The organism is Oleiharenicola lentus (assembly GCF_051660365.1).
GTDB lineage: Bacteria > Verrucomicrobiota > Verrucomicrobiia > Opitutales > Opitutaceae > Lacunisphaera > Lacunisphaera lenta_A.
In genome coordinates this window covers 115344-1038089 of record NZ_JBOZXB010000001.1, presented here as the reverse complement: position 1 = coordinate 1038089, position 922746 = coordinate 115344, and the positions used below count along the sequence as shown (strand labels likewise).

The window sequence follows — 922746 nt, the reverse complement described above, 5'->3', positions numbered from 1 at the left end:
CGATGATGACATCGGGGTGCGCGGCCAGCACTGCGCGCAAGTCGCGTCGCGCGTTGGCTTCGTCGTCGATGATCAGGGCCCGTGGCATCGCACGAAGGTTAGCAAAAATCTGGCCATATCTGCCAGCGCAAAGCCTGTCACAACGTAAACGCGCCCGCGCGAAATGGTGGGCGACTGGTGATGCGGCCCTCTAAAATTCAACCAGTGGTTAAATTTCCCGCGCCGCCCGATTCAGTCGCAACGTAAACGTCACCCAGCCGTCACGCGGCAAAGCATGGAATTCATGCGCGTGCGGATAGTAACGCTGCAACCGTTCGCGCAGATTCTCCAAACCGATGCCGAGCGAGGGAACGATGCCGCGACGGCCGGGCTCGACCCAGTCGCCAGTGTTGGCGATGACGATTTCCAGCGCGCCTTGAGGATCGCGACGCGCGTGCAACTGGATTTGCAGCGGCCCTTGCGAAGTGAGGCGGCCGTATTTCAACGCATTTTCCACGAGCGGCAGTAGTAGTAACGGTGGGATTTTTTCGCCGGCTGCATCCGGGGCGACGGTGAGTTCCACGCTGAGCAATTCGCCCCAACGCGTCTGTTCGATGTCGAGGTAAGCTTTCAGCATTTTCATTTCCTGCGCCACCGTCGGATTGTCGCCGCCGGCGGGACGGAAAAGCGTGAGCTGACAAAAATCCACAAGCTGCTCCACGATCTCGCGTGCCTTCGCGAGTCCGGGCGGCAAGTGCGAGCAGACCGAGGTGAGCGCGTTGAAAAGAAAATGCGGGTTGAGTTGGTAACGCAGCACTTCGAGTCGCGCTTTTTCTTCGCCGAGTTTCGCGGCGATTTTTTCATCGAGCTCGAGTTGGTTCAAGCGAGTCAGTTCCGCGTTGCTGCGACGCAACTCCTCGGTGCGATGAGCGACGGTTGCTTCCAGCGCGGCCGCTTGTTGCCGCAGGGCGCGCGTGCGCCAGCGCACCAGCGCCACCATTAGTCCTGCGGCGATCACGACGTAGATCGTCCACGCCCACGGGCTGAACCACCACGGCGGTTGCAGGTGGAAGTGAAGGACAAGTGGTGGCGACCACGTCCCGCCTTCGGTGCGCGCGCGGAACTGGAGTTGATAATCCCCCGCGCCGAGTCCGGTGAACGTGCGCTGCGCGAGCGCGGCGGTTTGCACGAGCGGTTGGCCGGCACCGGACAAAATGGTTTCGAAGATCACGTTCGCGCCCGCCGGCGCGGCGAAAGTGAAAGTCAGCGTGCGTTGCGCGAAAGGCAGCTCCCAACCGCCGGTGAGATCGAGCCGCGCGCCGTCGTTCGTGGTGATTTCGCGAATGACCACGTCCGGTGCCGAGGCGGTGCCGGCTCGTCGCCACGCGCCCAGATCCACGCGAATCAACCCGCTGTGGCCGCTGATCCAGAGCAGGTCTTCGCGCGTCGCGCCGTCGCCGGGCTCAAGTTTCATTCCGTCGATGTCATTGAGTTGTTCGACGGGCGGAAGCACCAACGGGTGCCAACTCGTAGCGTCGGCCAAGCCGATTTCGGTGGCGCTGGAGATTTCCGCTTCGCCCACGCGCTTCGCGGCAACCCACGCGCCGCCTCGCGGATCGGGCGTGAGCGAGCGCGGCGTCCAGGTGCCTTCGGTGAATCGGGGGCCGAGTTCCGTCGTGGGTTCGACGCGATCGGTCGCGGGATTTAAGCGAAAGAGTCCGAGCTCGCATTGAAACAGCACGCGGTCGCCGACTGGCGAGACGCGCACCCAGCCAAAGCCGGCGGGCAGGCCGGCGTTTTCGGCGAAGCGCTCGATGACGGGCTTGCCGGGCGAAGTCGCGGAAGGGTGCGGGAACTTCACGCGCAGCGCGCCGCCTTGCGCGGAGCCGAACCACCACGTGCCGTCGTCCTGCTCGAACAAGCCGCCGAGGTTGTGCAGGCCGGGCACGGTGCCTTCCTCGATCCACGTCGCGCCTTCGCGCCGGTAAGTGTAGAGGTTGCCGTCGGCGATGGCGAACCAGCGAGCGGGCTGGCGGCGTGACGCGACAAAGTTATCCACGTTAAACGATTTGCCCGGCAAGGTGACGCTGGGCTGGCCCGGTCGCCACGAGAACACGCCCTGCACGCCGAACGCGATGAGTTTGTCGTCGGCGACGACGAGATGATTCAGAAAATCCGTGAACCCTTCCACGGCTTCGAGGCGCGCCGGTTTGAGTCCGGCGGCGGGCGCCAGTTTTAATAAACCCGCGCCGCTTGCGACGTAGAGTTGGTTTTCAAAACGCACCGGCGTGCTCAGCGAACTCCGCGGCGCGCCGTTGGCGGGGGAAAACCACGTCAACCATGGGCGCGCATCGATCCGCACCAGGCCCTGATCGAGACACAGCCACGCGCTGCCGCTGCGATCGACGAATACATTAATGACGGTGTTGCTCGGCAGACCGCTCGATTGATTCAGGTGCGCGAGCAGCCGGCCTTGGGCGTCACAGACGTAAGCGCCATCTTGCAACGTCGTCAGAATCAGTCGCCCGTCGGAGAGCCGCGCGCCACCGTAGAGAAGGTGTTTCGCCAGCTCCGCACTGAGCGAGGGCACGAAGAGTTGTGCGTTTTCGCCGATCCACGAAATGATTCCGGTGCGCGCCGAGCCGAGGAGGGTTTCGCCGGGCGCGTGGCCGTGGATCGAAAAAGTGAGGCCGCGCTTTTTAAGGGCGTCTGGTTGGTGAGTCGGCGAAATGGCGAGCGTCGTGCCGTCATCAGAAAAGAGAAAGAGTCCTTGCTGCGCTTGATTGAGCAGCACGCGGTCCTGCACTTGGATCATTTGCCACGAACTCGCCTCGGGCAGTTTAAGCGTGGCGAATTTCGTGCCGTCCCATCGCATGAGCCACGTGCTCGTCTGGAAAAGCGGCCCGTGCGGCGTGAGGAATACTTTCCAGATTTCACCGCAGGCGCGCGCGGCTTCTGGCAGTTTTTCCTTGAGCGAAACAAACGTGCGCAGTCCGGTCGCATCGGTTTTCGCGTAGCCGAGTTCGTCGACCGCGCCGAGCCACAGCGTATCGGTTTCGTCGAGGGCGAGGGCGCGGACGTAGGTTGCACCGGGCACCGGCAGTTGCGTCCAGCGTGCGCCATCGTAAACCAGCACGCGGCCGTAGTTGCCGAAGTAGAGCAGCCCCGCGCGATCCTGCCCGCCTGCCCACACTTGACCGTGGCCGTGATAATCGCGCGGACGGAAAACTTCGAAAAAAGGCAGGCCTAGCTCGCGCGTGTCCGGCGCTTCAGCGCGCGCCAGACTGGCGGCCAAAGCGAACCACAAAACCAAGGGATAAATCCGGAGGAATTTCACGTGTGCGTTGCCCACGAAACTAAACCAGGCCCCAACCGCGAGCCTGATTCGTGCGCGTGGTTATTCTCCAGGAAGGACACGGATTCGCAGGCGTGCACGCACTTGGCGGTGGACGATTAGGTGCGCGTTCGTTTTATCGCCGGGGACTCCATTCCGCCTATTATGATACGTGCGTTGATTATCGATGATGAAGCCCCTGCGCGGCAGGATTTGCACGGACGCTTGGCCGCGCATCCGCACCTGACCGTGGTAGGCGAAGCGATGACGATTAAAGCCGCGCGGGCACTTTTGGAAGCGGGCGGCTATGATTTGGTTTTTCTCGATGTGCAGTTAATCGGTGGAAGTGGATTCGATCTCGTGCCGTCAGTAAAAGCCGGAGCGCGCATTATTTTTGTGACGGGATTTAGCGAATACGCGGTGCGTGCGTTCGAGGTGAACGCGATCGATTATCTGGTGAAGCCGGTGAAACCGGAGCGACTGGCGGAGGCGCTGGTGCGCGTCAATCAGCCGCTGGAAATGAATGAGAATTCGCCGGTAAGCGGAACGGGAAACCGGGCGTTAAACGCTGAAGATTTATTGCATCTCAATGCGGGCACGGTGGCGCGGTTTGCGCCGGTGGCGGACGTCGCGTTTATCGTGTCAGACGAAAATTACTCACGCGTGTGGCTGGTGGACGGCACCAGTGTCTTGGTGCGACGCACCTTGAAATCATGGGAAGAGCGGTTGGCGGCGGCGGGGTTTCAACGCGTGCATCGCGCGGCGATCGTGAACCTCGCCAAATTGAAAGGTTATCGGCGCGATGCGCAGGGTGCCATTGCCCTGGAGTTACACGGCGTCACGGAAGTCGTGCCGGTCGGTCGCAACTATTGGCCGGAATTGAAAAGCCGGTTGCCCGACGAAGTGACTTCAGTGGGCTGAGCGAACGCAGGTGCAGATTCGCTGCCGACGACGGCGGTAAATGCTGAAGCCAAGCGCGAGCCCACCGAACACCGCGGCGTAGGTGCTGGGCTCAGGGATGGCCGAGGCCGCGGCGCTGATGGTGAGGTTTCCGGTGCCGGGCGCGAAAGTGAAGTCGAGGCTGCCAGTCGTCCCTGACCACACGCTGCTCCCATAGACGAGGCTCGTGTTGTATTGGCCCGTCAAATAAATCGAGCTGTAGTTGCCGGTGGTAGTGCCGGCCCCTTGGAAGAGATTGTAAACGGAGGCGATCGCGGGCGCGCCGAAATCGAGCGTCAGCACGCCGCCATAGGTGAGGGTGCCATACGCCGCAGCATTGATTCCGTCGTATGTGGTGCCGCGCATCGTGCCGTTGATGGCGAGAGTGGTGGTGCCCGCGAGTGTGAGGTTATTGGTAAAGGTCAATACGCCCGGGCCGGCTCCGGTGCCGGGTGAGAGCGTGCCGTTGATGATGGTGTTACCCTGGACAGTGCCGTGGCCGCGCAGCGTCTGGCTTGCTCCGACGGTGAACGTCCGGCCCTCGTAAGCGAGGGGCTGGGTGTTGAAGATCACGCCGGACCCTTGGCTCGTGCCGACGGTGATCACGCTGCTGTGATCGATGGCTCCTGTTCCGGTTAAGGCGAATCGTCCCGCGGAGATCGTCGTCGCGCCGGTGTAGCTGGTCGGGCCGCTGATGAGGAGCGTGCCGGTTCCCGTCTTGTTGAAACCGCCGGCGCCGGAAATATCTCCGGAAAGTGTGAGCGAGTTCAAACTGTCGCTTTCGAACGTCGAAGTGGTTCCGGACGCGAGCGTCAGCGGCGCGGTAATCGTCATACTGTTGGCCGCGTTGCGTAGGGTGCCGCCAGCCAGATTGAGATTCGCGGTGGCGCCCTCGTTAACTGTGATACTGTCGCCGAGGATGAGCGTGCCGCCCGTGTTCAGGATGAGCGTGCCGGTGCCTTGGCTGTTATTGCCGACGATGATGCCGCTGGAGGCTTCGACAATGCCGCTGCCGGAAATCGTGAGAGTCGCGTCGCCGCCGTTCGAAAGGTAGAAACTTCCGTTGGCGGTGAGGGTGCCGCCGGAAACGGCGACGACTGAGGTCGAACCACCAGAATCGTCCGAGAGGTTGACCGCACCAGTAACGTTGAGCGAGCCGCCGGTGAGCGTGAGTGTGCTCTGCGCACCGAATTGACCGAGCGTGAGGGTATTCACATTGACGGTGCCTCCGGAGATTGACGCGTTCGCGGCGCTGCCGAAGTCGAAGACACCGAGGGTAAGGTTTTGTGTGGTCAAGGAACCGGAAGACATCGCGAGCGAACCCGCGCGGAGCTCGAACGTGTCACCCGCATCCCACGTGCCGCCGGTGATGGTGGCGGTGCTTGGATTGTAGTTAAAGCCGATCAAGGTGTAGGTTGTCGTGAGCGTCGCGGAACCGCTAAGCGTCACGCTGTTTCCGCTGCTGCTGGTGCCCAATTTGAGATCATAAATAGTGGCTGAACTGGTGTCGCCGAGTGTGAAGGTGCCCTTGGAGATTTGGCCCACGGTCAGTGAATCCACTTCGAGTTGGGCGGCTCCGGTAAGGGCCAATGTGCCCGTGCCACCGCCGCCCACCGTCAGGTGTTCGGCGCTGAGTTGTCCGCCGGCGACGTTCACAGAGCCGGCTCTTCCTTCGGAACCGATGAATGATCCATGGTCGGAATCGCCAGTGACGGTGAGCTGGCCACCCGAGTTAATGTTCAGGGTGGCGGTGCCGGCCGTAGAGAAGAAGCCGACGGTAAATTGTTTGATCGTGGTCGCGGATGAGAGATTCGCGGTGCGGCCTCCGCCGATTCGCGCGGATGATTCGTCGTCATTGGTGGGCACGCCGGCAGACCAGTTCGCCGCATCGGTGAAACTGCCGTTGGTCGCGGTAAAGAGGGTCGTCTGCGCGAACAGCGCGGAGTTCGTTGCCAGGCAAAGCAACACGGCGAAAATGCGGAAAGAAAAACGTGAGGACATAATGATCGGTTGGCGAATCGCGCGGGTGCGTGCGCGAGCGAATGGCAGATGCGATTTCTCCCGCAGGCGACGAGCGTGGTGTGACGAACAACGGGCCCGCGTGACGAACAACCGATGACTCGGATAGGTTTTTCGTTAGCGTCGAAATTTTGCTTTAAGCCAGCGTGCGAGGAGAGCTCTCGAACTACATCAGAGCCGGTTGCTCGGGCAGATAGTTGACGCCTATGTGCGGTTGGGGAAGATGGCGCGCACACCCCACATGACTCCACCCGCTTCGTCCGGTTTAGTGTCTTCGAATCGCGCGCGCAATCTGGCGCTGTTGGCCGCCTTCCTTGGCTGGATGTTCGATGGACTTGAAATGGGAATCTTCCCGCTTATCGCACGCCCGGCGCTCTCGCAAATGCAGGCGCAAGCCGGCATCGTCGACGCGGGGTATGTCGGTTACTGGATCGGTAACATCAACGCGTTTTTCCTCGTGGGTGCGGCGCTGGGCGGTCTCGTGTTTGGCTGGCTCGGTGATCGGGTGGGTCGCGTGCGAGCGTTGAGTTTGAGCATCCTGTGTTACTCGGTGTTTTCGGCGCTCGGGTATTTTGCGCAGACACCGATGCATCTCGGCATTTTGCGTTTTCTCGCGGCGCTCGGCATGGGCGGTGAATGGTCGCTCGGCGTGGCGCTCGTGATGGAAGTGTGGCCGGAGAAACACCGGCCGATGCTCGCGGGCGTGATTGGCGCCGCGGGCAATCTCGGGTTCGCGCTCATCGCGTTTGTCGGCATGTCGTTTGCCGTCACGCAAGACACGTGGCGCTACGTGCTGCTGGTGGGCCTCACGCCCGCGTTGCTCACGCTCGTGATTAGGCTGTTCGTGCCGGAATCCGAGAAATGGAAACACGCCACGGCGGCGAGCCCAACAAGGAAACCGGTGAAGGAAATTTTCGCGCCGCCGCTGCTTAAATACACGCTCATCGGAGCTTTGCTCGCGGGCGTCATGCTCATTGGCACATGGGGTTCCGTGCAATGGCTGCCGAGCTGGGCGGATCAAATGGCCGGCCCCGGCAACCCGATGGCGAAAGCGCACACGCAGGCGACTTCGGCCATCGGCGCAATTTTCGGGTGCCTCGCGGGCGCGTGGCTCGGCGGGAAAGTCGGACGGCGGCCCGCGTATTTTATTTTGTGCCTCGGTTCGCTGCTGAGTTGTGCGTGGTTATTTCGCGGCGTCGATGTTTACGGCACGCAATTCTTGATGCTCGTGTTTTTGGTCGGTGCACTGACGGCATCGTTCTTCGGCTGGATGCCGCTTTATTTGCCAGAGCTTTTCCCCACGCGCGTCCGCGCCACGGGGCAGGGCTTTGCTTACAACGCCGGACGTTTGCTCGCCGCCGTAGGTGCGCTTTACGCAGGGCAACTCATTCAAGTCTTCGAGGGAAGTTTCGCGAAGACCGGCGCGGCGATTTCGCTGATCTATGCGCTCGGGTTGATTGTTATTTGGATCGCACCGGAAACGAAGGGCCGGCCGTTGCCGGAATAGCGCGGGGCCGGCCGGTTGAAATTTCACTGAGTTTCGAGTCGTCGCGGGCGCGCAAGGGCGTTCTCGTAGGGAGATGAGGAGTTTACTTTTTTTGGTCGGATTTTTGTGCGCGGGTTTCGCGATGGCAGCGACGGAAACTAAAAAGCCATTTTCCGACGAATTGCTCGCGCGGGCCGTGCAGGAAAAAGCGCCGCGCTGGAAAGGCACGCCCGGCCAGCGTTACCGCGAGATGCCGGAAACGTTCGCTCTGCACCTCACGGCGCTTGCCGCGCACGTGGAGCCTGATCGAAAAATTGCCGGCACTACGCTCGCCGCGAGCACGGCAGAAAAGATTTTATCATTCCTGCGTTCGAACGGCCCCGATGCGGATGGTTTTACACGCGAGCCGGAAGCTTACGGCGGACTCGGTGGCTGGTCGCATAATGCCGCGGCGCAAACGCTGTTGCTCGCGAAGCGCACGCCGGCGATTTGGGGAAAATTCACCGCCGACGATCGGCATCGCGCGGATTTGGTGATGCGCGCGCTCGCGGTGGCGGGGCATTTTGGTTTCGACGACGAAAACGATTATCCGGTGCTGCTCGACGGTGTTTCGATTAGCTACAAAAGCTGGAATCCGAATATCACCGAAGGCTACGTGGACATCCTGGTTGCCGCGTCGCTTTATTTTGGGGCGGACGAACTCAATGCCTTTTTTGCGACGTTCGATTTCGATCGATTTGTCGGGGAATTGAAGGCCGCGAATTTTCTCAACATCGTGCGCGGGTGGACACACACGCCGGCGATCCGCGAACTCTTGATGAAGGGCGGACAATTCACCGCGCCGGGCGGGCCGCCGCCGTTGAAATTCGGCGGCACGATCGGTTACGGCGCGGGCGTGCGCCGGCCGTTCACGTATCGCGGCTGGCCGTTGAGCGCGCCGTGGGAAATTTACCGGCTGCAAGCGAACGTGATGTTTTCGAAAACGGTGCGCACGCAGATCACGATTAACGGCGAAAATCGTTCCCGCCTTTTGCAGCATCAAACGAAAGCCGTGCTCTCGCCGTGGGAAGGGCGCATGGGCATGTGTTATGAATTCGAGACGACGGATTGGGACGGTCTGCGCACGAGCCTGACTTACGCTTACGAAGGCGTGATGGTGCACCTCGGCACGGCGGCGACGCTGCGCGTGCTCGGCGAGTGGCGCGACGATGCAGCGGGCCGCGACATCGAGCGGCGCATGGCGGTAGGCGTGGCGGATTTAATTTTTAAAGCGAAAGAAGGTTACCGCGGCTGGTCGCAAGGCCGCGAGCGACTCAACTGGCTCGAACAGGATCTTCAGCCGATGGGCTCGGATTATATTTTCCCGCTCTGGAGCGAACTGTTCCCGCCCGCGCCGGAGCCGTCGGTGAAGTGAGAAAGTTTTGGAATGTGGAAATCAGGAAGGCTGGAAAAAACAGAAGGCGACTGCTCCGTTCCTGATTTTCTGAGTTCCAGATAAGAATCTCTGTCGCTACGCTTGGTTTCCTGAATGATTTATCTGGAAATCAGGAACTCAGGAAAAACAGATTTACCCGGTTCAAGTTACGGCACGGGCGTGGCAGCGGAATCGGGAAGCGTTATGCGTTTTTTCCAGCGGCGCTGGAGGGCGCGGCCGCCGGTTTTTACACCGCCGTGGTAGAGCGTGATAAAAAAGAGCATGCCGAGGAGCGCGTAGATGAGGCCTTCAAGTGTCGTCGGCACGGCGGGCTGAAAGACGTGCCACGTGCCGCTCGCGATTTCGGAGTCGAGGTTGCGGATGAAGACCCACGGTTTTTCCAGGATCGAGGCGTTAAGCAGCGCATCGTGTGCTTGCTGCAAGTCGGCGACGCGCGTGACGTTTTCACTCATGACGCCGCCTAGTTTGGCGACGGCCGCGTCGCTGTTGGCGTTGGTCTGCGCGATCAGGCGGTCGAGCGTGAGGCCGGATTGTTTCGCGACATTTTCAAACTGGGCGAGCTGGCGGCGCGCTTCGTCGAGGTGGCCGCCGAGGCGTTGCAGGTATTGCTGCATGAACGTCGGGATCTGCGAAAACGCCACCGCGCCCGCGACGCACAGCAAGCGGTCGAAGAGTCCTTCCGTGGCGGAGAAACAGCGTTGGCCAAAAGACATGGTGAAAAACGTGGCAGGTTTTTCGACCATGTCGAAGGCGATTGGTTGCACGTGGTTCGGCGCGATCTGGTTTGGAGTCAACTGACCCGAAAACGACGCGCACTTCTCCAAAATCAGGGAGCAAGTCGGGTGATTTGCAGTCATACGCCTGATGCGGCGTCTCCGTTCACTTGTTGGCTTGTTTGGAATTGCGATTGGATTGGCCGGCGCTGCGCAGGAACCTTCTCCCATGATTCATCCCACCAGCTTGATTCATATCTCGATCCGGAAACCCATCGAAGAAATCTATAACTTCATCTCGAACCCGCGAAACATGTCCGAATGGGCCGCTGGGTTGAGCGGCTCCCCGCTCACTCCCGACGGCGACCAGTGGCTCGCGGATTCGCCGATGGGGAAAGTGAAGATCAAATTCGCCCCGAAAAATGATTTCGGGATCGCCGACCACGATGTGACGCTGCCCAACGGCCAGGTGGTGCACAATCCGCTGCGCGTGCAAAAAAACGGCGATGGCGCTGAAGTGATCTTTACGCTGTATCGGTTGCCCGGGGTTTCCGAAAAAGATTTCCAAGCCGATGCCGCCAAAGTCCGCGCCGACCTGGCGAAACTCAAAGCCTTGCTTGAGTCTGACTCGCGCGGGTGATGAACGCGTTTGATAAACGCGCGCCGGTGAGCAGGCTGTGGAGACATGAAAGCCATTCGCATTGCTGAATTTGGTGGGGCCGAAAAATTGCAGTTCGAAGACGTCGCGTTGCCGGAGCCAAAAGCCGGGCAGGTGCGCATCAAGGTCGCAGCGGCGGGCCTCAATTACATCGATGTGTATCAGCGCACCGGGCTTTACGCGCAGCCGCTGCCGTTCACGCCCGGGCTTGAAGTCGCGGGCGACATCACGGCGGTGGGCGAGGGCGTCACGGAGTTTAAAATCGGCGACCGGGTGGGCACGGCGTCGGCGATCGGCGGATATGCCCAAGAAGCGCTCGCGCCGGTGGGTAAGCTCGTGCGGATTCCGGAAGGCGTGTCGACGGAAATCACGGCAGCGTTGTTGTTGCAAGGGTTCACGGCGCACTACCTCGCGGTGGACACGTTTCCGCTGAAGGCGGGTGATACGGCGTTGATTCACGCGGCGGCCGGCGGCGTAGGGTTGTTGCTGGTGCAGATTGCGAAGATGCGCGGCGCGCGCGTGCTGGCGACGGCGGGCAGCGCGGAAAAGCTCGCGCTCGCGCGCGGGGCAGGCGCCGATGAAGTGGTTAATTATGCAGCGGAAGATTTCGCGGTAGCGGCGAAAAAATTCTCGGGCGGCCGGGGTGTCGACGTGGTTTACGATTCGGTGGGTGCGTCGACGTTTGAGGGGAGTCTAAACAGCCTGCGCCCGCGCGGGATGCTGGTGACGTTTGGCAATGCGAGCGGGCCGGTGCCGCCGTTTGCGCCGCGCATTCTTTCGGACAAGGGTTCGTTGTTTATCACGCGACCGACGATGCATGCCTACACGCAAACGCCGGAGGAAATCCAAAGGCGCGCGGATGATCTTTTCAGCTTGGTGAAATCCGGAAAATTATCGGTGCGCATCGGCGCGAAATTTTCGCTCGCGGCTGCCGCCGATGCTCATCGGGCGCTGGAAGGACGCCAGACCACAGGAAAGGTGCTACTGATTCCGTAAGCGCGCCACCTGTGGCGATCTAAATCGTTCTCTTTCTCTTACTCTTTCTCGTTCGGCAGGTTTTTTAACCACGAATTTCACGGATGGATAAACCTGATGAATCTGGAACTCAGGAAATCAGGAAGTTGGATCAAGCCAGGGGGAAGGCTAGAAGCGCTTTGTGATCTACTCTCGGGGAATTTTTCCTGATTTCCTGAGTTCCAGATTAATTGTCTGAATCGATGCTCTTTAAGAGTGGTCGATTTTTCAAGGCACGCCGCCGTGGAGCACGAGCCACTTTCCCTGCCGGCCGGTTTTCATCAGGTTGAGCAGATCGAGCACCTGTTTAACTTGGTCGGCGGTGCTGGAATTTTTCACCATGTAGGCATCGGCGCCGTGTTGCTTCGCGAGGTCGACATCCTGCGGAAGGTCGGAGGTCGAGAACATCACGACGGGCGTCACGTCAAACGCCGGGCGTTCGCGCACCCATTTGAGCACGTCGATGCCGTCGGCTTGCGGCATTTTTTTGTCGAGCAGGATCAGTCCCGGCAACGCCTGCGGGTTGGCGACGAGCTGCTCGTTCAAATAGGCGATCGCTTCCCAGCCGTTTGCGGCGCGAACCAGCGGCCAATGCACCGCCGTGCGCCGGATAGCGCGCTGCACGAGTTCGATATCGAGTTCGGAATCGTCTGCGTAGAGCAGGGAGGAGTGGGTGAGCATTACAAGTTGCGGTTGAAAACCGCTCGGCACTCAAACGCACTTCCAACGCTGAGCCAGAGAATTTCGATCTGGGCTCCTCACTTTAGGAAAATCTCCCATGCGGAGATTTTTATTTTAGGTGGAAATCAGGGAATCAGGAAAAGGCTGATCAAAGCGACGACACGAATTTCACGAATCACCACGAGTGAAACCACGTGAAGATTCTGACTATGATTTTCACCACGAAGGACCCGAAGCTCACGAAGTTTGCAGGTCGTGAGCGGTGTGACTCGTTGATTTAAAACTTCAGAATCCCTTTCCCTGACGCTTCCGATACACGGCGAGGCCGAGTGCGAGTGCGCCGAAGATTATTGCGTAGGTGGAAGGTTCTGGGATGGCGGAGAGAGTGAGATAGGATGCGACCGTGCCGGCCGGCACGGAGAAATCGGGGATGAAGCCAGGGGAGGGAACTTGCCAGGCAGAGAGGCTGTAAAGCCCGTAAGGAAGGTTCGCGCTGGAAGAGTAGCTGGTGGCGTAGTTCAAATTGGAGAACCACACGACCGCGAGTTGGTCGCCGGTGCTGAGATTGGGAAATGGATTTTGTTGGAGCGGGATGTGGGCGGCTGAATCGATGAATGTGCCCGGGCCGTCCCAACTGGAGTCTATCTGGGCGCGCATGATGATTTGATAGAGGCCTCCGTTCAGGTAGTCGCCGACGTTTAAGTTGCCGGCGGTGAGGGTGCTAAAACCGGTGCCGGCGGTGTTGGCGGAACCGACGTTAGCGATGAGCAGGACGAGGCGACCGTCGACGAGCGGAACATTGGCGTGATCGCGTAACTCTGGACTCTGGAAATTGATGATTACTTCGTCCGCGGGGGACAAAACGACCGCCGTGAGGAATAGTAAGCTGGCGAGGATTTTCATAAAGGAAGGAGGAAAAGGTTATTGAAGGTAAACGGGTAAAGCGTCCCAAAGATCAGTGCGGATAGTCGCCGCCTGGCGTTTGCGGATGATGAAGCCTTCGCCTGGTTTTAAGGTGAAGCTAGTGTCGGGCACGGAGGCACCGACCTGATACCAACCGGCAATTTTTTGGGCATTACCGGCGAAGTAAAAATAAGGGGCGGACGGCGATTTATTTTTGGCCACCATGGCGTTGTTGAAAACATAGAGTTCGTCGGCCCGAGTCACGGCGCTGGTCGATACCGCGAAGGCTCCCGAGGCGACCAATCGCGAAGCGCTCAAGGTCATCGGCACGGCGCAAGGGAGGCCGAGAAAATGATCTTGGTCGGTGTCCGCGGCGAGCAAGGCGAGCGGCACGCGAAAGCCGGCCATTTGCACGGCACCGGCCACGGCTAGGGAGGTTTCCGTGGCGACGTTCTGACGGACAATGACATAGTTGTGCGGGTCGAGCCGCTGCGAACCTTTGAGACCGGTATTGTCGCCGACTTGATACCAGCCGGCCGGTTTGCTGGTGTTGCCCGAGAAGTAGAAAAACGCAGGGGACACCGAGCGGTTTTTGCCGGCGGTGGTATTGTTGTAGAAGAAAATTTCCGTGGCGCGCGTGAGCGCACTGGTGGAAATGTTCACGCCGCTGCCACCGGGAAACACGGTGTCGAGTGTCCAGTAAGGCACCACTGCGACGGTATCACCCAAAGCAGGGCCCTGAACGGTTTCGGTGTGCAACGCACTGAGATCGATCGCACCCGCGGCGATGGTGACTGTGCGTCCATTGACGTCGGTGATCGGGAGCACAGTGCCTTCGAGCGAGCCGTTCATCACCAGAACGAAGGCTCCTCCGACTGGCAGGGCCGGCACATCCACCGTGAGGGTAAAGGTGGAGCCGGTGCGGCTGGCAAGTGCGCCTTCCGCGAGGGCGGGCCGCAGCAGCGGCAGCGAAACAGTCGTGTCGGAGTTGCCCTGCAGGCGGAGTTTAAAGACCCCGACCGGATCGCTCGGCACGGCGAACGCCGCGAGCGGCCCGAGTGCGAGCGTGAGCAGAAGAAAACGAAGACGAGAGAGCTTCATGGGAAAAATAAGTTAGTTGTGATCGGCTTGATAGAAACGCCCGGCGCCGTCGCTCGGCGCGGTGGTGTCCTCGGCGGTGGCGAGGCCTTGAGCGTTGGTGGTGACGGTCGTGAGTGGCGTCCACGTGACGAGGTCAGTCGAAACCGAAATCACGTAGCTCGTGAAGGCGACACCCTTCAGCTGCAAGGCCGCGCCGCCGCCGGCGCGGTTGCTGACGGTGAGCGTAGGTGCGGTGGTTGGCGCGGTGGTCGCGACCGTCACGGTGACCGGCTCGCTCGCGAGGCCTTTGCTGTCGCGGACGGTGTAGGTAAACGTGTCGGTTCCGGTGATGGCGGCGTTTGGCGTGTAGGTGATCGTCGTGCCGGTGAGGACGACGGGGACGCCTTGAGCGCTCGTGCCGGAAACGGCGGTGATCGTGATGACGTCGCCGTCGGCATCGCTGTCGTTGCCGAGTAGCGTGGCGGCGGAAACGCTGAGTGCTTCGCCGGCGGCGCGGTTGACGCTGTCGGCTGCGCCGACCGGTGCGCGGTTGAGCAGCTTCACGGTCACCGTGCCGGTGACCGGTGTGGCCACGCGGCTGTCGGTGATCGTGTAGGTGAAGGTATCGTCGCCCACGATGGCCGTCGGCGAAGCCGCGGTGTAGGTGATGAGACCCGCGTTGACGCTGATCGTCGCCCCTTGCGCGCTGGTGGTGGCCGCGGCGACGAAGGTGAGCGGGTCGCTGTCCGGATCAGAGGCCGCGTTGATGAGTGCGGCGGTGGTGATCGTGGCCGGCTCGTCGTTGTGGCGTTGGATGATCGTAGCGCCCGCGAGAGGCGCGCGGTTGACGAGTTTGACCGTGACCGTGCCGGTGACCGGTGTCGCCACGCGGCTGTCGGTGATGGTGTAGGTGAACGTGTCGTCGCCGGTGATCGCGAGCGGGGCGGCGGTGTAGGTGACGACGCCGGCGCTGACGCTGATCGTGGCGTTTTGCGCACTCGTGGCGGAGGTGGCGACAAAGGTCACCGTGTCACCGTCGGCGTCGGTGGCGCTGCCCAGCAACGTGTCGACGTCGATCGTGCCCGGTTCGGTGTTGTAGCGGTTGATGACGTGGTTCGTGCCGGCGACCGGCGCGCGGTTGACCAGCTTCATCGTCACGGTGCCGGTGGCGATGGCGCCACGCGGATCTTTGACCGTGTAAGTGAACGTGTCCTCGACGTTGAGTGGCAGCGACGCCGGCGTGTAAACGACATCAGTGCCGACGACCGTTAGCGTTGCGCCCGCGGTGCTGAGGGCGCTGACGCTGTCAAACGTCACGAGGTCGAGATCGGCATCGGTCGCGCCCGCGACGAGGTTAGCAATCGGGATGATGCTCGCCGCGTCCGTGTTGAAACGGCCAACGTTGTGCGCCGCAGCGACGGGCGCGCGGTTGAGCAATTGCACCGTGATGATGCCGGTGGCGGTGCCGCCCTGAGCGTCTTGGATCGTGTAGAGGAAGTAATCCTCGTCGGCGATCGCGGTCTGCGAGGCGGCGGTGTAGGTGAGCGTGTCACCAGTCTTGGTGATCGTGGCCCCGAGGGCGCTGGTCGTTTCCACGCTCACGAAGCTGAGCGCATCGCCGTCGGGATCGTTCGAGGCGGCCAACAATGCCGTGGTCGTGACCGTCGCGATTTGATCGTTGGTGCGCGTCAGCGTCAGGTCGGTCGCGACCGGGGGACGATTGGCGATTTCCAGGAACACCGTGGCGGTCGACGTGGCGCCGCGGGAATCGGTGAGCGTGTAGCCGAAGCTGTCGGCCATCTGCGTGACCGTCGGCGGAGTGTAAGTGATGACGCCGCTGGTGAGCGTGACGGTGCCGCCGTGCGTGCTGGTGGCGGTGACCGCCGCGACTGACGTGAAATCGTTTTCGGCGTCGGTGTCGTTGGCGAGGAGGATGCCGGAGTTGATTTGCAACGGCAGGCCATACTCGCGTTCGAGCGTGTCGTCCTGCGCGACGGGCGCGGTGTTGTCGTAGAGGACCGTCACGGTGACAGTCTGCGTGCTCTGGCGCGCGTCGCTCAACGTGTAGGTGAACGAGTCGTCCGCGGTCGAGGCGCTGGCGGCGTAAGTGATCGTGCCGCCGGCGAGCGTGACAGCGATACCGTTGGCGCTGAGCGGGGACACGGCGGTGATGCTCAACGTGTCGCCGGCCGCCGTGTCGGCGTCGGTGTCGTTAGCGAGCAGGGAGGCGGTGGTGATGAACTTTGCGTTCGTGCCGCGCGTGGTTGTGTCCGCGACGCCGACGGGCGGAGTGTTCACGATGAGGCGCACGAAGCCGCCGTCGCCGCGACCGCCGGGCTCGGCCGCGCGGTAGAAGAAAGCGCCGGGGAGGCCTGCCTCGTTGGGGACGCCGTCCTCGCCTGTGAAGTCGGTCGGCGGCGTGTAGGTGAAGACCGGTCCGGTGCCGGTGAGCGCGCCTTGCAGGGTGGGCGAGATGAAGGTCGAGAACGTCAGGGGCGCGTTCTCGGCCTGGGTGACCGGCAGCGTGAAGGTGAGCGGTTGGTTCTTGTCCGTGTAGAAGGTGAAATCGCCACCGACCGGCGTGGAGCCGCCGTGGACGAAATTCACCGGCAGGTCGTAGCTACTGGTTTTCCCGAGCACGTCGCTCAACGTCACGACCACGTTAAAGTCACGGAAATCGCCGAGGTTGGGGACGAGGGTGTAGTCACCCAGCTGCGAGCCAATCGTCAGATCACGGAGGCGGGCAGTGACCTCCGCGAGCGTGCCGGCAGTCTGGATGGAGGTGGCCGCATAAGGATCTTCATCGTCCACACCGATCCAATCGGCCGCGTGATTGCCGAAACCAAACGAGCTGATCCGGTCTGCCGGCAGCGTGACGGTGACGGTGATCGTTTCCGCATGATCCGAATCGGTGACTTGCAGCGCGTTGAACGCGGAGTCTTCGGGATGCAGCGGATCGTAGACGGCGTAGCCGTAGCCTTCTCCAGCGCGATAGGTCACCCGGACCGGTGCCTGGCCACTGAGGACGGGGGCGGCATCGCCGGCGACATCGCCAACGAGGATCGTGACATGTCCGCGGTCGAAATTGTCGTAAGCATCGACGGCGAAATAATAGAATTCATCGGTGCCCGTGAAGCCCACCGGCGGCGTGTAGACCAGATTAGGCCCAGCGCCGGTGAGCGTGCCGTGGGTCGGCTGATCGGGCTCGTAGGTGAGAGCAACGCCGTAGGTCTGCACTGAACCCGTCAGCACGATCGGCGAGGAAACGTCGTTCTGCACAATGAACTTGAGATCCGCGGCATCCACAGAACCGCCGCGCACGTCGATTTCCACGTGACCGGTTGCGACGTAGTCGAGTTCGTCGGTCACCTGAAATTCAAAACTATCCGAGGACGCAAAATTGGCGTTCGGCGTGTAAGTCAGGTTGGGCGCCGTGCCGCTCAAGACGCCATGTTGCGGCGGCGTGGTGATGGTGTAGCTCAACACATTGTTAGCCGGCGCGATGACATCGAGGATGAGCGCGCGCGGGGTATTCACCGGAGTATCGAGGTATTGGGTCGTGGTCGTCGGGCCGTAATAATCATAGGTGCTCAACAGGACATCGCGTTCGAAGCGGTAATTGCCCTGCACCGCCGCGAGTTTAACCATTCCGCCCGCGCCGCCGGTGGTGGGTTCAACGCGCAACACCGGCGCGGCCATCGTTCCGGTCAGCGTAAACCAGCCCGACTCAAGCGAGCCGTCGACGTCGACCAGGATGGAATCCGGCGCGGAGCCGACCACCAGCGAGAGTTTATCCAGGCCGCTCACTTCCGTGTAAGCGATTGGCGCGATACTGACGACGCCAGGTCCGGAGACGGTGGAGAAATACGAGCGCACCGTCAGCGCGCCGTCGTTGATGAGCGAGGTCCCTAGTCCGGTGATATTGGCTTTGAAGAACGTGGCCATCATCGGGCCGTAGAGATCCTGCAAGTCGCCGTCGGCGACGAGGAACACTTCGGCGCCTTGCGCGGCGAGGTTGTTCGCAAAAGTGCTTTCCGGGTCGGCCACGTCGCCGTGGAAATAAAGCAGGCCGTTGTGATCGAAGATCGCGCCGCCGCGGCCCGTGCCGCCGGCGCCACCGAGGGCGGAGTTGTGCGTGAACACACATGCCTTGAGGCCGACGGAACCATTGTGGCTATAGATCGCCCCGCCTTCGCCATTCGCGCCGGTGCCACCGAGCGCGACGTGGTGATCGAACGTCACGCCGACGGCATCGAGTGACGCGGCGTAGTTGTCATCGCGATCCAGGTAAACCGCGCCGCCGCGGCCGGCTTGGCCGTCAGCGCCGGCCGCAAGGCCGTTGGCGAGCGTCAGGTTGCGCAACTTGAGATTGCCGGACGGACTGACGTAGAACAACCGCATTTCGGCGGCATCGTCGCCGCGACGAATCGTCAGACCGGGCGCATCCGTGCCATCGAGTTCGACATTGCCGTCGATGAAGAAGGCAGACGGACCGGCCGGCGTTTGTAGCGAAGCTTCGGGCAACTCGAGGGTTTTTCCAGCGAGCGAGGAATCGAACACCACGCGCCAGTCTTGTGTGTTGAGGCGCGGGGCGTGCGCGAGGACTTCGGCGAGCGAGCCCGGTCCGGTGGGTTCCGCGCTAGTGACGCGGCGTTCCGAACGGACATTGCGCAGGGTGATGCGTGCACTGGCGGCGAGGTTTTGCTCGGTGTTCGCGCGATAGATCAAGTAATCGACGCCTTCGTAACCCGGTTCCGGGGTATACATCAGGTTTGGCACCGTGCCAGAAATTGTGCCGTGCTCTGGTTGGGTGAGAATCTCGAAGGTGACTGGCGTCACGTAATCGTGAGTGCCAGTGAGGGTAAACAAGACCGCGTTGCCATCGATCGCATACACGTCCTGGTCGGCGACGGTCGGAGCGACAAACGGCGCGGTCAGGAAACCAACCGTGAACTGATTGGTGTAGGAGATGCCGTCGTCGATCGCGGTCAGCAGCACGTTGGTCACGCCGCCGGAATTGCCACCCGGGGTGAAACGCAGGGTGCGGGTCAGCCCTTCGGTGCCGATGATTTCCATCTGCGGAACGCCGGCGTCACCGCGATAAAACTCCGTGTCGGCGGTCGCGAACGACAGCGTGGCAGTCGGCGAATTGAGCGTGATTGTCTCGTCGTGGTTGCCGTTGATCTGGCCGACCGTCACGCGGGTGATCACCGGCGTGATATTCGGCAAGGGCGGCGAGTCGATGTTGCGATCGATGATCGCGACCGTGCCGGTCCCGATGCGGGCGACCGACAGGCTTTGGAACCGGGTGTTGGTCCAAGTCGAAACGACCGCGCCGTTATCGCCGACGAAGTGAGCCGCCGCGCCGGTGGTCGGCGCCTGGTTGCTGATCAGGCCGCTGTCGGTGAAGTCGACGGAGCCGTTGCGGAGGAAGAGTCCGCCACCGGAGCCATTGCCGGAATCGTCTTCGGCGTGATTGTCGATGAAGTCGACGTTGAGGAATGTGAGGGTGCCGCCCGCATTATAGAGCGCGCCACCTTCAGCGCCGGTGGTGGTGAGGCCGTGCGCGTAATGGTTACGCAGGATGACATTCTCGGAAGAAATCGTGCCTTCGTTGTAGATCGCCGCGCCGCGCGCCGGGAGGCTGGCGGATTCGCTGCGCACGAGACCATCGATGAGTTCGAGATTTTTCAAACGGAGCGAGCCCGTGCTCGTCACGCGGAAGAGGCGCAATTCAGCCGTGGAGGCGGCGCGCTTGATCTTCAAGCCGGCCGCAGCCGTGCCGTCGATTTCAAGGTCACCAGTAATGAGCGCGGCAGTCGGGCCGTGCGCGGTGTCGGTGGCGACGCTGAGTTCCAGCGTCTGGCCGGCGAGTGCGGAGTCGAACGCGATCCGACCGCTGCCGCCTTGCGTGACGATGGCGGCGAGCGCATTGGCCAGCGAACCGGGCCCCGAGGCATCGGTGGTGGAAACGGTTTCAATCGTGTCGCTGATCGAGAGCGCCACGCCCGCGCCGGCGGTGTTGCCGAACGCGTCAGCCGCCGTGAAGACAAAGGAATCGCTGCCGACGTAATCGTTGTTCGGCGTATAAATCACCGAACGGCCCGTGAGCGCCGCCGTGCCGTGGGCCGGTTGCTGGCTGATGGCAAACACCAGCGCTTCGCCTTCCGGGTGGGTCGCACTGAGAGTGAACGTGCGCGCGTGATTCTTGAACAACTTCACCGATTGCGCCTCGGCGGTCGGCCCGTCGATCACGCGGGAGATGGCGAGAGTGACGCGGCCCGACGGTGAGGTGGAAACGAAATCCACCGGCGCTACCTTGAATGAGTCGGTGCCGTAGTAGTGGCCGGTCGGCGTGTAGGTCAGCGTGAGCGGCTGTGCGTTATTGAGGTAGGTAAGCTTCTGCCCGAGCGTCACGGCGACACCGTTGGCTTTCAACGTGCCGTGGGTGGGCAGGCTGGTAATCACATAGCTGTCGACCGCGCGGACAAATCCCGTCGCCACGTTTTCCGTGGTCGAGCCGGTGAAATCCGCCTGCGTGAACGTGAGCGTGGTGGCCTCGGCCAGCGTCTTCGTGAAGCCGGCGAAATAATTTCCGGGCATCCAGAAATGCACGCGTGAGCCTTGCGGCAGCGCGACGTCGGCGGCGCCGTCGCCATTCAAGTCAGCGACCGCGACTTGTGCGGTGGCGGTAGCGCCGGTGGAAGTCCACGTAGCCGCGGCGGAACTGAACGACGCGTAGCCATTGTTGCTCCACACCGTGTCGACCGAGTTGCCGGTGATGGCGAGGAGATCGACTGTGCGGTTGCCGTCGAAGTCAGCGGCGGCAAGTTGGACGACCTTGCCGGCGGCGAAGGAGTAGCGGCGCACGAATTGGCCGGTCTTGTCGTTCGTGTAAATGTGGATCGTGTCGTTCGTCGTGCCGCCGGCGATCGCGAGATCGGGCCAGCCGTCGAGATTGAGGTCGGTGAAGACCATCGTCTGCGTGCCCGCGATCTTGAGCGTGGTGCCGGTCGTGAACTGGCCCGTGCCGTCGTTGATCCAGGAGTAGATATCGCCGCTGGTGCCGCGGACTTGGATGAAATCCAAATCGCCGTCGCGGTCAATGTCGCCGATGGCGGCTTCGCGCGTGGCGTCGCCCGCCGGCGCGAACGTTTGCGCCGTCGCGGTGAAGGTGCCGTCGCCGTTGTTGAGCAAAAGCGTTTCCGCACCGCCGAGGACGAGGAGATCTTGTTTGCCGTCGCCGTTGAAATCGCCCGGGAGCAAACGACGTCCGGAGTAAGCGAGTGACGCGGTGAGAATGTTCGTCGCGATGCCGCCGGCGGTGTCGATAGTTTCAATGGTGAGCGAGCTGTTGCCGCGCGAGCCGACGAAATCCGGGCGGCCGTCGCCGTTGAAGTCGGCGAGCGCGAAGGCGTTCCACTGGCCGGTGGCAGCGTATTGCAGGCGGGTGAAGTTGCCTTCGCCGTCGCCGAGATAAATCCAGGCGCCCTCGTCGCCGACGAACATCACGTCGTTGTTACCGTCGCCGTTGATGTCGCCCGCGGAAGCGCCAGTGATGTTGCCCGTGGTCGCGAGGCTGTCGCTGCGGCGGAATTTTCCGTTGCGGCTCACATTCGGTAGCGAGAAGCGCATCACGTAAGGTTTCGCGGTGCCGCCGAGTGCGGTGACGATGCCGGCGGTGGAAGTCGCGTCGACGATTTCACCCGGTTTGAAGGTGATGCCCGTGGTCAGGTTCGGTTGCAGCAGATCGTTGGAAACGGTGCCCCAGCGGCTGGAGAGCAAGCGGCCTTGCAGGAAACCGTGAACGATCCAGCTCGAATTATTAACGGCATTGTTGGCGAGCGCCTGATCGTAAGTGAAACTGAGGTTCGGCTTCGCGTTTGGCGCCATCGTGCCGGGGCCAGGGAAGCTCGCGGTGACGACGGCGTTGATCGAAGCGACGGTGCCGTAAGCGACGATATAGTTCGTCGACGTGTAATCGGTGCCGAGCAAACGGAGGCTCGCGCCTTCGTAGAGTTCCGGTGACCACGGCAGGCGCAAGGTGCGCAGCGTGCCGTTGGTGGTGTCGGCGCCGGACGGCACGACGACATTTTGCCAGCCGGTGCCGGTGTTGATCTGCCAGACGAGGCCCGCGTAGTTGCGCGTGTTGTCGTAGGTGATTTCCAAATAACCGCCGACGACGCGGCGGGAGAGCGCAAGGTCGAGCGTGACGGTGGTGGACGCGGTCGTGGGTTCGATGGCACCCAGGTCAACGAGGTCCTCACTGGTGCGTGCGGCGCCGAGCAAATCGGTTTCGCCGGTGAGGAGCACGGAGTTGTCGCCGACGTTGCGCGCCGGGGAATCCGTGCCGGGGAGCAAGCGGCCGGCAACGCCGATCAGGCGTGGGTTGTGACCGCTCAGGCCCGGGCCGGTGAACGTCGCGAGGCCGTCGATGAGCGTGTGATGGATCGTGAGCGTGGAGTTCGCGGTCTTCAGCTGGCGGTTTTCAACGGAGCCACCGATGGCGGTGTTGCCGAAGAGAATCGAGTTCGCGATCGTGCCTGTGCTGTTCGTCAGCACGATGCCGGCGGTTTCCTGCAGCGTGGCGGAATTGTTTACGAGCGTGACGCCGATGAAGGTCGCGGTGGAGTCTTCGATCGAAATCGTGCCCGCGCCCGCGGCGGAGAAGCTCGCGGAGGTCGTCTGGTTGTCGCCGAAGTAGGAATTGCGGACGGACACGGTCGCGCCGGCCTGCGCGCGCAGCACGGCGGCGCTGGCGATGGCGATGCCGGGGAGCGGCAGCGATTTATTATTGATGAACGCGCAACGATCGAAACGCGCGGTGGCGTTTTGGATATTGAGCAGGCCCGGGCCGTTCTGCGTGGTTTTGTTGCCGGAGAACGTGCAATCGAAGAAGTCGGAAACGCCGCCGGTGGAGAGATTGATCGCTGGGGAGAACGCGTTGGCGTTGAGGAACGACGTGCGCTTCACCACGAGGCCGGTGGCAATCGAACTCAGGAACTGCGTGCCGCCTGTCGGCGTGAAGGCCGAGGTGGTTTCGAATTTAGAATCTTCGATCAGCCAGCTGGAACCCATGAGCTGCAGGGCGCGCTGGTTGTTCGTGAAGGTCGTGCGGCGGATCGTGCCGCTGTCGGTCGCGAAAAACACCGGCGCGGCGTTGTTGGTGAACAAACAATCTTCGAGCAACAGGCTGCGCGCGTAGTTGGAGGAGAGGGTGGCGCCGTTTTCAAACTTCACGTTGCGGAACACCGTCGGGCGATGCTGCACGGTGATGGCGTTGGCGCGCATCGTGAGCGTATCGAACAGCGCGGTGTCGAGCGCGTTGGGAATGAGAAGGGTGTTCGCGATCGCCGTTTGCGTGCGGTCGGTCTGTCGGTTGTTGCGACTGGTTTCGTTGCCGCGGAAGCCGCCGTAGAAACGCAGGGCGCTCGGCAGCGTGATTTGCGTGGTGTCCGCGTAAGTGCCCTGCGCGATCCAGAGTTCGGTGTGGCTCGGCGAACCGGCGACGGCGTCGGCGATGGTGGTGAACGCGGTGGCCCAGGACTGGCCGTTGCCGCCAGCGGGGGCGTAGGCGTTGACGTAGCGCACATTGCTGCGCGCGGTGGTGACGGTGTAAGTTTCCGAAACGTAAGTGGAGCCGCCGAGCACACGGAAACGCACGTAACGGTCCGCGATGTCGTCGCTCGCGGGTGCGGCGACGGTGAGTGTGGACGTGGTGCCGGAATTAAACTGGCTGAAGTCGCCACCCGCCGGGAGAGCGACCCACTGGCCGTCGACCTGCGTTTCCCAGAGGATGCGACCGATGACGCTGTTGTCAGCGTTCACCGTGAAAGTGCCGGGCGCCGTGCTCCAGACCGGGATGAAGGCGCCGCTGCTGCTGGCGCTGATTTTAATCGGCGTGAGATCCGCGGTGCCGGTGAACTCACGCGCGCCGAGATCGACCGTCGTGCCCACGAGACGGTGGGCACCGGTGACGTCGGTGCCGTTGATCGCGATGGCGGTGTTGTCGCCGGCGTTGACCGCCGGGGAGAACGCGGAGAGGCGATATTCGTCGGGGAAATTTGGATCGAAGACCGGCGAGAAATCAAAGTTGTGGTCGCCGACGTAAAGCGAGAGGCCAGGGAGCAACGTGGAGGAAACCTGCACGACGCCCGTGCCCAGGTTTTGAAGATTCTGCTGCTCCACGCTCGTGTTGACGACGTTGTTGGCGACCGTGTTCGCCCAGAAAATGGAGTTGGTGACGGTGAGATTTCGCGAATTAACCAGCACGGAGCCCGCCGTATTCCACGCGGCGGCAGTGTTGCCGGCGAAGGTGACGTTGGTGAGCGAGAGCGTGCCATCGTTCGTGACGATCGTCGGATACCAGCCGCCGCGCACGGTTGCAGTGTTGCCGGCGATCACGGAATTTCGCACGGCAGCGGTGCCGGTCGAGAGGACGTAAAGCGCGGAGGCTTGGAAATTGGTGTTGGCGGTCCACGTGCAGCGGTCGAAATCAGCCGAGCCGTTGCGCACGGAAACGGCGGAGTGCGTGTTGCTGCGGAAGATCGTGTCGCGCACCGTCGTGATTTGTCCGGAGAGATTGCCGTCGATGCGAAGGGCGGAACCGATGTCGTTTTGGAATCGCGACCAGTTGTTTTCGAAACGGCAGGAAACGATTTCCGAAGCCGAAGCCGTGTCCCGGATCGCGCCGTCGGCGTTGCGGGTGAAAAGACAGTTCTCGAAGAGCGGCGAAGAGGACGTGTTATCGACTGCGGCCGAGTAGAAATTCGTGAACGTGCTGTTGCGCACCGTGAGGTTGGCGGCTTGCAGGATGAGGCCGCGCTCCTGGGCTTTCGCGCGGAAGGTGAAACCATCGATGAGCGTGTCGCGGGTCAGCGGATGGCCGGTTTGATCGACGAAGCACAGCTGGCTGATCGTCTCGGGTTCGAGCAACGTCTGGGCGAGCGCCGAGCGTTGTTCGAGGGCGTTTTCCGTGCCGGCAAAACCGCCGTAAAGTTTCATGCCGTCTTCGAGCACCATCGGCGTGGTGAGCCGGACGGTGGATTTGCGGCTGACCCAGATCTCGGCGCCGGGGCTCCAGTTGGCGAGCGCTTCGTTCATGTTGCGGAACGCGGTGGCCCAGGTGGTGCCGTTGATCGCGCCGGTCGCGCCGACGTCGACATAGATGACGCGCTTGCTGACGACGCTGAGGACGAATGGCGTGGAATTTACCGCGCCAAAGGTGTAGCGGAAACGCAGGCCGTGTTCTGCGGCGGTGGTCGGGGTGATCGTGAGCGTGCTGGTGTTGCCGTTTACCGTGATCGTGTAGATGCCGCCCGTGGTGAGGGTGCTCCACACGCCAGGCGCGGTCTCGACCTGCCAGACAAACGTGCCCGCAGTGGCGGACTCGGCGACGAACGTCGCGGTGCCGTTCACGGCGCTGTCGAGCGAAGTGGGCGAGCGCACAATGCGCAGCGGCGCATCGGGTGTGCCGTAGAATTCGTGGGCGCCCAGATCGGGCGCGGCGCCCCACGTGCGGGGATAGCCGCCCAGATCGTAACCGGTCTGTTGGGGGGACGGATTGCCCGCGTCGATTGCAGGCGAGATGCTGGAAAGCCGGAAGTCACCGGCGCTCGCATCGACAAAGAGCGGCGCATCGGCGAAATTGCCGGTGCCACCGAGGCTGGCGAACCCTTCGACGATCGAGGAAGTGAGTGAAACGGTTGCGGTGGATTGCGCATCCGACGGTGCGCGGTGCACTTGCTGTTGCTCGAGACTGAGGCCGGTGCGGCGGCTGCGGTTGTTCCAGAAGATGGAATTTTGCGCGACGAGCGCGCCGTCGTAAAGGTAGATGCCGCCGGTGCCGTTGGTGTTGTCGTTGCCGTAAACGGTGGACTGGAGAATTTCCACGGTGCCACGCGTTACAGAGCTCGCGCGACCGACGACGATGAGGCCCTGGTAGCTCGAATGATTGCCGCGGATGAGGGAGTTGCGGAAGGTGAGGGTGCCGGCGTAGGATTGGATGAGATCCGGGCCGGTGTTGTCGCGCACGGTGCTGAGATCGATGATGACTTCCGCCGCGGGGTTCTGGCTGACGAGCATCATGCCGTTGGCGGAACGGAAATCGTGGAAGAGCGAATTCGTGATCGTGAGCTTGCCGCCGGTGGAGTTGAAGGCGCGGCCCGTGCCGGTGAAATCACCGCGCGTGACGGTGGCGTCACCGTTGCTCATGGCGATGCTCGCCGGGCCGTTGTTGCGGAATTTGCAGTCTTCGAACAGCGGCGTCGCCGCATCGCTGATCAACACCGAGCCGCTGTAAGTCGAATCGCGGAACACGGAGCGGCGGATAATCGGCGAAGCGTTGCCGGAAAGCACGAGCCCGAACGTGGTGGAGGTGAACGTGACGCCGTCGACGAGCGTGTTGCGGTTGGCGTCGGCGGAGCGCACGCGCCCGGAGATGATCGTCAGCTCGCCGGTCAGATCGCGCTGGGTGAAGTCGGTCGCGTTGGTCGTGAAGCCACCGTAGAGTTCGACGCCGGGGCGAAGCACGAATTCAGTGCCGTAGGATTCGTAAGTGCCGGCTTTCACCCAGATCTCGGCGTTGTCCGGGGCGTATTTGTAAGCGTGGGAGAGATACCGTGAGGCGTTCGCCCACGTGGAGCCGTCGCCATTGGTGGCCGCGCTGGCGGCGTCGACATACACGCGCGGGCGCACGGTCGGCGTGAGATACGTGACCGGCGAGCGGAAGGCGGTGCCGGTGATGGTATAAACAAAACCCACGGTGTCGGTCGCCGCGATGTTGTTGAGCGTGAGCGTGGAACTCGTGGCGGTGTTCGTGATGACAAAGCGCGCATCGCTCGCGTCGAGCGGGATCGCGGCCGTGCCGGTCCAGCGGAACCAGTTCACCGTGGAACCGACGAGGCCGTTGACCGTGAGTGTGCCGGCGCTGCGGAGAAACACGGGCGTAGTTTTCGGCGTCGCCCCGAGGGAAATCGGCGCGAGATAAGTGCCGCCCGGGTAACCGGCGAAGGTGTAAGCGCCGAGGTGGAGGCCTTGGTTGATGGAGGCGGGGCGCGACGTGCCGGCGAGATCGTAGTCCGTGAGGTAGGCATACACGCCGTTGAACGTCGCAGGAGAATACGGATCGAGCCGGTAGTTGCCATTGTCCGCGTCGACGAACAGCGGGTTGACGCCGCGGTTTTGCGTGCCGCCCAAGGTGCTGTAGCCCTCGAGGATGCTGCCACGCAGATCGAGCGAACCGCCTGCGCGTTCGATTTGCTGGATTTCGATGCTGTTTCCTGAACCGAGGCTGCGGTTGTTCCAGAAGATGGAGCTGACGATTTGCAAGGCACCGCTGTGTTGGCGAATGAGCGGGACGGAACGCGGCGTGCCGGTGTTCGTGATTTGCTGGAGGACGGAGTTGTCCGCGATCGTGACGTGACGCAGGCTGAGATCGCCCGAAACTGTAATCGCCGGCCCGGTGTTGTGGTCGAAAAGCGAATCGGTGATCACCAGCGGGCCGCCCGCTTCGATCTGGTAGGTGCCGGAATTTTTCGTGAACTGGCTGCGCTGAATCAAGCTGCGGGGCGGCGGTTCGGTGCCGCCCGCGTTGCCGAGTTTGATCAGGTAACGGTCTTCGTAGATCTGCGTCGCAGCGTTGCCCACGCCGGCGGTGTTGTCCGTGAACGTCGTGTCTTCGATGATCGTGGAACCCATGAAGCCGACGTAGAGCCACGTGTTGAGATTGTTCCGCACCACGCTGCGCGAGACTTGGGCGTAGCCATATTGATCGAGCTTCAGCAAGATGCCGGCGTTGTTGCGGAACAAACAGTCTTCGAAAATGCCGCTGGCGCCGAAGTCGATGAGCACTGCGTTGCTCACGGAGGGGGACCCGAAATCTGCGAAGACGCAGTCGCGGAAAAGCACGATGGCGCTCTTGGTAATCCAAATGGAATTGGAACCCTGGGGCGTGAAAGTGAACCCTTCGAACCCGGTGCTGAAATCGAATTCCCCGCCCGAGCCGTCCGCGTAAACCATGTTGCCACCCGTGATGCGCGTGAGGTTGGTGTTCACATTACGCACATCACGCTGCGCGGCGGAACCGCTGTTGCCGTAACCGCCGCGGAAGAGAACGCCCGGCGTCAGCACCAACCGGGTCGGCGTGTAGAGACCGGCGGCGACGCGCACTTCGAGACCGGAGCCCGAGGCGAGCGCCGCGTCGAGCGTTTTGAACGCCGTGCCCCACGTCGCGCCGTTGCCGCCGCTGGCGGCCTTTTCGTCGACGTGAACGACGCGGCGGGTTTGCACATTCACGTTGAAGCCCGGTGCATAGAAACCGAGCGACGGGATGCGGTAACGATAATCGCCCGCCTTGTCTGCGCTGGTGTTGTTCACGTTCAGCGTGCTCGATGAATTAGTCGTGGTGATCGTGTAGCCGTTCCCGTTCGTGATGACGGTCCATGCCCCGTTGACGTAGCGTTCCCAGACCACGTTGTTGCCCAAGGCGGCATTGACGAAATTTTCTCCAGCGACGGTGAAGGTGAGATTGCTGCCGTTGTAGGTGGAGACCGGCGCCGGTGCGGAGGTGAGTTTGATAATATTGCTCACCGCCGCGGCCGACTCGAACGCGCCGAGGTCGAGCGTGCGCGTGACGCGACCCGGGTAGGCGATGACTGGCGCAAGGATGTCGAGAGCGCTCAGTTTGCCGGCGTCAATCGCCGGCGAGTTGGCGATCACTGCGAACGGTTGCGCGCCGCTGCCGACGAAGAGCGGATTGAACGGCTGATTGTTATTTCCGGCGAACGCCAGCAGGCCTTCGACAATGGAGTATTCGATCGCCAGGCTGCCGCCGCCGCTGGCGAATTGGTAACGCTCCATTGCGTTGGCGGTGCTCCGGCTCGCGACGGCGCCGCGATTGCCCCAGAAAATGGAATTCGCGACGTGAGCCTGGCCCCAATAATAGAGGCCGGCGCCTTCCTGCTTGGAGGTGCGATTGTTCGCGAACGTGCAGTTCACGAGCTCGAGGTTCGCCCCCGTGGCAATCGCGCCGCCCTGGTCGCCGGCGCGGTTGTTCGTGAAGAGGGTGTTGGTGATGGTGAGCGAACCGCCCGTCGCGTAAATGGCGCCGCCCTGACTGTAGGTGCGGTTGTTATCGAACGTGCAGCGATCGATAATCAGATCGGAGAAGGTCGCCGTGATCGCGCCGCCGTTCGCGCTGTTGTAGGAATTGATGAAACGGCTCGAACGGAAGACCGGCGCGCTGCGATCCATAGCCACCGCGGCGTTGGCCGGGCCGACAAAGGAGCAGTTTTCGAACGTCGGTTGGGCGCTTTGGATGATGACGGCGTTGCGCGTGTTCGCGCCGACGAAGTCGCAGTTGCGATACACGCCGCCGCCGCCGATGAGGTAGAGGCCGGCGGTGTTGGCGTTGGTCACGACCTGCACGCCATCGAGCACGACCTGACGACCGAGCACCAGGCTCGGGTAATAATTGCCCGCGATATTGTGGCCCTGACCGCTGGTGACCGTCACTTCGTTGAGGAAAGTGGTGTTGGCGGAAGTCAGTGACCGCTGGCTGAGCGACGTTTCCGTGCCGGCGAATCCACCGTAGATCGTCACGCCGGGGACGATGGGCTGATTCTTGAGGGTGTAGGTGCCTTTTTTGAACCAGAGTTCGACGTTGTCCGAAGGGAGTTTGTTGTAGGCTTCTTCGTAAGTGCGAAACGCGGTGGCCCAGGAGAGACCGTTGCCGCCGGTGGCCGCGTCGGCGTTCACATAACGGATCACCGGCGGGATCACTTTCAAGGTCACGACCGGTAGCGGCGTCAGCGCGCCGAACTGCACGGTCTGGAGGTTCGCCCGCACGCGGAACGACGGCAGGATGGCGCCGCCGGTATTGGTCACGACCAGCGTGCTCCCCGTCGCGGCGGTGGAAAGCGTGAACGGGAGCCCGGCGACATCCGCGCCGACAAAGCCGTTACCGCGATCGATTTCCCAATTGACGATATAGCCCGCGCCGGAAGGCCAGGTGTAGCTAAACGTTTTCGAGAAGAGACTCGTGCGCTCTTCGCTCGAAGCGGGCAGGGTCAGGAGATTGAACGTCGTTTTCGGTGTGCCGACAAACGGATAGGCGCCCGCCGAGAGCGCGATGGCGGGTGAGTTGGCGGAGAGCGTGTAGTTCTGCGTCAGCGGGTCGGTGAAAAGCGGGTGATAACCGAAGTTTCCGCCGGTGGTGAACGTGACGAGGCCTTCGATCAACGAGTGCGTGACCGTGAGCGTGGCGTTCTTCGATTTCAGCTGGGCTGGCTCAAGCGTGGCACCGAGTTCGGTGGCGTTGTCGCGATTGTTGAAAAGGATGCTGCGTTCGACCGTGACCGTGCCGCCGGTGATATCGACGCCGCCTGTGCGCAGGCTCGCGAAGTTGTCGGCGATCGTGGTTTTGGTCAGCGTGACATTGCCGCCCGAAACGGAGAGCGCGGCGCCTTCGCTGCCGGAATTTTGCGTGAAGAGGCTGGATTCGAACACCACATTTCCAGCGCTGACCTTGGCACCGCTGAGTTTGTTTTTGCGGAAAGTGACATTTTTAAACGTCGCCGGGCCGCCGATGAGCGCACCCGTGCCCTTTTCGTTTTCGATGATACAATTGCTGATCTTCGCGGGCAGCGCATTGCCCTGCGTGTTGATGGTGACCGCTTGATACAACGCGCTGCGCAGGGTGAAACCGTCGAGGACGGCGGACAACGGGATATACTCGTAAGTGGTGATCGACAGGAGGTAATTCGAGTAATCGTAGATTTCCTTCGCGCCCGGTTGGGCGCCGTCGAGGATCGTGGGATAGAGCGCAGGATTGCGCTGGCTCTGCGCGGTCTCGTCACCCTTGAAGCCGCCGTAAAGGACCATGCCGGAGTAAAGGGTGAACTGTTTTCCCGTGCCATTGCGGTTGGGAACGTAGGTGCCTTGGGCGACCCAGATCTGGCAGTAGTCGCTGGCGTTTACTCCGCTGTTGGCGGCGAGCGCTTCCTGCAACGTCTTGAACGCCGTGGCCCAGCTCTTACCGTTGCCGGACGCGGTGACGGCGCCGTTGACGTAGTAGCGCGAGTTCGCCGCGCCGGTGAGCGCTGCGGAAGCCACGGCCGTATTCGAGCCACCCACGGTGACGCGGAAGCTCCAGCCGTTCCATTCCCCGGGAGGTTGCGTCAGGACGAGCACGCTGCTGTTCGTGCCGGAGATGCGCGCATCCGTCGGCAATGCGACGAAGCCGCGGCCGTCGTTTTTGTTCACCATCCACGCGAACGTGGCGTCGGACGTGAGCGGATTTTCCGGGTGAAACGTGAAGCTGTAAACCGGGCCGTCGTCGGTGATCGTGCGCGTGGCGGTCACGATGCTGTAAACGGAATTGGTCGTGCCTTGGAATTCGTGGGCGCCTAGGTCGACCTTGGTGCCGACCTGACGCGGGAGATTATTCGCATCGAGAGAGAACCAGCCCATCGCCCGATTTTCGCCGCGGTTGATCGCAACCGAGCGCGAACCGAGACGCAGGTCGAGTTGCACGGCGTTCACGAAACCGGGATCGGTATCGAGACAGTTGTCGACATAGCTATTCGAGAGGCCGGGAATCTTGGCGTAGAAAGTGGAGGTGTAACCTTCGTCCTCGGCGCCTTCGCCATAGTCGTTGCGGTCATACGCCTTCGTGGAAATTTTCGTGAAGCCCGCCATGTAGTCGCCTTTCACGCGGACCGAACCGCCGCCGAACGAGGTGGTTTGCAGGCCTTCCACCAAGCTGTAGGCGAAGAAGAAACCCAACTGGTCTTCCGCGGTGATGTGGATGCTCGCCAGTTCCACCGGCAAGCCCGAGGCGGTAAACGCTGTCGAACCGTTGTTCGTCAAAATGGAGTTCTGCAAAATGCCGCTGACGCCGTCGAAATAAACGGCGCTACCGTAATGTTCCTGGTCGCGGTTTACGTAGCCGCTGTTCTGCGTGATCGTGCAGTTGCGGATTTCGTTCGAGAGCACGTTGACGTAGATCGCGCTGCCCGCGCCGGAGTTCGTCGAGGAATTCCGCGCGAAGACGGAGTTGTAGAAATTCGCTTTCTGGCCGGCGGCGTTCGACGCCATCGCGGCGACGGCGCCACCTTTCAAAGTCGAGCGATTGTCGGTGAACCGGCTGCGATCCATCAGGAGCGTCGTGACGCTGTAAAGCGCGCCGCCGGTGTTGGCGACGTTCGACTCGAACTTACAATCGGTGATGGATAAAATCCGTTCGCCGGCGGCGTAGATCGCGCCGCCCTCGTTGGTCGCGGTGCAATCGCGGAACGTCACGTTCGCAAACGCGAAGGCCGTGTTCCCGAGATACGCGCCGCCGCCTTGCGGCTCACCCGTGCCGTCCGCTTTGCCTTTGCGCACGATGAAACCGTCGAGCACGAGCGCACCTTCGGTGTTCTGCTGTTTGATGACGTGATAGCTTTGGCCGGCGGAAGCATTGCCGGGGACTTCCGAGAGCTGACCGGAGAGCGTGGCGAGGTTGTTCACGAGATCGCGGTCGGCGAACACCGTTTCCGTGCCGGCGAAGCCGCCGTAAACGCGCGTGCTTTTGCCGAGCGAGAAGGAGGCGAAACGATCGCCGGTTTTGCTCGGATAATACGTGCCGAGGGCGACCCAGACTTCGGCGCCGTCTTTCGCCATCATGGTTTTCAGGTCGTCGCTGGCGTTGGCCCAGTTGCGGCCGGTTTTGTCGCCCGCGCCGGTTGGCGTAACGAAATAACGACCGACCGATTCGGCGGTCGCGGAACCATCGGAAGCCGTGGGCGATTGCACGGCGCCCATGCTGATGGAATTCGCCGCGTAGGTGCGGGCAGCGCCGAGAAAATCGAGCTGTTCGGACAAGCCGCTGAACACGAGACCATAGGAATCCAGCGAGCCGCGGTTGATCACCGGCGAGGTCGGGCCCGGCAGCCAGCCATCGTGAAAGATCGGATCCACGGAAATGTTGCCGCGGTCATAGAGGTAACGGTTGCCGCTGCCGGTGAAGTAGAGTTCCAAGGCATCGTGCGCAGAATTGGCATCGGCGAACTGCCGGATTTGCGCGGCCGCTTCGAGTCCGCCGCTGAGCAAAACCGCTTTCGTGAAACCGATATCCACGAGGCCCCACGCATTTTCGAGCGTGCTCAGGCTCTCGATGTTACACCCGAAAATGTCCGTCGTGCCGACAAAAAGAAAACGATACTGGATGGCCTCGTCGTAACATTTGCGCACGTCCTTCGAGAGATTCTTCGGGAGGGAGGTGAAGATGTCCGCGCCGCCCTGCACGCTGCCGGTCGTGGGGTTGTGGTTTCCCCACAGCACGGAATTCGTGAGGTTGAGTTCGGCGCCGAGCTCGACGCCCACCGCGTAACCGCTGGCGGCGCCCGAGGTGTTGTCCACGATCGTGCAGTTCAGGATACGCGCGCGGGCGTTGCTCGCGAGCGAGATGGCGGAGTAGCCTTTCGCGCCGTTCGCGGAGAACACGGAATTAACGATCTGGGTTTTGTTGTAAGCGCGCTGGGCAATCGCGCCGCCGTCGCCCGCCGCGTCGTTTTCGGTGAAGAGGCAGCGTTCAGCGACGTAGTTTGCGTGCACCGCGAAAAGCGCGCCGCCGTCACCGTGGGCGATGTTATGATCGAAACGCACGCCGACGAAACGTGTCGGTCGACTCTTGTTGATGAACTCGCCGTAAGCGAACCGGACGTCGTTCTCGGCGATATCCTTGTTCATCTTCGCGTCGGAAAAATAGGTGTATTTGAGTTCGTCGATCCAGCCTTGCGGCGTGAACATCTTGCGCCACATCGGGGCGAATTCCTCGCTCCAGTATTTCGTGTAGGCGTTGTTGACGCCCTGATCCTGCAGCGCGAAGACGAGGATGTCGCTCGCGAGCACGGTGTAGGAAACGACATCGACGCCGATCATCGCATTGCTGACTGCAGTCGAGCCGAGGGCGTTGATCGCCGCATCCTGGGCGACACTGACGGCGACACCGATCAGGCGGCCGGTGCTGTCCTCAATGGAAAGCAGGCCGGATTGGGAGGTAATCGACGGGGCGATGTTGGCGCGGGAGATGTCGTCGTTCACTTTGTTGGCGCCATAGAAAATATCGTTACCGAAAAGAAAACGCGCGCGCGTGTCGGCCCAGTTGGCGAGCGGCATCGCCGTTTGATTAAGTTGCACCGCACCGCCGTTGCCGGAGACGTTGCGCAGCATGGCGCCGCCGTAAAAATTGCTGCTCTGCGCGCGGCCCCAGATGGCGCCACCGGCGTCCACGGCGCTGTTCGCCACGAACCAGGTCGAGCCGCACTCGATTTGCGCGCGGAGGATCGCGAGCGCGCCGCCGAAACCGAGCGCGTGATTTTGCACGAGGTAACAGCCGTCGATCGTCAGGTTGGTGCCGGTGGGCACGGTGTCGGATTCGATAAAGATGCCGCCGCCCGCCGCTTGGCGCCGCACTTTCATGTCGGAGCCGCCAAAGGTGTTCAGCGCGAGTTTATTGATCGGATCGCGCGGGTTCGGCTTGGCCATCGAGAGGACGTCGCCTTCGGGCGTCGTCTCGCGATGCACGGCGTAACCGCCGGTGATGATGAGACTTTGCAGCGTGACGCCGACGCTGTTGGTAATCGTGACGACGTTTGTGACGTTGTCTTGAAGCGTGGTGTTCTCCGGATCGAGTTGCACGGCCGCGAGCGCGGTGGCGCGGGTCGTCGGGGCGGTGGTGGCAGTGTAAGGCTGGCCAATGTCACCGCTCAACACGGTCATCGCCGAAGTATCGGAGAGCGTGCGCGCGCCGACGGAAGATTCGGGGGCGGTCGCGCTGAACGAGCCGATGAGTTTGACGTGGCTCGGAATGCTGAACGTGCCGAGACGCGGATCGGTTTCGAAGATAAAGTCGTCCGGATTGAGCGCAGGGGCGTCGGGTTTATAGGTGCCGGCGGTGATCCAGATTTCCACGGGATCGCCGGCGGTGGGATTCAAGGCTTTCGCGGCCGTCAACGCAGTGGAGAGATTGCCGTAAGCGGAAGCCCACGAGGAGCCGTTGCCGCTGGCGCCGGACTTTACGTAGACGATGCGCGCCGCGTGGGCGGAGGTCGCCGCGCATAACACTGTCAGCGCAAACGCGACGAGCGGGCGGGTGGCGCGGCGAGGGAGCGGGTGCGTGCACCAGGAGAGGAAGCGGGTGAAAAACAAAGCAAAATTTTGCATGGGCGCGACGGACGAAAGTGGGGGAGCAGGGAGATCGAAAAAAGAGGGAGGACGTGACCCTCATTTCGCCGGTGAAAGGCGCGCCGACACAACCGGTCAAACCTAGTAAATCTACGAGGTTTTGGGGTGAGCACGGGCTTGCAGTGGGCGAAACCGGCGGTGAACTCCGCGGGATGCTTTCTCCCCGACCAATTTCGTGGCCCATCGCGGGCTTACTGATGTTTGTCGCGGGAGCGTTGGGCTGGTTACTGTTAGGATTCGGCGGGCTGCCGGCGGGGGTTCGTCCGCTCGCCGATAACCCCACCGCGAGGATCGAATTTTTTGAAAACGTCCCCGACATGACGATCAACGATATCATCGCGCTGCCCAATGAAAGATGGGAGGTGCTGAAACCGGGCCGAAAGCTGATTTATTTCTATAGGCAACAGTCTATCTGGCTGAGGCTTACGTTGAAAAACGAGACGGATCACGCGCTTCACGGCGTGATGAGCCACGGGGATATTTTTCTGGACCAACTTGAGTCATGGTCGATCGACAGTGCGGATAAGGCCGAGCCGATCGATCGCTGGCGGCACGAAGTTTCGGGAGAGATTTACCCAATCACGGAGCGGGCGCTGTGGGGACGAGATATTGCGTTGCCGATCAGCGTGTTGGCTAGGGGAGAAACCACGGTATATGTGCGGGCATTCGATCATTTCGGACTGGGCCTCTTGCCGGTGTGGTGGCCTAACCAGACGGAATTTACGGGAGCTCAAGCCCGCTCCCTGTTGGCGGAAGGCGCCTATTTCGGCCTGCTGGTCGGTTTGCTGGGTTATAACCTGATGCTGTGGTTGCGGCTGCGGTTGCCGGATATTTTCTATTATTCTCTCTATCTCTTTTCGGTGGCGTGGTTTATGGCATTGGCGCGGGGCATGCCGTCGTTGCTGGGCTGGACGCTCGCTTCGCCGCCTTTGGAAGCTCTGATTGCGATGACGATGGTGCTGAGCGGCGTGTTTTTGGTGCAGTTCGCGCGCGTGTTTCTCGATTTCAAAACGCGCCAACCGCGAGTCGACCGGCTCGCCCGCGTGATGATGGCCGGCTTGCTCGTGATCGCGGCGTGTGCGCTAAGCGGTCTCTGGATTGCCGACGTGAGCTGGATGCGGACGGCGGTGCTGGGCGTGGGAGTCAGCCACGTCACGTTGTTGCTGCTTTCGTTGTGGGCGTGGCAACGCGGCATCCGGCAGGCGCGGTTTTTTTCCGCGGCGTTCGGCTGCTTGTTTGCCGCGACTATCCCGGTGGTGGTGCTCTGGTTGGGAAATAATTTCGTCGGGGCCAAAACGATGATGTTTTTGATGATCGGCTCGGCGCTGGAAATGTTGCTGCTGTCGCTCGCGACGGCGGATCGCTTTGCGCAGGCGCAGCGCGAAAAAGTCGACGCCCAGGAAAAACTCATCGAGGAAACCGAACAGCGCCGCGCGATCCAGGAAGCTTACGCGGACGAACTCGCCGTCGAAGTCCGCGAGCGCACGCGCGATCTCGAGGATGCGAACACCGACAAAGACCGCATGATCGCGGTCATCGGCCACGATCTGCGCAGCCCGCTCACGAGCCTCACGCAAACCGCCGAGCAACTCGCGCGCACCCCCGAGGACACGGCATCGCTTTTGAAATTTGCGCGCGATTCCGGGCAAGTCGGCCGACAGACATTATTGCTCATCGAGGATTTGGTGTTGTGGGCGCGCTTGCGCGCGGGGCTGCGGCAACCTTCGACGAAACATCCGGTGCGCGCACTCGTGGCGCCGGTCATTGCGCTGCATCGCGCGTTCGCCGGACAACGCGGCATTGAACTCGCGGTCGAGGGGCCCGAGACGTTGCGCATTTCCACCGACCTCGTGCTCGCGCAAACGTTGCTCCGCAACCTCGTGGCCAACGCGTTGAAGTTTGCGTGCAACCGCGTGCTCGTCAGCGCACGCCAGGAAGAGGGCGGCGTGCGCATTACGGTGAGCGACGACGGCACCGGGCTGCCCGCGAAAGTGCTCGCCGCGCTCACGAAAGAAAACGCGGCGATCGATAATTCCGAAAGCGGTCTCGGCCTGCGCCTCTGCATGGAAATCGCGCGCGTGCTGCAGACGAAACTCGTCGTGGTCGCCAGCACGCAGCAAGGCACGGAATTTCAATTCATATTGCCCGCCGCCGGGTCGGACAGTACGCCGCCGGTTTAAAAAAGATGACCAATTCAGCGCACACGTTTCACGTATTGCTCGTCGAGGACATGGGCATGTTTCGCGCGTTCATGGAAAAGTGGCTCGCGACCCTGCCGCGTTTTCAACTCGTGGGTTCGGCGGGCTCCGGCGAGGAAGCGATCCGTTTGATGGAAACCATCACGCCCGATGTGCTCGTGGTGGATCTGCAATTGCCCGGGATCGATGGATTGGAATTTGTCAGCATCGCGCGACAACTTCGTCCGCAAGTGCGCGCGCTCGTGCTCACGTCGCTGCTCGATCCGCTCACGCTCACGCGCGTGCGTGAGAGCGGGGTGGAAGGTTACGTGGAAAAAGACGCGCCACCGGAAGTGCTCGCGGTCGCTCTAGAAACCGTGGCCACGGGTCGCCAGTTTTATTCTGCGCGTTTCAGCGAAACGCTCGCGCTCGAAGGCCAGAAATCGACGGCCGTCGGTAAAATTTTATCGCGGCGCGAACAGGAAGTGCTGAGCCACGTGCTCCTCGGAAAAACCAGCCGTGAGATCAGCGAAGTCATCGGCCTCAGCGCGCGCACGGTGGAATTCCACCGCGCCAACATCATGACAAAACTGGGCGCGACCAACGTGACCGAACTCGTCGCGAACGCGAAACAGCGCGGGCTGAGCGCGTGAGTTGAGCGTAAAATCTTTCTCGTTCTCTTACTCTTACTCTTTCTTCCAGAGACGGGGAGACGCGTGAGTGAAAGTTTTCGATCGGAGAAAGAGAACGATAAGAGAAAGAGGAAAGATTATCGGCTCGGGCGTTTCTGGTCGATCGTGAGGCCGAGCGCCGGTCACGCTGGTTGGGAAGGGCTTTTTCCAGAGGAAATGACACGTATTACGTGTCATTCGGATCGGCGATCCTGCGCTGAAATCTACAGGTCCGGTAAAGTGGCGCGGTTTAAACCGCGTGTAATGAGAGCGAGATTTCCTCGGAGAAATTAAGCGGGAGGCGCGCTTGCACTTGCACACAGCCGTTGGGCGTTTGCACCGAGAGTCTGGCATGATCACCGCAAAGCAGCGACAGGCGGCGGCGCACGTTATTGAGGCCGATGCCGGTGGAGTCGGGCGCTTCGCCGGGAGTGCGGGCGATCCAGCGACCGGAATTTTCGACGGTGATGAGCAGCTCGTCGTTTTCCACCGTGGCGTTGACGCGCAATTGCAAGGGCGAGGGCGAGGTGCGAATGCCGTATTTAATCGCGTTCTCGATCAGGGGCTGGATGAGCGCGGTGGGCGCGAGCGCGACGCGGGCTTCGTCGGTGGCGTTGATCTCCCACACGAGGCGCTTCTCGCCGTAATTCGAGCGTTCGACATGCAAGTAGCTCGTCATCGCGGCGAGTTCGTTACCGAGCGGCGCGCGGTGCGAGCGCTGGCTCAGTGAATAGCGGAGATAGTCGGCGACGGCGTGCGTGGTTTCGATGACGGCGGCGGGATTATCAGCGGCTTCGCCGATGATGGAATTAAGCGCGTTGAAGATGAAATGCGGATTCATCTGCGCGCGGAGCAGCTGGAGCTCGGCTTCGCGGTTGGCGGCTTCGAGTCGCGCGAGGCGCAGCGCGGTGTCGTGCGCGGCAAGTTCCTGGCGGATGACAAAATACAGTGCGCTCCACGCCACGTAGATCGCTGTGCGCAGAAAGAGGGAGCCCACCAACGCGAGTTCCGGAAGCTCGGGTAACTTGACGAGATTACGCGCCATCTCCGCGAGAGCCACGTCGATGCCCGTGGCGACCAAACAACAGAGTGCGATCTGCCACGCGCGGCTGACGAAACTGAATTTATCGGACGGCCAGCGCTGATAGATTTTCCACAAGCCCAGCGTGAGGAAAAATCCAATTACCTGGCGCAGGATGCCGATGAAGATCGCGGTGTTGCGATCCTGAAAGACGATCATCACCGCAAACGTCAGGAACGGGATCACGAGGAGCCACCCGCCGATCTGCAGGCTCCAAAAAAGCCGGCTGCGCGAGCGTGGCGAAGAGAAAGTCACGCCCGGAGTTTCATGAGCGCCGGGCCGTAAAGCGATTTCAAAGACGAGGGAAAAATACCCAGCACTGACGCAATAAATTGGAAATTGAGAGTCCGGGCGCAGCGGGCTTCTTGTTCAGCTCAAGCCTTCAGGCTTGGCTGGTTGATGAATGCTCAAAGGCTAACCGCTTTGAGGCGAGAGAGGTTTGTCAGCGGTCGTAGGTTGGGTTTGATGCCAGACCTGCGGTCGTGCTGATGTCGGGTATAAAGCCCGACCTACAAACACGCCTTCGCGACGACACTGCGTGCAACGACAGCTCCGGGTGTGAACGCTTTGGATTTTGAAGAAATTTCCTCAGCTCGCGAAACAGGCTTTGAAGCCTTCGGTGAGCGCGGCGCGGTCGAGATTTTTGCCGATGAAGACGAGCGTGTTGGTGCGGTTCTCGCCGTCCTTCCACTCGCGATCGAACTTCGCGTCAAAGAGCATGTGCACCCCTTGAAACACGAGGCGCTTCTTCGTGCCTTTGACGACGAGCACGCCTTTCATGCGGAAAATATCGCCGCCCTTTGTCTGCAGCAGTTTCGAGATCCATTCGTTGAGCACTTTGCCGTCGCACTCGCCTTCGAGTTGAATGCCAACCGAGGAAACTTCCTCGTCGTGCGAGTGCTCGTGGCGGAACGTCTTGTCCCAGCCGTAACGCACGACCGCGCCTTCGTGGTTGTGCAAATGCGTCGGCACATCGTGACCGGTGAACAGCACGTAAGCGCCGTCGGCCGGAATCGTGACGGGAAAGTGGCCTTCCTCGTTCTTCAATTTCAGGCGGTGCAATTTGCCATCGGCGATGATGCCTTCGCCGGGGAGCACAATTTTTTCCCAATCGGAAAAGGCGATGACGGTTTTCTTAATGACTGCATCGAGTTCAGGCTGCGCGTGACTCTTCACGGGCGCGACGACGACGTCGATGGAGTTGTGATCGTGGCCGCAGGCGTCGCCGCATTCGTGGTCATGATCGTGGTCATGGCCGGCGTGATTGTGCGCGCCGCCGATGCCGAGCTCGTAGTCGCCTGCAGCAAGTTGATACGCGCCGGCCCATTCGAACGGGTATTCGGTTTCGAGGAATTGCGGATCGACTTCGACCGCGCGGTCCAGGTTGAAACCGCCGATGCCGATGACTTTGTCGATCGGAACCGCGGCGTTGTTGGTGCGGTGGATTTTCGCGACGGCGTTGATCGTGCGCAGGCGTTTTTCGAGGGCGTCGAGTTCGGCGGGCGCGACGAGATCGGTTTTATTCAGCACGATCACGTCGGCGAAACCGATTTGTTTCACGGCCTCAGGCGAATCGTCGAGGTGGAGTAGGATGTGTTTCGCGTCGACGAGCGTGACGATGGCGTCGAGTTGGAATCGTTCCTTCATTTCCGGATCGCTGAAGAACGTCTGCGCGACCGGCGCGGGATTCGCGAGGCCGGTGGTCTCGATGAGAATGGCGTCGAGCTTGTCCTTGCGCTTCATGAGGCGCGTGAGGATGCGGATGAGGTCGCCGCGCACGGTGCAGCAGATGCAGCCGTTGTTCATCTCGAAAATCTCCTCGTCGGACTGGATGACGAGCTGATTGTCCACGCCGACCTCGCCGTATTCGTTTTCGATGACGGCGATCTTTTTGCCGTGCTGCTCGGTCAGGATGCGATTGAGCAATGTGGTTTTACCCGCGCCGAGGAAGCCGGTGAGGACAGTGACTGGAATGGGTGCGTCGGACATGAAAACGGGCGCGAGGAGCGCGAAGTTGGCAGATGGGAGTTCGGAGATGGAAAGTGAGGGGGAGATGAAAGCTGTCACGCGGCGCTTTGCAACTGCGCGAGTTTGACGGAGCAAGTGGCGCAAGCCACGGTCTGACCATCAATGAAAAATTTGCTTTCGCGGAGCGTGCTGGGAATGGGCGTCGTGCTGGCGTTCGCCGGTTGTGCGTCGATGGTGAACTCGGAGCAGGCACGCTTGAGCCTGATCAACGTCCGCCCCGCGGCGTCGACTGTGTTTGAAACGTCGGTCGAACTGACCCTGCGACTGACGAACGAAACGAATCAGACGCTCCAGCTCTCCGGCTCCTCGCATAAGCTCGAACTCAACGGCTCCAATGTCGGCCGTGGCGTGAGCAGCGAAAGTATCACGGTGCCGCCGCTTGGCACGACAACGGTAAACGTCACCATGTATTTGGAAAACCTCACGCTGCTCCGCAAATTCAGCGACGTGCAAAATCTTTCACAGGTGAGCTACCAGCTCGACAGTCGTTTGTTTTCAACCGGGGGCCGAACCTTGCCCGTGCGCACGGAAGGCACGTTTGATTTGCGGCCATTCACGCAGGGACTGAACCGACGCTGAATTTCAGGGGAGGGGCGGTTATCCTTAACCGCCCTTGATTCGACTGAACTTTAATTTACGCACATCGTGTATGCTGAAAGAGTCGTTCAGGATAACGGCCCCTACCTCAAAGACGGAGATACATTGGCCTACCCAGCTTGTCCGTCGAAGCTTTAGCTACGGCGGAAAGTCAGGCCTTGCGTCGCGGTTTAATTGCGAGCGCTGGAGGTATCGTCGCCGCTGACGACGATGCAAAGGGCGGCAAGAATGAGGGCGCAAATAATCATGGCGTCACTATACCCGCCGAAAGAATTTCCGCCATACGTGCAAACCCGTAGGTGCGTTAAGGGAAAGCAGTTCGGCCGGGACGGGGGATTCGCGCTTGCGGCAATCCGGCGAGTTGGTGGGTTACGGCGCATGCACGCATTACCGCCGTTGCCCGCTGAACCGAAACCGGGCCTTTATCGTCACTACAAAGGCCCGCATTACCGCGTGATCTGCCTCGCGCGGCATTCGGAGACGCAAGAAGTCGTGGTGGTTTACGACGCGCTTTATGGCGAACACGGTCGCTGGATTCGTCCGCAGGCGATGTTTATCGAGGCAATCGAGTTTGAAGGGAAACGGGTGCCCCGCTTCGAGCGCATCGGCGACTGAGCGGGTGGAATGCGCTGACTTCAGCGCGTTGTGTTCGCAGCGTGAGGAAAATCGTCCTGAGGTCAGGCCGGTCCACCTGATTTGAAACAGGTGATCGCGGTCTCCGCACCGACGATCACGCAAATCCCGTTTGTCATATATTATATGACAAACGGGATTTTATTCTTTGGTCGGTTCGTAACGTATTACGTTACATAAACTGCCGATGTAGTGCCCTGATAGCGGCGGCGCGGGATCGGCGTGAACTGTGAAATTCGTGACCACGATTCACTGCGCGCCTCCCTTAAAATAAACCACGCGGCTTGACGCGTCTGGTAAAAACAGTTCCGTCACACCCGATGCGCTTGCCCGACCTTCAACCGACCACGACTTGGCTCCAGCGTTTGCTGGCGGTCGTGTGTATTGGGTTGGTCGGATTTCTCGGGATCGCCGGATCGAGTGCGGAACTGCACGCGCGCATCCACGCGGATAACTCCGCGCATGCCGACGGCCATGAGGGCCAGCCGGCAAACTCGCACGAACAAGGGTGCGTGATCGATTTGTTTGCGCAGGGTGTTTCGTTTTCGATCGAAATGCCGCGCGTGGCGGTCGCCGGAGAAATCGGCGAGTCGCTGTTTCAAACCGTCGCCGAGCAAGCGGCGCCGACGAAACCGGCCGGCTGGTTGCCGCCGCCGTGTGGGCCGCCGTTGAAGTGAGTCAGTCGTAACGTCCGCCGCGCCGCCTCGGCGCGCGCGGATTTTCCTGTGCGAATGCGCCGTCGGCGCGTTCGTGCGAACTTTCACTTCAGTTTTCCGGTTCGTCATGTCCTCTCGTATTTCTTTTTCCGTTTGCTCGTTAATTGCCGCCGTTTCCCTCGGCGCCCAAACCGCGGATAAATCCGCTCCGCCGCACGGCGACGACACGCTGCACCTCGATCAGTTCGTCGTCACGGCGTCGCCCTTTCAACGCAACCAGGCCGACCTCGCGCAAGCCACGAGCGTGCTCGCCGGCCCCGCGCTCGCGCAACGCCAGCAAGCCACCATTGGCGAGACGCTCGCGGGCTTGCCCGGCGTCAGCTCCACGTATTTCGGCCCCGGCGCGAGCCGCCCGATCATTCGTGGCCTCGGCGGCGACCGCATCAAGATTCTGGAAAATGGCACCGGCACGATCGACGCCTCCGCGGTCAGTCCCGATCACGCGGTGAGCGTAGAACCGTTTCTCATCGACCGCATCGAAGTCGTGCGCGGCCCCGCGTCGTTGCTCTACGGCAGCTCGGCGGTCGGCGGCGCGGTGAACCTCATCACGCACCGCATCGAAACGGATTTGCCGGATCGTGCGGTCGACGGGCTCGTGGATTTTCGTGTGAATTCTGCCGCTAACGAACGCGCTTTCGGCGGCGTGGCCGACATCACACTCACATCCACGCCGCAGATAAACGCGGTCGTGCTGCACCTCGACGGTTTCCGTCGCAAATCCGACGACCTCGAAATCCCCGGCTTCGCCGAGAGTGCGGAAATTCGTGCCCACGAAACCGAGGAAGCGCTCGAAGCAGGCGAACCCGCGCCGGACTTCGCGCGCGACGTGCTGCCGAATTCCGCCGTCGATTCACGCGGTGGCTCGGCGGGCATTTCGCTTGTCGGCGCGGATTCGCATCTCGGGTTTGTTTACAGCGGGTTCGATTCGCTCTACGGCGTGCCCGGCCATGCGCATGACGGCGAAGAAGGCGTGCGCATCGACCTGCGTCAGCGCCGACTCGACGTGCAGGGCGAAACGACGCGCGCGTTCGGCATTTTCTCCGGCGCGCGGTTCAAGCTCGCGTCCGCCGATTACGAGCACCGTGAACTCGAAGGCGACGAAATCGGCACGGTGTTTAAAAACCGCGGCTACGACGGGCGCGTGGAAGTATTGCACCGCGACCTCGGCGGACTCGCTGGCACGTGGGGCGCGCAAGCCAGCCGCAACGAACTCGAAGCGGTCGGCGACGAAGCTTTTCTCCCGACCACGCGCACGCGCAACCGCGCGCTGTTCGCGTTCGAAGAATTTAAACTCGGGGCATTCACGCCGCAATTCGGCGCGCGCTTCGAGTCGCAAACCATTGCCGTGCGCGACGGCTCGAACCGCTCACGTGATGACGACGCGTTGAGCTTTTCCGCGGGAACCGTCTGGAATCCGGTGGAAGGCTGGGTGGTCGGGCTGTCGCTCACGCGCACGGTGCGCGCTCCCAACACGCAGGAGCTTTACGCCGACGGTCCGCACATCGGAACTAACGCCTACGAAATCGGCGACGCCACGCTCGCGCGCGAGAAATCGACCGGCGTCGAACTCAACGTGCGCCGCCGCATCGGCTTCGTGACCGGCGAAATCAGTGTATTCGCCAACCAATTCAGCGGCTACATCTACGAACAAGCCAGCGGCCAACTCGCGCTCGAAGGCGCGGGCGGTTTCGAGTTCTTCGCGCCCGAAGATCTCACGCACGACGAACTCCACGAAGCGCTCACCGTGTATAATTATGCCGCGACCGACGCCGACTTCTACGGCGCGGAAGGCGAGCTAACGTTTCACTTGAACGACGGCCCGCAACGCAGCCTCGACCTGCGCCTCGCCGCGGATTTCACGCGTGCCGAAGACGGCAACGGCGTGCCGCTGCCGCGCATCCCCGCCGCGCGTTACACCGTCGGCCTCGACTGGACACAAGGCACGTGGAGCGCCGGCACCGAGTATCAATTCACCGCCGAGCAAACCCGCGTCACGTCCGGTGAGTCCACTTCCACTGACTACGGCTTGTGGAATGTGTATGCTGCGTGGCGTCCGTCTGCCACGCGCCAATCATGGGAACTTTTCGTTCGCGCCACCAACCTCACCAACGAAGAAGCCCGCCCGCATACGTCATTCTTGAAAGACCTTGTCCCGCTCCCGGGCCGAAATTTTTCGACGGGTGTTCGGTGGGTGTTTTAAAATTTGCCGACATCTCAATGAGCCAATGTCGCCAAAAAGGCATTGGCTTAGATGCCTTATTCGACCTTCAGGCAACTACTCATAGATTTTTCCGTAATAGAGCATCTCTGCGAGCATCCGCCAACTCGGGCTGGCCTCCGGCTTATGGAAGGGCTTGGGAGTAAAATATTCCAGCGACGCGTAGAGGAACGTGGAGATATTTCCGTTCTGCCAATCATGCGCTCCTCCAAGCTTAAATCGCGTCGGTTCATTTTGCTCCAACTGCTCGGCTTCCGCTCGCTCCTCGGCCAGCGCTCTGACGAATTCGAGGAATGACTCGCGGTCGATAACGCGGTCGAGCAATTCTTCCGGAGATGCTTTGCGTAGGCGCGGCGTGGTTCCGCACTCAGGACACCAACCGCAGTCATCGGGGTTTTGTCGACCGCAAGTAAGACAAGTCTTCACGGCGTGATTATTGGTTGAGCAACTTTAGTAAGACGCAGTCAAAAGCCGAACTGAGAAGTGGTTCATAGCGGCAGAACAGCGAGCAAATCGCTGCTGCGCAACGGTGCAGATTTTAGTGCGGCTTTTGTGGAGTTGGGAATTTTTGAGGTAGGGGCGGTTATCCTTAACCGACCTTGATTGCGGCGTGTCGTAGCGTGGGAAGGGCGGTTAGGGATAACCGCCCCTACCAACGGATAATGTCAGTAGCTCAATGCCCGCAGGTGCAGGCATATTCCGCGTGCTGGCATTCGGAGTAGGTCGAAAGGTTTACGTTGAATTTTTCGATGACGGGCGCGGATTCGGGCGTGAGTTTGAGTTGGATTACGGCGGGGAGATTTTTGCCGGCGGGGAGGGCGGTGTCGGAGAGGAGCACGTTGCCCTGGCGGGTGAAGGTGAGTGTGACGGGGTTGGTGCGGTCGCCGGTGGTGACGGTCACGCTTTGCGCGCCGGGAGCGATGGCCTGGTTGTTTTCATCGAGGAATGTGAACTGAATTTTGCGTTCCGGCGTGACGAAAAATTCCACGTGCGGCGTGACGGATTCGAAAATGCGTCCGCCGTTGGGTCCGGCGACTTTTTTGTCGCCGTGTGCGAAAGCGGAAAACGCGAGGCTGATGAAGGAGAAGGCGAGGAGAATTTTTTTGATCATGTTGTTTTAGGTTAAAGAAAAAGTTGAGAACCACGAATGGACACGAATTTACACGAATGTCGGACAAAGATGAGCCTTTGATAAGCTGGGTCGAACGGGAGGTGTTGGATTCATCATTCGTGTGAATTCGTGTCCATTTGTGGTTAAAAATTAAGTGGCTTGGGTTAATGCGTGGCTGCGGCGTTTTGTTGGAGGGATTTTTCGGCGGCGCGGCGGCTGAAGTGGAAGAAGACCAGCGGACGCACGAGGAATTCGAGGAGGGTGGACGAGATCAGGCCGCCGACGATGACGACGGCGACGGGGTGGAGGATTTCCTTGCCGGGTTGGTCGGCGGCGAGGACGAGCGGCACGAGCGCGATGCCGGCGGCGAGCGCGGTCATGAGGACAGGTTGCAGGCGTTCGAGCGTGCCGCGTTCGACCATCGCGCGCGTGAAACCTTCGCCTTCATGTTTCATGAGGTGCAGGTAATGCGAGAGCATCATGATGCCGTTGCGCGCGGCGACGCCGCCTACCGCGATGAAACCCACGAGCGTGGCGATGCTGATGTTGTCGACCTTGAGCCACGTGTAAACGAGGCCGCCGATGAGCGAGAGTGGGATGCTCAACAACACCTGCAGCGCGAGCCAGACGCTCTGGAAGTAAGTCGTGAGCAGGAATACAATCACGAGAATCACGGCGGCGCTCGCGAGCGCGATGCGGCGCGTGGCGTCTTGCTGCGCCTGAAATTCGCCTTCGTAGGCAATGAAATAGCCTTCGGGGAACTTCACTTGCGCGGCCACTTTTTCCTGCAGCTCGGCGATGCGTGCGCCGACGTCTCGCACCGTTGGTTTGATGGCGATCGTAAAACGACGGGAACTGTTTTCGCGGAAGATCACATTGGGGCCTTTGGCTTCGCGCACGTCGGCGACGAGCGAGAGTGGCACGCGACGACCGCTGCTGGTTTCGATGGGGAGTTGCGCGATGCGCTCGGGGCTTTCGCGCCATTCGGCGGGGAGGCGAAGCACGAGATCTATGGCGCGCTGGCCTTCACGGAGTTCGGCGACTTCCTTGCCGCCGATGAGTGCGGCGAGCTGGTCGTTGATCGCGCCGGGCGTGATGCCGTAAGCGGCGGCGCGCTCGCGGTCGGCTTCGATGCGCAACTGCGGAATCGTCGCCTGCTGGTCGAGTTTGGCGTCGGCAAAACCGGAGACGGTTTGCGCGAGCGCCTGCACTTCGGTGCCGAGGCGGCGCAGCGTGTCGAGGTCGGGCCCGAAAATCTTGATGGCGACCGGCGCCGACACGCCGCTCAGCATGTGGCCGATGCGGTCGGCGAGCGGACCGCTGGTGACAGCGAAGATGCCGGGAATCGTGCGGAGGCGTTGCTGAATTTCAGCGAGAATCTCGTTCCGAGATCGGAGTTGGGAGTTGGGAGATGGGAGATCGGAGGTGCTGAGGAAATCGACGTCGAACTCCGCAGTGGAAACCGGCACGACGTGGTCGCCGCGTTCAGCGCGGCCAAGGCGGCGGCCGACTTGATGCACGCCGGCGACGGCGAGGATTTGTTGTTCGATGATGTCGGCGAGGCGGTTCATCTCCTGCAACGAAGTGCCCGGTGCGGCCGTGGTCGCGATCAGCGCGGTCTCTTCGCGAAATGCCGGCAGGAAATCCTTGCCCATTTTCGGGTAGAGGGAAAACGCCGCGACCATCACGATCGCGACACCGGCGAGCACGAGCCACGGGAAATCGAGCCCGACGCGAATGAGCGAGCCGCGCAACGCGCGTTTCAGGCCGCGCACGAAGCGACTGTCACCGTGGTGCACACCGGCTTTGGGCCGCAGCAGGAATGAACACAGCACGGGAATCAGTGTGAGTGACACGATGAACGACGCGCCCATACTGATGATCGTCGCGATGGCGATGGGCGCGAAGAGTTTTCCTTCCACGCCGCTCAGCCCGAGCAGCGGTAGGAAAACGAGCACGATGATAATGGTGGCGTAGAGGATGGAATTGCGCACTTCGCCGGAGGCGCTGGCGATGACGTCGAGGCGCGGGCGTGGCGTGGCGTGACTGGCGTTTTCGTTAAGACGGCGGAACACGTTTTCCACGTCGACGATGGCGTCGTCGACGACCATGCCGATGGCGACGGCGAGGCCGCCGAGCGTCATTGAATTCACGGTGATACCGAACCATTGAAAGACGAGCAGCGTGATCGCGAAGCTCATGGGCATCGCCATGAGCGTGATGAACGTCGTGCGTAAATTCAGCAGGAAGAGAAACAGCACAATCGTCACCATAATCGCGCCATCGCGAATCGCCTCCTTGAGGTTGCCGATGGCGTGATCGATGAAGTTTTTCTGTTGGAACAACTGCGTGGTTTCGACGCCGGGCGGGAACGACGATTTCAATTCTGCGAGCGCGGCGGAAATTTGTGCGGTGAGCGCGCGCGTGTCGAACCCCGGCGCTTTCGTGACGGACATGATGACGCCGTAGGTCGGGCTTTTTTCCGGCGCGATGCTGACGGTGGCGTCGCCGCGCATGGGCTCGATGCCCCAGGTGACGGTGGCGACGTCGCTGACGAGGATGGGACGTTGCTCGGCAACTTTGATGACGGTGCGCGCGATGGCGGCGAGGTCGGTGGTCATCGCGAGTTGGCGCACCATGATTTCGCGCGGGCCATTGGTGAGGAAACCACCGGTGGTGGTGCTGGCGGCTTGCACGACAGCGGCTTCGAGTTCCGCGAGCGTGACGCGATGCGCCTCGAGTTTATACGGATCGGGCTGAACTTCGACGCGCTTGATGCCGCCGCCCATGTTGAGGATCTCTGCGATGCCCGGGATGGATTGGAGCCGGCGGCGGATTGTCCAGTCGGCGATCGCGCGGACTTCGCTCGGCGGCAGGTAACCGGGCTTACCTTCCTTGATGGTGGAGCGCACGCCGACGAGAAGGATTTCGCCCATGAGCGACGCGACGGGCGTCATGAACGGTTGCACGCCGTCGGGGAGTTGCGCGCGCACCGTTTGGAGGCGTTCTTGCACGAGCACGCGGGCTTGTTGAAGGTCGGAGCCCCAGTCGAACTCCGCATAAACCAACGAAAGCGAAACGTCGGAGTTCGAGCGCAGGCGCGTGAGGCCGGCGACGCCCATGAGCGCGCTTTCCAGCGGTTGCGTGACGCGGGTTTCGACTTCCTCTGGCGCGAGGCCCGGCGCTTCCGTGAGGATGACCACAGTGGGCTTCGTGAGATCGGGCAGCACTTCGACCGGCAGGCGCAAGCCGACGTGCAGGCCGAAGGCAAGCGTCAGCAGCGAGAGCCCGAGCACGACGGCGCGGTTCGCGAGCGACCAGGCAATGAGACGGTTGAGCATGGTCAGTTTCTCCGGGCGGTCGTGGCTTTTTTCAGGCGCACGCTGACGATGATGAGTGCGATTAGCAGAACGCCGCTGACGATCATCCACAGCCGTTCGTGGGAATGGGCAGCATCTTCGCCGTGCGCGTGGCCGTGGTCGTCGGAATCGGCTGCGTTATTTTTTACCGCGCCGGATTTGATTTCGGATCCGTCGGCGTTGTGCGCGTGGCCGTGGGCCGAATCGAGCGCTTCTTTGAGCGAAAGATTGCCGCTGCCAGCGAACGCGAGCGAATACGCGCCGCGCGTGACGACTTCGTCGGCGGGGAAAAGTCCGCTGACGATTTCGGTGGAGCGGTCGTTGCTGCGGCCGATCACGACCGGCGTTTTCAGAAACGCGTTGGGTAGATCGAAATCTTTCACGTAAACGAAACGGCTGGCGCCTTCGCCTTGCACGGCGGTGCGCGGCACGCTGGTGACGGCGGAATGCTTTTCCGTGACGAGCACGAACTCCGCGCGCATGCCGGGGCGCAGTGCGAGGTCGCGATTTTTCACGCGGAAGGCGGCTTCGACGGTGCCGCTTTCGTGATCGGCGAGGACGCCGAGGTGTTCGAGCGTCGCCTCGAATGCCGGGCCGGCGACGGCGGGAGCGGTGATGCGAGCCGGCTGGCCTTTGCGGAGTTTGGCGGCGAGATGTTCGGGGACCCGCGCGAGCGCATAGACGTAGTCGAGGTCGAGAATTTCGATCAACACGTCGTTTGGCTCGATGGGTTGTCCTGGGACGACGTTCACCGCGCTCACCATGCCGCTGATGGGTGCGGCCAACTCGATGCGCGGAGGCGGCTCGCCGAACTGGCGGCTTTCGACGACGACGGCGATTTCGCCTTTTTCGATGTCGTGATCGTGCATGGCGCGGACTTCGGCGGCGCGCCCGGCGATGCGGCTGCTCACGACCGCGCGGCGTCCGGGCACCACATCGATGCGTCCGAGTGCGAAAATGGTTTCTTGAAAATCACCGGGCGAAACCACTTCGGTGAGGAGGCCGAGATTTTTAACCGCGGTGGCGTCGAGCACGACGAGACTGGCGCGACGGGTGGTTTCGGCTGCAGCGTCGGCGGAATCGGGAGACGGGGTCGCGGGTTGCGCGAGCAGCGGCAGGGTAGTGGCGAGCAAAAGGAGAGGGAAAAATTTCATGGCTGGGCGAGAAGCTGGCGGGTGGCGGGAAACGTGGGATTGGTGAGCGCTTCGAAGCGCACGAGCGCGTGGGCGTAGGCGGATTCCTGATCGAGGATTTCGCGGCGGAGGGCGACGAGTTCGCGTTGCGCATCGAACACGTCGATCAGCGGAAGATGGCCTTCGGTGTAAGCGCGACGCACCACGGCGAGCGCTTCTTCGGTGGCGGGTAGGGCATCGCGGCGCAGGCTTGTGATGGCACGGTGCGCGGCGGCGAGTTCCTGCCAGGCGGCGGTGGCGGCGATACGCAATTCGGTTTCGAGCGCGGTGGTGGTGAGTTCTGCGCTTGCGAGCGTTTCGCGCGCGGCGCGGATGTTACCCTGGTTTTTATGGCGCACGGGCAGCGGCACGGAAATCCCGGCGACGAGCGCGGCGTCGGAGGTTTCGCGGAGAAACCGCACGCCGCCGGCGACGCTCACATCCTGTGTGGACTGAGATTGCTCCAACTCGAGCGCGGCGCGGCGGTTCGCGACGAGCGCGCGTTGCCACTCGAGGCGCGGGTGCGTGGCGAGCTGGCTCGTGGCCGGGTCGAAGTGGGGTGGAGTCGGCTGAATCGTGAGTGGAGCGTGAAACGTGTTGACCTCGTTTGCGTCGCCGACCCAATGCGCGGCCAGCGCAGCGCGGGCGGTGGCGAGCGCGGTTTCGCGACGCGTGAACTCAGCTTGCGCGTTCACCCACGCGGCGCGGGCGCGGGCGGACTCCACCGGGGAGCCGACGCCGGCGCGTTCGCGCGACTCGATGGCCGCGAGAGTATCGCGCGCGAGTTGGAGCGGTGGTGCGGCGAGCGCGAGTCGTTGTTGCGCGACGACGGCGGTGACGTAAGCGCTGGCCGTGGCGGCGAGGGCGTCGGCGCGTTTCACCGCGAATTCGGCGAGCGCGACTTCGTGGGCGCGCGTGGCGAGCGCGGTGCGTTTTGAGCGCTTGCGGCCGCGTTCGAGCGTTTGGGAAATCTCGACGGTGCTCTCGAGCGAATCGACACCGCGTGCGGTGCCGGTGCCGGCGAAATTTTCGAGCGTGACGCCGAGGACGGGATTGGGACGCACGCCAGCTTGCTCGATGAGCGCGGCGGCGGCGCGTTCATTACCGGAGAGGGCGAGCAAGTGCGGGTTACGCGCGGCGGTGCGGGCGAGGGCGTCGTCGAATGACAACGCCTGGTCGTCGGACGGGAGCAACGGCGTCGCGAGTAAAAGGAAAAGTGGAAGCGATAAAAATTTCATGGCTGAACGGGTGGAACGAGAAACGCGGACACGAAGACGCGCCGGTGGACAAGCTTCCCGAGGGAAGCGGAGGTGTGCGCAAATCACCGGCTAAGCCGGCGTCGCGTTAGGCGTTCAGGCCAGGGGCGCGGGCAGGCAGCACCGCGCGCGTGAGAAATTGCCACCGCGCCGATAATTCAAGGGGCGGGGCAAAGCGTTCCGGGGAAAGACAGGACTCGGCGTCGTTGCCGGACAGAATCGTGAAAGCGGGCAGCAGGAGCAGGCACTCGTGCACGACGGGAGCCAGCACGGTTAAGTTCGCCGCGGATTCCTTGAGAATCGCGCCTTCGATCGTCGGGCAAATCGTGTCGTTGCACTCGTCAGTGGATTTTTCCGCAGTGTGCTCGGAGGCGCAGGCGGAAGATTCCATGAGTCCCGACGCTTCGAGCCGGCAATGCAACGTCGCCGGCAGCCAGAGGGCCACCAGCGCGAACAACATTACACGAGCGAAACGGGACATGGCCGGAGACAGTGCAAAAGATGCCGTGCGCGTCAAGTGAGGCGATGCTGCGATCGATTGCGCTGTGCAAGGGCGAAGAATTTTTTAACCACGGATTGCCGCGGATCTGACCGATGTGTGTCGGTGGTGGGCGAGCGCGCCGCGTTGCGAGCAAGCTCGCAACCTCCAGCGGAGTTACGCAAGCCGCGGGCGCGAAGAATGACACCCGCCTTTACGCGGCTTTCTTTTGGAGAAACGGCGCGATTTCCTGGCGGGCTTCTTCGAGGCGCAGGCGGAAATTTTTGTCCTTCAAGAGCGCGTTCGCGATGGCTTCGCCGAGGATGCGACCGGCTTCGACGTCGGTGGGGTAATGCGCGCCGGCGATCAAACGATACCAGCGGGTGTCGGCGGCGCGGGCGTGAAGGGCGGTTTTGTATTCGGGAAACAATTCCGAGAGCAGCACAGCCCACATGCTGCATTGGATGCCGTGGCCGCTCGGGTAGGAGGGCGAGTCAGAGAATTCCACGGCGGGTTTGATGCGCGGATCGACGAAGGGCGGGCGCGAGCGATTCCACAGGGCTTTCGAAGCGCGGTTGATGGCGTAGAAATCGTCGCCGGCTTCCTTGAAAAGCGCCGCGGTCTTCGGGAGGTTTTGCGGGGTGAACCACGGTCCGACGACTTCGCCGGTGAAGGTGAAAAGATTTTCCTCCTGGATGTGGAGGGCGCGTTTGATCTGCTCAGGGGTGCGATTTTGCTGCAGGGCGAACAGCACGCTGAGTTCGGATTGCTGCACGAGCGAGTCGCGGGCCGGCGGGGGCGGCAGGAGTTTGGCCACGTCGATCGCATCAGCCGGAAGGAAATGCGCCGCGTGAGCGGCCAGCGTTAACGCGGCAAACAGGATCAGGGTGAAAAATGACTTCATGCTCGGTGACGTGGGTGACGTGCAGGAGCTGCGATTGAAAATAATCCCCGCGCCTGATGCGAGCGCGATGTGGTCAGGGTTTCCCCTAGCGGGGTGAGTGGTGACTGCGCCGGATGAACGGTGCGACTAAACGGTTTGTCATTCTGAGCTGCGCGATGTCTAGCGCGCGGGCTGGCTCGACTCCCTCAGCGTTTGCGAGACTCTGCGGCGGAGCGCACTGAGGGATCCTTTGCGGTGCTCAGGATGACATCGAGGGTGGGCGCTTTCGCTGGAGCTAAAAGCAAGCCACCCTACTGCACCGTGCGGAGCTGGATGCTGTCCACGCGTTGGTCACTCGCGACCATGTCGGACACGATGACGAGTTTGTCACCGGGCACGATGCGTTTGTTGGCGCGCAACAGCTCGACGGCGCCGGTGATGGTCGCTTCCGGATCCGTGGAAAAATCCATCAAGTAGGGCTCGACTGAACGCACGAGACGGAGGTGGCGGAGCGTTTCCAATGAATCGGTGAACGCGATGATCGGTGCGCTCGGCGGACGATGGGCGGCGAGGCCGGCGGCGGTGATGCCGATGCGCGTGAACGCGATAATAGCGGCGCCTTTGATTTCGTTGGCCATGACAATCGCGGAGCGGAGCACTTTCATGCGTTCGGAAACGAACACCGTGGGCTCAGGGAAATCGGCGGAGAGTTCGTGTTCGATGCGGCGCGAAATCGTGTCGAGCACCTGCACGCATTCGAGCGGGTATTTGCCGACGGTGGTTTCTCCGGAGAGCATCACGCAGTCGGCTTGTTCGAAGACGGCGTTGGCGACGTCGGTGATTTCCGCGCGCGTCGGGACAGGCTGCGAAATCATCGATTCCAACATATGCGTCGCGACGATCACGGGGCGACCGATGGCGAGACAGGTGCGCACGGCGCGACGCTGGATGACGGGCAATTCTTCGAGCGGGACCTCGATGCCGAGATCGCCGCGGGCGATCATGAGCGCGTCGGTGGCGCGAATGATGTCGTCGAGATTATCGATCGCGGACTGGTCTTCGATCTTGGCGATGATGCGCGCGCGCGAGCCTTGTTTTTTAAGGAATTCGCGGAGCTGGAGCACGTCGTCCGCTTCGCGCACGAAGGACAACGCGACGAAATCGATGCCTTCCTCGAGGCCAACGAGCGTGTCGGCGCGGTCTTTTTCCGTGAAGGCCGGAAGGTTCACTTTTACGCCGGGGAGATTGATGTGCCGGCGCGACGAAAGGTGGCCGGGCGTGAGCACACGGCAGCGGATATGCGCCTGATCCTTCGAGAGAACTTCGAGCCGGATGAGGCCGTTGTCGACGAGGACGGTGTCGCCGACTTTGATGTCGTTGACGAGATTCTGGTAATTGACGTCGACGGAACGGATTTCCGCGCCGCGTTCCGGGTCGGGTTTGACGGTGAAATCGAAAATTTCTCCCGGTTGCAGTTCGATCGGCACGGTCAGATCGCCCGTGCGAATTTCCGGACCCTTGATGTCCATCATGACGGCGACTTCGCGGCCGATTTGTTGGGAAACCTGCCGGATGCGGCGAATGATGGTGCGCGTCCATTCATGTTTCGCGTGCGCCATGTTGAGGCGAATGACGTCGACGCCGCCGCGGATGAGTTTGGCAAGCATCTCCTCGCTTTCCGTGGCGGGCCCGAGCGTTGCGATGATCTTAGTGCGGCGAAACGTGGTCGGCGTAGACATGCGCCTTCAGTGGAGCATCAAGCGAGCCGCGCGGCAAAAAGAAACTCCGGCGACCCCCGTAAACTATGACGCTGAACCCCTCGGATGAGGGATGGCGGGCTTTTTTGAAGGCTCTGGTTTATGTAGGTGGCGGGCTTGCAGCCCACGTTGCGCGCGAGTGCGTAACCTACAAATTGCGGCGAGTATTTTGCCTGACGGGGCTGAGGGCCCCGCCTCCAAGTATCGATCGGGAATGCGGTTAAAATTCCAACAACTCGCTGCCGCCGCCGGCGGCGACGACGGAGAACTGGCACGTGAGTCGCGTGCGCAGCGGGGCGAGCGCGGTTTCGACCGCCGCATTGCTGTTACAGTCGCGGCTCAGATGCGTGAGGAACACGTGACGCCAGCGCGGATTCGTCACGTTCGCGAGCAATTCGCACATCCGTTGATTGGAAAGATGACCATGGCGGCCGCTGATGCGTTGCTTCGTGCTCCACGGGCGGCGCACGTCGGCTTCGAGCATCTGCGGGCAATGGTTTGCTTCAACGACGAGCACGTCGACGTCGCGGATGCGCTCGGGGATATGCGCGGGTGCGTGACCGAGATCGGTGAGCCACGCGATGCGGCGGCGGGGGGTGAAAAGGTCATCGTCGTGGCCGTGCGAAAACGTGAAACCCACCGGTTCTTGCGCGTCGTGTGGCACGTGAAAACTTTCCACTTCCAGATCGCGAAAGTGAAAACGCGAACCGGTCTGGAAAAGCTGCCACTCGGGGCGGAAGTCCAATTTGCTCTGCACGGCGGCGGCGGTGGCGGAGTTCGCGAAGAGCTTGATGTGCGGGAATTTTTTTAGCGCGTCGATGCCCGCCGCGTGATCGCCGTGTTCGTGCGTAAGGAAAATGGCGTCGATTTTTTCGAGCGCTTCGCCGGCGTCGTGGAGGAGTTGGCGGAGTTTACGTTGCGCGAAACCGACGTCGATGAGCACGCGCGAGCCTTCGCTGCACAGCACGGCGCAATTGCCGGAGCTGCCACTGCCAAGGATTTTCATACGCATCGCCATGGAGCTAACTCAGGTGCGCGGTTTCGTCGCCGCAATGTAAATCTCGGTCGGTTCGGGTTGCGCGGGCTTTTTTTGCAGGCCGATTTTTTGGCGGAAGCCCCAGTCAGGCAGCGTCCAGAACGGCGTAGACTTCGAAACATTTTCCGCGGTGAAAATAAATCCGGCGGCGCGCACCAACTGCTCGTATTCGCCGGCCGTGCGCTGCACGTGGTTCGGGTGGCGAAACAACAGGCGCACGGGCGCGGAGTGGATGAAGTCACGGCAGGACTCCGCGACCAGCAGTGTGCCGCCCGGCGCGAGCACCCGGTGAAATTCGCGCAGGATTTTTTCCTGGGCCACGACGTGGTGTAGCAATTGGTGGCACAGCAAAAGATTCACCGAGTTGTCGGGCAGCGCCAGCGAGGCGGCGTCGCCGCGGATAATTTCGACGCGGGCGCGACACTGCGCGGCCATGCGCTGCGAGCGCAGGATTTCCTTTGGATCGATGTCGAGGGCGATGATTTGCTCAGGCTGGAAAATGGTGTCGAGCAGCGGCAGCGACACGCCGGGGCCGCAGCCCGCATCGAGCACGATTTGCGGACGCGGCGCATCAACCGGCCGCAACGACGCGAGGTTGCGCAGGGCGACATCCACGACGTAACGGCTCCAGACATTCGTGCCGAGAAACCAGTGGCCGAAACGGGTTTCTTTGACCCAGCGGTAATGCTCGCCCTTGGAACTCGCGGCGGGATCGCCGCCCCGCAAGGCAGACGTGCCGGTGGCGGAAGTGGGGGAGGGCGCGGACATGGGGCTTTTACCAAGAGAATGAGCCCGAGGAGGGCAAGCCCGCACGCGAGTGCTTTTCGGGATACGTAGAAATGCGTATTTCGGCTGGCCAAAACGTTCCCCAGCAACCAAGCCATCACCGTGCATCCCCACCCGACTTTGACGGAGCGATATGCGTCTCCTGAGGCCAAGCCAGAATTCGTTGATCGCCTCTTTGATAAAGGAGCGCGTCATTACGACTCGGTGGTGGATTGGGGATTTTTACGCAGCGGTGCCGGTTATCGGAAATGGGTGCAACAACGCCACGGACTCAAGCCCGGCATGAAGCTGCTCGATGTCGCCTGCGGCACGGGTCTGGTGGCGGTCGAGTCGGCCAAGATTTTGGGCTCGGCGAAGGATATTACCTGCCTCGACCCAAGTTCCGGCATGCTGGAGGTGGCGAAAGGCAAACTGGATGCACACTTCGTCCAAGGTCGCGCCGAGGCCATGCCTTTGCCGGATAACACGTTCGATTTTCTCACCATGGGTTACGCGCTGCGTCATGTCAGCGATCTCGAAACGACGTTTGCCGAATATCGCCGTGTGCTGAAACCCGGCGGTAAACTCCTCATCCTCGAAGTCACTAAACCCGCAGGCGCGATCTCAGGGTTCTTTTTCCGCGTGTATTTCGGTCGGGTTTACCCGTTCCTCAGCGGACTTTTCACCCGCAGCCGCGATGCGAAGGACATGATGCGCTACTACTGGGAAACGATGGACGCCTGCGTGCCGCCCGAGCGAGTCGTGGAGGCTTTAAAGGCGGTCGGGCTTGTGCAAGTGGAGCGCAAAGGCATGATGGGCCTGTTCAGTGAATACACCGCAGTGAAGGCCGGTTGACGCGAACCGACTTTTATTTCCGGGCCGACCACCATGCAAACCCAAGCCAGTAACTCTCTCAACCCCGAGCGTGCGCCTGAAGCCGACCGTGACGAAGCGCTGCGGCATTTACCCGAGGCGGCGCAGCACGCGTTTAAAACGTTTCAACAAAGCGGCGACGTGCAGCAACTCGACCCCGTCATCGTTGCGATCCTCGAAGATTTTATCCCCAAGCAACACGCCAAGCCGCTCGCAGAAGTGCCCGGCGACTCGCGCTTGATGGAAGACCTCGGCTTCGATTCCCTCGCGATCACGGAAGTGGTTTTCTTTACGGAGGATTTGTTGGGCATCCGCATTGCGAACGAAGAAATCATCCAAGTGCGCACACTGGACGATTTGCGCGGCTTCGTGCGGCGCAAAGTGTCGGAGCGCGGCGCGACCTGAGTCACTGACGGCGATATGGCATTCCTGCCCGTAGTCACAGGCCTGGGATTTATCACCAGCATCGGCAACGATCGGGACGCGGTCCTGCGCAGTTTGAAAGAATTGCGCCATGGTTTCGAGCCGGTGGTGTTTCTCAATAATCCCACGCTGCCGGTGAAACTAGCGGGGACGATTAAAGATTTTTCCTTCCCGTCTGCGAGCTGGCGGGACTGGCGCTGGCCCTCGCGTTATGAAATCGATCGCGAACTCCTGCGCGGACTGCCGCCGCATGGCGTGTATGCTTATTGTGCGCTGGAGCAGGCGCTCGCGGATGCCGGTTTGCAGCGCGGTGATTTGACCGACGGCGCGACGGGGATTTTTTGCGCGTCGGCCGGCTCGCCGTTTTTGTTGGGAAACTTTCTCGAACAGATGCGCGCGTCGCGGGGCGAACGCGGTAATCCGATGGGGCTGGTTTCGTCGATCGCCGGCACCCTCAACTTCAACCTCGCGTCGCATTATAAAATCTCTGGCGCGGTGTGCGGTTTCGTCTCGGCGTGTGCCTCGTCGAGTCACGCGCTGGGCTACGCGATGGACGAGATTCGGCTCGGGCGTCAGCGTCGCATGATCGTCGTGGGCGCCGAGGATGTGACCGACGAGAGCATCCTGCCGTTCGCGAGCTTGCGCACGCTTTCCACGTCGGCAGAGCCGACGGAAGCGTCGCGTCCGTTCGATAAGAAGCGCAACGGCTTCGTGGGCACGGGCGGTGCCGTCGTGATGATCGTCGAGGAAGCCGGGCTCGCGCGCAGTCGCGGCGCCAAACGCTACGCCGAACTCGCCGGTTGGGGACAAGCCGGTGACGGCCACAGTGTCGCGATCTCGCATCCCGAAGGCGCCGGGCTGCGCGAAGCGATGACGCGGACATTGCGCGATGCCGGCATTTCGCCCGGCGAGGTTGATTATGTGAACGCGCACGCCACTTCGACCCTGGCCGGCGACCGTTCCGAAGCGCTCGCCTTGCAAGCGGTGTTCTCCACCGCCAACGCATTTCCCAAAATCAGCAGCACGAAAGCCCTGACCGGCCACGCGCTCTCGCAGGCAGGCGTGATGGAAGCGGCCTTCTGCGCGCTCGCGATTGCGGAAGGATTTATTCCGGGTGCGGCGCATCTCGAAGAGCCGGACGACGCGTGCGCGGGTTTGAATTTGCCGCGCACCTCGCTCGAAGAAGCGCCGCGCGTCGTGCTGAATAACAGCAGCGGTTTCGGCGGCAGCAACGTGTGCCACGTGCTGCGCAAACCGACGTAAACCATCTCAACGGGCCCCAACCAAAATCCAAATCCTGCACACATGAAACCCCTGCGTTTATTCGCCTCGTTACTGTTGGTAATCTCAGCCGCGTTCCTAAGCGGCTGCATCACTAAATTAAATTCGGAAATCTCCCCCGGAACCGATCTGGCGGCGATCAATAAGGTCTACGTCGTTCGACTTGAAAAAGACGAACGCGGAGTCGAAAAACTCATCGCTGATCGCCTGAGCTTACTGGGCAAGCAGGCGACCTCGGGCGAACGAGCCGGCATTCCTGCAGACGTGGATGCCATCGTCACGTATCAGGACAAATGGATGTGGGATATCACGATGTATATGATCGAACTGTATGTGCAGATTCGTAAGCCAAAGACCGAGATTGCGCTCGCCACCGGCCACTCCATGCGCACGTCGCTGGTGCGTAAATCGCCGCCTGAAATGGTGGATGAAGTGATCACGGACATTTTCAAAAAATCAAAATAAGCGCGCGCCATGTCTGCTTCATCATCTCAGATCTTACGTGTAGTTTGCAGTGCGGCGCTGGTCAGCGTGGTGGCACTTTTCAGTGGCTGCGCGACAGCTTCGCAATCGAGCGCTATGGCCGTGGTCGACGCGCCCGCTGCAATCACCAAGCATGTGCACACCGTCTCACTTCAAGTGACCGGTGGGGAAGAGACGTCGTCAATGGGCATGTCGAGTATCTCGAACACCGACTTCGCCGCAGCGATAAAGACCTCCATCGAGCAATCAGCGTTGTTTTCGAAAGTGAGCGAGGTTGGCGCCGCTTATCAGGTCTTTGCTCACATCGTGCGCTTGGATCGCCCTTCCTTTGGCGGGTCGTTCACCGTAAAAATGGAAGTCACGTGGCAATTGCGCCGACTCTCCGACCAGTCGCTCGTGTGGGAAAAGGCCATCATGAGCAGCCACACGGCAAAAATGAGTGACGCCTTTGTTGGCACCACCCGGCTGCGGCTGGCAAATGAAGGCGCGGCCCGTGCAAACATCAAAGATGCGATTGACCAGATGGGCTCCCTTACGTTGCCCTGACTCCTCATGCCTGATTCCCTCGCTGTTCGCCTTAAACAACTCGTGGTCTCGACGCTGAAGCTCGATGACCTGCGTCCGGAAGATATTCCGGATGATGAACCCTTGTTTGGGTCGCCGAAATTCGGCCTCGATTCCATCGATGCGCTCGAACTCGTGGTGCAGATTGAAAAAGAGTTTGGAGTGAAAATTGGCAGCAGTGAGGAATCTCGCAAAGCCCTTGCGAGCATCGCGACTTTGGCCGCGTATATCCGTTCGCAGAAGCCGGGCGCGTAGGCTTGCACGGCGGTGTCGCAAGGTCGGGGCGGTTATCCTTAATTGCCCTCGTGGATGGTAGCGCGGTCGAAGAAAGTGCGGTTAAGGATAACCGCCCCTACCTTTAATGCGCGGCCTGCCCGGAGGTCAGGCCTTACCACTTAGACCTACATCGGGGAATTTCCGGAAAATTTTTGGCTCCTTGCGCCGACGCGGCTTTTCGCGGCTAATGGCGCTTTTAATGACCCCGGTTGCCGAACAATTCCCCACTGGTATCGAAGCGTGCGATTGCCTCACGCCATTTGGAAGCGCGCAGGAAACGGCGGCGGCACTGGTAGCGGGGCGCCGGGCGTTGCAACTCACGCCCGTGTTAGGGCGCGACGGTGGAGATTTGGTGCCACTCGCACTTTTATCGGCAATGGACGAAGTTGTGCCGCCGCGTTGGATCACAGCATTAAACCCATTTTGCGCAAAGGTGCCGGCAGGCAATTGGGGCTCGGCGCGCGAGCCGGTCATTGTCACGAGCAGCAACTTCGGGGTGGGCAGCCTCTACGCGCACACGCGCGAAAAAGATGTTCGCCACCTCGAGCACGGCACGCCGTTCGCCGCGGTGAATTTGCTGCGGCGGGAATTCGGTTGGGGTGAAGAGGTGACGATTTTTTCGCACGCGTGCGTGACGGCGCATCTGGGGTTGCTCCACGCGGCGCGGTTGTTGAACGCCCGCCTGGCGGATCGAGTCTTGGTGTTTACGTTTGATTTCGTGAGCCCGTTTGTGGCGGGAGGATTTCATAGCCTGAAAATTCTCAACGGGCTGATGCCCGCGCCTTACCAAGTGCGCGACGCTGGCGCGATCGGCCTCGGCGACGGCGCGGCTTTCGCGGTGTTGTCGCGCGAGGCGGGGCCTTTCAAATTGAGCGGCCACGCCTTGCACAACGAGATGTATCACTTCACGAACAATCAGGCCGACGGCGCGGGATTTGCCGCGTGCGCGAGCGAAGTCGCCCGCACAGTCGCGGGTCGGCGGGTATGGGTGAAAGGGCACGGCACGGGCACGCTAGAATCGGGACGCCTGGAAGCGCAGGTGCTGGCGAAGCAATTTCCTGAAGCGCCCTTGGTTTCGTGGAAAGGAAGTTTGGGACACACGCTGGGAAGTTGCGGGCTCGTGGAACTCGCCGTCGCGATTGCGGCGTGGCGTGCCGGAAAAATTCCGGGCACGGTCGGCACAGAAGGACCTACGTTTACGACGCAGGTGCAGAAAGAAAATTTTGCGAGTGCTGGATTCGAAGGCGCCGTGCTCACGAGCAACGCGTTCGGCGGCGCGCACGCGGCGATGTTGTTAACGCATGAATAAGCAGGCCAACAGTTGTTTCGAGGTAGGGCTCGACCTCCGGGCGGGCCGTGAGGATTCGCGCGTGCTGACGGCCTGCCCGGAGGTCAGGCCCTACCGGTTTAAAGGAATTCGCACGCCATGATCACGCGCTACATTCACCACGTGAAAGTCGAACTGCCAGCGGCGACTGAAGGCGCAGCGGAAGCGCGCGGGCGCCTAGCGGATAAATTTCCGCGCGCTGCGCTGCGCCGGATGACGCATCTGGGAATGCTCGTTGGGGCGACCTTGGATGGCGTCGTGCTGAGTCCCGAAGCCGCCGTGGTGTATGCGACCACGTATGCGGAGACGCGGGCGCTGGAGGATTTTCTTACCAGTTTTCCGACGGCGAGTCCGTTGCTGTTCCAGACTTCGATTCATCCCGGCGGTATTCAACAGGTGTTGGTGGGCCGCCAGCAATCGATCGCGAGACTGTGGCCGATCGCGTCGAATCGGAATCTGCTGCGGCAGGCGCTGACGACGGCGTGGTTGGAAACTGCGCCGCAGATCGTGATCGTGGGCGGAGAAGAACGCGGCACGTGGATGCTCGAAGGGGCGATGGCGGCGGCGCATTCGTTTGCTTTTTCCGTGGTGATGAAATCCGCAGCTGAAGGTGCGATTGCGCAGATCACGTTTGCGCCGGAACCGCGCGAAGCCGCGACGGAAGTGACGACAGAGCAATTCGCGTTGGCCTTGGCGGAGCGTAAACCCATCTCGGTCGAGGGACCGAGCGGAAGCTGGCAACTGGAATGGCTGTGACGGAATTGAAAAAAGCGCCGCGTAATCCCGGTCCAGAATGGGGCTTTGGATTTTTGACCTGGGCCGACCGCTGGTGGCCGCGCCCGATGTTTCAACTGGGATTGATGATCGGGACGTGGGTGGGCCTGGCGCGCATGCCCGCGCAGCGTAAGCACTCGCGCGAGTATCTCACGTTGATGCTGGGGCGCCGGCCTCGAATCACTGAAATCTGGCGGCATTTTTTGGCGTTCGCGGAATCGCTCATGCAAATGTTGCGGGCCGGACGCGGGCAGGCTGTGCGATGCGAATTGAAGGGACCGCACGGTGATGAATTCGTGCGGCTCTCGCGCTCGAATCGTCCGGCGCTGTTTGGCACATTTCATTTTGGAGCGTCGGATTTGCTGGGTTATTTGCTCAGCGATTTTGGACGCAATATCTCCATCGTGCGCCTGCGGGTGGGAAACTCCGACGACACGCGCCTGCTGGGCGAACGCTTTTCGCAACGCGTGAGATTTTTGTGGGTCAACGATCCGCAGGCGCTCTTGTTCGAGCTCAAGGATGCGCTGCTCCAAGGGCTTTCGCTGGCGATGAAGTGTGATCGGGTTGAATTCAGCGCGCGGCCCGAACCGTTCGAGTTTCTCGGCGCGCGCCGGTTGTTTCCGTTTACGATTTATCATCTCGCGGTGATTTTCGACCGACCGGTGGTATTTTGCCATGCGTTGCCCACGGCGGATCCGGAGCGGATCGACGTGTATGCGTCGCGCGTGTTCGAGCCGGCGACGGGTGTGTCGCGCGAGGAAAATTTACAGCGCGCGCGGATGCATTATCAAGCGGTGCTCGCGGACTTGGAAACGTTGGTGCGAGCGCATCCGCTGCAGTGGTTTAATTTCATCCCGATGAATCCGGTCGTCGCGCAACCATGAGCGTGATGGGGAAAATTCTCCGTGCGCTGGGTTATTACCTGACGCTGGTATTCTTCGGGACGTTTGGCCTGGCGATCGGACTGATCGGCGTGCTGACCGTGTGGGTGCCGGGCTCCGCGCGGATGGAATCGTTTTTTCAGAACCTGATTCGTCTAAATTTTTCACTCTTCCTCTGGTGGGTGGATTTCGCGCACCTGTGGCATGTGCGCTTTCGTGGGCTTGAAAACGTGCCCGCCGGGGGCGTGGTGGTGATCGCGAACCACCCGAATCTCACCGACGCGTGTTACCTGCTCGCGAGACTGCGGCGCGCGGTGTGCGTGTTTAAACCCGGCATTCGACGTAATCCCGTGCTCGCGGTCGCGGCGTGGCGGGCGGGTTATCTGGCCAGCGATGGCGGGCCTGACTTGGTGCGCGCGGCGGCGGAAAAAGCGGCGGCGGGGCACGCGTTGATTTTGTTTCCAGAAGGCACGCGCACGCCTCCCGGGCAACCGACTGCAGAAATGAAACCCGGTTTCGTGCTGATCGCGCGGGCGGCGCGCGTGCCGATTCAACTGGTGCGCATCACGAGCGATTCGACGCTCCTCGCGAAAGGCGTGCCGTGGTGGCATTGCGCCGGACTGCCGGGCCACATCGAAGTATCGGCGGGGCCGCTGATCGCCGCGCCGGCGCATGGTTCGACTGCGGAGGTGATGCGGCAGATCGAAGCGTGGTATCGCGAGACGGATAGCGGTGACTTGCGCCGAGACGCGCGGTGAATCACGTTGAGCCCCCCATGGCGTTTTCGACCACGCATCTCGTAATCCTGCCCACCTATAACACCGGTGCGAAGCTGCGCGGCGTGGTGGCGGAAGTGTTGCGGCACTGGCAGCCGGTCATGGTGGTCGTTGATGGCAGCACGGATGACGGCGCGCGGGAAATGCGCGAACTTGCCACGACGGAGCCGCAACTTTCGGTAATCGTCCTGCCAAAAAATTCCGGGAAAGGCGCGGCGGTGCTTGTCGCGGCGGAGGCGGCGGTCGCACGCGGATTTAATCACGCATTGGTGATGGACGCAGACGGGCAACATCCGGCGGAGAGTATTGCGGAGTTTATGGCGGCGTCGCGACGGCACCCGGCGGCGGCGGTGTTGGGCGATCCGATCTTCGGGCCAGAAGTGCCGCGCGAGCGTTTGTATGGACGCAAGCTCAGCACCGGCATGACGCGGGTCGAAGTGCTCGGCGCGGGCGTGGACGACGCGCTGTTTGGCTTTCGCATCTATCCGCTGAAACCACTGCTTCAGGTCTTGGGCCCGCGTCGCAGCGGACGGCGCTACGATTTCGAAACGGAAGCGATGGTGCGCTTGATGTGGGCCGGCGTGCCCACGGTGAATCTGCGGGCACCGGTGCGTTATTTCACGCGAGCGCAAGGTGGCGTGTCGCATTTTCACTACCTCCGAGATAACGTGCTGCTGTTTCGCGTGCATTTCCGGCTGGTCGTCGAACTGATTTTTTTGCGCTGGCCGGCGATGCTCAGACACCGTCGACGCTGGCGTTGTGCGGAACGAGCGCGTAAACACGGAACCACTTTTACTGATGCGATTCTTGAGAAATAAATTGAGCCAAACCGGTGCCGCCGCGTGGCGGCAGTTGCGAGGGGGTGTTGCGGCGTTGCTCCTGCTGCCGATGGTCGGCCTGGCCCAAGCCCCGGAACCCGCGCCGGCCTTCGACGCGGCCGCGTGGAGCGATCTGGCGCAGGCGTTCGCCCAACGGCCGGACGTGATGGCAGGATTTACCGAGAGTCGCTATTTCCCGTTTAAAGAAAACCCGGCGGTGTTGCGCGGAGAAGTGAGGGTGTCGCGCGCGCGCGGACTCAGTTTGAATTATACCTCGCCCGAACAACGCACTGTGATCGTGGATGTGACCGGCGTGTTGCTGCGCGACAAAAAAAGCACCGTCGCCGCGCCGAACGATGTGCGTGCTGCCACGATCAATCGCGCGATGATGAATACGTTGAATCTCAACTTCGCCGCGCTCGCGGAAGATTTTGAACTCTCGGGCGAGCGGAAAGGTGCGGCGTGGACGTTGATGATGCGACCGCGCGATAAACAAGTGCAGCAAGCATTCCGTCAAATCACCGTAAGCGGACAGGGAACGGTCGTGGAGCGCATCGAATTGCGCCGCAGCCAGCGGCAATTCATCGAGATTGTGATGAATGACTCACGAGAAGTGGCCGCATTTTCGGCGGAAGACATCACTCGTTATTTTCGCTAATCGATGAATTTTCGCCGGAGGCAATGGACGGGCTGGTTGGTGATGGCCTGCGTGGCGCTGATCGGCGCCGGCTGGCTGCTGCAACTCGATTACGACCGGAAAATTTCCACCGACGTGCTCGATTTGTTGCCCGGCGGTCGCGACGAGCCGGAACTCGCGCTCGTCCGGCAACTCGCCAGTCAGGCCGAGGCGCGCACGATGCTGATGGTGCTCACGCAAGCGGATGGAACGCCGGCGCCGCAAGCAGCCGCGGTGAGATTCGCGACGGCGTTGGCGCGTGAGCCGGAGTTTGCGCAAGCGGTCGCGCTGGGCGACACCTCAGCGCGCGACGCGATGGGACGGAAATTATTTGAGCAACGGCTTCAATTGCTGTTCCCGCGCTGGCTGGCCGTCCAACAACGCGAGTTTGCCGCGACGGGCGAGCCGGCGTCCGAACTCGCTCGGTGGATCGCCCGTGCTTCAGTGCAGAAACTCGATGCGTTTCTCTCCACGCTCGAAGCGCAGGTGTTTCAGGATTTGGTGCCCAACGATCCGCTCCTGCTTTTGCCCGGAGCGGTCGATCGCCTGAAAAACGGGCTTTCGCTGGTGCAGCCAGCGACAAACTCGACGGACGCGCCCGCGCTCGTGTGGGCGGAGATGGTGGCGTCACCGCTCTCCGAAGCCGGCCAGGCGCCGGTTTTCGCGGCGATTGCGAAAGTCGAAGTGGCGATGCAGGTGGAATTTTCCGGACTTCAAGTCGCCTACACCGGCGTGAATCGGTTCGCGGCGGCGAGCCGTGACCGAATTGAGAAGGAAGTGAAATGGCTCAATGCCGCTTCATTGATCGCGGTGTTGGGTGTCGCGTTGTTGTTCATTAAAAAAGTCTATCGCGGCCTGCACTTGGTGCCGGTGGTGCTGCTTTCCACGCTCGGTGCGTGGGTAAGTGTCACGCTGGTGTTTGAGCGCGTGCACATCCTCGTGTTTGTGCTCGGTTCGCTGCTGGCGGGCGTCGCGATCGATTACGGATTTTATCTCTACATGCAGGCGCCCGAGCGAGCCGGGGAAGATTATTGGGAGAAGGTGCGCCGGCTCGCCAAGCCGTTGCTCGCGAGTTGTCTAACGACGGTGGCGGGCTTCGCGTTGTTGGTGTGGTCGGAGTTGCCGTTGATTCGCCAACTCGGCGTGTTCGTCGGTGCGGGGCTCGTGTGCGCGCTAGTGATGGCGGTGGTTTATTTTTCGACCGTCAAAAATTCATTTCTGGAAACGCGTTCGTTTCAAGGCGGTCGCGCCCTTTCAACGGGTGCGCGCCGGAAAATGCGCCTTGCGCTCGGCATTGCGTGGCTGTTCGCGTTGCCGGGTATCGCGATGCTGCACTGGCGCGACGACATTCGCGCGCTCGAGATTCCTTCGGCGGAGTTGAAACGCGCCGACGCGGCAATCCGCGCGCAATTCGGGCAGCAGGAGGAGCAGACCGTTTATCTGACGCAGGGCGACAGTCTCGCGCACGCGCGGGAATCAGTGCTCGCGCTGGGGGAGTGGTTGCGCCGCGAAGATCCGGAGCGCGAGGCCTTCACGCTCGCGGCGATTATTCCTACGCCCGCCGAATACGAAAGCGCGGTCACTTTTGTGCGCGAACAAAAGAATTTTCCGGCGCAGTTCCACACGGCGTTGCGTGAAGCGGGCTATGAGGTGGATGCGTTTGCCGGCTTTTTCGAGGCCTACGCCCAGTTCGCGGGAACCGCGCAGTTTGAGGGATTGGAAAAAACGGCGCGCAATTTCGTCGATGCCCTCTCCGGGCCGGCGGGGATGTTGGTGCACATCGGCGGAACAGGTGAGTTGAGTTGGTTCGTTACGCTCGCGAAAGGTGGCGTGGCGAAAGTGCCGCCGCCGGAAACTAATTCCGTTTCCGTGAATCAACTGGAGTCGCTCAACGGCGTTTTTGCGCGCTACCGGCAGTCGGCGTTATGGTTGAGTCTCGTGGGCCTCGCGATTGTCGGTGTCGGTGTGTTTTTGACTTATGGTCTGCGCGATGGCGTGCGAATCTTCGCGATTCCACTCGGGGCGTGTCTGGGCGTGTTTGGATTATTCGGATGGCTCGGGCAGCCGTTGAATCTTTTCCATCTGCTCGGCGCTTTCCTCGGGGTGTGTCTCACGCACAACTATTCGATTTTCTCGGCGACGTCGGCGTATCGCGCGGAAGGCCCGCCGGTGTCGGTGCGGATGTCGGCGCTGACCACGGCGGCGTCATTTGGCGTGTTAGCGATGAGTGCAATCCCGGTGGTGCGCGCGCTGGGGTTGACGGTGTCGCTGATGGTGATCGGGGCGCTGCTCTTGATCGAATTCGAGCATCTCGCCAAGCTTGGGAAGAAATGAAACGCGCGCTGCTGCAAGCTTGGGAAAAAACGTGCCGTCGCAAACGCGACGTGATCGTGCTGACGGAAGCGGCCGGCGGTGCGAAATTTTCCTGCGGTGAACTCGACTTGCGCAGTCGTGATTGGCTGGCATGTTGCGGTCAAACCGAGGAAACGCTCCGCGGCCGCGCGGTTGTTTTCGCGCAAGCGAACGGGGTCGTGTGGATGGAGCTGTTTCTCGGATTAATCCGAGCGGGCGCCGTGATCGTGCCACTCGATGCCGGCGAACCAGTGGCCGCCCAGCGTGAGATCGCTTTGCAGATTCGCGCGGGATTTTGGTGGAACGGTCGTGCGCTGGAGGCATTGCCGCGCGCGCGAAAATTTCCGGACACCACCGGCTTGATCAAAGTCACTTCGGGAAGCACCGGTCGGCCCAAGGCGCTTTTGTTTAGGGATGAGCAGATCCTCGCCGATGCGCGTTGCGTGACGGCGACGATGGGCATCACGGAGCACGATGTGAATTACGCGCTGATTCCGTTCGGACATTCTTACGGGCTCGGAAATTTGGTGGGTCCGCTCGTGTTGAAAGGAGTGCCGGCGGTGTGCGGTGCATCGCCCTTGCCGCACGGCATCGCGGGCGATTTTGAGCAATGGAGCCCGACGGTATTTCCCAGCGTGCCGGCGTTGTGGCGATCGCTGGCGTCGAGCGACGTGACGCTGCCGGGATTGCGACTGGCGATCTCGGCCGGTGCGGTGTTGCCGATTGAAGTGGCTGAGGCGTTTGCGCAGCGCTTCGACCAGCGTATTCATGGATTTTACGGTTCGAGTGAAACGGGCGGGATTGCCTACGATCGCACGGGTGAGGCCACGCTCGCCGGCAGCGTCGGCACGGCGATGCGCGGCGTGATTCTCACGGTGTTACGTGGGCAACGATTGCGCGTCTCGAGTCCTGCGGTGATAACGCACGGCAATCGTCAGCAAGGAAATCGTGAGCTGGGAGCGTTTGTCATGTCGGACCGCGCAGAGATCGATGCGGGTGGACGAATCACTTTACTCGGACGCCGCGGGCGCACGGTGAAAATTGCGGGACGCCGCGTGAATCTCGAAGAAGTGGCGGTGCGATTACGGGGCGTCGCTGGAGTGCGGGAAGCGTGGGCGGAGGCGACGGCGGAAGGCGTGCTCGGCGCGGCGGTGGTCTCTGACCTCACGGTGCACGATTTGCGGGCGGCGCTCCACGGCAAGGTGGCAGCATGGAAAATCCCCAAGCGCTTGATCGCGCTCAAAGAATTTCCACTGACGGAACGCGGGAAGACCGACACGCAGGCGCTACGCGTGCGCGTTTTCGGCGAGACTTAAAGTCCGACGAGCGTGGCTTCGATTTCGACGTTAAGCGCGGCGCGGCAGATGTCGGCCTCGACGTAGATGACGTGATCGCCAGTTTGAAAAATCTCCCCTTCGAAACGGGCGGCGACTTCATCGAGGTCGCTGGCGTGGCGGAGATAAATTTTGAAATGCCGCTGCCATGGGTCGCCTCGCCCAAGATTTTTACCTGTGCCAACGGTCTCGCTGATGAGGCGTAAATTATCGAAGGTGCAGTGAAGTTGTTCGCCTAATTTTCCCGGTGCGACAGTGACGTGGCCCTTAATTGCCGCAGTGCCGGAAATAAAAACAACTGGTTTTCCGGTGTGCGTAGTGGCGGTGGCGCGTGAAAAACTCGGAGCCTGCGGGCCGTGCTCGGGAGGATAATTGTAGGCGGCGATCTGCTGGGGATTTTCGAAATGATGCGGCGCGGTGCGTCCGGCAACGAAGATCAGTGAGAGCGAATCACCCGAGCAACCGACGGCGGAAGCGGACGGCAGCTTGGGCTTAAACTGATCGCCGAGAGCGGATGCGAAAGCGTGCGAACGGCCCGAGCAGAACGCGCGGTAGTTTTCCAAGTCATCGCTGTTCGCGTTGATCGCGGGCACGTAGTTCCAGATGCGATAGAGATGCCGTCCCGAGGTGACTGCAAAGAGGCGACGGTAAAGTTCGCGCGCGGCGGCTTCGTGATTGCCCTCGACGGGTTGCGTGGAGCTGCCGATCAACAAGTCGCCCGCTTCGTGTAACGTGAAACCGTGCGTGATTCCGAGAAAGCGAGTGGTCGTAAAAATCTCTTCCGAAACATCGCCCGCGAGCCAGCGCACCGGGATGTTTACAGTGCTCGCGTTCGCAGCTTCAGACGCGCCAAAGCTGACGGCGAAGGCGGAGCTTTTACCGGAGAAAAGGTTGATTGCGGGTGCGTGGGCCAAGGTCATGCCACGGCATCAGACCTTGGCCATGAGCGCAAGTTGCCGATTGAGCCGATGTTTCCGGCCGGCGTTCAGACGACTTTCTGACTTGGGGCGATGCGCGCGGTCGGGCGTTCGAAATGGGACTTGAGGCGAAGGAAGTGTTTTTCGAAGAGGTAAAACGAAGCGGTCGCCAGAACCACGCTGACGGAAATTTTTATGCTCAAGCGCGTGATCAACGAAGCGGTGGGCAGCAGGTGTTCGACGATGTAATACACCGGCAGGTGTAACAGGTAGAGGCCGTAGGAAATTTTTCCAATGAAGAGCAGGGGCGCCCAGGAAAGCGGGCGGGTGAAAAGCGAATAGCGGCTCGTGACCAAATCCGCGATGACGATCATCGAGGCGCTCGCCGCAATCACGTAACCATAGCGGCCCATCCATGGGCTATACCACGTGACGATGTTGGGGATTGCGAAGAGCACGATGAGCGCGGCTGGCGCGAGCGCGCGGCTGAGCCATTTGGCTGATGGCTCGGAAAGCGGGCCGTTGAGCGCGAGACTGCGCGCAAAGTAGGCGAGGGCGGCGCCGAACATCAGCGTGTCCATGCGCGTATCGATGCCGTAGTTGATCCGCTCGTCGGTGTAGATGCCGACCATGCCGGCGCGATAAATTGCGATGAGCAACGCACCGCAAATCAAAAGCAGGCCTTTGCGCACCGGGTCACGCACGCAGCGTTCGAGCAGCATGATCGTCCACGGCCAGATAAAATAAAACTGTTCCTCGATCGCGAGCGACCAGCAGTGCGTGAGCCATGACAGGTTGTAGTCGTAGAGCCCGCGAATCCAGTTGGCCGTGTAACTCAGCGCCGCGAGGATCGGCACGGCTGGCACGTTGCCGTTCAGCCAATAGTAAGTCGCCGCATAGAAGGCGCAGGTAAGAAACAAGCACGGCGCCAGTCGTAGCAAACGGCGCACGTAGAAATTGCGGTAACTAATCGAGGCATTGGCGGCCCACTCGGAAATTAAAATGTTCGTGATGAGAAATCCGCTGAGCACAAAAAAGATATCCACGCCGACCCCGCCACTGCGGAAATAAGAGACGCCCCCGTGGGCGGCGAGAACGATGCCGACCGCGATGGTGCGCAAGCCGTCGAGGCTGGGGTAATAATGGTGCTTCATGCCGGAAAGGTCGCGGCAACGTGGCATCTGCACCTCGCTTGGCAACGCCACAATGATTGAAATTTCATCGTTCTGTCGCCTTCGCGAAACAACTTTTTCAACCGAGATAAAAATGAATTTTCACAGCCCTTAAGCCGGTGCCGAAGATTGACGCCTCCGGGAAACTGGCTTCCCTTTGACCCTCGATGCCGAAGTCTCTCTCACCTCGCAAAAGCCCCGCGCGTTCCGCAGTCAAAGCTGCGCCCGCCTCCCAGGAAGCGGCCTCGGCGCAGCTGGCGGGCGAGGTATTTATCACGCGGCAGGTGCATTTTAATTCCGCGCATCGCCTCCACAATCCGACGAAGAGCGCCGAGTGGAATCGCGAGCAATACGGCATGTGCAACGCGGTGCATGGCCACAATTACGTGCTGGAGATCGTCGTGGCCGGTGTGCCTGATCCGGTCACGGGTTACGTAGTGGACCTGGGCGATCTAAAGAAAATCATGAACGATGCCGTCGCGGATCGTTGCGACCACCGCGATTTGGCCGAGGTGGAATTTTTGAAAGGGGTGCTCCTCTCCACGGAAAATCTCACGATCGCGTTCTGGCGTGAAATCGAGCCGCGCTTGCCCGCGGGTCGTTTGCATTGCGTGCGCCTCTACGAAACCCCGCGAAACTTTGCCGAATATTTCGGCCCCTCGGCCCGCTGAACCACCGCATTTGCGGTGGGAGAGACGGTTATCGTCACCCGTCGATCAGCCGGCCCAACCCAAAAACGAACATGAGTAAAAAGAAACCAATGTATCTCCACCGTTCGGTGGATGGCTCCGCTCCGCGCGTGAAGCGCGGCTACGATGCCAAGTTTAAATCCAGCACCGCTTATCGTGCCTCGTTGCCAGACATGATGGAAGCCGCGCACGACGCCATCCAGGGCGCGCACGTGCCGATCCAGCAGGTCGGCATCCACAATTTCAAACTGCCGCTCAAATACCGCACGAAGTCCGGCGCGACGCAGGTGCTGGAAACCCGCGTGACGGGCACCGTGTCGCTCGAAGCTGAGTTGAAGGGCATCAACATGAGCCGCATCATGCGCTCGTTCTACGACCACAAAGACGAAGTCACGACGGGCGAGTGGATGGGCAAAATTCTCCGCAGCTACCTGAAGAATGTGCAGAGCATGGACGCACGGCTGAAGATTTCGTTTTCCTACCCGATGCTCCGGACGAGCCTGCGCAGTGGGTTGGAAGGCTATCAGTTTTACGATGTCGCATTTGAAGGCGTGATGACGAGCGATGGACGTTATCGCCGCTTTATTCATTTTGATTTCGTTTATTCGTCGGCGTGTCCGTGCTCGGCGGAGTTAAACGAACACGCGCGCGATAAACGCGGAGCGTATGGCGTGCCGCATTCACAGCGCAGTAAAGCGCGGGTAACGATCGAGGAAGTCGAAGGCAAAAAAATCTGGATCGAGGATGTGCACGCGCTCTGTCTGCGCGCGCTGCAAACCGAGACGCAAGTCATGGTGAAGCGCGAAGACGAACAGGCGTTTGCCGAACTCAACGGCGCTTATCTGAAGTTCGTCGAGGACGCGGCGCGTTTGCTCTACCGCGAATTCGACGCCGACAAACGCATCAAGGATTTCCGCATCGCGTGTTCGCACTTGGAGTCGCTGCATTCGCACGACGCCGTAAGCGTGATCTGCAAAGGCGTGAAAGGCGGCTTTACGGCCGACTTCATGGATTTCGGTTCGTTGGTGTGCTGAGTTAAAATCGTTCTCGTTCTCTCAATCGTTCTCGTTCTCGATCCGGCGAATGAGAACGAGAACGAAGAAACAGAACGAGGTGACAGTGCTCATCACCGGTGCGTCGCAAGGCATCGGCGCGGCGATCGCCAAGGTGTTTGCGAAGGAAATTCGCGGCGTGAAACTTGCGCTCGTTGCACGTAACGAAAAAAATCTCCGCGCCGTGGCGCGAGCGTGCACGAAACTCGGTGCGAAGGCTGAAGTGTTTCTCGCCGATGTGGCGAATGCGGCATCGGTCGAACTGTTGGCGGTCGCAGTGAATGAACGCTTCGGCGCGGTGGATGTGTTGATCAATAACGCCGGGGTGTTCGAGGCCGCGCCATTTGCCGAAACGACGATCGATCAATTCGACCGCGTGGTTGCGGCGAATTTGCGCAGCGCATTTTTGGTGACGCAGGCATTTTTGCCCGCGATGCAGAAACAAAAGCGCGGCGATGTTTTTTTCATGAGTTCGATCGCCGGGCTGAGTGCCTACCCGAATGGCGCGGCGTATTGCGCGGCGAAGTTTGGGGTGAACGGCCTCGCGAAAGTGTTGCGCGCAGAAGCCAAAGGCCGCGGCGTGCGCGTGTGCTGCGTCTATCCCGGGGCCACCTGGTCGCCGTCGTGGGAAAAATCGGGGGTGCCGGCGGAGCGGATCATGCCAGCGGAGGATGTGGCGCGCGCGTTTTTGGATGTTTATCGCCTGAGCCGGCGCACGGTCGTGGAAGAAATCGTGCTGCGTCCGGAACAGGGCGACGTCTGAGCACTGAAACAATTTTCCGAGTCACCGGTTCGAAGCACCGGTGAAACTCCCGAAGCCTGCTGGGGGCGTTTTGTAAGTCGCGCTTGTTCAAAGAAGAACGACTTGTTCCCGGAGTGACGCACGCTTGTCGCAAAAATTTTGCCCAGTCGAACCTGACGGGAACACGTGTGTCAGAAGCGGCATGGTAAAAACAGCTCACGCCTTCGCCTTTGTGGCTCTCGGTTGGTGCATGCAAATGCTGCCGGCCCTGTTTCCCGACAAGTTCCCGTCTTCCTCATTGAGCGCGGAAAATACCAGTGCCCTGTGGATCAGGTTTATGGGCTTAGTTAACGTGACTTTTGGCACGCTGTTTATTTTGAATCTGCAAGTGCTGCCCTTCCTCGTCCGGGTGCTCGCGTGGCGTCCGCAGGCTATCCCGCAAGTGGTGCGTGCTTCGCAAGCGGCGCGGGCGGCGGCGGCCCGGATGCCGGCTACTATTTTGCGCCCCGCTTTGCGGTTGGAGGCTAAGGTCGCTGCTCGTCGGGCGCAACCGCAACCTGTGCCGGTGCGGGTGGATCAAGCCGCAGCGTAAAACGCGAATGCCGTTCTTATCTCATTATCAAAGCGGGTGTTTACCCGCTTTTTTTATGCCCGATGCGCGGACAACTTGGGCCAATTGGAAGTGGACTCGGCTCGGGAGAACTTGCAGCGTGCAGCTATGAAATTGCGCGAATTCGGCTTAGGTTTTGTGGCGGTGGGAGTTTTGAGCCTTTCGGTTTTTGCGCAAACCGACCCGGATGTGAAGGACGTCGGGATGGGCCGCCGCGCGACATATCTGCAAACGGGAGCGTCGACCGTTACGTTTCAGCATTACGACTTTAGCGTCGGCGTGGGTATCCGTCAGCCGGGTGGCGTGATCAATGGGGTGCAAGTGTTTGGCCCGGGATCGAGTGTCATTGGCAATGGGGTTACGGCGACAGGTTACTCGAGTGGCTTTGAATATCAGTCGGGCACCTATGCATCGTTGGGTGCGTTTAACACCGCTTTTCCGGTGGCTGGCTCTTATGTCGTAAATATCGATACCAGCATCGCGGGCACGCCTCCTGATTACGTGGTCGAATACCTCTGGCCGACGAATGCGACCTCGACGTTCCCGACCACGATGCCGGTGCTCACTTCGTTGGGTGGTTATTGGAGTGGAGGCTCGCTCTATCTCGATGTGACGCAGAATCAGTCGTTCACGTGGAGCTATGGTGACTATGGTTTGGGTAGCCCGACGGACGTGGACGGCATCACGCTCGAAATCGAGCTGAGCATGAGCGGTAACGTTTTTGATTACTCGTCAATCGGGTCGAATTCAACGGGCACGACGATGACCACCGCCCAGCATACCATGGTGGTGGGGCAGACCTATAACGCCAAGTTGTCGTTCGGGCGGATCGTAGACGATGGCCTGAATAATCCGAACAGTTCCCCGCAAAGCGGCATCGTCGGCGCCGAGAGCATCGCGTATTATTTAAACAGCACGAGTTTCACGATCGTCGCGATTCCCGAGCCGTCCACGTATGCCTTGATGGCGGTGGGGCTAGGTCTTGTGGCGTTGCCGTGGCTGCGCCGGCGTTTTTCGCGCCGTTGAGTGTAGTTTGATCGAGCGGTGTGTCCGGCCTGAACTTTTAATTCGGGTTAGACAGTGGCGGCGAGGAACGCCACGCTGCTGTCCGCATGAGAGCAGAAGCTTTATTCTTCAGCGTGCTGGGCTGTGCGGTCACAGCGTTAAGTCAGGTCACGGCGAGCAATGATGACGTGCGCCGTTACGGCGTGGGCAAAAGTGCGATCTATGTGCAGAGCTCTGCGGCGGCACCGGGATTGAACACTTATTCTTTCGAGGTGTTCGTGGATCAGAAAAACGGCGGCACGCTGACCGGAGGCAACGTGCAGGCGAATGACTTCACCTATTACTTCGCCGCCGATGATGGCAGCCTGCGTTACAGTGACCCGGACTCAGGTGCTGGGCGCACGAATCTCATCTCCAGCCAAGCGTCGCTCGATGCGCTTTATGGGAATGGCAATTACTCGTTCACGATTTTTGGCGGCACCGAGTCCACCTATAGCGCAGATTTGGATTTATTTGGTGACACGTATCCCGCGTCACTTCCGCAAATCACCAACACGAGCTGGAGCGGCGGGCGGCTGCTGTTGAACGCGAGCACGGCAAACACGTTTTCATTTACGTCGTTTGCGAACATGAATCAAACGGTGGCCCCGATCACCGAATTCACCGCGAGCGCGGCGCCGGCGATTATGGATGCGATCGTGCTCACGCTCGAAGGCACGTTCACGGGTGGCATCGTGGGCTACGAATACTTTACGCGCACGCCGACCAACAGCTTCACCTTGAACGACACGACCATGATCCCCGGCAATGTTTACACTGCGACCTTGGGTTTCTTGAAGATCGTCGATGGCTTCGAAGACACCGATGTGAACAGTCCGATTGCCGGTGCCCAAGGGCTCGCATTTTACTCGTTCCAAACACGATTCGAAGTGATGGCGATTCCTGAACCGTCGACGTATGCCTTGCTCGCTCTCGGGCTCGGCCTCGTGACGTTGCCGTGGCTACGCCGGCGTTTTGCGCGCTGAGTTCAGACGCGCGGCGCAGAGTCTTCAGGCGATTTTGCAGGAGCAATCGCAGGCGCGGGCGGCGGCGGGAGATCGGCATTGCCGGTCAGATTGAGCTGCGCGGCGAGTGAGATGGGACGTTCGTGGCGCGTGCGCTTGATCGCTTTTTGGAAAAACTGGTTATTGGGAATCTGCACCAGTCGCGAGTCGTGCGCGAGCAGCGTCGTGAAGAACATGTTCAAGTTCACGACCCGCCCTTGAATCGGCTCGCCAGCGAACTCGATGTCGTCGCCGATTTCGAACGGACGCATGATGAGGATGAACGCCGTCGACGATACATTGCTCAACAAACTCCACACCGCGACGAAGCCGATGGCGATGAGGCCGAGCACCGTAGAAATCATCGCCCACAAGCCGCCGATCTCAAAACCGAAGACGCCGAGAATCAAGACGAGCGCGATGAAATGCAGCATCCAGCGAATCATGCGCGTGAACGGCGCTACGCTCGCGGCGTCCAGCGAGGTCCGGCGCGCGATAAGGAGGATGCTGCGATTCACCGACAGACTGATCAGAATGGTGCAGAGAACGATGCCGGCGGCGACGGGCAGAGCTGCGACGATCTGAGGAATGTAACCGAGAATGATGTGGATGAGCTCTTGCAGGGTCATGGTGCGCGACGAAGTTTCGTTTCATTGGAAACGTCGTGCTGGAATTGTCCACTCTGCGTTCTCGCCGCGTGTGAGCGTTGCAACACTCGAGTTAAGCTTCGCCGAGGTTCTTCGGATCCACTTCGAGTTCCTGACACGCGCGCAAGAAGGACGCGGCCGACCATGCCTGGTAAGCTTTGCCCATGGGGCGACCGGTTTGGCCGTGCGCCCATTCGTTGAACTCCCATTCTTGGTCGCGGCCGAGTTTATTGAGTTCCGCGAGACGCACGAGTTCGCGACACGCAACTTCGTGAAAACCGAGACGATGAATGAAACGCACCCACATTCCGCCGACAAAGGGCCAGATGCCGCCGTTGTGGTAGTGATGTGGCAAGTTGAGCAAGTTCACCGTGTAGTAAGAGCGCCAGTCGGGATCGCCGGCTTGCACGACGGGATACAAATTCGACACGGGCCACGGCTGGTTCACACCCACGCCCCACATAAAACGAAACGCCGTGCGCGCGCGATCCGCGTCGAGCACATTCATCAGGAATGCGAGGATGTTGCCGTAGGTGTCGCAGCGCCAGTTGTAGGAGAACGGTGTGATCTCTGCTAACAGGTATTGTGTGTCGCCCATGCCGTGTTGGCGGTCGGCAAAACGATTTACGTTGGTCGTGGGACGGTTGAGATCGTCGCCCGGCTTTGTGGTCGGCCAGAAAATGTCGAGCAGGCGTCCGCGGATTTTTTGCGACCACCGCAGGTAATCGGCGGCTTTGTCGAAATTACCCATGAATTCCAGCATGCGCGCGTAACACACATTCGTCCGATACCAGAGCACTTCATCGTAAAGGACGTTGTAACTGCGACCGAATAAATCCGTCCAGTCCCCGGCTTCGGGAATTTCGAGCAAGCCGTCGTTGTTCGAATCCTGCGCGCTCAGCCAATTCATGATCGTTTGCAGGCGATCCGCGTGTTTGTAGAGCAACGAATGATCGCCGGTGTGCGCGGCGTAGTGGTAGATCGCGATGATGACCCACAATCCGCTGTCGATCGACGCGATGCTGCCCACGCCGGAATAATCCGGCACGCCGTCGTCGATGCGCACGTTGGCCGGAATCTGGCCGGTGGGCGTGGTGGCGTTGAGGAGGGTTTCGAGTGTCGCGAGTTGCGCGGTGCGCACCTCCTCGTCCTCGATGTGCAACGTATTCCAGACGGTGATCGCGCCGTCGCGCGCCCACACGCTACGGTAGTTTACGTCGGTGCCGGTCACGGTGTTGTCGGTGAGCGAGCACGCGGAAAATCCAAGCGGCGTGATGTTCTTCTTTAACGCGATGAGCGCTTTCTCATACGCCGTCGCTATAAACACTTTTTCCTTATCGTTGAGCGAGCCGAGCTTCGTCCCCGAAAAAAGCATCTTAAACTCCGGCGCGAGTTCGTCGCGTTTCGCGCGGGATTTTTGGATGCTCGGTAGCACGCACACCACGCCGTAGTGGCAAAGTCCGTCGAGCACGCCGTCCGCGAGAATCTGACGCGAGTTAAACGTCGGCAAATCCACCGTGTCCTCGAAGAGTTCGGGCAGCGCGTTTTCAACGATGATGCCGCGCACGCCGGGCAGGCGAAACATGCTGGTATCGTTGGCGGTGTCGCCGGCGACAACGACTTGTTCGAGCGGAATGGAAAGTCGGGCGCACAACCACGTCAGCGCGCCGCCTTTGGTGGCGTTACCGGGCAACACGTCCAGATCGCGACTGCTCGAGTAGACGATGTTGATGTCGAGGCCCGTGGCTTCGATTTGTTGCTTGAGCTGGCGGATGGCGCCGGGCGTGGCGCGATCGAGGAACCAGCTCGATTTAAACTCATTCTGGTGCTGGTCGCTTTGCGGACGAACGCCCGAAAAACGTGCGGTGATCTCGCGCACTTTGGTGAGATCCCAGCCGCTGCGCAGATAGTCGCTCAGCTCATCGAGCATCCGACCGGCTTTTGCGTCGAAGATCTGCGTGCCTACGCCGCCGATATAAAAATCTGGCTCTGGCAAAACTCCGTTCGCGACGAAACGCTTGATGTCGTCCACCAGACGCCCGCTGTTGTAGACGAGGAGTGGGCGCGCTTCGGGCGAGAGTTCCAGCCATGCGGTTTTAAAGCGTGATGCGGCTTCCGGGTTACCCAGCAACGTGCCGTCCAGATCGGAGCTGAACAAACGGACAAGGGCGGGCGCGTTGGGAGTGCTCATAGATAATGGGTGATAAGGGTGCGAGTAAGGGACACGGTGAATGGCGCAGTTGTTCGCGCTCCGGCGGATAACTTGCCAAAAAATCGTGATCAGCGGCTCAATCGCCGTCGTTCCACGGTTCGTCCCATTCGTTGTCGGTAAAAGCGAGCGCGGTGGCACGTTCCTCGATGAGGCTGATGAGCTGCTGCGCGATGCCCGTCCACGTGAAAAGGCTGCGCGCTTTGTGCGCACCCATGCGCGAGAGGCGATTCGCGAGCTTCGGGTGCTTCATCACTTTCGCGATCATGATGCCGAGATCTTCTTTATCGAAGGTGTCAGCGTAGAGCGCGTGACGGCCAAAGGTCACCGCACGAAACAATCCGCCGTGCGTCGTGATGACCGTCGGTGTGCCGCACGCCATCGCCTCGATGGCGGTCATGCCGAACGGTTCGTAACGGCTGCTCAACACGAACACATCGCCGGCGCGGTAATAGTCGGCGAGTTCGGCTTCGCTGACAAAACCGCCAAACTTCACGCGGTCGCCGAGATGGTATTTCGCGACAAGTTCTTTGAGCTCATCGAGGATCTTTTGCTCGTTGGCATTGAGTTCGGTTCCGCCGACGGCGAGGTAAAGCACTGCGTCTGGAATCCGCGCGGCCACCACCGAGAACGCGTCGACGAGTAAATCGTAGCCTTTGTTGCGCGCGAGACGGCCGATTGCGAGGACGACCTTTCCTTCGAAGCCGAGGCGCTGGCGAATCGCCGTGCGCGACGAGGCGCTAACAGGAAAGAAGCGGTTATCGTCGTAGCCTGGCGGGATCATGCTGACGTTCTTCTCTTCGACGCCGTAATCTTTCACGATCATGTCCAGCTGGTCGGGCGTGGTCGCGATGACTTGTTCGCAACGCCGGTAAAGCAGGGTCTCCTCGGTGATCCGTTGCGCGAAATTATATTTCTTATCGAAGTTAACCGCGTCGTCCGGAAAATCTTTTTCCATCAGCTGTTTTTTCCAGAGGCCGAGCGAGTGCGGCGTGTGCACGTGCGGCACATCGAGCGCTTCGGAAAGGCGTTGGGTCGCGTAGCCGGCATCCCAATAGTGGCTGTTGAAAAACTGGTATTTGAGCCCGTGCTTGTTGATGAAGCGCAGGGCGTTTTCCGACCATTCGGCGAGATCTTTGATCAAGTATTCTTTGCCGATGAATTTTTTTCCGCCGCAAGGCACGCGGATGACGCGGACGCGTTCGTTAATGATATCGATCTCGGGTTGATCATCGAAGCGGCGTGTCCAGATATCGACCTCGAAACCGAGTTGCGCGAGCTTCTTGGAAAGTTCGATGACATAGACGACCTGTCCACCGGTGTCGGCAGCTCCGAGCGGTGGCTCGGCGGCGACGTAACCGTGCGTGGAGACCATGCCGATGCGCGGCAATGAGGACTCAGGAATTTGTTCAGACATAGCTGTGTGTGTTTTCAACCGAGAGCTGAGTCGCTGACGGTTGGAGTTGTCATTAACACGGTCGAAACCGCGCGCCGCGGAAGAACCCGTGGCGTAGCACCGTCGACAAATTCGCGCCAAATGCAGCGGGGTGACCAACAAACGCTGCGAAGCGTGACGGTCTGAATACGGACACGTTCTCCGAGGGAAAGTGCCACGCATTTTGAGGAAAATACGTGCCGAACCGCAGGTGATTTATACCAACGGACGACCAAGCGCGGCGAGCCGGGCGGTGAGTTCGCTCCAGTGTTCGCGGCGAGCGCGGACAGGTTCAGGCGCGCCGGTGACGCGGAGTAACGTAATGCGATCGTCTTCGTGCGAGAAGCCTTCGATGCGCAGCAGGTTCACGATAACCTGCCGGTGCACGCGGAGAAAATGCGTCGCCGGCAAACGCGTTTCCCATGACGAAAGGGTTTCGCGCACGAGCAGGCTCGTGCCGTCGCCGAGGAGTAGCATCGAGTAATTATCTTCTGAAGTCAGCGTGACGATGTCGGCGAGGCGCACGAAGCGTGCGGCGGCGCGGCCGGTCTTTACGTGGATGACATCGTCTGCGCGCAGCACGGGGCGCGGTGAAGTTTCGTAGTGCGTTTCTTCGCGAGGGAGCGCAGTGGCGACGCGGCGCAGGGCTTCGTTGAGGCGTTCACGGCGGACAGGCTTGAGGAGGTAATCGAGCGCATTGACCTCAAATGCGCGCATCGCGTGTTGGTCATAGGCGGTGACAAAAATCACGCGCGCGTCGGGGAGGATCGCGGGCACGAGATCGAAGCCCGTGCCACCGACGAGCTGCACATCGAGAAAAACCAAATCATAGCCGCCTTCGGCGAGCTTGATCCGCGCGCTGGCGATCGAGCCCGCTTCACCGACGATAGTGACTTCGGGGTGGGCAGCGAGGAGCCGGCGCAAGTCTTCGCGTGCGGGCGCTTCGTCATCGATAAGCAGGACTTTAGGCATGTTCGGCCATGGGCTTGAAATTTTCGGTGGAGGAAATTTTGAGCGACACGCGCACCCAGCCGGCATCGGCATTGACGGCGAACTCGTGTGCGTTCGGGAAGTAGCGTTGCAGGCGCTCGCGGAGATTATCAAGTCCGATGCCCGTCGAAAATGGCGTGCGCGTGCCCGTCGGCTCGACCCAACGACCAGTGTTGGCCACTTCAAGATAGACGCCGCTGGTATCGAGCCGGCGGACAGTGATGACCACTTCCACGGTTTCGACACTCGTTCGCGTGCCGTATTTGATGGCGTTCTCGACCAGCGGGAGCAGGAGAAACGGCGGCACGCGTAGCGTGAGCGTGTCGGGTGCAGCATCGATGCGCGTTTTCAATAGTTCGCGCCAGCGGGTGCGCTCCATGTCGAGGTAGGAAGAAATCATCCGCAGCTCCGTGGCGAGCGTGCCGCCTTCGCCTTCGCCACGCGTGAGGGTCATGCGGCAAAAATCGGCGAGCTGCGTGGTCATTTCGTCGGCTTCGTCGGGGCGACTGTGGATGAGCGAACGAATCGAGCCGAGCGCGTTGTAGAGGAAATGCGGGTTGAGCTGGTAGCGCAGCATTTCGAGCTGGGCTTTTTCCTCGCCGAGGCGCGCGGCGGTTTTTTCGCTGAATTCAAGTTTGTGCAACCGGGCGAGTTCGCGGTTGCGGGTGGCGAGTTCTTCCGTGCGCGAATTGATGACCACGCTGAGTTCGGCGGCGCGCCGGGTGAGTGCGCGCGTGCGCAGTTTCACGATTCCGAAAAACCCTAACGCGCCGGTAAACGCGTAACCGATGACGGCGTAGTTGCTGAGCCACCATGGGGATTGAATCGTAAACTCCAGGGAAGTATCCGCGCTCACTCGCCCGGAAAGTTCGCGCGCCTGCACGTGGAAAACCAGGTTGCGATACGGCAAGTTGGTAAATTCGCGCGTGTGGTTCGTGCTCCACCCAGTCCAATCGTTATCGAGGCCTTCGAGCTGCGTGCGGTAAAGCGTGCCGGTGCGGCCGCGATAATCGATGGTTTGCGTGGGCGCGGCGAAGCTGAAGCGCAGCGCGTTGAGGCGGTGATCCAGCGCCGGTGGCAGGGGCGGTGCGGGATCGAGGCCGGAGTTGGCATACAGCGTTTCACCCGTTGGCGTGGAAATGCGCCGCACCATCGCGCGCAACGGCGGAGTCGTGCCCGAAGCGCGCCACCGGAGATCGACCGACACCAGTGCCCCTTGGCCGGAGATCCAGACGCTCTGCGTGACGTCGTCGTAGTAAATGCTGTTAGCGATCAGGTCGGTGATGGGCCCACCGGCAACGCGCGTGAGTTCGATTTTTCCATCCCGCACCGTAGCGCGTGCAAGTTGGGCTTCCGGTGAACCGAGAAACCACCACATGTCGCCGTCGGAGGAAGTCGCGATGGCGATCGGGCCGGTATTTCCCGGCGTGATCGGCATCGGCAAAAAACGCCCGGTCGCGACATCGTAGCGGTGCACCCATTGCCCGGTCGTCGCGAGCAGCTCGCCGCCCAGTTTGCAGAAACGAAGTTCGTCGCGGCGCCGCACGGTAGGCAGTCCTTGCGCTTCGCCAAAAAAGACCGCCTCGACATCGGGTTTGGGTTCGCGGCCAAAACGAAGCCGCCACGCGCCGCGACCGCTGTAGGGCGCGCACCAGACTTCGCCTTTTTCGTCGGCGTAAATGGAAGTGATGCCCTCGGGCACGGTGGAAATTTTCCCCACTTGATGCCAGTTCACGCCGTCAAAACGGAACAGCCAGAGTCCCGACGTGCTCCCGCCAATAAAAAAGCCCGGATGCGAGGGGAGGGCTTCGAGCGAGGTCAACACGTGCGACAGACGGCGCTGCACGGAGTTGTCGGGCATGATTTCGAAAATCGCGGTGCCTGTCGCGAAGAGCTTGTCCCCGACTTGCAGGAAAGTATTCAGCCCGGATTGCAGGCCGGTGAGTTCGTGAATCTGGCCGGTCGCGTCGTCGCGCCATGCGCCTCCTTCGTTGTGGGCGATGTAGAGACGGCTGCCCAAGCGATGCATCGAGCGCGGGCTGCCGGTGAGTCCTTGCGCGGTGTGGTGCACGACGATGCCATCGTCGACTTGTGCGCGCGTGATTCCGATGCGCTGCGCGATCCATAAGCCGCCTTCGGGGTCGGTGGCGATGTGTTCGAGCCGGTTGCTCGGTAAACCGTGGACCCGGGTGAGGCGCGAGATGAAATTACCTTCGCCGTCGAGAAACAGCAGCCCTTCATTTAGGAAACCGAAAGCGAGCCGTCCATCGGCAAGAAAGGTCGCGGTAATGGCCGAACTACCCGAAAAATTCGCAGCGGCAGACGGCGAGATTGGTTCGAGAGGATGGCCGCTGCCGCGCCAGCGATACGGCCCGCGCGCTGTCAGCAGCAACGTGCTGCCGTCCGCTTGATCGCGGGAAGCCAGCACCCGGAAGGCGGAAGCTGATTCAGAATCTTGGGCGGTGGGTTGCTTTTTAAGGATCGCGATTCCGGTGTCGGTTAATTGACCCAAGCTATCGACGCCTAAGCTGACGTGCAGCCGGTCTTGCTGCCACCACATGCCGTTGATCCGCAGATCGAGCGGCCAGGTTTTCACGGTGCCATCCGGACGAAAGAGCAGTAGCTTAATCGCACTAGCGAAATAAACCCCCTCGGGCGTCGCGAGGCAGTGGAGCAGCTGGCCGAAGGTGCGCTCTTTTTCGGGGAGGTTGCGGAGCGCGTCGATTGGGATGATTTCGCCCTTCGCGTTGGGTTGGAGCACGCAGACTTCATCGTAGCCGCCGACCCAGATTTCGCCGGCGTTGTTGATCGTCAGCGTGCGCGCCGGCCCTTCGGACGGCATGGAAATCAAACGCCACGCCGCACCGTCGAATTCGAGCACGCCAAAGTTGTTGGCGATGTAGATGAAACCACTGCGCGGGTGCCGGGCGACGCGCCAGTTCACCGGCGCGGCGCCGTAATCGTCGGCGTTCCACGCGCGAATAAACGGAGTGCCCGTAAATCGCGGGGCGGCCACCACCGCCGGATCAGCTGCGCAGAGCGGCGAAAGGCCCGCTTGCGCCAAAAGTCCGAGAATCCCTAAAAACAGAGCTGTGGTGTGCCGGTTTATACGCTGTCAGAAAAATAATCTTCACCGAGACCGCGAGAGTGAAAGCCCTGGGACTAGCACCTAAATGATCACGCACCCGTTTTCGGGTTCGGTGCCGAGATTAGTCCGTGTCGCCAGTTACGCCGTGCGCGATGAACGTCGGCACGCTTTCGACCAGTTTTTTCATGCGCGAAATCGAAGCTCTCAACCGCAGCTGGCGGCGCCACCACGTGCGATTGGCGCTATGGCTGCGAAAATCGGCCAGCGCCCATTTGAAATCGTGCGGCTTATGCATCACGGCCACATCGCTGATGAACTCATATTCCGGCAGAAAATAGCGGCGATTAAACAACAGCACGAGCGGAGCGATCACGCGAATGCGCAGTGGCAATGAACGAATCAGCACCACCCGCTCGAACTTTTCTCGAGGAATACCATGCTGCTCGCAAAAGAGTTCAGCAAACGTGATCATGGAACAGTCCGATTCCTGATCTTAGATGAAAAACGCGACCGCGATGATGACAGCCAGCAAGCCCGTTGCCTCGATCACCATGCGCTTCCAAGTGTAGCTCGAAACTTCTTCCGGTTGCACTGGGTTGGGAGTTACTTGATCGGTTTTCATGGTATGGAGTCGTGTGAAGGTGATGCGAAGGTCGTCGCGGTAGTTTTAAATTAAGCGTAATAAAATCAGCAGCTCGCGAGCCAACTGTGACCAACGTCGTCGATTTTGTGGTGAATGGCATCACTTGCTGAAGATGCTTAATGACTAAGCTATCAACGAGATGCGTATGAACTAGTGCAGAGAAAAGTTGTTTTAACGTTATTCCCCAAGCCTTTGCGAAAACTCAAACCGGGGGCGGACGCGGCTCATCGATTCAAAGCGCGCGCTTAAAATTCTCACGATTCGTCATTCCGCGCCTGTTCGTCGCAAGCGGCGCAGTTAGTATTCCAGATGGGCGCTTAATTCGGCTCTCAATAGTTCGATCAAAGCCGGATTCATGAAGGTGTAGTCATCAGGGATGCGGAGGATGATGAGCGTTTTTCCGGCGAGTTCTTCCGGAAAATTCTCGCGCAAGCGGTCGGCATGCTTGCGCTCCATGCAAAAAATCCAGTCGGCCCAGCCGAGATGACAGTCGGTGACTTTGATGCGCGCGCCGTTTTCCGTGCCGGCGCTGCGGGCGTCGTAACGCGGATGATTTTTAAACAACGCTTCCGCCGTGGGGCTGCGCCACCGATTCCGCGAACAGATAAAGAGGAGCTTCGTTTTCAATGCGCAGAGGCTAATCGAATCGGCTGCGACGGACCCGAGAAATAGGGTTGCCGGTGCAGCACGTAGAGGTCGAGCACCACGGCGAAGCGGGCGAGCACTTCGCGAATTTCGGTGCGGAGCGAGTTGCGGAGTTCCACATCGCGCGTGCAAAAACCCACGGCGTCGAGTCCGATGGCTTGGGAAATCTCAAGCGCGCGGGAGTTGTGATAACGCTGCGTGACAATCGTCACGCGTTTGAGCCCGAACACGGTCTGCGCGCGCATGACGGAATCGAGCGTGCGAAACCCCGCGAAGTCGCACGTGATTGCCGAAAGCGGCACGCCGCGCTGAATCAGCGCCGCGCGCATCATTTTCGGTTCATCATAATTAGCGGCGCGGTTGTCGCCGCTCACGAGCAGGTGGCGCACCTTTCCGGCGCGATACAGCGCCGCGGCGGCGTCCATGCGGCCTTCGAAGTGGGGGTTCGCGTTTTTCGATCTGGTGTAAGCGCTGGTGCCGAGGACGAGCGCGACGTCGTTGCGCGGGAGCGGTTCGATCTCGCTGTAGAGGCGCGCGCGGTTGTTCGTAATGACGTGGTAATTCGCGCCGGCAATGAGGAGGGCGACCAACACGAGGCCGAGTAGCGCGAGATAGAAAGCTCTTTTCAAAGGACGCAAAAAAGGCCGCTCCGAAAAGAGCGGCCCGTAAATTAGATCAAGCCGAGCTTCATTTTTCCTTCTTCGGAAATCATCGATTGATTCCAGGCCGGTTCCCACGTGATGCGCGCCTCGGCGTTGCTGACGCCGGGGACAAGCAGCACTTTGTTCTTCGCGTCTTCCGCGATGACCGGGCCCATGCCGCAACCCGGCGCGGTGAGCGTCATGGCGATGTCGACCTTGTAGCCGCCGTCGTCCTGCTTCGAGATTTCCATGTTATACACGAGACCGAGGTCGACAATGTTAACGGGGATTTCCGGATCGAACACCTGGCGGAGTTGCGCCCACACGGCTTCCGGATCGGGCGAACCATCGGCGAGCGTGTTGCCTTTTTTCACCGTCTGATCGACGACCGTTTCGCCGATAGCGTCGGCGTCTTTGCCGTCGAGGCGATAAAGGCCGGTGTCGGTTTGGACCGTGTAGCTACCGCCGAGCACTTGGTGAATGAACACCGTGGTGCCGGCATTGAGCGTATGTTTGTCGCCCGAGGGAATCTGCGAGGCGACAACGTCGCGGGAGAGGGTGCGGTCGCGTTTATCGGTGCTCATGGAATGATTTATATAGAACTCAGGAAATCAGGAATGGAGTTTTTTCCAGTTTTCCTGATTTCCACATTATTGATTAAACTTTTCGCGAATGATTGCGCTGAGGGAGTCATGCAGCTGCTCGTTCTCGATTTTGCCGAGGACTTCCTCGAAGAAACCGAACACCAGGAGTTCCTGCGCTTTCGCGGGCGAAATGCCGCGGGCTTTCAGGTAGAATTCCTGCTCGGCGTCGATGCGGGCGCTGGTGGCGCCGTGGGTGCAACGCACGTCGTTGGCTTGGATTTCGAGGCCAGGGAGCGAGTGGGCTTCGGCTTCGTCGGATAACATGAGGTTGCGGTTTGATTGATACGCGTCGGTTTTCTGCGCGTCGGGATCGACGACGATCAAGCCGGAGAAAATTGTCTTCGCCTGGTCCAGCAGCGCGTTTTTGTAGAGCAGATTCGAGCCCGTGTTCGGGGCTTGGTGAATCTGCAGCGTGCGTTGATCGAACTCTTGCGTGCCGTGTGCGACCGTGAGCGCGAGCATCTCGGAGTGCGCGCCGGGAGCTTGCAGTTGCGAGAAGGACTCGTGACGAGCCTGACGCGCGCCCGCGTGTAGATTCAGCGAAACGACTTTGGCGTCGCGGCGCGAGACGGTGGCATTGAATTGGAACGACAGCGTGTCGCGGCTCCAATCCTGCATCGCGATGTAAGTGATCTGCGCGCCGTGGTTGGCGTAGAGATCGTTACCGCCGCACGCGAATTGGGCTTTTCCGGTCGAGCGGAAAAAATCCGCGACGGTGACTTTTGCGTTCTCGTCGGCGACAACGAGCGTGTGCGGGAAAACGGCGGCGTTGTCGCCGGACGCGTGGTGAAACACGGCGAACGGCGCGGCGGCTTCGACATTCTTCGGCACGTAAATGAACGCGCCGTCTTCGAGAAACGCTTCGTGCAGCGCGGCGAATTTATCCGAGCCGAGCTTGGACGGCTGGGCGAGCAGGTGGCTCTTGATGAGATCGCCGTGCTTCAGCAGTGCGTTTTGGAGCGTGTCAAAAATCACGCCTTCGGGTGCTGCGCCCGAACGACCAACAGATTGATTGTTCAGGAACGTAAGCGAAGTGCTCGCTTGAAACGTTGGCGCGGGCAATGCTCTGGCGTCGGCACGCTCAAGCCTGAAGCCGTCGAGTGTGAGGTTCGCGTAGCTCGAGAAACGCCAGCCTTCGTTGGTGCGCTTCGGCATCGGAGCCGTGGTGAAACGTTCGTAAGCGGTGCGTTTGCGATCGAGCCACCACGCGGGCAAGTGTTTCACGCGCTCAAGGTGAGCGGCGAAGACTTCGCGGGTGAAACTGCCGACGAGAGTGGGAGGGGAAATTAAAGTAGACATGGTTTTTGTCACAGAGATCACGGAGGAGCCACAGAGAGGGAAGGAGGACTCAGTGAGCTCTGTGCGTCCTCTGTGTGCTCTGTGTCGTGATTATTTTAGCCGACCGAACCCTCCATTTCCAAATCGATGAGGCGTTTGAGTTCGACGGAGTATTCCATCGGGAATTGGCGGGCGAGTTCGTTGATGAAGCCGTTGACGGCGAGACTCATCGCCTGCGCTTCGGAGAGGCCGCGTTGCTGCATGTAGAAAATCATGTCCTCGGAAACTTTGGACACGCTGGCTTCGTGCTGCGTGGCGTTTTTGTCGCCGCGAACCGTGATCGCCGGATACGTGTCGGTGCGGCTGTTCGTGTTGATGAGCAGCGCGTCGCACTCGGTGTTGTTTTTGCAGCCCTTCAAGTGCTTCGGGATGTGCACTTGGCCGCGATACGTCGCGCGACCTTGGCCGACCGAGATGGATTTCGAGACGACGAGCGACGTGGTGTCGTCGGCGGCGTGAATCATTTTCGCGCCGGTGTCCTGGTGCTGGCCGTCGTTGGCGAGGGCGATCGAGATGACTTCGCCGCGGGCGCGTTTGCCTTTCAGCACGACGCCTGGGTATTTCATCGTGAGGCGGCTGCCGATGTTACAGTCGATCCACTTCACCTCGGCGTCTTCGTGCGCGATGGCGCGTTTGGTGACGAGGTTGAACACGTTGTTCGCCCAATTCTGGACGGTGATGTATTGAATCTTGGCGCCCTTGAGCGCGACGAGTTCCACGACCGCGCTGTGCAGCGTGGAGGTGGTGAACTTCGGCGCGGTGCAACCTTCCATGTAAACGACTTCGGAGCCTTCGTCGGCGATGATGAGCGTGCGCTCGAACTGGCCGAAGTTTTCCGCATTGATGCGGAAGTAGGCTTGGAGCGGCTGCGCGACTTTCACGCCGGGGGGCACGTAGATGAACGAGCCGCCGGAGAACACGGCGCTGTTGAGCGCGGAGAACTTGTTGTCACCGGTCGGGATGACTTTGCCGAAGAATTTTTTGAAAATCTCCGGGTGTTCGCGCAGGCCTTCGGTCGAGTTGCAGAAGATCACGCCTTGTTTGGCGACGATCTCCTTGATGTTCGAGTAGGCGGCTTCGGAGTCGAATTGCGCTTCGACGCCGGCGAGGAACTTGCGCTCCTGCTCGGGAATGCCGAGGCGTTCGAACGTGTTTTTGATGTCGTCCGGCACTTCGTCCCACGTGCGCTTCGGCGTCTGGCCTTGCGAGAGGTAGTAACGGATTTTGTTAAAATCGATGTTCTCAAGATCCTTCGTTGCCCAATGCGTCGGCATGGGTTTGTCGAAGAAAGTCTTCAACGCCTTCAGACGGAAATCGAGAATCCACGGCTCCTCTTTTTTAACGGAGCTGATGTAGCGAACAGTGTCCTCGGTCAGGCCAACGCCAGCGTCGAACGCGTAGTTGACGTTGTAGGAGAAATTGCCGGCGGACTGGTCGATGCCGACGGCCGGATTTTCAACCGGCGGGGATTCGAGTTCAGTGGGTGGTTTCACAGATGGTGAGAGTTGAGGGCTGAGAGTTGAGAGACTGATCAAGCGGTCACGGCAGCGGTCGCGGCGACTTCTTGTTTGATCCAATCGTAGCCCTTCGCCTCGAGTTCGAGGGCGAGGGTTTTGTCGCCGCTCTTCACGATGCGGCCGTCATACATGACGTGAACGAAATCCGGCACGATGTAGTCGAGCAGGCGTTGGTAGTGGGTGATGAGCAGCACGCCGAGCGGGCCGGTGCGGAGCGTGTTCACGCCGTCGGCGACGATGCGGAGCGCGTCGATATCGAGGCCGGAATCGGTTTCGTCCATGAGCGCGATCTTCGGTTCGAGCATCGCCATCTGGAGGATTTCGCAGCGCTTCTTTTCGCCGCCGGAGAAACCTTCATTAACCGAGCGCGAAGTGAACTTCCGGTCGATCTTGAGGAGATCCATCTTCGAGTAGAGACGCTTGTAGTAACCGGTCGCGTCGAGCTCTTCGCCTTCGGCCATGCGGGCTTGCACGGCGGCGCGGAGGAAGTTCGCGATGGAAACGCCGGGGATTTCGCTCGGGTATTGGAACGCGAGGAACAGGCCGGCGCGCGCGCGTTCATCAGGCTCCATTTCCAAAACCGATTTGCCGTCGAGCAACACTTCGCCGCTCGTGACCGTGTAATCCGGGTGGCCGGCGATGGCCTTAGCGAGCGTGCTCTTGCCGGTGCCGTTCGGCCCCATGATGGCGTGCACTTCGCCTTGCTTGATGGTCAGGTTCAGGCCCTTGACGATGGGCTTGTCGCCGATGCTGATGTGGAGGTCTTGGATGACGAGGGTGGACATGGTGTCGGTCTGGTAAGGTGTGGGTGGGTTACGGTCGTTTTTGAAAAGGATCAGTTGGCGCCGGGCTTGGCCGAGCCGCGGAAATTCAATTCGATGCTGCTTGCATCGAAACCGGCGGGCAGGACTTCGCGGAGGCGGGCCATAAAATCGGCGGGCAATTCCACATCGAGAATCTTGCCGGTCGTTTCGTCGTGGAAATGCGCGTGCTCTTCCAAGTTCGGGCAATAACGCGTCGGCGCGCGCTCGAAGTTCACCTGACGCACGAGGCCGCACTGCACGAGCGTATCAAGACAGTTATACACCGTCGCGAGCGAGATAGTCGGCATCTGCGATTTCACGCGGGCAAACACTTCGTCGGCGGTGGGATGATCGCGTTTATCGAGGATCACCTTGAGCACGACTTCGCGCTGCGGGGTGGGGCGAACATCGCAGGCCCGAAGCTTTTCGAGCAGTGCCGCGTGATCTTTGGGAGTGGTGGCCATGATTTGAAGGGGAGGGTCAAAGCAAACGATGCGCGAACAGGTTTCAAGTGATAATTAGAACTATTCTAAGTCATCGTGCAGGTGCATGGCTACGTGTTGTTTGCGTAGTAGTTAGGTGGCGCGATAGGAAGGTCCGTTCCACTCTCCGAGCAGACCCACGTAGTTTGGTGAATTGGGGTAGGGGCCGTTATCCTTAACGGCCCTTGGGATGTGATCTGCGAAAATCCAGCGTGCCACGCGAATCCTGAAGGGCGGTTAAGGATAACCGCCCCTACCTTTGTGCATCGTGGTAGGGCCTGACCTCCGGGCAGGCCGTGGGATTGCGCGAACGCTGAGCTATGCGGCCCGCCCGGAGGTCGGGCCCTACCAACGAGCCAGTTTCTCAACCGCTTACCGCCGCCAACACCAATGCCACGGCTCGTAACCGATGCCGTGCGCGTTGCCGCGGGGATACGATAAATGAAATCCGAAGCGCGCGGCGTTTTTCTTGAGCCAACGAAACTCCGGCGTCTTCGCGAAATCCTCGTCCAACTCGCAATGTTGCGGCGAACCGATGTCGAGCGCGCGACCGGTGTGATGCTCGCTACAACCCGGCGCGGCTACATAACGCAGCACTTCCTCGATAGTTTGCCCGGCGGCGAGCTTACGGCGGATGAGTTTTGTCTGACGTGCCGTGCTGCGATAACCGGAAAGCTGGAGCAATTTCACTCCATCGCCTGCGCCGGAAGTGCGCATGCGTTTCCACGCAGCGGCGGCGGCAGGTAGCATGCGCAGGATTTTTCCGTCATCGTCCGCGCGACCAATCGACACGAGCGTGCGCGCCTCGCGTTGAACCGGCATATGCCGCGTGCGCGGATAATCGGCGGGGATGCCGAGCTGCGCCCACACTTTACGGCGATCAAAACGACTGCGCTTACTGATCATAGCTGCGAGAGAAGGGCGCGAACGCTTGCGCGGTTTCGTTGGGCTCGCCGAGCCACGTGCGCAGCGTTTTCGGCCAATTGGCCTCGAGCGGCACGAGCGTGAATTGTCCGGCGATGTGCGTTTCTGGCGCAGCTTTGATAAATGTTTCCGGGCCGCCGCCTTTGTTGCCGGGACCGGAAATCACCGCGTTGTGACTCAGCAAAATGCCATTCGCGGTGCGCTCGACCGCCACGTCACTTGCGCGCGCGGGCAATAACGCGACGCCGGTGCCCTCGGTTTGGGTGAGAGTCGCGAGTTCGACGCCGCGACGATTGCCTTGGAAAGAGAGATCGTCGCGCGTCAGGTGGTAGCGGCCGAAACGATTGAGCGCATCCTTGCCCGGGTAACCCGCATAAGGTCCGTCGCCGATCCAGCGAAATTCCGTCGCCGTCGCGGGCAAACTCATCGCGAATCCCGCTTCGAGGATTTGCCCGGTCGCATTGGTCTCCGGCGAGAAATCGTAGATGACATTGAGAGAACCGTTGCGATCTACGCGAATGACATGCGTGCCAGCAATAATTTGCTCATTCGTCTCGCGAAGAGTGTAACGCCCTGTGATGTAAAGTGTGACTGTGTTGCGCTCCTCTTTCACGTCGATCGTCGGCGGTTCAACTGCGAGCATGGCTCCACTCCAGATTGATTCTTTTTGGCCGCGTAGGCGTTCGGCTTCCGTAAATTTGCGGCTCGCGTGAGGCAGAAATCCTGAAGCGATCACTGCATTGATATTGTTTAGAAGGGTGATTTCGCCGGTGCCGCGCGCAACGGAAAGCATGAAACGCGCATGCTTCACTTTAATCGAGTCAGCGGTGCTTTCGGTTTTCAGCCGAGAGTTGCGTAGGTCGCCCTGTAGATGATCTCCATAATTGATTTTGATTCCACTCGGTGGCGTCACCCGAAGACTCAGCTCGTGAATCGAAATGTTTTTTTCGTTCAAAATCCGAAGTTCGAGCCAATGAAACCCTGATTCGGGCTTCTTTGGCCATTTTAACGATATCGGAACGAGGTCAGTCGTTGACGCTTTGGCTTTCAGCGGCGCGAGACCGGTTTGTAGTTTGCTTCCGTTCTGAACAAATCTCCATTCGAGCGTAAATCCCTCCAAGGTGCGGAAGTCATAAAGATTTGCGATTTCGAGAACAGGGCCATCGGTATGATAAAGCAGTGGATGTTCTTCAGTCAGCAGTCCCTCAGATTTCCAAACTTTTACCGGCGCATACACGCTGCGCACTTGCCAGTAATCCACTGACGGCGTGCGGTCGGCGTAGGTGAGGCCGTCCATGCCGTCGAGGGTGTGCGTATCGTAGTAATGCGTGGGGTCGGTCCACACGTAAGGATTTGGCGCGAGGTCTTCGACGCGTTTGTCACTCCTGCGGAGAATGCCTTGGTCTTGAAACATCCACACGGCGCCGCCGGCGTGGTGCGGACTCGTTTGCATGATCGCCCATTCGTCTTGGATGCGATCCGTCGCGAGGCCGAGCGCGTGGGCGTATTCAGTGTGGATGATCGGGCGATCAAGTTTCGTCGCGTAGTCGCGCACGGTGGCGACGACGGGATAATGTGGCGCGTAGATGTCGACCCACTCGGGTAATTCCGAATAAGTCTTCGCGAAATACGAACCGACCTGCGGGAAGCAAATCGGTCGCGACGGATCGAGTTCCTTGACGTATTGGCCCGTGCGTAACGTGAGCGGCGTGTTCGGGTTTTCGTTGCCGATGCTCCACACGATTACGCTCGGATGATTTTCGTCGCGCCGCACGGTGGCGCGGGCGCGAGTGAACAACACGTCTTGGTAATCAGGTTTCGTGAGATGTTCGTCGCCGTAACCAAACGGCACTTCGTCCATTACGTAGAGGCCGAGTTCGTCGCAAAGCGCGATCAGGCGTTTGTCGGGCGGGTAGTGCGCGGTGCGCAAGAAATTGCAGTTCGCCGCGAGGATGAGCTCGAGGTCGCGACGCAGCTGTTCGATCGTCGCCGTGCGTCCGGTGTCGGGCCAGATGTCGTGGTGATTCACGCCGCGGAGTTTGATCGCGACGCCGTTGAGTTGAAGCACGCCGTCGACGATCCCGACTTCACGCAGGCCGATTTTTTCAGTGATGACCTGCGGTTTTTGGCCGGGTGATGAGAGCGTGAGTTCGAGCGTGTAGAGATTTGGCGTCTCGGCGGTCCAGAGCTTGGCGTCAGGGATTTCGAGCGCGGTTTCGCCTTTGGGTTCGAGCGGAAAAACAAATTCCTTCGCGACCGTTCCATCGGCCGCGAGCAGTCGACCGGTGAGCGTCGCGGCGCCGCTGGCTTCGGCTTTGAGTTCAAGCCACGCTTGGTTGTTTTCACCAAGCGTCGTGCGCGCGGTGTAGTGTTCGAGGTAGACCGGCGGCACCGCAAACAACGTCACGCCGCGATAAATGCCGCTGAGCGACCAGCAATCGTTGGTGTCGAACTCCCAGCCTTTCACGCGCGTGCTGACGCGCACGGTGAGGATGTTTTCCAGGTTGTCGCGCACGTGATCGGTGATGTCGAACGTCGCGGGATTGAACCCGCTCGCCCACGTGCCGACTGATTTTCCATTTACCCACACTTCGTAACCATAAAGCACACCCTCGAAGCGCAGCATGATGCGCTGGCCGTTCCATTCGGGCGGCACGCGAAATAGCTGGCGATAAAGACCGGTGCCTTCGACGAGATCGCGGCCGTATTTCGGCTCGGCGAAATCTTGAAGCTCCCAGTGCCCGGGCACGGTGATCGATTTCCATGTCGCAGTGTCGAAGAAGCCGGGCTGGTTGAACTTCGCGTCGGTCTCGCTGATTTTCGAACCTTCGTAATAACGAAATTGCCACTCGCCGTCGAGCGACTGCGTAGGCGTTGATGCCGTCGGCGCGTAAACGTTCTTCGGTTGTGCACGCAGCGCTGAATAAAAACCGGCAGAAATAAAAACGACTAACGCGGCGAAGCGAAAGCAGTGAAATCGGGGCATCATGGCAGGCAATAGACTGACCGCATCGGGGCAAGTTCGCCGCAGAAAAGTTATTCACGTAACGTCAGGTATCGCATTCCTTGAATTGGGGTAGGGCCGTCATCCCTAACGGCCCTTGGGGGGTGATTTGCGAATATCCTGCGTGCCGCGCGAATCCTGAAAGGGCGGTTAAGGATAACCGCCCCCTACCTAAAATGCCTGCGCGGCCCGCCCGGCTTGCCCGCCATAGCCTTGTGCGACGGCGGGAGGTCGGGCCCTTCCGCACATCTGCGAATGCACTAATCGTTACGCGGGCGAAAAATCTTTCGTGTGCAGCGTCTCTGCCTGCGCGAGTTCGGCGGTGGAATAGGGTGCGGCGTCGGACGCGCCGGCGCAGTCGAGGATTTCTTCGAGCTTTTTTGAACCGGAAAGCACGGTGGAAATATTCGGATTATCGAGCACCCAACGCATGGCCGCGGCGGCGAGCGAACGCACGTCGTTGCGCACGAGGAGCGCTTTATAGCGATCGGCCAGCTCCACGCGCTCGACGATTTCTTCGCGCGAGTAACGCGAGTTGAGCGAGCCGGCTGGAAATTGAATCTCTTTCGTGAACACGCCCGCGAGAAAACCGTTGGCGAGTGATTCGCGCGCGACGATGCCGACGCCTTGTCGGCCGAGGTCGGCGATGATCGGTTCCCATTCGCGATACGTGAGGCTGTAAGCGATCTGTGCGACATCGATGCGGCCTTGCACGGCCCAGGATTTCGACATTTCGCCGGTGTCTTTGATGAAACCGGTCGACGTGCCTACAAAGCGCACTTTGCCGCTGCGTTTTAACGCATCGAGCGCAGTCCACACATCGTCGCGGATTTTATCGGGGTGCGTCGGCGAATGGAAAAACAAGACATCGAGGCGATCTGTGCCGAGACGTTTCAAGCTTTGCTCGACCGACCACTTTACCGTTTCGCCATCGAACAATTCGTTCGTGTGCACGCGCGAGTGGTAGCGGCCGAATTTCGTGGCGATGGTGACCTTGTCGCGGTCGGCGCCGAGCGCTTTGCCCAACACTTCCTCGGCGATGCCGTCGGCTTCCTTGGTGCCGTAGAGCGGCGCGGTGTCGAAAAAGTTAATGCCCGCATCGAGTGCGCCGCGAATCGCGCGGTTGGCATCGCCAGAATCCACGGCCCCATAAATTGAAGGCGAGCCAAAGGCCCATGTGCCGAGGCTGACTTCGCTGACTTTAAGACCAGTGCGGCCGAGAGAACGGTATTTCATAGAGAGTGGCTGGCGGTGACTTGACACTTAATAGGTGTCAAAGGCCGAGCGCGTCGGCGATTTTTTGCTTCGCGGATTCGACGAATGCCTTCGTATAAACGCGGCCTTTTTCGGCGGATGATTCGCGCGGGTCGGGTCCCCACACGGCGTCATCGGCGAGCGTGGGCACGCGGTCTTTCGGCAAACGCGCGAGATCGATACACTGCGGGTGCGAGTTCATTAAAAACGAGACCTCGCCGAGCGCCGCGTGATTCACGATCACGATGTCTTTGGCGATGAGATCGGTTTCCGACGTGCAGATGATTTTCGTGGCGGTCTGCGCCGCGTTAAATTTCTGCGCCTCGTCTTGGAGAATATCGTAGTGGGGCTGGCCGACGTGGCCGGCGAGGAGGAAAACGACACGGAATTTCTCGTCGGCGAGTTGTTCGAGGTGTTCGCGCGCGAGGAGCCGCAGCGTTTCCTCTTTGAAGTTCAGCGAGTGGCGACGATGCGCGAGGTCTTTGACTTCCTTGATCGTGTTCGCGGCGACGTAAACTGGCGGCAGCACGAGGCCGCCGGCGACTTTCGCGAGTTCCACGCAGAGGCTGTGCGCCTTTAATCCATCGAGGCCGACCGCAGCGTGTTTGCCGTGATACTCGAGCGCGCCCCACGGCAAATAAGCCACGGGGGCGTGGGCGAAAATCGTTTCGATTTCGGTGGGCATCAACTGTTCGTAGAGACCCCAAGTCAGGGCGGAAGCGGCAGCGGTCATGGGATAGTTTTTGTGACGATGGAGGGCGCGGGCGCCGAGCGCCAAGATTTTTGCGGCTGAAATTTCATGCACTCAAAGTGGCAAAGCGGTTTGCGAATTTCCACGACGTCGGCTTTATGAGCGCACACGCGTTTCTCTTTTGCGACGCATCAACCTGAACCCCCGCTAAAATTATGTCCACTTACGTCCCTTTGATTAGTTCCGGCACCGTTGGCCCGCTCGGCGTGTTACACCTGCCGCGTTTCTGGCAAAAAGCGTCGCTCGAAGCGCGCGGTAAACTCGATTCGCGCTACCCGGGTTGCGGCAAGGGTTATGACCAGATGACGCTCGATGGTCTCGGCCTGAATCGCGAAGCGACGCTCACGTTCATCAAAGATAAACGCCCGAGCTACCCGCAATTCGAAGCGTGGATCAAAGCGCAACCGGGCGTGAAGCTCGACGCCCCGTCGGTCGAAAAACACAACGCTGCCGTCCGTGGCTACAATCACGCGGACAACGTGCGCACCGACATCCTAAGCGCCAACGGCATCCCTGATGACCGCACGATCCTCGATGCAATCCGCCTCAACGATCTCGACAGCTGGAATGAATTCCACGCTGACGTGCTGAAGTAAGCGCTACGCTTAACTTAAATTTCCAAAAACAAAGGCCGGCATTGCTGCCGGCCTTTTTCGTAAACTGAAATGAAGCGTGCGAACGTCGCGCGTGCTTAGGCGGACTCTTTCTCGGCGAGCCAACGCTCGGCTTCGATCGCGGCTTGGCAACCCATGCCGGCGGCGGTGATCGCTTGGCGGTAGTGGTGATCAGCACAATCACCCGCGACGTAGAGGCCGGCAGTTTTTGTTTTCACCTGACTGTGAGCGGTCGGGACGAAATAGCCTTCTTCGTCCGTGTCCGCAGCACTCTTGAACGGCGCCGTATTCGGAATGTGGCCGATGGCGACGAACACGCCTTTCACGGGCAGCACGCTTTCGGCGTTGGTTTTGAGATTCTTTACCTTGAGGCCAGACACCGAGTCTTCCGGCACGCCTTCCACGGACACCGGCACGCTGTCCCAGACCATTTGGATCTTTGGATGCGACGTGGCGCGGTCGGCCATGATTTTCGATGCGCGCAACGAATCGCGACGATGCACGAGGTAAACTTTACTCGCGAAACGCGTCAGGAACAAGGCCTCCTCCGCGGCACTGTCGCCGCCGCCGATGACCGCCACTTCCATATTGCGATAGAATGCGCCGTCGCACGTCGCGCAGGTGGTCACACCTTTGCCGCCGTAAAGTTCTTTTTCACCGGGGACGCCGGTGAGACGCGGCGAGGCGCCGGTCGCGACGATGATCGTCTTGGCTTTGATGGCGCGGTCGGCGAGTTGCAGGGTGTATGGCCAACTCGAGGTGTCGACGCCGACGACGCTGCCACTTTCGTAGCGCGTGCCGAATTTTTCGGCCTGCTTGCGCAGATTCTGCATCAATTGATAACCGTCGATGCCCTCGGGGAATCCAGGGAAATTCTCGACTTCGGACGTCGTGGTCAGCTGGCCACCGGGCATGACGCCTTCGAGCACAAGGGGGTTGAGGTTGGCGCGACCGGTATAAATGGCGGCGGTGAGGCCGGCGCAACCGGTGCCGACGATGACGACGTTTTCAACTTTATCAGACATGGGAAATAAGGCGTTCAACTGAGCCCACCTTTTCACGCGGTGCAACTCCGGAGATGCGTTTACGACGTAAGGACTAATCTGCAGGCACAGGTGCCTTCCCCCTTGCTCCGCTTCACGGTGCGACCTTGCCTGTTCGGATGTCTCGCGCATTGCACGAACGCCTTTTTACCATCGATACCCACATCGACACACCCACGGCGGCTTTGATGCGCGATGGCTGGGATTTTGCGGCGCGGCACGAACGTGCGCAAGACGGCACGCAATGCGACTTGCCGCGCATGATCGAGGGAGGCGTGGATGCGCTGGTGTTTGCGGTCTACACCACGCAAGCGGCGCGCACCGAGAGCGGGCTGGCCCGAGCGCATGCGACGGCGTTGAAGGTGTTCGCGCGGACGCATGAGGTGATCGCGAAGAATGCGGCAAAATGTGGCGTTGCGCTCACCGCGGACGAGGCGTTGCGGTTCAAAGTCGAGGGGAAGTGCGCGTTTTTTCTGAGTATCGAAAACGCCTACAGTCTCGGTCGCGACGCGGGCAACGTGCAGAAATTCTACGACCTCGGCGTGCGCATGCTCGGTTTCACGCACATGTTAAACAACGATGTCGCCGATTCTTCGACGGATCCGCGTGGCGCGGAGTGGGGTGGGTTGAGTCCGCTCGGTCGCGAGATGGTCGCGGAAGCTAACCGCCTCGGCATCGTGCTGGATGGTTCGCATGCGTCTGACGCGGCGACGTTGGAAATGATCTCCCTTTCGCGCGCGCCGATGGTGCTCTCGCACACGGGGTGCAAAGGGGTGTGCGATCATCTGCGCAACGTGGACGACGATCTGTTGCGCGCGCTCGCGGCGAAGGGCGGTGTGATCCAGATCAACGCGTTGCCCATTGCGCTCGTGAATGCGCCGAACAATGGCCAGACGGCCGCGATCGCGGAAGTGTTGCTCCAATTAAAAGACGCCGAGCTCACGCCGGAGAAACGCGCTGAAATGAGCGTGCTGTGGAAGAAGATCGACGCGCAGTATCCGAATCCGCAGGTGACGCTCGCTGACTACATCGCGCATGTGGAGCACGCTGTTTCCGTGGTGGGCATCGATCACGTCGGCATCGGTTGCGATCTCGATGGCGGCGGTGGCATTCCGAATGAAATGGATGACGTGAGCCAGTATCCGAATCTCACCGCAGCGCTCGTCGCACGCGGTTGGTCGGCAGAGTCTCTCGCGAAACTCTGGGGCGGCAACACGCTGCGGGTGTTTCGCGAGTGTGCGCGGCTGGCGCATTGAGGTAGGGGCCGATCTCCGAGTGGCCCTTCAACATCATCGCGCGCATTCGGCCCGCCCGGAGGTCGGGCCCTACCATTTTTGCAATGCGCAAAAATTCCGTGCTTCCCCTGATGGACGCTGGCACGCCAAGTGCGTTACACTGAGCGTTTATCGCCTCCGGTTCTCAACCCACTTATTATGAAACGATCCTGTTGTCCCTCCCTTGTGCGTCGCGTGTTGGTCAGTGTGTTCGGAGCCGCCGCGCTCGCGTGTGCATCGCTCCACGCCGCCGATGCTCCGAAAATCACGCCGCCGAAAACCATTCTCGGTTTTAATATCGGTGATGACTACAAGATGATGAACTACACGCAGATTTCTGCGTTGTGGCAAAAGTGGGCAACGGAATCGAACCGCATGAAGCTGGTGAACATCGGCCTCACCGCCGAAGGCCGCCCGCAATACATGGCGATCATCTCCTCGCCGGCGAATCTCGCGAAACTCGATCACTACCGCGACATCGCCAAGAAACTCGCGATGGCCGAAGGCTTGAACGACGAGTCCGCCCGCAAACTCGCCACCGAGGGCAAGGCAGTCGTCTGGATCGACGGCGGCATGCACGCCTCCGAATCGCAGCATTCGCAAGCGCTCTCCGATTTCGTGCATCACATGCTCACGAAGACCGACGTCGAAATGATGCGGTTTCTCGATGACGTGATTCTCCTCGCGGTTAACGCGAATCCCGACGGCGTCGAAGTTGTCGCGAACTGGTATATGCGCGAAGAAGACGACAAGGCGAAGACCTTCGTCGGTCTGCCGCGCATGTATCACAAATACATCGGTCACGATAACAACCGCGACTTCTTCATGTCGTCGATGCCGGAGACCACGAACATCAACCGCGTGCTCTATCGCGAGTGGTATCCGCAAATCATGGTGAACCACCACCAAACCGGCCCGGAAGGCCAGGTCGTGTTCATCCCGCCGTTCCGCGATCCGTTTAACTATAACCTCGATCCGATGGTCGTCATCGGCATCGAACGCCTCGGCTCCGCGATGCACGAGCGTTTGATTTCCGAAGGCAAGGGCGGTTCCTCGATGCGCTCGGGCGCGAATTACTCCACCTGGTGGAATGGCGGCGGTCGCACCACGCCGTATTTCCACAACCAAATCGGCATTCTCACCGAAATCATCGGCGCGCCGACGCCCACGCCGCTCGAGTTCGCTCCGGCGAAACAACTCCCGAAGAGCGACTGGCCTCTCCCCGCGAAGCCGCAGATGTGGCACTACCGTCAATCGATGGAGTATTCGCTCACGATGAATCGCGCGATCATGGACTACGCGTCGCGCAACCGCGAAAATCTTCTCTTTAACATCTATCGCATGGGCGCGAATTCCATCCAACGCGGCAGCGCCGACAACTGGACGACGACGCCGAAGCGCATCCAAGCCGTCGTCGAAGCCGCCGCAAAGCTCGGCGAGAAAGTCGATCTCTCCGTGCGTGGCGACATGAGCCCAGGTGGCCTCAGCGGTTCCACCGTGCCGATGGATCTCTACGAAAAAGTGCTGCAAGATCCGGCGAACCGCGACCCGCGCGGCTTCATCGTGCCGGCGAATCAGGCGGATTTCCCGACGGCGGTTAAATTCATCCACGCGCTCCAGAAAAACGGCGTCGCGATTCACAAAGCCACCGCTGAATTCACCGTCGCCGGCAAAAAATATCCGGCCGGCTCCTACATCGTGAAAACCGCGCAGGCCTATCGTCCGTTCGTCATGGATATGTTCGAGCCGCAAGATCACCCGAGCGACTTCGCTTATCCAGGCGGTCCGCCGATTCCTCCTTACGACACGGCCGGCTGGACGCTGCTCAACCAAATGGGCGTCACCGCCGATCGCGTTTACGAATCGTTCGACGGTCCTTTCGTGAAGGTGGAAACCGTGCTTGAACCCGCACCTGCTGCGAAAATCACAGGTGTTGCGAAGCCGGCTGGTTACTTGATCAGCCATAAGCTCAACGACTCCGCCATCGTCACCAACCGCCTGCTCAAAGCCGGCGCGGAAGTCTACTGGCTCAAGGAAGAGCAAACCGTCGACGGTGTCGCGCTCGGCACCGGCACGATTTGGGTGCCCGCTTCGGCCACGGCGCTGCCGATTCTCGAGAAAGCGGCGAAAGACCTCGGCGTCGGCGCCATCGGCGTTGCAACGAAGCCGGTTGGCGAATCGCTCAAACTCAAACCCATCCGCATCGGCCTCGTCGATCTTTACGGCGGCGTGATGCCTTCTGGTTGGGTGCGCTGGTTGCTCGAGCAATACGAGTTCAACTTCGAGATGGTTTATCCGCAGGTGCTCGACGCCGGTGATCTCAAGAAGAGCTTCGATGTGATCGTTTTCCCGAGCCAGACGTTCGCGCAAGGTTCGCGCGGCGGCGACATGAACCGCATCATGGCGCGTCTCAATAAATACGTCGGCATGGGCATGGCCGGTGGCGGTGGTGGCAGCTACAGCCCGCCGGCCGATCGCGTGCCGGAAGAATTCCGCAGCATGCTCGGCACCATTTCGCAGGCGAAGACCGTTCCTCCGCTCAAGACCTTCGTTGAACAAGGCGGCACGATTGTCGGTCTCGGATCGTCCGCAGTCATGGGTGACGCGATGGGCTTGCCGGTGAAAAACCAACTCGTCGAAAAGAACGACAACGGCGAGGAAGTGGCTCTGCCGCGCACGAAGTATTACATCCCCGGCGGCATCCTCCGCGCGGCGATCGACAATACCAACCCGGTCGCTTACGGCATGCCGAAAGACGGGATGATCTTCTTCGACAACAGCCCGGTGTTCAGCCTCGTCCCCGGCAGCAGCGTGAAGACGAATGCGTTCGTCACGTTCACTGAAGACAAGCCGCTCTACAGCGGCTGGGCCGTTGGCGAACAATATTTGAAGGGCGGCAGCGTCGCCACCGAAGCCAGCCTCGGCAACGGCAAGATCGTCTTGCTCGGCCTCGAAGCGACCTTCCGTGCGACGACGCACGGCACGTTCAAGTTGTTCTTCAACTCGCTCTACTACGGTTCGGCCACGAGCACGAAGTAATGCAAAGAAAGTAGGGGCGATTATCCTTAACTGCCCTTTCTGAATCTCAGCCGCCTCGGAGAAATCCAAGGCGGCTTTTTTTATGGAGGCCGGGCCATCAGCCCCGCGAGGCATGGGCTTCGCGAGCGATAACTCGCGGGGCTGGTGGCCCCGCCTCCAAATTGCCATCCTGTAGGTCGCGCGCGAACTCGCAACCTGCCAAAACTGTCGCGATTTCGTCTCGGCTAATTGGCGCGTAACTCAGCCGGGAAATTTTCATTTATTTTCAGAAGCTGCGGGCTTGCTCGCGGGCGGGGTGCATCCACCGTCGCGTCGTCGGGAAGAATAAACGCGAACCCCTCGCGCGGTTTCCGACGAAACTCTGCTTTCTATGGCTTCGAAGAAATGGCGCATCGCGGGAATCAATTTCGATTTTCGCCACATGGATCACTTGCTCGCGTATGCGCACCAGGCGCGCAACGCCGAGATCGTCGGCATCAGCCACCATGATCCGAAGGAAATGCAGCACGTGATCACTCACTGCGCAATTCCGCCGGAGCGCGTGTTCACCGACTGGCGCGCGTGTCTCGAACAGACGAAACCCGACGTCGTGATTCTGTGTCCGGCCAGCGGCGCGCACGCGGAGTGGGTGGAAAAAGTCGCGCCGTTTGGCGTGCACGTGCTGATTGAAAAACCGTTCGCCGGAAACCTCGCGCAAGCCGACCGCATGATCGCCGCGATGAAAAAAGCGCGCCGCCGGCTCGCGATCAACTGGCCACTCGCGTGGTATCCCTGTCACGTCACCGCGCACCGTTTGCTCAGTCAAGGTGTCATCGGCGAGTTGCAGGAAATTCATTTCTACGACGGCAACCGTTCGCCGATCCAGGATCGTTCGCAGCCGGGCCTGCCTTCACCGACGACCGCGCAGAAGAAAGCGAGTTGGTTCTACGATTCCAATGGCGGCGGTTCGCTCGTGGATTATCTCGGCTACGGCGTCACGCTCGGCACGTGGTTTTTCAACGGCAGGAAACCGACGGAAATCTCGACGCTGACCGCGACCGGTAAAGGCCTGCCCGTCGACGAACAAAGCATGACCATCGCGCGCTACGGCGACTGGCTGTCCACGTTTCACACGCGCTGGGGCACCTTTACCGATCCGTGGGAAAACCAACCGCAACCGAAATGCGGCTTCGTCCTCAAAGGCAGCGAAGGCACGATTGCGAACTACGATTACGAGCCGACGATCCGCTTGCAGACGCGCAAACATCCGGAAGGAAAAGTCGTCGCGGTCGATAAGCTCAAAAAACCGCACCTCAATCCGGTGCACTATTTTCTGCACTGCCTCGAAACCGGCGCGCCGATCGAAGGACCGATCTCCGTCGAGACGAGCCGCATCGGCCAGCAAATCGTCGATACCGCCGCTCGCAGCGCGAAGCTGCGCAAGCCGCTCAAATTAATTTCCTGAGTCACTCTTTCATTTTTTCATCCGTGTCCCCAACCACTGCGAAAGTAATGCGCGTCCCCAAGCTTGATTATCGTCCGCGCGGTCCGCGCCGTCCGCGTCAGCATAAATTCGGCATGATCGGCTGCGGCGCGATTTCCGCGTTTCATCTGACGGCAGCAAAATCGTTCGGCATCGAGATCGTCGCGTTGGCCGACATCGATCTCGAAGCTGCGAAAAAACGCCGCGATGAATTTGCGCCTAAGGCTGCGGTTTATGCCGACTACCGCGAACTGCTGGCGCGCGACGACATTACGATCGTCGACATCGCCACGCACACGGCGGTGCGCCAAGGCCAGATCGAAGACGCCCTCAGAGCGCGCAAACACACGCTCAGCCAAAAACCGTTCACCTTCGATATCGACGCCGGCAAACGCCTCGTGAAGTTGGCGAAGAAAAACCGCGTGCAACTCGGCGTGAATCAAAATGCGCGTTGGGCGCCGCACTTCTCCGCCTTGTTGGGCGCCGTGCGCGCGGGATTGCTGGGCGACATCCACACGTTGGACATGGCGATGCAGTGGGATCACACGTGGGTGCGCGGCTCGAAGTTTGCGGAATTGCATCACCTGATCCTGAGTGACTTCGCGATTCATTGGTTCGACATCGCGGCGCAGACTTTTGGCGACCGTCGTGCGCGCACAGTGTTCGCGAATTCGGTGAAAGCGCCGAATCAGGATTTGAAAATCCCGATGTTGTCGAATGTCGCGGTGAATTTCGGCGACGGCCTCGCGACGATCGCATTCAGCGCGTATAATACGCTCGATCCGCAATCGGAGTCGCTCTGCTGTGTCGGGTCGAAAGGTGTCCTCCGTGGCGCGGGTCCGCTCTACAGTTTGCCCGCACTCGATCTGATTACGAAGAAAGGCACCGTGAAAATACCGCTCGAAGGAAAGTGGTTTCCGGATGGCTTCCGCGGGACGCTCGGGGAGTTCCTGCGCGCGATCGAAGAAGACCGCGAATCCACGATCAACGCCGCGAATAATCTGCGCAGTCTCGAATTATGTTTCGCCGCCCTCGCGAGCGCCGACACCGGCCAACCGCAAGTCCCCGGGAAGGTGAAGATCGGCCGGCTGTGACGCAGGTAGGGCCCGACCTCCGGGCGGGTCGTGGGCATTCGCGAATTTAATCGGCCTGCCCGGAGGTCAGGCCCTACCGCGAAAAAATTTCAATCCGTTGCCTTGTCCGGTGCGGGCGCGCTGGCATGAAAATCGCGCTGCACGCGCGCAAGGTAGTCGGCCTGCAATTGCTCCACGCGGGCATGACTCGGCGAACGCCACACGAGAGCGACGTGATGGCGTTTGGGAATGCGCAACACGACTTCGGGCTCGGAAAACGAATTGAGATCGGGCCATTCCTGTCGTGCGAGTGACACGAGCAAGCCGGCGTAGTCTTTGCGATATTCCGGCACGCGATAGTAGTCCTCGCGGAGTTCCACTTTCGCCCACTCGCGCCAGAGGTTGAGTCCCGTCGCGGCTTCGATGAGGTCCATGATATTCGCACCGCCGACTCGCGCCGAGGTTTCGAGAAAATGAAAGGTTCCGTCATTCGCGCGAATGAACTCGGTGTGAGAAGCGCCGCGGAAATGGCCCATGGCTTTCAGCACGGCCGCGTTGGCCGCGACGAGCGCGCGTTCCTCGGCTGAGCCATATTCGCAGACCGCCGAGGAAAAAATCCCACCACCGTGCATGACTGCGAGCGGCGGAGCCCCATAGCGGCAGGCGATCGAAAACACGACTTCGCCGCGCGAGATGAGCGAGTCGACGTGATAAACGCGTCCGGGCACAAAGGTTTCCAGCAGGTGAAACGATTGCTGGTCGCCCAGCGCTTCAAGCGCCGGCCAGAGATTTTCCGAGCGCTCGATTTTTTTGATGCCCAGGGCCGAGGCGGAGAAACGCGGCTTGAGCAACCACGGGCCCGGTTTCTGCCGCATGAATTCGGCGACGAGTCCATGATTTACCACCGGCGCGAAATCAGGCACTGGCAGGCCGGCTTCGCGGGCTTTGAGGCGCATCGCGAGTTTGTCGCGAAAGTAGCGCGCGGTCGTGTCGCCCATGCCGGGCACGCGCAAATGCTCGCGGAGCGCGGCCGCAGTTTCGACATCGAAGTCATCAAGCGCGACGATGCGGTCGAGCTGGCGGTGGCGCGCGAGGTAGCTGACGCCTTTGATGACATCGTCGCGGTTCCACACCTTGCCGACGTCGGGCATATAGAAAATTTCGTCGACCTCTGCCGGCCAGTCCGAGCCTTCCAGCGATTTGGAGGTGAGCAGCAATACGTTCCAGCCCTCGGCTTTGGCAGCCTTCATGAATTCGTGGCCTTTATGAAAACTCGCGAGGCAAAGAATAGTGCGGGTGCTCATGCGCGAATCGAGCATGTGCAGGATGTATGCCCGTGCGCGAGCGGGTTTTGCGCACAAATCGCTCGCAGTGAGCACTTGGCGGTGGCGAGTGTGCGCGGGCTTGCACCTTCGGGCAGCTTGGTCAGCTTCCGCGCTGAAGATCCAGTGAACGAAAACACTTCCAGTCCGGCTGCCGCCAGCGGCACCAAAGTTTACTCGCACGAACCCGTGTGGGACGCGAAGCGCTGGCTGCCGACGACCGCGGACGAGATGAAGGCACGCGGCTGGGATTACGTGGATGCGATTATTGTGTCGGGTGACGCTTACGTGGATCACCCGGCGTTTGGCACCGCGGTCATCGGGCGCTTGCTTGAAGCGGAAGGGCTGCGCGTCGCCATCATCGCGCAACCGAACTGGCGCGACGACCTGCGCGATTTTAAAAAATTTGGCACGCCGCGCCTGTTTTTCGGCGTAACCGCCGGGTGCATGGATTCGATGGTGAATCGCTACACGGCGGCGAAAAAACTGCGTAGCGAGGATGCCTACACGCCGGGCGGTGAGCACGGTTTCCGACCGGATTACGCGACGACGGTTTACTGCCAGGTGTTGAAGAAAATTTATCCCGAGGTGCCGATCATGATTGGCGGCATCGAGGCGAGCCTGCGCCGCGTGACGCATTTCGATTACTGGTCGGATACGTTGAAGCCTTCGATTCTCGCCGACAGTGGCGCGGACTTGTTGGTGTATGGCATGGGTGAATTGCCGCTGAAGGAAGTGGTGCGCTTGCTGAAACGCGGCGTGCCGTTTGCGTCGCTTAAAACGGTTCCGCAGACCGCCGTGTTGTTGTCGGAAGAAACCAAAGTCCCGAAAAACGAAAACTGGGACGACTTCACGTTGCACACGCACGAGGAGTGTCTCGAAGACCGCGCGCTCTACGCGAAGAATTTCAAAGACATCGAAACGGAATCGAACCGCGTGAAAGCGCGCCGCCTGCTGCAGCCAACGAATGGCCGCATGCTCGTCGTGAATCCGCCATTCCCGACGATGACGGAGAAGGAAATCGATAAGGCGTTCGATCTGCCTTATACGCGGTTGCCGCATCCGAAGTATCGCAAGCGCGGACCGATCCCCGCCTACGAAATGATCAAGCACTCGATCAATATGCACCGCGGGTGCTTCGGCGGCTGCAGCTTTTGCACGATTTCGGCGCATCAAGGAAAGTTCGTCGCGTCGCGTTCGAAGGAATCGATTTTGCGCGAAGTTGAATCGATCAAACAGATGCCGGATTTCCGCGGCACGATTAGCGATCTCGGCGGTCCGTCGGGAAACATGTATAAGATGAAGGGCAAACAGCAGTGGATCTGCGACGAGTGCGTGCGCCCGAGCTGCATCTGGCCCGATGTGTGTCGCAATCTCGACACGGATCACACGGCGCTCCTCGATATCTACAAATCTGTGCGTGAAACCGAGGGCGTTAATCACGCTTATGTTTCGAGCGGGATCCGCTACGATCTTTTCCTGCACGACAAAGGCACGACGCCGGAGGTGAAGGAGAGTCACGAGCGCTACATCGAGGAACTCGCGGCGCACCACGTGCCCGGCCGCATCAAAGTCGCGCCGGAGCACACCAGCGATCACGTGCTGCGCATCATGCGCAAACCGACGTTCGATCTCTTCTACAAGTTCAAGGAGAAGTTCGACCGGGCCGCCGCCAAAGCTGGCAAGCCCGACACGCCGGTGATCCCGTATTTTATTTCGTCGCATCCAGGCTCGCGTCCGGAAGACATGGCCGAGCTCGCATTGAAGACGAAGGATCTCGGTTTCCGTCTTGAGCAAGTGCAGGACTTCACGCCGACGCCGATGACGGTTGCCACCGAAATCTACGCGACGGGCGTGCATCCTTACGATTCCAAGCCGGTGAGCGTGGCCCGCACGCCTGAGGAAAAACAGGAGCAACGCAGTTTCTTTTTTTGGTATAAACCCGAAATGAAGAATGCGCTGCGCAGTTCGATGCAGCGCCTCGGTCTTGGCGAAATGGCGAAGCGCTTGCTCGACGGAAAACAAAAAACGGTCGACGTCACGCCGCCGCCGCACATCACGCCCTGCGGCATGCAAGTGCCCGGCAAACGCCTCGCCGCCGCAACGCACAAGCCCGGCAAAGGCAACGCGGGTTCAGTGAAGACAGGTTTCGCGCACCTCGCGCAACCGCAGCCGCCCTGCGGCGGTGGGCAAGGGCAGGGTGGTGGGCACGCTTCGGCACCTGCGCCGAAACCGTCTAAGAAGTTTTTCGACAAACGGGATCGCTGAGCGGTGCTTGAAGGTGGAGCCCGCACTCCTTGCAGGCTAAACGACCTCTCAGATCACTTCTACGCGGTTCGACAACTCGTTCGCATCGTCGTCACGGCGTGGGAAATGCTCACCGAGTAACTTGCCCGCTTTCGCGATGCCGTGCACGAGGCCGTCATGGTATTTGCCGAGCTTGAAGTGCTCGCCGAGCACGTCGGCGAGCTCGCGCCAGAATGTGTCGCCGCATTTCGCGTGCACGCCGACATCGCCGATGACCGCGTAGGTTTGGGATTTCGGCGCGATGAAAATGAGCACGCTGTTGCGATCACGCGTCTCGTCCATATCGAGCCGATCGAACTCGGAGCGCGCGGCTGCGATCGCGTCGGGAGCGTCGCAATTGGCAACGACGACGCGTATCTCGCCGGACGTGTGCAGCTCCGCTTTGGTAATCGCGGCTTCGATTGATGAGTGGTCGAGCGCTTGGATGAAATCCGCTTTTTTCATGTTACCAACGTCCTCCCGCGCCACCGCCGCCAAAGCTGCCCCCGCCGCCGGAAAATCCGCCACCACCACCTCCGCTCCAGCCACCGCCCCCTTGGGGCGGACCCATCCAGAACCCGCCCGAGCTGCGGCGCCCGACGCGCGGCGAACCGAAGACAGTGTTGCGACGTGCGCCACGGAAAACCTGGCTGAGCAAGATCATGACTACGACCAGGCCGATGAATGCGCCCGAGGGCGCCACGCCACGATTGTTTCCACGCGAACGATCCGCCTGGGTGCGGCCCGTGCCCTGATATTCGCCCTTGGTTGCGGCGATCATCGCATCGACCGCTGCGCGCATTCCGCCATCGATATCGCCGCGCCGGAAGCGTGGCACGATTTCGTTTTCGATGATGCGTTTGGCGGTGGCGTCGGGCAGCACGCTTTCCAACCCGTAGCCGACTTGGATAAATACCTCGCGCTCCTTCATGAAGAGAAACAGCACTGCGCCGTTGTCGCGCTTTGCCTGGCCGACGCGCCACGCCTCGGCGACGCGCACGGTGTAATCTTGCACGGAGGAATCGCTCTCCATGCGCGGGAACAGGGCTACAAGTAACTGATTCGAGGTGGTCCGCTCGTATTGTTCGAGCTTCGTGTTGAGCGCGTTCGCGGTGTCGACCGAGACGACATTAGCATAGTCGTTGAAATACTTCGCCGGCGCCGGCGGGATGCGCTCGGCGGCGAAGCTCGCGCCTGCTGTGAGCAGTAACGCGGCTAGCGCGAGTAAGGGGGCGAAAAATTTCAAGGGAGTCTGCACGCGCGCTGGTTAAGGTTTTGCCGGCGCAGGCTTGGAGAAATCGCCGAACTCGACTGCTGGCGGACGCTCCGCGCCCGGCGTCGCAGTGAAATAAGCTTTTTCTTTGAAGCCGAACAGGCCGGCAAAGAACGCTGCGGGCACGCGTTTGATCGCGGCGTTGTAGTCACGGGCGAGTTCGTTGAAGCGACCACGCTCGACCGAGATGCGGTTCTCTGTGCCTTCGAGTTGCGCCTGGAGATCCTGAAAATTCGCCGTGGCTTTAAGCGACGGGTAATTTTCAGAGACGACGAGCAGGCGCGACAGCGCGGAGCTTAACTGGCCTTGCGCGCGATCGAATTCCGCGAGCTGTGCTGCATCGGTGGGCGCGCCGCTGGAGTTGATCTGCACCTTGCCGACGGAAGCGCGGGCGTTGGTGACTTCGGTGAGCGTCGATTTCTCGAAGTTCGCGGCGCCGCTCACAGTTGCGACGAGGTTGGGCACGAGGTCGGCGCGACGTTGGTAGACATTCTGCACTTGGGCCCACTGCGCGTCGACGGCTTGGGAGCGATCAACGAGTTTGTTGTAAACGCCGCTTACATACAGGGCGATGGCGACGGCGAATGCGACAAGGATGCCGATGACGATGAGGAATGTTTTCATGGATTACGCGGTGAGTGATGCGGGCATTTGTGCGACAGCGCAAGTGAGCGGGAGTTACACGCGGGAAGATAGTTTCGACCCGGCGGCGTTTCGCGGTGGATCTGCGAAAATCTGAACCTGAGGTAAACCGCCCAGCACAGTCACGCGGTGATTGTTGCGCGGCACTGTGCTGGCAGTGGGCGGCAATTTGGATTTGCACGGCCGCGGCGGATTTATCATCAACAGCGCACGTGAACTCCAACCGCTCCATCCGCGTAGCTTCCGCGACTGCCATTATGGCAGCCGGCAAACGCGTTTGGCTCCCTCTCAGGGCTCAGCGATTCAAGGTGCACTGCGCATAGCGCAACCGAAACAAAAACCACCTTCCAATCACCGCTGAGCCCGACTCCCAACCGAGTCGGGTTTTTTATTTTCCAAATTTCCTCCACCCACCGTCTCCGTTCACACCATGTCCCTCCTGACAGCACCTGCTCCTCGTTCCCAACTGGAACTGCCCGCCGTGTCGTTCTTCGGACGCACCTTTGAAGAATACACGCGGTTCTTCGATCTTAACCCCAACGCGCTTTACCGGCTCGCCGTGCTCGACGTCGCCGCCGGGCCGTCGTCGTTCGCCGCCGAAGCGCAGCGGCGCGGCATCGAGACCACCGCCGTCGATCCGCTCTACGCGGAGCCGCACCGCTCGCTCTCCGCGCGGGTGCGCACGGACTATGCAAAGATGTTTTCCCAGATGCGGGCGAAGCCGCGGCTGTTTAAATTGAAATCGTTTACGTCGATCGATGCAGCGGAGATCGACCGTCGCGCCGCGGCGCGGAGATTTCTCGCCGACTACGAGGGCAATGTCCGGCATGCGCGCTACGTGCGCGCGTCGTTGCCGTCGCTCCCGTTTCTCGATCAGAGCTTCTCGCTCGTGCTCTGTGCGCACTTGCTCTTCATCTACGCAGCACAGTTCGATTACGACTGGCACCTCGCGGCGTGCAAAGAACTCGTGCGCGTCGCCACGCGTGAAGTAAAAATCCATCCCGTGTGCGGCGCGGACGGAAAACCTTATCCGCAACTCGAGCGCCTGCGCGCGGATCTCGCAGTCGAAGGCATCTCGAGTGAAGTGGTGCGCGTGAATTACGAATTTTTCGCCGGCGGCCACAGCATGCTCGTGCTGCGTCGTGACCGGATGCTGAAGCGCTCGGTCGTGATGATTGCGGCCTGAGGACGAGTCTGCGCACACGCATTTTTGCCCTAGGGATTAGGCAGAGCTTCCGAGGAAAAACCGTGGTTTTGGTTTTTCCTGCGCGAGCAGCGCGCACTTCGTCGTTTTTCCTGAAAAAATCCCACGCGCGGGACGCGTGGATTGCGCTTCTGAAAAAATCCGTGCCGCGACGCGGATGCGTGAAATATTTCTAACGATTGGAGGTGAGTGAGTTGTGACTCGGTAGGGAAGTTGGCACGCGCAATGCAAAGTAAGCAGGCACACCACAACCAGCGGCTAGCAGAAAACCCTCGGGAAAATTTCCGAGGCCCCACAACCAAAACTACGAACCCAAAAATAATCCGCTCACGCGGAAATCCAAATCATGAAAACCAAGTCCATCCTCGTCGCCTCTGCCCTCCTCGCCGGTCTGTTCTCCGCTTCTGCTTTTGCCGCAGACGCCACCGCTGCCCACGTCACCACCTTCGAAGCGCCGGCTCCGTCCAAAGTCGTGGGCAACATCCAACTCCCGCAACGTCACGAAGGTTCTACCGTCACGCTCAGCATGACGGTCGATGCCAACGGCAAGGCCAGCAACGTGCGCGTTCTTTCCGAGAGCGACCAAACGCCTTACAAGAATCTGGTCGCGACGGTAAAGAAATGGGAATTCACGCCGGCGCGCAAAAACGGCAAGGCGATCTCGACCCGCGTCGAGCTCCCGCTCCAAGTCGTCGAAGCCAAGAACGGCTAAACTTTAGTTAGTGTGTGTGTCGCCTGAGTTGTGTCAGGCGGCGTGAAGAGCCCCGTGTCGCGTTCATCGCGAGGCGGGGCTTTTCATTTCCAGAAAGGATTACCGCTGAAATCCTGCTCACATCGGTTTTGGCGAGCGCGGCGGGCAGGTGGTGGCATTCGTGAGCGGGCAGGCGACGCGGATGCGCGCGAGCAGATCTTGGTAGAAATCGAAACTCGCATCGCCTGTCGTGCGGGAGAGCACGCGGTCGAGTTCTTTCGCGGTGGCGATCGCGCGGACTTGGGATTCTTCGCGGATTTTCACGCCGCGTTCGCGGTAGCCGGAATTGTCCACACCGGCGAACTCCGCGAGCATCGGCAGCCATTGATGCGCGTATTGGACGTGGGCGGTTTCATCGATGATATCAAACAGCATCATCTCGGCGGACTGCAGATCCTGGCCTTCTTTGAAGTCCACGTAGCCTTCGTTCTTCACGACGAAGTGGCCGGTCTCGGCGACGAGGCCGATCATGAACACATGTTCGTAGAGTTGTGCTTTCGTCGTGGGTTCGGCTTTGAACGGCGCGAGTAACTCCTGTTGGCGTGCGTAAGCTTCATCGACGGTGATGCCCATCTTCTCGGCGACTGCTTTCAACTCGGTATCGCGCGCGGCTTGATCGTAGCCGGAAAAACCGACGTCTTCGAGACTGATGCCGAAATCGCGCAGGCGTGAGTAGCCCGAATCGCCATGACGCGATTCATCCCACAGGTGACGCGAGATGATATGCTGCCACGCCCACGGCATGTAGTGGCCATAGTAGAGCCACGCGAGTTGGTCGTCGGGCAGATTTTTTTCGAGCATGTAACCGAAGGCCCAGAAGAGACGGCGCGCTTCGAGATTCGTCGCGAAATCCGCGCGGACATAATCCATGAACGGTTGTTTCGGGCGGATCGCGACGTTGCGCGCGCTGAAACGGCTCAAACGAAAATCAGTGTTCACGCCGGCAGGCTGCGCCTCCGCTCCTGCGGTGATGGGTAACGGTGCTCGGAAACTTCCGCACGCCTCCAACCGTGCCGTGACGCGCGCGCGATAGGCGGCGTCGGTCGTATGCGGCGTGAGACGGCGATAATTGCGATACCAGAGCCACTGCTGGCTTTTGATTTGGTTGATCTCATGCAGCAATGCGATCGTCGGTGCGTCGTGGATCGGGTGCACGTTGCCGATGTATTCGCCGTAAGCGGACACGAGCGTTTTTAGCAGTAGTTCGTAAATACCGTCGAGTGCGTCCTCGAGTGACGGTGCAAGCAGCACGGCGTTCGCGAGCGTTTCGAGTTGCGCGGAAACCGGCGCGTCGGGGCGGCCGCCGGGAAATTGTTCGATGCGTTCGCGCAAGCGGCGCACGCACTCGGCTTGATCCCAGATGTGACGGTGCAGCGCGCTCTTGTTATCCCACTCGGCGACGTCGCGGCCCCACGCGGCGAGCAGGCGATGGATGGCGCGCTCCACGTATTGCCAGTCGTTCATCAGCTCCACGTTGCGCGGACGCTGTTTGGTCGAAGGCTCGACGAGCACCATCGGCTTGAGGGGAAGGGGTGATTCCACAGCAGGCGAACTCATGCGATGACCTGACAAAACTTCCGCGCCGGACTCAAGTGCTATACCCGGAATTTGAGAGGAGAAATCGGTGAATATTCACGCGTTCCGCGATTGCGGCGGTGCCAAAAATCTCCACGAATTTTCCGCATGAGCTTACCCCGGCCGCTTACCCCTGAGCAGTGTGCGTTTTTTCGTGATGAGGGTTACCTTATCATTCCCGACGTGTTTGATCCGCAAGACCTCGAGCCTGTTCGCCAAGCGTTGCACCGCGAGATCGCGGCGAAAGCGCTCGAACTAAAAGCGCAGGGAAAACTCGAAAATCTCCACGAGGATCTTGCGTTCGATTACCGGCTCGCGGCGATTCAAAAAGATTCCGCAGAGAACAGCGTGGCGATCATGCGTCACCTCGAAGGGCTGCGCGGCGGCGGATTTCACGCGGTCGAATTGTTCGACCTCATCGCGCACAAAAAACTTTTAGCGAAAGTCGGTTCGCTGCTCGCGACCGAAGAAATCGTGGCGTCGTCGGTGTATCGTGTGCGCCCGAAGTTGCCGAACTCGGGTCGCGGCATCGTGCCATGGCACCAGGACAGCGGTTATTTTGCGGAGCACTGCGACACGCAGATGATAATCACGTGCTGGGTGCCGCTCGTGGACGCAACGGTCGAGAACGGTTGCATGCAGATTCTTCCCCGAGTGCACCGCGGTAAAGTGGCGAAGCACCACACCGGCGGCAACGCGGGCTTCCTTGTCATCAAAGACGAGGATTTGCCCGACGATCCGCAGAAAGCGATCACGGCGGCGTGTCCGCGCGGAGGCGTGGTGTTCATGACGAATCGCACGCCGCACTGCTCGACGCCCAATACGTCCGACCACATTCGCTGGAGCATGGATCTGCGTTTTCAGTCCGCCGAAACTCCGAGCAATGTCGGCTTGGAGCCGACGGCGCTGAACGAGCAAGGCGAAGCCGACGCCGCGTTCTACGATAAAGTCAGCATCGCATGTTATCCACCGGAAGCGGATTTTCTCGTCGCGAGTAAGCGCACGCCGGAGCTCGTGACTGATTACTCCAACTACGCCCGTCGCCGCGAACTCTACGACCGCACGAAATCTGATTTCTCCGCGTATCGCCGCTGGCGCCAAGAGGCCCCGGCGACGGTTTGAGTTTTTCTCGGGAGCGTTGTAGGGCGGAATCGATGATTCTTCCCTACAGGTCGGCTTTGTTCAGGCCGCATCGCCCTGTTCGGCGCCGGTTGAATCGAGTGACACGAATATCACCAGCGCTGCGAGAATAAGGATCACGGAAATCATGTTAATTTCTCCAGTGGGCGCTCGCCTCAAGTGTGAGCGCGGGCGTTGAAGCGGTGTGCGCAATCAGTTCTTGGATGCGCGCGGCGATGTTCATGGCGACGTCAGCGGCGACGGGATTGCCTTTGCGGTCGAGGAGGAACGCGAGGTCGCGCAACTCGTTTTGGAGTTGGTGCCACGGAGTTTGAGCGGGTGCAGCGAGTGAGTTCATCGGTGGGTGAGGGTGAACGTTTAGTTTGCGACGGGCACGGTGCCGTCGGTGGTGGAAATAATCGGCGTTTCTTCGGCGGTGCTGTAAGGCAGCTCGGGCCACCAGCGAGCGGTGGGAAGTTTGGCGGCAGGCTCGACGCTTTCGCCGGGACGTGGCGTGGCGATCGTAACGCCGGCTTTGGCTGCAGCGGTGACCGCGCGTTCGACCGGCTCGGTCCACGTGTGCGGTGCGAGTTGAAAGGTGCCCCAGTGAATCGGGATCATCACGGCGCCTTCGAGCAGGCGGTGCGCGGCGACAGCTTGTTCGGGCCCGCTGTGCCAGTCGCGCCAGTTGGCGTTGTATTCACCGACTTCCATCAGAGTGGCATCGAACGGTCCGAGACGGTCGGCGATTTTGGTGAACGCGGCTTGCATGCCGGTGTCGCCGGAGAAATAGACGCGGTGTTGCGGCCCGCGAATCGCGTAGCTCGACCACAACGTGAGGTCGCGGTCAAAAAGTCCGCGCGCAGAGGAGTGGCGGGCTGGCGTGCTCGTGATTTCGAGCGAACCGATTTTCGTGCTTTCCCACCAATCGAGTTCGACGATGCGTGCCGCGGGCACGCCCCAATATTCGAGGTGCGCACCAACGCCGAGCGGCACGATAAATTTCGTCGGGCGATCTTTTAGCGCGATGACCGTGGTGTGATCCAAGTGGTCGTAATGGTCGTGCGAAATCACGATCGCATCGACGTCCGGCAACTCCCCGAGCGGCAGCGGCGACGTGAACCAGCGTTTCACGCCCGTCCACGTCACGGGCGAAGCGCGCTCACCCCACACCGGATCGGTCAGCACGCGCAGGCCGTCGATTTCGATGAGCGTGGTCGAGTGACCCAGCCACGTGATGCGCAGCCCCGACGCTGGCGGAGTGGCAAAACGTTGTGCATCGACCAGCGCGGTGGGCACGGGTTGCGCCGCGCTCGGGCTGGCGTGTGGTGAGGGGCGCAACGCGGAAGTGATGGCTTTGACCATGTCGTTCCAGATTGGCTGCGGATTGCGGAACTTGCCGTCGCGCCACTGCGGCGAGCGTTCCATGCGCTTGCGGCGTTCGCCATCGGGGCGACGGCCGAAACCTACCCAGGCGTCGGCGAGGGTGGCGGTGAAAGCGACGAGCACGGCAGCGGCGATCGCTTGGGAGGCGCGTTTCAGCCAGTGGAGCGCGCCGCAACGAGGCTTGGATTCGGGCAGTGAGCTTGAAAGGACGGGAGCGAGGGAAGCCATGGCAAGATTGAGTTAGTTGGCGTTTTTTCGCAGAGCGGCATCGGCAGGCTTGCCCGGACGGGTGGGCGACTCGTAACGTGCCTGAAAACTACTCGCTGTGCTCATAACGCTTCGGATGACTTAATTGACAATATAGATATAAAGTGTAAAGTAAGCCTATCGTGTCAAACGCAAAATCAATTTCTTCTGTCGTGACCCCTGCCGATGAGGCGCGTCGGGCCGCGTTGCTGGACGCCGCCCTGGGCGTATTTGCCCGTTTCGGCTTTCGCAAAACGTCGATGGATGAGGTCGCCCGCGCCGCGCAGATTTCGCGGCAAGGCTTGTATCTTCACTTCACGAATAAGGATGAACTTTTCCGTGCGACGGTGACTTACACGATTGCGAGCTCGCTGGCCGACGCGAAACGCGCGTTGGAAGCGGAAAAAGGTTCAATCAACGAACGTTTGGTGAACGCCTTTGACGAGTGGGTTGGCCGTTACGTAGGTCGTTTCGCGGCGGACGCGGCCGACCTCATGCAAGCCGCCGAGGGGTTGCTGTGGACGACAATCGTGGAACACGAAAAAGCCTTTATCGAAGCGCTCACGGCGACGATTCGTGAATCCGGTTTGGTCGCGGAGTATAAGCCCGTTGGTGTCACGGCCCGCCAAATTGCGGAAACACTTTGTTCGGTGACGAAAGGCCTGAAGCACCGCGTTGAAACCCGTGAAGAGTTTCGTGAAGGCCTGACGGTTGCCGTGCGGATTATCTGCGCGCCGCTGGCGAAATAAGCCGGCGGCGCCGAAATTTAAGTGGCGAGGTCGACCGTTTTAGCCGCGAGCTTAAACAGTAGAGCGGATACGACGAACATCAGCACCCAGACGCCGTTTAGAAAAAAGATCATGAGGACGTTGACGTCGAAGTTTGGGCGCCAGGTGAGGAAGGCGATGAGGGGGACCAGGAATTGTGCGGCGGCAGTGACGTAGAGTGCGCGGGACATGCCGCTGGCTTCGAGGCGAACGAGTGCGGCGCTGAATGCGAGGACGGCGAGCACGCCGCCGTAAAGTAGGTTGGCGGGATTGTCTTCGTTGCCGATGAAACCAACGGCGAGGTTGACCCAGATCAGCGAGAGCCCGGCGAATACTGCGAGCGCCGCACCGAGGTGGTAGCTGAGGCGGCCGGCGGCTTTGATGGTCACGAGGCGATACGCAAAGACCGCGCCGACGAGCAGGAAGTAGGCGATGACATAGTCGGAGCCGCTCCAGCCCACGCCCTCCACTTTGGCCTGCATGGCGAAGAGCGGCAGCAGCAACGGAATCGCGGGAACGATGAAATAGGGGAGAAGGCTGCGGCGTTTGGTCATGGGTTCACGGTGACAGGGCTGTGTGAAAGCTTGATGAAGCGCCCGTGAAATCGAATGGGAATCAATGATCCCCTTGAGCGTGGCGTGGGGTTTTCGGTTGTAGGGTCAAAAGCGTCGTGGCAGTTACCCGAGCACAATAGCAGGTTCATCACTATGACTATTCTGAAATTCTTTCTTTTTATCGCAGTGGCTTTCGGGGTATTCACGCTATACGCCAAGTATCGTCAGACGCATCCTTCTGCTGAAAAATCTGCGACGGTAAACCTGAGTCCGGCCGGCTTTTTTTTAATCAATACCAACGACGCTCAAAATCAGCGTGTGTTGGTCGCCGCGCCGCCAAATTGTCCGAGCGCTGAAGCGGCCCGCGCCCGAGCGCTGGTAACCTCACTGAACGCGTCAGGCATTCCCGCGGAGATCACGAGTGGCTTCAGCATAAGCGCCAGCAGCCTCGCGGAGTCTAACCGCATCAATGGCTTGGTGAAAGCGGCGCCGGGGCCGATCGTGTTAGTGCGCGGTTGGGCCAAAGGAAATCCGTCGGTGCAGGACGTCATCGCGCAATACCGCGAGAAATAATTACAGAGGCGGCGGCCTGCCTTATTGAGAAGCTACGTGGATCCGAGTCATTTTTTTCGAGTCACTAATGACTTCATCATCTCGTCCATGGCCGCCTCAAGCGCCGCACGATTTTCCTCACTCGCCACGCCGTTGAGCGAAATTTCATAGGACGGGCCCAAGACAATAAGGTAGACAAAATTCACGTGGTTCTTGCCGCCAATGGGAAGAGTTCGGCCGATCTTGGCGAAAGAGCGTTGCCCGATGGTGCTCACCTCGCGGACAAAAACCTCGCCTGCGGGAAACGCGAAGCCCTTGGCCTTAAACGCGAGGGCCCAGCTGTAGTCTTTTTTGAACTTCTCCGGTGGCCAGTCGGCTCCGACTCCCGTGACGATCGCCAAGGCAATGCCGTTAGATCCGTCGTGGAGGGTTACAATTTCGTGGGTCGTGTTGCCTGGGGCGCCGTCGTAGCTTTTCGCCATCCGCCAGGCTCTTTGTGCATTGTTCGACGTAGGTAGCTTGATGTCCTGAACTGCAGGAAAGATCGACCAATTGGCAGGTATTTTTAAAGTAATACCGTAAAATCCGACCGAAGGATTTCGGATTTCTGAGTCGATAATAATACTTTTTGTGTAGGCGTGGCCTAAGTGGGCTGAGATCAACACGACAAGAACTGCAAAAAAATTTCTCATGATGATGTGGGGTTTTCGAGTGAAGTGCAGTGCTAGCTCACCACCCGTAACTCCGCTTGATGCGCAGTTCGTCGTAAAGGTGGCTCGGTAACTCCATTAAAAAGCGGGACGGTTGGAGCATCATGCCGCCGGGGCCGGCGCGGGTGGCGACTTTGGGGTAGCTGATGTAGAGCTCGTTTTTCGCGCGGGTGACGGCGACGTAGAAAAGGCGGCGTTCTTCCTCGACGTCGCCGGCTTCGATAGAGCGGTTCGTCGGGAACTGGCCGTCGGCGGCGCCGATCACGAAGACGACATCGTATTCCAACCCCTTCGATTGGTGCACGGTCGTGAGGCGGATCGCTTCGGATTCGGCTTCGACTTTTTTGTCGCCAGTCTCGCCATTGAGGAGCGCGACTTGTGTGAGGAAATCCGTCATGTTGGGCCATTGCTCGGCGAAGCCGACGAGGCCTTTCAATTCTTCGAGGCGGTCGATGTAGTCGGCGTATTCGCCTTTCATGTAGTCGCCATACCAGCCGTCGATCGCGACCTGGATGGCGTCGGCGGGACGACCGTTGTCCATCGCGTCGGCGACTTGCGCGAGCGAGGCGCAGAAGTTGGCCCAGTCGTCTTTCGCGTCCTTCGGGACTTTGCTTTTCACGTCGTCCGTCGCGAGGGCGTCGATAAAGTTTTTCTGCATCAGCTTCGCGTGATCGAGCGCGGCGGCGTAGATTTTTTGCGCGCCCTTGTCGCCGACTTTCGGGAGGAGCACGGCGACGCGTTGCCACGCGAGCGTGTTGGCCGGGTTGTAAACGAAGCTGACGACGCCGATGAGATCGCGCACGTGCTGGCGTTCGAAAAACTTCACGCCACTCGTGATGTGATACGGCATGCCGTAACGCGTGAGCGTGAGCTGCATCTCGAGTGCCAGGAAGTGCGAGCGGTAAAGGATGGCGATCTCGTTGGGCGAGACGCCGTCGTCGTCGACGAGCGAGCGGATGCGTTTGAGGATGAACTCGGCTTGTTCGCGGTCGTCCATGGCCTGGATGACGGAGGGTTTCGTCGAGTGCGCGCGGGCGGCGCGGAGTTCCTTGTCGAAGTGGCGGCCTTTCGGCTGGGCTTCGAGCACGCCGTTCGCGAACGCGAGAATCTCGGGCGTAGAGCGGTAATTCGTTTCGATGCGGTGGATGACCGTGTCGGGATGCCGTTCGGGGAACGACATGATGTTTTCGAAATTCGCGCCGCGCCACGAGTAGATGCACTGCGCGTCGTCGCCGACCGCCATCACGCGGTGGTGCGGCGCGAGTTTGTCGACGATCTGCGCCTGGATCGTGTTGGTGTCTTGATACTCGTCGACGAGCAGGTGGCGGAAACGCTGGCCGAAATAATTCGCGACTTCGGGCGCGTCGGTGAGGAGCTTCAGCCAAAGTTCGAGCAGATCGTCGTAGTCGACGACGTTTTGTTCGCGCTTGGATTTCGTGTAGGATTCGAGAAACGCGGGGAAGCGATGTTGAATATCCTGATACTGCGGAAAATATTTCTCCACGGTTTCGGCGAGCGAGAACTGCGTGTTGCGCGAGAGCGAGAGGACGTTGAAGAGCGGACCCGGACGTGGGTTGGTCTTGTCCTTGAAGAACAATTTATCGGCGGCTTCGGCGGTGTGTTTGAGGAGGGTCTCGGATTCGTCGGCGTCGAGAATGGTGAAGTTTTTCGGAATCTTGATCGCCTCGCCGTAGATGCGCAGTGCGCGGTTGCCGAGCGAGTGGAATGTGCCGCCCCAGAAGCGCGCGGGCTCGACGCCGGTCAACTCATGCACGCGGTGGAGCATTTCTTTCGCGGCCTTGTTGGTGAACGTGAGGAGGAGAATTTCGGAGGGTTTGACGCCTTTCGAGAGCAGGTAGGCGACGCGGTAGGTGAGCGTGCGGGTCTTGCCGGAACCAGCGCCGGCGAGCACGAGCATCGGGCCGGGCTCGGCGGTCACGGCGGTGAATTGCTCGTCGTTGAGCGCAGCGCGGAAATCGATCGGAGGGAAAGCCGCGGAGTTGGTTGGGAAATTACTGGGGAGCTCGAAATCCATTTGGGAAAAACGGATTCAGAATGCTGAGAGCAGAATGGGAAGGCAAAAGGCGCGCGGCGTTTTCAATTGGGGCATAAAGCTCCTCTTGCCAAATACCGACGGCCCGCCCGGAGGTCGGGCCCTACCACTTTGGCAAAAAAAAGGGCGGTTGAGGATAACCGCCCTGACCTGGCTTAAATTATGCCGCGTAGAGTTAGACCGTCAGGAGGTCTTTCTCTTTGTGGGCGACGTGGCTGTCGATTTCCTTGATGTTTTTATCGGTCAAGGCCTGCACGTCTTTCTCGGCACGCTTTTCGTCGTCTTCGGAAATCTTGCCGTCCTTGAGAAGCTTCTTGGTGGCTTCCATCGCATCGCGGCGGATATGGCGGACGGACACGCGGCCTTCTTCGGCGAGACGATGGGCGGTCTTGACGAATTCCTGGCGGCGTTCACGCGAGAGTTCGGGGAAGGGCAGGCGGATCAGATTACCGTCGACGACAGGATTCACGCCGATGTTGGCCATTTGAAGGGCTTTTTCGATGGCGCGGGTGATGCCTTTATCCCACGGCTGGATTTGAATCATGCGCGGGTCCGGCGTAGTGATGGCGGCGCAGGATTTCAACTGCTGCATGCCACCGTAGGCTTCGACCATGACGGATTCCACCATTGCGGGCGACGCCTTGCCGGTGTGAATCGTGCTGAATTCGTGGAGGGTGTGGTCGACCGCTTTTTTCATGCGGGCCGTCGTGTCGGTGATGATTGGTTGCGTGGACATGGGAAGAAAACTGGAGAGTCTGGGGTTTTAGGATTGGGCTCTAGGAATCGCGAAGCCGCTCAAAATCAGTTGTGCACCAGCGTGCCGATCTTCGCGCCTGTGACGGCTTTGTGGATGGCTTTGGAATCGTCGAGATTGAAGACGAGGATGGGCACGTTGTTGTCGAGACAGAGGGAGAACGCCGTGGAATCCATGACGTTGAGGCGTTGTTTGAGCGCGTCGATGAACGTGAGTTCCTCATATTTGACGGCGTCGGGGAATTTTTTCGGGTCCTTGTCGTAGATACCATCCACTTTGGTCGCCTTCATGATGATGTCGGCGTGCAGTTCGCTGGCGCGGAGGGCGGCGGTGGTGTCAGTCGAGAAATAGGGGTTGCCCGTGCCGGCGACGAAGATGACGACGCGGCCTTTTTCCAAGTGGCGCATTGCGCGGCGCATGATGAACGGCTCGGCGATCTGGTTCATCGGGATGGCGGACTGCACGCGGGTTTTGACACCCATTTTTTCAAGGCAGTCCATGATCGCGAGGCCGTTGATCACGGTGGCGAGCATGCCCATGTAGTCGCCCGTGGTGCGGTCGACGCCGCGCTTGGCGCCCTGCAGGCCACGGAAGATGTTACCGCCGCCGATGACAACGCAGACTTGCACGCCGAGGTCGTGAATGCCTTTGACCTGCTCGCACATGGATTCGAGCGTGGCGGCATCGATTGGCTCGGTGCCTTTACCACGGAGCACTTCGCCGCTGAGTTTCAGGACGATGCGCTTGTATTTGATGGAGGGTGTCGAAGCAGTGGGCTTGTTCGGCATGAAGCGTGATGAAACAACTGCCCAAAACCGGCGTCAATGCCCGAGATATTTTAGCCACGTGGCGGCTCTTGCGTGGCGACTCTCGCCGACTGAGATGCCCGCGGTAACTGATGCTCTCCCTCTACGTGCGCGGAGTCACTTCTTCGCGAACCGGCTCGCCGCGTTCGGCGCGGTTCGACACCCACAACATCGCGCCGATGCCGATGAGGATGAAAACGACGACGGCAATCGCGACGGAGAAGTTAACCTTCGTGGTGCGTTTGTGAACGTTGACGATTGGCTGGCTGGCATTTTGTGGATCGAAGCCCATGGGTAGAATTGGTTAACGTGATTCGACCCGCACGGCGCGCGGTTGTTTAATGCGTTGCGCCTTGTCGAGGCATGGGGGAATTTCCGGACGCGATGAAATTCGAGCACTTTGCCATCAACGTTCCGGATGCGCCGACGCATAGCCGTTGGTATGTCGAGCACCTTGGATTTCAAATTGTGCGCAACCTCACGGCGGCACCGTTCACGCATTTTCTGGCGGACGAAACCGGGCGCGTAATCGTGGAGCTGTATTCGAATCCGGCGGCGATTTATCCGGAGTATGCGGCGCAACATCACCTCGTGTTTCACTTCGCCGTGTTTTCGACCGATGCGGCTGCGGATGTTGCCCGTCTTGAGTCTGCGGGCGCGAAACTTTCGCACATCGACGAACTCGCCGATGGCAGCCGTCTCGCGATGATGCGCGATCCGTGGGGCGTGGCGCTGCAAGTCTGCCAGCGCGCGAAACCGTTTGCGGGTTTTTGATTTAGCGCGCGGCGGCGGCGGGAGCTGTTTGGAGCTGCGCAGGCGTCAAGGCCGTGCGGTGAAAACGCACTTCGCGCAGGCCGCCTTTGAACCAATATACCTTGTTTTGCCTTACGCCGAGTGAGACGAGGCCGGCACGGGTCGGGGGAAAAACAATTTCACCTTCGAGTTCTTTTTCGCCATTGATGAAGTGCGTCAGACGACCGTCCGCGTAAACGAGTGCCACCCAGGTCCAAGTGCCTGCGGGATGCGTTTTGGTGCGATCCAGCAACGCGAGTTTTTTGGTGGATTCGACTGAGTAGAGAAATGTATCGAGCGCCCATTTGCCGTCGGCCATGCGCGTTTCGAAAAGCACGCGGCTGCCGGCATCGTCTTGCAGGTGGAAGAAACGCTGCTCCGCCGGCCCGTCGCTGGCGGGTTTGAAAAGGATTTCGATGGTAAACTGCTCCGCGCCCGCCAGCGGGTTTTCGGGGACAAAAATCCCGTCGGTAACGCCGTTGAAGAACACCGCCGGGCCAGCGACCTCGGCCTGCGCGACCGGGGTGCCTAGCACCGCAGTCAGGTGATGGCCCACGCGAGTGGGACTATGCAACTGCCAGATGACAGGCGCTTTATCCGTCTCGACGGCTGTTGCCATGAGCACCAGCGAAACACCGGCCACCGTGCCGGCAAAGACGCGAAAGAAGCGTGACACGGTCGATGCGGCAGGGGCTTCCAATGGTTTTTTCGCGTGCAGAGATCCGTTCCGAAAAGTGGCTGCCCGACATGGATTCGAACCAATGACAAGGCCTTAGCTTTTTACACCAACTCACATTTAGACTCACAAGCTCTAACTGCGGCTTGCGCGATTATCGCGTTGGGGGGTGCCAAGTGAGCCAGCACACGATCCATGCGTTAGACGTAGTCTGGCAGACTGTCGTATTTCCTTATTTCGTCCTCATTTTCGGCGGCGTCTTCGGTTTCATGGCTGGTTACTTGCGTGGCTTCTATTCGAAGCAATGTCGTCACGAGTGGGATTTTCATGACGACGACGGCAAGGTTGAGATTTCCGAGTGCTCCAAATGCGGTAGAAAACGATTTTACCGTTATCAGAAGGGGGCTGGGGTGGAGGCCACCCCAGATAGCGCGGAGCGCGAGGCCCTCGGCGGTTTCTCCGACCGGAAGCCGGTCGGGCGGGATGTGCCATCGGAGGGCCGGACAAAATGAGCGCAATTGCCTCTATTACCCCCTCAAAAGCCGTTCGGGCGAGTAACTGGCAGTATCGCAAAAAGCTGCTGTCATCGGGTCACGACTACGTGCTGACGCCCTACCGTCCGCATAGCTGGTGGCATGAGCTAGGGCGCGGCAAAATGGTGAAGCGGCTACAGGCTCGCGGCTTTCCGCATCTGTTCGGCTGGCTGTTCGTTACGCTCACGGTTGACCCTGAGATGTTCGGATCCGAAACGGAAGCGTTTGAAAAAGGACGCGACCGCATACGCCGCGCCGTAGCGCGGCTGCGGGAGCGCCATGACATCAAACGCTACTTCGTTAAATTCGAGCTTACAGAGGCAGGCTGGCCCCATTGGCACCTCGGCCTTGACTGCAAAGAATTTATCGAAAACGAGCACCTAGAGGAGGTCTGGGGTTACGGCTTCACGAAAATCAAACGCGTCAGCAAGCCGCGCGATTTCAAATATCTCTTCAAATACGTCACGAAAGACGCGACCGGTGACGGCGTCCCTGACTGGGTTCTGGACTACCCGAAAACCATTCGTGTTTTCCAAACGTCCTCCGGTTTTTTCGGTGACACGAATCAAGCGAAGTCGCGAGTCGAACCCGAACAGCGCGAACGCACGAGTAACACGCTCCGCGCTAAATGGCTGGTATGGCTGAAACGCGGATTAATCCGAGGCCGCGCTGTCGGCACATACGGCGTTTCCGTGCACCTCGCCGACACGTTCACAGAAATTTTTTTCCGTCAGGTGGATTTAGGGCAACGCCCGATGGATCTCTATCACATGCCCGTATCAAAAGACGTAATACAACAAATCGTAATACAAAATGAGCACCGCAACCCAGACCAAAGCACCAACACAATCGGCTACTGTTTCTTCCGCGAAGATGGAAGATTCGAAAAAGTTCTCCCTCGGGCAGTTGCCTGACGGAATGTATCTCATTGCCCGTTGCATTGACGAAACCACGCGCCGTGAAGGCACGTTTCGCGACGATAAAACCGGCAAGGATGTGAAGCGTGTCACCTACGTAACGGGCTACCGTTGCGACGGTGCCACGTTCGAGCACACCTCCTACGGTGACCCTGACAGTGACAAACCCGTCACTGAACGCGGCGAACCGATCACGATCGTCCCATTCGGCGCTCGCGTGCTTTTTTCGAAGAGCACCTACGCCAAAGACGACAAAACGGGCCAAAAGCTGGTGCAACGCATCAGCGGGAAGGTGCTTGATGTCCAAGCGTAATACAGTCGAGGAAAGGCAGGAGCTTCACGACACGCAGACCGACTGCATGCAAGGGCTCCTTTTCACTCTGAAAGAGTTAGGCGAGCAATCTGCCTTTCTCCAGATGGAGTTCGATGGCGTCATGCATTTTTGCGTGGCGCGGAAAATCACGCAAACCGAGTTCGATGCACTGATGCAGTCAGTGTTCAGCAAAAATTAATGTGCGGGCGGATGCGCCGCGTCAGCGGCGCGCCGCCCGCCTTAACTTGATGAAAGAGACCTTAACTGTCCAAAACACCCAATGCCTCGCGGCCTTAGCCCGTGGTGAGAGTGAATTGGAATACTATCGCTGGCTCTTGGAGAGCGGCACGGATCAGCAGTTAGCTATTTTTGAATGCATCCGGGGTGCGCTTGTTCGTTGGGACGTTCTGCGTGCTCGTGCGCTTTATCCTGCCCGCGAGCCAACACGTTGGGAAATCCAGATAGCTGCGGAAAAAAGAGCCCAATGAAATCACTTCTCAAAATTACGTATCACGCCAGAATTCCTCGCGCCAAATTCCTCGCGGTAGCGCTATTGGTTTTTCTTTCTGCTTTCCTCGCCGTGCCGAAAGGCAAATCGGCGATAACGGTGTTAAATTCTACAACGTGGGGCGATCCTACGAGAGTCGGAGCTATTGAAAGCATCGATTGGGCTGGCCCGTATATTCCTGATCTGACCTCGGCATTAGAAATTTATGGCTATGGATCAGCAGTAATTCCCGCCGATTCTCCAAGTTCTCAATACTTCGTTTTTGTTGGTGGCCCTGACACGATTCATTTCGTCACGGTCGAAGATGGTGGCACGATAAATATAGTAGGTGTAACTACCGAAGAACTACCTGTTGTCACTGTCACTGCTCCGTCAGCGAGCACTCAAAATATTTTTGCCGTAACCGGAGCGTGTCTCGCTCTGGGAATTACATCAAGCGGCGCAATTTTCGCTTCTCGGTATCTCTGGCGCCTCTTTCAGAGGTTGTTAGGTGCGCCGACATGGAGCGAATAAAACCAAAAACAAAAAGGATAGGTTATGTTCAAAAAAATCGGTCAGTTCGTTCAGAAAATTGTCAGCGTTGCCGTGAAAGCGGTTGCTGCTTTCGCTGTCGTCACCGTGGCTTCTGCCGCGCTGTCGTCGACGTCTCACGCGGCCATTGTGCTCACTGACTTCACGACCGCGCTTGCGGAAGTTGGAACGGCGGTAACCGGCGCTCTCGGCGCTACGGTCACCGCTGGCCTCGCCATCGCCGGCGTCGTGATGGGTGGTCTCCTCCTGTGGCGCTTGTTCAAGCGGATCGCGAAAGCTTAACCCCGAAGTAAGCTCACCTCTGGCCCCGTAGGTAACGGGGCAACTAATTTTGAGTGGAAACAATCGATTACATTCTCGGGCTTTTGCTCGCTTGGTTTATTCTTTGGTGCGTCGCCAAAGCATACTCTTTGGGGGGAGAAAAATGAGGCGTCTTCTGCTCCCCGCTTTTCTATGGCTTGCATTTGCCGTTCTGGCTACTTGCACCGTGCGCGGACAAGGCTGGTCGCTATCGTCATCCGACGGAGGCTCAGCCGGCATCACTTTAGTCATTTCGGGAAAAACGGCTCTTGAAACTGGCGGCTGGCGTATCACGTTTTCGGCTACAGGTAGCGGCGGCAAAGTTGGCCGAGGCACAAACGCTAATCTTCCCGCGGCTGTCTATTTCCTCGGTGCTGCCCCTGCAATATTCACGGCTGACATCTCTGGCCCTGTGACATTTTGGGCGTGGGCGGGTGATGTAGCGCATGCTCAATATCGCACTTACGACCCCACTGTGGCTACGCAGCGAGTCCGCGTTGCTCTGCATAACAATTCGGACTTCCCCGTCACATATAAATTGATGCAGGATGGAGAGCAAATCGGCACTGTGACTTTGCAGTCTCGACAGGGCATTATTCAGGAATTTGACGCGCCATCTAGCAGTGAGGTTGTCGTCATGTCAGAGGTGGAGGGTATAGTGAAGGACGGCCCTATTTGGGTCGTCGAAGAAGGTGCTGTCACCGACTTAGGGCCCGTTAAGACTATTACGCCGCATGATGCTGATGGGCCTACTCCTGAGCCTACCGATGTTCCCGAACCTAACATTCCCCGTGACACTCCGTCCAACAATTCAGGCAAGGGGACTTGGACGGTTCCTTCTACTAACACCGACCCTGCCAATCAGACGGATCTGCTGACGAATAAAATCTATATGCAGGGTGCCGATAAAATTACGTCCGCCGTTTCCAAAATTTCTGACTCGCTGAGAGGTTCGTCCCCCGTTCTCAACTCCGAGGCCACGACAATTCAAACTGACCCTGTAGCGTTTCATTCGGTAACTGGGTCAGGTCTTATTCCCGCGAGTGCTCCCACGTTTTTCTCAGGTTCAATTCCTAGTGTCAGCGTCGTCAGTGCTACGCTACCCCAGTTTTCAGTATTGGGACAAACATGGCCTCAGAAAACGTGGTCGTTTGATTTGGCGTCATACTCTGCGTCCATCACTTGGTTTCGCGCAGTCTGCTCTGTGGCGCTTTGGCTCAGCTGGTGGCTATTGCTCGTGCGCACTGCACGTGGTGCAGCTGCCGACACCTGATTTCAATTATGATATCCGTCGCGCAAATTCTTACAACGTTCTTTAACTGGTGTTCTTCGAAGTGGTCGCCTGTCGCTTTGTTTATGGGTGCGCTTGCTGTCATGGCTGCGAATCTCATGGGCATATTCGAAAAAATTTCAGAACTCATTTCCCAATTCGATGAGATGGCGTCTCCGGAATTGGCCGGCGCGGCCCTTAACGTGTCGCCGTTTGGATTTCTCAACTACGTGCTGCCTCTGGATCTCGCCATCGCAATGTTTACGCTTTGGGTTCCGTTCTATTTGGCGTGCACGCTCTATCGTGTAATCAAGGCCCATGTGCCAACCGTCTCATGAATCCCTTATTTATCGCTACACAAACGCCGTTTGCTGACCGTCTTTTCAAGATGATGTGGCAGGCATACGGCCCGCTTATTAAAGCCGTCGCAATTGTTGCTCTCGTTGTCTTGGTAATTTTCCCGATTATCGGCTTTGTTAAACGTGTCTTCCGATGAGCGTTGAGGGGTCATCAACTATCATCACTGGCACGCTCGGTGGCGGAAAGTCCATGTGCGCTGTTGACATGGCCATGGAGCATTTGTCTCTCGGCGGCACTGTTGTAACCAACATTCCGATTTTTTCTGATAAAGTTGCGTCGTGGATGCTTGAAGAATTCGGACTGATATTTGACCCCACCCGTTTAATTCTTCTTAACCAAGCTAGCATTGCTGATTTCGAAAATCACGCTGTTCGCGGTAACCAAAAAATTGCCGCCATGATGGTACTGGATGAGGCCGCGCTAGACCTTAACGCGAAGGATCACGCGCAAGTTTCCCGTGAAACTTTTAATTTTGTCGTGCTCGTCCGTAAGCTTCGGATTCATCTCGTTTTCATCGCGCAAGACGCTAATGACGTCGCCAAGCAAATCCGTGGCAAGATGCAGAAGGAAATCCATTGCCGTTCGTTAATGAATTTCTGGGAAGGAATTCGAATCCCGCTTTTTGTCCGCGTTCCCTACACGTTAGAAGTAGGAAAAAAGCCATGGCGTCGCAAAGCTAAGTGGAGTTGGAAAGCCCGTTCGTGGGGGTTCTTTGACTCGCATGCGTTGCACGGCGCTAAGGCTACGATTTACGGCGCTCTACAAGAGGCTGCTTCTAGTGACCTGCAGCGTCGGCAATACGACGTGAAACCTTATTACGCCGCTTTAGCGACATCCTCGCTAGCTGCTGCCCTCATATGCCTCCTAGCAAGTTGATTGCCCTTCTGCTGCTTTGTAACGTCGTTTCTATTGGCATCGCTCTCGGTGTTAGGAAATTACTTTTTGCTGCGCCTGAGACGCCCCAAGTTGTCCAGGACAAACCTGCTGACGTCGTTCCCGTGGTTGCTGATAAATCGCCGACTGCGCAGTTGCGCGTCCCGTCACAAATCGCCACTGCTCGTGAAGAGGAAATTTTTGTCACTGGCATCCTCCTTAAGGCTGACCGCGTGATTCTGGTCATGTCAGACGGATCTACGCGAACGGAACAAGATAACACTGATTTGCGTAATCCCCGTCTAACTAAAGTTCGTCGTAATTTTGCAGACTTTGATGGCAAAAGATATTGGCTGAGGCCTTCGCGTTTGACGGCCATAAACTCCGCTTTTTCTCCGCAGCAAGTTGCCGTTCAATCACCGGTAACTCCTTCGGTCGACGAATCGCAAACGGACTCTGCGTGGCTTCCGCCTGACAAGTATGGCGTCAGAAAACTTCGCGAAAAACCAACCCTGTCATCTCCGGTATCGCAGCGTTAGAATTTTGGGACTTCCTTTCTTGCGGCCTCTCGCTCCGCCAGTGCTTTTCCCAAGAGGTTGCTTCCCTCTGGTGACAGAACCCACAAATTCATGAAAGCTACTGAGGCTCTATACCCGTTTGTTGATGAATAATGACCAATTGAGAACATCACCCCGCTTGGGTTGGCTTTCGAGGCCCAGTTTTCATCAAACGCTAAAAGGGCAGCTGAAACCTGCTCTTTTGTCCATTGGTGCGGGAGATGATAGGTAACCTGTATTAAGCTTAGCGACGGTTTCCGGAACACCGCAGTGACTCGCATTTTTCCGCTTTTGTATACTCGTTCCACGAATTCGCCTTTTACGTTCACCGTTTGCGATTCGGAAAACAATGTCACCGCTTTTGGATTGATCTCTCTTTCCGGCGCACCGTATCGGTCGTAAAAGTAAGCAGGGGTTTTATTTTGAGCCATTCCGCACAGCGATAATGTCACCGCCATAAAAAAGGCTGTTTGCCAGCGCGCTAACAAGTGTGAGATTTTCATTCGAGGGGGTTACCGTCCGGAAAATTAAGAAGCGCGGCGTGGAGCAACTTTCTCTGACTTTTTTCTTAATTCGGCTTCGTGGTTACTCACTGGCGGGCAACCTTGGGCGAACCACCACTTCACAATGTCGCCCGCGTATTCCGTCGATGACACTTCAAGCGGTTTCGAATATTTCTTAATCTCGTCCGTGATGTGCTCTGGCACAGTGATGGTTAAGCGCGGTTTCGGTAGCACAGTTTGAAAAAGTCACAAAAAAACCATGTTTGCTATTGCATACATGGCCAGCATATGCTGCTTTATGTGTGCACCCACAAACTAGTGATTGAATTTGTCTACAGGTCAGCACGTCGTGTTAAGGGCAAGCGCGTTAAGAGCCGCTTTTACTTAGGCCGTTATTCGCTGCGCAGTGGCGAAAAACCTGTGACCGTGGCTCTCTCTACGACTGACCGGCAAGTCGCCTTAAAACGTCTGCGCGATATTGTAGTCACTGCGCAAAAAGAGGCTGAGGGAATGATTCCTTCAACCGCCCTGCGGGATGCTGCTAAATCCCCGCTATTCGTATTACTGGCCGATTATCGCAACGATTTGGTGAGCCGTGGTCTCAAACCAAATCATGTTAAAGAGAGCGTTCGCAGAATCGAAATGGCTATGGAATTTTGCGGGTGGAAGAAACTCGCGGAGATTTCCCCTTCTTCATTCATTCGCTTTCGTGCTGATTTGTCGGGAGGCGCGAAAACCAAGAAAGAATACCAAACATCAGTGAACGCCTTTTTGAACTGGTGCGTTCGCACAGATCGCCTCGTGTCGAATCCGTTGCTGAAAGTGGATCGCATCGACATTCGTGGCAAAGCGGTGCGTCCAACGCGTTCTTTTACTGCGCACGAACTGCAATTGCTGTTTCAGAATTCCGCGCACGCGTTGTTTTATCAGTCGCTCCTGTATACCGGCCAACGTCGTGCTGAGGTCGCGTCATGGCAATGGGGTGATTTGGATTTGAATGACGTTTCTCCCTTCGTGCTGATTGGGGAAGGTGAGACTAAGGATAAAGAAAAGAGGGCAGTGCCGCTAAAGCATCAGCTGGCCTTCTTGCTTCGCACAGTTCGTCCTGCCGGTGCTCTTAACACTGACAGCGTGTTTCTGACTCCACCGTCCTACGAAGTCCTGCGTGCCGATTTCATCCGTGCTGGTGTGGATCATCGTGATGCACGTGGTCGCGTCGTTCACTTTCACGCTTTCAGAAAAACATTTCAGACTATGGGAGTGCGCGCCGGCGTTAACCAACGTTCCGCTCAAGCTCTTCTTGGCCATTCTGACCCTGCTTTGACCGCTAACGCCTACACAGATGTTCCGGCTTTAGAGCTACATAGCGAGGTGGCGAAACTCCCGTGGATTTCCGACTCACTCACCAACTCACACGAGAAAGTGAGTCCCCTTGTGAGTTCGCAGCGTTTCCGAGTTTTGTGCGAAGAGCTTGTTTCTCTTGCAAGTGCCGCTTTCCCAGTGGTTTCCGGTGAAAAATCCGGTGAAGAAAGTGGCTGCCCGACATGGATTCGAACCATGACTAGGTGAGTCAAAGTCACCTGTGCTACCATTACACCATCAGGCAAGGAGGGGCAAAGAAGCCTTCTGTTTCACGGCTGGTCAAGGGTGGAAATTTATCGAAGGCAGAATCGTGCCGGGCGTTTCGTCGCGCGGTTTCCGCGGGAGCGTAGCGGTCGCGGTTTACGGGATGGTGCCTGCTTCCGGGCTGAGACCGGTTTTCTGGTCGAACCGAAATGCCGCGATTCTCCCCGTGTGGTCGGATTTATTGATCACACTATCATGACCGATGAGAAACCGTCCTCGACCCAACGGGACGAGTCCGAGCGAGGCATCGAAAATCCATTTGTCAGTTAACTTGAAATTCCGATCCGCGCGCATGAGGTAGCGCGTGTCGCCGTAGGTGCCGAACCACCAGGCTCCCTCATAGAAGGCCGCGGTCTGGATGCCCTTGAAAGTGTAACCACTTGCGAGCACGTGCCGTTGGCGGAAACGGAAGTGCTCGTCGTATTCGTAGAGATAATTTTCGTTCACCCCTTTGGGCAGTCCGCCCACAACGATGAACGTGCCGTTGTGATAGGCGATGCCGCCGGCACCGTGCACGAGTTCGGGCACAGGGTGCTTTGCAATTTCAGCCAGCGTGTCGCCATCGTAAACATAGACCCAGGAATTTTCCTGTCCGGGTGGTTCGTTGAACTTCCCGAGGTTCACGGCGACGTAGACGCGGCCTTCGTGGTAGCAAAGATCGCCATGGTGGAACTCGACCGCGACTTTACGGAGAATTTTTCCGTGACGATCGGTTTTCACGAGTTGATCAGTCCAACTCCAATAAATCGTTTCACGCTCATCGGTGCAGACGCCCTGCAAATGTTGCGGATAAACGCCTTCGCAGTCGGTGGCCACGAAAGCGGAATTGGCCGAGGGCGCGGCGAATCCGTTGAGGGCGCAAATCAGGAAAACCAAAGCGGCGAACGTTTTCATGAGGATGCTTCACGTTGCGCCGGTCGCGTCGCGCCGTCGAGGTCTATGAATGGGGACAAATAAAAAGCCCCGCGGCTTTCGCGCGCGGGGCTTGAGAGTGAAACTGAGCTTACGCTTAGAGCTTCGTGGCTTCGCCGCTGCCGTAATACAGGCTGTTGAAGAACAGCTTGAAATTCGCGTGCGGCGTGGAGCGGAAGGTGGCTTCGAAGCCAATGATCACGACCTTGCCTTTGCCGATCGTGGCTTCGGAGGCGAGTTCGCCGCCATCGAGGTATTCCTGACCGACGGCCCAACCGCTGTGCAGCGGCTCTTTGCCTTCGAACCAGGCGATCTTGTTGGCGGTGACCTTCGTGTCCGTCGTGCGCTCGAACACTGGCGACGAATCGAAGAACACATACCCTTTCTCCGGCATGCCGTAGGCGATGGGGTTCTTGTTGTTGAACTTGGCGTTCAGCAGCGAGCCCGGGATGTAGAATTTATTCGAGGGCAGGGACTTTTCTTTTCCGTCTTTGTCGGTCTCGGTGAGGTGATCCTTGATCGGCAGGCCCATCGCTTCACCAATGGTGGCGGAGGAGCCGAGCGCGACGATGGAGCCGCCTTGTTCCACGAAGGTCTTCAACGGCGGGATGGTCTTGGTGACGGAAGTCGAACCGAGCATCGAGCGGAATTCCTCGGGGATCGTCTCCGGGTCAGGGCCGGCGCGTTCGCGACCGCCACGACCGCCACGCGCACCGGCGCGGAACGTGTCAGACGGGAAAACGATTACGTCGAAGCTGTCCTTGAGATTGCCGGCGTCGAGCACTTGCGGGAACACGACTTCGAAGGGGAATTCGAATTGTTCGAACATCCAGCGGATCCAGCCGCTCGGCATGCTGCCGCCGTAGATATCGACGAGGCCGATGCGCACGGGCTTCAGCTTGGTGGCTGCGCCGGTGGGCTTCGTCGCGACGCCGAAGACTTGCACGCCGAGGTCTTTCGCGCCGGCTTCGAGGATCGGGAGCGCTTTCGCCGAGGCGGGCACATACATCGTGCCGGTGCCGAGGCCGTGGCCGTTGACGGTTTGTTCGGCTTCGAGCCAGTAAACTTCTGCGCCGGCTTTGAGCAGGCGGTTCATGACGATGAACGAATCGTTGACGCGGTGGCTCAGGAGGTAGCCGACGGGATTCGCCGGGCCGGAGATGCTGACGGACATCGCTTTTTCCAGCGGAAGGTAAGGGAGCTTCGTGGCGCCGGCGGGGATATCAAACTTCTCGAAGAAACGGTCGTATTCCACGCCCATTTGCTCGGCGATCGTCCAGCCCGTGATGTCGTAAGGACGCTTCGGCGGGCCGCCTGGATAATCGAAGTCCATCGGGTGATCTTGCGATTCGAGGAAGTCGCGGACGATCGGGCGGAAGGCTTGAGCGGCGCTGATGATGAAAGAGCCGGCCGGATATTTTTTGCCAGAGATCGTGACTTCGCTCGTAGCCTTGTAGACATCGACGCCTTGCTTTTGGAGCACGTTGATGAATTTCACCGCGGTCGGGAAATCGTCATTAGCCGCGGGGGAAATCACGTAGCCGCGCGGATCGCGCATAGCGGGATCGTTGAGGACTTTGTCGTAGAGTTCCATCGCCACCGGTTTGCGCGCGAAACCGAGCGAAACCATCATGCGGGTCTGCTCGTCCATCTCGGGCTCAGGCGCTTTGTCGGCGGCGTCTTTCAACGCGTTGACGCGCTTCGGCGTGATCGTCCAAAAATCTTTGCTGCCGCGCTCGATGGAGCGTTTGCCCATGCCGTAGATATTAAAGAGCACGCGTTCGCGGTTACGGGACGCGTAGTCGACGGCGGCGCGTTCGACTTCGATCATGTAGTCGATGGCTTCGCGGTATTTGAAGACGCGCGGCTTGATCGGCAACGGGAGGTCGCCGGTCGGGAGCTGCATTTGCGGGAGCAGCGGAATCGTCATCGGTGTGGGCGTGCCGATGATTTCGGTGAGGATGCCGATTTGGTTGTGGAAATACGTCGCGGTGCGCATGCCGCCGTTCCACCACGTGGAGTAGGGGGCCGCTGAGCGCATCGCGGAGCCGCCCCAACCTTTCGAGACGAGACGTTCGTGCATGTGCGCGCCGACTTGCTCGATGCCGATCGGAATCATGGCGTCGAAGTTGTAGTTAAACGGATCGCGGAAGGGCGGGATGAAGATCACGGCGCCGGCGGGGCCGGTTTGGTGCACGTTGTGCATGATCTGCGGCATCCACTCGATGAAGAGCACGCGATTCTGATTCGTGGTCTCCTTCATGTTGTTCATCATCGAGTCGCGGTTGTTGTCGTGACCGATGTATTTGTGATAGAGGCGCGGGAGCGTCGCGTAAGTGCGCTTAGTGACGTCTGACTCGCGCATATACCAGTTCGCGACGAGCTCGACGCCGTCCGGATTCGGCACCGGCATGAGCAGGATCACATCGTCGAGGAAACGCATCGTCTCGTCGTCGGTGAGGCTCGCCATTTGATAAACCATTTCGGCGAGTGTCTGGCCGTTGACGGTTTCGGTGGCGTGCAAGCCGCCGTCGACCCAGACGACCGCTTTACCTTCCTTGGAAAGTTTTTTGGCGGTCGCTTCGTCCATCTCGGCGCGCGAGAGTTTCACGGAGATGTCGCGGTAGTATTCGAGTTTCTCGTGATTCTTCGGCGAGGTGATGATCGCCATGTATTGCGGGCGGCCTTCTTCCGTGGTGCCGATGCTGACGACTTTCACGCGGTCAGATTCCTCGTCCCATTTTTTCAGGAGTTGGGAAATCTGGGTGTAGCTCGCCATGTGGTAATCATCGCCGATGCTGAAGCCGATGATGTCCTTGGCGGGGGTGATTTTCGGCGCGGGGGCCGCATGAAGTCCGGCACAGGTGCCGGCCATGAGTAGAGTCAAGCCGAGTGGCTTGAGCAGGGACGGGATGGAACGCATAAATATCAGTGCTCTTGGGTGGTGGATGGGCAATGAGTTTCAGCGGCGCAGTTTTCAGAAAAACGAAACGCTGCTCGTCTAAAACACTTTGATTCGAGATGAATCATAGCGACTGCAAATTTGCACCAAACGTGCCGAAACACTAAGGGTAGGCCCTTAATTTTAATGCTTGGAGTCATCATGACAGGTGCTTGGCCTGACATTGGCCGAAACCATGCTTCTAATTTTTCGTCACTAGATATTCTTTCATCCGAATCCCTTCATTATGATTTCAGGACAAACTTGGGCCGCCTCGCTCCGCACCGAAATTGGGAAATCCATTCTCGGCCAACATGAAACCATCGAGCGGATGTTTCTCGCGCTGCTCACCGGCGGTCACGTGTTGCTCGAAGGCATGCCCGGCCTCGCAAAAACCCTGCTGATCAAATCGCTCGGCTCTGCGATGGGCGTCAAGGTCGACCGTATTCAATTCACGCCTGATCTGCTGCCGAGCGACGTCGTCGGCACGATGATCTTCCAGCCGAAGACCGGCGAGTTCTCTGCGCACAAAGGCCCGATCTTCGCCAACCTCGTGCTTGCCGACGAAATCAACCGTGCGCCGGCGAAGGTGCAATCCGCGCTGCTCGAAGCGATGCAGGAAAAACAAGTCACGATCGGCGGACAAACCTACGCGTTGCCGAAACCGTTCTTCGTAATGGCGACGCAGAATCCCGTTGAGCAAGACGGCACGTATCCGTTGCCCGAAGCGCAGATGGACCGGTTTTTATTCAAGCTCGTCGTGGATTATCCGTCGTTCGAAGACGAAACCACGATGATGGATCGCTGGGGTCAGATCACGGAACAGCCGGTGATTTCCGCCGTGTCGAGCGGTGAACAACTCCTCGAACTTCGCAAGATCGTGGACAAGGTTTACGTTTCGCCCGCGATCAAAGCTTACATTCTCACGCTCGTGCGCGCGACGCGCGACCTCGCGAAACCCGTGCCGGAAGGCCAGCTGCGTCCGCTGAATTTCGGCGCGTCGCCGCGCGCGTGTCTGGCGCTTTACCAAGCGGGCAAGGCGCTCGCGTGGTTGCGCGACATGGACCATGTTTCGCCCGAACATATTCAAGAAGTGTTCGTGGACGCGTTGCGCCACCGCATCGGCCTCACTTACGAAGCGGAGGCGGAAGAAGTGACCGCGGAGAAATTGTTACGTCAGATTTTGGAGAAACAACCGCTGCCCACCGGCGCCATCAAAGCGGCTTAATTTTCCGTGCCCATTTTTGCATCCAAAGAGCCTGCGGCAACGGCGGCTGCGCCCCGCAAGAAAAATTCCGTGGCCAGCGCGCTGGGCATGTTGCGCCGGCTCGAATGGAAAGTGCAGCACGCGGTGCAAAACACGTTGATCGGCGAATATCGCTCCGTGTTTCGCGGACGCGGCATGGAATTCGACCAGGTCGTGCGCTACGAATTCGGCGACGACATCCGCGACATTGACTGGAACGTCACCGCGAAACTCGGCGAGCCCTACCGGAAAAAATTCGTCGAGGAACGCGAACTCACGGTGCTGATTATTTTCGAAGATTCGCTCGCGCTGCAATTCGGCTCGGGCAATCGCACGAAGCGCGACGCGCTGATGGAAATCGCCGGCTTACTCATGATGCTCGCGTCGCAGAACCGCGACCACGTCGGCATCATCCACGCGCAGCCGGGCGGCTATAAATTATTTCATCCGGTGCGCGGGCATAAGTTGATCATGCAAACCGCCGCGGAGTTCATCGCGCGGCCCGCGCCGGCGCTCGACGACGACCGGCCGATTGCCGCGCCATGGAAGTTCGTTTCCCGCGCGGTGCCGGCGAACAGCATCCTCGTGTGGCTCGGCGATTTTCCGCCGCGCGAAAAAAATCCCGAAGGCTGGCTCGTCACTCGGCAACGTTATCAGCCGATCGGTTTCCGGGTCGAAGATCCGTGGGAACGCGCGTTGCCTGACGGCAAGCCACTCACGGTTTACGATCCGGCGAGCCAGCAACTCGTCGTGCTCGATCCGAAATCGCGCGCGCATCTCGACGGCCACGCGTCGTGGCGCGCGGAACGTGACGCGAGTTTCAAACGCCTTTTCCCGAGCCCGCTCAGCCGCATGGTGCTCACGCCGGACGAGCCCGCGCTCGATGCGCTCGCGCGTTTTTTCCACGGGCACATGCGCCTGCGCACCCGCTGAGCCATGAACGACTTTTCACTCCAGAGTCCGTGGTGGTTGCTGGCGGGGCTGCTCGTGCCGCTTGGGATTTGGCTGCGCTGGCGGCGGCGGTTGCCGGCGCTCGTCGTGCCTTACGCATCGGCGTGGTGGCGGCCCGTGCTCGTGCCGGCGTCGCGCGTGCCGGCGTTATTGATGGTGCTGGGCTTGTTGCTCCTCACGCTCGGGCTGGCGCGTCCGCAGAAAATGGAAATGCGCAACGAGACGCGGCAGGAAGGTTACGACATCATGCTGGCGATCGATTTGTCCGGCTCGATGCTCGCGGAAGATTTTGAACAAGACGGCGTGCGCCTGAATCGCCTGCAAGCGATCAAGCCGGTCATCAAAGCGTTTATTAATAATCGTCCGAGTGACCGCGTCGGCCTCGTGGTGTTTGCAGGCAAGGCTTACACGATTGCACCGCTGACGTTCGACCACGAGTGGCTCGCGAAGCTCACCGAGAAATTGAAAGTCGGCATCATGGAAGACGGCACCGCGATCGGTGACGGCTTGGGCGTGGCTCTGACGCGACTCGAGCGCAACCAAGCCGACCAAACCGGCAAACGCGAAAGCGCGTTCATCGTGCTCCTCACGGACGGCTCCAATAATAAAGGCACGTTGAAACCCGCGCAGGCGACGGAGATTGCCGAGACGCGCGGGATTCCCGTTTACACGATTGCGGCGGGCCGCGCGGGCACAGCGCCTTATCCGATTTTCGACGAGTCGGGAAAAATCAGCGGCTACCGTCGCATCCTCACCGATATCGACGAAGACGCGTTGAAAGAGATCGCGGAGCACACGGGCGGAAAATATTTTCGCGCGGACAACACCGAGACGATCGCCGAAGCATTTAAGTCCATCGACGGTGCGGAAAAACACGGTTTCCAAGTCCGGGTGATGCGCGCGCGGGATTTGTTTCCGTGGTTTTTGTGCGCCGGCTTCATTGCGCTTACGGCGTCCGGACTCGTCGCTTACACCCCGTGGAAAAAGGAGGCGTCTGCATGAACTTTGGCAATCCCTGGTTACTCTGCTTGCTCGTGATTCCGGCGCTGCTCGCGTTGGTGGACTTGTTTCGCCAAGGCACGATGGCGGCGATCTGGCCGCGGGTAAATCGCCTGTGGGCGAGTCGGCATGCGATCGATTTGCACACGCCGTCGGAGAAACCGCGCCCGCGTTGGTTTCTGTGGTCGGGGCTCGCGCTGTTGATTATCGCGTTCGCGCAACCGCGTTATGGCCCGGCGGACGTGCCGGTGGACCAGACGCCGCGCGAAGTGCTCATCGCCCTCGATCTTTCACGCAGCATGCTGGCGCGCGACGTGCGCCCATCACGCCTCGAGCACGCCAAACTCCTCACGCGCGGTTTGCTCGATAAGCTCGCGGGCGAACACGCCGGACTCGTGCTCTTCTCGAGCAGCGCCTACCTGCAGATTCCGCTGAGCGAGGATTACGAGACGATTTCCACGCTGCTTCCGGGATTATCGCCGACGGCGTTTCCGCGCAGCGGCAGCGATTTCGCCGCGATGCTGCGCACCGCGCTCGAATCGTTTTCGTCGCTCGACGGGGTGAACCGCTACCTCGTCGTGCTCAGCGATGGCGAAGCATTTAACGAAAACTGGAAACCGTTGCTCGCGCAGTATCGTGAGCGCGGCATTCGCATTGTGAGCGCGGGCATCGGCACCGTGACCGGCGCGGTGATTCCGGGCGCGGACGAACTCGCCATGCGCGATCCGGCGACGGGCCTGGAGGTGATCACGCGGTTTCGTTCCGCGACGTTGCAAACGATGGCGACGGAAACGAAAGGCCAATACCTCGAGGCAAACACCTGGCTCACTCTCACGGAAACCATTCGTCGCCTCGAACTCGGCGAGAAAAAGAAAACGGTGCTGCGCAAAGATGATCACCTGCTCGTCGAGCGTTTTCGTTGGACGCTGATTCCCGGCCTCGTGTTGCTATGGCTGAGTTTTTGTCGCGAACTTCCCGTGCGGCCTTCGCAACGCCGCATGGCGCGCCGTAATTTCGCGCCGTCGCTGGCGAACGTGGCCGGCGGTCGCGCCGCGGCGACCGCCCTTGCGCTGGTGATGACGGTCACGGTGTGTCAGCCCGTGTTATGGGCGCATGACCCCGAGCCGGTTTCGAGCGATCTGGCCGAGCAGGAGGCGCAGGATGACGATCCGGATAAGCCCACGCCGATGACGCGCATTGGCAGCATGGTCGGCCGGCGCATTACCGAAATTTTGGCGAACCCCAACGCCAGCAGCGACGACTATGCCGCGCTCGTGATCGATATGATGGCGTTCGCGGAGAATCATTTGAAGGCTCGGCAGCGTTTTCCGAATTCGGTGATCGAGGACGCGCTCGTCGCGGCCAATCGCGGAGAAAAAATCGCTCCCGAGGGCGGCGACTGGGCGCGGTTTCGCAAAGAGCTCAACGCGATGCGCGAAGCGAATTCAACGCCTTGGAAAACCGTCGTGGCCGACGCTGCCGGTAAGAGTGATCTCGCTACGGGGTTTGATCCCGACCACGACATGCAGACGAACGGCAAGGGCAGTGGCGGCGTGCCGAGCGATCCCGCCGCGCAGCAAGCGTTGGACGACTTGAAAAAGAAGATCGGCCAAAACGCCGCATTCGGGGCGATGGGCGAGGAGAAGAAAGCGACCACAGCGATGTTCGATGAGCCGCCGCCCCCGCCGGCGGATTCGCACGTGATCGGCGGGCATAATCACGAGGAAGAGCACGAGATCGAAGCGCACCCGGAACTCGTGTTGCCGCTGCAACGGCTCGCGCTGGTTCGTGCGCAGGACACGCCCGCGAAACTTTTCCAGATGTTGGAAGGCAACGACGCCAGTGCATTTCGTGAAGGTCCTGAGTGGTGATTCCCATGCGTAAACTTTTTTTCTTTTTCAGTCTTGGCGCCGCCAGCGTCGTGTTGGCCCAAGCCGCGCTGCCCACGAATCAGCCGCTCGTGACGCCTCAGACGGTCGACACCATTGCGCGTTCCATCGTCACGACCCCCGCGCGGAGCTACTGGCAGGGCGAAATCTTTCCGCTGACGCATACGATTACGGTCGATAAACGGTATTTCCAGGCGCTGACCGGGGCCTATGCGTGGCCGACCGGGCCAGTGAACGCCGAGGACTGGCCGCGCGCCACGTCCACCGAAGCGCAAGGCAAGTTTACGATTGTCCAGACGACGCGCGCGTATTCCACGCAAGCCGGCAGCGTGAAAATTCCCACTGGCACGCAGGGCGTCACGATGCTCTCGCGCATTAATGAGAGCACGTTCGGCAACCAGAATGAATGGGACACGTTTACGCTCAAAAGCGCGACGCCAACGCTGACCTTTCAACCGTTACCTGCGCCCGCGCCGACCGCGTTTGCGGGAGCGGTGGGCGAATTCACGCTCGTGTCGAAACTCGGCGCGACGTCCGGACGCGTCGGCGAAGCGGTGACGTGGACGGTGACGCTCTCCGGCACCGGCAACTGGCCGGAGATTCGTTCACTGCCGGGACGCGTGGTCTCGAAAGATTTTGATTACGTTAAGCCAACGCTGAAACAAACGCTGAAAGCCGGCCTTTTATTCGACGGCGAACTCACTGAAGAGCTGCTGCTCGTGCCGACGAAAACCGGCGCGTATCAACTGGGCCCGATTCGCTTTGTTTATTTCAACCCGAAGGAAGGCAAATTTCAGATGCTCACCTCGGAAACGCTCACGCTCAACGTCGCCCCGGCCGGCCCGGGTGGAGTCGTGGCCAACGCGGCCAACGGGAGTGCAACCACGGAGCGCGTGCGCGTGCCCAGTGCGCCGCCGCAACTCCCGCTCGATCCGCTCGCCGGCAGTGCCATGGGCGGCCAGCCTTGGTCGCAGAGAGCGTTGTTGATGAGCTGCCTCATCGCGCCGCTTCTATTTCTCGTTTACTGGTTTTCGCTGGCGGCGAAACGCCGTTGGTTGACCGACTCATTGCATGCACGGCGCGCGGCGCACAATAAAATCGGGGACGAAATCAGCGCGGTGGAAAAAGCCCCGGCAGCTTCGCCCGACACGTTGCGTTTTCATCTGCACGAATGGCAAAAAGCCGTAGCAAAACTTGGCGGCGTGACGACGGCGATGCCCACCCCCAAGCAAATCTCGCTCGCGATTCCCGAAGCCTGCTGGGGCGCGGATGGTGGCGCGTGGGCGCAGTTGTGGCGCGAGGCGAACCAGGTGATTTACGGACAGGCGACGGCGTTGCCCGCGACGTGGGTTCAGCGGGCGCGTGAGGCGGAGAAAGTGGCGAAACTGCCTGACGTGCCGCTGGCCGCGTTGTTCATGCGGAGGAATCTTTTTCCTGCGATCGCGCTCATTGCGTTGATGCTGGCACTGCCTGCATCAATGCGCGCCGATGCTGGCACTAATGCGTATCGCGCGGGGGATTTCGCGGCGGCGGAAAAAAACTGGAACACCGCCTCGGCGGCCCAACCGACGAATGCCGTGCTGCGCTACAATCTCGCGCTCGCGACCGCGCAACAAGATCGCTGGTCGGAGTCCGCCGCGCAGGCGCTGGCCGCGTTTGTCCTCGATCCGACGTCGCCGGCGATTCGCTGGCAGTTGCAACTCAGCATGGATCGCGCGGGCATTGATCATCCGTTTCTCGCTGAATTATCACACGGCACGGGCTCCGCGAAAATAGCCCGACTGTTTTCCCCGGCGGCGTGGGGTGGCGTGGCGCTGAGCGCGTCGGTAATTTTCGCGCTCGCGCTCGGAGTGGTCGCGTGGGCGGCGTTCGCGGGCAAAACGAAAGTGCTGCGTTGGAGCGGCGTAGCGGTGGCAGTGCTCGCGCTGGGGGGCGGCATTGCGGCGTGGGGCAGCCTGCGAATCTACGGTGAACTTGCGGATCGCGACATCGCCGTGATTTCTCAATCGACTTTGCTCGCCACGGTGCCGACCGAAGCCGATACGGGCCAGAAAACGTCGGCGTTGCCGGCGGGATCGCTGGCGAAAGTGGAGGGCCAGTTTCTGACGTGGAGTCGCTTGAAATTCTCCAACGGCCAGACGGGTTGGGTGCGCACTAAACTCATTACCTTTCTCTATCGCGGACCCGAAGCGACGGCGGAGTAATCGCGAAGTTCAGCGGCACTTGTCACCGAAGCTGCTGCGACATTCGTCGGCTTGCTGGCGATCCTTCGAGAGTTCGCGTTCCGCGCGGGTCCAGTGCTCGTGTTCCTTGTCGGCGGGACGCCCGCACGCTTCCCAGATATCGTAGGCACGTTTGGCGATTTCGTCGTGAGAGAGATTAGCTGAGAACGGAGTTGTGGAGTGGGAGTTCATGGCGATTTTGGGTTAGCCCCAATTAACCACGAGCCAGCGGGCGGCACAATAGAGCGACTTCCTTGTGCGACCATAGGAGGCATCCCCGATGTTAAGGCAGCCGCAGGAACGCGCCGTAAAGCTCCACCGCTTGCGCGAACGTTTTCCGGTCGAGCCACTCGTCGTGTGTGTGCGCCTGCGCGATGCTGCCGGGGCCGATCACGAGGACTTGCGCACCCGCGGCGGCGTAGTGACTGGCGTTGGTCGCGTAAGGCGCGCCGACTTGCGAAGCGTCGAGGCCGGCGGCCACCAGTGCAGGCGAAATGAATGCGTGGAGCCTTTCCGAATTCGCGGGCGGCAGCGGCGGAGCGAGGTATTCGCCGTCGTGTTCCACCGTGAGCCCGGCGAGCGCGGCGTCGCGTTCGGCGAGAACTTCCGTTGCCGTTTCGCCGGGCACGAGGCGGCGGTCACAGACGATTTCGCAATACTCGGGAATAATGTTCGCGGCCGCACCGCCGCGAATGACGTTGATGCTGGCGGCGGCTTTGCCGGTGAGGGGAAAGGGTTTATTCGCGAGCGGGATGAATTTCGACTCGAGCGCGTCGATCACGCGCACCATGGCGCTGATTGCAGATTTGCCTTTGGTTGGGTCAGCCGAGTGCGCGGCGACGCCGCGCGTGATCGTGCGCCAGCGCAACGCGCCGTTGTGTGCGACGACGGGACGCAAGAGTGTGGGTTCGCCCACGATGATGCCGCGCAGTTTCGGCAGAAATTCTTTGAGCTCGTTTTTGGCGAACGCCTGTGCGCCTTCCATGCGAGCTTCTTCGTCGATGGAGAACACGATGCCGACGTTGCGCGTGCCGCCGCCCGTGCGGGCGTATTCCTTGATCGCCCACAGCATCGACGCGCCGGTGCCTTTTGTGTCGCACGCGCCGCGCCCGTGGAGGCGGCCATCTTTGATCGTGAGTTCGAGCGGTGGCACGCTCATGCCATCGAGACTTACAGTATCGAGGTGACTTTCGAACAACAGCCATTCCGCTTCGGGCGAGACTTCGCACGTGACTAGCAGGTTGAATTCGCCATTCGCAACCGGACAGCGGCGCGCCTTCAAGCCCCAGTGGGCCGCGAGTTGTTCGATCTGCGCAGCGAGGCGTTGTTCTCCCCCGGCCGGCCCACCGAAGCTCTGGTTTACCGTCTCGAACGAGACAAGTTGAGCGAGGAGTGCTTCGGCAGTCTGGGGAATGGGCAACTCGGGCATGCCTTAACGGAGCCAGTGGTCGCGGTGTTGTGCAACAAAATCGTCGTCGATCAATTCCGGATAGGCGGCGCACACGCGGGTGAGTTCCTCGGCTTGACCGGGCGAGAGGACTTCGTGCGGATTTAGGCAGTAGTTCGTCTCGATCAAGCCCTGACGGCGCAACACCTCAAGAATGCCGGGGATGCAGCCGTGAAACTTGTTCGCGGAGTCGAAGAGCGCCGCGTTCATGTCCGTCACGGCGTTCGCGAGCGAGAACCACGAGGCGTCGACCGAGGATTTCTCGCGGGCGATTTTAATTCGTTGGAACAGGTTAACGGCCGCGTGCGTCCACACGCCCCAATGCCCGAGCAACCCGCCGATAATGCGGCGCGTGACGACGCGGCCATCCTGTGCGAACACAAACGGCGTGAGCAAATCAGTGACAATCGTGTCGTCGTTGCCCGTGTAGAGCGCGAGATCATCGCGGCCTGCCGCCGTGATGGCGCGCACGACGTCGATCGTCTGGTAGCGATTGAAGGGCGCGATCTTGATCGCGATGACTTCGGGAATTTCTGCGAACTGGCGCCAGAACGCGTAACTGAAAACGCGTCCGCCGACCGCGGGTTGCAGATAAAAGCCAACGACCGGAATGATCTGCCCGATGGCGCGGATGTGCGCGATGATCTCTGACTCTGGCTCAGTTTTAAACGCGGCCATGCTGACGAGTCCGGCGTGATAGCCGAATGATTTGGCGAGTTCCGCTTCGGCGGTGGCTTGCGGCGTCTTTCCGCAGATGCCGGCGATGAGCGCGACGTCGCGCGGCGAAGCGGCGAGCTCGACACGTGCGGTTTCGGCGGCGAGTTCGAGCACAGGGCGCAGGAGTCCGTGTTGCGGCTCGCGAATTTCGAACTGCGTGGAGTGCACTGCGACCGCAAGGCCCCCCACGCCGGAGGCGAGTTGGTAACGCGTGAGCGCGCGCTGGTGTTTTTCGGAGAACTTGCGGTTGCGATCGAGCGCCAGTGGATGCGCGGGCATCACCTGACCGGCGAGAAAATGTTGGCGGAGATTCATGGGAGGGGAGACGAATTTTTTAACCAGAGATGGACGCGGACAAACACAGATTAAACTACCTGCGCTTTAACCACGAATGAACACGAAGAGACACGAATGAAGGAGTGCTGTGGGTTGATCTGTGTTATCCGTGAAATCAGTGATTGAAAAATATTTCGATTAATTCGGGACGTCAGAATTTGCCGTCGCGGGCCTCGAAATGGGTGGGCTTGCCGAGGAGCGCGCCGCCGGAGCTGACGTGGGCGGCGACGAGGTCGATCATTTTAGCGAGCGGCATTTCGGGGGCGCCGAATAAATGCATCGATTCGCTCGCGTCCGAAAGCCACGCGGCTGGCGCTTCATTGCCCGTGATGATCGGCGTGCGTTGGAGGCGACGGCCGAATTCTTCGGCGAGCGCGCGGATGCTGAGTTTTTCTGGGCCGGTGATGTTGAGTAATTTCGGCGGGCTCGCGGTGTGTTCGAGGCATTGGATGGCGCGCGCGCAGGCGTCGCCTTGCCAGATGCAATTCAGGTAACCCATCGTCGCATCGACCGGCTCGCCGCGGAGGACTTTCGTCGCGATATCCACGAGCACACCGTAACGGAGTTCGACGGCGTAGTTGAGGCGATACATCAGTTGCGGCGTGCCGAACTCTTTCGAGAAATGCGTGAACACGCGTTCGCGCCCGACGCAGGTGCTGGCGTATTCGCCGAGAAAAGCGACGGGTTCGCTCTCGCTCGCGCCCGAACCGGTGACAGAAACAAACGGATAAACGCAGCCGGTGGAAAATACGACGATGCGCGAATCGCGGAAACGCTGCGCGACGAAGGCGGGCACGAGCGTGTTTTGAATCCAGGTGACTTCGGGCGCGCTGTCCGTGCCGAATTTCTGACCGGCAAGATAGAGCACGTTGGCCACGAGGGGCAGGGCGTTAACTTGGGCTTCGTTGGCCAAGTCACAGGAAAGGGTGCGCACGCCGAGCGCCTCAAGGTCGGCGCGGGCTTCGGCGCGGCTGAAGCGCGACACGCCGGTGACGACCGTATCTTTTTTTCCTGCGGCATCCAGGGCGCGACGCAGCATCACGGCGGTCGTCGTGCCCATCTTGCCGCCGACGCCGAGCACCATGCAATCGCCAGTGAGGCGGGCGACCGTTTCGATGGCCCCTTGGGTGGGCGTGGAAAGCAGCCATTCGATTTCGCGGTCAGTTTGAAGAGATGCGGTCATGAAATTTCAGCGGTTTTTGTGTTCACCTGCGGGTGCTTGTGCGAAGTATTCCGTCTGATGCGCGCACTTAAAGCCAAGCGCAAACCCTCTGAAATTTCATGCGAGTCATCGATGTTCACACTCACCCGATTCTGCGTCACGATAAACGCGGTCGCGCAGGAGCTGCGCAGCTGATTCAGCGCGCCCAAGACCGTGGCATCGTCCACGTGGTGGTGCTGGGTGACGTGCTGGCCTTTGGGAAATCGCCGCATGCGGCCGGGATTCGGAAAATCAACGACGAGACCGCGTGGTTGATGGGCGAGTATCCGGGTTACGTGACGGGTTTCTGTCATTTGAATCCGACGCTCGGTGATGCCGTGACGCGCGAGGAAATCGCGCGCTGTGCGGCAATGGGCTTTCGCGGTTTAAAATTGGAGATCGCGAACAACGCCGCCGATGACTGCATGCGTCCGTTGATGGAAGAAGCCGAAGCGCGCGACCTCGTGGTGCTGCAACACGCGTGGAGCATGACAAAGATCAACGAACGCAGCTTCCACACCGATCCCGAGGACGTCGCGACGCTCGCGAAACGGTTTCCAAACGTGCGCATCATCATGGCGCACCTCACGGGTTGCGGCGTGCGCGGGGTGCTTGCCGTGCGTGATTGTCCAAATGTGTGGGTCGACACCTCGGGCGCCGCGCCTGAGGCGGGTCTCGTTGAATATGCGGTCGAACAACTTGGCGTCGAGCGAGTGCTCTACGGTTCTGACGTGCCGATTCGCGATTTCGGCGTGGCGATTGCGCGGGTGACGGGTTCGCGGCTAAGTGCTGCCGATCAGAAAAAAATTCTTCACGACAACGCTCATTCGCTCCTGCGTTTGCCATGATTCAAGCAAAGCAGATTTTAACCACGGATGGCATGGATATGCCCGAACCGATGATTGGATCCGTGGCATCCGTGTAATCCGGGTCAAAAAAACCGCATTTAAAATGAACACTTTCGACGCCAACACTTGGATCGGACGCTGGCCGTTCGCGTTTTGCGACGCGCACTCGGCACGCTCGCTGAAAACCCATCTCACGAAACACGGTATCGCGCGCGCGCTCGTGTCGCCGCTCGATGCAGTCCTCGCGCCCGAGCCGGGGCCGGCGAATCGCGCGTTGCTCGCGACGACACTCGGGGTGAAAGGGCTAGAACCGGTGCCCGTGATTAATCCTTCCCTCGCGAATTGGTTCGATGAGGTGGCGATTTGTGCTTCCGACGAACGCGTGCGCGCGGTGCGCCTGCTGCCGAATTATCACAACTACGCGCTCTCGGCGAAGAGTGTGGACGAGTTGATCGAAGAGCTGGGCGTGCGCGGGTTGAAGCTGATTGTGCAAATGCGGTTGATTGACGACCGGCACGAATATCACGGGATGAATTTGAAGCCGGTGCCGGCCGATGATCTGGCCGCATTGTTGAAACGGCATCGCGGATTGCCCGTGCTCGCGAGTGGATTGATGCGTCCGGAGTTACTGAAACTCGCGCCGAAGTTCACGAATCTCCTGTGTGATCTCTCGTTTGCGGAGTGGCACGACACGATGGAGCACCTGCGGGCGAAAGTGTCAGTGCAGCAACTCGCGTTTGCCTCGCACACGCCGTTGTTAATCACGGCGGCGGCGCGAGCCAAAGTTGAGGCGTCGACGCTGACGGCCACACTCAAGGAAGCCGTCGCGGCACGGAATTTAGAACGCTGGCTGAGAAGCTAAAGGTAGAGGCGGTTATCATTAACCGCCCTGTTGAACGCGATGAGCCGAGGGCCGTTAAGGATAACGGCCCCTACCTGAAATTTACTTCGCGAAGTGGCGCGCGACTTTCGCGAGGGCTTCGGCGGTTTGATCGATGATTTCCTCCGTCATCTCAGGTTTGATCGTGAAGGTCACGCTGTCGGCGAGCACGGCTTCGGCGATGGGGCAGCTGACTTTGGTGTAGTCCATGGTGGTCAAGCCGGCGTCGCGCAGCGGCCATTGGCCGGCGAAGAAATTATGATTTTGAAACAGCGGATATTTATACACCGGACGCGGAATGTAGCCGGGCGACGCGGTGGCACCTTCCGCGACGAGCGCGGCGGTGAACTCGTCGCGCGTGCAGGTGAAACGGGCAGGGTCGAGGCGGATGAGGATGAACCAGAAACTGTGTTGATCGCGCGAATCGATTTCCGGCAGCGAGATTCCCGGGAGCGCGAGCGACTGCAGTTTTTTTAGAAAATGCGAACCGAGGCGCACGTGGTCGGAAATGATTTTCGGCAGTTTTACAAGCTGGCCGGCGGCGACGGCGGCTTGCGGTTCGCTCATGCGGTAATTCGGCGCGAGCGTGGTGGGGTTGCGGGCGTCGGCGGAAGAATTGCGGTCGTAGAATTTGTCGCCCCATTTCGCGAGGGTCGGGCCGAAGCGTTCGTCGTTGGTGGCGGCGATACCGCCGTCGCCGCAGCTAACGTGTTTAAATTCGTTGAAGGAATAGCACGCGAGGTGGCCGAAAGAGCCGACAGGTCTGCCGCGATACGTGGCGCCCCACGCCTGCGCGCAGTCTTCGATGACGATGAGATTATGTTCACGCGCGATGGCCATCGTGGCGTCCATGTCACTCGGGTTGCCGGTGAGGTGCACGGCCATGATGGCCCTGGTCTTGGGCGTGATACAGCGGCGGATGGCAGCGGGGTCGACGTTGTAGGTGTGGGGATTGATGTCGGCGAACACCGGCACGAGTTGCTGATAGAGGATACCGATGACCGAACCCATGTCTGTAATGGGCGACGTAATCACCTCTGAGCCGGGCGGCAATTGCAGCGAAGCGATCGCGACGTGGAGCGACGCGGTGCCGGACGAAGTGGGGAACGCCCACTTCAGCGGATAGGTTTTGCGAAACTCCTCGAGTAATCCGGCGCACTGTGGGCCTTTCGAGTAGAAGAGTGAGTTCTGATCCACCATCGCCGTGAGGCGGGTGAGTTCTTCCTGGCCCCAGCGGTGATGCACAGGACGCGTTGCGGTGACGGTTTTGGAGCCGCCGTGAAGGGCGAGTTTCGAAGTGCTCATTGGGAGAGAGTGGGTAAAGCTTTGAGAAAATCAGGCAGGTTAAACACGAAGCCAAATTCAACGGCGACGCGCCAGAGAGCTTGTTGTTTTTCGCGTTCCTCGCGGGCGGTCTCGCGGTTTTCGACGGCGGTGACGGCTTCGGCGATCGTCGAGCAGAGACAGCCGTGGCGCTTCAGGTCGACCATGCCGCCGGGTGACATCAGCAGGCACCAGTTGATTGCGAAGCCGACGTAGATGAGGTGATTGATACCGTGGGCGCGGCAGAGCGCGGCGAGTTGTTCGCCGTTTTCGGCGATGCCTTCGTGCGCGAGCGGACGGGCGTTAGGTGCGAAATCAAGGCGCGCGAAACCGGCGGTCGCGTCGGCGGCGTTGTGCGCGCCGGGGGTGGCGTGGTCATGCCGGAGTTGCTGGAGTGCGTGGTAAGCGGGGTCGGCGGCAACTTGCGGCAGCGGGGTCGGCTTCGTCGGCACGTAACCCGGCAGGTGCGAATAATAATCGCGTCCGCCGACGACGTGGAACACCGGCAGCGGCGAGTTGCGCACGGCAGACAGCAACGGTGGAAAAACGTCGCAGAGGATTTTCTCGGCGCGCGGCGTGTATTCGACGGCGCGGCGCCAACCGGGAAATTCGCCGGGCTGGCCGCTATCCCACGCGTGCATCACGACGAGGGCGGTGTGCGCAGGTGCGAGTTCAACTTCGACATCATGCCAACCGCCATAACCTTCGCCCGGCACGTCGCGCGAATAATCGGCGTCGAATTGACGGTAGAGTTGGGCAGGGAGTTTCATCGAGAAGCTAGACGGGTAGGGCCCGATCTCCGAGCGGGCAGGTTTGCGACGCGCGTTCGGCCCGCACGGAGGTCGGGCCCTACCTCGATGCGAGCGTTCATGTCGATTTCTGTTTCGCGGGTCGCGAGGCGCGCCAAAGCAGGCCGCCGATGACGAATAGGATCAGGCCGGCCACGATGTTGATCGCGGGCGGCGCGAGCGGTGAGGACGGGATAAACACGCACCCGATCAACACGGCACCGAGCAACACACTGACAAAGGAGAGCATCTGGAAATCGCGCAGGCCCCCGACGGGTTGATTCGGATCGATCGGCACCGGTGTGCGCAGGTCGGCGTCGAAGCGCTGGCACTCCGCGCTGCGGGGATCGTCTTTGCGGTAGAAGAACGCGGAGATCACAAACACGATGGTCGCGGCACTGATCGCGCTGACGATGTTGCGCTCGTAAACATTGTTCGGAAACGCGCCGGCGGCCATCAGGCTGAAGGCGGCGACGAAGGCGGCGATGCTCGAGGCCATGCCGGACCACCACGGCGTCTTCCGGTAAATCATGCCGAGCAGCACGGGCATCATGAATCCCGGCCCAGTGAGCGAATAATATTTCAAACCGAAATCGAACGCTCCGCCGGTTTTGGCGATGAAGAGCGCGGCCACGATCCCCAGCACGCCGACGACCAGCATGGTGATTTGCGCGACGCGCATTTGGTGTTGGTCGCTCGGTGCGGAGAGGCCGGCTTTTTTGCGCAGCGGCACGTAGATGTCGCGCGTGGTCGTGGCGGCGAGCCAGTTGAAACCGTCGCTGGCCTGGCCGAGCGTGGCGGAAAGAATCGCGGCGACGACAAAGCCGATCATGCCGTGCGGGAGCAGCATCAACGCGAGGCTTACAAACGACGCCTCTTCCGGCGCGGCGAATTGCGGCCAGATTTGACCGATGTTGGGGAAAATGATGCGCGCGCCCATCACGGGCAAAATCCAGAGCAGTGGTCCGACGAACGAGAGGCCCGCGCACAGCAGCGCCATTTTGCGCGCGCTGCGTTCGTCGGGCACGCTTTGGTAACGTTGCACCTGCCACCACGCGACGTTGTAGCCCAACATCGAATTTGCCGCGAAGCACGCGAGGAAAAGCACGGACGCGGTTGGGCCGTTGAGACCAAAGAAACCGGCGGGCGCCTCGTTCCACAGCCGCGTGAAGCCCGCGCCGATGCCATCGCCGTTGCCCAGGTAACGGAACGTCACTGGCATGATGAGCAACGAAGTCACGAGGATGATGACGCCTTGCACGGCGTCGCTAAGCACAGCGGCCCAGAGTCCACCGATAACGGTGTAGAGAATCATCACGATGCCGATGCCGATCATGGTCAGTTCCAGGCCGGTGAACGTCCACCCCAGGATCACGTGTTCCTCTTTCGCAAAGCCGAGTGCGGTGGCGACGAAGATACACAGAATGTAGAGACCCTGGCCGATGCCGATCACCTGCGGCACCACGGCGGTGACGGAATAAAAATAGGTCGTGGACGACGAATACCGGCGCGTAAGAAATTCGAGCGGTGAATTGATGCGCGCGCGCCGCCAGCGTGACGCGAAGTAAAACGCGCCGACGAGATACGCCCACGTCGCCATTGTGAATACCACCGCTGCGCCGAGCCCGTAGCGATACGTGAAGCCCGCGGCCGCGACGAACATGAACGCGGAAAACCCCGACACCCAGTTCGACACGCCCGCGAGGAACCACGGAATTTTTCCGCCACCTTTGAAGTAATCGTCGGTGTTTTTATTTTTCCGCGACGAATACCAGCCGACAAAAATGACGATGCCGAAGTAAAGCGCGATGAGTGCGTAGTCGGCGCTGTTAACGTGATTAAAGACGGGCATGAGCGAAGCCGCGTGGAACGCGGCGGAGATGGGAGATGGGAGTTGGAGATCGCGTCGCGCGGAAAAGCTTAGGCAGGGAGCGTCGTGTTGATCGTGCGGCCCAAATGGGAGCCGGAGATGTGCCAATCGTTGCCGCGTCGAGTGACGGTGAGTGCGCCGGCGGATTTATCGGCGGGTGCGGCCGTGCAGACGGTGAGCACTTCGTGCGACGTCGCGGATTCAGAAGTAACCTCGACGAACGGAAACACGCCTTCCGTGGCGGGCATCGCGAGCTGGCCGGTGGCGCAACGCACTCGGCCGCCGGCGGTGTGGACGGTCGCGTGCGTTTTGGCGAAGGGCCGCGCGATCGTAAACGCCGACGCTTGCACGGTGGAGTCCGCTTTGCCGTCTTCGTTGAACACTTGGAAACGCAACTGCACGGCTTGCGCGGTGGCGAGCGTCACGCGATCGCGGATCACGAGGACATCGGGCTTGAGAAACAGCAGCGTGCGTTCGACGCGTTGCACGCCCGGATTTACGAGTTGGTAGGCTTCGGTGGCGTCGCTGACCACGCGCATCCAGCCGTCGCCCGTTTTATAAGACGTGACGACCGCGAGCGACCACGAGGCGTTGGTGCCTTCGCGACCATCGTGGTATTGGTGGCCTTCGCCGTCGATAAGCACGGCGGTGTGCGCTTCGGTTTGGCGGAGCAACCAGCGCGGGATCTTCGGCGAGTAGCCGGCTTTGAACGGATCGTGAAACAGGCGATCCCCATACGCTTTGAAAATGACACTGTTGCGATCCGCGTGTTCGTGATTCGCCGGCCCGCCGCTGCGGAAAGCGACGACCGTGTCCTCGGGTTTCCAGCCGGTGCGCGAAATCACAAGGTCATTACTCAGGTGAACGTCGTGCAACTCGGGGCCGGGTGCTTTCGACGGGGCGGCGGGCTGATACCAGATCGCGCCCTGCCAGAGTTTGATCGAGCCGGTGTGTTGCGCGAGGTGGTGGCTGAGCGGATCGTTGAACACTTCGCCAGCCCAACTCGCGACGCTGACGTCCATCGTGGTGGAGGCATCGTTGAAATTCACCACATCCTGCGACGGCGTGTAATTAAACTTCGGCGTGAAGTTGTAAGGCGTGTTGAGTTGCGGATCGGCGATCGGTTCGCCGAGACACGGCATCGAGAACGCGAGCGCGTAACGCATCGTGCCTGGGTAATTGACGAGTTTGCGATCATCGATGCCGAGGCGGCGGTGGAGCGCTTCGGCGAACATCACCATGTGCGACGTCGTGTAACCCCAATACGCGACGCCTTCTTCATAGGCGCCGTCGAGGCCATACATTGTGGAAAACGCCTGCGCGCTTTGACGGGCAAGTTCGAGCCACTTCGGGGCTTCGAGATTGCGGCCTTCAAACCAGATGCCCGCAAGCCCGAGTGCGCAAAGCGGAATAACTTTCAGGTTCGTGGAGTTGAGAATGATCGGCCAGCGGCTGAGATCGAAGGTGAATTTCTGATCTTCCTCGGGATCAAAACCCCAGCCGCGCACGCGGTCGGGATATTTCATGCCGTAGAGCGTGCGGTAGCACGCCGGCGCGCCTTCGGTGAGGATTTTATTTTCGAGTTTGGCGACGAGTGCCGCCGGCACTTTTTCGCCGAGCCAGTCGAGGGCGAAGCAGGACGCGATCGTGGCTTCCGGGGCGCGTTGCATGCCGATGGTGTCTTTACCGGCTTCCAGAAAATAATCCCAACGCTCGTAAACGCAGAGTCGATCCATCGCGAGCAACGCGAGGTCGAGCTGGCGCTGGTCGCCCCAAAGCGTGTAGGCCAGCGAACGGTGCTCCACGTGGGCCCAGACGCGGCCAAAATCTTCGACGTGATTATGCAGGCGCAGCTTGTCGCGGAGGTAGGTGGTTTCCGTGGCAAAATCCACGGTCTCTAGTTTCGCGCGCATTTCCGCGAGACGTGGCAGTTCGAAGTTAGCGCGAATGCGTGCGAGGTCGGCTTGACCGAAAATCAATCCACGCGACTTGCCGGGTTTTGGTTCGGGTAAGGTGGGAGTAGCGCCGGCAGTAGATTGGGCGGCGGGCAAACGCACGAGCGGTAACGCGGCGAGGGTTGCGGAGATTTTAAGAAATGAGCGACGATCGGTGGGGTTCATGGGTGAGTGCGCGATTAAGTTTTAGAGGTCATTGTGAGGAGCTCGGCGGGCGACGCGGCAATCCGGAGCGGCAGGAGTGATATTCGTGTTCACTGGATTGCTATGTCGCGCTTCGCACTCCTCGCAATGACAGCAGCGGAAGAGAAAGCGTGCTGCGCGTCTTGGTTATTTGAGCTTGTAGCCTTCGAAGTGCTTCGGGTCTTCGGGGTCTTGGTAACGGGTCGTGTAAGTTTTTTTGCTCGCGGCGAGTTTGAGGAAGGCGTCGAGCGGGACGATTTCGATCGGGCCGTCGAGTTGTTTGGTGACTTCGATGAGGCTGTTCACGTCGTTCGATTCGCGGACGTGCACGAGCAGGAAGTAGGGGCGCTTCGCGTTGAGCGCGATGAGTTCGTTGAGATCGCCGGCGACTTCGCTGCGCGGACGGCGCGGGTCGATGTAGTAATCGTAGGAGATCATCGCGCGTGTGTCGCGCAGGTCGCGCGTGCGAGCCGGGCCGTAGCCGTTGATGAAACCGATGACGTTCGGGAACGCTTTATAGTAGGCGTCGACGGTTGCCTTCGTGAGGTCGGCATTGCCGACGTTTCCGTCAGCGGCGGAGTTGTCCATGATTTCGAGCGCGTGTTCGTCGAGCACGCCCATGAGATCGCTCGCTTCCTTCATCAGACCGGGGAATTTCGCCGCGGGAATGTGATTGGGATACATGTAACCCGGGCCGGAGAGACCGCCGATGAAGTAGTCGTTCGGCGTGGCGCTCTCGTGAAAATATTCAAGCGCGGCGGGCGAGAATTTTGTCCAGTTCATCGTGACCTGCCATGCAAAGGGAAGTTTGCCGCGCCCGGGTTTCGTCCAGACGCCGATGCCGATGGAGTCGGATTGGACGAAGGCGATGTAAACTTTCTGCTCGGCGGTGAGCTTCGCATCGAGCGCGACGTGGTGATTGTTCGTGAACTTGAATCCCGGCGTGAACGTGAACTGGCAGTTGAAGGAGAGGTTCGGGAGGTTGTGCAGCCCTTCCATTTTCAGGCCGTAGCTGGAGAGCAGCGTCGTCCATTGTTCTTCCGTGTCTTTCGCGTAGGAATGCCAGCCGAAGATCGTCGCACCGTTGTCGAGTTGCGCGAGGAGCTGCTGGGCGAGCGCGAGTTCTTCGGTGTGCTTCGGATTGCCGGAGAGATCGCTGAAAAACATTTTTTGGCGAACGCCCCAATCGGCCATGCCCGGCTGGCGCACGGCGCCCGCGTGGCCGCCCATCAACATGAACGCTTTGCGTGAGCAGCGCGCCCAGTATCGTTTTACAGCGTCGGTGTAGATTTGCGCGTCGGTCTGGCCGTCGTAGCGACCGCGGAGGTCATCGATCTTTTTCAAGCCATGTTTTTCCACAACGGCGACGAGTTCGGGCGTGACGACGAGCGCGTCTTCGAGACCGGCGATGGTGAAGGCGACGTTCATCGTCGCGGAAATTTTGGGATCCCAGACGACGTAGCCTTTGGCGGCTTGGCTGAACTTAGTCAGCGCTTCCTCGGCGGTTTTGATCTCGGAGAATTTCACGCCATGCTTGCGCTCATAGAACGAGAAAAGCGGTTCGGTGATTTCCCATTGATAATCGTGTGGGTGCACGATGTAGAGCTGGGGCGACCCGCGATTGGCGAGGCCTTGCAGGCTCAGGAGCATCGCCTTTTCGGGGAGCCCGCCGGCGACGTTCCAGTCGAGATTCCAGCGCATGTAGGAGGCAGATTTTGATGGAGGTCCGCCCGCCTTAGCTGGGGCTTCGGCTCGGCAAGGCGCAGTGCCGGCGAGAGCGAACGTGAGAAGTGCGATTAAAGAAATGAAACGGCGCATGACTTATTTCTCCGTGAAAATTTTGTTGAAGCGATAGACCAGAGGTTGCGGGCGCGAACTGTGCAGTTCGATTAGCACGAGGGATTTTTCGCCCTCGAGCACGCGATACTCAGAATAGATGCGCATCGTCGCTTCGCCTTGGGAAATTTCGATGGGGGTGTCGGCTTCGAGGCGAAGGGTGCGGCCATGATCCAGGAGCGAAGCGCGGGCGTTGGTCGTGCCGCCTTTCGCCGGGTAGAGTGCCATGTGGCGTTGCTCGACGCGGAAGAAATTTTTCAACGTGACTGGCGTGGCGGTGTCGACGGTGTTGGTCGCCGAATGTTTCGTGGTGCGCCACTGCATGTCGTGTTGCAGAATCACGCGGGAGCCTTCGGTGGTGATAACCAGATCCCATTGATTCCAGCCGTCGAGGGCGGTGCTGCGGGCAGGATCGAGTCGCCAACGGCCGTCGAGGGGCGAGGCGGCGAGGGCCGCGAGCGGGGCCAACAGGAAACTCAGGAGGAGGGTGATTCGCTTGAGGGATAGCATGATAAATTAGTTTTGGTCGCGGAAACGGAGTTTTTCGGCGTCGCGATCGTTGTAGGGAATACCGGATTTCAGCCATTCGGGCGCAGGAGCGCCTTTGAGAAAGTGATCGAAATATTGCTGCAGCCGCTTCGAATAATCTTCGAGGTCGGCGCGACGACGCAGGCCGTGGAGGCCGTTGTTGTAGTTGAAAAGATAGACTTCTTTGCCGAGGCGGCGCAGGGCGAGGAAGAACTCGATGCCTTGCTGCCACGGCACGGCGTCGTCCTGGTCGTTGTGCAAGAGCAGCAGTGGCGTGGTGACGCGATTCACGGAAAACAAAGGAGAGTTTTCGATGTAAAGGTGCGGGGCTTCGCTGAGCGAACGGCCGATGCGGCTCTGGGTTTTTTCGTATTGAAACTGGCGCGCGCGGCCGGAGCCCCAGCGGATGCCGGAGTAGGCGCTGGTCATGTTGGCGACGATGGCGCCAGCTTCCGCAGCCCGGAAACGATTCGTTTGTGTCACCATGTAGGCGATTTGGTAACCGCCCCATGAATGGCCTTGAATGCCGATGGCATTTTCGTCGACGCAGCCGCGCGCGACGAGCGCGTCGACGGCGGGCAAAATGCACTTCATCGCGCTCTGGCCCGGGTAGCCGATGGTGTAGGCGATGTCGGGCATGAGCACGAGGTAGCCGTTGCTGGTGTAAACCGCGGCGTTGATGTTTTGGCCGGGCGCGGGCGGCACGAAGCTGTGCACGTTTTGGGAGAAGCGCTCGTAGAGATAAACGATGACGGGATATTTTTTCTTCGGGTCGAAATTAGCCGGCTTGTAGAGCGCGGCGGCGAGTTCGACGCCGTCGGTGTTGCGAAAAGTCATGAGTTCGCCGCTGCCCCACGCAAAAGGCGCGAGCTGCGCGCCGCCCTGCGAAACCTTTACGAGCGTCTTGAACGCCGCGTTCGTGGTGAGCAGATCGGGGTATTCATCGAAGCGGGAGGCGGTCAACACAAGGGTGTCGGCGTCGCGCGCGCGGCTGAGGAAACGATAATTTTTGTCGGCCCACACGAGCCGTTCGGGCGCGGTGGAAGTGGTGAACGTCGTGCGGAAAAATCCACTGGCGCGAGTGACTTCGCTTTCACCACGGAGCACGAGCGGCTTCGCAGGATCGAGGCCGCGCGAGTCGTCTTCCGGTTCGTTTGGCTCGATGATCTGCACGCGGAGCTCGATTTTTTGCGCGCGGCCGTGGCCGGCGGTGAGATTTTTTGCGGCACGCCCGTCGGGAAAAACCTGCCAGACGTCGTAACGATCATAAATGATCAACGATTCGCCGTCCTGCGTCCAACCGACGCTGCCGTAGGAAGGGGCGTCCTGCGGGAGATCGTTCTCCTCATCGTGAAAGGCCACGGGCAATGATTTCGTGAGCGGAATGATGGCGGCGTTGGTGGCGTCGAGCGCGAACCATTGATTGTCGGCAAAGTAGGCGAGCCAGCGATTGTTGGGCGACCAGCGGAGGCCGGCGCGCTCGCCGAGTTCGCGAAGCGCCAGCCGGCGTTTACCGGTGGTGGCGTCGAGGAGATGGGCGTCTTGATAGCCGCCATCATAGTCGAGACGTTTGCGGTAGGCGCGGTCGTCGTAGCCGAAGGCGCGCGCGCCGTCATCGCTCAGCGTCACGCTCGCGAGGGATTCGTCGGCGAGCTGCGTGAATTTTTTTGAAGCGAGATCATAAACGCCGAGGTAGGCGCGTCTCTTTTCGCGGGCGGAACGAATTTTCTGCAGCGGCTGGATGGTGTCGTCGTTCCAATGCCAGAGGTCGGCGTTGACGCGCTCTTCGTCGAGTTGCTTTTCAATGCGCTCATCGACTTCGGGGGCGATCAGCGCGGTCGAGACAACGAGTTTGCCGCCGTTGAAGGAAAAAAAGAGCGCGGCATCAGCGCTGACCGAGGAGTTGACGGGCACGCCGGCGGTGCTGGCGTTGACGACTTCGGTGGCAGCACCGGAGCCGCGCGCCCAGTGATACGCAGCGAACTTCGGCGTCTTGGCGGCGCGATCGTTTTTATCGCTGATGAAGGCGAGCTGCGTCTGCGGACGATCCCAGGTGAGCTTCTGGTAGTTGCCAGAGCCGGTTAAAATCGCGACGGGCTCGGCCGCGTCGCCGGGCGTGACCGCGAAAACGCCGTCGGTCGCGCCGTCTTTGGTGGAGACGGTGAAGACGAGGGTGCGACCATCGCGGGCGAAGGAGTATTCGAGCACGTTCGCGAAGGTGCGATCGGTGCCGGACGCGAGATTGCGCAGCACGAGATCACTGCCGTTTTTCTTGTCTTTGTCTTTTTTGGCGGGCGTGGCTTCGGGCTTGGCGGTGACGTCTGTTTTAGCGGGCGACTCGGCAGGTTTTCCCGCGGGCTTTTCGGGCGCGGGATTTTTTAGGTAGGCGAGCCACGCGCTGCCTTTCGCGGGGACTTGGAAATTTTTAACATTGGCGACGCGGGTGGTTTCGCCGCTGGCGAGGTTGACCACGACGAGACCCTCTTTCGGGAGATCGTCGGCTTTCTTCTTGGCGCGTTTGGCGGCGAGCGTGTCGGCGAGATTCGGGAACGCGGTGGCGACGGCGAATTTGCCATCGCCGGTGAACGTGATGGTGGCTTCGCGCCGCAGGTTCGGGCGTTCGGGATTTTCCTCGGACGGGCCGGTGGGCGCGGGTGGGAGCGCGCCGATGGCGACGCGCAGTTCTTTTTGCGTGGCGAGTTCGCGGAGCACGATCTCACCGTCGCCCTCCTGCGGCATGTAGGAATACGCGAGCCACTTTCCGTCGCGCGTGAGAGTCGACGCCGCGATGCTTTTCCAACTGTCGTAGTCCGCGTGAGTGAGCGGTCGCTTCGCCGGTTCGCCGGCAAAGGCGACGAACGCGGCGAACGAGAGGCAACTGATCGAAAGGAGGCGACGAAACGAGCGAAGCATGAGCGATCTATTTTAGGGTTTCGCTACGCTCCGGTTCGAATCAGGGGTTTCGATCAATGGCAGCGTTGGGCGACTTGTAGTTAGTTTCGTAGGTCTTTTTGCTGGCCGCGAGTTTTAAGAACACATCCAGCGGCACGATTTCCACTTTTTCGCTGAGGCGACTGAAAATTTCAGAGACCTTCTCCACGGTGTTCGATTCGCGCACGTGCATCAGGAGGAAGTAGGGACGTTTCGGGTTGAGTTGGATGAGCTCATCCAGGTCGGCGGCGGCTTCTTCGACAGGGCGCTGCACGTCGAGGTAGTAATCGTAACTGAGAAACGGCTTGTCGTTGCGCAGATCGAACGTGCGCGCGGTGCCGTAGCCGTTGATGAAGCCGATGGCGTCGGGGAATTGCGCGTAGTAGCGGTCGACGACTTCCTTGGGCAGGTCGGTGTTGCCGAGGTGGCGGTTGCCCTCGGAGTAGTCCATGATTTCCATCACGCGGAGATCGAGCGTCTTCATTTCCTCGCGGGCGACGGCCATCAAGCCGGGGAATTTGTCCGCCGGAATCGACTTCGGATACATGTAGCCCGGGCCGGAGAGGCCACCGATGAAATAATCATTGGGCGACTTGTCCTCGTAGAAATATTGGAGGATCGGCGGGTTGAGCCACACCCAGTTCATGAGCACCTGCCACGCGTAGGGAATCTTGCCGCGGCCGGGTTTCGTCCATGCGCCGATGCCCATCGCGTCGGTGGCGGCGGCGGCGATGTAGATTTTGTCCTCGGCGACGACTTTTTCGTCGGCCTTCACGTTATGATTATTCTTAAACGTAAAATCCTTCGTGAACGGGATCTGCGAAGTGAAGGAAAGGTTGGGCAAATTATGCAGGCCTTCCATGAGCAAGCCGTAGCTGCCGGTGAGCGTGGTGTGCTGGCCTTCGGTGTCTTTGCCGTAGGAATGCCAGCCGAGGACGACGCTCGTGGGATTTTGCTGGCTGAGGATTTTGTTCAACAGCGCGAGTTCTTCGGGATGTTTCGGATTCGCGGAAAGATCGCTGAAGAAGGCGCGTTTCTGAATGCCGAAGTCGGCTACGCCCGGTTGCATCACGGGGCCGGCGTCGCCGCCGAGCACGATGTAGTAGTCGCGTGAGCAGCGGGCCCAATATTGATCGTAAGCCCATTGATAAATCTGCGCGTCGTTCTGGCCGGTGAATTTGCCGCGAAGGTCGACGACGGTTTTGAGGCCATGTTTTTGGGCGAGCGCGAGTTGGTCTTCGTTGACGACGACGAGGTCTTCGACGCCGGCGACGGTGAAGGCGACGATGAGCGAGGAGCGCACGGCTTTATCCCAGACGACGACGCCTTTGGCGGCTTTGGAAAAACGAGTGAGCGCAGCGTCGACGTCGTCGAGTTGCAGGCGTTCCCATTTCACGCCGTGGCGTTTTTCGAGGAAGGTAATGAGCGGGCGGACGAATTCCCACTGCCACGTCTTCGGGTATTCGAGGTAGAGTTGCGGCGTCGTGCGATTCGCGAGGCCTTGCAACGAGATGATCGTGGCGTGCACAGGGATGTCGCCATCCATGCGCCAGTTTTCGGAGAGCGGAATGATCGTGGCGCGGTCGGGGGCTTTCGCGGCTTGTTTCGGAGCGTCTTTGATCGTCGCCATGGTGGCGGATGCGGCGCTGGCAAGGGCGAGTGCGAGCGAAGCGCATGCCACGAAACTCAAGCGGCGGAGGAGAGAACGAGAAAGATTAAGAGAAAGAGAAAGATTATTCACGGCGGAGAGGGGGTTGGGGTTATTTTTTGGTGCGCGTGAACACGTAAACGGTCGGGCGGTTGCGCGTGCTGCGGAGTTCGGTGACGGTGAGCATCGTGCCGCTGGAGGAGACTTTGTAGTTGCTCAGGATATTGACGGCCCGGGCGCCTTGCTGGGTGTCGAGCACGAGGTCGCTGAAAATGCGGAGGACTTTTTTGTCGTCGAGCCATTCGGCGCGGACGGTCTTGGTGCGGTCGCCACCGATGTAGGCGCCGAGGTGGCGGTTGTCGGGCCACATTTCGACGGGGATTTTTTCGGCGCGGTCGGTGCGCACGATCATTTCGTCGGAAAATTCGCGGCGGCCCCAGGCGAGCCAGCGGTGAATTTTAATGGCGTCGCCGTCGACGGAGATGGTGAGCGTGTAATCTTTCCACGGGCTCAGCTCGGTGCTGTGGGCGAGATCGATGTGCCACGTGCCGGCGAGGAGGGTTTCCGCGGGCGCGGCGTGCGCGCGGGCGAAGAGGCTCCCGAGGAGGAGCGAAATTAGGATGAGGTAAGAACGCATGACGAGGGGTGGTTGAGGTGAGAATTGAGAGGTAAAAGCGGCGACCGCGAGGGCGGCCGCCGCTTTGGAAAACACGCGAGATCAGGCTCGCGCGGAGTAGTTCATTAGAAAGTCATCGTGGTGCTCAACGTCCAGTTGCGGCCGGGCGAGAGGACGAAGGAGCCTTCGGAATATTGTTTGTCGGTCAGGTTGTAGAGGCCGAGCGTCGTGCGCAGCTGGTAGCCGAACACTTCGAAGGGCAGGCCGACGGTGAAGTCATAGACGACATAGTTGCCGGCTTGGTAACCGCCGTTGAGCGGATTCCAGTCGACGTTTTGCGCGATGACCGTCTCAGACGAATAACGTCCACCGAGGCTGAGTGCGAGACCGCGACCGTATTCGCCGATGAAGTTATTGCTGAAGGTGTATTTGCCGAAGGCGTTCGCGCGATATTCCGGCACGTTCACGATGCGGCTCTTCCAGAGGATGTCGGCATCGCGTTTTTGCGTCGCGGTGAGCAGGTTGTAGGCAGCGGTGCCCGGCTCGGCGTAAACGGGGCGACCGTCCTGGACGACTTCCGCTTGCGGCAACCACGAGCCATTGATGATGGCTTGGAAGTTGCGGATCGGAGTCCAGATGAACTCGATTTCCGTGCCGGAGATGCGGACTTCGTTATCGTAGTTACGAATACGGAAGACGCGACCGGAGGAAGTGGCCGAGAAGCTGGTCGGTGAAGTGGCCCCGAGGAGGAGCGCGCGGTTGATGCCCGCGATGATGTTGGCATCGGAGCTCGAGTTGAGCGGCTCGTTGATGTTGAGCGTGGCGATCGTGTCGTCGGTCTTCTGGTTGCGGCGGTTGGCCGTGAAGATCGAGAACGTGCCGACGAACTTGCCGGCCGGGTCGCTGTATTTGAGACCCACTTCGTAATTCATGCCGTCCTCGTTCGGGATGGTCTTGTAGTAGTTCTGCGCGGTGAGGATGTCGGCGAATTGCTGCACCGAGGTGACCGTCGTGCCTTTGTAGTTAAAGCCGGCCTGACCGATGCTTTGATACTGGGCGATGAGGCCTTGCGCGTAGAGCAGTTCGTCGCCGGAGGCGAATCCACCGACGGTGCCGCTGTTGAATTTGAAGATCTTCGAAACCGACGCGTAAACCGAGAGGCTGTCCGTGAGCGCGAACGAAGCGCCGCCCATCCAGGAGTTACCCTTCGTCGTGAGGACGTTGGTTTTTTGGTAAGCTTTCGATTGGCCCCAGACGTCTTCCGGGTAAGCGTCAGGATTGGTGATCATGTCTTCCGTGTAAACGAACCACGGCGCGTTATTGATCGCGAACTGGCCGCGTTCCCAACGCTTCTCTTCGCGGAAACCGCCGAGGACGTTGAGGCGGTCGCTGAAGAACGAGCCCTGATAATTGATGTAGTTACCAAACAGCTTCGGGTTGTAGATATCGATGGTGTTGCGCTGAATATTTTTCCAGTAGGTGCCGATCTCCGGCGCGAGCACGCTGTGGCCCGGGTCGTAGTTGCTGTAGAGCTGGCGCACCGGAATGATCGCGCCCGTGCGATCGTAGAGCACCTGGTTCACCGGCACGGCGCCGGCGTTGTATTTGGCGACGTTCAAGCCGGCATAATCTGGATTGGAAACCGTGTTGCGCGCGCCCGGCAGGAAGGACCAGTTGTAGTCGCTCGCGGCGGCAGCAGCGGTGTATTGCTGCTCCCAATTCGCGTAGGAAATACCGGTCAGGAGCTTGTGGTTGCCGCCGAGGAAATTGTCTTTCTTGAAGACGATGTCCGTCGTGTGCGTGTCGGTGAAACGGTTGTAGCCCGCAGGCGCACCGAGCGCGATATTGTAGTGAACGCCATCCGCGTAAGGCGTCATGACCGGGCCACCACCGGTGTTGAGGTGCTTGGCTTCGTCGTGCGTGTAGCTGTAGCGCACGTCGGCCCACGAGACCGGCGTGATGTCGGCGGTGACGGAGAAGGTGTTGTTCTTCTCGTCGATGTAAGCGCCGGGGCTCGTCCAGTTGAACCCTTCATCGTGGATGAAGTTGCCGGAGGCATCGGTGTAGTAAGCGCCGCGTTCCACGCTCGTGTGAGCGGGGAGGTAAAGATCGCCGGTGGCGATGCGCTTGTTGTTAATGTAGGTCGCGTAGGCGAGCGTCGGCGTGGTCGTGTTCTGCACGACGTTGGCCGCGAGACCGTTCGCGGCGTTGGCGGCGATGGTCGTCGAGAGACGCGTGGTCGCGGAACCGTATTGGCCGGTCGCGGCGGCGTTTTTCCAGCCGGCGAAATCGCTGAAAATCCACTCGTAATCGTTGCGCGCGAATTTCTTTTCAGAGAACTCGGCTTCGGCGACGATCTTTACTTTGCCGCTCGTGAAAGGGATGAACGCGATCGACGGCGTGATGTTGACGTTCTTGGTGAATTCGCGGGAGCGTTCGCCGCCGGAATCTTCCCAGCCACCGACGACGCGAATCGCGGCCTTTTCGCCGAGCACGTTGTTGGTGTCGATGTTCACGCGCTGGATATTACCTTCGCCAGTGGCGTAAGTGACAGTGGTCGGAATCTCGGTGAACGAAGGACGCTTCGTGACGAAATTGATGACGCCGCCCGGGTAGCCCTGACCGAAGAAAACCGCGGCGGGACCTTTGACGACTTCGATGCGTTCCACGTTGTCGACGTTGTGCGAGATGTAGCGGAACACGCCGTTGCGCATGATGGTGTTGACCGTGAAACCGCGCATCGTGAAACCGCCTTGCGGGGTGGCTTCGTTGGCGGGCACGCGCATCGCGAAACGATTGTCGCCGGAGGACGCGGCGCTGTAACGGAAAAGATCCGTGAGGCTGCGCGCGTTGGTGTCGGTGAGAAATTCCTGCGAGAGCACCGAGATGTTCATCGGCACTTTCTGGATCTCCATGCCGATGCGGGTGGCGGTGGCGGCGTTGGTTTTCAGGTAACCGTAGTCGCGGTCGCCTTTCACTTCGAACGCGGACAGCATGAGTGTCTCGTTGTCGGCGGGCGTGCTGGTGGTGGCGACCGTCGGAGCCGGCTCGAAAGACGGAGTCGGGGCGGGAGCGACCGGCGCGGCGGGAGCAGTCGCAGGTGTGGAGGCGGGTTTAACTGCGAGTTGTGAACGCAGGGCGGCGACTTCCTCGCGGAGGGCGCGGATAACTTCGGCATCGGTGGGCTGTCCAACGACGGTCGAAGCGGCTAACAGCCCGATCAAACCAGTGGTCAGCCAGCGCCGACCCCTAGCCCGAGGGGAGTTTTTTACGTGTTTCATGGTGGTGTAGTTCTGCGCGTGATTTGTTTCACGAGGCAGAAGAGTCTCTTTGGGGCTAAGGGGTCACTAAAGGGGTAAGCAGGCGCGGGGAAATCGACACGCCGACGCGGCCGCAGGTGTCGGCTTTCTCGATTCGCCAGAGCAAGTGATCGACGACTTTGCGCACGAGCATCGGGAGGTTGATGTCGATCGTCGCCGGGGCGTGGTCGAGGTTTTGATAAATCGCGGGATTATGATTCCCGAGAATGGCGTCGAAATCGCGCCCCGGTTTTTTGCCGGCTTCGCGCAGGGTGCTGAAAAACGCGCCGCAGAAATGATCGGACGGCAAATAAATGCCCGTCGCTTTCGGAGTGCAGGCCAGCAGGCGCGTCGCGAGCGAGGCGATCTCGTGGGTGCGTGGCGCGATTTCCAAATAGTTCGCACGATGGGACTCGCCGAGAATGCTTTGCACCGTGAGGCCGGCGTTTTTCGCGTGCGCAATGAACGCGGCGGTGCGTTGAGCGATCGCGCTGTAGTCAGGATCGGTTGAGACCACCGCGACGGATTTGTGGCCGCAGGATTTGAGATAGTCGGCGGCGATGCGGCCGTTTTCCTCATTGTTTGGCTCGATATAATCGCCGGGAAATGCGCTGGATCGCCGCGTCATGAACCAGACGAGTGGCTTGCCGTTAAGCTGTTCGAAACATTCGGCGGAGGGTTCCATGCCCTGCACGATGACGCCATCCAGCTTTTCCGTGAGCAGCGTGCGCGGCAGTTCGGTGGCCGAACTGGTCATGATGCGCAAATCCATCCGATAGCGGGCGTCGCGCGATTGGATTTTCAGGAGTTGTTCGCTGAACCACGACAAGCTCGCGTGGTTGGCTTTGCTGCCGACGAACCACACGCCGATGCGGCGCGGAGTGCCCAAACGGGCTTTCGGGCCGCGCCGACGCTCGACAGGAAGTGGCACGTAGTTGAACTGTTTCATGACCGCCCGGATGCGAGCGAGGCGTTCCGGCGAAACGATTTGAGGCTGGTTGATCGCGCGCGAGACGGTCGCGGGTGAAACACAGGCTTCGCGGGCGATTTCAGTGATCAGCATGACTTTTCAGTGAAATTCATGAAAATTTATGAATGTAACACTGAAAAAATGTGACGCGGTCAAGGGGCTTTATTTGAAAGATCCCCGTGACACTCGCAATGGCTGCATCAGAATTGATTCTAATGACGCGAAGAATTCTTCGGAATCAGGGTTTCATGAAAATTAAAATATCCGGCTGAAAATAACTCCTACCATGATTCTCCAATGTGAGAATTCGGGCGGTCGAAAAGAGGCGTGCGGGCATAAAAAAGGGCGGTGGCTTTTGGCCACCGCCCTTGAAGAGAAACTGAGACGTTAGCTTAGAAGCTAAACGTGGTCTTCAAGAACCACGTGCGAGGATCGGAAGGAACCCAGGTGCCTTCGTAGTAGACCTTGTCGGTCACGTTCTGCACCGAGAGATCCGTCCGCAGCTGATAGCCGAAGAGTTCCCACGGATAGCTGATGTTCGCGTCGAACACCACATAGTCACCGGCTTGGAAGCCGCCTTTGAGCGGATTCCAGTCGAGATTTTGGGTGACGACTTCTTCGGAGGCGTAACGGGCGCCGGCACCGATGCCGAGACCGCGAACCAACGAATCCGTGAACGAGTATTTGCCCCAGACGCTGGCGCGGAACTCAGGAACGTTGACCAAACGGCTGTTGTAGAGGACGTCCGCATTGGCCTTTTGGGTGGCGGTGTAGGTGTTATAGGTGGTGCTGCCGGGGGGCGCGAAGGACGGGCTGGCGACCGTGTGAGCATCCCACATCCAGGCACCGTTGGCGATGATCTGGAGGTTACGGATAGGCGTCCACGTGAGGTCGAACTCAGTGCCTTCCACTTCATTCTTCACACCGACCGTGCGCCAGCGGAGAACGCGAGCGCCGGAACCGCTAGGATTGAACACGGTGCCGAGGGCGAAGACCGTGGAGGAGCTGTTGAGGGGCTCTTGCGCGGCGCTTTGCGCGATGGCGTCGTCGAGCTTCTGGTTCTTGCGCTCGCCTTTGAAGAAGGAGAGCGTGCCGACGAGCTTGTTGTCCCGCGTGGAGAGCTTGACGCCGATTTCGCGGTTCATGCCTTCCTCGTTAGGAACATTGTCCAAGACGCCTTCGGCCTGGAACGCATCCAAACCGCTTTGCACGGAGTTGATGAGGTGACCTTTCCACGTGTAACCGCCTGGGTTGTTGGCGATGATCGCGTTGATGATTTCCTCAGGCGTGCTGGCGATGGCGCTGAAATCACCCTTGCGTCCGGTGTTGATACGGAAGGTCGAGGAGACCGTCGCGTAGACCGAGATTTGCGGGGTGATGGCGTAGGACGCGCCAACCATGTAAGCGTCACCAGAGGTCTTCTGGTAATTGCTGGCTTGGTAAGCAGGGCTGTAGTTGTAGATCGCCGGCGGATAGGTGGTCGGGTTCAGATACGCATCTGGCGCAGGAATGAACCACGGAGCGTTGGCTTCCAGCCATTGACCACGATACTCGGCGTATTCTTTACGGTAACCCGCAAGAAACGTGAGTTTGTCGTCGAGGGCGGTGAGCTGCCAGTTGGCATACCACGCTTTGTTACGGTCATTGTAACCGTCTTTGATGTTACGCTCGATGCCGTAGACTTTGCTCGCCGGAGGATTCAGGAGGATGCCTGGGTCCCATTGGTTGTAGACCTGCTGGGGAGTCAGCAGCACGCCATTGCGGTTCACGAGGTATTGACCCATCGGAACTTGCGCGTTGTTCGGGCTGTTGACGTTGTTGCCGGCATTCACTGCGTAGCCAGGATTGATGGGGTTAACCACCAGGGCTTCGCCGTTCGGGCCGCGGGTCGTGCTGTAAACATATTGGCCAGCGCTGTTGATGTAGCCGGTGTTATAGCCGGGGACGCTGTTATACATTGCGCCTGCGGAAGCCATGTATTGCTGGATCGGTTTGTTATAAACCGCACCGAAGAGCAGCTTGTTCTTCACCTTCCAGAAATCGGCTTTCGCGACGAGATCGAGTTGATGGTTCTGGGCGCGGCGATAATAGCCGGCACCGTTACCGCCCGAGAGAGCGTTCCAGGTGATACCGTCGGCATTCGGGACGTTGCCGCCCGAGATGTTGTCGAAGCGGTTGTTGTCAGCGGTGAACGTGTAGCGACCACTGAGCCAGCTCACCGGTTCAAAGTCAACCGTGCCTTGGAAGGTCTTCACTTCGCTGTCGCTGTAAGCGCCAGAGTTGGTGAAGTTGAAATCCTTATCGACGACGCGATTGCCCGCCTTGTCCGTGATGGTGGCGTAAGGCTTGACGACGTCAGGCGTGTAGATGACAGCCGTCGGGTCGCCGATCGAATTGCGGTAATCCGTAATGTAATTGGCGAGGCTGCTGAAGATACGAGTGCGATACGCGGCGGCCGGATCAGGAGCACCGGTGATGCTCGCACCCGCAGCGTTCATGAGAGCGGCTGTGGGGGTCTTGTAAGCATCAAACCAACCTTGTGGGTAGGTCCAGGCGTTGTCATTATAGTTGAAGCGTTCCTTGAGGTATTCGAGCTCAAGGTTGATGCGCAATTTACCGCTCTTGAACGGATTGAGCGTCAGGCTCGGGGTGACGTTGAAGTTCTTGTTGAACTCGCCACGACGGTCGCCGTTACCTTCCGTCCAAGCACCGGTGACGCGGAAAGCCGCTTTCTCGGAGAACGCTTGGTTGGTGTCGATCAAGACCTTCTGATCGAGATTGCTGCCGATCTGATAGCTGATCGTGGTCGGGATCTTCGTGAAGGAAGGTTTCTTCGTGACGTAATTGATAACGCCGCCGGGATAACCTTGGCCGAAGAAGACAGCGGCCGGGCCTTTCACGACTTCGACGCGGTCAACGTTGTCCAAATTCCACGAGGTGTAACGGAACACACCGTTGCGGAGGAGGGTGTTGACGGTGAAACCGCGCATGGTGAACGCACCTTGCGGGGTCGCGCTGTTAGCCGGCACGCGCATGGCGAAACGACCGTCAGCCGCACCGGAAGAGGTGTAGCGGAAAATATCAGTGACGCGGGTCATGCCCGTGTCCTTGATGAACTCTTCGCTCATGACGTTGATGTTCATCGGGATATTCTGAATCTCCATGCCGATACGGGTGGCCGTGGCAGCGTTGGTCTTCAGGTATCCGTAGTCCTTGGAAGATTTAACTTCGAAAGGCGAAAGGATCAGGGTGTCCGGGTCGGAAGACTCGGAGGCAACCGTGCCGCTCGATTGGGTGACAACCGGGGCGGGCGTGGAAGTCGTGACGGGCTGCGCGGTGGGCGCGGGAGCCGAGCGACCTTGCATTTCGGCGAGTTGCCGACGGAGGGTGGCGTTCTCCTCCTGAAGACGACGCACTGAATCAGCGTCACTCGTTTGCGCGAACGCAGGAGTGGCCGTCAGCAACGCCGCCAGACCGATCGCCAGCATGTGCTTAGCGCGCTCTGCTGGGGTATTGGGGTGTAGTTTCATGCTTTTGGTTTGTTTGTAGTTTCCGACTGTTTGGACGCTGGGATGCGTTTCAAACGGAGCGAAAGAGGTGAAAAGTGGGGTGGGGGTAAAACGATTCGTGGGTCGCGGTTTACTTGGCTGGACTCGTGGCGGCGTCGGGCGTCATCAGACGCGGCGACACGGTAATGCCGATGCGGCCGGTGACATCGGGGTTCTCGATGCGCCAGACGAGGTGATCGACGACCTTGCGCACGAGCAGCGGCAGGTTGACGTCGATCGCGGCGGGCGAGTGATCGAGGTTGTGGTAGATAACCGGGTTATAGTTACCGAGGATGGCGTCGAAATCCTTGCCCGGCTTGCGACCGGCTTCGCGCAACGCACGGAAAAACGCGCCGCAAAAGTGATCCACGGGAAGATACAGGCCGGTGACCTTCGGGGTGCACTCGAGCAAGCGGCGCGCGAGGCTGTCGCTTTCACCGTGCAGCGGAGAAATCTCCAGATAACTCACGCCGGCGGGATTGGGCTGGCCGAGCACGGTGTGCACCGCGAGGCCGAGTTCGCGGGCGCGCTCAACAAAAGCCGTATTGCGCGCGACGATCGCGGAGTAGTCGGGATCGGTCGAGATGACGGCGACGGATTTGTGGCCGCGCTCTTTTAAATAATCGGCGGCCATGCGGCCGTTTTCCGCGTTGTTCGGCTCGACGTAATCGCCGGGGTAATCGGGCGAGCGGCGCGTCATGAACCACACGTGCGGAATCTCACGCAATTTCGCCAGACACTCGGGCGAAGGCTCCATGCCTTGCACGATGACGCCGTCGAGATTTTCATTCGCGATGTTACGCGGAAGCTCGGCGGGGTTATTGGAAAACAAAACGCGCAGGTCGACGCGATAACGCGGATCAGTGGACTGCACTTGCAGCAACTGATCTTGAAACCAGTTGAGCGAGGGATTGTTCATCTTCGCGCCGACGAACCACACGCCGATGCGGCGTTGCTCGGGTTGACGACTCTTCGGACCGCGCCGGCGGTTGAGCGGCGCAGGCACATAATTGTGCTGCTGCATCACCGCGCGGATTCGCGCAAGGCTCTCGCTGGCGACCAGCTGGGGCTGATTAATAGCACGCGAAACGGTCGCAGGGGACACGCGCGCTTGGTGGGCGATCTCGGTAATCAGCATGGGGTGGGTAAAATGCGCTGAATGAAAATTTCACTGAAATGAAATGAAAAACTATTCTGTGTGGTCAAGCGATTTTCAGTGACCATGTGCTTTTTCATAGGGAAATTTCCGATAATGCCGTTTTGTATGACACGGCCATCCGCAGGAGAAAACCGCGATTCATGTCGTAGCTGACGCCACTGAGGGAAATTTCAGTTTTCATGAAGTTTAATGAAAAAACATGAAAACTTTTGTTGAATTTACTAGAATGATTCACCTACTTTCAGGATTCACCCGCCTTTACCCCAAGGCTTCGCACCCCGAAAATGTCTGTTCTGCCTTTCATCCAACGTGCTTCCTGGATCTGGTCCAGCGAAGGCACTCACGCCATCCCGCCGGCCGGTCAGGCTTCGCCGTCGCATTACCAAGTGCGTTATTTCCGGCGCACGTTTGAGATCGCTGACCTCGCGAACGCTTCGCTGGTCATTCATTTATCCGCCGATAGCCGCTATGTCTTCTATTGTAACGGCGAGTTTGTCGGTCGCGGGCCGGCGAAAGGGGACATCAATCATCATTTCTACGACACCTTTGAACTGACGCCGCATTTGCGTGCCGGGAAAAACGTGCTCGCGGTCATCGTGCTCGACATGTCGCGCGTGGCGCATCGCCCGGCGCTGCTCGGCGCGCCGTGTTCCGTGATGACTTACACCGGGTGTTTTGTGCTCGAAGGCGCGGTGGAATCCGCGAAAGGCGAGACGCTCATCGATCTCCAAACCGATGCGCAGTGGCGCGTGGCGACGGACTATGGACATCGTTTTCAGAACGAAAACACGACCTTCGAAGGTTATCTCGGATATTTCGAGCACCGCCTGTCGTCGCTGATTCCGGCGGGCTGGAACTCAGTTTCATTCGACGATTCAAAATGGGCGTCCGCGCTCGTGTTGTTCAAAGCCGAGCGCATCGAAAACCGCCGCGACCCCGCGAGCCCGTATGGCCTCATGCCGCGCATGATTCCGATGCTCGAAGAAGGCGCGCCGCAAAACTTCCCCGACGCTTACGTGAACGGCGGCGGCGAAGTTTCTACCGAATGGAAAAAACTCCTCGCCGGTCACGGCGAAGTGACGCTTCAGCCGGGCGAGAAAATTGATCTCGTCCTCGACATGGGCGCGCTCACGACCGCGTTCCCGCGGATCTCCGCGAGCGGCGGTGCGGGTAGCACGGTGCGACTCACGTATTCCGAAGCACTGCGTTTGAAATGGGGCACACCGGGTGCGACGTTGATGGGCAAACAGCAATCGCTCGCGAATCTTGCGTCGCATTTCGCCGACGAGAGCACCAGTTGGACCTTTGATCGTCGCGGTAAAGTCACCGGTTGGTGCGACCTCTGGGAACCGGCGGGCCGCGAAGAAATTTTCGAGCCGCTCCACTGGCGCGCGTTTCGCTATGTCGGCCTGCAAATCACCGTCGGCAAAGATCCGCTCACGCTGAAAGCCGTGCAGCAACGTTTCACCGCGTATCCGTATCGCGTCGAAGCGACCTTCAAATCCTCCGACGCCGCGCTCGATAAAATCTGGGAAGTCGGCCTGCACACGATGCGCATGTGCTCGCACGAGACCTTCGAGGACTGCCCGCACTACGAGCAGATGCAGTATGCGGGCGACACGATGATTACGTCGAAACTCGCGATGTTTACGACCGGCGATTATCGCCTGAGCCGACAAGCGCTTTATCAATTCGATTGGTCGCGCATCTCCGACGGACTCACGCAGGCGCGTTTTCCATCGCGGCTGCTGCAGGTTATTCCCGCGTGGAGCATCCACTGGATCACGAACATCAAAGATTATTTCCAGTGCACTGGAGACCGCGAGACGTTGAAAGATTTGCTGCCTGGCGTGCGCGCCGTGCTCGATTGGTATCGCCGGCACACGAACGAAAACGGCCTGCCCGCAAAACTGCCGTTTTGGAACATCACCGATTGGTGCCCGTGGTGGCCGCGTGGCGTTGTGCCCGGTGCTGACACCGGCGCGACCGTGATTCATTCCGCGCAATATATCAACGCGCTCGACGAAACCGCGTGGATGCTGCGTCACCTCGGGCGCGAAGCGGAAGCCGCCGCGCTGGCGCAAGAAGCGTCCGAACTCCGCGCAAAAGCGCACGCGATCTTCTGGTCGGAAAGCGAAGGTCTCTATTTCGATCAACCCAACGGCCCCGAAGTCAGCCAATACGGCAACGCGTGGGCGATCGTCGCGGGCCTCGCGGGCGAACGCGAACGCGCGGTTATCATGAAACGTTTTCCGAATGACGCGAAACTCGCGCCGGGTTCCTATTTTTGGTGGCACACGGGTTTCACCGCGCTCGCGAAGAGCGGTCACTACGATGACATGCCGAAGCACCTCGGCCCGTGGCATGATTCGATCGGCTACGGTCTCTCGACGTTCGTGGAAGAAAACAGTTACTGGCGCTCGCTCTGTCATGCGTGGTCGGCGCATCCCGTGCTGGAATTTCAGCAACGCATCCTCGGCGTCAGCGCAGCGGAACCCGGCTTCGCGCGTGTCGCCATCAAGCCGCATGTGTGCGGACTCACGCACGCGACCGGCAGCGTTTGCACCCCGCGTGGCATGATCACCGTCGCGTGGCGGATCGAGAAGGGACGTTTTCATCTCGACGCTACCGTGCCCGCCGCCACGCCAGTCCAAATCGAATTGCCGGATGGCTGGAAACACGAGTCGGCTGGCGGCCGCGTTGAACTTTCCTGCGCGTTGTCATGAGCACCGGACTCGAACTAAAAACTGACGGCGACCGCGCCGTGGAAATTCACCGCGCGGGTGGCGGGCTGCTGCTGCGCTATGTGTATCGTCCCGAGACGGCGCCCAACGAATCGCCGCGTCCCTACGCGCATCCCGTGTGCACGCTGTCGGGCGAGACGCTCACGAATTTCCGCCCGAACGATCACCCGTGGCAACACGCGCTGAGTTTCACGATCAACTGTCTCTCCGGGCAGAATTTCTGGGGCGGCCCGAGTTATCGCGCGGACGACGGTTATAAATTTCGCGACGACCACGGCACGCAGCAGCATCTCGCGTGGTTGGAAAAAAGCGCCACGCGCCTTGAGCATTCGCTTGATTGGAAAGTAAACGCCACCAGCGAGGTTTTGCTGCACGAGGAGCGCGCGCTGAATTTCGCGATCATCTCGCCGCAAGCGTGGACGTTGCGTTGGACTTCCGCGTTGGCGAACGTCTCGAAACGCCCGCTGTCACTCGGTCAGTATCACTCGACGCACGGGCTCGCCGGTTCGCATTACAGCGGCCTGCAATTTCGCGGCGCGCGCGACCTGCTCGATGAGCACATGGATGACTCGATCAATATTTTCGCCGAGGGCGGCTTGGTCGGCGAGAAAGCGCTGCATGGCGCTTCCGCGCAATGGGTGGAATGGCGCGGACAAAAAGATACTTCGCTCCGCCGCGTAAACATCCGTTTCGCGAACAACCAAGGTCCGCTCAGCTGGTTTTTTCGCCGCAACAATCCGCTGCTGGCGATGCCGTTTCAATACAACCGCGACCTACAACTCGCGCCGGGCGCGACGCTGGCGATCGACCACACGCTGACTTTTACCGATGCATCATGAGCATTAATCGGAAAACTTTTATCCGTAATCTCGGCGCGGCCGGGTTGGTTGCCGCCGCAGGGTTGCCGGCACTGGCCGCGGCGAAGAAAGATAAAAACGCTTCACTCGTCTGGCCGCCAAAGAGCGCCGTGAACACGCCGGAATTCTGGCGCGAGGTGCGCGCGCAATATCCGATCCGATCCAAGCCGGTGTATCTGAATTGCGGCGGTCTCGGGCCTTCTCCGCAACCGGTGCTTAATGTTTTCGACGCGACTTCGCGCGAGTTGCAGGAGCACGTCGAGACGGGGCACTTCATGTTCGAGGAAGCCCGCACCGCGCTGGCCAAGTTTATCGGCGCGCCGGATCGCGCCGTGTGCTTCACGCGCAATGCCACCGAGGGTAACGGCATCATCGCCTCGGGCCTCGATCTGCGGAAGGGAGACGAAGTCATTTTCGAAACCCACGCGCATCCCGGCGGCTCTTTGCCGTGGCTCAATGAAGCGCGGCAGCGCGGCGTGGTGGTTAAAGTATTTCGTCCCGACGAAACGTCCGCCGCCGGCAATCTTGAGCGGATTAATGCGTTGATCTCACCGCGCACGAAGGTGATTCAAGTCAGCCACATCGTCGCGACCACTGGACTCATCATGCCGGTGAAAGAGATCGCAAAGCTGGCCCGCGAAAAAAATATCTGGTTCCACATCGATGCTGCGCAGTCCGTCGGGATGATCCCGGTGGATGTCGCGGACATCGGCTGTGATTCACTCGCCACGAGCGGTCATAAATGGCTCGGTGGCCCGCGCGAGACGGGTGTGTTGTATATTCGTGATTCGCGCGTGGCGGAAGTCGCGCCGCGTCATGTCGGGGCGTATTCGAGCGCGGATTTTGATTTTCAAGGCCAGCTCAACTACACCGACGGTGCGCGCCGTCACGAATATGGCACGCGGAGCGCCGCAGCAGTGGCGGCCCTCGCAGAGGCGACGAAGTTTCAAACCGCCATCGGCCGCGAAGCCATCGCCGCACACGGCGCGATGATGTCGCGTCTCATCCAGGACGGGCTCACCGGTGCGAAGAACGTGCAAGTGATCACGCCGGTGCTGCCGGAGCTGCGGTGTTCGATGGTGTCGTTTACCGTCACGGGGCAGGCGGCGGGAAAAATCTTCGGCTACCTTCTCGAGAAAAACAGCCTGCGTTGCCGGCCGGTGTCGGAGGCCGGGCTCGATGCCGTGCGGGTCTCCACGCACATCTTCAACGATCCGGCCGATTGCGAGCGGGTCGTGGACGCAGTCAAAAAATTCGCCGCTTCCGTCTGATCCGATGTCGCGCTCACTCGTGCAACTCCGCCACCAGCTCGACCTCCACCGGTGCGCCGGCGGGCAACGCGTTCACGCCGATGGCCGCGCGCGCGTGTTTCCCGTTTTCGCCAAACACCGCGACCAGCAAATCGGAAGCGCCGTTGATCACCTTCGGTTGCGTCGTAAAATCGTCGGTGCAGTTCACAAAACCGCCGACGCGCACGATGCGTTTCACCTTGGAAAGATCGCCGACCTCGCGCTTCAGCGCGGCGAGCAATTGCAACGCGCAGGTGCGCGCCGCCCCTACCGCCTGCTCCTCGGTGACGTCGCGGCCTACTTTGCCGGTGAGAAATTTCCCATCGGCGCCGCGCGCGATTTGTCCCGAGAGAAACACGAGGTTCCCGGTGCGGACGGCGGGAATGTAATTGGCGATGGCGGGCGTGGTCGCAGGCAGGGCGAGGCCAAGCGCCACAATTTTTTCCTCCGGTGTTTTGCTTTCTGCTGCGTGAGCGAAGGGGAGGAGGACAAGCGCGGCCAGAAGCGTGGTGATCAATTTCATCGTGCTTCGAGCCATGGCGAACGCCGCGCGGCGGCGCAACGTTAGAACATTTTATCCAGTCATGCTAAAAATAAAAACCTCGTTACTCGTGCTCGCGCTTTGCGCCGGAGCGTCGCTGCTGCCTGCCGCGCCGAAGCACGACTTGATCGTCTGGGCCCACGTCACGAATAATTTTATCGTGGGTTCGAAGCTGACTATTCCGAGCGGGATGTTTGTGCGCGACGCTGACGGCCAATATAAACATTCCGGCCTGAATTTTCCGTTCCTGTTCAACCACACCGTGGATCCGCGCGATCCTAACGTATTCTACGTCGCGTCGCTCAACGGCGTGCAGATCACTCGCGACGGCGGAAAAACCTGGCGCCAAGGCACGGGCTGGGACGCGACCGAACCCAAGGATGTATTCCTCGATCCAAACGCGCCGGACACCATTTACCTCGGCCTGCCCGACGGCATCATGGTGTCGCGCGACGCGGGCGCAACTTGGGTGCGCCAGGAAAACGGTCTGCCCGCACGTGGAAAATACACGCAGGTAATCAAAGTCGATCGCACTAAGGCCGGTCGCGTGCTCGCCGGTTGCGAAGCCGGGATTTATCTCACCACGGATGCCGCGAAATCGTGGAAACAAGTTTTTGCGGCCAAAACTACGATTACCGATCTCCGGCAATCGCCGCATGACGCGAACCATTGGATCGCCACGACGCAAGCCGACGGGGTCATCGAGTCACGCGACGGCGGTGTGAAGTGGACTAAGCTGGCCGGACTCCAAAGCGCTGACGCGTGGTATAACATCGCGTTCGACGCGGCGAACCCGCAACGCCTCGCGATCGCCAGTTGGACTTACGGAGCTTACGTGACGGAAGATGGCGGGAAGACCTGGTCCGCGCGCAACGACGGTTTGCCGGACGATCATTGCGTCTTTCGCGTGGGCATCGATCCCGACAGCGGTCGGCTTTATGCGTCGGTTTACAAAGACGCGGTGTATCGCTCCGACGATTTCGGGCGCACCTGGATCAAGGACGGCCTCGAAGGCTCGTTCGTCTACAATTTCGTGTTTCAACCCAAAGCGGCCAAGTAACTCCGTTTCCTCTCATGAAAGTTAAATTCTTTTCCGCTTGCTCGCTCGCCGCAGTTGTCGCGATTTCCGCGTTTGCGCAGCCATCTTATGAAGCCGCGCCGCCTTCGCGCTCGCCGGTGAAGGACGCTAATCTTCGCCTGCAACAGTATCACGCGCGCGTCGATGAAGTGATCCAGTGGCGTGCCGCCACCGGCGTGAAACCTGGCGAGTTGATCGGCGACATGTCGACCATCGGCGCAAAGCTCGTGCTTCGTCAGGACATCGATCTTGTGAATCGCAGCGTCATCACGTTGATGAAAGATCCGAGCGGCAGCGGCCCGTTCTGGATGTTCCCCGTCGTCAGTGTGGCGTATCTCGGGCAAGATCAATTGTCCGCCGAGGCGAAACAATCGATTCGCGACGCGTTGCGCACGGGCATCCAGATTCGCGGCGACACCGAAAATCACTGGGCGATGTATTACACCTCGCTCTATTTGCTCGCGCAGCTTTATCCGAACGAACCCGGCACTACGTGGTATAACGGCAAGAGTTCCGAGGAAAACTTGCAGGACGCGCGCGCGTATCTGCTGCAATGGATGGATTGGACGACGACGGTCGGGCAGGGCGAATTCAACTGCACGCACTACATCGGCGAATATGCGATTCCGATGCTGCAACTCGCCACGTGGGCCAAAGACCCCGCGATGCGCCAACGTGGCAAGATGATGCTCGATTGGATTTTCGCGGATTACATTTCGAATTCACTCAACGGCGTGTTGCGGGGCGCGAACGCGCGCACCGACGACAATTCGCTGATCGAGCGCTGGAATTCACTCTCGACGTTCTTCAATTGGCTGCTGGTCGGCAATGTCCCGCCGACGGCGAGTTACGGCAGCTGGGGAAACTATTTCGCGCTGATCGCGAAAAACTACGAGTTGCCCGAAGTGATTTATCTCATCGGGGTGGATCGCGGGGGCGACACCTTGCAGACCGCGCTCAAGCGTTCGCGTCGTCGCTGGCGCTTCAGCGACGTGTGGGCGATGCCGGTGTATAAGACGGATTACCTCCGCCAGGATTACGCGGTCGGCTCATTTCAAGGTGGCCTCGCCGATCCGATTCAGTCGCACGTGTGGGACGTGACGTGGGATGTCGCCGACCCGCGCGGCGCCCACAACACGATGTTCTCGATGCACCCGATTTCATCGGGGCAGGATATGCAGACGTATTTCACCGAGTTGCCTGACCAGATGATCAAGGGTGTCGCGAAGGAAGGTAAGCCATCCTACGATCAACCGGACAAACTGCTCGGTTCGTCGCGATTCGAACAGGTGTTCCAAGACCTCGATACGGTTGTCGCGCTCTACAATATTCCCGAGGGCACGCGCTTCCCGCACATCAACGGTTTCTTTTCGCGCCACCTCAAGAATCTCACTGTCGACAAGTCCGGCTGGATCTTCGCGCAAGGCGGCAACACCTACCTCGCGTATCGTCCGCTCGCGGCTTACACGCTGGAGCCGCTCGTGAAATACAAATCGATGTGGACCGGCGAGCGCGACACGTCCGTCGCCACCGACCAACGGTTGCTCAGCCCGCATTTGAAGAACGGCACGATCGTCCAAGCCGCCAGCGCGAGCGAGTTCAAGAGCTTCGACGAATTCAAAGCCGCCATCAACGCGTTGCCCCTTGAGTTCAAGCTCGAGCCGGTGCCCACGGTGAAATTCAAAACCTTGCGCGGCAAAACCGTCGTGTGCACCTATGGCGAAATTCCGAAAATCGACGGTAAGAAAGTCGACTACGCGAAGTGGAAACTTTTCGCAGGGCCTTACCTGAACGCGGAAAAAGATTCACGTAAACTCACCATCACGCACGGTAAACTCGAGCGCGTGCTGGATTTCAACACCGTGACGGTCACCGACCGGGTGAAGGAATGATGCGTTATGCCACTAGTCTGGTCTTTGTAGGGGGCGCGCTTGCGCCCCACGTTGCCCGAGAGCGGACAACCTACACGGACAACTTGCAAACCCGCGGGGCTGATCGCCCCGCCTCCACTTGAAACTGAACGCGTGAACGGGCCTACCTCACTTCCGTTGCCTCGCGTGACATTTGCGCGCGGCTTCCTTGCGGATCGTGCACGCCTCGTGCGCGACACGGTAATTCCCTACCAATGGGAAGCGCTCAACGACCGCGTGCCCGGTGCAGAACGCAGCGGCACGGTGAATAATTTCAAAGTTGCCGCGAAAGAGCTGGAGGGGAAATTCCACGGCCTGTGGTTTCAGGATTCTGATTTGGCCAAGTGGCTCGAAGCGGCGTCCTACAAGCTCGCGACGCACCCCGAGGCCAAGCTCGAAACCGATCTCGACGAAATGATCGCGACGATCGCCAAGGCGCAAGAAGCGGACGGTTACCTCGACACTTACATTCAACTCGTCGAGCCCGCGAAAAAGTGGGCCAACCTGCACGAGTATCACGAGCTCTACATTGCGGGGCATTTTATCGAGGCGGGGGTCGCACATTTCGAAGCGACCGGCAAACGCACGTTGCTCAAAGTTGTCTGCAAGCTCGCGGATATGATCGAGCGCACCTTCGGCACGGGCGAAGGGCAGATTCCCGCCTATTGCGGCCACGAGGAAATCGAACTCGCGTTGCTCAAACTCGCGCGCACGACTGGCGAGAAACGTTACGCCCAGCTCGCAGCGTATTTCATCAACCAGCGCGGCGCCTCGCCGAACTATTTCGAAGACGAAATCAAACGCCTCGATGAAAAGCTCGCGGTGTATTTCTACCACGATCGCTGGGCATTTTTGCAGGCGCACAAGCCGGTGCGCGAACAGCAGGAGCCGGTCGGGCATTCCGTGCGCGCGATGTATCTTTACACCGCGATGGCGGATCTGGCGCGTGAATCGAGAGATTCGACCCTCGCGAACGCGTGCCGGGTGCTGTGGAAGGAAATTGTTTCGCATCATCTCTACATCACCGGCGGCGTGGGATCCGAGTGGATGGGCGAAAAATTTTCCGAGCGCTACGATTTGCCGAATGACCGTGCCTACGCGGAAAGCTGCGCGGGCATCGGGCTGATGATGTTTGCGCGACGGATGCTCGATCTCGAATTGCGCGGCGAATACGGCGACATCATCGAGCGCACGCTCTACAACAATGTGCTCGCGGGGATGTCGCACGACGGCACGAAATTTTTCTACGTCAACCCACTCGAAGTCGTGCCCGCAGTCACCAAGCGGCGTTACGATTGTCACCATATTAAAACCGAGCGCGTGGGTTGGTTTGGCTGCGCGTGTTGTCCGCCAAATATCGCGCGGACGCTGGCGTCGCTGGCGAACTACGCTTATTCCAAGCAGCCAGACGGGCTGGCGATTCACTTATACGCCGACGGACGCGTCGCCCTCGACGACCTCCAACTCACGGTGCACACCGAGTATCCGTGGGACAGCCTGGTCGAGATCGCGATCACTGCGCCGACGCCCGTAACACGCACGTTGCGCTTCCGCATCCCTGCGTGGTGCCGCACGCCGTGGGCGAGCCTGAATGGAGTGCGCGTGGATTTGAGTCAGGTGACATCGGGTGGTTATTGGCATGTGAAACGCGATTGGAAAACGGGCGATGCGATCACCTTGGAGTTTCCGATGCCCATCGAGCGCGTGCGGGCGCACCCGCGTGTCAAATACAACGCCGGCTGCGTTGCGATTCAACGCGGCCCGATGGTTTACTGTGCCGAGCAGATCGATAACGGGGCAAACCTCGCGCTCGTGCGCCTGCCAAAAGGTGCACCGCTCCACGCGCGTTTTGAAAACGATTTTCTCGGGGGTGCGGTGACGATCGAAACACGGGCGGCGCGCGCCGAGGCTGACGACACGGCACTTTATTCGACCGCGCAACCCATCACACGGAACGCGCCGCTGCGGCTCGTGCCGTATTGCCTCTGGAACAACCGCGGAGAAGGAGAAATGCAAGTATGGCTAAGAGAATCCTGAATCTTTTATTCGCCTTGGCGTTGTCGCATGGCGCGCTCGTTGCGCAGTCGTTCGACGAATCGTCACGCGCTGCGCATGCGATGCTCACGCGCCTGTGCGACGACTTCGGCGGGCGCGTCACGGGAAGTGAACAAAATCGCCGCGCGCTCGAACAGCTCGCGACTGAATTGCGGGCGCTCGGCGTGGAGCCCGAAATTATTTCGTTCAAAATGCCCGGCTGGGAACGCCGCGTGGATAAGGCGGAGCTGGTCATGCCGTTCGCGCGGCCATTGCGCGGGGTGACGATTGCTTACACGCAGCCGCTCGCGAGCACCGAGGCCGACGTCGTCGATATTAAAGGCGGTCAGCCGGAAGACTACCCGGCAGATATGCGCGGCAAGATCGCGCTGCTCAGCCCGTCGACGACTCTCCAAACGCGCGACTTCGTGCGGATCGCCGCCGAAAAGGGCGCGAAAGCGATTTTGTTTATCAACCGCGAAGGCGGCGGGCAATTGCTGGCGCGCACCGGGAGTTTCATTGGCGAAGCGTTGCCGCTGCCCGTGTTCTCGATCGCGCAGGAAGAGGGAAATTGGATGAAGCGACTGCTCGAACGCGGCAAACCCGTGCGCGTGCGCCTCGAAGCGACCTCGCGCTGCCGCGAAGTGGACACGGCGAATTTGCGCGTCGTGTTCAAAGGCAAGTCGCCTGAACGCATCGTGGTCGGCGCGCACGTGGATAGTTGGGATCTCGGTCAGGGCGCGCTCGATAATGGCCTCGGCACCGCGCAACTTTTCGCGCTCGCGCATGCACTGCGCGGCCAGGAGCTCGCCCGGACGGTGGAGCTTCACTGGTATAACGGTGAAGAGCAGGGGCTCTGGGGCTCGCGTCATGCCGCCGCGCAGATCGGCGACTCGCCGATTGTGGCAATGATTAACCTCGATATGGTCGGCGTGCCGATTGGCGTGAATGCACTCGGCGACGATTCGTTGGTGCCGGCGCTGGAACGCTGGAATAAATCCCTCGCAACGCCGCTCCCGAAAGGGGTGGAGAACATCAATTGGTTCGGCAGTGACCACACGCCTTATCAACTCGCGGGTGTCCGCACGATTACCTTCAACGCGCCAATTCCACGTGAGTCAGTGCGCTACTATCACGATCTCGCGGACACCATCGACAAGCTGCCGGAAAAGATCGTCGTCGATTCGACCGCGACCATCGGCAGCGTGCTGCTGGCGCTGGTCAATGATCGCGAACTCTCGGCGATGCGGCGCACGCCGGCGGAGACCGAGAAAATTTTCACCACTTTTGGCATCGATCGCCGCATGCGCGCGATTGGCTACTGGCCTTTCAACTGATGTGGCTCGCGAATTCTTAAAAACTTTAAATCCTCGTCTCACCCCAACCCCTTAGCTCTATGCATTTCTTCGGCCTCCACTGGATCGACGGCGTCATCATCGTCACGTATATTTTAGGCATTCTGGCCATCGGCAAAAAATTGTCGCACGGCGTGAAGGACGAGAAAGATTTTTTCCTCGGCGGTCGCTCGCTGGGGAAATGGTTTCAATTTTTCCTCAGCTTCGGCTCGATGGCCGATCCCGGCCAGGCGACGACGACTTCCAGCTCGGTGTATCGCCAGGGCGCCGGTGGTGCGTGGCTGGCGCTGATCACGCTTTTTCTCACGCCGTATTATTGGTTTCTGAACTTCTGGTTCCGCCGCGTGCGGCTCACGACGACGGCAGACTTGTTCGAAGATCGTTTCGGCAACCGCTTCCTTGGTTCGTTTTACGCGGTCACGACGATTTTGATTATCATCGTGAGCATTGCCGGCGGTAACGTCGTGGCGTTGAAAACCCTGCAACCGCTCATGGCGAAGGATAAGTCCGTTTACACGCCGGCTGAGCAGCAGAAGGTGAGTGATTATTACGAGTTCGTCGAACTGCGCAAACAACGCGCCACATCGGAACTCCCCGCGGTCGCCGCCACGCGTTACGACCAGCTGAAAAATTATTACGATCTCGGCCAGCTGCAGCCCTACATTACGTATTTGAAGCCGGTCACGTTTTATCTGGTGTCATCGCTGCTGGTCGCGGTGTTTATCATGCTGGGCGGACTTAAATCCGCCGCGGTGGTCGATGCGGTGCAGGCGGTTCTCGTGATTGTAATCTCGGTCGTGCTGATCCCGTTTGGTCTGATGAAACTGGGAGGCGCGGATGGGCTCCACGAGAAAGTGCCTGCGGTAATGTTTAATCTCTTCGGCGGGGGAGGGCTTAGTGAATACACGTGGTATTCCATCGGAGCTCTGTTGCTCGTGCAGTTCGTCGGCATCGCTGGCTCGCAGGCCAACATGACCATCGCGGGTTCGGCGAAAAACGAATTTGCTGCGCGCATCGGTGCGGTGTCGGGCGGATTTAGCAAACGCTTCGTGACGATTGCGTGGGCGTATTGCGGATTGATCGCGATCGCGCTGTTCGGGCCGGGCTTGTCCGATCCGGATCAAGTGTGGGGCTTGCTCACGAGTTCGCTGCTGCCGGTTGGTTTGATTGGCGTCATGGTGATCGGTATTCTGGGCGGCAAGCTGGCGCTCCTCGGCGCGCAGTCCGTCGTCATGTCCGGCCTCGTCGTGAAAAATCTTTACGAACCTCTCTTCCCGGGGAAATCCCAGGCGCACTACATGTTGGTGGCGCGGTTAACGGTGCCGGTATCGCTCGGCCTCGGTATCGTCGTTGGCCTTTATCTAAATAGCGTCATCGCGCTGCTGAAATTCGCCATCGTGCTGCTCGTGGTGTGGGGTGTGCCGATTACGATGATTTTCCTGTGGCGTCGTCTCACGGAGATCGCCGTGCGCGTGCAGGTCGTGGCAACACTCGTGGTTATCGCAGTGATTCCGTGGACCGTGCCGAGCATTCCCGCGCTCGCGCGTTCGGAATCGCTAACCCGCATGACGCATGAACGCGTATTGACGCTGGAAGCGAAAGCGACCGCAGCGGATGTCGCGGCGGGTCGGGCAAGCGCCGAAGGTGAAATGATCACCACCACGCAACGCACCGAGCCCGTCTCCGTGTTTTTCGAAGAGGGCGTCGTGCGCGTCGATCCGAAGGATTTGAGTTCGCCCAAGACCGGGAAAGGGCTTTTCCGCACTGAAGTGTATTTGATTTCGCTGCTTGGGGTGGATGTGCAGCGATTTAATTCCGCCCAGCTCATGACGACACGGTTCCTCGTGGATGCGTTGTTACCGGTGCTGATTCTCATCGTGGTAAGTTTGCTGACTCAGCCGACCGCCCAAGCCCGCGTGGCGCGCTTCTATGTGCGCATGAAAACCCCCGTGAGTCCGACCTTGGACGAAGACGCGCTCGCCGTGGAAGCGAGTTATCAGAACCCGACGAAGTTCGATCACACGAAACTGTTTCCGCGCTCCAACTGGGAATTCACCAAATGGAACAAAGAGGATACGCTCGGCTTCCTCGGCTGTTGCGTGCTCGTGGGCTTCATCTTGGTGTTTTTCAAAGCCGTGCTGATGATCGGCAGTTAAGTGAAACTGAGTCGACCAACGCTGGTGCTGGATGAACCCTGCGCCAGTGTGAGCAGTTCGTTGGGCGAGTTCGCCGCGGTCTTCGTTTTTAGATCCAAGGCTGGTTTTCTTAGCTCGCCGGAGAAGCGGGCTGACGAGTTGCGCGACTGGCTCGAAAATCAAGGAATCGTGACGCCAATTGTTTTGGTGGCCGCGTCGTTCGGTGGCTTCATGGCATTGCATTTCGCAGATCGTTTTCCCGGGAGGATGGCGGGTTTGGTGCTCGTTGACTGCTCGCATCCCGAACAATCTGCGATGGCGTTGGCTGCGATTGCCGATTCGCCGGCTTTGCCGGCGGTTGAAAAGTTTCGCGACTACCTGCGCGGATTTGGGCCGGCGTGGGAAACGAGTTGTCGCGAAGTGGCAAGGTTACCCGCGCTCGGAAACTTGCCACTGATCGTGCTGGCGGCGGGACGTCCGGATATGCCCGAGGAAATGAGCGCCGAGGCGCGCGCCAAGTTGACTTCCGGATGGCTGGAGTTGCAGCGCCGGCACGCCGCGCGCTCGACCGTAGGCGAACTGCGCGTGATTGAGAACTGCGGACATAATCTGGTGCAGCACGCGTCGCAAGAAATCGTCCGCGCGATAGCGGACTTGAGGCAAGTGGTTCAAACACTGTAACGCCTCAACTACGCTATTCCGTTCCTGCTGATTTCCATCATGCAAAAAAAGGCCCGGCAAAGTGCCGGGCCTTCGAGTAAAATCTAAGCGCGCTTATTTCCGCGTGTAGGTCTGCTTGAAGCGCTGGCCGGGCTGGAGTTCGATCGATTCGTCTTTATTCGAGACGGTGAAACCGGCGTTTTTCAGGCTGGCGGTGTGCAGCATGATCTTGATCGGTTTGTCGCTGCGCGTGATCGGTTCGACGTTCAGCGTGGCAGTTTTGCCATCGGCGGAGACGGTGAGCGCGAGCGTCACGGTGCCGGCGCCGGTGCGGTATTTGTCCAAGCGATTGACCGAATTGGCCTTCAACCACTCTTGCGGCACGGCGCCGAGCAGGTGCACGGTGTTCACACGGTCGTAGGCGAGCATGGAGGCGGGCAGGTGCACCATCATCGTGGCGGCGAAGTTGTGCGGTTGATCGCCGGCGAGTTTGAGCGGATCGCCGACGAGCGATTGCTCTTCGACCCACGTGCCGACACGTGACGCGTGATTGGCGGCGGCGTAAAGAATGTCGGAGACTTTTTCCGGACGATTCAGAATGAGCGGTTGGAAGGCATACATCATGCCCATGCCGGCCCAGATACCGTTGGGCATCCACCCGAGGCTGACGGGGATGCCTTGCTTCTCCGTGGACTCGAGGAGCGCGAGCGAGCCTTGGACGATCTCGTGGTCGGACGTGAGCCAGCCTTCGCCGTTGAGGTGCGAATCCATGAACGCCCATTGCGTGAGTTGTGGGATCGGGTCTTCGCCTTTGAAGCCGACGCGCACGGGTAAATACAGATTGCCGTTTTTGTCGCGGCGTTGGTCGCGTTTGCGATTCTTTTCGAAGGCGGCGTGAAACTCGTCGGCCAGTTGGCGGAATTCCGCGGCTTCCTTGGCGTGACCGAGGCGGGCGGCGATACGTTCGGCCGCGTGCAGGCCGGTGATGGCGCAGTAAACGGACGAATATTCGGCACCGATGTCGAGAATGCCGCCGTCGCTGAAGCCCGGCGGGAACATGCCGTAATAAGGCGCGTCCGGAAACTTGAGTGTCTGATCGCGCAAGCCGCGAATGCCGGCGACGCCGAGCACGATTTGCTGCCATTTTTCTTTGGCGTAATCCCAATTGTTCGAGATCTGCGCATCGCGTTCCACACCCCAAATCACTTCCGCGGTGGTGCGGTAAATTTGCTGCGGGTGAAGTTCGTCGATGATGCCATTCGGGAGTTGGTGACTGAAAAGTGCGTCGAGCGTCTGGCGGCCGGATTTCGAATCGCCGAGGTGCGCCACGAGGTTGGTGATGTAAACGGCATCGCCCGCCCAGAGTCCGCGATAGAGCGAAAAGCTGGAGTTGAACTGCGTTTGGCCGGCGATCGTTTCGCGGGCTTGGTAAAGCGTGCGCAACGAGCTGACGATCATGCTTTGGATCGCGGGATCGGCGACGGTGACGCGATCGTAGGGAATGGCGTAGCTGTTCCAGCGTGCCGTGGTTTGCTTGACGGCGTCGGTTACGGAAAGTTTGCGGGCCTTGCGTGCGTCGCCGTCGTCGGATTTGCCGGAGAGCACCCACGCGGTGATTTCCTTCGTGCCGGCGGGGAAGCTCACTTTCCAGCCTTTGTCGGTCCGCGTGAGCGCGGTGGCTTGCGGCTGGGTGAGGAGGAACGGGCGGTTGTCTTCGGTGATCGTGCCGTCTTTCGCGAGCACGAGGGTGCGGAGGCTCTTAACGGCGAGTTCGGGCTGCGCGTTGCCGGAGTATTTGGCGTTGATGAGATCGGTGCGCGATTGCTGGCGCAGCACTTCGGTGCCGCAGGCAATGCGGAGTTCCGCGCGGTCTTTTTCCGCGAGCGAACCGGAGAGGAGTTCCGCGCGCGTCAGGGTGGTGCCGGCGGCGTAAACGGCGAGGGTGGCGAGCGTGGCGTTGGGGTCTTGGCCTTGCGGAGCGAAAACCTTGATGTTAATCCAGCCGTCACTGTCGGCGTCACGACCATCGAACAGGAATAGCTGCGCCTGGTTGTGCGGCGCGTTCAACGCGAGATCGACGATTTGATCGGGCGCGCCTTCCACCTGCATGTGCGCGGTGCGTTGGTAGAGATAATTTTTGTAGCTCTCGCAGAAACCGAGCATGATGCGCTTGGCGGCGCCGGAGCCGACTTTGACGCGGTAGTGAATCGGTCGCGTGATGCCCCAAGCGACGTTACGGAATTCCGGTGAAACTCCCGTCGCGGGCTTGGCCCAGTCGATCGCGCCGCTGATACCGTCGAGGCGTTCGTAGTCTTTCGTGCGCGCATCGGACGGCGACGCCTTCTCGGGTGCGATGGCGAGCGTGGTGACGTGGATCGAATCGCTGCCGCGTTTGAGCACCGTGCTCATGATGGGCACGCGCGGGCCTTCGAGGAAAAGTTGATGATCGTGGGTGAACGCTTCGCCCTCTGCCGCGGCTTCGACGACGGTCAGCCCTTGGACATACGGGCCGGGGCCAAAGTCGTAGAGCAGCGCGCCACGCTCGTTGGCCATCGGCTTGTGCCAGTCTTCCGGAACACCGAGCGGTTGGTGCCAGGTGGGAATTCCATAGCGGAAATCCACGACGCGGTCAGCGGCTTGGGCGAAGCCGGTTGCGAGAAGACATGCAGCCGCGATGCGGGCTGCCCGAAGCAAGGGGTAAACGGTAACCATGAGCGCTACCATTCTGCGAAATTTTCACATCACAAAATGAATGTTTATGAAAATTGGACGTGCGATTTCGGCTGGGAGCGGCGTTTTGCCGAGCCCGCTCGCGAAACGGGTGCGGGTTACGCGATGACGTCGTTCAGGGTGCGGCGGCGGTCGGCGAGGGAGGACGGTGACCACGCGAAGTGTAACGCGTTGGCGGGCTGGTCACCCGCCGCGAGGATGCGGGCAAGGGTGGCTTTAACGGTGGCGTTATCGTCGTCGAAATCGCCGTGATGGCGGGCGTTCGTGGCGTCGGGCGAACCTTCCGGTAATCCGTTCGGGGCGCGCACCCACCTGGCATTGGGGAGTCCGAGAATGGGCACGGCGGCGGGGTTGTTTTTTAGAACTGCGGCGCGATCGATGGCAAATTGCGGATCTTTGAACAGGAAGCGTTCCATGCCGAGCAGCGGGGTGCCGTCGACGAACGGGATCGGCCAGCTCGCCTCGCAGGCGCGCGAGACCAAATAGAGCAGCGATTTGTGGTAGATTTTGGCGCAGTTGTCGTCCTGTTCCGCGCCGTCCTTGAGCGTGAACAAAGTGAACTCTTTCACGGCGCCGCTATGGATAGCGGGCCGGTAGTAACGATTGAAAAGTTCGATCGTGCACGCGGGAGCCCAGAGTGAGCAGGTGCGGACGGAGGTGATGTCGGCGAGAGCGCCCAGCACGCGCGCCATGAAAATGGATCCCGCGCTGTGTCCGGCAATGTGGATTTCGATCGATGGATCGGTAGCGAGCAACGCCTTGAGATGCTGGCAAACGAGTTCGGCCCCGCCGCCGGAATCCATCGAAGCGAGGGCGTTTTCTTTCATTTCGCTCCAGACAGCTTCGCCCGGAATTTTTGCGACGAGTTCGAGCGTGTCGTCCAACCGATCGAGAAGAAAATCTTTGGTCGCATCGAGCAAGCCCTCGGGTTTCCGGGCGTGCAGCACGTCTTCCAACATGTTTTGGAGCGTGGACCACAGATCCGTTTTCCAGATGAAGGCCAGGGGGTAAACTTCAGCGTCGAGCAGGGCGCGGCGATAATCGGCGACGCGTTGGATCGCGCCTTTCTCGCCGACCAAGCCGCCGTGGGCGTAGAGGAGGATGCGTTTCTTGGCCCAATGCTGGGTGATACGCGGGAAATCCTCATTGAAAATCGTGGCCAGATCTTCGGGCTTGGTGCCAATTTCGCCGGTGCTGAGGAGACGTCCGTCGTTGCCAATGCCGACGATGTGCGGGCGCACGTCGCTGAAGGAATAGTTGAGGCGTGATGCTTGGGTCGCACTCGTCACGGTGACGAGTCCATCGCCGGAAAGCGCGACGGGCGCGCCCAGACGAGCCACCCAAACATCGGAACCGTGAGTGAGCCAGTCCGCGTAAGTGATGAGCGCAAACCCGGCGACGCCCCACGCCGTGCCCCACGAATTTTGCACCCAGAAGCCACGCGGGTCGTAACCGACGATGGCGAAAGCGTGGCCACCGAGGATGGCTTTTCCGTCGGGACCCGGGATCACTCCGTCGCTGTTAATCTGGTTCCAGCCTTCGTGGACGGTGCAGGTGGCATACAGGATGCCGACTTCCGCGAGCGCAGCATGCATCGCCACAAGATTACGATGATTGACTCGAAAATAGGCCCCGAGGGGACGCGCGGCGGCGTCTTGCGAGCGCTGATGCGTCAACACACCGGGGTCGGCCGGCACGTAGGGCCATGCGGCGGACGAGCACACGCCGTGTTTGTGCCAACCCTTCATCGCGCCGCGAGCACTGGAGCCCGAGTAGGCTTCGCCGGGCCATTCATCGTAGCGCCGGGCCATTTCGTAAAACATGCGCGGACTGATCGGGGTGGTGTCGGGTGCCACTGTGCGACGGCGGAGAAGGAAATGCGCAACGGCGGCGAGGCCGAAACCTGTGCACGCACCTTCGTTGAATTGATTCAGGATGGGCGGAGTGCCGTTGGCGTATTTGGCGCGATACTCCTCCAGGGTAATGTGCGGAGGAACCTCAACCAGCGTCGGCTCGAACATCAGATCGCGGAAATCGATCGGATCCGGCCGGGCGTTCAACTGGGACAAGTGCTGCGTGATTGTAGAGGGAGTGGGCGCACTCGGGGCGGCTTTTGATTTTTTCGAGGAGAGTGCGCGAGCTTTCGGACGGGATTTTTTTGCGGGAGTCATGGACGAGCGAGATTGGAACGTGGGTGCGCGCCCAGCTTACCAAAGCCGCGGTGAGGAGATCAGGGCGTCTCGGAAAACGGATCAGGAAAAAATCCTGACGCGCGCGTTAAAGTCGCCCGCCGCGCGATTCGGCGCGGATTCAGGGGCGCCCTTGAAAAACTTTGATCGGGGGGATGTTACCGCGCTGCGCCAAACTCGTAGCTCAACGTCCACGCGCGCAACTCGCCGGGCATGAGCACGAGCGTTTGATAGGGCTCGATGGAAAACGTGTTACTATTGCCCCAAATGACGCATTCGCTCGGGGCAAACGACGTTTCAAAAATCACGTGCGAGAGTTTTGGGTGACTCAGTTTGGCGCGAAGCGGCAAGGCGGCTGGCAGGCGCAGGAAATCCATGTGGCCATCTTTCTCGTGTTCGAAGCGGCGTTTTTGCGTGAGTGTGCGCGCGGCGAGGGCGAAGCCGGGATTTTCCACGAGCTGACTGCCCGCGGGCACTTCCATTTCGATGAGACGATCGGTGAGCGCAAAAAATGGGTGCGCAAACCATTCGAGCATCAACGGCGTTTCAGCGCGATTCGTGAGCTGAGAAATCGAACGCACGTTGCGTTGCGAAAGCGTGATCGTGCGCGTGATTGCGTAGTGAAAACCGGCAACATTTTGTTCGGTGGTGAACACAATTTCCTGAGACGAAGGCGTGATCTGCCACGTGCAGGGTTCAGTCACGTCGCTGCCGCTCGCATTGAGCGCGCCCGCTCCGAGCGCGACGCCGCCGTCGGCGTTCCACGTGTGGCGTCGACCGTCACGCGTCGAGTGGCGAAACGATTCGGGCAGTCCCTGTCCGTTGAAAGGTGCGGGGTCGGCTTTCGGCCATTCGGGGCCGGTGAGCAGCGTGCCTACTTTAGCGTCTGAGATTTGCCAGAGGTAGCCGCCCCAGCAAAACCGCGGGCCGAGTTTAGCGCGGTCCGCGACGGGATCGAGAATCTCGAGGCGCAGTTGGTCGTTGGCGAGGGTCAGCATGGATCGGAAATCTTTCTCTTTCTTCTTACTCTGAATCTTTCTCCCGGGTCGAAAGAAGATCGGTTGCGGCGACGAGGGCCAAAAAATCTGAGAGAAAGAGAATGATTAAGAGAAAGAGGAAAGATTAGGAATGGTCAGCGCAGGCGCATGACGCGCAACGTGGTGTTCACGCCTTCGACGACGAGGGCGAACTGGCCGTGCGGGCGGGCTTGGATCTCGATGTTTTTGCCGGGCAGTTCGTAGGTGATCGCCTGAAAGCCTTCCCACACCTGGCCGTTATCGAGCACGAAACGGTTGCCGCCATCCCACTTGACCACTTTCGCTTTCAGCGGAGGCATGGCGCGCCAATCGCTGTCGTTGAACACCGGAAGACCAAAACGTTCCATCCAGCCTTTTGGCGCCGTGGCCGCGCCGGGCGTGGAAGCCACGGCGACACTGTTTTGCTGCACGACGACTTGCGCCTGCTTGGCGGCGGCGAGGTCCGCTTGCAGCTGTGCGGTGGTGCGGCCGTTGTAACGAATGATCGCGGCATCGATCACGCCGAGTTCATCAGGCGTGAGGCGGTCGAGGCCGGCGCGCTGCCACTCGGCAGCCGTGAGCACATTTTTTAAACCGGGAAATGCTGGCTGGGCCAGGCCGAGCGAGGCGGAAAACAAAACGACGAACGCGAGCAGCGAGGTTTTCATAAGGGAGAACTTAGAGGTGAAGGAAATCGGTGCCAGTATTTTGCGCGGCTACCAGGCGGGCAAAGGCCCCGCCGCTGGCGGTGAGCGTTTTGAAATCGCCTTCTTCGCTGATGCGACCGCCGGCGAGCACGATGATGCGGTCGGCGTTGCGAATCGTGCTGAGGCGGTGCGCGATCGTGATGACCGTGCGACCTTCCGAGAGGCGATCGAGCGCTTCCTGAATCAAATGCTCGCTCTCGTAATCGAGCGCGGAGGTCGCTTCGTCGAGGATGAGCACGGGCGGGTTGCGCAAAATCGCGCGCGCGATCGCGAGGCGTTGCCGCTGGCCGCCGGAGAGCGTGGCGCCGCGTTCGCCGACGAGCGTGTTGTAACCTTCGGGCAGGCGGTTGACGAACTCTTCCGCGTTCGCTTGCTGCGCGGCGGTGCGGACTTCCGCGTCGGTCGCGTCGGCGCGGGCGAAGCGCAGGTTGTCCGCGATGGAACCAGAGAGGAGCAAACTATCTTGCAACACGACTGCGAGCTGGCGGCGCACCCAGCGCATGTCCCAGTCGGCTTGGGCGACACCGTCGATGAGGATGCGGCCTTCGCTCGGCGCGTAGAGTCCGAGGAGTAAGTTCGCGAGCGTGCTCTTGCCGGAGCCGGATGGGCCGACAAAGGCCACGTGTTCGCCCGCGCGGATCGAGAGCGTGATGTTGTGCAACACGCGGCGTTCGGGCGCGCTCGGGTAGGCGAAGGAGACGTCGTCGAACACTAGTTCGCCGTGCAGGCGATCGACGCGCTTGGTGCCGTTCCACGCTTCGACGTAGGCGGAATCGAGGAGTTCCTTGATGCTCGTGTAGCTCTCGCGACCGATGAAATATTGCTCGCTCAATCCGACGAACGCCTGGATCGGCCCAAGCACAATCGGCAGGCCGGCGACGAACGCGAACAGCGTGCCGTAGGAAATCGTGCCGCGAATCGCGAGCGCCGCACCGCCGGCCATTACGACGAGCGAGATGACTTGCGTGCTCACATACCAGAACGTGCCGAAGATGGCGTTGGTGTAACTTTGGCTGACGCGACTGCGCGCGAACGCCGTGCTCGAACGATCGAGGTCGGCCTCGGCTTGTTTTTCCTCGCCGAAGCTGCGCACGAGGCGGAGTGCGGAAATATATTCGCTGGCGGTGCCGGTGAGTTTTTCCTGCGCGAGGCGCGCTTCGTTGTTCGTGCGCTGGATGCTCGCGAAGAATTTATATTTCGCGAACGCGTAGGCCGGCATCACGAGCGCGAGCACGATGGCGAGCTGCCAGTTGAGAATCGCGAGGATGAAAAAAATGCAGGCGCCGTAGAGGACGTTCGGCAGGAATTGATTCAGGATGTTGTAGAGCAGCGCTTCGACTTTCTGAGTGTCGAACGCGTATTTCGAAAGCAGGCGGCCGGTCTTTTGCTGGTCGAGATAACCGAAGCTCAGGAACTGCAATTTGAAGAAAAGTCGCGAGCGCAGTTCGACCATCATCTGCGCCATGGCCTTCGCGATCACGTTCGAGCCCCACACGGAAAAGACGTAGTGCGCGCCGAGCAGGACGAGAAAGATCCCGCTGAGTTCGAGGATCTGCGTGATGTCGCGGTTCGGCACCGCGACATCGATCATGCGTTGGAAAAGCCACGGACACGGTGCGACGGCGAGAGAGCGCAACAACGCGAGCCCGAGGCCGCGCGAGAGCCGGGCGCGGCTGTTCCACAGGTAACCGGTCAGCGTGCGCGATGCGATGGCCTCGCGGATCATGCGGCGAAAAGCGCTTAGGCTTTGGCGCGACCTTTCCGCGGCGGCGCCATGTTGCCGTGCAACGCAGTGTAGAAAGGATCGCCGGGCTTGATCGAATTGCGTTTCACGATCTCGCCCGTGTAGGCGGATTTGTAGATCGCGGTGAGCAATTCGAGTGTGCGGTGCGATTCGACGCCGGAGGTGAGCGGCTGGCGGTTGGCGTCACGATCTGCGACGAGCGCCACGAGTTGCGCGCCGTGCGTGGAGCCGACGTCGGGCGGGAAACTTTGCCACGCTTGCATAAGACTATCGTCCTGCGCGGGCGGGACCGGCGTGAGTTTCCAGTTTTCCTTCGTGTAACCGTAAAGGTGCGTGAGCTCGACGGTGGCTTTTTGGTAGTCGAGCCGGATATAAGTTTCCTGACGCGGGCTGAGCGCGCTGTTGACGATGGACGCGTGCACGCCGTTGGCGAAGGTCACGATGGCCATCGAGATATCTTCGACTTCGATATCGCGATCAGAAGTGGCGGCGACGGCGCGGACTTCTTTCCAGTCACCGAGCATGTGCAGCAGATGATCCATCGCGTGAATGCCAAGACACATCGTGGAGCCGCCGAGGGCGTCTTTCCACGTGCTGCGCCATGGCACCGCATAGTAGGCTTCGTCGCGATACCAGAGCGTGTTACACACGGCGACGAGCGGTTTGCCGAGCTGGCCGCTGTCGGCGAGGCGACGCAGATGCGCGGTCGACGACGCAAAACGCATCTGGAAAATGCACGCCGTGTAATTGCCGGTGCGCTTTTCGGCATCCTGGATTTGCGCGAGTTCTTCGAGCGACCCGCACAAGGGTTTTTCGCAAAGCACCCACGCGCCGGCTTCCATGGCGGCGACGCTCATCGGCGTGTGTTGCGCGGGCGGAGTGGCGACGAGCACGAAGTCCGGTTTCAGCTCGCGCAGCATCTGCGTGTAATCGGTGTAAACGTGCGGGATGCCGTGGCGTTTGCCGAACGCTTCGACGCGACCGGCATCGATATCCACGGCGGCTTCGAGCGTTACGCGACCTTGCGTCGCTTCAACTGCGCGCACGTGCGCATCGCCAATGGAGCCAGTGCCGACGAGCGCGGCGCGATAAGTTTTTTGCATGAAAGACAGGAAGACCTTGAAACCGGTAAAGAGACCGGGGTGGGGCTAGTTACTGAAAGCGGAAATTTTCAGCCACGCCACAGGAAATATTATGAAACGGGCTGAAAATTACACGGCTGCACGGAACCCCATCTAGGTAGGGCAAAATTAGCGTGTTTCGGCAGGTTTGGCGACAGGTTCAGGCACGAGGGCGACGCGGAAACCGGTGTTGATTCCTTTGCTCGCGCTGCGGCCCCACAAGCGCACGCCGGAGCGGCAGCCACCGCGACCGCTCCCTACGGAACCTCCGCGAACGATCCGAAACTGTTCGATCACCGGACCGACTGGATCCGTGACGCTTCCGCCCGGGTAGGACTCGTAGTAATCGAGGCACCATTCGACCACGTTGCCGTGCATGTCGTAAAATCCCCACGCGTTGGGCAACTTTTGCGCCACCGGATGGAGTTGGCCTCCGCTATTTTCCCGGTGCCACGCCATCGCATCGGGATCGCCCGAGAAAGGGCCAGTGGTGCCGGCCCGACAGGCGTATTCCCACTGGGCCTCGGTGGGCAACGCGTAGTTATAGCCGGTCGGCAAACGGCCGGCGGCGCGTTCGCGGGCGGTCAGCAACTGGCAAAACCGCATGGCCGATTCCCATTGTAACTGATCGGCCGGGTAATGCGCGCCGCGCCGCGACACCAAGGCGACATCAGAGACGACTGCCAGCCATTGCTCCTCGGTGATCTCCGTTCGTGAGAGCCAGTAACCCCGTGAAAGCGTAACGAGCGTGTCATCCTCCTGGGCGAGCGGACTACTGGCGAGAAAGGTTCCGGGTTCGACCCAAATCATCGCGATATCCGGCGCAGCGACCTGGAAATTTGCTCCTGGCGACGGGGTTTTACCGCGTGGCGCCGGCGCGGCTTCGGTGGCGGGCAGCACCGACGCCGCGACCAACAAACCGATGAAACTAAGCGCGTGCCGGAGCATGATGGAGTGACGCTGCAAAGTTGGTGTGCCGGGGGCAATGGTGAGTTTAAGGAGAATTTTTTGCCGCATATCGGGAAAATAATCGCCTCGTGCCGTGCGTGCGAAAAGCTGTCGGCCACCATGTCCCCGATTTTCTCCGCCGCCGCGCGCTGGGTTTTTCCGGGCGCGCAATTCGCGCGGGTGACGGTCGTGATCCTGGCGGGATTACTCACTCAGCCCATTTCGCTTCGCGCGATCAGCAACGAACTCGGCCGGCCCATCGTGCGCGAGTTTACTCCCGGGAAATATCGGCTGCCGTATTGGTGTCCAACCGGAGTGCAGGATGCGGCGGGGTATGTTTATGTTGCGACTGGGGTGTATGCGTCGGTTTACGATGGCTCGGAGATGCGGATCATTGCTTTGCCGACCGACTCGGCCGGCATCCGGCAGTTTGCGCTCGGAAGCGACGGGCGGGTGTATGCAGCCGGACCGGGCGTGATCGGGTATTTCCGCGGGGCAGGTCCGACGGCGGAATTTGTGTCGCTCGCCAATTTGCTCCCGCCGGAAGCACGCAATTACGACGAACTCCAGGCGGCGGTGGCGGTGGGCGATGCGGTCTATTTTTCCGACGAGGAAAAAATTCTCGTGTGGCGCGCGGGCAAGTTCACCGCCGTGCCGTGTCCGACCCCGTCACGTTCGCGCGGGGCGCGGCTGCACCGCATCGGGGATGAGCTCTACCTGACGATTCCTGGGCAGCCGCTCAGCCGGTTGCGCGAGGGTCGCATCGAGCCGGTGTTGGATCACGCGATTTTTCGAGAGCAGACGGTCCGCCTCCTCGAACGTGACGCCACGGGTGCCTGGGTGATGCTCACGGCGGAACGCGGGACTTTCCGCGCCGGGCCGGACGGTCGGGTGGAGCCGCTGGCCGTGGAAGCCAACCGCTGGCTGGCGGGCAAAGTGGTGAACCACGCGTTGCGGCTGGGCGATGGGTCGCTCGTGGTCAGGTATGCATTTCGAAGCGGCGATGGGGGCGCGCGATTCGACGCCGCGGGGCGTTATCTCGGGCCGATCGATCATTCCAGCGGACTATATATGAAGACGCTGCGCGGATTTTTCACCGATCGCGAAGGTGGCCTGTGGATTGGCGCGGAAGCGGGGCTGTTTCGCGTTGAATGGCCGTCTGCGGTGACGTTGTTCGATGGCGTAAACGGCCTTGGTTCGCGTGGTGCGGCGGTATGCGTGCGGCACGGTGGCGCGTTGCACGTGGCGTCGGACGACGGCGTTTACCGTTTGGTGGCGAGCGATGAGACGAGTGGGCGCGCGGCTTACTTTGAGCGTTTGCTCGATGCGCGCGCTTACGATATGCGCTCGCAAGCCGATGCGTTGGTCGTGGCGGTGGAGGGCGCGTTGTTTGCTTCGGGTGCAAACGGCACGCTCGTGCGCGTGGCGGAACTTGCGCCTGGACGCACGCGCTTGCTCGCGGTGCCCGGCGATCCTGCCGCCGTGTGGGTGTCGACCTCGGCCGGGATTTATGCGGTGCGGCGACAGACTAACGGCAGCTGGCGCGACGAAGGCTTGCTGTCGGCGAAACAGGCGGCGCAGTTGCCGCAAGCGCAAGCGGAGGCGCGGCTGGCGCGCTGGTTACTGGACACCGCAGGCGTGAGGCGGGCGCCATCGGGAAAAACGGATGGAGCGTTGTTGCCGCGGCTCGTCACGAGTGTCACTGGCTCGCCATTGAGCGTGTTCGAGGAAATCGCGAGCGACGGAACGGAGATAGTGTGGGTGGCGGGATTGAAAGGGCTTGCGCGGGTGGAGACGGCGCGGGTGTTTCGCAAACCGACGCCGTTCGCGGTGCAATTGCGAGCCACCGGCGCGAACCCGGGTGAGCGGTTGCCGCGGCGACACGCAGCGATCGAGTTTAGTTTTGAAGCGCTGCGGCATCAGTTGGAAAACTCGGTAGTGTATCAAACCCGGCTGGCCGGTTACGAAAGCGAATGGTCCGAGTGGAGCCCGGTGCGCAAACGCGGCTTCGCGGCGCTGCCCGGCGGGAGTTACCGGTTCGAGGTGCGGGCGCGCGACGCGGACGGCAACCTCGCGCAGCCGGCGGTGTTTGCGCTGACGGTGGCGGAGGCGTGGTGGCGCACTGGCTGGGCGTGGGCGGGTTATCTTGTGGTGAGCGCCGCGGCAGTGGCGGGGCTCGTGCGATTCCGCACGCGGGCGTTGCGTCTGCGGGCGGCGCAGTTGGAGGCGGTCGTGGCGAAGCGCACGCTCGAACTCGCGCAGCGCACGGAAGAGCTGGCTCTGCGTAACGCCGAGCTTGTCCGTCTCAATCAACTCGAGCTCGACGAAAAAATCTCCGCGCGACTCGCCGAGGAAAAGGCGCGGCTCGAGGTGCTGCGTTACCAACTGAATCCGCATTTTCTCTTCAACACGCTCGCGTCGATCAGCGCGGCGTTGCCGTTGGATGAATCGCCCGCGCGCACGATGGTGGAGCGGCTCGCGGATTTTTGCCGGCTCACGCTGCACCGCGCCGACGAGCGCGACTGGACGACGCTCGGCGAGGAAATCGAATTGCTCCGCGCTTATCTCGAAATCGAAGAGTCGCGTTGGGGCGATTTGCTCGATGTCGAAATCACGAGCGATCCCGCTCTCGAGCACGAACGCCTGCCGCATTTTCTCCTGCTGCCGCTCGTGGAAAATGCGCTCAAATATGGGCGCGCCACCAGTCCCGACCGCGTCGGCATCAAGCTCGCCACGCATCGCGACACTGACGGTGCGCTCGTGTTGGAAGTCGCGAACACTGGCGCATGGATCGAGCCCGCTGAGGAGAAAACGGTCTCGTCGCTCGGCATCGGCCTGGAAAATTTGCGCGAGCGGCTTGGGCGGCACTACCCGCGCTCCCATTGGCTCGACATCGCCGCGGCTGACGGTTGGGTGAAAGTCACCTTGCGCGTGAAAACACCCCGCTTGCTCTGACTTATCCCATGTTGCGCGCTTTGCTCATCGAAGACGAAACCGCGTTGCGCGCCGATCTGCGCGCGAAACTCGGGCGACACGCCGCCGAGATCACGGTCGTCGGCGAGGCCGCGACGATTCGCGCGGCGCGCGCGCTGTTAGCAGCGCCGGATTACGATGTGGTGTTTCTCGACGTGCAACTGGTCGGTGGCAACTCGTTCGACCTCGTGCCTGAAGTGAAGCCCGGTGCACGCATTGTGTTCGTGACAGCCTACGAAGCGTATGCGGTGCGCGCGTTCGAAATCAACGCGCTCGATTACCTGCTTAAGCCCGTGACCTCGGCGCGGCTCGCGGTCGCGTTGCAACGCGTCGCCAGTGCGCCGCCCTTTTACCCCGCAGCTGATTCGACGCCACCGGTCGCAAGGCCCGGAAGTGAGGAAGAGGCTCTCGCCGGGCCGGCGTTGCGGATCGAAGACACGGTGTATTTGCGCACGGGATTGCACGCGCGGTTCGTGCCGGTCGCGCGGATCAGTTTGATTGTGTCGCGCGAAAATTATTCCGAGGTGCACCTCGCGGACGGGACACGGGTGTTTCTTCGCAAAAGTCTGAAGGCGTGGGAGGACACTTTGCCGGCCACGCATTTCATGCGCGTGCACCGCACGCAGATTGTGAATCTCGCGCGAGTCAAAAGCTACCAGCGCGATGGCGACGAGCACACGGTGCTCCTCGTGGATGGAGTGGCCGAGCCGGTGCCGGCGAGCCGCTATCGCTGGAGTGAATTGCGCGAGCGGCTCGCGGCGATTCGGCCCGCGCTCTAAGCGGAAAGGCGTGCGTTTTTTGCCGGGCTCAAACCCTGGTCGAAGCGTTGCCCGCGATTGGTCACGCGCGCTCCGCGATTCGTCACAGCTGCGTCGACGCACGGCCGAACGCTAATTTCCAATTTCGCTGCACAATGCGTGCGGGGAATTCCTGCCGCGAACACACACCGTCAACCTGCCGCTACCGCTTACCCATATCTTATGAAAATGTCATTGTCGTCGTTGATTCCCCTCCGCCCGGTCCATGTTCGGGCTGCGTTGATTGCCGCTCCTGCGTTTTTCTTTTTTTCGATCGCCAGCGCCCAGTCAATTTTTGTGGCGAACTGGGGCAACGGCACCAATGGCGCAGGCTCAATCAACACCTTTAATCTTAACGGCTCGGTGGCGACTACCGGGTTGATTACCGGGCTGACGCAGCCGAGCCAGATCGAGATTTCAGGGAACGATCTTTATGTCGTGAGCGTGAGCGGAAACTCGGTCGGGAAGTATGACCTGACCGGTGCGGGTGGAAACTTGCTGACGGGATTGACCTCGCCGACCTCGCTCGCGGTGTCCGGCGGCAACCTGTTTGTCTCCAGTGCCAACGGCACGATTTCCCGCTACAATACCGCGGGCACGTTTCTCGACTCGTTCAGCACAGGCTTCACGTATATCAGTAGTATCACGGTAGGCGGCAGCAGCCTCTATGTGGCGGGCACAAAATTTGATGGAATGAGCAATGCCGGCCAGCTGAGTTCTTTTTCCACTTCGGGTGGCAGCGAAGTGTCGATCCTCGACCACGTGGTTGGCGTCCAAGGGCTGTCTTTTTCCGGCAGCACGCTGAGCTACCTCACGCAGCCGGCCGGCTATTCGGTGTGGAGCTTCGATGGGAGTTCGCACGTTTCGCATGCTTCCGGGATTAATGGTGCGATCGACACGACGTTTTACGGCGACACGATTTATTTCACCTACCTTAACGGTAACACCGTCGATGGCCGCCTCGGTTCTTATTCGGCTGCGGACGGTTTGAATCTCTCCCTGGTGAGCGGTTTGAACGAACCTTACTCGGTCGCAATTGGCGGAAGCGCGATTCCTGAGCCGTCCACGTATGCGGCGATGGCGGGTGCGGCGGCGCTCGGCCTCGCGATGTGGCGTCGTCGGCAACAGAAGAATGGTGCGCGCGTGACCATGGTGTAAGTGCGGCAAGCGCGCTCCGAAAAACTTAAGGCCGCTCGAAAGAGCGGCCTTTTTTGCGAGCTGGTTTTGGCGGCGGGACCATGAGCCCCGCGAGGCATCGCGATCGAAAACACAAACTCGCGGGGCTGAGGGCCCCGCCTCCAATCAAAACTTAAACTACGCCGGCGAGTTTAAGGATTTTATTTCCGGTGAGGCGCTGCTCGGGCGAAAGCGCGTGCGGCGTGCGCATGCCGTAGACTTTCGCCGCTTCGGCGAAGTGGGCCTGCGTGGCTTTCACGAATTCCTCGGTGGGGCGCGTGTCGCCGCAGAGCTTCATGATTTCCGGCAGCCAGCGGTGGCCGTAGCGCACGTGGTTTTGTTCGTCGTTGCGGTCGAAGGCGAGGAGCGTGTCGGCCTCGAAATCGTTGAGCTCGCGAATGCGATCCATCACGAGGGCTTTCGTCGGGAAACTGCCGGCTTCGAATTCCATCGTCATCATCGCGTAGCGTTCATGCGGCGGCATCTGGACGAGAATGTTGTAGAGATCGAGCGAATGCTCGAGCGTCATGAGATCGACGCCGAGTTTCGGCAGCTGGCGGAAACCAAACTGACTGTGGCGCGATTCATCCCACAAGTGGCGTGCCATGTCGTGATGCATGTCGAACGGTGCTTCGGGCGTGTCGTAGAAAATCGTCGCGAGGTAATCGACCGCGTCCAATTCCATCATCAGCCAGACGTAAACCATGAGGCGGACGACGCGCGCGTCGGTCTTCGGATCAATCAACCAGGTGCGCACGATCGGCGTCTCGTCGGGGTTGTCGGGACTGAACGCGCTGGAACAAGTCGGGTAGATGCCGCGATTGCAGGTCGCCGGGTGCGTGTATTTCCGCGCCAGGGATTCCCATTTAAAGTCGGTCGGCAGTGGCACAACGGTGTTTTCGCCGACCAAACCACCGAGCGCGGCGACGGCGGCACTCAGATGAGCGAGCCACGCGGAATCGTTGCCTTTGGCGAGGTAGGGAAGGATCTCGCGCGCGTGGCGTTCTTCATCGGCGATGAATTCTTCGACCAATTTCTTGGAAGGCCAATCCGCGAGATGATCCGTGACTCGCAGGTAGTGGCGATACGCCGCGAGCAATGCCGGTTTGATTACGCGATAGAAACCCGCGAGCGCGACGTAGGCATCCGCTGGCATGACGGTCTCGTCGAAAAGCTGACGCACACTGGCGCGCACGCTCTCGCCGGTGCCGAAGCCACTGAGTTCACGGCCACGTTCACGGATGAAGCGCGCATGGCTGGAGGATTCCCAGATATGCTGGCAGAGCAGGTATTTCAGCTCTGGTTCGCCCACGCGATAAACGAGGGTCGTCGCGGTGCGGACGAACTCGCGCTCCACTTCGAACAGCAGGCGCTGGAGGCGCGCCATATCTTGGACGGCGGCCATGCGGCCCGTAGCGGACGTGGCGGAGACTGGTGCTTTGGAGGTGGGGGCGACCATGGAGGAAAGGCGAGGGACTGGCTGGAAATGAATAAGACCTATAGGACTTACGAGTCTTATAGGCCCTATAGGAGAAAGGCTAAAAAGGAACGACCGGAGCGCTCCTTAGCAAATCCGACCCTGCTTACCCGCGGTTGTGTGGCCCGGCGGATTGATACCGACCCAACGCTCGTCGATCGGTTCGCTGGCGCGTTGATAGCGGCAGTCCGAGGAAATGCGCAGGCGGTTTTCGCTGCGGTTATCGAGCGAGGCGTGCACGAGGAACATGCCGAAGGTGATGAAGTCACCGGCTTCAAATTCGGTGGTGAGCCAGCGCTTGCCGAATTTGTTGCGGATCGCGGGAGGGTTGTGCGAGAGCGTGCCGGAGAACGTCCATTTGCCGGTCTTTGCGGCTTCGACTTCCTTCGGTTTGTTTTCGCAGAAGGCGTCGACGTCGCGGTAAACGTAGTTCTCGAGGAGATCCATACGCTTGTGCGAACCTTCGAGGACCATCAGGCCGCCGAGGGTGAAGGAGATGTCACCGTAAGGCACCCAGCACGTCATGTGCTTGTGCGTGCCGCGGCCCATGTAAGGCAGATCGCAGTGCGGGTTCGTGCCTTTGCCCGGACCGATCGCGCGCAGCCAGGTGAAATCGTAGTGGCGGACTTCTTCACCGTAATATTTGCGGTAGAACTCGTGGAGATTGCCGCTGTAAAGGAGCTTCTGGATCGCCGGATTGTTGTTGGTCAACTCAGGCTTGAACACGTAGCCAGAGCCCGGTTTGCAAACGCCGTCGATGCGCGGAAAATTTTCGTCGAGCACGCCCGCGGCCGCGAGACCATCGGTGAGGCTGGCGCGTGCGGCCATGACTTCGTCTTTGTCGAGGCCGCCCTTGATGTAGAGATAACCGTCTTCGTCGAAGCGGCGGTGCAGTTCTTCGATGTCTTCCTTGGCGTCCGCGGAATTGCGCAGGAGACCGACCTTGTCGTCGTCCATCTCGAGCTCATGACCGAAAGAATAAAGCTGGGGTAAAGAGGTGGTAATGCTCATGGGGCTTAAAATACACTGGATCGGCTTTGCATAAAATGGTTGAAGTGGGAGAACTCATGTAAATTTTGGGTGGATGCCGCCCGCCGCAAAATACAAAGCCGAACCCTGGTTACAAAGCCCGTTGCGCACCCCGGTGGGAGAGATCGAGCTCGCCGGACTCTTGCGTAACGTCACGGGCATCGATCCGGCAAATATGCGGATTTTGAGACGGTTTACGTTGGTGCTGATGGTCGAGGGCAAAGGCTATTATCGCGACGCGCGCGGCACCAAACTCGACCTCGTGCCGGGCGATGTGCTGCTGATTTTTCCAGAGATCGCCCACGCCTACGGCCCGATGCCGGGCAGCGAGTGGACGCAAATCTACTTCGTGTTCGACGGGCCGCAGTTCCAGTTGTGGCGTGCGCAGGGCCTGCTGGCCCCGGAAAGACCGCTGCTGCGGCTAGGCGTGGCCGACCATTGGCGAAGGCGGTTGCACGAGGTGGTGAAGGCCGAGCCGTTGCACCGGGCCGGCGCGCCACTGCGTGCGATGGGGAAATTTCTCTACGTGCTGACTGACATGATCGCCGCGGACGCAGACGCCTCGCGCCCGCCGGGCCGGGATGCGTGGTTGGAAAAAAGCCTGCAACTGCTCGGGAAACGCGCGAACGAAGGCTGGCTCGCGCCGCAGGAAGTCGCGCCACAAGTGGGTTTAAGCTACGAAAATTTTAGAAAACGTTTCTCCGACCTCACCGGCGAAGCGCCCGCGCATTACCAAAAACGTCGCCGGCTCGAATGGGCGTGCGCCTCCATCTGCCACGGCGAATCCACGCTCAAGGAAATCGCCGACACGCTCGGCTTCTGCGACGTGTTTCACTTCTCGAAAGCCTTCAAACAACAGTTCGGCTTCACGCCGTCAGATTACCGCCGGCGCGTGCGCGGGCATTGAGTTTTAAATGGAGGCGGGGCCATCAGCCCCGCGAGTTATGATTTTCGTAGCACGAATGTAGGTGGCGCGCTCGCGCGCCACGTTGCCCGCGAGCGGGCAACCTACAAATGCGATGCGCTCATCATGCCTCGCGGGGCTGATGGCCCTGCCTCCAGTGAGTAAGCTGAACTTAAACAAAAAACGCCGCGCTCTTGCGAACGCGGCGTCGATGCCGACCTAACAATCAGCGTGACCGAAAATTATTTCACCGGTGCGGCGCTGGCCGACCAGCCTTTCGGCCACTCGGTGCCGGGGATCGCGCGCCAGTAGATATCGGCGTCGATGCGCGGTTTATGGTGCCGGTATTTTTCCGTGAGACGCAGCTTGGTCTTCAGATGGTCGACCAGATTTTCGCCGTAAAGGAACGTAGTTTCGCCGATGCCGGAGAGCACGAGCACTTCGGACTTCGTCGTCTCCAGCAATTCGATGAGGCCGCGCGTGTTGGTGAGTTCCAGGTCGATCGAGGCCTGCAGATTTTTTTCGAAGGTCGCTTTCTCGGCGTCGGTTTTGGCGCCAATGTAGCCGTAAACATTTTCGCACCACGAGCAGACCGTGCGCAGGCTCGTGACCCAGTGGAGATACGCCCGCACGCGGTCACGGAGATCGGTGAAGACGACAGACGCTTCGCCGTGGGTAGATTTCGCGAGCTGGTCGATCTGCTCAATGAGCGGACGCAAACGCGCGATGACGTGCTGGTCCATATCGGCGGCCATTTTTGTGCCGGACTGCTGCGTGACGAGGTCGAACAACACATCCTTGCCGAGATCGACGAGACCGGGATTGTTGTTTTGGAAGCAACCGTGGCGCTCGTAATATTCGCGCTCCGCCGCGGGCACCGCTTCGAGGTCGGGCACAATCGGGCGATCCCACGTGCGCTGCCAAACGAAGCCCATCGAGCCGAACAGAGGAACGAGCGGCTGCCACATGAGTGCTTCTTCGAAAGTTTTCCACGCGTTCGAGAGATCGGTCGCGTGTGCGCTGCCAACCAGCGAGGTCGCGTAGTCGGTGAGCACGTCCTCAATCGGCTTTTCCGGGAAGAACTGCGCTGCGCGAATCGCGATGGAGTTCGGCCAGTAAGGCGCTTGCGGTGAGTTCGCGAGTCCGCCCATGGCACTCGTGCGCGTGATGCCAGTTTCGCGCACCGCGAGTAGCTTTTGGTGGATCGAGCGCGGGAAGGGCAAGCCGAGGAGTGGCTCGTGATTTTGCACGCCGGTCGCCGCGTATGTGAGCACCGGTTCAGCACCCAGTTCGCGCGTGGCGGCCAGCGCAGCCCTTTCGTTAGCCTGATCCATCGTCGTGTGGAAAATGCTGCCGGCGACCGCTTGATTCTCCGGATAACGCGGATGCGAATACGGCACGTGGTAACCGCGCACGGTCAACGACGGCGCTTCCCACGTGATGTGTTTGCCCATGCCGGACTTGATGTGGTCTTGCTCCACCTTGAAGGGTTCGAGACGCAAAATGACATCGAAGTCCGGATTGATCTGCGCGGCGGCGCCTTGAAGATTTTTCAGGTAACGCAGGATGCTTTCGCCGGCGGCCTGCGCGATCTTGTCGTGGTTGCGCCACTCGCGAATCATGTATGGCCCGCCGTTGCGGCCGACGTAGAGCGACGAGGTGTGCTCGAAGCCGGAGCCGCTATCATTTGTCCACACTGACATGTAGCTGAGATCCGGCACGGAGCGCATGATCTTTTGCAACGCCTCGCGGTAGTGGCGCATCGTGATCGGGTGATCCTGCGCCATCGTGTAGCGCGGCAGACGGGAGCGGAACGGGTGATCGACGCGCGCGCCGCGCAACGTGGGATACTTCGTGAAAAAACGTTCCGGCAGCGTGCGCGGTTCAAACATGCACACGCCCGGTTTCAAACCGTAGGTGCGGCCGAGGTTGGCGAGTTTGACGAGGTTGTTGAGATTGGCGTCGAGATAATGCGCGGGCCACGTGCCCTTCGTGAGCTCGGTGTCGACGAAGTGATTGAAGCCCGGGACGTAGGTGTAGAACTGCGGATAATATTCGAAGGCGACGAAATCCTCCATCGGCATGTGCGCTTGCAGGCCGTTGACCTCACAGTGCGTGAAACCGGCCTCGGCGAGTGACGCGAGATAACGTGCCGGATCGAAGTTACGCGCGCTGCGCCAGTATTGCGTGAGGCAACCGTCAAAGAGGGGACGATGAAAACTAAACGTCGCGGGCAGATAAAGACCGGCGGCGAGTTTCTCGCGGGTGAAGTCACTCGTGCCCGTCGCGAGCAAACGCGCGGCGGCAAAAAGAAACGCGCCGTGCGTCGCCACAATTTCACCGGAGCCGTCTTCGCCAATGCGAATCCACGTCCAGGCGGACGCGTCTTTCGCTTTCGACGGAAGTTTCGCCGGCACGCCGCGCGAAGCGAGCGACACATTAACGACGGCGCCCGAAATCGGGCCGACAGCGACACGTGCGCCAGTAAACTTGGCGAGCTCCTGCGCGGCGGTGATTTCACCGGGCTCGGCAGAGGCGGGATACGACACAAACTTCAAAGACAAGGCAGGGGTGGAAGACATAAGAAGAATGAACTGCAGGCTTTGCCCACGGAGAAGCCGGCGCAAATGCAAAGCCGGCGATAGCTCCAAAGCACACCAAACATTTCCCAAAAAGTGCATCAGCGCTGACTCGGCGGATTTCCTACGGCGTGGTGGAATTTGTTTCCCGCAACTTTTCAGGTGTCGGTGTGCTCATACTCTTGGGGCAAGCTGACGCGCCTTGCGGAAACCCACTTTCCCAATGATCCAAGACCTGCTCGCTCTCTCCGATTACGAACCGCCGATGGGCGATTTGTTTACCAATCGTCGTCTCGACGCGGGTCGCGCAGTCTGGACCAAGCCTTTGCGAGGTGAGACTGACGTGCCCAAAAAACGCATCATTCATCAACGCATCGTGCGGCTCCACGGTGATGCCAAGTTGGCGCGCATCGGCATCCGGCGCGGGCAGGGTTATCATAAATGCGGCAGCCGCCAGGATCTGGATTGGGTGGCGGGATTTCGCGTGCTCGCGTGGCAGGGCGGAAAATGGCGCGTGATTTTGCAGCGCGATGGATTGCCGCCGGATGTGCCCGTCGCGGTGCGGTGGTTTAAGCTGCCGCGTGTCGTGACTTCGGGCGTGATTATCGAACTGCGTCGCTCGGGCATCGATGGCGGCTGGACGCCGTGGAATCTCGTGATGTCGGCGTTTATGCTCGAAGGCGAAGTGCTGGCGCCACTCGCACCGCGCAACGAAAAGTTGCTGACCAAGACGCGTGTGGATTTGGCCGGTGTCCCTGCGGGTGTGAAGGCTGAGTCGAGCAACGGCGAGGTGCGTTACCGCACGGCGGATTTCGAAGTGGGTTTTGCGCTGGGTCGTCCGGGGTTTTCGTTTCTCGGTCTGCATGTCGAAGATGCCGCGAATGTCGGAAAAAATTTACTCAACACGCGTCCGCCGCTTTTCAGCCAAGGGCCGCAATTGCATCCAGTCGGGCTGCCGCCGGTGATTGCGGCGTCGGTGCGCTGTGATTTGGAAGGTTCGGTCTCCGTCGACGGCGCGCGCGTGCGTTATGAATTTGCTGCCGCCGGCCAGCATTATCGGCTGACGTGGCAGGTCTCGGCGGACGGTTTGACGTTGCACGCGGAACGTCGGGCGAAGCGTGCGCAACTCGCGTGGCACAGCGCTGCGTGGACCTTGGGTATGCGCAACAGCGCCGCACCCTCGCATGTGCTGGGTCGCTTGCTTGAAACCGGCGAGTCAGGTGCCGTCGCGTTGCCGGCGCTCGTGACGTTTCCCGCGTTCGGAAGCTGGGAAATCGGCACGTCGGCGAAGTCGGCTGGCTGGGCGCGCAGTGATTGTTACCGTTCGCACGACCTCAACACATTCGAACTGAAAGTCGGCGAGGAGCGCACGCCGGAAGGAGTGTATCGTTTGAAAGCCGGCACGCATCGCGCCACGTTTACGTTTACGCCGCGCCGACCGGCGACGTTGTTGCGCGAGGAAACGCCGGCGGTGGTGAGTCGCGCGTTGGCGCGCACGCAGTTGACTGCGCTGACGTTTCGCGCGGACACCGCGACGCTCAGTAACAATGGCGCGTCGATGCATTGCCCCATCTGCATGGACACGTGGGCAGTCGTGGCGCGTCCGCAAGGCGAGATTCTTCCCGGCTTTTCCGCGATGGAATTGCTGCGTTATTCGATCGAGCGCTGGCTCACCGGCGGACCGGGCTACGCGGCGGGCCGGCTGTTGCAAGATGGCACGTCGCACGATGCGGATGACGAGTATTTGCAAACCGGCGCCTCGGCGTTGCGCGGGCTCGGCGAGTATTTGCGCCATGCGGCGACGCCGAAATGGTATCGCGAATTCCGCCCTTACATCCTGCAGAAACTCGAAGCCGCGCGCGACCGCGACCTCGATGGCGACGGCCTGATCGAGAGCATGCACCGCACTGGCGTGAGTGGCACGAAGCAATGGAGCACGTGCTGGTTCGACGTGATTTCGTTCGGTTGGAAAGATGCGTTTGCCAACGCGATTCTCTACGGCGCGTTGATCGAACTGGCGTCGGGCCTGCAACGTTTCGACGAAGATGCGGAAGCTGAAAAAATGGCGAAGTGGGCGGGGTGGCTGCGCGCGAATTATCGCGATACGTTTTTCAACCCCGCTACCGGCTGGATCGCGGGCTGGCGCTGTCGCGAGGACAAGTTGCACGACTACGCGTTTCTCGCCGTGAACGGCGCCGCGATCGCTGAAGGCCTGCTCTCGCCGGAGGAAAGCCGCACGATTTTGCGTCGGCTGCTCGGGGAGATGAAAAAAGTCGCGTTGCCTGATGCCACGTTTGGTTTGCCGGGTAATCTCTGGCATATTCCCGACTACGATTTGTCGGATATCATTCAGGGATATCCGCTCGGGTATTATCAGAATGGCGGTCGCACCCATTCGCAGACGCGGCATTTCGTGATGGCGCTTGCGCATTGCGGATTCGAACGCGAGGCGGATGAAATTCTGGAAAAACTTTGCATCGGTCTCGCGGAAGCGCGGGTGTTTGGCGGCAACCAAAGCGGCGTCGACTGGCGTTATTGGGACGATCGGCCCTGCGGTTACGAAGGACTGCTCACCGATCAGTTCGGCGTGCTCGAAGCGATTTTTTGGCGCTGGGGTCGCGCGGCAGAAGTGCCTTTGCGCGGTGCAGCCGGCTTGGTCTCGGCGCCACCGCGCCGCCACGCGAGCGGACTCGTGCGCTCGGCGGCTTTGAAGGCGCGATAAAATGTCGTGATGTCCTCGAAGCCGCATTCGTAACCGATCGAGAGCACCGAGCGGTCGCTCTCGCGCAGCAATCGGCGCGCGTGGGCGAGACGGTGTTTTTGTAGCGTTGCGAGCCACGATTCGCCGGTGACTTCGCGAAAAAGTTGCGTGAAATGGCGTCGGCTGAGTCCGAGTGAGGCGGCGGCGTTATCGACGGTGTGGCGGCGATAAAAGGTGTGTTGCAGCGTCTCCACGTAGGCCTCGATGCGTGCGCGCGTCGGTTGATCGGTGCGCGCGGTCGCGGGCTTTTTCTTTTCGTCGGCGGCCCGCGTGACGATGCCGAGCGCCTGAAACGCCAGGCCGACGCGCATGAGCTCGGAGCCGGTCCGTGCGAGCGTTTGTTCGTGAAGCAGATGTCGGATCAGGCTGCGCAATTCCGCGCTCCACACCGGCGAGGGAAAGTGACGATACGCGCGCAATGTTTCCGGCAAAAGGGTTTCCTGGGTGAGCGCTCTGGCGGAGACGCAGAGCGCATAGAGGGAGAGCGGCCGCGGGCCGTCGTCCTCAATGTGGTGTTGCTCGCCCGCTGGCACCATGACGACGTCGCTGGGGTGGAGCGGTTCGCGACGGCCGCTGCGCACGAGCCAGCCATGGCCGGAGAACGGTTGGATTAATTTCCAGAAATCATGCCTCACCGGCGACATCTGAAATCCACGCGCGTGGTGACTCTCGAGCACGAAAATCCCGCAGGCCGGAAACTTTACCTCGATGGGTTGCTGCGCGCGGGGGTCGAACATGCTGAAACTCGATTTCAACGAATCGCCCGATTTGCAAAGCCTAATTGCCCGAGCCGCCACGACGACGAGCGCCCAAACTGATACGTTGATCCACCCCTTATGATCCTTACCGAAGACGTCGTCTTTAACGCGCTGAAGCGCACGTGGCAGCCCGTGGCTAATTCCGAATCTCTCGAGGCCGGAAAGGTGATGGGCTACACGTTGCTCGAAACCGAACTTGTCATTGCCCGATTTGCGAACGGCGCTGTGCTCGCGGCTGATGTGGCGTGTCCGCACAAAGGCGCACGTTTGTCCGCCGGCTGCATTCGCGATGGCGAGTTGATGTGCCCGTATCATGGCTGGCGTTTCGACGAAAAAGGCGCGTGCCAGTCGATTCCGTCGCTGCTCGAGCCGAATCCGGACAAGCAGGCGCTCTCGCATTTGAAAACCTATGCGACCCAGGAGCGTTATGGTTTCATCTGGGTGAAACTTGACCCGTCTTTGCCCGCGAATGGCGAAGCGCACGAGTTGCCTGATATTCCGGAGTTCGAAGACGCGCGTTGGACATATCGCATGGGGCCGCCAATGAAATTTCAGGCCGGTTGGCGGCGCGAGGTGGAAAATTACTTGGACATGTCGCATTTCGCTTTCGCGCACAGCAGCACGCTCGGCGTTTCGGCCGATCCGCGCATCCGTGACATGACGATCACGGTGCAAGACGACGGCGGCTACCAGATGGACGCGCCGTTTCCCGCGTTGGACAACAACCACGAGATGCCGGGCAAACTCCAGAGTGCGCACCATCGGCGGCAGCGGAGTTATTTGCCGAATTTCACGACGATTCGTCAAAGTTTTCATGATGGCGATGAACGCGTGCTCGTGCACATTCCCTCGCCGAACACGCGCGAGAGTTGCACGTGTTTCTGGTCGCTTGCGATCTCGCCGGGGTTTCGCGGGCCGGCGCCGGAATCTCAAATCGAATTTGCGGTGAAGGTGCTCGACGAAGACCGCCAGATGTGTGAACTGCAGATGCCGCGTGAAGTGCCTATCAATCCGACGCGTGGCGGGTGGGGCGTCCTCGTGATGCCTGGCGACACCCTCGCCAACACTTTCCAAAAACAACTCCGACGCTGGCTCTCCGCGAGCGTCGAAACCAAAGTAACCCCAAACTAACATGTGTTCGCTCTGTTCTATTCCGTCTGACGTCGTTCATGCCCAGCCGGTGAAAAAATCCCGCGTGATCGCGGCCGCTGCTTCCGCCGCTCCGTCGGTGAAAGCCAAGAAGCCCGTGGTCGCCGGTATCCCGAAAGGCCCGCGCATTCTGACCACGACGGTCGGATCTTATCCGGTGCCTGAATGGCTCGCGGCGCTCCCGAGCGATCAAGGCGTCGTCGATGCGACGCGCGTGGTGTTCGACATCCAGCGCCAAGCCGGCATCGACCTGCCGACCGACGGCGAACTGTATCGCTTCGACGTCAATCATCCGGACACGAACGGCATGATCGAATATTTCATCCGCCCGATGGAAAATGTTTCTTCGATGATCGGTCGCTCGATCACGGAAGAATTCGCGCGGCACTCGCCGATGGGTTTCCGCCGCAAGCCGGCGGGCGTTGTCACCGGTGCGCTCGGTGAAGGTTCGCTCAACTTGCTCGCTGACTGCCAACGCGCCGCGTCGGTCTCCGGGGGCGCTTTCAAGTTCACCGTCACGAGCCCTTACATGCTTTCCCGCACGCTGCTCGATCACCACTACGGCAATTTCCGCGACCTCACCCTCGCGGTCGCCGATGTGATCGCCGCGCAAATGCCGGGCCTGCCTGCGGCGTGCATCCAAGTCGATGAAGCCAACATCCCCGGCAATCCGGAAGATGCGCCGCTCGCCGCTGAAGCGATGAACCGCGTGCTCGATGCGATCGATAAAGGCACCGAACGCGCCGTGCACTTCTGCTTCGGCAACTACGGCGGCCAGACGATTCAACCGGGCAAATGGTCCGCGCTCATCAAATTCCTCAACGCGCTCCACACCGATCACCTCGTGCTCGAACTCGCGCACCGTCCGGCTTCTGATCTCAACGCGCTCAAGCAGATCGATAAAAAGATCACGCTCGGCGTCGGTGTCGTCGACATCAAGGTCAACCACATCGAAACCGCCGACGAAATCGCCGCGCGCATCGCCGCCGTGGAAAAGAAAGTCGGCGAAGGCCGCGTGGGTTGGGTGCACCCCGATTGCGGTTTCTGGATGCTCAAACGCTCCGTCTCCGATCGTAAGATTGAAGCGCTCGTCAAAGGCCGTGATTTGTATCTTGGTCGCTAAGCGATCCACCCACTTCTTAAAACCAAAGCCCGTCTCACGACGGGCTTTTTTTGTTGGTGAGGCCTGACCTCCGGGGAGGCCAAGGTGGGGAGGGTTGTCCCTAACGGTCCTGCGAACGGGGCATGTCCTGCGAACGCAGAGCGGTTAAGGATAACCGCCCCTACCTTCAGAAGGTGGAGCGCGCTGACCTCAGCGTGTTTTCAGCATGTGCGCATTTATGTGCGCGTCGGCATCGGCCCGCCCGGAGGTCGGGCCCTACCTTTGTGCGATCGCGCGCGACACGCCGAACTGCAATCCGCGCAATTCCGCCAATCCGCGCATGCGACCGATCAGCGGATACCCGGGACACGTCGGCGCGGGGCGTTTGAAATCATCGAGCATCATGTGACCGTGATCAGGGCGCAGGGCGAGTTGCCAGTCGGCGCGACCGCTCGCGATGCGGGCGGCTTGCTCTTCAAGGAGCGCTTTTACCACGGCATACATGTCAGTGCTACCGCCGAGGTGGGTCGCTTCAAAAAATGTCCCGTCGGGACGACGCTCCACATTGCGCAAATGCACCGCGTGAATCCGCGCACCGAGTCGTTGCACGATGCCGGCAGTATCGTTGTCGCCGCGCGCGCCGAGCGAGCCGGTGCAGTAGCAAATCCCGTTCGCCGGACTGTCGTTCATTGCGATGATGTCGGCCAGATCCTGCTCGGTGGAAACAATGCGCGATAATCCGAGCACGGAAAACGGCGGATCATCGGGGTGAATCGCGAGGCCCACGCCGGCAGCCTCGGCGACCGGCGCGACTTCGCTCAAGAAAAGGCGCAGATTCTCTTTTAACTTCGTCGCGTCGAGCCCGGCGTATTTCGCGAGCATGGCGCGCAAGCCGTCGACGCTGACGTTGAGTTTTACGCCGGGAAACAGGTTGAGCGTTTGCAGCGTGAAGGCTTCGCGCGCGGCGTCGTTCAAGCCGGACCAGAATTTTTTGGCCCCGGCGATTTGCTCGGCGGTGAAATCGTTTTCCGCTCCGGGGCGTTGGAGGGCGAACATATCGAACGCCGCGAACAACGCGGGATCATAGTGCAGCGCTTCCGCGCCATCGGGCAGCTTGTAACTCAGATCGGTGCGCACCCAATCAAGCACCGGCATGAAATTATAAACGACGACAGGAATGCCGGCGGCACCGAGTCTCTCGAGCGAAATTTTGTAATTTTCGATGTGGCGCGCGTAGTCGCCGGTGCGTGTTTTAATCGCTTCGCTCACGGGAAGCGATTCGACCACGGCCCAGCGTAGGCCGGCGGCGGCAATCGTATCGCGATGATGCGTGATCGCGTCGAGCGGCCACACTTCGCCATACGGAATAGCGTGCAACGACGAGAAAATCGTCGTTGCGCCAGTCTGGCGGATTTCGGCGAGCGACACGGTGTCGTTTGGGCCGAACCAGCGCATGGATTCTGCCATCAGGTTTTGCATCGCGAAAAAATCAGACACCCGAATAGCAGGAGAAACCGCCGTCCACCGGAATCACGGTGCCGGTGACAAACGCGGACGCGTCGCTCAGGAGGAAGTGCAAAGCGCCATGCAGTTCGTGTGCTTCGCCGAAACGGTTGAAGGGGGTTTTCGTCAATACGGATTGGCCACGTGCCGTGGGCGTGCCGTCTTCGTTGAGCAGCAGGCGGCGGTTCTGGTCGGCGACGAAGAAGCCGGGAGCAATCGCGTTCACGCGCACGCCGGAGCCGAATTTTTTCGCCACTTCGACGGCGAGCCACTTGGTGAAATTATCCACCGCAGCCTTGGCGTTCGAGTAGCCGACTACGCGCGTGATCGCTTGCGAGGCCGCCATCGAGGAGAAGTTGATAATGTTGCCGCGCTTTTGCTCCGCGAAGGTCTTTGCGAACACGAGCGAAGGCACGACGGTGCCGTCAAGGTTGAGTCCGAGCACCTGGCGGTAAGCGCCGAGGTCGAGATCGAGAAAAGTTTTCTCGGGCGTGATGACGGCGCCGGGTTGATTGCCGCCCGCGGCGTTGACGAGCGCGTCGATTTTGCCGAAGCGTTGCACGACAGCATCGCGCACTTTTTCGAGGCCCGCGCGATCCAGCACGTCGCAGGAATAGCCGACCGTTTTGCCGGGCAAGTCTTGAGTGTCCGCGAGGGCGCGATCGAGTTTCGCCTGATCGCGCCCCAGAAATACGACAGTGGCGTCTTGCGCGGCGAAGTAGCGCGCGGCCGAGCCAGCGAGCACGCCCGTGGCGCCAGTGACGACAATTACGCGTCCGTTGAGATCGAAGAGTGAGGAGGAAAGGGAAGGAGACAACACGCTTGGGAACTTAGTTTGGAGGCGAAGTGCGGCAACGACTCTTTTTGTGAGTGGCGCGCTATTGATTGACCGGATTTGACGCCGCACGTGCGGACTGGTGGATTAAGCGCACCGATGCCGATCAAGCGAAAGCGCGCCTATGTTTATATCCTGCGATGTGCCGACGATACGCTCTACATCGGCACGGCGAAGGAATTGGAAAAGCGTCTCGCCACTCATAACTCCGCCAAAGGCGCGAAATACACCCGCGCGCGCCTGCCCGTAACGCTCACGTATCAAGAAGGCCCGATGAGCCTGACGAAAGCGCTGCGTCGCGAGCATCAGTTGAAGCAGTTGACGCGGACGCAAAAGCAGGCGGTCATCGCGGGCGAATTGCTCGTGCCGCACCGGCGCAAGCGCTGACTTTTACCGATGCTCATATTGAATAAATTGCTGCCTATTTTCGTGCTGCCGACGGGCATCGCGACACTTCTACTTTTATTTGCGATCTGGAAAAAGAAGCGCTGGCCCATCGTCGCCGCGCTGGCACTGATGTATGTGTGCAGCGCGCCACGGGTCGGCGAAAAATTGATTGGCTGGGTGGAAAACACCTATCCCGCAATCGCGGTCGACGCAGTGGAAAAAGCGGATGCGATTGTGGTGCTGGGTGGACTTTACGGACCGGCGATGCCCGACGGCTACGTGGCTAACTGGAGTGAAAGCGTGGAGCGCTTCGAAGCGGGTGTGCAGCTCATGCAGGCGAACAAAGCGCCGTTGCTGATCTTCACGGGCGCAAAATTGCCGTGGGAAAAACGCGACACAACCGAAGGAGCCGAGTTGCGGCTGGAAGCAATCAAGCGAGGCGTCGCGCCTGCAAAGGTGATCGTCACCGATTTCGTAGCCAATACCGCAGATGAAGCGCGCGTGGTGGCGGTCATGATGAAAGAGCGGGGGTGGAAGCGCGTGATCCTAATTACGACCGGTTGGCACATGCGACGCTCGGCCTATCAATTCACGCGCGCCGGGGTAAACTTTACGCCGTTCCCAGTGGATTTCCGTGCCGACCCGCAACGCGCGTGGGCGGCGATTGATTTTCTCCCGAAAGGAGACGCCCTCGCGCTCACCGAGACCGCGCTGCGCGAATGTTACGGCTACGCGTTTTACCGGCTTTTCCGCTGAGCTTTGGCCGGTTTCTTTTTCGCGGGCTTGGGTTCGACGAGGAAAGGAGTGAACAACGCGGCAGATTTGCGCGGAAAACGACCGGAGATGCGCACGCCCTCGTCGAGCGATTCCTGTTCCTTGATGCGGCCGGCGCCGTGTAGTTTCGCCACGACATCGTAGCGGCTGTGCGGGATGAGCAGTTCCACGGCTTGCTGGTCGTCGACGGCGAGTTCTTCGAAACGCGCGAGTAACTTGTCGAGGCCTTCGCCGGTGTGCACGCTGATGAAGAGCGCTTCGGGGTGCTGCGCGCGGAGGCGAGCGAGAGTCTTGGGTTCGATTGCGTCGGTTTTGTTGAACACCGTGAGGGTTGGCCGTTCAGCGGCGCCCAGTTCGCCGAGCACGGCAAGGGTCGTTTCGTGGTGGTGATCGACGTTGGGGTTCGAGCCATCGAGCAGGTGAATGAGGAAATCGGCGGCGACGACTTCTTCGAGCGTCGCTTTGAAAGCCTCAACTAATCGGTGCGGCAGGCGACGAATGAAGCCGACGGTATCGGTTAACAAAAGCGTGCGACCGTCAGGCAGGGCGAGTTGGCGCGTGGTCGGATCAAGCGTGGCGAATAATTTATCGGCGGCGAGCACCTGAGCGCCGGTGAGTTTGTTGAGTAGCGTGGATTTGCCGGCGTTGGTGTAGCCGACGATCGCCGCACCGGGCACAGGCGTGCGCTGACGTTTACGGCGTTGCGTGGCGCGTTGGGAAATAACCTGCACCAACTCTTCTTTGAGATGCGTGATGCGGTTGCGGACGAGACGGCGATCTTGCTCGAGCTGGGTTTCGCCTTCGCCGCCCATTTTGCCTTTGCCGCGTTGACGGGATAAGTGAGACCACGCGCGCGTAAGGCGCGGCAGCGAATACTCCATGCGCGCGAGCGCGACTTGAAGGACCGCCTCGCGGGTCTGCGCGCGGTCGGCAAAAATTTCCAGGATCACTTCCTGGCGGTCGATGACGGCGAGGCCGGACTCTTCTTCCCAATTACGCTGCTGAGCCGGCGAAAGCTCTTCGTCGATCACGATGACGTCGGCGCCATCTTCTTTCGCAATGGCGATGATCTCGGCGGTCTTGCCACTGCCGATGAGAAACTTCGGCTGGGCACGGTCGCGCAGGCTGATGAGTTGCGAGTGAGGCGAGATGCTGAGGCCGATATTTTCAACGAGTTCGTGCAGCTCGGAAAGGAGTTCCGCGCCTTCGCCTGAAGCCATGTCGGGGGTCTGCACGCCGATGAGCAATGCGCGGGTCGTTGGTTTTTTCGGATCGAGGAAATTCGCCATGAATAAAATGTAATTATCCGTGAGGACGGCAGAGTCAACTGGGCGCGTCGCGCTGCACTGTGAGTGGGCGCACTCGATCGCCATCGGAAAAATCCTGATGCGGCATGACACGGTCTCGCGAGGTTGCGGACTCGACAGCTGCAACGCGATTGCACAACGTGGCGGCGAATTTGTTCATTGCTTTAAGCAACCCCACTTTGCCCGCGGAGGGGGACGCGTCGAAAAGTTGCAGATGCATAGGGGATGTAGCTCACTTTTTCCGCGTCCGTTTCCGCGGGCATTTTTTTCTGCGCTTTCTGCCGTGACACACAATGGGCGGATTGACCCGCTGGTGTGCCAAGGTGCCAGCCCAACACTCGACGCGGACGAAGTCCCCGAGGGAAACCCGTGGTTCGCAACTGGAACGCCGCCTGCAAAAGCAGGGTCATACTATTTATGGATCTCCAAAAAATGACCGTCATGGCGCGCACCGCATTGCAGGAAGCGCAAAACGAGGCCCGGCGCCGCTCGCACAACGAAGTGGAAACGTGGCATCTGCTCGTGGCTTTGCTGGCTCAGGAAAACGGCATCGTGCCTTCACTGGTCGAGAAGCTCGGCCTGACCACCAGCGCCATGCAACTTGCGGCGGATCGCGAGCTCGAGCGCTCGCCGAAGGTTTCGGGCAGCGTGGATGTCTCGAAAATTTATGTCACGCAGTCGCTCAACGAAGTGCTCACACGCGCCGAAGAGGAGGCGCAGACGCTGCAAGATGATTTTGTCAGCGTGGAGCATTTGTTCCTCGCGATGATCCATGTCGGCAAACCGACGGGTATGAAGAAGTTTTTCGAAAGCTTTGGCCTCGATCGCAGCAAAGTGCTCGGCGAGCTGAAAAAGCTGCGCGGCAACCAGCGCGTGACGACCGACAATCCTGAGACCACTTACGATGCGCTCTCGAAATACGGCATCGATCTCGTCGCGCAGGCGCGCAAAGGAAAACTCGATCCTGTCATCGGCCGTGACGCGGAGATTCGGCGCGCCATTCGCATCCTCTCGCGGAAAACCAAAAATAATCCAGTGCTCATCGGTGAACCCGGCGTAGGCAAGACCGCGATCGTCGAAGGCTTGGCGCAGCGCATCGTGCGAGGCGACGTGCCGGAAGGGTTGAAAGATCGCACGGTGTTCGCGCTCGATATGGGGGCGCTCATCGCGGGCGCGAAATACCGCGGCGAATTCGAAGAGCGTCTCAAGGCCGTGCTCAACGAAGTGAAGCAAGCCGATGGCCGCATCATTCTCTTCATCGACGAACTGCACACGATCGTCGGCGCGGGCAAAACCGAAGGCGCAATGGACGCGGGCAATTTGCTCAAGCCGATGCTTGCGCGGGGTGAGTTGCATTGTATCGGCGCGACGACGCTCGATGAATACCGCAAATACATCGAAAAAGATCCGGCGCTCGAACGCCGTTTCCAACCGGTGGTCGTCGAAGAGCCGACGGTTGAAGATGCGATTTCCATTCTGCGCGGCCTGCGCGAACGCTATGAATTGCACCACGGTGTGCGCATTCAGGACAATGCGCTCGTCTCGGCCGCCGTGCTTTCGCACCGCTACATTTCCGATCGTTTCCTGCCCGACAAGGCGATCGACTTGGTCGACGAAGCATGTGCGATGATTCGCACGGAAATCGACTCCCTGCCGACGGAGTTGGACGAACTCCAACGTCGCGTCATGCAACTCGAGATTGAAGAGACCGCGTTGCAAAAGGAGAAAGACGATGCCTCGAAACGTCGCCTCGTGGCGTTGCGCAAGGAACTTGCCGACGTGAAAGAAAAGGCGACGGCAATGCGTGCAGTGTGGTCGAAGGAAAAGGAATCGCTCGGTCGCGTGCAAAAGATGCGCGAGGAACTCGAAGCCGCTCGCCTTGAAATGGCGAAGGCAGAGCGCAATTACGACCTTAACAAAATCGCCGAGCTAAAACACGGACGTATCCCCCAACTTGAGAAGGAGCTCGCGACCGCTGAGAAATCCGGTGCGCCAAAAACCACCCTCGTGAAAGAGGAAGTCTCCTCGGAAGAGATCGCTGAAATTATTTCGAAGTGGACGCATATCCCCGTGACGAAGCTCCTGGAAGGCGAGAAGGAGAAACTGCTCAAACTCGAAGACGAACTCCACACCCGCGTCATCGGTCAGGATGAAGGCGTGCGCTTGGTGAGCGAGGCAATCTTGCGGGCGCGCGCCGGGATTAAAGACCCGCGCCGGCCGATTGGTTCGTTCCTGTTTCTCGGCCCGACCGGTGTCGGTAAAACCGAACTCGCAAAGACGCTCGCGGAGCAACTCTTCGATTCGGAAACGAATCTTATCCGCCTCGACATGTCGGAATACATGGAGAAGCACAGCGTTGCCCGCATGATTGGCGCGCCCCCCGGCTACGTCGGTTACGACGAGGGCGGCCAGCTCTCCGAAGCGGTGCGTCGCAAACCGTATTCCGTCGTGCTGTTTGACGAGATCGAGAAAGCGCATCCGGACGTGTTTAACGTCCTGCTGCAAGTGCTCGACGACGGCCACATCACCGACTCTCAAGGTCGCGTCGTGAACTTCAAGAACACGGTCATCATCATGACCTCGAACATTGGCAGCCGCCATTTGCTCGAAGGCGTGAAGAGCGACGAGATCACCGAAAGTGTGCGCGAAAGCGTGATGGCCGATCTGCGTCAGTCCTTCCGACCGGAATTTTTAAACCGCATCGATGAGACGGTGTTGTTCAAGCCGCTCTCGCTGGAAGAAATTTCGCGCATCGTTGATTTGCTCATCACTGACGTGAACAAGCGTCTCGCGGAGCGTCGTATCATGGTGAAGCTTGAGCCTAAAGCGAAGGAATGGATCGCGGAAAAAGGCTACGATCCGGTCTTTGGCGCGCGTCCGCTGAAACGGTTTCTCCAGCGCCACCTCGAAACCCGTCTCGCCCGCGCGATCATCGCCGGGGAAGTGAACGAAGGCGCCACCGTGACGTTTGACGTCAAAGACGGCGAACTGGTGTTCGTTTAAAGGGGGGCGCGCGTCAGCAGGCGCGCAAACCAAGCCTCATAGTGGGGCAGCAACGCGCTGCGGGTGAATCGTTCGCCCGCGGCGCGCGATTTTTCGGAAGCGGCGGCGTAGTGCTCCTCGTCGGTGGCGAGGCGTTCGATTTCATCCGCCCAAGCGATGACGTTTTCATCGGCGATGGGTGCGTCGAGGGTCACGGCGGTTGAAATGGGAAAAATCCGCCCACCGTCGCCGCACGTTTCGGGAAGTCCGCCGCGATTCGACACGAGGCATGGCACGCCGTTGAGCTGCGCTTCGGCGACCACCCGGCCGGCGGCTTCATGAAGCGAAGGCACCAGCAGTGTGCGGGTGACGCGGAAAATGTCACGTGGCTGCGGCACCGCGGGCGAGATCATGAGATTGGAGAGCGTGCGCAGATCGAGGCCAGCGCGCCGGCCCGCGGCGACGAGATCGGCGGCGCCGGCGCGGCCTTCGATCACGAGCAAAGGCACTTGAGAATTGCGCGCGGAGAGTTCGCGCAAAATACCGAGGAAGACGGCGCGGCCTTTTTCCGGCGAAGGATTGACGAACGCCGTGAAGATGCGCTCGGGTGACTCGGCGATGGTTTCGGCGACATCGATGGGCGGCGGCAGCGCGTGAATATTTTCCACGCCTTTCGCGGCGTAGTGATGGGCGAGCCACTGGGACGGAGCGAGGATCGCAAGAGCAGACGAAAACATCGCGGGCTCGTGCGCGGCATTGTGCACGGCGTAGACGACGCGGGCCCCGTGGGCGCGCGCTTCGCTGCGGAGTTCGCGCCACAAGGTGTCGTCGCCGTAGGTAAGCACGATGTCGGGGCGGAGCGATTCGAGTGCGCGCCGGACGCCGCGCCCGAGTTGCGCGATCGCAGGCTCGTCGAGCGAAGCTCGGTTACTGCGGGCCGAGACCAAGGCGCGGTGTTGCACGCCGTGATCGTTAAATTTCACCCAGCCGTTTTGATCCTCCGGTGGACTGTGACCGATCAGCGCGGCGAGATTGGTTTGCGTGAGCCAGCGGCGGTTTTCGCAAAAGGCCGCAGTTACGCAGTGCACTTCCCAGCCGGCACTCGCGAGCCACTCGCCGATGATCCGCGTGGAACGGGCGGCGCCGCTGACGGGGTCATGCGCGCATTGCGGAAAGGCAATGAGCAACCGCGGCATCAGGTGGCGCGACGGCGGCGTTGGTAAATGACGAGACCAAGGCTCGCGCTGCCGATGATCAACGCCCATGTGGACGGCTCGGGAATAGCACTGGTGGTGTAGTAGGCGGAACGCGCGATGCTGAGGTCGATGGAGCTGGTCGGGACAAACACGCTGAAAGTGTCGGTGTCAGAATAGTTATATTGAAGGGTCGACGCGTAGGGCAGGATCACCAGGTAGGCCGACCACGCTTGATCAGTGAAGGTCGTCACGGTGTCGTTGCCGGTAATCGTATTCGAAGAGGTAGTCGTTCCAGTGACGTGAAAGGTGGTTTCTTCGCCGCTGACCGAGCCGGACCGCACAGTGTTGCGGCTGCCGTTGAATTCAAATTGGAGTTCCCAGTTCAAGCTCGTGGCGACGTTCGTGCGGTTGAGGGTGAAATCAAACGCAGCGGCGAGGTAGTCGCCCTGGAGATAATTATTCTCAGCGTCGTAGTAGTTTCCGATCAGTTCGCCGGAGAACGTGCCGTTCCATTTCAACGTGAGGCCGTCGCGGTAAAAAAGCGGTGAGCCATCGTAGGTGTGAAACGTGAGCGAGCCGCGCGTGCGATCGCCGCTGTCGCCCCAGAGTTTCACGCCGGCGCCGGCGTTGGTCGCCTGGCTGCCAATCGAGTTGCCGTAACTGCCGGCGTAATCCGGGATACCGGAGGTGCTGACTGCGAAACTGGAAGAGGTCGTCGTGAAATTCGTCACCTGAGCGACGACGGGCACGGAGCTGATGGGCGCGAGGACCAGTGCGCCGAGCAAGCCGGCGCGGGAGGAGAGGAGGGACTTGGCGCGTTCGAGGAGGGAAGGAGCAGACATGGCGTGGTGGATTAAATTCGTCCGTCACGTTTCGTTTGCGATGCGCGCGGGTCAAGCGACTCACTCTACGCGTTTCTGCGTAGGCGGGGCGCGTGAGCTGAAGTGTGGGCTGCGAAATTTCCCGACGCGCGCAGCGGGGATTTCTGCGTTTGCCTCGCGTGGGTTTCGGCCAAATCGTTTCGGTATGCCTACGTCTGAGCCCATTCGTTATTTCAATCGCGCAAAGCAAGTCGTCGAAACCGAGCAGGTTTACGGCGAAAAATGGCTGCGCTGGACTTACGAGAATGCGGTGGGGCAATTTTCTCTCTGGGCGCTGGTGAAACGCGCGTGGGTGTCGCGTTATTACGGTTGGAAAATGTCCAACTCGGCGAGCATGCGCAAAGTGCTGCCTTTCGTGATCGACTATAATCTCAACGAGGACGAGTTCGCGAAGAAGCCGATTTCATTTAAAAATTTTAACGAGTTCTTCTTTCGCGCGCTTAAGCCGGGCGCGCGGCCGATTGCGCCCGGTGAACGAGTCGCGGCGCTACCGGCGGATGGGCGTCATCTGGCGTTCCAGGATGTTGAGGCGGCCGATAGCTTTTATGCGAAGGGCCAGACTTTCTCGCTGGAGAAGTTTCTTGGAAGTGAAGCGCTGGCGAAGGAGTTTGCCGGTGGCTCGCTGCTGATCTCGCGCCTGTGCCCGGTAGATTATCACCGGTTTCATTTTCCGGTGGCGGGCATTGCGGGTGAGCCGCGGTTGATCAATGGCGCGCTGTTTTCCGTGTCGCCGATCGCGTTGCGACGAAATCTTGGCTACCTCTGGGAAAACAAACGCATGGTGACGATCGTGGAGTCGCCGGTGTTCGGCAAAGTCGCGGTCTGCGAAATCGGCGCGACGATGGTGGGCACGATTTTCCAGAGTTTCATCCCCGGCCGCGCCGTGGCGAAAGGGGAGGAGAAAGGTTTCTTTAAGTTTGGCGGCTCGTGCGTCGTCACGATTTTTGAGAAAGGCCGCATCAAGCTCGACGCAGATCTGGTTTCACAAAGCGCGAATGGCCTCGAGGTGTATGCAAAAATGGGTGAGCGGTTGGGCGAGGCGGTGTGAGGCGACTGGGGAAGAGGGCGTCGGTGCGGAGACCGGCGCCCACCTTGTTCACTTCACTTCGATCGCGATGCTCCCGGAGTGGCTGTTAAACTCCGGCGCATACATGCACTGGATTTCGGCGATGCCGGATTGGTAACGGCCTTTGAGTTGGATGCGCGTTGAGTATTCGAAGACGTAGGTGCCGGCGCGGAGGTAATCGATGAAGAAGTGCGAGGCGGTGTCGCGCGTGCTTTCGTAGTAGCCGAGCCCGTCTTGATATCGGTAACCGCTGAGCACGTTTACCGGCTCGGTGCCGCTGCCGCGCTGGTCTTTGAGGTGAACGTATTCCATGTCGCGGTCGGTGCGGAGTTCGAGGCGCACGACAAGTTCGTCGCCGACTTCGACTGGGCCGCTGACCGGTGTGAGCACAGGGCCTTGCTTCGTCGTGCGTTTCACGAAGAGCGCTTTCTTGAGGGTGAGAGGCGTGCCTTCGTGCGGCGTGACCTTGGCGATGTCTTCAAGGTATTGCCAATGCGCGCTGCCCCAGCTGACGCCTTGGTCGATTTTTTTCACGGTGACGCGGCCCATCTCAGGTTTGATTTCGTCGCGGATAAACTTCTGTTCGTAGAAACCGGTGCCGGGCTCGATGTTCTGCGGCTTGACGGGCGTGCCGCCGAGCGAGACTTCGACGAGCGCGTCGCTGCTCAGTAAATTTTTCCCCTGAAGCAGGAGCGCATAGGTGGCGTCAGCGGTGGCCTTGGTGGTTTTCCAATCCTGGGTTTGTTTTTGTTTCAACAACCACACTTTGCAGTCCTCGGCGGCTTGCGCGTCGCGGGCGACTTCGGCGAAAACTTCGATCATCACGGCCTGCGTTTCGATGGGCGCGTGATACCACCACCAACTTGGCTGCGCATCGCGCCAGAACATGCCGAACTCGGCGCTGTGCTGGCTGCGTTCGCGGAGCGATTTCACGATGGCTTGCGGCGTGGTGCGGTCGCCAAAGCGTTGCAGCGCGAGCGCGAGGTGCGCCTCGGATTGGCGGCTGTCGAGTTGCGTCCAAAATTTCCGGGACTGGGCGAGAAAGAAATCCACGGCGGGCTGATGCTCCGGCGCGATCGGCTGGTCTTTCAGGAAAAAGCTGCGGCCGTAGAGATAGAGCGCGTCGAGGTTGCCGGGGACGTATTTCTCGGGCTCCTTGGATTTTTGAATTTCCCTGTAGCGGCCTTGCATCCACGCATCGAGGCCGGCGAGTGACTTGATCGCGGCGCTCAGGTCGAGTTCGACGCCGAGATGGCGGAGGCGTCCGAGGCCGGTCGTGATGGTGAGGCTGATGTATTCGTTGGAGCGGCCGCCCGGAAACCATGCCCAGAGTCCGTCAGGGAGCTGGCGTTCGGCGAGTTGCTGGAGGATGCGGGCGCTTTCTTCGTCGAGGCGATTGGCGTCGAAGAGCAGGCCGACGCGGCGGCGCGATTCGCTTTCGCGCGTGGCTTGGCGGAGCCACGGGGTTTCTTCGAGCAACACGGATTTGAGGTCTTCGTTTTTCGTGAGCGGGCTGTCGAGCGCGGGCGTGTTTTTCCAGAGATCGAAAATGCGGCGGATTTTCGGATCGGAGTTGGCGACGTGGCGCGCGAGGGCGTTGGCGTAGAGGCGGCTGAAGAGTTGCTCGCTGCACTCGTGCGGAAATTCCATCAGGTAGGGCAGGGCGAGCACGGCATACCATGCGGGCTGCGAGACCATTTGCACGGTGAGTGACTGGTGGCGGAGCGTGTCGGACGAGGCGGACTCACGGAGTTTCGTGAAATCGAATTCCTGCGTCGCGGGTCCGCGGATCGGTAGCGGCAGCGATTCGGTGACGAGGATACGCCGGCTGAGGACGGGCAGGAAACCCTCCTCACCGTCGCTCGCGGTGGCGGTGGCGCCGACGGCTTTGTAGGTGAGGAAACCCATGCCGTCCGGCACGGCGATGCGCCATGAATAGGTGCGCGATTGTTTCGCGGGGACGTCGAATGCTTGCTCGGTTTTCAGATTGGCGAGCGCGTTATCGACGGCGGCGAGTGTGGCGGCGTCGGCGAACGTGAGTCGGACCTGGCCGGTTTGCGGCTGATCGGTTTGATTAGAAACCTTGACGGTGAATTCGATCGCGTCGCCTTCGCGCACGAAACGCGGCGGGTTCGGTTGCACCATCACGTCTTTCGCGGTGACGGTTTCGCCGGTGAGCAAGCCGGCGCGGAGATTTTTGTCGTGGGCGAAGCCGAGAAATTTCCACCGCGTGAGCGCCTCGGGCATCGTGAATTGGAGTTTCACGCGACCCTCTTTGTCGGCGAGGAGGTGCGGGAAGAAGAACGCGGTTTCGTTGAGGTTTTTGCGCGCGGTGACTTGGTCGAGGTTGGGTTTCTCCAGCGACGGAAGGCGACCTGCTAGCGCAGGTGTATCGGCGTCGTTAGCCTCGAACGTTTCGGCTGAGGGCAAGGCGACTTTGGCGTTGCGTGCCCCAACCATTGATGCGGCGCCCAAATATCCCCGACCGGGCGCGGCCGATACCGAAAAGGCTTCTAGCACGATCCGGTCATCCGAGCCGGGTGCGGCCAATCCTTCCGGGAAATGACGATATTCCCAATTCACCGCGAGCGACTCCGGTTGCCACGTCAGTTGGTAGGGATCGAGCGACACGAGCTGGTTTTGGAAGATCGGGTTGATCTGGAATGCTTCGCTGCGAAAGCCATCGAAGCGTGCCCAGAAATCGTGTGTGCGAAATTGATCGAGCGAGGCGTCGTAGAGCGTCGCGACCATTTCGGCGACGGAGCGGGTGGTGTCGTGGCCTTCGATGGTCGCAGTCCACGTTTCCTTTTGGCCGGGCAAAATTTTCGAGCGGAAGCTTTCCCATTTTACGGAGAGATCCTTGTTCGACCACGGCACGTCGATCACGTGATTGTTTAAATAAGCGCGGTTTTCGCGGATGAAGGTCGTGCGCAACGTCACGCCGCCGCGCATGCGTTCGGTGATGGGGAGTTCGATCAGCTGCTGGGTGCGTTTCGAGTCGGTCCAGTAGCTTTGCAGCACTTTGCCGTCGCACTCCAATTCAACGAAGGCGCGACCGGAATCGTAGCCGGTGCCCCAGAGCGCGGTGATTTTTTCGCCGGGTTCGACTGACGGAGATTTGATGGCGAACAACTCCGCTTTTTTCACGCTGTAGCGCGGATTGCTCGCGTCGATTACCTCAACGGTATGCTGGCTGGTGACGGGTTGGCCGAAGCGATCTTTTGTTTGCAGCGAGGCGCGGTAGATACCTGCTTTCAGGCGCACGCTCGGTTTTGCGCTGCCGCTGGCGTCGGTCGTGAACGGCACACTCGTAACCGCGCTGCCGAGTTCCCATGAATCGGGATTGGTCGGATCGACGGACGGCTCACCGCCTCGGGGCTGGAGCCCGCGGTAAAGTGGCCGCAACGGTTGGCGCGTCACCTTGGTGGGTTGCTTGAGCGCGTGAATGGTGAGGGTGCCGCTGGCGGTTTGAGGCGCGCCGTCGAGCGATTGCGTGGTGACGGCAAACTCGACGTCGCGGTCGGGTGTCTGCCACTCCGCGGTTCCCAGCGAGGCTTGCAGCGCGGTGTAGCCGGCGGCGACGGTGCGCTCGGCGGAACGCGTTTCGCCGGTTAGGTCCGTGACGTCGGCGTGGATCGTGTAGCGGAAAACCGGTTCTGTTTTGCGCGAGACGGATTGATCGGCGGTCGCGGTAAATTCGATTTTGAACGTGCCATCGTCTTCCGTGAGTGCGGTGCCGTGCGCGATGGCTTTCGTGGCGGGCGGTTGCCACCACCAGCACCAGCGCGGCAGTTGCACAGCGCGCTCGACGCGCCATTTCACTTTGGCTCCGCCGATGGCGGAGCCGGTGTAGGCGTTGGCTTTGCCAGTGAGGGTGACGGGCTGATCCAGTTTCGCGGCGGAAGCGGGCGCGGGGATTTCGACTTCGAACTTCGGGCGCTTGTATTCCTCGACGTTGAAACTCGTGTAGCCCTCGGGGCCGTTTTCAACTTTGAGCGACATGTTGCCGCTGAGGCCGGCACGCGGCGCGGTGAACGTGCCGCTGAATGAGCCGTAGTCATTCGTGACGTGCGAAGTGCGGGCGACTTCGCGGCCATTCGCGTCGAGGAACACGACGTCGGCTTTTTCGCGGGCGAGCGTGGCATAGTTTTGCCCCTTCTGATCCAGCCGGAAACTGATGCCCTTGTAGCTGATGATCTGGCCGGGACGATAGAGCGCGCGGTCGGTGAAAAACAGCGTGCGTTTCTGGACACGCTCTTCGCGCTCGCGCTGGTTTTGGTTGTAGAACGTGTAGATCGGCTGAGATGTGGAAACAGCGTGACCGTTGTGTTCTGCGAGTAACACCAACTGCCCCGATACAGACGGAAACGGGAAGCGGCCTTGCGCGTCGCTCTTCAGGGTAGCGCCGGAATTGTAGCGGCCGTTGCGGTCTTGCGTCCACACCCGGATCGAGGCGCCGCTGATCGGTTCGCCGCGGTCGGCTTGTAGGATGAAACCGGAGCCGGGTTTGCCGTCGTGGCGGGATTGGATCACCAACGCCAGATTGCTGACCCACACCGGAGTGGCGCTGAGTTGATTTACTGTTTCGGAAAAGTCCGCGCGATGGCTGGCGATGATCGCGTAGTAACCGGGCTTTAATGTGGTCGGCGCGGCCAGCGATTCGGTGCGCTCCTTGAAATCGGCAGTAGCCGGGAGATCGGCGTTCCAAGCCAGCGCGGGTTTGGTGGCGAGCAGGCGCGTCGCGGCTTCCTGATCCAGATAACGGTAATTGCGATGCGCTTCCTTGAGGGTGTCTTCGAAGGAAATGGCGAACGCGCGGAAATAAATTTTCGTGACGTTGCGATAGGTGACGTCGAGGGTGGGCCAAGGTGCGTTCCACACGAATTCGGTGTCGACGCGCGCGGACTTGGCTTCGATTTCCTGGACGAGGTTGAAGCACCGCGCACCGCCGGCGGTTTCGGGAAACGCTTTGTTAGCGCGGCGAGCGAGATCGTGAGCTTTGGTGGATTCGCCCTCGATGTGGAGTTGTTGCGCGAGCAGTGCGGTGGCGTGCGCGGAGAGTTCGTGTTTGGCGGCGCGCTTGATGAACGCTTCGAGCGCGGTTTTGTAGCGCGCGGCTTTTTCTTCGCCGACGGCGGAGTTGAAACCGAAGCTCAGGCGCGCGAGGTCGGCGTCGAGATAGGCGGAGCGGTCGGTGTCTTTTTGGTGAATGCGCAGCAGTTGTTGGTAGAGCGCGATGGCTTTGAGCAACGGCGACGAGTCGTCCGTGGTGGCCGGCTTCCATTGGAGGAATTCGGTCGCGGGAGAAAAAATCGGGCTGTCGGCGGTGAGCACGAAAGCGTCTTCGGTTTGCACGGCGCCTTGCTCGCCGGCCTGGTAAAAGCGGAGGGCTTCGTGGACGAGAAAATCGTAGAGCGTAGGGCGGTAAGTATCGGGCACGTTGCCGCGTTCCAAGAGTGCGTCCAGATCAGCGACTGGGGTTTTGCGCAGCGTCGCTTCGTCGGCGAGCGCGGCGGTGAAATGCCGATCAATCTCCGCGAGGATGCGCGGGAGATCCCAGGTCTTCAGGTCGGAGCCGGCGCCCGCGGCGCCTTGTGTGCGTTGGAGAAAGCGCCAGCGGTTTTGCTGAAAATAATTCCAATACCAATGCGCGAGCAGCGACTCCATCACCGGCTTCAGGGCAGCGGGAGCTTTGACGATCTCGGCTTCGAGCCGGACGATGCGTTCCTCGGCCTTGTCGCCTTGGATGCCGCCGGCCAACACGATGCGGCGGGCGATGGCTTTGGTGGCTTCCGCGTGCTGACCGTCGGCGAGGGCCGAGGCAGCGATCGCCTCAAGTTCGGTGATGGCGGTTTGAGGAAGTTTTTGCGCGACGGCCTCGTCGACTTTTTTCCACTGGGCGTCACGCGAGCCGGCGACGAGTTGAGTGATATACAGACAGCTGAGGAGAGTGCACAAACGGAGTTTCATACGAAAAAGAAGAAAGGTGCGCGTGGGGAGGAAGCGCGGGTATTTCAGGAGAACGTGGAGACAGGCGCGACCTTAGAAAGAGCCGCGAAAAAATTAAGTTCTTCCGCGCGCGGGATTACTGGCAAAAGTTGATTTGCCTAGCCGCTTTGGACGCACAGATTTCCACGAGAGACGAAGTGCGGGCGTCGAATCTATGAAATCAGAACGCGATTCTATTTTCCGGGCAAAAGCCGCCAAGCCGGAGCATCCGCTTGCCTGGCTGGCGGAGCCGTTGGCGGGCGAGCCCTCGTTTGTGCTCAAGTCGTGGTTTGGTGGCCGCACGATTATGTTGCACGGGAAACATTATCTTTTCCTGACGACGCAAGGCGAACCGTGGCAGGGCGTGTTGGTGTGCACTTTTCATGAGCACCAGCCAAGTTTGCGCGCGGAGTTCCCATCGCTGGCGCCGCACCCGGTGCTGGGGAAATGGCTGTATTTATCCGAAGACGCGGAGACGTTCGAGCGCGATGCGCGGGCGCTGGTGAAGCTGGTGAAGGCCGGCGATCCGCGGTTGGGCATTTCGCCGGCTCCGAAAAAGAAAAAGAAAATCCGCGAACGCATCCGGCCGGAGCGCAAGCGAGATAAGCGTTGAGGGTGGGTCGCGGCACGCGCGTGGTTGACAGCGACGCGGCGCGCGGGTTGAGCGGTGCGATGATTAAATATGTCGTCATGCTCTGCTTTGGAGCGGTCGTAATGATGGCTGCCGATGAAGCAGTGACAGGAACTCTCGATTACAAAGACGGCAATCGCGTGACGGGGAAACTAGTCGCGCCGGGAGTATTCATGTCCGATCGTTTCGGGCAGGTTTTGTTTGATGCGGAGAAGGTGGAGTTTGTGCCGGCGGAGACGGGAGTTTCCGCGGTGGAAGAAAGCAAAGTAAGGGCGGCGGCCGCGCAGGTGGCCGTGGCGAGCCCGAAGCCTGCCTCCGGACGCTGGTTGGAGCCATGGAAGTTTTCGTTGGCGGGATTTGTCGATCGAAGGCATGAAGGCGCGTCGCGGGAATCGACTTATGATTTTTCGTTTAAAGCGGAGCGGCCTCGGTTGGACGGCAATCGGGTCCTGACGAACTTCAGTTACCAATACGTGGACAAAGCCGATCGGATCGATAAGCGGCGCGCGACGCTCAAGGGCGAATGGGATCGCGACCTCAGTTCCCGCTGGTTGTTTTTGTATCGCCCGGAATTCGAATACGACGGGCAAAATTTGAACGCGGACGAATCAGCGGCGGTCGGCCGCTCGCGTTTGAATTACGGACTCATGCAGCAGCAGGCGGGTTTCGGCTACCGGGTGCTGGATACCGCGCGCTACAAGACGAATGTCTCGGTGAACTGGGTGTATCTTTACCTGCACGTGTTTCACTACGGTGATCTTGAATTCAACGCGCCGGTTTTGTTGGTGGAAAACGAGCTTCAACTACCTTGGAAACTTTCGCTCAAGCAGAGCGCGAAGGCTTATTTCTTCGAAGGAACGTTGGGCACCAGTTTCTCGAACGAAATGGAGCTGAAGAAGACGATTACCGATTTGTTCTACCTCGCGCTACGCCACGAATACCGCATCGATTTCGTGCAAGCGGCCAACGAACTCGATCGCGTCAGGTTTTTCTTTGGGCTGGATTTCTAATGCGTAAAGCGCGCAGGTGTCGGTGACTCGAACTAAGCGAGAACCGAGGCGGCAAGGGGTGGATCTTGCGATGGTGAAACCACGCTTGCCTAAAGCCGGAATCATCCCGAGATGGGGGCGCTGATGAGCAAGCTCGGGTGATGGAATGGCAGACATGCGGGTCTTAGAAGCCCGTGCCTGTTGGATAGGAGAAACGTTCTTTTTCATTTTAATTTCGGCAAGTGACATTGATTCCGGTGGAGAAATTTTCTTCGTCGCATTCCTTGTCTGAAAATCTAGGTTTTTGGCGTTTTTCGCTCGGGTGATGAAATGGCAGACATGCGAGTCTTAGAAGCTCGTGCAGCAATGCGTGTGGGTTCGAGTCCCACCCCGAGCACCAAAATGCCGCCGAGGTTTAAATGTAAAAATGAACTCCTCCTATACTCAAAAACTATACAGGCATGAAATTCGTATCCACGCAGGTCACCAACTTGGTGAAGGCGGTCGAAACTGGCCGCTATTATCTCCGCGCTCGCGTCAACCGTAAGCTCGTTTGGCGCACGTTAGACACTAACTCGTTCACCGTCGCGAAGCTTCGGCTTGCGGACAAGATGGCGGAGTTTCGCAAAGCGGCTCCACTCGCCAAGGCGTCGACCCTCCCGCCCACGCTGACTTTTGAACAGGCGGTCGCGATCTATAAGGCGGAAGTGGAATCCAATCCGCGACTGAAACCCGCCGCTAAAGATTTTCGGATGCGTCGCGAGCGGACGTTGCTGCGGACCTGGCCCGAGATTTTTGAAATGCAGCTGCGCCGGATTACCCCGGATGAAGTTCACCGCTTCATGCAGCGCTATGAAAACGGCGCATGCCGCTACACCTCCCCGCGTGCGAAGCGATTGACGGTGCCGGGCGATTCTCCGACCACGATCAATTCCCTCATCGCATTTTTCCGCCGGATTTTCGACATCGGCCTCAAAGCCGGCATTTGCTTTCACAACGCGGCGCGCGATCTCAAGCGCAAGCGGCCGACCAAAAAGCTCCTGCGCCTTCCGAACAAGTCGCAGTTCGCCGAAATGGTGTTCAACGTGCGCAGCGGTGCGGGCTGGGGGAGGCGGGCCGGCGATTTGGTCGAGGGTCTGGCGTATTCGGGCATGCGCCTCGGAGAATCGCGCAAGATGATTTTCTCCCACCTCGATTATGAGCGCGGCGTCTGCACGATTCTGGGCGACAAGACGGTGGCGAGCGAACGTATTGTCCCGATGACCGAGGCGTTTCGTGCACTCACGCTACGCATCAAGGAGCGTCGCAACGCGCAGCCTGGCGACCGGGTCTTCATTGCTGATGAATGCGCAGGTTCCCTCAAGCGGGCCTGCCAAGTGGTCGGCGTGCATCACATGACCCACCACGATCTCCGCCACCTCTTCGCCACCACCTGCATCGAATCGGGCGTGGATATTCCGACAGTCGCTCTTTGGTTGGGCCACGCTGACGGCGGCGTTCTCGCAATGGCGACCTACGGCCATATCCGCCCTTCTCATTCGGTTGAGGCGGTCAAGAAAGTGAAGTTCGCCTGAGGCGCTTGCGGCTACGTCGGCGTGGGCAAGCCTCCATTCGCCCGAGAAGCGATCTGGGTTTCACGCTTTTCGCTGGGTTTGCTCGAATGGCCAAGGCTTGGTGAGGACCTCCAGCGCCAAGTTGTCTTCGCCGATAGTCCCCGACGGATATTCCACGCGAATCAATCCACCCCGATTCTTGACTCCAAATTTAGTAACGATCGCCGGGTAGACGATGTGCGCGGAGTAATCGATAGGGTTGCGCATCGGTGCGACGCTTTTTTCCGCGACAATCAGTTTGCCCGGTCGATAAGACTCCGAGAAAAATGCGTGCCCGGTATCGGCAGCGCACGCTGTGAAGTGTGCGCCGCTTCGACGCTGGTTTACAGGAATGGAATCTCTTGATCCAAGTTTCGTTTCTAAGCGAAAAAAACGGACTATTAGCTAAAAGAAGTTCCAGCCAGTTGCTCTTCGATTCGCTCCAGCAACTGACGAAATGGGGTGGGTTCGATTTCGCCTTCCTCGCACATCTCAAGCGCTCTTTTCATTAGAGCCTTTTTTTGTGGGTAACGGTTGGGGTAGTGGCTACGAAACCACATTTCCACTTTCTTAGAAAATGCCGGGGTCTCACGATTCGGGGCGCCGCTTACCCATGCTTGAAAAGTTGCTACAGGATCGCCTTCAAATTGCACACCGGTAAGATCGCTGAGCGCACGGAGGTATCGGCTCGGTGGGACGAGATCTTCGAGTTCTTTTCCTTTTGGAAGATAAATGGTCGGCACCCCTTCCCGATCTAGTGGCTGTTTACCCGGAGGCCTTTTGTCACCGTCCAAGAATAAAATCGGGCGCGCGCCTTGATTGGCTGCAAGGCGGGCGAAATAATCTACACTATCACCATTCCCGTCGAGAAAGGTGCAGAGCCCCAGCAGCTTTCTGACATCTTTGCCGCCCAACGCGTCGAACCGAATCAGCTTTTCAAAAAATCTTGGAAAATTCCCCACTTCGGTCGAGCCTTCGCAGATCACCGTGACCGGCGCATACAGGAGCGAGTCGCTTGCCGCCAGGCCGAGGCTTGTTCGCAATTGCAGGAAGTTTTCTTCGTCTGCTCGCTTTACCTGCACTGTGGTAACCACACCGTCGACCCTTTCGCGGCGCAATAGGCGAAGTTGCTGACCGCGCAACGGATTGATCATGGAAGGCGAATGGGTTGCATAGACTACCTGGGTTCGCTTGTCGGCCGTAAGGGAAAAAAGAAACTCGCGCATCAGGTGCTGAGCGTCGGCATGCAGAGAGTTTTCAGGCTCATCTATGAGGATTATCTTGTGATGAGCCCCTTTGTGAAGTGTGAGGAGTTCGGCGAGAAGCGAAATGATGCGGCGTACGCCGGTGCCACGGTCGCCAAAAGGAGTTACTCCGTCGTGCTGGTCACGAAGGGTGACGCCGAGTTTGTCGCGGCTTCCCCCGAGGTCATGAGCCAGATCAAATTTCAGTCCGCCTTGCTTTGGCAGAAGTCTTCCAAGTTTTTCATTCAATAAGTCCGAGGCATTCGCTACCTGCCGACGCCAAGCAAGCGGAGTAGCCCCTGCTGCGTGACGTGCATTAAATTTTCCATCGAAGGCGAGCGCCAGAAGATTGCTATCTGCGGGCGATGGCTTGCTCAGGTCGATAGAATCATTGACGAGAAATTTTTCGCCAGCACTAGGCACCACTACTGCGGGCAACTTTGCATTAAAGCTATGTCCCGGCGGATATTTTTTGAGATGCGTTTCGCTGTCATTGCGCGCATTTTCGCGACTCAATGTTCGGCGAAAAATAATGAAATCATCTGATTCGATTCCTACATTTTGAGAGCCCTGAAGGTCAGATCCTTCATGAATTAAAAAATGAGCTTCCGACATGATTGAAGGATCGCTTTGTGCTGGGATTGCTGAACTCGCGTTTCGTTCGTGGTTCCCCCAACTGTCTTGCATCGGCTTGTCGGATGCTGCGAGTTCAATGCCTCGCAGGAGTGAACTTTTGCCAGCATCGTTAGCTCCGGTTAAGATGGTGACATCGGATTCCAGTTCGAAATCAAAAGTCCCGTGAAAGGCACCGAAATTCTGCAATTTAACGCGACGAAGCAACATGCCTTGCTCTTACCACACCGGACAATCAACGCCAGTGATTTTGATCTGACTATGCCATCAACAACTTCGCTCTACCTCAAATGCGTCGGCATTAGCTACTGAGGGAGGAAAAGATGGATCGCTTGAGTCTACTCGCGATCGGCGGAATGGCAAATTCCTCCGCCGCCCCAGCTGTCCCAATAGGGCCATCGGTCGACAAGGAACTTTTTTCGCACGGTTGAGAGGTAAGGATTGTTCGCCACAGCCTGGGTCTTGTCTCGGATGGTTTTCACTCCGTGTTCGAGGAATGGCCCCAGCTCAATGGTGGGTGGAACGGTCAGGGCGCGGTAACCCGCGGCATCCCGGGTTACGCAAAGATATTGCGCGGCATCGCGATTCGGACGAATTCGATCGTAAGTCATATACACCTCATCGGTTCGCTCCAGATGCTTTCGCTTTTTGTTAAATGCTTCAGTCAGGGTAGGGTCTTGTCTGCGACCGTAAACAAGAATGTATTTCTGGGAAAATTCGCGACTTCGCAGCCATTCTTGCGGAATGCCGTAGTCCTCCTTGAATTTCGCGGTGTTCAGCGGATCGCTGAACCAGCTCTTCCAGTCGGTGATTTGGTTGGTTGCCTGCGTGAATTCAGCAGAGGGTTGACCGCCAGCGGTCGCCCACGATTTTGAGGGGTGCTCGATTTCGACTAGCACGGTATAAACACACGCGCTATCGCGGGCGATATAAAGGAAGTCAGGCACCTTCTTGGCGAAACCGTGCAATACAGGTTGCGACACGACTGCACCAGGAAACGCACCATGCCCGCCGCCGGGGAAAAACCGGCCCATATCAGGCAAGCAGCAAGGATGTTGTTCGAAAAAAACCTGAAAGTCCCGTTCGGTGGTGTCAGTTCTAGCGAAGAGATCGCTCCACTCCCTTTTGATAATGGCCTCATAAGATTTCCAGGACATCGCCGGCTCTGGTGGGATGACGGTTTGGTAGGTGGTCGCCAAAATGTTCATGTTTGATTGTTCGTTGGCCTCGCTGCGTCTTTAGTTTTTATTCCGTTGTCGTGCGTCGAATTCGTCCGCCGCTGCGTGGAATTCTTCGAAGCTCTTAACGATTTTGGACACTTCTGCTTCCGCGATGCCCATGGCGCGCAGAGTATCCGCTGGTGTTACTCCGACTAGCTTCCACGAGGGAAGCACGACTCCCTTGTACTCGGCCGTTTCCCGGAACAACGCCTCGATTTTTCGAGGCGCTCGTTCCATCCGCAGTTGAATGGGGTCGCCCAGTTGCTTCAGAAAATCTTCTTCGTCCGGCTTGTCGCCCTTCCAAAGTTGGTGTTGGTGCCGACGAACGACAGTGGCATTCCCGTGCTGGCGCGGGGTCTGAATCGAGACTTTTCCCTCCCGAAGAAATTTCCCCAGCGCAGACGCATCGTAGGAATACAATTCGTGGTCTTTGAGGATTCGTCCTGTGCTCCAAGGCGCGGCGTAGAGGACGACCGCGACGATCCGATCCCACGCCGCCGTGTGGCCGAAATGCTGCTTCGCAACCTCGGGATTTTCTTCCAAAAACTCCTTGGTGCGAGCGGCCTGCTGTGCTGCGTAGAAGTACTCTTCTACGAAGTCGCTAAGGGACGGTAGATGGCCGAAGGCGAGGCTATGGTTCTTGCATTCGAAAACGAAGAGCGTTCGTCCCCACAGCACCCCCACGTCACAATCATACTGCACATCCTCGATTTTGTATTTAAAAGTCTTCGCAGGCACGCCCGCTTCCTCGAATTGTTTTTTCACAGCGGCCTCGAACCGTTTGCCCTTGTCCGCGAAGCCTACAGAAAAACGCCCGAGCCGGGACATGACGATTGTCGTTAACATCGGTGAGCGGAAAGCTGGAGCGAACATGAACAATCGATCATCGGAGAGGCGAACGAGCGGGTCGTCCATCAGATCCCGAGACTTTCGCCCGTAGGTGACGTGCCGAATAAACATGTTCGCCTCGGCATCCGTAAATCCGCACCGCATTAGGCCGGTCACAAGATCGAGCAGGGCGTAAAACTTTACGTCGACCGCCGGATTTCCTTCGTCGCGGCACAGTTCGGCTAGGTATGCGTAACCACGCAACCAGTGACGCAGGGACAGGCCGCCAGCGTGATCTTTATTTTCACGGACGGGAAGAAACATTACCTGCTCGAAGAAATAAAAGGCTATCAACTCGCCATGCGAAATGAACGCCCCCGGTCCAGGCAAACCGACCGCATTGTCGCTTAGTGATTTGATGGCCTCGTTTGCGTCGGTGTAAATCGCAAGATCCATGAGGTGCTGCATCAGATTCTGTTCGAGACGGCTGACCGCCACTGCATCGAATAGCTCCCATCGAGTGGGCATGCCGAATTCCAAGACGTCGACCTCGACCGGCCCCGGCCTGTTTTCAAACGGCAACGCTCGCCGCTCGCGCTTGACATCATTGTCGAACAAGCGAACCCGATCCCAGCCTGCAACAAGGTCCGTCCACGCCAGTTCCATGACAAAGAGCAGACCGGCCTGGCTAGCCAGATTATCATCGATCGCAACCGGCACGGGGATGACGAGTTCGCCCGTTTTAGTGTCGAACCATTTTTCACTGTAGCCCAACATCTGCAGGTTCTGCCCGAGTCCGCGTGTGAGGCTCCAAACGACGGCGTCGAGGCTGACGGTCCTTCCGTCACCGGCGTCGATAGATGGATTTTTGAGGATGGTGACGTCGCCCGTTTTTTGTTGTTCCTCGTGCAGCTGAATCGCTGCGTTCAGTTCGTCGGTCGCCATTTTGATGCAAGCCCACACCCGCTCAGGTGCCGGCTGCTTTGCGATCTCGAAAGAGTCGAGGGTGGCCACAATGTCGTGGAACGAGGTTTCAACCAGTCGCGCGTTCGCCACGTGTTCGTCGAACTTAGCGAGGACTTCAGCAGTTCCAGCTACGTAGGCGCGAACTTGCGCTACGAGCTTATCACGAGCTGCAAGCATTTTTTGGTCTGGTCTCCGCACAGCCGCACAGCCCGAGCGGATGAACGCATCGACCGCGCCCGCAGCGTGCTCCTCATCAGGTGCAACCGAGTCACCGAGCGTTGCTGCCGCACCGATGGCATCAAACGCCAAGCAGGACTGCCGGAAATCTTCTCGGCTGAAGTTAAGTTTCGACATGGGCCGGACTAATAATCAGGGAACGCGGTTACAGTTTCGGCCAATCGCTACGTATGGCAATCCCGCTGATTCGCCGAACGCATTTCCAGTCTTCAAATCGACAGGTATCTATTATCTGCATTTTCTCACGCCCTGATTTCTCGTTTTTTGCCTCGTTACCAGAATTTCGCTCACCCGGAATGCCCAGCCCTGTGCCTCTGTGGTCAAGATGGAGCGTAGCGATGCGAGTTGAGATCCAAGGCCGGTATTCGGCGCAATGGGCAGACATGCCGAACACCTCTAGTCTGACTTGGCTGAGTCACTGCGCTGACTTGCGCCAGTCGCTTCGGAAGCACTCACGCTCATTCGAACGGAGTATATCTCGACTATGGCTGGGTTCGGTCTTCCGCTGAAACGGTTCGGGATTTGGATGCGGCCCATTTTCGATGCATCCCACTTTACTCGCACCATTCGAGGGCGCTCTTGATCAAAAGCGTTCTGTTTCCATTGTTAGCACCGTCGGCAACACCCCGTTGTTGCCTCTGTATTTTTCTCGCGAGGGCCTGAAAATTTTCGCCAAGTGCGAATTCCTCAATCCCTCCGGCTCGGTCAAAGACCGCTTCGCGCGCTGCGTATTGGACGACGCTGAACGCCGCAACCTGCTGCATCCTGATTCGCACATCTTGGAATGCTCGTCCGGCAACACCGGCATCGCACTTTCCATGCAGGGTGCGGCGCGCGGGTATTCCGTGACCATCGTCATTTCTGAAAAGGCTTCTCGCGAACGCCGTCAACTCATTGAGCAATTCGGAGCCAAGGTGATTACCTTTCCGGGGGATGACTACTCCGTGGGCGTCGCGCTTACCCGGCAGATGGCCGCCGCTGATTCCCGCTATTTTCTCCCCAACCAGTTTGCGAACCCGCTTAATCTCCACGACCACGAAACGATCACCGGCCCGGAAATCATCGCGCAAGTGCCCGGTCGCATCGATGCGTTCCTCAACGGTTATGGCACCGGTGGAACACTGGTCGGCGTCTCCCGCGCGCTCCGCACCGTCAATCCCGCGACCAAGTCATTCGCCGTGGAACCGGCCGAAGCGGCGTTGCTCCTCGGTGAGCCGTCTGGAGCTCACCACATCGAAGGCATTGCGGATGGATTCATTCCGGATCTCCTGCGCGGCTTCGACCTCGATGGCGTGTTTAAAGTCACGAGCGACGACGCCATGAAGATGGCGCAGCGACTCGCGGCCGAATTCGGGCTGATTGTCGGCACCTCGTCCGGCGCCAACATTACCGCCGCGTTGGAAGCGGCCCGGTTACTCGGACCGACGGCGCGAGTCGTTACGCTTCTCTGTGACCGGGCGGATCGTTATTTTAGCACACCCCTTTTCCGGAAGAACGTCCGGCTGGCCGCGTCATCAGGTCGCGCCGAGTTTCATTCACTCGTCACCGTCCCATCGATTTAGAAACCTGCGCACACTTCAGCCCATTTAATTCTTCTCACTGTGTGCAGCAGAAGGTGGGGGAAATCTCCTACTCGTGCGTCTCTATTAGTGACCTGACATCCAGCTCCTTCGTTCCGGTGTTCTCCATTACCGGTAGTAGTCAGTTGTGTGTGTTAATGCGCCGCTGCCGGGATGATCGCTCCTGGCAGCGGCTGCATTGGGTCAACTCTTCCTCCCTTTGACTTCATTCCGCTCATGCGCCTGCGCGTCTTCACCACAAGTGGCACCATCGACAAAATTTATTGCGACACCCCGAGAGAATTCGGGGTGGGCAGTCCGCAGGCGGGCGCACTTTTATCGGGGGGCAATGTAGATTTCGTTTATTCGATCGAAGCGCTCTGCGCCAAAGATAGTCGCGAACTCGACGAAGCCGACCATCTGCTCTTGCGCGAGAAGATCGCGGCGGCGCCGGAGCAGTGCATTTTGGTGACGCATGGCACCGATACGATGACGCGGACGGGCGGATCGCTGCGTAGCCTGAAAGACAAAATTATCGTCATCACCGGCTCGATGGTGCCGGCGCGATTCCGCGAGAGCGACGCGCTGTTCAATTTCGGATCGGCAGTGGCCGCGTTCTCTTTCCTCAAGCCGGGCGTCTATATCGCCATGCACGGACGCGTGCGTCCCGCCAACACGCTCCGGAAGAACCGCGCCGCCGGCCGCTTCGAAGTCAAGGAAGCGCACAAACTCGAGTTGGTCTGAGCCGCATGCCTCTCGACGCCAAGCAACGTTTCGACACCCTGCTCAACAAAGGGGAACTGCGCAAACTCCCGAATGGAGGTGCGGTGCGAGGCGCCGCCGAATGGACCTACACGGCCTATTGCTTCGAATTCACCGGCGAATTCTTCCTCGTCGTAGAAAAAGGCTCAGTTCGGCATGTCCGTCGGATCTTCGATACCTCACCGGTGGGGAGCGCTAAGCATGAAGGCGGGAGTCCGCCTGACCTGGATTTTGCGCGCAAGGCCCGCCAACTCGTCCGCACGCAAACCTTACCCGAAGGCAGCGCCGTGAGTGATGGTCGTCGTCTGCTGTACTTCAAGCCCACCCCGCTTGCTCCCCTCAAGGTGATCCGTCCCCGCGGCTCAGGCCTGCCTCGACTCAACAAGCCCAAACCTCCGACTGACTCATGAGCCAAACGATGCGCGCAATTTTCAAACCGGAGGCCGGGCCGGGACTCCACATGACCCTCACGCCGATTCCCCGCCCCGGCGTCAACGATGTTCTCGTCACGAGGGCGGGACCGACCGGCTGCATGGCCATCGCGGTCGTGAAACACGCCGGTGCCCGCAAGATCGTCATCACCGAGATCAAGACGGTCGCCTAGCGCTCGCCATCGAACAATCTACCGAAGTGCACTCGGAACTTCGTCGCAATCCCATGAACATTCCTCCTGACCTCAAATACGCCCCCACCCATGAATGGAGCAAATTGAATCCGGATGGGACAGTGACCATCGGCATCACGGACTATGCCCAATCTTCACTGGGGGACATCACCTTTGTCCAATTGCCGAAAGCCGGCACAGTCCTGACTGCGAACCAACCCTTCGGGGTGATCGAGTCAGTCAAAGCCGCCTCCGACGTGTACGCCCCCATGACCGGGACGGTGGTCGCGGCGAACCCACTCGTGGAAGCCACCCCGGAAACGGTGAATCGTTCACCCTATGACGAGGGCTGGCTGCTCACTTTAAAAGTCAGCGACCCCCTTGCACTGCGCCGCCTGATGTCGGCCGAAGACTACTTCAACCAAGTGAGGTAACAATGTCCTCCCAAGTCGACGAACGCCCCGTGCCTCTGCTCACGCAACTTACCCCGGCGGAGCGGCTCGTCGCCGTGCACGTCGTCGAAGGTCTCTCCTGCAAGGAAATCGCCACTCTGCTCGGTAAATCCACTCCGACCATTAAGAATCAGATCAGTTCGATCCTCCAGCGCACGCACATCGACACCCGTTTCCGTTTCATCGCCGCCTACTACCGACAACTTTATGCTCCCTCCGCCGAATCTTCATTTGGATCAGCTCGCGGCCGCCAATCCTAATCACCACCTCTGGCTCAACAACGGCATCTGGTTTTGCCACTACACGCATTACCCGACGGAGCACACTAAAGAGCGCGTACGCGTGACGCTCAAAACCACTGACATTGTCCAAGCGAGAGTCTCGCGGGATGCATTACTTACCCGAGTAAACGCCGAGAAGAAACTTGCTCCCTTGTATTCTCATCGGCGCCGTGCCCGTGAAGTCCACCGAGGAGCGCTGGCGGTCGGGTAGTCCTGACGATTGCTAAAACCGGTGCCCGGAAAATCCGGACACCGCTCGAATGATCAATTTCGCGAGAATTCTTCTGGCAGGCTCCAGAGAGATTTTTTGAGCTTCTGGCTCTCGATAATACCCGAGACTGGCCGGGTGGAGTTCCGGACAAAGTGTTGCTCGAGCCCTTTAGGGATAAAACGGTGTAGCCGATCACCCCCTCGTGCTACGTCCTCCTGCACGACTTGAAGTCAAGGTGGGTCGGTCTTGGTCTCCATTGGAATCGGACTAGCAAACGTATGCGTAGGGCCGCGGTTGGCCATCCGACGTTCCACTAAATCTTATTTTCGATGGGCCACCCGCGACGAGGACTTCACCAGTTTCAAGCCTTGCTTGTCCTTCTTCACGGTCAGCACCTTCCCCAAGCGATGAGCCGCCACCCGGACCGCCGTGGCCGCCTTCAAATTTGCAACCCGTATGAAAGCTTTCTTTCCCTTTAGCACCTGCTCGGCCAGTTCACGATTGGAAACCACTTTCTTAACCGGCCGATGGGTCACCTTGGCCTTCGACTTCACGAGCTTGTAGCCGCCTTGCACTTCGGACACCGTAAGCACGCCGCCTAAGCGGTGGCCCGCCACCCGTACCGCCGTGGCTTGCTTCAGGTTCTTCACACGGACGTAGGATTTCTTACCTTTCAGGAGGAGTTCGGCGGTGGCTTTGTTACTCATGGGGTAGCCACGGTACCAGTTTAACGGTACATGTCAGCGCTTTTTTTCCCCGATTCACCCTGCGGGAAAACCCGCATTCAAAGCGAATACGAAGCCGTAATTCGCCGTTTTTTCCGAGAAAACTAAGACACCTTTCAGGGTTGCAGGCCTGCAAAAGCCCAACGATAGGGTAGGCGTCTGGCGCGAACTCGTGCGCGACCGGACACCTCCAGTCCAACCTCAGTTTAAGTATTCCAAGGCATGATCGCACCGCGACAAGCACTTCCGGTTTATCATCGGCGTTTCGCTCCCCTCGGGAGGCTAACCCCATGAAAACCATTCTCGATTTTTCCCGCGCCCGCCGCGAGGACCGGCCCATTGTCATGGTCACCGCCTACGATGCCCTCATGGCCCGGATCGTCGCCGTCTCCGAAGCAGACGCGATTCTCGTGGGCGACAGTGTGGCCATGGTGATGCACGGCTTCAGTTCCACGGTTGAGGCGACCCTCCCGATGATGGAACTCCACACCGCTTCCGTGCGGCGCGGTGCACCCGACACCTTGATCGTTGCGGACATGCCCTTCGGCACTTTCCGGCAGGGCAAGCACGTCGCCACCGAAGCGGCCAGCCGGCTCATGCAGGCAGGAGCCAACGCCATTAAGCTGGAAGGGGTCTCCGGTCACGAAGACGTGATCACGCACCTCGTCGAGGGCGGTATTCCGGTGATGGGTCACTTGGGCCTCACGCCGCAATCGGTGCACCAACTCGGAGGTTACCGCGTCCAGGGCCGATCCGAAGAAGCGGCCGATAAAATCCAAACCGATGCCCACCGTTTAGAATCCCTCGGTGCATTCGCGACCGTGCTGGAGTGCGTGCCGGCCGATGTCGCCAGTTCGATCACCACCCGCCTCACCATTCCCACGATCGGTATTGGCGCCGGCTCCGGCACCAGTGGCCAGATTCTCGTCCTGACCGATCTTCTCGGACTGGACGACCGCTTTCTCCCCAAGTTTGCCCGGCGTTATCTGGACGGGCACGGCGACATCCTCGCCGCACTCAACCGTTACGCCGAAGACGTGCGGACGCCCCGCTTTCCCACCGATGCCGAGGTGCTTGCATGACCATTCACCCTAATCTCGTCAGTTGGCAGGCCGCTCGCGCCAAATTTCCCAGCGTCTGGATTGGCTTCGTTCCCACGATGGGGGCCTTGCACGCCGGGCACCGCGCTTTGCTGGAGCGCGCGTGGGCGGAAAACGACCGCGTGGTCCTCAGTATCTTCGTCAATCCGACCCAATTTAACGACCAAAGCGATTTCGCACATTACCCGAAAACTCTCGAAGCCGATCTCCAACTCGCCGAAGGCCTGGTCACCGACGTCATCGTCCCCACTTACGATGAACTCTACCCCGACGGGTATCGCTACCGCGTCACCGAAAACCGTTTCTCTACGGAACTGGAAGGAGCGCATCGTCCAGGCCACTTCGACGGCGTACTTACTGTCGTCATGAAATTGCTCAACTTGGTGCAAGCCAATCGGGCCTACTTTGGCGAGAAGGACTGGCAGCAGTTAGCGCTGGTTCGCGACATGGCCGCCGCCTTTTTTCTCCCCACTGAAATCGTCGCTTGTCCCACGATCCGCGAACCCAGCGGACTTGCCTTGAGTTCCCGCAACGAACGGCTTTCCGCATCCGGGCGCGCCCACGCCGCAAACTTCTCCCGTATCCTTCGTGAATCGCCCGATGCCAACCACGCAGCATCCGCTCTGCAATCCACCGGCTTCGAAGTCGACTACGTGACCGACCGAGCCGGTATCCGGCTGGGGGCCATCAAATTCGAAGGCGTCCGCCTCATCGACAATGTCCGGCTCTAAAATTCTGTTCATTCTAACGGGCTCAATCGCCTGCTACAAAGCTTGTGACGCCATCTCTCGTTTGGTCCAAGCCGGCCACACGGTGCGCATCGTCGCCAGTGAAGCCGCCTTGCGCTTCGTGGGGGCCTCGACCTTGGAAGGACTCACGGGTTCACCCGTGCACACCGACCTCTGGGCTGCTGGCCAAGCTTTGGACCATATCCAACTCACGCGTTGGGCCGATCTCGTGATTGTCTGTCCTGCCACCGCGCATACGCTCAACCGACTCGCCGCTGGCGCTGCCGATGATCTGATTGGCGCCCTGTTTCTTGCCCACGATCGGAGCAAACCCTGGCTCATGGCTCCGGCGATGAATCCCGCCATGTGGTCGCATCCTGCGACCCAAGCTTCCGTTTCGAAACTAACCGAATGGGGCCTCCGCTTTATCAGTGTCGGCACCGGACGCACCGCCTGCGGGGAGAGTGGGGAAGGCCGCATGGCGGAACCCGCCGATGTCGTTGCCGCGCTCGAAGCTTCGGTCGCGAAGCCCACCCGCAAACTCCGCCTTCTCATCACCAGCGGCGGTACTTCCGAACCCATCGACGGTGTCCGCGTTCTCACCAACACCAGCACCGGCCGAACCGGCGTTCGCCTCGCCGAACATTTTCTCCGCTGCGGCCACGACGTCACGCTCGTCCGCTCCACCGATTCCGCCACCGCCAATCAGTCATGCCGGCAGGAAACGTACCTGACCTTCCGCGACCTCGAAGCGACGCTCAAAACCCTCCTCGCAGCCGAGTCCTTCGATGCGATCATCCACGCTTCCGCCGTCAGCGACTTCAGTGTCGCCTCCGTCGAACTCCACGGTGTGCCGACCGCTCGCCACCATAAACTCGATTCCTCCGCCCATCCCGTCATCCGCCTTAAGCCCAACTCCAAGATGATCGATTCCCTCCGTGGGTGGAGCCAACACCCGGAAATGAAAGTAGTGGCGTTCAAGCTCACGACCAATGCCTCCGAAAAGTCCGCGTCCACCGCCGTCGCCGACCTCTTCGAACACGCCCCGGTCGACTACGTCGTGCAAAACGATCTCTCCGAACGCCAGGACGCCGAGCTTTTCCCGGCAAAAATCTTTCGCGCTCCGCACACCCTCGTTTCGCGCTGCGCCACTCGCACCGCGCTCGCGCATGCGCTGGAACAACTCCTGACTACCCCGGCACCTCTCTCAACTGCGCCCTAATTTATGCTCCTCTGTCTCGACACCGGCAACACTCAGATTCACGGCGGCGTCTTCCAAAACGGCGATCTCCGGTTTCAATTCCGTAAATCCACACACCCCCTCGGCTCTTCCGACGAACTCGGCGTCTTCTTTACCGCCGTCCTCCGCGCCCAAGGCATCGAGCCCGCCGAGATCAAGCAGGTCGCCCTCTGCTCAGTGGTTCCCGCCGCACTCCACGCGCTCCGCAGCGCCTGCGAAAAATATTTCAATGGCGCGCCCTTCGTACTTCAGGCCGGAGTCAAAACCGGACTCAAAATCAAGTACCGCAATCCCCAGGAAGTCGGGAGCGACCGCATTGCCGGGGCCATCGGCGCTCGCTTCCTTCATCCTGACCGCGACTTGATTGTGGTCGATTGCGGTACCGCCACAACGTTCGATGTGATCACCGCTTCCGGCGATTACCTTGGCGGGGTCATCATGCCCGGCGTCGGCATCTCCGCAGAAATGCTTGCGAGCAAAACCGCCAAGTTACCCCGCGTGGAAATCACCCAACCCGAATCCGTCCTCGGCCGCAGCACGGCGGAAAGCATCCAATCCGGTCTGTACCACGGCCATGTTGGCGCAATCCGCAACCTGGTGCATTTGCTCACCACGGAAAATTTTCCCTCGAAACCCTACATTCTCGGCACCGGCGGTTTTGCCCGAATGTTTGCCGACGCAGGGTTATTCGAAGAAACCGTGCCGGAGTTAGTCCTGCTTGGTTTGGGCCGAGCTCATCAACTCAATACCGAAGAGACAGTTTAACCACATCCGATTTTTCCGCTAAATCATCACGCATGCGCTCACGTCCGTATCTTAGCAGACTGCTGCTAATGACGAATTCCGGTTTTTTTGCCTGGCGGCGGAGCGAGTCTAAAATGCTGTGTCCCGAAGGGATCAACTGAGAATGATAGCAAATTTTGCGCAGCTAATCGGAGATTGGTTAATCCGGACCAGATAACTGTGCAGGGCAGAAAGGGCCCCAAGTGAATGCCCTTAAATTGGTTTCTCCATGGGGGAATTGGACGCTTCCCACGTCTCTACTTATGGAGCCACGCCCAAATCTCGCGCCTACGCGAACTGGGTAGGGCACTCCTCCATCCATGTGCTCGAATCCCAAAGTCTCTTCGACGTGGCCCGACCGCTTCAGGCTCAGGCTAGGGAGCGTCCATCTCCCGTGAACGCGATCGCCGAAAGACTGCCAATCACCGGCACGAGCTTTGACCTGGTGCTGCGCGGTCAGCGTGAACCACTCCTGTTGTCCCGCGTCATCCGCATTTTCACGTGGCAAGGCGTAATGCCACAGGAACTGCTCTTTCGCCAGATCCCAGAGGAAGAACTCCAGATTCGCATTACCTTCCACACGGACGTTTGCGCGCGACCCGCATCCTCGTAAACCTCCGTAAAATCCACGGAGTCATTTCCGTCGAGGCTCAAGATAGCCGCCTCCAACCTGACTGACCACCACTCCCGGCCAAACGCTAACCCCGCCCAGCCTGCCGCCAACCAGAGCGCTATGCTGGCGGCAATCGCCAGGTGTTGAGCACTGAAGAGGGATTCTCTCGGGAGCAGTTGTGCGGGGTGATACCGGGGTAATGCGACTCTCCGTCCGAGCGCGTCTCGGGCGCTGATGACTTCGATGTTCGGCCGGGCCTCGCCGCTCAGGTGCGAATCAAGTCCACTCGCCGTGACCTCGTCTTCGCAGATGAGCAACAGGGGATCGTCCGGACTTTGGCGTGAGAGGGAATCAATCCATTGTCCCACTTCAGCGAACGTGGAATCACCCCGCCAACTCAGCACCGTTCTACCGGCATTCTGCGGATGATGATACGCGACCGCCGAATCCGGGCGCACTGCCACCAGTGCGACGGCGCCGGATTCAGACCATTCCTCCGGCAGCGCGTGCAGGAAGGTAAGCAGCGGCCACGCGGAATCCACCGCCAGTCCCAACCGGGCCAATTCTGCCGCCAACGTGATCAACGCAGGCTCGGTCTCGAAATGCAGAATTGTCGAAAACCCTTCGCCACTGGCGAGCACCGGCTCGTGACCCCACGCAAAATCCGGTTCTCGCAGCGCCGGGTATTCCCCGGCCAGCGCAAAGGCGAGCACCTTGCGGTTGCCCTGCGGACACGCCACGTGTACCCCCCGAAGCGAGTCGGGTTGGAAAATCAGCCGCAGTCGCACTGGTTTCGGTTCGTCCGCGTAGTGCTCAGCGAGCAGCGCCGCCGCCTGCTTCACCTGAGTGAAAGCCTCCGACGCTTCGCCCTTCGGTCTCCTGCGACGCTTCGGTGCGACCGCCGAGGACAAGTCCATCCGGGCATCGGTGCGGCGCAAAATGACGGACCAAATCGAGGCCTTCGTAGACGTGTCCTTCTCGAAAACGAATCGGGTAGGTTTTTCCGCCATTCACAATGCGATTACGGCGAATGCCTCGAGTCCGGTCAGCCCCTTTCTCAATAACAATGTGTCGGTCACCGTCCTAGTCACCCCGGAGAACTCTGCGCTATCCACTGCAGAATCGGAGAACCGATCCGCCACCTTGGGGGCCACCTTTGAGCTGCCATTCGATTGGAAGGGAGAAGCGGACTATACTTGGTCTGGCAGCGAAACCTATCAGTTTACCGAAGCAATTACGGTCGACGACACCGCGCTCGCCGCGGACTTAAACGCCGGCCGGATCAATCCCTTTGTGGATCAGTCACTTTATCCCTTGGACGTGCGAAAATACTACGTCCCGGATGCGGCTACGAGAGAAAGTGAGCTCCATGAAATTGCGTTCCGGGCGGCCGGCTCGCTCCCGCAGTTGCCGTGGGGGGCGCCCACCTTAACGCTTGGTTTGTCTCGACGAATCAGCAAGCGTCCTGAGTTTGTCGCGGAGCGCAGCTTTCCATTATCTCCCGTAAGCAACACCTTTACGGTGACGTTCGCTAATGAGCAAATTACGGACAGCCTTTACGCTGAAACCCGCGTGCCGCTGGTCAAGGAGGCCCGCTTTCCGCTCGTGCACTCGTTGGAAGCGGAACTCGCGGGACGCGTCGAACAGTTCGAAGTGGACGCCGGCACCACCAGTCAGACTTTTCGGCCAAATGCCGTCCCGCCAACGTCCTCCTATGTCGGGCCGACGCTCAATGGGGGGAGATACTATGCGACCGACAAGTATGACTCGAATAATTACTCGGCCGGCCTGAAATTCAATCCCATCAGGTCGATCGCGTTTCGAGTGTCCCGCGCGACGGCGTTCCTTCCGCCGACTCCCGCGCAGCTGATAAAGAACACGATTCCGAACCCGAATTTGATCACGATTACGGATCCCAAAAATAACAACCTTCGATATGCGGTTCCGCTGATCATTGGCGGAAACCCCGACTTGAAACCGCAAACGTCGGAAAGCTGGAATGCAGGGGTAATCTGGCAACCCACTGGTTTGCTAAAGGGCCTCCGGGTGAATCTTGAGTATTACCGGATTCAGCAGTTTGATGCGATCTCGACCCTGACCGCGCAGTTGCTGGTTACCAACGAAGGAACATTCCCTGATAGAATTACGCGGGACGCTGCTGGGCTGATCACGTTAATCGACAACAGTGCGATCAATCTCTTCGAGCGGGACACCCGAGGTTGGGACGCCACCATCGATTATCATTTTTCAACTCCACTTGGTAGCTTCGCTGTAAATGCCGGTCTAAGCTTTATTGAAAGTCTCACTCAACAGCTCGCCTTCAACGGGCCAAAATTTGAGTATGCTTCCTACGCGAACGAGGGCGGTGTTCCCGAGTTGAAGGGCTCTGCCGGTGTCGTTTGGCAACGCGGCCCATGGACGGTCGGCTGGAATTCGCAATATGTGGGCGAATACAACCAGTGGGGCATTGCCGGAGGCCCGGTCTTCGAACAGGCGCGCCTGACCAACCCGAATGCAGTTCCCCAGACGACCTATACCTTGCCACAAGGTTCAAAGACGGTTGATGCGCAGGTCTATCACGACGCGTTCGTGACGTATCGCCTTGGGGAATCTTTGCGGAAGCTGACAGATCGTTCCGGAGCAAGCGGGTTGGCTTTGAAAGCCGCAAGAGGCGTGTCCGTTCAGTTCGGCGTGCGAAACGTCTTCAACACTATTGCCCCTCTGGACACTTTCCAAGCGGAGACTTTTTACCTGAGTCCTTATGGTGACACGCGGCTGCGGAGCTACTGGGTGACGGTCAAGAAAGCATTTTGACCAGCGCTCCCATGCACTTCAATATCCCGTTCGTTCTGCGCGGTGCCATGCTGGGCGTCGCCCTTGCGCATCTCGGGTCGGCGGCACCCGCGGTTGCCCCCGATGACCTCTTCGCCGAACTGGTGAAAGCGGACCGGGCCACCTCTGCAGCCCGGCCTGCCGGCGTCGCGAGGGGGACGGCAGAGTTCGCCGCGTATTGGTCGAAGGAGCGGGCCCGCTTGCTGCTATTGATCGGCGACGCGATCAAGTTTTGGGAGGGCTATCCCAATCACCCCAGACGATGGGACGCGATTGCCCTCGGCTACAGTGCGGCGGATTGGCTCAGATACAGTGCCACGCACATCACGCCGGATGGCACATACAGAACGGACGATTCCGACGCCTTGGCGGTGCGGATGGGCTATCCCGGAACTGAGCCAGCCGCGGATCGCCTGGTACTGGAACGGATTGACGCCCTTGCGAATCTCGCCCTCACCGAAAGGGACATTCAGTTGGGTCCCTACGTCTCGATCGCCGCGAGGAAAATTGCGGTCCTCCAAGATACGGCGTATCCATCGGCCTACGATCTGCGCAAAGCAAGAGCGGCGGACCAGCTCACGACTGCCTGGATGAACACTCCTACCAAACTTATGTTGGGAATTGAGGAGCGCATGACAAAATATGATGTTGCGGAGAACCCGACGAGTGACGGGTTGTTCAATCCCCAGGCAGGCTTCGACGGGGCCGCTTGGCACTATGTCAAATTTAGCAGTCGTTTCGTGCCTGCAGCGGAGCATTCCCGGAACTACCTACGGTTTGAACCGGCGATGCAGAAAAAATACCCGGGACATCCCGGTATCAAACACGCGGTGCTGTTCGGGACGCCGACGACTTTCAACTTCACCACTGAGAACGGAACCAAGGTCAGCACCCAGGCATTCGTCGGCAGGCTTTGCCTCGTCACCTTTTGGAGCACTGATTCCAGCAGCAGCCTCGAAGCATTGAGGCGGGTGAAGCTCATCCGCGAGAAATACGGCGCGGATAGGATCGCTGCGGTCGGGGTGGTGATGAATCAGGTTCAACCCGGGGCAGTCGAACGCCTATGCAAAGAAGAAGGGGTTGATTGGCCCCAATATTCCAATCAGTGCGTCGGCGAGTCCAAGTATGAGCAGGTTTACGGCGTCAACGCATATCTCGGTGCGGTGAATGCCGCTCCCTTGGGCGCAACGATCGTGTTGGATCAAAAAGGTGTCTTGGTGAGTGCGAACCTAGCGGCGGCCGGATTTGAACGTGAGATCGAGCGCCATTTGGGTGGAGGGAGCTCGATGGGCCCCATCGTTCCGCCGGCCGATCCCGCCATCCTGGTCGCGACCGGTTCCGAGTGGGAATATTCGGACGCGCGCAGCCTGCCGGAAGGCGGTTGGATGACTCGGGAAGAAGCTAAACCTTCCCGTGTGAGGGGGGAGGGCAGACCTGCAATGTTCGGCTGGAAGCGCGGGATGGCGCCGTTGGGCTACGGCAGCTGGAAAAATGCGACCGTCGTTTCCTTCGGCCCCTATATGGGCAACAGACATATAGGCAGTTTCTACCGGCGAGTGTTCTCGGTGCCTGACCGATATGCACTCAAGCCTTTTCACCTCAATGTTCACGCGGTCGGCGGGGTATCTGTACACATCAACGGAGTGGAGGTGGCGCGCGATCAACTTCCCGCTGGAGTACTCACCGAGTATTCTAGGGGAACCTCGGCCAGCACGAAAGTTCGCACGGCTGAGTTTTTCGCACCGGCCCAAATTCTTCGGTCCGGCGAGAATGTGGTCGCCGTCACGCTGCACAATTCCGACGAGGAACGGGCACCGGTATTATTCGACTTGGAATTGCGCGCCTTGGAAATGGACGGGACGGAATCAGGGTCGGCGGACGAACTCGTGATAAAGAGGAAATCCCCGTGACCACGTCCGGAGAAAAGCTTCGCAGGCTTGGCCTGTGTCTATCGATCCTTTGCACCGTCCAGCAGGTAGGTGCGCGGATTTTCGATGGCCCCTACGTTCGGTACACTCAGGGAGGCGGACTCGTCAGCGAGTGGGCCGTTCCGTCTGACCAGGGATTGGGGAAGAAGTCAGTTCCGGTCGAAATTGGCGATGCCGTAGTTATCTCCAAGGTCGATGCAAGACCTTCATTCCAAGTGGTAATTCGGCGATCGAACGAGTGGGCGCCGGTTGGTGCACCGAACGGCAATCCTATTTTCGTCATGGCTGACACACACGGCGAATATGAAATCTGCACCGAATTGCTGATGAAACAGGGTGTAATTAGCGACTCGCTCGAATGGAAGTTCGGGAAGGGTCATCTCATCATCCTCGGTGACGTTTTTGACCGTGGATCCCGGCAAACGGAAATCATCTGGCTCATCTACAAGCTCGAGGCCGAAGCTGCCGCGGCCGGTGGACGAGTTCATTTCCTATTGGGCAATCACGAGAGTATGGTGCTCACGGGCGATGTCCGCTATCTGCATACGCGATACTACCAGACGGCGTCCGCCTTGGGGGTAACGAGCTACCAAGAGCTGTTCAGCAAAGACACTCTCCTTGGCCAATGGCTTCGCACTAAGGCCACCGTTCTGAAATTGGGGAATACGCTCTATCTCCATGGAGGAATATCCATCGGAGCTGTTGATCAAAATTACACCCTCGATGAGATAAACACCGCGGTGCTCTCATGGCTTAACGACGACCGCAGTAAGGATTCTGGGCGTCTGTCGTTTATAACGAATAATAACGGCCCGCTCTGGTATCGCGGGCTCGTCAAGCAGGATGCAAAACCAGAAGAAGTGGAGGCTATCAAAAAATTCTATGGCGTGGCGCGGATCGCAGTCGGACACACAGTGGTGGATACTGTAACGCCATCTTATAATGGCTCCGTGATCGCCGTCCAAGTTTATCCCAAGCAAGATCCGAACACAGGAAGAATGAAAATGGAAGGTGTCTTTATCGACGAAAACAGCATTTGGCACAAAGCAATGGTCGACGGCACTCGCGAAATCCTCCGAGACGACGCCGGCAATCCGATCAAGAATGGAGTAATCCCGCCAGCCGCTGACACGAAGGCAAATACCATGCCTACGGTTGAAGAAAAAGCTGAAGCGCCGGCATCAAAAAAAGCGGCGTGACTCCTAGCGCATTCGCTTGGCTTTGCTTTTTAAAAGTTCGCCTGTCGTCATTCCCCCATGAGGGGCGTCACGTTGAGTCGGTGTTTTTAGACGAGGGTTTTCCTAGACCGAAAAGTTCGCCAATCGGCGAACAGAGGAAACTCTTTCGAAGTCCCACCAGCAGGGCATCCGAGAGCTTGTTCATTGGCGAACTTGATCTTATGATTTCGCGCGAACGACATTTTTCTGCCTCTGCTGGCGCGTTCGAAAACAAAGCAGGGTTCGTGGCTCAGTCATGATGTCGTTTCGCTAGATATCGGTATGAGCACAGACATCTCCAATCCATGCGTCTGTGAGATTCGCTCTCACGTCCTAGATTTCGTCTCTCCCGTCCAAGCCAACCAAAATATTATTCTATATACTCCGTGGAAAAGACCGCGCCGGGCCAACGCGGTCTTTTTTTCCTCATGCCTCACCGCCTTCACCCCAATGATCCTAGACCCAACAGCATCGGAGGTTTTGAACTTCCGCGCTTCAACTCCGGCCTCGGGAGGGAACTCATCACCGGTCGTGGCGTCAGCGTTTATTTCGATCAGCAACCACCAAATGCCTGGACCGAGCATTTCCACGGAGTCGTCCAGATCCTAGTCGCGCTCGATTCGGTGGATGCGGTTGCGTCGTGGAATTTGAATGGGGAACAACGACGACACGGCGTCACCGGGCAATTCGTGTGGCTGTTACCCGCTGGAACACCGCATGCTTTGGAATGGCTTGGACACGCTGGTATGGTCGCTTTGTACGTGGAGACATCGTTTGTTAGGGAGGTCTGCGGTACTGATCTGACCAAAGCCGTAATTGACGACTTTTCTGCGTTAGCCAGATCCGACATTTTGGCGTGTCGACTCACCGGAGAATTTCGCGAGCTTTGCCGGCGGAGCAAAACCGCGGCTCCCGCGATCGTGGAATCAGCCGGTACACTCCTAGTCACACTGATTCTGCGCCACTTCGTTTTGCGGAAAACCAACTTGCGACTCCCTTCAGACTGCCTCCGCAAAGTTCTGGACAACATCGATGCGCATATCGGTGAAAAGATATTCCGAGAGTCATTGGCTAGAGTCGCCGGGATCAGTGTCCGAACGCTCAGCGATGGATTCAAAGATCAGACCGGTCTCACCTTGGTAGCCTACATCATGCAGCGCCGGACAATTCTCGCGATGGCGCAGGTGGACGCAGGTATTTTTACGAAGACCGCGATCGCGGCTGATTTCGGATTTTCAGATCAAAGTCACATGATGCGAAGGATCCGAAAGCTCAGAAAGGCAGAAGAGATCGCGGCCGCCAAGGCAGCTCAAGCGAGTACGGAACGACCTAAAGAGGGCAGCGCCGGTTAGAGGTCGGCCCGACGCATCAACTCCGCACCACTGGCACCCAAAGCGCGGCCGAGTCGAGCGACCGTGGCGACCGAAGCAAGTTTCTCGCCGCGTTCGATGCTGCCGACATAATTGAAATTCAAGTCGGCCTTCTCCGCGAGCGTGATCTGACTCCATTCTTTCTCGTCGCGGAGCTTTCGCACCACTCGGCCAAGGCGTTTGGCGATTTGACGATCATCGGGAGACATCCCGTTAGAATACCTACTATAGGCAACACTCTCTAACTACTATAGGCGGTATTGATTTGCCGGTGAAGTGAGCGAAGCTTCACACTTTGAGCGTCATCAAAATGAAGGATCTCGCTGCGCTCGTTGCCCATCATCCGAATCTTTCCGAAGCTTCGAGTGCTGCCTATGCACTCGGCTTGTTGCCGCTTCTTTACCCACGATCGGGAAGGGGGCAGCGCGAAGAGGAGTTCACCGCGATTTCCGACGAGGCGATTGCATTTCTCCACGCTCTACAAATCGACGCCCGTCTCGAATCCTACGGTCTCGACCTGGGACGCTTCGAAAAAGACCTTCTGAAAAAACCATCCACCGGGCAGGAGAGTCACCCTCTGATTTCCGTACCCAGCACGGCCTCCGTCGACTGGACCACCGGCAGTTTCCTGATCCGACCCCAGACGTTCATCGTCGCCTACGAACACGGCGCCCCGGTCTTCCTCACCCGCGAACCACACGCGCACGCCGTCACGAAACTCTCTCTGCATCAACTCCGCTTCCTCCACCGCACGTGGAGCACCTGGCCCGCCATTCTCCCCAGCATGCTGCTGACCGTCCTCTGGCACCGCCCTCTGAAAGAATAATCCATTCTTTCCCGTACATCCGAGTTCGCGACCCGCGCATCCTAGTCAGCGCGCGAGGAAATCGAGTAGGCTCGTGGCTCACCCAACGCGCGTCACCGCCCGTTTTTATCCAGCCGCCTCGCAACCCATGCCTCCGCTTCCTCCTCCCTGCCATGAAAGCTCGTCCACTCCGCCCGACGTCCGAGCCCATCCCGCTCATCGTTTTGCTGCCCCGTGAAGATCACCGCATCTATGCAGCCGCCCTCCGCGTCCTCCGCCGCCTGATGGGCAACCGGACGCCCTCCCTGGAAACCCTCCTCCTCCAAGACCTGCATGGTCGCGACGCCACCGGCATCGCCGACAACTACCTCGATGCCATCGCCTGGCCCCTCGAACGCGGCCGCGCCATCACCGTCCGGATTCAAGACCGGACCCGGCGCCAGGAAAGAATGATTTCCCGGTCACGCCGCGCCGTCCGCCGGATCGCCCGGCCGCTCGCAGACCCGACCAAAAACTAACGAACCAATTTCCGCGCATGTTGTGTGTGTGCGTGCGCGGAGGTGAGTGCGGATCCGGGCCGATTGCGTCACCACCCAGGTCGGGAGCAGTTTTAGTTCAGCTGCTTCCGGCCTGGGAACACTTTAGAAGTCGAGCAGCCCGTCACTCGATGGGTGCAGGCATACTCAAAAGAGCAGATCGGTAGACCCCCAAGCGCAGCGCGAGCGCGCACGGGGCTCACATGTAAGAAGGCTTCTGAACTCACAAAGACGCGGAACGCTTCGCTCCCTTGACTACTCAATTTCAGGAGCCAAGGCGGCTGCTAACGTAGCGCTGCGTGGAGAATTTCTATCGGATGTAAGGCGTGTCTCGCCGTGCCATCCTTGATCTGATGGCGGCAACTCGTACCGGGCGCGGCGATGAGGGTGTGCTCGCTGGCGGCACGCACTGCGGGAAACAACACGAGTTCGCCGATCTGCTGCGAGAGCGCGAAATGTTCGGCTTCATAGCCGAACGATCCCGCCATGCCACAGCACCCCGACGGGATCACCTGCACTTTGTGACCGGCCGGCAGCTCTAGCATTTTTAATGTCGGCGTGAGCGAGGAGAGCGCTTTTTGATGACAATGACCGTGCAACTTGATCGTCTGGTCGCGCGCGATGAAATCCTCGCGCCGGATGCGGCCGCCGTCGATTTCGCGCGCGATGAATTCATCGATCAGCAACGCGTTTTTCGCGAGAGTGGCGGCTGCCTGCGTCAACTCTGGCGGCATCAGGTCGGGATACTCGTCGCGGAAGGAAAGGATCGCCGACGGTTCGATCCCGATGAGCGGCGTCGCGGCGGACACGACATCCCTCAACAATTCCACGTTGCGGATCGCGAAGGTGCGCGCGTCGCGCACCAGCCCCTTGGAGAAATGAGCCCGACCGCTCTCGACATGCTTCGGGATAATCACTTCGTAGCCGAGCCTGTTCAGGAGTTCGACCGCTTTGATGCCGATCGCGGGGTCGTTGTAGTTAGTGAACTCATCACAGAAGAGATACACGCGGCCGTTCGGAAATTGCGGGCTGGCGGCGGGGGCGTGGGGAACCTGTGCTCCGATCGGTTTTCCAGGATGCGCGCATTCGGCTCCACCACCGGAATTTCCACCCGCCGGTCGGGCGCTTCCGGATCTATTCGCGTGTCGGGCGTGCCAGGCGGCGAGCGTGGTGGCGCCCAGTCGCGGCAGGCTGCGGCCGCGCGCGAAACCTGAAAAGTCCTTCAGCCAACGCGACAAATCGGGCGCAGTGACGATCCAGTTATAAGCCGTCGGCGCGAGTGAGGCCAGGCGCATAGTGCGGGTGAAGCCCGCGATGAGTCGCGAGCGGAACGGCACGCCGTTGGCGTCATGGTAATGCTGCTGCCACTCGGCCTTGAGGCGCGCGAGGTCGACATTCGACGGGCACTCTGATTTGCAGCCTTTGCACGAGAGGCAGAGGTCCATCACGCCTTTCACTTCCTCGCTGTCCCATGGGTTGGTGACGTCTCGCGGATGGGTGAGCATGTGGCGCAGCATGTTTGCGCGCGCGCGGGTCGTGTCCTTTTCGTTGCGTGTCGCCATGTAGCTCGGGCACATGGTGCCGCCCATGAGGTGGGTCTTGCGGCAGTCGCCGACGCCCGTGCATTTCTCGACGGCGCGGAGGATACCCTGCGTGGCGCTGAAATCGAAAATGGTTTTATACTCCGGATCGCCATCCTCTGGCGAGTGGCGCAACGAGGTATCCATCGGCGGCGTGTCGATAATCTTGCCCGGATTGAAAATCGTCAAGGGGTCGAACACCTCCTTCACGCGGCGCATCATTGCGTAGCAGTCCGCGCCAACCATGAACGGGATAAATTCCCCGCGCAGGCGTCCGTCGCCGTGTTCGCCGGAAAGGGACCCGCGGTATTTTTTCACGAGTGCTGCGACGTCGGTGGCGATGTCACGGAACATCTTCAGGCCTTCGGTCGTTTTGAGGTTAAAGAGCGGGCGCGTGTGCAGCTCGCCGGCGCCCGCGTGGGCGTAGTAGATGCAACTAAGGCCGTATTTGTCGCGCATGAGCGCGTCGAACTCGGCGATGTAGTCCGGCAGGTCTTCGACGGCGACGGCAGCATCCTCGACGATTTCGCGCGGCTTGGCGTCGCCGACAACGTTGTTGACGATGCCCTGACCGGCGCGGCGGAGCTCCCAGACGCGCAAGCAGTCATCGCCCCACACCACCGGGAAGGCGTACCCGAGACCGGCGGCCCGAAACTCCGCTTCCAATCCGCGCATCTCGGCCTCGAGGTGCGCCCGGTCGGCGTGGCGGAACTCGATCACGAGCACGGCGCCGGGATCGCCTTGGACAAAGAAACGGTTTTTAGCCTGCTCAAGATTCGTCTTGGTGCACTCAAGGATGTGGCGATCGATAAGTTCGCAGCCAAACGGCCGGTGCTGCATCGCGATCAGCGTGGCCTTGAGCGCATCCTGCACGCTGGCGAAATGCGCGCACATCAGCACGCCAGGTGGCGGCAGTGGTTCGCAGTTGAGCTCAAACTCGACGCCGAGAAACAACGTTCCCTCGGAACCCGCGAGGAGCTGGCAGAGGTTGAAGGGTTTTTCGGAGGCGGGATCGAAGACGTTGCACTCCATCAACCGGTCGAGCGCGTAGCCGGTATTGCGGCGCGTGACCGCGGGCTTCGGGTAACTATCACGAATGAGTTTTCGATTCGCGGGCTTTTCGAGCAGGTCGCGAACAAAACGATAAATGCGCGACTCGAGCGTGTCGGGGCCGTTGCATTTGGCCGCGAACTCCGTGCGGGTGAGCGGTCCGAAGGTGACGAGTGACCCGTCACTCAGGAACCCGCGCGTGGAAACGAGGTGTTCGCGCGTGGTGCCGTAGACGATGGAATTGGCACCGCAGGAATTGTTGCCCACCATGCCGCCGATCATCGCGCGATTGGCGGTGGAAGTTTCCGGCGTGAAGAACAAACCGTGCGGCTGCAGGAAGAGATTGAGCTCGTTGCGGACGACACCCGGCTGCACTCGCACGCGATGACGCACGGGATCGACACTGAGTATCTTGTTCAGGTGACGGCCCACATCCACGACCATCCCGGAGCCGACGACCTGGCCGGCGAGGGAAGTTCCGGCCGTACGTGGAATAAGGCCGATGCGGCGGTGGCGGGCGAAAGCGATGAGTTCGCGCAGGTCGGCTTCGGACTTGGGCAAGGCGACGGCGAGGGGCAGCTCCTGATACTCGGAGGCGTCGGTTGCGTAGAGCGCGCGCATCGTCCGGTCGAAGTGGAGCGGCCCCGCCAGTCGGTCGGCAAGGGCGGCAAGATCAGCACGATGATCAGGGCTGAGGGAGGAGCGCATGAGAAATGACGCCGGGTTCGGCGGGATGAGCGGTAAACCTTTGCAGGCGTTCGCAGACTTGCCGCGTCGCGATAAGCCGGGATGAGCTTTCGCTTGGAAGATTATCAATAGCCGTATTCCCAGTGGGGCTCGATTTCGGCGGCGATTGATTCCGAGACCCACACGTCGGTGCGCAAAGTTTGCAGGATCGACTCGGGGACGAGCGGCGTCACGGGACCATGGAGCACAAGGCGAGTGGTCAGACGCTGCCACGAGGCAAAGGAACCGCCGATGGTGATGGCATGCATGTCGATGCGATGCTTCGCACCGATTACCTCGGCCGGGCCGATCGTCGCCGCTTTCGGCGGAACGGCGCACAAATCACCGCTCATGCCGAAACACCCGTGCAGAGAGTTCTGTGCGATGGTGAAGGGACTGAGCGTGCAGATGCGCGGCCCCATTTTTTTCCATTCCTCCAGCGAGCCGGCGAATTCCGGGGCGTCGGGTTCGATGAAGGCGAGGTGACCGGTCCAGCCGGGGCCGCTGTAGCAGATATCAGCGCCGCCGAGGTCTGCGAGCATCCGGCCGTAAACGGGCAGGTTTTTGTCCGTAAAACCGTGGACTTGTTTCTCGGGCGGACGAAGCTTCGGATCCAATTCGGCCCAGAAATATTTTTTGAAGGCATGGCCGAAACCAAACTCCCATGATTCAGGTGCGATGCGGCCGTTTTCGTCCGCGTATTCGTCCATGTTGAACGTGTGCAGGTGACGGCAGTTCACGCGCGCGCGGTTCAGCATCCCGGCGAGCTTTGCGTAGCCCGGCCAGGGATTCGGCATGATCATCACGAGCGGCTTTTCCGCGGCCATCGCGCTTTGGATCCGGAAGAACATGTCGGAAATCCAGAGGAACTCGAAGTCCGCGGCCGGGACGATGCGGATGCGGAAATCGGGATTCCGGTGCTTGGTGATGTCGCGCCGACCGATCTTGCGGACGCGTTCGAGCACCTTGCGATCCTGGAACGGGATGAAGGTCGCCGGTGCGAAAGTAAATTGTGACGCTTTAGTTTTCATAAGTGAGTTGGCCCGCGACCCAGGTGCGGGCGGGACGAAGATCTTTCTCCCAAAGCACGAGGTCGGCATCGGCGCCGATCTCGATGCGACCTTTCCGGCCCAAGCTGAGCAACGTGGCGGGGTTGAGCGTGCCCATGGCCCAGACCTGTTCTCGGGGCAGGGGGAGCCAGCGAAGGAGATTAGCCATACCGCGATCCATCGTCAGTGCGCTGCCCGCGAGAGAATTGTTTTCAGCGTGGCGCGCTGCGGTTTCCGCGGACACGCGGATTTGGAATCCCCAAGGACTTTCGTGGAGCCCGGGCGGCAATCCGGCGCCGATATTGGAATCGGTGATCAGCAGGACACCGGCCCAGCCCTTCGCGGCCACCGCCGCACGAATGGCGGTGGGGTGCACGTGCACGCCGTCCGCAATGAAGTCCACCGTCGCGCGCGGGTCCGCCAAAATGGCTTCCACGCAACCGACCGGGCGCACGCCGGGATCGGTTTCGTGAGGCGGATAAAATACGTCGTAGAAATGGGTGGCGTGACGCGCGCCGGCTTCGAGCGCCGCTTCGGTCTGCTCGACGTCGGCCCGCGTGTGGGTGAGGAAAACGGGAATGTTCTTTTCCCGCAGTCGCTGGATCACGGGAAGGACGTGGGGTGCATCGGGGCTGAGTGACATCGCACTGAGGCGGTCGCCGGTCGCCGCCAGAATGCGTTCAAGCAGCGGGAGATCGCCGGACAACGTCGGACAGGCGGCACCGCCCACTGCCATGAACGGGCCCTCGATATGCAACCCAGGGATGTTGACCGATTTGATGCCCGGCAGCGCGGTGATGATTTCGCCGACCAGCTGGAACCACCCGTCCGTGAGTTTCGGAATGAGCGTGGGCAAAACGGTGGTGACCCCGTACTGGCCGAGGGAGTCTGCGGCGCTTTGGAGATCCGCGACGCCACGTTCGTAGAGACTGTGCTTGATGCCGTGGGTATGGATGTCGATCAGGCCGGGGGTGAGGAGCCGTCCGTTGCCTTCCACGACGGGCGTGCCGATCACGGCGTCTTTGTCCACGACGCCGAAGGCGGCGATGCGGCCGTCGCGCACGAGCAGGTCGCCCGGGGCAATTTTTTTCCCGGGCTCGACGATGCAGGCGTTGCGAATCAGGAGGGAACTCATGGTGGCCGCAGGCTGACCGGTTTATGCCTGTTGAATCAACTCGAACGCGGCGTCGACACTCAGGCCGTCATGCACGACCGCCATGAGGGCTTTGGTGATCGCGGCGGGTTTCGCATGCTGGATAATGTTGCGGCCGTAGACGATGCCGGCGACTCCCTGAGCGAGGAGATCATGCGTGCGCTGGAGGATTTCGCGGTCGCTCACTTTGCCGCCGCCGCGCACCAGCACCGGGACGCCGCTCGCGGCTTCGACGACTTTGTGATAGAGATTCACGTTGTCGGTCGGGTCGGCCTTGATCACGTCGGCCCCGAGTTCGGCGGCCTGGCGGACGAGTGGGATGATTTTTTTCTCATCGCCGTCGACCATGTAGCCGCCGGCCTTCTCGTTGGATTGAAAGACCAGCGGCTCGATCATCAGCGGCATGCCGTAGCGTTCGCACGCGGGCTTGAGGCGAAGGATATTTTCCACGCATTGCTCGCCGACTTCCGGTTCGCCAGGAATCTGGAAGAGGTTCACGCACATGCAGGCCGCATCGAGGCGGAGCGCCTGCTCAATGGGATCCTCGATCGTGCGGCTGTAGAGTTTGCGCGGAAGTTGTTTGCCGTAGACGTTGGCCACATCGATCCGCAGCACGAGCGATGGCTTGAAGCGACCGGGAATTTTCTGCAAGTGGCGCGCCTGGCCCACGCTCAGCTGGACGGCGTCGGGCGCGGCGCCCACAACCGAGGCGACCGACTTTTCGATGTTCTCGATGCCGGAGAGGAAGCTGAATTCGTTGAAAAATCCGTGATCGATTGCGACGTCGAAACAACGCCGTGATTTCGGGTTGAAGAGCCGGTTGAGACGATAGGTGGTCATGGGGTGGTCGCTTAGTAGCCGAGTTCCTTTGCGGTTTCGCCGATGGCTTCGTCGATGAGATCGAGGCCTTTCATGAGCGTGGCCTCGTCCATGACGATCGGCGGGCTCATGCGGAGAATGTGGCCCGCAGGAATCCATGCGAGACCCTTGCGGAAAGCTTTTTGGTACACGAGCGTGCCGGCCTGGTCGAAGGGTTCCTTGGTGATCCGATCTTTGACGAGCTCGATGCCCATCAGGCAGCCCTTGGCACGTACATCGCCGACGATCTTGTGCTGCGCCTTCATTTTTTCCATGCGGGCGAGTGCGATGTTTCCGAGGTGTGTCGCGTGTTCGAGGAGGTTTTCCTCTTCGATAACCTGCGTGGAGATGAGGGCCGCGGCGCACGCCATCGGGTTGCCGCCGTAGCTGGAGGAAGCGGAAATGCTCTCGAAGCTCTCCTTGTATTTTTCGCGCACCGCGACACAGGTGACCGGGAAGCCGTTGCCGAAGCCCTTGCCCATGGTCACGACGTCGGGGACGACGCCCCAGTGCTCCATGGCGAGGAACTTGCCGGTGCGGCCCCAACTCGTGAGCACCTCATCGGCCATAAGGAGGATTTTTCGGTCGTCGCAGAACTTGCGCAGCTTCGGGAAGAAATCATCGGGTGGCATGACGGAGCCGCCCCAGCCCTGAATGGGCTCGAGCACGAAACCGGCGACCGCGCCGATCGTGGCCTTGTCGAGGTATTCGCCGTAGAATTTGATGTAGGCGTCGGTGTCGATCGTGCCATCGGGCTTGATCCACACCGGACGATAGGCGTCGGGGCGCGGCACCATGTGCGAGCCGGGCGCGCGCGCGGCGCCGTAGACGTGGGAGCGGATGTGCCCGAGCGAGACAGCGCCGTAGGTTTTGCCGTGGAAATCGTTGAAGCAGGACACCGTCTCGTGCTTGCCGGAGGCGGCGCGCAGCACGCGGATACCCGCTTCGACGGCGGCGGTCCCGGAATCGTAAAGCTGGAAACCGGTGAGGTCACCCGGGAGGATCGAGGCGAGCTTTTCCATGAGCTCGGTCTTGATCGGGGTGGTGAAGTCGTGGGCGTTCATCAACTGCGAGGCGGCCTTCGCGATGCCTTCGGTGATCTTCGGGTGGCAGTGGCCGAGCGTGGTCACATAGATGCCGGAGGAGAAATCGATGTACTCGTTGCCGTCGACGTCTTTGAGCACGCAGCCTGCGCCGGACTCGAAGCTCACGGGAAACAGTTTCACCTGGCTGCTCAGTCCCTTGAAATATTTGGTGCAGCGTTCGTGCCAGTGCTTGGATTTCGGGCCCGGGGGCGGCACCGGGAGATGCGGCACGCGTTGAAGATCGACGTGGCCCCATTCCAGGGTGTCGAAGTGAGAAAGGGTGGAGGTGGTCATGATGTAGGAGAGGAAACTGTGATGATTTGGGGGCAAAGTTTGGCGAAGCGGCGCAGGGTGTCTGCGGGGATGCCCTTGGTGGTGATGAAGGTGTCGACGTCGGCGAGCGTGCCCGAGCAGGCGAGGGCCGTCTGGCCAACCTTGGTGTGGTCCGCGAGGATGCAGGAACGCTTGGCGACCTTGCGCATGAGTTTGTCGACGCGGGCCAGGCGCAGATCCGAGTTGTAGATTTTTCCATCGGCGCCAATGCCGTCGGCACCCTGGAAGGCGATGTCCGCTGAAAAAAGTTCCAAGCAGTGTTCGGTGGCCGGGCCGGTGAGATCGGGGCTGCCACGGCGGATCGTGCCCCCCAGCAGAATCACTTCGACGCCGGGCGCGTGCTGGAGTTCGGACGCCACCGCGAGACTGGGGGTGATGACCGTCAGGTTGACGCCGTCGCGCAGCAGGGTGGCCAACTCAAGAGTGGTGGTGCCGGTATCGAGGATGAGGCGGTCGCCGGGCGCCACCAACTTGCGGGCTTCCTCGGCGATGGCGCGCTTGTGCTCACGGTTGAGTTCGCGGCGATCACGGTAATCGAACTCGAGGATCATGCGCTCGGTCAGGACTGCCCCGCCATGGGTGCGCTGGATATGGGTCTCCTTTTCCAGCGAGGTAAGGTCGCGGCGAATCGTCATTTCGCTGACGTCGAATTCGCGGGCCAGCTCGGAGATGCTCACGCCGGGGTGGCTGGAAAAACGCTCGCGGATCTTGTTTTTCCGCGCGGCGGAGGGGAGGTTTTTCATGCGGGCTTGAATTCGGCGTTTGGGAGTATTTGTCAATTAAATACTCAAATGAACAAAAAATAACATTTACATTCCGGCGTTCATTTTCACGCTCCACCCGGATGACGACTTCTTCTTTCGCCGGACAGGTCCTGCAGGCCGGCGCCGCCACCGTAGACCTAACGCCCCAAGACAGCGTATTTCTTTTCGGCTATCCCCACGTCGAGCGCTTCAGCACGGGAGCGCACGACCGGCTGGAATCGGTCGCACTTTATCTGCGCGGGGAAAACGGGTGCGCGTTGTTCATTGCGAACGACCTGATCTTTGTGAGCAAGACGCTGGCGGCGGATGTACGCCGCCGCATCAGCATTAAGACGGGGATTCCCGTTAGCTCGATCGCGGTGACCGCGACGCACACGCATTCCGGCCCGATCACGGTCGATTATGTGAGCAATGGCGCCGATCCGGCGGTGCCCAAAGTGGATCCGGCGTACCTGGCCTTTGTGGCGGAGAGCATGATCCTGGCCGCCTGTTCGGCGGTGCGCACCGCGGTGCCGGCGGAAATTGGGTTGGCGGTGGCGCAGGCCGAAGGAGTTGGCTCCAATCGCCACGATCCGAAAGGCCCGGAGGATCGCGAAGTCCCGGTGCTGATGGTACGCTCACTGGCCGGCCAGGAACCGATTGCGTGCATGGTCGCCTATGGCATGCACCCGACGGTGCTGCATGAGGACTCGACTTTGATCAGCGCGGATTTCCCCCATTTTACGCGGCGCTACCTGCGCACCGCGGGTCTGCTGCCTGAAAACTGCTCGATTCTTTATCACAGCGGCGCGTGCGGCGATCAAAGTCCGCGGCACGTGGCGCGGGCCAATACCTTCGCCGAGGCTCAACGCCTTGGCGAAAACCTCGGCCGCTCGATTGCTGCGGCGATTCCCGCGATCAGCTTTCAGTCGCGCCTGCCGATCGAAACCCGCACGGCGTTCCTTCCGCTGGAGACCCGCGCGTTTCCGCCGGTTGAGCTGGCCTTGGAAAAGGCCCGGCGCGCGCGGGAGAAATTCGAGAAACTGCAGGAGGAAAAAGCAGCCCGGACCGCGGTGCGCACCGCCGAGTGCGACTGGTTCGGAGCGGAGGAGACGGTGGAGTTGGCGAGGGCCGCGAGCGATGGGCGCCTTTCGGCGGTCGTGCGCAACTGCCTGCCGGCGGAGATTCAGGTGATCATACTTGGGGAGTGGAAATTTGTGATGTGGCCCGGCGAGTTTTTTGTGGAATATGCGCTCGCAATCAAAGCCCGCAGCAAGAATTCCTTTGTGATCACCTTCGCCAATGGTGAACTGCAGGGCTATGTGGTCACTCCCGCGGCAGCAGCAGCGGAATTATACGAAGCCACCAACGCGGTGTTCTCCCCCGCCAACGGTCAACGGGTGGTGCAAGCGACGCTCGAACTTCTGAAATAATCCCGGTCCTCCATGGCGCTCTTTCTTGGCATCGATCTCGGTACCTCCTATTTTAAGATCGGGGTGTTTGACGCGACCGGGGCGCTGAAAGGATTGAGCCGAATTGGGGTGGAAGCGGTGACTTCTGCCGGAGGACGTCGCGAATTGCCCGTCGGCTGGTTCTGGCAGGCGCTGCGACGCGGGCTCGTGGAAGCCCTGGCCGAAGCCAAGGCTCAGCCCGCCGAGATTGCGGGTCTTTCCTACTCCTCCCAAGCGAATACTTTTTTGCTGCTTGATGAGAGCGATCAACCGCTGACACCCCTGATCCTGTGGACGGACCAGCGGGCCGCGGGGCAGGTCGGGCGGCTGGTGGCGTTGAGTGACACGCCTGGTTTTGGCCGGACTGTGGGCTTCGAAAAATTTTCGGAGGCGTTCGCCGTGGCGAAGTATCACTGGTTTCAGGCGCATGAGCCGGAGGTGTGGGCTAAAGCCCGCCGGATCATGACGATCTCAGATTACCTGACCTTTGCGCTGACCGGAAACACGGCGGGCGATGCCAGCACGGCGGCGCTCCTCGGCTTGTATGATCTCAAAGCGGAAAACTGGTGGCCGGCCGCGCTACAGGTTGCGGGCCTCGCTGCGCACCAGCTTTCGCAGCCGCTGCGCCCGGGCACCTGGGCGGGAACGACCGGCAGGAACGCGATGAATCTGCTCGGCCTGCCGCCCGGGGTGCCGTTTGCCGTGGGCGGATTGGATCACCATGTCGCGGCGTTGGGTTCGGGAATCGGCCGGCTGGCCACCGTCAGCATTTCCACCGGCACGGCGCTCGCGGCGATGAAGTTGGTGCCGGATATCATCCCGGGTGGAGGCTGTTTTCACGGTCCCCATTTTTCGCCCGGTGTTTTTTTCCGGCTGGCCTTCGACGCGAACGGAGCAGGGCAGCTCGAAGACTACCGGCGCGGATTTGCCGCATCGTACTCCATCGAGCAGCTGATCGCGCTGGCGAGCCATGCTGATGGCCTTGCGCCGGTTGAACCTCGGGATCGGGCGCACGGCCTCGCGATACGCCATTTGATGGAAGAGATTTCGCAGGCGCATCGACGGCTGGTCAGCCAGATCGCCGGCGAGGAAAAAATCGAGGCGATCGTTGCGACGGGGGGTGGTTCGCGGAGTCCCGTATGGCTCCAGATGATGGCGGATGTCATCGGGATTCCCATCGTGGCGCCCGCCAGTAGCGAGCGCGCGTGCCTGGGCGCGGCGATACTGGCCACGGTGGCGGCAGGGACCCATGCTTCGATCGACGAGGCCTCCAGCCAGATGGTGCATCGCTCGCGGGTGTTCACGCCCTCGGCGACTGGGGCTTGATCGCTGCGCCCGCGCGGCGGGCGCTTTACACGGGCGAAGAGAGACCTGGGTTTTAGTAGGGCTCCAACGGGCTGGCTGCCGTGCCATGCGCGTAGCCGGCATCGAGGAACGAACGCTCAATCCAGACTGAACCGACGACGCTGTTCATGAAGATGTCATCCGGCCCGCCATCGCCGTTGAGGTCGACCATGATGGTGGCGGGAACGGGAATGAACGGCAGGTCCGGATGACTCGTGAGGGTAAAGCTGCCCGCCCCGTCGCCGAGATAGAGTTCCACCCCGCCGGGATAATAGGGAGCGGCGGCTGCAGCCGCCGCGCTCGCCCCGGCGGATGCCGCGCTCACAACCACATCCAGTTTCCCGTCCCCGTTCCAGTCCGTGATGCCCACCTGCGCGAGTCGAAACCGCGGACCTTTGGGCGAGCGAGTCGGAAAATGCCTTCGGATGATCCAAGTCTCCCGTTCAAAGACCGGCGCGCCTTGGTGCCGCAGTCCGGTGCCCTTGAAATAGCGCACGTTGCCGAACGTGTCGCCCAGAATGAGATCCGGATGTTTGTCGCCATCGAAGTCGGCCGCGGCAATCACCGGGCGCGCGCCGGCGTCAGTGAGATCGAACGACTCGGCCCCGGTCAGATCCACGTCGATGACCGAAAGGTCGCGCCGCACACACGGAGCCCCGGCGGATTGGAACGCAAAGGGAGGAGAGGAGGCGGGGCCGGTGTTCCGATGAAACCACACGCGTCCATCCCAGTCGCCGAAAAGCAAATCCCGTTTGCCGTCGCCGTCCAGGTCGAGCAATCGGGAGGTCGTATTGGCCGTCAGGTTGCCCGGCGTGCCGAGGACGGGATTGGCCACCGAGGGATGAACGAAATCCGCCCGATCCACGCCGGTTTGGTACACGGAGGTGCGGGGTTCAAACGCGTAGGGGTTCGGAAAAAGTGCGCGATCTTTCATCAGTGAAAAATAGTGCGCAGAGTAGATGTCAGGCTGGCTGTCGCCATTCAGGTCCACGAGCTGCACGGGGTTGAGACCGTTCAGGCGGGCAGGCCCGCACGCGGTGGCAAGGTGCTCCGTTGTTCCTGTCCATCGGGGAGCCGAGGCCGTCCCGGTGTTCATGAAAATATAAATGTTCGGACCGGCTCCGACGACGAGGTCGAGCTTCCCGTCGCGGTTCATGTCCGCGAGACGTGGCGCGGCGATGGGGATCGGCGGAAAGGAGCCGGTGAAGTAACTACTGAAAGCGCCTTCCCGCAGGTCCGGTGTCGTGGCTGTTCCGTGATTGATAAAAATGCGCAGGAAAGGTGCATCACTTCCACTTTGTCCGTCCATCGGCCGCAGGCCGGTGATTAGATCCTTGAGTCCATCACCGTTGACATCCGCCACCGTCGGAGCCGCGTTCCAGTCGCCGACATGGTTGCCCGGCCGGAGGGTGCCGGTCGCGTCATTCAGCGGGATGCCCGCGTAGTGAGGCGCGACCGAGGAATCACCCGGCGCGACCAGCACCGGAACCGCGGCGTTCGTGGCGCTGCGGTTCCTATAGAAAAAAATCCGGCCGGTGACGACTCCACCGATGAGCAGGTCCTTCACCTTATCCCCGTTCCAATCGACGGCTTCCAGGGTCGGAAAATAATCGCGTCGGAAAAGAGTGTCCGATCCGGTGACGGGCAGCCAGGGAATCTCCAGCGGTAGGGATCCGATCTTGACCAAGCCTTCGTAGCGGAAACGCCGCTGCGAGTTGGTCAGGATGTTTTTAAAATAAGCGATGCGGTTGTAGTGGGTGCCCACCAGTAGGTCTTCGACGCCGTCTCCATCCCAATCGACGACCACGGGCATGGCTCCCGCTCCGATCGACAGCGGGTCGCCGTTTTCATTTCTGATGTAATCATGCGCCGGGAACTGCGGGTTCGCGGCGGTGCCGCGGTTGAGCATGACAAAAAGCAATCCGCCGCTTTCGCCGTAAACGATGTCCTGCAGGCCGTCGCCGTTCCAATCCGTGACGGCCACGTGGACATTGGTCGTCCCGATGGTCCGGGTCGTCGGACTGTCAAATCGCGTGGAGCCATCCCCGACCCAGCCCAAGGCCAGCACGTCTGGCGCGACGCGAGGCGAGCCAGACAGCTCGGTTTCAAAATGAATCTCATAGGTGCTGGTCGCGTCACCGGTTTGCGTGTGCAGCCAAGTCAGGGTGCCGATGCCGGAGTTGCCGAACACCGGGTAGATCATGCCGAGGTTGTGGCCTGCCTCCGTCACCAAAGTCGGCGGGAACTCATTGCTCGTGCGGTCGTGGCGGCCGAGATCCTCGTTGAAGTGTGCGGGAAAATCGGCGGGCGTGTCGTTGTCGTACCACCGGCATGGCGCCGCGGTGGAGGTGCCAGGGCGCGTTACGACCACGCTCGAGAGCTTCACCCGGCGCCCATAGTAACCGGCCTCAGCGAGGAGGCGCGGAAAATTGATGGCCATTTTTGCCGGCGCCTCGTCGAAGGTACGTCCACCGATTGGGCGCGGCGGAACCGTGACGGTGAATTTTCCCTTCGTCAGCTGATGGCGCGCCCCCTGGACCAGTTCTAGTTTTGTCACCAGTACGCCCGTTTGCTGGCTGGCGACGTCACCCACGGAGAATTCCAGTTCACTCAGAGCCTCGGTCGCGGGCAGGATCCCGGTTCGGAGATCCGCCACCGGCCGAGTGTCCCTGCGCGTGAGGGTCACGCCGTTGAGCCGGCCCTCGATCTCTCGGGTGTCAAAATCGAACCAGACGAGGAGCTCGTTCACCGCATTCAAGGTGACCGCTTGGTCGAACTGATAACCGGTTTCAGGCGTGGAGCTTTGATCGTGGAAAAAAAGCCGCGTGCCGTTTACCTGGAATTTCACCACGCCGGTGTTTTCGGTTCCGCGCAGACGAAAGGAAAACTGCGGCCGAACGTAGCTAAGCGGACTCGGAGCCGGATCTTCGATCGGGATGAAACAAATGCGAAGCCAGCCACGAACGAACGGCGTGGTCACCGCCGCCGGATTCCAGGCCGCACGAACAAAGGGCATGCTCGTGGCGTCGCGATCCTCCAGCAGCAAGGCCGACTGCTTTGCGTCAAGCAACGCGCCAAACCGGGCGTCCTTAAAATTAACCCCACCGATATTGGTGAGTCCAAGCTCAGCGGGGAGTGGATGCACGGCGCGGCCAAATCCAGCGGGCAAATTCCGCGGACCGGCAGCGACTGCGGGCACGCCGGAAAAATCTTCATCCATCAGCAGAACGTTGGCGGCGAACACGCCCGGGTGGATCAGCAGCAAACCTAGGATAGCGGAAAAAAGCCGGCGCGACAGGTGAATAGAATTTAGGGCGGTGAATCGAAGGGAGGTCTTCATGGATGCAAATAACCCACTGGCAACTCCCCAAACCTGAGCTGGCCGAAGGAACCCGCCAAGCGCGGAGGCGTGGTGATACCGAAGAACCAGTCTCGGCACCGGCCTGCTCGCAGACTTCCCGCCCGGTCGTGCAGGGAGTTGCGTGCGCGTCCTGGGACTCGGGCGATTGCCACGGATCGGCCGCCGGGCCGGTCATCAATTGTTACCAGAGGTTTGGCGTCGATGCAGGCACGCGTCCGGGTGGACTCGCGCTGACTGCGCAATTTGGCCGTCGCCGACCAAACCCGGTGCCTCCCGTGGGATCATCCTCATGGCTTGCGGCGGGTAAGCCAAGCGACGCGCGATGCGCAGGAATTTTTCAGAAAATTTTTCCTCCCATGATTTCCAGTTCCACCTTCACCGTAAACGGCCGTCGTTTCACTCCGCCTGCCCGCCCACTGGCTGTGATCTGCCTCGATGGCTCCGCGGACGAGTACCTCGATGCGGCAATGAGCCGGGGCTTGATGCCCAACCTGCTCAAGCTGTCGCTCAACGGCTGGCGTGGGCTGGCCCGAGCGGCGATGCCGACTTTCACCAACGTGAACAACACCTGCATCGTCACCGGCGTCCCGCCGTCCGTGCACGGCATTGGCGGCAACTTCTTTTTAAATCCGGAAAACGGCGAAGAGGTCATGATGAATTCGGCGCAGTTCCTGCGGGCCGAAACCATTTTCCCGCACGCGCAGCGCGCGGGTCGGAAGGTGGCCGTGGTGACCGCCAAGGAAAAATTGCGCGATATTTTTGCCAGCGGATTGATCGCGGAAGGCGGCATCGCGTTCTCGGCGGAGAAGGCGAGCGCGGCGCTGACGGCGACCCACGGGATCGACGATGTCGAATCGCTGGTCGGGCCCACGCCCGCAATCTACAGCGGCGACGCGAGCGTGTATGTGCTGAAGGCGGGCGTGGCGCTGCTGAAGGCCGGGCGCGCGGACTTTCTATACCTGTCCACCACGGACTACATCCAGCACAAGTACGAACCGGCGGCGGAAGGAGCCTTGGAGTTTTACGCCGCGATCGACGCTGAGATCGGCCGCCTGCTGGCGGCCGGGGCGGTGGTCGGCGTCACGGCGGATCACGGCATGAACGCCAAGCAGCTCGCGAACGGCCGGCCGAATGTGATTTTTCTCGAGACCGAGCTCACGCAACGTTTTGGCGGTGGCATCCGGGTGATTCTGCCGATCACCGATCCCTACGTGGCGCACCACGGGGCGCTGGGCTCATTTGCGCAGGTCCATCTGCCGGCCGGCTTGGACGTGGCGGCCGTCAAAGAATGGTTGCTGCAACGTTCCGGGATCACCGAGGTGCACGAACGGGCCACGGGTGCCCGACTGATGGAGTTGCCGGCCGATCGGATGGGCGACCTGGCGGTGGCCAGCGGACGTGACACCGTACTGGGCCGGACCCTGCAGTGGCACGATCTCCGCGCGGTCACGAATGGCCTGCGCTCGCACGGCGGCCGCTACGAGGAAATCGTCCCGTTCCTGCTCAGCGAACCCGTGAACCCCAACTACGCGGCGCGGGCTTCCGGGGATTTGCGGAACTTCGACATCTTCGAATTCACCTGCAACGGCGGCCCCGGTGGCCGGTAACCCCATGGCTACTCCACCGATTGCGGCCGCGCCGCCCGGATTTGCTTCAGCCTTCGCGGGTGCGCCGGATCTGTCCTTTCGCCGCGCCCAGCGCCGGATGCTCGGCGCGGTGATGTTCTGCTACCTGTTTTATTACACCGGCCGCCAGACCTTCGGATTTGCGATCCCAGGCATCCAACAGGAGCTGGGACTGAGCAAGCAGATGCTCGGGTGGGTGAGTGCGTGCATGTTGTGGGCGTACGCCGCCGGGCAGATGATCAACGGCAACCTCGGCGACAAATTTGGCGGGCGGCGCATGATGATGGCCGGGGCGGTGGCGTCGTTCGGGTTCAACTGGCTCACGAGTTTCGGCACCGGTTTCAAAAGCCTGCTGGGAGCGTGGGGCGCGAACGGCCTAGCGCAGAGCATGGGGTGGGCGCCGGGGAGCCGGCTCGTCGCAAACTGGTGGGGCGCGCACGAGCGGGGGCGGGCGTTTGGGTTCTTCGTGCTGGCCGCAGGGCTTTCCTCGGTGCTGTCGTACATCACCTCGCTGGTGGTGCTCGACGTCCTGCACCTGGAGTGGCGCTGGATTTTCCGGCTGCCCGTGGCGCTGATGTTGCTGGGAGGATTCGTCGTGTGGTTTTTTGCCCGGGACAAACCGGAGCACCTGGGATTCGCCGCGCTGCAGGACGAGAAACCGGCCGAGGCGCAAACGGCACCGTGTGCCGGTGAGACCGTGTGGCAGCGCTACCGCGCCGCCCTGGGTAACGGCCGGCTCATCCTTGCCGGCCTCGCCATTGGATTTCAGAACGCGGCGCGGTATGGATTGCTGGTGTGGGTGCCGGTGCATTTTCTGGGTTCGACAGTTTCCAGCGGATTTTTCGGCAAATGGATTAGCGTGGGGCTCCCGGTGGGAATGGCGCTGGGCGCTGTGACCAGCGGTTGGATTTCCGATCGCTTCTGCAAGGCGCGTCGTTCCGGGGTCATCGTGAGTTTCATGGCGCTGGCGGCGTTGTCGGCCGGGGCGATGTTCCTGCTGCCCAAGGGGCACTGGTTTGCTCTGCCGCTGCTTTTCCTGTGCGGATTTTTTGCCTACGGCCCGCAGTCCACTTTCTGGGCGCTGGCGCCCGATCTCCTCGGCCGCGCCCGCACCGGCACGGCGGTGGGCGTGATGAACTGTTTCGCCTACCTCATGGCGGGACTCGCGGAGCCGCTCATCGGGTGGACGATCCAGCATAATCCCTTCGGCGCGACCCCCGGGATGGAGAACACCGCCCTGGTGTTTCCGCTCGTCGCCTGCTTCGCGACGTGCAGCGCCGCCATCGCCTCCTTTATCCGCCGATGAGCCACGCACGGGTCCAACTCTTTCACGGTTCCGGCCAGCCCTTCGAGCTGCGTTCGATCCCTTTGCCTACGCGGCTCGGCCCGGATGAAGTCCTGGTGGAAATTTCCCTCGCCACTATTTGTGGTTCGGACCTCCACACGATCGAAGGCCGGCGCAGCGCCCCGACGCCGAGCGTGCTGGGCCATGAGGCGGTCGGGACGGTCGTGGCCAGTGCGCGCGCAGGCATCCTGCCCGGCCTGCGCGTCACCTGGACGCTGGCCGACAGCTGCGGATGTTGCCCGGCCTGCCGGGTGCATGCGTTGCCGCAGAAGTGCGACGAACTTTTCAAGTACGGCCATGCTTCGCTGCTCGACGGCTCAGGACTGAACGGGTGTTACGCGTCACACATCCTGCTGCGTCGCGGCACCGCCATCTTTGTGGTGCCGGAGGGACTGCCGGATGCGTGGGTGGCGCCGGCGAACTGTGCCCTGGCGACGGTCGTGAACGTGCTGAGCGAACTTCCCGCGCACTGCGAGACCGCGGTGGTGCAGGGCGCGGGCCTGCTCGGGATCTATGCCTGCGCGCTGCTGCAGCAACGGGGAGTGAAGCGGGTGTTTTGTACCGACCTCAGCGATCAACGGCTGGCGCTGGTGCGGGAGTTCGGGGGTATTCCGCTCCGCGCCGATCCGGCGAACTGGCCCGCGGCGGCCGAACAGGTGCGTACGGCGAGCGGCGGCGCGGGTGCCGACTTGGTGGTCGAGGTGGCGGGGTCGGCGGCGGTCATCCCCCAAGGGGTTGCGATGCTGCGTGCGGGTGGCTGCTATGTGTGGGCCGGCATGGTGCACCGCGAGACTACGCTGGCGCTAACCGGCGAGGCGGTGGTGAAAAAATGCCTCACGATCCGCGGCGTGCACAACTACGCGCCGCCGGATCTGGCGGCAGCCCTCGAATTCCTTGTCCGCACGGGCGACGCGTATCCCTACCACAAGCTGGTGAGCCCGCCGCTGCCGCTGGAAAAGCTCGCCGAAGCGGTTGCGCTCACCCAGCGCCGCGAATGGTTGCGGGTGGCCATCAAGGCGAATCTCTCATGTCCCTCGAACTAACCAGTTATCTCGCCGGCCAAGCGGTCCCGACCGGACCGCGCGTGATCGTGCGCAGTCCATGGAGCCAATCGGCTGTCGGTTCGGTCACGACGATTGACCGCCGCCAGCTCGAAACCGCGATCTGCGCACACCTCGCCGCCGGCCAACCGCTCGCCCGTTTCGAACGCGCGGCAATTCTGAGCCGGGCGCGCGAAGCGCTTGCCCAGCGCCGCGAGGAATTCGCGCGCATCATCACCAGCGAAGCCGGCCTGGCCTTGCGCGAGACCCGGTACGAGGTCGATCGCGCCTGTTCGGTCCTGTCGTTTTCCGCGGCGGAAGCGTTGCGGGACGACGGCCAGATCTTCTCCTGCGACATCGTGCCCGGGGGAAAGGCGCGAAAGATTTTCACCACGCGGGAGCCTCTGCCGCTGATGGCGGCGATCACGCCCTTCAATCATCCGCTCAACCAGGTGGCGCACAAACTCGGCCCCGCAGTGGCGGCGGGGGTGCCGGTGATCCTGAAGCCGTCGGACAAGACGCCGCTGACGGCGGTGAAGTTCGCCGAGTTGCTTTACGAGGCGGGCCTGCCGGGCTGGATGTTGAGCGTGGTGCTGGGCGGACTCGATGAAATCATCCGCCCGCTGATCCGCGACGAGCGGGTGGAACTGGTGAGTTTCACGGGCAGCGCCGCGATCGGGAAGGAAATCGCCGCGACGGCCGGCTATAAAAAACTCTGCCTGGAACTCGGCGGGCACTCGCCGCTGATCGTGCTGGAGGATGCGAACCTCGACCTCGCGGCGCAGTTGGCAGGCGAAGGCTGCTTTCGCAACAGCGGCCAGCGCTGCACCGCAGTGCGCCGGATCCTGGTGCATGAACGCATCGTGGGTGAGTTCACGGAGCGTTTTGTGGCCAAGGCTCGGGACTACCGCTGGGGCGATCCGGCGGACGAATCCACCGCGGTCGGCACGGTGATCGACGAAGCGTCGGCGATCGGACTGGAAGCAGCGGTGCGCGAAGCGGAGACCGCCGGCGCCCAAGTGCTGCTGGGCGGAAAGCGTCACGGCGCCTTGATGGAGCCCACGATTCTGGGGAACGTGCCGCGCACCGCAGGCCTCGCGACGCGGGAGTGCTTCGGACCGCTGGCCCCGATTTTTTCCATTCGCGATCTTGAGGATGCGATCACGCTGGCCAACGCCACCGCGTACGGGCTGTCCAGCGGGGTGGTCACCGAATCGTTGTCGGCGGCGACCCGGGTCATCAAAGGGCTCCGGGCGGGCACGGTGAACGTGAATGAAATCCCCGGCTTCCGGCTCGAGCTCTCGCCGTTCGGCGGCGTGAAGGATAGCGGCCTGGGCATCAAGGAAGGCGTGGCTGAAGCCATGAAGTTCATGACCACGGTGAAAACCTTTTCCCTGCCTTGGTAATTTCCACCGCAACTTTTTCCATGAAAATCCTGCCCAACTGCTGTCTCCGCTCCGCCGCGGCCGGTCTGATCTTGCTCGCGATGTCGGCCTCGCCCTTGAAACTATCCGCGGTCAATCGCGATGCCGTCGTGATTGTCGTCAGCATCGACGGCTTGCCGTCCGATTATTTCGAAGCGCCCTCGGTTGCCATGCCCACTTTGCGAGCCCTCGCCGCGCGCGGCGCGCGGGCCGAAGGCATGGTGTCGGTGTTTCCCACGGTGACGTGGCCGAACCACACGAGCATGGTGACGGGAGTGTCGCCCGCGAAGCACGGGGTGCTCGGGAATATTTACTACGACCGCGCGAAAAAAGCGGAGGTCAACTTCATCTGGGACCCGATCTTCGACAAAGAGGACATGGTGAAGGTGCCGACGGTGTACGATGTCGCGCATCTGGCCGGCCTGAAGACAGCGGGCATTGCCTGGCCGGGCAGCCGCAATGCCAAACACCTCGACTGGCAGGTGCCCTGCGTGATCGAGGCCGACCTGCTCGAGCGCTACACCACGCCTGAAGTGAAGGACCTGTTTCGCACGCTGGGAATCTCGCTGCAGCGTAAGACGGAATGGGGTGAAATCGACGTCGGGGGCAAGGCGTTGTGGGACTGGATGCACACCCAGGTGGCGAGCCAGCTGGTGCAGCGCCACCGTCCGAATTTGCTGCTGATCCACTTCGACATGGTGGACGCGCTGCAACACCGCAATGGCCGCAACCGGCCGGAAGCGGACTGGGCGGTTAATCTGGCGGATCACTATCTCCGCGAATTGGTGGCGGCGACCGAAGCGGCGGGGCTTGCGGAGCGCGCCACGTTCATCGTGGTGTCCGATCACGGTTTTTTTAACTATTCGAAACAGATCAACGGGAACGCGGTCCTCCGGGAAGCCGGCCTGATCAAGACCGCCGGCAATCGGATCGTGGAGAGCCGCGCCCACTTCCTTTCAATGACCGGCGGGGCGGCGATCTATATCACGGACGTCGAGCACCGTGAACAAATGGCGCGCGATCTCGCGGCCAGGTTCAAATCGATCGAGGGCGTCGCTGAAGTGCTCGACGCGGGTGCGATCAAAAAAATCGGCCTGGCGACCGCAGCGGAAGATGCTCGCGCCCCCGATCTCATGCTGTCCGCGGCGGAAGGGTATGGGTTTTCTCCGAGAATTCCGTCGCTGGAGATCATGGCCGAGATGAGCCAGGTCAAAGGCGCCCATGGCTATCTGCCCGACCAGCCAAAAATGTACGCGACCTTCGTCGCATCGGGTGCCGGCATTAAGGCGGGGGTGAAGCTCGGGAAAATTCGCAACGTGGATGTCGCCCCCACGATCGCCGCGCTGCTGGGGCTTGAGATGAAAAACGTCGAGGGGCGGGTGCTCCACGAAATCCTGAAGTAAGCCCGCGCGTTCACCGCCCGCTCAGCCGCAGTTGCGTGGGCGGGTCAGGATTTGCGTGAACCCGGCTTCAGTAAAAACAGGATCGCGAGCGATACGAAAAAACTGAGGCCGCCGAACTGGAATATTTTCACCACGCTCACGTTGGCGTCGCGGAGCAAGCCTCCGACATAGATGGTCGCCCCGCCGATGACGCAGGCGCAGAAATTGAGCAGCCCATACCCCGTGGCCCGGTAGCGCCGGTCGGCGACCAGGGTCAGGATTGGCATCATGTTGGCATCGGCAAACGCCTTGGTGAGGCCGAAGACCACCAGGCCCACAATCGCGACCGTGAGCGATTCGGTCACGGATACCACCAGAATGCTGGGCGCGGACAGGGCGAGGCCGATCATCACCACGTAGATGGGCCCGCGGGCGTCCTTTCGGCTCCAGCGATCCGCCCACGCGCCGCCCAGCAGCACCCCCGCCAGCGCGGCGGCTTGGAGGTAGCCGGTGGCGGATAATCCTGCTTGGCCCTGACTGAGATTGAACTGCTCGTTGAGGTAGGTGGGCATCCAGCCCACCACGGCCCACGCGCTCGCGCCCAACAGACCCCAGTAAACCAGTGCGAGCAGGAAATTGCGGTCCCCCAGCAAACTGCGCAGCGCTTCGGTTAACCTGACGGGTGAGGGGGTGGCCGTCGTCTCCTCGACCTCGGGACGATCCGCCCGGTCTTTGAGAAGAAAGATGAGCACGACCGCCAAGCCGATCCCCAGCTGGCCGAAGAGCGTGAACGCATGACTCCAGCCGTGCCGTTCGGCAATCCATCCACCGAGGCCGCCCAATCCGCTGCCCACCATCACGCCGCTCATGTGCACGCCGTTGGCGAATGACCGCGTGGTAGTGCGATGATAGTCGGCGATCAGCGCGAGAGCCGCGGGAATATAACAGGCCTCGCTGATTCCCATAAGCGCACGCGTGGCCAGCAGTTGTTCGAAGGTTTTGGCGTGGGCCGTCAGCCACGTGACCGCCGACCACGTCAGAAAACTGATGATGATCACGCGGCTGCGGTTGAAGCGGTCCGCCAGAAATCCGGCGAACGGGCTGAGTACGGCGTACACCAGCAGAAACACCGTGGTGAGCAGGCCGAACTGCGCGTCGGTCATCGGAATCTCCTTGAGAATCGAACCGCGCATCGTGGTGATCATGACGCGATCGAGGTAGTTGAGACAGCCCACCACCCACAGTAGTCCCACCGTCAGCCACGCCCGCGCCGCCAATGAAGAGGGGCCGCTCATGGGGAAGCCTGGGTCGTGACCGGGGCGAGCTCCTTCGGAATAGTCCACTCCCACGTGTTCGGGGTGCGGACGCCGGCCATGATTTCGCCGGAGACAATGGTCCAGGCGTCATTCCACCGGACCGCGGGAACCGTCACCACCGGATCAGGCCAGACGCCAGGCACGCGCTGCCATTGATGGCTGACGATATCGAAACAGAGGATCGAGTTGGGCAGTCGCGCGTCGCGTGGCAACTTGCCGACCTGACGTCCGTCGACGCCGCCTAAAACAAAAACCCGGGCGGGCGACGTTGTCGTCGGCGCAGGCGAGGGCGCGGCGACCACCGAGCACGGAAGCTCGGGCAGTTTTTCCCAACCGCTGCCGGGACGGTAGCGATAGGCATCGGTCAAATAGTGGGGTGCAGAACCCGCGGCACCGCTGCTTTTGAGTTCCAGACCGCTGATGAGGAACACGGAATCGTCGACCGCCGCCATCACGGCCTGCGCCCGCGTGGGGCCTGGCCAGGCAGGCAGCGGTTGCCAGCCGCTCTTTTCGGTCGAGAGGTCGAGCGAGAGAAACGTGGCGGTGCTTTCGCGCGGGGTGGCCGATCCGTAGCCCCCGGCCAGATAAACCTTTCCGGCCAGCACTTCGGCGACCGGACTCGTCAGCGGTGACGGGAGTTCGGCGGCGTGGTCGATGACAACGCGATCTCCAGTCCAACGCAAAAGCAGGCAATCCGAGAACGTGCGCGCGGCATTTTCGCCGCCGATGACCAGCACGCCCCTGGCGGTCGACACGACGGCAGAGTAGCCGCGCGCTTCCGGCAACCGGCCGGCGGGCTGCCACTCGCTCGCGCCCGGCCGCAGCACGGAGATGTCGTCATAATAGACTTTCTTGCCGCCTTCCCAAGGCGGTTTGCCAGGGAAATTGGCCCCGCCCGCGGCGATGAGCACTCCGCCATGTTGTCCGGCCAGAATTCCGGCGACCCCGAGCGGTTGCGAATAAGGCGGGAGTTGCCGCCATTGAGGTGAGGTCGAACTGGCGACGTTGTCTGGCATGGTAGGGGGACGGGAAGGAGAGACGGCTATGGCCGCAGCGAAGAGAGATCCGAGTAGGACTGCCCCGAGGAGCAGTTTGGTACAGAAGGAGCGAGGAAAATCGAGGTGCATCACGGGAGCGATTTGACGCGCGCCACAGAAGATTCTTTCGTGAAATCCGCCTCGTGAGCGACGGCGCGAAGCGCACCCTGCATGGAAGTGATCCAGAGTTCGCCGGGACGGCGTTCCAAGAGATAGGGATAGGAAATGCGCGCGCCGCGGGCGAGCGGGACGGGTGCCCCCCAAGTTTTGCCGTCGTCGTCGGAAAACGCGATATGGATGAGTTTTCGATTTCCGAAGATCGCGTTCCAGACCAGCACCTGGCGTCCGCTCTGGAGGCGTTTGATCAGACCCGGGGCGTGCGCAGCTTCAATCGGGGAGGGCTCCAAACCGGTCCAATCGAGCCCGTCGGTCGACCAGGCCTGCCAGAACACTTTTCTATTCGTACGGATCAGCAGGCGAAAGCGGTGATCCGTCTGTTCGATCACGGTGGGCTCGAATCCGCCGGAGTGGTCGCCGGGCGTATCCAGCACGTCCAGCACATTGCTGATTCTCCAGGTCCGGCCTTCATCGACGGAAACATGGGTGACAGTGGCATGGCGTGCGACGGCGGGCAGGAGCAGCTGGGAGGTGACGATGATGCGCCCGTCGGCGGCGACGATCATGTCGCGGATCGCCCCGCAGTAGCCGCGCTGGATCATTTGCAGGTCAATCCAGGTTTTACCACCGTCGACGCTCCGCACGGCCCAGACGTTGAGGGTGTTTTTCTGCAGCACATTCGGGTCGTCCTTCACCCACTGCCAAACGCGATCCTTATTGTCGATGAAGACCAGGACGAGGGTATTCTGCTTGGTCGAAACGAGCGCCCGCTCCGGCCTTAATTCAAGGTTGGCTTCCGCGGGAAAGAGCGGCACGGGGTTGGACCACGTCTGTCCGTCGTCGTGCGAGGTGCGCGTGGCATTGCCGTCCACGGCCAATACCCCGCCGTCCGGGAGATTGATAAACGGCCCCATCAGGTCGAAGCGGAGCGGAACGGCTTTGCCCAGCAGTTCGGTCTTCACCTTGGGCGCCGTTTTTTTGACGGGCGGCGGCTCGGCCGCAGGGACGAGGTTGGACGCAAGGCAGGTGAGGAGAATCAAAGCAGCGTGGCGGAGGATCATGGTGTGGAAGAGTGGTTCGGAGCAACGACGAGGGAGTGACGCCCGATTTCCCGCGCGAGGAGGCGGGCGACCAGGGCATGGCCTTCCTGATTGGGGTGCATGCCATCGAGGAGCAGCGGGGTGGCCGACGTCTTCGCGAAATCCCGGTGGGCGTGGTCGACGTCGATCAAAAGGACTCCAGACTCCCGGGCGATTTCCCGCACGGCTTCGGCGTAGGCGGAGAGAGTCGCATTGAACCCGTCGGGATCCTCGGGACGGTACGGCGCGTGGCCGTACTTGGCTTTCAGTCCTTCCGTCCATGCGAGCGGATTGGGTGTCATCAAGATCACGGGAACTTTTCTCTCCTGCAAGGCCGTGACGAAGCTGCGCAGGTTGTGGCGATACTGGGCCACCGGCACGCGCGAGGCGGCGGCGGGCGGTTTTTTCCATACGTCAACGGTGGAATCGTTGATGCCGAATTGAATCACGACCAGCGCGGGATTTTGAGCGAGTACGTCGCGTTGAAAGCGGGCGGCGGCCTTCTCGGTGGTGTTGCCGCCGACGCCGGCGTTGATCACCCGGATGGATCCGCCGTGGTGCTGGTTGAGGTCGGCTTCGAGCAGCGCGCCGTATTCAATCAGGTTTTTTCTGGGCGCGGTGGTCGAATCTCCGAATACCACGATCCGGATTTGCTCGGCAGGGGCCGCCGGGAGACGGAGGCAGCCGAGCAGGAGTCCGCAGGTTGCAATAATGTTCAGAAGCCGCATAGCATGGTTGAGCGTGGAGACAGGGGCCGCGCCGTGACGGACCGAGTGCCTACTACCGTGCAGGACTCGCCGGCCGTTTCAACGGACATTCACTGGTCATATTATATGTCCGGCACGACCGTCTGGACACGGGCGTGCGATTTTGGCGTATTGGAAAATCTCTTTGCAACAACCAGGTGACGGCGTTGCACCGGCTGCAATTTAGACTGGGATTTGCGACGATCGCGCAAACTGGTCATGTGCGTTTCCCACTTGTTTGGCATCGAAATCGAAAACCCGGAACGCACGATTATCGCCATGAGAAGTCATCCCAAGGTCACCTCCGGCGCGGTTTGCCCGGGACTGCGGATGGAGAGACCCAGTCGCTGGGTTCACCGACTCGTCGGGATCACTGCGGTGATGGGTTTAGCGACCCTGTTCGTAGCTTCCGCCGCTGGCGCGTGGGGGGCGGAAAAAAATCGCGAGGCGGAGGTGGCCGGACAAATTCCCGGGCCGCAGCTGCTGCGGAAAGTCCGGGGCTTCGCCCCGCTCGTGCTGCCGGACGGGACGGTCGAGCACTACTACATTGACGGGGCCCACGGAAAACAGACGGCGCTGAAGATTGTTTCCGGCGACGAGGGTGCGACTTGGTCGGAACCGCAGGTGGTGCTCTCCCTGCCGGCGGAAGGAAAATGGGCCGGCCGCAGTCCGCATGTGTTGCGAGACCGTTCGGGTAATTTTCATCTGTTCCTTTTGGACACCACGCCAGTGGGCCAGCAATTCTGGCACTCGGTGAAGAAGGCCGGCCAGGCCCGCTGGAGCCAGCCGGTCGTGGCCGGTGTCTCCTGTCCGCAGACTCCCCCCATTCAACTGCGCAGCGGCCGGATCGTGGTGCCGGTGGGTTATCTGGTTCCGGACGAACCTTGGGGCTCCCGGTGGGGTCGGCGAGTGTGTACGACCTATTATTCTGACGACGAAGGCGCGACCTGGCTGCAATCGCCGGCACGGTTGCGGGTGCGCAACCTCGCGGACCAGAGCAATTATGTGGGCGGATACGAGCCCGTCATCGTCGAGTTGAATGATGGACGGGTTTGGATGTTGATCCGCACGCAGAGCGGACGTCTCCACGAATCCTATTCGACGGACGGGGTGGCGTGGAGTGATCCGCAGCCCACGGATTTCCGCAGTTCCGATTCGCCGGCCAGTCTGGTCAAACTGCCCGGTGGGGAAATCGTGGTGTTTTGGAATAACTGCCGGGAAATCAATCCCGGGGACGGCAGCTGGCTCTACACGGGACGCGACGCACTGCATGCTGCGGTTTCGAAGGACGACGGTCTGACCTGGCGCGGGTTTCGGGAAGTGTACCTCGACGATCGCCGGAACGACACCCCGCCCAAGACGGGGGATCGCGGCTCCGCTTATGTGAACGCCTTTGCCGCACCGAACGGAAAAATATACTTCGCGGCGGGCCAGAGCGATAACCGGAAGCTGTTTCGCATGGATCCGGCCTGGCTGACCCAGATCGGAAGTTCGGATGACTTCGGTCGCGGATTGGAACAATGGAGCGTGTTCAAAAGTTTTGGGCCCGCCTTCGGCTATTGGCGCGATCGCAAGGCGGGGGCGCGCCTCATCCCGGACCCGTCCGGTGCGCCGCGCTCCGTCCTGCAGTTGCGTCGTCCGGATGCGGACATGGGCGATGGCGCGGTCTGGAACTTCACGGCCGGTACCTCAGGGGAGGTCAAATTCGAACTCCGGCTGGAGGCAGGTTTCCAAGGCGCGCAGATTTCGCTGGCCGACCTGCATCTTTATCCGGGTGACAACAATCCCGACACGACGGCCTTCACCTGGGGGATTGCGGCTTCCGGTGATCCCGGCACGGGTACACCCCTCGAAAAAAACCGCTGGTACTCCGTGGAACTGGCGTGGGCGACGGAGCCGCAGAGGCAGTCGGGGTCCCGCTGGCCCGGCGTCGCGACGGTGCGCATCGATGGTCGCGAGGTGCTCAAGCTGTCGCAGCTTCGCCGCGCGAAGGCGGGTCTTTCCTACCTTCGGCTCAGCGAGCCGGGCCCGGCAGTGTCAGCGACCGGATTTCTTGTCGGCAATTTTTCCGTGAAAACCACGTCGGTCCCTCCACAGGCGATCCCGGCAATTTCGAAGGAGTGATTTCGCTTCCCAGCGTTGGTCCACTCCCAGCACACCACCCGATCAGCTCAAAGCAAAATTCAGCATGACCTCACTTCAGCACACCCTCAGGGCCGCCCGATTCAGCAGCCTGTTGTTCGCCACTCTTTCGTTTTTTATTTCCATCGCGGCCGCCCAGGTGGCGGGAACAGGCACCATTGGCGGACGCGTGCTGAACTCCAGCAGCGGTGAATATGTGGGCAACGCCAGCGTGTCGGTCGAGGGCAGCGCCCAGACCACACTGACGGATGCCAATGGTGAATATCTGCTGGCGGGCGTGCCGGCTGGCGAAGCCCGGGTGGTCGCAAGATTTGCCGGCCTGGAGCCCGTGGGCCAGAGCGTGCTGGTGGTCGAGGGCGTGCGGGTCGCGCGGGATTTCTCGCTCGGCGCGACGACGTTGCGCGAACCGGAGGGGGAGACCGTTGTCTTGGACAAGTTCACTATCGTGGAGCGCGAGATGACCGCCCAACGCAAGACCCTGCAGGCCCAGAAAAACGCGCCCAATGTGATGAATGTCGTCGAATTCGACGAGTTTGCCAACATGGGTGACGGCGACCCCTCGCAGATGCTGAAGTATGTCCCGGGCGTCGCGATCTTCGGGGACCGCAGCTCCATTTCCGTCCGCGGGCTTTCCCAATATTCGACGCTCGTCACGGCCGACGGCGCGAACGTGGCCAGCGCTTTCGGCGATCGCGACGTCCGCCTCAGCGACATCCCTGTCGGCAATCTCCAACGGATCGAAGTCACCAAGGTGCCGACGCCCGACATGCCGGCCTCGGCGATCGGTGGTTCCGTCAACCTGGTCTATAAAACCGGCTTCAGCCGGAGCACGCCTTTGCTGACCTATAACGTTTTCGGAACGACAAGCACCATGGACGGATTCCGCGGGCTCGATCTGAGCATGAAGGAAAACACCGGCCGCACGCGCCACACCACGGCGAGTTCGCTGCAGCCCGGCGTGGAGTTGTCCTACATCCATCCAGTGAACAAAAAGCTCGCATTTACTTTCAACGCCAAGCGGGCGTCGCGTTTTCAGGAAGGCGACTATCCCCAGATCGCCCGCAACTACGTCACGGGCATCAATACCACCACGACGGTCAGTTCCTCCGACATCTACACGATCGACAGCATGGCCTCGCTGGGCGTCGACTGGAAGCCGGCCGAGAAACACCTCTTCCAATTCAACGTGCAGACCCAGGGTCGCGAGCTCTTCGTCTCGCGGGCCCGACTCATCCTCAATTATGGTGCCGGCGCCACGGGCGGCGAGGATTTCACGCAGGGCGCCGTTCCCGGCGCGGGCAACGCGCTGCAGTCCGACACCATGGATGCCGGGCGCAACCGCACGGGCCTGAGCGGGCAGGTGCGCTACACCTACACCGGAGACACCTGGAAAATCGCGGGCTCGGCCTCCTACGCGCGCAACCACCGCACTGTCGAGGACGTGAGCGGCGGGACCTTCGCCACCGTGGTGCTGAGCAACATTCCGCAGCTGGTGATTCGCGCGGATGACTTCGACCACATCGGCAACCGGCGGACCCCCACCTTCACGGTTGTGAACCGGAGCGGCGTCACGGTGGATCCCTTCCGGCTGACGACGAACACCATCAACAGCGTGACCAGCAACGAGTCGACCAACGTGGACGTGCGTGACGGGGGCAAGCTCGACTTCACCCGGAGCTTTAACACCACGATCCCGGTTTCCATGAAATTCGGTGGCCAGGTGGACCGGCAGCGGAATGACCGCAATGCCACCGGCCAGAGCTGGACCTTCACGCCGCCGGGCGGCGCCGCCGGCCGGATCATCAGTAACTTCGACGTGCTGGCCCGGGACTACGCGGCGCGGAAGGTTTACACCGATTCCTCCGGCCGGCAGTTCACGGTGGATACGGTGGACACCTCCAAGGTGTACGACCTTTACCGCGAGCACCCGGAGTATTTCATCCTCGACCAGAACGCCGCCTACATCGCCGCGGTCAACGGTTCCCGCTATCTCCAAGAAACGATTTCCGCGGCCTTCGTGCGGGCGGATGTGAAGCTGCTCGACAAGCGGTTGTGGCTGGTCGGCGGCGTGCGTTACGAGCGGACGGATGACGAGGGGCAGGGCCCGCTGGTGGATACCCGCGCGGCCACCGTGCAGACGCAATACACGGAACGGGGCTTCCTCGCGGACCGCAATTACGACGGTTTCTACCCGAGCTTGAACTCGACCTACGCGATCACGGACAACCTGCTCGTCCGGGCCGCGTACGCCCGCACCATCGGCCGTCCACGCCTCAGCGACATTCTGCCGGGCACCACGATCACCCGCGCGGACATTGCCGATCCGCTCATCACGATCGTCAACACGGGCCTGATCGCCCAGACGGCCGACAGCTACGACTTGTCACTCGAGCTGTATGAACTGAAGGGCGCTTCGATTTCCGTCGGTGCGTTCCGCAAGGACATTGTCAACTTCGTCTCCGACACCCGGGAGGACGCCACCCTCGAGCGCCTGCGCGAACTGGGCCTTTCCGAGGAATACGTGGGCTACGACATCGTCTCCAAGGCGAATGCCGGCGAGGCGGTCGTGACCGGCTATGAGTGGAGCTACCGGCAGACCTTCCCGTTCCTGCCGGGCTGGGCCCGCGGCTTCTCCGTGTTTGTCAACGCCACGCAGCTCAAGGTCACCGGGGCCAATGCGGATGATTTTGTCAGTTTCGCTCCCCGCCAGATCAATTACGGCGCGGGCTACGCGAACCGCAAATTCCTAGCCAAGCTCAATGTCGCCAACGACCGGGATGGTATGCGCACGTCCGGCTTGCTCGCGGCCTCCAACGCATCGCAGACGGCGGGCAGTTACACGCTGCAACTGCCGTCCCGTCAGGTTGACCTATCCCTAGAATACCGCTTCTCGAAGCGTTTCTCGGCTTACTGTTCCGTGCGCAACCTCCTCAACGATGAGATTGCCACCACCGGCCGCCGCGGACCGGGAATTCCCGAATATGCGGAACCGCTGAGCATCTTCACCACGGGTGGGGCGGACGTCACCTTCGGCCTCAAGGGAGAATTCTAATTGGAGATTGCGAGTGCACCCGGCCGGATTCCAGCGCAGTAAATCAGACAGGGATGCCGAGGAGCATAGTTCGATGCGTAGATTTCATATTATCATCAGCCACCACCAATGAAGGTCTCCTTTATTTTTCTCAGCACCATGGTTATGGTCGGCCTCGCAGTGCCCGGCCACGCGGGCGTGGAGCCGACCTCTCCCCAGCGTGTGCTGGCCAATGAATTCGGGATGCAATTGCGGCCGCCGCCGGCGCGGGCCGCCGACGCGTGGGCACCCGCGATCGTCCGGGAAGCGCCCTCCAATGAGTGTTCGCTGCTCGCCCGTCAGGACGGGGCACTCGAGATTTATTATATCACCAAGCCGGAGAGCGAAACCGTCTCGTTCCTGCGCTCGGAAGACGGCGGGTTGACCTGGAGTGAACCGCGGCTCGCCTTCAAGCTCCCGGGGCGAGCCTATTATGCGGTCAAGGTGCTGGAGGCCCCCGACGGCACGCTGCACGCGATCTTCCACGTGCATGGGAAGGGCGAGGGCGGGCATCGCGGGAACCTGTACGAAGTCTATCATGTACGCCGGGAACTGGGAGCGGCGGAGTGGACGCCCGCCCGGCGCTTCGTGCCGGGCTACGTGGGTTCGATCCGCGGCTTTGTCCAGCTGCCCGGCGGACGTCTCCTCGCGGGCGTGGCGCGGGCCATTCCCGCCCGCGGCCAGGCGCCGGCCAGCGGTCCTGATTTCGGCTGGCATGACACGTACGTGTACTGGTCGGGCGATCGCGGCGAGACCTGGCACGAATCCCCGGATCACCTCCGCATCGAGCTGACAACCAAAAACACCACCCGCTACGGTGCGATCGAGCCGGTGTTGTTGCCCCTGGCCGATGGGCGAGTCTGGATGCTGGTGCGCGACCGGCAGGGGCGTCTGTGGCAGTCATTCTCGAACGACCGGGGTGAACGCTGGAGCCCGGTGGTGCCGACCGATTTCATTTCCTCGGACTCGCCGGCGGAGTTGCTCCGTCTGCGGGACGGTGCGATCGTGCTTTTTTCCAATCCCTGCCAGAACTGGAGCAACCCCCGCAGTTACGCCATGGGTGGACGCGAAGTGCTGACCGCGGGTCTGAGTCAGGATGAAGGACTCACGTGGAAGGGATTCCGGGAGATCCTGCATGAGACCGCCGCGAAAGCCGGCGGTGATCGCGGCACGGCTTATGCCTCCGCCGTTGAAACACGCGACGGAAAAATCGCGGTCGTGAGCGGGCAGGGGCACGGCAAGCGCGCGATAGTACTCTTCGATCCGCGCTGGTTGCTGGAGCGCAAAGTGGCGGACGACCTCGGCGCGGGGCCAATCGGGTGGACCAGCTATGGCGGCAGCGAACTTCAGGTGGTCGGCGAAGGCGCGGAAGCCACGCTCTCGGTCGGCCTGAAAGATAAGGCGGGTGGCGCGCTCTGGAATTTTCCGGCTGCGAAAGGTGGGCTGGTGCAATTTCACCTGCAGGCGCCGGGGACCGTGCGATCCCTGACCATCAGCCTGACCGACCATTTCAACCGGCTCGACGATCGGCAGGCCGCGGAGCACGCGGTGGTGACGATTCCGGTGGACGTCTCCGCATTCTCAGCCGCACTCGGCCGCGGAATGGATGTGCGCATGAGCTGGCGGGACGCGGCTGGAAAGGGAACCGTGACCGTGGAAATTGATGGCAAGGTTTTGGGTGATTTCCCGCTCAAGCGCACGGCGGCACACGGAATCAATTACCTGCGGGTGGAGTTCAGCAGTGAGGTCGTTACGGATGCGGTGACCTTCTCGCGATTGTCGGCTGAGGTGCGTTGAGCGCCCACCGCGCCACCGGTGGGGACGTGCGCGGAATGCTGATTGGGCAAGTCGCTGCTGGCCCTCCGATCAGGCGAGTTGCTTGACCGTTCCTCCCGCGAAGAATTTAGGAAAAATAAGATTGGGCTTCGGCGAGAGCAGCCCGTTGTTCACAATCTGCAGGATCAAGCGCGACAGGCGGTGCGCGAAGGTGTCGTCCTGCAGCGTGTAGTGGGCGATGGGCGGGCTGACCCCTTCGAAGATGCGGTCATAGTCGCGGGCCATCAGCGAAACGGTATCGGGCACCGCAAGGCCCCGTTGCAGGAGATAGAGAATGACGATGAAGACGTATTGCGGTTTGGCGACGAGCAAGGCGGTCGGTGGCTGCGCCGAATTGAACAGCGCATCGAGGCGCCGGATGATGTTTTGTGCGGTTCCGTTGTGCCGGACAATGAGGGCGTGCGCTTCTGCCTGGTGGTTGGACTTAACGGATTCGCGGAATCCGACCTCGCTGGCGAGGTCCCCGGCGACGCCGGAGTTGGGCACCACGAACGCCATGTGCCGGTGGCCCTTGGATAAAAACACCCCGCCCGCGTGCCGGCAGACCGACCGGTAGTCGATATCGAGCGAAGGGAGGCTGAACTCCGCGTGGCAGGAACCCAGTACCAACGCCGGTACCGAGTGCGTGGAGAACCATTTCTGAACTTCCTTGCTCACCGAAAGCAGCGCACAGCAGTAGACGCGGTTGCGGGTGACGAACTCCTCCAGCTTGTGCCGTTGCATCCGCGGGCTGGCGGTCATGGGGCACACCAGCACTTCCGTGGTGAAGCCCTGATCGGCGAGGTGGGCCCGCATTTCGCTGATCACCTGGTAGGTCGCCAGCGTCATGTGGCTGAAGGGCTCATGGGTGACCAATCCGACCACCCGGCTTTGCGCCGACGGGGCCGATCCCGCGCGTTTCAGCAACCGGTTGCGCCGGCCATGGCGGATTTCGACGATCCCCTTTTTCGCGAGGATCCGCAGGGCGGTGCGCACCGTGGGCCGGCTGACCTTCAGCATCTCGCAAAGCCGTCTTTCACTCGGCAGGGAGTCCTGCCAAGTGCCGTTGTCGATGGCGTTGGCGATCAAATCCGCCGCTTGGGCGGACAAGGACAGTCGCGTGGGCAGGTGGAAAGGGAGGGCTGAGCTGTTCATAGTAAGTTACCAGTTCTTAAACCTCGTTCGATTGGTAAGGCTCCCGTTTATTTAGCGAGATGAAATCGTCCCATCCCGTGCAAATCTGGTCCGCCGTGCCGACTCCGCTCACGCCCGAATTTCGGGTGGACGAGATTTCCGTCGAAAAAATGGTACATGCGGCCATCGCGGACGGAATGCACGGACTGTTTCTGGCCGGAACCTGCGGGGAGGGGCCGTGGCTGCCCAACCGCGAGCGCCAGCGCCTGGTGAAGGCGGCGGTGAGGGCGGCAGGCGGCCGCTTGAAAATCGCCGCCCAGGTTTCGGACAACTCGGTGCCGCGCATCCTGGACAACGTGAAGGACGTGGCGGACGCGGGCGCCGACTATGGCATCGTGGCTTCCCCGGCCGCTTTCCTGAACGCCACTCCGCAGCGCATCGCGGCGTTGTTCACAGAGGCGGTGCAGGCGTCGCCGCTGCCGATGGGTGTTTACGACCTCGGCCGTCACCGCCCGGTCGTCATCCCCGAGTCCGAACTGAAGAAGATCTATCTCCTGCCCAATGTACATTTCGTGAAGGACAGCTCGGGCGCGCCTGAGCGTCGCGCCATCGCGCTGGCCGCGCGCACGGAAAAACCGGCGCTGCGTCTGTTCAACGGCGACGAGTTCCGCTGCCTTGAGTATTTGCAGGCCGGCTACGACAGCTGCATGTTCGGTGGGGCGGTCGCGGTGGGACCGCAGCTCAAGCAGCTGACGGCATTGTTCGCGGCCGGCCGCGTGGCTGAAGCGCAGACCGTGGAATCCGAAATGAGGCGCGTGCTCTACGGAATTTACGGGGGCGAATCGATCGCGTGCTGGCTCACCGGCTTGAAGCACTACCTGGTCGAGCGCGGGTTGTTCGGGACGGCGGCGAGCTTCCTTGAATATCCTTTGACCCCCGAGTGCCGTTCCTTTATCGAAAGCTATGTGGCGGGCGGCACTCCTCCGCCCAAGCTGAAGGCGCCGACCAACGGGAAATAACTCTGAACCTTCGTCTGTTTCAGCGCCAACGTGACCTCCATGCTCTCCGCCTCTCCTTTGCAGTCATCCCCGGTGGTTCCGGCCTTCAGCCGGATCTGTCTCGGCGGCGCGACTTTCGGACGGGAGATAGACCAAGTCGCCTCGTTCGCCTTGATGGATCATGGCGTGGCCAACGGCGTTACCCTCTTCGATACGGCGGCGAATTATTCCGCCGGCGAATCCGAGAGGATCATCGGCGCATGGCTGGCCGCCCGCCCGTCGGTCAAACGCCCCGGCATCGCGACCAAAATATATCCGCCGTACACCGAAGCCCAGGTGGTATCGGCGGTGGCCGCGAGCGCGGCGCGTCTGGGGATCGAAACGATCGACCTGCTGTATCTGCACAAATGGGATGAGACGGCGGACACCCCCGCGGTGCTGCGCGCGCTCGACCGTCTGGTGCGTGAAGGACGGGTGAGCCGGCTTGGCGCCAGCAACTATACCGCCGCCCAACTCAAGAGGGCCTTGGCGCTGCAAGGCCGTCTCGGGCTGAAGCCTTTCCAAGTGGTACAGAACAACCACAATCTCGCGGTGCGCACGGTTGACGACGAAATGCGGCAGCTGTGCGCGGCGCATGGGGTGGCCATCATCACCTACAGTCCCCTCGGTGCGGGCTACCTCACCGGGAAGCATCGCGGCGGCGTCGAGGCGGGTTCGCGCTTCGCGGTCATCCCGGGCCACCAGGACGTTTATTTCAATCCACTGGCGGAGCGCCGGCTCGCGCGGCTCCAAGAAGTCTCCGTGCGAAACGGTCTGGCCATGACGCATCTGGCGCTGGCCTGGGCCTTGCACCAGCGCGGCGTGGCCTCCGTCTTAATCGGCGGTCGCACGCCGGCCCATCTCGACCAGGCCTTTGCGGCGTCGCGGTATGACGATGCCGGCGTGTTCGCCGAACTGGAGGCATCCTGATTTTTTTCATTCTCCGATGAACCCGACTGCCCACTCCTCCCCGCGACTCATTTTTGCCTCTTCTCCTCCCGGTGTCACGGTGGAGACCAGCGAGATCCCAGTGCCCGGGCCCAACCAGTTGCTCGTGCGCAACGCCTGCACCCAGGTGAGCGCAGGCAGCGAATCCAATTTCCTGCGCCATGGTCCGCAATCCTATGGCCTGCCCGAGGGAGCCCAGCGGGCGAACATCGGCTACATGGCCGTTGGCCGGGTCGTCGCCGTGGGACGCGACGTCACCGGGTTTCGGGTGGGCGACCGGGTAACCGCTTCCGCGCCGCATGCGCTGCATGTGGTCGTCGACGTGAACCCGTCGGCGAGCATCGAACAAGTGCCCGAGGGTGTTACTGATGAGTCCGCTGGATTTGTGGCCCTGGGGGATGTGGCGCTGCACAGCGTGCGCCGCGCGGGCGTGCAGATCGACCAGTCAGTCGCGGTGTTCGGGCTCGGGATGGTCGGTCAGCTGGTACTGCAATTTGCCCGGATCTCCGGCGCGTATCCCCTCATCGCGATCGACCTGGAGGACGAGCGGCTGGAAATGGCGAAGCGCAGCGGCGCGACGCACTGCATCAACGCCTCGCGGGAAAACGTCGTCGAACGCATTCGGGAGATCACCCGGGGCGCGGGCGCCGAGGCGGTTTTCCACTGCGCCCAGGCCGCCTCGATTTTGCAGACCGCGATGGAGTGCGCCGCCGATCGCGGTTCCGTCGTATTGACCGGGAGTCCCCCCGGCAACGCGACCATTCGTTTGAAGGAAGAACTGTTGCGCAAGGAACTCACCGTCACCGGCACGTATGAGGCCGGCCTGACGGAAACCCACGCGTACTGGCGCTGGTCCCGCTCACGCAACCGCCGGGCCTGCCTGCGTTTGATGGCGACGGGTGAGTTGCGGCTGGATCATCTGCTCACACATGTCGTCCCCGTGGCGCAGGCACCGGCGATTTACCAGATGGTGCTCCAGGGCAGCAAGGGCTGGTTGGGCATAGTGTTCAAATGGGAATGAGCCGATGCGACCGCCGTTGAAACCGTCCCCGTCATTCCCTGCCGCCATCGAAACCGCCGGAGCCCTCGCGTCATGAGTAAACCCGGCGCGCCGGCGCTTCCGTACACGGATACGAAACCCCAGGGTTCGGCGGATTTTTATTACGCGATCAACGCGACATTCCGGTTTGTACTGCGACGCGAAGGCTACGAGGGCTGGCGTCACTACTTGGAGGAAATGGGCCGCGGGTATTTTGCACCGGTGAACGAACGCTGGCGGGTGATCGGCCTTCCGGCCGTCGCCCGGTATTGGCGCGACTTCTTCGCGGCTGAACCGGGTGCGACCGTGGAGGTAACGGAAAAACCTGACCGGGTGGAGGTGAACGTGCGGGAATGCCCGGCGATCCGGCACCTGCGCGCCGGCGGACGCGAGATCGTGCGCGAGTATTGCCAGCATTGCTACCTGCTAGGTTCCGCGCGCGCGGAGGCGGCGGGCCTGACCATGCGTTTGTCCGGCGGTAACGGCAGCTGCCGGCATTCCTACGCCACGCTTGAGACCAAGCTTCCCCCGCAAGACATGGGCGACATCAAGGAGGCCGGACCATGCTAGGCTGTTACGATTTTTGCGGACACTACGAATGGACGTTCGACTGGCTGGAAGGAAGGGGCGGCCACGCACTCGTGAAGGCCTACTGGAATGAAGCCATCAATCAGGACAGCCAGCGGCACGCCGTCGAACTGATCAAGCGGGAGGGCTTCGCCGGCATGGCCAAATATTGGGGACACACGCTGCTCGAGGAATCGCCCGACCTCGGGTTCACGATCACCCAATTGCCTGATCTGTTCCGGGTCGATATGCATGCCTGCCCCTCGAAGGGTTTTCTGCTGCGCAACGGGCTCGAGTCGTACCACGACTATTGCGATCACTGCCTCGGTTGGATCGGACCCCTGATGCAGGACGCGGGCTTTGTCATCGATCACGAGCACAACCATCAGGCGAAGTGCTGGTGGGAATTCCGCAAGCGCGGCGATCAGGCTCCGCCCGCGGCGCCGGGAGTCGTCGCCGGTGACAAGGACGTACGGTTGCTGGCCGATTGGGACTCAACCGGGGCGCACCTGGACCGCTATCGGCAGGCGATCGACTCCGATCAGAAGCTCCCGGATGTGCCCTTGCCGTGATAAGTCCAGCCATGCGGCCTGCCGCTCCGACGTTCAATTTGCCGGGATCTGATGGCCGGCGCGGAAAACGGCTTTCTCAGTTTATTTACCCTCCCGCTGGAAACTATGCCGACAACTCGATGGCTTCTCGCGTTTTCGAAAAAACATCTCCGCGATCCTTTGGCTTCCATCCGGCGGTTTCGGCCGCCGGCTTCAGCGGGCGTCATGGGTATTCGTGCCCTCCCTGAAAAACGGAGATCCGCGGAATGCAGGAGCGCAACGGCTGACGGTCGCTAACCACCATGCAAATATCAAAGATATCAATTGTCGGTGCGGGCACCATGGGGGCCAATATTGCCCTGAACTTCGCCGCGCATGGGCGGGAGGTCACGCTTCACGATTCGCAGGTTTCCCAGTTGGAGAAGGCGGTGCATCTTGCTCGCACCAATGCCGACCTGCTGCAGCGACACGGGCTGATCGCCGAGCCGATTGATGCAATCGTCGCCAGGATTATTTGCGAACCGGAGTTGGCCGCCGCCGTGGCGGAGGCTGACCTGGTGATTGAAGCGGTGGTCGAAAAACTTGAAGTCAAACGCCAGTTATTTCGGCACATGGACGGCCTGTGCCGCGTGGAAACCATCCTGGCGAGCAATACCTCCACGTTCGAACCGTCCCAGCTGGCCCTCGATTCGGTGGCTGATGAGCGCAGAAAACGTTTTCTGGTGATGCATTACTGGAACCCGGCGCACTTGATGCCACTGGTCGAACTTGTACCGCACCCTCATGTGCTCTCAGGCGTGATCGAGGACGTGAAGTCGCTCCTGAGAGATTGCGGGAAGACTCCCGTGGTGGTGCGCAAGGAGATCCCCGGGTTTATCGGCAACCGGCTGGCTTTTGCGCTCCAGCGGGAGGCCATGGATCTGGTCGGCAAGGGTGTCGCCTCCCCGGAGGACATCGATACCGTGGCCCGGATGGGGTTTGGCCGGCGTATTCCCGTCAGCGGGATATTTGGCACGGCCGATCTGGGGGGACTGGACGTGTACCTTGAGATTTCCCGGGGGCTTTTTCCGCAGCTCTGCAATGACTCCACCACACCGGCAGTTCTGGAACAACTGGTAGCCAAGGGCGATTTCGGAGTGAAGTCCGGGGCGGGATGGAAGCAATATTCAGCCGGGGAGATCGCAGCGCTTAGGGAAGCGGTCACGGCAGAGCTCATTCGCCAACTCAAGCGCGACCAGTTGAACAATGGAACTGCGGAAGGCCGTTAATCCGGGATGATTAATCCTCTTTTTTCCTCCATGGACGACGTTGTCATTCTCGAAGCGACCCGCACTCCCATTGGCGCATTCCAAGGCGTTTTCGCCGGCGTGCCCGCTTACAAGCTCGGAGCCGCCGCGATTCAAGGGGCGCTCGCAAAAGCCGGGGTCCCTGCCGCCTTGGTTACCGACTGCGTGATGGGCAACGTGCTTCAGGCCGGTCTTGGGCAGGCGCCCGCGCGGCAGGCTGCGCTGGGCGCTGGGCTGCCGTCGTCGGTGCGCTGCGTCACGCTCAACAAGGTCTGCGGTTCCGGCATGCAGGCGGTCATCGACGCGACGCATTGCCTCGCAGGCGGCATGGGGGAGATCACGGTTGCGGGTGGCATGGAGAACATGACGCTCGCGCCCTATTTACTGCCGAAGGCTCGTGACGGCTACCGGCTCGGCCACCAGCAGGTGATCGACTCGATGCTCTCCGACGGTCTTTGGAACCCCTCCGATAACTTGCACATGGGCAACTGCGCGGAGCAATGCGCCTTGAAATACAAGTTCACGCGCGAGCAGCAGGACGCCTACGCCATCGAATCCTTCCAGCGTGCCAACGCCGCGCAGAAGGCCGGCCAGTTTGCCTGCGAGATCACGCCGTTCGAGGTGAGGGACGCCCGGGGAAATGTCACCAGGGTCGAATTCGACGAAGGTCCGGCGCGGGTGAAGTACGACAAGATTGCGACCCTGAAGCCGGCGTTCCTAAAGGACGGCACGATCACGCCCGCCAACGCCTCTTCGCTGAACGACGGTGCCGCCGCGCTGGTGTTGACGACGGCCGCTTCGGCGAGGCTGAAAGGCTTGAAGCCCATCGCCCGGCTGGCCGGTTTCGGAGGCCACGCGCAGGAGCCGGTGTGGTTCACCACCGCCCCGGTGCGGGCGGCGCAAGCCGCCCTTGCTCGCGCCGGCTGGTCGGTAAAGGACGTCGACCTCTGGGAGGTGAACGAGGCCTTCGCCGTCGTCCCGATGGCCTTTATGCAGGAACTCGGGATACCGCACGACCAAGTGAACGTGCACGGCGGCGCGATCGCGCTGGGTCATCCCCTGGGGGCAAGCGGGGCCCGTGTCCTCGTGACCCTGATCGCGGCCCTCCGGGAGCGTGGGCTCAAGCGCGGCGTCGCCGCGGTGTGCATCGGCGGCGGCGAAGGGCTGGCCGCCTGCGTGGAATTGCTTTGATTCAGATTGGCAAGGATCTGCGGCCAGACCGTTTGATTTCGAATCCCCCGTTTCCCGTTTGAGGACAAAACCCTGTTTTAATTTATGAGCAAAGTCACCGCCAATGCCCAGGCCGCCCTCGCGGGCCGGCTTTACGATAACATGACCATCGCTGCGGGTGGTTTCGGTCTGTGCGGGATCCCGGAAAACCTCATCGCCACGTTGCGCGACAGCGGCGTGAAGGGCCTGACGATCATCGGTAACAACGCCGGCGTCGACGGCTTTGGCATGGGTGTCTTGCTCGCGACCCGGCAGGTGAAAAAAGTCATGGCCTCTTACGTGGGGGAGAACAAGGAGTTCGAGCGACAGGTTCTCGCTGGCGAACTCGAACTGGAACTGGTTCCGCAGGGTACCCTGGCCGAGCGGTTGCGGGCCGGTGGGGCGGGCATCCCCGGGTTCTATACGCGGACGGCGCTCGGCACGAGGCTGGCCGAAGGAAAGGAGATCAAAAACTTTCAGGGCCGGGACTACGTGCTGGAGTCCGGAATCACCGCCGACCTCTCGCTCGTGAAGGCCTGGAAAGGCGATCGGGCCGGCAACCTCGTGTTCCGGAAAACCGCGCGGAATTTCAACCCGATGATCGCGACATGCGGAAAAATTTGCATCGCCGAGGTCGAGGAACTCGTCGAAGTGGGCGAACTGGCCCCTGACGACGTCCACACGCCGGGGATCTACGTGGACCATATTTTTCAAGGCGTGAATTATGAGAAGCGCATCGAATTCCGCACGGTGCAAGGCGGTGTGGCTTCCAGGCGAGAGACGCCCAGCCGCGAGCTGATGGCCCGGCGCGCGGCGCAGGAATTGCGCGACGGCTACTATGTGAACCTTGGCATCGGCATCCCGACGCTCGTCGCCAATTTCATCCCCGAAGGCATGACGGTCACCTTGCAGTCCGAGAACGGCCTGCTGGGCATCGGGCCGTTTCCGGCCGATGAGCAGGTCGATCCGGACCTGATCAACGCCGGCAAACAGACGATCTCGACAATCCCCGGCTCGGCTTTTTTCTCCAGCGCCGAATCGTTTGCGATGATCCGGGGCGGGCACATCGACCTGTCAATTCTCGGGGCGCTCGAGGTCGCCGAGAACGGCGACATCGCGAACTGGATGGTGCCCGGTAAAATGGTCAAGGGCCCCGGCGGCGCGATGGACCTGGTCGCAGGCGTGAAGCGCGTGGTGGCTGTCATGGAGCACACCGCGAAGGATGGCAGTCCGAAGATCTTGAAGCAGTGCACCCTACCTCTCACCGGCAAGGGTGTGGTCAGCCTCATCATCACGGATCTCTGCGTGTTCGCAGTGCAGCCGGAGGTTGGCCTCGTCCTAATCGAACTGCATCCCGGCATCACCCTTGACGAGGTACGGGTAAAGACCGGCGCTTCATTTGTGATCGATTGTTAAAGAGGCGCGCCTTTCGGGGAATGGCGGCACACAAGGGCGCAGCCCCGGTGAGAAGTGAGTGGGCAAACCGCCGGCGATTGAAAGCAACGTTCGGACTGGATTCCTCGCGTCGCGGCTAGGGCGAAGCAATCGCGACGCAATCAGCCATCGACATGTGACCTCACTGTCTTGCCTTCGAAAAATTTGGGAAACAACAGGTTTGGCTCCGCGGGAATTGAACCTTGGTTCAACAGCTTGATCATCAGTCGGGAAAGGCGCTGGCCGAGCGAGTCGTCCTTGAATTGATAGTGCGAGATCGTGGGGTGTACCGTTTCGAACAGGTATTCGTGATCCCGGGCAATCAGTGAAATCTTGTCGGGCACCGACAGGCCTCGCTTGAGCAGGTAGATGATCACGGCGAAAACATGCCGGTGCTTGGCGACGAGCAGCGCGGTGGGCGGACGGTTCGATTTAAAGAGGGCGTCGAGCTTGGCGCTGATGTTGAGGGCGGTACCATTGTGCCGCACGATGATGGCTTCGGCATCTTTCCGATCCCCGCGACCGGCGACCGCTTCTTGAAATCCTTTTTCGCTGGCGATGTCTCCGGCGACGCCGGAGTTGGGCACGATGAGGGCGATCCGCCGGTGGCCTTTTTGCAGGAATATCCCGGCCGCGTGGCGGCAGACGGACCGGTAGTCGACATCCAGCGAAGGGAGAACCACGTCAGGGTGGCAGGAACCGAGCACGAGTGCCGGCAGCGACTGGCGGGCGAACCATTGTTGCAATTCGCGGCTCACGGAAAGCAACACGCAGCAAAACACGCGATTTTCCCGAATGAAGCTGTCCAGTTTTCGCTGCTGAGTCAGCGGACTGCGGGACTGGCAAACGAGGACTTCCGTGGCGAAGCCGTGTTCCGCAAGGTGCGTGCGCATGTCACCGATGCCTTGATAAGCCATCTGCGCGATGTGCGAGACCGGTTCGTGGGTGACCAGGACGACGAGCCGGCTGGGTTGGGGCGTGAAGTGTTCAGGCGCGGTGAGGAGGCGATTGCGCAGGCCGTGGCGGATTTCGATCAACCCTTCTTTCGCCAGCTGGCAAAGCGCGGTGCGAACGGTGGGTCGGCTGATCTGAAACATTTCGCAGAGGCGGCGTTCGCCGGGAAGATATTCGTCCCACACGCGCTCCGAGATCGCTTTGCGGATCGACGCGGCCGCCTGGGCCGGCAGGGAGAGGCGCTTGGGAATGTCAAAAGGAGGTGGCGAGCTGTTCATAATATCTTACCAGTAATTCGGACTAGTTCCGGTTTTGGCCGTTTGTTTTTTTGGGACGATGAAACTTTTGCCTGAGGTGCAACTCTGGTCTGCCGTGCCGACTCCCTTGACGGATGATTCTAAAGTCGACGTGGCGTCGGTGGAAAAAATGATCCGTCAGGCGGTGACTGATGGCATGCGGGGAGTGTTTCTCGCGGGCACCTGCGGCGAAGGTCCTTGGCTGCCGGATCGCGAGCGAAGGACGCTGGTTCAGGCCGCGGTGAAAGCGGCTTCGGGCCAGTTGAAGATCGCCGCGCAGGTGTCGGACAATTCCGTGCCGCGCATTCTCGACAATGTCAGCCTGGTGGCCGAGGTCGGTGCGGACTTCGGCATCGTCGCCGCGCCTGCAACAATGATGAATGCGACCCCGGATCGAATTGCGGCGCTGTTTGCCGAAGCGGTCTCCGCGAGTCCGCTGCGGATGGGGATCTATGATTTGGGACGGCATCGGCCGATCATGATTCCCGAAGACCGGCTCAAGGACCTGTATCTTTTGCCGAATGTGCACCTGGTGAAGGACAGTTCCGGTTCGCCTGAGCGTCGCGCGATCGCGTTGGCCGCGCAGAAGGAAAAACCGGCACTGACGCTTTTCAACGGTGATGAGTTCCGGTGTGTCGACTACCTTGAGGCGGGCTATGACGGCTGCATGTTTGGCGGGGCGGTGGCGGTGGCCCCGCAGCTGGCCAAAATCGTCGGGCTGTTCCGGGCGGGCCGGCGGGATGACGCGCGGAAGATCGAAAGGGAGATGCAAGCGGCGCTTTTCGGGATCTACGGAGGGCCCTCGATTGCCTGCTGGTTGACCGGCCTGAAGTATTACATGGTGCGCCGCGGGCTTTTCTCCACCGCTACCAGTTTTCTCGGCTATCCGCTGCATGACGACTGCCGCACGTTCATCGAGGACTACGCCACTTCGTCGCACGGTCACGCGATTACCTGAGAAAGGGAGGAGGGAGGTCATTGCGTCCGGAGGAAGTCTCTATGATGGCAGCCGTCAAAGAGCAGGAAAATCACCAAGTGCTGGTCAAATATTATTACCAGCCCATCAATTTTGAAGACAACTCGGACGAGTCCGCATAAACGCGCTGGCCAGTCCGCCGGACAGGAAAGTAAATACTCACTGGCGGCGATTTTCCGGCCCATTTCCAGATTATCCTCACTTTGACTATGTTTCCATTGTCCATCCCTGCCAATCGCCACCGCCGCCTGATGGCGAAGTCCTGCTTCATCGCTTTCGCCTTCTTCAGCGTAGTCGCCTTCGCGGCCTCCGTCCCGCCGATCGATGCAAGGGGCGCCCCCGGATACAGCTGTGTGATCGCGCCCGATGGCACCGCGGAGCACTATTTCACCGTCGATCTGCCAAGCTTTTCCCCGCCCGCGAAAAAAGGGGCTGTCGCAATCCCTGACAAGGAGGTCCGGCGCATAACATCCCGCGATGGCGGTCGGACGTGGGGCCTGCCCGAGAGCGTCGTGGCGCTCCCGCGCGGAATGAAGTGGTATGAAATGTCGCCGCATGCCCTTTACGATCAAAGCGGACAGCTGCACCTCTTCGCGCTGAACGTCGGCACTCCCGCACAGGAGTCCTGGCATGCGGCCAAACCAGCCGGCCAGAGCGAGTGGACGCAGTGGAAATTTCTGAGCGTATGCGGACCGCAGAACAATCCGATCCAGCTTAAAACGGGACGCATCGTGGTGCCCGTCGGCTACAATTTGCGGAGGGCAAAAAGCACGGAGGCACCGGCAGGTGCGATGGCCGTCGGATCCGAGCTGGTGAACAAGGAAGGCAAATCGGTCGAGGCGGCGTCGGCGATTCCGTGGGACGCCGCGCGCGGCGGTTGGGAGAACACCACCGTCTACTCCGACGATGGCGGTTCAACCTGGTTGCGTTCGCCCGCACGCCTGACCGTGCCCGTGCCAGCGGATTATCCCGGCGTCCATCCGGGCGGTTACGAGCCGGTGATCGTGGAACTGAATGACGGACGGGTCTGGATGCTCCTGCGCACGCAAACCGGCTACCTGTATGAATCGTTTTCAACCGACGGGGTGGAGTGGTCGGAGCCGCAGCCGACTCTTTTCCGGTCCTCGGATGCACCCGCGAGCCTGACCCGGTTGCCGAACGGCGACCTCGTAGTCGTCTGGAATAATACGGTGCTGACCCGGCCTCGCGACGGCGCATTTCTTTACACAGGGCGCGATGCCCTGCATGCCGCGGTTTCGTCGGATGACGGCAAGACCTGGAAGGGGTTCCGCGAGATTTATCGGGATCCAAAGCAAACCGATTCGGCCTTGGGCGTCGGTGACCGCGGCACCGCCTACCCGGCGGCGGTCGCAACGCCCGACGGCAATGTTTTGCTGGTTTCGGGGCAGGGGAAGGATCGCCGCCGGATCATCGTGATCGACCCGGCCTGGCTGCGTGAGCGTCGACATGAGGACGATTTTTCTGCGGGCATTGCGCAATGGAGCACTTTCAAGAGCTTCGGCCCGCCAAAAATGTGGGGCAGCGAGCGCAGCGCCGGAGCGGTTTGCATTCCTCATCCCACCCGGGCCGGCGCTCAAGTGATGCGAGTGGCGCGCCCCGACGGAAATGCAGGTGACGGTGCCGTGTGGAATTTCCCGGCGGGTCAAATCGGCAAGGTGAGCCTGCGGGTGATGCTGCGGGAGGGTTTCCAAGGCGGCCTCATCACGCTCACCGACCGGTTCTATTATCCTGACATCGTTGACGCCAATGCGGCGGGCTTCGAGCTGCCGATCAGCGCGGAGGGCCGGCTGGGCGAAGGGGTGGTTCTGGAAAAGAACCGCTGGCACGACATCACCCTGTCATGGCAAGTGGAGCAGCGCCCACCGCGTGATCGGTGGCCTGGTGTCTGCACGGTATCGATCGACGGGATCGACCGATTGTCGCTGCCTCAGTTGAACCGGGTGCCTGCGGGCGTCAGCTACCTGCGGTTGAATTCGACCGCAGCCCAGACCGACCCGGCTGGATTTATCGTTGAGCGCGTGGCGGCCGAAGTCCGGCTGAAGTAGCGCCCACGCGGGAAAATAGTCCGCGTTTGTTTCAAACGTGTGACGAAAAAACAAGGCGCGTCCCGACGAAGACGTTTGGCGACGCGTTGTTTTATCACGAGCCTCGCCGCATGACGATTCTCATGAAATCTCTCCCGTGTTTACCCCCTGGTTAAAATTTCTGACCAGTTTTTCTGCGTCGATGGCGGGAGACCGGCTCAACAGTTTTTGCCTGTCCTTCGGCAACCTTCCGGCACCCATCTCCAAATCATTCGTCATGAAAACCAGCTTGTTTCCCTGTCTCAGGCTATCGGCAATCGCGTTCCTCAATTTTTTCCTCCTCTCCTTAGCGTGGGGGCAAACCACCACCTTCGGCACGATTGAAGGCCGGGTGACCAACGACGTTACCAACCGCGCGCTCGAAAATTCGCGCGTGGTAATCGAAGGTTCCCTGCTCGAAATTTTTACCGACGCCACCGGCCATTACCGGTTCGTCAACGTGCCGGCCGGTGAAGTCAAAGTCTCCGTCCTGTATACCGGGTATCGGATCGAAACCAAGACCGTGAATGTGATGGCTGGGCAGTCGACGCAGCAGGATTACCGGATGGTGCTCGAGGGTGCCGCCGCGTCCGGCGGTTCGACGCAGGTGCTTCACCTGGAAAAATACACGGTGACCTCGGAAAAATTATCCAACGAAGCGGCGGCGCTCAACGAGCAGCGCGTAGCGGACAACATCAAGAATGTCGTGGTGTTCGAGGAATTCGGCAACATGGGCGAAGGCAATCCCGGTGAATTCCTGAAGTATGTGCCCGGCGTGTACGTGAACTATTCCGGCCCGATCGCAATCGATGTCAGCATTCGCGGGTTCCCCTCGGAAGGTACGCTATTCACCATTGATGGCAATCCGCTGGCTACCACCACGGGCACGCGCGCGTTCGAGCTCACCGGCGTGGGCACGGGTAACATCGATCGACTGGAAGTGACCAAGTCGCCCACACCCGACATGGCGGCGAATGCGGTCGGCGGTGGCGTCAATATCCGCACCAAGAGTGCGTTCATGGTGAAGGAGCCTTCCCTGAGCTACAGCGGCTACTTCAATTTCAACATCCTCAGCCCGGATTCGCCGGATGATGCGCCGCGCTTCAGCAAGCAGGTCGGGGTGCGTTCCGGTTCCACGAACGCCGCCATCCAGCCTGGCTTCGATCTCACGTACCTTCACCCGGTCAATGACAAGCTGGGTTTCACGGTCAGTCTCAGCTCGGCTAAGCGCTATTACATGTTGGATTTCGACCAGCTCTTCTGGGACCTGAACCGGGATGTGCTGACGCGGTACATCAAATTTTACTCCGTCCAGTTCTACGACAAGCAGCTGGGATCCGTGTCGCTCGACTGGAAAATTGGCAAACGCGGCGCGCTCCGACTCAGCACGCAATACGCCTCGGACGATCTGACCAATGCCGAGAATCGCATGGATTTCAGCTTTGCGACCAGCGGCACGGCGACCGGCACGCCCACCACTATCCAGAGCGCGACAAACGGCGGACGCGTCACGCCGGTTTCCAACGGCTCCAATTTCTACAAGAACACTTCGCAGAGCTCGCTGCGCTACACTTACGACGGTGATGTGTGGCAAGCCGAGCTGAATGCGGGCTATTCCCGCGCGCGGAGGCACCGGGACGATCAGGAGGACGGATTTTTCGGCACCCAGGCCGCGTTTCACGGACCGTTGACCATGCAGGCGGACGGGATTCAGGGCCTGTATAATGGCGAGAGCAACGCGTTGCCGGTGCTCGTCGCGAGAAACAACACCGGCGCCACGGTGAACGTTTATGATGCCGGGGCGGCACCGATCACCACGGCCACCTCGTTCGGGCTGCATGTCGACAACCAGATCAGCTCGGCCGATTTCAGCCTCAAGCGGGATTTCGATCCCGGTTTTCCTCTGACAGTGCGCGTGGGCGCGGCGATCAAGCAGGACGAAGTGGTGCAGGATTCGGCGTCCACCCGGATCTACACCTTCGCGCCGCCGGGTTCCACGGCGGCTTCCCGCACTGGCAATAACTACGGGCTCGTGGCCGAGGAATTCTCCGATCGGGTGAACTGGTATGACGTCACCGGCGCCCGTGTCCCGGTCAGGTTCCTGAGCAGCGAAAAACTTTTCGCGCTCTTCAAGGAGCACCCGGAATATTTCACGCTGAACGAGGCGAACGAATTCGTTTCCGCCGCCAACACCGCGAAAGCGATCACCGAGACCATCAACGCCGCCTTCATCCGTTTCGACGCCAAGCTGCTCAGCAACCGCCTGCGCGTGACCACCGGCGTGCGCTACGAAGAGACCAAGGACGATGCCCTCGGACCGCTGAACGACCTGAGCCGCACCTACCAGCGCGACGCGAACGGCAATCTCATCCGCAATGCGGCGGGCAACCCGATCAAGCTGCCAGGCACCGCGCTCGAACTGGCGAAACTCCAGTACACGCGCTACGGGCGTTCGACCCAGCGGCAATATGATGATTTTTATCCGAGCCTGAATGCGAGCTACACCCTGACCGACAACCTGCTGCTGCGTTTCGCCTATGCGCGCACCATCGCGCGGCCCTCGCTGGCGCAAATCACGCCCGGCGTCACGCTGCCGGACGTGACCACCTCCGCCTCGCGCATCATCACGGTCGTGAACGAAGGCCTGACGGCGGCGACTTCCAACAGCTACGATCTCACCCTCGAATATTACGGCAAAAAAGGCACGGTCGCCTCGGCCGGCGTCTTCTTCAAGGAAATGAAGAACTTTATCAGCCGGGTATCGATCCCGCTGACCCCCGACTTGGTGGATCTCTACGGCATCCCGGAGGACTACGCCACCGGCTACACCCTGAGCACCGCCCAGAATTTCGGTGGGGCAAATGTCAGCGGCGCGGAAGCGAGCGTGCGCCAGGCCCTGAATTTCCTGCCGGGCTGGGCGCGCGGTCTGAGCGTGTTCGCCAACGCCACGGTGCTCGAACGTTCCGGCACCAACGCCGAGGACCTCAACCAGTTCGCGGAATACAACTTCAACTACGGCGTGAGCCTCGCCCGCCCGCGCTTCCTGGTGAAGCTGAACGTGGCCATGACCGGCGAGATCCAGCAGTCCCGCGTCGCGACCAGCGCGCTGATTCCCGAGGACACGTTTGACTACAGCCCGCCCCGCACAATGGTGGATCTCTCGGCGGAGTATCGGATCGTGAAACAAGCTTCCCTGTTCCTCAGCGTGCGCAATCTTCTCCAGGCAAATAATGTCTACAACCGGGCGACGGCCACGACCCCGGACTTCTCGGAGCGGCTCGTGGTGCAACGCACCGGCGCGCTCATCAGCGTCGGCGTGAAGGGTTCTTTCTGATTAGAATCCGTGCCCGCACCCGCTTCGCCATGAAATCGATGATCACGGCGGCCTTGCTCGCCCTGCTGATGCCGGCGGCCGTGATCGCGGCCCCGCCGGCGGCCTTCACCAATTCGGTCGGGATTAAGATGATTCCGGTGGCGGCCGGCTCGTTCACGATGGGCGAGACCAACCGGACACCGGTCAAGCTGAACGGGCCGGGTTTTTCTCCGCAGGGCGACTGGGATGAACAAAACGTTCACCCAGTTCACCTCACGCAACCGTTCTTCATTTCCGAAATTCCCGTCACGCAAGCGGCGTTCCGGCAGTTCCGCGCGGAGGAGACGGCGGTCGATTTTTTTGCGCCTTACGTCGCCGGCGTCAGCTGGGACGACGCGATGGCGTTCTGCGCTTGGCTTAGCAAAAAAGAAGGCAAGACCTACCGGCTGCCCACCGAGGCAGAGTGGGAGTACGCCGCGCGCGGCGGTACGGCGTCACTGTTCTGGTCGGGAAAGCTTCCGCCAGCCCGCGATGCGGCCAATGCGTTTGGCCTGCGCGAGCTAGGCGCAGGCCTGCCGGAGTGGTGTCTGGACTGGCACGGGCAATATCCGTGGAGCGATCAGACGGACCCGGTCGGCCCCGCCAGCGGCGTCGGCCGGGTTGTACGGGGTGCCGGCATCGAACTGCGCGAGCCGCACAAGAAGCCCGAACTGGAGCGGCCGAGACTCGGCTTTACTCCCACTCACTGGCTGGCGCCCGGTGCCTATTACGCCCGTTCAGCCAATCGCGCCAGCATGCTGCCGCAGGCGCGCTCGAAGCCAGGGACGTTGAATCACTATATTGGCTTTCGTATCGTGCAGGCGGATCTGCCCGCCACTGCGCCCTTACCGACGGAGCCGACGTTTGCCTTTGAGGCAATCTTGCAGACGACGGACGCCGCACAACACGGACCACGTCCGGACCAACCCTATTTTCGCGCCCGGCCGATGCTCCCGATCCCGGCGGAGAACGACCTCAACGGCGGCGCGGCGTCGGCCGGCCTGCATCCCGGCGTGATGGCGCACGTCCACAGCGGCGGCATCGTGGTGATGCCGAATGGCGACGTGGTGCAGATCAGTTTCACCGCAAGCCGCCGCCTGACCGAGAATCAACCCAACACCCGGATGATCATCTCCCGATTGCGGCGGGGCACGGCGGAGTGGGACATGCCCGAACTTTTTTGCGACCTCGCGGATATACCCGAAATGGCCGCACTGCTTTGGAACGACGGGGGCCGCGTCTGGTTTATCGGCGGGGGCAGCTATAATTTTTACGGCGATCTCTGCTTCAAATATGCGACGACCACCGACAGCGGAGCGACGTGGAGCCCGCTGACGTTGCCGCACATCACGGCGAAGAATGCCTACATCGAAAACCAGCCGACGAACTCCATGTTCCGCGCCGGGCCGCGCGGAACCCTCTATTTCAGCAATGACGGCAAGGAGGCCTCGTCCATGCTCTGGGCGAGTGAGGATGAAGGGAAAACGTGGTTCGACACGGGCGGGCGCACCGCCGGCCGGCACACGACATTCGTCGAGTTGAAGGACGGCCGCATCCTCGGGATGGGCGGAAAGAGCTCCGACCTCGACGGCTTCATGCCGAAAGTCTTTTCCAGCGATGGAGGCAAAACGTGGAGTGCGCCCGTTAAGACGGTCTTCCCCGCGATGGGCGGCAACCAGCGGCCAGTCATCCTGCGACTGAAAAGCGGGCGTTTGTTTTTTGCCAGTGACTTCCAGCAGATCTTGAAACTCAACCCGCCGCCCGCAACCGTCACTCAACACGGCGCCTTCGTGGCCCTTTCTGACGACGAAGGGGAAACCTGGCACATCAAACGGCTCGACTTGGCGTTGCCGCACGAGGTGACCCGCATTCCCCAGGTCACCCGCGAATGGTCGGGAACGATCCCGGAAAATTTCCATGACCTCGGAACCATCGGCTACAGCGCCGCAGTCCAGGCGCCTAACGGCGTCATTCATCTGCTCACTTCGATGAATCATCCCAGCCAGCATTTCGAACTAAACGAGGCTTGGATTCTTTCCGATGTCACAGGCGAGCAAAATGCCCAGGTGACCGTGCCGGTGCCCGGCGGCGTGCAATCGCACCAGGAAAAATATTCGGACGGAAAAATCCGCGCCACGTGGGGCAGTTGTGTCGCGGCCAACGGCGATTTCGTACTGCATGGCCCGCGTGTGTCCTACTTTCCCAACGGTCGTAAACAATATGAAGCGACCTACGCCCTCGGCCACAAAGTTGGCGCGGAAACCTGGTGGCGGGAGGACGGCTCCGTGACGTGGACCCGCGAGCACCGTCCGGACGGAACCAGCACCTGGACGCAATTCTGGGAGAATGGCCGCAAACGGGCCGAATCCCACTGGAAAAAATTCGTGGCCGACGGCCCCGCCCAGCTTTGGTCGCCGAGCGGCGAGGTCAAAAGCTCGCGCGTGTTCAAAGACGGCACGCTCGTCGCGCCGTAACGACCGGCCGCCTCCGCGCGTCTCCCTCCTGACATGCTTCGTTTCTTTCGCATCTGTTGGGGACTGGCGATTGCGCTGCTCGGGGTGGCTTGCCGCGCGGATGTCACGATGGCACCGATCTTCGCCGACGGCATGGTACTGCAGCGCAATACCCAGCACCCCGTGTCGGGCCGCGCGGATCCTCAGGAGAAAATCGAGGTGGAATTCTCCAACCAGAGGAAAGAGACGAAGGCCGATGCGCACGGGCGATGGCAGGTCACGCTCGATCCGCTGCCGGCTTCAACCGTCCCAGCGACGCTGACAGTCACCGGGCGCAACCGCGTGCAGCTGCGCGACATCGTCGTGGGGGATGTCTGGCTGTGCTCCGGCCAGTCCAACATGGAGTGGGCCGTGGCGACCGCCGCGAATCCGCGGAAGGAGGCGGCGGGCGCAGATTATCCTTTTATCCGGCACTGCAAAATCGCGCGCGCCGCCGCAGATGCTCCGGCGGAAACCGTTGCCGCCGACTGGCAAACCTGCCGTCCGGACACGGTGCTGAAGTTTTCCGCCGTGGCTTATTTTTTTGCTCGCGACCAATGGCAGCACCGCGGTGTGCCGATCGGCATTGTGACCAGCGCGTGGGGCGGGACGCAGATTGAGGCCTGGACCAGTGCAGCCGCGCTCAAAAGCGATCCGGATTTTTCTCCGGTGTGGGCGCGCTGGCAAAAAGTGCTCGACGATTTTCCGGCGGCCGACGTGAACCAGAACGCTGCGATCGACGCCTGGAAGAGGGCTGCCGCCCAAGCGAAGGCTGCGGGCCAACCGTTCACGACCCGCCGGCCGTTGCGGTGGAAAGACCAGACGGCGCGGCTGCAGCCGGGCGGACTTTTTAACGGAATGATTCACCCGCTTGTGGGATTTCCGTTTCGCGGCGTGCTTTGGTTTCAGGGAGAGGCGAACGAATTTCGACCGGCTGAATACGGAAAGCTCTTCCGGGCGATGATCACCCAGTGGCGCAATGATTTCGCGCGACCGGAGCTGCCGTTTTATTTCGCCCAGCTGGCAAACTTCGCGACCGTGGGGGATGCGTCCGGTGAAACCCGGGCATGGCTCCGTGAAGCACAGGGCGAGGCGCTGCAACTCCCGCATACCGGCATGGTCGTCACGATCGATATTGGCGACGACGACGACATTCATTTCAAAAACAAACAAGAGGCAGGGCGTCGTTTCTCCGCGCTCGTGCGGGCCAATCTCGACCGGGAAACGGTTGCGACCTCCGGTCCGCGACTCTCGGCCATTAGGCCGGACGGCAAGGCTATCCGGGTTGAGTTTGCTCCCGGGGATCCGTTGGTAAGCCAGCATCAACCGCCAACCGGCTTCGAGGTGGCTGGCGAAGACCGGCGTTTTTATCCCGCAACGGCCGTGGTGACGGGTAATCACGTGATCGTCAGCGCGGACAGCGTGCCCGCTCCGGCTGCGGTACGCTACGCGTGGAAAAACACCCCGGAGATTTCGCTCTTCAATTCCGCCGGTCTGCCGGTTGCGCCGTTTCGATCCGACAACTGGCCGCAAAACCCGACACGCTGAACGATCGGTTAGTGATTCACTGACGAATATAACATGTCGCGGTATCGTCATCATTGGATCTTTCTGTGGTTTATTGCGGGGTGCTGGGGTGCAGAGGGAGCCGAAGCGTCCGGGGTGACTCCGGCCCGATTCGAGGCGATTCGTTATCGCGATGCCGAACTCACGGTCGATCTGGGTATCGGGCTTTGGGGCTGGCCTGTCCCCGCGGATCGCAATGGTGACGGGTTGCCGGATTTGATTTTGGTGGCGGCAAGCTCGACTTCGCAGGGCACGTATTATTTCGAGAATACCGGCCGGCGCGATATGGTGACCGGCACCGAGGTTTTCAAGCCGGGCGTGCGCCTGAGCCACGGGAAAGTCGATGTCACACCCTCTTACACGAAGCAGGGTTTGCGGGTACTATCGCCGGGATTTGAGCATCCGGATTTTCTCGCGCAGGGACTGAATCGTCGCGTCCCGTTGCCCGTGAAGGCAGACGCGGTGCACCAAACCAGCGGCAGGGTGCGCGGCAACCAATGGAGTTATGTGGATTACAATGGCGATGGCGTGCTGGATCTCGTCGTGGGAGTGGGCGATTGGACCGACTACGGCTGGGACAACGCGTACGATGACAACGGGCGGTGGTCGAATGGCCCGCTGCACGGTTTCGTCTATGTGCTGTTGAACCGCGGCACCGACGAATCGCCTGCTTATGATGCTGCCTTCCGGCTTGAGGCGGACAGCCGGGCGATCGACATGTACGGAATGCCGTCGCCGGTGTTTGCGGATTTTCTAGGCACCGGCAAACTCGACCTGATCTGCGGGGAATTTGTCGATGGATTGACGTTCTTCGAAAACATCGGCACCCGGGAACAACCGCGTTATGCGCCAGGCCGCCGGCTCGTCTTTGCCGGCCGGCCGCTCACGCTGCCCTTGGCGATGATTGTGGTGACGGCTTACGATTGGAATCAGGACGGGAAGCCGGATTTGGTCGTCGGCCAGGAGGACGGCACCGTGGCATGGCTGGAAAACACCGGGCGGGCGATCGTGAGTGAGCGGCGGGCCAACCTGCGCGAACCGCCGCCAGCGAGTCGTCAGCCCGCTTTTTTACCGCCGAGATTTTTCCGTCAGGAGGCGGATGCGGTGAAGTTCGGCGTGTTGACGACACCGGTCTCGGTGGACTGGGACGGAGACGGCCTGGCCGATCTCATCACGGGAAATACCGCAGGGCAGATCGCGTTCATCAAAAATCGCGGTGGGAATCCGCCGGTCTGGGCCGCGCCGGAACTGTTGAAAGCCGGCTGTGATCCGATTCGGATTCTCGCCGGGTACAACGGTTCGATCCAGGGGCCCGCCGAGGCGAAGTGGGGCTACAACAATCTCGGCGTTGCTGATTGGGATGGCGACGGGTTGCCTGACATCCTGGCCAACACGATGACCGGGGCCGTCGTCTGGTTCAGAAATATCGGCACCCGTACCTCACCCGAACTGGCCCTCCCGGAGCCGGTAAAGGTCGCGTGGAACGGGCCGCCGCTCAAGCCCGCTTGGAACTGGTGGAGTCCTGCACCGGGCGATCTCGTGGTGCCTTGGCGTTGCACGCCGTTCATCATCGATCTGGATCAGGACGGTCTGGCGGATCTGGTGACAGTCGATACAGAAGGGTATCTCGCGTTTTATCGGCGGGAGGTTCGTAACGGTGCGAGGATCTTGCTGCCGGGGGAGCGGATCTTCCACATGAAAGGTCCATCCAGTTTTAATCACATCCACCAGCCGACGGGCGCGCAAGACGGCCCGCTCCAACTCAACAGCGGGAAAGCCGGGACGAGTGGCCGTCGCACGTTCTGCTTCGTCGATTGGGATGACGACGGCAAAATCGATTTATTGGTCAATAGCGTGAACGTGAATTTTCTCCGAAATATTTCCACGCAGCCCGGAGAGTGGCTGTTTCAAGATCAAGGCCCGGTGGACGGCCGGAAACTCGCTGGACACAGCACTTCGCCGACGATTGTCGACTGGGACGGGGACGGTTGCCCGGATTTGCTGGCTGGAGCCGAGGACGGTCATTTTTATTTTCTCTCAAATCCCCATCGATCTACAGGGAGGAAATGATTTGCTCAGCAAACCGTCGTCATCGGCCGCATCGATCAACGAATAAATCAATTTCCCTTCGTTGGAAGTTAAGAGGGGATGAACCGCCATCGGATAAGATGCGTTAAAGTTAACCATGTTTTAAGGTGTGAGCCTTTCCATCGTTAGCCAGGAATCGGGGCAGAACGACATCGTCCGCCCGGTGACCGATTTCCTGCAGGAGCCCCATCACTTGACCGACTTGGCGCGAATCCGGGAGTCGGTGGAGGTGAGCCCAGTCCGCCACCTGTCGGCGGAGCGAGCGTTTCGGAGCGAGCAGGTTTCGGGTCTTAATTAAAATCGCAGACATGCCCCGATGAAAATCTCTGCGTAATTTCGCGCAAGCGACCCAGCGCGGTGTCGCCTGAATGTCACATCGATTGGACGCATCTTTGTTACAGTTGTGTGAACGCGAGCGGTAGTTTGAACGAACCTTACATGGCGACGTCTTTCTCGACGTGTAAGTTTGCTTGGTGTTAGGCAAAAGGCCGTCTCAGGGGTGAGGCGGCCTTTGTATTTTCTAATCTTCGCTCTGCTTAAGGAGAATCATAGCGATTTCCGCGTTTGGGTCAGGCCCTGGCTCGCGTTCGGCACGGTGAACGATGTGAACGGTAATTTGCGCAGGAGAGGACGGCCAATTGTCCGAGGATGTCTCACTACCGCCCGCCCATCACCCAACGCCAGGAATCGCGCGGGTTTAACCCAAGGTTCATCGACCGGCTGCCAGCTTCGGGATATCCTTCCACTGCTCACGCCACCGGAATACTTGCGAACTTCGCGCGCCCCCATTTTCTCCGCGAGAATCTTCGCCCCTTTTTCATCGGCAGCGCGAAAATGAATTTGCGTCCTGAGGTTCGCCATAAAGACGTCCGCCTTGGTCGGGGTTTCAAACGAGGCGTACAGGGATAACGGCGTCTGCGTTGCGGAAATCAAACACACGCCGGCCTCTCGCAATTCGTCGACGGTGGCATGGTCGGAAAAACCATCTTCAGAAACAAGCGTGGTTTTCTGGCCTTCATCCAAAACCAAGACGATTACGTTGCGCTGCCGCATCTCGGTTGGCTCCAGATCGAAACGGCGAAACGCATGCAGGAAAAACAACTGCTTGCAGAGAAGGTTAAGGTAGCGCCGTTCGACTTGGTAAGTCTGCGGAATTGATAAACAAATCAGCCGCCCCGCATCGACTTCCGACAGGGTGAAATTCGGATTCACCGCACACACCACCTCGCGGATATCCGGCGGCGTGTAAGGCCGGAGGTAGTTCGCGACCGTAAACACGGTCCCGCTTTTCTGCTCCGGTGGCTGCTCAGCAAAGTCTTTAAAATACTGCCGCTCCACCGCCGCCTCTGGGCCCGGCTGTGCACCCAGCCGCTCCAGCAAGAGTGCCGTCTCGGTGGAAATACAAATCGCATCGTGCACATTTGCGAGGGTCACCGGCAGACCAGCCAGCTCGAGCGCGCGCATGGCGTGCGTGATCACATCGCGGGCCGTCTCCTTGAAAAAACTCTGCCCTCCGCGCTGGCCGGCAGCGGTCGCCGTATCGACGACGATCTTCGCATAGGTGCTCCAGGGCACCGCTGAATCCCCCAGCAAGTTTACGCGGAGCGGGGGCGTCCATTTATCAGGAGGGATGTGCGTTGGCCGCACCCGGATGAGCCTGAGACTGTCCTCCTGGCCCAACGCCCGCGCCATTGACTCCAACGGTTTCCACAACGCGCCCTTTGAATCCACGGCGAGAATCCCGGTCTCGGGTAACGTTGTGCGGAGGCCGTGGACGATTGGCACCACCGCGCGGGCCGTCTTTCCGGTGCCGGTCGCCCCCGTCACGAAAAAATGGCAACACGCCTCGTCTCTCGTCCATTCAAGACCCCAGAGTTTGAGTACCACAGACTTTTGAGTGCGGGCATCTGTCGCGATCGCACCGTAGGCGAGCCACAGTCCCACTGTTTCCATAAGGATCACCACGCTGTAGCTGGGCACCGTGGAAGCAAATCCCCGCACGCAGGCCGCTCCCAAAAAACACAACGCACTCAACGCAACTGCACGGATCGTCACGCGAGAAGTACGATGACCGCCGATAACACGCCCAGCGTAAGACCCGTCAGGAACACCGCGAGTGACTGACGGCGCTGGCTGGTTTCGAAACTGCGCGCCACGGGTGCTAACGCCTTTTCAAAGGCGTGGAGACGTTCGAGTGCCGTCCTCACTGGTTTGCCCAACATCTCTTCCAATTGCTCACTCCACTGCGCTGGCTTTTCCTCCAGCGCCGCCTGCACACTGGCCAGCCCTTCGTTCACCCCGCTGATCGTTTCGGCCGTCTGGGCCAGACTGTTCACCCGCGCGTCCAGCATCGTCCTCATTTCAACAATGGCCGCCGCCAACGTATCCTCGGATTGCTTCACCCGGCGCCAATGCCAGGCGATGAGCAAATAGACCGGATCCGTTGGGTGCAGTTTATAGTGAGCCGGAACCCACGAAAGTTCATCGGGAAAAGCTGCCGGATCGAGAAACTCCTCCGCGGTCGCCACCGGCTTGGAAGCGGGAGCTTTCACGGCAGCAGCAGCTTTCCCGTTTTCGAAAATTCCACGCGCATCTGTTCGTGGAAGCGCGTGCACCGAGAACGATCGAGTAGGTGCAGTTTTTCAGCACTCCGGCCTCGCCCCACGGTGAGATTGGCCGCTTGCAGCCGGTTCCGGGTGACCTCGGTCAGACACGGAATATCAATCTCCGCCGCCTCCAAAGCTTCCAGACGTTTCCGCGCCTTGCTCTGATCAAAAATTTCCAAGCTTTCGCTGCCCCGCAAATTCTTCGCTACGATCCATTTCACCCGTTCGCCGTGCGAATCGAGTAACTCCACAATTTGCGAATGAGCGTCCTTGTCGTCAGTGGCAATGACCACGAACACCAAAGTGCAATCGAGTTCCGCCTGCATCTCGGGCAACTGGGCATCGTCCAAGTATTCCAGCACTTTGCTGCCGCCTGACGCCCGGTTGTCCACCAGCACCACATCCACCTCCGGCAGCACGTGCACAATCCGATCTAACACCCCAAGGCGGTCGCGATCTACGTCCGTGTTGATGAATTCCGCCTCCGGCACCAGCCGGCAAAACGTGGAATTCGCGTGGTCGAGATCGAACGCCTTTACCCGCAGACTGGCGTCGACGAGGTAGTCATGCAGCAAGGTCGCGACAAAACTTTTGCCGATTCCGCCTTTGTCTTGAGGGAATAAAATGATCCGTTTGCTCATAGGTTAATAGTCGTCGCGGGCAATTTTCGGACCGCGCTGTGCCACCCCGGGTGGTTGCGGGCTGGCTATCTTAGGAGTAGGCGAAATCGGCGTTTTGCCGCTGAGATGTTCCTGACGCATCCGTTCGATTTCCACTTTCGTAATCGCGCGCCGACAGTAAGCACCGACGCCCGCCGCCGATACCTTGATGCCGTGGCGGGTGAGGGCGGCGGCAATCTGCTCGTAGCTCATGAACTTGGCACGCCATAACACCAACACGTCACGGTAAGGACCGAGCAGGCCGCGGTGATGAACGGCGGGATCGTAGCTTCGGGCATCGGCCAGCAAACGGGCATGTAATTCAGTGGGTCCTGACATACCGACCGATCTTAATTATGTATGGGTTTTAGGCAACTGGCTCACTGGTATGTGCGGGCAGAAGGCACGAACCATCTCGCATCGACCGGCGCGAGGTTTCCTCACGGGAGCGCTACTGACCAGGGATCGTTCTCAGTCTTCGGCAAAGCCATCCTCGTAGGCTTCCTCGATCTGTCTAATTTCTTCGTCCGTGAGTTCAGCAAACTGCTTCCGCTTGTTGTTCGATAGTTTCCCTTGGCCGGCATCGAGCCATTTCATCAAAGAATTCAGGCGCTGGTCTGGGAGATCGACGATCCCGCGAATTTCAGCCCGGGCACGGTCGTAGTGCCTTAAATATCCCAATTCCTTCGGCAACACCTCGACTGCCCGTGCCATCACGGCGATCAGGTATTCGACTTGGCGAGTCAGATCAGGAAACCGCCACAGCGGCTCCACGTGTTCCGGATTAGTCAAAGTCACCTTCTTTGAATCGTCGAAGGTGTAAATCGACCGTTTCATACTTTGGAGGGAAAAATCTTCCAGCGCGTCGTCGTAAGCGTGCAGGTTGTCCAAAATCGCGGCGGAGATGGGTAAAGCGGCCCCACTGGCGGTCACTCCCCGCCGGGCGAGCACATCTTGAAATAAGAACCGGTGGAGTCGTCCGTTGCCGTCTTCAAACGGGTGGATGAATACAAACTGAAAGCCAAGCACGGCGGCCTGCACCAAGGCGGGGACTGATTCCATCCGGACGCCCGCCTGCGCGAGGCCCTCCATCAGTGAGGGCAGCAACTGAGGCGGCACAGTGATGTAGTGGATTTGTTCCCGCATCCCCGGTAAGGTTTCCCCGACGTAATTTTGGAGATCCCGGTAATTTTTTTCTGCATACCGGGGATCCACAATAGTGTTCTGTAAAGCGACCAATCGCTCTAACGAGAGGGCTTGTTCGATCGGCACCTTGCCCGCGTTCCGTAAGGCAGCGATGAAACGTTCTTCGCGCGCGCGGCCTGGTTCTTCGCGTTCGATCAGGTAAGAGGAGCGGGTCTCTTTCGCGTAAAGATAACTGAGCGCACGATGGAGGAGGGCGGGCGGCGTGTCGGCCAGGATGCCTTCGATCTGACCCTTCCAATCTCGAGACAGTCCGGCTTTAACCTCGGCGGTGAGACGGACGATCGGACTGAAGCGAGGTGTTCCCAAGAGGTTGTTTTCCACCCGCCACCGCGGATTTTTCACGGGTTCAGCGGTGACATAGTCGGTGGGATCGAGGGCGGGAATGTAATTTCCGACTAGCCCGTCCATCGGAAGATCGATCCCTGTCAGCAGTTCGTAGAAAAACCCAATCTGTTTGGCATATTTACCGGTGGGACTTTCAAGAATGTAAGCGGCCACTTGCTCGGGAGCTAGGCGTGAAAACACCTCGCGCAAAAACGCTAACTCGACTCCGTCGTATTTTAATCCAAACTCAAGATGGGCGAGCGGATCATCGTAAGGCTTTGGCGTGTATTGCCGGACATAGATTTCCGTTTTCCGACCATCTTTTTTATGGGTGAGCAAAGCGCGGCTCCCCAAATAAGATTCATGCTCCAGTTGGGAGTGTGACAGCTCGAATTTCTGTCTCAGCCAAGTATTCCCAACGGGATCCATGTCCGCATAAAATCATTTAAACTTAATTAAAACAATTAAAAATAGGTTTTTCTGATTTAATTTAATTAAGACGCCTCAATTAAAATGAATTAATTCGAAATAATTTCGATTAAAATTTCACGCATTTAATTAAAATCATTAAAAACCTCCTTGATGCGTCGTGTGATTTATTTATCACGCTCATTTTCAACTGGTTAAGTTATAATCGGTTGATTTGCCGAATTTTAAAGCTAATTCCGCACTGTGCCGAGAGGTTTAACCGAGGCTCATCCGTGCTCAGTCCGATCATTTAAGCAGCATTTGAGTAGTCGTGAAGTAGTGGTGAAGTGGTGGTGGCATTGACCTGTCCTAGCGCACGCTAGGGGTGGCGTGTTCCGACTGGGATAAGTAATAGTTCGGCTTTTGCCGTCAGGATTTCGTTTTTTCTGCGCACTGCTTGAGCCAATTCCATTGGTTGAATTTTGCGCGGAGGAAGTGCATCGCCTCCACATACCAGTGGCTGATTTGAAATTGTATGGGTTTTGAGAACATTCGGCCGGATGGTAAGATTCGATCAACCCTGCATTCTGGTGAGTGGTGCCGTGGAGTATTTCCGCGAGCACATGGCCGTGGGCGATTACCTGACTGAAGACGGCAAAGCGGAAATGACCTGGTTCGGTGCCGGCGCCGATCGACTCGCGTTGCAAGGCCGCTGCCAACTGGAGCACTTCGAAAATCTTTGCCACGGCCTTCACCCGGAGACCGGTGAAAAACTCATGGTCCGCGATAAGGGCGCTCATCGCCGCGTCTGTTTCTTCGGCCAGATTTCTCCGCCGAAAGACGTCTCCTTGCTCTACCTCGTCGGCGGGGATGCGCGGATCGCGGGTTGGTGGCAAGAAGCCGTCGCCGAAACCCTCCACGAAATCGAACTCACCACCGCGACCCGCGTCCGGCGCGACGGCGCCAATGAAGACCGTACGACCGGCAATTTGATCGCGGCCATCGTAACGCACGATGCCAGCCGGGCGTTGGATCCCCAACTGCACACGCACCTCTGCCTCATGAACCTGACTTTCGATCGGGAAGAGGGCCGATGGAAAAGCGTCCAGCCGCAGGCGTTCTTCCGGCATCAGGGTTATTTTCGAGAAGTCTGTTATGCTGCTCTCGCTCGTCGGATGACGGCCGCCGGCTACACCTTGGATTCCCTGCGGTTGCTCGGGTTCAATGTAGCCGGTGTGCCTGCGAGCTTGCGCGACCGTTTCAGCAAACGGCGGCGGAAGATTACCGAGGAGGCCGCGCTCCGTGGGATCACTTCCCAAGATGGATTGCAGGCGCTCACCGGCAGCAGCCGGGCCGCCAAGAGCGCCATCACCTCCGTCCAGTTGAGCGATCGCTGGAAACATGAAGCAGGCGCCGAGTTGGCCGACCTTCACGCCACCATCGCGCGCGCCTCGCACCGCGGGAAGGCTACGCGGGTCATCACCCCCGACGATGCACTCTTGTCCGCCGAGGCACATGTCTTTGAACGCAGGTCCGTCGTGCAAGATCGGCTGCTTTTGCGGGAGGCGCTCATCGCCGGACGTGGTTCGGTTCACGTGGCGGAATTAAAACGAGCGCTCGCCGCTCGCGAAAAGACAGGAGAATTACTTCGCGCCGAACATGAGATCGCCTCGCGCGCAGGGCTTGATGCTGAACAGGAATTTACCGGCTGGGCCAACGCCTCGAAAACGTCCCAGGCCCTCGGAAAAATGCCCGCGTTGGTCGGAATGGGTGACGACCAGAAAAAAGCCATCGCTGGAGTTTTAGCCACCCGGAACAGCGTTGTGATTTTACAGGGCGACGCGGGCACCGGCAAAACAAAGTGCCTGCAGGCCGTTGTCGCCGGCATCAAGCAAGGCGGCGGTCAGGTGTTCGGGTGCGCGCCTTCGTCCGGCGCGACCGACGTGCTACGCCACGAATTATCCGCTGACGCGGACACACTCCAAAAACTCCTCGCGAGCGATACCCTCCAGCGCGAGGTCCGCGGTCGGGTGCTGATCGTGGACGAAGCCAGCCTCATCTCCGTCCGCGAAATGCAGGCCCTCTGCCGCCTTGCTGCCCGCAATGACCATCGACTCATTTTGGTCGGCGATATCAAGCAGCACTATTCCGTAGAGGCTGGTGACGCCCTCCGCTGCCTTCAGGAGTACGCGCGCGTGCCAGTCTTCCGCCTCACTGAAATCCGCCGGCAACGAGCCCCCGCCTACCGTAAAGCCGTAGCCCGGCTCGCCGCTGGCGATGCCTTGGGCGCCTTCAACCGTTTCGAAAAACTCGGTGCCGTACACGAGATCCCCAATGGCACTGCGATGCTGACCGCCGCCGCGATTGACTATGTTCGTACGGTGCGGGCCGGAAAATCCTGCCTCGCGATTTCCCCAGTCTGGTCGGAAATCCATGACTTCAATCGCACCGTCCGCCAGCAACTCCGTGCGGCCGGACTCCTTGCCAAGCAAGGCAAAGCAGTGACCACCGTGCATTCGCTCAAGTGGACGCGGGAGGAGCGCCGTCGGCTCGCCTCTTACCAGCCCGGCGACGTGCTCACTTTCCACCGCGCCACCGATCGTTTTTCCAAGCACGACCGGCTGACGGTGGTGCGTCGGGAGACGCGCGAACTCGTGGTCCGCGATGGATTGGGACGCGAACACCGAATCGATCCGCGTCGCACCAGCGGTTTCGATGTGGGACTGGCCAAGGAAACCGAAATCGCCGTCGGCGATCGGTTGCTCCTCCGTGGCAATCTCCCGGCTGCCGCCCTTAAAAATGGTGACCTCGCCGAAATCAGCGGGTTTGGCCCGCAGGGTGAGGTTACGTTAAAAGACGGACGTTCGATTCCGGATTGGTTTCGGGAATTCACGCATGGCTACGCGACCACCTCCCACGCCGCCCAAGGCAAAACCATTGACCGCGGAATTCTGATCATGGGCGGGGATGGTATCACGACCGGCAACCTCAAACAAGCCTACGTCAGCAACAGCCGCTTTCGCGAAAGTCAGGGGATTTACACCACTGACAGGCAAGGGGCCCGAAATGCGATGATGCGTGCGTCGGATCGGAAACTTTCCTCCGAACTCATGCCGTCTCACGAAACGGTGAACCGCCCTTGGCGCAAACGTTGGGCTCGCCGGCTGGCGCCGTTACTTAAATCGCTTGCCGCATGACGCTCGACCTCGCGCCCGGCCAAAATTCGCCGATTCCAGAACCGCCACCGCCGTGGGGTGAAATCGTCCCGCCGGGCCAGACCTCGCTCGTTCTCCGCATCGTGTTAGCAGACCGTGCGATTTCCTATCCGACCCAAGAACTCCGCCGCTGGGAGCATCGTCAAGGCAACCCCGAGACACTCACGATTTCCGCGGGGCGAGAGGAGATTGCAGTGGAGGGCACCGAACTTGGTGCCTTACGCGCGGCACTCGATCTCGGCCGCGTCGCTGAACTCCGGACGATGTACCCGCGAGCGCGCATCCAACCCGGCCCGCAGATTCGCCGAATCACGATTGAACCTTTGTGACGCATGGCCGCAGTCGTCTTGATTGCTAGTGCGTTGTTCCGAGCGCCAATAAAACCAGACGGCTGCCGAGAAGCACAATGGCGACATGAAGCAGCAACCAGAACAAGCCGGTAGGGAGCCGGTTAATCCAGAGGTAGCGTCTGGCGTTTACTCTTCGCACCTCTTTTTGGTGCCCCACTAAATCGGAACAATCGGAATTGGTGGCCAACAACTTTTGAACGTAGGAATCTGCGAGTGATTTATAGTAATTAATTTTTTCATTCTGCCGCCAGGACAGGAGAACGCCAAAGAGTCCCAAGCCGACAATGGCATACCCAACCAAATCGCGGTGTGGAGAGCTATCGCTGGCGCCAAACGCCAGGATTCCCGCGACGACCGCCATGAGCACGGAACAAAATTGCGAGCGCTGTTCCTCCAGGTGGCGCAGGTGCGTGCTGGCTTCGTCGAGCAGATAGCGAATCATTTCTGGTTTGTTCATAGCGGTGGAAGTGTTCACCGACGCGGTCGGGGTAGCTTGGCCTTCGGTAGCACGTGCCCGAAGATGATCGGGGTAAACAGCGTGATGCAGAGTAGGAGCAACAGTGCATAATTTTGGAAGGGCTCATCCCGTTGGAAATACCGGGACGTGAGGCCGGGCTTGAACGCCTCCGCGCCCAACGGGAACAAGGCGACCACGCCCAATATGGCTTCGAGCTTGGCCGCGAGCCGCACCCAGAGCATGCCGGCGACGGAGGCGATCCCCGCGCCGTAAAGGATCAGGATCACCTGGCTCGCCCGTCGGGTGCTGTGGGCTTCGTATAGCTGAGGAGAGAAGCCTTCCCAAGCCATCCGCATCGGGAACCAAAGCGCGGCCAGCACCAGGCAGACCGTCAGCCAAGCCGCGGGTGTCCGGAGTTCGGCATTGGTAAATTGCTCGCGATGCAGCCCGACTGCGGTGGACGCCGTGACCAGAAAAAGAAAGACCAGAACGGTGGTGAGCAGCAGGAAGTTGCCGATGTAGCACCACCGGCTCCAAGAACGATGTTTGCCCCGCTCCACGATTTCCCGAAGATGATTTTCAAATTGCCACCGAGCGGCGATGGCGGTTGGCGTCTGCTCGACTGGCGGGGTAACGAAGTGGGTGGCTAGGGTAATTTCGTCGGGAATGGAGCTTGCGGCGACGGGCAGCGCGCGCGAGCCGGCGCGCGTTTTCAACTTGGTGTCTAACGTGCTCCGTTTAACTTCGAACACGGCGGGAGTGCCGGGAAGTTCGATCATCACTAACGCAATCAGCGCGATCAAGAAGGCGGCCGTCGCGGAGTAAATCATGGCTAAGCGCCCGTAGCGGCCGCTGCGATAAACGTACATCACCGGCAGTGTGGCGAGCGGGAGAATCGCCCAGCCAAAAAGCACTGGAAACAAATAAAAATGAGCCCACGTTTTGACGATAAGTGTAGTGAGCTCGTCGAATTCGAGCCAGAGCACGTAGAGGGGGATCACCCCCATGAGGAAAAAACCTGCGAAGGCGGCACTGAGCATGACGCGAAGAGGCGGCGTCTTCATGGTACAATTGGGTAAACGGAAGTGGTTGCGTGCATGATGGGCAACGCGTGGTGATGCGCGACTACCTGTAGAGAACCATTTTGACCAAGCACAGTGGAAAATCTGGGGAAAAAATCCTATCTTTTTTTCTAATTCTCCCAACATCGAGCATCAATTTCCCATCCTGATGCCGCGAAAATTCCGTTTCTGTTTCCGCCATTGGTCTGCATCAGTGCGTTGGCCGGACTATGTCTTGAAAAAGGCTTGTACGCGGGCCTTGCATCGACTTGTTTCATCGCACGGGCCAACGGGAGACGATTTTTATGTACACACTCGCACCTTGGATACGCGCGGCGCTACTCGTGCCGCTTTTGTCGGTTTCTTTGGTTCTCGGCTACGCCCAAGAACTCACTGTGAGGGTAGTCGATGTCGGCGCCGGAGAATGTGTGGTGGTCAAAGCCCCGGCCAAGGACGGCAAGCCCCGCTACATGGTTTATGATGCCGGCAATGGTAAAACCGCCTTCGATACCATTCAGGACATCATTCCATCGGGCTCGACGATCGAACTGCTGGTGCTTTCGCACTCCGATGCCGATCACCTCGGTGCGGTCCCGGAAATTCTCGATGATTACCGTGTCAAACGCATTATCCATTCGGGTTATCGTCGTACTACCGATACTTGGAAAGCTGCGAATCAAGCGATCCTCGACGAAGAGAAATACGACGGGGCAAAAAACATCGACCTGTCGCAAACCGAGCTCGTCCCCGGTTCTTCCTTCCGCATTGGCGATGCCACCGCCGTCATGGTGAGTGGCTTTCACAAGCCGCCGGCGGATTGGGACATTAAAACGCAAGGGGAGGAGCGGAACGCCGGCAGCGTCGTGGTTCGTCTGGTCTACGGGAAAAAATCCGTGCTGCTCTGCGGCGACGCGGTGGGCCGGCACATCGAGGACGCCGACGATGTCTGCCTCGCTGCGGAAAAATTCATGGTCGATAACGCAGAGGCCGTGACCATCGACAGTGATGTGATCGTAGCGCCGCATCACGGCGCCGACAACGGCAGCTCGACGCCGTTCATCGAAGCGGTTTCCCCAGAATACGTCATATTCCCGGCCGGTCACAAACACCAACATCCGACCAAAAGCGCTGCGCAACGCTACCTGGCCGCGAAAGTGTCGCTCCAAAAGATATTCCGCACGGATCGGGGTGACCATGAGAAGGGGCCATTCGAATGGGATCACCAGCGCAAGGACGGTGAGAGTGACCGTCCCGGCGACGACGATGTGGAGATCAAGATTACCGCGACCGGAGCCTTGGCCGTCAAATACCTCAACCCGTAGCTCGTTCAGTAGTCGGTAACGCCGGCGTGGTGATCCGCCTGATGCAGATTGCCGCGCCCGCTCCTGTGGTCTGGTCTCGTCTTCATGGCTTTGCCTTCTGATGGATTGTCGGGCATACAACTGCCAGAAACCGCTCGTTATAAGTTTAATGATAATCCGCTCGCTTCGGTTCGCCCGCGCATACCGAAGCGCGGGTTGAAATTCGCCGGTTTGAAAATAGTTGTAGCGGGATGCACCCCTTCGCTCACCTCACGCTATCGTCCGCGCTGCACATGTTTGCATCGTTGCGCAGTCATTAACCTTAAGTGAGCCACCTCCCGCTGATCCGCTTTGCTGGAGTATTTTCCTTTAACGGAGAGGCGCGTCACGTCACCCTCGAAGCAGTCTCCCTGGTCGAAGCTCGCTTGATCGCCGAACGATGGGCGGTGGGAATCACGGGAGAAGCACCGCCTCTGGCCGTCTCTGCCGCACGCACCCTCAGAAAGCACCCGCGCGAAGAAATAGACGATTTCCTGACTTACACTGTCCCCGAAATCGAAGCTGTGTTGAAAATAAGCCGACCGACCATCTACCGCCTGATTGCCCGCAAGATTTTCCGGCCTGTGCCCGGTATCCGACATAAGCTAATCCCACGCGATCAGGTGGTAAAGTTTGTGGCCGGCTCGGGGAAACATGGAAGAAATTAATGTCTTCGCATTTCCCTTGGCGCGTAATGGGATCACCTGCATTTCCCGGAAACCTCAGCTGGTCGGCAAAGCCAACTCCTCTGCTTCGGGTGGCCGTGACAGATCACGTCTAAACAACAGGTCGTTTTCCTTCGAGGCGTCCAGTTGCAAGACGACAAATTTCTTGATATTCACCTCGTCAGGAGGAGGCGTGGTGGTCGTCAAGATGTACTGGAATGGGCAACCGGTTTCGTCGCTCAAATCGACTTCCAGCCGAGCCACCAAGTTAATGAAATTGTGATAAAGCCGGATCGCAAGGTCGGCTTCACGGGGACTGTCATGGAGGAGGAAACTCGGCAGATGGGAGTCAGCGCTCAGGAGATTGAAAACAAGGCAGCTGAGATCCGCCAGCAACACCGCCAGCGTCTCCATCGCTTCGCCGTTCATGGTGCCGCCATGAGTGATCTGAAAGTTGAGTTCCCGATTCTCAAAATTGACGCGCCCGTCGTAGGCCGACGTCGGCAGAACCAGTCGGGCTGCCTGAGAGAATATTTTGCTGAGCAGATGCCGGTGGGAATCGTGATTCGCCAACAGCTGGTTGAGGTGGTTGCGTTCCGTCTCAATGACCGATTTGAGTGAGGCGATTTTATCTGCCGCGTCGCGGAGTTTGGTCAACTTTTCGGGCGCCTGGGTGCGCGCCCCCCATTCCGTGAGCTGAGTGAAGTCGTTTTCGAGCTGCTGCGTTGCATTGGTCAGGGTCTGCACGCGTTCGCTCAAACCGCGTTGCACGCCATTGAGCTGCTGGCGCGTGCGTTCGGCCGTCTCAAGTTTTGATTGCAGCTCGCTTTTCTGACGCGACAGCCGTTGTTGCGCGTTAGCCCGCTCAGCCTCCATTTGTTCAAGCGAGTGGGTGTCCCTTAATTCGTTGGGCAGAATCTGGCGTCGGCGTTCCCGGACGTAACTACATTCCCCGATGATCACATCTCCGAACGGGCAGAGCCTGGTTCTGTTTTCTTCGGTCTGATTGTCTAATTGGGAGGCCTGATTTAAACCGGACTGAATGGATCCGACGGCTTTGTGACCTAGGGCGAAAAGCGCTTCGATCTCGTTCACGTCGGCACGAGTTGCGGCAATCAGCTCATTGACGGCATCCAGTTTCTGCTGGATACCCTCCGCTTCTTCATGCAGCGAGTTGAGCGTTTCTTGGGTCAAAAACTTCGCTTTCTCCACGTACTTTTTCAAGTCGGGCAAGAGATCTCCCGACAGAACCGGGGTCTCACTGATGCCCTCGGCGTCCTCGGGAAGACGGGCTTTCAACGTGGCCCGGACGCGTTGATCGTAATGATTTCGCCAGAACTCGGGCTCGCGTTTTAACGATTCATAGTTCGCCTCAGTCTGCTCCAGTTTCCGCAAGTTGGCGGCCATCAGTTCCTCGGTGCCGAGTTCATCGGGAAGATACAGGCCAAGCACCACCCGCATAACGAACAGGGGATCGGCTTTGGGAAAGCGGAACGATGGCCACTCCGATTCGCTGCGGGGCGAGCGCCATTCATAGATATTTTGGAAGCGGGCTTCTTGATCCCGCGCGCACCAGGCCAGAATGTGCCCCCATTTAATCTCCTCCTGAGTTCGTACTACAGTGGCGGTCCTGAGTCCGTGGACGCGGCGCGCCAGCTGGATCTGGCTAGGATAGGAGTCCTGGTAAGCGGGTTCGCCCTTCTGGGTGGCGACCTGCTCGACGGTGCCGTCGCGCAAAATCCAAGAGTTCCGATTTTCACCGAGCGGACGAAGCACCGCCCACTGCACCCCTTCGATCATGATTTCGGCCGCGACGTAGCCATTGGGAAAAGACGCCTTGATCGCCTGCATGCCCGCGCGGTTCGAGTACGTTTTCTCCCCGAGCACGTAGCGGAGGAGCCGGCAAAAAGTGGTTTTGCCGGCGCTATGCCCGGCGATGTCGGTCTTGTCGGTGGTGGATTCCGGCTCTTCTGCCCAGATGATGTTCAAGCCACGACGAAGAGGAATGTCGCGAATGATATCCGGTTTCGGCTGCAAACGGCCAAAAATCACCAGCCGCTTGACCCAGACATCCGGAGTTTTTTTGATTGGGGTCTTGGGCAGCTGGTCGAGGAAAGACATTGGGGAGGGTTATGTCGCGACGTACCTCGTTCGGAGTTGTTCGAACGAGCGATTCGCAAAGGATTTTTCCGCCGTCGGCCCACGGCTCCATTTACTCTCTTTCATTACGTCGAAGACCGACAAGGCAAATAGTGCCATGGGCACGTAATTGACCGGAATCGAATCGCAAATCTTTTGGAATTCCGGGCCCTTTCTCACCATCTGCACGGTCTCGTGCATGGTGCACACGATCGCCCGGCGTTTTTCCAAATAACGCAGGCACTGTGTCCATCTCAGTCCGGTCTGCTCGATTAAATTGATATGACTGCTGATCCTTGAAAACATCTCGTCCAGTTTCCGGGTAGGTCTGGTGCCTGCCAGCGGGCGGGAAATGGCGGGATGAGTGGCGAGGATCAAGGTGTCGAGGAGGTCGGAACGGCTCATCGCTCCGCGGACATCGAGTAGATTGAGGGTGAGGGCCAGCACCATTTCATCGGCAGGATTGGCCGGAAACGCCTCGGCGAATGGCGCGTGCTCGTTGGGTTTTGGTTCAGGGATACTTGGACCTCCTCCAAAAAGACGCGGCGTGATCATCGATTGGAACGCGGGGGCGGTGAAATGAGGTACGCCGCCAAACTTGCCATCCAAGTAGCTTCGCCGGATATCGAGGTCATACCGAATGCCGCTGAATTCCGCTAGGCTGCGCATGGTGGAGGCACCCGATGCGTTTTTTTCCATGAACCAGATTTCGTCACGACGCAGCAGTTGCTGATCCAACAAGGTGACGTCATGCGTCGTGAATATCAGCTGGCTCCGGGCCTCCGCGTGCATCGCATTGAGATAGCCTTGTACAAGATGCTTGGCGAGTTGGGCGTGCAGGCTGCGATCGAGTTCATCGATGATAAAAACTTTCGGCCGGCCCGGCCTGACCATTTCGAAAAATGCCGGCAACAGGTCGAGGAACCTCTGCGTTCCTTCCGACTCATTCGTCAGCTCGAACCGCACCTTTTTACCGCTGCGTGACAAATGATGGGTGTGGATGCGCGAGACGCGGAGTTCGCCGTGATGGCGGGTGATGGAGAAGCGGCGGCCGTCAGGGGAGAGGACAAAAGTTGACTGCCGATCCGCCAAATTTTTCTGAATCTCTTCTTTCAGTTCCGCAGGGACGGGGAAATCCTCCCAGCTTACCCGTTCAAGCTGTACTTCCTCCACGCCCGTTCCCGCCGTGCGCAAGGTTTCGTTGCAAAATTCCAGCAGCCCAGTGGTGGTCGGAAGATTGAACTCAAGTTTGCGCAGGGTGGTTTCAGGCAGCATGAGGGCGAGTTGCTCGCTGAACCAGCCGCAGATGAGATCGATCACTGGAAGCTGCTTACCGCGCAATGCGCCTAGGAACAGTTGATTGGGCAGGGTATCCCGGGTTTTAAAGCCGATGAAATCGCGATCGTTCGCCCTAGTCCTGTCCTGAAGACCTTCGACGTCCCACTCCTGCATGGTACGAAGTGTCAGGCGGGAGTACAGCAACGTCGCCTGCTGGTTGCCGAGTTCCTCGAGCTTTTCTTCAATGATTCCGCGACGGGTGACGGCGATGGTGAGACGGTAAATGGTATCAGCGGGCAGAATTTCGATGACGAAACGGGAGGGTTTCCCTTCGCTTTCGCCATCATCGAGCTTGAACGGCTCTATCGGCAGCGCCTCGTCCGGAGATTGCGGAGACTGGAGAACCAATTTGCGGACGAGCAAGATTGCCCGATAGAAATTCGACTTTCCGGACGCATTTGCGCCAAGGATAGCCGCCGCCGGAACCAGTTTCGTTCCACTCGGCTGATGCGTAAAGACGCGGTGCCCGTGCTGCCTTTCTCGGGTTGCTCGGGTCGTGAAATCTACTGAGTCCTTGAAGGACAATAGATTAGAGACAGAAAAGGAAACCAGCATAGTTGAGGATTAATGGTAGCTTACCGATTTAACGGGGATTGTCGAGGTTCATCATTTGTGAGTGAGAAAAAATCTCGCTCGGGAAAAACGAAAAAGCCACTTGACTGGGGGATTTTCCGGGTTATCGCTAAGTGTGCTTACCGAGGTTGTCCGTCTTTATCCGGGCGCTCCTCGGTCTATTAATCATACTTTAACATGGCGAATCGAACTACAGCTTTATGTAGCCTGCTGCGCGGTCCTGACCTGACCGACCTGCAGATTCTTGCCGGCCATTCTCTGGCGCGGGAAAAGAAGAGCCCCTACAATCGTCGCCGATTATAGGGGCCTTTCTGTTGACAGCTTACTTTACGTCGGAAGAGCGCGCTAACGCCCTTGCGACTTTCGGCTCACATTGTTTGAGCCGGTTCAGCGAATCGTAATCAAGCGAGAAGTTGACCGGCCTGGGCGAGCGTGGGTTCCACGTCACCTTTCGATTTCCGTCCGCTGCCGCTTCGCAATCGGTGAGCACCGGCGCCTAATTTCTCTCGATTGCCCCATGCCAGGGGCGCGTTTGCCGCCTGCGCATCCGTTAGACCATCATGAATAAGATCACTGTTTATCCATTGGGTAATGCCGACACCTGTCTGCTCACCCTCGACCATAAATACATGCTTTGCGACTACGCCGCCAAGCGTAACCCGGACGACCCTGACGACCGACGCTGCAATCTGGCCGAGGATATTAAAGAAGACATTAACTATCCGTTGCGCGATCACATCGAGACCGTGGCGTTTACCCACCTCGATGACGACCACATCTGCGGGGCCAGCGAATTCTTCTTCCTGGAGCACGCCGAAAAGTACCAAGGCGAAGGCCGCGTGAAAATTGACGAACTGTGGGTGCCGGCCTCAGCCATCACCGAAGAGGGCGCCGAGGATGAAGCGCGCATTATTCGCCAGGAGGCCCGCCATCGTTTGAAGCAGGGTTGGGGCATTCGCGTCTTTTCTCGACCAGCCCATCTCAAAGCCTGGCTCGAGAAAGAGGGACTTTCGCTCGAGAGCCGCGCCCACCTCATTACCGACGCAGGGCGATTGGTGCCGGGCTGGTCGAAAGAAACCGACGGCGTCGAGTTCTTCGTGCACTCGCCGTTTGGCGAGCGCGACGGCACCGTCGTGCTGGATCGCAATGAACGTTCGCTGGTTTTCCAAGCGACCTTCCGCGCAGGCAATACCAAGTTTCTGATGGCCGCGGACACGCCTTGGGATATTTGGACAAAAATTGTCCGCATCACGCGGATGCATGGTAATGCCCATCGTCTGGCGTGGGACGTGTACAAGCTGCCTCACCATTGCAGTTACCTGACTCTTTCGCCCGAGAAAGGAACCACCGAAACCAAGCCTACCTCGGAAGTGCAATGGCTGCTCGACCAAGGCCAGCGCGGGGCGATCGTCATTTCGACCAGCAAGCCTATCGATGCCGTCGAGGACAAGCATCCGCCGCATTTTCAGGCCAAGAATTGCTACCTCACCAATCTCACTGCGAAAGCCGGGAAGTTTAAAGTGACCATGGAGCATCCCAACCGGGTTTCCCCGGCGCGGATGGTCATCAAGGTTACGGCCGCCGGTGCCAGCCTCGAAACGGCCGCCGGAATTGGTTCGGGGGTGTTGGTGGGTGCGGCGGCTCCCCGTGTCGGCTGACTCAGCGCATGAAAGCCAACGCTCTCTCGCGTTATTTCGATCATCCGCGCACGGCTGTCCGCGCGCGGATGATCTCCGGCTCTCGGAAAGGGGCGGATGAAATTTTTGTCATCGAGGTGGATGTCGATCTGCCCCAACGCCCTTTGTACAAGATCAACAAAACTGAACGCGTCGAAATCCGGATGCCGGACGACGATAGCATCCCGCGCGTTTATGCGTTACGCAAAACTTTGCCCGCGCTGCCCCATACTATGGCGGGTGAATCGCCTTATCCGCGACAACTCTGCCTGTACGAACGTCCTTGGTCCGAAGAACGCACCAACTGGTCGCCGCGGTCGTTTGTTGAAAGGGTTCGTCGTTGGTTTTCGGGGACCGCGGATGGAACCCTGCATCCGGATGACCAACCCCTCGAACCGGTCTTGCAGCATAGTCCGTTGAATATCGTGCTGCCGGCGATTCCCTTTGCGCCGGGAGTACGTTGCCGTCTCGAGCGGCTTTTCATTCTGGCTCGCCGCCGGGAATTTTTGGTTGCCCGCCGGGAGCGGCCGGAAGGACTGGCCGCAGACGTGAAGCCATTCCCCGTGGTGATTGTCCAGGCGCCGACGGTTCACCACGGACTTATGCACCGTTTACCGCTGACACTCGGTGACCTCGAATCGCTCCTGGCTGGAATGGGAGGGTCGTTAGTCCAGGCTATTGCGACTCAACTTGAAAAAATTCGTGATGAGGTAAAGGCGCTGCCCGAGCAGCCACTCTTGCTGGTCTTGGAGCTGCCGAAGACCCGCCAACCCGGCGGCCCCGTGGAAACTGTCGAACATCGGGCGTTTTTTGTCGGCAAAACGCTCGCAGAGGTGTTTGCCACCGAAACCGTTCAGGTGAAGGAGGGAGCCCTTTACGTGCCCAAAACAAAGGAATTGTTCATGGATCCAAGCCGACTGAAGACGGTGCAAATCCTACCGCTTTCGGTACGCTGGCACCTGAACCCCGAGTCGGCCGCGGCCATGAATGGCCATCGGTCTTCCTCCCTTAAAATCGTCTCGATTGGGGCCGGAGCGCTTGGTTCGCAAGTGAGCAATAATTTGTGGCGGGGCGGATTTGGCGAATGGACCATTGTCGACGATGACCACTACGAAGCGCACAATCCGGCCCGCCACTTGTTTAGTTCCGAGGCGGTCGGCCTTCCGAAAGCCGCGGTATTGGCCAAGACGATGGCGGCAGTCTTTCCGGATCGACCAGAACCTGGCCACTTGGTGTGCAACTACCTGTCTGCGGGGACTGAGGCGGGAAAGCTTTCGATGGCACTCAAGAGCGCTGAATTGATTCTCGATTTTTCGGCCTCCGTCACCGTGGAACGCCGACTCGCGGTTGACGAGCAAACCAATGCCCGTCGGGCATCGGTTTTTCTCAATCAACGGGGTGATGAATCGGTGTTGCTGATCGAGGACACGGAGCGACACCAGAATCTTTTCTGGTTAGAAGCTTTGTATTACCGGGCAGTGGCGTACGACCCGCACTTGCGTGGGCATTTTGACGATGCCGGGGCGGTGGCCCATCGTTATGGCAACGGTTGCCGTGAGATCAGCACCGTTGTGCCGCAGGACGGGGTGGCGTTGCACGCCGCGCAGCTTTCGCATGCGATCCGCAAGGCGTCCGCTGCGCGGCAAGCTGCCGTGGTCGTTTATCGATGGTCACGCGACACGGGCGCGACCACCGTAGTTTCCGTTCCGATGGCAAGCCCTTACGCGGTCACTTCCGCGGGTTGGCAAATCTTGCTGCATCCGGAGGTTGTCATCCGGCTTGCGGCCTTGCGTGGCGAAAACCTGCCTAATGAGACTGGCGGTGTGCTGATGGGCCTAGTCGATCGCACACATCGATCGATTGCGGTGGTCGGCCTAATGCCCGCGCCCTCGGACAGCATGGTCTGGCCGACTAGTTTCAGTCGTGGGAGCAACGGACTGTCCGCCGAAGTCGCTCGTCTTGGGAAACGTACACTTGGCAACCTGACTTATCTCGGGGAATGGCACAGCCATCCCGAGGGATGTGACTCGTCGCCCAGTGCGCAGGACGTGATCGCGGTCGCGATGTGCGCACCGAACACCCGCGCGGATGCTCTGCCCACCCTGATGATGATCGTCGCGGCGGACGACGTGAGCTTTGTACTCCAACCCACCGATGAAGATAAACTGTATCTCACCAAGATCCACCTGCCTCTGCCCAGCCTATGAAACGCGTATATTTTTTCCTCCTTGCCTGTCTCGCCCTCGAAACCTGGGGCGTCACGCTGGTTTTTTCCGGTCAAATCCCACCATGGCTGATCCCGTTTGAAGTGGGCTGCCTGTGCCTGCTCACCGCGGGTATTGGGGGAATCGTTTACTGCCTTCGCGGACTGTACGTTAACACCTGCGCCGGTGCGGGGTGGAACGAGCGTTGGATGTTGTGGTATTTTACGCGGCCGATCGTGAGTCTCGTCTGTGGGGCCGTTAGCTACTTACTCCTCAAGGCCGGCCTGTTGGTGCTGGATTCAGCACCGCGGGCGGAAAGCAACCACCTCGGCTTTTATGTCCTCGCCTTCATTGCCGGTCTCAATGTCGACAAGTTCCTGACTAAAATAGAAGAAGTCGCACAAACGACTTGGGGCATTGAGAAGTCTCGCTCGGCGCGGGTCCAGGATCTCGCCCCGGCCTCACCCGCGACGGGAACGCAAATGCCGGCACCCGCTAAGGAGGCCGTTTCCTAGTCACGTTATCACCCTCAGCTCGAAACGCTATTTCCTGTTATTCATTCAACCCTCCATCCATGCCTAAATTATTCATCAGTCACGCTACCGCCGATCGCGCCATTGTTAACCCGTTGCGCATCGCTTTGGGTCACTTCGGTGATCAAGTATTTATCGCCCCTGAAGGGATTGCGCCTGGGGAATCCGGCTGGCGCACCATTCTCACCGCGATCTCGGAATCCGAACTCTTTATTCTGGTGGCGACGCCTGCGGCGTGCGCTTCCGAATCGGTAAAGCGCGAAATTAACGAAGCGTTGCGTTTAGGAAAAAGGATCGTGCCGCTGCGTTGGGGCATGGCGCACAACCAATTGCCTCTGTCCGTACAAACGGCAGATTATCAATCGTTCGATTTACAGTCCGCCAACGAACGGGCGCGTTTATTTGACCACGTCGGTTTGCTGACGGGCAAAAGTCGGTTTTGGAAGGGAGTCCTCGCCGCAGTAGTGGTGATAGCGATTCTCTATCTGTTATTCCGTGAATGACGCGGTTCGCCAACCATGAGTAAAAAGAAGAAGATTCGCGAAGTGCAGAATCCTTGCCCCGTTTGTCAGGCGGAACGCTACACGAGGGTAATTGAGGTAGTCGATGCTCATTGCTGGCGCGAGCAATGCAGGGCTCCCATGAAAATGGCATTTGGCCACGAAGAGGGTATGGCGCTCGCTCCAGAAGATTTCACGACAGAGGAAATCAAGGCAGCTCGCGGGGCGGGAGCTAAACTAGAGATCCGGCATAGTAAGACGATGGGAGACTCCTACCTCCACAACGTATGCCCGAGTTGCGACGTGATTTCCGGCTCCTTTTACCTGCATGATTACTGGCACGAGGCGACGCCAGCATCACGAGTGTTTTCCCGACTGAGTTGCGCACGCTGTGAGGGAAGGGAGGATGACGAACCTCCGCATGCAGCACCTGTGATTCCTAAGAAACCAGCGAAAAAAAAGGAGCAAGTGCCGCCGAAGAAGTTAGTGACCACGCCGCTGCCAAAACCGGTATCCGTTTGGGGCAAGTGCGCGGAATGCGCGCAATCAGCCTGTCCGCGTCAATTGACGGAAGGCTCCTTTTTTTGTGCAGTGTGTAAGCGAAACACCCGCTTCATCCCTGATGTGGTAGCCTAGCATTCCTAATCGATTTTAATTATTTTATCCCACTAACAACCAATGATTTATTGTTATTTTAGTGAGATTTCTGTGTATCGCGGTTTGCTTCGGTTAAGCTTTTAATTATCCTAACTCAATGAAAACTAATGCTTTGTATAGAAATCGGTTTAATCGCAATAGATATTGACGAAAGAATAAATGCTCCACATAAACGCCTCGGGCGGCCAACTCATATGAGTTGGCCGCCCGAGGCGTTTATAGCGGCAAAACACTTTATGTTTCATGCTTTACTGATCATCCTTCATGGGCTAGCTCTTGCAAGAGCTAGCCCATGAAGGATGATCATGCATTTGAAAAAAGTGGCGACCGAAAGCGTTTCTTCGCGTATTTCACGCATCATTTTGCAACGGCCACAGTGGATCATCCTACCGTTCGATGCTGGTCTCTGCCGAGTCTTAAACGAGCGTTGAACGCGGCGCGATCCCACCTCCAGGAAACCAAGCAGATATCCAGTTCCTTCCCCCGTGGGAATGACCTTGTGACTTGGCTCGTCGAAATTGGGTTGGCCTATCGATTACCCTTGGTGCCAGCCCAGGCGGCCTCACCTCGCGCTGAATTCTATGTCCTTGAGTTAGGGGCCGGCCCCCAATCGACCGTCAGCGCTCATGAATTACTACAAGCAGCTGACCCGGAAGGAGTGATCTGCTTCTTTAGCGCACTGGTCTTTCACGAACTTACTACGCAGAGTGCTCCCTTTCATCATATCGCCAAGCTGATGGAAGGTCCATTGCCGCTGCGTCCCGAAATCAGGACGCCAACCTTGGTGAGCAGTTCGGCCGAAAAAGATCCCCGGAATCGCCTGGGGTCGCTCTTGTTTACTTATCAAGACGTTCTTTTTTTTACCACCAAGCGGCATGCTTATCTGGTCACAGGCGTGCAAACGCAGCTCCTCAATCCCCAGACATTGATTCGTTTTACGGTGCTGGAGCAAAGCCTGCTTGATACCTTGGTAAATCCCGAAGCCTGTGGGGGGCAATCCGTGGTGTTTGAAGCGTGGGAGCGCGGTTGGCCCAAAGCGAATTGGTCGACGGTAAGGGACATTTTGCGAGAGGCCGGTTTGCCCCTGACCCGCCGCTTCGCCGCGCTCAGCAAGATTCTCCAGTTGCCGTTAGCCCCGGAACTATCCCGTTACCTGCACGAGTGTCGCGTGGCCGCGGATTTTCGGGATGCGCCGCCCCTGCAACTGTTGCGGGGCGTCTCTGGGCAACAGATCGACTCGGAATGGAACGTACAGTTGCCGATCTGATATGGGCCCAAGAGAGCAAGAGCGCTGGAAAAATCACATCCTCAACGAGGTGTTCGAAGCGGTGGCGGCTTCGGACGCGCTGCGCGCGATTCTCGTGTTTAAGGGAGCGCGAGTTTTGAATCGCCGCCTCGATTCCAAGCGCGTGTCACTCGACCTCGATTCGGCGTTGAGCGCGGATTACGCGATGCAAGCGATCAACCTGACCGTTCAGGCACACTACATCGAAACGGAACTCCAGAAGGCCCTCGAAAATCATTTTAGCGCCCAATCACCGATTCGTTTTACCATCGAGCGGCTCAGTATTAAGACCTCGGAACATCCGCTGGGTTGGAATGCGCACACCGCCGTGATTCGGGTTCGCGATGCCCGCCATGCCACGGTGCTTGGTTTGCCGCCCGCTGAAATCGACATCAGTGCGCCGGAACTTCTTTCCGGCCACGCAGTGAGTGCGCTCAGCGTCGATCATCATCACGTCTACGCATACACCCTTGAGCGCATCGCCGGCGAAAAATTACGGGCTTTCCTCAGCACGCTGCCGGCGTATCGCGCGAAGGTCAAAAAGCCTGGTTTTGATATTCGGGTGAAGGATCTCTATGATTTAAGTCTGATCGAAGCGAAACACCCGCTGCGTGATCAGCATTTTTGGCTCAAAGCTGGCGAGGATTTTAAACTAGCCTGTGCGTCACGCTACATCGATTGCCAAGGGCTCGTCACCTTTCGGGAGAATTGGAATGCCACCCAAAAAGCCTACGAAAGCGATGCCACCTTGCCCAAAGATGTTTCGTTTGCCCGGGCCGCCGAAGTGCTGACGGGAATTGTCAGCTTTCTCGAATCGACGGGTTTGATTCCGTTTAGTCACCCGCTGCCAGCCAAATCAGGGGCCCACCGACCGGGCGGTGGTTAGTGGGCTTTAATTCATGGCGGCAGTGTTTGGTGCCATCGCTAAAGTGCTCGATCACGTGATTGGTGCGGTGGGAGTTATTTGGCTGACTTTGGCCTCCCTTAACTGCATCAACACCGTATCACGAAAACATTATGTCGTTTCTAGAAGAGTTAACTTTTAAATGTATTCTCTGCGATTCAAGTGTTCTCTCCGTAACATCGCATTATTTGGGAGAATATTATCAGTGGAAATGTGAAAACTGCGGGCCATGGGGTGCGCACTCGTCTTTGTACGGTGGCAAGCTGGGGCTGAAAATTTCTGCCACTGAGCGAAAGAAGCTAAAGTTTCTAGTTTACGAAAATCATCTCAAAAAAGCAAATTCTCCAGTTCCGACTTTTACACTGAAGCACGGTGAGGCGTCTGATTCGACGGATGATGTTTGGCTTATCAGTAAGGGCGAATTCCTTTCCCGTTATCCTAAAAAACCGCTCGAATATTTTGACCGCGCTTTAGAGAATATTGGTCGGTTGATTCCCGACCCCACGAGTTCAACCGACATCGGTCCAAAAATTCATCTGGCGCTTTTTAGTGAGAGTAACACTGAGGGGACCATGTTGAGACATTTATCGGAGTTGGGATACATTTCGATAGAAGATGCCGATACGCATGACACTTACGGAAAGATTTCGATACTGCCAAAAGGATGGGCCCGTCTGCAAGACATCGAGACTCCAGGAAAGAATTCGGTGCAAGCGTTCGTTGCTATGTGGTTCGACAAAAGCCAAGATGAGTTTTTCGAAAAGGGGTTGCGGCCGGCAATTGAAAAAGACGGAGGAATCACCGCTCACCGGATTGATCGAAAAGACCATAATAACAAAATTGACGATGAAATCGTAGCGGAGATCAAGAGAAGCAAATATCTGGTGGCAGACTTTACGGGTCACCGTGGTGGCGTCTATTTTGAAGCTGGTTTAGCCTTAGGTCTTGGACTCCCTGTTATTTGGTGTTGCCACGAAGATCACATCAAAGATGCGCATTTTGATACTCGGCAGTACAATCACATCACCTATAAAACTCCCGCTGAGCTGAAGACTAAATTGCTTAACCGAATCAGAGCGACGATCACGTAGCGTGGTGAACCTATCATGGAGTCACTTGGTTCAAGCCATTCTCAGCGCAGACGGGTCGATTGACCTGTTCGTACACTTCGCGATACTTGGGCGAGAAGGGCATAAGCACCAAGCAACGACGTTCGGAATCCATTGGATCATTGGGCGATGGTCCCTTGGTCCAGTTCAAGCTTCCGCCATAAATTCCATTTAGCCTAATGAGCGCCGAAGACTCTACGGAACTTTACCGCCGGACATTCTATTCTGCGGTTATCGACGACAAAAGAGCAGCTCACGTCATCCGGGTCCATCGCAGAGGGGCACCGAAATGGTTCTCCATTTTTCAGCGGGCAGAGCAATTGTTTCTCAACAAAAGCCTGCTTAAGCAAATTATGGAAGCCCAACACATCCGTGTTTTGCGGCCACGATCCTGGCCCTTTTCTGTCGGGAAAAGTTCCGGATGGTTTAAGATCGGTCATCCGATAAAACGAAACATGCGGGCCAACCCGTTCCATAATATCAAGAATACCGTCCGTGGTGGCCAATTTGACCGGAAAAAATTCCGGGTCTTCGAGTCGAAGTTCGAGCGCCGCGACATGGACGGCCAGTGCTTCAATGAATAACGGTTTGGCCTCCGAATCCGAAGTGTTTTGATTCAACAGGCCCGCGGCGACATCGTATGCTTTTTGAGCCATCTCCCGCGGAGAGGGAAAGCCAAGCACCGCGCACAGTTCGCGATAGTAACGCCTGATATCTTCAGGGTCGTATTTGACTATCGGCACGATCTGGAGTGCCGCCTGGCAGACGCGGATGAATGTCTCTCCCGGCAACTGGTCCTCTACTTGCCCAGATCGCGACTTTTCGACCGTCGGCGCATTAAAAAGAACGAACGGGTCGTACATGAGCGAGACATCCACGAGGATCTGAACGGTCAGGATCATGTTCGAGTGGTTGCAGGCACCGCTCCGCACCGCGTATTCCGTCGCTGCGCCGTATACGGCACCGTCCGGAACAATACTTTTCAAGGCCTCGGCCGAGGTGCTCCTGAACGCATTAATGACCGCGTTCATCTCATAGACAGCCGCATAGCTTTCCATTAGCGCTGCGGCATTCAACCGAACAGCGGACAACTTGCCGTCTTCGTTGAGGATGATGTTGGGCAGCTGGTGAATCTTGACCCCAATCGCGTCGAGTTCCGCGGCCGCCTTGGCACGGTCAGGGCGCTGGCCGTATGCAGCAATGTGGAAATAGGATGTCCACGGCTCGAGCACGATGCCATTGGGGTGCACCTCCAAAACAGTGCCCTCGGGGATCGGGAGTACAGCGACATCGAGTTGGGAAGCTGCTCCCAGGAAGCCCCCACCTTTGCGGAGCGCTTTTTTCCCAGATTTAGACAGGGGCTCAAAAAACCCCTGCCGTTCAAAAATCGACTTCAACAGTAGGTTTCGTGATTTGAGAAAAGCATCGATTTTTGTTTGACTCACTTTTCAGCGAAAAGGCGAAAAACGTCAAAAATCGAAGCAAACTTCTGAAAACTATACACCCCTCATACACGGACATCAAAAGTGGGGTTAATTGGGATAATTTGAGAGTTTCCCAATTTTCAAAACAGCGGTTTCTCCTCTGAAGATCATTTCTGATCACATGGGATTCACTTTTTTTCTTTGACTTAGAAGTCCAAGAATCCGTGCGGAAAGCATTTATAAGCAACATCGCTAAAACGAAAAACTATACTTTGATCTAAACTGGAAAATTCTGAAAACATGCTGGCTCGATTTTGAGCTTTTTTAATTTTGTGCCCGGGTGGTGGAATGGCAGACACGTCGGTCTTAGAAGCCGATTTCGTAAGAAGTGCAGGTTCGAGTCCTGTCCCGGGCACCATTTGTGCAACCATTGTATGCACGACTTGAAATTACGCTGGCCTGCCTAGCACATGGCGGACCGATGCTACTTTGGATAACCGCGGTGCGATACTTTATCGACTGGATAATGACGGAATTGGAGTCGCGTGATATCTCTTCAAGGACATTGTCCTAGCGAACGTCCTGGAACTTTGTTTTGCGATATTTCGTGCCAATACATCCAGAGCGTTTTGGTTACCAGTGTAACTTACGATGCATTTGCGGGCTTCATTTCGCGGAGCTTAGTGGAAATCCGTTACCTCACGGACGATCCCCTGCGTCCAAAACCCCACGCGCCCTCGGGCGTGCACGAAAACGAATAGCCGAATGAAAACTACCCTAAATAAATTCGGCGTGGGCTCGTCCCTCGCCTGTGCCTTCGTCCTATCGATCGGTCTCATCTCTTCGCCCACAGCCTCGGCCTTGGACGTGACCGTAAACCCCGGTGGCAACATCCAGGCTGCGCTTGACCAGGTGGGCAACGCGGGCGGCGGAACCGTCTTCGTAAATTCGGGAACATACAATGTTACCGCAAGCGTGCAGATCCCAAACAACACGACCCTTTGGGGCAAGGGATCGACGCGCCCGGTGATCCAACGGACCGGCAGCACCGACACCGACATTATCCGCAACAAATCGATTCCGTTCACCAACGTGAAAGTGGACTACATCGCGGTGAACGGCGGCTGCACGGACGCGCAGATGGACGGCGGCACCTATAAGGAAAGGAACGGAATGGATATCTCAGATCAGCACAATACGGTGGCGAACAACGGGGCCTACATCGTGAACTCCACCGTCACGCGCAGCTACCTTGGAATCAACGTGGGACGCACGACCAATGTTACGTTGAAAGGGACGACGTTGACAAACAACGGGGGCCTGCTCCTCGACGCCGGCGTGTGGAAAAAAGGATTTATCCATCACATTTACATTTCCAGCTGCGACAAAATTCTCGTCGAAAACGTCAATGGCTCGAACTGCCGTTCTGGAATGGGTCTGAAGATCACCGATTTCTACGGAAACCTGACCGAGACGAGTGTGGTCGTCCGCAACAACACGTTCGACAGCAACTACGATCGCGGCATCGCGGTCTACGATACGAATCCGTTAGTCATCGAAGGAAACAAGACCCGCAACAATCTGAAGTCGGGCATAAACCTCTTCCGCACGACTTCGGGTGGTCGCCTCGTGAACAACGTTGCGACGGGAAATGGAAATCAGCCAAACGTCGCCTACGACATCTGGCTGAACGCTTGCTCGGGCTTCACGATCAGCGTGAATACCTACGTCACCAAAAACGGTTTCTGATCTTTCGTATGCCTCCGCGCGTCGGAACGGCGCGCGGACGGCATCGATGCCAGAAATGAAACCAAGATTTCGTCTTCGGATCGCAGCTTTGCTAGTCTCAGCGGCATTGGCTGTTTCGGTCGCATTCTTTATCGGGAGCGATTCGAGAACTAGGCCGCACTCAGCCGCGTGGATTCCGGTTGGAGTCGCGACCGATGCCAACCGACGCGCTCAGCAGGATCACTCACAAGCGGCTCCGACGAGTTTGCCTTCCGCCGAAGCGCGCCTTGTCGGTTACCTGACCGAGATTCTTCGTGACTACGAGGCGTGCCGGGCGAAAGAGGACATCAAATGCGCCGACGCCTCAGAGGCGCGCTTCCGAGCGTTGCTAAACGATGACACCGCCGCGGCGATGATTCAGGTGATGCCGCCCGATTTTGCCGGCACGTTCTTCGGCGACCTCGCGCTGCGTTGGTGGGCGTCGAAGGATCGGGCAGCCGCGGCGGAGTGGATGGCCAGTCATCCGACTGATTCGCCGGTCGCTGCGGTTGCGCTCACGCACGACTGGGCGCTGCAGGATCCGAAGACGCTCAATGCATACGTCGACACTTTGCCTCCCGGCCCCTGGAAGCACAACCTGCTCAAGTCGGCAGGGGAGGAAACTCTCGTTGCCGACCGACTTGCTGAAACGCTCGCGTTCCTCGACAAGATTTCGGGAAACGATTCCCGGCGCGACGAACTCTACGAATGGACGGCGACGAAGTGGGCCATTAAGGACCCTACTGCGGCGACCGAGTGGGCCGCTAAAGCGGCGGACGGCGCACAACGCGAAAAGCTGCTGGCCGCAGTGGTCGTTGGTTACGCCAACAGCGAACCCGATGCCGCCGCGCAGCTGGCGATCAACATGATCGCCTCGAAGGAACAGCTCCTGCCGGCCGTCAATTCGGTCGGGCGTATCTGGGCTTCGCGCGATGCCCTTTCGGCGGGGAATTGGGTTCAGCAAATGGACGCTGGCGAGCCCCGTGCCAGCGCGATGCGTGGACTTCTGCAGATATGGGCGTTTTCCGACTTTGAACGCGCGCGCGCTTGGCAGGAGGGAATCGGCGACGCGCAACTTCGAGTCGAGGCTGCGGCAGTCCTAGCTCAGCTGAAGAGGCAGATCGACAGTGGAACTGGCCCCGCGCCTCTCGTCGGCCCATGACCCACACAGGAGCTGTGGACTAATGTCACTACGTCTTCGGCAACTGTCGAAGCGGCACGCTGGTCCCGTCGACCCAACGTCCTTCCACCAAAATGCGTCGGCAATATCGGGGGATTCCACGTTCGTTCTGATGGATCAAGCTTGCGAGCGTCCTGAGCGCGACAAGCCCAACCTCATAGGAATTCTGGTCCACGCCCGCGTCGAAGTTGCCGTCGAGCACACTGACAGTGGCCACCGCCAGGTCGTCCGGGACTTTGCAGCCGAGGCTTACGAGGTATTTCGCCAAGCTGCGGTCGCTTGCGATGACAGCATCGGGCCGGGCGGATTTCAGCCACAGGCGGAGCTGCCGGAGATTCTTCTGCGAATCCTCCTCCTCAAAAATGAGCGGATGAAGCTGTGCCCTCAATGGGACGAGCGCATCTTGCATGCTCAGGTAACCTGCGCGGAAGTTGCCGCCGGTGTTGCGGTCGAACGCGCGCGAGGTCACATAGCCGATCCGTGCGTAGCCGCGCTCGCGGAGACGTTCGAAAGCCAGCGAGGAGCAATTGATCTGGTCGCTGGTCACGACGTGGGCCCGCGGGTGCTTCACCGAGATGCCCAGTCGCACGATGGAGAATTGGCTCCAGTCGAATCCGGGCAGGTCGAGTCCCTTGAAGTGCGGCGGGATCAATATTCCCTGAATGCCTCTGGCAGAAAGTATTTTTTGGAGCCGATCACTGCTGAGGTCTGCGCCAATCTTGAATTCCTCCAACCGGTAACCGAGCTGAGCCGCGGCTTCGTTCGCGCCCCGCCAATAAGCCTCGAATTCCTGGAGCTTGTGGAGATCCTTTGGGTTCGTCCACTGGTTGAGCCACGCCAACGTCGACCTGACCACGGCCGGGGTCTTGGCCTGCCGGTAGGCCGAAAGAGATGAAAGCATCGGATCAGGCCGGTAGCCGAGGCGCTTGGCAGCGGCGGCGACCTCTTCTTTTCTGGGAGCGGAGATGCGCGGATCGCCACGAAGGGCGAGGGAAACCGTCACATGGGAGATGCCGAGCGAGACGGCGACGTCGCGCAGTGAAATGCGGGGAGTTGAGTCGCGGTTCGGCATGTCGCAGCCAGTAGACGCCGGTTGGATTACCAGTGTAAACCACGAACTGCTCGCGAAACTTTTCGCGCGACAAGACCTTGCATTGCCCCGCGGCCTCCAGTCGCATTCCCCAGCTTTCCGTCCCGTTCAATTATGATCAAAGGTGTGTTGTTTCTTTCCAGCGACGCCGTCGCCGCTTTCCCCGACGCGGTGATCGCGAAGATACGCGAACGCGTGCACCTCACTGCGATCATCTCGCCGTCCAGCAACTGGCAGCGATTCGCCGCAGAACTTCGGGAGGCTGAAGTCCTCATCACTGGGTGGGGCGCGCCGCGCATGGATCAGGAGTTCATGGACGCTGCCCCGAAGCTAAAAGCCGTATTTTATGCCGGCGGATCCGTGCGCTATTTCACTACCGACGCGTTTTGGAGCCGGGGTGTGCGCATCACCACTGCGCAGGCTGTGAATGCAATTCCCGTCAGCGAATATACCGTCGCAACGGCGCTTTTGGCGCTAAAAAGATTTTGGCACTACGCGCGCGTCACACGCGAACAACGAACGTTTCCTGCCGATCGCCCGGTTCCCGGAGCCTATCGGTCGGTGGTGGGATTGGTCTCATACGGCACCATCGCGCGCATGGTGCGCCAACGTCTCCAGCAGTTCGACGTCGACGTGGTGGTTTACGACCCGTTCTTGAGCGAGTCTGAAGCGAGTCGCCACAGAGTCGAAAGCGTCAGTCTCGCCGAGGTGTTCTCGCGATCGGACGTGGTATCGCTGCACGCCCCGCAGCTCCCCGAGACGCTAGGAATGATTCGAGGCGTCCACTTCGACGCCATGAAAACCGGCTCGACCTTCATCAACACTGCGCGCGGGGAGATCGTGAACGAGCCGGAGATGATTTCATGCCTCCAGCGGAGGCCCGATATTCAGGCGGTCCTGGATGTGACTGCTCCCGAGCCGCCGTTGACCAACTCGCTTCTTTACTCGCTGCGCAACGTAATCCTCACGCCACACATCGCAGGATCGCTCGGGCCTGAATGCGTTCGGATGAGCGAGTCGATGATCGAGGAACTCGAACGTTACCTCTCGGGGCAGCCGTTGCACTGGGAAATCGATTCGCAGCGCGCTGCTCTGTCGGCCTGAACCAGTCACGCGCATGATTTCCGGCTATGACTACCTGAACATCGGATTCTACTTCCTGTTCATCATCGGCGTGGGAGTCTACTTCTCGCGGAAAAGCGCGAATACTTCTGACTATTTTCGCGGCGGCGGCGTGATGCCTTGGTGGATCACGGGCGCGTCGGCTTGGATGGCGGGCTTCAGCGCGTGGACGTTCACCGGTGCCGCAGGGAAAATCTACGAGACCGGGCCTTACGTCCTCGTTCTCTACTACCAGAATATCGTGCCTCTTCTCGTTATCTTCTTCTTCACCTGCTACAGGTTCCGGAGATTGCGAGTGGTCACTCCGATGGAGGCGCTGCGGCTCAGGTTCGGTCCGGCGACTCAGCAGTTCTACACGTGGCTGCGCTTGCCGATCCAACTCATCTTCTCCGCGTTCTCGTTGAATGCGGTCAGTGTATTCATGTCGGCCCTCTTCGGAATCGACGTCACGACTACGCTCGTCGTGCTGGGCGTCGTCGTCACGGTTATCTCGCTGATGGGTGGCGCGCTCGGAGTCGCAGCTAGCGACTTCGTGCAGATGATCTTGATCGTTCTCGTCGCCGGATGCACCGGAGTGATGGCTTTGGCGCATCCTGATATCGGCGGCTTCACAGGCTTGATCGATAAGGTTCCGTCGGCCCATTTAGAGTGGGGAAAGATCGCTCGGGTGGAATTCATCGCCCTCTGGTTCGTTGCGCTCACGATGAACACGCTGTTCGCTCTCAACAGCCTCAGCGACGAGAAGGCGGGCAAATATATGATGGCCGCGAGCGACCGTCATGCGCGCAACAGCCTGATCATTCCGATCGTCGGCACGATCTTCGGAAGCATCGTGTGGATCCTGCCTCCCATGGCCGCCGCCGTCCTGCATCCGAACTTGGCGGCCGAGTTCCCTCAGCTGCGATTCCCGAACGAGGCGGCATTTCTCGCGATCGCGCGCGACGTCCTTCCCCTCGGAATGGTCGGGCTTTTGATCTGCTGCATATTCGCGGCTTCGCTCACCGATCTCGGCGGCATGCTTAATTGGGGATCAGGACTGCTCCTCCGGAACTTTTACATGCCGATCTTAAATCCGGATTGCCCGGAAAAGAAGCTCATGACGCTCAGCCGCTGGGCTGCGGTCATGCTGGGTGGGGTGCTGATAGCGTTCTCGCTCGCCCTGAGCCGCTACCGCTCGATGGGACTCTTCGACTTGCTCAACCAGTTCGGCACGAGCCTGCTCATGCCGCTCTCGATCCCGGCTTTTCTCGGCATGTTCTTCAAGCGCACGCCGCAGTGGTCAGCGTGGTCTACGGCTCTTATCGGACTGGGCATGGCGTATATTGCGAAATTTTATGTGACGCCGGAGATGTTCGCCGGAATTCCAGGAATCGGCGGTCCGTATCTTCCCGAAGAGCGCACTGCCTTTGGAATCATCGCGACGGCGGCGTTGGTGGCGCCGGTCTGCATTAGCTGGTTCTTCTTCTCCACGCTCTTCTATTCGCGCAGTTCCGACGCCCACAAGGCCGCGGTCGAGGATTTCTTCCTGCGGCTCCGCACTCCGCTTGAGGAATCGGAGACGGTGGTGCGAAGCGAAAACAAGGGATTCGCCGCGACCATCGGGCGCATGTGCCTCCTCTACGGCGGTTTTATTGCGGCGCTCGTCTTCATTCCCAACACGAACATGGGACGAATTTGTTACGCCGCGTGCGGCTCCGTGCTTTTCGGCGTCGGCCTTCTGGTCGCGTGGTTTTACCGCGAGAAAAACCTGCGCGGAACGAACGTCGCGTGAGTCCAGTTTTCCGCGGAAAACGGATTTTAGTTTCCAGTGTAAACTAGCAATCGATTGAAAAGAAAACGCAACGGCGCGAACAACGCAGCGCGCCGCTCGAGGATGTGCAGCGCTTAACCCCCGTCGGAACTCAACAGCCGATTTTCAACCCCATGAAGAATACACCTAGCTGCGGCTCTCGGCCGCATTCCCTCGTCCGCGCCTTCCTGACCATTTGCGCAGCGGCCTCTTTGTCGGTGTCTGCGCTCGCCCAGACACCCGCAATGCAAAGCCCCGCCGGCCCAGTCGCTCCCGTTGAAACAGAGAAAAACGACGACACGGTCGTGCTCTCTCCGTTCACCGTGACTTCGGAGCGTGACGTCGGCTTCGCCGCGGGCAGCACCTACGCAGGGGGGCGCCTCGCGACCGACCTCAAGGACACGCCGGTCGCTTACTCCGTCATCAACCAGGAATTCATCGAAGCCTTGGGGTTGACGGATCTCAGCTCCGCCGCGGAGTGGACCACGAACACGTTCAAATTTCCTGACGGCGCCGGCGGTGGCGATCTCTTCAATATCACCGTGCCGATCGCGGTGCGCGGCGCCCTTGGCGTCTCTGGTCTCCGTCAACGCAACTTCTTCATCTATTTTTCCGAGAACGACAGCTACAACATCGAGCGCTTCGACTTCGGCCGCGGACCGAATCAAGTGCTGTTCGGCAACGGAACTGTGGGCGGAACCCAAGTTTCGATGACGAAGCGCGCAAAATTCAACAAACCGTTCGAGACGCTCGAATTGGGTTATGGGTCGTGGGACAACAAGCGCCTCGTCGTCGACGTAAACGCGCCGCTCAATAAACGTTTCGCGCTGAGAACTTCATTGCTGCTTGCGGATCGCGACGGTTGGCGCGACGGCGAATCCGAAAACCGCAAAGCTGCGTTCCTGACTGGAACCTACAAGATCACCGACAAAACGGAACTGCGTCTCGAAGGTGAGGCGGGCCGGACCGAACGCCGCATTCCCGACGCAAAGCTCAACGATCGTTTAGGCGGCTGGAACGGAAGCTACTCCGGTGGCTACCTTACCACCGCGCAGTTCAATGCGCTGCCTAACGGGCCGCTTGGCATTAACCGCAACGGCGCAAATTATTTCGTCTACAATCCGGTGGGCGGATCCAACGCGGTCATGCATCTCACCGATTGGGTTATCACCAAAGGTTCAGGTGACGGAGCGACAACCCCTGCCGGCAACCTTTTGCAGGTCGGTCAGGTCAGTTGGAATCAGACTAACGCCACCATCCTCAACGCGCAGAATGTGGTGCCGAACCGATTCGACCGCGCCCTCGCCAATTCGAAATTCTTTATTCCGGATCGCGAGTTCAGCATCGCCCCGAACGTTCCGCTCATCACGTCAGACTTCCGCGACATCCAAGGTTCGCTGAGCCATCAGGTCGGCAGAAACCTTTTTCTGGAGATCGCGGGTGACGTCAACGAGGTCGAAAACGACATCAACCGAATCGAATCCAGCTCGATCAACACCTACGTCGACATCAATCCGACGCTGCCCGGTGGTCAGGCGAATCCCAACTATCTCCGTCCCTATGGTGACGGTCAGTTTACCTACTCGAACCAGACGCTCTCCGCGAAATCCGTGCGAGTGGCGGCGGCCTACATCCTGGATTTGGACAAGTGGGGCAACTACAGCTTCAATCTGATGGCTGGCCTGACTAACCAGCTCATCGCGCGTCGCAACCGCGTGCTCGCTTCCGGCTCGTCGATCGGACAGATGGCCGATCCTCGGCAGTGGGCGACGGACGCGAACGCGCTGCGCCAACGTTTCTATTGGGGAGACAATGGCACCTACAAGGAGCCGACCGGGCCGATCGCGTTCGTCGACAACCTCGGCAATGCCGGCACGGTCACGCCCACGTGGGTTCCATGGGCCGGCGGCGCGGACAGTTCGAACAACATCTCCGACAACGAAAACGACTACAACTACGCCTTGGCCGCGATGAACGCCAAATTCTTCGGCGGTCGACTCGTTTTGTTGGGAGCAGCGCGCTACGACGACTCCAAACAGCAGGTCCGCTATCTCAAGCGTATCGGCGACTTTCCGGACAATTGGGATCTCAGCACCCTCTACTGGCGTCCGGACGCGCCCTCCGATTGGGCCAGCTTGACTTACACTCCCATCGGCAGCGCGACCTCGACTCCGGCGATCACGCGTCCGCGCACCAATAATGCGAACGGCATCGCGGTTCCGACCGCGGGCTACTCTAACGTTCGCTTTGCCGACGACTTCAATCCTCCCGCTGTCATCGCCAAGGAATGGACGCCGTCCACGGGCGCCGTTTACCACATCACCAAGAATTTCTCGGTGTTCGGCAACTACGCGAAGGCCATTTCTTTCAACACGTCGGCTGCTCCCGATGTGAACGGTCGCCTGCTTCCCGCTGTCGAAGGGAAGGGTTGGGACGCCGGCGTGCGCCTCAACTTGTTCAACAACCGCATCAACCTCAGCGTGCAGACCTACAGCAACGAGGAATTCGGCAACTATATAGATCCGACGGCGGTGACTAATCAGATCAACACCCTCTATCAGGCGAACGCGTTGGGCGACACCACGACTGGCGGACGCAACACGCGCAATGCCGCTGACATCAACGGCCTCGTCCGCGACACTCGCACTCGCGTGACGGAGGGATACGAGCTTGAGCTAGTGGCTAACATGACTCGCAACTGGCGCGCCATTCTCAATGTCGGTCTTCCGGACAACACCGAAAGCGGCTATGCGCCCATGACTCGCGCCTACGTCGATTCGAACGGCGCTCTTTTCCGGCAGATCTTGGATGACGCGGGCGGCACGGTTGGCTCGGACGGTCTCGCTGTTCGCAAAGCCGGAGTCATTGATACAGGTGCAACGCCCGCCGAGAGTTTGGGCAACGAAGCTCAACGCGCGGTGAACGCCTACAATGCAATCTACGCGAACGTCGCAAACTTCGTCGTGAATTCGCGGCCGACGACCAGTGCGCCGGACAATGTGAACGTCTTCACCGACTACCGTTTTTCTAACGGAAAGCTTAAAGGTCTGAAGTTGGGTGCGGGCGTAAATTGGCGTGGATCCCGCGTAGTCGGTTATCGCGGCGGCGACAGCATCGTCAATCCCGCCAATCCGCTCCAGTCCATCGACGACACGAGCGTCGACGGCTACACGACGGTCGTGGCGCCTGGTGCTTCGCTCGTCACTGCAACGGTTGGCTATACGTGGAAACTAAAGGGAGGACGGCAGGTCGACCTGAACCTCCGCATTAGCAACCTTCTCGATGAGGACGATGTGATCTGGACCGACACGACGTCGCTCTTGCGGCCTAAAGGTGGCGACTTTGCCTCGCCAGCACGCGAGACGGTTTACAACGCCTACGCGTATCAGATTCCTCGGAGCTACTACCTCACGGCGAAGTTTACGTTCTAATTTTGATCGAAACGGGCGACTTCTAACAGTCGCCCTTTTTTTATTCCGACCGGACAGCTTCACCAAATGCGCTCCTCAGAGAGCGCGTTTGGATTGTCGCGTGTGCGAACGATTGCTGTCGCAGGTTTCCAGTGAAACCTTTTTTTCAATTCTCGCAGGGCAGAAAAGAAATAGGGTTATGTTTTCCGAACGCGCTGGTCCTCCGCCAAACTCACTTGAGGACTGACAGCTCAACCCCGCCGGCCGCCCTCGCATTTTTGTTATGACCATTTCCGTTGTCGATCTGAGCAGCGCACGCCGTCGGAGAAAACTTTTTCAATGAGACCTTCTCGCCCTATGATCGGAGTCTGGTTCGGTAATTTTTTTGAGCCTTTCTACAGCGACCGCGCGGCCGTCGAGCGCGGCATTGCTGAAGTCGCCGAACTCGGCTTCACAAGCCTCAACCTAGACTCGAAGCCGTGGGAGGATTTCTTCGCCCGTTATCGTGGGGAGCCCGCGAGCCAATATGTCGGCATGCAGGAGTTCATGATCCAGCAGGCGCGCTCACGCGGATTGGACTACACTCATCTCGCGCTCTATCTTTGCGGTGACAATCTTTACCCGACGATTCGCGACGTTCCTCCCGTGCGGGGCGAAGAGGCGATTCTGCCCGACGGCAAGCCGATGGGGACTTACAAATATTGGTCGCCTGCTGCGCAGAAGACGATGGTCGATCATGTCGCAGGGTTACTGAAGCTGTATGGAAACGGCATGTTTCGTCGATCAGACGACCGAATCGTGATGCAGACCATGTTCGATCCGATTCCGAAGCCCAGCTTCGACGAGGAAGGTCGATCGCGTTATCTTGCTTGGCTGGAGAAAAGATATTCAGGCGATGTTACGAAGCTAAACGAAATCTACGGAATCAAGGCATCGACATTCTATGCGCTGACGCCCGACCAATATTGGCTACGTCCAAAAGAGCTTAACTGGGTTGAATGCGCGGTGCCGAGCGCACAGGACTTCGAAGCCCGGACCGCCGACTTCCATCGCTGGATCGACAATCAGACATACCTCGCGAGCGAGATGGAGTCGTATTTCGCGACGATGAAAGAGAAATGGCGCGAGTTGGAGCCTAAGCTCTTCATCGAGCCCGTGCTTCATCAGTGGGGTTATTTTTTCAATCCGCCTGGTCAGACGATCTGGCCGACGGCGAAGCGGGCCCTCGATGTCTATCGACTCGCGCCGCACGTCGACGGCGTCCTTTACATTACCTCGCCGCTGAACGCCGAAAACCGCGCCGATGCAATGGCCGTCAGCGTCGAAGGATCGATCTTGCGCACCGCCAATCAAGGCCGCGAATTCACCGCGGGTCTTTACTTGGGCCGTCACGTGAACGGAGACATCTACAGTGTCGTCCCGCCATCCGAGGCGATCGCGACGCTCGTCGCTTCTGGAGCCGGTGCATTCCACATGTATGGATACAGCGGCCTTGACGACGGCGGCGTCCTCTTCCGCATGGATGGCGTCTTCAAAGAGTCGCTGAGCACCGGTAACCGTTGGGCCAAGGAAGTCATTCCGCTGATTGACGAAGCGCGCTCCAAGGAAGTGGCGATTCTCTTTCCGAGGGAAATGAGCCTCTATGAACCGCTAGAGCACGACGTAGGCGGCCGTCATCGCATGGATCTCCTGGGTTGGTATTCGCAATTCGTCGACCTTGGGTGGCATGTGGATATTTTGCATCCCGATCAAGTGGAGGCGGGAGGTCTTGCCGGATATGAGACATTGGTCGTTTCGCACAATTCTCTCTATGATCTCGGAGATAATTCTCGTCTGGAAATCGCGGTGAAGAGCTTCGTCGAAGCCGGCGGCACGCTGTTCCACGGACCGAAATGCGCGCTGGCGCGGCGTGCGTTCGGAATCGAGGAAACCACCACGGCTTTCGACTGCTTCGAGATGATTGAGGAAGTGATTCCTCACGGTTGGTCCACTGTTGAGTTCGCGAAAGGAAATCAGATCGCGAGATACCTTCGATCAGGACGCTCGGCCATCGCCGAAACGTCGCACGGCGCCGGGCGCGTAATCTCCTTTGGCTTCGAATACGGCTATGCCTACACCCGCACCACCATGCCGATCGTTCCTCCGGAATATGGAAAGCGGGAGATGCATCCCATCGTCTTGCTCAAGCAGACCCCCGTTGAACTCTTGGCTGGCGCGGCCCCGAAAGCTCTCTTCCGCCCGATCAAAGGTGTCGAATGTGCGCGTTTTGGTCGCCACGTCGTGATAGTCAATCATCGCTCGAGCCCCGTGAATCTCGGCGGCATCATTAAACCGCGAGCAATCCATCAAACGCCTTCTGCCGGCGGTTGGCTTGCGGCCCACTCAGCCTTATACCTAGACATTAATTCCTGATAGCCGGTCGCGCATTTTGAAACCAAATACCCCATGAACTCGCTCCGTCTCTCTTTCGTTTTCATTCTTTCATTGGCTAGCCTCTTGCAGGCCGCGCCCGTGGAGGTTTCAAGCATCGCAGAACTCGCGAGCGTTGCCGCCAAGGACGATCAGGAGATCAGAATGAAACCCGGCGTTTACCGCATGGCTGACTATTTGACGCCTGCAGTCCTCAAGGAGATCGAGGGTTACGTCGACCGTTCACTCCGCCGACCACCCGTCCCGATGTTGGTCTTTCGAGGAAGTAACAACGCCATCGACCTTCGTGGGGTTACCATCGAGATCGACACGTCGCTCTATCGCCTGCTGCCACAGCGCGGCTACACGAGGAGCGTCATCATCGACGGTAGCAGAAACAAGCTGGAAGGTCTCACCATCCGAAATACCGGTCCGCAACAGGGCAGTGGCGGAAACACTCTTTCTGTCGCGGGGACGGGTAACACGCTCACTGACGTCACGCTTCATGTTAGCGGATCGTTTCCTTATGGCTACGGCGACCTGCTCGGCAAAGGTGGGCCGAACCTCGTAAACCTGCAGAAGCAAAGCGGCATTCAGGTGCTTGGCACCGATACGACTTTACGTAGGTGCAAAGTTTTCAGTCGCGCGTTTGGACACTGCTTCTACATCCAGGCGGGCGAGAACATTCGCATCGAGGACTGCTATGCCGAAGGTGCGGTTCGTTCCACGACAGAAATGCTGCGGGATCTCTCCGGCCCTGCGTTCGATTTGGGCTTTCGCTCCGTATACAAAAATCGCGACGGCCGATTCGCGATTGCTCCGGGATATACGAAGAGCCTTTCCGAAGACGGCTTCAGAACTTACGGCGACGCGGGTAGCGTGACGCTGGTGAACTGCGTGTCGGTGAACACGCGCGCGGGTTTCGAGATCGGAGCGAAGGACGATGCCAAGACAAAAACCGTTATCGAGAATTGCGTGGCACGCGGCTGCGAACGCGCTTTCTTGATCGGCTCCCACACGATCGTCCGCGGCAGTCGCGGCGACATCGCGCACGGGCCGCTCCTCTATTTGCGCGGCGGACGGGAATCGGACGTTGAACTCGAACTGATCGGCGACCGTCCGGAAACCTTGGTGCATGTGATCGCTACGATTGCCGGTGAGAACCATCGAGTGCGATTGGACGCTCAGCGTGGGCTCGATACGATCCAGGCGCTGCCGATCCTCGTAGGTTTTGGCATGCCTTCACATGCGGAGATGGCTAGCAACGTTGCGACCGCACCCGCTCGGGGCATCGACTTCGTCAACCGCATCGGCTTCGCGACGGTCATCTCCAGCGACACCGTCGTCGAATCGAAGGTAGAAACCGTGGGGAGAAAATTTGCCGACGCAGACCTGCGCAAGGATCCCGGAGCTTGGGGTCTTCCTCCGGACGGTATCGCGAAGGGAAAGAACGAGAAAAAGTGAGCGCTATCCATCAGATCGAAAATCCTGTCATTCGCGGATTCAATCCTGACCCGTCAATTGTCCGCGTGGGCGATGACTACTACATCGCGAACAGCACGTTCGAGTGGTGGCCTGGAGTGGCACTGCATCATTCACGCGACCTCGTCCACTGGCGCTTAATTGGACACGCGCTAACCCGCGAATCGCAGCTTCGACTCCGGGGCATAGCGGATTCCGGGGGGGTGTGGGCGCCTTCGCTCAGCCACCACGACGGGCAGTTTTGGTTGATCTACACTAATGTCCGCACATGCGGAATGGGGCGACCATTTAAGGACGTCGGCATCTACCTCACCACCGCGCCGAGTATTTTGGGTCCGTGGTCAGAGCCCGTTGTGCTCAATACGATCGGCTTCGACCCATCGCTGTTCCACGACGAGGATGGGAAGAAATGGCTCGTGAACATGATCTGGGACTTTCGGAAGGGCCGAAACAAGTTCGGCGGGATTGTGGTGCAGGAATACGATCACGAACGACGCCAACTCGTCGGGCCGATCACTAACGTGCTTCAGAAGAAAGTCCTTACCGAAGGCCCGAACCTCTACCGTCGCGATGGATGGTATTACCTCATGCTTGCCGAAGGAGGCACCGGCTGGAATCACGGCATTTCGATGGCCCGCTCTCGGAGAATCACGGGACCTTACGAACTGGATCCGCAGGCTTCTGTCCTGACTTCGCGCGACAACGCCAGCCTAACGTTGCAAAAGGCTGGTCACGGAGAGCTCGTGCAGACGCCCGGTGGCGAATGGTATCTCGTGCATCTCGCGAGCCGTCCTTTGGGAACAGGCGAAAATCGTCGTTGCATTCTTGGCCGTGAAACCTGCCTGCAACGAGTTGAATGGAAGGAAGGATGGCTTCGTCTGGCGCAGGGCGGGACGGCCCCACTCGTCAACGTGGCAGCACCACTTGAGCTCGCTCCATCGCCGTGGCCGGCCGCACCCGTTCGCGACGATTTCGACGGGCCACCATTAGACGTCGGCTGGTCCAGCTTGCGCGGCCCCGCAGACGAAACGTGGGCGAGTCTCAGCGCGCGACCCGGCTGGCTCCGGCTCCGCGGCCGGGAAAGTCTGCACTCTCTTTATTTCCAAACCCTCGTCGCGCGACGCATCACGAGCGTGGTTTGCACTGCGGAGACAAAGATGAATTTCGCTCCCAAGCATTTCATGCACATGGCCGGTTTGGTTTGTTACTACGACACCAAGACGCAGTATTACCTGCGTGCGACGGTTGACGACGCGGGCCGCAAGGTGCTCGGCGTCGTGCTGAGCGACGATGGGCGATACGACGAACTCGAAGAGACTCAACAGGACGTCAGTGACTGGCCTGACATTTATCTCCGTGCCGAATTTGATCGCAGCAACCTGCAGTTTTCGGCTTCAAGCAATGGTCACGAATGGCAGAAGCTTGGACCAGTTCTCGACGCGACAAAGCTTTCCGACGACTACGGAACCGGACTGCATTTCACCGGCACGCTCGTGGGAATCTGCGTTCAGGATCTCGCCGAACATAAAGCGACCGCTGACTTCGACTACTTCGTCTTGTAGTCATTAAAGAGGACATTGGATCTGTGGTTCATCGAGAATTCCACGCGAGGAATTCCTTGACCGTGCAGAGACTTCCGAAGGAAAGGATGAAGCGACAATCGGTGATTATCTCGCTTTCATCGATCTCAACTCTTCGTCCTCCTTCCGGATGCGCTCTGCTGCCTCCTTATCGATGTTCTCGGCCAGCAGTCGACGGAAACCCTCAGGATTTTTGGTGCAGTGGTAGTGGTGATGCCGCATTTTGAGTTCCTCCTCTGACTTGGCCTGATCACTTACCGAAGGTTTCACATAGAAGCCCGTGCCGCAAGGCGTGCAGGTTCGATCCCTGTCCCGAGCACCAGTTTATGCGAACCATGGTATGCACGCCTCGCAACTACCCCGCGTGAGGCAGGTGATCGATGAGCTTATCGACTGTGATCGGATATTCACGCACGCGGACGCCGGTCGCATTGTAGATCGCATTGGCGATAGCGGCGGAGACGCCGCAGATGCCGAGTTCGCCGACGCCCCTGGCTTTCATCGGCGAAGAGGTTGCGTCGGTTTCGTCGAGAAAAACGACCTCTTGATGAGGAATGTCGGCATGCACGGGCACTTCGTATCCGGCGAGGTCATGGTTGACGAAATAGCCCAGACGTTTGTCCACCGCGAGGTCTTCCATCAAGGCCGCGCCGGCGCCCATGACCATCGCGCCGATCACCTGGCTGCGGGCGGACTTCGGGTTGAGAATGCGGCCGGCGGCGCACACCGCCAGCATGCGACGAATGCGCGTCTCGCCCGTCGCCGAGTGCACGGCGACTTCAACGAAGTGGGCGCCGAAACTGGTTTGCTGAAATTGCTTCGAAAGATCGCCGAACTCGATCGTGTCCTCTGCAACGAGTTCCTTGTCCTTCGCCGCGTCAGCGAGCGGCGCGTTGCGACCGCCCTGCCGAACTTGGCCATCAGCAAATTCCACTTCGCCGGGACCAAAGCCCAATTTCTGCGCCACGACTTCACGCAATTTCACACAAGCGGCGTAGACGCCCGAGGTCGAACTGTTCGCACCCCACTGGCCACCCGAGCCGGCAGACGCGGGGAAATCCGAATCGCCCAAACGCACCACCACCTTGCTGAGCGGCACGCCCATCATTTCGGCCGCGGTCTGCGCAATGATCGTGTAGCTGCCGGTGCCGATGTCGGTCATGTCGGTCTCGACGGTGACGACACCCTGTTGGTCGAGGCGGACGCGAGCGCCCGATTTCGCGACCGGGCTGTCGCGGAATGCGCCCGCGACCCCCAGACCGAGTAGCCAGTGGCCTTCCTTTTTTCCAGCCGGCTTCACACTGCGCTCATTCCAACCAAAACGCTCCGCTCCGGTGCGTAGGCATTCGACGAATTGGCGCTGCGAAAAAGGCTGCTGTGGATTTTCCGGGTCGACCTGCGTGTCGTTAATGATCCGGAGTTCGACCGGGTCGATGCCCAACTTTTCCGCGAGTTCATCCATCGCTATCTCCATCGCCATCGACCCCGGCGCGTCGCCTGGCGCGCGCATCGCGTTGCCTTCCGGCAAATCGAGCGTAGCGAGGCGGGTCATCCCGAGACGATTCGGACCGGCGTAACAGGTGCGGGTCGACTTGACGGCGCTCTCAGGTTTGCCTCCGGCCAGATCGCCCGACCAGCTTTCGTGACCGATGGCCGTGATCTTGCCGTCCGGCGTCGCGCCGATGCGCAAACGCTGGATCGTCGCGGGACGGTGCGTTGTATTGTTGATGATGAACGGACGCGGCAGCGCCACTTTCACGGGCCGCTTCGCCGCGCGAGCGCCGAGCGCCGCCATCAGCGCGTCGGAGCGCAGGAAGAGCTTTCCGCCGAACCCGCCGCCGATGTAAGGCGAGACGAGGCGGATGTTCTCGCGGGGGATTTTGAGGGTCGCCGCCATTTCGCCCACGCTCCACGCGATCATCTGGTTCGACGTCCATAGCGTGAGCTTGTCGCCGTTCCACGCCGCAATGGAAGCGTGCGGCTCCATCATCGCGTGCGAATGGTCGGGAGTCGTGTAAGTCTCGTCGATCTTCACTGGCGCAGCCGCATAGGCACCGTCGAAGTCGCCGATTTTCGTGTCGGGCGAACTTTTTGGCACCACGGCTGATCCGAGTGCTGCTTTCAAATCGAAACTTCCGGGCGACTTTTCATACGTCACGCGCACTAACTGCGCGGCGGCGCGTGCTTGCTCGAACGTTTCCGCCACAATGATCGCGACGGCCTGATGATAATGTTGAATCTCCGGACCACCGAGCAGGTGGGCGGTGTTGTATTGGCCTTTGCCCAATTCGCCCGCGCCACGCGCGGTGACGATGCTGATCACGCCGGGTGCGTTGCGCGCGTTCATCAACTCGATCGAGGTGATCCGTCCCTTGGCGATCGACGAACCCACGATGTAGCCGCACGCGGGATTTTCTGCGACGTCATGCCAGTCGTAGGCGTAATTCGCAGTGCCAGTGACCTTCAGCGGGCCCTCGATGCGATCGGTTGACTGGCCGACGACTTTTTGACGGTCGATGGGATTCTTGGTGGCAGGAGTATCGAATTTCATGATTGGACTCCTTTGGCCTGCGCCAGGACGGCGCCGAGTGTGCGCTCCACTAATGTGACTTTGAATTTATTGTCTTCGGTGGGCTTTGCGCCTGCGAGCAACCGCGCCACGACTGCCTTGGCTCCTTGCGGCAACGCTGATTCAGCCGACTCCATGCGCCACGGTTTATGCGCGACGCCGCCGAGTGCTACGCGCCCGGTGCCGTCTGGTTGCACGATTGCGCCGACCGAAATCAGAGCGAAGGCATAGGAAGCGCGGTCGCGCACCTTGTGATAAATATGCGTGCCACCGACCGGCTTCGGGAGAACAACCGCGGTGATGAACTCGCCTGCGGCCAGCGCGGTCTCCAGATGCGGCGTGGTGCCGGGAGCGCGGTAAAATTCAGCGATGGGAATCTGCCGCGTGGCGCCGTCAGGCCGAACCGTTTCGATCACCGCATCCAGCGCGCGCAACGCCACCGCCATGTCGCTCGGGTGAGTGGCGATGCAGGCCTCGCTGGAGCCGACAACCGCGAGTTGCCGGCTGAATCCGCCAAGCGCGGCGCAACCGCTTCCCGGCTTCCGTTTGTTGCACGCCTGGTTCGTGTCGTAGAAATACGGACAGCGCGTGCGCTGAAGAAGGTTTCCAGCCGTGGTCGCCTTGTTGCGCAACTGTCCCGACGCGCCGGCGAGTAGTGCCCGCGAGAGTAGCGCGTAGTCGCGGCGCACGTGTTCGTTCGCAGAGAGGTCGGCGTTGCGCACGAGCGCGCCGATTCGCAAACCGCCTTCCGGCGTCGCTTCGATCTTGTCGAGCCCTAGTCCGTTGACGTCCACCAAGTGCTGAGGCGTCTCGATCTCGAGCTTCATCAAGTCCAGCAGGTTAGTGCCGCCCGCGATGAATTTGACGCCGTCTTTTCTCGCGGCAATCGCCGCGGCTTGAGCGGGCGTCTTCGCACGTTCGTAGGTAAAAGATTTCATGCCTTTCCTCCCGCGACCTCGGTGATCGCTTCAACGATGTTCGAGTAGGCGCCGCAGCGACAAAGATTGCCGCTCATGCGTTCGCGGAATTCGGCCGCGGTGGGCTGAGGCGTCGCGAGAAGGTCCGCGGAGACGTGACTCGGCACGCCGGCCTTGATCTCCTGGAGCATTGCGACCGCCGAACAGATCTGTCCCGGCGTGCAGTAGCCGCATTGGAACCCGTCGCACTTCACGAACGCTGACTGCATCGGGTGAAGTTTCTCCGGAGTGCCCAATCCTTCGATTGTCGTGATCTGGTCGCCCTCGTGCATTACCGCGAGCGTAAGACACGAGTTGATGCGACGTCCGTTCACCATGACGGTGCAGGCGCCACACTGGCCGTGGTCGCAGCCCTTCTTGGTGCCGGTGAGTTTGACGTTTTCGCGCAAGGCATCGAGCAGCGTCGTGCGAGGATCGAGTTCCAGGTTGCGCGTCTGGCCATTTACCTCGAACGCCACTTTGGAGAGAGGCGCTTCGTTGGCGACGACTTGGGCTGCCTGCGCTTTCGCGGAAGACGGAATCATCGCGATCGCCGCGGTGGTAGTGCTGGCGATGAGGAACTCGCGTCGGGTGAGTCCGTGACTGTCTGGGTTTCGCATGGTGGGTGATTCCGGTTTTTTTTAGGATGTGCGCCGCCCAGATGGACTGCGGAAGACGAAACTTGTGCCGCAACAACTCTTCATCGCGGATGTGATCGCGAGTTGACCGAAGTTCCCGCACGCGCGCAAGCCGCCCGCGCACGCCCGCGGCAAATTGGCGTGTTATGTGAGTTCTTTGGCGTAATATGCTATTACGCATTCGCCGAATTGGAATTATACTCACCTCGCACCCGGCTGATCGCCGCACCACATCATGAAGGCAAAAAAAATCTCTCACTTCAAAGTAAGCGACAACGTCCAGGACCGTATGAAGGTTCCCAGCACGTTCTGGCTCCGGGTGAAGGCGATGGGCCTGAAACCCGCTGTGCTCCTTCGCCACAGCGGCCTGCCGGCCACGGTTTACAACGGTCAAAGTGTGATCACCACGGCGGAACTGTTCGCGCTGTGGCGAAGCATCCTGGAGTTGGGGAAAGATTCCACGCTGGGATGGAAAGGGATCCGTGATGTCGGCAGCGATAAATATCATCCGTCGCTCATCGCAGCACTCAACGCTCCCAACTATCGGGACTGTCTCGAGCGGCTCGCCCGCTACAAGCAGCTGTGCGGCGCGCAGGAATTTCGATTCACGGAATTGGACGACGAATTCACGGTTGAGATTTCATGGCCGTTCGCTGCCAAGGAAGAGCCGCCGGCACTTTTGCTCGATGCGATGTTGGCACTCATCGTGGAACTCGGTCGGCGTGGCACCAAGACGGCGCTCGCACCGAAGCGGGTGGAACTCACGCGGCAGAAGGAGCTGCAAGACGGCTTGGGCCACTACTTCGGTTGCCCGATCAAATACCGCTCTCGTCGCAACGCGCTGGTTTTGCGCGCGAGTGATATCGAACTGCCTTTCGTCGCGCACAACGAGGAACTCCTGCAGATGCTCGCTCCTCAGTTCGAGGAACAGTGGGCGGTCGGGCGAAAGAAGCAGGGCGCGGCCGGCAAGGTGAAGTGGGTGCTGAAACGCCTGCTTTCCGGCAGCCCTCCCGACGTGGCGGCGGTTGCGAAGGAGTTGGGCATGAGTGAACGCACTTTGCAGCGCAGGATTACCGAGGAGGGCCGGACCTTCCGGGAACTGCTCAACGAAACCCGCAAAGAGCTGATCCGGGAATATCTCAGCGACGATTCCATCACCGTTAGCGAGGCAGCTTTCCTGATCGGCTTCGAAAACACGAACTCCTTCTACCGCGCATTTCGGTCGTGGGAAGGCAAGACGCCCGCCGAATGGCGGGCCGAAGCTCGAGGCAAAAAATAAAAATCAGCGAATAACCACATGATGAAATCAACCCTTAGTTCGGTCGCGCTCGGCGCGGCAGTCGCCTTTTCCGGAGCACCAGTCAACGCGGCGGACGACAAAAAAATCCGTTCACGCTCACCTATGTTGGCGCGATCACCGAGAATGCTCTGGGCGAAGTCGCCGACCGCATGAACGAACTCCTCCAAAATAAAGGACTCACACAATGAAACCGATCCGCAGCTTAATCATGTCGCTCGCGCTCGCCGGAAGCGCGGCTGCTGAAGATATTATAGTGGTCAGTCCGATTCGACCACCACAAGCGCCGGCGGCGACTCCCAATTTCACGGGCCGAGTTCAGGTTCAGCGCCTCTTCGGCGCCGTAGAGCCTTCACGCGTCACAGGCGGATTGGTGATATTCGAAGCGGGCGCTAGGACGCACTGGCACACGCACGCGCTGGGTCAGACCTTGATCGTCACCGCCGGAGTCGGACGGGTTCAGCAATGGGGTGGGCCCATTCAGGAAATCAAGCCAGGCGACACCGTTCGGATCCCGGCCAACGTCAAGCATTGGCACGGCGCCTCCCCGAATTCGTCGATGTCACACGTCGCAATCGGCGAGCAGTTGGACGGTAAATCCGTCGAATGGTTGGAGAAAGTGGACGATGCGCAGTTCAACGTGGCGCTGCCGAATCAATCTGCGCCGACCGCGAGCGCCGGTCCATCGCGAGCCCGGCAGCTGGTGGGCAGCGTCGCTCCGAAATTGGCGCAACTCACAGATGATGTGCTGTTCGGCGATGTCTGGGCCCGACCGCAGCTTTCAAAACGCGATCGGAGCATCGCGACTGTGAGCGCACTGATCACGATGAATCGGCCCGAACAGCTTCGCTCCCATCTCGCGCTCGCTAAACAGAACGGCGCGACGGAGGAGGAGCTGTCGGAAGTGATTACGCACCTCGCGTTCTACGCCGGCTGGCCCAGCGCGATGAGCGCGGCGGGCGTCGCAAAGGAAGTCTTTCAGCAACCATGATCCATCGCTGCATCCCTCAAAAATGAGCTCCTCCAATTCCAATCCTGCAGGCACATCCCGGCGCCAATTTCTGATCGGCGCGACCGCGGCAGCGGCCGGCTCGTTGCTTTCCTCGAGTCTCCCCGCAGCCACCAGCGTGACCAACTCCTCCCAAACGACCGGCAAATTCGGCGCGACCTTGAGCCGTCGCAAGCTCGGTTCACTGGAGGTTTCCAGCGTGGGCTTGGGTGTGCAGAACATGAGCCGGACGTATCACACCACGATTCCGACGCGCTCCGAAATGCATCACATCATTCGGTCTGCGTTCGACCGCGGCGTCACGTTCTTCGATGCAGCCGAAGCATATGGTCCGCACGAGGTGGAGCGAATTTTGGGCGAGGCCGTCGCCCCGGTCCGCGATAAGGTCGTCATCGCATCGAAGTTCGGTTGGAACATCGATCTTGAAACAGGCGCGCGCGGGCCCGGCCTGACCAGCAAACCCGAGCGCATCAAGCTCGCCGTCGAGGGAATGCTGAAGCGTCTTCGCACGGATCGGCTCGACCTCGTGTATCAGCACCGTGTCGATCCGAAGGTCCCGATCGAAGATGTGGCGGGAGCGGTCCAGGAATTGATGAAGGAAGGCAAGGTGCTGCATTGGGGCCTGTGCGAAATGGGCCTCAAGACGCTGCGCCGCGCCCACGCGGCCTTGCCCGTCGCAGCGGTTCAAAGCGAGTATTCGATGCTGTGGCGCGGGCCGGAGCAGGAAGTGCTGTCGGTGTGCGAGGAACTCGGGATCGGCTTCGTTCCGTGGAGTCTGCTCGGCGTGGCTTTCCTGACAGGTTCGATCGACAGGAACACCCGATTCGCGCCAGGGGATATCCGCGGGAACGAGACGCGATTCGCCCCTGAAAACCTCCCGAACAATCTCGCGGTCGTGCAGCTTCTGAAGGAATGGGCCACACGGAAAAACGCGACGCGGGCACAGATCGCGCTGGCTTGGCTGATGGGGCAAAAACCGTGGATCGTGCCCATTCCCGGAACCACCCAGATGCCGCACATGCTTGAGAACATCGGTGCCGACGAAGTCCGGCTGACCTCTGCGGAGAACACAGAGCTCACGGCGCAGCTGTCGGCCATCGAAGTCAAAGGACTTCGCCTTCCACCCGCGGTGCTGCAGTTCTCCGATGTTGAAGCGCCTGAAAAAGCATAAGTCTGCCATTAAATCTCATTCTCAAAAAACCAATATTCATGAAAGCACTCCTCCTATCGCTGACATTGGCGCTGGTCAGCTCGCTGCCGCTCCAAGCTCAATCGTCCACCGTTCCGCCCTCAAACGACGAACAAGCTGTGCTCGATCTCTCCAAGTCGAAGTGGGCATGGATGGCCGACAAAGACCTCGCGAAGCTGGACGAGTTGTTCGCCGAAAAAGCGATGTTCGTCCACATGAGCGGGAAGTGGGACAAAGCCCGCGAGCTGGAGGTGATCAAAAGCGGACGGATCTGGTATAAGCAGGCCGAGGCCTACAGTGCGGTCGTGAATCTTTTTGGCGACACCGCTATTCTGCTGACGGAGATCGACCTGATCGCGGTGGTCGGCGGCAACGAGGTCGTCAACGCGTTCATGGTCACGGAGGTCTACATCAAGGAGAACTCGAAATGGAAAATGGGCTCTCTTTCATTCTCCACGCAACGCCGGCCTGTGAAGTTAAAGATCGAAGAAAAGGTCGAGTCGTCGAAGTGAAGGTCGCTGGAAAGTCGAAGTCACCACTCTCGAGCTTCGTGGCGATGAGAAGATTCGTGCTCTGTCTGAGTTTTCTGTTGCTCGGCTCGATGGTTGCGCCCGCAGCGATCACGACGCCCGAGTCGGAGAACGTGCTCATTGTTTATCTGTCGCGAACCAATAACACGAAGGTTCTCGCCGAGATCATCCACAGTCAAGTTGGCGGCGAATTAATCGCTTTGGAATTGAAAGAACCTTACCCGGAAAACTACGAACAGATCGTGAAGCAGGTCGCCCGCGAAAATGAGACCGGCTTTCTGCCGACGCTGAAGACCGAGATCGAAGACATCGCGAAATACGATGTAATCTTCATCGGGTTTCCGACGTGGGGAATGCAGCTTCCACCGCCCATCAAGAGTTTTTTGAAGCAACACGATTTTAGAGGAAAAGTTGTAGTGCCTTTCAATTCCAATGGTGGGTATGGGGCGGGAAGTTCATTTCAGACGGTGAGGGAAATGTGCCCGATGAGTAAGGTGCTGGAGGGATACTCGGTGAAGGGCGGGAATGAGAAAGATGGCGTTATGTTAGGCCTCCGAGACGCGAGGGCTGAACAGGCACGCGATGAGGTCAAGCGTTGGCTGGGGCGGTCTTTAATCACGAACTAAAGCTCGGGGTGTCTGCATCGGATTTCCGTTCGAACTCCCAAAGGAAAATGTAAAAGCGCGCTTCGGCTCTCTTGTTTGAGAACGCTTCTGTCTCCTCTAGGTCTTTTCGTTGAAAGAGCCAGAGAGCCCAAAACTCCTGCAGGTTAAAAATCGAGGCAGAGTGCAGAACTACACTCGAATTGGCTGCGCGAGCGCAGGCAGTAGTGCAGATAATTCGGTGGCGTTGTGATGGTTGATTCGACGCCGGAACGGGCCGTTCCCTTGACGGTGAGGCGTGGTTGGTGCGAAGTAGGGACGTGAGTGCGTCTTCAATTTCTGTCGGGAACGAAAAATCGCCGGTCGAGCGCACGGCGTTGAACGTGCTGTTGGCGCTGAGTTTTGCGCACATGCTCAATGACATCGTGCAGGCGTTGCTGCCGTCGATTTATCCGATGTTGAAGGAGACGTATCACCTGAGTTTTACGCAGATCGGATTGATCACGCTGGCGTATCAAATCACGGGTTCGTTGCTGCAACCGCTCGTGGGTTACTACACGGATCGACGGCCGAAACCATATTCGCTGGCGGTGGGCATGGGCATCACGGCGACCGGGCTCGTGCTGCTGGCGCACGCGAATTCGTTCCATTGGCTGGTGATCTCGGCGATGACGGTGGGCGTGGGGTCCTCGATTTTTCATCCGGAGGCGTCGCGCGTGGCGCGGATGGCGTCGGGTGGACGGCATGGGTTTGCGCAGTCGTTGTTTCAAGTGGGCGGGAATTTTGGCACGTCGCTCGGGCCGCTGCTTGCGGCGTGGATTATCATTCCGCGCGGGCAGGCGCACATCCTGTGGTTCACGGTGCTGGCGTTTATTGGGATGGCGGTGTTGGGAAAAGTGGGCGGCTGGTATTCGCGCCACATGAGTCGTTTGAAATCAAAAGCGGGGGCGCGGGGGGATTATGTGCCGGTTAAACTTTCACGCGGGAAGGTCGCGTGGGCGCTCTTCATTCTCGTGGCGCTGATTTTCTCGAAATATTTCTATCTGATCAGCCTGACCAATTATTATACGTTCTACCTCATCGATAAATTTCAGCTCTCGGTGCAACGCGCGCAGATTTCGCTGTTCGTATTTTTGTTCGCGGTGGCGGCGGGCACGATCATCGGTGGACCGGTGGGCGATCGAATCGGGCGCAAGCGCGTGATCTGGATTTCTATTCTCGGGGTAGCGCCTTTTTCACTGGTGCTGCCGCATATGGGGCTCGCGGGAACGTTGGTGCTGACGGTGTTTATCGGCGTGATTCTCGCCTCGGCGTTTTCGGCGATCCTTGTATATGCGCAGGAACTCGTGCCGGGTAACGTGGGTTTGATTGCCGGAATGTTTTTCGGATTGGCGTTTGGCGCGGCGGGGATCGGCTCGGCGTTGCTCGGCCGGCTCGCCGATCATACAAGCATTCGTGCGGTGTTTGATGTGGCGGCGTTTTTTCCGTTAATCGGTTTACTCACGGCATTTTTGCCGGAAGTCGAAGTGCGGCGCGCGCGCGGCTGACGCTCGGTAGTTTACTGTCCGCATTCGCAACTGTGTGGCGTGAACGGTTCGTGGCTTGATATATAGGGTAAATACTCGCATGTGACTTATCACATGCCACCCGGCGAAGATAAATTCCTGACCGGTGCCGGATCTTTCTTACAAATCCAAGAGGTCATCGAAGGAGCGCCGGATGCAATCAGTCTTTCGGATGCGAGCGGCCTGATTACTTACCAGAACCGCACACATCGCGATTGGTTCGGAGATTTGATGTTGAAGCCGGCATTCAAGACGGCCGAGGGCGATTCGATCTTCGTGAATAAAGTGGTCGAGCAATCGATAGACCTAGCGATTAGCGAGGAGCATTCGTGGAATATTGAGTCGGAAATGCGGTTAAGCGGCGGAAAGATTATCCCGTGCCTGCTGCGTATGGACCTTATCCGGAACACCGCCGGGGAAACCACCGGACGATTTGTGGTGCTGATCGATGTTACCGAGCGCCGGCAAACCCAGTTGGCTCAGGAAGAGCAGCGGCAGCGTTTGGAAGTGATGTTACAGTCGATTGGTGACGGGGTGGTGATGGTCGATGCGCACGGACGCGTGCAGCTGATGAATGCACTGGCGGAGCGTTACACCGGTTGCGGACGCGGGCGCGGTCTGGGCAAGCCCGTCGAGGAGGTGGTGACGTTCTTGGATAAAATCTCGGGCGAGCGGCGCAGCAGCAGTGCGTTGGGAGTGTTGCGGGATAAACGGGTTTCGCGTTCGGCTGATTCGTTTTTAGTCACGACCGCGGAAAGCGGGGATCGCATGATTTCGGAGCAGGTCACTTCCATCCGTTCGGAAACGGGGGAGATCTCTGGTGCGTTGATCGTATTACGCGACATCACCGAGGAACAGCGCCTGGCGGACGAAAAAGCACGGGTGGGCAAACTCGAGTCGATGGGCTTGCTCACCGGCACGATTGCGCACGATTTCAACAACCTATTGGCCACGGTGCAGGCGCATGTCGCGTTGGGGCGGTTGAGCCCGGCTGTGCCGGAGGAAGTAAAAGAGCGTTTCGATAAAATCGACCAGGTGGTGAATCGTGCGAGCGCGGTCATCCGCCGGCTGACTCTTTACCTGAGCGGAGGCGAAGGTCAGAAGCGGATGATCGACCTGTCTGCGTTGCTGCGCGAGGCGATGGATTTTGCGGTGCAGAATACGTCGGTTCGGATGGTGGTGGATATTGAAGAGCCGTTGTGGCTGGTCGACGGCTACGATACCCAGCTGCTGCAGGTGTTTAATAATCTCGCGGTGAATGCGGTGCAGGCGATGCCGGGCGGCGGCACGCTGACCCTGCGCGCGCGCAACGAATTGCACGCGGAATCCGCGGGTAAACCAGGAGAACACCGGTGGGTGCGGGTGACCGTGCAGGACACCGGGCGCGGGATTGCGCCGGAAAACTTAGGGAATATTTTCAAACCGTTTTTCACCACCAAGGCGAAAGGCTCGGGCCTCGGGCTCGCGGCGTGCCATACGGTGGTGACGCATCATGGCGGCCAGTTGCACGTGGACTCGTCGGTCGGCAAAGGGACCGTGTTTCAAGTGGTGTTGCCTGCAACCTTGGCGAGGCCGACTGATTCGAGGACGCCGTTTGCAAGGATCACGGTGAATCGCCGGGTGCTGTATCTCGACGGTGATCCGGTGGGACGTGGGGCCGTCACGCTGTTGCTGGCGGCGCTCAATTACGAGTGCGTCGAGGTGAACACGGAGCAGGAGGTCGTTGAAAAATTCAAATCAGCGCGCGATTGTGGGCGAGCGTTCCGGGCTTTGCTGGTGGATTCGATGATGCTGACGCCCGGAGAAGGCGGTCGCGTGCTGCGAAAATTGCAGGAGATCGATCCCGCGTTTCCCGTGGTCGCGCTGGGCGTGCCGGCGGCATCTGCAGGGGTGGAGTCGGCTGAGGAGGGTTTTGCGAAGGTGCTCACGAAGCCATTTAATCTCCACGAACTCGACGTGACGTTGCGCGATTTGGAGTTGGGCGCGGGATAAAACGGGCGCTGTAGTGCAGGTAATTGTCAGTGTTATGCTTAAAGAGGGAAGGGATGTGTAAAATCTTTGTTTGAAGTTTTAAGGGAGTGTTTTTTCAAAAGAAATTTATGGACGTAAAGTGCGAGTTCAGCTGAATCGCGCCCGACTGGCCAAAACCAATACTATTAATGAGTAACCCCTTGGTGATTACGGTCTATATAGCGGAGGATCATGTCTCCGTGCGCGAAATGCTCGTGGCTCACCTGAAGCTGCGGGCGAACTACGATGTGGTCGGCCAAGCCGCCAACGGCGTTCAAGTGCTCGCGGAGTGCAAGCAGTTGCGACCGCGCGTGCTGATCCTCGATATCTCTTTGCCGGGCATGAACGGACTCGAGGTCGCCCGGCTGATGCGGCAGGAAGCGCCGGAGGTGCAGGTTTTGATTTTTTCGTCGCGCTACGATGTCGCGACCGTGCGACAGGTAATCGAACTCGGTGCGCGCGGGATGGTCGCCAAGGTGGCGATGTTTACCACGCTCATCGAAGCGATTGATTCGGTGGCGGCGGGCCGGCCGTTTTTCAGTTCCGAAGTGATGCAGGTTTTTCAGAGTTCATTCTCGATTAAAGCGGAGCGTCCCCCGCTCGATTTAACTGAACGTGAATCCGAAATTATGCGGCTGGTCGCCGAGGGGCGCAGCAACAAGGAAGTGTCGCAACTCCTCGGTATCAGCGTGCGCACGGCGGAGAATCATCGCCACAATATCATGCAGAAATTGCATGCGCACAATGCCGCTGACCTCACGCGGCAGGCGTATCGCATGGGTTTATTACGAACAGATAATCTCGCGCCGGGAAGTTGATCCGCACGCGCAAGGCTGCGAACCTGCGCTATGCTCCGGTGGGGGCGCTCGTCTCGCGTTTGAGCAACCTCCACGGGAAAAAATACACCGCATACACGACGGCGTAGACAAGGAAGTGGTCGATTTTTCCAAAGCTCGCGAACGCGAAGAAAAAAATCAGCAAGTGCAACCGCACGACGTTTTTATACGGCGCCATCAGGTCAGGGGCATTGCCGGAACGCGAGGAGCGCGACGTATCAGTTGCCTTTTCTTCGGCAGCGGTGTGTTGAGCGAGGAAACGGGTTTTCTTGAACGCACCGCGTTCGGCAATCGCGGCGATGACGACAAACATCCAGTAGTTGCGGAACACCTCCAAATATAAACCGGCGTTGAGTAAACCGGGCGAAGCCGATGGGCTGATCGGAAAAAATGTGTTCAGGAAAACCGAGTGCACAAAATGAAACCCACCGAAGTGCACCGTGAAAAACGCCAGCATGAACACGCCGCCGGCGAGCGTGATTAAATTACCGCCAGAACCGTTGAAAATATTCCACGCGATCATCGCGTAGCCGACCACGAGACTTGAAAGCCAGAGGCTCCACACGAGGTCTTTCGTTTCCCACTCGCCGAACCACGCGAGCGCGAGTCCGCCGAGGAACGCCAGCGCATCCGGCCAAGCCTCGGCCCAAGCGGTGCGTCGCGCGGCGGTTTGCTCGCTCATCGATTAGTCGACGTTCGGTTAAGCCTTTTCGATCAACTCGATTTCGTAACCTTCCGGCGCGTCGATAAACGCGATGACGGAACCGCTGCCGGTTTTTGTCGGGCCGTCGCTCAACGCGAAGCCTTTCTTTTTCAGCTCATCGGAAAATTTTTCCAGGTCATCGACTGCGAATGCGAGATGCATGAGGTCAGGCTGCACTTGCACGGAGGGCGAACCAGGCGGCATCTGGCAAATTTCGATTTCTTCTTCGCTGTTCGGCGTGGCGAGAAATACCAACTGCGCGCCGCGCGGTGACGTGTGGCGGCGCGAAACTTTCAAGCCGAGCGCTTGCTCGTAAAATTTCACGGTCGTTTCGATATCGTTCACCCGCATGCGGGTGTGGAGAAGTTTTTTCACAGTCATGGTGTGGCGAAATTACGTCGCGCCTCCGAAAAGTAAACTGCGCGTTGAGCTTACAAACATGCGGAGCGCACCATGACGTGAACTACTCACGCGTTTTGAGTAATTGGAGTTATGTCAAAACGCTCCTGCTTTCAGCGATAATAAGCGCGTGAAAAACCATTCTACTTCAATCGGTAATAACTTCGTTCATAACTTTTTTCGCATCTCGGTCGCGACGATCGGACTACTGCTGGCAGGACAAATCTTCGGGCAGTCAAAAAACAGCAGCCCGCTCGATATCAAGCTGAAGGCGCAAACCGTCGAAGTGGCCGCAGACGGCAAAGAGTTGCTCAAAGACAACGCCTCGACTGCACCCGGTGGCGTCGTGCTCTACACCGCCACGTATCACAGCAACAGTCTCAAGCCGCTCGGCAACGTGCAGCCGATTTTGCCGATTCCCGAGGGCATGGAATACATCCCCGACACGGCGTCGCCGGCCCCGGCTTCGGCGAGCATCGACGGAAAAACGTTTGAACCCGTTCCGTTGACGCGCACCCGCAAACTGCCTTCCGGCGACGAAGTGGCTTACCGAGTGCCGATCTCGAGTTACCGCGCGCTGCGTTGGGACGCCGGCACGCTTTCGCCTGGCGCGAGCTTCGTCGTGACCGCACGCGCGCGCATCGCGAACCGCTGATCCATTTTAGGTCTCTAGGATTCGCAGAAATTAAACCCATAAATAATATGCATGCTTCAGGTCAGTTTAACCAATGCGCCCGCGGCAATCGCCCGTGGCATAGCTATGTTGCTTTTCTTCTCGCGTGGGCCCTCTTGATGAGCCCGCTCCAGGCCGTTCCTCCCGCCGCGGGCAGCACCATCGGTAACCAGGCCACGGCCACTTACACCGATTCGTCGAATACCGTGCGAACGGCTACGTCCAACGTGGTGCTTACCGTCGTGCAACAAGTCGCGAGCCTCACGCTCAACAGCAACCAGACGAGAGTGGAATCTCCCGGCGGACAAGTGGTGTTCGCACACAGCGTGACCAACACCGGTAACGGATCAGACACTTTCGGACTCACGATCGTGCAGCCGACTTCGGATGATTTTAATTTGAACAACGCCGCCATCTACGCGGACGCCAATCGCGACGGCTTGCCGGATAATTCCACGGTGATCAGTTCCACGGGCCTGCTCACGCTGGGCCAGACATTTTATTTTGTAGTCGTCGGCACCGTGCCCGGCACGCAAACGAGCGGGCAGGACGCGGATGTTACCGTCACGGCGACGAGCACCTTCACGCCGACCGTTACCGGGACGAACACCGACACAGTCACCGTGAGCAACAATGCCGTGATTCGCGTCACGCAATCGATGAGTGCCACCACGGGCGCGTCGCCGTCCGGGCCTTACACCGTCACGCTGACCTACACCAACACGGGCAATGTCACGGCGACCAACTTGACGCTGCGCGATTTGCTGCCGGCGGAATTTGGTTACGTCGTGGGTTCGGCGCGTTGGAGCGGCTCCGGCACCACGGCATTGACCGACGCCGCCGCCGGCGATCCGGCGGGCATCAGTTACGATTACAACATCACTACTCCAGGCGAAACCCGCGCGGTCATTGCTTCGATTGCGTCGGGCCAGTCAGGCACGCTCACCTTCCAAGTGACGGTCGACTCCGGCGTGGCGCCACAGGATTTGCCGAATACTGCGAATTACACTTACAACGACGGCGTGTCGGTCGTCGGTCCATTCAACAGCAACACGGTGCTCTTCACAGTGACCGCGACATCGACGGTGACGATTTCTCCCGGCACCACGATTGCGAGCGCGCCGCAAGGCGGCACGGTGAGCTTCCCGAGCACGGTGACCAACACTGGCACCGGCTCCGAGACGTTTGAACTCACGCTGACCGGCAGCACCTTCCCCGCCGGCACGACATTTACCATCGTGCGTTCCGATGGCACGACTGCGGTGCTCGATTCCAACGGCAACGGTATTCCGGACACCGGCCCGCTGCTGGCGAACGGCGCGATCACTTTTAATGTGCTCGCAACCCTGCCGCCGGGCGCGACCGGCGGGCCCTTTACGGTTAACGTGGTTGCCACTGCAGCGACCGATCCGGGCGTCTCCGCTACGGCGACGAATACGCTCACCGCGATTGCGTCGAGCAGCGTCGACCTCACCGCCAACGCCGCCGGCACACTCGGCACGGGCGCGGGCCCCGAAGCGTCACCACTCGTGACACTCAACGGCAATCCCGGCGACACGGTGCGCTTCACGCTCAACGTGAAAAACAATAGCACCAACGCCGACACCTTCGATCTCGCCGCGGGTGCGACGTCGACTTTGTCGAGCGCACTGCCGTCCGGCTGGAGCGTAGTGTTTAGAGATTCCAGCGAAGCCGTCATTACGCGCACGAACTTGCTCGCTGCCGCCGGCTCACAAGTGATTTTCGCGGACGTCACGATTCCCGGCAACGCGGGCGCCGCGACGCAACCGGTGTATTTCCGCGCGAAGTCGCCGACGACGAATGCGGAGGATACGGTTTACGACGCGGTCGCGACGAGTTCGGTGCGCAGCCTGTCGCTTACGCCGAATAATTCCGGCCAGGCGTTCCCGGGCGGCAGCACGGTTTACAGCCACACGCTCACCAACACCGGCAACGTGCTGGAAGGCGACAACGCGGCGAGCACCGTGAGCCTCGCGCTCGCGAATAATCTCACGAACTGGAGCGCCGTCGTTTACTACGACGCCAACGGCAACGGCGCACTCGAAGCGAGTGAGACCGCGATCACCGACTTGAGCTTCGTGAGCAACGGCGCCGCGGGTCTCGCCCCGGGCGAGAGCATTAAGTTGCTCGTCAAAGTAATCACTCCGCCGGAGTCGCCTTCGGGCGCGGTCAACACGACCACGCTCACGGCCACGACAGCGAACGGCACTTACACTTCGACGGTGCCGGCGGTCGTGTCGGTCACGGATAACACCACCGCAGTGTTCGGCGACATTCGCATCCTCAAAGAGCAAGCGCTCGATGCCAACGGTGATGGCACGCCCGACACGGCGTATTCCACCGCCAATATCTCCATCGGGGCGATTCCGGGCGCGTGCATCCGCTACCGCGTGACGATTACGAATGTCGGCTCGCAATCTGCGCTCGACGTCATCCTGAACGACGTCACGCCCACGTTCACCGTCTATCACGCGACGGTGCCGGCGGCGACTTCCGCTGGCGCGATCACGACATCCCCGACCGGTGGTGCGGCGGGTAGTTTCCGCGCGGAACTCGGCAATATCGCCGCCGGCGCGAGTGTGGTCTTCACGTTCGGCGTGCAAATCGTCCAGTAAACAACTTCACGCTGGAGCCGCGCTTCACCGCGGCTCCAGCTTTATTTTCAGCTGGTTCGGCCTCCGGACAAATGCGGCGTTTCCTCCTGCACATCCTTGGCGTGCTCTTCGTTTTCACCGCGGCTGCGTCTGCCGTGAAGGCGCAGGAGATCGTGTCTGACGCGGAGTTTGGATATATTCCATTCCCCGGCGCAGCGCGCGTGTTCGTGCGCTCGAATATGGTGCGGTTGAAGGAAAATGAGAAAGCCGTGTTCGAACTCCAAACCGACAACAGCGCCACCGTGCCGCCGGGCACGCTGCTTTATTTTCCGCACACGTTGACGAATATCAGTGACCGCTCACTGAGCTTCAAACTCGAGGTCGTGAATCAAATTAACGACCAGCTCGATCTCACGGAGACGGCCGTCATCATCGATAAAAATAAAAATCGCGCCAAAGATCTGGACGAGCTGCCGCTCTTGCCCGACGAAACCGTTACGCTGGCGCCCACCGAAAGCCTAGGCCTGCTGGTCGCTGGACGCTTTCCGATCGCCGCCAAGAAAGACCAGAAAAGCGTGATTACGCTCTCTGCGCGTGAGACCGGTTTGGGCAGCACCGCGGTTCGTTTCAACAACGTCACCGGGCTGATTGTGGAAGGCTCGGCGCTCTTCGTTGAGAAAATTGCTTCACGCCCGGAAGTGGAAGTGGGGGAGACCATCGATTATGTAGTGCGCGTGCGCAACGTAACCGACTACGCGCTCACGGACGCGCAGTTGGTCGACGATTTGCCGGTGGGCTTTACCTACGAACGCGGCAGCCTGCGCTTCGAGCGCACGCCGGCGCCCGATCCCTCCGCGCTCACCACGAAGCGCATTGTCGTGCCTTTACCGACACTCGGTGTCGGCGCGACCGTGATCCTGCGTTACCGTGCGCGCGTGGGAATTTCCGCGCTCCAAGGCGACGGCATTAATCGTGCCATCGCGAATGCCGCGGGTTTTACGAGTAATGTCGCCACCGCCAAAGTGAATATCCGGCCCGGCGTCTTCACCACAAAAGGCGTCATCATCGGACGCGTGTTTGTCGACAACGACGCCGACGGCCAACTCGGCGAAAACGATCTGCTCGTGCCGGGAGTGCGGATTTATCTCGAGGATGGGACTTACGCCATCACTGACATCGATGGCAAATACAGCTTCTACGGGCTGAATCCTTACACGCATGTGCTCAAGGTCGACCGCACGAGCCTGCCGCGTGATGCCAAGCTCACGATCATTTCGAATCACCAAGCCGGCGACACTTCCACGCGTTTCGTTCCGCTGAAAAATTCCGAGCTCCACCAAGCCAACTTCGCGCTCGCGCCAATTTCGCGCGCGGCGGAAAACGAAATCAAACTTCGCCAAACCCGTCTCGCCGGCACCTCGGTGGAAATCGCGCGTGAGTTGCAAGGCCGGCTCACGCCCGACGGCACGCCGTTGCCGATTGCCGATCCCAAGTCGCTGGCATCGTCCGGCATCGTGGTGCCGCAGTCTGACAACGTGCCCGGCCTCGAAACCGGCGTGTCCGCGCCGACGGGTAATTTGCTCACGCCGTCTATTCCTGTCGCCACCACGGCTACGATTCCTGAAAGCGTTTCGCAGAACTCGAGTCCTGTTCCGAAGGCCGACGTCGAAGCGGTGCTCGATCAGCTCGATAACACTCTCGGCTTCGGCGGCGTCACTGATGGGCAACGCTTGTCCGTGGCGCAAACGGATGTGTTGGTGAAAGGCCCGGCTGGCGTTCGCTTCACGCTCGCCGTGAACGGAGCCGTGATCGGCGACGACCGGGTCGGCACCAAGGCCACGATCGCCGCGCGCAGTCTCGAAGCGTGGCATTATGTCGGCGTGAATCTTCGCGCGGGAGAAAATCGCCTGCGGGCGACGATGTTCGACCTATTCGGCAACGAACGTGGCAACGTGACCATCACCGTGATCGCGCCCGGTGATCTCGCGAAGATTTCTCTTTCGCCTTTGGCGGAAAAATCCATCGCCGACGGCGTCACGCCGGCGCAGATCACAGTGGAGTTGAGCGACGCGCTCGGCACGCCCATCGCTGCGCGCACGCCAGTCACGTTGGCGGCGTCGATTGGGCAGTGGGTGCTTGAAGATTTGAATCCGACGTTGCCTGGCGTGCAGACTTTCATCGAAGGCGGCAAACAAGTCGTCGAATTGCTTCCCCCGCTCGAACCGGGCAACGCCATCTTGAGCGCCGCGAGCGGCACGTTGACCGCGGATGGCCAGATCATCTTCACGCCCAATCTGCGGCCAATGCTCGCGGTCGGCGTGATCGAAGGCGCAATCCATTTCAACTCGGCGCGCAACGGAAACATTCTCGCCGCCGGCCCGCGCGATGCGTTCGAAGCGGAACTTCGCGCGATCTCTGCGGAGTCAAACAACGGGCGACTCGGTGCCGGCGCGCGGGCGGCGTTTTTTCTCAAGGGAAAAATCAAAGGCGATGCGTTGCTCACCGCCGCGTTCGATTCCGACAAGGACACCAAGGATCGGCTCTTCCGCGATATTCAGCCCGGAGAATATTATCCGGTTTACGGCGACTCGTCGGTGCGCGGTTACGACGCGCAATCCACGAGCAAGCTCTACGTGCGCATCGACAAAAATCGCAGCTACTTGCTGTTCGGTGATTTCACGACGCAGCCGCTCTACGCCGGCCTCGACGAGCCGCGCGTGCTGGGAAATTATCAACGTAGCCTCACCGGCCTCAAGGAGCACTACGAGACCGACAAGATTCGTGCCAACCTCTGGGCGAGCCAGGATTCCACGCGGCAAGTCATTACCGAGATTCCTGCCAACGGCACGTCCGGCCCATATGTGTTCGCCGCATCCGACGGCCTCGCCAACAGCGAGCGCATCGAAATCCTCACGCGCGACCGTAACCAACCTTCGCTCATTCTCGAAACGCGCCCCATGACGCGGTTTTTCGATTACGAATTCGAACCGTTCACCGGTCGCCTGTTGTTCCGCGCACCGATTCCGAGCGTCGATTCAAATCTCAATCCCAACACGATTCGCATCACCTACGAAGTGGACCAGGGCGGCGATAAATTCTTTGTCTATGGCGCCGACGCGCAAGTGAAGGTCACTGAAAAACTCGAGGTTGGCGCCGCCTACGCGCGTGATGAAAAACCGGAAAACCAAGCCGAGCTTGCGAGTGCCAACGCGAGTTACTTGTTCGCTCAACGCACGAAGGTGGCCGTTGAAATGGCCGCGAGTCGCACGGAACTCGATGGCGTGGGTTACGCGGGGCGGGTGGATTTCAAACACCAAGACACCCGCAACGATATCCACGTTTACCTCGGGAAAACCGAAGTCGAATTCCAGAATCCTTCCGCGAGCCTGCTGCCCGGTCGCGTCGAAGGCGGTTTCAAATCCGTGCACAAGATCACCGATAAGACGTCGATCCTTACGCAAGGCCTCGTGACCGAAGATGTCGCGACTGGCGGACAATTAATGGGTGCGCGGGTGGATGTGGAGCGCGCGTTTGGCACGACGCGCGTGGCGGTCGGTGTGCGACACAGCCGCGAATCGTCGGCTCCGGCGGCCCCGAATCTCCGCGCCTCGAGCATCGGCGATGTCGACAGTGTGCGTGCGCGCGTGACGTTCGAAGTGCCGAAACTCAGCGGCGCGACGGCTTACGTGGAATACGAGCAAGATGTGAACGACTCTGAAAAACAGCTCGCGGCGTTCGGTCTCGATTACTCGTTCAAACAACGCGGAAGGCTGTATGCGCGTCACGAATTTATCTCCTCGCTGGGCGGGCCGTTCGAACTCAACAGCACGGAAACGAATCGTTCGACCATCGTTGGCTTCGAAGCGCCTTTCATGAAAGGCGGACAAACCTTCAATGAATACCGCGCGTCGAATGAAATTCTCGGCCGCGAAGCCGAAGCGGCGCTCGGCGTGCGCAACCTTTGGGAAATCACGAAAGGCGTGCGCGCGAGCACTTCGTTCGAGCGCATCGTGCCCATCGTCGGCGCAGCCCGCAACGAATCCACCGCCGTCACCGGCGCGATCGAATATGCGCGCAATCCGCTGTGGCGTGCCAATGGTCGCCTGGAACTCCGCAACAGCGAGAGCTCCGACAGTGTATTGAACACACTCGGCTACGCTCGGCAGTTGAGCCGGGATTGGACGCTGCTCGCGAAAAGCATCGTCTTGTTAACTCAACTCAAAGGCGCGAACGGCGGTGACACGGTGCAAAGTCGTCTGCAAACCGGCTTTGCGTGGCGCCCGGCGAAAAGCGATCGCTGGTCGGCGCTCGGCAAATACGAATACAAATACGAGTCCGACGACCGCCCGATCGCCGCGCTCTCGAAACGCCACGCCCACATCGTGGCGGGCGACGTTCATTATCTATCGAACACCGCGTGGACGCTGAGCACACACTACGCGGGCAAATGGGTGAACGAAGACAGCGCGACGGGCGCGAGCCGCTATTACGCCCATCTGGCGAGCAGCCGTTTTGGTTACGCGCTCAACCGGCGCTGGGACGTGGGCTTGAACGCCGCGCTACTCACCGATGGCAATTTTGAACAACTCCAGTATGCGCTCGGGCCGGACATCGGTTTTACGTTCCGCAAGAATTTCACCGTCGGGCTGGGTTACAACTTGATCGGTTTCCGCGAGGAGGATCTCGCGGCCGATCATTCAACCGAGCACGGCGTTTACCTTCGCCTGCGGATCAAGTTCGACGAAACCTCGCTGCCGTCCTTCGGCGGTGAAAAGGAAACTTCCCCATGATGCGCCTTCGCCCGCTGCTTCGTTCGCTCGCCCTTGTCACGGTGTTGGTGGCCGCGTTGGCGAGCGCGACGCGCTCGTCCGCGGGCTGCGTGAATCTCGCGTGCGTTTCGGCGAGCGGTCGGCTGGCCAATATTTCCACGGAACGCAGCGTTCTGCTCAATGCGTTGCTCGGCGGCATGCTCGGCACGAACGCGTCACTTGATTTCATCCAGTGGCAGCATCTGGCCGACTCGCACGTCAACCTGCTCAGTCTCCTGCAAGTCATCCAAACTGATTTTACCCTCGGAACGCCAGTGCAGGCGCTGGATGCCACGCTGACCATGGCTCAGATTTTTGATATCACCGCGCGTGCCCTTCAAGCGGATGGCGACACCGCGGGAGCCAACGTTTTGTCATCGCTCGCGCTCCAAGTGCAATCACTCGCCGGCACTTACAAGTTATCTGATTTATTACAGGTCTGCGTGTCGTGCGATAACTACGCCGACGTAAATCTGAACCTGCTCGATTTCGTCAGCGGGAACGCGGCGCTCTTTAATTACAGGCACTTGTTGCACACGCAGACTCCGATCACGATTAGCGGGGCGGCGCTGGGGTTGGGCAGCGTGCTCGGAAACATCCAGCTCTTCCTGCAGATCCTTCAGCCTCCGCGTATCATTTGCGGTCCGGCGGGTGCCGTGCAGTTCTACGGCGCGGCGATCCGGCTCAAGTTAAATGTCGATCTCGTGGACGTGGATTTAACCTCGACGCTCGCCACGCAGTTGAACTTGGACAACATCAACCTGGGATTGCTCGGCGGAACTGCGCTCAGCGCGAAGCTTGCGAATCTCACGCTCTACGTCGCCATCGCCCGCGTGCAAGGCACGATCCAAGCCGTCGATGCGCTCGCCAACGCAGTTTCCGTGCGCGCGATTCCCGGGCTGGTGGATATTTATTTGGGGCAATTTCCCGATGACGATGCATTCTTCACGGGAACGTCGATCAACAGTGCTGCGTTGACGCACGCGAACATCGGTTCGTTGAACGTCACGGTCGGCGTAACGGTTCTCGGCGTTCCGGTTTCCGTGCCCGTGACTGCAGAGATCGGCGCGAAAGCCCACGGCGTGGGGGCCTCGCCTTTTTATACCGACATGCTTTTCACGGGCCCGTATCCGCAGACCCAGAGCACTTCCAGCGGCACCACATTCGTCACCAACCTGACGACCACGTTGCTCAGTAGTCTGGACTTAACGATCACGGTCACAGGTCCACTTGCACCGATCCCAGTTGTGCAGACGGCGATCAATCTTTTGTTGAACACGATCAAGCCCTCCCTCGTGGAGGTTTACAAAGTCGCCCTCGCGACGCCGCTTAACCTAATCCTGCTTTCAGTCGTGAATCCGGCGCTCGGTCTGCTCGGCATCCGTATTGGTATCGCCGACATTACGGTGCTCGGCATGCGGCGCCGCTGCCGCAATACGCTTTCGGGATTTGGCTACCGAGACGCGAATCGCAACGGCTTGCGCGACGACGGTGAAGCGGGCACCGGGCTTACGCTTTACGCGAAACTCGTGCTCGAAAGCGCGCCGACTAATCCTGCCTCGCAGGTCGTGGCCATCGATCCGGGCACGGGCGCCTACAGTTTCACCGATGTTGCAGCGGGCACGTATCGCATCGTGATCGATGACAACGCGACCGATACCGACGTCACGCCGGCCACGCCGCCCGCGGGTTGGATTGTCACGGAGCAAAGCACGCTGGTGCGCACCAACGTCGTCGCAAACACGGACACGCCTAATCTCAATTTCGGTTTCGCCGCTGGCACTGTCGTGACGGGCCGGGTGTTTCGCGATTCGGGCACCGGCGCCGGCACGGCCAACGACGGCGTGCCGAACGGCACGGAAGCGGGCTCGCCCGGCGTCACGGTGCAACTGCGTGATGGAACGAATGCAATTTTGGAAACTGTCACCACGGGCGAGAATGGAGGGTTTTCGATCTTCATTCCTTCGACGGTCACGAACGGAAGTGGGCTCAAGCTCGTGGAATTGAATCTGCCGTCGCAGATTTCGACCGGCGCTCAAGTCGGCACGACTGGCGGAAGCTACGACCGTGCGACCGACACGATTACGTTTAATTTCACGACTGGCACGAGCTACAGTGGCGTGAATTTCGGCGATGTGCCCATGGCCCAATTAACAACCGATGGCCAGCAAAGTGGCGCGGCCGGCACCACGGTGTATTATCCGCATGAGTTTATCGCGGGCAGCGCGGGCACCGTGACATTTTCAACCACGCACGAGGTCTCGCCCGCCACGGAAGGGTGGACGGAAATTGTTTTTCGCGACGACAACTCGAACGGCATCCTCGACTCGGGCGAGAGTCCGGTGAGTCCCGGCCTCGCCATCACCGAAAACCAGCAGATCGCGCTGATCGTGAAAGTCACGATTCCCTCAACCGCGCCACAAGGCGCGACCAATAAAACCGAGCTGAAAGCCGAGGTTACTTACACGAACGCCAACCCTGCGCTGACGCAGACGATTACGCGCAACGATGTCACCACGGTCGGCGAAAGCAGCAACTCCGGCCTGCGACTCGTGAAAACGGTGAACAAACCAACCGTGCTGCCGGGCGAGGTGCTCAATTACACCATCACATTCACCAACATCACTACAGAGCCGCTCGCCAATGTGCGCATCACCGACAACACGCCGACATTTACGAAAGCGGTCTCGGCGGGCGTCGGCACGATTCCGACGAGCCTCGGCACGCCGACCACGGTCTCGCCGACGGCAGGCGCGACCGGGGCGATTCGTTGGACCTTTACCGGCACACTCGATCCTGGGGCGACGGGCACCGTGGTGTTTTCGGTGATCGTGGATCAGTGAATAAAACCGCCGACATTTAACTGGTAGGGCGAATCGTCCCGACGAGCCGCGGCTCCGCAAGGATGGTTCGCCCTATCACAACTTATTTTCCTAGCGTCCGCCGTGGCGGCGTTCCCAGGCGAAAAGATATTGCTGGGCAAGACCGGCCAACGGGCCGAAATGCGTGCGTCCGAAGTGGGCGACTTGCGCGGGCTTCCAATCATTGAGGCCGTAACGACGCGCGAGAGATTTCAACACCCACGTGTCGACGGGAAAGGCTTCGAGTTTTCCCGCGCCGAACAGCAGGACGCAGTCCGCAACTTTTTCACCAACACCGGGCAATTCCATCAACCGCGCCTTCGCGGCGAGGTAGGGCATCTGCTCCGTTTCTTCCAGCCAGCCGGGGCGCTGGGCGAGGAACAAAGCCGTTTGATGAATGTAGCGCGCGCGAAATCCCAGCAGGCATGCGCGCAGATCTTTTTCCGTAACCTCGGCAATTTCCGCCCATGTCGGCAGGCGAAAAGTATCGGGTGAAATCGGCGCACCGTGGTTTTTCGCGAGCAACGCGACCATCTGCTTGATTTGCACGATCTGTTTCGTGGCGCTGCACAGGAAGCCAAGCAGCGTTTCGCCGAACGGCTGGCGCAATAAACTGAGCCCGGGAAACGCCGCAATGCATTGCGCGAGGTGCGCGTCGCTCCGCCAGGGCAACGAGTCCGTCAGCGCCGGCCAATCGGTCTCGAGCGCGAGGTAGCGCGGCAGCGACGTGGCGACGTTTTTTTGCAGCGAGATCGGCGCGCGCCATTCGAGCAAGCCGCCGTGCAAGCGAAGTTCGACGAGACTCTCGGTCCACGTTCCGCTCCAGAGGTCTTCGCGCTGCTGCCAGCGGAAGCTTTGTCCGCCGTCGAGCGTTTCGGCGAGCGTAGCGGGCGTGAGCGCGACGCGGGTCGGGAGGGATTGCCAGTCGCTGAAACGTGTCGAATCGCCCTGGTTTCGTGGAGAACGGCTCACGAGATCGATAAGGAAAAACCTGCGCCGACGTTACTTCGCCGGCGGGTTGTTCCAGAGATAACTTTTTTCCGAAGCGATGAGGGCGCCGTCGCTGGCGAGCACATCGATTTTCCACGCCACCGGATTTGCTTTGCTGTCGGGCCAGTCGGTGCCAGTCAGGCCGAGATTGAGGATGTTCTTCTTCGGCTGCAGCGTCGTTTCAAACGTGTAAAGCTTCGGCTTCGCATCGATTGGTGTAACGAGATGCAGTTGGATCTTCACGGGCGTGACGCCGCCGGTGTTGGCGAGGCGCACGAGGAAATAATAGCCCGAACGTTCTTCGGCGTGCGTGCGGAGAATGGTGGAGTCACCGGGATTTTCTTTGCCGGTGAAATATTCGGAAACGCGGCGGAAAGACGAAGCATCGCGCCAGTTCGAGAGCACGCGGACAAACGTCACATCAGCAGCCGAAGCGGCCACCGCGAGAGTCAGGAAGCCGAGGATAAAGCGGAACGGGTTTCGCACGGGAAAAATCTTCGCCTCGAGAGAGACGCACGCAAGAATTGAATTTCCTGAAGCGGGCGTGGGGAAATGTTATTTGAACGACACTTTCTGAAAGCGTCGAAACACGAGCGGCGCGGGATCCCAGCCTTGGACGGCGGGATCGATCAAATAGGTCTGTGCGCCGTAGTGGAGCGGTGAAATGGGCGCTTCTTCGAGCAGTAACGCTTCGGATTTTTGGAGAAGTTCGTTGCGTGCGGCGGGGTCGCGAGCTTCGGCGGCTTGGTTGAGCAGTTGATCGAAGGCGGCATTCTTCCAACCGGTCCAGTTATAGGAACTGTCGCTGGCGAAGAGGCTGAGAAAATTAACGGCGTCGGGAAAATCCGCGGTCCACGCCGCGGTGGAAATGTCGTAGCTGAGCGACTGTTGATTCTGAACCCACACTTTTTGGTCAACTTGGATGATGCTCACGCGCACGCCAAGGTCGCGTTGCCACATCGCTTGCAAGGCTTCGGCGATGCGCGGCATGATTTCGTCGTTACGCGCTTGGAATTCGATCGCGGGAAGGTTCTGGCCGTTGGCGAAGCCGGCTTCAGCGAGAAGTTTTTTGGCCGCCTCGATGTTTGAAATCACGGCAGCGCGAGCAGTGTAGCTGCCGGTGTTGGGTGGCGTGAGCGCGGTGGCGGGTGCGCGGCTGGCTTGCAGGACGGTTTTGGCCAGCGCGTCGCGGTCGATGGCGAGCGAGAGCGCGCGGCGCACGCGCGCATCGTTGAAGGGCGGCTTCGTGGTGTTGAAGCGCAGGAAATTTGATTGGAGCGTCGGATCGATGCGCAGTTGGGCGGCGTCGCGTTCGCGCCAGCTGGAGATTTTGGTCACGGGAAGGTTGAAGGTGACGTGCAGCTGGCCGGCGCGGAAGGTGCGTTCTTCGTCGTCAGGTTTTTCGATGGGGAAGAAAATGACTTCGTTGAGCTGCGTGGTGGCGGCTTCGCGGTGCTGGGAATTTTTCGCCACGACGATGCGGGCGTTGGGATTCCATTCTTTTAAAGTGAAGGCACCGTTGCCGACGAAGTGTTCCGGGCGCGTCCACGTTTCTTCACGGGCTTCGAGCGCGTGAAATTTTTCCAGCAAGCGCGGATTGACTGGAAACCACGCAGGGAGCGACACGAGCGCGGGCAGGTAGGGCGTGGGGCGTTCGAGCGTGATCACGACCGTGCGGTCATCGGGCGCGGCGAGGCCGAGGGCGGAAGCGTCGGTGAGCTTGCCGGAATTGTAGGCTTCGGCGTTTTTGATGGCGTAAAGATACCACGCGTTTTCGGCGGCAACTTTGGGATGCAGCGCGCGTTTCCACGTCGCGATAAAGTCACCGGCGGTGAGCGGTTCGCCGTTTGACCAGCGCAAGTGGGCGCGGAGTTTGAATGTCCACGTGAGTCCGTCGGCGGAAGTGCTCCACGATTCGGCGCTGGCGGGTTGCGGCACGGTGGTGGGTTCGTCGAGGAGCGTGAGGCCTTCGAAGAGCGCGTTGACGATGATCTGATCCGTGAGGATCGACGCGAAATGCGGGTCGAGCGAGCCGGGTTCGGCACCGTTGCCGACGAGTAAAGTATTGGTGCGGAGGCCGGCTTCGACGGGCGTTTCGCGTTTGCCGCAGCCGGCCAGAAGTGCGCCGAGCGCTAATGCCGTTAAAGTGAAATTGAGTAACGGGCGTAAGATGTGGGCGCGTGACATGAAATTTAATTGCCGAGAGGAAACCTGACTGGCAACAGCTTGGTGATGGAATGGTTTTACGCAAATGGCGGAAATCGTGTGGGCCCGATCAATGCCAAGCAGTTCGAGTTGTTAATTCGGGATGCGGTCGTGAATGATGCGTCTCTGGTCTGGTCCAATGGGATGTCGGAATGGCAACCCTGGGCCCAAGTGGCGGGCAGCACCGCGGTGTGTGCGGCGTCGAATGGCCGCTACTGGCTGAAGGACATGGTGCCCTACGAAGGGAAATACATCAGCGCCGAGTGGAAAGGGGAGTATTTTCAAAAACTGCGCGAAGGCATCACGCCGACAGGGATGATGCACTTCGCAGGATTCTGGATCCGGTTTGTGGCAAAATTTATCGACGGCATTGTGACCGGCGTCGTCGGCATGGTGATCAATCTCGGGATCGCATTCCTGTTTTTCGGGGCGTTTAAATTCCAGCCGGATATAAACGACGCGCAGACGTTTGGCCGTTTCATGGCCTATCAAGGCGTAACGATGGCCATCGGCCTAGTTCTCGGCGTGTTGTATCAATGGTTTTTCCTTTCTCGATTTTCTGCGACGCCGGGAAAGATGGCGCTCGGCTTGAAGGTCGTGCGGGCTGACGGCTCGCCATTGACGACGGGCCGGATTATCGGGCGATATTTTTCCGAGCTTCTCAGCGGGCTGATTCTGTTGATCGGTTATATCATGGCCGGTTTTGACGAAGAGAAACGCGCGCTGCACGACCGGCTCTGCGATACCCGGGTGATCAAGGCTAAATGACGCTGACCAAGCTTGCGTGTCCGAAGTGCCGGCGACCGGTGCCGGAGGTGTATTGGCGGGGCGTGGATCGCGTGCGCTGTCCTTCGTGCGAGACGGAGTTTGAACAGATTCGTTTTCCTGCGATGGAAGCGCGACGCACCATCGACACCGCTGCGAGCATCCAGAGCGGCGAGGCGAACTGTTATTTCCATGCGCAAAATCGCGCCGAAGCCGCCTGCGATGGGTGCGGGCGTTACGTGTGCTCGGTGTGCCGCGTGCCGATGGGCGGGAAACAGCTTTGCCCGTCCTGCTTGGAAGCGAGCGGCGAGCGTCGGAAGCTCCCCGAAAACCAACGCGTGTTGCATGGGCACATCGCGATCGTGATCGCGATTCTGCCGATCATTATTTGGCCGCTCACGCTGGTCACGGCGTGGGTGGCGATTGGCTGGTGCATTTACGGGTGGAAAAAACCGGCTTCGATCACGAATAAGCACGGGCGGGGTGGCCGCTGGCGTTTCATCGTCGCCGGCTTGGCAGCGGCGATCCAGCTGACTGTGTGGGCGTTTGTCTTCACGCGGCTCTGGCTGAAATAACCATGACGAAAGCCGATTTCACTTACCGCAAGTTGACCCGCATGCGCCGGACGATCGGGATGATGGCGCAGTTATGGCTTGGGCCCGACCATCTGCTGCAAGTGCAGTCCACGGGTTACACGGAGAAATATCAGCGGTTTTACCTGCGCGATATCCAGTCGCTGCAAGTCGTGCACACTGCGCGCCGGCTCTACATTGCGTTAACGTTTGGCGCGATCGCGTTGATCGCGGTGTTGATCGCCATCGGCAACTATGCCCAGTGGCCAGTCTACGCGTGGATCGCCGGACTCATCGCGCCGTTTCTAGTCTGGAATCAGGTGCTCGGGCCATGTTGCCGCGTCGTGATTGTCACGGCAGTGCAGCAGGAAAAACTGCCTGCGCTCTCCCGGTTGGCAAAAACGCGGCGGGTGATCGCGGAGTTACAACCGTTGATCGAAGGGGCGCAGGCGGACCTGGTTGCGCCGGCGGCAACGCCTGTGTCGAACCCATCGCCCGAAGTGCCGCCGGTTTCCTTGTCGCCCCGCAATGAGCCACCGGCCCTGCCGCCGCCGTTGCCACTTCCATGAGTGTCGTCGCCGGGCGCAAATGTGTGCAGCACCCCGCCCGTGAAGCGGTGGCGCGTTGTCCGTCGTGCGCGGGAAATTTCTGTGCGGAATGCGTGGTCGAGCATGACGGGCGTCTGCTCTGCGTGCGGTGTCTCGAGCGCGAAAAAATCATCGCGGCGCCGGCGCGCAGCCAGCTCTGGCCGCGCGTTCGCGGAGGGGTTTCGACTGCCGCGTCGGTGATATTGTTGTGGGCGCTTTTTTATTTCATGGGATCCACGATCCGGTTGATTCCCTCGCGCGTGCACGATGGCACGGTGTGGCGCACGCTAACGGCCCCGACCCATGGCGAACCCTAAGCACAGGAGCGAGCCGCGCGCGGTGGAACTGCTTGAGGAAGCGGTGCATCTTTTGCGGAGAAATCCGTTGACGCTCGCGGTGTATTATCTCGGCGCGGCGCCGTTCGGCGTGGCTTTGCTGTATGCGTGGGCCCGCGTGACGTGGTTCGCGCCGGAGAACGGCGCGATCGCGCTGGGTGCGCTCGGCCTGGCGGGTTTGTTCGGGCTGATGAAAGTCGCGCAGCATCAGTTTGCACGCCGGCTGTTCGCGGCGCGTTCGGGCGGCGAGGGTGCGGCGTGGAAATGGCGCGAGTTGCCCGCGGCGCTTTCGGCGGAGTTTCGCTTGCAGGCGATTTCTATTTTGCTGTTACCGGTGTCGGCTTTGCTGACGGCGCCGTTTGGCTGGGCGTATGCGTATTTCCAGTCGGCGTCGGTCATTGGCGGCACCCCTGATAAACGCCGCGCGGAGGCGTGGGCCTCGGCGTTATTGTGGCCGAAGCAAAATCACGTCGCGTTACTGATGCTCTCCGGACTCTGGCTCATGGCGTTCATCAATATCGCCGTCGCGTTCTACGCGGTGCCGATGCTCGCGACAAAATTCCTCGGCTTGAAAACCATTTTCGCAATCAGCGGCTGGTCGTATTTCAACACGACGCTATGCGTGATGCTGATCGTGCTCACGCACCTCGTGATGGATCCGTTGATCAAAGCGTTTTATGTGCTGCGCATTTTCCACGGACGCGCGCGGCGCACCGGTGCGGATTTGCGGTTGGTGCTGAGCCGTGAAAAGCAACTGCGCGGCGCGGCGCAACGCGTGGCGCTGGTGATGTTCGCGCTCATTTTAAGCATGCCCGCGGGCTTCGCGGCCGTGGACACGCCCGCGAAAACCCCCGTGCCGGTCGTCACACTCAATCGTTCGATCGACGAGGTGCTGCAACGCCCGGAATATGCGTGGCGGCTGCGCCAGCCGGAGAAGCAACAGAAGTTGAAAGTGGACGGGCCGGTTAAAAGTTTTTTCCGGGCGACTGTCGAAACGGTTACCGAGATCGTGCGCTCCGTGGCGGATTGGTTTCGCAAGGCAAAGCGCTGGGTGGACGATTTGTTTCCCGGCAAGGATCGCGAGGCCGTCTCGGCGGAGCGCGAACGCGGCAGTCGCAGCGTCGATTGGATGGCTGCGCTCCAAGTCGTCGCCTACATCATGTTTTTCGTGGTGCTCGGCGTGTTGCTGCTCGTGGCGTGGCGCGTGTGGAAGCATAACCGCCAGCCCGCGCTGCCTCGATTGGCTTCCGCAACTCCCGCTGCTACGCCCGACTTGACGGACGAGACGGTGGAGGCGTCGCGTTTACCTACGGACGGCTGGCTGGATCTCGCGCGACAACAAATCGCGGCGGGCAACTGGCGGTTGGCGTTACGGGCTTTGTTTCTCGCGAGCTTGGCGCGATTGGCGGGCGAAGGCTTGGTCACGCTCAAGCGCTTCAAAACGAATCATGATTACGAACGCGAACTCCGACGGCGCGCGCGCGACCGCCTGGCGGTGTGCGACGAGTTCCAGCTGCGTCGCCGACAGTTCGAGGACACGTGGTATGGCGATCATCCCGTCGAAGCAGGTCAGGTTTCGGCATGGCTAACTCAATTGGAGGCGCGTCCGTGAGCCGCCTGCGTCAAAGCTTGCTGCTGGCGGCGGTGCTCGCGGCCTTGGTCGGTGGGGTGGCGTGGATTTTTCTGATGCGCGTGAGCGGCGGCGAAATGTGTCCGGCCTATTCGTCGCTGCGGGCGGATGCGCTGGGCTCGCGGGTGTTGCACGATGCGCTGCAGGAAATCCCCGGCGTGACGGTGGCGCGCGATTTCCGGCCGGTGGCGCGCTGGCGCGACTTGGGGCGCAGTGTCGTGATTATTTCCGGAGCCGAGTGGCAGCAGTGGGAATCGATTCCCGAAAACAAACTCAAGGCGCTCAATAAGGCTGCGGCGGACGGCGCGAGGATCGTGATCACGTTTCAAGCGAGTGAGCTCGCTAATGATGTCGATGGGCGTTCGAGCGAAGAAAAAGCCATCGACGAAAAAAATAAAAATGCGGAGGAGAAAAGAAAGCAGGCCGCGAAAAAGAAAAAATCTGCTCCCGGCAGGAGAGAAATCGCTTCCAAAAAGATTTCCGAAGAATGGGGCGTGACCTTTAAGCGACAGTTTCTGTTCGATAAAAAAGCACCGCTCGCTGCGAGCGATGACGCGGTGTTGTCGGCACCGGTCGGGCTGGGCTGGCGGAGCGATTTATATTTTTCGCTCCCCAAGGAATCGCCTTGGAAAACACTCTACACGCGCTCCGTGCTCCCGGTGCTGATTGAAAAGAAGGTCGGCACGGGCTCGCTCGTCATGATGGCGGAATCGTATCCGCTCAGTAACGAAGCGTTGCAGAACGACCGCGCGACCCAGCTGTTTGCGTGGATGCTCGGCGATTATCGCCGGGTGATCTTCGTCGAAAGCGAACTCGGCGTGCTCGAGGAAAACGGCGTCGGATCACTGGCGCGGCGCTACGGCTTGGGCGGGGCGCTGGCGGTGCTGCTTCTGCTCGCAGTGCTTTATGGGTGGCGGCGCCTGGTCGAATTTGTCCCGAGAAATCTCGAAGAACGCGCCGCCAACGAAATCGCCCTCGCGCACGAACCCACGGCGGGAATGACTTCGCTGCTGCGTCGCTCAATTAAACCGAAGCAACTGCTCGCGGCGTGCGTGGAAGAGTGGCGCAAATCCAAGCTCAAGGGCGGGCGTTTGCGCCCGGCGGATGAGCGCCTCGACGGGGCGTGGAGTGAAAATAATACCGCGGACCAAAAGAATCTCTCGACTGCTTACAATGCGCTCGTGAAGGCGCGCCAGCCCCGTTGAAAATTTTATGAACGACAGCCTCCAAAAAAACCTCGATTTGCTCACCGCCGCCCGCGCCGAAGTCGCGAAGGTCGTCATCGGCCACGACAAGGTGGTGGAACTGGCCCTTATCACGATTCTCACGCGGCAGCACGCGCTGCTCGAAGGTGTGCCCGGCGTCGCGAAGACGCTGCTCGTGCGCACGCTCGCGCATGTGCTGGGTGCGGAGTCGGGGCGCATCCAATTCACGCCCGACCTGATGCCGGCGGACATCACCGGCACAAATATTTTCAATTTGCAGAGCAACCAGTTCACGCTCGTGCGGGGGCCGGTGTTTACGACGTTCCTGCTGGCGGACGAAATCAACCGGGCGCCGGCGAAAACCCAGGCCGCGTTGCTGCAGGCGATGCAGGAACGCACGGTGACGATCGATCGCGAAACCCTGGCGCTCGACCCGAACTTCGCCGTGTTCGCGACGCAGAATCCCGCGGAATCCGAAGGCACCTATCCGCTGCCGGAGGCGCAGAAAGATCGCTTCATGTTTCGGATCAAAATGGAGTATCCAAACCGCGAAGATGAAATCATCCTCGGTAAACGCATGCTCGGCAATGAAGCGCCCGAGCGCGCGCTGGCCCGCGGGGTGGTGCAGTCGGTGCTGACGGCGGGACAACTCGTGTCGTTGCGTGAGTCGCTCGACACCATTTTGGTGCGCGATGAATTGATGGCTTACGTCGTCGATCTGGTCCGCGCCACACGCAGCGACGAGAGTGTGCTCGTCGGCGCCGGTCCGCGTGCCACGCAGGCGCTGCTCCTTGGCGGTCGCGCGAAAGCAGCGCTCGAAGGGCGTGACTACGTGACGCCGGACGATGTGCGCCAACTCGCCGCGCCGGTGCTCGCGCATCGCATCGTGCTGCGCCCGGAATTTGAAATCGAAGGCCTGTCCGTCGAGGAAGTGCTGACGCGCCTGCTCGAGCAGGTCGCAGTGCCGCGTTAAGATGATCCCGGTTCCCGCCCAACGTTTATTGTGGTCGGTAGGTGCGATTGTGCCAGTCGCGGCCGCGGCGGGAGCGTTGCCGGAATTGTGGCCGCTGTGCGTGATTATTCTCGGCGTGGTGGGAATCGTGGCGGCGCTGGATTTGTTGCTCACGTTGCGCGAAGGCCGCTTGCCGGTGGTCGAAGCGCCGGTGGTGTCGCGCTTGACGAAGGATCGCGAAGCGAAGCTCACCCTGGTCATCGTGAATAAAAGCGGCGGGCCGCAACGCGCGCGTTTCGCGTTGGCGTTGCCGGAATCGTTCGAGAGTGCGGAAAAAGAAATCGTCGTATCGTTGCCCGCCGACCGGCCGCGCGTGCTGGTCGAGTGGAAGTGCACGCCGAAACCGCGCGGGAATTTTACGGCGGGTCCGGCGTGTTTCGAATTGGATTCCGCGTGGGGATTTTGGCAGTTGCGCGCGCAGCAGCTGCTCAAGGCCGAGTTGCGCGTCTTTCCCAATCTCTTCAGCGAACGCCGGCAACTCGCGGCGCTGTTTCTCGAACGCGGCCAGGCGGGTGTGCGGCTCCGGCGGATGGTCGGGCGCGGGCGCGAGTTCGAGCGGTTGCGCGAATACCAGCCCGGCGACAGTTACGATGAAGTGCATTGGAAAGGCACTGCGAAGCGCGGCCGGCCGATCACGAAAGTTTTCCAAGTCGAGCGCACGCAGGAAATCTACGTGATCGTCGATGCGTCGCGGTTGAGCGCGCGACCGGTGCAGCACGACGGGAAAACCGTCACGACGCTGGAGCGCTACCTCACGGCGGCGCTGGTGTTGTTGATGGCCGCGAGCCGGCAGGGCGATCGATTTGGGCTCGTGGTGCACGACGCGCAGGTGCGCGCGTTTTTGCGCGCGGGAAATGGCGCGACGCATTACGGCGCGTGCCGTGAGGCGGTGCATGCGATGGAACCGAGCGAGACCACGCCGGATTTCGCCGAATTGTTTTCCACGCTGCGCACGCGGCTGCGGCGGCGCTCGTTGCTGGTTTTCCTGACTGACCTGACAGACCCGGTGCTGGCGGAGGAGTTTGCGCGGCATGTGCGCGTGATTTCGCGGCAACACCTGGTGTTGGTGAACCAAGTGCGGGCGCCGGGCGTCGAGCCCTTGTTCGATCGCGAAGTCGCGGGCGACGCAGAAATTTACGACCGACTGGCCGGCCATCTCGCGTGGCGCGAAGCCGGTGACGTGGCGGGCAAATTGCAGCCCGAGGGCGTGAAGGCGGCGATGCTGGAAAACGAGCGGCTCGCGGCGGATTTGGTCAGCCAGTATCTGCAGGTCAAACGGAGGCAGTTGCTGTGATTATCGACCTCAACCGGTTTGTCGCGCAGGAGGAACGTTATTGGAAACGGCTCGAAGAGATCCTCGCGCGCTCGAACGAAGATTCGTGGCGTGAAATGCCCGTCGCGGAAGTGAAGGAGCTGGATTATCTTTATCGGCGTGCGGCGGCGGACTTGGCACGCGTGACGAGTTTTTCGGCGGAGCCGGAGATGCGCCAGCGCTTGGAGCGGATCGTGGCGCGCGCTTATGCGGAAATCCACGGCGCCCGCACGCGGGGCGGTGAACGGATTCGTCCGTGGCGGTGGCTGGCAGTGACGTTGCCGCAAACCTTCCGGCGCAATCTGCGCGGTTACTGGTTTGCGTGCCTCGTGACGCTGGCGGGATTCGCGTTGGGCGGATTCGCGGTGGCGTTCGATCCTGACGCGAAGGAAGCAATTATGCCGTTTTCGCATTTGCTCGGCGATCCGAGCGAACGCGTCGCGGAAGAGGAAGCAGCGATGGAAGACCGGTTGTCGGAGAGAAAAGCGGCGTTTGCCGGTCACCTGATGGCGCACAACACCAAGGTCACGCTGTTCGCCCTCGCGCTTGGATTAACGTGGGGACTCGGGACCGTGATCATTGTTTTCTACAATGGCGTTATTCTCGGGGCTGTGGTCGTGGACTATTTGTTGGCCGGCGAGGCGACGTTCCTTTTCGGGTGGTTGTTGCCTCATGGCATCATCGAGATTCCGGCGATCCTCGTGGGTGCGCAGGCGGGTTTCGTGCTCGCGGGAGCGGTGTTGGGGCGCGACGACGGGCGGCCGATTGGCGCGCGGTTGCGGGCGGTGTCAGGCGATGTCACGACGCTCGCGGGCGGCGCGGCGTTGATGCTCGTGTGGGCCGGCGTGGTGGAGTCGTATTTGTCGCAGTATCACGAGCCGGCGATCCCGTATGCGTGGAAAATCGCCTTCGGCGTCGTGGAAGGCGGGTTGCTCGTGACGTATTATTTTTTCGTGGGACGGAAAGTAAAGGAGGTCGCCGATGAACGCTGACCAGGTGGAATTGCTGCGCGTGCGCACGCCGGAGGGCGTGAGTTTTTCGTTTATGCTCGCGAGCCCGATCCCGCGTTTCGCGGCGTGGATCGTGGATCAAGCGGCGATCTTGGCGGCGTGGTCGGTGCTTTCGACGCTGCTCGCGCTGATGGGCGCGCTGAGTTCGGATTTTGCGCAAGGCGCGATGTTTGTCGGATTTTTCGTGCTGACGACGGGCTACGCGATTGTGCTCGAGTGGAGTTGGAACGGCCAGACGGTGGGCAAACGGCTGCTGCGTCTGCGCGTGATGGATGAACGCGGGCTGCCGCTGCGTTTTTCGCAGGTGGTCGTGCGCAACCTGCTGCGGCCGGTCGACGCGCTGCCGTTTGGGTATTTAACCGGCGGCGTGGTGGCGCTGATTGGGAAAAAAGCGCAGCGACTCGGGGATGTCGCCGGGGCAACGGTGGTGGTGCATGAGCCATTGCCGGGAGGCGCCGGCATGGGCGGGCTGGCGGTTTCGAAATACAATTCGTTGCGCGGGCAGCGTCATCTCACGGCGCGCTTACGGGCGAACATCAGCCCCGCGCTCGCGCAGGCGGCGTTGCAGGCGTTGGTTCGGCGCGAGCAATTCGCGCCCGAAGCACGCCTGGAGTTGTTTGGCGAATTGGCGGCGTATTTCCGTTCGCTGTCTGCGATGCCGCCGGAGTTTTCCGAGGGGATTTCCGATGAACAACTCGTGCGCAACGTGGTGGAAGCAGTCTTTGATTTCCGCGAGACGAAGCTCTGATTTTGAACCACGAATGGACACGAATACTGAGGAATTTAAAATGCAGATAAACACAGATGGGTTTCTTCATTCGTGCGAATTCGTGTCCATTCGTGGTTAAATCGGATAAGTTTCCTAAGAAACGCCGGGGTGATGCGTAGAGGAGCAAGGTTGCTTGAATAACGAACCGAATAACGCCCATGCCAGTGACGAAACCAGCTCTTTTGTGCCGGCGGCAGTGTTGCGCCATCAGGCCGCGCTGCTGCGCTACGCGACGCGCCTCCTCAACGGCGATGTCGAGCGGGCGCGCGATGTCGTCCAGGACACGTTTGTGCGGCTCATGGCGCAACCGCGCGCGGAGGTCGAAGGGCATCTCGCGGAGTGGGTGTTCACCGTCTGCCGCAATCGGGTCCTCGACGTGTTGCGCAAGGAGGGTCGCGTGAAACGGTTTGAAGAAGGGCAGGTCGAGCGACTGACCGCGCCCGAGCCGCTGCCCGGCCGGACGATGGAGCGAACGGAACAACATGAAGCCGTGCTGCGCCTGATCGGCACGCTGCCGAAAAACCAACAAGAAGTCGTGCGGCTGAAATTCCAAAATGGATTCAGCTATCAGGAGATCAGCCGGATCACGTCACTGTCGGTGACGAATGTCGGCTTCATCCTGCACACGGCGATCAAGGCGCTGCGCTCCGCACTGGCAGCGCAACCGGAATGATACGTCCGCCTAGGCTGAAGCTACGGCGCGACAAACATAACACCACACCGAGACCCGAAACGAAATGAACTCTGAGAAAATTTTACCTGACGATCCGCGGCTTACCGCCTACGCGCTCGACGAGATGGGCGTGGGCGAGCGCGTGGAGTTTGAGCAGTTGCTCGCGCAGGACGAGGCCGCGCAGGCCGCCGTCGCGGAGATCCGCGAAGCAGGCGCGCTGTTGACGAACGCGTTGGTGGAGGAACCGGTGATTACGGGGGCGCCGGCGAAACCGGTTCACGATTACGAAAAGAAATTCGAAGGCTTCCCGTATTGGAAAGTGTCGGGCCTCGCGGCGGCATGTTTCGCGGTGGGCTTTGTGATCTGGCAGCAGAATTATGTGCCGCCGCTGCGCAAACAGTTGATCGAAGTGCCGCTTGGTTCGAATGAGAGTCATCAAAGTCCAGCCGCGGTCGCTCCGGCTCCAGTCGGCGCACCGTCTTCAGAATTCGAACAGTTTGAAATTCCGAAATCGATCAAGGAGGCCGCACGTCAGGCGAGTGCGGACTTTCGTGCCCGCGAGCCGAAGTCAGTGCGTATGACCAAGGCGACAAACGGCTATATGGGAAGCGCGGGTGGGAATGCGAGTCGCGTAACGTTTAAAGAATTTAGCAGTGTCTATGGGGGCATGACTCTTGCGGTGGGGCGTGATGTCGCGAACGCCGAAACTTATGCGCAGCGCACCGACAATGGCTACCAGCGCGTCGTGGATCAGCCGTTGTCGACGTTCTCGGTGGACGTGGACTCGGCGTCGTATGCGAATGTGCGGCGGATGCTGGTGGCGGGAAGTCGGCCACCGGCGGATGCGGTGCGCATCGAGGAAATGGTGAATTATTTTCCGTATGCGTCGTATCGTGCGCCGACGGATGGCGCGCCTTTTTCCACGAATCTCGAAGTGGCCGGCGCACCTTGGGCGCCGGAGCACCGGCTCGTGCGCATCGGCCTAAAGGGCCGCGAAATCACGGATGCAACGCGGCCGGCGGCGAATTTGGTTTTCCTACTCGATGTGTCGGGCTCGATGAACGCGGCGAACAAGCTGCCGCTGTTGCAAAAATCACTGCGGCTGCTCGTGGACAAATTACGCCCGGATGACCGCGTGGCGATTGCGGTGTATGCCGGATCGACGGGACTGGTGTTGCCATCCACGACGGTGCGCCAGAAGGCGGAAATTTTAGAGGCGATCACTCATCTCCGCGCGGGCGGTTCCACCAACGGCGGCATGGGCATCCACCTCGCTTACGATATTGCCAAGGCCAACTTCGTGACGGGCGGCGTGAACCGCGTGATCCTCGCGACAGACGGCGACTTCAATGTCGGCGTGACCGGTGAGGGCGAGTTGGTGCGCTTGATCGAAGAGAAGGCGAAGAGCGGTGTGTTTCTGAGCGTGTTGGGTTTTGGCGCGGGCAATTTGAAGGACGGCACGCTCGAGCAACTCGCGGACAAAGGAAACGGCAACTACGCCTACATCGATACGCTGCAGGAGGCGCGCAAGGCGCTGGTCGAGCAGGCAGGCGGCACGCTCGTGACCATCGCGAAAGACGTGAAGCTGCAGGTAGAATTTAACCCGGCGGTCGTGCAGGCCTACCGGCTCATCGGTTACGAAAACCGGTTGCTGGAGAAAGAAGATTTCAACAACGACGCGGTCGATGCCGGCGAAATCGGCGCGGGTCACACGGTGACGGCGCTCTACGAAGTCGTGCCGGTGGGCGTGACGATGCCCGGCGCGGTGCCGGCGGTGGATGGTTTGAAATACACGCCAGTCATCGCGCAAACCACGGCAGGCAGCGTGAGCGCGGAAATGTTGACGGTGAAAATCCGCTACAAGGAGCCGGCGGGCGACGTGAGCAACAAGCTTGAGTTCGCGTTGCGCGACACGGGAGCGGCGTTTGCCGAGGCGAGCGAGGATTTCAAATTCGCCGCGTCGGTGGCGGCATTTGGCATGGCGCTGCGGGATTCGCCGCATCGCGGCGCGCTGACGCTCGCGGAAGTATCGGCCTGGGCGCGCGAAGGAATCGGGAGCGACGCGGGAGGTTACCGCGCGGATTTCCTGTCGTTAGTCGAGCAGGCGAAGCGTTTCATGGAGTGAAGCGCGGGTGGGTTGGACGTTAGCGCGACGTGTCGGAGATAAACTCCGATCTACAATCCGATCAACTCGCGCGGCGGCGGCGCCAGACGGTGACGCCGATGAGGCCGAGGCCGAGCGCCATGAGCGCGTAGGTCGATGGCTCGGGGACGGGCGTGAACTCGAGTTTGAAGTTGTTGCCTTGCTGGAGAACGCTGAACGCCATTTCCACGCCGCCGGTGTCGAATTCGGTGAGGTCGAGGAGGAGATTCTGGCCGAGCACAAAGCTGCCGGCGACGCCGTTGGTGTAAGCAAAGTCGATGAAATAGGTGTGTCCGAGGAGGTAGCTGCCATCGAGTTCGCCGGGGGCTTCGTTGAAATTGAGAGAAATCAGTTTGAGGGTGAACGGATTCGCAGCGGTAGCGCTGATGGTAAAGGTGGCGGAGTTGTAGACTTCTACTTTGTCACTGTAGAATCCGCCTTCGGAGTCGTAGCGCACCTGCATCTCGAATTTGCCGCCGGGGCCAAAGGTGAGGTCTTCGAAGGTGAGGCTGGCAATCGCGTTGGAGCCGGATTCGCCGAAGCCTGGCGCAATCGTTACCCCTGAGCCGATGGTGGCGTCGTTGATGTAACCCTGGCCGGTGAGGCGGCTGCCGGAGTTGAGGGTGAGGGTGCTGGGCACGTTGGCGTAGTTGAGTTGCAGTGTCCCGCCGTTGTTGACCGTCACACCGCCGGAACCGAGTGGCGTGGTGCCATCGTTGTTGTAGGCGATGAGCGTGCCGCCGTTGATCGTGGTGCCGCCGGAGTATGTGTTGTCGCCGGACAGGTAGAGCGTGCCGCTGCCGGTTTTGACGATGCTGGCCGGGGCGGTTTGTTGGAGGACATCACTGTGCACGTGCACGATGGTGCCGGTCACGTCCACGGTGTGGGCACCCCCGGTGAGCAGGATGTCGAGCGTGCTGCTAAAATCGATCGAACTGCCGCCGTTGGGATTGCCGGCGTTGGCGGTGAGGTTGCCCGTTAAGGTTAACGTCGTGTTTGAGCCGGTGAAGGAATACTCGGGCCGTGCGTTGCCGTTAAAGGTGATGTTGTGAAATCCCGACGTGGGAATCTGGGCGACATTCTGAGTGCCGGTGATGTCACCGAAGACGAGGTCTTCCGCGCCGGTGCCGCTCGGCGCGGTGCCGCCTTGCCAGTTGGCGGGCGCGGCGGCGCTGCCGTTGACCGTGCTTTGGCCGCTCCAGATAAACGTTTGGGCCTCGAGGCCGACCACAGCGGCCAGGGTGAGCACGCAAGAAAGCAGGGAATTACGGGCGCGGTTCATGCGGATTATCTAGTGGGCCGAAATAAATCGGCTCAAGGCTTTTGTCGCAAAAGTCTGGCTTCATGCGACGACCCGTTCTTCGGGCGCGCTGTCCGGCAAACGGAATCGGCAGAGGGTGACTGGTGCATTGAAAGTGCCGGAGCTTACGCCTTGCCGAATCGCGGGCGGCGGCAATTCTGCGCGCATGGCTATCTTTGCTCCCTTCGCTCAACTGAGTGCCCAAGCTGCGAACGACCCGCGTTTTACGGCGGCGTTTGCCTATGTCCATGCGCTGCTTGCGCCGGGTAGCGAAGGCCGCGCGCGCATCGGCGCGATTGAGGTGGGTTCGTCCAAAAAAATCGATCTGGCGGGCGGAGCGTTTGCCATCGAACAGGTTTACAACACCAAGCAACGTCCGGACGGTTTCTTTGAATCCCACCGCAACTACATCGACGTGCAGGTGATCGTGGAAGGCGAGGAGCTGATGGAAGTGGAGGATATTGCGCGCCTCACGGTGACGCAGCCGTTTATCGAGGACCGTGATTTCATCAAATACGCGCACACCGATCTCGCCTCGGTGCTTAAAGTGCGGGCGGGCGACGCCACGATTTTCTTTCCGGAAGACGGCCACATGCCGAGCCTGCAATGGAAAGGCCCGGGAGTCGTGCGCAAGACCGTCGTGAAAGTGCCAGTGGCGTAAGGCGCGGCGCAGATGAATTACCGGCACCACTACCACGCGGGGAATTATGCGGACGTGTTCAAACACGTGCTGCTGCTCCAACTCATCCGCGCGATGCAACGCAAGGAAAAGGGTTTCTTGTATCTCGACACGCACGCGGGGCGCGGCGGCTATGATTTATCGGTGCCCTCGGTGTTGCCGGACGGCGGATCGCGGGAGCCGGAATTTCCGGCGGGGATCGGACGGTTTTGGGACCAGCGAGGGAGCGCGGAATTGCCGGCGGCGATCAATGATTACCTGCAACTCGTCCAGCGTTTCAACGACCGCAACGGCGTCGTAGACGGCGAGCTGAAATTTTATCCCGGATCCCCGTGGATCGCGAAGCTGCTGCTGCGTCCGCAGGATCGCATGGCGCTATGCGAGCTGCGGCCGGATGACGCGGAGGCGCTGGATTTCGAGTTTGCCCGCGAGACGCGCGTGAAAGTGGAAGCCATCGACGGCTACAACGGGTTGAAGGGAATGCTACCGCCGTTGGAAAAACGCGCGTTGGTGTTGATCGATCCGCCGTTTGAGACGAAGCGGGAATTTGTGGATGTGCTCGCGGCGGTGCTAGAAGCGTTGCGGCGCATGCCGTCGGCGGTGATTGCGATCTGGTATCCGATCACCGAGCGCGCCCGCACGGATCAGTTTCAACAGGGGTTGATGGCGATGGCCGCGCCGCCGCCGACGCTGTTCGCTGAATTGCACATCGTCGGAGATGAATCTGAACTGACGATGAAAGGGTGCGGCTTGCTCGTGTTGAATCCGCCCTGGCAAATCGACCAGGAGATTCGCGACGTGTTGCCCGCGATGAAAGCGCGGCTGCGCGTGGACGCGGGTGCAGCGTATCACAGCGGCTGGCTGGTGCGGGAGAAGTGAGGGTGGTCGTCGGTCTCCGCACCGGCGACGGTCCGCGCTCGTGAAATCATTTCTCGCTCCCACTGAGGCGTCGGTGCGGAGACGGACGCCCACCTTTTGAGCGTAAAAAAAGCCGCCTGAAGAGGCGGCTCGCGCTATGGCTGGCTGAATTTTTATTCGCGGGATGCCGAACGCTCGGTGACGCGTTGCGCCATGAAGGGCAATGGATCCGGTCGGAAGTTCGCGTTGAGCACATCCGGCGCTTTGAAGAGCGGGCGATTCCAGACGATATCGCGATTCAGGGCGTCACGGATCGGAGCGAGTGCGGAGGCGATCACGGCCATCGGGCGCTTACGGGGATTGGCGGGGAAGTGAGTCATGGCTTTGAGGGTGTTTGGGATTTTTTTAGTCGAGGCGGTTTGGTCAGAACGCGCACTCGTAGAGGGAGAACGCAGTAACGAATGAATTGTTCCAAAATATTCCAAATAATTCTGCGCGGTCACGAGATCGTCACACGGGAGCGTTCGCGCGGGCCACACGGTCGTTAATCGGAACGGGGTAATACTAACTTTTTTCGAGACGCTCGAAAATCGGGCAGGTTTCTTCTCAAGCACTCGGAAATTTCCCGTAGCGCGCGAGTCGCGGCGAATGTGCGGCGGATATTTGCGCGCGAAAACAAAACAGCCGGAACCCAAGATCAGGTTCCGGCTGCGTGCTCGGTTGAGAACCGCCCGGAAGCTATGCCACCTGGCGTTGACGAATTGGGAGACCGGCGAGGCCGGTTTCCTTTTTCGGCAACACGATGGTGAGCACGCCCCGGGTGACGGAGGCCTGCAGGGCTTCGAAATCGAAGCTAGCACCGAGCCGCAGCTTGAGCTGGTAATCGCGTTGCACCGTTTCGAGGTGCAGCGCTTGCCAGTTGGCGCGGATGTGGTGGGTTTTGCGGGCAGTCACAAAGAGGTCAGGACCATGCGTGGTGATGTCCACACCGCTCGCGTCGACGCCCGGCACGTAGAGGTCGAGTTTCAGGGCCTGCGGGAGATCCATGCACTCGTAATGCGGCGAGCGGAAAGCCTGTTTGCTTTCCGGCGTGCTGGCGGGGAAACGGCTGTGGTTGAGGCGATGGATGATGGTATGCATTGGAAAAATAGAAAATGGGTAAGCGTTCGTCGGTTTGGTGACCGCCGGGACTCCTGATTTTGCTTTTTTAAGACCTTGGAGGTCGAAATCAGCGCAGGCAGCCCGGTCGGGTCGGTTTTTTCAGCCAATTGGAGGAGCACTGGTCCATGCGCACGCAACCAATCGGCTGACCTGCCCAGATAATCTGGGTGCAGGCGGCCTGGTGGCGTTGCTGGTGTTGGACGTGGCTCATGGTCTGAAGCCCTGAAAATGCACGGCCTGTGCCAGCTCACAAATATTTTTTAGGATTATGACGGGTGTATCGTCGCGATTGCTGCCGCGCTGTGCCGGCCGGCGCGAAGCGGAGCGGGCTTGCCGGCGTGCGCAGCGTGCGGCTACCTAGCGCGCATGAATTCGATGACCGACGCGAAGACCACCGTGGCCGAACTGCGCGAACGCGTGCTGGCGTTCGCGCGCGAGCGCGACTGGGAGCAATTTCACTCGCCGAAAAATCTCAGCATGGCACTCGCCGCGGAGGCGGGCGAATTGATGGAGCCGTTTCTCTGGGCGGAGTCGAAAGACTCGCACGCCGTCGCGCGCGATCCGAAAAAACGTCCGGCGATCGAAGCCGAACTCGCCGACGTCGTCGTGTATGCGTTGGAGTTCGCCAATATCTGCGGCATCGATCTCGCCGCCGCCATCGAAACGAAGATGGCCGCGAACGCGCAAAAATATCCTGTCGAAAAAGCCAAGGGCCGCTCGGAGAAATACACCGAGTTGTAAGCGGGCAAGGGGGGCGCCGGTTCCGCGCCGACGACAAGTCGCGAGCGCGATCTTGTGAACGAGCGCGCTGAGGCGTCGGTGCGGAGACCGACGCCCACCTTCAGACTGACGGAATGCGTGGCCCGCGGTGGCACGCGCAGCCCGGAGCGCACGCTGCGGTTTTTGCGGCGGACGCGGCAGTCGGCGCCTTCGAAGACTTTTTCTCAACGACGCCCATCAATCCGAAACCGCCGCTGATGACGCGGCGCACCGCCTCACCCGTCTCCGGATCGGTTTTCAGGGGCGCGTCTTTCATGCTTTGCACCACTTCGAACCGGCGCGGCAGCTTGTCGGGCTGGCGGGGGATGGTTTCGTAAATGTAGGTGGCCATGCGGGGACTTGTTGGGAACGTAGATTTTCAGTTTTGGCAAGCGGTGAACTTTCCCGCAGACCCGTGGCGTGCCTGCCATAAAAACCAACGCCGCGCTCGAACGCTATTACGTGCTCCCGTGCTGTCTTTTACTGCTCAACTTGTGCAACGAGATCGTCGCCTACAAAGGCCGGCTCATCACCGACGGCTTGCTGCGCACGCTGTTCATCATGGGCATGGTGTTATTTGGCGGCTCGCTCGTGGCCTTTGCGATCGCGCCCGGCATCGGCTGGGTCGTGCAATCGCTCCGCAAAACCAGTCGCTCCAACGCGGGCGGCATGGGCGATGTGATTTTTCTGTTCATGCTCGGTGGCCTGGTGTTCTGGCTCTATTACCGAAACTACCTGCTCGGCACGGAATACATCGTGCCGAGTTTTATGAAAAATCCGGGAGACTGAGCGTTACCAACTCGCGCGAATCTCATTGGGCGTGCGGCGGTGCTCGCGCAGGGCGCGGAGTGACAGGGCGTCGTGGCGTTTGGCGAGGCGGACGCCGTTTTCGTCAGTGACGAGAGGGCAATGGTAGAACGCCGGCGCCGTGAGCTTGAGCGCGCGGGAGAGGAGGAGTTGGCGAAACGTGGACTTCAACAAATCGGCGCCGCGCACGACTTCGGTGATGCCCATCGCGGCGTCATCGACGACGCAGGCGAGTTGATAACTGGGCGCGTCATCCTTGCGCCACACGAGGAAATCGCCGAAATCGCGTCCGGCGACGGCCTGTTGTTCGCCGAAGTGGCCGTCGATGAATTGGAGTGTCTCGCCGTCGGGCACACGAAAGCGCCAGTTGCACGTGATGGGATTGGTGAGTGCAGGGAGCGAGGCGTCGACTGGCGGACGAAAGCTCGCGGGAAAAACCGGTTCGTTATTCTCATCGCCGTCGTGCGGAGCGCTGGCGGCGGCGAGGACGTCGCGGCGTGAGCGATGGCACGGATAAATAAAACCGCCCGCATGGAGCTGCGCGAGTGCCTCCCGATAAAGCGGGATGCGCGCGCTTTGGGCAATTATCGGCTCCACCCAACTCAGTCCAAACCAGCGCAAATCCTCGCGCATCGCCTCGACAAATTCCGGCCGGCAACGCGCGGTATCGAGGTCGTCGTTGCGCAACAAAAGTTTGCCGCCGGCTGCGCGGGCGCGTTCCTGCGCCATCCAGAACGTGCGCGCGTGGCCGAGGTGCATCAGCCCCGTGGGCGATGGGGCGAGGCGGCCGAGGTAGTCTGAAGAAGCGTTAACCACGAATGGACACGAATAGACACGAATAGGATGAGAACCACCTGAAAGTTTCGGAGGACGGGATTGAATTCGTGTGCCTTCGTGTCCATTCGTGGTTAAAAAATCCCATGCCTTCACTTTGTGTTTATTGCGCGTCGAGCGACCGACTGGATCAAAAATACTATGACCTCGCCACGCGCGTCGGCGCCGAGATGGCGAAGCGCCAGTGGACTCTCGTTTACGGCGGCGGCAAGACGGGCATGATGGGCTCGGTCGCACGCGGCGCGAAAACGGCGGGCGGGCGCGTGGTCGGCGTGATTCCCGAATTCATGAAAGTCCGCGAGCTGGAGTTTACCGAGGCGGACGAACTCATTTCGGTGATCACCATGCGCGAACGCAAAATGCTCATGGAGACGCGCGCCGATGCGTTCCTCGCGTTACCCGGTGGTTGGGGCACTCTCGAAGAGATTTTGGAAATCCTCACGCTCGCGCACCTGGAAGTGTTGAAGAAGCCGATCGTGTTGCTGAATCACGAAGGTTACTACGACGACCTCATCAAGCTTTTCGAAAAGATCGTCGAAGAGAAATTCATGCGCGAAACCATCCGCGGAAAATACGCGGTCGCGAATACGGTCGAAGACGTTTTTCCGTTGCTCGATAACTGGACTCATCAGCCCGGCGACGCGAAGTGGTATCAGACGAAATAGGTGGGAGCGCGGGTCGCAGGTGGCTCGCAAGCGAGCCACGTTGCGTGCAACCTACCGATACAGTCTCACCAAATCTTCCGTGCGAGCCCAGCCGCTTTGGCCGCCAGCGAAGTTCAGTTTCGTCCAGCCGAGGAAAGTTTTTTCAGCGACGGCGATCGAGCCGGGTGAGAGTGGGGAGGTTTTCTGCGTGGTGTCGGCTTCGGTGGGAATGCTGCGCAGCGTCGAGGCTTTCCAGACGAACACGGCCTGCGGATTCGCGAGGTCGCCGTAAGCGTGGAGGCTGAACGTCGCGGCGCTGGCGAGCACCACCGCGACGAGACATCCGATCAGCGAAGCGGGCAACGTCCAGGCGCCGACGCGTTTGAACCCTTTCAGCAGCATCACAGCCACGGTGGCGGCGAGCAGCAGCGCTGCAGCGACGAGGATGAGTTGCCACTCACCGGGGGTGGCGAGACGCACAATGGAAAAAAGTCCTTCGCCGTGCGACAGCTCGACCAAGGTCGGCGGAGCCATGCCGGAGCGCTGCAAGCCAAGCGAAAGGTCCCAGCGCGTGGTCTCGGAGCGCGAGTTAAGCAGAAACGCACTCGTCCAGTGTGCGGCGGCTTCGTTCCAGCGATCTTGCTGCGCGAGCGCGAGGCCGAGGTTGTGGCGCGCGGTCCAGTCGCGGGGCGAGGACGGCAGGGTCTTGGCCCAGTCAGTGGAGGCGGTGGCAAAGTCGCCTTTTTTGTAAGCGTCGGTGCCGGTGTCGGCGTGGCCAGTGAAGGGCGTCAGCGCGATCGCGAGCGCGAACAGAAATGGAAATAGATTCCGTGGCGCGAACAGCGAGAAAGGCGCCCACGCGGGCACGTTGACTTCTCGTGCGGCAGTCTCAGCGCGTGCGACCCAATCGCCCGGCAATGCCGTCGTGCGGCCGTGCAAGGCGCGTTCCGATTCGCTCCAGAGGGTCGTCCATTTTTCGGCGTCGCCGTGTTGGGCGGCGATGCGTTTTTTAAGCAAGGTTGTGCCCGGCGCGGCGTGCGGGATCGCCCAGACGCTGGCGGCGTGGTGCTGCCAGTTGCGCAACGCTTCGGGTTTTGCAGGGGCAGAGCCGTTGAGTTCGGTGAGCGCGGTGCGCAATTTTGCGAGGGCTTCGCGGCGGTGGCGTTGCGGGTCGCGCTGTTTGGAGCGCAACGCGGCGAGCACGAGCCACAAGATCAAGGGAACGAGGGTGGCGGCGAGCACGCACGCGATGACGAGTGGGCGCATCGCCATCGGCACAAAACCACGGCTCGAATCAGCGATGGGCTCACGCGGAAGATTTTCCGGTGCCACCGGTGCAACTGGCGTAGGCAGTTCTGGCGCGGACGCCGTATTGGTCGCAGGGGGAAGCGAGAATTGGATCGGCGCGTTGGAACTCGTGGCGGGCTGGGCGGCTTGCGCGGTGATGGTCACGGTGACGGGCGCGCTGGTGATCGTTTTGTAGGTCCCGGATTTGGTGTCGAAGTAAGTGAAGCGCACCGCTGCGAGTTGGTAAGTGCCGGCCCGGGTCGGCATCAGCACGACGTCCTCGGTGAGCGAGCCTTCGAATAGCGCGCCGTCTTTCATGGTGCGTCTCGACTTGGGCTGGACGACTTGGAAATCGTTGGAGGCTTCGCGCTGCGGCAGGCCGGTGATGTCGGGCCAGTTGCCGGTGCCGGTGAGTTCGAGCGTCCACGTGACGGGTTCGCCGACGGCCGCGGTGGTCGGGACGACTTTCGAAACGAAAGCGAAGTTGCCCACGGCTCCGGAAAAATCGGCAGGCGCGGCGGGAAGTGGCTTGATGGTGATGTCGATGGGTTTGGTATCGAGCTGGCGTTGTTCGACGGAGGCTTGGGCGAAAAAGCCGAAGCCACTCTGGCCGACCATGAGGTTCACCATCTGCGAGGCGGGCTTGAGCGTGAAGGTGCCCGGCTGTTTGGAGTAGGCGCGCGTAGTCTGATCGGAGACGACACGGCGCTCGCCTTTGATGAGCACTTCGTTGGGCTCCGGTTTATTCCAATCTTCCGCCACGAAGGGCGCGGGAGCCCACGTGACTTGGCTGGCGAGCGAGTGGTAGTAACGGCGAAGCACATTCAGCGAATAGTTCACTGGGAATACTTCTCCGGCCCAGAACGTTTGTTTCGGGGTCGCGAGACTGGCGGCGGCGATGTCGTCGATCGCGAGGCCGGAACTTCCGACGGGCGTATCGCCGACGGTAAAGTTGGCGGCAGGGACCCGAATGGCGCCCTTGTCGGTTTGGACTTCAAAAGACGGAATCGTGATCGCGGCGCGCGTGCCGGGGCGCACGGGGAAGATGAGCGAGAAGGAGCGCGTCATCTTGAAATTGACGATGCTCGTCTGCGAACTCTGCGAGGGACGGCCGACCGACAGGCCTGTGATTTGCGGGAGTCGCGGGTCGCCGTCGGGTTCGCAATCTTCAAAGGCGAGGGTGAGTTCGCTTACTTGATTAAAGCCGAGTTGGCCGCCGGGCGGGTTCCAGCGCACGGTTTGCGCGAGGAGTTTCTCCGAGAGAAAGAGAACGAGAAAGAGAACGAGAAAAGATTTCGCGGAACGCATACGGGTTACCAGTCCTTACCTTTTTGAGCGGGCTGCTTTTGCTGGCCCTGCATGATTTGTTGGAGCTTGGCGGGAGAGTCCTGATTGCGGACTTGTTCGAGTTTTTGCAGCGGGATCGCGAGGTTGGGATCCTGGAGTTCGCCTTCGGCTTTTTTGTCCTGCTGGCCACCGACTTTTTGCGTGCCGGATTGGGGCTGCGGCTGGGGCTTCTTTTCCTCGGACTGCTTTTGATTGGGATCATCCTTCATGTCGCCGAAGGCATCTTTGGAATCCTTGCCGTCTTTATCCTGCTGCTCGCCTGGTTGATTCTGTTGATCCTGTTTTTGTTGATCGGACTGCTGTTGGTCCTGGTTTTTTTCCTGATCCTTCTGCTGCTGTTGTTGATCCTTGTTCTGTTGATCCTGCTTTTGCTGATCCTGTTTCTGTTTTTCTTCGTCCTGCTTTTTTTCTTCTTCGGACTTTTCCTCTTTCTTCAGCAGCTCTTCCAATTCCTTGCGCACGCGCGGCCAGTCGGCCGCTTTGGCGTCGAGTTTTTCGCCGGCATCGACGCCTTGCAGGGCGTCGCGCACGACGGTTTCCGGCGTCGATTGCTGGCTGCCTTTGAGACGCTGAGCGTAGGTGAGCGTAGTCTGGGCTAACTCGGAATAATCCTTCGCGGTCACCTCACTCTTTTCGGAAAGACGGCTGACCACGGTCGTGAGAGGTTTGACGAGGGCATCGCCCGGTTCGTCGGCGGCTTCGATGCGAGGCGAAGCGCCGAACATCAGAAATCCAATGACTGCGGCACCACCGGCGCGCATCGCTTTCTTTGCGCCAGCAATCGGCAGCGCGCGTTCGCGCGGGCGCACGGGGAATTCCGTCCAGAAACTGGCAAACAACAGCAATAAGCCGGGGGCGAGAAACCATTGAAAGCGTTCGATCATCCGCGCGGTGTTTTTCTCGGAGAATTCACCTTTCTGGCCGGCCTCGACGGTTTTTTTGAGCAGTGCGGACAAGTCGATCCACGCGCTCGCGTCGGTGTAGGCGCCGCCGGTGAGTTGAGCGAGTTCTTGCAACGTGGCACTGCTCAAGCGCGACATCACCACGGCGCCGCGTTCGTCTTTCACGAAGCCACCGTTGCCGTCGGGAATGAACGAGCCTTGCGCGGTGCCGACGCCGAGTCCGATGACGCGAATCCCTTTCTGTTTCAACGAATCCGCGAGTGTCTTCCAATCGTCGGTGGTGCTTTCGCCGTCGCTCAAAATAATCAGGTAGCGATCCGCGGTCGATGTGCCGAAGGCTTGGATGGAAGTTTCCAGCATCGCTTTATAATTCGAGCCGCCCTCGGGAAGGTAGTCGGGATTCATCGACGGCAGAAACTCACGCAGGATTTCGTAGTCGGCGCTCAACGGGCTTTGCAGGAACGCCGTGCCGGCGAACATCAGCAAGCCCACGCGCTCGCCTTTGAGACCGTCGAGCAATGATTGAATCAACAATTTGCTGCGATCGAGACGCGAGGGTTTCACGTCTTGCGCGAGCATGGATTTTGAAAGATCTACGGCGATGAGGACTTCGCGCGATTGATCGAAGACTTGCTCCTGGATCACGCCCCATTGCGGCCGCGCGAGGGCGACGATGCAAAGCGCGAGTCCGAACCATAGCCAGATGCGCGGTTTCGTGTCGGCGGTGGTGTGGCGCGCTCCGAGCGAAACTTCAAAGGCGCCGGCCCACGCGCGTGGGATTTTCGGCCAGCTCGAAATCACGCGGGTGGTGTGGCGCGCGAGTTCCCACAGAAATAGGAATAGGAGAGGCACCGCGAACCAAAGGATGTGTATCGAATGAAAACTCATCGGGTTCGGGAAGGAAGGGGTGGTGCTTGCGAAGATTTGTTACGCAGCGGCGCGATCGATGGCGGCATGGCGAGCATCGCGCCCAGAAAAAGCAGCGCGGCGCCGGGGATGGCGACCCACGCAAAAAGTTCTGTCGTGAGCAGGTAGGATTTGGCCTGAAATTCGATTTTTTGCGCCTGGTCGATGGCGGCAAAGGCTTTGTCGATCGTGTCGCTGTCGAAGGCGCGGAAGAATTTTCCGCCGGTCACATCGGCGATGCGGCGAAGTTCGGTTTCGTCGAGGTCAGACATTGTGCGGCGGTAACCGACCTTGTTGCCTTTGTCGTCAAATACCGGCATCGGCACGAGGCCGTCGCGGCCGGCGCCGATGGTGTAAACAGGCAGGCCACGCGACTTGGCGATTTCCGTGGCTTGTTCGGGCGTGAGCACGCCGCGGTTACTGGCGCCGTCGGTGAGCAAGACCACGAAGGCGCCTTTGCGTTTGCCGCCGTCGTCATCCCGCGCGGCTTGTTCGAGACGCGTCAGCGCCACGCCGAGGCCGTCGCCGATGGCGGTGCCGTCTTCGATCATGCCGATTTTTAAACGCTCGATCTGACGCTCCAGCCAGTCGTGATCGAAGGTCAGCGGCGCGAGCGTGTAAGCGCGGCCCGAAAAAATCACCAAGCCGATGCGGTCGCTGCGGCGTTGTTTAATGAAAGCCTGAATGACGGGCTTGATGGCTTGGAGGCGATTGATGCGTTCGCCATTGAGTTCGTAATCTTCGGCCAGCATCGAGCCCGACAAGTCGATCGAGAGCATCAGATCGTAGCCTTGTTGTTTCACTTCGCGTTTGTCTTCGACGATCTGCGGACGGGCGAGCGCGACCACGAGCAAAACGATGCCCGTCACCGCGAGTGCCGACGGCCAGCGCGAGGAAGGAATCATCGAAGGACGATGCCACGACGCGGCAAACGGCACGATGAGCACCGGCGCGCCGCGACGCCCGCGCACCCACACCATCAACGGCAGGATAAGCAGCGCGAGCAACCACCACGGAGAATGCAGCGTGTAGTCGGTCATGACTCAGCGATGATGGCCCGCGAACATGCGGGCGTGGAAAAAGCGGACGAGGGCGTCGAGGCGATCCTCATCGGTGCGAACCACGAGACGGCTCAGGGGGTCGGCGAAGATTGCTTTGAAGGCGGCGTCGCGTTCCTGCACCCACGCGGCGTGGGCTGCGCGTTGCGAAGACGAGGCGCTGTTTAATGTCACCAAGCGACCGGCGACCGGGTCGTAAGTGGTGAGTGTGCGGTCGTGCGGGAGTTCGCGTTCCCACGGATCGTCGACGCGGAAGCCCATCGTCTGGTAGCGGCGCGAGAGCACGCTCCAACCCTCGGGCGCGATGCGCGGAGGGAAATCGCCGAGCCAGATCATGATGCTGTGACGCGGCGCGGCTTTCGCCAGCAAGCGCCAAGGCATGAAGTCGGCGCTAGGAGATGGAAGATGGGAGATGGAAGATTGGAGAGCCGGAGGCGGCTGGCCGAGGAGTTGGGCGGCGGCGTGGAGAATCTGGCCGCGACCACGCACGGGTTCTTTCAAGGTGTAACCGGCGGGTGAGGCGTAAAGAAAACCGACGCGGTCGCGATTCACGGCGCCAAGCATCATGAGGAGGCCGGCGAGTTCGAGCAGGGCTTCGCGTTTTGATTGGGCGCCGGAGCCGAATTGCAGGCTTACGCTGTCTTCGAAAACGAGGAGCAAGGAGACTTCGCGTTCTTCGACGAATTTTTTCCGGTAAGGCTCACCGAGGCGCGCAGTGACGTTCCAATCGATGTCGCGGATATCGTCGCCGAAAGTGTATTTGACGACCTGGTCGAACTCCATGCCGCGTCCGCGAAAGGCAGAACGGTATTCGCCGTTGAGCACATTTTCCACCGCATGACGCACCTTCCACTCGAGCTGTTTGAGCAGCGCGAGCTGGGAAGTGACGAGGGCGGCGTTGGCCTGAACGGGAGTGGGCATTAAAAAATCTTTCTCATTCTTCTTAATCTTTCTCTTTCTCCCTGCTGTTTTTCGTTTCGGGCGTCCTGAGACGAGAGAACGAGAAAGATTAAGAGAAAGAGGAAAGATTAATTAAACTTTCGCCGGCACCGGGGTGCGGACGAGGACTTGGTCGAGAATCTTGTCGGACGTGAGGCCTTCCGCTTCGGCTTCGTAGGTGAGGCCGACGCGATGGCGGAGAGCGTCGTGGAAAATTTCCTGGATGGTCGACGGCGACACGAAATCCGCGCCGCGCAGCCACGCGAGCGCGCGGCTGGCTTGGAAAAGGGCGAGCGACGCGCGTGGCGAGGCGCCGAAGTTTAGCAAACGCTTCGGGCCGCCCGCGGTGCCTTCCGATTGCGCGGCGAGTTCGCGTGAGCCGCGCACGAGCGCGAGGATATAGGCCTGCACGGCGGGCGAGACGTGGATTTCGTCGACCTGGGTGCGGAGCGAGAGGAGTTCTTCGCCGCTGGAAACGGCAGCGAGCGCGGGCTGTTTCGTGACCTGGCCCCATTTCAGCATCATCGAGGCTTCTTCTTCGGCCGAAGGATAATCGACGATCAGCTTGAACAGGAAACGATCGGTCTGCGCCTCGGGGAGCGGATAAGTGCCCTCTTGTTCGACCGGATTTTGCGTGGCCATCACGAAGAACGGCTTGGGCAACTGGTGCGAGCCGCCGCCGATGGTGACCTGGCGTTCCTGCATCGCTTCGAGCAGCGCGGACTGAACCTTGGCGGGCGCGCGGTTAATTTCGTCGGCAAGGACCAAGTTCGCGAAGATCGGGCCGCGATGCGTTTGGAAACCGCCGTCTTTGGGCGAGAAAATCATCGTGCCGACGACATCGCTCGGCAGCAGATCGGGTGTGAACTGCACGCGCTCAAACTGGACGCCCAGCGCCGTGCCCAAGGATTTAACAAGGAGCGTCTTGGCGAGGCCGGGCATGCCTTCGAGCAAGACGTGGCCGTTGGCGAGGAGGGCGACGAGGAGGCGTTCCACGACCGCTTCCTGGCCGATGACAGCTTTGCTGATTTCGTTGCGGAGTTTCTGGGACCAAGCGGGACCGTTAAGCATAGGGAAAATGAGAGCGTTTAAAGTAGAGTGGGCAAGAGCCTTGGAGCAAGCCGCATGCTGGGCGCGACGAAGAGCGTGAACTTGAGGTTGGTTTGACTGGGGCGTGGGCGGCAGGTTTCACTGGTCGCGGCTTATTTATGGCTGAATTTCCTGATATCGTAGAAGCGCCGCTGCGCGCGAAATTTGTCTCTTTGGGCGTAAAGCCCGACGAGATCGACGAACGGTTCGTGCGCGGTGCCGGCGCGGGTGGCCAGAAGATCAATAAAACCTCTTCGACGGTCTGGCTCCGGCACGGCCCGACGGGCGTCGAGGTGCGTTGCCAGCGGGAACGCAGCCAGACACTCAACCGGCTGATCGCGTGGCAGGAACTCGCGGAGAAGCTAGAGTGGCGAAAACAGGAGGCCGCGAATGCGGTCCGCAGTGCGCGGGAATTGGTGCGGCGGCAGAATCGGCCGAAATCACGCGGTCAGAAAAACCGGATGATTCAGGAGAAAAAACACCGCGCCGGCATCAAGAAGACGCGGAAAGGGAGCGGGGATTGGTGAGAGGATGTCTGCGTGGTTCGTGTAAGTGGCGTGCTTGCACGCCATGTTGTCCGCAAGCGGGCAACCTACAAAACTGCCCAGTTTAGTGGCGAAAGAAAGCGGCGACGATGATCGCCAGCCCGAGCAAGACGACGCCATTGGCGATCTTGGGAAGATGTTTTTCGACTGCGCTGGCACGGCGCGCGGTCTCGGCGTTGGCTTCGGCGAGCGAAGCGCGGTGCAGCGAATGTTGTTTGCGGTAGTCGAGTGTGCGCTGCGCACTGCGCGCGAAACTGCGCAGGATGATGCCAGCGAAGATCAGGCAGAATCCCACGGCGAGCAACGCGTCGCGGGAAAGGAGCGGGCGAACGGTTTCCACTTCGGCGATCATAGCGGCGTTGCGACATCGCAGACGTGGACGGTGCCGCGTTTCGTTTCGTGGATGAGATTTGCGCCGAAATTCACGTCGCTCGGGTCCTTTGGATCGCGCCGATACGTGGCGAGGGTCTTGAGCGGTTCCTTGCCGCGCTCGGCGGTGAGTTGATCGGTGGTCGTCACGATGCAACGCGCGCAGGGCCCGGAGTTGCGAAAAATGAGATCGCCGATGCGGACGTGCGGCCAGTTGTCCTCTTCGAAAGGTGTGCAGCCCTCGATGACGATGTTGGGCCGGAAACGATTCATCGGCAGCGCTTCCGAACCTTTCTCTAGGAGGCGGTCGTTTAAATCGTCGAGCGACGCCTGGCTGATGAGCAGAAACGGATGCGCGTCGGCGAACGTGACGATGTCGCCGGGCTTGGCTTCGCTCGGCTTGACGGGGCGGTGGAATTTTTCGCCGGCGCGCACGAGGCGCACGGAAAGTTTTAAGAAGTCGCTCAACCAATAGGCAACGGCGTCGCCGCAATCTTCGGCGAGGAGCCCTTCATTTTTCCACACGGTCACCGAACGAATCGGCGCGGAAGGATCGGAGGCGCGGGCGACGGCGATCTCCGGAAAACCTTGGGTGGAAAGAATGAGGTTTTCCGTCGTCAGGCGCGTAGCGATGAGCGCCATGTGCGGATGCGAGCGTTGCGTGAGAAACTTGCCCGTTTGATCCACGACGAGAAAGCGGCGGTCGCCCACGAAGCCGAGTGGATCGACTTCCGCCGTTGGCACCGAAAAACCGCGCAGTGCCTTGACGGGATAAATAAAAAGTCCGGTGACGCGAAACATGACGGCGGCTTAAATCCGGTGATAGTTCACGAGGTAACGCTGCTGGCCGACGCCGGTCGCGTAGCGCGTGGGCAGCACGCCGTCCAAACCGTAGCACACGGAAAGCATCTCGCCGTTGAATTTAAAAAGGGAGGGGATTTTTTTCCCGGCGTTGGGGCCGGTGACGCCGTGTAACGTCAGCGCTTCTGGCGTGACGGTGTAAGTGCCTTCGTCGCCGGTGACGCCGCCGAAGCGGACGAAATATTTTCCGGCACTCGTCAGTTCGAGCTCCATTTTATCGAGCGCCATCTTCGGGGCTTCTTCACCGTCGAATTCCGCGTAAGCCGGTCGCCAGAGGCCTTCGATTTTTTGTGCGTCGGTCATGAGAGGCGAGAATTATCCTTGGTAGGCGAGGTGAGTTCCGGCGCACTGAGTTGCTTCGGCAATTCTTCCACGAGGCGTGGTTCGCCCAGTTTCTTCTCGGTGCCCGCGCCGAGCTTCACGAGCTTGCGTCCGGTGACCAGCAAACGGCCTTCCACGGAAGTGACGGCGGAATTATAAGCCGTCACCGCTTGCGTGAGGCGCTGGCCGACGAGGTCGAAATTTTCAGCGAGCGTAGCGAGACGTTCGTGGAGTTCGAGACCGAGCTTGCGGATTTCCTCGGTGTTTTTGGAAAGCACTTCCTGTTTCCAGCCGTAAGCGGCCGCTTTGAGCACTGCGATGAGCGAAGCGGGTGAGGCGAGGATCACTCCGGCGTTGGCGCCCCGTTCAAAGAGGTCCGGTTCGTAGCGCAACGCAGCGCTGTAAAATGCTTCGCCGGGAATGAAGAGCACCACGAATTCCGGCGCCGGCTGAATCGCTTTCCAGTAACTTTTTGCGCCGAGTGCATCGATGTGGCCGCGAACGACGCGGGCGTGCTCGATAAACTTGGCCTTGCGCACATTTTCATCGGAGGCTTCGAGTGCTTCAAGGTAGGCCTGCATCGGGGCCTTGGCGTCGACGGCAATGGATTTTCCGCCGGGCAAACGCACCACCAAGTCAGGACGGAAATCGCCGACGCCTTCCTGTTGAATGAAATCGACGTTCTCCAGCATGCCCGCGAGTTCGACGACGCGTTGCAGCTGAATTTCGCCCCAGCGTCCGGCCGTTGAAGTGGAGCGGAGCGAGCGCGAGAGTTTGGTGGTTTCGGATTGAAGCGTGGCGTTGGTGGTGGCGAGGCCTTTGAGCTGTTCGGTGAGCGAACCGTAAGCGGTGGCGCGCGTTTTTTCCATCTCGCCAATTTTCGAATCCACTTTTTCGAGCGATTCTTTGAGCGGCTTGACCATCGCATCGATGGCGAGCTGGCGTTTGCCGAGTTCGTCGGCAGATTGTTGGTGGAGTTTGCCGAATGACTCGCGCGCGAGTTCGAGGAAAGACTGGTTGTTGGAACGCAGCGCGTCGGCGGAGAGGGCTTTGAAGGATTCGAGCAGTTTCGATTGGGCTTCTTTGAGTGCGCCGCGTTCGGTTTCGAGTTCAGTGGCGCGGGCGCGAAGCGTGAGCAGTTCGGCGTCGGTTTTCGCGAGTTGCTCGGTTGCGAGACGGGCGCGTTCGGCCAGAGTGGCGGAGCGCGATTGAGCGATGAACCAGCCCAAGGCGGCGCCGACGGCGAGGCAGAGAAGCGCGATCACGATTTCCATGTGGCGGGAAGTGAAGCGCGAATGCCGGCGCGAGCAAGCGGGGAACCGTAACCGATTCTCGCCCATTCGTTCTCATGCCCATACTCGTTCTCATTCTCTTACTCTTTCTCGTTCTCTCGTTTTTTGGAGAACGAGTAAGAGAATGAGAACGAGAACGATTCGCTACCGCAGCGGGCCGAACGAGATTTGGATGTCGGTGCCCTTGATGCCGGGACCGGCCTGGAGCGTGCCGCCGTGGAGGCGGAGAATTTCGCGGGCGAGGAAAACGGAGAGGCGACCTTGGTTAGGAGGCATCGCGGGGTCGGGGAAAGGCAGCGTGCCGTCGAGTTCGAGGCGTTTGCCTTCGATGGAAACGAGGGCGGTGCGGTTCGCGCCGGCCCCGACGTTGCGGAGCGTGAGGATTAAATTCTGCGTGCCTTCGTCGGGACGGTTCGCGGCGATGGCGTCGAAGATCGCGCCGAAGGCGAAGCGGAGGAGGTTGGAGTCAACGTGCAGCACGAGCGGCTCGTCCGAGATGCGCGTGGCGAGACTGCGCGCGGTGGCGAGTTCGGTGAGAAGAGCGTTGAGATCGGTGGCGCGGCCGACGGGCTGGGCGATTTCGCCGAGGACGGTGGCGTGGTCGGCGAGGCGTTGGAGTTTCTGAACTTCTGTTGAGAGCGAGACCTGGCTGGCAATCGACGCGGGTAAATTGGCGTGATTGATGCCCGTGCCATCGCCAGAACCGGGAAACGGCGGATTTGTGCCGTTGCGCAACAGCAACTGGGAAAACGTGACGAGCGAGACGAGTGGGTTGGAAAGTTCGTGGCTCAACGTGAGGCCGAGGTTGCGAAAGAGGTCGCGGCGGTATTGCTCGAAGTCGACGCGGATGCGTTCGATCTCGGGTGCGGAGTCTTCCCACATGACCCAGACGCCATCGATTTCGGGCGCGGGGCCGGCTTGCACGCGGTAGCGGTGCGGTGGGCGCGCGGGTTGGATGATCATCTTTTGCGCGTGCAGGGCTTCGCTGGCGACGGCGCGGACTTCGACGGGTAGATCGGTGCCGGAAAGTTCGGAGCGAGTGAGGACGCGGGTGCCGGGAAGATATTTTGCGCGGAGCGTGTTGCCCATCTCGACGCGGCTGAGTTCCTGCATCTGCGTGGAGCGCTCGAGGCAGCGTTCGAGCAGGCGTGCGTGGAGCACGGCGCGGAATTTATCGCTGTCGCGGTAGTTCGAGCCGTCGGCGCGTGGCCCGAGTGCCATCCAGCCGATGAGCAGGCCGTGGGCGTAAAGCGGGACGAGCAGGCGCGCGCCCCAGCTTTGCAATTGCTGGCGAATCGGTGCGTCGAGCGTGGGATCGTCGGTGCCAGTCCAGTGAGCGGCGTCGAGCGTGGCGGGGTGATCTTCGAGCCAGAGCGCGAGTGGATGGCCGGAACTGCAGCGATGTTGCTCGTCGTCGGAGACGAAGGCGTCGAACTGGCGAAAGAAGAAAAGAACTTTGCCGGATTTTAAAATGTAACGGCCGGCGCGGCGGAACTCGTCGAGGAGGCGCTTGCGGTCGTCGAGATTGGCGAGGGCGGATTCGAGGAAGTCCCATGATTCCACCGGCTCGGGCTGGGAGGGCACATGCTCGCGGAGAAATGGTGGTGAGCTGCGGCGGGTGCTTTCCAGCGCGGTTTGCAGCTGGGAGTTTTTATCGGCGATTTCTTCGAGCAGGCCGACCGCCTCGCCGAGGCGCGCGCGGCTGTCTTCGTAACTCATGAAAAGTCGCGCGGCGCGATTCTGGCGGGCTTGTTCGAAAGGCAGGCTGTGGGGCTGGCCCACGAGCACGACCAGGGTGCCGGCGCCGGTCGCGAGTTGGGTGCGGGAGTCGTTGATGTCGGTGATCCAGACGCGGGAACCGGGGCGCAGGAGTTCGCGTTGTAGGTCGGAGGGGCGGGCGAAACTGGCGGGTTCGCGCGGGAGAAGTCTTTTCCAAGCGGCCTCGAGTGCGGGATCGGGAGTCGTTAGGATGAGGGTGGCGGGCATGGAAGCGAGCAGGGCACGGCTCAGACCTTGGCGCTTTGCGCCGAAAAGTCAGCCGCTGATATCAGAAACTGGGAAATTTCTCCGTGCGAGGGAAACAGATCGATGAATCGATCCCGTTCCAATCGATTGATTTCCCGGGTGAGCAGGGCTTGGTTTACGCGGGGGCCTGCGGCCGGCCAGTGGATTGAGAATGTATTAAGGCCCTTTTTCAGCAGCCGTGCAGCCACCGGAATAGACAGCTTTTGCCACCGGCCGTTCAAGGTGAACGAGCGTAAGCGCCGGCCATTTAATTTCAGCGTGACCTCTTTGTTGGCGGTGTGGCCCAAGGGCAGCCGGCAACACAGGGCGATCCGCATCGGCGTCGCCCGAGATAACGGCAGGGTGAATTCCGACGTGGGATCCTTGGCAACATAGTGCGCAAGATTCAGCGGATTGCTCCGGAACAACAACGGGAAGTGGTGGACGGTGAAATGAAAGGGATCGTCGAGCAGATTGACTGCGGTCGAAGCGGCCGGCGCAGCTCGTTTGAGCAGAAGCGTGTCGAACCGTTTGCGTTGAGCCGCGCGGGGTAGGGTTTGACGGATCGCCAATACGAGGCGCAGCGGGACTTTTTTCTGGATGAATCGATCGAGATAAGGTTTGGCCTGAGCGACGGAGCAGAGGCGCTGGCAGGCGGCGTAGACCCAATCGGCACGCGGCGCGCTGCGAAACTCGACGAAATCGAACATCGATTCCACGATGGCCGGGTAAAGCGAGATGGCGCGCGTGCAATGATGTTGGAGCAGGCTTTGCGGCTGGCCCCAAAACGAATTATAAATCGCGGCGAGAAAATGGGCGATTGCCTCGGTGCGCGCAGCGATTGGTAGCGGCACACGTTGGAGCGAGGCGGCGGCGGTTTCGGGGCGAAGCACGGAAAGTTGCTGGGCGACTGCATGCACGACCACGCTGATGCCTTCAGCGGTCAGGTGGCAGTAATCCATGAAGAAGCGATTCCCGGGGACGCCGGCTTGCGCGGCAAAAAGCGCGGGCACATCAACGATCTGGACGCGCGCACTGGCGGCGGCCCGCCGGCGGATCGTATCCTGAATGATGCGCGGGCAGCGCGGGGAAAGAATGCGGTTGGAAGCGCCGAGCAACGCGACGTCGCGACCTTGCTCGAAAGCGGCGCGGGCGGGCTCGGTTTGTTGCCGGGCAAGGTGCAGCGCACCGCGCATTTGGGCGGTAGTCGGCGCGAGATTGTGATCGAGCTTTGCCAGCGCGTTGAGCGACGCTTGCGCGGCGGCGAGTTGGCCGGCAGCGAGTTGGGTTTCCGCACGGGCTTTCAAGGTGCGCCAACGGGTATCGATGTTTCCGGAGAAAATGGCAGGCGGCCAATCATCGCGCCAGTCGGCGAGGTTGAACTCGGGCACGACAATGATGGCGGGGATGCCGAGTTTTTCCGCGGTCGCGGTGATTTGACCGACCAAACGCTCCGCGAGATTTTGCAGGTGGCGGGAGAATTGGGCGATAAACTCTTCCGGTCGTTCGGGAAGGCATTCGCAGAGCTGCATCAATTCGGGAAACGAAAGGCTCGATCCTGAGCACCAGTTGTTGCCCGCGAAAACCACCAGCGCATCGGGCTGAAGCTCCGCGACGGTCGAAAGCAACTGGCTGAGTTCGCCGGGCTGGAGCCCGTTCTTCGCCAGATCGATCACTTCCGCGTCGTGCGCGTTCTGTTGCAAAACCGATTCCAAAAATTGCGCAGGAGTTGCCTCCGGGTCGAAAAAATAGCCGCGGGCGACGGATTCTCCGAGCCAGACGATTCGCTTGCGCGCGGACTTCGCCGGGATGCGTTCGATGTCGGCCCAGAAACACCAGTCAGCCGAGGCTTTGACCGAACGGATGAATTCGGTTCCAGAAGGGCCGGGCTTTTTCTCCCAGATACCGACGCGATCAACCGCGGGCGGCGCTGAAGGGGGCGGAGGGTTGGCGGCACCTTGGGCGAGCAGCTTGAGCAGTTGGAACTGCGCAAGCGCGATGCCGGCATCTTCGGAATTCAAGCGTCGGGCGAGGCGACGCACGACCGGTTTAAGCGGATCAAATTTACCGGGCATGACTCAGAAGAGGGTGTAGACACTGTTGCCCGGGCCGTCGGCCCGGACGGGTTGCCGGTTGCGAAACCAAGTGATCCAATGCTCGGGAAGATCGGCGCGGTCAATGATGTGGTCTTCGAGCACGAGCGTATCGATATCGGACGAAATGAAGCACAGCAATGCATCCTCCGGCGTGCATACGATCGGTTCACCGCGCACATTGAACGATGTGTTGAGCAGGATCGGGCAGCCCGTGATTTTCTGAAACGCCCTCAGTAATTTGGCAAAGCGCGGGCTTGAATCGTCATGCACCGTCTGCACGCGCGCGGAGCCGTCGACATGGGTGATGGCGGGCAGATCTAGGTGCGAAATGACCTGACATGTTTCGAGCATGAAGGGCGACGCGTGATCGAGGTCGAAATGCTTGGTAGCTTCGGAAGCAAGGACGGCGGGAGCGAAGGGGCGGAACCCTTCGCGCTTTTTGACCATCGCGTTGATCTTGTCGCGCATCTCCGGTTGGCGCGGGTCGGCGAGGATGGAACGCGCGCCGAGTGAGCGCGGCCCGAATTCCATGCGCCCGTGAAACCATCCGATGATTTTACCGTCGGCGAGGCGTTGCGCGGTGTCGCGGAGCAGGGCATTTTCGTTTTTTCCGTAAGCCTTGGTTTTCGGCAGCAAATCGGTGCACGCGGCGACCTCTTGAGTGGAATAACCGGGCCCAAAATAAACATGGCCCAGGCGCTCGCGTGGCAAATCCTCGCCAGCGAGTTTAACGTGACACAGCGCAGCGGCCCCGAGCGCGCAGCCGTCGTCACCCGCGGCGGGCTGGACGAAGAGCCGCTTGAACGGACCATCGCGGAGAATTTTTCCATTGGCCACGCAGTTGAGCGCGACGCCTCCTGCCATGCAGAGATTTTCACTGGGAGCGCGCTCGTAGAGATAGCGCGTCATTTTCAGCAGCGACTCTTCCAGCAGCACTTGCAGGCTGCGCGCGACATCCTGGGTGAATTGATCGAGTTCCGACTCGGGTTTGCGCGCAGGATGATTGAGCAGTGAGCACAGTTTTTCGGTGTGCATGCGGTCGCTGCGATTGAAATCGAAATAGTCCAGCTTCAGCGTGAGGTCGCCGGTGTCATTAATGCTGAGCAGATCGCGAAGTTGCTCGAGGTAGGTGGGTTTGCCGTAAGGCGCGAGTCCCATGACCTTGTATTCACCCTCGTTAACTTCAAACCCGAGATAGCCTGTCAGTGTGCTGTAGAGCAGGCCGAGCGAATGCGGGAAATGGGTCTCTTTGAAAATCTCCAGCGAAGCGCCCTTGGCTTTGCCATACGTGGTGCTCGCCCATTCGCCCACGCTATCGACAGTCAGTAACGCCGCGTCAGGAAACCCGGAGAAATAATAGGCGCTGGCTGCGTGGGAAGCGTGGTGGGAAAACCATTCGATCGGGCCATCGAATCCCAACACTTCGCGGATCTCTCGCTCCGGTCGGCTCGCGTCGAGTTTGAAGAGCGCGTTCTTTTGCATGGGCGGAGCTTCGGGCAGGCCCGCCCAAAGCTGACGCTCCAGTTTTTTCCGGGGATGTTCGTAGTAGGCGATGCAGTCGATGTCCGCCGGCGTCAGGCCCGCCGTGGCCAGGCAATATTGAAACGCCCGTTTGGGAATCGAGGAATCGTGCTTGATCCGGGTAAAACGCTCCTCCTCCGCCGCGGCGACGATTTTTCCATTTTGCAGCAGACAGCACGCGGAGTCGTGGAAATGCGAAGTGAGGCCGATGATGTTTAGGCTCATTAACGAGGAGGCGGAAAAAATTCTAAAGAAGACGGACTGTGTGATTAGGCGCCGACCTGCGGCGGTGGAGCTGGAAATGTGATACGAAATGTGGCGCCAGGGCGGCCGGTCTCGGGGACGATAATGGTTGCACGGTGTTCGTGCAAGATGTCCGAGCAGACGGCAAGACCGAGACCCATGCCGGTGGTCTTGGTCGACGCGAAAGGATGGAAGAGCTTGGCGCGCTGTTCGGGCGGGATGCCGGGGCCGTTGTCGCTGACTTCGAGGATGACGCTGCCGTTGGGCGAACTGCGGGAGCGGATTTCGATGCGGCGATCGGTGTCCTGGTGTTCGAGGGCCTGAATCGCGTTGATGAAAAGATTGATCAGCACCTGCCGGATCGCGCTGGCGTCGGCATGGATGGTGTCTTTGGCTGCGGTGAGCGTGGAGGAAATCGAGATGCGCGCTTCGGTGGCGCGCGTGAGCATCAGGTCGACCGTCTCGCGCACCGTGCTGTGCAGCGAAATGTGTTCCATCTGGTGCCGACGCGGGTTGGAAAGATCGAGCAACTGCTGCGTGAGGCTGTCGATGCGATCAACTTCGCCGGGAATGAGCAGATTGAAGCGGCGGCGGAATTCTGGATCGTCGAAACGCGTGGGCAGCAAGTGTGCGAAGGTTTTGATCGAAACGAGCGGGTTTCGAATTTCGTGAGCGAGACTCGCGCCGAGGAGGCCGATGGTCGCGAGTTGCTCGGACTGGCGCGCCTGCATGGTGAGGCGGGAACGTGCGAGGATGTTGTCCATGAACTCGGCGAGGTCCTGGAGTTGTTGGACTTCCGGATAAGTGAACGGGCGATGGTTTACTTTTGTGCCGAGCGCGATGAGCAACGAGGGCGAGGGACTGCCGCGTGGAGCGGTGACAATGAGAGCGAGAGAAGCGTCCGTGAGGAATTGCTTGAGATCGACGAGACCGGGCTCGGCGCGCTGGCGCTGGAGGCTTTCCGGGGTGCTCCAGCCATCTTTGCAAAGCGCGGCGTGGCCGGGGCGGTTTTTCGTGAATTCCAAATCGCCGGACACGTAGAGTTCGCCGCTATCGAACATCAGGCGCGCATAGCTGGTCTGTCCCCATTCGCGGAGTAGGGTTTCGAAGGAGACGACGAGTTTGTCGGGGCTCGGCTCACTCCGGGCCAGATCGATAATGGTGCGACGGGTGATATTAATTTTCTGGGCCAGACTGATGCCAAACCACTCGCTCGAGAGGCGTTGGAGCCAGAAAGCGATTGAGCTGAAAACCACGACGCTGATGAGCAAATCGAAGGGCGCGGGGATAAATTTGTGCAGAGCCCTGGTCAGGAAAAAAATGCCGAAGCACAGCGTTAACACAAAGGTGAGCCGCTGGACGACCGATAGAAAAACCTGACGCGCATCGAAGATACGGTGAACGCTCACCGCCCACGCGGTGAGAATATAAAAAATCAGGATGACCAGCGGGCTGAGCCGTGACAGAAACCGGTAGTCCGAATAGCTGCCCGCGGCGGTCAGGGCGATGACCAGCAGGCAGGTGAGGCCGCAGTTCAGGGTTAGAAACTGCATCTCGATTTTCCGCACGCCGGTCTCTTTGCGTAATTGCCGGTAGGCGAGGACCAAGAGCAGCACGTAGAGGATGAAGCTGCTGGCAGAATAGACCAGGTAGCCAATTCCTCTCCGTGGGTTTTCCGGAGTGGAATCCGCCGGGATGAAGTAATTTGTGAAGCAGAGGCCGGACAGAAGAACGGCAAAAATCAGCCAGGGAAATGACTTGGCGATGTTTTGACGCAGCGTCCGCCCGTGCGCCGTGATGGATTCTATCAGCAGCCACAGAATCCACGGGAAAGTGGCGCCTACACTTGAGGTTGCCCGAAGCCAGGGAATGGGGTCGGACGAGGGATCGACGGCATAACGCGCCCCTTCCCGCAGGGCCAAAAAGAAGAAAAACAGCCACAACGTGGTCGCCGTCGAAAGCAGCGCGAACACCTGGTTCACGGTGCGTTGTGGATTAACCCAAAAAACCGTCGCGCCGACGATGAGGGTTAATAGTGCCGAAAGGAAAATCAGTTCGGGCATTTTCTTTCCAGGACCAGGCTGGCATTGCTTCCGGCTAACCCGTGAGCGTTTACGACCGCAACATTTGAGGCGATTCTGCGTGAGTTCGCGGAAAGATTAAGTGGGCAGTTTGGATCTTGGTTTTCCCAATTCACCGTGGGCGGCAAAATACCGTGGATCAGACTTAGCACCACACTGGCGACTTGAATGGCGCCGGATGCCCCGAGGGGGGTGCCGATCGCTCCTTTCAAAGAAACCACGGGGATTTCTCTCAGCCCTTCACCAAACACCCGCTTCAGCGCAAATGATTCATTGGCGTCGATCAATCGGTGACCGGGGCCCCAAGCGTTAATATAGCTCACCTCCTGTTTTCGGCGGCGGGCGTTGGCGAGTGCGATTTCCAAGGCATCGGCAATTCCGGAGGCGGGACGATTGTCCGGATCGTTGGCGAATCCGTATCCCGATATCCACGCCATGGCCGGCCGCGGACTTTCCTCCGGTTCAAGAATCATGATGGCTGCGCCCTCTCCAATCACTCCGGTGGAGCGCCATAAATCGAAGGGCTTGCACGCTTTTTCCGGAAGCTCGTCACTGGTGGGGTTGAGTTCCGCGGTGTTAAATTCAAGGAGCGGGTGAAACGAAAGCGGTGATTCGCTGCCTCCCGTGACCGCGAGGTTGGTTTGACCGCTGGCCACCAGCTCCGCGGCCTGACCGATCGCGTCCAGGCCAGAGCAACACGAACTCTGCAGGGCAAACATCCTGGCGGGGACGCCGAGGTATTCCGCGATTTTCCCGGCAACATTGATCACGGACGTTTCGTAAATGGTGCTAGCCATCGAATAACGCGCCCCCTTTTTCGAAACAACTTCGACACCGCGGCTGATTTTACCGATGTCCATGACCGAGGTCCCAGTCACGATAATCGGATGCTGGCCGTGCAGGTCTTCCAATGAAATCCCGGCATCTCTTAACGCCAGAATCGCCCCAACCAGTCCAAACTGGGTGTGCCGGGAGAGTCGTTTGGGGTTTTCCTCGGGAGCAAATTTGGCGAGGTCGAAATTGTTAATTTCAGCCCCGATGAAATTTCCCATCGAAGGGTCGAAGCGATCAATGGCCTGCACCCGGCTGATCGATTCGTTGATGCCTTTGAAAAACTCTTCGCGACCGATGCCGGCGGGAGTGACAGGACCGATGCCGGTGATTTTAACGCGACGACGCATAAAAGAGCTGCCGAGCGTGGCCGATGGGACGAAAAAAATTCGCCGAAGTAAGGTTCAAAGCTAGTGGGTGCATGAACTGGATTGATGGCTAAATGCCCGCGCCGTCAGGTTGGGCATTTAGTTGGCGGACAAAGCCCTGCACGGCAAGCACGGTATCGTCAGCAAAGTGTTTAGTTTCACTGCGGGGCGGGCAAAAGAGATTTGCGCCGTCAAGGCGCCGCGTTCCCAATCTTTTGCATGACGTCCGTTGAATTCGAGTCGCGTGTGGTCGCGTGGGTGCGCCAACAGCCGGAGGTGGAAGCGTTGATCCAGATTGGTTCGCGGGTGCAATCCGGAGGGGTGGTGGACGCGTGGTCCGACTGGGATTATCAACTCGTGCTGAGTGACACCAAGCGGTTCTTGCACCGCGATTGGCTGAAAGAAATCGCGCCGGTGTGGTGTGCGCACTTGGAGCGCACGGAGCGTAAAGTGGTCAAATTGAGCGCGGTGTTCGCGGGCGGTTTCGAGGCGGATTTTGTGCTGTTACCCGCGTGGCAAATGAAACTCGCTTGCTGGGGCCTCAACCACCCGCAGTGGCAAAAATGGTTTCCGTCGATGCTGCGACGCGGAGTTTACAATCTCCAGTTGATCGGCGTGCCGGGCTACCGCGTAGTGTTGGGCGGACCTGAATGGGAAAAACGGCTGGCGGGTTTACGGGGGGACTGGAGCCCGCGAATCATGTCAGCGGAGGATTTCGATTTTCATGTGACGTCGTTTTGGCGCCACGCGGTGTGGGTTTTTAAGAAGACCATGCGCGGCGAGTTTCGGGCGGCGCAGCGCTGGCATGCGCGTGAAGTGCGCGAACACCTTTATGCTTTGTTGGAAGAAGAAGCGCGCGTGAGCGGGCTAAAGCCGCGACCGGAAGCGCGTCAGGCGGAACGCTGGCTCACGCCGGAGCGGCTCGCGCAGACTTCAGTTCAACTTACGCCACAACGAGCGGCACTCGCGCAGGCTTTGCTGGCGGAGGTGGCGCTCTTCCGCGAAGCGACGGCGAGCGTCGCGACGCTACGCGGGTTTAAACTCGGTGACTATTCGGCGCTCGAAAACTGGCTGCGCTCCGAACTGGGGAAACTTAGTTCCTGAAAACTTCCGCGGGATCAGGCCGCCGGAAATTCCCACGTAAACACGGTGCCGCCGCCCGGGCGGTTTTCCACGCGCACGACGGCTTGGTGGGCGGTCGCGACGTGTTTGCAAATCGTCAGGCCGAGGCCGGTGCCGTGGGCTTTAGTGGACTCGATGGGTTTTTTCAGAATCACCGCCATGGCTTCTTCCGGCAGGCCGGCTCCATTGTCGGCGATCGAAAGAATGACTTTACCCGGTTTCTTGCCGATCGAAACGACCACGCGACTCGCGCCGGCTTCGAGCGAGTTTTTCAGCAAATTCTGAAGCGCGCGGATGATTTCAAAACGGATGCCGATGACCGCGGCGTCGCGATCGCCTTCGATTTCAATGCGGGGAGAATCGAAAAACAAAACTGAGCGCGTTTCTTCTGCGGCGCTAAACAGCGTGAAGGTGTCGCCTTGGCCGGCGTGGCGCGTGGTTTGTCGCCACGATTCAGCGAGGTGCAGGCAAAACGAAGAACAGGCTTCGAGTTTTTCCGCGTATTGCACGATGCGATCCACGCTGCCGCCATCGGACGGCAGGCGGCGCGCTTCATCGAGCAACATGTTCGTGTAACCGATGGTGACCACGAGCGGATTACAAATGTCGTGAACCATCTCGGCGGCGGCCTGGCCGTAACCGACTTGAAGTTGGTTTTTTTTCTGCTCGAGCTTCACCGACTCATACATCTCGCCGAGTTGCTTGAGGAGCGCGGTGCGCTTCTTGCGCTCAAGGGCTTCTTTCGCGTGACGGCGCACGGCTTGTTGCAGCACGTCGACGTCGAAAGGTTTTTTAAGATACTCGTTTGCGCCCAGGCTGATGGCGGCTTGCGCGGAGGCGAGGGCCCCGTAACCGGTCATCATGATGACCGCGACATCGGTATCGATTTTGCGCAATTCTTCGAGGCCTTGGATGCCGTTTTTCTGCGGCATGCGAATGTCCATCACGACGACCGCGAAAGAGTCTTTTTGGATCAACTCCAAGCCGCGATCGACGCGGTCGACGGTCTGCACATCGAACTCGCTCTGTAGGAGGTAGCTGATGCTTTCGCGCGGGCCCAGCTCATCGTCGATGATCAAAATTTTTGGACGGGCCGAATTGACGGCGGACGGAATGGCAGGAACTTCGAGCATGATGGGTGACGCCCCAGCATTTGGACGCGCTTGCGTCATTTGGCAACTCGAAGCGTAACCGCCCGACATTTGCGCCTACTTGGCGGCCACTCCGCGCTGGAATAATTCGGAAATGATATCCTCCAGCGGCACGTCCTGGATGTTGATATCCTCGACGCCTGCGCCCGTGCCGAGAATTTCCTGGCACACGGTAACCACATGGTCGCTTGGCACGTGCACGGTGAACTCGCCATCTTCGCTGAGCTTGGCTGAGCCGTGGGACGGTTGCCAGTCGGCGGGAAAGGGCGCGGGGCCGCGGGCGCCCTCAAGCGCGGGGCGGGGTTTGAACTTAATGATTTTTTGCTTCGCGCCGGCACCGGCGATCAAGTCGAGATCGCCGTCGTAAATTTTTTTGCCGTGGTCGATCACGATGACGCGTTCGCACAACTGCGAGATGTCTGCCATGTAGTGGCTCGTGAGCAGGATCGTTGTTTTGTAGCGGCGGTTGTAAGTGCGCAGAAATTCGCGCACGGATTTCTGAGAGATGACGTCGAGACCGATGGTCGGCTCATCGAGAAACAACACGCGCGGGCGATGAAGGAGCGCGGCGATGAGCTCCATTTTCATGCGCTCGCCGAGCGAAAGTTCGCGCACCATCACATTTAATTTGTGCGAGACGCCGAGCAGCGTGACGAGTTCGTCGAGCGTCTCCTGATAAGCTTTTTGATCGAGACCGTAGATGGCTCGAAGCAGGTAAAAAGATTCCTGTGCCGGTAAATCCCACCACAGCTGGTTTTTCTGGCCAAGCACGATGGCGAAAAGGCGGCGGTAATCGTTTTCGCGTTTTGTGGGATCGAATCCCGCGACGCGCGCCTGGCCGCTCGTCGGGTAGATTAGGCCCGAAAGCATTTTGAGCGTCGTGGTTTTGCCCGCGCCGTTCGGGCCGAGAAAGCCGACGAACTCGCCTTCCTTGATTGAGAAGGTGATGTTATCGGCGGCGCGCGTTTCCTCGAATTCACGTTTGAACAGACCTTTCACGCCGCCCCAGAAGCCGGGCTTTTTTTTGTAGGTGCGGAAGACGCGGGTGAGGTTCTCGACTTCGATCATGGAAGATGGCGAAAGAACATGGTTTGGCGGCGAACGCAACCGCGTCCTAAAATTGCTTTCAGAATGCGCGTGCACGCTCGGGAAATATGCGGTTTCGTCTCGCATGAAAATTTCGGTCGCAGCGCTATGTTTGTTAATCGCGGGCACGGTCGGTCAGGCCCAGAATGTCGTGGTGAACCTGCTGGCGCCGGTCGAGGCCGCGAGCCCGGGTGGAGAGGTGCGGGTGGATCTCGTGATCCTCAACCCGACGGCGACGGAAGTCGTTTACGAAACTCCCCTTGTGCTGGCCGGGCGGCTGAGTTCAGAACGCAAGGGTTGGACGGTGGAATTGCGCGGGCAGGCGGGTGGCGGTGCGCAAATCTCGCCGCGCGGATTTTCGTATCGATCGTTTATTTTCACCGTGCCGTCAGATGCGAAAGGACGGTTGGTGCTGGAGTTGGATCGCCCAATGCCGGTGCGTGCGTTGATCGATGTGAAGAGTGTCGCGAACAAGGCCGACCCCGAGGCGCGTATCGTTTCGGCGCCGTTGAGCAACGTGCTGCCGAACCAACCGGCCGAGTCGGCGATTCAACGCACCTTTGCCGGACGATTCGCGCCGCATGAGCCGACGTATTTTATTTATGGAGCGGACGCGCCGGCGGCGAAATTCCAATTCAGTTTCAAATACCGCATCTTGGGCGATAAGGGCGGTTTAGGTGACAAGGTGCCGGCGCTACGCGGACTTTATGCGGGGTTCACCCAACGCTCGCTTTGGGATCTCGAGGCGGAATCGAGTCCGTTCTTCGACACAAGTTACATGCCAGAGATCATGTTTGAGTCACAGTCGGTGGTCGATCCGGGCGGCGAAGACGGGTTTCAAATTCTCGGTTACCAACTGGGCGCGAGGCATGAATCCAACGGTCGCGACGGCGCGGCATCGCGGAGTTTGAACATCCTCTATTTTCGTCCGGCCTTCGTCTTTGGCCGGCTCGACGGATGGAACCTGATCGTGCTGCCACGCGTGTTTGCCTACATCGCGGACGTCGACAATAACCCCGACATTCGAGAATATCGCGGTAACGCCGAACTCACGGCGGTCTTTGGCCGCAACGACCGGTTCGCACTTTCAATGACGGGCCGTCTTGGTTCGACGGGGAAAAAAGGCAGCATTCAGGCCGATCTCACGATCCCCGTGCGCTTCGACAAGCTGTTGGATTTCGCGACCTACGTGCTCATCCAATACTGGGACGGCTACGGCGAAAGCCTGCGCACGTATAACCAGCGCACCTCGGTTTTGCGTGCGGGTTTTTCGCTGGTGCGGTGACCAAGAGGCGCGACTGAGCGAAAGCTAAACTCACGGTAGAGCCCGACCTCCGGGCGGGCCGCTTAGATTTGTGAGTGACGAGGAAAAACACATTTGAACCCACGGCCTGCCCGGAGGTCAGGCCCTACCACGTTCGTTTAATTTCTGGTTTCGAGTGCGGCCAGTTCTTCGTTTGTGAGTTGCACCGGCAATGCCGCGATACTCTCGTCGAGTTGTGCGAGTGTGCGGCAGCCAATGATCGGATGCACGGGGAACCGGTGCGACCAAAGGTAGGCGAGAACGACGGCGCTTGGGGCGATGCCGCGTGTAGTCGCGATTTTCGCGACGACTCGGGCGATGGCGTGATTGGCCGGAGTGTCAAAATCGATTAACTCTGACGCTTTCGGCGCACGGCCGGTGGCGATTAATTTCGAAAAGAAACCGTTCGCTTGCGACGTGTAGGGAATGACCGGCAGTTGCGTTTCGCGGTGAAACTCGCGCATGACTGCGTCACAGCGCACGAGTGTCGGGTCCTTAGGCGGTTGCGCGGTGTCGCTCCCGAGACACCACAACGGCTGGTTGGCGCTAAAGCCGTGAAGGCCGCGCGAAGTGGCATAGGCGTTGGCGGCGCGGATGCGCGCCGTGCTCCAGTTTGAGGCACCGAATGCGCGGATTTTTCCTTCGCGGACAAAGGTGTTCAGCAGATCGATGAAATGGTCGACGGGCTGGCGCGGGTCGTCGCGGTGTAACCAATAGAAATCGACGACGTCGACACGCAGCGTGCGCAAACTGCCTTCGAGGTCGTCGCGAATTTCCGCAGCGGACGAGCGCGGCACGCCGAGCGACTCCATGAACGGATGTGCGCCTTTCGTCGCGATGACGAGGCGGTCGCGATTTTTGCGGGCGTGCAGCCAGTCGCCGAGGATGCGTTCGCTGCGGCGTTTTTCACCGACCACCCAATCGGAATAGATGCGCGCGGTGTCGAGAAAGTTGCCGCCGGTCTCAACATAGCGATTGAGGAGCGCGAATGAATCGCGCTCGTCGATCCTCGTGCCGAAAGGCGCTGTGCCGAGGCAGAGGCGTGACGCGGGGGTTCCGTCCGGCGCGGCGGGCAACGCGGGCATGGTTACGGATGCCCGAGTTTGCGGTAATCGAGCGTCGTGTGGCTGATGAAACCGGACTCGATGCACTTGATATCGGCGAGCGGTTCGGGCGGAGAAACATCTTCGCCATCGATCCAAATGAGTTTGTGGCGACCGTCATCGTCCGGCGGAGAAAATAATCCCGGCACGAAGAAGTGCGCGGGCACGGTGCGTTTTACTTCGGTCGTCGGCGTGCACGGAATCGGAAAATTCAGATTATGCACGATGAAGCTGCGATGCGGCGTTTTCGGTAAAAGTTCGCCGGCCATGCGCGCGGCGTGAGCGGCGGAAATCTTTAACGTCTCGAGCAATTCGCCCTCGGGTTTGCCCTCGTTCTCTTTGAGTTTGTAATACGTTTCCTCGGTGACGTCTTGCGAACACGCCATCGCGGGCAAGCCGTGCAACGCGCCTTCGAGGGCGGCAGAGACGGTGCCGCTCGCGATAATGAAACCGAGCGAGCAATTGAAGCCGACGTTGATACCGCTGACGACGGCATCGACTTTCGTGGGCAACAAATGCGCGATGGCGATGTTGACGCAATCGGAGGGCGTGCCGTCGACCGTCCACGTGGGCACGCCGAACCCTTGGTCGGCTTTCGTGGATTGCACGAGGCGGTGGCGGGTTTTCGAGGCGCCCGTCCAACTTTGCTCGGTGAGCGGGGCGACAACGTAAAGTTCGTGGCCGGCGCCCTTGAGCGCGTAAACCAACTCGTGGAGAAAGGGGGAATTGATTCCGTCGTCGTTCGTGACCAGCAGCTTCATGGTGCGGTCAGCATCCCGTGAATGCGGCGGCGCTGTCAGCTGCTTTTTTTCGCCGACGTTTTCTTCCGCTGAGCGAGCAGGTAAACCATGTAAGCGACGATCGCGAGATTCGCGATAAGCGCGCCGAATTTCAGCCAACTCGCGCGGTGGAAAATTTCGTAGAGCTCGATCGGCACATAAACCGCGCCGCTCAGCGCGGCGAGCCACTCGGCCCAACGGCGCGCGTGCCACAGCCCGTAAGCCTCGGCGAAACGAATGCTCGAATACAACGCGGCGAATCCGGCGAAGAGCCAGAGGCGCTGGTTGTCGACGTCGGTCATCAGCTGGATGAAAATGTGCGGGTAGTGACTTGCGGGATTCAGGTGGAGCCGGCTGATGAGGTGTTCCGCGAAATGTTCACCGCTGCGCCCGAGAAAACTCAACGAGCCGAAACCGATGAGGAGCACGACGGCGCCTTTGAGGGCTTCGAAAGCGGCGACGGCGCGGAGACCGGTGAGTTTTGCGCGGAGAGACACGAGGTGGGGAAGCAGACGCTAGACGCGAATGCGGTGGGGCAAAGAAAAAAGCCGCGACTTGCGTCGCGGCTTTGAAATGAGAGCGGTGAAAGGGCGGTTAGGGATAATCGCCCCTACCTCAAACTGCCTTATTGCTGCGCAGGAGCGTCAGCGGCCGGAGCGGCGGGAGCAGCTTCACCCGCGGGAGCGGCGGCTTGCTTCTGGGCTTCGAGGTCGGCGAGCGCGGCTTTGCGGCTGAGGCGAACCTTGCCGGAACGCTCGTCGATGCCGACGCACTTGACGGTGATGCTGTCGCCGACCTTGACGACGTCTTCGGTGCGGCGCACGCGGAAGTCGGCGAGTTCGGAGATGTGCACGAGGCCTTCTTTACCGGGCAAGCATTCGACGAAAGCGCCGAACTCTTTGGTGCCGGTGACGCGGCCGGTGTATATCTTGTTCACTTCGATCTGGGAACCGCCGCCGCAAAGGGCGTCGATTTCCTGCACGGCGCGGTTCATGGCGTCGGCGTTGTTCGAGTAGATGAAGACCTTGCCGGAATCGTCGTCGGAGATGTCGATCTGCGCGCCGGTCGTTTCCACGATGCGACGGATCGTCTTACCGCCAGGCCCGATGAGGAGACCGATCTTTTCCGGATCGATCTGGATCGTCTGGATACGCGGAGCGTATTGGGAGAGGTCTTTGCGGGGAGCCGGGAGCGAGGCGAGCATCGACTTGAGGATCTCGATGCGGGCGTCGCGGGCTTGATAGACCGCGGTCTTGGCGATCTCGAAGGGAAGACCGTTGATCTTCAAATCGAGTTGGAAACCAGTGATGCCCTTGGTCGTGCCGGCGATCTTGAAGTCCATGTCGCCGAAATGATCTTCTTCACCGAGGATGTCGGTGATGGTGGTCCATTTCGTGATCTGGCCGTCGACGTTTTCGGTCATCAAGCCGCAGCTGATACCGGCAACCGGCGCAATGATCGGCACGCCGGCGTCCATGAGAGCCAAGCAGCCGCCGCAGATGGAAGCCATCGAGGTCGAGCCGTTGGAGGCCATGATCTCGGAGACGACGCGGATGGAATAAGGGAACACATCCTCTGGCGGGAGAATCGGCACGAGCGAACGCTCGGCGAGCGCACCGTGACCGATTTCGCGACGACCCGGGCCGATGAAACGGCCGGCTTCACCGACGGAGAACGGCGGGAAGTTATAGTGGAGGATAAAGCTCTTCGACGTGGCACCGCCGGTGAGGCCGTCCATGTCTTGCGCTTCCTTCGTCGGCCCGAGGGTGACGATGGCGATATTCTGGGTGTCGCCGCGTTGGAACATGGCGGAACCGTGGACGCGCGGGAGCACGCCGACTTGCGAGGAGAGCGCGCGGAGCGATTTCGCATCGCGGTGATCCGAGCGCGTGCCCTTGGCGAGCACGGTGGAGCGGTAAGCTTTGTATTGGAGGTCTTCGAAGACGACGTTCAGGTCGACATCGGTGAACTTGCCTTCGCCGAGTTCGGCGAGGAGCGCGGCTTTCGCTTCTTCCTTGAGGACTTTGACGTTGGCCGAGCGGACATTCTTTTCGAAGCCGAAGATGGCGGCGGAAACGCGTTCAGCCGGGACGACGCGCTCAATGATCGCGCGGGCTTCCGGCGTGGCGCCGACGAGCTTGAACGTGGCCTTCGGTTTGCCGGCGACGGCGACGAGTTCCTTAATGGCCGTGATGATCGGCTGGATGGCCTTCTGGCCGAACTCGAGGGCTTCGACGAATTTCTCTTCGGAAATCTGGTCGGCGGAACCTTCGATCATCAACATGTCCTTGTCGTTACCGACGTAGATCAGGTCGAGGGCGGAGGAATACATCTGCTCGATCGTCGGGTTGGCGACGAACTGGTCGTCGATCAAAGCGACGCGCACACAGCCGATCGGGCCGGACCACGGAATGTCGGAGATCGCGAGGGCGGCGCTGGCGCCGTTGACCATGGCGATGTCGGAGTCGTTGATCAAATCGGCCGACATCAGCGTGCCGATGATCTGCACTTCATTGAGGAAACCCTCGGGGAAGAGCGGACGGCAGGGACGGTCGCAGAGGCGGGAAATGAGGATTTCGCGCTCGGAAGGACGGCCTTCGCGCTTGAAATAACCACCCGGGAAACGGCCGGCGGCGGCGTATTTGTCGCGGTAGTCGCAGGTCAGCGGGAAGAAATCTTGGCCCGGACGCATGGTGGTCGCGGCGCAGGCGGTGACGAGGACGTTGGTCTCGCCGACGTTGACGTTGACGGCGCCGCCCGCGAGCTGGGCGATGGAGCCGGTGGAGAAGGTGAGCCCGAGGCCGGGCACGGTGACATTATGTTTCTGATTCATGTTATCTAAGGTGAACCACGATGGGTTCGGGGGTAGGGAGTCGCAGCGGTCACACGGACCGGCGTCCCCAGGTTGGTGCTTTCGTCGCGTTCCTTTGAATGAGCGTCGAGAAATTTCGGATTACGGCTCCCGCACAGTGGGGAGAGGTAAACGGAAATGTCCCGGGCCGCTGATTCGTCGAAGGAGGCTAAAACGAAAGGCGGCCCGTCGGTGGGCCGCCTTTCGGGAAAACGGGTTATTTGCGGAGGCTGAGCTTCTGCAACAGTTCGTTGTATTTCGCCAAATCCTCGCCCTTGACGTAATCAAGGAGCTTGCGGCGGCGGGATGCCATCTGGAGAAGGCCGCGGCGGCTGTGGAAATCCTTACGATGCGTGCGCAAGTGCTCGGTCAAGTGATTGATACGAGCGGTGAGCAAGGCGATCTGGACGTCGGAGGAGCCGGTGTCTTTCTCGTGGGTTTTGTATTGGCTGATGACTTCTGACTTAACGGGTTGTGACATGGTTTATGTTGTTGATGACGCGGTCGGTTAGGGACTTTTGTCCATATCGCCCGCTTTTGGAGGGCCGGCGACATCGTTAGTGTCCGGTTACCCGGACTGACCGTGGTGAAGGCCTGCGACCAGCAAGCTTCCACTAACGCAAGCGGCCATTAACCAAATCGGCGAGGGTGCGCGCAAGCGAAAATTTGAGACTATGGCCGGTTCAAATCTCCCAATTCTCAACCCGCAGGCCTGCGATACGGTTAAACTCCCCCACATTACGAGTCACCACGGTGGCTCCGAGGCGCAATGCTTGGGCGACGATCAGTGTATCGAAGGGGCCGATGCCTTGCCCACGTGACTCGAGTTGGTGGCGGATTTTAGCGTAGTGGCTGGCGTCGGCGCGTGTGAACGGTTCGACGATCAATAATTGCTCCAGTGTTTGCAGTTTGCGGCGTTGAGCGGCGGTGCCGCCTTTGACTAAACCAAATTCACGCTCCGCCAGAACGATTACGGATAGCCGCAATTCCTCTTTCACGAATGCGGCTTGCATCTGAGCAACGAGTCCATCGTTGGTGCCTCGCATGTAGGCTGAGATCGCGTTAGTGTCGGGCAAGTAAAGCATGCGGCTCAGTCGCGGGCAATATCCTTGGCGGCGTGGAGTGGCACGTCCGAGAGTTCGGGACATGAGCCGGCGAGCGCGAAAAATTTCAAGCGACGCTCCTCGGCATCGGGCCGCAGGGGCTCCAGCAGGATGCCTTGGGGAGTCTTCGAAACCTTGACCTCGGCGCCCGGCATTCGAAACGCCTTGGGCAGACGCACGGCCTGCGAACCACCGTGTTGGAAGAGCTTAGCCCTGGTTGTGATCATAATATAGCTACGAGTAGCTACAATGGTGATCGGGTCAAGATTCGCCTCAGATTCAGCCAAGCATTCGTAGCAACTAGCCCGATCGCAGATTCAATCCCTTGATGTGCGCGCAGCCGGGGAGTTTTTGGAGTTTGGCGAGGATCGGGGCACGGTGCTGGAAAAGCTCGTTCCGGACGACGGCATGCGACGTGAGGACGAGGAGCAGGTTGCGCTCAACCGTGACGGGGTGCGAGTAGCTGGCGTTGGCGACCCCGACGAGTTCCGGCCACGCGGCGCGGATGCTGTGTTCGAGCGAGTCGTGGCTGATGCGGTATTTGACGAGGAGTTCGTCGATCACCGTGGTCAATTCGGAAGGCTTGCGGGATTTCGAGCGCGTGTTGTCGCCGGGTAAATCGCGAAAGCCTGCGATGAGGTTTTCGATGGCGCGGGAAAATTCTTTCGGCTCCTCAGGCATGGCGGACGGCGATCAGGCGCTGGTCGACTGGCGATCGTAGAGTGATTTGTAGAGTGCGTTGCCGGCGTAAAGGCTGGCGTGGTCGCCTTGCGCGACGATGCGGGCGCTGTCGAAAACCAAGATCATCGAAGCATCGCGAATCGTGCTGAAGCGGTGCGCGATGATGAGCACGGTTTTGCCGACGACGAGTTTGCGCAACGCGTCCTGCACGGCGGCTTCGCTATCGGTGTCGAGCGCGCTGGTGGCTTCGTCGAGGATGAGAATCGGCGCGTTGCGGAGAAAGGCGCGCGCGATGGCGATGCGTTGTTTCTGGCCGCCGGACAAACGTGCGCCGCGTTCGCCGACCATCGTTTCGTAGCCCTCAGGCTGCTCACGAATGAAATCGTCGGCGTGCGCCGCGCATGCCGCCGCGAGGATTTCGTCGTGCGTCGCGTCTTCGCGCCCGAGCCGGAGATTGTTGTAGATCGTGTCGTTGAAAAGGACTGGCTCTTGGGAAACGAGCGCGATGTTGCGGCGCAAATCCGCGAGGCGCATCGCGCGCACATCAATGCCATCGATGGTCACGCTCCCTTGCGCGACTTCGAAAAAGCGCGGCACGAGATTTGCAAACGTGCTCTTGCCCGCGCCGCTTGGGCCGACCAGCGCACAAACGGTTCCCTTGGGAATGACGACATTGACGTCGTTTAAAGCGACCGTTTCTCCGTAGGCAAAGTTGACCTGATTGAACGTGATTTCGCCCTGCAGGCGCGTCACGGGAGTGGGATTAACGGGATCGGCAATCGTGAGCGGTTCGTTCAGGACGCTTTCCAATCGATCCATCGAGGCGGTGCCCCGGTTCACTTCGGTGTTCAGATAACCGACTTTCTTAATCGGGTCGTAGCACAAATAGAGCGCGAGGATGATCGCGAGAAAAGTGTCCCAACTGACGTTCCCTTTGTAGGCGAAGATCAAAGTGGCTGCGATGCCGATGGCGGAGAGAAATTCGATCGCAGGCGTGAGCGCTTGCGCGTATTTCACGACCTTCATTTGCGCAGTGACCAATTTACTCGTCGCGAGGCCAAAGCGGTCGGACTCGCGCTTCTCCAAGCCGAACGCCCGCACCTCGCGCGCGGCGGAAAGATTTTCCACCAGATGAGAGGAGACGTCGCCGAGCTGGGCTTGCACCAGGGCGGCGCGCTTCACGATTTTTTTGCCCACGTAGTGCACCGGCAACACGGTGAGGGGCACAACGGCCAGACACACCAGCACCAGAAACGCGCCATCGGTGGCGAACGCTTGCCACGTGAGAAATCCGAGCGCGCCTAAAAGTTGCATGGGTTGCTTCACGCCGTCGTTGGCGATGAGTGAGAGCGTGAATTGCAACTGGGACGTGTCCGCGAGACCGCGTGAAACGAGATCTCCGCTCGATTGACGTTGGAGGTAGGAGAGCGGCAGGACCTGCAGTTTTTTGAAGTAGTCGAGTCGCACCGATTCCAACACGCGCATGCCGGTGAGTTGAACGTAGTAGCTGTTCAAAAACCCGCTGACTGCGCGCAGTAAAAACAAAACCGGCACACAGGCCGCGATTAACCACACCGTCGACTCTTCGAAGGGTGGCCCGGATCGGTCAAAAATCGGAGGAAACACGTATTTGATGAGCACCGGCAACCCGAGTCCGCTCGTGATACCGAACAGTAACCCGTAAAAAATCGCAGCCCAAAGTGTGCGCTTGGTGTCTCGGAAATAGCGGAAGTAAGGACTGATACGGCGAAGCATGAGCAGAGGCGGTTAATCTTTCGCCGAGCGCACGTCGAGCGCGTCACGCAGGCCATCGCCGAGGAAGTTGAGAGAGAAAAGCGTCAGCGAGAAAACGCCGCCGGGGAAGATCAGCAGCCACCAGTATTCTTCCATTTTTTCCGCGCCGTCTTTGATCAGCGTGCCCCAAGAACTCATCGGCGGTTGCACGCCGAGGCCGAGGAAACTCAAAAACGCCTCGAGCAACATCACGCCCGGAATCGTGAGTGTCGTGTAAACGATGATCGGCCCCATCGCATTAGGCAGCAGGTGGCGGAAAATAATCCGTGTGTTGCTGAAACCAAGCGCGCGCGCCGCCTCGATAAATTCCATTTTCTTCAACGCCATGATCTGGCTGCGCACGATGCGCGCCATCGTGAGCCACTCCACCGCGCCGATCGCGAGAAATAGCAGCACGATATTCCGACCGAGAAACACCATCAGCAGGATTACGAAAATCGTGAAAGGCAGCGCATACATGATGTCGACGAGGCGCATCATTGCCGCGTCGGTTTTGCCGCCGAGATAACCGGCAATCGCGCCGTAAACGACGCCGATGGTCAGCGCTACAAATGTGGCGCACAGGCCGACGCCGATCGAGATGCGCCCGCCGTAAAGGATGCGCACAAGCAAATCGCGACCGAGTTGATCGGTGCCGAGCCAATGCGCCGCGCCGGGGGGGGCGAAGGCGTTGGCGAGATTCTGTTCTTCGTAGCTGTAAGCGCTGAACCACGGACCGACCACGCAGAGCAAGCTGAGCGCGATCAGCGTCGCGCCGCCGAAAAGCGCGAGCCGGTTTTTCTTCAACCGATGCCACGCGTCGCGGCCGAGCGAAGACCCACGCTCCAATGTCGCCGGCAGAACTGTGGTCGCGCGCGTGCTCATTCGAATTTCAACTTCGGGTTGAGCCACACTTGGACGACGTCGACCACGAGATTCATGATGACGATCAAGCTCGCGTAAAGGATCACGGTGCCGAGCACGAGGAAGTAGTCGCGATTGCCCGCGCTTGTCACGAACTCGCGGCCAAGACCGGGGATTTGAAAAATGGTTTCGATGACAAAAGAGCCCGTGAGAATGCCGGCAATCGCCGGCCCGAGATACGAGACGACCGGTTGCAACCCGCCGCGCAGCGCGTGGCGAAACACGATGCGCGATTCCGAGGCGCCCTTGGCGCGCGCGGTGCGCACAAAATCCTGATTCAGCACTTCAAGCATGCCGCCGCGGGTGAGCCGCATGATCGACGCCGCGTAAACCAAACCGAGCGTGAGCGAGGGCAGCACGCGGTCTTCCCATACGAACCAGCCCGAGGCATTTACCCAGCCGAGGTGAATCGCGAACAGCAGCACGAGAATCGGCCCGAGGACAAACGTCGGCACGCAGATTCCCAATACGCCAATGGAACTGGCGAAATAATCGAGCCACGTGTTGCGCCGCACCGCCGCCAGCGTGCCGAGCGTGAGGCCAATCACCAACGCGATCAGCAGCGAGAGTCCGCCCAGTTCGAGCGACACGGGCAATTTTGCGCCGATGATTTCGGTGACGGTGCGGTTGGAATATTTAAACGACGGGCCGAAGTCGCCCGTGAAAATGTTACCCAGGTAGGTGACGTATTGTTTCCACAGTGGCTGATCCAAACCGTAGTGCGCCTCGATGTTGCGCATGATTTCCGGCGGGATGGCTTTCTCGCTTGTGAACGGCCCGCCGGGCATGAAATGCACCATAAAAAACGTCGCCGTGATAATCACGAAGAGCACAGGGATGACCTGCAGCAGGCGGCGGGCGATGAAACGAAACATGGTGAGGCGAACAGACTCCAGAATTCGCGGGAGGGAATCCAGACGGAAGTTTGGCGCTAGGTCGGGTTATTCACTATTAACCGCGAAGGCACAGAGACACCAAGATAACCAAAAGAGTTATCCACCACTTTGTCTCTCTGTGTCTCTGTGGTTCAAATTTACCTGAGGGCGCTCACTTCTTCAGCATCGCGTCGCGCTTCGGTTTGAACTCGTTGCCGGCGCGCCATTCGGGCCACGTGTCGCCGTTGGCGATTCGCAGACCGACTTTTAAGAGAAACTCTGTGTCTTGCGCGGCGCCTTCGAACGTCCAGTTGGGTTGCACTTCGTCGCCGGGTTTGTGGTAGCGGTTGGCGATGTATTCGGCGGCGTTCTTCTCGGCGAAATCGGCGGGCTGCCCGATGTAGGTCGTGCCGTTTTTCGGGTAATACGAAGGCACGCCGACTTTCGCGAACTCGAAGTGGTCGCTGCGGTAATACGAACCGCGCTCGGGATGCGGTTCGGGTTTCATCTCGCGGCCTTGTTCTTTAGCGACGGCGATGCCGATGTCGTCAATCGTCGACGCGCCAAACCCAATCGTCGCCATATCGCTGGTCGGACCGAACTGATTCGCACCGTCCATGTTGATGTTCGCGACGGTCTTTTCGAGCGGATAGAGCGGGTTGGTGGCGTAGTAGCGCGAGCCGAGCAGGCCTTTTTCTTCTGCGGTGACGGCGAGGAAAATGATGCTGCGCTTCGGACGTTGCTCGGCGGGCAAAGCGATGAAACCTTGCGCAAGTTCGAGCATCACGGCGACGCCGGCGGCGTTGTCGGCCGCGCCGTTGAAGATTTTGTCACCGGGCAAACGCGGGTCGATGCCGAGGTGATCCCAGTGCGCGGTGTAGATAAGATATTCGTTTTTCAGTTTCGGGTCCGAGCCGGGCAAGATGCCGATGACGTTTTTCGAGGCGACGTTGCGCAGTTCGTTTTCAACGGTGAACGTCGCTTTGGCGCCGAGCGCGATTGGCTTGAAGTCGCGCTTGAGCGCCGCGGCTTTGGCGAGGGCGAAATCTTTTCCCGAGGCGGCGAAGAGGCGGTGCGTGGCGTCAATGGTCAGCCAGCCCTGCATGGCGACGTTGCCGGCATTTTTGTCGAACGCGCTGACTTCGAAATTTTCGCGCGTCCAGCTGTTGACCACGACGGCGAACGGATACGCGGCCGGTGTGGTTTCGTGGACGATGAGGCAGGCAATCGCACCCTTCGCGGCGGCGATTTCGTATTTGTAAGTCCAGCGTCCGTAATAGGTCATCGCTTTACCGCCGAAAACTTTTGAATCGAGCGCGCCGCTGGCGTCGGTGATGGGGGGATCGTTGATCAGCATGACGACGGTCTTACCGCGCACATCGACGCCCTTGTAGTCATCCCAACCGAATTCCGGCGCGACGACGCCGTAGCCGACGAAAACCACGTCGGTATCCTTCCCGCCGACTTTTTCTTCGAGCCGACTCGATGGGGCGACGAAGTCGTTCACGTTTTCCATGGTGAGCGTGCGCCCGTCTAAAGTGAACGAAAGGGTCGGCGTCGATTGGATGCCGACGAGCGGCGCGTTCTGAATATAAGTGCCGTCGGGATTGCCGGGCAGCAGGCCGATTTTTTTGTATTCCTCGATCAGGTAGGCGACGGTTTTTTCTTCGCCGGGCGAACCGGGGGCGCGGCCTTCGAATTCATCGGAGGAGAGCACCTTCACGCGTTCGAGGATGCGCGCGGCGGAAAATTCTGGTTTGGACTCGGCGGCGAAAGCGAAGGTCGCGGTGCTGGCGAGTGCGAGGAGGGTAAGGAGGCGTGGCATGGTTTTAAAATTATTTGGTGGCCGATTTGTAGCCAGCGTCGCGGATGGCTTTAAACTCTGAACCGAGTTTCCATTCCGGCATCGTGTCGGCGTTGGCGATGCGCAAGCCGAGGGCGAAGAGGAAGCGGGCGTCGTGGGCTGCGCCTTCACACGTCCAGTCGGGGCGCACGTCGTCGGAGATTTTGTGATAATCGTTTTGCAGGTAGTTGAGGCGGCGCTGGCGTCCGGTTTCAGCAGGAGCGCCGATCACCTCGAGACCGGAACGCGCGAAAAATACCGGCACGCCGGCCTTGGCGAATTCGATATGGTCGCTGCGGTAATAATATCCCTTCTCGGCTTCGGAGTCGGCGCGCAGCACGCGGTCTTGTTGGTGCGCGATTTCAATGGCGTAGTCGTCGATCGTGGAGCGGTTGCGTCCGACGATTTCGAGGTCGCGCGTGGGCTCGTAAGCCGGTGCGGCATCGAGCGGCTCGAGGTTGATATTCGCGGCGGTGCGCTCGAGGGGATAGAGCGGATTTTCGGCGTAGAATTTTGAACCGAGAATTCCTTTCTCTTCATACGTCGGAGCAAAAAATAGCAGCGAGCGGCGCGGCGGGTGGGCGGCGGCGACTTCGGCGATGTCGAGCATCATGGCGATCGCGATGGCGTTGTCGGCGGCACCGTTGAGAATTTGATCGCCGCTGCGGGTCGGGTCGCGGCCGTAAGCGTCCCAGTGTGCGGAATAGACGACGTATTCGTCGCGCAATTTCGCATCGCTGCCCGGAAGCAAGCCGACGACGTTGCGCGAGACGACGTCACGGATCTTGTTTTCAACCGCATACTCTGCGCGGGCGCCGAGTGGCACGGGGCGAAAATCGCGTTGGGCGGCTGCGGTCTTCAACGCGGCGAAGTCGTGGCCAGCGGCGACAAATAATTGTTTCGCCGTATCGAGCGTCATCCAACCTTCGACCGCGACGCGTTGCTCGCTGCTGGCCGGCGTGCCGACGTCGAATGTCTCGCGGCCTGAGCCGGCGGCGATCACCGCGAACGGATAGCCCGCCGGGCCGGTTTCGTGGACGATCAACACGGCGGCGGCGCCGTGAGCGGAAGCGTTTTCAAATTTATACGTCCAACGACCGTAGTAAGTCATCGCGTGGCCGCCGAAAACCGCGTCGCTGAGCTTGCCGGTTTTCGCGTCGAGCACGGGCGGATCGTTGATGAGCATGACGACGGTTTTGCCGCGCACATCGACGTCCTTAAAATCATCCCAGCCAAACTCCGGCGCGGTCACGCCGTAGCCGACGAAGATCACCTCGTTGTCCTTCAATTCAATATGCTCCTGCCGTCGACGTGAGAGCGCGATAAAGTCGATGCCGACTTGAGGCGTGAGCGTTTGCGTGCCGACCTTAAATGTAAGTGAGGACTGCGAAGTGATGCCGGCGCTTTTGACTGCTTGCACGAAAGTCCCGTCGGGATTGCCGGGCTGGAGACCGATTTTTTTGAATTCCTCGGTGAGATACGCGATGGTCTTTTCCTCGCCAACCGTGCCGGGGGCGCGGCCTTCAAACTCGTCGGATGCGATAATCTTGGTGCGAGCGAGAATGCGCTGCGCAGAGATGTTCGCGGCGGGCTCGCTGGCAAAACCCGTCGCGCAAAGCGCGAGACCCAAGCACGAGACGATGATTTTTTTGCGCATGAGGAATAATTTACCCGTGACCAAAACTCCGCCGATGACAGGTCACCGGGCCTGTTACTTGAGCGAAACGTCCTGATAAAAGCGCGTCCACAAGCGGTCGGCGCGCCAGTTCTGAACGTTGGGCTGCACGAGGAAATTCTGCGTGTTGAAATAAAGCGGGATGACCGGCATATCGCCGAGCAGAAGTCGTTCGGCGGCTTGATACGTGGTCGTGCGTTTTACCGGAGCACTTTCGCGGGTGGCTTCGCTGACGAGGCGATCGTAGTCCGCATTGCTCCACCGGGGATAGTTGCCGTGATGGCCGGTTTTGAATTCGGAGAACAAGTTCGAGGCGCCGTCGTAATCCGGAATCGCGGTCATGAACGCCAGCGTGTAATCGCCGGCGGCGAGCGCCGCGAGGTGCGTGCTGGCTTCGCGTTGGGCGATCGTGACGGTGATTTTCAGTTCGCTCCACCACATCTGCTGAATCGCTTCGAGTTGCGCGGGCGCGACACCCCACGTGGTGAGTTCAAGTTTGGGGAAACCGCGGCCTTCCGGGAAACCCGCTTCGCGCAGCAGGCGGCGTGCGGTTTCGGTGTCTTCGGAGATTTTTTCCGAGGGCAGGTAACCGCCAAGGCCGTGGTGCACGAAGTTGAACGCGGGCTCTTGATTGCCTTGCAACACGTGCTCGACGAGCGCGCGGCGGTTCAGCGCCAGTGACAACGCGCGACGCACGCGGCGATCATCGAGCGGCGGCCGGCTGGTGTTGAGTGAAATGTAACGAATCTCGTGCAGCGGCACCGTGCGCAGTGGCGACGGTTCTTGCGCGCGGTAGGTGCTGATCTTGGCCGCAGGCGCGGCCATGGTGACATCGAGCTGGCCGCTGCGGAAGGCGCGCTCTTCGCTGTCGCCGTTATCGTAGGCGAGCAGGCGGATTTCTTCCAACTTCACGCGGGTCGCGCTGTGATATTTCGGATTTGGTTTGAGTTCGATGTCACGATTCGGCCGCCACGCGGAGAGTTTGAAGGCGCCGTTGCCGACAAAGTTTTCCGGCGCAGTCCAGCGTGTGCCGCGTTGATCCATGCGACCGGCATTTTCGATGGTGGCGGAGTGCACCGGAATCCACGGGCCGCTGGCGACGATGGCGGGGAAATCGGCGACAGGTTCGTTTAAAACAAATTCCAAAGTGCGGTCATTCAGCGCGTGGACACCGACGGCGGAAAAGTCGCGCATGCGTCCGGTGTAGAATGCCTCCGCGTTTTTGATGGGAAAGAAAAGCGACGCCTTCGGTGCGGCGAGTGACGGCGACAACGCGCGGTGCACGGAGTAAACGAAATCCCCGGCGGTAACGTGATCGCCGTTAGACCACGTGGCATCGGCGCGAAGTTTGAAGGTGTAGGTCAGGCCGTCAGCCGACGCGCTCCAGCTTTCCGCGACGGCGGGCACCGGTGCGCCGCCTTCAGGGGAAGGCGTAAGGAGGCCTTCGCTCAGTGCGCGGATGACGAAAAACTCGTCTGGCAAGGTAGCGAGGTGCGGGTCGAGCGAAGCCGGTTCGTTGCGCTGGGAGATGCGCAGGATTTGGGTGCCGGTGGAGTCGGCGCGCTTCGAGCAGCCTGAGAAGGCGAGGCTCGCGACGCAGAGCAAACACCAGAAGCTGCGCGTGAGTTGAGATTTTTTTGCGACGCGGAGGTGTTTGCTGCGGTTGAGCATAATCAAGGTTCCAGTGAAACGTGCCGGTAGTCGACGTGATCGCCGGGGCTGGGCATCCAGCCTTTGACGGACGGCTGCAGAAGATACACGTGGCTGTTGAAATAGACGGAGGCGATTGGGGCCCCGGCGATCATCAGCAGTTCGGCTTGCTGGAGAATTTTTGCGCGTGCGACGATGTCGCCGGTGGTTGCGGCGCGATTCATCAGCGCATCGTATTCTGGGCTGCCCCAGCCGGTGTAATTGTTACCCGAGTCGCTGCGCCAGAGATCGAGGAACGTCGTAGCGTCGAGATAGTCACCGATCCAATCGCCGAATAAAATCTGGTAGTTGCCCGCGCGGCGGTTGGCGAAGACGACTTTCTTTTCTAAATTCACGAGGCTGACATTTACGCCGAGATCGCGGCGCCACATTTCCTGCACGGACTCGGCGACGAGGCGGAGAATTTCGGAATTGTCCAAAGTGACTTCGAAAATCGGCAGGCCTTTGCCGTCGGCGTAACCGGCTTCCGCGAGCAGGCGTTTTGCGGTGTCGAGATCGCGCGGCGGGAGCTCTGGCGCGGTGTAATCAGGCATTTCCGGCGGCACGAAGGACGGCGCGGGGCGCTGGCCGCCTTTCAGGATTTTCTGGGTGATGCTGGCGCGGTCGATCGCGAGGGAGAGGGCGCGGCGCACGCGCGGGTCGTTGAGCGGCGCGGTGCGGGTGTTGAAGCGGAAGAAGTAGGTGTTGAGATACGCATCGATGCGGAGCGCGGCGGATTGGTCGCGACGGTAGCCGTCCACTTTCGAAAGCGAGAGGCTCCACGTGGCGTGCAATTGTCCGGCGCGAAATGCCTTTTCCTCGGAGTCCACGCTGTCGGTGGGATAAAACATGATGCCGTTGAGCTTCACGTTGTCGCGATCCCAGTAAGTGGCCGACTTCACCGTTTCGATGCGCTCGTGGAGCGACCATTTTTTCAGGTGAAAAGGCCCGCTGGTGACGATCGAGTGAGGCTTGGTCCAAGGCGTGCCGCGCACGTAAGCGTTGCCGATTTTTTCGATGGCGCGGACGTTGACCGGACGGAAAGGGGAGTTGAGTAAGATCTGCGGAAAATACGGCGCAGGGTTCGTGAGCGTAACGACAAAGGTGCGAGCGTCGGCGGCGGAAATTCCGACCGAGGCAAAATCCGTGGTCTGGCCTTTGTTGAACGCTTCGGCGCCGCGAATCACGTAAAACATATAAGCGTTATCCGCGCCGAGCGTCGGCGTGAGCACGCGACGCCACGCGTCAACGCAGTCCTGGGCGGTGATCGTTTCGTCATTCGACCACTTCGCGCCGGCGCGCAGGTGGAACGTGTAAGTCAGTCCATCCGGCGAAACGTCCCAGCGTTCCGCGAGCGCGGGCACGGGTTTCAAGGTCTTCGGATCGAAGTTTAACAGCGGCTCGAAAAGCGCGTGGATGATCTTGGCTTCGCCGATGCCATTGACGACATGCGGATCGAGATCGGAGGGTTCGGAGCCCACGCTGAAGTAGAAAATCCCTTCGCGATTGCCCTGCGACACCGGCGTCTCGCGTTTGCGGCAGCCCGCTTCGAAGAGGCTGAGAGAAATCAGGAAGCAGGCGGCAAACAGTTTGAGGCGCATGTAAACGGAGGCGGATTAAATTTTTTCGATGAGCGCGACGGCGTGAGCAGCAATAGCAAGGCCTCGGCCAATGTCGTCGGAGCCTTCGTTGGTGGTGGCTTTGAGGCCGATGGCACCGACGGGCAGGCCGGTGGATTTGGCGAGGGCGGCTTTCATATCGGCGAGACGCGGGGCGATTTTGGGTTTTTCCGCGATGAGCGAAGCGTCGATATTGGCAGGCGCCCAGCCGCGTTCGCGCAACGCGGCGACGACGCGCTGCAGCAGGAGCTGCGAATCGATATTTTTAAACTCGGGATCGGTGTTCGGGAAAAAATGTCCGATGTCGGGCAGGGCAGCCGCGCCGAGCAGCGCGTCGCAAATGGCATGGGTGAGCGCGTCGGCGTCCGAATGGCCATCGAGGCCGAAATCGCAATCGAACGTCACGCCGCCGAGCACGAGTTTGCGTCCGGGCACTGTGCGGTGAATGTCGTAACCGTGACCGATGCGGAAATTGGCCATGAGCGTGCGCGGAAAACTTTAAGCGTCAGACTGGTTGATCAGGAACTCCACGTAAGCGAGGTCGGCGGGCGTCGTGATTTTCGGATTTGGGTGCGAGTTTTCCAAAAGCGCGACGGGGTGTTTAAGCGCTTCGACGGCGGCGGCGTCGTCGGTGATGGCGAGTTTGCGCTCCGCGACGCGCGCGTAGGCGCGGCAAATCAGATCGCGCGAGAAAACCTGCGGAGTTTCCATCGCCCAGAGGTGTTTGCGGTCGAGATCGCGCAGGTGGCCTTCGCCGCGATGCTGTTTGATGGTGTCGGTGACGCGATGCGCGAGAACCGCGGCGTCTTCACGGCGGACAATTTTGTGCAGGCCGATGAGATGCTCAACGCGCACGAGCGGGCGTGCGCAGTCGTGAATGAACACGTAGGCGACATCGTCGGGAAGTTCGGCGAGCGCAGCGGCGACGGAGTGTTGACGTTCGCTGCCGCCGGGGACGAAAAGCGTCGGCGTCGGCGCGTAGGCGGAGAGTTCGACCATCTGGGCCTGGTCGCGGTAGGTGACAATGAACGTATCGATCACGCCGCTGCGAAGGAATGTCGCGGCGCTGTGCGCGAAGACCGGTTTGCCGGCGAGGGGAGCGAGGATTTTGTCGGTGACAAAGCCGCTCATGCGGCGGCTGCTGCCTGCGGCGAGAAGAATAGCGGCGGTGCGGGACATCGAGGCGAGTTGAGGGTTGAGGGCTGAGAGTTGAGAGCTCGATTGCTCAGGCCGATGAAAGCTCGGAAAGAATGGCGCGCGCGGCGGCGGCGGGGTCGGCGGCCTTTAAAATCGGACGACCGACGACGATGTAGGTGGAGCCGGCGCGCGCGGCGTCGCCGGGTGTCATGATGCGTTTCTGGTCGTCGCTGCCGGCTTCGCTCGCGGAGCGGATGCCCGGCGTGATGAGTTGGATTTCGGTCGGAAGTCCTTTGCGCAGTAATTCGACTTCGAGCGGCGAGCAGACGAGCCCGCGCACGCCGGACGCGGCGGCAAGTTTGCCGAGACGCACGACTTGCTCGGGCGACGTGGCGTTAACGCCGGTTTCGCGCAGGCCGGCGTCGTCGGTCGAGGTGAGCACGGTGACGCCGAGAATGAGAAGGTTCGGGTTGGTTTTCTTTTGCGCCGCCACGGCGGCACGCATCATTTCGCCACCGCCGCAGGTGTGGATGGTGAGCATCTGAATCGGCAGCGGGCCGAGCGACTCGACCGCTTTGGCGACAGTGTTGGGAATGTCGTGGAGTTTCAGATCCAAGAAAACGTTAAAGCCCAGGTCGGCGACTTCGCGCACATAGGCGGGGCCGTAAGCGGTGAAGAGTTGGAGTCCGATTTTCACCCAGCGGAGTTGGCCGCGTAACTGCTGGAGAATGGGCGCGGCTTCTTCGCGCGTGGGGACATCGAGGGCCAAAATTAAGTCGCAAGCCATGTTTCTAGAGGGATAACGTGAATGCAAATTTCCCTATCCGCCATGCTTTTTTCTGCCTCGTGAACCGCGCGATTGAATTTTCACCGGCCAAGCTGAACCTCTTTCTCGCCATCACTGGGCGGAGGGCGGATGGATTCCATGATTTGGTGTCGGTCGCGACGCGGTTGAGTTTCGGCGATGAACTCGTGGCGGAGGAAAACTCGGCGGGGAAATTCACGTTGGAGTGCAACGTCCCGGAAGTGCCGGTGGATGCGTCCAACTTGGTGTTGAAAGCAGCGTTGGCATTCGCCGCCGCGACGGGCTGGAAGGGCGGTGCGCATTTCAAGCTCACCAAGCGGACGCCGATGGGCGCGGGGCTCGGTGGCGGCAGCAGCAACGCGGTCGCGGCGTTGCGGGCGTTGAACCGGCTCGCGGAGCAACCGCTCGACGAGAATCAGCTGGCGGAGATCGCGGCCACGCTCGGATCGGACTGCGTGTTGTTCTTGAAGAATGCCCCGGTCGTCATGCGCGGGCGCGGCGAGCGGGTGGAAGTGTTGCCTGAACGCGCGTCGGTGCGTCTGCGTGGTCGGCGGGTGTTGGTGTTTAAACCGAGTTTGGGGATCAGCACGCCGTGGGCTTACAAGCGGATGATCGCCCGCGGCGCGGACTATTTGCCCGGAGCTGACGCCGAAGCGCGGCTCGCGACGTGGCTGGCCGGTGACGAACGGGCCGAAGCCTTGGTTTTCAATAACATGGAGCCGGCGGCGTTTGAGAAATACCTCGCGTTGCCGGTGACGTTGGAGGCGATGCGGCGCGAATTCGGCGTGGTGGCGCGGATGAGCGGGAGCGGCAGTGCGTGTTATGCATTGTTAGGTGACGATTTCGCGACGAAGCCGTTGGTCGCGTGGTTGCGGGAGCGTTGGGGAGACGCAATTTTCGTGCAGGAAGCGACGCTCGCCTAGTTCCGCATTGACCGCGTGACGTCGGGATTGATTAATCCGCATGCCCTTTCGGCCCATGGATTCACGCAATAAAAGCGAAATTATCATCCAGGGCATTGCTGCTTCCCGCGGCATCGCCTACGGGCAGGCCTTTCTCTATTTGCAGAGTGAGCTGGAAATTCCGCGTTACACGGTGGATCCGGATAAGCGCGTCGCGGAAATCGCGCGCTTCGAGCAGGCGCTCGTCGTAACGCGTCAGCAAATTTCGAAAATTCAGGCGCAGGTCACGCAGAACCTCGGCGAGGAAGAGGCGCTGATCTTCGATGCGCACCAGATGGTGCTCGAAGACCAGGCGCTCATCGGCGAGACGATCCGCGATTTTCAAAAATCGGGACTTAACATCGAGACGTGTTTCAACGCGGTCGCGGAGCGTTACATCCGGGCGTTTGCCGAGATCGACGACGAGTATTTACGCGAGCGCGCGGCGGATATCAAAGACGTCGCCAAGCGCGTGTTGCACGTGCTGCTCGGCCAGGCGGCGATGAGCCTGACGGAGTTGGTGGATAAGCGCATCATCGTCGCGCACGACGTTTCGCCTTCGGAAGCAGCCGGCATCGATCGCAGTGCGGCGCTGGCGATTGTGACCGATGCAGGCAGCCGCACCAGTCACGCGGTGATTGTGGCGCGGTCGATGAAGATTCCAGCGGTCGTCGGCACGCGCGATCTCACCAAAAAAATCAAGAATGGCGACTGGTTGATGGTCGATGGCTACGAAGGCATCATCATCGTCAACCCGAGCGAGCAGACGCTTTTCCGCTACGGCAAGATTCAGAAGGCGAAAAAGTCGTTCGAGTCGCGATTGATGTCGGTGAACGACATGGCCGCCGAGACGGCCGACGGCGTGAAAGTCACGCTCCGGGCAAACATCGAAAAGCCCGACGAAGTCGCGCTCGTGAAAGAATACCACGCGCAGGGCGTCGGTCTTTACCGCACCGAATTTCTTTTCCTCAGCTCCACGAAAATTCCGACCGAGGAACAGCAATACGCCGCTTACAAAGAGATCGTGGCCGGACTCGCGCCCGCGCCGGTGACGATCCGCACGCTCGACGTCGGCGGCGACAAACCGTTGCCGGGCGATCCGCATTTGATCGGGCCGGAGGCGAATCCGTTTCTTGGTTTCCGCGCGATTCGGATGTGTCTCGAAAATCCGGAGATGTTTAAAAATCAGTTACGCGCCATCCTGCGGGCGAGTGCGCATGGCAGCGTGGAACTGATGTATCCGATGATCAGCGGCGCGGATGAACTCGATCGCGCCAACGCGATGCTGGAGGAAGCAAAGGCAGATCTGAAGAAACGCGGGCAACCTTTCGACGAGAAGATGAAGGTCGGCACGATGATCGAAATTCCGAGTGCGGCGCTCGCGGGCGATGTGCTGGCCGAGAAATGCGATTTCTTCAGCATCGGCACGAACGATCTCATTCAATACTTGCTGGCGATCGACCGTGGTAACAACCGTATCGCGCATCTCTACGATCCCGCGCACCCGGCGGTGTTACGTGTGTTGAAACAAGTCGTCGAAACCGGTCATGCGCACGGTCGCAAGGTCAGCGTGTGCGGCGAGATGGCGGGCGATTCGGTTTACGTGCCGCTCTTGCTCGGGCTCGGGGTCGATGAACTCAGCATGACGCCGACGCTGTTGCCGGCCGTGAAGTTCCTGATCCGCGCGATGAAAATGAGCGACGCAAAGAAGCTCGCGGAGGAAGCGCTCAAGCAGACCGATCCGAAGAAAACTTTCGCGCTAATCGAAGCGTTCTACAACCAGCACGTGAAGTCGGAGTGAGCCTCGGTCAGCACGTGAAGGTGGCTTTCACCCGACGGGAAATGCAGAAGTAGGGAATCCAGATGAGCGCGGAGCCGGCGGCTTGCACAATGGTTTTAAAGCTTTCGGCGTCCGCAGCGGCTTCGGTCGGGACCTTGAGCAGTTGGACGAAGACTTCGTCGAAAGCGTAGATGAGAAAAGTGAGCGTGAGGTGCGCGATCATCATTTTCGGAAACGTGCGTTTGCGCCGGTAAAATAGAAATACGTTCGTGGAACTCAGGCCGATCATGCAGAGGTTACCGATCAGTTCGAAGGCGAGCAGGCCCACCATGGCGGGTTGGTAAGTTGTGTAGTCGCTGGAGCTGTAGGCGAGCCAGGTGCGATAATCGTAGAAATTCGCTGCGTTGGGGCTGAACGAGACGAGCAGGCGAAGCGGAGTGAGCGTAACGCCGATCGCGACAAAGATGAGCCACCCATTGATGCCTTCGAGCGAAGATTTTTCCAACGGCGGAGGTTGGAGCGCAGGGCGCTGATTGATCCAGATACCGAACCACAGCCACGCGCCCAAAACGATCACGGTGACCGTGACGATGATCCAACTGAGTTGGAATTCGTTCATCTGGCGAGTGACCTTTAAATTGCGAGTGAGGGTGTAGCCGACGGAGGCGCGGATTTTTTCGAGGTTCGCGACGTGCTCGCTGATTTTGTCGGCGGGCACGTGGTCGGAGAGCGACTGCCAGCGATAATACATTTCGAACGTGCGATCTTGGTAGTTCGTCCACGCGGTGAACTTATACCAAGGCGACTCGGTCGCATTTTTTTCGTTAGTGAGCAGCCAGTCGTCGGGAAATTTGACGAATGTGTGCACTGTGGTGTCGGTCGGATGAACGAGGGCGAGCGGAGAGTTGCGGGTCAGGCTCTCGGGTTGCACCACGCAACTGTTGATCGCCCACGGATAAAATTCGGCAACGATCACCTCGGGGTTGGACTGGGGTTTCCACAAGTTCCGGACTTCGGCGGTGTAGGTGAGCTCGATGCCGTTTTTTGTGGCGTCGTCTTTCCAGATTGGCGGGTTGGAAAAATTGGCGTCCGGGTGGCTGCGTCGCAAACTGTCGAGGTAATCGCGTTGAATCACATCGGGCGTCGAATTGGTGAGATAATAGCGCATGTTCTCGGCGGCGGAGCCGTGAAACTGATAGCGCGCGTCGAGAGCCACGGGTTTGGTGTAGTCGGAAATCGTGTAATTTTGCGTGAGGACAATCCGCGGTTGCGCAGCGGCGTGCGCGGGGATTTCGATCAAGTCGGTGGTGTTCGGCAGAATCGGCAGACCTTTCGTGAATTGGTCGGGTTCGCGCGACTCGAGGTTGCCGCGTTGGTAGCCGCGCGTGGGATCGACGATGTAGGTGCGTTTTCCGATGACGATGCCCGCGATGACGTGGTTGAACGCGTAGGGAGTGGGCTGACGCTGATCGATCGTGTGCACCTGATAGGAATTCACGAGAATCGGATGGGCGCTGATTCCGATGGCTTTGAGCAACGCGCAGAGGAGATAGACCTTGTCTTTGCAGTCACCGAAACGCTGGTCGAGGACTTCGGCCGGTAGATGCGGTTGATGGGAATTAGGCCCAAGTTCGATGCCGAGGTAACGCACTTCCTGTTGCACGAAATCGAGCACCGCCGCGGCGCGGGCGAGATCGCTTTTCAAGCCCTGGGTGATCTCGCGGGCTTTTTCTTCAATGGCTGGTGTCGCCGATTTTTCCAAATCGTAGAGCGGCAACGCCCACGTCACGACATCGGCCCAGTTCGCGAAGTCGCTCATCTCTAAATAGGGAAATTGCACAAACCAGGCGGGCGCGTCGGCGTCGTAACGGATGGGTTTGAGATCGCGGGCGTTCCACTCGAATTCGAGCGTGTTACCGGAGATCAATTGCTGGGTTTCTTTGAAATCGGTCGGGCTCTGCATCGTGAATGCAAAAGGACGGGAAGGTGTCGGCACGAGGAGACGCAGACGTTGCTGCTTGAGCGGCGAAGCCCAGCCCAGCGACTCGGTTTCGATAAAGCGGCCCGCGAAAACCGGATTGGCGCCGCGCGTAGTGGACGCGTATTCGACGATGTCGCCCACGCGCACGTCGCGAAGGAGGAGGAGCGCGGAGATTTTTCCGTTATAGAGTTGCCGGTCGGATTCGCGCTCTTGCTGGAGAAGTTTGAAGTCTTTCCGGATTAACCGGTCTTGCGAACGACCGTCACGCCACACTCGGATAAAATGGTAAGTGAGCGTTTCGTAGGAAGGATCGAAGAGCGCGGAAATCTCCGCCGCTTGTCCGAGACCGGCTTGCGCGGTGACGCGATACGCGATGTGTGACGTCGAGGAGTGACTGGCGACGTCGATCTGCCGGTCGAGGAGCAGGAAGGAAATCCCCGTAGGCGAAGAGGCGGGATCAACGGCGGTGCGGCTCGCGGTGGTGAGATCAAGCACCTCGGATTTGAACCAAGCGGGCGATTCGGCGATAAAGATATCGGGAGTTTCGTGAGCCGCCGCGAGGCGGAGCGCGCTCAGTAACAGGGGAAATAAAACCAAGAGCCGAAAAGCACGGAAGGTGGGAAGCGTCATGCAGCGCGCAGCAAACCATCGGGCGAGCGGGCGGCCTGCAATGCTTTTAGGGCGAGGGTGGCGCCGCGTTTGCTTCAAGCGATGAGTGATCGCGCCGGTCACGCGAATACTGACGGACAAGGAATAGCGTTTGCTACTTGTCGGGTTGTAATGCCCTTTCAAACCCACATGGCCACGGTTGCACTTCCTTCTCCGAAATTCGATGTGACGGTGCGCGTGGGCTGCAGCCTGACTTACGAGGTTTCGGGTTCGGCAATGCTTCTGCTGAACCTGCGCCCGCTCGCGAATCGCAACCACTCAGTCGTCTTCGAGGCGTTCTCGCTCGGGAATGGTCTGCAATCCGAGCTGTTCACCGACAGTCACGGGAATCAGGTGTATCGCGTGAAATTGCCGAAGGGCATGCACTCGTTTCGGCACGATGCAATTATCTCGGTGTCGTCGCAGCCGGATAATCACGACCTCGTCGATCGCTCAACGCACTTGCCGGCCGACCTGCCGCCCGCGGTGTTACGTTACACGTTGCCGAGCCGTTACTGCGATTCCGATAAGTTGATCAATTTTGCGTGGGAAAAGTTTGGCCAGGTCGAGCACGGCTGGCCGCGCGTGCAGGCGATCAGCAAATGGCTGCATGAGAACATCGAGTATCGTTACGGCTCGGGCGGCTCGGATTTGTCGGCGTGGGATGTGTTACAACGCGGTTATGGCGTCTGCCGTGATTTCGCGCATCTCGCCATCGCGCTGAATCGCACCTTCAACATTCCCGCCCGCTACGTCACGGGGCATTTGCCGGATATCGGTTTTCCTGACCCGGAGAATCACATGGATTTCCACGCGTATGCGGAGGTCTATCTAGGCAATGAGTGGTTCACGACCGACGCGCGCTTCCATGTGCCGCGCATCGGACGGATCAAGGTTTCGTGCGGCCAGGACGCGGTCGATGGGGCGTTTTCGACTATCTACGGCGGCGCGAATTTGTCGTATTTCCAAGTGTGGGCTTACCAAGTGCCGCGCGGCACGGTCGGCGTGGGCGATGTATTGGATTTTTCGCGGCGCATCGACAATCAGTGGACCGTGCAGACCGATCCGGCGCTTTGAGCTGACGCGATAATCGTTCGAAGCGAATGGCCCGCGAACGAGTTGGCCATTCAGCGTCCGTCAATCCGCGATATACGTCGTGTTACGCGGCAATCGTTTTTAAGCTGGAGATTCATGAGAGACGAATACCTGCAGGAAGCCCGCAAAGTCATCCCCGATCCTTACATTCTGGTGAATGTGATCTCTCGCCGGGTGAAACAGCTTCGCCGCGGCAGTCGTCCGCTGGTCGAGTCACTTGAAAAACTTTTGCCTGAAGACGTCGCGATGCGCGAAATCATCGAAGGCAAGATCAGCTACGAGTTGAGCGACGCCGAGAGATAAGTTGGACGGGTTGGCGGCATTAGGCTGCCTCTAGATTCCGGCTGGCTTGGATTTTGCTGAAGCAATTGGGCTTGAGCGGCGTCTTTTAATTTGCCGCGTTTATTTTCCGGCAATTCATGCGTCGCCTCTGGCAAACTCTCCGCGCCCGCTGGGCTTACACCACTGACGGATGGTCGTCCGTGCAACGGGAGCTGACGTTTATCGGAAGCGCCATGGTGATTTTGGGCGCGCTCGCGGCGGCGGGATATTTTTTCGCAATGCCGCAATGGCGTGCGTGGCAGCAACGGCGCGTGCTCGATCAAGTGCGGCTGCACGCGCAAAACGGCGATTACGCCGCCATGATGCTCGCCTTGCCGCTGGTCGTGAAACTCGCGCCGAATGATCCGGAAACGTGGCGTGCAGCTGCTCACTATTTAGCGATGACTGGATCGGCCGAAGTGATTCCCGTGCGCCAACAGTTATTGCGCGTCGCCCCGCATGATACGGTGGCGCGGCTCGCCCTTGCGCGCGATGCATTGGCATTGGGCCAGCCGACCGTGGCCGATGCGGCGTTGCGGGAATTGCCCGATGATGAGCGCAAGCAGATCGAATTTCACCGGCTCGCGGCGATGTTGGCCGCGGCGATGGGCCGCACGGACGAACTTGAAACGCATCTCGCGGCGGTGATTGCCGCCGTGCCCAGTGATGCGGATGCGCGATTTAATTACGCGATGAGCGGGCTGGGAAGTCCGGTCGCCACGACGCGCGAGCGGGCGCGGACGATGTTGGAGGCGCTGACCGCCGAGCGAAGATTCCGCGTGCGCGCGGCGATCGCGTTGCTCACGGATACGGCGGGGCAACGCGATGCGCGGCGCATGGAGGAATTGCTCACGTTTTTGCTCGGCCGATTTGCGCCGGGTGCGGTGGCGGATTTCAACAGCCCGGGCGTGCCGGGCTGGGAGGCTTTGATCACCGGGTTTAAAGAGAGGGCGGTTTCGCGCGAAGACGTAGCGCTGCTCGGGCGCTGGCTCGCGGATAGCGGCCGGCCGCGCGAAGTGATTGCTTGGCTGGAACAGTTGCCCGCGACCGTCGCGCGTGCGCCCGAGGTGATGGATTTGCGCGCGGAATTGTGCGCGAGCATCGACGATCTGGACCGATTGAAGGCGTTGCTGGCAGACAACGCGTGGGGCGAATGGCCTTTGCCGGCGCAGAAGTTGGCGATCGAATCGCGCACTTTGCACCTAGCCGGCCAGGAATCGCAGGCGCGCGCGACGTGGGTTCACGTCGAAGTGGCGGGTAATTATTCGCTGGCGACGCTGCGTTCGATGGCGCGATTGGCGACCGCTTGGCGTGATGTGGCGGGGGCCGAGCGTGCGTGGCGAAGCGTATTGGCGCGGCATCCGAATGCGATGGATGCCTATGTCGAACTGCGCGGGATTTATGAAAAACAGGATGACCTCGCGAAGCTGATCGCGCTTTACGAGGCGTGGTCGCGTCGCGTGCCGGGCGAGGCGACGGTGGAAGCGCAATGGATCGCGTTGAGTTGCCTGCGCAAGACCGTCGATGCCGCGATGGCGGCACGGGCGGAGAAATTGCTGGAGGAATCGCAGGGATATAAGCCCGCAGTCGTCGCGCTGGCGGCGGTGCGTTGGGAGCAGCGTCGTTTTGCGGAAGCGGATGCGTTGATGCGGGCGTTGAGCCCGAACGACCTTGCGAATCCCGCGATTGCATTCTGGCGGGCGTTGATTTCGGCGGATTTGGGGCGTCGGGAAGAGTTCTTAAGCGCAAAATCGGTGGCCCAACGCAGCATTTTGTTAAAGGAGCAGGCAAAATTGTTGCAAGACGCTGATTTTAAGTAATTTGAGATTAATTTTAGCATCGTGATAAAATTATTTGCCATTGGTGCAAATAATCCGAGGTTCTAGGGGTAAATACTCATATCGAGTAAATACCCAGTAAATGACACGCTTCTTAATCCACTGCCGAATTCTCGCCGCCTCTTTACTGGCGGTGGTGGCTGCGGCAATGGGTGGCGCACAGTCGGTGGTGCAATCGGTCAATACCGTCGATCAGCTGATGAGGAATTATAATCTCATCAGTTTCGGCAACGCGACCTTCACTCAATATGGCGACACGGAAGGCCCGATCGCGGTGAAGGGGAATCTGTATTTGGACGGCGGCACGATCGCGGCGCATCCAAACAAATACGGCGCGATGACCGATCCGTCTTTGTATGTGGGCGGGCAGCTCACGATGAGCAATTTCGTGCATTTGCAGAGTGGCTATGCGTCGACGCCGAACTTGACCGGTTCTTGGAATTGGGACGGCACGCAGGAACGACTGACGGGGGGAGGCGGCACGCTCAGCACGTCGAACACCAGCGATCCGTTGGGTGGTGTCGATCCGCGTAACAATCCCGCTCCCGCGAACTGGAATTGGACAACATTGCAGAATAACCTGACAACGGCCTCCCAGGTTTTTTCCAATGCCACCGCGACGGGCTTGATTGGCGTAAGTAACAACACACTCAACTTCAGCGCGGGCAACCAGACGAGTGGCGTGGTCGTATTCGACTTCAATATGAACCTGCTGAACGGCAACCAATACAATGGTCAGTCCTTCAGCAATATTGGCGTCAATGTCCCGGCGAACATGAATTTCATCATCAACGTGATCAACGCCGGCGGGCGCACGTTGTTTGGCACGGGCAGCGGCATCAATTTCAACACGCCTTCCGGTTACGAACGCTTGCTGTGGAATATCGAGGCGACCACCGGCCAGGTAAATATTGGCAACGGCGGGCAATTTTACGGCAGCATCCTCGCGCCCCAGGTCGACCTGAATAACGCGGGCAATACTGCGATCACCGGTCAGGTGGTGGCGAAGTCCTACGATCACGCGGGCGCAGAACTCCACTACGGGGGCTTCACGTCATCGGTGGTGCCGGAGCCTTCCACTTACGGACTGATTTTACTCGGCGCGGGTGGCGCGCTCGTCGGATTCGTGCGCTGGCGTCGTCGGAAAAACGAGACGTCGCGCGCGGCGTAATCGCTTGGCGATTTAGCGCGGTGCAGGCGTCACGACGCTAAACGGCACGCCTTTGCTGCTCAGCGCGAACAGGATGATTTTGCACGACTCCGTGCCTTTGTTGGTGCCGTTGTGGAGAATGTTTACCGCTTCCGCGATTGCCTGGCCGGCGGCGTATTCGTGCACCGTGCCATCTTCGAGTTCGACGGAAATTTTTCCGGCGGCGACATAACCGTAACAGGCGACGGGATGCTTGTGCCAACCGGTTTGTTTGCCGGCGGGAATCTCCACCATAACCGCGGTGACTTCAGGTGAGTCGCTCGTCGCGTAAACGATCGGTTGGCCCGCGCCGGTGGTCGTCGTCTTCATGAGCTGCGTGACTTTCACGCCTTCGCTGTAAGGTTTCGCCACGGGCTGCTGAGCGGTGCTGGTGAGCGCGAGGCCGAAAGTGAATGAGAGCGCGCAGAGGAAAAGACGGGAGGTAGTCATGGGATTAAATTTAACGCGCGGCTTTTACGCCGACTGCGAGCAAGGTTTCGAAATAGGGTTCGTTTTCTTCGCGAGAAACCGCGGTGACTTCGACTTTTTGGAAGCCAGCTTTTTTGAGAAAACCGTGCAGCGTGTTCTCGCTGAATCCCAGCCACAGGTCGCCGTAAATTTCGTGAGCTTTCTCGAAATTGTGATCCTTCAAATCGAGCACGAGTAACTGACCGCCCGGTTTGAGAATGCGAAACGCCTCGTCGACGGCCGCTTGGGGGTGGCTCGCGTGATGGAGCGCTTGCGAAAGAATTGCCAGGTCGACGGACTTTTCCGGCAACGGGACTTTTTCGATGTCGCCCAGTTTGTAGGTGAGATTCGCGAGCCCGTTTTTGCGGGCGAGCTCGGTGCCCACTTCGACCATGCGCTCGGAGTTGTCGATACACCAGACGCGCGCGGCGCGTTGTGCGAGGAGTTGCGAGAGGAGTCCTTCGCCGGCACCGAGATCGGCGACGGTGATGTCTGGCACGAGCCGCAACGCGAGATGACCGATGGCTTCCCACGAGCGGCCAGGGCAATAATTTTTCCCAAGCTTGCCGGCAATTAAGTTGAAATATTGTTCGGAAACGCGGCGGCGTTTTTGGAGGGCGCGATCGAGATTGTCGCGATCCTCGGAAGACTCGGGCAACTCAGCGACGGATTCGCACGCGGCTTTGAGTAGGGTGAGCAGGCGCGGACTGAGGTCGGCGCGCAGTGAGTAGAAAGCTTTTTTGCCGTCGCGGCGGTCGCTGACGAAGCCGGCTTGGCGGAGCAAGGCGAGTTGCGATGAGATGCGCGACTGCGCCATGCCGAGAATTTCCTGCAGTTCGGCTACAGACAGTTCTTCCTTCAAAACCAACGCGAGCAGCCGGAGGCGGGTCGGATCGGACAGGATTTTAAGAGTGTCCCAAGAGGAGTTCACGGCGGGCAGAGATCTAGGCGGCGCGAGGCCACAGCGCAAGCAACCGCTGCGAATCGAGCCAATCAAAGGAGAAACGAATCGCACGAATTCCACGAATGGGCGAGCCGCTCTCCTTCGCTTCGTGTTCGTGGAAATTGGTGTAATTCGTGTGCCGGCCTTTGCTGGGTTGCCGGTGGCCAATAAAAAAGCCGCGCATGGCTGCGCGGCTTTGAAAATGAACTTTCGGAGACGAAGCTTACTTCGCGTCGGCGTAGCGGTTGATACCCGCGAGTTGGTATTCGTGCTGCACGCCGGCGATCTTGAGCTTCACGTGTTCGCCGATTTTTTTGCCCATGAGCGCCTGGCCGAGTGGGGTCTTGTAGGCGATGCGGTGAGCTTCCGGATCGCTGTCCCACGCGCCGAGGACGGTGTAGCGAACGGCTTTGCCGGTGGCGACGTCGCGCAAATCGACGATGGTGCCGACGCTGACTTGTTCGGTCGTGGCTTCGGTGAAGTCGGTGATGCGGGCGCGGGCGAGATCGCGTTCGAGCTGGGCTTTCTGGCCCATGAGCACGGACTGATCTTGTTTCGCCATCTTGAACTCGGAGTTTTCCTTGAGATCGCCGTGTTCGCGAGCGACGGAGATCGCCTTGGAGTTGTCGGGGATGCGCTTCGAGACGATTTCTTCGTATTCGACGCGTTTCTTTTCGTAGCTGTCGCGCGAAACGAGGAACTGTTCGTCCTTCGTGTCGGACTCGCCGGAGACGAGCGACTGGAGCGACGGGAAAAGTTTAATGAAGCGGGCGAGGAGCGATTTTTTGGTGAGCTCTTCGAAGCCTTGGTTGAGCAGCAGGGCGTTGCCGAGATCGCGCGCGGTCTCGGTGTCGGCGGCGGCGAGCAAGTCGGAGATCAAATCGGCGTCGTCGCTGAGCGCTTCGCCGAGCGGGATGCGGCGGGTGCCGGCGGATTGCAGCGCTTCGTAATCGATCGCGAAGAAAATCGCGCCGAGGAGGCGAGGCGTGACGAGATCGTTGAGCAGCTTGCCGAATTTCTTCGAGTGGCGATTCTTGATGATCCAGAGGAGCACCGGCGCTCGCAGATTTTGTTCGCTCTTCCAGCGGTTGAGCGTGGCGGCGAGCTCGGCGGCCTCGCCGTTTTCCATGAGGAAATTAATGCACTCGGTCGTGAACTTGCCTTGGGAAGTCTTGAGGAGAGCGAAAACGATTTCGCGCCACTCGAGCGGGTGCGTCTCTTTGACGAGATCGAGAAACTTGGATTGGAAGTGAACCGGGATTTTCTCGGCGATGCCGGAGAGACCGCGGACTTCCTTGATGAGGTCGGACTGGCTCGGAGCGGACGGAGCGGCGTGGCCGAGGATCTTGGCGAGTTCGTCGCGGACGAAAGCTCCATACAGACGCTCGGAGGGGTCGATCTGATTGCTGTCGCGGACGGATTCCGTGATGCCGGCGAGGACTTGGCCGAGGGCTTGTTTCGATTCTTCCTTGATGGAAGCGGCGAGGAGATCTTCGGCGAGCGAGATGCGGCGGCGGGCTGAGCGCGTGTTGGAGAATTCCTCCATGATCTCGGTTTCAGCGGAAACCGGTTCGTCGCGGACGATGTAAGCTTCCGTCTTCTTGACCGGGACGCCGACGCGCGGGTCTTTGACCAGCAGTTTCTTAAGGCTGGAGAACCACTTCTTGAATTTTTCTTCGCCGACGACTTGGGCGAGGACGATTTCGAGCTCGATCGCGCTGGCGGCTTTGCCCGGGTAGGCGGAAAGGGTGTCGATGACGAGTTGCACCGGGTCGTTTTCGACGAGGTCGGCGACCTTGGCGGTGTCGGTTTCCTTGCGGGCGAGAATATGTTTGGCCGGGAGGACATCCATGCTGCCGACGCAGAACGCCGGATCCATGGAGTGACCTTTCTTGGTCTTGAAATCGATGATCAGCTTCTGGTTGGCCTCGTCGTAGCTCTTGATTTGGCCGAATCCCCAGCTGCGGTGGACGACGTAAGCACCCGGTTCCATGGCCTCTAACTTGGCTTTGGACGCTTTGAGGGCGGAGTGTTTGGCGAGGACCGCGGAGATAGCTTCAGAATTCATAATTGCGTAAAGAGTCGGTGAACCGATTAGTAGAGGGCACAATGCAGCACGATGTCAAACAGGGTTTAGAAACGGGCGGAGCCTCGCCAAAACACGCTTTCGGAGGCTGGGAAGCCGCCGTCGGTTTGGCGGAACGCTGGCTGGCCCGGGCCGAGCGCGTGGACGCTTTGCTGGAAGGACTTCCAAAAGGGCTCACGGGGCAGGAACGCGCACGCGCGCAGCAGCTTTTTTACGGTGTCGTGCGCTGGGCGACGCGCCTGGAATGGGCCTTGGCCGGCCTGATGTCGCGCCCGCCACGCACCAAGGTGAAAGCCGTGCTGATGATCGCTGGTTTCGAGCTGTTGGAAGGGGGCAAAGATTCCGTCGCCAAGGTCATCCATCATGCGGTCGAAAAAGCCAAAACCGTCGCCAGTGCCAAGGAAGCCGGGCTCGTGAACGCCGTGATGCGTAAAATGGCCGCCAAGCTCGCCGAGACGCCGCCGGATCTCGCGACGGAGTTTGCGCATCCAGAGTGGCTGGTCGCGCGCTGGAATCTGCAATTTGGCGCCGAAACGACGCGCAAGCTTCTCGAATGGAACCAGCAGCCCGCGCCCGTTTATGTGCGCTGGCGCAAGGTCGACGAAGCCGTGCCGGAGTTTCTAACGCCGACGCAATGGTCGTATTTTTACGAAGTCACGGCGGGCAAATGGGACGAAGTGCGCCGCCTCGCGGGCGAGGGCGCGCTCTATGTGCAGGATCCGTCGACGCGCTTGTGCATCGACTTGCTCGCGCCGCAACCGGGCGAAGTGATTCTCGATGCGTGCGCCGCGCCCGGTGGGAAAAGTTTGTTCATCGCTGATCGCATGCAGACCGGCCGCATCATTGCGCTCGATGAACCAGTGGCGCCCGGGAAAAGCGATATTCGCCTCGTGCGTTTGAAGGAAAATCTCGCGCGTGCTCCCGCAGGCGTGGACGTCGCGCTCGTGCAGGCTGACTTGCGCAAAGTGAACACGGTTTTCTATCGCAACTTGAATTTGCCCGAGAGTTACGACGCGGTGCTCGTCGACGCCCCCTGCTCGAACACCGGCGTGATGCGCCACCGCATTGATGTGAAATGGCGTCTGCAGGACGGCGATTTCGCGCGGCATGCCGAACAGCAACTCGAACTGCTCCACGCGGCGGCGCGACTGGTGCATCCGGGCGGTCGCCTTGTTTACAGCACGTGCAGCGTCGACGCGCAGGAAAACGAGCAGGTGCTCAAAGCCTTTTTCGACAGCCGCGCCGGTGGGCCGTTTGAATTGGAAAAAAGCGTTCAGGCCTACCCGTGGAAAGACGGCCACGACGGCGCAGGGGCGTTTTTGCTCAAGCGGAACGGGTGAGCGAGAATGTTGCTGAGTGGGGCCCGCTCTCCGAGCGGGCCGCTAGGGGTTGTTATCGCATCGGCCTGCCCGGAGGTCAGGCCCTACCTCTCTACCTCACGGCACCAACTCGAAGACTGGAATCTCGAGATCGGTTTCCTTCGCGCCGTTGACGAACGTGAAGGTGACTTTTGGCGCGGTCTTCAGCAACTCGGCGTAACGTTCGAACGTCCATTTCTCGACCAGTTCGCCGTTGATGCGCACGCAAAGATCGCCGGCGTGCACGGGGAGTTGGGCGGTCGGTGTATCGGGGATGACGCTCAACACGCGCCAATAAACATCGGCGCGGGAAAACGAGATGCCCGCACTGCGGCGTGGCTCCATCGTGATCGTGCCGTCGCCTGTGCGCGTGAAAGTGACCTGACGCCGCCGTTGGTCGAAGGTCACTGCGAAATGCCGGAGAAACTCGCCGCCGATCGACGAGAGTTGTTCGGTGAGATCGACGATCGGTTGGTCGACCGCATGCGTGCCGATGAGCACGGTTTGATTCAGGCGACCGGTGAGCTGGCGTTGGTTGCCGCGCAAAGAGGAAATCAAAGTGCCGACGCGCGGGCCGTTGGCGAATTGGGGATGCAGGCCGACGGGATTTAAATTCAGGCTGCCGTCGCTGCCGGAATCGATGAGGGCCATGAAAGATTCGTTGCCCATCTGCAGCGGGATCATCGGGCGGTTTTGCTCGTCGTTAAACGCGATTGTCGAGACCCGCGCGGTTTGCTTCGGCAACGGTGCGAATGCCGCAGGATAGGGCGCAAGGATGAGACGCTTGTTGGGATAATCGAGTGTGAGCAGCGAGTCGCGAAACAGCGGAAAGCCCAAAATGCCATCGATCGTTACGCCGAGATGATTGGAGACTTCTGAGCAGTCAAAAATCACCGCGGCGACTCGGTTGAAAGTCGAATCGCCCAGCCGCACGCGTCGCAACAAAACGGACTCCAGTTCGATGTCCTGACCGGCGGCGGAGCGCACGCGGATCTTGGCGGCGAGTTCACCTTTGCGCGGCTTCATGCCGAATTTTTTGGCGATTTCCGGCGAGACGAGCGAGGTGCTCGAACCGGTGTCGACGAGGAAACGATACGTGCGGCCGTCGTCCCATTTCGTTTCGATGAGGAAGAAGTTCGAAAGGATCTTCGCGGGAATCACCGTGCCGCTCGGTTCGATCAGGCCGCGATTCTGCGATTGAAACGGCGAACTGGAGCATCCGGAAATAAACAAAATCACCGCCAGCGCGACCAGCGTGAGGATGAAATCCTTGCGGAGCAGGATAGGGCGCGAAAGGGAGCGGTGGGAGTGTAGAGCGGACGAGTTCACTAAAGAGACTGCATTCAACGCTGATAGAACGCGACGTGGGCGCAAAGCCTCTTTCTCCTCAAATTTTTGAACGAAGTGCGGCCTGTGTTTTCTTGGGCAGCTTCGCAAAAACCAGATCGTAACTGCGCTGGATGCGCGCGTGCAGCAGTTTTTCAGAAAGCGCCTCCAGGTCGGCGACTTTTACCCAATGACGTTTCGCGAAATAAGGGGCCTGCGTGATGCCGTCGATCTCGGTGAGTTCATCAAATTCTTCCGGCGTGCATTTGACCACCACGCCGTCGATCACTTCGCCTTCGAGCGCGATGATCAGAAACATTTTGTCCGCGACTTTGTAGACGAGACATTCGCCCCACTGCTTCACCCAAGTCGTGTGAGTCAGGGAGAGGGCGAAGGATTTTAGTCGATCCAGACGCATGGTAGGGCCCGATCTCCGAGCGGGCCGGGTTTAAATATTCTAGGAAACGGCCCGCCCGGAGGTCGGGCCCTACCTTACAACGTATATGGAAGAGGAAACTTGCTCGTGAGCGCGACGACTTTTTGTTTCGTCGCCGCGAGCACGGCGGCTTCGTTTTCGGTGCCGATGGCAACGAGCACGCCGTCGATGAGTTCGGCGATGGTTTCCATCTCGGCTTCCTTGAAACCGCGTGTCGTCATCGCGGGCGTGCCGAGGCGAATGCCCGAGGCTTGGAACGGCGAACGCGTTTCGAACGGCACGGTGTTTTTATTGCACGTGATGTTGGCCTTATCGAGCGTCTCTTGGGCGACTTTGCCGGTGAGATTCGGGAGTTTGCCGCGGAGATCGACGAGCATCAGGTGATTGTCGGTGCCGCCGGAATTGATTTTGTAGCCGCGCTTGCTCATCGCCGCAGCGAGGGCGCGCGCGTTTTTGATGACCTGTTCGGAATAGTTTTTGAATTCCGGCTTCAAGCACTCGCCGAAGCACACCGCTTTCGCGGCAATGACGTGCATGAGCGGGCCGCCTTGGCCGCCAGGAAACACGGCGGAGTCGATGGCTTTGGCGTGCGCCGCTTTGCACATCGTGAGACCGCCACGCGGGCCGCGCAGTGTTTTGTGCGTCGTGGTCGTGACAAAATCCGCGTGCGGGAAAGGCGAGGGATGGTGGCCCGACGCGACGAGACCGGCGATGTGCGCGATGTCGGCAAACAGCAGCGCGCCAACCGAGCGGGCGATCTCGCCCATGCGCGCGAAATCGATCACGCGCGAATAAGCCGACGCACCGACCGTAATCATTTTCGGTTTTTCGCGTTCGGCGACGGCGGCGAGTTCGTCGTAGTCGATGAGGCCGTTGTCTTCGCGCACGCCGTATTGGACGAATTGATAGAGTTTGCCGGAGAAATTCGCCGGATTGCCGTGGGTCAGGTGACCGCCGTGGCTGAGGTTCATGCCGAGGATTTTGTCGCCCGGTTGGAGCACCGCGGTGTAAACGGCGAAGTTCGCTTGCGAGCCCGAGTGCGGTTGCACGTTGGCGTGCTCGGCATTGAAAAGCTGCTTCGCGCGCTCGATGGCGAGGTTTTCGACGACGTCGACGTATTCGCAGCCGCCATACCAGCGTTTCGCGGGATAACCTTCGGCGTATTTATTGGTCAGCACGCTGCCTTGCGCCGTCATCACGGCGGGATACGTGAAGTTTTCCGAAGCGATGAGCTCGATGTGGCTCTGTTGGCGGCCGAATTCGCTCGCGATGGCGGCGTAAACGGCGGGATCGAGTTGCTGGAGCGGCGTGGCGTTTAAGGACATATTAGCGTGGATGGGTTGCGCGAAGGAATGAGCGAAAAGTTGCCCCCAAGCCAGCCCTCTCACGGGCAATCCGCAACCCGAAATCCGCCGTGAGTGTGTCACGGCCCGGCACAGCGGCCTTACTTTACGTTTTTACGCAGGAAATCCATGATGCCGGGGATCGCCTCGACCATCTCATCACGGCAGGATTCGTAGAGTTTCAAGGGGCCACCGTAAGGATCGCTGATTTCATGCTCGAACGACGAGGGCAGGAACTCGCGGAAAAGATACAGATGTTTCGGGACCGGATTTGCCCGGGCTTGAATCATCGCGCGATGCGATTCGGTCATGCCGAATACTACCACGGCACCGTCGAGCATTTCTTGGGTGACGCCCCGGCTGCGGCTGGCGCTGATATCGATGCCGGTTTTCTTCAGCGCGATGACGGAGTTTTCGGAAACGCGATCACCGTCACGCGCGGCCACCCCGGCGGAAATGACTTGAAGCGATTTCAACGGCTCTGCTTGCGCCGAAAGGGCGTGGCGCAATAGGCCTTCCGCCATCGGACTGCGGCAGATGTTCGCGGTGCAAAGAATGAGAATGTGGCCGGGCTTGGGCATGAACGAGTGTTAAGCTGAAACCTTTATGCGCGAAGCGAAAGGCTGAAACACGCTGCGCGAAAAAGTTAATCGGTCAAATTACGGCGCGTGCGTCGCCGAAACCTTCAATCCTAGCGCAACGCACTTAGCGCGCGGTGCAGATGAATGGCGCGTTGCAGCACGCGATCCAGCTCGACGCTGACAGGTTTGGTTTCCTCTTTTTTCGCTTCGCTCGTTTTCGACTTGGTATCGGGCGCGGGCGGCGTGACCGGTTCGGCAGGGTCTTCGGCAATGTGGCCGGTTTTGAATTCCTGCACAAGCGTCGCTTCGTCGTAACGGACTTTATCGATTTTGCCGTTGATCAGTTTTTCGAGCGGGGTGCCGGTTTCAAATGCGTCATAGGCGGCGCGGTCGGCGGTGGCTTCAGTTTCGACCACGACTTTCGGCGAAGGCCGCGCCTTTTCGGTGCCGAGCGTGAGAACTTTTGCGGAAAGCGCTTCGATCGTTTTGGCGAGTGCGCGCGGGGTAGACGGGCTGACGAGGATAAAAATCTGGGCGCTAGTCGCGCGGCTTTCCAGCGCAGCAGCAAAAAGAACGACGGTTTCATCGCTGGCCGTGGCGTGACGAAGATCGATCACGATCGCTTTGGCCGTGGATGCGGTAAGCGCGGCGGTGTCGTCACCGAGCGAGTGAATCCGCACATAACCCAAGCCTTGCCCGAGATCGACCGGGGTTGCCGCACGGGCGAAGATGCCGAGGGTCGCGACGAAGACGAGGGCGAGCGCGCGGAGCTTTCTCATTGGCGATTGAACTGGCGGGCGCCGATGTCGCGGCGGAAATATTTTGAGTCGCACTTGATCGCGTCGCACGCCGCATACGCGGAATCGGCGGCCTCACGTAGCGTCGCGCCGAGCGCAGTGACACCGAGCACGCGGCCGCCGTTGGTCACGATTTGCCCGGCGCCGTTTTTCGCGGTGCCGGCGTGGATAATTGTCGTCGAGGACGGCAAGTGATCCGGGAAAACGATGACGTCACCCTTCGGATATTGCTCAGGATAACCTTTCGCGGCGACGACCACGCAGACGGCGTAATCGCGTTTGGTTTCGAGCCGGTATTCGCGCAGTTCGCCGCGGGCCGCTTTCCACAAAAGTTCGAGCACGTCAGAACCGATGCGCGGCAGCACCACTTGAGTTTCCGGATCGCCGAAGCGCGTGTTGTATTCGAGCACGCTCGGGCCGTCCGGCGTGAGCATGATGCCGATGAAAAGTGTGCCGCGAAACTCGATGCCTTCGTTCGCGATGGCGTCGACGGACGGTTTAACGATTTCGCGTTCGATGCGGGCGAGTAACGCGGGCGTGACGACTTCTGCGGGCGAGTAAGTGCCCATGCCGCCGGTGTTCGGGCCGGTGTCGCCGTCGCCAATGCGTTTGTGATCCTGTGACGTTGGCAAAATCACGTAGTCGCGACCCGACACGACGACGAGCAGCGAGGTTTCTTCGCCGACCAAACAGTCTTCGATGAGAATCTGGCTGCCGGCTTTGCCGAATTTATTTCCCGCGAGCATGTCGTGCACCGCGGCTTCAGCCTCGGCGAGATTTTGCGCGACCACGACGCCTTTGCCGGCGGCGAGACCGTCCGCTTTGATCACGATGGGCGCGCCGCGTTTGCGCAGATACTCGAGTGCAGGTGTGACTTCGGTGAAAATCCCCGTCGCGGCGGTCGGAATGTGGTGCTTCAGCAAAATCTGCTTCGTGAAAATCTTCGAGGCTTCAAGGCGCGCGCCGTCGGCTTTCGGGCCGTAGGCGGGAATGCGGATTTTGTTCAGCTTATCGACGAGCCCGAGCGACAATGGCACTTCGGGGCCGACAACGACGAAGTCTACGCGTTCCTGATCGGCGAGGGCGACCAGGCCGTTTACGTCATCGACCATCACGGGAAAACACTTCGCTTCCTGTGCGATGCCGGCGTTGCCCGGCGCGCAGAGGATGCGCGGCTTCACCGGCGAGAGCGCGAGCGATTTAACGAGGGCGTGTTCGCGTCCGCCGGAGCCGACAACGAGGACTGTTTTAGGAAGCGGAGAAGACACGAGTGAGCGAGAGATGAAGGCGCGTCAGCGCGGCGTAAAGCAGCGGTTACGACGCAAGCGTCATAATACCTGGAGGGTTTTCCGATAGAATTTGATGACTTCGTCCGGGTCGTCGGTGAAGAGGACGTAGTCGGCGATCCACGCGGGCGCGCGTTTGGTGGCGATCATCGTTTCGAGTTGAGCGCGAAGATGGCCCCAGAATTTCGAATTAAAAAACACATACGGCACCCGCGGACGGATACCGAGTTTCAGGTTGCACATCTCGATGCCGATTTCTTCGAGCGTGCCGACGCCGCCGACGTTGAAGATACAGAAATCCGCCGCCTCGAACCATTTTTGGCGGAAGTGACGCGATGATTCCTGGAAGGTGTTGAAAAAATCCACGCCGAGTTCGGGCGGTTGGGCTTCGAGTTCGAGGAAACACGCGCCGGTCAGCGCGCCTTTCGTGCGGGCTTGCTCGGTCGCGAGGCGCATGACGCCGCCGCCGCCGCCGGTCAGCACGCCCAGATTCGAGCCCATGAACGTCGTGAGTTTGTCCACGAGCGCGGAGATGCGATCGGTGTCCACTTGTTCGAGGCCGACCGCGGAACCGTAGAAAGCGAGGATAGTGGCTTCCTGGAATTTCCGCCCCATTTCCTCACGCACGAAAAAGCCGTGACCTTTTTTGTAGGTGTGGACGTAGAGATCTTTCGTGACCTCGTCATACCAATAGACTTTCACGCCGATGGAATTGAACGTGTCGAGGCGGGCGTGCGCGTTGCTGGAGAGAAAATAACCGTGCGTGCGCGACGCGGAGCGGAAAATAATCCGCTTGAGGCGGATGTCGCCAATGCGGGTGAGCAACTCGATGTGTTCGAGCAAGTCCGGAAAATAATCCACGATCAGCGTGTCGGCATCCGCCGGCGCCGACTCGAGCGCTTGAATCATCGTGCGGCTGCCGACGGGGCAGGATTCTTCGAGGAATTTGCGCAAGTCGTCGTTGGCGCGCACGAGCACGGCGCGATTTTCCATCGTCGCGCTCTGGCCGCGAACGATGATCTTTGTTTTCGGGTGCGGCTCGCTGGTTTCGACGGCGGGATTTTTATCGAGGCAGGTGAAGAGCGAACTCGCGGTCGCGAGGAGACGTTCGCGTTTGCGCGTGAGCGTTTTGAACTCCGGATCTTCAATTGGCGGCGCGCGGAAAATGTCGACCGACACCATTGGATTCACGACGGGCTGGTCGCCGGTGTTGTAGATTTCCAGCATGATATTCGTGCCGAAAGTCTTGATCGGATCGAGCAGGATGGCGCTCGTGTGCAGACCGAAATTGCCTTCGCCCTGATTGAGCACGACGAAGTGCTCTTTCAAATACATCGAGCAACTCGTCAGCACGCCCGAGCGCGGCGGGATGGTCAGCGGGGAGACATCGTGACGAACTTGCGCCTTGTCGATGAACGAGCGTCCCGCGTGGCCGCTGACGATGTGTTCGAAGTTTACGCGCGTGAGCCGGTGCGAAAGGGTGTAATTCACCTGGTGCGGCGTGAGAAATACGCGGCCGCGCGAATCAATGCTGATCGTGTTGGGGAGCTTGAGCGCGTTGCTCGTGATCGCCTCCCAGATTTCGCCAGTGGACAATTTCGCCGCGACGGGCGCGTAGAAAAGCCGGCCGACGGGTGTGCCGGGACGCAGGAGTTTTTTCCAATATGGCGCGTTCGGGAAATTCGCGTCGTAGATAAACGCCTCGACGTGAAGCACGAGACGATGGCCGTCGACGGTGGGTCCGCCTTTCAAAATCATTTCAATGCCGATGCGCGCGAGCGAACTGCGTTCGGTGAACTTCAGCTCGGCGAGGTGCGCTTTGAGAAACTCGAATTCAGCGGGATTACGCGGCCAGAAGGCAAGGGTGAGGGCGACATGGTCGCCGCCCGTGTTTTTGACCGTCAAAATCTGGCCGTCGGTGCTGTGCCAGAATTGGTTTTCATTCATGGGATTGGCGATGTTTAGGCAGCTTCCATCCGCTGACAAGCCCGCGCTTTTGGCCCCGTGAAGCGACCTTTCTCCGGCAAAGGGATTGATTTTTCGCCTGCGAAGGCCAACTTCCGGCGGTTTGTAACGGCACAACCGCCCGGGCCGTTTCTCAACCGGGCTTCCTCCCCCTCAATGAAATTCATGTCCAAAGTTGGTGCAGGCCTCGTTAGCATGAGCCTGCTGGTTGCCGCTTCCGCGCAGGAACCGGTCAAATTTAACGTCCCGGGTGTCACGGCTCCTGCAGCCGCTCCGGCTGCGACTCCTGCTCCGAAGCAAGCCAGCCAACCGGCGCAATCGGCTCCGGCTGCACAACCGGCCGCTGCTCCCGCCGCGCCGGCGCGCAAATTTTCCGATGCTCAAGTCGCCGAAGCTTACGGCTGGTATCTCGCCGCGCAGGTCGGTCTGCGTCAGCTCGATTTCTCCAAGGCCGAAGTGGAAGCCGTTGCTCGCGGCCTCGTCGCCTCGATGAGCGGCACGCCGACGTTTAATGAACAAGAAATGGGGCCGGAACTCGGTGCCTATCTCGGCAAGAAACAAGAAGCGTTCATGGTCAAGCTGCGCTACGCCAACTTGGGCGAAGGCCAGGCTTTCTTCACGAAGCTTAAAGAAAACAAGAGCGTCGTGGAACTGCCCAGCGGGCTCCGTTACGAAATCACGAAAGCGGGCTCCGGCGCATTGCCGAAAGCGGGTCAGGTCGTGACGTTGCATTTCACGGGTTCGCTCGTGAGCGGCCAGCCGTTTGGTTCTTCCCTGCAACCGCGCGAGGAAGGTGGCCCGGTTGAGCCCGTCGAAATCCTCCTCGATCCGCAACGCGCGTTGCCGGGCTTGGTCGAAGGTCTCCAAAAGGTCGCCATCGGCAGCAAGGCCAAGATCTACATTCCGCCGTCCCTCGCTTACGGCGATAGCGGCGACGGTCGTTCGATTCCTCCGGGTGCGACGCTCGTTTTCGACGTCGAACTGATCAGCGTAAAAGACGCTCCGAAAGAGCCCGCCAAGAAGTAAGTTTTAAGTTTTCGAACTCCTCGAAACTTTCGACGCCTCGCCGCAAGCGAGGCGTTTTTATTTGGCAGAATTGGAAAACACTGCGCGCGCGTCTGCGATGAATCGATCCACGGTCGCGGGTGAAGTTGCCCATGAGCACATCAAACGATAACCGTCGTCGCCAATGAACCGATAGAAATGCCAGCCGCGCGCCCACAGCGCTTCGGCGGCCGCTTTCGGCATCTCGACAAACACGCCGTTCACTTCGGGCTCCGTGATAAATTTTACCTGCGGAAACGTGCGCAACGCCGTCGCGACTCGCTGGGCTTGCGCGTTGGCGTGAGCCGCGTGACGCAGCCATGCGCCCGACTCCAGCGCACCGATCCACTGCGCGGCGGCGAAGCGCATTTTTGAGGAGAGTTGGGCAGTTTGCTTCACACGGTAGGCGAAATCTTGCGCGAGGGTTTTGTTAAAGAAAACCACGGCTTCAGTCGCGAACATGCCGTTTTTAGTGCCACCGAAACTCAGCACATCGACGCCGGCGCGCCACGTGAAATCGGCGGGTGTGGCGCCGCGCGAGGCGAGGGCGGCGGTCGCATTGGCGAAGCGTGCGCCATCCATTTGAACGAAGAGGCCGTGTTTTTTGGCAACGTCGCTCACTGGGCGGATTTCGGCGGGTGTGTAAACATTGCCCCACTCTGTGGATTGCGTGAGGGAAACCGCGCCGGCTTTTGAATAGTGAACGTCGGGACGTTTCAGAATCGCGCGTTCGAGCTCACCGGGCTGGAGCTTTCCACTGGCGTGCGAGATCGGGATTACTTTGGCGCCACCCGTGAAAAATTCCGGCGCGCCGCACTCATCATTGTCCACGTGCGCTGACGCGTGGCAGAAAATGCCGTGGTAACTCCGGCACGCGGCGGAAAGTGCGAGCGCATTGGCGGCGGTGCCGTTGAAGACGAAGAAGACGTCGCAATCGGTTTCGAACACGTCGCGGATCAGCTGTTTCGCGTGCGTGGTGAGGTCGTCGTTGCCATAGGAGGAAACGAAGCTCGCGTTGGCGGCGGTGATCGCGGCGAGCGATTCGGGTGTGATGCCGGCGGTGTTGTCGCTGGCGAAAGAGAAATCGTGCGGAGCGTCGGCGGGCATGCGGAGGCAGCGTGGATTTTTCGTGGAGGTTTGAACAGGGCGAAGTCGCAGGCTTGCGCCGGTGGCGCGCCGTGTGTTCGGTGGAGCGGCAATGAACTCGGTGGCGGTTAATCTTTATCTGGTCGGCTTCATGGGCACGGGCAAAAGCACCGTGGGACGGCTGCTGGCCAAGCAGATGGGCTGGCAGTTTCTGGACAGCGATCACGAGATTGAGCGCGTGCAAGGCAAGGCGGTGTCGAAGATTTTTGCCGAGGATGGCGAGCCGAAGTTTCGCGCGATGGAGCGCGAATTTATCGAGAACGGGCACCCGTTAAGCGGCTGCGTGGTGTCATGCGGTGGCGGCTTGGTGGTGCAGCCTGGAATGCTGGAACTGTTGCGCGGGCGAGGTGTGGTGATCTGCATGCACGCTCCGATCGAAACCGTGCTGCAACGCACGATGCACACGCATCACCGTCCGTTATTTGAAGTGGAAGATCGCGAGAAACGCGTGCGCGAACTCTATGCGCAACGCGAAGAACTTTACCGGCGCACGGGCACCCTGATTTTAACGGACAAGCGCCCGTTGCGTGAAATCGCTGCGCACGTGCTGCGCGTTTACCGGATGGAAGCAGCGGGTTTTAAGAAGTAACGCCGAACGCAACGCGCATTTTCTCGGCGAACAATGCGGGCGGGCGCACGGGTTCACCGGATTTGTTGATAAACGCGTGAATCGTGAAACCGCTGACGAGTTTTTCTTCGCCGCGAAACACTTCGTAATCGAGACGGACGCGCAGCAGCGGGCGCTCATGCAGGCGCGTGACAATCGTGACGGTGTCGTCGTAGAGCGCGGGCTTGAAGAATTTCGTGCCGAGTTCGATCACGGGCAGTTGATAACCGGAGGCTTCAAGTTCGCGGTAGGGTAGGCCCTGTTCCTTGAGCAGCGTGGTGCGACCGACTTCGAACCACGGAAGATAATTGCCGTGGTAAACGATGCCCATGGCGTCGGTCTCGGCGTAGCGAACGGTGATCTGGGTGCGCGATTCGATCATGACGGAGAAGGTGATTTCGTTTCGGGAAGATGTCCAAACAGGGCTCGCGCCGCCGCGATCCACGTGTGGCTGACGGCGCGCACGCGGCCGGCTGCGCCGAGTTGCCGGCTGAGCGCAGGATCGTCGAGTAATCGCGCGAAAGCCGCAGTGAGGGCGGATTGATCGCCAGGGGCGACAAGCAAGCCGGTTTCACCGTGCGCCACGGCTTCGGCGACGCCGCCGATATCGTGCGCGATCACCGGCAGGCCGTGCGCACCTGCTTCGAGATAAACGAGGCCGAAACCTTCCACGCTTTGCTTGTGCGGCATGCTGGTCATGGCGAAGAGATCGGCTTGAGCGTAGATGTCGCCCAGTTGGTCGTCAGGAATGTCGCCGAGGAATTTAACCGGAAAGTTGGCGCCTTGCGCGGCGGTTTGCAGGGCGACGTCGTAGTTGTCCTTGCTGTGGCTGCCGACGAGCCAGTATTCGAGCAACGCTTGTTGGGCGGTGGGAAGGCGTTTGAGGGCTTCGATGACTTGCAGCTGGCCTTTGCGCGGGTTGATCCGTGCGACGGTAAGGACGATTTTTTTGCGGCTCGGTTTCGAGGCGCGGGCCGTTTCAGGAATCGCGAGGTCAGTGCGCAGGGCGCCGGGTGTGACCACGATTTTGCCCGCGGAATCGGGGAAATGCTTTTCTAGGAGCGAACCAGCAAACTTACTGACGACCCCGATGCGGGCCGCTTTGTGGAGGATGTGCTTGGTGCTCCAGCGCAGAAAACGTCGGGCACTGAGGCGCTGAATCTCGGATCCGTGAAACGTGATGACCAAACTGGAAATATGCAGGCGGTCGAAAAACTGGAGTAGTAACAGCGCCAGCAACGGGCCGGGTTCCGGTATGTAGAGAATGGCCTCCTGTAGACGCGTGCGGTTTTTCCTTAAATGGCGCGCCATCCGCCATTGGCTCTGGAGGCTGTGATCTCCGGAAAGCGGCAGCCGCTTAATCCGAAATGACCATGCGGGCTCGACCACACCGGGAGGCAACGCAGGCGCCCATACTTCGACGTCGTGACCGCAGGCTTGAGCCGCTTTGGCCATTTCAGCGGCATACACCGCGATTCCGCCGCGATGCGGAAAAAATTCGTGGGTGACAAGAATCAGGGGCTTTAACGCAGGCTGATCGGAAATGGTCTGGTCGACGGCTGGCGGCATAACCCAAATGGGTGAGGAAAGCCGAGGGGCTTCACTTCGGAATGAAGAGGGGGATGTGGCCCTTTGGTCTCGTTCAAGTCAACCGCCTAGCTCGAATAGGGTCTCAAACCCGCAATTTTTGGGCAACTTTTTGGGGTTTACAGGTTCTTAAGCCTGACCTTACCTCATTCCAACAATGGCTCACTCAGCAAATACGTCGCCCGGTCTTCCGCTCAAGCCTTTCACGGCGGACGACGATGTTAACCTCCGCGAATCACTTAAGCGCTGCTCGGCAGCAACTTACGAAGCGGCTGCGCAATTTCGCAAGACGGGCAACACGGAACACTTGCCGGCCATCGTATTGGGAGTCCTAGAGCGCTACGTGGAGCCGGATCTTCGCGGTAAATTAAAAGACGCGGACGATGACCTGCGCGTCATTGAAGATCTGGGTATCGATTCGCTCACGATGATGGAAATCGTTATCCTCATCGAAGATGTGCTGCAGATGACGATTAATAACGAAGAACTCCGCCTGCTCCGCACGGTGGGTGACGTTAAGACATTCATCGAGTGCAAGGTGCGCGGCCTGCCGTTGCCGAAGCCGACCAAATTTATCCCGATCGAGCAGATCATGAGCGTAATGCCGATCCAGCCTCCGTTCCTTTTCTTGGGCGAAGCTGCGGTCAACGCCCATGGTGCGAGTGCGAAATACAAGATCAGCGGCCAGGAATTTTTCCTTCAAGGTCACTTCAAGGATAACCCCGTGTTGCCTGCGTCCATCATGCTGGAAGCGCTCGGCCAACTCGCGGTGTTGTTCCTGCTCGAAGGCCAAGTCGGGGAACCCGGCAAGACCGTCGATCACCGCACGATTTTCTTCACGTCCTGCGAAGGCGTGCGTTGCCACCGCGTATGCCGCCCGGGCGACGTGCTGAACATGTCCATCAAGCCGAAGCGCTTGAAATCCCCGCTCGCTACTTTTGAAGGCCAGATTCGCGTCGGTCAGGAAAAAGCCGCCATCGCCGAAGAAATCACGCTGACTTTCGCGTTTGCCGAGGAAGTGGCCAAGCCGGTCGAAGCTGAGAAGCCCGCGACTCCGGCGGTTGCCGCTAAATCGCAAGCCGCAGGTTAACACTGCGGCGGCGCGAAGTGATGCCGAGGGCCGTGTGCCGAGCTTGGTTGGCGCGTTGACCCGTCGGGAAAACAAGTCACTTTCGCCAAATCGACGTGTCTCAGCACGTTGCGACTCAGTTTTTATCTATGGGTAAAGTTTACATCACCGGCGTCGGTTTTATCACAAGCATTGGCAACCACGCCGCGGCAGTTTCCGAGAACCTGCGCGAGATGCGGCATGGCATCGTGCAATATGCTCCATTTCAAAAACCCGAAGTGCCGGTCAAAGTGGCCGCGCCGATCCGTGATTTTAACACCGAGAGTTTAGACGCGGAGGACTGGCTCTTTCCGGCGCGCTACAACATCCGCCGCGAATATTTGCGCGGCATGGCTCCTCACGGCGTCTATGCGTATTGCGCGATGCTGCAGGCGGTCGAAGACGCGAAGCTGACCGAAGCGGATTACTCAAACCCGTTGACCGGTCTTTACGCGGCGTCGGCTGGCTCGCCGTTTTTGCTGACCAATCACGTCGAAAAAATGCGGAAGCAGGGCGTGATGCGTTGCCCGCCGCTCGGGGTGGTCGCTTCGATTTCCGGCACGGTTAATTTCAACCTCGTCTCTCAATTCAAGATTAAGGGTGCCTCGACGGGTTTCTCGTCGGCATGCGCTTCGTCCGCGCATGCGTTGGGGTTTGCTTATGATGAGATCGCGCTCGGGCGTCAGCGCCGGATGTTTGTCGTCGGGGCCGAAGATGGTAACACGGAGAGTATCCTGCCGTTTGCGGGCATGCGCGCGTTGTCGTTGCAGACGGATCCGTCCATCGCGTCGCGTCCTTTTGATACCGCGCGCGACGGTTTCGTCGGCACGGGTGGCGCGACGGTGTTGGTTCTAGAAAGCGAAGAGGAAGTCGAACGCCGTGGAGCGAAAGTTTACTGCGAAGTCGCCGGTTGGGGCCAAGCGTCCGACGGGCACAATGTCGCCATCTCGCATCCCGAAGGCGCCGGTCTGCGCATGGCGATCGAGAACGCGTTAAAATATTCCGAGACCTCCGCTGAATCCATCGACTACGTCAACGCCCACGCGACCTCGACGCCCATCGGCGATTTGTCCGAGGCGCGTGCCTTGAAAGCGATCTTCGGCGACAACCCTACGCGCCCCGCCATCAGCAGCACGAAAGCGCTCACCGGCCACGGTTTGTCGCTCGCCGGCGCGATGGAGGCCGGCTTCTGCGCGCTCGCCATTAAGGAAGGTTTTATGCCCGGCTCTGCGCACATCACTAAACTCGACCCGGAATGCGAAGGCCTGAACATCATTCGTGCCACGTTGCCCAATCGCCCCAATGCGGTGTTGAGTAACAGCAGTGGTTTCGGCGGCGCCAATGTCTGCCTGGTGCTCAAGAGCACCTGACCTCGCGTTCAATCCCGCATGAGTGCCACCGCTTTCTCCGCCCGTTATCGCACCGCGTTTATCACCGGCGCCAGCACGGGACTCGGGAAGGCGTTTGTCGACATGCTGCTGCTCGAAGGGGTCGAAGTGTGGGGCACATCGCGCGATGCGAAGCGCTTGCCTGTCCGCGCAAACTTCCATCCGGTGACGCTTGAATTGGGCGACGGCGATCGCGCGGAAAAAGAATTTCTCAGCGCTGAAAAAGACGCCGGCGGTTTCGACATCGTGATCAACAACGCTGGCTTCGGCGCGTTTGGTGCGTTTGCGCACACGGAGTTCGCCGTGTGGGAAGAGCAGATGCGCGTTATGTTGATCAACACCGCGCGTCTCAGCCATGTCGCCTTGCGCCAAATGTTGCCGCGCGGTCGTGGTGCGCTCGTGAATATTTCCTCGATCGCCGGCGAATTTGGGATGCCTTACCAAGCCGCCTATAACACCGTGAAGGCCGGCCTCTCGATGCTCAATGAGAGCCTCATGTATGAGCTGAAAGACACCGGCGTGATCGTGATCGATTTTCGGCCCGGAGATTATCGCACCGATTTCGAAGCGTCAGTCCGCTTGCCGAAACAAAGCGCGGCGCTCGACGCGAATAACAAAACCCGCATGGCCCGCGTCTGGGCCGGCTTCGTGCAGCTCATGCAATCCGGGCCCTCCGCTGATCACGCGGCCGCGTCGCTCAAAAACGCGTTGCTGCGCGGGAAAAGCGGCACGGTGCGCACGGGGCGCTTTTTTCAAGCGGTAATTGGCCCGTTTCTCGCGCGCTTCGGATCGCTGGCGGTGCGCCGCCGCGCGCAGGAAAAATATTTCGGCCTGTGAGCAAAGCCCGCGTCCGCATCCTCGTTCTCACATCCAGCACCGGTGCCGGCCACGATGTGCGTGCGCAGGCGTTTGCGGAATGGTGTTTCGAGCTCTATCGCCACGACGTCGAGGTGCGCATCGAGCAGATGCTTGAGAACTCGTCCGGTTTCTTTTCTGCCGGCGTTAACTTCTACAACTGGATTCAGAAAAAATCCCCGTGGCTGCACAAAGCGTTTTACCTCTTCGTTGAGCTGCTGAGTTTTATCAACACGCGCTCCGTCAGCTTCGGTCGTGCCTATTACGAACAGGTGCTGCGCGAGTATCAACCGCATCTGGTGTTCAGTGTCCATGATTGTTTGAACCGCGGCTATTTCCAACTGGCCCGCGAAATTCTCGGAGAAGAGCAAGTGCGCTGCGCCACCTATTGCGGCGAATTCTCGGGTGGTTTCGGCTACAGTCGCAACTGGGTCGAGCCAACCGCCGATCTCTACATTTCACGCACGGAAACGGCGCGCGACTACGCGGTAAAACTCGGCATGCCTCGCGAACGCACCCGCGTGCGCGGGCACTTCATGCAGCCGCGCCAGTATCTCGAACTGCTCACCGAGCAGCAGCGCCGCGACTACATCATCACTCACCTCGAACTCTCCCCAGATCGGTTCACGGTATTTCTCGCGACGGGGGGCAATGGGGCGAACAATCACCTTGAACTGCTCCCAAAACTGCTGCACCACGCCGACAAATTGCAGGTGATCGTCGTGTGCGGTCGCAATCGCGAGACCTACAATCACATCATCCACTGGCGGACGGAGCACCCGGAGTTGGAGTGTTTTGTCGATGGATTTTCCGACGATGTTCACCTGCTGATGCAATGCAGCGACGCCGTTCTCACGCGCGGCGGCACGACCACGTGCGCCAAGGCCTTGCACTTTTGCTGCCCGATTATTTTCAACGCCATCGGCGGCATCATGCCGCAAGAGGAACTCACGGTTAAGTTTTTCCGCAACGGCGACGGCGCAGGTTTGGTGACTAACGCGGACGAATTTGGCCTGCTGATCGACAGCTGGATGGTTGATTACGCACGCTACGAAACGCTACGGAAAAATTTCCTCTCTTTGCGCTACGACGAAAATCCGACCTTCGTGATCGAAGAACTGGTTGACCTCGCACAACACGCCGCTGGCACCACGTTGCGCTCCGCCACGTTTCCGCCAACGGCGCGCGTGCGTCCGTCGATCGATACCGAGAAAAACGTTTGAGCGGTGCGTAAGGACGCGGGACGCGCTCGGTGATTTGCTTACGGTGCGTCCTTCCGCAACGAACCCGCTTCATGCGCCAGGAGGCATGCGCGGCAGATGCAGGACTTGTCTCTAAGCGAAGCGGGCACGCGCGCCCGCAGCTCGGGCGGAAACGTGTCCCGATGACACCAGCACTCCGGGTCAGCGTCCCGGCCGCACGCATTCGGCTGCTGGCACAGCGGGCAAATGTCTTCGGAGCAATCCATGCGACAGCTTATCTGCCGACGTGCTTGACGAGAAAATCTACAATCGGTTGCGGATCGCTCAAGCCGTGCGGATGATGCCCGACGCCGGGCTTCACGAGCACCTCGATGGTGCCGCCGAGTTCACGGTAACGTTTTTCAAAGAGGGAAGTGTTGTCCGCCATCGGCACGACTTTGTCGACATCACCGCACACGGAAATAATCGGAATCTTTGCTGCCGCAATTTTCTCCACGTGATCGAGCGGACTGACTTTCGCCGCAAAGATTTCCGACTCGGCCAGTCCGTAACTCTCAAGGCACTCCGCCCACAATGGATGCTTCACTCCCGGCCAGCTCGCTAGATTCAGCACGGGCGCGTCGAGATAGAGTGCGTTGACGTGCTCAGGATAGGTGACTGCGTAATTCACCGCATAGAGCCCGCCACGGCTCAGACCGACGAGCGCTGCTTTCGGTGCGAGTTTGAACCGTGAAGTTATCTCCGCGTGAAATTGCGCGAGCAACGCGATGGCCTTTGGCGCGCCATACATGTCGCTCACATTCATGTAAGCGACGTGCCAGCCGAGTTCGAGCAACGCCAAATCCGTGTCCGGTGCGTGCCCAAAAAATTCCATCCGCCACAGCCAGGGATTTCCTGCCGCCGCCTTTTTCGGCATCACCACCAGACACGGACGTCCGGCCACGATGAAATCCCGGCGCGCAAACCCGCGCCAATCCGAGTTCGTTTCGACCACTTTTTCCGCCGCGACCAGTTTCCCGCCAAACACGAATGTCGCGCACACCAGCATCGCCAAAAATTTCATCCCGACATCGCACCTTAATCTCACATTTAGGGCAACCTCGGTCTGGCCTTAAATTATTTCACGGAGCAATCCAGAGTCGGCACAGAGCGCGCAGGGGTTTTTGAAATAGCTCAGTGACTTCGGTGGTATCTCCTCGGCCTCTGTGTCGGGAAAATTCTGCATTTGAGTCTCTCATCAATCTTACTGTCCCGTAACTCCAAGCTTACCTCCCTCCGCCCAACACCTCCAGCTTCTCGCCATGCGTTTTGTTACCCCCGTCTGCCTCGCACTGCTTTGGCTCTCAACTCTCAGCCCTCAACTCTCAGCTGCGCCGGCGACGCTCACCGTTGATCTCACGGTTCCCGGCAAAAAAATCAGCCCGCATCTCTTCGGCATCTTTTTCGAAGATCTCAACTACGCCGCCGATGGCGGCCTCTACGCCGAGTTGATCCAGAATCGCTCCTTCGAATACACCGCCACCGCGCAGCCGACGTGGAATAACCTTACCGCGTGGGAACTGCGCGTGCCCGAAGGCGGCCGCGGCGGGCTCAAGCCGAGCAGCGCGTTTCCGCTCCACGCGAATAACCCGCACTACGCCGACTTCGCCAACGATTCCGCCACTGGCAGCGTGAGTCTCGTCAACGCCGGCTTCGACGGCATCCCGGTGCGTGCGGGCGAGAATTATTTGCTCAACTTCTTCGTCCGCCAAAACCATTTCGCGCGCCGCTGGGAGGACATCGGCAAACAAGGCCCGCTCCCGCTCACCGCGCGACTCGAATCGAAAGACGGCACAGTCCTCGCCGAAACCACGTTCACCGTCACTGAACGTGAATGGAAAAAATTCTCTGGCACGCTCACCGCAAAAGCCACCGACGCCACTGCGCGACTCGTGCTCACGCTCGGCGCGCGGGGCGGCGTTGCCCTCGACGAAGTATCGCTCTTTCCCGAAAAAACGTTTCGCAATCGCCCCAACGGCCTTCGCGCCGATCTCGCGCAAACCATCGCGGACTTGAAGCCGCGCTTCATCCGTTTCCCGGGCGGATGCCTCGTGCACGGCAACGGTCTCGGTAACATGTATCGCTGGAAAGACACCATCGGCCCGATCGAACAACGCCGCCAGCAGATGAACATGTGGGGCTATCACCAGACTGTCGGGCTCGGCTACTTCGAGTATTTCCAATTCTGCGAAGACATCGGCGCCGTGCCGCTGCCCGTCGTCCCCGCCGGCGTGTGTTGCCAAAATTCCGGCCAAGGCATCGGCCAAGCCGGCCTCCCGCTCGAAGAAATGGGCGCTTACATCCAGGATGTGCTCGACCTCATCGAATGGGCCAACGGCCCCGTCACTTCAAAGTGGGGCGCCCAACGCGCCGCCGCGGGCCACCCTGCGCCGTTCAACTTGAAATACCTCGGCGTGGGCAACGAAGACAAAATCACGCCCGTTTTCTACGAACGCTACCAACTCATTCAGGACGCCATTCGCGCGAAGTATCCGGAGATCGTGATCATCGGCACGAGCGGCCCGTTTCCTGACGGTGAGGATTTCGACGCTGGCTGGAAAATTGTGCGCGAACTTAACGTTCAGATGGTTGACGAACATTACTACAAATCGCCGCAATGGTTCTGGGATAACCTTACCCGTTACGATTCTTATGATCGCCAAGGCGCGCAGGTTTACGTGGGCGAATACGCCGCGCACGACGACAAGCGCCGCAACACCTTGCGCTCCGCGCTCGCCGAAGCCGCCATCCTCACGAGCCTCGAGCGCAACGGCGACATCGTGCACCTCGCGTCCTACGCGCCGCTTCTCGCGCGCCGCGGCCACACGCAATGGACGCCCGACCTGATCTACTTCAACGGCACCGACGTCTTCCCGACACTCAACTACACCGTGCAAAAACTCTTCGCCGAAAATCGCGGCGATACTTATCTCCCGACTAAACTCGACGCGCCCGCAAAACACCTTGCCGCCTCCACCGTCCGCGACAACGCCACCGGCGACACGATTATCAAGATCGTCAACGGCGCCAACGCGCCACAGTCTGTGCGCCTCGTGTTGAATGGACTGAAGGCGGAAAGCTCTACGCTTAAAGTCTCACCCATCACGTTCGCTGGCCCCGACGCCAACGTTGCCAATGAAGACGGCAAACTTGCGGTCGCCAGGCCGCAGCAATCATCGCTTCAACTTTCTGCCGACAGCATTTACGAGCTGCCGGCCAATTCACTCACGATCCTCCGGATAAGGTAGGACCGGATTTCCAAGCGGTAAGGGCGGTTATCCTTAACCGCTCTGGTTGGGTCTAACTATCCGTGTAATCCGTGGTCAAAAACCAGTCCGACCTCACGCCACGAACGGATAATTAAACACGAACTTGCCGGAGCCTTCAGGCAGAAGAAATTTCACGCGCTTCGTCTCAATGGGCTGCGCAGGCTGGATGAGTTGTGCAAGTTTTTCCACAGCGACGGCGATCGCGGCTTTCGGATCGCTGTCTCCTTCGGAGATGTAGTTCACCACGAAATTTCCCGGGCTCGTTTCGTGCAGACGATAGTGCAGCAAGCCCTCGCACCCGACGAAACACTGATCGGTGTCGCGCGTGGTGATGCGGCGGCCGTCGGGGGCGGGCAGCGTGTCGGGCGCGCGACCGTGGAGCGTGTAAGTCGTCACGCGGTCGCCATTCTCTCCTGCGACGATGCGGCGTTCGACGAGATCGCCGATGCGGTAGTTGAGCAGCGGCATGTAGTCGTTGCTGAGCGTCGACACGACCAATTCGCCGATACCGCGCGCGTCTTCGTTGATCACCTCGAGGTGCGCCACCGGCTTGCTCGCGACCATTTTCCCGTCGGTGCGCTCCATGATGAGATGGCCGGTCTCCGTGGAGCCGTAGAGATTGTAAACCGGGACGCCAAACACGCGCTCAAGGATCCGCTTATGCAGCACGCTCGTGTATTCGTAGCTCGTGATGATAAACTTCAGTTTCGGAAATTTCACTTTCTTCCGCTCACAGTGGAGCGCGAAGACCGTCGCGTAAACCGGATCAGTGTCGAAGAACACCGGATCCCAGTCGAGTGCTTCGGCGACCATCTGATCGAGGTCGGTCGTGCTCAGCAAAAATGGAAAACGTGACAGGCTGAGCACGCGCGTCTTGCCGAGCGTCCGGCGCTTGGCGGAAGGCGTGCCGTTATACGTGATGTCGCCGTTGCACGCGGGCGACGAAATCGTCACGCGATGCGCGTCGGGATTTTCCTTCAACACCTGGGCGACGTGCGCGTTAAGCGATAAGGCCCACTGCTCCTGGCGCGCCCACCAGCCGTATTCGAGGAGCAGGTCAGCGCGATTATCCGTCGTGCCCGCGGTGTGTTCGACCTCGACCAATTTCTTCGCGACGAGTTCATCGAGCGACTGGCCGTCGCGGAGGAAATTATTCGGGAAATCTTTTTTGATGTCCTGCTTGTCGATGAAGGGCAGAGAAGCGAGCGGACCTGATCCCGTGGCGCGCCCTCCATTTTTGGCCGCGGAGCGGTAAAGCGGCACTTCGCGCACATAGCGCTGCAGGATTTCGTCGGGGCTGTTCAACGCAGTCGGCTGAGAGGACATTTCGTTTACGATAAATTTTAGAAAATTAACTCACACCGCGACGGCCACGGACCTGGCCTTGAGCGCTCGCGCCAACGCGCGAGGAGAGGCCGCCGCCCGCAACTCGGCGACTACCCCCGGAAGATGACTCATTAAATAGGCGACGTCGGCTTCGGTGGTTTCGTAATCGAGGCTGAAGCGGATCGTGCTGCGTGCTTCCGCTGCATTCAGGCCCATCGCGGTCAACACATGCGACGGCGCGACCGAGCCGGTCGTGCACGCTGAGCCGCTCGATGCGTAGATGTTGAGTTGATCCAGCAACATCAACAGCGCCTCGGCTTCCACGCCGGCAAATGCGATACTCGTGGTGTTGGGCAGGCGTGGCGACTGCGCGCCGTTGCGCGTAGAGTTTGGAATCTTCGCGAAAATTTCGGCTTCGAGCTTGTCGCGGAGTGCGGCGAGTTTCTGTTTGGATTCGTCGGTGACCGCACGCGCCAGCTCTGCCGCGCGAGCGAAGGCCGCGATGTAGGGCACATTTTCCGTGCCGCCGCGGTTCCCTTCCTCCTGATGGCCGCCGATGATCAGCGCCTGGAACGGCGTGCCTTTGCGCACGTAGAGGAGGCCGACGCCTTTCGGGCCGTGGAGTTTGTGCGCGGAAAGCGACAGCAGGTCGACGCCGAGTGCGTTGACGTCGATCTTCAGTTTGCCGGGCGTTTGCACGGCGTCGGTGTGGATGAAAATTCCGCGCTGACGGCAAATCGCGGCGATCTTCGCGATGGGAAATAGCACGCCAGTTTCGTTATTCGCCCACATGATCGACACCACGGCGGTGTCGGCGCGGAGCGATTGCTCGAAGAGTGCGAGGTCGAGCGAGCCGTCGCGGTTCACCGGCAGATAAGTCACCTCGTAACCGCGCTCCTCCAACGCTGCGCAGCAATTTTTCGTGGCGGAATGCTCGACCGCGGTCGTGACGATGTGCCGCTTCTCCGGCTGCGTGTAGAGACAGCTCGTGATCGCGGTGTTGATGCTCTCGGTGCCGCAGCTCGTGAAAGTAATTTCTGCCGAGTCAGCGCCGATGAGCGCCGCCACGGATTCGCGCGCCCGCTCGATCGGTCCCACGAGCGTTTTGCCCAAGCGATATGGACTCGAAGGATTGCCCCACTGCTCGGTCAGATACGGCAGCATCGCTTGCACCACCTCAGGCGCGACACTCGTCGTCGCATTGCTATCAAAGTAATAAGATTTGGGCGCGGTCATGGCGAAGCGTGAGGGTCGATCGGGGAGGGAACTGGCGGGAAAGTGTGCAGTGAAACCATCGCACGCGAAAGATGCTTCGCCCTCCAAAACTGTCAAATGCCAGCCGGTTGATATGCATTGCTCGAACTGGTTTGGCCGCAAGAAAGCGCACACAGCGAAAAAAATCTGATGAGGGTAGGGCCCGATCTCCGAGCGGGCCGGTAGGGGCGGTTATCCCTAACCGCCCTTGAATTGCTTCAGCCTAAAGCCTACGGCCCACGCCTCGCATGCGCGCTGGAACCTTGCTCGTTCGTTGAGTTACTAAACGACCATGAGAAAACTTATCGCCATCACCCAACTCAGTCTCGACGGCGTCATGCAATCGCCCGGCGGGAAAGACGAAGATCCCAGCAACGGTTTCACGCAAGGCGGCTGGTTCATGAAATTTTCCGAGCCTCTGGTCCGCGCGGAAATTAACGAACTCATCGGTCGCGACTTCGATCTCCTGCTCGGCCGCCGCACTTACCAAATCTGGGAAAACTTCTGGCCGCACCACGACGACAACCCCATCGGCAAAGCCTTCAATCGCGCCACCAAGCACGTCGCCACGCATACGCTCACCGAACTCGCGTGGGCCAAGTCGCAGCGTATCGGTGGCGACAACATCGTGTCCGAACTCCGCGCCCTCAAAGCCACTCCCGGTCCCGAAATCCACCTCTGGGGCAGCAGCAATCTTCTCCAAACCCTGATCGCCGCCCACCTCATCGACGAACACCGCCTCTGGATCGCCCCTGTCGTCTTGGGCCACGGCAAACGCCTGTTTGAAACCGGTCTCTCGCCGCACGATCTCATCTTGGTCGAATGCCGAAGCACTCCCAGTGGCATCCTCATTAACACTTACCATCCGAAACGCTGAGGCGACGAACGGGTGCCGTAACCGGAGGGATTGCTCAGCCTTGGGGACACAGGCGGCCTGTTCGGGGGAAACGGTAGCTCGATCGGGGAACTGTGCAGCCGATGCGGGGAGGGCTGCAGCGCATGCGGGGAAGCTGTCAACGGGTGCGGGGGACGTGTCAGCGAGGTCGGGGAACGGTGCAGACGCCTCGGGGAGACGTGCAGACTGGGTGGGACGACGGTGAGACTGAGCGGGCCGCAGTGCAGCGCCATCGGGGAATCGATCAGCAGACGCGGGAGGCGTGTCAGATGCCTCCCCGGACTGTGCAGACGAGTCGGGGAGCGTGTCAGACCGCTTGGGGAAGCGAGCAGTTGATGCGGGGAACGTGGCAACGCTTCCCGAGAACCGTGCAGATCCTAATTTTTAACCTGCCAGATACTTCCACGCACTGCGCAGAGGGCCAGGGAGCCTCGCTGAGCCAGCCGCACCTTTTCCAAACCTTGATCATCACCAATCAGGGTTTTAACCGATAATTTGCCGCTACTGGTCAGGCTCTAAATCTCAGATGGAACTACGGAACCGTCTTTCATTTTAAGCACGCATTCGATGAACATGTGCGTGTGTAGTTTGAAATTTATTTCTGAACGGAGATCGCACAACTCAAGCACAGGGCTGAATTCGGTGATCGCATCCAAATAGGCCATCGTGTCACCAGCGAGAATGCGGCGAACGAGCGCAGTCATTTTTTCCCATTCGGCATGTTCGCTTGTCTAACCACCGCCAGCAGCGCACGACTATTCCTCGGCTCCCAGCCTAGCCTGCTCAAGTTCGTCTGTTCTCGCCTGAAGTTTTCGTTGCCGCCCAATGTCTCGTGCGATGCGCAGCTCTTCGCGGTCCTGTCGTTTTTTTGCTCGTTCAAATTCTCGCCGCTGCTTCTCGTATGAATACATGTGGGTTAACCGCCCCTACCACGGCCCGCTCGGAGATCGGGCCCTACCTCAACGGTGATTCATTTCGGTTCGAAGAGCTCGCCGGGGCGGAAGAGCCACTCGGCGGGTTCGGAGCCGTTGTCGGCAGCGAGGCGGGCCCAGCGTTTGGCGGTGGCTTTGTCTTCGGGGAGGAACGCTTCGCCGAGGAGGAGCTGCACGAAATTAAATTGCTGCGCATTCGTTGCGGTGGCGGCGGTGTGTTCGAGAATCGCCAAAGCGCGCTTCGCATCGGGCACGATGGGCGGCGCTTCGACAGTGAGCAGCCGAGCGGCGGCGACGGCCGAGCCCCAGTGGCCGGCGCGGGCGTTTTGTTCATAGACCAGCAGAGCACGGGCGTTGTCGGGAGCGGTGCCGAGGCCTTCTTCATAACAGCGTCCGAGGAGGAAGGTGCCTTCGCCGTCGCCGAGATCGGCGGCGCGCTGCGCGGCAGCGAAACCGGCTTTGGCATCGTGCCACGGGCCGGATTCATCGAGGCGCAAGGCAGCGAGGCGCACGAGCGCGCCGGGCACGGACGCGTTGGCGCCGTCGGTGTAAATCGTCAGCGCGAGTTCCGGATCGGCGGCGGTGCCGAAGCCGTCTTGATAAAACTGCGCGAGCGTGAGCCGCGCGCTGGTGTCACCGCTCTCGGCGGCGGCTTTGGCGTAACGAAACGCCTGCTCGCGGTCGCTTTCGTCCAGCGGTTCGTCGTCACTCCACGTGGCCGCCATTTCGGCGTAGGCGGCTTGCGCGGGCACGAAACCCTGGCGTGCGGGATACTCGAGGAGCGAGCGCGCTTCGCGCGGATTCTGAGCTACGCCGTAACCCGCGAGATAAATCGAAGCGAGCAGCACGCGGTGTCGATACAAGATCGCGGGTGGTTCGTCGGAGCTGCCGTGACTCTTTAACAACGCGATCGCGGCGGGAATATCGCGCGGCACGCCGAGGCCCAGCACGTGCAAGCGGGCGAGTTCGTAGCTGGCGGTGTGTTCGGCGCGGCTGGCGGCGAGTTGCGCGCGCAGGGCGGACACGGCGCGTTGGAGAATACGTTCCGCGCGCTCGGATTGGGCGGGCACACCCTGGCCACCGATGGCGAGAAACTGGCTGACGGCCAGCAACTGCGCGGGCGTCTCGGATTTTTTCTCAAGGTTATCCAAATAGAGGGCGACGCTGCCCTCGGCAAAAGTGTCGCCGTAGGCATTGGCCAATAATTCCGCGGTCGCGCGAATCCAGAGGACTTCTCGCGGCTGTTGTTCGCGCAATTTTTCCAGCACGGAGAAGGCGCCTTGACCGTGATGAGTCGGGCCGGGCAACAGGATCGCGGGCAAGTAAACCTTGGCGCGCTCGGGATCCATGCGGGCCAGACCCCGCAGCGCTTCCGCAGCTTTCATGGGATTGATCGGCGCATACGGTTTCGTTTCTGGATCGAGACCGAGATAGATGCGGACGAGGCGCTCGGCTTTTACGGGATCGAGGAGCGCGCTGAAATTGCTTTCGAGCGCCGTGAGGATTTCCGCGTGGTGCTCGGCCCAGCCGCCAGGGCTCGCGGTGAGGAGTTCGACCAGCGCATCTTCCTGCGCGTGTTCCAGCGAGCCGTTGCTCGTGAGCGTGCGCAAGTGACGAGCGACGGCGATGGCCTTCGCGGGGTCGGCCGGGCCGTGCACGCCGAGCGCGTAATCGTTGAAAAGGATGTCGCCGGCCTTGCGATTGTGCCAGCCGGAGTCGGAGCGCATCACTTCGTCCATGAGTGCGAGTCCGCGAGCGGGGTCGGGGGCGATCGCGGCTTTTTTGTCGCCGAAAATCCATTGGTGGGCCTGCGCGAACATCGCGTCGGGATTCCGGAGCGCCACGGCGGCTTGCAGGTATTTCGCGGCGCGCGCGGCATCGGGTTGGGCGCCACCGGGCGCGGCGATGCGAAAGAGTTGCCACGCGGCTTCGCCGGCCCGCGGGCTGCGTTTGAGAAACACAATCATCTCGAGGTGCGACACGGCCGCGACGGGCTCGTTGATCGACACGAGATAGAACGCGAGCTCCTCCTGCGCGGCGCGATCGCTTTGCTGGCGAACGCGGCTCTCGAGGTATTCGCGGTAGCTGACCGGCTTGGGAGGCGTGCGCTCAATCATGCGCTGGTGGCGTTCCCACGCTTCGTCTTCGTCGCGGGCGCGCTGTGCATCGGCGGCTTGGCGGCGTCGCAGCTCCTGCTGCTCGCGATACGAGGCGGGGGCAGGACTGTTGCCGAAGGACTGCCACCATTGGCCGGGACGTTCCGCGCGGGCGCGCTCACTTTGAATCGCGCGGATCGTGTTGTCGGAATTCGTCCACGGCGTGTTGTTTCCATACGCATCTTTCGCGCGCAGGCTGCCGGCCGCAGCCAGCAGACTGAAAGTAACACCGAGGCGAAAAAGGGAAGAGGGAAGTGGAGTGGCCAAGGGGACGACTCAGCACGGACGGATCGTGGTCGGCAAGCAGTCGTTGCTAACCAAAAGGCGGCAGCCTTGGGTGTAAGTGGATCTACGTATGGCCAAGGGCGCGTGAGCACCGTAGAGTTAGGCATGCGTTTATTTCGTTGCCTGAGTCTTGGATTGGCGGGGGCATTTTTTCTAAGCGGCGCGGTGTTGGCCCAAGGCACGTGGCCAGCGCCGATCCCACAAATCCAAGCGGATGCGCAGGCGGTGCTTTCGTCGCCGGCGACGGTTCAGCGTTTCCCACCGGCGAAAATGGAGTTCGCGAAAATGGATGCGTTGCCAGCGGAGATCGAAGTTTCGGACGAACAATTTTTCCGTGTCGTGCAGTATATCCGTGCGCAGGCAGTGGCGGGGCAGGGCTTCCGGCAGTTCGATACTTTTTTTCGGCACGTGATGAAGGACTCGAATATCTCCCTCGAGGAATCGATCATTGTGGAAGCTTTTGCGCGTAATGCGCCGATCACCGTTAAACTTATTCCGGCTTCGGATTTGCGTAAACCGGTTCCGCTCATCCCGAAACTCACCGACGCGGAGGTTGCCCAAATTCGCCAACTCCAAGCGGCGACGCCGATGCTCACGACTGTCCAGGTGCTGGCGGCTCGTTACCTTCGGCCTTCGGGAGCGTTTGAATGGATGAAGCTTTTTCGCGGAAGTCCCGAGGAACACGAAATCGCCACCGCGTTGCTGCGCTTGAATTTTCTGCGCTTTCAAAAGATTACCGATACGCAGGTTCACGGCATCTATCCCAACGAGGGGATGAAGGAATGGACGCGCAGCTTCGCGCCCTCGGACTTTCGTCAATTCTATGCAATGCTCGATGAGGACATGACGGCGATCAACGCCCGCTACACGCCGAAGCTTTTTCCGGATCACGCGCCGAAGAACTGAGTTTCGGGGCGCTGGCCGCTTTTAAAAATTCTGATCTGTGCCCCTTGGGTCTACGCGAGGTTAGCCGATCGCCGCGGATCAATCGTCGCCGGCCGCGATGCCATGTTGTTTCAGGTGCTCAAGGTGCTCGTGCATCATCTTGAGTTGCTCGGATGAGTGGCCGGTCCATTCGGTGACTTTGTAGAGGATGCGGAGCGGCGCATTTGAGCGGTAGGAGGGAGTCGGATTACCGGAAAAATCTTCGGGATAACCGATCACATTTGGTCAACGGCGGCGTCCCATGAGGAAAAGAGCACGATCGCAATTAGAATGAGCGTGTTGGATATCATTATGAAATCGTATGAGGGCGAAGCGAAGCGGCATGTGGCTCGCTTCGTGGTTGAGTTTGCGAAGAGCCGAGCAGGACGCGACGTTGCGAAATCAGTTACGCGTTTCCGTGGGGTCGCGATGAGCGGAGCGCCAGTCTGCAGGCGTGGTGCCTTCCCAGGAGCGGAAGGCGCGGTAGAAAGAATTAGGGTCGTCGTAGCCGAGGAGGTAGGCGGCTTCGGTGATTTCGATCGAAGGCTGCAGCAGGTATTCGCGCACGAGTTCCTTGCGGGCTTCGAGCAGGAGTTGCCGGAAGCTGAGCCCTTCGTCGGTGATTTTGCGCTGCAGCGTGCGGGTGCCCATGCCGAGTTCGCGCGCGACGGAGTCGATGTCGGGCCGGTTGCCGGCGAGCAGTCGCTTGAGAATCCATTTCACGCGGTCGCTGGTGCGCGTCTGGGTGGCGCGGTCTTGCAGCGCTTTTTCCCAGTGGCCGCTGAGCATTTCGAGCAGCTCGGCATTGTGCGTGATAAACCCGCGGTCGAGGTCGGTGCGGTGGAACACGATCGCATTGCGCGGGGCGCGGTGTTTGACCGGGCATTTGAAAAATTCCTCGTGCGTGCGCGACGCATCGATTTTGCGCATCAGCTCCACGCGCTTCGGGTTGATCGCGGTGCCGGTGCCGCCGCGTCCGAGTTGCGTGACGAGGGCGAAGGCGGCGTCGGTGAGCAGCTTGGGCTCGGCTTCGGTGGTCGACGTCCACACGAAGTCGATGACGCTTTCGTCCTTCGTTTCTGTGAGGCGCATTTCCTCGGGACTGCAGAACTGTTTGTAGCGCGCCATGCGTTGCAGGCAGTCGCGGTAGGTGCGCGAGTGTTGCGCGGCGACGAGCAGCGGGTGGTAACTGCCCGTGCCGGGGAAGCTGCCGATTTTCAGGCCGGCGGCCGCATCGGTGCTGAGTTCCTCCACGGCGCGCCAGAGCGCGAAAAATTGCTCCGTGGAAACCAGGGTTTTCTCCTCATCGAAAAGCGCCATCGGCAACCGGCTCTGCCGAAGCACGGCGGCGGGCGTCAGGCCCAGCGGAGCAAGTCCGTGCCAGAAAGCGTGGGCGACTTTAAACCGGTCGGGTGGTTGCGTGTTCATGAAGAGAAGTCGTGAAGGAACTCAGCGCGGCGATGGGCCATGGAAGTAGCGGTTAAGCCTGCGCCAGGGAATCCAAGACTGCGTGGCCGGTGGTCGAGACTTTCGCGTCGTCGAAATCGGTCGAGCGGATCAAGGCTTCCTGACGATTCAACTCGGCCAAACTTTCTTCGTAGCGCGAGCGGATGAATACCAAGGCGTCGCTGCCGAGCGGGAGACGCAGCGGCGGGTTGGCCTGTTCGGCGAGTTGCAAGATGACCGCGGCGCCTTTGCGTGGATCGCCCGGTTCCTGACCGGCGTGGGCGGTGAGATAATCACGAATGACGCCGACGGTGGCCGCGTAAGGAGCGGAGGGCGCGGGAGAGACTTTGGCGGCGTCGGCGAAGTCGGTGCGGAAACCGCCCGGCTCGATCAACGTGAGGTGAAGGCCGAGCGGTTTGATTTCTTGCGCGAGCGATTCACTGAAACCTTCGACGGCGAATTTCGCGGCGCTGTAGGCCGACATGCCCGGCACAGCGAGGCGGCCGGCGATCGACGAAGTTTGGACGATGTGGCCGTGACCTTGCTGGCGCAGCACGGGGAGGACAGCGCGCGTGACGTTGACGACGCCCCAGAAGTTGGTGTCGAGGTGCTGCGCGAAGGATTCCGGCGTGATGTCTTCGAAGGCGTCGGTGGAGCCGTAACCGGCGTTGTTCAGCACCACGTCGATGCGACCGAACGTTTGCACGGCGGCGTCGACCGCGCGTTGGACTTCGGCTGGCGCGGTGACGTCCATGGCCACCGGATGGATGCGGGCGCCGTAGCGCTGGACGAGGGAGTCGAGTTGTTCCGGGCGACGCGCGGTGGCGACGACCGAGTGACCGGCGGCAAGAACCGCTTCTGTGATCGCGCGACCGAAGCCACGCGCGCTGCCTGTGATGAACCAGATTTTTTTCATGGGAGTGAGAAATTGCGCCTCCGGGGAATTCCGTGGGCGACGTGCACACTCTAGCGGTTTGCAGGCGCCATGTGACTGGCCGAACACGACAATCGACTCGCAGATGATGACAAACGCGCGGAGGAGAGATGCGCGTAGCGAACATGGGTTAGCCAGAGGCGCTGAGGGTAGGGCCCGATCTCCGAACGGGCCGTGAGGGTTTACGCAAGCAACTCGGCCTGCCCGGAGGTCAGGCCCTACCTACGGATCATCCGCAATCGAGGGCGGTTAGGGATAACCGCCCCTACCGTTCAATCATCCACGGCGGCGATGCCTTGTTGTTTCAGGCGCTCGAGGTGGTCGTGCATGAGTTTGAGCTGCTCGGGCGAGTGACCGGTCCATGAGGGAACTTCGCCGAGGATGCGGAGCGGCTCTTTCGAGCGGTAGGACTTTGTGGGGTTGCCGGGAAATTTTTTGTCGGTGAGATTCGGGTCGTCGGTGTAAGGGCCGGTGGGCTCGACGAGGTAGATGCGTGGGCGGCCTTCGCCTTGCGCGAGTTCTGCACCCCAAGTGGCGGCTTCGAGCGTGGCGGCGAAGTAAACATGGTTCGCTTTCTTCCCGGTTCCGTAATTCGTCAGGTAACCGGCACCAATGAGATCACCGACTTTGAAGTCGATGCGCGTGCCGTGGTAATACGGCGGCGGGCTGGGGTATTTGGGGGAGAGTGATGAGTGATCAGTGATGAGTGCCATGGCGTGGGATTTGAGAGACCGGAAATAACCTGCCGGACATTTCAACGGCAGAGTTGGAAAATTTTCTGTTCGCGGGTCTGGACTCGCCAATCTGCGAATCGAGGCCATTGTCAGGGCAAAAGATCCGGTATGACGACAACTCATCACGGGCAAAAATCGCGGCTTCTCGCGGGAGGCGCGGATGAGAATCGAGCGACGAATTTCCCTGCCGACGCGTGCAATCGCACCGACGGCGCAACGCAAACGTCAGTTAAAAAAGTCACCCCATGAAAACTCGTGTCATGATGTTTCTTCTCGCGCTCGGTCTTGGCACCGCAGCGCATGCCGCTACGGATCATGCCCGGATCGCGTTTGTTAAACCCGGCGTCGCGAAAGGTGTCGTGATGGACTCGAGCCAATATGTGAAGCTCGTGATCGAAGGGCCGTTTGTGTCGCACGATAAAATTCCAGTTTCCGACGAAGGTCTCATCGACTACGTCGACAAGATTCTGAAATCAAGCGGCGCGACTTACCTCGCGATTTATGTGCGCGAAGGAATCAAGTTCGGTGATGTCGTGCGCACGCTCGATAGTCTCCGCAAAACTTCCGCGAAAGATATCGCCGTGAACACGGTGGAAATCGCGCTCGGTCGCGACTTGTGAGCTGTTGTTTTTGATTCAAGCCTCACGTCGGCCCTCGCGCTGGCGTGAGGCTTTTTATTTCGCGTAGAAGTTTCCGACAGCCGCTTTTGAAGCATAGCCGGTAAGCGACGCTCGCGTTATTTTTGCCGCTTCACCATCGCGTTAATCCAGATCGGGGCAAAGGGGGACGTGCAACCCTTCGAGCACGGATAGTCTCGGTAGACGCCGAGTTTTTCGCCGATGGCGAGGGCGCGTTTACGGTGCTCAGGATGATTGATGCCGATTTTTGCGAGGGTGGAATTCATCGTCCACTGCACCTCGGGCGCGGAAGTTTTCATTTCTTTTTCGATGCGCTTGAGCAGGGCGGAGAGGTCGAGGCCTTCCGGCTCATCGGCGACGCGGTCGCCCGTCAGGCCCCAGCCGGCGCGGGCGAGCCAGACGTTGTAGGAATTCATCCACGCTTCGCGCACGGATTCCTTTTCGGGGTGTTGGTCGACGATGTAGTTGTTGAGCCAGTCAGAAACCCACGACCAGCTCACCGTGCGCTCCAGGCTTTCGAGTTCCTTCGTGGAAAGTTTTTTGGGATCGAGGATGAGTGCGGCGAGGTGTTGCGCTTCGACGTTGCCGGTTTTCCAGAGTTCGAGACCGAGTTTGTGGTCGGTCTTGATCTTCTTTGCGAGCACGCGGATGTCGCCGTGTTTCACGCCGAACTGATTGTCGCCGGCGCCGCGTTTCTTGTTTTGCGCGCGGAGTTTTTCGTCACCGAGTTTCTGAAGTTGGGCGAGGGCTTCTTTGGCGGTCATAGCGTGAAGTAAACGACGTTAATTTTTCTGGTTCGACGGGAGTGTGAAGAGTCGTCCGACGACCACCGCCAGCGCGGTCATCGGCAGGTAGGCGAGAATGAGATCCGCTGCGATAAACCACTTGGGCGCGGGCATCATCGTGGTCGCGGCGATCCCTCCGCAGAGAAATAAAATCCCAATCACATACGCGAATACGGTTTTGCGGCTGCCCGCAGTGAGGAACGCGACGAGCGCGCCGACGAAGGTGCCCAGAGCGTGCGCTAGAAACGGGAAGAGAAAATGTTTCGCTTCGAGCAGCGGCATGGCGGCCTTCAAGCCTGCTGGCGTCGTCATGTCGAGTCCAGCGGGCGGCGGAAATACTTTGGGGCCCACGACGACGAGCGCCATGTTGACAAACGAGCCGAGCAAAAAACCGGCGATAACGGCGAGGACGTTGCGGAGCAGTGTGTTCATGGGCTTCGGAGAGTGCGCGAAAGCTTCGCCGAAGGAAGTTCGGAGGCAATCCGCTTTCATTCAGAAGCGGTGAGCCGGTGGGTGGAGCGGGTTGACTCAACACGCTTTTGCGACAGCGCAAAAAAACGCGCTGGGATCAGCGCGTTCCACCTGGGCGGGGTCACTGACCCCGCCTTAAAGTGATGCTCAGCGGTGCTCTTCGTAAGTGACTTCGATCTTGGCGGCGAAGGCTTGTTTCTTGGCGGTGCCTTGGAAACGGATGCTGTGGGTGCGTTCGTCGTAGATGTAACCGTTGTCCGCGTCGGCTTTCACTTCCTGGCCATCGACCAAAACACGGAGGCTGCGCTTCGAAAAGATTGCGCCGGTGCCGACGGGTTCGAGGGCGACGGCGACGGTGTCGGCGATGCGGTCGCCGAGCGCGGCGAGGGGCGCGGAGAAATCGCTTTCGATGTTCAGCGCGGTGCCGCCGGTCAGTTCGGCTGCGCGCCGATGCGAAATATTTTTCGGTGACACCACGGCGTGCATCTCGATTTTTCCGCGCTTGTTGCCTTTCACGACGATGAAGGGACGCAGCACCCAGTAGTTAATATAGCCGTCGAGCGTCTGGCGCTTGGCGGGATTGCGCGCGTTGTATTCGTTGAGAAGATCGGGGAGTTTGCCGTTTTCATTCCACTCGGCCTGACGCTCGCCGTTTTTTAGATCCTTCCACACGGCCATGCGGGTTTCCTCTTCGTCCATGAAATAGACGACGATCGTCGTGGCATCGGGGCGCAGGAGCGTGTGCTGCTTGCTTTGATAATTGGAGACGAAGTTATACACGGCGGTGAACGCGGTGCGGTTGCTGTCGCCGTTGGTGCCGACTTTCACGAGTTCGCCGAACACGCGGTCGGGCGTTTGCGGCGTGACCCACGGCTGCTCCATGACCGGGAGCGTGACGAGCGTGCCGTTGCTCGCGACTTGCTTGTTGGCCTGCTTCGGGCGTTGGCGGGAATCAAGCACGGGATTGCCGGTGCGGTCCAGTTGCACTGAACGCACGGTTTTGAAGTAACGCTGATCCGTGTTCACGAAATCCGTCGTCAGCACGCCGATGCGATAATCGAGTTTGCGCTCGTCAAAGAGCTGACGGAAGCGGCGCAGGTTGTCCGCGATGCGGGTTTGGTGCTGAGCCATCGAAGGCGAATTGTTGATGACAAACACGAGGTCCACTTCACGGCTCTTGGTGCGATCGGCAATGACCTGTTTGTAGTCGCGAACGGGCTCGATCTTTACGATGACGGTATTTTCCACGCCGAGATGCGTGTTGTTTTCGTCCACGGTGTAATAACGAAATTCGTCGTCGCCGATGAAACCCGGGTTCGGGGCGTAGGTGAGTTGACCGGTGTAGCGATCAAGTTTGGCCGTGCCGTTTTGTGGTTTGGATTTATCGACCAGCACATACGCGATCTTGGGATCAGTCACGTTGGCGCGATCCGCCTCGGCCATGAAATCGGTGTGGCTCGGGATTTTCTGAGTAATCGCGGTGTTGGGGCGCGTGGTGAGATTGACCGGGCGCGCATTGCGAGAGAGATCGCGGTCGCCGCTCACGACAAATTTATCCAACTCGATCGGAGCCGCCGGCTTCACCGTGACCACCACGGTGTTTTTGAAAACGAGGCCGCTGGTCTCGTTGCGCACCGTGTAGGTGAATGAATCTTCGCCGGTATAATCATCACGTGGTTGATAGGCGAAGTAGCCGAGGCGCGAGGTTTTGGTGGCGTAGAAATCAGCGCCTTCTTCGCCGCCGGCCAGACCCACTCGGCCGAACAATGGCTCGATCGTAATCGTGTAAATTAAGTCGCCGCTCGTGTCGGCGCTAACGATCTCCGGCGCGACGGCGAGGCGACCGTGAATGCCGGCGCCTTGCTCGGCCTCAAGTTTGGTGGGCGCGGGCGAAGTGATAAGGTCCGCCGCGTTGACGGACGCCGCCGGCGTGCCTGCGTTCTGACTTTGAGCGAGGGCAGTGAAGCCGGTGAAGGCGAGCGCGAGGCAGAGGTTGCGCATCCAAGCGCGGGTGTTGATTTTGAGCTTCATGGGTGTGGGTGCGAACGCCCTTAGTCTCCAAGAGCCAAGCTCAGGTTCCAACTTCTAAAGCCAAAATTCTCGGAACAAATTTGCACCCAAGTCCCCGAATTCAGGGTAGCCCTAGGATGCAAAGAATACGAAGTCCGAAGGTAGAGAGAGGTTCTCCTTCCTTCGCTAACTTCGTGTTCTTCGTGGTCTGAGCTCGAGCCTATCCGCTGCTCACAAGGTCGGCACCGTGGCGGGCTCGATGGGCACGAGCTGGATTTCCTGCGCGATCTGCGTGAGGAGTTTGTCGGCCTGGCCCTCCTGGTCGAGCGTGGCTTGGAGCAGGGCTGCGACTTTCTTTTCGCCGATGAGATCCGCGAGCGTGCGTGCGCAACCGTAGCCGGCGATTTCATAGTGCTCCACTTTTTGCGCAGCGGCGATGAGTCCGAGGTCTTTGATGTGCGGCAGCGCGTCCTCTTCGATCATCTCGGCACCTTCCTTAATGAGACCTTCCATCGCGGCGCAATGTTTGCCGCGCGGGCTGGCGGCGAGTTGATCCATGGCCGTTTCCAACCGAGCCACGTGATCATGGGTTTCGGAAAGGTGATTCGTGAAGGCGGCTTTCAATTCCACCGCGTGCGCGGCGCGCGCCATTTTTGGCAGTGCCCTGAGCAATTGTTTTTCCGCGCTGTAGAGATCTTTGAGTTCTTCGATCAGCAGGTCGCGCACGCTGGAAAGTTTCGCCGGCTTTTTGAGGCTGCGCGCCTTGGCGAGGATCTTCTTGCGCGAAGTGACTCGACCAAGGGATTTCTTGGCGGAGCGAATCGCGGCAGCGCCACCTGGCACCTTTTTGCCGGCGTAGGCGATTTCGTGGGGTTGGGAGGAAATGCGGGCACGATCGGAGGCGGTGGATTTTTTCATGGTGCTGTTTCCGACGCCGTCTCGGCGTGGGCGTTCCCGCTGCGGAAACCGAGTGTGGTATCGGGGAATTCCCCCAATCCAATGGCTTGCCTGCAGGTGATGATTGCTGAAATTAGCGGGAGTGCATCCGGCCGCCTCGCAAATCATTCCGCTCTACCAGCGCCATGCGGCGGCATTTGATCGTCTGCGCGCGAAACACGGTATGGAACGCGCGTGGCTGGAGCGTTTCCGAGAAATCGCCGGTGCAAATGCGAACGTCTTGGACTTGGGTTGCGGTTCGGGCGAGCCGATTGCGCGTTATCTCATCGAACGCGGCCACGCGGTGACCGGCGTGGATTCTGCGGCGGCGATGGTGAATTTCTGTCGGCAGCGATTTCCTGCGCAGCGGTGGATCGTGGGCGATATGCGCACGCTGTCGTTGCCTGAAAAATTTAGCGGCCTCGTCGCGTGGGATAGTTTTTTCCACCTGCCAGCTGCGGATCAGCGCAAAATGTTTGGAGTGTTTGCCGCGCACGCACAACCCAGCGCGGCGCTGATTTTCACCAGTGGCCCGCGTGACTGCGAAGCCATCGGCGAATTCGAAGGTGAGGTGCTTTACCACGCCAGCCTCGCGCCCGAGGAATATCGCACGCTGTTAAAAGAAAACGGATTCGCGGTGTTGGCTTATGTCGAAAACGACACCGCTTGCGGGAATCGCTCGGTCTGGCTCGCGCAAAGAGACAGGTAAGCGGCGGGCTTTACCCTGCAAGCGCGGTCGTTTTTCGGAGATCGATCCAGAAGCGACTGCCGCGATCGACTTCCGATTCAAACCCGAGATTTCCGCCCATGCGCTCGGCGGCTTTACGCGCGATGGTGAGGCCGATGCCGGTGCCTTCAAATTGCTCGGCCGGGTGGAGGCGGTCGAACATCCGGAAAACCCGGCCGCGGTCTTTCTCGGCGATACCAATCCCGTTATCCTCGATCCAGATTCGCACGGAATCGGGGTCGTGATCTTCGGCCCAAATCTTCACGGCAGGCTTTGTGCCCGGCCGGACAAACTTCACCGCATTGCTTAACACATTCGACAGGCATTGCGTGGCAAACGCGTCCTGTCCGAGCACCACTGGGAGTGTTCCGACGACACGGACTTCGGCCTTGGTGGAATGAAAATTGGGATAAGTGGCCAGGATGTCGCCGAGCAGTTTCCCCAAATCGACCGGTCGCAGCGCAGCTTCCGTGCGCATTACTTTGGCGTAATCCAGCACGTCGCGGATCAGCGCATCGAGCCGGTTTGCTGAACCGCTGATGCGCTGGAGATAATCACGACCGGTGTCGTCCAAGACGCCGGCATACTCCTCCGTGAGCAGCTGGGCAAAACTTTGCATGCCGCGCAGCGGGGCGCGCATGTCGTGCGCGATACTGTAGGAAAACCCTTCGAGCTCCTGGACGGTTTCACGGAGTCGGGCGGTGCGCTCGGCTACGATTTTTTCCAAGTCGTTGGCGTGTTCCGAAAGTTTTTGCTGCGCGAGTTGCAAACTTTCGCGTTGTTTCGCCAACTCGAAGAACACCCCGGTTTTGCTTTGGAGGATGTGCGCCTCGATCGGTTTGAAGAGAAAATCCACGGCGCCGAGCTCGTAGCCGCGAAAACGCCGTTGTGTGTCGACCGCGCCGGCGGTGAGAAAAATGATCGGGACGCGGCGTGTGCGCTCGGTGCCGCGCATCAGCTCCGCGAGTTCGAAACCATCCATGCCGGGCATTTGCACGTCGAGAATCGCCAGCGCGACTTCGTGGGTGAGGAGTAACTCCAGCGCAGCGTCGCCGGAGCGCGCGTGCAGGAGTTCGAGCCCTTCGCGTTGCAGGAGCGCGGACAGCGCAAGCAAGTTTGGCTCGAGATCGTCGACGAGGAGAAACTTGATTGGGCGGGGAGTGGACAAAGTGCTCACGACAAAGAAAGGGTTCCGGGCAGCACGGCGAGCACGCTGGCGATTTGGGGCAACTTGAGTGATTGGGCGGACGGGCATGCGTCGAGTGCGCTCTGCGGCATCATCGTCGCTTCGGCGGTGTCGGGGCGTTGCACGAAACCGAGTCCCCCTAAACGTTGCACCGTGCGCAGCCCGGCGGCGCCATCGCTGCTGGCGCCGGTGAGAATGACCGCGCGCAACGCGCTCCCATAAGCGTCGGCGGCAGATTCGAACAGGACATCGATCGCGGGCCGGGAAAAATAAATCGGCTCGTCGCTGGAGAGCGACAGCGTGTGATCCGCTTCCACCAGCAAGTGGTAATCGGGTGGAGCGAAATAAATGGTGCCGGCGATAATCGGTTCCTTGTCCTCGGCTTCTTTCACCGGGAGCGCACAGCGCTGGCTGAAAATCTCCGAGAGGAGACTGCGTTCGGTCGGTTGCAAGTGCACCACGACCAGCACGGGCAGGGGATAACCGCGCGGCAATGCCGGGAGAATTTTCATCAGCGCATCGATGGCACCGGCAGATCCGCCAATCACGACGCATTCCGCCGGCTCAGGTGACGCTTTGGACTGTTGCGCCGCCGCGGTCATGCGTCGCCTTTTTTTTGGTAGATGCGTTGATCAGACACGAACGGCGTAAAGGCACCGGAGTGAGCAGTGAAATGCAGGCTTTCCTTGAGGCCGACGCCGAGAAAACCACGCCGCACCAGCGAGTCTTTAAAAAGTCCCACGGCGCGATCCTGCAATTCCCGGTTGAAATAGATCAGCACGTTACGGCAGGTCACCAGTTGCATTTCGCCGAAGACGGAATCCGAGACCAGGCTGTGATCGGAGAAGACCGTGCGTTCTCGGAGGGTCTTGTCGAATTTTACGCCGCCGTAAGCGGCCGTGTAATAGTCGGACAACGAGGATTTCCCGCCCGCCTTGCGATGGTTCTCGGTGAAGAGTGAGACGCGATCGAGGTCGTAGATGCCGGCCTCGGCTTTTTTCAACGCTTCGGTGTTGATGTCGGTGGCGTAGAAAATCGTCCGGCTCTCGAGTCCTTCCTCGCGAAAAAGAATCGCGAGCGAATAAAGTTCCTCCCCCGCGCTACAACCGGCGACCCACACTTTAAGCGACGGATAAGTTTTCAGGTGCGGCACGACTTGCTCGCGCAGTGCGCGGTAGTAACCCGGGTCGCGAAACATCTCGCTCACTTGCACGGTGAGATAAGCCACCAGTTGGGGAAACAATCCCGGATCGTGCAGCAATTTCGCCTGTAGCGCGGAGATGTTGGCACATTTGAAATGCGTCAGCGCCTGCGTGACGCGGCGTTTGACCGAGGCCATGGAGTAGCCACGGAAATCGTAGTGGTATTGCTGGTAGAGTGCTTCCAGCAATAACTGCAGTTCGATCTCCTCGGTTTTGGCCGCGGCGCTTCTCATCGCGGCATCCAGACTCGCACGAGCGAGAGAAGTTTTTCCACGTCGATCGGTTTTGCCAGGTAGTCGTTCGCGCCGGCTTCGAGCGATTGCTCGCGGTCGTTGCGCATCGCTTTCGCGGTGAGGGCGATGATCGGGAGTTTTTTCCACTCGGGCCGTTTGCGGATTTCCCGCATGGCAGTCATGCCGTCCATTTCGGGCATCATCAAATCCATGAGGACAAGATCCACGCTCTCATTCTTGGCCAGGGACTCCAGCGCTTCGCGACCATTGCGCGCGATGGAGAGTTTTACCCCGTGCGGCTCGAAGAGGCTGGTTAAAGCGAAGACGTTGCGGACGTCGTCTTCGACCAAGAGAATGTGCCGTCCCGCAAGCATCTCGTCGCGCCCGCGCGCCTTGGCGAGGAGGTTCTGCTGTTCTGCGGGCAGATCAGATACGACCTGATGGAGGAAGAGGGTCACTTCATCGAGGAGTCGTTCCGGCGACTTCGCGCCCTTGATGATGATCGATTTCGAGTATTTGCGGAGCCGTTGCTCTTCCGGCTGGCTCAATTCGCGTGCGGTATAAACGATCACCGGCGGAAACGAGTAGCTGTCGTTGGCAGAGAGCGTTTCGAGTAGCGAGAAGCCCGATGCGTCCGGCAGCGTCAGGTCGAGCACCATGCAGTCGAAGGTGGTGGTCTTAAGTTGCTCGAGGCATTCTGCGGCGGTTTTGGCGCCGGCGGTTTCCACGCCGTTGGTGCCGAGGAGGCGTTGAAGGCTCTCCATCTGCACCTCGTTGTCTTCGACGATGAGCACGCGCTGGAGTTTTTGCGTGAGCCGGTTCTCGAGTTTTTCGAACGCTTCGGCGAGTTGCTCGCGCTTGACCGGTTTGAGCATGTAACCGATCGCGCCCATCGAGAGTGCTTTGTTGGTGTAGTCGCTGGCGGAGACGACGTGCACGGGGATGTGGCGCGTGCGGGCGTCCTGTTTTAAGCGCTCAAGCACGAAGAGGCCGGAGTTGTCTGGCAGACCGACATCCAACACCACGGCGCTCGGCAGATATTGCCGCGCTAGCGCCAGGGCTTCGTCCGCCGTCGTGGCGACGAGCGCCTGGAAGTGCAACTCGTGCGCGAGGTCGACGACGATCTGCACGAATGGCTCGTCGTCTTCCACGATCAGGATGACGCGGGCGTTGCCGCTGAGTCGTTCGCGGTCATCTGGAATGCGACGAATCGCGACGGCGGGTGCGGTGCGCGCTGGGGACGATGCGCCGGGTGTTTTCGGGGCGAAAGTGTCACTCGCGGATTCGTTGGCTTCCCTTGGCGCGGTGGGCCCGTCGTAAACTTCCGGAAGCAGAATCGTGAAGGTGCTGCCTTTGCCGGCGGAGCTGGTGAGTTGGATTTCGCCACCGAGCAGGCGCACCAATTCGCGCGAGATGGAAAGACCCAATCCGGTGCCGCCGTATTTGCGATTCGTGGTGCCGTCGCCCTGGCGGAACGGTTCAAAGATAATCTGCTGCTGCTCCGGGGGAATGCCGATACCGGTATCACGAACGGAGAAGGCGATGCGTCCATCGCGGGCGCGTTCGACCGTGAAAGCGACTTCGCCGCGTTCCGTAAATTTGAGCGCGTTGGACAAAAGATTTTTTAACACCTGCTCCAAGCGCTGCGCATCGGTGACGAGGGTGGACGGAACTTTTGGGCCAACTTCCAAGCGGAACGTCACGCCCTTTTGCGTGGCAGTCTGCTCGAATAGCGAGCGAAGGGTGTCGGTTAACCGTGCCACCGTGACGGCTTCGGGAATGATCTCGATGCGACCGGCCTCCACTTTGGAGAGATCGAGCACTTCGTTGATCAGGCCAAGTAAATCGTTGCCCGCCGCCTGGATCGTTTGCGCGTATTTGATCTGCTCAGGCGTGAGGTTGCCGCTCTTGTTGTCGGCGAGGAGCTTCGCGAGAATGAGTGAGGAATTCAGCGGCGTGCGCAGCTCGTGCGACATGTTGGCGAGGAACTCCGATTTGTAGCGGCTGGCTTGTTCGACGATGCGGGCCTGCTTTTCCAAGTTGGCCCCGGCTTGGTGGAGTTCTTCTTTCTGGTTTTCCAAAACGCGCGTCTGCTGTTCCAATTGCGCGTTGGTTTCTTCGAGCGTCGACTGCTGCTCTTCCAAGTTCGCCTGCGATTCTTTGAGGGCACGGGTTTGCTCTTCGAGCTCTTCGTTCGAGACGCGCAATTCTTCGGATTGAGCCTGCACTTCCTCCGCTTGGGTCTGCGTTTCTTCGAGAAGTTCCTGCACGCGCGCTCTTAAACGGGCGGAGCGCACGGCGACGCCAATCGTTTCGGCGACGCGTTCCAGCAGCTCAATCGCGTCGTCCGGAATCTGATGAAAGAAACCGAACTCCAGCACGGCGTTGACCGAGCCATCCACCGTAGCGGGAACAATCAACAAGTGGCGCGGCCGGTGGTGGCCCAACGCGGAACCGATGGCGAGATAGCCTTCAGGGACATCATGGACGGCCACCGGCTTGCCATCTTTCGCAACCTGTCCGACCAAACCTTCGCCCAAGGTGAGGCGCTCCGGAATCGCATTTCCAGTTGGCAGCGCGTAAATGGCGGCGCGTTGCAGGACGCGGCCTTCCTCGATATACATCGCGCCCGCCTGTGCGCCCAGATAATCGCTGAGAAAACGGAGCGAGTTGTCCGCAAGCTCCGCGACTTTTTGGTCGCCGACCATTTGCACGGCGAGACGCAGTTGTCCTGCTTGAATCCATTCCTGACGTTGTTTGGCAAGTTCGGCACGCCGCAGCAGCGAGGTGATGACGGCGGCGAGCACGAGCCCCACCAAGCTGACCGATACGGTGCTCCACACGGCGGTTTGAAACGCGACATTGGCTTCGGCCAACCGGCGCGCGCGCAGTGCTTCTTCAGTTCCCACCATGGCGGCCACGCTTTGGCGCAGTGCGTCCATCGTGACTTTACCGCGATCGGAAAGGACGATGGGCAAAACCGCTTGCAGCCCGCGGGTGCGGCGCACTTCGATGGTTTCGGCCAATTCGGCGCGCTTCGCGGCGAGATGGCGCTGAATCACCGGGACTCTGCCTGACTGCTCGGGATTGTCGGCCACCAAGCGCTCAAGTTGTTCGACCTGCGCATCGATTTTTCCCAAAGCCAACGTGTAAGGCTCCAGGTATTGCGCCTCGCCAGTGAGCAAAAAGCCGCGTTGGCCGGTCTCGGCATCGGTCGCCAGGAGAAGAATTTCCCCGAGTGTTTTGATCACCACGTGGGTGTGCGCGACCATTTGGGAATTATCCCGCAGCGTGCGGATCTTGGTGTAACCGACGAGGCTGCTCGTCACAAAGAACGCGATGACCACCGCCAACCCGATGAAAAGCGGGAGCAAGCTTCGGCCCTGACGCGAGGATTTGCGCAGGGTGGAAGCAGGCTTGGCGGCTGACGCAGGCTGGTTCGCAGAATTTCCTTCGCTCATAAAATCTAAAGCTCCGCTTCGTTAAGCTATTCGTGTCGCAGACCCGTGGAGATCAGGCCGCGTGAGGGGGTAAGTGTGAGGATCGGCTAAAAAGTTTTTAAGAGACACCACGAGCGCCGTGAGCAATTCGTTACTCGGCGGCTTTACCAGATAGCCGTTCGCGCCCAACGCGTAGGCTTGTTCGATGTCTCTCTGGTTTTCGGACGATGTGAGCATGACGACCGGGAGTTGCTGCGTCTCGGGATGGTTTCGCAGCACGGCCAGCACTTCGAATCCTGTTGCGAGTGGAAGTTTCAAATCCAGCACGACCAATGCGGGCACGGGATATTTCTCGCGATCGGTGAAGTCGCCTGCGCCGGTTAGAAAATTGATGGCCTGCCGGCCATCCGTTGCCGTGAACACGGGTTGGGTCAGGCCAGCTTTTTTAGAAGCTCGAATAAACAACAGCTGATCATTCGGGTCGTCCTCTACCAATAAGATGGTTTGTGCGGTCAGCATCGATGGTGCGCTTGGCCGAAATCAGCAATTTTTCCGCGTAACAAACCTGGTTACGCTCCCGCCAGCACCTTCGACACTATCACGAATGTGGGTCTCGAAAAAAAATCGCATTACGCATACTCCACCGACTGCGAAGGAGCGGTGCGATTAATTTCGTATCGGGGATTTTCCCATATCTTGAGTTTAAAAAATGGCATTAAGGGAACGTTTGCTACCCTCGGGGAAACGTTCGGCGGCATCATAAAAAAGCCCGCGTTGAAACGCGGGCTTGAGAAACAATCGTGAGCGCGAGTGAGGTTCGTTTAATTACCGCTCTGCTCTTTCGTGGCTTTCTTTAGCTCTTTTTGAGCGGCCTTGAATTCAGACTTTGAGAGCAGCCCGTCGCTATCGGTGTCAGACTTCGAGAAAATGGACGCCGCGAAGGCGTCGCTCTCGCTGTTGCTGACCTTGCCGTCGCCATCGGTGTCCATCATGCGGAGCTGGGCCGCAGTGTGGGCGGGATCCATTTTCTCGCCGGGCATCGACTTGGCGGCGGCGGCGTCCCATTCGGCGGCGGTCACATAACCATCGCTATTGCCATCAGCGAGTTTGCCGATGGAGCGAGAGAAGGTGAGGTGTTCTTCGCGCGAGACCTTGCCGTCGCTATTGGTGTCCATGGCTTTGAATTCATCGCCATGGTGTTCTCCGGCGTGCAACGAGGTGGACAATGCGAGCGCCAGGACACCCGCAGAAAGAAGCGTGAGGGATTTAGTTTTCATAGGTATCATGCGACTGTCTGCACTGAGATGAGTTCGTGGGGACAATCCCCGAGCGCTGCATGGGGCTGCAGTCGGATCTAAATCGATCAGTGGTTGTGCGTGCGAAGGATTGACCTGAGCGCAGCGCTGTCGCCTGACTGCTGCATGGAACTTTACTATGTGCGGCACGGCGAGACGGCGTGGTCACTCACGGGACAACACACGGGCAAGACAGACTTGCCGTTGACGCCACACGGCGAAGTCGAGGCGCGCACGCTGCACGGGTTGTTGGAAGGAGTGACGTTCGACCAAGTGTTCACGAGCCCGCGGCAACGCGCGCGGCGGACAGCTGAACTGGCAGGCTTTGACCACGCAGTAACCGAGCCCGATCTCGCGGAGTGGGATTATGGTGATTACGACGGTCTGCGCATGAGTGAAATTCGCGCCCAGCGACCGACGTGGGATATTTATGTGGATGGATGTCCGGGCGGTGAATCGCCGGAGCAGATCGTGGCGCGCGCGGATCGCTTGGTGGCGCGCTGGTCGAAATCTTCCGGGCGCATCGCCGCATTTTCCCACGGACATTTCGGACGCGTGCTGGCGGCGCGCTGGATCGGCTTGCCACTCAGTGCGGCGAAACACTTCGCGGTGAATACGGCCTCTTACGGCATCCTCGATCGCGATCCGAGCCGCGACGGGCGTGCGCGTATTGTGCAGTGGAACATCACCGCGAAACGCCCTTAATGTTTGGCGGGTTTCGTGGAGTAGCGCAGGAGCAGGGCGCCTTTCGCCAACGTCTTGGATGACTTGAGGAGAAAGGGCGTGGCTTTGCGCCGGGGGTGGTCGTTTTCCACATCGAAGAGCGTCGGCGTGCCGAGTGTGCCGTCGGCGAGCGGCATGAGGACGAGGTAGAGTTCGTCAATGAGTCCCGCTTTGAGAAACGAGCCGTTATTTTTGCCGCCGCCTTGAACGGAAAGGTGCCGGATGCCGAAAAGTTTTGCGAGTTTGCGGACGACGACATGCAGGTCGATGTCGCGTTTGCCGCCGATAATGTAAGAGACGTTTTTCGAACGCAGGTAATCGCGGTGCTCCGCCGTGGCGCGCTCGGTGAGCACGCTGATGATGTGCTCGGTGTCGGCGCGATTGGTTTTAAATTTTAGTTTGCCGTGCGCGTCGAGGCCGACGGCAAACGTCTTTGCTCCGTGGTCAGCGACGAAATCTCCCGGCGGCACCGTGAAGCGACCACGCCGCGCGGGACGCGGTTTCGTCTCAGTGAAACCTTGCATGGTCACACGACCGACGATCCATGCGTCCCACGGAATCGTTTTCGCGATCTCTTCGAAAAGATCCTCGTCCTCTGGCAGGCCCCAGGTGGCTTGTTTGATGCGTCCGTCGAGCGACGTGACCATGAGGCAGGAAATATGCGGTGGTTTCATTGCTGTTGGGAAACCGCGGGAAAGGAAAAGTTCGCCGCTAATAATTTCCGCAGGGCCAGCGCAGTTTTTCCGCGTGGCATCGAATCAACCCGGAACGAGGCCGAGGGTTTCCGTGGCGAGGAGCGCGGCGGCGATCCGGGTTTCCACGCCGACTTTGGGGAGGATGTTATAGACGTGTTTCTTCACGGTGTTTTCCGCCATGCCGAGGATGATGCCAATTTCCGAGTTGGTTTTGCCGTGGGCGACCCAGAATAAAATTTCCGCTTCGCGCGGCGTGAGGCCGAGTGGTTCGAGGCGTTGCGGAGTCGCCGGAGGCGGCGCGGCTTCGAGCATCCAGACGATTTCGTCAGTGTCGTCGCGCGAGGAACGTTGCACGCGAAGCCCCGGCGTAGCGTGGCCGGCCAGGAGGATAGCGGGCACGCAGCCGGGTGCGCAGTGCGGGAAGAAACTTTTCAAGAGGAGCGCGGCGCGGTCGCTGCAGAAGCGGATCGTGCCGTTGCGCGCGGCGACGAGCACGGCGCGATCCAGCGAGCGACGAATGGCGAGTTCGGTGGCGAGACGTCGCTGGATTTCGCGTTCGAGTTCCTCATTTTTTGCCTGCACGGCGGCTGCTTGCGCGGCGAGTTCGCGTTGCAGCGTGCGCAATCTCAGGTGAGTGGAGGCCCGCGCAAGCACTTCCTCGGTTTGAAACGGCTTAACAATGTAGTCCACGCCGCCGGCGATAAATCCGGTGAGGCGGTCAGACACTTCGTTGAGCGCGGTGATAAAAATCACCGGGGTGTCGCGCCAGGCGCTTTCGGTTTTCAAGTGTCGGCACACGGCAAAGCCGTCCATGCCCGGCATGGAGACATCGAGCAGAATCAAATCGGGCTGCACGGTGGAAAGGCGGGCGAGAGCGCTGGCGCCGCTCTGGGCTACAAAGACTTTGGCGCCGGCTTGCGTAAACACTTCGCCGAGCACGCCGAGGTTGGCCGGCACATCGTCGATCAGGAATACGCGGGCTCCGTGAATAGGGGAGGGATTCATGGTGAGCGGGGGTGTGCCGCGAGCAACTTTTCGGCGCGTTCAAGATCATAGGAAGCGGCGAGCACCACGAGTTGATCGAGGAGGACGCGATGTCCGGGCAACTGTTTTCTAAATTGATCCAGCGCGCGCGTGAATCCGGTGATGTCGCCTTGGGCGATCCAGCGGCGAAGTTCTTGCACGGCCGCGTCCGGGAGTGGATCGGAAGATGATTCCGTGACGGGATTGCCCGCGGAGTCGACACGCCGCCACGTGAGTTTGAGGGTTTCGCCGATGGCCGCCCACAGTTGCGGTTCGAGGATCGGCTTGGACAAAAAGCGATCGCAACCCGACTCCAACGCTTCGCGCTGCGTCGAGGGAAACGCGCTGGCAGAAACCGCGATAATGCGTGGCGCCGCGCCGCCGTAACGCGCGCGAATTTCCCGTGCGATCTCCCGCCCATCCGGGCCGCTTTGAAAACGCAGGTCGAGTAACACGAGATCTGCGGGCGAATCTGCGAGCGTCGCGAGTCCTTCCGGACCGTCGGACGCTTCAGCAACCGCGAACCCCACGGCGCTCAGCAGCGTCGAAAGCAACGCGCGATTGGTGGCGTCGTCATCGATGATCACGACGCGACGCACGGGGCCTTCGTAGCCGGCGATGTCGCCGCCCGGCAGCGCGGGCGCGACCGAGTTTTCCAGCGAAGCCAGCGGCAGCTTGAGCGTGAAGCGGCTGCCGTTGCCGGGTTCGCTTTGAACGGAAATTTTTCCGCCCAACAGTTCCGCGAAACGCTGACTGAGCGCGAGGCCGAGGCCGGTGCCTTGCGTCGCGGATTCGCTTGAAGCGAAGCGCTGGAAAAGTTGCGGCACGTGTTCGCGGGCGATGCCACGACCGGAATCCTCGACGGTAAAGGCGACGCGTTTCGGGCTCAGGCGCTTGACGAACAAATGCACGCCGCCGCGCTCGGTGAATTTCACGGCATTGCCGAGCAGGTTGAGCAGAATCTGGCGGAGTTTTTGCGGATCGGTTTTCACCGCGAGGGGAACGTCGGCATCGATCGTGGTGCTGAACCACAAATTTTTCGCGTCGGCACGGGGGCGGATCAAATTGACTGCGTCGGTGACGATGCGCCGCAGGTCGCAATCGGTTTCACGCAACGTGAGCTGACCGGCCTCGACTTTGGCGAGGTCGAGCACGTCGTTGATCAGGCCGAGTAAATATTCGCCGCTGTTCGCGATGATCGTCGCCGAGGCGCGCTGACGCTCCGGTAATTCATGATCGCGGCGGAGAATTTGCGCGTAGCCGAGGATGCCGTTCAACGGCGTGCGGAGCTCGTGGCTCATGTTGGCGAGAAACGCACTCTTCGCGCGGTTGGCGGCGTCGGCGGCGTCGCGGGCCTCGCTCAACTCCGTCGTGCGCTCCGTCACCATCGCGCTCAACTGGGCGTTGCGCCGACGCAAAGCCACGCTGCGCCAGTGAATGAAACCGAAGACCGCCGCTCCGAGCAGCACGCCGCCGATGAGTTGCGCGGCGAGGGTGCGCCACCACGGCAATTTAATTTCGAACGAAAACTCCGCCGCCGCGCCAGCCGGGCCATCGCCATCGGCAGCCCGCACCGCGAACGTGTAATTCCCCGCAGGCAGATTGGTGTAAACGCGCCGACGTTGTTCGCCAGCCTCGGTCCAGTCGGCATCGTAACCGAGCAATCGCGTTTGAATCCGGGCGGCTTTGCGCGTCGGTTGCGCGGTGAAATCGAACGCGAGATCATGGCGACCCGCCGCGAGAATATTTTTTTCCGGCCACGCTTGGCCGCTCAAGGGTGTCACCGCACTCACGAATGCGCGTGGAGCCGGAAACGCCTGCAAACGATCCAACCGCGTGCGCACGAGCTGCGTGCTCGCGCTCGTCCACAACACCTCATTTTCGTGCCAGTGCAGATCGTCGGCGGCTTCCAACGCTTGCAGCGAGCCAGGTTCGAACGCGGGCATTTTTACGGGAACCTCGCTGGCGCGGTCAAAACGCCAACGCGTATCGCCAATAAAAAAAATCGGTTCGCCGTGCCGCACGTCCACCCACAGCGGCCCCAGCGGACCGGGGAACGGATTATCGGCGCCGAACGACGTCACGTTTTTAACCGCTCGCGCCTGACCGGGGAGAGCCGCGGCAAATTGCACGCGCCACACGCCGCGCAACGAAGTCGCGGCCCACACGTCGCCCACGCTGTCTTCGCCGAGGCTGTGGAGATTTCCGCCGACGCCGCCGTAGAGTCCCTGCACTTGCCAGCGGTTGTCCGCGTGCGCGATGCGCACGAGCCCGCCGCCACTGCCGCGCGCGCCCCACACGACGCCAGGCTCAGCCTTGGAAACGGCGAGATCCAACACCGTCGGACCGGTGTCGATCACGGACGCTTGCGTGGCTGCATCCGGCAGCAGACTCAGTTGCGAATCGGCGCCGACCAGCAGGCCTTGCGGGGTGCTCGCGAGCGCGAAAGCCGGTGAAGATAACCCCGGCACCGATTCCAAATGCGCATTGGTGAGCGTGACGGGATTGGGTGGAATTAATTTCATGACGCCGCCGACGGTCGCGACGTGAATCTGTCCGCGGTGACGCACGATTTGCGTGATGAGCGCGCCTTCGTAACCGCGGCCGGTGCGGAATACTGTTTTTTCGCTGCCGAACGCCATGCGCACGATCCCATTATTAGTGCCGAGCCAGAGCGCGCCGGTCACGTCGAACGCTCCGAGGCGCGCTGCGCGGCTCGGCAGGCCGTCGGCGATATCGATGCGTCGAATGAATCGGCCGCGCGCGTCGAGTTGGATGAGACCGGCGTTGCGCGTCGCGAGAAGCAGGGAGTCGTCGGGTAAACGCAGCGCCTGTTGCACCGCTTCGCGGCGCAGGAATTCGTCCGCGTCGGTTTTCCACGGGGTGGCCCGGCCTTGCGGATCGATTTCCCAGAGCGCTTGATTGCGCGAGGCGTAGAGCAGGTTGCCGTTGGCCAGGCTGAGCAGGCCCATCAAGTGTTGCGGCACGAGTTGCGGATCCGCGCTGATGTCGGTGAGCACGCCGCCGTCGATACGTCGCAACGGCTGTCCGGCCGTGTGCAGGTAAATCGCGTCGCCGACTTTCGCGATCCGTTGAAACACTGTCGGGACGGGATCGCTCCAGACTTCGAAACGGCCCTCGTGCCAGCGGAAGAGCCGTTGACCGGCGGCGAAATAAACCCCGTCGCGATTCGCGAGCACCGTCCACACCGCGCCGAATTGGCGGTGCTCGGCGGGCAATTTTTCGCGGAGTGAAACAAAGGTTTTTTGGCCCAGCTGGCTCTCGTCGAGGTAGCCGAGTTCGTCGGTGCCGCCGACGTAGATGCGGCCGTCGGGAGCGAGCGTGAGGGCGCGAACGAAGGTGGTTTGCGCGATGGGAATGCGTTGCCAGTTCACGCCGTCGTGACTCAGGACGTAGCGGAAACTGCCGACGTGAATAATGCCGCGCGAGTCGGCGACGCTCATGAACGCTTGTTCATGGCTTTGGTAGTCTTCCGGCAAAAATACCTGCAGCGCCGGCGAGCCTGCTTCCGCGAGTTCCTGGTCGATCGAAAGCGAGGGAGGCGCCGCGTGAGCGCATAGCGCGGCGAAGAATAAGACGGCGACCATCAAGCCGGCAGGCTGGCGCGGCGCGCGAAGAAGTGGAGAGGCGGGAATCAAACGCACGAAAACCTCCCCGTAGGGAGGCGATGGCGCAATCGCTCAATCACGAACATGAGGACGATGACGCACTAAAAACATCAGTTGAAGCGAAAGGGTTAAACGAATGCTGCGCGAGGGGGTTGAATCCCTCGCGCAGGCTCACGCGCTTTGTTCTATTCCGGAACCATTACCGTAACCCGGAAAGAAAAGGAGAACGGTAAATTACTTGCCGGTGCGGACGAGGATGTCGGCGATTTGTTTCGCAGGGCCGGTGGCGCTGAAACCGACGTCGATCGACTTGCCGGGTTCGATGCGCTGGTTCCAGCTGGCGGCCGTGATCACGTAAGCGCCGTTGGAGGAAACGAGGCTGCCGTTCCACACGCTGCCGATTTTGAACGGGGCTTCGAAGGCCAGGGACCAGCCTTCGACGGCAGTTTTGCCGGTGTTGGTCAGGCGAAGCGTGCCGGTGAACCCCGAGCCCCAGACGGAATCGAATTTGAGTTCGGTTTTGAGCGTGGGGGAGGACGGCGGATTTTCGGGCACGACGACCGTGATGCCTTCGATGCCGAAATCGGTGGGCGCCGCAAGCGGGCCGGAGACCACAAAACCGAAACTCGCGCTCGCGCCGGGCGCGAGGTTCGGAGCCCAGGCGGGATGCGCGACGCTGTGGGCCGCGGCGGCGACGCACAGGTAACGTGCCTCCCAAATCGTGGTGACGATGAAGTTGCCTTTGAAATTCACCTTCCACTGCTCGAGCGGTTTGGTGCCGAGGTTGGTCACGGTGATCTTGGCGCGATAGCCGCCGGCCCAGGCTTCATCGGAGGAGAAATTGACGCGCACGTCGCCGACTTGGGCTTGGACGGGGCTCGGCGGGGTGTAAGTCACGTCGACCGGATCGACCGGATTCGGGGGCGACGGCGGCGTGTTGTCCGGCGTCGGCACGATTACGTTTTCCGTCACGGAACCATCGAACACGAGGTCGCTCGCGACGAAGAAGGCTTCGCCGACCGGATCGATGCGTTGCCACACCATCCACAAGACGTGTTTGCCCGTGCGCGGCGGGAGCGTGACGTTGATGCGCCAGTAATTGTAGGACTCTTTCCAATAGGGAACTTTCGAGCCGATCTTTTCCATGCGATCCCACGTGAGCGTTTGCGACGGATCGTAGTCGGCCTTCGTGATGTAGAGATCGATGAAGCTCGGCTCGTGCGGCGCGGTGGCGTTGAACAACAATTGGTAATTACCCGACGCGACCGGCGTGGCCGGCCAGTCGGGACGCACAAGATCGATGCCGAAATAAATCGGATTGCCGCCGCTCGCGAGGTGACCATCTGGCACCGCCTGGCGGTGGTTATAGCTTGGGATGTTTTGCGAGACTTGGTTCCAGGTATAGAAAGCGTTCTTGGTGCTGATGGCCAACGCGGCTTTCGCCCAAGGAGCGGTGGGATTTTCGACGTTGTGTTCGTAGATGCGATAAACGCGGCTTTTCGGGGCGATCAAGGTGCCGTGAGCCCAAACGGACTGGGGCGCGAGCACACCGAGCGCGAGCAACGCGGCGAAACCGCGCGTGCGAAGGAAGGGGAGGGAGCGATTCATAGGTAGGTTGTGAAGAGCGATCAACAATTGCGCCGGAGGGGAATTGGCCGACGTGAGGCCGCCACCGTGAGACGCGCGATCAGACCGGCAAGGCGCGAGCGAGGCATCTACTACCTGAGTAGTAGGCCCAGGCGCACGACTGAGCGGTGCTCCCTAGGAAAAGCTTGGGGTATTCCTGAAAGACCGACCGCGCCGTTAGTTTTCCGCCGAGGAACGAGCCTTTCGCTCAAGGCCATTCTCCAGGTAGAGTTTTTTAACGAGGCACATAATCACGACCGTCAGCGGACACCCGAAGATCAATCCGGGCAGGCCGAACAACGCGCCGGAAGCGGCGAGCGCGATCAAGCCGAGGGCCGGAGGAAGTTTGGCGGCCCATTTTTGCGCGAGCGGCAGGACGAGTTGTTCTTCGAGTTGCTGCACAATTAAAAACACGATGATCGCATAGAGCGCGACTTGCGGGCTTTCGCTGAGGGCAATCAACACAGTCGGCACGAACGAAATGATGAACCCGACGACTGGAACGAAAGTGAGCAGGCCGGCCAGAATGCCCAAGGCGAGAGGCACCGGGCAGCCGACCACCGCCAGGCCGAGCGTCGTAAGCGTGCCGATGGTGAGCATCGAGATGAGTTGCCCGAGCAGCCATTTTTGCAACGAATCGCCTGAAGCCTCGAAGGCGTCGTGAATTTTCTGGCGCTGCGTCAGGGGAAACAGCCGCGCGAAGCCGCTGACGTAAAGGCGCGGCGTGAGCGCGAGGTAGATGGCGACGACCAACATCAGCAACAGGTGGCCGAGCGATTCCAACGTCACCGCAGCGACTTTGCTCAGGTTGTCCATGTTGCTGGTGACTGCGTGTGAGCTGCGGATTTTTTCCATGACGAGCCGCCCGGCCGCATGTTGTTCCAGCCACGCCTTGGCGGCATTGATCGCCTCCGGCAGTCGATCCATGAAACCGCGCATCTGCTCGGCAATTTGGTGCCCGAAGAGCCAGAACAGCCCACTCAATCCAGCCAGCAGGGCAAGAATCGCTCCGAATACCGCGAGTTTTTCGCGTTCCGGGAAACGCTTGATGACGGGTTGGGCCACCGCGCGAATGATTGCGGCAAAGACAATCGCGCCAAAGGTCAGCAGCAGGATTTCGCGCAAGCCCCAGGCGAGGACAAATAAACTGCTGAGCGCCAGCGTCACCGCCACGTAAGCGACAAAGCGCGGCAATTCGGGCCAAGTGCGTGAGGTCGTAGTGGGCGATTTCATGACCGGAATCAGGCGCGCGTCGAATCATGCGCGTGCGTCCGGGCGCCGGGGGCGTAGACCGATGCGAGAAAAAGCACGGCTCCGATGACCATGAGGTTTTTCAAAATGAATTCACCCAGATCGGTGAAAACAAAAGGACCCGTGAAACACAGTTCGGTCGCGGTGAAGTAGGAGAGAAACGTGCCGGGCAGATGCAGGATGAGAAAAAGCAGTGCGATCCACACCGTGCGGGGAAACAGGAGCAGCACTGCAATCACGACTTCCCACGCACCGAGTGCCAGAATGACCGCGCCGCCCGGAAGGAAACTAAAGGTCTGCCGGATGAGCTCTTCCGCCGGACTTACGCCGAAAAGTTTGAGCAGTCCGAACCATCCGTAAATCAACGCAATCGCCAGTCGGGTGACGAGGGGTGCGAATCGATCGCAAAAAACCGCGAGAGTAGTGCGTTGCATGGCGTGTGATGCTCATGCGACGCGTGAACTCACCCGCCGTTCCGGTCAGAGTTCCTGAGGTTCGCTTCGGGAATTCTCCGACGATAAAAAAAGCGCGCCAGGCAGCGCGCTTTGCCGGAAGGAGGATATCCGCCGTTTTATGCGACGAGATAAGGGAGCTTCTTGGCGGTGTCCTTCACGGACGGAATGCCGTCGATGAGCTCGCCGATGGCGTCCCAGCGGCCGTTAACGAGAGCGTCGCGGGCGCTTTCGCGCTGCGCGATTTTCACGCTTTGGCCGGCGAAACGGACTTCGAGTTTTTCGAGGTCGAGGGTGATTTCCTGTTGCGGATTCGCGGTGGCAAAAGCGGCGATCTTGGCGATGTCTTCGCGGCTCGCGGTCACGCAAGGCATGCCGAGCGTGGTGGAGTTGCCGAAGAAAATCTCGGCGAAGTTTTCCGCGATGACGGCTTCGAAGCCGGCTTTCGAGATCGCTTGTGGCGCGTGTTCGCGGGAAGAGCCGCAGCCGAAGTTGGCGCCGGACAGGAGGATCGTTGCGCCCTTGTGTTCGGGGCGATCGATCGGGTGATCGATTTTTTTGCCCTGCGGATCGTGACGGACGTCGAAGAAAACGAATTCGCCGAGACCATCGAAGGTGACGCACTTCATGAAGCGCGCCGGGATGATGCGGTCGGTGTCGATGTCATTGCCGGGGACGTTGACCGCGCGGCCGGTGACGGAGGTGATTTTTGCGAGAGCCATGGAAATTTAAAGTTGAGGGCTGAAAGTTTGAAATCGTTCTCGTTCTCTTACTCCTTCTCGTTCTCTGGGATTAAAATTTGGAGAACGAGAAAGAGAACGAAGAACGAGAAAGATTAATTCACCGCGAAGACTTCGCGGGCGTCGGCGACGGAGCCGGTGACGGCGGCGGCGGCGACCATGACGGGGCTCATCAACACCGTGCGACCGGTGATGGAACCCTGGCGGCCTTTGAAATTACGATTGGAGGACGAGGCGCAGAGCTGGTCGCCGATGAGTTTGTCGGGATTCATCGCCAGACACATCGAGCAGCCCGCGGCGCGCCATTCAAAGCCCGCTTCGACGAGGACTTTGTCGATGCCTTCCTTTTCGCATTGGAGGGCGACGATCTGCGAACCGGGAACCGCGATGGCTTTGACGCCGGCGGCGACTTTTCTGCCCTTCACGTATTTGGCGACTTCGCGGAAATCCGAGAGTCGGCCGTTGGTGCAGGAGCCGAGGAAAGCGACGTTGATCTTGGTGCCCTTGATTGGCGCGCCGGCGGGAAGCTTCATGTATTCGAGCGCTTCGATGATGCCGGCTTTTTCGTCGGCGCTTTTCGCCGTGGTGGGATCAGGAATGTTCTCGGTGATCGAGATGCCCTGACCGGGATTGATGCCCCACGTGACGGTCGGCGCGATGTCGGCGGCGTCGATTTTCATGACGTCATCGTAATGGCAGCCCGCGTCGGACGCGTAAGATTTCCAGCGCGTCACGGCGGCGTCCCAGTCAGCGCCTTTCGGCGAGTAGGGGCGGCCTTTCAGGTAGGCGAAAGTGGTTTCGTCGGGATTGACGTAGCCCACGCGCGCGCCGCCCTCGATGGACATGTTACACACCGTCATGCGCTCCTCCATGGTGAAGCCGTCAAACACGGAGCCGGCATACTCGTAGGCGTAACCGGTGCCGCCGTTCACGCCGGTGAGACGGATGATATGGAGAATGACGTCCTTGGCGTAAACGCCGGCGCGCAGCTTGCCGTTCACTTCAATGCGACGAACTTTGAGCGCACCGAGGGCCATCGTTTGCGTGGCGAGCACGTCACGGACTTGCGAGGTGCCGATGCCGAACGCGATCGCGCCAAAGGCGCCGTGCGTGGACGTATGGGAGTCGCCGCACGCGATCGTGGTGCCGGGTTGGGTTATGCCTTGCTCGGGGCCGACGATGTGCACGACGCCTTGTTTGCCGCTGGCGCGGTCGAAGAAGGTGATGCCGAACTCCGCGCAGTTTTTGCGGATCTCGTCCATCATCGCCTGGGCGAGGCTGTCAGCGTAGGGCTCGGCCAGCTCGTTGGTCGGGATGATGTGATCGACCGTCGCGAAGGTGCGGTGCGGCATCAGCACGGGCAACTTGAGGTCGCGCAACATGCCGAACGCTTGCGGCGACGTGACCTCGTGGATGAGGTGCGTGCCGATGAGGAGTTGGGTCTGGCCGTTCGCCAGTTTTTTGACCGTGTGGTCGGCCCAGACTTTTTCGAAGAGAGATTTAGCCATGATCAAAATGGGAGATTGGAGAGGGGAGATGGAAGTTGGGAGAGGAAATCAGTGCGAGCCCGGCATGCGGTGATGCGCGGATTCGATTCGGAAGAGCGCTGAGAATACCAGACTCTGACCATAACGGGAAATACCTATTTATTACCCTGTGATGCCTTTTGGGCATCAAAATCAGTCGGTTTCGTTGGTGCGAACGGTCTTAGCGCAGCCGGATGTTTACGGCGTGGCGGACAGTTTTAGCTCGCGCACCCAGATATTTCGAAACGCCACGGGCTCGACGGAGTCGTTGCCATGTTCCTGAAGACGCAGTGGCAATTTGTCCGCGTGAGCGGTGTAAGCGGGCTTGCCGCGGTAGACGGTCGGCCCCGCCAGAATGGCGTCGGCCTGCACGAGCACGCCGTTAAAAAAGACGGTGAGGCGCGCCGGGCTCAGCAACCCGCCGTCTGCGCCAAACCGTGGCGCGATCCACACGATGTCGTAGGTCTGCCACTCGCCGGGCGCGCGGGCGGGGTTCACCAGGGGCGGATGCTGTTTGTAAATCGAACCGGCCTGGCCGTTGACGTAGGTCGCGTTTTCGTGGGAATCGAGCACTTGGACTTCGTAAAGTCCCATGAGAAACACGCCGCTGTTGCCGCGTCGCTGGCTTTTACCGCGGACATCTGGCGCGAAACGAAACTCCACGTGCAGCTGCACGTCGCCGAAGGCCGCCCGGCTGGCAATGTCGCCCGCTTTCGCCACGGGCGTGAGGGCACCATCGATGATTTTCCAAGCCGCCGGTTGAGCGGCGGCGTCAGCTTTCACCCAGGCATCGAGGTTTTTCCCGTCGAATAATACGACCGCGTCGGACGGCGGTTGGCCGGCGGGCGCGCTGACGACCGTCGGCACAGGGTTCCAGTATTCGGTTTCTTCCGGCGGAGGCAGCGCAGCGGGAGCCGCGGCATTTAAGTTAACGCTCAACAAGAATAGGGCGAGGGCGCTCGCACTGACCAACGGGGTAGACGCAGTCTTCATGCGGGAAACGAAAAACAAACCGGGGATGACGGCAATCTTCGGTTGCGTGGAGTTCGATCCGGTTTGGAAATTTGCCTGACGAGGTGCGCATTCTTGCCATAACCGAAAACCCCTGTTTCGTCGGTATTGATGCCTCGAGAGTATCAATACCCGTTTGAGCTCCGGCACCTCGTTTACTTCCGCGAGGTGGCGAAGCAGCTGCACTACCGGAAGGCCGCAGAGTCACTCGCGGTGGCGCAGCCGGCGCTTTCGCGGAGTATTGTGCAATTGGAAGAAGCGCTGGGCGTGGATCTTTTAAATCGCACGCGTCGGCGCGTAGAACTTACCTCGGCGGGAAAAGTGTTTCTCGAGCGCATCGAGCCCGTGTTGCGCGCGCTTGCCGCGGTGCAGGGCGATATTCAGGCGCTCGCGGCGGGACAAGCCGGCCAGGTGCGCGTCGCGTTCACGGGCCTGGCAATGGCCACGGTGTTGCCCGGGATTTTGCGCGAGTTCAACAGGCGCTATCCGGGGATCCGCGTGGAGTTGAACGAATCGCCGACGTCGGCGCAGCTCGAGTCGCTCAAGACGGGCGAGATCGTGTGCGGATTTTTTCACCCCGACGCCACGGTCCCGTCGGGCCTCGCGACGAAGCTGCTGTTGTTGGAAAAAAACGGTGTGCTGCTGCCCGCGGAGCATCCGCAGGCGCAGGCGAAAAAACTGCGACTGCGCGAGCTCGCAGACACGCCGTTCGTGATGTTTCCGCGCGCGCATAATCCCGGGTTTTACGACCGCGTGCTCTTTGCGTTTCAACAAGCCGGCATCACCCCGCGCATCGCCGACGAAGTGTGGCCGCGCGCGAATGCGATCGGCCTCGTGCGCGCGGGACTCGGCGCGACGTTCATGTGCCCGTCGGAAGCGCGCGAGTTGCCGGGTGAAGTTTCATTTCGTCCGCTTGAAGGCCCGGCGCCGGAGAGTCGACTCGTGCTGGGCTGGCGTAAAGACGCTGCGGCGGATCCGGCGCTCGCGGCGTTCCTGGTGGTGGCCGGCGCGGCGACAGCGTGACGGTGAGATTTTTATGTTATCCGCGTCACCTTCCTCGCTAGTCTGAATCACTTGTCCCGCGAACCGCACATCGCACTTTTCTTTACCACGTTTCCGAAGACCTCGGAGACATTCCTGCAACGCGACGTGCTCGCGCTACAAGCGAAGGGTTTGAAACTGAAACTCTATTCGCTCTGGGGCGGCGGGGGCGTGTTCAACGGACTGCCGGTGCACACGTTTCCGAAGTGGCGGTTAATCGGCGTGTTTCTCTGGCACATCCCGATGAACTGCGTGCGTCGTCCGCGATTGATGCGCGATTTGTTCGAGGGCGTGACGCAACGCGCGCCGCGCTCGTGGCTGAATTTTTGGGAAAATATGCTCGGGGCGGGCTTCGCGGGAAGTTACGCGAAACAGCTGAGCGAGGATCCGCCCGCGCTCGTGCATGGAGCGTGGGCGGGTGGGCCGACGACGGCGGCGTGGGTGCTGTGGCGGATGTTTGGCTGGCGTTACAGCTCCGGGGCGCACGCCTACGACATCTACGAACATGGTGGAGATTGGTGGCTCTTGGAAAAATTAGAGCACGCGCGTTTCATTCAAGCGTCGACGCAGATGGCGCGTGATGAACTCCTCGCGCGCGGTGTGCCGCCGGAAAAAATTGCGTGTATTCGCCGTGGGCTGCCGGCGTTTCCCACGCTGAAGACGATTCGCGCGGAACGAAAGCAAACGCTGCGCATCGTGTGCATCGCGCGACTTGTGCGGAAAAAAGGGTTCGATTACCAAATGCGCATTTACGCGGCGTTAAAAGCGGCGGGCGTGAATTTCGAAGCCCATATCGTCGGGGAAGGCCCGCTCTGGAGTGAACTCGAAGCGCTGGCGGCGAAACTTGGTGTCGCCGATCACGTGAAGTTTCTCGGACAACTGGCACAGCCGGAAGTCTGGCCACAACTCGCGTGGGCCGATGTGTTACTGCACACGGGCGTGATAGCGCCGAGCGGCGATCGCGATGGGTTGCCGAATGTAATTCCCGAGGCGATGGCGGCGGGCGTGTTGGTGGTGACGTCGCCCGTGTCGGCGACGACTGAGGCAATCACCCACGAACGCACCGGCTTGGTCGCGGAAGTCACGTTGCCGACGGCGTGGGTGGACGCGTTGCAGCGTCTGCGCGACGACGATGCGTTGGCGGAAAAATTGCAGCGTGGCGCACGGGCGTGGACGGAAGAAAATTACGATGCGCACAAAAACACCGCGCAACTCGTGGCGTGTTTCGAGCGCGCGATGCGCACGTGATGCGTGAGACAAAGTGATTTTTAACCACGGATTACCCGGATGAACACGGATCAAGGCACTAGGAAGCGACGGACGTTAAATCGGTTTTTATCCGTGCAATCCGTAGTCAAAAAAATGGCCGTATGATTTACTACGACATCACGAAGATGGGCACGGCGAAGCATCGCTCGGGGCTGATGCGGGTGAGTTCGCGGCTGCAGCAGAAGTTGGGCTCCCTCGTCACGAGCGTCACTTGGGATGGGGCCAAGCGGGGGTTCGTGACCGGTAAGGCGCGCGCCGAGGTGAAATTTGCCGCCAGCGATTGGTTGTTCACGGTGGAACTCTTCAGCGAAGCCGAGCGACCGGGATTTACAGAGTTTATCCAAAGTCGACGATGCCGCTTGGCGGCAATGTTTCACGATGCGATTCCGATTCGGTGGCCACACATCACATGGCCGCAGAGCGTGCAGCGGCACCCGGGTTACATGAAACTGCTGGCGAGTTTCGATCGCGTCTTTGCGATCTCGGAGGCGAGCCGGCGCGACCTGATTGAATTTTGGCGATGGCAGGGTGTGCAGCCACGCGCGGAGGTGGGTTTGATCGAACTCGGAGCGGATTTCGACAGTGGGGACCGCGCGATTCGTGATGCACGGATTGCGCGCAGTCGAGCACAGCTGCTCTGCGTGGGCATCATCGAGCCGCGAAAAAACCAAATGTTTTTATTGGACGTGGCCGAAGCGCTTTGGAGTGAAGGGGTGGATTTCGATCTCCATATCGTCGGTCGGGTGAATCCGCATTTTGGAAAACCGATTCTCAAGCGGATGCAGTCGCTGAAAAAAACGCAGCCTCGTTTTAAACTCCACGAAGCCGTCAGTGATGACGAATTGGGCCGGCTCTATTCGAAGGTGCGCGCCGTGGTGTTTCCGACGATTGCCGAGGGGTGTGGTTTGCCGTTGCTCGAATCGTTGTGGCGCGGCGTGCCGTGCGTGTGCAGCGATTTGCCGGTCTTGCGCGAAAACGCCGACGCGGGTGGCTGCGTCGTGGCCAAGCTGAACGATTTGGCGGACTGGAAAGAAAAATTGCGCGCCGTGCTGACTGACGCGGATTTTAATGTGCGCTTACAAGCAGGCGCGATGGCGCGCCCATTGACGCGCTGGGGCCAGACGGCGCAGGTAATTTTGAAAACGCTAAAGTGAGGCGCAGGTGCGCCCGGCTTACATCCGCTTGACGGCGTAGGCCATCGCGTCGGCGATCTTTTCGAGGTCTTCTTCGCTGTGCAGCGCGGAGACGGCGGTGCGAATCAAGTCCTTGCCGGGAGGCACGGCGGGCGCGATCGACATAACCGTAAACACGCCTTTTTCGAGGAGCGAATTCCAGAAGCGATAAACGAGTTCCTTCGAGCCGAGCACGATGGGCACGGCGGGTGTCTCGCTGCCCCACGTGTCGAGGCCGAGGCCTTTGAGCATCTCGCGATAACGCTTGGTGTTTTTCCAAAGGCGCTCGAGGTGCTCTGGTTCGCTTTGCATAATATCGAGCGAAGCGGAGGCAGCGGCAGCCATGCTCGGGCTGAGGGCCGCGCTGAAAAGCGTCTGTTTCGAATTAGTGCGCAGGTATTCGATGAGGTCGCGTGAGCCCGCCACAAAACCGCCGGTGCTCGCGAGCGACTTCGACATTGAACCGCAGATGAGGTCGACTTTGTCGTTCATCTTGAAGTGGTCGACGGTGCCGCGGCCCTGCCGGCCAAGCACGCCGAAGCCGTGCGCGTCATCGAGCACGGTGAAGCAGCCATTGTCTTCGCCGATCTGCGCGAGTTCAGGCAGGCAGCAGATGTGGCCCTCCATCGAATAAACGCCTTCGATGACGAGCATTTTCGGCGTAGCGGCCGGAGCGTCTTTAAGGACCTGGCGAAGGTCTTCCGGGTTATTGTGGGAGAAGCGTTCGACCGATGCCATGGACAGGCGAATGCCATCCCACAGACAGGAATGAATATTTTTATCGGCGAAAACCAAGTCGCCCTTTTGGGCAAAGCTCGCGACCGCGGAACAGCAGGAAACATAGCCGGCCACGCTGATGTGACAGGCTTCGCGACCGAGAAAAGCCGCCAGTTTCTCTTCAAGCGCGACGTGGTAGCCGCGCGAGCCGTTCGAGATCCGCGCGCCCGTCGTGCTGCTGCCCCATTGCTTCGCGCCTTCGCCGCACGCTTCGATGACCTTCGGATGAAATGAGAGCCCGAGGTAATCATTGCTCGAAAGCATGATCATTTTACGGCCCTGTAAATTGATGTGCGTGCCCGCCTGCGACTCCATCGCGTGGTAGTAGGGCTTGTATTTCAGCCGCATCTTCGTCGCGTAATCGTCGCGAGCGCGCTCGATGATCGCTTTCTTATGCTTGGAAGTAAAAAGGGACAGGGCCATGTGAAATCGAAGGGTGGACTACACGGCGTAAGGCGGCGCTTAGCAACCGCAAAGCCTTGGGCTCAATCGCGGCGCGGCAATGATTTCATCCACGCGCTCAAGTCGCTCGCGTAGTCGCTCCATGAGCGGAATTTACGCGCGAGCGCGACCCGAGCGAGAGCGGCTAATTCCTCGCGCCCCACGAGCAGTGGTTGAATCGCCGATTGCAGGGAGCGCGCATCGACCTCGGGCAAAGCAATGCAACCGCCGCCACGAGCGGATTCGCCGAGCGCGCCGCGAGCGGAACAGATGCACGGCTTTCCGTGCTGAAGGCTTTCGATCACCGGAAGGCCGAAGCCTTCGATCATCGACGGATAAACCGTGAAATCGCAGCGCGCGTAAGCCGCGTGCAATTCGGCATCCGTGGCCGCGCCCTCATAAAACAACGGGAGACCGGCGCGACGTAGCGACTCGATCTTTTGCAGCGCGGCCGCTGCCGTATCGGCACGTGCGAGGCCGAGCAGGTGGAGTTCAAATTGAAGCCCGGAATTCCACATGGTTTCGCATGCCTCGAGGAGCGCGAGGTGATTTTTTCGGCCTTCGATTGTGCCGACACACAGAATGCGTGGAGTCGGCTGCGCAGGAGCTGATGCGGTAGAAACAAACTTTGAAGCAACTGGATCGACTCCCAGAGGTATCGCCTGCACGGGAGGTGGGTGGGGAACGCCCAGCCAGTGCCAAAAATCGCGCAGGCTTTCCGCGGAGTCGGCGGATACCGCTGCGATCCCGTCAAACGCCAGCAACTCGCGCATATACGCCGGCAGGCGCGTCACTGTGCCCGCAGGCGTGAGTTCAGGGAGCTTCAAGCCAATCGCGTCATGAAAAATCGCAATGCGCGGGCCGTTGATCGCTTTAAAAAGCTCCGGCAAGTATGCGCCTACTTTTGGGGAAAAGAGTTCGGGACAAATTAAACCGTTCGCGGCAGGGAGTTCACTTTGTGTTCCGAGCAAGCGGCGGGCGTGTCCGGCGATTTTTGCGCTGAGCGGCCACTTGGCGCTGCGTGAGCTCGTGGTGGCTTGCCCGGGGCGAAGGTGGTCGCGTTCGCTCGCGTTGACCTCGCGCCAGGTTTTCTGAAACGGATCGTAGCAAACCGCGGCGACCGGCTCTTGTTTACCCAGTTCCATCAAGGCGGAGCGCACGACGCGTTGAATGCCAGTTTGGGCGCGAGTGTGACTGGTGTGCGTGACGTCGAAAAAAATCATGGCGTAGTGGGTGCGCCCACGGCATCACGCAGCGGTTTGAGCAGGCGTTCGAGTCCGTTTGTGTTGAGGTGATCGCCGTCGCTGAAATTTTCCGCGGTCATCTGGGCGACATGCGGCGAATATGAACCGATGAGTTGAATCCCGTGTTGTTCCGCGAAAGCCCGCGTGCGTTTTTCCACTTGGGCCAATTGGTTTTTCGGACTGCCAACAATATCAGAATAGATCGCCGGATGATACGGAGAGAGCACCAGATAAACCGGACCTTGCGACTGGCATTGCAGAATCCACTGCTCGAAATACGCCCACAGCGCTTCGTTGATGCTCTCATAATTACCGTAGCGATGGCGATCAGCGTTCGCGCGGTATTGATGCAACGCAAGGGAAGTGGCGGCCGGCTGGTCAAACGCCTGGCTTTTTGCCGAGGGCAAAAAAGCGCCTTCGGACGTGATGAGCACCGAATCAATGGCGCGATTGGGTGCGTAATGCACCGATACAAAAACGTGTTTTAGCAAGCGGTCGATCTCCTGCGAGATCGGGGCAAAGCTAAAGGCGTCGCTCCACGAAGCAGTTCCGGATGGGGCGAGGGTGGCTAATGCGGTGTGTCGCGCTTCCGGAATCGTTTCGCCCAAAGTTTCCAAAGTCGCCCGCAAGTCGTTCACGCGCGGACGCCAGTTTTTAAAATCGGCGCTGTGGTCGAACAGCCACCCGTCGACAAACACCACCGTAATTTTGGGCGGCAGGTCGCGATGACGCAGGATGCTCCACACCGTGAGATCGTCGAAGAGCGAGGCGCCGGACTGGGAGAAATTAACCACCCCGGGAATGCCGGCGAGATCGGCTGTCACCATGAGGCTGTGGCTTGAGCCAAAAATCGCGGCAGGCGGCGCGGTGCGCAGCAAGTCAGCCGTGGCCCAACGCAGCATCGGTTCATTGACCGCGCCCGCCTTGATGACGTCCTTTTTTTGGCCGAGGGCCGCCGCGATTTTTTTCTCCAAAACAAAATGGCGCGCTTCGTTTTTCGGCCCGGAGGGAATCAGCCGGGCGACACCATAAATAATCGCCGCCACCAGCAGGCTGGTGAAAAGGAAAGCTCCGAGATAGCGACGTGACGGCATGGGCTAAAACTGGAAATAGAGAAACGGTGCCGCGCGCGACAACCAGGCGGCAGCCAGTGCAAACATGGCACCCGCGAGCAAAGCCCGCGTCCAGCCCAAGGATTGGTTTGGGGCATTGAGTTCCCGGCTTTGCCACTCGTTCGCCGAGGAGACATCGTCGCGCGAAAGGCCGCACCACTGGAGCAAGCGAGGGCCGCGAAAACAGCAGAGAAATGCGCCCGCCAGCACCAGCAGGGCAAATGGACCGACCGGGATATTTGGCCAAAGCCCGCGCGCGCGCACCACGGGAGCCAGCGGTTCCACCACAGACATCCAGCCGATGGGCACGGAAATGCCATGCCAGCCGAAAAGACTTTGGCAGTAGTGCCACGCGCTGGACAGATCGGGCGCGCGAAAAAATACCCAACCGATAAACACCGTAAGCAGCGTGAGTAGGTGTCCCCACCGGGTCGCGTTTTCGCCGGGCGTGTTTCTTTTCCAGGCGTGATTGACGGCCAGCGCGAGTCCGTGCCAAGCGCCCCACACCACAAACGTCCATCCAGCACCGTGCCAAATTCCGCCAATAAGCATGGTTAAAAAGAGGTTGGTGAGGTGGCGCGGTGGCGAGACCCGGCTGCCGCCCAGCGGGATGTAAACGTAATCACGCAGAAACGCCGAAAGCGTGATGTGCCACCGCCGCCAAAATTCGGCGATGCTACCCGAGGTGTAGGGAGCGAGAAAATTGACCGGCAATTTTAACCCGAAGAGCAACGCCAGCCCCAGCGCCATGTGCGAATAGCCGCTGAAGTCATAGAATAGTTGCACCGAGTAAGCGATCAACCCGAGCCACGCTTCTTGAAAACGGAGCATGGTGCCGTTGGCCACATGGCCGAACGCGGCATCGGCGATGGGCGCGATGGTATCGGCGACAAAACTTTTTTGGAAAAGACCGGCGGCGAACACCGTCAGCCCAAGGGCGATCTGGCGCGCATCGAACCGTCCGAAGTTTTTTGCATGCAGTTGCGGGATGAAATCGCGGTGATGGACGATGGGTCCGGCGATGAGTTGCGGAAAAAAGAATACGAAGAGCGCGAATTCGGAAAACTTCAGCGACTTGATCTGGCCGCGACTGGCGTCCACCAAGAACGCAATTTTTTGAAACGTGAAGAACGAGATGCCCAGAGGGAGTGCGAGTTGCAGGATCTGGAAGGAGCCGCCGAGGGTGTTGGCGGTGGCGGCGAAGAAATTCCAATATTTGAAGAACCCGAGCAGGCCGAGATTCCAGACCAAGCCGATGACAAGCCAGCCGCGCTTCCGGTGGGCCATGAGTTGTCGGGCGAGGAGAAAATTGACGCCGAGCGATACCAGCAGGACAGGCACAAAACGCCAATCCCACCACGCGTAGAAGACCACCGATCCTATCGTCAGCCAAGCTGCGCCGGCCCGCGGGCCAAACTTCCGATTCAGCAAGATCCAGCCCGCCCAAACCACTGGTAGAAAACCAAAGATGAAGAGGTGAGACTTAAACAGCACGGTGAATTAGCGGGTGCTTATGCAACAGCATCGACTCCCGGTGGCAAGCAGGCGTGCGATTAGGCGGTTGATACCTAGGGTTCAGTTTCTTTGGCTGTTTCTTGATGTCATATCGATCGATCATGGGGCATATCAGCAAACGGAACTGGCAGGGCTGGATCGCAGCCTTGTTACTGGCTGGTTACGCCGTATTCGTCGGGATGAACCATGCGCCGGTGGCGGCGGGCGCTGACTCGGGCGGGTATCTGGGGAGCGCGAGGTTGCTGACCGAGGGACACTTTACGACGCCGATGCGCACCGTTCCGGAATTTCCGACCAAGGATCGGTGGGCGAACACCCCGCTGGGCTACGAGCGGATCGGTTCAGAGGATCGGCTCAAGCCGACCTATCCGATCGGGCTGCCGCTGCACTACGCCTTGGCGGGCGCGCTCGGGGGCTGGCATTGGGGAATTCTGTTCATGGGAGTCGGGGCAACCGTGGCCGGGGTGGTGGGTTGCTACGTGCTGTTGCGGCATTTCCACGTCGACCGTTGGCTCTCGGGCGTGGGGGCCGCGCTTCTGGCGATCTCGCCGATCTACCTCTTCGTGGCCTTTGTGCCGATGAGCGATGTTTACGCTACGGTCTGGTGCTTGGTGGCCTTTCTTTTGGCGCTCAAGTCGCGCGGGAGCGCTGCCTGCGCGGTAGCGGCGGGCGCGGCGTTTGCGATGGCGGTGTTGGTGCGACCGGCCAACGCAATTTTTTTCCCGGTGCTCGTGTTGCTGATTTGGAACTGGCGGGCGCTGCTACTCGCTTTACTGGGCGGCTTGCCGGGGGCGGTGTTGAACGGGCTTTATAATCGTGCGCTTTACGGCAGCCCGTTTGTGTCAGGCTACGGAGCTTCGATTTTCGACAACTTTCATTCGTCGTATGTGCAGGGCAGTCTGCAGAATTATCTGTCCACGCTGAAACTGGCGTTCCCGATCATCCTGTGCCTGCCGATTGGTTTGGCCTTTGCGCGGTGGCGTCGTGACTCGCGGGAATTGGCGGCATGCGTGATGTGGATCGTGATCTTTTTCGGGTTTTACGCGTTCTACCTGTTTACGCAGCAGACGTGGTGGTTTCTGCGTTTTGTGCTCCCCGCATTTCCTGCGGTGATCCTCATTACGATGGTGGGTGTGCACGCGCTCATCGAACGCGCGCCCGGTTCCTCTCGAAAATGGATTTCAGCGGTCGTGGGTGTGGCGCTGGTGGCCGTCTCGTTTTGGGGCGCGCGACGGATCGCGCTCGAGCATCACTTGATGCTGATGAAGCCCTACCAGCAGCCGTATGTCGCGGTGACCGATTGGGCGAAGAAAAACCTCCCTGCTAATGCGGTGATCGGCAGCATGCAGACCAGCAGTGCGTTTTATTTCTATACTGATTTTCCGATTCTAAGGTGGGACGTGATCGAACCGGCGGCGCACGCGGAATTCATCGAGGCTATCCGTCGCACCGGTCGCCCTTATTACGTGGTGCTTTTTCCCTTTGAAAAACCGGACGCATTCGACGGCGGGAAATTGCCCGGTCACTGGGACAAGATCGCTGAAGTCAAAGAGGTAGGGATCTGGAAATTCGACCCCTCCAAATAGGGTGAAATTCTAGCCTTAACCTGGCCCGAAACGCAGCGTCCACAATCCCCACGCACTCCAGGAGTCGTGGCGCGGGCGCCGATAACTGCGATTGTGCGTGGCATCCGGGAATTTCACTTCGATGGTGGCCGTGGGCTGGCTATTCCAGAGATCGCGGGGAACCAGCACGGGGTGATCAGCGCGTTCGCCGGCGGCGATGCGGGCAACTTCCTGGCCGTTGAAAAACACGATGCCGGTTTGATTGAGTGCACCACGATGGTCGCGTGCGGCGGTTTGCACATCGAAGGAGATGATTACGTCACGGCTGGCGGGAAGCGGCGTGAGCATGAGCACTAAGCGCGGCAACTCCGTCCATGCGTAGTCAAGATTACCGGCGGACACCCCGACCACGACATGGCGAAACGCGTTGTCCCGGCCGCGGAAACTGATCTCGCCGTCCTCAGGCGAAATTTCCCGTGGCTTTGTGTAGAGGCTGAGTTCGGAAGTCAGTGGAATCCCTTCTTCGGAGGGTCGAGCGAGCCACCACACTGAAAGCTGTTTTTCCGGCGAAGCATTGGTGTCGGCGATCGCGAGTTGGTGGCGTGCGCCAAACATGAAGCCCCACCAAGGGGCCATGTAATACGGAATGCCGCGCCGCTCGAGCATCAGCGCGACGCTGGAAACCTCGGGCCAGTCTGCGTGTTCGAACACCAATAGTTTTGGGCCGCGGGCGCTCTCCTGTGCCAACTGGCTGTCGAGCGTGTTCTTGATTGGCATGCCGGTCTCGTTGAAAGACAGACGCGGTAAACGAAAAGACCAGGTGGCGATGATGGCCGCGATGGCGCACAACGCTGCGGTAAAGCCGGGATTGAGTTTCCATTGAATCAGACGATCCAGCCAGAGAATCAGCAGAAGCAGCCCGAAGAAATAAATCGCGTAGTAAAAGTAGCTATTGAAATTGGTCATCGGGCCCGCCTGCGCCGTGCCCCAGACGATGCTGCCGATCAGAGCGGCTCCGAGGAAAAGATGAGCCGTCATGAGGAACCGCCGCTCTTGCACCTCGACGCGGCGAGGCGCGACGAATCGCAACAGAGGAGTGAGCAACAGCACGCTCGCCCAGAGCGACACGCTCACAGCGTGCTCCTTGAAAAACACGCCGACCTGCGGACCAAGCACAGTGAAAATGTCTTCCTGCGCACGGGAGGTCGTCGCATACGACCAGAAATAGAGAAACGACTGCAGGGCGGATTTGCTGTCACCGGTGTTCGCGTAGAAGAGGCCGAAAATCGTCGCGATATTGCTGCGTTTGCCACCGCTCAGCAGGTCGATGGCGATCGGGAGGAGAAACACAAAAATTATCCCACCACTCATCCACAGCCACCGCGCGTTGGCCCGCAGCAGTTGTTTCCAGGGAGTGCCGGGAGACGCCTGCTTGACGCGCCATGCGCCTAAAACGATCGCGAGGCCTCCGAGACTGCCCACAAACACAGGTTGCGCCACGTGACCATGGAATAGGAATCCTCCAGTCAGGATCGCCCACGGGAGATGATCAATCCGGCCGGTGGCCACCGAAACACACGATGCGAGCAGGCACAAAAACGGCATGAGCAACACGTGCGGTGGCCAAATGCTCATGAACGCATCGTGCAAAGCACCGAATTGCAGCATTGCGGCCAGCAGCGCAAACGGCAGCCAGCTGCGCCAAGGCAGATGCGTCGCAATCAAAACCAGTGCTAGCGAAAAAAACGCGCACTGCAGAAACATCGATGTCAGCAAATGCGCACTGCCCGGCGCCGGCACGACGTGCAGCCAGTCGAACAGCAGGACTTCGCCGGCGGCATACATGTAGAAAAATGCCGGGCCCGGGTGGTTGAATTCGAATCGGGAATAGTTGCCGTAGAGCTCCGCGAATTTTTTGGCGTGATCGACCTGCAGGGCATTCACGGCGATATCGCCGGTTTCCAACATGGGGATTTTGAAATATTGATCGAACCCGGAGGCACCCAAGGCCACCACCAACCCGAGGCAAATGGCCAGTGCGAGAGAGTAGGGGGTTTTTTGATTCGAGATGGCTGACATGCGCAAAGGGCGAAACTGCAATGCCCGCGAACACGGCACAATATTCTTTTTCCCGAGTTCCGGGGTCACCAGCCGGCGATGGCTTCGAGGCGACGGCGGTAGCGGGAACCGATGGTCGCGGGAGAAAATTGGGTTTCGATGGTGTGCCGGGCGGCGGCTCCGAGGCGGGCCGCTAACGCGCGGTCGGCATGGAGCGCGCGCATCCATTCGGCGGCATGGTCGATGTCGGGCGCGGCCCACGTCTGCCCTTTGGCATAAGGGCCATGATTGCGATCCAGAGTGATGAGTTCGCAGCGCACAGGGCAGCCGTTGGTCAGGTTAACGAATTCCGCCGTGGCCGACCAATCGGTGGAGATGACCGGCTTGCCGAGATACATGCATTCCGCGACGGCGAGGCCGAAACCTTCCGAGCGGTGTAAAGAGACGAAGCAATCGCAGGCGGATTCGAGTTCGTAGATTTCCTGACGCGACAAGGTCTGCGTGATCAGCGTGGTGTCGGGAAGCTCGGCCGCGGCGGCGCGGAGTTTTTCGAAATCAACCGGGTTGCCGGCTACGTTGTGCACCTTGATCACGAGGCTCGCGCCTTTGCCGGCGAGGCCGGAGCGGCGAAACGCTTCGAGGACGGCGGCAGGATTTTTCCGTTCCGAGTAGGAATTTAAATCGTAGAGGAAGAGGAACAGGAATTTGTCCGCCGGCAGGCCGTATTTCTTGCGAAAATAGCCCGTTGGGCGCGTAAACGAAATCGCGTGCGGCATTGTCAGCACGGGCACGGAGACTTTTTGCGCAATGGCGTCGGTGGCGAAGTGCGAGGGCGTCCAGACTTCGTCGCAGAAGCTGGAAAAATGAATCCATGCGTCCGGAAATTCCGGCAGCTCCCATGCCCAGTAACCGATGGTGTATTTTCCTTTTCGAAACGCGGCGCCGTGGTGGTGGTCTATGTCGCGCATCCCGGGCGGATCGACGTGAATGACATTCACGGGATACGGATTCTCCGCCTGCAGGCGTGGCGCGAACGACGAGTCGCCCAGGGAATTCTTACACGGAAGCTTGAGATCGACGAGGGCGGTAGGAATTTCTGCGGCGTCGGCGGCGCGCGCCATGCAGCGCACGGATTCGCCGATGCCGAGGTCGGCGCGGAAATAACCGGTGAGGTTGAAACCGATTTTGAGGAAGCGGCGCGCAAACGCGGCATTCCACGGGGCGGCGCGATTGGCGAAGTCGAACAGCACTTCGCCATCGGCTTCAATGCGCGCGATGCGCAAGCGGCGATTGCGCGCTTGCCGGCGCCACGGTTGCAAGGATTTGAGTCCAGTCACGCGACCGAGCCACGCACGGAAATTACTGTCGCCCACGCCGAGCAAATCCAAGGTCAGCAAATGCGCGGTGTGGTCGTCGCCCGGCGGCACGTTGATGCCGATTTGGAAAAGACCGGGTTTGATCACGGCCTTCTCGTCGAGGGTGTGTCCGTCTAAACTCATGCGCAGGCCGAGGTCGCCGGTCGCCGTCGGGTCTTGGGGATCAGGCGGCAGCAACTCGCCGATCACAGTGAGTTTTTTCACTCCGGCCAGAGGCGGCAATGTCAGCGTCCCTTGGTCGCGAATCCAGTAAGAATCCGTCACCGCTTCATCGTGGAACAGGCCGATGAATTTAGGACGACGTGGGGATGGCATGGTGGAAAGTGAACGCGGTTTATCGCGAACCGCGATTGGGTTGTAAACACGGATGTGGCCGCAGCCTTTTCGCTTCCCAAACCGAAGGGGCTGTCGATAGTGGGCGCTCGTTCCAAGATGCTGTATTACCTCACTGCTGCCGGGTTAGTCGCGCACACGATTTTCTGGGGTGCGGGGATGGCGTGGCTGGTCGTGCCGAAACATTGGCGGCGCTGGGCTTGGACGTTTGCGCCGAGTTGTGGGCTGGCGCTCCAGTCGGCGGTGGTGTGGGCGGGCGCGCACACTTCGCTCGCGGGCACGAACAGTTATGCGTGGGGGAGCGAACTACTGCCGCTCGCGCTGTTGGCGGTGGCGTGGAGGCAGGGTCGCGTGCGATGGTTTCCGAGCCAGCTGCGCGGCAGCTTGGTGGCGCTGGCATTGATGATTGTCGCGGGCTGGTTGCTGTTGTCGCCTCTCGCGGAGCGTGGGGCTTGGACGCTCACGACGTCGTCGCTGGGCAGTTGTGACCAGGCGGATTACGCGGCGGGGGCGCGGGTGTTTCAGGAGTTTTCCAAAAACGACCGCACCGGTTTCCTCGGTTTGCCGGAAGTGACGCGGGTGCGTTCGACGGATTATTTTTTTGAATATTTTGTTCAGCAAAATCACTTCACCCCTTCGGCGTTGATCGCACATCACGCGGCGATTTTCGGACTGCAGCCGTATCAATTGGTGAGCGTGACGGGCGTGGCGCTGCTGTTGTTGAATCTTCCGCTTGGGCTTTTTCTCGCGCGTGCACTCGTGGGAATGAAGGGAGTCTGGTTGTTTGCGGTCGGCGCGATTTTTTTGATTTCACCGCTGAATGCCTACGGCGTGCATCACGGAGCGTTGGGGCAATTACTGGCGATGAACGGGATCGCGCTGCTGACCGTGGCGGGGTTTGGCGCGAGGCGGATGGCCTCCAGGTGGGCGCGCGTGTGGGCGTTTGCGCCGCTGGTGGTGAGCGCGCTGTGGCTGCTCGCGGGCAGCTATAATTTTATTCTCGTGGTGGCGTTTGCGCCGCTGGGCACATGGCTGGTGCTGGATGCGATCCAGACGCGGCGACTCGTGCCGGCGGTGCGGGTGCTCAGCATGCTCGCGGCGAGCCTGGCGATTTGCGCGGCGATTTTCCCGGGAAGATTCGTGGGCCTGATCGAGCGATTTTCTTTGTTCGAAGAATACAGTTTTGGCTGGCCGGTGCCGTTGCTCACGCCGGAGGGTTGGCTGGGATTGGTGCGCGATACGAATCTGCACGCGTGGCCGGCGCCGTTGCGCGCCGCAGGAATAATCGTGGTGGCTGCGCTGTGGCTCGGGGCGTTAGTTCACGGGTGGACGGAAAAACGTCGTGGCTGGCTGGTCGCGACGGCGCTGGTGTTACCGGTGATTGGGGGGTGGGCGGTGTTGGTCTGGGAGAGCCGCGTGCGCGTGAATGCCAGTTACGACGCCTATAAAGTGCTCATGGTGTTTTACCCGGGATTGCTGGCAGGCCTGTTGGGCGGACTGAGCTTCGGGGTGATGCAGCGCGGGTGGTGGCGGCGATGCGCCGCGGTTGGGCTCGCGGGCGTGGTGGCGTTGAACCTCGTGGCCGCGTGGCAATTTCGCGCGGCGATGAAAGTGCCGCCGCTGCGCGTAGATCGAGCGCTGCTTGAATTGGCGCAACTGGAACGGGAGCTGCGCGTGGAATCGCTGAATTTGCGCGTCGATGATTTTTGGTCGCGCTTATGGGCGAACGCGCTGCTGCTGCGTAAGCCGCACTATTTTCCGTCGCACACTTACGAGGCGCGGCTGAATACGCCGCTGCGCGGCGCGTGGGATTTGAGCGACAGTCTGTTGCGCGTCGTGCCGCTCCGCGAAGAGGATCACCTGCCGATCAACGCGCGTTTTTTTGCGAATCGCGTGGGCGCGTTTGGAGCGATCGATGCGAAATTTGCGGACGGTTGGCATGCGGAGGAGCGCGTCGGCGCGGATCGCTGGCGTTGGGCGGCGGGCAGCAGCGCACAGGTGGAAATTCAAAATGCCGCTGCAGAACCGATTACAGCGCGCATTGCGGTGAAGGCGCGTTCGGTGGCGCGTGGCGTTCTCCGCTTGAGCGTCGGTTCGCGTCTGGCGGGCGAACACGTGATCGACGAGACGTTGCGCGAGTTGATGTTTACGGACGTCGTGCTGCCGCCCGGTATCACGGTGCTCACCTTGCAGAGCGACCAGCCGCCGGTGACCTTGCCCGGTGACGGTCGCGCGCTGACGTTTGCAGTTTACGGCTGGGAAATCCGCGCCGTTTCGCGCGAGACCGGCCAGCCGGCGACGAGCGCGGCGAAATAAACCGCGCCGCCGACCAGGCTCCAGAGCACCGACACGGCCCAGAAAGACAGGGCGAGCGGCGCCAAAGTTTCAGGCTGCGCCGCACCGACTCCGAGCAGCGCAAAAGTGCCGAGCAATGCGCCTTCGCGCACGCCGTGTCCTCCGATGCTGATCGGAAGTGCCGCGGCGACATACGCGGCGGCAGCGGCGACGGTCACGCTGAGCCAGCCCGCATCGAGTCCCACGCTGCGCGCGAGCAACCAAACGGAGATAAAATCGACGAGCCAGACGGCGATACTTAACGCCACGGCGCCAGTCATGATGGCCGGATGGCGGCCAAACCCGAGGATCGCGGTGCGCGTGGCGATGATTTTTTCCACGCTGAGCCAGCGCGCGAGCCAGCGTTCCCACCAACGCCCGCGGATGATCAACCACACTCCCGCCACGAGCACCACGAGGCTCCCGGCGCTCGCGAGAAACAAGGCCTGCAAGCCGGCCGCGCTCTGCGAAGAAACCCCGCTCAAATAAAATCCGAGCGCGAGCACGGCGAGCAGCAGCAACGCGGCAAAGCCCAGCACGCGATCTGCCATGACGCTCGCCGCTCCGGGAATTTTCGCCGTCGGTTGCCAGCGCCACAGGTAGTAAACGCGCACGGCGTCGCCGGCGACACCGCCTGGCAAAAACGAGTTGTAGAATTGCCCGATCCAGAAAATCCCATGCGTCCAGCGCGTCGACGGCGTGAGTTCCTGCGCGCGCAGCAATAGTTGCCAACGCCACGCCTGAAGCGGGTAGGCAATCCCGGCGAGCAGCGCGGCGGGACCGGCGAGCGTCCAATCCAAGCCGCCGAGCTGTTGGAAATTTCTCCAATCCACTTTCAAAGCCAGCCAGCCGAGCACGGCCAACGAGCACGCGTAACGCAGCACGGTGCCGACGGGGGAGGAAAGAAACGCGGTGAGCCGCATAGCCTTTCTCATGTCAGTGCGGGACGGTGTGGCAAGCCGTGTCCACGCCCGCCGATGACTTGCGCGCCGCGTGAGGTTTTTAAATCGCCAGCCGGCTTTTGGCGCGGCTACAAGAAGCGGCACATGCAATTGGACGAATACCGCAAGCTCGCGGAAGTGGAGGATCAGATGTGGTATTTTCGGGCGCTCAATCGCCGGTGTGCGTATTGGCTGAAACGTTTGCTGCCGCCCGGCGCCGCGCGCGTGCTGGATGCCGGTTGCGGCACGGGCGGCCTGTTGAAAGATTTCAAAAAAGCGGAGCCGGCGTGGCAATTGACGGGTTTGGATTTCATGCCGCTGGCGTGTGAGCTGGCCCGTGAGCGCACGGGAGTAAACGTGGTGCGAGGGTCGATCACGGAAATGCCGTTTTCAGCGGGCGCGTTCGATGCCGTGACGATGGTCGACGTGATTAGTCAGGTCGAAGAAAGCGCCTCTGCGCTGAAGGAAGCGGCGCGCTGCGTGCGGCCGGGCGGGGTCGTGTTGGTGAACGTCGCAGCTTACATGTGGCTATGGTCGTATCATGATGACACCTGCGAGACGAAGCATCGCTACACGCGCCCGGAGTTAGTGAATCTTTTTCAGGCGGCGGGCCTCACGGTCGAGTTCGCGACTTATGTTAACATGCTGCCACTGCCGTTGATTGTCGCCCGGCGTAAATTATTTCCGCCGACAAATCCCACGAGCGATGTGCAACTCTACCCGGCACCCATCGAAATCGGGTTTGGAGCCCTGGCAAAAATGGAGTTTGCCTGGACGCGCCACGGTTGGCCGTTGCCCGCGGGCACTTCGGTGTTTGTGGTGGGCCGCAAGTCCGAACGTTGACAGCGAAAGAGTGACTTGCAGGGTAACGCTTGCACACCGGTCGTCCTGAAATGTCATCCCCCGCGCTCAGTTTTGTCATTCCGCTTTATTACAGCGCCGAAACCATCTCGGCGTTGGTAAAGGAGATCGAGGCGCTCGACGTCGAAGGCGGCCACGAACTGATTTTGGTGAACGATGGCAGCCGCGACGCGACGGCGGGGATTTGCCGGGCGCTGCTGCGCGATGCAAAAATCCCGATCACGTTCGTAAATCACGCGCGCAATTTCGGTGAACACAATGCGGTGCTCAGCGGCTATCGTCATGCGCGCGGCGCGTATGTCGTGAACATTGATGACGACGGCCAGAACCCTCCGGCAGAAGCGATCCGCCTCTGGCAACACGCCCGACGCGAAGAACTTGATGTGGTTTACGGCCATTACGCTCAGAAGGAGCATTCGACGTTTCGCAATTTCGGCAGCTGGTTCACCAACCGCGTGACGGATTGGGTGCTCGATAAGCCGCAGGGATTTTACCTTTCGAGTTTCCGCTGCGTAAGCGCGTTCGCGGCCAAGGAAGTCGCGGCTCACAGCGGCCCGTATCCTTACATCGACGGGCTCTTACTCCAAGTGACTCAAAATGTCGGTTCGCTGGAAGTGCATCACGCGGAGCGCGCGGCCGGGGTCAGCGGCTACACGTTGCGGCGCTTGCTGCGTTTATGGGTGAGCACGTTTGTTAACTTTTCCGTGATGCCGCTGAGGTTGGCCACGCTGCTCGGATTACTTTTTGCCGCGGCCGGCCTCGGCGGGTTGATGCTGGTTTTCTACTGGTGGCGGACGGGCCAGGGGCCGGAAGCCGGCTGGGGTTTGCTCATGGGCGTGCTGCTGGTGTTTTCCGGCGCGCAGCTGGTGATGCTCGGGTTGATCGGCGAATATATCGGCCGGATGTTTCTGACGATCAACGGTCGTCCGCAATCCGTGGTGCGTTCGGTGGAACGCAGCCGTTAAATAACCAGAATTGGTTCCGCAGGTTTTGCGGGCGGTGGCGATGCGTGATCGAGGAGTTCACGCCAGCGCTGGATCTCGAGGTCGAACGCCACCGTGGTTTCGTCGATCACGCCGCGGGGTGCGGGCAAAAATGCCCAGTGTAACAGAGCGGCGTGGAGCAGCCGGTAGTCCATCACGTGTGACCGGTCGGCATGCTGCGCCATGAAATTAAACGCCCAGGCTTTGGTGGCCAACTGGATGATTTCCGATTTCCAGCGGACGGCTAGCCGGGCAGAGTTTTCCTCGTCGCGCAATTTGCGGCCGCTGGACTGGCTGATGTGGTGAAGCACGACGCTGTTGAGGGCGATTGCGTTGACCAAGCCGGCGTTGGCCGCCCGCAGGCAAAGATCGACATCCTCTCCGCCGTTGCGGAAACCCTCGTCAAAACCGCCGAGCTTTTGCCAGATGGTGCGGCGCACGGCAAAGCATGCGCCGGTGAGGGCGGGGACTTTGCGCAGTCGCGGACGTCCCAGCCATCGGGCCAGCAGTGCGTGATCGGTGCGATGGGCCGGTTTGCCTTGGTGCGTGAAATAAAGCCCCGCGTGATCGATGGAATGGGTCGCGGCATTGCGCTGGATGTTACCGATCAGCCCCGGTGAGGGGATTAGTTCAAACGCCTGAAGCATGGGCTCCAGCCAGCCTCGCTTCAGCACGAGATCGTTGTTCAGGAAAAAAATAAACTCACCGACGGCGCTGGCCGCACCGCGATTGCAAGAGCCGGCGAAGCCGAGGTTTTGCTCGTTAAGGAAAAAACGACACGGAGCGGCCAAAGTGCGCAGCCACTCACGTGTGCCGTCAGTGCTGCCGTCATCGACGAAAATGACTTCATGATCCAATCCCGCCGGCAGCGTCGCGCGCAGGCTCCCGAGCATCACCTGTGTGAGCGGCAGGCAATTGTAGAGCGGGATGATGAACGAAACCGTCATGTCCGGCGAATTCTAGCTTTGCCTACTGGGTTGGGCGAAATAATTCCAACGGACGCACACGCGCGGAGCGCGATGATGCCTACTCAGCGCAGAGACGTTTCAGGTATTCGCCGTAGGAGGACTTGCCGAGCTTCTTGATGTTGGCTTCGAGGCCCGCGCGGTCGATCCAACCTTGTTTGTAAGCGATCTCTTCGATGCACGCGATTTTGAGGCCGGTGCGGTTTTCGAGGACGTGCACGAATTGCGCGGCTTCGATCAGTGAGTCGTGCGTGCCGGTGTCGAGCCACGCAGTGCCGCGGCCAAACAACTCGACGTGGAGTTTGCCGCGTTCGAGGTAGAGACGGTTGAGATCGGTGATTTCCAACTCGCCGCGTTTGGAAGGTTTCAAACTGCGGGCGAGCGCGACCACTTCCTTGTCGTAAAAATAGAGACCGGGCACCGCGTAATTCGATTTTGGCTGCGCGGGCTTTTCTTCGAGCGAAACCACGCGACCGTCTTTCGCGAATTCGACGACACCATACGCGGTGGGATTAGCGACATGATAACCGAAGATCGTTGAGCCATCGGTGCGGGCGCCGGCTTCAACCAGCGATGCCACAAACTCCGCGCCGTAGAAAAGGTTGTCGCCGAGGACGAGGGCCGAAGGTTCGTTGCCGGTGAGAAATCCGGTGTCGCCGGCGATATGGAACGCTTGCGCGAGCCCGTCGGGGCTGGGTTGTTCCGCGTAGCTAAACTTCACGCCGAGATTGACGCCGTCGCCGAGGAGTTTTTTGAAAAGCGGAAGATCGGTGGGCGTCGAGATGATCAGGATCTCACGAATGCCGGCGAGCATCAGCACAGACAGCGGATAATAAATCATCGGCTTATCGTAAACCGGCATGAGCTGTTTCGAGACGGCGATCGTCAGCGGGTAGAGCCGTGTGCCGGAGCCGCCGGCGAGAATAATGCCTTTGCGATTCATGGAGTGATTAGATCTTAGTGCCGAGACGTTCGCGGGAGTATTTCTTTGCCGTGATGTCCTCGGCCCAGCTGCGGTTTTGCAGATACCAATCGACGGTTTTTTCGATGCCGGTGGCGAAGGTTTCGCGGGGTTGCCAGCCAAGTTCGGTGCCGATTTTCGTCGCGTTGATGGCGTAGCGGCGGTCGTGGCCGGGGCGGTCGGCGACGTTGGTGATTTGGGTCTCGTAGGATTTTCCGTCGGCGCGAGGGGATTTTTTGTTCAGCAGCGCGCAGATAGTCTTAACGATTTCGATGTTCGGTTTTTCGTTCAAGCCGCCGACGTTGTAAGTTTCACCGATGCGGCCTTTTTGCAGCACGGCCCAGATCGCAGTCGCGTGGTCTTCGACGTAGAGCCAATCGCGCACTTGCATGCCGTCGCCGTAAACGGGCAGCGGTTTGCCTTCGAGGGCGTTGAGAATCATGAGCGGGATCAACTTCTCGGGGAAGTGATACGGGCCGTAATTGTTCGAGCAGTTCGTTGTGAGCGTCGGGAAGTGATACGTGTGCTGAAACGAGCGGACGAGGTGATCACTCGAAGCTTTGGAAGCGGCGTAAGGCGAGTTGGGTGCGAACGGAGTTTCCTCGGTGAATGCGGGGTCGGTCGGTGAGAGCGTGCCGTAAACTTCGTCGGTGGAGACGTGGAGAAACCGAAAACCTTTTTTCTTCCGCTCGGGGAGTTGCGCCCAGTAAAGACGTGCGGTGTTCAATAGGCGAAGCGTGCCAACGACGTTGGTCTGGATGAATGGCTCGGGCGAATCGATGGAGCGGTCGACGTGTGATTCGGCGGCGAAGTTCACAATCGCGTCGATCTGATGATCGCTGAGTAATTTCGCCACGAGAGTAGTGTCACCGATATCGCCCCGCGCGAACACATAGCGCAGATCGTCCGCGAGGTCGGCCAAGTTGGCGGGGTTGCCGGCGTAGGTGAGGGCGTCGAGGTTGACGAGTTTCGTGAGCGCGGAGCCTGTTTCGGTGAGACGCTGACGAATGAAGTTGGAGCCGATGAATCCGCAGCCGCCGGTGACGAGAACGTTCATGAGAAGGTCGGGAAATTAAGACGCTTTTACCCAGCGGCGCAGGTCGCGTTCGACCGCTTCGTGGACTTCCGTCATCGCGATGCCGGTGGCCGCGAGTTTGGTGGAATTCATCACGCAATTGGAGCGGGGCGTTTTCGCAGCGCGGGCCATGAAGTCGGCTTCGTCTTTGAAGAAGACGAAATTTTTGTTGGAGACGCCGGTCTTCTTGATGAGTTCGACGACTTCGCGCGTGGTGATCTGGCCGGGGTTGGTGACGTTATAGATGCCGAAGGGGACGCGTTTTTCCCAGCAGGCGAACGTGGCGGCAACGAACTCTTCGAGTTGGGAAATCGAATTGGTGGCTTCGAGGAGATTTGGATAGCGCAGCAGTTTGGTGAGGTAGTTGCGCGGGTTGTCGATTTCGTTGAACGGAATGCGCAGGCGCCAGATGTAGACGTTGGGCCTTTCCGCGAGCACCTCTTCGCCCAGCGCTTTCGTGCCGGAGTAGAAACTGCAGTTGTTGGTGCGGAACGTGAAGTTGGGGGTATCGGTTTCGGTGAAACCGCTGCCGTCAGCCCGCGCGCCGGAGTAGATGCATCCCGAGGAAACATGGCCCCACGGCACGCCGGCGGCGGTGCAAGCGTTGGCGATGATGCCGGGCAAGACTCCGTTCCCCATCAGGCACTCGGATTTGTGTAGCTCGCAGGCATCGACGTTGGGCTTGCCGGTGTAGCCGGCGGCATTGATCAGGAACTCCGGCTTTTCATGTCGAAGTAAGTCCGTGAGTGCGGCTTCGTTAGTGTAGTCGAATTCTGAGCGCTTTATGTTGCGGAAAGCCAAGCCTTTGCGCTGAAGAAGCGCTTGGTAAGCTGAACCAACATAACCTGAGCCGCCGAGCAGATAAATCATGGGAAACGCAATGAATACGTCGGGCGGCTACGTGCAACAAGCTGTTTTTGCGCGGTGAAGAACGGACTATTTTTTTCGGTAATCGCCACGGCTAAAATACTTTTCCAACCACAAGTAGGCACAGATGAAAAAGTAGCGGCTACCCATTTCTTTGATCTTCAGCTTGGCTTCGCCGTATTTGCGATTTTGCCAGGTGATCGGAATGACCGTCCACGTGTAGCCTCGGATGATGGCTTTGAGCGGAATCTCTACCGTGAGATTAAAGTGCGGCGACAGAAACGGGCGGCAGCCATCGATTACCCCGCGACGGTAAGCTTTGAAGGCGTTCGTCGTATCGTTGAGGCGGATGTTAAAACCGATTCGCACGAGAAAGTTAGCGATGCGATTGACCAAGAGTTTTACGCGCGGGTAATCGATGACTTCGCCGCCCTTGATGAACCGACTGCCGAAGACGCAGTCCCATCCTTCATTCAGTGTCCGCCAATATTTCACAGCGTGTTCAGGCGAATCGGATGCATCTGCCATCATGATGGTGCAGGCATCACCTTTCATGTGATTGAGTCCAAAAATGACAGCGCGACCGAATCCGTGCAGGCCAAGATTCTGCACCGGGGCCAGCGTGGGAATCTCGGCTTTCAACGATTGCAGCACGGCCCACGTCTGGTCTTTGGAACCGTCATCGACGACCACGATTTCGTGCGGGACGTTTTCGCGAGTCATCACGGCGTAAATGTCGCGCACAGTCGGCGGCAGTGATTCCTCCTCGTTATGCGCAGGGATAACGATCGAGAAGAGAGTGAGGTTTTTGCCGGTCGACGCGGACATCGCGCCAGTGAGGGAAATTCCACTCATTTGGGCAAGCCTGTGCTAGCGCGGTGCAGACAGTTCCAGCCAGTGAGGATGCTGTTCCGCGTGCGCGGCGATTTCTTCGAGAATTTTCGTGGTGGGAATGGCGGGTTGCCAGTTCCAGAGGGTCGAGGCCTTGGCGTGGTCGAGCACGATCCACGCGATGTCGAACGGTCGCGGCGTGCCGTCCTGCACCACCTGGTGCGGGCCAAAACGTTCTTCGCACCAATCGCTCAGCTGTTTTAGGGACATGGCGGAGGCTGCACCGCCGGAGAAATTAGCGAGTCGATCTTCGACGCTGAGTTTCGGCGCGGTGAATTGTTTTTCCAATACGGACGTGAGATCACGTGGGTGAAGGCAATCGCGCACTTGGTAACCATGGCCACCGAAGCCCAGATATTTCAACGGACGTTTCCGCAGCCACGCGTTAATCCAGTAAGCGAAGATTCCCTGATCGGCGCGACCGAATTGACTCGCACCAGCGAGCACGCCGCAGCGATTGACGAAAACCGGGAACCCAAAGGTTTCGCCGTATTCGAGGGCCATGGCTTCCGAGGCGAGTTTGGTCGCGCCGTAGAGTGAAATCGGGGCCGACGTGGCAAAATTTTCAGTGAGCCCGGCAGCGGATAATCCAATCGGAAAAATCGAGCCGGGTGTGGGCGCCAAGGCGTCATTGATCGGCGTGACCTGGAGTTTTGTGAGCGGTGGAATTGAATAAACGCGACTCGTGGAAAGCAGGATGAAGCCCGCTTTGTGCGTTTTGCAGTATTCGAGAATGTTGATCGTGCCCGTGAGGTTATGATCTACCAACTCGCGTGAGCTCGTTTTGCCATCGATGCCAGCGAGCACGCTGGGGTTGGCGGCGGCATCGACTACGAAATCCGCAGCGGGCAGGGCGTCCATTTGCGCGGGGTTGCGCAAATCCGCCGTGATGATTTTCGCGCCGAGTTTTTCCAGCGGTGCGCGGTTGGTCTCACTACCAGGGCGAATAAAATTATCGAAACCGACCACGCTGTGCCCCGCGGCGATTAACGAGCGCGCGATCGTGCTGCCGACAAAACCGCAGATTCCAGTGATGAGAATACGCATGAAAAATAAAACGCGGGCGTTGGACTACAGTCGTTGAAAGCGGTATTTAGCCCATGCCCAGAGCCAGTTGGGCGGATCGCGAAACATGGAAACTTTTTTCCCTTCTTTGAAAGAGCGCGAAGTATATTTGATGGGCACTTCGATGGGCTTGTGACCCTTGCGAACCAGCTTGATCAGCAATTCCCAGTCGAAATCGAAACGGTTGCTTTCGAAGGTGAGGCCTTCGAGACACTCGCGACGAAACACTTTATACATGGTAAACGGATCGCGCAGCGTGAGGCCGAGCGAGATGTCCACCAGCCCAGTGAAAAACCAATGGCCGGCATTCAGCAGAAACGCATGAAACACCTGCTCGTCAAATTTCCGGATGAAGAGACTGTTTCCGTGCCGCGAGCCGAGCACGAAGGTGTGCGTGCCCGCTTGAATCGGGGCAAGCACTTTTTCGTAATCGGCCAGATCATATTCAAGATCGGCGTCTTGAATTAAAAATACATCGCCGGTCGCATAACCGAAACCGTTGCGCACGGCATGGCCTTTGCCGCGCGGGCGTTCTTCCAGGATCAACTTAACGTGCGGAAGTTGCGCGTATTTTTTGACGATATCGCGCGTGCCATCCGTGGAGTTGCTTTCGACGATGATGAACTCGATGTCCCAGCCTTCGATGCGTTTCGCGGTGATCGCATCAAGCGCATTCGTAGCGGTATTGCGTTCGTTGAACACCGGCACGACCACAGATAATTTGGGTCGGGCAGGCAGGGGCGGAATAGCGTGGGCCTTCATGTGACGGGCTGGAGGTTTCCGCCCGTCGGTGCCGAGCGCCACACGCAAATGAATCCGATGAGCAATATCACCGCACCCGCCGCGCACAGCCAGAGTGCCGCCGTGAAATGCTGGGGCCAGTAGGCGAAGGTGATTTCGTGGCGACCGGCAGAGTCGATCGCGACACCTTTAAACGCATGGTTCACGCGAAAGTAAGGCGCGGGCTTTCCGTTCACTGTGACTTGAAAATCTTCTGCATAATACGTCTCGGTGAGCACGGCCACGCCGGGGCCGGTGGTCTCGACGGTGAAGGTCGTGGTGTTCGCCGTCAGTCGATAGTCCTTCGCGGCGCGAACGGTGCGACCGGCGAACTCTTGGGGCAGATCGGGCGTATCGGATTGGCTGGTTTGAACCGAAGCGAAAGGCTTGCGGTCGCCCGTGAGCACTTGCTGTGCAAAATCGCGAGGCGTGTCGTAGGTGCCGAGCCGGTCGGTGAAGAATGCGCGCGGCCACGCGGTCGGGCTCGCATAGACATCGAGATCGAGTTGTTTGAGCAAAGTAAGCCCCGCATACTCACGCGGTGGATCCGAGCGGTCGGCGACATAGAGGGCGGCGTTGAGGACATCGTGCGCGGGCACGATCACCGGAGCCGCATCAGGATCGTTGCGCCAGTTCCAGTTCCACACGCGCTGCATACCGAACTCGACCGCGAATTCCTGATATTCTCGGCTGCGTAGCGCATCGACACCGTAGAGACCTTCCCAGCGCAGCGTCGTGTTGTAGGAGGGATAAAGTGCGTGCCCCCACGGGGCCACGCGGATTGGTTCGCGGCGTTGCTCGTTGACGAACTCGATGCCCGGCGAGCTGGCGTGGATGTCTGCCCGGAGAGCGGGCACAAACGCGTAGAAATTGAAAAGCGTGTCGCCGATCTGGCAATGCCGCCACAACAACAATGGCAAACCGAGCACCATCGCGACCCAAAGCAGACCTGGGCGAGCGAGCCGGAACGAAGCTCTGGCCGCGACGGGCAATGCGATCACCGCCAGCAAAAGTGCCGCTGCGTAACCCGCGAAGAACGGGCTCTTCACACCGGTTCGGGTCGCTACAAAGTAGACGCCGACCAGGCCGGCGAGTAGCAGAAATGTCGCTCCGAGATGTCGACCCCAGCCGTCGGTGCGTAGCCGTTCAAGCGCGTCACGCAGACCGCAGCCGGCCAACACGGTAACAATCACCAGCAAGATGCACGAGAAAGTGTTGCCCGTGTGGATGATGTTCGCGACGAACGGGATTTTCACGACGATGGATTCCGGCACGAGACCGAACGCGAACGCGAAAGGCGGAAGCGCCGCCAACAGCAGTGCAAGTCCCGCGCGGTCGCTGCGCCACAGACGCGGAGCGACCAGCCACCACAACACGCCGAGCAGCAGGAAAAAATTGTGCGCCGGCGCGACGATGATTTCATCCACCACGGTCTGGCGGTAAAAAATGTCGTCGAAAAATCCGATGACCTGCGAGAGTGGGAGTGGCACCGCACCGGGCTTGTCGTAGCCGGTCATGGAATGTTTCCACGCGACGAGAAATGACATCCAACCGGGTGCGGCTAAGAGCACGAAGCCGAATCCCGCGAGCGCGGCGAGACCGAGCGTGCGCAGTCTCCGACCGGCGGTGATTGGCAAGAGAAAGAGCAGCAGCACACCGGCGAAATTGAGGCCGGCCATGAGCATGTAGGCTTCCTTCATCGTGCCACTGGTCATGACGAACCAGTTGGCGGCGACGAGCGCGGCGAGCCATCCCGCGATGCGACGTGACGTGCCGGCATGCACCAGTCCGGTCCACGCCCAGAGAATTAGCGGCGCGACGCACACACTGAAGTTAGCGGGATGGACGAGCCGGAAAGTATAAAAACCGATGAACGCAGCGGTCGCGGTGATTAAAAGCGAAGCGGCGAGATGGCGAGTGAGTTGCCAGACGATTCCGCCGAGCGCGGCTGCAAAAATCCACCGCACAATCAAGAAGCGTAAATCCCACGCCCACGCCGCGCCATCGGCGAGGATGGTGATAAAGTTGAGCGGATCGCCGAACATCGACTGGCCCTGGCCGAGCAAGGGCTCGCCACACAACGACCAGCGATTCCACAGGGGAAGTTCCCCCTGGGAAAGGGCTTCGCGCTGCGCCACCGGGTAATAAAGATGCTGAAACAGCAATGCGCCCGTGTCGGAGCTCATGGTGTTCGTATACATGTAATCTTCCGAACCGGGCAAAGTCGGCAGCGAACCGTAGAGCATGAGGCCGCCATTGCTCGGCGACGCGAAGCTGCGACCTTGGAAAATGATCGGGTGACATTGAATCACCACCGCGACGACGGCAGTGAGGGCGATCGCGCTGACTGGTCGCGCGCGCAACCAGGCGCCGAGCGGGGTGATTAATTTCGTGAGCGCGCGAGCGACGAACGGCGTGCCGAGAAGCAAACCGGTGAGGAACACCGGCAGGAAAATTGGCCAGCCAAGTTCGAACCAAATGCGACTGTCGCTGGTGAGCCGGATGGGCGCCTTGAGTTCGATTTCCATCACTGGATCTCGGGATTGCGGCGTGGTCTGAACTTGAAGGGTATCGCCACGGGTTTCGAGCGAAGCGATCTCGGCTCTCGCGCGAAAATCAGAGGGAGCAAATTTGTATTTCACGCGACCTTTGCGATCGACGATTTGCGCGTGCGAAAAATTAAACGTGCCAACCCCGTCGATGGGATCGAAGCGCAGGCCCTTGAATTCCCCCATCGGCATCATGTAACGGTAAACGACCGGTGCCGGTTCGATGCGGAGCGGCTGGCGCGAGGAATCGTTTTCGTTGTAGCCGCGACCGAGATCCCAAAACAGTTGCGTGGTGCCGACCGAGCTCGAGGTTAACGTAATGTCGAACAGGTAATAATCACGTCGGTCGACGCTGGTCGTCATGACAGGCAGTGCTGCCGCCAAAGCGAGCAATGCGGACAAACAGATCACGCGAAAATCCAGCCACGTTTTGATCATCATTGGCGGGAGCCGGCCTCTTTTCTCTGGGCAGCAGGATTTACGAGTCGCATGTCGTCTCAGCCAAACAGCGGGGCGAGGGCAGTGGAAGCGGGAAAATGCCCGTGTGCGGATGGCAGCTCGTGGGAGTGGGCGTCGTCAATCGATCCGGAGGGAGGTCAGGTAAGTCCAATCCCACGAGTGATTGTCCATGGGATCGACGATGATCTTCAAACGATCGTGCTTTTGCACGTCCGGTAAATCGATTGCGCACTCCTGGCGGCCTCGGTCGGCGGGATTGTCGAGCGGGTTGAGGCGGCGCGCGAACAGCACGACGGGTTCGACGTGCTTGCGATGGCGTTCTACGCGGAAAATCGCGCCGTTGGTTTTGCCCGCAGCGGTGTAGGCGCCCTCGTTGAAACCAAAAGCGAAGGCGAGCGTGCGTTCTTTTCCATTCAGACGGAAAATGTTTTTAGCGGGCGCATGTTGCATGAGCAGCGGTGCATCGGGTTCGCCGAGATAATAGGCGGTCGAAGCGGAGGTTTTTTCCGGCAACCGGTTGAACGCGGGGAATTGCGACGGCAAAAATTTCTCGCTGCGCTGAAATTCAAAAGATGAAATATAAATCCAATCCCAAGCACTGCTCTTCGACGGGCCGGCGTCGGTGGACAAAATCAGCTGGGAATCAGCAGGGAAAGGAGGGATCGGAATTCGAATCGAGTGGGGCACGCGTGCGCCGGGCGTCGAACCCGGATCGAGGAAGTGTTTGAAGACAGGTTGAGGCGGATGGCCTGGAGTATGGATTTCAACGGACAGGGTCGCACCATCAGAAGCCCAGGCGGCGATTGCGCGGGGATGGAAACCGTAGTTCAAGAGCAGTTCTCGTTCGTGGCCCTCTAGTTTAAACGAAAGGCTGGCCGGAGGCAGCAGGAGCACCACGGAACCGTTCCCTAATTTTTCGAAGCGCCCTTTCGACATCACAATGTTCTCGGAGGATATATTCCGCAACGGCTGTTGCTGTGCGCGGAGGAGGGCGGATTGAAAGCGCGGATTTTTCTCACTGCGGGCGCTGAATAAATCGCGTCGCACGTGAATATGATAATGCGAGCGGTCAACCACGTGGGTGTAGTTTGCCGCGATGTAGGCTGCCAACTCGGGGAAGCTTTGGTGACCGTCTCGCTCTGGGTTCGAATAATAGATCGAGCCCGGCCCGACTGAGTCCACAAAAATGGCCGGCTGATTCTGCTTAAGATCTTCCAAGTAAACCGCCCGGTAGATGTCGCGGGTTTCACTGGGAGTGATGCTCCAATACGTGTCGGAGTCGCGCGTGCCTTGGGCCAAGCCAGTTTCAGCGTAGACTTGAGGGGCATAACCCCACAGCGCCAATCTATCTCCCGGCTGCGAAAAACTATGAATCAAGTCGTTTACCACAGTCCGCGGATTCCGCCACTGTTCGGCAAACAGGCCGAACATGGACGGCACCGGTTGCGACAGCCTTAAAATTGCCAAGGGTGTGATGGCCAGTGTCCAGAATCCGATCAGGAGCGCTGGCCGCGAGCGGGACACCGCGAGTTGCAGCCAAAGTTCCTTCGTCGCGGTGATGCCCCAGAGCATGATCGGAATGACTGAAAGCAAAAGGTAATGCTGGAAGGCCCGGCCCGAAAATATGATGGAAATCACGCTGACCGCGACGAGTGCGCCGCAGGCGAGATACTGACCGCTAAGCGAGCGACGTTGGCCGAGGGCGAAGATCGCCGCGAGTAGCGCAACCAACAAAGGCCCGGCGACAAACGCGGGAAGCCACCCGCTGCCCCAAGCCAGTTTTCCGAGCAGCCAAGCTGTTTCGAAGGTGCGTTCAGCATCCTCGACATACACAAACGTCTGGAGCACGTAGCGCTGCCACGCCAGTTCGGCCAATTTAAAAGGCATGAGCAGCAACAAAGCCGCAAACGTGGGGATCAACGTTGAACCGGCCAAAATCAAAGCCTGCCGCTGTTTGGTTTTTCGGGAACTGGATCCGGTGGCGATTTGCCACAATCCCAGGATGATCAACGCGGCGCTGAGCGGGCCAATTTGGAGTTTGGCCCAAGGGGAAAGGCCCGCCGCGAAGCCAGCGCAAACCAGCCACGGTATCGGTTGCGCGCTGAGAGACGCATGGACGAGTGCCCACAGGCAAACGCACCAGAGGAGCAACGGCGCATGCTCGGTCGAATAATGCAGAAATTCCCAGTCGGTGGTGGTCGCGAAAAAGAAAGCTGCGGACATGAGCCCGATCCGGGCGAGCATGACGCCCGCCAACTGGACGGCTGCGCGATAGCTGAAAAAAAGCATACCCCACACCATCAGCAGTCCGGCTAGGCGGACGGTGAAAAAATCAATTTTCCCCAGAAGGAAAACCAGAGGAAGCGGGAGATAGAAATTGAGCGGGCCGGAGGTTGACGCGTCGACCGAGCGGAAAAAGACCGGGTCTTCCGCCAAGGTCAGAATGCCGGCGACATGCTGGCTTTCATCCGGGCTGTATTGATGTGCCGAGAGCAACCAAGGCCAGCGCCATGCGAGGAGGAATGCGAAAAGCATGCATGCGCCCCAGAAGCGATTTTCTCTTACGCCGGTGCGCTGCGATAATTCGGCGCGCAAAGGCCACGCCGCCCAGAGGAGGAGCAGTAAGGTGGGGCCCGATACAATTATCCAATACGACGACGGGTGGGTATCAAACCAGTCGAAGAGCAACTTTAACATTGGCGGTGACCAATGTGGTTACATGGCGACGCTACTGCGCGTCGTCGAGCCTAGGCTTCGCTTATGGCAGGGCTACGCAGCTAGCAGAAGGGAAGGTCTTACGATCCGGCGCGTTCGCGCCAGGCTTCGACAATCTGGCGGATGGTTTCTTCGAGGGACTGCGTGATGTCCCACTTCGGAAAATGGGCGCGCATCTTGCGCAAGTCAGAGTAATAGCAGATGTGGTCACCCGCGCGGTTCTGATCCACGTAGGTGAAAACCTGAGCCTTGCCGCTGAATTTCTCAGCGATCTTGAACGCTTCCAGAATCGAGGTGCTGTTGGCCTTGCCACCGCCGAGATTGTAAACCTCGCCGGCGCGCGGATTTTCCACAAACGCGGCCATGAAGCGGGCGACATCGAGCGAATGAATGTTGTCGCGCACCTGTTTGCCCTTGTAGCCGAAGACGCGGTATTCACGCCCCTCAAGATTGCATTTCACCAAGTAGGAGAGGAATCCGTGAAGCTCAACGCCGGTGTGATTCGGGCCGGTCAGACACCCGCCGCGCAGGGCGCAAGTCGGCATGTTAAAATAGCGTCCGTATTCCTGCACCATCACGTCAGCGGCGACTTTCGATGCACCGAAAAGCGAGTGTTTCGATTGATCGATGGTGAAGCTTTCCGGGATGCCGTGAGCGTAAGTTGCGTCGGCGTAGTCCCAACGCGTGGCGAGCTCGGTCAAGGCAATGGAGTTGGGCGCATCGCCGTAGACTTTATTCGTGCTCATGTGCACGAACGGAGATTCCGGACAGGCTTGGCGGGCGGCTTCGAGGAAATTCAACGTGCCCACGGCATTGGTGTCGAAATCGTCAAACGGGATCGCGGCGGCGCGGTCGTGCGACGGTTGCGCGGCGGTGTGCACGATGACGTCGGGCTTGATCGATTTGACGAGTGCGAGGACGCCCGCGCGGTCGCGGATATCTAACTCATGATGCACGAAACCTTTCAGCTCTTGGGTAAGCCGGTTCTGGTTCCAGCGGGTGTCACCTTGCGGGCCGAAAAAGACCGCGCGCTGGTTGTTGTCCAAGCCGTGCACGTGGTAGCCTTGGCTGGCAAAATAAACACACACTTCGGAGCCAATGAGGCCTGAGGAACCGGTTACGAGAATCGTCTTGGACATGAGTGAAAAGGGGACGTATGCGTAGCACCTGAGTGGCTCACTTCCAGCTGATTTTTAGCGGATTCTGGCTTGCTATCACTTTGCTGGGAACTGTCATGAAGAGCCTATGATTAATGTCCGTTCGTTTTCATTACTTTCTAGTTGGTTAAAGATCGGCTGTTTTGTGGCTGCCGCAACAGTGGTCGTTCCGTTTGCCGGAGCCGTCGAACGCTCCTTACGTGTTGATGCGCCTCGCTTTATCAAGGAAGGTGCAGTTGCCAAAGCCAGCGTGATTGCGAGCACTGACGCAAAAGACGGTGAAAAAATCGGATTTCTTCACGCGGAAGCGTCGGTTGATGATGGGAAGACTTGGACAGCGCTTTGCTATCTGGACAAAGGCTCCAAGTATGAAGCCCGTAATTTCGATCTGCCGGCTGCCCCTGCTGGCGGCAAAATCATTATCCGCGCACGCGTAGCGTTCCGCGATGGTGCGGCGGGTGATGTCGATTTCAAAGGTGAACGCATTAAATGGGACGAGACGTGGAATAATTGGAGCCAGCCACCGGCCAAGCAGCTGGTGCTCGCGGTCAGAAAATAATCCCGCACGAGGTCGAGCTCGCGGGCCTGCCCGCGAGCTCGATTGCGGGTGCCAGTTTATTTGAGACAGTCGGTCAGCAACTATCGTGGACCAGCTCTGCGATTTTCGCTCCCCACTTTTGCGAGTGGCGCCAGCGATTGTAGAGTGTGTTGTGACGCCGTTGCTCTGAAGGGTAGGAAGCGCCTTCGAGGTGATAGAGTTCGATTGTCGGGTCATACCAATTTTGACACCCCGTCGAGATCAAGCGCAGGCACAGATCCATGTCTTCGTAGTCGCCTTGGACGTAGCCCTCGTCAAATCCGCCGACTTCGACAAAACGCACGCGCGACACCATCAAGCAAGCGGCAGTTACCGCGATGACGGAACGGGCTTCATTGGCTGCCGCGTAATCGCGATGAGCGTGTTTGAAAAAGGGCAGACAATCCCAACCAAAGCCATCGGGATTGGCGTGGTAGCTCTCGCCGGCGTGCTGGATCGAGCCATCTTCGTAGAGCAGTTTAACCCCGAGTGCCCCGGCTTTGGGAATGCTCTGATAGGTCGCTTCCATGCGCGCAATCCAAGCGGGTGTGATTGGAAGCACATCCGAATTGAGGAAGAGTAAGATCTCCGCTCGAGCGAGTCTGGCGCCCAGATTGTTGATCGCGGCGAATCCCGCGTTTAAGTTTACCGCGACGAGCCGCAAGGGCACGCGATGAAACTCCGCCAGCGCGGCGGCGCGCGATTTAACTTCCGGCAAGTCTTCGGGTGAATCGAGCAGGTAAATCAGCTCATAATTGGCCCATAAGGAGTCGCGCGAAATCCGGGCAATCTGATGCTCCATCAAATCGATGCGCCGGTAAAGTGGCACGAGCACCGAGACGCGCGGTTTTTCGGGCCGCAACCCGAACTGCTGATCGCAGGTGATCGCGACTTTCCGGCCATGCTCAGCGATGACTGCCTGCACGAATCGGTCAATGTGGCCAGCGACTCCGTCGAGACAAGGAATGCGTTGCAGCGGAAAATCCGGCAGCGTCGAGGCCAGTATTGGCTGCGTTTGAATCACGGCGGTGATTGCGGCGCTTTCGCACAAGAAACCATCTTCGGTTTCGAGTTCAAAAAACCACCCTTCAGCGAGTAAGCTCGGGCCGGGTAGATCAAAGGTGACGAGAAAACCTGAGTAAGTGTCGCTGGGAAAAAGCGGATGAATATCGATACGCGGGGCCACAAAGATATGCGCCAGCAACTCGAGGCTGAATCCTTCCGGGCTGTGCGCCGTGAGTCGCTGCACTTTTCCGCGACAGTTTCGCCACCACCCGCGGACATAGCATCGGCGCGCATCGGCCCGCGCCATAACATCGATGCACACCATCGGCAATCCGCACACCAGAGGAGAAGGCAACGGCGCTCGGACGAGGTCACGTAACTCGCGCAAGCCTTCGGCCAGACTCAATCGAGCGGTGGGGGATAAATCCCACTGCAGAGCTTCGCGGCAGAGTGGCAACGCTTGGTGCAATTTTTCAGGGTGCTTCTCAAGCAGGGCCCGGGTGGCGTGATCTGGCGCGACGGCCCCAAGTTTTTTTCTGGCTGCTTCGGCCGACCCCAAATCGAAAAAACCGATGACATGAATGACTTCGGTAAGCGTGAACGCAGGCGAGAGACCGGAAGGAGGTTCGTGGTCAAACCAAACCAACACTTGCGGCGACACCCAAAAGCCACGCGTCCGTCCGCGCGAAAAAAAATCAGCCCAACTCATGGCAGAGCGCGCCGGGATAGTTTTGCAGCGCGTGGACGATCCGCGTCGCGGCGTGGCCATCGCCATAACCGTGGTAACCCTTCGCCATGGCGCGATGGATTTTAGGATGATCGAGCACGCGTCGCGCCGCTTTGATAATCGTCGCGCGATCCGTGCCGACGAGTTGACAGGCGCCTGCGGCGACTGCTTCCGGGCGTTCGGTAAACCGACGCAGCACCAGCACCGGCACGTGAAGCGCGGGGGCTTCCTCTTGCAAACCACCGGAGTCGGTCAGCACCAACGTAGCGCGTTGAAGGATCGACAGCATCGAAGGATAATCGAGCGGACTGCTCAGCACGATATGAGGCGAGTTGCGCAGCGCTTTGCCGACCGGTCCACGCACGGAAGGGTTGGGGTGCACCAAGCAAAGCAGTTTAATTTTTCCGCCATAAAGCCTGCCTAGTTCGCGCAACGCCGCGCAAATTTCAGCCATGGGCCGACCGATGTTTTCGCGCCGGTGGAATGTGACGACGACCAGCTTCGCGGCATGAGCTTCCTTAGCTTCAGTTAACCCGAGCTTGCTCCACACACGCTGTCGGACTGCACTGGGCGGAAGCGGTTGCCGGCGAATTGTGCGCACAGCGTCGATGATCGGATTGCCGCTGACTAGAATCGCGGAAGGCGAAATCCCTTCGCGTCGCAAGTTGCGGCGCGCTTGCACCGTGGGAGCAAAGTGCAAATCGGCCAGCACGCTCGTGAGCCGCCGGTTGAATTCTTCTGGGAACGGTTCGGTGCGACATGCGGTGCGCAAGCCTGCTTCGATGTGACCGAAGCGCACGCGGTGGTGCGCGGCGATCAGGCTCGCGGCCAACACCGAAGTCGTATCCCCGACGGCGAGGATCCAGTCAGGTCGGACATCTCGCACGACATCGCCGAGGCGCGGCAGTAATTTCCCCAAAAAGTCTTCCGGTCGTTGGTTGCGGCGTGGAAAATGAATCGTGTGATCGACCGCGACGCCGAATAATTTTAGCTGCGGATCGGCCAGCTCTCGATGCTGCCCGGTGGTGCAGACGAATGAGCGCAGCCCGAGTGTTTGCTGAAGGGCGCGGATAACCGGCCCCATTTTTAAAGCCTCGGGTCTGGTGCCGATGATAGAAAGGATACGCATTGCGGGCAAACGGATCGCGAACCGCAGGTCTGCCCTTTCACATGACAAAGTCCGATGGGAAATCCGCTATTCGATCTGAATCGTTATAGCGGGTTTTCTCGAGACGATTGTCTGAAGAGGTAGCTGGCTTGGATGCGGTCGTCCCTCGCTTCCGAGTCCGGCTGATTTTTCATGGCATTTGCTTCCACGATCAGTTCACGCCTTGTCCCTCATCGCGGCTTTGAGCCTGAACGCCGACCGAGTGGTTTCTTGAGCACTGAGGTGATGGCCGGCTGGGTTCGGCATGCGTGGGGATTTTGCTCTGAAGAGCAGGCGGACGACCGCGTGCCCGGGTTGTTTCAAGGGATTTTGTGCGATGCTTTTTCTGGTGCTCAGTGGCTTGATGTCAGAGCACGATTTGGCGGGCAGATATTTTTTTCGACGCTGGGCGTTCCGTTGATCGAGCAAGCGTTCGGTAGGGGAATGCTGTCGTTTGAAATAAAAATTTGGGGTGAAGCACCGGGATGTCTGCGTCTTGAAGCGCTCGCGGCGGATGGGGTGTGGCGTGAATTTCACAGGGGAGAAGATTTTTCGCCTGGCGCCAGAGACGCATCGATCGCGACCGCGCCGGCGAATTCATTGCAGGACAAAATTCTACGGTGGTTACGCCGGCAGCATCAACATCCTGAGTGGGATGCAGCGCAATGCCTTCGCGCGTTGACAGAAACCGAAGCCGTCGGGGTGCCTTTGGTGGTGCCCGAAACCCCGTGGTGGGGTAATCTGGAAAGCTCGAAATCAGGAACTCCTGTGCAGGTAGATCACTGGCAGCTTTCGGTGTGGGGTTGGATCAGCCACGAAAAGGCACATGTCGTAAAAGTGGAAGCGTGGGTGCACCCGTGGCTGCCGTCCGAACTGGAATATCAAAAACCGCGCCCCGATGTGCCGCAGGTGTTTCCTGATTTGAGTGGAGATGGTTTGGTGGGATTTGAAGGGCAGGTGGTGGTGCCGTCGTCGCTGCCGGCACCGTGGAATCTTACGGTTACGGCGAAACTGGATGACGGCACGTGTCAGGTCGTTTTTGTCCGCAGGATCTATGGGCCGGCTTGTGCGGAAGAATTGCATGATGAACTCCCGGTTTACAGCCATCGCGCTTTTTGGCGGGCGATTAAAATTTTGCGACCCACGCTGGGAGGGTGGTCGGCGCTTTGGAGCGAACGGGCCGCACTGCGCGAGGCCCGAGCAATTTTCGAGAAAAACGGCGCGACCGAAATCGAGCCCAATCGAAAAAATTTCTGGCATGCTCCGGTGCAACCCGCCCTGCAGTCTCGGGCGCTTTCGGTCGCGATTGTGAACGATAATTTCAGTTTGGGCGGAGCAGCATTGTTCGCGTTTGAGTATGCCCGTTATTTGAAGCAAGTCCTGAAGTGGGAGGTGCACATGATCGCACCCTGCGATGGCCCGCTGCGAACCCTTTGCGAAAACGTCGGATTGCGGGTGACGATCGTGAATCCACTCGATGCGACGCAGCTGGACGCCGGCTTCGATTGGCAATCGGTGAACCTAATCGTGGTGAATACTTTTGTGGCTCGGTGGGCGGTGTCGCTGGCGGAGCGTTGGGGAAAGCCGTCACTGCTCTATTGGCATGAGGGTGCCAGGATGCGGATGATTTTCGGGCGGGAGACGACCGAAGAAATTCGCGTGCAATCAGCCGAAGCCATGCGCAGCGCGACGTGCGTGGTGTTCGTGACCCAGTGGACGCGATCCCATCATGCACAGCTGGAGCGGAACAATAATTTCCGGCTCCTGCGCAGTTGGGTGGATCTCGCGCGCGTCGACCAGTTCCTCGCACAGAACGACGTCGTCGAACTTCGCCGGCGCCATGCAATTCCGGAGAAGAATTTTGTCTTTGTGTGCATGGGGAGCATTTGTGACCGGAAGGGCCAGCGGACTCTTATTCGAGCCGTCCAATGGTTGCGGCAAGGCGGCGGACGTGTGCCCGATCGTCATCGCGAAATTACGGTGATGGTGGTGGGCGCGCGACCCACGCCGGACGCAGCGAGAATGGCGGAGGAAGTCGAACTGCTGGATCTCGGGGAAGTCAGGTTGATCGCCGAAACCCCGCAAGTGTGGGAATTTCTCATGCTGGCGGATGCTTACGTGTGCCCGAGTTTCGTGGAAGGATTTCCACGTTCGCTGATGGAGGCGGCAGCCATGAGAAAATGGATCATCGCAACCTCGATCCCGGGAAATCGTGAAATGCTCACGGAAGCCGAAGCTTGGATGGTGCCCGCCGGCGATCCGCCAGCCCTGGCGCAGGCGATGCAACGGGTGATGAAAGCCGCTGACGGCCACGATTACAGGCGGCCCGATGCAGCTCGATGGAAAATGGAACGATGGTTCGATGACACTCAATCCTTGCCGGTGCACGCGGCACTCGCGTTCGAAGTTGCGCAAAGAATGTCGGTATCAGCCGCGCGCTAATTTTTTATGCCTGTGAAAAAGAGTAAACTTCTCGCCGTGACCGGCGGCGCGGGATTTGTGGGGAGTCATTTGATCGACGCATTATTGGCGCGAGGGGATCGTGTCGTTTGCTTGGATTTGTTCACTTACGCGGGAGGACTGGCTCATTTGCGGCAAGCGATGGCGGCTTTCGCGCACTGTATCGTGGATCGGTTGTTGGACGTCTCCGTGCTTCGGGATGAAATGAAGCGGTTGATTATTATGCGGTGCGATCTCAACGACACCGCGGTGCTCGCGACAGTGCTGAGAGAGTGCGACGGAGTGCTCGCGCTCGCGGCGGAGACCCATGTGGACTACAGCTACCACGCGCCGGGCGTATTCACCCGGGCCAATGTGAATGGCACGCAAAGTCTGCTCGACGCTTGGGGCATGGTTGGCGAGGGCAAACGCTTGCTGCATGTTTCCACGGACGAAGTCTATGGTGAGATCACGGAAGGCACAGCGAACGAAGCTGCGCCATTGAAACCGAGGAATGTTTACGCTGCGACAAAAGCAGCGGGCGATTTGCTGGCGCAGACTTACGCCCGAGTCTTTGGCCTGAATCTCGTCATTGTGAGGCCGTGCAATATCTATGGGCCGAGGCAACAGCCCAAGGATCTGATCCCAAAAACATTTTCCTATCTATTGAACGGCCAGCGCATGACGATCCACGGCGACGGGCGCCACATTCGCGAATACTTGTTAGTGACGGATGCGGTGCGGTTGTTAATCGGAGTTTTTGACCGAGGGGTAGCGGGCGAAGCCTACAATCTCTCGTCGCATGATTTTCAATCAACGATCGACGTCTTGCGCTCCGTCACTGCTCTTTTGCAGTGTTCGTTCGATGAGTCCGTCGTTTACACGCCAGATCGACCAAGTCCCGATCGTCGTTATGCCGGCGACAATGCCAAGGCGCGTGCCTTGCTGGGGAAAGATTGGCGACTGGTGCCGTTTGCGGAAGGAATCGCCGCGATGCATAAAGATTTCGCGATCCGTAAACCGACGCCGTTGCTTTGATTTTATGAGTTTATTCGAACATGGAGTTTGCCTGGGTGACAGCCTCACGGTGGGAGCCCGTTCACGTTACGGTCTCGCCGAGGCGCTTGCGGGAGACTTGAACAGCTGCACGCGAAAACGCTGGTTGTTTCGCAGCGAAGCCTGCAGCGGCGACACCGTGATCCAGTTATTGCGCCGCATGGATCAGAAACCGTGGATGTGGCGCGAAGTTACTTTTGCCACATTGTTGATTGGCACGAACGACGCCAAGCGTTCGGTCGATACTCCGCACGACTGTTTCCGACTGCTTTACGGGCAGGTGCTCGATCGGTTGCTGGTGGCGAAATTGTTGGTGTTCCCCGCGTTGATCCCGCTGCTGCGCGTCGACGAATCGTTGGCGTCGCCCTATGACGCCAGCTGTAACGAGCGCATCACGCAGTTTAACGAGATCATCCGGAGCGAGTGCGCGCGGGCGGGTTGTGCGCAGTGGTTGGTTGAGTCAGCCGATTTTCCGGCGGAGTGTTTCGCCGACGGCGTGCATTTCAGCGAACAGGGAATCCGCGAGTTGGCGCGGCGTTTTGCGTCACAAATTGTGAGTCGATGAAAATCATCATCCTCGGTGCGGGCGGGTTTCTGGGGAGTGCTCTGGCTGTGGCGGCAAAGAGCGAGGGCGTCTCTGTGGTCGGAGTTGGGCGCTGTGAGTCCCCGCCATTCGAAGGCGTGTTCGACGAGTGGATCGCCGCAGATGTGGCGCGACTTGCGGTGAATCCGATCGACTGGCGCGACCACATGGGCGCAGCGGTTTTTCACCTTGCGGCGGATACGCGCATTTACGAACTGGCGGTCGATATCATTGAAACAAGTAAGCAGATGGCGCGTGTTGCCGTGAACCTGACTCGTGCAGTCGGCGGGCGCTTGATGTTTTTCAGTTCTTCCGCGGTGTATTCGGACAGACGCACGAATTATCCCGTGAGCTTGATCACGGAAGCGGATGCCACCGAGCCATCGACTGATTATGGCCAGGCTAAGTGGGAAGCGGAAAAGGTTATTACGGAGACGTGCGCTGAGGCGACGGTGTTGCGAATCTTCAGCGTGGTTGGCCCAGGGCTTTTAGCCGCGCCTGATCGCGGCCACTTGGTGCAAGCGGTTGCACGAGCGGTTTGCGAGGGGAGTGAAATCGTGTTGCGAGTCGATGCGGCCGGTCGGCCGGCGATGCGCGATTATGTTTTGGCGGATGATGTCTGTCGGGTGGCGCTCGAGTGGGCGCGCGGGGAGAAAACGGAGAAGTTGCGCGGCGTTTTTAATTTTTGCTCGGGCGTGGCGATTTCGTCCGAGGCCGTGGTGGCAGCGGCCGAGTGCGCCGTGGCGCATTCGATTCCGGTGCGTTTGCAATTCGCGGAAACCAATCAAAATCCGGTGATGGTGGGTTCTCCGGAAAAACTAGCGCGCATCATCGGCTGGCATCCCCGAGCCGCGATGGAGACGTTCTGGACTGATTGGGCGCTTGGCCAACGGGACGATGCGCTAAAACTGAGCCGTTAACGAAACCGATAGCGTGCGGCCGCGAAAATCACCGTAAGGTTGCACGCCGGCGCCGGAGGCATCGTTGACGTAGCGCGGAAATTCGGTGTTCAAAATATTGTTGATGCGAACTTGGGCGCGGAGGCCGAGGCGGCTTTTCTCGGGCAGCCAGTGCGAAAGTTCGGCTTGGATGTAGGCGTCGAATTGCGTGTAAGGTTTGATCTGTTTGTCGCCCTGAGAGGGACGTTCAATCAGCGGCAGGATGCGCGAGTGGTAGTAATGGCCATCGAGGCCGAAACCATAAGTGCGATTGAACCAACCAGCGCCAAAGTTGAGTCGATGCCGAAGCAAACCGGGCGCAGCGCCGTCGGGAGCGCTTAGCTCATCGACTGCGGGCGTGCTGGAAAACAATTTGAGATCGTATTTCTGAAAAGCGAAATACCGGCTCCGGAGTTCGAGCGTTCCACCCATAAATTCTGTCCAACGATAGTCCAGTGACGAACTCCAGTTTTGGGAGTGACGGGAAGCGGCGTTTACGACGCCCGTGAGCAACGAAGTAATCTTTCCAGCATTGCCGGGATCTCCTGGTTGCGCGGCATTTCTAGCGATGCGTTCCGGGAACAGGGTTTCCAGATTCACCAAGGGTTGAGGCTCGAGGTTTACGAGCTCGTTGGTTTTTTCGGTGTCGGTAAAATCGAGGCTGATGCGAAAGCGATGAACTTTGCCGTGCTGAAAAACAATTCCCGCAGTCTGGGTGATAGTGTCTTCGGTTGAAAGTCCGGCATTGGGCGGTTCATCAGCCTGCACGTTGTAACTTTCATTTCTACGCGGGTCGAAAATCTCGACGAGATTCAAGCCACCGCCCGGTCCGCCGCCCGTGGCAGATTGGCGGCTGAGATTGGGAGTGGGGAAACGACTCGAAAACGTCACGCTGCCGCGCAGAGAGAAACCTCCTTCGAAGTCGGCCTTCAAACCCAAGGCCGGCGCGAGGTTGGTTTCGTTGGAAGTATCGGCGGCGACATAGCGGGCCGCCAGCGTGGTGTCCAAACGATCCAGCCAGCGCGGGAGAATTTTTTCCGGCAGGACGGCGGCTTGGAGTTCTCCAAACACGCTGATGCGTTCAAGGGTTCTGCCATCCCAGCTGGTGGAAGGCAGCGCGAGCGTGCCATCGGCGAACCGTGTTTCGGCAGTGAAGGGAGCAAGATGATTGCGGCGGTAATCAATGCCGCCGTTGATCGAACCAAGACCGGTGGGAAGATTTAACTGCTGATTGGTGACGCGGAGCGCTCCGTCCAAGGTTTGGTAGTCACCGAGGGTGTCGAAACGCTGATAAGTGCCGCGATAAATGAGGACGCGGTCATAAAATTCCTGAGGCGGTGTGAAGACTTGTGTGTCGCGCAGAGGATTGTAGCTGCCGGTGTCGACGAGTTGCTGCCAGCGCGCCGTATCCACGCCTGCTAAGCCGCGATATTTTGTGACGTTGCGACCGTATTGCGCATCGAGCGTGACGCGCCAGTCGTGGGGTAACTTGACGATTAAACCCAGCACGGCCGAAGAGGACTCTAGTCGTGCCTGGCTGTAATTTTCGCCTAGTAGTGGAGCGAGTTCGTTCAAGGAAACGGCAATTGCCCGCCCGAACGGATTGAGTGGCGAGGTCGCTGCAAGCGTGAGGTCGCCGGTGATGACATCATAGCCACGGGCGACTCGCGTGCGCGCATGGAAACCATCAAGTCCCACTTGTAACCACGGCAGCACGTCGTAGGTCAGCGAACCATAGTAAGCTTCGCGTTCCTGCCAGCGTCCGTAGGGGAAATCAGAACTGTTTAGCGACGCGGCCATGCCGCCGGGTGAGTCGAATAAATCGAAGTTACGCAGACCGGCGCGTCCGGCAAACGCCGCGAGGCCGCCTGTGCCGTTTGCATTCGGGGCAACCGATGTCACCGATGAGGAACCCAATCCAAAGAGTGGTCCGCCATCGACACTGCGCACGTTCGGCGTTGCACGATAAATCGGGTTGGCCAAAGGCACGGGCGCTTCCGTGCGGGCGAGACGGTAGCCGAGTTCTGATTCCACGGGCGGCGTGGTCTCGGTAAACGTGGCACTGAAACGCAGGCGGATCTTTTTATCGAGCAACGTCTGGCCGTGTTGCAGCGAGATTGAAGACTGCGGCGCATCAAGGCCACCGAGCGCGTTGCTGTAGGTGGTCGTGACTTCGGTGGAATCGATATCCTGGCGCAAAACGATATTGATGACGCCGCCTACAGGACTTCCGCTGTAGAGCGCAGAGCCCGAAGCGGAGAGCACTTCAACCTGCTGAACCAAGCCGAGCGGAATCAAATTTACGTCGGCTTGCTGAGGCCCTGAGTAACTCGTGAGCACCTCCGGCAGTCGCCGGCCGTTGACGAGAATGATCGTAGAGTCGGCAAAACCGCGGAGGTTGAGATTGGAGCTTCCGGTAAAATAACTTTCCGCAGTGCCGTTTTGATCGGGAGGCAGAGCCGAGGAGTTTGCGTCGAGAATTTCGCGTTGCAGGAATTCGTTGAGATTCACCACTCCGCTGCGAAGGAGCTGCGTGCGGTCGAGAATCGTGTAGGGAATTGCGTCGTTGTCGGTGCGCGGCAGATCGAGATTGCCGGTGGCAATGCGCGGCGAACTACCGCTGCGGTCGAGCGGATTGGCGCGGCCGTCTTTTCCGCCGACGATGTAGGGATCAAGCTGCACAAGTTCGCCTTCGCGTTCGATCGTTTGGGCGGGGAGAGTGAGTTGTTGATCTTCGTCCAAGGTGATGCGGGGCAAAGCGGTCGTGCGATAGCCGAGACCGCTGGCGACCAGACGATAACTGCCGGGCAAAAGTGCCGCGAAAGCGAACTCGCCGTGTTCGCCGGTTACGGTGCGCTCTCGATTGGAAAGCATGATCGTGAGTCCCGCAATCGGCGTGCCGCTGGTAGCGAGGCATTTTCCCGAGATGCCGCTGGTCGCCTGGATGTTTCGAGTGACGACGAATTTGCCGCTCAACTTGCGGCGGGCGGAGAAGCCGGTGTTGTGAAGCAACTGGGAGAGCGCATCTGCTGGTTCGAATGTTCCCACGACTTCCGTTGAGCGTGCGGACTGCAATGCGTCGAATGGGAAAAGCACCTCCGCTTTGGTCTGCTGGGAGAATTGCAGCAGCGCATCGGCGGCGGATTGGGCGGGAAGGTTGAACTCCACTGGCCGCGCCAGTGCGAGAATCGGCCAAGTCAAGGCGAGCCCCAGCCACGCCCGGGTTAAGAGAAGAGCAATGATACGCACGATGAGCGGAGCGAAACGACTTAACGTGAATCGCTCACGCTGACTGCAGCCGAGCCGTTGGCCGTGCGGGTGACCCGCAACATTGGCATCATTTCCTGAATGCCGGAGAAAAAGCCTTCGGGATCATCCAAGCTGAAGCGCCCGCCGACTTTCAGATCGGCCGCGTCTTCGGTCGCCGTAAAATTACGACCGTGATAACGTGCAAATCGCGCCAAGGCTTCGCGCAGCGGCGTGCGGTAAAATACGATTTGGCCCTGACGCCACGCGAGCGTGTCTTGCAGTTGGGAATCGGAGAGTGCCTGCACAGTGACGCCGCTGGTATCGGCGGATAATTTTTCGCCCTTGGTCAGAGTCTCGGAATGGGCGGCCTCGTGAGGCTGAGCTTGAACCGAACCTTCGAGCACGGTGATTTCCCACGGCGCATTCGGCTCGGTGCGGACATTAAACTTGGTGCCGGTGACGCGCACGGAGCCGGCGGGGGTCTCGACGATGAACGGACGCGAGGGATCTTTGTGGACGGAGAAAAAAGCTTCGCCGTCGGCGAGGCGGATGTGGCGGCTTTTGCCGTCGATTGCCACCTGCAGGCTGGTGCGGGCGTTGAGTTCCACCTCGGTGCCGTCGACGAGAACGATTTGTTGGCGCTGGCTAATTGACGAAGCGAGGTTGGTGGATTGGTGAGACGGTTGATTTACCCAGAAAGCGAGCGCGACTGCGGCAGCCATGGTCAGCACCGCACCAGCCCATATCGGCCGGCGCAGCCAAGGGGTCGGCTGGGCAGTCTTATAGCTTTCCGCCGACAATTCCTTGATGCCTTCAATCAACGGCAATTGCTGCTCTAAGTCGGCGGAAAATTGGCAGTAAGAAGATAACAACGGGCGGTGCGAGGGATGGGAGTCGAGCCAGGTGTTGAGTTCGGTGCGATCCTCGGTGGAAAGAACAGAACCGTCGAGTCGCGCGGCCCAGAGCGAGGCGCGTTCCTTGGCGGCGAGGGTGATGCGAGGAGAAGATTTCATGAACCAATTTCCTTTTCTGAAGCAGTATCTGCGGTCGCGGGCGAGACCGACAAGCTGGCGCGGAGCAGGCGTAGTGCGCGCGCGTGTTGTTTTTCCACGGTGCTGATGGCGATGCCGAGACGATCGGCGATTTCCTGGTGAGAAAGTAACTCAACTTTACGAAGCAGCAACACGGTGCGGCAACCAGGCGGGAGCTCGCTAATGGCATCCTCTAATCGCTGTAATTCTTGCCGGGCGATCACGGTTTGCACGACTCCGGGGGCTTGGGAGGCGGCGAGTTCGGGCTGCGCGGCGTCGGCGATGAAAGGGCCGATGCGTCGGCGCTTGAGTTTGTTGAACGCCAGCCGGCGAGCGGTCGTATAAAGAAACGCCTCGGGTTTGTCAGCCGCCTCTTTTTGGACGGTGGGATACACCCGCATGTAGGCGTCATGCGCTACGTCTTCCGCTTCAGCGCTATCGCCAAGCAGCCGTGTAAGATAGCGGCGCAGGGGCGCTAAGGTCGCACGATACAGCCGGTCGAAAGGCGAGGGTGTGGGCGGTTGATCCGACATGAAAAGAGACGGTGAGGAGTTTTCCTTACGACAACGAAAGGATGCCAACCCACTATCTGCTTTTCAATATTCGTCACACCTTGGCCGTGTCTCTATTTGATCTCGATATCTGTCCACGCCGTCCAGTCCCAGCCCGAATCGTTGTGGTTGCCGACGGTGGTGCGGAGGTAGAGTTTTCCGCCTTTGAATTTCGTGATATCTAGCTGGAAGGAGAGCAGGCCGCGATCTTCAACCCGATTGAGGGGATCCAAGGAGCGGCGGTAAACTTCAATGGTATCGAGGCCGTTAGACCAAGCGATTACGAAGTCGCCGCCGTTGGTGCGCCCGCCATTGGTGTAAGCGCCAGCGACATACCCATGTTTGCCACTGATGGTCGTCGCGCCGGCCGGCAGGTCGAAAACCATCTCGCTGGGTGCATGCATCACCATCACATCCTGGCCGCTAATCTGCTGCATCGAGGGCTTGGTTGTCGGGTCGAAAGAGGTTGGCGGCGTCTTGAACATAAAGAAGACCTCCCGGTTGATGTGCTTGAAATACTCCAACGCCGAGTTCGTGAGAGGAAAGCTGGTTAGTTCCGCTTTGGCGGGAGCGGCAAAGTATTTCCGATCCTCTTTGGCCAAGGTGAGCATGATCGATTTGGTTTTCTTCTCCGGGACTCCGGCGGCGAGGTAGGTGAAATCTATCAGGTCGGTTACGACGGGATTAACAATGAAGCCCGCACGCCCGATTGGAGCAGCCATGCGGTAGGTAGTGGTGAGCCCGTTGGAGTCCGTTAGGGCGAGGCGCAACATGGGCGGCTTGTAGAAAAAGTTACGAATCCGTCCAAGTAGCGACGGGCGGATATCGATCGTGAGCCAAAGGGCTTGGGCTTGGTATTCGGTGAGATTCCACACTTCCTCGAACGGCAGATCCTTGCGCGCGACCAACGGTCGGGGCGTTTCCGTAAACGGTTCGGGTTTCTTTTCCCAAAGTTGGAAAAATTTCTCCGTGTGGACGTAGCGATAGCGCTCCATCAGCAGATGAAGCACGGCGGAATCGTCCATCGAACCGAGGCGTTCGTCGATCGGCTCGACTTTGAGGAGCACGAACTCCGGAGCGCGGTCTGAGCGGTAAAAGTCTACGTTCAACTTCAAGAGTTCGGGTGTATAAACCGAGTAGCTTTGGAACACCGGGCGCGGGCGGTAATTGAAGTTATTGTAGATCGCGATGCCCTGATTGAAACCGAGCACGTCGAGAGTTTTTTCGCCCACGATGGCTTTCGTGCGCGGCAGCTCGAAGCGCGAGGATTCTTCTCGCAAGGCGCGGTCGTAATCTTCGCGCAGGCTGGGCAATTTTGCGAACGAAGCGGTGTTGGTCCAGACCCGGTCTTGGAAGATCGCCAAGGCCGCGTCGACTTGCGGAAGAATCGCGTCGCGGATGCCCAGCAAACACAGCACGCCGGTGACACCGAGCACCACGCGTTTGAGCCAGCGCAATGGCACCCCGTCGTCGAGCAACACCGGAAACGCGACGATGGGCAGCAACGCGGCATAAAAGAAGCCGATCATGTGGCCGTCCGCGCGCACGAATCCATGTTTCCAATTTAAGTAAACGAGCGCCCCGAGAATTGCGCTGCGCGCCAACGTGCGCGGTCGATCTTTTTGGGTGAGCAAATTTAAGAGGACATAAGCGATCAGCACGCCGAGCACGAACAACCCTCTTTTAAAAGGCGCATCGGGCGTGGCGATCCCCATGACCTCTTGGTAACCTTGGCTCACATGCCATGAGTTGATAAAGTAGGCCGGCAGATTCAGCGGGTTTTGCAAACAAAGCATCCAGATCGTCAAGAAACCGCCGCCAAACCAAGCGAGCGTGCGGATCGCGTTGCTGCGTTGGTGTTGCCACAACGATAGCGCCGCCGTGATGGACACCACCAAGGCCGCGAACATCAGATTGGTAAACTTGGCGGCGCTTTGCACCGCGAGGAGCAACAGAAATAAAACCGAACTCCAATGCCACGGCCGATCCGTGCGTCGCAGTAATTCGAAACCGGTCAGCGCAATCACGAGCATGTGAATGCTATCCTCATACGTGACGCCGAACAACAGGAAGAACCCGTAGTAAACGAAACGTGACCACCCGGCTTTTAAGCGCCGTCCCCAGTAGATGATGATCGTCGCAAACGTGCAGGCCGCAAACAAATGCCAGGCGATCAAACTCCAATAAAGCAGTCCGGAGTAAGTTTTACCCATCAAGAAACCAAGCGGCCCGTAAGTGAACACGACATCACGGCCAAACTGGAGGTGATCTAGGAAAAATTTCCCCAATGCCATGCGCCACGAGGCGTCCAGATCCAAGCTCGGCCTCAGCGGGAAGCTGAAGGTGACGAGCGCGAGGAGGATGAAGAGCGGCGCTTGCGACCGCCAGGTCGATGGACTGCCGGGGCTCTGGGGATCTTGGGTGGCGGACATGAAAAGAGTCTGGGTGTGAATGGATTAGCGCGCTGTTTCTAACAGCAAGTCTGACCAGAAAGTCCAGTCACTTGTCGCATCGTCAGCTGGACCGGGTTCGATGTCCAACCACAGTTCCGCGTCCTCGGCATTACCCGGCAATTCAACGCGAAACGCCTGCACTCCGCGGCTGGCCGGGTCGTTCTTCGGTTGGAGCAGCCGACGCAAAAGTATTTGCTCCGGCTGCCCGGACGCGCGCCAACGGATGATGAATTCGGCCCCGTCGCTCGGAGATGCGTGGTCGGGGGCGTAAGCGGCCGCGCGCAGACCAAAGCCGCCGCGCAACGCCCGCGCCCCGTCCGGCAAGCGATATACCAATTTCGAAGGTGCGTGGGCAAAGTATTCCGCGCGACCCTCGATCATGCTGAAGCCGGCGCCATGAGGAGCCACAGCCTGCACGGGTGGCACGGATGAGCCGAGCACGCCGATGGCGAGGGTCGTGGCGGTGGCCTCAGGCAGTTCGTTCTGGATGGGCGAGGAGGTCGCCCCTTCGGACCGAAGCTGAAAAAGCCGGAACCCTTGCGGCACGAACTGGCCTGCTTCGCAGAGTTGGTAGTGCGCTTTGATGTAATCCCGTAGCGCTGGGAAGGTATCCAGCGGGTATTTCTGCCAGTAGCGATTGGGACCGGCGCTGCAATCGACGATGAATGCGGGGCGACTGCTCGTGAGCTCGTTCAGCAGAGTTTCCCGTGCGCCCGGCACAATGGCGTAACTGGTATCTTTATCCATCGCTGTATTGGTCCACGGAATCAGCCCCGAAAGAAATGAGCCGTAAACAAATCGGGACGCCGGTTTGCGATCTGAGAAAAGATAGATGTCGGGATGATAGCCCCAGACGAATATCCGGTCATCACTCTGGGTGTGGGCTTTGATATATTCCGCCACTCGCACCGACGGATCAATCGGCTGATGAGCCCGGGCGCGAAATTTAACGACGCCGTAAGCGAGCTGTCCGACTACAAGAGCAAGAAATACCCCTGCAATCAGGGCGGCAAAACGACGAACAGGCCGTGATCGCACCCAACTCCACACGCTGGCCAAACCAAACCCCGCGGCCAGACACACGGGCGGCAAAAGCTGGATGAAATAGTGATCATACCCGCGCCCGCCGGAGGCGGCGCCCGCTAAACTCGAGGTGGCCCAAACGATCAGGTAAAGCAGTTGTTGATTTCCCGCGCGCTCGTTGGGAGTCGGCCGTTGTTGGAGGATCCGAAAAAGCGCGAATGCCAACGCGCCGACGACGGCGATCAGCACTAAACAATAGTGAGTCGCGAGCAGATTGAAGGGTTTGAATGCAGAGACGGCGCGCTCCGCAAAACCGATTTCCGGCCCGTAATAATGCAGATTGTAGTTCCACGCATAAAAATGGAAATCAGCCAGCGCACCGCGGGCACCGAAATACGCCAAGACAATCAATACTGGCACGAGGAAGCCAGCGAGCACTCGCGCGATTCGCGTCCACGCCTCACGGGTATTCCAGCCGCCGTAAAGCAACACCGCCAGCGGTGCGCCCAAGTCGAGAAGCGCGGGTTGCTTGGAAAGAAATGCCAGCGACAGCCACACCCCGGTGCTCACGAGGGAGCCTCGCCAGAAGGCCCACGCAGCTAAAGTGGTGAACACAGCAACGAACCACTCCGTGTTCAGTGCGTAAGCGTCGCCTGGATAAAACAGCGCAGTAGAAAAGATGACGAACAGCATCGCGGCCCAAAGTCCGGTCAGCGTAGCGCGTGCTTTTCGCCCGACCAAAAATAGCATGAACGCAGTCGCTGCGATAATGGCAGCGGCGAACGCGTGCATGGCCCACACATTATTTTCCCCGCTGATGCGGAACAGGCCTGCGACTGCGTAATAGGTTAAAGGAGTCCGTTGGTCGACCGTGTCGCGATAAAGCGTGCCGCCGTCGAGGATAGTGCGCGCAACGGCTGCGTGGATCGCTTCGTCAACATTCCAAACTCGGAACCCGAAGCTCGGCCACCGCAGGGTAAATACGCCCGCAATGAGGAGCGCCGCCACGGCCCAAGGCAGCCAATTGGTTGGGCGTGGTGAGTGAGTCATTCAGGTTTATTGAAAGATCGGCGTGCTCCAGCAGGTCCAGTCTTTGTTCGTATTGTTTCCGGGAAGTGTGCGGAAGATCAAGCGTGCGTTCCCTTTCTTGGACACGGGCAATTCGGCGGAAAAAGTAAGCAATTTACGATGCTCCGCCTCTTCGACTGGATTTACGAATTCGTCGAGCAACATCACCGTTCGTTCATCGCTTGACCATTCGATCTGGAAGGTGGCGCCGTCGGTTTTAGGATCTTCTCCCGCGTAAGCGTCGCTCGGAAATCCGTAGAGCAGTTCAACGGTTTTTGCTGCCTCGGGCACGTTGACGATCATCTTGCCGGGAGCATGCACCAAAGTGAGGTTGTGCCCTCCATAAGTGCGCTTTGAGACATCGAATTTGCTGATCGCATCTGCCATTTCAGTTTTGAAGAGAATCGGAAGATGAAAGCGATAAACGATGAAGTGCGAATCGTGCCGCAAATAAGGCAGGCCCATGACATCGAGCGTGTCGACTTTTTCAGTCACTGAGAATTCGTGCACCGCCTGGTAGTAGTTCTTCAGAAGGTTGTCGGAAATTCTCTCAAGTTGTTTCACTTCTTGCGGACGCAGCACGATCCAGACGGGCTGGAGTTCTTCGATGAGTCGCAGCCAGTTGTTGCCGACTTTTTTCCGCGCCGCGACCATTTCGCGTGAAGACATTCCCGGGAAATCGTAGGTTTTCAGGTTGGAAAAATAACCGATGTAACCGAGCGGTTCCATGAACACGGTGTCGCCCGGCTTGGCATTGGCGCGCAGCCATTCGCCAATTTTCCGCCGCGTGCCGTCCTCGACGTATTTTTGTTGTGAGCGTAATTGATGCGCCGCGTGCCAGGTGAGCCAGCCACTGCCGGTGAGCAGCAGTGCCGCGGATATAACGGCAAACGCCGCCAGATGGCGCGGCCGACGCCCATCTGGATCCAGCGTGCGCCACTGGATCGCGGCCTGCCAAAGTTGAGCGAACAGACTTCCCAGTGTGAAGAGGGCCAGCAGACCGGTTGCGGGCAGATACCACGGAAACGGAAAATACGGAAAATAACTCAGATAAACGTGAGCTCCAAAAAACGCGAATGAGCTGACGCGGGTTTCAAAACGCAAAAAAGGCAGCACCCATAAAATCGCGCAAAAAACCGCCAGTCCCGCGGCCAATTGCCCTGCGAGTTCCGGCCAGCCACCAATCATGTAGTAAGAGGGAAGGAAAGTCCCCTTGAGCGACGTCGATTCCGTGAAACCTTGGATTGGGAGCTCCAAGGCTTTTTTAATGAGGCCTTCAAACGTGCGGGGATCGGCGATGCCGCTTTTTGCTGTAATCGTGTGAGGGACTGCTGTGCCGTAATAGAAGTGCGCGAACAAAAGCCACGGGAGATAGATCGCCGTGGTGACCACCCCCGCCCTCACAAAAAGCCACGGCATCTTTCTCCGTGTGGTGCCGCTTTGCGTCGATTCGTTGAACAGCCAGAAACCAATCGCGATGAGACCGATGTAGATAAAACTATCCGGGCGAGTCCACATCAGCCCGCCCCACGCCACGCCCAAGTGCCGCCATTGGCGCGGGCCGGGGTTGAGGTGCGCCCACAATGCATAGGCGAGAAACAGCAGCATGAAGGCTGTCTCCATCCCGTTGATCGAGAAATCCAAGATCTTGGCATCCATGGCTAACGCGGCGATGAGGAAGGCGCCGCCCAGCCATCCATAAGCCCGCCGTTGCGCAATGAAGGCTAGGAACGCAGCCGCTCCCCCCAACGCTGAGCACGACATGAGTCGAAAAATCCACAGAGCGGCATCGTCCGAGCTATTGAAGGTGAGCAGGTAGGACAACGCAGGCAGTAACACGCCGAGCGGTGAAGTGAACGTGTGCAGCTTGTCGCCGACGTTAAAAACCAACCCGTGACCGGTGGCCAAATTCTTACTCGACCGGAACGTGATGTAATAATCTTCCCACGCGTGTTGCGTATAGAACGCAAAAAAAAGCGCTGCGAGAAACGTAACGATAAAGGCGAGTCGGGCGAAACTCAGGCGGGCAGGAAAAGAGGTCATGCTCGTCGAAAGATGGCGGTGTGGAAGCGGTGCTTTTTTAGGTAAACTGGCCTCGGAATCAAGTTCGAGGCTGCGGCCTACCCTTATTATGTCCTAGACAACGCCCGCGCCCCAACCCGCTACTTGAGCGTCCCGTATCCGATCGTTTGCGATTATCGGCTTACCGGTGAGCCAGCAGCGCATTCTTCGCCAAAGTCTCATGCCAAGGTAACACTTGCTTCGCGTCGTAGAAACGCAGTGCCCGCGAATAGGCCGCCGGCGCGAGGGATTTCCCGCTGCGTTCCTTGGCCAGACAGATCCACATCATGCGGGCCAAGCCCTCCGCATCACCGGCGGCTACGAGATATCCATCCTGGCGCTGGCCGATCATGCTGGCGATGCCATGCACGTCGGTGCTGACGATCGGCGTGCGAAACGCCATCGCCTCCATGATTACACGCGGGAACGATTCTTCGTAACTGGTGCAGGCGAACATGTCGGCCGCGAAGAAATAGTCATATGCTTCACTCGTCTCGGGCACGAACTGCACATTGCTCAATTTAAGCCGCGCGGTATCGCGTTGGAGCAACTCTAGCGTGATGCCGGGTCGGGTGCCCACCATGACAAAACGAACGGGTGGCCCATCCGGATGCTGGCGATTGAAACGATCGGCCGCGCGAATGAAAACATGCTGGCCTTTGCGCTCGCAGACCGTGCCGATGTTCGCGATGACGATTTCGTCGTCGCGCCAGCCGAGTTTGCGGCGAATCGTCGCGCGGTCGTGCTGCGAGCGAAACGCATCGATTGCGTTCAATTGCACCCAACTCGGCACGATCTGGAAGTTTCCACGGTCATCATCTGCATAGTAAGCGCAGGTCGGCGCGCAGAGGAACAGGGCGCGCGTCGCAGTTTGCAGGGCCGTGTGCACCAAATGATGCAGGTCGAGGCTCAACCGCGTTTCAAATGCGCGGAAGATGGACGTGCTTTCGTGGATATAAATCAGCGACGGACGATCCGCGTTTCGCGCGAGCAGCACGCCCCAAAAACTAAACAGCGTGTTGCACACCACCAAATCGATCTGCGTCCAATCGACGTGCGCGGACAATTCCTTCAAGCGGTTCGAGAAAGTCGCTTCGTTGCTCGAATCCATCAACGCCTGCGTGTCGGCGATGGTGAGACGCGCGCCGATTTCCTCGAACGCCGCGCGCAACGGGCCCTCTTGTCCGGCCAACACCTCAATACGCGCACCGGTGACGCGCGCCATATGCGTGGCGTATTCCAATAAGAAGAGCGGCGCACCTTCACGGTTGAGATTGTGGGTTAACAACAGGAGGCGCGGCTGGCTTGCCCGGGCCGTGTGATCGGGACCCGCGGATCGGCTGCGCACGAGCGCGCCGTCGAGTTGCCAGTGCTGGCTGAAATACGGGTCGCGATACGCCGGAAAGCGGCGTGCGAACGCGATGTGCTCGGCCTCGTCGAAGGTCACACCGCGCGTGGCGCTGCCCCAATGCATCAACTTCGCCTGCGGAGTGTAGATGATCCGGTGGCCGGTCTCGCGCACGCGCAGGCAGTAATCGACGTCGTTGTAGGCGACGCCGAAATCGTTTTCATCGAACCCGCCGAGCTTCCGGTAAAGTTCCGTGCGCGTGAGCAAGCAGGCTCCTGTGACCGCGGAAACCTCGCGCGCCGCGGAATGCCAGGCGATGTCGATGGCGCGCTCGTCGACTTTGGCAAATGGTGTGTCGGCCAGGCCTCCGTGCGGTCCGATCACGATGCCGGTGTGGTTGAGCGAACGATCCGGATAGATAAGTTTTGCTCCGACCACGCCGACATCAGGCTGCGTGAACCATCCCGCCATCTCCTCGAGCCAGCCGCGCTCCAGCGCGTTCACGTCGTTGTTGAGATGAAGAATCAGAGGCGTGTCGATGTGGGGTAACGCCGCGTTCACGAGCCGGGAATAATTGAACGCCGCTGTGCCGTCGGCCAGTCGCGTCACCACGCAGCGCAGATCGGTGCGTTTTTGAATCTGCGAGAGATAACGCAATGCGTCCACGTCCCGCGAGTGATCGTCGACGATGACGAGTTTCACGTGGCGCCAGTCGACCGTCTCTTCCAGCAACTCCACGCACTCCTGCAACAGGTGCAGACGGTCACGCGTGGGAATCACGATTGTAACCGGCAGCTTCGCGAGCAGCGAAGGGCTCCACCGAAGTTGATGGAAACGTTGACGGCGGTGGTGACCGCATTCCGGGAGAAACGGCTGCGCATCCCATTTTCGCCGGGCAGCGGCATCGGCGAGCGCGCGCCGTGCTTGCTCGTAGGCGGGATCCGCCAAATCGAGTTCACGTGAGGCGCTGGCACGCGAATGATGACAAATGAGGGGAATGTGCGCCACCTGCGGCGCATCGAGTGAGTCTGCGACGCGCAGCAAAACATCATACCACGGCACCGCGTTGAAGCCTTCGCGGAACGATCCCAATTCCAAGAATCGATCTTTCCGGATGACGCTGAGGTTGCCGGGAAATAATCCTGAGAGTGCGAGCGAGGGGCTCCAGTCCGGTTTGAAATTTGGCTCCGACCGTTGGCCGTGATCGTCCATCCGGTCTTCGTCCGTGTAGGCGAGTTGCAGCGCAGGAACCTTCGCGAAGCGTTCGGCGATTTCCAGCAACGCTTCAGGCGCGAGGCGGGCGCTTCCTGCGATCAACGTGAGCAGCGATCCACCGGATTGGTGCGCTGCGGCATTGAGCGCGCGCACAAAGTCAGTGGCGTCGGAGCATTTTTCGGAGTGAAAACGGGCGTCGCCGGCCGGCTGATGCGCCGCACCGATGAATCGGGCCTCCCATTGCGGATAAAACTGTGACGAGAGTGCCGCGGCAAGTTGAGCCAGTTGCGCCGGCGGGCAACCGCGCGCGTCCACCAGCACGGAAATCGTCGGGCCATTTTTCGCGAGTTGCTGCGCGGTGTGCTCTAAAATGCCGCGCAAGCGTGGAGTGATTTCGCCGGCTTTTTGCCATGAGGCGTAAGGATCTTTCTGCGAATGATCGTTGAGCGCGAGCGCGGGTGCCTCGCGTCGATACAACGCATGCGCCGCTTGCAGCGCCGACCACTGTGCGCCGATCGAACCGATTTGCAGATGAAGCGCTTTCGCCGCCCGCCGCAGCGCGCGGGCGCACCGGTAAAATTCCCCTTGGCTAAACGCGGGCAATGGCTGCTCCCAAACGGCGCAGGCGCGTTGATAAAAGCGTCGCGCGAAAACCAGGTGCCGCGTGCCGTCTTCCAATTCCGCGAAGAGTTTGATGATCGCCGGCCCGGGCGCGCGCTCGTCGATATCGAGCATGCCGAAATATTGGGAACGTGCCGCGTGCGGGTGATCAGGGAAAAGGTTGCCGGCTTCTTCGCGCGGTAAATTCCCGTAGGAAAAATCATTCTCGATCAGCGGATGCGTGCTGCCCGTGAGCCGGACGATGCGTTGCTCCTGGTGAATGATCCAGCCTTCGACGCGCACCTTGCCGTATTGGGTTCCGCCGACGAGTTCGGGTTTTTCCAGCGCGCCGAAGAACGGCGGATTCGGCAGCGTGTCGAGTGGCACGGCGGCCCCTTCGCGAACCAGGGCTTGGGCGAGAGCGGCGAGGTCAGTGTTGGCGTCCGCACGGCGGGCTTGCAGGAGGCGATGCAGGTGATCGGGTAAAACGCCGAGGTGATAACTTCCCGCCGAGCGCGGGCCGCGTTTCACTTTTATTGGAGTGCGCCAAAGTTCGACCCAGCTGTGACCAGCGTCGAGAAACTCAATGCGCAACTCACGCGCTCCCTGCGGTGGAGTGACGCGCAATAAAAAACCTGCATGGGGCAGACCCACGCGCCCGCGATACCGTTGTTCGACGTCGGGTCGCGGCATGCCCAAAATTCCCATGTGCGGCACTCCGTCGATGACCGCCCTCACGTCGGAGAAGACGGCATCCACTTTGGAAATAAACCAGCCGCTGATCCAAACGGGCTCCCCGTTAAAGACCCAATCGCGGGGCGATTCCACGTCGAAGATGTAGGCGTCGTTTTCGTTCACGGTGCGGAGATATCCAAGGGCTGCCCGGTCATCACGGCAAGCTCACGGTGGTTTTGTCAGCGGTGCGATTTGGTCGCGGCTTGAGCGACCGCCAGATGTTGAGGCATGGAATTGTCTTGGTGGTATTTTCGTTCGATCGCGATTCGCGCAAGATCGCGCCGGGTGTGGTCGCCTCCAAAATGTGCGCCCAGGGCTTTTTTAATCGCATCCGCCAAGCGATAGCGATCGCCCGGCGGAGTGAGCCAGGCTTCTTCATCGGTGAGCATTTCAGCGATTCCGTTTACATTGGTTGAGACGATCGGCAGGTTAAATGCGGCGGATTCAAGCAACACGCGGGGAAAAGATTCTTCAAAACTGGTGCACACAAAAATATCCGCGAGCCGGTAGAAATCGAAAATCTCCCCGGTTTCAGCAACGAAGACGACATTCTCCTGCAGCCCCAGTCGGGTGACTTCTTCTTTCAACATTTCCAAGTAGAGGCCGGGCCGCGCCCCGACCATGACAAATTGGATTTTTTCCTGGGGATAAGTGAAGTGCAGTTCTTCTTTAAGCAGTTCGGCCGCTTGGATGAAAACGTGCTGGCCCTTGCGTTCGCACAGCGAGCCGATGTTCACGAGCAACGTCGCCGTGGGATCGAGGCCGTGTTTTTTGCGCAACGCCAGGGCAGTGGAGTTTTCGACGAAATGATCCACGCGGGCCACATCCACCCAACTTGGCAAAAGCACCCCGTGACCGAGGCGCGCATGCACAACTTGAGTCGCCGCTGCCGTATAGATGACGCGATGCGCCAGTGTGAAAGCGTCTTCCACCACACTGAGCAACGCCGGTGCAAGGCTGCGCGCGAAGAATCTCCTGACGGGTGAGCTTTCGTGCACGTAAAGCAAGGACGGTTTGCCCGCCTGTCGCGCGGCATGCACCGCCCAGAAAGTCACCATCGTGTTGCCGATCACGAGATCGATCTCGGCCCACGGCAGCGTCGCCGTATTTTCGATCAGCTTGGTTTTAAACTCTTCGGTGGTGCGCGCTCCCACGGCCGGGCCAATATCGACGATCTGCACGGGCAGTCCGGCTTTCTCGAAAACCGCCCGGAGCGGACCATCTTGTGGTGAAGCGATGCGCACCGATGCGCCGGGCTGGGCAGCGAGATAACATGCGAGTTCGTAGATGAACCACGGAGCACCTTCGAAATTCAGATTGTGCGTGACAATGAGTGTGCGCAGCGGTTTGCCCGGTTCGGCTTGGATCGCGGGTATCGCTTCAGGGCGAACGGTGGCTGGCTTCGCGGGAGCTTCAGCCGAATAATTTTCCCACGCAGAGTTTAGTGCCGGCTTCACCGCAGCCCAGGTGGTCGGGGGCAGATGATGTCGTTTTGCGGAGCGCCACAGCGCCCACGCGGCGGCTGCGAAAGTTTTCTTGGACAACACGGGCAGCGGGGCGTTCGCTCCGGCCATCACGCGCGGGGTGAAACGCTGCGCAAAGACCAAGTGTTTTTCGCCTGTGTCCAGTTGCGCGAAAATTTTTAACAGCGCCGGGGTGCTCGACGACGCGGGCAGATCCACGTGGCCAAGAAACGCCGACGTTTCCTTTCCGGGCAGGTCGGCGAAGACGCCTTCGATGTCGTCGCGTTTCAAACCGTGCAATAGCGAGACTTCGAACAGCGGATCGATCATCGCCGTGAGCTGCGTGATGCGCGCCGTCCGGTGCGCGAGCCATCCGGTGACGGAAATCCGACCGTAACGAACCCAGCCGATTTCACGCGGTTCTTCCAGCGCGCCGAAAAAAGGCGGATTGGGCAGCGAGTTCAACGGCTCGGCCAGAGCGGTGGATATCGTTTCATCGGCGAGCGCGGCCCACGGCGTTGCGGGCTGTCCCGCGCGCCGGCGCAGCAGCGCGTCGAAATGATTTTCCAGCAAGGCTGGTAACGCGGGCTGGGGCGGAAACGACGAACCACTTTCGGCCACGGTAATCGGGGCGCGAAAAAATTCCCGCCACGCTCCGGTTTCATCGCGCACTTCCAGCCGGAGCAAACTCGCGCCTGCGTGCGGTTCGAGCAGGAGCACGAAACCGGCATAAGGCGGGCCGGCACGGCCGAGGAAAATTTCATCGCGACCGGGCTGCGGCAATCCGTGCAACGCGAGATACGGGCGACCGTCGACCCACGCCCGCAGATCGGCGGTGACGCGGTTTTCTTTTAACCAAATCCAACCGGCCACCCAGGTTTTCCCGCGTGGAAAAATCCAGGAGGGAGGATGCACCTCGACCTCGAACTGCCATGCCGCTGTTTCGGTCATGAGGGAGATTGTCCCGTGGCGACGGCGCGGGCGAGCGCGAGATGAGCAGGGAGCACGATGCGGCCCGCGAAGTGTGACTCGACGCGCGCACGGGCGCGCCGGGCGCGTTCGGCTGCGGCGTCGGGATTGCTTAAAGTTTTTGCGAGCGCCTCAGCCCACGCCGTGGTGTGCCCAGCTGGAACCAAGATCGCTTCGATTCCGTCGCGCGCCATCTCGCTGATGCCCGGAATGTCCGAGGCGAGCAGCGGCGTGCCGCACGCCATGGTTTCGAGCACGACGCGTGGCGAAGATTCTTCGAGGCTCGAACAGACGGTCAGATCAGCCGCCGCGTAGTAGCCGAGAAAATCCGGGGTTTCCGGGTGCACGGTCAGGTTGGGCACTTCGAGCTGGGCGAGAACTTCCCGCAGAAAGCCGTCGAACCACGTATTGCGTCCACCCAACAAAACAAAACGCACGCGCGCCGCGAGCGCGGGGTGGCGGCGGTTGAATAATTCAACCGCACGCGCGAAGCCCAACTGGCCCTTGCGATCGCACACGGTGCCGACATTGGTGACGAGAATCTCACCGGGCTTGAGAGCAAAACGGTCGCGCAGTTTCTCGCGGGGATTTTGCGCGAGCCAGCCGTCGATCCAGTTGAGATCAACCCAGCCCGGTGTGAGCACGGCTTTGATCGGTCGGCCGGGGACCGCGTGGTAGCGTCGCGTCGCATCGCTGGTGAAGCTGACCGCGTCAGCCATCAGCAGCGCTTCCTCGACGAGCGTCAGCACGGACGGGTGAATATCGCGGCGGTAGAAAGCCGCGGGGCTGGTGCTTTCGTGCACGTAATACAAGACGCGGGCGCCGGCGGCTTTGGCGGCATGCACGGCCCAGAACGTGGTGAAGGTATTTCCGATCACGAGGTCGGCGGCGGAGAAATCAAATGAAGCGCCGAGCGCGGCGAGTGCGTTGCGGGCTGCTTCCGGGCTGCGCGCTTGAAAAACAGGCGCGGCCTCGACGATGACGATTTCCGCGCCTAGCGCGGCGAAGCGGGTGCGCAGCACGCCATCGCTGGGACTCACGAGGGTGATCCGGATGCCATCGGCGACGAGCGCGCGGGCGAGGTCCAAAAGAAAAAGCGGTGCGCCCTCGAGGTTGAGGTTGTGCGTGGCGAGGATGGCACGCTTGAGCGCGCGGGGAGGGCTGGCGACGGGCGACTGCGCGGGCAAAGAAAGCGGCCGGGTGTAATCGGCGAGCAATTGATCGATCGTCGGTTGAATGACCTCGTCTTGAACGACTCTAAATCCGCGGATGTGCAGCGCATTTTTCCAGGCATTGAGCGCGTCGCTGAACTCTTTTCGCGTGCCTTGGAAGGGAAGTTTTTCGATCTCGGCATCGTGGCGACGCGTTGTGCGCACCTGGACAAGTTGCAGCGGTTCGCTTTCAGTTTCCGCGTAGATTCTGAGCACAACGGGATTCGGCAACTGGGGCGGGACGTCGACGTAGCCCTCGTAGCCCGACACCGCGGCATTGGGATAGTCCGGGAAATGCGGGACGAGATTCGGCGTGGCACGGCCAAGAATGAGCGGCTGGAGCGTTTGCAACTCGGCGCTGATCCAGAGTTTTATAATTTTTTCCTTCGTGTGAAAAAGATAACCGACCACGGGGAGCAGTCCGAAACGACTGCTGTTGACCACGGCGGGCTCATCCGCGTGGCCGACGAACGGTTGCGGCGGGTGCAGCACATCTTGGTTCACCGGGAGCTCTGCGGCGAGTTCGGAGGCCAGTCGCGTCCATGAGACTTCAGCGCGCTGAGCGTGCGAGCGGAGAATAAATTCCAATCCCCGGACAAAATCGTGCCAGTGGAGAGGCTTGGGATCGAGGAGCGGCCGCGCGGTTTCTTCGGTGCCGCTCACGGCATAGTGAACCATTTGAAACGGCGTCCACCGGCCTTCGATTTCGAGCACTTCGAGCGTGACCACGGATGATCCCGCATGGAGATCAATCGCGACGGAAAATTCTGCGAGGGCGGGCCGGCTGCCAGTTTTGAAATGCGCGGCGAGATCTGGGCGTGGTCTGCCATGAATCGCGCAGTAGATTCGACCATCGACGCGGGCGCGCACATTTACGAATTGCCCGCCATCGCCCGGCCAGACCCAGCCTCTCAGCAGGTGGCGGCCTGCGGCGAGCACGCTGCCGGGGGCAGGTGTTTCGATGTGGCTGTAGGCGAAAGTGGGCTCGCTCATCAAATGGGTGAGACGGCGGGATTCAACCGAGCCAGGCCTCGCGGATTACCTGCACGTGGCGCGGCAGGGCGCGGGCTTGGTGATAGTTGCGGGCGGCGCGCGCGTGGGCCATGGACGTCATTTTTGCATCACCGGCGAAATGATCGGCGAGGGCCTTTTTCAAGGCGGCGGCGAGCTTGAACGGATCACCGGCGGGCACGAGGTGGGCTTCGTCGGTGTCGGTGAGCATTTCCGCGATGCCGTTGACGTTGGTGCTGACGATGCGTGTGCCAAACACCATCGCCTCGAGCAGCACGCGCGGGAAAGATTCTTCAAAGCTCGTGCACACGAGGATGTCCGCGAGCCGGTAGAAATCGTAGATGTCGGGCGTTTCCTTGAAAATCTTCACGTCCTGAAGACCCATGAGTTGGATGTCCTCGGCGAGGCTTTCCATGTAGAGACCGTCGCGCGCGCCGACCATGACCCACTCGATTTTTTTTCCGGGATGGAGCGCCGGCAGATCTTTGCGCAGCAGATCGATTCCGCGGATGTAGATGTGCTGGCCTTTGCGTTCGCACACCGAGCCAATGTTGACGACCACGACGGCATCGGGGTCGAGGCCGTGTTTGCGGCGGAGTGTCGCGCGGTCGTGGGTGGCGGCGAATTTTTCGATCCGGGGAAAATCCACCCAACTAGCGAGCGTGCGGAAGTTGTCGTTGACGTTGAGTTCCTCGTGAAGATCGCGCGTCGATTTCGCGGTGAAGACCACGCGCGTCGCCAGGCGGAACGCGTCTTCCACGACTTCATGCATCTGCGGTGGCAGGATCGGTTGGAAGAATCGTTTCACGGAGTTGCTCTCGTGAATGTAGAGCGCGGAAGTTTTGCCCAGATGCGTGGCCAGATGAATGCCCCAGAACGTCAGCATCGTGTTGCCGACGAACACGTCGACATCGTCCCACTGGCGCGTGGCGGCGAATTTTTTCACGGCAACCTCGAAGTCGGCCGGAGTCTTTGCGCCGGACATGGCGGAGGCGTCCCAGATTTCGACCTTGAGGCCGGCTTGCTCGAACCGCGTGCGTAACGGCCCGTCTTCGGGCGAAGCCACGGTCATGCTTACGCCTGGTTGTTCGGCGAGGTAGCGGGCGAGTTCGAAGATGAAAATCGGCGCGCCCTCGAATTTGAGATTATGCGTGAGGACCAGCGCGCGGAAGGGGCGGGCGGTTTGCGCGGAGCGTTGGTGATACGGATTCAGCGGCAGGTTGCGCGGCGGGAAATCGAGCGCCTCGTTGTGGTAGCGGTCGCGTTGCGTGCCGTGGCGCGCGATGTATTCGATGTGTTCGCGCTCCGCGTAGGTGTTGCCCCGCGAGGCGCTGCCGACGTGGCGCAATACCGCTTGCGGCGAAATCACCGAGCGGAATCCGGCGGCGCCAGTGCGCAGGCAATAGTCGACGTCGTTGTAAGCGACCCGCAATTTCTCTTCGTCGAAACCGTTGAGCTTCCGATAAAGGTCTGTGCGCGTAAGCACGCAGGCCCCGGTGACGGCCGCGACGTTGCGCGCGGCGTGCGGCAGGAAAAGATAACCGAGGTCTTCTGCTGGTTCGCGTTCGAAGAGCACGTGCGGGAGACCGTCGTCGTGGCTGAGCGAGATACCGGCGTGATTGAGTGTGCCGTCGGGATACAGGAGTTTCGCACCGACCACGCCGACGCCCGGGATGCTGAGCCAGCCGGCCATATCTTCGAGCCAGCCGGGTGTCAGCGCTTCGACGTCGTTGTTGAGGTGAAGCACGAAAGGCGTGCCCGCGCGCGCGGTGCCGAGGTTGACGAGGCGTGAATAGTTGAAGCCTTCGCCGGTGTCCGGCGCGTTAATCACTTCGACGCGCAAATCGGTCCGCGCCGGTAGCGTCGCGAGATAAGCGAGGGTTTCCGCGTCGGTGGAGTTGTCGTCGACGACGATGACTTGCACGGATTCACGAGGTGTCGTGCGCGCCACCGAATCCAGGCACGTGCGCAAAAGATCCGCGCGGTTCTTGGTCGGGATGACGATTGTGACGGGATTGTCGCGCAGCACGCTGGCGTGCCATTGCAACTGATGCAGGCAGAGCGCGTAATTTTTTGCGAATGCCGGCAGAATCGGCGTAGCTTGCAATCCGCGGCGGGCGACGGCTTCGGCGATGCCTTTGCGCGCGGCTTCGAACAAATATCCTTTCTGGTCGCCACGCGTGGCGGTGCTCTCGGCGTGGGCCCGCCAGTGGTAACCGATGAAAGGCACGTGGACGACGTCGGCGTCGTCGATCAGTTCCCAGCAGCGGAGAAACAAGTCGATGTCTTGCGCGCCGTTAAATTCAGGACGCAAACCGCCCGCTTTTTCTACGATGGAGCGTCGGATTACGGTAAGGTGATGCGTGTAGTTGTGCGTGATCGCCATTTCGGGGCTCCACGCGCCTTTGAACTGCGGATCGAAATGGCGGCCGGTGTCGTCGATCTTGTCTTCGTCGGTGTAAAGGTAACCCGCCGTCGGGTGGCGGGCGATCGCTTCCGCCACGTGCAGCAAGGCGTCTTGCGGCAGCAGGTCGTCGTGGTCGAGGAGCGCGACAAATTCGCCGGTGGCAATCTCGAGCGCTGAGTTGGTGGCGCGAGAGATGTGGCCGTTCTGTGCACGGAAAACCGGTTTGATGCGCGGATCGGTTTTCGCGGCTTCTTCGAGCATTCGGCGGACGTGAGGTTGCGGGGAAGCGTCATCGGCAATGCACAATTCCCAGCGCGGATAAAATTGCTCGCGCAAGCAGGCGAGGAGTTCGCGCAGGTATTTTTCGGGCGTGTTGTAAGCCGGCACCACGACGCTGATGAGAGGACCGCCCGCTTTGATGAGCGCGGTGGCATCTTGTTGCAGCACGGTCTGCAGACGCGGGGTCAGGCGATTGTGCCAGCGCCATCGCGTGTAAGGATCCTGATCGCGGCGACGGACGACGGCAGTGGAGGCTTTTTTGATTTCGTCGCGGCTGAGCGTCGCTGCCAGTTGCGCTTTAAGACGGGAAATCTCCGCGCGGGCCTGCGGCCAACTGTCGAACTGGTAGCGGCCGATTAACCGGCCGCGCAAAAAGGCCGCGACTACTTTGTAGAAAAGCGCGGGCTTAAAAACGGGAATCGGGCCGGAGTGTTCATCGCGCCGGTCGAGATACATGCGGCGCGCAAACGCGAGCGGACGGGTGCCGTCACCCGTCTCGGCAAAAATTTTCAGGTTGGCGGGATTGGGCGTGTCTTTGCGGACATCGACCAAACCATAGTAGCCGGACTTGAGCGCATTCGTGTGATCGGGCCGATGTCCGGCCACGTCGGGTCGATCCTTCGGATAAACGAGCCGGTTTTCGATGAGCACGCCCGTGGTGGCGCTGAGTTGGGCGATGTTGCGACCCACGTCGAAAATCCAGCCGGTGATGCGGAATTTGTCGTAGCCCGCATTGATCCAATAGCCGGGATTCTCGATGTGACCGATGAAACGATCACCGATGGCGACGTCGGTGGTCGGAATCAGGACGTCGCGCAGGACTTGGTCGGTTTCGCGGCAGAGTTCGCTCCACGAGGCGCGATGGAAATGCCGGTAAAGGTAGTGCAGCGTTTGATAAACGATGGCAGCACGGAGAATGCGCGGTGGTTTTGTGGCGGCGGCGGGGAGCGCGGAAGTATCGAGTTTGGTGCGAAAAAATTCGCGCCACTGCGTGCCGTCATGCCAGTCGAGCGCTAGTTCTTGGGCCCCGCGCCAGACTTGGACGCGTTGAATGAAACCCGTGCGCAGCGACGCCAGCGAGCCTCCGAACGCGGCGCGCGTGTCGGGACGTTCAAGCCCGTAGAGACCGAGGTAGGGCCGTTTGTCGACACGGGCCCGGATATCGACGCACACCAGGGTTTCGCCCGGATAAATCCAACCGGTGATCTCGACGCCCGCGACTTCCGGTCGCCACGAGGCGGGGCTGTCGATATGGAATTTGAACGCGGGCGAATCAGACATGGAAAAGGGTCGAATTAAGCCGTTCGAGGGCAGGGCAGTAAAGCTTGTTTGAGGCTTCGCCAGGCAGGCGAGCTGATGCAAAAATACATTGGCAACGGCAATTTGCTAGGTCTGCCTTTGGCGATGTCCGAGGCTTTGCCCCACGCCACTCCAGAACGTTATGAACGCCGGTGGGCGTTTGGCCTTTTCGTGGGGTTGCTGGGATTTCATCTGTGGGCGGTGACGGTAGGCTGGACGAGTTTGAACCTGCCGGGCGGTGAGTTTCGGCAAGCGCAGACGGCGATCTCGGCGTTCTTCATCCAACGAGATGACAATTATGCGCTCAATTACCCGACGCCGGTTTTGGGAAAACCGTGGTCGGTGCCGATGGAATTTCCGCTTTATCAATGGACGGTGGCCAAACTCAGCACGGCCACGGGCTGGCCGCTAACCCAAACCGGACGCGGCGTTAACTTGGCGTGTTTTTACCTCACGTTTCCGGCGCTCTTTCTTTTGCTAGGTCGGTTGGGAGTCTCCGTGGCGCGGCGTTGGGTGATGCTGGGGTTTTTGCTGACGTGTCCGCTTTACGTTTTTTATGGGCGCGCGTTCCTCATTGAAACGATGGCGCTGATGTTTTCGGTGTGGTTCCTCGTGGGATATGTTCGGGCGGTCGAACACCGGCGCGTGGGGTGGCTGGTGTTTGCGATGGCGTGCGGAATCGGCGCGGGGCTGGTTAAAGTAACCACATTTCTGCTGATCCTGATGCCGGCTTTGCTGTGGACGTTTTTATGGTTGTGGCGCGCGCGCCCCGGGCAATCAGGTGGGGGTGGGCGCGAAATTGCTCGAGTCGTGACGTGGGCATTGTCGGTGGTGGCGTTGCCGTGCGTGCTATCGATCTGGTGGATTCGGCAGGCAGATGCGGTCAAAGCGCTCAATCCGGTCGGGGCATTTCTGGCCTCGGATAATCTCACGAGTTTCAATCTGGGCATCGGCCAGCGTTGGAATGCGGATATCTGGGCGCAGCACTGGGCGATCTGGCAGGCGGAACTGATTCGCTGGCCGCTCCTCTTGGTCGTTGGGGCGACGGCGCTATTTTTTCTACGCCGACACCGTGCCCTTGCGGGATGGTTGATCTTTTTCTTTCTCGCGGTGCAGACGCTATTCCCGGTGCTGTATGCTTACCACGAGTATTACTACATCGCCAATGGCTTCCTGCTGATGCTGGCGGTGGGACTGGTGGCAGGTGGCGTTTTGGATTCGCGACTGCCGCGAGCGACGGCATGGCTGCTGGTCCTGGCGATACAGGTCGGGCAAATCGCCTCGAGCGTGCACACGCATTACGCAGAGATGAAGAACTGGAGTTTTGGCGGGAGCGCGGTCACCGAAGTGCTGAGAGCGTTCACCGATCCAGATGATGTCATCGTCGCGGCCGGGGAAGACTGGAACTCGATGATTCCTTACAATTCCCAGCGCCGCGCGCTGATGTTTCCCAATGGCCGCGAAAGTGAGCCTGAATTCGTTGCGGTGGCGTTTGCGCAATTACGTGGGGAGCGCATTGGTGCGCTCGTGCTGCGTGGTGCCCAGCAGGAAAATCATCGGTTAATTGCTGCTGCAGTGAGTGCGTTCGAACTGGACGCGCGACCGGTGTTCACCTGGCAAAATGTCACCGTTTACCTCCGTCAAGATCTCCGCTTGGTCGCAGTGCCTAAAATTAAATCGGTGCGTGGGGGCGAATCGATCGAACTCACGCCGGAGTCGCTTTCCGACGTGAATGCCCTGGTCAAAAATGAAGTCGAGGTTGCGAGCTTACCCGCGAAAGAGCGCGGAGCGTTTGCGCGCATGTCGCCCGCACCTTGGAAATACTACACGAGCTTCGGTGCGGATTTAGTGCCGGAAGCGGGGCAGCAATTGTTTACCGCGCATCCGGACACCACGCTGTGGTTCAAAGTGCCGGCTGGCGCGCGCGAAGTGTCCGTCGAGTGCTACATCGCCGCAGGTGCTTACGATGCAACTGTGTCTGATGGCGACGCGACCGATGGCGTGGAGTTCACGTTCTACCGGCAGGCGCCGAATGGCTCGCGGGTGCAGTTACTGTCGCGTTTACTCGATCCCCGGCGGCGAGCGGATGATCGTGGTATCCAGACGCTCATTTATCGCGGTGATTTTCCGGCCGGATCGGAACTGGTGGTGGTGGCTTCTTCCGGGCCACACCAAAGCCTTTCGCGCGACTGGGCGTTTTTCGGAGCGATTCAGATCAAATGATTTTCGAGCGAGTGGGACGGTGTAATCGGCGCAAAATATGCCTGTTGCCAGATGTCGTATTTGACCGTGACATTGCCAGATGTCGTCAGACCAGCCAGCAACGACAAGCGGGCGGTCCGACTTGTTAGTCATAGTCGGTTTTATCCTGCTCCTAGGTTTTCATTTTTGGGGCGCGACTGTGGCGTGGGAGAGCAATAATTTTCCCGGCGCTGAATTTCGGCAGACGCAGACGGCGATCTCCGCCTATTATATCCAGCACGACGATAATTTCTCGCTGGCTTATCCGACGCCGGTGTTGGGCAAGCCTTGGTCAGTGCCGATGGAGTTTCCGCTCTACCAGTGGACGGTGGCACTCGTCAGCTCGGGAACCGGCCTGGGCCTGACGCAGGCGGGGCGTGGGGTGAGCTTGGTGTGCTTTTATCTCACGCTGCCGGCGGTCTTCTTTTTGTTGGGTCATTTGCAAGTCCGCGCTGCGCATCGAATGGTGGCACTCGGCCTGATCGTAACTTGTCCGCTCTATATCTTTTATTCGCGGGCATTCCTGATCGAGACGATGGCGCTGATGTTCAGCGTGTGGTTCCTGTTCGCTTTTGTGCGGGCGATTGAAAAAGGGGACCGACGCTGGCTATTGGTGGCGAATCTCATGGGCATCGCGGCGGGATTGGTGAAGGTGACGACTTTCATGCTCTATTTGCTACCAGCGGGGGCGTGGTCGCTGTGGATTTTATACGGATCGCGCGCCACCCTGGCCGTGCCTGGCTGGAAGCGCTTTTTACTTTTCGTGCAATGGATCGCGAGTGCCACCGCGGTGCCGTTCATCGCTACGCTCGCGTGGCTGCATTTTGCCGATCAGACGAAGGCCTTGAACCCGAGCGCGACTTTCTTGCTTTCGGCCAATTTGGGTGGATTCAATTTTGGCTTCGATGGCGCGCGTTTTTCCGGAAAAATCTGGCACGACATCTGGACGATGTTGCGGTTGAATCTGCTGTGGCCACCTGTGCTGATCACGTGCGGGCTGAGTGTGATTTTTTTCGGCAGGAAATGGTGGCGGCAGTTTGCCGTGTGCGTGACGACCTACGTCGGGATTCTGTTTATTTTTCCCCAATTGTATGCGTGGCACGATTACTACTCCGTAGCGAGTGCCGTGCTGTTGATGACCGGGATGGGTTTCGGGCTACTCTCACTGATTGAGTCTCGATTGCCGCGCTGGCTGGTGATGGGCGTGATCTCGTTGGTTTATATCGGGCAGATCTATCTTTATTTTGACTATCTTTATCAAGGTCAGCGCGGGGTGAGTCAGGGTGGTAGTGGGTTGACCGATGCGCTGCGCCATCTCACCAAGCCGGGCGAAGTGATCGTCATGGCGGGAGATGACTGGAGTTCAACGATACCGTATTATTCTCAGCGTCGGGCGTTGATGATTCGTAACGGCATGCAAAACGACGAAGCTTACGTCGTTGCGGGTTTCGGTTCCTTGCGTGGTGAAAAAGTCGGGGCGCTGATTCTTCCCGAGGACAGGCTGGGATACCCGGGAATTTTAGAACGCGCTCAACGCGACTTGAATATCGACCCTCGACCCGTGATGAGGTGGCGCGGTTCTTTGGTGTATCTGAATGCTGCGACCCGGGCTCATGTGCTTGCGAATATGCGGGAAACATTTTTTCACGAAGTAGCCTGGGTGCCGGGATCGGAACCTTACGTGGATTTACTCAATGGCGCTTGGTATGAACTAAGCCGGTTGCGGGTGGAGCAGCGGGCAAGTTTTCAGCTCATGAGTCCGCAGCCAGTTCGCTTTTTTAGCACCTACGGGCCGGGGATGGGATCGCGCGACGGGCGCACTTGGTATAATGCCAATCCCGTGACGCGACTGCGTTTCGCGCTGCCAGTCGGTGCTCACCAACTCACAGCCGAACTGATGATGGATGCGGCTTCCTATGATCCCGCGCTCGCGCCGCAGGACATGACTGACGGCGTGGATTTTGAGATCAGAACCATCGAGCCGGACGGCACCTGGCGGTCTATTTTCACCCGCGTAATCGCCCCTCGCGAATACCCGGAGGATCGCGGTGTGCAGGTAATCACTTTGGATTTTAAATTGGATCAAGCGGCCGAAGTTGAATTGTTCGTCGGCGCGGGAATTGACGGTCGTGACGGACGCGACTGGGCTCTCCTTGGCCCCGTGCAATTCAAATAAGCAAAGCGGGTCCGTTTAACGGATCTCTATGCGGCCCCAGTAAGACCAATCATTGACCGGATTATTATCGGGTCCGGGCGTGATTTTGAAAATCGTCGTGCCGTTGAAAGGACCGATGCCGTCGAGCTTGATAACCTGTAGTCCGCGGTCAGTAGCCACGGCGGCGGGATTGAGCCGGCGTTGATACAGGAGACGTCGGAAACCATCGGGACGCTGTTCGTGGATTTCCACAACGACTCCATCCGTGACCGCCTTGGCATCCGAAGCGTAGGCGGCCTCCGCGATACCGAACTCCGCGTAAATCTCGGTGGCTCCCTTTGGTGGAGTGAAAATTAATTCTGAATCCGGGTGCGCGTTGATGATTCGTCGGTCGCCATCGCCCGCGACACTGATGCCGAAACGACTGCGTGCCGCCGTGGGCCGTGGGGAAGTCATCGTGAATTCCTCGGGCTTGATCTTGTTGAGAGGGAGTTTGTCTTCGTCGGGTGAAGTCGGCGGGCGGATGTTCAGGATGACATCTCCGAGAGGGATTTCGCGTAGTTGGTTCGACGCGTGGGAGACGGCGGTTTCTTGCAGGTAGAGTTCGCCGTGCTCGCTGGTAGCGAAAGCCGTCGGCAGAAAACCGAAACGGCGCGCGCGATTGTCGATGAAGGGCTCGTGATGCGGGCGTCGCGGATCATGTTTGATGAGCATTGCGACGACCTGGCGGGGCGGCAGTTTTTCGAGAATTGTTTCCAACACGGAGAAATCGTCTTCGCGTCCGTCCGGGACCATGATGGTGCGGCGTTGTGCGTAATACGGTATCAAAGGATTCCAGTCCCAGCCGTAGATGAGGATCACCCCGTCCTCCGGCGTGATTTCGCGCACGATCTCCGCTAGGGCTGGCGGCTGCGGAGCTTCTTTCCAATAGTAGTAATGATAGCCGCGATCAAAGGCCCGGTATTGCACGAGGAAAAGAACCAGGAGCAGCGCCCATCGCGACGCGGCAGTTAACCGTGGATTGTCCCAAGCGGAGGCGAGCAGGAGTCCGGTTACTCCCGTGAGGAGCAGCGCATTGGCGGTGTAGTAGTAATCGTGGACGTGGTAGAGGTTGGCGAAGATCAGTGGCCCGGCAAAAAATGCGGCGATGCAAACATACGCGACGCGACGCGCCTGCGAGGTGGCGAACGTGGCGCAGAGAACGGTGAGCGCGATTGCGCCTTCGCTGAGGATATTTTCGGTGACGTTTTTCGTCAGCTGCATCCAAAACGACATTTCGAAACGCAGACCCAGCCAGCCGTAGTTCCAGCGCTGCAATTCGGTCGATGCGAGGAATCCAGTAAAAGGGTTTGAATGCTTGATCGCATCGCTGCGCGCAATCCACCACAACACCGCGCCGAGGGCCAAGCCCACGGGCAAAGCCGCGAGCAATGCCGGCCGGCTGGCGGCGGCCAATTTGAATTTTCCACTGCCAATGCCCCGGCGCCGAATCTCGGCGATCGTGAGTGCAGCGGCTGGCAAAGCGTAGAGCGCAAACGTGGTGATCTTGGTCAGCGCGGCGAGCACCGCGAACAAGCAGGTGGCGAGGGCCCAAGTCCACTGCGGTTTCGTAAGCGTCCGATAAAGCGCATAAAGAAACCAGACCGCTAAGCAAAGCGCGGTGCTTTCGATCATCACTGTGCGCGTATAGAAAAGATACACCGGCGTGATCAACACTACCCCAAGTGCGAGCAGGCGGCGGGACGGCGTTAATCCGACGAGGCCCAGCAAACCATAAATTGCGGGCAGCATCGCAACGTAGAACAGAACACTGACAAGTCGGCCTGTTTGATCCAAAGCCATGCCGGTGAAATTAGAGAACAGCGTCACGCACCATTGATAGGTGGGGAACTCCATCGGGATGATCCAAGGCGGGCCAAAGAGCGGCGTGAGGTAATCGAGCCGCAAGCCCTCTTGCTTCATCCAAAAAATACTCACTGCCGTCTGGAGTTGTCGAAATTCATACCGGTCGAGAATGGACGCGTTCCACTGGCGCGTGAGCATCCACATCGCCAAAAGCAACACGCCGGAAAACACGATGGCTGGCCCGAAATTTCCGGGCGACGGGCGGCGAGGGGATTCTGGATCGATGGCTGCCATGAAAAATCAATGCGCGGTGTAACCGGCGGCGGCGCGACGAATGCCTTCCGCCAACGCAACCTGCGGTCTCCATCCAGTGGCGGCGGAGAGTTTGGCATTGTTTAAGCGACTATCGTGCACGTCCCAAGAAGGAGCTTCGGAGTATTTGAGCGAGATTGGCCGAGCGAGTTCAGTTTCAACCTGGCCAATCACTTGCCTGATACAATGCGACTCACCGGCGCTGAGATTGTAAATACCATCGAGTTCGTCGGCGACGACGCACTCCAAACCCGAGAGAAAATCCGTGTAGTAGAGAAAATCTTTTTGTGCGGAACCGTCGCCCCACAGTGAAAGCGTTTGTCCGGTGACACCGCAGCGCAATGCGTGGGGAATCAAGCCTTGGACACGGCTGCTTGGAACCGGATAGCCGTAGGGGTTGGAGATGCGCAGCACGGTGCAGCGCAGGCCGTGGGCGGCCACTCGATTTGCGATCAACTGCTCGGCCGCGAGTTTGGCGCGACCGTAAAGGCCAACTGGATCGCATGGGTCATCCTCGCGATTGGGCCGGGCGGGGGCGTTCCCGTAAACCGCGCCACCCGAGGAAAAAAAGACCAACCGCGGTCGTTGCTTCGCAGGCATCTGCGCAAGTGTCGTGAGCAAGCGATCGAGAAACGGAATGTCGTGCAACTGTTCGATCCCTGGATACTGCTCCGAGGTCGCTGGCAGGGAACTCCATGCGAGATGAAAAATGGTGTCTGCCCCAGCAAGCACGGCGGGATCGTGTAGTGTGTCGAGGGCGTGAAATCCGGGCGAGGCTTCGCGTGAAAAGAGAGTGATGGCATGCGCCGGTGCCCGAAAATGATCGGCGACGAGCGAAGCGAGGCGGCCGCGGCCCCCGGTGACAAAAATACGCTGTGGCGAAACGGGCATCAATCAGGACGCTGCCAGCGTTGTGTAGAAATTGGCAAGTGTTGCTGCGCTGCGTCGCCAGTTGAAATTTTTCTCCGCATACGCGAGCGCCCCGGCACTCAGTCTGGCCGCGAGTGTAGGATCCGCGCGGAGCGTCCGCACGGCAGCGGCGATCCTGGCGGCATCGGCGCGCTCGACGACATAAGCATCCACGCCGTGCGCCAGAGTTGTCCCCAGGTTGGCTCGTGGTAGCACGACAGGTCTGCCGATCGCAAAAAATTCCGGAAGCTTGGAAGGAAAACGATAGTCGTTGAATGCGTCAGCCCAGCCGGGTTGCACGAAAATATCGGCCAAGGCCATCAACGCAGGAAGGTGATGGTGGTGCGTGATCAAACCGAGTGAGAGCACAAAGGGCGCAACTTCCGGAGCGATGTCTTTCAGGAAATCGACGCGATCCAAGCCGGTGCGAATCAAGGTAACGGGCGATCCGGTGCGATTAAGTTCAAGCACCGCGGCGTAGAGTTCACGCACTTCGGCGGCATTCGACGCGTGAACGTTGCCGTGATAAAACAAAACGGTGGTATCGGCTGGAAGTTGGAGCGCGTCGCGAAATTCTTTCGGCACTGCGCGGGGATAAAACCACCGTGCGTCCATGGCGGGATTCAGCGTGATGCAGGGTTTATCGTCGGGCGCGAAGTCTTGCAGGCGATCCATGATGACCGTGACACCATCGCATCGGGATAAGAATCCACGACTGCGGTGAGGGTGCGACATCGTGGGTTGCACGAGTTGATCGAGCTCGTGGTCGGGTAGAAAGCTGAGCTCGTTGATGCTGACTTTCGATGACAGCGCGAGAATCTGGCGCTCGTTGTCCTCGAGATGAACGAGCACTTTCGCCCGATATTTTGAACGAAGCTTTTCCGATAACAAGCGAACATTTTCACTCGTGGTCCATGCGTGGATGATGTCCGGGCCTCGTTTGTCGGCGAAGCCAAGGTAGTTGTCTGCCTGCGCGTGAGTCAGGCCGCCGAAAGCCGGACGATCGAGGTGATCGATTGTTTCAACGTCGCGCGCGACCGCGACCAGGCAATCGTGACCAGCGGCCGCGAGTTCGTTGGCGAGCGCGGCAATATGTAGCGCGCTGTTGGAAGCAAAACTGCCGGGCAGAATAAAAACGATATTGAGCGGACGTGGCGCGCGGTCGGTCGGCGGCGTTTCACGCGGCTGGTTATTTTCGATCAGCCCGATGCGGGCCGCAGTGAGATCTAATTCGGCTTCGTGGTTCTCGTCGGTGGCGACGCTGAAGCTGACCTTCGTCGGAGCGACCACCATGCGACCATCCGCCAAGATGGCGCGCACTCGCACCGCTCCGTGACCGGCGACAAGAAAATCGTCGCTCACAAATCCGGAACGCGCCGCGTGCAGCACGTGGGGGAAAGCCGTCGGCACGTCACTGCGAGGTTGGTTGATGACGCAATCAATCCGTCGATGCCCATAGCGCACGGTGAGCGACTTCACCGATTGTGCGGGATCCAGCGCCCAGCCGCCGATTTTCACGCGATCACGCAGCACTCCTTCGCTAATTGGCGTGTCGATCACCGCGACAAACGGCGGCGCCTCGCTGGCGATACTGAACTGTTTGAAAGCGGCCCAAGTCCCGTCGGGCAACTTCGCTTCGAAGCGTCCGTCATGCACGCCGGGAGGCAGTGTTCCTTCGATTAAAAATCCCGAGTGCGAGGCTGCTTTTTCGTTGGGGAGTAGGGCGGCAACATCGGTGCGTTCGCGTTGGGAAGTGCTTTCGAGGATAAAAACTCCGACCGACAATCGCACCGGAGGAGGGAAGGCTTCGCCTTGCGCGAGACACCAGCCTGTCACAGAAATTCTTCCGTGAATCGCGCGTAACGGGCGGGGCGATTCGATTTCACCGATGAGGGTAAATCCTTTCATCCGAAGTCTCAACGCAACCAAGCCGTCCAGCGCCAGCTGCGGGTGGATTTAATGCCGGCTAGTTCACTCCGGAGTGCGTCGATGGTTTTCGACGCATCGTCCCGGGCTTGAATCGCGCCTGCTTCGACGCTCGAAATTTTTTCGCGCGTCAGGTTGAGCTCCCCTGCCGTTTGCTCGAAATGTTTTTGGAGGTTGGCGGCGTGGAGTTGCAGTTCGCCCAGCATTTTGGCGAGATGAGCGAGTTCGTCGGATTTGCGATCTGTCAGGGCCTGCGCCGATTTCAAAAGCGCATTACTTTCGGCGAGGCGCGGCGCGAGTTGATCGCGTTCATCCTCCAGTTCCATGATGCGCACCTGTGCCAGAATAAGTTGCTGGCGCAGTCGAATAATGATTTCTGCCGTCTCCGAATGGGCGGGCGTCATGAGTGGAAAAACTCAATCCGCCACGCGGGCGAAGTGAAGCCTATTCAGGCTGCTGCGCTCAGAGCTTGTAGCCGGCGGCAGCCGCGTCGTTGGCAAACATTTTCACCGTGTCGAGCGACAGGGCGGTAAGATCCGTGCCTAGCTGCTTGGCGGCTTTGGCCAGAATGTCATGGGTGACCGTGACGATGTCGCAGCCGCATTGTTCCGCTTGGATGATATTCAACACTTCACGGACGCTCGCCCAGAGCAACTCGGCCTTCGGTTGGCCCGCGAGAATCTTCCGGCTCTCGACCATCAAGGGCACAGGATCGACACCGGTGTCAGCAATGCGGCCCGCAAAAATTGAAACCACCGACGGAACCGCAGGGTTGAGCACGGTGGCGACTCCGCGCACTTGTTCGAGCGTGAGGATAGCGGTGATATTCAGTTTCACGCCTTCCGCGGCGAGTTCGCGAATCAGCGGAGTGGCAGATTCAGAGCGAGTGTTGGTGATGGGAATCTTGACGTAAACGTTTTGGCCCCAAGCGGCGATTTTTAGAGCCTGGCGTTTCATCTCGGGAAAGTCGTCCGCGAATACTTCCAGCGAGATCGGTTTACTGGTGACGGTTTGCAGGATATCGCGGGCGAAGACTTCGTAGTCCGTAATCCCGGCTTTCTTCATCAATGTCGGATTTGTAGTGAGTCCTTTGATGTAAGATTTCTGGTAGAGATCGATAATTCCCGCCTTGTCGGCGCCGTCGGCGTAAATCTGAATCTTGAGGGTATTGAGGCTTTGCATGGATTCAGTCAGCAAGCGGCAGAATTTCCGGCAAGGACAATTCCGACTGCGTCCTCGAAGCTGTGCACCGTGAAATTTGGCGACGTGCGCAATGCCTCGTCGTAGTTCCGATCGATAAAAATAGTCTGACAACCCGCGCGTGCTCCGCAATCAACGTCGCGCCAGCGATCGCCGATCATCCAGCTGGCGGTGAGATCGATGTCGAGCGCGTGGGCGGCGTCAGTCAACATGCCGGGCTCCGGCTTGCGGCGATAATTCTCGGGATGTGAAACACCTTTTCCGGGCGCATAGCACGTTTCGATGCGTGCGAGTTCCGGAATAAGCGTGTGGAGATGTGCATGGATAGTTTCCACGACCGCTTGTGACTGCGTGCCGCGACCGACGTCGGGCTGATTCGTGACGATGATGAGCACATAACCCGCGGCGTGAAGCCGGCGGCAACCCTCTGTCACGCCCGGGAGTAGCTGAAACTCGGCGACCGTATCGGGCGGATAGGGTTTTCCTTCACGCACGACGGGCGCGTTTAGCGTCCCGTCACGGTCTAGGAAAACTGCACGTCGCTTGGTCATGGTGCACTACGCTGATCGGCTCAGCGTGTGCTTTCCCATTTCGTCTGGTTCACTTTCAAGTCGGGATGCGAAACGAAAAGGTGCCACACCACGGCTTGGAAAGCTTCGGAGTGCGGGGTGATATTTGCCGGGTTTACGGTGGGCACAATCACGCAGGCGTCGGCAACTTTAGCGGTGTAGCCGCCGTCCTTGCCGACGATGCCGATGATACGAGCACCCACTTGCTTCGCGAGTTGCAGGGCAGTGACGAGATTAGGCGAAACATTTTTCTCCATGTTTCCGCCACCGACTGAAAAAACCATGACGCAATCTTTCGCATTCAAGCGCGACGTGCGCAGCCACTCGACGAACACCGTGGCCCAACCCTCGTCGTTGGTGCGGGCAGTGAGTTCGGAGACATTGTCCGTAGGCGCGTAGGTTTCGATGCCGGCGATCTTGCGGAAATCGTTGACCGCATGCGAGGCGTTGGCCGCGCTGCCGCCGACGCCGAGAATAAATAACCGGCCGCCGCGTTCGCGAGCTCCGCGCAGCTCGGCGACGCATTTTTCGCAATCGGCAGGATTTAATTTCGAGACGATATCAATGGTCTCTTGAAGGTGTTGAGCGGTGTAGGACATGGGGGTTATTTTCCGGAAGCGAAACCGTTTCGTAAGAGCTGGTCGAGTTCGTTCAAGCCGGCAGGCGAGCCGATTTCGTAGAAGCGTTCCTTGATCTCGTAGCCGGCCAGTTGGGCGCGAGCGCAGAGATCGGTTTGGACGGTGGCCAAATCCACGACGGCATCGCGGGGGTAGGGCGTGAAGGCTTCGGCTTTAAATAACCCCAGACCATAGTCGATGTGCAGCATCTGCGGCACTTTTTGCTTTTTCGAATAGAGGCGGATGTTGCCGCTTTCGAACCAGACGTTGCTCGCGTCGTAGGACTCGTGGTTTTCGAAAACCGTCATGAGACCCGATTTGCCGGACTCCACGAAACTGCGACCAACGTCTCGGTAGTCACACGGCAGGTAACTGTCGCCGTAGAGCACGTAGAAAGAATCGCCTAATTTAGGCAGTGCGCGGATCAACGCGCCACCCGTGCCGAGCAATTTCGGGCCGTCGAATGAATAGGCGATTTCCATGCCCCAAGCGGCCCCATCGCCGTAGCGTTCGACGATTTGCTCGCCGAGGTGACCGACGCAGAGCACCAACCGGGTGAGCCCGGCTTTTTTGAGCAGGCGAAGTTGGTGATTGAAAAACGGTTCGCCGGCCACTTCCACCAAAAGCTTGGGGATTTTTTCCGTGACGGGCCGGAGGCGCGTGGCGAGGCCGCCGGCGAGCAGGGCCACGGGAAAGTCGGCGAAGGCGGACATCGCTTAGTTTTGGGCGACGACTTTGGTGCCTTCGAAGTCGAAGCGGAAGCGGACTTCTTGCAGTCCTTTTTCCCGCATAGCGTGGCGGAGTTTGGTTTTGCTGTGGGCGTAAAACATTAAGAACCCGCCGCCGCCTGCGCCGATGAGTTTTCCGCCGAGCGCCCCATGCGCCATCGCGTAGTCATACCACTCGTTGATGCGATCATTGCTCATGCCCGAGCTACGCGCTTTTTTGCGTTGCCAGTGAACATCCATGAGGCGGGCAAACTCCTCCAAATTTCCGGATTCGAGCGCGGCGAGCGACTGATAACCCAGGTCTTTCGTGAAATGCAAATTGTCCAGCATCGCCTGATCGTTCTGTTTCGATTTCTCGTTTTGATCCTTCAGGATCGCTGACGCCGAGCGTGAATACCCGGTGAAGAAAAGGAGCAGGTTGTCCTCAAGATTGAAGAGCGTCTCTTCGGAAATTTTGCAGGGGCGATATTCGACGCGTCCATCCTTGTGAAAGGTGAAGGCCGTGATGCCGCCGATCGCGGCGATGTATTGATCCTGTTTACCGATCGGTTCGCCGAGTTTGTCGATTTCGATATGGCAAGCTTGCTCTGCCAGCTCTGTGGGCGAAACCAGGTTTTTGTTCGCCGTATGCAGCACCTTGAGCAGCGCGGTGGTGAAGCTTCCAGAGGAACCGAGTCCGGTGCCGCCGGGAATATCCGCCATCGAAGTCAGCTCCAAAGACGTGCCGCTCATCTCGAGCAATTTGAATGCTTCGCGAATGATCGGGTGTTCGACCTGAGCCGCGGAAGCAACGCGCTCCATTTTTGAATATTTCACGATTAAGTCCGGCACGAAGGTGCGGTGCAGCGTGAGGTAAACATATTTGTCCAGCGCACCAGCGACGAGGAAACCACCGTGCTCACGGTAGTAAGAGGGTAGGTCAGTGCCGCCGCCGCCGAGGGAAATGCGCAAAGGGGAACGGGTGATGATCATACTGCAAAAACGGGGAGATATCGGTCGGTTAGAGACCGGCGGTAGAAACCGGGTATCCGCTGGTTCGGTAAATGTGTTCGACGATTTCGAGCGTGCGGATGCCTTCGTGCAAGCCGGGACTTGGCGCTCGTTGCTGGCGAATGTCCGACTCGAACGCGGCCAGTTCCAATGCCCACGAATTGTCGCCGGCAGGATAATCCCACACCGTGATTTCGGGCGGCCCCATTTGCGGCAGCATCTTGTAATAGGTGCAGCGCTCCGGGCCGTAACTTCCGCCAAGTCCATCGATCGACACCTTTGCGTCACGACCATAAAGTTCGAGCGAGAACATATTTTTCCATTCCGTGCAGCTCACTTGAAGCCAGGCGGTCTGGCCGCCGGAAGTGCGGAGCGAGAGGAACGCGTTGTCATCGACCGCCATGTCCCAGAAGTAAGTGGCGGCGTGGCCTTCGATCGTGGGAAAATCGCCCATGAACCAGCCGGCGAGGTCGATCAAATGAACTCCTTGATCGATGAGTTCGCCGCCGCCAGAAAGTTTTGGGTCGGCGCGCCATTCGCGATCATAGCCTTTGCGCCCGCCGTGACCATAACGCGCGCGCAAAAACATCATCGGTCCGAGCACGCCGGATTCAAAAAGTTCGCGTGCCTTCTGCAGCGCGGGATGGAAGCGATGATTGTAACCAATGCGCACACGCACGCCGGTGACGGCCGCCGCAGTTTGCACCGCGCGGAGTTGCTCGGCATTCAGCGCGCCAGGTTTCTCCACAAGCACATGTTTGCCTGCGCGGGCGGCAGCGAGTGACAGGGGCGCGAGTGAACCATTGAGCGTGGCGACAATGACGGCATCGACGCCCGGGTCGGCAAGCACGTGGGCGAAATCGGCGGTGGCTTTTGCGCCCGGATAAAGTTGGGCCAGTGCGGTGGCGCGAGCGAGGTCGAGATCGCATGCGTAACGCAGTTGCCCGACTGGCAACGCGGCGGCGCGCTTCTTGCCGATGAGTCCGCAGCCGACGATGGCGAATTTGAGAGGAGCGGAGCTCACGCGGAGAATTTTTTATTCCGATCTTCCGGCACGATGCGGCGCAACGTGTAGATATCGCCTTTGAGGTCAGCTCTGAATTTCTGGAAATCTTTCCACGGGTCCCACTGCGCGCTAATTAACTTTCCGGTGATGCCGTCGCTTTCCGAACTCGCGAGATAGACGCAAAGATTCGCCGCCAAGCGCGGATCGACCGCGCCTTCGTCCGACCATTTTTTGTTTTTAGCAAAAAAATCCGCGCCCGCCTTTTGGGGGCCCGCATCGAGCACTTGTTGCGTCATGCGTGTGCGCAGCGCACCGGGCGCAACCGCATTCACGTCGATTTTTGAAGAGCGGTATTCTTCCGCCAAAGTTTCAGTCAGACGAACAACGGCAGCTTTGGTCGCGGCGTAGGAAACCAGTCGTGGCATCGGATTGGTCGCGCCACCGCCGGAGATGTTAATGATCTTGCCAGAGCCCTGCGTTTTCATGGCGCGCACTGCATGCTGGCAGACGACGAGCGTGCCGGTGACGTTCACCTGCCAGGTTTGAGCCCAATCCTCCAAAGAAATTTCCTCCGTTGGGCCAATCGGGCCGTAGATGCCGGCATTGTTGACGACGACGTGGAGCGCGCCGATTTGCGCGGCCTGCGCAAAGAGAGCGGCGACGCTGGCGGGACTTGAGACGTCGCAAGCGAGCCCGATGAGTTTTTGTCCTGGCTGCAGCTGCTGGGACAACTCCGCATGCGTGCGGTCAACATCTTCAGCGGTGCGTGCGCAAAAGACGACGTTGGCACCTTCATTGAGGAAAGCCTCCACAATGTGCCGGCCAAGGCCTTGACTGCCGCCGGTGACGAGGGTGTTGCGTTGGGAAAGTTTCATGGACGTCCGACCGTAAGATAGGCGATGCTTGGAAGTGGAGTCACCGCTTTTTCTACGATTCGATTGGCGTCGATAACGATGGGTTTTGCCATGCTGGCGAGCAGATCTGCCCACGCATAATTGCGGAACTCGGCGGACTCCGTGCAAATCACAACGGCGTGAGCGCCGCGCACGGCGTCGTTGGCGGACGCGACGAGAGGAATGTCAGTGTGCTCCGCATCGACGATTTTTATCAATGGATCGTAGGCGCGCACGGTCGTGCCGGCGCGAAGCAGTTCAAGGCACAACTCGACCGCTGCACTGCGGCGCAGCGTGTTCGTATTGGGAGTGTAGGCGAGCCCGAGCACGGCAACGATCGGCTGGTCGACGCCGGCCAAGGCTTGCCTGACTTTGCGGAAATTCCAGCGGCGGTGGAGATCGTTGCTTTCCTTGATAGCGGGAATGAGCGCGAGCGGGAGTTTTTGTGTTTCGCCGAGTCTGCTCAAGGTGACGACGTCGCGCGCGAGGGTCCCGCCGGCGAAAGGTCCTCCTGGGCCGAGGTAGGCGCGCTGACCGATGCGCGGTTCGCTCTTGAGGCCTTGCGCGACTTCGGCCGCATCCGCGCCGACCGTTTCGCTGAGGGTGGCGACCTCGTTGATGAATGCGACCGAGAGCGCCAGGAATGAATTGAGCGCGTGCTTCACCATCTCCGCGGACTCGGGACGCATCCAGATGATCGGTGCACCGATCGGCGTGAGCAACGCCTCAAGGACAGGCCGCGCGGCGGGCGTTGCGCCGACGATGATGCGAGCTGGTTTTTCGAAAGCCTCGATCGCTTTGCCCAAGCGGAGATTTTCTGGCGAACACGCGAAGTGAAGTTGCGGGTGGCGACTCGCGAGCTGCGCACACGTGCCGACCGGTAACTGTGCCGAGATCAGGATTACCGTGCCCGTTTTAAGGTGAGGCAGCACGCGTTCGATTCGCTCCATAACCCATGGGAGATCTGAGCGATCATCGGCATCGACTGGAGTGTCGTAACAAATCCAAAGCAAATCCGTGTTGGCGAGGGAGACTGGGTCGGCAGTGAAAGATAATTGGCTGGCGGCGATGCCCGTTGCGATCAAGGCGTCGAGACCGGGTTCATGCAGGGGAGCTCGTCCTTCGTTTAATGCGGCGATTACTGATTTTTCGAAATCGAGGCCGGTCACGCGATGGTGTCTGGCCATGCAGGCTGCGGTGACCGAACCGAGATGCCAAAGTCCGAGAATCGTAAGATTTAACATGGGATGCTTCAGGGCAGTTCGAGGCGCTGATACAGCGACATTTTTCGTCCGAAGGTTTTGAACGACCTGATGAGGATAAGACGCTCGTTGCACCATTGTTTAATCTGAGGTGCCAGCCGCTGCATCTGACGATCATAGGGCCAGTAACCGAAAGCGGCTTCCTCGGTGTCGGTGACGATCATGAAATCGCAATAGGCGAGTTTGAAAAAGATAACGTCGTCGGCTTCAGCGAGAATGCTATCGGGTAAATGCACTTGGAAAGGAATCCACGTCTTATGCTTTTCGTAGCAAATCACGCGTAGAATGCGTCCATCGATGTAGTCCACGATACGGTCGATGCCGACGTTGGGTGCGGCAATTTTTGCCGAAGCAGAAGTGTGGAAAATATACTCCGCGACCTCAGCGACATCCCGCGCGCTCTCGGTGAAGTTTTCGCTGTGGGGAGAGGGAAGTTGGCGGACGGAAAAATATCCAGTTCCCGCCAAGACTATCACGAAAGCCAGCGCGCCGGGTAAAAATCTTTGCCAGGGCTGCACTGCTGGAAACGCGATGCGGTGCCACAAACTCTGCCACAACCAGAGAATCAACAGCAGCAGGCCCGGCACCAGGATACCAAGGACAAACTCTGACTTCTGCTGATGCACGGTGAGAACAGCGACGGGCACCAAGAAAAAAGTTAGGCCCCAGAAAATCCAGCCACGGACGTTGGCTGCGTTTTTCTTCGAGGAAAAAATGGCGTAAAAAAGGAACAGCACGGCGGTGCCGGCAACTACAACCCACCCTAAAAACGCCCCTAGGTGCAAGCGCCCCAGATTGCCGGCCACGAAGCGAATGGATTCAACGAAGTCGAATCCCCGCAGTCGCGCGGCGCTTTCGGTGCCGGTGACATGGCCGACCCAATAGTAGTTATAAATGCCTTCACGGTTTAACCAGTAGACCGGCACGGTCAGAACGGCGGCAGTAAATCCTGCGAGCAGCAAGTTGCGGAACCGAGTCCAGCGGTCCCGGGCGCACAACACCCAGATGCCCGCTACTACAAATATCACCGCGAAGTAGGCACCGGCAAGAAATCGTTCCAAAACAGTCACACCCACCGCTGCTCCGAAGGCCAGAGACCAACTCGTCGCGCGGAAGCCGTCGGTCAAGAGAGCCATGCATGCGGTAATGCCCATCAAGCACATCGCGCCGTGATCCAGTCGGAAATCGACCGCCGAACCGGCTTCCACCGCCCAAGGTGAGGCCACGCACAACAGCAGACCAAAGCTCATCCAGGCCAGCGCGAGTGATCGCGTGACGCGATGGATGGTGAAAAACAAAACGCCTTGCCACAAAAGAAAGACGAACATGTTCACGCTCAAAGCCCCGGTCCGCGAAGCGGAGCCTTGCACCCAGAAAACCAGCATTGCGCAGAAATCATGGAGCGTGCCTTGCACCGCGTTTTTGCCCAAGGCAAACTTGGCTCCAGCGATCAGGCCATGGGCTTGAAGATGATCATACGCCGTATACGCTTCGATCAAGTATTGGATTTGATCAGTCCAACGAGGATAGGCCGTCGCGTGGTAAAGCGCGACGGAACGACGGAAGAGGATGAACTCCGCCAGCATCAAGGCGGCGGCGATAAGCCACGCCCAAGTGAGCAAGCCAGGTTTCTTCAGCTGATTCATCACACGTTGCGGGCACTGCCGTCGCTACGCGCTTCATACACCCAACGATTGGCTTCCAGCCAGCGGAGCGTGCGCATGATGCCCTGCTCGATGGTGAGCTTGGGTTTCCAACCAGTGGCCTGAATTTTTTTCGTATCGAGGAAAATGAACGGGTTATCGCCGATCCATCCGCGATCACCGCCAGTATATTCGAGCTTTGGCTGCAAGCCGAGCGCGGCACAGAGGTAGCCGATGCTTTGGTTCACCTCGACGTATTCCGGGGTGCCGAGATTGTAGATTTGCGTGCGATGCTTGGCATCGCGGGCGGTATGGGCGCGAGCGACATGCAACACGGCGTCGACGCAATCCTGCACATAGAGGTAACTTTTGCGCTGTTTACCGTTGCCCAGCACGCGGAGGTGATCGGGGTGGGCGATGAGTTGCTGATAAAAATCGAAAACGTGCCCGTGGGTGTAGCGTTCACCCAGAATGGAAACGAAACGAAAAATGTAAGCCTCATCGATTTGACCGCCTTCACCGTAGGAAGAAATCAAGCCTTCGCCGGCTGTCTTCGACGCTGCGTAAAGCGAGGTTTGCACCGGAAACACGTCGGTTTCCGGGGTAGGACGATCCGGGGTGACCAGCGCTTCGCCATATACGGAACCCGTGGATGAAAACGCGATCCGGCGCACGCCATTGGCGCGCATCGCCTCAAGCACGTTGAAGGTGGCGATGGTGTTTTGCTCGAGATCCTTGCGCGGATGATTCCACCCGTCCTTGATGTCGGCATTGGCCGCAAGGTGGAAAACGAAATCCGCACCTTGCATGGCGGCGGTGAGGGCGGGAAGATCGAGGTTGTCGCCACGAACGAGGCGAAACGCCGGGTTCTTTTGCGCTCCGTCTAAAAAGCGCAGCTGGCCGGTGGAAAGATTGTCCCAACCAGTGACGCGGACACCGTCTGCGAGGAGACGGTCGATGAGGTTGGAACCGATGAAGCCGGCCGCGCCGGTGACGAAGACATTTTGCATGAAAACCAGCCAAAAGCACTAACCGGAAGCGGCACGGCGTCTATCTCGAAGATGCGCCGGCGCGAATTCGTGCCGGCGCTAAAAAGCATCCGCGATCAGCGGCGGGGTAAGGCTGGTTGTCGCGGAACCAAGCTCAGGCCGATGACGAGATTGCAAAATACAAAAGGCAGGAAGGGCAGCGGAAAACAGGTGCGGCGCTCGATGGTGAAGTAAGGGTGCAGCTCTTCCAAAATCTCTGGCACGAGATTGATGTGTTCGCGGCCATAAAATTCCACGTAGGGAGCCGTAAAATGCCGATACCACAAACGCTGGGCGGAGAGCCGGCGGGCGAGGCCGTAGGCGGGACTACCTTCCGTGGGGATGACGATGAGCAGGCGTCCGTTCTCCTTGTTGATCAGACGATGGAGTTCCGCGATGCATGCGGGCAGGTTGGGCAGGTGTTCCAACACATGCACGGCGAGGATGCGGTCGAAAAACCCATCGGCGAAATCCATTCGCTGCTGGCAGTCACCCACAACTGTTTGCACGCGCGGGAATCGCTGGCGGATTTGCGCCGCCATGTTCTCGCGATACTCATTGCAGTAGTAGTTGGCTTCTTGTTCGGGCGTGAGTTTCTCGTATTCGAGGTGCTCGCCAAGACCGGCCCCGATTTCAAGCGTGGTGCGGAACCCGGGGCGACTGTGACGCACGGGGAAGAGATGGTTGAAACGTTCGACAGCGCCGTAACGTGAGCGTCCCGCAAGTTCCTCGTGCCAGAGGCGCATGAACTCGTGGTTGCGCGCTTGCTGCTCGGCGGTGAGCGCCGGGAGAATTTTAGGCCACTTGGAAATCATGTTCACGATGCGGGATCGAAGCCGGTGGCGCGCTCGACGATGTAGCGCGGACGGGCGCGCACTTCTTCATAGATACGACCGATGTATTCACCGAGGATGCCGATGCCGATGAGTTGGATGCCGCCGAGAAACGAAATCAAAATAACCAGCGTCGGATTACCCCAAAGAATCGTCCAGCCCATGAATTTGTAGAAGAGATAAATCGCCATCAGCAGAAATGAAAACAGTGCGATAATGAAACCGAAGAATGTGCTCAACTGCAGCGCATTGGTGCTGAAGCAAAAAATCCCGTTGAAGCCGATGCGCAGCGAACCGAGGAATCGGTTGTAATTGGTTTCCCCGGCGTGCCGTGCGGGCCGGTCGAACGGGATGATGCACTGTTTAAAACCGACGACCGCCACCATGCCGCGAAGAAATCCGTGCGTCTCGCGAAGTCGGACCACTTCCTCGACGACGCGACGCGACATCAGGCGAAAGTCTCCTGTATTGGGCGGAATGCGCACATCGGCGATTTTGTTGATGACGCGGTAGCCAACTGCGGAAACCAGTTTTTTGATCCAAGGTTCGCCGGTGCGCTGACGGCGCTGAGGCAGGACGACTTCGTAACCCTCGCGCCATTTCGCGATCATTTCGTGGACGAGTTCGGGCGGATCCTGCAGGTCGACGTCCATGACGATGACGGCATCTCCGCGGGAATATTGCATCCCCGCGAGGGTTGCCATCGGTTGTCCAAAACGACGGGAGAAGCACAGCAACTTAATCCGTGGGTCGCGTGCGCGGTGCTCCAGAATGACTTCTTCCGTTCGGTCCGGAGAAGGGTCCAGAGCGAAAATAATTTCATACTCAGAGGTGACGGAGCCGAGGATCGGCTGCAGGCGCCGGAGAAATTCAGGAACGTTCTTTTCCTCTTTGTAAACAGGAACGACGATGGAAAGTAGTAGAGACATGAGCGCGGATGGCATCCCGAATTAACAGTGCAAATCTCATCAAGCCTTGGGCTTGCGCGATGTGAAGGCTAAAGCGCGTTGCCTGCGCCAGTGGGAGCGTTTGTCGTGTGAATCGAGTGCAAGAGTTTCGCAAATCAACGGCCACGAATGCCGAGGCTCCAGAGGAATTGGTGAAAGGCGCTTTTGCGCAGGTAGGTCATCAACCGCGGGTGATTCTCGATTTCATGGCTGAGGAAAGTGCGACTGTGCGTGCGTTCGCGGAGGCGGGTGATTTCGCTCTGCCCAGTGCTGTGCATGAACGCGGCGGTTTTTTGCGCGGCATGGGCGCGGAAGCACGCGATGAAGTAGGGCACACGCACGATCCGTGAGTCGGCTGCCTGGAATCGGAGGAGTAAATCCCAGTCCAACGCGAATTGAAATCCCGTGTCGAGGCCGCCGGCCTTTTCCCAAACTCGGCGCCGCCAGAACAGGGTCTCTTGTGGCACAAAATCATTCAGCCTTAAGACCTCCGCATCGTGCGCGGGTAAAAACCAACGGGCGATTTCCTTGGATTCCTCGTCCACCACAATTCGATTTCCGTAGAGCACGTCCACCTCGGGATGTTGTGCGAAATAATCGGCAACGAATGCGAGCGCGCCGGGTTGATAGTAATCGTCGGAGTTAATCCAGGCCATTAGGTCGTCCGGCCGGCCACTGGTTTTGGTGAAACCTCGGGCGATCGCGTCCGCCTGACCGGCATCGCGCTCACTGGCCCACGCGTGGAGTCGCGGTGCGAATTGTTGGATGAGTTCCGCGCTACCGTCGGTCGAGCCGCCGTCTTGCACGACGTATTCCACGGGCACAGCCTGGTTCAGCACGCTGCGCATGGTTTGGCCGAGATAGCGGGCTTGCTGGTAGGACGGCGTAACGATGGAAATTTTTGGCAGCATGAGGCCTGGCTTGCGCGCGGGAAATTTCTCTACCTGCACCGGGTGCGGTGGGTGGGCCATGTGGGCGGGCATCTGAAAAAACATGAGTTCCTTCCACTCGCCTCCGCCGAGCCACAGGGGCAACAGCTGGCGCTTGATGGTGATCTCTCGTTCAAACAACGGCGTCCATACGTGGCCGGTCAATTGGGCTTCGATGATTATCCGCTGCTGGCCGGAAGGCAAAGTGCCGCGGATTTCAAACCCGGTGTTATCATCCGGCGCGGCAGCCAGGGCGGCTTTTACGTCCGACCGGGGCATGCCGACGACCCCGTGCAGCACACGGTCAGAACTGCGCAGCCGGATTCCGGTGATGCCGCCGGTTTCATCAAAACACCATCCGCGAATGATCACGCAGCGGGACGGGTGGTTCCAGTCGGTCGGTTGATCAATATATGAGGTAATGCGGGACACGTTTCTGCCCGACAAAGGAAAGCAAAGAGCCGAGGGCGGGAAGCACAAACCGATCAGGCTGCGATGCCGCGAACAGTCAATCGCGCGTAAGAACCACCAACATCCACTCGGGAAGGACTTCGGTTCCACCGGGGGAGTGAAGCTTGATTTCCTGTGTCGAAGTGAAATTGGCCCTAACCAACTCGCTTAAAAGATTGGCGCGATCCGTTTTGTAGCGCACGTGCTCGAGGTAAACAAAGCGTTGGATAGAATTCAAATCCACCGCGGTGAGAGCTGGCAAAGGAACGACTCGATTCGCGATGGGGCGTGTGAAGGTAAGGGTTCCCCGGATGATGTAGTCAGAGACGACCACGACATCGTCGGGTTGGAGCGTGCGCGAGATTTCAGCGGCCATGACGCGCCAATCGGATTTGTGGCTGACGCTTGTGTCTAGATAGGGGTCAGCGTAATAACTGCGAACTTGGAAAACGGCGGAACTCAGCATGCCAATCGCAAGCAACCCGATGGCGGCGGTGGAAATTTGGCGTGTTCTGATCGAAGTTTTCACGTCGCAACGCATTTCATCGAGTGCGGCAAAACCAAGTGCAATGAGCCACACGATGAAAAAATGATGGATGATGAAATATCGCGGCCAGAGCGAAAGCGTTTCGATTTTCAGCGCGTAGCCGATTTGGAAGATCAGCGAGATCGTTACGCACATTAGCATTAGAACAGCCTGTCGGCGAATACCCGCCAGCGCGGAGAGCATTTTTTCACCTAGCTTAAAAATCAGCCCCAGTGCAGCGCTCAGGGCTAACACCCAGAACCAAACGATAAACTCCGCGAAGCGTGACTGCCCGATCTGATGCCCCGAGAAGAGAAGATGAAATCCGTTCGCGACTTGAGACCAGATGGAAGGGCCTTCATGGGCCCACAAGCCCACGTTTAACTTCTGCTGATTTTCGCGCAAATAGGGCATGGTGGTGCAAATCACGACGATGTAACTGAGTGCGAGGTGCGCGTAAAAACGCAGCCATGCCGGGCGACGTCGCAGCACGAGAAACGCGCCTTGTGCAATCGCGGGAAACACGACCCAACTTTGCACAAAAAATCCCAGCATGAGCAGCACCCCGTAGCCAGAAAACCAAACGATATCAGCCCATGGCCGGCCCAATTGGCGCTGATCGAGCTTGAGCACGAGCCACGTCGACCAGACATAAAAAGTTACCCCTACTATGTATTCGCGGATTTGCAGCACGTGCATGCAGAGAAAGCCGGTGAACGAAAACAGCCCGATTAAAAACAGCCGTGAAGTGATTCGCCAAGTTGCCGAGAGTTTAAGCAGGCCCATCAGAGAAAGGCCAAGAAACCCAATATTGATTGCCCGAAAAAAATTATCCTGATGTGTCCCTGCGACTCGCATCAGAGTGTTTTGGAACAAAAAGTATAACGGCTGATAGGCGTTGGCGGAGTTAGTCGCCAAAACTTTTTCCCAAGTGGCTCCCGGCGAAACACGCTCAGAGGTGTATTGCTCGCCGCCATGGATGATTGCCATGCGCATGCCTTCGTCGGTGCTAATCCCTTTCAGGTCGATCATCGCGAAATACGTCACGATGACGGCCAGGCCGGCGAGTATCAGGACGATTCGCTCTTTCGCGACTATGAAGGCGGGCATGGTGAAAAATTCTGAAGGCAGCGAGGGGAAATCAAAAGGCCGGATGCAGCGATTTGGAGAATACTGCTCATGCCTCAGAGGCGATTCCCTGGCGTCTTGAGGTATCGTTGCAGCGCCTCGGTGAACTCGGCCCGGGTGGCGTAATGTTTTTCCATAATCTCGCGGTAGCGTGTGGGGTGGGCTGCGTGATTGTAGAGATAAGTTTTGGTCAACTCGTCCACCGGAGGGAGTGTTTCTGTTCGATAGTGGTGATCCTTCGGTTCCAGTCGGAAATACATTGTGACGACAAGAACAGCCGCTCCCGTCAGCACCAGCGGAGTTATCCAATGATTTTGATGCCCGGGTTGAGATTCGCGTGTCCACACCCTGAAAGCGGACAAACTGAGGGTTGCTACGAGCAATAGCGGGACTTGGAAAAATACGCTGAATTGATCCAAGAAATAGCGGTGTGCGAGCAACCCTGCCAAAGCGACTGCGTTGAGCCATAAAAAGAACACAAATACGCGGAGCTGCGGTGAGCCTTTCCGGTAAAAGGCCATGGCATTCATCGCGGCAGTTGCCGTCAAAAAAAGGAAAGGTGATTCGCGGACAAAAAGCAGGAATTGTGTTGCTGGCTGGAGAACGGGAGCCAGCAGGTATTTCATTTCCGGATCGGGATGACTTAAGAATTGGAGGGTGCGCGCCAGATATTCCGTGGCTTGCGGTTTGGTCATGAGGAGAGACAGCGCGCCGTAAGCCATGAGTGCGGTGGCGGCGGCTCCCGCGCCAAGCCAGACGAGTTCGCGAATGCGAGACACAAGGAAAACGAAGAACCGATGCCGAAAATTGAACAACTCCACCGCGGGCAAAATGCCGATCAGCCCTGCCGCGATCCGTAATCGTAAAGCTGCCACGGATGTCAGCGCTTCGGAACCTGTGCAGAACTGATCAAGAAGCCAAAACAGGAGCGCGCTGCATATCACTGGGACGGCGATGATGGCGAAAGATGGTTTTTTCGGGGAGACCGGTGCGCACACTGCAAAGAGCCAGCACGACAGACCGACCGTGATCAGGTAGCAAACCCCCGGTAACTTGGCGAGAGTCGCCAAGCTTGCCGCCATGCCAACGAAGAACAGCCACGCACAACGGCCACTTTCCTTGCACGAGATGGCCGCTCGCCAGAGCCCAAATGGCCCTAGCACTGCTCCGAACCACGCGCAGAGCAAATCTGGTTTATGGTGTAAGCCGTGGAAAAGCAGGCCGGCGCTGGCTGATAAAAGTATCGTGGCAAGCAGGGCTGCTTCAATTTCCCGCGTGACTGAATATACCAAGGCTGCGCCCGTGAGGATAAACAATATGATCAATCCCCGACTGTGCATCCGAGCGATGCGAAGTAATGGAGGTAACTCTCTTAGAGGATCGGCCGTTCGGTCTAGGGTTTTAAAATTCCAGACTGGGAGCTGTCCCAGATTATGTCGGACGCGGTAATCGAGCGCTAAAAGAAATTTGGACGGCAGTCCTGGTTGATCCACCAAACCGGGCTGTTCGCGCGAATTCAGCGCCAGTGCGTCCACCGTGTTGTGGAGGTTCATCTCGGTGTTGTTATACCAAGGGTTGGAACGCGACAGGTGCGTCATCGCCAACCACGCGATCACTAGCGAGGCTGCGGCGAGCCCGAATATTGCGCGCCGATAGAGAGTTGCCGTGCGGGAAGTCGGCTCGTCCTCAGGCATCGGATTGCTGGGGGCCTCGCTCATGGTTCCTGGTAGCCTTCTAGTTTAATGTGCCGGAACATGAAATAGCACGAATCGCTGGGACGGGGAATTGGCCGCAAATTAATTTTACGACCTTCGGGCTGACCGCTGAATTTGTAGTGGTCGCGCGCGCCGGCTTCCAAAGGAATATTATTGGAGAGCAGGTATTTTTTCACGTCAGGGTAGCGTTCGACGTATTCGAGCCAGTTGGGTTCGCTGGTCAGCACTTGGTCGCGAAATTCAATTACGTTTGTTCCTGATCGAGGCGTGAATTCCAGGGATTCATTCAGCCATGAGTCATCGCCTTCCAAGCGATATTCTTTCACGACCTCGCCATTAAATAGAATTTTCAAGCCGGCGATTTTCCGATCGTGAAATCGAACGCTGAAGGAAAGACGCAGGTGGGAAGCATCCGCGAGGGGTTTCACCGTGAGTTTCACCGAAGTTTTCGACGCACGGCGAACGTAGGACCGATCGCCGAATGGAAAAGGGCCTTCGACCGGCAGTAGCCCATCGCTCGTGATGTCTGAGGAATCGTGATCGAGCACGAGGTCGCTCGCGAACTGCGAATTGGAATCGAGCGTAGTGCTCGCGGGCCGATTCACGGCAACCGTTGGCTCATCAGTAATGGCCGCGCGGGCGATTTCTTTGTCAGACGTTGTGCTCACAACCTTCAAAACGATGCGTGACGCTGTCGCGGATAAATCGATCGGAACGGCGCCATCTTCGATCAGGTTGGCTAAAATGAGCGTGCGACCATCACTGGTTTCTTCCTGCACGCTTAAGCTGCAGCGGTCTTCAAGATTGAGGCCCGTCAACTGCAGTAATGCTGAGTCACGGTTTTCTGGGCTCGGATTACGAGTGAGCGTGATAAAAATAAATTGAGACGCTGCCGTAGCTGGTGAATTGAAGGAATTCGGAATGTGTCCGAAATAATCGCGGGCGCGCTTTCCTTGGCCATGCGTTGCTAAAAATGTGACGCCTGCCGTTGCTTTGTCGGGAATAGCGAGAAGCGTGCAGTAGGATTGAGCCGCAAGATTGCGAAGGTTTGTTTGATACGCAGCCGACGGACGCGACAGAAGCGTGTAAGCGTTCGGATCGGGAATCTTCGCAATACTGAAACGCTGATTTAGTTTCAGAATCCTCAAGGGCAAAAGCACTTCATGAGCACCGTCGCCATCAAAGTTGATCCAAGCTTCCTTGGAAATTGCGCCCGCGAGGGCGGAAGGCAGCGGCGGGAAGGCGGCGGGAAATGGTGCGGAGGTTAGAATGGGGCGCAACGGGCGGCGCGTATTATCGAGAATATAATTTAAGGCGGACAGGCCGGTGGCCAGAATTACCACGATTAATCCAGTGCCCACGAGCAACCTTCGGGTTGGCCAACTCGCTGCAACTACCGCGGCCACACAGGGGCTCATAATCAACGCCGCCGGCACGAAAATGCCCGGATTTAACCGCTCTCCTTCGTGAAAAATTAAACCGACCGCGATCCACGCAATTCCAATCAGGGCACACAACGAAGTGATGGCTGCGAGCTTCCGCCATCGAATGATGCAGATGATTGCGCACGCTAGGACGATTAATCCGCTAGGGCCGAAAGCGGCGGAGTCAGTATTGAGTTCGGCGGCTTTGTGGGGAAATTCCGCTGGTATAAAATTTTTGGTCACCAGCTTTCGCAGTCCGTCCAAGCCTAGCAAAATCGCGATGCCCGCAAATATGGCGTCACGTTTTTTCTTTGCCCTCAACCAGCGTTGCGCGAACAGCACAGAGCAAAGAAAGGCGACCCCGGCGGGCAATTCCGACGTCGTGGCGGGAGCTTGGGCGATCACCGGAGTCAAAACGAGCGCGAGCCAGCCGGCGATGAGTGCCGCATCTGCCGTCGCTCCGCCCACTCGAGCGAGAAGATACACCGCCACGCCTGCGGCGATCCACAGGAGCACGTTAAAAAAATTCAGGCACTGCAACGGGACGCCGTGATGCAGGATGAATAATTGGACGAAATTATGATTAGAAAGGAAACGATTTTGCCAGGACCCGCTTGGATCCAACGCGCCGAGATCACTGTTCCCTAAATAGAAAAGCGTGCGTGGCAGATCGCTTGCGAGTGAATCTGCCGTGTTGGGTGCATAGAAATAAGCCGCCGCAAAAATTCCGGCTGCGAACGGCAGGAGCGTGATCACGAAGGCACTTACCAGCCAAGCACTCGCGCGGTCGCCTTTGTCTGGAGGATCGTTCGCAGCAACGAGGGTCGTGCGTGAGGCCTTAAAGGCGAACCCACAGGTTACTACTGTCAGAGTGAGTGAGCTGAGAATAAACCAATTTGGTTGATGCAGCGTCCGCGTAATTCCGAGCAGCACTCCGGTCGCAACCAAGTTTGCCCAAGCCAGCAGGATTGCCGCTAGAAAACGCTCAGCTCCGCGTGGCAGCAACCAGCTGGCTGCAATTAGGGAGGTCCAGCCGAGCAGGAGTGTGTGCGGGAGCAAGCGATCCATATGGCCGGCAAGCCGCGCTCAAACTTTTACTTTTGCAGTGAGGGCTTTGCGTAAACGAATGAACCAGTGCAGCGCAAAAAGCGGATAGAGGCCGGATAACCCGCGATCAGTGCCGATAATGGCGGGAACAATGGCTTTCGGCAAAATGTCCCTCCGGGTTACACCGCCACTCAGCAAGTAAGGGAGCCAGGGCAGGTGGCGCTTTTCTTCCAGTTTCAACCCGGGATACTCACGCTCAAAACGGGTGAGATCGCGTTCAAAGACGATCCAACTCAGCGCCTGATTAGAATCCATCATCGAGTCACTTTGTTCGAAGTTCCAGCCAAGCTTTGGGGAAAACGGCTCCGGATGAAAATTTTTGAAGAAAAAGCGGGCAAACGGTGTGGCGGCGACTTCGATCATCCCAATTACTCCGCCCGGCACTAATACACGTTCGGCTTCGCGCAGAAACTGACCGACATCAGGAATGTGGTGGAACACGTGGGTCAAAAAGATCGCGTGCAGGCTTCCGTCCGCGAAAGGAAGTTGTCGCGCGTCGATGACCATCTCGGCGATCCCGGGCGACACATCGGAAGTGATGATGCGCGAATCATATTCTTTGAGCCGACTGCCGCCGCTGCCTAGCTCCAAGAAGCGAGCGGCAGCCGGGGCATTTTTTACCGCCGGATCGTCCAGCAGCGTGCGATACCATACCTCGTAGCAGTGATGCAGGGCGGGACGTTTGGTGATCAGGTCGTTCTGGATTTGGAAAAATTCCGGGGATCCGACGGTGACGCTTTTGAGGCGGGGTTCATGCAAGAAACTCATAAACGGTGAGTGAAAGTAGGGCTCCAGGAGAAGTTGGTCAATGGAGCAGGCGATATCCCGAGCCGCGTATATGAATTGGCGGTTTCGAAAGAACGCAGGTGTTTTTGCCCGAGAAGATTTTCTGTTGTCAAAGGAAGGCGCAAGCCCAGCGCCTCCGTGGCGCGCAACCCCCGCAGGGCGAGGCTGCCGGGCAATGGAATGATCGTGCGGCGGAGTCCGGCTGAATGAAGCATGCGGCGGTAAAGTTCGCGCACGCTGATCGGTTCGATGGAGCCGAGATTGAAGATTCCGGGAATGCGTCTGGAGATGATGTGAAACAAGCCTTCGACCAGATCTTCCAGCGCCACCGGGTGGATCGGCTGCATGCCGCCGAAGAAGATCGGCACGATCGGCGTGCTGCGAAGTGATTCCAGCATTCGCTGGTAAACGCCGCCGGCTCCGACGATCAGTCCCGGCCTGACGATGGTGTCTTGAGTTGGATCCAGCGTTTGTTCGATCGCCCATTTCGTTCGACCATAGGACGACTCGGCGTGGTCGTGCGCGGACATCGAAGAAATAAAAATGAAATGCCGGCGATAGGTTCGAGCGACTGCGAGCAAATGGGCGGCGGCATCTTTGTTAACCGCCTCAAGCGAGTTTGCATTGGCACCCATGGCGAAGGCGGCGTGAACGATCACGTCGCACGATTCGATAACTTGGGGAACTGGCTCCGCTAAATTGTAGGCATGCCATCGAACTCCCTCCATCGAGCTTGGGTTGCGCGATAAGGCATGCACCTCCAAGCCCGCGTTGAGCAGCCTTTGAAGCAAAGCATGGCCAAGAAATCCAGATGCTCCCGTGATGGCGACGCGCAAGCTCATGCGAGTTGGGCGAGGCTTTCGGCGACGCGCCCTGCGACCGCACGCGCGCCGGCCATGGCGGTGAAGGTAGGACCTTTGCTGGGAAGCCAGTTCCAGCTGGCGCTGTCGCCGACAAACACGCGGCTGGTTCCACCGAGCCGGCTGTCGGCCAACGTGTGAAACTGCGGGTTGACCGGATTTTTTTGCGGAATGGTGCCCGCGTAGTGAATGCTGCCCGCCTGTCCGGGATCCACCCGACCGAGTGGCATGCATCCGAGGCGCAGCAAACAGCGTCGTAGCCCTGACTCCAATTCTGTCTGCCGCGACTGTTCTGCTTCGTGGCGCGTATATTCGATGTGGAGGTCGGGTGCGGGTGAGGTCGTGCTTTTACCAAGGCGGAGTCGCTTGGTGGTGCTGGCCTCGTCGGGAAAAAATGCGCCGAAAATCGCCAATGCGTCCACCATCGCTCGTGACACCAGCAGGCCCGCCCACGGAGCCAGCGGCATTTCCTTGATGAGTTTGAACAGCAGAAGCGAACGATAAGAATACACCTGCAAGCTGCACGTGCGCTCGGGTCGGGTAAAGTCACCGTAGAGCGCTGTGAGTTGCGCCATGCTGTGCCGGCGACTGTCGGTGGGGCGCCCCAACATGCGTAGATTTAACGTCGGATAGTAGAGGTAGGCGCTGGACAACACAGTGGTTTGGCGTTGCGAAAGCGGGAGTGACGCCAGGGCTAGTCTGGCCGAACCGATAGCGCCTGCGCACAAAATGAGGCGCCGTCCTTTAAAAATCACCGTGCTGCCATCGCGCACGCAGGTGACCGTTACGCCGGTCGAGTCCTCCGCGAAATTGAGACTCAGGCAATGTCGCTCGTAGCGGAAATTACGCTCCTGTTGCAAGCGTTCGATCGTGTAGCGAGGGCGGTAGGCGGACCGCCTGACGTCGCCGTAAAAGTCGGTGTCAAAGTAGGGGTTGGCTTCACGGCCGCGGTGTGGACGTGTGTTGATTGCCAGAGGAATACGCCCGAGCGCGAAGCCGCGTTGCATCCAACGCTGGGAATTTTTTTGGTAACGGGAGAGAATGTTCGCGGAGTTGGTATCGATGTCCAGAGGTGGCTGGGCTGTTTGGATGCCGCTCCACCACAGTCGGCTGATATCATCTTCCTGCGGTCCATTTATTCCCGCTTCTTCAATGACGTTTCCGTATTGGGCTTCGATTGTGGTGCGATCCAAACCAATGCGAGCCAACTCTTCGGCCGAGTATGTGAAACATGCCGTGCCCCAAGCCGCGCCCAACCCGCCGAGTGCCAGTGACTGCATTGGGTGAAAATTCTCACTATGGATTGGCAGCAAAGTGTCGGCGTCGCGGCCCACGAATTGCCGCGGTGGGGTGAGTTGAGCGCCGACTCTCACGCCAGTCCGCGGAATGCCTTCGAGTTTGTCGCCCAAGAGATAGCCGCGCTGATTTTGATCCCCAGTGTGAAATTGATGGAACGCCTGATCCGGCACGCGCGCGCGCATCGTAGGATCATCCGCGCCATAGTCGATTAACGTGACTTGAAATCCACGCGCGACCAGTTCGGCGGCAGCCATCGCACCGGCCGGGCCCGAACCGATGATGAGAACATCGGCTGCGCTCATTGAGACGAACGCGTGATCCGCCGTAATAGTGCCGACCCTGCGGCGTGGATTAACCCCAGTGCGCCGGCGATCGCGATGAGCAAGGCGTTTCCGATGAACCCCCACCGCACAGGCGCAAAGCGTGCTCGGTTGCTTGGATCAGTTTCAGCCAGGGCTAGTTTCTCGATAGCGGCTTCAGTAGGCTTGAGTTGCCACGACATCGGACACGGTCGTTCAACGACGACGGGTGGATTCCAATTCCATTAACTGACGTTCGGCTTCATGGCGGTGAACGCGCACTACACTGTCGAGGACGAGCGCGATAGCCCACGTGATAAAAGACGAAACCATCAGGCCCGACGCGAGAATTGCGGAGGGGATGTGTAACACCAAGCCGGTGCGATAATACTCTATAACTGGCATCGATCCGATCCCCAATCCCAAGAGGGCGAACAGCGCCGCGATCGAGCCGAAGAAGAACAACGGGCGATTGTAGCGGAGAATCGAAAAGAGTGCGATCAGCACTTTGCGCCCGTCGCGAAACGTGGAAAGCTTGGAAAATGTGCCGGCTGGGCGATCTTGGTATGCGATGGGTAGCTCCAAAATACGGAAGCGTTTATCCAATGCATGTAGCGTGATTTCGGTTTCGAGTTCGAAGCCTGCGGTCAAAATCGGGAATGACTTCACGAACGAGCGGCTGAAAACACGGTAACCAGAAAGAATGTCGTGCAGGTGGGCGTTGAACAATCGGTTGATTAACGAGCGCACCAAATTATTGCCGAAATTGTGGAGCGGGCGCTTGTTTTCGCGTAAGTAGTGGCCTTGAGAATGACGGTCTCCTACGGTCATGTCGGCTTCGTCGGCGAGAACCGGATTAAGCAACGCTGGCAAATCGGCTGCGCTATAAGTAGAGTCTGCGTCACACATCACATATACATCGGCTTCAATGACCGTGAAAGCCCGACGCATGGCGAACGCTTTGCCCTGCCGTTTTTCGGTGATGACTTGGAAACGGCAGCCGGGAAGTTTCGCGCAGGTTTCCGCTGCGACCTGCGCGGTCGCATCCTTGGAGTTATTGTCCACCACGCAGAGCAGCGCTTCCGGCATGGCGCGGTGGAAGTCCTGAAGCGTTGCCCCGATGGTAAAAGCTTCGTTGTAGGCGGGCAATATGATGGCGACTTCCATGTCAGAGTGTTCGAAGAGTGATTATCACCACGACTCTTTGACCAAAACGAGCCGATATTGTCGGATAAGCGCCACCATCTTTCCGAACTGATGTTTCACGCCGGCAATCATGACGCAGATCAGGAAGCAGATGAGCAGGATGACTTCCGGCATCTGTTTGCAGGTTTCCAATACTTCGGCGTGCCGCCATGCGCATTCGTAAAGCAACAGGATGTGCCAGAGATAAATCTCAAGAGTGTATTGCCCAAAGAATGACAGGATGCTCGGACGCCAAGCCCAGCCGAGTGCGATGCCCACAGAGAGAACCGCTACCATTGCTAAATCATAGATGAGCAATTGGGGCCGCGAGTAGGCGAAATCCATATTGTTGAGCTCGAAATTCGCTCCCACAGCACTTCGGTCAGTCAGGTATCTGAAATCTGAAATCAAAGCGCCGATCGCCACGAGCAATCCGGCCCCGGCAAGTGCCAGTAATACGCGTCGGGAGAAAAGTGCCGCCAATACTTTAAAATGCAGGCCGCAGAAAAAGTAGAACGCCCAGAATAACGAACACGGCCGGCACCAGACGTAGTAACTCAACACGCTGCGGTAACACAGCACGCCCAACACAACGTGCAGGACGAGGAAAAGCAGGGCCAGCGCAACGATGGTCGAACGTTGGCTCACGCGACCTCCCGCGAGCGATTCGATCCAGCGCGGTAGCGCTTTGAGTGCAGGTTGCAGGAAATATAACTGCAGAATGAGCGGGATGAAATACAGCGTCGGCTCGACGCCAACATAGAGTAATTTTTGAGCAAGCCAGCTCACGTGCGCGGTAAACCCGCTCAGTGCTTCCCATTCATGCACATGATTGAGTAAGAAAAATGAGGCGACGCTAGCGGCAACGTAGGGAATTCCGATTTTGATCAGCCTGCCGCGATAATATTCCCACAGGGAAACCTGCCGCGAACTCGCTCCGGCCAACACACCGGAGAGAAAAATAAAGAGTGGCACGGCGAAGTTGAAAATTTGACCGAAGTAGAGCCCAAGGTAAAACGAGGGCGTCCACGCATTTCCCGGATTGGAAAAACTCCCCGCGAAATGGATTCCTACCACGCCGAAGATTGCCACTCCGCGAATAGTGTCGATGTAGGCGCTGCGGGGAGCAGGCGTAGCGGACGAACGGGGCGATGGATTAACCGCGCGGCTCATGGCGTGCTGAAACCCTCCACCTGCAAGCTGCGATATACATAGTAAAGCGAATCGGGTGGCGGTGCGTTGGGCGTGGGATTTTCGCGCATGGGTAACGGACGATTTTCAGCTTTACCGTGGTTTTCGTAGTGCCAACGGGCGCTTTCTTCAGGCGCGACGCCAATCTGGCTTGCGGCATAACCTTGCACGTCAGGGTTCTGTTTCAGGTAAGCCGCCCAGTCCGGCATGGTTGCTCCGGCACGCTTCTTCATCGTGATGACGCGTCCCTCGGTGCGCCCGTGGCTCTCATAATGGGATTTGGCTCCGGCTTCAGGAGCTTGATTTTGTTGAGAAGCGACTGCGGCTTTCACATCAGGATATTGATCGAGGTAAGCGAGCCAGTCTGGTTCTTGATCATTGGGCAGGTCGATCAGTTCGAAGACATTTTCTTCGGCGGATGGCACCACGTCGATCGCTTCGGAGTGCCAAACCTTGCTGCCTTTGAGCCACACATCGCGAACGAGATTGCCGTTATGGTATACGCCTAGATGTCCTTCTTCGCGAAGTTGCAGGCGCATATCGAACGAAAGCTTCAACCGCTTTAGTTTTGGATTTCGCGGGAGTTCGATGCGAACGGCAGGTTGCTTCGCCCAGCGGAACATCGGTAATTCCCATTGGCTGTAAGGGCCTTCGACATCGGCCAGCCCGTTGAGGAGTAAACCTCGCGCAGTGCCGGTCGCGATCAATTCAGTGCGGAATAAGGTGTTAGCGCTGACTGGAGCGAGGATGTCGACTTCTGAAGGTTTGACTGCGAAAGGAAGATCGCCAAACGCAACTCTCCGACCAGTTTGAATATCGAAAATTTGGATGCTTAACCGTTTGAACGGTTCGCGCAGCGAAAACTTCACGGTTCCGGACGACGTTTGCGTCATCAGACGCTGAGAGCGGCCCTCCATGAGTTCCGCGTCGATTTCGATACGGGCGTTGTCGCGGGGATTCAGGCCGTCCACGCGCAGAGTGCAGTCGATGAAACGATCTGGATCCGTCGGCCCGTAATGAACGATTACGACGACATTGCGGTTTTCAGAACTGGAAGTGCTGGCGCCAGCATTTGGAGCAAGCCCGACATAGTCGAATGCATGCACACCCTCGCCGATTGTGCCGAGAAACTCCACGCCTGCGGTTTGTTTGGTGGGCATGCGCACAATGGTGTGCGAAGCGATGTGGGCGATGTTGCTGTAGATGTTATTTCGGGTGAAGCTCCAGTATGAAAACACGTTGTATTTCTTGGGAGCGACCTGCTGGCTGGAAGTGAACCGCTGATTGCCGCCCGACATCATCAACAGGAAGGCGCGCTCATTTGTGCCTTCCGTGATAATGTTGATGTCTTTGTAGCTGGCGAGGCGCTGCTGGAGCGTAGCGGGGATTTTCGGGAAAATCTGCGGCGGTTGAAAATCGCTATAAGGCAGTGAAAAAGGACGGTTGTGGTTTTTAGCCAAGTAATGGAACGAGAACCAAAGCGCAGTCACGGCGACCAAGAAAAAACAGCCACGTCGCAGCGCGGCCACCCACCGGGAGTCAGGTTTGTTGCGGTCCCAAATAACCGCGACACTCGGCGCGAGTAGCACGACCGCAGGGAGGAAATAGCGCTGAATGTAGAGTGACCATTTGTTCATCGCGAAGTAAGTGATGAACCAGGCAATGGAGAGCAGTGCGAACCAGGCGACTGGCCCGTTTAGGCGGCGGTCTTTCCACAAACAGATTAATCCGCAGATAAGAAAGAACGGGCCGGCAAAACCATACCACACGTGATCTTCGTTCAGATCCGGCGGGATAACATAAAATCCGGAATACGCATGAGCTTCGTTCCAGTTACTGAAGAATGTCCGACTGAACCAATCGTTGAGCTGGCCGATTACATCGAGATCGAACGTGAAGCGACCGGTAGGCTCGAAAAATAACTGAAATAGGTAGGCCTTCGAAGTTTGGAGAAATCCCATGAAGCTGAACGGCTTGTTCATGGTGAAATCCAGTTTGTCCGTCATCCAATGACCCGTGGCCACGAGGTTATAGATGATGAACGGAATACTCAGGAGAATCGCGATCAGGGCTGGCGTGATCCAGGCACGCACGCCGGCGAAAAAGATCCGATTCTCTCCACGTCGCCAATGTTGATACCAGAAGGCGACGATCAGGAAAACCACGGCAGGTCCGAAAAACACTACCGTAAGTTTTGCGCCTGCGGAAATACCGGCGGCGAGGCCAGCCAGCACCGCATCGGCGGTGCGCCTTGATTGTATCCAACGTAAAGCGAATACAAATGAGGCGAGCAATGAGGCGATTGTCGGAAGATCGAGAGTGGTTGCCGTGGCTTGCGCTAACACGCCCGTGGAGGTGAGGGTGAGCCACGTGGCGATGAGCGAGCCGTTAAAACTGCATCCAGACAAACGTGACACGCGATACACGCCGAAGCCGGTGACCACCCACGAAGCGACGTTCAGGAAATTGATCGATTGAAAGGGTGCGCCGTAACCGAAGCAGGCGAGTTGAAGCAGATTGTAGTTAAACGAAAAATAAACCTGCCGGATGTCCGCGGTTTCAAATTGGGCCAGCGTATTGTGGCCGAGATAATACATCACTCTGGGCAGGTGATAGGTAAGCGAGTCGTAGTTGTTCGGCAGGTAAACGTAGGCAATTCGCAGGTTGGCCAAAAACAGAAGGCCCAAAGTGCTGAATACTCCCGCGATCAGCCAGGCGTTCGCCTTATCCTTGCTGTTTTTGCCTGCAAGAGCGGGTTCTTCGGGCGGAAGTGGCGCGCGTCTGACCAACCACCACGTTACGAGAGCTAACACAAGAGATGTGCGGAAAAACCAATCGAACTCCCCCAGCTTTTCGACCACCGAGAGCAACAAGCAATTGAGCACAATATTTCCCCAAAACAGCATGGCTGCACCCAAAATCCGATCGATTGGATTTCGAACAAGCCGGCTGGCGCTTGCGTGGGAAATCCACGCGAGTAGCGCAAAGTGAACGATCAAAAGTGTCATGCCTGGTGAGTTAAGGAACCGCGAATTAAAGAGGGCGCACGGTGTGCGAAGCAACCGAAGAAATTAGATTCAAATGATGCGCTTGGGCGCGAACTTATGCGCTGAATGGCGGTTTTTCAGAGCCCGGCTGTCATGGCGCGGGCATCACTTGATTCTTCGGACTCTCACCAATACTGGGTAATCGGCGTTTTGGTCAGTTTACTTTGTTCTCGGTCAGATAAAGTGCGCAGCAACCGTGACAGCCCATGAAACGACCATGACCGGCGGCGGCCCACTCTTTGGCTGCTTTTTTGACACCGATGACGCCTGTCTCATTTTCTACATTCAAAAAGTCATGAACGAGAATCGGTGTGCCAGGTTTCAGGTAAGCTGAAAGGATTTCCAAATCTGCAACGACCCCTTCGTAGGAGTGGTCTCCATCCAAAAACACCATGGTGGGAGTGATCTGCCACCGCTGGACGAAATCCTTTAAAACGCCATGGTAGAGGTGGCAGTAAGCGCCAAGATTTTCACCAGCTAGCATTCCGCGAGTGCGAGCGATGGAATCTTCAGCAATATCCACCCCGTAATATGCAGGACGAAATGTGCGGGCGGATTTGTTGGCCAGCGCTCCGCGTAATATTGCCGTCGCGGAACGTCCCCCAAACGGGCCGATCTCAAGGATCACGTCGCCTGCGTGAAAGGCCATCTCGTAAAGTTTGAAGGTATCACCCGGAGTTTGCCAGCCGGGGAGGTGCGCGGTCATGGCGAAGATCGTTTCGTGCTCCTGCGAGATGAATGCCGCGTGACCACCGGTTACCGGCCATGATGGGCGGTGAACTTCTGTTCTTTCCGAGTCGTCCTTTTCATTTAAGGGATAGGCCAAGGTCGGGGGGGGGTGTCCCGTGCCTTTCTGTGGGCGCCCACTCATATAAACATGCCAGCGTTCTTCCTGCGACCACATTGAAAAACGGGGAACTGCATAAAGTCGGGCCCACGGGGGCGCGACTTTCATGAATCGCTCGTCTTTCAAAGTCGCGCGAATGACCTCAATCGCCTCGAGGGCATCTCCATTGCGAATTAGGCGACCAGTAATTTCGTTGCGCACGATTTCCGACACGCCGCCGACGTGAAAGGCAATGACAGGAACTCCACACAACTGTGCTTCCATGATCGTCTGCCCGAAGGCCTCTTCGGTGGCGGTGCCCAAAAAGAGGTCCGCGGCCTGATAGATGGAGGCCAGCTTTTCTGCGCGTAAGTGATAGCCCAAGCCGATGAGCCCGGGGATTTCGTGGGCGTTGTGGCCGAAAGCGGCAAAAGTGACTTCATCGCCAAGTGCTTCGACGATGGCGCGGAGCTGACGTCCGCCTTTGCGCTCCTCTTGAAAATTTACCGCGGCGCACAACACCAACGGTTTGTCGTCAGGCAGCCCTAGCGCTTGGCGCGCCGCATGTTTGTCACCTGGTTTGAAAACGAATTCGTCCGCGCCGAGCTCGATGGTTTCCGCCCAGCGGCAATTGGGAATTGCCGTCTTAAACATGTCCCGGCTCCAGCGACTGTTGGCAATCAACTCAATTCCCGTCGGGCCGCTAAAGATATCGCGTCGGGTCTGCCACGAACCCGCGATGAGAGCGGGATCTAATGAAGGGTAGTGTGTCGCGGTCGGGCAGGTGGCATCACAACCGGTGAGATAAAGCTGACAAGATCCCGGGTAAGCGCACCGTCCGGTGAACAAATAACTGTCGTGCAGGAAGGCCAGAACGCGGCATCCGATTTTACCTAAGGCAGGCAGCAAGCTAAAGGGCCAGCGTGCAGCGTGGAGATTGCCAACGATGATAATCGTGGGATCAAATTTGGCTACTTCCATGATGAGGCCTGCCACAATTGCTTCCTCAGAAAAGTTTTTTCCACCTTCCAAATAATTTACCTCCCTGATGCCGAGCCACAGAGTTGGGTCAATCGGTCGCGTGGCCACGTCTTCCAAACTGATCGCGCCGGCGGCCCAAGTTAATACGCCGGCCTCAATCCCCAACGCCATGATTGCTTCTACCTGCCGGGCTTGCGCGATGCCTGCTCCGTATTGAAAGCTGACATCGTTGAGAAAAAGAACCCGCTTGGGGAGATCGGAAGTGCGGCGTTTATCGGGGACAGATTTCATGGCTTCAGGCGGCAGTCTTTTTAAGGAGGAATACGCCGGTCATTGCTGGACCGATGTGGCTGCGATGGCATTCGTTAATGTATTTCAGCTGTGGTTCTAAGTGGCGGCGGATCAGTTCTAGGAATTCGAGATCGAACAACATGCAATATTTTAGATAATCGAAAAAGAATCCGCTGAAATTCTCGAAGTCAGGTTGGAACGGTTCGACGTAGTCGCTCAAGGAAGCGTTAGGGAAAAAGCGTAATTGCAAGCCGTGCTGGCGACCCAATTCGGCGAGTTCGTGCACGCGAAACAGATGTTTGTCCTCAGCGGTGGATTTGTTGAGGTCGCGTTGGCAATAGAACTGAATGGTATCAGTGAAATTTTTTAATTGGGTATTCCACTTAGGGAGTAGTTTCACCCCGGCATTTTGCAGCACGGGTGAGATGAGCTGGCCAACGACACCCATTAACAGATAGCCACTTTCCACGGGTTCCGCACCCATCACCAAAGCTCCGTTCGGCCTTAGTCTTTCAGCCGATGCGGTGATAAAAACATCTGGTCGCAAGATGTGGTGCAGCGTTGAACGCATCGCGATGAGCGAAAACATTTCGGCCGGAAGCAGGCCTAAATCATCGGCGTTCAATACGGCGAAATGTAAGTCTGGTCGAGAAGCGGGTCGATTTTTGAATTGTGACTGCGTGATGCGGAGAAAAGCGGCCGAGGGATCCGTAATCAAAAAATCAGAGCCGGGGTAGTGCTTTGCCAGGCCATGAGTAAGCACGCCGGTTCCGCATCCCACCTCCAAGGCGGGGCCGGTCGTATCTACCCCATGAGTTCGGAGTAGCCTGCACAGACCTTCACCTTCTTCGGGCGTTGCCGCTTCGACCCCATACTGATCGTCGTAAGCTTCCTCGGCATGTGCATAAGGCCGCTCAGCAGAAACCTGCAGCCATCCATGCCAGCGTGGCAACGCTTCTATCCAGCTACGAAATGATTTGGCGGTGGACTGCATGCGCGAGCTTAGCGGACAGCACCGTTTGCCGGGAAATACTCCGCATTCACATGGCGCAACTCCGGCACGTGAGCCGGCGCATCTCCACCGGTTTTTTGGTGTTTATGCTGACGGTAAATTGCGAGGACTTCGGGAATCGAAAATGCCCGCGCACCCGCTTTCGCCATGCGCAGCCAGAGCTCGTAATCCATGCTGTAATGCAGATCTTCACGCAGCCTCGCGCCGGCGCGTTCGAAAATCTCGCGGCTGAAAAACACTTCCGGTTGCTGGAAAAAATTACCCGTGAGCAAATGGGTTTCCAAATCGAGCAATTGATCGATTTTGAGCGATGCGATGGAGCCCAGAGGTAACAACGAGCGGTGAACGTGATGAGGGCGAATTTCTTGTTCAGTGACTCGGGCGCATCGCCCAACGACCAGATCTGTGCTGTGAAGAAGAAAGGTTTGCGCGACAGTGTAGAGGCTCGCAGGAGCGAGGCGATCGTCGCTGTTTACCCAAGTAATGATTTTTCCGGTGGCGTGCTGAAGGCCTTTGTTGAGTGCGTGCGATTGGCCTTCATCTTTTTCACTGACCCACCAAGTGAGCCGATCCGCATATTTTTTGATGATCTCGACCGAGCCGTCGGTCGAGCCTCCGTCGACAACAATGTATTCCAGATTCGGGTAGTTTTGATCCAAAACGGAACGGATGGTTTCTTCGAGGAAAGCGCCTTGGTTGTAGCTGGCGGTGATCACGGAGATGACCGGCCAATCCACCGTTTGCGGAGGGCGCTGAGGATAGACGTCTTGTTCGCGAATCGTCGGCCAGTTAACGCGCAGTTCGTTCGAGGGCTGGCATGGGCCCATCCAAAGTTTAGGGGGGCGCAGTGAAACGAGCGTGTCGCCCAAAATTGTCGTGCGCGCCGTGTCTGTGGGTAACCAATCGATGCCGGCATGAAAACCGCTGATGAACAGCTTGTGGTGAGGCTGCATTCGACCGATCAGGACTGGCAGCACGTAGGCGGCGTCGCTGGCATCGAACATCAACGCATCGAACTCCGCGAGGCCTGAGCAATAACTTTTGACGCCAGAATCACGATTCTCGCGCTGGCCAAAAAGCAGGTAATGGTCCCATCCGCTCACCAGTGCGCCCTTGGCCACTGCGTCGCCGACGTCCGGATTGGCTGCGAGATAAGCCTTTTCATTAAACATGCTGTCGATCTCACCCAGCCACTCCCAAAGATTTTTCCGCCAGAATCGTGCGGCCCCTTTGCATCCATCGGCATATTCATCCGGACTTTCGTAGACCTGCACTTGCACGCCCAGAGCTGACAACCAGAGAATTTGCGGCAGCAGATTTGAGTGATACTTGGCAACAATAACGCGGCGAAGATGCCGCGCGTAGGGCCCGATTTGAGCATGAATAGCTTCTGGAGTCATCGTTGTTGGGGCATTCACGTGCTGGGAAAGTTGTTTATTCAAGTTTGCGATCGTCGCATCGCGTTCGGCACTGAGCTTGATGTGCGCAGCGATTTCGGCCTCGAGCGTTTTCAAGTATAACACGTTTCGATCAAGATCGTCATAAGCCGTCTTCAATTTATCTTCGTAAAGGTTGATCGTTATCAAGCGAGCCGCACTGTCCGCCGCAGTGAGCTCATGACGCTCGTAATGTTCGACGAGGCGTCTTTTCAAATCCTCGATCTCTGTTTTGAGCTCACTGATGGCGTCGCTGAGACGTTTGTTAATAGCGCGAGCGGCCTTCATTGAATCTCGGGCCGCTTCGACGTCCAGGGTGGCGGTCTTACGAAATTTTTCGATCGAGGCCAGCCGGCGAATTCTCTCGATTTCGGATGATTGCACCCGATTTAACGCTTCAGGCAGCAATGTGTGCGCAGCGCTACCGCCTCCTGGGAATCGGGGAAGAAGTTCTACCTCCAGTTCTGGTGCGTCCACTGCTTGCAACGTCTTGAGGTAAGGAAGGTAGAGTTGGGTTCGCAGGGTAGAATTCAGCGTCGCATCGTAGCGTTCCAGTTGAGCGGAATAAATTTGCCTCCCGAAGTGAAGCAGCCCGTGAAAATGATAAAATATGAGAGGGACGGTGCCAACCCGGAGCCCTTCTTCGGTAGAGGTTAAATTCGCGGCACCGATGTTCCAAGGGGCGACGTTGCATCCGGGGTTTTTGATCGAGATGCAATCGCTGTAGAGCGTGCTCCACGCATCCAAATATTTCTGGTCGGTGTGCTTTTCTGATTCCAAGGCATTGAAGCACCAGGCAGCACATTGTTCCGCCCAAGTGGCTGCGCACGCATGGCCACTGGGGTTGTTTCGTAAAGACACCCAACCGGTGTTGTATTGGCCGTAACGTTCGAGGTCGCTTAACGCAGCGGGGTATCGCCTTGCGCTGATGGCGATGGAAGCGGGCCCTATTTCCGCAAATATCGCATCAGGTGAACTGTAGAAATAAATGTCCGTGTCGAGGAACGTCAGCAACTCGCCATTTGGGATCTTGGGAAGCACTTCCTTCAAAAGCCACGGGGTGCAGGTGAAATAAAATTCCAGGGCTGTCCGGTCATTTTTTGAGGCGGCTAGCCTGGGATTCCTATTCAAAAAATCCGCCAAGCTGATTGGTCTGACTTTAGGTAAAGAACGGAGGTTCATGGCCGCCAATGCACCCGCATCCAGACACAGCACGACTAATTCGAAGTTGCCTACATGAGCTTCTAAAGACTGGTGCAAGGCCAAGCCACGGCTTAGGTAATTTGAGTCAAAAAACGTGCAAAAATATCTCATGACGCGTGCGACATCTTTAAGCTCATGTGCGACATGCCAACGGACATGGTGAGCCGATCAAATAGATGAGGGAGCGAAGGGGACATTCGGCCCAAAGAAGGAGTTGTAAGAGGAGATGTCAGCTGAAATCCCGCGATTGGTTTCTCTGTGTCTTTTTGAGCAAAAAAACGCCTGTCATCGCGGGGCCAGGGTGACTGCGATAGCAATCGTCGATATATGACAGCTGATCCTTCAGGTGGGCTCGAATTAGTTCCAGAAACTCCGCGTCGAACCGCATGCAGTATTGGATGTAGATGAAAAAGAAATCCGTGAATCCTTTGAAGCTCCGAGCGAAAGGCGGCGCGTAATCGCGGAAAGTCGCGGTGGGCAAAAATTTCATTTGCAGGCCATGCGCTGCGCCTACCTCTGCAATATCGTGAGGATGGAACATGTGCTTGTCCTCAGCGGTGCGTTTATCGATGTCGCGAATGCAGCTGAACTTTACCGTGTCGGTAAAGTCGTTGAGCTGACGCGTCCATTCAGGCTTCATGTCCACCCCAGCAGCCCGCAGCGCGGTGGGAATAAACTTCGCAACCGAAGCCATCAGAAGATAGCCGCTTTCCACGGGTTCCGCGCCCATGAGCAATGCGCCGCCGGGTTTGAGCGCACGCGCGCACCCGGCGATGAAATCGTCCACGTGGAGGATGTGGTGCAAAGTGGATCGCAGTGAGATGACTGAAAACATTTCCGCCGGCAGTAAGCTGAGATCATCCGCATTGAACACTGCATAATGGCGACGCGTCGTCCCTGTGCTGCGGCCATCGAATTGGTTCTGCGTCAGGCATAAAAAAGCCGGCGAGGGATCTGTGATAAGAAAATCCGGGCCAGGATAATGCTGCCCGACTCCGAAGGTGAGGTAACCAGTCCCGCATCCGATTTCCAAAGCGGGCCCCGAGGTATCGACCTCATGCGTTTTAAGCAGATTACACAGGCCTTCACCTTCAGCGGGATCCGCCGGTGTCACTCCATACTGCGTGTTGTAATCTTCCTCCGTATGCATGTAGGCCCGCTCAGGAGAGAGTTGGAGCCAGCCGCGCCATTGAGGAAGCGTTTCAAGCCAGGCAGTGAAAGAGTCGAAAGTCGAAGGCATGCGAAATGAATCGTGAGAACTTAAATGGCCGCGCGGTGCTCGGCGTTGACGGCGCGCAATTCGGGCAGATAGGGCAGCTCGGTTCCACCGGTTTTCTGTTTAGCGTGTTCGCGGAAGAGCGCCAAAATTTCCGGCACGGCAAAAATTTTCGCTCCGGCTTTGGCCAGGCGAACCCACAAGTCATAATCCATGCTGTAATAAAGATCTTCGCGCAGCTTGCCGCCTGCACGGTCAAAAATTTCCCGTGAGAAAAAAATTTCCGGTTGGTGGAAGAACCAACCTTGCAGCCAGCAACGATCAAGGTCGAGCAGGTCGACGACAGAAAGTGATTCAATTCGGTCGAGCGGCAGGTAGTTACGATGGATATGATGCGGCACAGCGGACAAATCGGCCACGCGCGCACAACGTCCGGCCACCACATCGATCGTATGTAACAAAAAGGTCTGGCCAACCGTGAACAAGCTGCCGGGAGCAAGCCGGTCGTCGCTGTTCAACCACGTCAGGATTTTTCCAGTGGCGCGGCTGAACCCTTTGTTCAAAGCGTGAGATTGGCCGCGATCTTTTTCGCTTACCCACCAAGTCAGGCGGTTCGCATATTTTTTAATAATCTCCACTGATCCATCGGTCGAACCTCCATCCACAATGATGTATTCCAAGTTCGGATAATTCTGATCGAGCACGGAGCGAATTGTTTCCTCAATATAGACGGCTTGATTATAGCTCACCGTAATTACGGAAATGCGCGGCCACCCGGCCATTTGAGACGAGCGAGCCGGATAAAGCTGCTCCAAACTGGGAGCTGACTGGCTTGCGGCAAAAGCGTTGGAGGGCAAGATTGGCCCGAGCCATCCGGTAGGCGGTGTGTTGAAGTAGATCACGTCGCCCAAAATTGTCTGTCGATAAGGAACGGAAGGCAGCCACCTCACGCTGGCATCGATTACGCCGCTGATCAAAACTTTATGATGAGTCTGAAGTCTGCCGATCAAGCAAGGCAGCAGCGTGGTATCATCCGCATCGAACGCGATTGCGTCCACGTCAGGCAATCCTGCGGTGTAGTTGGGGGTGCTCAATGCCCGGCCTTCCAGGCGTCCGAAGCGTTGATAATGATCCCAGCCGCTCGCTAACGCGCCTTGTGCTACGGCGTCAGCAACATCGGGATGGGCCAACAGATAAGCCTTTTCGTTAAACAGGCTTTCAATTTGCCCGAGCCAATCCCAAATTGTTTCTTTGCGAAATCTTACGGGCCCCGGCGGTCTTTCGGTATATTCTTGAGGAGAAGAAAATACTTCGACCATCACGCCGAGAGTCGAAAACCAGAGGATTTGCGGAAGTAGTCGCGGATGAAACTTCGCGACAATCAACCGGCGAATGCCACGGCTGATCGGTTCGAGTGCGACACGGTATTCTTCGTAATTGCCGCGGGCGACAGCGGCCGTTTTTTGTGCGAGTTGAGTGTGCAGATCCTTGAGGTAAATTTCGACTTCGCCGCTGACTTTCACGTGCGCCGCAATCTCTGCTTCGAGAGTTTTTAAATAAGCGATATTACGCGTCAGATCGGTGTAGGCGGTTTTGAGTTTCTCCTGCTGCGCAATCAACGATCGACGTTGATCATCACGTTCCTGCTCAAGCTCCTTTTCGTAGCGGGCATTTCGCTCCAGGCGCGCACGATCGTCGGCTGCCTGTTGTCGAGCGTCGGATTGGTTTTTATGCAACGCAGTTTCACACGCGATTCGGGCGCGTTCGGCTGCGCGGGTGCGCTCCAATAACTGGACAACGATCTTTGCGTTGCGCGGATCGTTGGATTGAACTGTGGGCACGATATCGACGTTCGCTGCGTGGCCACTCAGTTGTTGGAGATAGGGACGATACAGGTGCTGGCGCCACGGATCAGTCGGTTCGAAGCCATAGCGATACAAGCCGGAGTCGTAGACGTTGCCTCCTAAATCCGTGAGATCGGCAAAATGGAAAGTGATGACAGGCTGACCGTTGATTTGCGGCCCCGGAGCAATTACCGCATTCGCAAGATTCCACGGAGCGACGTTAAGCCCGGGAATGCCGATGACGCGCGTGCCAGTGTAGCTGATCGGCCACACGTCCAAATATTTTCGGTCGGTATACCGCGTGGATTCATGCAAGGTAAAACACCAGCTTGCGCATTGCTTTGCCCATGCACTGGCGCAACTCAGGCCGATGGAATCGTGGCGCAGCGAAATCCAGCCAGTGTCAAATTTTCCTTCACGATCTAGATGGGCGAGAGATGTCGAATTGTGACGTGGGGTGATGGCGATGGAGGCGGTTCCGATCTCTTCGAAAACCGTCTCGGGTGAACTAAAGAAATACAAATCTGCATCCAAATAAGTCAGTAGTTCACCTGCCGGAATCTGCGAAAGAGCATGTTGCAAAAGCCATGATTTGCATGTGAGTTTGAACTCATCGCTCGTGCGATCAAAGCGGGCGGCGGCCAATGCGCGCGAATTTACGATGAGTTCCTTGAGCGGGAGAACGTGAAGTTGCGGCAGAGATCTTTCACGCAGCGCAGCCTCCGCTTCGGCATCAAGACACAAAACAAGTAGCTCAAAATTATCAGCGTGCGTGCTCAACGATTGGTGCAGCACCAAACCACGAGCAAGATCACGGGAGTCTAAAACAGTGCAGAAATATCTCATGGGCTGGTCGGGCGGGAGGCGGTGGCCATCTGAAGTTTTTGCGCAAGATCGGCAATGATCGCGTCCTTGTCGGCACTGACTTTAACGTGCGCGGCAATCTCTGCCTCGAGCATCTTTAAGTAAGCGACGTTGCGCTCGAGGTCGGCGTAGGCCGTTTTCAGTTTATCCTGATGAAACACGATCGAAGCCAGGCGATCTGCGCTGTCTTTCTCGACGCTGCGGAGGAAGTTGACGGTCTGATCCTGTTCAGCACGGGCTTGGTCGCGGTCTTTCTCAACCACGTGCACATAGTCCAGCCGCTTGGCGCGATCTAGTTCGGATTTCTGAAGGCGCTCCAGCAGGTAGGGAATGACCAACGAGTTTCGGGGATCGTCCGCGCGAACAGGCGGGATCAGTTCTGGCGCTTGCGCGGGATCGATTTGATGGCGCAGCAGGTGTTGAAGGTAGGGCAGGTAAACGATGTCGCGTAGTCCAGCCGTCAGGACAGCGTCGTATTTGTGCAGGCTGGGATCGTAGAGCTGCTGGCCCAAGTGATTCAGAGCGTGAAAATGATACAAGACGAGCGGATGACCATTGATGCTCACACCTGAGCCATCTTGCGCGATGAAAGCATCTTTGACGTTCCAGGGAGCCGCGTTGACGCCGGGGTGGGTGATGCTAACCGTGTGGGGAAATTGCGCGGCCCATGCATCGAGGTATTTTTGGTCTGCGTAGCGGTCGCCATCGAGTTCGTTGAAGCACCACGCGGCGCATTTATCAGCCCAGTCCGTGGCACAGGCTTGGCCAGTGGCGTCGTTACAAAATGAAACCCAGCCCACGTTAAACCTACCATAGCGCTCAAGATGCGAGAGCGTGGCGGGAAAACGATGTGGCGTGATTGCGACGGAGGCAGAACCGATTTCATCGTAAACCGGCTGAGGCGAACCGAAAAAATACATGTCCGCGTCGAGGTAGGTGAGCAGGTCACCCGCGGGGAGCTGTTTGAGTAAATGCTTCATCAGCCACGACGTGCAGGTGAAATAAAATTCCAACTTGGAGCGATTGTCGCGAGCTGCGGCCAATTCAGGATAGCTGGCGACCAATTCGGAGAGCTTCAGCAAACGCACGCCGGGAAGCGCGTTTTCTTGCAGCGCACCATGAGCAGGATCGTCCATGCACAGCACTGAGAGTTCAAAATCACCCGCTTGCGCGATTAAAGAATCATACAGGGCGAGCCCGCGCGTTAGGTAGTTTTGATCAAAGTAGGTGCAGTAATATCTCATGTCAGCTGAATGGTTGAACACGGGTTCAACAGATTGGTAGCCGTTAACCTTGGGTAAGGGGTCACATGAAATCCAGTCGAAAGGAGGGTGAATGGATCCGCTAGGATGGTGCTGCGTGGAAAATATCGCTTAATTGTTTCTGTCGGTTTTGCATGGTTTAATAGTAGGGGCTCGCAACGGAGACAGCATTGGTGGCTTCGTGGTTGATTCACGCAGCAGAAGCTAAATGGTTGAACCTCATCCCTGAAATTAATGACCGCTTTAGAAAAATCTCCACCGATTTACATTTTCCAAATGGGCAAGGTCGGCTCTGTGTCCGTGTATTCCACCTTGGCCGAGCAGACAGATAAAATCGTGCACGCTCATTGCTTCGAAGAAATGACGGCTGAAGAACAGGCGCTTTTATTGGAGCGGCAATGCGAGGGTCTAACCGTTAATTTCATCACGCCGGTTCGCGACCCGCTGGCGAGAAACGTGTCGGCGTTTTTTCAGACATTTTTCCGGGATACTGGGCACCAACTTTCTGAGCGCGCATGGAGTTCAGATGAGTTACGTGAGCTCTTTCTCCAGCGCTACCCGCATGATGAAAGCCTCGATTGGTTCGATCTGAGTTTCCGTCCGGTGACGGGAATCGATATTTATGCCGAACCATTTCCGGCTCAAAAAAAGTGGGCCGTTTATCGCAATGGATCGTATCGGGTTTTAGTCTATCGCACCGATCTTGACCGCGGGGAGCAACTTGAGGTCATTTCCGGATTTCTAGGACGTAAAATCGATAAATGGACTCTCGGTAATCGAGCTGAAGACAAGGACTACGCAGAGATTTATCGGAAATTCTGTTCTCAAGTGGTGCTGCCTGATTCTTATATTTCGCGCATCGGTGGATCGCGTTTGTGCCGCCACTTTTGGAGTGAAGCGGAGATTCAGCAAAATGCTGAGAAGTGGCGCGCGCGCTCCGGGACTGAACTTGGCAGGTTTAAGTAACTGCGGTTTGTCGGCGCAGGGCAAAGCCTTTGAAGATAATCTCAACCCCATCGAGTAACTGGCGATCGAGGGCATCGAATTCAGCGTCGATTACCCAGCCCGCCGGAAGATTATTCTGAAACCTTGGCAGGCTGAAAAACCAAGCGGGATACGAGGCTGGATAAATTCGCGGTGCAACCGTTTCCACGGTTAGTCGATCCCGCGTTGCAGGAATGAACGGAGTGCGATCAAGAATGATCCAATCAAAATCATGAGTCGCGGCGTCGCGCAGGAATTCCCAGGGCTCCGGCAGACATTGCAGCAGTCCGGAAAGAAGCAGCACATTGGGACGTCGGTGTTTCAAGCACTCCTGAATTGTCGGGTAAAATCTCAGTGTCTCGTTGGCGAATTCTTGCTGACCGCAGGCGACATGGGCGGGTTGCTCAACAATGCTCCACTCCAACGTTGGCAAGCTCTTCAAAAAACTTCGGCACAGGAAATAACTGCTGCCAAGCGCTCCACCAAAATCGAGCACGGAAAGCCGACCGTCATTTTCCGCGGCTGCCCGTGTTAGCAAGGCGAGTAGAGGAAACGGCAATTCCAGTTTATCGAACGTGACCGAGTCGCGTTCATAGGCGGCCTCGCCGCGCACTACTTTGTGCAAAGCAACGCGAGTTCTCTCCAGAATGATGCCTTCCTCATAGCCTGTTGAGCACGCGCGGGCCTCGGCAAACGTAGCGTAATCGCCGGAGTAAACTACGCCGGGGCTATAATCTGGTATGGGCGTTTCATTCATGACGGTTGCACAGGGCAGATGACGTTCATGCGCGAGTGGCTAGGCAATCCGGTCGCCCCGAAATGCAAGAGTTGGAACGGGGCAGTTTCGTCACGCAAGCGGACCATAAAACTCGTAATAGCATGCAATTCGCAGATGCGCAGCTGCGCGGCCATGTAAGCATCGTAAGTGATGCCTGGTGGCGTGAGCAGATGTGCGGGGATCATGTCCAGGGAAACATCGAGGGTGTAATCGTCGCAACGGACGTTAAGCACAGTGTCCTGTCTGAATCGCAATTGCGTGCCGGCTTTCACTTTTGCCGGGCCGCGGATGCCATCTTGAAGAGTGATTTTGGAATGAACCGGCTGCGAGGTTTTGTCGCAGATAGTGATGCCACCGATACAGAAATCCATGTCCTGTAGGATCTCGAATTCATAGAACACGCTCATCGTTTCTCCCTGGCGAAAGTGCACGCTCGGAATTCCCGCCTCATTGCACACGGCAACATAGCGACAGCGCGCCCAACCGTTGCCGATCACGCGGCCGGCTTCGAGGTTGATCCGTGCGGCTTCGCCGGGCCAATCGGGAATCTCGATATTGTCCGAGGGCGCAATGAGGGGGAGCGTGCTGACAGAGGAGGACGCAGTGGAAAAAGCCGTGACCCGTTCCTCCTGTTCGATCTGAAAATACACTTTGGTCGCTTCACCAGACGCTCCGTGATAAGCCATCTGCCCACGACGAAAAACCATAGTGCGCTCGCAGAACTGTTGCACGGCCCCGAGATCGTGGGTGGCGAGGACGATGCATACTCCTTGATCCAGTAGCTGTCGCATGCGTTCGTAGCAGCGTTGCTGGAAGAACACATCCCCGACGGACAGTGCTTCATCCACAATGAGGATTTTGGGTTCTACGGCCGTTTGCACTGCAAAAGCAAGGCGGACAAACATGCCGCTCGAGTAAGTTTTAACCGGCTGGTCGATGAAGTCGCCGATATCGGCAAAAGCTGCGATGCGGTCGAAACGTTCATCCACTTCGCGACGTGTGAGGCCTAAAACCGCAGCGTTAAGATAAACGTTTTCACGACCCGTAAACTCAGGATTGAAGCCGCTTCCCAACTCCAAAAGTGCGGCGACGCGGCCGTTGACTTGGACGGCTCCGCTGGTGGCCTGCAACGTCCCGGCAATGATTTGGAGCAACGTGGATTTTCCCGAGCCATTGCGTCCGATAATCCCAATGCTTTCGCCGGGCCGCGCTTCGAAGGAGATATCACGCAAAGCCCAAAAATCCCGGTATTTTGCATGGGCGCGAGCTTGCAGCCAGCGTTGAGCCCGGCTCCCTTCGGGCAGCAATTGCCCCATGGAACCTAAAAAGGGCGATGTCAGTCGAGCGGAAGGGTTCTGCCATATGCGATAGGCCTTGCTGACGTTCTGGACTGAAATGACAGGTTGGTTGCTCATGCCAGTTCTGAAAAAACCACCCGCGAATACGCGGTAGTTTTAAGCAAAAGAGTTCGAAAAAATAAACTACGCAACATGCGGTGAAGCTCATTGATAAACCTCGGCCCCAAGCGCGAGTAAAGGCCTTTCCCGGAAGATGGCTGCCGTGTATTTGCTTCGTTAATCAAGCTGACAAGTTGCCGACTAGAGAATCATGCCCGCAGCGACTGTGGTGTTGGCCGCTTCGTCGATCAGGATGAGGCTGCCGGTCTGGCGGTTCTTTCGATAGCTGTCGAAAAAGATCGGGGTTGCCGTGGCGATGGTCACGCGGGCGAGATCGTTCATTCGCAGCGGAGAATGATCGTCGCTTCGGTGCAGGGTTTTCACATCCAGTTTGTAGCGGGTTTCGCGCACCACGCATTTCGTTTCGCGCGTGGTGTGCCGCAGGAGGTAGCGCCGGGCGGAGTCAAGTGGCCGATCCCCTAACCAGCAAAGCATGGCCTCAAATTCCGTGGCGGTAGCAGGCTGGTTGTTCGGTTTCGCAAGGAGGTCGCTGCGTCCGATGGCAAGATCGCGGTCAAGCTCCATGACGATCGACATGGGATAGGATGCTTCTTCGATCGCTCCGTTCGGGCCGTGCAGCCCGGAGATTCGGGCGGTTAACTTACTGGGCAAATGAACCACCTCGTCGCCGCATCGAAAGACTCCGCTGGCAATCTGACCGGCGAAGCCGCGGAAATCAGGGCGAGCAGGATCTTGCGGTCTGATCACCGTTTGCACGGGAAAACGTGGATCGATGTGGTTGGCATCGTTCCGAACGTAAACCGTTTCGAGGGTGTAGAGCAGGGAAGCTCCTTCATACCATGGCATGCGCGTGGATTTTTCAGCCACGTTATCACCGTGTAACGCAGCCATCGGGATAAATTGAATGTCGGCGGCCTCAAGTCGCTCGGCGTAAGCCATGAATTGTTCGCGCACGCGGTCGAATTCTTCCTGACGAAAATCAACCAGATCCATTTTGTTGACGCAAACGATGAGGTGCTTGATGCGGAGCAGCGTTGCCAGAAATGCATGGCGGCAGGCTTGCTCGGTCAGGCCGGTGCGCACATCGATTAACAGGAGAGCCAGCTGGGCCGACGAAGCGCCGGTGACCATATTGCGAGTGTATTGGAAATGGCCCGGGCAATCCGCGAGGATGAACTTCCGGCGGGGCGTCGCGAAGTATCGATAAGCTACATCGATGGTGATGCCTTGTTCGCGTTCCGCGCGCAGACCATCAGTGAGTAACGCAAGATCCGTGTAAGCGTCGCCACGTCGAGCACTGGCACTCTGGACTGCTTCCCATTGGTCTTCGAAGATGGACTTGGTGTCGTGCAGCAGCCGTCCGAGCAAGGTGCTCTTGCCGTCGTCGACGTTGCCGCAGGTGATAAGACGCAGGGTGTCCATGGCGTTTAGAAGTATCCCTGACGTTTGCGGTCTTCCATCGCGGTTTCCGAACGGCGGTCGTCAGAACGTGTGCCGCGTTCTGTTTGGCGAAGCGCGGCGACTTCCGTAGCGATCTCTGCTACTGTGGCTGCCGGTGATCGGATCGCTCCGGTGCAAGTCATGTCGCCAACGGTGCGGAAGCGAATTTGTTCATGCCGCGGCTGCTCGTGGGGTTGCAGTGGCAGATAAGGTGAGACCGAGAGCAAAGCGCCGTTGCGGGTAAACACTTCGCGCTCGTGTGAAAAATAAAGCGAAGGCAATGGTAGCTTCTCGCGTAGGATGTAGGCCCAGATGTCGGACTCAGTCCAATTGCTGAGCGGAAACACGCGGAAGTGTTCGTCGTTTTTTTTGCGCCCATTGTAGAGATTCCAAAGTTCGGGACGTTGGTTCTTGGGATCCCACTGCCCGAATCCATCGCGATGGGAAAAGATGCGTTCCTTGGCGCGGGCCTTTTCTTCATCCCGTCGACCGCCGCCAAAGGCGCAATCCAGCCGAAACTCGGCAATAGCATCCAGCAGCGTAACCGTTTGAAGAACATTGCGGCTGGCGTTTACTCCTGACTCCTCGGTCGCGCGTCCGGCATCGATACTGGATTGCACGGTTCTGATTAAGAGTCGGTAGCCGGTATCGCGGGCATAAGCGTCTCGAAACAAAAGCGTCTCTGGAAAATTATGCCCTGTGTCGATGTGAAGTAAGGGCAGCGGGGGCAATGCGGGCGCGAAGGCCTTGCGCGCAATAGTTGCTAGAACGAGTGAGTCTTTACCGCCTGAAAAAAGAATGGCGCTGTTAGGCAACTGCGCTACGGCCTCGCGAATGATATGGATGGCCTCGTGCTCAAGGAGATCGAGGTGGGCGAGATGCAAATTCGACATAGTGTCAGTTCAGCGGAGACAATCGCGATAAGGCGAATGCCCCGAGTTTGGAAGCAGACGCCTCGATTGATTCTGTAGCCGTGTCGATTTGCAGGTCGACATGACTCGGTAATTCAAAATTGGAAGTAATGCCCGTCATTTGTGTGACCAACCCTTTCTGGGCTCGAGAATAGAGGCCTTTTACATCGCGAGACTGGCAGACTGTTAACGAGGCGGTCAGGTGGATAAGGGATAAATGCGCTGCTCCGATAATTTCAGCGACGAGTTGACGATGTGCTTCCAGCGGAGTGATGAACGACGCCACAACCGGTAAGCCGGCGGAGGCGCCTAGTTTGGCAACTTCTGCGGCCCTACGCAGATTTTCAGAGCGCTCCGCATCTGAAAACCCCAAGCCACGGCAAAGCCCAGCCCTTAGCGCGTCGCCATCCAAGATCAGCGGGGTGCCAGATTTAGCGCGCAACTGCGTGGTTAAATGTTCGGCAAGCGTGGATTTGCCTGATCCAGAGAGGCCGAAAAGCCAAAATACATGTCCTGTGGTTTTCGTCTGCATGGTCACAAAACGTCTGCGAACGCAGGTTTCATTCGCTTGAAAGCAATGTGTCCAATTAGGCACACCCCTATACTAAAAAGATAGACGTAGCCCAAATGGTTAAAGTTAATTGGCCGGGCCCATAGCACGGCGTCTCGGATCAGATCGATGGCGAGCAACAAGGGATTGAAACGCAGATAAATCCACGCTTCGGGATGCTTTTGGGCTGAGTAGAATACGCCGCTTGCCCACATAAGCACCATCGAGACGAATTGCACCATTTGGCCGATGTCCCGGATGAAAACGCCCAAAGCTGAAAAGAACCACGCCATGCCCAATGCGAGCAAAACTACCGGGACGATGATCACAGGCAGCCAAAGAAACTCAGGCGTGAGCGGAATGCCAAAAAGCAACAAGCAGATGACAGCGAGGCACAAGCTGATCAACATGTGAAAAAATGCAGTCGCGACAGCAGCTGCAGGCAAAATTTCGAGAGGGAAGACGACTTTTTTGACGAAATTAGGGTTGCCAACGATAAGTGCTGGGGACGTCCCGAGAACTTCTGATATGAAATGAAACAACGTTAATCCAAGAAAGATGCCTAACGCATAATCCACTCTGGTTTCGTTGGCGGTGACACCGAACTTACCGTCAAAAATATAGCCGAAAACCATCACGTAGAGGCCGAGCATCAGAAGCGGATTCAAGAACGACCACACCAAGCCAAGATGACTTCCTTTGTGGCGCAACTCGACATTGCGCAGAGTGAATTGCCAAAGCAGCTCACGATGCGTGACGAGATCAGTTAAGAAATTGCTAGGCCTACTGGACATGTAGACGTGGGGGAATGCCGCGCTTTGAAGCGATTGGGAAGTTTTTTATGTAAAGGCAAATAGCGGAAACAACTCCCTTGATTGTTCCAATCAATGCATGAAATTTACTGGTTGCCAATCCGAGGCCTTTGCGGCGGTTTCGACACCTATTCTATGAAAGTCTGGAAATACTTCGCGGCTTTGCCGTTCATGATGACTGGCTTGTGGGCGGCTTCGCCCGCTGTTGATGAACTTGTCCTGCCTGAAAAGCTGTATCCCCAGCTTGATGCTATGTTGAAGCGGGCGGTTCAGCAGTCTCCACGAATGATCGGCAGAGCCCTCGATCTCGAGGTGGCGGAAGGCGCGCGGATTGAATCGCGTTCGAACATCCTTCCCTCGGTGGGTGGCTCTTACCGCTTTAATAAAGCCCGCGATGAGCGCGCAGACATCGATGAAACCCTTGATGTCGACAAATCGTATTATGACTTCTCTTTGTCCCAACCGATTTTTCACTGGGGCGAAAGGAAAAATCTGGTTCGTATGGGAGCCATTCAAAAGAAGATCGCGGATGGCAACTATCGTGAAGGCTATCGCTTATTGGCGCAGGAGATTCGTGGGCAATATTTGATGCTGATTGTTCGTAAGTCCTACGTCGAAAAAGTCCGCATCAGCGACAAGTTCAATCAGGATTCCCTTGCTCAGGCCGAAGAACGTTTACGTCAAAAAGTAGCGTCTGACGCTGAAATGTTTGGCGTCCGTATCAATGCCGAGCGCAGCACAATCGAACGCGAAAAGCAGGAGTTCGAATTCGAAAATGCCAAGCGAGCGCTTGGTCGTCTCACTGGCGGAGAAATCACTGATCAAGACATCGCGACGGAAATTCCGGTCATTGCCGATTCTTCCGGTGCGTTTAACAATGTCTTGGCTGGCTTCCTTTCCCAAAAAGATCCCGTAAACCCTCAAGCTGAAGAACTTCGCGATCGTATCGTGATGGAAGATCTTTCTTATCGTAATCAAAAGACACGCCTGCTCCCGAAATTCAACTTCTTGATTGGATTAAATCAAGATGAGCAAAGCTACACCACGAATAACGCGGCAAAATTCCGGGTTAACTCAACTTACGCTGGCGTCTCAGTAAATTGGACGATTTTTGATGGCTTTGCCGCTTCTGGCGGTAAACGCAGTGCGCTGGCGCGGCGTAGAAGTAATGAGAACCAATACCGCATCCTGACCGAGCAACTTGCTGCGGACGCGCAGACTCAAGTGAAGATGTTGAACTTCTCTGCACGTAACATGTCCATCGCTGACCGAATGCTGATTTCAGCCGTCGGTAGTTATGAGGCACGCCAAGCCGAATTTGCGCGCGGTGTGATCTCGGAAAGCAATGTTACTCAAGATCGCCTGTCCTATTACGACGCTAGAATTAACGCTATCAACACCCGCATCGATTATCTCCTTAAAACAGGGGATTTTCTCGGGCTCGTGGCCGAAGATCCGGTGTTAGCGAATGCGCCAATTAATAAATGAAATCAGCTGCTCCGGGTAAAAATTGGAAAACGATATGGGTGACGATCATCGCGCTGGTGGTGATTGTTTTTTTCGCCGCGAGCTACTTGCTGAGGCCTGAGGCGTTGGTTCAAGCCGCGACCAAAGGGAAGGCGGTGCGAGCGGTGCCCGGCACGGTCACCGTTTCCGCAGAATATCAGATGGAATTGAAAAGCGAGGTCGGCGGGCGCGTCCTTGAGTCTGCATTGGATATCGGCAAACGCGTCCGCCGCGGCGACTTGGTGGTGCAAATCGACAGCGGCGATATCGATATCGAAATCGAGCGAATCAAAAATGAAATTGTCGCCGCCAAGCGCAAAGTAGAACTCGGTTCTACGCTTCGCCCTGAAGTGCTCAACGCGAGCGATACGCTCGACGAACTTGAGCGAAAAACCAAAGCTGGTGCTACTTCTCAAGCAGAGTTCGCAAAGCAGAAGCGTCTTTTCCAGCAACTCGAACAGCGTATGGAACTGGAGGAGGTCGCGAGTCGTCTCGCCCTGGAAAATTTCGAAAACGCGCTGCGCACGAAGGAACGCGAAAAATCCAAGATGGCGATCATTCTGCCGGCCGACGGGGTTGTGACTACAGTGTATGCCCGGGTGGGTGATTTGATCGGCAGTAATTCACCGATCGCATCGGTCATCTCTGTTGGCAGAACGGTCGAAGCTAAGTTAAGCGAGGAGAACTTCGCCGCGGTCAAACTTGGCCAAAAAGCCACAGTTCGTTTCCTGACCTACGGCGGTGACCACTATAACGCCGTTATTTCCAAAATTCTACCATCGGCTGATCCAACTACGCAGCGTTACACGGTTTACCTCGATGTCATGTTGCCTGAAGGCCGCGCGCTCGTCCCGGGAATCACAGGCGAAGTGTTTATCGTTACAGCCGAGCGTGATTCGACGGTGTTAATTCCACGTCGTGCCCTCGTGGGAGAACACGTTTATGTCGTGGCGAATGGAAAGCTTGAATTGCGCAAAGTGGAAAAAGGCTACGAAAGCATGAATCAAGTTGAGATCGTCAAGGGGATCAAAGCGGACGACATGGTAGTTCTCGAACAACAAGATCTTTTTCGTGACGGCGAGCGGGTCCGTTCCCGCGTGATTGCCAACTAAGACGACTCTCGGAGTGTCCACGAATCTTCGCATTGCTTTTCGTTTTCTCACCGCTCGTAAGCGGTCGATGTTAATGAGCCTGACCGGGATTATTTTCGGCATAGGTTTTTTTATTGTCACGCAGGCGCAAACCAGCGGCTTCGAGCAGTTTTTTATCAAAACCATCCTCGGCACCAACGGCGCGATCCGTATCGAGGATAAGTTCCAAGATACCATCTTTGCGATGCAGGCCGACGGGCATAGTAAAGACGCGAGCAAGTTCGAACTCGCTTCAGATCGTTCGGCCCGCAAATACATCGAGGGAGTCGAAGATCCGGCCTTGCTCATCGAGGCGGTGCGGAAGTTTCGCAATGTGGCCGGCGTCTCGATGGTCGTTCGCGGCTCGGTCGTCGCGGATAGTTCGTTTAAAAACGAGTCAGCTCAGGTCTACGGAATTAAGTTGGAAGACCATTTGTTGGTGTCCGATTTGGGGGCTCAGATCGTGGGTGGCGGCGGCACGATCGAAGATTTCCGCGCGTCTCCGCAGGGTCTTTTGGTGGGAAAAGTGTTGGCCGAACGTTTGCAGCTTTCGATTGGTGATACCCTGATTTTGAGAGCGGCGGATCAACAACGCCGCTACAAAGTTTCAGCCTTTTACGAGACCGGCGTGCGCGATATCGATCAGGTGCGCATCTACATGCATTTGGGCGAAGCGCGTTCGTTGCTTAAGAAAACGACGGGAGCTTCTTTTTTGCAGGTCTCGTTATTTGACCGCGATCGCGCTCCGCAAGACGCCGCCCAACTTGAGGAAGTGCTGCGGCACGGTGCTCAAGGATGGCAGGATCGAGAAAAAACCTGGCTCGACGTTTTTAAAGCCTTGCGCGTGTCGTCAGCGTTAACGGTTTCCACGATTATCCTTATCTCGGGTTTGGGCATGTTCAACACGCTTGCCATGATCGTAATCGAAAAAACCAAGGAGATCGCGATTTTGCGTTCCATGGGCTACACGCGGAAAGATATTTCTCATATTTTCCTGTGGTTGGGTTCGATTGTTTTGGTTATCGGCACCGTCGGAGGGTGGGGCATGGGCGCCGGAGTCACGTATGCGGTTTCGAAGTTTCCGATCCGTATTCGCGGCATTTTCACGGCGGATAATTTTCAAGTTTACTGGTCAATCTGGCATTACGTCGTGGCCACGGTGACGGCTGCGGTGGTGGTGATGACGGCGGCCTGGATTCCGTCGAGACGCGCGGCGCGTTTGGAACCGGGCGATATCGTCCGAGGAACGTCCCAATGAGTTCGCCCAAGCCAAATTCGACCGACGTGGTGCTGCGCTGCGAAGGGCTGCAACGCTACTTGGGGCAGGGCGAGGGACGTGTCCACGTCCTGCGCGGCGTGTCTTTCGAGGCGCGGAAGAGTAATGTCACCGCGATCGTCGGCCCGTCGGGTTGCGGTAAAAGCACGACGCTTTATCTGCTCGGATTGCTCGACCAGCCGGATGGTGGATCGATTTGGATTCGTGATCAGCTGATGTCGAACAGCAGTGATATCGAACGCACGGCGGCGCGCTGCGAACACATCGGATTTGTGTTTCAGTTTCACTTTTTGATGCAGGAATTCTCGGCGCTGGACAATGTCATGATGCCCATGCGCAAGCTCGGCCGCCTGAGTGAAGAGCAGATGGTTGATCGGGCGAGGGGATTGCTGACGGACGTTGGTCTGGGCGAAAAAACGCACCGTCTCGCAACCCAACTCTCCGGTGGCGAGCAGCAGCGGGTGGCGATTGCTCGCGCGCTGGCGAATCAGCCGGCGATTATCCTCGCGGATGAGCCGACGGGGAATCTCGACGTCAAGAATTCCGCCATGGTGTTTGATTTGCTGACGCGCTTGGCCAAGGAAAACGGCCAGGCGGTCGTGTTGGTGACGCATAATCCCGACATCGCGAACCGCTGCGACGAGATTAAGCCGATGCGCGACGGCGAATTCGTTAAGTAACGACGGGTGCCCGCGGCGCCGCAGCACGGGGGCGCACGCTAAATTCGGATTAGCGGAAAAATTTCATTTCGCGACTTTGCTAATAGTCTCAAGCGCGCTGAGTTGGTTGGAAATTTTGTTTTACATTGGAGAGGGGGCTTCTTTGCTTTGGGACGAATTTGAACCGCACCTCTACTGTGAGCACTAACTGTTCGCGCAAATCATTCTTTGCCAAGCTTGGCGGCCTCTTGGCCGCCACGGGCTTCGTGCCCACTTTGCTGGCAAAAACCAGCCGCGTTGCCGAGCGCCCTGCGGTCGCTCAAGTCAACCTCCGTCCTGAAACGCGGGCCGTCGCCCGAAAGGAAGGAAGTTTCTAACGCTCGCCTCCGAGCGCACACGCACTTCAGCCGGCCACCATGTCGAAGATTTTTCCAAAATCAGCCAACGCTCTGCCTCTGCAGATTGTGATTTTCTTGTTTGTGCTGGGTGGCGTCGCCGCCGCCGGCATCAGCTACTACGCCACGCCGGCCTACCTGCGTGTCGGCTATGCGCCGGTGCAGCCCGTTCCGTTTGAGCACAGCTTGCATGCCGGCCAGTTGGGCATCGATTGCCGTTATTGCCATTCGTCGGTTGAAAAATCCGGCACGTCCAGCGTCCCCGCCGCGCAGACCTGCATGAATTGCCATAGCATCATCAAGACCACGAGCCCGCTGCTCGAAGTGGTGCGTCAAAGCTATGCGACCGGTGAGGCGGTTCCTTGGGTCAAGATCCACCAAGTTCCGGACTACGTTTATTTCAATCACTCTGTGCACGTGAATCGCGGCGTTAGCTGCGTCGAGTGTCACGGCAAGGTTAACGAGATGTCGGTCGTCCATCAGGACAAGCCGCACAGCATGAGCTGGTGCTTGGATTGCCATCGCAATCCTGAGCAGCGCATCCGTGAGCCGAAAGATGTTTACAATCTCGATTCCAAAACGCTCGCCGAGCAAGGCCGCCTCGCTGAAGCGCAAAAATTTGTTCACGACTGGAAGGTGAAGCCACCGACCTCGTGCTCCGGCTGCCATCGCTGATGAAACGCAAATTCGAACATCCCGCTCCCTCCCAGCGCGAGCTCGCCGGTCCTAAATACTGGCGCAGTCTCGACGAATTGGCCGACACGCCGGGTTTCCGCGAGCACATGGCTCGTGAATTCCCTGAAGGTGCCTCGAGCATCGAGGGCGTCGATCGTCGCCAGTTCATGAAGCTGATGGCCGCTTCGTTTGCACTCGGTGGCCTCGGCCTGGCGGGCTGCCGTCGTCCGGAATCCAAGATTCTTCCTTACGGCAAATCGGTCGAATACACCGTGCCGGGCCTCCCGCTTTATTTCGCGACGGCGATGCCGTTGCGCAAATCAGCTATTCCGCTCCTCGCGGAAACGCATCAAGGCCGCCCGACGAAAATCGAAGGTAATCCGAGCTATCTGCCTTACGGCGGCGGCACCTCGATTACGGCGCAATCGTCTGTGTTGGATCTCTACGATCCGGAGCGTTCGATGGGCCACGTCAAAGGTTCTGACGCTCTCTCGACCGCGCAAGTCAACGATCTCCTCGCGAGTATCCATTCGACTTACTCGGCCAACCGTGGCGCGGGTCTGGCGTTTCTCGCCGACGAATCCTCTTCGCCCACGCGCGCGCGCCTGGTCGCGAAACTGAAACAAGACTTTCCGCAGGCGATTTGGGCCGAATACGAGCCCGTGCAAGACGAAGCTCCCGCCGCCGCTGCGCAGACCGCATTCGGTCGCAGCGTGAAGCCGATTTATCATTTCGATAAGGCGAGCCGCGTTGTCAGCCTCGATTCTGATTTCTTACATGGTGACGCGGGTAATCTCGGGCATGCCCGTGATTTCGCGAAAGGCCGTCGTGCGATCAAGCAAGGCGACAAACTGACCATGAATCGCCTCTACGTCGTCGAGAGCAGCTTCACGCTGACCGGCGGCATGGCCGATCATCGTCTGCGTCTTTCCAGCAGCCATATCGCGGCGTTCGCTGCGGCCTTGGCGGCTCGCGTGCTCAATACCAGCAGCGCCGAAGCGCGTGGCCTCGAAGTGGATTCCAAGTGGATCGAAGCTTGCGCCAAAGATTTGGCTGACCATCGCGGCGCGAGTTTAGTGGTCGCCGGTGCGCATCAACCCGCCGAAGTGCACGCGCTCGCCTATGCGATCAACGCGGCGCTCGGCAACATCGGCTCGACCGTCGATTTTGTCGAAGTCCCGGCGACGACCGCTGCTTCGATTTCGCAACTCACCACCGCTATCAAAGCGGGTTCGGTCAAGACGCTGTTCGTGGTGAATGGTAATCCTGCTTACAATGCTCCTGCTGACCTTGAGTTCGGCGCGGCGTTGAAGTCGGTTTCGGAAGTCATTCGTTACGGCTACTATTTCGACGAAACTTCGGCCCTTTCCGGCACGCATCTTTCCGCGACGCATTACCTGGAGTCATGGGGTGACACGCGCGCCACTGATGGCACGGTGTTCCCAATCCAGCCGATGATCATGCCGTTGTTCAACGGTTTGATGGAAGTGGAGCTTTTGGCGCGTCTCGCGGGCGAGGCGAAGCCGGAGGCTTACGAACAAGTTTATGCGACGATTGCGGCGCTCACCTCGGGCGACGACAAAAAGGCTTTCGAGAAATTCCTGCACGATGGCCTGCTCGAGAATTCCGGTTATCGCAAAGTGAACGTCAGCATCACTGCGGCCGCGACCGCTGCGACGATTGCCTCGGTGCCGACGCTCAGCAAAGACAGCTTGGAAGTCCGTTTCGTGACCGAGAAGGTCGACGACGGTCGCTTCGCCAACAACGGCTGGCTGCAAGAGTGTCCGGATCCGGTGACCAAGATCGCGTGGGATAATGCGATTCTCGTGAGCCCGCGTCTGGGTCGCGAACTCGGCATCGTGCCGCATGGCAGTGCGATTCCCGTCGCGCGTGTCGAAGAAGGCGAATTTGTCCAAGGCAAGGAAATCGCTTATGTGGGTGAAATCACGGTCGGCGGTCGCAAAATTCGCGGCCCGATTCACGTCCAGCCAGGTCTGGCGAATTTCACGGTGATCGTTCCGCTGGGTTACGGTCGCACGAAGGCTGGCCACGTCGGCAACGGCGCGGGTTTCGATGCTTACCCACTGCGCACGACTTCAACCGCTGGTTTTGTGGTGGGTGCGACGCTCACGAAAACCGGCGCGCGCTACAAACTTGCGAACACGCAGGAACACTGGTCGATGGAAGGACGCGACATCGTGCGCGAAGCTAACCTCACTGAGTTCAACGATAACCCGCAAGTCATGCACTCTGTGGGCATGGAGTCGCACTCGCCGGCGATCTACAAAGATTACACGCCGGAGCAGTTCGCCAAGCTGCCGCAGCACGAGCGCATTGCACTCAATGCAAAACGCGCCGCCGAGACGCCGCGTGGTAACTCACTCTACGAGACACCTAACTTCGACGGCATCCATCAATGGGGCATGTCGATCGACCTGAATACCTGCATCGGTTGCAATGCGTGCGTGGTCGCGTGTCAGGCAGAAAACAACATCCCGATCGTCGGCAAAGATCAGGTCTTGCGCGGCCGCGAGATGCACTGGATTCGCCTAGATCGTTATTACTCTGACGGCAAAGCGGAAGGCGCGGCGTTCGGTGGCGAAGGCAACCGCATCGTTCCGGAAGACCCGCAAATGGTGATCCAGCCGATGGCGTGTCAACATTGCGAAATGGCCCCGTGCGAAACGGTGTGCCCGGTCAATGCCACCGTCCACGATGAGGAAGGCCTCAATGTCATGGCTTACAATCGCTGCATCGGCACGCGCTATTGCGCGAATAACTGCCCTTACAAGGTGCGTCGTTTCAATTTCTTCGACTTCAACAAGCGCGCCACCGACGCCCTCTACATGGGCCCGCTCGGCCACCAGAAGGAAATGCCGGAGTTGGTCAAGATGGTGAAAAATCCGGACGTCACTGTGCGTATGCGCGGCGTCATGGAAAAGTGCACCTATTGCGTCCAACGTATCCAGCAGGCCAAGATCGCCCAGAAGCGCAAAGCCGGCGCCACCGGTAACGTCGAGATTCCCGACGGCACCATTAAGACGGCGTGCCAACAGGTTTGCCCGGTCGACGGTGTCACCTTTGGCAATATCAAAGATCCGAAGAGCGCCGTCTCCCTCGCGAAAGCGCAGGAACGCGACTACGCGGTCCTCGGTTACCTCAACGTTCGCCCGCGCACGACTTACCTCGGCAAGCTGCGCAATCCGAATCCCGAAATGCCGGACTATTCCCAGCTCCCGCTCAGCCGCGTCGAGTATAACAACAAGAATCATGCCGGCCACGCGAGTGACCATGGCCATGACGATCATGGCCACGCGGCTCACGACAGCAAGGGAGGGCACCAATAATGGGCGCGCACTCTTCTGATCATCCGGCCCCGGCCATTCTTTCCGAAGTCAAACCGGTCACGATTCCGCGCGCGGAATTAGTGCAACATCACCACGATTTCCATTGGATCACGGAAAAGATCTGCGGCATCGTCGAAGGCAAAACTCCGGTCTGGTGGTGGTGGTGCTTCGGCCTCGCGGCGATCATCGCTTCGTTTACGCTCTCCGGTCTCGTTTACCTCGTGTCCACCGGCGTCGGTGTGTGGGGTCACGCGAATCCCGTCAACTGGGCGTGGGACATCGTTAACTTCGTCTTCTGGATCGGTATCGGCCACGCCGGCACGCTCATCTCTGCGATCTTGTGCTTGCTGCGTCAAAAGTGGCGCACGTCGATCAATCGCGCGGCGGAAGCCATGACGATTTTCGCCGTCGTGTGCGCGGCGATCTTCCCGGTTTTCCACGTGGGTCGTATCTGGTTCGCGGTGATGCCGGGTTACCTGTTCCCGTTCCCGAACTCGAACGGCATCTGGCAGAACTTTCGTTCTCCGCTGGAGTGGGACGTGTTCGCGGTTTCCACCTACGGCACGGTTTCCGTCCTCTTCTGGTATATCGGTTTGATTCCTGATTTGGGCACGCTGCGTGATCGTTTCACGCGCGCCGGCAATCTGGTCAAGGCCCGCATCTATGGTTTCTTCGCCATGGGTTGGCGCGGTTCGAATCGTCAGTGGAGCAACTACGAAATGGCTTACCTCATCCTCGCGGGTGTGTCCACGCCGCTCGTGTTGTCCGTGCATACGATCGTCTCGTTCGACTTTGCGGTGTCGCTGCTCCCGGGCTGGCACACGACGATTTTCCCTCCGTATTTCGTCGCGGGCGCTATTTTCTCCGGTTTCGGCATGGTGCTCACGCTCATGTTGCCGCTGCGCGCGATCTACCGTCTCGAGGATCTCATCACGCAGTATCACATCGACTGTATGTGTAAGATCGTTTTGGCGACCGGCACGATGGTTGGTTACGCCTACTCGATGGAGTTCTTCATCGCGTGGTATGGCGCCAACCCGTATGAAGGCTTCGCGTTCATTAATCGCGCCTTCGGTCACTACGCCTGGGCTTACTGGATCATGATCGGCTGTAACGTCATCACGCCGCAATTCTTCTGGTTCAAATCCATCCGCAACAACACGACGCTCGTGTGGGTGCTCTCGATCTTCGTTAACGTCGGCATGTGGTTCGAGCGCTTCGTGATCATCGTCACGTCGCTGGCCCGCGACTTCCTGCCGTCGAGTTGGGGTTATTATTCACCGTCCATCGTCGAAATCTTCACGTTCTTCGGCACGTTCGGTGTCTTCTCCGTGCTCTTCCTCCTTTTCATTCGCTTCGTTCCCATCATGCCGATGTCGGAAGTCAAAGCGGTCATCCCGGCAGCTGATCCGCATGGATCGGACAAACACTAAGGAGCCGCGACCATGACAAAACAATACGGACTTATTGCTGCGTTCGACACGGTGCCCGATCTTTTTCACGCCTGTGAAAAGGTGAGGGATGCCGGTTTCTCCCAGTGGGACGCGCTCACTTCTTTCCCGGTGCACGGTCTCGACGCCGCGATGGGCATGCGCCGCTCAAAAGTGCCGCGCTTCTCGCTCTGCGGTGGCTTGCTTGGTTTCACGACCGGCATGTCGATGATTTTCTGGGCTGGTGCGATCGAGTATCCGCTCGTCGTCGGTGGTAAACCTTACTTCAGCCCGATGTTCGCGTTTCCGATCTCTTACGAGCTGACTATTCTCTTCACCGCTTTTGCGACGATCTTCGGCATGTTTTTCTTGAACAAGCTGCCGATGCATTATCACCCCGTGCTGAAAGCGCCGCAATTTGTCCGCGCGCTCGATGACCGATTTTACATTGTGATCGAGGCCAACGACCCGAAATTCAACGCCACCGCCACGCGCGAGCTGCTCGCCAATGCCGGCGGCAAAGACATCGCCGAGCTGGAGCAATAAGATGCGCTACGCCTACTACACGCTCGCTTTCGTTGTCGTCCTCCTGCTGTCCGTCATGGGCTTCCGGGGCATGACCTCCACGCGCCCGCCGATCGAAGTGTTTCCGGACATGGATCATCAGGCGAAATACAAGCCACAGGCTCACTCGGAGTTCTTCGCCGATGGTCGCGCGGATCGTCCGTTGCCTGCGGGAGTGATTCCTCGCGGTCGCTCCGCGGGTGAACCTGACGCCGCGTTCCTGCGCGCCGATGATTTCCGTTACCAAGGCAAGAATGCCGACGGTTCTTTCGCCCGTGGATTTCCTGCTGATCTGGTGATCTCGCGCGAATTCATCGAACGCGGCCAAAGCCGCTACACGATTTATTGCGCGCCGTGTCACGGTGCGCTCGGCGACGGCAATGGCATCACCAAATCCTACGGCATGCTCGTCACGCCGACGTATCACGATGAACGTCTCCGCGCGATGGCCGAAGGCGAAATTTTCAACACGATCACCCACGGCAAAAACACCATGTTTTCCTACGCCGACAAAATCGCCCCGGATGACCGTTGGGCGGTGATCGCCTACGTGCGCGCTCTCCAGCGCGCCCACAACGCAAAAATTGACGATGTGCCCCTCGATCAACGCCAGGGCCTGAAGTAACATGAGCGCACACGCCGCCAACTCCTCCCACGCTTCCGCCTCGCCCGTGCCGACCTCGGCGCTGGCCTCGAAGTTTCTTATCGCCGGATTTATCGGTCTCGCCGTCACCGCGCTCGGTTTCCTCGTATCGCCGTTTCAACACGTCGCGCTTTCCTACCTGATTGCGCTCACTTACTGGACGGCAGTGGCGATCGGCATGCTGATGTTGGTGATGATTCACCACATCTTCGACGCCGGCTGGTCGACAGTGATTCGTCGTCAGTTCGAGCACGGCCTTTCGGCATTTAAATGGCTTCTCGTGCTTTTCATTCCCCTCATCATTTCCGTGTGGGTGAAGCCCGGCGCGATCTGGTCGTGGATGGACACTACGCTGCCGCTTCACGGTGGTCACGGCACGATTGGCGATGACCCGCTCTACGTGAAGAAGGCCAGCTTCCTCAGCCGCGAAATGTTCACGGGTATGACGATTGGTTTCTTCGTGGTCTGGATGTGGCTCTCGGCTCGTCTCCGCAAAGCCTCTTTCACGCAAGACTCCGACGGTGACGCCAAGTGGACGTTCATGAGCCGCAAGACGGCGGCTTTCGGCATCCCGCTCAACGCACTCGCGCTGACTTTTGCCTCCATCTACTGGATGAAGAGCCTCGAGTATCACTGGTTCTCCACGATGTATGGCGTGTGGTTCTTCGCGAACTGCATGCGCGCCGCGCTCGCGATGGGCGTCGTGATCACGTGCTGGCTCTATGTCCGCGGCGATTATAAGGGCATCTACAACACGAACCAATTTCACTGTCTCACCGCGCTCGCGTTCGCGTTCGTCGTGTTCTGGGCCTACGTTACCTTCTCTCAATACTTCCTGATCTGGAACGCCAACGTTCCTGAAGAAACGTTCTGGTATAACATCCGTGAACACGGCGACTGGCTCTGGGTCGGCATGCTGCTGCTTTTCGGTCACTTTGTGGTGCCGTTCATTTCATGGCTGTTTTATCGTAACAAGGTGAACCGTGCGCCTGCGCTGAAGATCAGCATCTGGGTCGCGGTGATTATCCTGATCGATATCTGCTACAACGTGCTGCCGATGCTCACGCATCAACACGACGGCCACGACGTGCCGATTAACTTCATTTCGATCAACCTGCTTTGGGTGATAAGCTCTGTAATCGGCGTGGGCGGCATTTGTGTCTGGTCCTATTTGAAGAGCTTCCCGACCACGAAACTCATTCCGATTCGCGACCCCCGTATTGTGGAATCCCTCACGCATCACGACGCTACGGCGCCGGAAGCTTATCAGCTTAAAGCCACTTCGACATGAGTGACTCTTCCAACTTCTCCTTCCCGCACCGCACGCCCGTCTTTACCGCGGTGATTGTGTTGCTGGCGTTCGGCGCTTTCGCATTTCTTGCGCGCAAAATCTACGTTCCGCATGCGACCACCGTCAATGCCATCGAAGGCGTGCGCACTCCTGAAGAGCGCAAGGCGTTGCTCGTTGAACACCACGCTAAGGAAGCCGTGACGGCGACCTCCTACGGTTGGGTTGACCAAAAAGCTGGCGTCGTTCGCCTGCCAGTTGATCGCGCGATCGAATTGACCGTTCGCGACCACGCTAAGAAGTAATTTTCTGCTGATGAATTCATCTGTTCAAACCGCTCGCACGGAGCAAATCGAGATCGACGCGTCGGCCAAATGGCCGGTGCTCGCTTTCTTTGGCTCGGCGCTGCTCTGGCTGTTGGTCGGTGGAGCGATGCAACTCGCCGCCGCCATCCAGCTGCACACTCCCTCGTTCCTCGCCAACTGCGAATGGACGACCCACGGACGCCTCGCTCCCGCCGCGCAGAACGCGCTCGTCTACGGCTGGGGCATGAATGCGGCGTTTGCGTTCGGCCTCTGGCTCATGGCTCGTCTTTCCGCGACGACGCTTCGCCACGGTGGCTGGCTTTTTATTGCGGCGAAATTTTGGAATCTCGGTGTCACGCTCGGCTTGGTGGGCATTCTCGGTGGTTATTCGACTTCGTTCGAATTGCTGGAAATGCCGAGCTATGTGAGCCTGCTTCTGCTCGTGGCTTACGCGCTCATCGGCGTGTGGGCGATTACGACCTTCAGCATCCGTAACACGGAAAACGTTTACGCCTCCCAATGGTATTTGTTCGGCGCGGCGTTCTGGTTCCCGTGGCTCTACGCGGTGGCCCAGATCATGTTGTTCAAAGCGCCCGTGCGCGGTGCGCTTCAACCGATCGTAAACGCGTGGTATGTGCACGGGCTTTACAGCCTATGGTTCGTGCCGGTGGCGCTTGCGGCGATTTATTATTTCCTGCCGAAACTGCTCGGTAAACCTGTCGCCAACTACTACCTCGCGCCAATGGCGTTTTGGTGGCTCGTGGTGAGCTCGGCGTTCGCCGGCGGCAGCCGTCTCATCGGTGCTCCGGTGCCGGTGTGGATTCCGACCCTCGGCGTCGTCGCCAACATGGTGTCGCTCGTCGCCGTATTTGTGATTGGGCTGAATATCTTTGGCACGCTCTCCGGTCGTCTAGGTGAAGTTAAAAACAGCCTCACGCTGCGTTTCATTCTTCTGAGTGTCGTCGGTTTCTTCCTCGCTTTCATTTTCAACGTTGGCCTCGCGACGCGCGCTGTGGCGTCGGTCGCTCAGTTCACGGTGCTTGATGGATTGCGCGACTGGCTCGTGTTCTACGTCTGCTTCTCCAGCGCGATGTTTGGCGCCGCCTATTTCTTCCTGCCGCGTTTGACCAGCCGCGAATGGCGTTCGGGCGCGTTGGTGAAACTTCACTTCGGCGCCACTTTGGTGGGCGTGGTGTTGCTGACTGTGGGGCTGACTTACGCCGGCTTCAAGCAGGGCAGCCTCTTGAATGACCACGCCGTTGCCTTTGCTGACCTCAGCAAATCGATGAGCACTTGGTATGCTCTGCGTAGCGCGGTGTTCGGCCTGCTGCTGGTCGGCCACGGTGCGTTCTTCATCAACTTCCTCGGCCTCGCGTGCCCGGTTAATTCCAAGAAAACCGCGGTCGCCCAATTTAGAAATCCTCCCGCTCTCCAGAGCCCTGCGGAGGGTCACGCATGAAAAACGGACTAGCTCTTTTCCTCGGTGTTTTTGCCACCCTCGCGTTGTCGTGGGCCGGCCTGTTGCTCGCTGCGCATAAGCAGATTGGCAGCCTCAGCCAGTTTAAGGATCCAGCGGAAGAAACGCTTTATCCGCAACCGATGTCCGGCTTGGCCAATCAAGGCATGCTCGTCTATCAAGACCTCGGCTGCGTTGCCTGCCATACGCAGCAAGTGCGTCGTGAAGGCGTCGGCAGCGACCTTGAGCGTCAATGGGGCGTGCGAGGCGGTTATCCCCGCGACTACATCCGCGACCGCGCCGTGCTTATCGGCCAAAACCGCGTTGGCCCGGATCTTCGTAACGTCGGTGCCCGTCTGGGCGACTCGGCTAAACCCGAAGAATATGCCGATTGGTTCTATAAATTGCTTTATGCTCCGGAGTCGGTTTCTGCCGGCAGCGCGATGCCTGCTCACAAGTTCCTGTTCGATGTTCGCCCGCTCGCCGGCAGCCAGCCGTCCGCGCACGCGATCAAGTTGACCAGCAAATATGCGCCTGGGGCCGGTTACGAGGTGGTCCCGACGCAACGCGCCGTGGCACTCGTCGCTTATCTCCAAAGTTTGAAGGATACCTACGATTATCCCACCGAGCGCGGCTTGAACGCCCCTGCGGAAAAGAAGAAGGGAGCCCACTAAGATGAGCGCGACTCCAGAAAAAAATTCCCGCGTCGAGCAATCCGCTGCGAGCGACGACAGCATCCAGCAAGTCCATGCGCAGTTGCAGAAGACTAAGCCGGAAAAGAAAGACGGCTATTCGATGCTGCCGCTTGTGCTGCTCGGCTTGATTTGCACCGTGGTCTTCTTCGGCTCCGTTTACATGGTGCACTATTCGATTCGCTTCGATCCACTCGTGGTCAACGAAGTGGCTAAACGTGAAAAGCCCGGTGCTTCCAAAGGCGTGCAACTCACGCGCGCGCAGATGGGCAAACGTGTTTACGATCAGACCTGCTTTGCATGTCACGGCCCTGCTGGTTTGGGTCAGCCCGGGACGTATCCTCCGTTGGCCGGTTCTGAATGGGCGCAAGGCAGCGAAGAGCGCGTGATCCGCATCGTGCTCCACGGTTTGAGCGGTCCGCTCATGGTGGAGGGCAAAGAATATAACAACGTGATGGCTCCGCTCGGTGGCACTCTTAAGGACGAACAAATCGCCAACGTCATCTCTTATGTCCGTGCTTCGTGGGGCAATACTGCTTCAGAAGTCCAACCCGAGACGGTGGCGAAGGTTCGCGCTGAAACGGCCGATCGCAAATCTAACTGGACTGCGGCTGAGCTCGAAAAACTCTAACGCGCTGAGTTCTTCGGATTAATCTAAATAAAAAGGCCGGGCAAAACGCCCGGCCTTTTTATTGAAAGCGAAGAAGCGTGGCTCACTTGAACGGATTAAATCCGCCGAGATCGGGCATCTGGAATTTTTGAAAGCCGGCCGGAGGCTGGAAAAGCGCGGCAGAAAGAGCGCCTGGGGTGATCTTGGTAGCTTCCATTTTGAACGTCTCGTTGCTCTTCAAATCCCGGGTAATCACGCGAAGCGGAAAACCGCTTTTGCCTTTCAGCGCTTCTTCCCACTTGGCCGTGGCAGCAGGTTTTTTGCCGCCGAACGGATTGCCGCCGCTGCCGAGTCCGGCAAATGTGCCGAGACCTTCTGCGAGCCAGACTTCGGTGACTTGATTTTTGTCTTTCACCAATACCTGCTCGCATTTGTAGCCGAGAATTGTGTCGGTTTTGCCCGTGGCTTCGACTTGGACGTCGGTGTTGACTCCGCCGGCTTTGGCCGCCGTTTCCACGCCCTGTTTGAGCGGCATGACCATATACATTTTCTGATCCGGGATCAGCACGAGGATTTCTTGTTTGGTGGTATCGACGATGGACGCCATCGCGTGGCCTTCAGCAGCCATTTCCAAGCGCAGCTTGTCGCCTTTGATGGAGTAGCTGAGAGCTTGTGGCGCGCCTTTGGCTCCGGTGCTGATGGCCAGATCTACTTTGCCTTCAAAGGCAGAAGCAGCGCGCGTTTGAACAGAGGCGAGCAGAGCGCCCACCATGACGAGACGGGATAACAGGTTCATGCGCAGAGTGTGGCGCGGGTAAACTTCAATTCAAGCCGCGGTTGAACGGCATTGCCTCGGTTCCCCGGCTCGGAAAAAGTCCCGCCATGCCTTCACAGTTCAGCATGACGCGCACCATCGAATTCTGCGAAACGGATATGGCGGGCATCGCTCATTTCTCGAATTTTTTTCGCTGGATGGAGAGTTGCGAAACCGCGTTCTACCGCTCGCTGGGCGTGCCGTTGATTTCGTTGGTGCCGGGCGAAATCGTCGGTTGGCCTCGCGTGAATGCGAGCTGTGAATACCGTGCGCCGTTGCGCTTTAACGATGTCGTTGAGGTAAAGTTATTCGTGAAGAAAATCAGCAAGCGCTCCGTGTGCTATGTGTTTCAATTTTTTAAAGGCGCCCAACTGTGCGCGCAGGGTGAAATCTTCGCGGTGTGCGTGACTGCGAACGAAAAAGGCGTGATGCAGGCGCAACTGATTCCTGAATCCATGCGCTCGCAGCTGGAAGTAGCTGCGGAGTCGAATTGGGCGTGAACTTACAACAAGCCTGATTCCGCATTTTCGCGGATTTCCCACGGGCGCGGACTGACATCGACGGAGAAAATTTTAATCGGATCGGTTTTTCCTTTCACGGTCACTTGACCGAGCGGGCGAAGCGCGCTGCCGGCATCGCATTGCTGAGCGGTGAATTCGCTGACGATGACGTTGGTCGCGAAGCTCCGGTTTTTTGTGAGTGATTCGAGGCGGGCTGCGAGATTCACGCCGTCGCCCACCACCGTGTAATTAAGACGTGTTTGGGAACCCATATTGCCGGCGACGACGCGCGAGGTGTTGATGCCGATGCCGAATTCCAACGGCTTCCGGTGTTCGGCAATTAGCTCGAGGTTCATCGCGTGAATCGCATCGGCCATCTCGCGGGCAGCGGCTACGGCGCGATTGGCGGCGTCGGGCAGGGCGACCGGTGCACCGAACAGCGCCATGATGGCGTCGCCGATAAATTTATCGATTACGCCGCCGTGTTTTTCGATCACGGCGCTCATGCGATCCAGATAACGGTTGAGCAAAGTCAGCACCTCGGTCGGGGCCATGCGTTCGCTCAACGTGGTGAAATCGCGCAGGTCGCAAAACATCACGGTGACTTCGCGCTCTTCACCTCCGAGGGTAACTTCGGATTGCAGGAGCTTCGTGGCGATTTCCGGCGAAACGACTTTCCCCAATAAATCGCGCACGCGATCGCGGTCGGCGAGCCCATCGGTCATTTGATTAAATGCGACGGCGAGTTGCCCGAGTTCATCCTGACGTGCGAGTTGGAGGTGCCGGCTGTAATCTCCTGCGGCCACAGAATTGGCATGGCGGGCGAGTTGGCGCAGCGGGCTGCTGACGCTGTGGGAAATGATGAGTGCTGCGATGGTGGCGGCGAGCAGTGCGGCGGTTGAAATTGCCAGGATCGCTTCTTCGAGTTCCTTGGCTTGCGTGAGTTCAGCGCTGAGTGGGCGCTGAAGTGCAACGACGATCGATCGATCCTGCGCTAACACCAAAGGTTCGAACAGGGTGACGTAATCGTCGTCGCCGAGATCGATAATTTGAGTGGCGGCGCTGGAGCGCTTGATAGCCTGTTGGGCGATTTTTTCCGCGTGAGCGCTATCCAAAGTGGTCGAGAGCACGCGGGCGGGTTCACCTTTGGTGTCCGACATGAAAGTGACGTCGGTGAGCGTCGCTTTTTTGAGTGACTGGGCGAAATCATCTCCGATGGGATAAGCAATGCCGAACCACGCGGCGACATTGGGAAATGGTGCATACACCGGCACGACCACAAGCACATGGAGCCGACCGCCGAGGTAGGCGAACTCGCGCTTTTGATCGAGTTCCTGCGCGCTGGCTTCGCGGATCATCGCGATGAACGGGGCAAGATCTGCGGCTTTCAGCGAATCGTCTGTTCGGGCCAGGGGAGTTTCATCGATGGCAAAGAGCGTGAGGGTTCGCGATTGCACGCGATCAGCATAACTATCGAGGTTCGATCGTAAAGTCGGCTCATCGGGCGGATCCTGCATGAGCAGACGCCGGATAGCGTAGTCTCCGCTCATGGCTTCAGCCGCGCCGGTCAGGTAAACGATACGTTGTTCGAGGGTGTCGCGGAAAATGCGGGCCGCGAGCTCGAGGTTTTGGTTGATGTGCGTGACCGCGTTTTGCTCGTTCTCCCGCGAGATCAGGACATAAACCGTCACCTGCACCACGGCGATGAGGCCCGCCAGCAACAGAATCAGTTTACTCCCTAATCTGCGGAATCGAAACGGGGGCCAGCGCATGGCTTAGCGATAACCGCCGGATTTTGCGTCGAGCCCGCGCCGGATGCGGCGATCAGGTTTCAGGGTGAGGGTGTAATCTTTGGATTTGGTGCCGCCGTCAGTGAGCAGCGTCTCCTCGGTAATATTTTTCGCGAGGCGTGGATGAATGATTTCCACGCGGTAGATGCCGGCTGGAGCTTTCACGGACACGCTTCCGGTTTCATCGCTCTTGGCGAAATAGGGTGTGGGCACGACGATCAGGTAGGCGATCATCCAGTCGTGGATATTGCATCCGAGCGTCACAGTGCCGGAGACGTCGAACATGAACGATTCGGTCTGGCCCGGATTGTAGAGCGGCAACTCGAATTTCTTGGGCTTGGAGAGTGAGTAAACGTGGTGCTGCACGCTGTCGTTATTCGGGAAAGCGACCTTCGCACCTTCCTGCACCACGGTCACATAGGTGGTGAACTCTTGGTCGCGCTGCGCGATCGCGGAGTCCTTGGGCGCGAGCAAAGGCGCGGTCTGCCCCACGGGAATAAGCGCCACGACGACGTCAGAAACGGGGTCACCTTTAGTGGTTTTGAAATTCCCCGTAAAGACCTGAGCGCGCGCGGAGAGGACTGCGATGAGCGTCACCGCCGCGACCGCCGTGATGGAGCAAAAATTCATTTAGAACCGGTGAGCCAGTCCGAAGCCCCACGTGCGTTGCAGGTAGCGAACGTTGACAATGTTGGTCGCGTAGGCGCTGCTGAGATTAAGGTTCACGGAAGTGTTTTCAGAGAACGAATGCGTGAGCGCGACTGACCAGAGGTCGACGTCAGCTTCAACGATGTAAGACACCCAACCCGGCCCGAAAGCGTTGGTGGTTTCCGAAGGCGTCGTGTTGTAATACGCCGCGATTGCCGGCCCGAGGAAACCGGCTTGCGCGCGGCCCCACACCGTTGCACCAGCCGTGGCGACAATCTTGCCGGAGAGTTGGCCGGCGCTGCCGCTTAAGCGCCACTTGTCGGTGATGTCCCACGCCGCATCGATCGATAAGGTGCGTTGCTGGGTGTCGAACACGCCGCCTTGCGCGTAGTGGTCGAGCCATTCCGCGGTCGCGCCGACGCGAACGGAGGGAATGATGCGTTTGGAAAGATTCACGCTGCCCGTGAGCGTGCCGCCGTCGTTGGAATTGATGCGGGCGTCCTTGTAAACGTAGGACGTGTTGAAGCTCAGCACGGGGGCGAGCGCGCCGAGGCCAAACTTGCGTTGCAGACCGCCGCGCATGCCGATGGTGAAATACGCGTTACGATCGAATTCGGGAATCGTGTAGTAACCGGCGTCCGCGCCGTAAGTGAGCAGCCAATTGCGAGAAATCTGACGCGACGCCCCCGCGGTGACGTTGGCGTCGTATTGCATGCTCTCGCGCATATCGAGCGGGTTCGAGGAGCGGCTCAAGTTCTCCACCCATCCGCCGGAGGCATTGGCGGACACGGTGATGTTGTCGAGAAACCCAGCGGCTCCACTTGGCGCGGCATGCGCGAGTGAAAAGCCGAGAGCGGCGGCCAGCGTTACAAGTGAAGTTTTGCGGAAGGCAGTAATCATTTCAGGAGTGGTTGCAGGGTCACCCACACCGTTGCTGCAACGAGCTTGTGGCCCTCAGCTGTTGGGTGAATCCCGTCGGCCTGATTCAGGTTGGGGACGCCGCCGACGCCTTCAAGCAGGAAGGGGATTAAAGCCAAATTGTTTCTTTTGGCTAATTGGGGATAAATTTCTGCGAATGCCTTGGTGTGGGCTTCGCCGAAATTTGTGGGGAGTTGCATGCCGGCCAAGACCACTGCTACGCGCGGATACTTGGTGCGGATGCGGTCGATCATGGCTTGCAGGTTGGAGCGCGAGGCCTCGGGAGATATTCCCCGCAAGCCGTCGTTGGCGCCGAGTTCGATGACGAACATGTCCACGGGCTGCCTTAAAATCCAATCCAGCCGCCGCAACCCGCCCGCTGTGGTTTCGCCGCTAAGGCCGGCGTTGACGACCCGCCAGGGCTGGCCGCCCGCGGCGTCGATTTTTTTCTGGATGAGGGCGGGGAAGGCGTCGTCGGGATCAAGCCCGTAGCCGGCAGTCAGACTATCGCCAAAGAACACGATCGTCTTGGGAGCATCCGCCGCATGCACGGCGAGCGTTACAAAAATCGCCAAAAATATCGCAATGAAGCGGTTGGCTTGCGGTTGGCTCACGTTTGCATCCATGTGTTCGCCGCCAATGAGTGTTCAATCCATCCTAAAAGTCGAGCGCCTCACCAAAACTTACCCCACGGCCGCAGGTGCGCTGACGGTCCTTCACGAAGTCTCGTTTGAAATCCCCGCCGGCGGCACGTGCGCCATCGTCGGTCCGTCCGGCAGCGGCAAGACCACGCTCCTCGGACTCTGCGCCGGCCTCGACCAACCGTCAACGGGCACGGTGGTGCTCGCCGGCCGTGAAATCGGCAGCCTTTCAGAAGACCAGCGTGCGCTTGTGCGCAACGAGTCAGTCGGCTTTGTGTTTCAGAATTTCCAACTCATCCCGACGCTCACCGCGCTCGAAAATGTGCTGGTGCCGCTCGAACTGCGCGGCGCGAAAGTGGACGAGAAAGAAGCCTCTGAACTTTTGGCGCGGGTCGGCTTGGGTTCACGACTCGATCATTACGCGACGCAACTTTCCGGCGGCGAACAACAGCGCGTGGCGCTGGCGCGCGCGTTCATCAATCGTCCGCGGATTCTTTTCTGTGATGAGCCCACCGGAAACCTTGATGGCGATACCGCGCACGCGATGGTGGATCTCATTTTCGGCCTTAACCGCGAACGCGGCACCACACTCGTGCTCGTGACACACGACTTGGAACTCGCCCGCCGCACGCAGCGCATCATCCGCCTCCGTAGCGGCTCCGTTATCTCCGACGAAACGACCGGCGTATGAGCTTCATCTTAAAAATGGCGTGGCGCGACACGCGCGCGAGCCGTCGTCGGTTGTTGTTATTTTCCCTCGCGATCGTGCTCGGCGTAGCTGCGCTTGTCGCGGTCGGTTCGCTGCGCGACAACCTCACACTCGCGATCGAAGAGCAGACGAAGACGTTGCTGGGTGCGGATCTCACGGTGACATCCCGCGCGAAACTCGACGGCGATGCGGAAAAATTTATCCGCGAACTCGGCGGGGAACAGGCGCGCGAAATTTCCTTCAACTCGATGCTCGTCGTGCCGCAAACCGGCTACACGCGGCTCGTGCAAGTGCGCGCGCTCGCAGGAGAATTTCCGTTTTACGGCGAATTCGCCACCACGCCCGCCGATGCGCGCGGACAGTTGCGCCAAGGACTGAATATTATTCTCGAGCAGAGTTTGCTCGTGCAGTTCGCGCTGAAGCCCGGTGACAAAGTGAAGCTCGGCAACGCCGAGTTCACGGTTGCAGGCGGGCTCACTGCAGTGCCCGGAGAATCGGCCGCCGTCGCCACGCTTGCGCCACGGGCTTTTATTCCGCTCGCGGCGGTGAGCGACACGGGATTGTTGCAAGCGGGCAGCCTCGCGCGCCATCGGGTGTATTTTAAATTCGCGCCGAACTTCGACGTGGAAGCGCTGGTGCGCGATTTGCGGGCACGGTTTCGCGAGCTGCGACTTGGCTTCGACACGGTCGAAGAGCGCAAACGCGAACTCGGCCAGTCGATCCGCAATGTAAACGCGTTTCTCAGCCTCGTGGGATTTGCGTCGTTGTTTCTCGGTGCGATTGGCGTAGCGAGCGCGATCCATGCGCACATCCGGCAAAAACTGCCGACGGTGGCGCTGCTGCGCTGCCTAGGTGCTTCGTCGCGCACGGCCTTTTCGATTTATCTCCTGCAAGGACTCGGGCTCGGTGTGCTGGGGGCGAGCTTGGGCGCGATTGTCGGCATCGGCGTGCAACTCGTGCTCCCGAGTTTGTTGAAAGATTTTTTGCCGTTCGCGTTCGAGTTTCATGTCGCGTGGGGCGCGCTCGCGCGCGGGCTCGGTGCAGGCCTCGTCGTGAGCGTGCTGTTTGCGCTGCTGCCGTTGCTGGAAGTGCGCCGCGTGTCGCCGTTGCTCGCGTTGCGCTCGGCTTACGCGGATGCGGGCAAGGGCCGCGATTGGTGGCAGCTCGCGCTGCTCGGGGTGATTGTGCTCATGGTATTCGCGTTTGCGATCTGGCAGACGGAGCGCTGGCAATGGGGCGTCGGCTTCGGCGTGGCGATGCTCGTCGGTTTTGCCGTGCTCGCGGGGCTGGCAAAAATTATTTCATGGCTCGCGAAGAAATTTACGCCGCGCGCGCTCCCGTTCGCGTGGCGGCAGGGCGTAGCGAATCTGCACCGGCCGAATAACCGCACACTGTTGCTGCTGGTTTCGCTCGGCATGGGCACGTTCCTGATGATGACGCTTTTCCTTTCGCGCAGCACGCTGCTCGGGCAGTTGAAAGTCGTCGCCGGGGGCGATCGTCCGAACCTGATGTTGTTCGATATTCAGGACGACCAAGTCGCGCCGATCGAAAAACTTCTGGCCGACAACGGCGCGCCCGTGCGCCAGCACGCCGCGATTATCACGATGCGCGTGTCGTCGATCAAGGGCCGCGCGGTGGCCGATATTTTAAAGGAAAAAGATTCGCGCGTGCCGGCGTGGACGTTGCGCCGTGAGTATCGCTCGACGTATCGCGGCGCGCTGAGCGACACGGAAAAAGTAACTGCGGGCGCCTTCGTCGGGCGGGTCGATGCGAGCGTGGAATTCGCGCCCATTTCCCTCGAAGAAAATCTCGCCCGCGACCTCCAAGTCACGGTGGGCGATGAAATTATTTTCGATGTGCAAGGCGTGCCCGTGAAAACCAAAGTCGGCAGCCTGCGCGCCGTCGATTGGCAGCGGATGCAGCCGAATTTCTTCGTGGTGTTTCCCGAAGGCGTGCTCGATGGCGCGCCGAAATTTCACGTGATGGCGTTGCGCGTTTCCGGGCCGGAGCAATCGGCAACCATCCAGCAAGCGGTCGTGCGCGGGCATCCCAACGTCTCCGCCATCGATCTCGCCGTGATCATGCAGACGATCGACAGCGTGTATTCAAAGGCGTCGTTCGTCGTGGAATTTCTCGCGCTCTTCACGGTGGTCACCGGCGGCATCGTGCTCGCGGGCGCGGTGCTGATTGGGCGCTCGCAACGCGTGCGCGAGAGCGTGTTATTGCGCACCCTCGGCGCGACCAAGGCGCAGGTGAACCGCATCATGTTTGCCGAGTATCTTGCGCTTGGCACGCTGGGCGCGGCGGTCGGTGCAGTGCTCGCGGTCGGAGCGAATTGGGCGCTGGCTTACTTTGTGTTTAAAGTCGTGTGGGTGGCGCCCTCCGGCTTGGTGTTGCTCGGGGGCTGGGCGGTGGTGAGCGCGATGACGGTGACGACAGGATTGCTTTCCAATCGCGGCATTTGCGACCATCCGCCTCTGGCCGTTTTGCGCCAGGAAACATGAGCCGCTTACACGTCAGTTTTCATTACACGTTAAAAGACGCCGACGGGCGGATGCTGGACACGTCGCGCGGTGGCGAGCCGGCAGGGTTCGTCGAAGCCGTAGGGCAAGTGATCGAAGGCCTCGAAGCGGCTTTGCTGCAAATGAAGCCAGGCGAACAGCGTTCCATCGTGGTTCCGCCGGAGCACGGTTATGGCGATCCTGATCCCGCGATGGTGCAAAAAGTCCCGCGTGCGCATTTGCCGGTGGACGACATCAAAGCCGGCGACCAATTCCAAACCGGCGCGGATCGGCAGGCCCCCGTCGTGACCGTGTTGGCGATCGAGGGGGATGAAGTGTTGCTCGACGCGAATCATCCGCTGGCGGGGCGCACGTTGTATTTTGACATCGAGTGTGTCACCAAACGTCCGGCCACGCGCGAGGAGTTGCAACGCGCGGCGGACTCGCAGTAATTTTCAACCTTTCCCCATGAACGTTCTCGGCATCGATATCGGCGGGTCGGCTTTCAAAGGCGCGCCCGTGGACACCAAAACCGGCAAACTCCTCGCGGAGCGCCATCGCGTCGAAATCGATGCGCCGTGCCCGACCGCGCAAGGTCTCGCCGCCGCGAAAGCGATCGCGAAGCACTTTGATTGGAAAGGGCCGATCGGCATCGGGTTTCCCGGCATCATTCTCGGGGACAAAATCGACGCGGTCGGCAATCTCGGCACGAACTGGGAAAAGACGAACGGCGCGGCGATTTTCCGCAAAGCGACGGGTTGCAAAGTCGGCCTGAGCAACGATGCCGACGCCGCCGGGCTGGCTGAAATGCGTTTTGGCGCCGGCAAAGGCCACCAAGGTTCGGTGTTGATGCTGACGTTTGGCACCGGCATCGGGTCAGCGTTGTTTTATCGCGGTCAATTGCTGCCGAACATCGAGTTTGGCCACATTCCCTGGCACCGCAGCCAGCCGATTGAAAAATACGCGTCAGCGGCGGTGCGTCAGCGTCGCAATCTGTCATGGGAAGAGTGGGTGGTCCGCGTGAACGTGTTTCTCAAGGTCGCGGAACGCCTCTGTTCGCCGGAATTGATCATTGTCGGCGGCGGCGTGAGCAAAAAAGCCGACAAATGGCTGCAATTTATCGAGGCCAAGGCGAAAGTCGTGCCCGCCAAGATGAACAACGACGCTGGAATCGTCGGCGCGGCGCTGGCTTGGGAAAACTCAGCGCGTTAAAAGCGGGTAAGGGCGCCACTCATCCGGGTGGTTTATCCGTTTGTCCAAACTGACTGCAACTTTCGGCCAGAAGCGTGTGTTCTGAGCCCATGTCCCGCACACTCTTTCAGAACCGCCGCTTCGCCTGCGTTGCGCGGCGATTGGTCGCTGAAAATCCCAATTTCATCGCTCTGTCGTTTCCCCCGGCCCGCAACACGGCTTCGCTGCGCATGTTCGTAGTTATCAGTTGTGTTGCAGAGGGGTCCATCGGGGCCCCTCTGTGTTTTTCCGGGGACGATCTCCGCGCCGCAGCGTAAAGCGCTGGCCAACCCTCACTGTTTTTCCTCAATCTGACTGAACACCTGATCACCATGTCCGCTCCTACGAACCCTACGCTCCGCCAGCCCGCCCCCGCCAAGAAGAAGTCGAAACGCACACTCATCGTCGTGCTCATCACGCTCGTCGTGCTGATCGTGGTCGTCGTCGCAGTCGGCGCGTCCAAGAACAAAGAAACCGGCATCCCCGTGACCGTCGAAAAAGCTGTGGTGAAAACCATCACGCACGTCGTGACCGCGACCGGCAAAGTTCAGCCGGAAGTTGAAGTTAAAATTTCTCCTGAAGTCGCCGGCGAGCTCACCCAAATTCCCGTCATCGAAGGCCAGACAGTTAAGAAAGGTGATTTGCTCGTGAGCATTAAACCCGACTTCTACCAAGCCCAGTTGGAGCAACAGGAAGCCGCGCTCGCTTCATCGCAAGCCGCCAGCGTCCTCAGCCAAGCTCGCCTCACGAAGGCCGAGCACGACTTCAAGCAATCCCAGGAACTCTACGGTAAGAAACTGGTTTCGGACACGGACTTTACGGCCGCCAAAACCAACCTCGATGTCGCCAAAGCCGATTTTGATTCCTCACGCGCGCAGATTCGCCGCACCGAAGGCTCGCTCACGCAAGCCCGTGACTCGCTCTCCAAGACCACCATCTACTCGCCGATCGACGGCAGCATCAGCTCGCTCACCAGCGAAGTCGGCGAGCGCGTCGTCGGCACCAACCAATTTGCCGGCACCGAAATCATGCGCATCGCCGATCTCGATAGCATGGAAGTCCGCGTGAAGGTGAACGAAAACGACATCATCAACGTCAAAGTCGGCGACAACGCCATCGTGACGGTCGACGCTTTCCCGGGCCGCAAACTCACCGGCAAGGTGCATGAGATTTCCAGTTCCGCGCTCACTGCCGGCTCTTCATCCGGTGCTGCCGCCGCAATCGCTTCGGTCTCGGACGAAGTCACGAACTTCCTCGTGAAAATCAGCATCAAGGATCGCGCCATCAAACTTCGCCCGGGCATGAGCGCCACGGTGGATATTGAAACGCAGACGGTTGAAAACGTCATCGCCGTGCCGATCCAAAGTGTCACGGTCCGCGCCGCCGGCGGCAAAACCGCCGAGGAAATCCAGGCCGCCAAAGCCAAGGAAGCGAAAGAGCGCTCCGGCAACGATCTCGAAGTCACCAACGAACGCGACGACGCCCGCCGTAATCGCGACGCACTGCAACGCGTGGTCTTCGTGAAGAGCGGCGACACCGTTAAAGCGCACAAAGTCGAGACCGGCATTGCCGACAACAGCTCCATCGAAGTGAAATCCGGCATCAAAGCGGGCGATGAAGTTGTCTCCGGCAGCTATGCCGCCATCAGCCGCCGCCTCAAAGACGGCAGCAAGGTGATGATCGAGAAACCCAAGAAAGAAGAAGCCAAGTAACCATGTTGCGAGCCGCCCACCGCGCGTTCCTCCATCACTGACAACATGAGTTCCTCACCCGTTTCCTCCACGCCGCTCCCGCGCGAATACCGCGAGCCCGGCCCGGTCGTCATCGAAATCGAAGACGTCACCAAGCTCTACCGCATGGGCCACGAGACCGTGCACGCCTTGCGCGGCGTTGCGCTCACCGTGCGTCGCAACGAATACCTCGCGATCATGGGCCCGTCCGGCAGCGGCAAGTCCACGCTCATGAACATGCTGGGCTGTCTCGATACGCCCACGGCGGGTAAATATCAGTTCACCGGCAAGGACGTCTCCAGCATGAGCGACGACGAACTCGCTGACATCCGTAACACCGAGATCGGTTTCGTCTTCCAAAGTTTCAACCTGCTCCCGCGTTCCGACGCATTGCACAACGTCGAGTTGCCACTGATTTATGCCGGCTACTCGCCGTCGGAGCGAAAAGCGCGCGCCCGGCAAACCCTCGAAAACGTCGGTCTCGGCGATCGCGTGCATCACAAACCGAACGAACTTTCCGGCGGCCAGCGCCAACGCGTCGCCATCGCGCGCGCCTTGGTAAACAATCCGTCGATCATCCTCGCGGACGAGCCGACCGGCGCGCTCGATTCCAGAACCGGCGTCGAAATCATGGCGCTGCTCGAAAAACTCTACGAACAGGGCAACACGATCATCGTCGTCACCCACGAAGAAGACATTGCCCGCCACGCCCGCCGGATCGTCCGTCTCCGCGACGGCTTGATCGAATCAGACGCCCGCCAAGAGTAATTTCCCATGCGCCGTTTTTATAACGAGTTTGTTGAATCGTTCCGCATCGCGCTCTCGCAGATTCGGGCGAACAAAATGCGTTCCATCCTGACGGCGCTTGGCGTGATCATCGGTATTGTCGCAGTCACCCTGATGGGCACCGCGATTCGTGGCATCGATACCGGTTTTCAAAACAGCCTTTCGATGCTCGGTGATGATGTCGTTTACGTGCAAAAATGGCCGTGGATGGACGTCGAGGATTGGTGGAATTACGCGAACCGGCCCAACGTCAAACCGCAGGATGCGGAGAAATTAAATCGTATCATCAACGAAACCCCAAACAGCTTGCTGGATGTCGCGGTGCCGGTGGTCGCGCGGAGCACGTCGGTGAAACGCGGCGATGCCAAACTCAGCGCAGTGTTCACGATTGGCACCAATGGCGATTACGCACGCATCACGGCCGCTGAATATCGCGAAGGCCGTTTGTTCAACGACACCGAAGCCAACTCCGGCCGCGAAGTGTGCGTGCTCGGATACGACGTTGCTGAAGCGCTTTTCCCCAACGCCTCACCGCTCGACCAGACGGTGATGATCGGCAATCACCCGTTCCTCGTCATCGGCGTGTTCGCCAAGCAGGGTGAATTTCTCGGCATGTTTAGTTTCGATAACCAAACGATCATCCCGCTGCTGGCGTTTCAGAAATATTTCGGCACGCGCCGCGGCGCGGAACTGCGGGTGAAAATCGTCGACAAAAATCGGGTGAACGACGCCAAGGAGGAACTCGTGGGCGCCATGCGTCGCGTGCGCGGACAGCTGCCGGGCGAACGCGATAATTTTTCGCTCAACGAACAACAGGCATTCAAAGCACAACTCGAGCCCGTCAAAGCGGGCATCGCGTTCGCCGGTCTGTTTATCACGGGCCTGTCACTTTTCGTCGGCGCGATCGGTATCATGAACATCACCTTCGTGAGCGTAAAAGAGCGCACCAAGGAAATCGGCACCCGCAAAGCGCTCGGCGCGCGGCGTCGCAGCATCCTGATGCAATTCCTCATTGAAGCCGTTTCGATCTGTTTGATCGGTGGCACGGTGGGCATGGTCGTCTCGTTCGGCTTGTTTACCATCGTCAGCAAACTCGCCCCAAGTTTTCCGGCGCAGTTTTCACCCGACCTCGTGTTGGTGAGCATGACGGTTTCTGTCGTCACGGGGATTGTGTCTGGTTTCGCGCCGGCGTGGGGTGCCTCGCGTTTGGATCCGGTGGTCGCGTTGCGTTACGAATAACATGAAATTTATCGAAATTCTCCGCATGGCGTTTGGTTCACTGAGCGTGAACAAACTGCGCTCGTTCCTCACGATGTCGGGCATCACCATTGGCGTGTTCTCCGTTATCGGTGTGATGACGGCCGTGTCGGCGCTGCGTAATTCCATCGAGACGGGCATCAGTTTTCTAGGGACAAATATGTTCCAACTCGCGAAGTATCCTGTGAACGGCGGCGGCGAGGGCCCGCAACGTCGGCGCATCGAAATGCGTCGTGACATCACGTTGGATCAAGCGATGCGTTTCCAGCGTTTGATGGAAGGATACTCGGACGTGATCTGCCTGAAGACTTTCAACCGCAACGGTGCGGTGCAGGCCGTCTACAATGGTCGCAAGACAACTCCGAATCTCACGTTTGGCGGTTCGAACGAACACTTCCTTGCGGCCAATCAGCACACGATTGATGTCGGTCGTAACTTCACGCCCGACGATGTCGACCTCGCGCGTCCGGTCGCGATTATCGGCCAGGAAATTGTCCAAAAACTTTTTCTTTCGGAAAATCCGCTGGGCAAAATCATCAAGGTCAAAGATCGCACCTACACGGTCATCGGGGTGTTTGCCGCGAAGGGCAGCCAGTTCGGCCAAAGTCAGGATGACATCGTGATCGTGCCGATTACGCGGTTCTTAAATGATTACGGCAGTGAGCGCGTGAGCATCAACATCGCCACGCAAGCCGCGAGCCAGCTCGTTTACAACGATACGATGGAGAAAGCGATCACCGCGATGCGCATTGTGCGCGGCCTCGATCCTGAGGAAGAAAACGATTTCGAACTTTATTCCAACGACTCGCTCATTTCAGCCTTCGCGAAAGTCGCGGACATCATTGCCGCTGGTTCTTTTGTGATCAGTGGCATCGCGTTGCTCGCCGCCGGCGTGGGCATCATGAACATCATGCTCGTGAGTGTGACCGAGCGCACGAAGGAGATTGGCATTCGCAAATCGATCGGTGCGCGCAAAAAGAATATTCTTACCCAGTTCCTTATCGAAGCGGTCGCCATTTCGCTCGCCGGCGGCGTGATGGGAATTGTGCTGGGCGTCGCAGGTGGCAACGGACTTGCATTGATGATGAAAGCCTCGCTCATCTTCCCGTGGAATTGGGCGGCGATCGGGCTGATTGTCTGTTCCGGCATCGGTGTTGGTTTCGGTTTCTATCCGGCGTGGAAAGCGTCGTCGCTCGACCCGATTGAAGCGCTGCGATTTGAGTAAAAACAGCTGATTGCGGTTGCCCGAGGTGGGGTCGTCGCGCTTGATGGCGCACCCGTGAAAGTTAAGTTTAAATTCAACCGCGCGCTGAGTCGCGGAGTTCTGCCCGCTGGCGATCGGCGTCTTTGGTTGGGCTTGCGCTCGATCGCGCTGAGAATCGAGCTGCGTTCGACCAACGTCTGGAATTTCGAAGTGTTTTACCGTCGCCTGATGCTGGTGATGGCCGGAACTGTTTTGGTGCTCTGGCTCGGTGCGGCGACCGCGTTGCATTACTGGCTCGACCGCGCGCCGCATAATCAAGTGGGCTGGCTGGACCTCGCGGCGCCTTGGCGCTGGTCGAAGTTACCCGCGAAGCGCGGCGATACCGCCATCATGGCGGCGAAAGATGATTTCGCGAAAAAGGACTACGCGACCGCGTTCTTCAACTTGCGCGCCGGCGTGGCGCGTTCACCGGGGAATGCGGAAGGGCGATTGATGCTGGCTCGGATTCAAGCGTCAGGTGATCCGGTGCAGAGCATCAAGTTATTGGAGGATGGCCTGCCTTACTCCTACAATGACGAGCAATTTTTGAGCGGCCTGTTTGCGCTGTATAGCAGCCAGCTCATTGTCGAGCCGGCCTTAGTGACTGCGGATGAATTGCTGCAGGGAAAATACGGCGAACTTTCCGCCGACTCGCGCTACCTGCTTACACGCGTGCGGGTGACTCTTCTGTTGCAACTGGCACGTTACAACGAGGCCGAGCAGGCGCTCTCCATGATTGTTGCCACCACAGCGGAGCAACAATCGGTGACGCTGGCGCTGCGCATCGAAGTGCTGTTACGCGCGGGGAAAGTTGAAGAAGCCCAGCAACTCGATGAACAACGCGCGAGCAACCTGCCGATGCATCTCCGGCAGTCAGTCGATATTGCGGTCGCGAGAGGCAGTGATGAAGCCGTGCAAAGGGCGTTGCGGCAGTTGAAGGCGGCTTCGCCGATCGAACCGCCCGTTTACTTGTTCGCTTTCCAAGCGTGGCATCGGATGAAACGGATTTCCTTACGTGAAAATGCCGAGACGGAATACTACCGGCTGTTCGGGCGCGATGACGCCGCAGTGCAGGCTATCGCCGCGTTGGCGGTAAATTTGGAACTCGCAGAAGTCGTCGTGCGCGCGCAACGCGTGGCGATTTCGGCTCGACTGAGTCCTTTCGCGTTCAGGGTTCATCAGACGGAACTCGCGTTGCGCGCGGGTGATTTGCAGCAGGCAGTGCGTTCCCTGAACGAGTGGGAGAACGATGTCGAAACGCTTAAAAATGTGCAGCGTTTCTATCCCGAATTTATCAAGCGGCTCACCCGTGCGGTGTTCTCTGGAACGCAGGATCAAGCGACTTACCTGGTCAGTCACCTTTCGGCGAATCGCGGGCAGGCGACACTGCCGGTTTACAATTTAGCCGTTACAACGCTGATGAAGGCTGGGAATTTTGCCGGTGCCCAGCAAGTCTTGCAGAACTCACTCGCGCTATTCCCCCGCAGCCTGCCATTGCTCACCGCACGTGCGACGCTCGATGAAAAACAAGTCGAGAATGCGAAAATTGTGGCCGCCGCAGCCGCCGAAAAGGCTGTCGCGCCTGCGTCGCAGTTGATCCCTGCGACGGGTGAAGAAGCGATTTCGCAACTCGCCGATCTGCTGAAGTCCGACCAACTCGTCGCGGCTCGTGATTTATTGCGCAACATCCGTGCGCAAAAACCTGCGTGGCAGGCGTCGGTGGTCAGCGCCTTGGACGCAACGGAAGTCGAATTGGCGTTGCTCACGTTGGATCAACTGGCGAGTCGCGGTTTGATCCGTTCTTACCTGGATAAATACCGCTCGGATGACGATGTGAGCCGGTTGGTCCCGGTGGTCGCACGCCTCTCCGCGCTAAAACGCACGGCGGATGCGCGGTTGCTTTATGAAGAATTGTCCTCGGCGAAAAATTCTTCCGCGCGTTTGCAGCAAGCGTTGCGCGACTTGAATCTAGGCGACGATCTTGCCGCCATCGTGGCTAGTCAGACGAAAACCCTCGATTCGCTCGATGGGTGGATCGTCGCGCAGGAGTGGGCGCAGGCGGAGCGTCTCCTGAAATATCTGCGCGAGAAGCAGGCTCCAGAATGGCTGGCGGGCGCGGCCCATCTGGTAAAAATGCGCGAGGTGCAAGTGCGCCTTGGTTTGGGCCAACGCCCCGCAGCTTTGGCTGCGTTCAGGGATTTGGTCCTCAAAAACGGCGTGCCTCGTAGCACCGCGTTTGCCCTCGTGCGCACAGAGATCGCTCACGGTGATCACGACACCGCGAAATTCTTAGCACGCGAAGTGGTGCGTTTGTTGCCGGACGATCAGGCGGCGAGCAAGCTGCTTAAGGAAACGGAAGTGCCGGAACCGACCGCTCGATGAGCCAGCAGCGTTATTGAACGCATGGCCAAGCCAAACATCCTTTGGATTGTGACCACGCAGTGGCGCGCGGCGGCCACTGGGTTCGCGGGCGATGCCAACGCGCGAACGCCGTGGCTCGACGGCCTCGCGAGTGAGTCGGTGCATTACTCCCAAGCAGTCACGCCGCATCCGCTGGGGCCGCAAGCGAGAGCGGCGTTATTGACGGGGAAGCTTGGTCCCGACAACGGCGTGAGCGATTACTGGGACGCATTGCCGGTGAATGCGCGCACAATCGCGCACGCGTTGAATGATCGCGGCTACGCGACGGCCTTTTTCGGGAAATGGCACCTGGCCGAACGCGATCGCAACGCGCCTCTGGTCGGCGATGTTCATGCCAGGATGATCGTGCCGCCGGAGCGGCGCGGAGGATTTGTTTTTTGGGAGGGATTCGATAGTGGATTTCTGCTGAACGATCCGTGGTTGCACGGCACGCGGTTGCCGGAGCCGAAACAGTTCAAAGGTTATCAAGCGGATGTGTTGCTTCAGCGCGCGACGGAGTGGTTGAAGCATCCGCATGCGCAGCCGACTTTTTGCGTGGTGAGCCTGGAGGCGCCACATCCACCTTACCATGCGCCGACGCCGAACGTCTCTGAAATGGAACCGTCTGAGGTGAAATTACGGCCGAATGTGCCGAAGGGCGGCGACGTGGAGAATAAGGGGCGGGAGGAACTGGCGGGTTATTATGCGCACATCGAGGCGACGGATCGGGCGATTGGAAAATTGCTGGCGACGATTGATACGAAAGCGACGACCGTGGTATTTACGTCGGTGCATGGCGACATGCATGGATCGCACGGATTGTTTCGCAAAGCATGGCCCTACGAGGAATCGGTGCGCGTGCCCTTGTTGATTAAGCGGCCTGCGACTGCGCCGGGTGTCGATGCGAGCCCAGTTTCGTTGCACGATTTGCCGCACATGACGCTGGCGTGGGCCGAAGGGCGCGAGTGGCATTGCAAGCGCGACAGCGCACCCATTTCGATGCCGAGCGCGACGGCAATCCCGCTGCAGTGTCCGCACGCATGGCGTGGATTCCGGACGCCGAAACATAAATTCGTGCTACGCGCGGACGCGGCAGGCGTGGAGCAACCGTGGCTTTATTTCGATCTCGAACGCGATCCGTTGGAAATGAAAAACCTCGCCGGTGATCCAGCGAGGCGAGAGGAAATCGAGGCGCTGCGTTTGGTGACGTAAGGCGCAAATTTTTGGTGGGGAAATCAGGGAACCAGAAACGAACTCAACCCGAGTGGTTCATTTTGCCGCGAATTAAACGGCAGCCTTGTTGCCGAAGTAACGAAGGATCGTGAGTTGCAGCTCGTCGATCTTCATCGGCTTGGTCACGTAGTCGTCCATGCCGGCTTCCAAGCAGCGTTCGCGGTCGCCTTGCATGGCGTTCGCGGTGAGAGCGATGATGATCGGCCTTTGCCCCGGAGGAAGTTTTGCGCGGATTTCGCGGGTCGCTTCGTAACCGTCCATCTCCGGCATTTGCACGTCCATCAAGATGAGTTGGTAATTGTGCGAGAGCGCGGACTGCACCGCTTCGAGGCCGTTCGCGACACAGTCGGCCGTGTAGCCCATGCGATTGAGGAAACGTTGGGCGACCTTTTGATTAACCAGGTTGTCTTCAACCAGCAGGATATCGAGCGGGATGTTATCTGCGAGGCGCACGGCAGTAATGGGAACGATGGGCGAAGCGGACACTGAGTCTGACGGATCGCCGATGGTTTTACGCAGCACTTCGTGCAGCGCGAAAGGTTTGACTGGTTTCGGCAGGCGATACGTTTTGGCGTCGGGATTTTCCCCGCGCCGCGCGCTTTCGGACGCGCCGGTGTAAAGCACGACCGGCATCTTCGGGAAGAGCGTGCGGAGTTTGGCCACGAGATCCATCGCGGACACCCCGTCCAGATTTTGATCCACGATGGCGGCGGTGAAAATGGATTGCTCCGCCAGCGCGAGCGCTTCGGCCACGTTAGTCGCCATGACCGGCGTGAGATTCCACGAGGCGAGCGCGTCATGCAGCGCAGTGCGATTCACGCGATGATCGTCGACGACGAGAATCCGACCGCCGGGCAACGGTTTGAAGGACGGCGGGGTGTTGGCGTCGAAGGTGACCGCGCTGGTGGTGATCGTGAAGTGGAAGCAAGAACCTTTGCCCGCGGTGCTTTCGACGGCGACGCGGCCGCCCATGAGTTGGCAAAGCCGGTCGCAAATCGCGAGACCGAGGCCGGTGCCGCCGTATTTGCGCGTGGTTGAAGAATCAACCTGGCTAAACGGTTTGAAGAGGAGGCTGAGGCGTTCGGCGGGGATGCCGATGCCGGTATCGGTGATGCGGAAATCGAGTTTGAGCTTATCATCCGGCAGCGGATTTGCCGGGTCGACCGGCAAGGCGGCGATCTCAATCGTGACAAAACCCTTCGAGGTAAACTTGATGGCGTTGTTGATGAGATTTACGAGCACCTGACGCAGGCGCGTGATGTCGCCCACAATGCAGCGCGGCACAGACGGCGCGATGGAGTAGGCGAGTTCGATGTTTTTGGCGGCGGCCTGCAGGGCGAAAATATCGATGGCTTCCTCGACGCATTGCGTGAGGTCGAATGGCTGCGTCTCGAGTTCCATCTTGCCGGACTCGATCTTCGAGAAGTCGAGAATTTCGTTGATGATGGAAAGCAGGGCATCGCCGCTGGTGCGGATCGTGTTGAGGTAATCGCGTTGCTCAACCGTCACGTCGGTTTCGAGCATCAGGCTCGTCATGCCGATCACCCCGTTCATCGGGGTGCGAATTTCGTGCGACATCGACGCGAGGAATTCCGACTTGGCGCGCGACGCGGCGTCGGCTTCGGATTTAGCACGGCGGAGTTGCTGCTCAGTTTCGACGCGCGACGTGATGTCGGTTTCGATGGCGATAAAATTTTCAACTCCGCCCAAATCGTTGAGCACGGGTTGCACATCGAGGTGGACGTGAAATTTCCGATTGGCGATCGCGAGTTGGACGATGTCGAGCGTGACGGGTTCCTGTTGCTTTAACGCTGCGCTGACGCGCTGCACCGTGTCGGAGGTGCCCTCCGGATTCGAAAGAAGTTCAACCAGTGGACGCGTAGCGACATCGGCGAGACGCCGACCCGTGAGGCGGGAGTAACTTTCGTTCACCCACTCGATGCGGCCGAGTTCGTCGGTGATGATGACGGCGTTATCGGTTTTACTCGCGACGAGTGAGAGCTTGCGGCTTTCCGCCTGGCTGAGGCGAAGGGCTTCGTCGGCGAGCTTGCGGGCGTTGATATTTTGCAGCGTGCCGAGAACGCGGAGCGGGCGATGGGCTGCGCTGAACGACGTGCACTTGGCGCGCAAGGCGATCCAGATCCATTCGCCATTTTGATGGGGAATGCAGTGCTCCAATTCGATGAAAGGAGTCTCGCCGTTGAAGTGAGCCTCGATGACGCTGCGCACGCGGGCTTGGTCGGACTCGGGCAACAAGTTGAGCCAGCCTTGACCGGTGGCGGGCATCGCGGACGGATCGTAGCCGGTGATTTTCCACACGCTGGGCGTGCAATAAAATTGATCCGACTCGACGTCCCATTCGTAAACGCCGACTTGCGTGGAATCGAGCGCGAGGTTGAGGCGTTCGTCGGTCGCTTTGAGGCGGGCTTCGACTTTGCGGCGTTCTTCGTTTTCTTCGCGGAGTTGTTCGCTGGTGCGTTCGGCGGAGCGTTGGCGCAGGCGAGCGGATTGGGCGAGGTTTACGACCAGGCCGAAAAGCGCGCTGACGCAAAGACCACCGTAGAGCGCGAGTTGCGCGACGTTGACGAGGCGTTCAGAATTGGACGCCGCGCCGCGGGGAGTGAGGGTCATCGTGCCCGTCTGCATCGATAGATCCTGATTATCGATTTCGATCGGCCGCGACTGGCGGAGGCGCTCGTCGATAAAGTCGTTGGGACCGGAAAGTTCGTAAACGGTCAGGTTTTTAGGCTGCGTGCCGGTCGCCATCGGATTAGCGATCGAGACGGTGAGCTGGTAGCGGTTCGACCAACCTTGTCGGGCCATGATGGTGTCGAAGAAATATTTGTAGTCGAATTCGCCGACGATGAAACCCGTGATGCGATCATTTTGGATGATCGGCGCGTAAACGGCAAATGAAGGCGCCCGCAGTAGCAGCGAGTCAATGGGGGCCGCGATGGCGAAGGTTTTGGAAGCGCGCGCTTTTTCAATCGCCTGGCGACGCAACGTGTCGGTGGCGTGATCGTAGAAAGGTGCGTCTTCGTTGCCTTTATTCGGCCAGATCCACTTGGTGCGCAGGAACTCCGCGTTGACCCATTGCACCGAACGATAGCCGGGGAAGCTCTTGAGGTTATCCATCGCATCCGAAGTCCAATCCGCTTCGGCAGGGTTGTTCACCTTGCTCCAACGTTTCGCCATACTGACGACGCTGCCGACGTGAGTGCGGCTGTCGCCTCCGAACAAGGTGAGGATGGTCTCGATGTTGAGCCGCGTGGATTCGTTTTTGTAAGCGAGTTCGCGTTCGCGCAGCGCGACCCAGAAAGTCAGCGTCACAGTCACGCTACACACGACCATCGGAAGCCACAGCCAGCGCGGACTGTCGTCGGCGCCGTAACGATTATCGTAAGTCGCGAGGATGATCAGCGCGACACCCAGCACGAGCATGATGGATGCGGTGTGCGGCCCGATGCTGCCGTAATCTTTCCAAAACTCGATCGCAGTCAGGCCCGTGCGATAGCTCAACAATCCCGCCAGACCATACGCCGTGCCCAACGAGCCGAGCAAAGCCAGCACCAGCGGACGCAACGCCGCCACCGGTCGGAGCGCGAGCCACATAAACATACAGCCAATGGCGGTGAAGAACCCCGCCAGCATTCCCGGCATGCGACCGATGTTTCTGCCGGAGACGAGCGAGTCGTGATTCAGTAAGAGGTCGTCGATGTTGATTTCGGTGACGTGCATCACCTCGAGTAAAGTGACGAGGCTGACGACGGTAATGAGGCCGCTTAACACCAAGCTCGTGCGCTTTAGTCCTGTCGCCAGCGCGATGGGCATTGCCCCAATAAAAATCAAGCAGACGGCGGCATTGACCGGTAAGACCGGATCATAAGAACGCGGCTGCACTAATCCCACTTTGCCCGTGATCCACCCGATCACGACCACAACGCCCGCGAGCATGAGCGCCCCGAAGGGCGTCAGGTAGCTGTATTTGAGCAGGTTTGAACGTGATGGTGTCGCAGATCGCATGGGGGACGAACGCGCTAACTACTACCGCGGGTAAGCGGCTTGGCAATGAGTTTTGGGGTGTTATACCTATCCTGTCTAGGGATTCAGGATTCCTTTACTGAACTTTCCTAACTGACTCTAATTCGCGGGCTTGTCGGGGGTTTCTGGTTTGGGTAGGGTGTCGCTAGTCGTTGGCGGGGCGGTGGTTTCGGTGGGTTTAGCCGAACCGCCCACGTTCACTGACCAGTTAGGCTTATTGAGAGGGCCGGATAATTTGAGTTCAAGAATGCTCGTGATGGGGGTGATGACGAGGCCGATTGCGGCGGTCAGGATGTTTCGGTTTTCCTCAAAAGGTTTTAATTTCGCCGTGAAATCAAGGGAGCTGGAATCGAAAATGTAGTCCCCGTGCGCTTCGATCACCGCGCCCGAGCCGGAAATCCTAAGGTCGGGAAAATGGAGTTCTCCGCGGTTCAAACGGAGTGTAGAGTGCGCCGTGTCGAGTTTGAGCGATGAGAAATTGAGCGAGAGCTTGCTCAACGCTTGCGAAAGCAAACCGAAGAGCTGGATCTCGCCGAGATTTGCGCCGGTGAGATTGGCTTCGCCGTTGCCGGTAAAGCTCGCGAGTTCGCCGGGTTGGCCGCGTGCGGACAGGCTCAAATCCAGTTTTCCGCCGGCAGCGCGTTTGATGATGTCCTCGGCGCCGGCCGGTGTTTTCGAATTATTGCGCAGCGCTTGAAATTCCATCGTCGAACGAATCGCGGATGGCAGGTCGGCGCTCTTGAGCTTCACGTCAAACGCGAGCACGCGGGTCGCTGCGGTGGCACCGCTTAAACTCGCGGTGCCGTTGCCTTTTCCGCCGGCGGCGGTGAATTGAATGTCGTCCAGCTTCAGATCTCCCTGGGCGATCGCCCCGCTGACTTGCACAGTATCGAGCGGATAATCGTAGAAATGCAGTCCGCCCGCCGCCCGGCCGTTGAACCTGAGATTCGCGACTGCGCCGGGCCATTCGCCGTCGATCGAGCCCTCGGCGTGGACGCGCGCAGGACGTTTGAATTGCAACCCATCGAGCACGGCGGCCGCTTTGCCGCGCGTCATCTTGAGATACGTATCCGCGTCCACCGTCGAATCCACGCTGAAGGTGATGCGGTTGGTTTCGTTGGTCACCGGATTCGTGAAACGCTTAAACCAACCCGCCAGTTCCTGCTGCCCCGCCGCGCGCGAGCCGCGCACCTCGAGGGCGTGAGTGAAATTCGGCCGCAGGAAAATCAGCGAATGCACGGCGTTAAATTCCGCGCCAAAAACCGTGGCGGTGGCGGCGCCAGCTCTTCCGAAATAGCTCGTCTGCGCCGCGTCGCGCCACCGGCCCTGGACATCGACGTCGGCATTGGGTAAAGCGGCATTGAAATCAAAATTGCTGTTCCAAAAAATCAGCCACCAATCGCCGCGAAACCAGCCGTTGATCACCGTCGGTCTAAGCTGCCCGTTTAAAAGCATGCGGTAATCGGTCGTCTCGAAATCCATCCAGTAGGAGCCGCGCGCGTGGTTTTCGTTGAGCGCGAGCATCGCGTCGTGCGCGAGGAAACTGTTGCCGTCGATATCGACGCGGCCGCGCAATTCCGTGATCCCGACGCCGCGCGAATCGAGGCGTCCGCCCTCCGCGTGGCTGCGCAAGCTGACAAATTTCCAGCCCGGGCCGAGCGTGAGATCGGCGCGAAATGTCACCGGATCGCCGAAGACAAAATAAGGCGCCGCGCGCGGCGTGATTTCGCTCAACACTTCGTTGATGACTTGATGGGAAGCGCGGCCTTCGGCGTGGACGCGGGCGGTTTGCGCTTTGAGTTGCGCGTCGATTTCCGCCGCGAGAAATTCGCCGCGAACCTGCGCGAGGACTTCGGTGCGCAGCGCGGGCCATTCGCCGAATGCCACGCGCACGACGGGACCGTGAATTTTCTGGCCATGCGCACTGCCGGTGCCGGCGGCGATGAGTGCATCCGTCCACTTGAATGAAAACTGCGAGGGCAAAAATTGGGCGCTGACAATCGCGCGCACCGTGTCGGCTGAATACTGATTCTGATATTCCCCGCGTCGCACGGCGGTGAAAAATTGCACCGTAACTTCCTCGTTGCTGCGATGCAGCGGCAAGGTCGCGGTGACAAAAAGCGGGCCGGCGGCGAGCGGTTGATTCAGCGGATTCTCGATGGATTTCGCGGTGAAAAGCGCGGTCACCGTGCTGCTGCCGGTTTCCGCGCGATGCTCGAATTTCAGCGCGAGCGATGGTTCGCTCAATGCGTCGAGTCGTGGCAATTCGGTCGCGAGTCGTCGACTCGTCCTGAGGAAAAGCGTGGTGAGTTCGCTGATGGTGATCGGGGCCTGTCCGCGCGGGCGCGGGGAGAGCAACGTCTCGCCAGTCGCGGTGATGGCCAGCGGGCCGAGGTGCGCGGTGAATTGATCGAGTTGCCAGAGGCGGTCGTCGTGACGGATTGCCACGACGACATCGCTCAGCAAGCGCTCCGCGGTGCCGCTCGGCGAAAGCATCGCGGGCAATTGCACCGTCGCGCCTTCGAGTTTGATTTCATCGGGAATCGGGTCGCCGGCGATGATCGACCAGAAACTGCGGCGGAGATAAACAATGCGGCTGGAAATTAACGGCTCGGCGTAACGCGGCGAGCTGAGCGTGACATCGTTGAGGAGAATCTGGCCCTTGGGATCGAGCCGCGCGCGCCCGAAAGAGATTTTAAGATCGGCTTTGGCGAGTTCCGTTTCCACGCGGCGCAACACGAAGTTCGGCACGGGCAGTTCTTTCGCCGTGGCGACATAAAGCAGCATGACCAGCGACACCGTGAGCCCGATCCAGAGGGTCCAGCAGACCATCCAGAGCACGCATGAGCCGCAGAAACGCATCGCGCTTTTGCTGGGACTGGCGGCAGGTTTGGTCATGGCATCGATTTAATCAGCGGCGAGGAACGGCCGATTGATTGGGCGGGTCGGAGGCTGCTGCGGCCGCGCGGCTCAGGATTTAGGCGCGGGTGCCGGCTCGTCTTTTGAGGCCGGGAGTTTCGGCGCGCCAGGGTCGTTTTTTTCGCCGTAAGTCAGCGCGAAGAGGGCATCGACCATTTCCTGGGTCAGTTCAAAAACGACTCCGCCAAATTCACTTGTGCCGGCGAGCGTGGTCGTGCCTCCGAGGCGTTCGGTGAAATAAAGCGTGGAGACGGAGGGTTGCGCGGGCGCGTTGCTGCCGGGAAGCGTGAGGTCGATTTCGAGTTTATATTTCCATGGGCGAGATCCTTGGGCGGTCTCGACTTGTTGATCGCTGAACGTGTCGGCGATAAAACGCTTCGCTTTGAATGTGCGCAACTGAGCCAGCAGAGTCGTGATCGCTTTGCGGGCGTTGTCGCTCAGCGTGAGTGTGGCGAGCGTTTCCGGCGTGAGCGCGGTGGGATTGGCGACGTCGAGCACGCTGGCGTTGCCCGGGAGTTCGGTGATGCGCAGCGCCGTGATGCGGGCGCCATCGGGCAGTTCGCGCAGCAGGCGTTGTTTATAATGCAGAGCGTTGACGGGCGTCTGATCGAGGATATCGGGCACGATTTCGTAAATGAACGGCGCGGGTTCGTTGCGCGCGAAGGCGCGGCCGGGCTGGTCGGGCGAGGTGCCGATTTGCAGGACTTGGGTGGAAGGCGCGTTGCCGCTCGTGCCGCCGCCTTTCTCGAGACCGAGGGTGATTTCGCGCTCGGGACGCTTGAAACCGTAATTTTCAATGTCGCTATCGGACGGGGCGTCGTTGAGGAAACGGAAACGAATGCCGTCGTTATCGCGACGCGCAGAGAGTTGGAGCAGGCGTTGCACCAATTCGTTAATCACGGCGGTGTCGGCGGGAATGGTGGCCGGAGCCTGTCCGCTGAGGCGGGACACGGCCTGCCACGCGAGGCTGCCGTCGGGAGATTCGAGCCGTTGCAGCACGAGTTCAGGCTGGCCAGGCGCGGTGAGCGTGAGCGCACTGACTTCGGCGGGGTCGAACTCCATCACATGCGGATCGCGCAAGCTCTCTTGGGAAGTGCGCAGGATTTCGATGAGGCGGTCGGGAATGCTGGCGGTGAAGACCACGCTCTTATCCTCGATTTTTGCGAAGTATTCTTTTTCCGGCGATGGGGAATCGGCGGCGACCGGTTTGGCGTTGGGTGCGGGGGGAACGACGTTGCCGATGAGCAACGTCTCGCGGCGGGCGTTGCCTTCGAGCGTCACGCGCAACGCGGGCGAGTTAAGGCCATCGCGTTCGAGGTCGGTTTCGCGGGCTTCGAGAAAACGGCGGGTGTTCAGCGAATTGAGGTTGTTCACGGTGACTTCCGTGGCGGCTTTGCTGGCGCGGGCCAGCACGGGGCTTTCGAAGCCCCAGCGGTTGCTGGCGTCGCGACGCAGGCGGACTTTGAGATTGGCGGGCGCGGCGGTCTGGATGTTAAGCGAGCGGACTTCGAACACGGGCACCGTAAAAATCGACGTCGCTCGCAGTTCTTCGAGCGGTTTGCGCACGATGTCGGCAAAGTTGCGTTTGACGACGTGGATGCGCGTCTCGTCGGGCGAGAGCACGTAGAGGCGGTTGCCGACCTCGGTTTCTTTGCCGAGTTTGACCGTGTAGTTTTTGCCAGCGGCCTCGAAAGAGATCGTGGTGGTTGGTTCCGCGAGACCAATCTCCGCGAGCGTCTGGCCGGTTTTCAGAAAATCCGCGACGGCGTAACTGATGTCGTGTTCGAGAAATTTGAGCTCGTTGATGATGCTGGCGACGGCGTTTTGGTTGGCGGGCCAGTCGTAGGGTTGGGTGAGCCACCAAGTGTTGCCTCGGGTGGCATCGAGCGCGAAGCGCACCGTCGGCGCGTTGGCCGTGGTGCGTGTGAACGCGGTTGCGCCGGCGATTTCGGGGCCGAATACCCGCCGCCCGCCGGCGTCGGGCAAGGTGACTTCCTCAAACTTAAAAATATAAAAGAACAGAACGACGTTCAGGAAGAGCAGGATGATGGTGACTTTGGAGCGCATGGATGGCGAGGGCTGGGCGCTGGCGTCAGTCGCGACGGGTCCAGTAAACAATGATCCCGATGATGGCGACGATACCGGGGACGATTAAAAGAAGGCCAAGGCGCAGGCGGAGCACGTCTTCCTGGCTGAGCGAAAGGGAATAGCGTTGGATGGGTCTGACCGGAACGCTGACGGGCACATCGCTATCGGCGGCCCATTTTACGGTGGCGAGAAAAAGGCCGAGGTTACCCGCGAGATCGATGCGGCGATTGTTTACGATTTCGCCCGTGCCGAACACGGCGAGCCGGCCACCCCGCACGCTGAGCGGGAGATCGTTGGCGGGCTTGAGTCGCTCGGAGATTACAAACGCACCTTGCGGCCCTTTTACGAGATCCTGACCGGGGGTGAAAACCGGCTGGGAGTAAAAATTGCTCTCGCCCCAGGCTTCAGCACTGGAAACGGCGAGACGCTTCACACGCAAACCGTCATCGGAGGGACGACTAATATCTTCGCCCACGATGCGCGTTTCGCCGAGTTGGAGCACGAGCCCCGCGCCGGTCATGATATCGGTGATTTTGCTGTCGGGGTCGGCGGCAAACGTCCAGATGCGGAGATCATTGGTTTCGGTGATGCTGTTGTTGTGGGGATCGATGATGATCTTGGGACTGGTGTTGTGCACCATCACGCCCCAGTCGAAGAAAAGATTGTCGAGGCCGACGTTCGCGCGCGAATCGAGCATCAAGATCACGCGCCCGGCGCGCGTGCTGAGATAATCGCGCAGCAGGATTTCTTCATAAAGTTGGAAACGACGCTGCGGTGCGGCGATGATGAGCAGGGCATTTTCCTCCGGAGGAATTCGCCGGGTGAGGCTGAGATCGAGCTGCGCCACGTCAAAATTTCGCGCGCGCAATTCGTCGTGCAACTGCGAGAGGCCTCGTTGCGGGGACGTGTCGAAGGGCGACATCTCGCCGTGGCCGGAAATGAAATACACTTTTTTCTTATCGGGATTCGAAACGTCGAGAAGGGCGGCGGTGAGCGTGGCTTCGCCTTTGAAAGCATCGCGTTTTTTATTTTTATACCGGTAGAAATCCGAGGACGTGAGCACGGTGCGGCTGGTGCCGGAGTCGAGCACGACGACATTGGCGAGATTGATGTTTAGCTCGGCGGCTTTGCGGCCGTTTTTGTAAACGTCGAGGAAGCGCACCTCGACTTTGCCCGAGGCTTTGCCGGCGGTGCGATACGCGTATTCGCGGAGCAGCGTGCTGATCTCGCGGTAGGATTGGACGACTTCATCATCGGCGAGTTCGTCGTCCGAAATGGTGACGGTCACCGTGACGTCGCGCTTCAAGCTATCGAGGTAGGCGAGCGTTTCCGTCGAGAGCGAGTGCTGTCGCGACTGGCTGAGGTCGAAGCGCCACGAGTGTTTCAGCGCCAGGTAATTCAGCCCGGCGAACAGCGCGAGAAACAGCAACGCTTGCAGAATCAGGTTGATGAACCTCATCCAGCGGGCGGCGCGGAAGCTGTCGGAGAAGTTCATGCGTCAGCTGCTCAGAATCTTTGCTTCGACGCCGAGGATGCTAAAGATGATCGCGAGGGTCGCGCCGGTAAAATAAAAGAACACCTGGCGCGTATCGATGACTCCGTGCGTGAAATCTTCCACGTGCCCTGCGATGCGCAAGGCTTGCACGGAGTTTTTCACCGGCTGCATCAGCTCCGTGTCGAGCAGGCTCATATCGCCGACATAACCGATGCCGCCGATGAGCCCGAGCAATAGCGAAAAACTCAATACGGCCGCGACCGCCTGGCTGCGCGTGAGCGCGCTTGCGAGAATCCCTACGGCGATAAAAAGCAGCCCGCTCACCGCGATAAAAAGATAGCCGCCAATCAACGGCCCAGATTCGAGGAAGCGCGCATCCTTGGAATAGATTTTAAGGATGTAGTGGAAGCCGAGCGTCGAGCCCCAGAGCAGCAGATAAAAAATGTAGGCGGCGGAAAATTTTCCCAGCACCACTTCGGCGGTGCTCACAGGCGTGGTCAGCAAGGTCTCGAGCGTGCCCATGCGCCGTTCCTCGGCGAAAGACTTCATCGTGAGCAGCGGCACCATGAAAAATACCGGAAACCAAAAGTATTGGAAAAATGCGACAGCGGGGGGTGTCTCCTGCGGCGCCGTGTTGTAGTTGTCCAACATGCTCGCAAAAATAAAGCCCATCACCCCGAGGAAAAACACCGCGGCGATATACGTGCTCGGACTATAGAGCAGCGCGCGGATTTCGTGGGAGAGGATGGTGAAGTAGTGGCGCACGACGTGGTGACGTTTGAGCGGGAGCGAGGTTGCTTAGACTTTGGGCAAAGGCGCGCGCACGTCGCCGGCGTTTTTCTTGTCCGGCAGGCGCGCATCCCAACTGCGGCGCGTGGCCGCGAGGAACACATCCTCGAGCGACGGCTGCGTGCGGCGTAACGAACGCAGTCGATAACCGTGCGCGGGCAATGTGTGCAGGATTTTCTCGCCAAGATCTTCCGTGGACTCGGTGACGAGCGTGACCGTGCAAAATCCATCCGGCGCTGACTCGCCCGTGGTGCCGACCCGCAACGTGGGCTCGATCGTTTTGAGATATGAACTGAGCGCGGAGATATCACCGGCAAACTCGAGGTCATAACTCGTGTGTCCGAAGATCTGGTGACGCAATTCCGCCGGCGAACCCTGCGCGACGATGCGTCCGCCGTTGATGATGAGCACGCGGTCACACGTCGCTTCGATCTCGGGCAGGATGTGCGACGAAATGATCACACTCATGCGTCCGCGCAAACTCGCGATGAGGTCGCGCACGATGAGAATCTGGTGCGGATCGAGGCCGATCGTCGGCTCGTCCATGATGATCACGTTTGGCTCCGACAAAATCGCCTCGGCGATGCCGACGCGCTGCTTGTTGCCCTTGGAAAGACGCCCGAGGATGCGGTGACGGTTACGTTTCAGGTCGCAGAGTTCGAGGACCTCGTCGATGCGCGCGCGGAGTTTGGCGCGGGGCATTTCTTTCAAGCGGCCACGAAACCAAAGGTATTCGGACACGCGCATGTCATCGGGCAGGGGATTGTTTTCCGGCATGTAGCCGACATGGCGTTTGCTTAACTCCGGGGCCGTCGCGACCGGGTGTCCGCAGATGCTGACCGAACCCGACGTCGCCGGCAGGTAACCGGTCAGGATGCGCATGGTGGTGCTTTTGCCCGCCCCGTTGGGGCCGAGCAGGCCGACGATTTCGCCCTTTTTCACGGTGAAACTGAGGTCGTTGACAGCGGTCAGCGAGCCATAGGTTTTCACCAAACGGGAAACCTCAATCGTGTTTTCGGGAGTTTCGGCCATGCAAGCGGTTGCGCAGGTATTTACACGGAGGAAAAGCCTCGCGAGCAAGCCTTGGCTTTAGGCCGTGGAAGCCGCCTCCCGGCTGAGCGTCACTTCGCCGGCGCGGAAGCGTTCCGTGCTGCCAGATTCGAGGCGGACGATGAGCGAGCCCTCGTCGTCAATTCCCGTCGCGGTGCCGCTGACGATGCGCGTGCCTTGGGTGACAGTGACCGGCTGGCTGCGCAACACATCGTAACGTTTCCAGAGATCGGCGAATTTGTCGCGGTAGTTGCCTTCGAGAAATTGTTCGTAGGCACCGATCACGCGTCCGATGAGCGCGGCGGCGAAACGATTCGGGTCAACCGGCGTGTCGCTCGCGGCGGCAAGGGAGGTCGCGGAATGCCGGATGTTCTCGGGCAAATCCTCCGTGCGCCCGTTGAGATTCAACCCAAGGCCAAACACGAGATCACGCACCTGATCCGCATCGACGCGCGCTTCGGTCAGGATGCCGCCCACTTTGCGCCCGTTCACATGGACATCATTGGGCCATTTGAGGCCTGGCGTAAGCCTGCAGAAATTTGCGATGAGTTCGCAGATGTTGAGCCCCATCCAAAGCGTGAAATCCTGCAACTGCGCCGGTTCCAACTCCGGGCGAAACACGAATGTGCTGTAGAGATTTCCCGCGGCCGGGCTGTGCCACACACGCCCGCGCCGACCGCGGCCTTTGGTTTGTTCGCGCGCGAGAATCACGAGCGGCACGGTGCAACCGGCGGCGAGTTGGCGTTCGGCTTCGGAATTGGTGCTGTCGACGGTTTCGAGGCAAATAATTTTTGGGAGTGTCGTGCGCCCATGGAGCAGCGAATGCAGCAATGCCTCGTGCAGCTGCGACGGGAGTTTGGCGATCCGGTAACCGCGACTGTGGGCGGCTTCGAACTCGAAGCCCTGACTCGTGAGTTTTTGCAGCTGCATCCACACGGCGACGCGCGACACGCCGAGGATTTTTGCGAGGTGCGTGCCTGCCACGTAGGCTGTGCCAGCGTTGAGCAATTCTCGCAAAATGATGATTTCAGTGGGCGTCATGGAATTTCTGTCGCGACGAAAGAATGAACCGTTAACAAAGCACTCTGTCATGAGCGCGCAAATGTCATTTGAGGATTTCCTTAACTCGATCCAACGCGACTCCGCGCCGCCCGCCAGCTTGCGCCCGGCGCTTCAGGCGCTCTGGCATGATAGCCGAGGCGAATGGGACGCGGCGCACGATCTCGCTCAAATCGCTGACGACGCGGAAGGCGCGTGGGTGCACGCCTATCTTCATCGCAAAGAAGGCGACGCCAGCAACGCCGCTTACTGGTATCGTCGCGCCGGAAAACCGACGGCCAGCGGCTCGCTCGATGCCGAACGCGAAGCCATCGCCCGCGCGTTGCTGGCGTGAAAAACGTCCCACGTGAGAGGACGCAGCGGCGCTGTGATGCCTTCTTATTCTTGGAGGCGGGGCCCTCAGCCCCGTGAGGCATCGCGTGCGAATGAATACTTAAACCCGCGGGGCTAATAGCGCCGCCTCCAAAGTAACTTCTGTAGGTGGCGCACTTGCGCGCCACGTTGCCCGCGAGCGGGCAACCTACTTGCGCCGGTATAATGTCACGCCAATCACAATGAGCCCGGTAATCATCAACGCCCACGTCGAAGGTTCCGGCACGGCGAGCGGTGCGCCATTTTGATAGAGTTCCATGACTTGGGCCGCGTTGAGCGATTGGTCGAACACGCGGAGGAAATCCACTGAACCCGTCGCGGCTTCATTCGCGACGGCGAGGTCGTCGATGAAGAAGTGGAGTTGTTTGTTCACGCCGCTGATTTCGCCCAAGCTACCGGTGTCCGTGAACGTGAAGCGTTGCTGGCCGTTGACGTAGGCCGTGACTTGCTGGCTGAGGCCGTCGCGGGTAAGCACCACGTGGACCGGTTGGCCGGCGACAAAATCGGCAGTGGAGGATGACGCGACGTTGTAGAAATTTAAACTTTGGCCCAGCGCGTAGAGGCCAGTGTCGGCGGTCCGATCTTTGACGTCAAAAATGCGCTGATAGCCGCCGGTGGCGTCGAATAAGAACATCGCCTCCAGCGTGTAAGTGCTGGTGCCGACGAGTGGATTCTCGAGCAACAGTCCTTGATTGGCTCCGAATACATATGAACCGCCCGTAACGGTGCCGCCGAACGATTGGAGAGCCGCGCCACCGGCGCTGTCACTCAGGTCGATGTTGAACGTGTATTCGTGCACCGCTGACGGCACGATGACGACTTGGGCCCGTGTTTCGACGGCACTTGAGAACGCGAGAAGTGCACAGGTGAAAAAACTGATAACGAGGCGCCGCATGGAGATTTGTTCAACGTGTCTGCAACACCCCTGGCGATAAGATTTTTCATTCCGTGAAAGAAAAAGCCGCGACCAGTTACAGGGCGCGGCTCGGGGTGTTTTCTATGAAGTGCTATATTTACTTGTTGGCTTGCTTGCGAAGTTCGGCGGCTTGCTCGGGATTGTCGACTTCGACGGCTTTGGCGAGCGAGAGGACGTCGCTGCGCATCGTTGCATTTTGTTCGCGATCGTATTCGTCGCGGGCGCGCTCCGCGGCGGAATAACCGAAGAGTGGCAGCGTGTATTTGTTCAGGCCGTTGCGGTCGAATTGGCTCAGACGCTCTTTCGCCAGCTTCTCGTTGAACCCTTGTTTGGTCATCATCACTTGCGGCGTCAGGCGCGGACGCACGCGCTGATTCGTGATGGTCATTTTGTCCAGTTCGAGGGTTTCGCCATCCGTGGCGACCTCGGCGGTGGCGTTCGACTTCGGCAAAACCGGTTTCGCGACCGGCGCCGGATTGGGATTATATTTTGGCAAGCCGGACTTCACGAGGTTCGTGGTATCGGCGGAAAGTTTGGCCGGATCTTCCGAGGAGGTCGTGGTGATCACGGGCTTGGTGGGAGCGGCTGGATTTGCGCTTTCCTGGGCGCGAGCCAGCGAGACGCCAGTGACAAGCAACACGGTCAGCATGAGGCGGGTGTTTTTCATGATGGTTTATTAGACAGGGAAACGGGCCGAAGTTTCAAAGCTGAAAAACTGAGGAATAGGCCGAGCGACGCCACGGAGATTCCCCCACGAGACAGGTATTTCAGTAACCACAGATAGACACAGATGAACACGGATTCTCTGGAGAATAACCAAGGATGTAACGTGGCTCGTTTGCCTAAATGAATCTGTGTCTATTTGTGTGCATCTGTGGTTGATATTCAGCCGAGCTAAACCTTGCGCGCATCGCGTGGCGCGGGCATCACCGTTGGCGAACCCCCTCGAGTGCGCATGAATGTCTTTTTTTATGAGTTTGTTTTGGCGTTGCGGCGTTTGGTGCGACGCCCGGTGCAATCGGGGCTGATGCTCGCGACGTTCACAGTGTCGATCACGCTCACGTTGTTGAGCTGGTCGCTCTTTCACACGATGTTTCTGCGCAATCCGGAGTTCGATCCGCAGGGGACGTTGTATCGCGTGGGCCTGACAGGCGGGCCGTTTTTCAAGGATGGGCGAATCGCCTCGCTCACTCGCGACGAGGTGCTGGCGTGGAAGGAAAAACAAACGGTCTTCGCCGATTTCGCCACGGTGCGCATGTATGAATCCGTCTTCGTCACCACCGAAAACGGTCCGGAGCGTTTATTGAGTGCGAACGTGTCCTCGGATGCGCTGCGCATGTTGCACGCGGTGCCGCTGATGGGCCGGTTGTTCACGACGGACGAGGATAAAATGGGCGCTGCGCCCGTCGTGCTGCTTGCGGAGAAAACGTGGCGCAATCGCTTCGCGGCCAATCCTCATATCATCGGGCTCGTCGTGAATGTGGACAATGTCCCGACGACGGTGGTCGGCGTGATGCCGGAGAGTTTTCGTTTTCCGAACGACCAGGAAATGTGGCAGCCGCAGGGTAACATCCAGTGGGAAAAATTCCCGCCCGCCATGGTGCACGACATCATCGTGCGGCTGAAGCCTGACATCACGCGGGAGCGCGCCGAGAAAGATCTGCGCGTCATCACCGCAGGGCTCAGCGCAGAGTCGCCAGCGCTAAAGTTTGAACTGCACCCGGTCGTAATTCCGTTTCGCGAAATCTTTTTGTTTCCTGAACTCAATCGCAGTTCGCTCGTGCTCTTTGCGCTCGCGGTCGTGTTTGTGTTGGTGGGCTGTGCGAACGCGGCGAATCTGGTGATGATCGATTTCTTCGGACGCGCGGGAGAAATCGCGTCGTCGCTCGCGCTCGGCATTCCGCGCGCGGCGGCGATACGCGGGCTCGCGGTGCAACTCGCGTTTATGGCCGGACTCGCGGCGTTGATCGGGTCGGGGTTGTTGTTGCTGGTCGGGCCGCACGTGCATCAGGCGATGGCGCGGGTCACGACGCCGTATTGGCTGTTGTTTAGTTCGCAATGGCATCACTTCGCGATGGCCGCGGGGCTGGCGGTGATTTCCGCCGGCGTGGCGCTCATCGTGCCGGTGAGTTATTTGTTGTTCGTGAATCCGGAGCGCATCATTCGCGACGGCGCGGGTTCGAGTCGTGGATCAGGACGCGGTGTGTGGCGCCGCACGTTGGTCGTCGGACAAATCGCGTTGCTCACGGTGCTGGCGATCTCCGCGGGGTTGTTGCTACGCTCGAGTTATCAGATGCGGCAGGAAAATTGGGGCTACGACGCGGGCGCGATTTTCCAATCGAAACTCGCGATCAAAGATGCGGATTTCCCGACGCCGGAAGTGCGCGCGAGCACATTGAAACGGTTGACCGATGAACTAGAGCTGATCCCGGGAGTAAGCGCGGCGGCTTTGATGAATGTGCCGATCGGCTTCAGCGGCGAGCCGCGTTTTTTTTACGCGAAAACCCGCGATGGTCTAGCGGAAGGACGCTCGGAGGGCGGCGCGTTTAACTCTTCGGTGACGCCAGATATTTTCAAAGTATTCGGCGTGCCGTTTGTGGAAGGGGAGACGTTTGCCGAAAATCAAAAAGCGGACGGACCGTTTTACGTCGTCATCAATCAATCGCTCGCGAACCGCCTCTGGCCGGGTGAGTCGGCGCTAGGGCGGGAGTTTTTTGGACGCGGCGCGAGTCCCAAGCAGCCGCCGTTTAGTTTGGTCGTGCGCGGCGTGGTGCGGGATTTTCAGGCGTCGGGGCCCAAGGTGACGAATAATGATTTTATCCTCAACGCGATGCGTGGGTTCAGCGGGCAAGCGCCGTTTTTGTATGTGCGCGGACAAGCCTCGGCGCCTTCGGGCGAATCGGTGCGCACGGCGGCGGCGCGCGTCGATCCGCGCATGGCGGTTTATTTCCCGGGCACGATGCAGCGCACGATCGAAACAGAATTGGGTTCACTACAACTCACGATGCGCCTGACGCTGACTTACGCGCTGGCGGCGGTGTTGTTGTGCGCGGTCGGGGTTTACAGCATCACGGTGTCGCAAGTGCTACAGCGGAATCGCGAGTTCGGAATTCGCATGGCGCTGGGGATCGATCCGGAGCGTTTGTGGACGCGGTTTGCGCGCGGGCATTTGATTGTCGCGGCGCTCGGCGTCGTCATCGGAATCGTGACGGCTGCGGCGGTCGTGCACGTGTTGCAAGCGCTGCTTTTCGGCGTGAACGCACGCGATGCGGTCACTTACGCGGTCGCGGCGGGAATCATTTTGCTCGTGTCGGCACTGGCGTGCATTCCGAGTTTATTTCGCCTGCGCCGCATCAATCCGGCGGAGTGCTTGCGGAGTTTGTGAGGCCGGGCGCGCGACGGTAATCGCGCGCCAGCTACAACGGAGGTAATCGCCTTATTTCAAAGCTGCCGCGAGTTCGCGGAGGCGCGGCCAGTGAATGTCGGGAATGGCCGGTCCGAGATGTTGCACGCATTCGGCGCCAAGGGCCGAGCCGAGCGCGCCTGATGCGGCGAGCGAATAGCCGCGCAGATAACCGTAAAGAAATCCACCGGCCCACGCGTCGCCGGCACCGGTGGTGTCGACGACTTGGGAAACTTTAACGGGTTGGATCCGGTGGAGTTCTTCGCCTTTCGCGACCCACGCGCCGTCCTTGCCAATCTTCACGCAGGCGATGCCGCCGAAGCCGGCGAGTTTGCGCGCGTAGGCGTCGTAAGAAGCGTCGGTTTGGAAAAGGGCGCGGATTTCGTCTTCGTTCGCGAAAACGACTTCGACGCCTTGCTTGAGCTGATCGAGAATCCAATTGCGGGCGACGTTGACGACTTCGAACGACGAAAGTTCGAGACTGATCGTGCAACCGGCCGCGCGCGCGGTCTGGGCGACTTTTTCGGCGAGCGACGGATTGAAGAGGAGGTAGCCTTCGATGTGCGCGTGCTTGGCGCCTTTGAGATCGGCGACGGTGATTTCGTCGGGGCTGAGCGTCATCGCCGCTCCGAGGTGAGTGCGCATCGTGCGCTGGCCATCGGGGGTCACCATCGAGAGGCAACGTCCGTTCGGCAGCGTGGCGCGCTTGAAACGGGAATCGTCGCCACCGGCGGCGACGAAATTTTTCCGGTAATCTTCCGCGGTGATGTCGCCGCCGATTTTGCCGACGAAGGAAGTTTTGAGTCCGAGCTTGGTCGCGCCGAGCACGGCGTTGGCTGCGGAGCCGCCAGGAGTGACGGCGAGTTTGTGGATGAGTTTGCCGACGAGTTGGACGATGTCGGCGTCGTCCACGAGCACCATGCCGCCTTTGTCGCCGCTGACGTGCGCGCGCAGGAAAGCATCATCGACGTGCGCGAGCAGATCCATGATGGGGTTGCCAATACCGACGAGTTCGAAGGAAGAGGAGGAGGACATGAAAATTTTATTTTGTCATCGCGAGCCGCTGGCGGCGTGGCGATCCAGTGGATTGCTTCGTCGTGTAGCTCCTCGCAATGACTGATTTTTTGATCAGTTAACGGTCAAGCTGGTCGCGAGAATCGGCTCGTCGTCGACTTCGATGAGGATGGAGTATTCGCCCGCTTGCTCGAAGCGGAGATTGCGGAGCTCGTTGATCAAATTGATGCGATGGAGCGGGCTTTGGGACTCGAATTCACGGTTGAGCAGCTGGGTCGGATTCATGGCGTCGAGACCCATCGACATGCGGATGTGGTGTTTGCCGGGTTGCACGTCGGTGAGCGTCAAAAACCACACCATATACGGGTGCATCACGGGAAACGCACGGGCCTTGATGTTGGAAAACACGCCAAGAATCGTGTGTTTGCCGGACGAAGGGTCGATGTGGACGCCGTCGCAGGTAATCCAGGCGAGAAGGGAGGCTTTTGACTGCACCGGTGGAGCTTGGGTGCGGCGCTGAGGGATCGGCAAACTATTTCTAGGGTGGTTTCCCTGCGGAAATCACACACGAGCAACCTTTTCCTTGTGTCTAGCGGAGGGGGCAGCTTTTACGTTGGGCGTGAAGTATATTTTCGTCACTGGCGGCGTAGTTTCTTCTTTGGGCAAAGGGCTCACGGCGGGGTCGCTCGGCGCCCTGCTGGAGTTGCGCGGCCTCACGGTGCGCATCCAGAAATTCGACCCTTATCTCAACGTCGATCCGGGCACGATGAGCCCGTATCAACACGGCGAAGTTTACGTCCTCGACGACGGTGCCGAGACCGAACTCGACCTCGGCCACTACGAACGCTTCACCTCCGGAAAACTCTCCCGCGCGAACAGCCTTTCGTCCGGCCAAGTTTATGAGTCCGTGATCGCGAAGGAACGCCGTGGCGATTACCTCGGCAAGACCGTGCAGGTGATCCCGCACGTCACGAACGAAATCAAAGACCGCATCCACAAAGGCGGCAAAGGTGTCGACGTGCTCATCACCGAAATCGGCGGCACGACGGGCGACATCGAAGGGTTGCCGTTTCTCGAAGCGCTCCGCCAGTTCGCCCTCGAGGTCGGCCCGCGCGAATGCATTTTTATTCACGTTACGCTCGTGCCGTTTGTCACGGCCGCCGGCGAACTGAAGACCAAGCCCACGCAGCAAAGCGTGGCGAAGCTGCGCGAGATCGGAATCCAGCCGCACTTGCTCGTGTGCCGTTGCGAAAAACCGCTGACGATCGAGATGCGCGAAAAGCTTTCGATGTTCTGCAACGTCCCCGTGAAGGCCGTGTTCGCGGCCGAGGACGTGGAGTCTTCGATCTACGAATTGCCGCTCATGCTGCAAAAGCAGGGCATGGATCAATATGTGTGCGATCTCTTCGGAATTAAAACCCGCGCGCCGAAGAAAAATATCTGGGTCGATATCGTGCACCGCATCAAATCGCCGAAGCACGAGGTGAAGATCGGCGTCATCGGCAAATACATCGAGCTCCAGGACGCGTATAAATCCGTTTACGAATCGCTCGCGCACGCGGGGATCGCGAACAACGCGCACGTCGATGTGGTGCGCGTCGACGCCGAGGATCTCGAAACGAAAGCGGGCCTCGCGCAGCTCAGGAAACTCGACGGCATTCTCGTTCCCGGTGGCTTTGGTGACCGCGGCATCGAGGGCAAAGTGGCCGCGGCAAAATTTGCGCGCGAAAACAAAGTGCCTTACTTCGGCATCTGTCTTGGCCTGCAAATCGCCGTGATCGAATTCACGCGCAACGTCCTCGGCCTGAAGAAGGCGAACTCGATGGAGTTCGAAGAAAAAACTCCCGAGCCGGTCATCGCGCTCATGGACGAGCAGCGCAACGTTGTTCAGAAAGGCGGCACGATGCGCCTCGGGGCCTACACCTGCGATCTGAAGCCCGGCACGCTCGCCCGCAAAGCTTATGGCTCCGCGCAAGTCACCGAGCGCCACCGTCACCGTTACGAAGTGAACAACGACTACATCGTGCGTCTCGAAAAAGCCGGCATGATCATCTCGGGCTGGAACCCGAAACGCGGCCTCGTCGAAGTCGGTGAGTTGAAAAATCATCCGTGGTTCCTCGGCGTGCAATGTCACCCGGAATTCCAATCAAAGCCGAATAAAGCACACCCGCTCTTCGCAGCCTTCATTGGAGCCGCGATCAAAAACAAAAAGGGCGCGAAAAAGTGAAATGTGGAAATCAGTAAAACTGGAAAAGATTTTTTCGTTCCTGATTTCCTGAGTTCCGCGTAAAAAATAAGTCTGATGCTCTTCGACCCAACTAAGCTTCTTTTGCTCGCCGGTCCGTGTTCGCTCGAGAGTGAAGCCACTTGCCGGCCTGTCGCGGAGATGTTGACGAAGCTCGCGAAACAACACCCCGAGCTTAACATCGTTTTCAAAGGCTCGTTCGATAAAGCCAACCGCACTTCGCTCAACGGAGACCGCGGCCCTGGTTTACAGGAAGGCCTCGCGTTGCTCGCGAAAATGAAAGCCGACTACGGCTTTCCTGTCGTCACGGATTTCCACGAGCGCCAACAAGCCGCCGCTGTCGGCGAAGTGTGCGATGTATTGCAGATCCCTGCGTTCCTCTGCCGGCAAACCGATTTGCTGCTCGCCGCCGCGGCCACGGGTCGCGTCGTGAACGTCAAGAAAGGCCAGTTTCTTTCGCCGCAGGAAATGGAGTTCGTGGTGAACAAACTCCGCGAAGGCGGTGCCAAAGAATTCTGGCAAACGGAACGCGGCACGACCTTCGGTTACAATAATCTCGTCGTCGACATGCGCTCGTTTGCGCAAATGAAAGCGCTCGGCGCTCCCGCAATTTTCGACGCCACGCACAGCGTGCAACAACCCGGAGCCGCCGGCGGCAAGACGGGTGGGCGTCGCGAGTTCGTGCCGCCGCTCGCGCGCGCGGCCCTCGCCGCTGGCGCCGATGGTTTGTTTATCGAAACACATCCTAATCCCGCGAAAGCCATTTCCGACGGCCCGAATCAAATTCCGATCGAAGAGATGCCCGCGCTCATCGCGTCGTGCCTCGCCGTGTGGAAAGCCGTGCGCGGCGCTTAAAATCGTTCTCTTTCCCTTAATCGTTCCCGTTCTCTCTGTTTAAGGATTTGGAAACTGTCGGAAGCTTCCAAGCGCGCTACGTTCGAGGCATTGACGAACTCTGTGTCCACCGCATGGTTTGTCCCAACAAAAACGAACCCATGTCCCACTTCATTATCGATGTTCCGATGCCCTCGATGGGCGCGACTGTGAGCGAGCTCACGATTCTCAACATCAACGTCACGCCCGGCACCAAAGTCGCGAAGGGCCAAAAGCTCGCCGAGCTGGAGAGCGACAAATCGGCGTTCGATTTTGAAGCTCCCGCCGACGGGACGATCACCGAAGTGAACGGTGTGAAAGGGGATGTGAAGTCTTCCGGCCAATCGCTGTTTCGCATGGAAACCGCCGATGCGAGTTTGAAACATTTGGAAGTGGCCGGTGCGAAACCCACAGTAGTTTCGAGCGCGGCACCCAGTGCAGTTCCATCTAGTGCAAATGCTGCGAGCGCACTCGTGTGGACTCCGCGCGCGATCAAAATGGCTCAGGAAGCCGGACTGAATCACGCGACGATTACCGACATTCAAGCGACCGGCCCCGGTGGGCGTGTGTCGGGTGACGACGTCACCCACTATCTTTCGGCGCGGAAATAAACGTTCGCGAAATCTGCTCTTTCACGCGTTCTCGTCCGGCTAAATTGAGGAATGTGGAAAGCAGGAAAGCATCAACAAGGTTGTTTCCAGCTTTTCTGATTTCCCCATTTACTCAGGCGTTTTGTAGCTCGTAGCTGAGAATGCTGAGCGCGTAGAGTGCGGCGGTGTCGCTGCGGAGGACGAGCGGGCCGAGCGTGATCGGTTGGAAATCTGCGTCGAGCGCGGCACCGATTTCCGCGGGCGAGAAATCGCCTTCGGGCCCGACCAGCCAAAGCACGTTGCGGGGAGATGTGCCGTGTTGCTGACGATAGCCTGCGAGCGCGGCTTTTAACGTTTTGGTATTCCGGTGCAGGCTGGCGATTAGCTTTAAGTCGTAGCCGTGGCCGGAGTGGGTGATGAGTTCGGAAAATTTCTGCAGCGGCGTGATGTCGGGTAACCACGGATTGCCACACTGCTTGGCGGCTTCGACGGCGCCGATGCGCCATTTCTCAATTTTCTTTTCCGCGCGATCCGCCTCGAGGTGGACTTCGGTGCGTTCGCTGATCAGCGGAATGATTTTAGCCGCGCCGACTTCAGTCGCCTGACGGACGATGTCGTCCATGGTGCCGCCTTTCGGCAGCGATTGCGCCAGCGTGATGACGTGGGGAAGGGGCGCCGCCTGCTTCGACTCCCGCACGCGAAGCAACGCGGAGTGTTTGTCCGCTCTCACGCATTCCGTGATCCACTCGCCGCCTTTGCCGTCGAAGGCAACCACCGTGCTGCCCTGGAGGCACCGGTTCACGACCACCAAGTGATGGCTCTCCGCGGGGGCCAAACGGATCTCCGAGGGATTCGGTTCGGCAGGGAGGCAGAAAACGCGGAAATCGGACATGACGGAGTGTCGATGCGGGGGTGGAAGCTGACAAGCGTTTGGTGATTGTCTCGAACGGCGAAAATCAGGGTTTACATTGCCCGTGTGGCCGCTTTGTTTCGCAGCTCTTGGCAGCGCCCGGGTGGCGGAATTGGCAGACGCAGTAGACTCAAAATCTACCGATAGCGATATCTTGTGGGTTCGACCCCCACCCCGGGCACCATTTTCCCTCTGGAGACTAGAACCTCAGACAAAGCTCAGACACTTTTAGGAGATTTCTCAGAAATATACTTCGCGCAAATGCGCAGCGTGATGTTGAGGAAAGCGGCTGCGGCGTGATTCGGCTCAGGATTAGATTTATCTCATAGTAGTCCGAGCACTCGCTACACGAAATGTTTCGCTAAGGTGCTTTTCTCACGTTGCCGCAAGTATGTGAGTCCGCGATTGAGACTTCGGAGCCAAAAAATTTGCGTGGGTCGGAATGCGTTCGTTGCACGACTGACCGCACACGCTGAAAAACCGCGTTTCGGGAGGTGCCATCGCAGATTCGACGGCAGCTTCCGCCCGTCCAAGACGGTGTTTGATGCTTTGAAAAACGAGCAAAGATCCAGCGCTTAGGACGCAAGTCGGATAGGCGATCGATTCGGCGCGAATCCAGTTCTGTTCCGGGCGCCAGTTTCTCAGCAATTTTTAGCGGCGCGAGCGCTTGCGATAGGTGACTAAGCCGAAGACCAGTGCGCCGAAGATGGCGGCGTAGGTGCTCGGCTCGGGGATCGCGGAGGCAGCGAAGTTGAGCGAGATCGTGTTGCCGACTTGGGAGAGATTCCACGAACCACCGTTCAAGTTGTTGGTGAAGCCGGTCGTGTTGAGCGTGAACGCGCTGGCGTTGAATCCGATGACGCCGCCGCTCGCGCTGGCGATGGTGTAGGATGAATCTACCGCAGAGCTGAAGTTGATGGCGTCGCCGGCCGTGTCGTTGGAGAGGATCGACAGGACATTGACGGCGAAGCGGCTTGTGTTGTTCGCCGCGATGGTGAGCGAGCCAGAGATAGTGACCAAGTCGTAACCCGTGCCCGCGAGGCCGGTGGCGTTTTGCATTTGCCAGTTGTAATTCGCCCCGCCGTTCCACGTCGCGTTGCCGTCGACCGCGAGGGTGCCAGGGGAATTGCCCGGCGAGAGCGTCGCGCCGCTCGTGAGGGTGAGGTCGCCAATCGTGCCGCTGCCCCCGAGGAGACCACCGTTGCCGATGCTGAAGTCGCTCGCGGACGCGTTGCCGTTCATGACGAGCGAAGCACCGGTGACATTGGTTGCGCCGGTGTAAGCGTGCGCGCCGGTGAGCACCACGGTGCCGCCACCGGTGACAGTGACGCCGCCGCTGCCGCTAATCGAGCCGGCAAACGTGCCGGGGTTGCTCGGCGAAAGCGTGAGGGTCCCACTCCCGAGCGTAACCGCGCCGGTGCCGGTGAGAGCCCCGACGGTCGTCGAGTGATTTGCAAGGGCGAGCGTCGCGTTGTTGGCGAGCGCGACATTCAATCCCGAGGAGAGCGCGCCAATTGCGCCGACTTCCAGCGTGCCGCTGGCAATGGTGACCGGGCCGGAGAAGTTGTTCGTGCTATTCGTGAGCACGAGCGTGCCGGTGCCGTTCATCGTAAGGCCGCCGTTGCCGGTGAGCGAACCTGCGTAGGAGTTTGTGCCGGAAGGCGCGACGCTGATCCCAGACGCGCCTACATTGATCGCACCGGTGCCGGTGAGCGTGGAGAACGCTTGCGCATAACCGTTCGAGTCAAACGTCGCACCTGTGGCGATGTTGAGCGTCGTATGAGGGCTGAGCGCGGTGGCGCTGCCGAGTTGGAGCGTGCCCGCGAGCACGTTCGTCGCGCCGGAGTAAGTGTTGCTACCCGTGAGCGCAAGCGTGCCCGTGCCGAGTTTGGTCAGGCCGATCGCGCCAGTGAGGTCACTGCCGTAGCTGAACGTGCCGTTGGTGGCGTTGGTGGTGTCGAGACCGAGGAACGAACCGCTGGCGAAACCGAGCGACTTGATCGTGTCGAGATTGCTCGCGGTGAACTCGCCGGCGCCGCCGACATTGAAGGCTGCGGTCGCGCCGGAAGCGATGACGACGTTCGTCGCGGTCCAGTTGGCGGAGTTGTTATTGTAGAGCGAAACCTGTTTGCCGAATTGCAGCGTGCCCGCGGAGATCGTCGTCGTGCCGGTGTAAGTATTCGCGGCGGTCAGGGTGGTTTTTCCAGGGCCCACTTGCGTGACGCGACCTGCGCCGGAGATAATCCCACCGAAGTCCAGCGCGCTGGAGCGGTTGAATGAAAGGACGGCGCTGGCCCCCACGGCGACGTTGCCGAGGATCGAGCCAGTGGTGCCGCCGTTGCCGAGTTGGAGCGTGCCGCCATTGGTAGAGATCGTGGTGACGCCAGTGTAAGTGTTAGTGCCGGTGAGCTGGAGCAGGCCGGCGCCGGATTTCGTCAAGCTTCCCGCGCCGTCGCCCCCGTTGGCGATGGTTCCGCTGATAACCGTGGTGCCGGCGAATGCAGCGGTGTTAAACGTGAGCGTGCGCGCGGTGGTGCCGATGAGGAGATTGACATCGCCGAAGGTCGTCACGCCGGTGTTGTTAATCGTGAGGGTTTTGCTGCCTGACGAAAAATTCGAGAGGATGCCCGTGAAGGTGAGATTCGAATTGCCGGCGAGCGTGACGGGGTTGCTGTTTACCAGGACGATATTGTTAGCGAGGGTGCGGGCGGTGTCGTCGCTGCGCAGGGTGCCACCGCTCAACACCACCTTGCCGGTGCCGAGCGCCTGATCGTGGCCCACCGTGAGCGTGCCGGAATCGAGTGCGGTGTTGCCGGTGTAGGTATTGGCTTGATTCAAAATCGCATTGTTCGCGCCAGAGATGCGGACGCCACCGAATTGCGAGGTGGCGGTGATGACGGCGCTCTGGGTTTCAGAGGCGGAGCTATTGCTGAACGACACGGACGGATTGTAGACGAGTTCGAGGTTATTGCCGTTGGTCACGACACCGTAGTTGCCGAAGGCGGCGGTCGAGAGATTGCCGTTTACGAAGAAACGGTTGCTATCGAAATTGCTGAAACCGTCCGTGGTGGTGGCGATGGCCCACGAGGCATCCGTGAGCCCCGTGAAGCCGGTCAGATTTCCGTTGTTGGTGCCGATGGCGATTAGAACGGGGTTGGTCGCGTTCGCTGCTCCGAGGGTGATTTTTCCGTCGGTGGTGTTGGCCGTATTGTTGACCTGCAAGTGGTCACGAGTGAGCCCATTATCGGCAAAGATGTAAGTTAGTTGGGAGCCGCCGCGGAGGAAGACCCCGCCGCTCACGGTGAAGGTGCCGATGGACGAGCCGGCGATATTCAAATTGCCGCCAGTATGGAGGAAACCGCCGGCGACCGAGCCGGAGGCGTTAAAGGTGCCGCCGGTTTGGAGAATACCGCCGGTAACCGAACCAGAAGCGTTGAAGGTGCCGCCGGACAGCACAAAGGCCGGATTGTTGAGTGCATTGCCACCCGCCGTGCCGACAATGGCCGCGCCCTGATTCAGATTCAGCGTGCCGCTGATTTGATTGAAGCGACTCGCGGCGAGGGTGGTCGCGGTGAGGGTGACGTTGGAGCCACCGACGCCTTGATTATTGATCACGTTAAAACCACTCCAATTCGCCCCGGAGATGGTAATGATGCCGGTATTGGTGAAGACCGATGCCGCGCCGGTGATAGAGGCGCCGTTGCTAAGACTGATGGTGCCGGTATTGCTGGCCAGGTGGCTGAAGGTGCTGCTGCCGTTCACGTCCATGATCCGAGCCGACGCGGTTCGCAACGTGAGCGAGGCGGCGTTGGTGGTGAGCGTTTGGCCTCCGAGAAGATTGAGCCAACCATCGATGACGAATGTGCCCTGCAGTGCGGTATGATCGGCGTTGCTGATCCCATTGGTGGTGGCGGTGAGGCTGCCGGAGGCTCCGCTGGCGGCGACGTTGACCGTCGAGGCTTTCAACGAATCTGTGATGACGACGTTGCCGGAATTAACAGTGAGCGTGCCTGCCGTAAGGCTGCCGAAGGTTTGGGTCTTCGCGCCGGAGGAGATGTCGGCGACCGTGTTCGTGATACTGCCGGTCGTGCTGACGGAGCCGGTAAAAGCGCCGCTATTGCCTGCGTTGATGATCAGGTTACGGCTGCCCAGAGCGAGCGTGCCGTTGCCGTCGAGGGAGCGAAGCGTGAGCGCGTTGGTCGAAGTATCGGCGAGCGCGAGGGTGCCTTGATCAAGAATGGCGAGTCCGCGATTGTTGAGGAACGCCGTGGTTGCGGTGAGCGAACCCTCGTTGATTAACAGGCGCGCGCCGCCGCCGGAGGCGTCCCAGTTGTCTAATGAAACATTCGCGAGGTCGACGTGACCCGTGCCGACTTTGGTGAGTGAGTGGGTGCCGTTGCCGAGCGAGCCGACGAGGGCGATGTCACCGGCTCCGCCGACGCTGAAGTTGCCGTTGCCGAGGTTGAAATCGCCTTCGATGGTCAGCGAGTTGCCCTGACTGGCGAGCAGGCTGCCGCCTGCTGCGGCGAAGTCCGTGCTCGCGCTGCCGAAGGTGCCGCTGCCGCCGAGGTGGATATCGCCACCTATGATTACGGACGTCACTCGGTTCAACGCACTAGCCGAGGCGTCGAGGTCGCCGGCGAGCACCCAGAGCGATCCAATCTTGCCGGCGGCGGTGTCACCGAGAACCAAATTGCCGCTGCTGTGAAGGATCGCATCGGCGGGAGCGGTGATGTCGCCGATGAAGTTAATGTCGCCGTCGAATTTTAAAGTGCCCGACGTCGAGAGCGTGGACGACACCGCCGAGCGACCGTGGTAGCTGGCGATCGTCATGTCCTGCGCGTCGAGATTTTCGGACCAATCGAGGCCGTTCAGATCCAGGGTCGCGCCGGTGAAGGAAGTTTTAGCGGCGTCGATCGCGTTGGTTTGGCCGAGGACGAGGGTGGCACCGCTGACGACGACGTGGCCCGAGTAAGCGTCGCCGTTGAGTTGCACGCGACCGCCATTGATCGTGAGTGCGCCCGCGCCGCTAACGGTGCGGTTGAGCGTGAGATCGCCAGAAAGGAAACCGCCTCCGTCGAGCGTGACCGATTGCGTATTGCTGAACGTGGTGGGGGTCTGGGCGTGGAAGGCACCGCCGTTCAAGTCGAGGGTGAACGTCGAGTTGCTGCCGCCGAGACTGGCGATTGAAGCCGCTTCGAGGCGGGCACCGTCGCTCACGATGTAGTGGGTCGTCGTGTTGGTTCCCGCGAGGGCGAGCGTGCCGGCGCTGACGGTGATGTTGCCGGTGAAGGTGTTGTTACCAGCGAGTGTCACCGAACCAGCGCCGTCTTTCGCAAAACCGCCCGTGCCAGTGAGGGCGCCGGCGTAGGTGGACGTGGTGGCCGAAGCTTGGTCGAGCGTCAGCGTGTGGGTGCCGAGGGCGATGTTGCCGCCGAGCGTGCCGCCACCGTTGAGTGAGGAGAGGGTGGTGGCGCGGTTCAGTTGCAGTGAAGCGGCCGAAGTGTTTGCGAGCGTAAAGGTGCCGCTGAGCGAGCCGTTGGTGCCGAGGAGGAACGCGCCGGTGTTCACGGTCACGTTGCCGACGAAGGCGGTGTCGAGCGTGAGCGCACCGCTGCCGTTGTGAATGAGGGTGTGCCCATTCAGCAGCGTGCCGGAGAAAATGGCGGCGTTGCGGTTGGTGAATTCCAAAGTGCCGGCGGATGCGAATTCCACGAGAGTCGAGAAACTGCCGCCCGACGAGATCCAGTTGCCCGCCGTGGTGAGGGTGCCGGTGAGCGTGCTGCCACTGCCGAGGGACAGTTTACCGAAATTCTGCAAGTGGGCTTGGAACGGATCGGTGGTGATGTAGTTGAGATCGCCGCCGCCACTGAGCAGACCAGCGATGTGTTGATCGTTGGTGGTCGGATCGGCGGAGTCGCGGAGGGTGAGCGAACTGCCGGCGACGATGTGCACGGAACCATCGTAGGTGTTGGTCGCGTTGCTAAAAGTGATGTGGCCAGCCGCCGCAGTAAAATCGGTCGAAGCTTCGCGCCCAATGGTGATGCGGCCGTTGCCGACGATGGCATTGTTGTGGGTGAGCGAACCGGAGAACAGCGCGTTGCCACCGGGGGACGTGCTGATGACGGCATTCGGCCTCGCGGTGTAATAGTCAAACGCCAGCGTGCCGCCCATGACTTCGAAGGTGCTGGCGTTGACGAAATCCTGAATGACCGTGGTGCCCGTGCCGATTTGGCGGATGATGCCCGCATTGGCGCTGGCGGTGACAATGAGGTTCGAGCCGAGGTAAACGGTGTTGCTGCGGTTAACGACCAGCCGGCCATCGTTGTGAATGGTGCCGACGAGCGAGCCCTTCTCGCCTCCGTTGCCCAACGTGAGGGTGCCGTAGTTGGTAACGGTCGGAACTGTGGTATTGTTGCCGGTTATTGTGAGCTGACCGTGATTGGTGAGACTGGTGGCCTGAACGCGATCCAGGCGATGATTGAGCACGCCGCTGTCGACGATGAGCGCGCCCGCGGTGATGAGCGTGCCCGCAAAGTCGGTCGCTTGAGTGAGCGTGAGAGTGCCAGTCGATTGATTCTGAAAAAGGCCGTCCGCGCCGCCCGTGAGGTGGTCGAGCGTCAATGGGCCGTTCTTGAAGTTTTGCACCGTGCCATTGGCGACGATCGCGCCACCGACGGAGCCTTGAGTGCTGTCTTCGTTGCCGAGCCGGAGCGTGGTGCCCGCATCGACGACGGTGTCGCCGAGCAAGTCAGGATTATCGGAAGCGATCGTGATCGTGCCCGCGCCGGTCTGATGGAGGCCGCCTTGACCGCTCATGACGTTGGCGAAGGTTTGGGCGTTGGAGAAATTGAAAGCGAGGGTGCCGTGATTGATGAAACTATTCGCGGCCAGATAACCGGTGGTGCCACCGTTGCCGAGGGCGAGCGTGCCCTCCGTGATGATGACCCGGTTGAGTGCGACGTCTTTGGTGAGGACAAGGGTGCCGCCACCGGTTTTGGTGAGACCGCCCTGACCGGAAATCAGCGAAGTAAAGGTCTTCGTATCGCCGGCAAAAATAGTGGAGCTGAGCGTGGTGTCGTCGCTGAGGAACGTCTGGCCAGTGTAGTCGAGGCTGCCGACTTCGATCGTGCCACCGCCGGAGAGCAGCACGTTGCCGCTGCCGATGAGATTCGCAGGAATGCTGCGAGTGGCGCCGGGCGTGGTGCTGATTTCCAGCGTGCCGTGATTAGTGATCGTGCCGCGGAGGGAACCGTTGCCGGCGAGGGCCAGCGTCGAACCCGCGTTGATGATCGCGCCGCCTTGGTAATTGCCAAAGGTGCCGGCGGCGAGGTTTTCGCCGGTGAGGGTGATTTTGCCCGCACCTTGTTGGATGAAATATCCGGTGCTGCTGGCGGTGGTCGTGGCGGCGAAGGTGACGTCGTGGCCGAAACCGTAGTCGAAAATGATGTCGCCGAAATTCGCGAGCGTGCCGTTGATCGTGCCACCGTCGCGTAAGGTGAGTGACGCGCCGTCGAAAATGGTGGTCGCGTGCTGTGCGGTGATGGCACCGGAAACATCGAAATTTCCCGAGAGCACCTGGAGGCTGCCGGCGACGTCGATTTTGCGCGCGTGTCCGAAGTTCGCATCGATCTCGAGCGTCGCGCCCGCGGCGACAGTGATGTCGGTGTTGTAGCCGTGGCTGCTGCCGATGCGAAGGCGACCCTCGGCGACGTGCAGGCCGCCGAGCACGTTGAGATTCGAACCGCCGGTGAGGGTGAGCCGCCCGCTGCCAGTCTTGCTGAACAAGCCGAGGCCGAAGATCACGGAATTAAACGTGGCGTTGTCGGCTGCGCCGACAAATCCGCGCAGTTCACCCGCGGCGATATTGAAAGAATTAGTGTGATTAAAGCTTCCGAGGGTCGCGGTGCCGGCACCGTTCTTTGTGATACTCCCGGCGCCCGTAGTGGTCGCGCCAAAGACGTAGTCGTCCGTGCGGTCGAGCGAAATGCTGCTCCAATTGGCGATGGTGCCGCCGATGTTGCCCGCGCCCGCGATGCCCAGGGTGCCGCGATTAAGGGCGGAGTTGGCACTGCCGACCGTGATGCCGCCGGCGTTGGCGAACGCCGTGGTGTAAACGAGTTTGCCATCCGCGATCGTCGTCGCGCCGGTGTAGGTGTTGCTGCCCGCAAGGGTCGTCGTGCCGCTGCCCAGTTGTTTGACCGTGCCGGTGCCGGAAATATTTTCCCGCGAGTTCAGATAACCAATCGCGTCGAGCGCGAGAGCTCCGGTGTTGGTGAAGACGAGGGCTGAGTGGTTGACGATCTTCGCGATGCCCGCGGCGCCGTCGGTGAGGGCCACGGTGCCGGAGTCGATGAGGATGTCGCGGTTGCTGTCGAGTGGGCTGTTCACTGCGGACGCAAGTGCGCGGTTAACGGTGATGGTGTTGGTGCCGGCTTGTCGGAGCCAGCCGTTGCCCAGCAGCGTGTTGTTGAGCGTGAAGTCGTCGGATCGATTGAACTTTACGCCGGTGTAGCCGTAGAGATTGCCGGTGTTGATCGTGCCTTGGACCGAACCGCTGCTGCCACCGTTGCCGAGCACGAGTTCGCCCAGGCTGATGAACGTGCCGCCGGTATAAGTCTGGTCACGGGTGAAGGTGATAGAGTCGTTTACGTTGCCACCGCCGATGTAAACGGTGCCCGCGCCGGAGATGACACCGTTCAGCACGGCGTGATTTTTCAAACTGAGAAAGCCAGCGCTGACGATGAGATTGGAGTTGATCGTGGCACCGTCGAAGGCGAGCTCACCGTTGCCGGTTTTATCCAAATAGAAACCGTGGTTGGTGACAGTGCCGTCGATGTTGAAGGCATACGCACCCTCGACTTCGATCGTGTTCTGGGCGCCGCTGAGAGTGAGGTCACCGATGCGGCCACCGTTCAGAATTTTCAGGTGAGCACTTGCTTCCATCGTCGCCGAGTTCGCGTAGAGGGAATTGGCGATGAGACCGTCGTTTCGGAGAGCGAGGGATCCGACGTCGACGTGGTGAGCGGTCGAGCCGGCCTGCGCGATAAACCGACCCGCGCCGCTGATGTTATGGAAAGTCGTTCCGGAGCCGAGATCGGCGAGCGTGGCAGCTGCCGCGATTTCGATGAGGCCGTTGGTGAGACTTCCGTTGGTTGGAGCGTGCATCTGGCCGGAGAAGGCCAAGGTGCCGCTCTCGATGAGGAGGCGGCCTTTGATGTCAGCGGGCGTGACGATGGATAACGCGGTGGTGCCAGTGCCGGCGAAAATCAAATCGGTGCCTGCCGCGGAGCTCAGTTTGCCCAGCGTGCGATCGCTGCCGACATTATCGATTTTGAGCGAGCCCTCGTTGAGCACCGCTTGGAAAGTCTGCGAAGCGTTCATCCCGATGTTGAGGCGACCGGCACCCGTTTTAGTGAAGCCGCCACTGGGCGAAGTTAAAAAGTTGAGCGTGCCGTTCGTTTCGATCGTGGCGTTGGTGAAGCGAAGACCACGGTTGGCGTTGAGCGTGACTTCATTAACCCCGAGCACGCGCAAGGTGCCGCCGTTGAGGTAAAGGTGTTCTGCGCTGGAGATCGCGGGAGCCGCGCCGAGCGAAGAATCGGCGTAAATTTCCAAAGTGCCGGTGCCTTGGACGCGCGTCGCACCCGTGAAGGTCTGGCCGGCGGGAAGAGTTAACGTGCCGGTGCCGGTGTGCAGGAGCGTGTTCGCATTGGCTCCGTTGATCGTGAGCGTGAGGTTGCCGGTTGCGTTGTGCGTGAGGTCGCCCGTGCCGCCGACGGTGACGGTCGCACTGCCCGCGTGCCCGAAGATCAAGTGCGAATTGTTGGTGATGGGACTGAACGTGCCGGTGAAGAGCTTGCTGCCGTCGCCGAGGCGCACGGTGCCGTTGGCAACGATGAGGTTCGAGAGGAAACCTGGGTTGAGCAGCGTAAGGATACCGCTGCCATTTTGGGTGTAGGAGCCGGTGCCTTCCGGAGTGACATTCGCGCCGAGCGAATAGTTACCGTTGCGGTTGAAAATGAGCGCGCCGTCGTTGCGGATGCCGCCGGCGAGCGAAGCGTTCGTCCCGTTGAGGGTGAGGGAGCTGCCGCTGTAAATCGTAGTCAGGCCGGTGTAAGTCTGCGCATTCGTGAGCGTGAGATCCATGCCGTCGGCGACGTTCACGCTGCCGGTGCCGCTGATCACGCCAGAGGTGGAAAGAGCGGTGTTGCCGATGAAAGTCGTAGTCCCGGCGGAAGCGACGTTGGAGGTGAAGGCCGATCCTTTCACGGTGAGCGTATCGTTAGTGCCGGTGAGGTGAATCGTGCCGGTCAAGGTGCTGCCGTTGGTCAGAGTGAGGCTGGTGGTGTCGCCGGTGGAGTGGGCTAGGCGGAGGGTGCCGCTGCCGCTGAGCCCGGCGAGATCGAGACCGTCGGTGGTGAGCGTAACGTCGGTGTTGGTAATCGTGACTGCGCTGGCGGCGTTGTAGCCGACGAGCGCGAGGTTGAGCGCACTGCCATTGTTGGAGCGGATGGTGGTGCTCCCAGTGAGAAATGTGCTGCTGGCAATAGTGCTGGCGTCCGAGACGAGCAGCGAGGAACCGTGGTTTAGGAACAGAGTCGTGTTTGCGGACAGCGTGACTCCGTGGAGTTCGAGCGAGGCATTGAGGTAAACATTTCTTGCCTGACCAAGCTGATGACCGTTTGTGACCTGCAGCGAACCGCTGTCCACGTAAAGATCGCCCGTGAAAAAATTCTCGGCGTTGAGCTTGGTCAACTCGCCGGTCGTGTGGATGTCGCCGTCGCCATTGAGGATGTTGCCGACCGTGCCCGAGGCGTGGAGGGTGCCGAGATTCACGATTTCCGCGAAAGTGTTGTTGGGCCGGCGAAACGAATTCGCGTTGATGGTCATGACGCCGTAGTTGCTGACGAAACCGCCGATGATAAGATCGGGACTGGACGTAAACGTGCCCCAATTTGTGAAATCGCCCGTCACGCCACCTGTGATGTTGAGGGTGCTGAGGCGTTCGTTGACCAGATTACCGGCAACGTAGAGCGAGCCGTTAAACACGGCTTCGTCATCGGCCATGCCGTTGTTGAAGTCGCCGCCAACCCAGAACGAACCGGTCATGACGCCGCGGTTGAGCACATCTTCCTTGAATCGGAGCTGCGCACCGCTGGCGGTGATCGTGCCGAAGTTGGTGAAGTCGGGCAGGAAAGTATAATCGGGGATGGTGTTGTTGCCGTTGAAGACGATGCCGTTGGCGTTGATGAAGGTCATCGTGCCGGTGTTGCGCTCGAGGTTTTCGAGAGCCGAACGGCCGGTCGTGCGGTTGACGACCGTCGCGCCCGCGCTGAGGCCGATGACGGCGGGACGAAAGCTCATGGTGGCGAAATCAAAGTCGGGTAACTCGAGGCGAAACCCGCTGACTTTGATCGGCAAGCCGTTGGCCGGGGTGAACGCGAGGGATCCGCGGTATAGATTCACCGGGTGAGTCAGATCGAGCCCACCGACGACGGTGAAGCGGTTCGCAGCGTGGTTGGTCGCGAAGATGACATCGAGGGCGCCTTCGGAATTAGCGAGCGTGCCGACGAGATCAAACGAACCTCCGGCGGAAATCGCGATGGCACCGCTGGCGTCGAAGGTGCCGCCGTTGATTACCCGCAGGTGATCGATGCTGAGCGAGCCTCTGAGCCCATCGTCGGCTGCGCCGCCATAGTAGCGGATGGTGTCGTGATTATAGATCGTGATCGGAGCGCCCGCGGTGCCGGCGAAAGTCACATGAGCACCGGAACGAATCGTGTTTCCGTTCGGCCCGATCGCGGTGGACGAACCGATTTCCCAGAGGTTCCAGTTCTGCATCAGGCCGTAGCTGGTGTCGTAGTTGACGGTGAGGCCACCGGCGAACGTCATGCGGCCGAAGCCGGGTTCCGGAAGGCGTTGGCTGGGATTGTCGGGATACCAGCCGGCGCCGTTGCCGTAGAGGGTTACGCGGGTGTTGGCCTGGTTGAAATCCGTGCCCCCGGTGAGGACGCCGCCGATCCAGTAATCCGCGATGCCAGTGCCGCTGTTGACGACAGCAGCGTGGCCAAGACTCATGGTGCTGCCGATGCCGACGTAGAGATTGCCGTTTTGATTGAAGGTGGTGACACCGGAGCCGAGCGCGAATCCTGCGCCGTTCTTTAAGCTGAACGTGCCGAGGTTGGTGGAAAAATTCGCGAGTGCGTCCGCGCCGGATTCGTTTTCGAAACGGCCGCTGCCGCGCAAGGTGATGTCGGCGGCGTTGGTGACGAGGTTGGCGCCGTCGAACTTGATGATGCCGGTGGCGTCGTAGCGTCCGCCGGTGAGCGTGTTGTTGGCGAAGTTGGTGAAGTAGCCGCCAGTGATGTTGACGGTGCCAGCGATGGCGGCAGCGAGCAGGCCTTGATTGCTGAAGGTATTTCCCGCCGTCGTCGTGAAATTGTAATTCGTGTTGGCGACGGTGAGAGAACCGGCGGCGAGATTGTTGCGCACGAAGGCTTGGTTGCCGCCGCCATCGATGATCTTCGCATTGGCACCGTCGAAAGTGAGCGCGACCGCGTTATCGAACGCGCCGCCGGCGAGGCTGTTGATTTGCAGCGTGCCCGCGACGCGGTAGCTGCCGAGAGCCAGCGCGCCGGCAGTGTTCACCGAATGAAAGGCGCCGCCACTGAGAATCATCGTCGAGCCGGAGCCGACGTTAAGCGTGCCGAGGTTGAGGAAGCCGCCGGAGTTGGTCTGGATATTCAGCACCGAGCCGTCGCCGTAAACGCCGATGGAACTGCCGGCGAGATTGTCGATCGAGAGAGTGCCTTCGCCGAAGTTGCCGGCACCAATCAACTGTTGATTGGCGAGGGTGAGTTTGAAGTCGCCGGTGTTGCTGCGGAGCGTGCCGGTGCCGGCATTGTGCCAGAGCGTGCTCGCGACGTTGATGGCGGTCGTGCCGTCGGCCGCAGTGGTGAGCGCGCTGGTGTTGTAACCGCCGAGTTGCAGCGTGCCGCCGCCGTCGAGGGTCAGGTTGCCGGTGACGACGACGTTGCTGTGGGAGTGGGTGAGCGCGGAGGGGTTTTCCCCGGAGAGGTGAATGAGGCCGGCGTTCGTAAACGTGCCGCTCGCGGGGAGGTTGAGCGTGGAGCCGTTGAGGAGATTGATCGTGCCACGGACTTGATTGGCGACGTTGTTCAGGTTCGTGGCGATGCCGGCGCCGAGGTTAAGCGTGCCATAATTTTGCACCGTAAGGCCCGTGATCGCAGCGTTGGCCGCGTAGTTGAGGGTGCCGCGATTGATGAGCGATGAACCTGCACCGAAAGCGAGCGTGGCGCCGGTTTCGAGCGAGAGTGAACCGGTGTTGCTGATGTAGGCCGTGGGCACGGTGAGGGAGGTTGCGGAGCTGTTACGCACCAGCATCGCGCCGCCGAGTTCGAAGTTGTCCACGTTCAACGTGGCGCCGTGGGAATCGACCGAGCCTTCGCCGAAAACCGAGAACCGACCGCCGTTGATGACGGTGTTCGCGAGCAAACTGAGCTGCGAGAAGGCCTCGATGCTGCCGCCGGTGTTGAGGAGGGAGACGCCGTCGAGGGTGAGCGTCGCGGCGTGACCAGTCGCGCCGTAGGAGCGCAGCGTGCCAGTATTGACGAGCGGGGCGGCGAAGTTACCGAGCGTGAGGGTTCCGCCGGCGGCCTGAAGCAGGCCACTGTTGGTGAAGGTGCCGCCAGTGATGGCGCCAGCGCCGACGATTTCGCCGGCGTTGGACCAGCGGGTCGTGGCGTCTGCGGTGAGCTGACCCGAGCCGGTCGTGTTCGCATAGTTGGCTTGGTAGGCGACCGAGCCAAGTTGGACGCGTGTGGTGTCGGCGAAATTAAAACCGTCCCCCAGTGCGAGCGAGGTTTGGGTTACGCCGCCGCCGAGGATGAGGGTGCCGCCGGCTTGCGTGAAAGCGTTTGCGGGTAGGGCGAGGCTGGCGCCGGTGGCTTGGAGCGTGCCGCCCGCGCGTAACACCAGGCTGCCGGTGAAGGCGAGCGCGGTGTCGGTGCGCACGGTGCCGCCGTTGAGAATTTCCAGAGTGCCGGCGACATCGGCGAAGCCGGCCCAGCCGTTCACACCGTGGCGGGTGAGGGTGCCGCCGCTGCCGACTTGGATGGTTGTGCCCGCGGCGATGCCGGTGAAAAGCGCGTTGGTGTAAGTGAGCGCGCCTTTGAGATCGAGGGTCGAGCTGAAGTTAAGCCGGCCGGAAGCATCCACTTTTAAACCACCGGTGTTGAACGTTGTGCCGGGATTCAAGGTGAGCGCGCCCGCGAGGTCGACGGTGCCGTCGGTAGTGAGGGTGGCGCCGTTGGTGAGGGTGAGCGACGAACCGCTGGCGAGGGTGTGGAACGAGGAGAACGCGTTAGTGCCTTGGTTACTCAATCCGCTGCCAGCCCCGTTGAGCGTGATCGCTGTGCCCGTGCCGAGCCTAGAGATGTTGTCGCCGGTGTAGGTGAGCACGCCGCCGAGATTCCACGTGCCGCCGTTGAGCGAGCCGCTGGCGAGATTGGCGAGGGTGCCGGAGGCGGTGAGGGCACCGCCGGAGGCAAGCGTGAGCGTGCCGGAGTTGCTGAGCGCGCCGTTGACGGTGAGCACCGACCCGGCGTGCGCGACCTCGAGGGTGCCGGTGTTGACCAAGCCGCTCGCGGTGGAACCGCCGACGGTTTGCGTGGCGCCGTTTTGCAGGCGGAAGGTGCCGGCGTTGGTGGAGAGATTGGCTAACGCGTCCGCTCCGCCGGTTTGCAAATAGCCGCCCGACGGGCGCGAGCCGGAGAGCACGATGCGCGACGAGGCGGCGAGAATCGAAGGCCGGCTGCCCGTGTAATAAAATACGCCGCCGGTCGTCGCGTCGCCGAGGGTGAGGTTGACGTTGCTCAGCGTAAGGCTGGCGAGATTGGCGGAGGTAAAGTTGGCGATGGTAAAGAGACTGCCGCCTCCGACGCTGACCGTCGCACCGGCGTTGTTGGTGAAACTGTTTCCGGTGTCGAACGTGTAGCCGTTCAACACGGCCATGTTGCCGCCGTTGGTGAATCCGCCGTTGATGACGGCGAGATCCTGGCCGGCGATGATGAGCGTGCCGAAGTTGCTCTTGAGGTAGCGCAAACCGTCGTGCGTGGCGTCGGGATCGGTCTGGCCACCAAAGTTGTTGAAACGCCAGCCGGGGTTGGTCTCGTTCATGAACGTCGAGGGCAGGAGTTCGACGGTCGCGCCGCTGCCGATGCTCAGGATGTCGGGGCCATCATAATTGAGAATGCCCCCGAGGATAAACGTGCCGGTGTTGAGGACGGCGCCAGTGCCGGCGGCGTTGCCGGGCGTGACGAAGCCGACTTGTTTCGCGCCGGTGGCATCGAGCACGTAGTTGCCGTTGCCGTCCTGGAGGCCGTTAACGATGAGTGTGTTGTTGGGATCGATTACCACGGTGCCGGTTGAAGCAACGAAGAGTTGCGGCACCTCCACCGTGCTGGAGCTGGCTGGCTGGCCGTTATCGGTGGGCGTGTTGTCGAGATAGAGCAGGCCGCTGACATTGAGCGGGCGGGCATTTTGGAAGTAGGCGTCGCGCACGATGAGCGAGCCCTGAATATCGGCAGTGTTGAACGAGCCGCCTTGCGAGAAAAACGCCACGGTGTCCTGCGGGCCGACGTCGAACTCGCGCAGCACGCCCTGACCAAAAATTGGAATTGGGTTGCGGTAGACGCGTGAGAGATTGCCGCCCGCGAGATCGACCAGCGCGCTGTAGATCAACACGTCGCCGCCGATGTCGAGATTTACGTCGAGCAGTGGGCCGAAACCCACGCTGGCACCATACGCCCCGATGCTCGCGGTGAGGGCGGTGATGTCGAGGCCAGCACCGAGATGAAGAAAGAGTTCGTTGAGTAACTTCGGGTCGATGTAGACACTCGAGAATAGCTGCCAGTCGGACTCGGTCGGCTTCGTAACGATGCGCAAGGAGGAGGCGCTGGCGTCGTCAGGCAGGCGAAAACGAAAGTCGCGCGACGTGACTTGGTGCGTGCCGGTGGCATCGGTGTATTCGTAGGTAACGTTGTAATTACTCGTCAGACCGAGGTAGGTGTTTGGCATCAAAGTGAGCGATTGCGTGAGGCCGACTTCGATGTTGGGTTTCAGGCTCAGGATGTTCGCCACGACTTCGATCGGAGTGCCGGGAATCGTGCCGCGCATATCGAAAGGATTGAAGGGCAGGCCAAGCGCCGACGAGACAGCGCCGAGGATATCGAGGCTGGCACCGAAAACCAGCGGCTGAGAAACCGTCTGTTTAAGAAGCGAGCCCGAAGCTGCGTTCAGGCCGGCGTAGGTCGGGTTGACCGTGATGCTGCCAAGGCTGCTGGTGGTGGGCAGCTTGTAGCCTTTGACGGTAACGAAATCAGAGGCGGTCAGTTGTTTCGTGATACCGTCGCCCAGATCGATGTCGTTATTAACGATCGTGAGGGTCTGGTTGCTGTTAAGGTTATACGCGAGAAGTCGATCGTAGTTCATGTTGAACGGATCGATGCCTTGCTGCGCGAGCGAGAGGGCCAGATGCGGATTGGTGACCGTCAACATGTCGAGCAGCGTGATTGACCCCGTCGTCGAGCCGACCCCGTAGGCCACGCGGCCATCGATCCGCGCGTCGACAAAGTAGTGGGCCCCGAGCGAGAATTCCAGGTTAGGAAAAATCGAGGTGAACAGGTCGCCGCCGCCGAGCGCGCTGCGATTCTGCGTGATGTTGATCGTCGGCGTGGCGACGGTGTTGTCGGACGGCACGGTGATCGAGACGCGGTTTGGGATGTCGACGTTGATCGAGCCGCCGTCGGCTTTGAAATGGAAATTAAAACCCGCACCGCCGGCGATGCTGGCTGTGCCGCCCGCGCCCCACTCATCGCCGAACAGCCCGTAGCCGAAACCGCCGAACGGTTGGGACGAAACCTTAAACTCTCCGTTGAGTTGTGCGTCGTAGGTCACGCCGTTAGCGCTGCCGGCACCCCATTGGCCCAAATTGGTCGCTTTATAGCGTGTGTCGAAAACGAAGACTTGCGTCTGCGCCGCCATTTGGGGGGCGAGCATGAGCAATCCGAACAACGTGGATAACGTCGAGAGGACGCGACGAGGGAATTCAGACGAGAGGGTGTGCACGGAAATTGAAGGCGTAGCTTCGGCCCTTTCGAAGAGCGGATGGCTCGCGAAGTGGGCGGAAAGATTGCGCCAACATAGTGCTGGGGAGATGGTCCTAGGCCTCAACGTCCCAAACCTAGTAAAAACTACTAGGTTTTGGGGCGAAGACTGGCTTGCAGTAGGGTGTGCAGCGCCAGACCGTCACGCGGCACAATGACCCGCACGCGTCGCTTATCCTGGCTTTCAGTATTCTGCGTCTTCGTGGCTGTCGCCGGAGGGCTCGGCTGGCTCTTATTCGGGTTTGCGGGCGGTCCGCCGGATGAGGTGTTGCTCCTCAAACCGGCTACGCCCGGTCAGTCGCGCGCCGCGCAAGCGGCCATTCAAAGCGTGCATTGGTTAAAAGATCGCGACGCCCGCGCGACGTTTGAAGAGGTGCGCGGATTTCCCTCGGATAGGTGGCAATTGCCGACCGGAAAGAATGCCGTGTGGAGCTACCAAGGCGGGGCCATTTGGTTGAGGATAACGTTTCAAAACCCCGGCGACCGACCCATCGCAGGGATCATCGCCGCGGGAGACAATTTTATCGATCAAGTCGGATGCTGGACTTCAGTTTCCGGCGGGGACGTCGCGCTCGCAGAGAAGCACCAGTGGCATTACGAGCGCACCGGAATAAGCCTCCGGGGAAGCGAACGCACGCGCATGGGGCGGGAACTCGCTTTCCTGATCAACGTGCCAGCGGGCGGATCGGCAGAGGCGTATCTGTGTTTTGAAAACCAATCGGTGTTAGTCGTGCGACCTGAATGGTGGGCCGACGAGGAAGCGTTCCATGGACTGCAAGGCCGCCGGTTGTTGTCCGAAGGCGTGTATTTTGGCGGCTTGTTGGCGCTGTTGGGTTACAACCTCGTGCTGTGGGCGCGACTGCGGTTTAACGATATCCGGTGGTATATTCTCTACCTGGGTGGAGTGCTGACGTTCATGGCCCTGGCGCGAGCGCAGCCTTCGGCGCTGGGCTGGGCGTGGCCGCTGAGTTGGGTGCAAACGCTGGTGGCCGGTTCGGCTGCAGTGAGTGGAGTGTTTTTAATTCAATTTGCCCGAACATTTCTCGATCTCAAAACGCTGGTGCCGGGCGGTGACCGTTGGGCGCGGTGGTTAGTGTGTGTGCTGGCCGCGTTGGTGGTGGGCGCGGGCACGATTCCTTGGACAAGTTACGATGGGTGGATGTCGGTGATTGCCGTGGGGATTGTGATCGCGCACGCCTTGCTGCTCGGGTTGGCGATTCAGGCGTGGCGGGCAGGTGCTGCGCAGGCGCGATTTTTCGTGCTCTCGTTTGGCTGTTTGTTTGTCGGGATGCTGCCGATTGTCGCGTTCTGGTTCGGCGTGAATTATCTTCAGGACGCGGGCATGAAAGGCCTGATGCTTGGTTCGGCTCTCGAGATGCTGTTGCTCTCGCTCGCGGTGGCGAATCGGTTCGCGCAAACGCAACAGCGGCTCGCGGAAGAAACCGAGCAACGTCGCGCGATGCAGGAAGCGTATGCCAGCGAACTCGAAGATGAAGTGCGGCAGCGCACCCGCGAACTTGCCGATGCGAACACGGACAAAGACCGCATGTTGATCGCTCTCGGCCATGATCTGCGCAGTCCGCTCGCGGCGCTGGCAAAACGCGCGGAGCAATTGCGTCAACGCGAAGTGTCGGTGGAATCGGCCGAAGCGTTGCGCGGATTCGCCGGTGAGACCGCCGGCGAGAGCCGGCAAATGCTGCTGTTGATCGAGGACATTGTGCTGTGGGCGCGTTTGCGCACCGGCTCGCGTCCGTTGATGAATGTGCTCTCGACGAATAATGTCGTGACGCCCGTCGTGGCCTTGCACCAACCGCTCGCGATGCGCCGCGGGGTGGCGCTAGTGACGAACGTGCCGGAGAATTTGATGATCCGATCCGATCTCGTGCTCGCACAAACGATGGTGCGCAACCTGGTTGGCAATGCCGTGAAATTTGCCCGCGCCCGCGTCGAAATTTCGGCGCGTCTCGTAGACGACGATGTGATGATCGCGGTCAAAGACGATGGGCCCGGTTTGCCTGCCGGTGTGCGAGCGCGGCTCCGCGGAGAAACGGGCGACGACGGTGGCGGGATGGGATTGCGACTGGTGCAGGAAATCGGCGAAGCGCTGGGCGCGACGCTCGAAGCTGTGACCGTCGAAAGCGGCGGCACGGAGATGCGCGTGACGTTGCTCGCGGCACTGCCCGCGCGCGAAGGAGAGATTTCATGATTGCTGAAAATACAGGCGCGCGGGTGCGCACCCTCATTGTCGAAGATCAAACAATGTTTCGCGCGTTTCTGGTGGAGTGGTTTAAGTCGCTTCCCCAATTCGAGGTCGTCGGCGTGGCCACGAGCGCCGAGGAAGGCTTGCGAATTGCCGGCGAACTCAAACCGGATTTTCTAATGGTAGACATGCATCTGCCCGGCATGGACGGACTCGAACTAGTTCGCGCCGTGCGCCAGATCCAACCTGAAATCAATTCGTTGATTCTCACCTCGCTGACTAATCCGCTGGTCGTGACGCGCATTCACGAAAGTGGCGTCGAGGGTTATTTGGAAAAAGATGCGGAGCCGGAGGAATTGGGCGAAGCGGTCAAGGCGGTGGCTGCCGGCCATTCGTATTTTTCGCCGCGTTTCCGCGATGCGATTTCACGTGAGAAGAGCAAGCCACTGGCTGCGGGGAAAGTGCTCTCCCGACGCGAGCAGGAAGTGCTGACGCATTTATTGCGCCGGCTCTCCAATCGCGAGATCGCCGACTTGTTGAACGTAAGCGCACGCACGGTGGAATTTCACCGGGCCAACGTGATGACGAAACTTAATGCCGCCAACCTCACCGAGCTCACCGAAAGTGCCCGCAAGCATGGGTGGAAAGTTGCGATGCTTTGATTTTGTCGAAACACCTGAGCGCACTATCGTGCTACTTGCGCAGCACAAAAGTCTGCGCTTAAGCGATTCCACTTACACAGACACTACCCTGCTGCCACTCGCGGAAGGAATCGAAATACTGTCGCACATCGCGACGCAAAACGTGGAAGAAATCTCTCCACGGTCTGGACGAACCGCGAGCAGTTCAGGAATGAGTGCTTTCAGAATGGGCAGGAAATCAGCCCGACGGGTATTGGCTCCATGACCACGGTCATCCTGCGCCATTGCAGGATGTGCGGCGTGCGCTGCGCTTGGTGAGGGCTCGCTCCAAGGAAGTAGGGATCGATGAAAATCGCATCGGAATCATTGGGTTTTCTGCCGGCTGGAATCTCGCTTCAATGGCGTGCACCCTGTTCACTTCCGACGAAGGCAAGATAAGGCGACTCTCTCGATTTCTTGTCGGCGCGTCGCGACTGGGCGTTGCTATTTATCCGGTAATTACAATGGACGGAATATTGGCCCATGTCGGTGGAGATGCTTTGCTCAGCGTTCAGGCCGATCAAGGCATGTGCCTCGCCGCGAGCGCGGAGGGACATGTCAGCGAAATCACTCCGCCCGCCGTGATAAAGGCAGTAGACATCCGCGACCCGAGTTCGCCCGTTGGCTCGCCTTGGGCATTTGGCCGTTGATGTGAGGTTTAATGACAAAACACGCGAACCAAGTTGCGCCCGACACCGCGTGGCCGCAAAGATAGTCAGCTGGATGCGCTGATATCGGCTAGGTCTGCCCTTGTTGAATCGTATCCTGTTGAGTAGCCGAACACACGCGAATTGGGAAAGTGGCCCTGAACCCGGCACCATTCTGCATAGAGGGCGGGCCACCAATTTTCGTTCTGCGTCAGGCCGTTTGTTTTATAGCTCGGCAAGTCGCGCAAGACGCCTGACCAACACTGATCACCGTAAGTGATGGCTTTTTTGCTGTCGCCTATCGCTGAGACAAACCAATCGCGACCGATGCGCGCATGCAACACTTCGTCGGCCCAGTCATAATCCTGAATCATGGCGGAGTAGGGATCGCCCGAAGCGATGCCCACTTCCCATTCGAAACGCTTCCCGGTTTTCGGCATCAATCCTTGTTCGATAAAATAAAGCACCGCGTGACGCTCAAGTGGCTTAAGCCGGGTGTTGAGCGCGAGCGACCACGTGAAGTTCACCTGGACAAATTTTTGCCAGTCGATCCCGGCGCGCACAAAGCCAACTTCGCCCATGATGGCATGACGCGCCTCGTCCCACAACTGCCGCGTCATATCCACGTAATAGGCCCACGGTTTGTCGGGAGTCTCCGCGATGATCGACGCCATCATCTCGGGCACATCGATTTCGCGGAGCCGTTTATAATACAGCATCAGCGGCTTCGGCTCCGGCGGCATGGTCTCATCATAAAGAAACGCCTCCGCGTGCACGGCCATGTTGTAGGAATCCTGGAAGCGTTCGTCGCGGCGCGGCACGGAATCGAATGGCGCTGGCGTGGCGGAGAACTGGCGCGGCGGCAGCGGCGCGTTTTCGTCGTTCGAAAGCAGTTCGCGTAGGAAGGCCAGCCAAGGAGCCAATTGGGATCCCGACTCTGTGGTGGAGAGTCGCGCAATGCAGGCGTTGCCGGTTTGGATCATTTCATCGACTTCACTCAACGCGAACCGGCAGATACGAAAGGTCGGGTGGTCGACGAGGCGATTGCTCTCCGCCATGTGGTGCTGGATTGAGGACCGCAATTCGGGGAGCACGATTGCATACACGCCAGCCAGCAGCGCCTCCGTGGTCGGGGCGGCGAGCAGTTCTTCGAACACCAGATCCAAGGCCGCGGAGGGCGTGTGATCCAGACCCAGAGGTGGCTCGCGCATTTCACCGACGCGTTTGCGCCAGGCGCCGGTATGCTCTGCGCAGTAGTGCGCGTGCAGGCTGAAAATCATTTTTAACTCATAGATCGGCTCGGCAGTGAGCCGCTTGATAAAAGTTTCATGCAGCCGACGAAGCATCCAGTGCTGCCGCTTTAAGCGCAGCACGCAGTCCTCAATCGAGAGACCGATGCGCATCGCTTCCTCGAGCGATGCGATCCCGGCAACGGCCGGCAGATTTCGATAAGAAGAATAAGAGAGGAGAGACATGGCGAGGCGGGGATAATTTCTAGAATCATACCTTGCCTCGTGCGGTTCGTCTCCGCGGCGTTTGTCCATTTCTGAGCTTTAAATGCTTACGATGCGTATTTTCGTTTGTCTGTGGGGCGATAAAAGCGGAAACAGACGCGTGCGCGCGCAATTCGAAAATCTGGTGCCCGTGGCGGGACGATCATTTCGCGTGGATGAACGGAAACTGACCCGCTTTGGCGCGCCGTGGCATTTTCATCCGGAGATTGAACTGACGTATATCCTCTCGAGCCAAGGCCGACGGTTTGTCGGCGACAGCATCGAACCCTTTGCGGCGGGAGACCTAGTTTTGCTTGGGCCGAACCTGCCCCATTTCTGGCACAACGAAACTCAGGTGGGTCGCCGCCGTCCCGAATTGGCGCACTCCATAGTAGTGCAATTTCGAGCGGAGTTCTTGGGGGCAAAGTTTATGGCGGCTCCCGAAATGTCACGCGTGCGACGGTTGATCGAACGGGCGGGCCGCGGGCTGGCGTTTTCTGCCGCGCGGCTCCCTCGCGTAGTCGAAAAGTTGACCGCATTGCCTCAGCTGCAAGGGCTGCCTGCCCTGGTTCAACTGCTCGCGCTGCTGGACGAATTGGCGGGGGCCCGCGCGCGCTTGCTCGCCACGGAAAGTTACGCGCCCCGGCTCGATTTGCAGGCGGAGTCACGACTCGCGCGCGCGTATGCGTTTATGCTCGGGCGTTTTCGTAACCCGATCACTCTCGAACAAATCGCCCGCGCCGCGTCGATGACGCCCGCTGCGTTCAGCCGTTTTTTCAAACGCTCGACCGGTCGCAATGTATCGGTGGTGCTGAATGAATTGCGGGTCGGCCATGCAGCACAGCAATTGCAAACCCATGATTTCGGGGTCGCCGAGATCGCTTACGCTTCCGGATTTCCCACGCTCTCAAATTTCAATCGCCGGTTCCGCGAACAAATGGGCCGCAGCCCGAAAGAATTTAGAAGCGCACTGCGAAATGCCTCCGTCGCTGTCGAATGAGCAAAGCCAACTCGTCAGCGGCTAAAGCAGGTTGCGCGCGATGCGAGCGGCAACTCATTCGTGGCGTCGCAGCTTGAGCAATCCGAGGAGGAGGCGATTACGCTCGGCCTCGAGCTCGTTGATGGAGCGTCCCGCGGCTTCCGCGTTCACGCCGGCGATTAACTTGGCTTGCACTTCAGGCGTGAGTTCCGGTGATCCCAAATCCTGCCACCAGCGCGAGAATGGTCCCGCCAGGTGATCGAGAAAATGACTCATGCCACCTTGGCCGCCGCCCAGATGAAGAATCAGGTGCGGGCCCATCAGGCCCCACCGTAATCCCGGGCCCCACGAAACTGCCGCGTCGACATCGCTGACCGTGGCGACGCCCTCGTTGACGAGATGAACCGCTTCACGCCACAACGCGGCCTGCAACCGGTTCGCGACGTGGCCGGGGATTTCTTTTTTGATGTGGATGGGATGCTTGCCGCACCGGCGATAGAAATTAAGTGCGGATTCAATGGTGTCCGGCGATGTCGCCTGCCCACCGACCACTTCGACGAGTGGAATCAGGTGTGGCGGATTGAAAGGGTGGCCGACCACGCAACGGCCGGGATGCGCGCAATCACGTTGGATGGCCGTCATCGCTAGCCCAGAGGTGCTGGAAGCGAGAATGACGTCGGCAGGCGCGACGGCATCCATTCGCGCAAATAACTGCACTTTGAATTCTTCGCGTTCGGGCCCGTTCTCTTGCACAAAGTCGGCTTTCTCGATCGCTGCGTTGAGGTCTGACGTAAAGTGCAACCGCTCGCGCGAAGCGCCGGGCGAGAGCCCGAGTTGCTCGAGCACGGGCCAACAGTGGTCGATGTAGTGGCGGAGCTTTTGTTCCGCATCCGGCGCGGGGTCGGTTGCGATCACGGTCAAACCGCGGGCTAAATAGAAGGCGGCCCAACTTGAGCCGATCAACCCAGTGCCGACAATCGCGACCCGGTGAATCTGATCCGGAGTTTTCATGAAGTCAGCGTGAACGGAAATCGACACGGGTGAAATCTCTAACGACGCACACGTTCTAAAAAATCTGATGCCAGGCGATTGCTCACAGATTAAACATATGAATCTTGCGCCGGGAGTCTTGGCCGGCTGTGTGGTGTGGGTTAAAAATAATCATGAGCAAAGTTTACCCCGATGCCCGGACGGCCCTTGCGGGCTTATTGCAAGATGGACTGACAATCGCTGCGGGCGGTTTTGGTCTGTGTGGTATTCCCGAAAATTTGATCACCGCGCTGCGCGACAGTGGCGTGAAGCACCTGACCATCGTCGGCAATAATGCCGGGGTGGATGGTTTCGGCATGGGCGTGTTGTTGGGCACGCGCCAAGTGAAGAAGGTCATGGCTTCCTACGTCGGTGAGAACAAAGAGTTCGAGCGCCAAGTGCTGGCGGGGGAACTCGAACTTGAACTCATTCCGCAGGGCACACTGGCCGAGCGGTTGCGCGCCGGTGGCGCCGGCATTCCCGGTTTCTACACGCGCACGGCTTTCGGGACGAAGCTCGCAGAGGGCAAGGAAACCAAAATGTTCGATGGCCAAGAGTGTGTTCTCGAACCGGCGATCAAAGCGGATGTGTCGCTCGTGAAAGCGTGGAAAGGCGACAAGTTCGGCAATCTCGTCTTCCGTAAAACCGCCCGCAACTTCAACCCGATGATTGCAACCTGCAGCAAGGTCTGCGTGGCGGAAGTCGAAGAATTGGTCGAAGTGGGCGAACTCGATCCCGACTCCATTCACACGCCCGGCATCTACGTGGATCGTATCATTCAAGGTGCTCATTACGAAAAACGCATCGAGTTTAGAACTGTCCAAGGCAGTGCCTCCTCGAAAAAAGAGAGCCCGGTTCGCGAAGCGATGGCTCGACGCGCGGCGCAAGAACTGCGCGATGGCTACTGCGTCAACCTCGGGATCGGCATCCCCACTTTGGTGGCCAATTTTATTCCGCTGGGGATGAACGTGACCTTGCAGTCGGAAAACGGGCTGCTGGGCATTGGGCCTTTCCCGACCGAAGACAGAATCGATCCGGATCTGATCAACGCGGGCAAACAGACGATTTCGACAATTCCCGGGTCGGCATTTTTCTCAAGTGCCGACTCGTTCGCGATGATCCGCGGCGGTCATGTGGATCTGTCGATTCTCGGCGCACTCGAGGTGGCGGATAACGGCGACATCGCCAATTGGATGGTTCCGGGAAAAATGGTGAAAGGCCCCGGCGGCGCGATGGACTTGGTCGCTGGCGTGCGCCGGGTCGTCGCCGTCATGGAGCACACGGCGAAAGATGGCAGCCCGAAGATTCTTCAACACTGCACGCTGCCGATCACTGGTAAAGGAGTGGTCAGCCTCATCATCACCGATCTCTGCGTGTTTGAGGTAAAGACGGAGGGAGGCCTGGTATTGATCGAGCTCAACGAAGGCGTGACGGTTGACGAGATTCGGCAAAAAACGGGCTGCGCTTTTGCTGTTCAATTGAGGTGAGTTTGCCGGAGAACTGAAAATGGAAAACCTGTCTCAAAAAACTGTGCTCGTCACGGGATCGACCAGCGGCATCGGCTTGGGGATCGCGCGCGCCTTTGCGCAAGCAGGAGCCAAGGTCATGCTCAACGGATTTGGAGATGATGCTTTGATCAAGCAGTTGTGCGCAGAGCTCGCGATGCGGCCCAATCAAGTGCGTCATCATGGAGCCAACGTGGCGGAGGCTAACGAAGTCCGCCGGTTGGTCGCTGATACAGAGCAGGAATTCGGGGCGTTGGATATCCTCGTCAATAACGCCGGCATTCAATTCGTCGCGCCAGTGGAGGAATTTCCCGAGCAAGATTGGTCGGCCATTCAAAACGTGGTTTTGAATTCAAGTTTCCACGCCATCAAAGCGGCTGTGCCGGGCATGAAACGGCGCGGGTGGGGGCGCATTCTTAATTTGGCGTCCGCGCATGGGTTGGTGGCGTCGCCGTTTAAAAGCGCCTACGTGGCGGCGAAGCATGGTCAGGTGGGGTTGACCAAGGCGGTGGCGCTGGAAACCGCCGAGCACGGCATCACCTGCAACGCGATTTGTCCGGGATACGTGCGCACGGCACTCGTCGAAAAGCAGATCGAAAACCAGGCGAAGGTGCATGGCCTGCCTCGGGAAAAAGTCATTCGAGACATTATCCTCGCGGTCCAACCCACCAAGCGCTTCATCGAAGTGGAAGAGATCGCGGCGGTCGCACTTTTTCTCTGCAGCGAATCCGCGAGGTCCATTACAGGAACCGCCATTTCGATCGATGGCGGCTGGACCGCGCGCTAAAATTCTTAGAACTCGTCGTAAGCGATCTGGGTGGGCGCGATGCCGAGTTCGGTGAGCATTTTGGTGCAGGCGCGGATCATCATCGGCGGGCCGCACAGGTAGTATTCGACGGCTTTGGGATTTGGGTGCGCGCGCAAATAATGTTCCAACGCGACTTCGTGAATGAATCCCGTCGGGCCACTCCACGCGTCTTCGGGTAGCGGCGAAGACAGCGCGGGATGGAAGCTGAAGTTCGGATGTGCCTGCGCGAGCGTGGCGAAATAGTCGTCGTAGAAAATTTCCTGCCGTGAGCGCGCGCCATACCAGAAACTGATTTTACGATGCGAATTATTCGTTTCGAGCAACTGCGAGAGATGCGCGCGCAAGGGCGCCATGCCCGCGCCGCCACCGAGGTAGAGCATTTCTTTTTGCGTCGGTTTGATGTGAAAATCGCCGAATGGGCCGATCGCGGTGACGACATCGCCGGTCTTGAGCGAATAGACGTAACTCGATCCGATGCCTGGCGCGCATTCCTGTCCGGGCGGTGGCGTGGCGATGCGCACATTAAAACGCAGCGTGCGTTCGTTCGCGAGGTTGCTCGCGAGCGAGTAATTGTTGCGGCGCGGCTCGCCCGCCGGATTACGCGCCACGAGATCGAACACGCGTTGTGCCCGCCACACCGCGGCATACGGCTCCGGAGTATCGAAATCGGCGAAGGCGATTTTTTCGTAAGCCGGAATGTCGATCTGGAGGTAGTCGCCGGGGGTGAAGGCTATTTTTTGGTGCGCATCGACTGGTTCGAGCACTAGTTCCTTGATGAACGTCGCGACGCTCCGATTGGAGACCACGCGCAATTGATAGGTCTTTTGCGCACGCGCGCCCGCGCCGCCGGCTTGCGTGGGATTGAGGTAGAGCCGACCGCCTGCTTCCTTGAGCGGATAGGTCGAGAGTCCGCGGCAAACGGGCGCGCGCGCGGGTGAGCCATCCGTGAGATTGAAACGTCCGTTGTGCTTCGGGCACTCGACGATTTTTCCTTTCACCAAACCGTCGGCGAGATGGGTGTTGCCGTGGGTGCAGATGCCATCCGTTGCGTGGAGCAGGTCGTCGGCATCGCGAAACAGTGCGTAAGTTTTCCGGCCTTGGTCGAACCGAATGACCTCTTCGCGTCCCAGATCGGCGGCGGCGCACACTTCGATCCAGCCGTCGCGATCCGCTTGGGCTTCCGCGCTGCGGGTTGCCTCGCGGGTGTGGGTCTGGCGTGCGGGCAACTGGCGTTTTACGTGATACGCAGGATCTTTGACCTGCCGTAGAACGGTTGGAATGATTTCGCGATACGCGGCGAGAATTCCGGGGTAGGGCGTGGGCATGTCGGCCTTCACGGCTTCGTGCAGTTGCGGCAAGGCGTGATACGGCACGAGCGGGAACATGTGATGCTCCACATGGTAGTTCATGTTCCAGTAAAGGTAACGGTGCACGAAATTCATATACACCGTCCGGCAATTCAAACGGTGATCGAGGACGTTTTCGGCGAGTCCGGCGTGTTGCGTCAGCCCGTAAACGATCATCAACCACGAGCCGTAAAGATTCGTCAGCCCAACATACATGAGCGGTAACACACTGCGCGTTATCAACGCGGCGGCGATGACGCTGGCGTAAATGAGCACGTAGAGACGCGCCTTGAAATAAATTTTAGGAAATTCGGTTTCGGGAATGTAGGTTTTCTCGTCGGCGGACGTCCGACCGAAGGAATGCAGCACGATCTGTCGGAAATAGCCGGGATAGGTTTTCAGGCTGAAGAAAGCCATGAGGATGCCCTTCACGTCGGGTGGACGCGGCACGGCGATCTCCGGGTCGCGGCCGACAATAATCGTGTCGCTATGATGCCGCGTGTGGCTCCAGCGCCATACGGTCGATTCGCGCATCACCATGAACGAGGCAATTTCGTAGAGAAAGTTGTTCATCCAATCCGTTTTGAACGCCGTGCCGTGGCCGCCTTCGTGCCAGCGCGAATCCGACACCGAGGCGTAGAGCACGCCGTAAATCGCAAACGGGATGATCGCCCACCACGAACCCCACAGCAAAAATCCTGCGTAGCCGCTCGCGCCCAGCAGCGCGAACCAGATCAACGTATCGCGAATCGCCGGCCCGTCGCGACGCTCAAGGAGCCTGCGCATGGTCGCGCGCGGCACGTGGCATTGATACCAATCGGCCTCGGCGAGGCCCTTTTCGACGGCGGCAACGGCGCTGACTCCGGTGAGGCTGTAGTCCAGTTTGGCGGGTGGTTTTGAAAGAACGGGGGTCGCGTGATCGTGGCTCATGGGGAAATTGTCAGCGTGAGAAATTACTGTGTGGAAAACGCGTAGATCGTGCGCCGGCGTTGGGGTTCGCTCGGGCGCACCAGGATGGCGCCGAATTCAGGACGACTTGCCGCGTTTGGATGCCCCTGGCATTCGAGGCAAAACCCACCGTGTGGGCCGTAAGTGCGGCCGGATTTTCCAGTGAGGGAATCATCGAGCGCGGCTCCTGTATAAAACTGCAGGCACGAATCGTCGGTGAACACTGCCAAGACGCGACCCGAGTTGGGCTCTTCCACGCGCGCGGCGAGTGTCGGTTGCATCGGTGGGTTAGCGAAAGGCACACGCAGCAGATAAAGGTCACCATGCGCTTGGAAGAGACGCGGCATGACGTCGCTCAAACGTTGCAGCTTGCGGAGATCCGCGGCGCTGCTCGCGACCGAAGCCGACTGATTTGCGAGCGTCATGCCGGCTGTGGCGGGGACGTAATTATCCGCAAGAATTTGCAGAAAGTGCTGCCCGACCGAGCCACTACCTTCACCAGCGAGATTAAAATACGAATGGTGGGCCAGGCTCAGTGGAGTCACGCAGTCGGTCGTCGCCTCAGTTTCGATCACAAATTCGTTTTGAGCGGTCAGCGTGTAGGTCACCGCGATCGAAACGTTGCCGGGGTAACCATTTTCTCCATCGGGGCTCAAATACGTCAGATGGAGGGAAGCGTCACCATTCGCGCGCGTCACCGGTTGCGCGGCCCACACGCGGCGATCCAAACCAACCCGGCCACCGTGCAGGTGATTGTTACCGTCATTGCGCGCGAGATGAAGGGTGCGACCTTCCAGAAGTAATTCGCCGTTGGTCACGCGCCCCGCGATGCGTCCGGTGATCGCACCAAAATACGGATGCCCGGCCAAGTAATGTTCCAGTTGATTGAACCCAAGCACGACGTCTGCAAGGCGACCTTCGCGATCAGGCACGCGTAGTGCCGTGACGATTCCTCCCAACGTGATCACATCCAAGGATGCGCCTCGGCGGTTGGTGAGCGTGTAGCGATGAATCGTTTCGCCGGAAGGGAGCGTGCCAAACACGTGCGGTTGCATGGTCGGATTGGGGTAAACCGCAGCACCTTCGCACAGAATGCGAAAACTGTCTTCTCGCGCTTGACCAAAAACATCTCATTTTTTGCGTTATGTTGGAAGACCTCAAGCTCGGGCCACGTTACGATGGCATGCTCTTTCTCGCAGAATCTGCGCGCAACCCGCCGCGGATCAAAAGTCACCGCCATGTGGAGCTTGAACTGAATGTCGTGTTGCGCGGAGCCATTACCTACGTGGTCGATGGCCGGAGTTTTCGTTTCGAGAAGCGTTCGTTGCTGTGGCTCTTCCCCGGCCAGGAACACCAGTTGGTGGATCGCACCGTGGGCCAGCAAAACTACGTCGCCGTATTCAAACAAAGTTTGATCAAACGCGCGTGCAGCGGCGAAGCGTATGCATTTTTGTCCAACGACGGCGTCGGCTTGGAGGGCGTGTTGCACACCAGGCTCGATCCCGAAACGTTCGATCTCGTCTGCAAGACCATGGATTCCGTCATGGTCGGGGCCCAGGATGCCGACGTGCTCAATCGCGAAGCCGGCTTCGGCCAGAGCCCGGGTTTTCGTTTTGAGCATGCGGATCCAGACGGACTGAACGCCGGCCTCCATCACTTGCTGTTGCTCTGCTGGCGCGCGCAACGCGTGGGGCACGCCATGCAGCGTGCGGATGCGCTGCATCCCGCGGTGCGCAAGGCGCTGGAATTGGTCAGTGAATCCACGAACGAACACGCTCTGCCGCAACTCGCCAAGCTTTGCGGCGCGAGCGAAACGCACCTGAGCCGCTTGTTCGCGCAGCAACTGGGGGTGCCTTTAAATCGCTACCGTAATTCGGTGCGACTGCGGCGGTTTCTCGAATTTTATCACGGTGCGGATCAGAGGACGATGGCCGAGGCGGCCTACGCGGCTGGGTTCGGCAGCTACGCCCAATTCCACCGTGTGTTCACTCAGGCTTACGGCAGCGGCCCGCGTGATAGCCTGTAAATGTCCGAAGAGTAAACCAGGTCGTGAGGCCTGCTGGTGTCGAAACGAACCACCAAGTTTCGGTGTTCGATTTCGTCTTAAATGCACCAATTGAACGATGCTGCGCCAACGACGTGCTAAAGTCTGCGCACACCCCAAAATGTCGAAATCACTCTCGTTAGCTGATCCCGTCCCGCGCAAACTCATCGGTGCCGAAATCTGGGTCGAACCCGGCCACACCGAAGCGCAGATTGACGGCTGGTTTCGCCAGCTGGCTGAGAACGGCCTGCGATGCGCACGCATCCTGCTCGTGTGGCAATACCTCGAGAAGTCGCGCGGCGTGTATGATTTCACGCTCTATGACTGGGCGTTTCGCGCGGCCGAAAAATATCACATCAAACTTGTCGCGTCGCTCCAGACCGACTCGATGCCCGCGCACTGGGGGATGCCGTATAATTTGCACGCGCGCTACCTGCCGAAAGACGAGGCCGAAATGAAAATCATCGCCGACTACGTCACGGCGCTCGTCACGCGTTACAAGGACAGTCCGGCCCTCGATACCTGGCTGCACCTCGATGAAAACTCCGTGACTCCCGCCGGCACGCCGCTTGCGATGGGCCGCTTTCGCGACTGGTTGCGGGACAAATACGTCAATATCGCGAAACTCAACGAAGTGTGGCGCACGGACTTTTCCGATTTCTCCGCGATCGAATACGACGTGCGCTGGACGGGAGCCGCCGTGCACATGCACATCTGGATTCGCTCGGTGCCGTTCGTGGATTTCTACACGTTCTACCGCGAGCACAATACGTGGTATCTCCGCTGGGTCACGGATCGCATCAAGGAAATCGATCCGCACCACGGCATCCATAATTACATCGCCAATATTCCCGGGCCGCACGCCGGGCAGAGTCTGGATTTGCCGAAGTGGCGAGATTTCCTCGATACGTTTGGCTGCGGCGTGCACCCGCCCTGGCATCTCGGGATGTTCGCGCCGGACCAAGTTGCGCTCGGGGTTTCGTTGAGCTGCGAAATCGCGCGCGGCTCCATCGAGCCCAAACCGTTTTGGTTAACTGAAACCCAGGGCGGCAGCATTATTTACGCGGGCATGACTTATCCGCGTAATCTCAATGCCGATGATCTCGCGCAGATTTTCTGGACCGCGATCGGCGCGGGGGCTGACCGTGTGATCTACTGGTTGTTGAATCATCGGCTGCAGGATTACGAGGCCGGCGAGTGGGGCCTGCTCGATTTTCAAAACGAACCGACCGATCGTTTGCGGGCGATCGCGGAGGCCACCCGCACGCTACACGCGAGCGCGGATTTTTTCGAAGCGAGTTCGCCGTGGCAAACTCCGGTGACGATATTGATGAGCCTCGAAACGGAAACCCTTGGGCTGAAGCTCAAGGGCCTGATCGACGCCGAACCGGGCAAAGGCCCGATGGCGCACCTGCTCGAAGCTTACGGTATTTACCAAGCGCTCCAGGAACTCGGCATTCCCGCGCGCCTGAAGTTCATGGACGATTACGAATGGGATGCGCCCGCGTCGGAGCACCGCTTCGCAATCCTGCCGCACGTCACGACGCTCACCGCCGCGCAGGCTGCGCCGATTGAGAAATTTGTCGCGTCCGGGCATACGTTGCTCGCGACGGGATTAACCGGACTCTACGATGACCTCGTCAATTTCCAGCCACTCACCGGATTTGCTTTGCGCAAAGTGCTCGGCGGGCAGCTGCGCGACGTGCGTTTGCTCGCGAACATTTGCCCGCTCGAGTTGCAGTCGCCCGCGCTCACCGTTCCCGCGCATCTGTGGATTAGCGAATTGCGACCCGACGATGCCACGCCCATTGGCACGCAATCGGGTTGGATCACGGCGACGCAGCATAAATTCGGCGAAGGCACCGCGTATTGGATTCCGGCCCCGATTGGCTTGGGCGCGCGCGAATCGAAAGATTTTAAACCGCTCGCTTCGTTGCTGCGCACGTTGCTCGCGCCGCACCTCGCCGGATTACCGGTGCGATTTGCGCATTATACGCCGCGGGTATTCCAGCGAGTGCTGAGTGGCCCGGGCGGTTTTGTGACTGTGCATGCCAACACCGGCGATGCGCCCACCGCGCTTGCTTTGAAAGTCAACGGTGCCGCAAAGCCGACCGTGCTGTGGCAAAGCCCCGGAGCGCGCATCTCAGCGGACGGCACGCAACTTGACTTACCCGGCCGCGCGACGGTCGTCACGCGGTGGAGTGAATAAAGCGAAAGCCGCGTCGCACCTTCCATATGCCGATTTCAACCCAGCCCGCTCGCCCCCGACTCTCGCCGGCGAATTTCCTCTTCGGCGTCGCGTATTATCCCGAGCACGATTTGCCGGAACACCTCGAGCACGACGTCGAACGGTTGCTTGCGGCGAAGGTGAACGTCGTGCGCATGGCGGAGTTTGCGTGGGATCGCATGGAGCGTCGCGAGGGGGAATTCGATTTTTCATTCTTCGATTTCCACATCGATCGGCTGGGTCGGGCAGGCATTAAAACCATTCTCTGCACGCCGACAGAAGCGCCGCCGATGTGGCTGACGACCAATTATCCGGACGTGCTGCAAGTCGATGCCAACGGTCGTTCCATGCAACAAGGCTCGCGGCAGCACGCCAGTTTGTGCTCACCGCGCTACCGCGATTTCAGCCGGAAAATCACGCATGCGATGGCGACGCACTTCGCGCGAAATCCGCACGTCATCGGCTGGCAAACCGACAACGAAATCTATTGCCACACGGCGGAGGATTACAGTCCGGCGGCCCACGTCGCGTTTCGCGAGTTCCTGAGCGAGAAATACCGTGACATCGCCGCGCTCAACGAGGCGTGGGGCACGAATTTTTGGGCCCAGACTTATACGAACTTCGAGGAAGTGCTGCCACCTTACGCGATGCGGCCGTCGGCGGAAAATCCGGGGCATCGTTTGGATTTTCTGTTGTTCACGTCGCACAAGGCGGTCGTGTTTCAGCGCGATCAGGTGGAAATTTTGCGCGCCGCGAATCCTGCGTGGTGGATCACGCATAACGGCGTGTTCCGGAATCTCGACTACCGCGAATTTTCGCGCGACCTAGATTTCATGGCGGTGGACGTGTATCCGATGCTCGCCTTCATGGATGCGCCGGGCGAATTGAGTCCGGCGAAATTTCCCTCCCGGTTGCTGGCGCGGACGCGGAGCATTTGCGGGAAATTCATCGTCACCGAACTTCAATCGGGGCCGGGCGGACAATTGGATTGGATGAGTGCCACGCCCGAGCCGGGCCAGATGCGGTTGTTCGCGTGGCAGGGCGTCGCCCACGGGGCGGAAGGAATTTTGCATTTCCGCTGGCGCACGTGTCGCTACGGCGCCGAAGAATATTGGGAAGGTGTCATCGATCACGACAACGTGCTCCGGCGGCGCTTCGAGGAGTTGTGCGTCGAAGGCGCAGAGTTTGCGCGTCTCGCTCCGATCTTGAGGGGGACGGAAGTGCGCCCGGAGGTCGGCGTGCTGTTCGACATGGGGCTGATGGAATTCGGGCATCGGCCGATCACGCACGGGCTGCCTTCGCCCTGGGATGTGGCCGATGGAATTTTCACGGCGTGTTCCGCCGCGGGGCTGAATGTGGGTTACGTCCATCCGCTCGACTCGCTGGAAGGCTGCAAACTGCTTTTTCTGTGCTCGAACGCGATCGTCACAGCAGAGGTGGTTGCTGCGTTGACGCGTTGGGTTGAGCGCGGCGGCACGTTGGTGATCCTCGCGCGCAGCGGCACGAAAGATAAATTCGGACGCGTCGTGGCCGCCACTCCGCCGGGACTGCTGACGGCGCTGGCAGGTTGCACCGTCAAAGAGCATTCCCGACTCAATAGTCCGCCGTTAACGGGATCGCCGTCGATAACCTTTAAGTGGGATGATCAGGTTTTTTCGGAAAATTTGTGGCGCGAAGTTTTGGAAACTCGCGGTGGCGCCGTCGTCGCGCGCTGGCGCGAGGGACGGTTTGTGGACGCGGCCGCAGCGGTTGAAAACCAAGTGGGTGAGGGGCGTTGTTTTTACATCGGCACTTACGCCAGCACAGAACTGGTGAGTGGCTGGCTTGCGTTGCTGATGAAAAATACTTCAGTGAAAGCGATCATCCCCGGCATTCCTCCCGGTGTTGAAGTGCTGCGTCGAACGGGCGAAGGGAAAACCTTAGTCTTTGTTTTAAACCACACGGCGGAGATAAAAAAAATCGCGAACGCGCCGACCGGCGAGCACTTGCTGCCGGGGGTCGAAACCACGGACGGTGTTTTGACGCTGCCGGCATTCGGGGTAGCTTTAATTCGTTCCTAAACCTGCGTGAAAAATTCCGAAATAACTTCATCGAACGCGACGGCGTCACCAGGCACGGGTGTGTTTTCCGTGGAGGAAGCGACCGATCATTTCTGGATCTGCGACGGAGCGCGGCGCGTGCTGCTGCTCATCCGGATGCCGCAGGGCGGGTTTTATTGTAACGCGGTTTTTCTACGTCAGCCCGATTCGGCGGAGCCTAGTTTCCCTGAAAGTTATCACTCCGCCACCGCGATTGGTTTGCAGGCAGACATTCGCTGGCGCTGGGGCTCGGGCTGGCTACCAATGGATCGCGTGGCGCTGAATCTCACAGCGAAAAATGCGGAGATCGGCTTTGAGCGTCGCTCGAAGGAAGGCCGTAATCTTCAGCAAATCACGCTCACCTTAAGTCGCACTGGCAACGGCCCGGCCGACTATCGGGTGAACGTGCGGAGTAAATTACTGGCGGACACTCCGGCGGAGCAGAGCATCGAGTTTTTAAATTATCTCCCCGCGGACGCGGGCAACTCATGGCCGGACAAGAAGCGTTTTGATGCGACGATTCATGAAACTCCGACGGGCGAATTTGAACGTCGGCCGCATTCCCAGCTTTCAGTGATCGAGCCGTATTATTGGCCCGACGCGCAAGGATTTCGTCGACCCGAGGTGAAAGAGCCCGCTTATGCGGAAGTATTCGATCCGGCCTTGCGGCGCTTAGGGGCGGCGTCGCCCTATGCGGTGTCGCATCTCCACAAACCTTTTCCGGTGGGTGGCATGATGTTTTTTTCGGGCGAGAAAATCACACCCGCCGTGCGCGTGCTTGCCGCGAACACTCCCGTGGTGCTGCACACGTGCGATGTTTGGTATGACGAGCACCTGTGTCTCGAGCGCGGCGTGCCGCAACTCGACGGTCGTTTTCTCTACGAGGTGACCTACGAACTGTTTTGTCTTCCGGCGACCGAGGCCGAAAAGATCGCGAGCGAAGCGGTTGAGGTCACGTTAAGCGAATGGGTGACAGCGAACGACTTCGCGCCGTTCTTCACGGATCGGGTGAATTTTTTCAACGCACCGATTGCGCGCGAGCGTGATGGTTCATCGGGATTGTTTTTCGCCTACGAAAATCCCCGGCACCTTGTTTCGTGGCAACGCGCCACCGATCTCGCCGATCGCGGCGCGATCGTTCTGAACACACTGGATCCGATCGAGCCGCCGTCGGGGCAGTATTATCAGTCGGTGCGTTATTCGTTGAGTGCGAATCCGCCGTGGGCGGAAACGTTTCCGTTGGGATTTTCACTGCACTTGGATCGTGGTAAAGCCGTGGAGTTCTCCGCGCTCATTCGCGTGGAAGGTGAAGTCGAAGCATGGTTGGAACTCCGCGAGGCCTTCTGGGGAAAACTGCAGCGGGAGAACGGGGCTGACTTTGATCGCCAGGTTGAAAAGACTGACTTGGTGAATGCTGACAAATGGACGCGCGTGTCGGGACGTTTAACGGCGAAGATCCCCGGCAGCCTCTCGATGATCTTCCTTGCGATGTCCGGCCGAGGCCGCGCGTCTTTCGCGGAACTGAGCGTGCGGCGCGTTGACTGAGCGAGCGGATTAGCCCGTCGCGGCGAGCAGGCTGCGATACCAGCTGAGCCAGCGAGCGCGGGTTTCGCGTTGGTTACTCGTGGCGGCGAACTCGCGATCAATATCGGCCATGCAAGTGATCACGGCGCCTCGGCCCAACGTGTGGCGGAACAAAACGGGGTTGGCGTTTTCGTCCGCCGCGAGCAGTTGCGAGGAAGTCAATCGCACCGTCAGGAAGATATCGCGCGGGAAAAGAGTGAAAGTCCATGAGTCGTTATTCCATTCGATCGTGCGCTTGTGCGGGGCGCGAAAGTCGAGTGGCTCGGCGCCGAGTAATTTTTCCAGGCCCGCGCCCCACGTGAGGGCGTCGGGGCCCTGGAAAATGAGGCGACCGCCGCCCTGCACCCAGAGCAAAAGTTGGTCTATTTCGGTCGCAGTCAATTTTGCCCCGGCGATGGCCAGCACATCGGTGGCCGCAAGATCATCGGCGCTGCGGACGAGGCGCGGGTTCGTGCCGATCTGGTCTAACGCAAAATGAGCCACGGCTAACTGGCGGGAGAGTGCGCCGGGATCGTTGCCAGGATTGCGCGGATTGTCGCGGAGGTAGTATTCGCGCGGCCAATAAATCGCGGTCGAAGAACGCTTCGAATTTTTGGTCGATTTTTTGGCAGCGAGCAACTGCTGCGCGAATTCGATGAAGTAGCGCAGGCTGGGCTTTACCTGATTCGTGGCATCGACGAGTCCGAGTTGGCCCTCGAACGCGAACTTGTCGTAAGGGTGCCCGGGAAACGAAATGTCGCGCAGGCACCACCAGAGAAAACCGTTCGCACCCGCGGCGCGGCACGCGGGTAACACGGCGCGGAGATAAGTGTCGCACTCGTTCTGGCCGCGCGTAAGCAGCGTGCCGAATTCCTGCGCCATTACCGGCCCCCATGCTTTCGCGCATTTCACGTAGAAGGGCAGCAGGCTTTGCGCGAGCGGATCGGTCATGCCGTCGAAGGCGAGCGAGTGCCACGTGCTCACGGGATACGTGTGCATCGAATAAAAATCACAGCCGGGTTGCGCGCCGAAGCGCCAGCCGACGTCCATATTAACCTGCGTCTGTTCGCTGCCGGAAACAACGAGTGCAGCGGGAAATTTCCGACGAATCGCAGCGCTCATGTCAGCGCACCACGAGGCGACTTCGGCCGGCTTGGCGGCGGCGCATTCGGGCAGACAACCGAGTTCGTTGCCGAGATCGATCGCGAGCACGGTCTCAGGATAATGTGCGCAGATCGCCGAGACTTTTTCTGTAAACGCGATGGCGCGAGCACGTAGAGCGGGATCGGAAAATACATTTCGGCCGGCGTGCCACTCCGGCCAAAATATCCCGCCACTCATGTAGCCAACAAACAACGTCGGGTGCGCGAGCAACCCCTGCTCGCGATGCCAGCGCAGCAAATCGTCGAGGCGCGCGAACATACGCTCCTCGTAGATTCCGACTGCGGGTTCGAAATCCTGCCAGCGAAGAAAAAACCGCACGCAGTTTAGCCCCAGCGCGCGCGTCAGAGCGAGATCGGCTTGGATCTCGGCGGAGGGCCAGTGCGGCCACATTTCCACACCACAAGAAGCGGGCCAGTAGTTGACGCCGACGGGAATAATGCGATCGCCGGCAGCCGTTTCGAAGTCACCGGTCGTGGCATTGAGCTGAAAAAACGCGGTCATGCGGTGAAAGGCGGCGAGGAAATGTCACTTATTAAGTGACAGGTGGATGGCGCGAGTTCGGGCTATCCTGGATGCGCGGGGATTAGCTGCTGACGATGACGAGTTCGGGGGCGATCAACTTATGCTGTTTTTTGGCGGGCAGTTTCTTTTCCGCACGCGCGACGAGCAGGTCCGCGAGTTCATGGCCAAGATTCAGATTGTTTTTGTTCACCGTGGCGAGTGGCGCGGCGCTTTCCCACGTGCGGTAAACGGATTCGCGCCAGTTGTTGTCGTAGCCGACGAGGTCGATGTCCTCGCCGGGTTTCAGGCCGAGTTGACGACACGCGGCGGCGAGCGGAAAAAAGACGGAATCCGAGGGCGCGAGGATGGCGTCGACGCGATTTGGGCCAGTCACGTGATCGAGTAGGAAGCCGGCGAGCAAACGGCGGCGCAGCACGAATGTTTCCTCAGAAAATTCCTCACGCAGATTGATGGGCACACGCAACGCTGGCAGCACGGGGAGATTGGTCTCTTTCATGGCTTCCTCGAAGCCACGGTCGCGCTCTGCGAGCCAGCCCGGAAGGGGTTGCGCAAGGTTTTCCACGCTCCACGCGCGAAGCAGGCGTTTGCGGCCTCGCTTGAGCAGGAATCGCGTGAGTGCCGCGCAGCCGGCGGCATGATCTGACGCAAGCGTGTCGTGCGTAGGGTAATTCGAACCGAATCCGTAAATAACCATCGACACACCGGACTGCGCGAGTTCGTCGATGGCTTTCCAGGCGGGCGACGTTTTGATGCCATCGTGCATCGCGATGAGACCGTAGGGATGCTCGGAATTAAATTGGGCGAGACGATCCTGATAGTTGCCGCTGAGTTGAAGGGTGAGGGCGTCTTTGCCGGCTTGTTGTAGGGCTTCGACGGCACCGACTTGAATGAAACGTTCCCAGACTGGCCCCACGCGTTTCTTTTGCACGGACTCCGGCACCGTCATCGGCAACGTGAGCAGGCACACGGTGTTTGCCATCAGGTTGGTGCGCGGGGCCGCGACCGGTTCGCAGACGAGCCGGCGGCGATTTTCGCCCGAGCGGATTAAGCCTTCCGTTTCCAACTGGCCGAGTGCGGCGCGGACGGTCGTGCGCGACACTTTCAACAACTCCATCAAGTTATGCTCGGTCGGGAGTAATTCGCCGGCCGCCAGTTTGCCCTCAGCAATCCACTTGCGGAGCGAGCGAATCGAGCGCGCCTGGGGACCTTGATTGAGAATCACGGACATGAAGTCGAAAGAGGTAAGGGATTACGGGAGATGGGCAAGCGAAGGCTAGCGTCGCCCCAAGTTTTAATGTCAGGCAATGTCTTTTTATCGAAACTAAAAAAATACAATACAAAACCCTTGACGATACAATAAAAATACAATCTACCACATGCACTGAGCAGTGCGGATCACCCCTTTGACCGTAGCGACGCTCTTGGCACCCCATTAACCAAACCCCGTATGACTGACCACAAATCAGCTCTGACTGCGCAACCGTTACCCCGGCTGGCACTCTTGGCTTTGACCCTTGCAACCGTTCTCCCGTCCGTGGCCCTCGCGCAAACCACGACGTCGCCCGCGGCGAATCGTTCGACTGCGACTGCCGTTGCCCCGCTCACGAATGATGTCGTGGTGCTCGATCCTTTCACGGTCAAAGCGGATGAGTCCGGTTATCGCGCTTCCAATTCCGTCGTCGCGACCGGTTTCAACCGCGACATCGAGCACACGCCGCTGACGATCAACGTGCTCACGGAAGATTTTATCCGTGACGCCGGCCTGAACAGCTACGCGGAAGTTTCCCAATTCATGCCCAACACCTATGTGGTGCCGGATCCGGTTCTGCTGGGCTCGACGGGTAACTCGCGCGGCCAGGGCACCGGTTATTATACTCAGGACGGGGTGCGTTACTACACCGAGCCGATCGTGCGCAGCGGTGCACGCGTCGAGGTGATTAAAGGTCCGGCCACGCTTTTCTTCGGTCGCGCGCAGCCCGGCGGCATTTTTAATTTCGGCACCCGTCCGCCATCGCCGGTTCGTCAGCAGTCCTTGACGGTCAGCTACGGCAACTACGACAAGAAGTCGGTGGACATCGGCTCGCAAGGCGCGATCGATAAGAACGGCCGGTTGACTTACCGCCTCGATGGTTCCTTGCAGGAGAGCGGTTCTTTCATCGACCACGCCTACGACAACCTGCAGTTCATCCGCGGTGCGGTGAGCTACAAGGCCTTCGACACGCTGCGGATCAACGCGCGTTATGAGAACACTCAGCGCCAGCAGTCGGGTAACTCGATCGCGAGCAGCGTCATTGCGGAACAGTATTACCTCGACTACGCGAATCCGCGTCCGGAGCACTACACTTGGGCGCGCACCCAAACCGGCCTCGGCGGGCTGACTGACGCACAGTTGAAACCAATCCTGCAAGCGCAGTGGAAAGAGAACTTGAACAACTGGATCGCCCAGACCCGCCTGGCTTTCATCAACGACCCGAACAACAAGGACGGCGTTTATCCGACGTGGGCGACCGGCATCTCGTCCGAGCTCACGCCGCGCGGCTGGCATTACAATCCCATGCAGCTGGGCACGTATGCAAAAAAAGACATCCAGACTTGGGGTGGCGACGCTCTTTGGACGCCAAGCCAACACGTCGCCCTTAAGTTCGCTTACACGAAATATGACCTGTTGCGCCCGCGTAACAACATCCAGCTGACGGAAGTGCTGGCTGATGGCACCATGCGCGCAGCGAGCATGGCGGTGCGCGAGGATCAGAACGACTCGACCACGATGTCGCTCAGCGCACTCTTCGATTACGACATCGGGCCGACCCATCACACGACCAACATTGGCGGCCAGTATTTCAAGGATTACTACCGCCAGCTCGTCGGCACTTACTATGGCCTGAACGCGACTCCGGGCGTCGTTCGCGACCCGCGCACGTCGACCGCCACCATCCCGACCAGCGGTTACGTTTTCGCGACGGACGGATACATCGACGTCTCGAAGTTCATCAGCGCTTACCCTCGCCAAACGACGCCCCCAGCTTGGGCGCAGAACTACGAAAACGCTTATTACGCCAGCCACATCATCGAATTGTTCGATCGCAAGGTCGGCATTCTTATGGGTGGTCGTGTGCAAGAATACGAAGTGCGGAGCATTCCTTTCAAAAACACCGCGGACCTCACGGACATCAACACGCTCGGCGTGACGTGGAACATCAGCCCGAACCTGGTATTTTTCGCGAGCCGCAGCAAATCGTTCGATCCAAACATCAACATCTTCCTGATCACCGGCGCTGGGGCCACGCAGGCGGAGAAGAACGACAACATCCATCCGCCGGTGACCGGCGTGGGTTACGACGTCGGCCTCAAATTTGGCCTGTTGAACCGCAAGCTCATCGGCCAGTTCTCGCTCTTCGAGACGAGCCGGCTCAACGACGCGGCCTTCCGTTTCACCGACTTGGAACGCACTAATTCCGACCCGCGCAACAATGACGCCGATACGAATAACAACGTCACCTGGCAGGTGCCGGGCGGCGAGCGCCTCAGCCGCGGCGCGGAACTCGAGCTCACGTGGCAACCCAACAAGCACTATTCGGCGCTCTTCACCGCCGGCTGGCTGCCGGTCGCGAAAGTCGTCGAGAACGAAGCAATTCCGTTCATCACGACGGTGGACGGCCGCCGGATCCGCGACCCGAACCAAGGAAACTACGTCGGCCAACGCAGCCCGAACTCGCCGAAGAACACGCTGAGCATCTGGAATCACTACAAATTTCCGGGCACCAAGTGGGGCGCAGGCCTCGGCGGCAACTACGTCTCTGACGTCGAGATTCCCAACCTTTCTTCGTATAAGATCACCGTGCCTTCCTACATCAACGTGCGCGCTGGCGTGGACTACACCACGAAGATCACGAAGGGCGAACTGCGCCTCAGCCTCACGATCAACAATCTGTTGAACGAAAAATACTACATTAGCTTCTATCGCGGCGAACCGTTCGCCGCCACCTTCCGCGCGGCTTACACGTTCTAACCCGACGCCTCACGTCATCGTTTCGTTCCTTTAAGCCTGTTACGTCAACATAACCACGGGTCTGATTGGCCTTTCCGGTCGGTCAGACCCGTGTGATTTTACACCTGCTCCGCATGCCCCGTCTCTGTCACCTCCGTTCGTTGTTTTTTGCGATCACCGTGTTCGCATCAGGCAGCGGCGCGAGCGTGCACGCCCATTACGCGCATGCGCCCTTGTCGGCGTGGCGGACTACGACGTTCGCGCCCGGGCAAGCGGCGGGGATTTTTTTTGAACCTGCCGCGCCGGTCGCGTTGGAATTTTCCGTCGAGAATGTCGCCGCGGATTCCATCTCGCTCGATCGTTACGTGGTGCGTGTGGCGCGCACGCGTTCGTTGGTCGGCAATCCGCAGAGTATTTGGGATTCGCCTTACAAAAACGTCGAACTCATCGGCGAGTGGCCGTTGCGCTCGCTTGCCAGTAATTCTCCCGGCGAACTGTCGCCGGGGCGCGTGCTGAAGTTGTCGCTTTCGGCGACCACCGGAAAATACGGCCACTTCTCCGTGATGATCGCGCTGCGTGGAGGCGCGGTTGATGACGGTTATCGTGCAGCGGCGTTTGCGGTGGTGTATCCGCCCGCGAAAGGGCCGAAGCCCGAGTCGTATTTTCTCGCGACTGCTGACGACACGATGACGCGGGGCGAGAGCACGGATTTTTCGATCCCCGAACGCTATGGCATCAAATGGCTGCGTCTCCCCATCACGCCGCGTTTTAGTGCCGACGGGCAATTCGACTGGACGATTCCCGACAGACTCGCGGCGGCCTTGCGGCGGCACGGGTTGCTTTCGCTCAATGATATCAGCACGTGGGCGGGCCCGCTTCCGATGATTGGCGGCAAACCGATCACCTACGCGTGGGGCCGCAAAGTGAACCTGATCCCGCGCCCCGAGGATTTCCCTTTGTTCGGGCAGCAGGTGGAGCAAGTGATCAAGCGTTACGGCGACGTTTCGCCGGCGGCCTATTTGCGCAATGAGCCGTGGGAAAAAGGCAGCATCACGTTTTATCACGGCACCGGACATTATTATGGCGAGTGGTTGAAAGTCGCTTCTACGGCCGCCCGCCGCGCTTCGCCGGATTTTCCGATCCTTGCCGCAGATGCGATCACGAATTTCGAAGACAATATCCAGATGCGCGGCCTGACTGATTACGTGGATATCACCAGCCATCACGCCGATCTCGAGGCGAGTCGTGGTGCGGTGCAATCCGCGGTGCTGGGCAAACGCGCGTGGGAAACAGAGGACTGGCTCAGTCACTACGACGCCTACCTCATCGCCAATCTCACGATGAAAATCGCCCACGGTTTTGAGAAATCGAATCCCGGCGATCCCGGGCTTTATCAAACCCAGCCTGGTCACAATGGACACCCTGACTGGCGCTTCGTCCCAAATTCTTCCATCGCCCTGCCGGCTCCTGCAGGCCAGGCGGTGTCCACGTGGCTACATTTTATCGAAGGGGTGAAATTCACACGCGAGATTTCGCCGTCGCATTTGCCGTGGATGTTTCTGTTTGAAAGCGCAGCCGACGCCCCGGCCAAACACGCGGCGGTCGTCATCGGACGCATCAAAGCTTACGGCTACGGTTACCACGAGGCCCATGGCGACGTCGCCTGGCCGGCGGTGACGGCCTTCGGAAAACTACAGGTCGCCGACACCGATCGCGCGCTTTCGGTTTACGATTTCAGTGGCAACGCGATTGCGCGCGACGCACGCGGCGGTTTCGAAATTCCGCTCAACGAAGAGGCGCACTACGTAATTTCGACGCGGGGCGCGAGTGACGTCGAAGCGAAGTTGCGTGCCGCTCGCGCGGAGTATGCGGGCAATACGCTGCAAGCGACGTTGCTCGATTTCACGCAGCCGTTGGAAAAAAAACCAGCGGTGCGCGTCTCGGTGCGCAACAACGCGCAAGCCACCACCGATGCCGAGGTGAAACTCACGCCGCCCACCGGCTGGCGTCTGGTCGCACCGACTCAATCGCTCGCTGCACTCAAGCCCGGCGAATCGCGCGAACTCGCGTTTGAAGTTGCGGAAACCGCTGAAGTCGCGGCGAACCGTTATCCGTTTTCAGTAGAAGTGAAATCTCCGACCGGCGGGTTGCGTTTCACTGAAAATCTTCACGTGGCCATTTTCCGTCGCGGCACCGTCAACGTGGACGGCGATCTTTCCGATTGGGAAAAAATCGGCGCGCTCCCCGTGACGGTTTCGAGCGGCGCCGCAGCACCCGATGCGGTGGAGAAATACTGGTTTCCGTTCATGAATTTGCCGGCAGGGCACGCGGGCGGGACGCAGGTGCGTTTCGCGGGCGCGTGGGACGACGACTATTTTTACCTGTGTGCGGAAGTGCAGGACGCCGAAGCACACTACCGCCCGTCGATGCGCGAAGGCATTTATTTCACGCAGCATGAAGCGCCGTTGGATTTCCTGTATTGGGGTGTCACGCCAGAGTTCGTGAGCACCGCGGGCGACGGCTTGAAAATCGCGTTCGATATTCACCGAGCTGGCGAAAAAAATGATCCGTGGCTGCCGCCCGAAGCTCAGAAAAAAGTGGACGCGCGTTTCGAAGCGTTGAGCGCGGACTACGAATACGATCTCTACCTCGGCGCGAAAAACCGCCTCGCGGAATCCTACGCCACCGTGCGCGATCGACACCTCGCACGGATCGCCAATCCACCCGATGACAACTACCGCAAACCGAATCCCCCGTTTGAAGATCCGCGTTTCGTAATCGAGGGCGAGCCGCAACCGGAAGTCTGGCGGCTCATGGCGCCCGGCGTGCCGCGTCACAATTATTATCCGTTCTCTAATCGCCTCGAGCGCGACCAAGGGCTGGTGCCGCGCGCCACGCTGGTCGTGAAACGTGAAGGCGCACTCTGGCGCTACGAGGCGGCGATTCCGTGGAGCGAACTCGCGGAAGTGAAACCCGTTGTTGGCCGCGAGGTGCGCTTCAGTTTCTATGTGCTCAACGACGGCAAACGCTCCGCAGCCTGGGCGAGTGGACGCTCGGCGAGTGGCGGTCGTTCGCAAACAATTCATCCCACCTGGTATCGCGCCGACGCCATCGAGACGGTGTGGTCTTTCCAGGATTTCGCCCGATAATGCCTGCAACCCAATTCATGAACGCAGACTTGGAATTCATCCACCGGCGGACGCAGAAGTTCGTCGAACAAATGCTGCCGCGTTTCTGCATGGATCCGGCTGATCGCAATTACGGCGGATTCGTCGATCCCGTGAAACGCTACGCCGACAGCCGCGAAAGCATCTACTTCGCGCAACTCCTGTTTGCGGTGTATCTCTATCCAGAATTCACCGGCTACTACGCGAATCCGGCTCTACTCGAAAAACTGCGCGCGCATCTCGTGTTCATGCAGCGGCGTCAGCGCGACGATGGCAGCGTGATGCTCCACGCCTTCGGGGTCGGCACGGGGAGCGAGATCGGTTTCACGCTGCCGGGCGTGTGCGAAACCTATCGCCGCGTGGAAGCGAGTGGGTTGCCCGGGCGGGACGAAATTCTCGCCGTGTTCAAAGCTTACCTTCTGCGTGGCGCGCGTTGCGTGCGCGAAAAACCGGCGCACACCAGTAATCACCGCTGGGCCGCGTTTGCGGGCCCGCTCGCGGTGGTTGACGCGTTGTTTCCTGATCCGGCGAACGGGGTGGTGATCGAGGAATATCTTTCCGACGGCATCGATATCGACCAAGACGGACTTTATTACGAAGAGCGCAGTCCGGTTTACAACGAAGTCGCCAACTATGGGCTGCTTTACTTCGTGGATTACTGGGGCCGCAAAGACTTCCTCGAGTTGATCGCGCGCAACCTGCGTTTCACTCTGGCGATGCGCCAACCCAATGGTGCGGCGGAAACGATGTTCAGCCATCGCCAGGATCGCGGGCGCGCCGAGTGGCGTTGGGGCGACTATTTTTTGTTTCGGCGACTCGCGGTTGAGTTGAACGACCCGGCATTTGCCCAGGCGGCGGATGAGCTGCGCGCGCAACACGACGGGGTGGGCGAAGGCGACCTGGCGGCGTTCACGCCCGAGGGTTTGTCGGTGCCGCTCCGGTATTATTACGACGATGTCAGACTGAGCGCTGCCGATAGCAGAGCGCGGCAGCCGCTGCCGGAAGATTACGATCTGAAGCTGCGCGATACGCCGATCTGGCGTCGACGTCGAGCCGGCGTGGCCTTGACGGTTTCGGCCGACAAAGGCGGGCATTATTGGGACATCACGCAAGGCACGTGGGGCGGCCTGCAACGCGCGGATGCGTTCCTGAGTTTGCAAGCGGGCCTTGTGGCCATCGACGCGATGAAACTCCGCTGGGGCACGGGCACGTGCGGTTTCCGTCCCGATACCATCGAGTATCTGCCCGATGGCAGCGCGCGTTTGAATTATGTGGAGCCGGGTTGGGATCACGTTGCGCACTATCGCCCGCGCGCGAAGTGGGGCCCGAATCGCACCACCGCCAACCAAACCGCTGAAGTGATCATTCGTCCGTTGGCCGATGGTAAATTCGAATTGAAGATAAAAATCGGCGGGTGGGCGGATATGCCGGTGAACGTGCAATTTCTCCTGCGTGAAACCGGCGTGCTTACGCTGCCGGATGGCACGACGGAACCGCTGAAATATGGAGGCCGCACCTACACCTCGGCCGCAGGCCGCTACGTGCTGACGGGGCCGGATGGATCGACTATTGCAATGGACGCGTTGCCCGCGAGCGAACACCGCATGCCGCTGGGCGATGTGCGCACGATTACCGGGCTCGCCGAACAACGCTGTCATCGCCTGGTGCTCGGGTTGTTCACCCCGCTGGAGCTTTCGTTCACGCTGACGCCGCAGCCCGCGCCTCGCGCATGATCGTTTCCCGCCATCATTGGAGTTTGTGCGCGCTGGTCGCAGCAGTCGTCTGCACACCGGGATGGAGTGCGGATTTGCGAGTGCAGCGCTGCCGTGAGCCCATCGTGATGATCGACGGCAAGCTCGACGAAGCCATCTGGCAACGCGCGGTGCGTTCTGATGCTTTCGTGGGGCCTTTGCAGCCGGACAAAAGCGTAAAACCGGCCGGCGGAGTTACGCAGGTGCGCGCACTGTGGGATAACGAGCGATTGTATTTTGCATTTGAATGCGAAGGCGCGCCAACCGCGGCTACTTTGACGGAGCGCGATGCGCTTTTGCACAAGGAAGAGGTCGTGGAGATTTTCCTGGATTTTCAAGGTGAGGGCCGCGAGCTCGTGGAACTCCAAGTCAGCTCGAAAGGCGTGGTGGCGGATCTCTACCACGTCTGGGGCCGGCGTCCGACTTATCCGGCGCATCAGGTTGAGGAAGCGCAGCGGCAGCATCTGAATATTGATCGCAGTTGGAATCTTGCCGGCGTGGAAGTGGCGACTGCGCCGTGGATCGAGCAGGGCGTCACCCGCGGCTGGATTGCGGAAATTTCGATTCCGGTGGCGAGCCTCGCACTGCAGGGAAAAGGGACGACACGGCTGGAGACCGAAAAAAACTTCCGCGTAAACTTCGCTCACTATCGTTATCCCCCCAACGGAACTGAAAAGCCTGTGCTGAGCCAATCAACGTGGCGGCCTGTTTTGCTGGGTCGACCGCATGTCTCGCCCATGGCGATGGGCACCGCCCGTTGCGAAGATGATTCAACGGTCGCAGTCCAATGGCGTGCGTCTTGGCGCGACGCGGCGAAACTACTCGTGCCGGACGCGCACCGGGCGTTTCTGCGGGCAACAACCGCGTCGCGCGAGAGTCGCTTTGGCGAGGCGGTGACGTTGATGAACCTTCAGCCGCGCACGGAGACGAACCTGAATCGCGCCATCGAATCTCTGCAGGCCCTCGTGCAGGAAAACCGCAGCGACGAATTCGGCCTCGGCGCGCAGTATTACCTTGGCCGCATCGAACAAGCGCACCGGTTTGTGCCGAACCTGGCGCGGGCGCTTGAATATTACGACGCCCTCATGCGGGCGAATCCGCGTCACCTTTACGCGCAGATGGCCGCCGTAAAAGCGGTGGTGATCCGCCTCTACCAAACTGACTCCGGCTCTGCCGCCGAGCGCTTGCGAGCCGGCAACGCGCGGTCGGAATTTTTTACGATGCCGGAAGCGCAGCGCGACTACCACCTCGCAATGGCGGACGCTTATGTGCGGTTCGGCGGAGACCAGGCAGCGTTGCTGGAACACTTACTGGCCGCGGAGTGGGCCGGACATCTGCAGCGCGTGTCGCGCGCGGATTTGTATGTGCGCATTGCTGACGCCGCTGAAAAAGCCGGACGTAAAGAGATGGCCGCGCTTTACTGCAAAAAATTTCTCGCCGAAGGCACGCGCGAAGCCCGCGTCAACCTTGTGAAGCGGCGGCTGGCGGCGTTGGAGGCGACGCCATGAAGCGTTCCAAAATATTTCGCCTGACCGGCCTGACCGTCCTGGTCGTGTTGTTTGGCTTGTCGGCCTGGCGCGTGGCCCGGCATGAGCGGCGCGACGCCGCGCCGGACGTGTTGACGATCCGGTTTGCGCACTGGCAGTTGGAGAGCGGCTTGCGGGCGGCTTATGATGCGATGGCGGTGCGTTACATGGAACTGCATCCGAATGTTCGAGTGGAGCAGATTGCCATTCCCGACGTGGTGTATGGTTCGTGGTTGCGCACCCAGTTGGTCGGGGGAACGGCGCCGGACCTCATTGAATTTGGCCAGATTCCGACGGGCGTGGGCGACGAATTACTTGCGCGAAATTTCACTCCGATGACGGCGGATTTGGAACAACCCAATCCCTACAACCGCGGCACGCCGCTGGAAAATGTATCGTGGCGCGAAACCTTTATCGACGGTCTGGAGGGCGTTTATCGCAGCAGTAACCTGCAGGATTACTACAAAATCCCGATGGGGATTTTCACGGTGCGCGTGTATTACAACCGCGCGTTGTGGCGTGCAGTGCTGGGCGACACGCCGGAGCCCACGACCTTCGGCGAGATGCAGGAAATTACGCGACGGATTCAAGCGCATGCTGCCCGGGAAAACCAGACACTCTTCCCGCTCGCGTCAGCGGGCCAGAGTTTTCAGCCCGTCGATCGATTGTTTGGCGCGCAGACGCAGCGACTCGCCCTCGCGTTGGACAAAGACCGCAATTATTTCACGACCGCTCCGGAGATTGCAATCGGAGCTTTGCGCGGGGAGTGGGATATGGATCGTCCCGAGTTGGTGCGCAGCCTGGAATTGGTGCGCGGACTGTCGTTGATGATGCCAACCGGTTATCTGCAACTCACGCGTTCGGATGCGATGTTCCTGTTTATCCAGCAGCGCTCGATGATGATTTCCACGGGCAGCTGGGATGCGACGAGTTTGATCAGTCAGGTGCCATTCGAAGTCGGCGTGTTTCGACTGCCACTGCCGGCGGTCGACGACCCTGTGTATGGTGCGGCGATGCTGGGAGCGGTGCCAAGTGAAGCCGATTTACCCACGGAGGCCGCGTTTTCGCTCTGGAGTGGGTCGCCGCACGCGGATGTGGCGCTCGATTTCCTGCACTTTCTTACTTCGCAGGAAGGCAGTCGCTTATTCGTGAAACACAGCCGTTGGTTGCCGGCGATTGCCGGGGTGGAGCCCGAACAAAGTTTCCGTCCCTTTATGCCGGAGCTCGGCGGCACGCCGAATGGCTTTGATGCGAAGCTCGGCAATATCGGCCCGGAAGTGCGGCGCATCTGGGAGGCGAATTTGAATTTGCTCGGCGCGCAAGGCGATGGCGTCGGGGCGTTGCGCGACGTGTATCGCGCCCAGTTTCGCGGTGCGGTCGAGTCAGACCTGTCCCGCTGGGTGCGGCTTGCGCGCAATAACGCAGTGCAGCAAGACACCACGCTCGCCGCGCTCACGCAACTCGCGCGGGGTGGCGAGCAGGCCGACGAGGCTCGCGCAAAGTTTGGCGACTTATTCCAGCAACAGAACCGGCAGGAAGCGGAGGCGTATTGGATCGCCAATGAATTAACGCAGTCCGCGAAACGTTAAATTTTACCCCAATGAAACTATCCCCTCATTTCGTTTCCCGCGCTTCGGCGCTCGTGTTGATGTTTTCGTCCGCGCTCTCTGCGCAGCAACCCGTCGCGCCGCCCCCGGCCCCGATCAAAATTGAAAAAGATATCGTTTACAGTCACGCCGACGGCGCGGAGTTGAAATTGGATATCGCGCGTCCGCCCGAGAGTGTGGGCCCCGGGCCGTTTCCCGTGGTGGTGTATTTTCACGGCGGTGGCTGGCAGGGAGGCAAACGCCAGGATGGTTACAACCCGATCCGTTTTTTTGCTTCGCAAGGATTTGTCGGCATCACGGTGAGTTACCGGTTCGTGCCGGATCATCCGTGGCCGGCGCAGGTGCACGACGCAAAGACGGCGGTGCGCTACGTGCGCGCGCACGCGAAGGAACTGAATATCGACCCGAATCGGATCGCGTCGGCCGGCGACTCAGCCGGAGCTTATCTGGCGCTGATGCTCGGCTTGACGGCGCCGGAAGATGGGCTGGAAGGCGACGGCGAATGGAAGGACGCGTCGAGTCGCGTGCAGGCCGTGGTGAGTTCCTATTCGGTGGCCGATTTCACGCGCGGCCGATCGTTGACCGAGGAAGCCAAAACCCCCGAACAAGAAAAGAAGCGCGTGGAGATGGAGGCGTTATTTCAAGCTTACTATAAAAAGAGCGTGGCCCAAGTCGTCGCCGACATGGGCGGAACTTCCGACCCGAAAAGTCCGCGTTGGAGGCAGATGTCGCCGATCATTTATGTGAGCAAAGGCGATTCGCCCACGCTGATTCTCCAGGGCGATGCCGACACGATTGTTTCGCCCCAGCAGGCCTACTGGCTCGATGAAGCGATGACGACGACGCAAGTGCCGCATGAATTGCTGATCATCAAGGGCGGCGGTCACGGGTTTAATGCGGAGCAATACAAAATCGCTTATGCGAAGACGCTGGAATTTCTGCACCGCGAGATGCCAGCGAAGGCGAAGGCTGCGGCGAGCGTCTGGGGCGATGCCACGATCCCGATTGAAAAGGGCCTCGTCTATGGACGCGCGGGGAACACGGAACTTAAACTTGATCTCGCGCGTCCGCGCGAAGGCAACGGGCCATTTCCCGCGGTGGTGTGGATTCACGGGGGCGGCTGGATGAACGGCGACCGTTCGATGGGCCATGGCCCGTTGCGGTTGCTCGCGACACACGGCTACGTCGCGGCGAGCATCAGTCATCGTTTCACCACGGAAGCGAAATGGCCGGCGCAGATCCACGACGCGAAGGCGGCGGTGCGTTACCTGCGCGCGCATGCGAAAGAGTTGAATCTCGACCCTGATCGGATTGGCGTGATGGGCGAGTCATCGGGCGGACATCTCGCGCTGATGGTGGGGTTGACCGACGCGAAAGATGGACTGGAGGGCGACAGTGGTTCGTCGGGAATTTCGAGCCGGGTGCAGGCCGTGGTGAGTTATTGCACGTTAACCGACTTCACGAAACTCCGCGACGTGAAGCCGCAGACTGAGGCCGAGCAAAAAAATTACGACGCGAAGCGCGGGTTGCTCGTCGCGCTGGCCGGAAGCGATGATCCCAAGGCGCCGATTTGGCGCGAACTCTCGCCGGTTACCTACGTGGACCGCAACGATCCGCCGGTGCTGATGTTTCAAGGCGAACGCGACGATGTCGTGCCGCCGGAACACATCGATTATCTTGAAGAGAAACTGCGTGAGCAGGGCACGGTGCATCAGTCGGTGCGCGCGCCCAACGCCGGGCATGCGTGGAAAGGCGAGGATCGCGTCATGACGAATCGCGTGATGCTGGATTTTTTTGCGAAACACCTCGGCGGAAAACCCGCCGCGTCCGGCCTCTAAGCAATCATGGCGCTCCCGATCTCCAGTAAGAAAGCCCTGCGCGAGTGGAAACTGTATTTCTTCGTGCTGCCGACCGTCGTGTTGGTCGGGACGTTTGCGTATTTTCCGGCGGCGAGCGCGATTTATCATAGCTTCTTCGAATGGGCGGGCGGCGATGCAAAGCAGTTCACGGGGCTGGAAAATTTCCGGCGCGCGTGGAACGACCAGGTGTTGCGCGACTCGCTGATCACGGTGGCGGTGCTGATGGGGTTCAATCTCCTGAAGATGATTCCGTCGATCTTCATGGCAGTGCTGATTCACCGGCTCACGAGTGACCGCTGGCAATACATCTACCGCGCGCTGCTGGTGGTGCCGATGATCATTCCGTCGATCGTCACGCTGTTCATCTGGAAATTTTTCTTCGATCCCAACCTCGGCGTGTTGAACCGGTTTCTCGATCTCACCGGCATCAAGCACGCGCTCGTGTGGCTCGATCACTCGGTATTCCACTGGGCAATCTTTTTTGAAAATGTGCCCATCGGCTGGCTCTCGCAGCCGGACTTGGTGCTACCTTCGCTTTTTATCTGGGGCTTCCCGTGGATCGGCGCGGTCGGTGTCCTGATTTACCTCGCCGGACTGCAATCGATCAGCCGCGAGATCTACGAAGCGGCGGAACTCGACGGGATCGGGCCGTTCGGGAAATTTATCTACATCGAGCTGCCGCTGATTCTCACGCAGGTGCGGCTCTCGCTCGTGCTGTTGATCATTGCCACGCTGCAAGGCTATGGCTTGCAACTGCTGTTGCTCGGCCCGGCGGGCGGCCCGAGCGGGCGCGGCATGGTGCCGGGTTTGTGGATGTATAACCGCGCGTTTTTTGCCGGGGAATTCGGCTACGCCTGCGCGGTGGGCATGGTGATCTTTCTCTTCATTCTTGTGCTCACGCTGATCAACAACCGCTACGTGCGCGTCGAAAAATGAGCGACACTGCACAACCCTTGCCCGGCTCCACGCGACGCGGCGATTGGCTCAAGCACGCCATCATTCTCGCCTTCGTCATCATTGAGCTATTCCCGCTCTACATGATGGCGCAGGTGTCATTGAAGAATAACGCGGAGTTCGTGCAGAATCCGTGGCTGCCGTCGTCGCCGGCGAATTGGCATTGGGAAAATTGGGTGTTCGGCCTGAAGCTCGTGTGGCCGTTTCTTGCGAACACCGTGTTTGTGGCGGTGAGCGGCACCCTGGCGACGCTGACGTTTGCGGTGCTGGGTGCGTATTTTTTCGCGCGCTACAAAATGCCGTTCTCTGGCGTGCTGTGGTCCGCGCTGATTGTGCTGATGTTGCTGCCGAGCGTGGCGAATATCGTGCCGCTTTTCCTGCTGCTCAAATCGATGTCGCTGCTCAACACGCTGTGGGCGCTGATCATCGTGGGCGCGGCCGGTGGGCAGGTGTTCAACCTCTACGTGTTGCGCAACTTTATTGAGGATCTGCCCAAGGATTTGTTCGAAGCCGCGGAAATGGATGGCGCCTCGCACCTCCAGCAGATCCGCAACATCGTGCTGCCGATGTCGGCGCCGATCATCGGCACGCTGGGAGTGCTGTCGTTTCTCCAACTGTGGAATGAATTCCTGCTGCCGCTGATCGTGTTGCGCGACAAGGAACTCTTCACGCTGGGCGTCGGCCTGATCTACCTCGATGGCGAATACGTGAAGCAGTGGGGCCAGATCATGGCGGCCTACTTCCTCGCCGCGATTCCGCTGATTATTCTGTTTCTCTTTACCGTCCGGTTATTCGTTCGCGGCCTGTCGCAAGGCGCGATCAAAGGCTGATTATTACCATGCCCGCTACATTTGATCTCTCTGCTGAAAAGCTCCCGCACTATCGCGGCACTAATCCACGTCCGGCCGATTTCGACGTGTATTGGCAACAAGCACTCACTGACCTCGCGCAACAACCGGCCGAGTTGGAACTCGTGCCCAACAAGCAATTCTCCACGCAAATCGCCGAGTGTTTCGATCTGTGGTTCACCGGCGTCGGTGGCGCGCGTGTGCACGCAAAGTTCCTGCGCCCGCGTAAACGCACTGGGGCGGCGCCGGCGTTACTGGAGTTTCACGGCTATTCGTGGGACAGCGGCGACTGGTTTCACAAACTGGGTTACGTGGCGGAAGGATTCTGCGTCGCGGCGCTCGATTGCCGCGGGCAGGGCGGCTTGTCGGAGGACAACGGGACGGTGCGAGGGATGACGCTGCGCGGACATTTCATTCGCGGCGTAGAAGACCCCGATCCGCGCCGGCTTTATTATCGCCAGGTGTTTCTCGATACGGTGCGCCTCGCGCAACTCGTGATGAACCTGGCGGAAGTCGACGCGTCGCGCGTCGCCACGATGGGCTGGTCGCAAGGTGGCGCGCTTGCTTTGGCCTGCGCTTCGCTCGAGCCGCGCATTTGTCGCGTGGTGAGCATTTATCCGTTCCTCTCTGACTACCAACGGGTGTGGGAAGCGGATCTCGCGCGGCATGGCTACACAGAGCTGATCGATTTTCTGCGCACGCGCGACCCTCGCCACGAGCGACTCAATGAAATCTTCACGCGTCTCGGTTACATCGACATTCAGCACCTCACCGCGCGAATCCGGGCAGATGTTTTAATGTTAACCGGTCTCGCCGACATGATTTGCCCCCCGTCGGCGCAATTTGCTGCCTTCAATAAAATCACTTCGCCAAAGCGCGCGGTGTTCTATCCGGACTTCGGGCACGAAAATCTGCCCGGTGCGCACGATCTCGCGTTTAACCACCTTCACGCTCTCACCTCTCTGGAGGCTTAAATTTTCAGGAATATTCCATGGCTAACGTCGTCATTCAAAATCTCTGCAAAGCCTACCCGGATAAATCCGGCACCACCGTCACGGCGGTGAACTCCATCAGCCTCGAAATCAAAGAGGGCGAATTCATGGTGCTGGTCGGCCCGTCCGGCTGCGGCAAAAGCACGACGCTGCGGATGATCGCGGGACTCGAGGAAATCACCGGTGGCACGATCTCGATCGATGGCCGCGAAGTGAACGACGTGCTGCCGAAGGATCGCGACATCGCGATGGTGTTTCAAAACTACGCGCTCTATCCGCACATGTCGGTTTATGATAACATGGCATTCGGACTGAAGCTGCGGAAATTTCCCAAGGCCGAGATCGATCAGCGCGTGCGTGAAGCAGCGGCTTTGCTGGGGTTGGAAGCTTATCTTGAGCGACGGCCCAAAGCGCTTTCGGGCGGCCAGCGGCAGCGCGTGGCGGTGGGTCGGGCGATCGTGCGCAAGCCGAAGGTGTTCCTTTTCGATGAACCGCTTTCGAATCTCGATGCGAAGATGCGCGTGTCGATGCGCGCGGAAATTTCCAAGCTCCACGCCCGACTCGGTGCGACCATGATTTATGTGACGCACGACCAGGTCGAAGCCATGACGATGGGGGACCGGATTTGCGTGATGCGCGGGGGCGAGATCATGCAGGTCGCCGAGCCGCTCGAACTTTATCACCGTCCGGCGAACGCTTACGTGGCGGGCTTCATCGGTAGTCCGCCGATGAATTTGATTCGTGGACGCGTCGAGCGACGCGGACGCGAACTATGGTTCGTCGAACTCGGCGGCGAAGGTTTAAGCGTGAATATTCCTTTGGGTGGAACGCTCAATGAACGAGCGCTCACGTGTGAAGGTCGGGAAATTATCTTTGGCATTCGCCCGGAAGATATCGCCTGCACCGCGCAGCCAGGCTCTGTCGCACTCACGGCGAAATTGGAACTCGATGAGCAGATGGGCGCGGAGACGCACCTGCATTTCCGCACGGCGTCGCATCCGTGGGTGGCGCGGGTGCCTTCATTCGGTGAGTTTGTTCCTGGCAGTGAACTCACGGTGCATTTGCAACTGGCGAAGGCCCATCTTTTCGACGCCGCCACCGAGCAGTGCATCAATTGATTCGTTCGACCTCTTTCGTTCATTCATGAGCAATTCTTTAGCGGCTCCTTTGCCTCAACTCACCCCGCCCGCGGTCGCCCTGATTGGCTTGGGCGGATATGGGCAGGTGCATCTGCGCGTGCTGCGCGAACTCTCGGCGGCGGGCGCGTGTCGGTTTGTGTCCGCGGTCGCGGTGCCCGGCACGGCGTCCGCGGACCTGGCAAGTTTGCCGGCGGACGTGCGGCTCTACGATTCGTTCGCTGCGTGGCTCGCCGCGGAGCGCGGCCGTTTCGACCTGTGCTGCCTGCCCACGCCGATTCATTTGCACGCGTCGATGACACTCGCGGCGTTGGCCGCCGGCGGCAGTGTGTTGGTGGAAAAGCCGCTCGCGGCTTCGTGGCACGAGATTGTGCAAGTGCTGGAGGCGCGTCCGCAGCCCGGGCGGTTTTTGGCGGTGGGTTTCCACGATTTTTGCACCGCCGAAGTTTATCGCCTGAAAACCGATCTGCTTTCCGGGCGGCATGGAAAATTAAAACGCATCAAACTGCTCGGGCTCTGGCCACGTCCCGATGCGTATTATCAACGCAACGCGTGGGCGGGTCGCCTGCGCGTGCCGGATGGTGCGGTGTTGGATTCCCCGCTCAATAACGCACTCGCGCACTACCTGATGCTCGCGCTTTTTTTCGCCGGGGAAACGCCGGCCGATGCGGCGGTCGTGGTGTCGGGCGAAGCGGAACTTTATCGCACGCGCCGGATCGAGAGTTTCGACACGGCGGTCTTGCGGCTGCAAACGCGTCACGGCGTGGAGTTGCTCAGCGCCGTCACGCATAGCGGCTCGACCGAGGAGGTGCCGCTGTTGGTGCTCGAACTCGAACGCGGTCGCATCGAGTGGCGCGCCGGCAAGGAGCTGAAAATTATCAGCGAGGATGCGCAAGCGGTGGTGGCGCCGTTGCCCGATGCCGTGCAGGCGCGGGTGGAAATGTTCATGGCGCTCTTCGCGCGCGGACGACAGGAGGATGCGCCGATTTGCGCGCCGCGACTCGCGGCCACCCACGCGGCCTGCATTCTTGATCTCAATGCCGCGTGCCCGATCCACGATATTCCCCCGGAACTTCTCCGTTCGCACGATCTGGCGGGCGAACCCGGCGTGGGCCTGATCGGCATCGACGCCGTGCTGCGCCGCACCATTGAAGAAGCGAAACTGCCCAGCGAACTGGGATTGGCGTGGACGCGCCCGGCCACGAAGTTTGTAGCGACGCGTTCGCTCGAACTCGCGCAGCTGGCTTAACCTGCTTTTTGCCCCATGTATTTTAACAAGATCCGGCATCCCGCGAATTTCGTTTTCAACACCGCGTCGTCATCGGACGGCCGCGCGATCACGCTGGCAGGAAAACCCTGCGGCCTCGCCATCGATTCGCTCGGCAGTGACGTGCACCGCGTGGTGCTCACCCATTCACGCTGGGCGCCGCACGGCAGTGATGCGGAACTGGCCAGTGAGATTCCCGGCAATAATTGCTACCGTTTGAAAGTGGATGAGCGCGGCGATTTGAGCGTGATCGAATCGGCGACGCAGCGCGTGGTGTTGCGCGGCGCCAGGCAATGCACGTTTGGGGTGAGTGGCGCGGCGTGGATTATGCAATTTCACCACGAGCCCGGGATGCAGTTCTACGGCTTGGGCGAGCACAGCAAGGGTTTGGAGAAATCCGGCCAGCGCGTGAAGTTTTGGAACACGGATGTCTTTGGAGATTTCTCGCAGCACGAAGTCCGTCACGGCCATGCGAACCCAATGTATATGGCGATGCCGTATGTCATCGTGAAGCAGGGGAACGATTACATCGGCTTGTTGATCAATAATCCTGGCGCCACGTTCATGGATCTCGCGTCGGATTTTTTGTGGGACGGCGTCAATCCCGCGGATCGCCAGCGCCAGTCGTTCTACGTCGGCGCGCCGGAGGGTCAGCCGGAATTGTATGTGATTATCGGGCCTTCGCTGGCGGAGCTGACGCGGAAATTACAAACGCTCGTCGGACGCGTGCCGCTCCCGCCAGTGTGGGCGCTCGGGTATCAACAATGCCGCTGGGGCTACGCGGGGCCGAAAGATCTTTGGGCGCTCGATCGGAATTTCCGCAAACATGGGATTCCGTGCGATGGGCTCTGGCTCGATATCGATTACATGGAACGCTATAAAGTGTTCACGTTTTCGGAGAAACTCTGGCGCGGTCGCCAAGCCACCCAGCGGGTGCTCGCGAAGCTGGCGCAGCGCGGCCGGCGCATCGTCCCGATCCTCGATCCGGGTGTGGGTGTGGAGAAAGGGTATCATGCTTACGACAGTGGCTTGAAACACGGGATCTTTTGCCAGACGCCCGAAGGCGAACCGTTTGTCGGCTTCGTGTGGCCGGGGCGCACGCACTTTCCCGATTTCAGTCTGCCCGAGGGACGCGCGTGGTGGGCGGAGCAGGTGAAAAAATTCGCCGCAGCCGGCGTGAGTGGCGCGTGGCTCGACATGAATGATCCGTCAATCGGCAGCGTGGAACTCGACGAAATGCGTTTCGCCCGCGGCACCAAGCCGCATGAGGCATATCACAACCAATACGCGCTCGGCATGGCAAAGGCGTCGCGTGCGGGTTTCCTGGCGGCGCAACCAGACCAGCGCCCGTTTTTGCTGACCCGCAGCGCGTATCTTTCCAGTTCGCGTTACAGCGCGGCGTGGACGGGCGATAATTATTCCAACTGGCATCATCTGCAGATGGTGATTCCGGTTTCACTCGGGCTCGCGTTATCCGGCATGCCGTTCAACGGGCCCGACGTGGGCGGCTTCATCGGCGATACGACGCCCGAGCTCGCCGTCGCGTGGCACAAGGTGTGTTTCCTGTTTCCGTTCATTCGCAACCACAGCATGTTTAACTCGCGCCGGCAGGAACCGTGGGCGCTGGGCGCGACGGCGCAGCGCACGATTTCGCACTACATCCGGCTACGCTACAAATTGCTGCCTTATCTTTACCAGCAATTCGTCGAACAGGAGGCATCGGGCGCGGCAATCTTGCGGCCGCTTTTCCATGATTTTGCAGATACTGAAAAACTTCCGTTGGGTAAGATCGCGGACCAATTCCTGATCGGTCCCGATATTCTCCAAGCGCCCGTGATTGAAGAAAAGAAGACGTCGCGTCGCGTGCTCTTGCCAGGCAAGGCGCGCTGGTTTTCAGCCAGCGAGGGCGTCTGGCGGCGTGGTGGAAGCACGATTACGGTGAAAACCTCAACTGGTGGAACTCCACTCTTCGTGCGCGAAGGCGCGCTGCTCCCGATGCAAAAAGGCGAGCGCCGCGACAATCGGAATGATTTCGCCACGATCGAACTGCATGTGTTTTTGCGAGGTGATTCGCGCGGCGCACATCGCGGCAGCTATGTCTTCGACGACGGCGAGAGCTTCGCTTACCAAAAAGGCCAACGCTCGCGCGTCGAATGGAGCTGCGCGGTGGCCACCGATGGTGCGCTGGAAGTGACAATTGAACGATTCGAGCAAGGCTTCGCGTCGCTTAAACTGTGCGTTGTCGCCTACGATGCCTTTACGAGCGTGCGGTTTTCAGACCGCGGGAAATCAAGAACGCTGCCGCTGGGGGTGGCGCGGGAGACACTCACCGGGAAATCGCTGCGCGTCGGCCGGACATCATGGTGTTCAGTGCGCGCTTGATGCCGACCGCGGGCGAGCAGTTCAGTTTCGTGGTGTCGTGCCGGGGGCGATGCGGTAGTCCTGTGGCTCGGCGATTTTCGCCGCGAGCGGATTGAGCCGACTCACGAGATCAGCGGAGGCGCGGTAGCCCCAGCGCGAGTTGCCCCACGAAGGGCCGTAGCGATAGACGCTGATGCGGCGCTCGCCTGGATTCACGCGTTTGGCCGAGCCGTGACACGTCGCGTCGACAAAGACGATCGCGTCACCGGCTTGCAGATGAACCTCGACTGCTCCCGGTGTGCCTTCCACCGAGCCACCTTTGTCCCACTCGGCAGATTTATTTTCACGGAGAAACGCGGGGTGAATGATGTTCGATTTGTGCGAGCCGGGAATCACCATCGTGGCGCCGTCGCCGGGACCGATGTCGGTGTGCGCGATCAAGACGTTGATCTGGCCGCACGCGAAACGGCCATTGTGGTAGCGGAATTGCATGCGGCGGCAGATGTCGTGCCCGCCCGCGTGCAGCGGAATCGCTTCGCCCGCGCCGCGAATGTTGAAAAAGTTTTCGTCGATGTAGAGCGGTGCGTGGTGGTAATCGAACGTGTCCTGACCGCCTGAGAACCGGGCGACGTAATTAATGTAGCCGGGATGGTCGATTAGCTTGGCGAAGGCGGGTAGTTCGTAAACCTGTTGATAACTGATGCCGCGATGCTCGGGATGATCCTCGCGTTGCACGTGGCCGTGCCAGCCGAGGCGCGGAAGCGAGCGGGGGATTTCGTCGATGGCGGCGTTGCACGCGGCCACTTCGCTCGCGGAAAGCGCGTTGCGGACGACGAAAAACCCCTGCAAATCGAAAAGATATTCTTCGAGGTGAGTGGGCACGCGGGCACCGGGAACAAGCGGTGCAGGCGGAGGAAGCACGAACGGAGCGGGGGAGGGGTGTTTATCCATGTGCGCGAATCATAGCGCAGCAGATGCGCGCATGCATCCGGCGGGAGCGGGGTAATATTCTTGAAAAGTTACTTTTGCCGCGACGGGATAAAGCACCCCATGCAGCACGTTTCCAGCGATTCGGATTCAGCCGTTGGTTTTCGCGTGTGGGAAGTTGCCGGCCTGAAAACGATGAGCCGTGCGCACACGCATCCAGACATGGAGATCAATTTCGTCGCGAGCGGGTTCATCGAATACCTTTTCGGCGGAGTGCGAAAACGCGTGAGCGCAGGCGCGTTTGTCGTGTTCTGGGGCGGCATTCCGCATCAACTCACCGAGTGGAGTCGAGAGGCGCGGGGGATTTGGATTACGATCCCATTGGCGGATTTCCTTCGTTGGCCGATTCCGGGGCAACTCAGCACCCTGCTCATCGGCGGCGGTCTGGCCCAAGGCGAGAGTCCCAACAGCACCTTCCGGAAGTGGCGCGACGATTTTGAATCAAATGATCCCGCGCGTCGCGCCGTGTTGTTGCTGGAGTTGGAGGCGAGTTTGCATCGGCTCGCACTGGCATTGAATGATCGCGCACTGCGCTCGCGTGAAAAGTCGCCGCGCGCGGGCGGCGGGCATCTTGCCAAGGTCGCGGGGTTCATCGCTGCGCACTACGCTGAGCCGCTCGATTTGCCGCAAATCGCGCAGGCGGCTGGGCTGAATCCAAAATACCTCGCCCGAATTTTCCGTGCGCAAACAGGACTGACGGTGCATGTCTATCTCACCCGACTGCGTCTTGCGCATGCGCAGCGGTTGCTCGCGAATACGGAGCAGCGAGTCGTCGACGTGGCGCTGCAAAGCGGCTTCGGGTCGCTGGCGAGTTTCTACGCGGCGTTTGCCAAACATTGCGGAGGCGGCACGCCGCACGCATATCGTCGGCAGCGCGATCGCGTGGTTAATTCGCCGGATTCTAACCGGTCTGCGCCGATTTCACCCCCACGCTCGCGAGCGCGCGAATCTGGCGCGGAGTGAGTCCAGTGTAACGTTTCACCACCGTCGCGAAATATTGAGACGAAGAAAAACCGAGGGCGTAACCGATCTCGGTGATACTGGTTTCGTCCGCCCCCAAGCGGCGCCGCGCTTCTTCGACGCGCATCCGCAATCCATATTCTCCGGGCGGCACGCCGGTTTGTTCTTTGAACCAGGCCTTGAATCGCGGCACCGAGAGACCGCTTTCCGTGGCAAGTTTTGTGACCGAGAGCGGTTCGCTGAGGTGAGCTTCGATCAGTCGGGTGATGCGATCGAGAATCACGCGGGTGTGTCGAGCGTGATGATTTCGGCTCCGTGCCGCCGTGATCACTTCGAGCAGCAACGCGATGATTTGGTTGTGCATCGCCACGGTGCGCAATGGCGACTCCTTGGAGAAATAGTGGGTCGCGATACCATCGAGAAAAGCATGCGTGCGCTTCGTGCTGCGGAAGCGACGTGCGGGCAGAGTCGTGAGGGCTTTTTTCAAGCCGGCGGCTTCGGCGCCTTTGAGTCCGATAAAATCATTTCCGTCTTCTGGGATTTTAACGATGAGCCAGTAAAGGACACCCTTTTCCTCGGGCGCATCGCCGGTGCTGTGCGGCTCATCGGGAAACGTTACGAAGACGTCGCCCCCAGAAAGTTGATAATAGCGTTGGCCGACGCGGTAAACCTGGCGACCACGCAGCAGAAAACAAAATTCCATCGCTTGCTCGTGGGCATGCACCGACAAGCCGGGTCCTGCGCGCACGTAGTTGTAGCGTCCGAAATGGACCACGTCGGGCACGCCGCAGCGCGCGGGCGAGAATTCGAGACGAACACAGTTTTTCCAATGACGACTAACGGTCATGCGGGTGGAGTAGAGGTGTCGACTCGGAGCAAAGGACTCAAGGACGGACATGAGAATTTAAGCGGCCAATGTTTGAGATTGTAGCGCGAGACCGGTCTGAAAGGCGCGGAGGCCCTGAGTTGCTAAAGTGAAAGCATGGAATCCCCTAATCCGCTTTTGACCACGGAACAGCCGTTGCCGGTCTTCACCGAACGCGTGCGCAAGGGAGAGCAGATCACCTGGTATCGTTCCCCGCTGCCACCGGGCGCATTCAAGCGGTTGCACGAGCGCAGCGATTTTCGGGCGACGGTGCAAACGGTGGGTTATCTCGCGATCCTCGCGACGACGTTTGCACTCGCGTGGTGGTCGGTGGGACGCGTGCCGTGGTGGGGCACGGTGGGCTTTATTTTTCTCCACGGCATGATGTCGTCTTTTTTGATCAACGGCGTGCACGAACTCGGTCACGGCACGGTGTTTAAAACTAAAAAATGGAATGATATTTTTTGCCACGTGCTCGCGTTTCTCGGTTGGATTAACCACGAGGTGTTCCAAGCGAGTCATGTGCGGCACCACCGTTATACGCTGCATCCACCGGAAGATCTCGAAGTGGTTTTGCCGGTGCGATTGATGCTGCGCGATTTTTTCTTCCAAGGTTTTTTTAGTTGGAAGGATTTCAAGTTTAACGTGGCGCAGGCCTTGCGGCTCTCGTTTGGAAAATTCAAAGGCGAGTGGGAACTGACGCTGTTTCCGGAAGGCGATCCCAAGCGCAAGGCGCCGGTGCGTTGGGCGCGCACACTGTTGATCGGACACAGCCTGATTATTGTCGCCGGGGTGCTTTCGGGGCACTGGATTTTGCCGGTGCTGCTGACCTTTGGGCCGTTTTACGGCGGCTGGCTGTTTTGGTTGTGCAACAACACGCAACACATCGGCCTGTGCGACAACGTCTCGGATTTCCGCCTGTGCACGCGTTCTTTCACGCTGAATCCGGTCGTGCGCTTTGTTTACTGGCAGATGAATTACCACATCGAGCATCACATGTATGCGGCAGTGCCGTGCTACAATTTAAGTGAACTCCATAAGCTTATCGAAGCCGACTTGCCGCCGACGCCGAAGGGGATCCTCGGCGTGTGGCGGGAGATCGCCCGCATTCTTCGTCGGCAGGAGAAAGAGCCGGCTTATCAATATTCGCCGGTGCTGCCGAATACGGTGACGGTGGCGCGCTAAGACTAAGCTACCGGTTGGTTCAGTTCCTCGCGTTGGCAGGCGCGTTTGTGCACCAATGAACGGACCGTCATTTCGCAAAGCGCCATCGTTTCGAGGTTGTGGCGCACGCTGACGGCGGGCTCGCGGCCTTGTGTGATGTAAGCGTGGAAATCGTGCAGCAATCCGCGTTCGCCTAGATCGGCTTCGAGTTCCACCGGAAGGATCGAACGCGTGCCGAAGTTTTCCTTGGGGCGTTCGCTGAAAGTAACCGTGCCGTTCCGCAGGAAAAGCGCGCCGCGTTCGCCGTGAACTTCGAGGTCCACGCTCGCGCGAGCGCCGTCATGGGTGTGGATGTAGTGCACGCGTGTGCCGTTGGCAAAAACGAGATGCGCCGACGTGTTGCAATCCTCGGGGTAAGCTGACCACGCGGCGCGCCAACTGGCTGCGGTGATTTCCTGCACCGGGCCGAGCCAGTAGAGCAAGTTATCGAAGTGATGGCAGGACATGTCCCAGATCGAAGCGAAGGGATGCGTCATGCCGCGCGTGACGGGGCGGACGCGTTGCTCGCTGTAGCTGAGTTGGTGGACAGCTCCGACGTAGTAAGCACACGCGGGATCGTGAATCGCGCGCCAGACGGTGCGCTCGATGGCACGGTAACGGTAGTTTTGCGCGATGGCGGCGATGGCCTTGGTTTCGCTCACGTGAAAGGCGAACTGTTTGGCGGTGGCCCAGTCAGCCGCCATGCCTTTCTCAACCAGCACGGGCAGGTCACGCGCGATGATTTTTTCCGCGATTTTGAAATGCAACAGCGTCGGCGCGCAGACGATGGCGCAATCCACGTCAGGGTGTGCGAGTGCCTCATCAAGTTGCGTGAAGCATGCAGAGACGGGTAGGCCGGTTTTTTCGCGGGCGACGGCAAGCGCAGCCTCCGATACGTCGCAGAGCGCGACGGGAACGAAACCGGTTTCCGCGTCGCATTCGCGCAGCGGCCAGAGGCCGCGATTGGAAACGCCAATATGAAGAACTTTAAGCGCAGGCATGGATTTAGAAGCGTTGCAGGAGATTGAGCAGCTTTCGGTCAAGCTTACAGCCGTGCCAGTCTTCGTAAGTGACATCGGTGCGTCCAGAATCGAGCAGCCCGAAGGAACCACGGAAGTTCCATAGACCCCAGCCGATGTCTTGTTCGGAAAACACGGAGAGCAAATCGTCGAGCCACGCGAGAAACACCGCGTGCGGAGTGTGGTGGTAGCACCCGAGCTCGCCGGCGTGCACGGTGATGCCGGATTTTTTCAGGTCGAACCAGGGCGCGAGCTCCCGAGCTAAAGCAGCGCGATCCACGATGGTGCCGTCGGCACGCTTGAGCGGCCAGGTCGGCACGCTTGAGTGTTCGCCGGCCCACCACGCGCGATAGTGGGTGAGTTCGGCGGGCATGTAGCCACGACAACTTTGCACGACACCGAGATCGGCTAGTTCCGGCAGCGGGTCGTTACCCCAACGCAGCCCGTCGATCACGATTAACCGCGCTGGCTCGATTTTCCGGATGGCTTCCACCGTGGAGCGAATCACCAACTCGTGCGCTTCGCGCGTGCACCGCGAGGGTTCGTTGACGAGATCGAACGAAAGCGACTTTGAGGAAATGCCGCGGTAGCGCCGGGCGATAAATTCCCAATGCCGAATGAAACACTCACGCGCGGCGGCGTCTTGCCAGAGATTAAAAGGTTCGGGCGGCATGAAAGTGTCGCGCGAACCTTCGTTGATGCAGTAGCCCGGCACATGATGGAGGTTGAGCGACAGATGCAGGCCGTAGCGCTGAGCCCAAGCCACCGCTTGATCGATCGCCACGAAGGCTGCTTCGTCGATCGTATTCGGCGCGACGGGTGTGCTCCACCAGCGGTAACTCAGCGGGAGACGCACGAAGTTAAATCCCCACTCAGCGATCCAGCGGAAATGATTTTCGTCGAACTGTCCGCGCGGGCTGATGGTCATGTCCGTCCAGCGCGGATCGGCGCGCGTGATGAACATTTCGCAGAGATTGAAGCCGCGCCAACGTGGCGGCGCAGCGGGAATTGGCGCGGCCGCGTTCATGCTTTTTTCCAAAGGAGGGCGAATTCTTTGCGCAGAATTATGGCGTCCGTCCACGCGGACGGCAGACCGCTGATGTTGTAGCCGCTGCCGTCTGGGTGCGCGCACCCAAGTTCAGGGCACACGTAGAACGTGCGGTTGGCATTGCTGGGCGCACTTTTCCAAAGTTTGAAAAGTTTTTCAACGAAGGGGAGGTAGGACTTTATCTCGGGCGAGAGCTGGCCGCGGAAAGTCACCGGCACTTGGGCGTGATGGCCGTTAAACGGCCGGCAGTGACACTGTTCGCTGTGCTGCACGAGTTCCGGATGATCGAGCAGACGTTCGGCGTAGTTCGACGGATTCAGGTGCTTGACGACGGCCAGGTGTGAGAAATCGAACGTGAAGCGAATCAAGCGGCCCGTCGCTTTGTGGTAACGTTCGGCGATCTCGTAGGTTTTTTCCGGCGTCTCGGTGCACACATCGCGATGCACTTCGAGTGACATGACCACGCCGCCGATTTTTTCGGCGTGGCGTTCCATGGCGAGCCAGTGTTTCACGGCAAGCGCGGGCGGTGTATCGTGGTCGTCCATCTGGACGTTGATGTGCACGGCGCCGCTTTCCTTTTGCTCCCGGATGCGCGCGGCAAATTCGGTGGGATCGCTGGAGGAGATAAAACCGAGCAGGTGCTCTAACCCGTTTTTCTCGGCAAGGCGACGGTGGTCGGGCGTGAGTCGGGCGACGAGGCCATCGAAGCCGGCCGCAGCGACGGCAGAGATTTTTTTCTCCAACGACCATTCGCGGGCGTAAGACGGGTGACCAGTGAGACCCCAGAGGGTGGCGATGTGCGCGATTTTCATAGACTAGAAATCAAGTTACTTGGAAGCAGTGGAAGTGAGGTTCGAGTTTTTCAGGAATAGAAACATGAACGGTTCGCCATATTGAGGGCCACCGGCGGCAGGAGAAATTCCCAGCGCGGGAATCTTGGCCACGGCCGTTACGCCTTTCTCCTGGCAGCGTTGGTAGAGCAATTGGGAGTGTTTCGGGTGATGCAGGTATTGGTTCACGTCCTTTAGTTCGTCGGTTTTCAATCCGCAGCCGATGTAAACGGGCGGATCGTCGGCGGAAATCATGGCGTAGAAATCGCACTCGGCGCGCAGCTTTGCGCCGACGGGGCTGGCCACTTCTGCGTCGGTTTTTAAACCGTAGAGACCGGGCGAATTGTAGATGCCGCCGAAACGCTGGCGGTTTTCTTCACCAAAGTAGTCCGCCCATTGTGGCATGTCGTAAGAAAATTGTCCGTCCCACGAAACTGCGCAGGCAAGGCGGGTGGATTCGCGAAACACGGGATCGGCGTTTTGCGGGTCGGCCATGTCGTCGTGAAAAGCGAGCCACATGGAAGTGCCGGCGCCGGCGGAATTCCCGCAGGCGGCGACGCGGGTTTTGTCGATGTTGAGTTGCTTGGCTTGCGAACGCACGAATTGCACCGCGCGGGCGCAATCCCGCAGGACGTCTTGCAAAGGCAACGTCTTGGAAATGTAACGATAATTGATGGACGCCACGGACACGCCCGCCGCGAGCGCTTGCTGCACGATCTTCATGGAACGGATGCCGGACTTGTCACCCATCACAAAACCGCCGCCGTGAATGTAGATGATGACGGGGGTGGGTTGTTCGGATTTCGCCTGCCAGAAATCCAGCACGTTGCGCTTGTCGGGCCCGTAACTGAGATCGGTGATTGTGGGAGCGATTGTTTTGCTGGAAGCTGCCGCGGTCTGGGCCGCCTGTATCTTTGCATAATAAGTGAGCGCTTCGGCCTCGGTGAGCACACCGTCCTTGTTGGTGTCGGCGTCGGGGTATTGTTTGATCCAGCCCGCGAGCATCTCGGGGGTGATCTTCATTTCTTGGGCACAGGCGGAGAGACCGCCGAGGATAAATAACAGGACGAGACGCGTGAATTTAGCGGGGTTCATGAAAGAAGAGAAAGGGTTTAGGCTAATCGGCAAAGTAACCACCGTGGGTCAGGAGGTGTTGGGCGAGGCCGCGGCGGACACCGATCGAGTCGATGGGATAACACGGCAGAAAGCGTCGCACCTGGGCAAGCTGGCTGGCGAACTCCTTTCGGTTCACGCAGAAGGATAGCCCGCGTTGCACCGCGGTCTCGATGCGCGGCGTCGGATGTTAACCGTGTGGAGCATCGCGCCGCACATCGGCACGGCGAAGAAAAATTCCAGATATCGGTGGCTGTCCCAATCCATCACGCCGACGGCATCTCCAGGTTTTACGCCGAGCGTGCGGAGCGCGTTGGCGATTTTTCCCACGCGGGCGATGAACTCCGCGTAGCTATGCGAGTGTTCGCGGTAAAAAAATTTCTGCTCCGGACACCAGTGGGTCGGGTGAAGAAGGAGGTGTTTAAGCGCGAGTGGGTAGGAGGGCGCGTGGTGAGGATAGCGTTCCATTTCGGGGGAGGGTCGGGAAAGCAATGACTGGCGCGTAAACAGAGCGTGTCGTGCTATTAAATACAATAGAAATACAATCAAAATACAAAAAAAGACTCGACACTAGGGACGTTGTGCGACCTTTCTGCGATTAGCTCCCCTCGGCTTTAGGCCCGCCGCCTAATCGGTCCGTGCGTGCTCTCGGCGTCGGTCCCAACCCCAAAACCTCCCGAAGAAATGAAAATCAACGATTGTTATCGGATGATTTCGCGAATGACGCTTGGCGTCATTTTGCTGTGCAGCGCAGTCGGTTCGCTCAACGCCCAGGATCGCAACATCGCAGTGAACGAAGTGTATCCCGACGATATGCGAATGCTGCAGACCACGACGATCGATTTCAGTCGGCGCATCATTAACGTGAAAGCGTTGCCGCCCGGCATCAATGGCGGCGTGAGTGCAGTCGGCGATGGGATTACGGACGACAGTAATGCGATCATCGCGTCGATGGATTGGGTAATGGCGCGCCTGAAAAACTACTGGGCGGGCGCAAACTCAACCAACGGCTACAAGATCCCGTGGCACGAATATTGGACGATCTATTTCCCGGACGGCACCTACAAAGTGAGCAAGTCCCTCGTCTACTCCGGCACGCGGGTGGTGGATCCGATTTTTAAAAATGACGCCCTGCGCGAGGGAACGTGTCGCCTGATGTTGGTCGGTCAAAGCCGGGACGCGACGATCATCAAGCTGGTCAACAACGCAGCCGACTTCGGTGTGAACGCCCCGAGCAGGCCAGTGGTCTCATTTTCGCGTTTCGATCTGACGCCGGAGACCATCAACAACAACATGCCGTCGCAAAATCAGTTTCGGAATTTCACCATCGATACCGGCACGGGAAATCCGGCCGCGGTGGGCGTGGATTTTTACGGCGCGAACGTGGCGCGCATGGATAATATCAAGATCATCGGCAGCGGTCGGGTCGGGGTGCATATCCGCATGGCTTCCGCGCATGGCTACTACTCCAATATTATCGTTCAAGGGAAGGAGACGGGCATCGTCATGGAAGGGGATCCGGAGTCACACGCGACGTTCGAATACGTCACCCTCTCCGGGCAAACCGTCGGCGCAATTTATCAGGAAAGCATCTCTTCGACGTTCCGAAAAGTGGCCAGCACGAACACGGTGACCGGCGTGCGCCTGGCGAGCGATGGTGCGAAAAAACCGCATATGACGATCGTTGACTCGCAGTTTAGCGGCGGACTGGCGGGCAACACAGTGTTTCAAATCGACAGCGGTTTTTTGTTTTCCCGCAACGTGGCCGTGCAAGGTTACGGGACGAGCGTGAAAAAAGGAACGAGCGCGGTGTTGAGCGGAGCAATCGCGGAATATGTTTCCGAACCGATCACGAAATTCAATGCGGCCCGCGTCAACAGCGGGGCGGTGGCCTCGTTGAATCTGCCGATTGAGGATTATCCCATTGTGCCGTGGATCACGGATCTGTCGCAATGGGCCAACGTCGATACTTATCCCGGATCCACGACGGCTCAAAAAGTCCAGAACGCGATGATCTCCGGAAAAAAAGTGATCTATTTTCCCGGCAACGAATACACGATCAATGCCACGATTACGATTCCGTCGACCGTGGAGCAAGTGGTGGGACTGCATTCCCGGATTCGGGGCGCGAGCACGGTTTTCGAGGTGAGTGCCATTTCGGCTTCGCCGCATCCGCTGGTGCTTAATTCGCTGAATTTTGATTCCGGGAAAATCGTTCATTCGGCGGCGCGAAACCTTTTGCTCGAAGGCACCCAGTCCTCGGACAGCGTTTACGACAGCAACCTCACGGCGACTGGAACCAAGGTGTTTGCGAACAACACGCATGGCTTTTCCCGTTATCCCAACACGACGAACAATATCTCCGCATGGATTCGCTGGAATAATAATGAGAAGGCTGCCGACTGGCAGTTCACTTCCGATCCCGGTTCCACGATTGTGGTGTTGGGATTCAAGTCGGAGAAACTGTATTCCGTTTTCCAAGTATTGGGCGGTTCAAAATTGGAAGTGTTGGGCGGAGTATTAAATCGTCCATACAGCGCGGGCGGAATCTCGCCACGCGTCGCGATTTTTAACGACAATTCGCAAGTATCGATGACGTTCGCGACCAACGGGGGCGAGGAAGTGTGGAATCCGCTCATCCGTGATACCCAAGGTGCGACCACGAATACCTGGCAGATGAATCAGTTTCCCAATCGCGGCTGGGGATCGCAACTGGTGGTGCCGCTTTATGTGAGCTACACGCCGACGGTGACCGGCTTGCCCGCAGTGCCGACCGCCTTGGGTGCCATCGCTGGCAACCAGCAGGCGATTTTAAGTTGGAGCGCAAGTAACGGCGCGACCAGTTACAAGCTCTACCGAAGCACCACCTCGAACGGACAAGGATCGACGCCCCTCGTTTCCAATGTCACCGGCACCACCTATACGGATGGCGGCCTCACGAACGGCATCACTTATTATTACAAAGTCGCCGCAGTGAACGCCAGTGGCACGAGTGCGTTGTCCAATGAAGCGAGTGCGCTCCCCCAAGCTGCACCGGTGAAACTCACGCCGACCGCAGCCACGGCGAGCGATAGCGAAAATGCCAATCCTGCGTCGAGAGCGATTGACGGCAACACGGGCAATCGTTGGAGCGCGAGCGTGTTGAGTTGTCCGCCCTCTCATTGGCTCCAGCTCGATTTAGGGTCGGTGAAAAACGTGAATACGGTGAAGACGCTATTCTACAACGGACTCGTTTACACCTACGATATCTCGGTCTCCACCGACGGAACGAATTTTATCACGGTGGTGCCGAGCCGTAACACCACGGTGCCTTATCAGTTCGAAACGGACGCCTTTACCAACGTCAGCGCTCGCTACGTGCGCATCAATATCTCTTCGAAGAATGGCACAGGCTCGGGCACCAAGCCCGGCATCCACGAAGCGGAAGTCTACAACTAATTGAAACGGACCTGACAACCCGGCGAGCCGCTTCCGGTGAAAATTCGCCGGGTTGTTCAATCCCCACGCTCGCGTTAGCCGTGTGCGGCATTCGACCAGCAATAGCCGCCACACTTTGCTCTTCGCATAGATTTGTTTCCCAAACCCCATATCCCAAAATGAAACAGCTCAATTTTAGTTCGATGGTGCAACGCATGGTTACAGCCATGGCGCTAGTGTTAATCGCAGTTACCAACCTCCAAGCCCAAGACCGTAACATCGCAGTGAACGAGGTTTATCCCGCTGACATGTTCAAGTTGGACAATGTCACCAACCTCGCCAACGAACCTCGTCGAATCATCAACGTGAAAAACCTCGCTGCTGCGGGCATTCACACCGCGAGCGCGGTGGGCGATGGCGTGGCCGATGATAGCGACGCGATTATCGCGGCCATGGATTTCGTGATCAATCAGCTGAAAAGTTTCTGGGCGGCCACCGGCACGCCGCCGTCTTCGCAGCACTGGGATGAAAGCTGGATCATTTATTTTCCCAACGGAACTTACCGTGTGACGAAACCGCTGGTTTATAGCGGCGGTCGGGTCGTCGATCCCAATTTCCGGAACGACGCCAATCGTGAGGGCACGGAGCGGCTGATGCTGGTCGGACAAAGCCGTGCAGGCGCGATCATCAAGCTCACCGATAATGCGCCGGGATTTGGAGCGAGTGTCACCAAGCCAGTGGTCGCTTTCTCCCGTTTTGATATTCCGACCACGAACAACAACATGCCGGCGAGCTTCCAGTTTCGCAATCTTACCATCAACACCGGCACGGGCAATCCCGGCGCAGTCGGCGTCGACTTCTACGGAGCCAACCGTTCCCGCCTCGACAACGTGCGGATCGTGGGCGACGGCAAAATCGGCATCCATTTCCGTATCGCGACGGCGCACGGCTACTATTCGAACGTCATCGTCGATGGCATGGATTATGGCATCTACATCCAGGATCTTGGGGCCACGGGCACAGGCGGCTCTATGGAGACCCACTCGACTTTCGAATATGTCTCTTTGAACAACCAAGCGGTCGCGGGCATCTACCAAGCGGGAGTGTCTTCTTCGTTCCGCAAGGTGCAAAGTTCGAATGCCGTGCCCGGCGTGCGATTGGTTGCGGTAAATGGTCGCCTGCCGCACATGACGATTCTCGATTCCTCGTTCACCAGCGGGTTGGCGAACTTTGCCGCAATTCAGGTTGATGCGGGCGAACTTTATTCACGCAACATCACCGTGGCCGGTTATGGTTCCTCCGTGAACAAAGGCAGCGCCGTGGCGGCCACGGGTGCGATCACCGAATACCTGACCACGCCCGCGATCGTGAATAACGGGCGTGCGAACAGCACGGTCAAGTCGATGAATCTCCCGATTGAGGAGTATCCGCTTGTGCCGTGGATTTCCGATTTCACGCAGTGGGCCAATGTGAACAGTTACACCGGCACTGACGTCCAGAAAGTCCAGGCCGCTCTGAATTCCGGCAAGAAGGTCGTATATTTTCCCAACAACACTTACACCTTCGGCACGGCGGGCGTGACGATTCCCGCCACGGTTGAGCAACTCATCGGTGCCGGCACTTACATTGTCGGCACGGGCAATCTTTTCACGATCAGCGGGGCGTCGAGCCAGCTGCTGTTGTTCAGCGGGTTTACGCTCAATTCTGGCCAGGTGCTGCAAACGGCGCAGCGGGATGTCCTCTTCGAAACGAGTTACTCGCGAGATAATTTCTATCAAAGCAATCTCACCGCTCCGGGCACAAAGTTGTATATCAATAATACGACAGGCTTCGCGCGTAATCTAGCTTCAGTTAACTACACGACCAGTTGGGTGCGGTGGAACGATAACGAAAAGGGCTCAGACTGGCAATTCACCGCTTCTACCGGCTCCACGATGTGGATGCTGGGTTTCAAATCGGAGAAAACCTATTCGGTGTTCCGAGTAGAACCGGGCGCGAAACTTGAGGTGTTGGGCGGCGTGATGAGCCGGCAAGGCACGGACGCTTCTCCAGATCGAGTCGGCATCTACAACAATGGCGAACTCTCCATCGTCACTGCGACGATCCGCAACTCGGCTACGCCAGCGGCGTTCTGGTCTCCGATGATCCAGGATGTGCAGACGGGTCTGCCTACTTTGAATCTCGCCATGACTTATGCCGGTTTCGTGCCGCGCGGCTGGAGCGATAACATCATCGTGCCACTTTACGCGAGCTATGCGCCCTCCGGTTTGGACGCGCCACTGGCTCCGACTAACCTGACCGCAATCGCAGGGAATCAACAAGCCGCTCTGAGTTGGAATGCGAGTGCGAGCGCCACCAGCTACAACGTTTTTCGCGGCACCACTTCGAATGGTCAGGGCGGCACGCCGCTCATCACCGGTGTTGCGACCACGAGCTACACCAACACCGGACTCACCAACGGCACGACCTACTATTACAAGGTCGCCGCAGTGAATGCCAACGGAGCCGGTTCTTTGTCGAATGAAGCGGTCGCCACGCCCGGGACGGGCACCGTGAAATTAATTCCGAGTTCTGCTTCGGCCAGCGACAACGAGTTTTTCAATCCGCCCGCCAATGCGATCGACGGCAATACCAGCACACGTTGGAGCGCGAGTGTGCTCAGTTGTCCGCCTGCGCACTGGCTCAAGATCGACCTCGGTTCGGTAAAAACGGTCAACACGGTCAAAACGTGGTTCTACAATAATCTGCTCTACACGTATGACATCGCAGTTTCTACCGACAACGTGCTCTTCACCACGGTGGTGCCGAGCCACAACACGTCGGTGATTTCCGGTTGGGAAACGGATACTTTTGCGCCGATTGGCGCCCGCTACATTCGTATCAACATATCATCGAAAAACGGTGGCGGTCCGAACACGAAGCCAGGCATCCGCGAAGCGGAGGTTTATCAGTAGTCGTAAATAGCACTCAGATCACCGGGTGGACGTGTGAACGTCCGCTCGGTCTTGGCGACGAATCACGACGTCTGGGATTGGTTTCAGAGCCTTGTTCTATTGGCTTGTCGTTGCCTAGAAAGTGAAGCGCGAATCGTCATGTTAGTTGCCCCCAGTTTCTGCGAGAAAAACGGTGCAGTGGTTGTTTCAATATTCTTCAGGGCGCCGATTCTGGTTTTGGCCCTGCGGCTGTGCCTGTGACCAAGCGGATGTTTCGGGTGATGAGTTCGATTCGGGGATTTCAATTTATGCGTGATTCCAGTGAACGGTTCAGTGAACTTTTGATAGGGGAGAGCCGATTGACTCTTTACCGCGCAGAGGAACATATCACTGAGGTGTCGAAAACGTCGCGTTCGGCCCCCAAAAACCACCCCGGGCACCAAGTCGATTTTTGGACATGTTCCGATGATACTTTCTTGGGGGGTTGGCTGCAAAAAAATTCAGCACGGACACTAGCCCATGGGCAGACGGCGCTCGGTCTCTGGATCGAAGAAGTGGACGGCGGCGGCGTCGAACTCGACGGAAATTTTTTCCAAAGCGGCGTAGTGAGTCGTGGGAGCGAAGCGTCCGATGAAAGCCGTAGCGCCAGTCGTCAGATACACCATCGTCTCGGCTCCCATCGGTTCGCAAAGTTCAACCGTGGCGGTGATGCTTGCAGCGCCGCGCGATGTGGCGCTGGCCGGACGAATATTCTCGGGGCGGATCCCCATGATCAGCTCGCGGCCAAGTTCGCTGCTGAGGTGAGCTGCGTGCGGGGCTTTGAGCACCAATTTCGCGGGGGTGGATTGGGAATTCGTCTCGACGAAGGTGAGTGTTTCTCCGGTGCGTTGGATTGTGCCGCGCAAAAAATTCATCGGCGGACTGCCGATAAATCCAGCGACGAAGAGGCTGGCGGGTTGGTTGTAGAGGTTGAGCGGAGTGTCGACCTGCAGGATGTGGCCGTCTTTCATCACGCAAATGCGGTCGCCCATCGTCATGGCTTCGACCTGATCGTGCGTTACGTAAATCATCGTGGCGCCTAGGCGGGCGTGGAGTTTGGAAATTTCCGTGCGCATTGAGACGCGCATCTTGGCGTCGAGATTTGAAAGCGGCTCGTCGAAGAGAAACACCTTGGGCTTGCGCACGATGGCGCGACCGACGGCGACGCGCTGGCGCTGGCCGCCGGAGAGCGCCTTGGGCTTTCTTTCAAGATGGTCTTCCAAGCCGAGCAGAACGGCGGCCTCGCGCACCCGTTGATCGATTTCGGGTTTCGGCATTTTCCGCAGCTTCAGCCCGAACGCCATGTTCTCATACACGCTCATGTGCGGGTAGAGCGCGTAGTTCTGAAACACCATCGCGATGTCGCGATCTTTCGGCAGCACGTCGTTCACGGTGCGGTCGTCGATGGCAATGGTGCCGCTGGAGATTTCCTCCAAACCGGCGATCATGCGCAGCGTGGTGGACTTGCCGCAGCCCGAGGGCCCGACAAGCACCATGAATTCGCCGCTTTGGATTTCGAGGTCGATGCCACGCACGGCATGAAATTCCGGAGATTTCGAAGCGGCGGGGTAAATTTTACTGAGCTGACGAAGAATGACTTGGCTCATGGGCGACTGAGAAATGCGGTCGGATTTGAGAAGTGAAAAAGGCGGTCGAGTGACGAGCCTTTAACTGGGGTGCATACGTTATGAGCGCTAGGCCAATGAGATGTCGATAGGAAATAGGTTGCTATATACCAGATTATCCTGCTTTGAAATAGCTTCCCCTGCGGCCACCGGCCGCGAGTGCTTTTTTAACCCGAAATTTAGGTGAGCCCTCAGTTTCTTCAATCGTCCTTCCGTGCGCATGTGCTGGCGTAAGCTGATTTTTGCGTGCGGTGTGCTGTGCCTGGTCGCGTCGGCGGCGGAGCCGGCGCGGACGCTGCGCATCGCGTCGATTCACGAAGATTTGTTGCCGGGATTGCGCGTGGTGTTGGGCGAGTTCGAACGCAAAACGGGGTGGCGCGTGACGGCGCAGGCGGTGCCTTATCCGGCGCACGAGATGTGGATTCGCACGCAGATGTTGAGCGGGACGCCGCCAGATGTGCTCCTCGTCGAGTCGGCGGATTTGCCGGCACGTTACGGGCAGGCGGGTTTGCTGATGCGTTGGGACGATACGTTTCGCGCCCCGAATCCTTTTGATGAAACGCATCGTGAGCGTCCGTGGCAGGATGGATTCCAAAACGAACTCATCCACCAATCTCGCGATGCGGCGGGCGCGTTGTGGTGTGTGCCTTACACGCAGTATGGCGTCGGCTTTTTTTATGACCGGTCCGCGTATGAAAAACTGCGTCTCGCGCCGCCCAAAACGTGGGAGGAATTGCTGGGTAATTTCCGCGCGATTCGCGCGGCGGGCAAAACGGCGTTCGTGACGGCGGTGCGGCCGAACGATCACCAAACGCTGTGGATGGCCGACATGCTGCTCGAACTGTTGCTGCGCCCGGTTGCGGCCGAGGTGAATTTGCAGGCGAAGGAGGGCTGGCGTTACGATGCGCTCGATCCGGAGTGCACGCGCGGTGAAGTCGTTACGCTTGAAGAACGCCTAGTCGCGTTTGATCGCGGGCTGATCGATCCGGCGCGCGCACCGGCATTTCGCGAAACCGCGCGACTCGTGAAGACGCTCGCGGCGGAGTTTCGTCCGGATTTCCTCAGTCTCGATGGGGATGAAGTGCCGCGGGTGTTCGCGCGTGGGCAGTCGGTGCATTTTCTCAACGGCACGTGGTATCTGCGGCCGCTCGCAGCGATGCAGCGCGGGATCGCGGAGATCGCGCCTGAGCGGGTGTTTCCGTGGAGCGTGTTTCCGTTTCCAATGCTGACCGCGCAGAGCACCGCGTTGCCGCGGCTCGGCGGCATCAATCAAAACTCAGGATTGCGGGCGTGTTTTATCGTGCCGTTGCGCAAGGCGGACGCCGAACGTCAGCAAGCAGCGGTCGAACTCGTGCGTTTTCTTACGGCTCCGGCGGTCGCGACCGAGTCGTTTGGCAAAACCGAAGTCTACGATTTGCCCGCGATGCCCGAAGTCGCGCCGAAGCCCGGGGCGGAACCGTTGGTGCCGAAGGAACGCTATGCGTTTCTCACGCTCGCGCTGTGGCGCGGCTACGATGCGCGCGGTGAAGGCGATTTCTGGACGCTCTGGCAAAGTTTCCTGGGCGGCACGGTCAACGAAGACGGTTTTATCGCGCAACTCAGCGCGATTCACCGCGCGGCGCTGTTCCGGCTTTCGCAAAGCAACGCTGCCTTGATGGATCAGGCTTTTCTGAAAAAAAATCTGCCCGGAGGATTTAAGCCATGAAATCGGAAAATTCCGTGACGGGGTTGTGGCGTGTGTCTGGATTTCTCCTGCCGGCGCTGGGGTTGTTCGCGGTGTTTGTGGTGCTACCGGCGCTGTCGGCGCTCGTGCTCGCATTCTTTCGCACGGACGGACTCTCGATGCGGGAGTGGGTGGGTTTGGATAACTTTCAACACCTCCTCGGCGACGCGCTGTTCTGGCGTTCGATTCGCAATCTGCTGCTCTTCGCCGTGCTGACGGTGCCGGTGCAAACGCTCGGGCCGCTCATCGGCGCGAAGTTGCTCTACTCGCTGCGTTCGCCGCGCGCGGCGTATTGGTATCGCACACTGCTCGTGTTCCCGGTGCTCGTGCCGGGGGTCGTGACGATTCTCGTCTGGCAGGAACTCTACGGCGCGACGGGCCCGATCAATCTCGTGCTGAATGCAGTCGGCCTCGGCGAATACGCGCGCGCGTGGCTCGGTGATCCGGCGACGGTGGTGCCGGCGATCGTCGCGGTCGGACTGCCGTTTACCGGCGGCGTTTTTCTCCTGATCTACCTGGCGGGTTTCCTCTCGATTCCGGCGTCGCTTGTCGAAGCGGCGCGACTCGATGGAGCCGGACCGCTGCGGTTGTTTTTGAGTGTGGAGCTGCCGATGTTGCGCACGCAGATCGGCGTCATCGCGCTCCTCGCGTTGCTCGGGGTGCTGCAGAATTTCGATAACATCCAGATTCTCACCAACGGCGGCCCGATGAACGCGTCGCTCACGCCGGCGCTTTACCTTTTCCGTTCGGGCTTTGAGTTTGGTCAATTGGGTTACGCGAGCGCGCTCGGCGTCGTGCTGCTGTTGCTGTGCGCGCTGCTGACATTGCTGGTGCGACGCGTGGGGAGGAAAGACGCATGAAATCACGGAGTCCCGATTCGTCGCCGCAGTGGGCGTTGCACGGCGTGTTGACGCTGCTCGCGTTGCTCACGGCGCTGCCGTTTGCGCTCATGCTCGCGATGTCGGCGAAAGACCTCGGGCAGCTCACGCTGAGTTTCTGGTCATGGCCGTCGCCGATTCGTTGGGAAAATTACTGGTTCGGGCTGAAGGTGACGCTGCATTACCTCGTGAACAGCCTCTCCGTGAGCGGAGCGGTGTGCGTGCTCACGCTCGTGTGCGCAGCGCTCGCGGCGTATGCGTTCAGTCGGTTTCGTTTTCTCGGACAAAAAAGTTTGTTCGCGACGCTGCTCGTCGCGCTGATGATTCCGAGCGCGCTGCTGCTCGTGCCGTTGTTCCTGCTGTGCCGTGAACTCGGGTTGCTCGACACCGCGTGGGTGTTGATCCTGCCGCAAACGGCGGGCGCGTTGCCGCTGGCGATTTTGTTGCTGCGTTCGTTTTTCGATGAGTTGCCGCGCGATCTCTTCGACGCGGCGCGCATCGACGGCGCGAGCGAGTTTCGTGTGCTCTGGCACGTGGTCGTGCCGCTTTCGCTGCCGGTGTTCAGCACCGTTGCGATTCTTAACCTGCTGTCGTCGTGGAATAATTACATCTGGCCGTTGCTCACGGTGCAGTCGGAGTCGCTGCGCACCCTGCCGCTCGGACTGGCATTTCTCGTCTTCGAATACGATTTGAAGTTCGAGCCCGGCAAAGTGATGGCGGCCTACCTCATGACGTCATTGCCGCTGCTGATCGTGTTCTTGTTCATGACGCGGCCATTCGTGAAAGGCCTCACGAGCGGCGCGCTCAAGGAATAAGCCCTGATCAAGTCATTAACTAAATGATGCCGATTTCTCTCCGTTGCCACCTCGCGTTGATGAGTTCCGCCGTGGTTTCCATCGCGGCGAGCGCGATGAATCTTGCGGTCACTAAAAATGCCGGAGCCCCGATCTCTTTTGAAAAAAAGATGCTTTCTCCCGACTACCTCGCCGACGGGATCGCGTTTGGGGACATCGATCGCGACGGTCGCCTCGATATTGTGGCCGGGCCGTATTGGTATGCGGGGCCGGAGTTCACGGAACGCAAAGAATATTACCCGGTGAACCCGCTGCCGCCGGAGACGCCGGCGACGGAGAATATGTTTACATTCGTGCACGACTTCAATGGCGACGGCTGGGCCGATATTCTCGTGCTCGGGCGGATCAAGTTTCACGAGACATTTTGGTATGAGAATCCGCGCGGAGGAGCCGGGCACTGGCGGAAACATTTCGTCGCGCACCGGTTGAATGGCGAATCCAAGCCGTTTCTCGACATCGACGGGGACGGTCGTCCGGAACTCGCGGTGCATCAGGATAAACGCTGGGGCTTGCTCGGGCCCGATTGGGAGAACCCGACGAAGCCGTGGCGGTTTACGCCGGTCACGGAAGAAGGCGCCTGGAAGGAATACCACCACGGCACCGGCATCGGCGATGTGAACGGGGATGGCCGACTCGACTTGGTGCTGCACGAAGGCTGGTGGGAGCAACCCGCTGAGCGCGGCGCGATTTGGAAAGAGCACCGGTTTCGTTTTGGCGATGGGCGCGGGGGCGCGCAGATGCTCGTTTACGATATCGATGGGGACGGCGACCACGACATTGTGTCGGCCATCGACGCGCATCTCTGGGGGCTCGCGTGGTATGAACAGGTGCGCACGGCGGACGGTGCGATCACGTTTAACGAACATAAAATGATGGGCGAGCGCACGGAGGAGTCGCGCTACGGCGTGGCGTTTTCGCAGCCGCACGCGTTGTGCCTGGGCGACGTTAACGGCGATGGTCTGCCTGACGTGATCGTGGGGAAACGCCGTTGGGCGCACGGTGTGAAGGGCGACGTCGAGCCGATGGCGGCGCCGGTGGTTTACTGGTTTGAGCTGCGTCGTGACGGTGCGGGCGGGGCGCGGTTTGTGCCGCAGCTGGTCGACGCGGCTTCCGGAGTCGGCGTGCAAATCATGTCGGCCGATTTAAACGGCGACGGGCGCGCCGAAATTCTCTCGGCGTCGAAGCTCGGTTCCTTCGTTTTCATTCCGCGAACCACTCCCTGATTTTATGAGACTACCCCTTGTGCGTCTGATGTCGGTTTTCTCACTGATGCTGGCCGGTGCGGCCTCGGCTCTGGCGGCGGGAATGTATCGCTCCGTGGCCGATTACGGAGCGAACGGCGCGGATGAGCGCGACGACACCGCAGCGATCCAAGCCGCGATTGCGGCCGCCGGGGAAAAAGGCGCGGCGGGCGGGGTGATCTTTTTTCCGGCGGGTAAATATTATCTGAGCGAAACCCTGATCGTCACGCAGCCTGGCCTGACGCTGCTGGGCGAAGGGCGGGGCGCTTCAAATGACGCCGCGCCTTTCGGCACGTTGCTCGTGTTAAAAGCGGACACGGTCGACACCGCGATTGTCATCCGCGACGCGCGATTCAGTGGCGTGCGCAACTTGGCGATCTTTCGTCAGGGCGACCGCGCGATCGATGCAAAGAAGAAATCACCGGCGATACTGCTACACGACACGTATCATTGTTTCATAAAGGAAGTGACGCTCGCCTCAGTGGTGAGCGGCATCGAATTACTCGATGGCATCGCGCCGGTGGTGGAGGACATTTCGATTAAAAATATCTCGGGCGCGTTCGGCGTTTGGCTGCATGGTTCGGGAGTGACGGAGGGCGGACGGCGGCGGAAAGTCGACGCGGCGCATTTCGTGCGGATTTCTGGCGGGGCGGCGAAGGATGCGCCCGTCGAGTGGATGATTCTTGGTCCGAATGTCGATGGGGCGAAGGTGCAGGACGCGCGCTTCGTTGCCGGTTCGCGCGGTCTGGTGTTACGCGGCGGCGACGCGGCGAAGGGCGACACGCGACCGAAATACATCTACGCGGATAAATTCGGCTGCGATCACGTGAGCGACGAGGGCGTGTTGATCGAGGCGGGCAACGATGTGTTTATGAACAACACGTGGATCGGTCAGAATAAAAACGCGTCGGGCATCGTGATCGGGCCCGGATTTACGGGCGGCGCGTTTCTCACTGACACGCGCGTGCGCGGCGCGGGCGGTCACGGGCTGCATGTGATGGGCGGGCAAAATATTTATATTCAAAACCCGATGATCGGCACCAACGGCACGAATCGCCAGCTCGTGCCACGAGGCTCCACGGACGCGGCGGGCATTTTGATCGAACGAGGTGTGAAAAATCTACGCGTCACCGGCGGCGGAGTGTGTCCGCTGTATGAAAGCGGCAGCTCGGCGCTGCAGCATTATGGCGTGCGTTATTTGGGCAGCATGGAGCAAGCGGTGAAAGATTCCGTGCGGATCTCCGGCGTCGATACCACCGGCAATCCGGTGGGATTTGTTCCGACCGGACTTTCGCTTGACGCGGCGCGGTGAAGGCCGCGTGCATTCGGCGCGTTTGCGAACGTCGGAGCGTAATCAATGCGCCGGAGCAAGCGACGTAGAGTGGAGAAATTCGAGGAGGCGCTTCGGCCAGCCGGAACCTGAGCGTGCCGGTTGAAAATGAAACGCCGCGTGCCCGCCGGAAGTTTCCAGATGCAGCTCGCACGGAATACGCAGGGCGCGGAGTTGGCGTTGGATCGCGTGCGCGAGTTCCACGGGGGCGGATTTGTCATCCGTCGCGTGAAACAAAATTACGGGCGGAGTGTTGACGGGAAAAACGAACGGCGACGTAGGTTCGCGCAAGGCCCAGACCGAAAGCCCGACGACAAAATCAGGACGGGATGACTGACGCTCGATCGGATCCGCGTCGGCGGGATCGCCGGTGGTGAAGTTGCTCGCCAGCAGCAAGGCGAGGTGGCCGCCGGCTGAGTAGCCGGCGACTCCGATGCGCGTGATATTTTTCTCCGGCTGCAGTGCACGCAGGAGACGGACGGCGCGCTGGGCGTCGAGCAGCGCGGTGGCCGGCGTGGCGAGATTCTGCCAGGGGCCGGTGCGGTATTTGAGCGCGTAGATCGAAACGCCGAGCGGATGAAAGGCCTCGGCGAGGTGGCGCACATGATTCGTCCAATCGAGATGCGAGTAACCTCCGCCGGGGAGAACAATGAGCGCAATGCCCGTCGTGTTTTTCGGAGCCGGCAACGGCACCAGCGAGGGGATGCTCACGCGCTGAATCGAGCCGCGATGATTGATGATTTCGGGTTTGGTGTCGGTGGTCGCGGGCGGCGGCGTGGCCGGACTGGCCCACAGTTCGATCTGGGTTTCGAGCGTGGCCTGCGTGGCGAGCGCGAGCGGAGTGGGCGCTTCGTTTGCGGCGGCGACGGTGGTGCTCAAGACCCAGCCGACCACCAAGCTCTGCACGCGGGAACGGGTGGATTTGCCCAAGGCGATTTTCATGCGACGTCAGCGCGCCGGGATTTCGTTGAGCGTATACCAGCCGATGGGGTGGACGAGGGATTCGCCGCGGGAGTTGCGCACGCCGTCGAATTTTAACTCGTGCACGTGGCCGCGCGTGAGCGGCGTGACCACGAGGCGCACGCTCATTCCGTCGGCGGCCACCGTGGCGGACGCGATGGTCGGCGTGATGCGTTCCAACTCTTCGCTGCCGTAGGCTTTGCTGTGCAAATAAGTCCACGCTTCGATGGCGTAAGCCGCGGGATTCCCGGCGGTGGCGGGATCGACCGGCTCGGTGAAACTCACGAGAAAACCGTCCGCCTGGGCGCGAATTTCGAGCGGCTCAAACGGTGACTGGCCGCGATAACGAATCCGTTCGAAGTGAAACGACTTGCCGCCTTTCGCGCCCCAACCGCGCGCGGAACCGGTGACGAACAGCGAACCATCCGGCCCGAACGCCATGCCGATGGGACCGCTTTCCAAGCCGGCGATGAAAGGAAACACCGCGCCCTGATAAATGCCGTTCACCTTTTCGAGGAAGACGCGCGAGATCTGGGAAAATGTGTGCTCGGCCACAAACAACTGCTGGCCGAAGGGCCCGAACTTTCCGGATTTGTCGTAAACGATCGCGGTCGGCGAACGACCGGCGCGGTTGTGCGGAATGACGACTGCAGGCGGAATGAATTTCGGATCGGCCGCGTGATCGGTGAGAATGCGGCCGGTGCTTGGCTCGAGTGGCTTCGAGCCGAGTTCGGATCCGGCTTTTTCCCACCATGCGAGGCTGGGCGGCGCGCCTTGGAACGAGCCATGCGCGAGGTGTTTCAACGAAGAGCTGCCATTCCAATCGCCTTGGTTGTCGGTGTAGAAAACGTCGCCCGCCGGATTGAAACCGATGCCACCCGGCGAGCGGATGCCGGCGGCGGTGGGAATGATTTTTCCTTCGGGTGTCACGCGCACGGCCCAGCCGCGCCACGCGAGGGGACTGGTGCTGGCATTCGAAAGACAGAGCGCGGACCAGATGTTGCCGTCGCGATCCGGGTGCGAACTGAACGCGTATTCGTGGAAATTGCCGGTGACGCCGAATTGATCCGTGACGATTTCGGAAACATCCGCGCGGTTGTCGCCATCCGTGTCGCGGACGCGGGTGATGCCGTTGCGCTCGGTCACGTAAAACCAACCGTCTTTCCAGAATACGCTCAACGGTTCGTGCAGGCCGGTCGCAAAAAGCGTGTAGCGCGCCTGATTGAAGTCGGCCGAGAACGCATTGTCCACTAGCCAGAGTTCCCCGCGGCGCGTGGAGACTACGATGCGATTGTCGGGCAGCACGTCGATGCCGCCGCCTTCCAGCACCAGGTCCGGCGAAAATTTAAACGGCGTGACCTCGTAGTGGACGCGTTCGCGTTTCAAATCCGAATCGTAAGGCGCGGCGGTGACGCGGTGGACGACCTTGGGCATATCCGCCGGCTGGGCCGAAAGGATCGCGGCGGCGCCGAAGAAAACGAAAGAGAGCAGTGAGTGACGCATGGGCAAAAATTAGTGAGCGTGGGCCGCCGCTGCTTTGGTGGCGGTGGCGAGCCAGCGGTATTCGAGCGTGAGTGTGGTTTGGCCGTTCTCGAAGGGAACGCGGGCGACCAGTTCGCGCGCGCGCTCGGTGTCACGGAGCTCCGAGGTCGCGCCGGTCAGCGTGACGCGAATTTTGTCGTCGAGAATCGCGCCATTCGCGGCGGCGACTAACTTCGGATGCGTCGCGAGGCGCAGCCACCAATCAGCGGGAACTCCCGCGGTGGCGTGAAGCACGAGCGTGCGGGTGAGCGTGAGGTTGTCCTGCGAGACATCGCCGGAGGCGCGGAACGATTCTTCCACGGCGACGCCGTCGATTTCATAGCGGAAAATCGGCGAACGTTTGGTATCGAGTCGGTAGCCAAGGAAGCGCGCACTGGTTTGTTTTTTCGGATCGGCGGAAAAGAAAAACGGCGGTTCGTGCACGAGGCGCACGACATCGAAGCCAGCGGGTTTGATTGCGCCGGCGCCGCGCGAGACGCGGTGCGCTTTCACGTCGAGAAAGTCGCCGGCCCAGAGCGAGCTGACATTGTGGTTTTCCGGGTCCCATGAAAAATTCGCGCCGCCAGGGAAGCCGATGGCGAAACCGCCTTTCGGGAGATCGGCGAGGTAATTGCGATAGAACACCGGCTCGGTCGCGGTTGGGCGGAGCTGCATGCCTTCGAGCCGGTCGCCGTCGTTCTGGCGTTTCCGCTCAACGAGATCGATGCGCGCGAGCGAGCGTTCGTCGAAGCCGGGACCGCTCCACACGAGCGAGGCTTCGGGGTCGTCGCCCAGCTGATGCCAGTAATGCATCGTGATGCGGCGCTCGCCGGCTTTGAGGGAAATTTTTTCGGACTTGATCGCTCGCACCGAGTGACCGGTGCGGTGGTCGATCTTGAGCACGTCATCGATGAAGAGCTGCGTGCCTTTGTCGGCGGCGAGGCTGAATGTGTAGTCGCCGTCCTGCGGAATGGTGAGCACCGCTTTGAACTCCATCGCATAATGGTCGGCGATGGCCACGGGCGTGGCGTCGATGAGGCCGTCGGCGAGAGCGCCTTCACCGATCACTTTGTCACGGAGCGTGGAGAAATTAGGAAACGCGGTCAGCGCGCCGGTGCGGAAAATTTTATACTCGAGGTGTCGCAGGCCGGCGACCTCGGCCTGCACGTGCATGAGGCCGAACATCAGCATGGCATGGCCGGGGAACGTGCACACAAACGGATAGCGTCCGGCGCGCGTCGGGGCGTCGAACTCAAGGATCTGTTCCTGATCGCCGTCGAGCATGCGCGTGGCGATGAAGACGCGCGGGTGTTTGGGAATCCACTGTTTCTCTGGTCCCTCGGAGCCAAGGTTCCACGCGGCTTGGGCGACTTCGAGGCCGTTATCCTCGTTCGCGCCGGGTTCGCACAGCTCGCGGGGCAGGCAGATGAGCACATTGTGGGGCAGGCCGTCTTCGTTTTTGAAATGCAGGCGGACGCGACCGCCGACCGGCACTTTGAATTCCTTCGTGTCGAACTTCATCTGCTCGCGTAGCGCGCGAATGGTGATTTCCACGGGCGGGCCGGGCTCAGCGGCGAGCAAGGCGGACGGAACGCCCAAGGTAATCGCCAAGGCGACGCAACCGGCGAAACGGGAAAGGGGAAATGCTTTAATCACGGGATGGACGGATGGGAAAGCGCGTCGCTCGGGCCTTTGGCGAAATGCCGCCACGCGGCCGCCGAAGATTAAAATCGGCGGGCGCGTAGCGGTTGTTTTATCGCCGGCTCAGAGTCGTTCGATGATCAGGTTGCGGAAGGCGATGGGTGTGCCGTGGTCTTGCAGGCCGATTTTTCCGGCGCGGGCCATGTCCTTGTAAGCCTTTTGGAATTTGTTCGGCGTGCCGTCCGGGTTTTTGCCGGCTTGTTTCCAGAGTTCGAGGTTCATCTCGATGATGATTTGCTGATCGAGGATCACTTGCAGCCGGTTCGCGCGCGCGATGATCGTCATCGTGTGCCACTGGCCGGGGGTGATTTCGATGGCGGCCTTCGGCGCGAGGCAGTCGAAAATCGCGCCGGCGAGGTGCTTGTCGTCCTTGGCGGGACCTTGGAGAATCTGCACTTCGATCGCGTTGTGCAGCCAGTTTTCCGTGTCGCTGGCGCGGATGAAAATACCGCTGTTGCTGCCCGCGTCGCATTTGAACTCCGTCGTCAGCGCGAAATCGCCGTAGCTTTCCTTCGTCCAAAGATTGCCGCCGTTTTTCGAAACGAGGGCGTCGCTCTCCCAGACCCACGCGCCGGGTTTGAATTCGGCGTTGGCGAGATCCTTGCCGAGCAGCGGCACCGGCGTGGCCCAGCGCGCGGATTTTTTTCCGAGGCCGGCACGATTAAAATCAGCGGCGTCGTGCGTGTAATTCGCGGGCAGCACGCGTCCGGCGATCAAGTCGGCGTCGGAGGCTTTTTCGGCGCGCCGGAAAAACTCCACGCTGCGCGCGACCTCGGCCTCGAGTTGCGGCGTGCGGTGCTCGTATTCGATGTAGGCGATGCCTTTGAAATTCTGGCGACGCAGTTCGGCGATCTGGCCGGCGGCGTTGCTGGCGCCGGTGCCCCACGGCACGTCGTTCGCGGGTTTGGCAATTTGCGTGAGGTCTTTGAAGTGCAGCGAAATCAACCGGCTCTCCGCCGCCCGCAGGCATTCGATGGGATCGAAACCGGAGCGCGCCCAGTGGCCGGTGTCGCCGCAGATGCCGAGGTGTTTGCCATAGGGCTTGAGCGCGGCAACCACGTCGGCGGGCGGATTGTTCGGGTTCGGGTGATTGTGAATCGTGACGGCGACGCCGTATTCCTGGGACAGTTTATCGAGAATGGGGAAAACTTCGCCCCACGTATTTTTGGCGGGCTCGACGGCGATGTCGCGCAGGCCCATGTCTTTCGCGAAGGCAAAAATCTGCCTCCATTCCTCCTCGTTCGCCGCGCGCACGACGCCGAAGCTCGTGAGCGTGACGCCGTTCGATTTCAGGAGTGCGAGGACTTTCGCGCGCGTGGCGGCGTCCATCGTGGGCACCATCGTGCCGTCGATGCCACCGCCGATTTTCTGACGCGGGTAGGCTTGCATGTAACGCACGCCGAGCTTCGCGGTTTTTTCGACGGCCTCGGCAAACGTGCCGCGGTTAAGCGTCCACGCTTGCATGCCGAGTTCGATGTGATGCGCCGGCGCGGGAATCGCGGGCTTAGCAGGAGCGGAAGCGGTGGCAGATGAACCCGCGCTGGTGCTTTGACAGCCGGCGGCGAACAGGGCCGCCGCGGCGGAAAGCAGGAATGAAGTGAAACGAAACGTTATCATGGGGTGGGCGATTCGATCAGAACACGCGGTAATTTTTGTTAATGAAGCGATTGGCCGAGGGCAGGCTGCGGCACACGCCGAGGGTTGAATCCCAGTCGATGGGCTGGCCGGCGCGGATGACGAGGTTGCCGAGCGACACCATCTCGGTGAGGTCGGCGGCGTGATCGACGATGTTCGAGCACGGCGCGGGGCCGCCTTTGCACGCGGCGATAAAATCTTTCATGATGCCGCCCGGCACGCGCGGGAGGCGCTTCGCGGGACGGTCGGTGAACGTTTTCATTTTCTCTTCGGGAATCAGGCGCGGCGAGCTGCCGTAGTTGGTGCCGTCCATGATCACGCCTTTATCGCCGTAATAAATCACGCCGCCCTTCGGCAATTTTCCGTTGGGCCCAAGTTCTTTTGGCACGGGCGGCTGATTGCCGCCGTCGAACCAGAGCAGTTTCACCGGCGGCAGATCGCCGCGCGCGGGATACTCGTAAACGATCTTCGACGATTTCGGCGCGGACACTTCAGAGTTGCCCACGCTGGTGGCGGAGAGGCGGACATCGCCGCGGAGATTGAGCGCCCAGAACGGCGCGTTGAGAAGATGGCAACCCATGTCACCGAGCGCGCCGCAGCCGTAGTCCCAGAAGCCGCGCCATTTGAAAGGAGCGAGCAGCGGGCTGTATTCTCGCTCGGGGGCGACGCCGAGCCAGAGGTTCCAGTCCATCGTGGACGGAATCGTTTTAACCGGCTCGGGCAGCGGAATGCCCTGCGACCAGACAGGGCGCTGGTCCCACGCGTGCACTTCGCGCACGTGGCCGATGACGCCCGCTTCGATCCATTCCTTCACGAGACGCGCGCCTTCGCCCGCCTGGCCTTGATTGCCCATTTGCGTGACCACGCCGGCCTTCGCGGCGGCGACTTTTAGCGCGCGCGCTTCGCCGATGGTGTGCGAGAGCGGTTTTTGCACGAAGACGTGTTTGCCGCGTTCTAGCGCCATCATCGTGATGGGAAAATGCATGTGGTCGGTCGTCGACACGGTGATGGCGTCGAAGTCGTCCTGCATCTCGTCGAACAGCTGGCGGTAGTCGCGGTAACGCGGCAGATTCGGCCAGCGGAGGAACGAGGGATTGCCCTGTTTAAAATCAACATCGCAGAGCGCGACGATTTCCTCGTCGGCGCAGTTGAGCAGATCGGTCGAACCCTTGCCGCCGACGCCGATGCCGGCGATGCGGAGTTTGCGGTTGGGGGAGATCAGGTTGCGGTAACGCGGAGCAGCGGCGGACGCGGGCGTCTGCGCGCGGAGCGGCGACAAGCTGGCCGCGAGGGCGGCGAGCGAAGCGGTCTGAATAAAACTGCGACGATTCATTTTCGCGAGGGGTTGGGGTGAAAGCGGGTGACGTGGGTTAGGCGGACAACTTGGAAAGTTCGGACGCGGAAAGCGTGAAGCCTTCGCGGTAAGTGGGCCGGAGCAACGCCGCCGCGGCGGGTTCACCGAGGATCGACATCGTGGCCGCGTCCCAACGGATCTTGCGGCCAAGCTTCGCGGCGACGGTGCCGAGCAACACCATCTCAGTCTGGCCGGCGGCGATATCGAAGCCGGCGAACGTCGTGCCGCGGCCCTGACAAGCCTCGACCCATTCGCGGTAGTGACCGAGCGTGCCCTGGTCGGAATTGCGCGCGAAGGTCTGCGGCACGGCGACGCACGCCGGGTGTTTCGTGATGCCGTTGAAACGTTCCTCGCCGGTCAGCTTGATGTATTGTTCGCCGTAGAGGATGCCTTTGTCGCCGATGATGAGTTTGTTGTTTTGGACGACGCTGCCGAACTGCTTCACGATGCCGCAGGCGTCGAGCAATGCAGTGTCGGGCAGACGGCCGCCTTCATACCACGAGAGCGTCATTGGGCCGAGTTTACCGCGCGCCGGGAAACGGTAATCGATTTTCGCGCTCGCCGGAAACAAGCCGGTCGCGAGCGGATCGCCGACGGACGCGTCGATCTCTGACGGAGCGGATAAATCGAGCGCGCGGTAGGCGAGATTCGTGAGGTGACAGCCCATGTCGCCAAGCGGGCCGGCGCCGAAATCCTGCCACCAACGCCAGCGGAAAGGATGCAGGTGGGAATTGAATTGCTGCGACGGCGCGACTCCCAGCCACGTGTCCCATTCCATGCCCGCGGGCGCTTCGTGCGTGGCGGGAGTTTTTGGCAGACGCGCGGAACGATCAGTCCAGATGTGAACTTCGCGGACCTGGCCGAGCACGCCGGCTTGCACGATTTCCACTGCGCGACGCAACGGCGTGGTTGCGCTGCTTTGCGTGCCCATTTGCGTGACGACGCCGGATTGCCGCGCGTAGTCGCGCATCCAGCGTGCTTCCGCGACCGTGCGCGAGAGTGGTTTTTCACAGAACACGTGCAAGCCCCGCGACATCGCGAGCAACGCGATGGCCGCGTGCATGTGATCGGGCGTCGTAATGACCACCGCATCGAGTTCCTTCTCGGTTTCGAGAAGCTTGCGGTAATCGAGGTAGCGGCGGGCGTCGGGGAATTTCGGCGAAGCGAGTTCCACCCCGCGCGCGAGGCGGGCCGGATCGACATCGCAGAGCGCGACGACGCTGACGTTTTCGATTTGGAGGAAATCGCGAATGGTATTCTGCGCGCGGCCAGACGTGCCGATGAGGGCAACGTTAAGCGAGCGCCCTTCGCTGCGGCGCGGACGCACCGAGGGCGCGGTGGTGGCGGCGAATCCGGAACTGGTTAACGCAAACCCGGCCGCCGCGAGCGCGGAGAGTTTGAGGAAGTCGCGGCGCGAGTTCGTGGGTTGCTGAAACGGTTTCATTTGGTGACCGCGGTAAGTTTTTTGCGCGCGTCTTCCAAGGCGCGCTTCGCCGCGGGGGCGTCGAAAATCTGGCCGTCGGTATCGAGGCGCGTGCGCAGTGTCGCGTAGGGCAGGTCGTGCAACGTCGTTTTATTTTCAATCGCGAGGACGGCAGCGGTCGCGGCGGCCTGGCCGAGGTTCATGAACACCGGTTCCATGCGCAGAGAACCGTAAGCGACGTGGCTCGACGAGATACAGACCGTGACGAGCAGGTTGGTGACCTCGGCGCGTTTCGGCAGGAGCGTGCGGTAGCTGATGCCATAAGGTTTCGATCCTTTCGCCACCCAGCCGTCGACGCGCAGGCGGCCTTCGGCGTCGACGACGTAGTTCACGACGTGCGAGTCCATCGCATACGAACCGAGCGTGACGGGATCCGGCGCGGTGCGTTCGTTGGTGCAATCGTGCTCCGTGAGCACGTAGTCGCTGATGAGTCGGCGGGCTTCGCGGACGTAGAGCGCGGGCGGCCAGTTTTCGCTGGCGGTGAATTCATCGCGGGCAAGGCCCCAATGTGCGGCTTCGGCGCGGAGCGTTTCCGGAATGCGCGGGTCGTTGGCGATGAACCAAAGCAGACCGAGTTGATAGTCTTTGTGCTGCTGCCAGAGCGTCACGCGCTCGGCGTCGCTGGCTTCGGCCCACGGGTGGCTGCCCCCGACGAAGTCGGTGGAAAAATAGACGCGATTGTTCGTGTCGGTTTTTTGATTCGGCATCGGGGTGAGCGAATACACCTGGTTCAACTTGATGCCGGGACGGCCGAGGATGTGGCGGAGAATCACTTCGTAGTTGAGCGCGTCGTAAGTGGACGGACGCGTGATGGCGGTGCGGTTGGCGGCTTCGTTGGTGAGGCAGAGGCGGAAATTAAACGCCTGCGTCTGGTCATCGCCTTCGCCTTGCACGCCGTGCGTTGCGCGGACGCGCGGCAGCAGGCCGCTTTTCGGATCGCCGGCCACGCGAAACGGGCTGACGTGGGCGGTGCGCTCCGGCGGCGCGAGTTGCACGCCGTTCAGGGTTTCATTGTAACGGGAGTTCGGTTCGCGACCGACGATGTAGTTGGCACCCGCGGCGGCGAGGAGGTCGCCTTCGTAGGTCGCGTCGATAAAGGCTTTCGCGCGGAAACGCTGGCCGTCGGTCGTGACGAGCTCGGTGATTTGCGCGCCGGACTTCGTGACGCCGCGCGTGCGGTCGAGGGCGGTGCCGAGGCGGACGTCGACCTTGGCTTCCTTCAGCATCGTATCGAGAATGAGCGAAGCGACCTTGGGTTCGAAAAACCATTGCAGCTGCAACGCCTCCGTAGCGATGAGTGCGTGGCGCGGCAGATAGGCGGCGCGCGCCTCGGATTTCCACACTGCTGGATTTTGGTAGTAGTCGAACACGCGGCGGTAGAATTCGCGCGCGATGCCGCCGACGGTGTAGCGGTGACCGGCATCGGTCGCACCGAGTCCGCCGGTGGTGAGCCCGCCGAGGTGCTGGCCCGGTTCGAGCAGCACGACGGTTTTGCCCATGCGCGCGGTTTGGATCGCGGCCATCGCGCCGCCCGCGGTGCCGCCGTAAACCAACACGTCGGTTTCGTGGGGAGTCGCGGCGAACAGCGCCGAGGTGGCGCTGGTGAACAACAGGACAAGACGGAGGAACTTCATGGGGTATCGGGGTAGGAAATTTCAGTCCAGTGGCCGGACTCGGCGGAACGGTAACAGGCGGCCATCACGGCGACTGCATCGATCGCGGTGGCGACTTCCGCGCGCAACGTGGCGGCGGAAATTTTTCCGCGGATCGTCGCGACGAGGCGGTCGATGCACGCGGGCGCGGCGGGATGCGTGAGCGGGAGCGGCTGCGGAATTTCGTTGGGTGCGCCGGTGACGTAGCCGGCGGAGGTGTTCCACAACGTGCGCGCGACGCCAACGACTTCGAGGCCGTTCACGCCGGCGCTTTGCGTCCAGCCGGCTTCGACCGTGGCGAATACACCCGAGGCGAAACGCAGGTGGGCGACTCCGCAGTCGTCGACGTCGGGGTAGATGCGCGCTTCGTTGCGAATATCCGCCCAGGCCGAAGTGACGCGACCGAAGAGCGTGAGCAATTGGTGAATCGCGTGCGTGCCGAGATCGAGGAATCCACCGCCGGCGGCGAGATGCGGTTTACGAATCCACGCCACATGCGGATCGTCGAACCAGCGGCTGTAAGCGCCATGATGAGCATTGCGGAAAGTCGCGCGCGTGACGCGGCCCAGAGCGGAGGTTTTCAGCAGCGCAGCCGCGCTCTGCAAGTCGGTGGCGAACGGATGAAAGTAGCCGCAGACGAGCGGAGTGGGATGCGCGGCCAGGAGCGCGCGCAGGGAAGCGATTTCTTCCGTGGACGGGAGCAGTGGTTTTTCGCAGAAGACCGGTTTGCCGACTGGAAGCACGCGCTGAAGGAAAGCGAGGTGCCGGGTGTTTTCCGCAGCGATGATGAAGCCATCGACCGCAGGATCGGCGAGCACCGCATCGAGCGACGCGACAAACGGCGCGCCGGCGTGGGCGGCGAAACGCTGGCCGCGTTCCGTGTGATCGTCCCAGACGGCGTGCACGCGACGGCCGTCCGGATTGCGACGGATTTCGTCGATGAACCCGCCGGTGTGGACGTGGGCGGCGGAGATGAAAACGAGGTTGGCCATGCGAAAAGCGGCGGGCTGGGCTGAGGCTCAGCGTGTGGATTCGAGGCCGATGGCGCGCGTGATTTCCGGCACGACAAATTTTGCGTAGCCCTCGGCCCGCGGGTGCACGCCGTCGGGAATGAAGCGCTTGAAACCCGCTTCGCCTTCGGAGCGGAGCAAGGCGTTCCAGGCGATGGAGTGATCGATGAGCAACAAGCCGCGCTGTTTCGCCGCGTCGCGGTAGATTTGTTGGTAGGCGTCTTGGTTGCGGCGATGGCTGGGGTCGCCCTCGGCTTTGCCCACGGCGGGGTTCATCACCTGAAGAATAATTTCGCACTGCGGCAGCGCGGTGGCGATGCGGTCGAGGATGAAGTCGACGTTCGCGCGGACTTCGTTGAGTGAGAGGTTGAAGCGCGTCACGGCGTCGTTGATCGCGAACTCGATGAAGACGACGTCGGGTTTGTGCGCGATCACGTTAGCGTCGACGTTGGTGCGGCCCCATTGGGAATTCTGGCCGCCTTTCGCGCCGTTGGTGAGCGTGACGAGACCGGGGAAACGCGTGTCGAGTTGCTCCTTGAGTTGCGGCACCCACGCCCCGCTCTTGCTCAGGCTCGTGCCGAAGATGACGACGTGTTGCGCCTTGCCGGCTTCCAGCGCGGTGATGAAGCGCGCGGGCGCGGCATAGCCGGCGATTGCGGAAGCGAACGCGACGAGGAGGAGACCGATTTTTTTCATAAACGGGAACGTGGGAGGCGGCGTGGTCAGCGCGGGCTCGCGACGAAACGGATGTAGGGTTGTCCGGTCGGATACGCGACGATCGGCGAGGGGCTGGTGCCGTTGAGAAATACGCCGGGCCCGGTGGCGGTGCCAGTGCTGACATCGCGGCCGAACGGCAGCGGAGTCCAAGTGTTGACGCCGTTAGGGCTGGTTTCGACGCGGAGCGCGAAGTCGGAGTTTTCGGTGCGCAGCAATAACGAAGGGAAGCGGTAGCACGGCGTGCCGTCGGCGAGCGTGCCGGCGACGCCGGCGGTGGCCGCGACGTTGGGATCTTGCGCGAACTGGTATTCGGCAGCGTCGCTGAGGCTGTCGTTGTCGCCGTTGGCCTGACCGTCGCTCGAGGCGTTGGGCGTGTAACCGGTGCGCCACGACGCGTAGCTGACGCCGAGGCCGAGGGTTTTAATAATGTTCGGCATGACAACGGTGGCGGTGCCGGTCTCGTTCGGGTGCACACCGTCGGGGACGAGGCGTTTGAAGAGCGCCTGGTTTTCCAGGCCTTGCGGGTAAAGGACCGCTTCCCACGCGGCGACGTTGTCAACGAGGAGCAGGCCGCGCTCGGCGGCGACGTCGCGGTAAACCTGTTGGTAAGCTTTCTGGTCGTGGCGATAACTCGAGTCGCCGACGACGAAGCCGACCGCGGGGTTCATGAGTTGGAGGATGATTTCGCACTGCGGCTCGGCGAGCAGGATGCGGTCGATCATGGCCTCGAGGTTCGTGCGGCTCTGGGTGAGCGACACTTGCCCGTTGTCCACGGAATCGTTGATCGTGAATTCGATGAAGACGCAGTCGGGTTCGCGGATGAGCACCTGTTTGTCGAGTTCGATGCTGTTGCCGTAATTCGAATTGCGACCGTTGTTGCCGGCTTCCCAGTGCGTGACCTGGCTGGGAAACTGGCGGTTCAGCACCGGCAGCAGTTGTTTCCAGTAGTAACCGAGCTGCGTGATGCTGGTGCCATAGGAGACCATTTTCTGCGGTTGGCCGAGGCGCAGGCGCTCGACGAATTGCCCGGCGTTGCTGCTGATGGCGGTAAGCGTGAGCACGAGGTTCTGCGTGACGGCGTCCACGCTGACGGCGGCGGCGTAGTGGGGCGCGAAGCCGGTGAGGGCGACGGTTTCCAAGGCCGCGCTGCCGACGAGCGTGTTGGCATTGATGAGCGTGATTGTGCCGGCGCCACCGGTGTAGGCGCGGCCGTCGACTTCGAGCGTGGCGTTCGGCGAAAGCGTGGCGGTGCCGGCAATCGTGAGGGGCGTGACGCCGGCGGCGGCCAGCGTAAATTTCAATTTGCCTTTGCGATTGAGGTTGAAACTCGTGCCGGAGAACGAGCCGGTATTGCCGTGAAGGCAGAGCGTTCCGGATTTGCCGGTCGTGCTCGCGCCGACGGTGATCGTCGCAGCGGAAACGGTGCCGCCGGAAAATTCCAGCGTGCCGGCGCCGCCGTCGAGACTGGATTGTTCACCGCCGATCGTGAGGAGGGTGGTGACGGTCAAGGTGCCCTGGTTGATCGTGAGGTGGCCGTCGGGCAGAGGCTGGTTGAGCCGGCCGACTTGCACGGTGCCGGCGGTGAGCGTGGCGCCACTGGTAAGTTCGAGTTCGCCGCTGCTGTTATTGTCGCCGAGGTAGATCGTCGAGACACTGCCGGCGTTGCCGGCGAGCGTGGCGAGACGGCCGCTGCGGATGAACACGCTGTCGCCAGAAACGGGGACCGTGGTAGGATTCCAATTGGCAGCGGTGAGCCAGTTGCCGGACGGCGTGTTGAACACGGCGTTGGCGGCGTGAGCGACAAAAGGAAACGCCAACAGCAACGCGGCGGCGGCGCTCGCAGTGCGAATTTTTCCGGAAGCGCGTTTGATCGGAGTTGAAAAGTGCATGAGCATTTTTTTCCAGGGTTAACCGAAGGCGCGTTTATTGCGGGATGAATTGCACGGCGTCGGCGATGACGTAGCCGTTCGCGCCGGCGTTGCGGATCAACACGCTGCCGCCGGTGCCGGCGTTGAACGTGAAGACACCGAGCGACACCCACGTGCCGTTGTTGAGCTCTTGATTTACGCTAAAGGTGGACGTGCCGCCGGCGTGGATGACGTCGATGGGCGTGTTGTTGGCGCGGTTGACGTTCGCGCTCCAGCGGGCGAACACCTCGTAGTTGCCAGCGACGAGTGTGGGTGTGAAACGGGCGCTCTTGCCTGTGCCGGTGTTGCCGTCGTGCAAATAATTCGCGCCGTAGTAACCGGGATTCGTAGTGACGGCGGTCCAGGCACCGGTGAGGGTGACGCGCGTGGTGTCGGTGTTGTCGATGATGATCGTGGACGCGGGCGGGCCTTCGAGGTTGCCGGGAGAGGAAGGCACGGTGTTCGTCGTCAGCGTGACGTTTTTCATCTTCACGTTCTGATTGTCGGACTGCGTAGTGGTGCCGGTGTAAAGGATTCCGTATTGGCCGCCTTTGACCGAACCGTCGGTGACGCTTACGTAGGAGCACGCGGTGGCGATCTTGATGCCCGCGCCGGTGCCGGCGGTGAGCGCGCTGCCGGTGGCGGTAATGACGGGTTCGAGGATGCCGATGTCGCGGCCGCCTTCGATGGACACGCCATGGCCGGCGGCGCTACTGATAGTGAGATCGGTGAGCACGGCGCCACCCACGAAGCTGCTGCCAAAACCGAATCCGGTGCCACCGCTGTTGGTGATGGTGGTGTCGTTCACGAGCACATCGGCGCCGCTCTCGAACAACACCCCTTCGTTGGCGGGGGAGCTGATCGTGACGTTGTTGGTATAAACGTATTTGGGGCCGGTCGCACCGTAAGCGCGCAGGCCACGCTTGCTGCCGCTGAGGCTGGCGGTCTGCACTTCGATGCCGTCGGCGCGGCCAAAGAGCAGCCACTCGATATTGGTGCCGGAAGAACTGCCGGTGATATTGTGCAGTTGCGCGGCGTCGACTTTCGCGGTGCCGCCAGAGCCGTCGATCTTGATGCCGTAGTCACCGGTGAGGCCGGTCATCGTGACGTCGGTGAGCAGCGGTCCGATGCCGTCGACCAGTTGGATGGCACGGTAGGTGGCCTGGAAAGTGACGCCTTGGACGGCGTGTTCGTTGCCGCCGGAGATACGGATGGCGTTTTGCGCGTGGCCGACGCCGCCGACAAATTTCACGTGGCGCACGGCGCAACCGGTGCCGGCGCTAATGACGACGCCTTCGATGTTGCCCACGATGGGCAGGACAGTGGTGACGCCTTCGCCGACGAGGCTGACGCCGTTCTTGCTGGTGATGGTGAGGGTGGCGTTGAGGCTGTAGGTGTTGCTCGCGGGGAGAAACACGACGCCTTTGGCGGTGTTGAGGACGGACTGGATTTCCGATGACTCGATTACGCCGTTGGTGTTGGTGTCGATGGGCACTACGTAACTGGCGGTCGCGGCGGCGAGAGGCAGGGTGGCGGCGACGGCAAACGAAGCGAGCGCGGTGGCGCGCAGGAAAATTTTTGCAGAGCTCATTTTTTGGGAGTAGGGGCTCAGTTGTTGGTGGGCAGGTTGCTCGGGGTGAAGGGCACGCCGTTGCCGTCAAGGCTGGGGCCGCGAGTTTTCACGTTGTCGGTGTCGGATTGCGTGGTGGTGCCGAGGTAGCGCACGCCGTAATATTGTTTCGCGGCGCCGCCCTGGCTGTAGAGCGGGCCGACGCGGCCGCCGACGATGCGGACATCGGTGACGCCGGTGGCGATTTGCACGCCGCTGATCGTGGTGGTGCCGGCGCTTGGGTCGGTGCCGTTGGCCCCGATGAGGGGATTCCAGATATTAATGTCGTCGCCGCCGTCGATCTGCAGGCCGTGTTGATACGCGCCGCGGATGCGGAGGTTGGTGAAATTAGCGGTGCCGCCGAAACCGGATTCGAGGATCACGCCGGCGCCGTTGGGCTGGCCGATCCAGGAATTGATCATGGTGAGGCCGCTGCCGGATTCGGCGACGAGGGATTCGCCGATCTGGTTGTCGGTGCCGTAGCGGAACGTGGTGATATTGGTGGGACCGGGCGTGCCCGTAAGGCGCATGCCGCGATAAGCGCCGACAAAGCGCGAGGACTGAAGGGTGAGCGTGTTGACGTTGGGGCCGACGATCATCCACTCAGTGGTGCTGTTGCCAGAGACGCCGGCGCCGGTGATGCGCGTGATCTGGACGTTGCTGGTGGTGCCGCCGTTGCCCCAGATTTTCAGGCCGTAGGGGCCGGTGTGGGCGCGCATGGAAACGTCGACGATCGCCGGGGCGCTGCAGTTGAGAATCTCAATGCCGTTGTAGGCATTGGTGACGCGCAGGTTGGTGAGCGTGGCGCTGGTGGCGCTTTGCAGGCGGATCGCGTTGGTCGTGTGCGTGGCGGCGGGGGCGACGATGCTCATGTCGCGCGCGCCGCTGCCGGTGCAGTTGCTGATGACGAGGCCTTCGATGTTGGCCGTGATCGCAAAAATTGTGCCGCCGGCAGAGGAGACGCCGTGGCCTTCGCCGAGGAGCGTGACGTTGTCCTTCGTGATCGTGACGGGGGCGTCGATATTGTAGGTGTTGCTCGCGGGCAGGAAAACGATGCCGGAGGTAATCGCGGTGATGACGGCCTGGATTTCAGCGGAGTCGATTTTTCCGTTGGCATTGGTGTCAACCGGAGTGGGCCACGCAGTTTGAGCGTGGACGGAAGCGGCCAGAGCGAAACTCGCCATGCCACCGAGAAGGCGGAGCAAATTGGTTTTCATATTCGGAGTCGGGTTTGAAACGAAAGCAACTTTCCGGACGTTCGGGGGAAACGGCGGAGGATGAAACGAGGGAACGACTGCTGGAATCGTTCCCTCGGAGAGCGGCCGCCTAACTTAGTAAGCGATCGTGTAGGTCAGGCGCGTCTCGCGGCCACGCGCGAGTCGGAACGTGTCCTGCAGATAATATTCGTCGGTGATGTTCTGCATGTTCACCTGCACGCTGTGACGCCATTTCTTGCCGGTGCGGAAATTATATCCGACGAAGGCATTGTAGAGCGTGACGGCAGGATGGATCTGACGGAAGCGGGTTTGGATGCCGTTCGCGTTCACGGTGCCGCGATTGTAGAGGTAGTCGCCGGTGTAGCTCAGGCTCGCGCCGACGCGCCAGCCGTCGAGGATGCCCTCGCGGAAGACATAACGCGTGGCGGCGTAGCCGGAGTAGCGCGGGGCCTTGGCCATGCGATCACGCGAGGCGACCGGCTCGGTGACGACGGCATCGATGAACGAGCCGCCCGCCTGGAAGTAGAAATTTTTATTCACGTTCCAGCGGAAATCGAGTTCGTAGCCTTTGGCGTGTTCCTCACCCCCGAGAATGAATTGCGGCGTGCCGGGCAGGGCGGCGGTGTTGTATTCGGGATTCGAAATGGCGACGTCTTCCTTTGTGATTTCAAAGATGGACGCGGTCCACAGGAGGGAGTCGTTGAAGAGCGAACCTTTGAAACCGGCGTCGATGCCGCGCGAGCTTTCGTTGGGAACCACGCCGAGCGTGCCGGCGTCGATGGAGACGGTCGGTTCGAAACCGGTGCTGTGATTCACGAACGCCACGAGACCGTCGCCGCGGATTTTGTAGTTCGCGCCGAGCGTGTAGGTCAGTGATTCCTCGGACGAGCCGCTGCCGTCGTTGGTGGTGACGACAGGCGTCATGTTATTGGCAGAGACGACGGCGGTGGCGGCGAGCGTTTTGAGTTTTTCGTTTTCAACGCGGTCGTAACGCAGGCCGGCGAGCGTGATCAGCTTGTCCTTCATCAGGAACATGCGGTGACCGAAGAATGCGCCGTAGTTGTTCACGGAACGATCCGAGTCTTGAAACACCTGCGTGATCGCGGAGTCGGGAATCTGCGGCCAGACCGGAGCGAAGGGATTGATGACGTAGGTCGGACGACGGAACACCGTGGTGGTGCCGACCAGCATGTTTACCGGCGGGGCCACGTAAGTGATGTTGCGCACGCGGTTGTCGAGCGTCGCGTCGCCGGCGAACAGGAGCGTATGTTTGACGCTGCCGGTGATGAAATTGTAGCGCAGATCAGCCTGCGCGAGATTGGCGCCGCTGTCTTGATCCTGACGGAACGCTTCGGCGGTCATCGTGCCATTCTCGACGAGCGCGTTGCCGCTGCCGTAGCGGTATTGGTTCTCGACGAAATCCTTGTCGTAGGTCTGGAGGTTGAAGCGACCGATCAATTGATCCGTGAAGCGGTGCTCGACGAGCACGTTGCCGCTCTCGAAATCGCGTTCGAGGATGTTATACGGTCCCATGATATTGTAGGTCGCAAGATCCCAGTAGATGCCCACCGAGCGCGTCGGCGCGGGCGTGGTGACTTGCAGAATCGGAATCGTGTCACCCTGGTTCGACGTGATGGTTTGTTTTTCCCACGAGATCGTAATCGAGGTGTTCTTGGAGAGCTGGTAGGTGAAGCCGGCGGCGTAGAGATCTTTTTTGTTAAAGAAATACTCGAGGTCGCTCTCGGTGTAGTCGTGCGTGTAGATGCCGTAGTAGAACAGCTTGTCCTTGATGACCGGGCCGGTGGCTTCGAACGAATAGCGTTTGAAACCGTAGTCGCCGCTGAAGGTGCCGGTGGCGGTGTAGGCAGGTTTGCGTTTACCGCGTTTGGAAACGTAGTTGATCAAACCGCCCGGGCCGGACGCGCCGTAGAGCGCGGAGACGGGACCACGGATGACTTCGACGCGATCGACGGTGGAACGATTCGGCGGATTCGCGCCGGAAAAACCGTCGCGTAAAACCGGCGGCGAGAAGCCGCGCAGGGTCTTGCCGTTGTTCGTGCCGGTGTCTTCGGCGCCGGAAAACGCACCCGCGATAAAGCGGAGTTGATCGGCCATTTCGAACAACTGGAAGTCGTTCATGAATTCGTTCGTCAGCGATTGAACGGAGAACGGCGTCTCGACGATCTTGGTGCCAGCGCGGCTGCCGCTGATCGCATCGGCGACGACGTAACCTTGATCGGCTTCTGAGGTGACGGTGAATTCCGGCAGCGTGATCACTTCTTCCGAAGTGACGATCGGGCTTTCAGCGGAGGTGGAGGCAGGCGTTTGTTGCGCGAAGGCGGTGGCCGTAGCCAGCGTCGCCAGGGCGAACCAACGCGCGAGGGAAGGACGCGGGAGGGGCATGGGGTTGACGGAGTTTGCAGTTTTCATGGGGTGGTTTGGTGAAGCTCTAAAAATTAGGGCAGAGGTTTGAACTTGAGCTGGCGAAATTCGATGGCGTTGAACTCGGCTTCGAGACCGACGTGGCCGCGGAGCGTGGTGATATCGTTGCTGGTGGCGGTGACGTGGCCGTTGAGCCAGAGTGTGAGTTCCGTGCCTCGCGTGGTGATTTCCATGACGTTCCATTCGCCGGCGGCGCGGAGCAGCTCTGGATAACGGGCACCCGCACTCACGCGCTTGGGTTTGGCTTCGCCGGAGGGAACTTGTCCGAACACCATGCCGAGTCCGCTGGGGGCGAGCTGCGCCTGATACCACGTGGAAGCGTCGGGCAGCGTGCGCACGAAAGCGCCGGAGTTGGGTTTTGCGGGCCAGCCGACAAAGCGGAATTCGACGTGGAAAATGCCGTCACCTTGCGCAGTGCGGTGGAGCAACATCTCGTGAATGCCGGCGGCGTCGCAGAGGAGCGTCTTGGTGGCAGCGTCGAATTTCCACGGATTTGTTTCTCCGAGCGGCTTGGTCGCGGGATAGCGTTCGCGTTGCCAGTCGGAGAGATCGTTCTTCGCGAGCAAATCGATCCAACCGGTCGCGGAGTTTTCAAACGCGCTCGCCGTGGCGGCGGGCAAGGGCGGCGAGGCCGGCGGGGCTTTCGGTGCCTTGGGCTCGGCGGCGGTTAAGAGTGAAGCGACAAACAAACTGCACGCGAGGCCCGGGAGCCAGCGGCGGGTAAGGGTGGGGTATGGGGTCATTTTTTTTGGGAGGATTAGCGCAGTGAAAGCGAGAAAGGCGGCGCGAGTTTGCCGCGGGCGGCGGCGGTCGTGGCTTGGTCAGTGAGATGGAACGTGAGCGTCGCGCCGGCTTTGATTTCCGTGTGCGCGAGTTCGAGCGAGCGGTGCGTTTTCCCGTTCAGTTCGACGGCGCGGGCGAAATTTTTTTTCTCCACGTCGCCGACGGTTTCGATGGTGAACTGGCCGCCATCGCGGAGATTGATTTTCGCGCGCGGGAAACGCGGCGCGCCGAGCACGTAAGCGGGATAACCGACGGTGAGCGGAAAAAGTCCGAGCGTGCTGAGCACATACCAGGCGGCCATTTCGCCGTTGTCCTCGTCGCCAGGGAGTAGGTCCGGCGTGTAAAGTTCGTCGACGACGCGGCGCACCCAGTGCTGCGTGCGGTCAGGGCGGCCGGCGCACGTGTAGAGATAAAGCACGTGGTGCACGGGCTGGTTCGAGTGCGCGTATTGACCGAAGTCAGCGGCGGCCATCTCGGTCATCTCGTGAATTTCGGTGGCGTAGTTGCCGATTTCGAAACGCGGCGGCAACGCGAGCATGCGGTCGAGTTTCGCGACAAAGGCGCGCGTGCCGCCCATGAGTTTGATCAAGCCCGCCGCGTCATGCGGCACGGCCCACGTGTGTTGCCACGCGCTGCCTTCGATGTAATCGCGCGACCACTCGAATTCGCTGAACGGTGTGCGCCACTTGCCGTCGGCGTTGCGGCCGCGCAGAAATCCGGTGCGAGCATCGAAGACTTTGCGGTAACTCAGCGCGCGACCGGTGAATAATTTCGCGTCGTCCGCGTGACCGAGCGCGCGGGCGAAATCGCCGAGCGCAAAATCACAGTGCGCGTAATCTGTCGTGCGCGCCACTGCGTGGCCGAAGTGATCGGAGGGGACGAAACCAAATTTAATGTAGTCGGTGATGCCGGCGCGGCCCACGGCTTCGGACGGCGGCTCGACGAGCGCGTCCTGACGGATCGCGGCGTAAGCGGCGGCGACGTCGAAGTTGCGAATGCCTTTCGCGTAGGCGTCGGCGATGACCGCGTTGCTGTGCGAGCCGACCATGCAGGTGCGGTAACCGGGGCTCGCCCAACTCGGCAGCCAGCCGCCTTCGCGGTAAGTGTTCACCCAGCCCTCGATCATTTCGCCGAGCAAGTCGGGCGCGATGATCGTGAGCAGCGGCAACAGTGTGCGGTGCACGTCCCAGAAACCGATGTCGGTAAACAGCGGGCCCGGATGCACTTTGCCGGAGAACGGACTGAAGTGAACTTTCGCGCCGGTCGCGTCGAACTCGTGCCACATGCGCGGGAAGAGCAGGCAGCGGTAAAGGCAGCTGTAGAACGTGCGCTGCTGGGCTTCGCTGGCGCCTTCGATTTCGATGACGGCGAGGCGCGTGTCCCAGGTTTTTTTCGCGGCGGCGAGCAACGCGGGAAAACTGCGGGTGCCGAGTTCGCGTTGGAGATTCGTGACGGCTTGCGCTTCGCTGATGAACGACGTCGCGATGCGCACCGTGACCTGGCGATTGGCCGGGCGCTTGAGTTTCAACCAGAGCCACGCGGGCTCGGCCTGATTGGGTTGCGAGGCGACGACTGGCGCGGGCGTGCCGGCGTCGAGAATTTCTGCGCCAATATCGGCGACGAAGTGCGCGCCGAAATTGCCCGGCACGCCGCCGCTGTTCGCGGTCGACACGCCATAGACGCGACGTTGGGCGCGATCCACGCGGAGCAAATCTCCGGCACCGAGTTTAAACGCGATCCAGGCGTGCGCGCCTTCGCGATACGTGAAACGAAAACTCGCGCCACGCTCGGTCGGGGTGAGTTCTGCTTCGATGCCGAAACGGTGCAGCACCGTGCGGAAATAGTGCGGACGCGAAACGGTGTCGGTCTTGCGGTAGAAAGAACTGGTGTCGTCGTAGTTGGCCGGCGCGCGATCGCCCGACGTCGCCATCACCATGAACTGGCCGTAGTCCGCCATCCAGGGGCTCGGTTGATGCGTGGCGCGGAACGCCTGCAATTTCGGCGCGCGGTAATCGTAGATCCAGCGGCCTTCGTCGGTCTGCGGAGTCCACGCCACCATGCCGTGCGGGAGCGCGACAAGCGGCAACGTGTTGCCGGTGGAAAACGCATGGTGCGAATCCGTCCCTTGCAGCGGGTTGACCAACTCGGCGAGCGAGGCGGTCGAGGGAGCAGAACGAACGACGCGGGCGGACCGCGCGGTTTTTTTACCGCCGGCGCCGTGGTCTTGGAAGAAAGAAGAACTCATGAAGAAATTACGGGCCGAGCCAGATCCAGCGCACTTCGTCGATAGAAACCTGGCCGGTGGTGCCTTCGTTGCTGACGGTGACACGCGCGGTTTCGCCGGCGCGGAATTTGAAATCACCGAGGGGACGGAAAACGAAAACCGTGTCGCGCTGGCGTTGGTTGACGGAAATTTTGGTGTCGCCGTCGGCGTGCGTGACGGTCACCGGCACCGCCGCCGCGCGTTCAGGGCCATCTTGGAAGGCGAAGGCGACGCGATACCGGCCCGCGCGCGGAATCACCGTGGAGAACACGGCGCGCTTCTCGCCCTTGCCGGCGTTCATATCGATGTAGTTTACGCGGCGGCGATTCTCGACGCTGCGGGTGCTGCCGCGATCCCAGCGACCGGTGAGTTCGGCCTGCATCGCTTTCACGCCGAAATCGGTGTCGCCACCGTCGCCGATGGTCAGCGTCTGCTGTTCGACGAGCGAATGATTTCCTTTTTCGTCCACGGCTTTCAGGCTGACGGTGACGGTTTTTGCGGCAGGAAAAGTATACTCGGGCGAGCGTTCGTTGCTCTGCGTTTCGCCGCTGCCGTCGAAATTCCAATAATATTTCAGTGGCGAGCGCGCATCGAGATCCTTGGCTGAGAAACGCACGGACTGCCCGGGCGTAAGCGGACCGGCGGGCGTGACCATTTCGACGACGGGACGATACGGTGACTGCAAGGGAATGCCCGCTTCCTTGAGCAAGCCTTGCAACTGGCTGATGGAAATTTCCTGCACGCTTTGTTGCTGGCGATGCGCGAGGTGGGCCGCGAAGCCTGCGGCCTGGCCGATCATCATAAACACCGGCTCCATGCGCAGGCTGCCGTAAGCAATGTGCGTGGCGGACACGGCGCACGTCACAAGAAGATTGTTGGGCGCGAACGGCGTGATCGAGCGGTAGGGAATTTCGTAAGCGTCGACGCTCGAGATCAAATAGCCGTCTTTCACGAGGCCTTCCGGCATGAGGAAGAGCGCGACGTCGTGGGAGTCGATGTTGTAGCTGCCCTGGGCGATCGTATCGGGCTTGTGGCGCGAGAGTTCGAGGTCGCGTTGCGTGAGCATGTGTCGTCCAAGGAGGCGGCGCGCTTCGCGCACGTAAATTTGCGGCGAGACATGGCCGCTCTCGACGAATTCATCCTTGGGCAAACCCCAGCGACGCGCAGACGCTTTGAAGTCTTCCGGCAACTCGGGATCGTTTTGCAGCAACCACCACATACTGAGCCAGTGGTCGCGCACGCGGGCGGCGATCTCAGCGCGCATCGCGTAGTCGGCTTCGGGGTAATTGTAGTTCACGCCGGTGAAGTCGGCTTTGTTCGGGTCGGACTTGCCGTTGACGGGACCCCACAACGGGGCGTCGTGAAAGAGATCTTCGAAGGTGTGGAAATTATGTTTTTTCACCGACTCGATGAAATGCCGGTGTTGCTCGGGCGTGTAATATTTCGGTTTCGCGATCGGCACACGGATGTCGTCGCGCGTGGTGAGCGTGGAGCGGAAATTGTAAGCCTGCACGCGGTGGTCGCCTTTGCCGCGATACATGGCGGGGCCTTCGGTGAGCCCGGCGAGCGACTCGTTGTATTCCTCGCGCGCTTCGCGGCCGACGCGGTAGGGCACGTGCGCGGCCGCCATGAGGTCGCCTTCGTAAGTGGAATCGATAAAGACTTTGCCCGTGAACACGCGCGCCTCGTCGGTTTCGTAATGCCGCGTTTGCATCGACACGAGGCGGTTGGCTTTCACCTCGGCGGAGACGATCTGCTGTTTGCGCAGGACGGTGACGCCGGCTTCCTTGAGTAGCGCGGAGAAAACGAGGTCGGCGACGTGCGGTTCAAAAAAGAGGCCGCGATGCGTGGCTTTGAGCTGTTCGGAGTCCGGGCCGTATTTGTCGCGGTAGTAACGTTCGACGCGGGAGAAAAATTCCAGCGAGAGCCCGCCCACTGTCGCCCGGTTACCGATGTCGGTTTTGGTCAGTCCACCCGAAAGCATGCCGCCCACGATATAGGATGGTTCGAGCAAGATAACCGATTCCCCGCGTTGAGCGGCGGCCACGGACGCCATGATGCCAGCCGGTGTGGCGCCGAAAACCACCACGTCGTAATTGTTTGCCGATGCAGCTGATTGATTGGCAGCGGAAAGCGTCACATTTGCCAAGCTGGCGAATCCCGCCAGCAGCAGGATGAGCCCGGCCCGGAGAAAGCGTGGCGCGTTCGCGTTTTTTGGAAGCAAGACGACTGAATGCTGGATTGGGGTAGAGTTGATCATTAAAGGGTTAGCCTGTGCTAGGTCGGTTTACGGTCAAAAAATATGCTCAAAAATGAGACGACAACGATGCGGGGTAGAGGTAGGGACGGGGCGGGGAACTTAACTAAGAGAGGGGCTTAAGCGCTGCCACGAACCACTAACTCGACGGGGATGCTTTCGTGGCGGGCGGCTGAAAAACGTTTTTCCTTCGGCAGGGCGATCTGCTCGGCGAGCAGGCGGGCGGCGGCGCGACCGATGCCGGCGAAATCCTGCCGCACCGTCGTCAACGCGGGCGTGCTCAGGCCGCAGATCGAAACATCGTCGAAGCCGACGATGCGCAGATCGGTCGGGGCTTTTTTGCCGCGTTCGCGCGCGTGGCGCAGTCCGCGGAAGGCCTGGTAGTCGTTCGTGAAAAAGATGCCGGTGGGCGGCTCGGGAAGTTTCAACCACTCGTCGACGGTTTCCTCGATGTGTTCGTCCCGCGCTTCGACTTGGCGGACCAGATTGAAATCGACCGGCAGGCGGTGGTCGCCCATCGCGCGGAGAAAACCTTCGTAGCGATCATGCACGCCGCTGACATTCGTGCTCACGCAAGCGATGCGCGTGCAGCCGGTTTTGATGAGGCGCTCAGTGGCGAGATAACCGCCGCGGAAATTATCGGCCCACGCGGACCAGCAGGGAAATTGTCCCGGCGCGCGATCGATGAAGACGAGCGGGTAACCGTCGAGCATCATTTGCAGGAGCGGCTTGAGCGAAAGCGGATTGAGGCTCGGGAAAATAATCGCGCCATCGTAACCCTCGGCGGAGAGGCGGTTGATCTGCTCGCGTTCGAGCGGATCGTTTTCGTCGTAGTGAAAAATATCCACGGTCGATTTCGACGCGGTCATCACTTCTTGCACGCCGGCGGACAGGCGCGAAGAGCTTTCATTCAAATTGGGCAATACGAGCGCGACTTGCAGCTGCGTGGGATTGTTACCGACGACAAACGTGCCGCGCGCGGACTCGGTGGCGACGACGCGATTTTCTTCCAGCGTGCGCAACGCCTGGCGCAGGGTGAGGTGGTTCACGCCCATCGACTTCGCGAGCAGCTTGATGCCCGGCAGTTTCTGGCCCGCGACGAGTTCACCCGCGGCGATGCGCGCCTTCAGGTGTTCGGCGATCTGCTCGTAAACCGGGACTTGGCCGTTGCGGACGAGATTAAGCTTGGGAGCGGGCATGAAAAATCAGAGGGAGGATCGGCGTGGGGTAGCAGTTGACATATGTCAGGCATTACAACGGTCAAGATTTTTTCTCAGCGCCGCTGGCGGTGCCGCGCCATTTCCCATGTTTACTCTCGTAGCTCACCTCTGCATACCGGCAAAACCCCAACACGTTAAATCGTCGCACATTCAGAAACCGGCTTGACAACTGTTCGCTTGATACCGACATAGGTCGGAATGACTCTACCCCTTGCCCCTGGAGCCGAATCATCGTGTGCGCGCGTCTCTCGCGAGGCCGCCGTCCTCACGCTTAACGCGCTCAACTCGACCGTTTCCGCATCATGAGCGCAGCGATCTCTAGCAAATTTAAGCCGTTGCGAATCGCCGGCTGGGGCGCGGTGGTGCTGCTGGGTGCAGGCTCACTGGGGGTGCTGGCGGTGTCGCGCGGCGAACCGGTGAGCGCGTTATGGATGGTCGTCGCGTCGGTGTGCGTGTTCACCATCGCGTATCGTTTTCATTCTGCGTGGTTGATGGCAAAGGTGCTCACGCTCGATGAGCTTCGCGCCACGCCGGCGGTGGTGAAAGAGGATGGCAAGGATTTCGTGAAGACCAATAAGTGGGTCGTGTTCGGCCATCACTTCGCGGCGATCGCGGGCCCGGGACCGCTCGTCGGACCGGTGCTGGCGGCGCAGTTTGGCTTTTTGCCCGGTCTCCTGTGGATTCTCGTGGGCGCGACGCTGGGGGGCGCGGTGCATGATTCGATCGTGTTGTTTTGTTCGACGCGACGCGGTGGCAAATCGCTCGGGCAGATGGTGCGCGAGGAAGTCGGTCCGTTTGCGGGCGTGCTGGCGTTGATTAGCACGGCGGCGATCATGGTGATCATTCTCGCGGTGCTCGCGTTGGTCGTGGTGCGTGCGCTGGCGGAGAGCCCGTGGGGACTGTTTACGATTCTCGCGACGATTCCGGTGGCGATGATCATGGGCTCGGCGATGCGGTTTACGAAGATTCATATCGCGGCGATTTCAGTCTTCGGCGTGGTGGGCTTGTTGCTCGCGGTAGTGGGCGGACAATGGATTCACGGCACCGCGCTGGAGCGTTGGCTCACGCTGGACGGTCGCACGCTGGCGGTCGGGCTGATGGGTTACGGTTTGCTGGCGAGTGTGCTGCCGGTGTGGCTGCTGCTCGCGCCCCGCGATTATTTAAGCACGTTTATGAAGATCGGCGCGGTCGCGATGCTCGGTATCGCGATCATCGTGCTGGCGCCGATGTTGAAGATGCCGGCGGTCACGCAGTTCATCGACGGCACGGGCCCAGTGTTCGCTGGCGCGGTGTTTCCATTTTGTTTTATCACCATCGCGTGCGCGGCGATCTCAGGATTCCACGCGATTATTTCCTCGGGCACGACGCCGAAGATCATCGCGAAGGAAAGCGACATTCGCGTGATCGCTTACGGCGGCATGGTGACGGAAATGTTGGTCGGAGTGATGGCGCTCATTGCCGCGTGCGTGATGGAGCCCGGCGAATATTTCGCGATCAACATGCGCGGCGAAGCGGCCGCCGTGACGGCCCAGGTGACGCAACTCGGATTTCCGGTGACGGTCGCGCAGATGGACACGCTCGCCGCTGACGTGGGCGAAAAAACGATGATCGGTCGCACCGGTGGTGCGCCGACCTTTGCGGTCGGCATGGCGCACATGTTTGCCGGGGTGCTTGGCAGCAAAGCGGCGCTCGCGCTGTGGTATCACTTCGCGATCATGTTCGAGGCGCTGTTTATTCTCACGACGATCGACGCCGGCACACGGGTGGGGCGGTTCCTGATGCAGGATTTGCTCGGGCTCGCGTGGAAGCCGCTCGGGCGCACCGATTCGACGCTCGGAAATTGGAGCGCGAGCATCCTGTTCGTCGCGCTGTGGGGCTACTTCCTCTATCAAGGCGTGATCGATCCGTTTGGCGGCATCAATTCGCTCTGGCCGATCTTCGGGGTGGCGAACCAGTTGCTCGCGGTGATCGCGCTTTCGCTCGGCACGACGGTGCTCTTGAAGATGGGGCGTCAACGTTACTTGTGGGTGCCGTTGTTGCCGCTCGTGTGGTTGCTGGCGGTGACGATGACGGCGGGCTGGCAAAAGATTTTCAGCGCCGATCCGCGGCTCGGTTTCCTGAGCGCCGCCACGAAATACCGCGACCAGATCGCCGGTGGCGGCACGGCGGAACAGCTCTCGCAGTGGCAGCATTTGCTCACCAGCCAATACGTGAATTGCGCGGTGACAGGGGCGTTTCTCGTGCTCGTGTTGCTCATCGTCCTGACGTCGGCGCGCGGCTGGTTGCGCATTTTTTCGGGCCGCAGCGTGCCGGCTTTGCACGAAGACAGCTACGTGCCGCTGGCGTCGGTTAAATCTTCAAACTGAGGCGCGCCATGTTGCGTTTAATTTCCATCGTCTGGAGGCGCGTCGTGCTCGTGGCGCTGATGTCGGCGGTCACGGCGCACGCGGAGAGTGGGCCTGTGGTGCGGCCGCCGGTGTCGTTGCGCGAAACCGTGGCGATGACGCCGTTTCATGATCTGGACCAGGCGCGGGATATTTCGATCCGCGGCAGCGTGCAGGACGTTGCGACGAAAAAAATCTGGCTGCGCGTAACCGATAGTTTCGGTCGTTCGGCGACGGCCACGGTTAAAACGAAAGGCGGGAAATTCAGCGCGCGTTTCCCTAAGGATTTTCGCGGCGCGGCAGAACTCGTGCCGGCGATGTATTTTATCGACGCAGCATTGAGCGAAGGCGCGGCACCGAGCGCGCGGGGCGAGGCGGCGGTGATTGTGTTTGCCGCGCAACAACGGCGGTTGCCGGATCTGCCTTCGGCGTTCACGACGGATTTGCGCGGGGCCGACGGCAGCGTGGATGCGCAGTCGCCGGAATGGGCGCGCATGCGGGCGATGACGAATCTCTATTATCACAGCCGTAGTGCGCAGCTGGCGGGCGCTGATCGGCCGGGCTTCGATCTGGCCAAGCCGGCGGACCTCGCAGCGTTCAAGCGCGACGTGGCGCTCTACGATTTTGATGCGCGCGATCGCGATTGGGCGACACCTTTGGGCCGCCGCGTGGCGCGGTCGTTCTGGCAGGCGGTGTGGGACAGTTGGTTTGGCCCTTCGAACGACAACGAGCGTCCGGCAGGCTCGGGGATTTATCCGGCGTTCACTTTCGCCAACGACACGGCGGACATTCTCGTCTCGCACCTCCGCCGCTGGCGGGTGCGTCCGGCGACCGAGCAACCGGTTGAAGACGATCTCGCAACGCTCTGCAATGAAGTGCTGCGGAATCTCGCGGCGATGCAGCGGAAGGAAAATGATTCCGCGCCCGTTCAACTCGGCGTCGAAGGGCCGGGAGCATTTTATTACGGAATGTTTGCCGATGGTGAACTCATGCTCGACGGCACCGGCTGGTTTCACGGCGGCAAGCGGGGCGACCACCGGCGCGGCGGCGTGTTTCTGGGGCGGTCGCTGTGGGCGATCGGCGAGGCGCTGGGTCAACCGTTGCCGGGCATGCCCGAAACCACGCTGCGCGAAACGCTGCGACTCGGTCTGCGCTGGGGATTCGGCCTGGCGCGCACTCACAGCGATGAGGGCCAGCCTTACATTCGCGCGATCAAGGCGCGCGATGGTTCAAAGACGGTGCGCGCACTCTGGCGCAGTCCGGGTGAACACGCGTATCTGCTGCTCGGTTTGCTGGCGGCCTGCGAACGAAAAGAAATCGCGGGGCTGACAATTTTTGAAGCCGGCGAATTTGGTTACGCGGAAAAGCAAACGGTGGCGTCGCTCACGCAACAGGCGCTCGATGCGCTGGCCGATGCGGTGCAGCCCGAAGGTTATTGGTCGACGTTTGCCGACATCGACGCGACCGCGGTCGAAGCGATGGCGCGGGGCGCCTCGGTGTTTGCGGGAAATCCGTCGGCGGCGCGCTGGCGCGACGTTGCGGTCAAAGTCGCTGACGGCTGGTTGGCGGCGAAGCCGGTGGAGGGCGCTTATCGCGGCCCGGTGTTGCTGCCCGTCGGTCGGCGCGTGCCGGGCCAGCCGGGCGAGTTGCGTTACCGGGCGCACGAGTCGTCGTCGACGCACCTGACTTATTTTCATGCGGGCCTGTGGTTGCAGGCGCTCGCGGAACTCGAGGTGCTGACGGGCGATGTGCGTTACACGCGGCGCTTCGAGGAAGTCGCGGGTTATTTTTGCGGCAACAATCCGTTCGATGCGCGCATGTTCACCGAACTCGGCGGCGTCTATAATTTCGTAACCGACACCGACGGAGACACCGTCGAGGACCGCTTGCATTTCGATCTTTATCCTGAATCCACGGCGTTCGTGCACATTGGCGTGCTGCGTCATTTGCAACAACGCGCCGGACTGACCCCAAACCCCGCACCCAAACCATGACAAGAAAACCCCTCCTGTGGACGCTGCTCGCGCTGGCGTTCTCCTTCGCATTTCGTCCGGCGGCCCTCGCTGTCGAAAACGCCCCCGCTTACGACGTCGTGGTGTTCGGCGGCACTTCCGCCGGCGTGGCCGCAGCCGTCGCGGCGGGTCGCGGTGGTTCGAAAGTATTACTCGTGGAATCCGGCTACCTCATCGGCGGCCTGACCACGGGCGGTCTCACCAAAACCGACATTGGCAAAGGCGAGACGATCGGCGGCCTCGCGCGCGAGTTCTACGACCGCGTGCTGAAACATTACACGAAAGCTTACGGGGCCGACTCGCAACAGGTGAAGGAGACGGGCGGCGGCTACTTTTTCGAAACGAAAGTCGCGCTGCAGATCTATTACGAGATGCTGGCCGAAGCCGGCGTCGTCGTGCGCACGAAAGAACAACTCGAGAGCGTCGAGGTGAAGGACAAGCGCATCGTGGCGTTCACGACGCGGCACTACGAGTCGGGCAAGTTCACGCGCTTCAGCGGAAAACATTTTGTCGATGGCAGCTACGAGGGCGACCTGATGGCGCAGGCGGGCGTGCTGTATCGCGTCGGTCGCGAGGCGCGCGCGGAATATAACGAACCGCTCGCCGGCATCACTTCCGGTCCCGAGGAATACATCGGCAAAAGCGACCAGCGCGTGCAGGCGTTCAACATCCGCGGCACGCTGAGCATTCGCGACGACAACCGCGTGGCCATTCCGAAGCCGAAAAATTACTACCGTGAAGCGCACGCGAACCTGATCGACACCGTCAATAAACTGAAACTCACGCGCCTCGACCAGCTGTTCACCGACACGCAGCGCTGGGCGATGATCAACGGCAAGTGCGATCCGAACAAAGCCGATTTTCCGGGCGTGAATTTCGCCTACAGCGACGGAGATTACGAACAACGCGCGCGCATCACGGCGAAGGTGCAGGATTACTGGTTGAGCCTGTGGTATATGTTGCAAAACGATCCGGCGCTGCCCGAGGACTTCAAAGCCGATGCGCGCCGCTGGGGTTTGCCGAAAGACGAGTTTGTCGAGAGCGGCCACGTCACGCCGCAAGTCTACGTGCGCGTCGCGCGCCGCATGCTTGGCCGTTATTTCCTCACGCAAACCGACCTGCTTTACGAACGCTACAAGCCCGACGCGATCTGCATGGGCAGCTACAACATGGATGCGCACGCGATCCAGATCATTCAGACCGACGCCGGCCCGAAGGAGGAAGGTCATTTCAACGATTCCTCCGATGCTTACGAAATTCCCTACCGCAGCCTGTTGCCTTACGGCGTCGATAACCTGGTGGTCGTCGCGGCGGTGTCGGCGAGCCACGTCGCGTATTCCAGCATCCGCATGGAACCGGTGTTCATGATGCTCGGCCAGGCCGGTGGCATCGCGATCGATCTCGCGCGCAAAGACGGCGCGAAGGTGCAGGATGTTTCCATTGCCAAATTGCAGGCGCAGTTAACGAAAGACGGCGTGCCGCTGAAAGCCCCGTTCCGTCCGGTCGTCGCCATCAAGGTCAAGACCAAGGACCCGCAGCCCGGCCAGCCCGTGGAGTTTGAAATCGTTTCCCGTCACGTGCAGTCGCCGCTGAAGATCATCTCGTGGAATTTTGACGGCAGCGGCGAAGTGCAGGCGACCGGCCAGACGGCCCGCTACACGTTCAACCAAGCCACGCCGGCCAAAGTCATGGTGCTCGCGACGGATGAAAAACGCCTCGTGACGCTGCCGGCGCGACTGGAATTCTCGCTCGGGGAGGACGCGACGCTGGATCGCGAGGTGCACTATTATCAGGCGAAACTGGATGGACGCTGGAATCGCGCGCGCGGCCCCGAAGTGGAATATCGGCAGCGCGTCGCGTTGTCGGATCAAGATGTGGGCGGCGAGCCGATGAAAGCGGAGTTCACCACGACGTTGCCGAAGAGCGGCCGCTATCGTGTCGCGCTGGCGTTCCCGAGTGGCGGAAACCGTGCCAGCAATGTGCCAGTGACGGTTACGCACGCGGGTGGCTCGACAGAGCTTAAGCTCAATCAAAAGAAGAAGCCGGGACCGTTCGCGTTTCAACCGATCGGTGAGTTCCAATTCACCGCCGGACAACCAGTGACGGTCAAAATCTCGAACGCGGGAGTCGATGGCATGGTGCTGATCGACACCGTGCGCTGGATCTGGCTCGGTAACTAAACGCTTTCACTCCTTGCGTGCGGCACTCGATGTCGCCCGTTTTTATTTTCTCCGAACTTTCGCATTTTATGAAAACGCTCAGTTCTCTTTTTGCCGCATTGACCTTCGTGGTCGGTGCTTTTGCCGCGACGCCGAATCAATTAACGCCTGAAGAAAAGCAAGCGGGCTGGCAGCTGCTCTTCGACGGCGAGTCGCTCGCGGGTTGGAAGCTCAACGAATCACCGGCGAGCGTCCGGCTCGAAGACGGCTCGATTGTCGTGAACGGCCCGCGCGCGCACTTGTTTTACGACGGCCCGGTCGCAAATCATGATTTCAAAAATTTCGAGTTGCAGCTCGAAGTGATGACTTATGCGAAGGCGAACTCAGGCGTGTATTTTCACACACTGTTCCAGGAGATCGGCTGGCCGAAGCGCGGCTACGAAATCCAGGTGAACAACTCGCACACCGATCCGAAACGCACGGGCAGCGTGTGGGGCATCAAGGAAAACATGGGAAGCGTCGCCGTGGACGAACAGTGGTTTACTTTGCGCATCAAAGTTGAAGGGAAACGCATTCAGACGTTCGTCGGCGACCGTCTGGTGGTCGACTACACGGAGGAGGAAAACGTCGAGCGTCCGAAACAATTTGCCGGCCGTTTGATCGGCAGCGGCACGTTTGCGTTACAGGCGCATGATCCGGTGAGCAAAACGCGCTACCGCAGTATCAAGGTGCGCGTGTTGCCATAAGCGTTTCGGACGCCTCGCTTGGAGCGCGTCTAAACAGGTTAGGCGCACCGGCCCGGTGCGCCCATGATTATTCGCCCACCCAGATCCAGCGCACGCTGTCGATGAGGACGGTGCCGTCAGCGCCTTGGTTCTTGAACGTGACCGTCACGGGCTGCCCGGCGGTGAAACGGTATTCGCCGAGCGGTTGGAACGCGTAGGGGCCGGGCTTTTTGCGTTGGTTGATTTTCAATGCAGCCGTGCCTTCGGCGTGGACAACTTCGATTGCAGTGTTCGTAGCGCGATCCATGCCACTCGGGAAAGCGATGGCGACGCGATAACGGCCGCTCTTGGGCAGCGTGGTGGTGAAGACCGCGCTCGCGCCGCCGTCGCCTTTGCCTTCGTCGCCCAAGCCGACTTGGCCGCGGTATTCGACTTCGGGCCCGCGCGTGCGGCTCCAACGCCCGGTCAGTTTCGCGGCGGAATGATGCACGGTGCGATCAAGCGTCGGCTCGTTGCCGGTCGCGATTTCCACGCGCGCGGGCAGCGTCTGGAGCCGGTCGCCGTCTTGGGCGAGCAGGCTCACGGTGTGCTTCGTGGGCTGTTTGAAGGTGTAGCTGGCGTGTTCGGCGGTGGCTTGCACTTCGCCGCTGCCGTCGAAGTTCCACGCGAACGTCAGGGGTGATTCCACCTGTTTTTTAACGACGGAAAACTCAACCGTCTGGCCGGCGTGATACGGCGGCGGAGTGTTCGCTTTAATTTCCACGACAGGGCGAAACGGCGCCACGAGCGGAATGCCGGCGGCAGTGAGGCGCGCTTGCAAGGCGGCGATTGGCACTTGTTCGACGGGCACGTCGCCCGTGAGCGAGAGGCGCGCGGCGAGCCCGGCGGCCTGGCCGATCATCATGAACACCGGTTCCATGCGCACGCTCGAGTAGGCGACATGCGTGGCGGACACGGCGGCGACCACGAGGAGATTTTTCACGCCGTAAGGGACGATGCTGCGGTAGGGAATTTCGTAAGGATCGGCGGAGCCGTTGAACTCACCTTCGAGGCGCGGGCCGTCGTCGGTTTGGATGACCTGGATCGGGTGACAATCGGTGTGGTAGCTGCCCAGGCAAATCGTGTCGGGTTTGCGGCGGTCGTATTGCACGTCGTGTTGCGTGAGAAAATAGCGGCCGAGCATGCGGCGCGCGACGCGCACGTAGATGTGCGGCGTGACGTGGTTGCTTTCGGCGTATTCATCCTTGGGGAGGCCGTAGCGGCGGGCGTCGCGTTTGAATGCCTCCGGCAGTTCCGGATCGTGTTGCAACATATACCACAGGCTCAGCCAGTAGTCTTGCACCTTGGCGGTGATGCGTGCGCGTTGCTCGTAGTCGCCTTCGCTGTAGCCGGAATTCGCGCCGTAGAAATCCGCGATGTTGGGATCGCCTTTGCCGTTGATCATCGCCCAGCGCCATTTCAACGGGAACAGGTCGTCGATGGTTTTCAGCTGGTGCGTGTTTACTTGTTCGATGAAACGAACGTGGGCGTCGCGGTAGTAATTTTTCGGCTTCTCGATGGGCACGAGCAGCGCCGGGTTGTCGGTGATCGTGCCGCGGATGTTGTAGGCCTGGACGCGGTGGTCACCTTTGCCGAGGTATTCGGCCGGGCCGGCGGTGATGCCGGCGAGCGGCTCGTTGTATTCCGAGCGCGCCTCGCGGCCGACGCGATAGAGCACGCCCGCCTGCGCCATGAGGTCACCTTCGTAGGTGCCGTCGACGAAAAATTTTCCGCGATGCGTGAAGGTCGCGCCGCTTTCGTAGTGCTTCGTGGAAAAACTCACGATGCGACCGGCGCGCACCTCGATTTTTTCCAATTGCTCCTTCGTGCGCACGGTGACGCCCGCGTCGCGCAACCACTCGTTGAAAATCTGGAGCGCGATCCGCGGTTCGAAATTATATCCCTTTTGCGTCACCTTCACCTGCTCGGAGTCGGCTCCGTAAGTGTCAGTGTAATGTTTTAAAACGCGGTCGTAGAACTCGCGCGCGATTCCTCCGATGGTCGTCCCGCGACCGACATCGGTTTTCGTCAATCCGCCGGTCATGAGTCCGCCGATCAGGTAACTTGGCTCGACCACCAACACCTTGGAGCCGTCGCGGCCGGCGGCGATGGCGGCGGTGAGTCCGGCGGGACTGGCCCCGAACACGACCAAATCATACTCAGCGGGCGCGGGTGCAGCCGGCGGATTTGCGGCGAACGCGAAGTTCGCGAGCGAGCCAGTCAGGAGAATCCACGGGGCGACGAGCGCGCGAAGGAGACTAGGGAGTCGGGGGTATTTCATAGAAAGAGGTAAGGAAGCGACCAGTCGGGATGAGTTCGGCCCCGCGAAAGCGAGGCGGGCTCTGGACTAAATCAGGAACGCACGAATGCCTTGATCGTGGCGCAAGGCTCGCTGGAAGTCGGATCCGCCGGCCGCACGAGGTAGGGGCCGACGGCGGCGGGCACGATGAAAGTTTCCGCGTAGTGAACGCGAAAAGGGGCGAAGGCGTTGTCGGGACTTTCGACGATCGCGGCGTCGCCTTGCACGAGATTCAGCACGTTGAGATTGCCTTCGGTGTGATGCGGCACGGGCGAGGTAAACCAGTGGCGGCGCGTCTCGATGAACTGGGTTGCGTCGAGCCCCGTGCGCTCCTCCCGCCAACCGTCGCCGGAGGCGAGTGGCGTGATCGGGCTCACAAGATTCTTCGCGACCCAGTTGGCCGTGCGGTCCCACTGGATATTTTTTTCGCCGTGATCGAGGTGAATGGGCCGCGGCTTACCGTCGAGGCCGGCGCGATTCCAATCCCAGAGTTTAAACGTGAACAGGTAAGGCGTGGCGCTGATTTCCAGCACCACACACTCGCGGCCCGAGCAATGCACAGTGCCCGCCGGAATCAGAAAATGATCGTGCGCTTTGGCCGGCCAGGCCGCGGCGAAATTTTCCGTGGGAAACGGTGCTCCGCCCGCTTGCGCGGCCGCGAGCGCGGCCATCATCGCGGCCGGCTCCACGCCTTCACGCAGTCCGAGGTAGACCGATGCGCCCGGGCGCGCGGCGAGCAGGTAGTAACTTTCGTCCTGCGTGTAAGCCATGCCGAACTGCTTCCGAATGTAGGCGGTCAACGGATGGACTTGGAACGAGAGATTTCCGCCGTCCATCGTATCGAGAAAATCGAAACGGATCGGAAACTCCGACCCGAAACGCTGAAACACTTTCGCGCCGAGCAGCGGCACCGGTTGAAACAACACCAGGTCTTGCGCGGGTAATTCGATCTGCGTCGCGCCGAACGCGAGCCGCAGGCTGTTTTCCTCCGGCACGCAGTCGAAGCCCCAGCCGTAGTTCGGCGCGGCGGCGTCGAGCGCGAAATGTTCGCGCAACCACTGACCGCCCCACGGTGCCGGATCGAAATAGGGCACCACGCGAAACGGTTGCTGCGCAGTTTCGCGCAATCCGCGCCGCACCGCCTCGCCGTCGGCGAGTTTCGGCTTGAGCGCTTCGTGCGTATCGAGGATGAAATCCCAGCGGACGATGAGCGGTTGCTTATGCCGGTCGCACACGCGCCAATCCACGTAGAACGCGCGTTTGTAGAGCAGACTCGGCGCGGCGCCGTGGTTGGCCGCACCCAGATTGCCGGTGTCGCCCCGACGCTGACGCAGTTGCGCTTCACGGCGGGAAAGATCGGCATAGACGAGAATATCCGCGTCCGCGATCAGGGTGGCCCCGCAGCCGACCACGAGAATCATTCCGGTAGAAACCTGCGCAATGGCCTGCCGCGATGCCGCCATCCGCGTCGGACAGAAAAAATCCGCCAGGGTCAGTGCATTCATCTGCCCGAAGACCGGGTCGTCGCCGACGAAGGGCGCGACCAGCGCTTCCACTTCCGCGACTGGCCGCAGCGCCTCGCGAGCGGCCAGCGCGAGCGCGGGTTGCAGGCGCGCGGTCAGCTCCGCGAGCACCTGGGCTTCGTCGATGCCGTGGTAACACTCGACCACCACCACCGTTTTTCGCTCGGCGCGTTCGGCCACGCGGGCGCTCAGCCGCCCGGCGATGGCGGACCAGCCGGTCACGCACGCGGAGGCCGCCTCGGAAACGGTAACACACGGAAAGAGATCGTAAGGCGGAAACTTCATGCGGAAGCGTTCGGGAAATTTTTTTCGTTAACGAGCCACGCGCCGCCAAGCAGAGCGGCATCGTCGCCGAGTTCTCCGGCGACGAGTTGCACGCGACCCCACGCGGTGTGGGCGTGGGTGTTTACGTAATGTTGAAGGGCGGGCAAAATGTGTGCGCTGCTGCGCATGATGCCGCCGCCGACGATCACGCGCTCGGGATCGTAAGCGTGGATAAGATTGACGATGGTCGCGGACCAGACGCCCAGGCTGTGATCGCGCAACGCGAGCGCACAGGCGTCGCCGGCCTCGGCCAGTTGGAACACCGACGCATAATCCAATTCCGTTTCGCGCGCGAGGGCGCTCGTCGCAAACTCCGGACGCAACGCGGCGAGCTCGCGCAACACCGCTGTCGACGCCTCCGCCTCGGCGCAACCGACGTTGCCGCAGATACAGGGTCGTCCGCCGTAGCGCACCGTGAGGTGACCGCCGAGCGTGCCGGCCTGACCATGCGCGCCACGCAACACGCGCCCCTGCATCACGACCCCGACGCCGATGCCGGTGCCGAGCGTGACCATGACCACATCGTTGCTGCCGCGACCCGCGCCTTGGCGCCATTCACCGATCAACGCGGCGCGAGCATCATTATCGAGGGCGAGCGGCAGACCGAGGGTGTCCCGGGCCCACGCGCCAAAATCGAAACCGGCGCAGCCGGGAAACTTGCCCCACTCGTCGAGGATGCGCCCGCGCGCCGCGTCGACCAGACTCGGGAAACCGACTCCAAGTCCAGCCACTGTAGCGAGTTCGATGTTGGCTTCGTGGCACAGCGCGCGCCACGTGGCGGCCAAGGCGGGCAGGCGATCCGGCCAGCGTTGATCCGCGAGGGCGGGCTCGATCTGGCGAGCGATGATTTGTCCATCGCGCACGACGGCGAGTTTGATGCGCGTGCCGCCGATGTCCCCGGTGAGCGCGATCACGACGGTTCTCTCCGCAAGTCGAGGGTGAGGGTGAAACGGGAAGAGACGTAATGCACCTCCGCGTATTCGATGGGGCGCTTGCGTGCGTCGCTCACGGTGTGACTGCGCAACAGCAGCGGCGTGCCGCTTTTGATCGCCAGTTTTTTGGCGAGGGCCGCCGTGGCGACCACCCCGGAAAATTCTTCACGCGCGGTGTCGGCGACCACGCCGGTCGCGGCTTCGATAACATCGTAGAGCGGTTTGGAAAAATCTTCCGTGCCCGCGAGCCGCAAACGCGGGTGAAACCACGAGCGCGAATAAAGCACCGGCTGGCCGCCCCAGCCGCGCACGCGGTCGAGACGCAGCAGCGGAGTGTCGCTGCTCACTTGGAGCGCGATGGCGGCGTGTTCGCTCACGCGGTGCACGCCGTAGTCCTGGCTGAAGTTCACCACTTCGATGCCTTGCGCGGCCATCTCGCGCGAAAAACTGCGCCACGCGCCGATGGCGGATTCCGCGCGTGGGCGCGCGACGCGGGTGCCGATGCCGGCTTTGCGCTCGAGCACGCCCTCTTGCACGAGCCGGGCGAGGGCGGCGCGCGCGGTGCCGCGGCTCACGCCGAGCCGACTGGCGATGGTGAGTTCGTCGGGCAGCAGCGCCCCGTCCTGAAATTCCGGTAGCGCCGCGAGGCTGCGCAGGCGCGCTTCAACGAGGCGGTGGAGCGGTTGACCGGATTCGGCGCGAAGCGGGGCGAGGGCCGAGAGGGTGGAAGCAATCTCGTTGGCGGGCATGTTCAAATGTTTAAACAAATATGCTTGACCGGCGGGAGCGTTGCCAAGCAGATTTTGCGGCAAGATGCTTTTTTCTCCGTCGCACCCCTCGACGTTTTGGCTCCGCCGGCTGTGGCGGGCGCGGGTTTTCCTCCTGCTCGGGTTGCTTGGAGTTCGCGTCGAAGCGGCGGGCTACACGCGATTGCAGCCGCTGCCGGCGCCGCGCATCGTGGCGGCATCCGAGGCGCATCCGAACGGGCACACCCCGCTGCACCTGACAGATGGCGACCCGAAGACGCAGTATATTTCCGCGAGCAAAGGGGTGCAGACGTTTGTAGAATTCGATTTTGGTCGCACGGTGCAACTCGCCGCGTTTCGTCATCAAGACCGGGCGAGTTCCGCCACGGTGGCGCGGTCGGAGTTGGTCGGGTTCGACGATCAGGGACGCGAGGTGGCGCGCGTCGCCGTGGTTCACTCGGGTGAAACCAGTGGCATCACGATGCACGCAATGGCCCCGGCAATTCCCGTGCGGCGGGTGCGCTGGCAGATCACCGAGCTGGGCGGCGCGCGCGTGGGCACGGTCGGGGGAACGGAGATCACCTTTTTCGAGGCGGGCAAAACCGTGGGCGAGCCGGTCGCACTCACGTTGGCGGCAGTGGCGTTGCCCATCGCGCAGCAGACGGAGAGCGGATTGCAGCAAGCGCTGCATGTGACCATCGATTATCCCTATGCGGAGTCGGTCGACGCGAGGTTGAGCGTGGGCGAGTTGCCGCCGCAACCGGTGCGTTTGGTGGCGGGAGCGCAGACGGTGGAACTCGCGGTTCCGGTTTCTTCGCAGGCGCGGAATTGGAAAATGGAACTCGCCGATGCGAACCAGCGCGTGTTCGCGAGTCAGTCGTTCGCGGTGCCGCCGTTTCGGGAACTGACGATTTATGTGCTGCCGCATTCACACGTCGATATCGGTTACACGGAGAGTCAGGCGGACGTGGAGGAGAAGCAGGTTAACAACCTGCTCGCCGGTATCGCGGCGGCGCGGAAAACCGCCGATTACCCGGCCGGTGCGCGCTTCGTTTGGAATCTCGAGGGGGTGTGGCCCGCTGATCTTTTGCTGCGGCGGTTGGGGCCGGAGCGACACGATGAATTTTTGCAGGCGGTGAAAAGCGGCCAGGTGGCGCTCAACGGCATGTATGCGAATACGCTCACGGGACTGTGCCGGCCGGAGGAACTGGTGCGGGTGTTTCGCTTCGGCACCGAACTGAGCGCGCGCATTGGCGTGCCGATCGACAGTGCGATGATTAGCGATGTGCCGGGTTACACGTGGGGCACGGTGCCTGCGATGGCGCAGGCGGGCATTCGCTATTTTTCCGCGGCCCCGAACTACTTCGATCGCATCGGCGACATTCTCGTCGAGTGGGAAAATAAACCGTTTTGGTGGGTCGGCCCGTCGGGGAAGGATCGTGTGTTGGTGTGGGTGCCGTCGAGCGGTTACGCGCTGGCGCACATTATCCGCCGGCTTTCGCCGCGCTGGCTGGTGAGTTATGCAGATGAATTGGTGCGCACGGGTTACGCTTACGATGTCGCTTACATTCGCTGGGCGGGGCAGGGCGACAACGGCGTGCCGGATCTGGCGATCAGCGAATTCGTGAAAACTTGGAATGCGTCGCACGCCTGGCCGCGTTTTGTGATCGGGTCGGTGCACGACGCCTTTCAGGCGCTCGAGCAAAAACACGGCGCGCAACTCCCGGAAGTGCGCGGCGACTGGACGCCTTATTGGGAAGATGGCGCGGGTTCCTCGGCGCGCGAGACGGCGATGAATCGCGCGAATTCCGACCGGCTCGCGCAGGCGGAAGCGCTCTGGGCGATGCGTGCGCCGCGCCGTTATCCGCGCGAGGAGTTTGCGGGCGCGATGCAACATGTGCTGCTTTACGATGAACACACGTGGGGCGCCTCGCGCAGCGTGTCGGCGCCCAATCACTCCACGACGCTCGAACAATGGGCGACCAAAAGCGCGTATGCCGCCACCGCGGATACGCAGTCGCGCGATTTGCTGGCTCGCGGGTTGTCGGGCGCGGTGACGGGAGCGGCGGTGGCGGACAGCGTCGATGTGTTTAACACGAATTCATGGACGCGCACGGGCCTCGTTACGCTGTCGAAAGACATGGCGGTGATCGGTGACCGCGTGAGCGACGAACAAGGCGGGCCGGTGCCGTCGCAACGGCTGACGACGGGCGAACTGGTGTTGCTGGCGAGTGACGTGCCGGCTTTTGGAGCGCGTCGTTACCGGTTAAGCGCCGGGCGTGCGCACGAGGGAGGGAAGGTCGCGATCACCGATGCCACGCTCGACAACGGGCTCGTGAAGGTGGGCCTCGATCCGCAGAGCGGCGACATCGTCGAACTGCGCGCGCGCGGCGTGGAGGCGAATCTGGCGCAGCCGGAAAAGACGGCCGCGTTGAACGGGTATTTGTCTTTTAATGGCGACGATCCATCAAAGGCGCGCCGCAGCGGAGCGGCCACTCTTCGCGTAAAAGAGCGCGGGCCGCTGGTTGCTTCGCTCCTCGTGGAGTCGACGGCTCCGGGCGCGTTTACGCTGACGCGCGAAGTGAAACTGGTCGCGGGAGCGGACCATGTTGAGATCGAAAACTTCATCGACAAGCAGCGGCTCGTCGCGACCGATTACCGTCTGCCCGAAGGCAAGGAGAGTGTGAATTTTGCGTTCCCGTTCAATGTGCCCGGCGGACAGATGCGACTCGAAGTGCCGTTCGGCGTCATGCGGCCCGATCAGGATCAGATTCCTGGGTCGTGCAAAAATTGGCTAACCGTCAATCGCTGGGCCGACGTGTCGAATGCAGATTACGGGGTCACGTGGGTGTCACGCGACACGCCGCTGGTTCAGGTCGGCGGGCTGACCGCGAATTTATTAAACTCGCAGACCAATCCGGCGGTGTGGCGGAAAGCCATCGAACCGACGCAAGCGCTCTACGCGTGGGTGATGAACAACCACTGGGGCACCAACTATCGCGCTTATCAAGAGGGCCCGCATACGTTCCGTTTCGTGCTACGCCCGCACGCGGGTTACGATCCGGCGGCGGCCTCGCGACTGGCGATCGCCGCGAGCCAGCCGTTGCTCGCGGTGCGCTCACGCGGCGAAGTTTCGAAACTCGCTCCGACGTTGAGCGTGGAGTCACCCGATGTGGTCGTGACGGGACTCAAGCCCAGTGACGACGGCAAGGCGTTGATCGTCCGGTTGTGGGGTGCGGCCGGCAAGGATGTGGAAACACGTCTGATGGTCGCGGGCGTTTCATCTGGCGCCGTGAGTCTCAGTGACACCAGCGAGCGACCGCTGCAGGCGTCCGGCGATAAAATTAAAGTGCCCGCGTGGGGCCTCGTCACGCTGCGCGTCGAACTGCCCTGATTTTCTTCACTTCTTTTATGTCCACTCGATCTTCGACTCTTTTGCTCGTGTCACTCGTCGCCGGCTTCGGCGGTTTTTTGTTCGGCTACGACACGGCCGTGATCAACGGGGCGAATCAATACCTCAAAGCCTACTTCCAGCTCACGCCGTTTCAGGAAGGCATCGCGGGGGCGAGCGCGATTCTTGGGTGCATTCCCGGCGCGATGTTCGCGGGATTTTTGAGCGATCGTTTTGGGCGCCGGCGGGTGCTGTTTTTGTGCGCAATTCTCTATGGCGTGTCGGCAGTGTGGTCGGCGGTGCCGGGTTCGTTTATCGAGTTTCTCATTGCACGCTTCGTGGGCGGACTCGGCATCGGCGCGTCGTCGATGGTGTGCCCGGTGTATATCGCGGAGCTGGCTCCGGCTGCGAGGCGCGGGCGGTTGGGATCGCTGTTTCAATTTGGCATCGTGCTGGGAATTTTCCTAACGCTCTTCGTCAACGCGCTCATTCAGGGCCTCGGTGACGAGGCGTGGAATACGGCGCGCGGCTGGCGGTGGATGCTGGGTGCGGAAGCGTTGCCCGCGCTCGGTTTGCTGGGACTGTTGTTCGCCGCGCCGGAAAGTCCGCGCTGGTTGCTCGCGGCGGGTCGGGAAAAAGAAGCGCGGGGGCTCCTCGAAAATGTGGGTGGTGCCGCCTATGCGAACGAGGAAATCGCGGCGGCGCGCGCGGCTGCGACTGGGTCGGGCGAAGGCCGATTCGGTGAGTTATTCGGTGCGCGGTTTCGGACGCCGCTCGTGATCGCGGTGGTGTTGATGGCCGTCTCGCAGTTCAGCGGAATCAACGCCATCATGTATTATTCGACCAAGATTTTCACGTCGGCGGGCGTGGGGGTGGAAAACGCTTTCAGTGCGTCCGTGGTGGTGGGACTCGTGAATCTGGTGTTCACGTTTGTGGCGATGGCGCTGGTGGACCGCGCGGGTCGGCGGCCCTTGTTGCTCGCTGGACTGGCGCTGCAGGTCGTGGCGCTCGGTGCGGTCGGCGCGATGTTTTTCGCAGGCGTGAGCGGGCTGCCGCTCTTGATCGGCGTGCTCGTATTTATTGCCGCGTTCGCCATGGCGCTCGGGCCGATCCCGTGGATTGTCTGCTCGGAAATTTTCTCCACGCAACTGCGCGGACGCGCGATGTCAGTCGCGACGTTCGTCATCTGGGTTTCGTGCTACGCGGTGGCGCAGACGTTTCCGATGTTGAATGACAATCCGGCTATCGGGCCGGGGATGACGTTTTTTATCTACGCGGCGTGCAGTCTCGCGGGTCTCGTTTTTGTGTTCGTGATGCTGCCCGAAACCAAAGGGCGCACGCTGGAGCAACTCGCCGCGCAGTGGTCGGTGCGCGCGGGCAAATCGTCAACGTCTGCCAGGAACTAACCGATGCGTCGCTTTTTTATTCTTTCGATCGCGCTTGGACTTTTTGCGACCGCGCTGCGGGCTCAGGCCCAAGCGCAGTCGGCGTCCCCGGCGGACGCTTATTGGCGGATCGAAGTTTCGCCGCTGAATCCACACCCGTTCGCGCGGGCCAGCGCTTCGACGTTGGTCTATGACGTCGATGGACCACCCGCGGCGCGGCAGTGGCGTCAGGACCAAGTGGCCGCCAACACGAATGCATCGATCTACACGGTGCGTTTTAACCTGAGCGAAGTTCCCGTCCACGCGCCGGTGCTGGCGGCGGAAATTTTCTTCACGAGCATGGCGCCCGGCACGGTTGTCGTGACGGTTAATGGCACGGCGGGTCGGTTTCGCATCAAGCCGGCGATTGGCACGGCGAAAAATTACGAACAGGCCAACGCCACGACGTTTTCGGCGCAATCGCTGCGCGCGATCCTCCCGCCGGAGCTGTTGCGCGCGGGGAGGAACGAGATCGGCATCGCTTACACGGACATTCCGGAAAAAGTGAAAGGCGAAATCACCGCGGTCGAAAGCCGCCTCGGCACGGTTTCGTATGAGTCGCTGGCGCTGTTGCGGGGAGCTGCTGACGTCACGGCGACTCCGGCGGTCGCATCGGTCGAGCCGTCGATCTTTTTTAAACGCCAGGCCGGCGGACTCGTCGAGCTGACTGAGGTGGTGGTGCGTTATGCGCGGCCGTTTAGTCGCGGCCAGGTGAAGTTGACAGTTGGCGGCGCCACCGTGGGCAGCGTAGCCCGCGCGGCATCGGCGTCGTTTGGTGAAGAGCGTTTTGAACTCGCGGTTCCGGCGGTGGATGGAGTGACGCCTTACGAACTCGAACTGGATCTCGACGGACGCGTGCAGACGTTGCGCGGGGAATTTCGCCCGGCCAAACGCTGGTCGCTTTTTGCGACGCTGCAGAATCACAGCGACATCGGTTACACCGACTACCAGCCCGGCGTGCAGGAGCTGCATAATCGCAATGTCGACGATGTGCTGCGGGTGCTCGACGAACATCCGGAACACAAGTTCGTGCTCGAATCGACGTGGCTGGCGGAAAATTTTATTAACTCGCGGACACCGGAGCAGGGGAAAAAGCTGATGGAGCATGCGCGGAACGGCCGGCTCGAAGTCAGTCCGTTTTATCTGAATCTGCTCACCGGACTGAGCACAGGTGAGGAATTGTATCGCGCGCTCTATCCGGCGGCGAAGCTGCGGCGCGATTACGGTTTGCCGATGCGCGCGGCGACGATGACGGACGTGCCTTCGCATAGCTGGTTTTTGCCCGGACTGCTCGGCGATGCCGGCATCCAGAGTCTTTCGATCGGCAGCAACCAGCATCGCGGGCAAATTTTGATGGGCAGCGATCTCGCGGAGACGTCGCCTTTTTATTGGCAAGGTGCGGACGGTCGCCGCGTGCTCGTCTGGTATACGCGGGTCTATGGACAGCTGCTGCGGCTGGTCGGCGATCGCGGCACGCCCGAGCGGTTGCAACGGTCGTTGCCGCAATTTATGGCGCGTTTTTTGCGCGAAGATTATCCGTTGGATAGTCTGCTGCTCTACGGACTTTACGGCGACAACATGGATGTGCGCGAAGGCGAGGTCGCGTTGTTCGAGGAATGGAATCGCACGTTTGCCTACCCGCGCATCATCCCGGCGACGCACGCCGATTATTTCGAGCATGTGCGCAAGACGGCGAAGCACGAGATTCCGGTGCAACGCGGCGATGGCGGGGCGTATTGGGAAGATGGCGCGGGCTCTTCCGCAGCGGAAACGATCCGCAATCGCGACAGCCAGCGTTTGCTGCCGGTGGCAGAAATGGTGTCGTCGTTCGCGACCGCGTTCATGCCCGGGCAAAATTATCCGCACGAGCAGTTTCGGGCGGCGTGGCGCGACGTGCTTTTTTACGACGAGCACACCTGGGGCGCGAATCGGAGCATCACGCAACCGGATCGCGACATCGTGCGCGGGCAGTGGGATTTCAAACAGGCGTTTGCCCAGCGGGGGCACCTCGCGTCCCGGGCGCTTTGGCTCGGGGGCATGGATCGGCTGGCGCGACAGATCAGTGTGCAAGGGCAGACGTTAATCGTCTTTAATGCCGATGCGCGGACACGTTCGGGAGTAATTGAAACCGACCTCGATCCGGGCGTGTCGCTCGTCGACCCCGCGAGTGGCCAGGCGGTCGCGATGACGATCGTGGCCCGCCAGGAGGGTTTCGATACGATCCGCTTTATCGCGCAAGACGTGCCCGGCATCGGCTACCGGACCTACACGCTCAAGCGCGGGAAAGTGGAGGAACCGCCGGCTTCGCAAACGTCGTGGGAAATTAAATCGCGCCACTACCGCGTGAAACTCGACCCTGCGAGCGGAGCGATTGTTGAGTTGGAAGATCTCGCGCTCGGCAAACAACTCGTGGATGCGGCTTCGCCTTACGGATTGAACCGGCTCGTGTATGTGTCCGGCGGCGAAGGTTCGCGCGTGGTGAACAACAACACCTCGCCGGAGGCGGTCTTGCGGCGCGACCCCGCGAGCCACGCCGTGCTCGTGCGCAACACCGGCGACTCGATCACGGTGCGCGCGAGCGCGCCGAACGTGCCGGTGATTGAAACCACGATCACGGTTTACAATGAACTCAAGCGCGTGGATATCGTGAACCGCGTGGTGAAAACGGAGACGCGCGACAAGGAAGCGGTGTATTTCGCGTTTCCGTTCCGGGCGAATCCGCCCGCGCTCGCTTACGAAAGTCAGGCGGGCTGGATTCAACCCAATCGCGATCAGTTGCCGGGTGCGGCGCGTGAGTGGTTTGCGACGCAGAATGTGGTCGTGGCGCGCGGCGACGCTATCGCCATCGCGTGGGCGTCGCCGGACGCGCCGTTGTGCACGCTGACCGAGATCAATCGCGGGCTGTGGCTCACGGACCTGCCGGTGAAGAATGCGCACGTGTATTCCTATGTGATGAACAATTACTGGGTCACCAACTACAAGGCGTCGCAGGGCGGCGAGATGACGTTCCGCTACGCGATCACGAGTGCCGCGACGATGGACGAAGTGGCGGCAAGCCGCTTTTCGGCGGACACGCGTTCTCCGTTGCTGCCGTTTCAATATGTGAATGCGGGCAGTAATCGCGTGCAGGCGACGACGCGTGCCATGCCGGTCGGTCGCGGGGCGTTTCTCGAGATCGATCCGGCGCACGTGCAGGTGTCGGCGTTCAAGCAGGCGGAAGATGGTGACGGTTACATTTTACGGCTGCGGGAAGTGGCGGGACGCAGCGGAACCGTGCGACTGAGTTCGCCGGTGTTTGCGTTGAAAGCGGTGCGCCAGACCAACGCGGTCGAGGACAATGAGGCCGCGCTCGCGGTAGAAGGCGGGCGCACCGCGATGCTGCCGGTGGCGGCGTATCGCTACGTCACGTTTCGTTTGAACTTCGACGCGGCGGCGAGTCCGCCGACGAAAGCGCCAGCTCCGGCCAAAACCAAAAAGTAACTGCACAAATTTATGAAAATCATGATCCTGAATTCCGTGACTCTTTTTTGGCTGCGACGCTCGGGCGTGGGCGTGGCGTGGTTGCTCCTGATCACTGCGCTGGGTCTCCGCGCGGCGGAGTCATCGACACCTGCAATCACGCGTTCGGCGGACGTGGTCGTGGTGGGCGGCACGCCGGGCGGGATCATGGCGGCGATCAGCGCGGCGCGGCAGGGGCAGACCGTGTTGTTGCTCGAGCGTTACGATCATATTGGCGGATTGCCGGCCAACGGGCTCGGGGCAACGGACGGGCGCGCGGGCGGATTATTTGCGGAATTCGCGCGGCGTGTGCTCGCGGATTATGCGCAGCGTTATGGTGCCGAGTCCGCGCAAGTGAAGGAGTGTTTCGAAGGCCGGCGCTTTGAGCCTTCCGTGGCCCAGCGAGTGTTCGAGGTGATGGTCGCGGAGCAGTCGCGGATCACGCTGTTGTATCAACGGCAATTCGATGCCGAGCCGGATAACGCGACGCTCGTGGGCCGGCGTCTCACGGAGATTCGCGTGATGGATCGCGCGACGGGGAAAGTCGAGCAGGTGAAAGGCGGCGTGTTTATCGATGCGACTTACGAAGGGGATCTGGCGGCGGCGGCCGGTGCGCCGTATCGGTTGGGCCGCGAAGACCGGCAGGAATTTGACGAGCCAATGGCGGGGCAGGCGTTCAAGGTCTGGCGCGGGGGCGTCGCTCCCGGCACGACGGGCCGCGGCGACAACGCGATCCAATCTTATAACTACCGTTTGCCGCTGACGAAAAATCCGGCGAATCGGGTGCCGATCGAAAAGCCCGCGGATTACCGGCGCGCGGACTATGTGTCGTTGATCGATGACGTGAAGACCGGACGCAATGTCGGGTTGCCCGGGCCGCGCCCCGAGATGGAGTGGGAAGGCATCGGGCGCATCGTCAACATGGTGAAATTGCCGAATGAAAAAACCGACGCCAACAACCAGCACGCGGCGTTTATCTCGACCGATTTGCCCGAGGAAAACTGGCCGTGGCCGACTTCGTCGTGGCAATGGCGCGACCGGTTTGCGCAGCGGCTGCGCGATTACTCGCTCGGGCTCGTTTGGTTTTGCCAGAACGATGCCGAATTGCCGGCCGACTTTCGCGCGCGGTGCGCCGAGTGGGGTCTGTCGCGTGACGAGTATCCGCAGAACGGCCATTTCCCGCGGCAAGTGTATGTGCGTGAAGGCCGGCGCATCATGGGCGAATATCTTTTCACGGCGCACGATACCTTGCCCGTGGTAAAAGGCGGGCGTCCGCCCGTGCATCGCGACAGCATCACGTCGAGCAGTTACAACCTCGACTCGCACGCCGTGCGGAAACGCGAGGCAGGGCGGCTCAATCTCGACGGCATTTTCAGCTGGCCGAATGCGCCTTACACGGTGCCTTACCGCGTGATCGTGCCGCGCGATGTCGAGGGATTGCTTGTGCCGGTCGCGGTCTCAGCGACGCACATCGGTTACAGCACGATCCGGATGGAACCGTGTTGGATGGCGTTGGGCGAAGCCGCCGGCGTGGCCGCCAGTTTTTCGCTGAAGCGGAAAATTTCTCTGCGGGAGATGCATGTGGCCGATCTCCAGCGTGAATTGCTGCGCGGGCAGGCGAATTTGATTCAGGTGCGCGACCTGGCGCCGGAGCATCCGAATTACGCGGCGGTGCAGATGCTGGGTTTGCGCGGAGTTCTGCTGGAGTGGCTGGTGCGGGCCGACAAACCGGCGACCGCGGCGGACATCGCCGAATGGCACCGCATTTTGCAGTTGTCGCCCGAAAGCTTGGCCACCGGACCCGTCACGCGGGGCGCTTATCTGCAACTGCTCTGGGAAAAAATTTCCCGCTGAGCCGCGGTTTTAAAATCGAGCGGACGTAGTCTCTCACGGTGAAAACAAGAAATAAAAAAGCAGCACTGGAGGCGGCGACGCAGGTCCCGCTCTGGCTGTTGCGCCGTGAGAAAATGAGTCTCGCGCAGTGGCAGCGCGAAAAATACGCGGAAGCGAAAGCGCTGCGCGCCGCGTTTGAAAAGTATCGCGAAGGCTGCGCCTATGGCCCGATCAGCTACGCCGACCTCGAGTTGTTGGAAACAAAACTCAACGGACTCGTCGCCGCGCACGGTCGACCGCGATAGGACGAGGGCGGAAACTGACAGGAAGAAGTCGCGGCACGATTCGCTCCTGAAGCGTTTCACGTTTTAAGTGTGCCAAAAAAAGCCGCCCGATTTTCATCGGGCGGCGAAGGAGTTATCGGAGTCGTCGCGAGGTTAGAAGCGGCCTTTGATGCCGCAGGTGTAGGTGACGCCGTTGACTTGATAGGAGCGCCAGACGGGAGCGTTCGGCGTGAAGCGATCCATCGTGATGCGCTTCGCGTTCGTGAGATTTCGCGCGCTGAAGAATAAGCTCATTTTCTTCGTGAGTTGAATACTCGCGCTGGCGTCGAGCGTGATGAAACTGCGGCGATACGATGTATCGTCGACGACGATGGCGACGTCGTCTTTCCACAACCAGTTCACGTTGGCGTTCAAGCGGCGGTAACCGTAACTGACGCCGGCGGCGACGGAGTGAGGCACCATGTCGGGCACCACGATTTCGGCGGAGTTGTAGGTGTAGCTGCCGCGAATGCCGAGGCCCTTGAACAGACCGGGAAGGAACGAGAGACTCTGCGAATATTCCAGCTCCACGCCTTGAATCTCGGTGGTGCCGCTACTGTTCGCGGTGGTTTGGAATTCGTAGGCGGAGTAGTCTTCCGGACCGTCGTAACCGAATTGCTCGGCGGTGAGCGTGTTCGTGACCATCAGGCCGTTGACGTGATTTTGGTAGAGGTTCAGCGCAAGGATGCCCACCGGCTCGAAGTAGTAGGCGAGGCGGGCGGAGATGTTATCCGAATACTCGGGCGAGAGGCCGATGTTCGGTGCGGCGATCACGAGGGTCTGCTCGTTCACGTTGAAAAAGCCCGCGACGTCCTTGAAGGCTGGCCGGCGAATGGTGCGGCTGTAACCAAGCTGGAAATCGAGATTCTTGCTGATCGGGTATTTGAGCGACGCGCTTGGGAAGAAATCGTCGTAGCGATTGAGGCGGTGCGCACGCGGCTTGGAAAAGAACTGATATTCGAGTCCGGGAATCGTCGTCGCGCGGCCGTTCGCGCCGACCGGGAACCCTGCGGCGGTTACTTCGGCGGCGGTGCGTTGAGCCAATTCCGTGGCGTCGCCGCTGGTCTGCTCCCAACGCACGCCGGCGCGGATCGACGCACGGCCGACTTTCGTCGTGCCCATGAGAAAGGTGGCGTCGATGGTTTCCTCGTAGCGGCGCGGGCTTGTGATGAACGCGGTCGTGTAGTTTGCCGGAGTAAACGTGTAGGCGAATTCGTTGGGCGCGTCCTGGAAGCGTTTTCCAATGGCGATGAGATCGGCCATGAAAATATTCTGGCCCGACAGCGAGGTGATCGTCGTGCCCGTCATCCCGAGGCTGTAAGGATACGCCGAGCGAAAACCATTCCAGCCGATGTTGGTGCCGTTGGGCGCGTAGTTGTATTGGTTGGTGGCGCCGCTGCTGGAGTAGTTGTAGAACTCGTATTGGGTTTTGACGCCGGTCTTCCACGTGATGGGCCGGATGAAATTGGTCGTCAGCTTCGCGGTGATTTCGCCGCCGTAAGTATTGCGGCGCGAGGTGCGGCCGTCGTTGAGCGCGGCCACCGAGGTGTCGCTGTAACCGTTGCCGAAATCCGCGCCCCCGGTTTGCGTGATCTGCCAGTCGTAGGCGTCGGCGGAAGCGCGTTCTGCGCGGAACGCGATGTTGCGCGTGGCCGAGGTGCCGACGTCGGCAGCGGAGCCCTGGCGGTTCTTCGGGTCATACCACGCGTGCGAGCGCGAGAGGGCGAATTTTCCTTCGAAGAGCACGTTGCCCCATTTGTATTCGAACTTCGGCGTCAGCGTGAACGACTGGCCGACTTTCGCCGTTCCGGCCGGACGGGCGGCGGAGAGCGCGGCGGTGGAATTGCTGCGGAAATTGACGAGCGGATCGGTGCCGACGACGGTCGCGCGCGCGCCGGTTTGGAAGAGTGCGGTGCGACCGTATTGCCAGAGTTCGGACCAGCTGTAGATCGCGCCCAGCGAGAGGATCAAGTTCGGCGAGGCTTTGTAGTCAGCGGTGAGCGTGGTGGAAAACCGCTCGTTGGTGCGTTGCGACGCGCCGAAGTTTAATTGCGTGATCACCTGCGGGCGCGGGTCGGCGACGGTCGGGGTGCGGTCGAAGGTCAGCGTGCTCGTGCTCGATTCTTGATAGAGATTCGATTCGCTGACGGTCAGGACGAGGCCGAGGCGTTTCTTGAAAAACACGTCGGAGAATTCGATCATGCCGCCCGGCCCGAGTTTCGAGCGTTGGCGTTCGTCGGGTCCCATGCTGCGACCGAGCTGCAAGGCTTCGGAGTGCGCGGCGACGTTGGCCTGCCACGTGATGCGACGGCCGGGCCGATCGAAGGCGCGCTTCGAGCGAAGGTTGATGGTGCCGGCGGGGGCGTTGGCGTCCATGTCGGCGCTGACGGTTTTCGAAATTTCGATCGAGTCCATGCTGCTCAACGAAACGGTTTCGAAGGTGAAGGCGCGGGAGTTGGTCGCGCCTTGGAGCGTGGGATCGGCGGTGTTGATCGACATGCCGTCGATGGTGACGGACGTGTATTCCGAGCCCAGGCCGCGCAGGCCGATCGTGCGGACTTCACCGAACGCGGTGTCGGCTTCGACGCCGGGTAAATGCTTGAGAAATTCGCCGAGATTTCCTTCCGCGTCGTCGCCGAAGAGATCGGAAGAAACGGTGTTCGTGATGTTCATGGAACTGCGCTGATCCATGATGGCTTTGGCGCTCCCTTCGCGTTGGGCGGAGACGGTGAATTTTTCCAGTTTCACGGCTTCACCCGGATCGGATTCCGCCTGCATCGAGCTGATGAGTTCAATGTCTTTGACGACGGTTTCGCCGGCCGCGACGTTTACCGTGAGCGTGGCGGAATAATAGCCGGTGTAACTCACGGTGATCGTGTGCGTGCCGGCGGGGACGTTGGGGAGGACGAAGCGGCCTTCGCTTTCGGAGACGGCGAGTTGACCGGTTTCGGCGAGGCGAACTTGCGCGCTGCGGAGAAACTCATTGGTGCGGGGACTGAAAATGCGCCCGGAAATCGAGCCCGCTTCACGGCGGGAAGATTCAACGGTCGCATCGGAAGGGGCGGCGGATGCCGCCGGCAGGGCTACGCTCGCGGCAAAAAGCGCAAGCATAGCCAGTGGGGTGATGGCTTTCATGGGGTAGGGTATGAACACGCGCCCAGGGGTGGGCGCGTGCGGGGTGACTGACTGACGCTCACTAAAAAACTAACAGCGCGCCTATTGGGCGGGCGTCTCGAGAACCTGGCCGTCGGCGAGGAGGCGCGTGCGGAGTTTGGCGTAGGACAAATCCTGCACGGCAATTTTCTCGTCGATGGCCATGACGGCGGCGGTCGCGGCGGACTGGCCGAGAATCATGAACACCGGCTCCATGCGGATCGAACCGTAGGCGATATGCGTTGCGGAAAGACACACCGGCACGAACAGGTTTTCGGCCTGACCTTTTTTCGGCACGAGCGAACCGTAAGCGATGGCGTAAGGGCCGCCGGTGCCGACGCCGATGTCGCCTTCATTCTGCACAAAGCCTTCGGGCGTGATGTAGCGCTGCACATTGTGCGAATCGATCGTGTAGGAACCCATGCCGATGGAGTCAGGGGTCGGACGTTTTTTGCGGAGTTCGTTTTCCGTCATCACATAGGCGCCGACCATGCGGCGGGCTTCGCGCACGTAGAGCTGGTGAGGCCAGTGGCCGTTGTCCTTGAACTCGTCCTTCGGCAGGCCCCAGCGGCGCATTTCCTTCTGCACATCGGCCGGGACGCGCGGATCGTTGGCGATGAAGTAGAGCCAGCCTTGCTGGTAAGTGACGTGCTCTTGAATGATCTGGCGGCGGCGCTCGTAGGACGCGTCAGGATAATCGTAGTTGAAACCGATGTTGTCGGTGCTCATCGGGCCGTGATTGTTCGTGTCGGTCTTGTGGTTGGGAATCGGGTCGAACTTGCTGAACGTTTCCTTCCAGCCGGCCTGGTAGATGCGCACGAGCAGCTCGTATTGTTTCGGGTCGTAGCCGGCGGGTTTTTGAAACGAGATGCGATTTTCCGGCACATCCGTGAGACACATCCGGAAGCAGTAAGCCTGCACGCGGTGATCGCCTTCGCCGCGAATGCCGACCGGTTCCGTGCTGACGCGCGGGAGCACGCCGCTCGCCGGATCGCCCGGAACGACGTAGGGACTGATTTTCAGCGCAGGGCCTTCGCTCTCGCCGCCGGCTTTTTTATAAGGACCGAAATGGTGGCGGTGATGGATGATGCCGACTTGCACGCCGTTCCACTCTTCACCGTAGCGGCTGTTGGGCTCGCGGCCGACGTGGTAATCGACTTTCGCGGCGGCCATCAGGTCGCCCTCGTATGTCGTGTCGATGAACATTTTCGCGGCGTAGGTTTTGCCGCTGAGCGTGGTAATCGAAACGATGCGACCGTTTTTCATCTTAACGCCTTTCGCGCGGTCGAGCCATTCGTCGCGCACGACGGTGATGCCATGTTCTTTGATGAAGGCTTCGAAGACTTTCTCCGCGACGTGCGGCTCGAAGTTCCACGCGGTCTTCGTGGAATCGTCGATCGCAGTCTTCGTGCGTTTGCCGCCGCGGTATTCGGTGGCAGGCTGGAATTTCCACGCGCCCTCGGTTTGATAATGCTGCCAGACCCGCTGGTAGAACTCGCGGGACAAACCGCCGATGATGGTTTTGTTGCCGGTGTCCGTCCAACCGAGGCCGCCCGCAGACAGACCGCCGAGGTGTTTATCGGGCGTCACGATGATGACGGACTTGCCCATTTTTTTTGCCTGCACGGCGGCCGTGATCGCCGCGGAAGTGCCACCGTAGATAACGATGTCGTGTTCGGCGCGCAGCGCGGGAACGAGGGCGACGCAAAGAGCGAGGAGGGGTAGGAAGTGTCGACGCATGGGCAGGGTGTTTAAGGTTGGGTGGGTTTGAAGAAAATGTGCCGGAACTCGATGGGCCAGTATTCGGCCTGCAGGCCGAAGAGCCCGTCGCGCGTATCGAGATCGGTGATGGTCGCGGTATTTTCGCCGTTGATCACGAGGCGCGCGGTGCGGCCGAGCAAGGTGAGTTCGAGGGTGTTCCATTCGCCGATGGGCCGGGCGAGCGCGGGGCGACGTTCGCCGATGCCGACGTGGACGCGCTGGCCTTCGCGCAATTGATCTCCCGCGATGCGACCAAGGCCGCGCCCGGCGAGCTGGACTTGCAGCGCGAGCCTGGCTTCCGGTTGCACGCGGAACATCACGCCCGAATCATTTTTCTCCGCCGCGCCTTCGACAGGCAGGTAACGCCATTCGACATGGAGGATGCCGTCGCCCCATTTTTTTTGAAGATAGAGCAGTTCGTAAACGCCGGTCGCGTTGCAGTGCAGCCGACCCGCCGCGGAATCAAATTTCCACGGACTCTGCGCCACCAATGGAAATTTTGCGACGGAAGGTGACACGCGTTTCCATGCGGCGGGCTCGGCGAGCAGATCGACCCACCCGGTGGCTTTGGGTTGCCAGACAAATTCCTCAGCGTGCGCCGTGAGGGCAGCGACCGTGCAGCCCAAAGCGAAGAGCGTCCGACGACAGAAGCGATGCGCTGCGTCCATTGCGGATCAGTTGTCGAGGGGCAGCACCCAGAGATTGCGAAACTGCAGGAGATTACCGTGGCTCTGCAACATGAGCGGTTGCGGGCCGGTCGGGTCTTTGAGGGCTTTGCCGCCGGCGACGCTGCCGGCGGTGGGATTGGGAATCTCGACGTCGTCGTGCAACAGAATGCCGTTCATCCAGAGCGTCAGGCGCGCGTTCGCAGTTTTGTTGCCCTGAGTGTCGAAGCGGGGTGCGCGGAATTTAAATTCAAGCGATTGCCATTCGAGCGGCGGCGCGGACGCGGTGACTTTAGGCACGGCGATGTGATAGATCGAGCCGGAGGAGGTTTCCTCGGGTGGCAGGCCGTAGCTGTCGGTGATCTGGACTTCGTAGGTGTTGTGAATGTAGAGGCCGCTGTTGCCGCGACGTGGGCCGAGTCCCTCGCTGTTATAGGCCTGACGAAATTCCAGGTAACCGTGGAGGTCGCTGAAACTATCCTTGGTGAACAGAGACCCTTTTGTCGGTTCGATTTCCATCGAGCCGTCGGGGAGTAATTTCCACGCGGCTTCGTTTTTCGTGTGACGAAAGTTTTTCAATCCGGACGTCGCGTCGAGCAGCACGCGGGCGTTGGCGGGGCGTTTTTCGAATGAGGTCACGCCGACCGGCACGCGCTTTAATTGATGCGGGCTGCCGGTCACGTTCAGCGCGAGCGATCCCTCTGAAAGAGTGCCGCGGACGCCGGATCCGACCAACAGAAGCGATTTATCCTGAACCATCCCGAGCAGGCGCTGCGGCGTGGCGCGAGCCGTCGTCCGCAGTAAGGCGAGGAAGTTACCGAATGGATAGGCGATGATGTCGACGGTGACCTCGCCGTGTTGCCAGCGTCCGACGAATCCGAAGGGATCGCTCCACCCATCGGCGGTGTAGGGCGCGTCGAAGGCGTTGAGTCCATAGATCTCGCGCGGCGGGCGCTTCTTGGCGTTCGCTTCCTCCGGCTTGGCGATGAGTGCGGAATGCGTGCGATTGGCCGTGGCGTAGGCTTTGCTCAATTCGGGAAATTCGCGAAACGAACCGATCAACATGCGGGCGCGCGCATCGGGCACGCGGGCGGCGGCCGCGAGGATGCGGGCGCGCTCGGCATCGTTTTCGGCGAGAATGTAGGCCGCCCAGGCGAGATGGAGCGTTTGATCGATGGCGACCGCGCGGTCGTGCGCGAGGGCCTCGAGTTGGGTCAGCAAGGCGTCGATTTTTTCTGCGCGCTCGGCAGGTTGCTGACTTTGCGCGGCCGCTTCAGCGAGGCGATCCGACGCTTGGGGCGACGGTTTCGAGAGATCAGCGGCGACCGAACTAACCGTTAAAAGGGCAGCGACAATATACGGGGCGGCAATCCGGCGCGACGCGAGAGATCCAAGTTTCATCACGAGCAGGGGTTGAGGTAACTTAACGAATAACTAGGGGTATAGTCTGGTATAGATTAAAATAATTTTATTCAGTCAATCTATTATCTGCACCAGCAATGACGGTGCGTGGAGAAAGGGTTTCATTGTTAAAAACTGCAGGTTTTGATTTTAGCGGGTTAATTTTATTGACCTAGGTTAGATTGATTATTCGCTGAATTTACCCCGCTTAGAGTTTTAACCCTGTTTCTGTTTTCGTTTTCCCATGAGCAGTCACCCCGTTTTACCCCGTCGTGCTTTCCTTAAGACCGCAGCGCTTGGCTCGTTCGCCGCGCTGGCGTTTCCCGCGATTTTACGCTCGCAGTCCGGATCGGGCTGGGCGGGCAGCACGCCCAACAATCGACTTAACATCGCGTTTATCGGCGTCGGCGGGCGCGGTAAAAATGCGGTGCTCGAAAGCGAAACGGAAAATCTGGTCGCGTTTTGCGATGTCGATGACGTCCGCGCGGCCGCGACTTTTAAGCAGTTTCCCAATGTGCCGCGTTTTCGCGATTACCGTCAGATGCTCGACAAACTCGGCAACCAGATTGACGCGGTGCGCATCTCGACGCCGGATCACATGCATTATCCGATGGCCGTCGCGGCGCTGTCGCTCGGCAAACACGTGTATGTGGAAAAGCCGTTGACGCACACGGTGTGGGAATCGCGTCAGCTCGCGAAGCTCGCCCGCGAAAAGAAAGTCGCCACGCAAATGGGCAATCAAGGCCACGCGAACGAGGGCGTGCGTTTGCTCACCGAATGGTTCGATGCCGGCGTGCTGGGCGAGGTGCGCGAGATCCACACGTGGACTAATCGGCCGACGTGGGTGCAGGGACTGGACGAACCTGATCACTCGAAAGTTAAGCCGGCCGTTCCCGCGACACTCGATTGGGACCTGTGGCTCGGGGTGGCGCCGCAACGCGCGTATGATCCGGCGTTCGCGCCGTTCAAATGGCGTGGTTATTGGGACTACGGTTGTGGTGCGCTCGGCGACATGGGTTGTCACTTGATGGACGGTGCCTACACCGCGCTGCGGCTCGGCGCTCCCGACTGGGTCGAGTCCGGTGGCGGAAAACAAACCGCGATCGGCGCGCCCACGGCGTCGATTGTGACCTATCATTTCCCGACACGGGGCGCGTTGCCGGCGGTGAAATGGACTTGGTATGACGGCGGCCTGATGCCGGTCGTGCCGGAAAATTTAGAACTCAACCGGGCGCTGCCGCTCAACGGTTCGCTTATCGTCGGCAGCAAAGCGACGGTGTTGTCCGACACTTACTACGGGAGCGTGCGCATCGTGCCGGAAACGTTGATGCGCGAACTCGCGCCGACATTGCCGCCGAAGACCCTGCCTCGCGCGAAGGACGGCCACATTAAGGAATGGTTCACCGCGTGCAAAGGCGGCCCAGCCGCGGGCTCGAATTTCGACTACGCCGCGCCTTTCAGCGAAGTCGTGTTGCTCGGCAATGTCGCCATTCGCGCGCGCCGGCGCATCGAGTGGGATTCCGCTGCGCTCAAGATCACGAACGTTCCGGCCGCGAACCAATATCTCACCAAAGAGTATCGTCCGGGCTTTGGCGTGTAATGCGCGCGGCCCGCGTGACGGTTCAATCCTTCAACCTTTCGACTACGCTTTCATGTCTTCTGAAACCACGCTCAAGCGGCCCGAGTTTACCTCGGCATTTTTATTGCTCCGGCTTTTTCTCGGACTGAGGACGTTGTTGTCCGGTCTCGAGAAATTCGAGAGCGGCGGCGTTTACTCGTTCGCGAATTACACGAAGACGATGGGCAAGATGGCCGAGGGCATTACGAGCGCGTCGTTTCTGCCGTTGTGGGCGACGCGGGCGTTTGCGTTGCCGCTGGGTTTTTTGTTGATCGCAGTCGGCGTGGCGTTGCTCCTCGGACTGAAGCCGCGGGTGACGTTACTCGTGGCCGGAGTGCTCTACACGGGCCTGGCCTTTGGTTTGATGGCGGTGCAGGAAGGCGAGGGCGTCGCGTGGCTCGGTGTGCATGTGGGGATGGTCGTGGCCGCGCTCGTGTTGGTGCGTCACAACCGTTTTTCGCTTTGGCCCGATCGTCATGACTGACCCGCTGCGCCCGATGAACGAAGCGAACCGCTCTGATTTTTCCGCGCTGGCTCCGCGCGATCCGGCTCGGCGCGAATTTATTTCCACGGGCTTGAAGCTCGGTGCGGCGGTGCTGATGGCGCCCTACATCGCGCGCGCGCAAGCTGGCGCGGACGCGAGCGGCGGGAGTCGCACGCTGAACGTCGCGCTGATCGGTTGCGGCGAACAAGGCCGCGTGCTGCTCAACGCCGCGCTCAAGATTCCTAACATCCGCTTCCGCGCAGTGTGCGATATCTGGCCTTACAACCGCACTTACGGCGAACGATTGCTCGGCAAATTTGGTCATCAGGCGAAACCGTTTGAAGACTACCGCGAGATGCTCGCGGCGACGCCCGATCTGGATGCCGTCATCGTGGCGACGCCGGACTTCATGCACGCGGAGCACACGAACGCGTGCCTGCGCGCGGGCAAACATGTTTACTGCGAGAAGCTGATGGCAAACACCGTCGAAAACGCGCGATCCATGGTGCTCACGCAACGCGAAACGGGGAAACTGTTGCAGATCGGCCACCAGCGGCGCAGCAACCCGCGTTATCTGCACGCGCGCGACAAGGTCGTGCGCGGCGGCTTGCTCGGTCGCGTGACGACGATCAACGGCCAGTGGAATCGCGCCGTCAGTGACGATCTCGGTTATCCCGCGCGCTACGCACTGCCCGAGGCCGAGCTGCACAAATACGGCTACGCGAACATGCACGAGTTTCGCAATTGGCGCTGGTTTAAAAAATATGCGGGCGGTCCGATCTCGGATCTCGGTTCGCACCAAATCGACGTCTACAACTGGATGCTCGGCGCCAATCCCAGTTCGATCATCGCGAGCGGCGGCGTGGATTATTACAAGACGCACGAGTGGTATGACAACGTGATGGCGATCTACGAGTTTCCGACGCCGGGCGGCCCGGTGCGCGCCTTCTATCAAGTGCTCACGACCACGAGCGCGGGCGGCGGTTACCACGAATATTTCATGGGCGACGAAGGCGCGCTGAAGCTTTCCGAGAATCCGAAATACACGAAAATCTTCCGCGAGGCCCGCGCGCCCGATTGGGAACACTGGGTCGCCGACGGTGTGCTCACTAAACCCGGTGCAGGCGAAGAAGGCGCGCCCGCGCCCGTCAAGCCGTGGGAAAAACCAAAGCCGAAATTTGCGATGGCCGCACCGCGCTCCTCGGTCGTCGACGTGCGCGAGACCGCTGCGCTTTCCGCGTGGGACATGCCCGTCACGCTCGACAAAGCGATCCACCAGCCGCACCTGGAAAATTTCTTCGATGCAGTCCGCACAGGCTCGCCGTTGAGCTGCCCCGCCGAGTCGGCGTTTGCCTCGGCGGTCACGATTCTCAAGGTGAACGAAGCCGTCGCCGCCGAAAAAAAACTCACGTTCGCTCCCGCCGATTTCGTTGTCTAAACTTTATCCCTTTTCTCCGATTATGAAAAAAACTCTCGTTACGTTTCTCGTTATCGCCGTCACGGCGGTGGTGTTTGCGCAGGACAAGGTGCCGTTGCAAATCGAGCTGCCGAAACCGTTGTTTGTCGGCACGCCGACGCCCATCAAGGTGCCCAACCTCGAAAAACCCAGTGCCGCCAAACGCCCGGATTTTCTGGTGCCAGCCGGCACCGTGAATCTCGCGAAAGGCAAAGCGGTCACCGCCAGCGACGCGTATCCTGTCATCGGTGAACTCTCGTTCGTGACCGACGGTGACAAGGGAGGCATGGATGGCAGCTTCGTGGAATTCGGGCCCGGCGTGCAGTGGGTGCAGATTGATCTCGGTGCGAAGTCGCCGCTCTCCGCGATTGTCCTGTGGCATTTCCACGCGCAGGCGCGCGTGTATCACGACGTCATCGTGCAGGTTTCTGACGATCCCGAGTTCAAAAAAGACGTGCGCACGCTCTACAATAATGATCACGACAACTCGGCGGCGCTCGGCGCCGGCAAGGACATGGCTTACGTGGAAACCAATGCCGGTCGGCTGATCGACGCGCAAGGCGCGCGCGCGCGCTATGTTCGTCTCTATTCCAACGCTAACACCACCGACGAACTCAATCACTACGTCGAAGTCGAAGTTTACGGACAAAAATAATCTTTCTTGTCGCGTGAAATGATCTTTGGCGACTCATCTCACGCGGCATGGGCACTTGCTTGCGAAGCGTAAATTCGTTTTCATGACGCCGTGGCCATAGTTCAGGGCGTGCCCTTTTTTTCCAGCGAACGCGCGAAGTCTTGGGGAGCGCTTGCGCTGTTCGGACTCGTGCTGGCGATCGGTTTTGCGGTGCGCGTTCACGACCTCGCGGTTCGGCCGATGCATGCTGACGAGGCGAATCAGGCGGTGAAGTTAGGCGAGCTGATCGAGCAGGGGAATTATCGCTTTGATCCGAGCGATCATCACGGGCCGACGCTTTATTATTTTGCCCGAATCGTGGCGTGGGTGGCGGGAGAAAACTCACTCGCCGCATTGAGCGAAGCCACGGTGCGGCTCACGCCGGTATTGTTCGGCACGCTGTCAATTGCACTTTTGTGGCTACTCGTTCTTTCGTTGGGGCCACGTGCCGCGTCCGCGAGTGCGCTGTTCTTCGCGGTGTCGCCGGCGGCGGTTTACTATAGTCGTTATTTTGTGCAGGAGACGTTGCTGGTGACCTTTCTGCTTGGCGCTTGGGTGTGCGGCGCAAAGTGGTTTCGCTCGGGCGCGTGGAGCTGGGCGCTCGCGCTCGGCGCGTGCTGCGGGCTGATGCAAGCGACCAAAGCCAGCGCGACGCTCTTTATCGGGTTGTCGTTGGTCGCGGTGCTGGCCGCCGGGCGCGGCGGGCGGTTGCGAGAGTTGGCGCGCGATTGGCGCGCGAGCGGCGGAGCGTTGCTGGCGGCGGCGTCGGTATGGGCCGCGTTTTATTCGTCGTTTGGCAGTAACGCGGGCGGATTGTCCGATGCGTTGGGCACGTTTGCGCCGATGTGGTCCAAGGCGACGGCGGGCGCGAGCGGACACGAAAAACCGTGGTGGTATTATGGCGGTCTGTTCGGGTTTCAGCGCAACGGAGGTTACGTGTGGGATCAGAGTTTATTCGCATTGCTCGCCGTGATCGGAGCGTTGCTCGCATGGTGTCGTGGGCCACGGTTGGGACGCTTTGCGGCGGTTTACGTCGTGAGTCTGGCCATGGTGTTGTCGCTGGCGCCTTACAAGACGCCTTGGATCGTGGTGAATCTGGTGCCGGGCCTGTGCGTGCTGGCCGGCCTCGCGCTGCTCCAGCGCGGGATTTTTGCGTGGCTCGTGACCGGCGTAGTTGCGTTGGCGCTAGTTTGGCAGATGAGGCAGGCAGTGTTTTTACGCCCGGCGGATCAGCGCAATCCCTTCGCCTACCAACACACATCACTGGATTTGCTAAAGATTACCGCGCTGGCGCGAAGCGCTCCGGCGGGAACGATCAAAATTATCAGCGAAGAATACTGGCCGCTGCCGTGGTATTTGCGGGCGAGGAGCGATGCGGGATATTGGCAGACGGTGCCGGAGGATTGCGACGGCGCGTTGGTGATCGTGAGCGCCGACTTTGCGGAGGCGGTGCGGGCGCGAATGAAAGGGCGTTACCGGGAGAGCTTCCTCGGATTGCGACCGGGATTTGTGCTGATCGTCTTTACGCAAGAGCCGGTCACTCCTCGGTGAGAGCGGGGGTGTTGCCAAAAAAAATCAGTGCGCCATCCGGCTGAAGTAGCGCCGCGCCAAACGCGGGATGCGTTGCGCAGAACGCGGCCACTTCCGCGTCACTCATCACAAAAAACGCGGTCGAAAGTGCGTCGGATTCGGCGGCGGTCGAGGCGAACGACCACACGCGGCGGGCGCGCGTCGCCGCCGTGCGGCGTCGCGGGTCGGCGATGTGCGCACCTTGCACGTCGAGGCCCGAGGCGCTGGTGGCTTCGTTGCGCAGCTGGGCGGTGCGGGGTCCGATTGTCATCGGCCAACTGGCTGCGCCGACTGCGAGCACACTGCTGCCGCCTGCTTGCAGGCACGCGCGCGGGATTTCCCACTCAGCTAAAATTTCGCCCATGCGGTCGAGTGCGTAACCTTTGCCAAACGCACCCAGATCCAAAGTCAGTTTTGGCGTGAGCGATCTGACGAGATGGTTTTCTGGATCGAGTGCAAAGAGTGGCGCATCGGTGACGTTGCCCGACGAAGGTGAAAGGTAGGTCGGGTCGAACGCGCGATTCGTCAGCGCGGAGAGTTGCGCCGCGTCGAGCAGGCAGCGCAGGGCGTCGTCGCCAATGATGCACTCCGCTTCTTGGCCGAGCCGGTTAATGCGAGCGATGTCGCTGCTCTCAACAAACCGGCTGAGCTCACTTTCCAGTCGATCAAGTTCCCGAAACGCCGCGGCCGAGGCCTGACGCGCGTAATCGGGCGTCGCGCCCTCGATCACGATTTGAAACGTCGTGGCCATGGCCTCGTGATTGAAAGTGCACGCGGTCATGGGCGTTTTTTTTGCGACCGCAGCAGACGGCGCAAGCGGAGCATTTCCATCATCGGCTGCCACCACAGGGTGCGCAGGCCGTATTTCGATTCGCCGCGTTCGCGCGGATGATGGCGCACGGGCATTTCCGTGATCCGAAAGCCCGCCGCCACGGCCATCGCCGGCAAGAAGGCTTGTAAGAGCGGCGAAGGCTGCAAAGCGCTGATAATTTCCCGCCGAAAAACGCGCAGCTGGCAGCCGGCATCTTGCAAGCCGTCGCGCAAAATCCGGCTGCGCACGGCATTGGCAATGCGTGACATGATCCGGCGCAATCCCGAGTCGTGGCGCGGGGTGCGGATGCCGCAGACCAAGTCAGCCTGTCCGCTCGTGATCACGGGTAAAAGTCGGGCGAGATCTTCGGGATCATTCTGACCATCGCCATCCAGCGTGAGAATGAAATCGCCTTGGGCCTGACGCAGGCCCTCAAGCAACGCGGCCGCCTGTCCTTGGTTTTGCGTGAAGCCGATCACCCGGCACTCGGTTCGGTCGAGGGTGGCTTGCGCCAACTCCAAGGCCGTGGTGTCGGTGCTGCCATCGTCAATGAGCAGAATCTCCGTCGTGCCCTCAAACGAGGCGAGCGTTCGGAAAACGGCGGCCAGCAGCGGCTGCACGTTGCCGGCCTCATTGAAAAATGGAATGATTAAACTGTAACGCGGGTTCATCGAGGATCGCGACGGAGGGGATTCAGTTTCCGCGCGTCGGGTGGGAGATCCCATAAGACTGAACCGCCGGGAGTGGCCGATGCGAGTTCCGAGTCAGAAATTACAATGTCTGAAAGTAAATCTTACAAGCCAACCGAAGCACGCTGAAGACCGACGGGCTAGAAATTAATCAATCGAATCAAACGCTTTCGCGGCGGTTCACATCGCAAAGACTGCCACGTTTGCTCCAGTGAAGAATTTTAGCGCTGCCCGGGGTCGGTTTGGAGCCGGAGAATGTTACAGGCTTAATTTTCGAACGCGTTCAGATTCCAACTTTCGTGCCAGCGAATGACTGGGTGCGTGTTGCGAAATTGAAGGGGCAGCCACACGTGGCGTCCATCGATGGCGTTATCAGGCCTCCAGCGGTCAGCCATGAAGATATAATGATCAGCGCCCTTGGCTTTGAGCGGGAGAATGAAAGTAGGTTGGGATGAGAACGTGGTTTTCTGTTCGTCGTCGGAGCCTTCGCACGGATTGCCCAGGTCGATCCACGGTCCACGAATGGAATCAGCCACCGCGACTTTCAGGGGATTGGGCTTCCAACCGGTGCAGCCCGAGGTGAACAGGTAATACTTTCCCTCGCGCTTCATGATCGTGGGAGCCTCGCGAAATTCCCCGGGGAAAACGCGCACGTAGTCTCCGGCGGGGCGCAGGTAATCGTCGGTGAGCCGGGAAAAGTGCAGCGTGGAATTTTCTTCGGATGCATACACATGCCACGCGGTGCCGTCATCGTCCACAAAGAGCGTCATGTCGCGGGCCATCTGTCCGCCCTCGAAATCGCGCCGCCACAAAAGAGCGTGCGGAAAATTTGGAAATGGGCCGCCGTGAAATTTACGTGCGTTCACGAGCGCGGTTTCTTCCGCCGTGAGCGCTTTGCGGTCTCCCTCGGGCGTGTTGGCTGGCCACACACCTGCGTTGGCGCGAAAACTGCCGAGGTAGTGATACGGCCCGGTTGGCGAGTCGGCGACTGCGACGCCCGCGCGCGCGGCGGTGTAGCCGGCACTGCGCAATTCGAGGTGAAACCACATCACGAATTTTTTGGTGAGCGCGTTGTAAATTACCTTGGGCCGCTCCAGCACGCAACCGGGGGCAATTTCGCTGTTCGGGTCGCAGCTGACGGGGAGCGCAATACCTTGATCGCTCCAGTTAAAAAGATCCGGCGAAGAATAGACGTGCACTCCCACCATCGCGAGATTGCCGAGCTGGCCTTCGATCTTGTGTTCGCCGAACCAGTAGTAAACGCCCTGGTGTTCCAGGATGCCGCCGCCGTGGGCGTTGATCGCCACGCCGTTTTTGTCGGGCCAGATTTCTCCCGGACGGAAAACGCCTTGTGGATTACCGTTGAGAACCGGGATTAGACTGAGCGAAGCCATTAAAACGAGAGTAGTTGGAAACTCGCCCAGAATGGCGGCGAGGGAGGAAAGAGCGCCATTCCAATGCATAAGCGGCGAGGGGTTTCCTTCGATAAGCCGAGAAACTTCGCGTGAAGCTATCCGCGTTGCGCTGAACCTGTTAACCGGACGGAAGCTTCATGCGCAAAAAAAGGGCTCCCGCGTGGAGCCCTTGAATTTTTGGCAAGGCGAATGGCTTACTGCCAGATCGAGTTGAGGTAGGCGTCGGTCGGGAGGGGAACGTCGAAGTCTTCCGGAATGGTGCTCGTGAGGCTGGCGTTGACGGTCCACGCGCCCGTGGCGCCGGGCGCGAGCGGCGCGCTGGCAGACACGGTGGTGTTGCTGACCAACACCCACGGTGAGGTGGAATAGGGCATGCCGCCGATGAAGATCGAGTCGTAGGCTTTGAAGCCGGTGCCGCCGCCGTTGAACGTCTTCGTCACGTCGTTCGGATTCGGCGGCGTGTAACCACCGGGGAACGGATAACGATAAAGCGCCGGGCCTTGCGCCGCGATGTAGCAGTGGCGGAGTTCGAGGCCGTTGAGACCGCCGGTTTGAATCGCGCAGTTGCTGGAAGAGAAGATGACGGTGTCCTTGAAACTCATGTTGCTGTAGCTGGAGCTGCCGAAGAACTGCAATGAATCCGTGTGCGCGCTACCGTTGGAGCGATAACGCGGCGCAATGTAGCAACCAACGAATTTGAAACCCGACGTCGTGCCATTCGTGCTGGTCGCGGACTCGGCGGCGTCGGTGTCACGCACGGAGTATTCCGGCAACACGACTTCCACGATCTCAAGATTCGTGCTGTTCATGTTCGTGGAGGCGGAGAGGCCGAGCCAGTTGATGACTTTGGTCCACGCGAGCGCGAGGTTGTTGCACGCGCTCGGACGCAGGCCGTAGGCGATGAAGCCTGCGAAGCAGACGTTGCTCACGTTGTGGATGCGGGCGCCGATGCTGCTGCCCACGCCGATGGTGACGGTGCCGTAGCCATCGCGCGGTGCTACGGTGACGCGTTTGGTCCAGGAGGTGGAACCGACGTTTTGAATCACAGGCGTGGAACTCGAGCCGGAACCGTTGCCGGGCAAATCGCCGGGGGCGACGAGGATCAATACACCCGCGGTAACCTGCGCGGGCGTCAGACCGGAGATCGCGGTGCTAATCGCGGACCACGAGCAAGCGACGTTGATGATGTTAGGCACGCTCGTGTCGTAGAGAAACGGCGTGGGCGTGGCAGACGGCCAGTGCGTGCCGTTCGGGCCGAACGAGGAAACTTCCACGGGAGCGCCGGTGCTGCCGGAGAGCGTGGAGACGTTGACTGTGTTGCTGTCGGCGGAGAGATTGTTGGCTGCGTCGCGGGCTTTTACTTTGTAGCTGTAGCTCGTGCTGGCCGTAAGGCCGGTGTCACTGTGGCTGAGGCCGGCAACCGTGGTGATGAGTGAGCCACCGCGATAAACGTTATAGCCGGTGACGCCGACGTTGTCGGTCGAGGCGTTCCAACTCAGGTTGATTTGCGAACTGGAAACCGCGGCGCCGATCAAACTGCCCGGAGCAGTCGGCGGCGTGGTGTCGCCGGAGGGCGTGTTGACGAGGAGGTTGTCGAACTGGCCGCCGTCGTTTTTGCTCCCGTAGCCGACATAGCCGCTCGTGAACGAGCTGTCGGTCGCGGTGCCGAGCGTGGTGCCGTTGCGTTTCACCGTGATCGACGAACCCGCCCGCACAATCTCGATCGTGTAGTCGGTGTTGGCGGTCGAGAGCGCGGCGAAATCGGCGAGCTCGGTTTGCACGCCGGCCTGAACTTTGAAGATGCCGTTCGTGGCGCCGTCGTTTTGCTCGTTTAAGGAAACGAAATAATAATTGCTCGCGTTGGAATAATTGAAAACGACTGCAGTGTCGTCCCAGAGCGCGGCTGTGCCGGTGGTGCGCACCGTGGTGGTGAGCGTAAAGTCACCCGCGACGGATGTGTTGTGACGACTGAGATTGCCGAGAATCGTGCTGTTGGCTGGCGCGGTGAGCACATAACGCCCGCTGCTGACGGCCCACGTGCCGCCGGAGACGACGGTGAAGTTTGCCGCGGGGCTGGTGGCGAAGGTTTCGTTGATGACGGTGGCGGCGGAGGCGCTGAAGGGAATCAGGCCGAGAAGCACTGTTTTGAGGAACAGCTGCTTGAGTTGAGTGAAAGCAGATTTCATGGACGAGGTAAGGTGACTGCGGGAATCGTCGCGCGAAGGATCGTCGTCCGGAAAGACAGCGAGACCGGCGCGCAAGCCAGGGGGAGGGAGGAGGGGCATAACAGTCGGCTGATGTCTTTCGCGCCCGAGGTCATCCAAGACGCGAAGAAAGGGGATTCAGCAAACTGCAGGGGTATGGATGACTTGCCAGTAAGTTGCACGAAGCGTGGCGTGGCGAAAGCGGCGCAACCGTAAACCTGTTAACCTTGCCTCGATGTCGCGAAGCCACGCGAACCTACGCGTAGCGCACGCTGATGGACTTGTTTTTCACGAGCTAATACGAAAATACCCCGGCTGATGAGCCGGGGTATGAAGTTCGGAAATTTCTCTGACGGTTATTGCCAGATCGAGTTCAGGTAAGTGTCGGTGGGCACCGGGACATTGAAGTCTGCCGGCACCGTGCTCGTGAGGCTTGTCTGAACCGTCCACGAGCCCGTGGTCGGTTGCAGTCCGCTCACGCTGTAGGTTTCGCTCGTCAGCGTGTTGGTGGCGCTGCTCCAGACTTTTTGGCCAGCGGGGATATCCGCGTAAGCCATGCGGCCGATGAAAATCGAATCGATCGCGATATAGCCGGTGGATTCGCCGCCGCCATTGAAGGCTTTAGTCACGTCAGCGGAGTTGGGCGCAGTGTAACCAGAGGGGAATGGATACCGGCTCAGGGAAGGAGCGCCCGCCGCGATGTAGCAGTTTTCCACCACCATGCCCGCCATCGATCCGGTTTGAATCGCGACGTTGCTGCTGGCGAACACCGCGCAATCGAGGAAGGTCATGTTGCTGTAGGTGCCGCCACCGGAGCCGGCGAATTGGATCGTGTCGGAGTGAGCCGAACCCGTGGTGCGATAAATCGGCGCGAAGTAGCAACCCTTGAACGTCCAATTCGAAATGTTGCCCCCACCGGAATAGAAATCGGCCGTGTCGGCGTCAGCCACGCGCGCGTCGGCAAGCACGACTTCGGTGAATTCCACGTCCTGCATATCGACGGTGGATTCGCCATAGCCGGCGAGCCAGGTGCCAATCTTCGTCCACGCGATCGCGGAGCGCGTGCTGCCCTGAAGCTTCAGGCCACCAGTGAAGTTGAAACCGGCAAAGCACACGCCGTGCACTTTGAGGATTTTCGCGCCGCCGGAAATGGTGACGGTGCCGTAGCCATCGCGCGGAGCGACGGTCACGCGCTTCGACCACGAGGTGGAACCGAGATTTTGCAGCACGGCGGCGTTGCCCGCGCCCGCGCCGTTGCCGGTGAGCGTGCCGGGCGCGACGCGGATCAAGACGCCGGCGGCGGCTTGCGTGGAAGTGACTGCCGAAATGGCCGAGGAAATCGCGGACCAGGTGCAGGCGACGTCAACGATGTTGGTGACCGAGGTGTCGTAGAGGAAAGGAGTCGGGATGCGCGACGGCCAGTGCGTGCCGTTCGGTCCGAACGAAGCAACTTCCACGGGCGCGCCGGTGGCGGAAAGCGTGGTGACGTTGACGGTGTTGCTGTCGGCAGAAAGATTTCCCGCGGCATCCTTGGCTTTGATCTTGTAGCTGTAGGCAGTCGAAGCGGTGCGGCCGGTGTCGTTGTAAGTAAGGCCCGTCACCGTGGTGACAAGCGAACCACCGCGATAAACGTTGTAGCCGGTGACGGCGACGTTGTCGGTGGAAGCGTTCCAGCTCAGGTTGATTTGCGTGCTGGAAACCGCCGTGCCGAGCAAGCTGCCGGGCGCGGTCGGCGCGGTCGTGTCGCCGGCGGCCACGGTGTTGACGAGCAGATTGTCGTAGGAGGCACCGTCGTTGAGGGTGCCGAAGCCAACTTTACCGCTGGCCCACGTCGAATCCGTCGCGGTGGCGAGGAGCACGTTATTGCGGTAGGCTTGGTAGGTGCTGCCGGTCTTGACGATTTTCACGGCGTAGGTCGTGCCGCCGGTGATGAGTGTGGTGGTATCGGCGAGTTGCGTAACAGTGCCGCCGGAAATTTTAAACAAACCACTCGTGCCGGCGTCGTTGGATTCGTTGGAGCTGAAATAATAATAGTTCGTCGAGTTCTGATAACCGAAGATCACCGAAAAATCATTCCACAGCGCACTCGTGGCCGTGACGCTTCCGTCGACCGTGAGTGTGTAGTCACCGGAGACGGAGGTGTTGTGAATGGAAATATTGCCGTTGCCGGTAGAGCCGGATGCTGGCGCGGTGAGAACATATTTTCCACTCGTGACACCCCACGTGCCGCCCGAAACGACTGTGAAGTTGGACGCCGGACTAGTGGCGAAGGTTTCGTTGATGACGGTGGCGGCGGAGGCGCTGAATGGAATCAGGCCGAAAAGCACTGTCTTGAGGAACAGTTGCTTGAGTTGAGTGAAAGCAGATTTCATAGACGAGGTAAGGTGACTGCGAGAACGTCGCGCGTGGCATCGACATCCGGAAAGATGACGAAACCGGCGCGCAGCGAAGGGGGGATTTAGGGGGCATAACAACCCGCTGATCTCTTTCGCGTCCGAGGTCATCCGAGACACGAAGAAAGGGGATTCAGCGAACTGCAGGGGTATGGATGACTCGCCGTCAACTTGCACGAAGCCCTGCGGGAAGAAAGCGAGGCTACTGTAAACCTGTTAAATGCCGAGCCGCGTCACCGCGCGCAGCTTTTGCCCGCAGCGATTATTCCTTCGGCACGCGCACCGATTTTCCGCTCTGCCATGAACCGAGAATTAAATTTGTCTGCGGGTGCTGCGGCAGGCCGCGCTGATTCGTGTAGAGCTGCGAAATTAATAAATCCACCGCGGCAGCACCGATGCCTTCGAAGTGTTGATAAATGCCCGCGCCTTCCGGTTTCAGCACACACACTGAAGCAAAGCCCACTTGGCCGGGCACGGAAATGCCTTCTTCGCGCAACCACCCGACGACGTCGTCGAGCACGCTGACGATGATATCGGGTTTTTGTTTTCGATACCATTTCACGAGCGCAGGTTTATTCCAGTCGTCAGGCAGCAGCGGTTCGACCGGCGCATTGCCGTGTTGATGTTCGTGCGCGAGGTAAGCGGCGAGGATGAGGTTGTTGGTGCGCTCGTCCTGGCGATGCTCCATCGCGAGTCCGATTTTTTTGTAGCCGAGCGTGGTGAGCTGCGCGAGCAACAGGCGCATCGAGCCGTATTGATCGTGACACACCCGGTGAATCAGCGGGAAGCGCAGGCCGTAACCGATCGCCACGGACGCGACGTTCTGCCAGTCGAGATCGAGTTCGCTGTGCGCCTTGGCCAGGTCGGCGACAACCACGCCCATGATGTTGCGCGCAGCAAGGATCCGGCTGAGCCGACGTTCAGTGAGGCCGCGCTCGAGGAGTTGAAAATGATCGACGCGATACCCGAGCTCTTTCGCGCGCTCGTGCATGCCGGTGAGGATGCGCTGATTGACAAAATTGGACGCGGGTTGGGCGGACGAAGCCCAGTTCGTGAGATAGCCGAGCACCGTCGTCGTCTTGCTCTGGCGTGCGGTGCGCACGTAAGCGGAGTGCGCCGACACGAGCGGATTCATGCGGTAGCCTAGCTTCGCCGCCGCTTGCTTGATGCGCGTGCGCGTCTCTTCGGGAATGCGCGGATCATCGCGCAGCGCAAGCGAGACAGTGGCTTTGGACACGGCGCAGCTGTCGCCGATGTGCTTGAGGGTAATCACGGGGTTAACAGGTTTAACCAAGTGGGACTTGGAAGGTAGGCGGTCAAATTCAAACTCAAAAAATTCCCCAAATTTTTCGCGCAAACCCTGCGCGCAGGCTTCGCCTTACCTCCATGAAACGAATCCGGATATTATTTTTGTGCGCGACCGTGATGACGACTGCAATTTTCGTGCGCGGTGTGGAACCGGTGCAGAACGCGCCCGCATCCCCGCCTGCAGTGACCGCGGCGCTGACGTCGCGTGTGCTGCGTGGATTGACTTACGCGACACCGCCGGGTGCCGAGTTGAAACTCGACTTGTATCTGCCGCTGGAGACTTCGGAGAAATCGCTGCCGCTCATCGTGTGGATTCACGGCGGTGGCTGGCGTGAAGGGAATCGCGGTTTCTGTCCGCTCGCGCCTTTGGTGAAAGAGGGCTACGCCGTCGCAAGCATCAGTTATCGGTTCACGCAGCAGGCCTTGTTCCCCGCGCAGATCGACGATGCACGCGCGGCGATTCAGTGGTTGCGGGCACACGCGAGCGATTATGGCATCGATCCGGCGCGCATCGGCGTGGCAGGCGAATCGGCGGGTGGCTTGCTCGCGGCGTTGCTCGGCACGGAGAGCATTGCGGACGAAAAAATTTCCAGTCGGGTGCGCGCGGTCGTGGCATTGTGTCCGCCGACAGACGTGACGCTCGAAGATAAAGAACAGGTGCTGGTCGCCGACCTCTTGAAGAGCAGCGATCCGAAAGAAGTGATGCGCGGCAAAACGATCCAGTCGCGCATCTTCACTTTGAATGCGGCATTGGGTGGACCGGTGAGCGAGCATCGCGAACTCGCTCGGCGCATGAGTGCGGTGACGTATGTGACCAGCGACGATCCTCCTTTTCTCCTCGTGCATGGCGACCGTGACGACCTCGTGCCAATTTCGCAGAGCGAACTATTACAAACGGCGCTGAAAAACGCCGGCGTGTCCGTGCAATTGGAAATAGTGCCAGGTGCGGGCCACGGTTTTGGTCGGCCCAAGCCACCGCTGATGGCGAAGATCAAAGCATTTTTCGATGCGCAGCTGTAACGGGAAATTTTTCACGACGGCGATTGTCGCGTTGGTTTGGCTCTTGGGGACAGTTCACGGCGCGGAGCCGGTCGTGGGGGAAAAACGCGTCATTCGCGGCATCACTTATGCGCAAGTGGGGGCGATTGAGCTCAAGCTCGACTTGCATCTTCCGGTGAAAGTTGAAGGGCCGCTGCCCGTATTAATCTGGCTGCATGCGGGCGGCTGGCGCGAAGGAGGCCGGGGATTTTGTCCGATCGCGAATTTCGCCAAGGAAGGCTATGCGGTGGCGAGCGTCAGCTACCGGCTGGTGCATCAGGCGATTTTTCCAGCGCAGATCGAAGATTGCAAAGCGGCGGTCCGCTGGTTGCGGGCGCACGCGGCGGAGTATGATCTTGATCCCGGCTTCATCGGCGCGTGTGGCGAATCGGCTGGCGGACATCTTGCCGCGATGCTCGGCACCACGAGCGGGCTGCCGGAGTTTGAAGGTGCGATTGGCGGCAATACCGCGTTTTCGAGTCGCGTGCAGGCCGTCGTGGGGCTGTGTGCGCCCGCGGATTTCACCACTATGCTGGGCCGCGCGCGCGAACGCAGTTTTTGGGCGAAGTTGATGACGTCGGGAAATTTCAGCGCGGCAGCGCACACTTTTGCCCGCACGCTTGCGCTGAAAAAATTTGTCGGGGGTGCGTTGCTCGATCAAGCCGTTGCGGTTCGGCAGGCAAGTCCAGCAGCGCATGTGTCGGCGGGCGATCCGCCCTTTCTATTGTTTCATGGACGCGGTGACCCGCTAATCCCGCTTTCACAGAGTGAGGAATTTCTGAAAGTGCTAAAAGCAGCGGGCGTCGAAAGCCGGCTTGAGATTTTGGAGGTGAGCACGCATGGCTTCGGGCGGTTTCCACCGACTATGATGACAAGCACGCGCGCTTTTTTTAACCGGCACCTCAAGCCGCCACCAACGCAGCGGGCTCGCGGAGAGACCTCGCAATGAAAAGTGCGCGCCAGCTGGCGTCTGCGGCAGGTTTTTTTGCCGATGCCAATATTCAATCGCGGCATCCGGCCGACGCGGCGGCGTGGGTGTGGCATCCCGACTGTGCGTTGGGCGAAACTGCGTTTGTCCGCTTCAGTCTGAACTTTGAATTGTCGGCTGACGAAACGATTTCAGTGCACGCTACGGCGGATCAGCGGTTTCAACTTCGCGTCGATGGTGAAGAAGTCGGCTATGGTCCGGATCGCGGTGACGTGGCAAGATGGCCGGTCGCGACATATGCGCTTTCACTGAAAGCCGGATCACATCGTTGCGAAGCGTTGGTGTGGTGGCTGAAGGACGAGGCGCTGACGGGGCTGCGCGTTGACCCTGCCTTGGGGAGCGTGAGCGTCCAAGTGCGGCCTCCGGTGGCGCAAGCGACGTGGCGCGGCGGATTTTTGCTGGCGGGGGAAGGCAGTTTCGCCGATCGCCTCAATACCGGGCGTGCGGCGTGGCAGGTGGAGAATTTGACGCCGGCCATTACGCCGGTGCAGCCCGTGTTTTACGCGTATCATGACATCGGGCCGGAGTTTCATGTGGACGGACGTAAGTGGAATGCGGCCGTTCCGTCGTATCCGGTCGAAGTGGTGGCGTCGGCGATCGCGGGAAATCCTCACGGCGTGCAACGTCCGGGCTGGCGGTTGCAGGCCGGGTCGCTTCCGGAGCAACAGCGCGCGATTTTTACCGTTGGTCGCGTGCGCTCGATCGCCCACACACTGACGGATGGCCCGTTCGAGGAAAATGAAACGCAGCATGCCGAGTCTGATGCGTGGACGCGTCTGTTTCGCGGCGCGGGAGAAATTAATATTCCGCCGCACAGTGAGCGCACGGTGTTGTGGGATTTCGAAGCGTATGGGTGTGGCTACGCGCGACTCGAGACGCGCGGTGGGGCGGGGGCGCGCGTGCGGATCGATTGGGCGGAGGCGTTGCACGTGGCGGCGAAGCGAAGTGAGGTCACGAAATCTACACCGAAAAGCCAGCGTGACGAGATCGCGGGCAAACTCATCGTGGGTTTCGGCGACGAGTTTTTTCCGAGCGACAGCAGCGTCGCGTTCCCGTCGTTTTGGTGGCGGTCGGGACGTTATCTGCGCGTGCAGGTGCGCACGCAGGCGGAGCCGCTTGGGCTGGAGTCACTGAAAATTTTCACCACGGGTTATCCGCTCGGCGAGGCGGCGCCGTTTCGATCGGACGATCCTGCGCTCGACGAAATCGGGACGTTGTGCGAACGGACAATTCGCGCCTGCGCACATGAAGTATGGGCGGACTGTCCGTATTACGAGCAGATGGCTTACGTCGGCGACAGCCGGCTGGCTGCGTTGAATAATTATGCACTGTTCGCGGATGATCGGTTGAGCCGGCGCATGCTGCAGTTGTTCGATGACTCGCGCGCGAACCACGGGCTTGTGGCCGAGCGCGCGCCAGCGGCGTGGCAACAGGTGAGCGTGACGTATTCACTGCTGTGGGTGCTGATGGTGCGCGATTTTGCGTGGTGGCGCGATGATACCGGTTTCGTGCGCGAGCGCTTGCGCGGCGTGCGGGCGATGATGGACGAGGTGCTGGCCCTGCGGGCGAACGATGGACTGCTGCACACCGTCCCGGGCTGGCCGTTTGTGGACTGGGTGCCGGCGTGGAACGAAGGGTGTGGCCCCGGTGTGCGCGAAGGCGACTCGTGCATCGTGAATCTCCATTTGCTCCTGGCGCTGCGCGCGCAGGGGGAACTCGAAACCTATTGTGGCGAGCCGGAGTTGGCGGCGCTGGCGAAGCGGCGTGGTGATCAATTATCCGAGATGATTGTGGGGCGCTATTGGGACAACCCACGCGGTTTACTCGCGGATACGGCTGAGCATTCTTCATTTAGCGAGCATGCGCAGGCGTTAGGAGTGCTCGCTGGGGTCGTCCCGACTGAAGGAGTCACGAAGTGGGTTGATGCGTGGCTGGCGTCGGATGACTTGGCGCAGGCGACGATTTATTTTTCATTTTATACCATGGAAGCCTTGCGCGCCACCGGTCGGGGAGACGCGCTGCATGCGAGAATGCAACTATGGCGCGACGTGCCGGCGACCGGTTTACTGACGCTGCCGGAAGCGCCCGAGCCGACGCGGAGCGATTGTCATGCGTGGAGTGCGCACGTGCGCTGGCACTTCGCCGCGTCGATCGCCGGGGTGAGATCGGTCGCCCCCGGATTCGCGCAAGTGGAAATCGCGCCGTTGCTCGGCGAATTGCGCGAACTCGAAACCGAAGTGCGGCACCCGCGAGGAGACATTAAAATTTCACTGCGCCGCGTAGGAGATGAGTTGAGCGGCTTCATCGAATTGCCCGCGAGTGTCACGGGCACGCTGCGCTGGCGTGATGCCACGCAAAGCCTGAGTGCCGGCAAAAATTTAATCACGCTGCTGTAATCCTCTCTCATGAAAATTTTTCGAATCGCCTGTGTGTTGGTGGGGTTGGCCGCGGCGTGGGTGTCGCTGCCTGCGGCCGCACCGGACCCGATCGCGTTTCGCGACGCGGCGTTGGGCAACCCGCATTTGAAAGACACCGACGGCGAACTCTTCGCCTGGAACGCGACCGGCGCGGCGAACGATCTCGTGCAGGGTTATGAAGCGACGGGCGACATGCGCTGGTTGGAAGGAGCCGAGAGTTATTTCAACTTTCTCTTGAGCAAACTCACGCGCGATCCCGATGGCCGGGAAGGCTGGATCGGCCAATCGATTTGGGGCACGCCGGGCCGCAAGCAACTCGGCGCGTATCGCATCGACGCCGTCGTGGGTGACGCGATCCTGCTCGCGCCGATGCTGCGTTTTGCGGAAATCGTGAAACGCGACCGGGCGCTCGAGGCGCGTTTTGGAAAATCAGCAGACCTCTACATCGAGAAGGCGAAACAGATCGGTTGGGAGAAGTGGAATCTGCGCAACACCTATTACCGTGACGCGGCGGGCTTTGGCAGCTATCGGATGCCGTTGCATTTCATCGATGCGAAATCCGGCGCGTGGGTCGAAACCCCGGTCGTGCCACACAGCGAAAATCTCAACAAACACAGCGCGATGGCGCTCGTGATGGTGCGGCTCTGGCGCGTGACGGGCAACGTGGAGTATCGGCTGCGGGCGGAGGAAATCATGGCGCGGTTGAAGCACCTGTTCCGCTATTTTCCCGAGGACGATCGCGTGACGTGGAATTTCTGGATGCCGCACGGGTCGCACGATATCGTGGACGGAAAACTCGCGAGCTGGGTGGGCGTGCACCCGAATCGGCCGGCGTATCAAAGCGAGGAAGTGGCGCGCATGGTGGAACTCTACGACAGTGGCCTCGTGTTCGATCAGGCGGATTTGCAGCGTTTGGTGAATGCGAACCACTTCATGATGCCGGCGCAGAGTGGCGGAAAATGGCGTTCCTCGGACGGTTCTAGCGAGGCGGGTAAACTGTGGGGCAGCCTTGTGCGCTTTGATGAAACTCTCCGCGCGCGCTGGCTGGAGACGTTGAAAAATCCTCGCACGCCAAAAGAGCAACTGGAGTTGGCCTATTATGAAAACGTGACGGCAAAAAATCTCGGTTGGCGTCGTCTGTTTGTGCTCAATGAACTGGAAGTGCGGATTTTTGCGCAAGCGCCGCAACCCGGGGCTGCGCTGGCGGCTTCGGTGATCGTGCCCGATTCGATCGACGTCGGCCGCGACCCGAACGTAACAACCCGATTAGTCACCCAAACGCGCGTGGCGGGCGAGTTGGTGATCGAACTGCTTTCCGCCGACGGCCGGCAGGTGCTCGGCGAATTGCACCGCGCGCAAGTCGGCGACGGCGCAGCAATTATTTTGCCGAGCTGGGACGGCACTAATCCGATGACGAAAGAAAAATCGCCGGGGCAATACCTCGTTCGGTGGAAATTGAACAAGGATACCCGCACCGAGCGCGTGTGGGTGAAGTCGACGCGACCGGATCAACCGCCCGTCGCGGCGAGTTCGTTCCAGGGAAATTATGTGCCAGAGAATGTGCTCGATGGTGATCTCGCCACGCGCTGGTCGGCCGAGGGTAACGAGCAATGGCTGAGCCTCGATCTTGGTGCGTCGCGGAAACTCGACGCGGTCGGCATCGCGTTTGCGCAAGGAGACAAACGCAACGCGTTGTTCGTGCTGCAGGTGTCGCTCGACGGCCGCACGTGGACGAATGTGTTCGACGGACAGTCTTCGGGGAAAACTACCGGCGTGGAGACATTTGCTTTTCCCGAAATCGAGGCGTGTCACGTGCGCTACCTCGGTTACGGGAACTCGGATAACGCGTGGAATAGCCTTTCGGAAATCACCCTCACTCCGCGCGCAGCGGCTGTCGCCAAATGAAAGTGAGATCTATTTTCCGGGGAGCTGCGATCGTGCTCCTGTCGGTGCAGGGACTCGCTGACGTGAAACTGGCGCCGTTGTTTGCCGATCACGCGGTGTTGCAACGTCGCATGGACGTGCCGGTGTGGGGCCGCGCCGACGCCGGCGAGGCGGTGACTGTGAAATTTCGCGAACACTCGGTGAAGACGGTAGCGGATACGTCGGGGCGCTGGCGCGTGACGTTTCCGCCTTTGGAAGCGGGCGCGCCGACGGAACTCGTCGTGAGTGGGAAAAATGTAGTGCGGTTGATCGACGTCGTGGTCGGGGAAGTGTGGTTGTGCGGCGGGCAATCGAACATGGCGTTTCGCGTGGAAGAAATGGAGCGGCCGGACGTGATCGCGGAGGCGACCAACGACCAGATCCGCCACTTTGCCGTCGGATTTGCCGCGGCGGCGACGCCTTCGGAAACCGCAGCTGGGTCGTGGAAAATTTGTTCGCCGGCGACAGTGGCCAAGTTCACCGCGAGCGGGTATTTTTTCGCGCGCGATTTGCAGGCGCGGCTGGGCGTGCCGATTGGGTTGGTGAATTCAAGTGTGGGCGGCACGCAGATCGAATCTTGGATGAGCGCGGAGTCGCTGGCCTCGAATCCGGCGTTTGCGATGGTAAACGAGCGCTGGGCGGCAGTGATGGGTGATTACCCGCGTTTGCAGCAAGACTACGAAGCCGCGCTGGCGTGGTGGGAACAGGCATCGGGACGCCAACGCTTGGAGTCGGCGAAGCAAAATCGTCGCAAGCCACTGCCGCCGCGCAGCTCCGCGCACCGCGATGCGCCGGCGAGTTTGTTTAATGCGATGATTCACCCGCTGGTGCCGTATGCGTTGCGCGGAATGATCTTTGACCAGGGCGCGGCGAACGCGACGCGCACGGATGAATATGGCGCGTTGTTTCGCGCGATGATCACGGACTGGCGCGCGCGTTGGGGCGATGCGGAGCAACCGTTTTATTTTATTCAGGCGCGCAATTACCGCGACCCGCTTTCGCCCGGCGACAATCGCGCGAAACTCCGTGAAGCGCAAGCGAGCGCGCTCGCGTTGCCGGCGACGGGCATGGCGGTGACGATCGACATCGGTGCGTCCGACGATCCGCATCCTCGTAACAAGGCCGAGGAGGGTGGGCGGCTCGCGCGGCTCGCGCTGGCGAAGACGTATGGCGAGGACGTCACCTTTTCCGGACCGGTGTTTCGCGGGCTTAAAAAAGCAGGCGGGGCGTTGCGCGTGGAGTTTGAGACGTTTGGCCACGAGCTGGCGGCCAGGGCAAATCCGCTCGAAGGATTTGAAATTGCCGCAGCCGACGGAAACTATTTTCCCGCGTCGGTGCGGATCGAAGGCCGCAGCGTAGTGGTTGCGAGCAAGGAAGTCGTTGCGCCGGTCGCGGTGCGTTACGCGTGGGGCGATGATCCGGCCTGCGACCTGGAAAGTGACGCGAAACTGCCGACGGCGCCGTTTCGCGCGGAGATTTTACGATGACACCTGTAATTGCTTCGCCAGTTCCAAATACCGATCGCGCGGCGCATCCCCGGGCGTGGACCGCGCTCGGGTTGTTGTGGTTCGCGTATTTTCTTAACCAGGCGGACCGGCAGATTTTACCGAATGTCATGTCGTTGGTGAAAGCCGAGTTTGGCTTGGATTCGGGGCAACTCGGATTGCTCAATTCGAGCTTTCACTGGGTGTTTGCCGCGATGGTGCCGGTGGCCGGCTGGCTGGCGGATCGCCGGGGACGGCGGCGCGTGGTGATCGTGGCGCTGGTCGCGTGGAGTCTCACGACCGGGCTTTCTGGCGTGGCGGGAAGTTTCCTCTTTTTGATTTTGATGCGCGCGGCGACCGGCGCGGGGGAGGCGTGTTACTTGCCGGCGGCGATGTCGTTGCTGACTGACTTGCATGCGCCGAAGCGGACGGGGTTCGTGTTATCGATGCATCAATCGGCGAATTACGTGGGTGTGGCCGTGGCCGGCATGGCGGCGGGTTGGATCGGACAAACGTATGGATGGGAGCACGCATTTATTATTTTCGGTGCCGCCGGGTTGGTCGTGGCGGCGTTGCTCGCGTGGCGACTGCCGGACGCGCCGCGAGCGTATGAAACCAAGGAAGTCATTCCGCTGCGCGTGCGGCTGCGCGAAGTGTTTGGCGTGCCGAGTTTCTATTGGCTGGTCGGTTCGTTTTTCGGGATGTTGCTCGTGAACAATGCGTATCTCGCGTGGATGCCGACGTTGCTGCACGAGCGGTTTCAACTGAGCCTGCCGGCGGCGGGATTTCATGCGGCGGTGTATCATCAGGCGGGCGCGCTGATCGGCGTGATCATCGGCGGAAGACTTTCCGACTGGTGGCTGACGCGCACCGTGCTCGGCCGGCCGCTCACGCAGATCACCGGCTTTTTGCTCGGCCTGCCGTTTATCGTGATGCTTGGCGTCGCCGAGGAAAAAATGACGGTGTATGCGGCGCTGGGAATTTTCGGCGTGTGCCGCGGGTTGTTTGACGCGGCGCTGTTCACGTCACTTTTCCCCGTGGTGCCGGTGCGGGTGCGGGGCCTCGCGTGCGGATTGATGATCGCGTTCGCGTTCCTCGGTGGCGGCTTTGCGCCCTGGATCGTGGGGCTGCTCGCGAAAGGCCAGGGACTCGGCAACGCCCTCGCGTGGAGCGCCACGGGTTATCTGATCGGTGCGGTGTGCCTCGCCGTGATGTGTTTCACCGTGTATCGACGTGACGCGGCCAAAGCCGCCGCTGCAGTTTAACATGGCCTTACCCGAACCGATTTGCCGCTGGTTGTTTCAAGAAGAGGCGGGCGCGCCGCGCGTTTCCGAGGGACGCCATGCGTATGCGTTGCGCGAGCAAGGCGGGCCGATCGCGCGCGTGGAGCACGACGGTGCGTGCGGCGCGCACAGCGTGGAGTTGAAGGAGGGCCAGTGGTTCAATTTGCCGCGCGCAGAGTGCCCGGCGCTGAACCGGCACGGACGCGTGCCAGTAAGCGTGGTGGCGTGGGTGAAGCGTGCACCAAAAAGTTTTAAGCAATGTCAGGCGGTCGCCGGCATGTGGAACGAGACGGGCGAGACGCGGCAGTATTGTCTCTTCCTCGACCTGACGATCTGGGACAGTGCGGATTCGGTATGCGGCCATGTGTCGGCGACGGGCAAGCCGAGTCCCGGTTACGAATATTGCATGGAAGCCGGCATCGGTGCGAAGCCCGTCACACTCGGCGAATGGCAGCAAGTGGCGTTCACGTTCGATGGCGACTGGGTGCGCGTTTACCTCGATGGAAAATTGGATTACCGGCCGGGGTTGAGTCCATATTACTGGCCGCACGCGATCAATGCAGTGGGCGAGCGCGGCTCGGATTTCACGGTGGGCGCCGTGTTTCGTTGGGGAGAAATGGGCAACTTTTTCGTCGGCGGGCTCGGTGGGCTTGCGGTGTATGATGTCGCGTTGGGCGAAACGGAAATCACCGCCCTGCATGCGGCGCGGAGTTGCTGAATCGCGACAAACCACCGAGGCATGCGATTCATTCCCCAACAGCTGGATTTTGAGCGCAGCCCGTTCACCGGTCTGACGCGCGCGCATTGGGTGCAGAGCGCGGAGGGTTTGCTCGAGGGAATTTTTTCGCACGTGCGCGACGATGATGCGCCGATCGTATTTCCGAAGCGATCCGCGGTCGCTTACCCACGAACAGACGCCTTGTGGGTGGCGCTGCGGGCGGAGGAAGCCGAGGGACTCGCACGCACGTTCCTCATCGCGGCGCCGCTGCTGGCGGAGAATCCGGACGTGGAAGCGGGCGGACGCCGGCTGCGTGATTATTATGCGAGCCAAGTGTTGCGTGCGTGCGACCCGTCATCGCCGCGCTTTTGGGGTGACGCAAAAAATCTCGCAGAAGCGAACAAGGGCACCCCGCCGCAGCAAATGGTTGAAGCCGCGGCGTTGTGCATCGGGCTGATGAGCTGTCGCGCGGTGATTTGGGATCGTTACACGTCCGGGCATCGTGATCGGGTGGCGGCGTGGTTGAGTGAATTCGCGCATGCACCAACGCATCCGCACAACTGGCGTTTTTTCAATGTGCTCATCGGCGCGTTTCTGGAGGCGCACGGTTATCCGGTGGATGAGAAAATGATTCTCACGCACCTCGCGGCGCTGATGGATTATTATGCGGGCGATGGCTGGTATCGCGACGGCAAGCAGTTCGATTATTATTCGCCGTGGGCGTTTCAATTTTACGGCCCGCTCTGGTGCGAATGGATCGGCTACCAGAAATATCCAGAACTGGCCGCGCTCATCGAGCGACGTCACGCGGAGTTGATGGAAAATTACCCGCATTTTTTTGGGCGCGGGGGCGAATCGCTACTGTGGGGCCGCAGTGCGATTTATCGCTGTGCGGCCTCGGCACCGTTGGTGACAGCCTTTCGTTTGAAACACACGCCGCTCGATCCCGGGCAGGCGAGGCGGATTGCTTCGGGGAATCTGCTGCAGTTTCTCGGGCGTCAAGATTTCTGGCAGGACGGCATTCCGAGTCTGGGGTTTTACGGTCCGCGTGATGCCGTGCTGCAAGCATACAGCTGTGCGGCGAGTCCGTTTTGGCTGGCGAAAATTTATCAGGCGCTTGCGTTGCCGGCGGAGGCCCCTTTTTGGACGGCGCAGGAAAATGACGGCGCTTGGGCGCGGTTGGGGCGCAGGTCGAGCACGCTGGCACTCGACGGCGCGGGATTGTGTGCGACGTTGCACGGGACGACGGGCGCGGCGGAGTGTCGCTCCGGCAAAGTGAATTTCGACAATGCGTTGTATCAACGTTTGGTGTTCAACACGGAATTTCCGTGGGAAGCGGACGATCCGACGGGGCTGACGGCGATGGCTTATTCGCTGCGAGCGGTGCCGGGAACCGGAGATTTCCAATGTCCGATCGCGACCACGCACGATGGAATGCGGGACGGAGTGCTTTACCGAAAACTGGTTTTTGCAGCGGGTGAATTCCCTCCGGATCACGCGGAAATCGATTTGGCGGAAATCATTATTCCCGGCGGGGTGTTGCGCGTGGACCGCGTGCGCATCGCGGGTGCCTACGAATTGAGCCTTGGGCATTTTGGCCTGCCGCATGAGTCGGATCGCGCGCCGGCGACGGTGAAATTTGCAAATGGCCTGAGTGCGATGGGCAAAACGCGCGGTCTGTTTTTAGCCGGATTGGGCGGTTGGAATGAGTTCGGCGCGCACGTGCACAGTGGAAAAAACGTGGAAACAGAAATCAGCACGGTGCTCTATGCGCGCAAACGCGTGTCCTCGGCGCGACCGAGCGGTGAACTTGTGGTGACGTTAATGCTGCATCGCACGGACGCGGTTGGGTGGAGCGAGGTTGAAGCAAATCCGATCGAACGATGGACCGAAATCGAGCACACGCCCTCGGGCGCGCCGCAGATCATCGTGGTGGTTTTCAAAAACGGGGAAACGCGCACCGTGGATTTCGGCGGACAAGAAGGCGCGGCGAAATCTGAAACCCCATCGCCTGCATGAAGCCGATCACTCGCGCCGCGTTTTCATTTTTCCTAGTGCTGGTTTTGAGCGGCGCTGTGACTTCGCGGGCGCAACCGAGTCCGGCGCCGCAATCGCTGGGGGCGTTTGAGTTGCACGCGCCGCGCTTGCGGGCGGAAGCGGATGCCTGGGCGAGAGTGGCCGGAGTTGAGAAGACTGACGCTGAGCGCACCCTGCTTGCACGGGGACGGGCGACGATCTTGGGCAACGTGGTGGAGGTGCCAGCGTGGGCGCCTCGCCGCGGGATTGAGCCGGCGTCGCGGGTGTATCGCGGCATTTGGAATTGGGACGCAGCATTTCACGCGGTCGGTGTGTCGCATTGGGATACGGCGCTCGCGCGCGAGCAGATCGACATCGTGCTGGCGCACCAGCTCACCAACGGGATGTTGCCCGATGTCATTCACGAGAACGGAAAGGTGAATAACGATTACACCAAACCGCCCGTGATGGCGTGGGCGGTGGCGGTGGTGGATCGACGCGCACCGAACGACGCCTGGATCACGCGCGTGTATCCGCAGCTGGTGCGCCTCGGTGAGTTCTGGCGCAAGGAGCGCGGCGGCGAACGCGATGGATTGTATTTCTACGCGGGTGGCCATGTGGGCAACGAATCCGGCTGGGACAATTCCGTGAGGTGGGACGGCGGTTATCAGCTCGCGACGAGCGACGCCCAGCGGCTGTGGGCGATCGATCTTAGTTGTTATCTCTACGCGCACTATCGTGCACTGGCTTATCTGGCGGGACGGATAAATTCTACGGACGCGCATGAATGGACTAAACAAGCGGACGCGCTCGCGGAGCAGATCAACGCGCGGTTGTGGGACGACGATTTGGGCTTTTATATCGATCGCGCCCGGGCGAGCGGCAAAAGCAGTCCAGTGCTTTCGCCCGCGGGATTCATGCCGTTGTTCGTGAAAATCGCGTCGCGCGCGCGGGCGGAGCGGCTGGCGAAAGTCGCGGCGGATCCTGCAAAGTTTTTCCCCGGGATGCCGACCGCCGCTTACGACACGCCCGGCTACGACAGCCAAAAAATGTGGCGAGGCCCGGCGTGGTTGAACACGTCATTCTTCGCGCTGAAAGGCCTGAGGGATTATGGCCACGCGCGTCCCGCGGAAGAGATGCGGACGACGCTGCTCAACTGGGTGACCGCTGAACCGAATTTACTGCGAGAATATTATGATTCGAAAACCGGTGAAGCGATCGGCGCGCGACGCTTTTCTTGGACGGGCGTCTTCGTAATCGCGTTCGTGCTCGATTGGGAAAACGACAACCTTACCTGGCTGTTTCCGGAGCCCGTGAATGAAGAGAAAAAGTCCGCGCCCTGAACAATGAAACCCCGGCGCGCTCACTGGTTGAACGGGATGGTGTGGTGCGCTGTCTGGACAGTCTTGGGGGCGGCAGTGGTCGAGGCTCCCGCGTCTTCTCCGCAAAGTGAAGCGATTGTCGCCGGGGAAGAGCCGACTCTGGAGTTACCGGTTTTTAAAGTGCGGGAAGAGGCCGAATTGCCGCAGCGAGAAGCGTGGCGTTATGGAACGATTCCCGGATTCGAAATCCTGTCCAATACCTCGGACGTGACGACGATGGAGTGGATTCATGACCTTCAAGCTGTGCTGCAGGTCGGAGAATTAGTGTGGCCGATCAAGCTGGCGAGCAACCGACCGATGACGCTGATCCTGTGTGATGATGCAGCGGGGCTGAAAGATTTCGGTTTCGAAAAATTTTACCGGGAGAAGTTGGGGTTGACGCGCGTTTTCGCGGAAAGCGTCTCGGATTGGGAGCAGTTGTTTTTCATTCAAAACGCTGCGTTGAATCACGACGCTGAAAATCGTTGGCGCAGGCTGGCGCAGTTATATTATTACCGATGTGGCCAGACTGAGCCTCGTCCGCCGGAGTGGATGGCTCACGCTGGACGTAAATTCATATCGACGGCTGTCAGTATGGCGGCCGACTCCGTGATCGTGGGAAAGGTGCACGAGAGGTATTACCGGCGGTCGACGGTAGCGCACCCGAGCGTGCAGCTGAGTGAAATATTCCGATCGGATACACCAGTGGGCGATCAAACAATCGTCGGGCAAGGCAGGTATTGGCGCGAAGGCGAACCGATCCCGAAAAGTATGGCCAGTCGACTATTCAGCCAATTCCTGCCGTTCGCTCAGTTCTGTTTGTTAGATGAACCCGAGAAGTATGAGTCGGGTTTCGTGCAACTCATCAACCGAGCACGCATGGAGCCGGTAACGGCGCAATTGTTTGAGGAATGCTTCGGGAAATCCGTCGCTGCGATGGAGGAAGCCACGAGGGATTTTCAGGGAAGAGTCCGTTTTATTGAACAGACCCCAATTAAGACCATCAAAGGAACGCTCAAGTATGAGCCTGTGAGCTTGCGTGATGCGACTGATGCAGAAGTAGGACGCATCAAAGGGGAGGCGCTCGCGCTGCTTGAAAGGCCACAGGTTGATCCGCGCGCGATGTTGCGCGCACCTTATGTGCGCGGCGAGCGTGACCCGCAGTTGTTGGCGGCAATTGGCTTGCACGAACAAAAACTTGGCAACGCTGCGGAAGCGCGACGGTTTCTGGAGACTGCGGTGCGCGGAAAAGTGAAGCGGCCCCGCGCTTATCTGGAGCTGGCGCGGATTCATTACGACGAAATCCTCAAAACGCCGGCGGGACCAAGCGGGACATTGAGCGCGGAGCAGATCAAGCCTGTGATGGAGTTGCTGGAAGCTGCGCGCGGTATTTCACCGAAGATACCCGAGGTTTATGATTTGATCGCTGAAGTGTGCGCGCGCGCCGAAGTCGCGGTCGTGCAGCGTTACTTGACGGCGATCGACGAAGGCCTGCGACTTTTCCCCTATCATGCTGAACTAGTCTGCCAGGGCGCCGCGGCGTTTGCGCATGCAGGTTACGTCAAGGAAGCCCGACAACTGATTGAGTATGGGCAACGGCGCTTTCGTCATTACGCGCCGGAGTATCGCGGGCGACTGACAATTTTGCAGTCAAATCTGCCCGCGCAAACTTCAGAGCGCGAGATGCACGCTGAGCAGAATTCTCGCGGCACTTCGTCGCAGAAGGCCGAAGCAGCGAAGCGATGATCTTTATCGGTCAGTGGGCGAAATCGTTTTTGTGGGGACGCACACGTGTAATCACGGAGGTTTCAAGCAAGCGGTTTTCGATTAAGCGGATGTTTTGAGCCATGCTCAAAACTACTTTCTGGAGAGGCTGAGGGGGCGTTGATGGCAGGCGGAATACGAAACCTACTCACGTGGTTCGTTAATCTTTATCCCCCCAATACCCTCATGAAATCACGTCACCTTACGTGCGCGGTGGTTGCCGGCTTGCTCGGTCTCGCCTCCACGCTCAATGCGCAACTCGTCTATAATTTTGCCAACACCCACAGTAACAACGATCCCGTGGCCGGGCGCAAATCGGCGAACGTAAACGCCGATCTCGCGTCGGGCTCGATCACGGGGCTCTACGCCTATCGCGGCGCGACCGCGATCGATCACACTTTTATCGATGCGGATGGATTGGATAATCGCATCGGTCTCTCCAATGCCAATGGTGCGGGCACCACGACGGATAAAGGGTTTCTTTTTGCCGTGTCGGTGGCTTCGACTCCTTCCGAGCGATGGCTGACCCTGACTAATTTTGAAGCGTTCACGCCGACCACGATTACTTGGCAGGCCGCGAACTCCGCCACGAGTGTCGTGGTGCGCCTCGCCGTGCAAAGTGGCGGAAGCTGGTATGCGACCGAAGCTAATTTCGGCACGGCCGCGCTGACCCTGGCGAACTTTCAAGGTTCGTTGGCCGAAAACAAATCATTCAACTTCGCCGGCAATCTCGCGGCGGCCAACTGGCGCACCATTTCGTTTACCGCGGGCAGCTCTCTCGTGGTAGGCGGATCCGGCAGCGTCTCTAACGCACTCGCCGAGGATATCACCGGCATCGGTTTCTACATCGAGCAAAGTGCCGCCAGCACGGCCCGCGTCGATAATCTCACGATCAATGGTGCTTTCGCGCCGGCGTCGGCGATTCCGGAGCCGTCGACGTATGCGTTGATTCTCGGCGTGGCCGGACTGGGCTTGAGCTGGTTCCGCCGTCGCCGTCGGTAAGCGATCGAGGATTTACGCGGCCGCAGACTTTTCGCCAAGTTTGCGGCTGATTTCCCGCGCAGTGGCGCGGCAGGCCTCGACCAAGGCGAAGCGGTCTCGCTCCGACGCGGTGGTCTCCATGTAAGCGCCCACTGCGGCGATCAAAGCGTTGCCCGTGGAAAAAATCGGTGCGGCCACGCGGTAAAATTCACGATCGGGAAATTCCGGAATGGCGTAACCGAGCCGGCGCACGTCGGCGAGAAATCCGTGCAGGCGCGTGAGATTGCCCCAGTGAGCGGTGCCGGTGCGCTCAAACGGATGTTTCTTAAAAAACTCCGCCTGATCTTCCGGCGAATCGTAGGCGAGAAACAGCAACGCGCTGGCTTTTTCGTAAGGCCGGTGGAGCACGCTGCGTTGCACCACGGCGACGCCGGGGCGGTGCGCGGTCACCGAAATACGCGGACAACTTTCCGCGCCGGGCAAACGATCCACGAGGCTGAAGTTGGAGCCGGGCAGGCGTAATTGATGACGCGAGAGCACGGGCGCGGCGACGGCCAGTAAATGACGTTCGCTTTCGAGGCGAACGAGATCTTCAACCACGGGCCCGAGATGAAATCGCAGCGGGGAAGTGGAGCGCGTGAGCAAATTATCGCCTTCAAGCGTGCGCACGAGTCGGTAGGCCGTATTCGGATTCAATCCGGTGGCGTGTGAGATTTGTGTGAGCGTGCGCCCGCGCTCGGCGCCGGCCACCGCAAATAAAATCTGCGCGGCGCGATTGAGCGACTGGATAGGGGCGTTTCCGGACATATAAAAACCGCTGGCCGCGTGAGCGCGGGCCAGCGGTGAGGTTTAAGTCGCTCAGCTTTGAACGACCGGGCGTGAGAACTTGCGACGGGCGGCGGCGAGCACCAGTGCGGCGACGCCGGCCATCATCGCATAAGTCGAAGGCTCGGGAATCGCGGACACGGCGCTCAACTGATCACCGACGAGTTGGGCTTCCGCGCCATCGATGGTGATGCGCGAAAGGTTTTGCGTGGTGAAACCGGCACCCGTGACGCGCAAGCTCGCCGTGCTGACGGAGCCGACGAAGTTAATGAAGCCGTTCCAGTCCGGATTGGGCTGGCCCATGGCGAACAGAAACGTGGCACCGCTGCCAACGTTGATCGTGAGCGTGGAGCCCGTGGTGACATCGAACGTGTTGCCAATCGTGAACGTGCCGTCGCCGACGTTCCACGTTTGCGTCGCGGTGGTGAGCAGCGTGCTTTGGAAATCAACGCCGAGACCGAGGTTCGAGATGCCGCCCGCGCCGAGGGTGAGCGTCTCTGCGCTGGCGCTGACGAACATTCCCGAAATGCCCGACTGAATGGTCAGGCTGTTGGCGGCGAAGTTGCCGCCGTTGTCGAGGCCGACAAGGTCGCTGATCGCGAGGCTGAGGTCGGCGCCCGAAGCGGGCACGGCGTTACCGGCCCAGTTGGCGGGATTGCTGAAGGAGAAGTCGGCCGCGGCATTCGTCCACACCGATTGGGCGGAGACGAGCGCGGGTAACGCGAGCAAACTGGCGAGGGAGATGAGTTGAGTCAGAGATTTCATTGGTGGCGGGTGTCAGAATAGGGAAGGGGTTGGGAAACGAAGGTGGCGTTGCCGGTGGCGGCGGCGCGGCGCAAGACCGAGACGGCGCGGCCGGGTTCGACCACGAGTGAGGCGTGATTGGCGTTGGTGGTGTCGCCTTGACGGCGCCATTCGCCGGCGCTTGTGCGCCAGTAAGCGACCCATTGCGTGCCGCTCCACAGGCTGACGGTGTCAGCGGAAGCGAAAGCGTCGTTCGACACCCATGTGCCCGGGCCGGTGAAGGCGAAGCTCGCGAGCGTTTGCGTCACGGGAAAACGCGCGGTCGTCATCGCGGTGCCCGCGCCGGCGTGGCGCAGCAGTTGGCGCGATTCAGGCGCGATGCCGGGTAACACCAGCGTGGTGGCCGGGCGACCCGCGCGGCGCGTGAGCACCCACGCTTGTTGCGGCGCGATCACGAGATTGTTTTGCGACGTGCTGCCGGTGGTTTGGCCAAGCCAGCTGTTGGTCGTGGTCGAGCGGTAGTAAGAAACCCACTTCGTGCCGTCCCACAGACCGATGGTGTCGGCGGTAAAGAGCGAATTGCCTCCGGTGACCAATCCGGTGAAGAGCGTGTCGAGCGTGTCGGCCGGAACGATTTCGACGGTGTTGCCGACGACGACACTAAAACTCGCGGCGTTGAGCGCGACGCTTTGGCTGGTGTTGTCCACGAGGTTCACGGTGATCGAGCTGGCGTCGTTGGCGGTGATGAGCGCGACGCGACCGGCTTGCGGGCCGCTGACGATGCGGAGCCAGCAGGGGCTGCTCGTGAAAGCACCGGCGGTAAACGGCGTGCCGGCAAACGTGAGTTGCGAAGCGGCGACGGCGGTGACGTTGCCGCTGAAGAGCGCGGACGGGAGCAGCGCTTGGCCAAGGTAACTGTTCGAAGCGCCGGCGGGCAAAGGCGTGGCGAGGTAGCCTTCGGCTTGCGTGCGCTCGGTGCGGTCACCGTCGCTGATGGCCAGACGAAGGAAACGGCGCGTGGCGTTGGCCGGCGGCGTGTCGTTGACCGTGACGGAAGTGCCGACGCTGCCGGGATTGGTGGCGAGCGTGGTCCACGTGACGAGATCGCTGGAAGCTTCGACCTTGTAGGTGAAGTTGGCGCTGGCGCGTTGGAAGGTGAGGCTCGCGACGCCGCCGGAATAATTTACGGCGGGCAAGTGCGACTGGTAGCCGTTGGTGCTGCCGTTGAGCGCGGCGGCGAAGAGTTGCGCGGGCGATTGCCAAATGGAGTTGAGGTAGGCGTCGGTCGGCAGCGGCACGCCGAAATCTTCCGGGGTGCTGGTGAGCAACGACGAATCGATCGTCCATGCGCCGGAAGCGACGGTCGTGCCCTGGGTGGCCCGAGTGTTGGTGACTTCAGCGATGGTTGCCGAGGTGTAGCCGGTCATGCGGCCGATGAGGATGGAGTCGCGGATGCGGAAATCAGTGCCGCCGCCATTAAACGGTTTGCCGACGTCGTCAGGATTCGGCGGCGTGTAGCCGACCGGATACGGATAACGCGAGAGCGCGGGCGCGAGCGCGGCGATGTAGCAATGCTCCATGATGAGGCCGGCGAGCGAGCCGGTTTGAATCGCGCAGTTGCTGCTTGAGAACATCGCGGTGTCGCGGAACACGGCGTTGCTGTAAGCGGACGAGCCTTGGAATTGGAGCGTATCGCTGTGTTGAGAGCCGTTGGCGCGGTAGTCGGGCGCGAAGTAACAACCGATGAATTGGAAGTTATCGACGGTGCCGTTGGTGCTGGTCGCGACCTGGGCGTTGTCGTCGCCGGTGAGATCGAGATTGGGCAACACAACTTCGACGAACTCCATGTTGGAGCTGTTCATGTTCGTGGACGCCGAGGCGCCGAGCCAGACGGTGATCTTGGTCCAGGCAATGGCCGAGTTGACGCACGCGCTCGGCCGGAGTGCGCGGGCGATGAAGCCGGCGAAGCACACGCCGTGAACGTTGTGGATACGGGCGCCGATATTGGCGGCGATGCCGATCTGCACGGTGCCGTAGCCATCGCGAGGTGCGACGGTCACGCGTTTGGTCCACGTGGCGGAACCGACATTTTGGATCACCGGTGTGGAAGTGGCGCCGGAGCCGTTGCCCGGCAATTCGCCCGGAGCGACGCGGATAAGCACGCCGGCGGCCGCCATTTCAGGAGTGACGGTGAGGATCGCGTTGCGAATCGCGGTCCACGTGCACGCGACGTCGATGATGTTGGCAACGGACGGATCATACATGAACGGCGTCGGCAACAGGCTGGGCCAGTGCGTGCCGTTGGGACCGAAGGAGGCGACGCGGGTCGGGGTGCTGAATCCGAGCACCGGAATGAGCGCGCACAGCAAGGTTCGCGCGAGGAGACGTTTCGTGAGGAAGCGCATGGGGACGGGGCCGTGCGATGAGATCCGCGCCGGAGCGACGGACTGATCCACGGTTGCAGGGGGAACGAGGTTGATTTGAATGCGCCAACGCAAAGCGCGGGCGCGGGGAATACACGCCATGTGTTGCACGCATAGCGGCGCTTCAACGGTGCGTGTGGTAAACCTGTTAACCCTCTGAAATTTCAGCGCGGTTTTTTCAGGCCTTTCGCAGATCGAGCGGATTTTTTTTTAAGTGCTGGCGGAAGCTGCGTCGCAACGTGTCCGCACTGCCGAAGCCGCAACGCGCGGCGATTTCCTCGAGCGGATGCGTCGTCGCGAGCAGGAGCGCGCGGGCGCGTTCGAGACGCCGCACACGCAACGCTGCGCCCGGGGTCTCTCGGTAGCGTCGCGAATATTCGCGGATAAAGTATTCGCGCGTCACGCCGGCGAGGCGGGCGATTTCCTTAATGCTCAGACGACCGCTCGCGTGGTCGTTGAGTAAATAATAACCGTATTCGATCGGGTCGTCGGTTTGCTTTGCGGCCACCTGCTCGCGGTGCAGGCACAGCAACAGGCGAAAGATCAATTCGGCGACGTGGGCCGTGTCGTGAAAATTTTTGCGCCGGTTGAGTGTGATAATTTCATCCAACAGGCGGGCGGCCTCGCCGTCGGCGTGCATCGTCACTACGGAACCGAATTCACTGCGCAGGGTGTCAAAAAATGGACGCAGGCTTTTCGGATCGAAGGCGGCAAACTGTAACCGATACGGTTCGGTGGCACCGTCGGGAAAACCATAGGTCGAGACTTCGCGGTGCGTGAAGAGGATCGCCTGATTGCGTCCGGCCAGCGTGCGCTGACCGCGCATCGAAAACTCCACGGCGCCCGCCAGGGTGCGTTGCACCACGCAGTAATCGTTATCGGGACGCGAGGAGTTGTCCCAACGATATCGCGCGTCGTGCCACGTCTCTTCATCGCTCGCGGCGAGGACTGGGAAGGGATCGGAGGACATAGGCTCATGTCACAAAATGCCGGAATTTAATCAATGATTAAGCCTACCGAATAAAAATAAGGCCAATTAAAGTCGGCTTTAAAACTACTCCATGAAAACGAAATCCGCTTCCTCGCGCGCCGGCAAAGGCCACGCTGCCCACACACAAAGTTCTGCCGTCCTCGGTCTGCCCGGCGAAATGACGCGCCCCATCAAGCTCACGTTTTTTGGCGCGGGCAGTTTTTTCACTCCGCGACTGGTGAATGATTTGGTGCGCATTCCGGGCGAGCAGGGCGGCACGATCGCATTGGTGGACATCGACGCGGCGCGGCTGCGCGTTTCCGCGCGGCTGGTGCGGAAATTACTGGCGTCGCTCGGTAAGAAAAACTGGAAGCTCGTCGCTTCGACGGATCGCGTCGCGGTGTTGAAAGGCTCGGACTATGTCGTCAATTGCATCGAAGTCAGCGGTCTCGAGTGCGTGAAATGGGACAACGACATCCCGCTCAAATACGGCGTCGATCAATGTATCGGCGACACCATTGGTCCGGGCGGGTTGTTTAAGGCGCTGCGCACGATTCCCGTGTGGCTGGAGGTGTTAAAGGACTGCGAACGATTCTGTCCCGATGCGCTGGTGCTGAATTACACGAATCCGATGGCGATGTTGTGCACGGCCGCTGCGCGGACGTCGTCGATGCAGGTCGTCGGGCTTTGCCACAGTGTGCAGCACACCAGCGATCAACTCGCGCGTTATGCCGGCGTTCCCGTGACAGAACTTCAGTGGGAATGCGCGGGCATCAACCACCTCGCATGGTTCACGAAGCTTGCGCACAAGGGTCGCGATTTGTATCCGGAACTGCAGCCGCGTTTCGCGCGAGACGTGGAACAGGCCCTCGTAGATCACGCGGCCGGTAAGGGGCCGTCCGACTCTGATTGGGAGCCGGTGCCGCTCGAGCGTGACATCGTGCGCAAGGACATGGCGGTGCATTTCGGCGCGTTCATCACCGAGAGTTCCGGGCATCTTTCAGAGTATCTGCCGTATTATCGGAAGAGCGCGGCCGGGCGCGCCTATTTGCGCCGCGGCTACGATGGCGGTTCGCGTTTTTACGCCACGCACTGGCCGACGTGGCGCGCGAATGCGGATCGTGACCGCAAGCTGATGCTGAATGGGAAAATGCCGATGGACTGGCCGCGGTCGTGGGAATACGCGTCGTGGATCATCGAGGCGAAGGAGAAGAATTCACCGTTCCGCATTCATGGAAATGTGATGAATCAGCAGGGCACGGCCGGTCCGCTCATCTCGAATCTGCCGCTCAACGGCTGTGTAGAAGTGGCGTGCCTCATCGATGGGAACGGGGTGCAACCGATCCGCTACGGCGCACTCCCGCCGCAGATGGCGGCGATCTCGGCAAGCAACTTGAATTTCTTCGACCTCGGCGCGCAGGCCGCGATTGATCGCAGCATCGAGACGGCCGCGCATGCACTCATGTTAGACCCGTTAACTGCCGCCGTCTGCACGCCTGCCCAGATCAAGGCGATGACCGTGGAAATGTTCGCGGCAGAAAAAGATTTCCTACCTGACTACAAGTGATGAGGTGGAGGATGCGCCAACCCCGAGCGAGAAATTCACGATTTTCTACTCGCGACGGGGCTGGCGTTTAACGTTTAGTTAACAGGTTTAGTGCGGGCGCGGTTGGATATTTTTTTACGCTTTTCCAAGCTGCGAAGACTCCTGCTGATGGCGCACCCCTGATTTGTCCGTGCTATCAGCGTTTACCTCGTAAGAAGTCGTTTCCATCCCCCGGTTAGTCGTTTAATCCCATGACCATCCACCCCCCGTTCCTAAATCACTCGACGGCGCGCTTCATGCCCGGCCGTTTTCTGTCGTGGCTCACGCGAGCTGTGATGTTGTGCGCCGTTTTTGCCGCGCCTGCTTTGTCCTTCGCCCAATCTACCGGCACGATTACCGGTAAGGTGATTCAGCCTTCGACAGGCGAATACGTCCGTTATGCCGAAGTGCGCATTGTGGGCACCAACCTGAGGACCGAGACGGATCGGGAAGGCGTCTACAAATTCTCCGATGTGCCCGCAGGCACGGCGAATGTCGTGGTGACTTACACCGGCTACGAGACGGCTTCGTCCAACGTCACGGTTGCCGCCGGCGAGACCGCTTCGCAGGATTTCAATCTCTACCTCGCCAACCAACGTGCTGAAGACGGCACGGTGCAGTTGGATAAATTCGTCGTTTCTTCGGAAGTCGAAGGCCAGGCGAAGGCGATCCAAAATCAGCGACGCTCCACGACCATCGGTGACCACGTGTCATCGGATGAATTCGGCGATTCCGCCGATGGCAATGTCGGCGAATTCCTCAAGCACCTCCCCGGTGTAGATCTTGAATACGTGCAGTTTGACGCGCGCGGCCCTCGCATGCGCGGCATGGATCCGCAATATGTCGGCGTGACGATGGACGGTATCAAGCTCGCCAGCGCCGATGCGTTTAACGCCACCGTCGGCACCGACAACACCGGCATTGAAGGCAGCCGTGCATTCGGTTTCGAATCCATTTCGCTCAGCAGCATCGATTCCGTTGAGGTGTTCAAAAATCTCAGCGCCGATCTCGATGCCGACGCTCCCGCCGGGACAATCAATCTACGCTCGAAGCGCGCGTTCGATCGACCGCACCGCCGCATCGGTTACACGTTCGGCCTGTCGGCAAATTCCGAAGAATTCCATTTCGACAAGACGCCTGGGCCCCGCTCGGGTGAGAGTTATAAGATTCTTCCGAATGTTTCTTTCGAATATTCTGATGTGTTTTTGAATCGCAGCCTGGGCTTTGTTCTCACTTACAACCGTTCGAGCGTCTACAACGAGTTCATGCAGTATGCGATGAGCACGGTGAATCGCACGACGACCGCAACGGACCCGCGCCCGGCTGTGCCGCAGACGATCACCTACACCGACGGGCCCAAGGTCACGGACCGCGAGACGGTTTCCTTCCGCGTGGACTACAAGCTGTCCCCGAAATTCAGCTTTGGCGTCAATACGACGTTCGCAAAATACCACGCGACATTCGATAATCGCCAGTTCCGCTTTGTCACCTCCACGGCTAATAGTTCTCCCTCGCGAGCCACCGTGCTCGGCGAAGACCCGATGGTCAGTTTTACCTCCAGTGCCTCAGCTTCCACACTTACCCTGACGGGCGATGGTGCGGACAAATTCACCGACACGATTAGTGTGATGCCGAGCTTCGACTGGAAGCCGACGAATAATCTGACCATCGAAGGTCGTTTCGGCTGGTCCGAGTCGGACAACCAATATCGCGCCGCCTCTGAAGGCAAAGTGCGCAGTGCTAGTGTCGATGCGCTCGCAGGCATCCAATACACGGCGCGTCGCTCTTCGATCGATTCCGGCGACTGGGTGTTCACCCAAATTAGTGGCCCAGATTGGGGCGATGCGGCCAACTACAAAAACCCGCGCATCGTCGAAGAAGGTCGTTCTGAAATCAACGAAGTGTATAGCGGTGGCATCGACGCTACGTGGAAGAAACCAGTGTTCGGTCTGCCTGCGTTCTTGAAGTTCGGCGTTAAAGGCCGTGAGGAATATCGTAAGTTTCAGGACAGTCGTCCCTATCTCGGCTATCTGTATGTCGGTCCCGGTGGCGGCACGACCGGCTCTTTTGGGGCTTTCCCGACGCGCGCGCCGATCGATTTGAGCAGTATCGATACCTATTTCGGCAATCCTCCGGCATTCGCTGATCGCGCGTTAATTGCCGATGTCTACAATAAAAATCCGGAGTATTTTGTGTCGAATCCCGCAGCCCAGACAGCGGCTAATTACTACAGCGCTTACATCGGGAATAATCGTAATATCTACGAACGCGTCGATGCTGCATACTTGATGGGCAATGTGCGCATCAAGAAGCTGCAACTCCAAGCTGGTTTGCGCTTCGAGAAAACCACCGATGAACTCTTGCAACCGCAGCAACGTCCGCGCGCTGAGGTCATCGCTGCCGGGTTTGCCGTCGATGGCACCGGTCGCGCCAGCACGATCCCCGGTTTGAATTACCAATTCCTTACACTGCCAAACATCACCAAGGTGACCGATTACGATCATCTGTTTGCCAGCGCGGCGCTGAAATATGAGATTCTGCCAAATCTTGATTTCCAGCTCGGTGCTCACGAATCGATCAACCGTCCGCCGCTGACAATTATCGCGGGTGTTACGACCTTTAATGAAACCACGCTGGTTATCACGGCACCAAATCCCGGTCTTTTGCCTGAGGAGTCGCTCAACGTCTCTGCTAAACTGACGTATTATCTGCCTACTTCGGGCACGCTATCGGCCGGTGTTTTCCAAATAGATATCGATAATCAGCGCGATACCTTAGATCGTTTGCCGGGCACGTGGTTTGATGAGTTCCCTGAAATTGATCCGGTGATTTACGGCGGCTACACCGTGCGTTCGACCGTCAATGCCGACAGGTCACGGCAGTCAAGCGGCATGGAACTCGAATACCGTCAGGTGCTCTCGTTCCTTCCAGGCTTCCTCCGGAACACCAGTGTCTACACCAACTATACACGTGCCTACACGGACACCCGTCGCGGCGGCGTCGCTCCCCACCAAATCAACTTCGGCGGATCGATGCGCTACAAGCGCTTCTCGTTCGGCGGTAGTGCGATTTGGACGGATGACACTCCGTGGACCAACACGGTGGGTTCCATTCGGTTTCGCGGAGCCCGCACGCGCACCGACATCAACGCAAGCCTCTTAATCAATAAGTGGGTTACGCTTTCCGTCGGCGGCCGCGACGTCGGCAATGTTGGTCAGGAACTCTACGAAGAGCGCAATGGCGTGAAAGAGCTCGTCCAAAAAGATATCTACGGCGCGCTCTGGACCTTCTCCGTCAAGGGCACCTTCTAAGTGGCATTTCAGGGTTAATGGTTAGAACCAGCCGGTGTCAGGTTTAGCCTGTCGCCGGCTGTTTAATTAAGAGCAGCCTCTTCATCTCCGTGAAAAAACTTCTCCTTCTCCTCATCGCTTGCAGCCTGGCCGCCGTTCTTGGCGCGCAGGCGCGTGTGCCGGGAGGAAAGGTGACGGGGCCGGTGTTGGTAGTGGCGCGCTACCACGACTTGCTCGTTTCAAGCTATGTCGCAGGCGCGCAAGGCACCGTGTGGAGCGCCACCGACGCGCAGGAGTGGATTACCACGCTGGATTCCGAGGGACGCTGGCCGGATATCGATTACGCCAATCGCGCTGGGGGTGCGTGGCCCACGGCGGCGCATCTGCGTCGCGTGCGCGTGCTCGCGCGCGAACTGGCGGATCCGAAATCAAAATGGTTTAACGATGCCAAGACTGCAGACGTCGCGCTCCGGGCGCTCGCACACTGGACGACGACGCGTTACCAAAATCCGAATTGGTGGCAGAATCAGATCGGCGTGCCGCAGGTGATGCGCGACATCATCGTGTTACTAGGCGATCGCTTGAACGGCGATGCGCGCGCTGCAGCGATGGCGGTGCTGCATCAAGCGAACATTGCGCCGGAATTTAACGGGGCGAATTTAGTCTGGAGCGCGGAACTCGTGCTCATGGCCGCCGCGCTGGAAAACAATGAGGCCGAGATCGCCCGCGCGAGCGCTTTGATCGCGAAAGAAATCGCAGTCGGTGGAGAGCAGGGGATTCAGGACGATTACAGTTTTCACCAACACGGCGCGCGCTTGCAGCAGTTTCATTATGGCGCGTCGTTTTTTCAGGATACGGTGCGCATCGCGTGGTTGTTGCGCGGCACCGAGTGGGCTGTTCCCGAGGAGAAAGTGCGGATTCTGGCGGATCTGGCCGACTTGGGGAATTTCTGGATGAGCCGCGGCACCGTGACGGTTCCAGGCACGCTGGATCGCGCGGTGAGCCGGCCGGGCGCGATGAAAGGAGCGGATATGCGCACGGAACTCGAGTTGCTCGCGGAAGTTTTTCCCGAGCGCCGCAGCGAACTTCGCCAGCAGGCGCGTGTGCAGGCTCAAGGTTATGCGCCGACACGCACGGGCTTCCGCGCGTTTCCGCACTCGGATTTCGCTACTTACCATCAATCGACCTTCAGCGTCTTTCTGAAAACCATTTCCACGCGCACAGAGGTCACCGAAACCCTGTCGCGTGAAAATCGCCGGGGTGGGAAACTGAATTGGGGCGACCACTACCTTTTGAAGGCAAAAAGTGATTACGTCGACCTGCCGCCGGTGTGGGATTGGGAACTGTTGCCGGGTGTCACTTCCGCGGCTGACATGGACACGATTCAGCGGCGCGAATTTGTCGGGGCGGTGGGCGATATCTACGGCGGCGCCAGCGTAATGGATTATGCGGTGGGCAAAGGGGAGGCGACGACGCTCACGGCGCGGAAATTTTGGGTCACTTACCAAAGTGAATTTATCGGCCTCATTGGCGCGTTGAATCGCACCGACTCGGGCCAGCCCGTGCGCACTGCGCTCGATCAACGGCGCTTGCGAGGCGCGGTCACGGTGGCGGACGAGGATGGTGTTACGACGCTCACGCCGGGCAAATACACGCGGCGGAACGTGCGTTGGATTCAGCACGACGGATTGCTTTACGTTCCTTTAAGCGGCGAAACGATTTCGTTTTCGCTCGGGCCGGTCACAGGTTCATGGAACGACATTAACCTAAATCACTCAACCGATCCGATTACAGAGCCGATTTTTCTCGCCGTGCTGGAGCACGGCGAAGCCCCTAAAAATGTCGCGACAGGATTTATCATCACGCCATGCGCGTCGATTTCTGCAGCAAAGAAGCAGGCGCAAAAACCGACGTGGAAAATCCTGCGTAACGACGCGACGTTGCAAGCCGTGCGTTTTAGCAAAGGCGCGTGGCTGGCTGCGCTGTATGCGCCAGGCGAATTCTCCGACGGAAAACGTAAAGTGCACGCGGATGCGCCGTGCCTGTTATATTTCAACGGTGGCGAGTTGCGGGCCAGCGATCCCACCCAAAAAGGCCTGACGGTAAATGTGCGCATCGGCACGCGCAGCTATGCGCTAAGTTGTCCTGCGGGCGGAAAGACCTCCGCGCCGGTTTCTCTCTGATTTGAACTAACTTTTTCTATGACTTCGAAAAAACCACGTGGCCTGTTTGTCTTGGACGAATGGGCGTATGAGCAAATCTACGGCGAAGAACTGGGAGCCACCATCGCTCAACGGTTGGATCTGGCGGCGCCGCCAATGACGGCGACCGCGTTGGCGCAGCAACCTGACGTGCTGCGCGACGTAGAAATCATCATGGGTGGCTGGGGCATGGGCGTGATGGATGAACAATTTCTCGCGGCAGCGCCGAATCTGCGCGCGGTGTTTCTCGGTGCCGGTTCGATCAAGGGCGTGGTTTCGGACGCGTTTTGGAAACGCGATATCAAGATCGTCTCTGCGTATGCAATGAATGCCGTTCCCGTGGCGGAGTTCACGCTCGCCTCGATTTTATTTAGCATGAAACACGGCTGGCGCTACGTGATCGGCATGCAACGTGAAGGAAAATACCTGCGCAAAACCGGCGTCATGCCCGGCGCGTTTCGCACGACCGTGGGCCTGATTTCACTCGGCGCGATCGGTCGCCGCGTGGCGGATCTGCTCAAGACGTTCGACATGCGCGTCATCGCTTACGATCCGCATTGCACGCCGGCGGCCGCGAAGGAGTTGGGAGTGGAGCTGGTTTCACTCGAGGAAATTTTCAAACAATCCCACGTCGTGTCGTTGCACGCCCCGTGGTTGCCCGAAACGGAAGGAATGGTCACGGGCGCGCATTTCAAAGCGATGCGCGAGGGCGCGACGTTCATTAACACCGCGCGCGGCATCATCGTGCGCGAAAAAGAAATGATCGACGTGCTGACGCTTCGCTCTGACCTGACCGCCGTGCTCGATGTCACGAAACCCGAGCCGCCGCTGCCGGATTCGCCGCTTCTTAAGTTGCCCAACGTGGTGCTGACCCCGCACATTGCCGGAGCCATGGATGAAGAATGCCGCCGCATGGGATATTTCCTCGTCGATGAACTCGACTGTTACCTGAAGGGCGAAGCCTCGAAGTGGCGCCTCACGCGCGAGCAAATGGCTTGGATGGCTTGAGATCGCTGCATTGAGCACTCCGATTCCACCCTCTTCTTCACCCACCGAAACGCCGGTGGCGGACGCGGCGCCCTCGACTGGGCGCAAGACCTGGAGCGCGGGCACACGCACTTACACGTTGGGCGGGCTCGTGGCCGTGTTCGCGTGGTTGCTGGTGGGTGACTTCGCATGGGCGACGCGTGAACGCTCGGTGGGGCCGATGGCGCAATGGTTTCTCAACTCGCAAAATGTGCCGAACTGGTTGTTTGGCGTGCTCATCACTTCGTTTCCGGCGGCGCTGTGGTTGATTCTCGGGCCGATCATCAGCGTGCGCTCGGATCGGCATCGCGGGCCGCGAGGCCGTCGCATTCCGTTCCTGCTCGTGATGACGCCGATCGCGGCGTTTGGCATTATCGGCATCGGGCTCACACCGTATATCGCGCGGTGGTTGCATGGCGTGCTCGCGCCGACGCATCAGGTGGGCGCCTGGCTGCACAACGCATTGGACGGTTCCACGACCGGTGCGTGGGTGCTCGCGACGTTGGAGAATCAGATGATCGTTTCGGTCGTATGCTTTGGCGTTTTTTGGGCGCTGTATGAAGTCGCGACGATTGCGGTGCCGACTTTGCTCGGCGGGCTCATCAACGATGTGGTGCCGAAGCCGCTCCTCGGGCGCTTCTATGGACTGTTTCGCGCGGTCGGTTTGATCGACGGGATGATTTTCAATTTCTGGCTGATGGGTAAAGTGCCGACGCATTTCACCCTGATGCTCGTGATCATTGGGTTCACTTACGCGGCGGCGTTTCTCTGGATGTGTTACAAGGTGAAAGAAGGCGACTATCCACCGCCTCCACCCGAACCAGAAAAACAAAAAGGGCTGAGCGGTTGGTGGCAGGAATTGCGGCGCTACGTGCGCGAGTGTTTCACGAACCACTATTACCTCGCGGTGTTTGTGATGTGGATGCTAGCGAGCCTGTGCTTTCAGCCGATTAACGTCTTTTCGCTGCCGTATGCGCGCAGCCTCGGCGTGGATATGGGGCTTTATGGCAAGATGCTCGCGTTGACGTTTACGATCTCGCTGAGCTTCTCGTTTTTCCTCGGCTGGCTCGTGGATAAATTTCACCCGCTGCGGATGGTGATGGTTTCGCTCGGCGCCTATGCGTTGGTGACGATGACGGGTGCGCTCTACGCGACGACCGCGAATTCGTTCCTGGTGGCGTGGGTGTTGCACGGCGTGTTCTCGGGCTGTTACTACACATGCGTGGCTTCACTCGGGCAGCGGCTTTTCCCGCACAATAAATACGCGCAGTTTTTCTCGGCCTCGAGTATCTTCCTCTCGCTCGCGAACATCGTGCTCGCGCCCTCGATCGGCTGGTTGATCGATGCGACCGGTCGGGTGTATCGCCTGACGTTTGTGGTCGGTGGCGTCCTCTCTTTGATGGCGCTATTGTGTGCGTGGTATGTGCACGGAAAATTTATGCGACTCGGTGGTCCCAAAGGCTACGTTGCTCCCGAATGAGTGATTTGAATTCTAAAACAGATTCCGCCACCCGCAGCGAACGCCTCGATGCGTGGCAGCTTTATTTCGATCCCGCCGGTGCAACCGCGCCGGCGCAATTGCCGGCGGACTGGCGCGAGCAGGCGGTCGGCGTGACCGTGCCGCACGTGTGGGAGCAAGTGCGTCCGAACTACGACGGCGTTGGCTGGTATCGTCGCGTGCTGCGCATAACAGCGGGCGAGCTTACGGAAACTTGGCGCGTGCGATTTTCGGCGGTGCATTACCGCGCGGAGGTGTTTCTCAACGGCCATTTCCTGATTCGGCACGATGGCGGTTACACGCCATTTGTAGCGGAACTTACCTCGCATTTGCAGGCGGGCGAAAACGAACTGCTCGTGCGCGTGGTCGATCCACCTCGTGAGTATCCGGTCGAGGGATTGCAGAGCAGCCACCCGCTGCGACAAACCGCGCTGCCAACTTACAAGGCCGGCTGGTATTACTCTTTCGGTGGACTTTGGCAGCCGGTGCATGTGCTGCGCACCGCAGCGGTGTGGCTGGAGGATGCGTTTGTCCAACCGCGGCTAAACCCCCGATCGATCCGCGTGGAGTTTGCTTTGGGGACTTCCGGAGGCGTGGCGGTGAACGGAAAATTGCGTTACCACGTGACCCGCGTCGGTGAAACTGCCTCGATCGCCGCCGGAGAGATTTCAGCGAGCGCGGCCACGGGAAGTTTCGAACTGGCGTTGCCGGATGCGCCATTGTGGTCGTGCGAAACTCCAAATTTGCTGACGTTGCACGTGGAATTCACGGGCGCGTCGGGCGTGGATGCGCGGAGTTGGCGGTTCGGGTTGCGCGAGTTTACGACTGATGGCGAACGCTTCCTTTTGAACGGTCGACCGATTCATTTGCGCGGGGTGCTGCACCAAGGCGGGTTTCCGCGCACCATCGCGTTTCCGCAAGACGAGGCGATGGCGCGCAAAGATATCCGCTCGATTCTGGATGCGGGCTGCAATCTTTCACGCATCACCCTGCGTCCGGCGAGCATGGCGGAACTGGATTTGTGCGATGAACTCGGGCTCCTCGTCATCGGTGAACCGCCGATCGGTTGGGTGGCTTACGACGACGAGATCGACGCACGCTGCTTGCGAGAGGTCGAGGAGATGATTCGCCGCGACCGGAACCGTCCGTCGGTCGTGATGTGGACGTTGCTCAATGAATTCAGCGACACGGTTTATTTTAAGAAGAAGAGCCCGTCCGCGTTGATCGAAGCCGCATGCAAACTCGGCCTGAGTCTCGATCCGACGCGTTTGATGACGGGAAATTCCGGACGTGGGGTGGGTGAAGCGGTTTCCGGCAATGGCATTTTCGGTCAAGGCAAGCCGTCGGTGCCGATTCAGGACGAGCATATTTACCTACGCAATTTTCCTTCTGCCGCCGAACTCGACACGCGCATTGTCTCTGTGGGGAAAGACGAACCGGGGCTTTTGTTTGTGAGCGAATTCGGCACGAGTGCATTTCCTGATCTGGATCGCGTGCTGGCGAATTACCCGGAGGCAGAGCGGGCGCTTGGGCTGGAAGATTACCAGCAGATGAAAAACTATCGCGACGAAATCGTGAAGGGCTGGGAAGGGTTCGGCTTGAAGCGATTCTTTGCGACGCGCGAAAAATTTTATTATGCGCTCGGTTATGATCAGGCGGAGATGGTGCGATTGGAGCAACGCGCGTTGCGGCTGAATCCACGGGTGGCGGGTTACGTCATCACGCAGGGTGCCGACGCTTCGAGCGAGTTTGGCGGCATCGTGGATCTCTGGCGTGAGCCGAAACGCGTGTATGCCGTCTATCGCGAACTGAATCGCAAGGCGGTGCTCCTGCTCGATACCCCTGGAAGATTTTTCAGTGTCGGGACGAGCGTGCCGCTGCGCGTGGTGGTTTCCAATTTTTCCGAAGCACCACAGCCTGCCGTGGGCTGGATCGCACTGCTGCACGCGGATCGCGAAGTGCGGCGCTGGGAGTTTTCCGGCGCGGCGGATTGGAGTTCAGAACTGTTGGCGGCAGAAATTAACCTGGAGTCAGCCGGCGACTGGGCGCTGCACGCGGAAGCAAGTTGTGGCGGTCAACTCATAGTCGACAAGGTGACGTTACGCGCGTTGCCCGCGCCGCGATTTGCGGGCACGAAAATTTTGTTGATGGACAGCAGCGTGGGGCCGCACGGCGCGGCACGTTCGGAGATCGGCGGAATGCTCGCCGGCCTCGGGTTGGAGACGGTAAAGTTTGGCAACCAGGCCAACGCGCCGGGACTACCGGTGCTCGTGCATTTGCGCGGACGTGACCGCACGCTTAATTATTTTGAAAACCAGCGTGTGCTGCGCCGCGAAGTGGAAGCAGGCCGCACGGCGGTGTTCGTGGACTGCGACCTCGCGTATTTGCATTACTTTTTTGGCGAAGACACGCCGCGCGAGATTTACGGCAACGGCGCATTTGCGGGCAATATGGGTTTCGCGTTTGACGATGCGCTCTTCGCGCACCTCGGACCGGAGCATCAGATCGGGCCGGCTTATGGCGCGTGTTATCCGCGCATTCACCCGGAGGCGCACGATGTGCAGAAGGCCGGCGGTGAAATTCTCGCACTGCACGCGATGCCGTATCAATTCGGCCGCCCCGACACGATCGAGTGGGGCGCGACGCTTTACACTAAGGCCTACGGAAAGGGGCGCGTGTGGGTGTGCTCGTTCCGCTTATTCGAAGCGATCGCCGCAAAAGATGCCGTCGCGGTGGATTTGTTGGATCGTCTTCTGGAGGCAGCGAAAGTGGCTACAACCGGGATACATGATCTCAAGAAGATTTCCTGAAATGGATTACTGCTTCGGCCTAGCTTAGGCTTGGCGGAAGCAACTGAGGAATGGAGCAAATTCGGTTACGGCACACTTAACACCTCTTCGTTAACTGTGCGGCGAGCTTACGGCAGCACGCGCACTTTGATATTCCGGTAATGGACTTTGCTTTCTGGGTCGTGGCCTTGGAGGGCGAAAGTGCCGTGGGAGAGACTGCGGCCGGCGAATTGTGGTGGCGGAACCCAAGTGTCGGGCTCGGTAAAGTCGCTGATCACTTTTCCGTCGACGCTGGTGACGATGCGTTTGCCTTCCACGCGGATCACGAGCGTGAACCAAGTGTTGTCGGCGGCGGGAGCTTCGAGGGTATCTTTGATGCCGTAAACGCCGGCGGTGCGCTTGGGATCTTTTTGCGTGTTGTTAACCTGGATTTCGTAGCCTTTGGCGGGCCAGCCTTTGTCCTGCCACTCCGTGTGGAGATAGACTCCGGAGTTAGCCTTGGGGAAAGTCATGACTTCGAGCGAGAGTTCGAAATTTTTGAAATCATGATTGGCCACCGGCCCAACGTAGAAGAGGTGCGAACGCGGGCCATTTACGACGAGGACACCGTCCACGACGGCGAACGTTTGTGGTGACTCGTTGGCTTTCCAGCCGTCGAGTGATTTGCCGTCGAAGAGTGACACCCAGCCGGCGGTGGAAACTTTATTTTCTGCGGCGCTCAAGGCAGCCGCGAAAGCGAGGGCGAGAAGTCCGGACAGAATTTTTTTCATGATAAATAGGGTGAAATCAACGGTCAGGAAATGAGGCCGGCTTTGCGGAGCACTTCGGGCGGCGGGCCGTCGAAGGTGGCCAGCGGCACGTTACCGACATACCCGACGTCGTCGCGGCCTTGCGGAGTCGTGTAAAAACCGCCGGCGGTCAGGTCGCGGTATTGCGCGAATGCCCGCGCGATTTGCTTAAGCTCGGGCTTCGCGGTGCGGGCGAAGCACACGTCATCGCAGAGGGCGTGTTTCTGCTCTTCGGTGAGTTCGGGGAATTTTTTAGAGAAACGTTTCGACGCTTCGGTTTCGACCCAACCGAGCATGGTCAACACGAGTTCCCGATCTTCGACATGAGCCGGGTAGGGCGCGCTAATCCATTCGTCGATGAAGTCCACCACGCCGAGTGCCGAGGCGGACGAGGAGCGTTCATCGGCGGGGATGATCGTATCGCACAGCGCGGCAGCGGTGAGGCGTTGCTCTTCGGTGAGCGTGAGTGGCCAGAGTTCGCCGGGCTTGGAGATGGCGTGGAGATCGGGGTCGGTGCCGATGGTGCGGGGCGCGGATTTGGCGCCGCGCAGAAGTTGCGGAGCCAACGCAGCCGAGGCGGCGGCGGTGAGCATCCATTTCAGAGCGGTGCGGCGATCGATGCGGCGAAGCGGTGTCATGGGCGCGCTTAGAGGTTTTGTTTCCGCAGTTCGGAGACGATGTAGTCGGCGCTGCGCCAGGCGAGGGCCATGATGGTGAGCGTAGGATTTTTATCGGCGTTGCTGGGGAAGGGTGCGCCGTCGGTCAGGAAAAGATTTTTAACGTCCCACGTTTGCGACCACTGATTGGTCACGGACTTTGCGCGATCATCGCCCATGATGGCGCCACCGACTTCGTGAATAATGAAACCGCCGGGCTTGATCGCTTTGGCTCCGTTTTTTTCAGGTTTTTGTCGCACGCGTCCGCCCATCGCGGAGATCAGATCGGCAAAGGTCTGCTCCATGTGCGCCGCCTGCCGGGTTTCGTGTTCCGACCACAACCAGTGGAAACGCAGCACGGGAATACCCCATTTGTCTTTCACGGTGGGATCGATTTCGCAGAAGGAATTTTCGTTGGGAATCATCTCTCCGCGTCCGGAGAAGCCGATAAACGATCCGTAGTAACGACGCGCGTCTTCCTTGAATTTCCGACCGTAGCTGCCGCCGGTGACCCATTCCAAGCCATTGAAGGTGCCCGGGCCGGGCATGCCGCGCTGCGCGCCGAACTCGATGTGATAACCGCGGGCAAAGCCAAGTTTACCGGCGTGCTGTTCCTGATAGAGCCACCACGGGGCGTAAGCGTGCGCGCCCCCGGCACCGTCCTCGTTGTGCGGCGGGAGATTTTCGAGCGCGGGAATCTGGCCGGATAAATTCGCGCCGACCGTGTCCATGAGGTATTTGCCGACGAGGCCGCTGGAGTTAGCGAGACCTTGCGGGAACTGCGTGGACTGGGAGTTGAGTAATACGCGCACGGTTTCGCACGCGCTCGCGGCGAGCACGACGACGCGGGCGGCGGCGTGGTGGGATTTGCCTGTCGTGCGATCGACAAACATCACGCCCTTGGCGAGACCGTCTTCGCCGATCGTGACCTCCGACACCATGGCATTGGGCAACAAATCGAGGTTGCCGCTCTCCATCGCCGGGGGCAGGTGCACCGTCGTGGATTGATACGTGGCGCGGATCGCGCAGCCGCGCCCGCAGTTGGTGGCCCAGAAACAGGCTGCACGCCGCTCCATGGATTCGCGCACGAGGCGTTGGGCGAAGGCGTTGCCGGGGTGAAGTTTCGCCGGCAGGTTTTCGTAATCGAGTCGCTGCGTCAGCACCGCGCGGTGGGCCGCGATAATGGGGATGCCGAGGGTGCGCCCGTGTTTTTGGGTGAGCAGATCGCCGACGCGAAATTTTGGCGGGGGCAATAATACGCCGGGCGAGGAGTCAGGCGTGTTTTCCAAGCCGTCATTGTCGCCGTAAACTCCGATGAGCATTTCGACTTTGTCGTAATATGGGGCGACATCCTCGTAACCGATGGGCCAGTCGAAACCGAGACCGTCGCGCGAGCGGGGTTTGAAATCGTAAGGGCCGTTACGAAACGAGTAACGCCCCCAGTGATTTGTGCGACCGCCCAGCATGCGCGCGCGCCACCACCAAAACTCGCGCTCTTTATCGGTCGAGGCCTGCGTGTAGGGCTCGCCGGGAACCTGCCAGCCGCCGTCGATCGTCGAGTCGTAGAAACCAAATGGTTTTTCCGGCGTGCCAGCGCCGCGCAGAGGCGCTTGCTCCGGGGTTTCGAACATCGGCGTCTCCGTTTCCGGCACGTAATTGCGGCCGGCCTCGAGCATGAGGACTTTCAGCCCTTCGAGGGTGAGGGTGTAGGCGGTCTGGCCACCACCGGCCCCCGAACCGACGACGATCACATCATATTTTTCTTTGAGCTGGTCGGCGGTGATGAGCGGCATGGGAGCAGAAATTTACAGATCGCGGTTTTTATCGAAAAACTTTTTGGCTTCGGCGGCGAGGCGATTGGGATCCTCGGCGAACGCTTTGCTGTCGGTCTCGAGGGCCATCACGCCTGACCACTTCTTTTCTTTGATGGCTGCGAACAGCGCAGCGTAGTTGGCCGCGCCCTGGCCGATTTCGGTGTCCATGGGCACGAGCTTACCGTCGGCGGATTTTTCGATTTTCTTGTCCTTGAAATGCATGTCGTAGACGCGGTCACCGTAGCTGCGAAAAGTCTCCGCGGCGTCAAAACCCGCCGCGGTGATCCAACCGACATCGAGACACACGCCGATGCGGGCGTCGCGTTCGGCGAGGATTTTGCGAATCGTTGCGGGGTCGCCGTAACCCGTGCCGGTGCCATGGTTGTGGATGGCGAGCTTGATGTCGTATTCTTTGACGAGCGCTTCGAGGTTGTCCCAGATCGTGAGATTTTTTGGTTCAACGATGATGAGTTTCATGCCCATCAGTTTCGCGAATTCGAAGAGCTTGCGATTGGCATCCTGGTCGAGACTCGTGGCGGCGACACCGAAGGAGTAAGCCGTGAGTCCGCGCGCATCGAGAATCGCTTTTTTGCGGAGGCTTTCTTCCTTCGACGCGAGCGGATCAAGGTGCGCGGCGATGAATTCGATTTTCTTGATGCCGTGCCTGGTCGCAAAATCGAGCACCTGCTCGAAATTCATATTACGACACGTCCAAGTTTGGAGGCCGAACTCGGGTTGAGCGCGGGCGGTGAGCGATAACGCCAGCGCGCACAGTCCGAGAAAAAGAGAGAATCGTTTCATGGGAATTTCGTGGCGATTAAATGAACCACTCGTCGCCCTTTTTATAGGGCACGTCGCCATCGTAGCGACCGGGCACCTCGAGATAACGCAGGGCCTGCGTGGAGCCGATTTCAGACGAGAAATAGCCGAGGATCGTCAACTCGCGCATCATGCGAAAATAATGCGCGGGAGGCCGGTCGGGCACGGCGCCGGTTTCGTAACTTTCGGTGACGCGCTTATTGGTAGAGGTGTATTTGCGCTGCTCGCGGTCGAGTTCGTTGAGGAACGTCGTGCGGTTCTCCGGTTTGCCGGAAATGAATTTTTCGCTGAAACGTTTTTCGTAGTCCGCCGCAAGCTGCGCGAGACCGGCCTTGAAGCCCTCCTGATCGCGCGAGACGTAGCAATCGGTGACCATCATTGCGATGAAGGCTCCGATGCCGACGGCTTTGGCGCCGGGAATTTTGGTCGCGGGAATAATCGTTTCGCCGATCTCATCCAGCAGGGCGATGTTGGCCGGCGAAAAGAGTGCGGCGGATTCTTTTTCGGAGCCGAAGGTTTTGGCTAACAGTCGCGGTCCGACCACGGAGGCGCCCATCATGAGTGCCATTCTGATCACCGCTTCGCGTCGAGTCATGTTCATGGACGGAAAGAGTTAGAGGTTGCCGCGCTTGAGTTCGGCCACGGCGAAATCTGCCGCGCGCGCCGTGAGCGCCATATAGGTGAGGGAGGGATTCACGCACGCACCGGAAGTCATGCAGGCGCCATCGGTGACGAAGACATTGGGCGCATCCCACACTTGATTATGGGCGTTGAGCACGGAGGTCTTCGGGTCGCGGCCCATGCGAGCGGAGCCCATTTCGTGAATCCCGCGACCGAAGGTGTAGCCGCTATCGGTCTTGCGGACTTTTTTCACGCCGGAGGCTTCGAGCATTTCTGCGGCGTCATTGGCCATGTCGATGCGCATCTTCTGTTCGTTTTCGCGAATCGAACAATCCAGCGCGATGGCGGGGAGGCCCCACGAATCTTTGGTCGAGTGATCGAGCGTCATCTGGTTGTCGTGGTAAGGCAAAATTTCTCCGAAACCCGTCATGCCGATGCTCCACTGGCCCGGTTCCATCAGCTCTTCTTTGAGTTCAACGCCGACGCCGAGTTCGGCCACTTGCCGCGACCAGCTGCCACGGCCAGCGCCTCCTTGATAACCGAACCCACGGAGATAATCGCGTTTTTCGCCGGTGCGGACATTGCGGAAACGCGGGATATAAAAACCGTTGGCGCGCCGCCCATAAATTACACGGTCTTCGAAACCTTCCACTTCGCCGCCGGCGCCGATGCGGAAATGGTGATCCATGATGTTGTGGCCGAGTTCGCCGCTGCTGCTGCCGAGGCCGCCCGCCCAGATATCGGTGGCGGAGTTCATCAGCAACCACGCCGAATTCAACGCCGAGGCGCAGACGAAAATGATTTTCGCGGTGTATTGGTGAATTTCCCTCGTTTCGGCATCGATGATTTCGACGCCGCGCGCTCGCTTCGTGTTTTTGTCGTAAATGATTTCTTTAACGATGGAGAACGGGCGCAGCGTGAGATTGCCCGTCGCGACGGCGGCGGGCAGTGTGGAGGACTGGGTGCTGAAATAAGCACCGAACGGACAGCCGAGCGCGCACTTGCTGCGGTATTGGCAGCTGGCGCGGTTTTCTTTCGGCTCCGTCATGTTGGCGACGCGGCCGATGATGAGGCGACGCTCGTCGTTGAAGGCGGTGCGGATGCGAGCGGCGACGTGTTTCTCGACGCAGTTCAAATCCATCGGCCGCTGGAATTGGCCGTCGGGGAGTTGCGGCAGGTTTTCTTTCGAACCGCTGATGCCGGCGAAACGCTCGACATGGTCATACCACGGCGCGAGGTCCGCGTAACGAATCGGCCAATCGACCGCGACGCCTTCCTTGGCGTTGGCTTCGAAGTCGAGGTCGCTGAAACGATAACTTTGGCGTCCCCACATGAGCGAGCGACCGCCGACGTGGTAACCACGAAACCAATCGAACGGTTTTTTCTCGGTGTAAGGATGATCCTTTTCGTCGCACCAGTAGTCGCGATTGGATTCGCTGAGGATATAATCGCGACGCTGCACCGGGTGCGCGGCTTTGTCGGCGACGGTATCCTTGCCGCGGTGAGGAATTTCCCACGGGCCTTTCAGCGCGTTAACGTAATCCTTGATGTGTTCGATATTCCTGCCGCGTTCGAGCAGGAGAACTTTGAGGCCTTTTTCAGTGAGCTCTTTGGCGGCCCAACCGCCGCTGATACCGGAACCGACGACAATCGCGTCGTAGTGCGAAGAATTGGAAGTTACCATGGGGAGTTCTCTCGGAATTTAGAACTGGAGGAGGGAAGGGTTACACGCTGCACAATTTCACCGCAGCGCGCAGTGAATCGAGAGCGGGTTTTTTCTTGGGGACAAATTCCTGGCCGACGAAACCGGTGTAGCCGGTGGCTTTGATCGCGCGCATGATCGCCGGATAATAAAGCTCCTGCGTCTCGTCGATTTCAGCTCGGCCGGGATTTCCGCCGGTGTGATAGTGGCCGATGTAAGCGTGGCTTTCCTGAATCGTGCGGATGACGTCGCCTTCCATGATCTGCATGTGATAGATGTCATAAAGCAGTTTGAAGCGTTCCGAGCCCACGCGCTTGACGAGTTCCACGCCCCACGGCGTGCGATCGCACATGTAGTCCTTGTGATTCACCTTCGAGTTGAGGAGTTCCATGATCACGTTCACGCCGCGCTTCTCGGCGTGGCCGACGATTCGCTTTAAACCGATGGCGCAATTTTCGAGCCCTTGCTCATCGGACATGCCGTCGCGATTACCGGAGAAAAGAATTACGGCGGGGATGCTGGCGTCGGCGCACTGATTGATGCGCGCAATCATCGACTCGACGTAGGCGTCGTGATGCTCGAGGCGGTTCATGCCTTTGACGATTGTCGTAGTGCCGTTGGCGATCGCGCACGTGAGGCCACGCGCTTGCACGACGGCCCACTCGTCGGGGTTGAGGAGTTCGATGGACGACAGGCCGATGTCTTTCGCGACGTCAGCGAGGTCAGCGAGAGGGATGTCTTTGTAACACCATTTGCACACCGAGTGACGGAAGCCGCTGGAAGAGAGAGTGGGCATAGAGGCTTGAGGCGTTTGGCCGGAACTCACGCCGGGCAGGGCGGCCAGTGCCAGCCCACCGGCGAGAGTTTGGAGGGCTTCGCGGCGGGTGAATTGGGACTTCATAAAAGAAGCTGGAAATTAGTGCGCGGCGTGCGCGGAAGACTTGCGGCGGAAGACCAGCAACAGAGCAAATACGACCACGAGAATGGCGGGCAAAATCGCGACCTTGCCAAGCGCCTCGAGGCCCGCCGCGGCTTGAATGGCCGCGAGCGTGTCACCGGTAGGCGCGGCGCCCGCCGGAGTGCGCGCGACAATGCCGGCATCATACCACTTGCCAATGATCGGAAGCACGAAGCTGACGCTGAGCATGCCGGCGCCACCGATAATCGCCATGCCAAGCGCGCCAGTCTTCGGGTAATTCTCCGCGACATAACCGACCATCGTCGGCCAAAAGAAACAGACGCCGAAGGCAAAAATCGTCGCCGCCACGAAGAGCATCGGGCCGGTGGAATGACTCATCGTGTAAAGACCAATGGTGGAAAGAATCGCGCTCATCACGAGCATGCCCGGAGGCGAAAGTTTGTGCACGAACGGGCCGGCGAACATCCGCCCGACCGCCATCAGGCCGGTGATCCAGACAAGCACAAGAATGCCGGAAACACCTGCATGCGAAAGAATGTTGGGAATCCAATTACCGGAGCCGAGTTCGGTCGCCGCGGTCAGCAGCATGCAAACGACCATGAGAATGAAGCCCGGCGCAAGACAGGCGGTAAACATCGAGCCGGCGCTTTCGCCGCGCTCCGCACGTTGAGTGCGCGGCACTTGCTGGCCAATGAAAAGAAAACCGTAAGCGACCAGCGGTAGCAGCATCGTGGCGAACTGCGCCTTCCAGCCAAACCCGAGTTTGCCGAACGCGAACGCCAACAGACCGCCGATGACGATGCCGCCCGGAAACCACACGTGAAAGTGGTTCAGCTTAGTCGTCTGGTTATTCGGATAAAGGGTGGCCACGAGCGGATTGCACGCCGCCTCGACGGAGCCGTTGGCTATACCGAAGAGGAGGGTGCCAGCAAACAAGCTCCAGAAATCCCACGCAAAAATCGTCAGCAAGATGCCCGCGGCATGTCCCACAAAAGCGATGCCGAGGATTCGTTTGAATCCCAACGAGTCGACCAACGGGCCGCCAAACATCATCGCGAGCGTAAACCCCCAAAACGCGGTGCCGCTGACCCAGCCGACTTGCTCGTTGTTCAAGTTAAACTCTTTGATCCATTCGCCGGTTGCTTCGGCGCGGAGAGCAAAACTCATGGCGGTGACAATCAGGGCGACGCAGCTCGCCGTAAACAGACGGGACGGATTCATATTCGAGGTAATGGTTGAATCTTTGCGCAGGTTCGGAATTAAAACCGTGCGTGGGGGAAGCCGACATCTTCACGGTTTAAGTGAAGAGCGCTAGCAAAAATAGCTACGCCCCCCCTTTCGGGTGAGGGGAATTCGGGTGATAAAGAAAGTGATGCCATTCTGAACGCAGGGAAGCCTTCTTCACTGCGTTCGAAACGCACAGGGCAAAGCCGGACCTGCTGACCTGCTCGCGCGAGCAGGATGACGATCAACAGCGCTTTTCTGATGCGTTAAGAGGAAGGGCGTGACGGACCGTTTTGGCGCGCGGCCCGACTCAACCGGGCGAGAACGAGAATCTACTTCGAAGCGCGCAATGCTTTCTCGATGATCGGCTGCATGACGTCGGCTTGGCGCAGGAAACCGAGGTCGTTTGGGTGCGAAGCGTCGGTCGCGCCTTCGGCGTCGTCACCGAGCAGGTTGTCGCCAGCGATGTAGAATAATTTTTTCACGCCTTCTTTCCGCAATGCGTCATAAGCGGCTTTGAGGGCGGCGTGATTGTCCGTGTGGAATTTATGTTTTTCCGGCGTGATCCAGTCGTTCGTGTAGCGGCGATCTTCGACGAGCACGATCGGCGTGTCGGGACGTTTGGCGCGGAGCTGTTTCACGAGCGGGATGCATTTCTCGGTGACCTGCGCGGGATTCATGTTGGGCAGGCAGTCGATGACGAAGACGGCAGCGTCGATTTGCGTGAGAAAATCGCCCACGGCGGCATCCATGCGACCGTTGCCGGAGAAACCTAAATTGACGACTGGATGGTCGAGGCGGCGTCCGATGATCGCGGTGTGCACCATGCCAGCGCGCGAAGCCGAAGCACCGTGCGTAATCGAAGTGCCGTAAAACACGATCGGCTTGGCGGTGCGCGGTGCGAGCGGTTTGAACGCGGCTTTGGTCGGCACGCCGATTTCGAGCAGTTCCACTCCGTTGTAGAGCGGCAGGTAAAGCGCATATTCGCGCGAGCCGGGGGCGAGGCCTTTGATGAGTTCCACGCGCATGTCCTGCGAGTCGGGCTTCGAGGCCTGCACCCAACGCCATTTGCCGCGGCTGTCGCGCGCGTAGAGATCGACGCCGCTGCCACCCATGGGCGACATGTTGGTGGAATTCAAACGGGCCTTCAGCAATTTGTAGTGGATGTGAATCGAAGGCGCATCGGTCTCGAAACGCACCATCATGCCGGCGGAGTCACGGCTGAGATTCCAGACGTTGGTCGTGACCGTTTTTTCCGCGGACGCGGGCAAGCGGTCGAACCAGCGAAGGCGGGTCTGCTCCGGCCACGCGCGGCCTTCCACGCCCCATTGAGTGACATCGTGCCACGCGAGCGCTTCGGTGGGTTTGCTGGCGGCGTTGCCGGCGAGAGTTGGGTCGAGGCGTGTGCTATCCGGCGGGGTGGCGGGAGCAGCGGTTTGAGCGTGGAGCGAAGCGCCAAGCACCAGCGCGAGGAGGAGGGAGCAGGTTTTCATGGGGTTGGAAAATGGGGTATCAGAACGAGTTGAAATCTAACCTCCGGGCAGGTTTTCAGGATGTGCGAATTTTAAAAGCCCGCACCGGAGCTCGGTCTCCACCTTCGAGCTGATCTTACTTCGCCGAAGCTGCTTCGGTGTATTCGCCGAGGGCGCGGTAACGTTCGTAACGCTCGTCGAGCAACTCATCGGTCTTTTTACCGGTGAGGTTCTTCAAGTGACGCACGAGCACTTTTTTCAAGGCGGCGGCGGCGGCGGACGGGTCGTTGTGGGCGCCGCCCAAAGGTTCGGGAATCACATCGTCGACGACTTTGAGTTCCTTGAGGTTCGCGGCATTGAGTTTGAGCGCGGCGGCGGCTTTGGGCGCATGCACGCGGTCTTTCCAGAGAATCGCCGCGCAGCCCTCCGGCGAGATGACCGAGTAGTAAGCGTTTTCGAAAATGAGCACGCGATCCGTGACACCGATGCCGAGCGCGCCGCCGGAGCCGCCTTCGCCGACGATGATCGCAACGGAAGGAACCTTGAGCATCGCCATCTCGCGGAGGTTGACCGCGATGGCTTCAGAAACGTGGCGGGCTTCGGATTCCACGCCGGGATACGCTCCGGGCGTGTCGATGAAGGTGATGACCGGGAGATTAAATTTCTCGGCGAGTTTCATCAGGCGGAGGGCTTTGCGGTAACCCTCGGGCTGCGGCATGCCGAAGTTGCGGAGAATGTTTTCGCGGGTGTCCCGGCCTTTCTGCTGCGCGATGATCATGATCGGCTGGCCTTCGAAAAACGCCGTGCCACCGACGAGGGCGCGGTCGTCATTAAACTGACGGTCGCCATGCAACTCCTGGAAATCCACGCAGAGCGCGTTCACGTAATCGAGCGCGTAGGGGCGCTTGGGGTGACGAGCGACTTGCACGCGCTGCCATGGCGTGAGGTTGGTGTAGATGTCGCGCTTGGTGCTGTCGATTTTGGTTTCGATCGTCGCGAGCTCTTTGGACATATCGATGTTGTTTTCCAGCGATTGCTGGTGAAGAGCGTCGAGCTGTTTTTCGAGTTCGCGAAGCGGCTTCTCAAACTCAAGCAGGTAAGCGGGTCTATCCATCCGGCAAGGTTAGGGAAGCGGGGGAGTCGCTGTCAATTAGCGGAATTTCGCCCCCGTCGGGCTTTCTTTCGGCTAAAATAGGGTTCCGCTTACGTAACGCCGCCTTTTGCGGCGTCGGGATTCCTCAATTGGTCTTTCCAGCTGAGGATTTTGGCCTGCGCGCCGAATTTTTCGGCCATCGGTTTATCGCCTTTTTCCATCCAGATGCGCGAAAGGGTCGTGTTGATAAACAGGTCGTCGGTGCGGATCGCGTGCGCGGCTTGGGCGGCGACGAGGGCGGCGTCAAAACGGCGAAGCGAGAAGTTGATTTCCGCGAGCGCGTGCCACGCTTCGAAGGAGTGCGGCGCGGCGTCAGTCGCGCGGGCGAGTTTCGCGAGGGCGGCGTCGGCATCGCCCATCGTATAGTCAAACGTGGCGTCTTCGATCAGGGTTTGGAGTTCTTCAGCTGTCACGGAACGCGCAACGTAAACGCGACGCGGCCAAAAGAAAAGGCCGGCTTCGCAGCCGGCCTGATTAAATTGAACTGGATTATCGACGCTTAGGCTTTCGCCGCCGGCGCGGTGCCGACGAGCGCGAGCGTGAGTTTGATTTCAGAATTCACCTTGTCTTCGTTTTGACCGGGCTGGATGCCATAGTCGCCACGTTTGATCGTGAATTCGCCGCGGACGACGAGAAGGTCACCTTTATTGCCGACCTTGGTGCGTTTTTCGAGAGCGCCCGCGAGGTAGGTGATTTTCACCGGGACACTGATTTCTTTTGTCACGCCTTTGAGGGTGAATTTGCCCGTGGCGGTGGCGGTGGTCTCGTTACCGGTGGTTTTCACGTTGGCGAGCTTCGTGAGTTCGAAGGTGATTTCCGGGTTGGCCGCGGTGTCGAGCCATTGGCCTCCTTGGATGTGTTCGCCCATCATTTTGTTGGCAACGGTCAGCGACTTGGCGTCCACGACGATCTTGCCGCTCGTGCTGGCGGGGCTGGCGGGGTCGAACTGAACAATCCCGGAGACGCCTGCGGCGGAGCCGGCGATGGGCTCGAGCACGGAGTCGAGGTGGAACTGGACGGCGTTGACGCCTTTAGGATCCTTGAAATCGAAGGAAGTCGGGGCGGCGACGAGCGACGCGGCGGCAGCGAGAGCGAGGACGGAGGTGATGATGCGTTTATTCATGATGGATTTAGTTTGGATGCTTAGAACGGAAGAAAAAGGAGAGCACGAACAAAGCGGCGGCGACTCCGAGTCCAGCGCCGAGAGTATCGATGCCCGGCACGAAACGTTCCTCGTAGGTCACATAATCGATGCCGGTGATTTCGTCTTTTTGGTTAACAGGGACGCGATCCTGGCTCCAGCCGGTGCGGCCGTCTTTCGCGAACCAGAAGCCGACGATGCCGATTGCGACCAGCGCGGCGAGGATGCGAAGAAATTTGCGAACGGGAGAGGGACGAGAACCAGTGGAAGCGGCCATAAAAGTGACGAGATTGCTCAGGCTGGCCAATTTGATTGCATGTGCAACTAATTATTTCCTCACACGATCAACATCGCGTCGCCGTAACTGAAAAACCGGTATTCGCGTGCGACGGCTTCGGCGTAAATTTCCTTAAGCCAGGCAATGCCGTCAGTGGAGCCGGGGGTGAGCAATGCCGACACGAGGCAGAGCAGCGTGGAGCGTGGCTGGTGAAAATTTGTCACGAGCGCATCAATGCCGCAAAAGGGACGCGGCGGGTAGATGAAGATGCCGGCTTCGCCGAGAAAATCGCGCTCGAGCGGAGTGTCGTGGCGTGACAAAAAATCCTCGATCGTGCGCACGGAAGTCGTGCCGATGGCGATGCGACGAGCGGGCGCTTGCGTCGTGAAAAGCGCGCGCTGCGTGGCGACGGGAATTTCGTAAACTTCGCGGTGAATCGCGTGCGCTTCGATTGTGTCGGTCGCGATGGGCCGAAAGGTGCCGAGGCCGACATGGAGTGTGAGATCCGCGGTCGTGACGTCGCGTGATTTTATTTTGGCGAAAAGCTCGTCGGTGAAATGCAGGCCGGCGGTCGGGGCCGCGGAGGCGACTTGATGCGCACGGTCGGCGTAAACGGTTTGGTAGCGCTCGCGGTCGACGGCGCGCGCGGCATCTTGTTCGCGACCGGTGATGTAGGGTGGCAACGGCATTTCGCCGATGCGATTGGCGACAGAAAGAATGTCGCCGTCGGCGACTTCGAACGCGACGCGCACGAGGCCGTCTTCGGTTTTTTCGCGGACGGTCGCGTTAAAAATCCCGGACAAACCGAACGTCGCGTCGACGGGGAGTTTTTTGCCGGGGCGCACGAGGCACCACCATTGGTTCGCGTCGAGGGCAGGGCGAAGGAGCAGGCACTCAACTTGGCCGCCTGTGGGACGATGCGCGTGCAGCCGGGCAGGAATGACGGCGGCATTGTTGCGGAAAAGACAATCGCCGGCGCGCAAGTAGTCGGGGAGATCGGTGAACTGACGGTGTTCGAGGGTGCGCGTGGCGCGATGCACGACGAGCAGGCGCGACGCGTCGCGTTTTTCCGTGGGGGTTTGCGCGATCAGGTGCTCGGGCAACGGGTAATCAAAAAGGTCGGTGGCGAGGGACGACACGGACTCAGTGAAATTAGGCACGGCGTTGCGAGCAAGCTCGCAACCTTCGAAGCAGAAGTGGAGGCGGATGGCCCCGCCTCTATAAGCCGCTGGCCCGCCCGGAGGTCCAGCCCTACCAGCGGCACAATCAACCAAAGAAAAAGCGCAGGCCGTGAGGCCTGCGCGGTGCAACGAGCAAAGCTGGATTGCTTAGAACTTATAGCCGACTTTTGCGAACCACCACAGCGCGTCGGTGGTGTCGAAGGCGCGTTTGCCGCCGCGCAAACCGATGCTGTCGCCGTATTGTGCGCCGCCGGTAATTGTGACGCGTTCGAGGCGCCAAGGCACCTCTGCGCTAAAGCCGTAGTAGGTGTAACTATCGGCACCACGATAACCGCCGTAGGCTTGGAAATTTTTCGCGTCGGTGTAGCCGAGGAACCCGCTCAAGTTGAGCGAGAGCGGCAGTTCGCCGAAGGGAATGCCATAACCGAGCGCGCCCTCAGTGGTGACCGCTTCGAGGCGGAAGTCGTAGTAAACATACACGGAGCCGGCGAGGTTTTGCGCGAGCGGTGCATGCACGCCGGCGTAAACTTCGAAGGTGTCGCGCAGGCGGAACGGCGTGCGTGAAGGATCGGGATAATCGTAGAAGATGGCACCGACATCGTAGGAAATCGTGCGCCCTGCCCATTGGGTTTCGAGGTCGGATTGGTAGCCGGCAGCGACGTTGTATTCGCGCAAGCTGTGGCTGTCGGAGGGGTGCATCGTCCAGAGATTGCCGTAGAAATTTCCGTGGTTTAGGCGGAGGCTGGCTTCGACATTGGAGTTCTCGCGTTTGATGCCGCGGAAATCGTAGCGGCTGTTGGCGCCAACTTCGACGCTGCCCGTGAGTTGGGCTTGGGCGATGAATGGTGCCGTGAGCGTGCAGGCCAGCAGCAGAGGGAGAATACGTGATTTGATCATGTTCTTAGGTTTTGGTTTTCGGTCTGAAAAATTTAGGTCAGTTGCCCAAAAAACCGGCGGTGCCGAAGCAGCCGCCGGTTTGAGAGGGGAACGTTTAACTTAGTAAACGAACGTGGACTCTTGCTTGATGAGCGGCTCCGTGAGGAACGAACTCATGAACTCGAGGCTGGCCTTGCCGATGCCCGGAGTGAGCGCTTCAGCCGGCACGCGGAGCTTGATGGAGCCGCGCGGCGGGATGATCACTTCAGGGAAGGTGACGACCTGGCCTTCGATCGTGCCTTGCGCGTCACCCGTGGCGCTCGTGGCGCGGAGGTTGGCGGAAAGCGTGAGCTTCAGCTGGGCGTTCACCGGCTTCAACGTGCCTTGGTTGGTGATCTTGATTTCGTAGACGGTGGATTCGCCGACCTTGATCGGATCCTTCGTGTCGACGAGTTCGGTCAAGACACCCGGCGCGCCTTCCCACATCGTGGTGGCTTTGGCGACGGCGGAGACACCGTTGCTGGCGCGGGCAGTGACAGCGTTGGTCGTCGAGCCCGGGGTGCTCGTGGTGAGCGTGATGTCGTAGCCGACGCTTTGACCCGGAGCGAGGGTCGGGATGTTCCAAGCGACGCGGCCGCTGCGAGCGTCACCGCCAGAAACCACCGAGGTGCCGCGCGGGAGTTCGTCGATCACGTCGACATTGGTGAGCGTCGTGTCGCCTTCGTTGGTGACGTTGATGCGATACGTGGCGTTCTTGAAGACGTATTCGGAAGCCGGGCCGGTCTTGGTGACGCCAATCTTGGATTGGACCACGGAAACCGTCGTGCTGCTATCAACCGGCTGGAGGTTAAGGGCAGTGGCGCGGGCGGTGTTGGTGTGCGTGCCGCGAGAATTGGCGGTGAGCGGGATATTAATGACCTTCGATTCGCCCGGAGCGAGCGTGCCGACCGGAGTGACGACCTGGCGTTCACCCGAAGCGTGGCTCAAGCCAGAGGGCAACATGTCGGTAACGACGACATCACGCGCGGGCGCGGTGCCGGCATTGCGCACGGTGATGGTGAAAGCAGTCGGGCTGCCGAGCTCGGCCGAAGCCGGGCCGGTCTTGGCGATCTCGAGACGAGGCGAGCCCGCAAAGAGCGGAAGCACGACGATCGGGTCGACGCACACCATGGAACTCGTGAGGAAATTTCCTTCGCGCGTCGGCTTAACCGTAATGATGTGATCGAGGTATTCGCCTTTCGCGAGCGACGGATATTTCCACGTCAGATCGCGGCCCGCGAGGCGGCTGTCGGGATTTGCACCGACGAAATCAAGGCCTTCGGGAAGGTGCTCGACGACGTGGATTTTGGTGATGTTTTCCAGCGCGGTGACGCGGAGGCGATATTGGTAGTTTTCGCCGACTTGCGCGGAAGAGAGGAGGGTTTTCTCGACCGTGTAGAGATTGGAATCAAAACGGGAACCGATGGCACCGCTGGTGATCACGGGACGTTGCGGCTCGGAGACGACCGTTGCCGGTTCACTGCGGACAGTGGTCGTCGTGCTACGCGCTTCGCGGGCAGGCAAAGTTTCAGGCGGCGTCGCCAATTGCTGACGCTGCGACTGCGGCGCAGAGGGCGGGTAGGAGGGATACGACTGCGATGCAGGCGTGGTCCGTTGGTTGGACTGCGCGAAGAGCGCGGATAATGCTACCGTAGTAGAAAGCGCCAGGGCGGCCATTGTGCGCTTAGTGAACATATTCATATGGTATTTTTAATTACGTGGTTGGAGGCGTTTCTTAAAACTGCGTCTTCCGATCTCATGGGAAATCGACCTGCGGCGGTGTTTTATGAAACACCTGATGTGGGTGTTGCGTGTCGCGAGACCGTGGCAGTTGTTGCCCTGTTCCTGATTAAGGGTTTACCGTGCCTACGTTCAGGCAATCGCCTTAGGGTGTTGGCCTCAGACTACCGCGGGCGTTTGCGGCTTTGGGCGTCAAGGTCCGGATGGGGCAAGCTGAGGTCAGTAACGTTGGCGTGCCCAAACAGATTTTGAAAAAGGGCTTGCCTCACTACAGGCAAATGCGCCGAATGCCGCTCCTCTTTTGCCGCTTTAGCTCAGTTGGTAGAGCGACTCATTCGTAATGAGTAGGTCGTCGGTTCAAATCCGACAAGCGGCTCCAGTTTTAGCCCGGTTTTCGCAAGGAAGCCGGGCTTTGCTTTGTCGGATTCGAAAGTTTTCGCTCAATTATCCGCGATGTGATCGTCGGAGAGATGGCCCTGTAATTTCCGACGCAGGCGCTGAGTCTCGATTTCGTTTTTTAGCGAGGTCGCGAAAAGCTGTAAGCGGCGACGCGTCTCGAGCGTTTCCAGGAGAATCTGTTTCAGCGCGCTGTTCTCGCAGAGATTGAACACGGCGATGTCGGTAAAGGTGTCGATGTCTTCGATGCTTTCGAGAAACTGCGTCATGCCTTTGGGCGAAGGCGTGCCGAGACGGCGGCGGACGTTGAGGAGGCGCATCACTTCGCCGCGTAGGCCTTCAAGCTCGGCGTAATGAGTGCCGGCGATCGTCGCGAGCGGTTGGACGGCGATGGTGCGGTAGGGATGTTCGCTGACGATGTGTTTGATTTCGACGCGGCAGATTCCCTGAAGCAGGAGATTGGAGGTGCCGTTTTCGCCTTCCTGACAGGCGCGGACGATCCCGACCGACGCAAAAGGGTGGAGCGGTTCGGTTTCTTGGGAGGTCTGCTGGCGGGCGTGGTCGAGTCGCGCGACGGCAAACAGTCGATCGGTTGCAAGCACGTCAGTTAACATCTGCTGATAACGTGGCTCAAAGATGTGGAGCGGAAGGAGCGCCTGCGGGAAGAAAACCGTGTCAGGCAAAGTCATCACCGGAACCGTCGCAGGCACGTGAAGCGTCTCCATGGTGGGTGAGAGTAGGTCGTTGGGTTAGAATATCAACTGACACATTGATGGCACAGTGTGACAGCAGTGCTGCATCAGGTGTGCCATCGTGGCCCTGAATTCACGACTTTGTGGGTGAAGTGATGGCGTGGTAAATCAATTAACATGTTGAAGAGTAAGGATAAAAGAACGAATCGGTTACGGGGCACGGGCATTGCTAGAACGGAGGACATATGAGTAAAATTCTAGGCATCGACTTAGGCACGACCAATTCCTGTATGTCCATTATGGAAGGTGGCGAGCCAGTGGTCATTCCAAACGCTGAAGGCGCCCGCACGACGCCGTCCGTGGTGGCTTTCACCAAGACGGGCGAACGCATCGTGGGCCAGGCTGCCAAGCGTCAGGCCGTGACCAATCCCCAAAACACGATTTTCTCCGCCAAGCGCCTCATCGGTCGCAAGTTCACCGAGGTGCGCGAAGAGGCGAAGAATTTCCCCTTTAAAGTGGTCGAAGGCAAAAACGGCGATGCTTACATCGAAGTGAAAGCCGGCGACAAAACTGAGACGTTCGCGCCGCAGCAAATCGCGGCGTTCGTCCTCGGCAAATTGAAGGCCGACGCTGAGGCCTACCTCGGTGAAAAAATCGCGCAGGCTGTCATCACGGTCCCCGCTTATTTTAATGACGCCCAGCGTCAGGCCACGAAAGACGCCGGCAAGATCGCCGGTCTCGAAGTGCTCCGCATCATCAACGAACCGACGGCGGCCTCGCTCGCTTACGGTCTTGATAAGAAGAAAGACGAAAAAATCGCAGTGTTCGATTTGGGTGGCGGCACGTTCGACGTGTCGGTCCTCGAAATCGGCGATGGCGTCTTCGAAGTCAAAGCCACGAACGGTGATACGCACCTCGGCGGCGACAACTGGGACGATGCGATCATCGGCTGGCTCGTTGACTCCTTTAAAAAGGAAAACGGCATCGATCTCCGCAAGGATCCGATGGCGCTCCAACGCTTGAAGGAAGAAGCCGAGAAGGCGAAAATCGCACTCTCTTCGTCCACGACTTACGACATCAACCTGCCGTTCATCACGGCGGATGCGTCTGGCCCGAAACATTTAAATCTTCAGCTAACCCGCGCGAAGATGGAGCAAATCTGCGACAGCCTTTTCGAGCGCTGCATTCAGCCGTTCAAAAACTGTCTTAAGGACTCCGGCGTTTCCTCCGACAAGATCGATGAGCTCGTGCTCGTCGGCGGCATGACCCGCATGCCAAAAGTTGTTGAGATCGCTCGTTCGCTCGGCGGCAAGACGCCTCACCAAGGTGTGAATCCTGACGAAGTCGTCGCCATCGGCGCCGCGATTCAGGGTGGCGTTTTGAAGGGCGATGTCCGCGACGTTCTGTTGCTCGACGTCACTCCGCTGACGCTCGGCATCATGACGGCTGGCGACGTTTCCACGGCGATGATCCCGCGCAATACGACGATTCCGTCGAAGAAATCACAGGTGTTCTCCACTTACAGCGACAACCAACCGGGTGTTGAAATCGTCGTCCTTCAGGGCGAACGCCCGATGGCACGCGACAACAAGAACCTCGGCACGTTCAAGCTCGACGGCATTCCGCCGGCTCCGCGCGGCACGCCGCAAATCGAAGTCACCTTCGACATCGACGCCAACGGTATCCTTAACGTGTCCGCCAAGGACACGGGCACGGGCAAAGAGCAAAAGATCACCATTCAAGGTTCGTCCGGTCTCTCGAAGGAAGAGGTCGAGAAGATGACCAAGGAAGCTGAACTCAACGCCGCGGAAGACGCGAAGCGCAAGGAAGCCGTCGAAGCCAAGAACCAATTGGACACGACGATCTACCAACTCGAAAAAACCCTCAAGGACGCGGGCGACAAAATCCCTGCCGATGTGAAGACGAAATTTGAGACCGCGATTGCCGACGCTAAAAAAGATCTCGAGAGCAACGATCCGGCGAAGATGAAAGCTTCGTTGGAAAACCTCACGAAGATCGGCGCTGAACTTTATCAGCAGGCGCAGGCCGCCGGCGCGACCCCGGGCGGGGCTCCGACCGGCGAAGCGACCCCGGAAAAAGACGCCGGCCCGACTCCTGAACCGAAACCTTCCTCCAAGAAGGCCGAAGGCAAAGTGGTTGATGCCGATGTCGAAATCGTCGACGACGAAAAGAAGTAATTTTTAACCGCGAACCCGCGATTGCCCTCGTGCAATGGCGGGTTCGCTTTCTATTCTCACCAACTCTCAATTAACCAAAACTTTTAACCCCGAATCCAAATCAATATGGCTAAAGTAAACATCAAACCTATCGGTGATCGCGTGCTGGTGCAGCACATCGAAGAAAAAGAACAAGTCCGCGGTGGCATCATCATCCCGGATTCTGCGAAAGAAAAACCGCAGGAGGCGAAAGTCATCGCCCTCGGCACCGGCAAGCGTGACGAGAACGGCAAAGTTTCCGCTTTCGAAGTGAAAGTCGGCGACAAGGTTCTCATCAGCAAATACGGCGGCACCGAAGTCAAAATCGACGACGCTAAATACACGCTCGTTCGCGAAGACGACATCCTCGGCGTCATCGGCTAATTGGCCGTTCCGCTTATCTCCTAATCTTAATTTAATTACTTACTACTATGGCAGCCAAACAACTCCTGTTCGATGAAGCAGCCCGCCAGAAGATTCTTCGCGGCGTCGAGCTTCTCTCCAAAGCCGTCAAGGTCACCCTCGGACCGAAAGGCCGTAATGTCGTCATCGACAAAAAATTCGGATCGCCCACCGTCACCAAGGACGGCGTGACCGTTGCGAAGGAAATCGAACTTTCCGATCCTTACGAAAACATCGGCGCCCAACTCGTGAAGGAAGTCGCTTCCAAGACGAACGACGCTGCCGGCGACGGCACCACCACCGCGACCGTGCTCGCTGAAGCCGTCTACAAAGAAGGCCTCAAGCACGTCACCGCCGGTGCCAACCCGATCTATTTGAAGCGCGGTATCGACAAGGCCGTTGAAGCCGCTGTCGCCGAGCTCGCTAAGGTTTCCAAGAAGGTCAACGACCGCGAAGAAATCCGCCAAGTCGCCACCGTCTCCGCAAACTGGGATGGCACGATCGGCGAGATCATCGCTGACGCCATGGACAAGGTCGGCAAAGACGGCACCATCACCGTCGAAGAAGCGAAGTCCATCGAGACGACGCTCGACGTCGTTGAAGGCATGCAGTTCGACAAGGGCTACCTCTCGCCGTATTTCGCGACGAACATGGAAGCTCAAGAAGCCGTCCTCGAAGACGCTTACGTGCTCATCCACGAGAAGAAGATCGCGAACCTTCAAGAGTTCCTCCCGCTGCTCCAATCGGTCGCCAAGACCGGCAAGCAGCTCCTCGTGATCGCTGAAGAAGTTGAAGGCGAAGCCCTCGCGGCCCTCGTCGTTAACAAGATTCGCGGCACGATCAACGTGTGCGCCGTCAAGGCTCCTGGCTTCGGCGATCGCCGCAAAGCCATGCTCGAAGACATTGCAGTCCTCACGGGCGGCAAGTGCATCACGGAAGATCTCGGCCTCAAACTTGAGAACCTCACGCTCGCCGACCTCGGCAAAGCGAAGAGCATCAAAGTTGATAAAGAGAACACCACCATCATCGGTGGCGCCGGCAAGTCCACGGACATCCAAGGCCGCGTGAAGCAGATCCGTCGTCAGATCGACGAAACCACCAGCGACTACGACAAGGAGAAGCTCCAGGAGCGTCTCGCGAAGTTGGCTGGCGGCGTGGCCGTCATCAACGTCGGTGCCACCACCGAATCCGAGATGAAGGAAAAGAAACAGCGCGTTGAAGATGCTCTCCATGCGACCCGTGCGGCCGTTGAAGAGGGTATCGTTTCCGGCGGCGGCGTCGCGCTCTTGCGCACCGCCAAAGCTGTTGACGCTTCCATCGCGGCGCTCGAAGGCGACGAAAAGCTCGGCGCGCAAATCATCCGTCGCGCCATCGAAGCCCCGCTCAAGCAACTCGTGTTCAACGCCGGCCTCGAAGGCGCGGTCGTTGTGCAAACGGTGCTCTCCAGCAAGGGTAACAATGGTTACAACGTCGCCACTGGCACTTACGAAGACCTCGTGAAGGCTGGCGTCGTCGATCCGACCAAGGTGACCCGCATCGCGTTGCAAAACGCGGCGTCTATCGCCGGCCTCCTCCTCACGACCGAGTGCATCATCACCGATGCCCCGGACAAGAAGGATGCCCCGGCAGGCGGCGGCGGCCACGGCGGCGGCATGGGCGGCATGGACTACTAAGTTCCGTCTACGCTCTTCGGAGCTACGACGCGGCGAGTCCAAGCCCCTCGCTTCTAAAATTAATTCTCAAGGCGCGCTCTCCGGAGCGCGCCTTTTTTTTCTCTCCGGGCGGCGAACGTTTCGGCATGTGCTTGGCGCTTATGGGTTATCTTGAAAAACAAAAAACCCGGGCTCCGTAGCCCGGGAATTTTGACCAACCTTTGAAACCACCCTTCGGTTCCGAAGGAAATTTATGCGCGCAGTGTTTATTTGGTCGCGGTGTTGCGGAGCTTCAGGGTCTCGCAATACCACGTGCCGAGTTCGTTCGTGGTCGCGTCAAAATAAACCGGGTAGGCGACCGTGCGGATTTCTTTCCAAATGGCGCCGCTGCGTTTGGTTTGAAAAATCGAGACGATGAAAACGCCATTCGGATTGAGGAACTGCGCGTAACGTTTCAGCAGGCCGGCGCGATCATCGGTGTAGTAAATCGATTCGGGGAAAATGATGACGTCGAACTTTTGGTCAGGGACAAAGGTGGTCATGTCCGCGACGAGGTAGCGCACGCGATGATTCGCAAAAGCCTGAGCTTCGGCGATGGCGAGGTCTGACACGTCGATGCCCAGCCACGTGCTGTAATCATCCGGAGCAACGCGTTGTTGGAGGAGGGCGGCGCCGCTGCCGATTTCGAGCACGCTCTTGCGCGTGCCTTGGCGGTGTAACTGCGAGGCGCAGGCGTCTAAGCGCGCGAGTTCGAGCGGGGCTTTGAGTTTTTCCCAGCGACCCTCGGCGTATTGATGATTCCAGCGTTCACGCTGGTCGCGGAGCACGCGGCGTTTGAACCACGAGGCAATGGAGGTAAAGAGCGAGGGACGTTGGACGGCGGCGGTCATACTACTTGGAGGTGAGGCTGGGTTGCCCCTAAACCGAGTTTGTTAAAATTGCGTTGAAAGTTGATGGCGTGACGTGACCACAGCCGCGCGATGCGTTTAGTGTCGATCAGAGTCAGGTCACCGCAGCTTGAGACCGTGTGCAGGCCGTCGTGATGCGTGGATGACGCGAGGTCGCCGGTGAGTCGCGTGCGAAGATGGGTCACGGTGATTTGTGAAACCGAAAGTTGCGTGAATTTTAAGAACCGCGCGGCGCCGCCGTAGGTGACGCTGCAATCTTGAACGGGCAGCACCACGAATCCGTCGTTGTCGATGAACGGCGTTCCGCCAGGGCGGGCTCCGCTGAGATTACGAATCAGTGGGTTTTTCGGATGCCGTGTCCACGGGCCGTGCAAATTCGGCGCGTGGGCAATGTGCAGCTCTTTTTGATCGGCAGCTTCGGGCCCGACGACCGTGTAAAACATCCACCACAGGCCTTCGTGCTTAATCACGGACGCTTCGGCCGCGGAAATGTCCGACAGCAGAGTCGCTTCACGCACCCATTTTCCGGGGAATTCTGCGGCGTGGTAGAGCGTCACTTCATTTGAGCGATGACACTCGGGAATCATGAACACCTCACCGGCGTGTTGAATCAAGTAAGGGTAGGAGAGGTGAAACGGCCCGCTGAGGACGATGGATTTTTCCTGCCACGTGAGCTTCCGGTCGAAGGCGTGATGCTCGATCACCGCGTGTTTCGTGCGGTAGTCGAATGCCTCCACGAAGATGTGCGTGGTGCCGTCGCGTTTGAGTCCGAACGGATCGGCGAGGTAGCGCCATTCGCCGGGATCCGGTAACCAGACAATTTGATCGCGACATGCTTCCAGCGTGCCCGGCTCGGCCAGTGCTTGGATGGAGGCTGGCACGATGCCGACGTTCCAGAAATCGCTGCGAGGCGGACGGATCATGTCGCGGCTGCAGGCTCCCAGCTCTGGACGACTTGTTCTTCCCGCGTGTGGATGACTTCTTCGTAGAAGCTCATGATTTCCGCGACGCGCAGTGCAGGCTTAAAGGGCTTCAGATCATACGCGAGCTTCGGCAACTCGCCGCGATTAAACCGCGCATAGGCATCGGCCAGCGCGGCAGTCATTTCGTCCACGCAACCCGGCGCGACCAGCGTTACCGGTTGATCCTGCAAAAATTCCGACGGGCCGGCAGTCGCGGTGGAGATGATCGGCGCGCCCGTGCTCATCGCTTCGAGGATCGCGAGGCCGAAACTTTCTTCGCGCGACGGCGAGACGAACAAATCGAACTCACGCAGGCACTCGTGCACCGCCGCGCGATAGCCAAGGAAATGAATTCGCGGATCGCCAGCGGCCAATTTTTCGAGGGCGGCGCGTTGCGGGCCGTCGCCGAGGATAACCAAACCGGCACAGTCGGGAGCAGTGCGACGAAATGCGGAGATGAGCACATCGACCCCTTTGCTTTCGTGCAACCGGCCAACTGCGCCGACGAGGAACATATCCGAACTAATCCCAAGTTTCTGGCGCAGGCCGGCCGAGGTGTTCGCGGCAGGTGCGTCGGGCAGCCAATTCCAAACCGTGCAATTCCTGCCACGATAGCCGTCGATCGCGACGGCTTGGGTGTGGTTCACGCAAATCACACCGCCAAGGCGGCCGTGTTGATGCGCTTTATAGCCTACATGCAGGGTAGCCACCGTGCGATGCCGGTGCGAAAGCGCGCCGAGTGCCTTGCAGGCCGCGCTCAAGTGTCCGTGGCAGACATCTGGTTCGATTTTCGCCAGCAACTGCTTCAGCCGAAATGTGCGAAATAAGCGGCCGACCGCGTGAAATTTAATCTTCGGCGAGAGCGCTTGCTGGATCAACGATCCGCGCGTGCCCGCTACGTGCACTTCGTGACCGAGCGCCGCCTGCTGGTTGGCCAATTCCACGCAATAGCGCTCGGAGCCAGCGAGGTTGCGGGTGAAAATCGCGTGCGCAATCCGGAGGTGGCTCCCACTACGTGAAAAAGGTGGGTTGGATTGCAAAGCGACGGTGTGCTGCACGGCGTTGACGGAGTGGAGGTTGAACAAACCAACGCGCGGTGAGGGGCACGTCGGGGGTGACGTGAGGAGAATACCCTAAAACAATGCCCGTGAATGCTAGGCTGAGTCGAAATGGCGTGTAGGATGGAATCCTACAAAACCGACTGAGATTTCCGATGCAGGGTGCCTTGCGGTTCAACCGGAGGATTCGCTCCGCTGAAAGGACTCCCCGCGTAGCGCTCGAAAATCGAGCCACCCAACGTTATTTGTTCGGCTCTTTTTCCACCCAACGCACGGCTTCGCGCATCAACTCCGTCGCGTTGTCCAAGCCCAGTTTTTCCTTAATCCGCGCGCTGTAAGCCTGCACCGTTTTCATGCTCAGTCCCATCTCCGTCGCGACCTTACGGGTCGGCTGGCCTTCGCCCAGACGGCGGAAAACTTCCATTTCGCGATCGCTTAACAGCTCGATGGTGCGCGGCGGTTTGGCTCCGCCCTGACCGACCATGCGCTCCGTGAGTTTTGCCAGCAATTCCGGTCGCGCATACACTCGCCCCGCCAGCACGGCGCGGATGCCCTCCATGATGTGGCTCGTGGAATCGCGCTTCGTCACGTAGCCGCGCGCGCCGGCGCGCAGGGCGCGTTCCACGTAGTATATTTCTTCGTGCATCGATAGCACCACGACGAGCGTATCGGGGCACTGCAGGCGCAGGTCTTTGATTAAGTCCAACCCGGAGCCGTTTTTCAGCGAAAGATCGATCACCGCGAGATCGGGCGGCGACGCCGTCATCGCCGCCAACGCGGGCGGGGCGGCATCCGCCTGGCCGCACACTTCCAAATCCGGCTCCTGCTGGAGCAACGTCACGAGCCATTCGCGGACCAGCGTGTGGTCATCGACGATGAAAACTCGTTTACGTGGCGTGGGCATTTACGGCCTAATGCAGCCGCCCGCGGGGGCAGGCAAGCCCAGTTTGAAACGGCGATGCTGGTTTCAGCTTGCCCCTCGACTGGCGGCGCTGGCGTAGTGGCAGCGTCCGTTGTTCACGGCCAGTCATCATGCACACCCCCACGTTTTACTCAGTTCCGCCTGGAAAAGCGCCTCGGCTTTGCCCCGCGGTGCGCCTCGTCCTGTTGGTTTTCGCCGGCGCATTTTTCTCCACTGTTTTCGCCTACGCGCAACGCGCGCTGCCGTCGCCCGCAGAACTAAAGAAACTCGGCGTAGATCAGTTGATGGACATCGAAGTCACGTCCGTTTCTAAACGCCCGGAAAAACTTTCCGGCGCGGCTTCCGCGATTCAAGTCATCACCGGCGAAGATATTCGCCGTTCTGGCGCGACGCGTTTGCCAGAGGCGCTGCGCCTGGCGTCGAACTTGCAGGTGGCGCAAATTGATTCGCGCCAATGGGCGATTTCGTCGCGCGGATTCAACAACGTGTTTGCCGACAAGATGCTCGTGCTCATCGACGGTCGCACGGTTTACACGCCGCTTTACGCCGGAGTTTATTGGGACGTGCAGGACACGTTTATGGCCGACCTCGATCGCATCGAAGTGATCAGCGGGCCCGGTGCGACGCAGTGGGGCGCCAACGCCGTCAACGGTGTCATCAACATCACGACCAAAAATGCGAAAGACACCCAGGGTGGCTTGCTCGTCGGTGGCGGCGGCACGGCTTTGCGTGGCTCGGGCGGCGTGCGCTACGGCGGCCAGATCGCGCCGAATCTCCACTACCGCGTTTACGGAAAATATTTCGAGCGCGGCGAATCCGATTTCCCGAGCGGCAACGACGCGCGTGACGACTGGCGGATGCGGCAAGGGGGGGTCCGCCTGGATTGGGCCGCGAGCAGCGACACGGATTTTACTTTGCAAGCGGATGCCTATGCCGGGGAATTCGCGCGCACGAACAACGACGCCATCGATGCGCGCGGACGCAATCTGCTCGGGCGCTGGTCCCGCAAGTTTGCCGAAAATTCCGACGTGAAACTGCAGGCCTATTATGATCGCACGCACCGCAACATCCCGGGCTCGTTCACGCAGACGCTGGATACTTACGACTTGGATTTTCAACACCGGTTACCGGTCGGCCTGCGACAGGATTTGGTGTGGGGCGCAAGCTATCGCCTGGTGGCGGACGATATCGTCAACACGCCCGCCAACGCCTTTCTCCCGGCGCAAGTAAACCGCGAGTCGTTTAGCGTGTTTGTGCAAGACGACCTCGCGCTCGTGGAGGACCGGTTGCACTTCACGTTCGGCTCCAAACTTGAGCACAACGAATACACGGATTTCGAAGTGGAACCGAGTGCCCGACTGGCGTGGACGCTTGCGCCCACGCGCACGGTGTGGGCGGCGATTTCGCGCGCGGTGCGGACACCGTCACGAATTGACCGCGATCTCTATTCTCCGGCCGTGCCACCGTATCGTGTCGCCGGCGGGCCCGCCGTGATTTCCGAGACGCTGATCGCCTACGAACTCGGCTACCGCCAGCAACTCGCGGCCAATCTCACGCTCTCGCTTGCGACATTCTACAATGACTACGATGACCTGCGGAGCCTCGAACCGCTCAACCCGCCCGCGCAATTCCCACTCGAGCGCACCAGTAATTTGCGCGGCCGCACCTCCGGCGCGGAACTGACACTGGAGTGGCGCGCGGCGGACAACTGGCGGCTGCACCTCGGCTACACCGAGCTGCGCGTGCACAGCGAATCGAAAGACGGCGCCGCGCCGAGCGATCGCAGCATTTCCCGCGATCCCAATCACCAACTCGTGCTGCGTTCCCTGTGGACGATTTTGCCGCAACTGGAACTCGATGCGACCGGTCGCTACGTTGCGGGCATCAATAATCAGTCTGTCCCGGCTTACGCGGAGATGGATTTGCGGATCGGCTGGCGTCCGCGTGACGACTGGTCGCTCTCCGTCGTGGGCCAAAATCTCCTCCACGATCGGCATGCGGAATTCAACGTGCCCGGCGGTCGCCGCGAAATCGCGCGTAATGTGTTTGCTGAAGTCGCATGGCATTTCTGAGTTCCAGTTTGAAGCGGGCGATTAAAGCGCTCGGCTGGTTCGCGGTTGCGGGATTATTAATTCTCGCGACGCCGCTGGCGCGTGCGGCGTCGGCGGACTACATCCCGGAATATCAACTGAAGTCGGTTTTCTTATTTAACTTTGCCCAATTCGTCGAGTGGCCGGAGCAGTCGTTTAAGGATGCAGAGTCGCCACTGGTCATCGGGATCTGGGGCGACGATCCTTTTGGCTCTTATTTGGATGATCTGGTGAAAAACGAAAAAGTCGGCGCGCACGTTTTGGTGGTGCGTCGCTTTCGTCGCGCCGAAGAAATTCAGGACTGCCACATTCTTTTCGTTAGCAAATCCGTCAGCGGCCAAGCCGAAAAAGTATTCCCGATGTTTGCGGAAAAACCGCTGCTGACCGTGGGCGACGTGGATAATTTCAGTCGTCTCGGCGGCATGGTGCGCTTCGCGACAGAGTCGGGGAAAATTCGCCTGCGCATCAATGTGGACGCTTCGAAAAAAGCCGGCCTCACGATCAGTTCGAAACTGCTGCGTTGGGCCACCATCGTGACGCCTGAGCGCGGCTGAGCCATGCGGTTTCAAAACCTTCCGATTCAGCGCAAGCTCATGGTGGTCATCATGGCGACCAGCGCGGTGGTGTTGCTGCTTACGTGCTCGGCGTTTCTGGCGTATGAAGCGATTACGTTTCGACAGGGATCGTTGCGGCAGCTTTCCACGCTCGGCGAGGTTATCGCGACCAACAGCACTGCCGTGCTCGCGTTCGACAATGCGGAAGACGCGACGGAAGTGCTCAGCGCCTTGCGCGCGGAAAAGCACATCACGGAAGCGGCGCTCTACAATAAAGACGGGCAGCTGTTCGCGCGTTATCCCGTGTCAGCTCCCGACGAAATCCTTCCAAAATATCCTGGCGTCGACGGCTACCGTTTCAGCGAGGGAAAATTGATCGGCTTCACGCCCGTGGTGCAGGTGCGCGGCAGTCAGCGGCTCGGCACGCTTTACCTGAGTTCGGACATGGAAGCGTTTTACGAGCGCTTGCGTCTCTATGTCGGCATCGCGGGGCTGATTGTCGTGGTGCTTTCGGTGGTCGCGTTTTTGTTGTCGAGAAAACTTCAGCAGCAAATTTCCCGCCCGATTCTCACGCTCGCGGAAACTGCCGCCGCAGTTTCGAATCGTCATGACTATTCGGTGCGGGCAGAGAAGGTGAGCGATGACGAACTCGGGTTGTTGACCGATGCGTTCAACCACATGCTCGAGCAAATTCAGGAGCAGAATCGTGAACTCGAAAACCGCGTGCGCGATCGCACCATCGATCTCGAAGCGGCGAACAAGGAACTCGAGACGTTCGCTTATTCAGTGTCGCACGATTTGCGCACACCGTTGCGCGCCATCACGGGTATCGCGGAGATTCTGGCAAAACGCCCTGCGGGGGAATTGTCGCCCGCGGCGCAGCGCAGCGTGCAACTGATTCATCGCGGCGTGTGCGAGATGGATCGGCTCATTGACAGCATCATGTCTTTTTCCCGGCTCGGCCATCATGAGCCTGTGCGCGAAGCAGTGGATATCGAAGCGCTTTGCCATTATGTGTTCCGCGACCTCACGGGCGAGCGCAGCGATCGGCACGTGCAGTTTCACGTGCAGCCTTTGCCGAAAGTGAAAGGTGACCCGACGCTGTTGCGGCAGGTGCTCGTCAATTTGCTGAGCAATTCGCTGAAGTTTACGCGTCCGCGCCAAGTCGCCGAGATCGAAGTCGGCATCCAACGCAGCGCTGACGAACCTCATCCGATTTTCTTCGTGCGCGATAACGGCGTGGGTTTCGACATGGAGCAAGCCGACCGCCTCTTCGTCGTGTTTCAACGCCTCTATCATCCGCAGGATTTTGAGGGCACGGGCGTCGGGCTCGCGATGGTGCGTCGCATCATCGAGCGCCACAGCGGTCACATCTGGGCCGAAGGCGTCCCGGATAAGGGTGCGACGTTTTTCTTCACGCTGCCCGCGTGACCCGGGTTTCGCCGGCGGCGTTATACCCCCCGGGTGTAATTTTAAGGCCGTTTTTGCTCCGGCGTTTCCTTGCCCCATAATTTTCCGCCGCCGCCCATTTGTTTGCGCCACGCATCGCGCCACCGGTGGATGTCCATCGGTTCAATCATCGGCATGAGGGCGCGCGCGGCTTTATCGGGGATCGCGGGCACGCCGACGGCTTCGGACTGATACCAATACGCGACCGTGGCCAGATCGAGGGTGAGCACGTTGTTGTGACCGTGCTCGATCGTAAACTTCAGCGATTTCTCGAAGTAGATCGGGTCGACGATGTGGAAACGATAAGCGTGCGTGCGGCCGAGCCAGCCGAGGTCGTTGTTGACGCGCGCCAGTCCGAAATACGGATGCTGAAAAAGCTGTTTCGGCGACCACGCGGTATTGAAATAGTCCTCCGTGCCGGTGCCCTTGAGCGTGCTGGCGGCGTCGCCGTCGATTTCGATTACGTCATCGCCTTCGCCATACCACATCGGCGAAGGACTGTGCACGTAGTAGTTGAGCCCGACGAACTGCCCCTGGCCTTTGATATCGGCGATGAGATAATTGCGCTCGTTCGTCGTGTTGGGTTTCGTCGGACCGAGGCTGCCCCATTCGTTCTCGCCGGTCTCGGGGTCGGCGTCGGTGATCTGGCGGTTATACCACGCGTGAAAACGGCCGGCGTCAGCAGGCAGTTTTTCGACCGCGGTATAATCGATGTAGAAATAAAACACCCCGATCTTGGTGCCGGATTGATTTTCGATTTCGAACCGCGCGCCTTTGCTGAACGGCATGTTGAAATAACTGACGAGACTCGTCCACGGTTCGCCCATGGCCACGGCGAGCGGCGCAGTATTGAGCGGATAAGCCTCGTTCCAGCCCTGGCCAAAAAACGGCCCGATCGGGGAAAGCACAGACGGTTCTTTCTGGCCGTCCCAATAAATTTTCAGAATGACGTCGTTCATATTCGGCCGGGTCGACGGCGTGCCGAAGGTGCCATAAGTCATCCAGATATGGGTGATGACGCCCGCACCTTTGATGTCAGCGATGAGGCGGGTCTCGCCGTCGGCGATATTTTCCACGCGGTCGCGATTACCGCCAGTCGGGTCGCTGCTGCTCACGCGTTTAGATTTCACGCCGGTGCGGATCTGGGCGAGCGAACTTAGATCCGCGGCTGTCGGTTGAGCGACGAGCGGAGCAGTCGAAGCGATCAGCAGTAACGTAATGAGGAGCGGGAGTTTCATGCGGGGTAGTTGGCAGTTTGAAGAGAGCAGCGAAGCGGCGATACGCATACCAGATCAAGCGAACGTTTGAGGAATAGCGTGACTTGACCGAACTCAAAAACCGAGGCTAGGGTTGGTTTTTCTTAACACAGTTAATCCCTGAGGCCGGGGAGACGAGAGGAGTTTTAAAATGATGACCGGCCTTGGATCCAAGTTTGCGCGGGGCGTTTTCGCCTTAGCTTTTTATTTTCTCCTGAGCGATGTCCTGAACGCTGCCAAATGGGCGCCACAGAGCGTTCCCGCCGAGTTGGCGCGCGATGCGCAGCGAGCCGAATGGCTAACCGCTGAGATCGCTCGCCACGACGAACTCTATTTCAAGAAGGCCGCACCCGAGATCAGCGATGTCGCCTACGACCAACTGAAGCGGGAATTACGGGCGTTGCAGGAAAAGCATCCGCACCTCGCGTCACGCGAGACCAGGATCGGCGACGACCGCGGGGAAGGCTTCGCTACTTACTGGCATGGTGAGCGGATGCTCAGCCTGAACAAGGCCTACACCGAAGCAGAAGTGCGGGCTTTTCATGCGAAGATCGCGGCCCAAACCAAAAGCGAAGCGATCGCCTTCACCGTCGAACCAAAATATGACGGCCTGGCGATCAGCGTGACTTACGAGCAGGGTCGGTTGGTGCGGGCCGTGACGCGTGGCAACGGCCTCGAGGGCGATGAGGTCACCGAAAACCTGCTGACAATTCTAAGTTTGCCGCGCGAACTTCGGCGCAGAGATGATGAAGGGAAAGCGCTGCCGCTTCCTGAACTCGTTGAGGTTCGCGGCGAAGTTTATCTGTCGTTCGCGGAGTTTGCGCGCATCAATGACGAACGTGAAGCCGTGGGCGAAGCGCCGTTCGCGCATCCGCGCAATCTTGCCGCCGGCACCTTGAAGCAGCAGTCATCCGCCGAAGTAGCCAAGCGGAAACTTGAAGTGGTGTTCTACGGTGTCGGAGTCATGCAGCCGGTCAGTGTCATTCCCGCAACGCAACGCGAGTTGCACGCGCTGATTCAGGCATGGGGTTTGCCAGGCTTGGCGTATCGCGTCGCAAAAACTTCCGATGAGTTGTGGAGCGCGGTGCAAACCATCGGGGCCGAACGCGGACGACTGCCGTTTCCGACGGACGGCGTCGTAGTAAAATTGGATGCCACTGCGCAGCAGCGAAAATTGGGAGAGTCGGACAGTGCGCCCAACTGGGCGTTGGCTTATAAGTTTTCGACTGAGCGAGCGGAGACACGTTTGAAAGCGATCACGCTCCAAGTGGGGCGCAGTGGCGTGCTCACGCCCGTGGCGGAACTTGAAACCGTGGAACTCGGGGGTTCAAAAATCACGCGCGCCTCGCTGCACAACCGCGACGAGATTGCCCGCAAAGATATCCGCATCGGCGATTATGTATTCGTCGAAAAAGCCGGCGAAATCATCCCCGCGGTTGTCGGCGTGAATTTCGCCCGCCGGACAACTGACTCGGCCAAATTTGTATTTCCGGAGAAATGTCCGGCGTGCCAGGCCGAGGTTATCGCGATCTCGGGCGAAGCGGCGGTGCATTGCCCGAATGCCGAGTGTCCTGCGCAGGTGCAGCAGCGAATCGAACATTTTGTTTCGAAGGACTGCGTGGAGATTTCCGGCTTTGGGCCGGCGCTGATCGGAAAGCTCGTGGCGCGCGGGTGGCTGAAAAATGTGGCCGACATTTATCAATTGGAACGCGAACAACTCCTGACGCTCGGCGGAAACGTCGAGAAATCCACGGATCGCTTGCTGGCGGCGATTGAGCGCAGCAAGGGCGCGTCGCTGTGGCGCGTGATTCACGGCTTGAGCATTCCGCAAGTCGGCGCGGTGACCTCGCGCGAACTGGCGGCGAAGTTTGGACGCTTGGAGGTTGTCGCGAACGCCTCGGAAGAAGCGCTCCGCGCGCGCGGCGTTGATCGAAGTGTGGCTGCTTCGGTCGCCGATTTTTTCGCGAAAAAAGAGAATCAAACCGTTGTGCGCAGGATAATGTCAGCCGGTGTTGCGACCGAGCTTCCGCAATCGACGGTCGTCGCGAACAGCGCATTCACTGGCAAAATTTTCGTCTTCACGGGCACATTGCTGACGCTCTCACGCACCGACGCAGCTGATAAAGTCCGCGCTGCGGGCGCTATCGTCCGCGACAACGTGAGCAAGCAAACCGACTACCTCGTGGTCGGGGTCAACGGCGGCTCGAAACTCAAAACCGCCCAAGAACTCAGTGTTAAAATTATCGACGAAGCCGAGTTCCTGCAGCTACTGGGAAAATAAGCTGCGCTACGGTGTAGACGTCGGTTGGTGCTTACTCCGTCCGCAGCGCGGTCATGGGGCTGACGCGGGTGGCGCGCACGGCGGGTAACCAGCACGCCAGGATCGCCGTGGCGAACAGCGCGGTGGCCGCGGTCACGAACGCCGCGAGGTCAAACGCCGGCAAATTCACGAACACGCTCGCGAGCAGTTGCCCGAGGCCGGCGCCGAGCAGCAATCCGATCGCGGTGCCGAGCGCCGTGATCGCGATGCCTTCGCGCAGGATCAGGTTGCGGACGCGGCGGGGTTCGGCTCCGAGCGCGAGGCGGATGCCGATCTCGCGAGTGCGCCGCGACACGGCGTAGGTTTTAACACCGTAAAGACCGACCACCGCGACGAGTGTCGCGAGTCCACCAAACACGAGAAACAACGTGCCCGCGAGGCGCAGGCTCCAGAGTTCGAGTGAGCCGTCGCGGTGTTGCCGGAAGGTGCGCAGCGTAAACACCGGCACGCCGGGTGCGGTCTCGCGCAACGTGCGGCGGACCGCGTCGATCAAAGCCAGCGCGGCGGGCTCACCGAGCGTCGCAGGACGCACATGGAAATGCACGTTGCTCATGAAACCCTGCGCGAAAGGCACGTAAATTGAATTGCCCGCTTTCTTTTGGCCCACGTCGTCGCGCGTCGAGCGCACGATGCCGACAATTTCGAGAGTGGTGGAACCGCCATTCGCGGCGTCGGCGGCCGGGACGGCTTTGCGCGCGTCTTCGCCGGACCATTGAAGGTGTTGACCGAGCGCATCGCCGTCGGGCCAGAGTTTTTGCGCGAGGACCTCGTCAATCATCACGACCTTCGAGGCGCCGTCGGCGGCGATGGTTTCAGCGGGAGAAAAAGCGCGCCCGCGTAATACCGGCAATCCCATCGTGGCAAAATAATCGCCACCTACCGCGTTCCAACGCGCCGTGAAGGTGCGCCCCTCGGCTGCAGTGGTCGGCTTCGTCTCGGGCGCGGGATTGACGCCCGCCCGGCGCACGGAGCGATGAAGGTTGATCATGCCAAACAGTGCAATCGCGCCGATGCTGGCCGATTGCACGCCGGGCAGCGCGGCGAGCCGGTGCTCAATGGCGACGTAGAGTTGACGGCTGCGCGTCTCGTCATGGCCGGCGAGACTCGCGTCAACCTCGACGATCAACGTGTCTTCTGCGTGATAGCCGCTCTCGAACGCGATCAGCTTGCGCGACATCTGCACGAACAGGCCGGCGGCAATGAGCAACGCGAGCGAGAGTGCGATCTGCGTGACGACGAGCGGATGGCGCGGGAGCCAGCGGCGGCGTTTCTCGACAACGTCCTCGCCGGCGTTGCCTTTCAAATCGGTGAGGAGGTCGCATCGCGAAAGCTTGAGCGCCGGCCCGAGTGCGAAAAAACACGTCGCGAGGGCGCAGAACGCAAAGGTGGCCACAAGCACCGCGCCTTGCGTGGCGCCGCCGAAGAAGATCGCGATCGGAATGCGAAAACTCATCGCGCCGACGAGCAGATCTGCCGACCACAGCGCGAGCACAAAACCCAGTATGCCGCCGGCTAACGACAGCAAAAAGCCTTCCGTGAGCAATTGGCGCACGATGCGGGCGCGCCCGCCGCCGAGCGCGAGGCGGATGGCGAATTCCTTGCGCCGCGCGTGGCCGCGCGCCAGCAGCATGCCGGCGAGATTCAAGCACACGATCAGCAACACCGCGGCCGTCATGCCGAGCAGGATCAAGCCGAGCGTCTTCACCACGCCTTCGTCCGAAGGATTCGTGTTGGTGCCGAGGCGCGGCAACGCGCCGACGAGAAAATTCTGTTCCTTGTGCTCGACCGGGTAGAGTTGTTCGAGACTGTCGGCCACGCCCGCGAGCGCCGCGTCGGCGGACGCTGTCGTGATACCGCTTTGCAGTCGCCCGACGAGAAACAGGTTAAACGAATCGGGCTTTTCCAGCGCGCGTTGGGCCTGGCCTTCGAAGTCGTTGCTGAGCGAACCAAACACGCCGAGCGGAAAATAAAGTTCGGGGCCCGCGAGCATCATCGTGCCGGAGAAATTTTCGGGCGTGATGCCCACGACGGTGAACGCGCGCTCGTTCACGCGAATGGCCGAGCCGACGAAGTCCGCGGGGAAACCGGCTTTTTTCCAATACAGGTGACTGGCGATGACCACCGGCAGGTTAGCGCCGGGTTTTTCTTCCTCGGCGGTGAACGGACGTCCGCGCAGCAATGACACGCCGAGCACTTCGAAATAATTCGAACTCACCAACGCGGAAAACGATCGACGTGCCTCCGCGCCTTCGCCGATACCGATCATCGTCATGTTGTGCGCAAGCACGCCGGAGAAAATATCGCGGCGCTCGCGCAACTCGCGGTAAGCGGGAAACGAGAACGCGAGGAATTCGGCGCGATCGCGTTCGCTTTGGGTGTAAAGTTGCACGACCCGCTCTGGGGCCGAAAAAGGTCGCGGGCTGAACGCGAGCGCATGGACGACGCTGAACATCGCGGTGTTCAAGCCGATGCCGAGGGCGAGCACGATGATCGCCGCCAGGGCAAAGCCGGGCGTTTTGGCAAGCAGGCGCAGGGAAAATTTCAGGTCTTGGAGAAATGTATTCATGGAGCAACCGGGGTGTGCTTCCTCTCAACACCGCAGACTGAGACTAAGTTGCGATTTTCGATAACATTGCGGAAAGCGCCCGTATGCACACCGGTGTCTTCCCCGGCGACCCGGGATCGCTTTCACTGGATGAACAAAAATTCATGCAGGGTTAACCGACTGTTCATGTTGCGGCTGCATGGTGGCGCGGAATGCGTGGATTGCTCAGAGGTTTTCAAAGTGTGCTGCTGGCGGGCGGCTTGATCGCTGCGGCGCGCGCGGAGCCGGTGATGTGGCATCTGGATGCGCGGCGTTCGACGCTGGAGGTGGCCGTGCGCTCGACGTTTGAGGGATTTCTTTGCCGGGTGGTGAACTTTGATGCAGCCGTGGCGATGGACGAAACTTTACGTCGGATCGAACGCGCGGAAGTTTCGTTCGATTTAACCGATGTTAAAACAGGGCGGGTGAAACGAGACGCGCATTTGCTGGAATGGAGCGAATACGATCGATTCGCGAAGGTGACATTCCATCTTGCGGATCTCAGTGCGGCGGACGATGGCACGTTCACGGCGCGCGGGTCGGTGATGTTTCATGGTGTGGAAAAAAATGTGACGTTTCAGGTGCGATCGCTGGTGCAGGGAAATCTTCATTCGATCGATGGCGAGGCGACGGTCGATTATCGCGATTTCGGACTGCCGGTGATCCGGAGATTTTACGTGGTAACGGTCAACCCCCGCGTATGGATCAAATTCCACCTGCAAGGCTGGCTTGGCGCTGAAGGGAGAGAGCCCGCGTGGTTTCCGGAGAAATGATTTACTCTGCGCGCAGAATTAAGGCAGACTGCTTTTGCCGATGAAAATCCTCATTGTCGAAGACGAGCGGAAACTCGGCCAGTTCGTCGAAAACGCACTGACTGAGCAAAGCTACACGGCGCGCGTCGTGAGTTCGTGCGCGCAGGCGCGCGATGCGCTGGCGGATTCGCCTTATGACGCGGTGGTGCTCGATCTTGGTTTGCCTGACGGCGACGGGCTGGAGTTGTTGCGCGAGTGGCGGGCGGCGGGTTTCAACGAACCGGTCTTGATTCTGAGCGCCCGCGATGCGGTGCAGGACCGGATTCGCGGATTAAACCTCGGCGCAGACGATTATTTGCCGAAGCCATTCAGTCTCGAAGAACTCGTGGCGCGCCTGCGATCGTTGTTGCGGCGTCAATCCACGACGAAGGCAACTGTGCTGGAACACGCGGGCGTGAAAGTCGATTTGCTCGCGCGCCAGGTGACGTCGCTCGGCAAAGCGGTGGAGTTGACGAGTCGCGAATTCGCGTTGCTCGAACTGTTTTTACAGAATCGCGGCCGGGTGCTCACGCGCACCTTGATCGGTGAGCGCATCTGGGAGGCGAGTTACGATTTAGAAACCAACTTGATCGACGTGTATGTGCGGCGGCTGCGCCAAAAACTCGGTGCGACGGAAGAGCGGCCGGTGATTCGCACGTTGCGCGGCACGGGTTACCAACTCGCATGACTTCGATCACCGCACGAATGACGGGTTGGTATGCGCTCGCGGTTACTGGCGCGGTGGTGGTGGCGCTGGGCGCGGGCCGGTGGTTTTTGTCGCGCGAGATGACGAGTGGTATCGACAAGTTGCACGACGCGGAATTTCGCGAAGTCGTCCAGCAACTCGGCGGCAATCCGAACGAGATGACGCGGACAGAACTCACGCGAAAGATGACCGAGCACAGCGAGATGGATGAAGATTTGTTTTTCTTCCAAGTAAACGACGAGAAGGGTCAGGTGTTTTTCCGTTCGCCCAATCTGGGGGCCACGGTGTTGCCCGATGACATGAATCCCGGCGAGGCGTGGGTGTCGGATATCCCGACGCATGGACGCGTGCGCGGCGCGGAGTTTCACATCGGGGCGATGCATTTTCAAATTGGCAGTCGCTTGGAGCCGATGGAGCGCGTGCTGCGTCAATACACGCAAGTGAGTCTGCTGCTTGTGGGCATTGTCGCAGTCGGCAGCGTCGGCGTCGGCTATGGGATCAGTCGCGTAGCGTTGCGGCCGATTCGGGCGATTGAGCGGACGGCGCGGCGCATCAGCGCCGATAATCTCAACGAACGCATTCCTGCACCGCCCGGAGGGGATGAAGTGACGGAGTTGGTCGGGTTGTTAAATGCGATGTTCGACCGGCTTGAAAAATCGTTCCAGCAGGTCGGACGATTTTCGGCGGACGCGTCGCATGAACTCAAAACACCCCTCACGCTGATTCGCCTCAACACCGAACGCGTGCGCTCCCAAGTTGTGACCGATCCCGCGGCAGTGGCAGCGGTCGATGGTTTGCTCGAGGAAATCGCCAGCATGCAGCAGGTGATTAACCGGTTGTTGTTTCTCGCGAAAGCCGAGGGCGGCGCGCTCCCGCTCACTCGCGAGCAACATGCGACGGCTGACGTGATGACTTCGATTGCCGAGGATGCGTTGGTGTTGGCGGAAGACGCGGGCTTGAAACTGGAATTGGTGCGCAACGACGCCGGCCAGGCGGTTTTTGACCAAGGGTTGCTCCGGCAAGTGTTGCTGAATCTCGTGAGCAACGGAGTCTCGGTGATGCGCGGAACTGGGATGATCACGCTCAGCTCTTCGCGCCTCGCGACGATGTGGCGAATCGAAGTGACGGACGAGGGGCCGGGATTGCCGCCGGAGCAGTTAGAGCGAATTTTCGAACGCTTCGTGCAATTGCCGCGAGCGGACGGCGCGCCGGCGACGGGCAATGGCTTGGGGCTGGCGATCTGCCGCAGCATCGTGGAACTGCACGGCGGAAAGATTGAAGCTCACGCGCGGAACGACCGCGTCGGCCTACGCATTACGATCGATATTCCGGCCTAAGTTGACTGGGCGCTGAGGCTAGCGTCGGGCTGTATACTGACGCTGGGTTCCATTCATTTTTTAATGTGGAAATCAGGAACTCAGGAAAAGCAGAGACTCGCCGTAGTTCTGTTCCTGATTCCCTGATTTCCACATAAAATTTTGGAGATTGGAGGCTGTGCCTTGATCGTCACGCATTCGCTTACATGAACAAAAATTAATCGCTCCTTCATCCGCGATTCATGTTGGCGTGGCAGGATGGGCGCATGAATTCGTTCTCATCGTTTTTATCGTCAGTGCGGGCACGGGCGGAAAAGAGCCTCGCTCGCCGTCATGGGTTACTGGTGGTTTTTTTCGCGGCGTTTGCCGTCGTGGCATTGTGCACGCGCCTTGGGTTGCTCGCGGCTTCGGCGCGAGAGGCTTCTTGGAACGCGAGCCTGCTGGCTTCGTTCGGGTGGGGCTTGGTTTATGATCTCGGCGCGGCGGCGTTTGCGGGTGCGCCACTCGCGGTGTTGCTCACGGTGTTGCCGGCGGGATTTTTTGAAAAGCGCTGGGCGAG

General features: G+C 59.6%; 683 protein-coding genes and 5 tRNA genes (2 of these 688 running past the window's edge). 316 read left to right on the top strand and 372 right to left on the bottom strand.

All coding sequences use genetic code 11. The annotated features are described in order from the left end of the window. Both ACRRQW_RS03890 and ACRRQW_RS03885 read right to left on the bottom strand, forming a co-directional pair. Nucleotides 1–88: the start of a LytR/AlgR family response regulator transcription factor gene (locus ACRRQW_RS03890; RefSeq protein WP_438479945.1), read on the bottom strand. 659 nt of this gene lie to the left of the window's left edge; 88 of the gene's 747 nt are visible here — the first part of the coding sequence; its start codon is at nucleotides 86–88; its stop codon lies beyond the left edge, outside the window. A 120-nt stretch (nucleotides 89–208) separates the two neighbouring features. Further along, nucleotides 209–3316 (bottom strand): histidine kinase, encoded by a 3108-nt coding sequence (locus ACRRQW_RS03885; RefSeq protein ID WP_438479944.1) that lies wholly within the window; start codon nucleotides 3314–3316, stop codon nucleotides 209–211. A 162-nt stretch (nucleotides 3317–3478) separates the two neighbouring features. Between ACRRQW_RS03885 and ACRRQW_RS03880 the strand changes: the two genes are divergently transcribed. Then, the gene (locus tag ACRRQW_RS03880) at nucleotides 3479–4234 is read left to right on the top strand and encodes a LytR/AlgR family response regulator transcription factor (protein WP_438479943.1); all 756 of its coding nucleotides are present in this window, start codon (nucleotides 3479–3481) and stop codon (nucleotides 4232–4234) included. Here ACRRQW_RS03880 and ACRRQW_RS03875 read toward each other — a convergent pair. Next, nucleotides 4223–6253, bottom strand: coding sequence for a beta strand repeat-containing protein (locus tag ACRRQW_RS03875; protein ID WP_438479942.1), 2031 nt, complete (start codon nucleotides 6251–6253; stop codon nucleotides 4223–4225). The two genes, ACRRQW_RS03880 and ACRRQW_RS03875, sit on opposite strands and share 12 nt — an antisense overlap. Before the next feature lie 259 nt (nucleotides 6254–6512). Between ACRRQW_RS03875 and ACRRQW_RS03870 the strand changes: the two genes are divergently transcribed. Both ACRRQW_RS03870 and ACRRQW_RS03865 read left to right on the top strand, forming a co-directional pair. Then, complete coding sequence (locus ACRRQW_RS03870) at nucleotides 6513–7778, top strand: MFS transporter (protein WP_438479941.1); 1266 nt, start codon at nucleotides 6513–6515, stop codon at nucleotides 7776–7778. A 121-nt stretch (nucleotides 7779–7899) separates the two neighbouring features. Beyond that, on the top strand, nucleotides 7900–9171 hold the full coding sequence (locus tag ACRRQW_RS03865; protein WP_438479940.1) for a hypothetical protein: 1272 nt from the start codon (nucleotides 7900–7902) through the stop codon (nucleotides 9169–9171). A gap of 167 nt (nucleotides 9172–9338) precedes the next feature. Here the strand turns inward: ACRRQW_RS03865 and ACRRQW_RS03860 are convergent, their stop codons facing one another. Beyond that, complete coding sequence (locus tag ACRRQW_RS03860) at nucleotides 9339–9905, bottom strand: DUF2937 family protein (RefSeq protein WP_438479939.1); 567 nt, start codon at nucleotides 9903–9905, stop codon at nucleotides 9339–9341. 229 nt (nucleotides 9906–10134) lie between these two features. Here ACRRQW_RS03860 and ACRRQW_RS03855 point away from each other — a divergent pair, with 229 nt between their 5' ends. Beyond that, a complete protein-coding gene (locus ACRRQW_RS03855) occupies nucleotides 10135–10545 on the top strand; it encodes an SRPBCC family protein (RefSeq protein WP_438479938.1) in 411 nt (136 codons plus the stop codon). 45 nt (nucleotides 10546–10590) lie between these two features. Next, complete coding sequence (locus ACRRQW_RS03850; RefSeq protein ID WP_438479937.1) at nucleotides 10591–11559, top strand: quinone oxidoreductase family protein; 969 nt, start codon at nucleotides 10591–10593, stop codon at nucleotides 11557–11559. Between the two features lie 246 nt (nucleotides 11560–11805). On the opposite strand, the gene ACRRQW_RS03845 is transcribed toward ACRRQW_RS03850, so the two are convergent. The 4 genes from ACRRQW_RS03845 to ACRRQW_RS03830 form a co-directional block, all read right to left on the bottom strand. Further along, nucleotides 11806–12258 carry a response regulator gene (locus ACRRQW_RS03845; RefSeq protein WP_438479936.1) on the bottom strand — a complete coding sequence of 151 codons (453 nt, stop codon included), beginning with the start codon at nucleotides 12256–12258 and terminating at the stop codon, nucleotides 11806–11808. Between the two features lie 285 nt (nucleotides 12259–12543). Further along, entirely contained in the window at nucleotides 12544–13161 is a 618-nt protein-coding gene (locus ACRRQW_RS03840; protein ID WP_438479935.1) for a PEP-CTERM sorting domain-containing protein, read from the bottom strand. Nucleotides 13162–13179: 18 nt separating this feature from the next. Beyond that, nucleotides 13180–14262 carry a TIGR02597 family protein gene (locus ACRRQW_RS03835; RefSeq protein WP_438479934.1) on the bottom strand — a complete coding sequence of 361 codons (1083 nt, stop codon included), beginning with the start codon at nucleotides 14260–14262 and terminating at the stop codon, nucleotides 13180–13182. Nucleotides 14263–14274: 12 nt separating this feature from the next. Beyond that, nucleotides 14275–35448, bottom strand: a complete 21174-nt coding sequence (locus ACRRQW_RS03830) for an Ig-like domain-containing protein (protein ID WP_438479933.1) — start codon at nucleotides 35446–35448, stop codon at nucleotides 14275–14277. Nucleotides 35449–35621: 173 nt separating this feature from the next. Between ACRRQW_RS03830 and ACRRQW_RS03825 the strand changes: the two genes are divergently transcribed. Beyond that, on the top strand, nucleotides 35622–37649 hold the full coding sequence (locus ACRRQW_RS03825) for a 7TM diverse intracellular signaling domain-containing protein (RefSeq protein WP_438479932.1): 2028 nt from the start codon (nucleotides 35622–35624) through the stop codon (nucleotides 37647–37649). Between the two features lie 5 nt (nucleotides 37650–37654). Further along, complete coding sequence (locus ACRRQW_RS03820) at nucleotides 37655–38299, top strand: LuxR C-terminal-related transcriptional regulator (RefSeq protein WP_438479931.1); 645 nt, start codon at nucleotides 37655–37657, stop codon at nucleotides 38297–38299. A 268-nt stretch (nucleotides 38300–38567) separates the two neighbouring features. On the opposite strand, the gene ACRRQW_RS03815 is transcribed toward ACRRQW_RS03820, so the two are convergent. Both ACRRQW_RS03815 and ACRRQW_RS03810 read right to left on the bottom strand, forming a co-directional pair. Further along, nucleotides 38568–39653 (bottom strand): sensor histidine kinase, encoded by a 1086-nt coding sequence (locus ACRRQW_RS03815; RefSeq protein ID WP_438479930.1) that lies wholly within the window; start codon nucleotides 39651–39653, stop codon nucleotides 38568–38570. Nucleotides 39654–39986: 333 nt separating this feature from the next. Then, nucleotides 39987–41387 carry a CobW family GTP-binding protein gene (locus ACRRQW_RS03810; protein WP_438479929.1) on the bottom strand — a complete coding sequence of 467 codons (1401 nt, stop codon included), beginning with the start codon at nucleotides 41385–41387 and terminating at the stop codon, nucleotides 39987–39989. 141 nt (nucleotides 41388–41528) lie between these two features. Here ACRRQW_RS03810 and ACRRQW_RS03805 point away from each other — a divergent pair, with 141 nt between their 5' ends. The 4 genes from ACRRQW_RS03805 to ACRRQW_RS03790 all read left to right on the top strand — a co-directional run bounded on the left by ACRRQW_RS03805 (nucleotide 41529) and on the right by ACRRQW_RS03790 (nucleotide 45572). Further along, nucleotides 41529–42005, top strand: coding sequence for an LEA type 2 family protein (locus ACRRQW_RS03805; protein WP_438479928.1), 477 nt, complete (start codon nucleotides 41529–41531; stop codon nucleotides 42003–42005). Nucleotides 42006–42401: 396 nt separating this feature from the next. Further along, nucleotides 42402–42638, top strand: coding sequence for a DUF1653 domain-containing protein (locus ACRRQW_RS03800; protein ID WP_438479927.1), 237 nt, complete (start codon nucleotides 42402–42404; stop codon nucleotides 42636–42638). Between the two features lie 338 nt (nucleotides 42639–42976). After that, nucleotides 42977–43333 (top strand): hypothetical protein, encoded by a 357-nt coding sequence (locus ACRRQW_RS03795; RefSeq protein ID WP_438479926.1) that lies wholly within the window; start codon nucleotides 42977–42979, stop codon nucleotides 43331–43333. A 106-nt stretch (nucleotides 43334–43439) separates the two neighbouring features. Then, on the top strand, nucleotides 43440–45572 hold the full coding sequence (locus tag ACRRQW_RS03790; protein WP_438479925.1) for a TonB-dependent receptor: 2133 nt from the start codon (nucleotides 43440–43442) through the stop codon (nucleotides 45570–45572). Nucleotides 45573–45647: 75 nt separating this feature from the next. Here the strand turns inward: ACRRQW_RS03790 and ACRRQW_RS03785 are convergent, their stop codons facing one another. From ACRRQW_RS03785 to ACRRQW_RS03740, 10 genes are all read right to left on the bottom strand, one after another. Further along, entirely contained in the window at nucleotides 45648–46016 is a 369-nt protein-coding gene (locus ACRRQW_RS03785; RefSeq protein WP_438479924.1) for a hypothetical protein, read from the bottom strand. Nucleotides 46017–46263: 247 nt separating this feature from the next. Then, the gene (locus ACRRQW_RS03780; RefSeq protein WP_438479923.1) at nucleotides 46264–46701 is read right to left on the bottom strand and encodes a hypothetical protein; all 438 of its coding nucleotides are present in this window, start codon (nucleotides 46699–46701) and stop codon (nucleotides 46264–46266) included. A 164-nt stretch (nucleotides 46702–46865) separates the two neighbouring features. Further along, on the bottom strand, nucleotides 46866–50042 hold the full coding sequence (locus ACRRQW_RS03775) for an efflux RND transporter permease subunit (protein ID WP_438479922.1): 3177 nt from the start codon (nucleotides 50040–50042) through the stop codon (nucleotides 46866–46868). A 2-nt stretch (nucleotides 50043–50044) separates the two neighbouring features. After that, nucleotides 50045–51214: an efflux RND transporter periplasmic adaptor subunit gene (locus tag ACRRQW_RS03770; RefSeq protein ID WP_438479921.1), complete on the bottom strand. Its 1170-nt coding sequence runs from the start codon at nucleotides 51212–51214 to the stop codon at nucleotides 50045–50047. Beyond that, complete coding sequence (locus ACRRQW_RS03765) at nucleotides 51211–52470, bottom strand: TolC family protein (protein ID WP_438479920.1); 1260 nt, start codon at nucleotides 52468–52470, stop codon at nucleotides 51211–51213. The genes ACRRQW_RS03770 and ACRRQW_RS03765 overlap by 4 nt, the downstream gene beginning before the upstream one ends. Before the next feature lie 106 nt (nucleotides 52471–52576). Continuing rightward, nucleotides 52577–52969, bottom strand: a complete 393-nt coding sequence (locus tag ACRRQW_RS03760) for a hypothetical protein (RefSeq protein WP_438479919.1) — start codon at nucleotides 52967–52969, stop codon at nucleotides 52577–52579. A 211-nt stretch (nucleotides 52970–53180) separates the two neighbouring features. Then, a complete protein-coding gene (locus ACRRQW_RS03755) occupies nucleotides 53181–53870 on the bottom strand; it encodes a phosphatase PAP2 family protein (RefSeq protein WP_438479918.1) in 690 nt (229 codons plus the stop codon). 290 nt (nucleotides 53871–54160) lie between these two features. Then, the gene (gene pyk, locus ACRRQW_RS03750; protein WP_438479917.1) at nucleotides 54161–55588 is read right to left on the bottom strand and encodes a pyruvate kinase; all 1428 of its coding nucleotides are present in this window, start codon (nucleotides 55586–55588) and stop codon (nucleotides 54161–54163) included. 238 nt (nucleotides 55589–55826) lie between these two features. Further along, nucleotides 55827–56624: an MBL fold metallo-hydrolase gene (locus ACRRQW_RS03745; RefSeq protein WP_438479916.1), complete on the bottom strand. Its 798-nt coding sequence runs from the start codon at nucleotides 56622–56624 to the stop codon at nucleotides 55827–55829. Between the two features lie 9 nt (nucleotides 56625–56633). Continuing rightward, nucleotides 56634–57410 (bottom strand): class I SAM-dependent methyltransferase, encoded by a 777-nt coding sequence (locus tag ACRRQW_RS03740; protein WP_438479915.1) that lies wholly within the window; start codon nucleotides 57408–57410, stop codon nucleotides 56634–56636. Between the two features lie 120 nt (nucleotides 57411–57530). Here ACRRQW_RS03740 and ACRRQW_RS03735 point away from each other — a divergent pair, with 120 nt between their 5' ends. From ACRRQW_RS03735 to ACRRQW_RS03670, 14 genes are all read left to right on the top strand, one after another. Next, nucleotides 57531–58262, top strand: a complete 732-nt coding sequence (locus ACRRQW_RS03735; protein ID WP_438479914.1) for a class I SAM-dependent methyltransferase — start codon at nucleotides 57531–57533, stop codon at nucleotides 58260–58262. 33 nt (nucleotides 58263–58295) lie between these two features. Next, a complete protein-coding gene (locus tag ACRRQW_RS03730; RefSeq protein WP_438479913.1) occupies nucleotides 58296–58685 on the top strand; it encodes an acyl carrier protein in 390 nt (129 codons plus the stop codon). A 15-nt stretch (nucleotides 58686–58700) separates the two neighbouring features. Further along, nucleotides 58701–59966 carry a beta-ketoacyl-[acyl-carrier-protein] synthase family protein gene (locus ACRRQW_RS03725; protein WP_438479912.1) on the top strand — a complete coding sequence of 422 codons (1266 nt, stop codon included), beginning with the start codon at nucleotides 58701–58703 and terminating at the stop codon, nucleotides 59964–59966. Nucleotides 59967–60008: 42 nt separating this feature from the next. Beyond that, nucleotides 60009–60449: a hypothetical protein gene (locus ACRRQW_RS03720; protein WP_438479911.1), complete on the top strand. Its 441-nt coding sequence runs from the start codon at nucleotides 60009–60011 to the stop codon at nucleotides 60447–60449. 9 nt (nucleotides 60450–60458) lie between these two features. Beyond that, entirely contained in the window at nucleotides 60459–61013 is a 555-nt protein-coding gene (locus ACRRQW_RS03715; RefSeq protein ID WP_438479910.1) for a hypothetical protein, read from the top strand. Between the two features lie 6 nt (nucleotides 61014–61019). Beyond that, nucleotides 61020–61286, top strand: a complete 267-nt coding sequence (locus ACRRQW_RS03710) for a phosphopantetheine-binding protein (protein WP_438479909.1) — start codon at nucleotides 61020–61022, stop codon at nucleotides 61284–61286. 208 nt (nucleotides 61287–61494) lie between these two features. Then, nucleotides 61495–62616 (top strand): hypothetical protein, encoded by a 1122-nt coding sequence (locus ACRRQW_RS03705; RefSeq protein WP_438479908.1) that lies wholly within the window; start codon nucleotides 61495–61497, stop codon nucleotides 62614–62616. A 117-nt stretch (nucleotides 62617–62733) separates the two neighbouring features. Continuing rightward, nucleotides 62734–63390 carry a hypothetical protein gene (locus tag ACRRQW_RS03700; protein WP_438479907.1) on the top strand — a complete coding sequence of 219 codons (657 nt, stop codon included), beginning with the start codon at nucleotides 62734–62736 and terminating at the stop codon, nucleotides 63388–63390. After that, nucleotides 63381–64292: a hypothetical protein gene (locus tag ACRRQW_RS03695; RefSeq protein WP_438479906.1), complete on the top strand. Its 912-nt coding sequence runs from the start codon at nucleotides 63381–63383 to the stop codon at nucleotides 64290–64292. The genes ACRRQW_RS03700 and ACRRQW_RS03695 overlap by 10 nt, the downstream gene beginning before the upstream one ends. Nucleotides 64293–64297: 5 nt before the next feature. Further along, nucleotides 64298–65047 (top strand): lysophospholipid acyltransferase family protein, encoded by a 750-nt coding sequence (locus tag ACRRQW_RS03690; protein WP_438479905.1) that lies wholly within the window; start codon nucleotides 64298–64300, stop codon nucleotides 65045–65047. 17 nt (nucleotides 65048–65064) lie between these two features. Beyond that, the gene (locus ACRRQW_RS03685; protein WP_438479904.1) at nucleotides 65065–65883 is read left to right on the top strand and encodes a glycosyltransferase family 2 protein; all 819 of its coding nucleotides are present in this window, start codon (nucleotides 65065–65067) and stop codon (nucleotides 65881–65883) included. A gap of 1 nt (nucleotide 65884) precedes the next feature. Then, nucleotides 65885–66541 carry an outer membrane lipoprotein carrier protein LolA gene (locus ACRRQW_RS03680; RefSeq protein ID WP_438479903.1) on the top strand — a complete coding sequence of 219 codons (657 nt, stop codon included), beginning with the start codon at nucleotides 65885–65887 and terminating at the stop codon, nucleotides 66539–66541. A 3-nt stretch (nucleotides 66542–66544) separates the two neighbouring features. Further along, a complete protein-coding gene (locus ACRRQW_RS03675) occupies nucleotides 66545–68893 on the top strand; it encodes an MMPL family transporter (RefSeq protein WP_438479902.1) in 2349 nt (782 codons plus the stop codon). Then, on the top strand, nucleotides 68890–70227 hold the full coding sequence (locus tag ACRRQW_RS03670) for a class I adenylate-forming enzyme family protein (RefSeq protein WP_438479901.1): 1338 nt from the start codon (nucleotides 68890–68892) through the stop codon (nucleotides 70225–70227). The genes ACRRQW_RS03675 and ACRRQW_RS03670 overlap by 4 nt, the downstream gene beginning before the upstream one ends. On the opposite strand, the gene ACRRQW_RS03665 is transcribed toward ACRRQW_RS03670, so the two are convergent. Together ACRRQW_RS03665 and ACRRQW_RS03660 are read right to left on the bottom strand one after the other, a co-directional pair. Then, nucleotides 70224–71165 carry a hypothetical protein gene (locus ACRRQW_RS03665; RefSeq protein ID WP_438479900.1) on the bottom strand — a complete coding sequence of 314 codons (942 nt, stop codon included), beginning with the start codon at nucleotides 71163–71165 and terminating at the stop codon, nucleotides 70224–70226. The genes ACRRQW_RS03670 and ACRRQW_RS03665 overlap by 4 nt on opposite strands. A gap of 65 nt (nucleotides 71166–71230) precedes the next feature. Next, nucleotides 71231–72316 (bottom strand): acyltransferase family protein, encoded by a 1086-nt coding sequence (locus tag ACRRQW_RS03660; RefSeq protein ID WP_438479899.1) that lies wholly within the window; start codon nucleotides 72314–72316, stop codon nucleotides 71231–71233. A gap of 185 nt (nucleotides 72317–72501) precedes the next feature. Between ACRRQW_RS03660 and ACRRQW_RS03655 the strand changes: the two genes are divergently transcribed. The 6 genes from ACRRQW_RS03655 (at nucleotide 72502) to ACRRQW_RS03630 (ending at nucleotide 77457) form a co-directional block, all read left to right on the top strand. Beyond that, complete coding sequence (locus ACRRQW_RS03655) at nucleotides 72502–73005, top strand: 6-pyruvoyl trahydropterin synthase family protein (RefSeq protein ID WP_438479898.1); 504 nt, start codon at nucleotides 72502–72504, stop codon at nucleotides 73003–73005. Between the two features lie 71 nt (nucleotides 73006–73076). Continuing rightward, nucleotides 73077–74057, top strand: coding sequence for a GTP cyclohydrolase FolE2 (gene folE2, locus ACRRQW_RS03650; RefSeq protein WP_438479897.1), 981 nt, complete (start codon nucleotides 73077–73079; stop codon nucleotides 74055–74057). Between the two features lie 49 nt (nucleotides 74058–74106). Continuing rightward, nucleotides 74107–74838: an SDR family oxidoreductase gene (locus ACRRQW_RS03645; protein ID WP_438479896.1), complete on the top strand. Its 732-nt coding sequence runs from the start codon at nucleotides 74107–74109 to the stop codon at nucleotides 74836–74838. A 229-nt stretch (nucleotides 74839–75067) separates the two neighbouring features. Then, the gene (locus ACRRQW_RS03640) at nucleotides 75068–75409 is read left to right on the top strand and encodes a hypothetical protein (protein WP_438479895.1); all 342 of its coding nucleotides are present in this window, start codon (nucleotides 75068–75070) and stop codon (nucleotides 75407–75409) included. Nucleotides 75410–75535: 126 nt separating this feature from the next. Continuing rightward, the gene (locus ACRRQW_RS03635) at nucleotides 75536–76453 is read left to right on the top strand and encodes a PEP-CTERM sorting domain-containing protein (protein ID WP_438479894.1); all 918 of its coding nucleotides are present in this window, start codon (nucleotides 75536–75538) and stop codon (nucleotides 76451–76453) included. An 86-nt stretch (nucleotides 76454–76539) separates the two neighbouring features. Next, entirely contained in the window at nucleotides 76540–77457 is a 918-nt protein-coding gene (locus ACRRQW_RS03630) for a PEP-CTERM sorting domain-containing protein (protein ID WP_438479893.1), read from the top strand. Nucleotides 77458–77459: 2 nt separating this feature from the next. Here ACRRQW_RS03630 and ACRRQW_RS03625 read toward each other — a convergent pair whose 3' ends face one another. The 18 genes from ACRRQW_RS03625 to ACRRQW_RS03540 all read right to left on the bottom strand — a co-directional run bounded on the left by ACRRQW_RS03625 (nucleotide 77460) and on the right by ACRRQW_RS03540 (nucleotide 98472). Further along, nucleotides 77460–78104, bottom strand: a complete 645-nt coding sequence (locus ACRRQW_RS03625; protein ID WP_438479892.1) for a mechanosensitive ion channel family protein — start codon at nucleotides 78102–78104, stop codon at nucleotides 77460–77462. 91 nt (nucleotides 78105–78195) lie between these two features. Further along, nucleotides 78196–80313, bottom strand: coding sequence for an HAD-IIB family hydrolase (locus ACRRQW_RS03620; RefSeq protein ID WP_438479891.1), 2118 nt, complete (start codon nucleotides 80311–80313; stop codon nucleotides 78196–78198). A gap of 97 nt (nucleotides 80314–80410) precedes the next feature. Continuing rightward, complete coding sequence (locus ACRRQW_RS03615) at nucleotides 80411–81748, bottom strand: glycosyltransferase (protein ID WP_438479890.1); 1338 nt, start codon at nucleotides 81746–81748, stop codon at nucleotides 80411–80413. Nucleotides 81749–81982: 234 nt separating this feature from the next. Beyond that, nucleotides 81983–82738, bottom strand: a complete 756-nt coding sequence (locus ACRRQW_RS03610; protein WP_438479889.1) for a LytR/AlgR family response regulator transcription factor — start codon at nucleotides 82736–82738, stop codon at nucleotides 81983–81985. Continuing rightward, nucleotides 82731–85772, bottom strand: coding sequence for a histidine kinase (locus ACRRQW_RS03605; RefSeq protein WP_438479888.1), 3042 nt, complete (start codon nucleotides 85770–85772; stop codon nucleotides 82731–82733). Before ACRRQW_RS03605 ends, ACRRQW_RS03610 begins: the two co-directional genes overlap by 8 nt. A gap of 193 nt (nucleotides 85773–85965) precedes the next feature. Continuing rightward, entirely contained in the window at nucleotides 85966–86316 is a 351-nt protein-coding gene (locus ACRRQW_RS03600; RefSeq protein WP_438479887.1) for a hypothetical protein, read from the bottom strand. 21 nt (nucleotides 86317–86337) lie between these two features. Continuing rightward, nucleotides 86338–86466, bottom strand: coding sequence for a hypothetical protein (locus ACRRQW_RS03595; RefSeq protein ID WP_438479886.1), 129 nt, complete (start codon nucleotides 86464–86466; stop codon nucleotides 86338–86340). A gap of 318 nt (nucleotides 86467–86784) precedes the next feature. Then, complete coding sequence (locus tag ACRRQW_RS03590; RefSeq protein WP_438479885.1) at nucleotides 86785–87114, bottom strand: low molecular weight protein tyrosine phosphatase family protein; 330 nt, start codon at nucleotides 87112–87114, stop codon at nucleotides 86785–86787. Further along, on the bottom strand, nucleotides 87111–87761 hold the full coding sequence (locus ACRRQW_RS03585) for a SanA/YdcF family protein (RefSeq protein WP_438479884.1): 651 nt from the start codon (nucleotides 87759–87761) through the stop codon (nucleotides 87111–87113). The genes ACRRQW_RS03590 and ACRRQW_RS03585 overlap by 4 nt, the downstream gene beginning before the upstream one ends. 41 nt (nucleotides 87762–87802) lie before the next feature. Next, nucleotides 87803–88357: a putative Fe-S cluster assembly protein SufT gene (gene sufT / locus ACRRQW_RS03580; protein ID WP_438479883.1), complete on the bottom strand. Its 555-nt coding sequence runs from the start codon at nucleotides 88355–88357 to the stop codon at nucleotides 87803–87805. 66 nt (nucleotides 88358–88423) lie between these two features. After that, nucleotides 88424–89716, bottom strand: coding sequence for a Fe-S cluster assembly protein SufD (gene sufD, locus ACRRQW_RS03575; RefSeq protein ID WP_438479882.1), 1293 nt, complete (start codon nucleotides 89714–89716; stop codon nucleotides 88424–88426). 95 nt (nucleotides 89717–89811) lie between these two features. Beyond that, nucleotides 89812–91194: a Fe-S cluster assembly protein SufB gene (gene sufB, locus ACRRQW_RS03570; RefSeq protein WP_438482340.1), complete on the bottom strand. Its 1383-nt coding sequence runs from the start codon at nucleotides 91192–91194 to the stop codon at nucleotides 89812–89814. Between the two features lie 92 nt (nucleotides 91195–91286). After that, nucleotides 91287–92057: a Fe-S cluster assembly ATPase SufC gene (gene sufC, locus ACRRQW_RS03565; protein ID WP_438479881.1), complete on the bottom strand. Its 771-nt coding sequence runs from the start codon at nucleotides 92055–92057 to the stop codon at nucleotides 91287–91289. Nucleotides 92058–92107: 50 nt separating this feature from the next. Further along, a complete protein-coding gene (locus ACRRQW_RS03560; protein ID WP_438479880.1) occupies nucleotides 92108–92539 on the bottom strand; it encodes a Fur family transcriptional regulator in 432 nt (143 codons plus the stop codon). A gap of 390 nt (nucleotides 92540–92929) precedes the next feature. Next, nucleotides 92930–93463, bottom strand: a complete 534-nt coding sequence (locus tag ACRRQW_RS03555) for a M15 family metallopeptidase (protein ID WP_438479879.1) — start codon at nucleotides 93461–93463, stop codon at nucleotides 92930–92932. Continuing rightward, nucleotides 93453–96470: a glycoside hydrolase family 2 TIM barrel-domain containing protein gene (locus ACRRQW_RS03550; RefSeq protein ID WP_438479878.1), complete on the bottom strand. Its 3018-nt coding sequence runs from the start codon at nucleotides 96468–96470 to the stop codon at nucleotides 93453–93455. Before ACRRQW_RS03550 ends, ACRRQW_RS03555 begins: the two co-directional genes overlap by 11 nt. Before the next feature lie 282 nt (nucleotides 96471–96752). Continuing rightward, nucleotides 96753–97721: an aldo/keto reductase gene (locus tag ACRRQW_RS03545; protein WP_438479877.1), complete on the bottom strand. Its 969-nt coding sequence runs from the start codon at nucleotides 97719–97721 to the stop codon at nucleotides 96753–96755. A gap of 37 nt (nucleotides 97722–97758) precedes the next feature. Further along, complete coding sequence (locus tag ACRRQW_RS03540) at nucleotides 97759–98472, bottom strand: creatininase family protein (protein WP_438479876.1); 714 nt, start codon at nucleotides 98470–98472, stop codon at nucleotides 97759–97761. Between the two features lie 173 nt (nucleotides 98473–98645). Between ACRRQW_RS03540 and ACRRQW_RS03535 the strand changes: the two genes are divergently transcribed. Further along, on the top strand, nucleotides 98646–99086 hold the full coding sequence (locus ACRRQW_RS03535) for a DUF5069 domain-containing protein (RefSeq protein ID WP_438479875.1): 441 nt from the start codon (nucleotides 98646–98648) through the stop codon (nucleotides 99084–99086). A gap of 95 nt (nucleotides 99087–99181) precedes the next feature. On the opposite strand, the gene trxB is transcribed toward ACRRQW_RS03535, so the two are convergent. After that, on the bottom strand, nucleotides 99182–100129 hold the full coding sequence (trxB, locus tag ACRRQW_RS03530) for a thioredoxin-disulfide reductase (protein WP_438479874.1): 948 nt from the start codon (nucleotides 100127–100129) through the stop codon (nucleotides 99182–99184). A 137-nt stretch (nucleotides 100130–100266) separates the two neighbouring features. Here trxB and ACRRQW_RS03525 point away from each other — a divergent pair, with 137 nt between their 5' ends. The 4 genes from ACRRQW_RS03525 (at nucleotide 100267) to ACRRQW_RS03510 (ending at nucleotide 107016) form a co-directional block, all read left to right on the top strand. Then, nucleotides 100267–101403 (top strand): dipeptidase, encoded by a 1137-nt coding sequence (locus ACRRQW_RS03525; RefSeq protein WP_438479873.1) that lies wholly within the window; start codon nucleotides 100267–100269, stop codon nucleotides 101401–101403. A gap of 177 nt (nucleotides 101404–101580) precedes the next feature. Next, a complete protein-coding gene (locus tag ACRRQW_RS03520) occupies nucleotides 101581–104460 on the top strand; it encodes a M14 family metallopeptidase (protein ID WP_438479872.1) in 2880 nt (959 codons plus the stop codon). Nucleotides 104461–104830: 370 nt separating this feature from the next. Continuing rightward, nucleotides 104831–105904 carry a Gfo/Idh/MocA family protein gene (locus tag ACRRQW_RS03515; protein WP_438479871.1) on the top strand — a complete coding sequence of 358 codons (1074 nt, stop codon included), beginning with the start codon at nucleotides 104831–104833 and terminating at the stop codon, nucleotides 105902–105904. Between the two features lie 23 nt (nucleotides 105905–105927). Next, nucleotides 105928–107016, top strand: coding sequence for a Gfo/Idh/MocA family protein (locus ACRRQW_RS03510; protein WP_438479870.1), 1089 nt, complete (start codon nucleotides 105928–105930; stop codon nucleotides 107014–107016). 89 nt (nucleotides 107017–107105) lie between these two features. Here ACRRQW_RS03510 and ACRRQW_RS03505 read toward each other — a convergent pair whose 3' ends face one another. Then, nucleotides 107106–108299: an ATP-grasp domain-containing protein gene (locus ACRRQW_RS03505; RefSeq protein ID WP_438479869.1), complete on the bottom strand. Its 1194-nt coding sequence runs from the start codon at nucleotides 108297–108299 to the stop codon at nucleotides 107106–107108. 207 nt (nucleotides 108300–108506) lie between these two features. On the opposite strand from ACRRQW_RS03505, the gene ACRRQW_RS03500 reads away from it, so the two are divergent. After that, nucleotides 108507–110585 (top strand): YgiQ family radical SAM protein, encoded by a 2079-nt coding sequence (locus ACRRQW_RS03500; protein WP_438482339.1) that lies wholly within the window; start codon nucleotides 108507–108509, stop codon nucleotides 110583–110585. A 48-nt stretch (nucleotides 110586–110633) separates the two neighbouring features. Here the strand turns inward: ACRRQW_RS03500 and ACRRQW_RS03495 are convergent, their stop codons facing one another. The 3 genes from ACRRQW_RS03495 to ACRRQW_RS03485 are packed head-to-tail and all read right to left on the bottom strand — an operon-like array spanning nucleotide 110634 to nucleotide 112500. Then, the gene (locus tag ACRRQW_RS03495; protein ID WP_438479868.1) at nucleotides 110634–111068 is read right to left on the bottom strand and encodes a TPM domain-containing protein; all 435 of its coding nucleotides are present in this window, start codon (nucleotides 111066–111068) and stop codon (nucleotides 110634–110636) included. Between the two features lies 1 nt (nucleotide 111069). Then, nucleotides 111070–111849, bottom strand: coding sequence for a TPM domain-containing protein (locus ACRRQW_RS03490; RefSeq protein ID WP_438479867.1), 780 nt, complete (start codon nucleotides 111847–111849; stop codon nucleotides 111070–111072). A gap of 21 nt (nucleotides 111850–111870) precedes the next feature. Then, a complete protein-coding gene (locus tag ACRRQW_RS03485) occupies nucleotides 111871–112500 on the bottom strand; it encodes a LemA family protein (protein ID WP_438479866.1) in 630 nt (209 codons plus the stop codon). A 448-nt stretch (nucleotides 112501–112948) separates the two neighbouring features. On the opposite strand from ACRRQW_RS03485, the gene ACRRQW_RS03480 reads away from it, so the two are divergent. After that, nucleotides 112949–113704, top strand: coding sequence for a class I SAM-dependent methyltransferase (locus tag ACRRQW_RS03480; RefSeq protein WP_438479865.1), 756 nt, complete (start codon nucleotides 112949–112951; stop codon nucleotides 113702–113704). A 364-nt stretch (nucleotides 113705–114068) separates the two neighbouring features. Further along, nucleotides 114069–114434 carry an energy transducer TonB gene (locus ACRRQW_RS03475; RefSeq protein ID WP_438479864.1) on the top strand — a complete coding sequence of 122 codons (366 nt, stop codon included), beginning with the start codon at nucleotides 114069–114071 and terminating at the stop codon, nucleotides 114432–114434. 117 nt (nucleotides 114435–114551) lie between these two features. Here the strand turns inward: ACRRQW_RS03475 and ACRRQW_RS03470 are convergent, their stop codons facing one another. Further along, nucleotides 114552–116030, bottom strand: a complete 1479-nt coding sequence (locus tag ACRRQW_RS03470; RefSeq protein ID WP_438479863.1) for a hypothetical protein — start codon at nucleotides 116028–116030, stop codon at nucleotides 114552–114554. A 126-nt stretch (nucleotides 116031–116156) separates the two neighbouring features. Between ACRRQW_RS03470 and ACRRQW_RS03465 the strand changes: the two genes are divergently transcribed. Next, complete coding sequence (locus ACRRQW_RS03465; RefSeq protein WP_438479862.1) at nucleotides 116157–117170, top strand: phytanoyl-CoA dioxygenase family protein; 1014 nt, start codon at nucleotides 116157–116159, stop codon at nucleotides 117168–117170. Nucleotides 117171–117318: 148 nt separating this feature from the next. On the opposite strand, the gene ACRRQW_RS03460 is transcribed toward ACRRQW_RS03465, so the two are convergent. Both ACRRQW_RS03460 and ACRRQW_RS03455 read right to left on the bottom strand, forming a co-directional pair. After that, nucleotides 117319–117525 (bottom strand): hypothetical protein, encoded by a 207-nt coding sequence (locus ACRRQW_RS03460; protein WP_438479861.1) that lies wholly within the window; start codon nucleotides 117523–117525, stop codon nucleotides 117319–117321. Nucleotides 117526–117545: 20 nt separating this feature from the next. Next, entirely contained in the window at nucleotides 117546–118781 is a 1236-nt protein-coding gene (locus ACRRQW_RS03455) for an MBL fold metallo-hydrolase (protein ID WP_438479860.1), read from the bottom strand. A gap of 191 nt (nucleotides 118782–118972) precedes the next feature. Here ACRRQW_RS03455 and ACRRQW_RS03450 point away from each other — a divergent pair, with 191 nt between their 5' ends. After that, on the top strand, nucleotides 118973–119548 hold the full coding sequence (locus ACRRQW_RS03450) for a TetR/AcrR family transcriptional regulator (RefSeq protein WP_438479859.1): 576 nt from the start codon (nucleotides 118973–118975) through the stop codon (nucleotides 119546–119548). Nucleotides 119549–119565: 17 nt separating this feature from the next. Here ACRRQW_RS03450 and ACRRQW_RS03445 read toward each other — a convergent pair whose 3' ends face one another. Next, nucleotides 119566–120120, bottom strand: a complete 555-nt coding sequence (locus ACRRQW_RS03445) for a hypothetical protein (RefSeq protein ID WP_438479858.1) — start codon at nucleotides 120118–120120, stop codon at nucleotides 119566–119568. A gap of 153 nt (nucleotides 120121–120273) precedes the next feature. Here ACRRQW_RS03445 and ACRRQW_RS03440 point away from each other — a divergent pair, with 153 nt between their 5' ends. Then, nucleotides 120274–120693, top strand: coding sequence for a hypothetical protein (locus ACRRQW_RS03440; protein WP_438479857.1), 420 nt, complete (start codon nucleotides 120274–120276; stop codon nucleotides 120691–120693). A gap of 47 nt (nucleotides 120694–120740) precedes the next feature. On the opposite strand, the gene ACRRQW_RS03435 is transcribed toward ACRRQW_RS03440, so the two are convergent. The 5 genes from ACRRQW_RS03435 to ACRRQW_RS03415 all read right to left on the bottom strand — a co-directional run bounded on the left by ACRRQW_RS03435 (nucleotide 120741) and on the right by ACRRQW_RS03415 (nucleotide 125287). Beyond that, entirely contained in the window at nucleotides 120741–121364 is a 624-nt protein-coding gene (locus tag ACRRQW_RS03435; RefSeq protein WP_438479856.1) for a hypothetical protein, read from the bottom strand. A 37-nt stretch (nucleotides 121365–121401) separates the two neighbouring features. Then, entirely contained in the window at nucleotides 121402–123417 is a 2016-nt protein-coding gene (locus ACRRQW_RS03430) for an ATP-dependent helicase (RefSeq protein WP_438479855.1), read from the bottom strand. 193 nt (nucleotides 123418–123610) lie between these two features. Beyond that, nucleotides 123611–124171: a ribosome recycling factor gene (frr, locus tag ACRRQW_RS03425; RefSeq protein WP_438479854.1), complete on the bottom strand. Its 561-nt coding sequence runs from the start codon at nucleotides 124169–124171 to the stop codon at nucleotides 123611–123613. Nucleotides 124172–124236: 65 nt separating this feature from the next. Then, nucleotides 124237–124977, bottom strand: a complete 741-nt coding sequence (pyrH, locus tag ACRRQW_RS03420) for a UMP kinase (protein WP_438479853.1) — start codon at nucleotides 124975–124977, stop codon at nucleotides 124237–124239. A gap of 121 nt (nucleotides 124978–125098) precedes the next feature. After that, nucleotides 125099–125287: a hypothetical protein gene (locus tag ACRRQW_RS03415; RefSeq protein ID WP_438479852.1), complete on the bottom strand. Its 189-nt coding sequence runs from the start codon at nucleotides 125285–125287 to the stop codon at nucleotides 125099–125101. Between the two features lie 92 nt (nucleotides 125288–125379). Here ACRRQW_RS03415 and ACRRQW_RS03410 point away from each other — a divergent pair, with 92 nt between their 5' ends. Then, entirely contained in the window at nucleotides 125380–125769 is a 390-nt protein-coding gene (locus ACRRQW_RS03410; protein ID WP_438479851.1) for a VOC family protein, read from the top strand. 1 nt (nucleotide 125770) lies between these two features. Here the strand turns inward: ACRRQW_RS03410 and ACRRQW_RS03405 are convergent, their stop codons facing one another. Beyond that, entirely contained in the window at nucleotides 125771–126463 is a 693-nt protein-coding gene (locus tag ACRRQW_RS03405) for a LamG domain-containing protein (RefSeq protein WP_438479850.1), read from the bottom strand. Nucleotides 126464–126609: 146 nt separating this feature from the next. On the opposite strand from ACRRQW_RS03405, the gene ACRRQW_RS03400 reads away from it, so the two are divergent. The 10 genes from ACRRQW_RS03400 (at nucleotide 126610) to ACRRQW_RS03355 (ending at nucleotide 132607) form a co-directional block, all read left to right on the top strand. Then, nucleotides 126610–126975, top strand: coding sequence for a hypothetical protein (locus ACRRQW_RS03400; RefSeq protein ID WP_438479849.1), 366 nt, complete (start codon nucleotides 126610–126612; stop codon nucleotides 126973–126975). Beyond that, a complete protein-coding gene (locus tag ACRRQW_RS03395) occupies nucleotides 126972–127910 on the top strand; it encodes a rolling circle replication-associated protein (RefSeq protein ID WP_438479848.1) in 939 nt (312 codons plus the stop codon). Before ACRRQW_RS03400 ends, ACRRQW_RS03395 begins: the two co-directional genes overlap by 4 nt. Then, nucleotides 127870–128226, top strand: a complete 357-nt coding sequence (locus ACRRQW_RS03390; protein ID WP_438479847.1) for a hypothetical protein — start codon at nucleotides 127870–127872, stop codon at nucleotides 128224–128226. Before ACRRQW_RS03395 ends, ACRRQW_RS03390 begins: the two co-directional genes overlap by 41 nt. Continuing rightward, entirely contained in the window at nucleotides 128213–128425 is a 213-nt protein-coding gene (locus ACRRQW_RS03385) for a hypothetical protein (RefSeq protein ID WP_438479846.1), read from the top strand. Before ACRRQW_RS03390 ends, ACRRQW_RS03385 begins: the two co-directional genes overlap by 14 nt. A 285-nt stretch (nucleotides 128426–128710) precedes the next feature. Then, complete coding sequence (locus ACRRQW_RS03380; protein WP_438479845.1) at nucleotides 128711–129247, top strand: hypothetical protein; 537 nt, start codon at nucleotides 128711–128713, stop codon at nucleotides 129245–129247. A gap of 24 nt (nucleotides 129248–129271) precedes the next feature. Further along, a complete protein-coding gene (locus tag ACRRQW_RS03375) occupies nucleotides 129272–129547 on the top strand; it encodes a hypothetical protein (RefSeq protein ID WP_438479844.1) in 276 nt (91 codons plus the stop codon). A gap of 1392 nt (nucleotides 129548–130939) precedes the next feature. Beyond that, nucleotides 130940–131173 carry a hypothetical protein gene (locus ACRRQW_RS03370; protein ID WP_438479843.1) on the top strand — a complete coding sequence of 78 codons (234 nt, stop codon included), beginning with the start codon at nucleotides 130940–130942 and terminating at the stop codon, nucleotides 131171–131173. Next, a complete protein-coding gene (locus tag ACRRQW_RS03365) occupies nucleotides 131170–131331 on the top strand; it encodes a hypothetical protein (protein WP_438479842.1) in 162 nt (53 codons plus the stop codon). The genes ACRRQW_RS03370 and ACRRQW_RS03365 overlap by 4 nt, the downstream gene beginning before the upstream one ends. Continuing rightward, complete coding sequence (locus tag ACRRQW_RS03360) at nucleotides 131328–132071, top strand: zonular occludens toxin domain-containing protein (protein WP_438479841.1); 744 nt, start codon at nucleotides 131328–131330, stop codon at nucleotides 132069–132071. The genes ACRRQW_RS03365 and ACRRQW_RS03360 overlap by 4 nt, the downstream gene beginning before the upstream one ends. Beyond that, entirely contained in the window at nucleotides 132053–132607 is a 555-nt protein-coding gene (locus tag ACRRQW_RS03355; protein WP_438479840.1) for a hypothetical protein, read from the top strand. The genes ACRRQW_RS03360 and ACRRQW_RS03355 overlap by 19 nt, the downstream gene beginning before the upstream one ends. Here the strand turns inward: ACRRQW_RS03355 and ACRRQW_RS03350 are convergent. Beyond that, nucleotides 132604–133128, bottom strand: coding sequence for a hypothetical protein (locus ACRRQW_RS03350; protein ID WP_438479839.1), 525 nt, complete (start codon nucleotides 133126–133128; stop codon nucleotides 132604–132606). The two genes, ACRRQW_RS03355 and ACRRQW_RS03350, sit on opposite strands and share 4 nt — an antisense overlap. Nucleotides 133129–133416: 288 nt before the next feature. Between ACRRQW_RS03350 and ACRRQW_RS03345 the strand changes: the two genes are divergently transcribed. Continuing rightward, nucleotides 133417–134697, top strand: coding sequence for a tyrosine-type recombinase/integrase (locus ACRRQW_RS03345; RefSeq protein ID WP_438482338.1), 1281 nt, complete (start codon nucleotides 133417–133419; stop codon nucleotides 134695–134697). Here the strand turns inward: ACRRQW_RS03345 and ACRRQW_RS03340 are convergent. From ACRRQW_RS03340 to ACRRQW_RS03330, 3 genes are all read right to left on the bottom strand, one after another. Continuing rightward, nucleotides 134661–134734 (bottom strand) — tRNA-Gln (locus ACRRQW_RS03340). The genes ACRRQW_RS03345 and ACRRQW_RS03340 overlap by 37 nt on opposite strands. 116 nt (nucleotides 134735–134850) lie before the next feature. Then, nucleotides 134851–135648: a hypothetical protein gene (locus ACRRQW_RS03335; protein WP_438479838.1), complete on the bottom strand. Its 798-nt coding sequence runs from the start codon at nucleotides 135646–135648 to the stop codon at nucleotides 134851–134853. Between the two features lie 115 nt (nucleotides 135649–135763). After that, nucleotides 135764–138589, bottom strand: a complete 2826-nt coding sequence (locus ACRRQW_RS03330; protein ID WP_438479837.1) for a M14 family metallopeptidase — start codon at nucleotides 138587–138589, stop codon at nucleotides 135764–135766. Nucleotides 138590–138854: 265 nt separating this feature from the next. Here ACRRQW_RS03330 and ACRRQW_RS03325 point away from each other — a divergent pair, with 265 nt between their 5' ends. The 5 genes from ACRRQW_RS03325 to ACRRQW_RS03305 are packed head-to-tail and all read left to right on the top strand — an operon-like array spanning nucleotide 138855 to nucleotide 145896. Continuing rightward, nucleotides 138855–139835 (top strand): AAA family ATPase, encoded by a 981-nt coding sequence (locus ACRRQW_RS03325; protein ID WP_438479836.1) that lies wholly within the window; start codon nucleotides 138855–138857, stop codon nucleotides 139833–139835. A 6-nt stretch (nucleotides 139836–139841) separates the two neighbouring features. After that, nucleotides 139842–140786, top strand: a complete 945-nt coding sequence (locus ACRRQW_RS03320; protein ID WP_438479835.1) for a DUF58 domain-containing protein — start codon at nucleotides 139842–139844, stop codon at nucleotides 140784–140786. Nucleotides 140787–140789: 3 nt separating this feature from the next. Further along, nucleotides 140790–141806 (top strand): VWA domain-containing protein, encoded by a 1017-nt coding sequence (locus tag ACRRQW_RS03315; RefSeq protein ID WP_438479834.1) that lies wholly within the window; start codon nucleotides 140790–140792, stop codon nucleotides 141804–141806. Then, on the top strand, nucleotides 141803–143674 hold the full coding sequence (locus ACRRQW_RS03310; protein WP_438479833.1) for a VWA domain-containing protein: 1872 nt from the start codon (nucleotides 141803–141805) through the stop codon (nucleotides 143672–143674). Before ACRRQW_RS03315 ends, ACRRQW_RS03310 begins: the two co-directional genes overlap by 4 nt. A gap of 5 nt (nucleotides 143675–143679) precedes the next feature. Continuing rightward, nucleotides 143680–145896, top strand: coding sequence for a BatD family protein (locus ACRRQW_RS03305; RefSeq protein WP_438479832.1), 2217 nt, complete (start codon nucleotides 143680–143682; stop codon nucleotides 145894–145896). A 9-nt stretch (nucleotides 145897–145905) separates the two neighbouring features. Here ACRRQW_RS03305 and ACRRQW_RS03300 read toward each other — a convergent pair whose 3' ends face one another. The 4 genes from ACRRQW_RS03300 to ACRRQW_RS03285 form a co-directional block, all read right to left on the bottom strand. Further along, nucleotides 145906–146106, bottom strand: a complete 201-nt coding sequence (locus tag ACRRQW_RS03300) for a DUF2934 domain-containing protein (protein WP_438479831.1) — start codon at nucleotides 146104–146106, stop codon at nucleotides 145906–145908. Nucleotides 146107–146197: 91 nt separating this feature from the next. After that, nucleotides 146198–147343, bottom strand: a complete 1146-nt coding sequence (locus tag ACRRQW_RS03295; protein ID WP_438479830.1) for a M20 family metallopeptidase — start codon at nucleotides 147341–147343, stop codon at nucleotides 146198–146200. Nucleotides 147344–147346: 3 nt separating this feature from the next. Then, nucleotides 147347–148393, bottom strand: coding sequence for a dihydrodipicolinate synthase family protein (locus tag ACRRQW_RS03290; RefSeq protein WP_438479829.1), 1047 nt, complete (start codon nucleotides 148391–148393; stop codon nucleotides 147347–147349). Nucleotides 148394–148565: 172 nt separating this feature from the next. Next, on the bottom strand, nucleotides 148566–149597 hold the full coding sequence (locus tag ACRRQW_RS03285) for an NAD-dependent epimerase/dehydratase family protein (RefSeq protein ID WP_438479828.1): 1032 nt from the start codon (nucleotides 149595–149597) through the stop codon (nucleotides 148566–148568). A 98-nt stretch (nucleotides 149598–149695) separates the two neighbouring features. Between ACRRQW_RS03285 and ACRRQW_RS03280 the strand changes: the two genes are divergently transcribed. Further along, nucleotides 149696–150463 carry an amidohydrolase family protein gene (locus tag ACRRQW_RS03280; protein ID WP_438479827.1) on the top strand — a complete coding sequence of 256 codons (768 nt, stop codon included), beginning with the start codon at nucleotides 149696–149698 and terminating at the stop codon, nucleotides 150461–150463. 103 nt (nucleotides 150464–150566) lie between these two features. Next, entirely contained in the window at nucleotides 150567–151325 is a 759-nt protein-coding gene (locus ACRRQW_RS03275) for a hypothetical protein (RefSeq protein ID WP_438479826.1), read from the top strand. An 81-nt stretch (nucleotides 151326–151406) separates the two neighbouring features. Here ACRRQW_RS03275 and ACRRQW_RS03270 read toward each other — a convergent pair whose 3' ends face one another. The 13 genes from ACRRQW_RS03270 to ACRRQW_RS03210 all read right to left on the bottom strand — a co-directional run bounded on the left by ACRRQW_RS03270 (nucleotide 151407) and on the right by ACRRQW_RS03210 (nucleotide 173976). After that, entirely contained in the window at nucleotides 151407–152648 is a 1242-nt protein-coding gene (locus tag ACRRQW_RS03270) for a DegT/DnrJ/EryC1/StrS family aminotransferase (protein WP_438479825.1), read from the bottom strand. Further along, nucleotides 152645–153436 (bottom strand): hypothetical protein, encoded by a 792-nt coding sequence (locus ACRRQW_RS03265; protein WP_438479824.1) that lies wholly within the window; start codon nucleotides 153434–153436, stop codon nucleotides 152645–152647. The genes ACRRQW_RS03270 and ACRRQW_RS03265 overlap by 4 nt, the downstream gene beginning before the upstream one ends. A gap of 97 nt (nucleotides 153437–153533) precedes the next feature. Continuing rightward, nucleotides 153534–155306, bottom strand: a complete 1773-nt coding sequence (locus ACRRQW_RS03260; RefSeq protein ID WP_438479823.1) for a sodium:solute symporter family protein — start codon at nucleotides 155304–155306, stop codon at nucleotides 153534–153536. Between the two features lie 68 nt (nucleotides 155307–155374). Then, a complete protein-coding gene (locus tag ACRRQW_RS03255) occupies nucleotides 155375–157444 on the bottom strand; it encodes a heparinase II/III domain-containing protein (RefSeq protein WP_438479822.1) in 2070 nt (689 codons plus the stop codon). Nucleotides 157445–157609: 165 nt separating this feature from the next. Further along, nucleotides 157610–159163 carry a GxGYxYP domain-containing protein gene (locus ACRRQW_RS03250; protein WP_438479821.1) on the bottom strand — a complete coding sequence of 518 codons (1554 nt, stop codon included), beginning with the start codon at nucleotides 159161–159163 and terminating at the stop codon, nucleotides 157610–157612. Between the two features lie 120 nt (nucleotides 159164–159283). After that, the gene (locus ACRRQW_RS03245) at nucleotides 159284–159808 is read right to left on the bottom strand and encodes a hypothetical protein (protein WP_438479820.1); all 525 of its coding nucleotides are present in this window, start codon (nucleotides 159806–159808) and stop codon (nucleotides 159284–159286) included. Between the two features lie 6 nt (nucleotides 159809–159814). Next, nucleotides 159815–162739 (bottom strand): prolyl oligopeptidase family serine peptidase, encoded by a 2925-nt coding sequence (locus ACRRQW_RS03240; RefSeq protein ID WP_438479819.1) that lies wholly within the window; start codon nucleotides 162737–162739, stop codon nucleotides 159815–159817. Nucleotides 162740–162779: 40 nt separating this feature from the next. Next, complete coding sequence (locus ACRRQW_RS03235) at nucleotides 162780–164498, bottom strand: GxGYxYP domain-containing protein (RefSeq protein ID WP_438479818.1); 1719 nt, start codon at nucleotides 164496–164498, stop codon at nucleotides 162780–162782. A 19-nt stretch (nucleotides 164499–164517) separates the two neighbouring features. Then, nucleotides 164518–165042: a hypothetical protein gene (locus ACRRQW_RS03230; RefSeq protein ID WP_438479817.1), complete on the bottom strand. Its 525-nt coding sequence runs from the start codon at nucleotides 165040–165042 to the stop codon at nucleotides 164518–164520. A gap of 104 nt (nucleotides 165043–165146) precedes the next feature. Further along, nucleotides 165147–168302 carry a TonB-dependent siderophore receptor gene (locus tag ACRRQW_RS03225; protein ID WP_438479816.1) on the bottom strand — a complete coding sequence of 1052 codons (3156 nt, stop codon included), beginning with the start codon at nucleotides 168300–168302 and terminating at the stop codon, nucleotides 165147–165149. Between the two features lie 55 nt (nucleotides 168303–168357). Continuing rightward, a complete protein-coding gene (locus tag ACRRQW_RS03220) occupies nucleotides 168358–169383 on the bottom strand; it encodes a LacI family DNA-binding transcriptional regulator (protein WP_438479815.1) in 1026 nt (341 codons plus the stop codon). A gap of 299 nt (nucleotides 169384–169682) precedes the next feature. Then, the gene (locus ACRRQW_RS03215) at nucleotides 169683–172820 is read right to left on the bottom strand and encodes a TonB-dependent siderophore receptor (RefSeq protein WP_438479814.1); all 3138 of its coding nucleotides are present in this window, start codon (nucleotides 172818–172820) and stop codon (nucleotides 169683–169685) included. A gap of 109 nt (nucleotides 172821–172929) precedes the next feature. After that, nucleotides 172930–173976: a LacI family DNA-binding transcriptional regulator gene (locus tag ACRRQW_RS03210; protein ID WP_438479813.1), complete on the bottom strand. Its 1047-nt coding sequence runs from the start codon at nucleotides 173974–173976 to the stop codon at nucleotides 172930–172932. 305 nt (nucleotides 173977–174281) lie between these two features. Between ACRRQW_RS03210 and ACRRQW_RS03205 the strand changes: the two genes are divergently transcribed. The 3 genes from ACRRQW_RS03205 to ACRRQW_RS03195 are packed head-to-tail and all read left to right on the top strand — an operon-like array spanning nucleotide 174282 to nucleotide 178869. Next, nucleotides 174282–176723 carry an alpha-L-rhamnosidase-related protein gene (locus tag ACRRQW_RS03205; RefSeq protein WP_438479812.1) on the top strand — a complete coding sequence of 814 codons (2442 nt, stop codon included), beginning with the start codon at nucleotides 174282–174284 and terminating at the stop codon, nucleotides 176721–176723. Continuing rightward, nucleotides 176720–177580 carry a DUF6807 family protein gene (locus ACRRQW_RS03200; protein ID WP_438479811.1) on the top strand — a complete coding sequence of 287 codons (861 nt, stop codon included), beginning with the start codon at nucleotides 176720–176722 and terminating at the stop codon, nucleotides 177578–177580. The genes ACRRQW_RS03205 and ACRRQW_RS03200 overlap by 4 nt, the downstream gene beginning before the upstream one ends. After that, nucleotides 177577–178869, top strand: a complete 1293-nt coding sequence (locus ACRRQW_RS03195) for an aminotransferase class V-fold PLP-dependent enzyme (protein WP_438479810.1) — start codon at nucleotides 177577–177579, stop codon at nucleotides 178867–178869. The genes ACRRQW_RS03200 and ACRRQW_RS03195 overlap by 4 nt, the downstream gene beginning before the upstream one ends. Before the next feature lie 13 nt (nucleotides 178870–178882). Here the strand turns inward: ACRRQW_RS03195 and ACRRQW_RS03190 are convergent, their stop codons facing one another. Next, nucleotides 178883–179410: a RidA family protein gene (locus ACRRQW_RS03190; RefSeq protein ID WP_438479809.1), complete on the bottom strand. Its 528-nt coding sequence runs from the start codon at nucleotides 179408–179410 to the stop codon at nucleotides 178883–178885. Nucleotides 179411–179471: 61 nt separating this feature from the next. On the opposite strand from ACRRQW_RS03190, the gene ACRRQW_RS03185 reads away from it, so the two are divergent. The 6 genes from ACRRQW_RS03185 (at nucleotide 179472) to ACRRQW_RS03160 (ending at nucleotide 188621) form a co-directional block, all read left to right on the top strand. Next, nucleotides 179472–180488, top strand: coding sequence for a WD40/YVTN/BNR-like repeat-containing protein (locus ACRRQW_RS03185; protein ID WP_438479808.1), 1017 nt, complete (start codon nucleotides 179472–179474; stop codon nucleotides 180486–180488). A gap of 14 nt (nucleotides 180489–180502) precedes the next feature. Next, nucleotides 180503–182398, top strand: coding sequence for a hypothetical protein (locus ACRRQW_RS03180; protein ID WP_438479807.1), 1896 nt, complete (start codon nucleotides 180503–180505; stop codon nucleotides 182396–182398). A 165-nt stretch (nucleotides 182399–182563) separates the two neighbouring features. Then, nucleotides 182564–184453 carry a glycoside hydrolase family 127 protein gene (locus ACRRQW_RS03175; protein ID WP_438479806.1) on the top strand — a complete coding sequence of 630 codons (1890 nt, stop codon included), beginning with the start codon at nucleotides 182564–182566 and terminating at the stop codon, nucleotides 184451–184453. Further along, nucleotides 184435–185787 (top strand): M28 family peptidase, encoded by a 1353-nt coding sequence (locus ACRRQW_RS03170; RefSeq protein WP_438479805.1) that lies wholly within the window; start codon nucleotides 184435–184437, stop codon nucleotides 185785–185787. Before ACRRQW_RS03175 ends, ACRRQW_RS03170 begins: the two co-directional genes overlap by 19 nt. 59 nt (nucleotides 185788–185846) lie before the next feature. Then, complete coding sequence (locus ACRRQW_RS03165; RefSeq protein ID WP_438479804.1) at nucleotides 185847–187961, top strand: sodium:solute symporter family protein; 2115 nt, start codon at nucleotides 185847–185849, stop codon at nucleotides 187959–187961. Nucleotides 187962–188009: 48 nt separating this feature from the next. Continuing rightward, nucleotides 188010–188621 carry an alpha/beta fold hydrolase gene (locus tag ACRRQW_RS03160; RefSeq protein WP_438479803.1) on the top strand — a complete coding sequence of 204 codons (612 nt, stop codon included), beginning with the start codon at nucleotides 188010–188012 and terminating at the stop codon, nucleotides 188619–188621. A 93-nt stretch (nucleotides 188622–188714) separates the two neighbouring features. Here the strand turns inward: ACRRQW_RS03160 and ACRRQW_RS03155 are convergent, their stop codons facing one another. The 7 genes from ACRRQW_RS03155 to ACRRQW_RS03125 form a co-directional block, all read right to left on the bottom strand. Continuing rightward, nucleotides 188715–191294 carry a hypothetical protein gene (locus ACRRQW_RS03155; RefSeq protein ID WP_438479802.1) on the bottom strand — a complete coding sequence of 860 codons (2580 nt, stop codon included), beginning with the start codon at nucleotides 191292–191294 and terminating at the stop codon, nucleotides 188715–188717. A 134-nt stretch (nucleotides 191295–191428) separates the two neighbouring features. Next, the gene (locus ACRRQW_RS03150) at nucleotides 191429–193501 is read right to left on the bottom strand and encodes a C1 family peptidase (RefSeq protein WP_438479801.1); all 2073 of its coding nucleotides are present in this window, start codon (nucleotides 193499–193501) and stop codon (nucleotides 191429–191431) included. Nucleotides 193502–193677: 176 nt separating this feature from the next. After that, nucleotides 193678–194517: a hypothetical protein gene (locus ACRRQW_RS03145; protein ID WP_438479800.1), complete on the bottom strand. Its 840-nt coding sequence runs from the start codon at nucleotides 194515–194517 to the stop codon at nucleotides 193678–193680. A gap of 134 nt (nucleotides 194518–194651) precedes the next feature. Continuing rightward, nucleotides 194652–195203 (bottom strand): hypothetical protein, encoded by a 552-nt coding sequence (locus ACRRQW_RS03140; RefSeq protein ID WP_438479799.1) that lies wholly within the window; start codon nucleotides 195201–195203, stop codon nucleotides 194652–194654. Nucleotides 195204–195213: 10 nt separating this feature from the next. Further along, nucleotides 195214–196968, bottom strand: a complete 1755-nt coding sequence (locus tag ACRRQW_RS03135; protein WP_438479798.1) for an ABC transporter ATP-binding protein — start codon at nucleotides 196966–196968, stop codon at nucleotides 195214–195216. A gap of 14 nt (nucleotides 196969–196982) precedes the next feature. Next, nucleotides 196983–198089: a Gfo/Idh/MocA family protein gene (locus ACRRQW_RS03130; protein WP_438479797.1), complete on the bottom strand. Its 1107-nt coding sequence runs from the start codon at nucleotides 198087–198089 to the stop codon at nucleotides 196983–196985. Nucleotides 198090–198236: 147 nt separating this feature from the next. Next, nucleotides 198237–199124 carry a formylglycine-generating enzyme family protein gene (locus tag ACRRQW_RS03125; RefSeq protein WP_438479796.1) on the bottom strand — a complete coding sequence of 296 codons (888 nt, stop codon included), beginning with the start codon at nucleotides 199122–199124 and terminating at the stop codon, nucleotides 198237–198239. Nucleotides 199125–199175: 51 nt separating this feature from the next. Between ACRRQW_RS03125 and ACRRQW_RS03120 the strand changes: the two genes are divergently transcribed. From ACRRQW_RS03120 to ACRRQW_RS03110, 3 genes are all read left to right on the top strand, one after another. Beyond that, nucleotides 199176–202010: a histidine kinase gene (locus ACRRQW_RS03120; protein ID WP_438479795.1), complete on the top strand. Its 2835-nt coding sequence runs from the start codon at nucleotides 199176–199178 to the stop codon at nucleotides 202008–202010. Between the two features lie 8 nt (nucleotides 202011–202018). Further along, nucleotides 202019–202807 carry a LytR/AlgR family response regulator transcription factor gene (locus ACRRQW_RS03115; RefSeq protein ID WP_438479794.1) on the top strand — a complete coding sequence of 263 codons (789 nt, stop codon included), beginning with the start codon at nucleotides 202019–202021 and terminating at the stop codon, nucleotides 202805–202807. Between the two features lie 201 nt (nucleotides 202808–203008). Further along, the gene (locus ACRRQW_RS03110; protein ID WP_438479793.1) at nucleotides 203009–203983 is read left to right on the top strand and encodes a PEP-CTERM sorting domain-containing protein; all 975 of its coding nucleotides are present in this window, start codon (nucleotides 203009–203011) and stop codon (nucleotides 203981–203983) included. Between the two features lie 151 nt (nucleotides 203984–204134). Here ACRRQW_RS03110 and ACRRQW_RS03105 read toward each other — a convergent pair whose 3' ends face one another. Together ACRRQW_RS03105 and ACRRQW_RS03100 are read right to left on the bottom strand one after the other, a co-directional pair. Then, the gene (locus tag ACRRQW_RS03105; protein WP_438479792.1) at nucleotides 204135–205460 is read right to left on the bottom strand and encodes a DUF455 family protein; all 1326 of its coding nucleotides are present in this window, start codon (nucleotides 205458–205460) and stop codon (nucleotides 204135–204137) included. A 105-nt stretch (nucleotides 205461–205565) separates the two neighbouring features. Next, a complete protein-coding gene (locus ACRRQW_RS03100; RefSeq protein WP_438479791.1) occupies nucleotides 205566–206489 on the bottom strand; it encodes a phytanoyl-CoA dioxygenase family protein in 924 nt (307 codons plus the stop codon). A gap of 73 nt (nucleotides 206490–206562) precedes the next feature. Between ACRRQW_RS03100 and ACRRQW_RS03095 the strand changes: the two genes are divergently transcribed. Then, a complete protein-coding gene (locus ACRRQW_RS03095; protein WP_438479790.1) occupies nucleotides 206563–207414 on the top strand; it encodes a helix-turn-helix domain-containing protein in 852 nt (283 codons plus the stop codon). Between the two features lie 239 nt (nucleotides 207415–207653). Here ACRRQW_RS03095 and ACRRQW_RS03090 read toward each other — a convergent pair whose 3' ends face one another. Both ACRRQW_RS03090 and ACRRQW_RS03085 read right to left on the bottom strand, forming a co-directional pair. Next, nucleotides 207654–209993: a hypothetical protein gene (locus ACRRQW_RS03090; RefSeq protein ID WP_438479789.1), complete on the bottom strand. Its 2340-nt coding sequence runs from the start codon at nucleotides 209991–209993 to the stop codon at nucleotides 207654–207656. A 2574-nt stretch (nucleotides 209994–212567) separates the two neighbouring features. After that, on the bottom strand, nucleotides 212568–213488 hold the full coding sequence (locus tag ACRRQW_RS03085) for a helix-turn-helix domain-containing protein (protein ID WP_438479788.1): 921 nt from the start codon (nucleotides 213486–213488) through the stop codon (nucleotides 212568–212570). 99 nt (nucleotides 213489–213587) lie between these two features. Between ACRRQW_RS03085 and ACRRQW_RS03080 the strand changes: the two genes are divergently transcribed. Both ACRRQW_RS03080 and ACRRQW_RS03075 read left to right on the top strand, forming a co-directional pair. Further along, on the top strand, nucleotides 213588–214640 hold the full coding sequence (locus ACRRQW_RS03080; protein WP_438479787.1) for a Rieske 2Fe-2S domain-containing protein: 1053 nt from the start codon (nucleotides 213588–213590) through the stop codon (nucleotides 214638–214640). Nucleotides 214641–214689: 49 nt separating this feature from the next. Further along, nucleotides 214690–215781, top strand: a complete 1092-nt coding sequence (locus ACRRQW_RS03075) for a cobalamin-independent methionine synthase II family protein (protein WP_438479786.1) — start codon at nucleotides 214690–214692, stop codon at nucleotides 215779–215781. A gap of 255 nt (nucleotides 215782–216036) precedes the next feature. Here the strand turns inward: ACRRQW_RS03075 and uxuA are convergent, their stop codons facing one another. Together uxuA and ACRRQW_RS03065 are read right to left on the bottom strand one after the other, a co-directional pair. Beyond that, on the bottom strand, nucleotides 216037–217257 hold the full coding sequence (gene uxuA, locus ACRRQW_RS03070) for a mannonate dehydratase (RefSeq protein WP_438479785.1): 1221 nt from the start codon (nucleotides 217255–217257) through the stop codon (nucleotides 216037–216039). Continuing rightward, the gene (locus tag ACRRQW_RS03065; protein WP_438479784.1) at nucleotides 217250–218083 is read right to left on the bottom strand and encodes an SDR family oxidoreductase; all 834 of its coding nucleotides are present in this window, start codon (nucleotides 218081–218083) and stop codon (nucleotides 217250–217252) included. Before ACRRQW_RS03065 ends, uxuA begins: the two co-directional genes overlap by 8 nt. Nucleotides 218084–218197: 114 nt before the next feature. On the opposite strand from ACRRQW_RS03065, the gene ACRRQW_RS03060 reads away from it, so the two are divergent. After that, complete coding sequence (locus ACRRQW_RS03060) at nucleotides 218198–218485, top strand: GIY-YIG nuclease family protein (RefSeq protein ID WP_438479783.1); 288 nt, start codon at nucleotides 218198–218200, stop codon at nucleotides 218483–218485. A 9-nt stretch (nucleotides 218486–218494) separates the two neighbouring features. Beyond that, complete coding sequence (locus ACRRQW_RS03055; RefSeq protein WP_438479782.1) at nucleotides 218495–219241, top strand: YdcF family protein; 747 nt, start codon at nucleotides 218495–218497, stop codon at nucleotides 219239–219241. Here ACRRQW_RS03055 and hflX read toward each other — a convergent pair. Then, nucleotides 219223–220548, bottom strand: coding sequence for a GTPase HflX (hflX, locus tag ACRRQW_RS03050; protein WP_438479781.1), 1326 nt, complete (start codon nucleotides 220546–220548; stop codon nucleotides 219223–219225). The two genes, ACRRQW_RS03055 and hflX, sit on opposite strands and share 19 nt — an antisense overlap. Nucleotides 220549–220983: 435 nt before the next feature. On the opposite strand from hflX, the gene clpB reads away from it, so the two are divergent. After that, nucleotides 220984–223569 carry an ATP-dependent chaperone ClpB gene (clpB, locus tag ACRRQW_RS03045; protein ID WP_438479780.1) on the top strand — a complete coding sequence of 862 codons (2586 nt, stop codon included), beginning with the start codon at nucleotides 220984–220986 and terminating at the stop codon, nucleotides 223567–223569. On the opposite strand, the gene ACRRQW_RS03040 is transcribed toward clpB, so the two are convergent. Then, on the bottom strand, nucleotides 223566–224744 hold the full coding sequence (locus ACRRQW_RS03040; protein WP_438479779.1) for a glycosyltransferase family 4 protein: 1179 nt from the start codon (nucleotides 224742–224744) through the stop codon (nucleotides 223566–223568). The two genes, clpB and ACRRQW_RS03040, sit on opposite strands and share 4 nt — an antisense overlap. After that, nucleotides 224744–225586 carry a PEP-CTERM sorting domain-containing protein gene (locus ACRRQW_RS03035; RefSeq protein WP_438479778.1) on the bottom strand — a complete coding sequence of 281 codons (843 nt, stop codon included), beginning with the start codon at nucleotides 225584–225586 and terminating at the stop codon, nucleotides 224744–224746. Before ACRRQW_RS03035 ends, ACRRQW_RS03040 begins: the two co-directional genes overlap by 1 nt. Before the next feature lie 184 nt (nucleotides 225587–225770). Here ACRRQW_RS03035 and asd point away from each other — a divergent pair, with 184 nt between their 5' ends. Then, nucleotides 225771–226673, top strand: a complete 903-nt coding sequence (asd, locus tag ACRRQW_RS03030) for an archaetidylserine decarboxylase (RefSeq protein WP_438479777.1) — start codon at nucleotides 225771–225773, stop codon at nucleotides 226671–226673. Between the two features lie 48 nt (nucleotides 226674–226721). Here asd and ACRRQW_RS03025 read toward each other — a convergent pair whose 3' ends face one another. Then, on the bottom strand, nucleotides 226722–232661 hold the full coding sequence (locus ACRRQW_RS03025; protein ID WP_438479776.1) for an alpha-2-macroglobulin family protein: 5940 nt from the start codon (nucleotides 232659–232661) through the stop codon (nucleotides 226722–226724). 193 nt (nucleotides 232662–232854) lie between these two features. Here ACRRQW_RS03025 and ACRRQW_RS03020 point away from each other — a divergent pair, with 193 nt between their 5' ends. From ACRRQW_RS03020 to ACRRQW_RS03005, 4 genes are all read left to right on the top strand, one after another. Next, a complete protein-coding gene (locus ACRRQW_RS03020) occupies nucleotides 232855–233292 on the top strand; it encodes a hypothetical protein (RefSeq protein ID WP_438479775.1) in 438 nt (145 codons plus the stop codon). A 59-nt stretch (nucleotides 233293–233351) separates the two neighbouring features. After that, the gene (locus tag ACRRQW_RS03015) at nucleotides 233352–234320 is read left to right on the top strand and encodes a DUF481 domain-containing protein (protein ID WP_438479774.1); all 969 of its coding nucleotides are present in this window, start codon (nucleotides 233352–233354) and stop codon (nucleotides 234318–234320) included. Nucleotides 234321–234615: 295 nt separating this feature from the next. After that, nucleotides 234616–234699: transfer RNA gene (locus ACRRQW_RS03010), tRNA-Leu, on the top strand. A gap of 61 nt (nucleotides 234700–234760) precedes the next feature. Next, entirely contained in the window at nucleotides 234761–235873 is a 1113-nt protein-coding gene (locus ACRRQW_RS03005; protein ID WP_438479773.1) for a tyrosine-type recombinase/integrase, read from the top strand. A 419-nt stretch (nucleotides 235874–236292) separates the two neighbouring features. On the opposite strand, the gene ACRRQW_RS03000 is transcribed toward ACRRQW_RS03005, so the two are convergent. The 3 genes from ACRRQW_RS03000 to ACRRQW_RS02990 all read right to left on the bottom strand — a co-directional run bounded on the left by ACRRQW_RS03000 (nucleotide 236293) and on the right by ACRRQW_RS02990 (nucleotide 241136). Next, the gene (locus ACRRQW_RS03000) at nucleotides 236293–237978 is read right to left on the bottom strand and encodes an ATP-dependent nuclease (protein ID WP_438479772.1); all 1686 of its coding nucleotides are present in this window, start codon (nucleotides 237976–237978) and stop codon (nucleotides 236293–236295) included. 128 nt (nucleotides 237979–238106) lie between these two features. Beyond that, nucleotides 238107–238976 (bottom strand): Shedu anti-phage system protein SduA domain-containing protein, encoded by an 870-nt coding sequence (locus ACRRQW_RS02995; protein WP_438479771.1) that lies wholly within the window; start codon nucleotides 238974–238976, stop codon nucleotides 238107–238109. 30 nt (nucleotides 238977–239006) lie between these two features. After that, the gene (locus tag ACRRQW_RS02990) at nucleotides 239007–241136 is read right to left on the bottom strand and encodes a hypothetical protein (RefSeq protein WP_438479770.1); all 2130 of its coding nucleotides are present in this window, start codon (nucleotides 241134–241136) and stop codon (nucleotides 239007–239009) included. Nucleotides 241137–241561: 425 nt separating this feature from the next. Between ACRRQW_RS02990 and ACRRQW_RS02985 the strand changes: the two genes are divergently transcribed. The 6 genes from ACRRQW_RS02985 (at nucleotide 241562) to ACRRQW_RS02960 (ending at nucleotide 244656) form a co-directional block, all read left to right on the top strand. Continuing rightward, entirely contained in the window at nucleotides 241562–242581 is a 1020-nt protein-coding gene (locus tag ACRRQW_RS02985; RefSeq protein ID WP_438479769.1) for a PLP-dependent cysteine synthase family protein, read from the top strand. Between the two features lie 234 nt (nucleotides 242582–242815). Next, complete coding sequence (locus ACRRQW_RS02980) at nucleotides 242816–243322, top strand: asparaginase domain-containing protein (protein ID WP_438479768.1); 507 nt, start codon at nucleotides 242816–242818, stop codon at nucleotides 243320–243322. A gap of 5 nt (nucleotides 243323–243327) precedes the next feature. Then, on the top strand, nucleotides 243328–243750 hold the full coding sequence (locus ACRRQW_RS02975; RefSeq protein WP_438479767.1) for a hypothetical protein: 423 nt from the start codon (nucleotides 243328–243330) through the stop codon (nucleotides 243748–243750). Beyond that, nucleotides 243747–243944 carry a hypothetical protein gene (locus ACRRQW_RS02970; RefSeq protein WP_438482363.1) on the top strand — a complete coding sequence of 66 codons (198 nt, stop codon included), beginning with the start codon at nucleotides 243747–243749 and terminating at the stop codon, nucleotides 243942–243944. Before ACRRQW_RS02975 ends, ACRRQW_RS02970 begins: the two co-directional genes overlap by 4 nt. A gap of 53 nt (nucleotides 243945–243997) precedes the next feature. Continuing rightward, the gene (gcvH, locus tag ACRRQW_RS02965) at nucleotides 243998–244378 is read left to right on the top strand and encodes a glycine cleavage system protein GcvH (RefSeq protein WP_438479766.1); all 381 of its coding nucleotides are present in this window, start codon (nucleotides 243998–244000) and stop codon (nucleotides 244376–244378) included. 2 nt (nucleotides 244379–244380) lie between these two features. After that, the gene (locus ACRRQW_RS02960; protein WP_438479765.1) at nucleotides 244381–244656 is read left to right on the top strand and encodes a helix-turn-helix transcriptional regulator; all 276 of its coding nucleotides are present in this window, start codon (nucleotides 244381–244383) and stop codon (nucleotides 244654–244656) included. A 552-nt stretch (nucleotides 244657–245208) separates the two neighbouring features. Here the strand turns inward: ACRRQW_RS02960 and ACRRQW_RS02955 are convergent. After that, nucleotides 245209–245595 (bottom strand): hypothetical protein, encoded by a 387-nt coding sequence (locus tag ACRRQW_RS02955; RefSeq protein WP_438479764.1) that lies wholly within the window; start codon nucleotides 245593–245595, stop codon nucleotides 245209–245211. 308 nt (nucleotides 245596–245903) lie between these two features. Here ACRRQW_RS02955 and panB point away from each other — a divergent pair, with 308 nt between their 5' ends. The 4 genes from panB to ACRRQW_RS02935 are packed head-to-tail and all read left to right on the top strand — an operon-like array spanning nucleotide 245904 to nucleotide 249446. Next, nucleotides 245904–246695, top strand: a complete 792-nt coding sequence (gene panB, locus ACRRQW_RS02950) for a 3-methyl-2-oxobutanoate hydroxymethyltransferase (protein ID WP_438479763.1) — start codon at nucleotides 245904–245906, stop codon at nucleotides 246693–246695. Next, on the top strand, nucleotides 246692–247444 hold the full coding sequence (panC, locus tag ACRRQW_RS02945) for a pantoate--beta-alanine ligase (RefSeq protein WP_438479762.1): 753 nt from the start codon (nucleotides 246692–246694) through the stop codon (nucleotides 247442–247444). Before panB ends, panC begins: the two co-directional genes overlap by 4 nt. Next, on the top strand, nucleotides 247431–248663 hold the full coding sequence (coaBC, locus tag ACRRQW_RS02940) for a bifunctional phosphopantothenoylcysteine decarboxylase/phosphopantothenate--cysteine ligase CoaBC (protein ID WP_438479761.1): 1233 nt from the start codon (nucleotides 247431–247433) through the stop codon (nucleotides 248661–248663). The genes panC and coaBC overlap by 14 nt, the downstream gene beginning before the upstream one ends. A gap of 3 nt (nucleotides 248664–248666) precedes the next feature. Next, nucleotides 248667–249446, top strand: coding sequence for a type III pantothenate kinase (locus tag ACRRQW_RS02935; protein WP_438479760.1), 780 nt, complete (start codon nucleotides 248667–248669; stop codon nucleotides 249444–249446). A 474-nt stretch (nucleotides 249447–249920) separates the two neighbouring features. On the opposite strand, the gene ACRRQW_RS02930 is transcribed toward ACRRQW_RS02935, so the two are convergent. Beyond that, the gene (locus ACRRQW_RS02930) at nucleotides 249921–250994 is read right to left on the bottom strand and encodes a hypothetical protein (RefSeq protein WP_438479759.1); all 1074 of its coding nucleotides are present in this window, start codon (nucleotides 250992–250994) and stop codon (nucleotides 249921–249923) included. Nucleotides 250995–251016: 22 nt separating this feature from the next. Between ACRRQW_RS02930 and ACRRQW_RS02925 the strand changes: the two genes are divergently transcribed. The 4 genes from ACRRQW_RS02925 (at nucleotide 251017) to ACRRQW_RS02910 (ending at nucleotide 257406) form a co-directional block, all read left to right on the top strand. Further along, the gene (locus ACRRQW_RS02925; RefSeq protein WP_438479758.1) at nucleotides 251017–252891 is read left to right on the top strand and encodes a TonB-dependent receptor domain-containing protein; all 1875 of its coding nucleotides are present in this window, start codon (nucleotides 251017–251019) and stop codon (nucleotides 252889–252891) included. A gap of 11 nt (nucleotides 252892–252902) precedes the next feature. Further along, on the top strand, nucleotides 252903–254819 hold the full coding sequence (locus tag ACRRQW_RS02920) for a redoxin family protein (protein ID WP_438479757.1): 1917 nt from the start codon (nucleotides 252903–252905) through the stop codon (nucleotides 254817–254819). Next, nucleotides 254816–256036 (top strand): metallophosphoesterase, encoded by a 1221-nt coding sequence (locus tag ACRRQW_RS02915; protein ID WP_438479756.1) that lies wholly within the window; start codon nucleotides 254816–254818, stop codon nucleotides 256034–256036. The genes ACRRQW_RS02920 and ACRRQW_RS02915 overlap by 4 nt, the downstream gene beginning before the upstream one ends. Before the next feature lie 404 nt (nucleotides 256037–256440). Continuing rightward, complete coding sequence (locus ACRRQW_RS02910) at nucleotides 256441–257406, top strand: helix-turn-helix domain-containing protein (RefSeq protein WP_438479755.1); 966 nt, start codon at nucleotides 256441–256443, stop codon at nucleotides 257404–257406. On the opposite strand, the gene ACRRQW_RS02905 is transcribed toward ACRRQW_RS02910, so the two are convergent. Next, a complete protein-coding gene (locus ACRRQW_RS02905) occupies nucleotides 257403–257633 on the bottom strand; it encodes a helix-turn-helix domain-containing protein (RefSeq protein ID WP_438479754.1) in 231 nt (76 codons plus the stop codon). The two genes, ACRRQW_RS02910 and ACRRQW_RS02905, sit on opposite strands and share 4 nt — an antisense overlap. A gap of 101 nt (nucleotides 257634–257734) precedes the next feature. Here ACRRQW_RS02905 and ACRRQW_RS02900 point away from each other — a divergent pair, with 101 nt between their 5' ends. Further along, the gene (locus ACRRQW_RS02900) at nucleotides 257735–258250 is read left to right on the top strand and encodes a hypothetical protein (protein ID WP_438479753.1); all 516 of its coding nucleotides are present in this window, start codon (nucleotides 257735–257737) and stop codon (nucleotides 258248–258250) included. Nucleotides 258251–258402: 152 nt separating this feature from the next. After that, nucleotides 258403–258747: a hypothetical protein gene (locus tag ACRRQW_RS02895; RefSeq protein WP_438479752.1), complete on the top strand. Its 345-nt coding sequence runs from the start codon at nucleotides 258403–258405 to the stop codon at nucleotides 258745–258747. A gap of 302 nt (nucleotides 258748–259049) precedes the next feature. On the opposite strand, the gene ACRRQW_RS02890 is transcribed toward ACRRQW_RS02895, so the two are convergent. The 6 genes from ACRRQW_RS02890 to ACRRQW_RS02865 form a co-directional block, all read right to left on the bottom strand. Further along, a complete protein-coding gene (locus ACRRQW_RS02890) occupies nucleotides 259050–262103 on the bottom strand; it encodes an FAD-binding and (Fe-S)-binding domain-containing protein (protein WP_438479751.1) in 3054 nt (1017 codons plus the stop codon). A 104-nt stretch (nucleotides 262104–262207) separates the two neighbouring features. Then, nucleotides 262208–263152, bottom strand: a complete 945-nt coding sequence (locus ACRRQW_RS02885) for a hypothetical protein (protein WP_438479750.1) — start codon at nucleotides 263150–263152, stop codon at nucleotides 262208–262210. After that, entirely contained in the window at nucleotides 263142–264305 is a 1164-nt protein-coding gene (locus ACRRQW_RS02880; RefSeq protein WP_438479749.1) for an N-acetylglucosamine-6-phosphate deacetylase, read from the bottom strand. Before ACRRQW_RS02880 ends, ACRRQW_RS02885 begins: the two co-directional genes overlap by 11 nt. A 21-nt stretch (nucleotides 264306–264326) precedes the next feature. After that, entirely contained in the window at nucleotides 264327–265163 is an 837-nt protein-coding gene (locus ACRRQW_RS02875) for a class I fructose-bisphosphate aldolase (RefSeq protein WP_438479748.1), read from the bottom strand. A gap of 11 nt (nucleotides 265164–265174) precedes the next feature. Next, nucleotides 265175–266560 carry an aspartate aminotransferase family protein gene (locus tag ACRRQW_RS02870; protein ID WP_438479747.1) on the bottom strand — a complete coding sequence of 462 codons (1386 nt, stop codon included), beginning with the start codon at nucleotides 266558–266560 and terminating at the stop codon, nucleotides 265175–265177. Then, nucleotides 266557–267342 (bottom strand): DeoR/GlpR family DNA-binding transcription regulator, encoded by a 786-nt coding sequence (locus ACRRQW_RS02865; protein WP_438479746.1) that lies wholly within the window; start codon nucleotides 267340–267342, stop codon nucleotides 266557–266559. The genes ACRRQW_RS02870 and ACRRQW_RS02865 overlap by 4 nt, the downstream gene beginning before the upstream one ends. Before the next feature lie 101 nt (nucleotides 267343–267443). Between ACRRQW_RS02865 and ACRRQW_RS02860 the strand changes: the two genes are divergently transcribed. Further along, nucleotides 267444–268775, top strand: coding sequence for a hypothetical protein (locus tag ACRRQW_RS02860; protein WP_438479745.1), 1332 nt, complete (start codon nucleotides 267444–267446; stop codon nucleotides 268773–268775). Between the two features lie 12 nt (nucleotides 268776–268787). Continuing rightward, entirely contained in the window at nucleotides 268788–270119 is a 1332-nt protein-coding gene (locus ACRRQW_RS02855) for an FGGY-family carbohydrate kinase (protein WP_438479744.1), read from the top strand. A gap of 52 nt (nucleotides 270120–270171) precedes the next feature. On the opposite strand, the gene ACRRQW_RS02850 is transcribed toward ACRRQW_RS02855, so the two are convergent. Next, nucleotides 270172–273477 carry an FG-GAP repeat domain-containing protein gene (locus ACRRQW_RS02850; RefSeq protein WP_438479743.1) on the bottom strand — a complete coding sequence of 1102 codons (3306 nt, stop codon included), beginning with the start codon at nucleotides 273475–273477 and terminating at the stop codon, nucleotides 270172–270174. Between the two features lie 377 nt (nucleotides 273478–273854). On the opposite strand from ACRRQW_RS02850, the gene phnA reads away from it, so the two are divergent. The 5 genes from phnA (at nucleotide 273855) to ACRRQW_RS02825 (ending at nucleotide 280335) form a co-directional block, all read left to right on the top strand. Continuing rightward, on the top strand, nucleotides 273855–275105 hold the full coding sequence (phnA, locus tag ACRRQW_RS02845; protein WP_438479742.1) for a phosphonoacetate hydrolase: 1251 nt from the start codon (nucleotides 273855–273857) through the stop codon (nucleotides 275103–275105). Between the two features lie 97 nt (nucleotides 275106–275202). Further along, complete coding sequence (locus tag ACRRQW_RS02840) at nucleotides 275203–276429, top strand: MFS transporter (RefSeq protein ID WP_438482337.1); 1227 nt, start codon at nucleotides 275203–275205, stop codon at nucleotides 276427–276429. Beyond that, entirely contained in the window at nucleotides 276426–277511 is a 1086-nt protein-coding gene (locus ACRRQW_RS02835) for a zinc-binding dehydrogenase (protein WP_438479741.1), read from the top strand. The genes ACRRQW_RS02840 and ACRRQW_RS02835 overlap by 4 nt, the downstream gene beginning before the upstream one ends. Further along, nucleotides 277496–278914, top strand: coding sequence for an aldehyde dehydrogenase family protein (locus ACRRQW_RS02830; RefSeq protein WP_438479740.1), 1419 nt, complete (start codon nucleotides 277496–277498; stop codon nucleotides 278912–278914). The genes ACRRQW_RS02835 and ACRRQW_RS02830 overlap by 16 nt, the downstream gene beginning before the upstream one ends. Before the next feature lie 20 nt (nucleotides 278915–278934). Continuing rightward, nucleotides 278935–280335: an alkaline phosphatase family protein gene (locus ACRRQW_RS02825; protein ID WP_438479739.1), complete on the top strand. Its 1401-nt coding sequence runs from the start codon at nucleotides 278935–278937 to the stop codon at nucleotides 280333–280335. A gap of 44 nt (nucleotides 280336–280379) precedes the next feature. Here the strand turns inward: ACRRQW_RS02825 and ACRRQW_RS02820 are convergent, their stop codons facing one another. The 4 genes from ACRRQW_RS02820 to ACRRQW_RS02805 all read right to left on the bottom strand — a co-directional run bounded on the left by ACRRQW_RS02820 (nucleotide 280380) and on the right by ACRRQW_RS02805 (nucleotide 284591). Then, nucleotides 280380–281609, bottom strand: coding sequence for an MFS transporter (locus ACRRQW_RS02820; RefSeq protein ID WP_438479738.1), 1230 nt, complete (start codon nucleotides 281607–281609; stop codon nucleotides 280380–280382). After that, on the bottom strand, nucleotides 281606–282646 hold the full coding sequence (locus tag ACRRQW_RS02815; RefSeq protein WP_438479737.1) for a hypothetical protein: 1041 nt from the start codon (nucleotides 282644–282646) through the stop codon (nucleotides 281606–281608). Before ACRRQW_RS02815 ends, ACRRQW_RS02820 begins: the two co-directional genes overlap by 4 nt. Nucleotides 282647–282756: 110 nt before the next feature. Next, nucleotides 282757–283845, bottom strand: a complete 1089-nt coding sequence (locus ACRRQW_RS02810; protein WP_438479736.1) for a sialidase family protein — start codon at nucleotides 283843–283845, stop codon at nucleotides 282757–282759. Next, entirely contained in the window at nucleotides 283842–284591 is a 750-nt protein-coding gene (locus ACRRQW_RS02805) for an SGNH/GDSL hydrolase family protein (RefSeq protein WP_438479735.1), read from the bottom strand. The genes ACRRQW_RS02810 and ACRRQW_RS02805 overlap by 4 nt, the downstream gene beginning before the upstream one ends. A gap of 252 nt (nucleotides 284592–284843) precedes the next feature. Between ACRRQW_RS02805 and ACRRQW_RS02800 the strand changes: the two genes are divergently transcribed. From ACRRQW_RS02800 to ACRRQW_RS02790, 3 genes are all read left to right on the top strand, one after another. Then, complete coding sequence (locus ACRRQW_RS02800) at nucleotides 284844–286733, top strand: sialidase family protein (RefSeq protein WP_438479734.1); 1890 nt, start codon at nucleotides 284844–284846, stop codon at nucleotides 286731–286733. 64 nt (nucleotides 286734–286797) lie between these two features. Beyond that, nucleotides 286798–289803 carry a TonB-dependent receptor domain-containing protein gene (locus tag ACRRQW_RS02795; protein ID WP_438479733.1) on the top strand — a complete coding sequence of 1002 codons (3006 nt, stop codon included), beginning with the start codon at nucleotides 286798–286800 and terminating at the stop codon, nucleotides 289801–289803. Between the two features lie 108 nt (nucleotides 289804–289911). Further along, on the top strand, nucleotides 289912–291618 hold the full coding sequence (locus ACRRQW_RS02790) for an exo-alpha-sialidase (RefSeq protein ID WP_438479732.1): 1707 nt from the start codon (nucleotides 289912–289914) through the stop codon (nucleotides 291616–291618). 69 nt (nucleotides 291619–291687) lie between these two features. Here the strand turns inward: ACRRQW_RS02790 and ACRRQW_RS02785 are convergent, their stop codons facing one another. Continuing rightward, nucleotides 291688–292791 (bottom strand): substrate-binding domain-containing protein, encoded by a 1104-nt coding sequence (locus tag ACRRQW_RS02785; RefSeq protein ID WP_438479731.1) that lies wholly within the window; start codon nucleotides 292789–292791, stop codon nucleotides 291688–291690. 59 nt (nucleotides 292792–292850) lie between these two features. Here ACRRQW_RS02785 and ACRRQW_RS02780 point away from each other — a divergent pair, with 59 nt between their 5' ends. The 8 genes from ACRRQW_RS02780 to ACRRQW_RS02745 all read left to right on the top strand — a co-directional run bounded on the left by ACRRQW_RS02780 (nucleotide 292851) and on the right by ACRRQW_RS02745 (nucleotide 300823). After that, a complete protein-coding gene (locus ACRRQW_RS02780) occupies nucleotides 292851–293789 on the top strand; it encodes a dihydrodipicolinate synthase family protein (protein ID WP_438479730.1) in 939 nt (312 codons plus the stop codon). A 39-nt stretch (nucleotides 293790–293828) separates the two neighbouring features. Beyond that, nucleotides 293829–294737, top strand: coding sequence for an aldo/keto reductase (locus tag ACRRQW_RS02775; RefSeq protein ID WP_438479729.1), 909 nt, complete (start codon nucleotides 293829–293831; stop codon nucleotides 294735–294737). Between the two features lie 16 nt (nucleotides 294738–294753). Further along, a complete protein-coding gene (locus ACRRQW_RS02770; protein ID WP_438479728.1) occupies nucleotides 294754–295776 on the top strand; it encodes a zinc-dependent alcohol dehydrogenase in 1023 nt (340 codons plus the stop codon). Nucleotides 295777–295848: 72 nt separating this feature from the next. After that, complete coding sequence (locus ACRRQW_RS02765) at nucleotides 295849–296364, top strand: hypothetical protein (protein WP_438479727.1); 516 nt, start codon at nucleotides 295849–295851, stop codon at nucleotides 296362–296364. Then, nucleotides 296358–296933: a hypothetical protein gene (locus ACRRQW_RS02760; RefSeq protein WP_438479726.1), complete on the top strand. Its 576-nt coding sequence runs from the start codon at nucleotides 296358–296360 to the stop codon at nucleotides 296931–296933. Before ACRRQW_RS02765 ends, ACRRQW_RS02760 begins: the two co-directional genes overlap by 7 nt. A gap of 281 nt (nucleotides 296934–297214) precedes the next feature. After that, nucleotides 297215–298180 carry a 3-hydroxyacyl-CoA dehydrogenase family protein gene (locus tag ACRRQW_RS02755; RefSeq protein WP_438479725.1) on the top strand — a complete coding sequence of 322 codons (966 nt, stop codon included), beginning with the start codon at nucleotides 297215–297217 and terminating at the stop codon, nucleotides 298178–298180. 30 nt (nucleotides 298181–298210) lie between these two features. Further along, nucleotides 298211–299389, top strand: coding sequence for a thiolase family protein (locus ACRRQW_RS02750; protein WP_438479724.1), 1179 nt, complete (start codon nucleotides 298211–298213; stop codon nucleotides 299387–299389). An 84-nt stretch (nucleotides 299390–299473) separates the two neighbouring features. Beyond that, entirely contained in the window at nucleotides 299474–300823 is a 1350-nt protein-coding gene (locus ACRRQW_RS02745) for a 3-oxoacid CoA-transferase subunit B (protein WP_438479723.1), read from the top strand. Nucleotides 300824–300963: 140 nt separating this feature from the next. On the opposite strand, the gene ACRRQW_RS02740 is transcribed toward ACRRQW_RS02745, so the two are convergent. Further along, nucleotides 300964–302073 (bottom strand): substrate-binding domain-containing protein, encoded by a 1110-nt coding sequence (locus ACRRQW_RS02740; protein ID WP_438479722.1) that lies wholly within the window; start codon nucleotides 302071–302073, stop codon nucleotides 300964–300966. Between the two features lie 58 nt (nucleotides 302074–302131). On the opposite strand from ACRRQW_RS02740, the gene ACRRQW_RS02735 reads away from it, so the two are divergent. From ACRRQW_RS02735 to ACRRQW_RS02710, 6 genes are all read left to right on the top strand, one after another. Next, the gene (locus tag ACRRQW_RS02735) at nucleotides 302132–303049 is read left to right on the top strand and encodes a dihydrodipicolinate synthase family protein (protein WP_438479721.1); all 918 of its coding nucleotides are present in this window, start codon (nucleotides 302132–302134) and stop codon (nucleotides 303047–303049) included. 227 nt (nucleotides 303050–303276) lie between these two features. After that, nucleotides 303277–305133, top strand: a complete 1857-nt coding sequence (locus tag ACRRQW_RS02730) for a sialidase family protein (RefSeq protein WP_438479720.1) — start codon at nucleotides 303277–303279, stop codon at nucleotides 305131–305133. 256 nt (nucleotides 305134–305389) lie between these two features. Next, on the top strand, nucleotides 305390–308485 hold the full coding sequence (locus ACRRQW_RS02725) for a TonB-dependent receptor (RefSeq protein WP_438479719.1): 3096 nt from the start codon (nucleotides 305390–305392) through the stop codon (nucleotides 308483–308485). A gap of 29 nt (nucleotides 308486–308514) precedes the next feature. Continuing rightward, nucleotides 308515–310977, top strand: coding sequence for an SUMF1/EgtB/PvdO family nonheme iron enzyme (locus ACRRQW_RS02720; protein ID WP_438479718.1), 2463 nt, complete (start codon nucleotides 308515–308517; stop codon nucleotides 310975–310977). A gap of 33 nt (nucleotides 310978–311010) precedes the next feature. Beyond that, on the top strand, nucleotides 311011–312543 hold the full coding sequence (locus ACRRQW_RS02715; RefSeq protein WP_438479717.1) for a sialate O-acetylesterase: 1533 nt from the start codon (nucleotides 311011–311013) through the stop codon (nucleotides 312541–312543). Nucleotides 312544–312576: 33 nt separating this feature from the next. Beyond that, the gene (locus ACRRQW_RS02710) at nucleotides 312577–314631 is read left to right on the top strand and encodes an FG-GAP repeat domain-containing protein (protein WP_438479716.1); all 2055 of its coding nucleotides are present in this window, start codon (nucleotides 312577–312579) and stop codon (nucleotides 314629–314631) included. Nucleotides 314632–315195: 564 nt separating this feature from the next. Here ACRRQW_RS02710 and ACRRQW_RS02705 read toward each other — a convergent pair. The 5 genes from ACRRQW_RS02705 to ACRRQW_RS02685 all read right to left on the bottom strand — a co-directional run bounded on the left by ACRRQW_RS02705 (nucleotide 315196) and on the right by ACRRQW_RS02685 (nucleotide 319618). Then, the gene (locus ACRRQW_RS02705) at nucleotides 315196–316704 is read right to left on the bottom strand and encodes a type IV secretory system conjugative DNA transfer family protein (RefSeq protein WP_438479715.1); all 1509 of its coding nucleotides are present in this window, start codon (nucleotides 316702–316704) and stop codon (nucleotides 315196–315198) included. Then, the gene (locus ACRRQW_RS02700) at nucleotides 316701–317201 is read right to left on the bottom strand and encodes a hypothetical protein (RefSeq protein ID WP_438479714.1); all 501 of its coding nucleotides are present in this window, start codon (nucleotides 317199–317201) and stop codon (nucleotides 316701–316703) included. The genes ACRRQW_RS02705 and ACRRQW_RS02700 overlap by 4 nt, the downstream gene beginning before the upstream one ends. Continuing rightward, a complete protein-coding gene (locus tag ACRRQW_RS02695; protein ID WP_438479713.1) occupies nucleotides 317198–317896 on the bottom strand; it encodes a division plane positioning ATPase MipZ in 699 nt (232 codons plus the stop codon). Before ACRRQW_RS02695 ends, ACRRQW_RS02700 begins: the two co-directional genes overlap by 4 nt. A gap of 3 nt (nucleotides 317897–317899) precedes the next feature. Then, nucleotides 317900–318253, bottom strand: coding sequence for a hypothetical protein (locus tag ACRRQW_RS02690; RefSeq protein ID WP_438479712.1), 354 nt, complete (start codon nucleotides 318251–318253; stop codon nucleotides 317900–317902). A 132-nt stretch (nucleotides 318254–318385) separates the two neighbouring features. Further along, nucleotides 318386–319618: a Fic family protein gene (locus tag ACRRQW_RS02685; protein ID WP_438479711.1), complete on the bottom strand. Its 1233-nt coding sequence runs from the start codon at nucleotides 319616–319618 to the stop codon at nucleotides 318386–318388. Nucleotides 319619–320442: 824 nt separating this feature from the next. Between ACRRQW_RS02685 and mobF the strand changes: the two genes are divergently transcribed. Both mobF and ACRRQW_RS02675 read left to right on the top strand, forming a co-directional pair. Further along, nucleotides 320443–323049: a MobF family relaxase gene (gene mobF / locus ACRRQW_RS02680; protein WP_438479710.1), complete on the top strand. Its 2607-nt coding sequence runs from the start codon at nucleotides 320443–320445 to the stop codon at nucleotides 323047–323049. Beyond that, on the top strand, nucleotides 323046–323396 hold the full coding sequence (locus ACRRQW_RS02675) for a hypothetical protein (protein ID WP_438479709.1): 351 nt from the start codon (nucleotides 323046–323048) through the stop codon (nucleotides 323394–323396). Before mobF ends, ACRRQW_RS02675 begins: the two co-directional genes overlap by 4 nt. Nucleotides 323397–323421: 25 nt before the next feature. On the opposite strand, the gene ACRRQW_RS02670 is transcribed toward ACRRQW_RS02675, so the two are convergent. Both ACRRQW_RS02670 and ACRRQW_RS02665 read right to left on the bottom strand, forming a co-directional pair. Continuing rightward, the gene (locus tag ACRRQW_RS02670; RefSeq protein ID WP_438479708.1) at nucleotides 323422–323874 is read right to left on the bottom strand and encodes a hypothetical protein; all 453 of its coding nucleotides are present in this window, start codon (nucleotides 323872–323874) and stop codon (nucleotides 323422–323424) included. Nucleotides 323875–323888: 14 nt separating this feature from the next. After that, on the bottom strand, nucleotides 323889–324938 hold the full coding sequence (locus ACRRQW_RS02665; RefSeq protein WP_438479707.1) for a hypothetical protein: 1050 nt from the start codon (nucleotides 324936–324938) through the stop codon (nucleotides 323889–323891). Between the two features lie 302 nt (nucleotides 324939–325240). On the opposite strand from ACRRQW_RS02665, the gene ACRRQW_RS02660 reads away from it, so the two are divergent. Together ACRRQW_RS02660 and ACRRQW_RS02655 are read left to right on the top strand one after the other, a co-directional pair. Continuing rightward, complete coding sequence (locus ACRRQW_RS02660; protein WP_438479706.1) at nucleotides 325241–326257, top strand: ComEC/Rec2 family competence protein; 1017 nt, start codon at nucleotides 325241–325243, stop codon at nucleotides 326255–326257. Nucleotides 326258–326562: 305 nt separating this feature from the next. Then, the gene (locus tag ACRRQW_RS02655; RefSeq protein WP_438479705.1) at nucleotides 326563–326943 is read left to right on the top strand and encodes a helix-turn-helix domain-containing protein; all 381 of its coding nucleotides are present in this window, start codon (nucleotides 326563–326565) and stop codon (nucleotides 326941–326943) included. 54 nt (nucleotides 326944–326997) lie between these two features. Here ACRRQW_RS02655 and ACRRQW_RS02650 read toward each other — a convergent pair whose 3' ends face one another. Together ACRRQW_RS02650 and ACRRQW_RS02645 are read right to left on the bottom strand one after the other, a co-directional pair. Further along, nucleotides 326998–329061, bottom strand: a complete 2064-nt coding sequence (locus tag ACRRQW_RS02650) for a coiled-coil domain-containing protein (protein WP_438479704.1) — start codon at nucleotides 329059–329061, stop codon at nucleotides 326998–327000. A gap of 9 nt (nucleotides 329062–329070) precedes the next feature. Continuing rightward, complete coding sequence (locus ACRRQW_RS02645; protein ID WP_438479703.1) at nucleotides 329071–330972, bottom strand: AAA family ATPase; 1902 nt, start codon at nucleotides 330970–330972, stop codon at nucleotides 329071–329073. 578 nt (nucleotides 330973–331550) lie between these two features. Here ACRRQW_RS02645 and ACRRQW_RS02640 point away from each other — a divergent pair. The 8 genes from ACRRQW_RS02640 to ACRRQW_RS02605 all read left to right on the top strand — a co-directional run bounded on the left by ACRRQW_RS02640 (nucleotide 331551) and on the right by ACRRQW_RS02605 (nucleotide 339840). Continuing rightward, the gene (locus tag ACRRQW_RS02640; RefSeq protein ID WP_438479702.1) at nucleotides 331551–332648 is read left to right on the top strand and encodes a hypothetical protein; all 1098 of its coding nucleotides are present in this window, start codon (nucleotides 331551–331553) and stop codon (nucleotides 332646–332648) included. Nucleotides 332649–332656: 8 nt separating this feature from the next. Next, nucleotides 332657–334873 (top strand): ThiF family adenylyltransferase, encoded by a 2217-nt coding sequence (locus tag ACRRQW_RS02635; RefSeq protein WP_438479701.1) that lies wholly within the window; start codon nucleotides 332657–332659, stop codon nucleotides 334871–334873. Further along, nucleotides 334870–335385 (top strand): hypothetical protein, encoded by a 516-nt coding sequence (locus ACRRQW_RS02630; RefSeq protein WP_438479700.1) that lies wholly within the window; start codon nucleotides 334870–334872, stop codon nucleotides 335383–335385. Before ACRRQW_RS02635 ends, ACRRQW_RS02630 begins: the two co-directional genes overlap by 4 nt. Before the next feature lie 59 nt (nucleotides 335386–335444). After that, nucleotides 335445–335906, top strand: coding sequence for a toll/interleukin-1 receptor domain-containing protein (locus tag ACRRQW_RS02625; RefSeq protein ID WP_438479699.1), 462 nt, complete (start codon nucleotides 335445–335447; stop codon nucleotides 335904–335906). A gap of 15 nt (nucleotides 335907–335921) precedes the next feature. Then, on the top strand, nucleotides 335922–336539 hold the full coding sequence (locus tag ACRRQW_RS02620; RefSeq protein ID WP_438479698.1) for a hypothetical protein: 618 nt from the start codon (nucleotides 335922–335924) through the stop codon (nucleotides 336537–336539). A 313-nt stretch (nucleotides 336540–336852) separates the two neighbouring features. Then, nucleotides 336853–337827 carry a hypothetical protein gene (locus ACRRQW_RS02615; RefSeq protein WP_438479697.1) on the top strand — a complete coding sequence of 325 codons (975 nt, stop codon included), beginning with the start codon at nucleotides 336853–336855 and terminating at the stop codon, nucleotides 337825–337827. 1 nt (nucleotide 337828) lies between these two features. Beyond that, a complete protein-coding gene (locus ACRRQW_RS02610) occupies nucleotides 337829–338731 on the top strand; it encodes a nucleotidyl transferase AbiEii/AbiGii toxin family protein (RefSeq protein ID WP_438479696.1) in 903 nt (300 codons plus the stop codon). 131 nt (nucleotides 338732–338862) lie between these two features. After that, entirely contained in the window at nucleotides 338863–339840 is a 978-nt protein-coding gene (locus ACRRQW_RS02605) for a hypothetical protein (RefSeq protein WP_438479695.1), read from the top strand. 194 nt (nucleotides 339841–340034) lie between these two features. On the opposite strand, the gene ACRRQW_RS02600 is transcribed toward ACRRQW_RS02605, so the two are convergent. After that, nucleotides 340035–341303 (bottom strand): hypothetical protein, encoded by a 1269-nt coding sequence (locus ACRRQW_RS02600; protein ID WP_438479694.1) that lies wholly within the window; start codon nucleotides 341301–341303, stop codon nucleotides 340035–340037. Between the two features lie 313 nt (nucleotides 341304–341616). Here ACRRQW_RS02600 and ACRRQW_RS02595 point away from each other — a divergent pair. From ACRRQW_RS02595 to ACRRQW_RS02585, 3 genes are all read left to right on the top strand, one after another. After that, a tRNA-Leu gene (locus ACRRQW_RS02595) sits at nucleotides 341617–341700 on the top strand. A 347-nt stretch (nucleotides 341701–342047) separates the two neighbouring features. Next, nucleotides 342048–343031 carry a right-handed parallel beta-helix repeat-containing protein gene (locus ACRRQW_RS02590; protein ID WP_438479693.1) on the top strand — a complete coding sequence of 328 codons (984 nt, stop codon included), beginning with the start codon at nucleotides 342048–342050 and terminating at the stop codon, nucleotides 343029–343031. A gap of 244 nt (nucleotides 343032–343275) precedes the next feature. Then, nucleotides 343276–344211, top strand: coding sequence for a hypothetical protein (locus ACRRQW_RS02585; protein WP_438479692.1), 936 nt, complete (start codon nucleotides 343276–343278; stop codon nucleotides 344209–344211). Between the two features lie 28 nt (nucleotides 344212–344239). Here ACRRQW_RS02585 and ACRRQW_RS02580 read toward each other — a convergent pair whose 3' ends face one another. Beyond that, nucleotides 344240–345301: a LacI family DNA-binding transcriptional regulator gene (locus tag ACRRQW_RS02580; protein ID WP_438479691.1), complete on the bottom strand. Its 1062-nt coding sequence runs from the start codon at nucleotides 345299–345301 to the stop codon at nucleotides 344240–344242. Nucleotides 345302–345433: 132 nt separating this feature from the next. Between ACRRQW_RS02580 and ACRRQW_RS02575 the strand changes: the two genes are divergently transcribed. The 6 genes from ACRRQW_RS02575 (at nucleotide 345434) to ACRRQW_RS02550 (ending at nucleotide 357093) form a co-directional block, all read left to right on the top strand. Then, entirely contained in the window at nucleotides 345434–346423 is a 990-nt protein-coding gene (locus ACRRQW_RS02575) for a hydroxyacid dehydrogenase (protein WP_438479690.1), read from the top strand. Nucleotides 346424–346436: 13 nt separating this feature from the next. Further along, complete coding sequence (locus tag ACRRQW_RS02570) at nucleotides 346437–348212, top strand: sodium:solute symporter family transporter (RefSeq protein WP_438479689.1); 1776 nt, start codon at nucleotides 346437–346439, stop codon at nucleotides 348210–348212. A 263-nt stretch (nucleotides 348213–348475) separates the two neighbouring features. Further along, a complete protein-coding gene (locus tag ACRRQW_RS02565) occupies nucleotides 348476–351661 on the top strand; it encodes a TonB-dependent siderophore receptor (protein WP_438479688.1) in 3186 nt (1061 codons plus the stop codon). Between the two features lie 336 nt (nucleotides 351662–351997). Continuing rightward, nucleotides 351998–354052: a hypothetical protein gene (locus tag ACRRQW_RS02560; protein WP_438479687.1), complete on the top strand. Its 2055-nt coding sequence runs from the start codon at nucleotides 351998–352000 to the stop codon at nucleotides 354050–354052. Nucleotides 354053–354085: 33 nt separating this feature from the next. Further along, nucleotides 354086–355513, top strand: a complete 1428-nt coding sequence (locus ACRRQW_RS02555) for a hypothetical protein (RefSeq protein ID WP_438479686.1) — start codon at nucleotides 354086–354088, stop codon at nucleotides 355511–355513. 5 nt (nucleotides 355514–355518) lie between these two features. Further along, on the top strand, nucleotides 355519–357093 hold the full coding sequence (locus ACRRQW_RS02550; RefSeq protein ID WP_438482336.1) for a glycoside hydrolase family 43 protein: 1575 nt from the start codon (nucleotides 355519–355521) through the stop codon (nucleotides 357091–357093). Between the two features lie 373 nt (nucleotides 357094–357466). On the opposite strand, the gene paoC is transcribed toward ACRRQW_RS02550, so the two are convergent. From paoC to paoA, 3 genes are read right to left on the bottom strand one after another with little or no spacing between them, the layout of a single operon-like run. After that, the gene (gene paoC, locus ACRRQW_RS02545; protein ID WP_438479685.1) at nucleotides 357467–359662 is read right to left on the bottom strand and encodes an aldehyde oxidoreductase molybdenum-binding subunit PaoC; all 2196 of its coding nucleotides are present in this window, start codon (nucleotides 359660–359662) and stop codon (nucleotides 357467–357469) included. Further along, entirely contained in the window at nucleotides 359659–360618 is a 960-nt protein-coding gene (locus tag ACRRQW_RS02540; protein WP_438479684.1) for an FAD binding domain-containing protein, read from the bottom strand. The genes paoC and ACRRQW_RS02540 overlap by 4 nt, the downstream gene beginning before the upstream one ends. Further along, nucleotides 360615–361256 carry an aldehyde dehydrogenase iron-sulfur subunit PaoA gene (gene paoA, locus ACRRQW_RS02535; protein ID WP_438479683.1) on the bottom strand — a complete coding sequence of 214 codons (642 nt, stop codon included), beginning with the start codon at nucleotides 361254–361256 and terminating at the stop codon, nucleotides 360615–360617. The genes ACRRQW_RS02540 and paoA overlap by 4 nt, the downstream gene beginning before the upstream one ends. A gap of 307 nt (nucleotides 361257–361563) precedes the next feature. Here paoA and ACRRQW_RS02530 point away from each other — a divergent pair, with 307 nt between their 5' ends. From ACRRQW_RS02530 to ACRRQW_RS02495, 8 genes are all read left to right on the top strand, one after another. Further along, a complete protein-coding gene (locus ACRRQW_RS02530) occupies nucleotides 361564–362553 on the top strand; it encodes an AraC family transcriptional regulator ligand-binding domain-containing protein (protein WP_438479682.1) in 990 nt (329 codons plus the stop codon). A 229-nt stretch (nucleotides 362554–362782) separates the two neighbouring features. Beyond that, nucleotides 362783–363562, top strand: a complete 780-nt coding sequence (locus ACRRQW_RS02525; RefSeq protein ID WP_438479681.1) for a (R)-mandelonitrile lyase — start codon at nucleotides 362783–362785, stop codon at nucleotides 363560–363562. A 22-nt stretch (nucleotides 363563–363584) separates the two neighbouring features. Next, the gene (locus ACRRQW_RS02520) at nucleotides 363585–364751 is read left to right on the top strand and encodes an aldo/keto reductase (RefSeq protein WP_438479680.1); all 1167 of its coding nucleotides are present in this window, start codon (nucleotides 363585–363587) and stop codon (nucleotides 364749–364751) included. Nucleotides 364752–364789: 38 nt separating this feature from the next. Continuing rightward, complete coding sequence (locus ACRRQW_RS02515) at nucleotides 364790–365281, top strand: nuclear transport factor 2 family protein (protein ID WP_438479679.1); 492 nt, start codon at nucleotides 364790–364792, stop codon at nucleotides 365279–365281. Further along, nucleotides 365197–365925: a flavodoxin gene (locus tag ACRRQW_RS02510; RefSeq protein ID WP_438479678.1), complete on the top strand. Its 729-nt coding sequence runs from the start codon at nucleotides 365197–365199 to the stop codon at nucleotides 365923–365925. Before ACRRQW_RS02515 ends, ACRRQW_RS02510 begins: the two co-directional genes overlap by 85 nt. A gap of 296 nt (nucleotides 365926–366221) precedes the next feature. After that, a complete protein-coding gene (locus tag ACRRQW_RS02505; protein WP_438479677.1) occupies nucleotides 366222–367448 on the top strand; it encodes an MFS transporter in 1227 nt (408 codons plus the stop codon). Between the two features lie 93 nt (nucleotides 367449–367541). Next, nucleotides 367542–369458: an ATP-binding protein gene (locus ACRRQW_RS02500; protein WP_438479676.1), complete on the top strand. Its 1917-nt coding sequence runs from the start codon at nucleotides 367542–367544 to the stop codon at nucleotides 369456–369458. Nucleotides 369459–369625: 167 nt separating this feature from the next. Further along, a complete protein-coding gene (locus ACRRQW_RS02495) occupies nucleotides 369626–370294 on the top strand; it encodes a response regulator (RefSeq protein ID WP_438479675.1) in 669 nt (222 codons plus the stop codon). Between the two features lie 28 nt (nucleotides 370295–370322). On the opposite strand, the gene ACRRQW_RS02490 is transcribed toward ACRRQW_RS02495, so the two are convergent. Both ACRRQW_RS02490 and ACRRQW_RS02485 read right to left on the bottom strand, forming a co-directional pair. Then, nucleotides 370323–370994 carry a DUF6498-containing protein gene (locus tag ACRRQW_RS02490; RefSeq protein ID WP_438479674.1) on the bottom strand — a complete coding sequence of 224 codons (672 nt, stop codon included), beginning with the start codon at nucleotides 370992–370994 and terminating at the stop codon, nucleotides 370323–370325. 18 nt (nucleotides 370995–371012) lie between these two features. Then, nucleotides 371013–371396, bottom strand: coding sequence for a VOC family protein (locus tag ACRRQW_RS02485; RefSeq protein ID WP_438479673.1), 384 nt, complete (start codon nucleotides 371394–371396; stop codon nucleotides 371013–371015). Between the two features lie 148 nt (nucleotides 371397–371544). On the opposite strand from ACRRQW_RS02485, the gene ACRRQW_RS02480 reads away from it, so the two are divergent. From ACRRQW_RS02480 to ACRRQW_RS02465, 4 genes are all read left to right on the top strand, one after another. Then, nucleotides 371545–372069 carry a hypothetical protein gene (locus ACRRQW_RS02480; protein WP_438479672.1) on the top strand — a complete coding sequence of 175 codons (525 nt, stop codon included), beginning with the start codon at nucleotides 371545–371547 and terminating at the stop codon, nucleotides 372067–372069. A gap of 47 nt (nucleotides 372070–372116) precedes the next feature. Beyond that, nucleotides 372117–374723 carry a beta strand repeat-containing protein gene (locus tag ACRRQW_RS02475; RefSeq protein ID WP_438479671.1) on the top strand — a complete coding sequence of 869 codons (2607 nt, stop codon included), beginning with the start codon at nucleotides 372117–372119 and terminating at the stop codon, nucleotides 374721–374723. Between the two features lie 71 nt (nucleotides 374724–374794). Continuing rightward, a complete protein-coding gene (locus ACRRQW_RS02470; protein WP_438479670.1) occupies nucleotides 374795–379492 on the top strand; it encodes a hypothetical protein in 4698 nt (1565 codons plus the stop codon). Then, a complete protein-coding gene (locus ACRRQW_RS02465; RefSeq protein WP_438479669.1) occupies nucleotides 379489–382353 on the top strand; it encodes a hypothetical protein in 2865 nt (954 codons plus the stop codon). The genes ACRRQW_RS02470 and ACRRQW_RS02465 overlap by 4 nt, the downstream gene beginning before the upstream one ends. Nucleotides 382354–382443: 90 nt before the next feature. Here the strand turns inward: ACRRQW_RS02465 and ACRRQW_RS02460 are convergent, their stop codons facing one another. From ACRRQW_RS02460 to ACRRQW_RS02450, 3 genes are all read right to left on the bottom strand, one after another. Beyond that, nucleotides 382444–383343: a DNA-3-methyladenine glycosylase family protein gene (locus ACRRQW_RS02460; RefSeq protein WP_438479668.1), complete on the bottom strand. Its 900-nt coding sequence runs from the start codon at nucleotides 383341–383343 to the stop codon at nucleotides 382444–382446. Between the two features lie 30 nt (nucleotides 383344–383373). Then, a complete protein-coding gene (locus ACRRQW_RS02455; RefSeq protein WP_438479667.1) occupies nucleotides 383374–383847 on the bottom strand; it encodes a hypothetical protein in 474 nt (157 codons plus the stop codon). A gap of 69 nt (nucleotides 383848–383916) precedes the next feature. After that, nucleotides 383917–385548, bottom strand: a complete 1632-nt coding sequence (locus ACRRQW_RS02450) for a peptide ABC transporter substrate-binding protein (protein ID WP_438479666.1) — start codon at nucleotides 385546–385548, stop codon at nucleotides 383917–383919. A 9-nt stretch (nucleotides 385549–385557) separates the two neighbouring features. Between ACRRQW_RS02450 and ACRRQW_RS02445 the strand changes: the two genes are divergently transcribed. The 12 genes from ACRRQW_RS02445 to ACRRQW_RS02390 all read left to right on the top strand — a co-directional run bounded on the left by ACRRQW_RS02445 (nucleotide 385558) and on the right by ACRRQW_RS02390 (nucleotide 397561). Then, the gene (locus ACRRQW_RS02445) at nucleotides 385558–386334 is read left to right on the top strand and encodes an RDD family protein (protein WP_438479665.1); all 777 of its coding nucleotides are present in this window, start codon (nucleotides 385558–385560) and stop codon (nucleotides 386332–386334) included. Then, nucleotides 386331–386906 carry a zinc finger domain-containing protein gene (locus ACRRQW_RS02440; RefSeq protein ID WP_438479664.1) on the top strand — a complete coding sequence of 192 codons (576 nt, stop codon included), beginning with the start codon at nucleotides 386331–386333 and terminating at the stop codon, nucleotides 386904–386906. Before ACRRQW_RS02445 ends, ACRRQW_RS02440 begins: the two co-directional genes overlap by 4 nt. 2 nt (nucleotides 386907–386908) lie before the next feature. Further along, nucleotides 386909–387472: a hypothetical protein gene (locus ACRRQW_RS02435; protein WP_438479663.1), complete on the top strand. Its 564-nt coding sequence runs from the start codon at nucleotides 386909–386911 to the stop codon at nucleotides 387470–387472. Next, on the top strand, nucleotides 387469–387807 hold the full coding sequence (locus ACRRQW_RS02430; RefSeq protein ID WP_438479662.1) for a rhomboid family protein: 339 nt from the start codon (nucleotides 387469–387471) through the stop codon (nucleotides 387805–387807). The genes ACRRQW_RS02435 and ACRRQW_RS02430 overlap by 4 nt, the downstream gene beginning before the upstream one ends. Then, the gene (locus ACRRQW_RS02425; protein WP_438479661.1) at nucleotides 387794–389437 is read left to right on the top strand and encodes a hypothetical protein; all 1644 of its coding nucleotides are present in this window, start codon (nucleotides 387794–387796) and stop codon (nucleotides 389435–389437) included. The genes ACRRQW_RS02430 and ACRRQW_RS02425 overlap by 14 nt, the downstream gene beginning before the upstream one ends. After that, nucleotides 389434–390660, top strand: a complete 1227-nt coding sequence (locus ACRRQW_RS02420) for a hypothetical protein (RefSeq protein WP_438479660.1) — start codon at nucleotides 389434–389436, stop codon at nucleotides 390658–390660. Before ACRRQW_RS02425 ends, ACRRQW_RS02420 begins: the two co-directional genes overlap by 4 nt. A gap of 7 nt (nucleotides 390661–390667) precedes the next feature. After that, nucleotides 390668–391633 carry an AAA family ATPase gene (locus ACRRQW_RS02415; RefSeq protein ID WP_438479659.1) on the top strand — a complete coding sequence of 322 codons (966 nt, stop codon included), beginning with the start codon at nucleotides 390668–390670 and terminating at the stop codon, nucleotides 391631–391633. Between the two features lies 1 nt (nucleotide 391634). Then, nucleotides 391635–392966: a DUF58 domain-containing protein gene (locus ACRRQW_RS02410; protein WP_438479658.1), complete on the top strand. Its 1332-nt coding sequence runs from the start codon at nucleotides 391635–391637 to the stop codon at nucleotides 392964–392966. After that, a complete protein-coding gene (locus ACRRQW_RS02405) occupies nucleotides 392963–393976 on the top strand; it encodes a stage II sporulation protein M (protein ID WP_438479657.1) in 1014 nt (337 codons plus the stop codon). Before ACRRQW_RS02410 ends, ACRRQW_RS02405 begins: the two co-directional genes overlap by 4 nt. Beyond that, nucleotides 393966–394742: an RDD family protein gene (locus tag ACRRQW_RS02400; protein WP_438479656.1), complete on the top strand. Its 777-nt coding sequence runs from the start codon at nucleotides 393966–393968 to the stop codon at nucleotides 394740–394742. Before ACRRQW_RS02405 ends, ACRRQW_RS02400 begins: the two co-directional genes overlap by 11 nt. A gap of 205 nt (nucleotides 394743–394947) precedes the next feature. Then, entirely contained in the window at nucleotides 394948–395436 is a 489-nt protein-coding gene (locus ACRRQW_RS02395; RefSeq protein ID WP_438479655.1) for an RNA polymerase sigma factor, read from the top strand. A 64-nt stretch (nucleotides 395437–395500) separates the two neighbouring features. Next, nucleotides 395501–397561, top strand: a complete 2061-nt coding sequence (locus ACRRQW_RS02390) for a YfbK domain-containing protein (protein ID WP_438479654.1) — start codon at nucleotides 395501–395503, stop codon at nucleotides 397559–397561. Nucleotides 397562–397622: 61 nt separating this feature from the next. On the opposite strand, the gene ACRRQW_RS02385 is transcribed toward ACRRQW_RS02390, so the two are convergent. Then, complete coding sequence (locus ACRRQW_RS02385; RefSeq protein WP_438479653.1) at nucleotides 397623–398861, bottom strand: autotransporter-associated beta strand repeat-containing protein; 1239 nt, start codon at nucleotides 398859–398861, stop codon at nucleotides 397623–397625. A 184-nt stretch (nucleotides 398862–399045) separates the two neighbouring features. Here ACRRQW_RS02385 and ACRRQW_RS02380 point away from each other — a divergent pair, with 184 nt between their 5' ends. Both ACRRQW_RS02380 and ACRRQW_RS02375 read left to right on the top strand, forming a co-directional pair. After that, nucleotides 399046–399540, top strand: coding sequence for a YhcH/YjgK/YiaL family protein (locus ACRRQW_RS02380; protein WP_438479652.1), 495 nt, complete (start codon nucleotides 399046–399048; stop codon nucleotides 399538–399540). A 12-nt stretch (nucleotides 399541–399552) separates the two neighbouring features. Next, entirely contained in the window at nucleotides 399553–400437 is an 885-nt protein-coding gene (locus ACRRQW_RS02375; RefSeq protein ID WP_438479651.1) for a 23S rRNA (adenine(2030)-N(6))-methyltransferase RlmJ, read from the top strand. Between the two features lie 152 nt (nucleotides 400438–400589). Here ACRRQW_RS02375 and ACRRQW_RS02370 read toward each other — a convergent pair whose 3' ends face one another. Then, nucleotides 400590–400796: a hypothetical protein gene (locus ACRRQW_RS02370; RefSeq protein WP_438479650.1), complete on the bottom strand. Its 207-nt coding sequence runs from the start codon at nucleotides 400794–400796 to the stop codon at nucleotides 400590–400592. Between the two features lie 358 nt (nucleotides 400797–401154). After that, nucleotides 401155–401556 carry an Hsp20/alpha crystallin family protein gene (locus ACRRQW_RS02365; protein WP_438479649.1) on the bottom strand — a complete coding sequence of 134 codons (402 nt, stop codon included), beginning with the start codon at nucleotides 401554–401556 and terminating at the stop codon, nucleotides 401155–401157. Nucleotides 401557–401952: 396 nt separating this feature from the next. Here ACRRQW_RS02365 and ACRRQW_RS02360 point away from each other — a divergent pair, with 396 nt between their 5' ends. Continuing rightward, nucleotides 401953–402318, top strand: a complete 366-nt coding sequence (locus ACRRQW_RS02360; RefSeq protein ID WP_438482335.1) for a nucleotide pyrophosphohydrolase — start codon at nucleotides 401953–401955, stop codon at nucleotides 402316–402318. Nucleotides 402319–402418: 100 nt separating this feature from the next. Here the strand turns inward: ACRRQW_RS02360 and ACRRQW_RS02355 are convergent, their stop codons facing one another. Continuing rightward, nucleotides 402419–402688 carry an FmdB family zinc ribbon protein gene (locus ACRRQW_RS02355; RefSeq protein WP_438479648.1) on the bottom strand — a complete coding sequence of 90 codons (270 nt, stop codon included), beginning with the start codon at nucleotides 402686–402688 and terminating at the stop codon, nucleotides 402419–402421. Between the two features lie 68 nt (nucleotides 402689–402756). On the opposite strand from ACRRQW_RS02355, the gene ACRRQW_RS02350 reads away from it, so the two are divergent. Further along, nucleotides 402757–403125, top strand: coding sequence for a hypothetical protein (locus tag ACRRQW_RS02350; RefSeq protein ID WP_438479647.1), 369 nt, complete (start codon nucleotides 402757–402759; stop codon nucleotides 403123–403125). Between the two features lie 3 nt (nucleotides 403126–403128). Here ACRRQW_RS02350 and gluQRS read toward each other — a convergent pair whose 3' ends face one another. Then, nucleotides 403129–403959, bottom strand: a complete 831-nt coding sequence (gene gluQRS / locus ACRRQW_RS02345; RefSeq protein WP_438479646.1) for a tRNA glutamyl-Q(34) synthetase GluQRS — start codon at nucleotides 403957–403959, stop codon at nucleotides 403129–403131. A gap of 104 nt (nucleotides 403960–404063) precedes the next feature. Between gluQRS and ACRRQW_RS02340 the strand changes: the two genes are divergently transcribed. Beyond that, complete coding sequence (locus ACRRQW_RS02340; protein ID WP_438479645.1) at nucleotides 404064–404642, top strand: TIGR00730 family Rossman fold protein; 579 nt, start codon at nucleotides 404064–404066, stop codon at nucleotides 404640–404642. Nucleotides 404643–404693: 51 nt separating this feature from the next. Here the strand turns inward: ACRRQW_RS02340 and ACRRQW_RS02335 are convergent, their stop codons facing one another. The 5 genes from ACRRQW_RS02335 to ACRRQW_RS02315 form a co-directional block, all read right to left on the bottom strand. Further along, nucleotides 404694–407216 (bottom strand): BatD family protein, encoded by a 2523-nt coding sequence (locus ACRRQW_RS02335; RefSeq protein ID WP_438479644.1) that lies wholly within the window; start codon nucleotides 407214–407216, stop codon nucleotides 404694–404696. 5 nt (nucleotides 407217–407221) lie between these two features. Continuing rightward, entirely contained in the window at nucleotides 407222–409009 is a 1788-nt protein-coding gene (locus ACRRQW_RS02330) for a VWA domain-containing protein (protein WP_438479643.1), read from the bottom strand. Between the two features lie 32 nt (nucleotides 409010–409041). Then, the gene (locus ACRRQW_RS02325) at nucleotides 409042–410103 is read right to left on the bottom strand and encodes a VWA domain-containing protein (protein ID WP_438479642.1); all 1062 of its coding nucleotides are present in this window, start codon (nucleotides 410101–410103) and stop codon (nucleotides 409042–409044) included. 3 nt (nucleotides 410104–410106) lie between these two features. Next, nucleotides 410107–411042 carry a DUF58 domain-containing protein gene (locus ACRRQW_RS02320; RefSeq protein WP_438479641.1) on the bottom strand — a complete coding sequence of 312 codons (936 nt, stop codon included), beginning with the start codon at nucleotides 411040–411042 and terminating at the stop codon, nucleotides 410107–410109. Nucleotides 411043–411153: 111 nt separating this feature from the next. Beyond that, nucleotides 411154–412131, bottom strand: coding sequence for an AAA family ATPase (locus ACRRQW_RS02315; RefSeq protein ID WP_438479640.1), 978 nt, complete (start codon nucleotides 412129–412131; stop codon nucleotides 411154–411156). 137 nt (nucleotides 412132–412268) lie between these two features. Here ACRRQW_RS02315 and ACRRQW_RS02310 point away from each other — a divergent pair, with 137 nt between their 5' ends. Further along, the gene (locus ACRRQW_RS02310; RefSeq protein WP_438479639.1) at nucleotides 412269–412676 is read left to right on the top strand and encodes a peptide chain release factor family protein; all 408 of its coding nucleotides are present in this window, start codon (nucleotides 412269–412271) and stop codon (nucleotides 412674–412676) included. Between the two features lie 82 nt (nucleotides 412677–412758). On the opposite strand, the gene ACRRQW_RS02305 is transcribed toward ACRRQW_RS02310, so the two are convergent. The 9 genes from ACRRQW_RS02305 to ACRRQW_RS02265 form a co-directional block, all read right to left on the bottom strand. Beyond that, complete coding sequence (locus ACRRQW_RS02305) at nucleotides 412759–413046, bottom strand: hypothetical protein (protein ID WP_438479638.1); 288 nt, start codon at nucleotides 413044–413046, stop codon at nucleotides 412759–412761. After that, complete coding sequence (locus ACRRQW_RS02300) at nucleotides 413043–413864, bottom strand: MOSC domain-containing protein (protein ID WP_438479637.1); 822 nt, start codon at nucleotides 413862–413864, stop codon at nucleotides 413043–413045. Before ACRRQW_RS02300 ends, ACRRQW_RS02305 begins: the two co-directional genes overlap by 4 nt. 9 nt (nucleotides 413865–413873) lie before the next feature. After that, a complete protein-coding gene (locus ACRRQW_RS02295) occupies nucleotides 413874–414227 on the bottom strand; it encodes a TIGR03067 domain-containing protein (RefSeq protein WP_438479636.1) in 354 nt (117 codons plus the stop codon). Beyond that, nucleotides 414224–415519: a DNA recombination protein RmuC gene (gene rmuC, locus ACRRQW_RS02290; RefSeq protein WP_438479635.1), complete on the bottom strand. Its 1296-nt coding sequence runs from the start codon at nucleotides 415517–415519 to the stop codon at nucleotides 414224–414226. Before rmuC ends, ACRRQW_RS02295 begins: the two co-directional genes overlap by 4 nt. Nucleotides 415520–415681: 162 nt before the next feature. Continuing rightward, complete coding sequence (locus ACRRQW_RS02285; protein WP_438479634.1) at nucleotides 415682–417523, bottom strand: hypothetical protein; 1842 nt, start codon at nucleotides 417521–417523, stop codon at nucleotides 415682–415684. Nucleotides 417524–417543: 20 nt separating this feature from the next. After that, nucleotides 417544–419616 carry a hypothetical protein gene (locus tag ACRRQW_RS02280; protein WP_438479633.1) on the bottom strand — a complete coding sequence of 691 codons (2073 nt, stop codon included), beginning with the start codon at nucleotides 419614–419616 and terminating at the stop codon, nucleotides 417544–417546. Between the two features lie 3 nt (nucleotides 419617–419619). Beyond that, nucleotides 419620–421383: a carbamoyltransferase family protein gene (locus ACRRQW_RS02275; RefSeq protein WP_438479632.1), complete on the bottom strand. Its 1764-nt coding sequence runs from the start codon at nucleotides 421381–421383 to the stop codon at nucleotides 419620–419622. A gap of 44 nt (nucleotides 421384–421427) precedes the next feature. Next, entirely contained in the window at nucleotides 421428–423464 is a 2037-nt protein-coding gene (locus ACRRQW_RS02270; RefSeq protein WP_438479631.1) for a two-component system sensor histidine kinase NtrB, read from the bottom strand. Continuing rightward, nucleotides 423452–424663, bottom strand: a complete 1212-nt coding sequence (locus ACRRQW_RS02265) for a beta-ketoacyl-[acyl-carrier-protein] synthase family protein (protein ID WP_438479630.1) — start codon at nucleotides 424661–424663, stop codon at nucleotides 423452–423454. The genes ACRRQW_RS02270 and ACRRQW_RS02265 overlap by 13 nt, the downstream gene beginning before the upstream one ends. Nucleotides 424664–424900: 237 nt before the next feature. On the opposite strand from ACRRQW_RS02265, the gene ACRRQW_RS02260 reads away from it, so the two are divergent. Next, nucleotides 424901–425785: an aminoglycoside 6-adenylyltransferase gene (locus ACRRQW_RS02260; RefSeq protein ID WP_438479629.1), complete on the top strand. Its 885-nt coding sequence runs from the start codon at nucleotides 424901–424903 to the stop codon at nucleotides 425783–425785. Between the two features lie 14 nt (nucleotides 425786–425799). Here ACRRQW_RS02260 and ACRRQW_RS02255 read toward each other — a convergent pair whose 3' ends face one another. Beyond that, a complete protein-coding gene (locus tag ACRRQW_RS02255; RefSeq protein WP_438479628.1) occupies nucleotides 425800–426936 on the bottom strand; it encodes a response regulator in 1137 nt (378 codons plus the stop codon). Between the two features lie 75 nt (nucleotides 426937–427011). Beyond that, the gene (locus ACRRQW_RS02250) at nucleotides 427012–428022 is read right to left on the bottom strand and encodes an ABC transporter ATP-binding protein (protein ID WP_438479627.1); all 1011 of its coding nucleotides are present in this window, start codon (nucleotides 428020–428022) and stop codon (nucleotides 427012–427014) included. 103 nt (nucleotides 428023–428125) lie between these two features. On the opposite strand from ACRRQW_RS02250, the gene ACRRQW_RS02245 reads away from it, so the two are divergent. Continuing rightward, nucleotides 428126–429325, top strand: coding sequence for a phospholipase A (locus tag ACRRQW_RS02245; RefSeq protein WP_438479626.1), 1200 nt, complete (start codon nucleotides 428126–428128; stop codon nucleotides 429323–429325). A gap of 137 nt (nucleotides 429326–429462) precedes the next feature. On the opposite strand, the gene ACRRQW_RS02240 is transcribed toward ACRRQW_RS02245, so the two are convergent. From ACRRQW_RS02240 to pyrF, 18 genes are all read right to left on the bottom strand, one after another. Next, nucleotides 429463–430428, bottom strand: a complete 966-nt coding sequence (locus ACRRQW_RS02240; protein ID WP_438479625.1) for an aldo/keto reductase — start codon at nucleotides 430426–430428, stop codon at nucleotides 429463–429465. Nucleotides 430429–430430: 2 nt separating this feature from the next. Beyond that, a complete protein-coding gene (gene surE / locus ACRRQW_RS02235; RefSeq protein WP_438479624.1) occupies nucleotides 430431–431207 on the bottom strand; it encodes a 5'/3'-nucleotidase SurE in 777 nt (258 codons plus the stop codon). 35 nt (nucleotides 431208–431242) lie between these two features. Beyond that, nucleotides 431243–431722, bottom strand: coding sequence for a DUF2127 domain-containing protein (locus ACRRQW_RS02230; protein ID WP_438479623.1), 480 nt, complete (start codon nucleotides 431720–431722; stop codon nucleotides 431243–431245). A 128-nt stretch (nucleotides 431723–431850) separates the two neighbouring features. Beyond that, nucleotides 431851–434058: a polyribonucleotide nucleotidyltransferase gene (pnp, locus tag ACRRQW_RS02225; protein WP_438479622.1), complete on the bottom strand. Its 2208-nt coding sequence runs from the start codon at nucleotides 434056–434058 to the stop codon at nucleotides 431851–431853. Between the two features lie 235 nt (nucleotides 434059–434293). Next, nucleotides 434294–434557 carry a 30S ribosomal protein S15 gene (rpsO, locus tag ACRRQW_RS02220; RefSeq protein WP_438479621.1) on the bottom strand — a complete coding sequence of 88 codons (264 nt, stop codon included), beginning with the start codon at nucleotides 434555–434557 and terminating at the stop codon, nucleotides 434294–434296. A 202-nt stretch (nucleotides 434558–434759) separates the two neighbouring features. Then, entirely contained in the window at nucleotides 434760–435161 is a 402-nt protein-coding gene (locus ACRRQW_RS02215; RefSeq protein ID WP_438479620.1) for a type II toxin-antitoxin system VapC family toxin, read from the bottom strand. A 5-nt stretch (nucleotides 435162–435166) separates the two neighbouring features. Beyond that, the gene (locus tag ACRRQW_RS02210) at nucleotides 435167–435406 is read right to left on the bottom strand and encodes an antitoxin (protein WP_438479619.1); all 240 of its coding nucleotides are present in this window, start codon (nucleotides 435404–435406) and stop codon (nucleotides 435167–435169) included. A gap of 73 nt (nucleotides 435407–435479) precedes the next feature. Continuing rightward, entirely contained in the window at nucleotides 435480–435860 is a 381-nt protein-coding gene (locus tag ACRRQW_RS02205; protein ID WP_438479618.1) for a DciA family protein, read from the bottom strand. Between the two features lie 12 nt (nucleotides 435861–435872). Then, on the bottom strand, nucleotides 435873–437615 hold the full coding sequence (locus tag ACRRQW_RS02200) for an ABC transporter ATP-binding protein (RefSeq protein WP_438479617.1): 1743 nt from the start codon (nucleotides 437613–437615) through the stop codon (nucleotides 435873–435875). A gap of 12 nt (nucleotides 437616–437627) precedes the next feature. After that, complete coding sequence (locus tag ACRRQW_RS02195) at nucleotides 437628–438518, bottom strand: ABC transporter permease (protein WP_438479616.1); 891 nt, start codon at nucleotides 438516–438518, stop codon at nucleotides 437628–437630. After that, complete coding sequence (locus ACRRQW_RS02190; protein WP_438479615.1) at nucleotides 438515–439432, bottom strand: ABC transporter permease; 918 nt, start codon at nucleotides 439430–439432, stop codon at nucleotides 438515–438517. The genes ACRRQW_RS02195 and ACRRQW_RS02190 overlap by 4 nt, the downstream gene beginning before the upstream one ends. A gap of 172 nt (nucleotides 439433–439604) precedes the next feature. Then, nucleotides 439605–441257, bottom strand: coding sequence for a M28 family metallopeptidase (locus tag ACRRQW_RS02185; RefSeq protein ID WP_438479614.1), 1653 nt, complete (start codon nucleotides 441255–441257; stop codon nucleotides 439605–439607). Nucleotides 441258–441267: 10 nt separating this feature from the next. Beyond that, a complete protein-coding gene (locus tag ACRRQW_RS02180) occupies nucleotides 441268–442932 on the bottom strand; it encodes a M28 family peptidase (RefSeq protein WP_438479613.1) in 1665 nt (554 codons plus the stop codon). A gap of 54 nt (nucleotides 442933–442986) precedes the next feature. Next, entirely contained in the window at nucleotides 442987–444621 is a 1635-nt protein-coding gene (locus ACRRQW_RS02175) for a peptide ABC transporter substrate-binding protein (protein WP_438479612.1), read from the bottom strand. 2 nt (nucleotides 444622–444623) lie between these two features. After that, entirely contained in the window at nucleotides 444624–446240 is a 1617-nt protein-coding gene (locus tag ACRRQW_RS02170; RefSeq protein WP_438479611.1) for a peptide ABC transporter substrate-binding protein, read from the bottom strand. A 15-nt stretch (nucleotides 446241–446255) separates the two neighbouring features. Next, nucleotides 446256–446738, bottom strand: coding sequence for a 2-C-methyl-D-erythritol 2,4-cyclodiphosphate synthase (ispF, locus tag ACRRQW_RS02165; RefSeq protein ID WP_438479610.1), 483 nt, complete (start codon nucleotides 446736–446738; stop codon nucleotides 446256–446258). Nucleotides 446739–446756: 18 nt separating this feature from the next. Beyond that, nucleotides 446757–447437 carry a 2-C-methyl-D-erythritol 4-phosphate cytidylyltransferase gene (ispD, locus tag ACRRQW_RS02160; protein WP_438479609.1) on the bottom strand — a complete coding sequence of 227 codons (681 nt, stop codon included), beginning with the start codon at nucleotides 447435–447437 and terminating at the stop codon, nucleotides 446757–446759. Between the two features lie 46 nt (nucleotides 447438–447483). Beyond that, nucleotides 447484–448182 carry an orotidine-5'-phosphate decarboxylase gene (pyrF, locus tag ACRRQW_RS02155; protein WP_438479608.1) on the bottom strand — a complete coding sequence of 233 codons (699 nt, stop codon included), beginning with the start codon at nucleotides 448180–448182 and terminating at the stop codon, nucleotides 447484–447486. A 59-nt stretch (nucleotides 448183–448241) separates the two neighbouring features. Between pyrF and ispE the strand changes: the two genes are divergently transcribed. Further along, nucleotides 448242–449123 carry a 4-(cytidine 5'-diphospho)-2-C-methyl-D-erythritol kinase gene (ispE, locus tag ACRRQW_RS02150; protein ID WP_438479607.1) on the top strand — a complete coding sequence of 294 codons (882 nt, stop codon included), beginning with the start codon at nucleotides 448242–448244 and terminating at the stop codon, nucleotides 449121–449123. 55 nt (nucleotides 449124–449178) lie between these two features. After that, nucleotides 449179–450942: a phosphoenolpyruvate--protein phosphotransferase gene (ptsP, locus tag ACRRQW_RS02145; protein ID WP_438479606.1), complete on the top strand. Its 1764-nt coding sequence runs from the start codon at nucleotides 449179–449181 to the stop codon at nucleotides 450940–450942. A gap of 7 nt (nucleotides 450943–450949) precedes the next feature. On the opposite strand, the gene ACRRQW_RS02140 is transcribed toward ptsP, so the two are convergent. Continuing rightward, the gene (locus ACRRQW_RS02140; protein ID WP_438479605.1) at nucleotides 450950–453499 is read right to left on the bottom strand and encodes a DUF3857 domain-containing protein; all 2550 of its coding nucleotides are present in this window, start codon (nucleotides 453497–453499) and stop codon (nucleotides 450950–450952) included. A gap of 183 nt (nucleotides 453500–453682) precedes the next feature. Here ACRRQW_RS02140 and ACRRQW_RS02135 point away from each other — a divergent pair, with 183 nt between their 5' ends. The 4 genes from ACRRQW_RS02135 to ACRRQW_RS02120 all read left to right on the top strand — a co-directional run bounded on the left by ACRRQW_RS02135 (nucleotide 453683) and on the right by ACRRQW_RS02120 (nucleotide 457975). Then, a complete protein-coding gene (locus ACRRQW_RS02135; protein WP_438479604.1) occupies nucleotides 453683–454627 on the top strand; it encodes a transglutaminase-like domain-containing protein in 945 nt (314 codons plus the stop codon). Nucleotides 454628–454741: 114 nt separating this feature from the next. Further along, on the top strand, nucleotides 454742–454948 hold the full coding sequence (locus tag ACRRQW_RS02130) for a DNA-directed RNA polymerase subunit omega (protein WP_438479603.1): 207 nt from the start codon (nucleotides 454742–454744) through the stop codon (nucleotides 454946–454948). Between the two features lie 116 nt (nucleotides 454949–455064). Beyond that, nucleotides 455065–456786, top strand: a complete 1722-nt coding sequence (locus tag ACRRQW_RS02125) for a hypothetical protein (RefSeq protein WP_438479602.1) — start codon at nucleotides 455065–455067, stop codon at nucleotides 456784–456786. A 100-nt stretch (nucleotides 456787–456886) separates the two neighbouring features. Next, nucleotides 456887–457975: a collagen-binding domain-containing protein gene (locus tag ACRRQW_RS02120; RefSeq protein ID WP_438479601.1), complete on the top strand. Its 1089-nt coding sequence runs from the start codon at nucleotides 456887–456889 to the stop codon at nucleotides 457973–457975. A gap of 12 nt (nucleotides 457976–457987) precedes the next feature. Here ACRRQW_RS02120 and ACRRQW_RS02115 read toward each other — a convergent pair whose 3' ends face one another. Genes ACRRQW_RS02115 through ACRRQW_RS02100 form a run of 4 tightly spaced genes read right to left on the bottom strand, consistent with a single transcriptional unit; the run spans nucleotide 457988 to nucleotide 461472 of the window. Continuing rightward, the gene (locus ACRRQW_RS02115; RefSeq protein WP_438479600.1) at nucleotides 457988–458443 is read right to left on the bottom strand and encodes a cupin domain-containing protein; all 456 of its coding nucleotides are present in this window, start codon (nucleotides 458441–458443) and stop codon (nucleotides 457988–457990) included. A gap of 10 nt (nucleotides 458444–458453) precedes the next feature. Then, complete coding sequence (locus ACRRQW_RS02110; protein WP_438479599.1) at nucleotides 458454–459392, bottom strand: ArsR/SmtB family transcription factor; 939 nt, start codon at nucleotides 459390–459392, stop codon at nucleotides 458454–458456. A gap of 13 nt (nucleotides 459393–459405) precedes the next feature. Next, nucleotides 459406–459588 (bottom strand): hypothetical protein, encoded by a 183-nt coding sequence (locus ACRRQW_RS02105; RefSeq protein ID WP_438479598.1) that lies wholly within the window; start codon nucleotides 459586–459588, stop codon nucleotides 459406–459408. Between the two features lie 39 nt (nucleotides 459589–459627). Continuing rightward, the gene (locus ACRRQW_RS02100; RefSeq protein ID WP_438479597.1) at nucleotides 459628–461472 is read right to left on the bottom strand and encodes a GreA/GreB family elongation factor; all 1845 of its coding nucleotides are present in this window, start codon (nucleotides 461470–461472) and stop codon (nucleotides 459628–459630) included. Nucleotides 461473–461513: 41 nt separating this feature from the next. Between ACRRQW_RS02100 and ACRRQW_RS02095 the strand changes: the two genes are divergently transcribed. After that, complete coding sequence (locus ACRRQW_RS02095) at nucleotides 461514–462830, top strand: RsmB/NOP family class I SAM-dependent RNA methyltransferase (RefSeq protein WP_438479596.1); 1317 nt, start codon at nucleotides 461514–461516, stop codon at nucleotides 462828–462830. 96 nt (nucleotides 462831–462926) lie between these two features. Here the strand turns inward: ACRRQW_RS02095 and ACRRQW_RS02090 are convergent, their stop codons facing one another. The 7 genes from ACRRQW_RS02090 to ACRRQW_RS02060 all read right to left on the bottom strand — a co-directional run bounded on the left by ACRRQW_RS02090 (nucleotide 462927) and on the right by ACRRQW_RS02060 (nucleotide 470564). Further along, nucleotides 462927–464177, bottom strand: a complete 1251-nt coding sequence (locus ACRRQW_RS02090) for an aspartyl protease family protein (protein ID WP_438479595.1) — start codon at nucleotides 464175–464177, stop codon at nucleotides 462927–462929. 58 nt (nucleotides 464178–464235) lie between these two features. After that, nucleotides 464236–464592 carry an MmcQ/YjbR family DNA-binding protein gene (locus ACRRQW_RS02085; protein WP_438479594.1) on the bottom strand — a complete coding sequence of 119 codons (357 nt, stop codon included), beginning with the start codon at nucleotides 464590–464592 and terminating at the stop codon, nucleotides 464236–464238. A 74-nt stretch (nucleotides 464593–464666) separates the two neighbouring features. Further along, nucleotides 464667–465935 (bottom strand): serine hydroxymethyltransferase, encoded by a 1269-nt coding sequence (gene glyA, locus ACRRQW_RS02080; protein WP_438479593.1) that lies wholly within the window; start codon nucleotides 465933–465935, stop codon nucleotides 464667–464669. 119 nt (nucleotides 465936–466054) lie between these two features. Next, entirely contained in the window at nucleotides 466055–466534 is a 480-nt protein-coding gene (locus tag ACRRQW_RS02075) for a low molecular weight protein arginine phosphatase (protein ID WP_438479592.1), read from the bottom strand. A gap of 110 nt (nucleotides 466535–466644) precedes the next feature. Beyond that, entirely contained in the window at nucleotides 466645–467313 is a 669-nt protein-coding gene (locus ACRRQW_RS02070) for a hypothetical protein (protein ID WP_438479591.1), read from the bottom strand. Further along, nucleotides 467310–468599, bottom strand: a complete 1290-nt coding sequence (gene purD / locus ACRRQW_RS02065; RefSeq protein WP_438479590.1) for a phosphoribosylamine--glycine ligase — start codon at nucleotides 468597–468599, stop codon at nucleotides 467310–467312. Before purD ends, ACRRQW_RS02070 begins: the two co-directional genes overlap by 4 nt. A gap of 60 nt (nucleotides 468600–468659) precedes the next feature. Beyond that, nucleotides 468660–470564, bottom strand: a complete 1905-nt coding sequence (locus tag ACRRQW_RS02060) for an LOG family protein (protein WP_438479589.1) — start codon at nucleotides 470562–470564, stop codon at nucleotides 468660–468662. Nucleotides 470565–470738: 174 nt separating this feature from the next. Between ACRRQW_RS02060 and ACRRQW_RS02055 the strand changes: the two genes are divergently transcribed. Beyond that, nucleotides 470739–471608, top strand: a complete 870-nt coding sequence (locus ACRRQW_RS02055) for an FKBP-type peptidyl-prolyl cis-trans isomerase (protein ID WP_438479588.1) — start codon at nucleotides 470739–470741, stop codon at nucleotides 471606–471608. Between the two features lie 57 nt (nucleotides 471609–471665). Here the strand turns inward: ACRRQW_RS02055 and ACRRQW_RS02050 are convergent, their stop codons facing one another. Further along, a complete protein-coding gene (locus ACRRQW_RS02050) occupies nucleotides 471666–472733 on the bottom strand; it encodes a threonine aldolase family protein (protein WP_438479587.1) in 1068 nt (355 codons plus the stop codon). A 91-nt stretch (nucleotides 472734–472824) separates the two neighbouring features. On the opposite strand from ACRRQW_RS02050, the gene ACRRQW_RS02045 reads away from it, so the two are divergent. Continuing rightward, on the top strand, nucleotides 472825–473361 hold the full coding sequence (locus tag ACRRQW_RS02045) for a shikimate kinase (protein WP_438479586.1): 537 nt from the start codon (nucleotides 472825–472827) through the stop codon (nucleotides 473359–473361). Here the strand turns inward: ACRRQW_RS02045 and ACRRQW_RS02040 are convergent. Together ACRRQW_RS02040 and ACRRQW_RS02035 are read right to left on the bottom strand one after the other, a co-directional pair. Beyond that, nucleotides 473351–473761 (bottom strand): acyl-CoA thioesterase, encoded by a 411-nt coding sequence (locus ACRRQW_RS02040; RefSeq protein WP_438479585.1) that lies wholly within the window; start codon nucleotides 473759–473761, stop codon nucleotides 473351–473353. The genes ACRRQW_RS02045 and ACRRQW_RS02040 overlap by 11 nt on opposite strands. Beyond that, nucleotides 473758–474948: a glycosyltransferase family 4 protein gene (locus ACRRQW_RS02035; RefSeq protein WP_438479584.1), complete on the bottom strand. Its 1191-nt coding sequence runs from the start codon at nucleotides 474946–474948 to the stop codon at nucleotides 473758–473760. The genes ACRRQW_RS02040 and ACRRQW_RS02035 overlap by 4 nt, the downstream gene beginning before the upstream one ends. Nucleotides 474949–475123: 175 nt before the next feature. On the opposite strand from ACRRQW_RS02035, the gene ACRRQW_RS02030 reads away from it, so the two are divergent. From ACRRQW_RS02030 to ACRRQW_RS02015, 4 genes are all read left to right on the top strand, one after another. Beyond that, complete coding sequence (locus tag ACRRQW_RS02030; RefSeq protein WP_438479583.1) at nucleotides 475124–476056, top strand: phosphopantetheine-binding protein; 933 nt, start codon at nucleotides 475124–475126, stop codon at nucleotides 476054–476056. Between the two features lie 128 nt (nucleotides 476057–476184). Beyond that, nucleotides 476185–477444 carry a beta-ketoacyl-[acyl-carrier-protein] synthase family protein gene (locus ACRRQW_RS02025; protein ID WP_438479582.1) on the top strand — a complete coding sequence of 420 codons (1260 nt, stop codon included), beginning with the start codon at nucleotides 476185–476187 and terminating at the stop codon, nucleotides 477442–477444. A gap of 18 nt (nucleotides 477445–477462) precedes the next feature. After that, nucleotides 477463–478299 (top strand): SDR family NAD(P)-dependent oxidoreductase, encoded by an 837-nt coding sequence (locus ACRRQW_RS02020; RefSeq protein WP_438479581.1) that lies wholly within the window; start codon nucleotides 477463–477465, stop codon nucleotides 478297–478299. Further along, on the top strand, nucleotides 478296–479540 hold the full coding sequence (locus tag ACRRQW_RS02015) for a glycosyltransferase (RefSeq protein ID WP_438479580.1): 1245 nt from the start codon (nucleotides 478296–478298) through the stop codon (nucleotides 479538–479540). The genes ACRRQW_RS02020 and ACRRQW_RS02015 overlap by 4 nt, the downstream gene beginning before the upstream one ends. Before the next feature lie 38 nt (nucleotides 479541–479578). Here the strand turns inward: ACRRQW_RS02015 and ACRRQW_RS02010 are convergent, their stop codons facing one another. Together ACRRQW_RS02010 and ACRRQW_RS02005 are read right to left on the bottom strand one after the other, a co-directional pair. Continuing rightward, the gene (locus ACRRQW_RS02010; RefSeq protein WP_438479579.1) at nucleotides 479579–479785 is read right to left on the bottom strand and encodes a cysteine-rich CWC family protein; all 207 of its coding nucleotides are present in this window, start codon (nucleotides 479783–479785) and stop codon (nucleotides 479579–479581) included. A gap of 8 nt (nucleotides 479786–479793) precedes the next feature. After that, nucleotides 479794–480582 (bottom strand): alpha/beta hydrolase family protein, encoded by a 789-nt coding sequence (locus ACRRQW_RS02005; RefSeq protein WP_438479578.1) that lies wholly within the window; start codon nucleotides 480580–480582, stop codon nucleotides 479794–479796. A 238-nt stretch (nucleotides 480583–480820) separates the two neighbouring features. Here ACRRQW_RS02005 and ACRRQW_RS02000 point away from each other — a divergent pair, with 238 nt between their 5' ends. Further along, the gene (locus tag ACRRQW_RS02000) at nucleotides 480821–482806 is read left to right on the top strand and encodes an alpha-L-arabinofuranosidase C-terminal domain-containing protein (RefSeq protein ID WP_438479577.1); all 1986 of its coding nucleotides are present in this window, start codon (nucleotides 480821–480823) and stop codon (nucleotides 482804–482806) included. 93 nt (nucleotides 482807–482899) lie between these two features. On the opposite strand, the gene ACRRQW_RS01995 is transcribed toward ACRRQW_RS02000, so the two are convergent. Then, nucleotides 482900–484153 carry a hypothetical protein gene (locus ACRRQW_RS01995; protein ID WP_438479576.1) on the bottom strand — a complete coding sequence of 418 codons (1254 nt, stop codon included), beginning with the start codon at nucleotides 484151–484153 and terminating at the stop codon, nucleotides 482900–482902. Nucleotides 484154–484183: 30 nt separating this feature from the next. Continuing rightward, nucleotides 484184–485389 (bottom strand): cysteine desulfurase family protein, encoded by a 1206-nt coding sequence (locus ACRRQW_RS01990; protein WP_438479575.1) that lies wholly within the window; start codon nucleotides 485387–485389, stop codon nucleotides 484184–484186. Nucleotides 485390–485699: 310 nt separating this feature from the next. On the opposite strand from ACRRQW_RS01990, the gene ACRRQW_RS01985 reads away from it, so the two are divergent. Further along, a complete protein-coding gene (locus ACRRQW_RS01985; protein ID WP_438479574.1) occupies nucleotides 485700–486284 on the top strand; it encodes a dihydrofolate reductase family protein in 585 nt (194 codons plus the stop codon). A 988-nt stretch (nucleotides 486285–487272) separates the two neighbouring features. Here ACRRQW_RS01985 and ACRRQW_RS01980 read toward each other — a convergent pair. Then, nucleotides 487273–489657: a hypothetical protein gene (locus ACRRQW_RS01980; protein WP_438479573.1), complete on the bottom strand. Its 2385-nt coding sequence runs from the start codon at nucleotides 489655–489657 to the stop codon at nucleotides 487273–487275. 123 nt (nucleotides 489658–489780) lie between these two features. Here ACRRQW_RS01980 and ACRRQW_RS01975 point away from each other — a divergent pair, with 123 nt between their 5' ends. Beyond that, nucleotides 489781–490581, top strand: coding sequence for a hypothetical protein (locus ACRRQW_RS01975; protein WP_438479572.1), 801 nt, complete (start codon nucleotides 489781–489783; stop codon nucleotides 490579–490581). Nucleotides 490582–490659: 78 nt separating this feature from the next. Here the strand turns inward: ACRRQW_RS01975 and ACRRQW_RS01970 are convergent, their stop codons facing one another. From ACRRQW_RS01970 to arr, 4 genes are all read right to left on the bottom strand, one after another. After that, nucleotides 490660–490839: an NAD(+)--rifampin ADP-ribosyltransferase gene (locus ACRRQW_RS01970; RefSeq protein WP_438479571.1), complete on the bottom strand. Its 180-nt coding sequence runs from the start codon at nucleotides 490837–490839 to the stop codon at nucleotides 490660–490662. A gap of 162 nt (nucleotides 490840–491001) precedes the next feature. Next, nucleotides 491002–492027, bottom strand: a complete 1026-nt coding sequence (locus ACRRQW_RS01965; RefSeq protein ID WP_438479570.1) for an AraC family transcriptional regulator ligand-binding domain-containing protein — start codon at nucleotides 492025–492027, stop codon at nucleotides 491002–491004. Between the two features lie 52 nt (nucleotides 492028–492079). Continuing rightward, nucleotides 492080–492961 (bottom strand): SDR family NAD(P)-dependent oxidoreductase, encoded by an 882-nt coding sequence (locus ACRRQW_RS01960; RefSeq protein ID WP_438479569.1) that lies wholly within the window; start codon nucleotides 492959–492961, stop codon nucleotides 492080–492082. Nucleotides 492962–493251: 290 nt separating this feature from the next. Beyond that, nucleotides 493252–493692, bottom strand: coding sequence for an NAD(+)--rifampin ADP-ribosyltransferase (gene arr, locus ACRRQW_RS01955; protein WP_438479568.1), 441 nt, complete (start codon nucleotides 493690–493692; stop codon nucleotides 493252–493254). 266 nt (nucleotides 493693–493958) lie between these two features. On the opposite strand from arr, the gene ACRRQW_RS01950 reads away from it, so the two are divergent. Continuing rightward, nucleotides 493959–494333 carry a hypothetical protein gene (locus ACRRQW_RS01950; RefSeq protein WP_438479567.1) on the top strand — a complete coding sequence of 125 codons (375 nt, stop codon included), beginning with the start codon at nucleotides 493959–493961 and terminating at the stop codon, nucleotides 494331–494333. Between the two features lie 116 nt (nucleotides 494334–494449). Here ACRRQW_RS01950 and ACRRQW_RS01945 read toward each other — a convergent pair whose 3' ends face one another. The 4 genes from ACRRQW_RS01945 to ACRRQW_RS01930 form a co-directional block, all read right to left on the bottom strand. Beyond that, a complete protein-coding gene (locus tag ACRRQW_RS01945; protein ID WP_438479566.1) occupies nucleotides 494450–495115 on the bottom strand; it encodes a DNA alkylation repair protein in 666 nt (221 codons plus the stop codon). An 18-nt stretch (nucleotides 495116–495133) separates the two neighbouring features. After that, nucleotides 495134–495568 (bottom strand): hypothetical protein, encoded by a 435-nt coding sequence (locus ACRRQW_RS01940; RefSeq protein WP_438479565.1) that lies wholly within the window; start codon nucleotides 495566–495568, stop codon nucleotides 495134–495136. Nucleotides 495569–495754: 186 nt separating this feature from the next. Further along, entirely contained in the window at nucleotides 495755–497638 is a 1884-nt protein-coding gene (locus tag ACRRQW_RS01935; RefSeq protein WP_438479564.1) for an Ig-like domain-containing protein, read from the bottom strand. Between the two features lie 210 nt (nucleotides 497639–497848). Then, entirely contained in the window at nucleotides 497849–498535 is a 687-nt protein-coding gene (locus tag ACRRQW_RS01930; RefSeq protein WP_438479563.1) for a ferritin-like domain-containing protein, read from the bottom strand. A gap of 121 nt (nucleotides 498536–498656) precedes the next feature. Between ACRRQW_RS01930 and ACRRQW_RS01925 the strand changes: the two genes are divergently transcribed. Beyond that, nucleotides 498657–499262: a class I SAM-dependent methyltransferase gene (locus tag ACRRQW_RS01925; protein ID WP_438479562.1), complete on the top strand. Its 606-nt coding sequence runs from the start codon at nucleotides 498657–498659 to the stop codon at nucleotides 499260–499262. Between the two features lie 10 nt (nucleotides 499263–499272). Here the strand turns inward: ACRRQW_RS01925 and ACRRQW_RS01920 are convergent, their stop codons facing one another. The 6 genes from ACRRQW_RS01920 to ACRRQW_RS01895 all read right to left on the bottom strand — a co-directional run bounded on the left by ACRRQW_RS01920 (nucleotide 499273) and on the right by ACRRQW_RS01895 (nucleotide 506618). Continuing rightward, the gene (locus ACRRQW_RS01920) at nucleotides 499273–500457 is read right to left on the bottom strand and encodes a sensor histidine kinase (protein WP_438479561.1); all 1185 of its coding nucleotides are present in this window, start codon (nucleotides 500455–500457) and stop codon (nucleotides 499273–499275) included. After that, nucleotides 500454–501068 carry a chemotaxis protein CheB gene (locus tag ACRRQW_RS01915; RefSeq protein ID WP_438479560.1) on the bottom strand — a complete coding sequence of 205 codons (615 nt, stop codon included), beginning with the start codon at nucleotides 501066–501068 and terminating at the stop codon, nucleotides 500454–500456. The genes ACRRQW_RS01920 and ACRRQW_RS01915 overlap by 4 nt, the downstream gene beginning before the upstream one ends. Continuing rightward, complete coding sequence (locus ACRRQW_RS01910; protein ID WP_438479559.1) at nucleotides 501065–501901, bottom strand: CheR family methyltransferase; 837 nt, start codon at nucleotides 501899–501901, stop codon at nucleotides 501065–501067. The genes ACRRQW_RS01915 and ACRRQW_RS01910 overlap by 4 nt, the downstream gene beginning before the upstream one ends. Next, the gene (locus tag ACRRQW_RS01905) at nucleotides 501898–505362 is read right to left on the bottom strand and encodes a response regulator (RefSeq protein ID WP_438479558.1); all 3465 of its coding nucleotides are present in this window, start codon (nucleotides 505360–505362) and stop codon (nucleotides 501898–501900) included. Before ACRRQW_RS01905 ends, ACRRQW_RS01910 begins: the two co-directional genes overlap by 4 nt. A 21-nt stretch (nucleotides 505363–505383) precedes the next feature. Further along, nucleotides 505384–505860: a response regulator gene (locus tag ACRRQW_RS01900; RefSeq protein ID WP_438479557.1), complete on the bottom strand. Its 477-nt coding sequence runs from the start codon at nucleotides 505858–505860 to the stop codon at nucleotides 505384–505386. A gap of 302 nt (nucleotides 505861–506162) precedes the next feature. Further along, nucleotides 506163–506618, bottom strand: a complete 456-nt coding sequence (locus ACRRQW_RS01895; RefSeq protein WP_438479556.1) for an EF-hand domain-containing protein — start codon at nucleotides 506616–506618, stop codon at nucleotides 506163–506165. A 144-nt stretch (nucleotides 506619–506762) separates the two neighbouring features. On the opposite strand from ACRRQW_RS01895, the gene ACRRQW_RS01890 reads away from it, so the two are divergent. Further along, the gene (locus ACRRQW_RS01890; protein WP_438479555.1) at nucleotides 506763–507341 is read left to right on the top strand and encodes a histidine phosphatase family protein; all 579 of its coding nucleotides are present in this window, start codon (nucleotides 506763–506765) and stop codon (nucleotides 507339–507341) included. Here the strand turns inward: ACRRQW_RS01890 and ACRRQW_RS01885 are convergent. The 9 genes from ACRRQW_RS01885 to ACRRQW_RS01845 all read right to left on the bottom strand — a co-directional run bounded on the left by ACRRQW_RS01885 (nucleotide 507338) and on the right by ACRRQW_RS01845 (nucleotide 519294). Continuing rightward, nucleotides 507338–508033 (bottom strand): dihydrofolate reductase family protein, encoded by a 696-nt coding sequence (locus ACRRQW_RS01885; RefSeq protein ID WP_438479554.1) that lies wholly within the window; start codon nucleotides 508031–508033, stop codon nucleotides 507338–507340. The genes ACRRQW_RS01890 and ACRRQW_RS01885 overlap by 4 nt on opposite strands. 84 nt (nucleotides 508034–508117) lie before the next feature. Next, complete coding sequence (locus ACRRQW_RS01880; protein ID WP_438479553.1) at nucleotides 508118–509059, bottom strand: response regulator; 942 nt, start codon at nucleotides 509057–509059, stop codon at nucleotides 508118–508120. Further along, nucleotides 509056–512742 (bottom strand): ATP-binding protein, encoded by a 3687-nt coding sequence (locus ACRRQW_RS01875; protein WP_438479552.1) that lies wholly within the window; start codon nucleotides 512740–512742, stop codon nucleotides 509056–509058. Before ACRRQW_RS01875 ends, ACRRQW_RS01880 begins: the two co-directional genes overlap by 4 nt. Before the next feature lie 198 nt (nucleotides 512743–512940). Next, complete coding sequence (locus tag ACRRQW_RS01870) at nucleotides 512941–514314, bottom strand: lytic polysaccharide monooxygenase (RefSeq protein ID WP_438479551.1); 1374 nt, start codon at nucleotides 514312–514314, stop codon at nucleotides 512941–512943. A gap of 195 nt (nucleotides 514315–514509) precedes the next feature. After that, the gene (locus ACRRQW_RS01865; protein ID WP_438479550.1) at nucleotides 514510–515565 is read right to left on the bottom strand and encodes an AI-2E family transporter; all 1056 of its coding nucleotides are present in this window, start codon (nucleotides 515563–515565) and stop codon (nucleotides 514510–514512) included. An 8-nt stretch (nucleotides 515566–515573) separates the two neighbouring features. Then, on the bottom strand, nucleotides 515574–516017 hold the full coding sequence (locus ACRRQW_RS01860; protein WP_438479549.1) for a hypothetical protein: 444 nt from the start codon (nucleotides 516015–516017) through the stop codon (nucleotides 515574–515576). Between the two features lie 137 nt (nucleotides 516018–516154). Further along, nucleotides 516155–516757 (bottom strand): 3-isopropylmalate dehydratase small subunit, encoded by a 603-nt coding sequence (leuD, locus tag ACRRQW_RS01855; RefSeq protein WP_438479548.1) that lies wholly within the window; start codon nucleotides 516755–516757, stop codon nucleotides 516155–516157. Between the two features lie 113 nt (nucleotides 516758–516870). Continuing rightward, nucleotides 516871–518283 carry a 3-isopropylmalate dehydratase large subunit gene (gene leuC, locus ACRRQW_RS01850; RefSeq protein ID WP_438479547.1) on the bottom strand — a complete coding sequence of 471 codons (1413 nt, stop codon included), beginning with the start codon at nucleotides 518281–518283 and terminating at the stop codon, nucleotides 516871–516873. A 216-nt stretch (nucleotides 518284–518499) separates the two neighbouring features. Continuing rightward, the gene (locus tag ACRRQW_RS01845) at nucleotides 518500–519294 is read right to left on the bottom strand and encodes a 3-keto-disaccharide hydrolase (RefSeq protein WP_438479546.1); all 795 of its coding nucleotides are present in this window, start codon (nucleotides 519292–519294) and stop codon (nucleotides 518500–518502) included. A 129-nt stretch (nucleotides 519295–519423) separates the two neighbouring features. Here ACRRQW_RS01845 and ACRRQW_RS01840 point away from each other — a divergent pair, with 129 nt between their 5' ends. The 3 genes from ACRRQW_RS01840 (at nucleotide 519424) to ACRRQW_RS01830 (ending at nucleotide 522776) form a co-directional block, all read left to right on the top strand. Next, nucleotides 519424–520335 (top strand): LysR family transcriptional regulator, encoded by a 912-nt coding sequence (locus tag ACRRQW_RS01840; protein ID WP_438479545.1) that lies wholly within the window; start codon nucleotides 519424–519426, stop codon nucleotides 520333–520335. A gap of 51 nt (nucleotides 520336–520386) precedes the next feature. Beyond that, nucleotides 520387–521601, top strand: a complete 1215-nt coding sequence (locus ACRRQW_RS01835; protein WP_438479544.1) for a glycosyltransferase — start codon at nucleotides 520387–520389, stop codon at nucleotides 521599–521601. Nucleotides 521602–521723: 122 nt separating this feature from the next. Continuing rightward, entirely contained in the window at nucleotides 521724–522776 is a 1053-nt protein-coding gene (locus ACRRQW_RS01830; protein ID WP_438479543.1) for a glycosyltransferase, read from the top strand. A gap of 18 nt (nucleotides 522777–522794) precedes the next feature. On the opposite strand, the gene ACRRQW_RS01825 is transcribed toward ACRRQW_RS01830, so the two are convergent. The 4 genes from ACRRQW_RS01825 to ACRRQW_RS01810 all read right to left on the bottom strand — a co-directional run bounded on the left by ACRRQW_RS01825 (nucleotide 522795) and on the right by ACRRQW_RS01810 (nucleotide 527862). Then, a complete protein-coding gene (locus tag ACRRQW_RS01825; protein WP_438479542.1) occupies nucleotides 522795–523994 on the bottom strand; it encodes an aminotransferase class I/II-fold pyridoxal phosphate-dependent enzyme in 1200 nt (399 codons plus the stop codon). Between the two features lie 62 nt (nucleotides 523995–524056). Then, complete coding sequence (locus tag ACRRQW_RS01820) at nucleotides 524057–525235, bottom strand: glycosyltransferase (protein ID WP_438479541.1); 1179 nt, start codon at nucleotides 525233–525235, stop codon at nucleotides 524057–524059. Next, nucleotides 525232–526350, bottom strand: a complete 1119-nt coding sequence (locus tag ACRRQW_RS01815) for a hypothetical protein (RefSeq protein ID WP_438479540.1) — start codon at nucleotides 526348–526350, stop codon at nucleotides 525232–525234. The genes ACRRQW_RS01820 and ACRRQW_RS01815 overlap by 4 nt, the downstream gene beginning before the upstream one ends. Before the next feature lie 3 nt (nucleotides 526351–526353). After that, nucleotides 526354–527862: an MBOAT family O-acyltransferase gene (locus ACRRQW_RS01810; RefSeq protein ID WP_438479539.1), complete on the bottom strand. Its 1509-nt coding sequence runs from the start codon at nucleotides 527860–527862 to the stop codon at nucleotides 526354–526356. A 104-nt stretch (nucleotides 527863–527966) separates the two neighbouring features. Between ACRRQW_RS01810 and ACRRQW_RS01805 the strand changes: the two genes are divergently transcribed. Further along, nucleotides 527967–529469 (top strand): hypothetical protein, encoded by a 1503-nt coding sequence (locus tag ACRRQW_RS01805; protein WP_438479538.1) that lies wholly within the window; start codon nucleotides 527967–527969, stop codon nucleotides 529467–529469. A gap of 15 nt (nucleotides 529470–529484) precedes the next feature. Here the strand turns inward: ACRRQW_RS01805 and ACRRQW_RS01800 are convergent, their stop codons facing one another. Together ACRRQW_RS01800 and ACRRQW_RS01795 are read right to left on the bottom strand one after the other, a co-directional pair. Beyond that, complete coding sequence (locus tag ACRRQW_RS01800; RefSeq protein ID WP_438479537.1) at nucleotides 529485–531527, bottom strand: hypothetical protein; 2043 nt, start codon at nucleotides 531525–531527, stop codon at nucleotides 529485–529487. Nucleotides 531528–531592: 65 nt separating this feature from the next. Beyond that, nucleotides 531593–533197 carry a glycosyltransferase family 4 protein gene (locus ACRRQW_RS01795; RefSeq protein WP_438479536.1) on the bottom strand — a complete coding sequence of 535 codons (1605 nt, stop codon included), beginning with the start codon at nucleotides 533195–533197 and terminating at the stop codon, nucleotides 531593–531595. Nucleotides 533198–533296: 99 nt separating this feature from the next. Here ACRRQW_RS01795 and ACRRQW_RS01790 point away from each other — a divergent pair, with 99 nt between their 5' ends. Then, nucleotides 533297–535531, top strand: a complete 2235-nt coding sequence (locus tag ACRRQW_RS01790) for a hypothetical protein (protein WP_438479535.1) — start codon at nucleotides 533297–533299, stop codon at nucleotides 535529–535531. On the opposite strand, the gene ACRRQW_RS01785 is transcribed toward ACRRQW_RS01790, so the two are convergent. Then, a complete protein-coding gene (locus ACRRQW_RS01785; RefSeq protein WP_438479534.1) occupies nucleotides 535465–536484 on the bottom strand; it encodes a lysylphosphatidylglycerol synthase transmembrane domain-containing protein in 1020 nt (339 codons plus the stop codon). The genes ACRRQW_RS01790 and ACRRQW_RS01785 overlap by 67 nt on opposite strands. A gap of 111 nt (nucleotides 536485–536595) precedes the next feature. Here ACRRQW_RS01785 and ACRRQW_RS01780 point away from each other — a divergent pair, with 111 nt between their 5' ends. Together ACRRQW_RS01780 and ACRRQW_RS01775 are read left to right on the top strand one after the other, a co-directional pair. Further along, nucleotides 536596–537333, top strand: coding sequence for a class I SAM-dependent methyltransferase (locus tag ACRRQW_RS01780; RefSeq protein ID WP_438479533.1), 738 nt, complete (start codon nucleotides 536596–536598; stop codon nucleotides 537331–537333). Between the two features lie 50 nt (nucleotides 537334–537383). Next, complete coding sequence (locus tag ACRRQW_RS01775; RefSeq protein WP_438479532.1) at nucleotides 537384–538316, top strand: glycosyltransferase family 2 protein; 933 nt, start codon at nucleotides 537384–537386, stop codon at nucleotides 538314–538316. Here the strand turns inward: ACRRQW_RS01775 and ACRRQW_RS01770 are convergent. The 10 genes from ACRRQW_RS01770 to ACRRQW_RS01725 form a co-directional block, all read right to left on the bottom strand. After that, nucleotides 538313–539281, bottom strand: coding sequence for a glycosyltransferase family 2 protein (locus ACRRQW_RS01770; RefSeq protein ID WP_438479531.1), 969 nt, complete (start codon nucleotides 539279–539281; stop codon nucleotides 538313–538315). The two genes, ACRRQW_RS01775 and ACRRQW_RS01770, sit on opposite strands and share 4 nt — an antisense overlap. Nucleotides 539282–539360: 79 nt before the next feature. Next, nucleotides 539361–540242 (bottom strand): glucose-1-phosphate thymidylyltransferase RfbA, encoded by an 882-nt coding sequence (gene rfbA / locus ACRRQW_RS01765; protein WP_438479530.1) that lies wholly within the window; start codon nucleotides 540240–540242, stop codon nucleotides 539361–539363. A gap of 7 nt (nucleotides 540243–540249) precedes the next feature. Further along, nucleotides 540250–541317: a dTDP-glucose 4,6-dehydratase gene (gene rfbB, locus ACRRQW_RS01760; protein ID WP_438479529.1), complete on the bottom strand. Its 1068-nt coding sequence runs from the start codon at nucleotides 541315–541317 to the stop codon at nucleotides 540250–540252. Nucleotides 541318–541332: 15 nt separating this feature from the next. Then, complete coding sequence (locus ACRRQW_RS01755; protein ID WP_438479528.1) at nucleotides 541333–542205, bottom strand: sugar nucleotide-binding protein; 873 nt, start codon at nucleotides 542203–542205, stop codon at nucleotides 541333–541335. 66 nt (nucleotides 542206–542271) lie between these two features. After that, nucleotides 542272–543057 carry a glycosyltransferase family 2 protein gene (locus ACRRQW_RS01750; protein ID WP_438479527.1) on the bottom strand — a complete coding sequence of 262 codons (786 nt, stop codon included), beginning with the start codon at nucleotides 543055–543057 and terminating at the stop codon, nucleotides 542272–542274. Nucleotides 543058–543072: 15 nt separating this feature from the next. Next, the gene (locus tag ACRRQW_RS01745; protein WP_438479526.1) at nucleotides 543073–544140 is read right to left on the bottom strand and encodes an NAD-dependent epimerase/dehydratase family protein; all 1068 of its coding nucleotides are present in this window, start codon (nucleotides 544138–544140) and stop codon (nucleotides 543073–543075) included. A 24-nt stretch (nucleotides 544141–544164) separates the two neighbouring features. Then, a complete protein-coding gene (locus ACRRQW_RS01740; protein ID WP_438479525.1) occupies nucleotides 544165–544920 on the bottom strand; it encodes a glycosyltransferase family 2 protein in 756 nt (251 codons plus the stop codon). Continuing rightward, the gene (locus ACRRQW_RS01735) at nucleotides 544917–547928 is read right to left on the bottom strand and encodes a YfhO family protein (protein ID WP_438479524.1); all 3012 of its coding nucleotides are present in this window, start codon (nucleotides 547926–547928) and stop codon (nucleotides 544917–544919) included. Before ACRRQW_RS01735 ends, ACRRQW_RS01740 begins: the two co-directional genes overlap by 4 nt. Before the next feature lie 135 nt (nucleotides 547929–548063). Further along, on the bottom strand, nucleotides 548064–550643 hold the full coding sequence (locus tag ACRRQW_RS01730) for an ArnT family glycosyltransferase (RefSeq protein ID WP_438479523.1): 2580 nt from the start codon (nucleotides 550641–550643) through the stop codon (nucleotides 548064–548066). Between the two features lie 98 nt (nucleotides 550644–550741). Beyond that, the gene (locus ACRRQW_RS01725) at nucleotides 550742–551800 is read right to left on the bottom strand and encodes an NAD-dependent epimerase/dehydratase family protein (protein WP_438479522.1); all 1059 of its coding nucleotides are present in this window, start codon (nucleotides 551798–551800) and stop codon (nucleotides 550742–550744) included. 106 nt (nucleotides 551801–551906) lie between these two features. On the opposite strand from ACRRQW_RS01725, the gene ACRRQW_RS01720 reads away from it, so the two are divergent. Further along, nucleotides 551907–552377, top strand: coding sequence for a hypothetical protein (locus ACRRQW_RS01720; protein ID WP_438479521.1), 471 nt, complete (start codon nucleotides 551907–551909; stop codon nucleotides 552375–552377). Between the two features lie 73 nt (nucleotides 552378–552450). Here ACRRQW_RS01720 and ACRRQW_RS01715 read toward each other — a convergent pair whose 3' ends face one another. The 3 genes from ACRRQW_RS01715 to ACRRQW_RS01705 all read right to left on the bottom strand — a co-directional run bounded on the left by ACRRQW_RS01715 (nucleotide 552451) and on the right by ACRRQW_RS01705 (nucleotide 555811). After that, nucleotides 552451–554109 carry a glycosyltransferase family 2 protein gene (locus ACRRQW_RS01715; protein WP_438479520.1) on the bottom strand — a complete coding sequence of 553 codons (1659 nt, stop codon included), beginning with the start codon at nucleotides 554107–554109 and terminating at the stop codon, nucleotides 552451–552453. Then, nucleotides 554096–555256, bottom strand: coding sequence for a non-hydrolyzing UDP-N-acetylglucosamine 2-epimerase (wecB, locus tag ACRRQW_RS01710; RefSeq protein WP_438479519.1), 1161 nt, complete (start codon nucleotides 555254–555256; stop codon nucleotides 554096–554098). The genes ACRRQW_RS01715 and wecB overlap by 14 nt, the downstream gene beginning before the upstream one ends. Before the next feature lie 195 nt (nucleotides 555257–555451). Continuing rightward, nucleotides 555452–555811 carry a hypothetical protein gene (locus ACRRQW_RS01705; RefSeq protein WP_438479518.1) on the bottom strand — a complete coding sequence of 120 codons (360 nt, stop codon included), beginning with the start codon at nucleotides 555809–555811 and terminating at the stop codon, nucleotides 555452–555454. Between the two features lie 141 nt (nucleotides 555812–555952). Between ACRRQW_RS01705 and ACRRQW_RS01700 the strand changes: the two genes are divergently transcribed. From ACRRQW_RS01700 to ACRRQW_RS01685, 4 genes are read left to right on the top strand one after another with little or no spacing between them, the layout of a single operon-like run. Next, complete coding sequence (locus ACRRQW_RS01700) at nucleotides 555953–557716, top strand: glycosyltransferase family 4 protein (protein ID WP_438479517.1); 1764 nt, start codon at nucleotides 555953–555955, stop codon at nucleotides 557714–557716. A 12-nt stretch (nucleotides 557717–557728) separates the two neighbouring features. Continuing rightward, nucleotides 557729–558751, top strand: a complete 1023-nt coding sequence (locus tag ACRRQW_RS01695; RefSeq protein ID WP_438479516.1) for a dTDP-glucose 4,6-dehydratase — start codon at nucleotides 557729–557731, stop codon at nucleotides 558749–558751. 4 nt (nucleotides 558752–558755) lie between these two features. Continuing rightward, nucleotides 558756–559334 (top strand): SGNH/GDSL hydrolase family protein, encoded by a 579-nt coding sequence (locus ACRRQW_RS01690; protein WP_438479515.1) that lies wholly within the window; start codon nucleotides 558756–558758, stop codon nucleotides 559332–559334. After that, nucleotides 559331–560272 carry an NAD-dependent epimerase/dehydratase family protein gene (locus tag ACRRQW_RS01685; RefSeq protein WP_438479514.1) on the top strand — a complete coding sequence of 314 codons (942 nt, stop codon included), beginning with the start codon at nucleotides 559331–559333 and terminating at the stop codon, nucleotides 560270–560272. Before ACRRQW_RS01690 ends, ACRRQW_RS01685 begins: the two co-directional genes overlap by 4 nt. Here ACRRQW_RS01685 and ACRRQW_RS01680 read toward each other — a convergent pair. The 10 genes from ACRRQW_RS01680 to ACRRQW_RS01635 form a co-directional block, all read right to left on the bottom strand. After that, complete coding sequence (locus tag ACRRQW_RS01680) at nucleotides 560255–563539, bottom strand: carboxypeptidase regulatory-like domain-containing protein (protein WP_438479513.1); 3285 nt, start codon at nucleotides 563537–563539, stop codon at nucleotides 560255–560257. The two genes, ACRRQW_RS01685 and ACRRQW_RS01680, sit on opposite strands and share 18 nt — an antisense overlap. 20 nt (nucleotides 563540–563559) lie before the next feature. After that, nucleotides 563560–564552 (bottom strand): FecR family protein, encoded by a 993-nt coding sequence (locus ACRRQW_RS01675; RefSeq protein ID WP_438479512.1) that lies wholly within the window; start codon nucleotides 564550–564552, stop codon nucleotides 563560–563562. Then, nucleotides 564549–565103 carry an RNA polymerase sigma factor gene (locus tag ACRRQW_RS01670; RefSeq protein WP_438479511.1) on the bottom strand — a complete coding sequence of 185 codons (555 nt, stop codon included), beginning with the start codon at nucleotides 565101–565103 and terminating at the stop codon, nucleotides 564549–564551. The genes ACRRQW_RS01675 and ACRRQW_RS01670 overlap by 4 nt, the downstream gene beginning before the upstream one ends. 92 nt (nucleotides 565104–565195) lie before the next feature. Next, nucleotides 565196–567553 (bottom strand): hypothetical protein, encoded by a 2358-nt coding sequence (locus tag ACRRQW_RS01665; protein WP_438479510.1) that lies wholly within the window; start codon nucleotides 567551–567553, stop codon nucleotides 565196–565198. Nucleotides 567554–567577: 24 nt separating this feature from the next. Then, entirely contained in the window at nucleotides 567578–569647 is a 2070-nt protein-coding gene (locus ACRRQW_RS01660) for an ArnT family glycosyltransferase (protein ID WP_438479509.1), read from the bottom strand. Nucleotides 569648–569653: 6 nt separating this feature from the next. Beyond that, complete coding sequence (locus ACRRQW_RS01655) at nucleotides 569654–571708, bottom strand: hypothetical protein (RefSeq protein WP_438479508.1); 2055 nt, start codon at nucleotides 571706–571708, stop codon at nucleotides 569654–569656. Between the two features lie 160 nt (nucleotides 571709–571868). Beyond that, complete coding sequence (locus ACRRQW_RS01650; RefSeq protein ID WP_438479507.1) at nucleotides 571869–575747, bottom strand: glycosyltransferase; 3879 nt, start codon at nucleotides 575745–575747, stop codon at nucleotides 571869–571871. A 56-nt stretch (nucleotides 575748–575803) separates the two neighbouring features. Continuing rightward, nucleotides 575804–578038 (bottom strand): glycosyltransferase family 4 protein, encoded by a 2235-nt coding sequence (locus ACRRQW_RS01645; protein ID WP_438479506.1) that lies wholly within the window; start codon nucleotides 578036–578038, stop codon nucleotides 575804–575806. Next, complete coding sequence (locus ACRRQW_RS01640; protein ID WP_438479505.1) at nucleotides 578035–580260, bottom strand: glycosyltransferase family 4 protein; 2226 nt, start codon at nucleotides 580258–580260, stop codon at nucleotides 578035–578037. The genes ACRRQW_RS01645 and ACRRQW_RS01640 overlap by 4 nt, the downstream gene beginning before the upstream one ends. A 22-nt stretch (nucleotides 580261–580282) precedes the next feature. Continuing rightward, a complete protein-coding gene (locus ACRRQW_RS01635) occupies nucleotides 580283–584245 on the bottom strand; it encodes a glycosyltransferase (protein WP_438479504.1) in 3963 nt (1320 codons plus the stop codon). A 75-nt stretch (nucleotides 584246–584320) separates the two neighbouring features. Here ACRRQW_RS01635 and ACRRQW_RS01630 point away from each other — a divergent pair, with 75 nt between their 5' ends. After that, entirely contained in the window at nucleotides 584321–586486 is a 2166-nt protein-coding gene (locus ACRRQW_RS01630; protein WP_438479503.1) for an ArnT family glycosyltransferase, read from the top strand. Between the two features lie 178 nt (nucleotides 586487–586664). Further along, a complete protein-coding gene (locus ACRRQW_RS01625; RefSeq protein ID WP_438479502.1) occupies nucleotides 586665–588680 on the top strand; it encodes an ArnT family glycosyltransferase in 2016 nt (671 codons plus the stop codon). A 15-nt stretch (nucleotides 588681–588695) separates the two neighbouring features. Here the strand turns inward: ACRRQW_RS01625 and ACRRQW_RS01620 are convergent, their stop codons facing one another. The 32 genes from ACRRQW_RS01620 to ACRRQW_RS01465 form a co-directional block, all read right to left on the bottom strand. Further along, entirely contained in the window at nucleotides 588696–590798 is a 2103-nt protein-coding gene (locus ACRRQW_RS01620; RefSeq protein ID WP_438479501.1) for an ArnT family glycosyltransferase, read from the bottom strand. Nucleotides 590799–590804: 6 nt separating this feature from the next. Beyond that, a complete protein-coding gene (locus ACRRQW_RS01615; RefSeq protein WP_438479500.1) occupies nucleotides 590805–591707 on the bottom strand; it encodes an NAD-dependent epimerase/dehydratase family protein in 903 nt (300 codons plus the stop codon). Nucleotides 591708–591710: 3 nt separating this feature from the next. Further along, complete coding sequence (locus ACRRQW_RS01610) at nucleotides 591711–593633, bottom strand: glycosyltransferase (protein WP_438479499.1); 1923 nt, start codon at nucleotides 593631–593633, stop codon at nucleotides 591711–591713. Between the two features lie 8 nt (nucleotides 593634–593641). Beyond that, nucleotides 593642–594055 (bottom strand): hypothetical protein, encoded by a 414-nt coding sequence (locus ACRRQW_RS01605; protein WP_438479498.1) that lies wholly within the window; start codon nucleotides 594053–594055, stop codon nucleotides 593642–593644. A 58-nt stretch (nucleotides 594056–594113) separates the two neighbouring features. After that, a complete protein-coding gene (locus ACRRQW_RS01600; protein WP_438479497.1) occupies nucleotides 594114–594833 on the bottom strand; it encodes a transaldolase in 720 nt (239 codons plus the stop codon). Between the two features lie 8 nt (nucleotides 594834–594841). Beyond that, entirely contained in the window at nucleotides 594842–595402 is a 561-nt protein-coding gene (locus ACRRQW_RS01595; RefSeq protein ID WP_438479496.1) for a D-glycero-alpha-D-manno-heptose-1,7-bisphosphate 7-phosphatase, read from the bottom strand. 20 nt (nucleotides 595403–595422) lie between these two features. Then, nucleotides 595423–596019, bottom strand: coding sequence for an SIS domain-containing protein (locus ACRRQW_RS01590; protein ID WP_438479495.1), 597 nt, complete (start codon nucleotides 596017–596019; stop codon nucleotides 595423–595425). A gap of 5 nt (nucleotides 596020–596024) precedes the next feature. Then, a complete protein-coding gene (locus ACRRQW_RS01585) occupies nucleotides 596025–596750 on the bottom strand; it encodes a nucleotidyltransferase family protein (RefSeq protein ID WP_438479494.1) in 726 nt (241 codons plus the stop codon). A 3-nt stretch (nucleotides 596751–596753) separates the two neighbouring features. After that, the gene (locus ACRRQW_RS01580; protein WP_438479493.1) at nucleotides 596754–597737 is read right to left on the bottom strand and encodes a GHMP family kinase ATP-binding protein; all 984 of its coding nucleotides are present in this window, start codon (nucleotides 597735–597737) and stop codon (nucleotides 596754–596756) included. A gap of 28 nt (nucleotides 597738–597765) precedes the next feature. Continuing rightward, complete coding sequence (locus tag ACRRQW_RS01575) at nucleotides 597766–598779, bottom strand: Gfo/Idh/MocA family protein (RefSeq protein ID WP_438479492.1); 1014 nt, start codon at nucleotides 598777–598779, stop codon at nucleotides 597766–597768. Further along, nucleotides 598776–599636: an SDR family NAD(P)-dependent oxidoreductase gene (locus ACRRQW_RS01570; RefSeq protein WP_438479491.1), complete on the bottom strand. Its 861-nt coding sequence runs from the start codon at nucleotides 599634–599636 to the stop codon at nucleotides 598776–598778. Before ACRRQW_RS01570 ends, ACRRQW_RS01575 begins: the two co-directional genes overlap by 4 nt. After that, nucleotides 599633–600898 (bottom strand): nucleotide sugar dehydrogenase, encoded by a 1266-nt coding sequence (locus tag ACRRQW_RS01565; RefSeq protein ID WP_438479490.1) that lies wholly within the window; start codon nucleotides 600896–600898, stop codon nucleotides 599633–599635. Before ACRRQW_RS01565 ends, ACRRQW_RS01570 begins: the two co-directional genes overlap by 4 nt. Nucleotides 600899–600906: 8 nt before the next feature. Then, nucleotides 600907–602505 carry a hypothetical protein gene (locus ACRRQW_RS01560; protein ID WP_438479489.1) on the bottom strand — a complete coding sequence of 533 codons (1599 nt, stop codon included), beginning with the start codon at nucleotides 602503–602505 and terminating at the stop codon, nucleotides 600907–600909. Between the two features lie 56 nt (nucleotides 602506–602561). Then, entirely contained in the window at nucleotides 602562–603569 is a 1008-nt protein-coding gene (locus ACRRQW_RS01555) for an NAD-dependent epimerase/dehydratase family protein (RefSeq protein ID WP_438479488.1), read from the bottom strand. A gap of 95 nt (nucleotides 603570–603664) precedes the next feature. Beyond that, a complete protein-coding gene (locus ACRRQW_RS01550) occupies nucleotides 603665–604402 on the bottom strand; it encodes a methyltransferase domain-containing protein (RefSeq protein ID WP_438479487.1) in 738 nt (245 codons plus the stop codon). 2 nt (nucleotides 604403–604404) lie between these two features. Beyond that, on the bottom strand, nucleotides 604405–605349 hold the full coding sequence (locus ACRRQW_RS01545; protein ID WP_438479486.1) for a glycosyltransferase family 2 protein: 945 nt from the start codon (nucleotides 605347–605349) through the stop codon (nucleotides 604405–604407). Between the two features lie 134 nt (nucleotides 605350–605483). Beyond that, complete coding sequence (locus ACRRQW_RS01540) at nucleotides 605484–606668, bottom strand: glycosyltransferase family 2 protein (protein ID WP_438479485.1); 1185 nt, start codon at nucleotides 606666–606668, stop codon at nucleotides 605484–605486. A 136-nt stretch (nucleotides 606669–606804) separates the two neighbouring features. Continuing rightward, a complete protein-coding gene (locus ACRRQW_RS01535) occupies nucleotides 606805–608382 on the bottom strand; it encodes a hypothetical protein (protein WP_438479484.1) in 1578 nt (525 codons plus the stop codon). 74 nt (nucleotides 608383–608456) lie between these two features. Next, a complete protein-coding gene (locus ACRRQW_RS01530) occupies nucleotides 608457–610118 on the bottom strand; it encodes a hypothetical protein (RefSeq protein ID WP_438479483.1) in 1662 nt (553 codons plus the stop codon). Next, nucleotides 610115–612295: a hypothetical protein gene (locus ACRRQW_RS01525; protein ID WP_438479482.1), complete on the bottom strand. Its 2181-nt coding sequence runs from the start codon at nucleotides 612293–612295 to the stop codon at nucleotides 610115–610117. Before ACRRQW_RS01525 ends, ACRRQW_RS01530 begins: the two co-directional genes overlap by 4 nt. Nucleotides 612296–612625: 330 nt before the next feature. Next, complete coding sequence (locus ACRRQW_RS01520) at nucleotides 612626–613237, bottom strand: class I SAM-dependent methyltransferase (RefSeq protein ID WP_438479481.1); 612 nt, start codon at nucleotides 613235–613237, stop codon at nucleotides 612626–612628. A gap of 173 nt (nucleotides 613238–613410) precedes the next feature. Further along, nucleotides 613411–614274, bottom strand: coding sequence for an NAD-dependent epimerase/dehydratase family protein (locus ACRRQW_RS01515; protein ID WP_438479480.1), 864 nt, complete (start codon nucleotides 614272–614274; stop codon nucleotides 613411–613413). Next, on the bottom strand, nucleotides 614271–615893 hold the full coding sequence (locus tag ACRRQW_RS01510; protein WP_438479479.1) for an FAD-dependent monooxygenase: 1623 nt from the start codon (nucleotides 615891–615893) through the stop codon (nucleotides 614271–614273). The genes ACRRQW_RS01515 and ACRRQW_RS01510 overlap by 4 nt, the downstream gene beginning before the upstream one ends. A 213-nt stretch (nucleotides 615894–616106) precedes the next feature. Next, nucleotides 616107–617057, bottom strand: coding sequence for a glycosyltransferase family 2 protein (locus ACRRQW_RS01505; protein ID WP_438479478.1), 951 nt, complete (start codon nucleotides 617055–617057; stop codon nucleotides 616107–616109). 24 nt (nucleotides 617058–617081) lie between these two features. Further along, a complete protein-coding gene (locus ACRRQW_RS01500; RefSeq protein ID WP_438479477.1) occupies nucleotides 617082–618248 on the bottom strand; it encodes an acyltransferase in 1167 nt (388 codons plus the stop codon). Then, a complete protein-coding gene (locus ACRRQW_RS01495; RefSeq protein ID WP_438479476.1) occupies nucleotides 618245–621274 on the bottom strand; it encodes an ArnT family glycosyltransferase in 3030 nt (1009 codons plus the stop codon). The genes ACRRQW_RS01500 and ACRRQW_RS01495 overlap by 4 nt, the downstream gene beginning before the upstream one ends. 193 nt (nucleotides 621275–621467) lie before the next feature. Continuing rightward, nucleotides 621468–623411: a glycosyltransferase gene (locus ACRRQW_RS01490; protein WP_438479475.1), complete on the bottom strand. Its 1944-nt coding sequence runs from the start codon at nucleotides 623409–623411 to the stop codon at nucleotides 621468–621470. 4 nt (nucleotides 623412–623415) lie between these two features. After that, nucleotides 623416–624405, bottom strand: a complete 990-nt coding sequence (locus tag ACRRQW_RS01485) for a class I SAM-dependent methyltransferase (RefSeq protein WP_438479474.1) — start codon at nucleotides 624403–624405, stop codon at nucleotides 623416–623418. 8 nt (nucleotides 624406–624413) lie between these two features. Further along, nucleotides 624414–627125, bottom strand: a complete 2712-nt coding sequence (locus tag ACRRQW_RS01480; protein ID WP_438479473.1) for a glycosyltransferase — start codon at nucleotides 627123–627125, stop codon at nucleotides 624414–624416. Nucleotides 627126–627291: 166 nt separating this feature from the next. After that, nucleotides 627292–628212, bottom strand: a complete 921-nt coding sequence (locus ACRRQW_RS01475) for a class I SAM-dependent methyltransferase (protein WP_438482334.1) — start codon at nucleotides 628210–628212, stop codon at nucleotides 627292–627294. A gap of 110 nt (nucleotides 628213–628322) precedes the next feature. Next, nucleotides 628323–630968 (bottom strand): glycosyltransferase, encoded by a 2646-nt coding sequence (locus ACRRQW_RS01470; RefSeq protein ID WP_438479472.1) that lies wholly within the window; start codon nucleotides 630966–630968, stop codon nucleotides 628323–628325. Beyond that, nucleotides 630965–632230, bottom strand: coding sequence for a hypothetical protein (locus tag ACRRQW_RS01465; RefSeq protein WP_438479471.1), 1266 nt, complete (start codon nucleotides 632228–632230; stop codon nucleotides 630965–630967). Before ACRRQW_RS01465 ends, ACRRQW_RS01470 begins: the two co-directional genes overlap by 4 nt. Nucleotides 632231–632482: 252 nt before the next feature. Here ACRRQW_RS01465 and ACRRQW_RS01460 point away from each other — a divergent pair, with 252 nt between their 5' ends. Further along, on the top strand, nucleotides 632483–633214 hold the full coding sequence (locus ACRRQW_RS01460; protein ID WP_438479470.1) for a putative capsular polysaccharide synthesis family protein: 732 nt from the start codon (nucleotides 632483–632485) through the stop codon (nucleotides 633212–633214). On the opposite strand, the gene ACRRQW_RS01455 is transcribed toward ACRRQW_RS01460, so the two are convergent. The 6 genes from ACRRQW_RS01455 to ACRRQW_RS01430 all read right to left on the bottom strand — a co-directional run bounded on the left by ACRRQW_RS01455 (nucleotide 633207) and on the right by ACRRQW_RS01430 (nucleotide 639123). Continuing rightward, nucleotides 633207–633989 carry a methyltransferase, TIGR04325 family gene (locus ACRRQW_RS01455; RefSeq protein WP_438479469.1) on the bottom strand — a complete coding sequence of 261 codons (783 nt, stop codon included), beginning with the start codon at nucleotides 633987–633989 and terminating at the stop codon, nucleotides 633207–633209. The genes ACRRQW_RS01460 and ACRRQW_RS01455 overlap by 8 nt on opposite strands. Beyond that, nucleotides 633986–635425 carry an ABC transporter ATP-binding protein gene (locus ACRRQW_RS01450; RefSeq protein WP_438479468.1) on the bottom strand — a complete coding sequence of 480 codons (1440 nt, stop codon included), beginning with the start codon at nucleotides 635423–635425 and terminating at the stop codon, nucleotides 633986–633988. The genes ACRRQW_RS01455 and ACRRQW_RS01450 overlap by 4 nt, the downstream gene beginning before the upstream one ends. 183 nt (nucleotides 635426–635608) lie before the next feature. Continuing rightward, a complete protein-coding gene (locus ACRRQW_RS01445; protein ID WP_438479467.1) occupies nucleotides 635609–636850 on the bottom strand; it encodes a sulfate adenylyltransferase subunit 1 in 1242 nt (413 codons plus the stop codon). Nucleotides 636851–636855: 5 nt separating this feature from the next. Next, nucleotides 636856–637761, bottom strand: coding sequence for a sulfate adenylyltransferase subunit CysD (gene cysD, locus ACRRQW_RS01440; RefSeq protein ID WP_438479466.1), 906 nt, complete (start codon nucleotides 637759–637761; stop codon nucleotides 636856–636858). 4 nt (nucleotides 637762–637765) lie between these two features. Then, complete coding sequence (cysC, locus tag ACRRQW_RS01435) at nucleotides 637766–638311, bottom strand: adenylyl-sulfate kinase (RefSeq protein ID WP_438479465.1); 546 nt, start codon at nucleotides 638309–638311, stop codon at nucleotides 637766–637768. A 2-nt stretch (nucleotides 638312–638313) separates the two neighbouring features. After that, nucleotides 638314–639123 (bottom strand): ABC transporter permease, encoded by an 810-nt coding sequence (locus ACRRQW_RS01430; RefSeq protein WP_438479464.1) that lies wholly within the window; start codon nucleotides 639121–639123, stop codon nucleotides 638314–638316. A gap of 153 nt (nucleotides 639124–639276) precedes the next feature. Here ACRRQW_RS01430 and ACRRQW_RS01425 point away from each other — a divergent pair, with 153 nt between their 5' ends. The 14 genes from ACRRQW_RS01425 to ACRRQW_RS01360 all read left to right on the top strand — a co-directional run bounded on the left by ACRRQW_RS01425 (nucleotide 639277) and on the right by ACRRQW_RS01360 (nucleotide 655138). After that, complete coding sequence (locus ACRRQW_RS01425) at nucleotides 639277–640629, top strand: TolC family protein (protein ID WP_438479463.1); 1353 nt, start codon at nucleotides 639277–639279, stop codon at nucleotides 640627–640629. After that, nucleotides 640626–641759: an efflux RND transporter periplasmic adaptor subunit gene (locus ACRRQW_RS01420; protein WP_438479462.1), complete on the top strand. Its 1134-nt coding sequence runs from the start codon at nucleotides 640626–640628 to the stop codon at nucleotides 641757–641759. The genes ACRRQW_RS01425 and ACRRQW_RS01420 overlap by 4 nt, the downstream gene beginning before the upstream one ends. 73 nt (nucleotides 641760–641832) lie before the next feature. Continuing rightward, the gene (locus ACRRQW_RS01415; protein ID WP_438479461.1) at nucleotides 641833–643035 is read left to right on the top strand and encodes an ABC transporter permease; all 1203 of its coding nucleotides are present in this window, start codon (nucleotides 641833–641835) and stop codon (nucleotides 643033–643035) included. Continuing rightward, complete coding sequence (locus tag ACRRQW_RS01410; RefSeq protein WP_438479460.1) at nucleotides 643032–643733, top strand: ABC transporter ATP-binding protein; 702 nt, start codon at nucleotides 643032–643034, stop codon at nucleotides 643731–643733. Before ACRRQW_RS01415 ends, ACRRQW_RS01410 begins: the two co-directional genes overlap by 4 nt. Nucleotides 643734–644128: 395 nt before the next feature. Beyond that, complete coding sequence (locus ACRRQW_RS01405) at nucleotides 644129–644782, top strand: cytochrome c3 family protein (protein ID WP_438479459.1); 654 nt, start codon at nucleotides 644129–644131, stop codon at nucleotides 644780–644782. Next, a complete protein-coding gene (locus ACRRQW_RS01400; protein WP_438479458.1) occupies nucleotides 644782–648129 on the top strand; it encodes a TAT-variant-translocated molybdopterin oxidoreductase in 3348 nt (1115 codons plus the stop codon). Before ACRRQW_RS01405 ends, ACRRQW_RS01400 begins: the two co-directional genes overlap by 1 nt. Beyond that, on the top strand, nucleotides 648129–649562 hold the full coding sequence (gene nrfD, locus ACRRQW_RS01395; RefSeq protein ID WP_438479457.1) for an NrfD/PsrC family molybdoenzyme membrane anchor subunit: 1434 nt from the start codon (nucleotides 648129–648131) through the stop codon (nucleotides 649560–649562). Before ACRRQW_RS01400 ends, nrfD begins: the two co-directional genes overlap by 1 nt. Before the next feature lie 12 nt (nucleotides 649563–649574). After that, entirely contained in the window at nucleotides 649575–650105 is a 531-nt protein-coding gene (locus tag ACRRQW_RS01390; RefSeq protein WP_438479456.1) for a DUF3341 domain-containing protein, read from the top strand. 1 nt (nucleotide 650106) lies between these two features. After that, nucleotides 650107–650748, top strand: a complete 642-nt coding sequence (locus ACRRQW_RS01385) for a c-type cytochrome (protein ID WP_438479455.1) — start codon at nucleotides 650107–650109, stop codon at nucleotides 650746–650748. A 1-nt stretch (nucleotide 650749) separates the two neighbouring features. After that, on the top strand, nucleotides 650750–652057 hold the full coding sequence (locus ACRRQW_RS01380; protein WP_438479454.1) for a hypothetical protein: 1308 nt from the start codon (nucleotides 650750–650752) through the stop codon (nucleotides 652055–652057). Then, nucleotides 652054–652359, top strand: coding sequence for a hypothetical protein (locus ACRRQW_RS01375; protein WP_438479453.1), 306 nt, complete (start codon nucleotides 652054–652056; stop codon nucleotides 652357–652359). The genes ACRRQW_RS01380 and ACRRQW_RS01375 overlap by 4 nt, the downstream gene beginning before the upstream one ends. A 10-nt stretch (nucleotides 652360–652369) precedes the next feature. Then, the gene (locus ACRRQW_RS01370; RefSeq protein WP_438479452.1) at nucleotides 652370–653818 is read left to right on the top strand and encodes a cbb3-type cytochrome c oxidase subunit I; all 1449 of its coding nucleotides are present in this window, start codon (nucleotides 652370–652372) and stop codon (nucleotides 653816–653818) included. After that, entirely contained in the window at nucleotides 653815–654489 is a 675-nt protein-coding gene (locus ACRRQW_RS01365; RefSeq protein WP_438479451.1) for a cbb3-type cytochrome c oxidase subunit II, read from the top strand. Before ACRRQW_RS01370 ends, ACRRQW_RS01365 begins: the two co-directional genes overlap by 4 nt. A 1-nt stretch (nucleotide 654490) precedes the next feature. Then, a complete protein-coding gene (locus ACRRQW_RS01360) occupies nucleotides 654491–655138 on the top strand; it encodes a c-type cytochrome (protein ID WP_438479450.1) in 648 nt (215 codons plus the stop codon). 82 nt (nucleotides 655139–655220) lie between these two features. On the opposite strand, the gene ACRRQW_RS01355 is transcribed toward ACRRQW_RS01360, so the two are convergent. Further along, entirely contained in the window at nucleotides 655221–655913 is a 693-nt protein-coding gene (locus ACRRQW_RS01355; RefSeq protein WP_438479449.1) for a DUF4412 domain-containing protein, read from the bottom strand. Between the two features lie 86 nt (nucleotides 655914–655999). Between ACRRQW_RS01355 and ACRRQW_RS01350 the strand changes: the two genes are divergently transcribed. Continuing rightward, on the top strand, nucleotides 656000–656431 hold the full coding sequence (locus ACRRQW_RS01350; RefSeq protein ID WP_438479448.1) for an acyl-CoA thioesterase: 432 nt from the start codon (nucleotides 656000–656002) through the stop codon (nucleotides 656429–656431). A gap of 2 nt (nucleotides 656432–656433) precedes the next feature. Here the strand turns inward: ACRRQW_RS01350 and ACRRQW_RS01345 are convergent, their stop codons facing one another. Genes ACRRQW_RS01345 through ACRRQW_RS01330 form a run of 4 tightly spaced genes read right to left on the bottom strand, consistent with a single transcriptional unit; the run spans nucleotide 656434 to nucleotide 660401 of the window. After that, on the bottom strand, nucleotides 656434–658203 hold the full coding sequence (locus tag ACRRQW_RS01345) for an adenylate/guanylate cyclase domain-containing protein (protein ID WP_438479447.1): 1770 nt from the start codon (nucleotides 658201–658203) through the stop codon (nucleotides 656434–656436). 3 nt (nucleotides 658204–658206) lie between these two features. Further along, on the bottom strand, nucleotides 658207–658851 hold the full coding sequence (locus ACRRQW_RS01340; protein WP_438479446.1) for a methylamine utilization protein: 645 nt from the start codon (nucleotides 658849–658851) through the stop codon (nucleotides 658207–658209). Beyond that, nucleotides 658852–659769, bottom strand: coding sequence for a hypothetical protein (locus ACRRQW_RS01335; protein ID WP_438479445.1), 918 nt, complete (start codon nucleotides 659767–659769; stop codon nucleotides 658852–658854). Continuing rightward, on the bottom strand, nucleotides 659766–660401 hold the full coding sequence (locus tag ACRRQW_RS01330) for an arylesterase (protein WP_438479444.1): 636 nt from the start codon (nucleotides 660399–660401) through the stop codon (nucleotides 659766–659768). The genes ACRRQW_RS01335 and ACRRQW_RS01330 overlap by 4 nt, the downstream gene beginning before the upstream one ends. 25 nt (nucleotides 660402–660426) lie before the next feature. Here ACRRQW_RS01330 and ACRRQW_RS01325 point away from each other — a divergent pair, with 25 nt between their 5' ends. The 10 genes from ACRRQW_RS01325 to ACRRQW_RS01280 all read left to right on the top strand — a co-directional run bounded on the left by ACRRQW_RS01325 (nucleotide 660427) and on the right by ACRRQW_RS01280 (nucleotide 673496). Then, on the top strand, nucleotides 660427–661119 hold the full coding sequence (locus ACRRQW_RS01325) for an ABC transporter ATP-binding protein (protein ID WP_438479443.1): 693 nt from the start codon (nucleotides 660427–660429) through the stop codon (nucleotides 661117–661119). Beyond that, on the top strand, nucleotides 661116–663641 hold the full coding sequence (locus tag ACRRQW_RS01320) for an ABC transporter permease (protein ID WP_438479442.1): 2526 nt from the start codon (nucleotides 661116–661118) through the stop codon (nucleotides 663639–663641). The genes ACRRQW_RS01325 and ACRRQW_RS01320 overlap by 4 nt, the downstream gene beginning before the upstream one ends. After that, nucleotides 663638–664090 (top strand): FKBP-type peptidyl-prolyl cis-trans isomerase, encoded by a 453-nt coding sequence (locus ACRRQW_RS01315; RefSeq protein WP_438479440.1) that lies wholly within the window; start codon nucleotides 663638–663640, stop codon nucleotides 664088–664090. The genes ACRRQW_RS01320 and ACRRQW_RS01315 overlap by 4 nt, the downstream gene beginning before the upstream one ends. Nucleotides 664091–664106: 16 nt before the next feature. Continuing rightward, a complete protein-coding gene (ppgK, locus tag ACRRQW_RS01310; protein ID WP_438479438.1) occupies nucleotides 664107–664850 on the top strand; it encodes a polyphosphate--glucose phosphotransferase in 744 nt (247 codons plus the stop codon). A gap of 350 nt (nucleotides 664851–665200) precedes the next feature. Next, nucleotides 665201–666580 (top strand): efflux RND transporter periplasmic adaptor subunit, encoded by a 1380-nt coding sequence (locus ACRRQW_RS01305; protein ID WP_438479436.1) that lies wholly within the window; start codon nucleotides 665201–665203, stop codon nucleotides 666578–666580. A gap of 45 nt (nucleotides 666581–666625) precedes the next feature. Next, nucleotides 666626–667366: an ABC transporter ATP-binding protein gene (locus tag ACRRQW_RS01300; protein WP_438479434.1), complete on the top strand. Its 741-nt coding sequence runs from the start codon at nucleotides 666626–666628 to the stop codon at nucleotides 667364–667366. A gap of 6 nt (nucleotides 667367–667372) precedes the next feature. After that, nucleotides 667373–668623, top strand: a complete 1251-nt coding sequence (locus ACRRQW_RS01295; RefSeq protein ID WP_438479432.1) for an ABC transporter permease — start codon at nucleotides 667373–667375, stop codon at nucleotides 668621–668623. 1 nt (nucleotide 668624) lies between these two features. Further along, nucleotides 668625–669866 (top strand): ABC transporter permease, encoded by a 1242-nt coding sequence (locus ACRRQW_RS01290; RefSeq protein ID WP_438479430.1) that lies wholly within the window; start codon nucleotides 668625–668627, stop codon nucleotides 669864–669866. Between the two features lie 54 nt (nucleotides 669867–669920). After that, nucleotides 669921–672266 carry a hypothetical protein gene (locus ACRRQW_RS01285; RefSeq protein ID WP_438479428.1) on the top strand — a complete coding sequence of 782 codons (2346 nt, stop codon included), beginning with the start codon at nucleotides 669921–669923 and terminating at the stop codon, nucleotides 672264–672266. Nucleotides 672267–672287: 21 nt separating this feature from the next. Next, nucleotides 672288–673496, top strand: coding sequence for a sulfatase-like hydrolase/transferase (locus ACRRQW_RS01280; protein ID WP_438479426.1), 1209 nt, complete (start codon nucleotides 672288–672290; stop codon nucleotides 673494–673496). A gap of 72 nt (nucleotides 673497–673568) precedes the next feature. On the opposite strand, the gene ACRRQW_RS01275 is transcribed toward ACRRQW_RS01280, so the two are convergent. The 7 genes from ACRRQW_RS01275 to ACRRQW_RS01245 form a co-directional block, all read right to left on the bottom strand. Beyond that, on the bottom strand, nucleotides 673569–677540 hold the full coding sequence (locus ACRRQW_RS01275) for a response regulator (protein WP_438479424.1): 3972 nt from the start codon (nucleotides 677538–677540) through the stop codon (nucleotides 673569–673571). Nucleotides 677541–677657: 117 nt separating this feature from the next. Further along, a complete protein-coding gene (locus ACRRQW_RS01270) occupies nucleotides 677658–680456 on the bottom strand; it encodes a hypothetical protein (RefSeq protein WP_438479422.1) in 2799 nt (932 codons plus the stop codon). A gap of 72 nt (nucleotides 680457–680528) precedes the next feature. Beyond that, a complete protein-coding gene (locus ACRRQW_RS01265; RefSeq protein WP_438479420.1) occupies nucleotides 680529–682544 on the bottom strand; it encodes a DUF4340 domain-containing protein in 2016 nt (671 codons plus the stop codon). Between the two features lie 25 nt (nucleotides 682545–682569). Continuing rightward, nucleotides 682570–684060: a Gldg family protein gene (locus tag ACRRQW_RS01260; protein ID WP_438479418.1), complete on the bottom strand. Its 1491-nt coding sequence runs from the start codon at nucleotides 684058–684060 to the stop codon at nucleotides 682570–682572. A gap of 3 nt (nucleotides 684061–684063) precedes the next feature. Next, nucleotides 684064–684825: an ABC transporter permease gene (locus ACRRQW_RS01255; RefSeq protein WP_438479416.1), complete on the bottom strand. Its 762-nt coding sequence runs from the start codon at nucleotides 684823–684825 to the stop codon at nucleotides 684064–684066. A gap of 33 nt (nucleotides 684826–684858) precedes the next feature. Beyond that, on the bottom strand, nucleotides 684859–685881 hold the full coding sequence (locus tag ACRRQW_RS01250) for an ATP-binding cassette domain-containing protein (RefSeq protein ID WP_438479414.1): 1023 nt from the start codon (nucleotides 685879–685881) through the stop codon (nucleotides 684859–684861). Between the two features lie 57 nt (nucleotides 685882–685938). Beyond that, on the bottom strand, nucleotides 685939–686940 hold the full coding sequence (locus ACRRQW_RS01245) for a biotin--[acetyl-CoA-carboxylase] ligase (protein WP_438479412.1): 1002 nt from the start codon (nucleotides 686938–686940) through the stop codon (nucleotides 685939–685941). A 49-nt stretch (nucleotides 686941–686989) separates the two neighbouring features. Here ACRRQW_RS01245 and ACRRQW_RS01240 point away from each other — a divergent pair, with 49 nt between their 5' ends. Further along, the gene (locus ACRRQW_RS01240; protein WP_438479410.1) at nucleotides 686990–687292 is read left to right on the top strand and encodes a hypothetical protein; all 303 of its coding nucleotides are present in this window, start codon (nucleotides 686990–686992) and stop codon (nucleotides 687290–687292) included. A 186-nt stretch (nucleotides 687293–687478) separates the two neighbouring features. Here ACRRQW_RS01240 and ACRRQW_RS01235 read toward each other — a convergent pair whose 3' ends face one another. Both ACRRQW_RS01235 and ACRRQW_RS01230 read right to left on the bottom strand, forming a co-directional pair. Further along, nucleotides 687479–688225, bottom strand: coding sequence for a LamG-like jellyroll fold domain-containing protein (locus ACRRQW_RS01235; RefSeq protein ID WP_438479408.1), 747 nt, complete (start codon nucleotides 688223–688225; stop codon nucleotides 687479–687481). 118 nt (nucleotides 688226–688343) lie between these two features. Further along, complete coding sequence (locus ACRRQW_RS01230) at nucleotides 688344–688913, bottom strand: hypothetical protein (RefSeq protein ID WP_438479406.1); 570 nt, start codon at nucleotides 688911–688913, stop codon at nucleotides 688344–688346. Nucleotides 688914–689201: 288 nt separating this feature from the next. On the opposite strand from ACRRQW_RS01230, the gene ACRRQW_RS01225 reads away from it, so the two are divergent. Continuing rightward, nucleotides 689202–691631 (top strand): ABC transporter permease, encoded by a 2430-nt coding sequence (locus ACRRQW_RS01225; protein WP_438479404.1) that lies wholly within the window; start codon nucleotides 689202–689204, stop codon nucleotides 691629–691631. A 51-nt stretch (nucleotides 691632–691682) separates the two neighbouring features. On the opposite strand, the gene ACRRQW_RS01220 is transcribed toward ACRRQW_RS01225, so the two are convergent. Together ACRRQW_RS01220 and ACRRQW_RS01215 are read right to left on the bottom strand one after the other, a co-directional pair. Continuing rightward, nucleotides 691683–692684 carry an adenosine kinase gene (locus tag ACRRQW_RS01220; RefSeq protein WP_438479402.1) on the bottom strand — a complete coding sequence of 334 codons (1002 nt, stop codon included), beginning with the start codon at nucleotides 692682–692684 and terminating at the stop codon, nucleotides 691683–691685. A 93-nt stretch (nucleotides 692685–692777) separates the two neighbouring features. Next, nucleotides 692778–693158 (bottom strand): DUF6941 family protein, encoded by a 381-nt coding sequence (locus tag ACRRQW_RS01215; protein WP_438479400.1) that lies wholly within the window; start codon nucleotides 693156–693158, stop codon nucleotides 692778–692780. 124 nt (nucleotides 693159–693282) lie between these two features. Here ACRRQW_RS01215 and ACRRQW_RS01210 point away from each other — a divergent pair, with 124 nt between their 5' ends. The 3 genes from ACRRQW_RS01210 (at nucleotide 693283) to ACRRQW_RS01200 (ending at nucleotide 696392) form a co-directional block, all read left to right on the top strand. After that, nucleotides 693283–694890, top strand: coding sequence for a CTP synthase (locus ACRRQW_RS01210; protein WP_438479398.1), 1608 nt, complete (start codon nucleotides 693283–693285; stop codon nucleotides 694888–694890). A 75-nt stretch (nucleotides 694891–694965) separates the two neighbouring features. Next, nucleotides 694966–695763: a 3-deoxy-8-phosphooctulonate synthase gene (kdsA, locus tag ACRRQW_RS01205; protein WP_438479396.1), complete on the top strand. Its 798-nt coding sequence runs from the start codon at nucleotides 694966–694968 to the stop codon at nucleotides 695761–695763. A 140-nt stretch (nucleotides 695764–695903) separates the two neighbouring features. Further along, the gene (locus tag ACRRQW_RS01200; protein WP_438479394.1) at nucleotides 695904–696392 is read left to right on the top strand and encodes a biotin/lipoyl-containing protein; all 489 of its coding nucleotides are present in this window, start codon (nucleotides 695904–695906) and stop codon (nucleotides 696390–696392) included. A gap of 112 nt (nucleotides 696393–696504) precedes the next feature. Here ACRRQW_RS01200 and ACRRQW_RS01195 read toward each other — a convergent pair whose 3' ends face one another. After that, on the bottom strand, nucleotides 696505–697263 hold the full coding sequence (locus ACRRQW_RS01195; protein WP_438479392.1) for an RsmE family RNA methyltransferase: 759 nt from the start codon (nucleotides 697261–697263) through the stop codon (nucleotides 696505–696507). 115 nt (nucleotides 697264–697378) lie between these two features. On the opposite strand from ACRRQW_RS01195, the gene ACRRQW_RS01190 reads away from it, so the two are divergent. Next, nucleotides 697379–697465, top strand: a tRNA-Leu gene (locus ACRRQW_RS01190). Between the two features lie 467 nt (nucleotides 697466–697932). Here the strand turns inward: ACRRQW_RS01190 and ACRRQW_RS01185 are convergent. Continuing rightward, the gene (locus tag ACRRQW_RS01185) at nucleotides 697933–714363 is read right to left on the bottom strand and encodes an autotransporter-associated beta strand repeat-containing protein (protein ID WP_438479390.1); all 16431 of its coding nucleotides are present in this window, start codon (nucleotides 714361–714363) and stop codon (nucleotides 697933–697935) included. 309 nt (nucleotides 714364–714672) lie between these two features. Between ACRRQW_RS01185 and ACRRQW_RS01180 the strand changes: the two genes are divergently transcribed. The 3 genes from ACRRQW_RS01180 (at nucleotide 714673) to ACRRQW_RS01170 (ending at nucleotide 718000) form a co-directional block, all read left to right on the top strand. Beyond that, nucleotides 714673–716676 carry a sensor histidine kinase gene (locus tag ACRRQW_RS01180; RefSeq protein ID WP_438479388.1) on the top strand — a complete coding sequence of 668 codons (2004 nt, stop codon included), beginning with the start codon at nucleotides 714673–714675 and terminating at the stop codon, nucleotides 716674–716676. Next, nucleotides 716673–717332 carry a response regulator gene (locus ACRRQW_RS01175; RefSeq protein ID WP_438479386.1) on the top strand — a complete coding sequence of 220 codons (660 nt, stop codon included), beginning with the start codon at nucleotides 716673–716675 and terminating at the stop codon, nucleotides 717330–717332. The genes ACRRQW_RS01180 and ACRRQW_RS01175 overlap by 4 nt, the downstream gene beginning before the upstream one ends. Nucleotides 717333–717526: 194 nt before the next feature. Further along, nucleotides 717527–718000: an alpha/beta hydrolase fold domain-containing protein gene (locus ACRRQW_RS01170; protein ID WP_438479384.1), complete on the top strand. Its 474-nt coding sequence runs from the start codon at nucleotides 717527–717529 to the stop codon at nucleotides 717998–718000. Nucleotides 718001–718065: 65 nt separating this feature from the next. On the opposite strand, the gene ACRRQW_RS01165 is transcribed toward ACRRQW_RS01170, so the two are convergent. Then, nucleotides 718066–719472, bottom strand: coding sequence for a hypothetical protein (locus ACRRQW_RS01165; protein ID WP_438479382.1), 1407 nt, complete (start codon nucleotides 719470–719472; stop codon nucleotides 718066–718068). 448 nt (nucleotides 719473–719920) lie between these two features. On the opposite strand from ACRRQW_RS01165, the gene ACRRQW_RS01160 reads away from it, so the two are divergent. Next, the gene (locus tag ACRRQW_RS01160) at nucleotides 719921–720490 is read left to right on the top strand and encodes a helix-turn-helix transcriptional regulator (protein ID WP_438479380.1); all 570 of its coding nucleotides are present in this window, start codon (nucleotides 719921–719923) and stop codon (nucleotides 720488–720490) included. A gap of 54 nt (nucleotides 720491–720544) precedes the next feature. On the opposite strand, the gene ACRRQW_RS01155 is transcribed toward ACRRQW_RS01160, so the two are convergent. Beyond that, nucleotides 720545–721480: a 3-hydroxyacyl-CoA dehydrogenase NAD-binding domain-containing protein gene (locus tag ACRRQW_RS01155; protein WP_438479378.1), complete on the bottom strand. Its 936-nt coding sequence runs from the start codon at nucleotides 721478–721480 to the stop codon at nucleotides 720545–720547. 152 nt (nucleotides 721481–721632) lie between these two features. On the opposite strand from ACRRQW_RS01155, the gene ACRRQW_RS01150 reads away from it, so the two are divergent. Then, nucleotides 721633–722985, top strand: coding sequence for a 3-oxoacid CoA-transferase (locus ACRRQW_RS01150; RefSeq protein WP_438479376.1), 1353 nt, complete (start codon nucleotides 721633–721635; stop codon nucleotides 722983–722985). 19 nt (nucleotides 722986–723004) lie between these two features. Next, the gene (locus tag ACRRQW_RS01145) at nucleotides 723005–723790 is read left to right on the top strand and encodes a 3-hydroxybutyrate dehydrogenase (protein WP_438479374.1); all 786 of its coding nucleotides are present in this window, start codon (nucleotides 723005–723007) and stop codon (nucleotides 723788–723790) included. Between the two features lie 5 nt (nucleotides 723791–723795). Here the strand turns inward: ACRRQW_RS01145 and nqrF are convergent, their stop codons facing one another. Together nqrF and ACRRQW_RS01135 are read right to left on the bottom strand one after the other, a co-directional pair. Further along, nucleotides 723796–726087 carry an NADH:ubiquinone reductase (Na(+)-transporting) subunit F gene (gene nqrF, locus ACRRQW_RS01140; protein ID WP_438479372.1) on the bottom strand — a complete coding sequence of 764 codons (2292 nt, stop codon included), beginning with the start codon at nucleotides 726085–726087 and terminating at the stop codon, nucleotides 723796–723798. Nucleotides 726088–726110: 23 nt separating this feature from the next. After that, nucleotides 726111–727160 carry an aldose epimerase family protein gene (locus ACRRQW_RS01135; RefSeq protein ID WP_438479370.1) on the bottom strand — a complete coding sequence of 350 codons (1050 nt, stop codon included), beginning with the start codon at nucleotides 727158–727160 and terminating at the stop codon, nucleotides 726111–726113. 89 nt (nucleotides 727161–727249) lie between these two features. Here ACRRQW_RS01135 and ACRRQW_RS01130 point away from each other — a divergent pair, with 89 nt between their 5' ends. The 4 genes from ACRRQW_RS01130 (at nucleotide 727250) to ACRRQW_RS01115 (ending at nucleotide 733999) form a co-directional block, all read left to right on the top strand. Beyond that, on the top strand, nucleotides 727250–728131 hold the full coding sequence (locus ACRRQW_RS01130) for a helix-turn-helix domain-containing protein (RefSeq protein ID WP_438479368.1): 882 nt from the start codon (nucleotides 727250–727252) through the stop codon (nucleotides 728129–728131). A gap of 139 nt (nucleotides 728132–728270) precedes the next feature. Further along, the gene (locus ACRRQW_RS01125) at nucleotides 728271–730358 is read left to right on the top strand and encodes a beta-galactosidase (RefSeq protein WP_438479366.1); all 2088 of its coding nucleotides are present in this window, start codon (nucleotides 728271–728273) and stop codon (nucleotides 730356–730358) included. A gap of 26 nt (nucleotides 730359–730384) precedes the next feature. Next, nucleotides 730385–732436, top strand: a complete 2052-nt coding sequence (locus ACRRQW_RS01120; RefSeq protein WP_438479364.1) for a beta-galactosidase — start codon at nucleotides 730385–730387, stop codon at nucleotides 732434–732436. Between the two features lie 6 nt (nucleotides 732437–732442). Further along, nucleotides 732443–733999, top strand: coding sequence for a hypothetical protein (locus ACRRQW_RS01115; RefSeq protein ID WP_438479362.1), 1557 nt, complete (start codon nucleotides 732443–732445; stop codon nucleotides 733997–733999). A gap of 9 nt (nucleotides 734000–734008) precedes the next feature. Here the strand turns inward: ACRRQW_RS01115 and ACRRQW_RS01110 are convergent, their stop codons facing one another. Together ACRRQW_RS01110 and ACRRQW_RS01105 are read right to left on the bottom strand one after the other, a co-directional pair. Further along, nucleotides 734009–735682, bottom strand: a complete 1674-nt coding sequence (locus ACRRQW_RS01110) for a glycoside hydrolase 5 family protein (RefSeq protein WP_438479360.1) — start codon at nucleotides 735680–735682, stop codon at nucleotides 734009–734011. A gap of 82 nt (nucleotides 735683–735764) precedes the next feature. Beyond that, complete coding sequence (locus ACRRQW_RS01105; RefSeq protein WP_438479358.1) at nucleotides 735765–736931, bottom strand: GntR family transcriptional regulator; 1167 nt, start codon at nucleotides 736929–736931, stop codon at nucleotides 735765–735767. Between the two features lie 306 nt (nucleotides 736932–737237). Here ACRRQW_RS01105 and ACRRQW_RS01100 point away from each other — a divergent pair, with 306 nt between their 5' ends. The 12 genes from ACRRQW_RS01100 (at nucleotide 737238) to ACRRQW_RS01045 (ending at nucleotide 757180) form a co-directional block, all read left to right on the top strand. Continuing rightward, a complete protein-coding gene (locus ACRRQW_RS01100; protein ID WP_438479356.1) occupies nucleotides 737238–739712 on the top strand; it encodes a TonB-dependent siderophore receptor in 2475 nt (824 codons plus the stop codon). 113 nt (nucleotides 739713–739825) lie between these two features. Next, nucleotides 739826–742840 (top strand): hypothetical protein, encoded by a 3015-nt coding sequence (locus ACRRQW_RS01095; protein ID WP_438479354.1) that lies wholly within the window; start codon nucleotides 739826–739828, stop codon nucleotides 742838–742840. After that, a complete protein-coding gene (locus ACRRQW_RS01090) occupies nucleotides 742840–744591 on the top strand; it encodes a hypothetical protein (RefSeq protein WP_438479352.1) in 1752 nt (583 codons plus the stop codon). Before ACRRQW_RS01095 ends, ACRRQW_RS01090 begins: the two co-directional genes overlap by 1 nt. Then, nucleotides 744588–746117: a hypothetical protein gene (locus tag ACRRQW_RS01085; RefSeq protein WP_438479351.1), complete on the top strand. Its 1530-nt coding sequence runs from the start codon at nucleotides 744588–744590 to the stop codon at nucleotides 746115–746117. Before ACRRQW_RS01090 ends, ACRRQW_RS01085 begins: the two co-directional genes overlap by 4 nt. Next, on the top strand, nucleotides 746114–747724 hold the full coding sequence (locus ACRRQW_RS01080; RefSeq protein ID WP_438479349.1) for an extracellular solute-binding protein: 1611 nt from the start codon (nucleotides 746114–746116) through the stop codon (nucleotides 747722–747724). Before ACRRQW_RS01085 ends, ACRRQW_RS01080 begins: the two co-directional genes overlap by 4 nt. An 11-nt stretch (nucleotides 747725–747735) precedes the next feature. Then, nucleotides 747736–749580: an alpha/beta hydrolase fold domain-containing protein gene (locus tag ACRRQW_RS01075; protein WP_438479347.1), complete on the top strand. Its 1845-nt coding sequence runs from the start codon at nucleotides 747736–747738 to the stop codon at nucleotides 749578–749580. A 6-nt stretch (nucleotides 749581–749586) separates the two neighbouring features. After that, a complete protein-coding gene (locus ACRRQW_RS01070; protein WP_438479346.1) occupies nucleotides 749587–750537 on the top strand; it encodes a carbohydrate ABC transporter permease in 951 nt (316 codons plus the stop codon). After that, entirely contained in the window at nucleotides 750534–751385 is an 852-nt protein-coding gene (locus ACRRQW_RS01065; RefSeq protein WP_438479345.1) for a carbohydrate ABC transporter permease, read from the top strand. The genes ACRRQW_RS01070 and ACRRQW_RS01065 overlap by 4 nt, the downstream gene beginning before the upstream one ends. Before the next feature lie 8 nt (nucleotides 751386–751393). Continuing rightward, nucleotides 751394–752377 (top strand): acetylxylan esterase, encoded by a 984-nt coding sequence (locus ACRRQW_RS01060; protein WP_438479343.1) that lies wholly within the window; start codon nucleotides 751394–751396, stop codon nucleotides 752375–752377. A 17-nt stretch (nucleotides 752378–752394) separates the two neighbouring features. Further along, nucleotides 752395–753513, top strand: a complete 1119-nt coding sequence (locus ACRRQW_RS01055) for an ABC transporter ATP-binding protein (protein WP_438479341.1) — start codon at nucleotides 752395–752397, stop codon at nucleotides 753511–753513. Between the two features lie 25 nt (nucleotides 753514–753538). Continuing rightward, nucleotides 753539–754780 (top strand): Gfo/Idh/MocA family protein, encoded by a 1242-nt coding sequence (locus ACRRQW_RS01050; protein ID WP_438479340.1) that lies wholly within the window; start codon nucleotides 753539–753541, stop codon nucleotides 754778–754780. Between the two features lie 15 nt (nucleotides 754781–754795). Then, nucleotides 754796–757180 (top strand): glycoside hydrolase family 31 protein, encoded by a 2385-nt coding sequence (locus tag ACRRQW_RS01045; protein WP_438479338.1) that lies wholly within the window; start codon nucleotides 754796–754798, stop codon nucleotides 757178–757180. 21 nt (nucleotides 757181–757201) lie between these two features. Here ACRRQW_RS01045 and ACRRQW_RS01040 read toward each other — a convergent pair whose 3' ends face one another. Beyond that, nucleotides 757202–758041 carry a phytanoyl-CoA dioxygenase family protein gene (locus ACRRQW_RS01040; protein ID WP_438479337.1) on the bottom strand — a complete coding sequence of 280 codons (840 nt, stop codon included), beginning with the start codon at nucleotides 758039–758041 and terminating at the stop codon, nucleotides 757202–757204. 168 nt (nucleotides 758042–758209) lie between these two features. Here ACRRQW_RS01040 and ACRRQW_RS01035 point away from each other — a divergent pair, with 168 nt between their 5' ends. Next, nucleotides 758210–759109, top strand: coding sequence for a helix-turn-helix domain-containing protein (locus ACRRQW_RS01035; protein ID WP_438479335.1), 900 nt, complete (start codon nucleotides 758210–758212; stop codon nucleotides 759107–759109). Here the strand turns inward: ACRRQW_RS01035 and ACRRQW_RS01030 are convergent. After that, entirely contained in the window at nucleotides 759048–759953 is a 906-nt protein-coding gene (locus ACRRQW_RS01030) for a helix-turn-helix domain-containing protein (protein WP_438479333.1), read from the bottom strand. The genes ACRRQW_RS01035 and ACRRQW_RS01030 overlap by 62 nt on opposite strands. A 135-nt stretch (nucleotides 759954–760088) precedes the next feature. Here ACRRQW_RS01030 and ACRRQW_RS01025 point away from each other — a divergent pair, with 135 nt between their 5' ends. Beyond that, nucleotides 760089–761156, top strand: coding sequence for a fatty acid desaturase (locus ACRRQW_RS01025; protein WP_438479331.1), 1068 nt, complete (start codon nucleotides 760089–760091; stop codon nucleotides 761154–761156). A gap of 2 nt (nucleotides 761157–761158) precedes the next feature. Here ACRRQW_RS01025 and ACRRQW_RS01020 read toward each other — a convergent pair whose 3' ends face one another. The 5 genes from ACRRQW_RS01020 to ACRRQW_RS01000 form a co-directional block, all read right to left on the bottom strand. Beyond that, on the bottom strand, nucleotides 761159–762175 hold the full coding sequence (locus ACRRQW_RS01020; RefSeq protein WP_438479329.1) for a Gfo/Idh/MocA family protein: 1017 nt from the start codon (nucleotides 762173–762175) through the stop codon (nucleotides 761159–761161). A gap of 4 nt (nucleotides 762176–762179) precedes the next feature. Next, nucleotides 762180–763220, bottom strand: coding sequence for a glycoside hydrolase family 5 protein (locus ACRRQW_RS01015; protein ID WP_438479327.1), 1041 nt, complete (start codon nucleotides 763218–763220; stop codon nucleotides 762180–762182). After that, a complete protein-coding gene (locus ACRRQW_RS01010) occupies nucleotides 763217–764053 on the bottom strand; it encodes a sugar phosphate isomerase/epimerase family protein (protein ID WP_438479326.1) in 837 nt (278 codons plus the stop codon). The genes ACRRQW_RS01015 and ACRRQW_RS01010 overlap by 4 nt, the downstream gene beginning before the upstream one ends. A gap of 15 nt (nucleotides 764054–764068) precedes the next feature. After that, nucleotides 764069–765166 (bottom strand): alpha/beta hydrolase, encoded by a 1098-nt coding sequence (locus tag ACRRQW_RS01005; RefSeq protein ID WP_438479324.1) that lies wholly within the window; start codon nucleotides 765164–765166, stop codon nucleotides 764069–764071. Nucleotides 765167–765319: 153 nt separating this feature from the next. After that, a complete protein-coding gene (locus tag ACRRQW_RS01000; protein ID WP_438479323.1) occupies nucleotides 765320–765652 on the bottom strand; it encodes an AMP-binding protein in 333 nt (110 codons plus the stop codon). Nucleotides 765653–765868: 216 nt separating this feature from the next. On the opposite strand from ACRRQW_RS01000, the gene ACRRQW_RS00995 reads away from it, so the two are divergent. Further along, nucleotides 765869–768622, top strand: coding sequence for a discoidin domain-containing protein (locus ACRRQW_RS00995; RefSeq protein WP_438479322.1), 2754 nt, complete (start codon nucleotides 765869–765871; stop codon nucleotides 768620–768622). Nucleotides 768623–768780: 158 nt separating this feature from the next. Beyond that, nucleotides 768781–771555, top strand: coding sequence for a discoidin domain-containing protein (locus tag ACRRQW_RS00990; protein WP_438479320.1), 2775 nt, complete (start codon nucleotides 768781–768783; stop codon nucleotides 771553–771555). 491 nt (nucleotides 771556–772046) lie between these two features. Here ACRRQW_RS00990 and ACRRQW_RS00985 read toward each other — a convergent pair whose 3' ends face one another. Further along, nucleotides 772047–773180, bottom strand: a complete 1134-nt coding sequence (locus tag ACRRQW_RS00985) for an ABC transporter ATP-binding protein (RefSeq protein WP_438479319.1) — start codon at nucleotides 773178–773180, stop codon at nucleotides 772047–772049. 238 nt (nucleotides 773181–773418) lie between these two features. Here ACRRQW_RS00985 and ACRRQW_RS00980 point away from each other — a divergent pair, with 238 nt between their 5' ends. From ACRRQW_RS00980 to ACRRQW_RS00960, 5 genes are read left to right on the top strand one after another with little or no spacing between them, the layout of a single operon-like run. After that, nucleotides 773419–774903 carry an ABC transporter substrate-binding protein gene (locus tag ACRRQW_RS00980; RefSeq protein ID WP_438479318.1) on the top strand — a complete coding sequence of 495 codons (1485 nt, stop codon included), beginning with the start codon at nucleotides 773419–773421 and terminating at the stop codon, nucleotides 774901–774903. Beyond that, nucleotides 774900–775781: a carbohydrate ABC transporter permease gene (locus ACRRQW_RS00975; protein ID WP_438479316.1), complete on the top strand. Its 882-nt coding sequence runs from the start codon at nucleotides 774900–774902 to the stop codon at nucleotides 775779–775781. Before ACRRQW_RS00980 ends, ACRRQW_RS00975 begins: the two co-directional genes overlap by 4 nt. Beyond that, nucleotides 775778–776614: a carbohydrate ABC transporter permease gene (locus tag ACRRQW_RS00970; RefSeq protein ID WP_438479315.1), complete on the top strand. Its 837-nt coding sequence runs from the start codon at nucleotides 775778–775780 to the stop codon at nucleotides 776612–776614. The genes ACRRQW_RS00975 and ACRRQW_RS00970 overlap by 4 nt, the downstream gene beginning before the upstream one ends. 23 nt (nucleotides 776615–776637) lie before the next feature. Beyond that, on the top strand, nucleotides 776638–777876 hold the full coding sequence (locus tag ACRRQW_RS00965; protein WP_438479314.1) for an FG-GAP repeat domain-containing protein: 1239 nt from the start codon (nucleotides 776638–776640) through the stop codon (nucleotides 777874–777876). Between the two features lie 4 nt (nucleotides 777877–777880). Then, a complete protein-coding gene (locus ACRRQW_RS00960) occupies nucleotides 777881–779206 on the top strand; it encodes a glycosyl hydrolase family 28-related protein (protein WP_438479313.1) in 1326 nt (441 codons plus the stop codon). A 42-nt stretch (nucleotides 779207–779248) separates the two neighbouring features. Here ACRRQW_RS00960 and ACRRQW_RS00955 read toward each other — a convergent pair whose 3' ends face one another. From ACRRQW_RS00955 to ACRRQW_RS00875, 17 genes are all read right to left on the bottom strand, one after another. Beyond that, nucleotides 779249–780166, bottom strand: coding sequence for an alpha/beta hydrolase (locus ACRRQW_RS00955; protein WP_438479311.1), 918 nt, complete (start codon nucleotides 780164–780166; stop codon nucleotides 779249–779251). Nucleotides 780167–780172: 6 nt separating this feature from the next. Beyond that, entirely contained in the window at nucleotides 780173–781687 is a 1515-nt protein-coding gene (locus tag ACRRQW_RS00950) for a PQQ-dependent sugar dehydrogenase (RefSeq protein ID WP_438479310.1), read from the bottom strand. Between the two features lie 9 nt (nucleotides 781688–781696). Beyond that, the gene (locus tag ACRRQW_RS00945) at nucleotides 781697–783361 is read right to left on the bottom strand and encodes a PA14 domain-containing protein (RefSeq protein ID WP_438479308.1); all 1665 of its coding nucleotides are present in this window, start codon (nucleotides 783359–783361) and stop codon (nucleotides 781697–781699) included. Between the two features lie 108 nt (nucleotides 783362–783469). Further along, nucleotides 783470–785023: a family 16 glycoside hydrolase gene (locus tag ACRRQW_RS00940; RefSeq protein WP_438479306.1), complete on the bottom strand. Its 1554-nt coding sequence runs from the start codon at nucleotides 785021–785023 to the stop codon at nucleotides 783470–783472. 16 nt (nucleotides 785024–785039) lie between these two features. Continuing rightward, on the bottom strand, nucleotides 785040–786374 hold the full coding sequence (locus ACRRQW_RS00935; RefSeq protein ID WP_438479304.1) for a Gfo/Idh/MocA family protein: 1335 nt from the start codon (nucleotides 786372–786374) through the stop codon (nucleotides 785040–785042). Between the two features lie 37 nt (nucleotides 786375–786411). After that, nucleotides 786412–787839, bottom strand: a complete 1428-nt coding sequence (locus ACRRQW_RS00930; protein WP_438479303.1) for a Gfo/Idh/MocA family protein — start codon at nucleotides 787837–787839, stop codon at nucleotides 786412–786414. Next, nucleotides 787836–789512: an FAD-dependent oxidoreductase gene (locus tag ACRRQW_RS00925; RefSeq protein ID WP_438479302.1), complete on the bottom strand. Its 1677-nt coding sequence runs from the start codon at nucleotides 789510–789512 to the stop codon at nucleotides 787836–787838. Before ACRRQW_RS00925 ends, ACRRQW_RS00930 begins: the two co-directional genes overlap by 4 nt. After that, entirely contained in the window at nucleotides 789509–790522 is a 1014-nt protein-coding gene (locus ACRRQW_RS00920) for a Gfo/Idh/MocA family protein (protein WP_438479300.1), read from the bottom strand. The genes ACRRQW_RS00925 and ACRRQW_RS00920 overlap by 4 nt, the downstream gene beginning before the upstream one ends. Before the next feature lie 27 nt (nucleotides 790523–790549). Next, complete coding sequence (locus ACRRQW_RS00915) at nucleotides 790550–791236, bottom strand: SGNH/GDSL hydrolase family protein (RefSeq protein ID WP_438479299.1); 687 nt, start codon at nucleotides 791234–791236, stop codon at nucleotides 790550–790552. 26 nt (nucleotides 791237–791262) lie between these two features. Further along, a complete protein-coding gene (locus tag ACRRQW_RS00910) occupies nucleotides 791263–793146 on the bottom strand; it encodes an SGNH/GDSL hydrolase family protein (protein WP_438479297.1) in 1884 nt (627 codons plus the stop codon). A 34-nt stretch (nucleotides 793147–793180) separates the two neighbouring features. Then, nucleotides 793181–794755, bottom strand: a complete 1575-nt coding sequence (locus ACRRQW_RS00905; protein ID WP_438479296.1) for a golvesin C-terminal-like domain-containing protein — start codon at nucleotides 794753–794755, stop codon at nucleotides 793181–793183. 17 nt (nucleotides 794756–794772) lie between these two features. Then, nucleotides 794773–795990 carry a hypothetical protein gene (locus ACRRQW_RS00900; protein WP_438479294.1) on the bottom strand — a complete coding sequence of 406 codons (1218 nt, stop codon included), beginning with the start codon at nucleotides 795988–795990 and terminating at the stop codon, nucleotides 794773–794775. Between the two features lie 114 nt (nucleotides 795991–796104). Then, nucleotides 796105–798420, bottom strand: coding sequence for a TonB-dependent siderophore receptor (locus ACRRQW_RS00895; protein WP_438479292.1), 2316 nt, complete (start codon nucleotides 798418–798420; stop codon nucleotides 796105–796107). Between the two features lie 26 nt (nucleotides 798421–798446). Then, nucleotides 798447–799175 (bottom strand): 3-keto-disaccharide hydrolase, encoded by a 729-nt coding sequence (locus tag ACRRQW_RS00890; protein WP_438479291.1) that lies wholly within the window; start codon nucleotides 799173–799175, stop codon nucleotides 798447–798449. A gap of 14 nt (nucleotides 799176–799189) precedes the next feature. Next, complete coding sequence (locus ACRRQW_RS00885; protein WP_438479290.1) at nucleotides 799190–801460, bottom strand: GH92 family glycosyl hydrolase; 2271 nt, start codon at nucleotides 801458–801460, stop codon at nucleotides 799190–799192. Between the two features lie 7 nt (nucleotides 801461–801467). Continuing rightward, nucleotides 801468–803738 carry an FAD-dependent oxidoreductase gene (locus tag ACRRQW_RS00880; protein WP_438479289.1) on the bottom strand — a complete coding sequence of 757 codons (2271 nt, stop codon included), beginning with the start codon at nucleotides 803736–803738 and terminating at the stop codon, nucleotides 801468–801470. Between the two features lie 116 nt (nucleotides 803739–803854). Continuing rightward, nucleotides 803855–804934 carry a substrate-binding domain-containing protein gene (locus tag ACRRQW_RS00875; protein WP_438479287.1) on the bottom strand — a complete coding sequence of 360 codons (1080 nt, stop codon included), beginning with the start codon at nucleotides 804932–804934 and terminating at the stop codon, nucleotides 803855–803857. Between the two features lie 323 nt (nucleotides 804935–805257). On the opposite strand from ACRRQW_RS00875, the gene ACRRQW_RS00870 reads away from it, so the two are divergent. From ACRRQW_RS00870 to ACRRQW_RS00855, 4 genes are all read left to right on the top strand, one after another. Further along, entirely contained in the window at nucleotides 805258–807321 is a 2064-nt protein-coding gene (locus tag ACRRQW_RS00870; RefSeq protein WP_438479286.1) for a carbon starvation CstA family protein, read from the top strand. Nucleotides 807322–807329: 8 nt separating this feature from the next. Further along, nucleotides 807330–809333: a hypothetical protein gene (locus ACRRQW_RS00865; protein ID WP_438479284.1), complete on the top strand. Its 2004-nt coding sequence runs from the start codon at nucleotides 807330–807332 to the stop codon at nucleotides 809331–809333. Next, on the top strand, nucleotides 809330–811531 hold the full coding sequence (locus ACRRQW_RS00860; RefSeq protein WP_438479283.1) for an FAD-dependent oxidoreductase: 2202 nt from the start codon (nucleotides 809330–809332) through the stop codon (nucleotides 811529–811531). Before ACRRQW_RS00865 ends, ACRRQW_RS00860 begins: the two co-directional genes overlap by 4 nt. A 68-nt stretch (nucleotides 811532–811599) precedes the next feature. Then, the gene (locus ACRRQW_RS00855; RefSeq protein WP_438479281.1) at nucleotides 811600–812256 is read left to right on the top strand and encodes a 3-keto-disaccharide hydrolase; all 657 of its coding nucleotides are present in this window, start codon (nucleotides 811600–811602) and stop codon (nucleotides 812254–812256) included. A gap of 67 nt (nucleotides 812257–812323) precedes the next feature. On the opposite strand, the gene ACRRQW_RS00850 is transcribed toward ACRRQW_RS00855, so the two are convergent. From ACRRQW_RS00850 to ACRRQW_RS00835, 4 genes are all read right to left on the bottom strand, one after another. Then, nucleotides 812324–814555: an FAD-dependent oxidoreductase gene (locus ACRRQW_RS00850; RefSeq protein WP_438479279.1), complete on the bottom strand. Its 2232-nt coding sequence runs from the start codon at nucleotides 814553–814555 to the stop codon at nucleotides 812324–812326. Nucleotides 814556–814626: 71 nt separating this feature from the next. Next, nucleotides 814627–816381 (bottom strand): class I mannose-6-phosphate isomerase, encoded by a 1755-nt coding sequence (locus tag ACRRQW_RS00845; RefSeq protein WP_438479277.1) that lies wholly within the window; start codon nucleotides 816379–816381, stop codon nucleotides 814627–814629. After that, nucleotides 816378–817334, bottom strand: a complete 957-nt coding sequence (locus ACRRQW_RS00840; protein ID WP_438479275.1) for an ROK family protein — start codon at nucleotides 817332–817334, stop codon at nucleotides 816378–816380. Before ACRRQW_RS00840 ends, ACRRQW_RS00845 begins: the two co-directional genes overlap by 4 nt. Then, nucleotides 817331–818101, bottom strand: coding sequence for a GntR family transcriptional regulator (locus ACRRQW_RS00835; RefSeq protein WP_438479274.1), 771 nt, complete (start codon nucleotides 818099–818101; stop codon nucleotides 817331–817333). The genes ACRRQW_RS00840 and ACRRQW_RS00835 overlap by 4 nt, the downstream gene beginning before the upstream one ends. Before the next feature lie 64 nt (nucleotides 818102–818165). On the opposite strand from ACRRQW_RS00835, the gene ACRRQW_RS00830 reads away from it, so the two are divergent. From ACRRQW_RS00830 to ACRRQW_RS00810, 5 genes are read left to right on the top strand one after another with little or no spacing between them, the layout of a single operon-like run. Then, the gene (locus ACRRQW_RS00830; protein WP_438479272.1) at nucleotides 818166–821492 is read left to right on the top strand and encodes a glycoside hydrolase family 38 C-terminal domain-containing protein; all 3327 of its coding nucleotides are present in this window, start codon (nucleotides 818166–818168) and stop codon (nucleotides 821490–821492) included. A 17-nt stretch (nucleotides 821493–821509) separates the two neighbouring features. Further along, on the top strand, nucleotides 821510–822895 hold the full coding sequence (locus ACRRQW_RS00825) for a sugar porter family MFS transporter (protein WP_438479271.1): 1386 nt from the start codon (nucleotides 821510–821512) through the stop codon (nucleotides 822893–822895). A gap of 3 nt (nucleotides 822896–822898) precedes the next feature. Then, entirely contained in the window at nucleotides 822899–826393 is a 3495-nt protein-coding gene (locus ACRRQW_RS00820) for a glycosyl hydrolase-related protein (protein ID WP_438479270.1), read from the top strand. 12 nt (nucleotides 826394–826405) lie between these two features. Continuing rightward, a complete protein-coding gene (locus ACRRQW_RS00815; protein WP_438479269.1) occupies nucleotides 826406–828265 on the top strand; it encodes an FAD-dependent oxidoreductase in 1860 nt (619 codons plus the stop codon). A 38-nt stretch (nucleotides 828266–828303) separates the two neighbouring features. Continuing rightward, the gene (locus tag ACRRQW_RS00810; protein WP_438479268.1) at nucleotides 828304–828549 is read left to right on the top strand and encodes a hypothetical protein; all 246 of its coding nucleotides are present in this window, start codon (nucleotides 828304–828306) and stop codon (nucleotides 828547–828549) included. A 132-nt stretch (nucleotides 828550–828681) separates the two neighbouring features. Here ACRRQW_RS00810 and ACRRQW_RS00805 read toward each other — a convergent pair whose 3' ends face one another. The 4 genes from ACRRQW_RS00805 to ACRRQW_RS00790 form a co-directional block, all read right to left on the bottom strand. Further along, nucleotides 828682–831702 (bottom strand): TonB-dependent receptor, encoded by a 3021-nt coding sequence (locus ACRRQW_RS00805; RefSeq protein ID WP_438479267.1) that lies wholly within the window; start codon nucleotides 831700–831702, stop codon nucleotides 828682–828684. A gap of 81 nt (nucleotides 831703–831783) precedes the next feature. Further along, complete coding sequence (locus tag ACRRQW_RS00800; protein WP_438479265.1) at nucleotides 831784–833460, bottom strand: FAD-dependent oxidoreductase; 1677 nt, start codon at nucleotides 833458–833460, stop codon at nucleotides 831784–831786. Nucleotides 833461–833471: 11 nt separating this feature from the next. Next, nucleotides 833472–834149 carry a 3-keto-disaccharide hydrolase gene (locus ACRRQW_RS00795; RefSeq protein ID WP_438479264.1) on the bottom strand — a complete coding sequence of 226 codons (678 nt, stop codon included), beginning with the start codon at nucleotides 834147–834149 and terminating at the stop codon, nucleotides 833472–833474. A gap of 6 nt (nucleotides 834150–834155) precedes the next feature. Next, nucleotides 834156–835547: a 3-keto-disaccharide hydrolase gene (locus ACRRQW_RS00790; protein ID WP_438479263.1), complete on the bottom strand. Its 1392-nt coding sequence runs from the start codon at nucleotides 835545–835547 to the stop codon at nucleotides 834156–834158. A 244-nt stretch (nucleotides 835548–835791) separates the two neighbouring features. On the opposite strand from ACRRQW_RS00790, the gene ACRRQW_RS00785 reads away from it, so the two are divergent. The 5 genes from ACRRQW_RS00785 (at nucleotide 835792) to ACRRQW_RS00765 (ending at nucleotide 841329) form a co-directional block, all read left to right on the top strand. After that, nucleotides 835792–837147 carry a Gfo/Idh/MocA family protein gene (locus ACRRQW_RS00785; RefSeq protein ID WP_438479262.1) on the top strand — a complete coding sequence of 452 codons (1356 nt, stop codon included), beginning with the start codon at nucleotides 835792–835794 and terminating at the stop codon, nucleotides 837145–837147. Nucleotides 837148–837199: 52 nt separating this feature from the next. Next, complete coding sequence (locus ACRRQW_RS00780; protein WP_438479260.1) at nucleotides 837200–837649, top strand: hypothetical protein; 450 nt, start codon at nucleotides 837200–837202, stop codon at nucleotides 837647–837649. Further along, a complete protein-coding gene (locus ACRRQW_RS00775) occupies nucleotides 837642–839087 on the top strand; it encodes a Gfo/Idh/MocA family oxidoreductase (protein WP_438479258.1) in 1446 nt (481 codons plus the stop codon). The genes ACRRQW_RS00780 and ACRRQW_RS00775 overlap by 8 nt, the downstream gene beginning before the upstream one ends. A 22-nt stretch (nucleotides 839088–839109) precedes the next feature. After that, entirely contained in the window at nucleotides 839110–839760 is a 651-nt protein-coding gene (locus ACRRQW_RS00770) for a discoidin domain-containing protein (protein WP_438479256.1), read from the top strand. 108 nt (nucleotides 839761–839868) lie between these two features. Further along, on the top strand, nucleotides 839869–841329 hold the full coding sequence (locus tag ACRRQW_RS00765; protein WP_438479255.1) for a flippase activity-associated protein Agl23: 1461 nt from the start codon (nucleotides 839869–839871) through the stop codon (nucleotides 841327–841329). Here the strand turns inward: ACRRQW_RS00765 and ACRRQW_RS00760 are convergent. From ACRRQW_RS00760 to ACRRQW_RS00735, 6 genes are all read right to left on the bottom strand, one after another. Then, nucleotides 841316–842128 (bottom strand): FAD:protein FMN transferase, encoded by an 813-nt coding sequence (locus ACRRQW_RS00760; RefSeq protein WP_438479254.1) that lies wholly within the window; start codon nucleotides 842126–842128, stop codon nucleotides 841316–841318. The two genes, ACRRQW_RS00765 and ACRRQW_RS00760, sit on opposite strands and share 14 nt — an antisense overlap. Next, complete coding sequence (locus tag ACRRQW_RS00755; RefSeq protein ID WP_438479253.1) at nucleotides 842125–842829, bottom strand: glycosyltransferase family 2 protein; 705 nt, start codon at nucleotides 842827–842829, stop codon at nucleotides 842125–842127. Before ACRRQW_RS00755 ends, ACRRQW_RS00760 begins: the two co-directional genes overlap by 4 nt. A gap of 284 nt (nucleotides 842830–843113) precedes the next feature. Further along, a complete protein-coding gene (locus ACRRQW_RS00750; protein WP_438479252.1) occupies nucleotides 843114–844241 on the bottom strand; it encodes a glycoside hydrolase family 43 protein in 1128 nt (375 codons plus the stop codon). Nucleotides 844242–844456: 215 nt separating this feature from the next. Beyond that, nucleotides 844457–846448 (bottom strand): hypothetical protein, encoded by a 1992-nt coding sequence (locus tag ACRRQW_RS00745; RefSeq protein WP_438479251.1) that lies wholly within the window; start codon nucleotides 846446–846448, stop codon nucleotides 844457–844459. A 374-nt stretch (nucleotides 846449–846822) separates the two neighbouring features. Then, nucleotides 846823–848838 carry a hypothetical protein gene (locus ACRRQW_RS00740; RefSeq protein ID WP_438479250.1) on the bottom strand — a complete coding sequence of 672 codons (2016 nt, stop codon included), beginning with the start codon at nucleotides 848836–848838 and terminating at the stop codon, nucleotides 846823–846825. A gap of 283 nt (nucleotides 848839–849121) precedes the next feature. Further along, entirely contained in the window at nucleotides 849122–850132 is a 1011-nt protein-coding gene (locus ACRRQW_RS00735) for a substrate-binding domain-containing protein (protein ID WP_438479249.1), read from the bottom strand. A 113-nt stretch (nucleotides 850133–850245) separates the two neighbouring features. Between ACRRQW_RS00735 and ACRRQW_RS00730 the strand changes: the two genes are divergently transcribed. The 11 genes from ACRRQW_RS00730 (at nucleotide 850246) to ACRRQW_RS00680 (ending at nucleotide 866161) form a co-directional block, all read left to right on the top strand. Continuing rightward, on the top strand, nucleotides 850246–851187 hold the full coding sequence (locus ACRRQW_RS00730; RefSeq protein WP_438479248.1) for an alpha/beta fold hydrolase: 942 nt from the start codon (nucleotides 850246–850248) through the stop codon (nucleotides 851185–851187). After that, a complete protein-coding gene (locus ACRRQW_RS00725) occupies nucleotides 851174–852154 on the top strand; it encodes an alpha/beta hydrolase fold domain-containing protein (RefSeq protein WP_438479247.1) in 981 nt (326 codons plus the stop codon). Before ACRRQW_RS00730 ends, ACRRQW_RS00725 begins: the two co-directional genes overlap by 14 nt. Beyond that, nucleotides 852151–854589, top strand: coding sequence for an alpha-L-rhamnosidase-related protein (locus ACRRQW_RS00720; RefSeq protein WP_438479246.1), 2439 nt, complete (start codon nucleotides 852151–852153; stop codon nucleotides 854587–854589). Before ACRRQW_RS00725 ends, ACRRQW_RS00720 begins: the two co-directional genes overlap by 4 nt. Nucleotides 854590–854598: 9 nt before the next feature. Beyond that, a complete protein-coding gene (locus ACRRQW_RS00715) occupies nucleotides 854599–856515 on the top strand; it encodes a discoidin domain-containing protein (RefSeq protein WP_438479245.1) in 1917 nt (638 codons plus the stop codon). Continuing rightward, nucleotides 856512–858020 carry a sialate O-acetylesterase gene (locus ACRRQW_RS00710; RefSeq protein WP_438479244.1) on the top strand — a complete coding sequence of 503 codons (1509 nt, stop codon included), beginning with the start codon at nucleotides 856512–856514 and terminating at the stop codon, nucleotides 858018–858020. The genes ACRRQW_RS00715 and ACRRQW_RS00710 overlap by 4 nt, the downstream gene beginning before the upstream one ends. After that, a complete protein-coding gene (locus ACRRQW_RS00705) occupies nucleotides 858017–859282 on the top strand; it encodes an MFS transporter (protein WP_438479242.1) in 1266 nt (421 codons plus the stop codon). The genes ACRRQW_RS00710 and ACRRQW_RS00705 overlap by 4 nt, the downstream gene beginning before the upstream one ends. A 1-nt stretch (nucleotide 859283) precedes the next feature. Then, complete coding sequence (locus ACRRQW_RS00700) at nucleotides 859284–860018, top strand: LamG-like jellyroll fold domain-containing protein (RefSeq protein WP_438479241.1); 735 nt, start codon at nucleotides 859284–859286, stop codon at nucleotides 860016–860018. 21 nt (nucleotides 860019–860039) lie between these two features. Further along, entirely contained in the window at nucleotides 860040–862037 is a 1998-nt protein-coding gene (locus tag ACRRQW_RS00695) for a DUF2264 domain-containing protein (protein WP_438479239.1), read from the top strand. Continuing rightward, complete coding sequence (locus tag ACRRQW_RS00690) at nucleotides 862034–863377, top strand: amylo-alpha-1,6-glucosidase (RefSeq protein WP_438479237.1); 1344 nt, start codon at nucleotides 862034–862036, stop codon at nucleotides 863375–863377. Before ACRRQW_RS00695 ends, ACRRQW_RS00690 begins: the two co-directional genes overlap by 4 nt. 75 nt (nucleotides 863378–863452) lie before the next feature. Continuing rightward, nucleotides 863453–865141 carry a tetratricopeptide repeat protein gene (locus ACRRQW_RS00685; RefSeq protein WP_438479236.1) on the top strand — a complete coding sequence of 563 codons (1689 nt, stop codon included), beginning with the start codon at nucleotides 863453–863455 and terminating at the stop codon, nucleotides 865139–865141. Between the two features lie 204 nt (nucleotides 865142–865345). Next, nucleotides 865346–866161 carry a PEP-CTERM sorting domain-containing protein gene (locus ACRRQW_RS00680; protein ID WP_438479235.1) on the top strand — a complete coding sequence of 272 codons (816 nt, stop codon included), beginning with the start codon at nucleotides 865346–865348 and terminating at the stop codon, nucleotides 866159–866161. A 12-nt stretch (nucleotides 866162–866173) separates the two neighbouring features. Here the strand turns inward: ACRRQW_RS00680 and ACRRQW_RS00675 are convergent, their stop codons facing one another. The 4 genes from ACRRQW_RS00675 to ACRRQW_RS00660 all read right to left on the bottom strand — a co-directional run bounded on the left by ACRRQW_RS00675 (nucleotide 866174) and on the right by ACRRQW_RS00660 (nucleotide 871102). Next, on the bottom strand, nucleotides 866174–866947 hold the full coding sequence (locus tag ACRRQW_RS00675) for an IclR family transcriptional regulator (RefSeq protein ID WP_438479233.1): 774 nt from the start codon (nucleotides 866945–866947) through the stop codon (nucleotides 866174–866176). 51 nt (nucleotides 866948–866998) lie between these two features. Next, nucleotides 866999–867730 carry a PEP-CTERM sorting domain-containing protein gene (locus tag ACRRQW_RS00670; RefSeq protein ID WP_438479231.1) on the bottom strand — a complete coding sequence of 244 codons (732 nt, stop codon included), beginning with the start codon at nucleotides 867728–867730 and terminating at the stop codon, nucleotides 866999–867001. Then, nucleotides 867727–870114 (bottom strand): hypothetical protein, encoded by a 2388-nt coding sequence (locus tag ACRRQW_RS00665; RefSeq protein WP_438479229.1) that lies wholly within the window; start codon nucleotides 870112–870114, stop codon nucleotides 867727–867729. The genes ACRRQW_RS00670 and ACRRQW_RS00665 overlap by 4 nt, the downstream gene beginning before the upstream one ends. 196 nt (nucleotides 870115–870310) lie before the next feature. Further along, nucleotides 870311–871102, bottom strand: a complete 792-nt coding sequence (locus ACRRQW_RS00660; protein ID WP_438479227.1) for a helix-turn-helix domain-containing protein — start codon at nucleotides 871100–871102, stop codon at nucleotides 870311–870313. A gap of 91 nt (nucleotides 871103–871193) precedes the next feature. Between ACRRQW_RS00660 and ACRRQW_RS00655 the strand changes: the two genes are divergently transcribed. The 6 genes from ACRRQW_RS00655 to ACRRQW_RS00630 all read left to right on the top strand — a co-directional run bounded on the left by ACRRQW_RS00655 (nucleotide 871194) and on the right by ACRRQW_RS00630 (nucleotide 883512). Further along, the gene (locus ACRRQW_RS00655) at nucleotides 871194–872669 is read left to right on the top strand and encodes an alpha-glucosidase/alpha-galactosidase (protein ID WP_438479225.1); all 1476 of its coding nucleotides are present in this window, start codon (nucleotides 871194–871196) and stop codon (nucleotides 872667–872669) included. Nucleotides 872670–872899: 230 nt separating this feature from the next. Then, nucleotides 872900–875998, top strand: coding sequence for a carboxypeptidase regulatory-like domain-containing protein (locus tag ACRRQW_RS00650; protein WP_438479223.1), 3099 nt, complete (start codon nucleotides 872900–872902; stop codon nucleotides 875996–875998). An 89-nt stretch (nucleotides 875999–876087) separates the two neighbouring features. Beyond that, nucleotides 876088–878160, top strand: coding sequence for a polysaccharide lyase family 8 super-sandwich domain-containing protein (locus ACRRQW_RS00645; protein WP_438479221.1), 2073 nt, complete (start codon nucleotides 876088–876090; stop codon nucleotides 878158–878160). A gap of 18 nt (nucleotides 878161–878178) precedes the next feature. Next, entirely contained in the window at nucleotides 878179–879186 is a 1008-nt protein-coding gene (locus ACRRQW_RS00640; RefSeq protein ID WP_438479219.1) for a hydroxyacid dehydrogenase, read from the top strand. Nucleotides 879187–879196: 10 nt separating this feature from the next. Then, the gene (locus ACRRQW_RS00635; protein WP_438479217.1) at nucleotides 879197–880684 is read left to right on the top strand and encodes an MFS transporter; all 1488 of its coding nucleotides are present in this window, start codon (nucleotides 879197–879199) and stop codon (nucleotides 880682–880684) included. A gap of 5 nt (nucleotides 880685–880689) precedes the next feature. Continuing rightward, on the top strand, nucleotides 880690–883512 hold the full coding sequence (locus ACRRQW_RS00630; RefSeq protein ID WP_438479215.1) for a glycoside hydrolase family 2 protein: 2823 nt from the start codon (nucleotides 880690–880692) through the stop codon (nucleotides 883510–883512). 107 nt (nucleotides 883513–883619) lie between these two features. Here the strand turns inward: ACRRQW_RS00630 and ACRRQW_RS00625 are convergent, their stop codons facing one another. From ACRRQW_RS00625 to ACRRQW_RS00550, 16 genes are all read right to left on the bottom strand, one after another. Further along, complete coding sequence (locus tag ACRRQW_RS00625) at nucleotides 883620–884261, bottom strand: 3-keto-disaccharide hydrolase (RefSeq protein ID WP_438479213.1); 642 nt, start codon at nucleotides 884259–884261, stop codon at nucleotides 883620–883622. A gap of 23 nt (nucleotides 884262–884284) precedes the next feature. Beyond that, entirely contained in the window at nucleotides 884285–884917 is a 633-nt protein-coding gene (locus tag ACRRQW_RS00620) for a gluconate 2-dehydrogenase subunit 3 family protein (protein ID WP_438479211.1), read from the bottom strand. An 8-nt stretch (nucleotides 884918–884925) separates the two neighbouring features. Further along, on the bottom strand, nucleotides 884926–886728 hold the full coding sequence (locus ACRRQW_RS00615; RefSeq protein ID WP_438479209.1) for a GMC oxidoreductase: 1803 nt from the start codon (nucleotides 886726–886728) through the stop codon (nucleotides 884926–884928). Between the two features lie 12 nt (nucleotides 886729–886740). Beyond that, complete coding sequence (locus ACRRQW_RS00610; protein ID WP_438479207.1) at nucleotides 886741–887550, bottom strand: sugar phosphate isomerase/epimerase family protein; 810 nt, start codon at nucleotides 887548–887550, stop codon at nucleotides 886741–886743. 16 nt (nucleotides 887551–887566) lie between these two features. Continuing rightward, entirely contained in the window at nucleotides 887567–888169 is a 603-nt protein-coding gene (locus ACRRQW_RS00605) for a gluconate 2-dehydrogenase subunit 3 family protein (RefSeq protein ID WP_438479205.1), read from the bottom strand. Nucleotides 888170–888181: 12 nt separating this feature from the next. Next, nucleotides 888182–889873, bottom strand: coding sequence for a GMC oxidoreductase (locus ACRRQW_RS00600; protein ID WP_438479203.1), 1692 nt, complete (start codon nucleotides 889871–889873; stop codon nucleotides 888182–888184). 40 nt (nucleotides 889874–889913) lie between these two features. Then, nucleotides 889914–890792 carry a hydroxypyruvate isomerase family protein gene (locus tag ACRRQW_RS00595; RefSeq protein ID WP_438479201.1) on the bottom strand — a complete coding sequence of 293 codons (879 nt, stop codon included), beginning with the start codon at nucleotides 890790–890792 and terminating at the stop codon, nucleotides 889914–889916. Between the two features lie 15 nt (nucleotides 890793–890807). Beyond that, on the bottom strand, nucleotides 890808–892031 hold the full coding sequence (locus tag ACRRQW_RS00590; protein WP_438479199.1) for an MFS transporter: 1224 nt from the start codon (nucleotides 892029–892031) through the stop codon (nucleotides 890808–890810). A gap of 335 nt (nucleotides 892032–892366) precedes the next feature. Further along, a complete protein-coding gene (locus ACRRQW_RS00585) occupies nucleotides 892367–893527 on the bottom strand; it encodes an SGNH/GDSL hydrolase family protein (protein ID WP_438479197.1) in 1161 nt (386 codons plus the stop codon). A gap of 115 nt (nucleotides 893528–893642) precedes the next feature. Next, on the bottom strand, nucleotides 893643–894620 hold the full coding sequence (locus ACRRQW_RS00580) for an acetyl-CoA carboxylase carboxyltransferase subunit alpha (protein WP_438479196.1): 978 nt from the start codon (nucleotides 894618–894620) through the stop codon (nucleotides 893643–893645). An 89-nt stretch (nucleotides 894621–894709) separates the two neighbouring features. Next, entirely contained in the window at nucleotides 894710–895072 is a 363-nt protein-coding gene (locus tag ACRRQW_RS00575) for a tetratricopeptide repeat protein (protein ID WP_438479195.1), read from the bottom strand. Nucleotides 895073–895158: 86 nt separating this feature from the next. After that, entirely contained in the window at nucleotides 895159–895782 is a 624-nt protein-coding gene (locus ACRRQW_RS00570; protein ID WP_438479194.1) for a YceI family protein, read from the bottom strand. A 7-nt stretch (nucleotides 895783–895789) separates the two neighbouring features. After that, nucleotides 895790–896077 carry a hypothetical protein gene (locus ACRRQW_RS00565; RefSeq protein WP_438479192.1) on the bottom strand — a complete coding sequence of 96 codons (288 nt, stop codon included), beginning with the start codon at nucleotides 896075–896077 and terminating at the stop codon, nucleotides 895790–895792. Between the two features lie 59 nt (nucleotides 896078–896136). Beyond that, nucleotides 896137–897216, bottom strand: a complete 1080-nt coding sequence (gene queA, locus ACRRQW_RS00560; protein ID WP_438479190.1) for a tRNA preQ1(34) S-adenosylmethionine ribosyltransferase-isomerase QueA — start codon at nucleotides 897214–897216, stop codon at nucleotides 896137–896139. A 189-nt stretch (nucleotides 897217–897405) separates the two neighbouring features. After that, complete coding sequence (locus tag ACRRQW_RS00555) at nucleotides 897406–898155, bottom strand: TorF family putative porin (RefSeq protein WP_438479188.1); 750 nt, start codon at nucleotides 898153–898155, stop codon at nucleotides 897406–897408. A 99-nt stretch (nucleotides 898156–898254) separates the two neighbouring features. Beyond that, entirely contained in the window at nucleotides 898255–899874 is a 1620-nt protein-coding gene (locus ACRRQW_RS00550) for a DUF11 domain-containing protein (protein WP_438479186.1), read from the bottom strand. 342 nt (nucleotides 899875–900216) lie between these two features. On the opposite strand from ACRRQW_RS00550, the gene ACRRQW_RS00545 reads away from it, so the two are divergent. Further along, a tRNA-Thr gene (locus ACRRQW_RS00545) sits at nucleotides 900217–900292 on the top strand. A 61-nt stretch (nucleotides 900293–900353) separates the two neighbouring features. On the opposite strand, the gene ACRRQW_RS00540 is transcribed toward ACRRQW_RS00545, so the two are convergent. Further along, the gene (locus ACRRQW_RS00540; protein ID WP_438479184.1) at nucleotides 900354–901034 is read right to left on the bottom strand and encodes an LON peptidase substrate-binding domain-containing protein; all 681 of its coding nucleotides are present in this window, start codon (nucleotides 901032–901034) and stop codon (nucleotides 900354–900356) included. Nucleotides 901035–901246: 212 nt separating this feature from the next. Between ACRRQW_RS00540 and dnaK the strand changes: the two genes are divergently transcribed. The 3 genes from dnaK to groL all read left to right on the top strand — a co-directional run bounded on the left by dnaK (nucleotide 901247) and on the right by groL (nucleotide 905292). After that, entirely contained in the window at nucleotides 901247–903199 is a 1953-nt protein-coding gene (dnaK, locus tag ACRRQW_RS00535) for a molecular chaperone DnaK (protein WP_438479181.1), read from the top strand. A 105-nt stretch (nucleotides 903200–903304) separates the two neighbouring features. Continuing rightward, entirely contained in the window at nucleotides 903305–903601 is a 297-nt protein-coding gene (locus ACRRQW_RS00530; protein WP_438479179.1) for a co-chaperone GroES, read from the top strand. A gap of 47 nt (nucleotides 903602–903648) precedes the next feature. Continuing rightward, on the top strand, nucleotides 903649–905292 hold the full coding sequence (gene groL, locus ACRRQW_RS00525) for a chaperonin GroEL (protein WP_438479177.1): 1644 nt from the start codon (nucleotides 903649–903651) through the stop codon (nucleotides 905290–905292). A 245-nt stretch (nucleotides 905293–905537) separates the two neighbouring features. Here groL and ACRRQW_RS00520 read toward each other — a convergent pair whose 3' ends face one another. The 4 genes from ACRRQW_RS00520 to ACRRQW_RS00505 form a co-directional block, all read right to left on the bottom strand. Beyond that, nucleotides 905538–906161, bottom strand: coding sequence for a class I SAM-dependent methyltransferase (locus ACRRQW_RS00520; RefSeq protein WP_438479175.1), 624 nt, complete (start codon nucleotides 906159–906161; stop codon nucleotides 905538–905540). Then, entirely contained in the window at nucleotides 906158–907102 is a 945-nt protein-coding gene (locus tag ACRRQW_RS00515) for a glucosamine inositolphosphorylceramide transferase family protein (RefSeq protein WP_438479173.1), read from the bottom strand. Before ACRRQW_RS00515 ends, ACRRQW_RS00520 begins: the two co-directional genes overlap by 4 nt. Then, the gene (locus ACRRQW_RS00510; RefSeq protein ID WP_438479171.1) at nucleotides 907099–908226 is read right to left on the bottom strand and encodes a glycosyltransferase; all 1128 of its coding nucleotides are present in this window, start codon (nucleotides 908224–908226) and stop codon (nucleotides 907099–907101) included. The genes ACRRQW_RS00515 and ACRRQW_RS00510 overlap by 4 nt, the downstream gene beginning before the upstream one ends. Nucleotides 908227–908440: 214 nt before the next feature. Further along, nucleotides 908441–909103 (bottom strand): response regulator, encoded by a 663-nt coding sequence (locus ACRRQW_RS00505; protein WP_438479169.1) that lies wholly within the window; start codon nucleotides 909101–909103, stop codon nucleotides 908441–908443. 188 nt (nucleotides 909104–909291) lie between these two features. On the opposite strand from ACRRQW_RS00505, the gene ACRRQW_RS00500 reads away from it, so the two are divergent. The 3 genes from ACRRQW_RS00500 to ACRRQW_RS00490 are packed head-to-tail and all read left to right on the top strand — an operon-like array spanning nucleotide 909292 to nucleotide 913196. Further along, nucleotides 909292–911193 carry a TonB-dependent receptor plug domain-containing protein gene (locus tag ACRRQW_RS00500; RefSeq protein WP_438479167.1) on the top strand — a complete coding sequence of 634 codons (1902 nt, stop codon included), beginning with the start codon at nucleotides 909292–909294 and terminating at the stop codon, nucleotides 911191–911193. Continuing rightward, nucleotides 911181–911765 carry a YfiR family protein gene (locus ACRRQW_RS00495; RefSeq protein WP_438479165.1) on the top strand — a complete coding sequence of 195 codons (585 nt, stop codon included), beginning with the start codon at nucleotides 911181–911183 and terminating at the stop codon, nucleotides 911763–911765. Before ACRRQW_RS00500 ends, ACRRQW_RS00495 begins: the two co-directional genes overlap by 13 nt. Before the next feature lie 3 nt (nucleotides 911766–911768). Next, a complete protein-coding gene (locus ACRRQW_RS00490) occupies nucleotides 911769–913196 on the top strand; it encodes a sensor histidine kinase (RefSeq protein ID WP_438479163.1) in 1428 nt (475 codons plus the stop codon). A 41-nt stretch (nucleotides 913197–913237) separates the two neighbouring features. Here ACRRQW_RS00490 and ACRRQW_RS00485 read toward each other — a convergent pair whose 3' ends face one another. After that, entirely contained in the window at nucleotides 913238–914452 is a 1215-nt protein-coding gene (locus tag ACRRQW_RS00485) for a glycoside hydrolase family 172 protein (protein WP_438479161.1), read from the bottom strand. A gap of 169 nt (nucleotides 914453–914621) precedes the next feature. Here ACRRQW_RS00485 and ligA point away from each other — a divergent pair, with 169 nt between their 5' ends. Then, nucleotides 914622–916751, top strand: coding sequence for an NAD-dependent DNA ligase LigA (gene ligA / locus ACRRQW_RS00480; protein ID WP_438479159.1), 2130 nt, complete (start codon nucleotides 914622–914624; stop codon nucleotides 916749–916751). Nucleotides 916752–916782: 31 nt separating this feature from the next. Here the strand turns inward: ligA and ACRRQW_RS00475 are convergent, their stop codons facing one another. After that, the gene (locus ACRRQW_RS00475) at nucleotides 916783–919356 is read right to left on the bottom strand and encodes an ABC transporter permease (protein WP_438479156.1); all 2574 of its coding nucleotides are present in this window, start codon (nucleotides 919354–919356) and stop codon (nucleotides 916783–916785) included. A 191-nt stretch (nucleotides 919357–919547) separates the two neighbouring features. On the opposite strand from ACRRQW_RS00475, the gene ACRRQW_RS00470 reads away from it, so the two are divergent. The 4 genes from ACRRQW_RS00470 to ACRRQW_RS00455 form a co-directional block, all read left to right on the top strand. Further along, the gene (locus tag ACRRQW_RS00470; protein ID WP_438479154.1) at nucleotides 919548–920147 is read left to right on the top strand and encodes a YceI family protein; all 600 of its coding nucleotides are present in this window, start codon (nucleotides 919548–919550) and stop codon (nucleotides 920145–920147) included. A 40-nt stretch (nucleotides 920148–920187) separates the two neighbouring features. Continuing rightward, nucleotides 920188–920853, top strand: a complete 666-nt coding sequence (locus tag ACRRQW_RS00465) for a response regulator transcription factor (protein WP_438479152.1) — start codon at nucleotides 920188–920190, stop codon at nucleotides 920851–920853. After that, entirely contained in the window at nucleotides 920850–922208 is a 1359-nt protein-coding gene (locus ACRRQW_RS00460) for an ATP-binding protein (RefSeq protein WP_438479150.1), read from the top strand. Before ACRRQW_RS00465 ends, ACRRQW_RS00460 begins: the two co-directional genes overlap by 4 nt. A gap of 245 nt (nucleotides 922209–922453) precedes the next feature. After that, nucleotides 922454–922746, top strand: the 5' end (the start) of a protein-coding gene (locus tag ACRRQW_RS00455; RefSeq protein WP_438479148.1) for an LTA synthase family protein. Its footprint extends 1750 nt past the window's final position; 293 of the gene's 2043 nt are visible here — the first part of the coding sequence; it begins with the start codon at nucleotides 922454–922456; the stop codon falls past the right edge of the window.

Excerpts from the sequence above, each read along its gene's own strand:
- leuC (WP_438479547.1), bottom strand. The coding sequence starts at position 518,283 with ATGGCTAAATCTCTCTTCGAAAAAGTCTGGGCCGACCACACGGTCAAA.
- ptsP (WP_438479606.1), top strand. The coding sequence starts at position 449,179 with ATGGATTCACGCAATAAAAGCGAAATTATCATCCAGGGCATTGCTGCT.
- ACRRQW_RS02440 (WP_438479664.1), top strand. The coding sequence starts at position 386,331 with ATGACGCTGACCAAGCTTGCGTGTCCGAAGTGCCGGCGACCGGTGCCG.
- ACRRQW_RS00605 (WP_438479205.1), bottom strand. The coding sequence starts at position 888,169 with ATGAACATGACTCGACGCGAAGCGGTGATCAGAATGGCACTCATGATG.
- ACRRQW_RS02100 (WP_438479597.1), bottom strand. The coding sequence starts at position 461,472 with ATGAATTCTGAAGCTATCTCCGCGGTCCTCGCCAAACACTCCGCCCTC.
- ACRRQW_RS01750 (WP_438479527.1), bottom strand. The coding sequence starts at position 543,057 with ATGAGTGGAATTTCCCTCACTGGCGCGATGTCCGCGTCGACCGGCAAA.
- ACRRQW_RS01110 (WP_438479360.1), bottom strand. The coding sequence starts at position 735,682 with ATGACCGCGTTTTTTCAGCTCAATGCCACGACCGGTGACTTCGAAACG.
- ACRRQW_RS03195 (WP_438479810.1), top strand. The coding sequence starts at position 177,577 with ATGAGCATTAATCGGAAAACTTTTATCCGTAATCTCGGCGCGGCCGGG.
- ACRRQW_RS01130 (WP_438479368.1), top strand. The coding sequence starts at position 727,250 with ATGTTGGAAGACCTCAAGCTCGGGCCACGTTACGATGGCATGCTCTTT.
- ACRRQW_RS01825 (WP_438479542.1), bottom strand. The coding sequence starts at position 523,994 with ATGGCCCTGTCCCTTTTTACTTCCAAGCATAAGAAAGCGATCATCGAG.
- ACRRQW_RS01080 (WP_438479349.1), top strand. The coding sequence starts at position 746,114 with ATGAAGCGTTCCAAAATATTTCGCCTGACCGGCCTGACCGTCCTGGTC.
- ACRRQW_RS02270 (WP_438479631.1), bottom strand. The coding sequence starts at position 423,464 with ATGCCCGAACTGATTTTCCTTTCGGCACTATTAACCCTCATCGTCGGC.
- ACRRQW_RS00615 (WP_438479209.1), bottom strand. The coding sequence starts at position 886,728 with ATGCCGCTCATCACCGCCGACCAGCTCAAAGAAAAATATGATGTGATC.
- ACRRQW_RS02050 (WP_438479587.1), bottom strand. The coding sequence starts at position 472,733 with ATGCCCGCCGACGCTCCGCACGATTTCTCTTTCGCCAGCGACAACACC.
- ACRRQW_RS02645 (WP_438479703.1), bottom strand. The coding sequence starts at position 330,972 with ATGCTGGTTTCCTTTTCTGTCTCTAATCTATTGTCCTTCAAGGACTCA.
- ACRRQW_RS01660 (WP_438479509.1), bottom strand. The coding sequence starts at position 569,647 with ATGACTCACTCACCACGCCCAACCAATTGGCTGCCTTGGGCCGTGGCG.
- ACRRQW_RS03870 (WP_438479941.1), top strand. The coding sequence starts at position 6,513 with ATGACTCCACCCGCTTCGTCCGGTTTAGTGTCTTCGAATCGCGCGCGC.
- ACRRQW_RS00600 (WP_438479203.1), bottom strand. The coding sequence starts at position 889,873 with ATGGTAACTTCCAATTCTTCGCACTACGACGCGATTGTCGTCGGTTCC.
- ACRRQW_RS02525 (WP_438479681.1), top strand. The coding sequence starts at position 362,783 with ATGTCGCTCGCGCTCGCCGGAAGCGCGGCTGCTGAAGATATTATAGTG.
- ACRRQW_RS02825 (WP_438479739.1), top strand. The coding sequence starts at position 278,935 with ATGAAAATCCTGCCCAACTGCTGTCTCCGCTCCGCCGCGGCCGGTCTG.
- ACRRQW_RS02410 (WP_438479658.1), top strand. The coding sequence starts at position 391,635 with ATGATCCCGGTTCCCGCCCAACGTTTATTGTGGTCGGTAGGTGCGATT.
- ACRRQW_RS03760 (WP_438479919.1), bottom strand. The coding sequence starts at position 52,969 with ATGTCCCGTTTCGCTCGTGTAATGTTGTTCGCGCTGGTGGCCCTCTGG.
- ACRRQW_RS02970 (WP_438482363.1), top strand. The coding sequence starts at position 243,747 with ATGAGCCAAACGATGCGCGCAATTTTCAAACCGGAGGCCGGGCCGGGA.
- ACRRQW_RS00460 (WP_438479150.1), top strand. The coding sequence starts at position 920,850 with ATGACTTCGATCACCGCACGAATGACGGGTTGGTATGCGCTCGCGGTT.
- ACRRQW_RS00585 (WP_438479197.1), bottom strand. The coding sequence starts at position 893,527 with ATGAAAACCTGCTCCCTCCTCCTCGCGCTGGTGCTTGGCGCTTCGCTC.
- ACRRQW_RS01550 (WP_438479487.1), bottom strand. The coding sequence starts at position 604,402 with ATGATTTCCAAGTGGCCTAAAATTCTCCCGGCGCTCACCGCCGAGCAG.
- ACRRQW_RS03430 (WP_438479855.1), bottom strand. The coding sequence starts at position 123,417 with ATGGATTTCGAGCTCCCCAGTAATTTCCCAACCAACTCCGCGGCTTTC.
- ACRRQW_RS00470 (WP_438479154.1), top strand. The coding sequence starts at position 919,548 with ATGCGTGGATTGCTCAGAGGTTTTCAAAGTGTGCTGCTGGCGGGCGGC.
- ACRRQW_RS01510 (WP_438479479.1), bottom strand. The coding sequence starts at position 615,893 with ATGAGCGCAGCCGATGTTCTCATCATCGGTTCGGGCCCGGCCGGTGCG.
- ACRRQW_RS02615 (WP_438479697.1), top strand. The coding sequence starts at position 336,853 with ATGAAGGATGATCATGCATTTGAAAAAAGTGGCGACCGAAAGCGTTTC.
- ACRRQW_RS03035 (WP_438479778.1), bottom strand. The coding sequence starts at position 225,586 with ATGTCTGCTCCTTCCCTCCTCGAACGCGCCAAGTCCCTCCTCTCCTCC.
- ACRRQW_RS03345 (WP_438482338.1), top strand. The coding sequence starts at position 133,417 with ATGCTGCTTTATGTGTGCACCCACAAACTAGTGATTGAATTTGTCTAC.
- ACRRQW_RS03080 (WP_438479787.1), top strand. The coding sequence starts at position 213,588 with ATGATCCTTACCGAAGACGTCGTCTTTAACGCGCTGAAGCGCACGTGG.
- ACRRQW_RS03120 (WP_438479795.1), top strand. The coding sequence starts at position 199,176 with ATGTCCCCGATTTTCTCCGCCGCCGCGCGCTGGGTTTTTCCGGGCGCG.
- ACRRQW_RS00760 (WP_438479254.1), bottom strand. The coding sequence starts at position 842,128 with ATGACCGCGTGCACTTTCAATCACGAGGCCATGGCCACGACGTTTCAA.
- ACRRQW_RS01225 (WP_438479404.1), top strand. The coding sequence starts at position 689,202 with ATGAATGTCTTTTTTTATGAGTTTGTTTTGGCGTTGCGGCGTTTGGTG.
- ACRRQW_RS02125 (WP_438479602.1), top strand. The coding sequence starts at position 455,065 with ATGCGTCGCCTCTGGCAAACTCTCCGCGCCCGCTGGGCTTACACCACT.
- coaBC (WP_438479761.1), top strand. The coding sequence starts at position 247,431 with ATGTCCGGCTCTAAAATTCTGTTCATTCTAACGGGCTCAATCGCCTGC.
- ACRRQW_RS02610 (WP_438479696.1), top strand. The coding sequence starts at position 337,829 with ATGGGCCCAAGAGAGCAAGAGCGCTGGAAAAATCACATCCTCAACGAG.
- ACRRQW_RS02020 (WP_438479581.1), top strand. The coding sequence starts at position 477,463 with ATGAGTGCCACCGCTTTCTCCGCCCGTTATCGCACCGCGTTTATCACC.
- ACRRQW_RS01530 (WP_438479483.1), bottom strand. The coding sequence starts at position 610,118 with ATGAGCGAGGCCCCCAGCAATCCGATGCCTGAGGACGAGCCGACTTCC.
- ACRRQW_RS02210 (WP_438479619.1), bottom strand. The coding sequence starts at position 435,406 with ATGATCACAACCAGGGCTAAGCTCTTCCAACACGGTGGTTCGCAGGCC.
- ACRRQW_RS01805 (WP_438479538.1), top strand. The coding sequence starts at position 527,967 with ATGTCATATCGATCGATCATGGGGCATATCAGCAAACGGAACTGGCAG.
- ACRRQW_RS00540 (WP_438479184.1), bottom strand. The coding sequence starts at position 901,034 with ATGGAGACGCTTCACGTGCCTGCGACGGTTCCGGTGATGACTTTGCCT.
- ACRRQW_RS01940 (WP_438479565.1), bottom strand. The coding sequence starts at position 495,568 with ATGAACACACTGCTCCGCAACGTCCTCGCCGTTATCGCCGGTTTTTTG.
- ACRRQW_RS01585 (WP_438479494.1), bottom strand. The coding sequence starts at position 596,750 with ATGTCCGCCTTCGCCGACTTTCCCGTGGCCCTGCTCGCCGGCGGCCTC.
- ACRRQW_RS02005 (WP_438479578.1), bottom strand. The coding sequence starts at position 480,582 with ATGAAATTTTTGGCGATGCTGGTGTGCGCGACATTCGTGTTTGGCGGG.
- ACRRQW_RS01645 (WP_438479506.1), bottom strand. The coding sequence starts at position 578,038 with ATGACCGAAACAGCGGCATGGCAGTTCGAGGTCGAGGTGCATCCTCCC.
- ACRRQW_RS03540 (WP_438479876.1), bottom strand. The coding sequence starts at position 98,472 with ATGACCGCTGCCGCTTCCGCCCTGACTTGGGGTCTCTACGAACAGTTG.
- ACRRQW_RS02315 (WP_438479640.1), bottom strand. The coding sequence starts at position 412,131 with ATGCTTAACGGTCCCGCTTGGTCCCAGAAACTCCGCAACGAAATCAGC.
- ACRRQW_RS02385 (WP_438479653.1), bottom strand. The coding sequence starts at position 398,861 with ATGAACCGCGCCCGTAATTCCCTGCTTTCTTGCGTGCTCACCCTGGCC.
- ACRRQW_RS00980 (WP_438479318.1), top strand. The coding sequence starts at position 773,419 with ATGTGCTGGCGTAAGCTGATTTTTGCGTGCGGTGTGCTGTGCCTGGTC.
- ACRRQW_RS03115 (WP_438479794.1), top strand. The coding sequence starts at position 202,019 with ATGTTGCGCGCTTTGCTCATCGAAGACGAAACCGCGTTGCGCGCCGAT.
- ACRRQW_RS00910 (WP_438479297.1), bottom strand. The coding sequence starts at position 793,146 with ATGCACTTTTCAACTCCGATCAAACGCGCTTCCGGAAAAATTCGCACT.
- ACRRQW_RS03695 (WP_438479906.1), top strand. The coding sequence starts at position 63,381 with ATGGCTGTGACGGAATTGAAAAAAGCGCCGCGTAATCCCGGTCCAGAA.
- ACRRQW_RS02830 (WP_438479740.1), top strand. The coding sequence starts at position 277,496 with ATGTCCCTCGAACTAACCAGTTATCTCGCCGGCCAAGCGGTCCCGACC.
- ACRRQW_RS00815 (WP_438479269.1), top strand. The coding sequence starts at position 826,406 with ATGAAAATCATGATCCTGAATTCCGTGACTCTTTTTTGGCTGCGACGC.
- ACRRQW_RS02255 (WP_438479628.1), bottom strand. The coding sequence starts at position 426,936 with ATGCTCGAAGTTCCTGCCATTCCGTCCGCCGTCAATTCGGCCCGTCCA.
- ACRRQW_RS02540 (WP_438479684.1), bottom strand. The coding sequence starts at position 360,618 with ATGAAATCTTTTACCTACGAACGTGCGAAGACGCCCGCTCAAGCCGCG.
- pyk (WP_438479917.1), bottom strand. The coding sequence starts at position 55,588 with ATGTCTACGCCGACCACGTTTCGCCGCACTAAGATCATCGCAACGCTC.
- ACRRQW_RS03375 (WP_438479844.1), top strand. The coding sequence starts at position 129,272 with ATGTTCAAAAAAATCGGTCAGTTCGTTCAGAAAATTGTCAGCGTTGCC.
- paoC (WP_438479685.1), bottom strand. The coding sequence starts at position 359,662 with ATGAAATTCGATACTCCTGCCACCAAGAATCCCATCGACCGTCAAAAA.
- pyrF (WP_438479608.1), bottom strand. The coding sequence starts at position 448,182 with ATGGCTTGCGACTTAATTTTGGCCCTCGATGTCCCCACGCGCGAAGAA.
- ACRRQW_RS02795 (WP_438479733.1), top strand. The coding sequence starts at position 286,798 with ATGACCTCACTTCAGCACACCCTCAGGGCCGCCCGATTCAGCAGCCTG.
- ACRRQW_RS01370 (WP_438479452.1), top strand. The coding sequence starts at position 652,370 with ATGAATTCATCTGTTCAAACCGCTCGCACGGAGCAAATCGAGATCGAC.
- ACRRQW_RS02025 (WP_438479582.1), top strand. The coding sequence starts at position 476,185 with ATGGGTAAAGTTTACATCACCGGCGTCGGTTTTATCACAAGCATTGGC.
- ACRRQW_RS02820 (WP_438479738.1), bottom strand. The coding sequence starts at position 281,609 with ATGAGCGGCCCCTCTTCATTGGCGGCGCGGGCGTGGCTGACGGTGGGA.
- wecB (WP_438479519.1), bottom strand. The coding sequence starts at position 555,256 with ATGCGTATCCTTTCTATCATCGGCACCAGACCCGAGGCTTTAAAAATG.
- ACRRQW_RS02130 (WP_438479603.1), top strand. The coding sequence starts at position 454,742 with ATGAGAGACGAATACCTGCAGGAAGCCCGCAAAGTCATCCCCGATCCT.
- ACRRQW_RS02425 (WP_438479661.1), top strand. The coding sequence starts at position 387,794 with ATGGCGAACCCTAAGCACAGGAGCGAGCCGCGCGCGGTGGAACTGCTT.
- ACRRQW_RS01885 (WP_438479554.1), bottom strand. The coding sequence starts at position 508,033 with ATGAAACCACCGCATATTTCCTGCCTCATGGTCACGTCGCTCGACGGA.
- ACRRQW_RS00485 (WP_438479161.1), bottom strand. The coding sequence starts at position 914,452 with ATGAAACTCCCGCTCCTCATTACGTTACTGCTGATCGCTTCGACTGCT.
- ACRRQW_RS02365 (WP_438479649.1), bottom strand. The coding sequence starts at position 401,556 with ATGCATACCATCATCCATCGCCTCAACCACAGCCGTTTCCCCGCCAGC.
- rfbB (WP_438479529.1), bottom strand. The coding sequence starts at position 541,317 with ATGAACGTTCTCGTCACCGGCGGCTGCGGATTCATCGGCTCCAACTTC.
- ACRRQW_RS01160 (WP_438479380.1), top strand. The coding sequence starts at position 719,921 with ATGGCGGCTCCCGAAATGTCACGCGTGCGACGGTTGATCGAACGGGCG.
- ACRRQW_RS02880 (WP_438479749.1), bottom strand. The coding sequence starts at position 264,305 with ATGAGTTCCCTCCTGATTCGCAACGCCTGCATCGTCGAGCCCGGGAAA.
- ACRRQW_RS01135 (WP_438479370.1), bottom strand. The coding sequence starts at position 727,160 with ATGCAACCGCACGTGTTTGGCACGCTCCCTTCCGGCGAAACGATTCAT.
- ACRRQW_RS00870 (WP_438479286.1), top strand. The coding sequence starts at position 805,258 with ATGAGCGCAGCGATCTCTAGCAAATTTAAGCCGTTGCGAATCGCCGGC.
- ACRRQW_RS02895 (WP_438479752.1), top strand. The coding sequence starts at position 258,403 with ATGAAAGCTCGTCCACTCCGCCCGACGTCCGAGCCCATCCCGCTCATC.
- sufT (WP_438479883.1), bottom strand. The coding sequence starts at position 88,357 with ATGAGCACCGATAAACGCGACCGCACCCTCTCCCGCGACGTTGTCGCC.
- ACRRQW_RS03275 (WP_438479826.1), top strand. The coding sequence starts at position 150,567 with ATGAACACTTTCGACGCCAACACTTGGATCGGACGCTGGCCGTTCGCG.
- ACRRQW_RS02075 (WP_438479592.1), bottom strand. The coding sequence starts at position 466,534 with ATGCCCAAGCCCGGCCACATTCTCATTCTTTGCACCGCGAACATCTGC.
- ACRRQW_RS02735 (WP_438479721.1), top strand. The coding sequence starts at position 302,132 with ATGAAACTTTTGCCTGAGGTGCAACTCTGGTCTGCCGTGCCGACTCCC.
- ACRRQW_RS03380 (WP_438479845.1), top strand. The coding sequence starts at position 128,711 with ATGAAATCACTTCTCAAAATTACGTATCACGCCAGAATTCCTCGCGCC.
- ACRRQW_RS02835 (WP_438479741.1), top strand. The coding sequence starts at position 276,426 with ATGAGCCACGCACGGGTCCAACTCTTTCACGGTTCCGGCCAGCCCTTC.
- ACRRQW_RS03200 (WP_438479811.1), top strand. The coding sequence starts at position 176,720 with ATGAGCACCGGACTCGAACTAAAAACTGACGGCGACCGCGCCGTGGAA.
- ACRRQW_RS03880 (WP_438479943.1), top strand. The coding sequence starts at position 3,479 with ATGATACGTGCGTTGATTATCGATGATGAAGCCCCTGCGCGGCAGGAT.
- rpsO (WP_438479621.1), bottom strand. The coding sequence starts at position 434,557 with ATGTCACAACCCGTTAAGTCAGAAGTCATCAGCCAATACAAAACCCAC.
- ACRRQW_RS00555 (WP_438479188.1), bottom strand. The coding sequence starts at position 898,155 with ATGATCAAATCACGTATTCTCCCTCTGCTGCTGGCCTGCACGCTCACG.
- ACRRQW_RS01075 (WP_438479347.1), top strand. The coding sequence starts at position 747,736 with ATGAAACTATCCCCTCATTTCGTTTCCCGCGCTTCGGCGCTCGTGTTG.
- ACRRQW_RS01675 (WP_438479512.1), bottom strand. The coding sequence starts at position 564,552 with ATGAAATCTTCTCCTCGCATCACCCTCGCCGCCAAGGAACGCGCCTCG.
- ACRRQW_RS02785 (WP_438479731.1), bottom strand. The coding sequence starts at position 292,791 with ATGAACAGCTCAGCCCTCCCTTTCCACCTGCCCACGCGACTGTCCTTG.
- ACRRQW_RS03025 (WP_438479776.1), bottom strand. The coding sequence starts at position 232,661 with ATGAAACTCCGTTTGTGCACTCTCCTCAGCTGTCTGTATATCACTCAA.
- ACRRQW_RS01385 (WP_438479455.1), top strand. The coding sequence starts at position 650,107 with ATGCGCTACGCCTACTACACGCTCGCTTTCGTTGTCGTCCTCCTGCTG.
- ACRRQW_RS00580 (WP_438479196.1), bottom strand. The coding sequence starts at position 894,620 with ATGGATAGACCCGCTTACCTGCTTGAGTTTGAGAAGCCGCTTCGCGAA.
- ACRRQW_RS01155 (WP_438479378.1), bottom strand. The coding sequence starts at position 721,480 with ATGAAAACTCCGGATCAGATTCACCGGGTCGCGATTGTCGGCACTGGG.
- ACRRQW_RS01375 (WP_438479453.1), top strand. The coding sequence starts at position 652,054 with ATGAGTGACTCTTCCAACTTCTCCTTCCCGCACCGCACGCCCGTCTTT.
- ACRRQW_RS01060 (WP_438479343.1), top strand. The coding sequence starts at position 751,394 with ATGCCCGCTACATTTGATCTCTCTGCTGAAAAGCTCCCGCACTATCGC.
- ACRRQW_RS03810 (WP_438479929.1), bottom strand. The coding sequence starts at position 41,387 with ATGTCCGACGCACCCATTCCAGTCACTGTCCTCACCGGCTTCCTCGGC.
- ACRRQW_RS03600 (WP_438479887.1), bottom strand. The coding sequence starts at position 86,316 with ATGATCACGTTTGCTGAACTCTTTTGCGAGCAGCATGGTATTCCTCGA.
- ACRRQW_RS01995 (WP_438479576.1), bottom strand. The coding sequence starts at position 484,153 with ATGTCCTCTCAGCCGACTGCGTTGAACAGCCCCGACGAAATCCTGCAG.
- ACRRQW_RS00970 (WP_438479315.1), top strand. The coding sequence starts at position 775,778 with ATGAAATCACGGAGTCCCGATTCGTCGCCGCAGTGGGCGTTGCACGGC.
- ACRRQW_RS01045 (WP_438479338.1), top strand. The coding sequence starts at position 754,796 with ATGTATTTTAACAAGATCCGGCATCCCGCGAATTTCGTTTTCAACACC.
- ACRRQW_RS01150 (WP_438479376.1), top strand. The coding sequence starts at position 721,633 with ATGAGCAAAGTTTACCCCGATGCCCGGACGGCCCTTGCGGGCTTATTG.
- ispD (WP_438479609.1), bottom strand. The coding sequence starts at position 447,437 with ATGTCCCGCACCGCCGCTATTCTTCTCGCCGCAGGCAGCAGCCGCCGC.
- ACRRQW_RS01720 (WP_438479521.1), top strand. The coding sequence starts at position 551,907 with ATGATTAATGTCCGTTCGTTTTCATTACTTTCTAGTTGGTTAAAGATC.
- ACRRQW_RS02710 (WP_438479716.1), top strand. The coding sequence starts at position 312,577 with ATGTCGCGGTATCGTCATCATTGGATCTTTCTGTGGTTTATTGCGGGG.
- ACRRQW_RS00995 (WP_438479322.1), top strand. The coding sequence starts at position 765,869 with ATGAAAATCAACGATTGTTATCGGATGATTTCGCGAATGACGCTTGGC.
- ACRRQW_RS00885 (WP_438479290.1), bottom strand. The coding sequence starts at position 801,460 with ATGAGTTCTTCTTTCTTCCAAGACCACGGCGCCGGCGGTAAAAAAACC.
- cysC (WP_438479465.1), bottom strand. The coding sequence starts at position 638,311 with ATGCAGACGAAAACCACAGGACATGTATTTTGGCTTTTCGGCCTCTCT.
- ACRRQW_RS02840 (WP_438482337.1), top strand. The coding sequence starts at position 275,203 with ATGCTCGGCGCGGTGATGTTCTGCTACCTGTTTTATTACACCGGCCGC.
- ACRRQW_RS01960 (WP_438479569.1), bottom strand. The coding sequence starts at position 492,961 with ATGAAAAAAATCTGGTTCATCACAGGCAGCGCGCGTGGCTTCGGTCGC.
- ACRRQW_RS02490 (WP_438479674.1), bottom strand. The coding sequence starts at position 370,994 with ATGAGCGAGCAAACCGCCGCGCGACGCACCGCTTGGGCCGAGGCTTGG.
- ACRRQW_RS02650 (WP_438479704.1), bottom strand. The coding sequence starts at position 329,061 with ATGTCTTTCCTCGACCAGCTGCCCAAGACCCCAATCAAAAAAACTCCG.
- nqrF (WP_438479372.1), bottom strand. The coding sequence starts at position 726,087 with ATGAGCCACGATCACGCGACCCCCGTTCTTTCAAAACCACCCGCCAAA.
- ACRRQW_RS01880 (WP_438479553.1), bottom strand. The coding sequence starts at position 509,059 with ATGAATCCCTCCCCTATTCACGGAGCCCGCGTATTCCTGATCGACGAT.
- ACRRQW_RS03875 (WP_438479942.1), bottom strand. The coding sequence starts at position 6,253 with ATGTCCTCACGTTTTTCTTTCCGCATTTTCGCCGTGTTGCTTTGCCTG.
- ACRRQW_RS01420 (WP_438479462.1), top strand. The coding sequence starts at position 640,626 with ATGAAATCAGCTGCTCCGGGTAAAAATTGGAAAACGATATGGGTGACG.
- ACRRQW_RS00465 (WP_438479152.1), top strand. The coding sequence starts at position 920,188 with ATGAAAATCCTCATTGTCGAAGACGAGCGGAAACTCGGCCAGTTCGTC.
- ACRRQW_RS00495 (WP_438479165.1), top strand. The coding sequence starts at position 911,181 with ATGGCATTTCTGAGTTCCAGTTTGAAGCGGGCGATTAAAGCGCTCGGC.
- ACRRQW_RS01635 (WP_438479504.1), bottom strand. The coding sequence starts at position 584,245 with ATGTCTGATTCGCCCGCGTTCAAATTCCATATCGACAGCCCCGCCTCG.
- ACRRQW_RS01915 (WP_438479560.1), bottom strand. The coding sequence starts at position 501,068 with ATGACCGCGGCGGCGCAACAGTCCAAAGCGTCACCTGAGCCGGCGGAA.
- ACRRQW_RS03535 (WP_438479875.1), top strand. The coding sequence starts at position 98,646 with ATGTCCACTTACGTCCCTTTGATTAGTTCCGGCACCGTTGGCCCGCTC.
- ACRRQW_RS03260 (WP_438479823.1), bottom strand. The coding sequence starts at position 155,306 with ATGCCCGTCTTTAATCACGTTAACAGCGCCGACTACGCACTCATCGCG.
- ACRRQW_RS02560 (WP_438479687.1), top strand. The coding sequence starts at position 351,998 with ATGATCGGAGTCTGGTTCGGTAATTTTTTTGAGCCTTTCTACAGCGAC.
- ACRRQW_RS03630 (WP_438479893.1), top strand. The coding sequence starts at position 76,540 with ATGAGAGCAGAAGCTTTATTCTTCAGCGTGCTGGGCTGTGCGGTCACA.
- ACRRQW_RS01555 (WP_438479488.1), bottom strand. The coding sequence starts at position 603,569 with ATGCAAAATGTCTTCGTCACCGGCGCGGCCGGCTTCATCGGTTCCAAC.
- ACRRQW_RS03365 (WP_438479842.1), top strand. The coding sequence starts at position 131,170 with ATGAATCCCTTATTTATCGCTACACAAACGCCGTTTGCTGACCGTCTT.
- ACRRQW_RS02605 (WP_438479695.1), top strand. The coding sequence starts at position 338,863 with ATGTCGTTTCTAGAAGAGTTAACTTTTAAATGTATTCTCTGCGATTCA.
- ACRRQW_RS02740 (WP_438479722.1), bottom strand. The coding sequence starts at position 302,073 with ATGAACAGCTCGCCACCTCCTTTTGACATTCCCAAGCGCCTCTCCCTG.
- ACRRQW_RS00990 (WP_438479320.1), top strand. The coding sequence starts at position 768,781 with ATGAAACAGCTCAATTTTAGTTCGATGGTGCAACGCATGGTTACAGCC.
- ACRRQW_RS02320 (WP_438479641.1), bottom strand. The coding sequence starts at position 411,042 with ATGCCCACTCCCGTTCAGGCCAACGCCGCCCTCGTCACTTCCCAGCTC.
- ACRRQW_RS03145 (WP_438479800.1), bottom strand. The coding sequence starts at position 194,517 with ATGCTGACCCTCGCCAACGACCAACTGCGCCTCGAGATTCTCGATCCC.
- ACRRQW_RS03825 (WP_438479932.1), top strand. The coding sequence starts at position 35,622 with ATGCTTTCTCCCCGACCAATTTCGTGGCCCATCGCGGGCTTACTGATG.
- kdsA (WP_438479396.1), top strand. The coding sequence starts at position 694,966 with ATGCTCTTCGACCCAACTAAGCTTCTTTTGCTCGCCGGTCCGTGTTCG.
- ACRRQW_RS01265 (WP_438479420.1), bottom strand. The coding sequence starts at position 682,544 with ATGCGCTCCAAAGTCACCATCATCCTGCTCTTCCTGAACGTCGTTCTG.
- rfbA (WP_438479530.1), bottom strand. The coding sequence starts at position 540,242 with ATGAATCGCAAAGGCATTATTCTCGCCGGCGGCTCCGGCACACGGCTC.
- ACRRQW_RS03000 (WP_438479772.1), bottom strand. The coding sequence starts at position 237,978 with ATGTTGCTTCGTCGCGTTAAATTGCAGAATTTCGGTGCCTTTCACGGG.
- ACRRQW_RS03795 (WP_438479926.1), top strand. The coding sequence starts at position 42,977 with ATGCGCTTGCCCGACCTTCAACCGACCACGACTTGGCTCCAGCGTTTG.
- ACRRQW_RS02085 (WP_438479594.1), bottom strand. The coding sequence starts at position 464,592 with ATGCGTCTGGATCGACTAAAATCCTTCGCCCTCTCCCTGACTCACACG.
- ACRRQW_RS00530 (WP_438479179.1), top strand. The coding sequence starts at position 903,305 with ATGGCTAAAGTAAACATCAAACCTATCGGTGATCGCGTGCTGGTGCAG.
- ACRRQW_RS01235 (WP_438479408.1), bottom strand. The coding sequence starts at position 688,225 with ATGCGGCGCCTCGTTATCAGTTTTTTCACCTGTGCACTTCTCGCGTTC.
- ACRRQW_RS03840 (WP_438479935.1), bottom strand. The coding sequence starts at position 13,161 with ATGAAAATCCTCGCCAGCTTACTATTCCTCACGGCGGTCGTTTTGTCC.
- ACRRQW_RS02665 (WP_438479707.1), bottom strand. The coding sequence starts at position 324,938 with ATGAAGACGCCGCCTCTTCGCGTCATGCTCAGTGCCGCCTTCGCAGGT.
- ACRRQW_RS00890 (WP_438479291.1), bottom strand. The coding sequence starts at position 799,175 with ATGACCCCATACCCCACCCTTACCCGCCGCTGGCTCCCGGGCCTCGCG.
- ACRRQW_RS03495 (WP_438479868.1), bottom strand. The coding sequence starts at position 111,068 with ATGAAAAAAGCGGATTTCATCCAAGCGCTCGACCACTCATCAATCGAA.
- ACRRQW_RS02690 (WP_438479712.1), bottom strand. The coding sequence starts at position 318,253 with ATGTCAGGACCCACTGAATTACATGCCCGTTTGCTGGCCGATGCCCGA.
- ACRRQW_RS00785 (WP_438479262.1), top strand. The coding sequence starts at position 835,792 with ATGAGCAGTCACCCCGTTTTACCCCGTCGTGCTTTCCTTAAGACCGCA.
- ACRRQW_RS01165 (WP_438479382.1), bottom strand. The coding sequence starts at position 719,472 with ATGTCTCTCCTCTCTTATTCTTCTTATCGAAATCTGCCGGCCGTTGCC.
- ACRRQW_RS01335 (WP_438479445.1), bottom strand. The coding sequence starts at position 659,769 with ATGATTACTGCCTTCCGCAAAACTTCACTTGTAACGCTGGCCGCCGCT.
- ACRRQW_RS00855 (WP_438479281.1), top strand. The coding sequence starts at position 811,600 with ATGAAAACGCTCAGTTCTCTTTTTGCCGCATTGACCTTCGTGGTCGGT.
- ACRRQW_RS00835 (WP_438479274.1), bottom strand. The coding sequence starts at position 818,101 with ATGCCCGCCAACGAGATTGCTTCCACCCTCTCGGCCCTCGCCCCGCTT.
- ACRRQW_RS00755 (WP_438479253.1), bottom strand. The coding sequence starts at position 842,829 with ATGAACCCGCGTTACAGTTTAATCATTCCATTTTTCAATGAGGCCGGC.
- ACRRQW_RS03455 (WP_438479860.1), bottom strand. The coding sequence starts at position 118,781 with ATGGCTTCCCTCGCTCCCGTCCTTTCAAGCTCACTGCCCGAATCCAAG.
- ACRRQW_RS03765 (WP_438479920.1), bottom strand. The coding sequence starts at position 52,470 with ATGAAATTTTTATCGCTTCCACTTTTCCTTTTACTCGCGACGCCGTTG.
- ACRRQW_RS03325 (WP_438479836.1), top strand. The coding sequence starts at position 138,855 with ATGATTTCAGGACAAACTTGGGCCGCCTCGCTCCGCACCGAAATTGGG.
- ACRRQW_RS01715 (WP_438479520.1), bottom strand. The coding sequence starts at position 554,109 with ATGAGTTGGGCTGATTTTTTTTCGCGCGGACGGACGCGTGGCTTTTGG.
- ACRRQW_RS02120 (WP_438479601.1), top strand. The coding sequence starts at position 456,887 with ATGACACGCTTCTTAATCCACTGCCGAATTCTCGCCGCCTCTTTACTG.
- ACRRQW_RS03170 (WP_438479805.1), top strand. The coding sequence starts at position 184,435 with ATGGCTAAGAGAATCCTGAATCTTTTATTCGCCTTGGCGTTGTCGCAT.
- ACRRQW_RS01220 (WP_438479402.1), bottom strand. The coding sequence starts at position 692,684 with ATGTCCTCCTCCTCTTCCTTCGAACTCGTCGGTATTGGCAACCCCATC.
- cysD (WP_438479466.1), bottom strand. The coding sequence starts at position 637,761 with ATGTCGAATTTGCATCTCGCCCACCTCGATCTCCTTGAGCACGAGGCC.
- ACRRQW_RS01545 (WP_438479486.1), bottom strand. The coding sequence starts at position 605,349 with ATGTCTCTACTACTTTCCATCGTCGTTCCTGTTTACAAAGAGGAAAAG.
- ACRRQW_RS00965 (WP_438479314.1), top strand. The coding sequence starts at position 776,638 with ATGATGCCGATTTCTCTCCGTTGCCACCTCGCGTTGATGAGTTCCGCC.
- ACRRQW_RS02955 (WP_438479764.1), bottom strand. The coding sequence starts at position 245,595 with ATGAGTAACAAAGCCACCGCCGAACTCCTCCTGAAAGGTAAGAAATCC.
- ACRRQW_RS03805 (WP_438479928.1), top strand. The coding sequence starts at position 41,529 with ATGAAAAATTTGCTTTCGCGGAGCGTGCTGGGAATGGGCGTCGTGCTG.
- ACRRQW_RS03415 (WP_438479852.1), bottom strand. The coding sequence starts at position 125,287 with ATGGGCTTCGATCCACAAAATGCCAGCCAGCCAATCGTCAACGTTCAC.
- ACRRQW_RS01025 (WP_438479331.1), top strand. The coding sequence starts at position 760,089 with ATGGAATCCCCTAATCCGCTTTTGACCACGGAACAGCCGTTGCCGGTC.
- ACRRQW_RS01195 (WP_438479392.1), bottom strand. The coding sequence starts at position 697,263 with ATGTCCGATTTCCGCGTTTTCTGCCTCCCTGCCGAACCGAATCCCTCG.
- ACRRQW_RS01120 (WP_438479364.1), top strand. The coding sequence starts at position 730,385 with ATGCCGATTTCAACCCAGCCCGCTCGCCCCCGACTCTCGCCGGCGAAT.
- ACRRQW_RS01975 (WP_438479572.1), top strand. The coding sequence starts at position 489,781 with ATGCGTTTATTTCGTTGCCTGAGTCTTGGATTGGCGGGGGCATTTTTT.
- ACRRQW_RS02975 (WP_438479767.1), top strand. The coding sequence starts at position 243,328 with ATGCCTCTCGACGCCAAGCAACGTTTCGACACCCTGCTCAACAAAGGG.
- ACRRQW_RS01905 (WP_438479558.1), bottom strand. The coding sequence starts at position 505,362 with ATGAGCGAAGGAAATTCTGCGAACCAGCCTGCGTCAGCCGCCAAGCCT.
- ACRRQW_RS00565 (WP_438479192.1), bottom strand. The coding sequence starts at position 896,077 with ATGGCCGCTTCCACTGGTTCTCGTCCCTCTCCCGTTCGCAAATTTCTT.
- ACRRQW_RS02925 (WP_438479758.1), top strand. The coding sequence starts at position 251,017 with ATGACGGACCAAATCGAGGCCTTCGTAGACGTGTCCTTCTCGAAAACG.
- ACRRQW_RS02810 (WP_438479736.1), bottom strand. The coding sequence starts at position 283,845 with ATGATCCTCCGCCACGCTGCTTTGATTCTCCTCACCTGCCTTGCGTCC.
- ACRRQW_RS02190 (WP_438479615.1), bottom strand. The coding sequence starts at position 439,432 with ATGTTTCGTTTCATCGCCCGCCGCCTGCTGCAGGTCATCCCTGTGCTC.
- ACRRQW_RS03550 (WP_438479878.1), bottom strand. The coding sequence starts at position 96,470 with ATGATGCCCCGATTTCACTGCTTTCGCTTCGCCGCGTTAGTCGTTTTT.
- ACRRQW_RS03595 (WP_438479886.1), bottom strand. The coding sequence starts at position 86,466 with ATGAAAACCGATCAAGTAACTCCCAACCCAGTGCAACCGGAAGAAGTT.
- ACRRQW_RS01290 (WP_438479430.1), top strand. The coding sequence starts at position 668,625 with ATGAAATTTATCGAAATTCTCCGCATGGCGTTTGGTTCACTGAGCGTG.
- ACRRQW_RS01535 (WP_438479484.1), bottom strand. The coding sequence starts at position 608,382 with ATGCCCGCCTTCATAGTCGCGAAAGAGCGAATCGTCCTGATACTCGCC.
- ACRRQW_RS01360 (WP_438479450.1), top strand. The coding sequence starts at position 654,491 with ATGAGCGCGACTCCAGAAAAAAATTCCCGCGTCGAGCAATCCGCTGCG.
- ACRRQW_RS02205 (WP_438479618.1), bottom strand. The coding sequence starts at position 435,860 with ATGCCTGAGGAGCCGAAAGAATTTTCCCGCGCCATCGAAAACCTCATC.
- ACRRQW_RS03625 (WP_438479892.1), bottom strand. The coding sequence starts at position 78,104 with ATGACCCTGCAAGAGCTCATCCACATCATTCTCGGTTACATTCCTCAG.
- trxB (WP_438479874.1), bottom strand. The coding sequence starts at position 100,129 with ATGTCTGATAAAGTTGAAAACGTCGTCATCGTCGGCACCGGTTGCGCC.
- ACRRQW_RS02360 (WP_438482335.1), top strand. The coding sequence starts at position 401,953 with ATGACCGACGCGAAGACCACCGTGGCCGAACTGCGCGAACGCGTGCTG.
- ACRRQW_RS03660 (WP_438479899.1), bottom strand. The coding sequence starts at position 72,316 with ATGAAGCACCATTATTACCCCAGCCTCGACGGCTTGCGCACCATCGCG.
- pyrH (WP_438479853.1), bottom strand. The coding sequence starts at position 124,977 with ATGCCGAACAAGCCCACTGCTTCGACACCCTCCATCAAATACAAGCGC.
- ACRRQW_RS02200 (WP_438479617.1), bottom strand. The coding sequence starts at position 437,615 with ATGCTTCGCCGTATCAGTCCTTACTTCCGCTATTTCCGAGACACCAAG.
- ACRRQW_RS03270 (WP_438479825.1), bottom strand. The coding sequence starts at position 152,648 with ATGAGCACTTCGAAACTCGCCCTTCACGGCGGCTCCAAAACCGTCACC.
- ACRRQW_RS01780 (WP_438479533.1), top strand. The coding sequence starts at position 536,596 with ATGCAATTGGACGAATACCGCAAGCTCGCGGAAGTGGAGGATCAGATG.
- ACRRQW_RS01400 (WP_438479458.1), top strand. The coding sequence starts at position 644,782 with ATGAAACGCAAATTCGAACATCCCGCTCCCTCCCAGCGCGAGCTCGCC.
- ACRRQW_RS02885 (WP_438479750.1), bottom strand. The coding sequence starts at position 263,152 with ATGAAAACTAAAGCGTCACAATTTACTTTCGCACCGGCGACCTTCATC.
- ACRRQW_RS01615 (WP_438479500.1), bottom strand. The coding sequence starts at position 591,707 with ATGCCCGTTTCGCCACAGCGTATTTTTGTCACCGGGGGCCGCGGCCGC.
- ACRRQW_RS02870 (WP_438479747.1), bottom strand. The coding sequence starts at position 266,560 with ATGACCACCTCCACCCTTTCTCACTTCGACACCCTGGAATGGGGCCAC.
- ACRRQW_RS02465 (WP_438479669.1), top strand. The coding sequence starts at position 379,489 with ATGATGCGCCTTCGCCCGCTGCTTCGTTCGCTCGCCCTTGTCACGGTG.
- ACRRQW_RS01465 (WP_438479471.1), bottom strand. The coding sequence starts at position 632,230 with ATGAGATATTACTGCACCTACTTTGATCAAAACTACCTAACGCGCGGG.
- ACRRQW_RS00960 (WP_438479313.1), top strand. The coding sequence starts at position 777,881 with ATGAGACTACCCCTTGTGCGTCTGATGTCGGTTTTCTCACTGATGCTG.
- ACRRQW_RS03315 (WP_438479834.1), top strand. The coding sequence starts at position 140,790 with ATGAACGACTTTTCACTCCAGAGTCCGTGGTGGTTGCTGGCGGGGCTG.
- ACRRQW_RS01200 (WP_438479394.1), top strand. The coding sequence starts at position 695,904 with ATGTCCCACTTCATTATCGATGTTCCGATGCCCTCGATGGGCGCGACT.
- ACRRQW_RS01770 (WP_438479531.1), bottom strand. The coding sequence starts at position 539,281 with ATGACGGTTTCGTTCATCATCCCGCTCTACAATTGCCTGCCGCTCACA.
- ACRRQW_RS01355 (WP_438479449.1), bottom strand. The coding sequence starts at position 655,913 with ATGAACCTGTTATCCCGTCTCGTCATGGTGGGCGCTCTGCTCGCCTCT.
- ACRRQW_RS02625 (WP_438479699.1), top strand. The coding sequence starts at position 335,445 with ATGCCTAAATTATTCATCAGTCACGCTACCGCCGATCGCGCCATTGTT.
- ACRRQW_RS01800 (WP_438479537.1), bottom strand. The coding sequence starts at position 531,527 with ATGTCAGCCATCTCGAATCAAAAAACCCCCTACTCTCTCGCACTGGCC.
- ACRRQW_RS01495 (WP_438479476.1), bottom strand. The coding sequence starts at position 621,274 with ATGACACTTTTGATCGTTCACTTTGCGCTACTCGCGTGGATTTCCCAC.
- ACRRQW_RS03655 (WP_438479898.1), top strand. The coding sequence starts at position 72,502 with ATGCCGAAGTCTCTCTCACCTCGCAAAAGCCCCGCGCGTTCCGCAGTC.
- rmuC (WP_438479635.1), bottom strand. The coding sequence starts at position 415,519 with ATGGAAATCGTGATCGCGCTTCTCTGCCTCGCCGTCGGCGCCGCCTTG.
- ACRRQW_RS02775 (WP_438479729.1), top strand. The coding sequence starts at position 293,829 with ATGCTCTCCGCCTCTCCTTTGCAGTCATCCCCGGTGGTTCCGGCCTTC.
- ACRRQW_RS02590 (WP_438479693.1), top strand. The coding sequence starts at position 342,048 with ATGAAAACTACCCTAAATAAATTCGGCGTGGGCTCGTCCCTCGCCTGT.
- dnaK (WP_438479181.1), top strand. The coding sequence starts at position 901,247 with ATGAGTAAAATTCTAGGCATCGACTTAGGCACGACCAATTCCTGTATG.
- ACRRQW_RS02310 (WP_438479639.1), top strand. The coding sequence starts at position 412,269 with ATGGCTGAATTTCCTGATATCGTAGAAGCGCCGCTGCGCGCGAAATTT.
- ACRRQW_RS01505 (WP_438479478.1), bottom strand. The coding sequence starts at position 617,057 with ATGGAAGTCGCCATCATATTGCCCGCCTACAACGAAGCTTTTACCATC.
- ACRRQW_RS01010 (WP_438479326.1), bottom strand. The coding sequence starts at position 764,053 with ATGAAAATCGCGCACATCGCCACCCTCTGGGGTCTCACTGGTCACCCG.
- ACRRQW_RS00720 (WP_438479246.1), top strand. The coding sequence starts at position 852,151 with ATGAAAAGTGCGCGCCAGCTGGCGTCTGCGGCAGGTTTTTTTGCCGAT.
- ACRRQW_RS03860 (WP_438479939.1), bottom strand. The coding sequence starts at position 9,905 with ATGTCTTTTGGCCAACGCTGTTTCTCCGCCACGGAAGGACTCTTCGAC.
- ACRRQW_RS01795 (WP_438479536.1), bottom strand. The coding sequence starts at position 533,197 with ATGCCATCCCCACGTCGTCCTAAATTCATCGGCCTGTTCCACGATGAA.
- ACRRQW_RS01590 (WP_438479495.1), bottom strand. The coding sequence starts at position 596,019 with ATGTCCTACACCGCTCAACACCTTCAAGAGACCATTGATATCGTCTCG.
- ACRRQW_RS03130 (WP_438479797.1), bottom strand. The coding sequence starts at position 198,089 with ATGCAAAAAACTTATCGCGCCGCGCTCGTCGGCACTGGCTCCATTGGC.
- panB (WP_438479763.1), top strand. The coding sequence starts at position 245,904 with ATGAAAACCATTCTCGATTTTTCCCGCGCCCGCCGCGAGGACCGGCCC.
- gcvH (WP_438479766.1), top strand. The coding sequence starts at position 243,998 with ATGAACATTCCTCCTGACCTCAAATACGCCCCCACCCATGAATGGAGC.
- ACRRQW_RS03410 (WP_438479851.1), top strand. The coding sequence starts at position 125,380 with ATGAAATTCGAGCACTTTGCCATCAACGTTCCGGATGCGCCGACGCAT.
- ACRRQW_RS02040 (WP_438479585.1), bottom strand. The coding sequence starts at position 473,761 with ATGATCGAATCGCGCACCCAGATCACCGTTCGCTACGCCGAGACCGAC.
- ACRRQW_RS01050 (WP_438479340.1), top strand. The coding sequence starts at position 753,539 with ATGAGCAATTCTTTAGCGGCTCCTTTGCCTCAACTCACCCCGCCCGCG.
- ACRRQW_RS00595 (WP_438479201.1), bottom strand. The coding sequence starts at position 890,792 with ATGAAGTCCCAATTCACCCGCCGCGAAGCCCTCCAAACTCTCGCCGGT.
- ACRRQW_RS01690 (WP_438479515.1), top strand. The coding sequence starts at position 558,756 with ATGAGTTTATTCGAACATGGAGTTTGCCTGGGTGACAGCCTCACGGTG.
- ACRRQW_RS02370 (WP_438479650.1), bottom strand. The coding sequence starts at position 400,796 with ATGACTCACTTCCCCGCCAATCCCCGTAAGCGCCCGATGGCCGTGATC.
- ACRRQW_RS02115 (WP_438479600.1), bottom strand. The coding sequence starts at position 458,443 with ATGACTACCTCCCGTCTTTTCCTCTGCGCGCTCTCATTCACTTTCGGC.
- glyA (WP_438479593.1), bottom strand. The coding sequence starts at position 465,935 with ATGTCCTTAAACGCCACGCCGCTCCAGCAACTCGATCCCGCCGTTTAC.
- ACRRQW_RS03725 (WP_438479912.1), top strand. The coding sequence starts at position 58,701 with ATGGCATTCCTGCCCGTAGTCACAGGCCTGGGATTTATCACCAGCATC.
- ACRRQW_RS01870 (WP_438479551.1), bottom strand. The coding sequence starts at position 514,314 with ATGAATCGCTCCCTCCCCTTCCTTCGCACGCGCGGTTTCGCCGCGTTG.
- ACRRQW_RS02435 (WP_438479663.1), top strand. The coding sequence starts at position 386,909 with ATGACGAAAGCCGATTTCACTTACCGCAAGTTGACCCGCATGCGCCGG.
- ACRRQW_RS02030 (WP_438479583.1), top strand. The coding sequence starts at position 475,124 with ATGGCTCACTCAGCAAATACGTCGCCCGGTCTTCCGCTCAAGCCTTTC.
- ppgK (WP_438479438.1), top strand. The coding sequence starts at position 664,107 with ATGAACGTTCTCGGCATCGATATCGGCGGGTCGGCTTTCAAAGGCGCG.
- ACRRQW_RS01610 (WP_438479499.1), bottom strand. The coding sequence starts at position 593,633 with ATGAAAGGATTTACCCTCATCGGTGAAATCGAATCGCCCCGCCCGTTA.
- ACRRQW_RS00875 (WP_438479287.1), bottom strand. The coding sequence starts at position 804,934 with ATGCCCGCTCCCAAGCTTAATCTCGTCCGCAACGGCCAAGTCCCGGTT.
- ACRRQW_RS01065 (WP_438479345.1), top strand. The coding sequence starts at position 750,534 with ATGAGCGACACTGCACAACCCTTGCCCGGCTCCACGCGACGCGGCGAT.
- ACRRQW_RS00805 (WP_438479267.1), bottom strand. The coding sequence starts at position 831,702 with ATGAAAGCCATCACCCCACTGGCTATGCTTGCGCTTTTTGCCGCGAGC.
- ACRRQW_RS02055 (WP_438479588.1), top strand. The coding sequence starts at position 470,739 with ATGAAATTCATGTCCAAAGTTGGTGCAGGCCTCGTTAGCATGAGCCTG.
- ACRRQW_RS02260 (WP_438479629.1), top strand. The coding sequence starts at position 424,901 with ATGACGTCCGTTGAATTCGAGTCGCGTGTGGTCGCGTGGGTGCGCCAA.
- ACRRQW_RS01890 (WP_438479555.1), top strand. The coding sequence starts at position 506,763 with ATGGAACTTTACTATGTGCGGCACGGCGAGACGGCGTGGTCACTCACG.
- ACRRQW_RS01105 (WP_438479358.1), bottom strand. The coding sequence starts at position 736,931 with ATGTCCGTGATTCTCAATCAAGGTCCCCAGGCGCGCTCGATTCGCTCG.
- ACRRQW_RS00570 (WP_438479194.1), bottom strand. The coding sequence starts at position 895,782 with ATGAATAAACGCATCATCACCTCCGTCCTCGCTCTCGCTGCCGCCGCG.
- ACRRQW_RS03300 (WP_438479831.1), bottom strand. The coding sequence starts at position 146,106 with ATGAACTCCCACTCCACAACTCCGTTCTCAGCTAATCTCTCTCACGAC.
- ACRRQW_RS02180 (WP_438479613.1), bottom strand. The coding sequence starts at position 442,932 with ATGCGCAAAAAAATCATCGTCTCGTGCTTGGGTCTCGCGCTTTGCGCG.
- ACRRQW_RS03105 (WP_438479792.1), bottom strand. The coding sequence starts at position 205,460 with ATGGTCGCCCCCACCTCCAAAGCACCAGTCTCCGCCACGTCCGCTACG.
- ACRRQW_RS02670 (WP_438479708.1), bottom strand. The coding sequence starts at position 323,874 with ATGAACAAACCAGAAATGATTCGCTATCTGCTCGACGAAGCCAGCACG.
- ACRRQW_RS00775 (WP_438479258.1), top strand. The coding sequence starts at position 837,642 with ATGACTGACCCGCTGCGCCCGATGAACGAAGCGAACCGCTCTGATTTT.
- ACRRQW_RS01475 (WP_438482334.1), bottom strand. The coding sequence starts at position 628,212 with ATGCATACGGAGGAAGATTACAACACGCAGTATGGAGTGACACCGGCG.
- ACRRQW_RS03485 (WP_438479866.1), bottom strand. The coding sequence starts at position 112,500 with ATGAAAACATTCCTCATCGTCATCGGCATCCTTGTCGCATTCGCCGTC.
- ACRRQW_RS01430 (WP_438479464.1), bottom strand. The coding sequence starts at position 639,123 with ATGTCCAGTAGGCCTAGCAATTTCTTAACTGATCTCGTCACGCATCGT.
- ACRRQW_RS01665 (WP_438479510.1), bottom strand. The coding sequence starts at position 567,553 with ATGTCCGCCACCCAAGATCCCCAGAGCCCCGGCAGTCCATCGACCTGG.
- sufC (WP_438479881.1), bottom strand. The coding sequence starts at position 92,057 with ATGTCCACCCTCGTCATCCAAGACCTCCACATCAGCATCGGCGACAAG.
- ACRRQW_RS02000 (WP_438479577.1), top strand. The coding sequence starts at position 480,821 with ATGCGTTTTGTTACCCCCGTCTGCCTCGCACTGCTTTGGCTCTCAACT.
- ACRRQW_RS02185 (WP_438479614.1), bottom strand. The coding sequence starts at position 441,257 with ATGCCACGCCTCCTTACCCTCCTCGCACTCGCCAGCACCGCGACCTTC.
- ACRRQW_RS01015 (WP_438479327.1), bottom strand. The coding sequence starts at position 763,220 with ATGAACGCGGCCGCGCCAATTCCCGCTGCGCCGCCACGTTGGCGCGGC.
- ACRRQW_RS00715 (WP_438479245.1), top strand. The coding sequence starts at position 854,599 with ATGAAAATTTTTCGAATCGCCTGTGTGTTGGTGGGGTTGGCCGCGGCG.
- ACRRQW_RS02215 (WP_438479620.1), bottom strand. The coding sequence starts at position 435,161 with ATGCTTTACTTGCCCGACACTAACGCGATCTCAGCCTACATGCGAGGC.
- ACRRQW_RS03610 (WP_438479889.1), bottom strand. The coding sequence starts at position 82,738 with ATGCCTAAAGTCCTGCTTATCGATGACGAAGCGCCCGCACGCGAAGAC.
- ACRRQW_RS02530 (WP_438479682.1), top strand. The coding sequence starts at position 361,564 with ATGAAGGTTCCCAGCACGTTCTGGCTCCGGGTGAAGGCGATGGGCCTG.
- ACRRQW_RS02510 (WP_438479678.1), top strand. The coding sequence starts at position 365,197 with ATGGAAAATGGGCTCTCTTTCATTCTCCACGCAACGCCGGCCTGTGAA.
- ACRRQW_RS03770 (WP_438479921.1), bottom strand. The coding sequence starts at position 51,214 with ATGAAATTTTTCCCTCTCCTTTTGCTCGCCACTACCCTGCCGCTGCTC.
- ACRRQW_RS01095 (WP_438479354.1), top strand. The coding sequence starts at position 739,826 with ATGCCCCGTCTCTGTCACCTCCGTTCGTTGTTTTTTGCGATCACCGTG.
- ACRRQW_RS03560 (WP_438479880.1), bottom strand. The coding sequence starts at position 92,539 with ATGGCCACCACTCCCAAAGATCACGCGGCACTGCTCGAAAAGCTTCGG.
- ACRRQW_RS02240 (WP_438479625.1), bottom strand. The coding sequence starts at position 430,428 with ATGCCCGCGTTGCCCGCCGCGCCGGACGGAACCCCCGCGTCACGCCTC.
- ACRRQW_RS01685 (WP_438479514.1), top strand. The coding sequence starts at position 559,331 with ATGAAAATCATCATCCTCGGTGCGGGCGGGTTTCTGGGGAGTGCTCTG.
- ACRRQW_RS03220 (WP_438479815.1), bottom strand. The coding sequence starts at position 169,383 with ATGCTGATCACTGAAATCGCCCGCGAAGCCTGTGTTTCACCCGCGACC.
- ACRRQW_RS02520 (WP_438479680.1), top strand. The coding sequence starts at position 363,585 with ATGAGCTCCTCCAATTCCAATCCTGCAGGCACATCCCGGCGCCAATTT.
- ACRRQW_RS01840 (WP_438479545.1), top strand. The coding sequence starts at position 519,424 with ATGCCTCGAGAGTATCAATACCCGTTTGAGCTCCGGCACCTCGTTTAC.
- ACRRQW_RS02920 (WP_438479757.1), top strand. The coding sequence starts at position 252,903 with ATGCACTTCAATATCCCGTTCGTTCTGCGCGGTGCCATGCTGGGCGTC.
- ACRRQW_RS01910 (WP_438479559.1), bottom strand. The coding sequence starts at position 501,901 with ATGAGAAGCGCCGCGGCCAAAACCGAGGAGATCGAACTGCAGTTATTG.
- ACRRQW_RS02995 (WP_438479771.1), bottom strand. The coding sequence starts at position 238,976 with ATGAACATTTTGGCGACCACCTACCAAACCGTCATCCCACCAGAGCCG.
- ACRRQW_RS01125 (WP_438479366.1), top strand. The coding sequence starts at position 728,271 with ATGTCGAAATCACTCTCGTTAGCTGATCCCGTCCCGCGCAAACTCATC.
- ACRRQW_RS00655 (WP_438479225.1), top strand. The coding sequence starts at position 871,194 with ATGAAAACGAAATCCGCTTCCTCGCGCGCCGGCAAAGGCCACGCTGCC.
- ACRRQW_RS03090 (WP_438479789.1), bottom strand. The coding sequence starts at position 209,993 with ATGTCTTCCACCCCTGCCTTGTCTTTGAAGTTTGTGTCGTATCCCGCC.
- ACRRQW_RS03685 (WP_438479904.1), top strand. The coding sequence starts at position 65,065 with ATGGCGTTTTCGACCACGCATCTCGTAATCCTGCCCACCTATAACACC.
- ACRRQW_RS01640 (WP_438479505.1), bottom strand. The coding sequence starts at position 580,260 with ATGAGCGAGCCCACTTTCGCCTACAGCCACATCGAAACACCTGCCCCC.
- ACRRQW_RS03715 (WP_438479910.1), top strand. The coding sequence starts at position 60,459 with ATGTCTGCTTCATCATCTCAGATCTTACGTGTAGTTTGCAGTGCGGCG.
- ACRRQW_RS00770 (WP_438479256.1), top strand. The coding sequence starts at position 839,110 with ATGAAAAAAACTCTCGTTACGTTTCTCGTTATCGCCGTCACGGCGGTG.
- ACRRQW_RS01305 (WP_438479436.1), top strand. The coding sequence starts at position 665,201 with ATGTCCGCTCCTACGAACCCTACGCTCCGCCAGCCCGCCCCCGCCAAG.
- ACRRQW_RS03800 (WP_438479927.1), top strand. The coding sequence starts at position 42,402 with ATGCACGCATTACCGCCGTTGCCCGCTGAACCGAAACCGGGCCTTTAT.
- ACRRQW_RS03445 (WP_438479858.1), bottom strand. The coding sequence starts at position 120,120 with ATGACCAAACGCCGCAGCCTTCTCCCCTATTTCATCGTTCCCGCGATT.
- ACRRQW_RS03830 (WP_438479933.1), bottom strand. The coding sequence starts at position 35,448 with ATGCAAAATTTTGCTTTGTTTTTCACCCGCTTCCTCTCCTGGTGCACG.
- ACRRQW_RS01830 (WP_438479543.1), top strand. The coding sequence starts at position 521,724 with ATGATTTACTACGACATCACGAAGATGGGCACGGCGAAGCATCGCTCG.
- ACRRQW_RS03225 (WP_438479816.1), bottom strand. The coding sequence starts at position 168,302 with ATGAAACACGTAAAAAACTCCCCTCGGGCTAGGGGTCGGCGCTGGCTG.
- ACRRQW_RS01670 (WP_438479511.1), bottom strand. The coding sequence starts at position 565,103 with ATGTCGGATCAACCGCCCACACCCTCGCCTTTCGACCGGCTGTATCGT.
- ACRRQW_RS02305 (WP_438479638.1), bottom strand. The coding sequence starts at position 413,046 with ATGATCGCCGAAGTGGAAACCGTTCGCCCGCTCCTTTCCCGCGACGCG.
- ACRRQW_RS03745 (WP_438479916.1), bottom strand. The coding sequence starts at position 56,624 with ATGGCGATGCGTATGAAAATCCTTGGCAGTGGCAGCTCCGGCAATTGC.
- ACRRQW_RS00955 (WP_438479311.1), bottom strand. The coding sequence starts at position 780,166 with ATGAAAATCGCCTTGGGCAAATCCACCCGTTCCCGCGTGCAGAGCTTG.
- ACRRQW_RS00650 (WP_438479223.1), top strand. The coding sequence starts at position 872,900 with ATGACCATCCACCCCCCGTTCCTAAATCACTCGACGGCGCGCTTCATG.
- ACRRQW_RS01410 (WP_438479460.1), top strand. The coding sequence starts at position 643,032 with ATGAGTTCGCCCAAGCCAAATTCGACCGACGTGGTGCTGCGCTGCGAA.
- ACRRQW_RS01070 (WP_438479346.1), top strand. The coding sequence starts at position 749,587 with ATGGCGCTCCCGATCTCCAGTAAGAAAGCCCTGCGCGAGTGGAAACTG.
- ligA (WP_438479159.1), top strand. The coding sequence starts at position 914,622 with ATGATGACCGGCCTTGGATCCAAGTTTGCGCGGGGCGTTTTCGCCTTA.
- ACRRQW_RS03055 (WP_438479782.1), top strand. The coding sequence starts at position 218,495 with ATGCTCATATTGAATAAATTGCTGCCTATTTTCGTGCTGCCGACGGGC.
- ACRRQW_RS03100 (WP_438479791.1), bottom strand. The coding sequence starts at position 206,489 with ATGAGCATTACCACCTCTTTACCCCAGCTTTATTCTTTCGGTCATGAG.
- ACRRQW_RS01390 (WP_438479456.1), top strand. The coding sequence starts at position 649,575 with ATGACAAAACAATACGGACTTATTGCTGCGTTCGACACGGTGCCCGAT.
- ACRRQW_RS00915 (WP_438479299.1), bottom strand. The coding sequence starts at position 791,236 with ATGAAAAAAATCGGTCTCCTCCTCGTCGCGTTCGCTTCCGCAATCGCC.
- ACRRQW_RS02730 (WP_438479720.1), top strand. The coding sequence starts at position 303,277 with ATGTTTCCATTGTCCATCCCTGCCAATCGCCACCGCCGCCTGATGGCG.
- ACRRQW_RS02770 (WP_438479728.1), top strand. The coding sequence starts at position 294,754 with ATGAACCCGACTGCCCACTCCTCCCCGCGACTCATTTTTGCCTCTTCT.
- ACRRQW_RS02960 (WP_438479765.1), top strand. The coding sequence starts at position 244,381 with ATGTCCTCCCAAGTCGACGAACGCCCCGTGCCTCTGCTCACGCAACTT.
- ACRRQW_RS03465 (WP_438479862.1), top strand. The coding sequence starts at position 116,157 with ATGAGCTTACCCCGGCCGCTTACCCCTGAGCAGTGTGCGTTTTTTCGT.
- sufD (WP_438479882.1), bottom strand. The coding sequence starts at position 89,716 with ATGTCTACTTTAATTTCCCCTCCCACTCTCGTCGGCAGTTTCACCCGC.
- ACRRQW_RS01900 (WP_438479557.1), bottom strand. The coding sequence starts at position 505,860 with ATGCTGACCGCACAAACCATCTTATTGGTAGAGGACGACCCGAATGAT.
- ACRRQW_RS03525 (WP_438479873.1), top strand. The coding sequence starts at position 100,267 with ATGTCTCGCGCATTGCACGAACGCCTTTTTACCATCGATACCCACATC.
- ACRRQW_RS02695 (WP_438479713.1), bottom strand. The coding sequence starts at position 317,896 with ATGAGCAAACGGATCATTTTATTCCCTCAAGACAAAGGCGGAATCGGC.
- ACRRQW_RS03470 (WP_438479863.1), bottom strand. The coding sequence starts at position 116,030 with ATGAGTTCGCCTGCTGTGGAATCACCCCTTCCCCTCAAGCCGATGGTG.
- ACRRQW_RS01580 (WP_438479493.1), bottom strand. The coding sequence starts at position 597,737 with ATGATCATCACCCGTTCCCCTTTGCGCATTTCCCTCGGCGGCGGCGGC.
- ACRRQW_RS01745 (WP_438479526.1), bottom strand. The coding sequence starts at position 544,140 with ATGCGTATTCTCATCACTGGAATCTGCGGTTTTGTCGGCAGCACGATC.
- ACRRQW_RS02135 (WP_438479604.1), top strand. The coding sequence starts at position 453,683 with ATGCCCTTTCAAACCCACATGGCCACGGTTGCACTTCCTTCTCCGAAA.
- ACRRQW_RS03285 (WP_438479828.1), bottom strand. The coding sequence starts at position 149,597 with ATGACCGCATCTCTTCAAACTGACCGCGAAATCGAATGGCTGCTTTCC.
- ACRRQW_RS02475 (WP_438479671.1), top strand. The coding sequence starts at position 372,117 with ATGCATGCTTCAGGTCAGTTTAACCAATGCGCCCGCGGCAATCGCCCG.
- ACRRQW_RS01005 (WP_438479324.1), bottom strand. The coding sequence starts at position 765,166 with ATGAACCCCGCTAAATTCACGCGTCTCGTCCTGTTATTTATCCTCGGC.
- ACRRQW_RS03460 (WP_438479861.1), bottom strand. The coding sequence starts at position 117,525 with ATGAACTCACTCGCTGCACCCGCTCAAACTCCGTGGCACCAACTCCAA.
- ACRRQW_RS02555 (WP_438479686.1), top strand. The coding sequence starts at position 354,086 with ATGAACTCGCTCCGTCTCTCTTTCGTTTTCATTCTTTCATTGGCTAGC.
- ACRRQW_RS03520 (WP_438479872.1), top strand. The coding sequence starts at position 101,581 with ATGAAACGATCCTGTTGTCCCTCCCTTGTGCGTCGCGTGTTGGTCAGT.
- arr (WP_438479568.1), bottom strand. The coding sequence starts at position 493,692 with ATGGCACTCATCACTGATCACTCATCACTCTCCCCCAAATACCCCAGC.
- ACRRQW_RS01990 (WP_438479575.1), bottom strand. The coding sequence starts at position 485,389 with ATGACCGCGCCCAAATCTTATTACTTTGATAGCAATGCGACGACGAGT.
- panC (WP_438479762.1), top strand. The coding sequence starts at position 246,692 with ATGACCATTCACCCTAATCTCGTCAGTTGGCAGGCCGCTCGCGCCAAA.
- ACRRQW_RS01020 (WP_438479329.1), bottom strand. The coding sequence starts at position 762,175 with ATGCCTGCGCTTAAAGTTCTTCATATTGGCGTTTCCAATCGCGGCCTC.
- ACRRQW_RS03855 (WP_438479938.1), top strand. The coding sequence starts at position 10,135 with ATGATTCATCCCACCAGCTTGATTCATATCTCGATCCGGAAACCCATC.
- ACRRQW_RS02765 (WP_438479727.1), top strand. The coding sequence starts at position 295,849 with ATGAGTAAACCCGGCGCGCCGGCGCTTCCGTACACGGATACGAAACCC.
- ACRRQW_RS03850 (WP_438479937.1), top strand. The coding sequence starts at position 10,591 with ATGAAAGCCATTCGCATTGCTGAATTTGGTGGGGCCGAAAAATTGCAG.
- ACRRQW_RS01515 (WP_438479480.1), bottom strand. The coding sequence starts at position 614,274 with ATGAGCTTGCGCGTCGCCATCACGGGAGCATCTGGATTTCTTGGCCAT.
- ACRRQW_RS01280 (WP_438479426.1), top strand. The coding sequence starts at position 672,288 with ATGGCCAAGCCAAACATCCTTTGGATTGTGACCACGCAGTGGCGCGCG.
- ACRRQW_RS03190 (WP_438479809.1), bottom strand. The coding sequence starts at position 179,410 with ATGAAATTGATCACCACGCTTCTGGCCGCGCTTGTCCTCCTCCCCTTC.
- ACRRQW_RS01730 (WP_438479523.1), bottom strand. The coding sequence starts at position 550,643 with ATGTTAAAGTTGCTCTTCGACTGGTTTGATACCCACCCGTCGTCGTAT.
- ACRRQW_RS02495 (WP_438479675.1), top strand. The coding sequence starts at position 369,626 with ATGAGTAACCCCTTGGTGATTACGGTCTATATAGCGGAGGATCATGTC.
- ACRRQW_RS03480 (WP_438479865.1), top strand. The coding sequence starts at position 112,949 with ATGTCCCTCCTGACAGCACCTGCTCCTCGTTCCCAACTGGAACTGCCC.
- ACRRQW_RS03165 (WP_438479804.1), top strand. The coding sequence starts at position 185,847 with ATGCATTTCTTCGGCCTCCACTGGATCGACGGCGTCATCATCGTCACG.
- ACRRQW_RS02630 (WP_438479700.1), top strand. The coding sequence starts at position 334,870 with ATGAAACGCGTATATTTTTTCCTCCTTGCCTGTCTCGCCCTCGAAACC.
- ACRRQW_RS02755 (WP_438479725.1), top strand. The coding sequence starts at position 297,215 with ATGCAAATATCAAAGATATCAATTGTCGGTGCGGGCACCATGGGGGCC.
- ACRRQW_RS01260 (WP_438479418.1), bottom strand. The coding sequence starts at position 684,060 with ATGAACTTCTCCGACAGCTTCCGCGCCGCCCGCTGGATGAGGTTCATC.
- ACRRQW_RS00975 (WP_438479316.1), top strand. The coding sequence starts at position 774,900 with ATGAAATCGGAAAATTCCGTGACGGGGTTGTGGCGTGTGTCTGGATTT.
- ACRRQW_RS01460 (WP_438479470.1), top strand. The coding sequence starts at position 632,483 with ATGACCGCTTTAGAAAAATCTCCACCGATTTACATTTTCCAAATGGGC.
- ACRRQW_RS01935 (WP_438479564.1), bottom strand. The coding sequence starts at position 497,638 with ATGAAGCTCAAAATCAACACCCGCGCTTGGATGCGCAACCTCTGCCTC.
- ACRRQW_RS00505 (WP_438479169.1), bottom strand. The coding sequence starts at position 909,103 with ATGCCCACGCCACGTAAACGAGTTTTCATCGTCGATGACCACACGCTG.
- ACRRQW_RS01570 (WP_438479491.1), bottom strand. The coding sequence starts at position 599,636 with ATGAAACTTTCCCAACGCAACACCCTCGTCACCGGCGGCAGTCAAGGC.
- ACRRQW_RS03665 (WP_438479900.1), bottom strand. The coding sequence starts at position 71,165 with ATGACCTTGGCCCACGCACCCGCAATCAACCTTTTCTCCGGTAAAAGC.
- ACRRQW_RS02850 (WP_438479743.1), bottom strand. The coding sequence starts at position 273,477 with ATGAAGACCTCCCTTCGATTCACCGCCCTAAATTCTATTCACCTGTCG.
- ACRRQW_RS03515 (WP_438479871.1), top strand. The coding sequence starts at position 104,831 with ATGGCTTCGAAGAAATGGCGCATCGCGGGAATCAATTTCGATTTTCGC.
- ACRRQW_RS01185 (WP_438479390.1), bottom strand. The coding sequence starts at position 714,363 with ATGCTCGCCCCCCAAATGGCGGCGCAGACGCAAGTCTTCGTTTTCGAC.
- ACRRQW_RS00845 (WP_438479277.1), bottom strand. The coding sequence starts at position 816,381 with ATGAAGTTTCCGCCTTACGATCTCTTTCCGTGTGTTACCGTTTCCGAG.
- ACRRQW_RS01865 (WP_438479550.1), bottom strand. The coding sequence starts at position 515,565 with ATGAAATCGCCCACTACGACCTCACGCACTTGGCCCGAATTGCCGCGC.
- ACRRQW_RS02570 (WP_438479689.1), top strand. The coding sequence starts at position 346,437 with ATGATTTCCGGCTATGACTACCTGAACATCGGATTCTACTTCCTGTTC.
- ACRRQW_RS01735 (WP_438479524.1), bottom strand. The coding sequence starts at position 547,928 with ATGATGATCAAAACGTGGCTGGATTTTCGCGTGATCTGTTTGTCCGCA.
- ACRRQW_RS00850 (WP_438479279.1), bottom strand. The coding sequence starts at position 814,555 with ATGAAATACCCCCGACTCCCTAGTCTCCTTCGCGCGCTCGTCGCCCCG.
- ACRRQW_RS03835 (WP_438479934.1), bottom strand. The coding sequence starts at position 14,262 with ATGAAGCTCTCTCGTCTTCGTTTTCTTCTGCTCACGCTCGCACTCGGG.
- ACRRQW_RS02865 (WP_438479746.1), bottom strand. The coding sequence starts at position 267,342 with ATGAAAAACCTCCCCTCCGCCGCGCGGAAAAACAAGATCCGCGAGCGT.
- ACRRQW_RS00935 (WP_438479304.1), bottom strand. The coding sequence starts at position 786,374 with ATGAATCGTCGCAGTTTTATTCAGACCGCTTCGCTCGCCGCCCTCGCG.
- ACRRQW_RS01500 (WP_438479477.1), bottom strand. The coding sequence starts at position 618,248 with ATGAGCCGCGCGGTTAATCCATCGCCCCGTTCGTCCGCTACGCCTGCT.
- ACRRQW_RS00550 (WP_438479186.1), bottom strand. The coding sequence starts at position 899,874 with ATGAATATGTTCACTAAGCGCACAATGGCCGCCCTGGCGCTTTCTACT.
- ACRRQW_RS03640 (WP_438479895.1), top strand. The coding sequence starts at position 75,068 with ATGCAAATGCTGCCGGCCCTGTTTCCCGACAAGTTCCCGTCTTCCTCA.
- ACRRQW_RS03185 (WP_438479808.1), top strand. The coding sequence starts at position 179,472 with ATGCTAAAAATAAAAACCTCGTTACTCGTGCTCGCGCTTTGCGCCGGA.
- ACRRQW_RS01320 (WP_438479442.1), top strand. The coding sequence starts at position 661,116 with ATGAGCTTCATCTTAAAAATGGCGTGGCGCGACACGCGCGCGAGCCGT.
- ACRRQW_RS01930 (WP_438479563.1), bottom strand. The coding sequence starts at position 498,535 with ATGAAAAAATCCACCGCCTCCGATCGTGCCCGCATTTCCTCCCAACCC.
- ACRRQW_RS01605 (WP_438479498.1), bottom strand. The coding sequence starts at position 594,055 with ATGACGCCCGCCCATTCGGAGACGGCAGAAATCATTATTCGACTGCGC.
- ACRRQW_RS01490 (WP_438479475.1), bottom strand. The coding sequence starts at position 623,411 with ATGAAATCTGTCCCCGATAAACGCCGCACTTCCGATCTCCCCAAGCGG.
- ACRRQW_RS02355 (WP_438479648.1), bottom strand. The coding sequence starts at position 402,688 with ATGGCCACCTACATTTACGAAACCATCCCCCGCCAGCCCGACAAGCTG.
- ACRRQW_RS03740 (WP_438479915.1), bottom strand. The coding sequence starts at position 57,410 with ATGTCCGCGCCCTCCCCCACTTCCGCCACCGGCACGTCTGCCTTGCGG.
- ACRRQW_RS01860 (WP_438479549.1), bottom strand. The coding sequence starts at position 516,017 with ATGCAACGCACTACTCTCGCGGTTTTTTGCGATCGATTCGCACCCCTC.
- ACRRQW_RS02620 (WP_438479698.1), top strand. The coding sequence starts at position 335,922 with ATGAGTAAAAAGAAGAAGATTCGCGAAGTGCAGAATCCTTGCCCCGTT.
- ACRRQW_RS00680 (WP_438479235.1), top strand. The coding sequence starts at position 865,346 with ATGAAATCACGTCACCTTACGTGCGCGGTGGTTGCCGGCTTGCTCGGT.
- ACRRQW_RS03020 (WP_438479775.1), top strand. The coding sequence starts at position 232,855 with ATGAAATCAGAACGCGATTCTATTTTCCGGGCAAAAGCCGCCAAGCCG.
- ACRRQW_RS00865 (WP_438479284.1), top strand. The coding sequence starts at position 807,330 with ATGTTGCGTTTAATTTCCATCGTCTGGAGGCGCGTCGTGCTCGTGGCG.
- ACRRQW_RS03670 (WP_438479901.1), top strand. The coding sequence starts at position 68,890 with ATGAAACGCGCGCTGCTGCAAGCTTGGGAAAAAACGTGCCGTCGCAAA.
- ACRRQW_RS01755 (WP_438479528.1), bottom strand. The coding sequence starts at position 542,205 with ATGATTTATCTGCTCGGCGGCTCAGGTTATGTTGGTTCAGCTTACCAA.
- ACRRQW_RS03720 (WP_438479911.1), top strand. The coding sequence starts at position 60,009 with ATGAAACCCCTGCGTTTATTCGCCTCGTTACTGTTGGTAATCTCAGCC.
- ACRRQW_RS03015 (WP_438479774.1), top strand. The coding sequence starts at position 233,352 with ATGATTAAATATGTCGTCATGCTCTGCTTTGGAGCGGTCGTAATGATG.
- ACRRQW_RS02745 (WP_438479723.1), top strand. The coding sequence starts at position 299,474 with ATGAGCAAAGTCACCGCCAATGCCCAGGCCGCCCTCGCGGGCCGGCTT.
- ACRRQW_RS01820 (WP_438479541.1), bottom strand. The coding sequence starts at position 525,235 with ATGATTTTTTTCGACGTCACGCACACCAGTCACACTCGCGCCCAAACT.
- ACRRQW_RS00920 (WP_438479300.1), bottom strand. The coding sequence starts at position 790,522 with ATGGCCAACCTCGTTTTCATCTCCGCCGCCCACGTCCACACCGGCGGG.
- ACRRQW_RS01565 (WP_438479490.1), bottom strand. The coding sequence starts at position 600,898 with ATGTTAAATCTTACGATTCTCGGACTTTGGCATCTCGGTTCGGTCACC.
- ACRRQW_RS01230 (WP_438479406.1), bottom strand. The coding sequence starts at position 688,913 with ATGAAAAACACCCGCCTCATGCTGACCGTGTTGCTTGTCACTGGCGTC.
- ACRRQW_RS02750 (WP_438479724.1), top strand. The coding sequence starts at position 298,211 with ATGGACGACGTTGTCATTCTCGAAGCGACCCGCACTCCCATTGGCGCA.
- ACRRQW_RS02275 (WP_438479632.1), bottom strand. The coding sequence starts at position 421,383 with ATGAGCCTAAACATCATCGGCCTCACTTCGCATTTCCACGACTCCGCG.
- ACRRQW_RS02575 (WP_438479690.1), top strand. The coding sequence starts at position 345,434 with ATGATCAAAGGTGTGTTGTTTCTTTCCAGCGACGCCGTCGCCGCTTTC.
- asd (WP_438479777.1), top strand. The coding sequence starts at position 225,771 with ATGCCTACGTCTGAGCCCATTCGTTATTTCAATCGCGCAAAGCAAGTC.
- ACRRQW_RS03790 (WP_438479925.1), top strand. The coding sequence starts at position 43,440 with ATGTCCTCTCGTATTTCTTTTTCCGTTTGCTCGTTAATTGCCGCCGTT.
- ACRRQW_RS00705 (WP_438479242.1), top strand. The coding sequence starts at position 858,017 with ATGACACCTGTAATTGCTTCGCCAGTTCCAAATACCGATCGCGCGGCG.
- ACRRQW_RS01620 (WP_438479501.1), bottom strand. The coding sequence starts at position 590,798 with ATGGCAGCCATCGATCCAGAATCCCCTCGCCGCCCGTCGCCCGGAAAT.
- ACRRQW_RS01175 (WP_438479386.1), top strand. The coding sequence starts at position 716,673 with ATGATTGCTGAAAATACAGGCGCGCGGGTGCGCACCCTCATTGTCGAA.
- phnA (WP_438479742.1), top strand. The coding sequence starts at position 273,855 with ATGATTTCCAGTTCCACCTTCACCGTAAACGGCCGTCGTTTCACTCCG.
- ACRRQW_RS00800 (WP_438479265.1), bottom strand. The coding sequence starts at position 833,460 with ATGCGTCGACACTTCCTACCCCTCCTCGCTCTTTGCGTCGCCCTCGTT.
- ACRRQW_RS00825 (WP_438479271.1), top strand. The coding sequence starts at position 821,510 with ATGTCCACTCGATCTTCGACTCTTTTGCTCGTGTCACTCGTCGCCGGC.
- ACRRQW_RS02790 (WP_438479732.1), top strand. The coding sequence starts at position 289,912 with ATGAAGGTCTCCTTTATTTTTCTCAGCACCATGGTTATGGTCGGCCTC.
- ACRRQW_RS02105 (WP_438479598.1), bottom strand. The coding sequence starts at position 459,588 with ATGCGCGGCTTTTTTATTGGCCACCGGCAACCCAGCAAAGGCCGGCAC.
- ACRRQW_RS01485 (WP_438479474.1), bottom strand. The coding sequence starts at position 624,405 with ATGCAGTCCACCGCCAAATCATTTCGTAGCTGGATAGAAGCGTTGCCA.
- ACRRQW_RS01595 (WP_438479496.1), bottom strand. The coding sequence starts at position 595,402 with ATGACCAAGCGACGTGCAGTTTTCCTAGACCGTGACGGGACGCTAAAC.
- ACRRQW_RS01985 (WP_438479574.1), top strand. The coding sequence starts at position 485,700 with ATGAGAAAACTTATCGCCATCACCCAACTCAGTCTCGACGGCGTCATG.
- ACRRQW_RS00700 (WP_438479241.1), top strand. The coding sequence starts at position 859,284 with ATGGCCTTACCCGAACCGATTTGCCGCTGGTTGTTTCAAGAAGAGGCG.
- ACRRQW_RS01295 (WP_438479432.1), top strand. The coding sequence starts at position 667,373 with ATGCGCCGTTTTTATAACGAGTTTGTTGAATCGTTCCGCATCGCGCTC.
- ACRRQW_RS02635 (WP_438479701.1), top strand. The coding sequence starts at position 332,657 with ATGAAAGCCAACGCTCTCTCGCGTTATTTCGATCATCCGCGCACGGCT.
- ACRRQW_RS03635 (WP_438479894.1), top strand. The coding sequence starts at position 75,536 with ATGAAATTGCGCGAATTCGGCTTAGGTTTTGTGGCGGTGGGAGTTTTG.
- ACRRQW_RS00985 (WP_438479319.1), bottom strand. The coding sequence starts at position 773,180 with ATGAGCCAAGTCATTCTTCGTCAGCTCAGTAAAATTTACCCCGCCGCT.
- ACRRQW_RS01345 (WP_438479447.1), bottom strand. The coding sequence starts at position 658,203 with ATGCGCTGGCCCCCGTTTCGATTCCGCAGATTAGGGAGTAAACTGATT.
- ACRRQW_RS02195 (WP_438479616.1), bottom strand. The coding sequence starts at position 438,518 with ATGAGCACGCGCGCGACCACAGTTCTGCCGGCGACATTGGAGCGTGGG.
- ACRRQW_RS03085 (WP_438479788.1), bottom strand. The coding sequence starts at position 213,488 with ATGTTCGACCCCCGCGCGCAGCAACCCATCGAGGTAAAGTTTCCGGCC.
- ACRRQW_RS02245 (WP_438479626.1), top strand. The coding sequence starts at position 428,126 with ATGAAAATTTCGGTCGCAGCGCTATGTTTGTTAATCGCGGGCACGGTC.
- ACRRQW_RS00675 (WP_438479233.1), bottom strand. The coding sequence starts at position 866,947 with ATGTCCGGAAACGCCCCTATCCAGTCGCTCAATCGCGCCGCGCAGATT.
- ACRRQW_RS02415 (WP_438479659.1), top strand. The coding sequence starts at position 390,668 with ATGAACGACAGCCTCCAAAAAAACCTCGATTTGCTCACCGCCGCCCGC.
- ACRRQW_RS02900 (WP_438479753.1), top strand. The coding sequence starts at position 257,735 with ATGAAGGATCTCGCTGCGCTCGTTGCCCATCATCCGAATCTTTCCGAA.
- ACRRQW_RS02660 (WP_438479706.1), top strand. The coding sequence starts at position 325,241 with ATGTACACACTCGCACCTTGGATACGCGCGGCGCTACTCGTGCCGCTT.
- ACRRQW_RS01145 (WP_438479374.1), top strand. The coding sequence starts at position 723,005 with ATGGAAAACCTGTCTCAAAAAACTGTGCTCGTCACGGGATCGACCAGC.
- ACRRQW_RS00490 (WP_438479163.1), top strand. The coding sequence starts at position 911,769 with ATGCGGTTTCAAAACCTTCCGATTCAGCGCAAGCTCATGGTGGTCATC.
- ACRRQW_RS00740 (WP_438479250.1), bottom strand. The coding sequence starts at position 848,838 with ATGAAATCTGCTTTCACTCAACTCAAGCAACTGTTCCTCAAGACAGTG.
- ACRRQW_RS01340 (WP_438479446.1), bottom strand. The coding sequence starts at position 658,851 with ATGAATTTTTGCTCCATCACGGCGGTCGCGGCGGTGACGCTCATCGCA.
- ACRRQW_RS03705 (WP_438479908.1), top strand. The coding sequence starts at position 61,495 with ATGGCGCTTTTAATGACCCCGGTTGCCGAACAATTCCCCACTGGTATC.
- ACRRQW_RS01950 (WP_438479567.1), top strand. The coding sequence starts at position 493,959 with ATGAAAACTCGTGTCATGATGTTTCTTCTCGCGCTCGGTCTTGGCACC.
- ACRRQW_RS02720 (WP_438479718.1), top strand. The coding sequence starts at position 308,515 with ATGAAATCGATGATCACGGCGGCCTTGCTCGCCCTGCTGATGCCGGCG.
- ACRRQW_RS02170 (WP_438479611.1), bottom strand. The coding sequence starts at position 446,240 with ATGCGCCTCAAACTGTTTGCCGCCTGCTTCCTGATTTCTCTCAGCCTC.
- ACRRQW_RS00950 (WP_438479310.1), bottom strand. The coding sequence starts at position 781,687 with ATGCGTCACTCACTGCTCTCTTTCGTTTTCTTCGGCGCCGCCGCGATC.
- ACRRQW_RS01325 (WP_438479443.1), top strand. The coding sequence starts at position 660,427 with ATGAGTGTTCAATCCATCCTAAAAGTCGAGCGCCTCACCAAAACTTAC.
- ACRRQW_RS03710 (WP_438479909.1), top strand. The coding sequence starts at position 61,020 with ATGCCTGATTCCCTCGCTGTTCGCCTTAAACAACTCGTGGTCTCGACG.
- ACRRQW_RS03255 (WP_438479822.1), bottom strand. The coding sequence starts at position 157,444 with ATGAACCCCACCGATCGTCGCTCATTTCTTAAAATCTCCGCAACCCTC.
- ACRRQW_RS02860 (WP_438479745.1), top strand. The coding sequence starts at position 267,444 with ATGACGACTTCTTCTTTCGCCGGACAGGTCCTGCAGGCCGGCGCCGCC.
- ACRRQW_RS02375 (WP_438479651.1), top strand. The coding sequence starts at position 399,553 with ATGAATTACCGGCACCACTACCACGCGGGGAATTATGCGGACGTGTTC.
- ACRRQW_RS02565 (WP_438479688.1), top strand. The coding sequence starts at position 348,476 with ATGCAAAGCCCCGCCGGCCCAGTCGCTCCCGTTGAAACAGAGAAAAAC.
- ACRRQW_RS02905 (WP_438479754.1), bottom strand. The coding sequence starts at position 257,633 with ATGTCTCCCGATGATCGTCAAATCGCCAAACGCCTTGGCCGAGTGGTG.
- ACRRQW_RS01775 (WP_438479532.1), top strand. The coding sequence starts at position 537,384 with ATGTCATCCCCCGCGCTCAGTTTTGTCATTCCGCTTTATTACAGCGCC.
- ACRRQW_RS00820 (WP_438479270.1), top strand. The coding sequence starts at position 822,899 with ATGCGTCGCTTTTTTATTCTTTCGATCGCGCTTGGACTTTTTGCGACC.
- ACRRQW_RS03215 (WP_438479814.1), bottom strand. The coding sequence starts at position 172,820 with ATGAAACTACACCCCAATACCCCAGCAGAGCGCGCTAAGCACATGCTG.
- folE2 (WP_438479897.1), top strand. The coding sequence starts at position 73,077 with ATGAGTAAAAAGAAACCAATGTATCTCCACCGTTCGGTGGATGGCTCC.
- ACRRQW_RS01055 (WP_438479341.1), top strand. The coding sequence starts at position 752,395 with ATGGCTAACGTCGTCATTCAAAATCTCTGCAAAGCCTACCCGGATAAA.
- ispF (WP_438479610.1), bottom strand. The coding sequence starts at position 446,738 with ATGGCCAATTTCCGCATCGGTCACGGTTACGACATTCACCGCACAGTG.
- ACRRQW_RS01245 (WP_438479412.1), bottom strand. The coding sequence starts at position 686,940 with ATGACGCCCACTGAAATCATCATTTTGCGAGAATTGCTCAACGCTGGC.
- ACRRQW_RS01250 (WP_438479414.1), bottom strand. The coding sequence starts at position 685,881 with ATGGCCGAAACTCCCGAAAACACGATTGAGGTTTCCCGTTTGGTGAAA.
- ACRRQW_RS01965 (WP_438479570.1), bottom strand. The coding sequence starts at position 492,027 with ATGAACACGCAACCACCCGACCGGTTTAAAGTCGCCCACGCTTTCTGG.
- ACRRQW_RS03390 (WP_438479847.1), top strand. The coding sequence starts at position 127,870 with ATGGAAGATTCGAAAAAGTTCTCCCTCGGGCAGTTGCCTGACGGAATG.
- ACRRQW_RS02990 (WP_438479770.1), bottom strand. The coding sequence starts at position 241,136 with ATGTCGAAACTTAACTTCAGCCGAGAAGATTTCCGGCAGTCCTGCTTG.
- ACRRQW_RS03620 (WP_438479891.1), bottom strand. The coding sequence starts at position 80,313 with ATGAGCACTCCCAACGCGCCCGCCCTTGTCCGTTTGTTCAGCTCCGAT.
- ACRRQW_RS00750 (WP_438479252.1), bottom strand. The coding sequence starts at position 844,241 with ATGGCTTCGCTCAGTCTAATCCCGGTTCTCAACGGTAATCCACAAGGC.
- ACRRQW_RS02580 (WP_438479691.1), bottom strand. The coding sequence starts at position 345,301 with ATGCCGAACCGCGACTCAACTCCCCGCATTTCACTGCGCGACGTCGCC.
- ACRRQW_RS03005 (WP_438479773.1), top strand. The coding sequence starts at position 234,761 with ATGAAATTCGTATCCACGCAGGTCACCAACTTGGTGAAGGCGGTCGAA.
- ACRRQW_RS02470 (WP_438479670.1), top strand. The coding sequence starts at position 374,795 with ATGCGGCGTTTCCTCCTGCACATCCTTGGCGTGCTCTTCGTTTTCACC.
- ACRRQW_RS02045 (WP_438479586.1), top strand. The coding sequence starts at position 472,825 with ATGAACTCGGTGGCGGTTAATCTTTATCTGGTCGGCTTCATGGGCACG.
- ACRRQW_RS01725 (WP_438479522.1), bottom strand. The coding sequence starts at position 551,800 with ATGTCCAAGACGATTCTCGTAACCGGTTCCTCAGGCCTCATTGGCTCC.
- ACRRQW_RS00665 (WP_438479229.1), bottom strand. The coding sequence starts at position 870,114 with ATGCGCTTCCTCACGAAACGTCTCCTCGCGCGAACCTTGCTGTGCGCG.
- ACRRQW_RS02450 (WP_438479666.1), bottom strand. The coding sequence starts at position 385,548 with ATGTCACGCGCCCACATCTTACGCCCGTTACTCAATTTCACTTTAACG.
- ACRRQW_RS03780 (WP_438479923.1), bottom strand. The coding sequence starts at position 46,701 with ATGATCAAAAAAATTCTCCTCGCCTTCTCCTTCATCAGCCTCGCGTTT.
- ACRRQW_RS02980 (WP_438479768.1), top strand. The coding sequence starts at position 242,816 with ATGCGCCTGCGCGTCTTCACCACAAGTGGCACCATCGACAAAATTTAT.
- ACRRQW_RS03110 (WP_438479793.1), top strand. The coding sequence starts at position 203,009 with ATGAAAATGTCATTGTCGTCGTTGATTCCCCTCCGCCCGGTCCATGTT.
- ACRRQW_RS02250 (WP_438479627.1), bottom strand. The coding sequence starts at position 428,022 with ATGATCGAAGTCGAGAACCTCACCCGCGTCTTCCGCACCTACAAAAAA.
- ACRRQW_RS03820 (WP_438479931.1), top strand. The coding sequence starts at position 37,655 with ATGACCAATTCAGCGCACACGTTTCACGTATTGCTCGTCGAGGACATG.
- ACRRQW_RS00925 (WP_438479302.1), bottom strand. The coding sequence starts at position 789,512 with ATGAAGTTCCTCCGTCTTGTCCTGTTGTTCACCAGCGCCACCTCGGCG.
- ACRRQW_RS02675 (WP_438479709.1), top strand. The coding sequence starts at position 323,046 with ATGACGCTCGACCTCGCGCCCGGCCAAAATTCGCCGATTCCAGAACCG.
- ACRRQW_RS00795 (WP_438479264.1), bottom strand. The coding sequence starts at position 834,149 with ATGGACGCAGCGCATCGCTTCTGTCGTCGGACGCTCTTCGCTTTGGGC.
- ACRRQW_RS02640 (WP_438479702.1), top strand. The coding sequence starts at position 331,551 with ATGAATAAGATCACTGTTTATCCATTGGGTAATGCCGACACCTGTCTG.
- ACRRQW_RS03330 (WP_438479837.1), bottom strand. The coding sequence starts at position 138,589 with ATGCGTTCCATCCCGTCCCTGCTCAAGCCACTCGGCTTGACTCTACTC.
- ACRRQW_RS02930 (WP_438479759.1), bottom strand. The coding sequence starts at position 250,994 with ATGGACTTGTCCTCGGCGGTCGCACCGAAGCGTCGCAGGAGACCGAAG.
- ACRRQW_RS00620 (WP_438479211.1), bottom strand. The coding sequence starts at position 884,917 with ATGACACCGCTTCGCCGCATCGATCGCCGCACCGCTCTGAAATGGATG.
- ACRRQW_RS03845 (WP_438479936.1), bottom strand. The coding sequence starts at position 12,258 with ATGCTCACCCACTCCTCCCTGCTCTACGCAGACGATTCCGAACTCGAT.
- ACRRQW_RS03295 (WP_438479830.1), bottom strand. The coding sequence starts at position 147,343 with ATGCCCGAGTTGCCCATTCCCCAGACTGCCGAAGCACTCCTCGCTCAA.
- ACRRQW_RS00610 (WP_438479207.1), bottom strand. The coding sequence starts at position 887,550 with ATGAAACGATTCTCTCTTTTTCTCGGACTGTGCGCGCTGGCGTTATCG.
- ACRRQW_RS01415 (WP_438479461.1), top strand. The coding sequence starts at position 641,833 with ATGAGCCTGACCGGGATTATTTTCGGCATAGGTTTTTTTATTGTCACG.
- ACRRQW_RS03125 (WP_438479796.1), bottom strand. The coding sequence starts at position 199,124 with ATGCGGCAAAAAATTCTCCTTAAACTCACCATTGCCCCCGGCACACCA.
- ACRRQW_RS00515 (WP_438479173.1), bottom strand. The coding sequence starts at position 907,102 with ATGATCCGTCCGCCTCGCAGCGATTTCTGGAACGTCGGCATCGTGCCA.
- ACRRQW_RS00745 (WP_438479251.1), bottom strand. The coding sequence starts at position 846,448 with ATGAAATCTGCTTTCACTCAACTCAAGCAGCTGTTCCTCAAAACAGTG.
- ACRRQW_RS00625 (WP_438479213.1), bottom strand. The coding sequence starts at position 884,261 with ATGAAAAAAATTCTGTCCGGACTTCTCGCCCTCGCTTTCGCGGCTGCC.
- ACRRQW_RS02035 (WP_438479584.1), bottom strand. The coding sequence starts at position 474,948 with ATGCCGCCAGCCGTCGACCAGACCATTTCCGATCAGCCTGCGTTAAAG.
- surE (WP_438479624.1), bottom strand. The coding sequence starts at position 431,207 with ATGAAGCTGCTGGTCACGAACGACGACGGAATCAATTCCCCCTTTCTC.
- ACRRQW_RS03775 (WP_438479922.1), bottom strand. The coding sequence starts at position 50,042 with ATGCTCAACCGTCTCATTGCCTGGTCGCTCGCGAACCGCGCCGTCGTG.
- ACRRQW_RS02430 (WP_438479662.1), top strand. The coding sequence starts at position 387,469 with ATGAGTGTCGTCGCCGGGCGCAAATGTGTGCAGCACCCCGCCCGTGAA.
- ACRRQW_RS01785 (WP_438479534.1), bottom strand. The coding sequence starts at position 536,484 with ATGAGAAAGGCTATGCGGCTCACCGCGTTTCTTTCCTCCCCCGTCGGC.
- ACRRQW_RS02175 (WP_438479612.1), bottom strand. The coding sequence starts at position 444,621 with ATGCTCAACCGCAGCAAACACCTCCGCGTCGCAAAAAAATCTCAACTC.
- ACRRQW_RS01945 (WP_438479566.1), bottom strand. The coding sequence starts at position 495,115 with ATGACCGCCAAAGAAGCCCTCGCCCAACTTCAGAAACTCGGTGACGAA.
- ACRRQW_RS01740 (WP_438479525.1), bottom strand. The coding sequence starts at position 544,920 with ATGAAGGCCCACGCTATTCCGCCCCTGCCTGCCCGACCCAAATTATCT.
- ACRRQW_RS00710 (WP_438479244.1), top strand. The coding sequence starts at position 856,512 with ATGAAAGTGAGATCTATTTTCCGGGGAGCTGCGATCGTGCTCCTGTCG.
- ACRRQW_RS03355 (WP_438479840.1), top strand. The coding sequence starts at position 132,053 with ATGCCTCCTAGCAAGTTGATTGCCCTTCTGCTGCTTTGTAACGTCGTT.
- ACRRQW_RS01300 (WP_438479434.1), top strand. The coding sequence starts at position 666,626 with ATGAGTTCCTCACCCGTTTCCTCCACGCCGCTCCCGCGCGAATACCGC.
- ACRRQW_RS01630 (WP_438479503.1), top strand. The coding sequence starts at position 584,321 with ATGCAAAAATACATTGGCAACGGCAATTTGCTAGGTCTGCCTTTGGCG.
- ACRRQW_RS01270 (WP_438479422.1), bottom strand. The coding sequence starts at position 680,456 with ATGACCAAACCTGCCGCCAGTCCCAGCAAAAGCGCGATGCGTTTCTGC.
- ACRRQW_RS02340 (WP_438479645.1), top strand. The coding sequence starts at position 404,064 with ATGCCTTCACTTTGTGTTTATTGCGCGTCGAGCGACCGACTGGATCAA.
- ACRRQW_RS00660 (WP_438479227.1), bottom strand. The coding sequence starts at position 871,102 with ATGTCCTCCGATCCCTTCCCAGTCCTCGCCGCGAGCGATGAAGAGACG.
- ACRRQW_RS03865 (WP_438479940.1), top strand. The coding sequence starts at position 7,900 with ATGGCAGCGACGGAAACTAAAAAGCCATTTTCCGACGAATTGCTCGCG.
- ACRRQW_RS02390 (WP_438479654.1), top strand. The coding sequence starts at position 395,501 with ATGAACTCTGAGAAAATTTTACCTGACGATCCGCGGCTTACCGCCTAC.
- ACRRQW_RS03205 (WP_438479812.1), top strand. The coding sequence starts at position 174,282 with ATGTCTGTTCTGCCTTTCATCCAACGTGCTTCCTGGATCTGGTCCAGC.
- frr (WP_438479854.1), bottom strand. The coding sequence starts at position 124,171 with ATGTCCACGCAACCAATCATCACCGACACGACGGCCCGCATGAAAAAA.
- ACRRQW_RS00590 (WP_438479199.1), bottom strand. The coding sequence starts at position 892,031 with ATGAATCCGTCCCGTCTGTTTACGGCGAGCTGCGTCGCCCTGATTGTC.
- ACRRQW_RS00475 (WP_438479156.1), bottom strand. The coding sequence starts at position 919,356 with ATGAATACATTTCTCCAAGACCTGAAATTTTCCCTGCGCCTGCTTGCC.
- ACRRQW_RS02760 (WP_438479726.1), top strand. The coding sequence starts at position 296,358 with ATGCTAGGCTGTTACGATTTTTGCGGACACTACGAATGGACGTTCGAC.
- ACRRQW_RS03180 (WP_438479807.1), top strand. The coding sequence starts at position 180,503 with ATGAAAGTTAAATTCTTTTCCGCTTGCTCGCTCGCCGCAGTTGTCGCG.
- ACRRQW_RS03060 (WP_438479783.1), top strand. The coding sequence starts at position 218,198 with ATGCCGATCAAGCGAAAGCGCGCCTATGTTTATATCCTGCGATGTGCC.
- ACRRQW_RS03370 (WP_438479843.1), top strand. The coding sequence starts at position 130,940 with ATGGCTGCGAATCTCATGGGCATATTCGAAAAAATTTCAGAACTCATT.
- ACRRQW_RS03385 (WP_438479846.1), top strand. The coding sequence starts at position 128,213 with ATGTCCAAGCGTAATACAGTCGAGGAAAGGCAGGAGCTTCACGACACG.
- ACRRQW_RS03250 (WP_438479821.1), bottom strand. The coding sequence starts at position 159,163 with ATGCGCTGGAATCTCGACTGGAACGTCGCCGGCGGGCTCCCCGAAAAG.
- ACRRQW_RS03140 (WP_438479799.1), bottom strand. The coding sequence starts at position 195,203 with ATGAAAACCTCGCTGCTCGCGTTCGTCGTTTTGTTTTCCGCCTCGCTC.
- ACRRQW_RS02805 (WP_438479735.1), bottom strand. The coding sequence starts at position 284,591 with ATGCGGCTTCTGAACATTATTGCAACCTGCGGACTCCTGCTCGGCTGC.
- ACRRQW_RS02280 (WP_438479633.1), bottom strand. The coding sequence starts at position 419,616 with ATGCCCGGTAAATTTGATCCGCTTAAACCGGTCGTGCGTCGCCTCGCC.
- ACRRQW_RS03615 (WP_438479890.1), bottom strand. The coding sequence starts at position 81,748 with ATGTCTGAACAAATTCCTGAGTCCTCATTGCCGCGCATCGGCATGGTC.
- ACRRQW_RS03040 (WP_438479779.1), bottom strand. The coding sequence starts at position 224,744 with ATGCCGCGGTTGCTCATTGCCTTTCCGCAATGCGCGCATGACCCCGTC.
- ACRRQW_RS01655 (WP_438479508.1), bottom strand. The coding sequence starts at position 571,708 with ATGACCTCTTTTCCTGCCCGCCTGAGTTTCGCCCGACTCGCCTTTATC.
- ACRRQW_RS02500 (WP_438479676.1), top strand. The coding sequence starts at position 367,542 with ATGCCACCCGGCGAAGATAAATTCCTGACCGGTGCCGGATCTTTCTTA.
- ACRRQW_RS00900 (WP_438479294.1), bottom strand. The coding sequence starts at position 795,990 with ATGAAAACCAATTTGCTCCGCCTTCTCGGTGGCATGGCGAGTTTCGCT.
- hflX (WP_438479781.1), bottom strand. The coding sequence starts at position 220,548 with ATGGCGAATTTCCTCGATCCGAAAAAACCAACGACCCGCGCATTGCTC.
- ACRRQW_RS02715 (WP_438479717.1), top strand. The coding sequence starts at position 311,011 with ATGCTTCGTTTCTTTCGCATCTGTTGGGGACTGGCGATTGCGCTGCTC.
- ACRRQW_RS02285 (WP_438479634.1), bottom strand. The coding sequence starts at position 417,523 with ATGCCCGCCACCCTCATCCTAACGACTCCCGATCCCGCACTCGAGGCC.
- ACRRQW_RS01845 (WP_438479546.1), bottom strand. The coding sequence starts at position 519,294 with ATGAAGACTGCGTCTACCCCGTTGGTCAGTGCGAGCGCCCTCGCCCTA.
- ACRRQW_RS01030 (WP_438479333.1), bottom strand. The coding sequence starts at position 759,953 with ATGACCGTTAGTCGTCATTGGAAAAACTGTGTTCGTCTCGAATTCTCG.
- ACRRQW_RS02780 (WP_438479730.1), top strand. The coding sequence starts at position 292,851 with ATGAAATCGTCCCATCCCGTGCAAATCTGGTCCGCCGTGCCGACTCCG.
- pnp (WP_438479622.1), bottom strand. The coding sequence starts at position 434,058 with ATGAATCAGAAACATAATGTCACCGTGCCCGGCCTCGGGCTCACCTTC.
- ACRRQW_RS00930 (WP_438479303.1), bottom strand. The coding sequence starts at position 787,839 with ATGAAACCGTTTCAGCAACCCACGAACTCGCGCCGCGACTTCCTCAAA.
- ACRRQW_RS01895 (WP_438479556.1), bottom strand. The coding sequence starts at position 506,618 with ATGAAAACTAAATCCCTCACGCTTCTTTCTGCGGGTGTCCTGGCGCTC.
- ACRRQW_RS01000 (WP_438479323.1), bottom strand. The coding sequence starts at position 765,652 with ATGGAACGCTATCCTCACCACGCGCCCTCCTACCCACTCGCGCTTAAA.
- ACRRQW_RS03700 (WP_438479907.1), top strand. The coding sequence starts at position 62,734 with ATGATCACGCGCTACATTCACCACGTGAAAGTCGAACTGCCAGCGGCG.
- ACRRQW_RS03545 (WP_438479877.1), bottom strand. The coding sequence starts at position 97,721 with ATGAAATACCGTTCTCTCGGCCGCACTGGTCTTAAAGTCAGCGAAGTC.
- ACRRQW_RS02985 (WP_438479769.1), top strand. The coding sequence starts at position 241,562 with ATGCATCCCACTTTACTCGCACCATTCGAGGGCGCTCTTGATCAAAAG.
- ACRRQW_RS02010 (WP_438479579.1), bottom strand. The coding sequence starts at position 479,785 with ATGGATTGCTCCGAAGACATTTGCCCGCTGTGCCAGCAGCCGAATGCG.
- ACRRQW_RS00730 (WP_438479248.1), top strand. The coding sequence starts at position 850,246 with ATGAAACGAATCCGGATATTATTTTTGTGCGCGACCGTGATGACGACT.
- groL (WP_438479177.1), top strand. The coding sequence starts at position 903,649 with ATGGCAGCCAAACAACTCCTGTTCGATGAAGCAGCCCGCCAGAAGATT.
- ACRRQW_RS03290 (WP_438479829.1), bottom strand. The coding sequence starts at position 148,393 with ATGAATCTCCGCCAACATTTTCTCGCCGGTCAGGTGATGCCCGCGCAT.
- ACRRQW_RS01815 (WP_438479540.1), bottom strand. The coding sequence starts at position 526,350 with ATGCCGTCACGTCGCTATCTCGGAGCTTTCCTTTTCACCAGCCTGCTG.
- ACRRQW_RS01350 (WP_438479448.1), top strand. The coding sequence starts at position 656,000 with ATGCCTTCACAGTTCAGCATGACGCGCACCATCGAATTCTGCGAAACG.
- ACRRQW_RS03265 (WP_438479824.1), bottom strand. The coding sequence starts at position 153,436 with ATGAAACTCCCTGCCCAACTCTACCGTCAATTCGACGCCGATTATTCG.
- ACRRQW_RS03675 (WP_438479902.1), top strand. The coding sequence starts at position 66,545 with ATGAATTTTCGCCGGAGGCAATGGACGGGCTGGTTGGTGATGGCCTGC.
- ACRRQW_RS02855 (WP_438479744.1), top strand. The coding sequence starts at position 268,788 with ATGGCGCTCTTTCTTGGCATCGATCTCGGTACCTCCTATTTTAAGATC.
- ACRRQW_RS03555 (WP_438479879.1), bottom strand. The coding sequence starts at position 93,463 with ATGATCAGTAAGCGCAGTCGTTTTGATCGCCGTAAAGTGTGGGCGCAG.
- ACRRQW_RS02300 (WP_438479637.1), bottom strand. The coding sequence starts at position 413,864 with ATGTTTCGCGTCACCGGACTTTTTATTTATCCCGTCAAGGCACTGCGC.
- ACRRQW_RS02725 (WP_438479719.1), top strand. The coding sequence starts at position 305,390 with ATGAAAACCAGCTTGTTTCCCTGTCTCAGGCTATCGGCAATCGCGTTC.
- ACRRQW_RS03280 (WP_438479827.1), top strand. The coding sequence starts at position 149,696 with ATGCGAGTCATCGATGTTCACACTCACCCGATTCTGCGTCACGATAAA.
- ACRRQW_RS01275 (WP_438479424.1), bottom strand. The coding sequence starts at position 677,540 with ATGCGATCTGCGACACCATCACGTTCAAACCTGCTCAAATACAGCTAC.
- ACRRQW_RS03210 (WP_438479813.1), bottom strand. The coding sequence starts at position 173,976 with ATGCTGATTACCGAGATCGCCCACCAAGCGCGCGTGTCCCCTGCGACC.
- ACRRQW_RS03435 (WP_438479856.1), bottom strand. The coding sequence starts at position 121,364 with ATGAGAAATTTTTTTGCAGTTCTTGTCGTGTTGATCTCAGCCCACTTA.
- ACRRQW_RS00640 (WP_438479219.1), top strand. The coding sequence starts at position 878,179 with ATGACTTCGAAAAAACCACGTGGCCTGTTTGTCTTGGACGAATGGGCG.
- ACRRQW_RS03305 (WP_438479832.1), top strand. The coding sequence starts at position 143,680 with ATGCGTAAACTTTTTTTCTTTTTCAGTCTTGGCGCCGCCAGCGTCGTG.
- ACRRQW_RS01405 (WP_438479459.1), top strand. The coding sequence starts at position 644,129 with ATGTCGAAGATTTTTCCAAAATCAGCCAACGCTCTGCCTCTGCAGATT.
- ACRRQW_RS02515 (WP_438479679.1), top strand. The coding sequence starts at position 364,790 with ATGAAAGCACTCCTCCTATCGCTGACATTGGCGCTGGTCAGCTCGCTG.
- ACRRQW_RS02265 (WP_438479630.1), bottom strand. The coding sequence starts at position 424,663 with ATGCGTCGTCGCGTTAAAATCACCGGCATCGGTCCTGTCACTCCCGCC.
- ACRRQW_RS00780 (WP_438479260.1), top strand. The coding sequence starts at position 837,200 with ATGTCTTCTGAAACCACGCTCAAGCGGCCCGAGTTTACCTCGGCATTT.
- ACRRQW_RS00520 (WP_438479175.1), bottom strand. The coding sequence starts at position 906,161 with ATGACCGCCGCCGTCCAACGTCCCTCGCTCTTTACCTCCATTGCCTCG.
- ACRRQW_RS01365 (WP_438479451.1), top strand. The coding sequence starts at position 653,815 with ATGAAAAACGGACTAGCTCTTTTCCTCGGTGTTTTTGCCACCCTCGCG.
- ACRRQW_RS00690 (WP_438479237.1), top strand. The coding sequence starts at position 862,034 with ATGAAGCCGATCACTCGCGCCGCGTTTTCATTTTTCCTAGTGCTGGTT.
- ACRRQW_RS02380 (WP_438479652.1), top strand. The coding sequence starts at position 399,046 with ATGGCTATCTTTGCTCCCTTCGCTCAACTGAGTGCCCAAGCTGCGAAC.
- ACRRQW_RS01600 (WP_438479497.1), bottom strand. The coding sequence starts at position 594,833 with ATGCAAAGCCTCAATACCCTCAAGATTCAGATTTACGCCGACGGCGCC.
- ACRRQW_RS03645 (WP_438479896.1), top strand. The coding sequence starts at position 74,107 with ATGAGAACGAGAACGAAGAAACAGAACGAGGTGACAGTGCTCATCACC.
- ACRRQW_RS00695 (WP_438479239.1), top strand. The coding sequence starts at position 860,040 with ATGCGATTCATTCCCCAACAGCTGGATTTTGAGCGCAGCCCGTTCACC.
- ACRRQW_RS01315 (WP_438479440.1), top strand. The coding sequence starts at position 663,638 with ATGAGCCGCTTACACGTCAGTTTTCATTACACGTTAAAAGACGCCGAC.
- ACRRQW_RS00725 (WP_438479247.1), top strand. The coding sequence starts at position 851,174 with ATGCGCAGCTGTAACGGGAAATTTTTCACGACGGCGATTGTCGCGTTG.
- ACRRQW_RS01240 (WP_438479410.1), top strand. The coding sequence starts at position 686,990 with ATGAGCGCGCAAATGTCATTTGAGGATTTCCTTAACTCGATCCAACGC.
- ACRRQW_RS00670 (WP_438479231.1), bottom strand. The coding sequence starts at position 867,730 with ATGAAATCTCTGACTCAACTCATCTCCCTCGCCAGTTTGCTCGCGTTA.
- ACRRQW_RS00895 (WP_438479292.1), bottom strand. The coding sequence starts at position 798,420 with ATGAAAACTGCAAACTCCGTCAACCCCATGCCCCTCCCGCGTCCTTCC.
- ACRRQW_RS02485 (WP_438479673.1), bottom strand. The coding sequence starts at position 371,396 with ATGACTGTGAAAAAACTTCTCCACACCCGCATGCGGGTGAACGATATC.
- leuD (WP_438479548.1), bottom strand. The coding sequence starts at position 516,757 with ATGGCTCTCGCAAAAATCACCTCCGTCACCGGCCGCGCGGTCAACGTC.
- ACRRQW_RS03245 (WP_438479820.1), bottom strand. The coding sequence starts at position 159,808 with ATGCTATCCCTCAAGCGAATCACCCTCCTCCTGAGTTTCCTGTTGGCC.
- ACRRQW_RS02335 (WP_438479644.1), bottom strand. The coding sequence starts at position 407,216 with ATGCGTTCCGCGAAATCTTTTCTCGTTCTCTTTCTCGTTCTCTTTCTC.
- ACRRQW_RS03755 (WP_438479918.1), bottom strand. The coding sequence starts at position 53,870 with ATGAAGTCATTTTTCACCCTGATCCTGTTTGCCGCGTTAACGCTGGCC.
- ACRRQW_RS02070 (WP_438479591.1), bottom strand. The coding sequence starts at position 467,313 with ATGAGAAAGCTCCGCGCGCTCGCCCTCGTCTTCGTCGCGACCCTCGGC.
- ACRRQW_RS03360 (WP_438479841.1), top strand. The coding sequence starts at position 131,328 with ATGAGCGTTGAGGGGTCATCAACTATCATCACTGGCACGCTCGGTGGC.
- ACRRQW_RS03230 (WP_438479817.1), bottom strand. The coding sequence starts at position 165,042 with ATGCGTTCTTACCTCATCCTAATTTCGCTCCTCCTCGGGAGCCTCTTC.
- ACRRQW_RS00905 (WP_438479296.1), bottom strand. The coding sequence starts at position 794,755 with ATGAGCTCTGCAAAAATTTTCCTGCGCGCCACCGCGCTCGCTTCGTTT.
- ACRRQW_RS03475 (WP_438479864.1), top strand. The coding sequence starts at position 114,069 with ATGAAAACCAAGTCCATCCTCGTCGCCTCTGCCCTCCTCGCCGGTCTG.
- clpB (WP_438479780.1), top strand. The coding sequence starts at position 220,984 with ATGGATCTCCAAAAAATGACCGTCATGGCGCGCACCGCATTGCAGGAA.
- ACRRQW_RS01470 (WP_438479472.1), bottom strand. The coding sequence starts at position 630,968 with ATGAGATATTTCTGCACTGTTTTAGACTCCCGTGATCTTGCTCGTGGT.
- ACRRQW_RS02400 (WP_438479656.1), top strand. The coding sequence starts at position 393,966 with ATGAACGCTGACCAGGTGGAATTGCTGCGCGTGCGCACGCCGGAGGGC.
- ACRRQW_RS03335 (WP_438479838.1), bottom strand. The coding sequence starts at position 135,648 with ATGAAAACGTTCGCCGCTTTGGTTTTCCTGATTTGCGCCCTCAACGGA.
- ACRRQW_RS01035 (WP_438479335.1), top strand. The coding sequence starts at position 758,210 with ATGCAGCACGTTTCCAGCGATTCGGATTCAGCCGTTGGTTTTCGCGTG.
- nrfD (WP_438479457.1), top strand. The coding sequence starts at position 648,129 with ATGGGCGCGCACTCTTCTGATCATCCGGCCCCGGCCATTCTTTCCGAA.
- ACRRQW_RS00940 (WP_438479306.1), bottom strand. The coding sequence starts at position 785,023 with ATGATAACGTTTCGTTTCACTTCATTCCTGCTTTCCGCCGCGGCGGCC.
- ACRRQW_RS03730 (WP_438479913.1), top strand. The coding sequence starts at position 58,296 with ATGCAAACCCAAGCCAGTAACTCTCTCAACCCCGAGCGTGCGCCTGAA.
- ACRRQW_RS02095 (WP_438479596.1), top strand. The coding sequence starts at position 461,514 with ATGCAGCACGATGTCAAACAGGGTTTAGAAACGGGCGGAGCCTCGCCA.
- ACRRQW_RS01425 (WP_438479463.1), top strand. The coding sequence starts at position 639,277 with ATGAAAGTCTGGAAATACTTCGCGGCTTTGCCGTTCATGATGACTGGC.
- ACRRQW_RS02815 (WP_438479737.1), bottom strand. The coding sequence starts at position 282,646 with ATGCCAGACAACGTCGCCAGTTCGACCTCACCTCAATGGCGGCAACTC.
- ACRRQW_RS03690 (WP_438479905.1), top strand. The coding sequence starts at position 64,298 with ATGGGGAAAATTCTCCGTGCGCTGGGTTATTACCTGACGCTGGTATTC.
- ACRRQW_RS00860 (WP_438479283.1), top strand. The coding sequence starts at position 809,330 with ATGACAAGAAAACCCCTCCTGTGGACGCTGCTCGCGCTGGCGTTCTCC.
- ACRRQW_RS03095 (WP_438479790.1), top strand. The coding sequence starts at position 206,563 with ATGCCGCCCGCCGCAAAATACAAAGCCGAACCCTGGTTACAAAGCCCG.
- ACRRQW_RS01090 (WP_438479352.1), top strand. The coding sequence starts at position 742,840 with ATGCCTGCAACCCAATTCATGAACGCAGACTTGGAATTCATCCACCGG.
- ACRRQW_RS01445 (WP_438479467.1), bottom strand. The coding sequence starts at position 636,850 with ATGGACACCCTGCGTCTTATCACCTGCGGCAACGTCGACGACGGCAAG.
- ACRRQW_RS02935 (WP_438479760.1), top strand. The coding sequence starts at position 248,667 with ATGCTCCTCTGTCTCGACACCGGCAACACTCAGATTCACGGCGGCGTC.
- ACRRQW_RS03350 (WP_438479839.1), bottom strand. The coding sequence starts at position 133,128 with ATGAAAATCTCACACTTGTTAGCGCGCTGGCAAACAGCCTTTTTTATG.
- ACRRQW_RS03135 (WP_438479798.1), bottom strand. The coding sequence starts at position 196,968 with ATGATCCGCGAGGCCATCGCATCGCGCACGCTGACCGGTTACCTGTGG.
- ACRRQW_RS03150 (WP_438479801.1), bottom strand. The coding sequence starts at position 193,501 with ATGACTCCCGCAAAAAAATCCCGTCCGAAAGCTCGCGCACTCTCCTCG.
- ACRRQW_RS02890 (WP_438479751.1), bottom strand. The coding sequence starts at position 262,103 with ATGCGCTCCTCCCTCAGCCCTGATCATCGTGCTGATCTTGCCGCCCTT.
- ACRRQW_RS01450 (WP_438479468.1), bottom strand. The coding sequence starts at position 635,425 with ATGAGCAACCAACCTGTCATTTCAGTCCAGAACGTCAGCAAGGCCTAT.
- ACRRQW_RS02295 (WP_438479636.1), bottom strand. The coding sequence starts at position 414,227 with ATGACCGACGCACAAAAAATCGAAGGCCTCTGGCGACCGGCTTACGCG.
- paoA (WP_438479683.1), bottom strand. The coding sequence starts at position 361,256 with ATGCGAAACCCAGACAGTCACGGACTCACCCGACGCGAGTTCCTCATC.
- ACRRQW_RS00880 (WP_438479289.1), bottom strand. The coding sequence starts at position 803,738 with ATGATCAACTCTACCCCAATCCAGCATTCAGTCGTCTTGCTTCCAAAA.
- ACRRQW_RS01380 (WP_438479454.1), top strand. The coding sequence starts at position 650,750 with ATGAGCGCACACGCCGCCAACTCCTCCCACGCTTCCGCCTCGCCCGTG.
- ACRRQW_RS03505 (WP_438479869.1), bottom strand. The coding sequence starts at position 108,299 with ATGAGCACCCGCACTATTCTTTGCCTCGCGAGTTTTCATAAAGGCCAC.
- ACRRQW_RS00790 (WP_438479263.1), bottom strand. The coding sequence starts at position 835,547 with ATGAAACTTGGATCTCTCGCGTCGCGCCGGATTGCCGCCCCGTATATT.
- ACRRQW_RS01455 (WP_438479469.1), bottom strand. The coding sequence starts at position 633,989 with ATGAATGAAACGCCCATACCAGATTATAGCCCCGGCGTAGTTTACTCC.
- ACRRQW_RS00830 (WP_438479272.1), top strand. The coding sequence starts at position 818,166 with ATGCTTTTTTCTCCGTCGCACCCCTCGACGTTTTGGCTCCGCCGGCTG.
- ACRRQW_RS03240 (WP_438479819.1), bottom strand. The coding sequence starts at position 162,739 with ATGCTTCGCTCGTTTCGTCGCCTCCTTTCGATCAGTTGCCTCTCGTTC.
- ACRRQW_RS02060 (WP_438479589.1), bottom strand. The coding sequence starts at position 470,564 with ATGAATGAAAACCAATTCTGGCACAGCACCGACGGCCAGATTTTGACG.
- ACRRQW_RS03395 (WP_438479848.1), top strand. The coding sequence starts at position 126,972 with ATGAGCGCAATTGCCTCTATTACCCCCTCAAAAGCCGTTCGGGCGAGT.
- ACRRQW_RS03440 (WP_438479857.1), top strand. The coding sequence starts at position 120,274 with ATGACTATTCTGAAATTCTTTCTTTTTATCGCAGTGGCTTTCGGGGTA.
- ACRRQW_RS03310 (WP_438479833.1), top strand. The coding sequence starts at position 141,803 with ATGAACTTTGGCAATCCCTGGTTACTCTGCTTGCTCGTGATTCCGGCG.
- ACRRQW_RS01085 (WP_438479351.1), top strand. The coding sequence starts at position 744,588 with ATGATCGTTTCCCGCCATCATTGGAGTTTGTGCGCGCTGGTCGCAGCA.
- ACRRQW_RS02875 (WP_438479748.1), bottom strand. The coding sequence starts at position 265,163 with ATGACCACCTATCGTCTCAACCGGCTCTTCAACCCGAAATCACGGCGT.
- ACRRQW_RS02325 (WP_438479642.1), bottom strand. The coding sequence starts at position 410,103 with ATGACCGACTACACGCTGCATTCTCCGTGGTGGTTGCTCGCGCTGCTT.